Consider the following 922,746-nt stretch of genomic DNA (forward strand, 5'->3'; position numbering starts at 1 on the left):
GGAGATCGACGGCCTGGAATCCCGCGGCATCGACTGCTCCCACCTGCTGGTGAGCGAGGCCGCGCACATCATCGCCCCCTACCACCGCACCCTCGACAAGGTGACCGAACGCTTCCTCGGCAAGCACAAGATCGGCACCACCGGCCGTGGCATCGGCCCGGCCTACGCGGATAAGATCAATCGCATCGGCATCCGCGTGCATGACCTGTTCAACGCCGACCACCTGCACGACAAGGTGGAGGCCAGCCTGCACCAGAAGAACCAGATGCTGGTCAAGCTCTACAACCGCCGCGCCATCGACGTGGACCAGACCACCGACGAACTGCTGAAGCTCGGCGAACGCCTGAAGCCGTATGTGGCCAACACCGGCCTGATTCTCAACAAGGCGCTCGACGAAGGCAAGACCGTGCTGTTCGAAGGTGCTCAGGCCACCATGCTCGATGTGGATCACGGCACCTACCCGTTCGTCACCTCCTCCAATCCGACCGCCGGCGGCGCCTGCACCGGCACCGGCGTGGGCCCCACCAAGATCACCCGCGTGATCGGCGTTGCCAAGGCCTACGTCACCCGCGTGGGCGAAGGCCCATTCCCCACCGAACTGCTGGACGAGTCCGGCGAATGGCTGCGTCAGCAGGGCCACGAATTCGGTGTGACCACCGGCCGCCCGCGTCGCTGTGGTTGGTTCGATGCAGTCGTCAACCGGTACGCCTCCCAGGTCAACGGCCTGACCGACATCGTGCTCACCAAGCTCGACGTGCTCACCGGCCTGAAGGAGATTCCGATCTGCGTGGCTTACGACGTGGACGGCGAACGTCACGACGATATGCCGACCGATCAGGCCGAATTCGCGGCGGCGAAACCAATCTACGAATCCATGCCGGGTTGGGACGAGGATATTTCCCAAATCCACGACTTCAATGATCTGCCGAAGACCTGTCAGGATTACGTCAAGCGTCTTGAGGATCTGTCCGGCTGCCGTATCTCCGCGATCGGCACTGGCCCGCAGCGCGACCATGTCATCCAGATCAATTCGCTGGTCGACTGACCGTCTGCAACGAATTTCCCGGCTTGACTGGTAACGACGCGGCACATGATATCCGCCGGCTGATTCCGCGATTCGACCACTTGAAGTGGAAGATGGCGGCGGCCGGCATAGTCATTGGTCTGGTTTCAGGATTGCTGGTTGTCGTATACCGTCTCGGCATCGAATACGGCACGGATGCGTCCCGTTGGATATATGCGCGGATTCGCGAGACCCCGTGGCTGATTGCGCCGTGGGCGGTTGCCGCGGTGGCGGCCGCGCTGGCGATCGCGTGGATGGTCGGCAAGGAGCCGATGGCTGGTGGCAGCGGCATCCCGCAGACCAACGGCGTGGTGATATGCGGCTTGAAGATGCGTTGGCAGACGATTCTGCCAGTCCGTTTCGTCGGTGGACTGTTGGGCGCGTTGTTTGGTCTGTCGCTCGGTCGTGAGGGGCCGTCCATTCAGATTGGTGCGTCGGGGGCGCAGTGTGTATCCCACCGTTTGCGCGGCCGCCGCCGTGAGGACATGCAGGAGCATTATCTGGTCACCGCCGGTGCCGCGGCCGGCTTGTCCGCCGCGTTCAGCGCGCCGCTGTCCGGCATGATGTTCGCTTTGGAAGGGGTGCATCGGAGTTTTTCCCCTGCGATTCTGATGGGCGCCACCGCCGCATCGCTGACCGCCGATTTCGTCTCAAAATACTGTTTCGGTCTGCGTCCGGTTTTGGATTTCGGTGATATCGGTCAGCTGTCGTTGGAAGAGTATGTGTGGCTGATTCCGTTGGGATTGGTGGCCGGTTTGGTTGGTTCGCTGATGAACCGCTCGTTGCTTGGCTTCCAGACGCTGTACGGCAAACTGCCGGCATGGAGCCGCCCGATGATTGCGATTGCGATCGCGTTGCCTGTCGGCATCTGGTTGCCCGATGTGCTCGGCGGCGGCTCGAATCTGATTGATGCCGCCGAACATGCGCGCGTCGGCTTGGGAATGCTGTGTCTGCTGTTCGTGGCGAAGATGCTGTTCACATCCACGAGTTTCGGCTCAGGCGCGCCTGGCGGTATTTTCATGCCGATTCTTGCGGTCGGTTCGCTGGCCGGCGGCATCTGCGGTGAAGTGTTACATCGATTCGGTGATCTGCCATCCGACGCAGTGGCGGTGTTTGCGGTGTGCGTGATGACGGGCACGCTCGCCGCGTCCGTGAAAACGCCGATCACGTCGATTCTGTTGGCTGTGGAGATGTCTGGAACGTTGACGCACATGCTGCCGGTCGCGGCCGTCGCTTTCGTCGCGCTGTTGGTGTCCGATTTGCTGCGCACCAAACCGATCTATGGGGAGTTGCTGGAGCGGTACATGCGCGCGCAAGGCATGCAGATGGCGATCGCAAGCCATGTGGGCAGCGGCATTATGGAACTGCCATTGGAAATGGGGGCGATTGCGGACGGCAAGCGGGTGCGTGACGTGCGTTGGCCGTCTGGGTGTCTGATCATCGGCCTGCGTCGCGGCGAAAGCGAGATCGTGCCGCGCGGTGATACACGGCTGCGTGCCGGCGACTATCTGGTGGTGCTGTTCAGTGGCGAGGAGGAGCGCGAGGTGCGACCTGCGATGCGGCGGCTGTGTGATGCCCGGCTTGACTGAGCCTGGCTGAATTCGGCTGGACTCTGGATGTACGAATCTGCGGAATCGGACATCCAGGGTGCATACGTTGGCGCTCCGTGTAAACTCATATGCGTTAGGAAGGCAGCAATCGCGGCCCAGCTCGTTGTTGCATGGCCTATGGGCGGGAACAACGCTGTCCGCGGAAGGCCAGTACAGGGGGAGCGCAATGGAATCGCAAGAACAATCGCCGGGAGACGTGGTGACTGCGGGTGAGGACTCGCATCCTATCACGCAGGCAATCGACGCTGTTGAGGTGACGCATGCTGGTGCAACCGCGCCCGCCGCTAACACCATGGATCCGCCTACGATTCCCCTGGCACCGATGAAACGTATGCAGGCGCGGTTCAATCCGCTCGCCGACGGACTGATGTATGTTGTGGTGTTTGTCGGTGGATTTGTTGGAGTCGGCTGTCGGCATGCGTTGGATATGCTTCTGCCGTCGGTTAGCGGGACGCCGTTCGTTGTGGGCACGTTTGTGTCGAATATGGTCGCCTGCTTCCTGTTCGCGATGCTGACCGAATTCATGGCGACCGCTTCGTGGCTGCGTCGCCGGGTGCGGCAGGTTGTCAGCCGTGGTGTTGGGCTCGGCTTGCTCGGCGGGCTTTCGACGATGTCCGGCGTGATGCTGGAAACGATGGAAGGTCTGCACGATCGGCATATCGCCAGTGCGCTTGGCTATCTTGCGGGAAATTTTGCAGGCGGTTTGCTCACTGCCGCCGCCGGCGTGGTTCTGATGCAGGCACTGCTGTCACGGAGTACTCGAAAGCGGGTTCGGGGTGCGTTTTCAGCTGTTTCCGTGTCCGATTCTGCCGAATCGGACACGCAGGGCGTACGCCATGTGAAAGTGGCCGACGTGGCGCGTTCTGCCGCGCAGGCCGCAATGGAAGCCGCGCAGGCGGCGCAGCAGGCCGCGCAGACGGCCCAGCAGATTGCACAGACGGGACAGGTTCCGCGAGTCGAAACGCCAACCGTGCCGCCGACTGCCATCCAGCCTATGCAGACAGGCCACGTTCCGCAGATTCCCCCGCTGGTCGTTCCTCAGCTGGCACAGTCATCGCAGCCGTTGCTGCGCGAGCCGGATACTCCAGACTTGGGGCAGCTGCCCGAGCCGATTCAGCAGTCGCAGCCGATCCAGCAGCCGGCCAACCCGCTTCCACCCAGCTTCGAGCCCAAACCGATCACTGCGGAGATTTCGCTTGTCGCCGACCTGGCTACCGGGGAGGTGCGCTGATGATGTGGATGATCTGTCTGTTCGGCGGTCTGGGCGCCATGGCCCGTTACGTGCTCGACGTGTCAATTCAACAAGGCTGGAACCGCGAGAATCGAAGAACGAACCGCAACTTCCCGCTATCCACGCTCGTCATCAACGGCGTCGCCTCGCTATGCGCAGGCATCGCCATGATGTCCTACTATTCGCAATCGGTGGATATGGACACGGTCATGATGTTCGTTGTCGGATTTCTCGGTGGTTTCTCGACATTCTCCACGGCGCTCAACGAAGTGGTTTCGTTGATTCGCCAGCGTCGTTTTACGCTGGCTCTGGGCTATGGAATAGCAACCGTCGCGGTGCCTCTCATTTGCGTGGCCACCGGTTTCGGCATTGCGCTGCTTGCCAATCCGGCGTAATTTTCACGTTACACGGACGGTCGCTGAGTAACGTGAAAGAAATCTGAGCGCAACTGCCATCAAGGCCGCCAGTCCGGATGCAACGCTGGTGATTGCATTCGACCAGACCAAGCCGCTGCTGAAGGCCTTCGCCTCCGCAGGAGTCGACACTAAGAAGCTGTATTTCGTTGCCGGACTGTCGAACAGGTTCGAGAGAATGTAAATGAATGTAATATTAGCGGTAAGCACGTGAGAATACAGCGATAGAACAGTGATGACGGGGAAGGTGCGATGATGGTCGGCATGCGCGATGTGGCGAAGAAGGCCGGGGTGTCTCTGAGCACCGTCTCGTTGGTGGTGAACGGCAACGGGTACGTGTCTGATGACATGCGTGAACGTGTGCGCAAAGCCATGCAACTGCTCAATTATGTGCCGAACGAGCTTGCCCGCAATCTGTATCATAATCGTACGAATCTGGTCGGCGTCATCGTGCCCACCATCCGCCACCCGTTCTTTGCAACGTTTACCGCACATCTGCAGCATGCGCTCGCCGCGCAAGGATTACGCACTATGTTGTGCTCTACCGCAGATGAGGCGGACGGCGAAATCCAGTATGTCGACATGTTGCGTCGGCACATGATGGACGGCATCGTCATGTGTGCGCACACTTCGCATCCCGGCGATTATTGGACGTCGATTCATCGCCCGATCGTCGCGTTCGACCGTGTGCTTGGAGACGGTATTTCGTCGATTGGATCCGACCACGAGCAGGGTGGGCGATTGATTGCGCAGATGCTGATCCGCAATGGTGCCAAACATGTGGTGATGATTGGTGGTCCGCGAGATCAATTCTTCGATTTGGCTGCGCGCGGAGAAGTCGAGGAAGGACCGTTCGATTTGGGAAAGACCACGTTCCCGACGGTGCGCTATTGCCTCACGTTGGAACAGGAATTGACCTCCGCAGGCGTGAAATACGAGTACGTTGAAGCTGGCGAAGTGATGGATTTTGCCGGCTATCATCGTGCGGTCAGCAATGCGCTCGACAAGGTGACGACCGACGGCGTCGATGCCGTGGTCAGTTCCGATATTGGCGCGTCGTTCTGCGTGCGCGAAGCGTTGATCCGCGGAATTTCCATTCCTGACGAGCTGCAGATCGTTGCCTACGATGGTACGTATTTGACTGATTTGGCCGGCATGAAGCTGACCGCGGTCGCGCAGGATTTCTCGGCGATCGCACAGTCGACGGCCGACCATATCGTGCAGGCTATTGCCAATGAGGAAGTGGCCGCGGCTAACGCTTCACGCAGGGACATCCCCAAGCCGTTCGAGCCGAACGTGCTTATTCCCATGACGCTGGTGCCAGGCGATACCACGCGTTGATGCTGCGCGTCTTCATGCGTGTGCCCGGTGTGGATCTCATCGATTTCAGCGGCGTCCGCAACCAGCGGACGCCCGTCGATGGTCGTGCTCATCATCCGACTTGTGCCCATGTGTCCGATTCTGCCGAATCGGACGTCTGAGTTCCGAAAAAAGTGTTCTGTGTGTCCGATTCCGGAGAATCGGTCATGTGTGATGTGTGAGATGTTTGGATGTCCGATTTTGCAGAAACGGACACATTGGGGTCGGACAGGCTGGGTTGTGTAGAACACCGCATCAAACCGGTTCGACACGCGCATTTTGCGGCATTACTGGACATCAACGTCCCTTTCGAGGTAATATCAAACCGGTTCGATACGTATAAGTATGTAAAAGCACGCATACACTGCGTACACATTGCACCTGCATCCATGAACCAAGGGAGGTCCCATGAAAAACAAAGTGCAGCTCATCGCTTACGCCGATCGTCTCGGCGATGGTACTCTTAGCTCGATGACCGACATCCTGCGCACCCGCTTCGACGGCGTGTATGACGGCGTCCATGTCCTGCCGTTCTTCACTCCGTTCGATGGTGCGGACGCTGGCTTCGACCCGATCGACCACACCAAGGTCGACCCGCGCCTCGGATCGTGGGACGACGTCGCTGAACTTTCCAAGACCCACGGCATCATGGTCGATGCCATCGTCAACCACATGAGCTGGGAATCCGCCCAATTCCAAGACGTGCTGAAGAACGGCGAGCACTCCGAGTATTACCCGATGTTCCTGACCATGAGTTCCGTTTTCCCGAACGGCGCCACCGAAGAGGATCTCGCCGGCATCTACCGCCCGCGCCCGGGCCTGCCGTTCACCCACTACAAGTTCGCCGGCAAGACCCGTCTGGTATGGGTCAGCTTCACCCCACAGCAGGTGGACATCGACACTGACTCCGCCAAGGGCTGGGAGTACCTGATGTCCATCTTTGATCAGATGGCAGCCAGCCATGTGCGCTACATCCGTCTCGACGCCGTGGGCTACGGCGCCAAGGAGGCCGGCACCAGCTGCTTCATGACCCCCAAGACCTTTAAGCTCATCTCACGCCTACGCGAGGAAGGCGTCAAGCGAGGCCTCGAAATTCTCATTGAGGTGCATAGCTACTACAAGAAGCAGGTTGAAATCGCCTCCAAGGTGGACCGCGTCTACGACTTCGCCCTGCCTCCGCTGCTCCTGCACTCGCTGTTCACCGGTCACGTGGAACCCGTGGTCCACTGGACCGAAATCCGCCCGAACAACGCCGTCACCGTGCTCGATACGCACGACGGCATCGGCGTGATCGACATCGGCTCCGATCAGCTCGACCGCAGCCTCAAGGGCCTCGTGCCCGACGAGGACGTCGATAATCTGGTCAACACCATCCACGCCAACACCCACGGCGAATCCCAGGCCGCCACCGGTGCCGCCGCCAGCAACCTCGACCTCTATCAGGTCAACAGCACGTACTACTCCGCGCTCGGCTGCAACGACCAGCACTATCTGGCCGCCCGCGCGGTCCAGTTCTTCCTGCCCGGAGTGCCGCAGGTCTACTACGTGGGCGCGCTCGCCGGTCGCAACGACATGGAACTGCTGCGCAAGACCAACAACGGCCGTGACATCAATCGCCATTACTACTCCACCGCCGAAATCGACGAAAACCTCGAGCGCCCGGTGGTGAAGGCCCTGAACGCCCTGGCCAAGTTCCGCAACGAACTGCCTGCATTCAATGGCGAGTTCAGCTACGAAGCCGACGGCGACACATCCATCACCTTCCGCTGGATCGCTGCCGACGGCAAGACCAAGGCCGCCCTCATCTTCGAGCCCGGCCGCGGACTCGGCACGGATAACACCACTCCGGTCGCCAGCCTCGCCTGGACCGATGCCGCCGGTGACCACGAGACTGATGATCTGCTGAGCAACCCGCCGATTGCCGATATCGACTAACCGTTGGCCCATAAACGCCACTCCGCTGTGCGCGCTCCAAGTAGTGCGTCCGGCGTAAGCTGGGTCCATGGAAAACAAACCGCCCGCAGTGCACTGAAGCTAGTGCGCTCGGGCGGTTTTGCATGTGACGGGGTTGCGGGTCATGCTCAGCCGGAGCTGGCCGGTACCTCCCGCCGGTGATGAGAGCAAAGAAAGAGCAGCAACATGTTGGAACCGTACGTGCGCCCGGGTATTGACGACCGCCCGGATCTCGACAAGGCATTGAGTCCCGAAGACAAGGATGCCGTGGCCCGACTGGCCATCAAAGATCGTCGGCGTCCTCCCGAGGCATCCGCCGATCAGCCCGAGGCCCAGGCCGTGCGTCTGGCGGCCGCCGGTTCGTCGGCTGCTGCCGCTGCCGCGGCCGGCGTGGATGCCCCTGCGCCTGATCTGTCGTCTGCATATCTCGATATGCGCGATCCGATGGTCGCCGCCAATGGTCAGCGACCCACCGCTGTTCAGATTTCCCGTCTTAATTGGGGCTTTTTCGTGGCTTCGATTCTGGTCGGCGCGCCTTGGGCGGCGTTGAACACCATCGCCATGCCCAACGCCGTGGCGCGTTTGTTCGACTACGACACCGCTTCTGCCATATCGGTCACCATCAATCCGTCCACCGGCCGTCCGCTGCCCGTCGCCACTGACTTGGTGGTGCCTCTGGCCGTGCTGGTGGTCGTTGGCGTGGTGGCCTCCATGTTCGCGATGCCCTTGGTCTCCGCGCTGTCCGACCGCACACGTATTCCTCTGGGCCGCCGTACCCCGTGGATGGTGGCGGGTGGCGTGCTGTGCGCGCTGATCACGCTGGTTCTGGGGCAGAACACAGGCCTCGTAGTGCTGTGTTTCTTCTGGGCGCTCATGCAGTTTGCCTATGCGATGATTTCCGTGCCGTTGGCCAGCGCCATCAGCGAACGGGTTCCGGACAAATTCCGTCCGCGCATTGAGCGCTGGCACGGTATCGGCGTGATGCTTGGCCAAGCGCTTGGTGTATGCATGGGTGCGCTCGGCGTGATGTTCGACTCCTTCACGCCGTTTGCCTACACCGCCGTGCTGTTTGCGGTTTCCGGCATCCTGACCGTGATCATGCTGCCCAAGGAGCCTTCCAGCCAGGAGCAGCCACATCAACGATTCGAGTCGAGCCAGGTGTTTGACCAGCTGCGTCCGCCGGCACATGCGCCTGCATTCGCCCGTGTGTTCGCCGCTCGCGTGTGCATGATGACGGGCGTTGGACTGACCGGGGTCTTTCTGTGGTATCTCGTGCGCTTTTGGGTGTATGGCAAGGCTGTGGTGTTCACTTCCGCGCCATTGACCATTCCCGCGGGCCTCCTCATCGCCGGCATGGCCGCGGCAACGCTCATCGGTGCTGCGCTCGCGTCCTGGGCCGCTGGGCCGATCTCCGAGAAGATCGAGGAACGGAACATCGCCACCACTGCAGTGGTGGCGGCATCCTGCCTGCTGTATGCCATCGGCGTGGCGGTGGCATGGGGGCTCGGCGTCTGGTCCACCGGCACGGCACGCGAAAACGGCATGCTGCTCTTCGCGCTGATCTCCGGATTCGCCTTCGGCGTCTACGATGCGTTAGGCCTTGAACTGGTAATGAATGCCCTACCCGATCCGCGCAACGCCGGTCATGATCTTGGCATCTATGCACTGGCCAATTCGGTCGGACTGGCGCTCGCCGCCATTATCGGAGCCGTGCTGGTCAGCGCATTTGCGAGCAGCTTCGGCTACTACCTGCTGTTCCCCTCCGCCATCGTCATGGTGTTCCTCGCCGGAATCATCACGCTCTCTTCCAAGGCAGAGTAACAGCGCGATAAACCGGTTCGAGTACACTGGTCGTCAGTAATCCAGCTAGTACTCACGGGGGAGCAAACCATGGTCGGTATGCGCGACGTAGCCAAAACGGCAGGAGTGTCGCTCAGCACCGTTTCGCTGGTGGTCAATAACACCGGCTATGTCTCGGACGATATGCGCGCCAAAGTCGAGGCCGCGATGCGCCAGCTCAACTATATTCCCAACGAGCTGGCCCGCAATCTGTACCGCAATCGCACCAACACCATCGGTGTGATTATGCCGACTATCGCCCACCCGTTCTTCGCCACGCTCACTGCGCATCTGCAGCGTGAGTTCGCCGCGCGCGACCTCAAAACCCTATTGTGTTCCATCGCTGATGCAGACAAAGGCGAGGGTGAATATGTCGACATGCTGCAGCGGCACATGATGGACGGCATCGTCATGGCGGCCCACACCGAGCATCCGGGCGGCTACTGGACATCCATTCATCGTCCGATTGTTGCTTTTGATCGCACGTTGGGCGAGGGTGTTCCGGCCGTTCGATCCGATCATGAACAGGGCGGCCGGCTGATTGCCCGTCAGCTCATCGATTCCGGAGCGCGTCATGTGGTGCTCGTCGGTGGTCCGCGCTCCCAGTTCGCGGAAGCCACCACGTTCCCCACGATTCGCTATCATCTCACCGTTGAACGGATGCTGGCTGATGCCGGCATTGCCTGCGATTACGTGGAAGCCGGCATTGTGGCCGATATTTGCGCACACGAGGCCACCGCCCGTGCCATCTTTGAGAGATATTCCGATGTCGATGCCATCGTCGGATCGGACCTGGTGGCATCCGTGGCGTTGCAGGAGGCGCTGCGCCGAGGAATTTCAGTTCCCCGCGATCTGCAGATCATCGCCTACGACGGCACCTTCATGGCCGAGACCGCCGGCATGCGCCTGACCGCGGTGCGGCAGGATTTCCCCGCCGTCGCCGCCGCCCTCGCCTCCCGCATGGACTCCCAAATCGCCGCCGATAACGGAACCACGAGTGCCGCTGCAGCTGAGGGCGGGAATGCAGTTGCGGCCAATGGCGGCCAGTCTACTTCCGAAGACATCATCTCCGTAACCCTCATCCCCGGAGAGACTACCCGGTAGCTGTATCGTGGCTTTTTCCCCATCCTCCCGATGAGAGGAGCTGTCTCACCACGACGGAAGCCGTGACGTTCTCCATCGTGGCTTCCTCTCCGAGGGGGAGCTGTCGCCGTAGGCGACTGAGGGGAGTTCGGCAGAACTACTTGGTAACCGATTTGCGGTGCAATCTTGTCAGTATTTGGCGGGTTAACTTCGCTGGGGAAGCGGCCGGCGAAGCCAAACTGCCAGTTACTGGTGGTTTTGCTCCGCTGGCGCGTTGTTAGCGGTGCTTCTTTACCAGCTCTTGGCGGGATAGCTCCGCTGAGGAGCTGTCAGCGGTGCAAAACTTCCAGTTATTGGTAGTCTGGCCTCATTGAGTATTAGTAAGCGGTGTAGAGCTGCCAGCTACTGGTGGTTTTGCCCCGCTGAGGGGTTGTGGATGGTGCGGAGCCCCCATGTACTGGTGGTTTTGCCCCGCTGAGGGGTTGTGGATGGTGCGGAGCCCCCATGTACTGGTGGTTTTGCCCCGCTGAGGAGCTGTCAGTGGCACGAAGTTTCCAGTTACTGGTGGTTTTGCGTCGTTGAGGGGTGCTGAGCAACGCTTTTATGCCAATTGCTGGCGATTTTGCGCCGCACAGGGCATACATGCCGTCCACAATGTGAACCCTTGCTGGATTAGTGAGATGACCGAACCTATGTTTACATTCCAGTTCGGGTCGAACGGCCCGAGAAGATACCGAAAGGAGGCCACGCGATGACTGGATTCAATGTTTCTGCGTCTGTATCCGCACGAATTATTAGCCCGTCTTCGCTGGCGGACTAATTCGGCACTGATGCTTGAAGCCCCGTCAACGAAGGCAGGGCCAATCAAGCTGACACAATCGGCACGGCCCTGCATGATGCGGGGCTTTTTTTGTTGCGCTCACAAGGCTTACGGCAAAATCCCGCAGACGGAAACGGTAGCGACGGTACTCGGCAACAACAGCAACAGAACAGCAAACCTCCCGCAGGCGTCAATCACCTGCCGATGAGAGTGAACAGAGAACACACAGGAGTTACCAATGACTGCAACAGTCGAAGAGACTGGCCTGGGACAGGCGGCAAGTAAGGCCACTGCCATGGTTCGCGATTCGGTCAAGACCGTGATCGCTGCATCGATGGTTGGAACCGCCATCGAATTCTACGATTTCTACGCCTACGGCACTGCCGCGGCAAACTACTTCCCGCACATCTTCTTCTCCGACAAGGCCAACCCGACCGTCGCCCTGCTGATGAGCTTGCTGACCTTCGCCATCGCCTTCATTGCCCGCCCATTGGGCTCGCTGGTGTTCGGTCACTTCGGTGACCGTATGGGCCGCAAGACTACGCTGGTCGTCAGCCTCATGACCATGGGTGTCGGCACGTTCCTCATCGGCTGCCTGCCCACCTATGACCAGGTCGGCGTCGCAGCAGTCGCCATCCTCTGCCTGCTGCGCTTCATCCAGGGCATCGGCCTGGGCGGCGAATGGTCCGGTGCGGCACTGGTCGCCACCGAGAACGCGCCTGAAGACAAGCGCGCGCTGTACGGCTCCTTCCCGGAGCTTGGCGCACCGATCGGCTTCTTCCTGTCCAACGGCACCTACTTCGTGCTCGAGTCCTTCAATGACCAGAGCGCGATGCTGGCGTGGGGCTGGCGCGTGCCGTTCCTGCTGTCCGCCATCCTCGTGATTGTCGGCCTCGTGGTCCGCGTTCACATGGAGGAGACCCCGATCTTCCGTATGGCCCAGGAGCAGAAGAAGGTCGTCAAGTCCCCGCTGACCGAGGTTTTCCGCAAGTCCTGGCGTCAGGTGCTGCAGGCCACCTTCCTCGTGGCCGTGACCTACACGCTGTTCTACACGCTCGCCACTTGGTCCCTTGCTTGGGGCACCAAGGACACCGCGAACGGCGGCGGCAGCCTCGGCTTCACCAACCAGGAATACCTGCTCATGCTCATGATCTCCATCTGCGTGTTCGCCCTGTTCATCGTGCTGTCCTGCCTGTACGCGGACAAGCTCGGCCGTCGTCGCGTGCTGACCTTCTCCTCCTGCGCACTCGTGGTGTTCGCCGTGCTGTTCCCGTTCCTGCTGGACGGACAGGTCGTCGGCCAGCACAACTTCTTCGCCAACATGGTGTTCCTGTGCGTCGGCTTCGCCCTGATGGGTATCGCCTTCGGCCCGATCGGCGCCTTCCTGCCTGAGCTGTTCGACGCCAACGTGCGCTACTCCGGCTCCGGCATCGGCTACAACCTGGCCGCCATCGTCGGCGCGGCCTTCGTGCCGACCATCGCCACCTGGCTCGCCCACAACTGGGGCGTCCACTCCGTGGGCCTCTACCTCGCTGTGATGGCCGTGTGCTGCTTGGTCTCCGTGCTCACCTGCAAGGAGACCAAGGACGTTGACTTTACTAAGTAAAGTCAACGGCTGGTTTCCTACCCCTCACTCAGCTATCGCTTCGTTCGGGCGTCGCCTACAGACAGCCTAGTGGGCTGTTCGTAGGCGAAGGTGAGCCGAGAGGCGAGCAGACAGGCCGCGGACGGTAGTCCGTCCATAATTGCGGCCGAGCTGTTGCGGAGTGACTGAGGGGAGTTCATCCCCCCCCCCATAACTGAATATCGCCAAGTTCACAACGTGAAAAATCTCAATTCCACGAAGTGAACCCCTGCGAGGCTTTTCCGGTGCAACAGGACTAAACCTGCATATCGGAAAAGCCCACAAGGAAAGCCACAACAGAATATCGCTCAGCGAAACCCCGCAGAGCACAAGAAAATTTCAACCCCATAAATAAACAAATAAAAGGAGCGCCGAAAATGGCAGCAACTATCTGGTACGAGAAGGACGCCGATCTGTCCGTGTTCGATGGCAAGAAGGTGGCCATCCTGGGCTACGGTTCTCAGGGTCATGCCCACGCGCTGAACCTGCGTGACTCCGGTGTCGACGTGGTTGTCGGCCTGCGTCCGTCCTCCAAGTCCGTCGAGTTCGCCAAGGAGCAGGGCCTTGAGGTCAAGCCGGTTGGCGAGGCTGTCGCTGAGGCTGACGTTGTTATGATCCTTCTGCCTGACCAGTACCAGGCCAAGGTCTACGAGGAAGAAGTTGAGCCGAACCTGAAGCCGGGCGCTGCTCTGGCCTTCGCTCACGGCTTCAACATCCACTACGGCTACATCAAGCCGTCTGAGGATCACCCGGTCTTCATGGTCGCTCCGAAGGGCCCGGGCCACATCGTTCGTCGTGAGTACGCCGCTGGCCGTGGCGTTCCGGTCGTCGTCGCTGTTGAGCAGGACCCGGACGGCAAGACCTGGCCGCTGTGCCTGGCTTACGCCAAGGCTCTGGGCGCTCTGCGTGCAGGCGCCATCAAGACCACCTTCACTGAGGAGACCGAGACTGATCTGTTCGGTGAGCAGGACGTCCTCATGGGCGGCATCAACCACCTGTGCGACCTCGGCTTCGACGTGCTGACCGAGGCTGGCTACCAGCCGGAGATCGCCTACTTCGAGGTCTTCCACGAGCTGAAGATGCTGGTCGACCTGGCTAACGAGGGTGGCCTGAACAAGGCTCGTTGGTCCTGCTCTGACACCGCTCAGTACGGCGACTACACCTCCACCGTCATCACCGACGAGACCAAGAAGCGCATGCAGTACCAGCTCAAGCGCATTCAGGACGGCTCCTTCGCCAAGGAGTTCATGGACGACCAGGCTGCTGGCGCCCCGAAGTTCAAGAAGCTGCAGGAAGAGTTCTCTCACCCGCACCTTGAGACTGTTGGCCCGAAGCTGCGCGCTATGTTCTCCTGGAACAACGCCGAGGCCAAGGACAAGGATGAGGCTGAGTCCTTCAACGGCAAGATCGCTCGTACCCAGGTTCAGTGATTGCCGCCCCTGAAGGGGATTTAAGCTAGCAAACCGCCGTCCCCGCCCATACGGGAGCGGCGGTTTTGTGTTGTTGCGCGCAGCGAATCATTCTCAATAACAACTATGCGCTGATTTCTTGCAGGCAAACGAACACCGAATATGCAAGATCGTTGATATCTCAGCCTTTCCCCATATGTGCGATTGTGCGATTCTGTTCAAAAGGGTGCAGAGTTGTTATCGAGAATCGTTCTCTGCATACGGCTGTCCATACTCCAATAGTGACCTAGCTCACGTTGTGGACTCCAGCGGGGCTGCGACGGCGTTCTCGGTAGGATTGATTTCGGTTTGAAGGACACAATCCTCGCAACACAGGACTTATCTGCACACCGTAGATACCCCGGCGCCCAGCGGCGCCACACCCCACTACTGAAAAGGAGTGCCAATAATGGCAGCACAAATCTGGTATGAGAACGACGGCGATCTTTCCGTCCTCGAAGGCAAGAAAGTCGCAATCATCGGCTACGGCTCCCAGGGCCACGCCCACGCGCTGAACCTGCGCGATTCCAGTGTCGACGTGGTTGTCGGCCTGCGTCCGACCTCCAAGTCGGTTGATTTCGCCAAGGAGCAGGGCCTCGAGGTCAAGTCCGTGGCCGAGGCTTCCGCCGAAGCCGACGTGATTATGATTCTGGCCCCCGACCAGTACCAGCGCACCATCTGGGCCAACGACATCGAGCCCAACATCAAGCCGGGTGCCGCTGTCGCCTTCGCTCACGGCTTCAACATTCACTACGGCTACATCAAGCCCACCGAGGATCACCCGGTGTTCATGGTTGCCCCGAAGGGCCCGGGCCACATCGTTCGTCGTGAGTACGCTGCTGGCCGTGGCGTCCCGGTCGTCGTGGCCGTCGAGCAGGACCCGCGCGGTGACGGCTGGGCCCTGACCCTCGCCTACGCCAAGGCCCTCGGTGCTCTGCGCGCCGGTGCCATTAAGACCACCTTCAAGGAAGAGACCGAGACCGATCTCTTCGGTGAGCAGAACGTGCTCATGGGTGGCGTGAACAAACTCGTCGAGATGGGCTTCGAGGTCCTCACCGACGCCGGCTACCAGCCGGAGATTGCCTACTTCGAGGTCTGCCACGAGCTCAAGATGCTCGTTGACCTGATGAACGAAGGTGGTCTGAACAAGGCTCGTTGGTCCTGCTCGGACACCGCCCAGTACGGCGACTACACCAACACCGTCATCAACGAGGATTGCCGCAAGCGCATGGAATACCACCTGCAGCGCATCCAGGACGGCTCCTTCGCCAAGGAGTTCATCGATGACCAGGATGCCGGCGCCCCGCACTTCAAGGAACTGCAGGAGAAGTACTCCAACGAGCGTATCGAGACCGTCGGCCCGAAGCTGCGCGCCATGTTCTCCTGGAACAAGGACGGCGTCAAGGACGCCGACGAGGCCAACTCCTTCACCGGCAAGATCGCCCGCGCCCAGGTACAGTGATTCTTCCTTGGCTCCCCTCGGGTGAGATGCGAACGGACAGCGAGCCGGCAATCGCAGCCTTCATGCTGTCCGTGTTTGCAGGACGCTGGCGCGTAAGCGCCTGAGGGGGAGTCCCCCCAGTGCATACCAAAAGGCCGCCGCTCCGATTCATTCGGAACGGCGGCCTTTCGCTTATTCCAAGGGATCTACTTGATAACCCACGCAGAAGTGTCGGTGGGGAGCTGGCCGTCGGGGGTCAGCGGGCCGGACGTCAGCACGACGGAGCCTCCAGGCAGCTCCACCGGCTCGGTGCCGAAGTTGGTGATCGAGGTGAACGTGCGGCCACCAACCGCCGCGCGGGTGTAGGCCACCACGTCCGGCCCCATATCCACCTGCTCAGCGGTGGTGTCACGCGTGGCGGTCAGCGACTCCTGACGAATCGCCAACGCCGCATGATACAGCGCGAGCATTGAATCCGGGTCGGCCTGCTCCACGTCCACCGCGTAATCCTTGAACCACAACGGCTGCGGCAGGTGCGGGTCGGCGGCCGGCGTCACGCCCTCAGCGCGCGTAGCCGGCGAGAAGCCGAAGGAAGCGCCCGTGCCGAACTGGCCGGCGGCGCACAGCGGCACGTGGTTCTCGCCGGTGCCGTCATCGGCCGGGATCGGGCGGCTGAAATCAGCCAAGGTCGGTTCGTTTGCAGCGGTCCACGGAATCGGCACGCGGCAGCCGTCTCGGCCCTTGTCCATCGTGGCCTGAGCGGTGTGGAAAGCGGTCGGATCTTCCAGTCGATCCCACGGAATATCGGCCACTTCAAACAGGCCCAGCTCCTCGCCCTGATAGATATAGGCGGCGCCGGGCAGGCCGAGCTCCATCAAAGCGGCGGCGCGGGCGCGGCGGGTGCCAAGCTCGCGATCCTCGGGATACGTGGTGCCGTTGCGCAGCAGCCAGTCGTGCGGCAGCTGGTGGTAAGGCGCGCCCTTGACCTGCGGTAGACCATAGCGGGAGGGGCTGCGCGGCACGTCATGGTTGTTCATCACCCACGTGGTGGTGGAACCGCCGGTTTCGGCAGCGGCCTTGAGACCCGCGGCGATGGCTGCGCGGAACTCATCGGCATACCAGCTGGCCTGCGCAAAGTCGAAGTTGAAGGACTGCCCCAGCTCATCCATCGAGGCATACAGGTGCTGGTGCTCGGGTACCACCCACGCCTCGGCCACGGCAAAGCGCGGCGGGTCGTACTCGTTGAACACCTTGCGCCATTCGCGGTAGATGTCGTGCACTTCGCGGCGGTCGAACAGCGGATGGCTGAAGTCGTGATTCAGCACGCCGACCACGCTGTATTCGCGGCCGAGCTCCTCCAGCGGCTTGGATTCAAGGTCTTTGGCCAGACCGTGCGCCACGTCGATGCGGAAGCCGTCGGTGCCGTGGTCGGACCAGAAGCGCAGGGTTTTCTTGAATTCCTCGTGGATGTCCGGGTTCTTCCAGTTGACGTCCGGTTGCGCCTTGTCGAACAGGTGCAGATACCACTGGCCGTCGGCCACGCGAGCCCAGGCCGGGCCGCCGAAGAAGGACTGCCAGTCGTTGGGCGGCAGTTCGCCGTGCTCGCCGCGGCCGTCGCGGAAGATGTAGCGGTCGCGCGCCGGGGAGCCGGGCTCGGCGGCGAGGGCTTCCTTGAAGAACACGTGCTTGTCGGCGGTGTGATTGGGCACGATGTCCACGATCACCTTGATGCCGGCCTCATGCGCGGCTTTGGCCATGGCGTCGAAGTCGTCCATGGTGCCCAGTCGCGGGTCGACGTTGCGGTAGTCGATCACGTCGTAGCCGCCGTCCGCCAGATCGGAGGGGTAGAACGGGGAGAGCCAGATGGCGTCCACGCCGAGGTTTTTCAGGTAGTCCATTTTCTCGGTAACGCCGGCGATGTCGCCGATGCCGTCGCCGTTAACGTCCTTGAAGCTGCGCGGGTAAATCTGGTAAACGACGGCCTGCTTCCACCAGTCGTCATTGAGGTTGTTGGCGGTCATGCCGATTCCTTTCTGTGCGTGCGTGATTGTGTGGCTCACGTGGTGTGTTGCGCCCGATTGCTGTGGGTTAGTGGTTATTGGGTTCAGCAGGACTCGAACTGCAACGGTGAACCCATGCTTGCTTATCACATTGATGACAACGGTATCATGCAAATGATTTATGTGAAAGTACAAGCATCGGCGTTTCGTGGTGGTAACGTGGTCACGCTCACCTTAGTCCACACAGAAAAGACATTGAGGGCAGAGGTGGGACGCGGTGCACCGTGCCCAATCACCCCTGCGCGGGCACGGGCGCGGCAGGAGGCGCAGTGGTCTCACGCAGCACGAGCGGCGCGTCGGGCTGAATGAACGCCGGTTCAATCGGCTCGCCCGCAATGGCCTCCAACGCCATGCGCCCAGCGTCGGCACCCATGGCAAACGGATCCTGATGCATGGTGGTTAGCCCCACGGCCTGAGACATTTCAACGTCGTCAAATCCCACAATCGAAATATCCTGCGGCACGCGTTTGCCGTACTGGCGCAGGCGATACAGCACCGGCAGCGCCAGCTCATCGTCCTCAAAACAGAATGCAGTGGTGCCGGCCGGGGCGGTCAGTACCGCGTTCAGAGCCGCGCTGGTCTCCGTTGCGCCGCGGGGCACCTGAAGGTTGGTCACGGTGAGCTCCGGGTGCGCGGCCTGCGCGTCCAGCACGCCCTGCAGTCGCGATTCGGCGCTATATCGCATATTGGTTTCGGCGGGAGTGCCGCCAACGAATGCGATGCCCCGATGCCCCAGCGCGATGAGGTGTTCGACGGCCGCGCGGGTGGCGGTACGATCATCAATGCTTACGCCGGAGTCGAACCCGTCCGTGGAAGGGATGTTAATGCCGATGATCGGCACATGCATATGCTTGAGGCGCTCCACCTCGGCCGGCTCGATGTTGAACGAGCTGACGATTACCGCATCTGCATTGCGGCGCACGGGCAGGTCCGCAAAGAAATCGTGACGCTCTTCGGCGTTGCGCATGGGGTAGGCCACGGTGTCATAGCCAGCAGGGCGCAGCACCGAGTCGAGCCCTGCAAAGATGTTCGCATTGAACCAGGTGGTGATGGTCTCGCTGGCCAGCAGTGCGATGCGGAACGACTGGCCGGACTTCAGCGCGGCGGCCGATCGGGAGATGGAATAATCGAGCTTTTCGGCGGCGGCCATTACTTTGTCACGAGTTTCAGGGAGTACCAGGTCGGGCTTGGCGAAGGTTCGGGACACCGTGGATACGGAGACGCCGGCTTCCTTTGCCACCGCTTGAATGCTTGCTTTTGCCATAGTCTTTATCCTCTGCTGCTGTGCGGATGCGTGTTGCCTTGTTCTTGTGTATGTTGCGCTGCGCCGTCGGTGTGTGCGTTTCGATTGTCATTGCTATGACAACGGTATCATGCCCGGTGGCGGTAATGCCGTCGATTGCTCGGCAGCGGGAATCTGCTTCGCGCTGCGTGACGTGTCGAAAGCGGCGGTGAGGAAATTCGCCGACATGGGGTGTGTTGTACATATTGACATCGTTTGCATAATAGCATGGGACAATTCGCTGTTGATTCCCGATGGCGGGGTCCTGGCCTCTGCCGTTCCCCTTTGAATAGATGGTAATGCATATGCATGCAATACGTAGATCCCCCCGTATGGGGGGTAAATGTTTTCGACACGCCGGCGTATAGTGTCAACATATTCAACGCATTTCCCCTTTTGCTATGCGGGAAGAGAACCCATACCCCCTTAATTAGAGGGCATGCGGGTTGAAATAATGACAACCTTTGTAGTATGATGTTGTGCACACGAGAGAAGTGATGCACGTCGAAGTCGACCAGTGGTAAGTGGTTGTTTGGAGTCGACTTCGGGGAGGCCAAAAGCCAACGTGTGCAAAACCGATTTCGCTAATGAAGTGGGCATATTCCGCAAAGCTGCGTGCTCGCTCCACGACCCGTGAGCATAACGAGCGCGCTGTAGCGATACGCCGATATCGACGCGTTAGACGACGGTTCGCCGGAGACGAGGAAAGCATGATGATAGCGAGAAGTTTCGGGGGGGGGGGGCGAAATTCAAGGCTGCCGCCGCTGCCCTGCTTGCCGCTGCCGTGCTGGTGACGTCAACTGGCTCACTCGCATTTTCCAATAACAAACTTGCCTATGCCGCCGATCTGAGCGACGGCGCATTATGCACTCCGACCAGCCAGTCGATGGGCACTGAAGCAAATCCCGCAACTGAGAGGGATTCCGGCGTTGCCACTTGGGTTGGCGGCGATATGTATGTCGGTAAGAAGTCCGACAACCTGACCAATGCTGACGGTCCTGATGCTTCATATTCCGCAGAAGCCGAAGGCTTGACTGTGGTCAACGGCAAGCTCATGCTGCATCCTCAGAAGAATTCGTGGAACGGCCAGGGCTTTCGTTTCGGCGTTGCCGGCTTCGGTACGCAGTATCGTCCCGCCGAAGGCAGCACCGCATTGGTAGTTGGCGGCAATACCGGAACCGTAATGGATAGTGCCACTTCCACCGCTGCTGTGAAAGCGTGGAATAAGCCTGGTTTTATTGATGGACATTCGCACGTCGGCTCACTCTCCGGTAGCCAGTCGGATGTATGGGACAGGGGCGGCACGTCGTCGATTGGCAGCTATAACGGTGCTTCCGTCAACTGGCAGAAGGACAAGTCCGGGAATACTCAGAACCAAGACGCCGGCAATCTGACCAAAGTTTCAGTCAAGGCTACCGATGGCGGTGCCGCCACTGACAAAGATTTTTCGAAGGATACGTTCTATCAAGGGTATGTGGTCGACGATATCGTTAGCCCGCTGGCCAAGCAAAATAAAACCGGTACAGTGAGTTCAAGCATCTCCACGTTGTCTGAGCTCCCTCGCCATAAGTACAACTATTACAAGGAAGGCACCAACGCCGCTAGCGGCATATCTTACACTTTCAAATACGACTACACCACCAAGTACGGTACCGGCCGCGGCATTGCTCCCACAACGTCGTACACCAATCGCGAAAAGCTCATCACGTTCACCGGCACGAACAATGCCAGCATGGAGGTATTCAATCTCGATGCCAGCATGCTCAGCGACACCGATGAGAATGGCACCCTCTACCGTGGCGTAGGTTTCGCCTTTACGAACATCGCCGACACTGCATCTGTCGTAATCAATGTGACCGGCAACGCCAGTAATATCTCGTTCCACAACGGTTGGCAGTTCTGGTGGAACGGTGCGGAAATCTCCGATGGCTACTCCAACTACAACAACACCGACGAGTTGAAGAAGAAGTCGGCTGCATACGACAAAGCCTCCCAGAAGATTCTATGGAACTTCAGCAATACCGATAACCTCACCATCTACGGTGGCGTGGCCAATGAGGACGGTACGAACACCAATGCCGATAAAATTACCCAGGATGATGCCGCCGCCGCGATGATGGGCAGCATTATCGTCAGGGGCAACTTCGAATCGCATGTTTCCACCAACGGCCGTGTGTACACGGGTGGCGACTTCTCCATGTACAACCCGTACAAGGCATGGACGTTCAATCAAGCCGGTGCGAACGATGGTGATTCCGCCTCTGTGCTCGACATGGATCAGGAGCGTCACAACTTCCCGTGGAACGGTTCGTACACCGAGTCCTGTTCCGCTATCGCGTGGCAGAAGGCCGATGAAAGCGGCACCCTGCTCGGTGGCACGACGTGGGCTGTGTACGGTAAGTACGATGATGCCGCAAGCGGAAAGAACGCACTGCTTACCGTGCAGGATAACGCGTTCTACGACAAGGACTCTGCCGATGGCCGGTTCACTGTGGAAGGTCTGAAGCCCAACGCAACCTACTACATCAAGGAAGTCTCCGCCGGCAACGATTACCAGCTGAATACGAACGTCTATTACGTAGCGACTGGGGACTCATCGGCAACGCCGGTCAATGTCACGCAATCGGTGACAAAGACGGACGGTGCTTATACGTACGGCAGCGCCGACATGACCGATGGCAAGATCGTCAACAAAAAGAACGGCCATGAGGTTTCTTGGTCGAAGGTCGATGCCGACACTAACAAGGAGCTTGCTGGCTCTGAGTGGCAGATTCAGCAGGTGAAAGATGGCGCGGCCACTAAGAGCTGGAACGTCACAGACAACACCAGCAAAGCAACCGGCGTAACGGTCAATCCGACCTCAGCCACGTTGGATTCTACCAATGGGTGGAAGACCGATTTGACCGCAGCCGTCGATCCGAAGGATGCCTTGCAAGAGGTTGCATGGACGTTCACCGATAAAGATGGCAATGCTGTCGATTCGTCCACTGTTGCGGTATTGACCCGTACGGGTAATCTGAAAACCACCGTCACCGGTATCAGCAGCATTGATACCACTGTGTATGTGAAGGCATGCTCGGTCTCCAATCCTGAGGTGTGCAGCGCCCTGGTCACCATCAAGGTGAAAGCTATGAGCGTCAAGGATTTCACCGTCAAGGATTCCTCGAACCGGACTGTTGAGAACAATTCCACCATCACCGCTGCTGCAGTGGATAGCACGCTGACGTTCACCGCTTCCTCCACTCCGGCTGTCCCGATTACTTGGGAGTCGAGCAACAAGAGCGTGGCAACGGTTACTTCCAGCGGCGAGAACGGTCAGAAAGCAACCGTGACGATGACGGGATTCGGCTCTGCGGTCATCACCGCGAAGGCCGGCGACAAGAAGGTTTCGTTCACGGTCAAGGTGCCGTCTACCACGGTGTACTTCAAGAAGTCGTTGATGAATTGGTCGAAGTACTACGTGTACTACAACGCTGGCAACAATAACTGGAAGTTCGTGGAGATGAGCCAGAGCTGCGGTGATTATGTGTATGCCATATTGCCGAAGCAGTCGCCTGGTACGGAATTTTTGTTCCACGGTGACGATGAAAACACGAGCACCAACAAGTGGTACCAGGGGTCGAATAAGAGCGATTTCAAGTTCACGGGCAACGAAGTGCAAGTCGTGAACCTGTATAACGATTCACAGGTCTCCACCGCTCCGACCGGCTGCCCTGCATCTGCCGCAGCTGCTGCCCAGTCGAATGATGCGGCGGTGCTCAACGAGAACGCGACGCCCGCCGATGACCCGCAGCCCAGTGATGCTGACGGTGTTGCCGAAAACGCTATTGACGATGGTGCAAAGGCCATTTCCTGCACGGCAGCCGACGGCGAGAACGGTCGGCCCGGCGTGAAGTGCGATATGGACACCGCGGCCGGCAAATTCAAGGTCGGTGGTCTGGATGCCGGCACGTACTGGCTCCATGAGACCACGGCTCCGGACGGATACACGATCAATAAGACCTTGTACCAATTCACGATTGATGCCAATGGCAACGTCACGTGGAACGGCGGTTGGGCCAGCGGCGAGGCGACTGGCGCCATCGATGAAAAGCTGAAGCCCGGTGACAACAACGCAATCTCGGACACCCCTACCGAAGTGATCTGGAACAAGGTCGACACCAAGGGCGGCAAACTTGCCGGTTCCCAGTGGAAGATCGTTGGTCCAAGCCCTGCAACGGACGTGTACTGCGTGGCCGACAACGTGACGGTTGATGCCAATGGCGCCACCACGCCGGCAGGCATCGAGTTCACAGGCTGCACTGGCGAAAAGCTGTCCGATGCCGCGAACACCGCAGACGAGGCCGGCGTCATCACGGTCAGGGGGCTGCCGGTCGGCACGTACACGCTAACCGAGACTAAGGCTCCAGACGGCTACGTGGCAACAACCACGGTCTACACGCTTACCATCTCTGACACCGAAGCTTCCACCGTTGTGGCTCAGACCGCGACCGATAGGCCCACGACCCGTTCTGGCGGCAATCGCGAAGCTGCGGCCAATGTCCCCAACGCTTCGGCTCCGGTGAACATCCAAATCCCGGTAAAGAAGAGCGTGAAATACACGTCGTGGCCAAAGGACAGCAACGGCAACTACGTCAACTTCAACTTCAAGATTGAAGCGACCAAGTCGACTGTGGACGCGAACCCCGCCGCGCCGATGCCTGCCGAATGCAGTAGCAGCGACGCGACCAAGAATGACTGCACCATCTCCTTGGCTCCGAAGTCTGACGCTGATGATCTGTCCAACGTCATAGCCAAGTTCGGCAAGATGACGTTCACCGACGCGAACCTCGCGGCGGCAGCTGGCGACGCCAGCGACTACGCCAAGACCTACACCTACAAGATCACCGAGATTGTGCCAGATTCCGCCGACGCGGTGGAAAACCTGCGCTACTCGAAGGCGGAGTACCAAGTCGTAGTCACGCTCAAGCAAGCCAAGGATTCCAGCGGAAAGCTGTCCGGCTTGTCCGTCTCCGCCACGATGACACGCATCAAGGATGACTCCGGCAATGCCGAAGCTGGCGGCGGAAAGGTGATCGGCACATGGTCATCAACGTCCACCGGCAGCAGCGCCGGAACTGCCGTCGAAGCAACCTTCGTGAACACCAAGGTGCTCACCGGCCTGCCCACCACGGGCGCCGACTGGACCGGACGCCTAGTGCTTCTGGTCGGCGACGGATTCATACTTGCTGGCGTTCTCATCGCCGGCGGATATCAACTGGCCAAACGTCGACGGGAGGAGGACTCCGACTGATTTTTCTCCCTAGGCCACTCGATTGGCCGCCTACCAACACTCATAACTGAATAACCAATATTCAACACAATCTTCTTCTCCATTTCAGAGAAAGGAAAAGAGAAATGAACACCATATTCAAGAGGGTGATCTCCGGAGCCGCCGCTCTGGGCATCGCCGTCAGCGGTCTAGCCATAGGCGTCTCCACCGCGTATGCTGCGGATCCGGCCACCGGCAGCATCACCATCAACAAGTCAGACGCTGGTCAGGTGGATCACAGCTTCGATGGCTGGCACCTGGCATCGTTGACCAACGTCACCAAGGATAGTACTAACAAGATCAACGGCTTCCTCATCGATACCGATGACAATATGGTCAGAACCATTGTTGCCGCGATGACTAGCGATCAAAAGGTTGCATACGAGAAAGACGCCAACTACTACAGCACCGACAACGCCGTCGCCAACCCGATGGGGTACTTGGTCGAGAAGGTATTTAAGGATAAATCTGGCAAGGCGCTGAGCGAGCTGACCAGCCCGTGGGGCGGCGATAGCTCCACGCTGCGTGTGTTCGCCAAGTCGCTGTCCAAGGAACTTGCCAAGGTCGGTGCTCCCGCTGCCGATAAGACCGGTGACAGCGCACTGAAGACCGGTGAGAACAAGGAACTCAAACAGGGCCTGTGGTTCCTCAAGGATGTCACGACCACGGATGACACCAAGGGTACCAACTCCATCCCGATCATCACGCCGACCACCTTCGATGGCGCCGACAGCTGGGGCACGGTGACGCTGAAGAACACCACCCCGACCATCGACAAGAAGCTGGTTGATTCCAAGGACGACGGCACCTACAAGCCGAACACTCAGCCGGATTACGCAGTTGGCGATGATGTCTACTATGAGCTGACCTCCACCGTGCCGGTCTACACCGGCTACGACATCGATCCGACGATGAAGGACGCAACCAAGACCCGTATCTTCAAGATCAATGACACCGCCAGCAAGGCGCTGACCGTGTCCGCCGGCACCGTCATCGAATCTGTCAAGCTGACTCCTGCTCAGGGTACGGCCGTCACTCTGGTCAAGGACAAGGACTACACCGTTACCGTCGCTGGCTATGGCGATGTGAACACTCCTGACACCGATGCCTACAAGGGCGGACACGTGACCACTATCGACCTTGGTAAGTACGTCAACAAGGCCAAGGGCTCTAAGTCCGCTACTGACGGCATCCTCGAAGGCGCCACCGTCACCGTGATCGTCAAGGCTAAGCTCAACAAGGATGCGCTGATTTCCGAGCCCGGCAATCTGCAGAAGAACCCGAACAAGGTCGACCTCGAATACTCCAACCACCCGGAAGAAGTGAACCACGCCCATAAGGTTCCTGGCCCGGAAGTGCCCGTGTATGCCTATAAGTTCGACATCTTGAAGACCGATAAGGCTGGTACCACTAAGCTGCCCGGCGCTAAGTTCACGATCAAGGCAGTCTCCGGTACCAGCAAGCACGACGGCAAGTACCTCGGTTCTTATGGCAAGGATGGCTGGAGCTACCTCGATAGCGAGCCGGCGGTCACTGATACCGATGGTGTGTTCACCACTGGCAAAGACGGTAAGATCAACGTCTCCGGCCTCGATGCCGGCACCTACGAGGTCCATGAGATTGCACCGCCGGACGGCTACACCGCGATTAGTCTGCCGAAGTTCCAGTTCACCATCACGCCGACCGTCGGCGATGACGCCGGATGGAAGACCATCACCGTCGTGGCGCTGAGCCTCGCGAAGGGCGCCGACGAGCGTGCCTCGCTGTCCCAGGGCGGCAAGACGCTGAACATCTGGAACGCCAAGAACATCACCGAGCTGCCGAAGACCGGTGGCGCTGGTCTGGCCATGATTGTGGCCGTCGGCGCACTGTTCATCGCGGCCTCCGGTATCTTCGCCCTCCGCGCTCGCCGCAAGGCCTGAGCGGACACGCCTGGATAGCTAAGGAACGGCGGCCAGCGCACCGCACTTACCCCTCGCAAACCGCCGTTCCTGCTCCGTCTCCGGCCGCATCGTCTTGTTCCCGATCGATGCGCCCGGAGACTTTTTCCATATTCCTTTATTTTTGCTGATTCTGGAGAACCGAATGATGCAAACAATTATCATGAAGTCCCGTATCCGCAGGGTTTTCTTAGCTCTTGGGGTAGTGTCGTTTATTGAGCGGAGATGAGTCCATCCAATGCGAAGCAGCACCGGAGCAAAACAAAGTGGTACGCGCACACAGTCGCGCGTGTTTACTGTGCTGTCGGTGCTGTTTTTGCTGATCGGGTTTGCCATCATCACCACGCCGTTCGTCATGCGCGCCATCAGCGAATACCAGCAGAACGCCACCGTGCAGCAGACGCAGCGCGAGGTGGATGGCTGGCCGTACCCACAGGCGGAGAACCAGCTCAAAACCGCCCGCGAGTACAACAAGAAACTCGTGGCTGGCGGCCAGGCCGCCATCGGCGAGGTCAAAGATCCTTTTGCCAGCAATGCCGGCCAGTCCACCACTTCCGGCGCGGATGATTCGATGGCCGCCAAAGATCAAGAATATCAGAGTCTGCTCGACGCCGGCCAAGGCGTGATGGGCTCCATCCGCATTCCTAAAATCGACGTCAACCTGCCCATATACCACGGCACCAGCGAAGATGCGCTCGCCGTGGGCGCGGGACACCTTTATGGCACTTCATTGCCGGTCGGCGGCAAATCCACACACTCTGTAATCACCGGCCATCGCGGTTTGCCGAACTCGTTGCTGTTCACTCGCCTTGATGAGATGAAGAAGGGTGATTCCTTCTACATCGAGGTCATGGGCAAGACACTCGGCTACAAGGTCGATCGCATTACCGTGATCAAGCCCGACGATTCCAGCAAACTGCGCATCACCAAAGGCGAGGATCGCGCAACCCTCATGACCTGTACGCCTTATGGTGTCAATTCTCATCGCCTACTGGTCTCCGGTGTGCGTGCCGAAATCCCGGAGGAAGTGCCTGACCCGGACGATGTGCATGGCATCAACACCACATGGCTGGCACTGGGGGCCATAGTGTTTTTGGCCGTGCTGTTCGCTTTCATCGTCATATTGATGCGGCGTAAGCAAAAGCGCGATCGGGAATTTGCCGGCCTCGCCCGGCACGCCGCACGTCCGACAAAATAAGCGCCCCGCGCGTCTGCGATTCCGCGTTGGGAATATGAACGGTTTCGGGTGCCGGACTATTCAAAAAGCGGCCAGATTGTCGTAACTCGATTTCGAGGGGCTGATTTGGCGTGTTCCGGAGGTCTACTTCCGTTTCGAGGGGCTGGTGCCAAAGTAGACACAGCTGCAAAACGGCAGAATGACGTTGGTGCAAAACCGTTTCTACTTCCGTTTCAACGGATGAGGAGCCCCTTGAAGTGGAAGTAGACCTCTGGCAAACGCGAAATCAGCCCCTCGAAGTTGATTTAGGCAGTCTTTCTGCCATCAGGAAGCGTTTCGGCGCTTCTCGCGGCGCATTACGGCGGACAGAGACTGCACGCGCGGCAGATTGAAGACCTCGTTGGTGTGCACCACGTGCCCTTCGCCATCGGCCAGCGGCACTCGCCAGTTAGAATACTCGCTGGACGTGCCCGGCTGATTCTGCGAGCGGCATTCGCCCACGCCGTCCACCAGCGCAGCCTGCAACAACAGCGACGGCGTATCAGTGAGCATGGCGTGCATGGCTTCAACGATCTCCTGCACATGACCTTCCGCGTCATCGGCCACAGCCTGCGTGATGTAACCGCCCTCCACCAGTCGGTTCATCATCGCGGTGCGCTCGGCCATGGCCGAAGCGGCAAACACCTCCACCGGCTCGCTGAGCAAATGCAGCTCCTCGCGCAGTTTCACATGCTCGAAGTTCAGATAGCCGGCGGTTGGCGGCAGATCGTGTGTGGTGACCGATGCCAGTGCCTGCTTGCGGTACTCCTGCGGCGTGCGGTAGGGATCGCCGGCGTTCGGCGAATCGTCCACACGGTTGAACCACTCCACATCGGTGCCAAGCACGCCATGATCGGCCAGAATGCGGCGCACATAATCCGGCACGGTGCCCAAATCCTCGCCGATCACCATGCCGCCGGCGCGCGTGGCCTCGATGGCCAGTACGCCGAGCATCGCCTCGTGGTTGTACATCACGTAGGCGCCATTGCGGGCGCCAAGTCCCTGCGGAATCCACCACAGGCGGAACAGTCCCAGCACGTGATCGATACGCACCGCGCCCGCATGCTCATACATGGAATGCACCATTTCGCGGTACACCTGGTAGCCGGTGGCTTCCAGATAACGCGGGTTGAACGGTGGCTGGCCCCAATCCTGGCCCTGCTGGTTGTAGAAGTCCGGCGGGCAGCCGACCGTGACGCCACCGGAGGCGAAACGCTCCGGGTTGGCCCACGCGTCAGCGCCGAGGCCGTGCACGCCAACGGCCATATCCTGCATAAGGCCAAGTGTCATGCCATGATCCAAGGCCGTGTGCTGAGCGTCGTTCACCTGCTCGGCGGCGATCCACTGCAGCCAGCGGTTGAACTCGAACAGATCATGATGGTCCTTGACCAGCGTCTGCACGGTCGGGTCGTCGATGGTCTTCTCGAAGAACCAGCGGTTCTCGCCCCAAGGTGCGCCCCACACCTCGAAGCACAGGCACCAGGTGGCGAAGGAATTGAGGTCCGGGCCGGCCGTGGCCTTGAAATACTCGAACTCCAGCTCGCGCTTGTTGTTGCGGTCCGCATCGAAGATCAGGCGCAGGGCCGGGCGCTTGGCCTCCCACGCCGCGTTGATATCCATCGGCGTGGATTCATCATTGCGTGCGGCCACCGAGGCATGCAGTGCATCCACCTGGGCGCGCACGTCATCCGGCAGGGTGGCGTATTCGGGAATGTCTTGTGGACGAATGTACGTCACGTTGAGGAACCGGCGCGATTCCGGCAGATACGGCGAAGGCTCGAGCGGCGGAATCGGCGCACCGGCGTGAATCGGATTGATGAGCATGAAGTCGGCCTTGGACTTCTCGGCGGCATTCGCCAAAAGACGCTTCAGATCGCCGTAGTCGCCGATGCCCCAGGAATCATGGGAGCGTACCGAATACATTTGCGTCATCCAGCCCCAGCGCTGATGCTCCTCGACCGCCTTCGGCACGGCGATGCGTGCGGGGGCGGCGATGATGGTCGCCTTGCCTCCGCGCCCGTCAACCGTGACGGTCAGCGTGTGGTAACCCATCGGCAGGTCGGGGGCGATGGCGAGATCCGGCTGGCCGGAGTTGAGATTCGGCAGTAGGGAGAAGCGGTCGAATGCGGTGCCGTCTTCCAGCATGATGGCGGCGGTGATGTCCGCGTCCGACGGGCAATTCAGGGTCAGGCTTGTCGGCTTGCCGGTGATGGCCACGATGGTGGGCGGTAGCAAACGTTTGCTGTTTTCGGCCTCAAGTTCGGTCATGGAACGTTTTATGGCCTCGTCGCTGGAGGCATCCACATCGAGGGCCTTGAGCACGGCGACCAATGCGTCATCGCTGATTTCGGTGTAGGTGCCGAGCTGGTCGATGAACGAGGTCGCAAGCCCGGATGCTTTGGCCAATTTGATCAGCGGTCGAGCAAGGCGTTCGGCGCTTTCCGTTCGCTGTGTGGTGTCTGGTGCATTGGTTGCCGCTTCATTGCTGCGCGCCTCGGTCATAATAGCTCCTTGCTGTGCGTCCATGTACTGCTGTTCGTTTGCATTGCTGTTTGAGGGCCGCTCTACGTTGAGGATCCGGCAATCTGACAGACCAATGTTGAACCTGTTCTGCTCTTACCGTAGCTCATATTGACAACGATTGCAATAGGGCGGTGAGTTGGGCCGGTTCGGAGGCGTCGGGGGGCGCCGGCCTGTTGCCCCCAGTCGGCTTTGCCGACAGCCCCCGCCAGCGGGGGCGAGGCTGAGCGGGTCTCTAACCGAGGATGGCGAATGACTGGGCGGGGAGTGTCAAGGTGCGACCGGATACGGTGGGGGAGCCGAGGGCTAGCAGCATTGATGCATCGGGACGGAGTTCGCTCGGCAGTTCCACGGTTTCAATCCCTCGACCGGGGTTCATGGCTATGAGCAACGGCCGGGCCGTAGCGCCATTTCGGTCTGAGACATCATCGCGAGTGGCGGCGGGGGCAGGGGCCGAGCTGGAATCCGCGGTCGTGCGTGGGTGGGTGGACGCGTGACCATCCGCAGGAGTGCGTATGTAGGCAAACGCGCGGCCATCCACTGGCGCTGCCACCACGTCGAATCGGGCATCGGAAGCCAATGCGGGCTGCTCGGTGCGCAATGCCAGCACCTCGCGAACCCAGTTGAACAGTGAATCCTCGCGTGCGGCTTCGCTGGCAACAGTCGGCGCATCGGCGGCCGAATCGACCGGCAGATATAACGACTCGGATGGTGCGCAGGAGAAGCCAAGATTCGGCTTATCGGCATCCCACTGCATCGGCGTGCGACTGCCGGTGCGCACATAGCCGCCCTCCTTGGTGGGCAGCGGCCGGTATCGCATGCCGATTTCGTCGCCGTAGTAAAGGAACGGGCAGCCGGGCATGGTCAGCAGCATGCCGTACGCCACCTTGAGCTCGCGCTCGGTAAGCCTCTGTGCCACGCGCAATGTGTCGTGATTGCACGTGATGAGGTTGAAGGTGCCGCTGGCTCGTTCGCAGTCGTGCAGCTGCGGCAGATATTGTTCGAGGAACGGTGCGATAGAAGTGCCGGAATCGGCGTTGAAGTAACTGGCGTCACTCTCGTGGTCCAGCGGCGTATCCGTATTACGCAGCAGCATGTTGTACCCGTTCGGATGGCCGTCCCAGCGCCAGTCGAGGTAGAAATCCATGTCGAAGCCGGCCTGCATCGACTCATAGGGGCGCCCCCATTCGGCAACGAATGCTGCCTCGGGGAATTCGGGGCGGATTCTCGAGAAGATGTATTGCCAGGTGCGGATGGTGAAAGGCTTGCCGTCGTCGTCGTGTTTGACGAGGCTGTCGGCCATGTCCACGCGGAAGCCGTCTGCCCCGCGGGAGAGCCAGAAGCGCATGACGTCGAGCATCGCCTCGCAGGTGGCCAGTGCTTCGGGGCCGAGTGCGGGCTTCTGCCATGGGTGTTTGGGGTGGGCGAAGCCGTAGTTGAGGGCGGGCTGGCATTTGAAGAAGTTGATGATGTAGGTGCCGTCGCGCTCGGTTTCGCCGCCAATGAAGGGCAGGCCGTCGCCGCGGGAGATCCACGAGTCGGTCCAGATGTAGCGGTCGGAGACGGATTCTTGGGTGTCGGATTCCTGGGCCACCCTCCGGATTGTTTCACAATCCGACCCCCGCCGGCGGGGGTCGGAGAGCGAAGCGATTCGGGGGGTGGTTTGTCCGACGGGGGTAACACTCTCGACGGGGATAGTTCGATCGGCATCAACGGGGGTAACGCGCTCAGTAGGGTCAGGACGTGAGCTGGCCTGGAACCAAGGGTGCTCCTCGCTGGTGTGGCCGGGGACCAAGTCGAGCAGCACGTGCATGCCGAGCGTGTGGGCGTGCTCGAACAGGGCGGTCAGGTCATCGTTGGTGCCGTAGCGCGGTGCGACCTTCGTGTAGTCGCGCACATCATATCCGGCATCTTTGAACGGTGAATCGAAGCAGGGATTGATCCATAGTGCGTTGCAGCCCAGGTCATGGATATAGCCAAGTCGTTCGGTCAGTCCGCGAAGATCACCGATGCCGTCGCCGTTCGAGTCGGCGAAGCTTTGGGGGTAAACCTCGTAAAAACGGGCGGAACTCAGCCAGGATGGACGGGGGGATGCTTCGGCGTGTCGTACGCGGCCTGACATGGAAACTCCTTTGTTTATGCGGGTTCAAGGCTATGCCTATCGATTGCAATAATACCAGCAAAAGCAAAACTGCATACGTATGCAAAATGCATGTTATGCTAAAAACCAACGATGTTCAGCAATGTTGCAAACGTCAAACATTTCAAGGGCTAACCACGATAATGCGAGCGTATGCATCATTCGTTTTCCTATAGAACTGAAAACGTGTGCATCGGAATCATCGGATTAGGACACCGAATCAGGAAAGGACAGATCAATGAAGATCGATTGGGAGAAGGCTATCGGCCTCACTGCTGCCGCAGCTATGTTGCTGCCCCTCGCCGCATGTGGTGGCTCCAACAATGCCGGCGACGCAAAGTCCGGCGGCACTGAAGATGTGACCCTGAGCGTGTGGGCCCCGCAGGAGGACCAGGACGGCGGCAACGACTCCTGGCTGAGCCAGGTCGAGGCCAACTTCGAGAAGGAGCACCCCGAGTACAAGATCACTTGGAAGAACGACGTGCTCTCCGAGGGCGACGCTGCCACCCAGGTCCAGACCGATCCGACCGCCGCCGCGGACGTCTACATGTTCGCCTCCGATCAGCTCGGCGCTTTGATGAAGGCCCAGGGCATCGGCGAGCTCGGCTCTGACGCCGAGAAGCAGGTCAAGGAGCAGAACGGCGACCTGGAAGTCGCCTCCGTGACTGGCTCCGACGGCAAGATGTACGGCGTTCCCTACACCGACAACACCTGGTTCATGTACTATGACAAGTCCACCTTCTCCGAGGATGACATCAAGAGCCTCGACACTATGGTCTCCAAGGCTGCGGTCGCCTTCCCGCTCAACGATTCCTGGTACATCGGTGGCTTCTACGATGGTCTGACCCTCTTCGGTGAGGACGGCACTGACGAGGATGCCGGCATGGTGTTCCCGAAGGACGCCGGCGACATCACCAAGTACCTGGTCGACCTTGCCGCCAACCCGAACTTCCACAACAGCGCCGACAACTCCGGCCTGTCCGAGATGCAGGCCGGCACCGTCAAGGCCTTCTTCTCCGGCTCCTGGTCCGCTGCCGACATCAAGGAAGCCCTCGGCGCCAACATGGGCGTCGCCCAGCTGCCGACCTTCACCGTGAACGGTACACCGAAGCAGATGAAGTCCTTCGCCGCCACCAAGGCCGCCGCCTACAACCCGAACGCCAAGAACCCGAAGGCCGCTGCCCAGTTCGCCGCTTACCTCGGCTCCACCGAGTCCCAGAAGCTGCACTACACGGTGCGCAACATCATCCCGACCGACAAGACCCTCACCGATCTGACCGCCGATGACCCGGTGGCCATCGGACAGACCGATACCATGGCCAACACCGCCATTCTGCAGTCCGGTCTGGCCGGCATGGCTGATTGGTGGGATCCGGCCAAGGCCTTCGGCGACGCCATCCTCAACAAGGAAGTCACCGTAGACAACGCTCAGGCCAAGACCGACGCCTGGGTCGAGCAGGTCGGTTCCTACGCCAAGTAATCGCTTGACGGCTCGCAGCACTTGGCCGGCGCGGACCACTCCTCTGCACTGGCCAACCCAACCTATAACTGAATAACCAACAATCAAATATGAGGGGTCCGTAAGGTACGCCAGCTGCGGGCGGATGATGTGAAGCCGTTGCATCCGCTCGCAGCCCCTCACCTATCGACGGTTTCAACCTTCTTTGTTTCTCCTTCTTCATTGCCGGCAGAGCTCGGGCAACGTGTATGCGGTGTCCGGGCTTTGAACGGGTTTAAGCGAAGACAAACAAACAACAAGCCGGGCATCGCGGCCTGGAGCAACGGTTTCCATCATTTACAGTGAGAGGCGGTAGGGTGCGATGACAGCAGCAGCACTTTCCCCGCGCGAGATGAAGCGCCGCCGCAAAATGGGTGCAGATTATGTGGCGCCCTCGCCATACTCGGTAGGCAACGCGCTTACCAAGGGCGATGTGTTCACCAAACTATCCGCAGTCGTATTCGGACTGGGCAACATCGTTCGCAAGCAATACGTCAAGGGCGTGGCACTGCTGGTCCTTGAAATCGCATTCTTCGTATTTCTGTTCACCAACGGCATCACGTGCCTGTCCAAGCTCCCCAGCCTGGGCGACCAGAAGCAGGGCAAGGTACTCGTCGACGGCTTCTGGGAGTACACCCAGGGCGACAACTCCGTGGTCATTCTGCTGTACGGCGTCTGCACCGTGGTGCTCTGCCTGCTCTTCGTCTATCTGTGGACGGTCTCGCTCAAGTCCGCATACAAGGCCGAGTGCCTGACTCGAGAACAGGGCAAGGCCCCGAGCCTGGGCGACGATCTGCATGAGCTGACCAATGCCAAGGTGCACCGACTGCTCATGTTCCTGCCGACGCTCGGCATTCTGGTCTTCACTGTTCTGCCGTTGATCTTCATGATCTCGATGGCATTCACCAGCTACGACCGCAACCATCTGGTGCTGTTCGACTGGGTGGGCTTCGACAACTTCGCCAAGGTGTTCTCCAACAGCGGCGGCACCGTCAACGCCCGCCTGTTCCTGCAGGTGACCATCTGGACGCTGGTCTGGGCGTTTTTCGCCACCTTCCTGAACTTCTTTATCGGCATGTTCTTCGCGATGGTCATCAACCGCAAGACCACGCGCTTCAAGGGCTTCTGGCGTGCGTGCTTCTCCATGTCCATCGCCGTGCCGCAGTTCGTCTCCCTGCTGGTCATGCGCACCATGCTTCAGCCCACCGGCGCCATCAACCGCCTGCTCATGGAGTGGGGTTGGATTGATCAGGCTCTGCCGTTCTTCACGGATGCCACTTGGGCTCGCGTCACGGTCATCGTGATCAACCTGTGGGTTGGTATTCCGTACACCATCATGCAGGTCACCGGTATTCTGCAGAACATCCCGACCGATCAGTACGAGGCGGCCAAGATCGACGGCGCGAACTGGTGGCAGATCTTCACCAAGATCACCATGCCGTACATCATCTTCGTGCTTACCCCGTACCTGATCACCACGTTCACCGGCAACGTGAACAACTTCAACGTGATCTACCTGCTGTCCGGCGGCAACCCGGTGCCGGTCGGCGATTCCGCAGGCAAGACCGACCTTCTGATCACCTGGCTGTACAAGCTGACCGTCGATAAGAACGATTACAACCTCGGTGCCGTGATTGGCATCATGACGTTCATCGTCCTCGCGGTGGTGTCGCTGATCACCTACCGCAATTCCGGTTCCTACAAGAACGAGGAGACATTCCGATGAGCAGGCATTCCGAGCAGGCCGTACAGGCTTCCCGTATGAAGCAACCTGAATCGCACGGTCTGATGCATGACACCAAGAAGCGTCGTATTCTTGGCGACGTCCTCTCCTATCTCTTCCTGGGAGTCATGGCCATCATCTGGCTGATTCCGATTGTCTGGGTGTTTGCGGAGAGCTTCAACAAGAACACCGCACCCTACACCAAGACGTTCTTCCCCACCGAGTTCTCGCTCGACAACTACATCACGCTGTTCACCGACCGCTCGGTGCTGAACTTCCCGAAGATGTTCATGAACACGTTCATCGTGGCGTGCTTCGTGTGCCTCATCTCGGTGGTGTTCGTGCTGTCCGTGGCCTACTGCATGAGCCGCATGCGCTTCCGCGCCCGCAAGACCTTCATGAACGTGGTGCTGGTGCTTGGCATGTTCCCCGGCATCATGGCCGTTTCCGCCATCTACTTCATCTTGAAGGCCGTGGGTCTGACCAGCGAAGGCATGACCACCATCGCCCTGATTCTGGTCTACTCCGCCGGTACCGGCGCGGGCTTCTACGTGATGAAGGGATACATGGATACGATTCCGACCTCGCTTGACGAGGCCGCGCTGCTGGACGGTTGCACCCGTCTGCAGGTGTTCACCAAGATCATCATCCCGATTTGTAAGCCCATGATCGTCTACCAGGCCATCATCGGCTTCCTGACCCCGTGGCTCGACTTCGTGATGGCCAAGGTGATTTGCCGCACGCAGTCCAATTACACAGTGGCCCTCGGCCTGTGGCTCATGCTGCAGAAGGAATACATCCAGAACTGGTACGCGCGCTTCGCCGCAGCAGCCGTGGTGATTTCCATCCCGATCGCCATCCTATTCATCGTCATGCAGCGCTTCTACCAGGAATCGATGTCTGGTTCGGTTAAGGGCTGACGCGTTAAGCAGACAGCCCGGTGGGCTGTCTGTAGCGTCAGCCTGAGCGAGGCGATAGCCGGGCGAAGGTCGGATTGAGCCTCGCCGCAGGCGAGTTCGTAATTGCAGGACTGAGCCGTTAAGTAGTGGGGTTTAACTTGGCTCCCCTCTGAAGAGGGGGGCCAGAACAGGAAGGCGCAACCTTATGAACGAAGTGGAGATGGCAAAGCAGCGGCGTGGTGAGAAGCGCCGCCGCAAGGGCCTGTCCGTATTCCGTCTCAAGATGATCGGCGCCCTATTCATGGCATTGGGCGTGGCCGGCGTCTCGGTCCTGCCGGCCATGTTGGGCGACCCGACTCAGGACATGGCTGCACTGACCGTGGTGGTGGCGTGCACGGCGGCTTCATGGTGCGCCATCCCCATCTACTCATGGCTGCTGTTCGACGGCTACCGGCATACGGGCAGCATTGGAAAATATGTGCTCCGTCTGTTCATCGTCGCGGTGGTCAGCGATGTGCCGTACGACCTGATTATGACCGGCAAGCCATTCGACTTGAGCGCGCAGAACTCGGTGTATGGCTTGGTCATCGCCCTGGTCGTGCTCATGCTGGTGGATTGGATTGCATACCAGTACGGCGGGGAGAGTCTGCGCCCGTGGTCCGGTGCTCAGCGAGGTGGTGCGGCTGCGGTGCGTTGGCTGCTGACCATTGTAGTCATTCTGGCCGGACTGCTGTGGGCGTTGCTGCTGCGCGTGGGCGTGGATCAGCGGATTATGTATACCGGTGTGCTGACGCTGCTGTTTGTGCTGGTGTTCTACTTCCTGAACGCGCGTGAAAATACGATGATGTTCACCGCCGGGCTGCTGGGTGCCGTGATGTGCATTACGCCCGGTATTGGTGTGGCCTTCCTGCACTACCGCAATGACGAAGTCGGGTTCAAGCAGTCTTGGACCAAGTGGGCCTGGTACGCGGTCTATCCAGTGCTTTTGATTATCGGCGCGCTGGCCTAGTTACGCCATTTCCCCGAATGGAATATCGGTGCTGCGCGGCACTAGCTGTGCCTCGAGCACCTCGTGCGGGTCATAGAGCGTCTTGCCGCTGATGAGCGTCAACGCCTTATTGGCAGCTGCGCGGCCCATCGCATACGGATCCTGACGCATGGTCGTCAAGTTGATGGTGTCGGCATAGGGGCTGTCGTCAAAGCCGACAATCGAATAATCGCGCGGCGTGCGGTGTCCGTAACGCTCCAGCTTGAGCACCAGCGGAATCGCCATCATATCCATCTGGCAGCAGATTGCGTCCGGGAACTCATCCATCGCCAGCAGCGCGGATAATGCGGAGTCGGCGAAGGCCGGGCCGCGCGGCACGGAGAGCACTTCCCAATTGATGTCATGCTTGCCTTCGGCGTCCTTGCAGGCGTTGATGAAGCCCTGTGCGCGTGCGTCAATCGAGGAATCCAGCCCGGCTGCCTCGGAACAGGGGTAGACGATGTGCTTGTGACCGAGGTTGATGAGATGCTGCGCGGCCGTGTACATGCCTTTTTCGTCGTCGATGCTGATGGTGGCGTCAAAGCTTTCGGAAGACGGCGTATTGATGCCGATGATCGGCACATGAATGCGCTGCAGCTGCTCGACCTCGTGCGGATCGATAGCGAACGAGGCCACGAAAACGGCATCGACATTGCGGCGAATCGGCAGGTCGGTGAAGAACTCATGACGGTTTGCGGCGGTATCGATGTGCTGGAACAGCGAGATGTCATAGCCGGCCGGATGCATCACCGATTCGATGCCCGCGAACGTTTGCGTATTGAACCAGCTGGTGATCTCCTCATTCATCAGCATCGCCACACGGTAGGTCTGTCCGGACTTCAGGGCGGTGGCGGAGCGGGAGATGTTGAAATCGAGCTTATCGGCCACATCCAGCACCTTGCGGCGGGTCTTCGCCGAGACGAGTTCCGGTCGGGTGAAGGCGCGCGACACTGTAGAAATGGAGACTCCGGCCTCCTTGGCTACTTGGTAGATGTCTGCCTTGCCCATGTTCCTCCTCGTGCAATTCGTGGTATCGGCTATGCCACGTAATCCCCCTAACGGGTTGCGCCATCCACGATGTGTAATCATTTGTATCATATACTGCAAACGTTAGCGCGAAGCTGGGGGAAGTGTTGCTTGGTGTGGTATGCTGATTGGGACATAGTGTTGCGAACGTATGCAGTCTGTCAACTGTGCTGCATGCCGTTTCTGCAGGAGTGGTGCTGAAAGTGTTGCAAACGTTGTCAACGGTCTGACCGTGCGATAGGGGGGTTCCCTTCATGGTTCGTGCGGTCAATGCTCAAGGATGAGAGAAAGGACTCATATGGCCGTACGACGATTCAGCTCGCTCGCCAAACGCCTTGCCGTAACCGGCATAGCGGTGGCAATGTCTGCCACAACACTGGTAGCATTGCCGGCTTCTGCGGACGAGGCCGAGGCCAATGCACAGGCGCGCACATCTGTTGGCGCGCCGGGCGATGTGATCGCCATCGCATTCCAAACCAACTGGAATTCGGTGGCCAAGGAGTGTACCGAGGCTTACGGCCCCGAAGGTGTGGGCTACGTACAGGTCTCCCCGCCGATGGAGTCCATCCAGGGCACTGAATGGTGGACCTCCTACCAGCCGGTCAGCTACAAGCTCGACTCCAAGCTCGGTACGGAAGCCGAGTTCAAGACCATGATCGCCACGTGCAACGCGGCGGGCGTCGAGATCATCGCCGACTCGGTCATCAACCACACCACCGGCGCCGATCAGGGCGAGGGCACCGGCGTCGCCGGCAGCAAGTACGACGGCGAGGGCAACTTCCCCGCAATCCCGTACGCCAAAGAGAACTTCCACGACTGCACCAAGAACATCGGCGACTACACCAACGCCGACGAAGTACAGAACTGCCGCCTGACCAGCCTGCAGGACCTCGACACCAGCCAGGAATACGTGCAGGACAAGCTCGCCGACTACATGAACCGCCTGCTCGACCTCGGCGTCTACGGATTCCGCGTCGACGCGGTCAAACACATCGCCACGGCCGACGTGGCCGCCATCAAGGCCAAGCTCGCCGAGAAGTCCGGCCGCAACGCCGACGATATCTTCTTCGAGCAGGAAGTCATCGGCAACGCCTCCGAAGCCGCGGAAATCCAGCCGAGCAACTATGTGGCGAACGGCAAGGTCTCCGAATTCAACTTCACCAACCACCTGTCGGTCGCCTTCGCCGGCGACATCACCGACGCCAGCAAGGGCCTTGCGAAGGTCGGCGGCGACGGCTGGGTGAGCTCCGACAAGGCCGCAGTGTGGGTGACCAACTGGGATACCGAGCGCGGATCGGCCATCACCTATAAGAAGGGCTCGAAGTACCTGCTCGCGAATGCGTTCATGCTCGCGTACGACTACGGCCAGCCGCACATCTACTCCGGCTACTACTTCGACAACTCCGACGACGGCGCTCCCGGCGCCACCGAAACCTCCGTGCCCGACATGGAGTGCCCGACCGACGGCTCGATGACCTCCGGCACCTGGCAGTGCGCCGAACGTTGGACCGCGATCCGCGGCATGATCGGCTTCCACAACGCGGTCAACGGCACTGACGTCACCAACTGGAAGGCGTACGACACCAACGTGCTCGGCTTCGGTCGCGGCGACGTCGGCTACCTCGCGCTCAACAACAGCGCCGACGACTCCAAGCAGACGTTCCAGACGTCACTGCCCGCCGGCGAATACTGCAACGTGTACGCCACCGGCGACTGCTCTGCAACTGTGACCGTGAAGGACGACGGCACGTTCGACGCGACGCTCGCGAAGAACTCCGCCATCGCGATCTACGCGGGCGCGACCAAGGATTCCTGGACCGGCACGACCAAGTCCGATCCGTCCGATCCGGACCTGTCCGTCAACGACGAGACCAAGAAGGCCGCGGCCGACACGAGCCGCACCATCTACTACAAGCTGCCCGACGGCTGGAAGCAGGCGTACCTCCACTACGGTATCGACGGCTGGGCCGAGCAGGGCCACGAGCTGATGGCCGACGCCGGCAACGGCTGGGTCAAGTTCACGGTCGATCCGAAGGGCAAGTCCTTCGAATACGTATTCACCGACGGCGGCGACAACTGGGACAACCCGAATGGCGGCGGCAACTACACCGCGCAGGGCCACTGGACGGCGGTCGCCGACCACGAGGCCAGCGCCGGCGTGCCCTCCGATGTGCAGTCGTACCAGCCCAAGACCAAGGTGATCGTGCACTACAAGCCCGCCGAAGGCGACGCCGTCGCCGATCGCGGCGTGTACATGTGGGGCACCGACAAGAACGGCGCCACCCTGAACGGCGCGTGGCACGCCTTCACCGGCGAGGACTCCTACGGCAAGGTGTTCGAGACCACCATCGATGGTGCGTACGACGCCGCCAAGATCGGTGTGATCGTCACCACCGAAGGCTGGGACAAGGTCGGCGGCGACCGTACCATCGACGGCTCCACCGGCACCGCCGAAATCTGGGTCGACGGCGCCAATCCGGACGAAACGCTCACCGAAGCCCCCGACGGCTACAAGAAGGCCGCCAACCAGATCGACGTGACCATCCACTACCACCGCCTCGCCGACGACTACACCAGCGAAGACGGCATGAAGGCATGGGACATCTGGGGCTGGGCCGACGGCGTCAACGGTGCTGCCTACCCGTTCACCGAGCACGACGACTACGGCCTGATCGCCAAGTACACGCTCAAGGGCAGCGGCATGAGCACTCCGCAGTTCATCGTGCGCTACGGCGGCGACAGCTGGGAAGCCAAGGATCCGAACGACGAGAACCGCACGATCCCGCAGTCCGCCATCACCGTGAACGCCGACGGCACCGCATCCGCCGAAATCTGGCTGGTGCAGGGCGACACGACGATCTACACCAACGGCACGCTCTACGACGCCAAGGGCATGATCGTCTCCGCCGAAATGACCGACTTCAACACCATCACGGTCAAGCTCAACAAGGCGCTCACCATCGACAAGCCGGCCGACGCGGTGTCGGTCGAGGGTGTGAAGATCAAGGACGTGAAGGCTAGCGGGAACACCGTGACCATTACCACGTCCGACAATCTTGACGTGACCAAGGCCTACAAGGTGACGATCGAGGACTACGGCGCACAGAACGTGTCGCTCGGCGCCGTCGTGCGCTCTGACGCGTTCGACAAGAAGTACGCCTACGACGGCGATGATCTCGGCGTGACCTACAAGGCCGAGAAGTCCACGTTCAAGCTGTGGGCGCCGACCGCCACCAAGGTGACGCTGCGCCTGTACGCCGACTCCACCGATCCGAAGGCAGCGCAGACCGACGCCGTGACGCTGGAGAAGTCCGGCAAGAAGGGCGTGTGGACGTTCGCCGTGGACAAGGATCTCAAGGATTACGCCTACGACTACGAGCTGACCTTCGCCGACGGCACGGTCAACACGTCCGCCGACCCGTACGCGACCGCCGCCGTGGCCAACGGCGAGCGATCCGTCGTGCTCTCCGGCAAGGAGAAGGGCGATGCCGGCAAGCGCATGGCGTCGTTCAGCAAGCCGACCGACGCGATCATCACCGAGGCGAACGTTCGTGACATGACCATCAACCCGAACTCCGGCGTCTCCGAAGCCAATCGCGGCAAGTATCTCGGCTTCGTCGAGGAGGGCACCACGGTCGACGGCAAGCAGGGCGCGGCGTCCACCGGCATCGACTACCTCAAGTCGCTCGGCGTGACGCATGTGCAGATCATGCCCGTCTACGACTACGGTTCCGTGGACGAGACCGGCGATCTGAGCTACGGCGCGCAGTACAACTGGGGCTACGATCCGGAGAACTACAACGTGCCGGAAGGCTCGTACTCCTCCGACCCGAGTGACCCGAGCGCTCGCGTCAAGGAAATGAAGCAGATGGTCTCCGGGCTGCACAAGAACGGCCTGTACGTGGTGATGGATGTGGTCTACAACCACGTCTACAACGCCTCCGAACACGCCTTCAACAAGACCGTGCCTGGCTACTACTTCCGCTACGACGCCAATGGCAACCTGACCAACGGCTCCGGCTGCGGCAACGACGTGGCTTCCGAGCGTGCGATGGCCCGTAAGTACATCGTCGATTCCGTGAAGTACTGGGCGACCGAGTACAACGTGGACGGCTTCCGCTTCGACCTCATGGGTCTGATTGACCAGACCACCATGAATCAGGTGCGTGCGGCGCTTGACGAGATCGATCCGTCGATTCTCGTCATCGGCGAAGGCTGGGATATGACTGACGCCATTGGCAACCAGGAAACCACGCAGCCCAATGCCTCCAAGGTCAAGGGCGTGGCGTTCTTCAACGACTCCCTGCGCGACGCGATCAAGGGCAGCGTGTTCTCCGACGAGGACACCGGCTTCATCGCCGGCAAGGCCGACAAGGAGAACCTCATCGCCACCAACGTGCTCGGCTGCAACAACAAGCGCGAGGGCATCGATGAGAACGGCCACTGCAACAACGGCACCGCCGACACGAACTACGGCGGCGCGGATCAGGTGGTGCAGTACGTCGAGATCCACGACAACCTGACCTTGTACGACAAGCTGGTCAAGAGCGCGCCCAACGACTCCGAGGAGACGCGACTCGCTCGCGCCAAGCTCGCCGACTCGCTGATTCTGCTCTCGCAGGGCATCGCCGACATGCAGTTCGGCCAGGAGTTCCTGCGCACCAAGGGCGGCAATGGCAACAGCTACAACGCCGGTGACGCGGTGAACGCCATCGACTGGAACCGCACGGTCGAGCAGGCGGGTTCCGTGAACTATGTGAAGGGCCTGATCGCCCTGCGCAAGTCCATCAAGAACCTGCACCTGAGCAGCTATGATGACATCGCCAAGAACATGACGGTGCTGCAGCAGTCCGACGGCGTGGTGGCCTACCAGCTGAAGGACGGCGGCGACACGTATGTGGTGGTGTTCAACGCCAACGAATCGGCCGCAACGGTCGAGGCCGTGCCGGCTGGCAAGTACACCGTGCTGGCCGCCGATGGCAAGGTGACGGAGACGCAGGATAAGAATGCTGCAACCACCGTGGGCGCTGACGGCTACCAGGCCGGAGCGCTCGCCGCTGCCGTGCTCAAGGCCGGCGCCGACGATGATTCGACCAAGCCTGATGGCGGCAAGGACGATTCCTCCAAGCCGGGCAACAACGACGGCAAGGACGATAACCAGTCGGGCGGCACAGCCACCCCGGGTACTCCGGGCGATAGTGGCAACGGCAATGGTCAGACCGGTGACGGCAACGCCTCCAACGGCGCATCCGACACCGCGGCCGGCCAATCCCAGCAGTTCGGCGCTGCCGCTCTGCCCAACACCGGCGTAGCCCTGTCCGTCATGGCGGTCGCCGTATTGGTGATGACCGCTGCCGGCATGCTGTTGCAGCGGTTCTCCAAGGGCGGCAATGTCGTCAACAGTAAGGAGGGCTCCGAACAGTAGTCCACACCGCGTCAGTTGCTGAGTGGCCCCCGCTGGCGGGGGCTGTCAGCGAAGCTGACTGGGGGTGGCTCAGAGCCGCTCCAAAAAACCTGAGCCTACATCGCTCAACTTTTGTGATGAATTTGGGAATAGAACTTGCCAAACAGAAGTTGAGTGATGTAGGCTCAAGTTTTGGAAGGCCCAAGAACCAACCAAGGAACTTGAGCGAACAACGTAAGAACAAACGAATAATTAAGGAGCACACATTATGGCACGTGCAGTTGGTATCGATCTGGGCACCACGAATTCCTGCATCGCTACGCTGGAAGGTGGCGAGCCCACCGTTATCGTCAACGCTGAGGGCATGCGCACCACCCCGTCCGTGGTCGCGTTCTCCAAGTCAGGCGAAATCCTCGTCGGCGAGGTGGCCAAGCGTCAGGCTGTGACCAACGTTGACCGCACTATTTCTTCTGTCAAGCGTCACATGGGCACTGACTGGACCGTCGACATCGACGGCAAGAAGTGGACCCCGCAGGAGATTTCCGCACAGATTCTGATGAAGCTGAAGAGGGACGCTGAGGCTTACCTCGGTGAGCCCGTCACCGATGCTGTCATCACCTGCCCGGCATACTTCAACGATGCCCAGCGTCAGGCCACCAAGGACGCCGGCAAGATCGCAGGCCTGAACGTTCTGCGTATCATCAACGAGCCGACCGCAGCTGCTCTGGCCTACGGTCTGGAGAAGGGCAAGGAAGACGAGCGCATCCTGGTCTTCGACCTCGGCGGCGGCACCTTCGATGTCTCCCTGCTGGAGATCGGCAAGGACGACGACGGCTTCTCCACCATTCAGGTGCAGGCCACCAACGGCGACAACCACCTCGGTGGCGATGACTGGGATCAGAAGGTCATCGACTGGCTGGTCGGCGAAGTCAAGAACAAGTACGGCGTTGACCTGTCCAAGGACAAGATCGCTCTGCAGCGCCTGAAGGAAGCCGCTGAACAGGCCAAGAAGGAGCTGTCCTCCTCGACCAGCACCTCCATCTCCATGCAGTACCTGGCCATGACCCCTGACGGCACCCCGGTGCATCTGGACGAGACCCTGACCCGTGCGCACTTCGAGGAAATGACCTCCGACCTGCTGGGCCGCTGCCGCACGCCGTTCAACAACGTGCTGCACGACGCCGGCATCTCCGTGAGCGACATCGACCACGTGGTGCTCGTCGGTGGTTCCACTCGTATGCCCGCCGTCAAGGACTTGGTCAAGGAACTCACCGGTGGTAAGGAAGCGAACCAGTCCGTGAACCCGGATGAGGTTGTGGCTGTCGGCGCTGCCGTGCAGTCCGGCGTCATCAAGGGCGACCGTAAGGACGTCCTGCTGATTGACGTGACCCCGCTGTCCCTCGGTATCGAAACCAAGGGTGGCATCATGACCAAGCTCATCGACCGCAACACCGCCATTCCGACCAAGCGTTCCGAGGTCTTCTCCACTGCTGAAGACAACCAGCCGTCCGTGCTGATTCAGGTCTACCAGGGTGAGCGTGAGTTCGCTCGCGACAACAAGCCGCTGGGCACCTTCGAGCTGACCGGCATCGCTCCGGCTCCGCGTGGCGTCCCGCAGATCGAAGTCACCTTCGACATCGACGCCAACGGCATCGTGCACGTGTCCGCCAAGGATAAGGGCACCGGCAAGGAGCAGTCCATGACCATCACCGGTGGTTCCGGCCTGCCGAAGGACGAGATCGACCGCATGGTCAAGGAAGCCGAGGCTCACGAGGCTGAGGATAAGCAGCGCAAGGAAGACGCCGAGACCCGCAACCAGGCTGAAGCCTTCGCTTACTCCACCGAGAAGCTCGTCAACGACAACAAGGACAAGCTGTCCGACGACATCGTCAAGGAAGTCACCGACAAGGTGAACGCTCTGGAGGAAGCCCTGAAGGGTGACGACACCGATAAGGTCAAGACCGCTCAGGGTGAGCTGATGACCTCCGCTCAGAAGATCGGCCAGGTCCTCTACGCCCAGCAGGGTGCTGAAGGTGCCGCGGCTGGTGCCGGTGCGGCCGGCGCTTCCGCTGGCTCCGCCTCCGGTTCTGACGACGACACCGTCGAGGCCGAGGTCGTGGACGACGATGACGACAAGGACAACAAGTGATGTCCGAGTTCAACAAGGACGACTACCTGAACGACCTGCCGGATCCCTCAGATGCTGAGGCTGCCGGCCAGGCCGCTCAGGCCTCTTCAGGGGCTGACGCCTCCGCCGAGTCTGGCTCTGCGCAGGATTCGGCTGCCCAGGCTCCTTCCAATGAAGGAGCCGACGCGGCTCCTGCCGCAGCTGAGGGAGAGAAGTCGGATGCCGGAAAGAAGACTGGCGAAGGCCAGTCTGATTCTGAAGACACCCTCACCCCTCTCGGCAAGGCCAAGAAGGAAGCCGCCGACTACCTCGAAGCCCTGCAGCGCGAACGCGCGGAGTTCATCAACTACCGCAATCGTGCGCAGAAGGAGCAGGAGCGCTTCCGCCAGCATGGCATTATCGACGTGCTGACCGCGCTGCTGCCGGCCCTTGACGACATCGACCGCATTCGCGAGAACAGCGAGATGGACGATTCGTTCAAGGCGGTGGCTGCCAAGATCGACAAGGCTTTCGAGAAGTTCGGCGTCGAGAAGTTCGGCGAAAAGGGCGAGGACTTCGACCCCACCAAGCATGAGGCAATCCTGCACAAGCCGGATGCCGATGCCGACAAGGAAACCGTCGACACCGTGGTGGAAGCCGGCTACCGTATCGGCGACCGCGTAATCCGCGCCGCCCGAGTAGTAGTAGCCTCCCCGCAAAACTGATAACGGCCAGCTCGCTAACGAGCTGACATTATCTTGGCTCCCGCTGGCGGGAGCTGGCAGCCGAAGGCTGACTGAGGGTGGTCAAACACTGAATATAAACCACCCTCAGTCTCGCTTCGCTCGACAGCTCTCGCCAGCGGGAGCCAACCATAAAGACTTTTCAAGAAAGGAGACATGAATGGCTGAAAACGAATGGCTCAGTAAAGACTTCTACAAAGTCCTTGGTGTCTCCAAGGACGCTTCGGACGACGACATCAAAAAGGCGTACCGCAAGCTCGCCCGCAAGTACCACCCTGACGTCAACAAGACCAAGGAAGCCGAGGAGAAGTTCAAGGACATCTCCGAAGCTTACGACGTGCTGAGCAAGAAAGAAGATCGCCAAAAGTACGACGCGATTCGCCAGTTCGGTATGGGCGGCGCCCGCTTTGCCGGTGGTTCCGGTGCCGGCGGCTTCGACGCTTCCGGCTTCTCCGACATCTTCGGCTCCATGTTTGGCCAGGGTGCCGGTGGCAACGGTTCGCGTATCCGCTTCTCCACTTCGGGCGGCGGCAACCCCAATCTCAACGACATCTTCTCGATGTTCGGTGGAGCCGCGGGGCAGGGTGCTGGCGGCTACGGCCAGCAGGCATACGGTAACGCCGGTGGCTACGGCTATGAGGAAGCCCCGCGCCCCGAAAACGGCGAGGACCGCAACTCCAAGATCAGCTTGACCCTTCGTCAGGCGGTCAAGGGTGCGACCGTGTCCCTGTCCGTGGATGGCAAGAAGTTCAAGGCTCATGTGCCCGCCGGCGTCAAGGACGGTCAGAAGATCAAGCTGGCCGGCAAGGGCAAGCCGGGCATCAACGGCGGCAAGGCCGGCGATTTGTACCTGCACGTCACCGTCAATCCGGATTCCACGTTCTCGATGCGCGGTCGTGACATCGTCATGAACCTGCCCGTCACCGTAGGCCAGGCCGTGGCCGGCGGCAAGGTTGACGCCAAGGACATCGACGGGAACCTGGTTACCTTCAAGGTGCCCGCGGGCTCCAGCTCCGGTGCCGAGGTCAAGTTGGCCGGGCTGGGCGTCAAGCGTGGCAACCAGCCGGGCGACCTGATCGGCCGTGTGCAGATCATGGTCCCTGCCAAGCCGGGTCTGGCGGTCAAGCACGCCGCCAAAGAATTCGACGAAAAAGCCGGCGACTATCTCAACTAACAGGGGCTCCGCTGGCAGAAGCTGAATGAGCGCAATCTTGGCTCCCGCTGGCAGAAGCTGAATGAGCGCAATCTTGGCTCCCGCTGGTGGGAGCTGTCAGCCAAAGGCTGACTGAGGGTGGTCTTGGCTCCCCTCTCTGAGGGGAGCCGGGAGTCGAACCGAAGGCTCTCAAAATCACAGGAGGTGAACAATGGCGCGGTTAGCCAACCAGATGAAGCAGTTGTACGCGATGTGCGCAACCGCGCTCGTGATGGGCAGGGCCGATCTCGACGGAGCCGATGACGTCGGCTTCGACATCGAACTGCCCATCTTCACCGTCGGCCAGACCGCCGAGTTGGCCAACATTCACCCCCAGACCCTCCGTCAGTACGACCGCCTCGGTTTGGTTCGTCCGCAGCGCACGGATGGCGGCGCTCGCCGCTATTGCCTGCGTGACATTGCCCGCCTGACTCGCGCTCAGCGCCTGAGCCAGGACGAAGGCATCAATCTTTCCGGCATCGCACGCATTTTGGTCCTCGAAGAGGAGAATCGCCAACTGCGCCGCGAAGTCAAACGCATGCAAACCGGCGACCAGGAGAGCGTTTTCGCCGCAGGCCGTGACGGCAATATTGTGGAGGTACAACGCTCCAACCGCGCCCGCCTCTGGCGCAACGCCATCCGCCGCGAAACCCGCGAACTGCCCGGCCGCGATACTGCCGCCGATACCGCTGCCGGCGCCACCGGCGACTCCAACTCCACTCCCGCCGACTTCAAGTCCATGGTCCTGTGGGGTTGGTGAGTCTGGCCGCGTTGCTTCGATTCCTTCTCCATTCGTAAAACTGTTTGTTATCTCACATCGGGCAGCTGCCGAAAGAAGCACGAATTTTCTTGACGGAGATGTCAAGGTTTGTTACGGTGACGTGCGAAAACCGATTCGTAAGGGGTGCTTTAGGCTGAGACGGTATGTGCCGAACCCTTCGAACCTGTGAGCTAACACTCGCGTAGGGAATGCGACGGTTGAACTCCTCTGTTCGGCTCGGCATCCCATATGCGCGTTGAGAGAGGAAGCGTATGTCAATACGCAAGGAGCTGACCGCCCAGAACGTACTGCTGGGTTTTCAGCACGTGTTCGTTTCCAATGTTTGGCTTGATCCGGTATTCGTGGCAGGAGCGATTGGCTTACCTATCGCCCTGTCGTCGAACATGATTACGGTTCTTCGCAGACTACCAAATTGATTGCGGGCAAAGTCGCCGGATCCAAGCCCTGTCTAGGTTACGGAGCAAAAGTCGGGTTGGCGTTCATTGGCCGAGAGGCTTTGCGCCCTGATACCTATGCCGATACCGTGCATCGTGTGGCTGTTGACATCGCCACATATGACCAGCAAAGCTGCCTGGCTCCGCAGACCGTGTTCGTGGAGACTAATGGAGCCCTCACCCCTCGTGAAGTGGCTCAGCTGCTCGGTGGCGAGCTTGAGAATCAGCGGCGCAAATATCCGCGCTCCGTATTGAGTGACGCCGAGAACGTGGCCATTCAGCGGGTGCGCACCGACACTGAGATGAGAGCCTTGATGGGCGGGAAGGCCGCGGTGTTCGCCAGTGGCCATAGCACGGCATGGTCGGTGCTGTATCGAGAACTTGACGGTAGCGGTGCCGACGAGGATGTTGCTTCGCTGATGTCGCCGTTGAACCGCACCGTCAACGTGGTGGCGGTGCCAGATTTGTTGGACGCTGCCAGAAGACTGACTTCCTGCCGTGGCTGGCTGCAGAGCTGCGGTGTCGCTGTGGATTCAACCAGACTGTTTGGTCTTGCAGATATATTGGCCGCGGTCGGTGTGAATCGCATCTGTCCGCTCGGTGAGATGGATCGGGCGAAATCCGGCTGGCATCATGATGGGGGCTTCAACCTCATCGATCTGTTGCGCGCGGTGGATGTCGAACGCGGCAGCGACGCGTACAGCGATTCGTTCGATATGGATATGGAATAGGCCTGTGCTGTTGCGGGCAGCAGGGGCTGGTAGCAGGGCGAAAGGCAAGGGCAATGACAGAGCAAAGCGATATGGCACGGCGTCCAATGGTGAATCTGGATGGCAGAACAGCGATTATCACCGGTTCCGGCAAGGGCATAGGAGCGGCCGTGGCGAAATGCCTGGCATCGCACGGAGCCGCTGTCGTCATCAATTACGTACATGACGCCGCCAGCGCGCAGCGCACTGTTGAAGACATCCACTCACTGGGAGGCTTGGCTATAGCTGTACAGGCGGATGTTTGCGATGAATCGCAATCTTCCAAGCTGGTGGGTACCGCTGTCGGCTCATTCGGCGGCGTGGACATCTTAGTGAATAATGCTTTCGGACGCTTCTCCTTTGATCCGCGTCGCCGTTCCACTTTTGCTGGAGGCGATTGGGATGAGTTTGGCGCACAGATCGAGGGATGCCTGCATGGTGCATATCTGATGTGCTCACATGTGGTGCCGCTGATGCGAGCCCAGACCTCCGGGCGTATCATCAACATCTCCAGCAATCTGGTCGATTCGCCCATCGTGCCCTACCATTCGTATATCACTGCCAAAGGCGGCTTGGTCGGCATGACCCGCTCTCTGGCCCAGGAGCTGGGCGGCTTCGGCATTACCGTTAATGCCATTGCCGCAGGTTTGACGGCCGGAACCGCATCCAGCGCAGCCACCACCGAGGATGTTCGTGAACGAATCATTGCCATGACGCCTCTTGGCCGCCTTGCCCGTCCCGATGACATCGCCGGAGGGGTCGCGTTGTTGGCGTCCGACATGGCCGGCTTCATTACCGGGCAATGTCTGCACGTCGATGGTGGTTTGACCATGCGCTGAAGTGCCGGAGCGGTGTGCTGACGCGCTATGGTTGTCGCATCCGGTTGGTGCAATGGAATGCAGCAAGAGTAAAGGCGCCGATTGGCGTGCGGTCATGCGAACGGAGGTAACCATGCTGCTCAAAGCCGTGTTCTGGGATTTGGACGGTACTCTCATCGATTCTGAGCCGCTCTGGCATGACGGTGAGATTGAGATCGCGCACAACAATGGCGGCGAGTGGAACGAGGACCTCGGTTGGGAGTGCTCCGGCACTCCGGTGCCACACGTGGCGGAGGTCATGATTGCGCATGGCTGCACATTGAGCATTCCCGAAATCGACAAGCAGCTCAAGGATTATGTATTCAAGGCGGAGGTCGAACGTCTGCCGTGGATTCCTGGTGTGCAAGACGTGCTGCGTTCGCTCAAGGAAGCCGACATCCCATCCATGCTGGTCACTACTTCGCCTCGCCGCATGGCCGAGAACATCATGAAGCAGGCTGATGGATTGCTTGCCGGCTACGTCTGCGGCGATGATCCGTACGAGCACAAGCCGAGCCCTGCCCCATATCTGGCCGCGGCTGAGAGACTCGGCATCGCGCCTGAAGACATGGTCAAGTGCGTGGTAATGGAAGATTCCTCATCCGGCCTGCGCTCCGGCGCCGCCTCGGGGGCCACACTAATTGCGCAGACTGGCTGGATTCGCACCGACACTTCCGGCCTTGGTCAGTTTGCCTCCATCGACTCGTATGAGGGCATCGATGCGGCCGCGCTGGACGCCTTTGTGCGGCAGCGTTTGGGGGAGTAGAAATTTCGTTTGTATTGCGGAGTTTGTGTGGGAAACCCCCAGTCGACCTGATGTTATAGGCCGGCTGGTAGGGTGTTTGACGGTTTGCATATAACTGTCTGGTTCATTGGGCTGGCAGCTCAATACAAGATTTAGTACTCATAGGAAACACATGGGCTTCGTTAATTTCATCCTCGAACTGCTGAAGGATCCGCGTGCCGCGATTGCCGGTTGGATTGCCATGGGTGTGGCGCCGACCCTCGGCTTCATCTTCCTCATCGTATTTATCGAAACGGGTGTGGTGTTCTTCCCATTCCTGCCGGGCGACTCCCTGCTGTTCGCTGCCGGTGTGTTCGCCGCTCCCGATGCCGCGACCGGCAAGGCTGCGCTGCCGCTGTTCTGGCTGCTGCCGGTGGTCTGGTGCGCCCCGATTGTCGGTGACCAGTGCAATTACTTCATTGGCCACTTCTTCGGCCGCCGCATTATCCAGTCCGGCAAGGTGAAGGCCTTGACCCCGGAGCGTTTGGCCAAAACTGAGCACATGATTGAGAAGTGGGGCCCGCTGGCTGTGTTCCTGGGCCGTTTCTTCCCGTTCATTCGTACGTTCATGCCGTTCATCTCCGGTATTTCCGGCATGCGTTGGAGCCGATTCACCCCGTTCTCGGTGGCTGGCGGCCTGTGCTGGTCCACGCTGTTCACGCTGCTGGGTTACTTCTTCGGCAATATTCCGGCCGTGCAGGATCACTTCGAATTGGTGATCGTGCTGATTCTGCTGGTTTCGCTGGCGCCCACCATCATCGGTTTGCTGAAGGCCAAGTTCGGCAAGAAGAAGCCGGAGTCGGTTGCCGATTCCCAGCTGGATACGATGGAATCCGGTATCGAGAACCTTAATAAGTAGTTTTTGGTGCTGTAGGGTTCGTTTCTTTTCCAAGCCCCGTTCCGCATGTGATGTGCGGAACGGGGCTTTGTTGTGTTATCCACATTGTTGGTGGACAACATGCCGGGGTGTGGATAATTCGGCAAGCTGGAACCACAGAACCTGATTTCGGTTGAAATAGGTTGGCTCGCACGGTTCAATCTCCCTATGAATATCGACACATCCTCTCGCACTGTTCGCGTTGCTCGCTCTCCGGCAGCGGCCGTTTCGTCCCCTCCCCAGTCCGCTGGGGTCGGGCCCTCCCCGCCGCCGCGCTACTACACCCCTCCTCCGCAACCAATGGCTGCGTATGAGAGAAAACGGTCGAACAGGACTCCGGAAGAATCGTTCTCCACGAACGTGGCATTGCACAATATTGTGACCGTGACCTCGGGTCACGGTGGCGTGGGGCTCAGCGTCATGGCCTCTATGCTTGCGCTGACGCTCACGGAGCGTGGGCAAAGCTGCGTGCTGGTCGATGCCGATTTCGTGGCGGGATGCTTGGATCTGCTGCTTGGCCTCGAGCGTGAGCCGGGTCTGCGTTTCAGTCAGATAGACGCTCCGTTGGGCCGTATTGAAGGAGCGGCACTGCGTCATGAGCTCATTGACTGGGAGGGTATTCGTGTGCTGCCGTGCGATCCCTGGAGCACGCGGCAGCCTGAATGGTGGGAAGTGCAGGCCGTGATTCGGGCACTTGCCGAAACGCACGATATTGTCATCGTAGATGCCGGCCAGGGAGGCCTGATTGAAACAGTGAGTGACTTGCGCCATGGAGTGCAGGTGATGGCCGCGGAACTTTCAGTAATCGGTTTGGCTCGGGCCAAAGCCCATCGGCTCAGATTGTCCGCATGGGAATGCGGGATTCCCCATATTGGCGGCATCGAACCGAGAGGTACGCCGCGAGGTCGCGGGAGCGTGGATGTTGCCGAAGCCGAAGATTATCTGAGCGCTGCAGTGGTGGGTCCCATCCGTCTGACTTCCAGCTTGTGCGGTGATGTGCTTGAGGGATTAGGCATCCGATCCGTGCCCAAGGGAAGTCGTAAGGCCATCGAGGCGCTCGCCGATGCGGTGGAGCGGGATATTCGCGCTGGTGCTCGGGCTGCCTGATTGAAGTGGGGATATCATGACGGCATTGCATCGCGCAGGCATGTTTTTCGGGTTATTGGATGAGCTTGCTTCAGATGATCGAGTCACTGATATTGCGGTGACTTGTGAGGGCCGCGTCTGGGCGGATCGTGGCAGCGGTATGCGGGAGCATATCTTGCAAGTGCCATTCCGATCGCCGCAAGTGGTGCGTGATTATGCGGTGCAGTTATGCGCGCAATTGGGGCGCCGCCTGGATGATGCGTGCCCTATTGCCGATGCTTCCAATATGCATGGTGTGCGTGTCCATGCGGTGATAGCGCCGTTAGTGCCGCAGGGGGCGTCGATTTCCATACGATTCCCCGGCAGCGAGGTGGCATCGTTGCAGCGGCTTGCCCAGTTGGGCATGTTTCCTGCCGGCTGGATTTCGGTACTAAGCGGGCTGGTGAGCAAGAGAGCCGCCGTGCTGATTACTGGCGGTACCGGCGTGGGCAAGACCACCCTGGCAAAGGCGTTGCTTGCGCAGTGTGATGCGAATGACCGTATCGTCACCGTGGAAGAGGTGCGGGAGCTTGTCGATTTTGGCCATGGGAATCATGTTTCCATGGCGGCGAGGGAAGCGAACGTTGAAGGCGAAGGTGCGGTGGGCCTTCCCGATTTGGTGAAAGCCACGCTGCGCATGCGCCCCGACCGGGTGGTGTTGGGGGAATGCCGTGGCGAGGAGATTGTGGATCTGCTGAGGGCGTTCAATTCCGGCCACCGGGGCGGCATGACCACCTTGCATGCGAACAGCGTGGCGCAAGTGCCGCAGCGTTTGATCGCACTGGGATTACTGGCCGGGGTGGCTCCTCGTGCATTGGCCATGCTTGCCGAAGGCGCCTTCGATGCGGTGCTGCATCTTGAACGAGTGGACGGCCGTAGGCATATTGCACAAATCGGCACTTTGCACGCCTCGTATGGTGAATTGCAAGGCGTTCCATTGGTGGCTTGGGACGGTTCGGCCGAGCCTCGATATTCACCTCAGTGGCGTGATTTCGCGGCATTGTGGGGCTGTAGCTAGGGGGGTGGGATATTGCTCTGGTGTGTGATGCTGACAATGGTCGCTGTGCTGATATGGCCTAGTCGCCAATCTGGGGTTGTTGATCGTCTGCGTGATGTGCGGAGTCTTTCTGGAAGGCTCAATCGAGGTGCTGGTGGAGGTTTCGTGAGCCGGAATGGGTGGGACTCGAACGTCGGAGGTGGTGCTGGGCGTAGAACGACAGCAGCATTGCCGAGGAACGGAATCGCTCAGGTATTGGCCTCCGCCATTGCTCGCATGGCAGGTGGAGGAACGCTGGTGGAAGCGTTCGAGGAGCAATTCGGCGGACGTTTTGCCGTGCGCAGGCTGACCCCACAACGCCTGACCGACTTGTTTGAGCGGCGACGATTGCCGGACGAATCACGCGCGCAGTCCGTGCGTGCCGCCATGGGCGCTGCTGCGGCAGCGACAGTCAGCGAGGAATTGGGCTGCCGTGCCGTGCCCTGCTTGGAGGCGGTATTGGATGTCTACTCGCATATGAGATTGATGCAGAACATGAGGGCGCAGGCCTTCGCCGTGCCTCAAGCCACGGTTGGTTTGCTCAGCGCGTTGCCGGCAATCGCGGTTGTGTTGGGGGAATTGATGGGAGCTCACCCCTTGCTATTCTTGTTCGGTTCTCAACGCGGCCTAGTGTGTTTGGTGTCGGGCGGATGCTGCTATGTGGTCGGTCTGGTTTGGATGCGCGCCCTGATGCGAGACGGCTGACAGCTATCGGGGTGAGGCGAAGATGATTGGAACATGCATTGCATCGGGGTGCGCGGCGTTCGCATGCTGGCTGAGCATGGTGAAGCCGCGTGCAGCCAGTCGTCTGCCTGACATTGGGCAATGGGCGAATCATGACGAGCCTGTTGTGGTTGCCGATGCGGCATGGGCCATGCTGGTGCTGCGGATGGTGCAAGTGTCTCTGCGGCAAGGAGCCTCGGTTCCGCGGGCCCTTGATGTTGTGGGCCGCGCTGTTGGAGGCGCATACGGTCAATGCTTAAGCCGCGTGGGCGAATCATTATTGCGCGGCGTCTCATGGTCGGACGCATGGTGTGCCGCCTTAGCCGGGACGGATGCTTCGGCGGGGATGAACCATTCCGCTCGTTTGGGTGGCGCAAAACGGCGAGGCCGGTCAGGGCAGCATGGCGATACGGATGGCGGTGCTGGTGACATCGCACTGGGCATGATCCGCGAGTCTTTGGAACCGGCTTGGTTGCAAGGGGATTCTCCCGGAGTGCTTATCGATGCTGCTGTCGAACAGCTTGATAAGGATGAGCGAGCGCGTATAGAACGTGCCGCTGCCCGTTTGTCCGTGCGTTTGCTGATGCCGACTGGCTTGTGCTTTTTGCCGGCGTTTGTCATTGTCGGAGTACTTCCAGCAATTGCTTCTTTCCTGATGTAGGTTTCTTCTGGCCTGTTTTGGTTGTCTCGTCTTGCGTTGTGCCATCGTCTTGCGTTGTGTCATGACGCATGGCTGGTGGTTATCCACTTTTGTTGTGGATGACACGCCGCGGTGTGGATAACTTGGCAAGCTAGAACCACATGTGCTGTTCGCTGATGCGCCGCACGCCGGATTGCTTCACAGTGGAACTCACCTCGCGTCACAGTGTTCGGCGCGAGGGCCAAACGCTATCGCACGGAGTCAGGAGAGCGCACGATTGATGTGGGCCTTCCCGTGGGGAAAGGAATACCGATGGACACGCACATTCCCATCATCGTTGATGGTCAAGCGGGCATATTTGCCCACAGCAAAGCCAAAATCGCCGAGCTCAATGCCCGTGCCAAAGAACGACTATGCCTCATGGATGCACGGATGCGCACGCTTATGGCTGAGCCGGAAGAAGGAGCGGCCACAGCCGAGTACGCGGTGGTGCTGATTGCCGCCACCGGGTTCGCGGCGCTTTTGGTCACCATTCTGAAGTCGGATGCCATTAAGACGTTGCTGACAAATCTGATCAAAAAGGCGTTGAACGTCGGGTGAGCGACTCGGGAGGGCAATGAACATGAGAAAAGGTCTCAGCAGATGGCTCGCCCGTTTGCCGCCTGTGCACAATGAGGGTGCGGCCACGGCCGAGTTCGCGGTAGTGCTGCCCAGCGTCATTGCAATAACGGGGGTGTTGCTGACGCTTACCCGAGTGGTTGCGGTATCCATGGATTGCCAAAGTGCCGCAACGGCATCCGCGCGTGAATTGGTGGTTTCTGATGATGAATCCGCAGCACAACAGGCTGCCGTGAATATTGTGGGAAGCCGAGTGGATGTGACTGTGCATCAGGAAGGCAGCTTGGTGCGAGTGGCGGTCGAATGCCCCGTTTTGCCAGGGCCTTTGAATGTGACTCCTACTCGGGTGCATGGTGAAGCTGTGGCTGCGCGGCAATAACACACACGGTCGGTCGGGAGGGGGGAACGGCGATGGCGGCATGTATGCCACGTATGTCACGTCTTGAAGAAGGGTCAGGCACAATGGCCGGTGTCATGCTGGTCATGCTGGTTGGGGTGGCTCTTTCGGCAACGGCGTGCATTGGCAATCTGGTGGTTTGCCAAAACCGGGCACGTTCCCTAGCTGACCTCATCGCTTTCGATGCCGCCTATGCCGCATGGCATGGGTGGGCGGACGATCCATGCGCGTTCGCAGGTCAGCTGGCCGTATCCAATAGCGTCGCATTGCCCGATTGCATGGTGCAGTCGGATGATGTGCAGGTCACCGTGGCAGTGGATACTGCAGTCCCATTGACGCCGCGCGTGCAGCGAACGGCTCTTGCCGGACCGGCGGAATGCGATAAGGGAGGTGCTAGTGAGTAACCACACAGCATAAAACAGGGCCGCATTCTAGCGGACTTTCGCCATCCTTGGCTAAGGTAAAAGCATGAGCGAGAGTGAACACAACGAGCGCCGCAGCATCGTGGCAATGGTGGGAAACCCCACCTCCGATAAAGGACGCGGTGCCAAGGTGGATGCGCAGGTGCTGAATCTGCTGGAAGAGGCAGGTCGCTCCCATAATTTTGAAGTCATCGACATTACCGGTACGAGTTTCGAGGATTCATTGCATCAGGCTCGTGAACGGTCGCATGAGTATGACTACTTGGTGGTGGTCGGTGGCGACGGCATGATAGCGCTTGGCGCCAATGCGGTTGGGTGCAGCGGCAAGCCTTTGGGTATTGTGGCCATGGGGTCGGGCAACGATTTCGCTCGCGGGCTCAAGCTGCCGGTGAACCGTATTGAAACCGCGGTGGAAGGCATCGTGGGCGCCATCGTGCGCGGTTCGCATATCGATGTGGACATGGGCCGTGTGACTTCCTTGGAAGGTGGTTATGCGGTAGATACGTCCACCGGGGAGGAATACGAGTGCGAGGGCGACAGGTCCGCTGAGTATCCGATCGATCGCTACTATGCCGGCATGCTCTCCTGCGGTCTTGATGCGAGCATCAATGACCGTGCGAACCATTCGCGTCTGCCGACCGGCACCATGCGCTATTTCTCGGCGGTACTGGTGGAGCTGACGCATATGAAGCGTTACGGATACCACATCAAGGCCACGTTGGCCGATGGTTCCGTGGACGAGAGGGACATCATCACCCCGCTGTTGACAGTCGCGAATTCACGGCATATCGGTGGTGGTATCGAGGTGTCGCCATACTCCTGTTTCTCCGACGGATTGCTGGATTTGGTGTGGATGGATCATGTGCCGAACGTGCGGGAGTGCGCAGTGGCTCTTGCGAATGCGTATAACGGCAAGCTGCTTGCCTCCGACGTATTTGGGTGGGAGCGGATTCGAGAAATCGAGGTCACTCGCGCAAACGAAGGCGATGAGCCTCCGGTGCTGATGGCTGATGGTGAATACATCGGGCATTTGCCGGTTCGTGTGGTGGCGGAGAATTGCGCGCTGCGCGTGCTGGTGCCGCCGGCCGTGGCGGCACGTGAGGTCGATTCCAGGCAGCAGGTGCTCGATGCCATCACCCGCGATGGCCGTGATCCCGTGACCGGACGCTTTAACTAGACGAAAATGCTTTGGCTCCCCTCTCCGAGCGGAGCTGTCGGCGAAGCTGACTGAGGGGAGGTCTGCCGCTGGCAGCGGTTATGCGATGTAGCTTTCGATGTGTAGCGTCTGTGCAATGACTTCCTTGATGGTGCGATCGCTGACACCGGGGTGTGAGCGGATCAGGGAGATCAGTCCCACGTTGAGCGTGAAGAACGTCTCGTGGACGTTGGTGATTGGCAGCCCATGCATCTGCTCGAAGTCGCGCACTGTGGTCTGGGCGATGTAGTCTGCGATGCGGTCGGCGGCCTGGTCGATGAATTTGATGTACAGTTCGGCGTTGCCGTCCTGGATCATCCGGTTCGAGAACGGGCTTTCGTCGGCAATGAGCGAACGCAGTACGAGAACGATTTCGTCAAGCGCCTTGTTCACGTTGCCGATTTCGCGGGCCTGGTTCCATTCCTCGAGCTTGGTGAGGATCTCATCGATCACATCATCCAGCACGGCGTCGGCCACGGCGTCCTTGTCGTTGAAGTAGTGGTAGAACAGCGATCGCGTCATGCCGACCTTGCTGGCGATGTCGGAGACGGTGATCTTGGAGAAGCCCTTTTCCAAGCAGATTTCGCGTGCGGCGCGCACAATGGACTCGCGGCGAGTGTCTCCGCGGTTGGCGCGCTTGTCCTTGAGAATCCGGCTCATGGGTGCCTCCTGAATGTAACTGATGTTGACACTATGTTAAACAAACGGGAGTACGAGGAAATACCGAACAAAATAACGTCAATTCCGAAACCGTGTGGTGCATGTCGCCCATGAGATCGCCAATATATCAACGAAGCAATGAACTGCTCGGAATGGTATATACCGAAACGATCTCTGTTATTTACGAAAAATTGAGTGAGGGGCAAGGTAGGTTAGTAGCTATGGCACTTGCACTGTATCGTCGCTATCGTCCGGACACCTTTGAAGGTGTGATCGGCCAGGACCAGGTCACGGTTCCTCTGATGCGAGCCCTTGACGAGGGCAGGCTCACGCATGCCTATTTGTTCTCCGGCCCGCGAGGCTGCGGCAAGACCAGTTCCGCGCGTATCCTGGCCCGTTGCGTCAACTGCGCCAAGGGCCCAACCTCGCATCCGTGCGGCGAGTGTGAAAGCTGCAAGGATCTGGCCACCGGAGGCCCGGGATCCATCGATGTGGTCGAAATCGATGCCGCCTCACACAACGGTGTGGACGATGCCCGCGAATTGCGCGAACGCGCCGGGTTCGCCCCCGCCCGCGACCGCTACAAGATTTTCATCCTCGACGAGGCTCACATGGTCACGCAGCAGGGCTTCAACGCGCTGCTCAAGATCGTTGAGGAACCGCCCGAGCATGTGATGTTCATCTTCGCCACCACCGAACCGGACAAGGTGATTGGCACCATCCGTTCGCGTACCCATCATTACCCGTTCCGTCTGGTGCCGCAGGAGGTCATGGGCCCCTATCTGGAAACGATCTGCGAGAAAGAGAGCATCAAGCCTGAGCCCGGCGTGCTGAAACTCGCGATGCGTGCCGGCGGCGGCTCCATGCGAGACACCCTGTCCGTGTTGGACCAGCTCATGGTCGGTTCCGTCGAGGGCGTCATCACCCATGATGCCGCCGTGGCTCTGCTTGGTTTCACTCCTGAAGCGTTGATCGGTGAGGCCATCGATGCGGTCATCGATCATAACGGCGAGGCCCTGTACGGCGTGATCCAGAAGGTCGTGGTCGGCGGGTTCGACCCACGACGATTCGTGGAGGATCTGCTGGCCCGCGTGCGTGACCTGCTGGTGCTGACTTTGGCGGGCGACCGCGCGGAATCCGTGCTGTCAGACACGGCCGAGGCCGAGGACATGGACGACCTGCACCGCCAGGCCAAGGCCCTTGGACTGAGCGCGCTCACCGCCATTGCGGATATCATCAACACCACGCTGGGTGCCATGACCGGTGCCATCTCTCCGCGTATGCGACTCGAATTGCTGGCGGCCCGACTGCTGGCCGGCAGCGAAAACGGGTTCGTTGCACCCGCTGCCGCTCCCGCATTGGGAGCTCCCGCGTCAGCCACAGGAGCTGTAGCCTCTGCCGCTCCCGCTGCGGGAGGTGCAGCAGGTGGTTTTGCCGGCGCATCTCGTGGCGGTTTCGTCGGGGCCTCACACGGTGGATTCGCCGGCGCTGCACGAAATCAAGCACAGACGCAGACCGCGCCCGCAGCCGCCGCCCCTGCTGCGCCTGCATCTCCTGCTACGAATGCTGCGGCTCCAAGCTCCGACTCCCGATCCATTGATGAAAAGTGGAATGCAGCCGTTACAGCATTGCCGCAGGCCATCCGCGAATACGTCACCAGAGACAAGGTGCCGACGGTGGCATTCGGCCCCAACCGTAAGGGATTGCCCTGCCTGTCCATGACCTTCGACAAGCCGCTCAGCCAGCATGCGTTTGCGCTCGCGGTGGATAACAGCGGCAAAAAGGCCGCAATCGTGGTGATGGATGCCGTACGCCAGGAATTCGGTGCCGATGCGGTTATCGCTCCTGCGTCCGTTGCAGCCAACGGTGAGCGAGTGGAATCCGTCAAGCGCCTGAGCCCCGAACAGTTGGCCAAGGTCAAGCAGCAGATTGCGATGGCCAAGGCGGGTCTGGCCGCTTCGAGTCTGGGAGCTGGCCTGGGCATGCATTCCGGCAGTGAGCCAAAAGCTCAGAAGCCGGCTGCTGAGGGGAACGCCGAAGATGCGGATGGCAGCCACCGTGCCTCTGGCGTAACGCCGGGAGGCACTTCGAACAAGCCCGATTTGGATGATGACGATCCATGGGCCAAACCTGCCGCATCGTCTGAGGCTGTGGTCGAGCCATCTGCGTCTGCAGGTGAGCCGTCTGTTGATGGTTTTGCTCCGAGCAATCCAGACCCTGCATCTGCACAGGCGCCTGAAGAGCACCACAAGAAGCATGTCGCCGTGCCGGACATGAGCGATGACGTGGACCCATGGGCAACGCCGGCAGCACCTGTCGCACACGCACAAGATGCGACCGCCAATACCCAGGCCGGCCAAGCTGAGCAATTCACCGCGTCTACTTCCTCGAACGTGGGTGCCCCGGCTGCGGATTCTGCTGCCTCAACGGCATCCGCTGACCCGTGGAACCAGCCGGTGCCTCCGCCTGCCGAACCGATGGGTGGCCCGTGGAACCAGCCTGCTGCGTCTGCGCCGCAAGCTGCGCCGGATCCATGGAATCAACCAGCTCCTCCGCAATCGGAACCGGATCCGTGGAATCAACCGCAGGGTCAGGCTCAGCGGCAGACCCCATCACAGAGTCAGGGTATGCCGCAAAGCCAGAACTCGGGCGCTGCTGACCCGTGGAACCAGCCAATGCCACCGAGCCCTCAGCCGCAGGTTGCGGCCGAGGACGATGAGTATTCGATGAGCGACCAGTCGCTTGGCGATGCCACGGCCATGAAGATGGATGATCTCAAGAAGCTGTTCGAGGTCAAGAAGGTCGAGGAGTTTGCGGCCGATGACCCAAAGAACCCGAAGAACATCCAGCCCGCCAAGAAGCATACGGATGACTGATCGCAGCACACCATACGAAACAAAGAAAAACATGAGGAGCACACATGGCATTGGCCTATGACGGCGCCATCCAGCGGTTGATTGACGCATTCGGGCACCTGCCCGGAATCGGTCCCAAAGGAGCTCAGCGCATTGCTTTCTACATGCTGTCCGCCCCCGAAGATGAGGCCCGCGAGCTGGCCGAGGCCATCGAAGAGGTCAAGGCCAAGGTTCGGTTCTGTGAGATTTGTGGCAACGTGTGCGAGACGAGCCCTTGCCCGGTGTGCGCGGACCCTCGCCGCGACCGCAGCGTGATCTGCGTGGTCGAGGAGCCTAAGGACGTGATGAGCATCGAGCGCACCCGCGAATACCGCGGCCTCTACCATGTGCTCGGCGGCGCCATCAACCCGATGGCCAACGTTGGCCCTGCGGATTTGCGCATCCCCGGCCTGCTCAAGCGTTTGGAAGGCGATGAGGTCAAAGAGGTGATCATGGCGCTTGACCCGAACATCGAAGGCGAAGCCACCACCAGTTACCTGACCCAGTTGCTGCGTCCGGTAGGCGTCAAGATTACGCGTCTTGCCAGCGGTCTGCCGGTCGGCTCCGACCTCGAATACGCCGACGAAATCACCCTCGGCCGAGCCCTAGCCGGCCGCCGCGAAGCTTAAGCGGCATCTCTCTCCTTGAGAGTATCGTATTTACAGGGAATTTCCATATGCGGCAATTGCCGAACCGTCGTTGCCGTCCGCTCTGCAGATTGCCGTTGATCATGGGTTGCTTGCGACTAATATGACGATTATTTTGGCCGGCAGTAATGAAGGGTTCATGGAGAGCGAGGTGCTTGGCCGTAAAAGCCGATTGTATGGCCGACGCACTGCCCAAATCAGGTTGTTGCCGTTCGATTACGCTGACGCAGCGAAATTTCTTCCTAACACGAAGTCGCAGGATTTGGTTCGTTATTACGCGACTTTTGGCGGTACTCCGTACTATCTTGCGCGTATCAATGAATCCGATGGATTCGAAGATAACGTACTTCGACTGTTGTTCGACAACCTTTTAGCAAATGGTGGTGTAATGATCCGATTGCGCGGGAACAGACCGATATTGATGTGATTGCGGCTGATTCTCTGAGTAAGCAGATATTGATAGGCGAGTGCAAGTGGCGTAACTCATTTAATGAGACGGAAGCCGTTGAGCGGCTGCGTGGGAGGGCCGGATTAATCCGTGGTTACTTGCCGGAGACAGCTCGGTTTGTGCTGTTTTCAAAAAATGAGGTAGGTGAATCTATCCGAAATCGATACTGCGAGGATGAACGTATGTCGTTTGTGTCTGTGGACGACATGTATGCCGGATGATTATACGGATGGTGGCAACTCGCCTACTGGCTTCTTGACTGGCTCGGCAAGCACTCTCAACGTATCGTTGGCGCTTTCTCCGTCGCGGCGATGCCAGGGCCAGAAAGCGGTGTGATGCATGATGCGTGCGGGCTTGTGCCGCCGCAGTAGCCAGATGATGAACAGTCCAGCCAGCAGTATGCCGACACCGACCGCGATGCCAATGGTCCGCCCGTCGTGCACGTCGCGTGGTTCGGGGGCAGGCACAGGAATCGAGACACGGTGCCCGGAAATCAACAGTCGGTGCGTGTTCACACCGTACGGCGTACAGGTCATCAGCGTGACGCGGTCCTCGCCCGGCGCGATGCGCAACTTTGAGGTGTCGTCCGGCAGAATCACTGAGATGTTATCCACCTTGTATCCCAAGGTCTCGCCCATGACTTCGATATAGAAGAAGTCGCCCTTCTTCACCTCGTCCAGGCGGGTGAACATCATGGCCTCCACCAGACCGCGGTGTCCGGTGATTACCGAATGAGTGGACTTGCCGCCCACGGGAAGCGATGTGCCGTAGAGATGCCCGGCGCCAGAGGCAAGTGCCTCCTCGGAGGTGCCGTGGTAAATCGGCAGGTTGATGGATTGCTTGGGGACTTTGATGGTGCCCATCACGCCGTTGCCGGCATCCAGTAGCGATTGGTATTCCTTGTCTTTCTTGGAGGCTGAGTCCTCGCCGCTGGCGCGTGACCCACCCTGCGCGGCCGAGAACGGATCGACCGCCTCGCCCAGTACGGGCTGACCGGAATCGGCAAGCTTCTTGTTGTAGGCGCGTGCGACTTTCAGCTTGTCCTCTGCCTGCGGGTAGGGCCATCCGGCCACTTGCTTGGCACTGGTAGCAGCAGTGGCGGCCAGCTCCTGGCTGGATTGGAATTGCAGAGCCAGCGGGAAACAGGCTGCGCCGATGGCGGCGATGAGCAGAAGGATGGTGATGATGCGCATCGCCAGCAGATTGCGCTGGAGGCGGCGGCGTTCGGCTGCCAGATCGGAGACGTCGACGACCTCGTTGAACGGATCTTGGGTGAAAGTGTTGCTGGCTGCTGCCGCATCGGCTGCTGCTGAATTGTTTGTTGTTGTATCGACTGCTGCTGTATCGACTGATGCGTCGGCTATTGCTGCGGCGGATGCGTCGGCGGGTGCATTAGCGCGGGAACGGGCATGCTTGCTCTTCGGGCGTCTATGCAGAAAAGCCATTTTCTGTGTTCCCTCTCCCTATGCCTGCTGCCAGGGTGTGCGCATGCGTGTTTGCCTGTTGGCTGCCCCGAGTCTTGCTGTCACGTATGCCATCGAGTGTACGCCATCAATCACATAACAATTTTCGCGGTACAAGGTACTCCGGAGAACCTGATTGCGCGACTCCCCGTCATGGGCCCCGCCGACCTTTTTGGGGAACAGCACGCGGTAGGCGGCGAGCTTGTAATAGTACGTGTTCGCGCGCAGGTACTCCAGTGCCTCCTGCTCGTCGCATAGTTCGAACGCGACGCCCCTGGCCTTGAGATGCGCTATCTGCCCCTCGGTTGACAGCATCGGCTTGGGCGAGGCGCCTGAGGTGTCGTCTTCTTGCGGTGGCCCTTCCGAGTGAATGGGATGTTGGTCAGGCATGGTATGTCCTTTCTCGCTGCGTCGCCCGGCCTCGGTGCCGGGCGACGGCGTAGACGGGAGCATACCGGATTAAGTGCGTCCACCACCATGTTTTCGGACAATGTGGTTCCAGCTTCCCCGATCTTAGGGAGTTTCTCGCTGAGGATTGGACGGCAACGGTGTTGAATGTAGTTTTTGTACATTCAATGCACTAATTTTTGTACATTCAATGCGCAAAATTGATGGGTTCAGAATCGGAATCAAAAATGGGCGCAATCACTTTCGTGACTTCGCCCTACAAAAAAATGGAATTCTATGCAGCATTGGTCAGACGATACCGCTGGTACTTGCTCTTGGGCTTGTCCGGGAGCGTCAATGACAGTTTCCCGGCCTCGACCATCGGCCGAATGTACTCTCGTCGCGTATATTGCAGGCTTCGGCCTACATGATTTGCGATTTCCTGCGCCAATCGCGGTTTGGCGCAATACGCAAGAATAGTATTTTCGACGTCGGCCGGGCGCGGGCTGTTCTTGTCTTGGCCGGGCGTGGCGTCATGGTCGCTAGCATTCGTTTCCGCGCTGCTGTTGAAGAACCGTACGAGGAATGAACCTCTCTGGTCGATAAATTCCGGCTGCCGGACTCCGTGTGTCCTAGCCTCATCCCGAATAACGGGGATCCCCGAGTGGCGATTTTCCGCGATTTTCTCAATTTCCAAAATTGAAACTAACGTGGGATTTCGCGTCGGCATGTTGGCATAGCCCAAATCGTTGATGCTTTGGCCGCCGTATACGCCGCCCGGATTCCAACATTCCAGCCGATCCGAAAACATAACAAGTCGGATGGGCGTGCCGTTGCAGTATGGGCCATAATCGCGGTGCATGAGAGCATTAGTGATTATTTCTCGTACCGCGGTTTCCGGATATTCGGGGATGTCGGTGCGTTTTCCGTCGCGAATCACGACTCTCGTTTTCCCGTTGCGGGCAACGAACCCCAGTGCGCCTTCGAGCATCTCTGCGATAGTGCCCTCGTACCGCTTGTTGTCGATGAAGCGTTCTCCACCGTCATCGGGCTGCAAAACAGTGCCATTGACTGCAATAGCGGTAATGCAAAGGTTGGGGTAGATGCGTTGCGGGTAATCGCCGAGCGTCATCATTCCGGCAAGCGTCGGCTTATTGTTTTGCATGGCCCCGGTCAAAGACAGAATCTCATCGTCCGAGCGGCGGGGGAGTAGCCTCAAAGAACACCCGGCGGAATCCTGAATGTTTGCTGGTTGCGGGTTCACCGTCGTGGTGCGACAGGGCGGCATATCGGTTCAGCGGCACAGCGATTTAGCGGTGGCTATGCGGTGCCACCGAACATCGGGTGTGCGGGCGGTGTACGGCGGAAGCGCGCGGGAGCATAATCGCCAAGGCTATTACGGTGTCCATATGCCGGCGATGGTTCGCTTCGCGAACGCGGCAACTTTTATAATCGTTGCGTTTGCGTAGAATAATCGGCAAATACTCCCAAGAGAAGAACAAAGGACAGCAGTGGCTCTCATCGTGCAGAAGTACGGCGGCTCGTCGGTCGCCGATACCGAATCGATTAAACGTGTGGCCAAGCGCGTTGTCGAGACGGAGAAGAAGGGCAACAAAGTGGCCGTGGTGGTCTCCGCCATGGGCGACACCACCGACGACCTCATCGATCAGGCCCTCAGCATCGACTCCAACCCGCCCGAGCGCGAGATGGACATGCTTATGACCGCTGGCGAGCGAATTTCCATGAGCCTGCTCGCCATGGCCATTCACGCCGAAGGCAGCCGTGCGCACTCCTTCACCGGTCAGCAGGCCGGCTTCCTCACCGACGCCCGTTACGGCGCGGCCCATATCAAGGCCGTCAAGCCGGATCGTGTGAAGAACGCGCTATCGCTGGGAGACATTGCCATCGTCGCCGGCTTCCAGGGCATCAACGCCAAGGGCGATGCCACCACGCTCGGCCGTGGCGGTTCCGACACCTCCGCCGTGGCGCTCGCCGTGGCCCTTGGTGCCGACGTTTGCGAGATTTACACCGACGTGGACGGCATCTTCACCGCCGACCCGCGCATCGTGACCTCCGCTCGTCGCATTCCTTCCATCGGCTACGAAGCCATTCTGGAAATGGCCTCCTGCGGTTCCAAGGTGCTGGCGCTGCGCTGCGTGGAATACGCTCAGCGCTTCAACATGCCGCTGCACGTGCGCTCCTCGTTCTCCCGCCGCCCCGGCACGTTGGTGGTGCCTGACGGTGTGGATCCGCGCACGCTGCCGAACATCGACTGAGCGAGACCGAACCGAACCCGAATAACCGACAAAATCGTTAGCAATATCAAGCAAGACAAGGCAAGACATGACTGAAGAAGAAGCGAAATCCATGGGCGACCTGTTCCCCGACCTGGGTCCTGAAGCTCCGGTGATTTCCGGCATCGCCCACGACCGTTCTGAGGCGCTGGCCACCGTGCGCGGCGTGCCGAACGAGCCGGGCATGGCCGCCAAGGTGTTTACCGAGCTGGCCACCGCCGGCGTGAATGTGGACATGATTGTGCAGGCCGGTGCGTCCGTGGGTACTGCGGACATCTCCTTCACTGTGCCGGAGGCCGCCGTCAAGCAGGTGCAGAACACGCTGCTCGACAAGCAGGACGTGCTGGGCTACCACTCCTTCGATGTGAATACCAACGTTGGCAAGGTGGCCGTGGTGGGCGTCGGCATGAAGACTCACTCCGGTCTGGCCGCCAAGTTCTTCCAGGCCCTGAGCGATGAGGACATTAACGTGCTGATGATTTCCACTTCCGAGATTCGTATCGCCGCGCTTGTGCCGCTCGACCAGCTGAACGACGCCGTCAAGGCTCTGCACACTGCCTACGGTCTCGATGCCGACCAGATTGAAGCCGTGGTGTACGGCGGAACCGGTCGCTGAGCCGCGATACGTGCATTAAATCCGATGAAAGCCCTCCTTGTGGAGGGCTTTCTCGGTTTCGAGGGGCGGATTTGGCCTCTTCCGGACGTCTACTTCCATTTCGAGGGGCTCCTCGAATGCGAAACTCCAAGTATAAACGGCATTGCAGCAACATCATTTCGCCATTATTGAGCCACGGCTACTTGCCCATCAGCCCCTTGAAGCGGTAGTAGACGTCCGGAGAAAGCTAAATCAGCCCCTCGAAACGCGATTTGGTGCTGAAACACGATGCGAGAGACTTTTTTGGGTGGGGAAAAGTCAGGAAAGGCATATGCGATAGTTGGCTTCAACGCAAGAGCCCGTTATTTCGTCGCGCGAGCGACGAAATAACGGGCTCTTCTGCAAAGCAGTATGGCAGCTACTTCTTGGTGATGTAGCCGAGGGCCTTGAGCATTTCGGCGCACTCGAGGGCGCCGCCGGCGGCACCGCGCAGGGTGTTGTGGGCCAGACCTACGAACTTCCAATCGAAGATGGAGTCCTCGCGCAGACGGCCGATGGAAACGCCCATGCCGCCCTCGTAATCCACGTCAAGCTTGACCTGCGGGCGGTCCTCCTCAGTGAGGTACTGGATGAAGTGCTTCGGCGCGTGCGGCAGGCCGAGCTCGGACGCCTTGGAGGTGTAGTTCACCAGACGATCAATGAGCTCTTCCTTGGTGGCCTTCTTGCCGAAGTTCAGGAACACGGTGGCGGTGTGGCCGTTGAGCACGGGCACGCGGATACACTGGGACGTGATCTTGAGGTCGCCGTCGAACGGCACAATCTTGCCCTTGTCGGCGTCCACATGGCCGAACACCTTGAGCGGTTCCTTCTCGCTCTTTGCTTCCTCGCCGGAAATGAACGGGATGATGTTGCCCACCATCTCAGGCCAATCCTGGAAGGTCTTGCCCGCGCCGGAAATCGCCTGATAGGTGCTGACGACCACCTCGCGTGGCTCGAATTCCTTCCACGCGGCCAGCGCCGGAGTGTAGGCCTGAATCGAGCAGTTCGGCTTGACGGCGATGAAACCGCGTGTGGTGCCAAGGCGCTTGCGCTGGTGCTCGATCACCGCGAAGTGTTCGGGGTTGATCTCCGGCACCACCATCGGCACGTCCGGGGTCCAGCGGTGGGCGCTGTTGTTGGATACCACCGGGGTCTCGGTCTTGGCATAACGCTCTTCGATGGCGCGAATCTCGTCCTTAGGCATGTTCACCGCGGAGAACATGAAGTCCACGTTCGCGGCCACGGACTCGGCGTCGTCGCCGTCCGCAACCACCATGTGCTTGGCGTATTCGGGCATCGGCGTTTCCATCTTCCAACGGCTGCCGACGGCCTCCTCATACGTCTTGCCGGCGCTGTGTGCGGAAGCGGCAAGCGTGACCACTTCGAACCACGGGTGGTTTTCCAGCAGCGTGATGAAACGCTGGCCGACCATACCGGTGGCGCCGAGAATGCCGACCTTTATCTTTTCGGGCATGATGACCTCTATGACCTTCGGGTTTCGATGGGCTGATACGTTCAAGCGACCGTCTTGCAATGGCCGCAAACACACGGTAATTGTACGAAACATGCAGAACAACAGTGGCCGTCTTCCCATATGGTGGCTCGGCGGCGCACCCCATGGCGTACCCCGCGCCGCGCAGCTCGATATCCTCTCCATAACTGGCAAAGTGACTAGCGAAGAGACGGCAGTGTTCTACACTGGTAGCCATGTCTATCGCATCAGTAGAGGCGCAAAAGCAACTCGACCGTATCGTGGCCCTCGGCTACCCGGACGTGGCGGATATGAGTGCCGCCGCATTCCGCGCGCTTGCCGAGCCGCTCATCGGCGCGCTCGAGCATTCCGATCTCGGCTCGAACATCCTACTGGTGCCTACGCGCGAGCTAGTCTCGCCCGAATCGCTGATTGCGCGAACCTCCATCAACCGCATGGCCGGCTTTACCACCATGCCTCCGCGAGACATCGCCAGCTTCCTGCCGCAAGACGGATTCATGCCGCCCGAAGGCCCGTTCTATCTGGTGGTCGATCCGCATACCGGCACCTGCTACATCAACCGCGAGCCCGACGTGGCCCGCAAGCTGATTGATTCCGACGAGCGTCTGCCGCTCACCCTCGAAGAAGGCTTGGCCATCGCCACCCAGCACCCTGAATGGCTGTTGGAAAAGAACGGTTTCAACCTGCTCGGCTCGCGCAGCGCGGACGGGCGCGTGCCGAGCATCTGGATGAGTCAGAACGCGCCGAGGCTCGGCGCCGTGTGGCCGAATTCCAAGCACACGTGGCTCGGCAACGCGTTCTGCATGGCCCGCCGCGGGGTGTCGCTGTTCCGATAGGGCCGGTGGGGCGTTTTGCGGACATCTACTCGCCTTTCCGAGGGCAGTCGCATCGGCGCGTGGGGGCGTGCGGGGGCGCCCCGCCGTTGGAATATGGCGCAATATGAGGGGCCGATGCCCGTGGCGCGCCCGTTGAGGTGCCCTCGGAAGGCGGAGTAGATGTCCACAGCGGCGGAGATCCGCCCTCGGAAAGTCAAGTGGCGGTCGAAGCGCGGGCCGACGGAACACGCTCGTTGAGCGGCGTTAACAGATTGGACATCAGACGTCTGATGATAGTAGAATAGAAATGCTCAGGCACCGGCATTTCAAGGAGGAAACCAGCATGCCATCATTCGTCGTCGGCGCATACGCGTCATTGCCCCAGGGGCGTGAAGCCCAGGAAACCTACTACGACCTGCTCGGCGAGCAGCCGTGGATCGAGGGCACCGAGCTGCCCTTCCCCGGCGACCTCGCGGACACCACCGACCGCATCTGGCTGGCCGGCCACCTGCCCAAGCGCTGGCGCGGCAACACCGTCACCGTCATCCCCGGCACCATGCAGCACGTGTGGAAGGACCCGAACTTCGGCCTCGCCAGCCCGGACGAGGACGGGCGCAAGGCCGCGCTCGCGTTCATGAAGCAGCTGCGCGAGGCGCTCGCCGACCTCGCCCAGTGGAGGGCCAGCCAGGACGTCAAGTTCATCGAAATCCACTCCGCACCCACGAGGATCGCCAGCCGCGACGCCATGGCCGCCTCGCTCGAGGCCCTCGCGCAGCTGGATTGGTCCGGTGCCAAGCTGGTGATCGAGCACTGCGACAAGTACGTCGAGGGGCAGAAGCCGGAAAAGGGCTTCCTGTCGATTGAGGACGAGATCGCGCTGTGCGGGTCGGCCGGCATTGGGCTCACCGTCAACTGGGGACGCTCGGTGGTGGAGGGGCGCACGCCCGAAACCGCCGTGGCGCACGTGGAGGCCGCCGCGAAGGCCGGCGTGCTGAGCGGCCTCATGTTCTCCGGCGCCGGCCCGGAGGAGACCCAGTACGGCTACGGCTGGATCGACGGCCACCTGCCCATGAACCCGGACGAGCCGACCTCGCTCATGGACGCCGCCGCCATCAAGGCCGCCGTGCACGCCGCCGGGACGCAGGAGCGCCCGCTCGACTATCTGGGTGCCAAGGTGTGCGTGCCCAAGGACGCGACGGTCGAGGAGCGCCTCGACTATCTCGCGCGCATCCACGAGGCGGTCGTCGCATGAGCGCGGGGGCGGCGCCCACCTACCTCGCCTTCGACATCGGCGGCACCAAGGTCGCCTCGGGATTCGTGACGTTGCCCGCAAGCGCAAACGCAAACGCGGGCGCGAACGGCAGGCCTGAGGTGACGGCCCGCTGCGAAATCCCGACCGAGGCCGCGCGCGGCGGCGAGGACCTGAAGAACCGCATCGTCGCCTTCGCCGTCCGCCAGCTTGAGCGCGCCGAGGCCGAGGGCGTGGCGATCGCCGGCGTCGGCATCGCGGCGGCGGGCGTGCCGGACAGCGAAACCGGCGAGATCGTCTCCGCCACGGACATCCTGCCCGGCTGGCGCGGCCAGCGCATCTACGACGCGTTCGCGGCCGTGACCGACCTGCCGGTGCACATGATCGGCGACGTGGGCGCGCACGGTCTGGGCGAGGCGACGTACGGCGCCGGACGCGGCAGGGGCGTGGTGCTCTCGATCGGCGTGGGCACCGGCATCGGCGGCGCGATCGTGGTGGATGGCGCCCTGTTCACCGGCGCGCACGGCGTGGCCGGCCACGCGGGGCACGTGCCGAGCGCGCTGGGCCGCGGATTCCTATGCTCGTGCGGCACCCTCGAGGGGCACATCGAGCCGGTCGCGTCCGGCACGGGGCTGAAGGACCTCTACAATCGGCGCTGCGAGGAGGCCGGCGACGAGAACCTCCCGGCTGCGGACGGCGCCGAGGTGGCCGCCCGCGCGGCCGCGGGGGAGGAGCTAGCCCGCCGCACGCTCACCGACAGCGCCCGTGCGCTCGGCGAATGCGTCGGCGGCATGGGCAACCTCATCGACCCGGACGTGATCGTGGTCTCCGGCTCGGTCGTCAAGGCCGGTCCGATCTGGTGGGACGCCCTGCGCGCCGGGTTCGCCGATTCGGCGCTCGCGCTCGTCAAGCCGACGCCGCTCGTCGAGGGCGAGCTCGGAGGGGCGGCGCCGCTGATCGGCGCGGCGGCGGCTGTCCACCGGCGCATCGGCGCGCCGGACGACGCGCGATAGACAAGATACGACAACAGGAAGGAACCAGCATGCATCAGGCAATCGAGAAGATCAGGGGCGGCCTCGTGGTGAGCTGCCAGGCGTACCCGGGCGAGCCGCTGCGCCACCCGGAGACCATGGCGCAGATGGCCATGGCGGCCGTGGAGGGCGGGGCCGTGGGCATCCGCTGCCAGGGCCTCGCGGACATCGCGGCCATCAAGGGCCAGGTGAGCGTGCCGGTGATCGGCATCTGGAAGGACGGCGAGGAGGGCGTGTACATCACGCCGACCCTGCGCCACGCCCGCTGCTGCGCCGCCGCCGGAGCGGACATCATCGCGATCGACGCGACCGGACGCCCGCGACCGGACGGGCTGACCTACGCCGAGACCGTGCGCGCCCTGCACGACGAGGGCGTGATCGTGATGGCCGACTGTGGCAGCTTCGCCGACGCCGAGCGCGCCGTGGAGGCCGGCACCGACATCATATCCACTACGCTGTCCGGCTACACCGGCGAGCGCCCCAAGACCGACGGTCCGGACTTCGAGCTGCTCGGCCAGATGATCGAGGCGTTCCCGGACGTGCCCGTGCTGTGCGAGGGCCGCATCCACACGCCCGACCAACTGCATCAGGTCATGGCCGCCGGCGCGTGGGCCGCGGTGGTGGGCACGGCGATCACGCATCCGACGACCATCACGCGCTGGTTCGAGGCGAAGCTGTGAGCGGGGCGGGGCGCATACTCAGCTTCATTGCAGCGGGCGATCCGAATCGTCCCCTTGTCGTCCTGCTGCACGGCGTGTGCGACGCGGCGATTGCCTGGTCCGACTACATCGACTATCTCAGTCATGATTTTCGCGTGGTTGCGGTCGATATGCTGGGGCATGGCCTGTCGCCGCGATATGCCGATGCTCAACTCCGACATCCATTCGAATCCGCGTATGAGGCGTTTGAGGAGACCGTTGAATATCTTGAACACGTCCACGGTGGCAGGGCGATCATGATCGGGCATTCCATGGGAGGTGCGATTGTGACGATGCTGGTCAGGCGTCGTCCCGATCTTTGCCTCGGTGCAGTGGTCGAGGATCCCGCATGGCTGAACGATGAGCAGCGACAGCGGTATGTGGACAACGCGCCGGCCAATGCGGCGTTGCTGCACGACTGGGCATCCGACCCGGCCAACGCGATCCGTCACAATCAGACGCGTCGTCCGAATTGGCCGATGGAGGATCATATCGGCTGGGCCTATGGGCAGAACCGATGTGATCCGCGATTGGAGCTCACCGGCGTGGTCAGCTTCGCGGAGGACTGGCATCAGGTGGTGTCCTCGATAGAGGTGCCCTTGGTGGTGGTCTCGTCCGACGATCCCTCAGATCTCGTGGGTGTGCGCGGGCTGGAGGAAGTCAGGGCAATGGGGAAGCCGAACCTTGAAACGGTTTTCATTCCCGGGTGTGAGCACGGTCTGCGCAGGACTGACATTGCCGCGTTCAATCAGGCGGTTACGCCCATACTGCACCGCTGGGCCGCATGTGAATCTCATGTTTCCGGCGAAATATAAGTTGTCTGATGTCTTAACACTGTGGTTACCGCGGTTTGAGACCGTTGCATTGCAAGGAAAAAACGTGGTAGCTGCACTCATAAAACGTCTGATGAAACTTGCAATCAGACATCAGATGTCATATGATTAAGAAAGATTCGATTGGATGGAGAATCGAATCCTGATTCAGTTATCACTCAACGAAGAGGAGAAACCGATGTACTCGTGGAAGACCCGAATGGCCAAGACCGCCGCTGCGGTATTGGCCGGCGCGCTCGCCTTGAGCGGCTGCGGTGGAGGAACCGGCACGACGAACGCCAAGGGAGGTCCCTCCGTCGCGGACACCATCACCGCGCAGGTGGCGTACAGCAGCCGTGACTTCAATCCGCTGTCCACGTCCATGGCCCTGCCGATGGCCGGCAACTGGCATGTGACCGAGGCGCTGTACACGCTGCAGATGTCCGACTATTCGTTGGTCTCCGGCTTGGCCGCCGGCGAACCGGAGAAGATCTCCGACACCGAATACGTCATCACGATCCGCGATGGCGCCAAGTTCTCGGACGGTAACGCCGTGACCGCCAACGACGTCAAGACCTCGTTCGAGCGCGTCATGGCGCCCGGCGGCGTTTACGCTCCGATGCTCTCGTTCATTGACTCGATCACCGCGCAGGGCGACAACAAGATTGACTTCAAGCTCAAGTACGCGTTCACCCTGTTCAAGGAGCGCATGTCGCTGGTACACATCGTTCCGGCCAGTCAGAGCGACGCGGACCTCAAGAAGATGCCGATCGGCTCCGGTCCGTGGAAGTACGTCGAGATCACCGATCAGCAGGTGAAGTTCGACAAGAACGAATATTACAACGGCGAATTCCCCGCGCAGGTCTCCCACATGGTGTGGAACGTGAATGTGGATGACACCGCCCGCGTCACCGCCATGCAGAACGGCAAGAGCGACATCATGGAGAACGTCCCCGCCAAGGCGTTCGACACCCTGAAGGCCGCCGGCGCCGACATCGAGACGGTGGATGGCTTCAATCAGGCGTTCATCATGTTCAACACCAAGCAGAAGCCGTTCGACGACAAGCGCGTGCGTCAGGCCGTGTTCTATGCGATCGACACCGAGAGCATGATCAAGAACCAGCTGTCCGGCGAGGCCAACATGGTCACCGGCTTCATGCCCGAGAGCTTCAAGGCCTATCACAAGGCCTCCAACGTGTATACCTACAACCCTGAGAAGGCCAAGGAGCTGCTCAAGGAGGCTGGTGTGTCCGAAGGCGTGAAGTTCACGCTCTACACCACGGATCAGACTTGGATCACCCAGCTGGCGCCGCAGATCAAGAACAACCTCGACGCGATCGGCTTCAACGTGGACATTCAGTCCATGAAGTCCTCCGCCCTGTTCCCGACCATCACCGATAAGGACGACGCCGACTTCTCCATGGTGCTTGGCCCCGGCGATCCGACCGTGTTCGGCAACGATCCCGACGTGCTGCTCAACTGGTGGTTCGGCGACACCGTCTGGACCAAGCAGCGCATGTTCTGGAACGGCTCCGACGGATACAACAAGCTGCATGAACTCATGGACAAGGCCGCCCAGTCCTCCGGCGACGAACAGCAGAGCTACTGGAACGAGTGCTTCGACCTGCTCTCCGACGAGCTGCCGATGTACCCGCTGTTCCACCGCAAGCTTTCCACCGCCGTCAAGAAGAACGTGTTCAGCTCCTACACCCCGATTGGAACCACTGGCCTGTACTTCCTGAACTCCAAGCTGAACGGCTGATCCACACAAGTCATTCGCCATCACATCCCGAGGGCGCTGCTGCGCAAGCAGCGATGCTGACGCGGCGACGCCCTTATTTTGCGCAACCATCCATTTGAGGAGCATATAGAGTGGGCAATTTACTTCGTTTGTTGGGAAGACGATTGATATCCCTGCCGTTTGTGGCATTCGGCGTCGTTTTCCTCGTGTTCTTCCTGATGTCGTTCTCCCAATACGACCCCGCGGTCTCGGCTCTCGGCGAAAATGCCACGGCTGAGCAGCTTGCGGCATACCGCCACGAGATGGGCTTCGACCGATCGTGGGGCGAGCAGTTCCTGTCGTATCTCGGCGGCCTGTTCCAAGGCAACCTTGGCGTATACGGCGTGAACAAGGATTCCGTGTCTTCCCGCATCGCGACTGCTTTCCCGATCACGTTGCAGCTGACGTTCATCGCGCTGATCATCGCCGTGGTGTTTTCGGTGATTTTCGGTGTGCTCGCCGCCCTTTACCGTGACACGTGGGTCGATCAGGTCATCCGTGTGATTTCCATCATCGCCATCGCTACCCCGTCTTTCTGGCTGGGCGTGCTGCTGATCTACCTGCTGCAGATCAAGCTGGCCCTGCTGCCGGGTGCGGGCGAGCTCGTGCCGTTTAGCGTGGATCCCGGTGAATATCTGGCGCGCATGGCCATGCCCGCGTTCTCGCTGGGCTTCCCTGTCGCCGGACAGATGACCCGCATCATCCGAACCTCCATGGTCGAGGAACTGGATAAGGACTATGTACGCACCGCCATCGGCGCCGGCGTGCCCAAGCGCGTCGTCATTGCGCGCAACGTGTTCCGCAACGCCCTGATTACTCCGGTCACGGTGCTTGGTATGAAGATCGGCTACCTCATGGGCGGCGCCATCATCACCGAGATCATCTTCTCCCTGCCCGGCATGGGCACGGCGCTGTTCGAAGGCATCAACGGCAACGAGCCGATTCTCGTTCAGGGTGTGGTGCTGGTGGTGGCTCTCGCGTTCGTGATCATCAACATCATCGTTGACATGCTGTACGTGCTTATCAACCCGAGAATCAGGACGGTGTGACATGCTGTTTGGCAAACCCAAAGTCGTGGACGCGGTGTCGCGTCCCGGAGTGAAATTCAACCGTTTCAGCAAAATGACCATTGGATCCAGGCTCGCGTTGCTGTTTATCGCGCTGCTGGTCGTCGTGGCCGTCGCCGCGCCGGTGATCTCGCCGGAGGATCCTCTCGCCATTACCGTGAGCTATCAGTCTCCGACCGCCGAGCACCTGTTCGGCACCGATAACGTTGGGCGCGACGTGATGACCCGCGTGTTCTACGGCGCACGGTATTCGCTCGTCATCGGCCTGCTGTCCATCCTGTTCGCCTTGGTGCTGGGTGCGCTCATCGGCGCGATCGCGGCCGTGGCCCGCACGTGGATCTCGGAAATCATCATGCGCGTCATCGACGTGTTCATGTCCGTGCCGGGCATCGCCCTCGCCGCCGTGTTCGTCTCGATTCTCGGCCAGTCCATGTTCGGCATCATCGCAGCCATCGGCATCCTGTACGTGCCGCAGATCGCCCGCATCGTGCGCGCGAACATCATCAGCGAGTACGGCAAGGACTACGTGCGCGCGGTCATCGTCTCCGGCGCCCGCGCCCCGTGGATTCTCTACAAGCATGTGATGCGCAACATAGCCGCCCCGGTTATGGTGTTCACCACACTGTGCGTCGCCGACGCGATCGTGTTCGAGGCGTCCCTGTCCTTCATTAATCTGGGCATTCCGGAGCCGACCCCGACGTGGGGCAACATCCTGTCCTCCGCCAAGGAAGGCGTGATCTTCGGCTACTGGTGGCAGGCGCTGTTCCCGGGCCTGATGATCATGATCACCGTGCTGTGCCTCAACATCCTGTCCGAGGGCATCACCGACGCCATGGTGGCCGCTCCGACCGCGCCGATCAAGGAAACCGACGAAGACAAGGAAGCCAAGCGTGAGGAGGATCGTCTGCTCGTCGATCCTGTCGCCGCCTACGCCGCCCAGCACGAGAGCCTGGAGGAATCCCTTGCCAAGCTGCGCGAGGCCGAAATGAAGCGCACCGACCGCTTCGAGCCCAAGAGCACCGAGCCGCCGGTCATCGAGGTCAAGGATTTGTGCATCAAGTTCCCGCGCCACGGCGACGTGAACGTGGTGGATCACGTGAGCTTCTCTGTGCGTCCCGGCGAGACCATGGGCCTCGTGGGCGAGTCCGGCTGCGGCAAGTCCATCACCTCGCTGGCCATCATGGGCCTGCTAGACCCGAAGGCCGAGATCAGCGGCGAGATCCTGTTCGACGGCAAGAACCTCGTCGGCATGGATCCCAAGGAGCACAACGCCCTACGCGGCCACGAGATTGCCATGATCTATCAGGACGCTCTCTCCTCGCTCAACCCGTCCATGCTCATCAAGGCGCAGATGAAGCAGCTCACCTCCCGCGGCGGCACCCGCAGCGCCGAGGAACTGCTCAAGCTCGTGGGCCTCGATCCGGAGCGCACGCTGGAGTCCTACCCGCACGAGCTGTCCGGCGGCCAGCGCCAGCGCGTGCTCATCGCCATGGCCCTGACCCGCGACCCGAAGCTGGTCGTCGCCGACGAGCCCACCACCGCCCTCGACGTGACCGTGCAGAAGCAGGTCATCGACCTGCTCAACGAGCTGCGCGAGAAGCTCGGCTTCGCGATGATCTTCGTCTCCCACGACCTCGCCCTCGTGGCCAAGGTGGCGCACTCCATCACCGTCATGTACGCTGGCCAGGTCGTCGAGCAGGGCTCCACCAAGGAGATCCTCACCGACCCCCGCCACGAGTACACCCGCGGCCTGCTCGGTGCCGTCACCTCCATCGAGGCCGGCGCCGGAAGGCTCCACCAGGTGCCCGGCACCGTGCCGTCCCCGGCGGACTTCCCGAAGGGCGACCGCTTCGCGCCGCGCTCCAGCCATCCGACGGTGGGCCTTAACACCCGCCCGATCTTCAAGCAGGTGCCCGGCACGTACCACTTCTACGCGGCCCTGCCCGACGACGCGGACGTCACGCCCGCCGTTGACGCCCCGACAGCCATCAGCAAGGAAGGAGGTGCCCGATGAGCAAGGATCCGAACGTGCCGATCATCGAGCTCAAGGACGTCGAGGTGGTCTTCACCACCCGAGCCGGCTCAATTCTGCATCCAAACAAGGTCAAGGCGGTCAACAAGGTGAATCTGCGCCTGATGCCGGGCAAGACCATCGGCATCGTTGGTGAGTCCGGCTGCGGCAAGTCCACTACGGCCAACGTGATGTGCGGCCTGCAGCAGGCCACCTCCGGCCAGGTGCTGTTCAAGGGCCAGGACGTGACCCACCGCACCGCCAAGGAGCGCATGGAGATCGGTCGCGTGGTGTCCGTGGTCTTCCAGGACCCGGCCACCGCGCTGAATGCCCGCATGAGCGTCATCGACCAGCTCATCGACCCGCTCGTCGTGCACAAGCTCGGCGACAAGGCGAGCCGAGACAAGCACGCCCACGAATTGCTGCGGATGGTGGGATTGCCGGAGTCCGCTCTGTACGCATTGCCGGGCCAGCTCTCCGGCGGCCAGCGTCAGCGCGTCGCCATCGCCCGCGCCCTGTCGCTCAATCCGGATGCGATCATCGCCGACGAGCCGACCTCCGCGCTGGACGTGTCCGTGCGCGCGCAGATCCTCAACCTGTTGTCGGATCTCAAGAAGTCGCTGGGTTTGTCCTTGGTGTTCATCAGCCATGACATCCAGACCGTCCGCTATGTGTCCGACGAAATCGTGGTGATGAACCACGGAACCATTGTGGAGCGCGGAGCGGCTTACGACGTGCTGAACAATCCGCAGGATTCGTACACCAAGCTGCTGCTGGGCGCCGCGCCCTCGCTGCTGCACCCGACCGCGGAGGAATGTCGGTAAGCCGACGATTCACCGTTTCGCCATTCCGCCGTTGGCCTCCTTCAACGGGGCCGACGGCAATGGCCGACCATTATCCGAATAACTTGATTTTGTAAAGGAACCACCATCATGACAACACAATTCCGCGGGGTCATCCCCCCGGTCGTCACCCCGCTCACCGCCGACGGCGAAGTCGACAAGGTCAGCTTCGCGCGCTCGCTCAACCGCATGATCGACGCTGGCGTCGATGGCCTGTTCACGCTCGGCTCCTCCGGCGAGGTCGCGTTCAGCACCGACGCCCGCCGCCGCGAGATCATCCAGACCGTCATGGAGATTGTCGACGGCCGCGTGCCCGTGTTCGTCGGCTGCATCGACACCGAGACCAACCGTGTGATCGAGCACGCCAAGGAGGCGAAGGAGCTCGGCGCGTCCGCGATCGTGGCCACCTGCCCGTTCTACGCGCTCGGCGGCCTGCCGGAGATCGAGCGCCACTTCCGCCTCATCCACGAGGCCGTGCCCGAGCTGCCGCTGTTCGCCTACGACATCCCCGTGTGCGTGCACACCAAGCTGCCTGGCGGCCTGCTCGTCAAGCTTGGCCAGGAGGGCGTGCTCGCCGGCGTGAAGGACTCCTCCAACGACGACGTGGCCTTCCGCTTCCTCGTGGACGACAACGCCAAGGCCGGCCACCCGCTCACGCTGCTCACCGGCCAAGAGGTCGTGGTGGACGGCGCCTACATGGCCGGCGCCGACGGCTCCGTGCCGGGACTCGCCAACGTGGAGGCCACCGGCTACGTGCGCATGTGGAAGGCCACCGAGGCCGGCGACTGGGCCACCGTCAAGAAGGAGCAGGACTGGCTGGCCGCGCTCATGCGCATCGTCACCGTGCCGCAGGGCGTCGCGGGCTTCGGCTCCGGCGTGGGCGCGTTCAAGACCGCCATGGCGCTGCTCGGCGTGTTCGACACCAACCAGATGCCCAACCCGGTCCTGCCGCTCAAGGGCGAGAACGTCAAGCGCATCGCCGCCGTGCTCGAGGAGTGCGGCATGACGCTCGCCCGCACGCCCGAGGAAGTCTCCGCCTCCACCGAGGCCTGACGTCAAGGTCTGAAAGGAAAACACCATGGCAGAAGTCATCATCGTCAAGAACCAGGAGGAGGCCGGAGAGCTGTACGGACGCTCGGTCGCGGACCTCATCAAGGCCAAGCCGAACGCGGTGCTGGGACTCGCCACCGGCTCCAGCCCGCTGGCCGCCTACCAGGCGCTTGCCGAGATCGTCAAGGAGGAGTCGATCGACGTCTCCCAGGTGCAGGGCTTCGCACTGGACGAGTACATCGGCCTGCCGCTGACCCACCCGGAGTCCTACCACGCGACCATCCACCGCACGGTCGTCGAGCCCTTGGGGCTCGACCCGGCCAAGGTCCACGTGCCCGGCGACGTGCTCAACGGCACCTCGCTCGAGGACGGCGAGAAGGTCGCGGGCGCCGGCGCCGCCTACGACGCGGCGATCGAGGCCGCGGGCGGCATCGACGTGCAGATCCTCGGCATCGGTACCGACGGCCATGTGGGCTTCAACGAGCCTGGCTCGTCGCTCGCCTCCGGCACGCGCGTCAAGACGCTCACCGAACGGACCCGCATCGACAACGCGCGCTTCTTCGACAACGACATCAACCAGGTGCCCACGCACTGCATCACGCAGGGCATCGGCACGATCATGAAGGCCCGCCACCTCGTGCTGCTCGCGTTCGGCGCGGGCAAGGCCGAGGCGGTCGCGGAGACCGTGGAGGGCGGCATCAGCTCGTTCTGCCCGGCCTCGGCGCTCCAGATGCACCCGCACGCCACGATCATCGTGGACGAGGAGGCCGCCAGCCGCCTGCGCAACAAGGACTACTACCGGTACTCGTTCGAGCACAAGCCGGCCTGGCAGACGATCTGACCGCACGTGGTCCCGGTTCCCTTCGTTGGGACCGGGACCACGGCGTTACATCTGAAGGAAGGCAATATGACCGAAACTCGTGAACAGGTCGTCGCTCGCGTGACGGCGGCCGTGGAAGGCGCGGCGGACGGCGCGTTCGACTTCGACCGGCCGAACCCGGTCACCGGCGCGCCGCTGGGCCTCGTCGCCCCCCGGCCGCGCCGCCGACCTGCTGATCACCGACCCGGGCACGCTGGCGGTGAAGCACGTCTGGTGCGCTGGCCGCCGCGTGAGCTGAGCGGGCTGGGCCGGACGGTTTGACCGGACGGTCCGCCCGCTGGATTGCTTGCAACGATGCAGGATAGTTAAACAGGAAACGTAATACGAAAGGTACTCCCATGTCGCATATTCCCAATCAAATCCACCAGACATGGAACAGTGCGCTGCTTCCGGAACAGGGGGGAACGCTGCATGCGGCGTTCCACGTCGCCACGGACGGCATGCTGCTGGAAGCGCGAAACGCCGAACGCGTCGCGCTGGCGGTCACGGTTTCCCGCGGGTCGCTGGTCGTCGAAGCGCCCGAAGACCATATTGTGCTGGACGTCGAAGACACCTACGGCGTGCAGTTCGGCGGTGTCCACGACCTTCATATCACCTTCGGCGATTTTGGCACGCGAATCTATCTGGATGGCTATCAGGCCTTCGCCTGCGCGACCAACATTTGCCCGTCGAAGTATGCGCAGGCTGGCGTCTTCCACTGCGCCAATGAAGCGCATATCGGCGTTGAGCGGCTGGAATGCTTCTCGGAGGCTTGGACTTCGGAGCGTATTCAGGGCAGCGTTCCCGTGCCGCAGCCGGATATTGAGTTTGCCGCGGCCTATTTGGCGGACAAGGATGTGAAGACGCTGCACGGCGTGACCGACGGCACGATCTACGCGCAGTTCCGCGTACGTGGCGTCGGACAGTTCGGCACGATTCTTGCGGCGCGCGATGACGATCGCCAGATCATGAACGTGGACATTGACGATGACGGCTTTGTGTACCGCGCTTTCGTCAAAGGACAGTGGTGTGAGTATCGCGCCCACGGCGATTGGAACGATGGCGGGTGGCATGATCTGGTCATCCGCGCATTCCGCGGTGCGGTGGACATCTATGTTGATGGCAACATGGAAACGCATCAGCCCGGTCAGGTGTTCTTCGGTGATCTCGAGGGGCTGAGCTACGTGTCGATCGGCGAGGACACGGCCGGTGTGCGGTTGTGCGGCGAAGTTCGCGGCGGCGGTCTGTTCCTGTATCCTCTGGGAGAAGGGCAGATTCGCAAAATCTCCGACGTGCCGCCCACCACCGATACCGCGTTGTTCGACAAAGGATATGAAGGATCCGCAAGCTACCGCATCCCGTCTTTGGTGACTACGCCCTCCGGTGTGACGATTGCCGGTGCCGACCAACGTGTGGTCATCTCCAACGATGCCCCCAATGAGATCCATTTCGTTGTCCGCCGCTCCTTGGATAGCGGACAGACGTGGCTGCCGCTGCAAACCGTCATCGCCTTTCCCGGTGATGGGCTGGATGGCGCGAGCGTCATCGACTCATGCATCGTCTGTGATCGTGAGACAGGCCGTGTGACGGTCGTCATTGACCATTTTCCGGGCGGTCGAGGCTTCGCCAACGTTGAAAAGGGCTTGGGGCTGGATGCCCGGGGGCGGCTCATCCTGCACGATGGCGAGGGGGCGGAATACCTGCTCCAACCTGATGGTGCGGTAACGTCCTTGGACGGAGAAGCCACGTCATACCGTGTGGATGAGGATGGCAATGTCACACGCGATGGTGAGTCCGCGGGCAACATCTATCTCAAGGAGGGCGTCGACCCGCATGAAAGCCTGCTGACCGCGCGTACCAGCTATCTGGTGGAAGTGCATTCGGACGATGACGGCGAAACATGGTCCAAGCCCAGGCACATCAACCATATGGTCAAGGAAGGATGGATGGGTTTTCTGGGCACGTCGCCCGGCAACGGCATCCAGCTGAGCGCCGGCAAACATCGGGGGCGACTGCTCATCCCGTACTATTGCACCGGCACGAGCCCCAAGTTCAACGCAGGCGGCGCGCTGATCTCCGATGATGGTGGCCAGACGTGGCGCAGAGGCAAAGCCATCAACGAGGGGCGCGTAGTCAACGGCAAGGTCGTGGACGAACGGGACGTGCGCGATGACGATGCCACCACGCACGAATCGGTGTTCGTGGAACGGGCCAACGGCGATGTGCTGTGCCTGTTCCGCAATCAACATCATCTGGGCAGGGTCGGCAAGGCCGTTAGCCATGATGGTGGTGATACATGGGAAACCGTTGAGTTCGATCCCGATCTGCCGGACATCTTCAGCCAGCCCAATGCGGTGACGGTCCCGTCCAAAGCCGGCGAGGAGCCCGGCTGCGCATCCGACCGGATCGTTTTCGCCAATGCCAGCCTGATGCGTCCCTACCGTGGCTGCGGTGTGCTGCGGCTGAGTGAGGATGGCGGCCGCACGTGGGCGCGCAATCGGTGCTTCAATCCCTATCACTATGTCTACCAGTGCATGTCGGTGCTGCCGGATGGGGCCATTGGCCTGTCTTGGGAGCGGGAAACGGCCGGAGTGTACTTCACGCATCTGCCGCTGAGCTGGTTCGGAGTGAAGTCGGCTGCGGAGGAGTGATCCTCGGCTATACGTGACCTGCGTACAAAGGCGTCTTCCTGGCAACTCTGGAAGACGCCTTTGTACGCAGCATTTATATTTTTTGTACATTCGATGTACATTTTTTTGTACATCGAATGTACAATAATTGCATGTCCGATTACATTGCCCGGCCTCTGGCTGAATCCATCCTGCATGCTCGACGCAAGGCCGTGATCCTGGAAGGGGCTCGCGCCGTAGGCAAGACGATGATGGCCCAGCGCCAACTCGTCGGCGTCGGCTTTTCGTATGAAACCCTTGCGGATGCCAACGCATACGAACTGGCGAAAACCGATCTGCATGGATGGCTGGAGTCCTTGAACCTACCGGTGATCATCGATGAGGCGCAGCGCATCCGCGATCTGCCGCTCGCCGTGAAGGAAATCGTCGATGCGCTGCCCGCCGGCCATACGCAGTTCATCCTCACCGGCAGCGCGCTCATCAACCGAGGTGGATTGGACGGCCAGGATCCTCTGGCCCGTCGAGCGCAGCATTTCACCATGAGCCCCCTGACTCAACGTGAGATGCACGGCGTTGACACCAGCCTGGTGGACGATTTATGGGATGGAGAGCCGGACGTCTCCTTCGACGAGCCGATCGCCCGTCAGAAGCTTTACGATCTCATGGCCGCCGGAGGCTTCCCCGAATACTCGTCGCAATATGCCGAATATGCGGATTGGGAACGAGAAAGACTTGTGGCGGATGACATCCGTGCCGTGCTCGGCGACACCATTCTGCCCGATGAGAAACTTGACGCGGCCATCGCCGAAAATATACTCACGAGGCTTCTGTGCATGCCCGGAGGCATTCTGAATGCCAGTGCTTTGGGTGAGCAGCTTGCCCTCGACCGGCGTACCGTAGACCGTTATGTGGGCATCTTCATGCGGCGGTTTCTGGTGAGCGCGTTGCCGAATCTGCGTACCGCGCCTAACCGTCAGACCTTCGCTCGTGCCAAAATCCATCCGGTGGATACGTCGCTGAGCGTACAAACCATGCTTTCCAAGGGCCGCGATCCCATGGTCAACCCGGTGGATTACGGCAATCTCCTCGAGTCGTTCGTCGTCAACCAGATTCTGCCATCTGTGCAGTGGTCCCGCATTCATCCCGATTGCTTCTATTGGCGCGAACCAGGCTCCGGTCCCAAGGAGGTCGATCTCGTCATGGTAAGCCGGGATCGCATTGTCGGCGTCGAGGTCAAGTCCTCCTCCCGGGTAACCCGTGAGGATTTCAAAGGGCTGGCGGCGTTGGCCAACGACCAGCGGTTTTACCGGGGCTACCTTGTGTATACGGGTGGCCGCGTGATGAAATGGCCGGGTAATCTTTGGGCATTGCCTGTGGCGGCGTTATGGAATACCGACGCATTTATAGCTGCGGCGGAGTGATGCGGGGCTGACGGCCTTCCGCCCGCTCCGCATCACGATTACCCAACTTCACTCGGTACCTCCCTGAATGCGTTGCTTTAGGATGGACTCGATCGGCTCGTAGTGGTCGATGACGGCTTTCCGGTATTCCTCGACATTACCGGCGAGGGCCGCGTTCAACATGCGCTTGTGGGCCTCTGCGGTACGGTCGAGCTCGCTGGACACCGGCAGACCCAGTTGGGGAAGAACCGCCATGTGCACGAGCCACAGGGAACGGACCATCTGCTTGACGATTGTGTTGTCCAGAGAATCGAGAATCCCCATATGGAAGTCAATGTCCAATGCGAGGAAGGTCTTGCCTTCCTTGGCGGTATTGGTCATGGACTCGGCAAGCTCCATGAGACGCGGTTGTTCGCTGCCGGCAAGCGATACGACCACTTCGCCGGCGCATCCCAAGTCCAGAAACCTGCGCAGCTCTACGACATCCTGCAGGTCTGTGAAATTCTTGCCGACAGACACCATGGATCGGAATGCGAGCGTTTCCACCATCGGATCCAAGGACAAAGAGCCCACGAAGGTGCCCTTGCCGTGTTCCACTTTGACGATGTTGAGCGCTTCGAGCTTGCGCACGGCCTCGCGCACGGAGGAGCGGGAGGCTCCGATCGTGTCGCACAGCTGTGTTTCAGTGGGCATCGCGTCGCCGGATTGCAGGTGCTCGCGCAGGATGTAGGACTTGATCGCGTCCATCGTCTCGTCACAGCGACTGCGAGCGGAGACTGCGGGCGTGACCTTCAACGACAGTCGGGCCAGCAAAGCCAGTTCCCGTTGGCTGTACTCTCCCTGAGGGGTGAATGATTCCGCGTTTGGTGCTTCCGTTGAAGCTGGCGGTTCAAGTACGGCCGAGTCGGATAGGTTGCTCATGATGTGCTCCTTGTCTTGTTCGTCCTCAAGTTGGTGACGCCGTTGTCGTGATCAATGATTGTGCAGTTCTCAAACGGCTTTTCTGTCTACAATAGTGCGAAACGAAAAGGCTTGTCCGGGTTTGGGTCGTTTTTTACCATAGCGCTGACTTTACCGGTATTGAGCATGGTTGAATGGTCCGGTTGGCCGTGACGCGTATGGCATGCTCCGAGGTTCCTTGACTTGTTGTTGCGATAACTCCGCATTGAGTCATCAGGCATCTGACAACTTCCATCGTATCATACGCATGGTGGCGGCATGCGGGCCGTTCGGTGGTCTTTTTCCATGCAGAGTTTCGCATGGCTGTGGCTATCTGCGGAGTGTGCAGCAGATTCGGGAAGTCGTGGATAGGTGTCCGCAAAGGCGAAAAAGTTCTGCACACTATGGAGATGGCACGGTCGGTTGTGCGCCGCGGCCGTCGTAAGGAGACGACGTCGTGCGAATTTGCGGGGAGATTCCTAGTGTCGCACTTCACGATCTGTATTTTTTGTACATGCGATGTACAAAAAATGCGCAAGCGAATGTATCACGCGGCCGCTGGTTCAGGCATTCCATATGCCCCGACGATTACGTTTCTATGGCGGCTCTGGTGTGTACCGGCCGCCACGTCGTGAAATGGCCGGAATTCCGGGCGTTTCACGACTGACATTCCTCACGCTGCCACGTTTTTCGCGGGTTCCAGGGCCATGTTCGTATCGTTTTTCCTTGTTTTCCCTGTGGATTTGTCACGTTTTGCGCGGGTTTTGCACCCGCTGCTGCCACGTTTTTCCATTTTGCGGATGCATGCGGGTTCATGTGGGTGCATATGGAGGCGTGCGGGCACTTATTGGCGCTTGCGGGCGGTCGCGGCTTTCACCGCGGAGCCCACCGCGGAGACTGCCATGCCGGCGAGCAGCGCGAGGGTGGCGAAGACGCCCGGTCGGCGCAGCTGGTCGCGCAGGGTGGGGCCGTCCACCACCAGGTGGTCGCCGATGAAGACGCGCGCCTCATTGTGGCCGTAGCGCTCCACGAGGTCGCCGTAGGTGAGCATGCGCGTGGCGTAGGCGGACGGGTCGGATTCGCGGAATTCGAACAGGCGGATGCCGCGCAGGCGCGACTTGGGGCCGTACGAGGCGAAGCCGCAGGTGGGGGCGTAGCCGAGGTCGAGCCCGTCCACGTGACCCACGAACGCGTTCTTGTGGTCGTGGCCGCAGTAGAGCGCGAAGTAGCCGCCCGCGTCGCGCAATGCCGCCACCTCGCCGCAGTTCACGTCCGCGCATCCGATCGATTCGCCGAGGATCGAACCCGGCCGGCACACCGAGCGGTCCAGCACGTAGCAGCGACCGGCGAACGTGCGCGCGCCCTCGACGGCGTTGGGCGTGAGGGGCGGCACCTCCTTGAGGCACTGGTAGAACTCCTGCGGCGGGATGTGCTGGAACGCGATCGCGGGCACGGGCCGCCCGTCGCCGTTGCGTTCGGCCAGAGAGCGCTGCACGCCGCCGAGCCACGCCAGGGCCTGCGGGGTGGGCGTGCCATAGCCGTCCGAGTCGGCCAGATCGAGCCCGCGCGGGTCGCGCGCGTATTCGGCGGGCGCGAGGTGCGACGACGGCTCGCCGAATACGGTGTCGTCGGGGGAGAGTCGCTCGGTGGCGTAGTCGCCCGAATTGACCATCACGACGCTCATGGCCACGCGGCCCGACCCGTCGGACGCCTCGACGGGCAGTGCGAACGTGCCGGGCTCGCAAACGAGCGGGTTGTCACCGTCCGCGCCGTGCTCCCCGGGGTCGCGCGGGTTGAGGCAGCCGGGGGACTCGCGGTAGATGCCGTCCTGTTCGCCGGCGAGGATGCCGCACTGGAAGTCGTGGTTGCCGTAGGTGGCGGCGAATGGGACGCCCGCGCGCACGACCGGCCCGAGGAATCCGGCGAAGCACCGGCGCACCTTGGCGCGCGCGTCGTCGAGCAGCGCGTCCACGGCGTCGTCCGGCACCTCGGACTCGGGCGGATCGGGCAGCCGCGCCCCGTCGAACGTGCGGCGCCACCACGCCTCGAACCGCGTCACCTCGCGCACGTGGTCGCCGGGCCGCTCCCCGCGCCGGCGCAGGAACGTGCGCATCCACGCCGGATCGTACCCGCGGATCTGATCGCCGGTGAACACCACCAGATCGGGTTTGGCCTCGCGGATCGCCGCCTCGATGAGCGCCACGGTGTCCGGATCCACGTCCGGCCCGTCCTGCACGTCCGCCATCTGCAGCACCCGGAAGGTGCCGTCCCCATGTCCGTCCCCACGGAAGCGCAAAGTCGTCATATGGCCCACTCTAACCCATCCGCAATCCAACCGCCCGGTATGGCGATTGGGATCTGTGACGCCGGCACGCCGCCGCGTAACCGCTATGTGGCATGGGCGCGGCGTTGGGATGCTGGAACGGTACGATGGAAGTTCGTTACGGATATGTAACGCAGTGATAGAGGAGCGCGTCGACTGCCCGGCATTCCCGCCGGCCGAAGGGGCGCGCCGATTCCAAGCAAAGGAGGAGTAATGGGTCAGGATCAATCGTCCGTGTTTGATCTCGCGGCCGTGGCCGCGGCGTCCAATGGGGGGAACAACGACCCGCTGCTGCCTCCGGCACGATTCATCGGCGATTCGCAGAAGCCCAGCCGTATGCCGTACAACAAGTACGCCTCATACAGCGAGCAGATCCCGTTTGATTACCCGGAGCGCACGTGGCCGGGTAAGCGACTGCAGCGCGCACCGCGCTGGTGCTCCGTCGATCTTCGCGACGGCAACCAGGCCCTCGTCAACCCGATGGATTCCGAGCGCAAGCTGCGCTTCTGGAACCTGCTCGTCTCCATGGGATTCAAGGAGATCGAGGTGGGCTTCCCGTCCGCATCCGAAACCGATTTCGACTTCATCCGCATGCTCATCGAGCGCGAGCTCATCCCGGACGATGTGACTATCGTGGTGCTCACCCAGTGCCGCGAGCACCTCATCCGCCGCACCTACGAGGCGCTGAAGGGCGCCAAGCGCGCCATCGTGCACTTCTACAACTCCGTGTCCGTGCTGCAGCGCGAAGTGGTGTTCAAGAAGAACAAGGAAGAGATCAAGAAGCTCGCCACCGACGCCGCTGAACTATGCAAGGACCTCGAATCCGAGGCCAAGGGCATCGACCTGTACTACGAGTACTCGCCGGAATCCTTCACCGGAACCGAGCCGGAGTACGCCGTTGAGGTGTGCAACGCCGTGATCGGCGTCATCAAGCCGACTCCCGAGCATCCGATGATCATCAATCTGCCCGCCACCGTGGAAATGACCACGCCGAACGTGTTCGCCGACGAAGTGGAGTACGTCTCCACCCACCTCGACGACCGTGATTCCGTGGTGCTCTCCCTCCACCCGCACAACGACGAAGGCATGGGCGTGGCCGCCACCGAGCTGGCCGTGCTGGCCGGCGCCGACCGCGTGGAAGGCTGCCTGCTGGGCAACGGTGAGCGCACCGGCAACGTTGACCTGGTCACGCTGGGCCTCAACTGGCTCACCCAGGGCATCGACCCGCAGCTCGACCTGTCCAACGTACCTGAGATCCGCAAGACGGTTGAGTACTGCAACCAGATCAAGATTTCCGAGCGCCATCCGTACGCCGGCAACTTCGTGTTCACCGCGTTCTCCGGCTCGCATCAGGACGCCATCAAGAAGGGTCTCGAGGCCCGTCAGGTGGCCGCCGAGCGCGCTGGCGCCGATCTCGACAGCTTCGTCTGGCTCGTGCCCTACCTGCCGATCGACCCGAAGGACATCGGTCGCACCTACGAGGCCATCATCCGCGTCAACTCGCAGTCCGGCAAGGGCGGCATGGCATACCTGCTCAAGACCAACCACAACCTTGACCTGCCGAAGCGCCTGCAGATCGAATTCGACAAGATCGTTCAGAACTTCGCCGACACCACCAAGAAGGAAGTCAAGGACGAGGACATCTGGCGCCTGTTCAAGGATGAGTACCTGCCGGTCGAACAGTCCGGCATGACCGCCGCCGGCGTGGTTGTGGGCGATACCCACGACGCTTCGCTTGCGCCTTGGGGCCGCCTGAAGCTGCTCAAGGTGTCCGTCAGCTCCGGTGAGGACGGTTCCGACACCGTGCTCAAGGCTCGCCTGCTCGACCGCGGCGTGAACGTTGGGGGCGAGCAGCCCGTGGAGCGCGAGGTGTCCGGCATCGGCAACGGTCCGATCGCCGCCTTCCTCAACGCCATCTCCAACTTCGGCGTGGACGCCTCGATTATGGACTATGTGGAGCACACCATGTCCGTGGGTACCGACGCCATGGCCGCCTCCTATGTGGAATGCCAGGTCGGTGAGGCTGACGACGCGCAGATCGTGTGGGGCGTGGGCATTGACTCGTCCATTACCACCAGCGCGCTGAAGGCGATTATCTCCGCCATCAACCGTTCCCAGCGCAACCGCTGAGGCCGCTGAGTCGCACATATAGTATTGGCTCCCCTCTCTGAGGGGAGCCAATACTATTGGGTCTCTCCCTCAGTCAGCTTCGCTAACGGCTCCCTCATCAGAGGGAGCCGTTGCTGCCATCAGAGGGAGCTGTGCTGCGGCTCCTACTGCTGCTGGGATTGCGGCTGCTGCGGGTCGGGCTTGGGCTGCGGGTCGGGCTTGGGCTGCTGCTCGACGTCGGTGTCGCCGTCCCCGCCACTGCTGGTACCCGGATAATTCGGGCATTCGGTGGAATAGCTCGGGTTGGCAAGGCACTGCTGGGCGAATTCCTGCTTCTGCTGGGCCTCGGCATCAGCCTGCTTCTTGGCTTCTTCCTCGGCCTTCCGCTTGGCTTCTTCCTCGGCCTGCTTCTTGGCCTCTTCGTCATCGGTGGTGGAAGAAGAGGAGCTCTGGCCGCCGCCCAAGCCCCACGTGCCGTCGGAGCCACCAATCTTGCCGCTGTCCTTAGGCGTGGTGAACTGCTCAACGGCGGTGCCCTGCAGCGCCTGAGTCATGTATTCCTCGAATAGGTGCGCCGGGTAGCCGGTGGAGGTGACGCCGTAGCCGCCGAATGCCGGCACAACCTGCGGGTTGCCGTCCGCATCCGGATTCCAAATGGCCCATACGTTCAACAGGCTGGGCGTGTAACCCACGAACGATGCCGCCAGCTCATCGTTGGCGGTACCGGACTTGCCGGCCACTTGGCGGCCGCCCAGCGCGCTGGACACGCCAGCGGCGGTGCCGTAGGTGGTGGTGCCCTGCATGGCCTTCTGCACCAGCGCGCAATCGTTGGCGTCAAACACCTGCTTGTTCTCGTTGGGTGCGTTATAGAGGTCCTTATTATCGGAGCTCAGCACCTTGTTCACCATGTGCAGGGTGTTCTTCACGCCATTGTTGGCGATGGTCGAATGCCCCTGCGCCAGATCCCACACGGTCAGCGCGTTGATGCCCAGCACGTTATACATGGAGCTGGTGTCGATCTCTCCCTCGATGCCCGCTTCATGCGCGATTTTCGCCGTGCGCTGCGGCGTAAGGTGTTCGTTGACGTTCATGAACACCGTGTTCACCGAGTTGGCGGTGGCCTGGTACAGGTTGATGTTGCCCCAGTTGATGTTCAGGGCGTTGTTGACCTCGGCGGTGATGCCGGAGAAATGCTGGTGCGAGTTGCCGTTGAACATCGTATCGAAGTTCACGCCGGACTGCGCGGCGCCCAGCAGCGCGAACGGCTTCATCGTGGAACCCGGCTCGAACATGGCCTGATCGGCGTTGTTGAGCTGCTGTGTGAGGTAATCCGAGCCGGCGTAGACCGAGACCACGGCGCCGGTCTTCTGTTCCACAGCGATGCCGCCCACCTGAATGCTCTCCGGCATGCCGTCCGCGCGCGTGTCTCCCACGGACTGCATCGCATCCTGCTTGACCTTGTCAATGGTGGTAACGATCTTATATCCGCCGGTGTCAAGATCTTCCTTGGTGAACGTCTTGGAAGCCACCAGCTCACGCCGCACCATATCCAGCAGGTATCCGTTGGGGCCGGCGTATTCGTTCTGCTGCGTCACGTCGGCGGTCTGCGGGAATTCGGCGGCCTTGTGATCCTTGGCGGTGATGTAGCCGTCTTCCTGCATGATGTTCAGCACGCGCTTGAATCGGGCCTTGGCCATATCGGGGTTGTCGGCCGGATCCCACGTAGAGGGGGAGGGGATGATGCCGGCGATCATCGCGGCTTCAGACAGCGTCAGATCCTTGGCGTCCTTGTTGAAATACGACTTGGCGGCGGCCTGGATGCCGTAGGAATTGCGGCCTAGGTAAATCGTATTCATGTAGTTGCACAGCACTTCATCCTTGGATTCGGTCTGCGCGATTTTGATGGCCATGATGGCCTCGCGGGCCTTGCCCACGTAGGAGGTGGTTTCGCCCATGTAGTAGCGTTCGGCATACTGCTGGGTGATGGTCGAGCCGCCCTGACGGGTGCCCTTGGTCACGTTGTTGATGAACGCGCGGGCGATGCCCTTGAGATCCAGGCCTTTATCCGTATAGAACGTGCGGTTCTCGGAGGCCACGATGGCGTTGCCTACATAGTCCGGCAGCCCCTCGCAAGAGATGATCTCGCGGTTCTGCTCGGCGTATGAGCCAATCGGCGTGGTGCCGTCGGCGTAATAGACGGTGGTCTTCTCCGCCAAGGCGAACTTCTCGGGCTGGGGCACCTCGGTGGTGGCATACAGGTATGCGAACACGCCGATACCGATTGCCAAGCCGAGTCCGATAAGGCCAAAGAATATGCCCAATACCCACTTGAGCACACGGTGGCCGCCATTCCTTTTATGGCTGGATGCGCGATGGGTGTTGGCCGGCTTGCGGCTCGTGTTATTCTTGCCGCGAGGGCCGCGGGGAGAGCTTGTTTTCGTGGTGCCTGCAGTCTTGCTCTGCGTGGCGCGAGGCTTACGGAGCGCGGGGCCGCGGTCTGACGAATGTGCACGACGTTTATATGAAGCCATGATTCCACCGTAACTGCTGGCCTTGAACAAACGTTTGACGTGAACGCTCTCAGGGCGAACACCAAGCGCGATTTTCCCGGAACTCTTACAATTGGGCACTATTCTGCGACTTGCATGGATATTGGCTGAAAGCCGTGGGCGCAGCGCCGGCCGGCACGCGGCAATGCCTAATAAAAAGGGCTTCCCGTCGCTCGTCCACCCATTTTCTTAAGCTTGACACAGCCTCCGCGTGGCGGTATGTCACCCAACTCCCCCAGGGCAGGAATGCAGCAAGGGTAAGTGGCCTCTGCCGGGTACGTGGAGGTTTTTCTTTTGTGCGGATTTGGCCCTGAGCGCGCGGCGATGCGGCGCACTGTCCGGGGCGCGGCCGTACAGTCGTGAATATGAATGACGCACAGAATCCTGTAATTCGTGATCCGCATGCGCCGGCCAGTATGGTGGGAGGCGCCTCTGATGCGCGCTCCGCCGCCGATAATGCAAGTGACCCGTTCGCCGCGTTGGGATCGGGCTCCGCTGCGGCAGGCGCGTCTTCAAACGTCATCGATCCGCTGGCCGGGCTTGGCTCGCCGGCTCGCGGACCGTCGCTTGGGCTTGATGATCTCGATCCGCTTGATTCCGGCGAGGTCGACCGTGGACTGGCCAAGCTCGACCCGTTGGCTGTGCGCCCGCGTATCTCCAGTCGCGTGCTGTGCGCCGTGTTCGGCCTGCTGCTGATCGCGGCGGGATTCGGCATCTGGTGGGTGTGCGTGTTCACCGAAGACGGCCAGTCGTATGACGAACTGGTCTGGAAGAACCTCGTGACCGGCGTGCCCGGCGCGGTCGGCGGCCTGATGTCGCTGGTCGCCCAATCATGGTTGGTCATCGCCATCAGCTGCCTGTTTGCGGTGATTGGTGTGGTTTCGGCGTTGGTGCATCGCCGTTGGTGGCTCGTCGGGCAGATCGTCGTGTTCGCCGTGGTGTGCCTGGCCGTCACTCGAATCAAGGGTGTGCTGCCGCGTCCGTTCATCATCAATACTGATTCTCCCGCAGCCAATTCCGCGCCTTCCGGGCACACGATGCTGGCCGCCGCCTGTGCGGTGATTCTGCTGCTCGCCGTGCCTCGTGTGGCGCGCGCGCTGGCGGGCATCATCGGCGTGATTTGGTCTTGGGCCGTCGGCGTATCCGTGATATACGGCCAATGGCACCGCCCCTCGGACGTGGCGATGTCAATACTGCTGGTGGCCGGTCTGGCGCTGATCGTACTGGTCTTCACCCGGACGTCCGGCATGGACGAGCCGGGCAGCCGCGTCTCTTCCGTGAGCGTGCAGATTGTTAGCAGCGTGCTGATCACCGGCGGCCTCCTACTGCTGGCATACAGCGCATACGTGATCTGGCAGGTGGTTCCGGGCCTGAATATCAGCGCGAGCTGGGCGGTGTCGGGTTCGATCGTCAGCGCCATCGTGGGCGTTGCCGGTGTTGCCGCGCTCACCTTCGGCCTGCTGCTGGCTTTGCGGCACATCACTGCCGCACCGCTGAGTCGATTGGGCCTCATCGGCGCGCCTCCAGCGCCTCCACAACGGTGATTTATGGCGCGTTGTGGCCGTAAATTTGGCAGTTGACCATGAGTCGTGAGTATTATGACGCCAGAAACACCGCGCGTTTCACACAATGAATAAGGAGTAGGGCATGGCTACCAAGCTCGTGATTGTGGAGTCCCCGACCAAGGCCCACAAAATCGGTGACTATCTGGGCAAGGGATACACCGTCATGGCATCGGTCGGCCATATTCGCGACCTTGCGCAACCCAGCCAGGTGCCCGCGGCCGATAAACCCAAGTTCGGCAAGTTCGGCGTGGACGTCAACGATGGGTTCAAGCCCTACTACATCGTGGATGGCGATAAGAAGCGCACGGTAAGCGAGCTGAAATCCGCCCTGAAGGGCGCCGACGAGCTCTATCTGGCGACTGATGAGGATCGCGAGGGCGAGGCCATCGCATGGCATCTGGTGCAGACGCTCAAGCCCAAGGTGCCGGTCAGGCGCATGGTGTTCCACGAGATCACCAAGGACGCCATCAACGCCTCGCTAAGCAAAACGCGCGATGTCGACAGCCATATGGTCGACGCTCAGGAGACCCGCCGTATTCTCGACCGACTCTACGGCTACGAGCTGTCCCCAGTGCTGTGGCGCAAGGTGGGGCCGGGCCTGTCCGCCGGCCGCGTGCAGTCCGTGGCCACCCGACTGATTGTGGAGCGCGAGCGCGAGCGTATGGCGTTCAAGCGTGCGCCTTACTGGGATGTCGTCGCCACGCTGGCCGCGCCTGACGCTTTGGGCGAGCGCACCGAGTTCGCGGCCCGCATGATCTCGTTGGGCGGCAAGCGACTCGCCGGATCCAAGGACTTCGGCTCGGATGGCCAGCTGACTCCCGATGGTTTTGCGGGCAGCGTTCGCCAGCTTGATGAGGCTTCAGCCACCGCCGTGGCCGAAGCGCTGAAGAATGCCGACTTCACCGTGATGTCGATGGAGACCAAGCCGTACCGCCGCCGCCCGCAGCCGCCGTTCACCACCTCCACCCTGCAGCAGACCGCGGGAAATCGCCTCGGGATGGGGTCTCGCGCAGTGATGCGTGCAGCACAGAGCTTGTACGAGAACGGCTACATCACATACATGCGAACCGATTCGGTGACGCTTTCGCAGGAGGCCATCACCGCCGCCCGCAACGCCGTCTCCTACCATTTCGGCGACAAGTTCCTCTCCGCCGAGCCCAAGCAGTACGCCACCAAAACCGCTGGCGCGCAGGAAGCCCACGAGTGTATTCGCCCGGCGGGATCCCGATTCCATGACCCCGATGAGCTGGCCTCCAAGCTGCCCATTGACCAACTGCGCCTGTACACGCTGATCTGGCAGCGCACGCTGGCATGCCAGATGGCCGACGCCACCGGATCGACCGCCACCGTGCGCCTGTCTGCGCCGGCTGGTCCCGCCGATGGTGAGGCTGTATTCCAGGCATCCGGCACAGTCATCGAATTTCCTGGCTTTATGAAGGCCACCGGCGAGGGCCGCAAGCCCAAACCCGCCGCAGCCGACGCGGCGGCCGCCGATAAGTCGGGTGCCAAGGCGACCAAGTCCGATGCCTCCGAATCCAATGCTTCCCTACCGCCGATGGAGGTGGGCCAGCGGGTCGAGGCTTCCGACATCGAGCCGGATGGCCACGAAACCCAGCCTCCGGCTCGATACACCGAAGCCACGCTGGTCAAGACGTTGGAAGCCAAGGAGATCGGCCGCCCGTCCACCTATGCCAGCATCATCTCCACGATTATGGATCGCGGCTATGTGTATGAGCGTGGCCGTGCGCTGATCCCCAGCTGGCTGGCATTCTCCGTGACCAAGCTGCTGGAAACGAACTTCCCCAAGCTGGTCGATTACACGTTCACCGCTGAGATGGAAAACGGCCTCGATCGCATTGCTCACGGCGAGGAGACTGGCCGGGATTGGCTGACCCACTTCTACTTCGGCTCCGGCGAGGGCGCGGCCCGCAATGCCGACGAAGCGCATGAAGGCCTGCAGCAGCAGGTGGCCCAGCTTGGCGAGATCGACGCCCGAGCCATCAACACCATTGACATCGGCGACGGCCTGCATGTGCGCGTTGGCCGGTACGGCCCGTATCTGGAAGATATGGAGCATCTGGATGCCGAAGGCAACCCGAAGCGTGCCTCCCTGCCGGACACCATCGCGCCGGACGAGCTGACCGTCGAAGTGGCTCATGATCTGACCGACAACCATTCCGGTGGCCCGCGCGAGCTGGGCAAGGACCCGGTTTCCGGCGGCACCGTGGAAGTGCGCAATGGTCGGTTCGGGCCGTATGTGGCGTTGGTGCCGCCTGAGGGTGCCGCCGATTCCGCCGCCGCTGCGCCGGCCGGCAAGAAGAGCTCCAAGAAGGCCGCGGCCGCTGCGTCGCGTCCGAGGATGGCCTCGCTGTTCAAGACCATGAGCCCCGAATCGCTCTCGTTGGAAGATGCGTTGAAGCTGCTGAGCCTGCCGCGCGAGGTGGGCAAGTATGAAGAAACCAACGCCGAGACCGGTGAGGTTTCCGAATGCACGGTGGCCGCCAACAACGGTCGCTATGGTCCGTATCTGACCAAGACGAGCGCCGACGGCAGGTCGGATACCCGTTCGTTGGGCTCCGAAGATGAGATCTTCACCGTGGACATTGACAAGGCCAAGGAGCTGTTCGCCCAGCCCAAGTACGGGCGTGGCCGCGGACGTGGCGCCGCCAAGCCGCCGCTGCGTGATTTGGGCAACGACCCGAACACCGGCAAGCATGTGACCATCAAGGATGGCCGCTTTGGCGCTTACATCACCGATGGCGAGACCAATCGCACGGTGCCGCGCCAATACACGCCGGAGTCGATTGCGCCGGAGGATGCGTTCCGTCTGCTTGCCGAAAAGCGCGCGGCTGGACCCTCCACCCGTGGCCGCCGCGGCCGTGAGCGTGCCGGTGCCGCGAAGTCGGGAGCCAGGGGAGCCAAGAAGGGCGCTGCTTCGGCTGCGACCAATGCCGCCGAGGCCAAGCGCGCCGGACGCCGTGCCGAGGTGAAGAAGCTGGCGAACAAGGGCTGGTCCAACCAGCGCATTGCCGAAAAGCTCAGCTCCACCGCCGCCACCGTGAAGAAGGATGTCGACTGGCTGACCGCCAACGAGGGCTACGAGCGCCCCGCCGTAATTCCCAAGCGTGGCTGAGCGGAATTATTGCTCTACTTGCGTTTCAAGGGGCTGATTTCTCGTTTTGAGAATATCTACTTCCGCTTCAAGGGGCTGGTCATCTGCTGAACCACGAGTATGAACGGCTCCGCGCCAACGTCATTCCGCCGTTTTGGAACGTTGTCTACTTGGACAACAGCCCCTTGAAACGGAAGTAGACCTCCGGGAAAGGCCTAATCAGCCCCTTGAAACAGGAATAGACGTTCTTTAAAGCAAAAATCAGCCACTCCGAACGGAGAAGGGCCCGTGAATCGGGGCAGTAGCCGCAACTCTGCGCCTAACGCTAAGGTCGATAGCATGAGCGGTCTGTTTGTTTCATTTGAAGGCGTCGATGGCGTGGGCAAGACCACGCAGGTCGAGCGGCTGCGTGCGTATCTTGAGGCTCAAGGGCGCACGGTAGTCGTCACCCGCGAGCCGGGAGGCACTGCGTTAGGCAAGGCCGTTCGCCAGTTGCTGTTGCACGGCGTGAACGAGGGGGCCGCCGACATCGCGCCACGCGCCGAGGCGCTGCTGTTCGCCGCAGACCGCGCGCAGCACGTCGCCGAAACCATTCGTCCGGCGCTGGAACGCGGCGAAGTGGTCATTACCGACCGCTATCTCGATTCGTCCCTGGCCTATCAGGCCGGTGGCCGCGAGCTCACGTCAGAGGAGATTCGATCCTTAAGCATGTGGGCCACCAACAACTTGCTGCCGGACCGCACGTATCTGCTGGACATGGATCCGACACTCTCCCACAACCGTCTTGAACATGCCGAAGACCGTATGGAATCGGCCGGCGATGACTTCCAGTCCCGCACCCGCCAGGCGTTCCTTGATTTGGCCGCGGTCGAACCGAATCGTTTCCGCGTCATCGATGCCAGCCAGTCCATCGAGCAGGTGTGGGCCGCCATCGAAGCGGATATCAAGGAGCTGGCATGAGCGTATGGGATTCGTTGGTAGGCCAGCAGCCGGTAATCGACATGCTCAGCCGCATCGCGCAGGGAGACCCGAGCCAGATCGCCCAGTCGTGGCTGATTTGCGGCCCTCCCGGCTCCGGGCGTTCCAACATGGCCCGTGCGTTCGCGGCGGCGCTGGAAAGCCCCGACCATGGCATGAGCGATGAGCCCACGCGCATCACACAGCAGGTACTCGCCGGCACTCACCCGGATGTCACAGTGCTGGCCACCAACAAAGTGACCATCGGCATCGACCAGGTGCGCGAGATCATCACCACCTCCGAGCAAATGCCGGCCACAGCACCATGGCGCATCATCGTCATTGAGGATGTGGACCGCATGCTGGAGCGCACCACCAACGTGCTGCTGAAGGAGATCGAAGAGCCGGCCGAACACTGCATCTGGCTGCTATGCGCGCCGAGCGCCCAGGACGTGCTGCCCACCATCCGCTCGCGCACGCGCATTGTGAATCTCGCCGTGCCCTCCGCCTCGGCAGTGGCCGGATTCCTGACTGCCACCACGGGCGTCGAGCCGAAAGTCGCCCAGCGGGCGGCCCGTCTGGCCGAGGGACACATCGGCATCGCCAAGTTGTACGCCACTGACGAGCAGGTGATGACGGATCGCGACGAATTGGTGGTGGGCGTACTGAACCTCGCTCGCGCCTCGGACGCGGTGCTGCTGGCCGGCAACCTCATCGACAATGCCAAGGCCCAGGCCGAGGTGGACGCAAGTCGCACCGCGGCCGATCAAGAGGCGGAATTTCGCCGTATCAACGGTCTTGAGCCGGGGGAGCGGATTCCGCCGAAACTGCGCGGCGCGTTCAATCAGATCACCAAGAAGGACGATTTGAAGCGGCTGACCACACGACGCACGCGCGATGTGCTGGACCGCGCGCTCAACTCCATCGCCTCCATTTACCGTGATGTGGCGGTCCTGCAGAACAATGCGGAGGATTCGGTCGGGCTTATCAACCTGGAGAATCGGTCGGCCATCACCGAGCTGTCCGTGCGGCTGAACCGCGCCGGCGCGGTGGCCCGACTGGACGAAGTGGCTTACGCCCGCAAGCGACTTGCCGGTAATGGCAATCCGCTGCTGGTGTTTGAATCGCTCTTTTGCGCGTTGATTCCGTGAGATTGCGCCCTTGGCGCTAGCGCAGGTGAGGTGCCGACGCAGTATGAGATGGCGCTTGCGATGCGCCCTGATGTTTGTGCGCTTGGCGGTGTAATGCAGCGCAGTGTGGTTCCGGCGCAATGCAAGGCGGCCGTAATGAGGGCCGCCCAATTTATTCGGCGTCTTGCGATCCCGGAGCGATAAGCCGCGAAGGCAGATTGACATGCACCGGTGTATTGGATTGATCGGCGAGCAGCCGCAGTATCTCGTCGGCGATCTGCTGCAGCGCTGGCTGAATCGGAGCGGGGTCGGACGTGAACGCGGTGTGCTGCAACCCTCCGATTTGCACGGCGGGAATCTCCTGCGCATATTGCGCCAGCACGTCGCCCAGATCAATGCCAGGCAGTGGTACGACAATCAGCCCATCCACATGGCGCGCGGCCATCAACACGATGCGTTCCTTCTGCACTTCCGGCGTCCGCCCGACACTCAGCGCCAGCTGCCGGCCGCTCTGGTTGACCAACGGCTCAAGTGTGTCGATAAGCCGTGCGCTGAACGGATCCTGAACGCTCGGCACAATCAGGCCGATGGTTCTCGTCACGGTGGAACGCAGCGCGCTGGCCGCAAAATTCACCGAATAGTTAAGGCTGTGGGCCGCGGCTCGCACGCGGCGGGCGATGTCGTCGTCCTTGGTGCGTTTGCCGGAAAGCACACGGGACACCGTGGCCGTGGAGACGTTGGCGATGGCGGCAACATTGACGATTGAGGCGGATGATGATTCCGCTGGCTCGTTCGCGGTCATGTGTGCCTCCTCTCCCAGAAAGCATGCCGGCTCGGTGAAATTACCGGCAATCACTATAAAACAAAAGACGGCCGCCCGGACAGGCGGGGCGGCCGTTTGGCAAGTGAGAGAAGTTTCGCCCGTTTACTCGGCGGCGAGCAGGGTCTCGGTCAGGGAGTCGGCAACGGTCTCGGCGTTGTCTCCCTCAACGGTGATCTGCACGGTGTCACCCTGCTGAACGCCCAGTCCCATGATGGACAGAATCGAGCCGGCGGGGACGGCTGCGCCGCCTTCCTTGGCGATGGTGACGTTGCAGCCGGAGGCCGCCACGGCCTGAGCAAACTGTGCTGCAGGACGAGCGTGAATGCCGACGGGATCAGTGATGGTGATGTTGCGGGTAACCATAAAGGACACTCCTTTGCGTCTGTCTGAAATGGAAGTCATGCGGCCAATTGCGGCAGCTGCTTGATATCGAGTATACCGAGACGTAGAATAAAATCCAGAAAACGATTACCGTTGGCGTGTTGCAGATAATAAACCACCATAATAAGGGAACTAACAAAGAAGAACTTGCCGGCAATGGCTGCGGCTGCATACTCCGAAGTAGGCATCGAGGCCACTGCTCCAAAGAACTACTACCCTACGAACAAAGGAGAACCATTATGGAAATCAAGGGTGTTGGCATTGGCCGTGGCGTGGCGGTCGGCTCGGTTATTCGTATGGCGGCCCCGCTGCCGGAGCCTTCCGACGCGCCCCGTGCCGATACCGTGCCGGCGCAGGGAGAGATCGACCGCGTCACTAAGTCGCTGGCCGTGGTGAATGCCGACCTGAGCCGTCGTGCCGAAGAAGCGGCTAACGGCGACGAAGGCGCCAAGAAGGCCGCCCCGATTCTGCAGGCCATCTCCATGTTCGCGTCCGACCCCTCGCTGGCGGCCAGCATCACCTCGCTGATCAACGGCGGCAAAACCGCAGAGCGCGCCGTGCTGGAAGGCTTCGCCGCAGTTGAGGATATGTTCCGCGCCATCGGCGGATACCAGGCCGAGCGCGCCGCCGATTTGCACGATGTGGGCCAGCGCGTGATCGCCGACCTGATGGGTGTGCCTGCTCCCGGCATTCCGGAAAGCGAGACCCCGTTCGTGTTGGTGGCTGAGGATCTTTCCCCCGCGGACACCGCCGCAATCGACCTGAACAAGGTGCTGGCCATCGTCACTTCGCAGGGTGGCCCCACCTCGCACACCGCCATTCTGGCCCGCGCTCGCGGCATCGTGGCCGTGGTCTCCGCCGCCGAAGCCGAGAACCTGACCAATGGTGAGCAGGTCATCGTCAATGCCGCCAAGGGCGTGGTGGTTGCCAACCCGACCGCTGCTGAGATCGAGGATGCCGAGGCCGCCAAGGCTCACGCCGCCAAGGCCAAGGAGCTGCGCGGCAAGCCGGGCGCCACCAAGGACGGCCACCACATTCCGCTGCTCGCCAACGTGGGTAAGCCCGCCGACGCCGATCCGGCCCTGGAGTATGGCGCCGAAGGCGTGGGCCTGTTCCGTTCCGAGTTCCTGTTTATCGGCAACTCCGAGCCGCCGAGTGTGGAAGAGCAGACCAAGGCCTACGCCGAGCTGCTGAGCCGCTTCCCCGGCAAGAAGGTCGTGATCCGTATGCTGGACGCCGGCGCAGATAAACCGCTGCCGTTCCTCACCCCGGAAGACGAGCCGAACCCCGCCCTCGGCCTGCGTGGTCTGCGCACGCTGAAGGCTCACATGAACGTGCTCGAAGGTCAGCTCAAGGCGCTCGCCGCCGCCGATGCCCAGACCGAGGCCGACCTGTGGGTCATGGCCCCGATGGTCGCTGACGAGCATGAGGCCGATTACTTCGTCAAGCTCGGCAAGTCCTTTGGTCTGAAGAAGGTCGGTGTGATGGCCGAGGTGCCGTCCATCGCGCTTATGGCAGACAAGGTGGCCGAGGTGGCCGACTTCGTTTCGATCGGCACCAACGATCTGACCCAGTACACGCTGGCCGCCGACCGTACGCTCGGCTCGGTCGCCAACTACCAGACCGCATGGCACCCGGCGGTGCTGCGCGCCATCAAGCTCATCGCCGACGCCGGCAACGCGCACGGCATGCCGGTGGGCGTGTGCGGTGAGGCTGCCGCCGATCCGGATTTGGCCGTGGTGCTTGCAGGCATCGGCGTCAACTCGCTGTCCATGACCCCGGTGGCTCTGGACGATGTGCGCGCCGAGCTCGCCAACTGGACGTTGGAGGAAGCGCAGGAGAAGGCCGCCAAGGCCCTCAACGGCGACTTCTACACTCCGGCCGAGTGACCGTGGCCGAGCAATCGGCTAAATAATCGGGAAAATGCCTTGTTTTCTATCTCTTTGAGGATAGGGAGCAAGGCATTTTCGGTATTCCGACTTGCAAAAACCATGCGGGGGCCCTTAGAGATTATTTGCGTTTTCACGCATTCTCGAAGGGAAACATATGAAGAAGATGAGCAAAGTTGCCGCCGTCCTCGTGGCTGCGGGCATGCTGTTTACTGGCGTAGGAACCGCCTACGCTGCTGACGCTACCACAACTGGCACGGCGACACCGCAAACCGCTGAAACCGCACCGACCAATGGCTCTGACGGCACCAAGGCCGCTACGAACGCTGCTCCGCAGTCGGATGCCGATGCAAAAGCTAACGCAAAGACCGAGGCAAAGCCGGAAGCCGCGCCGAAGGCTGATGCAAAGGCCAACGCCGCTGCTCCGCAAGGTAATGGGCCGGCTATCACCAAGATTGAAAAGCCAGAAGGTGTTCTGAAGGTTGGTGCATATTATGCTTCGGGTACCGCCAAGCCGGTATTCAAAGTGACTCTTTCCGGTCTGACCGTGGGTAAGGGCTACGGCATCCTCACTAACCTGAATGATGCTTCCGCGACGAAACCCGCTGTTGGTGATGCGGGGGCCGTATTTGTTATATACGGTGATGGATTTGCCGCCACTACGGCGACCCAGACCGTGAGTATGGAGTATAGAGGTACTTCTGCGGACATCGAGGATGTGTGGTTTGCCTTGGTGGAAGGCGACGCCCCAAATAGCGATTATGTACGCGGGAAGGTCGTCAGCATTTCCGATGTTCAGGTTGATCCCGTGAATGTGAGCCGTAGCATCACCTTCTCCGACCAGAAGGTCGAAAATGTCGGCACGCATTCCGCCGGCCTCAAGGCGCACTACACCATCGACGAGAAGCTGCTGCCTGACGTGGCCAATGTGCTACAGCACGGCCCTGTTGCGCGTGTTCTCCGTGCAGGGCAAGGCAACGAACAGTGATTGGCAGGTCTACCTGGGGTCTCCTTTGTGGGATTGCACCACTGGACGCGTGGATGATGATGATCCCAGCGGCGCAAGTACATATGCCAAAATACGTAACCTTGCTAACGGTTATGCCAAGGACCAGCAGATTGTCGGTCAACGGTTCGATCGTGGTTATGATGTGGAGGCCGCTGATCTCAAGACATCTGGCGACATCACCAACGTCTTGGTCGGATTGCAGCCTGATACGAAGTACGGTAACTGGAATTATGACTCCAACGGCTGGTGGACTCCGCTGAAGTTGCTGGTTAATCTGGCTCGTAAGGACAATCCGGGGCCTGATCCGTTGTCGGCTCTGTACTCCGGTCTGCATGTGACATTCAAGGATGGGTCCACCTACGATACCGATTTGCTGGGTTGGACTCCGGTGACTGTCGGGAAGCCTGGCGACGACAATGGCAACAACGGTAACTCCGGAAACAACGGTAACTCCGGCAATAATAACGGTGGCGCCGCTTCCTCCGGCAATTCCAACAACTCCAACAAGACGAATACCGCGAACAAGGGCAACAAGAAGAACGTTAAGACGCCGTCCAACACGGGTAGCGCTGTTCTGGTGGTTGCGTTTACCGGTGCTGCTTTGTTGATTGCTGGTGTGAGCATGGTGGTGTATCGTCGCCGTCAGGCGTGACACCGGCCTATGCAGGATAGATAATTGAGGGCTTCCTTTCCGTCGAGGGGAGGCCCTCAGTCGTGTTTGGCTATCACCATGTATTGTGATGGCGTTTTGAGTTGCCGCAGACTGAAATCTGCAACATGGCTCGCGATACACTGGTGGGTATGAAGATTTCCGCCGATTTCACCGTCATTCCGGACGATTTCGCCAAGGCCGCGGCCCCTGAATATTGCAATGGTGGCGTGCCTGTGGTCTCCTTCCCGTTCTACATCGATGATGTGAACCCCGAAGCCTGTTACCTGCACTGGGAGTTCGTGGATCCGGATTCGATTCCGGTCTGCGGTTTCGAGTGGATTCACTGGTCTGTGGCCAATCTGCCCATCGATGCGCTGATGTACGACTTCAACGACTCGCATGCGCTGGCCATTCCGCCGGACTTCTCCCGTCAGCTGCCGGCCATGATTCCGGAGACCGTGCAGGGGCGCAACTCCTCGGCCTCCAAGTTCCTGGGTCGTAGCACTGACCCGTCGGTGATTATGCGGTACAACGGACCGCAGCCGCCGGACAAGGATCATGAGTATTATCTGCAGGTGTGGGCCACCAAGAAGCCGCTTCCCGGATTGAATCAGGGATTCTGGCTCAACGAACTGCTGCACGCGCTGCGTGCCAGCGGCGAGACTCCCGACACCGACGGCATCTTCCTGACCGGCAAGGCGTGAGCCGCATGAGCTCCCGCAGGCGGGGGCTGTCAGCATAGCTGACTGGGGGTGGCTCAGCACAAAACCACCCTCAGTCCGACTTCGTCGTCCAGCTCCCGCCAGCGGGAGCGTGACCACAAACAAAGAAAGGACACCATCACACTATGGCCTGCACCACGATTCTGGTAGGCAAAGACGCGAGCTATGACGGCTCGACCATCATCGCCCGTAATGAGGATTCCGCAAACGGCGAGTTCAATCCCAAGCGATTCATCGTCGTCAAACCAAGCGAACAGCCGCGTGAGTATAAGTCGGTGATCTCTCACCTGACTATCACCCTGCCGGACGACCCGCTGCAGTACACCGCCGTGCCGAATGCGGACCTGAAGGAAGGTATTTGGGGCGAGGCCGGCGTCAACGAGGCGAACGTGGCGATGAGCGCCACCGAGACCCTGACCACCAACGAGCGCGTGCTCGGCGCCGACCCGTTCGTGGAATATGTGCCGGCCAAGGGCAACGAGCCCGAGGTTCCCGGCGGCATCGGTGAAGAGGACTTCCTGACCATCGTGCTGCCGTACGTCAAGACCGCGCGCGAGGGCGTGGCCCGCCTCGGCTCACTGCTCGAGGAGTTCGGCACTTACGAGATGAACGGCGTCGCCTTCTCCGATTCCAACGAGATCTGGTGGCTGGAAACCGTGGGCGGCCATCATTGGATCGCCAAGCGCGTGCCGGACGAGGCCTACGTGACCATGCCGAACCAGCTCGGTATCGACGAATTCGACCTTGAGGACGCTTTGGGCGAGCAGAACGAGCACATGTGCTCCGCCGACTTGGCCGAATTCATCGAGACCAACCATCTCGACCTCGCCGTGGAGAACACCACGCCGTTCAACCCGCGCGACGCCTTCGGCTCCCATTCCGACTCCGACCACGTGTACAACACCCCGCGCGCCTGGTACATGCAGCGTTTCCTCAACCCGTATGACGAGGTGTGGGACGGCCCGGACGCCGATCACAAGCCCACTTCCGATGACATCCCGTGGGCTCGCCAGCCTGAGCGCAAGGTGACCATCGAGGACATCAAGTACGTGCTGAGCTCGCACTATCAGGGCACGCCGTTCGACCCGTATGGTCAGCTTGGTGATGAGCGCACACGCCACATGTACCGTCCGATCGGCATCAACCGCCAGAGCCAGCTCGCGGTGATGCAGATTCGTCCGTACCGTCCGCAGGCCTCCCGCGCCGTGCAGTGGATCGCTTACGGTTCCAACCCGTTCAATACGCTGGTGCCGTTCTTCCCGAACGTGGATGTGACGCCGGCCTACCTCGAAGACACCACCACCCGCGTGACCTCCGAGAACTTCTACTGGGTCAACCGCATCATCGCCGCCCTGTGCGACGGTGCCTTCCGATCCACCTCCAACGCCGTCGAGCGTTACCAGGAGAAGACCGGTGCGATGGGTCACCGTCTGATGGCCGCCACCGATGAGCAGATTGCGCGCCTTGGCCTGACCGCGGCCGAGGAAGCCGCCCAGTCCGCCGCGGAGGAGGAGTTCGAGGCCGACAACGTGGATGGTGACGTGCAGCCGATGGAGCCGGATGAGATCATCGCCGCACTGCGCAACCCCGAGGTGCGCGAGATCCTTGCCGCCGCCAACCAGACCATGGCCGACCAGCTCAAGGAAGAAACCGACAAGTTGCTTGACTCCGTGCTGTACACTCGCAGCATGGAGATGAAGAACGGCTTCCACATGTCCGACTTTTAGTCTTGACTTGTCTCCCGCTGTGGGAGGCTGAGCCGTTAAGAAAACAGCCCAGTGGGCTGTTTTTAGGCGAAGAGGCGGTGACAGCCGCCCCACCACACACAGAAAGGTTTTATATGACCACCATCGAAGACTTCACCAGCCAGTACGGCTTGGTCCAGAAAATCGACGCATTCGGCTACATGAAGTACCTGGCCGAGAACCCTGATGCGCCGCGCAAGCACGGCAAGGTGATCCTTGTCACCGCCGATACGCCGCTCAAGGCCTCGCGCGGTGAGGGCAAGACCACCACGACCATCGCCCTGATTGACGCCCTGAACAAGCGCGGCATCGACGCGACCGCCGTGCTGCGCCAGCCGAGTATGGGCATCACCGCAGCCGGTTCCAAGGGCGGTGCCTCCGGTGGCGGCAAGGCCTCCCTGACCCACCCCGAGCTCATCGACTGGGGTCTGTGCGGTGAGATGGGCGCCATCGAGGCGGCCCAGAACTTGCTCGTCTCCTTTGCCGAGAAGGCCGTGGATGAGGGCAAGCTCGACACGATTCTCGTGCCGCGCGTCTCCGAAGTGCCGAGCCGTTCCCTGCGTTCCATCGCTGTGGATTACGGCAAGGGCAACGTGGCGGAGAAGACGGTGCTCACCCCCACCTCCGAGCTCATGCAGATTGTGGTGCTCTCCCGTTCCATGGACGAGATTGCTGAGCGCGTGTCCAAGATGATCGCCGGCACCAAGGACGGCCAGGCCGTGACCTTCGGCGAGTTCGTGGACCTGTGGCGCATCACCGGCATTCTGGCCGATGCGGTCAAGCCCGCCAAGACCGAGACCGTGAACGGTTCCCCGGTGTACGTGCACGGCGGCCCGTTTGCCAATGTGTCCATCGGCATTCCGACGTTGGTCTCCGTGGAGATGGCTTGCGCCCTGCATGATGTGGTCGTCGTTGAGGCCGGTTACGGCACCGACGCCGGCGCCCAGAAGTGGCTGGATATCGCGTGCCGTGAATTCGGTGCGCAGTGGCCGTCCGCCGCGATTGTGGTGACTCGTGCCTCCACCTGGCGCGATGATCCCGAGCTGGCTTGGCGCTACCCGTTCCACGTGCAGCGCCTGGAGAACCTGGACATTCCGACCTTCCCGCTCATCAACCTGTGGGAAGGCGAGGACGATCAGGTTCCGTCCCTGAAGGCCACCGCCGACGAGCTGGGCTTCCGCACGCCGATCATCGGCAACCTGTTCCGCGATGGCGGCGAGGCGCTGGTTCCGCAGCTTGATGGTTTTGTCGATGCGCTTGAGAACGGCTCCATGCCGGCTGAGCCGCACTCGCATAAGGGCATGACCCTGACGGAGAACGCCAAGTGGGTAGCCGAGAACGCCTATGGTGTTCCGGCCGATCGCGTGATCTACAAGCCGGGCTTCACCGAGTCCGCGGCCGAGGCCATGGAACTGTGCCAGTCTGCTGGTATCTCGCTGTATGATTTGGCCTTCGTGGCGGTCAAGTCCCCTGCGACCATGACCGACAACGACCGCGCTCCGGAGGCCGAGCGCACCGTGACCCTGAAGAAGGTCGAAGTGCACGCCGGCGCCGGTCTGGTCCACGTCAACCTGACCACCAGCCTCACCACCCCCATGCCCAAGATCGTGTGATTGCGTGTATGAGGTGAGGTAACTCGCTTTCGAGGGGCTGATTTCCGGTTCTCCGGAGGTCTATCTGCGCTTCGAGGGGCTCTTTGATTGCGAAACCTGGAGTATGACCGTTGCAATTTCAATGGTCATACTCCAGGTTTCTTGTATTAGCAGCCCCTTGAAGCGCTAGTAGAGTTTCTGAATGTTGGAAATCAGCCCCTTGAAATGCAGAAAGCCCGCTAGCGGCGGGCTTTTCATGTCTCGAATCCTCGCTTTGAGGTTGAGACGTTAAGCAAACAGCCTGGTGGGGCTGTTTGTAGCAGAAAGGCAAACGACAGTGAGCCAGTAATCTGCGGACGAGTTGGCAGTGAAGCTGACTGGGGGGGGGAGTGCCATGGCAAACCACTCCCCCCCCCCCCCAGTCTCACTGTGTTCGACAACTCCCCCTCCGGGGGCAAGATACAACAACTAGAAGTTGCCGCCGTTCCAGCCCCAGTCGGTGGTGGCGGTGTAACGGATGTAAGTGCGGTCCTCGGGGACGCCAAGCGTAGAGTTCAATGCGGCCATGATGTTTTGTGTCAGCTTCTCCCAGGCAGAGCTCGGCACGGAACGGCCAAACACGTTGACCTCCACGTAGGCGGCCGGCTGGTCGTCGCTGCCGCCAAAGTAAATCGGCATATTGTCCTCAAACGGGCACATCAGCCAGCCCTCGGACTTGCCCGGCACAGCGGTGATTGCCCTGCCATATGCGGCCTTCAGTGCCTCGCGCTGCTCAGGCGTGGTGGATACGGACACGTGAGTGTGAATAACAGGCATGGATTCCTCCTTGATTTGGTTCGTCTCCAGTCTAGCTTTGGCGCCCGTCGTTATGCACTGCCTTGATTTCCTCCATAAGATTGCCTGCACCTCGTATCGGTTCCATGTTGCTTATGATTGACTCTCCTCTCTGAGGGGGAGCATCTCCAATTGCGGAGATTATTGGACTTTCTGGCCAATTCGCACCCCACGGTCAGACCAATAGTGTTGAATACCCTCTGTGAGAAAACTGATTGAACAGCTGATGAAGTTCGGCATTGTAGGCGTTATCGCCTTTGTGATTGACTGGGGTATCCTCAACCTGCTGGTGGGCGTATTCCACATGCACAACGTGTTGGCTGCCACCATCTCTTTCATCATCTCCCTGATTTTCAACTATCTGGCGAGTATGAAGTTCGTGTTCAAGCATCGTGACGATATGGCGCGATGGATGGAGATCGTTATCTTCGTGGCGGGTGCCGTGGTCGGTCTGTTCATGAATGACGCCATCATCTGGATTTCCACCTACGGTATGAACCACGACGCTTTCGTCTCGCAGCACGCCGAATACCTGCTGCGCACCAACGTGGGCAAGCTGGTGGCCACCGCCGTGGTGATGGTGTGGAACTTCCTGATTCGTAAATGGCTGCTTGACGATACACACACCAACGCGATGAATCGTCTGAAGTCCGCCGAAAACCGTCTGACCGCCGAGGAGCTGGAAGCCAAGTGGCAGAGCAGCTTCTCCCACAAGCTTGGCGAGTGGTCCTTGGAACACACCCCCAGAGGCTGGCCGAAGTAAGGCGTATTTTCGTCTCTTTCCGTGGTTCAACTGCTAATGGGCAGTGATTAAGCCACATCTCAGCGTCAGAATTTCAGGAAAAGAATGGCTTCGTCCTGAAATTCTGACGCTGAGTCGTTGTTATCGTCGGTATTTTAGGAAATCACCCCTAATTTCCTAGATTTCTGTCGCTGAGTTCGGGCCAGTGACAGAAATCTAGGACGAGTGGGCAAATTCCCTGAATTTCTGACGCTCTGGTAGTTAGGGTGTTACTGGGAGCTGATGAAGCTGATTGGGATTGGGATTGGGATGAAATCATCTCAATCGTCAGAGGGGACTTGGCTATATGTCACACACTCACTTCGGTGAGGGTTGGCTGCTCGGTGGAGCCCTTGATCTGCTTGAAGCCGATCAAGGCAATCACCAGCGAAGCCAAGGCCAAAGTGGTGACCACCATAAAGCCGCCGTGCGAACCCATGCGGTCGATGAACTGGCCGGCAATGGCCGACCCGGCGGAGGAGCCGATGGAATTCATCGCGCCCATCCACGCCATACCCTCGGTCAAACGCGAGGGCGGCACCAAGTGCAGCATGAGCTGGTTGCCATTAATCCACGTTGGAGCCTGACATACACCGATGATCAGGTAGATGATCATGATGACCCACAAATGCTTGGCGAACAGGAACGTGCTGATACCGATGTTCACCACGGCCAGGCAGAAGTAGAAACGCTTCCATAGGGCAATCGACCAGTTTTTCGCGCCGTACACCAGAGCACCCATCAGCGAGCTTATGGAGAAGCAGGCGAACACAAAGCCCGTGTACTGCTTCATGTTCGACTCGGTGGCAAACGCGATAATGGAAATACCGGTGGCCGACTGGAACGCGCCCAATCCAAACCATGTGACGCACACGGCAATCAAGCCCGGCCCCCAGATGGACGCCTTCTTGCCGGAACGCGCATCGGCGACCGCCTGCGCGATCTCCTTGTCGATCACGGCTTGGTCGGTTACGCCTTCGCGCTCAAGACGACGACGGGTTTCTTCGGCCGCGGTCTCCGCTTTCAATGCTTCGGCTCGAGCGGCCTCGCGCTCGCGGTATTCCTTACGGGAAATACCCTCAGCCCGTGCCAATGCAGTCTGCGACGGCGGCTCGGTGGTCAGCTCGGTGAGGAACATCAGCGCGCCCACCACCACGCACATGCCGGTGAACGAGAAAGCCAGCAGACCGGAAATCACGGCCAGCGTGGATGCCAGCGGATTGCCGATCACCCACATGCACTCGTCCAGCACACCGCACAGAGAAAGCGCTCGGTTGGTGCGCTCCTGATCACCCTTCAAGATTTTGGTCCAACGCGCGCGGCTCATCGCGCCCCACGGCGGGATGGCAGCCAGGAACGGCGTCAGGCAGTACAGCACCCATTCAGGCGCCCGATTGGTGATCGCCGTGGTCAGCGCGATGGCGGCCACGATCCACACGATGATCGTCGGAATCGAAACCTGCCGCTGGCCGAACTTATCGGTGAGCTTGCCGAGCAGTGGCGTGGAGATGGCCAGTGCGATCGCCTGGATGGCGGTGAGCATGCCGGCCAGCGAATAGTTGCCGTAGTAATGCTGTACGGAAATGGTGATGGTCATGCCGACCATCGGGAACGGCATGCAGGCGATGACCGAGCCAATCGAATAGCGGGCGGTGTGGGGAATGCGCAGCAACTCCGCATATCCACCAAAAACTTTGTGGCCTACTTCCTTGATGCCGGCCATAACGGTATTCGTGTTCGAGTTGGACGAGTTATTGGACATAACAGCACTACGCTCCTTTCCGCTCCCGATTGGATGTCCCTCGCTGGCGTGGCGTTGCCAGCGAAGCCCTCATCGAATGATGTGTTGTCCATGGTCGCGCAAAGTTTGCGTCGCGTGTTCCACGCGCATATTTGCGTCACGGACAATTTAATCGTTTGATGGGGTGCGACACGCGGTAGATTGGAGATATCAGAACAACGTTTTCACGCCCATTGGGGCAAGGACAAGAAAGACGGCTCATGAGCGCAACCACCATTCATTTCGTCCGGCACGGCAAGGTGTACAATCCCGACCATCTGCTCTATGAGCGTCTCCCCGATTTCCATCTTTCCGATCTTGGCCGGCGCATGGCCCAGGCCACTGCCGCCTATCTGGCCAAGAACCCCCAAACCAATACGATTGCCGCCGTGTATTCATCGCCGCTCGACCGCACACGTGAGACCGCCGGCGCGATTCTCGATGCCCTGAACCCGGTGCGCGAAGCTCGCGGCGAAGCTCCGCTCACCCTCGCCACCGATGAACGGGTGATTGAAGCGGGTAACGAGTTCCGCGGCAAGCGGATCGGCCATGGCGAGGGTGCCTTGTGGAAGAACGGCAACTGGAAGCTCGTCACCAACCTGTACAAGCCCAGCTGGGGCGAGTCATACCAGCACATCGCCCAGCGCATGGATGACTTCGCGCGCGAGAAGGTCGCCCAGCACCCCGGCGAGCAGATCGTGGTGGTCAGCCACGAGTCGCCGATTTTCAGCTACCGACACTATCTGGAGACTGGCCACCCGGAGCACTGGATGTTCCTGCGCCACACGGCGCTTGCCTCCGTGACCTCGGTGACATACGACGACGAAACCGGCCGTGTGATGTCAATCACGTATGTTGACCCAGCGGCCAACGTCAAGTAACGGCAGACTGGTGTCATACAACCTTGGCTTCCTTCTCTGAGACTGAGCCGTGAAGCAAACAGTCCGGTGGACTGTTTGTAGGCGAGCTATTGAGGCGCGGGCGGAGCCCGTCCACAATTGCTGTCGAGTTGGCTCGCGAAGCGAGACTGAGGGGAGCCTGAGTCGCGCAACCGAACTTCTCTCAGACGGCTTCGCCGCCAGCTCCCCTCGAGGAGGGAGCCAAGTAAGCGCGTACAATCGAGTGGTGGACGCAAAGGAGCACGGATGACTATCGAACTGAATCGTGAGGCAATCGCGCAGGTCGCAGCATTGCCGGCGGTGGCCAAGGCCGCTGAAGTGGGCTCGGGGCTGATTGCTTTATGGCCGTTGATCGAGGCTATGCAGATGGACAACGACGCCAAGTATGCGGAGAATCTGCAGGTGCGCATCACCCGTGCGTTCGCGCGAATTCTGACCGGTGAAGACGTCACTGTGCCGGACGCTGAGTTCGTCTATGAGGGCGCCGATGAGATTCCTGGCCGCCCGCAGAATATCGTCGACGCCCTACTCGCTGCCAATGACGCCTACGATACGATGACCGGTTACGCCGAATCCGGCGATGCAGAGCTGATTATCGATGCGGCCAACGCCTTGGGTATTGATTGGGATTCCGAAACGGCGGAATCAGTGAAGGAAGCGATTGCCGCTGTGGAAGCACAGGTTGAGGCTGACGCTGAGGCCGATGGTCGCCTGGCCACGTCCGCCGAGCCTGCTGATGTGGCTGTTCGATTCGCCACCGCGCTCGCCGTGTGCGATGCGTTGCTGGGTGTGGTGGCTGGGGATGCCGCCGATACTTCCGGTTCCGCTGATGGTGTTTCGGTCGATGATTCAGCAGACGTCGCAGACAGTGTTGCCGCCAGTGCAGCCGCCAAGGTTCTGCCGATTCTGCTCTACGTCAACGAACTGCGCGAGCAGTGCTCGGTGCCGCGCATCTGCTTGACTGACAAGCAGATTCTTGATCTGATTGAAGCCCGTGCCAATACCTCCGGCGCCGACTCTTTGGCCGCCACCGCCGAGTTCATCGCCCCGCTGGCTCAAGCCGAATGGGACAAGCACCGCGAAGACGTGCTCTGGAACCCGGACGAGGCCAAGCGCCAAGCCAAGGAAGAGGATGAAAAGCGCAACAAGGAGGCCCTGGCCGCCAAGTTCGCACACATCAAGGACGACCCCAACAAGGAAACCGTGGAGTTGTAAGCGGTATTTCCCAGCTCTTTGGGGAAATCTTCGCGTTGGCGATGCCTTAGCACAACGATTTCTCGAGATCAAGGATTACTGCGAGAAATCTTTGCGCTGGTAACCGTTATGGGTGAACTATTCGTTGTCGAATCGTTTCTTCATGTCCAATCGGCGTCGCAAGATGCCGTGAACCCTTATAAATCAGGGGGGATTATATGGATATTGTGGTTGGTGGGTTCGGCGAGTTGCGCAATGCGGCATGCCCGGGCATCGAACAATTGATATTAAAAGCCGGCGGCAATGCCAGCAATGACAGCGACGATGCCGCACTGCTTAGCCGTGGAAGGCTGCTTGCTGACGTGCCATCGCCCACATGGATGGAGCTTCATACCGCTGCGGACGGCAGCCAGGTGCTGTATGCGGTGTTGGAAGACACCAATGAGATAGCGTCATTTCGCGTCGAAGGGGCGGGCGACTCATTGCGGCTTGTGGAGCTGTCCCGCGTACCCACGCCGGGTCATGCCGTCACTCATGTGGTGTTTGTGCGCGACGACGAAGGTCAGGGTCGCCTCATCACCGCCGACTACGCCGACGGGTACGTTTGCGTGCATCCGGTAACGGAATCCGGTGTAATCCTCGAAGTCGCACAGATGCTACGCGGCGAGGGGCATGGGCCGCTGCCGGCTCAGGAATGTCCTCACGCTCATTGGGTGCAGCCATTGCCTGATGGCCGAGTGCTGACCAGTGATCTGGGCGCGGATCGCATCTATGTGCATCATTGGGAGCACGGCGAGCTGATTCGTGAGGGCGCGGTGACCCTCGCGCCGGGCACCGGTCCGCGCGACCAACATCTACTGCCGGTCGATTCCGATGACCCTGCGTACGATTGGCGTGTGGTGGTGGCCGGTGAATGGGGTGGCACGGTAACGCTGATTGGCCCTGAGCCCGGCCATGATGCCAAACATTCCGACAATGGGACAATCCGTGTGCTGCAAACGGTCAGTCTTGGTCCTGATGCGCTGCCGAAGCCGGATCAGGCGGCTTCGCTGGCGTTTGTGCCATGGAATGCACTGCAGGGGAACGCGGGTGCCGCGGTAGCCAGCGAGGGCATAGCTGGGTTGGCGTATGTGGGGCTGCGTGGTTCCGAACGCATCGTGACGTTGTTGTGGGATGGCAAGCGGCTTACCCGGCTTGACGAGCCGGATGTTCCTGGTTGGCGTGGCCGTGGCATTGATTGTGCCGGGAGCCGTCCGCGTCACTTATTGGCGATTGGCAATCTACTGCTTGCCGCCAATGAGGCCTCAAATAATGTGGCCATTTTCCGTCTCTCCGCCGATGGCGAACCGAACCTTGCCGCCACGCTGCCTTCTGGAGCTCCGACCGTGTTCGTGCGGTTGTAAAGCAATGCATACGAGAAAACCGCATCCTCAATCGTGATATCTGTTTTTCAGCCTAACGATTGGGGGTGCGGTTTTTTCAGTGGGAAGACCGGTTTGACCGGGCTGCCTTATCGTAATGTCACTGACCTTGCCACGGCTTCTGGCCGTCGTCCTCGTTGTCGGAAGCCGGGATGGTTGAATCATCCGGTGCGACAGCCGGCTCGGCGGTAGGAGCTGGCGTGGCGGGCTGTCCGTAGTTAGAAGCGGGAGCCGCCGGCTGACCATAGTCAGGGGTTTGTGCGGCAGTGGGCTGCGTGTAGGTGGCAGGTGTCGCGGGCTGGCTGTAGTCGGGCGCAGTGGGAGCCGGCTGACCGTAAGCGGTAGGTGCGGCCGGTGCAGTCGACTGCGCGTACGGGTCGTGGCCCGGTACAGGCCGAGCAGTCTGCTGGGCATACGGATTATAAGCCGGTGCGGTCGGTGCGGCCTGCCCGTAAGGCGCGGCATTCGGGTCGCCATAGCCCGGCGCGGCCTGAGCGTAGCCGTTCGGAGCGCCATAAGGGACGGCTGCGGCGAAATCGTCGTCAAAACGCGCGCCTTCCGGCTTGCTGGGTAGCGTCATGAACACAATGTAGACAATGCCCGCTGCGGCCGCGATTATCGCGCCGATGAACAGGATGCCAAGGCTACCCGCTGCGGCTGTGGCATAGTAGCCGCTGTCAGAGGGGCTTCCCCAGACTCTGAGGACGCCGAAGAGTGCAGCGCCGCCGCCAACAATCATGAGGATTGCGCCAGCAAACACGGCTCCATAGAAGATGGCAAGCCACCAGCCGGGCTTGTTGATGTCGTGGAGACGGCGAACGGATAGTGCGATGCTCGGGACGAGTATGGCCAGGCTCCACAGCGAAGAGAGGAATGACAGGTGGTCATTGGAGGCATCCACGAGGGTTGACAGCACGACTTGAATGGCAAAGCTGGCCAGCATCCACCACCAGAATTCGCTGCGGGATGCGCGGCCCCTGAACACCACGTACTTCTTCCAAAAACGCAGGAATGCCTCCTGGAAGGAGCATCCGTAGTAGGGCTTGTTCAGCGGAACCGCGTTGGTGCCTGTGGCGGCTGCGGGCGCGGGGTAAGCGTTGTAGGTGGGCGGCACTTGGCCGTATGCGCCATCGGGCTGACCGTAGGGATTGCCATTGGGCTGGCCATACGCAGGCTGGCCGTAGGCGGGAGCCGATTGCGCGCCGGCTGGTTGGCCGTAAGGCTGGCTGTATGCCGGGTTGGGTTGCGTCGGCTGCTCCTGTCCATATGCGGGCTGTTCGTAAGGGTTGCCGGAGAGCTGTCCATATGCGGGTGCGGGAGCTCCGTACTGCGGCGCCACGGTATTCGGCTCGGCTGGATTATTGGTGTCAGGCGTGCCGTTGGACGCAGGATACTGCGGCGCGGGCGCACCATTGTTGGGATCGGTCATTGATACTCCTTTCACAAGATGAGACTCATCGTCTCTCATTTTTCCAGTTTTTTATGAAAAACCCAACAGGAACAATGAATGTTGTCTGAGTGTGGACAGTCTTGGCGATATAGCGTGATTTGTTATCAAATTGATGTCGAATGATGATGACCGTTTCTGTTTGGTCGTGTTACTTTAAGACAAGATTTGCGTACGGCTGCAGGGACGGAGCTGGCGGGCAAGCGAAATTCTCGGCGCAATGAATACCAACAATAAGACGTAAGGAACACCGATGAACCGCGATTACGCTGACACTGACGTCAACGTCGACCTTCACGAATCCCGTGAGAGCGAGTCCCAAGACTGGGATCTGCTCTTCGTGAGTCTGTCCTGCTGATTCCAAGGGTGGCGCGTCCGGCGCGCGCGGCACAATAGGGGACTATGACTGATGCTGCAAACACCAAACCCGAACTGCCCGCGAACGTTCGCGTCCGCTTCTGCCCCTCGCCGACCGGAACCCCGCATGTCGGCATGATTCGTACCGCCCTGTTCAACTGGGCGGAAGCTCGCGCCACCGGCGGCACGCTGATCTTCCGTATCGAAGACACCGACGCCGTGCGCGACTCCGAAGAAAGCTATAACCAGATTCTCGAATCCCTGCGTTGGCTGGGCATCGACTGGGACGAAGGCATCGACGTGGGTGGCCCTCATGGCCCGTACCGCCAGTCCGAACGCACCGACATCTACAAGGATGTTGCCGCCAAGCTGCTCGAAGCCGGCTACGCCTACGAGTCCTTCTCCACCCCCGAGGAGATCAAGGAACGCAATCTCGCCGCGGGCCGTCCCGCCGAGTTCGGCTACGACGGCTACGACCGTACGTTGACCGACGAGCAGAAGGAGGCTTTCCGTGCGGAAGGCCGCAAGCCTGCACTGCGTTTGCGCATGCCCGATGAAGACATCGCCTTCGACGATCTGATTCGTGGCACCATCGAGTTCAAGGCCGGCTCCGTGCCGGACTACGTGATCGTGCGCCCGAACGGCGACCCCCTGTACACGCTGACCAACCCGGTCGACGACGCGATGATGGAAATCAACGTCGTGCTGCGTGGAGAGGACCTCCTGAGCTCCACCCCGCGCCAGATCGTGCTGTACCGTTACCTGATGGAACTTGGCATCGCCAAAGAAATGCCGCTGTTCGGCCACATGCCGTACGTGATGGGCCAGGGCAACAAGAAGCTCTCCAAGCGCGATCCGGAATCCAACCTGTTCAACCACCGCGACAACGGCTTCATCCGCGAGGGCCTGCTCAACTACTTGGCCCTGCTCGGCTGGTCGATTGCGCCGGATCGCGACGTGTTCTCCATGGATGAGATGATCGCCAAGTTCGACGTGCGCGACGTGAAGGCCAACCCGGCTCGCTTCGACATCGACAAGGCCATCTCCATCAACGCTGAGCACATCCGCATGCTTGAGCCCGAGGACTTCCTGCGCCGCTCTGTGCCGTACCTGCACCGTGATGGTGTGGTTTCCGCGGATAACTGGGACGCGCTGACTGCCCGCGAGCAAGAGATTCTGACCGCCGCTGCTCCGCTGGTTCAGCCGCGCGTGCGTCTGCTGGGCGAGGTCGCTGGTATGGTCGGCTCCCTGCTGTCCACCGAGGAATATCTGGAGCCTGCGGATGACGCCAAGAAGCAGCTCAAGGATTCCGCCGGAGAAGTGCTGGACGCCGCCATCGCCGCGCTGGAAGGTGTGGATGAGGCCGATTGGAAGACCGATTCCCTGCACGAGCTGCTCAACAAGACGCTGGTTGAGGACGGCGGATACAAGCCGCGCCTGGCCTTCGGCCCGGTCCGTGTGGCCATGTCCGGCCGCCGAGTCTCCCCGCCGCTTTTCGAGTCCATGGAGATCGTCGGCAAGCCGCTGACCATCGCCCGCCTGAAGGGCCTGCGCGCGCATCTGTGATTTCTCTTCCCGAGGGGAAGCTAAAGGCGGGCATCTGTTCACGCAGATGCCCGCCTTCGCATACTCCAAGCAATGCCTGTGCTGCCGTTGTGACTCGAAATGCCGAGCGCATGCATTCATTAGGTAGATTGGCCATTCATTTGGTAGGTACTCCGTCACGCCGGTCATTGGAATGGCGGGTTTCTGTGGATGCGGCTTGAGCGCCACCTACCAAATGAATGGCCAATCTACCTAAGAATGAGCTGAGAGACCTCTGCTGTGCATTTTGGCCGATGATGATGTAACTAGATGCGGGTGGGTTCGGCTAATGCATAGTGCGACACGCCGGGAGTTGCGGTGATCTGTATCCTCGCGTACAGTATTCATCTGTTGCGCGGTTCGCTTCGCAACCAGTGAAAACTGAATATGCCCCCATCGTCTAGCGGTCTAGGACTACGCCCTCTCACGGCGCCAACACCGGTTCAAATCCGGTTGGGGGTACGACGAACAACTCTTCGGAGTTGCTACGCCAAGCCAAATTGGGGTGTGGTGTAATTGGCAACACAGCTGATTCTGGTTCAGCCATTCTTGGTTCGAGTCCAGGCACCCCAGCCAATGACCCTCGCGGATTCGCGAGGGTTTTTTGTTTTCCCCGGTCGAATCTCGGCGGTGCGAATTATGCCGACGTGCGGAGTGCCAGTCGGAGACGGGCAGAAGCGGACGCGAACGTTCTCGGGGAGTTCGGGTTTGGTGTTTTCAGCATCAGTCATAATCCCCTATTGTGCCGCGAGTGCGGACGCCGGTGAACAGCAGTGCGGTCGGTTTCTTGTCCACATAGGTGGCGAGATGTTCTCGAATCTTGCCGGCCAAGGGCGCGGACACTTCGATATCGCGCTTGCTACTGGGCGTTTTCGTCTCCCCGAGGATTGACACCTTGTGCCCGTTCTCGCTGACTTCCTTGGCGCTACGGCGCACATGCAACAGCGCAGGGCTTGCATCCAGCTCTATATCACGATGTTGCAAGCCAAGCACCTCGCCTTGACGCAAACCCAGCGTGCCGGCCAGCAGGACGCCAAGGGCGAGATTGGGCGGCATGGCGTCGGTGAGCGCCTGAACCTGCTCGCGGGTGGCTATCACATACACATGCTTCGTCGCCGGGCGCGGCACCTTGAACTGCGCCGGGTTCACCTTGATGAGCGTCGAGCCCTGATCGTCCAGCGGCTTTGTGGCGGCGGTTCTTTGTCGGCTTCGCCATGACACGCCTCTCTGATCGTCGGCAAGCACTAAGAGCGGTTAGGCGGTAAGCCCTAAAGCGGTACCGCTCAATTTACCGACTTTTCTACCCCAGAAAACGGTTCAGAACGTGCCGGGACGGAAAGCGGCCAGAATGCCGTAATGCCTCAAAAAGCCCGGAATACCGCCGTTTTGGCAATGAAAAAGCCCTTTTCCTATGGGTGGGAAAAGGGCATGAGCGGAGGATACGAGATTCGAACTCGTGAGGCTGTTACACCAACACGCTTTCCAAGCGTGCGCCATAGACCACTAGGCGAATCCTCCATGCCGTACTATGCTCGGTGAAACCATGCTCAGTAGGCAACTCGAATAAACTACCACAGGTCTCGGATAAGTGCATACTCGGCGTGGCGTGAGTTCGAATCTTGTATCCTCCGCCTCCGATTTTTGGTGCGCGGACAGCTTTGTCGCTCGCGTCTCTCGTCTTTTGGCTGTGCAAATGCATCGTGGATGAGAAGTCTGCCTCATGCTGAGCTGCGCAGTCGCGCAACAGTACAGCCGTGCAGTCAAAAAACACACAGCCGCATAGCCGCACAATATGAGGGGATGTTACCACTCGCATGCTGGAATCGCAGTCAGCATTGAGCGCCAATCTTTCAAATAGTGAGACATTTTAATGGCTCTTGAATGACGAAACCAGCTCTAAATACCGCACATCTACTAGAAAATCAAGACTGTTGTTGAAGAATTTTTTTCTATAGAGTTCATAGTTGGTCTTGAGCTATTGAGGTATTTGCAGTGAGAGAGGGTTTAGCATGGTTCGTCGCGCCTGTGCGCAGTCCGCTGAACTGAACACAATTCGAGAACACGATACGCACGTTGTCGATTCCTTCGCGCGCGCGATGCAGGTGGACGCTGCCCATCAGCAGTCGTCCCCGATTTCGGCGCGTGCAATGGCTGCCGTCGTGTTCCTGTTCGCATTGATTGCCGCGACCTTCCTTCCCGCCGCAGTCATCCCGCAGTCTGCCTTCGCGGATACGCCAACGGCCACGATGGTTACCGCAGCCGATAAGACGGACACCAGCGGCGTTGAGTACACGACCTGGGCCGACGTGTCCAAGGCCATCGAGGCGCAGCTGCAAGAAGGCGCCAAAGAATATAAGTCCGGCAACACTGCCGGCTCCACGTCCGCGTTTATGTCCGCGTACAACACTATCTACATCGCCTCCAACTTCACCGCCGTGGTGCGTGACACCATTAGCTCGGATAAGCAGACCGCCCAGCAGCAGGCTTTCCAAGACATACAGAACCTCTCTTACACGGCCGGCAACGATGATCAGCTCACCCAAAAAATCGACGCCCTGAGCGCCGACCTCGACGCCACTGCCCGGCAGCTCGATGCCAATACCCAGCTCGCTAACCCGAAACAGTATGCCGAAGACCTCCAGAAGCAGATTGCCAAGGAGCGCAAGGAACTCGATTCCAAGAAGAAGCGCACCAAGAACACGGCCAAGACTTGGAAAGACGTCGCAGACGCGATGCTTCCGATTCTGGACAATGCATACAAGGCCTATGAAGGCGGCGACGCTGCCAAGGGCGCCACGCTTGTGAATGACGCCTACTACCAGCACTACGAAAAGCTCGGTTTCGAGAAGACCGTGCTGAGCGCCATCAGTGGCAACCGCGTCTCCCAGGTGGAATACCAGTTCAAGCTGTGCCGCTCCTCGATGAACACCGGCAAGTCGACCTCCGAAGTCAAGAAGTACGTCGAAGACCTGAAGAACATGCTGACCACCGATGCCGCCAAGCTCGACGGTGGCGCTGCCGATCAGGAGGGCGGATTCCTCAAGTTCATCACCAGCTCGGTCGGCCAAGCATTCCTGATTCTTATCCGTGAGGGTCTCGAAGCCCTGCTCGTGGTCGCCGCCGTGGTGGCCTACCTCGTCAAGTCCGGCAACAAGCGCTTCACCAAGTGGATCTACGTGGGCGTGCTCGCCGGTCTGGCCGGCGCAGGCGTGGTGGCAATCATCTTCATGGTCGCGTTCGGTGGCTCCGGCCCGCTGCAGGAGATCATGGAGGGCGTGTGCGCGCTCATCGCCATGTGCATGCTGCTGTGGACCAGCAACTGGATGCTCAACAAGTCCTCGGTCGAGGCCTGGAACCGCTACATCAAGGGAAAGACCGAAGCCGCAGTGGCGTCCGTCTCCTCGCAGGTCGAGGCCGGCGAGAAGGTGGCTTTCCGTACGGTGGTCTCGCTCGCCATGTTGAGCTTCCTCGCCGTGTTCCGCGAGGGCGCCGAAACCGTGATCTTCTACCAGTCCATCTACACGATGAGCCAGGATACGCACGGCATGGTGGTCGGTGCACTCGCCGCCGCCGTGGTTCTCGTGATTATCTTCCTGGTGATTCGCTTCACCTCCGTGAAGATTCCGATTGGCCCGTTCTTCTTGGTCACTTCGATCTTGATGTCCGTGCTGGTGATCGTCTTCGCCGGCGGCGGTGTGCATGCGCTGATCGAGGGTGACCTGCTGCCCGCCAACTACTTGCCGGGCATGCCCACCAACGATTGGCTTGGCTTCTACCCGTACGTTGAATGCATCATCGCTCAGGTGTTGGCGGCCATCGCCGTCATCGCGCTGTTCGCGGTCGGATTCATCAAACAGCGCAAAGCCAAGGCCCAGCTCGCCGTCGCCTCGGATGCGAAGGCCAGCGAGGCTGTCGCTCAGGCGTAACGCAACACAAACTTGCGGCATGGAGACGGAAGCGATTCCGCCCCGCGCCGTCACAACTAAAAACAAAAAAGAAGTCGTGAATAATCCATTCACCACAACAAAAGGAATATAGAGAAATGATGAAGAACAAGAAGCTTGCCGCTCTGCTCGGCGTGCTGCTCGCCGGCTCCATGGCTGTTTCGATGGCTGCTTGCGGTTCGTCCAACAACGCCTCCGACACCAAGGCGTCTACCAGCTCCTCCGACACCGCCAAGAAGGACGATTCAGCCAAGGCTGATGCCCCGAGCGATACCGCTGGCTTTGAAGAGGTCCCGGTTGGTCCTTCCGGCACCGCTGAGGAGCAGGATAAGCCTGCCGGCCCGCTGACCGTGGGCGCTGTCTACTTCCAGCCGATCGACATGGAGCCCGCCTCCTCCGGTCTGAAGGCCGCCGATGCGAGCTTCCACCTGGAAGCCGACATCCACGCCTCCCAGGAAGGCACCGACTACGGCTACGGCAAGGGCGACTTCGTTCCTGACCTGACCGTGAACTACACCATCATCGACAAGTCCACCGGCAAGGAGGTCGAGGGCGGCAAGGCCACCTCCGGTACCTTCATGCAGATGAACGCCTCCGACGGCCCGCACTACGGCGCCAACGTCAAGCTCGACAAGGCTGGCACCTACCAGCTCAAGCTCTCCATCGAGTCCCCGGCCGCCAAGGGCTGGATGCTGCACGTCGACCCGGAGACCGGTGTGAAGAACCACCAGTTCTGGACCGAGCCGATCGAGGTCACCTTCGACAACTGGGACTACACCCCGCGTCAGTGGTGACGGCGTAAGCCCGGTGGGCTGTTTGTAACCGTCACGAGCGATGCGACAGCATCGCGAGCAGCATTGAGCCGGCCGCAGGCCGTCCATAATTGCTGGTGATTTATTAAGCTCCCTCTGATGAGGGATCTGGACGCCGAAGGCGGACTGAGGGAGAGAAGAACAGTAAAACAATACGTGGAGTCTCTCCCCCAGTCTGCTACGCAGACAGCCCCCTCGTCAGAGGGGGCTTATATTACTTTTAGCGCCAATGCAAAGAAAGGACGCGAATGCTTGAACAATTCGTGGCAGTGATGCCGGGAACATTGGCCCCCGCATTACTGGTGATGTGCCTGAGCGTGATGCTCGCGGTCGGCGAAGGGCGAGACAAGCCCGCCAGCGCGCATTGGCGTCTCATCGGCTTGATCGTTGGCCTGATCGCCGCCATCGTGTTCGCGAGCCTGCGCGCCTCGGCCGTGATCAACCAGCGCACATTCGTCAACTATCCGGTGCTGTGGTGCGCGATCATTGCCGACATCCTCGCCATCATCGTCGTAGTGTTCGCACGTCGCATCACCACCAATTGGCAGCGGCACAAGGCCATCATGCACATCGCGAACGCCATCGCCGCCATCGACATCGCGCTCACCCTGTTCTACGCACTGCCGGACGTTATTCTGCAGCTGACCATCTGGGTGGAGCCCGGCGATCCGATCTTCACCTCCGACATGCTGTTGCGCGCGCTCGGCTTCGCGCTGGGCCTGGCCATGTCGATTATCGTGGCCGCCATCTTCCGCACGCTGCGCTCCACCGCAGTGCGCGCCTCGTTCACCGCCGCGGTCCTCGCGGTGATGGTGATTCTCTTCATCCAGCACCTGACCGGTGTCATGCAGATTCTGCAGGCGCGCGGTTTCCCGATGGGCCACACGGCCTTTGTGGCCCTCGCATGGTCGATCAACCACAACAGCTGGATGATCATGGCGCAGGCATTCGTGTTCCTGATTCCGGCCGTTGCCTCCGTGGTGGCCGGCTTCCGCATGCCGCTGACCGGTGCGAACGAAGCCATCGGACGCAAACACAAGGCATTCCGCCGCCGTGCCGTGGCCTCCGCCGTATGGAGCCTCGTGGCGATGATTGGTGTCACGCTGACCCTCACCGTCGGCGTCGCCGCAACCCAGCAGACCATCACCCTTTCGCCACCGGAGGCCTACTCACTCAAGGACGGCGTGGCCACCATCCCATTCAGCCAAGTTGAGGACGGCCATCTGCACCGCTTTGAATACAAGGCCAAGGACGGCACCGTCATGCGCTTCATCATCATCAAGAAGAACGGTGGTGCGTATGGCATCGGTCTGGACGCCTGCGAGAACTGTGGCGACGCCGGCTATTACGAAAAGGATGGCAAGATCATCTGCAAGAAGTGCGAGGTGGCCATCAACCTGGCGACCATCGGCTTCAAGGGTGGCTGCAACCCGATTCCGTTCCCGTACAAGACCGGCAACGGCAAGATCACCATTCAAACCACCGATCTGGACGCGCTGAGCGCCCACTTCCAGTGAGTGAAGGCAGGAGGCAAAAACCATGTTCTTTCTGCGTATGATCGCTCGATCGTTCACCCGCCAGCTGCGCCGGCGCCTGCTCATCGCGCTTACCGTATGTCTTTCGGCGACGGTGTCTGTGTCGATGCTGGGCGTCGTGTTCGACGTGGGCGACAAGCTCAACGCCGAGCTGTCCACCTACGGTTCGAACATCACCGTGCAGCCCAAGGCGGATGCGGTCGTCTCCGACCTGTACAACACCGAGGCAGGCGGTGTGGCGTCCACTAGCGATCCGACCGCCTTTCTGAAGGAATCGGACGCGGCCAAGATCAAAACAATTTTCTGGGCGTTCAACATCACCAACTTCGCGCCGCAGCTCAACATTCACGCCACCGTAAACGGCACCAATGCGTCGATCGTCGGCACCTGGTTCAACAAGAACCTGAAGCTCTCCACCGGCGAGACCACCGTGGTGGGCGTCGAGGGCATGCGTTCGTGGTGGCAGCTTGACGGCAAGTGGCCCAAGGACGATTCCGACCAGGGCATTATCGGCAAGACGCTGGCCACCGAACTCGGCGTAACAACCGGCGACACCGTGACCCTCAACAAAACCACCGCCTCGGGCAAGAAGAACGAGCAGAAAATCACGCTCACCGGCGTCTACGATTCCGGTGACGAGGATAACGGCTCGCTATACATCGCATCCTCCATCGCTCAGGTGCTGGCCGATTTGCCCGATTCGGTGGACAAGATCGAGGTCAAGGCCCTGACCACGCCGGAGAACGACCTGGCCCGTAAAGCCGCGCAGAACCCGTCCGTGCTGAGCCAGGACGAGTGGGAGACCTGGTACTGCACCGCCTACCCAAGCTCAATCGCCTACCAAATTGAAGAGGTGATTCCGGGCGCTGTGGCCAAGCAGGTGCGTCAGGTGGCCGCTTTGCAGGGCAATGTGCTGCAAAAGACGCAGGCCGTGATGATTTTGATGACCGTGCTGAGTCTGATTGCCGCCACCGTGGCCGTGGCCAACCTGATGGTCGCCTCGATCGGCGAACGGTCCGGTGAGCTGGCGTTGCTCAAGGCGCTCGGTGCCACCGATGCCGCAGTGTCCCGCCTGATGATGGCTGAAACGGCGACGATTTCGTTGCTGGGCGCGATTGTGGGTGCGCTGCTTGGTTCGGGTGTGGCGCAGCTGATTGGGCAGGTGGTGTTCAGCTCCGGCATCACCATGCGGCCCATGGTGTTCGTGCTGGTGTTCGTGCTGCTGGCCGTCACCGTGCTGTTGGCATCCGCCTCTTCGATTCGTTCGATTCTGAACCTCAAGCCCGCGGAGGTGCTCCATGGCCGCTGAGTTTGCCCACATAACTGGGAAGGAGGAAACCGATGACTAACACCGGCATGTTCTTCAGGATGCTGTTCAGCGCCGTGTTCCGCCGTCGTTCGCGCGCGATGATGGCGGTAGTGGCGTCTCTGGTCGGCGCGGCCACACTGTTCTGCTTGGCGATGATTTGCATCGCCGTGCCGCAGCAGATGAATGAGGAGATGCGTGCGTATGGCGCAAATCTGATTGTCACGCCTACCGAATCCACTGGGGATAAGGCCGGCATAGATGAGTCGATGGTCCAGCACACCACTGAAATGGTCAAAGCCAAGGGTTCTGCGAAATACGCCACCTATCGCTACGAAAACGTGCGTGTGAACGCGTCTCCGTATGTGATGGCCGGTGTCGATGCGGCGCAGGTAAAGAACCTCAATCATCACTGGGTGGTCGACGGTAAGTGGCCGTCCTCCGGCAAGGTGCTGGTCGGCCGTGACATCGCCGATGCTATCGGTCTCAAGGTGGGCTCCGCCATCACTATCGGTTACCGTGCGTCCGATAATGCCAGCTCTACTGGTACTTCGGCCTCCTCTAACGAGGGGACCGGCTCGGCGAATGACGAGACCTCCTCAAGCAGCTCCCAAAACTCGTCCAACGACATGCAAGGCATGGATATGTCTGGCGACATGGCTGGTATGGATATGTCAGGCTCGTCATCCTCGGACCAGTCGTCCTCAAGCCAAACCTCTAATGGCCAATCAGGCCAATCCCCATCCGATCAGCCAACTCAAGACGGCCGCGTCTCCAGCGACATCATGGATACCTCCGGCACCGAATTCCGTGTGGCCGGCATCGTGGACACCGGCGGCAGCGAGGATTCGATCATCTACGCCACCAACGCCGACGTCAACAAGCTCACCGGCGTGACGCGCGGCGTGGACGTTATTGAATATTCGGCCGGAACCAGCGACCTCGCAGGGCTGGTTTCCAGTATCAATGAGATGACTTCCATGCACGTCAAGGCGCAGAAGGTCACTAAGATCACCGCCTCTGACACCCGCATCATCACCATGTTGCAGACGCTGTTCTGGGTCGTCTCGCTCGTGGTGCTGGTGCTTACGCTCGTCGGCGTTGGCACCACAATCAGCTCGATCGTCTCGCAGCGACGCAACGAAATCGGCCTGCGTAAGGCCCTCGGTGCCAGCTCACGCGCAATCGGCATTGAGTTTTATGTCGAATCGGCGTTTTACGGCCTCATCGGTGGTCTGATTGGCACTGCAATCGGCTACGGCCTCGCCAGCTGGCTGTGCGTGGCGGTGTTCGAGCGCTCCATCGGATTCAACTGGTGGCTGGCGCTGATTTCCGTGGTGTTCAGCGCGTTGGTCGCCGTAGTCGCCTCCATCCCGCCCGTCCACCGCGCCACCCGTATTGACCCTGCCGTTGTGCTTCGCGAAGAATAAAGAAAGAGAATCGTCATGCTACTTGAACTCGACCACATCTCGAAGATCTACGGCGACCTGCACGCCGTAGACGACCTCAATCTGACCGTGCCGGAAGGCGAATGGCTGGCCATCGTCGGTTCCTCCGGTTCGGGCAAGACCACGCTGATGAACATGATTGGCTGCATGGACACGCCCTCCAAGGGTTCCGTGAAGCTCGAGGGCCGCAAGCTGGAGGATCTGAACGCCACGCAGCTGGCCGACGTGCGTAAGAACCTCATCGGCCTGGTATTCCAGAAGTTTTATCTGGTGCCGCACCTGACCGCTGTGGAAAACGTGATGGTGGCGCAGTACTACCATTCGGTGGTCGATGAGAAGCAGGCCATGGAAGCGCTGGAGAAAGTTGGTCTGAAGGATCGCGCCTACCACCTGCCCGGCCAGCTCTCCGGCGGCGAGCAGCAGCGCGTGTGCGTGGCTCGTGCGCTAATCAACGATCCGAAGCTAATTCTGGCCGACGAGCCCACCGGTAACCTTGACGAGAAGAACGAGAAGATCGTGCTCGACCTGTTCCGCAAGCTGCATGAACAGGGCACCACAATCATTGTGGTTACGCACGATGCGCTGGTCGCCAGCTGCGCGCAGCGCGAGATCATGCTCAACCACGGCGTGCTCGTCGGCGAGAAGTGGAATGACGAGGATGCGCGCAAGGTGTATGAGGCGGTCGGTGGAAAGCCCGCTTCCACGGGTGCGCAGGTGGAAGGCGCACAAAACGGCGAAACCGCCATCGGATTCGCCGACCCCACCAAGGCCGCAAAAACCGGCGGCGAAGAGTAGGGCCGTATATTGGCTTCCCCCGGGCACGAGGGGAGCCAGTGTGAGGTGCGAATAGGATATTGGATATGACTGAAAAGAACACGTTGAAGAAGTCCGCGACGCTGGCGGCGGCTGGACTGGTCGTGGCCGGTGCGCTGCTGGCCGGGTGTGGCGAATCCAAGGCCACGCCGATGGATGACGCGTATGCCGGTAATTCGGGCGAGACCCAGAAATCGCAGGAAGAGCAGTCGCAATCCCAGTCGGATAGCTCGAATGGTTCCGATTCCAGCTCGTCTCAGAACGACCCGTCCACCACCACATCCGACAAAAAGGACACCGGCAACTACAAGGACGGCGACTACTCCATCAACGGTCAGTATGGCCCGGTCGGCGAGGATTCCATCGATGTTCATCTGACCATCAAGGACGGCAACGTTGAGAACGTGGAAATCGTGGGTCACCCGTTCACCAAGATTTCCAAGGGCCACCAAGATGACTTCGCCAAAGCCATCAACGGCGTGGTGGACGGCAAGCCCCTGAAGGGCCTCAAGGTGGATAAGGTCGCCGGCGCCAGCTGGACTTCCGACGCCTTTAACAAAGCCCTCGAAGTCGCCCGCCAAGAGGCGTCCATTCAGTAGTAGGTAGACATCTGCAGATTTTTCAACCGCGGGAATGGGCATTCTCCGCTTCAAGGGGCTGATTTGGCCTTTCCGGAACCTCTACTTGCGCTTCGAGGGGCTGCTTGAGGGCGAGATCTCAACTATCAGACGCATATTGGTTACGTTATTCTGCCGTTTTTAGTGCCTGTCTACTTTGCCATCAGCCCCTTGAAGCGGAGATAGATGTTCTGAAAAGACCAAATCAGCCCCTCGAAGGCGAAGTGCACGTGTAGTCCGTTACTTCAGTAACGCCGGCCAGAGTAGATCAGACATACGGGCGGCCCAGGCGGTGTCGTCATCCATCGCTTTGCCTTCGATGGCCTCATACGCCACCAAAGACCCGATGATGGTGGATAACAGCAGTTTCTCGTCAACACTTTCGCGGAATACACCTTGCGTCACGCCCTGCTTCAAGAATGCGGCAACTCGACTCAGCCACGGCGTAATCACCTGATTGACAATGTGCTGGAAAAATTCGGCCTCGCTGGATAGCACAATGCCTACGCGCTTGACATCGATGTTGTTATTGCGCACCCAGTCCACCAGTCGTTGCAACAACTGAGTGAAATGCTCCCGCGTGGGGCTGGGTACTGGGCCGGCGTCCGGGTTGACCAGATACATGGCACTGATCTCGCGCAGCAGCTCGTCAGCATTATGGTAACGGCGGTAAATCGTGGTTTTGGCCACGCCGGAACGACGAGCCACCTCTTCGATGGTCACGCCGCTGATGCCGCGATCCACGGCGATCTGCAGCGTGGCCTGCATCAGCTTGCGATCCGTCGCCTCGCGGGTGCGCTCGCCTCGGAGCATCGTGTCCGTTGTCCTCTCCATCATCTCTTCTCTTCAACATGTGCTCCCGCTGGCGGGAGCTGGCCGGCGGAGCCGGACTGAGGGTGGTTCATGTCGTCGGCTCGGGTCATATTCCCTAGCTCAGTACCTTAGTGCTCTCGACCTGCGCCACATACCACTGGTTGAACTTCACCAGTGGCTTGCGCAGCAGCAGTCCCAACAGCAACAGCGGCGGTATGAACGCCAGCAGCAGTCCGGCAGCCCTCCAATAGTCCATGTCGTAGATGCCGGCAATAGCCGCGCGCATCATCGTCACTGCGTGGGTGAGTGGCAGGAACGGGCTGACTTTCGCGATGAAATCAGGCAGCATTTGCATCGGGTAGGCGGCGTTTGCGCCCGATATCTGCACGATGAGCATCAGCACGCCGATTGCCTTGCCCACATTGCCGAAGCTCGCCACCATGGTGTAGGCGAAGAACGAGAACACCAGCGAAGCCAGCCATCCTGTCAGCATGAACAGCAGCGGATGCACGGCCTGCACGTGCAGGAACAGCAAATCGCCGCCCAAGGACACAGTGGACTGCAGCAACGCAATCAGCGCGAACACCCCGTAATGGCCTAGGAATAGCTGATGTGGGCGCGGGTTGCCCAGTGATTCGCGGGTGCGCCGCGACACGGAGGTTTTGAGCGTGACCGCCATCAGTAGCGATCCGACCCACAGCGGAATCAGCGTATAGAACGGGGCCATTGAGGAGCCGAAATTCGCCACAGGGAACACGGCCTTGCGTTTGAGCTGCACTGGAGCGGCCAAGGTGCTGGCCAACGTTTCGGGGTCGTTGCCCAACACCTCCTTGACCATGCTCATGTCGCCGCTGTTCAGTGCCTCGCTCAGCTTGCCGTTGAACGACGTCAGTTCGGAGCTTGCGGAGCGTAGTTTGTTGGCCACTTTGTCCAATGTGGCGTGGGCATCGGCAAGCATGCTGTCGGCATCGCTTGATGTGCTTCGCAGATCGCCGAGTGTGGTGTTCAACTTGGCCGCGCTGGTGTCCAGAACACTGGAAGCATCGGCAACCGTGGCCGACAAGGACTCGATTTGTGGCTGCACGTTACTGGCGTAATCCGCGGTGATGCTGGCAATGCTGTTTTGCGCCTGCTTGGCCAGATCCTTGACCTGCGCCCGCTGGTTCTGCGCGTCTTGGTTGCCCTGGCGGATATCGCTGGCTGTCGTGTTCAGCGCCTGCTGCAACCTGGTCTGCCGTGTGATTGAGCGGTCCAATGCCTTGACGATGGACGAATCGTCGCCCAGTAGTCCGGCCAGCGTATTGCGGATTTCGGTATATTGCGCGGTCTGCTTGCCCACGGCTGTGGCCTGGTGTTCCAGCTCGTCGGCGGTCGTGGTGGCTCCGCTGTTCGCGTCGGCATAGAGCTTGTCGATGGAATCGGACACCGCGCCGAAGCTGGAGGCGCTCGTGTCCAGCGCGTTGCTCATTGCCTCGGTGGTGGTGCTGAGTGCGCCGGCCACATCGCTGACGCCTTGTTTGGCGCCTTTGAGATCTGTGCTGCCTTGTTGCGCGGCGCTGGAAGCCTGCGTGATGAGCGCGTTCGCGGTGTCCAGCAGAGCGCCGGCGGAATCGGTGAGTGAGCCATAGGTGCCGAGGAGATCGGCGGTGCTCTCGAGCTGGGTGGCAAATCCGGCGATATTCGTATTGAAGGTGTTCAGTTGCTCTTTCACTGCGGGCGTGGAGAGTTGGTCAGCCAGCGATGACGCAATCTCCAGCCCGGCTGAGGTGATGGTTTTGGCAAAGACGGTGTTGATTTCCGCCGCCACCTCGTCGGTGCCCTCGTTGAGTAGGTTCGGAGCCAGCGCGTTCTTCTTCTCGTTGCGGTAGTAGGTCAGCTCGGCGTGCTGCACATCGTCGGAGAAGAAGGTCATCATGTCTTTGCTGAACTGCTTCGGAATCACGATGGCCGCATAGTATTTACCGGATTTCGCGCCTTCGATGGCGTCGGACTTGGAGGTGATGGTCCAGTCGAGTTCGCTGTTGGCGCGCAGGGCGTTGACCACTTGGTCGCCCACGGTGACTTTAACCGGAATCAGATCGGATCGATAGCCCTCATCCACATTGGCTACGGCGAACTTCAGGTTCTTCATGTTAGAGAACGGATCCCAGCAAGCGGCCACATTGAACCAGGTGAACAGGCCGGGAATCATGACCAAGCCAATCACGATGATGATGGACACCACATTGCTGGTCAAGCGCTTGATGTCGCCGGTAAAGAGCTTCCAGATTGTGCTCATCGTGCGTGCTTGCCTTCCTTGGTCGGCGGTGTTGAGGGAATGGTAAGGGTGTCTGCGCTGTGGTCGGGCCGTGCCTCGACGTTGGCCGGCGGCCGGTGACCGGTTTTATGCCTGTACAGCATGGTGCGAATCGATTCGTCGGAGAGGTTGCCGAGTTCGGTTTGGCGGCGGATGGAATCGCGCATATATTCCACGACCATCAGGAAGCCGACGATGATGAGCACCCATGCCAGCCACGTGCCCATCACCACGATCTTCTCGCTGGTGGTCAGCGAGAAGACGATGATGAGCGCTGCCGGCACCACGAATCCGGCAATCAACGCGCCCAGCAAGAGGCGTGGGTAGTGGTAGGCGAATTTGGCGGCGCGGCGCTCGATGGCGTGGCGGTATTCCTCGCGGTCGGCCAGTGCGGCGATAGCCTGGGTGACGCGGTATTCGTTGCTGGTGATGTGCACCGGCTCGCCGATAATCATGTCGCTTTCCTTGATTTCGCGGGCGAACAGACGGTTGAGATTCGCCAGCTTGGGGCGGGCGCCGAGGCCGAGCAGGAAGGCGAGCGTGGCGAAAATTAGCATTTTGCCGATGTAGCCAAACCAGTGACCGTCATAGAAACCGCCGATGGTCTCGCGCAAGGCGTCGATGGAATAGGTGAACGGCAGCAATGGGTAAAGCGTGCGGAAGAATCCCGGCATCATTTCGATCGGGTACAGGCCGGAGGCGCCGGGCACCTGCAGGATGACCAGCGCCACGCACACGCCTTTGCCCACGTGCATGAAGGTGGTGGAGAGGGCGAAAATCACTGACATGTACACCAGTGAAGTGATGACGCAGGTGAGCAGGAACACGGGCGCGCTCGCGCATTGAATGCCGATGATGAGGTCGCCGATGCCAGTGACAAGGCCCTGGGTTGCGGCCAGCGTGGCCAGCAGCAGGAAACGGCCAAGATAGCCCTGGGAAGGGGTGAGGTTATCGATGTCTTCATCGTCGGTCTCGAGCTTGGGAATCACTACAAGCACGAATGCGCCCACCCACAGAGACAGGGTGGTGAACAGCGGTGCCATGCCGGAACCATAAGCGGCGACCGGATAGATGGCCTTCTCGCTAATGACGGTGGGAGAGAGCATGAAGTCGGATATTGTGCTGGCGTCGAGTTTGCCGTCGGTGCCGATAAGCGCGTTTAGCGAACTGGAGATGCTCAGGGCCTTGATATCCGTGGCGAGTGTGCTGAGTTTGGCCTGCACGCCGGCCAGAGCCTGGTCGGTGCTGTTCAACGCGGTTGTGGTGGAGGAGACCGCTTTGTCGAGCTGGTCGAGGGTCTGCTCCGATTGATCGATGAGCGAGCTTTGCGAGGTGATGCCGTTGGACAGCGTACTGGCTGTGGAACTCAACGTGTTCAGGCCGGTGTTGAGTTGGGGAAGCGCGCCGGAAACCAGTGTACTGCGTGCGGTGTTGGTGGCATCCAGTGTGGTCTGGGTAGCGGTGTTGAGGCTGCTGGCCAGACCTGCGGTATCGGTGTAGGCGTTACCGATGGTGGTGTTGAGACTGCTGAGATTATTCAGGGTTTCGGCGAGGTTGCTATTGCGGTTGTCCAGCTTGCTGATGGCGGATTTGAGCGGTTCCTGATTGGCGTTCGGCAGTTCCTTGAGCTGGGCGATGACATCGGCGTTGGCCTGATTGATGTCTGCGGCGGTATTGATCATGCCGCCTACCTGCTGGTTGGCGGAGTTCAGCATGCCGGTTACTGTGCCGATGCTCTGATTGGCTCGAGAGGAAGCCTGGCTCAGCAGGCTTGACCCTTGGTCGAGGGAGCCGGATGTGGCGGTGACGAAAGTATTCAGACTGGTCTGTGTGGTGCCGATGAGTTTGGACGCGCCGGCCAGTCCCTGTGCGGTGTCGATGCCGAGTTCTCGTGCGTCTTCCAGCGCTTGGCGGGCCGTCCGTGTTTGTTCAGGCGTGCCGGCGAGCTTGGTGTTGAGTTTGGCGATGGTGTCTCGAGTGTGCTGCACGTCACTGGAGGCTTCATTGAGTGTAGCGATCGTTTTGGCTTTGGTCTGGTCTTCGGCAGCGATGGCTTTGTCTCCGACCGTGTTGATGACTTCGGTAAGCACCTCGGACACGGTGGACACAAAAGTGGAGTTGACCGTGCGGTCCACGGTGGATGCGCCGACGTCGGTGACTTTGGGCGCGATGGCGCTGGCTTTCTCGTTGACGTAGTACTGGAGGGTGGGTTTGTCTTTGCCGCCGGTCACCACACCGGCAAGGTCATTGGAGAAATCCTTGGGAATCACGATGGCGGCATAGGCTTTGCCGGATTCGACCTGGCTCATTGCTTCGGCCTCGGTAACGAAGGTCCAGCCGAGCTGGTCGTTGTCTTTAAGCTGGTTGACGATTTGGCCGCCAAGATTTTGTTTGCCGATCAGGGCGTTGTCGATGCCGGTGTCGTTGTTGGCCACGGCGACGGTGATGCCGTTGGTGTTGCCGTATGGATCCCAGAAGCCGACGATATTGTACCAGGAATACAGCGGCGGAATGAACACCATGCCGAACATGATCACCCAAGCTGCCGGCACTGTGAACAGGCGCGCGAAGTCGCGCTTGAGAACTTTCAGGATGTTGCCCACTGATACCCCCGGAGCCTGCTGCTGGATTACTGCGTTTCTCGTAGCGATACGGTAAGCGTAGCGCTACGGTTTAAGTAGCGTAATACCGCCGGGGGAGATTGATGGGTGATTTCGTCCGAATATGCGACTGCCCGGCGGCTTATCGTGCGCCGTTGGGCAGTGTGTCTGGTTTTGGTGTTTGTGGGGCGTTGAAAAGAGTCGTTTTGGGCGGTATCCTCTCCCTGCCGGGAAAGCCCACCGCGTGGTTAACTTTTCACCGCGATGTGTTCGTCCCACCACGTAGTGACTGTTCCACGGCGAGGTGTCGCAAAATGGCTTTATTCAGCCAAAACCAAAATCCTGCTGACAACGTGGTGGGGTGTTCGCCGCGTGGTGGAGGTGGCTGTAAGGGTGTCAAACTGTTTTGATGCTCCTAAGTTTGGCAAACCCCCGATTGGGGTGATAGCGTGAGATGACGCTACGCGGAGGGAAATCATGCTCAGAAACGACGATGCGGCCGCAAGCCCCGGGAATGCGCGGGAGCGCCGCAGCGGCATGGATATGCCGGGCACACATGCGGATTCCGAGGATAGGACTGCCGCGGACAACATTATCCACGTTGCCGATGGTGCCAAGTCCGCCGTCGTGGCTGATTTGGTGGCCGACGAGTTGGACGTTGTCGGTCTGAATCCCGATGCCAGGCGTCTGCCGATTCTGGCGCGTATCTATGGTGTGCTGGTGCTGCTCGACGGTCTGGCCGTGCTGCCGTTGGTGGTGCTGACCTGCATCTACTCCGTGCGTGAGATTCTGAATGGCCGTGTGCACGTCGATGCGATGAGTCTGACCTTCATTCTTTCCGTGGTCTACGCGTTGGTACTGATCGTCAGTGCCGTATGCCTCATCGTGTTCGGTGTTCTGCTATTGCGTAATCACCGCCGTTATGCCGCGCGATGGACGTATGTGCTGATGCCTCTCACCTTGGCCGACGGCATGCTGTCTCTGGCGCTGACCGGCCTCGGGTTCAACCTGTTGCTGCCGATTATCCAGATGATCATCCTCATCGTGATTTCGGTGACTGCCGATCCCTCCCTGATAGAGGAGAGACGCTTGCAACGCGCGCTCAAGCGTATGGATGAGCGCGATGAGTACGAGTCCGCCGTTGCTGTCGGCATGCTCGGGCGTGACCAGTCCGGCAAAGGCTATATCGCACTGGACTTCTTCAATATCTTCTGGCTGTTCACCATCGCTTCAGTGGGCGGCTTGATTGTGGAGACGATATATCATTTTGCGCTCTATAACGGTGAGCTGCAGGACCGCGCGGGTCTGCTGTGGGGGCCGTTCTCGCCGATTTACGGCTGCGGTGCGGTTTTGGTCACCGTGTGTTTGAACCGCCTGTGGAAGGCGAATCCGTTTCTGATTTTCTGCGCGTCGGCGGTGATTGGCGGTGCGTTCGAATACTGCACGAGTTGGTTCATGGAAGTGGCATTCGGCATCACCGCATGGGACTACACCGGTCGCTGGCTGTCCATTGACGGGCGTACGTCGGGCCAGTTCATGTTCTTCTGGGGTCTGATTGGCGTGGTGTGGGTCCGCTGGCTGTTGCCTCGCCTGCTCGCGCTCATCAATCGGATCCCCTGGAAAGTGCGGTATTCGTTGACTGCGGTGTGTGCGGTGCTGATGGTGATCGACATCGCCTTCACCCTGATGGCCCTAGATTGCTGGTATGGGCGCATGGCCGGTCAGCCGCAGACTTCGCCGGTTGCGATGTGGTTCAGCGAGCGTTATAGCGATGCCTATATGGCCAATCGTTTCCAGACCATGCACCTCGATCCCTCCAAGGCCGGGCGAATGTGACGAATCTCTTATGCGAGAGGCGTAAGACAGCTCGTGCGTGGTGACCGGCCGGGCGATAGACTGGAGCATGTTGTGATAATTTGGGGTCTCTGACAGGGAGGCCGCCGGTCGCGCCACTGCCGGGGTCTTGGTCTCGGTTGCCGACGAACCGGTTGAGCGGGCAATCACATATTGCCCACCTGTAAGGAAAGGCAAGGCACATGGCCGAAGCTACGGCAAACATCGGTGTGATCGGACTGGCTGCGATGGGTTCCAACCTGGCGCGCAACCTGGCACACCACGGCAACACGGTGGCATTGTTCAACCGCCACTACTCCCGCACCGAAAAGCTGATGAATGAGCATGGCACCGAAGGCAACTTCGTGCCGGCCGAAACACTCAAGGAGTTCGCCGCATCCCTGAAGCGCCCGCGTACCGCGATTATCATGGTCAAGGCCGGTGCACCGACCGACGCGACTATCGAACAGCTGGAAAAGGTGTTCGAACCGGGCGACATCATCGTCGACGGCGGCAACTCCTTCTTCAAGGACACCATCAAGCGTGAGAAGGAAGTGCGCGCCAAGGGCTTCCACTTCGTGGGCTGCGGCGTGTCCGGTGGTGAGGAGGGCGCGCTCAACGGCCCGTCCCTGATGCCTGGTGGCACTGCGGAATCCTGGAAGACCCTGGGCCCGATCCTCGAGTCCATCGCCGCCAAGGTGAACGGTGAGCCGTGCGTGACCCACATCGGCACCGATGGTGCCGGCCACTTCGTCAAGATGGTGCACAACGGCATCGAATACGCCGATATGCAGGTGATTGGCGAGGCTTACGACATTCTGCGCCGTGGACTCGGCATGGACGCCGAGGAGATCGGCGATGTGTTCGAGGAGTGGAACAAGGGCGACCTTGACTCCTACCTCATCGAGATCACCGCTGAGATTCTGCACCATAAGGACGCCGAGACCGGCAAGCCGTTCGTGGACGTGGTCGTGGATCACGCCGGCATGAAGGGCACCGGTACCTGGACTGTGCAGACCGGTCTGGAGTTCGGTTCTCCGGTGGCCGCAATCGGCGAGGCAGTGTTCGCTCGTGCGCTTTCCTCCCATGGCGAGCTGCGTGAGGACGCTCAGAAGGAAGGACTGGCCGGCCCGAACAAGACCATCGATTTGGCTGGCGAAGACAAGGCCGCGTTCATTGAGGACGTGCGCAAGGCGCTGTTCGCCTCCAAGGTGGTGGCCTACGCGCAGGGTCTGAACGAGATTCAGGATGGAGCCAAGGAATACGGCTGGGATATCAACCTGTCCGAGGTGGCCCGTATTTGGCGTGGCGGCTGCATTATTCGTGCCCAGTTCCTGCTCGACCGTATCACCGAGGCCTTCAAGGGCGATAACCCGCCGGCCTCCCTGCTGTTCGACCCGTACTTCGAGAAGATTATCGGCGAATCGCAGGATGCATGGCGTCGCGTGATCGTGCGCGCTGTGGAAGCCGGTATCCCGACCCCAGTGTTCTCCAGCTCCCTGGCCTACTACGATGGGCTGCGCTCCAAGCGTCTGCCCACCGCCCTGACCCAGTCCCAGCGCGACCTCTTCGGCGCCCACACCTACGGCCGCGTAGACAAGCCCGGCGTGTTTCACACTTTGTGGGCCGAAGAGGGCAAGCCGGAAATCGAAGCGTAGCTTCGGAATTTCCGGCTTAGGGGAGCCTGGTGGGCTCCCCGGCCCTCTTCGGAGCGAGGCGGCTATGCCGCCGAGCCAACACTGAGCCTCGCCGCAGGCAAGTCCCTAATTGCAGGGCTGGAGGCGAAGAGGGCAAGCCGGAAACCGAGGCGTGACGATATAGCTAGGCTCCCCTCAGAGAGGGGAGCCTAGCTACAGCTTTACAGCTTAGTGACGGTTTCTTCCGTGGAGAACCAGATGAATTCGTCCACTCCGTTGGCGTAGGACGACGGATAATTCGGATTATTCGGCTTCGAAAATACGTGTGCCAGCGAATCGACCTTACTGGCACCGGCAGCGAAGAACCACGTGCGGCGCGAACTCGCAATCATCGGAGCCGTCAAAGAAACACGCAACGGCGGCATCTTGGGGGAGTGATTCACACCCACAGCCAGCCGGTCGGTGACTTTAACCTCATCATGGCCGGGGAACAGCGAAGCGTAATGGCCATCTGGTCCCATACCCAGAATCATCAGGTCGATGGTCGGCTTCGGGCCAAGCTCACGGATGAGCTCGGCCTCGTAATCGCGTGCAGCGGCGTCAAGCAACGCGTCGTTGGCAGCGTCAGCGGCGGCACGAACGGCGTCGTCATCGCTTTCGGCATTGGCCATGGCGTCGGCAATCTCGTCGGTGGAACGCACGTCGGCTGCCATCTCATGAATATTCGACTCGGGCAGCTTGCCGTCGGCCACCAGTTTGTCCAGTAACAGTCGGCGGGCTTCCAGCGCATTGCGGTCGGTATCGTACGCCGGCACAAACCGTTCGTCACTCCACCAGAAATGCACGCGAGACCAGTCAATCGCCTCGGCCAGAGGATCATCCAGTACCAATCCCAGTGGTTGCGCGGCCGAGCCGCCGGACAGCGCCACATCCACGCGCGTGCGATGCGTACTATCCGGCAGCCTTTCAGCAAGCAGATCAAGCAATGCCAGCGCAAACCGCTGCGCGCCGGCCTGAATCATCAGATCCTTGTCTGGATAGACGACAAGTTTACGAGTTGCCATAAGTGTTCCTTCACGTAAAAAAGACCACCCTCAGTCAGCTCCCGTCAGCGGGAGCCAATATGCTCCTCCCGCTGACGGGAGGTGGTACGAAGTGCTGGAGGGTGGTCAAATGAATATGCTCATCAGTGACGAATCAGATCCCAGCCCTTATTGATGACATCGGCGTAAATCTCATCCGGATCGATGCGACGCAACTCTTCGGTGAGGCAGTCCTCAATCGTGCGTACGGGAACGGAAATCGTCTGCGGAGCCTGCCCCGGCATGGAAATCAGTGCCTGATCCTCATACGGGCGTTCCAGTGACACCACGCCGTCATCGCGAGTCAGGTACACGCCGGTCACAGCCTCGGCATCGGGTACGAATTCGGTTTCGACTGGTACTCCGAGCTTGAGGTGCAGCCATGCGCACAGCAGTTCCATCGGCAGGAAGTCGGCCTTGCCGGTCACCTTGGCAGCAGTGATGGGCAGGTGCGGCGGCTGATCCAGCATGGAGGCGAGCATCGCGCGCCATACGGTCAATCGGGTCCAGGAAAGATCGATGTCTTCTGGAGTCCAGTTGCGGCGCAGGCGTTCGATCGTTGCCTCGGGATTGTTGGAGTTCAGGGCGTCGGTGATACGGCTGCGGGCCATCGCACCCAACAGATCCTTGGAAGGATTCGACGGTGGCGTGGTCGGCCACCAAGCCACTACTGGTACATCCGGCACCAGCAGAGGAATGACCAGAGTATCCGGGTGATTGATCAGGCCGTTGCGCGGGCGCAGAATAATAATCTCGCCGGCACCGGCATCCGCGCCGAAGCGCACCTGGGCGTTCAGATTGGAGTCATTCGGGTCGGCCGAGCCGTCCGTCAGGTCGACTGCCGGATTATCGCGGTTGGCGCTGACCTCGGCGGCGACTTCACTGGCATTCGGCTCGTCGTTGGATTCGCTGCTGTGCGCGGTATCGGGCACAACGGCGATCACGCGGCAAGGATGCTCGCGGCTGGCCGAATTGGCCACCTCAAGCGCGTGCTCCAGGTTGGTGTCGTCGGTGGCGATCAGCAGCGTCAATACACGGCCGGTCGCCGATTCGCCGCGCTCCTCGTGCAGTTGCTCGATTTTGTGCGCAATCTCGCGGGTGCGAGTGTTCGGCATATCGATGATCATGGCATCCTCCAGTGGCGGCCGTCGCGTTCCAGCATCTCATCGGCCTGTGCCGGTCCCCACGTACCAGCGCGGTAGGCCTGCGGCTGGCCGAGCGTGGCCCAGAATTGTTCAATCGGATCGAGGATTTCCCAGCTCAGGTTCACCTCTTCGGTGGTCGGGAACAGAGGCGGATCGCCGAGCAGCACGTCCAGAATCAGTCGCTCATAGGCTTCCGGCGAGTTTTCGGTGAAGGAGCGGCCATAGCTGAAGTCCATGTTCACGTCACGGACCTCCATGGTGGAGCCGCCCGGCACCTTGGCGCCGAAGCGCATGGTGACGCCTTCATCGGGCTGCACGCGAATCACGATGGCGTTCTTGCCGAGTTCGCGCACGGCGGTCTGCTCGAACGGCAGGTGCGGGGCGCGCTTGAACACCACAGCGATTTCGGTCACGCGCTTGCCCAGGCGCTTGCCGCAGCGCAGGTAGAACGGCACGCCGGCCCAACGGCGGGTGTCGATGTCAAGGCGGATGGCCGCATAGGTTTCGGTAGTGCTGGAGGGGTCGATGCCCTTCTCCTCGAGGTATCCGACCACTTCGTGCGAACCCTGCCATCCCTTGGCGTACTGGCCGCGTGCGGTATTGGCGGCAAGATCCTTGGGCAGACGTACAGCGGAGAGCACCTTGGTTTTCTCGGCGGTCAGATCCTTGGCGGTGAAGCTCACCGGCTCTTCCATGGCGGTAAGGGCCATGAGCTGAAGCAGATGGTTCTGGATCACGTCTCGTGCGGCGCCGATGCCGTCGTAGTAGCCGGCGCGGCCGCCGATGCCGATGTCTTCGGCCATCGTGATTTGCACGTGATCCACATAATTGGCGTTCCAGATCGGCTCGTACATGGCGTTGGCAAAGCGCAGAGCCAGCAGGTTCTGCACGGTTTCCTTGCCGAGGTAGTGATCGATGCGGAACACGGAGTTCGGGTCGAATACTTCGGAGACCACGCTGTCGAGTTCCTTGGCGCTGGCCAAGTCATGGCCGAACGGCTTCTCGATAATCACGCGGCGCCATGCACCTTCGGACGAACGAGACAGGCCGGACGTGGCCAGCTGCTTGGCCACTTGCGGGAATGCGCGCGGCGGCACCGACATGTAAAAGGCATGATTGCCGCGCGTACCGCGGTCGCGATCAAGCTCCTGCACAGTGGCGCTTAGACGCTCAAAAGCCTCGGGGTCGTCGAACGTGCCCTGCACAAAACGGATGCCGGCGGCCAGATTGAGCCAGGTCGATTCTTTGAACGGGGTGCGGCAATGTGCCTGAACCGCGGTCTTGACGAATTCGATGAACCGTTCCTGGGTCCAATCGCGGCGTGCAAAACCGGTCAGGCCGAAGCTCGGCGGCAATAGGCCACGGTTTGCCAAGTCATAAACGGCCGGCAATAGTTTCTTTTGTGCCAGATCACCCGTGACACCGAAAATAACGAGGCTGCACGGGCCGGCGATGCGGGGCAATCGGAGGTCGCGCGAGTCGCGCAGGGGATTGCTCCAGTTGGGGGATTCACTCATGATTATTAAGGGTAGTCGCCGGAGGCTATCTATCGCTAGAGGCGATATACGATGTGGGCTGCGATTTATCGCACGTTTGTGAAGTGCGGGCGGGGTAGGAACGGGGTGAAGGCGGGAGTCCAAGCGATGACGCGGTTCGAGATGTGCGCGTGAACACCGTGCAGGCATATCAGCGTGCTGCCAGCATTTTTTCCAGTGTTCGTGCGAGTGTTCCAAAGATTGGAATCAGGGCTTTTCCATGTCAGCCCATTGGGAGAAAATGCATATGAATTAGTAACACAGTGTCAACTTTAGATGTGAAGTAATTATTATCATGCCTCGATCAGTGTCTTCGTCGTCGTATCCTCATGAGTCTTCGAGGCATGCCTCCCACGCTGCAAAGCCGCATCGCCCACATCCACAGCCGTGTAAGCCTCGCCAGCTGCGCCTTGATTGGCAGGCCCTGCTGCGCTTCTTCCAGAATCTGAGTGAGCGGTTGCCGCAACGTCATCACGGCAAGGTCAAGATACTTAAAGGTTCCGTATACACACGGCGTCGCATTGTGGTGGGCTGCTTGGGCGTGCTGCTGTTGGTCGAATTGTTCCAGCTGCTCTGGCCGTCCGACAAATTCTTCCCGCTCGCCACACTTGACGGTCATGCCGTGGGTGGGCAGAGTTCGCAGCAGGCTGCTGAGACGCTTAACGCCGCAACATTGAAACGCACAGTAAAGCTGACCGATAAAACCACAGGCACTACGGTGTCGCTTACTGCCAAGCAGGCCGGCATCACGGTGGATTACACGGACCGGGCCAAGGCGGCGGCCAAGCATTCCGTGGTCAAGCGCATTGTTCCGTTCTCCTGGCTGTTCGTGCACAGCACCACATCCGATTCCCTGCCCGATGCGCTGGGAACGTCCGACAAGCAGGCGCATGAGGATATGCGCAATGCTTCGGTGCAAGGAACAAAGGGCGAGCTCAAGATAGTCAGCGCGGCACCCGGCTACACCTTTACTCCTGCGGATATTCGTTCTGCCGCTGGATCGAGTTTTTCCAGCAGCGCTACCGGCGACTTGGCCGCGGCAACCATCGAGATGGGCATCGTGAGCCCCACAGTCTCTGACGACACCGCCAAGCAACTGCTTGACACTTTGAATAAGGCGCTGAGCAAGGATGTCACGTTCACCTATGAAGACGGCACATGGACAGTGCCGGCCAAGAAAATCATCAATACTGTCAGTACGACAGTGAATGCGCAAGACAACACCAAGCTGGACGTTACCATCAGCGAATCCAAATTAATGCGGCAGCTCAAATCCAAAGGAATCGCTCTCAAGGTGGCAAAGAAAGCCGCTGACGCCGGTGTCACACCTGCGACGATTGCGGTGAAAGGAAGCGCCTATCAAGTCATAGACGCGAGTGCCACGGCGGCATCGCTGTCAGGCATGCTGGCCAGCGGGCAGAATGCGCCGGTTGCCATTTCAACCAAGGACTTCAGCAACGTTGAGTTGTATGAAGGTCTGCCCGCCAGCGGCACCATTGAGGAAAAGCTCCAGCAATTGTTCGGCGATGCCGATTATGAGGTCGCCGTCTACGACCTGAAAACCGGCAAATCCAAGATCCAGATTGACGCGGATACCGCGATGACCTCTGCCAGCACGTACAAGCTGTTCATCGCTTATTCGATGATCCATGCTGTGGAAACCGGCCAAGTCACGTGGGATAGCGCGCTCAATGGCATGACGCTGAGTTCCTGCATGGCCACAATGATCATTAATTCCGACAACAGCTGCCCGGAAGCGTGGCTGGCCCGTTACGGCTTCAGTACTGTCGCCCAACAGGCGCATGATATCGGAGCCGCCAACACCAACTTCGTGCCGTACGGCATGACCACCACCGCCAACGATTTGGCCACAGTGCTCAAGGGCTTCTACAGCAACTCGATTGCCTCTCCGGATTCCACGGACCAGCTGTTCTCACTGATGGAAACGCAGGTGTACCGCGAAGGTATTCCTGCGGGCATAGGCTCGGACGGCGTGGTGCAGGACAAGGTCGGCTTCATGGACGGTTTGCTACACGATGCCGCAATCGTGCGCTCCGATAAAGGCGACTACGCGATGGTCATTATGACCGACGGCTCGAGTTGGAACAAAATCGCCCAAGCCAGTCTGCTGATTTACGAGTCTTTGTGAGTTCTGAAGGCCTGCGGCTGCTGCTGGTTTTCGCAACGCCGTAGTTGAAATATCCCAAGACGGTGTGTAGTTTAGTAGAGTTGCCCCTCTAGCTCAACGGTTAGAGCAGCGTCCTTTTAAGTCGTGGGTTGTGGGTTCGAATCCCACGGGGGGCACGAGTGAATCCTTAGAATCGCAATGGTTCCAAGGATTTTTGGTTCGACCAGCCCGGCTCCTAGAGTGGTACTCCATGTCATGCACCACGATTCTTGTCGGCAAAAACGCCAGCTACGACGGTTCCACCATCATCGCCCGCGACGACGATTCAGGCTCCGGCCGTTACGATCCCAAGCGTTTCGTCGCCGTCGCCCCTGAAGACCAGCCGCGCCACTACCGCAGTGTGCTCAGTCACGTCGAAATCGACCTGCCGGACAATCCCTGCCGTTACACCATCGCTCCCAATGTGCTGAACAATCGTGGTGTGCTGGCCGAGGCCGGTGCCAATGAACACAATGTGGCAATGAGCGCCACCGAAACCATCGCCGTCAACGAGCGCGTGCTTGGAGCGGACCCGATGGTCGAGCTCAAGCCGGCCGTTAGCGAGCCCAACAGCCCCGATTATCAAGCCGAACAGCCGGGCGGCATCGGCGAAGAGGACATCATCACCCTCGTGCTGCCATATGTCGCCACCGCTCGTGAAGGCGTCGCTCGGTTGGGCGAGCTGCTTGGAACTTATGGCACCTACGAATCGAACGGCGTAATCATTTCTGACGTAGACGAGATTTGGTACGTCGAAACTATCGGCGGCCACCATTGGATCGCCCGCCGCGTGCCCGATGATTGCTACGCCACCATCCCCAACCAGCTCGGTATCGATGATTTCGACCTCGCGGACGCATTCGGCGAACGGCGTGAATACATGTGCAGCGCCGACCTGCGCGAGTTCATGGCGGTGCATCACCTCGACCGCACGATGGGTGCGACGTCGGGCCGTTTCAACCCGCGTAAGGCCTTCGGCGCCGCCACTGCCAAAGACCATATTTACAACACGCCTCGCGCTTGGTACATGCAGCGTCATCTCAACCCGAGCGAGGACTGGGATTCGCCGTCCGCCCGCTATACGCCTGAATCCGATGACATTCCGTGGTGTCGCGTACCGGAAGACAAGGTGAGCCTTGAGGACGTCGATTTCCTGCTGTCCTCACACTTCGAAGGCACGCCATACGACCCGTATGGTACGACCGGTACGTCGGAATCGCGCCACCGGTACCGTCCGATTGGTGTGAACCGCACCGGCCATATGGTGGCGATTCAGATTCGTCCGTATGTGTCGGCTGCCAATCGCACGGTGATGTGGGTGTCGTTCGGTTCCGGCCCGTTCACTGCTGCTGCGCCGTTCTACGCAAACGTCAACGATACGCCTGCCTACCTGCGTGACACCACGCCCGAAGTCTCCACTGGCAACCTGTATTGGACGAACCGCCTGATCGCCGTTGTGGCCGACGCGCACTGGTATGAGACGAACCGGTTCATCGAGGGCTATGCCGAGGGTGTGCGCGCGTTCGGTCACCAGCTTGTCGAACGTACGGATGCTTCGTTGGCCGCTGGCGGTGAGGTCGCGCACGATGTGCCGACCGTGTTGGAGCAGGCCAACGACGACATGGCCGACTACCTGCGCGAACACACGACCAAGCTGCTGAACGACGTGCTGTACACCTCCAGCAACTTGATGCACAACAGTTTTGCAATGTCCGACCGCTGGGCCGAGTAGCAAAACATCGGTTGGTAATAGTTATGCCCCCTGCTTGGTGTGTCAGCGGGGGGCAAACCTTGGCCTAGTTGAAGCCGACGATCCGCTCGGCGATGAGATAGCCGTTGCGCACGATCCAACGGCCGGGTTTGCCGGGCAAATTGAGCGCGCGGGACATCAGTTTGGCGCGCACATCCTTGCCGATGGCCGGTGAATAGGCGTCAATCGCGTCCCACAGCTCGGTTTTCTTAACATAATTGGCCGGATCGCGCGAAAGGATCAGGAACGCCGAGGTCACGCATGACTCGATTGCCAGGAAGTGAATCATGTACCGGTACAGGCCTTCCGGCACTGTGCCGCGTTCGGGCGTGGCCTCGGTCATCAACCGGTTGACGAGCCGCAGCTGGTCCACGCGGCGAATCATCACGTCGGTCTGCACGCTCTGGCCCTCACGCCCGATGAAGTAGTGATAGAACGGCACATCGAGATACTGGATGCGCTTCACCCACGGGAACGGCTGGTACGAGTAATAGAAATCGACGTAGAACGTGTGCTCGGGCAACTGCAGCCCGGAATCGCGCACCACCTGCGTGCGGAAAGTGAGCGCATGCATGATGATGTACTGAGCCAGGCCGAACTTGCCCAGATCATCCCAGCCGAGCACGCGGCCGGTCTCCATCACATGACGGAAATTCACCACGATCTTGTGGCGCTTGGTCACTTTGTCATACACATAGTTGGTCACCAGCATGTCGATCGGCTCGCTGGCCTCACGTTGCGCGCGCAACGTGGCCAGAACCGTGTCGATGGCCTGCGGGTCGACCCAATCGTCCGCATCCACCACCTTGACATACATGCCTGTCGCCGCCGCGATACCGGTGTTCACCGCGCCGCCGTGACCCTTGTTCTCCTGATGAATCGCCCGCACGACGCCTGGATTGGTGCGTTCCAGCTTACGCGCGTACTCCAGCGTGCCGTCTTTCGAACCGTCGTCCACAATCAGCACTTCGAGGTCGCGGGTGTCGCTCGCCGAAAGCAGCGAGTTCACGCAACGGTCGAGATAGGACTCCATATTGTATGCGGGGATTACAAAGGTGAGCGTCTTTGCCGTGTTGGTCATGAAAGCCTTACGTCCTCACATATTTAGTCGTTCTGTTCAGTTTCCTGTTCAAACCGTAGCACTTCGGCTTCCGGCTCGGCAGAGTGTTGCGCAACCTGCTTCCCTGAACTCACATTCTGCAACCCTGAATCTTCCCTGAGCGTGTGGTCGAGGTCCGTCTGCTTTAAGGGCGATGATGCCTCGCCGTCCGGGACCGGTGTTTCGGCATCGATCCCGCGTTTGGCCCGGCGCTCGGCCTCCTTCCGGGCCTTGACGCCTTCAAACAACAGCTGCGGCTTGGAATCGAGCCGGCTCAGGCCATGCCATGCCAGGTCCACGATGTACGCGGCCAGCTGCTCCTTGCTCACCTTGGGCCGGTCGGCCCAGTACTGGCCGGTGAACACGGTCATGCCCACCAGCATCTGTGCGTAGTATGGCACGCCCTTAACGGAGAGCTTCTGCCGTTTGAATGTTTCGGAAAGAATATCTTCAACGCGCACGGCGATATCGCCCAACAGCGAGCTGAACGAGCCGGACGGATCGGTGCTGGGCGAGTCGCGTACCAGCACCTGGAATCCTTCGGCGTTCTCTTCGATATAGGTGAGCAATGCCAGTGCCGTACGTTCCACAATCTGGCGCGGATTTACGGTCGGGTCATCCAATGCGGCTTCCAGCACACTGGTCAGCGCTCGCATCTCACGATCCACGATTACGGCGTACAGGCCTTCCTTGCCGCCGAAGTGCTCGTACACAATCGGTTTGGACACCTTGGCGTGTGCCGCAATCTCCTCGACGCTCACTGCCTCGAAGCCTTTGGCGGCAAATAATGCCCGCCCGATTTCAATCAGCTGTTCGCGCCGCTGCAGCGATGTCATGCGTGAAGAATGTGCCATAAAACTCCAGCTTAGTCGGCGGCTGGAATCGGCGGGGATTCCGTCTGCGGGCTAGACTTGGCAGATATGGATATGAATACTGTGCTCGCCATTGCTGGCGTGATTGTGGTGGCGATTGTCGTAATCGCCCTGAGTGTGTGGCCGGGCAAGTCCCGCAAGCGCGATTTGGATCGTGCGATGGGCAAGACTGCTCCCGATGATAAGCGCACCCGCGATGCCAAGGCCGCTGCCGATGCGCGACTGACAGCGGAAGCTGAGGCTGCCAAAGAGAGCGAGAAAGCCGGAGGTGCTGCGGCCGGTACCGCTGCGACGGGCAAGTCCGCTGCGGACGCCGAATCCGTTAGCCCTGCTGCCAAGCCGGCTGCGGCCGAGTCCACACCCGAACCCGCCAAGACGGAAACTCCGGAATCAGTCGGCTCCCGCCTGACCCGGCTCAAGGCCAAGCTCGCCAAATCCGGCAATCCCTTTGGCAAAGCGCTGTTCGACATTTTGGCCAAGGACAACCTGTCTGAGTCTGATTGGGAGGATGTCGAAGACACACTGCTGCTGGCGGACGTCGGCGCCGAGGCCTCCGCGCAACTGGTCGACGATCTGAAAACCGATGCCCGCATCACGGGTAAGGCCGACCCCGCCGAGGTGCGAGCCACGTTGAAGGACAAGTTGCTTGACCTGGTTGGCCGTGACACGGATCGTCGCCTCAATGTTGAGAAGCCGGGTGCCAACAAGCCCGGTGTCATCATCATGGTCGGTGTTAATGGCACTGGTAAAACCACCACGGCTGGCAAGTTGGCACGACTGTTCGTATCTGAAGACAAGCAGGTTATCATGGGCGCCGCCGACACCTTCCGTGCCGCTGCCGCCGATCAGCTTGAGACATGGGGCGCGCGCGTCAACGTACCGGTAGTCCGCGCCGACAAGGACGGTGCCGATCCGGCGTCCGTCGCGTTTGAGGCATCCGCCAAAGCCAAGGAAGCGAATGCGGATGTGCTCATCATCGACACTGCAGGCCGTCTGCAGAACAAGGCGAACCTGATGGACGAGCTCGGCAAAATCCGTCGTGTCACTGAGAAGAACCTGCCGGTGGACGAGGTGCTGCTTGTGCTTGATGCCACCACCGGTCAGAACGGTATGGCCCAGGCCAAGGTGTTCGCTGAAGCCATCGGTATCACCGGTGTGGTGCTTTCCAAGCTTGACGGTTCCGCCAAGGGCGGCATTGTGATCAGCGTGCAGAAGGAGCTCGGCGTGCCGGTCAAGCTTGTGGGTCTTGGCGAGGGCCCGGACGATCTGGCGCCGTTCGATCCCGAAGGCTTCGTAGACGGCATTCTCGCGTAAGCCAACGTCCACGTTGTGAGAGCGCAAAACGCGCGACTTACCTATAAACCAAGCCCCGAATCATGCTCGAAACATGGTCGGGGCTTCGTCATATCCGTTGGAATCGCGCCAAAATTTCCCCGAGCGGTCGCACGTACGCTTCCAGCCACGCTTAACAATCGCGTAACTTGTCGTAACGAAACCAAAACGCGACCGGCTTTAACTGACGAACTGTTAGCCCCCATAAGGGGGACGGCATTGTAGAGACAAAGTCGACGCCGGCTGCGCAAAGCCCCCGGTGCCCTGAACGAAAGAGAGGGAGGTAGACATGGGAGCGATTGATTCCGGCAACACCGCATGGATCCTGACATCCGCGTCCTTGGTTTTCCTCATGACGCCTGGTGTGGCGTTCTTCTACGGCGGTATGGTTCGTGCTAAGGCCGTCCTGAACATGCTGATGCTTGAGGCGGCTGCCTTGTCAGTCACCATGATTATCTGGACCCTGTGGGGTTGGTCGATTGCTTACGCCGGTTCCGACATCGGCGGCATCTTCGGCGATCCGGCCAGCGGCTTCCTGCTGAAGGACTCCATGGTGGCTCAGGATGGCGTGTTTACCGCCACCGGTCTGAACGGCAACAACTACCCGGTTTCCGTGGACGTTGCCTTCCAGGTCGCTTTCGCGATGATTACCGTCGGCCTGATCTGCGGCGCCATCGCCGAGCGTGTGAAGTACAGCACCTGGATGATCTTCGTGGCGCTGTGGGTCACTTTCGACTACGCTCCGATGGCCCACATGGTCTGGAACGGCGGTCTGCTGTCTGCTGACGGCGCCATCTCCAAGGCCATCGGCGCCGCCGCCCACGATTTCGCAGGTGGTACGGTCGTCCACATCAACGCCGCAGTTGCCGCCCTGATTATCGTGCTCATCATCGGCAAGCGTAAGGGCTTCGGCACTCAGCCGTTCCGTCCGCATAACGTGCCGTTCGTGATGCTCGGTGCCTTCCTGCTGTGGTTCGGCTGGTTCGGCTTCAACGCCGGTTCCGCCTTCGCCGCCAACGGTACGGCTGGTTACGCTTGGGTTTCCACTTCCGCTGCTACCGCCGCCGCAATGCTTTCGTGGGGCTTCACCGAGAAGATTCGCTCCGGTCACTACACCGCTATGGGTGCCGCCTCGGGTATGGTCGCCGGTCTGGTTGCCATCACCCCAGCCGCCGATGTGGTTTCCCCGCTGTGGGCCATCGTGATGGGCGCCATCGCTGGTGTTCTGACCTGCCTGGCCTGCGGTCTCAAGTTCAAGTTCGGTTACGATGACTCCCTCGACGTCGTCGGCGTGCATGGCGTTGGTGGTTTCACCGGCACTATCCTCATCGGCTTCTTCGGTGAAGGCACTGGTCTGCTGGCTGGTGGCGACTGGAAGCAGCTCGTCGTTCAGCTGGTCATCGCTCTTGTCGCCATCCTCTACTCCGCAGTGATCACCGCGATCATCGCCTTCGCTCTGGAGAAGACCATCGGCTGGCGCGTCACCGAAGCCCAGGAAGTCGGCGGCATCGACCTTGCCGACCAGGGTGAACGTGCTTACGATTTTGCTGGTACTGCCAGCTCCGTTCTCAAGGAGGTGAAGTGAAATGAAGCTGATCACCGCTATCATTCAGCCTCATAAGCTCGATGACGTCAAGGAGGCCCTCGCGGCCGCCGGTGTGCACGGTCTGACCGTGTCCGAGGCTAACGGCTACGGCCGTCAGCGCGGTCACACTGAGGTCTACCGTGGCGCCGAATACACCGTGGATTTGATTCCGAAGATTCGCATTGAGGTGCTGGCCGATGACGCCGACGCCGAGACGCTGGTCGGTGTGATCGTTAAGTCCGCTGGCTCCGGCACCATCGGAGACGGCAAGGTGTGGGTCGCTCCGCTTGACTCCGTGACCCGCGTGCGTACCGGCGAGACCGGTTCCGCCGCAATCTGATAAGGCGTCCGTTCCCCGGAGAGAGGTTCGGGTTATCAAATAGACAGATCCCCGCACGCTGCCGTATGGCCGTGCGGGGATTTTTGTGGTGGTTGGGGTACTTGGGCTTCAAGGGGCTGATTCATCCTGTTCCGGAGGTCTACTTCCGTTTCAAGGGGCTGTTGGTGAAGTATCCGCGCTCTGAGAATGGCGGAATGACGTAGAGCTCGATCTCCGAATAAGCTGTATACGAATTGGTGGCAGCCCCTTGAAGCGGAGATAGACCTCCGGGAAACGACAAATCAGCCCCTTGAAACGCGAAATGACATCATCATCGATGAAAGATGGAGCGATGGCGTCAGCAGTAGATGGCTTGAAGCAACGATTCATGGATATGAGCCAGCCGGATGACGCTGGCATCTACCGGAATGGTTCAGCCAAGCGTAAGGCCCGCACGGAATTGGCCATGCAGTGCCTCACCGAGTTATGGCAAGAAGCCTGCAAAGGTGTTTCATTCAGCGTGCCCGATTCCGGTATCGGCTTCGCTTCGGTCGGTTCCCTCGCCCGAGGGCAGCTCGGCCCCAGCTCGGACCTTGACCTGGTCATCATCTATGAGCCCCGCGCCCTCAACGACCAGCAACTCAATGAACTGGCCAATAAACTTTGGTACCCCCTGTGGGATAGCGGCTTGGACCTCGACCATTCGATTCGCACCCGCGCCCAGTGCGAGGAGGTCACTGATCATGACCTGCCCGCCGCCATGGGGTGGCTTGATGTCAAACCTATCGCCGGAGATACGGAACTGATACAGACCACTGCCACCTCCATCTTGGAACGATGGCGCAAGGCCGCGCGCAAGAGGCTGCCCGAGCTGCTCGACTCGGCTAAATCTCGACTGGACGAGTTCGGTCGTCTTCAATACATCAATCAGCCCGATATCAAAGAGGCCCGCGGAGGCTTGCGTGATTCGGTGCTGGTCTCCGCGCTTGCCGCTTCATGGCTGGCCGACCGCCCGCATGGCAGCTACGATGAGGCCGTTGAACGCTTGCTTGACGTTCGCGATTGCATTCATCTGGCGGCCGGGAAAGACACCAATCTGCTGCTTACGCCGTATCAGGCCAAGGTGGCTGCCATGTTGGGTCTTGCCGATCCGACGTGGCCGGAGAACGAGCGTGCCGCCTATTCCATTGACGATCTGCAGACGCTGCTCGCCCGCATAGGCCGGCGCATTTCCTTTTCGCTGGATTCCACCGCTTCGCGTGCCGAACATTCGCTCACCCATGAAAAGCCGCGATTCGCGTTCTTCCAGATGTTTTCGCAGCGCGCAGGCGGCAGACGCGAGGCTCCGCAATTCGATGTGGTGGCTCCCGGTGTGGCCAAACATGAGGGCGAACTGGTGTTGGCCCCCGGCGTCGATCCTGCCAAGAATGCGACATTGGCGCTGCGCGCGGCTGTGGCGTCCGGAGAATTTGGGCTGCCCATCAACCCGTCCACACTCGTCAACCTCAAAAACTGTCCGATTCATGACAACCAATGGGATGATGAGTCGCGCGAACTGTTCGTCCGGCTGCTGGCCTGTGGGCCTGAGTTGTTGGATGTGTGGGAGAGCATTGACTTTGTGGATATTCCCGGCCGGTGGATGCCCGAATGGCTCGGCATCCGCAATCGTCCGTCCGCTTCGGCCGCCCACCGGTACACCATCGACCGGCATATGGTGGAGGTCGCGTCGCGGCTGACCCGCGAGACGCCGTCCGGCGGCCGATATGACGACGACCATTTCAAGGCATTGCTTCTGGCGGGCATCACCCACGATATCGGCAAGCGAGCATTCGTGCGCGATCATGCCGCCGAAGGAGCTCGCCATGTACCGGTGATTCTCAAACGTATGGGGTATGCGTCGGAGATTATCGATTGGGTCACCGTGCTGGTACGTGAGCATCTGACACTATCCGAATATGCCACAGGCAAGGATCCCAACGACCCGGCCGTGGCTGAGGAACTGGCCGACCGTCTGCACCATAACAAGCTCTTGCTTGATATGCTGTTCGATCTGACCCGTGCTGATGGCTCGTCGTTGGGTGCCACCGCCGGCGAGAGCATCACCAAACAATACGGCTGGTCCAAGTGGCGTGAACAGATTGTGCATGGCATGTACGCAGCCGTGCGCGCCGTGATGTAGCAATCCAAGTCCCCTCTGACGAGGGGACTCCCGGCGCAGCCGGGTGGGGGAGAGAAGTGCGGCCGTGATTGTTGTGAACTACTTCATCCAGACGTCCGACCGCACGCGCAGTCCGTTGAACAGGCCTCGTCCGCCCATCAGCACCACGTTGAACGCTGCCCAGAGCATCGCGGTCCGTGACAGATCATTAGGCATTATCGGTGTCACGATACTGGCCAACACCAGTATCAGGGCAATATAGACCACAGCAGTCAATGTGCAGGTGCCGGCCAGATAGCGGTAATCGCGCGCACCAATCAGAATGCCGTCAATCGCCATCATCCAGCCTTGTAAGGGGAAGAACACGCCCGTAGTCACCATGCCAACGGCAATCAGTATCTGAACATGCGGCGTGGGGGAGAACAGGTGTCCGGCAAATAGTCCGACTATTGCAAAGACCACACCGATGATTGCGCCGGTCACCAGTCCTGCACGCCCGGTTGCTCGGGTCAATTGACGGGCTCGGCTTACGCTGCCCGCACCCAATGCGGTGGCCACAAGCGTTTGCCCGGCAATACCCACTGAATCCAGCATGTTCATCGCGAAATTCCAAGAGGAGTTCACCGCTTGAAAACCGGCGAGCACAGAGGTACCCATGCGCGCCGCGCAGGCGACGGTAGCCACCATCGCCGCGCGAATCGCCAGCGTGCGGATGAACAATGGTAGTCCGTCGCCGCCTGCTGCAGCGATGCCGGCAATCCGCGGTCTGAGGCTCGCTCCGTCCGCGCGCGCCCAGAGAATGGCCGGCGTGACCAGAAACAGTCCCATATACCATTGCGCTATCAGGGTCGCTATGCCCGAGCCGGCAATACCCCAGTGCAGCACGATTACGAACAGCACATCAAGTACCGCGTTCATTACGGCGCCACTCACCGCCGCAATCAGGGTGATGCGCACTTTCTGCAATCCGCGGAAGATGCCGTTCGCTGCGTATACCAGCAACATGCCAGGGGCACCCAGCACAATGGCGCGTGTATAGGCGACTGCCTGATCCAAAACGGCACCTTGTCCGCCCAGCGCCCGGCACAGCGGCTCGGCGCCGGCGAATAGGCCAAGACTCAGCACGATGCCGATGCCCAAAGCCAGCCAAAGTCCGTCGATACCGGCCTGCAAACCTTCGCGGCGGTGCCCCGCACCGAGCAGATGTGCCACTTGTGCTGTGGTTGAGTAGGCCAGAAAAACACATAGCCCAACGGCGGTCAGAATGATGGTGGAACCGATGGAGAGACCCCCAAGCGCCGTGTCTCCAATATGGCCAACGATGGCCGTGTCGATAAGCACAAAGGTCGGCTCGGCGATGAGCTGACCAAAGGTAGGCAATGCCAGCGCGATGATGCGGCGATTGACGGTTCGGCTATTGCCGTCGGCGGAGGAAGGATCTATGTGCACGCTCACACGCATACCATGCATTGTTTCATCGCGCAAGCAGCTTTAAGGACTACATCAAGTTATCCCCCCTTTGTCCACCAAGTTATCCCCCATGTGTGGATAACTCAGTGGATTATCCCCAAAGTTATCCCCCAAATGTGGATAACTTTTTTCTCTATCCACATTTCAGCTTCCGCGTGTTGCCGCGATGTCTCATTGATGAATAACTGCTGAATTGGTTGTGCATAAAAACGCATAAGCACATACCAATATGTAAGTCATCGCATCTTCCCTTTTTGCGGTGGCGAAATACGGAGTGGAGGCTTCTAGGGGCGGTATCTTCTGGCGCTCGCATATTCACGTAATTACTTCGTTACCGTACGATATCTTCCGTCGGGCGCTGCTCTCTCTATACTTGGTGGCTATGGCAGAAGGAAACGACACTTCATATCAAGGCGGTTACTCGGGCGGCGCCAGCTATCAGGGCGGCGCCGATCGTGGCAGCCGTAGCGGGGCATCCGGGGCGACAGCTGCTGGCGACCCGATTTTTGACCGCGTGCCGCCGCATGACGACGACGCGGAAATGGCCGTGCTCGGCGGCATGCTGATGAGCAAGGATGCCATCGGCGAGGTGTCGCAGACCATCGACGTGACCGACTTCTACCAGCCGAAGCATCAGACGATATATAACGCCATCATTGATCTGTTCTCCGCCAGCCAGCCGGTGGATGTGGTGCTTGTGGCCAACCAGCTGCTTGCCGATGGCAATCTTGAGAAAGTTGGCGGCGCGGATTATCTGCATAGTCTGGTGGCCTCCGTCCCTACCGCTGCTAACGCCATGTATTACGCCGAAATCGTCCACCAAAGGGCGATTCTGCGTAACGTGATTGCTGCCGGCACCAAGATTGCACAGCTCGGCTACTCTGCCGAAGGCTCACAGGCCGAGGATGTGGTCAATCTTGCCCAGTCCGAAATCTATGAGATGTCCATGGGCAAGGTCCGTCAGGACTATGCCGCCATCGGCCCGGTGGTGCATGACGCGCTCGACCAGTTGGACAAACTGCAGAACGGTCTGGTCCAGAAGGGCGTGCCGACCGGCTTCCGAGACATTGATGACGTAACCCAAGGTCTGCAGCCCGGACAGATGATCGTCGTCGCAGGACGTCCGGCCATGGGCAAATCCACGCTTGGCATCGACTTCGCCCGTGCCGCAGCGCTGCATCACAACATGACTTCCGTGGTATTCAGCCTCGAGATGAGCAAGGTGGAGCTTGCTCAGCGCATTATCTCCGCCGAGACCAATATTCCGATGGCCGCCTTGCGTCGCGCGGACGATATCACGCCCGAACGCTGGAACACGTTGAACAATTTCTGGAACAAGATGCAAAACGCGCCGTTCTTCATTGACGACAGCCCGAACATGAGCCTCATGGAGATCCGTGCGAAGTGCCGCCGACTCAAGCAGACCAATGACCTGAAGCTCGTGGTCATCGACTACCTGCAGCTCATGACCTCGGGTAAAGCCGTGGAATCCCGCCAGCAGGAGGTTTCCGAATTTTCCCGTGCCCTGAAGCTCTTGGCCAAGGAACTCGAAGTGCCGGTTGTGGCCTTGTCCCAGCTGAACCGTGGCCCGGAAATGCGTAACGACAAGAAGCCGCAGCTCTCCGATTTGCGTGAATCCGGTTCGATCGAACAGGACGCCGACGTGGTGTTCCTGGTGCACCGCCCGGACTTCTACGACAAGGAAGACCGCCCAGGTGAGGCCGACATCATCATGGCCAAGCACCGTAACGGTCCGACCGAGACCTTCCACCTCGCCTTCCTTGGCGCCACGTCCAAGTTCAAGGACATGCCGCAGGATTACAACGCCAATCAGGGGGTGTGATCATGTTTGCCACCGTGGCTGTAGGCCGATTGATTCGCTTCGCTTCCCGCATCACCAGACATGGTGGTTCGGCGTTGCCAGGCAAGGTCGTGGAGAAAATCGACCCCGGATTCTTGTCTCGCACACTGGATCAGCTGCCGCTCGGCGTGGTACTGGTTTCTGGCACGAACGGCAAGACCACCACCACCCGCATGGTCGCTTCGATGCTTTCTGATTTGGGATTGAAGGTATTCACCAATCCCACCGGCTCGAACTTCGTGCGTGGCGTGGTCTCCGCGTTGCTCACCGAGGTGAATCTTGCCGGCAAACTGGACGCCGACATCGCCGTGCTGGAATTGGATGAGGCGTATGCCGTGCATTTCGTGAAGCAGGTCAAGCCCCGTTATGCCCTATTGCTCAATGTGATGCGCGACCAGCTTGACCGCTTCGGCGAAATCGACACGACTGCCCACCTGTTAAGCCATGTGGCTGAAGCTACCACCGGAACCGTGGTGCTCAACCGCGAGGATCCGCGTATTGCAGCGCTCGCTGCCAAAGTGCCGGCCGGCACTGCGGTGTGCTACTTCGGTCTTACGGACGATTTGAAGCACTTCTTCCCGTCCGATGACGATATGGCCACGACGGTAAGTGCGGAAACGACAACCACCCCCAGTCCGACTGTGTCGGACAGCCCCCGCCAGCGGGGGCGGGAAGATGGCCTCCCGCCCGCGGGAGGTGGCGCGTCAGCGCCGGAGGGTGGTCAGCATGACCTTCCCGCCGACGTGACCCTCACCGCGGTTGGTGACCACCATGCCGCCTTCCACATGGACGGCCAAGACTACGCCACCGATGTCAAACTCGAAGGCGTCTACAACCTCTACAACGCCGCAGCCGCACTGGCTGTGGCCCGTGCGGTAATGCAAGACAACACTGCTGCCGCCAAAACCGTAGCCTCAACCAATGCCTGTGCCGTATCCGCAGACGATCTCATCGCCGCGGTTTCCCGCGTCACCCCGGCGTTCGGGCGCGGCGAGGTCATCGATGTGAACGGATCCCCGGTCGAGCTACTGCTGGTCAAAAATCCAATGGGCTTCCGTCTCTCGCTGGCCAGCTTCAGTCCGGCCGGCGCGGACACCATGATCGCCATCAACGACGAATATGCGGACGGACGCGACATGAGCTGGCTGTGGGATGTGGACTTTACCTCACTGCGCGAGTCCGGTGTAAACATGGTCTCCGGCGTGCGCGCTTGGGATATGGCATTGCGACTGGGCTACGACCAAGTGCCGGTCGCCAATACGAACACCGACCTCGAGCAGGCGGTCACCGCATTCGTGAACACCAACCCCGGCAAACGCAAACACGTCTACTGCACGTACACTGCCATGCTCAAGACCCGAGCAGTACTGGGCCGCATCACCGAAGTGCGAGACGCAGGCGTAGGCAAGTAACCACCCTCCGGCGCTTCGCGCCACCTCCCGCCAGCGGGAGAGTAGAAATAGCCCGGATCGGGAACTCTCCACTTCCCACCGGCGGGGATATCGACAAGGAGAACGTGACATGAGCAAGATAATCGACATCATGTCCCTGTACCCGAAGGACATGAACATCTACGGTGACTCGGGCAATGTGCTGACTGTCAGCCGTCGACTGAGCCTGTATGGTTATGAGCCGGTTATTCACCAATACAATCAGGGTGATGACTGGCCGGAGCATGTCGATCTCATTCTGGGCGGTGGTGGTCAGGACACCGGTCAAAAGAAGATTATTGATGACTTCTACATGCGTGCCGACCTGCTGCGCTCGCTGGCCGCAGACGGTACCCCTATGCTTATGATTTGCGGCCTGTACCAGCTGTTCGGCGAATACTTCGAAACCGTGGACGGTACCCGACTGGACGGCATCGGCGTCATCGGTGCCTACACCGTAGGCCAGGACGTGCGCATGATTGGCAATCTGGTTGAGCACTCTGATCAATTCGGCGATGTGATTGGTTACGAAAACCACTCCGGCCAGACATTCCTGCGCGACGGCGTACAGCCGCTCGGCATGGTCGATCAGGATGGCCGTGGCAACAACGGCGAAGACCATACCGAGGGCGCGCGCGTGCACAACGTGATCGGCACCTACATGCACGGCTCGTTGCTGCCTAAAAACCCCGCCATCAGCGATTTCCTTATCGAAACCGCCGTGACTCGTCGTTACGGTACGTTCGATACGTCCGATCAGACCCCCGAACAGGCCAAGGAACTCGCCCGGCTCGATCAAGTGGCCACCAACGCGCGCAAGGCTGCCGCCGAACGTCCTCGGTGAATTCTCGGTGAGTCCTCGGTAAGTACCAATCAGCGAAAAACCAGCCGAAATCAGTCTGAGGGTCTAGTACATTGCCCTGCTTTTTGCGCTAGGCTTGGTGGTACGAGACATGGCACCAGGCCATGTCGGACCTCGAAGGAGGGGTATCATGGCTGATTTTGATTTGGGCGATGGCCTGCGCAAGGTCCTGCTGGCGGGCATCGGTGCCCTTGCCACCGGATACGAGAAGAGCAGCGAGCTTGTCGATGAGCTCGTCAAGAAGGGCGAGATCACCGTTGAGCAGGGCAAGGCCCTGAACACCGAGCTCAAGCGCAAGGTGAGCGAGACGGTGGATGACGTCAAGAAGGCCGCTGCCGAAGCCGGCGACAAAGCTGCTGCCGCAGCCGACACCAGCGCCGCCGACAAGCCCGCTGACGAGGGCAAGGAGTGACCAAGCCCACACGCACTACGCCGGAATCAGAGTCGACCCCGATTTCCAGCAGGGTCGACCCTATTCTGACGCCTGCGAAAGTCGAACGTGAGGCGGCAGCGAACCGATCCGCCGACACGTCGGACACGCTCAAGCGGACCGTTGACAAGGCGACCCCCAGCGTATCCGACGAAACGCTGGCATTGTTCGGACGCAGGAACGATTTCGCCACGCGCTACCATCTGACGCGCCGTGGCAAGATCAAACGACTCGGGCAGATCACCAGAATCGTCGAGCAATTTGACGTGCTGCACGGCCTGACTCCGGTCAAAATGCGCCTCATGTTCGAGGCGCTCGGCCCCACGTTCGTCAAAGTGGGCCAGATTCTGTCGATGCGCTCCGAGATTCTGCCGCAAAGCTTCTGCGACGAACTCGCCAAACTGCGCGCCGACGCCGACCCAATGCCGTATTCCACGGTGTTGGATGTGCTTGCCGCCGAATACGGGCGTCCCGCCGACGAGATGTTCGCGCATATCGACCCCAAGCCGTTGGGCTCTGCTTCACTGGCGCAAGTACATCGCGCCACGCTGAAAACCGGTGAAGATGTGGCCATTAAAGTGCAGCGCCCGGGTGTGCGCGAAATCATGGCCCAGGACGTCTCCATCATGCGCTCCATAGCCAAGGCCGCCACTAAGGTGATTCGCACCTCACAGATCGTGGACCTGAAGGGCGTGGTCGAGGAGCTGTGGGACACCTTCGAATCGGAGACTGACTTTCTGATCGAGGCCCGCAATCTCGCCGAATTCAAGCGTTTCGCCGCCCGATTCAAATACATGGACTGCCCGACGGTGTACGCCGAACTGTGCACCGAGCATGTGGTGGTCATGGAGTACATCGACGGCATCTCCGTCTCCCACCCGGGCCAGCTCATCGACGCCGGTTATGACTTGAAGGAGATCGGCACCAAGCTCGTCGACAATTACGCCACACAGATTCTCGACGACGGCTTCTTCCACGCCGACCCACATCCCGGCAATATCCTCATCCGGGGCGGCCAGATCGTACTTATCGACCTCGGTATGACCGGTCGGCTCGACCAGCGCACCCGTGCAGTCCTCAAAGAAATGATTTTCGCCGTCGCCAAACAGGATTCGCCCGCTCTGGCCGAGGGGCTGCTGCGATTTGCCGGCACCGAGGCCGATCCGGAGGACTATCCCGCGCTATTGGCCGATCTGGACGTGATCGTCAAGGAATTCGGCACCGTGGATCTGGCCGAACTGGACATTGCCGCTTTCCTGACCGCACTGACGCAGATGGCCGGCCGCCACAACATCGAGGTGCCCAGTACGGTGACCACCGTCGGCCGCGCGTTGGTTACGCTCGAAGGCTTACTGGACGAGTTCATTCCTGATGTGAATATGATCGAAATCATTTCCGACCATATCGCCACGTCGAAATCGCTGAAGAACGCCACCAAAGACGAGATCAAGTCGCTGGGCGTTGAGGGGCATCAGGCTTTGCATGCCACGCTCAGCACCATGACCGAACTCAAGACCGTGGCCCGTATGCTGACCCGTGGTCAGTTGCGTGTCAACATGGAACTGGTCGGCTCCGAAGAGCCGTTCCAGCTGCTTTCGGATATGGTGAATCGTCTGACGATGGCCCTGATTGTGGTCGGTTTGTTCGTTGGCTCGTCGATTGTCTACTACGCCGGCATGAAGCCGATTATCTTCGGCATTCCGGTCATCGGCTTCATGGGCTACGTCGTGGCCTTCGCCCTCGGCGTATGGATCGTCATCGACATCTACTTAAAGGGCCGCAAAACCAAGAAGCGGTAGGGTATCGATTGATATCAGTCCAGCGGGAGGGTGGATTCGCGCTGGATAAGGCGGCAGGGTACGTAGTCGACACCGTGATGCGGGTTGCCGTCGATGGCATCGACCAAGTATCATGCCGCACGCCGTCCGATGGAACGCGCTGCTTGGTTTCTTCGCTAATGCGGGGCTTGTTGTGCAGTGCCTTGGACGCAGTGGCCAAAGAGACTCCCGCCAAGGCGGCAACGTCTTCGAGCTGTGCCGCGCGTCCGGTCAATGTCTGGGCCATCATGCCTCGATTCCTCGTGTGATCAACGGTGCCCCGAGGCTGGCGTCGTGGTTCTCCTGATCCCCTGCGCCATCCTGTTCCTCGCCTTGCGGAAGTACTACGTCAAGGGCTTTATGGCTGGGAGCCCGGTGGGCTCCCAACAAGCTCCAGGCTGAGACGCGACAGCGTCGAAGCCAATATTGAGCCCGGCTGAAAGCCGGTCCTTAATTGCAGGGCCGGAGGCGGTGCAGTGAAGGGCCTTAAGAACAAGGACAATCATGAACGTTACAATCACTTCCCCGTTCTGGAAGCGGCGTCGCGACCAGATCGTCGAATCCGTCATCCCCTACCAGTGGTGAGTGATGAACGACGAAATCGACACCACAGTGCCCGACGACCCGGCCGGCAACCAGCTGGCTGACAACAAAAGCCACGCGGTCGCCAATCTGAAGGTTGTCGCCGGCGAATTGGACGACGAATTCCACGGCATGGTGTTCCAGGATTCCGACGTCTACAAGTGGCTTGAGGAAGCCGCTTATGCGCTGGCCTACCATCCGGATCCCGAACTCAAGGCGCTGTGCGATCGCACGGTCAATCTCATCGCCCGCGCTCAGCAGCCGGACGGCTACTTGGACACTCCGTATCAGGTCAAGTCCGGCGTATGGGCCGACCGCCCGCGCTTCAGCCTGATTCAGCAGAGCCACAAGATGTATGTGATGGGTCACTACATCGAGGCCGCCGTCGCCTACCATCAGGTGACCGGCAATGAGCAGGCCCTTGAGGTCGCCAAGAAGATGGCCGACTGTCTGGACGCCAACTTCGGCCCCGAAGAAGGCAAGATTCACGGTGCCGACGGCCACCCGGAGATTGAGCTCGCCCTCGCCAAGCTGTATGAGGAGCCCGGCGAGAAGCGTTACCTGACGCTTTCCCGGTACCTCATCGACGTGCGCGGCCAGGATCCGCAGTTCTACGCCAAGCAGCTCAAGGCGTTGAACGGCGACAACATCTTCCCTGACCTCGGCTTCTACAAGCCCACCTACTTCCAGGCTGCCGAACCCGTGCGCGACCAGCAGACCGCGGACGGCCACGCCGTGCGCGTCGGCTACCTGTGCACCGGCGTGGCCCATGTAGGTCGGTTGCTCGGCGATCAGGGGCTGATCGACACCGCCAAGCGTTTCTGGAAGAACATCGTCACCCGTCGTATGTATGTCACCGGTGCAATCGGTTCCACCCACGTGGGCGAGTCGTTCACCTACGACTACGATCTGCCGAACGACACGATGTACGGTGAGACCTGTGCTTCCGTGGCTATGAGCATGTTCGCCCAGCAGATGCTCGACCTCGAGCCCAAGGGCGAATATGCCGACGTGCTGGAGAAGAAACTGTTCAACGGTTCCATTGCCGGCATCTCGCTTGACGGCAAGCAGTACTACTACGTCAACGCGCTGGAGACCACGCCTGACGGACTGGCCAACCCGGATCGCCACCACGTGCTGTCCCACCGCGTCGACTGGTTCGGCTGCGCCTGCTGCCCGACCAATATCGCCCAACTCATCGCTTCCGTGGACCGCTACATCTACACCGAGCGCGACGGTGGCAAGACCGTGCTCAGTCACCAGTTCATCACCAATAAGGCCGAGTTCGCTTCCGGACTCACGGTTGAACAGCGTTCGGACTTCCCATGGAACGGTCACGTGGAATACACGGTGAGCCTGCCCGCCAGCGCTACGGACAGCTCGGTCCGATTCGGACTGCGTATCCCCGGTTGGTCCTTGGGCTCTTATGCACTGACCGTCAATGGCAAGTCTGCCGTGGCTCAGCCTGAAGATGGCTTTGTGTATCTGATGGTCAACGCGGGCGATACGTTGGAGCTTGATATGTCCGTCAAGTTCGTGCGTGCCAACTCCCGAGTGCGTTCCGACGCCGGCCAGGTGGCCGTCATGCGCGGCCTGCTGGTCTACTGCGTCGAGCAGGCCGACAACCCCGGTGATCTGTGGAACTACCGTTTGGCCGATGGTGTTGATGCCGCTGCCGCTAAGACCGAGTTCCAGTCTGATTTGCTGGGCGGTGTGGATACCGTCTCGTTGCCGGCTGTGCGTGAGCAGGCTGATAGCGATGACGCCGCGCTATATGTGTCCGCCGACGTTGCGCCAGCCACTGAAGCAGTCATACTGACACTGGTGCCGTACTACTCATGGGCCAACCGCGAGGTCGGCCAGATGAGGGTCTGGCTCAGACGATAATTCTTACCCCTCTATTCTTCTTCCATTGGGTGAGCCTCCCACTGCTGAACAGCGGCGGGAGGCTTTCTCATATGCGGGGTATGATGGGGTGTCGATTCACTGGGGAGAGCAATAATGACGGCATATATGGATCACAAGGACCTCGCCAACGAGGTCATCGATCAATCGCGTGCACAGGAGATCACGGACGGCGTGCATCGGGTGCTTGATCGTATCGCTGCGGCCGAATCCATGGCCGGGCGGGAAGCTGGTTCGGTGCAGCTCTTGGCCGCCACCAAAACGCGTGACGTTGGCGAGATCATGGCCGCGATTAGTGCCGGTATCCATCTCATCGGCGAGAATCGGCCGCAGGAGGTTACGGTCAAGGCTCCGGGATTGACGCGCTTGCTTTCGGAGCGTGGAATGTCGTTGGGCGTGATTGGCGGGGCTGGGGCTTTCAACGGCGCAGCGGCGTCTGGCGCTGCGAACGGCGTCGGTGATTCCGATTCGACTGGTGCATCGGCCAATGCCGCGAATCATATTTCGTTCCATCTCATCGGCCAATTGCAGGCCAATAAAATCGGCAAAGTGCTGCCGGTGGTGAACACCATCGAATCGGTGGATTCCATCGAACTGGCGGAGAAGATTGCGCGCCGCGCCACCATGCGCGGCATCACGGTCGGAGTGCTGCTGGAGGTCAACGAATCCGGCGAGGAATCCAAGTCGGGGTGTGCTCCGAGCCATGCCATCGATTTGGCGCAGCGTATCGGTGCCATGGGCGGCCTTGAATTGCAGGGACTGATGACCATCGGCGCCCATGTGGACGACGAACGTGCCATTCGTGCGGGCTTTGCGCATCTGCGCCGTACCCGTGACCAGATTCTGGCCTCCGGTGCAGAAGGCACTGCCAGCTGTAAGGAGCTTTCCATGGGCATGACCCACGATATGGCCTATGCCATCGAAGAGGGCTCCACCATCGTGCGCGTCGGCACCGCCATCTTCGGCGAACGCGCCTTTATCTGAGGTATTTAGTTTTATTTGTCTGTTAGCGACAGAATTTTAGGAAAGAATCGGCTTCGTCCTGAAATCCTGTCGCTGACTTCGTCTTAGTGACAGGATTTCCGGAAATGAGTCCACTCTTCCTGAAATCCTGTCGCTCAGTTGTGCTCAGTGACAGGATTTCAGGAAGAGTGGGCTCATTTCCTAAATTTCTGTCGCTAAGAGGAGCTGGTAATACAAATAAGGTGTCGCGATACATAGAAAAGGTCGTCGCAATCAAGTGACGACCTTATGAATATCGAAATAGAGCAATCACGCGTAGATATTGCGCGGACGCATGTCCTCGGGAAGCCCCTCCAGCAGAATCGCCACGGAACCTTCCTCGAACACGGAACGGATACCGGCGGCCAGCAGAGGCGCGCAAGACAGCACGGTCATATTCGGCAGACGCTTTTCCTCGGGAATCGGCACGGTATCCATGAACACGATTTCATGAGCGCCGCAACGAGACAGCCGTTCCACAGCCGGGCCGGAGAGCAAGCCATGGGTGGCGACCAGCGTCACCGACTTGGCGCCGGATTCGTTCAGGGTGCGCACGGCCTCGCAAATAGTGCCGGCGGTGTCGACCATATCGTCGATCACCACACAATCGCGACCGTCGACATCACCGATGATGCCGTGTGCCTCGGCGTGGTTCGGACGGGTGATGTCGCGCTGCTTATGGATAAAGGCCAGCGGCAGGTTGCCCAACTTGGCGGCCCACTGCTCGGACACCTTGATACGGCCGGCATCAGGGGAGACGATGGTGGTGTTGTTCAGGTCAATGGCGGAACGTACATAGTCAAGCAGCACCGGCATGGCGGTCAGATGGTCGACCGGGCCATCGAAGAAGCCCTGCTCTTGGGCGGCATGCAGATCAACCGTCATAATGCGGTCAGCGCCGGCGGAACGGAACAGGTCAAAAATCAGGCGAGCGGTGATGGGCTCGCGGCCGCGGTGCTTCTTGTCTTGACGAGAATAGCCAAGGAACGGGGCCACCACGGTAATCGACTTGGCGGAGGCGCGCTTCAAAGCGTCGATCATGATGAGCTGTTCCATGATCCACTTGTTGATATCGCCCGAATGGCACTGCAGCACGAACACGTCCGCACCGCGCACCGGCTCGGTGAACCGCACGTACATCTCACCGTTGGCAAAGTCGTAAGCGGTGGTCTCGAGAACCTCAGTGCCCAGGCATTCGGCCACTTTCTCGGCCAGCTCGGGGTAGGCGCGGCCCGTGACCAAAACGAGTCGTTTATCCGGAGTGCCTTCAAGAATTGCCGACATGCTTTCGCATCCTTTTGTGTTGCAGTGTTTTTAGCCTTAACCAGTGTACTAGCACCCCACCGCAGCGCGTGCCGTGAAGTGGGGCTGTGTTGTAAGAGTGCTGCAATCGTTGATGAACATGCGGCACTGTCTCGCCCTGACCATAGGATAGGCAAGTTGCTCACAGGGTGGAGTGCATCTGCATCACCCTATGATTAACACGCATACACACTCCTGCCACGGAACGTCCGTGGCCGAATAGTCCGAAGGAGGTGGGTGATGTCTGCGCACAAGTACGAACTGATGTTCATCGCCGATCCTGAGCTGGATGAGCGCGGTCTGAAGAAGCTGACCGAGCAGTATCTGGAACTCGTCACCAAGGAAGGCGGTTCTTTCGATGAGCCCGATTACTGGGGCCGTCGCAAGCTCGCCTATGAGATTGCCGGTAAGACTGAAGGCAACTACGTCGTGGTGAAGTACACCGCCGAGCCCGCTACCAGCGATGAGCTTGACCGTGTTCTTAACCTCAACGAATCCGTGATCCGTACGAAGATTCTTCGTAAGGGCTGAATTAAGCGTTAAGTCAGCTGAATAGCTGGTAAGTAAGAAGGCAATGGCATGGCAGGCGAAACGATTATTACCGTAGTCGGTAACCTTACCCGCGATCCTGAGCTGCGTACTATTGGCAGCGGTTCCACTGTGGTGAACTTCACCATTGCGGCTTCCACTCGTCAGTACAACCGCAACACGAATCAGTGGGAGGACGGCGATACGCTGTTCATGAACTGCTCGGCTTGGGATGGTCGTACTTCGTCGTTGGCCTCCAACATCGCCAACAGTCTGTCCAAGGGCATGCGCGTTATCGCGCAGGGTCGCTTGACCCAGCGTTCCTACCAGGCCCAAGATGGTACCCAGCGCACGGTTGTTGAGCTGCGAGTCGATGAAATCGGCCCGTCTCTGACTCGTGCCACTGCACAGGTGACCCGTCAGGCTAGCCAGGGCGGCTTCCAGGGTCGTTCCAACGGCGGCTTCCAAGGTGGCCAGCAGCCCGGTCAGGGCTACGGCAACCAGGGTGGCTATCAGGGCGGTTATCAGGGTGGCGCTGGATATTCCCAGCAGTCTGCCCCGTCCAACCCGGCCGCACAGTCCGCTCCGGCAACTGATCCGTGGAGCAACGCCGGCTCCTCTGATTCCGGCAGCTTCTCCACGTTCGGCGCTTCCTCCGATTTCGGTGGCGGTGACGATTCCGATCCGGAGTTCTGATCGATACTTACCCGCTGATTAGCAGCAATCAATATCAAGATTTACAAGGAGAACATCATGTCACGTAAGAGGCCGCAACCGCCGGTCAAGCCGTTCAAGAAGAAGCCGAACCCCTTGAAGGCCGCCAAGATCACCGAGATCGATTACAAGGACGTTGCGCTGCTGCGCAAGTTCATCTCCGATCGCGGCAAGATCCGTTCCCGTCGTATCACCGGTGTGACCGTTCAGGAGCAGCGCGAACTCTCGAAGGCTATCAAGAACGCCCGCGAGATGGCTCTGCTGCCGTACGCCACCTCGGGTCGCTGAGTTAGGGAGGCTTTGAACAATGGCTGAAACTAAGGTTATTCTTACCCAGACCGTGGCCAACCTGGGCCACTCCGGTGACGTCGTCGACGTCAAGTCCGGTTACGCTCGCAACTACCTGTTCCCGCAGGGCCTGGCTTTCGCCTGGACCAAGGGTGCTGAGGCTCAGATTACCGCTATGAAGCGCGCTCGTCTGGCCAAGGCCGTTGCTACCCGTGAGGAAGCTATTGCCGCCAAGGACGCTATCGAGGGCACTACCGTCGAGATCGCCGCCAAGGTGTCCGAGTCCGGCAAGCTGTTCGGTGGTATTTCCAACGAGGCTATCGCCATCGCTCTGTCCGACAAGGCTCCGGTGAACCCGAAGTCCATCGAGGTCGAGACCATCAAGACCACCGGCGATTTCCCCGCCAAGGTGGCCCTCCACCCGGAGATTACCGCTTCCTTCTTCGTGAAGGTAGTGGCCGAGTGAGCTATTCCGGCCTTGCGCTGGAATCTTTCAGACTGACAGTCTGAGCTTAAGCATTGAACCCCGTGCGGCGATTGCCGTGCGGGGTTTTTCGTGAATTGCGGCAAGTTTTTTCGATGGTGTGCTGATTGATAATCGGCTCGTCTACACGCGACACGCCGAAGCTTGCGAGAGTCTCAGATTTGAGTATATTTATCACCTGTTGCATGAAACACTGCAGCGACTAACCAAGCCCCTGTAGCTCAGTTGGTTAGAGCAGCTGACTCTTAATCAGCGTGTCCAGGGTTCGAATCCCTGCGGGGGCACAGTTCGGAAGGCTCCGGTCGATTATCGGCCGGGGTCTTTTTGTTTTCCGGCTTAATTCTGCTGATGAAATCCTCATCCTGGCGATAGTAGGTATCGTCGGTCAGATCGCTAATGGTTACGCCGAGTTCTGGCCTATAGGAACTTTTGTGGTGCTTTAGGTTTGTCCTATCTCCGTTCTGAGTGGCGGCCGCGTCCTGTTCTCGTGTGGCGTTTGTTCCTGTGACGGGCACTGTGACGAGCGGGGCGTTTGCCGATCTCAAGGAGTCGGAGAACGAACAGCAGCAATCCCGCAACGGAGGAGACGAGCGGCAGCCAGTGTCCGTCGGCAGAACCGCTGCCGAGCGCCTCTACGAGGTCGGACAAGATCTGGATGAATTGCAATATGGTTTCAATGATTTGGGCCATGCCGGCGTCTATGCGTCCGGAGCGCACGTGGTACCGGCCCAAATGCATGGAGACCGGCGGTCAGTCGTCGGACCGCCACGAGACGTGGGCATGGAACTCGTCCCAGCTGATTCCGGTGCCATATCTCGGTGCGCCGGTGCCGGCACCGGTCTCCTCCTCGACCGGTGACGGCCTTGCCGGTCTCCAGTGCCCGGCCCTGATCAATGAGCCGGGGGCGGGATTCCCGCTTTTCATGTAGCACACCCATTCGCAGGCTCGCCTCATATGTTCCTCGGGCAGCCCGTGGTGGTCGAGGAGCACGTGCTTGAGCGGCGAGTTGACGCCGCCCTCCAACCGGTTCGTGGTGCGCGCCACCGGGCCGGCGGCCGTGAGTTTGGGTTCGAGGAACGCGAACAGCTTGCCCTCGCGGAACAGTCTCTCCAGCCGCCGGTAGCAGCGGCGCAGCTCCTGGTGGGTCCACCACCACTCCTGTTTGGACGCCTTCGGGTTGGCGGGGTCGTCCTTCGCGAAGGTGCGTTCGGCTATGAACTCTCTCCAACGGATGTGCCATGCGTTGAGCGCCTCGCCCCACCTGGCCGCCGCCTCGGCGTCACGGATCTTGGTGAGCCCGTCGGAGAGCTTCTTGAGCTCCTTGCCGGCCTCCAGCCTGGGCTTCGAGGTCAGGTCCGTCCTCGTGTTGCGCTGCACGTGCACCAGGCACCGCTGGATGCGGGCGGCCGGCCAGGCCTCGTTGCAGGCGCTTTCCGCGCCGCGCAGCCCGTCCGTGATCAGCACGTCGGGCGCGGGGATGCGCGAGAACAACGCCATGTACGCGGCCTTCGACCCGTTCGAGCACCACTGGAAGCCCAGCACCTCGCCGCTCTCGCCGTCGATGGCTATGACCAGGCACCAGCCGTGGTTCATGTACGTGCCGTCCGCCATCACCGTATGATGTTTCACCATCGGCGGTGGGATCACGGGCCGGACGTTCCAGCACCACGCGGTGCGCTTGCGCAGGGCCCGCGAATCGCCGTTCGCGTCGCACGCGGACTGGGAGGCACGGCCGAGCAGCCAGCCGAGGAAGGCGTCGAGCTGCCGGGCCCGTCCAGCATTCTCCTGCGGCATCGTCGAACTCAACGAGCAGGCCGCGCACTTCCAGCGCTGCACCCCCTTCGCGGTCCGACCGTTCTTCTTCATCGGCCGGCCGCACACCGGGCATTTCTTCGCCTTGGCGGACTTCGTTCTCATGCGTCCAGCCCACCACCGGAACGCCCCTATTTTCCCGCCGGGAAAAACGACACCCCGACACGCCTAATCCCACAAGGCCAAAGCCAGGTTATAAGCACCACAAAAGTTCCTATAGGCCCGAGTTCTTTAGCGGCGAGATACATCTTCTACAGTCGAATTTCTGATCCCCCGTTGAGCCGTTGGCGGCACCGGGATCTCGGCTGCTGGAGGGTGGGGCCGGCCGCCATGATGCCGCGCGTCGACTGCCCCATGTGCGGCGTGGTCGTCGCATCGGCGCCGGGGGGCGGAGCCCGGCGGCCGGTTCACCCGGGCTGTTCGAACGCGGGGCTCGAGGCGTTCAACAACGGGATCAAGGTCGCCATCCGCATGGCCTACGGCTTCCACCACGTCACCAACCTCATCGGCCTGGTCATGCTCAGATGCGGCGGACTCGACATCCGACTGCCACAACCCGCAATCTAACCCACGAAAACAGCATAAGCCTTACTTTTTCTGGGGATGTGCATTGGTCAAATTACGTCTTCTTTCGTGATATGTCGAGCTTTGTTGATTGTTGCGCAGAGCGCCGTAATCGCAAAAACGAGGCAGGTTCCGATTTCGATGACAACCGTCCAGCCTTTGGCGTCGCTGTTGGCAAAGCCGTTGGCGGCTATGGAGCCGAGGATGATTGCCGCTACGATTGCGGTGACGCCCGAGCCTCGCAGCAGTCCAATCAGCCCGCTGATGACGCTTACGCTGGCGGATAGTATGGCAACGCCGAGAGCTTCGACCATCATGCTTGCCAATGCGGGGAGACGGGAACCGTCTCCGGTCAATAGTGCGTAGGGAATCAGGGGCGCCGACATGCCTGCCCATGTGGCGAGGAACGTGCCGGACCAGATCATCGCGTTTTTCACCAAGAACAATGGGGCTCTGCCGCAGGGCCATGCATAGGTGATTACGCGGCCCGTGCCGGAGTAGGCCGGAATGATGATACGGGCGTAGTGGGCAGTTGAGGCGATGGAGCAGCCGGCGGTGGCGACCGCGCAGGTCACGGCCACCGTTAAGTCGGAAACCAGGAAACCGAGATGATCGACTCGGGCGATACCCACGATCCTGAAGAACAGCAGCGACAGCGAGCTGCCGATAAGAGTGGCGGCCAGTAGAAACAGGTAGAACCTATACGAGGTGTATTGTCGTTCGATGCGGTAGACATCCAGCATGGGACATGCTCCTTGGTTGTTTGTGTTAGTCCTGAGTGTGGCGGAAATAGTAGGATTCCAGATCGCTGATGTCGCTCATGGCATGTTGCGCTTTGACGGAACCGTGATTGATGACGATGACCTGGTCTCCGATGGTTTCGAGTTGGGCGAGCATGTGCGCACTGATGATGGCCGTGACTCCTCGTTTGTTCTCTTCCCGGATGATGCGGCAAAACAGCTTCATACCCGTGGGGTCTAACCCGTTCATCGGCTCATCCAGGAGCAGGAGCGTGGGATGATGCGCCAGGGCCGTTGCCAGTGCAAGGCGCATGCGGTTGCCCATGGACAAGGTATCGGCCGGTAAATCCCCCATGGAGGCCAAGCCGACCCGTTCCATTGTTTCGTCGGGGGACCAGTCGCATCGCATGAACGCTAGATGCTTGTGGAGGATGGCCCGTACGCTCATGCCTCGCTCGAAGACGGGAATGCCGATCAGCATGCCGACCTGTCTCAATAGCATGTCGCGGTTCTCGGGGTTCATGATACGGCCGCGGATATTAGTTTCACCTTGGTCGGGGGCGATCAGACCACCCAAGGTTTTGAGCAGCGTGGTCTTACCGGCCCCGTTCGGGCCGATCAGGGCGATGGTTTCTCCGGGATACGCGCTGAATGATATGTCGTTCAGGACCGGTTTTCCGCCGATAGTTTTCGACACCCTGTTGCAGTAGAGAGTCGCCGATAGCGATTTCATTTCATCTCCTTTTGGATGACCCCGCAAGACAGCCCACCTCCTTATCGCTTTAGGAGGGCAAACTCTGACAGTTCCCTGTCTTTGCTTGGCTCCCCGGACTGTTGATCCCGTTCATTTGTACGGGCATTCGTTAGATTACGAAGGGTTTCGCCATGGACCAAGGTCTCATCCTCGAAAATGAGGATTATCTGGCGCGGTCAGGCTGTCGCCACACCCCTTTCAGGGGCCGACGTAGATTCTCTGGGCCTGAGATAACAAGGGAATCGGTTGTCATCGGAGCGAAATCAGACTGCTGTGTTTCCGGGTTGCATCTGAGGTCAACGTGTCTTGCGTCACATCTTTCCTGCGCCAACTTCAGCGCATGCGTCGATTCCCGGATGGGAACTGTGCCGCGAAACCTGGACCGTATCTTCAGCATCGTGGAGGCAATCACCATGGAGGACTATCTCCATTGCCACTAAGCGGCTATAGTGGAGAGACGGCATGTGTCATATGCGTGTCAGACTTCCGCCGACCCGTGGAACGTTCGTTCCCGTTTGCCACGTTTAGGGGGACTCGTGAAACCTTTGCCGACGCTCCTGATCATGGACAACGACCGGCTGGCATTGCGATTGCTTTCAGCCAGTCTCAAACGTCTACTTCCCGGCTGCACGGTTCTTGCCCCAGTCGATACCGGCACCGAAGCCATATCCATCTGTTCTTCGCACCGCTGCCCGGATCTTCTGCTGGCCGATGTCTCCATGTCCGACATCAACGGATTAGTAGTGTGCCGGACGATCAGAAAAGAGAATTGGAAGACATCCGTACTGATGATGACATCGTTCAGCGTCGCCGAATATGCCGCTGAAGCGGTGGCTTCGGGCGCCCAGGGAATCATACATAAGGACAATCCGAAAACAATCGCCGAGGCTTTGCTGCAGATCAGGGAAAGGGGAGTCTGTTCTGATTGTTTCCTGAATGCCCACGATTCGTTTTTGCGACTGAAGTCGGCAAAGAACAAGGATCTGTCCCCTCGTGAAATGGAAATCGTTGATCGATGGTCGCGAGGGAGATCGATGTCCGATATAGCGGAGGAGTTATCGATCGGTCAGACCACGGTGCGCACCCATCTTGAACATGCCGCGTCCAAGCTGGGGGTAGCGAACAACCGTGCATTGATTTCCGCTTGGATGCATCTTAATCGTTGATGAGGATTTCCATGAATATGGCGTTTACGTTTCCGTCAAAAATAATTCGACACTATGTGGCACATCCCTGTTTGTCCCTTCTGTCGCTGCTGGGGCTGTCTCTTGCCCTGATGGAGATAATCCAAATCGGTCCCATGCCTCTTCTGCCGGCAATGCTCTATGGAGTGCTTGCGGTTTCCTTTGTCCTTCTCCCCGTCATCAACGACCAAACATGCTGGGCCATCATTGTTGCAGGTTCCGCGATCTCCATCTCCCTCACTCAGGACAGTCCCTTCGTTGTCAGCGGCATGCTCATCGCTCTCGGCATTCTTGCGTTCTCCGGAACCGTGTCTGAATGGCTGATCGCAATGCTGATTTGTTCCTGTACGTATATAGCGCGAAGCGTTATGGTGGGAAACTTCAATGTTTTCGTTTCCGTGTCGGTCACGGTCATGTTCTTGGCCAGCTTGCTTGCCGGCAGATTGGTAGCGCTTCGCCAACAGGCTTTTATCAGAGAAGAGCAAAGGTTGAAATTGCAGCTTCAGCTTCAGCGGCTTGATTATATGAAGCAGAAGAATCGTCTTGCAATACAGATACATGATTCCTTGACCAATAATCTTTCGGATATCTCATTAATGGCTCGAATTCATATCGATGACAACATACCCGACGGCGATGATTGGGCAATCGTTCTTGAACATAGCCAAGAGGCGTTCACGCAAGTGCACGACATCATAGACATCCTTTCCTCGGAAGACAAGGATGCGAAATCAGAAACGACATTCATGGTTGAACTGCGTAATCTGTTGGATGAAAGATGCAGCCATCTTCATGCGCTGGGTTATGAAGGGGATGCGACCATCGAGGGATTTTGCATTAAAACTACGCAGGAAGAAAAGGAAGAAGTGCTATCTCTAATAAAAGAGATATGCAACAACATACAACGTCATAGCTTGCCGCACAATGGCTCGTTCGAGTTGATCGTCAGGCTGTCACCCTCGTCAATGGAAATTAACGAGATGAATGATATTACAGCCGGATCGTCGCTGGCTGCATTCGAACAATCGGGAAGGGGCCTTTCACTGCACTCAAAACGAATACAGGAACTGGGAGGCGAACTTAACTATAGAAGTGATGATGGATTGTGGGTGCTCTACGCCAAAATTCCGCTGAGTCATATGGAGACAACAAAAACTTGAAACCAAGTATAGCGAGAACTTTTAAAAAACAACAAATAATCTATCGTAGATTAATACTCCAGTATTACGAATACAACAATCAAAACGCGGAAATATCATTTTATTCTATTTCCATCGCAGGCCGATAATTGCTGAGACTGCAGTGCCTCCTCTATGGACGTGGGTGGATAGGATACTGTCGTTGATCAATGACGAGGGGATATGCCGGCTGGTTTCCTCACCATCGTGCATCCTCTGATGGCCGAGCCCCAATGACCACATCGTCTGTCCCATGAAAATGACGATGTCGCTCTTGGCGGATTCGACCACATGAGTTGCCGTGCCCAACCCGTTAAACACCTCAGCAGCAATCGAAACCTTCGCTCTCGTCCGTTCACGGCGTTTTTTGCATGGTGACGTTCCGATCACTGTAGCGGTGAGAATAATCGCGCGTGCATAGGGAAAATCACCGGAAACGATATCGTCGTAGAACAGTTCCTGCGGCGCAAGACGATGTTTACCGGCATCCCGGGATTTCGAGGCGGAGTGCGCGTGGCTGATCGGTGGCTAACCAGAAGACCGTGAGTGGTCTCCCGCATATCGCATGGCGCGCCGCGGGCGACATCGCTCCGCAGGGTCCGGCCGGCCCAAGGCCGGAATGCCGTCGCTGTTCGACGGTCTCACGTCGATCGGCGTGGACGAGACCGGCCACGGGAAGGGCCACACGTGCATCACCGTGGTCGTCGACCACGAGCGAAGCCGAGGCATCTGGGCGCGCGACGGGCACGGCAAGGACGTGTTCGACCTGTTCCTCCGGCGATTGACGCCGGAGCGGCGCGCTCGGCAAGGTCCACAGACGCCTGTGGAACCAGTCAGCTAACCCACGAAAACAGCAGAAGCCTCAAAAAGAACCGAAAACGACCGTTTACGGTCATAGCTGGAGCACCTTTTATATTTTGTTTTTCATGGCCGTTCCATCCGATACCTATACCAACGCGGCGCGGTCCGCGGCCACGCTATCATTCGATTAGGCGAACGGCCACAGGGGAAAACAATGAATTGGTGGCCTTTGGCCGCTCCGCACGGTGGAATCCGCTAGCTTTGCTGACTCATTCCTCTAGCGAAAGAGACTTTGGGAAACGGCCGTAGCCCTTCGACGACAGCCAACTGCTCGATACGACGTGGCCGAAGATTGAGGTCGATACCGATACGGTTGATGGTCCTGGGCTTCCGCAGCGGTATGATCTGCCCGCCGAAGCATGGGGGCGAGTCAAGGCTAACAACCCTGCCACGCTCGGAGGTCACAAAGCTGCACATTATGGCTTGGTCGGGATACACCATGCTGCTATGCCAAGTATCTGGTCACCAGGGTGGACACCACCCCAATAATGCCCGCAACGGCCGAAATACCATCGACATAAGAAAACTATGAGATCTATCACAATCAACTGTTACATCCGCAATTATGGTCACTTGGCGAGTATCATGAAACCGTCTGCAACGGAGGTGGGCAGTGATTCAGCGCTATAGTCAAGGGATGTCAGCAAGAAGAATCTTCCCCATATTGCTGATTGCGGAAGGATTATGCCTATCGGGCATGAGCGTGGATCTGACAATCACCTCACTGGCCGGTTCATCCCTCGCGCCAGCACCATGGATGGCAACATTCCCGATAGCGTGCATATTCATCGGTACGGTGATCGGCACACCGGCAATGGGACGCTTGGTGGGGCGATTCGGCTATCGGCAAGTATTCGTCTTCGGCGCCCTTCTGGCCGTCTTGGGTGGAATATCCTCAGCCACGGCTTTGCGATTCCACCAGTTCCCATTGCTCTGTATAGGGACGTTCTGTGTGGGCATATACCAGTCGGGGACGAACTACTACCGGTATGCCGCAGCCGATTCCATGCCCGGCAAAGAAAGCAAGGCAATCAACGGAATCCTATCGGCAGGAGCCATAGCAAGCATCATCGGCCCGGTTCTGGCGACATTCTTCGGCACTGCGACCAACATCGAATACGAGGGATCATATTACGTCGTCAGCGTGCTCGCCGCCTGCGCGGTAATCGTGCTGCTGGCGCTCCCGAAAATTCAGTCGCCAACTCCCGCGCATATGCGCGACAAAGCTACCGCGAGCACAACCCCCAATTATCCGGCATTGCTGACCCGACCCCGGTTCGTGCTGGGCGCGACCATCAGCTTCGTCGCATCATTCGTCATGGTGCTCGTGATGAGCGGCGCACCCATAGTCTTGGAGAGCACGTTCTCCCAAAACGCGCAAACCAGAATGGTCGCCATGCAACTGCACATGGTCGGCATGTACCTGCCAACCCTGTTCGCCATCTTCATTTTCCACAAGAAAAACAGCGAGATGGCGCAGGCGTTGACGGGGTTGATCGTCGGCATGCTCGGCACAGTCGTCGCACTCGCCGCGTCGGCTTCGTATGCCGTTACTCTGGATCTGCTGCTGATCGGAATATCCTGGTCGCTGTGCTACGCCGCAGGCAGCGCCCTGTTGACAAAATCCTATGCGGAGTCGGAACGTTCGTGGGCGCGAGGCGTCGGCGAACTCGCTCCCGTATTGGGGCAGGTGCTGGGAAGTGTGCTCGCTGGCGTGCTGCTGGCCGCGGGGTGGAAAACCGTATTCGTCACCGTGCTGGCGATGATCGTATGCGCGCTCATCGCCATGGCGGGATATCGCAATAAAATCAAGTCATAAGCGCAAATGACATGTCCTTAGACGACATAGCCTGTTTTGCTGTAGCTGGTATTGCTGTCTATTTAGAAGTGCAACGCCCTTGTTCGTTGGTTAATTCTAGCAGTTCGTCGGCGAATGCCTCGGCCGCCCGATTCGCAAACCAATTAATTGTGGTACAATTAAATCATGGCAATTAGGTTCGACCCGAAATCCGCTTACAAGCATTTCGAAGAGGACCGTCTGAGCGAAGAGCAGATCAAGCAGTCGATGCGACAACCGGTATGGTTCGCATTAATCGACCCTAATGACGTGGAGGTTCCGCCTCCGGCAGCCGATGTGACATCACCTGTGGTGCTCATGATCTGCAAAAGGCATCCCGGCGCGTTGGACGACGACCTCATCGAATTGCTGATAACCATGGACGGCCGGGACAAGCTCGTATTTCATGCGGAGCGTCTGACCGACAAGTGGCGCACGTACTGGCTGAAATGGCGATGACGAAAGGAGAAGCGCATGACTGCCAAGAAATATCTCGACGCTCTGGCCGATGAAAACGGACCGGCTCCCTCGAACCCGCCCATCGCGGCTTTCTCAGGGAAAGAGGCGGCGGACTTCGCCGCGATGCTGATGGACGATTCCGTTCCTGCAGCCGACATGTTCGCGGCCATGAAGACGGCTGGCCGTCGCGGTCGCCCCGCCGCGCAAGAGAAACGGGAGAAAAGCGTACAGGAACGGTTCCGCCTCCCCGAATCATGGAGCTCCTACATCGACCACGCCGCCAAGCGTGACGGCTTCGCCAACAAAAGCGACTACCTCCGCTCACTGGTCATGGCCGACGCCGAAGCACACCACGAAGAGCGGCGACTCCAATTGGCCTAATCCATCACGACAAAAAGAGTGCCACCTGAATCAGGCGGCACTCTGTTCAGTTGGAGACATCCTGCGGGCGGCGCGCTCTCACCTTGCGTGCGATGAAGGTGAGATCCGAGGACGGCACAAAGATGTAGCTTTGGGTCGTGACCGATGACTCATGACCCAACAGCTCCTGCACGGCACGAATGTCATTCCCGGATTCCTCGTAGGTGATGCGTCCATACCGTCGGCGGAATGAATGGGTCGGTCAACCAGTCGTGCGCTTGATGACCCGATAGGCGTGATCGACGCAGCAGTGTCCATCGACCTTGCCCGGAAACAACCAGCCTTCGCCGGCCGTACTCCTTATTTCCTGTGCCAAATCATTGGAGATTGGCACGATGCGGGTTTTCCCTCCCTTGCCGTGAACCAGCAGGTGGTAGATCGACTCTCCCGCATGAACCGATTCGATGACGTCCGGCCCTTTGACTTTGCTGATTTCCTCTCGTCTCAGTCCCGCCTCGGCGTCCAGTCTGACCATCAGCCGTGCCTTGAGGTTTTCAGCCCAGACACCTGCGGCAACGGCGCTCTCCGGTGCAGGTTGCTTGGTCGGTTTCTTCGGCCGCTTGATGGGAGGCAGCGATGCGACAGGATTATTCTTCATCTTATTTGAGCGTACCGCCCATTTGTAAAACTCATTGATGCTCGCTCTCCTCCCGGCTTTGGCGCTTGCATCGAGATCCGACTCGGTCAACCAGGATTGAACATCGACGGGCGATACCTGTCGCGGCGGTTTTGAGCAGACCCGTGCAAAATCAGTGACGCGGTACCAATAGGATTCGACGGTTCGTTCTGTCAAACAACGTGCCTGCATATCCAGCACCCACTCGTCTATGAGTTTCGTCCATGATGCAGGCGGTTGCCGATGCGATGTGAACATTGCCATGTGGCCTCCCTTTGTTGCACAACAAAACCGGGTCGCAGGCCGCGACCCGGTAAGACCAAGAAAGATGAATCAACTGGGAGATTTATCTAGTCGTGTTGCTTGGTTGAGCGGGACAGCATTACGCGGAGACAAAGGGATAAAAGCATTAGACGCACGTACGGGGTGGGGTTGATCGTCGGCTGTGAATCAGCGTGTCCAGGGTTCGAATCCCTGCGGGGCACAGACAACCGGAATCGAAAGGTTCCGGTTTTTTGTTTTCCGGCAACCGGCAACCCTATGGGCGCGTTGGCGCGGTTCGTCGTGGGGCGAAGTGTAGAATCGCCACGTTTGCTTTCGCGCCCAGCGAACAACCGTCGCCGGCTCCGCGAACGGATTTCCAATCACACAGAATGCCGTGAACAGTCAGCCATGCCTGCTGCGCGGCGAAGAGAAAAGAAGAAGCAGTGGAATACTCCCTCTATACCAAGCTGGCCGCCGAGTTCTTCGGCACCGCCATCCTGATGATCTTCGGCAACGGTTCCGTGGCCAATGTCGAACTCAAGAACACCAAGGGCCACCACGCCGGCTGGCTGAACATCGCCATGGGCTATGGCTTCGGCGTCATGTTCCCGGTGCTCATGTTCGGTGGCGTATCCGGCGCTCATATCAACCCGGCCATGACCATCGCCCAGGCCGTCAACGGCCTGTTCCCGTGGAGCGACGTGCTGCCGTACATCGTCGCTCAGCTGCTCGGCGCCCTGCTCGGCCAGTTCATCGTCTACCTGACCTACTACCCGCACTACAAGGAGACCGAGGACGCCGACGCCATCCTCGGCACCTTCTGCACCACCGACGCGGACAACCAGAAGGTCAACTACTTCCTCAACGAGATGTTCGGCACCCTGGTGCTCGTCTTCGGCGCCCTGTGCTGCCTGTCCCTGGCTTGGGGCAAGCAGGATTACGCCGCCGCCTCCATCGTCGTCGGCTTCATTGTGTGGGGCCTCGTGACCTCCATGGGTGGCCCGACCGGCCCTGGCCTGAACCCGGCCCGCGACCTCATGCCGCGTCTGCTGCACGCCATCCTGCCAATCCCGCACAAGGGCTCCTCCCGCTGGGGCGAGGCTTGGATCCCGGTTGTGGCCCCGATTGTCGGTGCCATTATCGGTGCTTGGCTGTACGTGTTCTTCTTCGCCAGCTGATTCGTTGATTGATTCATGCATGCAAATGGCCTCCGCTCGTTTTGGGCGGAGGCCATTGTCGTTGAATCAGGCAAACGCAGAGACTACTGCTCCAGGAACACCTGCGGGGCCTTCATGAAGTTCGTGGCACAGTGCTCACCGCAGAAGTAATAGGACTTGCCCTCATACTCGCGCGTGATCGCATCGGCGTTCACCGCCACGGTCATGCCGCACACCGGGTCGGTGGCGGTTTCGCCGCCCGCGGGGGCGTTGTGGTGCATGTGCATTCCCGTATCCATAGTGTTCTCCTTGTTGGTTGGATTATTGGATTGGTCAGATACGTGATTGGTGTGATTCAGCGTGGTGCGATCGTCGATGATGACGGTCGGCTCGTGAGGCGCGTTGGATGTGGTGGAGCCGGTGGCGTTGGCGGCATTGGCTGATTCGGCCGATCCGGCTGATTCGATACCCGCCGTGCTGCTGCCCGAGCCAGCGGTGCTATCGGCAGCACCCACGTTGATATTCGCCGCATGAAGACGATTGGCGTTCAGCACCAGGCACACCGAGCTCAACGCCATCGCCAGTCCCGCGATCATCGGGCTCAACAGCCATCCGGTGAACGGGTAAAGCACGCCGGCGGCAATCGGAATGCCGATGATGTTGTATCCGAATGCCCAGCCAAGATTCTCTCGGATATTGCGCATCGTGGCATTGGACAGATTGATGGTCCTGATGACGCCGCGCAGATCGCCGCTCATCAGCGTCACGTCTGCCGACTGCATCGCCACGTCGGTGCCGGTGCCGATGGCGATGCCGAGATCGGCCTGTGCCAGCGCCGGGGCGTCGTTGATGCCGTCACCCACCATCGCGATAAGATCGTGCGGCGCGCGGGAGGAGCCGGACGTGGCTGTGTTCTCATCACGCTCGCGCTGCAGTTTGGCGATCCAATAGGCCTTGCCATCCGGCTTGACCTCGCAGATCACCGTATCGATGCCGACCTCACGGGCGATGCGCCCTGCCACTTCGGCCTTGTCTCCTGAAAGCATCACCGTGCGTATGCCGCGTGCACGCAATGCTGCAATCGCTTCCGGCGATCCTTCCTTAACGGTGTCCTGCTCGTAGCTCGGTTTGTTCCAATCGGCGGTCGCATCCACCACGCCGCGCGTAATAGTGCCGGTCTTGTCGAAGACCACAGTGCCGATGCGCCGCGCCTGTTCCAGAGCTTTTGCACTGGTGACCAGCACGCCGTTGGTGGCGCCGAGCCCCAGAGACACAGTGACCGAGAGCGGGGTGGCAAGACCCAGAGCGCACGGGCAGGCGATAATGAGCACGCTGACTGCGGTGATCAGCGCGTGCGCCAGTTGCGGCGCAGGGCCAAGCGCAATCCATATGGCAAAGGTCCATATAGCGATGACCATCACTGCTGGCACGAAATACCTGGCGATTCTATCGGCCAGCTGCTGCACCGGAGCTTTGGTTGCCTGCGCGCGGGCCACCATCGCCGCGATTTGGGAGAGCACAGTATTGGCACCGACCTGAGTGGCTTGCATGACGAGGTCACCCTTGAGCAATACGGTTGCTCCGGTGACGGCCGCTCCGGTCGTTTTGGTGACGGGCTTGGATTCGCCGGTAATCATTGATTCATCGATACTCGCGTTGCCGGCCACGATGATGCCGTCTGTGGGCACGCGCTCGCCGTTCTTGACGACCAGCAGATCGCCGACGGCAATCGTATCGATGTCCATGTCCGTGAAATTCGCGGGATTGAGCCATTCCACGTTCTCTGGCGAAGCCGCATTCAGCTTATGCGCGTTGCGAGGCCGTAGCTTGATTAGTGATTGCACCGCCTTGCCGGTGCCTTCGCGGGCCTTGGTCTCCAGCAGTCGACCGACCAGTACCAGGGTGATGACCACGCCGACCGATTCAAAATACGGCTCGCGTGAACCTTCCGGAAATACCTGAGGGGCTACACAGGTCACCAGCGAATAGAGATAGGCGGCCGATGTGCCCAACGAGACGAGCGAATTCATGTCGGGGGAGCGGTGCGCCAGTGCGGGGAATCCGACCGCGTGGATCGGGTGGCCGCAGTAGAACATCACCGGTGTGATGAGAATGGCCTGCAGCCATGGATTCACCATCCAGTGCGGCACCAGCATCGGATTGGCCATGTGCAGCATGGTGACGATGAACACGGGGAGTGTCAGCACTGTGCCGATGGCCACTAATCGTGTCAACGATGTGATTTCCTTCGTGCGTTCCGCTGCCTCACGTCGTTCTGCTTCTGCGGAGTCCAACATCGGGGCTTCCGCTGATGCAGTGAGCGGGTGCAGTTTGTCCGTGCCTGCGCTGGCATTTCCTTCGACCTTCAGCAGGCCGTGCACCATGTTCATGCCGCAGGCAAATGGATATTCGCCGGCGGGCAATGCGGGCAATTCCACGTCGGTCACCGCATTGCCGGGCAGCATGGCATCGAGGCCGAGGTCGCCAAACACCACGTGAGAGGTGCATTCACCGGTCTCCTGCCGGTCGAATGTCAGTGTGATCGGTGTGCCCGCGCGCATACTCACCACGGCAGGGGAGTAGCCACCTTTGACGGTGATTGTTGCGGTCTGGCGCTTGCCGGAGACGTCCATGGCCCCGGATGCGGCCTTCTGCGCGCCGAAAAAGAACCTGAGCACCAGCCATGTCAAGGCGGCTGCCGCAATCAGCGCCGCGGCGGTCGAGAAAAGGTTGAACTCCATCACCGCTCCTTCCCATCAGTATTATACCGAGCAACAGTATATACCCTATACCCCTATGGGGTATATAATGGGGTGTGTTCAGCTGAAAGATGAGTATCAGGAGGCAGCGATGCACGGGTATGACGACGATAAGGCCAAAGTCATTGCGCGGCTGCGCCGCATTGAGGGGCAGGTTCACGCCATTACGCAGATGGTGGAGGACAATAAATACTGCATTGACGTGTTGACGCAGATTTCGGCATCGAATTCGGCGTTGAAGTCGGTGGCCTTGATATTGCTGGACGATCATCTGAATCACTGTGTGCGCCAGGCGGCGGTGCAGGGCGGTGAAGTTGCCGATAGCAAGCTTGAGGAGGCATCCGCGGCCATCGCGCGCTTGGTGAGGTCGTAGTTGGTCGTGTGTTTGGCTGTTGGCCCTGGTCGTCTGTCGTTATGCATGCGGTGCGATTGTCAATGCTGACGTTAGGAAACAGGAACATATCTACCGCCGGTTGAAGATGGTGGAATACTGGGAACCATGTTTGAACAAATGGGAACTGTGATTGTGGTCATCGCCGTGCTGGTGGTCGGTGCGGGGCTTGGGCTTTGTGCCGGCTTTTTATTGGGGCGGCATAAAGGTCAGGCTATGGCGCGTGATGCCAGGGCTTCGGAGCTGGAGGAGGCCAAAAGCTTGCTGGAGTCGGCGCATGGGGAGATTGCCGATTTGACCGCTCGCAATGCCGCTTCTCAAGCGCAGCTTGAAGGTGCGAACCAGCAATTGACGTTCGTGAAGTCACAGCTTGCTCAGGCGCAGCATGCGGAACAGATTCGCATCGAGCGTGAGCGTGAGCGCGCGGCCGCCGAGGCTGAACAGAAGCGTAAGGCCGATGCCGAAGCCGCCGAAGTCAAGCGTGTCGAGCAGGAGGCTCGTCTGAAAGAGCAGAGTAAAGTGCTGGAAGCGCTTGCTCCTGTTGCCAAGAATCTCGATTCGCTCCAGACCAAGGTCACCCAAATCGAAGAAGGCCGCAAGAAAGAGATGGGGGCGCTCGGGGCTCAACTCAAGGGCCTGAATGATCAGCAGGCCCGGTTGGACAAGGAAACGAGTTCACTATCCGCGGCACTGCGCAACAATAAGGTTCGTGGTGCCTGGGGCGAGGCGCAGCTGAAGAATATTGTGGAGTCCGCGGGATTGCTGGAGCACGTTGACTTTGACACCCAAGTGGTGGTGTCCGATGCCGACGGTCGTATGCTCAGGCCGGATATGGTGGTGCATCTGCCCGGTGGCAAGACCATTCCGATTGATGCCAAGGTGCCGTATGCCGACTATCAGCGGGCTTGTGAGATTCCCGAGACCGCGGGCCCCGAGGAGTTGGATCGTCGTAACGACCTGTTGCGATCCCATGCCAAGGCGCTTCGAGAACACGTGCGTGCGTTGGGGGAGAAGGCCTATTGGAATGCGTTCCCCGTCACTCCTGATTTCGTTATCGCCTTTATTCCCAATGAGGCGTTGTTGCAGGCGGCGCTTGAGGCCGATCCCACGCTGATGGATGATGCCTTCTCCCGCAAGGTGGCCTTGACCTCGCCAGTGACCCTGTGGGCCGTGCTGAAATCAGTGGCCTATGCATGGCAGCAGCAATCGCTGACGGATGATGCCAAGCAGTTGTTCGATTTGTCTCGAGAGCTGTATGAGCGCTTCGCCGTGCTTGGCGACTATGCCACCAGGCTGGGAACCCAAATCACCAAGACGGTCAGTGCCTATAACAAGTTCGCATCCAGTTTGGAGCGACGTGTATTGCCCACGGCTCGCAAACTGCAAAAGCTCGAACCCACCAAGGTGCTCGAGGAAGTGCCTCTTATCGAATCAGACAAAGGCAATGTCAGTGAGTTATCCGCCCCCGAGGTGACATCGTCGGAGGATGATGAGCCGGTCAAGCTGACTGCCTCAGGCGATAGGCTTGAAGCATGACTGAATCTGGATTCCGCCCGACCGGCACCTCGGACCTCAATGTTTCACGCGACGCTTCCGCTTTTGCCATGCTGGAGCCGCATGAGCAGCTGGCCACCCTGCTGAAGGAGCACGTGGTTGGCCGCCCGTTTTCGGAACTTGCCTCGGTGACTTTCGATCATCGTGCCGCCACGGTGATGGGTCATGTGCTCATTGACACTCTTGAAGATGCAGGCTATTCGGTTGATGATTTTGACGCCGTTGGTGCCTTGACTGCAGCTGCCGTACCCATGGTGTCTGCCATGATTCATGCTGCTGCTTCCCGTGGCGAGGATCTGGACGGATTCGTAATGGACTTCGTGTATCCCTCAATCAAGGGTCCGTCTATTGAAGGACGACGCGTGATGCTGTTGGATGCATGGCTGTCCGAAAAATCGTATGTGCAGACCAGTTCGCTGGTTACCCTGCGTAATGGCAACGAACTCAGCCTCGACTTCGGCGTGGTCGAACAACTCGGCGCTCAGGTCGTGGCTATTACCTCACTGGTCGGCGGTGGAGCTAAAGACATCAATGTCATCAACCCCTCCACTGGCGAAAGCCACGTACTGCCATTCGTTCAGGTCTTTGACGAATCCGAGCTGAGGTAATTCCATTCGTGGCTTCCCCATTCGGGAGGCTGTCGGGCGCAACGAGCTGTGGTCGGCGCACGACGTTGATAATCTCCGAGGAGCAACTGTGCACGCACCCAACCAGATTTCCTTGGCGGCAAAAGCCTCGGGCGAACCGGAATTCCGTGAAGTCGGTCTTGGCCCATGGGCTGAAACCCATCCCGGCGAACCTCGTCCTGATGACTTGGCATCGCCTAATTACGATGTCCGTTTCGATTCTGCTCTGCTCGATGAGGGCGATCGCCGCAATGTGCTCGACCGATATCGCTACTGGACTGTGCAGGCCATCAAAGAAGATCTCGATGCCCACGGCCGCCACGATTTCGAAGTGGCGGTGGAGAACTGGACCCACGATTTCAATATCGGATCCATGGTGCGCACTGCCAATGCTTTTCAGGCCAAGCGCGTGCATATCGTCGGCCCGCATAAGTGGAATCGCAAAGGCGCGCTGATGACTGAGCTCTACCAGCACGTTGAGCATCACCCCTCAATCGCGGAGTTGGTGGAATGCTGGCATAATCGTATCGCTGGTGAAATCGCTACCGAACGGGCGCGGGCTGGGGCGGCTGCCTTAAAGGCCCATGCCATCGCCAGTGCTCATAATGGGGCGGAGACTGGTGCCGGCAATGGGTCGGAGGGCATCATCGGTAATTCCGGTGCAACTGTGTCCTCCCACGTGTCGGCGCTGAATGCTGTTTCGGCAGTTGCCGAGGCCACTGCCGAAATCGCACAGGCGGATGCCCGCATCAAGGAACTGGAAGCCGCTCGCATCATTGCTCTGGACATCATTCCGGGCGCGGTGCCCATGGAGACCTATGCATTCCCCAAGCGCTGTCTGCTACTGTTCGGCGCCGAAGGCCCCGGGCTGAGCAGTAAGGCCTTGGAACTAGCCGACGACGTGGTATACATCTCCCAATTTGGTTCGGTGCGGTCCATTAACGCTGGCGCCGCGGCGGCCGTGGCCATGCATGCATGGATTGCCCAGCATGCCGCAACCGCAGTCTGATGGAGCATAGAGAAGCCTCGCTGCCATCGCAATTCCGCGTATTATCTGTGGTGTTGCGTCACAGCAATAGTCCGTGAAACATTTTGTGAAACATCAATTCCCCATATTTCCTCCTGTGAAACATTGCGTGAAACACAAGCCCCGGTAGACGTGTGTCGACAGCTCTCCCCAATCTGTCCAATATGGGCTAGAGTGAAAGCATGATTGAAGTTGAGGAGCTGAGCAAACGCTTCAAGACCAAGCAGGCACTAGACGGTGTGTCGTTCACTGCCGAAGATGGCAAGGTTACGGGTTTTCTGGGACCGAATGGCGCAGGCAAATCCACCACTATGCGTGCTGCGCTCGGACTCATCAGCCCGGATAAGGGCCGCGCGCTAATCGATGGCAAACCATATGTCACCTTACGCGCACCAATGCGTGCGGTCGGTGCGGTGCTTGACGCCAAGTCAGCGCATAAGTCGCGCACTGCACGAGCCCATTTACAGGCCCTTGCCTATACCAACAACATTCCTAAGCGTCGAGTCGATGAGGTCATTGACATGACCGGTCTGCAAGCTGTGGCCAATGTCAGAGCCGGTCAGTTCTCGCTCGGTATGAGCCAGCGACTGTCCATTGCTGCGGCATTGCTGGGCAACCCGCACAATCTGGTGTTGGACGAGCCAATCAACGGTCTCGATCCAGAAGGCATTAAATGGGTTCGCGACTTATGTCGTTACTACGCAGCTGAAGGACGAGCCGTGCTGCTGAGCTCGCACTTGATGAGCGAGGTGGCGTTGACCGCGGATAATCTGGTGATTATCGGGCAAGGCCATGTGTTGGAAACCACCACGGTGAGTGCATTCGTGGCCGAGCATTCCTCCAGATCCATCCGTGTGGTGACGCCGGAACCCGACAAGTTGCGTGCGATTTTTACCAGTAGCCCTGAGGTCACCGTGGTTCCCGATACTCGCAAATCCGATGACCCGCAAGTAGGCGAGGTATTTCGTGTCAATGGCGCCGACTTGGTTGCGGCGGCACAGGCGTTCGCCCGGGCCGGCCTGATTACTTACGAATTCGTCGAAGAGCACGCCTCCTTGGAAGAGTCGTATATGGCTGACCCACAGCAGCGCCGAATACCTGGCCAAGGAGGTCGGATGATGAGCTCCAATACCATGAGAACGGCCACGGAAAACGCCAATATGACCGGCAGTATGAGTGGTGCAGCTGCTGAAAAGCATATGCCTGATGCGACCGGACCCAGCCAACCTGCCAACGCAGAGGCTTCCGGCCGTCCTGCCTCTAGCCGTCGTGCCAGCAGCACGTACCGTCGTGCCAAGCTCACTGTGTTCGGCTCGCTAAAAGCCGAATTGCTGAAACTGTGGTCACTGAACTCCACCAAGGTGCTGTTGGGTATTGCGGTCGCGCTCATGCTGGCTATGTCCGCGTTGAGCGCTTGGAGTGTGACCTTCATGGCGTCTACGGATTTGAACACTGGCAAGACGCTGGACAATCCCAAGCCCATATCCGCCGCAGATCTGTGGGCGGTACTGGCTTCTTCCGGCTCGACCGCGGCGCTGGTCATCGGCATTTTCGGCGTGATGGCCATCACCAGCGAATACACCACATCAGCCGTGCAATCCAGTCTGACGGTCAACCCCAGGCGCGGCATGTTCTATGCCACTAAGTCCGTGGCCACGGCCCTGTTTGCGCTGGTTGCTGGTATTGTCGGCATTCTGCTGGCCGCAGGTGTGCTCTGGCTATTCACTCGAGGCCATGACATTACGGCGCTGACCAGCGATCAAAGTCGAATCATTCCTGTCACGTTGATCGGCTTCCCTCTGACTATTGTGCTGGTGTCCCTGATGGCGCAGGGACTTGGCGGCATGACCCGTTCCACAGTGGGCGGCGTATGCGCGCTGATCGTGCTCTTCATGGTGCTCTCGTCAGTACTGTCCATCACATCGATGGCCATTAACCAGGTCGAATGGCTTGGCACTTTGTCCTATCTGACACCGGACACCGCCATGAATCATTTCCTCGGCGCTGGTATAGAAAGCAGCTCGCAGTCCACCCTTGCCGCAGCCGTTAAACCGAACTACTGGATTCCCGATTGGTGGCAGTCCGGCCTGATCCTCCTCGCCTGGGCCGCCGCAGCATGGGCTGGCGGACTCATCGTCACCAAAAAAGCGGACATCAAGTAGCTATGTTCTCTGCTGCAGGATTATCGCCGCATAAAGCAATCACACCTTCGTGCATCAGACATATGCTGACGATTGTTATCGCATCACCATTGTTGCGTCGGGAACGCCGGCAGCCCGTAGTTTATTGATCATTGGATGCTGCTTCAACACATCCTCATAAGTGAACCGAACTATGGAGTCGACTTTGGCTCGATACAGTCCGGTTTCCCGCTCTTTTTCCGCGTGCACTGCTCCTTGAATACCCCTGCGGTCATTCATATTCGGATTGGTGTATTTCTCGTACCCGTCATATTCGCCGACGATAAGACGGCCGTCGGGCAGCCGCCAGAGATAATCTACCCGGTACAGCGCGCCCGTTTGCGGGTCGGTGATGTCTTGCTGCAATTCGGGGACCATGAGTCCGCCTTCAACGATTGTGCCTCGACCGAGTGATTCGCCGCCGTTTTCGCTTGCCGGGTTCGCATAATGAAGCAAGCGGAATATCGGCGTGCAATCGCGGTGCATAGTGCTGCAAATATTGAGAATGTCCGCAATGGCAGTACCTTTACGTAGTGCCGAATCGATGATTGGCAACGCGAAGCGAAAATCGGTAGACAGCCCGCAGTCCACTACTGTTTGTGCCCCATTGGTCACAGGGATTCCATTGACATATTCCGGTGCACAATGTGGTACGAATACACGTTTGATATTGGCATTGTTCGCGTTGGTACCTTGCGACGCGGTGGCGATGGTAACGGAGCCGGCATGAAGATGCCATGGGTGCTCGAAACCATGCAGTGCCGCTGCGGTGACTCCGGCGAAAACCCAGTTTGGATGCTTGAGATGGAGTGTGCATGCCACATGCTGTATGCGTTCATCGGGTTTGAGCGCATTCCAGTATTCCGGTTTGACATACATGTTGGGAAATACTCGCTTGAGCTCGAGTTCTTTGGCTCGGCGAATAAGGGCCGAGCAGTGTGATTTTGTTCGGCCGTAAATACATATGCCTGCTGCTTCCGCTTGCGCGATAAGCGCATCCACTTCTTTGTGATGTTTCATGAATCGAAAGTATGCCAATCGAGAATGAAGTGTCCACTTATTCGGGCAATGTGGTCGCAGCTTCGAGCGGATTCGCATGTGAGAATTGCATAGATTGGCTATATCTCGCGGATGCTTGCGGATTGAGGTGTGAATCATCGGCATGATAATTATGCATGTGCCCCCGTTGCGGCGTGGAATGTGGATAACTATTTCGAGTGCGTTGATGCGGTGCCTGGAGAGGCTTTCCTGTTCCTTGCACTTGCCGGATTCGGTTTTTGGCGTTTAGAGGGGCAATTGGTGTTTAAAGAGGGGCAAACCTGACTAGCTCGCATTTTTGCTCCGCTGAGAAGTCGTGAGTAGAGCATTTTCTCGATTAGATCGAGGTTTTGCTTCGTTGGGGGACAGCAGCGAGGTGCTTTCATGGTCAGCTCGTGGTTTTACCTCGCTGAGTGCCAGTAAGCGTGGTTTTTCTTCGGCTTTGTCGTGGTTTTGCCCCGCTTGGGATGCTGGGCGAGGTGTCTTCATTGGTTACTCGTGGTTTTGCCCCGCTGCGAGGTGATGAGTGGTGCGGTGTCGTGATCTGTTGGTGGTTTTGCTTCGCTTGGGATGATGAGGGAGGTGCTTTCGTTGGTTATTCGCGATTTTGCTTCGTTGAAGGGTTGTGAGTGAGTCGTTTCCATTAGTTACTCGTGGTTTTGCCCCGCTGAGGGGTGATGAGTGGGGTGGTTGTGCGGTTGGCTGGTGGGTTTGCCCCGTTGGGAGCTCTCGAATTGGTGGTGGAACCCGTGAAGGGCTGGCGCATTGTTCCAATGGGCGGGAAAACGAGGCTTTCCGATAACTGCGTGTCACATACGGCTCATATAGTTATGGCCATGCCAACATTTTCACGCGAAGAAATCGTGCATTTGGGCGATCTGGCCCGAATCGCGCTCACCGATGAGGAAATCACCCGTCTGCAGGGCGAACTGAACGTCATCGCAGACTCCATCAACAAGGTCCAGGAAGTCGCCTCCGACGATGTGCCGCCGACCGCCAACCCGGTTCCGCTGGAAGCCTACCTGCGCCCAGACGTCGCCGAAACCCCGCTCACGCAGGAAGAGGCGCTCGCCGGTGGCCCGAAGACCGAGGCCGGCATGTTCGTGGCACCGCGAATCCTGGGAAGCGAGGAGTAATCGATGAGCAACGAAACCGCAACTCTTGTCAAACTGTCTGCTGCCGAGCAGGCCGCTGCCATCAAGAAGGGCGACGTCACCTCTCGCGAGCTCGTCGAAGCCCACCTCAAGGTGATCGAAGCCGCTGAGCCGTCTATCAAGGCCTTCCTGAAGGTTTCCGGCGATGTGGCTCTCGAGCAGGCCGACGCCTTCGACGCCAAGTCCGCCGAAGACAAGGCCGCCCTGCCCGAGCTGGCCGGTGTGCCGATCGCCATCAAGGACATGATCGTCACCAAGGGCATCGAAACCACCGCCGCCTCCAAGATCCTCGAGGGCTGGGTGCCGCCGTACGACGCCACCGTCATCGAAAAGCTCAAGGCCGCCGGCATGCCGATCCTCGGCAAGACCAACCTCGACGAATTCGCCCAGGGCTCCTCCACCGAGCACTCCGCCTACCAAACCACCCACAACCCGTGGGACACCGAGCGCGTGCCCGGCGGTTCCGGTGGTGGCTCCGCCTCCGCGGTCGCCGCATTCGAGGCCCCGATCGCCCTCGGCACCGACACCGGTGGATCGATCCGTCAGCCCGGCGCCCTGACCGGCACCGTGGGCGTCAAACCCACCTACGGCGGCGTCTCCCGTTTCGGGGCCATCGCCATGGCCTCCTCGCTCGACCAGATCGGCCCGGTCTCCCGCACCGTGCTCGACTCCGCCCTGCTGCAGGAGATTATCGGTGGCCACGACAAGCGTGATTCCACCTCCATTCCCGAAGGCCCGCGCCCGATGGTCGCCGCCGCCCGCGAAGGCGCCAAGCGTGACCTCAAGGGCATGAAGGTCGGCCTCATCAAGGAACTCGGTGGCGACGGCTTCCAGCCCGGCGTCGAGGCTCGCTTCAACGAGGCCGTCGACAAGCTCAAGGAAATGGGCGCCGAGGTCGTTGAGGTCTCCTGCCCGCACATCGGATACTCGCTGGGCGCCTACTACATCATCATGCCGTCCGAGGTCAGCTCCAACCTGGCCCGTTACGATGGCATGCGCTACGGTCTGCGCGTCATGCCGCCGGCCGGCGTGCCCCAGACCGCCGCCAACATGATGGCCTACACCCGTGAGGCCGGCTTCGGCGACGAGGTCAAGCGCCGCATCATCCTCGGCACCTACGCCCTGTCCGCCGGTTACTACGACGCCTGGTACGGCTCGGCCCAAAAGGTCCGTACGCTCATCATCGAGGACTTCAAGAAGGCCTTCGAACAGGTCGATGTGCTGATCTCGCCTACCAGCCCGTCTACCGCCTTCAAGTTCGGCGAGAAGATGAACGATCCGCTGGCCATGTACGTCAACGACATCGCCACGATTCCGGCCAACCTTGCCGGTATGCCCGCCATGTCCATCCCGGCCGGCCTGTCCGACGACGGCCTGCCCGTCGGCTTCCAGTTCATCGCCCCGCAGCAGCGCGACGAAGTCATGTACAAGCCGGCGGCGGCCCTGGAAGCCGCGCTGGAAGACAGCTGGAACGGCCCGATCTGGAACGACCTCAAGACCCCGTGGCTTGACGGTCTGGGCAAGTGAGCATCGGAAGGAAAGAAACAACATCATGGCTGAAAAACTGATGAAGTACGCCGATGCCACCAAGAAGTACGATGTGGTCTTCGGTCTGGAAACCCACGTGGAGCTGTCCACGAACACCAAGCTGTTCTGCCCGGCCCACATCGAGTTCGGCGGCGAGCCGAACACCGAACTGACCCCGGTGAGCCTCGGTCTGCCGGGAAGCCTGCCGGTGATCAACAAGACCGCCGTCGATTACGCCATCAAGCTGGGCCTTGCCCTGCACTGCGAAATCGCCGAGTGGAGCCAGTTCGCCCGTAAGAACTACTTCTACCCGGATATGCCGCGTGACTACCAGATCTCGCAGTACGACAAGCCCACCAACGGCAACGGCTATCTGGACGTTGAGCTGGAAGACGGCACCGTGTTCCGTGTGCCGATCGAGCGCGCCCACATCGAGGACGACGCCGGCAAGAACACCCACGTGGGTGGCGCCGACGGCCGTATCGAGGGTGCCGACCACTCGCTGGTCGACTACAACCGCGCTGGTGTGCCGCTGATCGAGATTGTGACCAAGCCGATCGAGGGTGCGGGCGACCGCGCTCCCGAAATCGCTGGTGCTTATGTTCGCGCTATCCGCGACATCGTGCGCGCGCTGAACATCTCCCACGCCCGCATGGAACAGGGCAACATGCGCGCCGACGTGAACGTTTCGCTGCGCCCGAGCGCCGATGCCCCGTACGGCATCCGTTCCGAAACCAAGAACGTGAACTCGTTCCGTGGCATCGAGAAGACCATTCAGTACGAGATTCGCCGTCAGGCCGCGCGCCTCGACGAAGGCAAGGAGATTCTGCAGGAGACCCGCCACTGGGATGAGGCTACGCAGACCACCGCTGGCGGCCGTCTGAAGTCCGATGCCGACGACTACCGTTACTTCCCGGACCCCGACCTCGTCATGCTCCACATCACCAAGGAGCACATCGAGGAGATGAAGGCCCAGATGCCGGAAATGCCGCGCGAGCGCCGCAACCGCCTCAAGTCCGAGTGGGGCCTGAGTGATCTGCAGATGCGCGACATCCTCAACGCCGACGCCCTCGACCTGATTGAGGAAACCGTCAAGGCCGGTGCCAAGGCGGCCGGTGCGCGCAAGTGGTGGCTGGGCGAGCTTTCCCGCGAAGCCAACGCCAAGGGTGTGTCCCTCGAAGAGCTGCCGATCACCCCGGCCGACGTGGCCGAAGTCGAGAAGCTCATCGCCTCCGGCAAGCTCAACGACAAGCTCGCCAAGCAGACCGTCGAAGGCGTGCTCAAGGGCGAAGGCACTCCGGATGAAGTCGTCAAGAAGCACGACTACAAGATCGTCGAAGACAACGGTGCCATCGAGACGGCCGTCGAAGCGGCGTTCGAGGCGAACCCGGACGTGGTCGAGAAGCTCAAGAGCGGCAACATGAAGCCGATGGGCGTGATCATCGGCGCCGTGATGAAGGCCACGCGTGGCCAGGCCGATGCCAAGGCCGTCACCAAGGTCGTCATGAGCAAGATCAAGGGCTGATTAGATTCACTGGCTCCCCTCTTTGAGGGGAGCCTTTATTCCTTTTGTAAGGGAACGACCCCACTCACTTCCAGCGTTCACCCAGTCAAGTAAGATATGTTCGGCACTGAATCGCGAGCCGAGACAGGGGACATACGCTAATGACTGAAACCAACGAGACGCTGAGCCTGGCTACTGACGCGCAACTTACGCGCGATCTGCCACATAGCATCGTCATTCCACCGATTACCGGTGAAATGGTGCATTTGCGCCCCGCTACCGTTGAAGACCTGCTCCGGTTGGATGAACTCGACGCTTTCTATGGCGCGTCCAAAATCACCGGTAAAGATGCGGCCACCGAACGTGCCGTCGTGCACACATGGGTTCGTCGTTCTCAGGCTTGGGAAGCCGGACAGGCTCCCGCGGAATCAGGCGTGGGCGATCCGGAATCTCGCCGCACCATCGCATGGGCCGTGCTTACCGACGCCGACCATGACGATGACGGCATGATCGATGCCGCTCCCACCGACAACGTTATCGGCATGATTTTCCTCATCGATATCGATGGCTGGTCCCGTTCCGCCCGTATCCAGATCATTCTGGGCAAGGACTACCGCGGCCGTGGCTATTCCCGCGATGCCATGCCGCGTGTGATGACCTACGGCTTTGCCCCGGAGCCGGCCGGCTTGGGCATGCACCGTATCTGGGTGAGCGTTCCGGAAACGAACACTCGCTCGATTTCCGTCTACCAGTCGCTTGGTTTCGTGCCGTCGGGCACATCGCGCGATGCCCTGTGGGATGTGGAAAACAATAAGTATCAGGATCTTATTGTTATGGATACGTTGGTGGATGAATACGATCCGATTCGCTCCCTGGATGCTTTCGGCATGCACTTGATTGAGGACAATCCCGGTGTCAAGGAAGCGCTGTCTGCGCGTGAACACTCCATGGCGATTCAGCAGCGTGTTGCCGAGCCCGGAGCAGGAGAGCAGTCCACGGCTGCCGACGAGTCCGAGACATCGTCTGAAATCGCCGAAGCACCTGCCCAACCGCAGAGCACCAGCGAGCAGGCCACCACGGGAACGCATACTCGTTCCACGGATGAAGAGAGCAATTGGCCATATGGTCAGGCCGACCGCAAATCTTCCAAGGAAGCTTGGTGGCGTACACTGGGTCGCGGACGCAAGCGAGATACGGAAGGTGAATAATCGAGCATGAGCGCCGAGGATCTGGATAATTACGAAACTGACGCCGAACTCGCGTTGTACCGGGAATACCGCGATGTCATCAAGCTGTTCACGTACGTCGTGGAGACCGAGCGCCGTTTCTATCTAGCGAACAAAGTGGATTTCAATGTTCGTTCCGCAGGCCAGGACGTCTACTTCGACGTGCAGCTGACTGATGCATGGGTATGGGATGTGTACCGTTCCAGCCGTTTCGTCAAGTCGGTGCGTATCGTGACGTTCAAGGATGTCAATGTCGAGGAAGTACAGAAAACCGACATCGACATTCCTGACGATATTCATTAAAGGTGTATCTGCCCTCGCCAAGATAACAAGAGACGGCAGCACAAAGAACTTGTTTGCATCGCCCGCGCGCATCGCGGTCTATGCAATATTCGCAAGGGAATACACAGTTTGAACGTGCGTTTCCGAGGCTTACGATAAACTATCGCTGATTTGGTTATAAGGAGATGCAAGTGAGCGAAAAGCAATCTGTGGTGATTATCGGTGGTGGTCCTGCCGGTTTGACCGCCGCATGGGAATTGATTAAGGACGGCGGCGCTGATAAATACGATGTGACTGTGCTTGAGGGAACCCGTGCATTCGGCGGTATCTCGCGTACCGTGAAGCACAACGGCAACCGCATGGATATCGGCGGTCACCGCTTCTTCTCAAAGGACGAGCGCATCATGGATTGGTGGAAGACAGTTCTGCCACTGCAGGGCGCGCCTTCCTATGATGACAAGAAGCTCGGCCGTGAGCACGATATGGAGTCGGGCGGCCCCGATCCCGAGGTGGAAGACAAGGTGATGCTAAAGCGTCACCGTGTGTCCCGTATTTTCTGGAACCGTCACTTCTTCGACTACCCGATTTCCCTGAGCCCCAACACGCTGAAGGCTATGGGCTTCAAGCTCACCATGGTGGCCGGCTTCAGCTACCTGAAATCCATGTTCCACAAGCTGCCGGAAGACAATCTGGAGAACTTCTACATCAACCGCTTTGGCCGCAAGCTGTACTCGATGTTCTTCGAGGGCTACACGGAGAAGCTGTGGGGACGTCACCCCTCCCAGATTTCCGCTGACTGGGGTGCCCAGCGCGTCAAGGGTCTGAGCATCATGGGTGTGCTCAAGAACGCCTTCCAGAAGCTACTGCCCAAGCAGCGCTCCAACGCCGAGGTCGAGACCTCGCTTATCGAGGAATTCTGGTACCCGAAGTATGGCCCCGGCCAGCTGTGGGAGACTGTGGAATCCAACTGTGAGAACGCCGGCGTCAAGGTGCTGACCGACGCCACGGTGGTCGAACTGCGTCAGAACAACGGCTCCATCTCCTCGGTGGTGTATGAGGACTCCGAAGGTAACCGCACCGAGCTTGCCGCCGATCAGTTCATCTCGTCGATGCCGGTCAAGGACTTGGTCAACGCCATCGATGCAGCCGGTTCCGATCCGGAAAGCCCCGAATCCAAGGGCGCTCCTGCCGACATGACCAAGGTGGCCAACGGCCTGCCGTACCGCGACTTCGTGACCGTGGGTCTTCTGGTCAAGCATCTGAAGCTCAAGAACACCACGAACATTCCCACCCTCGGCAACCCGCCGATTGTGCCGGACTGCTGGATTTATGTTCAGGATCCGGGCTACAAGGTCGGCCGTCTCCAGATCTTCAACAACTGGAGCCCGTACCTGGTCAAGGACGTGAACGACACCGTGTGGGTTGGTCTGGAGTACTTCTGCGAAGAGGGTGATTCCTTCTGGAACATGAGTGAGGAAGACGCCACCAAGTTCGCCATTTCCGAGCTCACCCGCATGCGCGTGATCAATGGCCCGGATGAGGTCCTCGACTCCCACCGTGAACGCGTGAAGAAGGCCTACCCTGCATACTTCGATACCTACGAGCACATGGACGAGCTCATCGAATACCTCGATGGCTTCGGCAACCTGTACTGCGTGGGGCGTAACGGTCAGCACCGTTACAACAACATGGACCACTCCATGGCCACCGCCATTGAGGCCGTCGGCAACATCAAGACCGGCAAGACGTCCAAGAAGAATGTGTGGTCGGTCAACACCGACAAGTCCTACCACGAAGAAAAGTAATCAGCGGAGCGTATGCCGCCTTTCTTCACCCTCGACGCACCTCAGTGCGCCTTCGGGGTCAGACGGCGGCCTCCGCACGCGCTGATTATTTTTCTTCCCTCGCAGATTTTGCATTCTCGGCTCCTCTGAGGGGAGCTGGCTCGCGAAGTGAGATTGAGGGGAGCCAACCCCAGCAATTACATACGGCCTGCCGATACTCGGCGGGCCGTTTTGCATTGGTCGTGCTCACGTTGTAGAGTGAACAACGTTCGCGAGAACATCAGAGACGTAGCGAACATTCATGAGCGGTACAGCCGCAGAATCACTCTTAACGCCGTAACAGGCATGGGCCTGTTCGGTATGGAAAGGGCAACCAGTGGCAAATAGCCAGAATCTTGAGGATATGAAGCTGCCTGAGCTCAAGGAGCTCGCCAAGCAAATGGGTCTGCGAGGCACGTCTACCATGCGCAAGCCCGAACTGCTCGCCACCTTGCAGGCCGCCCGCAGTGGCGGTGAGCCGCCGGCTGGCGTCACTGTGCGCACTCCCAAGGCCGACAAGGCCGTCACCAAGGCAGCCAAGGCTGAGCCGGTCGTCGAAGAGACCGTTGCTCTGGCGGAACCGCAGCTTGATCTATCCGCACTTGCCGAAGAGCCCAAGGCCGCGGAGCCCCGTCGTGTGCGCCGTAAGGCAGCCGATGAGGCCACTGAAGAACCGCGCGATGCCCGTCATCGCCGCGATGATGAACGAACCGGCCGCAAGCCGCGCAAGCAGGCCGATGAGGCCGGCGATCTGCTCGCCTCCCTCGATTTGGGCGAGACAACCGCTCCCGAGCGCCGCCGCAACCGTCGTGATGACACCGAAGCTCCGCTCATTCGCCGTGTGCATGATGAGGATCAGCCGCGTCGCCGTCGCCGTCCTGCGGACAGCAGCGACGAGACCGTGCGCGATTTGGATGACATTCTGGCCACGCTGCCCACGCAGAAGCACGACGAACCTTCCGACGATGGTGAACAGAGCGAAGACCGCGAGTTCAGCCGTCGCAGCCGTAACCGTGACCGAGATCGCGACAACCGCAATGATCGCAATGACCGCCGCAACCGCCGTATGCGTGGTCGTGACCGTGGCGAAAACGCCGGCGAGGACGATCGTCGTTTCGATGATCGCGAGAACCGCAATGACCGCCGCGAGGAGCCGCAGGAAGACCTGGTACCGGTGGCCGGTATCGTCGATGTGCTCGATTCCTATGCGTTCGTGCGTACGTCCGGCTATCTGCCTGGCCCGAACGACGTGTACGTCTCCATGGGCCAGGTCAAGAAGTATGGCCTGCGCAAGGGCGATGCCGTGCACGGTTCCATTCGAGCCCCGCGCGAGAACGATCGCCGCAACCAGCGTCAGAAGTTCGTGCCGCTGCAGTCCATTGACTCGATTAACGGCCAGAGCGTCGAGGACGCACTGAACCGTCCGCAGTTCTCCAAACTCACCCCGCTCTACCCGCAGGAGCGCCTCAAGCAGGAGACCGCGCCGAACAAGCTCACTGGCCGCATCATGGATATCGTTTCCCCGATCGGCAAGGGCCAGCGTGGTCTGATCGTCTCCCCGCCTAAGGCCGGTAAAACCATCACCCTGCAGAACATCGCCAATGCCATTGCCGCCAACAACCCCGAGGTTCACCTGATGGTGGTGCTCGTGGACGAGCGACCTGAAGAGGTCACCGATATGGAGCGCACGGTTCAGGGTGAGGTCATCTCCTCCACTTTCGATCGTCCTGCTTCCGACCACACCACCGTTGCTGAGCTGGCCATCGAGCGCGCCAAGCGTCTTGTGGAGCTCGGCCAGGATGTCGTAGTGCTGCTCGATTCCATGACCCGTCTGGCCCGTGCCTACAACATCGCGGCTCCGGCTTCCGGTCGTATCCTGTCCGGTGGTGTGGATGCCCAGGCGCTCTACCCGCCGAAGAAGTTCTTTGGTGCGGCCCGCAACATCGAAAACGGCGGCTCCCTGACCATCATCTCCTCGGCGCTGGTGGAAACCGGCTCCAAGATGGACGAGGTGATTTTCGAGGAGTTCAAGGGTACCGGCAACATGGAGCTTCGCCTCTCCCGAGAGCTGGCGGACAAGCGCTTGTTCCCGGCCATCGACATCAACGCCTCCGGCACCCGCCGCGAAGAACTCATCACCGACCCGCAGGAGCTGCCGATTATCTATCGTCTGCGCCGACTGCTGGGTGGCATGGAGCCTGAGCAGGCCTACCAGACCCTGGTGCCGCGTCTCAAGAAGACCGCCACGAACCGCGACTTCCTAGCCGCTATCGTGCAGCAGGCCAACACCGGCAACGCGGTCAACGGCAACTGATTAGGCTGCTAGAATCTGACGTAAAGGGCTGTCTCCATTAATGCGGAGACAGCCCTTTTGCATAGCGCATGCGTCATCCATCACATTGCAGCTGTAATATTGCCGCAGTGCTTCTTCGCATAACGAAGTTATATGACACGGGGAGGAACATCATGAGCTCTATCGTTCTGGGAATGGGCAACGGCGCAGTCATGTTTGGTGATCGTGATGCCAGCAATGTGCCCGATGATGATCTCATTTAGCCGGTGAATCCTGCTGCTGTTAATATCAGTGCCTTTGATTTAAGCGTACTGCGCGGCGATGGTATTTTCGAGGCCACCACCGTGTTCAAGGGCTTCCCGATTTCGTTGGAAAACCACCTGCGCCGATTGTCGGATTCCGCCCGGCTGATGGATTTGCCTACTCCCAATATTGCAGCCATTACGCGCGGTATTGAGAAGGTGATGTCTGCCTATGATGATCCTGAACCGGCACCATTACTGCGTATTATCGTTTCGCGCGGTCTCGATCAGGAAACCGGAATCGGCAAAGCTGCTGCGGCGTCTGGCAACACTGTGCCGACTATTTTCATTTGAGCCTTCTGTTGTTTTCGTGGGTTAGAGGGTGGGTGTTGGTAGGTGGGTGGGTAGGCCGCTGCATCGGAGTTTGATCATGGCGATGAGGTTGTCGACGTGTCGGAAGCCGTAGGCCATGCGGATGGTGACCTTGATCTTGTTGTTGAACGCTTCCAGACGCGCGTTGGAGTAGCCGGGTCCGATGGTTCCGAGGATGTCGTCCCTGCGTCTGCGGATCTTCCTGCACAGTTCGACGATCTCGGGGATGCGGCTGTGGGAAGCCCGGAAGATCCATCGTTTCAATTCGGCTTCGGCTTGTCCGACGGGTTGGCGCGGGAGCGTCCTGAGAAGTTCCTTCAACTGCCATGACCGGTAGAGCTGGCCCTTGGGATCCGTGTCCCCGAGCGTCTCCAAGCTCCGGATTGCCGTTCGGTCAGGTCGCCGGGGTTCTTGGGGCACGGCGTATTTCAGGCCTTTCATCGTCTCCGCGGCTGTCTTGTTGTTGCCGCGTCTGGCTTGGTTCCACAACCGTTTCCTGACCTGGTCGAGCGTGTCGGTCATCCAGGAGACGATGTGGAACGAGTCGAGCACGCGCTCGGCGTTCGGCAGGTGCTCCTTCACGCTGGCGTCGATCCATTTGGCGCCGTCGCCGGTGACCGCCTTGATGGAGGCGCGCTGCTCGTCGGTCAGCTGCCGGAAGAACAGGTCGAGGACCTCCTTGCCGTATCCGTCGTGCGCCCAGACGACCCGTTTGCGCTTGTGGTCGACGACCACGGTGATGTACGTGCGCCCCTTCCTGTAGCTGGTCTCGTCCACGCCTATCGCGGTGAGACCGTCGAACATGCACGGCATCGAGGATCCCAAGCGGGTGGCGACCCTGCGCGCGATGTCACCGGCGGTCCTCCACGCGATGCGTAGGAATCCGCCCACGGTCTTCCGGCTGGCGACCGCCGTCAGCCACGCGCGCTCCATCTCGAAATCCCTGGTGAACCGGCTGCCCGGCTCCGCCCACGGCACTTGGGCGACCGCCACGCCATGCTCCGCGCACGCCACGCGCGGCGCCAAGCCCATGAGCTCGACCCCATAGCGGCCGAAGTCCTGGTGGCGCCATCGCCGTTCGCCGCCCCCGTCGTCGTATTTGGGGCACTTGCGCCCGCAACGCGAGCAACGCAACGCGCCCTTCCTGCGCCGCACCCGGACCACCAGGACGGGAGCCGGGCGCAGCGGGGAATCGTCCACCGGCACGTCCTCGACGACCATGCCCTTGACGTTCAGCAATCGTTTGAATAAGCCCTTCAACCAAGGCGCTTTCCTCGGTTGTATTTCCTGGTCGAAAAACAAACCTACAGGAAGCGCCCCTCACACATTGGGATTCAACGGCTCACCGACGAACCACCACCCACGAAAACAACACAAGAGCCTCAAAATAAGGACAGCCGCCGGAACCGATGGCGTCAGTCAAATGTGGGGTCACCGCCCAAGCCGTCATCCACCATTATCGCCGATCAGAAACCGGCATAACCATTATCAACGTCAAATCGACACGCCGACCCAATCACATCCATTGGACCGGTGCATAATCGTGAATAGCCGAGTAACCACCGCCCCACATAAGCACCGGCCAATGGTTTTGCGGCACTGAACTCGTACGTGATATACAAGTCCACCGCCCGATCACGCTACACCCTGGAATCCTTCACGATGACACTCGCCCTGGCCCAATAAGTCCAAGGGAACATCCACCCCGAATACGTTTGCACCCATTCGATTTAGGCATCAGTGAGTATCGTTGAATCGTATGATGGATAATTCGCAGACTGTGCCGAAGTTGACGTTGCAGCGTCGCATCGAGAGCATGGATCTGGTGTTCATGGCCGCTGGACGGCAGGAGTGCAAGCCGTCGGATTCGAGCGGCCCGAGGACATGCTCCTATCACATGCTGCATTTCGTGCTCAAAGGCAAGGTGCATTTCTATCTTGGTGGGCAGCATTACATCGTCAATGCTGGGCAATGTTTCTACGTGCCCGAGGGAACCAATACGTTCTATTATTCCGATCCCACCAATCCATGCATATACGCGTGGATGAACTTCACCGGCGATGATACGGTGGAGATAGTCCGGGAATGCGGCATGTCCAATGTGTGTCCCGTGATCGCCTTGCCGGATGTGAAGCCTATCTGGGATTTCATTGGCGGACTATTGCATTGCTATAATCCGACGCCCGCCAACGATATAGCGATCCGCGGGTTCATGCATTTGATCTTTGCGACGCTGATGCGTAACCCCAACGTTTCGAGCATCGCGCAGGAAGCCAGGGATTCATCGTCCGAGAATGATTTGATCAAGCGTGCAGTCGCCTATGTGCAGGAACACGCGGACGAGACTCTGAGCGTACAGATGATCGCGGACGCATTGTGCATTAGCCGCGGGTACCTGCACCAGTTGTTTATTAAGTATCTGCATACGACTCCGCAACAGTTCGTCATCAATTCGAAGGTTCAGAAGGCGTCGGAATTGTTGATCAAAACCAGAATGCCGATCGCGCGGATCGCCGAGCTGTGCGGATATCGCAATCAGTTCTCGTTCTCAAGGGCGTTCGCGCGCGAACTGACGCTCAGCCCGAGCGAATACCGTCGGCGCTTCAGCAATCCGGACCGTCTCGTCACGGAATAACCATTCCGGCGCTGTATTGCAGTTTGTAAGATTTTGAGAATCCTTTGGATATCTTTTTGTATGTCCGAAAATGTTCGGTTCCTCAATTTGTCGGCTATATATTGCAGTTTGTTTACTAGATAGGCCTTGAGCAGCATCATCGGATGTCATCTTGCATATAATCTTAGTACGTCATTCGAGAAGTGATCAGAAGGACGTAATCAGAAGGAACGGAAGCCCGCAAATTCAAGGTTGAAATGCGGATTAATGTAAGGATTCAACATGCGCAAAACCATCGGTAAGGCAATGGCCGCAACGACATCTTTGGCATTGGCATTGTCTATGGCGGCCTGCGGGTCGTCGAGCGAGAACGCGGAGGAAGCGACAAAGGTCGGTGGCACCATCACCATCTGGACGTGGGAGCAGCCGGGCAAAGCGTTCGAAGCCGCCGCGAAGGGATTCGAGGAAGCCAATCCCGGTACGACGGTGAAGGTCGAGAACGTCGGTAACCCCGCCATCTGGGACAAGATCACCACAGGGCTCGCTGCTGGCGGCCAGGGTCTGCCCGACATCATGAACGTGGGCATCGACTACATCGGCGGCTACATGGACAAGTTCCCCGACGCGTTTGCCGACCTGTCCGATTATGGCGCGGATGACCTCAAGGACGATTTCCCGTCCGGTGTGATGAAGAGCGCCACACGTGACGGAAAGATCTACGGGCTCCCCTTCGAAGTGAACACCGGAGCGCTGGTCTACGACGTGAAGATGTTCGAAGAGGCCGGCATCACCGAGGACGACATCTCCACATGGGACGGTTTCATCGAATCCGGGAAGAAGCTCAAGGAAAAGACCGGCAACTACATGTTCGGCATCAACAAGGCATGCACCGGCAACGCGAACTGCGGCGACACTTGGCAGATTATCACTGCATTGCAGAACTCCTTCTACTTCGACACCGACGGCAACATCACCATGAACGGCGAGGCCGGCGTCAAGGCCATGGAACTGATCAAGGAGGCGAACGACGCGGGCATCATCATCGAGCTGCCCGGAACATCGGACGACTCCTCGTGGCAGGTGCAGCAAGGCAACGTCGCCACACTAGTCGACCGCTCCTACCTGCCCGGCGTGCTCAAGACCAAGTTCCCCGACGCTAAGAACCGTTGGAAGGTGACCGCTCTGCCCGCAGTCGAGGAGGGAGGCCTGCGTTCCGTGGTGCCCGGCGCGACCTACCTGTCCGTCGCCAACGCGAGCAAGAACAAGAAGACCGCCTGGGAGTTCATCAAGTACGCGCTCGGCACCACGGAAGGCCAAAAGGCCATGTATGAATCCCAGGGCCTGTTCCCCGGCTATCTTCCGTTCATCAAGGAGGATCTGAACACCCCCGACGAGTTCTTCAACAATGAGAACGTCAACGAGGTGTTCATCAAGCAGCTCGAGGACGAGACCCCCGAGCTCAACTTCACCGGAGACTACGCGAAGGCGCTGAAAGCCATGATTGATGCCCAAGTCCAGGTGCTCACCAAGGGCGCCGACCCGCAGAAGGCCTTGGACGAGGCTGCGGAACGTCTCGCCAACGAGACAGGCCGCAAGATCGCCTGACCTTATCAGAATTCGCATGGGGTCGTTGGAACCTCTCCACCCCGACGGCCCCATGTCTTTAACAATTAACGGTACTCCGACGAAGGGAAAGGAGCGACAATGGTGACGCGGGCCAACACATCATCAAGAAAACACTTCCTGACACAACGAAACGCGCCGTACATCTTCTTGCTGCCAATGGTGCTGCTATACGGCGTGTTCAAGATTTGTCCATATCTATATTCCGCCTGGCTGAGCTTCACGACCAACCAGTCCGGCAAACAATTGTTCGCTGGATTCGACAACTACACGCGCCTGTTCAAGGACCAATTGTTCTGGAAGGCGCTGGGCAACACCGCGATCATCCTGGTGATCCAGGTGCCGCTGATGCTGTTTCTGGCGATCCTATTGGCCGTCGCGTTCAACTCCGCATTCCTCAAACTGCGTTCCGTTTTCCGCATGGGTTACTTCCTGCCCATCGTCATGGGTTTGGTCGCATACGGAATCCTGTTCAAGAACATGCTCGACGCCAACAGCGGAGTGGTCAACTATCTGCTTGAGCTGATCCATTTGAAGCCCGTCCCGTGGCTCACGGATTCGACATGGGCGAAGATTTCCATCATCATGGCCATGACCTGGCATTACACTGGTCAGAACGCCATCATCTACCTGGCCCAATTGCAATCCATTCCCACTGAACTCTACGAGGCCGCATCGGTCGATGGCGCGAATGGATGGTGGAAGTTCCGCTCCGTGACCTTGCCTGGCTTGAGGCCAGCAATCCTGTTGACCACCGTGCTCAGCACCATCGGCACATTGCAATTGTTCGACGAACCCTACGTGCTCACCAACGGCGGTCCCGACAACGCGACATTGACTGTCGGCATGTACCTGTACATGCAGGGTTTCAAGTATTTCGATTTCGGATACGCGTCGGCAATCGGCTATGTGATGCTCATCATCATCGTCGGTCTGAGCGTCATCCAATTCTGGATCCAAAGGGAGAAGTGACATGGCCACGCCAAATCTCAAAGTAGACAAGTCCCAGAGGATCGATGCGAAGCGGAACGGCTGGCGCACCGTCGGACTGACCGCCATCCTCGGGATCGGACTCATCGTCTTCGTGTTCCCGTTCTACTGGCTGCTCGTGGCGAGCACCAGAAAATCCACGGACGTGTTCTCGAAGACACCCCACATGATCCCTGGCACCGAACTGTTCAACAACATCCGCAACCTGATGACCAACACCCAGTTCGGCGACGCCATCGTCAACTCGCTCATCGTGTCGGTCACCTACGTGATCGTCGGCGGCGTGATCTGTTCCCTGGCCGGGTACGCGTTCGCCCAATACCGCTTCCGCGGCCGTAACATCCTGTTCGCACTGGTCATCGGTGTCATGGCATTGCCATCGCAGGTCACGCTGGTCCCGTTGTTCAAGATGATGTTGTCGTTCGGCTGGCTGGGAACTTACCAGGCGCTGATCTTGCCCGATCTGGCGTTGCCGTTTGGGGTGTTCCTCATGAGACAGGCCATGTCCACGTTCCCCACGTCGATCGTCGAGGCTGCGCGCATCGACGGCGCTGGTGAGATGAGGATCTTCGGCACAATCGTCCTGCCGACCATGAAGCCCACGCTCGCCGCATTGGCGATCTTCATGTTCCTCGGACGTTGGAATGACTTCGTGTACCCGTTGGTGATCACCAGGACGCCGGAACAGTACACGCTTCCCGTCGCCCTTGCCACATTGCAGGGTGCGAACACCACGGATTACGGCCAGTTGCTCGCCGGCACGACGATCTCGATCCTACCGGTCCTGATCCTCTTCCTGTTCCTCCAAAAGGAATTCGTGTCTGGCATGACGGCGGGATCTGTCAAGGAGTGACATGCTCAGGTGCCAAAGAAGGCACTGGAAAGGACGGCTCATATGCTTTTGGATCATTTCAAGGACATGCTGCATGAGGGGCAAAGCCTCGGCGCGACGTGGATCATGCATTCGGACGGGCTGACCATCGAGACGACGTGTGAAGATGGTCCGGCATCGAAGGGCATCGTGTTCGATGTGACGGCGGCGAATCCGGGGGCCACTGCGACGATTGTGATCGGCAAGCCTCTCGGCTCCATCCAGAGGTTTCACATGGTCGGATCCCGTTGCCGCGAGCCGTTGCCTGCTGACTGGGCCGGCGTCACGCAGGTGTCGTTGGTCAATTCGGCCCCCATGGGATGCATGGTCGACGATGCGGACAGGAACGTGCTGTCATTCGCATATTCGTTCGCACAGGACGAGATTACGATGCGTTACGGCGTCGACGAGGAACACGTGTTGTTCGTCGTGATGCTGCAGATCCAACGTGTTCCCGGACATAGCCGACTGTTACTCATGGATGACGGACTGCCGTTGGATGAGACGATGCGGCTCTTGGTCGAATGGGTGGCCGATGGTTCCGCACCTTTACCCATGGCGGACAAGGCGCTGGAACCGGTTTTTTCCACCTGGTATGCGTACCTGCAGAACGTCGACGCCGAGACCTTGGGACGTGAGCTCGACGGCATGAGCCGACTGGGATGTGGATCCATATTCATCGACGACGGCTGGCAGCAATATGGCAGCGGGCGCGGATATTCCGGTTGCGGCGACTGGGTTCCCGATCCCGTTAAATTCCCCGACATGCGTGCCACTGTCAGGAGGTTCCAGGACGCGGGGGTCGGCGTCGTCCTATGGATCGCACCCCTGTTGCTGGGCGAGAAGGCGCACGTGTTCAAGACGTTGGAACGATACGCGCCCATCCATGACGACGGGCTGGGACGGCAATTCCACGTCCTCGACCCACGACGCAAGGCGGTCCGCGACTACATCGGCGGCGTTTGCGCTCGGATGGCCAAGGATTACGGCATCGCCGGACTGAAGATCGATTTCCTGGAACAGGCCGGGGCCTACCAAGGCCAGCCATTGGAGAATCCCGAACCCGGCGACGTCACCGATGTCGGCGAGGCGATGAGACTTATGCTCGAACGGATCAAGACCATGTTGATCGAAAACTGCGGTCAGGTCCCGGTCGTCGAATTCCGCCAACCCTATTCCAGTCCCGTCATCGCACCGTACAGCAACATAGTCAGGGCCAGCGACTGTCCCGCCGATGCCCTGACCAATCGAATCCGCACCATCGACGAACGGCTGGCCGCTGGTAACCGCGTGGTGCACGGAGATATGCTGCTGTGGGACGTGAACGCGGGAGCGGAGACGTGCGCGGCGCAGATTCTCGCATCATTCTTCGCCGTGCCGCAGATCTCGGTCCCGCCGTCGGCCATGTCGAATGGTCAGTATGAATCCTGCCGTTTCCTACTGTCCCTATGGCGCAAACACCGAAACGTCCTGTTGAATGGCCGTCTGCAGCCAGTGTCAAGCATTCTGGGCTATCCACTCGTGCACGCGTTCGACGGCAACGGGACGCAAGTCAGCGGCGTGTACGCGCCGGACATGATCATCGACGTGGACGCGGATACGAGAACGCTGATCATCCTCAACGCATCCACGGAAAACAACGTGACCATTCGCCTGCGCGGTGACGGCGGGACGGTCAAGTTGACCGGCCACGCATACGACTGCACAGGAGCCATCACTATGCAGTTTGAAGAAGATACAGATACGTTCCGTGAAAACGGAGACGCGACGATCACGACGATTCCAGTTCCCACCTATGGCATATTGGAATTGGCGCTAGAGCGATAAAACGCGATACTTTTCTGAACCACGGTTGTTGGACTGGAGAAATTCAGATTCGATGATCGGAGGTGTGGTTCTTTCGTATGGGTGAAGATCGGAGGAGACATTACGACGACGGGTTCCGGCGCGAGGCGCTGGAACCCGTCAGGGCCGGGACGGGCAGCAGGACGTTGGCGCGCCGGCTTGCGATGCCACGGCAGACCCCGAAACAATGGATCCTGTTGTATGGATCCAACGGCGAGGAGGCAGTCATGGGAGCCACCGGCAACAGGCGCTATGACTGGTAGACGAAGGTCGCGGCCGCGCGCGACCACGTCGAGGACGGCCTGACCGTAGCCGACGTCATGGTCAAATACGGGATTGCGAGTATCGCGCAAGGACTTGAACGGGAGTATTCTCGATATCATGAGAGAAACGAGCAGCGACTGGCAAAAGACCACCATTGATTCCGCCCAAGCGGCGGCTCACCCGGAAACCGCGCAGGCGGTGGCGCGTATCAAGGCGCTACGTCAGACCATCGATAATATCGATTCGGCGGCCATAGCCCTGTTGGCCGAGCGTTTCAAAGCCACCTCGCAGGTGGGCGTGCTCAAAGCCAATGCCGGATTCGCCCCTGAAGACACCAAGCGTGAGGATTATCAGATCGAGCGTCTCCACCGCATCGCCATCGATGCTGGGCTCGACCCCGAAATCGCCGAAATGTACCGTGAATTCGTGGTCACCGAGGCCAAGAAGCGGCACAAGCGTATTGCCGACGCCGGGGGAGACCCGGGCGTGCTCGACGTATTCGCCTGAGCTTCTCGTAGCAATCCATTACTGGTCAGCGGCACACGAATTGCCCATGTCCTTCCAAGGGCAATGACGACTACATTGATACGGGACTATCGATACCGATAGCCAAAACCGTATAACCATTGACCACATTGAACGGAAACGCCGCCATGAGACTTGCCTCCGCCTTGATCAGTTGCGTACTATGCGTAACCGGCACTGTTGGCGGTGCGTGGCTTTCCCGTCCGGCATCAGTCGATTATGGCTCTCTGCTTTCCAAAGCAAGCGACATCTATGCCGTCACCGATGAGAGGGGAGACGCAACCCGGCTGTATGTGGTGAACAATGCCAGCAATGCGGCAATCTCCCGCATTCCGGGCGCGGCTGCCGAATTGCCGTGGAAAGTCAACGTCACGTATTCGCTGGATGGTCCGAACGTTGAGGCCAACGAGATTTCCGGAGCGTCTGGACTTGTCGGCATATACATCGATGTCAAACCGCAGTCCAGTGCAGCCAACCATACGATTCCGGTTGTCACCTTCACCGTGCCCACTCAAGTGACTGGTGATATTTCCGCCGATAATACGGCTTCGGTAGCCACGCAGGGCTCCGATATTGTGGTAGCCGCGGCAGGGAACGTTTCTTCCGGGCTGAAATTCAGCTGCTACATGGACGCGAAGAAGTTCTCAATGGGTGCCGTGACGCTCGCCGCGCTGCCGTCTTCCGGAGAGCCGTCCGTTGGAGCCGATCCTCAGGCCGCAGGATCCGCCACTCAGTCCGAGGCCGATGCCGGCGACCAAACCGCTGCCGATACAGATGCTTCCCAGCTGATTGCCAACAGCGCTACTTTGGTTGGTTCCCTGACGGATGCGGGCTCCGGCGAGCACCAGCAGCTTATCGATCAGCTGGATGCGCTGCGCAGCAACGAACGTGCGCTCGACAAGTCCGTGGTGGCCGAGCGTAAAGTAACCCACAAGCAGGCTTTTGATGCGTATATGGCTGCATATGTTGGCGCCTATACCGATCACTTGTCTGGGTCCATTGGTGATTCCAGCCAGCTGTCCGCGCTTATGGGAACAGCCGGAGAGCTTTCCAAAAATACGCCATTAGCCCAAGCGGTGATTGATCTGGCCGATGCAGTGAACAATGTGAGCGCCGCGCACCAGCATGCGGGTGCAGTCGAAGCATTGGACGAAGTGATTCGGCGCATCCAACAGCAGGGAACCACTGGTTTGGCGGATGATTTGAACACCGAAGCCGCCGAAGAGGCCACCAAGGGATCCAAGCAGTATGCCGAGGGGCAGAGCCAATTGTCTGCTGCGATGATCCCGTATTCGATGAAATACACGGACGTATACACGGCCAATCTCAGCGCGTTGACCGGCGGCACCTCGTCTGGTGCCGGGATTCACGAGCAGCAGGCAATCGCCGAAACCAATAGCAGCGACGATTTGACTGAGGCGCAGTCCAAGGTCGATGCTGCCATGAGCACACTCGCCACGGCATCCGAGCACACCGGTAAGGCTGCGGCATTGCGTCAGATTGTGCTTCGTTTTTCAGACCAGTTCGCCAGTTCCGGCAATGTGCAGAATGCGTCGAGCGGTTCTGGCTCGGTTGATCAGGCCCATGCACTGGCCGGCTTGGCGGACGCGCAATCGCAGTCGTTCTATGGCAAGACTCGTGCCGCGGAAGCCAAGCGCAAGGCCAGTGCTGCACGCAAACAGGCCAAGGCCGCACAGCGACAGCAATCGCAGCATGCTGATGCCTCGCTGGTGGATGACACGATGTCGCTGTCTTCAGCGGACGTCATGCACTATGCCAATGGTGTCAACTCGTCAATCGGCTCTTCGCAGACCGCCGACACCTTTGCCGGAGGCAAGCTGAACTCTGCAGACGGGTCAACCGAGCAAAGCAGCGGCAAGTTCAAAAACGCCGTTTCTCAGGCCGGTGATTCCATGGATGTTGCCCCAACGCTGTTTGGCTTTGGCAGTGGCGGTACATTGCTCAAGCATGATATGAGCACACTGGTCAACGAGACTGTAGAGATAAGCGATGCTGGTGAGCTCCTGAACCAGGCGGTCGCCCAGATCAATACTTCTGCCGTGCAACAAAAAACCGCCGGAACCCGATATCTCATCGTGGTTCCGACGGTTTAATCTGGCTCAAAGAGGGGAGCCAGAGCGGCGACTTACTTCTTCGGCTTCTTGACCGGGGGTTCGCCGAGCTCGCTGGTCTCGACGGCCACTTCGGTTTCCGGTGCATCCTCGGCAGCGGAAACCGCCGTGTGCTTGGCCACCAGGTCGAACTTGCCGATTACACGGCCGGCCTGTGCGATGTCGCCCAAAGCGGCGTGAATCGCGTCCACGCCCTCGGCAGCGGCGGAGAGCGCCACAGACAGAATCGGGGTCTTCATGGAGACCTTGGCCTCGGACTTGATCTTGCGCAGCTGCTCCACAGCCTTGCCGGCCCAGGTCAGCAGCTCGGGGGAGGCACCGGTGGCAGCCTCGACGTACGGATCCACAACCGGCCAAGCGGCGCGGTGCACGGAGCCGGAACCGGCGTGCATCCAGCTCCACACCTCTTCAGAGGCGTACGGCAGGTATGGAGCCAGCAGACGAGCAAAGGCATCCAAGCCCAAGCCCAGCGCGGTGCGGGCGGACTTCACGGCCTTCTCGGACGGCACATTGCCCTGCTCGTCCGGAGTTCCATAGGCACGGTTCTTGACCAGCTCGATGTAGTCGTCGCAGAACTGCCAGAAGTAGGACTCGATGACCTCAAGCGCCTTGGAGTGCTCGTAAGCCTCCAGCGCTTCGGTGGCCTGACGCACCACCAAGGCCAGCTTGGCCATGGCGGCGCGATCCAGCGGCTCGGTCACATCGGCCGGGTTCCACGAAGCCTCAGCGGCTTCGCCCACGTGGTGGTTCTCGTCCTCGCGGCCAATCGCCAGTGCAAACTTGGTGGCGTTCAGCAGCTTGATGGCCAGTCGACGGCCGATCTTCATCTGGCCGATGTCATACGTGGCATCGAGGCCCAGGCGCGCGGCGGCAGCCCAGTAGCGCACGGCGTCCGCACCGAACTTCTCGATCGGCTCGTTCGGCACCACGACGTTGCCCTTGGACTTCGACATCTTCTTATGGTCGGGATCCAGAATCCAGCCGGACAGCGTGGCGTGAGCCCACGGCAGGCACTTGTTTTCCAAGTGCGCGCGGTCCACGGTGCTGAACAGCCAGGTACGGATGATGTCCTGACCCTGCGGGCGCAGATCCATCGGGAAGGTGGACTTGAACAGGGCCTGAGAAGCCTCATCCGGCTCAGCCCAGTGGGTCACGATCTGCGGGGTCACCGAAGAGGTGGCCCAGGTGTCCATGATGTCCTTTTCGGCGGTGAAGCCGCCGGGCACATCACGCTGAGACTCGTCGTAGCCTTCCGGCACATCGATGGTCGGGTCGATCGGCAGACGATCCTCGCTCGGGGTGATCGGGCGATCGTAATCCGGCTCGCCGGAAGCGTTCACCGGGTACCACAGCGGGAACGGTACACCGAAGAAGCGCTGGCGGGAAATCAGCCAGTCGCCGTTCAGGCCGTGCACCCAGTTCTCGTAGCGCACGCGCATGAAGTCGGGGTGGAAGTTCAGTTCCTTGCCGCGCTCGATGAGCTCGGCGTTCAGCTTCTCGTCGGTGCCGCCGTTCTTCAGGTACCACTGGCGGGAGGTGACGATCTCGAGCGGCTTGTCGCCCTTCTCGTAGAAGTTCGTCATACGCTTGGTCGGCGTCGGCTCACCGTCCAGGTCGCCGGACTCACGCAGTTTGTCTACGATGACCTTACGGGCGGAGAACGTGGTCTTGCCAGCGGTCTCGGCAAAGACCTCACGGCCGGCCGGGTCGGTGATCCAATCCGGGGTGTCCATCACGATACGGCCGTTGCGCTGAATGATCGGGCGGGTGGGCAGCTTCAGATCGCGCCACCACTCAACGTCGGTCACATCACCGAACGTACAGCACATGGCGATGCCGGCACCCTTGTCCATTTCGGCGGCCGGGTGAGCCAGAATCGGCACCTTGACCTTGAACAGCGGGGAGTAGACTTCCTGGCCGAAGTACTGCTTGTAACGTTCGTCATTCGGGTTGGCGATCAGCGAGGTGCAAGCGGCCAGCAGCTCGGGGCGGGTGGTCTCGATGTAGATTGGGGTGCCGTCCTCAAAGCGGAAAGCCACCTTGTGGTAGAAGCCCGGGTATTCGCGGGACTCAAGCTCGGCCTGAGCCACTGCGGTCTGGAAGGTCACGTCCCACAGGCCGGGGGCGTCCTGCTGGTAGGCCTCGCCGCGGGCAAGGTTGCGCAGGAAGGCCTTCTGAGCCACGCGCCGCGGGTGCTGGCCGATGGTGTGGTAGGTCTGCGACCAGTCGATGGACAGGCCCAGCTTGCGCCACAGGGCCTCGAACAGCTTCTCATCCTCGGCGGTGAGCTTCTCGCACAGTTCGATGAAGTTCTTGCGGGAAATCGGCACCTGATCCTTGGCGTCGATCTTCTTGCCATCGGTGCCCTCGAACGGCGGCTTGAAGTCCGGGTCGTAGGGGAGGGACACGTCCACGCGCACGCCGTAGTAGTTCTGCACGCGGCGCTCGGTGGGCAGGCCGTTGTCGTCCCAGCCCATCGGGTAGAACACGTCATAGCCGCGCATGCGCTTGTAGCGCGCAATCACGTCGGTGTGCGTGTAGGAGAACACGTGACCCACGTGCAGCGAACCGGAAACGGTGGGCGGCGGGGTGTCGATGGAGTAGACGGCCTTACGGTCGCGGGTGTTGCGGAATTTGTAGGTGCCGTCTTCGTCCCAGACGGCGCGCCACTTGTCCTCAAGCCCGTCCACGCCGACCTTGTCGGGCAGCGGGGTGAGTTGCGCGTTGATGATGGAATTGCCTTCAGTCATAAGGCCAAAGTTTATGCATGTTGCATGACAAGGCGAGCCGTGGAAGGAGCCTTACTTCACCGTGAGGTCGGCCAACGGCATGCGCTGGTCGATGAGCGCGGCCGGATATCCGGAAAGCTTGGTGGAGGCCACGGTAAAGCATTTGCGCGTATACAGCCAGTTGCTTGCCGCATCTTCGCTGAGCTTGCGCGCATAGACCTTCATCTTCTCGGCATAATCGGCGTCGTTGGTGGCGGCACGGGCATCGGCATAGGCCTGCTGCACCTCGGCATGGTTGTAGTGGAAGATGGAATTCGGATCGGCAAACGTGCCGGCGTCATCGGTGCCATTCATGCTCATCAGGGTCAGTTCCCAAGTGCCGTCCTGAATACGCTTGACATATTCTTCGTCAGATACGACTTCCAGATTCACCGAGGGGCGCGGCAGCTGTTCAATCTGCTGCTTGATGGTTTCGGCCATCGGCTGCCACTGCGCGGTGACCACCAAATCCACCGTGGTCAGATAGGGGCCGAAATAGGAGGTCATCGTTTGCGTCTTGGACATATCGTGCGGGAACAGGCCGGTCAGATCCTCATAGCCGGGTTCCAGCGGGCTGATCGGGCCTCCCAGCGCACCGCTGGAATCCGACTGCGAGGCGGCGATGCCGGCCGAATCGATGAGGTATCGGAATGTGGTACGCACATTCTGATCGGACATAATCGAATCGGAATTGTTGTTGAACGCCAGCAGCACCTTATCTGTGGTGGCGCCTTCGGTGACGGTCAGACCGTCCTTGCCGTTCATCTGCGATGCCACGGTGGTGGTGGCGGGTGCGGCCATATCGATAGTGCCCTCGGATACGGCATCGGCCAGCGACGTTTCATCGGAATATTGGGTGAATGTCACGGTACCGACGTGCGCCTTGGTGCCGTGGTAGCCCCCGTTGTAATCGAGCGTCAACGACTGCCCTGGCGTGAACTTGCCAACGGTGAACGGGCCGGAGCCTACCGCCTGCTTGGCATAGTCGGCATCGCCTGCCTCGGAATCGTAAGCAATGCCCAGCCTGCCGGACAAGGCGCGCAGCAACGTGGGGTTGGTCTGCGCAAGAGTGATGACCACGGTGGAGTCATTCGGATTAGTGACCGACTTCAGATCGCCCAGATCATCCACGTCGGCATATTTCTGGGTTATCGCCTGCTGCAGGGACCACACCACATCCCCGGCATCCAACGTGTGCCCATTGGAGAAGGTGAGTCCGGAGGCGATGGTCAGGGTATAGGTCAGCCCGTCATCGGATGTTTTCCAATCCGTGGCCACGCCCGGCTTGAGCTGGTTGTTCTGATCGACGGTCAGCAGTGTTTCGTACACGTTGTCTAGCAGCAGACGTTCCGCCGAGGCCGATGCCGTGGCACGGATATCCAGCGATTGCGGCATATCGGTAATACCGACGGACACCTTGGTATCCGGGCCGGAATCCAGTAGACCCGGAATGGAATGACTGCGCGTGATTACCGACCAGCAGACCCATACCAGTGCGCTAAGCACTGCGGCGACTACTAGGAAGACCACCCATCTCAACCACTCGTTGCGACTCTTATGCATGCCCATCAGCCTAACGAGAGTGCGCTACCGAACGCTATTTCGCGCTGATGCCTGCGCTGGGGCAGGTGGCGGCCAGCGGGCAGTTGGCGCAGTCCGGCGTGCGGGCATGACAGGTGGATCGGCCGAACAGGATAAGCCGATGGCTGAGATCCGTCCACTCTTCAGGTGGGAAGCATGCGGTAATCTCCCGCTCGATTTTCACGGGATCCAGATGAGTGGAGCGCCAATCCGATCGCCAGCGCAGACGACCGGTGACGCGCATCACATGAGTGTCCACGGGAAAGCCGGGAATGCCGAAAGCGTTGCCCAGCACCACATTGGCGGTTTTGCGGCCAACGCCTGGCAGGCTGGTCAGCTCATCCATCGATTGTGGGACCTGGCCGTCAAAGCGTTCGTCCAATGCCGTGGCCAAGCCGATGAGATGCTGGGTTTTCGACCGGTAGAAGCCGAGCGGATGGATAATATCCTCGACCTGAGCCGGGTTGGCCTCTGCCAAATCATGAGCCGTGGGATACGTGGCGAACAGTTCGGGGGTGACCGTATTGACACGCTTGTCAGTGGTCTGGGCGCTGAGCACGGTGGCGATAAGCAGTTGAAGCGGGGAGGTGAAATGCAGGGCGCACTGCGGTTGCGGAATCATACGGCATAGGATGTCGTATTCCTTGTGCATGCGCTCTATGCGCGCGGTTTTGGTTTCTCGCATGGGAGGTGAAACCTGTGAGCCGTGTTACGCGGCGGTCTCTTCCGTATCGGCAGCGTCGTCAATGGAGGATGCCTTGGCGGCCTGTTGTGCGGCGGCATCGCCCTTGTCGTTTTCCGGCGGATCGAAGCGATATCCTACATTGCGGACTGTGCCGATGAGATGCTCGTATTCGCCGCCGAGCTTGGCGCGCAGACGACGGATGTGCACGTCAACGGTGCGGGTGCCGCCGTAATAGTCGTAGCCCCACACTTCCTGGAGCAGCTGGGCGCGGGTGAACACGCGGCCGGGGTGCTGCACCAAGTACTTGAGGAGTTCGAACTCCTTGTATGCCAGATCGATGGGGCGTCCATGCAGGGAGGCGGTATAGCCGTTGGTGTCCACGATGAGGTCGCCGGAGCGAATCTGGCCATCTTCCACCGTGGCGGTGGATTCGGCGGGAGAACCGGCTGCTGCGGCTGTGGGAGCGTTGCCGCGCTCGGAGACCAATCGCAATCGGCCCTCGACTTCAGCCGGGGAAGCGGTGGTGACCACCACATCCGCAATGCCCCACTGGGAGTTGACCACGGTGAAGCCGCCTTCAGTCAGCACCAGTACGATCGGCGTGGATAGGCCGGAAGCGTGGATGAGGCGGCACAAGGTTTTGGCGGTCGCCAGATCATCGCGTGCATCCAGAAACAGAATGGTGTTCTCCGGCATCTTCACCAAGCTGGCTGCATCCATCGGCAGTACACGGACGCGATGAGAAAGCAGGGCGAGTGATGGCAAAACGGTGGCGGGGTCGCTGGCGAAAGTCATCAACGTAAGATCCGTCACGCTAATCCCCCTTTATCCTGCAATGTGTTACGCAATTGCTTAGTGTGGCCGTACGAGTCGTCAGCGGCGTTATGCCGCTTTCGCAAAGTTTTCATTATTCTACGCGCTTGTAGTGGACACATAGGTTACAAGTTTGCGGAATATGGAACGGCGGACGTCCATCAACCGATGATACGGCCGAGCACCAGTGCGGTTGCGGCGATGGTCACGCCCATCAGCATTACCGACATCAGGCCGGTGCCGATCCACGGATAGCGGATATCCGGGTCCGGATCGGCGTCGCGCACCCACAACGTGGAGGCCACGGCCAAGGCCAGTCCCAAAACGATGAGGATGATCAGGGCAACGGTTCCCGCAACGGTGCCCTTGGCAAGCATTGCGCCCAAATCAGGCAGGAAGCACCAGCCGGCCACGGCGAGAGCCGCCACACCGGAAGTCACGGCGTGGGACAGGGCGCGGATGAGATGGTCCCGCTTCTCGCGGGCCATCTGACGTCCGAACGAGAAGACCACCAACATGACCAGCAGCAGGCCCATGGCCAACGCCCACGAATACCACGGAAGCGTCGAACCATCCGCGGCGGTCTGGTCCGGCGGCACCTTGCCGGCGGGGAACGGCACGGTGACGAACATCAGGGAGGCCGCGCCGAACAGCAAGGTGACGACGCGATCCAGCATCGTGCCGCGCAACGGCCAGAAGACAAGGAACACGACCAGCGTCAGGCAGGCGACGACCCGGGGGGCGGTGGGGTCGGCGCCGAGCAGGGTGACGGCCGCGGCCGCGATGAGCAATGCGTAGGCCGACAGCTGGACCAGCAGCATGCGCAGAACCTTGTTCTTGCATTCCTTCCAGGTGATTTCGGTCATGGTACGCCTCTCAGATAATCGAATCGCTACGTCAATCCTACGTCGGGCGTTGGAACGGTGCCGTCGAGCATTGATGGCCATCCGTGGCGACGAGATGCGTGACGGCAAGTCAGAACGCGATGACGCCCAGATGCTCCAGCAGCACTTTGACGCCGATCAGAATCAACACCACACCGCCTGCGATCTGCGCGGGTTTCTGCCAGTGAGCGCCGAAGGCGCGCCCGATGTACAGGCCCGCCGCGGAGAAGAGGCCGGTCACCACGCTGATGCAGAGGATGGCGAACGGCACGCTGGTTGCCATGAACGCCAGACTCACGCCTACGGCGAAGGCGTCGATGCTGCACGCCACGGCGAGCGGCAGCATGTGCTTCCAGTCGAATTGCGCGGTCTCCTTGGCGTTCTCCGCGTCCTCCTCGTATGCCTCATGCACCATGTTGCCGCCGATGAACGCCAGCAGACCGAAGATGATCCAATGATCGAATGCGGTTACATACGCGCTGAATGCGGAGGCCGCGTAATGCCCCAGTATGAGGAAGAGGGCCTGGGCGCCGCCGAACCAGAGCGCCGATCTGACGGCATCCCCGGGTCTTACGCGGGAGACGGTGAGCCCCTTGCCGATGGAGACGGCGAACGCATCCATGGCGACGGAGACGGAAATGAGCAGGGTCTGAACGATTATCGCAATCATGATGTGATGGAAGGTTCATCGCCCGAACTCCAGACGATGGGCCTCGACCAGCGTTCCCACACGCCGCCTACGCCTAGCTGAAAAATACACCAGCACTATATCACGCGATGCACGTCGAACCAAAAAGGCGGGAGGCCTCCGGAGAGGTCTCCCGCCGACGATTCGGAATCGAATCACTTGCCTTCGTTCGCGAGACGCTCACGCGCGGCAATGATTTCCTTTTCGGCGGCGTCAGCACCAGTCCAGTAGTCGCCCGGCAGGACTTCCTTGCCCGGCTCCAGAGCCTTGTACTGTTCGAAGAAGTGCTTGATTTCGGCCTTGTGGTACTCGTTGACGTCGTCGATGTCCTTGATGTCGTCGAAACGAACGTCGGCGGGCACGCACAGCACCTTGTCGTCGCCGCCGGCCTCGTCGACCATGTGGTACAGGCCCACGGCGCGGCACTCGACCACGCAGCCCGGGAACACGGAGTTCGGAATCATCACGAGAGCGTCCAGCGGATCGCCGTCCTCGCCCAGGGTGCCGTCGATGTAGCCGTAGTCATCCGGGTAACCCATTGCGGTGAACAGGGTACGGTCCAGGAAGACGCGACCGGTCTCGTGATCGACTTCGTACTTGTTCTTGGAGCCGCGCGGAATTTCCACAACGACGTTGAAGGTTTCTGCCATTGGTTATCTCCTTGTTTGGAAACTATTCGTTACACACACTACTACTGGGCGGGCACCCCGGCTATAGCCGTGCCCGCCTTTCGTTTCACTGCACGGACAGGATATGGGCCACGTCCGCCCATGGGGCGAGCGAGACGTAGTTGTCCCAGCCCCACTGGAATTCACGACCGGTGAGTTCGTCACGTACGTTCAGCGGACGATCGGTGGGTAAGCCCAGCTCATCAAGATCCAGATGAATCATTGCCTGATGGGCGTTGTGTCCATCAAGGTTGACCACCACGATCAGCGTGTCCGCGTGGCCGGTGCCGGTCAGCTCTGCCGGTGTATGGCGGGCGAATGCCAGCACGCCCGGATCGGAGGACTGCAGCACGGTGAGGTTATGGTAGCTGCGTGCTGCCGGGTGGGCACGGCGAATCTTGTTCAACGAGGTGAGCATCTCGGCCACGCCGAACTGCTTGGCCTTGGACCAATCGCGGACTTTGACCTCGTACTTCTCGTTGTCGATCTGCTCCTCAAAGCCGGGGCGCTGCTTGTTCTCGATAAGCTCGTAGCCGTTGTAGATGCCCCAGCTTGGGCTGCCCAAGGCTGCCAGCACCGCACGCACGCAGTGGCCGGCGATGCCGTTGTCACGCACGTATGCGGTGAGGATGTCCGGCGTAGTGGGCCAGAAGGTGTTGTGCTGGTAGTAGCCGTCATCGCCATTGGTGGTGGGCAGATACTCCTCCAGCTCTTCCTTGGTGTTGCGCCACGGGAAGTAGCAGTGGGACTGGGTGAATCCCACGTAGCTCAATGCGCGCATCATGCCCGGGCGGGTGAACGCCTCGGCCAGAAACAGGATTTCCGGGTGCTTTTTGGTCACTGCGGCAATCACGTCCTGCCAGAAACGAACCGGCTTGGTGTGGGGGTTGTCGATGCGGAAGATGGTAACGCCCGCCTCGATCCACAGGTTCATAATGCGCTCGACTTCCTTCTCAATGCCGGCCATGTCGGCGTTGAAGTCGATCGGATAAATGTCCTGATACTTCTTTGGCGGGTTCTCGGCGAAGGCGATGGTGTCGTCCGGCTTGTGTTTGAACCATGCCGGATGCGCCTTGACCCACGGGTGATCGGGGGAGCACTGCAGGGCAAAGTCAAGTGCGATTTCGAGGCCCAACTCGTGCGCGCGCTGGCACAGTGCCTTGAAATCGTCCATGGTGCCAAGCAGCGGGTCCACCGTGTCGTGACCGCCCAGTTCGGAGCCGATGCCGAACGGGGAGCCCGGATCGTCGGGGCCGGCGATCAGTGAGTTGTTGCGGCCCTTACGGTTGGTCACGCCGATGGGGAAGATCGGCGGCAGGTAGACGATGTCAAAGCCTTCGGCGGCGGCACGTTCCAGGCCGACCATCGAAGTCTTTAACGTGCCTTGCACGATCTTGCCGGTGGCGGGATTGATGGTGGCGCCTTCGGAGCGTGGGAAGAACTGGTACCAGGCGGCGAAGCTGGACTTCGGGCGTTCTACCTTGAAGCGCTGGGGCTGGCTGGGGGAGATGCCGTCGCGCAGCGGGTGGGTGTCGTGCAGCGTGGCGATGCGCGGATTGTCTCCGGCGGCCAGGCGATCTTCGGCGCTGAGCGAAGCGTCGGCCATGGTTTCGGCGGCCTTCTCCAAAGTCTTGCGGTCTCGTGCGGTGAGATTGGCATCCGGGGTTGCTGCCCAGCGAGCCAACAGTTCAGCGCCGGAATCGAGCGCATTGTTCACGTCATCCTTAACGCGAACCTTGATGCGGGCATCATGCAGCCAGGAAATATAGGTGTCTTCCCATCCTTCGACGGTCACGGTCCATTCGCCCAGCTGACGTTTGACGGCCGCATAGCCATCCTCCCACGGCTTCAGATCGCTGTGGTCGCCGCACTTGACGGTCACCACCCAACGATCGAGACCGGGGTTCACGCATGTCATGGGGCGTCGCAGGGTTTCCTTGCCGCGCGGATTGCGCACTATGGCGGTGGCGCCTACCTTGGTGCGGCCTTCGATGAACACCTGAGCGGTCATCTCGAACGGCTCGCCGAGCTCCACGCGGGCGGGGAAGATGCCGCGTTCCTCGGCGGGGGTGATGTCCATGACGTTGATACGGCCGAACTGGCCCGGCTCGCTCACTTCGATGGTGGGAGCCGGTGCCTCGCTGGCGAGGCCGTGCAGGGCTGCCGGCGGAGTCGCTGTTGCGGTGCGGGCCCGCTTGCGCTTGGTAGTGGTTTTCGAGGACGAGGTCGTCTTTGACTTCGCGGTCTTGGTGGAGTCGCTGTTGCTTGTGCGCGTGGTCGCGCGATGTTGTACTGCTGCCATACTGCCCATTCTAAAGGGCTTGAGCTCGGGGACGCGCATTGTGGACACTTCTGGCGAAACGTTCTGCAAACGGCATGAAGTGGATAACTCGATAGCCCAGTTATCCACAACTCGCCGAAAAAACGCAAGCTCGAACCACATTGGCCTGAAACCATGTGCCGCACGCCGCCAACCTGCCATGCTCGTGGTCTATCCGCACGCACAAGGATGTGCGGTTCAAGCAAGAGATTGAAGAAAGGACTCGCGATGGCATTGGCATGGCGGAGAAAGGGCATGTCCATACTGGCCATGCTGACGGGATTGATATTGGCGCTGGCAATGGTGCTGGGTATGGCCGGCGAAGCCTATGCGGCGTCGCTGAGACCCTCCGAACAGAATCTGCATATCCGGTTTACACACGGTATTTCACTGCCTTTGGGAGTAATAGGGCTGGATACCTCGAATAACCATTACTACTGCATGGAAGCGGGGCCCATCACCGACTACACGGTCGGCCCGGTGCGATTGCTGAAAGACGACCAGAATGCACGCCGCATGGCCTGGATTCTTGAGCAGTACCGAAAAGCTGGCGCGCGGGATCATGCGGCCGTGGCGGTGATTATCCAGGATCATTTCGGCATCGGCACTCAGTGGGCGCAGCAGCGGGAGAGCGTCCGGCAGCAGCACCCGGATATCATTCCGCGTGCGGAACAGATATGGCAGGAATCGGAAAACAAAGTGGCCGCGGACGTTGTTGTGGAACGCATCGATGCCGTGGCGCTGCGCAGCGGATCCGTGGCGGTGAGCGTGAAGGGATACAACGGTGAGCTTGTGGAAGGTGTTCCATTCACGGTAACGCTTGAGGGGCCGGCGCATTTTGTGAGTACCGGAAAAGCTACGTTCTCAGGTGTATCCACCGCTACCGTGCAGCACCTTGCATGGGAAGCAGATGGTCACGGCGAAGTAACGGCAAAAACCACCTACGAGTACGGGCGCTTGCGCACTATGGACGGCATTCAGCAGCTCCTGGGCCTTGATTCGTTCGTCTCGACGGGCGGTTCGGCAACGACATTTACGGTGCGCAAGGACTTTGCTCCTATGGTGAGTACCACGGTCTCGGACAAAGTGGTCGATGCCGGTTCCCCAATATTCGATGATGTGACCAGTGGCGTGGCCGACTCCAGCAGTCACTGGGTGCCAGACCTCGCCTTGCAAGCCGAAGGGTACTACTTTGATGGTCTGACTGCCGATGATTTGGGCTTGGTCATCGAACCGCGCTCGCAGGAAAGCGCCGATGGTTTTCTGGCGAGGATCAAGCAAGCCGGGTATCGTCCATCGGCATACGGCCAGACTTCGTTCACCGGTTCGGGACAAACTGTGCGCGTGCAAGCCATGACCGAGCCTGGTGGCAGTACGCCATATCTGGCAGGTGAGGCGGATCGGGCCGATGGCGGTGGAACCGGTACGGGCAGTTTCGGCACGTGGGTGTGGGTGTTCCGTCGTGCTTCGCAAAGCGATGAGGCCAAGCAGTATCTTGTTCGGGACTGGTCCAGCACGTTCCTTGAAGCTGCGGAAAGCAATGTGAATCGTCGCAAGGTCGCGGTCGAGTCAACGGTGACCGAGCATTCCGCTCATGTGGGTTCTGAATTGAGCGACACCATAACCGTGTCCGGCTTCCCGAGCGACCATGGGTCGTTCGCCGGCAATGAGGAGTATGGATTCGGCGCTGACCGCCCGCATGCCACCGTGAGTGTGTGGTGGTCCGGCGATGCGGATGATGCCGTCAATGACGAGGCATATAAACCGACTGGCGCCGAAGTGCCGGCTGAGGATGAGCATCACCGCTTGGTGGGATCTTGGGAGATTCCGGCGCGCAACGGAACGTTCAAGTTCGGTGCGGGATCGTTGGACGCGCATGGCGAGCCGGTGCACATCGTTGCCGATCAGCATGGCTGGTATGTGTTCGTCTGGGAATTTGCGGGCGATGACCGTGTGATGCCGGCAGCGAGTAGATACGACGATGCATGGGAGCGGACGCGTGTGTTTGAGCCGGGGGAGCCGGAAGAACCGGAAGAACCGGTGGAATCTGAGGAGCAGCTGCCTCATACTGGAATCAGCATGGTCATGCCAAGCGCAGTGGCGGTTGCGTTCCTTTCCGTTGGCTGTACGATGCTTGCCATAGTCAAGCGCCGCAGGCGGTGAGACGGCATAACGCAGAAGGTCGGAACCCAATAGGATTCCGACCTTCTGAATGTGGTAGCGGGGCATGGATTTGAACCATGGACCTCTGGGTTATGAGCCCAGCGAGCTACCGAGCTGCTCCACCCCGCGTCGGCTTGTCTTTTAGACAGCTTTATCTACAATAGGGGCAATTTTCAGGAAGTCAACTCGGCGTGTTGTGCTGAATCATGGCCCTGAGCATGTTCTCCTCGGCCGATCGGTTCCAGCAATCCTCTCCGGGAGAGGGGGCCAACGAGAAAGACAGTAATAGCGCGCTATAAATGGCCGTTATAGGAATGCCGGGGAGCGATATCCAAGAAATTGACATAATAGAGGGTATGCCTATCAAGATCCCCAGTGGCCTTCCGGCCAGAGACATTCTCGACTCGGAGCGCATCTTTGCGCTCGAGAAGCCCGAGGCGGAGCGTCAGCGCGTCCGCCCGCTCAGACTGGTGATTCTGAACCTCATGCCCAAGAAGATCGAAACCGAGACGCAATTGCTGCGTCTGATCTCCAAATCGCCGTTGCAGGTCGAGATCGACTTCATGAAGACCTCCACGCATGAGGCCACGCATGTCTCCGCCGACCATCTGGTCAAGTTCTACGAGAATCTCGACGCCTTCCGCGACAACTACTACGACGGCTTCGTGGTGACCGGTGCTCCCGTGGAGCATATGCCATTCGAGGACGTGGACTATTGGGACGAGTTCAAGACGATTCTTGACTGGGCGTCCACGCACGTGTTCTCCACCATGTATCTGTGCTGGGGTGCCATGGGCGCGCTGTACGAGCGTTACGGCATCCATAAGGTGGATTACGCCGAAAAGATCTTCGGCGTATTCCCCCAGTATTTGCAGGATGAGTACTGCTTCCTGACCAACGGTTTTGACGAAATTGCACTGCAGCCGCACTCGCGTCTGGCCGGCGTGAATGAGGATGAGGTGCGTGCCAACCGCAATCTGCAGATTCTGACATGGGGTCCGCAGTCGGGGCCAGGGCTCATCGCCACGCGCGACTTCTCCGAGGTGTTTGCGCTCGGCCACTGGGAATACGGCAAATACACGCTTGCCGAAGAATATGAGCGCGATATGGCCAAGGGGCTGACCAATGTGCCGTTCCCGCAGAACTATTTCCCGCATGATGATCCGAAACTGGAGCCGCTGTTCGCCTGGCGAGCACATGCGAACCTGCTGTGGCGCAACTGGTTGAACTGGGTGTACCAGACCACGCCGTATGACCTGACCGAGGTTCCGGGGCTGCGTGCCGAAAAGAAGCTCGGCACTGATCGTTCGATTCGCCATGAGCCCGGCGGTCCGCGCGAGGATGATTTCAAGCCGTTCCTCAACGACGGCTACGGCGTTATTGAGGGCTGATCGTTCGCACAGTGGACTGTAATCTGTTCACGATACGGACGATTGAATGAACATAATCCTACACATCGGCGAGATGCGACTAATATCAAACAACACTCGCGAAGTGCCGGGAAAAGCCTTACGGCAGTAGGGATGAGAAAAGACGCGCCGAGGTGGGCTTGACTTTGTCTAGACACAGGCAAATAATCACTCTTCAGTCATTCGGAGTCGAATGCCCAGCGCTGACTCCGTGTCCACGCTCAGCAGACTCCGCATCGAGACGACGAAAGTAACGAGTCCGTCACATTCGCCCGCCCGGTGGGTTTAAACTGACACCTGACATTGAAGAAGCAGGAGGCGTGAATATGGTCGGTTCGTTCGGCGCAGGATTGCTGTTGGCGAACGAGGGCGCTCATCTGCCCTCAGTCAACGACTTCCTACCCCCGGAGATCCTGTTCCAGGGCACTCCGTTTGCCATCAACCGTATTATCCTGATCCGCATCGTGGCCACCGTCGTACTGTTGGTGGTGCTCGGTATTACCGCCAAGCATGCCAAGCTCATCCCCGGCCGTTGGCAGGGTGTGGTCGAGTACGGTCTTGACTTCGTGCGTGACAAGGTCGTTTATGACGTGATGGGTGAGGCTCGTGGCAAGCGCTACGTGCCGATGATTACCACCATCTTCTTCACGATCTTTGTCTTCAATCTGTGCGGCGTCATCCCTGGTATGAACATGGCTGCCACCGCCACGGTGGTCATGCCGTTGGTGTTCGCTCTGTGGACCCTGATTCAGTACTGGGTCACCGCAGCCCGCTCGCAGGGTCTCGGTCACTATCTGCGCCACGAGCTGTTCACGCCTGGTGTGCCGTGGCCGGTCTATTTCCTGCTGGCCCCGATCAACCTGCTTGAGTTGTTGATCATTCGCCCGGCTTCCCTGACTATCCGTCTGTTCGCCAACATGGTGTCTGGCCACCTTATGGTCGCCACTTGCTTGGCCTTCGCGCAGTACTGGATGGTTGACGCGGCCAACAAGCTGCAGGGCATCCCGGTGGGTGCGCTGTGGTTCGCCGGTGGCTTCGCCATGACGTGCTTCGAGGCGTTCGTCGCCTTCCTGCAAGCCTATGTCTTCGCGATTCTTTCCACCGTGTACATCAACCTGAGCTTCCCGGAGGAGTGAGGCGCTGTCTCGACTTCGGAACCCGGTCTCGCCTAATATGGCGGGATCGAAAATCAAAAATTTATAACGTCGCCAAGTACGTTAGAAAGGAAACACAATGGATATCATCACCCTCGCAGAGGTCGCCGGCAACCTGTCCGTCATCGGTTACGGTATCGGTACTCTTGGCCCTGGCATTGGTCTGGGCATCCTCTTCGGCAAGGCCATGGAATCCACCGCTCGTCAGCCTGAGATGTCCGGCAAGATCCAGACCATCATGTTCATCGGCCTGGCTCTGGTCGAGGTGCTGGCACTGATCGGCTTCGTTACCGCCCTGATGTTCCACTGATCGAACGTTTTCTCAGTCGAATACAGAAGGCAAAACGAATCCACCAGTGAAAGGAGGACTTCATAATGACGCTCGCAGAAGGCGGAATTGATCTGTTCATTCCCGAGACCTATGACATCGTATGGTCGCTGATCATTCTTGTCATCGTTGCGGTGTTCTTCTACAAGTTCTTCATGCCGAAGTTCAATGCGATCTTCGACGAGCGCGCCGCCAAGATTGAAGGCAACATCGCCAAGGCGGAGCAGGCTAAGAAGGATGCGGACGAAGCCAAGGCCAAGTATGAGGCCCAGCTGAGCACCGCCCGTGTGGACGCCGCCAAGATTCGCGACGACGCCCGTGCTGAGGCGTCCCACATCATCTCCGACGCCCGTTCTCGTGCCGAGTCCGATGCGGCTCAAATCACCGCTTCCGCGCAGCGCTCGATCGAATCCCAGCAGCAGCAGGCCATCGTCTCGCTCAAGGGCGAGGTCGGTGCTCTTGCCACCGCGCTTGCCGGCAAGATCCTCGGTGCCAAGCTGGAAGACAACGACGTGCAGTCCTCGATGATCGATTCGATGATCGACGATCTGGACGCCAAGAAGTGACTGTGACCATTCGTAACCAGAAAGGGAGGTGACCATGCGAGGAGAGGCATCTCGTATTGCAGACCGCGAGTCGCGTGATTCGCTGGCCCCGAAACTGCGCGACACCCATGAGGACGCGTGGCGGATCGGCAACGAACTGTTCACGATTACCAGCGCGCTGGACAACAACATTCAGCTGGAGCGTGCACTGACCGACCCATCCCGCCCGACTGCCGATAAGGTGGTCGTGTTCAAGGAGATGGTCGGCGATCAGGTGCACCCGATGACCACAGAGATCATGACTGATCTGGTCTCCCGCCGTTGGAGCCGTGCCAGGGATATCGCCAATGCAGTAGAGGACTTCGGTGTGGACGCCATGATGTACTACGCCGACGCCACTGACTCCACGTTGCACGTATCCATCGAGCTGTCCCGACTGCATTCCTCTTTGCTGAATTTGCCGGTTGTGCGCTCGAAGCTTTACGACGACCAAGCCCCCAGCGAGGTTCGTGTCAAGCTGTTCCGTGAGCTGTTCGGAGATAAGAATCTGAACAAGGTCACGATGAGGCTTGCCGAGCACGCCACCTGCAACCTGCGTCGCCGCCGCTATCTGGAAACCATCCAGTGGCTGATCAAAAAGTTCTCCCGCCATATGGGCCAGTCGATGATCACCGTGACCACCGCAGCCCCGCTGAAGGAAGAGCAGATCAAGCGACTGATCGATGTCTACTCCGCCAAGGTGGGACGTCAGGTGCACATCAACTCGGTGGTCGATCCGACCGTACTGGGCGGCATGCGCATTCAGGTGGGCGACGAAGTCACGGACAACACCGTGGTCGCACAGCTGCAGAACCTGCACCGCAGGGTACAGACGGAAGCAAGCCCGGTCTGAGAGCTGAGCCCATCCGCCCAACACAAGCAAAAGACTTGACTGAACAATAACCAATAGAAGGAGTGATCATGGCAGAACTGACCATCGATCCCGCCTCGATTCGCAAGGCCCTCGACGACTTCGTTGCGTCGTACAAGCCGAGCGACACCCCCACCCAGGAAGTGGGCTATGTCGCCACGGCCGGTGATGGCATTGCGCACGTGACGGGATTGCCTGGTTGCATGGCCAATGAGCTGCTGACGTTCGAAGACGGCACGCTCGGCCTGGCGTTCAACCTTGACGCCCGTGAGATCGGCGTGGTTATCCTCGGCGATTTCGCTGGAATCGAGGAAGGCCAGGAAGTGCGCCGTACCGGCGAAGTGCTCTCCGTGCCTGTCGGCGACGGCTACCTCGGCCGCGTCGTGGATCCGCTGGGCAACCCGATTGATGGCCTGGGCGAGATCCAGGGCATCGAAGGCCGCCGTATCCTCGAGGCGCAGGCACCCGACGTGATGCACCGCCACCCAGTCGACGAGCCGCTGTCCACTGGTCTGAAGGCCATCGATGCAATGACCCCGGTCGGTCGCGGCCAGCGCCAGCTCATCATCGGCGACCGCCAGACCGGTAAGACCGCCATCGCGATCGATACCATCATCAACCAGAAGGCCAACTGGGAATCCGGCGACCCGAAGAAGCAGGTTCGCTGCATCTACGTGGCCATCGGTCAGAAGGGCTCCACCATCGCTTCGGTGAAGCAGAGCCTGGAAGACGCCGGTGCCATGGAGTACACCACCATCGTGGCCTCCCCGGCAGCTGATTCCGCTGGCTTCAAGTACATTGCCCCGTACACCGGCTCGGCCATCGGCCAGCACTGGATGTACAACGGCAAGCACGTGCTCATCGTCTTCGACGATCTGTCCAAGCAGGCAGAGGCCTATCGTTCGATTTCCCTGCTGCTGCGTCGTCCGCCGGGGCGTGAGGCTTACCCGGGCGATGTGTTCTACCTGCACTCTCGTCTGCTCGAACGTTGCGCCAAGGTCTCCGATGACCTGGGCGGCGGTTCGATGACGGGTCTGCCAATCGTCGAGACCAAGGCGAACGATGTGTCCGCCTACATCCCGACCAACGTGATCTCCATTACCGATGGCCAGATCTTCCTGCAGTCCGATCTGTTCAACGCCAACCAGCGCCCCGCCGTGGACGTCGGTATCTCGGTCTCTCGAGTCGGTGGCGCCGCACAGACCAAGGCTCTGAAGAAGGTCTCCGGTACCTTGAAGATCTCCTTGGCGCAGTACCGCTCGCTGGAATCCTTCGCCATGTTCGCCTCCGATCTGGATGCGGCATCCAAGGCCCAGCTGACCCGTGGTGCTCACCTGACCGAGCTGTTGAAGCAGCCGCAGTTCCACCCGTATTCCATGGAGCAGGAAGTCGTGTCTGTGTGGACCGGCACCCACGGCAAGCTCGATGACCTCGAGCTGTCCGACGTGCTTCCGTTCGAGCAGGGACTGCTGGACTACATCGACCACAACACCGACATCCTGAAGACCATCCGCGAGACCGAAGACTTCACCGCCGATACCGAGGCTGCCCTCGATAAGGCCGTGGACGAATTCCGTTCGACCTTCGTTTCCTCCAACGGCAAGCCGCTGGTCGAGAAGAAGCCGGACGTTGCCAAGGCAGCGCCGGTCGATCAGGAAAAGATCGTGGCGGGAGAGAAGTAAGCCATGGGCTCGCAACTCGCATTGAAATCACGCATCCACTCCACTGAGTCGTTGGCCAAGATTTTCAACGCTCAGGAGATGATCGCGTCTTCGCACATTGCCAAGGCCCGTGATGTGGCCCTGAACGCGAAGCCGTACACTGATGCGATTTTCGATGCCGTGCAAGCGTTGGTGGCACACACCCATATCACGCATCCGATCGCAGTGAAGGACGAGAACAACCCTCGCGTGGCTGTTCTCGCCCTCACCTCGGATCGTGGCATGGCCGGCCCGTACACCTCTTCGATTATCCGTGAAACGGAATCGCTGCTCGCCCGCCTTGATGCGGCCGGCAAGCAGCCGGAGCTGTTCGTGTACGGACGTCGCGGTTCGACGTACTACAAGTACCGCAACCGTGACATCGCGGCCACATGGGAAGGCGACACCGACCAGCCCGGCGTGGAAATTGCTGAAACCATCTCCAGCACGTTGATGGATGCCTACATGAAGCCGGCGGAGCAGGGTGGAGTTTCCGAACTCTACATCGTCTACACCGAGTTCATCAACATGGTGGTGCAGAAGGTGCGCGTACTGCGCATGCTGCCCGTCGAGATCGTGGAGAACGAGGCCAAGGTCCCCGCTCCTGATGAAGAGGCTCCGGCTGTGGCGGACGTGGCTCCGCTGTACACCTTCGAGCCGAGCATCGAGGAAGTGTTGGATGCCATTCTGCCGAAGTACATCCAGTCCCGTATCCACGAATGCCTGCTGACAGCTGCCGCATCGGAGACCGCAAGCAGGCAGAACGCCATGCACACGGCTACCGACAACGCTCATAACCTGATCGATGACCTTACCCGCAAGCTCAACGCCTCGCGTCAGGCCTCGATCACCCAGGAACTTACCGAAATCATCGGCAGCGCCGACGCGCTGAACAAAGAGGAAGAGTAGGAACGCATATGGCTGACAACCAGACCACAGCGGCCGAGCCTACCGACGGTCGCGTCACCCGCGTCCAGGGCTCGGTTATTGACGTTGAATTCCCGGTGGGTCATCTGCCCGACATCTACAACGCCCTGAAAGTAAAGATCGTCAACACCGGTGCCAAGGAAGAGGGCGAGGCAAAGGTCACTGAAATCACCCTTGAGGTCGAACAGCACCTCGGTGATTCCACGGTTCGTTGCGTTGCTCTGAAGCCTACCGACGGCCTGGTCCGTGGCACTTTGGTCTCCGACACCGGAGCCCCGATTTCCGTGCCGGTCGGCGATGTGACCAAGGGCCACGTCTTCGACGTGTCCGGCAACATCCTCAACAAGAAGCCGGATGAGACCATCACCGTCACCGAGCGCTGGCCTATCCACCGCAACCCGCCGGCCTTCGATCAGCTGGAGTCCAAGACCCAGATGTTCGAGACGGGCATCAAGGTCATCGACTTGCTGACCCCGTACGTGCAGGGCGGCAAGATCGGTCTGTTCGGCGGTGCAGGTGTGGGCAAGACCGTGCTGATTCAGGAAATGATTCAGCGCGTGGCCCAGAACCACGGCGGTGTGTCCGTGTTCGCCGGCGTTGGCGAACGTACCCGTGAGGGTAACGATCTGATCGGCGAGATGGGCGAGGCCGGCGTGCTCGAGAAGACCGCACTGGTCTTCGGCCAGATGGATGAGCAGCCGGGTACCCGTCTGCGCGTGCCGCTGACCGCACTGACCATGGCTGAGTACTTCCGTGACGTGCAGAACCAGGACGTGCTGCTGTTCATCGACAATATCTTCCGTTTCACCCAGGCCGGTTCTGAGGTGTCCACCCTGCTGGGTCGTATGCCTTCCGCCGTGGGTTACCAGCCGAACCTGGCCGATGAGATGGGATCCCTGCAGGAGCGCATCACCTCGACCCGTGGTCACTCGATCACCTCGCTGCAAGCCATCTACGTGCCTGCCGATGATTACACCGACCCGGCTCCGGCCACGACCTTCGCCCACTTGGATGCAACCACCGAGCTTTCTCGTGACATTGCCTCCAAGGGTATCTACCCGGCAGTGGACCCGCTGAGCTCCACCTCGCGAATCCTTGATCCGCGTTACGTGGGCCAGGCTCACTACGAGTGCGCCAACCGCGTCAAGGCGATCCTGCAGCGTAACAAGGAGCTGCAGGATATCATCGCCCTGATCGGTATCGACGAGCTCGGCGAAGAGGACAAGACCACCGTGAACCGTGCTCGTAAGATCGAGCAGTTCCTCGGCCAGAACTTCTACGTGGCTGAGAAGTTCACCGGTCGTCCCGGCTCCTACGTGCCGGCCGACGAGACCATCGAAGCCTTCACCCGCATTTGCGACGGCGTGTACGACGACGTTCCGGAGCAGGCATTCTCCGGCATCGGTGGCATCGACGACCTCGAAGAGAAGTGGCACAACATGCAGAAGGAACTGGGTGCGTGATGGCCGCGGAAAAAACCACGATGAAGGTCAACATCGTCGCTGCCGACCACCCCGTGTGGCATGGCGACGCGGCGAGCGTGACCATTCCCGCCTCCGAAGGCGGCATGGGCATCCTGCCCGACCATGAGCCTGTGCTCACGGTGATCAAGCAGGGTACGCTCACCGTGGTTGAGCCCGATGGCGATCGCCACATGTTCGAGGTGACCGACGGATTCATCTCCTTCGACTCGAACAAACTCACTGTGGCGGTCGAGCGCGGCCACGACGTCCAGTACTCCGGCATTGCTGAGTGACATTCACTTCGCTGTGACCCTGTAAAGGGGCTCTCTGGTTTCCAGAGAGTCCCTTTTGCTATGTGTTGCGCTACAGTGGTGGCCTATGCGAATTATTGTTGCCGACTGTTCTGCGGAGTACTCCGGCCGTCTGAATGCCTCGCTGCCGCTGGCCAAGCGCGTGCTGCTGATTAAGGCCGATTCCAGTCTGTTGATTTTTTCTGAGCTGGGCTCCTATAAGCCGCTCAACTGGATGACCGCACCCTGCACGCTGAAGGACATTACGCCCGATGGTGCTGATGATGATGTGGATACGCCGGTGCCGGAAAAAGTGCTGCGTGTGAGCGCCGATAAGGGTTCGGACATTCTGGAAGTGACGTTGCAGCACATCTATTCCGATGAGACGTATGACTTGGGCGAAGATCCTGGCCTCATCAAGGACGGTGTGGAAGACCATCTGCAGCGATACTTGGCCGAGCAGATCGAACGTATCGGCAAGGGCGCTAAGTTGGTACGCCGTGAATATCCGACAGCCATCGGTCCAGTGGACATCATGGCCATCAACGCCGAGGGCGAGCATGTGGCTGTGGAAATCAAGCGTCACGGCGGCATCGACGGCGTCGAACAGTTGACCCGCTATTGCGAGCTGCTGAATCGCGACCCGCTATTGGCCCCGGTGCATGGCATCTTCGCTGCACAGACCATTACGCCGCAGGCCCAGGTGTTGGCCAAGGATCGCGGCTTCACCTGCCTCATCCTCGACTACGACGATATGAAAGGCACGGAGGACGATAGCCTCAGGCTGTTCTGAATGCAAAGTTGCCCCCGCTGGCGGGGGCTGTCGCCGTGAGTCGACTGGGGATGGTCCCCAACGTAAACCACCCCCAGTCAGCTTTTGCTGACAGCCCTCGCCAGCGGGGGCAACGCTATTTGCTGAGTGTTTAATACGCGGCGAGAATATCCACTACGAATACCAGCGTGGAGTTCGCGGGAATCGAGCCTTGCTTCTTGTTGCCGTAAGCCTGATCCGGCGGAACCACCAGCAGCACCTGGGAGCCGACGGTCTGACCAATCAGACCCTTCTGCCAGCCTTCGATCACACCGTGCTGGCCGCCGGAATACATGTCAGCCTCAAGTGTGGTGTTCTTATCCCAAGAGGAGTCGAACTGGGTGCCATCGGTCAGCCAACCGGTGTACTTGACCACCACAGTGTTTTTGTCGGTCACTTCCTTGCCGGTGCCCTTGACCAGTGTCTGCGAAACCAGCGAATCGACCGCACCTTGGCCGTTCATGTCGATCGACGGCTTGCCGTTCTTGGCACGCGTCACCTTCGGCAGATTGGACGGCACGTCCTTGACCTCTTCGCCGGTGGCCTTCTTCAGATCCTTGGACTTGGAAACGAACGTCATCGCCAGAATGTAGGAGTAGCCGGAAGAATCCTCGGCGTTCACACCGAAACCGATAGTGGTGTTGAGCTTGGCGCCCTTGATCTGGTCGTAATAGGTCGAAGACAGGGTGGAGGAATCGACCAGGAGCGAGCAATCCGGCGTATTTTTGGTCCACGTATCCATCAGCTCGGTGCCGTCCTTGACATTCAGGGCGATACCCTGGGCGCAGACGCGGTCACCTTCTTCGATTGTGTCGCCGTCACCCTTCTGCAGCACCACGTAGGAGCCGTCGGACACGGTCATCGGGGCTTTGAAGGAGATGGTCGGCTTCTCGCCCAGCTTGCCCTTGGCGGTTACGCCGGCAATCTGATTCGCCGTCTTGGAAGAGGACGACTTCGAGGAGTCGCTCTTGGAATCGGACGAGTTCGAGCAGCCGGCCAGCGAGATGCACATGATCAGCGAGCAGGCAACGGCTATGGTTTTGGTCAGGGTAGACAAAGTACGCATGGCACACCACACTACCGGTAAACCCTGATTTTCAGCCTTTCTAGGTAATAGACAGGTGAAGATTGTAGAATAGTACCGTTATGAGTGTTGAAGAACAAGCAATGGGCCCAGATCAGGAGGCCACGGAGTCTGACGTAGTCAGTGACGTGACCGACTCGACAGATGTCATCGATGCCAATGACGTTGCCGATGCCGCCGATGGTACTGATACTGAGAGTGCCGAAGGTGTCGATGCTGAGAGCACCGAGAGTATGGAAGACGCCGAGACGCAAAAGTCCGAGCGCCCGACTCGTCATGCCATGATCATGCGCGGCGTGGTAACGCCTATTTTCGGTCTGCTGGCTGTGGCGGCGATTGTGCTCGGAGTGCTGAACGCCACGATATGGAAGCCTTCCAGCGAGATCACCGCATCTGCCAACGTGACCGGTTCTCGCTATGTGGTTACCGATCCCGGCGTGCTCACCTTGTTGGATAAGAACACGACGATGACCGTGAAGTCCTCCTCGTCCAAGGATGAGACATGCGTAGCCTTGGCCTCCACCAAGGATGCAGCCGGTTGGGTAGCAAGCGAGAAGTCCTATCAGCGCATCAGCGGTTTGACTTCTTGGACCGAGCTCGGCGTTCAGAAGGGTGAACCCATCAAAAACCAATCGGGCTCGTCGGATGACGCCAACGAGGTGGCATTCAAAGACTCCGATATGTGGACTTCCGTGAAGTGCGGCAATGGTTCGGTGACCTTTGATAGCAAAGATCCTGCCGCTTCGACCGTGGCCATCATGGATCTCGGCTCACATAAGGCGTCCGCCACTATCAGCATGCACTGGGTGCGCTCTGAAGTTCCCGATTTCGCCATGCCGTTCTACCTGTCCGGCGGTCTGCTGGCAGTAATCGCGGTGTTGTGTGCGTCCGTGTTCGCCATGCCGCCGCATAAGCGCCGTAAGCGCATTGTGGAGGGCAAGGCCACTGCGTCAACGGGGCCGTCGTTCGCGGAACAGGTTGAACAGGGAATTATTGGCAACGGCTCGATTCCGGCTGAAGTGCCGCCGACCGGCCGTAAGCGTTGCCGCCATGCCGCACACCGTCGCGGTTCCAAGAAGACCGTGCCCGCCGAGTCGGTCGGATCTCCCACGATTATCGATCCCGCGTCCCGCAATTTGGTCGCCGATCAGCAGTCCGGCGAAGCGGGGGAGACCGAGGCGATAACGGATACCGAGTCGACATCAGTGATTTCTTCTGATGAGTTGCAGGCATACTTCTCCCGTTTGGCTCAGGAAGTCAATGACAGTGAAGCCTCGGATAGCTCCGCGGCCGATGATGTGGACAACCAGGAGGAGAACTGATGAGCATGCGTTGGAACAAACTGTGCGTCGCCGCCCTCTCCGTTGCCGCGCTGATTATGCCGTTGGCCGCTTGCGAAGGTCAGCTGCCCACCCCGGCCGCTGACTCATCCACCAAGACTCAGCCGGATTTGACCGAGGCGCAGGAGAAGAAGATTCGTACCAAGATTTTGGAAACGATTGATCAGGCCGACGCGGCTCGATCCGCGGACGGCTATAAGGCCGTGATGGGCGGGCCTCAACTGGAGATTCGCACCAGCCAGGCCACCATTGCCCAGAAAAGCGGCTCGATGTCCAAGTATGCGATCATTCCTAAGGACATCGCCCAGGTGGTGATTCCCACGGATGACGGCTGGCCGCGCTCGGTATTCACCATCACCACCACTACTGAAGATCAGCAGTCCAAGCGTTTATTGGTGCTGAATCAGGAATCAGCCCGTCAGAATTACAAGCTGATGGCCATGGCGCGTCTGTTTGAGGGAGCGCAGCTGCCGAAGTTCGAGGTGCCGACCATCGGTTCGAGAATGGGTACCGATAAGGATGAGAATCTGGTGGCCACGCCTGCCGATGCGTTGACCCAGTATGCCGATGTGCTGCAGAACGGTGCGAATAGCAAGTTCGCCTCGCAATTCGCGGATGATCAGCTGCGTCAGAAGATTGTCGAACTGACCAACACCGTGCAGGAAGGCATCGCCCGCAACAACGGCACGCAGGAGCAGACCTTCACTGCCGCGCCCGACCAGATGTGGGTGATGCGCACGGCTGATGGTGGCGATCTGGTCGTGGGTCGTGTCGATTCCGTGTGGACTCGTCAGGCCGGTGACGGACGCGAATCCCAGCCCGCCTCTGATGATGAGAAGATCCTGTTCAACAGCGACAAGTACACCAGCACCATGAAGGTCACATACGTGAACGTGGTGGCGTTGTACATTCCTTCGGCCAACTCCGGTCAACAGATCACCGCCGTGGGTGCCGACCGCACTCCGGTCAAGGTCGAGGCGCTGTAAGTTCCCACCACGTAGTAATTTCCCCACCGCGATGTCAGACGAATTTTGTCTTTCGCAGAATAACGCTGTTTTGGGTAACCACGTGGTGGTGATTCACTACGTGGTGGGAATTTCACCGCGTAGTGGAAGAATGGCTACGCGGCGGGAATCGGCACTACAATCGATTCCAGCATTGTTTGATTGTCGGGCGTGCGAATCGTGCGCGTACATGTGGAGGCATATATGGCTGATCAGCAGCAGTTCAATCCAGGAGTATCGTTGGCGGGTGCTGTCGATTTGGAAGCGCTGAAGCATCAGGTCAAGGCTGAGCCAGGACAGGCTGGCGGCGCACCGGCAGCTGGTGGCTATGTGATCGACACCACCGAGAACACCTTCCAGGCGATGGTGCAGACCTCCGCCACGTTCCCGATTCTGCTGTTGCTGTGGGTGCCCACTGACGACCGTCTTTTCTCGATGGCTCGCGCGCTGGGCGATGCGGTGAATGGTCTCAATGGTCAGATTCAGCTCTCTCGCATTGACATCGCGACTAATCCTTCGATCGCACAGGCACTGCAAGTGCAAGGTGCGCCGGCCTTGTTTGCGCTGATTTCCGGTCGCCCGATGCCGTTGCTACAGGGTCTGCCGGGTGATGATGAGCTGAAGCAGCTCACCGACGAAGTGATTCCCAAGATTATTCAGGCCGCTGCCCAGTCCGGCGTCAACGGCACTGCGCCGTATTCCGGCGATCCTGATTCCGATGCTGCCGCGAGTACCGGTGCGACTGGTGCTGATACGGAGCAGGTGCCTCCCGAGCACGCTGAGGCTCATCGCTTAGCCGAGGAAGGCGACTACGCCGGTGCCGCCGCTGAATATGCACGTGTTATGGAATCCGATCCGTCTGATGCGCTGGCCGCCCGCGAACATGCCAAGGCGCTTTTGCTGGCCCGTTCCGGTTCCGCGGATGTGCGCGAGGTGCGTGCCGCCGCAGCCGCTGCGCCCGACGATGTGGAAGCGCAACTGGCCGTGGCTGATATCGATATGATTGGCGGCCAGATCCAGGATGCTTTTGACCGTCTGCTTGACTTCTTAGCCGCAGGCCATAAGGGCGATCTCGAGGCGGTGCGTCAGCGCCTGCTCGAGTACTTCACCATCCCCGAGCCGACCGACCCGCGCCTAGCTCGTGCCCGTCGCCGTCTCGCAACCCTGATGTACTGATTTTCCTTGGCTTCCCTCGGGTGAGGCCGAGCCGTGAAGCAAACAGCCCGGTGGGCTGTTTGTAGGCGAGGGCGAGACGATAGTCGAGCCAGAAAGCTGCGGGGCAAAGCCCGTCCTTAATTGCGGCTGAGCTGGCTGTTACGCCATCCGGTTTTTCCCGAAATACTGCTGGAACCGTGGCCCGTCCAAAGCCAGCTCCTCTTCAAAGTCGTCGGCCCATGTGCTGAACGGCTTGGCAGCCAGTCCGTCATTGTTGAATCGCGCCTGATCGGTGATTTCGGTAACGCAGAACTTCGGAATCGTCAGATTGGTTACTGGTCCCGATCGTTCGGCCTCGGCCACGATAAGAGGCGCATTGAGCCCGCCAAACATATCCACACTCCAGCCGTCCTCCGCAATCCATACGGAATAGCGGTTCTTGATAACCACTTCGCCGCCGCGCTTGATGAGTTCCGCGGCAATGCGGGCGTCAATCTCACGCTCCACTTCATATCGGGTGCCGCCCACGGACGGTCCCTTAACGGTAACGAAGGCCTCCGAGAACTGCTCGCGGTGCTCATCCAGCACGGCAATCGGGTCGATGTCAGGGGTCATATTGACGCTCACCTTGTGTGAGACCAACCTGACGCGCAGCGCATAGTTGTCGGCATGCACGTAGTAGCTCTGGATGATGAGGGTCGGGATGTCGCCGTCGTTGTATTCGTCTGGCAGCTCGCGGCAGAAGAAGCGGCGTTCGTATTCGAAGTCATCTGTAGGTTCCGACATAACCCCATTGTAGAGCCGTTTACGGCGTTTCCCTAGGTTTTGCCGGTGATTGGCCTCACAATATGGTCATGATGCCGGCTGGGCTGCGCTGTTCGATGATAGTGGCTTGGCGCGGGTGATGGTTGGTGTACAGTAAAGAAGTTGCTCGGGTTTGTAGCTCAGTGGATAGAGCGTCTGTCTCCGGAACAGAAGGTCGTGGGTTCGATCCCCATCAAGCCCACCAGTAGGGCTTTCGGCATATGTCGAAAGCCCTTTTTCATGCTCGCTCAGGGTTCCCTGAGTTTTCCCTGAGGGCATCCATGAATACCCCATGGAATGCTGTTGTGTTGGGTTTTAAGAACGCATAATGAAGTGGATTGAGGTCGTGGAACTCACCCCATGAGGAGGTGTGCGATGATCCGGAACGGGTCGCAGCGGTATTGGTCGGTTCACTTGCTCGCTATGGTACTGGCGCTGTCTCTGGTGACGGGATTCGCGGTTACGGCGGGCCTGCGTGTGCGTCGCAAGGAACAGCCGTTCTGGCATATGTGGTGAAGCATCCCGGAAGCGCTCTGCTGCATATCGCCCGGGCGGTGAGGCGGAATATGGCCGCATGGCGGGCAGTGGCATCCGTAAGCGTGCCTGCGCTCGGTAAACTGCTACGTAATCGGGTTCACTAATCCAACAAGAGGAGCACATAATGAGCGAGAAGATGGAAGCCGTAGCTACTTCGGAGGCCCCGGCCGCACTGGGCGCGTACAGCCAGGCGGTGAAGGCCAATGGTTTCGTGTTCGTGTCCGGTCAGCTGGGTATTGATCCGACCACCGGTGAGCTGGCAGGGGATACCGCGGGCGAGCAGGCCGCGCAGGCGCTGAAGAACATCAAGCATATTCTCGACACCGCCGGTACTGGCATTGAGCATGTGTGTCGTGCCACCATTTACCTGAAGAACGTTGAGGATTTCAAGGAAGTGGACGCTCGCTACGCCGAGGTGTTCATCGGTTCCGTGAAGCCCGCACGTGTGGCCTTTGGCAACAACATGATTCCCAAGGGTGCACTGGTGGAGATCGACGCCATCGCCGTGGAGTGACGTATTTGCCCCCGCTGGCGGGGGCTGCCCGGCAATAGTCGGACGGAGGGGGTGGTTTTGGCCGTGAGCTGAGACCACCCCCAGCCAGATGTGCTGACGGCATCCACCAGCGGGGCTGGTAATGCATGGTTTGGGCGTCGGTTCGTGCCACAATAGTGACCATGGCATCCAAAGGAAAACCGTCGCCGCGTTCGGCTGTGAGCCCGCTGAGCGACGAACAGGTCAAGCGTCTGGCAGGCAGCCATACACTTGTGGACCCCACCAATTACTATCCGACTGGTCCGCGTACGCCGAACCAGCCGGAGATCAACGCCCAGAACCCCAAGGCCACCAAGCGACTGCTGGCCGGTGTTTCCGTGGTATTCCGCACTAGTTGCAAGACCAAGGCATGGGGTCTTGACCATGTGCCGGAAACCGGCCCGTTCATTACCGCGGCCAGCCACATCACCATGTTCGATGTGTTCGTGCCGATGATGAGCCTGTTCCACATGGGCCGTCGCCCGCGTTACATGGCCAAGGCCGAGATGGCCAAGTGGCCGCTGATCGGCAAATGGTTCCAATTGGTCGGCATGCAGCCGGTGCAGCGTCGCTCCGGCAAGGCCAAGCAGATCGAGGAGACCTCAATCGATATTCTTACTTCCGGCCGCCCCCTCACCGTTTGGCCGGAAGGCACGGTGACCCGCGACCCGAAGAAATGGGTGATGAGCATCAAGGAAGGTGTAGGATACATTGCGCTTGAAGCCTCCCGCAGACTTGGCCATCAAGTGCCGCTCTACCCTGCAGTGACGTGGGGCGCGGCTTCCATCAACCACTGGTGGCCGTGGCCTCGCAAGAACGTGGTGATGTGCTACGACGAGGCGCTCGATTATTCCGATCTGCTTGTTGACATGGATTCCTGGGGCGATGAACCGCCCGCCGAGGCCGTGGACGAATTGATGTGGCGCGTATTCAAGCGCATGAACACGGTGTTGGAGGAGATTCGCGGCGAGCGATTCCCGGCAGAAGGCTATTGGGATTACCGTTCCATGAGCCGTAAGCCGTGGCCCGAGGCTGGTGGCCAGTTCCCGGCGGTGGAGTAGCATAACGCGCAGTTGCGCGCAGCGAAAATAGGAATTTGATATGGGTAGGAAAATAACGGTTCTCGGTGCAGGAGTATGGACGGAGCCGTAAAGGCGACAGCCCGGTGGGCTGTCGGTAGGCGACGCCGAACGACGATAGCCGTGAGGTAGAAAAACAGCACTCCATGCGACAAGCGAAGGTAGGAATTTGATATGGGTAGGAAAATAACGGTTCTCGGTGCAGGAGCATGGGGTACTGCTTTCGGCCAGGTGCTGGCGGATGCCGGCAATGACGTGACCATGTGGGCCCGTGAACCGGAAATCGTCGAGGATATCCGTGACAATCGGCGCAATGGTGTTCGCCTGCCGTCTGTCAAGAAGCTGCCGGATGCCATCACCGCCACTGGCAATCGCGCCGAAGCCGTCAAGGATGCCGATATTGTGGTCGTGGCCATCGCCGCCCAGTTCGCCCGTGTGGCACTCGTTGAGTTCAGGGGATTGATTCCCGAGCATGCCATCGTGGTTAGCCTGATGAAGGGCATCGAGCGTAACACCAACAAGCGCATGGATGAAGTGGTTCGTGAGACCCTTGATTTGCCGGCTGACCGCTTTGCCGCCATCTCCGGCCCGAACCTGTCCAAGGAAATCGCCGATCGTCATCCCGCAGCCACCGTGGTGGCCTGCGAGAACATCGACAACGCCACCATCGTGGCCGAGGCCTGCACCACCAAATACTTCAAGGCGTTCGTGACCACTGATGTCATTGGTCTGGAAATGTGCGGCAGCCTGAAGAACGTGACCGCGCTCGCCGTGGGTATGGCTCGTGGTGCCGGTTACGGTGAGAACACCGCCGCCATGATCGAGACCCGCGGACTTGCCGAGCTCACTGCTCTGGGTGCTGCGGCAGGCGCCGATCCCAAGACCTTCTTTGGGCTGGCGGGTGTGGGCGATCTCATCGCCACCTGTGGCTCGCCGCTTTCCCGCAACTACACGTTTGGCTCCAACCTCGGCAAGGGGCTGAGCGTGGAAGAAGCCACTAAGGTCAGCAATGGCGTGGCGGAGGGTGTGCCTACCACGGATGCGGTGGTGGCTTTGGGCAATCAGCTTGACGTGCCCACTCCGTTGGCCTATCAGATGAGCCGTGTGCTCAATGAGGGCATTCCCTGTGCGGAAATGCTTGCCGGGCTTTTCGGGCGTGAAATCACTGTCGAGTAGACTCATAGCAGATTAGAAGTTTCGTTCAGCAGTCAAAGGATGGTTATGGCCAAGAAACGTATTGTGGTGCTCTATGGTGGGCGTGCGGATGAACATTCGATTTCCTGCATCTCCACGGCCGGCGTGCTGGCGGCTATGGATACCGAACGTTTCGAGCCGATTCCGGTGGGCATCACCAAGGACGGCAAGTGGATTATCGACGGTGAGGATCCGCGCGGCTGGAATCTGGACGGCGACGAGCTGCCGACCGTGAAGATCACGCCGAAATCCCGTCCGGTGATTCTCGACCCCTCGCGAGGCAAGGACGGTTTCTTTGCCGGTGAGCCGGATCATCTCAGCAATGCCGACTCCGGTTTTGGCACCAGCTTTGTGAACTTGTCCGATCCTGAGATACATCACGTGCTGACCTCGCTGGGGCATGTCGATGCGGTGCTGCCTGTGCTGCATGGCCCTTACGGCGAGGACGGCACGGTGCAGGGTCTTCTTGAGATGATGGGTGTGCCGTATGTGGGCTGTGGCGTGTTCGCCTCTGCCGCCTGCATGGATAAGCACTACACCAAAGTGGTGCTCAATGCTGCCGGTATTCCGACGGCTCCCGGCATTATGGTGGATGCGCGCGCGTTCACCGCAGCCGATGTGGTCGCCCAGATCGAGGTCGCCGGATTGGCTTATCCGCTGTTCGTCAAGCCTTCCCGTGCTGGATCCAGCTTTGGCGTCACCAAGGTGGATAAAGCCGAGGATCTGGAAACCCAGCAGGACCGTGTGGCCGCTGCCATCGCCACGGCCGGTGAGCATGACTGGAAGGTGCTCATCGAGCAGGGCATCGACGGCCGCGAGATCGAATGCGCCGTGCTGTGCCCGAAGGCGGGCGATGAGCCCGAGGCCAGCTGGCCCGGCGAAATCGTGCTTGACCACCAGAATGACGACCAGTTCTATGATTTCGATTCCAAGTACATGGATGCTTCCGCCAGCCATGTGGAAGTGCCGGCCAACCTGCCCGTCAGCGTGCTTGAGGATGTACGCGACGTGGCTCGCCGTGCGTTCAAGGCCGTAGATGGAGCGGGTCTGAGCCGCGTGGATACCTTCGTGACTCCGGACGGCACCGTGATGGTCAACGAGATCAACACCATGCCTGGCTTCACGCCGATTTCCATGTATCCCAAGGCATGGGACGCCACGGGTGTGGGATACACCGAACTCATCACCCGTCTGATCGAAGGCGTGTTGAAGTAATCTCGCAACAGCGACTGCGTGGCCTCCCTCCTTGGGAAGCCATTTTTTTGACGTATGGCCGTCGAGCGTCAACAGTTCATGCAGAGTTTTCCTGAGTTCAGCCAACGTATGGCAAATGGCGAATGCAATTCACTTTCACGCCAGTGTCCGGACAGATTGGACGCATAGTTTCTTTTCTTGGGATTACGGGCTGCGCGCATGCCGCGCAACGAGCCCGGTTCCCCCAGACTTTTCCGTCTGGATGATGTTGAGAAAAGGAACATTATGAACAACCTGAGTAAGATCGCGGCCGGCTCCCTTGCCGCCGTGCTTGCATTCTCCATGGCCGCCTGCGGCTCCAGCAGCGCCTCCTCCGATGGCGCCGGCGAAAGCGCCGGCAAGGCCGTCACCGTGAACGGGAAGTCCGCCAAGGCCACTTCCCTCGCCGACTTCGGTACTATGGAAGACCTCGAAAAGGCCGCCAAGGAAGAGGGTGCTCTGAACGTCATCGCGCTGCCGCACGACTGGTCCAACTACGGCGAGGTCATCGAAGGCTTCAAGAAGAAGTACCCGGAGATCAAGGTCACCGAGCTCAACCCGAACGCTTCCTCCAAGGAAGAGCTTGACGCCGCCAAGACCAACAAGGGCACCGACGCCGCCCCCGACGTGTTCGATGTCGGCCAGGCCATCGCCGCCACTTCCACCGATAGCTTCGCTCCGTACAAGGTGCAGGCCTGGGACAAGATTCCGGACACCGCCAAGGATGCCAACGGCGCCTACTACGCCGACTACACCGGCATCATGTCCGTGGGCTGGAATGCCGATAAGTACGGTGAGATCAACTCTCTGGACGATTTGCTCGATTCCAAGTTCGCCGGCACGGTGTCCTTGAACGGCAAGCCCGCCGAAGCCGGTGCCGCCTTCAACGGCTACCTGATGGTCAACCAGCTCGCAGGCGGCGACATCAATAACCTGCAGCCTGGTCTTGACTTCTTCAAGAAGCTGCAGGAAGCCGGCAACCTGACCACCGTGGACGTGACCAACGGCACCATCGACTCCGGCCAGACCGGTGTGGTGTTCGATTGGACCTACAACCAGGCTTCCTACAAGAAGGAGCTCAAAGATAAGGGCGTGAACTGGAAGTACAAGACCTTCCCGAAGGCCCAGGTCGTGAGCTACTACAACCAGGCCATCAACAAGGACGCGCCGCACCCGGCCGCCGCCCGCCTGTGGGAGGAGTACCTGTACACCGCCGATGCCCAGAACCTGTGGTTCAAGGGCGGCGCCAACCCGGTGCTGCTCGACTCCATGAAGGAAGACGGCACCGTTGATCAGGACACCCTGAAGGACGCCATCACCATCGAAGGCGACCCGGTCTCCTACACCAACGATGACTCCACCCGCATCACCGAGTGGCTCCAGAACAACTGGGACAAGACGATCGGCAACTGAGGTTACCTCGCATGACTGCCGCAATCGCACAGAACGGACCTGCTGCCGCCAAGGCCGCGGGTCCGTCCGCTACTCCCTCCGCCGCCTCGTCCGTGCTGGCGAAGCATCGTCAGGAGCTGGGCACGCTTGCCTCCACGCTCCCGTTCTTTGCCTACACCGCCTGCTTCCTGCTGGCTCCCACCGTGATTGTGGTGGTGGGTGCTTTCCAGGATCGCAGCGGCGGTTTCACGCTCTCGAATTTCAATAAGATGTTCGAAGCCAACACCGTCGCCGCATTCGGCACCTCGATTCTGGTGTCCGTGGCATCTTCCGTGATCGGTGCGGTGGTGGGTGCACTCGCCTCCTACGCGCTGGTGATCGGCGCCAAGCCGAACGGTCTGCTGCGTCGCATGATCTCCGCCATCTCCTCGGTGCTCGCCCAGTTCGGCGGTGTGATGCTTGCGTTCGCGTTCATCGCCACCATCGGCATTAACGGCATCGGCACCATGCTCATCAAAACTCTGACCGGCTACACCGTGAACCCGAACTGGCTGAGCTCGTTGCCTGGTCTGATCACCATTTACTGTTACTTCCAGATTCCGCTGATGATTATCATCTTCCTGCCTGCGGTCGATTCGATTCGCCCGCAGTGGCGTGAGGCCTGCGAATCATTGGGCGGCAATACGTTCCAGTACTGGACTCGCGTGGCCTGTCCGATTCTGGCTCCCCGCTTCATCTCCGCGTTCCTGCTGCTGTTCGCTTCCGCGTTCTCCGCATACGCCACTGCCGCAGCCTTGTTCTCGCAGCGCTCGATTCTGGTGCCGTTGATGATTCAGGGTGCCATGCGCAATGAGATGGATCCTAACCAGCAGGGCTTTGCCCAAGTGCTGGCATTCGCAATGATCATCGTCGTGGCCATCGTCATGCTGCTGAGCCACGCTGTGGAAAAGAGGGCCGGACGTTGGCAGTGAATTCAGAAGATACTCGCGCGTTCGATGCTGACGGCATCGCCGGTGCTGTCGTCGCGTCCACCGTAACGTTCCCCAAGCCCCCGCAGCTGCGCGCCGCACGCCGAGCCAAGCAAAGCGTCATCAAATTCGTGATTTTGTTCGTCACGCTGGCGTTCCTGTTCGTGCCGTTGCTGGCCATGCTCATCTTCACCCTGCGTCATCCGCTCTCCGGCCGTTGGTCGGCGGCTCCCTGGATTGCGATCTTCACCGGCAACGGCGAATCGTTGGGTGCCGACCTGACAGTGCTGTGGCAGGGCGTTGGCACTTCGCTGGCGCTGAGCGCGGTCACTGTGGTGATCATGCTGTTGCTGCTGGTGCCCACCATGGTCATCGTGCATATTCGCTCCAAAGCCCTGGAGCGCGCGATTGAATGGGTGGCCACCTTGCCGCTGACCATCCCGGCCATCGTGCTGGTCGTCGGCCTTGGTCCGATCTACCGCTGGCTTTCGGCCGACGTGCTGAGCACCAACCCGATCTGGCTGTGCTTCGCCTACGTGATCCTCGTCATGCCGTTCGCGTTCCGCGCCATCGCCGTGGGGCTCAACTCCATCGATGTCAAGACCCTGGTCGAGGCCTCCCGTTCGCTCGGCGCCTCCTGGCCTAAGGTGTTCTTCAAGGTGATCATCCCGAACCTGTGGCAGTCGATTCTGTCGGCATCCTTCATCTCCATCGCCGTGGTGCTGGGCGAATACACCGTCGCCTCGCTGCTCGGCCGCATGAACCTGCAGGTCGCGCTCTACCAGCTCGGCCAGTCCAATTCACAAATCTCCACCGCCATGTCGCTGCTGGCTCTGCTCTTCGGCGTGGTGCTGCTCGTTGCGCTCGACTTGATTTCTGATGCGATGCGTAAGTCCAAAGAAGGTAAATGATTATGTCTTTCCGTTCGATGTTTGGCCATGAGGCTTCGCATGAGGCCGTTGCCGATGTGGCTCCGACTGTCGGCACCGGCTCCGATGTGCAGCCCGTCGCCCCCGCGACTTCCGCGCAGACTGCCGCCGAGGATGCGTTCAAGAACGATCCCACCGCTACCCTCGAGGGCGTGCGCGGCAAGGACGTGACCAAGGCCGCCAAGGCTCTGCTCAAGGACACCGTCAAGCGCGGCGGTGGCTCCATTCAGATGCAGAACGTCATCAAGATCTACCCCGGCTCTACTGTGCATGCGCTTGATGATTTCAATCTGGACATCAAGCCCGGCGAAATGGTCGTGCTGCTCGGCGGCTCAGGCTGCGGCAAGTCCACCGCGCTGCGCTCGCTTGCCGGCCTCGAGGATATTCAGGGCGGCCGCATCATGGTCGGCGGCCAGGATGTCACCGGCGTGCCGGTCAACAAGCGAGAGATGGCCATGGTGTTCCAGGCTTACTCCCTCTTCCCTCACATGACCGCTTTCGAAAACGTGGAATTCGGTCTTGAAGTGCGTGGCATGGGCAAGGCCGAGCGTCGCAAGATTGCCATGGAGCAGCTTGAGCTCGTGGGGCTTGCCGATCAGGCCAAGAAGTACACACAGCAGATGTCCGGCGGCCAGCAGCAGCGTGTGGCCTTGGCTCGTGCATTGGCAGTCAAGCCGCGCGTGCTGCTGCTCGACGAGCCACTTTCCGCCCTCGACGCCAAGGTTCGTGTGCAGCTGCGTGATCAGATTCGCCGCATTCAGCTCAACACCGGCACCACCACCGTGTTCGTGACCCACGATCAGGAGGAAGCGTTGGCTGTGGCTGATCGTATCGGCGTGATGAACAAGGGCAAGATCGAGCAGATCGCCGCTCCGCAGGATCTCTACCAGCGCCCTGCCACTGAGTATGTGGCCACGTTCATTGGTTTGACCAACCGCCTGCCCGGAGCGTCCAATGGCGACGAGGCCGTGGTCTTCGGCCAGCGTGTGCCGCTGCTCGAAGGGTCGGCCAAGGGTGATTCCGTGGCCGTGCTGGTGCGCCCGGAGAACCTGACTCTGACCGCGGCTGCACAGCATGACTCCCACGTGGGTGAGCGTGCGCGCGTTGAGGTCATCCACTTCCTCGGCTCCTTGGTGCGCGTGGATACGGTGATCGCCTCCGGCGAATACCAGCGCTGGAACAAGGGCGAGCAGCTCAAGGTCACGGTGCAGTTGCCGGCCAGCGAGTTGCCGGCTGGGCTCGCCGTCGGCGATGAGGTAGTCGTGGCTCCTCGCGCGGTCGCAGCGCTCGCTTGCTGAGCCTCGATGGGGGAATCAGCCGGCAGCGTATGATAGCGAAAATTCACTGTCGACCGTAGCTGCCGATGTGTGATGGTGTGGGACAACATAAAATAATCGCTGTTTTTTGCATGTTGTCCCACTGAATTTGGGACAACATGCATGTCAAACGTTATACATGTGTGTTGTCCCATTGTGCTTGTTAGAAAATTGTTGCAATGACGCCATTTCACCGCCACGGCCACATGGTGCGGTTTGAGGAGCGTGGGACGATACGCAAAAACAGCCTATTTTTGCATGTTGTCCCACGCGAAATGGCTCTTGCCGCACAATTCCCGACTGGTATGCCTCTCGGTCTTAGCGCGGTTTTGAACATACTGCCGTATTCTTGAAGCGTGTGCATAGGCGGTCCTCGGACCGGTAATAAGGGGGAATCCGTGAGCGAACCGCAGACGCCGCAAACCGAGCAGGGAACTCAAACAACGTTGCCGCAGCAGTCGGGTAACTGGTGGTTTGTGGCATATCGACGCTTTTCGATAGTGGGCGTGGCGCTCGCGATTATGGTGGCGTTTTGGATTGGGCTCAACATGCTGGCCACCGGTGCATTACATCAGTTTGCCGGTAACGATGTGCCTACGTGGGCGGTGTTGCTGGCCTCCTCGGGCCCGCTGTATCTGGTGGCCATGCCGCTCAGCATGCTGGTGTTCACGCGCGTGCCCGCCATCAGCACCCGCCAATTTGCCATGAAGCCGGGCGAATTCATCCCGCTTTTCATCATATGCATTCCTGTGATGTACCTCGGCAATATCATCGGCATGGTGCTGTCTGCCGACATCACCGATGGTCAGGCCACGAATCGTATCAATGATCTGGTGCTCGGCGGCAATGAGTGGGTGAATGCACTGTTTGTGGGACTGCTGGCGCCGATTTGCGAGGAATGGCTTTTCCGCAAGCAGATCATCTCCCGTCTGCGCAGGTACGGGGAAAAGACGGCTATCGTGTTCTCCGCACTGGCATTCGCGCTGTTCCACATGAATCTGTTCCAGTTCTTCTATGCCTTCGGGCTAGGCCTGATTTTCGGCTATGTGTACACGCGCACCTCTCGCCTGCGTTACTCGGTGCTGATGCACATGCTGATCAACCTCAATGGCTCCGTGCTGGCGCCGCTGATGCTCAAGCAGATTGATCCCAGAATCCTCAGCGGCACCATCAGTGAAGCCGAAATCATGAGTATGGTGCAAGGCGGCAGCGGTATGCGCGGATTGAGCATCATGATGCTGTACGGCATGGTGATGATGGGTCTCCTGATTGCCGGTATCGTGCTGCTGATTGTCAAGCGCAGGAACTGGGAATTCTATCTGGCTCCCGAAGAGTTGCCTACCGGTTTGAAAGTGCGCACGACCTACGGCAATCCAGGTGTGGTCATCTATATACTGCTGACCGTTGGCCTGACTATCTGGATGCTATTGGCGTAAGCATTTTTTGGCGCCCCTCTTTGAGGGGAGCTGTCAGCAAAGCTGACTGAGGGGAGTCTCCGCGGTATCACGGTACTCCCCTCAGTCTCACTTCGTCTGGCAGCTCCCCTCAGAGAGGGAAGCCAAGATGGTTAGATGTTGTCTGCTGAGCCGCCGTCTTCGACAAGATAATCGGCTCCGGCGATGGCGCGCGCGGCGGCATCCGTCACAGTGGACAGCAGCACGCCTTCGCGTGCGAATACCAGTACTTGGCCGGTCATGCCATAAGGCGAGAAGCCGGTGAATTTGACCAGAGGCGACTGCCCTTCCAAAGACACATTGGCGGTCGCCTTGGTCACACGGTCGAGGATATCCTGACTGACAGCGGCCGGATCGCTGGACGCTTTGGCGGTGAATTCCAGCGTCGACATGCCCTCACTCACCGGCGTCAACTTGGTCAGCGCTGCGGTATTCAGCACCGAGTTGGGAATGATCATCAAATCACCGTTGCGGGTGCGCACCGCGGTCTGCCGCCAGGTGATGTCATGCACAGTGCCGGTGACGCCTTGAACGGTCACCAAATCTCCGGGCTGGATCACGTGTCCTAGCATCAATCCGAATCCGCCGATGATGTTGGCAACGGTATCTTTCAGACCCAGTGAAATCGCCACGCCTCCAACGCCGAGGGCGGTGATCAGTGTAGTGGGATTAATGCCGAATACTGGTTGCAGCACCATTGCCGTGCCGATGACCCAAATCGTTACACGCGCGAGGTTCACGAAAATCGAGGCACTGGGAATCTGCGAATTATCCAATACCTTGCGCAGAACGCGACTGACAAGCCGGTCGGTCACCAGCACGAGGACCAATACAATGGCCAACCACGTGAGTTTGCCGACGTTCGCTTGGAACCAGCGATCAATATTTCCTGCATATTCATCCATATGCCTTACTGTATCGGCCATCTCTGAAGAAGTTGTGAGAGACTCCTCAGCAGAGGAAGTATATACGGATTGCCTCCCTCTGACGAGGAATGTGGCTGCCGGAGGCGGTCGGAGGGGGAGACCAGTGCGGAAGATCAGTTATGCTGCCAGCAGCGTCACGCCGGTCATGGTCCAATTCCTCTATTCCTGATGCTCGCGGCAGGTTTGTCCGAGGCCGCGTGCCAGGCGAATCGGGTCGAGAATCTCATCCAGCTGTTCGGCGGGCAAGTCGGTGCGCTCACCGGCCACTTCGCGCACGGTGCGGCCGGTATGCACGGCTTCGGCGGCGATGTCGGCCGCATGCTCATAGCCAATATAGTGATTGAGCGCGGCGGAAATCGACGGCGAGGACTGAGCGTAGACGCGCCCGTTATCCGCGTTGATTTCAATGCCTTCCACGCAGTTGACGCGGAACGTCGTCATCGCGTTGGTCAGCAGCGCCATGCCGGTGAGCAGCTCATGCACCATCACCGGGTCAAAGGCATTGAGCTGCAGCTGACCTTCGGCCACGGCCCAGTTCACGGTCACGTCCATGCCGAAAATCATGAAGCAGCATTGGTTGACGCATTCGGGAATAACCGGGTTCACCTTGGCTGGCATAATCGAGGACCCTGCCTGGCGTGCCGGCACATTGAGATCGTTGAACCCGCAGCGAGGGCCGGAGTTCAGCAGTCGCAGATCATCGGCGGCCTTCTTCAGATGCACGGCGAGGTTCTTTACGGCTGCGGATGTAGACACATACGCGCCCATATCGGTCATGGCAGCCACCGGATCAGGGGCGGCGGTAATCGGCAGACCCGTGATTTGCGCCAGATGCTTGGTGGCGGACTGGCGGAAGCGCAAATCGGCGCAAATACCGGTGCCGATAGCGGTGGCGCCGAGGTTGAGCTGGGCCAACAATGGCACTACGCGGTCGAACGCGGCCAAATCGGACTTCAGCAGTGTGGCGAATGCGTGGAATTCCTGGCCGTAGGTCATTGGCACGGCGTCTTGCAGCTGGGTGCGGCCGATTGTCACATCATTGATGTGCTTGTCGGCCAAATCATGGAAGGCCTTGGCGAGTTTCTTGGTGGACTCGGCAAGCGGTCCCAGCGCGTCAATCAGTGCGAGCTTGCAGGCGGCCGGATAGGTGTCATTGGTGGATTGCGATTCGTTGACATCGTCGTTCGGGTGAATGTATGAGTAGTCGCCACGCTGATGGCCGGCGATTTCTAGCGCGCGGTTGGCGATTACCTCGTTCATGTTCATGTTCGACGAAGTACCGGCGCCGCCCTGCATAACATCGACCGGGAACTGATCGGCCAGCTTGCCGGCCTCGATTTCCAGGCAGGCAGCACGGATGGCCTCGGCCTTGGAAGCGTCGATGAGTCCCAGTTCCTCGTTGGCGATGGCGCAAGCGCGCTTGACTGTGGCGTAGGCGCGAACCAGCTCCGGATGCTGGCTGTCGGTGATGCCGGAGACCGGGAAGTTGCTGATGGCGCGCTGGGTGTGAATGCCCCAGTAGGCGTTTGCCGGCACTTCCATCTTGCCGATGCAGTCGTGTTCCAAACGGGTGTTGTTCGAAGTTTCGCTCATGTTTTCTATCTTCCTGTGCGTGAGATGGAAACGCCAGCATTGTGCGGCGATTGCGCCTTGTGAGAAACCTCACGCGGGTTTATGCAAAGAGCCCCGCCTGTTGCGGCGGAGCTCTTCGTTGGAGGATTGGATTAGGGTGTGTTTACACTAGTTGGGTTTTGGCTGTGTTTTTTCAGGTAGACGGCGATGAGGATGAGCTGGAGGTTGGCGAGGAAGGTCTCGTCGAGCCTGTCGTAGCGGGTGGAGGCCTTGCGGTGGTGCTTCATGCGGTTGAAGACGCGTTCGACCATGTTCCGCCCTCCCCGGGAGACGCCGACGGACCGGGAGCCCTCTTTTTCGGCGCCCCGGCCGCGTGCCGGTGGACCTGTGGAATCTGCTGCGGCATGGCTTCGTGCCTTCGTTTCCAGTCGCGATTTGTTTTGTTTGGCGACAGAAAATCGTACACGGACACGGGCCATGCCCCTATCTCAAGCCCAGACCAAAGTACGCAAAATTTCGGGCGTTGTCCCACTGTTCCCCATTTATGGAATCGTAATTTACTAAAGCATGATTCCATAAACCGAACGATGGCTGTATTCATCTTCGAGGGCGGTTGAAACCGCGTCGATACGCCGAAGGGGTGCTCGCAGAACCATGGTTGCTGAAAGGCAGCCATTGGAATTCCGCCATTGTGCGAAACCTATCCGCCGTTCTGCGAGCACTCCTTCGGCGTGTCGTTAGGCGAGCATTTCGATAAGTGTGGAAATCATCGTGTACGTCGCCACGATGAACAGCAATCCTGCGAACAATCGCGTCAATACGACTTCCCGCATCCTGCGTGACGCCGGAGCTCCGACCAGTCCTCCAATCATTGAGGCCAATGCGAAGACGATCACGATTCCCCAGTCGATGCTGACGCTGGTCCCAATGCGCGACATCAGGCCGGCCGCCGATGCGATAATCATCACCAGCAGCGATGTCGAGGAGGCCTCGCGCATGGTGAACCCCAAAGCCAGCACCAGCATCGGCACTACGGCAAAACCTCCGCCGACGCCGAAAAACCCGGTTAATGCGCCGGTCGCCGTCGCGCATGCCACCAGCAGCCAAACGGACCGATGCGGGTTGGTGGAACCGGAATCGGCATGCGCGACGGTTCCGGCGTCACCGACTTGACTCATACGGCAGGATTTACGCACCATAAACACGCCAACCGCCATCAACAGCACGCTGAACAGTATCATCAGCATATGCGCGTCCACCATCAGGGATGCGCGCGACCCCAACACGTTGCCGACCGAAGACACCACGCCGAACACCAAACCGTCTCGCCAACGCACATGCCCTTCGCGGGCGCGAGGCATCAGCGATACCACCGCGGTCAATCCGACGATCACCAAGGAGCCGGCCGACGCGGCATGAGGCTCCTGTCCCAGCAGATACACCAGCACCGGCACGGATAGAATGCCGCCGCCGGCGCCTAGCGCCCCCACGACGATGCCGACACCGAAGCCGACTATCAATGCCAGAAAGAGATGAGTCATCGATACCAACCTTCCGAGGAATAAAACGGCATGTGCAATAGGGGGGGGCAGCCGGCAGCGGCAAGCCGAATGAAGGAGTATTACGGCAGGGCTCCGCCGACCCTCACACGACTGCGAATGCGCGGATCCATGATTTCGGATGCGGCATGGCCGGAACGAATCAGGCGGGCCATGCCTATGATGTCCGGGCGGATGTGCTCATAGAACAGTGAATAGCCCGCGCAGAGGTAGTTCTGTCCGTTTTGCCCATCCTTGGATTTCAGGAAACGGTCTTTCGGGCAGCCGCCGTTGCACATGCGCACATACGGGCATCGGCGACACTGATCGGTCAGTTCCGCATGTTTTTTCAATCCAAAACGTTGCATGCGCGCTGATTGCGACAAGGTGAAGAAATCGGCGTTGGCCACATTGCCGATCAGCCAATCGGGTTCCACCCAATGATCGCACGCATATACATCGCCATTGAATTCCAACGCGAAATTGTATCCGCATTCCGGGGCGTGTACGCATACGGCGTATTGTCCGAATAGCGAGCCCAGTGCGCCGTCGAAATCCTGGACGAATACCCGACCGACATCATGCGCTATCCATTCGTCGAATACATCGCATAAAAACCGTCCGTATGCTTTCGACGACGTGGAACGGGATGTGACCTGTTCGCCGGTTTGACGATACAGCAGACCGGCGCGTTCGCCTCTCGTCCCGGTGATTCGCCAGCCGTTGCGCTCCACCCGTTCCAGTTGCGAGGAATCCACCCGTTCGACGATCGGAATGAACTGTATGAAATCGGCGCCCAATTCGTCGCGAAAATATCGGTATACCTCCGAACCCCGTGTTTCGTTCGCATGATGCACCGTGCAGAGGATATTGCAGCGCACTCCCGCGTCGTGCAGTAATCGCCAACCTCGCACAGCCATTGCGTGCGTGCCTTTGCCACCACGATTCAATCGATAGGCGTCATGGCAGTCCTGCGGGCCGTCGATTGATACGCCCACCAGCACATCATGTTCACGAAGAAAGGCGACCCATTCGTCGTCGATCAGGGTGCCGTTGGTCTGCAAGGCATGTTTCACGAGTTGTTTCTTGCGCCGGTATCGTTCGCATAGGCTGACGGCGGTTCTGAAGAAATCGATGCCACGCAAGGTGGGTTCTCCGCCCTGCCACAGCATCGTCACCTCGCCATCGGGACTTGCCGCCAGGAACTGGCGAATGTACGATTCCAGCACCTCTTCGCTCATCATCTGACGGGCCGAATCGTAGAGCAATTCCTTCGAGAGGAAAAAACAGTACTGGCAGTCAAGATTGCAGGCCGCGCCTGTCGGCTTGGCTATCACGGTAAAGGGGAGGCGAGGCCGCCTCATCGTATCGCTCATCAAAACGCGCCTTATGTAGTGGGTTGCACAAAGAGTCTCCGAATGCTCCTGATGATACTTGTCTTCAGCGCCGTCAGACATTGCCTGCCGCCGTGGATTCCCGTGCACGCAGAATCGTACCGACGGTCACTTTTTGCGGAAGCGTTTCCACGTCGGGATGTTCGATGCGTCTGCGCAACAAGGAAACGACGGCGGACGCCATGCCGGGCAGGTCGACTTCGACGGTGCTTAGAGTAGGGGTGCTGATGGCACTGTGGCGAATACCGTTGAAGCCGATGATTTTCACCTGCTCCGGCACCCGGACTCCGGCTTCATGCAATCCGTGAAGCATGCCTAATGCGATTTCGTCGTCCAAGCAGAACAAGCCGTCATATGGCATTCCGGCTTCCATGAAGAGGTTCGCTGCGCGAATGCCTTCGTCAGAATTCCACCCGACATCGATCAACCGTTCATTCACGATGGATTCGCGGTTTTCGTGATACAGGTCGGCCAAGGCATCCATCGCGGCATGCATACGCAATCCTTGGAGTGTCAGTACGGAAGAGCCTTCCGGGATATCGGCCTCCTTGTCGTCGGTCATGCCGCCGACGATGCCGATGGACGTGCAGCCCTGCTGGCGTAAGTGTTGGATCGCGCTGTTCACACCTTCGGAATTCGGGGATTTCACCCTGTCATATCGCGTGGTTTGTGTGAAATCACCGAGAATCACAGCAGGTTTATCCCCGATCAGCATGGATAGGTCTTCATCGGTGTAATGCGCGACCGGCGCGACGAAAAACCCATCGGCCAACGAGGAGAGCGCGGAACCGATGATGCTGTTCTCCTCGGACGCCGAATGCTGGGACTGCTGCACCACCAGTTGCATGCCGGCCGAAGTGGCTTCCCGGGCCAACTCCACGGAAAGCATCGAATAATAGGTGGGGGAAAGATCCGGCACGACGAATGAGATAAGACCGCTGTGGTTTGACCGGAGCATTCGCGCGGAGAGATTCGTGTTGTAATGCAATGCCTGTGCTGCGGCCAGAACCTTTTTCCTGGTGCGTGGAGAAACGTTCGGAAGCCCGCGCAGCGCTGCTGAGCATGTGGTGTGGGACACGCCCGCCTGACGTGCCACGTCTTTGAGCGTCGTTGCCATATCATCCCTTTCTTTCCGCCAAGTCCGCCTCGGATGCTGAACGAACCGCTATCTCAAATGTAGACCATGGACGTACATGTGCTTGTCATCGTAGCCGCGACGTAAGGGCACGAGTTGTCCCCATCCCTGGACGTCATGCGCCCAGGCGCTGTCCGCCGCGGTTTCATGATGGGCGAACCACTCTCGCAGACGGTCGTGCAATTCGTTTTGCATATGCGCATGGGTGGCGGTGCCGTACAGGTTCTCCCGTTCCTCAGGATCGTTGCCGAGATGATAAAGCTCGCCGGGGCCGTCATAGCGTTCGATCAGCTTGTAATCGCCGCTGCGTACCATGCGTCCGCCGCCGTACTCATCGAACACCATCACCGATTCGCGTTTGGCGTCATCGACTCCGCTTCTCGCCAGATTTGCGAATGACGAACCGGCGCGTAACGGATCGTCGGCCGGATCGACTCCGGCGAGTTCGCAGATAGTGGACATGAACCCGGTCGCCGATACATGATCGCTCACCTCGTGTGCTTCGGTTTGGCCGGGAAGGCGGATGATGAAGGGAACCCTCACGGAATTCTCCCAGAAATTCAACGGATAGGTGCCGTTTCCCTTGCCCCAGATGCCGTGATGTCCGCAACTGAAACCGTTATCCGCCATATACACGATAACCGTGTCTGAGGCGAGATCATGCTCGTCGAGTTTGTCGAGTAGCAGACGCAGTGCACGGTCTACGCCGGAAAGGGACGCCGCGTATCCGCGCAGTTGCGGTACGGGATCGTCGAACGCCTCATAGAATTCCGTGCGAGGTTTGGACCAAGGATGCGGAGGCTCCCGGGGAACCGATGCGAAATCGCATCCGCTGTACAGGTCGCAGAGTTCCTGAGGATGGCTTCCCACCCATGGGTGGTGCGGAGCCGTGAAATTCACCTGCATATAGAACGGGGAGTTCGATGTCGTTCTTCCCGCGACATTGCCTGACGCATAGTCGTCGAGGAAGCGACAGGCCTCATCGGCCACTGCATCGGTGAAATATCGCGGTTCGTCGCGTTTGTTGCCGTGGTCGTCCCAGATGGGCGCGTCGAAATACGGGCCGCCGCCTTTGCGATGCGCATACCAGAAATCAAATCCCGGTGCCGGTCGACGTGACGTCCCCACATGCCATTTGCCGCTCATTGCGCAAACGTATCCGGCTTCGTGCAGTACTTCCGGCAGGGTAAGCAATCCGCCGAGATACTCCTCCTCGTGCGGGTCGGGCTGCTCTTCACCCGGAATGAGCCAGTCGTGCACGCCGTGTGCGGATGGCATGCGCCCGGTCAGCAATGATGCCCGGGCAGGTGAACAGACGGGCGAGGCGCAATAGAAATTATCGAAGATCGTGCCCGTCTCTACCAGCTCATCGACAGTGGGCGTGACCAGTTCGGGCATGGTCCGGGTCAGCGCCCAGGGGCCTTGATCGTCGGTCATGACGACGAGGAAGTTGGGACGCGACGTGCCGGTTTCCGTGTCGCTGCGCGAATCGTGGGTCATGTCTGATGACACGATAGCTCCTTTTCCATAGGTTCGCGGGTTGGGAATCCGGTGTGATGACGCCCCCGCGGTGCCGATTTCAGCTCCTTCGTACTATAGCATAAATCTTAACGTTAAACCATCGTGAGTGTCGTCTTCTACTGCGAATGTGGCGGGGATGGCGATGAGGGACAGCGCTATGGCGGCAAGGGGGTCGCGTGGTGTCCACAGTTGGCAACGACAGATTCACGTATTTCGATGAGATGCCTAGAAATGGCATATTTCTGGGCTTTATGAAAGGTGATATTACTCGGAAATCATCCGTGAATCACGAAATGCGTACCCTATGGTTCCGTATTCTTCCATCCATATTGACGCAATCGCCGTGTGGCGCGCCGGAGGGGGCTGGGTTTTGATTTCGGAGAATACTGTGTTACGTTATCTTAACGATACGATATGGAGATGCGATGACACTGCATTCGTATCGGTCCAGTAAAGAAGCTGACGAAAGAGGTTCATGTGAACAAGGGTTTATATAGGGCGGTATGCGCTGTGGCGGCCGCTGCGCTTGCGTTCCCCCTTGCCGCGTGCGGCAGTGGCGGCGGAGATACGGGTGCCAGCGGCATTACCGCCGATGATGTCCAAGCGGCGTTGGACAGCGACGAGGATATCACGCTCACCGTGTGGACGTGGGCCTATGACATCCGCAAAAAGAGCACTGACGCCTTTATGAAAAAGTATCCCCACATCAAAATCGATCTGGTCTCGACCGGCACGTCGTCGGATCATTACACCAAATTCCAGAACGTCGTCAAAGCCGGATCGGGCATTCCCGACATCGTGCAGACCGATTACGACTCGATGCCGCAATATGCCGCGACCGGATCCCTCGCCAATATCTCCGAAGAGTCGATAGAGAAGGAATTCGGCTCGCTCTACGCCGATGCGGCCTGGAATGCGGTCCACATGGGCGACGGACTCTATGGCATTCCCTCCGATCAGGCCCCTGTCGCGATGTATGTGCGTGCGGACATCCTGGAGGAATATGGCATCGACGTCCCGACCACATGGGACGAGTTCGAGGAAGCCGGCAAGAAGCTGCACGAGGCGGACCCGACAAAATACATGGGAGTCTTCGACACCAGCAATGCACATTTCATGGACTACTTCTTCCGCGCGGCAAGCGTCAAAACCTATTCCGTTGACGGTACGGAAAACGTGTCCTTCGACATGCAGAACGACGAGACCAAGGGGGTCATGGAACGCATCCAGCGCATGATCGACGAAGGCGTCATCGAAGCGACGGCGACCGGCACCGATCAGTTCACCCGGGATTTCCTCGACGGACGCTACGCCACATGGATCGACGGTTGCTGGCGCGGCGCGCTGATCGCCAGCAACATGCCCTCGCTTGAAGGCAAGATGACCGTGGAACTGCCGCCGGCATACGGCGACTCCTCCGCCGACCTGAAAACGGCCACCATCGGCGGAAGCATGCTGGCCATGACCTCAGCATGCCCGAAGGAGAAACAGGCCGCGGCGATAGCGTATATGAACTGGGTCAGCTCCGATCCGGACGCCATCGAAGCGTGGCAGTCCTACGGCGGCAGCTATTTCAATGCGGCGAAGTCCTTCCAGACCGACTCCGAACAGGCCAATATCACGGACGACTTCTTCCGAGGGGAGAAGGTCAAGGCCGTGTACTTCGAATCCGCGTCGAAGATCAACGACGATTGGGACGTGCTTCCTTTCAACTCCCAATACGCTCAGGAATTCGTGGACACGGTGGTGCCGGAACTCACTGAGGACGGTGACCTGTACAACGCCTTGGGCAAGTGGCAGTCGAACCTGGAGACGTATGCCGAAGACCAAGGATTCAACGTCGTTGATAAGTAGGATTCGTGATTCTCGGGCGGCGGTCGCGATGACGGCCGCCATCCGAGGGCGCGGCAATGAAGGAGAATGAGCATGACTCACGCAGCCGATGGAGACGCGCGGATGCCACTCAGGAAAGAAAAGCAGCAGTATGTCGGTATGCTCTACTGTTTGCCATACGTGGTCGTATTTCTGATGGGAACGATTCTTCCCATCCTGTACGCCTTATACCTCAGTTTCTTCAAGGAACGGATGGTCGGCGGCTCACGATTCGTCGGTCTCAAGAATTTCGTCCGCGCTGTGAGCGACGCGAAACTGTGGGAGAGTTTCGGGCGGGTGAGCCTCTACTTCCTTATTCAGGTGCCGCTGATGCTGGCGCTGGCATTGCTGGCGGCCCTGATTCTCGACTCCGGCAGGATCCGTCACATCGCCATTCCCCGTATGCTGTTGTTCCTCCCATATGCGGTGCCCGGTGTGATTGCGGCATTGATGTGGGGATACATTTACGGTCAGCGCAATGGCCTGATCGGTCAGTTTTTCCAAATGTTCGGAGCGCAGGCGCCGAACCTGCTGTCCGCCGACGCCATGCTGTTTTCCATCTCCAATATTGCACGGTGGTGCTTTATGGGATATAACATGCTGATTTTCTATGCTTCGCTCCGCGTCATTCCCGGCGAGTTATACGAATCGGCGCGCATCGACGGTGCGTCCGAATTCCGCATCGCATGGTCGGTGAAGATTCCGATGATTCGCAGCACCGTGATCATGACATTGCTGTTTTCCATCATCGGCTCATACCAGCTGTTCAACGAACCGAACATTTTGAAGACGCTGGTTCCCGAAGTCATCAATAGTTATTACACGCCCAATATGTACACCTATAATTTGGCGTTCACCGGGCAGGATATCAATTATGCCGCAGCTGTGTCGCTTGTCGTCGGATCCATCACGATGCTGATCGTGGCGGCAGTGAAGCTGTTCGGTTCACGTTGGGAGGAACGGTAATATGGCAACGACGAATGCCTCTGCTGCGTCATGGGGGACGCGCCTGGTCAACCGATGGAGGCGCAAGGAGTATGAGCGCAAACTGAAGAACCGTCAAACGGATGGTCCTCTCATCAAGCTGACGCCCCAACAAAAAGGCATGAACGTACTCCTCCATCTCATCATGCTGCTGATGTTGCTGTATTGCGTTATTCCGCTGATCTGGCTGGTGTTTTCCTCCACGAAAACCAATGAAGGCCTATACGCGTCGTTCGGCTTATGGTTCGATGACGAAAACGTGTTCTTCCAGAACATCGTGGACACATTTACCTTTCAGGAGGGCGTGTATACGCGATGGCTGCTGAACTCGATTCTTTATGCGGTCGTCGCTGGCTTGGGTTCCACCATTCTTGCCGCTTTCGCCGGATACGCCATCGCGACCATGAGATTTCCCGGCCGCAATATGCTGCTGTGGATCACCCTGATTTTCATGTCGATTCCATCCACGGTCATCACCGTTCCGCTGTTTCTGATGTATGCGAAGATCGGATTGGTGAACACGCCGTTGGCGGTCATCATACCGCAGCTGTCGAATCCGTTCGGCTTATACCTGATGATCATCTACGCACAGACATCCATTCCGCAATCTCTGGTCGAGGCGGCGCGTCTTGACGGTGCCAATACGTGGACGATTTTCTGGAAAGTGGCTTTCCCGCTGTTGTCGCCGGGGTTTGTGACCGTGCTGCTCTTCGCGTTGGTCAGCGTATGGAACAATTATTTCCTGCCGCTGATCATGTTGTCCAACACGGATGACTATCCGCTTACCGTCGGTTTGAACGTATGGCTCAAGATGGCCTCCGATCCTTCGGCTCAGCAGGTGCCGAACAATCTTATTCTGACCGGGTCGTTGCTTGCCGTCGTCCCGCTGGCGATATCGTTCCTGTTCCTGCAACGGTACTGGCAGTCCGGTTTAGCGGCCGGTGCCGTCAAGCAGTGACGTCGGAACTGCTTGCTTGCTCTTCCGACTCCGCGACACGCCGAAGGGGTGCTCACAGAACCGTTGTTGCCGAAAAGCAACCATTGGAATTCCGCCATTGTGCGAAACCTATCCGCCATTCCGTGAGCACCCCTTCGGCGTGTCGTCGTATCCGGCGCGTTCCTACGAGCAGAGCCAATCCATGACGTTGGTGATATGGATGCCTTCGTCGGTCATGCCCTCGCTATGCCAGTCGAGGGTGAGCACCGTGCGGGGGAATGCGTCGCCCAATCGCCGCAGCGGGTCTAATTCCCGCTCCCGGGTCTGCTCCTCGGTCATGTTCAACGTGACCTGAATGTACTGCTTGTTGTTTCCGCGCTTCGCGATGAAATCGATTTCGCCGTCGGGCAGCGATCCGATGGTGACATCGTAACCGCGTCGCTGCAGTTCCATGAAGACGATGCCTTCGAGCTGGGCTCCGCGATCCGAGCCGTTGAAACCCGTGGCGAGATTGCGAAAACCGTTGTCGACGGGGTAGAACTTGCGTTGCGGGCGCAGCAGTTCCTTGCCTCGCATGCGTTCCTGTTGCGCGCTGTAGACGATGAACGAGCGTTCGAGCGCGCTGATCTGGTTGTCGACGGTGGCGTAGGAGGCGTTCGCGCCGGCGCTTGTGAGCGTGTTGGCGACCTTGTTGACGGAGAACAGGTTTCCCGACGTTGAGAACAGATATCGGCTGAGTTTTTCCAATGTGGCGATGTCGCGGATGCCGTACCTTCCCGCCACGTCCTTCATCACAATGGATTCGTATATTGAGGTGAGTATTTCGGTCGCCTTGTCCTGGTCCGGCTGGCCGGTGGCGAACAGGCCGGGCATGCCGCCGAACATCATGTATTTGGAGAACAGCTGGTCCGTGGAATCCGTGGTTCCCTGAGCCCGATGATGGCGTTGGTATTCGTCGAAGGAGAGCGGATATACGGGGATGGTGATGTAGCGACCCGTCAGATGGGTCGCCAGTTCGCCGGATAGCAGCCGTGCATTCGATCCGGTGATATACACGTCGGTGTCGTCACGGGAATGCAGCCGGCGAACCACTTCCTCCCATCCGGGAACGTCCTGTATCTCATCGAGGAAAACGTAGAAGGGGCCGGGTCGGGATTCTTGCGTGGCTTGCATCAGGTCGGCGTGCAGGTCGGTCGCCGAATATCCGATGGGCGTGTCGAAGGAATCGAAGCGACGGGTGAAGATATTGCTCGCGGGAACGCCGTCGTCGAGCAGTGATTGCGCATAATGTTCCAGCAGCGTGCTTTTCCCGCACCGTCGGACGCCGGTAAGCACCTTGATCTCCGGGGTGTTCCGGTGGCTGCGCAGCGTGTCGGTGAGCTTGTCTCGTGCGATATACCCCGTCATCTTCACGCCTCCGATTTCTAGTGTATTGCAAAACAGTCATTAAATCGACGTTGATTTTCAGTATACTTGAAATTATGCATTCTGGAGTAATGATTCTATAGTGTACTCAAAATCGTGTGGTGGGTGTCGTCTGCCGCTGTCGGCTGGTGTGTGCTGTGGTATCAGGGTTCCGTTACTGTTTGAGCGGCGCTGCCACTGTTGGTGGTGCCCGAGTTTTTGCGCACGTTGGTCTTCGCCCGCCCCTGTGGCGATGATCAGTTCGCTGCTGGTACGTTCTCACCGAGCCCTGACATGTCGAGGTAGCGTCGCGTCGACCACTCGCTGGAGGTCACGTAGCGGACTCTCGCGCATATGAGCATCAGGGCGCAGCGCCCGTCGGGGAAGCCGCCGACCACGCGCGTGCGCCTTCCGATCTCGCGGCTGAGGCGTTCGATCATGTTGTTGGCGCGGATGCGGCGGCGATGCTCGCGCGGGTAGTCGTCGAGCAGATGGGTCGTCGTCTCGCCGATGCCCTCCCTGAGGCATCTGGCGGCCTCCTTGAGTTTCCTTGATTCCATGTCCTTGGCGGCGGATTCCGCCTTCTCCAACGCCTTGTCCCTGGTTTCCATGGAGAACACGGCCAAAAACCCAACTAGTGTAAACACACCCTAGTTGTGATGGCCGGCAGCAGTATTGTTGCTGTTCTGTGGGCCGTGTGCAAAGATGCGGTTCCAGTAATCGAGCATGTCTTCGCGGCTCATGGCCAGATAGATGCCCATGGCCAGCACGGCCACGTCTTCCTTGAGCAGATCCTTGATCTCGATGGTACCGCTCAGCTTGGGCCAGCGCTGAAGCACTGCAAGCATGCCGCCTACGGTGAATTCAATCATGAGATCGGTTGTGAGGTCAAGATGTTCGGGGTCTCGTTGCAGCATGCTGATCATCTGCAGTCGGCAGAAATCGCGCAGGGATTCAGTCAGTTCCAGCGTGCTGTGCGGGCCGGCCAGCAGAGCCAATCGGTCGAGACGCTGGCGCTGTTCCGGGTTGGCGAGCGTGGCGGTGATACGTTCGCGCCACTGCTCCTCGGGGTTGCCGTTCGGGTCGGGGGTGCGGTTGATCGGGATGGATTCGACCTGATGCAGAATGGCGGAATCGGCCAGTTCCGGCAGTCCGGAGAAGTGGTAATAGAACGAATTGCGGTTGACTCCGGCCTCGCTTACCACATCGGTAACGGTGATTTTGCGGTAGTCGCGGTCGGCGAGTAGTTCCCAGAAAGCGTTTTCGAGGCGCTCTTTGGCTGGCAGCACCTCGGAATCATGACGTGGACGCGGCATCTCTTCCTCCTGACACATTGCGCTAATAGTCACGCTGTCTAATAAGTTATTGGACACTATAACTAGTATCTCTAGACATCTGTGGGTTTATCGTTGGGTTCGTTCTTCTGCTCGGTAGCGGGTGTGCCGTTTGGTTCGTCGGCGTCTGCCGCTGCCTTGGCGTTGGCGGAATCTGTCTTGTGTTTGGCGGTGGCGGCCTTGATCAGAATGGGCACTGCTTCGGCTAAATGCCGCCGATCCTCGGGGGTAAGTCCCACGAACGCGCCAAGCATGGAGGGGATTGAAGCGGGGAAATTGCTCATCACTTCGCTGAACGTCGTGGCGCCATTGGAGTGCAGCACGGTGAACAGGGCGTCCACTGCACGCTCGCGCTGTTCCGGCGTAAGCGCGCCAACCCAATGATTCAACTCTTCGTTGAACAGTTGGGAGCTGGAGCTGAGATCGGGCTCGGTGACGAACTGATCGCCGTCCACCAGCCAGGTGAATGCGGAATGCTGCATAATGCCGTCCGAATCGGAAGACACCACACGGCATGGTTCAGGAGTCTCGAAAATCATGCCCACAATCGATGAGCTCGGCACGATTTTCGTCACCTTTGGCTGGATTCTGCGGTAGGCGGGGCTGGTCACGATTTCCGAGGGGAAGCCGGGGCCGTCCAGCGAATAGATATGCCGAATGCGGTTTTGGACTTTGGCGTCGGCGTTCATCGCCGCATAAATCGCCAGATTGCCGCCTTTGGAGTGGCCTACCAGAACAATCGGACCGTCCCATAGGCGGGCCACCGTATCCAGATATGCACTGGCTGCGCGTTGGGCCGGTACTGGATACTGGAAAGCCATGTTGAAATCCTCTTTCCAGCCGATTAGCGAATCATCGGTTCCGCGGAAGGAGAGGACCATGGTGCCTTTATGCGTAGGGTTGCGACGGTTTCGGCCGTCGGGCAGCTGGAACGTCGCCGCGGCAAATTGGGTTTGCTCGCCGCGGTTGACGTGCTCGACGACGGCTCCCAGCTGTATGCCGGTAAAGCGCGGATTATTGCCGGCCTCCTCGAACAGAGTATGGGTGAGGCGTGGATCGATCACCGAGACCATTTGGGCTTCGTGGGGTTTGTCATCTTCCGATGTATCGATTGAACGATGCAATTCTTGGTTGGCCTCTTTGAGGCTGATTGATTCCATTGCCGGATGCCAGAGCCCTTTGAGCCATATCAACGGATGTTTGGGTTCAAATGTACGGATGCGCGTGGCGAATGAGCCGGATTGCTGCTGTTCGTCAAGCATCAGTGTGGGGCAGATGTTGGCCACGTCTTCATAGATGAGTGTGGCGATAATCAGGGCGTCGATTTCATTGAACGGCAATTCGGAGAACGGGCGCAACTCGGTGCGTGCATAGTCGATGATGCCTGTCATACACGCCTCCCGATCTTGTTCATGGCCCTACGGCACAAGTTCATGCACGGCCGCAGTTTGCCTGCTGCCATGTGCTTTCCATTGTAGGGATTGTATGGGTGCCGATGGCGCACTGATGGTGAACAATTCCGTATGGGTTTCTCGGCATGACTCGGGAAATTGTTGGGTGGTCGGGGCGGAGCCCTGTGCTGAGTGCCGGTTGTCGTTTGCCGTGGGCGTTGAGTGCCGATTTATACCGGCCGGATATCGAGCAGATCGAATCGCGTTATATCCACGCCCTCGTGCTCGAGCAGTTCGGCCTTGATGTCGAGCCGGCCGCCATAGCCGCCAAACGCGCGGCCTGATCCGACCACGCGGTGGCAAGGCACGATGATGGTGATTGGATTGTGCTTGACCGCGCCTCCAACCGCTTGCGCAGCCATACGCCCTCCACCGCGGCGTTCGGACAGCTCGGCGGCTATCTCTCCGTAGCTGGCCGTCATGCCGTAAGGAATTTCTGCAACGAGTTGCCATACTTCGTGCTGAAACGGAGTGCCCGCCGGATTCATTGGTGGGGCCTGGCTGAGGCTTGGGCGTTCGTCTGCAAAGTAGGCCTGCAGCCAGTCGCGGGTTATGCGGAACACCTCGAGTTCGGAATCTGGCGTTCCGTTGTCGTGCTGCTGGTTCTTGGTGACCCACCACCAGTCCTCGAGGCATAGCTCGGTGAGCGCCTCACCGTCTGAAGCCATCATCATCCGACCGATGGGTGTTTCCGCGGTGGTGCGTATCAATTGCCGTTGTGCCATACAGCCATTATGGCGTGTTCGCGCGGCTTTCTGCATTTCGAGGGGCTGATTTACGTTTCTTCGGAGGTCTACTTCCGTTTCAAGGGGCTGGTGTCCAAGTAGACGAGGCGCAAAAATGGCGGAATGGCGTTGGCATTATGCTGTGGATACTTGTGGTGCAAAGGATGACCGGCCCCTCGAAACGGAGATAGATATTCGGAAAAGCTCAAATCAGCCCCTTGAAATGGAATTAGAGCTCAATTTTGATGGAATGTGGAACTTGCGCGCGAAGCGGTGGACAATGGGAACCATGAACACATTTGGTTTGGGACATGACGTGGTGGATGTGGCCGCGTTCGCTGAACAGTTGGGACAGCCGGGCTCGCATATGCGTGCTCTGTTTTCCGTGCGCGAGGTACGGCAGGCGGAGGACCGCGCACGCCAAAAAAACGATGGCGAAGCTGTCCATCTGGCCGCCAAATGGGCCGGCAAAGAGGCGTTCCTTAAAGCGTGGTGTGATTTTCTGGGGAGTGCGCCGTTCCCGTTCACGCTGGATAATTTCCCGTGGCGCGAGATTGAGATTCTCGATGATTCGCGCGGTGTGCCGCATGTGTCGCTGAGTGGTGACGCATCGCCGGCGTTCCAGACTGATTACTCGGGTTCGATCCCCGACGTCCGCATCTCCCTGAGCCATGATGGCCCGGTTGCGTCCGCCGTGGTGATGATTCAATCCGGTAATGATTCGCGCGAAATCCGCTGAACGGTGCGAAATTTCAGCTTCTCTTCGGCGCGTCCTCGGTTACATGCATCGAACCGGTTTGATATAGTTGACGCAACATGTCAAACGATTGACGCGAGCAGCGGGCAGAGACGAAGGAGTTTCCGGTGGCTCAGAGCAGCCAGTCGGCACAGGCAGAGAAGTCAATCGCGCAGAATAAGGCAAAGAAAAGGCATACCGGCACTGTTTTCAATACCCGCTTCGCAGCTCATAAGGATGAACTTGAGCGGCTCTTCATGAGTCTGTACAACGACCATGATGCCTTCGACTCTCTCGTCGACAGCATGGCTGAGGCCTATGCTGACCGTCCCGCCGACCTGAAGCGTCTCGACAAGTCCCGCGAACAAGACCCGGATTGGTACAAGCGCGGCAACATGTTCGGCATGACCATGTACACCGACCTGTTTGCCGGGGATCTCAAGAAGCTTGCCGATAAGATCCCGTACCTCAAGGAGCAGAAGCTCACCTACCTGCACCTCATGCCGCTGCTCGACATGCCCCACCCGAACAATGACGGTGGCTATGCGGTCCAGGGCTTCGACACTGTAGACCCGAAGCTCGGCGCCAACGAGGACCTCGCCGCGCTCGCCAAGAAGCTGCGCCGCGCCGGTATCAGCCTGTGCATCGACTCAGTGAGTTATCGTTTTTCTTCCCCCGTGCGCGTCGTTCAGGCCGTCGGCGCGATTAGTCGGGTCTCACCTTTCATCAATTTGGATGTCAATCCGCCGAGGAGCGGCATGAGGAATACGGTCACGGCGCCGGCGGCCACCAGCGTTGACGCGGTGGTTTGGTGCATGGTGCCGCCCTGCACCGCAAGAGAAGTCACGGCCACAATCAGCGGCAGAGCCGTTGTAAAATACAGCGAAACGGTGAGCTTATCCTGCGGGTCGAGTGGGTTGACTCGATGGTCGAGCGTCGTGGCCACAAAAATTGGCACCGCGCGCACCAGCAGCAGCATGATGATGAAGGTGATGAGCAGTGCAGGATTGGCCACGACCGCTTTCACGTCAATGGATGCGCCGGAAACCACGAAAAACACGGGAATAAGGAAGCCATAGCCCACGCCTTCGAGCTTCAGGTTCAATGTATGGTTGCCGTTCGGCGTGACGAATCGCAGGATGAAGCCGGCCGCGAACGCGCCCAGCACCACATCAAGCTGGAACAGGAACGCCAGACCCAGTTCGCTGAGCAGTTCAACGGCTTTGGTCACCCAGATTTTATCTAGGATGAATGGTCCGAATATCGCCCCGAACACCAGCAGCAGCACGGTCTGCGGCATGGGTTTGCCGGGAATAAGCTGCGTGATGATAGGACACGCCACTGCAATCATCATGATGATGGATAGCGAGACGAGATCATAGGTCATGGTCTGATCGAATTCTCTCCGTTTTCTTGAATACGTTTCGGCAGTGTAGTTCGTCCCGTTGTCTCGAAGCGGTCATGTAGTCTTGCCGTGTGACAACCCTGCGACAGGCGCGGTTGCCATCCCCACAGAAATATGTATAATAACCCAAGTCGCCAAAAGCGACGTTTGCGCGGATGTAGCTCAATGGTAGAGCCTCAGTCTTCCAAACTGATTACGCGGGTTCGATTCCCGTCATCCGCTCCACTATTTATATGTTGGTGTATCTAATTGGGAATACCGGAAGGGTGAGCTACCCCGAGTAGTATTAGTACTCATGGTGTTGAGAATCGACGAAGCTGAACTGCGTGCCAAGCTCTTTGAGCACAAAGAGCAGATTGCAGATTGGTTTCGGCCCGATTGCCAATGGGGTTGTCATCATCATCGAAGGATTGTTTTACATTCCTGCTGCTCTCACATCTGGACTCGACCAAATTTTTCAAGGATTGCTCCTTGCATTGAGCATTATTTTCATATTCTAGGGAGTATGGAGTTTGATTACTGCTTGCAGAAATAAGTATGATGCCATAACACTGTATGAGGATATCGCCAACATGGATAGAACCGAACGAAGAAGCTCGATCATTGCGGTGAAAGACGCTAACCGATATCTTCTGTATCGTGATTTAGGTTGGGGATGCGACTTTTTCCCTAATCATGCAACCGCAAGCAGTACTGATGAGGATGTTCGTCAGCTGACGACGTATTTTGCCGATGAATTCGGAATTCCTGCTAAAGACTTTACTCTGTCTCACATTTGTGTGAAGGATTCTGAGAAGCCATCCGCGGAGCATGATGGAGAGGTTCGTTATTACGAATACACGCTATACCGCGCTAGCGTAACGGTAATGCCTGACGCCTGGCGTTCCACTGAGTTCCATGTTGGTGCCAAGGACTGCCGCTGGATGACTCTTGATGAGATGCTTGCCGACCCTGTCATCAACAAAATCAATCATGATGTTGTTGCGATGGTGCGGGATAACTTGTGATTGTTGCCGCCTTTGGGGGCATATGGTTGTTGGGCCGAAGCGCGTTCTATACCTCGATAATCATCGGAATCAGGGCGTAGCATGCTCTATGGAACTCTCTATACCCTGAAAACACTGAAAATCAGGATATAGCGCGGTAGAACAGAATCTGCAAACAGCGGTATGCCGAGGAATGAGGTCCTCTTCACCCACGACGTAACGCAGATTCGTATCTTATGGACCTTATATATAGGTTTGTGGCCAAGGTGCTACCCACAACATTGCCCGTAACGCCACCGCCCGCAACAGAACACGGCCTTGGTGAGTCGTATGTTTGCGTTCACAGAAATTGCATGTAGCATGTCTTCGCATATGCGTAACGACGTGTGACCATGTGGCATTGCACACACAGAACGGTGGCATGCTGACGGCCGACGGTAACTCCGCGCCCCACGTAGCGGCAGCAAATCTGCCCCTATTCCCGAATTGTGGGAGCAGCACGCCCCACAGGGGCGAAAAAGTCCGTTATCGTAGGGTGGATGACGAGGGTGCCACTTTTCAAAAATTCCAAGGTTCTTTTCAATATCGGGTAAGAATTTCCCTCTATCCGGGTGGACGCATTCGTGCTTTTTGCTTAATAACGTAACGCCTTGTAGGTGTGACGCCAGGCTTTGGCGTACGCGATCGTAAGAGACAGGCAAGGCTATGAAGAGAATTGCAGAATGGTTCGCCGCGGTAGGGGCCGCAGCGAGCAAGAGTGGCAAACGGCTAGTGGCCGTCGTGGCCGCCGTAGCGATGCTTGGCGGCGTCGCCGGCGTGAGCGCGACCGCCATGGCCGATGACCAGTCTGCGGCCGATACCCAGCAGTCCACCGCCCAAACCGAAACTCCGGCAAACACCGACAGTAAGGACGCCGGTACGGATACCGGTAACAAGGATGATTCGACCAAGGCCGATGCGACCAAGTCTGATGACGCCGCAAGTGCCGATACCGATGCTGCCGCCTCGGAACTCACCAAGCAGACGGCTCCTGCTCCGACTTCGACGTTGAACACGCAGGCAGCCGAAGCCACGAATGGCAGCTGTGTGTATGCAGGTAACGTTGCCTCTGGGCTGAATAACGTGTGCTGGCTGGATATGACGAACTTCACCGCGGCCCAGAACCAGCTTCAGCCCATGAGCGTGAAGCTTTCGGACTCGTTGACGATGAAGTTCAACATCAAGTATACGGGTGGTCGTACGTTGCGTTCGGCTTGGAATAAAGCGGCGTTCGGCCATTACGGTTATGCCGGTTTCCCTGAAGGAACCAAGCCTGCTCTGTATCAGATAACCGGATCTTACAATACCGAGTCCACGGTAGAGCTGACGGACATCAAGATCGTAAATGCTGATGGCAGTGAAATCACCGGCAATTATTCGTTTATGATGGCGGATGCCGAGAGCACGAACAACGATGAGAGCATCTCGTTCACTTCTTCAAACGAGATCGAGCAAGTGGCCCAGTTCCCGCAACAGGGTGATGCCAACTACAAGAATTATGCGTTCGGTGATCAGACGTTCTCCGCTGACCACAAGACCGTGACCGGTGGTGGTGTGAGGACTGGTGCCAATCCAGGCATATACCTGTACAAGACCAAGTCACCGGATACCGTATCGGTGACGATGGGGGTCCATTATGGGCGCGAGATTCAGGCGGCGATCTTCGGCGTGCTGTTCTCCAATGCGGAGACCACTGTGACCACGAACAACGCTTCTGATACGTTTGCTGGCAAGGTCGAGTCGCAGACCTATGGTTCCGAGCAGACCGGTGGCGTAACCGGTTCTAATTCCGCTACCAGCAAAGTGGTGAACATGCTGTCGGATACGGACACGTCCGAACAGGTGAAGTTCACTCTGTCCGCCAGCGAAAACACTAATTGGAATGATTACAATGTCTCGTTCACCTGTGATGGCGATTGCGGTGAATACGATGCAACTCCTCAGATTGATACTGCGACCGGCAACCGGTATGTGACCGTCAGCGTCGCGTCAGAGAAGTCCGCGCACGGTAAGTGGGTCGTGACCAAGAAGGTCAAGCTGGACACCCCGAAGATTCAGAAGTCGATTTCGAAGGATGCGGTGGATTCCGCGGCTACTGGTCAGAAGGATTCCTACACCCTGAGCCTGAATGTCAAGGGCAACACGGTCTCCGGTACCACGACTTCCGGTGAAAAGGCCAAGATCGATGTGGCGTTCGTGCTGGATACTTCCGGAAGCATGAACGACAAGGTTGGCAATTCCACGCGTCTGAAGAACATGCAGAATGCGATTACCGATAACGGTGGTTTGTCGTCTGTGCTGTTCAACTCGCCTGACAAGATTGACGCGCAGGTGCATGTGATTACGTTCGCGAGCGGTCTTGGATTGGATGGTACGTCAGTGCTGTCTACGAAGGCCGACCTCGATGAGGTCGTTAACGGGCTGACCGCTAACGGTGCTACCCATTGGGAGAAAGGTCTTGAGCGGGTAAGCAATATCAGCACAAGGCCTGGCGCGACCAAGTATGTCGTGTTCCTTACCGATGGCGACCCCGGTAATAAAGGTTGGAAAGAGACTAACGTCTACAGCTGCGGTGTGCTTGGCTTGCAGACATGTGACGATAACGATTCCGCCCGTTCCGTATATAACGCTTCGGTGATCGCTGGTAAACAGTTGGCGAAAGCTGGCTGGAACATACTTAATGTTGGCGTCGACATGCCGACAACGGTGTACGTGAATCCGGATGCTGACTCGGTTAGCGGAAGCAATTATGACTTGCGCAATCATTCGTTCAGCCAAACTGCTGGTTGGGTCTCTCCTCTGGAGGCGTTGACCGCGCGTGAGAATGCCAACAAGTCCGCTACGGTCAAGGACCAGCTGATTAAGGCCTACCCGAAGACCACTTCCAGTGAGTTGGCTCAGGTGTTCAAAGACCTCGGCCAGATCATCACCACGACCACGACGAAGTCGTATGGCAAGGTGAGCATCGTCGATACCCTGTCCGACTATGCCGACCCGTTGTTCGAGTATGACAAGCAGTCTGGTGAGATTACGTCTGGCGTTACGGTGGTTACGAGTGACAGGTCGAATGTTGATGCCGAAGTGGCGTCCAAGACCTATGATGTCGCTACCCGTACGGTGACAGTGACGTTCAGGGACGGCTTCACGCTGGCCAAGGACGTGACCTATTCGGTGCAGTTCAAGGTCAAGCCTTCCGATAAGGCGTATGAGACGTATGCGTCGAACAAGCAGTCCGAAAAGGGCGGCTACACGGATACGGATAACACCGTGCATCAGGGTGAAACTGGTACCGGTACAGATTCGGAAAACAAGGACGGTTTCTATTCCAACGCGGAGGCCCATTTAGCGTATTCCGAGTGCACCGCAGTCAACAATGTCGCGAAGGATTGCGTGTCGAAGGATAACGTGACATATCAGAAGCCTGTCCTGCAGGTGAAGACCGGCAAGATTCAGGTGACCAAGAAATGGGATCCGACCGATTCCGAGCCAAAGGATGGCTCGAAGGTGACGGTCAACATCTACAAGGGTGACCATGCCGACGACGGCCAGAAGGTCGATACCCTCACCCTGGCCAAGGATGGTGGCTGGACTGGTTCCTTGGGGAACTTGGCCCCAGGCACCTACTTTGTGGAAGAAACCAATGTAGACGGTTACACGGCGTCCTACAGCCAGAGCCAGACGGTGACCATCACTGCCGACGATCTGTGGAAGGCTGAGCCGAACATGACGAAGTTCGACAACGTTAAGACATATGACGTGACTATCACGAACACGTTGAACCGTGTTGATCTTGATGTCAATGCAAACGTCAAGGTGAGCAAGACCGTGCAGGGTGCCGCCGCGTCCAAGGACTTCACATTCAACCTGACCTGCGCCAAAAGTAACGCCGCGTGCAAGGATGGCGTGACCTGGCCGAAGGATAGCAACGGCTCGTTGACCGCGACCGCGTCCAAGTCCGACTTACAGACCATTGGCACCCCGGCGGATGCCAAGTTCCCGGACGGTTCGACGTTGCAGCTCAAGGCCCCGACCGGTACGACTTCGGCCGTCTACGAGTTCACAGTTTCCGAGGATCAGTCGGGCAATCCCGCGGGCTGGAAGTACGACACCGATACGGTGACCGTCAAGGTCACGGTGAGCAAGAAGACTGACGGCTCCGGCTACAAGACCAATGTCGAGTACGTGTACGCCGACGGCGATTCCGATAAGACGGATAATCCAAAGTCGGCTGACTTCACGAACGTCTTTGTCGCCGTGTCTAGCTTGCCGGTGACCGGTGGCCGCTCGGCCCGTGACTGGCTGATCTACGGCGGTGGCCTTGGCCTGTTGGCCTTGTTGGCCGGTGCCGGCTACACCGTCTGGCGCAAGCGTCAGCTCGTCTGACCCGAACAGCCTGAGGCGGCCGCCCCTGGCTCCCCTCAGGGAGGGGAGCTGGCCGCCGAAGGCGGACTGAGGGGAGTCGACAAAGGCTCCTCTCCCCGGAGAAAACACATTAAAGGTGTACGGAGATTGCGAAGTCCCTTGGCAGAAGGACCGGAGTCTCCGTGATTGCAGAAAACAAGTACAAAGTAAAGGAAGAGAGGGCTTCTCATGAAGTTGAGGAAGCTTTTCGCGGGCGTCGCTGCGGCGGCGACCCTGTTGGGCGGCATGGCGTTCGGCGCCACCGCCGCCAACGCGGCGGATACCGCGTCCATCACCCTGAGCGGCAAGACCGTGAAGGGTACCGTGTACACTGCGTACAAGATCGGTTCCTATGACACTGCCAGTGCGAAGGTCGAGAAAGACAAGCTCGCGTCCGTCGGCGTGACGACGGACCAGGCTTGGAAGACGGATGCCGAGAACGTGCTGGGCTCCACAGTGACTAATACTCCGGAGTACAAGGGCTACGGTGATCCGCTGGCCTATGTGGCGGGCACCACCGGCTACTACACCAACACCCCGGCAACGCTGCCGAACGCCTCCGCGACCATGGAATCGTTCGTCCAGAGCCTGGCCGGCAAGCTGGATGGCAAGACGGCCGTGGACCCGTCCCAGACGGTTGCCAATGATAACGACAAAGTCGTCTTCTCCGGCCTTGACGAGGGTCTGTACCTGATTGTTTCCAAGACGGATACTGAACCCGCCACGGACGCCGGCTCCCCGCTGGCTATCGTCGGCACCCAGGTGACCGTCAACGGCACCGCGTACACGAAGTTGGGTGCGAACAATCAGACGCTGGGCAAGGCCGTGGTCAAGCCGTCCACCCCACAGAAGCCGAGCAAGTCCGCGAGTGACCTGAACCCGTACGTGGGCGCCACCATCACTTACACGCTTGAGGGCACCGTGCCGGCCAAGGCCAATTCCTTCAAGTTCGTCGATACCCCGAGCGCTGGTCTGACTGTCAAGCTGGATACCCTCAAGGTGAACGTTCAGGGCGAAACTGACCCGCTCGCCAACACCGAGTACACGGTCGACCCCGCCTCCGGCGACTTTAACACCTCCGCTGCTAAGCCGTCCTTCACCATCGCGCTGAACAACGCTACCAAGTACCAGGGCAAGCACATCGTCGTCAAGTACAACGCGCTGGTCAACAAGAAAGCCAACGTCAACGGCACCAACAACGATGTCAGGTTCGACAACTCCAACCAGACCACTACCACCACCATCACCCCGCAGCTGAACACCGTGACCTTCACCAAGAAGGGTGTGGATGCCGACACGAATGCTCTGAAGGGCGTCGTGTTCCAGATCGTGGCTGATACGAACAACGCAACCCCGCTGCCGGACGGTACCGCAACCGAGGCCACCTCAGGCGACAAAGGTGTGGTCACGTTCTCCGGTCTGCCGAACGGCACGTACACCATCACCGAGAAGACCCCGGCCGATGGCTACCTGACCACCGCCCTGCCTTCGTTCACAGTTACCGTCGAGAACGGCAAGGTCACCGACGTCACCCCGACGGGTGTCGGCGCCGGCCTCGTGACCTTCGAGAACGGCTACGCCAACATCGTGGTGAAGAACGTCAAGAAGATCACCCAGTTGCCGCTCACCGGTGCCGCCGGAACCATGCTGTTCACCGTGGTCGCCGTGCTCCTCGCCGGTGTTGCCGCGACCGTGTTCGCCAAGTCCCGCTTCACCAAGCGCGCCCTCGACGCGTGAATCGAGAGCAAATAATCTGCCGTTTGATTATCTGTAGATGTTCAAGTGAGGCTCGTTCCGAAGGTTGCTTCAGGACGGGCCTCTTTTTTGAGAAAAAGGAGTTGTTTATGGAACAGCCGACGAAGAGATATTCAACCCAAGATGTATGGAAAAGTTATTGGTGTGGTCCAACCATATTCGATCGTATCGGTAAGGATTTTGACAAGAGTGGCTATGACTTGCATTGGCTGCGTGATGCGCTGACCTCTGCCTATGACGTTCAGGAGAGTTGCAGGTCGAGCGTCAATGAAAAGCTTCGGCACCCTTACACGTTATCGGTGTTGGAGAAGGCGCGCTTGCTGTGTGACGCGCAAGATAATCGGCACGCGTCCAGTATAGGTATTGTTGATATTGCGGTGCTAGCATTGTCCGGTTTTGCCGTATTGGCGTCAGTAATTTCTACGTACAAGGATATGAATATCTCTCAGGAGATAATGCCTGCTAACTTGATACTGCTTATTGGACTCATCGTGCTGTTTGCCATTCTTATGGGTGAAGTAATTTATCTATCCAGGCGGGACAATCGGCGTGACAGGCTTCGCGAAGCTTTGGCTATTCTCATTGCGGAGGATGAACGAACCGCGAAAGAAAAGGAACAGGCTTCGGATGAGGAGCTCCGCCAACTGATTCATAATCTGTTGGCGATTAGTGTCCAAGCCGCTAGCGCTGTTAGTGATAATAGTGCTGCTGGCGGTACTGCTGATGCTGATGCTGGTAATGATGATGGGGATGGTGACGCTTAATAGCGTCTATTTTCCATAATCATTGCCTGAGGATTCGACACTCAAGCATACATAGGCCGTCATAGGCCGTTTTGCGAGATATGGAGGGCCATCAGTCCTGGACACTGATGGCCCTCCATCATGCTTCCCTATCGTTTCCCTCATCTCAATATCGGGGATGAAACCTACCCTACTAGGGGTTAGAAAAGTCCGTATAACAACTGCTATCATCCCAAACTATGACATGCCCCCATATTCAGGGGATGCGAACGAACCTTCCAGAGATGTAAGGGGTGAAAATGACTGTCGGTGGAGGGGCCTTTAGCCCCGAAGAGGTCAAGTACCTGAAGTCGTTGCCGGCGGTGGCGGAAGCCACTTCGAGACGCATTACCTACACAGACGACTTCAAACGGTATTGCGTGACCCGTTATAACGAAGGTGCCTCGCCGGTGCGTTTGTTCCGTGAGGCCGGGCTCGATTCCGCCCTGATCGGGTACAAGCGCATCGAACGTTGCCTTGCCCGCTGGCGCGAGGCACAGGATGAAATCCTGGGTGCCGAAGCGCCGGAACCCGCCGAGAAAAACAGCCTGGGGGGGGGGTATCACATTCGAAGTTTTATCGATCGGGAACCACTGGAACGTCAGATACTGCGAACGAGTGGCGTGAGACGGAGGGTGCCGCGATTGCGGCGAAAGCCGGCAGCGAATCCGATTTCCACGTATCTCCTGAACGCCGCGCCATCATCTTCCCCATCTCCCGCAAAGAGCAGAACAATGATTTGCGTGACCTGCTGATTGCTCAGCAAGTACGGCGTATCGATGAGCTGGAGCGGCAGGTCGATATGCTTGAGGCTTTGCTGCATAGCGGGCGGCGGGGGAGCAGAGCATCATCTTCCTCGCTTCCGAAACGCGAATCGGGCGAGCGGGGCTCGTCTGCGGGCAATAATGACGTTGCTCCCACGGATTCGGATAGGGAGAATCGTAACGAGGACCACGGTGAGGGTCATGGCGAGTAATCGATCGCATCGAAAACTTGCCTAACACACACGCTAAGATAGGCATCGCAATAATCGGCAATAAGCAGGTAATCGGCGAGGCGGTGCATGGAGCAGGAACCCAACGAGCAAGAACCTAACGAGGCAACGGAAATCGTGGGCAGCAAGGTGGAGACTGTCGAGGTTTCCAAGCATCCTGAAGCATCCATTCCCGAAACCGACTTGTCTTTGGCGGATATCGAACGTCGTCGCTCGCACCCCGTGCGCTGGGCGGTGACCATTCTGGCCGTGCTCGCCGCTATCATCGCCCCTTATTGGTTTGGCCGTTCGTTCGCCGTGAACAACACCGAAGCTGTGGTCGCCGCGCTGGGCGACGTATCTGCGCAGGGTATCGCGCTGGTCGGTTGGACTGTAGTAGTGATTGCTTACGTGGGCCTGGTGATGGCCATCGTCGTTTCCCCCTCGTGGCCATGGCTGATTGTGTTCGTGGTGGGCCTTGCGGCCGAACAGTTCATTGCTGGCCTGAGCATGCTCAATCTCCATTTCTGGTATTCGACGTATGTGGTTTACGGCGAACAATCCAACATCGCGAATGCGGCGAATCTTGGCATACTGGCAGCGGCAATCGGCGTTGCCGTGTACGCCGTGATATTCGTGGGTTTGCTGGTGGTCATTAAGAAAACCTCGCCGCTGAACGTGCTGACCAAAAGCTGGGCCAGCTTTATTCTGTACTTTGTTATCGAAGGTGTCGCACTGTTCGTGGTGCTGTTTGGCGGACTGCTTACCGCGGTGTGACCAATCGGCTGGTTGGCTGTCTGTGCATTGCCGTATAGTTTTCATTTGGCGTGATTTCGCCCGCGGATAGAGAGCGTTTCGAGCGCACCGCCCGGAACACCGCGCAACGACACAATTAAGGAGGATGCCGTGGCACTGACGGCTGAAGAGAAGACCCAGATTATCAACGAGTACGCGACGCACGAAGGTGACACCGGTTCCCCCGAGGTCCAGGTGGCTCTGCTTTCCAAGCGTATCGCCGACCTGACCGACCACCTCAAGGAGCACAAGCACGACCACCACTCCCGTCGTGGTATGCAGCTGATGATCGGTGATCGTCGTCGTCTGCTTGATTACCTCAAGCGCGTTGACATCAACCGTTACCGCTCCCTCATCGAGCGTCTGGGTCTGCGTCGATAATTGAAGACTTCCGCCCGAGTACCTAGGATTGGTGCTCGGGCGTTTTACATACGCCAGCCAACGGCAACAACGGCAAGAGGGTTAGAGGATAGGCCGAAGGCACCACGGTAAGGTGCGGCCAACAAGAGAACCCGAATGAAGGGGTTGACACGAGGAACGGCGGCCAAGGGGCCAGCCGAAACAAGGTATGTGACGTCCGCTGAAGAGGACAGTCGCGGTGCGGTAGACCGCGGCACAGTTTGTAGGAATAAGAAAATTAAAGAAGGAGGAACCCTAATGGAGGGTCCCGAAATCAAGGCCGTTGAGGCCGTAATCGACAATGGAACGTTTGGCAAGCGCACGCTGCGCTTCGAGACCGGCCGCCTGGCACAGCAGGCTGATGGTGCTGTGGCCGCCTACCTCGACGACGATTCCATGATTCTGTCCACCACCACCGCCGGCTCCAGCCCGAAGGAGAACTACGACTTCTTCCCGCTGACCGTCGACGTTGAAGAGAAGATGTACGCCGCCGGCAAGATCCCGGGCTCGTTCTTCCGCCGTGAAGGCCGTCCGAGCTCCGAGGCCATCCTCGCCTGCCGCATCATCGACCGTCCGCTGCGCCCGCTGTTTCCGCACACGCTGCGCAACGAGGTGCAGGTCGTCGAGACCGTGCTCGCCGTGAACCCTGATGACGCCTACGACGTCATCGCCCTGAACGCCGCCTCCGCCTCCACCATGATTTCCGGTCTGCCGTTCGAAGGCCCGGTCTCCGGTGTGCGTCTGGCCCTGATCGACGGCCAGTGGGTCGCCTTCCCGCGCTGGAGCGAGCGTGAGCGCGCCGTGTTCGAGATTGTGGTCGCCGGCCGCGTTGTCGAGAACGGTGACGTCGCCATCGCCATGATCGAGGCCGGCGCCGGCAAGAACGCCTGGCACCTCATCTACGACGAGGGCCAGACCAAGCCTGATGAGGAAGTCGTGGCCGCCGGTCTTGAGGCCGCCAAGCCGTTCATCAAGGTGATTTGCGAGGCTCAGGACGAGCTCAAGAAGATCGCCGCCAAGGAGACCAAGGAATTCCAGCTCTTCCCGGAGTACACCGACGAGCTGTACGCCCGCATCGACGAGATCGCTCACAAGGATCTGGACGAGGCCCTCTCCATCGCCGAGAAGCTGCCGCGCCAGGACCGCATCCATGAGATCAAGGAGCACGTGCGCGAGGTGCTCGCGGACGAGTTCACCGATATGGACGATGCCGAGAAGGACAAGGAACTCGGTAACGCCTTCAAGGAGCTGCAGCGCCAGATCGTGCGTCGCCGCATCCTGACCGAGGACTATCGCATCGACGGCCGTGGCCTGCGCGACATCCGCACCCTGTCCGCCGAGGTGGACATTGTGCCTCGCGTGCACGGTTCCGCCCTGTTCCAGCGTGGCGAGACCCAGATTCTGGGCGTCACCACCCTGAACATGCTCAAGATGGAGCAGCAGATCGACGCTCTGTCCGGTCCGCAGTCCAAGCGCTACATGCACAACTACGAGATGCCGCCGTACTCCACTGGTGAGACCGGTCGCGTCGGCTCCCCGAAGCGCCGCGAAATCGGCCATGGTGCCCTCGCCGAGAAGGCTCTCGTGCCGGTGCTGCCGAGCCGCGAAGAGTTCCCCTACGCCATCCGCCAGGTCTCCGAGGCCATCGGTTCCAACGGTTCCACTTCCATGGGTTCCGTGTGCGCCTCCACGCTGTCCCTGCTCGCTGCCGGCGTGCCGCTGAAGGCTCCGGTTGCCGGCATCGCCATGGGTCTCGTGTCCGGCGATGTTGATGGCAAGCACATCTTCAAGACCCTTACCGATATCCTGGGTGCCGAGGATGCTTTCGGCGACATGGACTTCAAGGTGGCCGGTACTTCCGAGTTCATCACTGCCCTGCAGCTCGACACCAAGCTCGACGGCATCCCCGCCGATATCCTGGCCGCCGCTCTGCAGCAGGCCAAGGAAGCTCGCGCCACGATTCTCGAGGTCATTAACGAGTGCATCGACGGCCCGGCTGAGATGAGCGAGTTCGCTCCGCGCATCATCACCACCACCGTTCCGGTCGAGAAGATCGGCGAGGTCATCGGCCCGAAGGGCAAGATGATCAACCAGATTCAGGAAGACACCGGTGCTGAGATCGCTATCGAGGATGACGGTACCGTCTTCATCTCCTCCGAAGGTGGCGAGGCTGCCGAGAAGGCCAAGTCTATCATCGACTCCATCGCCAACCCGCACGTGCCTGAGGCCGGCGAGACCTACAACGGCAAGGTCGTCAAGACCACGAGCTTCGGTGCTTTCGTGAACCTCACTCCTGGCACCGACGGTCTGCTGCACATCTCCCAGATTCGCAACCTGGCCAACGGCGAGCGTATCGACGCCGTTGAGGACGTGCTTAAGGAAGGCGACACCGTTGAGGTCGTCGTGCAGGGCGTTGACGATCGCGGCAAGATTTCCCTGGCTATCCCCGGTTTCGAGGATCAGGAGAACAACGCCGGTTCCCGTGGTGGCCGTGGCGATCGTGATGATCGCCACGGTAGCCGTGGCCGTGACGACCGCCGTGGCGGTGGCCGTGGCCGCCGCTCCGACCGTGACGATCGCGACTTCGACGATCGCGACGACCGTCCGCGTCGCCGTCGCTCCGACGATTTCGAGGATGACTACGAGGATCGTCCGCGTCGCCGTCGTTCCGATGATCGCGACTTCGACCGTGACGACCGCGATTCCCGCGATGATGATCGTCCGCGTCGCCGTCGCTCCGCCGATTTCGAGGATGACTACGAGGATCGTCCGCGTCGCCGTCGTTCCGATGACCGTGGCGATCGTGATGACCGCCGTGGTTCTCGTGGTGGCCGTGGCCGTGGCTCCGACCGCAACCCGCGCTACGCCACCGACGACAACTACGACGACTACCGCGCCGACCGCGAAGAGCGCTCCGAGCGCCCGCGCCGCCGCGTTCGCCGCGACTTCGATCCCTTCGAGGACTGATCTCTTATCTGGCTCCTCTCTCTGAGGGGAGCTAAACAAAGGGCCTCTGTACCGATTCATTCGGTACAGAGGCCCTTCGCATACCAAGCACCCACTCTCGCATCGTGTCTCCGAATGGGACAATGCAGGAATTCCGCCATTTTTCTGGTGTTGTCCCACACATTGTAGTTTGCGGAATCAAGGCCTTAATATAAGAATGGCATTATTCCAACGATTCTTTGATTTGTGGGATGGGACAACGCGAGTGTATATCGTTTGATGTTCGTGTTGTCCCGCGGATAAGTGGGACAACAGGGGAGAAATGCTGGAATCGGCTTGTTGTCCCACAAAACGCTTAATTATCGGTCATTCTAAGTTCGTATGGTGGACGTCTAAGAGATGACGTTTGCTGATGACATTCATAGCCCGACCGGTCGGCATCTATGCAGTGCCATCGCTAGCGCTCTCGCAACGGAGCCAACTGGAACACCTCATCGGACTGGGCGGCGACCTCGGGACTGTGCGTCACGATGATCACGCACTTGCCCTCCGCATGCGCCAAATCCTTGAAAATCCCCATGATGTCATCCTGCGTGGCGAGGTCGAGGTTGCCGGTGGGTTCGTCGGCCAAGATAATCTGTGGATCGTAGCTCAACGCGCGGGCGATGGCCACACGCTGCTGCCCACCGCCGGACAGGTGCAGGATACGCTCGTTCAAATACTCCGGCTGCAAACGCACCTTTTCGATAAGCTCGGCGGCGATCTGCTTCTTCGGGCGGTCGAAAGTCTTGCCCGAAGCATCCATGGACAGGATGATGTTCTCTGCCACGGTCAACGCCGGCAGCAGGTTGAAGCTCTGGAAAATCACGCCGATGTCGTGACTGCGGAACCGGTAACGGTCCGCTTTGGCCAGATCCTCCCCATTGTGCAGCACCCGGCCTTTGGTGGGCGTGGCCAACCCCGAAAGCAGCGAGAGCAGCGTGGTCTTGCCCGCGCCGGACGGGCCGGTGATGGACACCACCGTGCCAGGGTGGAACGCGTAGTTCTTGTCGATGAGCACGCGCTTGCCGCCTTTGGAATACGAGTAGGATACGTGTTCCAGTTGCAAGGCCGGTTCGGTGGTGGGTTCGACGATGGTCGCAGTATTGGTTTCGATTGCAGTATTCATAATGATGTTCCTTAGTTCTGCTCCCCGCTGGCGGGACGCTGTCCGCAAAGCTGACTGAGGATGGTTGCGGAGGCGAGGTGGGAACCATCCCCACCCGCTTCGCGGGAGCCTTCGCCAGCGGGGGCGGGTAATGATTACGAACGGTCGGCGAGGATCTGGAGAGGCTCGTATCGCATGACGAACACGATGCCGACCAGCGCGGAAATCAGTGTCAGTCCGAGGCCGATCAGTATCAGCTGTCCGACCACCGCAAGATTCACGGTGGCGTTGATTTCGCTCACATAATCGACTGCCTGACTCATGACGCCACACATGCCACCAGGCTGCCCGCCTTGTGAGTCGCCGTTACCTGATGAGGAATCATTGCCAGACGAACCGGATTCAGAATTGTATGAGTCCGAGCCGTCGACGGAAGACGAGCCAGAGTCACCGGAGGAATTGGAGCTGGAATCGCCGTTTCCGGTGGAAGTATTGCCGCCGGAAGCCCCGGAGCCACCTGGTCCGCCGCCCATATCACCGCCGGGCCCACCCTGACCTTGCTGATTGGAAGAGCCTGAGTCAGACGATGAATCCAAAGAGTTCGCCGCGTTCGCGGTGCTGGTCTCCACCGGTTGGAAGGAATCGGTGCCGGAGACGCCGGTGCTTTCCGAGTAGTACGACGAAACGGAAACGCTGGAGGCTTTGGCGTATTTCTGGTAGTCGGCCAAGGTCAGGTTGCTGCTGTCGAGAGCACCACGCATGGTATCGAAGTCAGGCGCGCTGTCCGAATCAGATGAATCAGACGAATCCGAGGAGCCAGATGACGAATCGCTCGACTGCGATTCGCGCGCCTGTTCCATCAGTTTGCTGCGGTCCACGCTGATCGTCGCGGTCACCGAAGTGTTGACCAGCCCGGTCTCGCGCGCATTGTCGGCGGCATTGCGAATCGCCAATCCGATGGTGGCCGCCGCGGCGATAATCGCCACGATCAGCACGATGAGAATATTGCGGCCCTTATTCCGTATTACCGTTTTCCAGGCGTTGTTGAGCACGAACATGATGCTTCCCTTGGGCCGGTCCAAGATGGACTGATTGATACGTAGTGCGATTCGCGGGGCGCGCTTGCCGGTGCGCTTGCGAATCGTCTGGGAACCACTATCGAATCCGCCGATGATTGCGCACTAAAGCGAGCCTGATAGCTGCCGGCAACTTAGATTTCACTTATCTGGAGCTTTTCTGAGAGCTTTCTGGGCGCGCCGGCCGTTCGAAAGTGTTGCTACCAGAGCAGTGTGCCCTCTTTGTGGCAGAACGTTCGCGTCTCAACGAGGGGCACGCGAAGTTTCTGCCGTTTGACCGACTCGAAACGGCAGAAACTTCGCGGGGTATTCGTCGCTCCGTGCGATTTCTGCCGTTTCTGCCACACTCCAAGGACGTAGTCCAGGCGAATGCCGTAAAAATCTCCTGTTTTCACGCGATGTGTGGAAGAATGGTCACTGAAGGGCCCAGCAAAGGAGCATATATGAGTGCAGGTCTGATTATCACCATTGTCGTTGTCGTCGTTATCGTTGCGTTGATCGTTTGGGCGGTCGGTGCCTACAACAACCTCGTTACTCTCAAGAACCGCGTAAAGAACGGCTGGGCGCAGATCGACGTGCAGCTCAAGCAGCGCGCCGACCTGATCCCGAATCTGGTGAACACCGTCAAAGGCTATGCCACCCATGAATCCGAGGTGTTCACTCAGGTGACCGCCGCCCGCGCCGGCGTGGTGGCTGCGGCCAACGATCCGAACGCCACCACCGCTCAGCGTGCCGCCGCCGAAAACCAGCTGTCCCGTGCACTGGTCAATCTGCAGGCCACCGCCGAGGCATACCCGCAGCTGCAAGCCAACCAGAACTTCATGGATCTGCAAGCCCAGCTCAAGGACCTTGAGAACAAGATCGCCTACGCGCGCCAGTTCTACAATGATGTGGTCCTGAAGCTCAACACCGCCATTGAAACCGTGCCGACCAACATTATCGCCGGTCTCTTCCACTTCGAGCAGGCCCAGTACTTCGAGGCGGATGACGCCTCGCGCCAGGCTCCTCAAGTCAAGTTCTGATGATGTGAAGGCCCGCTAGGCAACAGCCAAGCGGGCCTTATTGCTGGTCGTTAGGGGAAGACTGTATGAAGAAGCGATTTATCCGTGCTGGTGTTATCAGTGCGCTGATTACGTTTGCGGTGGCATGCTTTGCCGCATTGATGATGGTCATAATGCCAGCTGGCGATTCTGCGGATCTCAGCTATCGCACGCTTGACTATGACGTGACCGCCACTGCGGATGGCAATCTCAAGGTCACGCAGCGTATCGATGTCAAGCTTCGCGATCGTTCTGATGATGACGGAGATCGCCCTTGGAAGCAGCTCTTTCAGCAATATTCACTGGCTCCCGGCAACTTGACTGATATTACCGATATCAGTGTGCGCAACGTCACTGATGGCATCGATTATGCCCAGCAGACCGAGCCCAAACTGCCCAGTGCCGTGTCTTCCAACGAGGCATGGAACAGCGATTATGCCAACCATTGGTATATCGCCGACGTCAGTGCGAGCAGTGACAATCCCCAGCCCTACACGCCAGGCACGGACGGTATACAGGTCGGGGAGTCCTCAAAGAGCGCCAAAACCGTGGAGATAGGCTGGAATATCCCGGTAACCACCGAAGCCAACAGCATGAAGTTCGAAGTGAGCTTCACCATGCACAATGTGGCTACCAAGTGGCAGGACGTCGCCTCATTCCAATGGGAACCGTTCGGCAAAAAGAACCAAGTGCCCATTGGCACGGTCACCGGCACTGTGCACTTCCCCGAAGGTATCACCGGCAAAACCTCATGGGCATGGTTGCACACCGAACGCACCTCCGCAACCAAGCGGGAGTCGGACGGCAGCTACACGTTCACGGCCTACAACATCCGTACGGGCGACTATCTGGACGTGGTCGCGGCCTTTGACTCCAGCAAAGCCGGGGATATGGCCCGCACCCAGCCCGGTGACCATCTCAACGACCTCAAAACCAGTGAATACAACCAGCAGCAACGTTGGCTTGACCGTCAACGGCTCGCCGCTCGAATCCGGCTCATCGGCTGGATTGCCACCATCGTGATCGGCTTGGCGCTGTGCATATGGGGCGTATGGGCCGCCATCGCAAGCAACCGTCGCGCGCAATACCACGGCGACATCGAATACTGGCGTGACCAGCCCGGTATCAGCCCGGCTTCGGCGGCCAGACTCATCAAGGTTGTGGATTTGAGCGTCACCGGTGATTCCTCCGACCGTGAGCTGACGGCCACCATGCTTTCACTGGCCGTCAAAAAGGCCATCGCCATCTATCCTGGTCCTGCGGACATGTACCGAGGCATCGATATGAGCCAGGCCACTCCAGTGGGTCTGATCCAGATGATTACTGCGGACCCCGGCAAAATGAACGCGGCACGCAACACCAGCACCATCGTGATTCTGCCGGCCAGCCTTGATGCGGCGTCCAATATCGAACAACTTGGTCTGAGCCAATCCGAGGAAGCGCTGCTCGCTCTGCTGATTACCATCTCTCAGCGCGTCGGCTGCCCGGTATTCGACCTGAACCAGATGAAGAACGTCTGCAAGGACTGGGCAAGCGGCTATCTGGAGCTCAATAAATTCACGGATTCATGCGCGGCTGAATACTCTCCATTGACCAGTACGGCGTCTTCCCAATGGGCTGTTGCCGGTGTGCTCGCTGTGGTGCTTGGCCTCGGAGCCTTGATCGTCAATGGGACCACTGGTTTTATGGTGGCCGGCATGATCACCGGTTCGCCGCTTCTGCTGGTCGGTCTGTTCTGTCTGTTGGGCGGCACGTCAACCGCACTGACCGAACCGGGTCATGAGATGGCGGGACGGTGTCTGGGCCTGAAGCGCTACATGCAGGACTTCTCGAACTTTGCCGACCGTGGCGCTGCCGACATAGCCATGTGGGATTGGTATATGGTGTACGCCGCTGCATTCGGCATCTCCGAGCGCGTGATGAAGGAACTGGCCAAGGCCTACCCGCAGGTCAACGACCCGGCATGGCTGGATGCCAATGCCGCAGGAACGTTGTTCTACTGGAACTACAGGCCATATGGCTGGTACGGCGGCCGTTACTACGGTGATTCCGCAACGGCCGATCAAGGTAGCCTCGGTGCTGCAGGGCCGGTTCCGGCGTACGGTGGCACATCGTTCGCCGGTGGGTTCTCCGACCTTGGTTCACAGCTGTCCGCAGGGTTCGCGGACATCAGCTCGACCATTCAGGCGGCAGCGCCTTCATCCGATTCCGGTGGCGATTTCGGTAGCTTCGGTTCCGGCGGCGGTAGCGGCTTCGGAGGTTCATTCGGCGGCTCCGGTGGCGGTTCATTCGGAGGCCGCTGATGAGGCATCGCACGATACGCTCCATCATCGCCATGTTGATCACTGCCGCGACCATCACGGCGATACTCATCGTGACACTGCTCATCTTCAATTGGTTTACCGCCGATCACCCGAAACGGTCGTACCGCAGCCTCGACTATGAGGTGGCCGTGCAGCCCAACGGCGACCTCAAGGTCACCCAGCACATCGACATGAAGCTGGACAGTCGAGGCAAGAACAAGCCGTGGAAGCAGCTGTATTAGACCTACGAAATCAACGAATACAATCTTTCGGACATCACCGACATCTCCGTCACCAATACGACCACTGGCGAAACGTACACGCAGCTTAAAGGGAGATCCGCTGCAGCCGGCCGATGTGAATGGCGACGAAGCGTGGAACAGCCACTACGCCAAACACTGGTATGTGGTGGCCACGAACCGGATCGACACTGAAGCCTACGCCTACCAGCCCGGCAAGGATGGCATCCCGATCTACCAGACCTGGGATGAGTACCAGGATTACGATCAGGGTATTTCCGGTCGAAAGATGCAGCTTCTGGAAATCGGTTGGAACATTCCGGCCACCACCAAAGCCAAAAGCCTGAAATTCGAGGTGACGATGGCCCTGGTGGGCGCCACCACGCTCTACAGCGATGTGGCCAAGTTCCAGTGGGAGCCGGTCAGCGAGCTCAACGAAACGCCCATCGGCAAAGTGACTGGCACCGTGCGATTCCCCAACGGCATCACGGCTAGCAACTCCTGGGCTTGGCTGCACTATTCGGGCGTTTCAACCACCGAACGAGGTGAAAACGGCGAGCTGAAGTTCGCGGCGAACAACGTGCGCGTGGGCCGCTACCTTGATCTGGTCGCCACCTTCGATTCGTCTGGAATGCACGACACCTCCGGAGGCAAGGCCGGCCAACAATATACGCCGGCAGGCGACTGGATTCGCAAGCGGGATTATGACAGTCTAGCCGAGCTCAAGCAGTCCGAAAAAGATAAGGAAGCACAGGCGCGCGCCGAGCAACGTAACACAGTAAAGAAGTGGGCCATCACGCTTGGTATAGGTTTGGGAATCAGCCTAATCGCACTGATTATGGCAATCTTCGGATTCGTGCATGTGCACCTTGCGGTCAGAAGGCGGGATGCCATGTACGTTCACGACATTCCGCAGATCGGGCCGGTGAGCGTGGCGCGTATCGCCTCGATTATGGGACTGGCACCAAAACATGGCTACGATCATCGCCAGACCGCCGCCACCCTGCTCTCGCTGGCAGCCAAGGGCGCAATCGCCATATATCCCGGGCCGGCGAGCCTGTATGGGGGCGTCGAGCTGACTGGGCTTGCGGCCAAGACGCGGCCGTTGGCTTTGCGGGCGGTGAGTCAGATGCTGAGTGGGAGCGGGGCTGCGGATTTGGCGCTCTGGGACCAGCATCTTGTTTATGCCACGGCGGTGGGCATGTCCAAACGAACGCTGCGGGAACTTGCCAAAGCATATCCGCAGATTCAGAACCCTGACTGGTTGGACGATAATGCCACAGATTCGTTGGTGTATTGGAACTTCCGGTACGCCTCGATTGGCGATACCCATGATGGCTCGTCGCGTGCGAGCACCGGCGATGGCACTGGCCTTGGTTTCGGTCTTGGCCCGGCAGACTCCGACCACTTGGGTGCCAGCTTCGGCGGCATCCTCGATTTCGGCGCGCAACTAGGCTCCGGATTCAACGAAATCAGCGCCACGATCCGAGGCGCAGCCCCAGCATCGGCATCCATCGACGGATCCAGCGGCAGCTTCTCAGGCGGTGGATCCGGCGGAGGCTCATTCGGCGGACGGTAATGGGGAAGTACTTAAGCAATTAAAAAGCCCGGTGTCGTAGGACATCGGGCTTTTCACCTATAACTGAGGTTAAGGAAAACCTCGGCAGTCAGGCCCAACGGGGCGAAAGTCTGTGGCGCCGCCTAGAAGATTGCCCCGAAGTTGACGCGACCTTTCTGCTAGCAAACATCATACCCAGTATCCATCGAACCTTCCCCGTACACTGAGTGGACCACATCAAGGGGCTATTGACGTGGTGCCTTGGTGCGGTGTCATTGCGCCAGCCGGTGTAATGGCTACCTATAACTCAATAAGGAGGTTCTCATGGGAGGAAACGACCGTGACAACCGTCCGAGATCTGACCGGCAATACCGGGAAGGCCTGATGACGGGCCTGTTGATAGCCTTGGCCAACCAAGTTGGACAGGGATGGTCGACGGCCATTATCATCGGCCACACCGGTGCTGCTTGGTCTGAGTCTCAGGCGAGGCCGCTGATTCGTCAGCGGAACAGCCGGAACCTTTGACGGGTTCCGGCCCCTCGTCTTCACTTAAGCCTTGTGGAGTGAAATCCAGCGGAATGCCTACGCTGGGATATGGATAGACAGCTGGCTGCACTCGCTGCAGCCACCCACCAATGAAGGGAATTGCCATGACATTGTTCCGTCAGCTCGGACCGTTCTCCACCACCGCCATCGGTCACGGCGAAATGCCGCTGACCATCGAAAACAACCGCGGCCACGAGGTCGGCATCGAAACCCTGCACGCTTCGTTGGATGCCGGATGCCGCCATATCGACACCGCATGGGCCTATTACTGCTCCGGTGGCGAGGAGCAGACCGGCGAGAAGCTGGTGCGCGAGGCCCTTGAAACGTGGAAGGGTCCGAAGGATGAGGTACTGGTAGCCACCAAGGTGGGCCACTTCCGCAACTTCACCGACGACCGCCCCACGTGGGATGTGGATGGCCGTCCGGAGAATCTGATTCGCCGTGGCAAGGAGAGCGCACTGGCGCTCGGTGTCGATACCATCGACCTGCTGTACTTCCACCGTCCGGATCCGAAGGTGCCGTACAGCGAGTCCGTTGAGGCCATCAAGCAGCTGGTGGACGAGGGCGTGGCCCGCGAAGCTGGTATCTCCAACGCTTCCATTGAACAGATCGACATCGCACGTGGCATTCTCGGCGACAAGCTCGTGGCTGTGCAGAATCAGTACTCGCCTATTCACTTGCACACTCAGGACACGCTCGACTACTGTGCCAAGGTCGGTCTGGCATTCGTGTGCTGGAGCCCGCTCGGCGGCTACCGTCACCCCTATGACGAGACCAAGTTCGATCCGTTCCGCGAGGTCGCCGCGGCTCACGGCGTGAGCTACCAGCAGGTCGTGCTGGCGTGGGAGCTTGCCAAGGGCGATCACATGTTCGTGATTCCCGGAGCCCACCACCCCGAGACCATCCTCGACTCCCTCAAGGCTGACCAGCTCGAGCTCACCCCCGAAGAGCTCGCCAAGCTCGGCTGAGTGTTCCGGTTTCTTTGAGAATTTGGGCCACTGACTCATTAGTAGCGTCAGAAATTCAGGAAATCATCCCCATTCTCCTAAAATCCTGACGCTGACGGTGCCTGAGCGTCAGGATTTTAGGAAAATATCCTTACTTTCCTAAAAATCTGACACTGAGAAGATCGTAGCGTCAGGATTTTAGGAGATCACCTTTTATTTCCTGAATTTCTGACGCAAGAGTGTCGACAACAGCAATTTCGGAAGAGCGATTCATTGCGAAGGAGTAGTATGCGCAAGAAACTCATCCTCGACCTTGATACTGGCATCGACGATGCGCTCGCCATCGCCTATGCGCTAGGCAGTGCCGGAGACGCCGATCTCATTGGCATCACTGCCACATACGGCAACGTCGCCGTGCCTCTGGCCGCGCGCAATGCGCTTGCGGTGCTCCACGCATTTGGACGCGATGACATACCGGTGTATCCCGGCATCGACCATCCCATCGCACCCGCGAAGTTGCCATTGATGCGCGGCACCACGCCGGATGAACGTGCCGAAGCATACCGTCGTTGGCAGGAGGGCGGTGAGGACGGATGGCAGACCGATACTCCATGGTCGCCCAGCCCCGGTTCGGTTGCTGTACACCATCCCAATGGAATCGGCGGTGCAGTGCTGCCGGATTCTCCCAGGCAGCCCGAGGCGCCGGGCTCCGCAGTCGATTTCATCATCGCTGCCGCACGTGAATGCGGGCCGGATTTGACCATCGTACCTACCGGTGCAATGACCACTATGGCCACCGTGTTCCGTAATGCCCCGGATCTGAAGGATTCCGGCATCAACGTAACGTTGATGGGTGGTTCGCTGACACTACCGGGCAATGTAAGTCCTGCTGCCGAAGCGAACATCTCCCAGGATCCCGAGGCCGCTGATTACCTGTTCAAGTGCGGTGCCCGCACCACGATGATTGGCCTCGACGTGACTCATCAGACCGCGCTCACCCGCGAGAAAGCTCATGAATGGGCCGCTCTGGGAACGCCGGCCGGTGACTTCCTCGTCACCATGACCGATTACTACATCGATTTCTACGTAAAGAACCAGCCGGAAATCCACGGCTGCGGACTGCATGACCCGCTCGCTGTGGCTGCCGCGCTTGACCCATCATTGGTCACCACGTTCGGTTTCAACCTACAGGTCGATTTGGAGGGCCCGTTCCGTGGCCGCACCATTGGTGACCGTTCTCGAGTGCAAGACCCGGACAAGCACACGCAAGTGGCGCTCGGGGTCAACGTGCCGGCATTCCTTGACCGCTTCATGCAACGTGTCACCGCCGTGGTACGCGGGTGACGGACTGATATAACTGAGAGGCCTTCTGATCGATTCATCAGAAGGCCCCTCAACATTTGGTGGTAGATAAGAGTTACAGTCCAGGAATTAAACCGCCGGGCGGGTCAAGCGTCAGATACTGCTCGTCCAAATCGATTTCGGGCACCAGCGCTTCCACGAACGGCACCAGCGCGGTTTTCTCGATGACGTCCTCACCCTTGGAATCCTGACCGGTCACCACCGGCTCGACCAGACGAATCTTCAGCAGCGACTGGGCGGGGGAGTCGACCACGTCGACCACCTTGCCTACCACTTGACCAGCGGGCAGCCCTAGGCCATTGCCCTCGGACAGACGAGCCTCGAGGCCGATGAGATCCTTGGGATACCATTCGTCCGCCTCGAGCATCTCTTCCGCATCGTCGGCCTCGCCATACAGCTCGACGCCGTTCAGTGCCTCGGCGGCAGTACGATCATCCGTGCCCTCAAGTTTGAGAATCCAACGATCTTTGAATGTGCGCGAGTTCTCAACGATATACTCGGTTTCGCCATCCTGGCTGTAGAGCACGGAATCCGGCTCGAAGCGCCATTCGGGATCGTCGGTGTACAAGCGCACGGTGACTTCGCCCTTGAGCCCCTGCGCGCGGCCAATACGAGCGACCCTCAGCAACTCGAGCTGCTGAGGGTCGTCGTGCATGTCTTGCTCTGCCATGCTGTGAATCAATCCTTATCGGTTATCGACGGACGTCCATGATGTCGACGCGAACCTTGTGGTCGGACAATGCCTGCACCACGGTGCGAATCGCATTGGCGGTGCGGCCGCTGCGGCCGATCACGCGGCCGATGTCCTCCGGGTTCACGCGCACGCGAAGCAGTTCGCCGCGCGCATTCTCATGGGACTTGACGGACACATCGTCGGGAAAATCAACGATGTTCTTGATGAGGTGTTCCACAGCCTGTGCAAGCATGATTGCTAGCCTTTCGTTTCAGCTCAGGCCTCGGCCGGAGCTTCTTCAGCAGCCTCAGCCGGAGCTTCCTCAGCCGGGGTCTCCTCGGCGGCGGCAGCAGCTTCGGCCTCAGCCTTAGCCTTGGCGTCAGCCTCGGACTTGGCGGCCTTCAGCTTCTGAGCCTGGTTCTCGACGGCCGCAATGCGGGCCTCGGCATCCGGGCCGGCTTCAACGGTCTTCAGGGTGCCTTCAGCACCGTCAAGGCCCTTGAACTTCTGCCAGTCACCAGTGATGTTGAGCAGCTTGAATACGGGCTCGGACGGCTGAGCGCCGACGCCAAGCCAGTACTGAGCGCGGTCAGACTTGATCTGGATGGTCGAGGGCTGGGTGTTGGGGTTGTAGGTACCGATCTCCTCGATGACCTTGCCGTCACGCTTCTTGCGAGAATCGACGACCACCACGCGGTAGAAGGCGTAGAACTTCTTGCCCTGTCGCTTCAGACGAATCTTGGTTGCCAAAATGGCTCTCCTTGTAATAACTAGGTTTGTGGTTTCGCGGCTACCATGTGGGGCATGGCCCACCGGAATCCACGTGTCCTCGCGGCCCGGGGTGTAGAGGGCGCCACGCGCGCGCGAATAACTGGCCTATTATAGCGCGCAGGGCAGGACTGACGTGGTGAGTGTCGTGTGCGGTTTGCCGTGGCAGCGGATCGCGGGGATGCGATGTACGGCAGGCAGCTAACGAAGCGCCAGCGTGGCGACAAGTGCCAGATGATCGGTGTCCTTGATTTCGAACGACTTGACCTGTGATGGCCGCACTCCGGGGGTAAACAGCACGTGATCCAGCTCGATGCGTGGCCACTTGAGCCAGCGGGGGAACGTAAGGTTGGGGCCGGCCGCTTGGGTCAGGCTCGCGTCCTTGAAGCCAGACTTGAGCAGGGCACGGAAACTGGGGTGGTCGGTGCTTGAGTTGAGGTCGCCCATCACAACAGCGATGTTGTGATGGGCGATGGACCGAGCTTTGGTGATCTCTCGTAATCCTAGGATTCCGGCCGACCAGTCGGCACAGCCGCGCATAGGGGATTTCGGATGAGCCGAGCAGAAAGTGATGGTTCGGTCGGGGTGCGCTTGGGTTGTGGTGCTTGGGTTGGCAGCGATACGGATAGTGGTGCCATTGGTGGAGGTGCTGGCGGGCGGCATCTTGGCTTGATCTGCGATGCGCAGTGTGATGGCCGGCACGTCGGCAGCGGGGATGCTGACCACGTTGGGCACGGATGCGCCCGGCTCGTATGCGGAGTAGAGCACGTTGAAGCCGCCGTTGTCAGTGTCCTTGGCTTCGCCGAATTGATGATAGGGGAGCAGCTCGTTGAGACCTGCCTCGGTGAGGCGTGCGATGAGCTCGTCGGTGACCTCCTGCAATGCCAGCACGCTGATGCCGCGTTTGCGAATATTGGCGATGATGTCATTGGCGTCCGCGCGACCGTAACGGCAGTTCAGGGTCATGACGGTGAACTGAGTGGGGAGCGTGGTGCGGGTGGATTCCGAGGCCTTGGAAGATAGATTACTGGCTGCGTCTAGTGCTTCACGGCTTGTGCTGGCAGTACCGGAAGATGATGCAGCAGCAGAGGGTCCGGCGTTGGGGTCGCTTATATTATGGGTGTTTACATATGTTTCACGGGATGTTTCACGATTTGCGTCGATAGTGCTGGACGATACCGTGACAGTGGTGTCGGTGTTGCTGGAATTGTTTATATTCTGCGTATTCGCAGATGTTTCACGCGGTGTTTCACGGTGGGATTCCTTACGCTTGCCGGCGGGGTCGATTGACGTACCCCAATAGTTAAGTCGGTGCGAGCTTGCGAACAGTGCGGCCACGATAAGCAGCGACATAACGCTCCATTCGCGCTGCCACGCGGCGAATGCGGCCAAAACCACCAAAGGAACCCACAACAATGGCGTGAGCGCAATCATGTATGGCAACGGCATGCGGGCTTCAAGGCCGGCCGGCAGTGCGCTCAACGCCGTCCACAGCAGTGCGATGATCGCCACAGTGCCAAGGATTGTCGTCATTGGAGTTCCTTTCCGAATATGTCGAAAAATATGCTCCCGCTGGCGGGAGCCCCTCGACAATCAGCGACCGAACAAGCCGCCCAAACCGCCGCCGAGGTTCGGAGGCAGCTCAGTGCCGCCATCGACGTTGCCCATCATCTCTTCAAGGCCTGCAGGCAAGGCCGGATTCTGCGGCTTCTTGGCAAATGCGGAGCCGCCGGTGGAACCGTAGGACTTCTTGCCGGCCAGCTTGTCGCGCAATGCCTTCTCCTCGGCCTCGCGCTTCATCGGGTTGCCGGACTTGCCACCCTTCTTCTTGTTCTTGCCCTTCTTCTTACCGCCGCCCATCGCGGGGCCGCCGAAGCCGGGCATGCCGCCACCCATGCCGCCGCGGTTGGACATGCGCTTCATCATCTTTGCAGCCTGCTCAAAGCGCTGTAGCAGAGCGTTGACCTGCGAGACGGTCACACCTGAACCATAGGCGATACGGGCGCGGCGAGAACCGTTGATAATCGACGGATCACGGCGCTCTGCCGGGGTCATCGAGCGAATAATCGCCTCGGTGCGGTCGATCTCCTTCTCATCGAACTGCTCAAGCTCCTTGCGGTGCTGGGCCATGCCCGGAATCATGCCGAGCAGCGACTTCATCGAACCAAGCTTGCGCACCTGCTGCAGCTGATCGAGGAAATCATCCAAGCCAAAGGAACCCTCGGAGATCTTCTCGGCGGCCTTGCGGGCCTCCTCCTCGTCGAACTGCTTCTGAGCCTGCTCGATGAGCGTCATGATGTCGCCCATGTCGAGGATGCGCGATGCCATACGATCCGGGTGGAAGACCTCGAAGTCCTTCAGACCCTCGCCAGTGGAAGCGAACAGAATCGGCTTGCCGGTAACGGATGCCACGGACAGCGCGGCACCACCACGGGCGTCGCCATCGAGCTTGGAGAGCACCACGCCGGTGAAGTCCACGCCTTCATCGAATGCTTTGGCGGTCTTGACCGCGTCCTGACCGATCATCGCGTCGATGACGAACAGGATTTCATTGGGCTGCACGACGTCACGGATATCGCGTGCCTGCTTCATCAGCTCCTCGTCCACGCCCAAGCGACCGGCGGTATCGATGATCACCGTGTCATAAAGCTTCTGCTTGGCGAGTTCGATGGAATCGCGTGCCACCTTCACCGGGTCACCGGAAGTCTGGCCCGGAGCGGCCACAGCCTCGCCGCCGTCGGACTGCACGCCCTTCTCGGGGGCGTAGACGGGCACGCCGGCGCGCTCGCCGACCACCTGCAGCTGGGTCACGGCGTTCGGACGCTGCAAATCGGCCGCCACCAGCAGCGGCGTATGGCCGGAATCCTTGAGCCAATAGCCGAGCTTGCCGGCCAGCGTGGTTTTACCGGCACCCTGAAGACCTGCGAGCATGATGATCGTCGGCGGGTTCTTGGCGAAGTTCAGCGGGCGGTCCACGCCCTGACCGAGCACGTCGGTGAGCTCCTCATTGACGATCTTCACCACCTGCTGGGCGGGGTTGAGTGCCTCGGACACCTCGGTGCCCAGTGCGCGCTCGCGCACCTTGCCAGTGAAGGAACGCACCACGTCGAGCGCCACGTCGGCGTCGAGCAGCGCGCGGCGGATTTCGCGGATTGTGCCGTCGATATCCGCTTCGGAAAGCTTGCCCTTGCTCTTCAGATGCTTGAACGCATTCGAGAGCCTATCTGTCAAAGAACTAAATGCTGCCATAATGGGCAACAGTCTAGCCGCCACGCGGGAAATTCTATTTGCCGGGCAACGATTCTGCCGCCCATATCGGCGTTGTGTTGCGATGGTGCCGTTCGGTTGCCGGCGTTGGCGGAATCGTCACCAGACACCTAGTAGGCGAATGTCTTGCCATCCGCTCGTGGCGAAGCCAATCGAGTGCTTCCGTTACCATAGAAAATGTCAAGAATCCTGTGTTTTTTGGAATGCTTACGCTGTTTTGAAAATCCCTGGACACCGCTTATACGCAGACTGCCGTGCGCCCTCGCGAACTTAGGTCAACGACCAGACCCGTTGCGGGCCAACGCAGACATGCCGTGCAATAAGGAAGGCCCACCGATGCCCGCCCAAAAACTCCTTGAACGCAAAGCTCTGATCGTTGGCATAGTCGTCAACGTTCTTCAGGTGTTCGCCGGAATGGCTGTGTTCTTCATGACTGGCCTTAAGGCCATGTTCCTTGATTTCTCCTTCACCGCAATCTCCGTCCTTTCCGGACTGGTGGCGGTGTACCTTTCGACGCGCACGGTGCGTACCACTGAGCGCTTCCCCAATGGCCTATTCGCGTTGGAGCCTATCTACGCGATCTGCAAGGCCATCTTCACCATGTCGTTGTTGGTGTATTCGCTGATCGACGTGTGCCGAGTGGCTTATGACTACTTCGTGTTCGGGTCCGGCGAACGCATCGAAACCGGCCCGGTGGTCATTTACGAGATCCTGACCGTGATTGTCTGCTTCAGCCTGTACATGTACTATCGGCGCTCGAACCGTGCCATCGGCAACTCCAGCACCATGCTCACCGCCGAATGCAAAAGCACGCTGGTCGACGGCTCGATGTCCTTCGGCATTGGTGTGGTCGCCGTATTCCTGATGCTGCTGCCGGCTGGCGGACCGCTTGACTTCCTGCATTACACCGGCGATTTCTTCATCACCGTGGCGTTGGTGGTGTTGACCATCCGCGAACCGTTCAGCGTGCTGAAGGAGGCGTTCGTGGAATTGGTCGGTGGCGTGCATGACGACGACGAGACCAATGCCTACGTGGAAGCCGAGGCGCAGCGGCACCTGCCTGCCAATACCGAGTATGAGCAGACGCTGATTTTCAAAACCGGCATGAACTACACGGTGGATGTGTATTTGGCCGGCACTGGCGAGACCATCGATGTGTCTGATCTCATCGAACGCAAGCGCTCGTTGGAAAAGGAACTCGCCAAGCGCCTGCACCTCGTGGACGTAGACTTCGTTTTCGACTGATCGGCTGGTTTGATGGGGCTTTCGCCATTTCGAGGGGCTGATTTCGTCTTTCCCGGAGGTCTACTTCCGTTTCAAGGGGCTGCCTAAACTTCAAACTGAAAGTACAAATGGCTTAACGACACCGTCGTTAAGCCATTTGTAGTGTGCCTCTACTTGAGCGTCAGCCCCTTGAAACGGAAGTAGACCTCCGGAATCGGACAAATCAGCCCCTTGAAACGGGAATATCGTTGTTCGATGTCGCTAAGTGGCTACTTCAGGCTCCAGGTCGAGCCTTGCAGGCCGTCTTCGATGGTGATGCCGGCCTCGGCCAGCGTATCGCGAATCTGATCGGCCTTGGCAAAGTCCCTAGCCTTGCGGGCTTCGGCACGGGCATTGAGCTGTTCGGTAATAAGCGCTTCCAATGCGGCGTGCTCGGGGGTCTCGGTCGTGCCATCGCTGGCACCACCGGCAGCTCCGGCAGAGACCCACGGTTCGGCCAGCGGATCCAGTCCCAACGTGTCGAGCATTGCGCGCACGGCGAGCAGCGTCTCACGCACTTCGGCCTGCACGGCCTCGGAATCGGCGCGATCGGCAAGCTGCGAGAGCAGCGTATTGCCGGAACGAATGGTGGTGAAAATCGCGGCGGTCGCGCCGGAGACGTTGACATCGTCGTTCATCGCGGCCACGAAATCGGTGGGCAGGTCATCGGCGGATATGCCGGTAACCTCTTCGCGGGACGGTTGACCACCCAAGGCCACGCCGGCACGCTCGATGAAGTTCGAGACACGGTCGTATGCGGCCTGAGCCTCGACCAGTGCCTGATCGGACCATTCGAGCATCGAACGATATTGCACGGAACCCAGCGCGTAACGCACCACCCAAGCGGAGTTCTCAGCCAGCACAGACGGCACGGACAGGCCAGTGCCGAGAGACTTCGACATCTTCTCGCCCTTGGCGGTCACCCAAGCCGAGTGCATCCAGCGTGCGGCGGACGGGTAGCCAGCCGCACGGGTCTGGGCCATCTCGTTCTCATGGTGCGGGAAGCGCAGGTCCAAGCCGCCGCCGTGAATGTCGAATCCGTCGCCCAGATAACGATGGGACATGGCAGAGCATTCGATATGCCAGCCCGGACGTCCCACGCCGAACGGGGTTGACCAGCGAGCGTCCTCGGGGTCGGTATCCTTCGGAGCTTTCCACAGTGCAAAGTCGCGCGGATCATGCTTGTCGGGGGAGGCATCGGCCGGATCGACGGGGTTGTATTTGTCGTCGCCGGTGGCATCCACGGACGGGCCCATGCGGTCGGCCACGGCAGCTGCTTCATCGACCTCGGCGGTCTGCTTCTGGTGGGTCAGCTCGCCGTAATGCGGCCAGGAGGCCACGTCGAAGTACACGTTGCCGGTGGGCTTGCCATCCGCATCCGTGACCACATAGCCATGGCCGTTGTCGAGAATGCGCTGAATCAGATCGATCATGTCCGACATATGGCCGGTGGCGCGGGGCTCCACGGTGGGCGGCAGCACGCCAAGCGTGTTGTACGCCTCGGTGAATTCGCGCTCATAGTAGTAGGCGCGGGCCCACCAGCGCTGACCGGCGGTTGCGGCCTTGTCGAGAATCTTGTCGTCGATGTCGGTCACATTGCGCACGAACGTGACCTTGTATCCGAGCTTCAAGAACCAGCGGCGCACGATGTCGAACGCTACGGCGGCACGGATATGGCCGATATGCGGGGAAGACTGCACGGTGGCGCCACACACGTAGATGCCGACCTCGCCCGGCTTGAGCGGCACGAAATGACTGACCTGGTGCGAGGCGGTGTCATACAGATTCAGGCCTTCTGCGGCCTTGGCGACATGCACCGGCGTCAGGCTTGAAGGCATGACGGAAATGTTGAAATCCTGCGGTTCTTGGCTGTTTCCCATAACGCTCAAGCGTAGGGTCCGAACCAGACATGCTGAATCGTTACTCGAAGAGCTTGATGAACGCTTCACAGGCGGGGCCCGAACGAGGTGACAGACGGATGAGAAGCGGGACAACAGTCTCGCGAGAACACGTCTTTGACCGCTGCGGAAACTGCGAGATTCATGGATTTGCCCTGCCTGTTACGCAAACGGGGAACGCTCGTGCCACAATAGAAGTCATGGCCACACCACAAGTGCTCATTTTGCAACATGTCCCATGGGAACGTCCGGGACGCATATTGTCGAACCTCGAAGACATCGGTCTTGAGACGGTGACGATGAATATCGTCGACAAAAAGAAACCGGACTTGCCTGATTTCGGCGAACTGGCTGGCGTGGTAATCATGGGTGGACCTATGGGAGCGCTTGATTACGACAAGTATCCGGGGCTGAAGGCGGAAGCCAAGTTGGCACGTGCCGCCGTGGCTTCAGGCAAGCCGATTCTCGGTGTATGCCTGGGGCATCAGATTATCGCCACTGCGCTTGGTGCGCAGCTGCGCAAGGGCGATGCGCCGGAGATTGGGTTCGCGCCGATCAAGCGTGTGGACAAGCATGACTTCTTCTCCATGTGGGATAAGCAGCTGACGGTGCTGCACTGGCATAACGACGTGGTGGGTTTGCCCGAGGGAGGCCAGCTGCTGGCGCGTTCGTCTTCCACCAAGGTGCAGGCATTCCGACTGGGATCCGCGCTGGGCATGCAGTTCCATCTTGAGGTGTGCGGCTCGCTGCTGGACGAATGGCTGGATGAGCCGAGCATGGTCAAGGATCTCAAGGCCGCGGGTGGGTCCAAGTCCCAATTGCGCGAGCAATTCGCCCAATACGATCAGCTACTGCATCCGCTCGCCGAGCAAGTGTTCTCCGGTTTTGCGGCCCGCTGCAACTCCTACGCTCAGACGCTGGGCAAATAACCTATAACCAGAAAAAGTAATGCACCGCGTTCATGACGCGGTGCATTACTTTTATCGACAGTCCTTACACCATGACTGGTTACGGATAGTATCATTCCCCATATTTCGGTAACCGAAATCACTTAGTGGTTTTTCTTTTCCGCAATGAGGGCACATGCGCGTAGGCTCACTGCCGTTGTATCCTTGAGTCTGAATTACAGGGCGTTTATCATTAACCATGATCAAGCCTCCTTTTGATGCTGATACTATGACTTAGTATATATCGTACAATGAATTATTCAAATTCCTCAGTAGTATCGGGAAGCGTGACTATCCATCGTAGCCAGCCAGAGACGCTGGAAGCTCTACGATATAGAGTAGTTGCATCTTTACAAACATTATAGCGCCTCATCCTATCAATTATAGCTTCGCGAGAGGGGAACTCCCCAGTGTCGATGATTTGCGAAAGAAGATCGTGAAAAATGTTATGTCTGACGATTAACTTAATGAGCTCTAATCTGCGTTCGCGAAGTTTCAAGCGCATTAATTTGATGCCTGTCAAGGAAAGTTGTGAATGACCTCGCAACGGTCTCTCGATTACTCCGAGATATTCTCCTGCCGATGAATAATATGATGCTTGACGAATGTCAAATTCCATAGATGATGCAATTTCAGCAGAAGTCATATTGGGTACTTTATCTAATTGTTCTATTAGGGAAATCAACCGTGTGAATAAATCTGCTTGAATAAATGGTATCGATGTATCGTCGTAATTGTCGTCTATTTCTGGTGAATTCGAATCGATAATTCTTTGTATGTCGTCCCATGAAATTGCAGAAGACTGAAAAGAATAATTTCTCTGTTGAATTAGATGAATTGACGAATAATCATCCTCTTTAGCAAATTCATATTCATATAAGTGATATATTGAATCGATATACTGCGAAAAGACCAAACGGATTGGTTTCCTTACGCGTTCACACCACAATCGATATGGAAAATACAATTGCCTTATGTGAAAATCTGGATGAGGTACATTCTTTGCCTCCATAATAATTATGGAATCATCGTTTTCAAATCCTCCGTCGATCTCCAGTTGAGCGCTCTGGACATCCACCTGCCGCTTGCCGCCGTTGGTGAGATTGACAGTAAATGAGAAATCATTAGTTCCCATTCGACCATTGAAAGTTTCCACTGTATTATTTGTGCCTAAGAAGTCATCAAGTATACCAGTGATGAGCATTGCATTGATCGCATTGGATTCAGTGGACAGATTGTTGAAATCAATAGATTCCAGTGGTAAGGGAGGGACGTACTTTACTGTATTTATATCATTTTCCGGGAATGGCTGATACAGCTTGAAATTGGAAAGCACGTAAGCAGAACGGGAGACTGGTAATATATTGATATCAGATTTCTTTAATATCGTAGGAAGACTTTCGCTCGAGTCCCATTTTGCCATAAGTCGTGGCTCTCGATATTTCTTAATATCCTTAGCCTGTATGATGAATTCCCCATGTTGTTTTATTGCATTATCTATTTGATATTCCTGTATCAGATCGGTCCAAGCTTTATTGGCTTTATCTTCCATCGATTAGTACTTCCTTAATTGCTCCTCGTCGGTCGGCTCTAGAATTAATCGAACGATTCGCTGATACAGAGATGATTTTGTAATCTTTATATAGCTCTCTGATTTCTTCACAATCCGAATTTGATTCGAGGAATTTGATTCCCTGCGACGCAAGCTTGTCGCAGTTATTTTTTAGACGCAATTGCTCGTTGTAATCGAATCCTCCCTCTGTATAACCGGTAAAGGATGCAGAGGATGATATGGGCATATATGGAGGGTCTAAATATACAAACGAATCCTTATCAAGATTTTGCAGGGCTAATTCGTAATCGCCACATAATATCTTTATATTTCCGGACAGATATTTTGCTAATGCTCGTATGGCTGGTCTATTTTCTATTGCTGGGTTATTGTAGCGACCATATGGAGAATTGAATTGTCCGGCAGAATTGACCCTGTATAAGCCGTTAAAACATGTTTTATTCAAATAGATAATTCTTGCGGCGCGTTGCACTGGGCTTCTTTCTTTAAAATTTGGTTCGCGATCTTGTGCTCTTATAGAATAAAAATAATCTGAACTATTTTTTTCAGCATGGCTATGAAGGAGATCAAGTAATTCATCAGTGTGATCTCGTACGCATTCGTACACATTTATTAATTCACTGTTGTAATCGTTGATGATAGCATTCTCTGGTTGTTTTGCCAGGAGAACAGCTCCACCGCCTACGAAGGGCTCTACATATGTTGAGGATTCTGGTATTAGAGGCAAAATCTGATCTAAAAGTTGTCTTTTACCTCCAACCCATTTGAGAACGGGTTTTAGGAGTATTTTTTTAGCCATGATATTCTCCTCTTTTGCCGATCTTTCTATTATAGTAGGTTGTTGAGACATATTCTTGGGAGTCCTATGGCCTGTGGTGGCGCTACATTGGTGAGTCATGCCGACTTATGACATTGGACTGGAACACGTTTCGCTCGCCTTCGCCACCAAAACCATCTTCACCGATGTGACCCAAGGTGTATTCGAGGGCGACCGTATCGGCATTGTCGGTAAGAACGGCGACGGCAAATCCACGTTGCTTCACCTGTTCCGCGGCACCCAGGAGCCGGACTCCGGCCGCGTGACGAAGCGCGGTGGACTCACCTTCGGCATGCTCGACCAGCGCGATCCACTTGACGACAACGCCACCATCCGCGAAGCCGCATTGGAAGGCCGCGCGGACTACGAATGGGCGTCCGACAACACCTCGCGCGAGATCGTGGAAGCCCTGCTCGGCGGCATGAGCCTGGACGCCAAGGTCGGATCCCTGTCCGGCGGCCAACGTCGCCGCGCCGATCTGGCTCGACTGCTGCTTAAGGACTGGGATATTCTCGCGCTCGACGAGCCCACCAACCATCTTGATGTGGTCACCATCCACTGGTTGGCCGAGCACCTGAAGAACCGTTGGTCCAAAGGTCAGGGCGTATTGCTGCTCGTCACCCACGACCGTTGGTTCTTGGACGAAGTGTGCGAATCCATGTGGGAGGTTCACGACGGCGTGATTGAGCCGTTCGAAGGCGGGTATTCGGCATACATGCTGCAGCGCGTCGAGCGCGATCGTCAGGCCGACGTGCGCGAGACGAAGCGCCGCAATCTGGCACGCAAGGAGCTTGCATGGCTGTCCCGCGGCGCCCGCGCTCGCTCCACCAAGCAAAAGTTCCACGTCAAAGCCGCCCGTGAGCTCATCGCCGATGTGCCGCCGATGCGCAACACGGTTGAGCTCAAGCAAATGGCCACCTCCCGCCTTGGCAAGCAGGTGGTCGACCTCATCAACGTCACACAGATTTTTGAACACACGCAGGGCATGGCCGAGATAGACCCGGACGTGGCGGCGCTTGCCGACTCGGCCTCACGTGTGGACGTGGTGAACGCCATGTATGCCGAGCCGCAGCTGCATGGTTCCGTTGAGGTGGCCGTCACCGATATGGACGATCCCCGATTGGTTGATGCGGGTGTGCCCGAAGCCATCGAGGCCGCGGCCAAGGCGCGTGAAGCGGAGGCCAATGCGCCGAGCGACATCGAGCGTGAGGTTCGCCGCCAGAACACCGGTGGCGAGACCATCGGCAGCGATGCCCTTGACGAGGAAGCCGCGACATCCGCCGCACGCAAAGTCACCGTGTCCGGCCGTGAGATTCTCGATGACGTGACATGGCTGATCGGTCCGGGCGACCGTTTCGGCATCGTCGGCGCTAATGGTGCCGGCAAGTCCACGCTGCTCAAGCTCATCGATGGCACGCTTACCCCGACCGTGGGCCACGTGAACATCGGCAAGACCGTGAAGTTCGCCGTTCTTTCCCAGCGTTTGGACGAGCTGGAGAAGCTGGGCCAGTACAAGATTAAGGAAGTGCTGAGCCGCTATAAGCCCAGCTACATCGTGGAGGGTAAAGAAGTCACTCCGGGCCAGCTTATGGAGCGGCTTGGCTTTGAGTCCGCACAGCTGATGACGCCGATTCGTGACCTGTCCGGCGGCCAAAAGCGCCGCATGCAATTGCTGCTGATTCTGCTGGATGAGCCGAATGTGCTCATCATGGACGAGCCCGGCAACGATTTGGATACTGACATGCTCGCTGTAATGGAAGACCTACTCGACACCTGGCCGGGTACCCTGATCGTGGTTTCCCACGACCGTTACCTGCTTGAGCGCGTCACTGACCAGCAGTTCGCATTGATCGGCGGCAAGGTGCGCCATCTGCCTGGTGGCGTGCAGGATTACCTTGACATGGTTGAGGACCTCAAGAACGGCAAGGGGCTTCCGGAGGATAGGGCCGGCTTTGCTGGGACTGGTGGGTCATCGGCCAAGCGTGGGGCACAGGGTAAGGGTTCTGCGGCTGAGTCTCTCCCTCAGTCGACTTCTTCGGAGGGAGCTCAAGATTCGGCTGAGCCAAAGCTGAGCGGCAAGGCATTCCATGAGGCGTCCAAGCGTGTGAACGCCATCGAGCGCAAACTTGCCAAGTTGGAAGAACAGAAATCCGACCTCGAGGCGCAGATGGCCAGCCATGACCCGAGCGACTACGAAGGCCTCAACAAGCTCAACGAACAGCTCACCGCAGTCAACAGCGAAAGCGATGACCTCGAAGCCGAATGGCTCGAGCTCTCCGAACAGTTGGAGTAGCCGGGGAACGCAGTGTGGTCTGCTGCGAAGCGTGATTTGCTGTGGGGATCCCCCTCAGTTACCTCCGGTGACAGCTCTCCTCAGAGAGGGGAGCCAAAGTGCATACCGAACCGCCCTTCGTTGGTTCTATGAGCTGTCCGTTAGCCTTTGTATTCCCAAGGATTGATGAGTTCCACGCCGGTGCCTTCGAAGTCCTTGGTGTTACGTGTGGCCACACTTGCTCCCCAAGAGCGGGCAATTGCCGCAATCATGGCATCTTGGATACTTGTAGGTTTGCCCCTGCGCTCGCGTCCAATGAAGATGGTTGCATAATTGGCAGCTGCTTGGGTGTCGAATGCGAATGTTCTATCTGCTAAGGTCATAAGCTCAAGCTTGATGGTTGTGTCCGTGTACTTTCGTCGTTTGCCCTCAGGCATTTGACATATTCCGGCCAACAACTCGGCTACGGTGATGGCAGTGGTCGCCAAATTGCTTGTATCTTGGTTTCTCAGCCAATTGGCAACGTGCTCGTCTGGCTGTTTCTTAATGATTTCGCTGATGACGTTGGTGTCCAAAATAATCATGGTTACGACCTATTCAAAGGTCACTGGTGGTCGGGAATCATCAGGATTTCGTTCAGGCGCTGGAATCTCTCCTTCTTCGAGCCCATCAAAATCTATTTTTTCCATGAATTCACGGATCTCGTCATAAAAATTGGTCTTTCGTGTCATTTCGTGTGCCACCGTGCCGGCCAACCATTCTTCAAGAATGGACCGCACCTGAGATTCCATGGAGCGATTGTTCTTTTCGGCCACTTCCTTGAGCTGTTGAATTTGTTCATCGGGTATTTTTCGGATGGTCAGTGTTGCCATAATGCACCTCCTTGTTGCTGTCATAATGCTAGCAAATGGTGCTGTCATTATGCATGCAGATGGGGTTGCGAGGTGCGCATACAAAAAGGGCGGATATGCGTTGTACATATCCGCCCTTTGGATTTGGTCTTGCAAGCTCCCCTCGGACGGAGGGAAGCCAGAGAAAATCAGCGACCGGTGACTTCGGAGCCGACGACCTTTTCGCTTAAGGCGTGCGGGCCACGGGTTACGGCGACTGCGCCGGAACGAACCAGCTCGATGACGCCGTAATGCTCCAGAAGCCCCAGCAGAGCGTCGATCTTGCCTTCAGCGCCAGTCGCCTCGATGGTCAGCGATTCCGGGTTCACATCCACTACGCGCACGCGGAACAGGCGCACAATCTCCAGTACGTCGGAACGGTTGGACTGATCGGCGGACACCTTGATCAGCACCAGCTCGCGCTCCACGGTGGAATTCGGGTCAAGTTCCACAATCTTCAGCACGTGCAGCAGCTTGTTGAGCTGCTTGATGATTTGCTCGAGCGGCACAGCCTCCACGTCGGCGGTCACCGTGACACGGGAGATGTCCGGGCGCTCGGTGGGGGAGACGGACAGAGAGTTGATGTTGAACGCGCGGCGGGCGAACAAGCCGGCGATGCGGGCCAGCACACCTGGGCGGTTCTCCACCAGAACAGAGAGTGTATGACGCTCGGAACCGGGACGAGATGCAGGATAGTTAGTAGCCATGATGATTCTCCTCTCCTCAGTGCTCGTTCGCGGCGGTCGTGGTCTCGTGCTCGAACACGCCAGTCGCATGTTCGTCCGGGCCGGTGCCTGGAGCCGGGGTCCCGCCGGTCAGCGGTTTGATACCGGGCTTGTAAATCACCTCATCGTTTGAGGCGCCTGCGGCAACCATCGGCCACACCATGGCGTCCTTCCATACGCGGAAATCAATGAGCACCGGACGGTCGTTGATCTGGTTCGCCTTCTCGATGGCGGCAATCGCCTCATCTTCAGTGAACGCGCGGATGCCGACACAACCATAGGCTTCGGCCAGCTTGATGAAGTCAGGCACCTCGATCGGAACCGAATCATCGGCCAGGTGCCCGGCACCATCGGTACCGTGAGCCTCGCCATCCAACAGGTTGGTCTGCGAGTAGTGGTGCTCGTAGAACAGGGTCTGCCACTGGCGAACCATGCCGTACACGGAGTTGTTGAGGATTGCGATCTTTACCGGAGCGTGGTCCAAGAATGCGGCCGCCAGCTCTTCGGACGTCATCTGGAAGGAGCCGTCGCCATCAATCAGCCACACCGGCTTCTTGCCTTCAAATTTACGGGCGGAACCCACGGATGCGCCGATGGCTGCCGGCAGGCCGTAGCCCATCGTGCCCAAGCCGCCGGAGGAAATCCAGGAGTGCTGGTTCTCGAAGTCAATGAACTGCGAAGCCCACATCTGGTGCTGGCCCACGCCGGTCACCCAGATGGTGGAGGAGTCGGCCAGCTCGGAGAGCTTCTTGATGACCCACTGAGGGGCCAGCGAGCCGTCGGTCGGCTTGTCCCACGTCATCGGGTATTCCTTGCGCCAGCCATCAATTGCCTTCCACCAGGGAGCCAGGTTCGGCTTGCCTTGAATGGCTTGCGTGCGCTCGATTTCAGGAATCAGATCGTCCAGCACGGCGGCCACATCGCCCACAATCGGCACGTCGGGCTGACGATTCTTGCCGATTTCCGCCGGATCGATATCGATGTGGATTACGCGGGCGGTGGGGGCGAAAGCATCCAGCTTGCCGGTCACGCGATCATCGAAACGGGCGCCAATAGCCACGAGCAGATCGGCGCGCTGCACCGCACCGGTGGCGGCGATGGTGCCATGCATGCCCAGCATGCCGAGGTTCTTCGGGTCGGTGTCCGGGATGATGCCGCGCGCGGGCAGGGTGGTGACCACGGGGGCGCCGGTCAGATCGGCCAGAGCCTTGACCTGAGCGCCGGCGTTGGCACGGGCCGCGCCGCCGCCCACGTACAGCACCGGGCGGTAGGACTGGGAGAACAGCTTGGCGGCATCGGATAGTACGCGACCGTGCGCCTTGGTGGTGGGATTGTAGCCGGGCAGAATCATGCGCTGCGGCCATGAATAATACATATCACCGGTTTGTGCGGTCTTGGTCAGATCCACTACCACCGGGCCGGGGCGGCCGGTGCTGGCGATGTGGTACGCCTCGGAGAGCACGCGAGGAATATCCTGCGCGCGGGTCACTAGGAAGGAATGCTTGGACACCGGGTAGGTGATGCCCACGATGTCCGCCTCCTGGAAGGCGTCGGTACCAATGGCCTGAACGCCCACCTGACCGGTGATAACCACCATCGGCACGGAATCCATGTTCGCGTCGGCGATGGCGGTGACCACGTTCGTGGCACCCGGGCCGGAGGTCACCAGGCACACGCCCACCTTGCCAGTGGCCAGCGCATAGCCCTCGGCGGCATGGCCGGCGGCCTGCTCGTGGCGCATGAGCACGAAACGGAACTTCGTGCTGTCGTTGATCTGATGGTAGACGGGCAGGATCGCGCCGCCGGGGATACCGAAGACGTCCTCGACGCCGAGATCCTCCAGCGAACGCACCAGCGCCTGGGCGCCGGTCATCTTCTCTCCATCGATAATGGTCTGCTGGTCAGTGGCCGCGTGGGTTTTCGGCACACCACTGAATGCCTGCAAAGGCGTGGGTAAAGCCATGATTCCTCTCACCTCGTAAATCAACTGCGAGCGTCGGTTGGCCGTAGGGTGGAAGCCAGGCGCTCACGTATGTTCCAGCCGCGTGTGCCGGTGCTTGTGGCTCCGACGCGGCTCGTCGCTCGTGTTGGTATCAGTCTATTCGTAAATCCGACAGCCGGCTTACTTAGTCCGCGTCTTGAGAGCGTCCAGTGCTTTCCATCCGGCTTCGGCTGCGGCAAGCTGTGCTTTGCGCTTGCTGGAGCCCTTGCCGGTGCCGATGATTTCGGGATTATCGCCCAAAGTGACTTTGGCAGTGAAAATCTGTGCGTATTCGGGGCCGGACACTTCCATGTGGTACACCGGTTCGGCCTTGCCCAGATGATGTGCCTTGACGGTCAGCGAGGTTTTCCAGTCGAGCGCCGGGCCTTCGGTGGCCACCTCCGCCAAGGTGTCGTCAATGAGCCGATGAATGACCTTGCGGGCCTCATCAATACCGTGTTCCAGGAAGGTGGCGCCGATAAGCGATTCGACGATGTCGCACAGAATCGAGTTCTTTTCGGCACCGCCCTGCTCGGCCTCACCGTGGCCCAGCAGAATGTAGGGGCCCACTTTGAGCTTGGTTTTGGCGATGGCGCTCAGCGCGTCCTCCGAGACGGCTTTGGCGCGCATCTTGGCCAGCTGCCCCTCGTTCATGTCCGGGTGAATGGTGAACAGCGTTTCGGTGGTGACCAGCTCCAGCACGGCATCTCCCAGGAACTCGAGACGTTCGTAGTTGGACACGCCGGGGTGCTCATGCGAGAAGGAGCGATGGGTCAACGCTTGCACCAGCAGGTCTGGGCTGATAGTGGTGCCCAATGCCTCCAGCAGTTCGTTGGCCGGAGCTTGGCGGTCAGCCGTTTCTTGCTGTGTGGTCTTCTCGCTCATATGTTCTTCATCCTTCGCGCGATGTGCTGTGTGTATTGAGGTCTATGTATAGGTGCAAGCACCGGTATGTGGCGTCTTGTGTTTGCGGTGCGTGGGCAATCGAGTGATATGCGAAAGCCCCGCCACCCGTCGATGGCAGGGCTTTCTATATCAAGCCGTTATCGCAGGACTCACTTGGTGTGAGCCGGCTGGATGGCGGAGCGGTAGGTGCGGCCGCGGAAGGAACCGCAGCTCGGGCAGGCCATGTGCGGCAGAGCCGGAGCGCCACAGTTCGGGCAGCTCACGGTTGCGGTAGCGGTGGCCTTCCAGTTCGCGCGACGCGAGTGCGTGTTAGCGCGCGAGGTCTTGTACTTAGGCAGTGCCATTTGAGTATCCTCTATTTCGTTCGAACGATTGAGCTTAAGCGTCCGTTATCTTAACGCATGGCTCGTACAAAACTCAAGTTCGTATGCCTCACTTGTCCTGTTCGCCGTTCTGTTCGGCCTCAAGCTGGGCCTTGAGACCAGCCAAACCGGCGAAACGAATATCTTCCATTTCGTGGTGATGATCGGGGTTCTCGTTCAGATCGATGCCGCACTGCGAGCACAGGCCTTTGCAATCCGGCTTGCACAGTGGCTGCAGCGGCAGGGATTCGACCAACGTGTCTCGAATCATCGCCTCGATATCCGCAAAAGCGCCGTTTTCCAGCAGCGGATACGTATCCTCTGATTCGTCTTCGCCGGCGATGATGTCGACTTCCTCATCTTTGCCGTTTTTGCTGCCGCTCTTGCCGCAGCCTTTGTCCGCTGCGGATTCGTACGGGAAGAATACGGTGACATTCACCGGCCAGTCCTCATCAATGGGCTTTAAACAGCGGGTGCATTCGCTGACGAATGGTGCGACCAGTCGGCCGGTAAAAATCAGTCCATCCACGATGGAGTCGAATGAGCCGGTAACGTGAACCGGGTCACCCTCCTTGATGCCGACGATGTCGTCGCCGATACCGCTCGGGGCGGGGAAGTCGGCGTCGATCTCCTTGGATTGTCCGGCTCGTGAAGCGATTTGAGCCACTGGGATCGCCCACAGAGAATCCTCGACTCGTGCCATAGTTCTGCCTTTCGTCTCTTGCTGCGGCACAGCCGTGTGAGGCGTATCGGGTGTTGTCTTCGTCCCGTGCGCCGCTATGCCGCATTCGTGAATGCTGCAGTGAGTGTACTGCTGGTTACTGAGCTTCGGGGTAGTCGTTCAGCGTCAGCTTGGGCAACTGCTCTCCGGCCGAGCGCTGACGCTCTTCCAGCACGTTCAAACCTGCTTGTACATCTTGGGTGAGCTTGCCAAGCTGCTGGGACAGACCCTCCATAACCGTGGTGCAATACTGGTCAGCGCCTTGGGTCAGGTGGTCGGACTTGGCCTGGGCTTGCTCAAGAATCGTGCGGGCCTTCTGACGGGCCAACTCAGTGACGTTTTCCTGTCCTGCCAGGAATTGAGCCTGTTCGTTGGCTTCCCTGACCATATCCGCGGCGCGGCTCTGGGCGGATGCGACGACGGCGTTGGCCTGTGTCTGTGCAGATTCCAGGCGGCGCTCGGCTTCGCGCATCAGTGCGGAGGCGCGTTCCAGCTGCACCGGCAACAGCTTTTTCAATTCAGCAAGCTGGCTGGTGAACTCGTCGCGATCCACTTTGACCATGCTGGGCGAGAACATGCTGGTTTTGGCCTCATCGAGCATGGATTCAAGCCGATCGATGACGTCATACACCGTGGTGAATTCTGCGCGGCTCTTGTTTTCCGCCGAGTCGGCTTGCAGGGTTTCACGCAGATCGGGCAGTGTGCCCATATTGAATGCGGCTGCCTTGGTCGGGGCCGGTGCGGGAGCCGGCGCCTCTGGGGTCGGTACCGCATCGGTTGCCTCGGTAGGCGGCAAATCGACCGGTGCCTCTTCAGTGGGGGCGGCCGGGACCGAATCCGGGGTGGTCAAGTCGACGTAACCAGTGGGATGTTCATCACTCATAGTTATCAGTCCTTTGCTTCTCGTTCCTGTGCCAAAGCATCGCTGAGCATGGGGACGACGCAATCGGGCACCATGCCGGTCACGTCGCCTCCGTGGCGAGCCACGTCTTTGACAATGGAACTGGAAATATGTTCAAGAATCGGATCGGCGGGCAGAAACAGGGTCTCAATGCCGGCGAGCTTGCGATTGACCAACGCCATGCCCAGTTCGGCCTCGTAATCGCCGTTCTGACGCAGTCCTTTGACGATGACGGTGGCGCCGACCTTCTGGCAGTAGTCGGTGATCAGGCCATCGGTGGAGGAGACGACGACGTTGGTGCAGCCGGCTTTCTCCAGCGCGCGGCGAATTACCTCGACTCGCGTGCTTTCGGAAAACATCGGTGTTTTCGCGGCATTGACGGCCACCACCACGTGTACCTCGTCAAAGAATCGTGCCGAGCGCTCGATTACATCCAAGTGTCCGGCGGTGACGGGGTCATACGAGCCGGGGCATACTGCGATAGTCATGCCTTCTAGCCTACCGCTATCGGTGCGTTTTACACGGCTCGTGACACAAGGAATTATGATGGATTGCAGACGAAACGTTCCATAACCGGAGAAAGAAGTGCGTGATGAGCTTTGTTGATGATGCTGAACCGTTGAGGAATCCTGATCAGGGGGCGGGCACGTCGGTGCTGGAGCGCCCGAAGACCGAGGAGGCGCCGGTTCGTGATGATGGCGGCGATGCCGACCGTTTTGCGCACTATGTGTCCAAGGACCGTATTGCCGAGTCGCGAGCGACCGGTCGTCCTGTGGTTGCGCTGTGCGGCAAGGTCTGGGTGCCCAAGCATGACCCGTCCAAGTATCCGGTGTGCCCGGACTGCAAGCGCATCTACGAAGAAATGATGGGCTGATTTTTCGTTCCCGCTGGCGGGAGCTGTCAGCAAAGCTGACTGAGGGTGGTTGTCTCGGCAAGACTACTTGGTTCCCCTCTCTGAGGGGAGCTGGCTCGCGCAGCGAGACTGAGGGGAGCAACGAGTTCGCACCCGTTACTCCCCTCAGTCGTCTACGATGACAGCTCCCCTCAACGAGGGGAGCCAGGACGTTTCTAGCGTGCCGAAATCTCGTCGATGAGCTTGAGCTCATCATCGCTGAAGTGGGTGTTCTTCAGCGCGCCGATGTTGTCCAGAATCTGTTGCGGCTTGGAGGCGCCGGCCAGCACGGAAGTCACCTTGCCGTCGTGCAGCAGCCATGCCAGGCTCATCTCGGCCAGCGTCTGGCCGCGCTCGGAGGCCAGGTTGTTCAGATCCATGACCTGCTTGTGTAGTTTCTCGGTCAGCGCGGAATCGTTGAGGAATCGCGGATCGTGAGCCATGCGGCTGTCGGCCGGAATGCCGTTGAGATAGCGGTTGGTCAGCAGGCCCTGTGCCAGCGGGCAGAAGGTGATGAGGCCCTTGCCCAGCTTGAAGGCGGTCTCTTTCAGGCCGTTCTTTTCAACGGTGCGATCGAGGATGTTGTACTTGTTCTGGTTGATGATGAACGGCACGTGCAGTTCTGCCAGAATTGCGGCGGCCTTTTCCATGGTCGAGCCGTCGTAGTTGGACAGGCCAGCGTACAGCGCTTTGCCGGAATTCACGGCCTGGGCCAGTGCTCCCATGGTCTCCTCGAGTGGCGTCTCCGGGTCCGGGTGGTGGTGGTAGAAGATGTCCACGTAATCAAGGCCAAGGCGTTCCAGCGACTGGTCGAGTGAAGCGAGCAGGTACTTGCGGCTGCCGAGATCGCCGTAGGGGCCGGCCCACATCTCGTAGCCGGCCTTGGTGGAGATGATGAGCTCGTCGCGGTGGTGCTTGAAGTACTTGGTGAGCAGCAGGCCGCAGTTCTTCTCGGCCTGGCCGGGTTCGGGGCCGTAGTTGTTGGCCAGGTCGAAGTGGGTGATGCCGTTGTCGAAGGCGGTGAAGACCAGGGACTTCATCTGGTCAAACGGCGTGATGTCGCCGAAATTGTGCCAGAAGCCGAGCGATACCGCCGGCAGCTTGAGGCCGGAGGTGCCGGCGCGGTTATAGGTCATCGTGTCATAACGATGCGGGTTGGGGGAGTAGACGGCGGTTGGCTCGAACATTGAGTCTCCTTGATGTGCTTGAAGCCTGAAATCTCTATTATGCTGCGCAGCCGTGTGCCAGATCCGTGTGCGTCACGGATACGTTGGCAGTTGGTTGCGTCGTCAGGTATCATGGTTCCAGTTAAAGTGAACTTTAATGCAAGTGGCTGTGTTGCTTCAGCGTGTCGCGGCTGAGGGCGGGGCGGTTGCATCGTGCAACGGGACGGTCGGAGAGCTGTGAAAGATCGTATGCTCCGCGGGCGTCAAGGAGAAAAACTAATGACCTATACCATTCGTCAGGTGGCTACCCAATTCCACCTGCAACCTTCCACGTTGCGCTACTACGAAGAGCAGGGATTGCTGACCAACGTGGACCGCACCGAAACCGGCCAGCGCGTGTATGAGGATTGCCATCTCAACCGTCTGCGTGCGATCTGCTGCTTCAAGAACGCTGGCATGACCATTGATGATTTGAAGAAGTTCTTCGTCTATGAGTCCAATGAGCCCGAGCATATCGACGAAATTCTGGATTTGCTTGAATCCCGTCGCGAGTCGCTGGACGAGCAGCGGCGCGCGCTTGACGAAGCCGCCATGCACGTGCAGCGCAAACTGCACTATTACACCGACATCAAGCATGCGATTGATTCCGGTGGTGAGATGCCTGACTGGGCCAACTACAAGACCCGCGCGTATTCCATCGACTGCTAGTTATCCGCTAAGCCACCAGTGCCTTGTTCGGCAGCGCGCGGTCGAGCACCCAGACAATCAGCGATATCACCAGGAAGGCCAGCGCCAGCTTGCCGCAACTGATGCCGAATCCCTGCCAACCGAGCTTGTCCAAGTTGATGAAGTCGTAAGGGTACGGACTACCGCCAGCCGCGGGGCCCGAACCCGGCCAGATCGCCGCGCGAATCAGCACAAACGCCAGGTACGCGGGGAAATACATCAACCACGAGAACATGTAATGCCAACGGAACCGGCGATGCGGGTCGAACAGAAGGAAGTCGATCAGTGCCATGATCGGGGCGATTTTGTGCAGCATCGTATTGGTCATGATGCCAACTACCTGCGGTACATAATCCGGGTTATCCGGCGGCATCAGGAAGAACGCCACCAATGCGGTGACAATGGCGTACAAGGTCAGGCAGCCCTTGAGCCAGGCTGGCGGTTGGATGCCCTTGAGCAGGGTGGCAGCGCCTGCCCACAGCATCACGATGCCCAACACAAAGCCGGTCTGAAACGTGAAATACACCCAATACTGCGGTTTCGACCATGCTTCGTACGTGCCCACAAAGCACAGTCCGGCAATCGTCAGACGCCATGATGTCACAATGAATCTCATGCTTTCTGAGTGTAGCCAGTCTTTCGGGTGGTGACAGCACTCCCCGTGAGAGGCAATTCGGACTACACTGATGGTCAGCACAATCGAACGTAGGAAAGGCCCTGTCAATGGTGGATTATTCGCCGGCTTTGATGACCGACATGTACGAATACACGATGCTTGACGCCGCGCTGAAAGACGGCACCGCCAACCGTAAGTGTGTGTTCGAGGTATTCACTCGCCATCTGCCCGAAGGCCGCCGTTATGGCGTGGTGGCCGGCACCGGTCGTATTCTTGACGCGCTTGAGCACTTCCATCTCGATGACGAAGACCTGAAATTCCTGTCTGACCGCCATGTGGTTAGCCCGGAGACCATCAAGTGGCTGGAAAACTTCCACTTCGCCGGTTCGATTAAGGGCTACCGTGAAGGCGAGATGTTCTTCCCGAACTCCCCGATTCTGCAGGTTGAAGGCACGTTCGGCGAATGCACGCTGCTGGAGACGCTGATTCTATCTGTTCTGAACTACGATTCCGCCGTGGCTTCGGCAGCCTCCCGCATGGTGTCTGCCGCCAAGGATCGTCCGTGCATGGATATGGGTGGCCGCCGCACCAACGAGTGGGCTGCCGTAGCCGCTGCCCGCGCTGCTGTGGTGGGCGGATTCAAGGGCACCGCCAACCTGCTTGCTGCTCAGTTGTATGGATTGAAGGCGATTGGCACCGCGGCGCACTGCTTTACTTTGGTGCATGATTCCGAGCGCGATGCCTTTGAATCGCAGATTGAAGCATTGGGCAAGAACACCACGCTGCTGGTCGATACCTACAACATCGAGGAGGCCGTGAAGACTGCCGTCGAGGTTGCCGGCCCTGAACTGGGCGGTGTGCGCATCGATTCCGGTGACCTGGCTGCAATGGCCCAGCGCGTGCGCAATCAACTGGATGCTTTGGGCGCCACGAACACCACTATTACCGTTACCAATGATTTGGATGAGTATGCGCTGGCAGCTTTGCAAACCGCGCCGGTTGATTCCTATGGCGTGGGCACCATGCTGGTCACCGGCTCCGGCGCTCCCACCTGCGCGATGGTGTACAAGCTCACCGAGCGTGAAGGCGCGGATGGCACGATGGTGCCGGTGATGAAGAAGTCGAAGGACAAGGCCACTGTGCCCGGACGCAAACTTGCGTTCCGCTCTTACGAGTACTCGCTGGCCGAAACCGAACATGTGATCTCCGGTTCCGAGGAGAAGCTGGCTGGCTATGTGGCAGACCCGGCATGGAAGAACCTGTTGGTCGACTTTGTGAATCACGGTCAGATTGACGGCCAATGGCAAGGTCACGATGCCATCGTGGCGGCTCATGAGTACCACGCCACGGCTTTGGGCGAATTGCCCATCGCCGCGCAAAGCCTTATGAAGGGCGAACCGGTGATTCCCACGGAGACTACGGTTCTCTGACGAGAACCTTCATCTCCTCGGAATCCCGCAGCACAGCTGCTCCCCTCACCTACAGGCAGCCCACTGGGCCGCCTACTTAACGGTTCGGCCGCGGAGACTACGGTTCTCTGACGAGAACCCGCCGTTGAGTTCGCGGGACGAAATCTGAAATTCGCCATTTTTGGCGTATTGTCCCACACCAGCGTGGGACAATACGTACGTCAAACGTTTGATATGCGAGTTGTCCCAACATCACATCATTAAAAACGTTGGAATAATGCCATTCTCGTTTCAGTATGAATAACACGATGCTGAGTGGGCGTGGGACGATACGTCAAAAATCCCTAATTTTGCATGTCGTCCCACGCCATCATGAATCTCAGCAGTCGATGGGACGCAACGACTCCACCATTTCACGGGCCGTGATGGTGTAACGCGGAGGGTGGCGCCACGTCGCCTGGCCTCGGCTGGCCTGCGGCCTGCGATGGCGTGATGGTAGTGAATTACCCGTTGTTAAGACAACATCGTTGCACTCGCAGCATAGGGCGGGTGGCGTATGCTGGGGCGCATGGTTGAAATCAAAGATATGCTAGGCGATTGCCAGATTATTCGTGCCGACGGCCGCAAGGTTGATGAACTGCGTCCTGTGCGCATTACCCGTCACTTTACCGATGCCCCTGAGGGGTCGGTGCTTATTGAATGCGGCAACACCCGCGTGATGTGCACCGCCACTTTTACGCCGGGGGTGCCCCGCTGGCGCAAGGATTCCGGCCTTGGCTGGGTCACTGCTGAATACGCGATGCTGCCGCGTGCCACTTCCGAGCGCACTGATCGTGAATCTGTGCGTGGCAAGATTGGCGGTCGCACTCATGAGATCAGCCGTCTGATTGGTCGCTGCCTGCGTGGTGTCATCGATATGAAGGCACTGGGCGAGAACCAGATTCAGCTTGATTGCGATGTGCTGCAGGCCGATGGCGGCACCCGTACCGCCTCTGTGACCGGTGCATATGTGGCGCTGGTCGATGCGGTCAACTGGGCGGAGAAGCACCACCATATCAAATCTGCAGACAAGGTGTTGAAGGACTATGTCTCCGCCGTGTCTGTAGGCGTGATTAACGGCACGCCGATGCTGGATTTGCCGTATATCGAAGACAGCCAGGCCATGACCGATATGAACGTGGCCATGACCGGCTCCGGCACGTTCATTGAGATTCAGGGCACTGCCGAACATCGCCCGTTCAACCGTGCCGAACTTGGCACTCTGCTTGATTTGGCCGAAAAAGGCAACAAGGAACTGCAAGCAGCCCAGCGTGCCGCATTGGCACTGGACTGAGTCGTTAGCCATTCGTCGTAGACTTCCCTCAGTCAGCGCGCATACCATGGCTCCCCTCTTTAAGAGGAGCTGTCGCTGAAGGCGACTGAGGGGACTCGACACACATAGCAAGGAATCCATCATGCAAATCGTTGTCGCCACTCATAACGAAGGTAAGCTCGTTGAAATCCGCCGCATCCTTGAGGAGGATCTCGGCCCGGCCGCCGCCGACATCGAACTGGTGTCTGCCGGCAGCCTTCATCTTCCCGACCCGGTGGAAACCGGCGTGACCTTCCAAGAAAACGCCCTGCTCAAGGCCCGCGACGTGGCCAGCCGTACCGGTTTGCCCGCCATCGCGGATGATTCCGGCCTCATCGTTGACGTGATGGGCAACGCCCCCGGCATCCTGTCCGCCCGTTGGGCTGGTGCCCACGGTCATGACAAGGCCAACAATGCACTGTTGCTCGCGCAGATCGAAGACATTCCAGATGCCAAGCGCACCGCCCGCTTCCGTTGCGCCGCAGCTCTGGTGGTGCCGGACACCGAAGCTGGTGCCGACGTGACCGGTGGGGTGGCAGATGGTGGCGAGGCTGCCTTGTCTTCTGCCCACACCACGGCCGCGGATGGCGGCCCCGCTCCGATCTCGGCGCGATACGCCATCGCTAGCGAAACAGTGGAACTCGGCGAAATGTCGGGCGTCATTATCCGTAAGCCTCGCGGCGAGCATGGTTTCGGCTACGACCCGCTGTTCGTGCCTGACGATCAGCCGGCTGGCCGTACCAGCACCGAGCCTGACTATGAGGGCGAGCCGTTGACCAGCGCCGAAATGACTCCAGCGGAAAAGAATGCGATTTCCCATCGTGGCAAGGCGCTCAAGGCCTTGATTCCCGCAGTCGAAGCGCTACTAGCCGACTGAACTGCTGCCTCCTGCGGCGGAGACCATAGAGACCTTAATACATATCAATTGAGCCGGTGGCTCCAGATGCATTCTGGAACCATCGGCTCAATTGTTCCCGTCAACACACACGGCTACATATGCGGTCACACGCCCATCAGTGCGTGCGCCACGGCCATCATCGCCAATGCGATTATTGCCGTAATCGCCAGCGAGAAGCCCGCAAGCTTGGCGTTGCCCAGCACCTTGTCGGTGAACAACGTGGAGAATATGGCAATCGGTGCGAGCGAGCAAATCACCATCACGGCGCGGACTGAAGCCGAGAACGGCAGCAGGAACCAGGAAACCAGTGCGAAGGCGACGCTGAACGGCACTCGCCAGGCAATCACGGACAGTACTTCCTTGACGTCATGCTTGGACTGCGGCAGATCCATCAGCATGCCCACCATCAGCATGGACACCAAGGCGTTCGCGCCGCTTAATGGCTGGCAGATTGAGGCAATCCAGTCGGGAATGGGCACGTTGGCCAGCGTGACGACAATCATCGCCAGATAGGTATCGAACGGTACCGACCCAAAGAAGCTTTTAGCTATGGTGCCTAGCAGCGCTCGCCGGGCGAGTCGTTTGGCGTCCTTGTCTTTGGGTTTCGTGTACGGCAGGGTGGGTGCGGCGCCGGCATGCTGCTCGGCAAGTGTCTTGCCGGGGCGGATGTGCAGCAATTGCTGGGTGAGCACGTTGGTGCCAGCAGCCACCATAATGCAATTGCCGATATCGAACATAGCGGCCGGAACCACTGCGCCTGCGCCCCAGAACGACTGCACCACGGGGAACGAGAAACAGCCGAGGTTGAAGCCGGCTCCATTGAGCATCAGGAATGCGCGGTCGGTCACATTGCGTTTGTGTGTGGCCAGAAAAATGAACACGACGGGGAGCGCCGCGAACAGAAAAGCGAACAGGGAGACCCATAGCAGTGAGACGTCGTGCGGATTGGTAGCAAACGAATAGACGATGGCCCCCGGCAGCACGATATTGAACTCGGCGGTTTGCAATACGCGGTAATCCTTCTGTCCGAACAATCCGAAGCGTTTGAACAGGTATCCGGCGAGCATGATTAGCAGCAGGCCGACCGGCGTCAGTATGGCGGACACAACTCTCTCCCTTATCTAGCCTCTGATAGATTCTATTGTCCGCGTATTTCGGATATCGCGCGATATCATCGCCACACCGTGGACGAGTGGGTGCCGGAAGGGCGGAAACAGGCCGCAAACCATATGAAAAACAGAATCTCTGGCTCAACCGTTTTCGGTCTTGAACCATCGAAAATCTCATATTTTCCATCATATTTACAGCGGGAATGATAGAAGAAAACCTCTCAGAATCATTGGTATTTCAGTGGTTCTGGGAGGTCTCAACCAGTGCGCGAGATGGGACTTGAACCCACACGTCAAAGACACAGGAACCTAAATCCTGCGCGTCTACCAATTCCGCCACTCGCGCGTGCACGCCGCTCAACGGCACCGGCTTGTTCGGAACCTGCGCGTATTGGGCGATATGCAAAACCCTAGGTGGACGAACCAGCCTAGGGTGTTCGAGCCACTTGTCAGAATCGAACTGACGACCTGCTCATTACGAGTGAGCCGCTCTACCGACTGAGCTAAAGTGGCTTGGTTCGCGGGAGGCATTTCGCCAGCCGCGCACAAGAAGTCAAGTATAAAGTAACCCCGCGAAAAGTCCAATCAAGAATGATTGGTGGTGTCGCACATGATTTCGCTGGTATGCAGGCGTCGAATCTTTCGCGACAAGTGAGTCGAATTCCGTTGGGAATGGCTTTGTTTAGTCGTGACTGCGGCCTGAGATTGCGGTATTATGGTTAACGCAACGGTGCAATCGATGTCATTTATCTCAATTGAATAATTTTGTTCTTTTTATGTCTGAATTTGTGAGTATTCTGTTTGGTGATACGGAGCGTGTGTGAGCTGTATGCACAGGCGCTCCAGTCACTGATGAAAGGAATGGAATCCTATGGCCATCAATCCGCCCGTTGACGCCACCCAGACCCCCGAGTGGGCCGCCCTGCAGAAGCACTATGACGAGCTTCAGTCCGAGGGTGTCAGCCTCAAGAAGTGGTTCGCCGATGACGCCGAGCGCGTCGACAAGCTGTCCTTCGACGCTGGCGATCTGCACTTCGACCTCTCCAAGAACCTGATCAAGCCGGAGACCCTCCAGCTGTTCGCCAACCTCGCCAAGGCCGTCAAGCTTGACGAGCGCACCAAGGCTATGTACTCCGGCGTGCACATCAACAACACCGAAGACCGCGCTGTGCTGCACACCGCTCTGCGCCGCCCGGTTGAGGACGAAGGCAAGTACATCGTTGACGGTCAGGACACCGTCAAGGACGTGCGCGAGACCCTCGACAAGATCTACGCCTTTGCTGACGACGTTCGTTCCGGCAAGTGGACCGGCGTGACCGGCCGCAAGATCGAGACCGTAGTCAACATCGGCATCGGCGGCTCCGACCTGGGTCCCGTCATGGTGTACGAAGCGCTGAAGCCGTACGCCGACGCTGGCATCTCCGCTCGCTACATCTCCAACATCGACCCGAACGACCTGGCCGAGAAGACCAAGGGCCTCGACCCGGAGACCACCCTGTTCATCATCGTTTCCAAGACCTTCACCACCCTGGAGACCCTGACCAACGCTCGCGAAGCCCGCACCTGGCTGCTCGAGGAGCTCGCCGCCAACGGCGCTATCGCCGAGGGTGATGAGGCTCAGAAGGCCGAAGCCATCAAGAAGCACTTCGTGGCCGTCTCCACCAACCTGGAGAAGGTCGAGGAGTTCGGCATCGATCCGAACAACGCGTTCGGTTTCTGGAACTGGGTTGGCGGCCGTTACTCCGTCGACTCCGCCGTCGGCACCTCCCTCGCCGTGGTCTTCGGCCCGGCTCGTTTCGAGGAGTTCCTGCACGGCTTCCACGAGATCGACGAGTACTTCGCCAACACCCCGTTCGAGAAGAACGTCGTGGTGCTGCTTGGCATGCTCAACGTCTGGTACCGCAACTTCTTCAAGGTCGCCTCCCACGCCGTGCTGCCGTACGACCAGTACCTGCACCGCTTCCCGGCCTACCTGCAGCAGCTGACCATGGAGTCCAATGGCAAGTCCGTGCGCTGGGACGGCACCCCCGTTACCTCCGAGACCGGCGAGATCTTCTGGGGCGAGCCCGGCACCAACGGCCAGCACGCCTTCTACCAGCTGATCCACCAGGGCACCCAGCTCATCCCGGCCGACTTCATCGCGTTCGTCAACACCCCGAACCCGACCAAGGATGGCGACCAGGACGTGCACGAGCTGTTCCTGGGCAACTACTTCGCTCAGACCAAGGCTCTGGCATTCGGCAAGACCGCTGACGAGGTTCGCGCCGAGGGCACTCCGGAAGAGATCGTTCCGGCCCGCGTGTTCTCCGGCAACCGCCCGACCACCTCCATCTTCGGTGTGGCCCTGACCCCGTTCGCACTCGGCGAGCTCATCGCCCTGTACGAGCACGTCACCTTCGTGGAAGGCACCGTCTGGGGCCTCGACTCCTATGATCAGTGGGGCGTCGAGCTTGGCAAGCAGCTTGCCAAGCAGATCACCCCGGCCATCTCCCAGGACGACGAAGCCCTCGCCGCCCAGGATGCCTCCACCCAGAGCCTGATCAAGTTCTACCGCGCCAACCGCGAGTTCTGATCTCCGCTCCTGCGTCGCTTCAATCAGAACTCGCGGTTGGCGCGCCGCGCTGTGTTGTTTGATGGTCGGTCTGGCGACCGTCCACGTCGCGAGTTCTGATTCGCCTTCCTCAAGAAAGTTGACTGAGGAATCCTGCTAAGGGCCCGACATCTCCGGATGCCGGGCCTTTTGCATATGCGGGCTGAAGTCTGTTAGAGGAATTGAACGTGGTCATTCCGCTCTGACGCCTATTCGCAGGTATATAAGGTGTCTTTTACAAAGGTCGCAGGTATTTTGCGTCGAGTTAGAGCCTCACACGTCCTCCACATTGACACCAAATACCTGCAATCGTCTTATTGGTGTCTTTATACCTGCAAACAAATTCATAAATGGAGCTCTCGAAATAGGTTGCAGGTATAAAGGCACTATGTAGGTCGGTTATCGCATCGCCCGCATCGCCAGTGTGCTCGGTCGCCTTTATCGCGTCCGGTATCGGAAATGATGGGCGAATGCCTTGGTGCGGGAAGCAACGCTCAGGCACCCTTATTCGCCTCATCCAGCGTCAGCAGGTCGTCGTCGGCATCGTAATCGAACAATTCGCCGTAACGGCCCCACTCCACGGCGATGGCGAACTGCTGGTGTGCGTCCTCGTCGGAATACCGCGCGTGCAGCAGATCCAGCATGAGTTCGCCACGCAGATGACCGCCCGAGGCGTGCCGCAACGCATGTTCGATATTGCGTACCAGCGGCACATGCTCCATCGCCAGCGAGGCGAACACCTGCTTGGCGCGCAGAATATCCGCCTGATGCCAAGCGTCGCCAGCCTCGGTGATTTGTACATGGCCGTCGCGCACGACGATTACATGCAGCAGCGTGCCGGCATCCACCAGCGGGAACAGGTCATCGACCTCGAACGAGAGATCCGATGCCAGGTCAGCCAAGTCGATGCCGTCCGGATGTTCGGCAACCACATCCAGCAAGCCTGCCAGTCCGCCCGGTGTGGCGTTCGGCAACGGCCGGCCCTTGATCTTCTCTAGGGGTTCAGCCGTCTGCAGGTTGGTCTCATCCATGGCCGGCACGTTCGCACTCGATGCCGATAGTTCGGGAGCCTCGGCCTTGTGCGCGGGCTGCGCGGGCTGTGTGGCCTGCCTGGTCAAAATCGCATACAGCTTGTCCATCATCGCCTCGAATGCCGCGCTGTGACGGTCGCGCGGGCGCGGCAAATCGACCCGAACATTGGCGATCAGATGTCCCGGATGCGAGCCCAGCACCACCACACGGTCGGCCATCTCCACGGCCTCTTCAATGTTGTGCGTAACCATCAGCACCGATTTGATGCTGCGCTGTTCACTCGACCACAGCTTGAGCACTTCCTGACGAAGATTCTCGGCAGTCAGCACATCCAGCGCGGAGAACGGCTCATCCATAAACAGTGCATCCGGCTGCAACACCAATGCGCGCGCGATGCCCACGCGCTGCCGCATGCCGCCGGACAATTCCTTGGGATATGCCGATTCAAAGCCATCCAGGCCAATCATGTCAATGGCATCCAGCGCCAGTTTGGTGCGCTTCGCCTTCGGCACGCCGCGTGCCTTGAGACCCAACTCCACATTGTCTTGCACCGTGAGCCACGGCATCAGTGCGAAGGTTTGGAATACGAGCGCGATGCCGGGATTCGGCCCGGTCAAAGTCTCGCCGCGATACTTGACCGTGCCGCTGGTGGGCTTGACCAGTCCGGCCAGTGCACGCAAGAATGTGGACTTGCCGGCGCCCGAACGGCCCAGAATCGCAACGATCTCGCCCTCGTAGAGGTTGAATGAGATGTCGTGCAGCACGGTGAGCTCGGTGCCGTTGTCCGCCGTGAAGCGCTGGCTGATGTGCCGTGCTTCGATGATGGTGCTTTGCGGGGTCACCGCCCGCAGCGAACGAATGGTTTCTTTTGCGATGGTCATAGTGTTCTCCTTAAGTCCTTAATTTTTTTGGGGGAGGGGCTCAGCCCGCTTCGCATTCAGCTACCCTCCCTGAGGGGGAGCTGTCGCCAAAGGCGGCTGAGGGGAGCTCCATATAACGTCATTAATTCAGCGCGAATCGACGTTCAGCCAGTCGCTGCAGCGGATTCCAGAACAGGCGGTTGACTGCCACGACAAACACGCTCATCACAGCCACGCCGATGATGGTGCGCACGGTGTCGCCGTTCTCCGTGGCCTCGGCAATGTAAGCGCCCAGCCCGGAAGCGGTCAACGTGTGCTGTCCGTAGCTGACGATTTCCGAAACGATTGACGCATTCCATGCGCCGCCGGCCGCCGTGATACCGCCCGTGACCCACGACCCGAACACTGCCGGAAGAATCAGCTCGCGCCATCGCTGCCAACGCCCCAGCTGGAAGCTGTGTGCCATTTCACGCAAATCATCAGGAATCTGACTGGCTCCGGCAATCACGTTAAACAGGATGTACCACTGTGTGCCTAGCGCCATCAGCAGGATGCTGCCCCAATTGATATTCACGCTGCACGCCACAAACCAGAGCGTCACGAACGGGAACGTGAAGTTCGAGGGGAAGCTGGCCAGTACCTGCACAATCGGCTGCATGAACCGCGAGACCCGTGGATTCATGCCGATTAAAGCCCCAACAGGCACCCATATCACCGAACAAACAATGGTGAGCAGCGCCACTCGCAGGAAGGTCAGCATGCCGAGTGCGAGAGCATGTCCCAACTCGTCAAAGCCCGCATCGCGGTGAATCACCAGCATGAGCTCGATTACCCCGAACGCGCTTGCCGTCACGACGACCACCATAAAGAGCACGTCAAGTACGCGGCTTCGGGTGGACTTTGTCTCAACGGGCCAGCGTCCTCCGGTGCGGCCCAGCGGCCGGGTCAGCGTGTCGAACAGCTCGCCGACCGGCTGAAAGAGGCGGTCAAGCATCTCGTCGATATGAGACTGGCGGATTATGGTCAGCACCGCACTGGTCTTGCGTACTGCGGACTCGCTTTGTGTAATGCGGAATTTCTCGGCCCACGCGGTCAGCGGTTTCCAGAGCAGCACGTCAATCAGCAGCACGACTGCCACCATCGTCACGATGGCCCAGCAGATTGCCGCGAGGTTCTCCTCGGCCGCCGCCTGCGCCACAAAACTGCCGATACCGGGCAATGCATACGTGTGATTGTTGACTGAAATCATCTCGGACGCGGTCAGGAAGAACCAGCCCCCGCCCACGCTCATCATGCAGTTCCAGAGCAGCGGAATCATCGCGTTTGGCACGTCCAACGTCCAGAATCGCTGCCAGCGGGTAAGCCTCAGGGAGCGGGCCGCCTCATCGAGTTCGCGCGGCTCGCTGGTCAGGGACCGGGTGAACGAGAACGCCATATTCCATGCCTGACTGGTGAAGATGGCGAAAATCGACGCGGCTTCCACACCCAGCATCGAACCGGGGAACAGCACCATCCAAATAGTGATGGTGGCGGAAAGAAAGCCCAGAATCGGCACCGACTGCAGGATGTCCAGCAGCGGAATCAACACGCGGCTGAGCCTGCGGCAGCGCGCGGCCGCCGTGCCGTACACAAACGTGAATACCAGCGAGAAGAACAGCGCCACGAACATACGGAATACTGAACGCAGCGCGTAATACGGCAGGTCGGCAAGATTCGTACTCACCGATGACGGCACGCCTTTCGGGCCGATGGGTTCGCCGATGGCCGGCAGAATCCAGGCGATCAAGCCGAACAGTGCCAAAATGCCGGCGATGACCAGCGCGTCGGCGGCAATACGCACGGCGAATGGTTGACGGTCGGCCGAGGAAGTGGAGGGGTTTCGTGCCGGCGAGCTTGGGCGCATGGCGGCATGGTTGAACGAAAACATGGTCATGGAAGACCTCCCTATGCATAGGAAAGACAAATTATGCAAGGGTTATCCGGGTGGGCGTCCTTGATCCATCTCAGCGAGGGGAGCCAAGGAGCGATACGGGCAGGAGCCCGACTTGACGGATAACGGAATAACGAAAAAAGACATCATCACCGCAACAACTATGACTGTTGCCAGCGGCGGAACTACTGGAATAATCACCGTCCATCGGACTCTCACCTCCTTGCCGTCGTGCGCTCGCGGCGCAAAACCATACCGTCGTCGGTATCCTTGCGACCAGCAGGAGGGGCGGAAAGTATTCGAATCCGCCGATTCGAGCCATCGTTCAAGCTTCAGCATCGCAGGGCGGTGGAATTGCATTAGTTCATGCCTTGATCCGACAAGAACTGTTGACCAGCATGCAGTGTCTCCACTGTTAGCGGCAGCAACCCATATCCCTGCGGTAGCCTCGCCTACCGACGCTCCCAAGATAAAGCCCGACCGCAAGCCTGTCAACTATGTGGTTGCTGGGCGAGTTCACAGCGAGTCATCCCCGTCAGTCATGTCGCCAACGTTTGCGTTGTTTCCCGGCGTCCGTGTGTATGCGTTCCGACGAATAGGTCGCATACACACGGACGTTTTGATGGGCTGAAACGTCCGTATGTATGCGAGGGGTTCGTTGGGCCGCATACTTGCGGACGTTTCGCGGCATATCAAGGAGGCAGTACGCCGTGCATATGGTGGGCGGGTGCTGTGGGTCTTCAATCGGCTGTCCTCCGTAATCCGTAAAATAATCGATTGCTGTGTCGAGAAACGGGCCGCCGCATAAGCCCGCGTCTCCACGAGTCCAGTCCGAACGGCTGAGAAGCCCGACTTTCGGCGGATTGACAGGCTTCCCGAGGGCAAACCCGAAGGATAACAAGAACAGGCCACCAGCCATGCAGCTGCCAAAGGCGAGCGGCATGAGCGCGACGGATGGCCCCAACCTGGCGCTGATATGCGGCAGCACTGAAGGAACAACAATGGTTAACGCTGTTGAGGCTTTTGACGCCAAGCACCTCAAGCCGGCCGAGGAAATCCCGGCTTTCCGTCCCGGCGACACCGTCGACGTGAACGTGAAGATTCAGGAAGGCAACAACTCCCGTATCCAGACCTTCACCGGTGTGGTGATCGCTCGTAAGGGTGCCGGCGTTCGCGAGACCTTCATCGTCCGCAAGATCAGCTTTGGCACTGGTGTGGAGCGCCGCTTCCCGCTGCACTCCCCGTCCATCGACTCCATCAAGCTCGTGCGTCGTGGCCGCGTTCGTCGCGCCAAGCTGTACTACCTGCGCGCTCTGCGCGGTAAGGCCGCTCGTATCGTCGAGCGCCGCGACAACTCCGCCAAGTGAGTCGTCACACAGGTTTGATCGCGCAGCCGATATTCGGTTCACGCAAATAAACCGTGAAATTCAGCTCGGAACCGTTCGGGTTCCGGGCTGTTTTCGTTTTGCTCGCGTATGATGGACGCTCGCCGGCAACACGACCATGCCTGGCATTATGAATCGCAAGGAGACACCATGCAGGACGATCAGGACAACGGTGAATCCCCGGCCCTTGACACTCTGGAAATCTGGAATGGGTCGAGCACTGCGGAATCCGCGACTGATGAGCCTCTTGCCACCCGCTCCGCTGCATACGATTTTTCCGGCGACGATTCGGCTGATTCCGGTGCTTACCAGCCTCCATTGGACGATGATGCTCGTGACTCGCGGACCTTCCAGGTGGCGGACCACGGTGTCGCGTTGTCTCCGGTTCCTCCCGCGCCCATCCGCTCTTCTCGCAGTTCGCGGGCCAAGCACGCTGATTCTGCGGCGGCGCGAACGGGTGACGATCGATTCACGCTGCGTGATTTCGCGATTTGGTGTGGCACGCCCATCCTCATCGTGCTGTTGGTGCGCATCTTCCTCGTCGGCTTCTATGAGATTCCTTCTCGCTCGATGATGGATACTTTTGTACCCGGCGATCGTGTGATGACCAGCAAAATCTTCAATCTGCAGCGCGGTGATGTGGTGGTGTTCAAGGATCCCAACAACTGGCTGAATGAGGAGCAAAGCAACGCCATCGGTGGCGGATTCCTGATCAAACGACTGATTGGCATGCCTGGCGATGTGATCGAGTGCAAAGGGGCCGGCCAGCCAATCACCATCAATGGTGTGGAGATTGACGAATCATCGTACATTCGCCCGGGAGTAGAGCCCAGCGCCTTCCCGTTTTCCGTGACCGTCACGGAAGGGCATGTGTTTGTTATGGGCGACAACCGCTCCAATTCAGCCGATTCCCGTTACCATCAGAACGATAATGACCATGGCTTGGTTCCCATTGATGACGTGGTGGGCACGGGTCTGGCGATTTACTGGCCGATTAACCATATCGGGCTTCTGGCATCTCACCATGATGTGTTCAAGGACGTTCCCGACGCGTCGTCCGGCTCCGCGTCCTGAGCGGCGCCTTACCTGTGAAGCGAAATGATGATTACCCCAACGCTTGATCTTGAACGAAGCCTTGCCTCCCAAGGCTATGACCTTATTGTTGGCTTTGACGAAGTTGGCCGCGGCGCGTTGGCCGGCCCGGTCATGGTCGGGTGCGCTGCCATTTGGGCTCGTGATTTGAAACCGGATGCCGATGGCGAATTGGCTCAGGCTGCTGGTTCTGCCGCCTCTTCGCGTGTGTCCGGTGACAATGGCACCGATGCAGGCGTGATCACCCCGAATCCCGCTCCATATCTGTCCGTACCTGCCGGTGTGGCCGATTCCAAAATGTTGACCGAGCACCGGCGTGAAGCCATTTTCGATGAGTTGTGCAGTTGGTGCGCTGCCTATGCCGTCGGCCAGTCCAGCAATGCCGAAATCGATGAGTGGGGCATTACCTATGCGCTCGGCGTGGCCGCTTTGCGCGCCCTCAATCAGGTCGAGCGTGACCTTGGCGTGGGAAGCGAATTTGGCTCCCCTCGGGAGGGGAGCTGCCTTACGGCGACTGAGGGGAGGCCTTTGCCGAGCCGACGGCCCATCACCATCGGCGCCATTCTCGATGGCCCCAGCGATTACATCACCAAGGCCCTCAACACCTTTGACGCTCCGGATGTGCCGATCCCGGCCGACGTGACCACCAAAGTCAAGGGCGACCAGCATTGTGCCACCGTGGCGACTGCTGCGGTTATCGCAAAAGTCACCCGTGACCGGCTGATGGTCTCCATCGCGCAGGGCAATCCGCGATATGCCGCCTATGAGTGGGATCACAACAAGGGCTACGGTTCCGCGGCTCATCGTGCGGCCATCGCCGAGTATGGACCGACTCCACTGCATCGCACTTCCTGGCATTTGACCTGATGTTGCGGATTGCCATGCAGCGCAGTGGCTCCAGACCGATTCGCGACACGACAATGTGAGCGCTCACGCGAAATCGCCTCAGGCGCGCTAAAGTCAATAATTAATAAGGTGCAGCACGGCCGGGCACGGAATTCGGCCGCCAGCGGGGAGGTTCGGGCAGTATGGTGACCAGCCGCAAACCAAACAAGCGCCCATCCATGTTCGAGGTGGCCAAACTCGCCGGGGTCAGTCACCAGACCGTATCCCGTGTGATCAACGATTCGCCGGATGTGTCTGATGCCACGCGTGCCCGTGTGCAGGCCGCCATTGACGAGCTTGGATATCGTCCCTCCAATTCCGCTCGTGCCTTGGCTTCCCGCCGTTCACGTACTATCGGTTTGATCGCTGGCGGCCTGAAGTTCTTTGGTCTGATTTCCGCCATTACCTCCATCGAATCTATCGCCCGCGAACATGGACTGTTCATGAGCGTGATGATGGTGCATGAGGCTCTGTGCACGCAGTCCGACTTCGACAATCTGTGCGACACCTTCAATGAGCAGAACGTTGACGCCTTCATTTTCCTGACCCCGACTGATGTGATGTTCGCTGCCGCCTGCCGTGCGCGCGTCAACCAGCCGCGTGTGATTGTGACCTCCACCCACGGCCAGATGACCGTGCGCGAGGGGATGAGCCTGATTTCCACTGCAAACAAACGCCGTACGGCGATGGTCGGCATCGATCAGTGGGGAGCGATGGCCAAGGTGGTGAGTCTGCTGGGGGAGTACGGCCATAAGTCCGCCCTGTACTTCGCTGGCCCGAACGAGTGGCGTGACGCCCATACTCGCCTTGACGCTTGGCGCAAGCTGGCCGCGGCCCGATCTATTGACTCGCAGATCGTGCGCTGTCACACTTGGGATGCCGATGAGGCATATGCGCATATGAATCATTTGTTGGACGAGTATGGTCGCACTGGTGTGCCGCTGCCCACCGCAGTTGTTGCCGCGAACGACAATCAGGCCGTTGGCGTTGTGCGCTCGCTGCATGAGCATAGCCTGCGGATTCCGCAGGATATCAGCGTGGTTGGCTTCGATGACATGGCCGGTATGGATAACCTGTATCCGCCGCTGACTACCGTGCACCCTGATTTCGAGGGGCTCGGCGTGGCCGCCATGCGTGAGACGCTGCGACTGTTGGGGGAGGGGACGGAACCGACGTTCCTGTCCCAGCAGCATGGCGTGGGGTTGATTCCCGCTGAGATGTGTGCCCGTCGTTCCCTCGGTCCCGCCCCGCGGCGGTAGAACAGCGGATTAGCTTTTTTGGGGCACTCTCTCGGTCAAACCGCTATTTTGCTGTGCTGAGTGCCGTTCAGCGGGGTGGATTATCGGTTTGCTCGTGGTTTTGCTTTGCTGAGTGCCGCTCAGTGGGGCTTATTTCCCGGTTGCTGGTGGTTTTGCTTCGCTAGGGGGCGTGCCGGTTGGCCCGTTCCGCCTCGTCGGCTCCGAGGCCATCGGTGAGGGCGTCATCGAGACCCTGAAGAAGTACCCGAAGTCCCCGGCTGTCCTCATGCAGAGCCATGGCCGCAACAAGCGGACGTTCAGTGGCCATAACGCAGCATTCCTTCGTCTCGATAAATATTGCCGCCACTGTATCGAATTGATGTTAACCGTCAAACCAATGGCAGCTTGAGCAGGTAAGTCCAGATGGTGACGTCGATGGAGACTGTGAAATCACCTCCAAGATGGGCGGTGGTGCCACGTGGCGGTATCGGTAAGTGCTTACCTACAAAAATGGAAGAGGACCGGCGCGGGGCCTCTTCCATTATCAGCTTGATCAGATTAGGGAACGGTGGCTCACCGCTTGCCGTTATAGATTTCGCTGTCGATCGCATCGGCGAACACGCGGTTGACAGCCGGGCGCACCACTTTGAGGGACGGTGTCAGGCACTTGTTCTCCTGCGTGAATTGCGTATCCAGCACGGCGAACTTGCGCACGGACTCGGCGCGCGAAACCGTCGCGTTCGCTTTATCCACGTACTGCTGGATCTCTTCGCGCACTGCGGCGTTCGTGGCCAGACGGTCAACCGGCGTCTCCGTGGACAGTCCGTGTGCGGGCAGCCAGATGGCCAGCGACTCCGGGTCGAGCGTCACCAGCGCGCCGATGAACGGGCGCTGGTCGCCCACCACCACGCAATGCTCCACGATCGGGCACTTGGCGATCTCCTCCTCCAGCGGGATGGGGGAGACGTTCTTGCCGCCGGCGGTGATAATAATGTCCTTGATGCGGCCGGTGATGATGATGCGGCCCTCGTCATCAATCTCGGCCAAATCGCCGGTCCTGAGCCAGCCGTCGGCGGTGAACGCCTCGGCCGTTTTCTCGGGCAGATTATGGTAGCCGCGGAACACGTTCGGGCCCTTGACCTGCAGCTCGCCCTCATCGGAAATACGAATCGAGGAGCCGGGAGCGGGCTGGCCCACCGTGCCGATCACATTGTCGGTCACGCGTGTGGCGGCGAACGGGGCGGCGGTTTCGGTCATGCCGTAGCCCTGGATCATCGGCAGTCCGATGCCGTTGTAGAAATGCGCCAGATCAAGCGACAGCGGCGCTCCGCCGCAAGCCACGTACTTGATCTTCGGGCCCAGAGCGCCACGAACCGTGCGGTAGACGAGCGTCTCGTACTTGGCGCGCTCGGCGATCTCGGCAAACGTATGCTGCTCGCCCGCCTGCTCCTTGCGGCTCCAGACGCGCGCTGCCTCGGCGGCCTTCAAGAACAGGCGACCCTTCCAGCCGGCGCCGGCCTTGTGCGAGGCGGCGTTGTACACCTTCTCGAACACACGCGGCACACCCAGCAGGTAGGTCGGCTCAAAGGAACGCAGATCCGGCAGCAGCGACTTGGTGTCCGGCAGGTAGCCGACCACGCCGTCGTCGGAGGCGATGGAGGCGTACTGGATGAATCGCGCGAAGCAGTGGGCCAACGGCAGGAAGAGCAGCAATCGCGGGTGATCGTCGAGAACCACCTCATGCAGCGCCTGCGAGGCGGCGATGGTAATGGACACGAAGTTCTTGTGGGTCAGCTCCGCACCCTTCGGGTTGCCGGTGGAGCCAGAGGTATACACGATGGTGGCCAGGTCATTGGTGCGTACGGTGGCCACGTGCTCGTCCAGCTCTTCGTCGGAGACAGCCACGCCGAGGCCTTCCAAAGCACCCAGTGCGTTGCCGTCAATCATAAGAATCTGCTTCAACGTGGGGCAGTGGTCCTTGACCGAATCGAGCCGGTCATAGCGTTCGCGGTTGTCGGCAAAGGCCAGCTTGACCGCGGAATCGTTCATGATGCGCTGGGCTTGCGGGGCGGAGTCAGTGTCGTAAATCGGCACGCTCACCGCGCCCACTGCAGCCAGCGCGAAGTCGAGGATGCCCCATTCAAGGCGGGTGGAGGAGAAGATAGTGACCGCGTCGCCTTTGGTGATGCCCAAAGCGATGAGACCCTTGGCGGCAGAGACCACACGCTCGTGGAATTCGCCGGTGGTGACGTTCTGCCAACGCCCCGGGCCGATTTTCTTGGCTGCGATTACCGTGTCGGCACCGGTGCGGGCCAGTCGGTCGGTGAGCAGTGAATAGATGGTTTGGTCATCGCGGATCTCGATGGATTCGCCGGGCGTGGTGTATTCGGTAAGCATACGGCCGTTATTCCTTACAAACATGATGGCGGGTTGACAATTCGAGCCATTCTGACAATACAGGTTACGCTTGCGTAAGATACGGCGCGTTGTGCGCACTGAAAAAGTTGCGCGGATGCTTTTGTCGGTTGTCTACAAGGGCGACTGCAGAAGTGCGCTGTCACTGTCCGTCATCGGTTGTCCAGAACCGTGGATGTATTGCCAGTCGCCTGGCGCCGTGCGAGTAACACAGTGCATCAATTGTGTAAGTGGCTTGGCGCAATTTGTATGAAAGATAACGGTTTGACAACGATTTGCCACAAAGTCTCATTTAGGGGTCCGTATGGGCTGGGGGCGGCATCGAGCTCGTGTTCACCGTGGTGGGCATGTACCTGATTGATACCGCCGGCCGTAAGAAGCTCATGGCGGTCGGCTCCGGCCTCATGGTGCTGTTCGCCCTCGGTATCTCCTTCTCCTATGCGAACAACTACCAGCTGCGCATGCTCATCTTCGTGATGTGCTTCACCTCTTGCTTCGCCTTCTCGATGGGCCCGATTCCGTGGATTATGATTCCGGAGCTCTTCCCGACCTACCTGCGTGGCCGCGCCACCGGTATCTGCACCGTGTTTCTGTAGGCCACTAACTGGGCCATCGGCCAGTTCACCCCGATGCTGATTAGCTCCATTGGCGGTATGGGCACCTTCCTCGTGTTTGCCTGCACCAACCTGATCTGCTTCCTTGGTGTGGTCACCTTCGTGCCTGAGACCAAGGACAAGACGCTGGAAGAGATCGCCGAGCTGTGGAAGCCGAAGGACGAGAAGCAGTCCAACGCCCAGCTCGAAGTGGTGCGTGCCACCGCCGACCCCAAGTAGGCCGAGTCCGACATCAAGGCCGCCGAGGCCGAGCTGGCCCGCGCTCGCCCGTGCCAAGGAGCGTGCCATCGCCACCAAGGCCGCAGCCGAAGCGCTGGTCAACGCGCAGAAGCAGCACTGATTCCCAGCTGCTTGCTTGCTCTATGTGAATAGCCGTTTGTAGCGTAATTTTCTTCGGAGAGTTGCGCGCAGACGGCTTTTTCATGCCTCTTTTGCATGGAATAGGTGAAGAGCAACCGCCGCCAGAGGGCGTTGGCGCAGTCACACGGGCCGGTTTCGCTTCGTGGGGATGCCTACTTCCGTTTCAAGGGGCGGATTTGGCCTTTGCCGGAGGTCTATCTCCGCTTCAAGGGGCTGATGCCCAAGTAGAAACTGACCCAAAATGGCGGAATGACGTTGGTATAAAGCCGTTACTACTTGCGGTTTCATGGATAAGCAGCCCCTTGAAACGGAGATAGACCTCCGGAGACACCGAAATCCGCCCCTTGAAACGGAGATAGGCCATTGGGCAGTGGAATCGGTGCCTTGTAACTGTGAAAACGGGATTTATGGCTGTGGTTGCGACCTCGACTGTGGCCGGGGCATGGCTGTGGGTGTGGACGTGGCCGCGACTGTGCGATGCCGGGCAAATACGCAAATTCTATTTTCAGGAAAAGAGTGCTCCGCATTGTGCGGATTCGTATTCGGGAACGGAAATTTGGTGTGACGGTTGTCTCGGTCGAAGGTCTGGCGTGTATATGCGCTTTCGCCTAGGGTAATAGGATTGCGCGCAATGTGCCCCACCGGTATGTATGAGTATGCGATCGGTGGCACACGCGACTGGACGTATGACGAGACCTACTGCAATAACGCGGCAGTCAACACGGCGAGGGGAAACGAACCATGTTCGACAAACGGCTGTTCCAATTGGCGCCCGGCTTGAAAAAACTCATAGCCGGCAAAGTGGCACTGATGTGGGTAGGTCTGTTTGCCAACATTGGTTCTATGCTGTCGCTGGTAATGCTGCTGAACAGCTTGCTGGCCGCTGTGGCACCGCCGCTGCTCCAATGCGGCGGCACTTCGCAAGGCGTGGCCTGCCCCGTGCCGTTGTCTGATCAGCACGGCGCGGATGTGCTGCCCATGGCTGGCGACGTCATGATTTACGCGCTGCTTGCTCTGGTCTGCATAGTGGTTCGGTACACGGCCACCACGCATGCCACCCGCCTCGGCACCGAAGCCGCCGAGCGGGTCAAACTGGCTTTGCGATCCAAGCTGTACCGCAAAATGGTGGCACTCGGCCCGTCCTACAAAACCCGCATCAAGACCTCGGATGTGGTGCAATCCGCCGGCGAAGGTGTTGAACAGATTCAAAGCTTCTTTGAACTGTTCCTGCCGCAGTTCTTCTATGCGATTCTTGCGCCAATCACCTTGTTCGTGGCCATTGCGCCGATTAACGTGCCCGCTGCTGCCGTCATGCTGGTCTGCGCGCCGCTCATCATCATCGTGACCGGCATCGTCTCCATGACCGCCGCCCGCGCCTTCAAGAAGTACTGGGTGCGCTACACCGATATGGGCGCCGCGTTCCTCGACAATCTCCAAGGCCTTGAGACCCTGAAAAACTTCGACGCTGACGAGCACGCCGCCATCGAGATGGACAAGAAAGCTGAAGGCTTCCGCGTGATGACCATGCGGGTGTTGCAGATTCAGTTGCGTTCGCTGACCGCCATGGACATAGTGGCCTACGGCGGTGCTGCGGCCGGCGTCGGTGTGGCGTTATGGCAATACGCGCATATTGGCGATGCTTTTGCCAATGGTGCGTCCGGCTGGTCGCCAATCGCACTAGCCTCACATCTGCCTGGTGTGCTTGCCTACGCGGCATACGGCCTGCACTATCTCATCCCGTTCGGGGTGGGCTACCCGCTGTCTCTTACCGGTCTGCTGTTCATTGTGCTGCTGTCCGCCGAATTCTTTATTCCCATGCGTCAGCTTGGCTCGTTCTTCCACGTGGCGATGAACGGCATGACCTCCACCAAGCGCATCTTCGCTCTGCTGGACACCCCGGAGCCCGAGCATGGCACGGCAACTCTGCCGGCCAACGATTCCGATTCCGCTGACGACGGTCTGACGGTCCGCTTCGATCACGTCGGCTATTCCTATGATGATGCCGGGCATGGCGACTCCAAGTCCGCATCCGCAAAGGCCGATAAGCAAGGTGAAACCAGCCCCAATTCCGCCGTCGCTCCTGCGCTTACCAACATCACCTTCGCCGCACAGCCCGGTCAGTTCACCGCCATTGTTGGCATCTCCGGTTCCGGCAAGTCCACGGCCGCCTCGCTGCCTGCCGGTACACTGGCCGGTTACCGAGGTTCGCTCACGCTGAACGGCGTCGAGGTATCCGATTTGTCAGGCGAAACACTGGCTGGAGCCGTCACTGTGATTGGTGCCAGCAGCCATCTGTTTGCGGGCACATTGCGCGAGAATCTTCTGATGGCCTTGCCCGATGACGAGATTCCTGATTCGCCGGATTCCGTGGACTCCCGTCTGTGGTCCGCGCTCGAGCAGGCGCGCATTGCCGCCTTCGTGCACGCACAGCCGAACGGACTGGACATGCCGATTGAGTCCGATGCCGCCAACCTGTCCGGCGGCCAGCGCCAGCGCATCGCCATCGCCCGCGCGCTCCTGCATGATTCGCCGGTATTTGTGTTCGATGAGGCGACCAGCAGCGTTGACGTGGAATCCGAAGAGCTGATCTTGGATACAATTCGCGAATTGGCACAATCCCGCGGCAAGACGGTTATTATGATCACCCATCGCATGGCCAACGCCGAACACGCTGACCAAGTGGTGGTGCTCGAACACGGCAAGTCGGTTGAGAGGGGCGCCCATGCCGAGCTGATGACGGCGGACGGCGTCTACGCCAAGCTGTTTGCCACGCAGGCAGATATTGAGAACTTCGGAGAAGGCCATGCTCGGCGTGTGCTGCAGGTTGGTTCCCGCAAGCAGGAGCTGTCCGACGACAGTCGGACTGAGGGTGGCGCAGCGCGTGTAAGCGCAGAGGCGGGTATGACGGTTGACCACCTGCAGTCAGCTTTGCCGACGGCTTCCGCTGGCGGGAGTGAGCAGGCTTCGGCTGAGACTCCGGCTGGTGTTGCAAATAGCGATTCGTCTTCCAAAATGAGCACATTCCAAGTGATCAGGCGACTGCTTAAGGAAGCCCGACCGCTGGCAGGACTGATGGCAGTGGCCTCCACCGCCGGCACCATCGGCCATCTTTCGTCCACCTTCCAGCCCGTGTTCGGCATTATCGCGGCATTTGCACTTACCGGTAATCCGGTGTGGGGCATGGGTGTTGCGCCCGCCGTCATCATGATGATTATCTGTGCTCTTCTGTGTGGTATCACCCGATACGTCGAACAATATCTGAACCACAATGTGGCATTCCATCTGCTCGCACTCTTCCGTTCCAAGGCGTTCGCCGCGTTGCGCAGACTGGCGCCGGCCAAGCTCGCGGGCAAAGGTAAGGGCAACCTTATCGCTATGCTGACCACCGATGTGGAACTGCTTGAGATCTTCTTTGCCCACACCATCAGTCCGGTGGCCATCGCGGTAACCTCCACCATCATCTACACGATTGTGGCCGCCACCCTAAGCCCATGGATGGCGCTGGCGTTGATTGCTGCCCACCTGGTTATCGGCATCCTTGTGCCGCGATTCTTTGCCACCGGCGTACGTAACCTTGGCCCTGCCATCCGTGGCGCTGCCGGAGAACTCGACAATGTGATGCTCGATGACATGCGCGGCCTGGACGAAATCATCCGATTTGGCTGCGGCGAGGAACGTGCGCAGGCCATCGAGGACCGTACCCATGCGTTGTGGAAGGATCACGCCAAACTCAGCAAGGTCAACGGCCGTTTCACCGGAATCAGCGGACTCTTGGTGGCTGTGCTCGCAGCGGCTTCGGCCGCCGTGGCTATTGCCTGTGCCGGCGCGAACCCGCAGAGCATTCCGGCTCTGATTGCCGCCTTCGTGCTGTTCGCCAGCTCGTTCGGACCGACTTTGGCGCTCACCGCCTTGCCCGCTAACCTGACTCAGACCTTCGCGTCCGCTAGCCGATTGTTCGGACTGATGGACGAGGTGCCCGCTGTGACCGAGAACGGCACTGTTGTGCCGCAGGAGTATATGGGCATGCGTCTTGATGACGTCACCTTTGCATATGCGGGGGAGCACGAAGTCTTGTCCGACTTCTCGCTTGACGTGCCGCAGCATGGCGTGCTGGGTATCCAGGGGCCGTCCGGCCGGGGCAAGTCCACCATGCTCAAGCTGCTGCTGCGCTACTGGGATCCGCAGCGCGGTCAGGTGACGTTGTCCGGCACGCCGCTGCCCGAGGTCGATGTGCATGCTCGCCGACGTATTCAGGCCATGATGAGCCAGGAAACCCACCTGTTTGATGGCTCTATCCGAGACAATCTGCTGATTGCTTTGCCTGAGTCCGAGGTTGAAGCTGCAAATGTTGCAGGCAATGGGGAAGTGGGTGCCAAGACCGTTGATTCCCGACAGCAGCGGTTGGCGGCGCAATCGGCAGAGGGCGATGCCGTTCAGGTGGCAGCATCTGACGGTCTCGACGCTCGTTTGCGTCAGGCTCTCGCCAAGGCCTCCGTGCTTGATCTCATTGATTCCTTGCCCGATGGCCTTGATACTCAGGTAGGCGAGCTGGGCGACCGTCTATCCGAAGGTGAACGCCAGCGTATCGGTTTGGCTCGTGTGTTCCTGCGCAATGCTGATCTGGTGCTTTTCGACGAGCCGACCAGTCGTTTGGATGCTTTGAACGAGGCTATTATTCTACGTTCCATTCACGCTATGGCCGTGGGTGAGCAGCATGCAGACAAGGAGCGCGGCGCGGCTGTGGTGCTGGTCTCCCACCGCGAATCCGCTATGCGCATTGCTGATGCGGTACTCAATCTGTAACTGCCTGTAACTACGCGGGAATCACATCGCATTGCGTTACGTTACCGCGTTGCATTGCGGTTCCTCGCGGGTGGCGGCGATGCCATCTCCGGTTGTCATTGCGTTGCTGCGTTTGTGTTGCGATATGTGATGCGGCAACGCAGCAACGCAGCAATGCGGCAATGCAATGTGATGTGGCAACGCGGCAACGTAGCGATGCAATAACGCGGCAACATGGCAACATGGCAATGCAGTAACGCAACGCAGCATTCACGCCTTGATCAAAGCGCCGATGACGAGCGCTTTCCGCAGCCCCGGGCGGAACAGGTCGTGAAATTCATGCGACATTTCGGTTTCGAGTTTGACCGATGCATATGTCGTCAGTGCGAAGGCGTGCCTGTTCGGTGCCGATGATGTGTTCGAGCACCGCGAATCCCTCTTCGGTTCTGCCGGCTTGAATGAGGAATCGTGGGCTTTCCGGTGCTCGCACCATGGAGAGCAGGAACGCGGCGGCCGGAATCGCACCCAGCCCCAGCATCCAACGCCAACCGGTGTTGACATCCCAGCTTCTGGAACCGTAGGAGGCGATGATGTAGTTGATGACATTGGTCAGGAAGATGCCGCATACCGCGAGGAGCTGATAGGGAAAGGCAGGCAGACCGCGGATATTGGCCGGCGCTTAAGGCCAGACCGAACGTATATTTGCCTGATCCGTGAGTACGTATGGTTGTTCCCAAGGGATTGCGCTGCTTGGAAGCAGCTTGAAATAGGCCCGCCATGTGCTCTTCCTCTCAATACAGCTATGGGGGGTGCCTGTTCATACTGGTCAGATTCTTGTCATATGGCGTTGAATATCTACAAATGTGGGCATTAGTGAGGCGGCTGAGTGGTGGAATCGCGCCGTGGTGTGTGGTGTTGGAGACTCACGAGCATGCTACGCGTTATTTGGTGGTGTGCTGAGAGTCGGGACCTACTCACGTTGGGGGAGGGGAGAAGAGCCTCTGAGACAAGTCGCTGTTCGACTGGAGATTTGCTCACGTGGAAAGCGTGGAAAAGGCGAGAAAATCAGGCGTGTTGGGTGATTTTGACAAATTGGTACACAGGTGTATCATCTTAGGTATTGGTACATGGGTGTACCAAAGAAAACACCCCAAGGAAAGGTGGCCAGAGGAGACTTCGCAAGCGGCCAAACGAATTGAAATCCAACGCAGCAGTCGATTCGTTTTTGGCAATCGGAAGGCAGCCAAAGACAGCCGGAAGATAACCGAGAAGTAACCGGACGAAAACCGGAAGCCAGTCGGAAGAAAGCCAACCACCCGCAAGCCAACTCCAATGGTCCAGGAGGAGATAACATGCGCAACACCAAGAAGGTCATCGCGGCAACGGCAGCCGTGGCCACGCTCGTCGGTCTCGCCGCCTGCGGCAGCAGCAACGACAACAGCGTCAACAAGGGTGACGCCGACAAGGCCGAACTCGTGTTCTGGGGCTGGGATTCCGGCAACTCGATGAAGGAAATCCTCGCTGACTTCGAGAAGGCCAACCCCGGCATCACCGTCAAGTTCAACAACACCGGCACCGCCGAGAAGACCTCCACCGCGCTCTCCAACGCCATCGCCGCCGGCAATGGCGCCCCGGATGTCGTGATGCTCGAAGATCCGACCGTCACCCAGTTCGCCGTCACCGATGGCCTCGTGGATCTGAGCCGGTTCGGTGCCGACAAGCTCGCCGACGACTTCGCCGCCGGCCCGTGGAACAAGCTCCAGTACAACAACAAGCCGTACGCTCTACCGATTGATTCCGGCCCTGAAATGTTCTTCTACAACAAGGCAGTGTTCGACAAGGCCGGCGTGGACGGCGAGTCCATCAAGACTTGGGACGACTACTACGAGGCCGCCAAGAAGATTCGCGCCATCGGCTCCTACATCACCAACCTTGCCGGCACGTCCAACGACTACCAGCCCTTCACCGCCCAGATCTGGCAGGCCGGCGCCCAGCCGTGGAAGGTCGATGGCGAGAACATCACTATCAACATGACCAAGGACGAGGGCATGCAGCGCTATATCCAATTCGTCCAGAAGCTCATCGACGAAGACCTCGTGGACACCAAGACCCCGAACTGGTCCGACGATTGGAACCGCGAGCTCAACGATGGCACCCTCGCCTCCCTGACCATCGGCGCTTGGATGCCGATCAACCTCATGACCGGCGCCCCCGATCAGGCCGGCAACTGGCGCGTCGCCCAGCTGCCGCAGTGGGAGGACGGCAAGGAAGTCTCCGCCGAAGACGGTGGCTCCGCACTTGCCGTCACCTCGCAGTCCAAGAACCAGGCCGCTGCCTACAAGCTCGTTGAGTACATGACGCATGGCGAGGGCGCTCAGACCATGGCCGACACCGGTACCTTCCCGTCCCTGAAGAAGATCCTGAAGTCCGACTCCTTCACCGACCCGACCACCGAGTCCAACAAGAAGACCAACGACTACTTCGGCGGTCAGAACGTCAACGAAGTCCTTTCCGCCGCGGCTCAGCGCCCGACCGAGAAGTTCCAATACCTGCCGTACAACCCGTACGCCCAGACCACTTACGGCGACGAAGTCTCCAAGGCCTACTCCGGCGACATCACCCTGGAGGAAGCACTCCAGAACTACGCCAAGAAGCTGGCCGAGCAAGGCACGCAGCAGGGCTACAACGTCACCGTCAAGTGACACAATCCGATCTATTGCCGGTACATCCGGCACTGACCAACAATCAAAACCTGCGGCTAGGCCACTCTCCTTCCGCCTAGCCGCCCGATCTCCCACAGCGGGGATGCTCCCCAGTGTCCCCGCTTTCCCATGCCCTCACCTGACGTGACCGCTCCAATCGAGCGATCCCCCTGATGGCGGGCGCAGCACAGCAATCCGTATCCCAAGAAAGCAATCGATTATGTCCGATCAAACAATGGCCGCAGCCTCGCAGCCAACGGTGGGAATCCTGCCTGAGGAGGCGGATCTGCACACGGCCGAGGCCCGCGTCAACAAGCATAAGGCCGATTGGCGTGGATGGAAGTTCATGTGGCCGTTCACGGTGGTGTTCGTGTTCGTGTTCATTATTCCGATTGTGTACGCCATCTACATCAGCTTCTTCAAGAAGCAGATGATCGGCGGCACGAGGTTCGTCGGGGTCGAGAACTACGCGCGGTTGCTGCAGGACGGCCAGTTCTGGTCGTCCGTGGGTCGTGTGGCGCTGTTCACCTGCGTGCAGGTGCCGATCATGCTGTTCCTGTCGGCTGCCATGGCCCTCGCCCTGGATTCGATGAAGCTGCACGGCGCCAAGTTCTTCCGCATCAGCACGTTCCTGCCCTATGCGGTGCCCGCGGTGGTGTCCACGTTGGTGTGGGGCTTCGTGTACGGCGCGAAGTACGGCCTGGTGGGCTCGTTCAACGACTTCTTCGGCACGAACGTCGACGTGCTGCAGCCGGGCGTGCTGCTTGCCTCCATCGGCAACATCAGCACGTGGGAGTTCACCGGCTACAACATGCTGATCTTCTACTCGTCGCTGTCCACCATCCCGCACTCCCTGTACGAGGCCGCGTCCATCGATGGCGCTTCCGAATGGCAGATCGTCAAGTCCATCAAGCTGCCCGAGCTGAAGGGCTCGCTGGCCATCACGGTGATCTTCTCGATCATCGGCAGCTTCCAGCTGTTCAACGAGCCGAGCATCTTGCAGAACATGGTTCCGGGCAACGCGATCACCACGTACTACACGCCGAACATGTACGCGTACAACCTGAGCTTCTCCGGCAACCAGTCGAATTACGCGGCCGCTCTGGCCATCGTGATGGCCGTCATCACCATGGCCATCGCCTACGCCGTGCAGCTGAAGAGCATGAAGGAGCAGATGAAGTGACGACGACCGCCCGTATTGCCGGATTGGTTTCGATTGTGAAGGAGCGTGCGTGATGAGTGCCGCAGCATCTACCCGTCTGACTGACGCCGAACTGAAGGCGCAGGAGAAGGCCGCCAGGAAGGCCGAGAAGGAACGCCAGAAGCGCATCGCCGCCGATGAGGCGGCCGAGCGCAGGCGCAGCGCCAGGGCCGGTTTCGCGAACGTGAGCAACCCGCGCCGTTCGACCCTGATGACCGTGCTGTGCGCGATCTTCGCCGTGTACTGCCTGTTCCCGTTCGTGTACCTGGTGATCAACGCCACCAAGACCCAGGCCGACTTCACCTCCACGTTCGGCCTCGGCTTCGGCAAGAGCTTCGCCCTGTGGGACAACATCGTCACGGTGTTCACCTACCAGGGCGGCATCTTCGGCCGCTGGCTGGTCAACACCCTGCTCTACGTGGTCGTCGGCGCCGGCGGCGCCACCCTCCTGGCCATCATGGGCGGCTACGCGCTGGCCAAGTTCCGCTTCCCGGGCCGCAAGGCCGTGTTCGCCGTGATCATCGGCTCGATCTCCGTGCCGGGCATCGCCCTGGCCGTGCCGCAGTTCCTCCTGTTCGCCAAGCTGGGCCTGACCAACACCCCGTGGGCCATGATCATCCCGTCGCTGATCTCCCCGTTCGGCCTGTACCTGATGTGGATCTTCAGCGAGCAGGCCGTGCCCACCGAGCTCCTGGAGGCCGCCCGCGTGGACGGCGCGTCCGAGTTCCGCACGTTCTGGACCATCAGCCTGCCCCTTCTGGCCCCCGGTATCGTGACGACCGCCCTGTTCACGATCGTGGCGACGTGGAACAACTACTTCCTGCCGTTGATCATGTTGAAGGACGCCGACTGGTACCCGCTGACCATCGGTCTGAACCAGTGGAAGGACCAGGCCTCGACCGCGGGCGGCCAGGCCATCCAGAACCTGGTGATCACCGGCTCCCTGATCACGATCATCCCGCTGGTCATCGCGTTCCTGTGCCTGCAGAAGTACTGGCAGTCCGGCCTCGCCGCAGGCGCCGTCAAGGAGTAGTTGCTACTCCCTCTGACTCTCCTCAGAGAGGGGAGCTGGAGAAATGGGGTCTTGGCTTCCCTCTCTGAGGAGAGCTGTCGAACGCAGTGAGACTGAGGGGAGCCAAAGCCCAAAACCGGCAAACACAGCACCGGCCATGAGCCGATACAATAAAGGATTTGATTAATATGACTACTCGTAGAGCATTTAGGTGGCCGTCCCTGCTGACGGAATCCGGCCGCGGCATCGCGTTCGGCGGCGACTACAACCCGGACCAGTGGCCCGAGGAGACGTTGGACGAGGATATCCGTCTCATGGGTGAGGCCGGCGTGAACGTCGTATCGCTGGCAATCTTCAGCTGGGACAAGATCGAGCCGGTCGAGGGCGCGTTCACGTTCGAGTGGCTCGACCATGTGATCGACAGGCTCGGCAAAGCCGGCATCGCCGTGGACTTGGCCTCCGCTACCGCCACCGCGCCGCTGTGGCTGTACGAATCCCATCCAGAGGTGCTGCCGGTAGACCGGTATGGTCATATCGTCAACGCGGGCTCACGCCAGTCGTGGCGGCCCACAAGCCCGGTGTTCAAGGAATACGCGCTGCGCCTGTGCCGCAAACTTGCTGAACGCTACAAGGACAACCCGTATGTGACCGCCTGGCACATGGGCAACGAATACGGCTGGAACAACCGCTACGACTACTCCGACAACGCCTTGGCCGCGTTCCGCACGTGGTGCGAGGCCAAGTACGGTACCATCGACGCGTTGAACGAGGCGTGGGGCACGGCCTTCTGGTCGCAGCACGTGAACAGTTTCGACGAGGTGTTGCTGCCGCGTCACATGGGCGGCGATGCCATGGTCAACCCGCCGCAGCAGCTCGACTATGAGCGGTTCGGCAACGACATGCTGCTCGACTTCTACAAGGCCGAACGTGACGCTATCGAGCAGATCTGCCCCGGCAAGCCGTTCACCACGAACTTCATGGTCTCCACCGACCAGTGCGTCATGGACTACGCCAAATGGGCCGGCGAGGTGGACTTCGTGTCCAACGACCACTACTTCCATGAAGGCGAATCCCACTTGGACGAGCTCGCCTGCTCGGACGCGCTCATGGACTCCCTCGCGCTGGGCAAGCCGTGGTACGTGATGGAGCACTCCACCTCAGCCGTGCAGTGGAAGCCGCTCAACGCGCGCAAACGGGCCGGCGAACTTATGCGCGACTCCCTGGCCCACGTGGCCATGGGCGCCGACGCCATCTGCTTCTTCCAATGGCGGCAGTCCGTGTCCGGCGCCGAGGCGTTCCACTCCGCCATGCTGCCCCACGCGGGCGCCGACACGAAGGTCTTCCGCGGCGTATGCGAGCTCGGCAAGGCGCTGAAGACCCTCTCCGACGCCGGGCTGCAGGGCACTGAGCTCGAGCGTGCCGGCACGGCGATCCTGTTCAGCGCGGAATCCGAATGGGCCACACGCTCCGAAACCCTGCCCAGCATGAAACTCAACCATTGGCACGACGTTCGCGACTGGTACCGCGGCTTCCTGGATGCCGGGCTGCGCGCGGACGTGGTGCCGCTCGCCTACGACTGGACTGACTACAAAACCATCGTGCTGCCCACCGTGCTCAGCCTGTCCGACGAAGACGTTCGCCGTATCGCCGACTTCGCGAAGGCCGGCGGAACCGTCATCGTCGGCTACGCCACTGGCCTGGTCGACGAGTACTTCCACATCGGGCTCGGCGGATACCCAGGTGCCGGCAATGGCCTCCTACGCGACATGCTCGGCATCCGCAGCGAAGAATTCAACATCCTCGGTGAAGAAGCCGAAGGCGAGCCCAGCGAAATTAGCCTGTCCAACGGTCTGACGACCCGCCTGTGGCAGAACGACGTGACTTCCGTAGCCGCGGACACCACAGTGCTCGCCTCTTACACAGGTGAGTCCGCCGCCGACTGGGAGCTGGAGCGCACCCCCGCCATCACCAGCCACCCCTATGGCAACGGTACCGCCATCTACGTGGGCTGCGACCTTAACCGTCACGACATTGCCCAGCTGCTCAAAGCACTTGGCTCCCGCTGGCGGGAGCTGTCGGCGCAGCCGACTGAGGGTGGTCAAACTCCAACCTATCCCACCACAGATCCCCGCATCCTGCACACCATCCGCCGATCCGCAGACGGCTCCACCCGCTTCGATTTCTACCTCAACCGCTCAAACCAGCCCGTCGCCATCAACGGTGTGGAAGGTGATCCCATCATCGTCCACCGTTGCGAGACTGACGCCGTTGGATATACGCTGAACCGCAACGCCATTCTTATCGCTAAAACGTCCTGCTAAACCGGCTAGAATGGCAATGTTGTCCGGATAGAGGAGCGCGGCATGAGCGACGAGAAAACAGCCAAGCGTCGAGCGACGCTACGCGATGTCGCTCAGGCCGCCGGTGTATCGCTCAAAACTGCGTCGAACGTGATCAATGGCTCCGGGCGTATGACCGATGAGACCCGTGCCAAGGTCGAGTCGGTCATTAAGGACCTCGACTACCGAGTCAATGTGGCTGCCCGCAACCTCAACCGCAATCACACCGGTTTCATCACCCTTGCCGTGCCTTCGCTGATTCCGCCATATCTGGCCGAGTTGGCCAACCGCACCATCGAGGCCGCCCGCCAGCGCAACTATTCCGTATACGTCACCACGTATGCGGAAGGCTCCGCGAAAGGCGCGCGCGATCTGCTGAAGAAGTTCAACTCCACGGTGTCCGATGGCATGATCCTTTCCATGAGCGAGGTGGAAAACATTTCGCCCGATGATCTGAAGGTTGATTTTCCGCTGGTCATCGTTGGCGCGCGTACCACGTGGGGCATTGTGGATCACGTGACCCCAGACGATGTATCCGCAGCCGCCATGGCCGCAGGCTACCTGTATGAGCGCGGTTCCACCAGACTTGCAGTGATCGGTGCCCGTGACGTTTACGACGAAGATGCATTGCTGAATGCCGTAGAAGGCAACGCGCAGCTGCGTCTGCGCGGCATCATCGAAGAGACCCACAGGCGTGGGCTCTCCTTGGATCCGCAGCTGATTGGCAACACTGATCAGGATTGGACCATCGGAGCCGGTGCCCGTGTGACCCAGCGGCTCATTGATTCCGGCGTGCCGTTCGACGGTGTGATCGCCCTGAACGATCAGTTGGCCATCGGCGCATTGACCGCTCTGCGCACCGCTGGTTATGAGGTGCCCGCGCAGGTGCAGGTCATCGGCTTCGATAACAACGAGGAAGCCCCCTACCTGCAGATTCCGCTGACCACCATGGATTCCCGCCTTGACTGGACGGCTCCCACGGCAGTGAATCGCATCCTCGGACGCATCGACGGCAGCATCACCAAGCCCGAACTGCTCACCACCGAATCCCAAGTCATCGCCCGCGCCTCCACACGCTGACATGCGCCTCTCCGTGTACAGTGGCGTGTAGTCGCAGCAATAAAGGAGCATCACAAGCCATGGCCGACGGACGCATCAACCCCGCCAACGTGCCGGACATCGCCTTGAAAGACGGCCAGTCCATTCCGCAGGTCGGTCTCGGCGTGCTACGTATCGACGACGAGGGCCTGGCCCGCACGCTCGGCGTGTGCAACTTCATGCCCGCCGACCTGAAGCGTCTGCACGAGGAGACCGGCGCATGGCCGGCCGTCAACCAGATCGAGCTGCACCCCACGTGGCAGCAGCGCGAAGTGGTGGCCTTTTGCAAGGAACATGGCATCGCCGTGGAGGCTTACTCGCCGATGGCCCGTGGCGCCGACCTCAACGCCGGCAACGGCACTATCGAGAAGATCGCCGCCGCGCATGGGGTCAGCCCAGCCCGGGTGATTCTGCGCTGGCACATCGAAAACGGCACCATCATCATTCCGAAGTCCGTGCACGCAGCGCGCCAGAAGGAAAACCTCGACCTGTTCGGCTTCGAGCTCACCGCCGAAGAACATGCAGCCATCGATGCTCTTGACGGTCCGACCCGCGCCGGTCATGACCCCCTCACCTTCACCTACGCCTGATGCCTCCGCACCGTCGTCCTTACCGTTCCAGCGCTCACTTCAGCCGCCGCTTCAACGCCTCCGGGCCACTGGAGCGTGTGCTTATGCTCATTGTCATTGCGGCGGTCATTGGCATTACGGTCGGCCTGCTGCTGCCGCGAGTCAATCCTGATGCAGCCAAGCTCACCGGCGGATACACCGCCACCGGTTCCGCCGCTGACACGTTGAACAAGCTTACCGTGGATGACAACCAGAGCGCACACGGCTACGACCGCGATTCCTTTGCATTCCGTTCCGTCGATACCGACGGTAACGGTTGCGACGCCCGCGATGATGTACTTGCCCGCGACCTGACCGACGTCAAATACAAATACGCTGGTTCCTGTGTGGTGGTGTCCGGCACATTGGATGACCCTTATACCGGGCAAACCATCAACTTCGTGCGCGGCCGCACCACCAGCGCCAAAGTGCAGATCGACCATGTGGTAGCGCTCGAAAATGCATGGCAGTCCGGTGCCAACAAGTGGCCCGCAACCAAACGTCACGAGTTTGGCAATGACCCTTATAATCTGCTCGCCGTGAATGGCCCCGCCAACCAGGAGAAAGGCTCAGCCTCCGCCGCTTACTGGCTGCCCACCAACAGCGAATACCGCTGTGACTACGTGGCACGCCAAATTGGCGTCAAAGACAAGTACCAACTCACCGTCACATCCCAAGAAAAGGACGCCATGCTCGCCGTCCTCCACACCTGCCCCGGCCAAGCCGTGCCAGCGGATTAGGAGGAAGAGGCTATCTCGAGGGATTATCCAGTAGAGGAGCGTGCCCCTCGTCAAATGCTCGTAGCAGTCGTCGCAAGAGAAATGTGGCGAAGTAAGGTGCAGTAAACACATGTTCACTACTGACGATATTGCCTGCAGATAATTTCATGCCAAACTGAATCTCCGGATACGAGTCAGAAGAGATCAACGTTCGCATAGATTTGGCAGTAGTAAACATGTGTTTACTGCAATTACTGCGATTCTGCACTTTCATGAGCGAGTTTCTGGTGACGTAGCATATTTCATGAGTGAGATAAACGGCGTATCCTCTGTTGACTGACTCATCATTCGCCAATTGTCCGCAAATCGTTTGTGTATTGACACCCGAAACATGCCTGCGCTATAACTGGGCGCGGTATGAAGGAAATAGGGGAAGACGATATGACAGCACCACACACGGCAGCAAGCGCCACTGCGGCAGACATTGAGCAGGAAACGTCGGAAATCGAGAAGGAACGCCGAATCGCCAGCGATGAGGCGAACAACAAGGAAAATCCTCATGGCCATGCGCTCGCTAGCATTTTGGGGCCCGCGTTCGTGGCCGCTGTGGCTTATGTGGATCCAGGCAACGTGGCCGCCAACATCACGTCCGGCGCACGCTACGGCTACCTGCTGGTATGGGTGCTGGTGCTCGCCAACGCTATGAGCGTGCTCATCCAATACCAGTCCGCCAAGCTCGGTATTGTGACCAATAAATCCCTGCCCGAGTTGCTGGGCGAACGTATGAGCGACGCCGGCCGGTTCATGTTCTTCATGCAGGCCGAGGTCATCGCCATCGCCACCGATTTGGCGGAGGTGATTGGCGGCGCCATCGCGCTGAATCTGCTTTTCGGTCTGCCGATGTTCCTCGGCGGCCTGGTCATCGGTGCGGTCTCCACTGTGATGTTGTGGTTCCAAGGCGGCAAATCGCAAACCACATTCGAGCGCATCATCATCGTGATGCTGCTGGTTATCACGTTCGGCTTTATCGCGGGTCTGTTCGTGGCCCCGCCGAATCCCGTCGAAGTGGCCAAGGGGCTGATTCCGCGCTTTAAGGGTACGGATTCGGTGTTGATGGCCGCTTCGATTCTGGGTGCTACGGTGATGCCGCATGCCATCTACCTGCACTCCACGCTGGTGAACGACCATTACGCGGGCGGCGAGAAGCCATCGGTCGAGCGTCAGCTCAAAGGCTCGAAGATTGATGTGGCTTGGGCGTTGTTGCTGGCCGGCACGGTGAATCTGGCCATGCTGGTGCTTGCCGCCAACTCCCTGCATGGCATGTCAGGCACGGATTCCATCGATGGCGCTCAGCGGGCGATTGCGCAGGTGCTCGGCCCGGTGATTGGCATGATTTTCTCCATCGGCCTGCTGGCTTCGTCGTTAAGCTCCACGTCGGTCGGCACCTATGCCGGATCGGAGATCATGCACGGCCTGTTGCACGTCAACGCCCCGATGTGGGCCTGCCGTGTGGTCACGCTGGTGCCGGCTCTGATTGTGTTGTGGTTCGCCAAGGACCCTACGGAGGCACTGGTGATTGGTCAGGTGGTGCTTTCCATCGGCATTCCGTTTGCCGTGATCCCGCTCATGCGCTATACGCACAGCAAGGAACTCATGGGCAAATGGGCTGATGGCACGATTAAGCACATCATCTTCCTGATTGTGGTGGCGCTGATTGTGACCCTCAACGTGCTGCTCATCGTCCTGACATTGATGGGACGGGCGTAAGAAGCTGATGAGCTGGCTCCCGCCAGCGGGAGCGAGCAGCTTACCGAGCCATACGCCGTGCGCGGCGTTCGCGCAGCGCACGCAAGGAAATAATGTCACGCGTACGTCCGGCACCGTCGCCCTTGACGCCGAAAAGCACCATAAGCACCATCGCGAAGCACAGCAGTGCAGAGAAGCGCAGCGCCCACTGGATGCCGAAGATGGAAGCCGCAACGGCCGAGGCTCCCGCTTGATGCCTCCATGCGGCAAACGTCTCCATAAGAATCACCAACACAGGTGCACCCACGGCACCTGCGATCTGCCGCGCGGTGTTCGTGACCGACGATCCTGCAGACACCTCATCCGGTCCGTTCAAGCAGTTCAGCGACCATGTGGTAATCGGCATAAGCAGGAATCCCATGCCGATCTGACGCGTGAACTGGCAAATCGACACCCACCAAATCCATGTATCCATAGACACCAAAGACATGCCGAGCGTACCGACGGTCTGCACAATCGAGCCGCACAGCGCCACTGGTCGCGCGCCAAAACGGTCCATCGCCCGCCCGCCGAAGAACTGGGAAACGCACTGGCCGAGGGCACCCGGCAGCATAATCAGGCCGCTCATGGTGGCCGAATAGCCACGGTCGGTCTGGATATACAGCGGCATGATGACCAGAATCGAGCTGAACGCAAAGAACGCCAGAGATGCCGTGATGGTGCCGACGGTAAAGGACCGATTCTTCAGCACTTCAAGATCCAGCAGCGGAGGCTGGGGGAGTGCGGTCGGCTCCGCGGCCGACTGCGCCGCCTTGGCTTCGCGATACCGCCGACCGTGACGCAGGTTGCGCATCACAAACCACACGATGCCGACCAGTCCCACAACCATCGGTCCCCACGTGACCGGTGCCGCAAATCCATAGGTCTCCGAATTGGTGAAGCCGAACATCAGCCCGCCAAAACCGATTACGGACAGGCTTACCGAGAAGAAATCCGCGCGGGCCGACGGGTCATGCGAGCCGAAATTATGTAGTCCGAACATGGCCGCCACGAGCGAGATTACGCCGATCACGGTCATAGTCAGAAAGATGGAACGCCAGCCGTTCGCATCGGTTTGCCAGCCGCCCAGCGTGGGGCCGATGGCCGGCGCCACACTCATGGCCATGCCCACCGTGCCCATCGCGAATCCGCGGCGAGACAGAGGATAAATGGAAAACACGGTGATTTGCAGCACTGGCCACATCACGCCCGTGCCCGCGGCCTCAAGCACGCGCCCGAGCAGCACCCAGATGAAGCTCGGCCCGACCCAGGCCATCAGCGATCCGACCGTGAACACCGCCATTGAGCAAATCACGATCTGGCGGGTGGAGAAGCGCCGGGTCAGAAACGCGGTCAACGGCACCATCACGCCCATGACCAGCTGGAACACGGAGGTGAGCCACTGCCCGGTGGTTACGGAGATGTGGAATTCGGAAACGATGATCGGCAGCGCCGAGCTCAGTTGCAGCTGCGTGAAATTACCGACAAAGGTAATAAAGGTCAGGATTGCGATGGAAATAAATGCCGCGCGGCTCAGTTTACCGTCCACGTATGATTCCTCACGGCTCAGTACCCGCTGCAATTCGCCGCGACGATTCTTGATTCCCTGAGCTCCAGTCACGCACTACCCCACTTCTGTTGCCCGGCCTGTTGCCTTGGCGGTGTCGGTGGCGTATCTGTTCAGTGATATATGCGCCTCGCATATCAATGCGTATTCGGTGTATTCGGCGACCGTCGTCTTCGCGTGCTTGGCCGAGCAGCCTCTCAAAGCACCCCAATACGCTATACCCAGGGGTGGTCCAGTCGGTTCGGAATATGTGCAGAAGCGGGGGCGAACACGCTTTGTGCACAAGACCGGGGCATAATAGGCGGTTGGGTATTGCAAGAGGTTACAAGTCAATAAGATCAGTTTGGGAGTTAGTATGAGCGTTCATAGGGCAAGTCACGCAACAAGTATTCCACGCAGAAGGCACCGCATCTGGCCGTGGGTGGTGTTGATCCTGGCGCTACTTGTGGTGCTGCTAGGCGTGAGCGGATTCTTCGGTTTGAAGCTGTATTCCGAAGCCAAGCAGGTAAAGGCGCATGAGGAACAGGCGATGCAGCTGCTGGGCGGTGTAACCGACCTCAGTAACCTCGACAACCTCGATACGGTGAGCCAGCAGATCAGCCAGGCAAAGACCGAGACCTCGGCTGCGAACGAGATTGCACACGGTACGCTGTGGAACATCGCTTCGAAGGCACCGGTGTACGGCGACGACATCACCACTGTGCAGGGCATGACTTCGGTGGTGGATTCGCTGGTCAGTGATTCGGTGCCGCAGTTCATGGACGTGCTTTCCACGCTGAAGAGCACACAGCTCAGCTCAGGCGACGGTCAGCTGAATCTGCGGCCGATTCTGGAAGCCCAGAAGAATATTGCCACCGCGAACCAGTCACTGCAGCAGCAGGTGCAGAAGTATCAGCAGCTGCCGAAGGCCCATATTGGCATGGTGAAGAACGCCTATGCCACCGGCAATACGCAGCTGACCAAGATGGCGGACAAAGTCAATCAGCTGTCCGGCACGTTCCAGATTCTACCGGACTTCCTTGGCTCCGATCAGCCGCGCACGTATGCGTTGATGGCTATGACCACTTCGGAGGAGCGTTCGTCCGGTGGCCTGATTGGTTCTGTGGGTGTGGTAACTACCGACAACGGCAAGATCAACATTGGCGATTTCCGCTCGAATGGTGAGTATGTTAATTATGGTGCTGGTGATCCGACAGATGATGAACGTCGTATCTTCAACCAGTGGGGGCCACTGCAGATGTCATTCGACCTGCGAGACCTGGCCGTCTATCCTGATACCTCGCGCAGTGCCGAAGGCATGCGTGCCATTTGGCAGCGCACACCGTGGGGGAGTGGTACCCAGCTGGATGGTGTGCTTATGGTCGATCCAGTGTTCCTGCAAGAGCTGGTGAAGATTAACGGCAACATCACCCTTTCCGATGGTCGTGTGCTCACTGGAGATAACACCGCCAAGTTCTTGTTGAACAAGGTATATGTCGATTATCCAATCGCCGAGACCGACGCTTACTTCGCTCAGGTAGCTGAGCAGACTGTCGGCAGCATGTTCTCCAACTTGGATTTGACGAAGCTTACCAAGGTGGCACAGGCGATGGGCAGCATGTCCGAAGGCCGCCACTTCTCCATGTATGCCTTTGACGAAACGGTCGAGAAGTCCATCAGCGATGCAGGCTTCACCGCACAGACGCCAAACAGCGAGGAAAACCCGCAAGTGGGCGTATACGTCACCGAGCAAAACGCTTCAAAGATGGGCTGGTATATTCACCGCACCTCGAAGATCACTCGCTCTGACTGCAACAGCGACGGTTCCCAGACATATCATGTGGAATACACGATGACTAATACGTTGACTGCCGAAGAAATTGCTTCCCTGCCGGATTACATCATCGGTGTAAATCAGGCGAACCAGCCAAAGACTTACGGCATCGAAAAGACGCTGATTTATGCTCCGGCTGGTGGTAGTCTCACAAATCTAAACACATCCGGTGCCACGGTGACCGGCAGCCGACAGGAAACGATGAACGGCAAAACTGTATATGCGAGCATCGCCAAGATAGCTCCCGGCGAATCCGTCACCTATTCCTTCGACGTGACCACATCCACCAAGGCTGTCTCCGACCTCACCATTGACCAAACTCCAATGGGATGGACTGATCCCGGCGTCATCACCGACACCGCCGTCTGCTCCATCAACAAGTAAAGCGAGCCTCTGATGAGGGAGCTGTCAGCCGCAGACTGACTGAGGGAAAAGACCAGACTAAGAGGGCGTCAGCAAAAAGCTGACGCCCTCTCAACATTTCAACATTCCCAAAGAAAACTCAGTACGATCCAGTCCCCTTAAACACTGCCACCACAGTCTTCAACAGAATCACGATGTCCCCCGTAATAGACCAGTCCTGAATATACGACACATCCGCATACTCCGACTGCTCCTGAGTCAAATCACTGCGTCCGGAAATCTGCCACGGTCCAGTAATACCAGGCTTAACCAGCAGTCGTGTGGAGTACAGCATGTCATATCGCGCGACTTCTTCAGGCAGCGGCGGGCGAGGACCAACCAAGCTCATATCGCCCTTGAACATGTTAAAGAACTGCGGGAATTCGTCCAGCGACGTCTTACGAATGAAATGACCAATCTTGGTCACGCGTGGATCGTCCTTAAGCTTGAAGATAAAACGATCCTCAATACCGCGTTCCTTAGCCAATTTCGCCTTGATTTCGTCGGCGTCAGTACGCATGGAACGGAACTTGTACATGGTGAACGGCTTGCCGTAGATGCCGATGCGCGTCTGCGAATAGAACACAGGGCCGCCGTCTTCCCGCTTGACCTTGTATGCCACCCATAGCATGATGGGCGAGCTCAAGATAATGGCGATACCGGAAAGCACGATATCGCACACACGCTTGAGGATGCGGGTAACGGTTGAGTACTGCGTCAGTCGTGCAGTGACTACTGGCATCGTCGGATCGTTGCGGAAATGCAGGTCAGCGCCGCTCAAATCAGCCACAGAGGTAGTGAGGGCCAATTCAATGCCCATGGATTCCACGGCCAGGGACAATGTACGCATGGTCTCAGAATCACGGGTAAGTACATCAGCGACCAATACGGTACGTGCCTTCATACGCTTCGCGGTTTGCGGCAAATGCGAGTTGAGTGGCAACACCTTCAGTCGTGCCTCAGCATCGTTGGCAGGAGTGAAGGGCACCGACACCAAATGCTGCGCCGAATCCGGGTCATCCTCGTTCTTGACTGAAGCCACTGGGCACACCGCAATTGGCGCGTAGCCGAGGCCACGGCACTGGCGCAATTGTTCGACCGTCCGGTGGATACCTTCCGGAGACCCAATAACCACAGTCGGGTAGTTGAATTCGCCATTCATGCGGTTGCGGTGCAGCGCGCGGCGCATAATCCAACGCTCGATAATAACCAATACCAGTGAAACCAGCGGAATGAACACATTCAACGACCGGGGAAGATTGAGGTGGAACAGGTACCCCAACGTGCACAGCATAATGAAATCGATGAACGCAGCGTTCAACAGCTTGGCGTACAGGGCATAGCCCTCACCCATGGTGTGCCGTTCATAGGAGCGTGCGGAATACAGACTGATGAGCCACGATACGCAGGTCAACAGCAGGAAGCTAAAAACGCCGTATTCGCCGGGGCCAATGCTCTGCACATAGGTATAAGCGAAAGGTCGGAGCAGGAACACGATGTACGTGGACACAATGGTCATCAGCAGATCAAGCACGACCAAGGTCGTGTTATAGAGATATCGCCACTTCGGCACAGAATGGCCCATCAATGGACGTATGTTCGTGGTGTCGTTATGTGTGGAGCTGCCGTCCGGTGTAGAGGAGAAGTAGGTGCCGTCAAAGAATGTCGGCGCAATGTCACATTCGGCAACGGGGGAGAACGAAGCCAAGGCCCGGCTCCCGCTCACCCGTACTTTGGGCATTGCCATGGTCGCGGTGCTTGTTGCCTGCGACTCTGCTGCTGTGCCTCTGTCCTTCGGCATGATACTGAATTCTTCCTCCATCGTTCCCCAAAAACCGCAAGGAACATTCATTCCTTTCTCTTACTCTCGCCCACCCTAGCACGAATGCCACCCCCCCCCTATAGCAAAATCCGCCCAAAAAGTGAATCCCTTGTAATATTCATGTGAAGATGAAGTGGTGGTGGGCGGACGCGGATTGGCCGCAGTCCGACGTATCGGACTAGAATGGGACGCTAGTGGTTTGTACGCAGGTTCGCAAGGTAGCGTTGTAAGTATGAAGAAGGACTGAGCCCATGCACATTATGTTCGTCTGCACCGGCAATATTTGTCGTTCTCCTATGGGTGAGCTATTGCTCACTCGCTACCTCTCTGGCACCACGGTGCAGGTTTCCAGCGCGGGTACGCATGGTTTGCCCATGCATCAGATTGATCCCAACAGCGCCCTGCTTATGGAAAGCGTAGGAATCGAACCGAGTGGGTTCCGTTCTCGACGCCTGACGCAGCCGATGGCAAAGTCCGCTGATCTGATCCTGTGCTTTGAAAAGGATCAGCGTAAAGACATTGTCACGTTGGCTCCCACTGCTGTGAAATACACGTTCCTGCTGGACGACTTTGCGAACATGTGTGAGTACTGCGCGCGCAATGGACTGGTCAAGGGCTTGACCATTCAGGAACGCTTGCAGTCAGTGATCAACTCCTCGTCCATTATTCGGCCTATGCTTCCCGAGCCTGAGGATATTGAAGATCCGCACGGCAAGGAATACGCAAAGTTCCGTACCGCAGCAGAGCAGACGAACAAGGCGCTGCGCACCATCCTGACCAGCATGCGCAAGCACTACCGCGTTGAGGAAGCTCCGGTGCGCCCTCAAATCACGCGGCAGTATGCTTACACGGTCTGACATCAAGCTGACGTAAGACGTAAGTATTCACGTCATTCTCACGCCGGTTTCATCTCCCGATACGATTTGTCCGTTACAGTGGCATGCTGTTGGGTGATGACAGTGGGAGTAATGAGTGACTGATTCTAATATTGCCGGCATCGCCGAGGCGGATTTCGGGAAAGCCGGCGTCTCGTTTGATAATGATCGACCGATATTGGTCGATTCCTCAGATTTTTTGTTCTATGCGGCGCTCGCCATGCTGCCGATTGACGGCACAGTAGCAGGCCCATACATGCCGTTTTGGACACCGCTTTCTCCGTGGTTGTTTATGGCATATGCGGTAGCGAACTGGCGTTTGCTGCCGCAGGTTTGGCACCGTTTCCGCGCATTCTTCCTGTTTCCGGTGCTGTTAATCGCGCTGTCTGCAGTGGATTGGTGTCTGGTAGCATTCCATCGGCTTCCGGCGCTGGTGTCGCTGGCCGGCGTGGCTGGGGCTCTCGCCTGCCTGTGTGCGTTGGACATGGCATTACGTATCAAGCGCTTGTCTTGGCGGCGCATGTTGGATCTGCTGATTCTCGTATATTGGTTCGCCTTCGCAGTCGGCGTGGTGCAGCGGTTGTCAATCATGTTTGATTGGACTTCCGTAAAGAACTTCTTCATTCATCTGATGAGCCGCCAGTACATCAGCAGCACTTCGCATTGGGGCGGTGGCCGCCCGCAGTTTCTGTTCGCAGAACCGAGCTATATAGGTATGCACCTGTTCGGTGTGCTGCTGCCGCTGATTTGGCTGGTGCGTGGTCGTGACCACAAGCGTGCAAACCAACTGCGCGTCCTTATCATGGTATTCGCTGCAGGCTCGGTGCTCATGGGTGCAGGCGTGCGCATCATTCTTGACTCGATTATCGCGTTGGTGTTTGTGATTATCGAGATGAACAGTTGGCACACGTGGCGCGGCCGGCTTGTGGCGTTCGGGGAACTGGTGGTCACGGTCGGTCTCGGCGCATGCAGCGTGGCAGTGAACCATCGGTTGAGCTCCATAGCCGAGCTTGGCTTTGACGGTGACGGTTCGTTCTATGCCCGTTTATGGCAGTCACTGGGACCAGGTGCGGGTGCATTGAAGCATCCAAAGCAGTTGTTGCTCGGCTATGGCGCAGGCAATCTATCCGATGCCACCCATCAGGGTGCCGATGCCGCAGTGCGGTCTCTGGAACGTCTGGGCCTGAACGCTTCGGCACCGAAGGGCTGGTACGCACAAGTGACACCAGCAAACATGTTCACGATGAGCGCCTACACCAGCTTTTTCGTGGAGTTCGGCCTGATTGCTTCTGTAATTCTCGTGGTACTAGTGCTGTGGTGGATTAGCCATAACCATGCCTGGAACAAGACCACTGTCTGCTGGCTGCTGTTGACCATATACCTGTATGTGCAGTTCGAAGGATATGCCTTTTATGCCCTTCCACTACTCCTATGGGCAGTGGCTGCCGTGCCAAGGCTTAAATCAAAATGAGAATTCTGATGACTCATATATTTGGAGTATTCCGATCATGGTGATTGTGCATTGGCTTATTTCGGCGGTTTACTCGAAGTTATTCTTGCTCGTGTGAAGAATAGCCTCATTCCCGGATTCAATTTGTAAGTGCAACACTCGTCTTTGGGTGGCTTGTCTTTGACATTATCTTGCCGAGCTCGCGGTACCAAACCTCGTTGGGCGTTTCCCAGTCCAGGACCTTCATGGGGGTGTCGTTGATCTCCTGGACGATGGCCTGCAGGTCCTCGTCCGTCAGGTCGTCGAAGCTGGTTCTCTTGGGCAGGTAGCGGCGGATGCGCCCGTTGCGGTTCTCGTTGCTGCCCCTCTGGTGTGAGGAGTACGGGTCCGCATAGTAGGTGAGCATGCCGAGGGCCTCGTCCACGAGCAGGTGGCAGGAGGACTCCGTGCCGTTGTCCCAGGTGCGGTCGATGCGCGCGGGCGCGGGGATGTCCTTGTGGATGTCGTATTCGGCGCGCGCCGTGGCCGGCGCGCCCTTGTCGGGGATGAACCGGGCGAACAGCCTGCGGCTCTTGCGTTCGACCTGCGTGTCGATGCACCGCTTGGACGGGGACGCGCCGACCACGGTGTCGGATTCGAAGTGGCCGAACTCATGGCGCGAGTCTACCTTCTTCGGCCGGTCCGTGATCGGCACGCGCATCGGGATGCGCGGTCCCCTCGCCCTCCTGCCCTTCGAACGCGTGCGGTGCCGCTTGCCGCGAGGCAGGTACCGCCTGAGGTCCAACGCCCTCTGCGGTTTCGCGTGGATCCACCGGTGGAGGCATTCGTGGCTTATCCGCATGCGCGGGTCGTCGGGCCATTCGACCTTCAGCCGCCCCTCGATCCTTTCCGGCGTCCACCCCTTCCTGAGCGCGTCCATCACCCATGCGAGCAACGGGGAGTAGGACATGCGCATGGGCCTGCGGGATTCGCGCGCACGCGTCTCGGCCTTCCTCTGCGCGGTCATGGCCGAGTAGAACGGGCGGGACGTCCACGCGCCCGCCTTCAGCCGTTTCGGCCGGTAGGGGCGGTAGGACCCGTTCTCGTCGGACGCGACCCACAGGCCGCGTCCCGGCTCGCGGCTGACCGTGGACTTGTCGCGGCCGATCCTCAATGCGATCTGGCACACGCCGAGCCCCTCGCGGTTCCTCAACTCGTCGATCCGGACCTGCTCCTCGCCCGACAGGTGGGAATACACTTTCGTCATGGGCGCAACACCTTCTCCAGTTAGAACCTGAACCCTTCCAACCATAGAGCGGGTGTTGCGCTTCTATCTAGAACCCGGGATCCCCCGGAAAATAGAAGATAAGTAGTACACTACTACTAAGTTTAGTCGAGATGGAGGGCGTGCGGAGCTGTGAGCCGGAGCAACTATGGATTGGCGGATCAGTGCGGTTATGTTTGGTTAACTGCAATTAGGTACCGTTATGTCTGAACTGATTCGTGTAGCACAAGTTGTCGGCAGAATGATGGGCGGCGGCGTGGAAGCCACCGTCATGAATCATTATCGTCATATCGACCGTAGCCGTATCCAGTTTGATTTCATCGTACAGAATGACTCCACGGTGGTTCCTGAGGATGAGATCAAAGCACTCGGTGGCCGAGTATTCACGATACCTTCCTATAAGCATCTGTCTGCATACATAAATGCATGCGAGCAGTTGTTTTGCGATCTCAAGCCGACGATTGTACATTCGCATATGAATGCATTGAGTGTATTCCCGTTAGGTGCCGCTAAGAGAGCGGGCGTACCGGTACGTATTGCGCACAGTCACTCGACCAGTAATCCGCGTGAGTACACGAAGACCGCAGTGAAGATGGCTTTGCGTCCGTTTGCGAAGGTATATCCCACACATTATGCAGCTTGCTCGCATTACACGGCTCAGTGGCTATTCGGCGAAAAGCTTGATGCCGCCGGCAAGGTCAGGATTATTCGTAACGCTATTGAGCCCGAGATATTCCGTTTCAATCCTATGGTGCGAGCCGCTAAACGTGCCGAGTTGGGTGTTGCTGACAATCAACTGCTCATCGGTCAAGTGGGGCGTATGTGCTTCCAGAAGAACCAATTGTTCACGCTTGATGTGTTCAAACAGGTACTCGAGTGTCATCCAAATGCTGTCCTTGCTCTCGCGGGCGATGGCGACATGATGAAGCAAGTGCAGGCACGGATTCATGAACTTGGACTCGAACGTTCGGTACGCATGCTGGGTGTACGTAACGATATTAGTAGCTTGTATCAAGCGCTCGATGTGCTTGCTTTCCCCTCCACCTATGAAGGGCTGGGTATGGTCTCTATAGAAGCACAAGCGTCAGGATTACCGGTGATCGCATCCAATTATGTTCCGAGGGAGGCGAGCATTATCCCTGGTCTCGTTAAATTCTTTCCATTGGATAAAACCGATGCATGGGCAGTTGAACTTGCAGAAATGTCACCCGTAGCCAAACGAAGTGATGAAAAAAACGCCATATGCCATGCCGGGTACGATATCAAAGACAGCGCACAACAACTTGGTGAATGGTATACTCAACTCGTCGATAGTAGTGTGAGACATTCTTGACATAAAATAGGGGACACTTGAATTTGAGAATATTAATGGTGACCAGAGGACTGCAACATTCCAATGGTGTAGCAAGCTATGTTATGAATTATTACAGGGCGTTGCATGGTCCTGAAATGCGATTCGATTTCTTGGTGATAGATGATGTTGGTTCACCGTATTATAAGGAAATTGCGGGTAATGGGGATAACGTGTTCCTGCTTCCTTCATATATCAAACATCCATTAAAATTTTTCTCACTTATTTTCGATATATTTAAGAAGAGTCATTATGATGTCGTTCATTGCAATGTCGTTAATAGCGGAGTTCCGGTGCTTGCTGCAGCAGCTGCATTCAATGTTCCCATTCGTATATTGCATAGTCATGCTGCACAGAATGGTGATGTTTGGTGGAAGCAATTAAGGAATAAGCCATTTTCTGCGTTGGCTCTGCATTTTGCGAACAAATATATCGCATGTTCACATAAAGCCGGTGATGGCCTATTTGGGAAGAGAAAATACAGGATTATACCTAATGCAATAAACATATCCCGTTTTCGTTATTCGGAGGTTGCGCGGAACAAAATTCGAGGGATCGAAAATTGTGGAGATAAAATTGTTGTGATGACGGTTGGTAGGATCACAACCCAGAAGAATCCCTACTTTATTGTCGATATCATTCGCGAACTTGCCAACAGTAAAGTTGACTTCCGTTTCTGGTGGTTCGGGGATGATGAACTGAATGGCGATGTACAACGATATGCCGAAAAACAGGGCGTCAGCCAATATATTTCGTTCAAGGGATCAGTTGGAAACGTGAATGAATACTATTCCGCGGCCGATGTCTTTGTTCTTCCGTCATTATATGAGGGTTTGCCGGTATCTGGAGTGGAAGCGCAGACGGCAGGATTGCCTGTGTTGTTTTCGGATCAAATTACTCGTGAGACATCAATGAGTGTTTTAACAGAATTTCTTCCAATAGACGATGCGAACCTGTGGGCGGAAAAGATTCTTCTGGATAGGCATTATGATCGGTTAAACTATATTAGATCGGTCGTTTCAGATAGTTTCGATATACGTTGTTGTTCAAAACAGATGATTAAAGAGTATTCGATATCAATGTAGGTTTTATAATGATTCGAAATAGATATACATTCTTTGATATAATATTGTGTATTTCTTTTTTATTGAATTCCGTTTCGGTATACTCAAAAAGCAATTATTCACATAGACTAAACTATGCATCGCTATTCATAGCTGCTATGTGTTTACTGTTTGTGCTTCTTTCTAACATGAGCAAGGAGGTGTGGTCAAAAGCAATTTACATTGGTTTCATATGTATTGTTGTAGGGTGTTTACCGTTCTTTGTTTTGTATTTCGTGCAGCAGTCAGATATTTCTAAGCAAATTTTTCGTTTCGTATTGATTGTGCCGATCTGCTCTATGTATCTTTTTCTGCGATCGTTATATGGGATTAAAGTAGTCTTGAGGAATTTCGTAAATGCCTATATCATTTTGGTAATACCTGGCTTTATAATTTGGATATTGTATTCACTGGGTGTTGTATCGACTAATATGTCATTAGACGTTTCTTGGGGTAGTTACACTACTGTAAATGGGGTTTATGGAATAGAGTGGTTCACTCAATATAGTGATATTAATCTCAGCATCGGAAAACTCTGGAAGTTCACATCTGTTTTTATCGAAGCGCCGGCCTTTGCAGCTTTTGCCGTATTGTTCGGATGTATTTCGATTTATCTCGCAGATTCTTCGTTGGTTGCTGTCTTAATAATAGTGATTAGTGGATTGTGCTCCTTTACGACAACCGCATATCTTGGTTTTGGATTATTGTTATTGCCCTTACTATATAAAGCTTTTTATAATAGCAAAACAAGAATATTGAAATTTTTATTCCTTGCGATTGGTGTATTATGCATTTTAGGGAGTTCGTTAGTTTTTGTTAAAATAATGTCAAATAAGATTGCGACTTTTTCCGGAGGAATTCATCTTCTTGACTTTCTTTCCGGTTTAAAGGCGTTTATTGATAATCCGATATTTGGTCATGGCGTTAATGATTATCGGGCAGCTTGGCTTCAATTTGCTTCCGATCATCAAAGTGGTGTATCACAAACTAGTACCTTGATGTCAGTGCTATCCCAGGGAGGCTTACTATATCTTTTTCCATTTATATATCCGCTTTTTAATATGTATAAATCGGAAATGAAAATTTATAAGCCATTTGTTATATGTTTTTTAATACTGTTTTCAATTTGTATTGCTTTTGAGGATAGTTTTATTACGTATCTTCTTATATCATTCGGGTATATTGACATGACAAATAGATCTGGCGGTAAGTGTTCTCTACGGGAAAGGATATGAGATTGTCTTCTGTTGGCATCGTCACTTATCATGCTGCGTATAACTTTGGTTCCGTACTGCAGGCTCTAGGCACTCAGATTGCCTTTGAAAAGCATGGTTGTTCGGCATCCATTATTAACTATCGTCCTTCTGGTCAGCGAGCTTTTTATGAGACGCTATATCGTACGAATCATTCATTAAAAACGTTGATTAACGATCTATCCCTGATCTCAGTGAAATCGGATCGTCTTCTTCGTGCTGAACGATTTGAGCGTTTCATCAATCAGCAGCTCAATCTCACGGAATGTGTTGAAAAGGCTTCGGATTTGGGAAAATTCGCTGATTCTTTCGATATATACGTGAGCGGTAGTGATCAAATTCTGAATATTCATTCTAATGAATATTCGGGAAGCGACTGGGATGCCATGAAGCCTTACTTATTAGATTTCACAAATCGTCGCAAGGTAAGTTATGCTTCATCTCCTGCGAATATGACACGGGATGAGATCAAACACATTGTTCCCGACCTTCAAAAGTTCACGATGCTGTCTGCACGTGAACAAGATGCCGCCGAAATGATTGGCCAACTCGTGGGCAGGCCCTGCGCCAATGTACTTGACCCCACGTTGCTTGTCGGGGCTGATTCATGGCGTAGGATTGCGACACGTGCAGCGGATGAGATGAATCTTCCGAAAAAATATGCCTTGATATATTCGCTAAACGGCACGAAAACCGTTATGCAGCAGTATTCCCTATATCGCCGTGTCAGTGATATTCTTAATATGCCGGTTGTCTTGATTGCCCCGTTTGCGTGGTTCCCGACGAACAAGCATATTGTTGATGGGCGAGCCGCTGGGCCTGCGGAGTTCATCAATATCATCGATCACGCTATTGTGGTGATTACCGATTCTTATCATGGAACCTTATTCTCCATGAATCTGGGTACTCCTTTCCTGTCGATGAGCAACGGAAAAGGGTCGAGCACGCGAAAGGACCAGGTTCTGCATCGTATGCAGGCCAGTGAATCCATCGTCAAAGGGATAGAGGATGCTGTTCATTATCTCGAACGATCAGGTATCCCCTCAATTCATGATATCACAAAACCTCTTGCGGGAGTTCGGCAATTTTCAAAAGATTACATTACTCACACCCTTGACTTCTAGAATCGATTGTGCATAATGGCAAATCATAGGAAAAAGCCGAAAATACATTCGGTGAAGTTCAATGTTCTCATGAATATGCTTCTAACGACATCGCAGATGTTGTTTCCTTTAATCACCCTGCCGTACGTTTCTCGTATTCTTTCCACGTTTGGTACGGGTGCAGTTGCTTACGTGCAAAGCGTTGTGCTGTATTTTTCGATGGTCGCGCTCCTCGGCATACAGAACTATGGCATCAAGGTCTGTGCTATGGTACGTGATGATATAGTGGAATTATCGAAAGTCGTAAAGGAACTTTTGGTCATTTTGCTGGTGTCCACGAGCATTGTCTTTGCGGTTTATCTATTATCGATATTCCTCATTCCGACTTTCTCTCAACAGCGGACACTGTTCCTGATTTTCTCAGTTGGATTCTGGCTTTCTTCGTTCGGTGTGGAATGGTTCTACCAAGCCATTGAACAGTACGGTTACATTACTGTACGGAACATTGTATTCAAGTTTATTGGCCTTATTCTGATGTTCCTATTTGTCCACCAGAGCTCGGATTATATTGTGTACGGCATCACCGTGCTCGTTGCCGGCTACGGTATGAATATCCTCAATCTCCTGCGTCTGCGCAAACTCGTGGATTTCTCTATCAGGCAGCGTCTGGAATACAAAGAACATCTTAAGGCTATGTTCTGGTATTCAATTGCATCGATTTCGTCCGGCATGTATACCCAAACGGATATCGTGGCTCTCGGTTTTCTCGGTAACATCAATATGGTTGGTCTCTACCAACTTGTTGCGAAAATCAAGAATGTGCTCATCAAAGCCGTGAATTCCGTTGGCAATGTGATGTTGCCACGTATTTCATACTACAAGGCCAATGGGGACAAGCAGGCAATTATTAATCTGATGGCCAAGAATGTCAACTTCATCGGTGTGGTATCTGGTGCTCTAATCGGTGGAACGGTTCTGTGTTCGGATTCCGTTGTACAACTTATGGGAGGCAAGGACTTCTCTGGATCAGTCGTGCCACTAATGCTCGCTGTTCCAGCTATATTATTCTCATCGCTCAATATCGCTTTGGGAAATGAACTGATTGCTGATTCACGCGAAAGGGAATGGGCAATACTTAATGTTATTGGATTCACATGTTCGGTTGTATATGCTATCACATTTATTTATTTTTTTGGCGTTGCTGGAGCTGCAATATCGAATTCTCTAACCGAATTGACCGTACTTGTTTTGCGATGCTCGCGCGGCAAAGGATTTATACGGCAAATTTTGCCACAAACCGATTACCACAAGATTGGTATCGTATCCGTTGTATCGGTATTTATCGCTTTGCTGCTGAAATCACAACTTGCATTCACTCCCGGATTCATCTCTCTCATTGTGAACGGATGTTGTTTTATGGGAATATATTGTATCGGACTTGTTCTGGCGCATGAATTGTTTGTCGCCGAAATGATTCATTCTATTATCAAAAGGTAGGAGAATACTATGACTGGTCCCGATAAGTTGTTAACCATCTCGGTTGCTGCGTATAACGCTGAACCATACTTGGAACGATGCATATCCTCTGTCGTTTCCTGTCCGGATGCAGCACGTCTGTGTGAAATCATTATCGTAAATGATGGTTCCCACGATTCGACTTCGGATATTGCCCACCGTTTTCAAAGCCGGTATCCCCAAGCAGTACGCGTGATTGATAAGGAGAACGGAGGATATGGCTCCACCGTTAATGCCAGTCTGAAGCACGCAACAGGACGGTATTTTCGGCTCCTTGATGCGGATGATTGGGTGGATACTGAACATCTATCCGGCTTCTTGAGAGAATTGTGCGCTTGCGATGTGGATGTGGCTTTATCCCCGTACCTCGTATGTAATGATCAGACCAAGGAAGAAACCCCGGTAACACTGTCGGAATTGCATGCAGCTCAGGCGGGACGTTTTGAAGATCTCGATTTCTCTTGGACACATTTAACAATGCATGCGATGACTTTTCGGACCGATTTACTGAGACAGGCGGGAGTTCACCTTGATCACCATGTACTCTACACAGACTGCGAATTCATTACCCAGCCGCTTAGATTTATTGACACATATCAGATGTTGACAAATCCATTGTATTGCTATCGAGTGGGCCGAGAAGGTCAAAGCTGTGATTATCGACAGACTGTACGGCATAAGGATGATCTCAAAACCGTCATCAAAACCTTAACGCCGCTTTATGATGAGCAACTCCCCGGCAACAAATCGGAATTTCAATACTCACAGTTCCTTGGCCTCTACACTCAATTGTTCAATGCATGTTTTCTTCCCCGTGATGCTGCATGGGTGCAACTTAGAAAGCTATGCGAAGAGATGAAACCTCTTAATCCGAGAATGTGGGATAAATTCCTGCGGCATCGCGTCGATATTCGCATGGCGCTGTCCACGCATGGACTTACGTTTCCTCTTCTGTGTGTGCTTCAGCGTAAACGACTCAGCTATAGCGAGTGAAACCGACAAATGCATTCAGCATATTAATTTAAGGAGTATATAAAATATGCAAGCCATCAAGCATGCACATGAACGCAATGCGCGGATCGTGGTCTCATTGTTGAAACAGCATGGCGTGAAAAATATTATTGTTTCACCCGGCTCCACGAACCTGCCGGTAGTTGTCTCTGTGCAGCATGACCCGTATTTTCATGTTTATTCATGCGTGGATGAACGTTCTGCAGCTTATATGGCATGTGGCATGGCAGCGACAACCGGGGAGCCTGTCGCGTTAAGCTGCACTGGAGCGACTGCTTCCCGCAACTATCTGCCCGGCCTCACTGAAGCGTATTACCGTAAGCTTCCGGTGATAGCCATCACCTCATTCAACGGGGATTGGAACATCGGTCAGCTTCTTCCGCAGACGCTCGATCGGCGTATCGTTCAGAACGATGTAGCGCTTGTCTCAGTGGACTTGCCGGTCATTAAGGACGAGACGGATGCCTTGTACTGCAATCGGCTCGTTAACCAAGCCATTCTGGAGTCCATACGTCACGGTGGCGGTCCCGTGCATATCAACTTGCCTACTGTCTATGACAACACCATGGATCCCGGCCCAGTTCCCGTAAGCAGGTGCATCCGACGTTACATGCCGTCCGACCCATTTCCAGAGATCGGCTCACATAGGAACATTGTGATTCATATCGGTGCTCACATCCGATTCTCGAAGGAAGCAGAACAGTCGATTTCGGATTTCGCTGACCGTTACGATGCAGTGGTGCTGTGTGATCATACTTCCAACTACCACGGTCATAACCGACTCCTCGGCACGCTGACCACAGACAACCTCCATTCCGGTTCGGCTCAATGGGACGCGCTGAAACCCGACCTAGTCATTTCGATGGGGGAAATCTCCGGTGACTATCCGACCACGAATTACCTCAAGGCCGTACATGCCGAGACCTGGCGTGTGTCCTTGGATGGGGAATTGCGCGACCGATTCGACGGATTGACCAAAGTTTTCGAGTGCGATACCGAGGAGTTTTTCAAGAGATACGCAGCTTTCGGTGAACAGAATGGCAATACACCAGTGAACCGTTATTTCGCTCAATGGGAACAATACGACGAGTCATTGAGACGATCTCTTCCCGATCTGCCATATTCGGGCAGATGGATAGCAGAGCAGACCGCTAAGCGGATTCCCGAGAAGTCGATTATGCATTTCGCAATCCTCAATGCGCTTCGCAGTTGGAACTACTTTGAGCTTAACCCTTCTATTCGTTGTTATTGCAATACGGGCGGCTTCGGCATCGATGGGGCACTGTCCACCACATTCGGATCGGCCTTGGCTGAACCCAACACTCTGCATTTCGTGGTTATAGGTGATCTTGCCTTCTTCTACGACATGAACTCGCTTGGCAACCGGGATATGATGGCGAACATCCGCATCCTTTTGGTCAACAATGGGATAGGCGATGAGATGCGAATGCCCTATTCTACCGGATTTCGCCTCCATGGTGAAGAGCTTCCCTACGTGTGTGCGCAAGGCCATTATCGTGCACAAAACGCCTTCGACAGTCTGGCCAAAGCATGGTGTGAAGCCCTCGGGTTCAAGTACATGTCTGCCTCAAGCAAGCAGGAATACCTCGAACGGCTCCCGGAATTCCTCACAACGCAATCCGACAGCCCCATTATTCTTGAATGCCACACCACCCCGGACGATGACTCCCAAGCCGGAGGGGCGTTACAACTTCTCGATCAGGATTATGTGAATAAGAAGAAGCTCAAGGACGCCATCAAAAATGTCGTTCCAGACAGCATGCTTCGCACTGCGAAGACTATCTTAAGTCGGAAATGACAAATATAGGTATACTGCTTGAAGATATCTGAAAGGATTGTTTCAACCGTGTGTAACCGACTTTTCCACCGGTCGTGAGGTTGGCGGAAAAGTCGGTGATGATTTATGGAAATACCTCGCTGATTTCAACGTATATATAGTGCTTGAAGGAATTGACAAGATAATGGGTTGTTCTTGGAATTCCAAGGACAACCCATTGGACGTTTATGAGTCGGCAGCTATTATTGTCTGGCCACACAATTCGGTGTGACGTCGGCTATGGATTGGCCGCCGGTGACGGCGAGCGTGTCGCCGTCACCCCAGTAGCCGTATCGAACGCGGCCCTAGGGGCGTGCGGCTCGTGGTCGGCGACCAGTCCCGCGCACCGGTCGCCGACCACGAGCCGCACGCCCCTAGGGCCGCGTTCGATCATGCCGTGAAAGGACCGCTCCCGGCCGGCGGAATCCTCCCTCATGCCCTCGACGACGCCGATGACCTCGCGGTGACCATCCTTGCCGACGCCGATGGCGACCAGGACGCTGACGTTCCCCACGCTTCCGCCCCGGGAGTGCTTGTGCCACACGCCGTCCACGAACACGTATGGGTACTCGTCACCCAACGGCCTCGTGCGCCATTCGTCGATCTCGGCGTACACGCGCTTGAGCTTGTCGCTCAATGTCCGGGACGGCATGCGGTCGCCCCACAGCAACTGGCCGGTGTCGTCGACCTGCCGGGTGGACACGCCGGCCAGGTACATGTCGATCAGCGCCTCCTCTACGCTTTCCTCGCGTCTGCAGTGGCGTTCGATCACCGCGGACCCGAACAGGGCGCCCTTCAATTTCGGCGCCTTGAGCTCGAGCCTGCCGGCCTTGGCGGTCAGGCTCGAGCTCGTAGTGGCCGGCCCGATACGCCTTCCGTCCGCTGGAACGCTCGTATCTCGCGGCGTTGGCGATCTCGTCCGCCTCGGCGTCGAGCATCGCGTTGACGATCCGCTCGGCCTTCTCGCGCACCATGGCGTCGAGCTTGCCCTCGAACATGGCCCGGTCGAACCGTATGATTTCCTTGGACATGGCTCCGTGCCTCTTTCCAATCACGGTTTTTCATTGTCCGGCGACTGAAAATCGTACCCGGCACGGGCCATGTCCTCTTCCAGGAAACCCGAATTACAAAGTGCGCAAGAATTCGGGCATTATCAGCGAGAGGCCAATCTGAATTTCTTCAGTCCAACAATCGGGGCGCGGTACAGACGCTGACCAGCGGGGCTATCCACGTAATCGTGTCTGCCGTATAAGCCCGTTAGAAGGGCTGTTCCGCGTGTTCTGGGACTATAGAGCTGCTTCGAGTTCTTCCTCGGTGTAGCCGAACGTGTAATCCTCGTCTTTGCCGTTTGACATCCAGATGAAGGCTGCGTCGTACACGCTCAGCGACTCGTCCTCGCTGTCGTCATCGTCCCAGTCATCATCAGACGAGGAGTCATCCACGATTGGAGTCTCCTCGACTGGCTCCTCATGCTTCTTCTTGCTGCCGAAACCGAACCGGCCCATAATCACTCCTCGATTTCCTTCTTATCATTAGATGATTCTACCGTGTCTGCAGCTGCTTCTTCTTTATACTTCATCATTTTCTGCACGGCAAGAACGAAGGTGGACCCCAGAGCCACTCCTGCTGTAAGACCAATGCCGAGCAACATTCCGACGAAGCTCGATGGTCCGCCAGCGTTCTTCGCACTTTTACTGAGTTCTGCGTAATCCCATGACATGTGTGACTCCTTTGCCTCGTAGGTCTTATCAACGTCAATTTTAGGGTCACCGCCCCGGCCGTCATCTACCATTATCACCAGCCGTAATAACCAGTCTAACCATTATCAACGTCAAATCGAGGTGGACGCTTCGAGGTGGTGACGTTTTCTTGGACTTCCCGACCGGGAGGAGGACCCCTTATGGCGAAGTGCGGCAGGAAGCAGCACGACAGGGCCGTGTGCCTGTACATCACATACGAACGCTGCGCTGCGGACGCGATCCGGGAGCTCGGCTACCCCAGCAGGGGTGCGCTGCGGATGTGGTGCAAGGACCGGCTCAAGTAGAAGTTCCTCCGCAAACGCAGCTTCGCGGGCATCCCTTTGGACGGGTTCATCAACATGCCCGACGACTACATGGTCCGGTACCGGGACAAGAGAATCAAGACGGAGTTCGGGCACGGGCGTCATGGACCGGCGCGGGATGCTGGGCCTTATGGCATGATCGGTGGTGATGGGATCAATGACGAGTCCAACAAAACACGCCAGCCCTACTGTGGACGCCAACTTGCAGAAACGCAGAAGGGTCATTCTCCGGACAGCGCCGCGGAGGGATTCCTCGGGCGTATGAAGACGGAATCCGTCTATCCCGAGCATTGGGAGGAATGTGCCTGTGATGAGGTGCTCGTCCTGATAGACGATTACATCCACTGGTACAACCATGCGCGCATCAAACGGTCGTTTGGCTGGATGAGCCCGGTAGAATGCCGTCAAAGAACCAAGGAAGGGCTGCGTGACTGTCTCCAAGAAAACGTCCGCAGCACTTTCTTCCATGCCGAATGTGGCGGCGAGTTCGACGACCCGGGGATCGGCGAACCGCTCGGCGTGTTCGGCGTCGAACGCCCCCTCTCGTGCAAGGGCAATTCCTGTGGCAACGCGGTGGTCGAGTCCACGTGTGTTTCGGCAAGTTGCCGCCCCGCCATCCCTCAGCCCGCACCTCAATCGCCTCCCTCAGCTCCATCATGGGATGTGCCAAGCGCCGACTCTTCCGCTACATTTCCGGACGTTTTATGAGAGAGTCCGCATGACAGCTGAGAACAGCACTAGTGCAAACATGGTAGATTCGCGCAGTTTTCCGCTACATGGCGAAATGAGGGTCAATTTTTGTCCCAGGTGCAGGCTGCTTTCACTTCGAGCGGTTCTACGATGCCGCCATAAAGCTTGCTTGTTATAGACATACCAAGGCATATACATGTGTATTACATTAGAAATACCAAGAAATATACATATACCCGCTGTAGCGTATCATCAACCTAGTTTTATTCGTTTTAGAAAACCCTTAAGTGCGATAGCATGTAGCAAGTCTAAACCGATACTTGAGATGAGGTGAAGCGATGGTGGAAGAGCAAATCGATTGGAGGAAGACGGTCGAGGCCATTCTTGAAAACGCCAACCGTCCTTTCGTTCCGATTAGCAAGTCCTTCATCCAGCAGCCTCGCGGAAGCAAGGAGCGCAGCAGCGTGCTGTCCCAGTTCGTGACAAACGGAGATCTCAGGGGCTTGAAGGCCTATTTACTGATCGCGGCATCCGCAAGCAGCCCCGACACGGAGAACGAGTGGTACACATCGCTGCCCCTGCAAACATGGGCTCGTGCCTTTGGATGCTCGGAAACAGCCGGTAGCATTGCGACCGCAAAGGCTGCCGCCACGAGGATTCTCTTGCGACTTCAACAACGTGGCCTGATCGAAAAATCCCGTTGCGGCAAAGAGCGCAAAATCAAGATCAAGCTACTCGCGCAGGACGGCTCGGGTGAGGAATACCAGCGACCCGCGAGCCGGTACATACGACTGTCCCACGATTTTTGGAAGAGCCGCTTCGATGAGGACATCAGCCTGCCCGCCTTGGCGATGTTCCTCGTCGTCCTTGGCGAACGAACACCATGCGAGCTTCCAACGGAACATATGCCGGAATGGTACGGATGGTCCGCAGACACCGCCGAGCGCGGCTTGCGCGAACTGCAGCGCATTGGCCTGATCCGCAAGGAACAACACCTCAAGGAAGCCCCGCTGAGCCCAACGGGAATCACCGTGGTGAACGAATATTATGTCTGCCAGCCATTCGACAAACGAACGTTGGATTCGAGACGGCACACGCACGAGACGAAAGGAGGAGAAGCATGAGTGAACTGATCGCATGGGGCGACGAAAGCGTACAGACCCAAGGCGGCGTCATCCCCACTTACTACATGGGAGCTTGCATCTGCGGACTTGAAGAGCGCGATATCCGCAGACAGCTGCTTTCCGCGACCAAGCGAAAAGTCTCCAAGTTGCATTGGCGTGACATGACGCTTTCGGAGAAACGCAGATCCATACCAGTCATCGAGGCATTGTCACTGCCCCATATCGCCATAGCCGCTACGCCCTTGGATGGCACGGTCACCTCCGAACGCGCCCGACGTAAATGCCTCGAACTTCTGCTGCCCACGCTGGAGAAAGAATACGGGATTTCGCGTCTCGTTCTAGAATCACGCGAAACCAGCCAAGACGACAGAGACCTCATGTTCGTCCGTGGATTGCGGAGCAGGCGTTTCATCAGCCGACTCCGCGTGGACTTCGCCCCGGGCTTTTCCGACGCTCGGCTGTGGATAGCAGACCAAGCGCTTGGAGCCATCGGCGATGCGCAACGCGGCCGCCAAGACTTCTCATCATTCCTCGAAACCCTGGACATGCGCGAACTGGATTTGCACCATCTCGCGTAAGTCACGCTGCAATTTAGCCTGTGGAGACATCACACTAAGGCCGTCAGCCGAATGGTATATACTTACCAGTAAGCCAACCTCTGAGGAGGAAATGGAAGTAGGAGCCGGATTCCCTGTGCATCATGGGGGCCGGCTCCCGCGCTATGCGGCATAACCGCATAGCGACTACGGGTTAAGGGTCAAAAAGTAGAGTTAAGTAAAGAAACGTGGGTCTTATTCGGGTGTGTTGTTGGCGTGTTGGTGGGTTAGTGCGAGCGTCCCGCCCAGCCTGTTCTGACGCCGAACCCGCTCTCGTAGGCGTCGACGCCGTCGGTCGGTTCCTGCACGGCCGTCATGGTGCCGGGCGCGGGCCCGTCGTTCCCGGCCGGCTTCCTCTTCCTCGCCCTCGAGGACTTGTTCCTGCTCATGGAACAAGTCAACACGAAAAGTCAAGCACCCGGACGAATTAACGACGAAAACGTTAATCACACCCCAACACGCAAGACGGGAGTAAGCCCCACCCTGGATTTAAGACACACTTTTCTTTACTTAACCCCCTTTCCTCGTCGGCTTCCAATGCTCGGACGCGACGAACGACATGGGATGAGGATGTTCGGTGGTAGTGCCCGAAAGTATGCACAAATGTGATTTCGCCCGTCCATGGCACGGTTATCAGTTCGCTTCCACGAGGTTGTCATCGAGGCGGGACATGTCGAGGTAGCGGCGCGTGGACCATTCGCTGGTGGCGGCGTACCGGATGCGGGCGCAGATGAGCATGAGCGCGCTCCTGCCGTCGGGGAAGCCGCCCGCCACGCGGGTGCGACGCCTGATCTCGCGGTTGAGCCGTTCGATCATGTTGTTGGTGCGGGTCCTCCTGCGGTGCTCGGCGGGGAGCTCGGGCAGCAGATAGGTCGTGGTCTCCCCGATGCCCTCCCGCAGGCAGTTGGCGGCGGCCTTCAGCTTCCTGGACTCCATCTCGGTTGCGACCGCCTCGGCCTTGGCCAGGGCCGCCTCGCGCAATTCCATGGCGAATATGGCCTTGAGGGCCGCGGACGTCCATTCGCGGTGGCTGGGCGGCGCACGTTGCGCATGAAGTGCACCATGCACCGCTGGTACCTCGCGTCCGGTAGCATCGAGTTCACCGTGGAGACGAGCCCGGCGCACCGGTCGCCGACCACCAGCCCGGCACCCTTCAGGCCGCATTCGATCATGCCGCGGACGAACTGCTCCCAGCTGGCGAATCCTCCCTCATGCCCTCTGCCACGCCGATCACCCCGCGGTGCCCGTCGGCGTTGACGCCGATGGCGACGAGCGCGCTGACGTTCTCCATGCTCCCACCCCAGGAGCGCTTGTGCCACACACCGTCCATGAACACATACGGCCACTCGCCCTCCAATGGGCGTTCGCGCCACGCATCGATCTCGGCGTACACTTTCCCGAGCCTGTCGCTCAATGTCTGGGAGGGTATGCGGTCGCCCCACAGAAGCTGGCTGATGTCGTCCACGCGGCGGGTGGAGACGCCGGTCAGGTACATGTCGATCAGCGACTCCTCGACGCTCTGTTCCCTGCGGCGGTATCGTTCGATGACCGCAGACTCGAAGACCGCGCCCTTCAATTTCGGCACCTTCAATTCGAGCTTGCCGACCTTGGCCGTCAGCCCGCGTTCGTAGTGACCGGCGCGAAACGCCTTCCGACCGGTCTTGTGCTCGTATCTGCCGGCGTTGGCGATCTCGTCGGCCTCGGTTTCGAGCATCGCATTGACGATCTGCTCGACCCTGGTCTTGACCAAGGCATCGAGCCTGGTCTCGAACATGGCGTCGTCGAACTGTATGATTTCCTTGGACATGGCCTCGCGCCTCTTTCCAATCGCGGTTTTCTTGTTCAGCGACTGAAAATCGTACACGGCACGGGCCATGTTCTCTTCCAAGAAGCCCGAATCACAAAATGCGCAAGATTTCGGGCCTTATCGGATGTCGAAGTGGCGCCGTGCGATCTTCTCTCCGAGTTTTGAGAATTCCGCGATGCCGCACAGGGATGCGTCCGCGGCCCACTGGCGCAGCAGGGGCGCGGCCGCATCCGCGCCCCTGCCTGAGGATCATCCCGAGGCGTTCCTTGAGCTTGTACGCGGTCCAGAGGGTCTCGTTGGTGTTCGCGATGTACTCGAGCCGGGCGCGTTGGGCGGCGTTCAGGTCCGACTCGTTCTTCAGCAGCGCCCACCGGGCGCCCTTGATCGGGTCCCTGACGCCTTTGCGGGCCGTGCCGGACCTCCTGGTCTCGCGCCATGCGGAGCGGTCCTGACCTTGTCGAGCGCGTCGGCGGCCCGGGCGACGATGTGGAAGCCGTCGAGGATGCGTTCGGTCTGCGGGCGCCGGCGGAACACGCACCCGTCGATCCATCGCGCCCCGTTGCCGGTGACCACCCCGATGGAGGCGCGCCGGCCGGGCGTGAGCGTCCGGAAGAACAGGTCGAAGACCTTCTCCCCGTGCCCTGTTTTTAGTCAAGTCGGTGTTTCGTGTTTCGTCACTAATTTTTTTCGGTTTTCGGCATGAGGAGTGCCGGCCGGTGGTTTGTTTTACTGGTTGTCCGTCTTGCCGAACATGAGGGCTTGGCTGACGCGTCGGCTGGGGCCGGTGAATTCGATGAGGCGTCCGTGGTGGACGATGCGGTCGATGATCGCGGCGGCGAGTTTGTCGTCGGCGAAGATCGTCCCCCATTTGCTGAACTCGATGTTCGTGGTGAAGATGATGCTGCGACGTTCGTAGCTGCCGGCGATGATCCGGTAGAGGAGACGGGCCCCGTCGATGTCGAAGGGCACGTAGCCGAACTCGTCGAGGATGATCAGGTCGGCACGGGCGAGGTCCCCGAGCAGGCTGTCGAGGGCGCCGTCGCGTTTGGCCTTGCCGGGCTGGAGCACGAGCTCCGCGGTCTGCCGGAACCTCACGCTCCTGCCTTGCTCGATGGCGAGCATGCCCAGGGCGGTGGCCAGGTGGGTCTTTCCGCGTCCCGTCTTGCCGTAGAACACGAGGTCCTGCGCCTTGGCCGCGAAATCGAGGCCGGTCAGCTGCTCCTTGGTGTATCCGTCGGGCAGGCGCACGTTCGCGAAGTCGTAGCCGTCGAGGCTTTTGGGCACCGGGAACCGGGCCTGGCGCATGAGCCTTGCCCGTTTGGAGGCCTCCCTGTTGGCCGGTTCCGTGGCGAGCATGCGGTCGATGGCGTCCAGTTGGCGGGGCGTGGCCCATTCGAGCGTTTCGTCGATGGTGGCCTGCGAGATGAACAGGCTCCTCGCCCGCTCGCGCAGCGGGCCGGGGTCGGTCCGTCCGTTCTTCTGGTTCACTCGTCCTCCTTGGTGTAGGCGATGTCGTATTCGCTCAGGTCCACGGGGTCGTCGTAGGCCACGGGTCCCAGGCCCGAGGCGTGGCGTGCCGCGGCCAGACATACCCCGGCCCGGTCCGTGCCTCCGGTGGATTCGAGGATCACCGGGCATGCCGGCCACGGCCGCCCGCCAGCCGCTCTCGCCGTCGGCGTGCAGCAGGGCACGCAGGCCGTCGCGCCGCGTGGCCTCGTCCTGCGCGTCGATCCATTCGCGAAGCGGGTCGGGCATCGCGTCGCGCACCCGGCTGTTGCGCCAGGCCGCCGGCCGGTCGCACAACAGCCCGAGCTGGCTCGACGGGTCGCCGCTGTCGGTCGGCTTGTCCCCGTAGGACCTCGGATGCGTGATCACGCGTTTGCCTTCGGCATCGAGGATCTCCACCTCCAGGGCCCTCAGGCCGACGATCATCTCATGGCCGGCGTGTTCGGGTCCGGCCGCGTACCGGTGGCGGCCCTGGACGGTGATGTTGCCGTATTTGTCGGCCTTCATCCTCGTCCACGTGACCACGTCGAACGGCTTGGCGGGCAGGGGCAGCAGCGCCTTCCGGTCCTCGTCGAACAGGCCGGTCTGGCTCTCGCCCTTCCTGTAGTGGTCCTTGTCCCCCAGTCCGAGGCAGCGGCCGGGCAGGCGCAGGTTGAAGCTGTCGAGGTTCCATACGCCGGGCACCGGCACGAACAGCCTGCGGCGCACGGCCCCGACCCGGGCCTCGACGCCGCCCTTCTCGTGTCCCGAGTACGGGTTGCAGAACGCGTACTCGAACCCGTAGTGCGCCTGGAACGCCTGGAACAGGCGGATCAGGCGGATCCCGTCGAACCATTTGCGTCCGACGCCGGCGGCGTTGTCATACACGATGCGTTCGGGCACCCCGCCCAGCCATTCGAATAGGTTCCTGAGGGCCTGGCACGTGCACTCCGCGTTCTCCCCGGGCATCAGCCGGCTCGGCCCGATGTTCGAGTACGGGAAATCCAACACGAAATGCCGCATTCGCGTCACGACGCCCCGGTAGCGCACGTCGACCTGGCCGAAGTCCGCCTGGCATTCGCCCGGATGCCACGACAGGTCCAGGAAACCGGCCTCCCGCTCCGCCGCGGCCTCGCGCCTGAGCCGCGCCACGGTCCGGGTCACCGTCGACAACGACACCCCGGCCCCGTACCCGTCGCGCAACCGCTCATGGATGCGGGTCGCGGTATGCCGCTGCTTGCGCCAGGTCTCCCGGTCCTCGGCGAGCATGCCCTCGATCATGGGCAGCCACTCGTCGATCACCGAACCACGACGTCGCCTCACGGGCGGCCCGGCCGATAGGCCGTCGACCCTCAGATACTTGCGCACGGTCGGCTCGCTGACCCTCTCGCTGCGCGCTATCGAGGCGATGGACTCACCGTTCCTGCGACGCGAACGGATAGACTGCATTTGGGGCATGCTGATCATTGCCTTTCCGGACCTTTCCCGAATGGAACTAGAAGCACCATCAGGCTAAGGCCCACGGGTGGTCGGCATGCCTTTCCGCCTAAACCCGAAAAACCTTCGTGACTAAAACCTCAACTTCCTATTGAACAAAAACATAGAAAACTAGTATTGTTGAACCCAAACGGTGCAAACCGTCTCACCATAAGAGCGGGACAAAACCAGACCATATCCCACTGCACAGTAGCGGAAGAAGGTTAAGAATGTATATCTCACATCTCCAGCTTAGAAATTTCATGTGTCACCACGAGCTTGATCTTGATTTCGGTAGTGGGGTGAATTATCTAGTAGGCGACAATAATTCAGGGAAAACAACTGTTCTGAGAGCGCTGCAGTATTTACATGATGGTGTTACTAAAGGACATGATATTAGTGAATACCGGTATCATGCATTGGGCGCATCCAATGAAGAAGTTGACACAGTTCCAGTCGTTGTTACGGCTGATATCGTTTTCGAACGAAGCGAAGTGCCGCCGCAATGTCTTGCTGATGATGACCCTGAATATAACTCTAAGGCCGACGGACATTTACTTAACGACGCAGTCTATGATCCACTTTGTCCATATGTCTTTTTTGATAACAACACAAAACAGTATCTGCTTCGTGTCCGACGAAGCTCCGCTACCGTCACTTTACACAAACATTCGAAAGGCAAGGCAAGCACGCTTGGGATTAAAGACATCGGAGTCTTCGACAATCGAAACAAGCGAGAAGATGAGTATACCAATGCTACTGGTATCTCGGCGAAGATACAGCGTCTTTTTGACCCTATTTTTGTTTGGGCTGATGACGCTCCTGATGCAGCTGCAGATTTCGCTCCAACTAAAATCATGGGAAAGCTTATCTCAGAGGAAACGGCAAAGTTTAAGGAATCCTTACTTTGGAAAAATTTCCTTGACGCGCATAAAAAAGCATTCATCACTGGTGGTGATGAATCGTATATGGGTGGCGATGAATCGGATATGCAAATTGATTCTCAGCCTAGTTTACAGGAAAAGCTGAATTCAATTGCTTCCGAAATCGGCGAGAGGATGAACGAACAGTATGGTGGTAGCAATGCTGTCCAGTTCGCTTTTGAGCAGCCTGATGTCTCAAATTTTGTTAAGATGGGACAAGTACTTATTCGCGAAACATCCAACGACTCATCAAATGATCAAGATATTAATTTTGGAGGTGATATTACTCCAGAAGCCGAGCTTCAGCATAAAGGCACTGGTATGCAACGAGCGTTCGCCTTAGCCGCTATTCAGATATACGCCGAACAACAACGTAAACATTCTGTCGATAAATCAGGCGAAGACAATGATGAGGATTCTGAGAAAGAACTCCCGATTATCTCATCTCTCGTAGCATTGGATGAACCAGATATGGCACTGCATCCATACGCGCAATACACGCTTGCCGGTTCTCTCCACAATAATCAGCATTGTCAATATTTCATTTCAACACATTCTCCATATATGCTCCACGGTTACTCAGACAAACAAGATACCCTTCATGTGCTATATGCAGAGTCTGGGAATCGGAAGAATCTTATATCCCCTGGTAAACTTCAAATCGTTGAAGGTAAAGATCCGTCTATTCCAGCTATCACATATTTTGCTTTCGGGATCCCGACGCCAGAATTCCATAGTGAACTGTATGGGCGAATCACCAATGTTATTGAAGAAACTTGTCAAGAGGAGAATATCTCTGTTGCCAGTGTAGGGATAGAGATTGAAAAAGAATTTACTAATATTCCGAAAAAGAAGCGTTTTGACTCTCGCAAGCCTCAGAAAAAAGACTGTGCAACGAGAAAGGAGAACTGTAATCGATATGGTGGCAATGTCGTGGAAGAACCGTTACCGACATATGTGCGGAACTGTACAGATCATCCTGAGTCCATCGGAAAGATGACTGATGAAGCAAAACAGCATGATGAATTTAAGGATCTTGATAACGAGTTTGACCTGAATGAACTGCATCGTTCCATTGAATATATGCTGGAATATCTGGAGAAACATGATCCCGTCATGGTTAAATCGGGCAAACGTTTCATGCACCACAAGCCCTCGTCGGGCCCGTCATGGCGGGTGGCGGCCTTGCGGTAGTGCTTCATGCGGTTGAAGACCCGTTCGACCATGTTCCGCCCCTTGTACGCCTCCCCGTCGCAATCCCATGGGGCCGCACGATTCCCCTTGGGCGGCGCGGCCGGCGGCCGGGTGGGATCCCCCTCGTGCGCGCGGTCCCTGGACGGGTGCGCGCCCATGAACGCGCCGGGCGCGGCCATCGGGCGGCGCCCGTGGGCCGCGTCGTGCCCGGCGCCCAAGCTCGGATGGGTCTCGACGACCGTGCTTCCGCCGTCGGATGCTACGTGAACTTTGGTGTTCCGTGTGTTTTGATGCTCCTATACATTGTCAAGCGTTTGGGTGTGTTGTTTTGGACTGGTGATGGAGTGAATCCATTGGATGGCCCGTCGCTCGAGTTCGGGCAGGTCCCGTTTGCCTCGTTCGATCTTCCTGATGCGGCTGAACGGCACGCATGGCGCCTCGTCGACCTGCTGTGGGTGATACCGTGGCCCACGCGCGGTTCGCGCAGTCCGGCGCCGCGTTCGGCCGGCATCCTACGCCCGATCCCACCGTTGCGTATGGCGATGAGCACCCGGCACGCCTCACGGGCGATGAACCGTTTGACGCAGCGGATGTTCTCGAGCCTGCCCTCACCCTCACGGGTCTTCCCGGCGGCGTGGTCCCTGGTGGGCTGGTGGTATCGCAAGCGGACGATGGCGATGCGGCGCAACGCCATGTCGCCCTGCCGGTTGCCGCCTTTATTGAGCCTGTGCCTGTTCGTCCTGCCACTGGACGCGGGCAGCGGGCATGCGCCGCAGAGCTTGGCGAACGCGGCCTCGCTCCGGATGCGTTCGGGGTCATCGCCGGCGACGATGGCCAGGGCCGCGGCGATGACGATGCCCGCGCAGTACATGTCGGGCGACGGTCTCGCGTGCTCCTGGAGGATCGCGCGCATGCGTTCCTCCAGGGGGCCGGACTGCCGTTTAAGCGCCTTCCATGCCTTGGCGGTGGATTTCAGTGCGGCCGGCGCGCTCCGCTCGACCAGTCCGCCGGCGGGCCTGCACTCGGCGAGCCCGTTCATGCGGTCCCCGCCCCTCAATCCCCGGTACCGTTCCCTGACGGACTCCGGGGCGGTGACGAGCAGGCCGTTGGCCGAGTCGGGGATCGTGGTCATGGCCGACGCCAGTTGGGCTCGCTGGGCGTTGAGATGGCGCAATGCCTCGACCCACCCATCCGGGCTTTTCGGCGGGCCTGTGCCCCACCGGCCATGACGCCGCGGGCCGCGGCGGCCGCGCCGAACGAGTTCGCGCCCTACTCCAATCGCCGCCGCCATGCCCGGTTCGGGCAATGCGCCGATCAGTCTCCCATATCCCTCCGGGTCGGCCGCGAATGTCTCGGTGCCCAGCGGCTTTCCCCTTTCCGTCGAGCAATGCGATGGTGTGCGCGTCCGTGTGGGTGTCGGTTCCCGCCCACGCCGTTGCGTTTGATGACGTCATCGTCGTCCCTTTCCACGTCGTCGGGCTGGCCTCCCCAGGGCCTGCGGCGCGGACAGGACGTTGACGGGGCGCGTTGCCATGGTTCTTGCGGGATCCGATGGGAGCGGCCACGCTCCTATGAGGTCATGCATCCATGGCCCGCGGGTCGGCGGCCTTGGGCGGGACAAATCAAAATAAGGACAGTCGCCCGACGGATGGCGTCAGTCAAATCGGTGGTCGCCGCCCCGGCCGTCATGTACCATTATCGCCGATAAGAAACCGGCACAACCATTATCAACGTCAAGTCGGTGTTTCGTGATGGGGCTGGTGACGTTTTGTTGGACTCGTCATTGATTCCCTCACCACCAATCATGCCACAAGACCGAGTCCGCGCCGCCGGTCCCGTTGTCTATTTAGAAGTGCAACATCCTTGTTTGTCTTGCAAGTTTAGTAGTTCGTCGGCGAATGCCTCGGCGGGGGTGCGGTAACCGAGCACTCGCATGGGCCTGTTGTCGGTTTCGTCGACGATCTCCTGCAGTTCGCGTGCCATGGAGGGGCGATGGGCATGCGTTTGGGCAGATAGCGGCGAATCATGCCGTTCCTCTTCCGACAGGTGCGAATACACCTGGCCCAAAGTGCAACACCCCTTCGTTTGGCTATCTGGACAATCTCCAATCTAACGGGTGCTGCACTTTCAATTAGACAACGGGCGTATGCGCACTCTTTATCGGCATGATAGAGAGTAGCGAATTGTGATTCTCGCAATCTAAAGGGAATTGATGTTGTTTTTTCCTCGATTCATTATTGTGCAGACAGCCCATATGAACAGTGGAATTGCATAGAATGCGTATGATTCAAACTGAATATATAGGTATGCGAGAAGAATGAACCAGCATATGTTCCGTCGGCTCCATCCATGATGGACCGCTACGTGTGCTAATACCAAGAGCAAGAAGGCCAAAAAGCAAAATAGACCAAATTCGGTAATGAAGCTGGCATAGATGCTCATTGTGAAAGTATCCGCTGGGGGATTTGCTAAACCGTCGATTTCGGTATTGGGCGCACCGCCATGGGCGTCATACCATTGGCGGGCACCGGCGTAACCAGTACGCACTGCATTAGAGATATTGCCTGCGCCCCATCCAAACATGAAGTGAGGTAGATCATGTTTCCATGACCACATGGGAGCGAGCATATGGAAGATTCTTGCACTCATCGATCCGTCACCAGCAAGTAATCCATTGGTGGCTAAAGAGTTTAGACGCGGATTGATGATAATTGCGCTCAATCCACCTGCTCCAAGAAGTCCTAAAGCACCGACGAACCCAGCTGTTACCTTACGTGAGTGGAAGTTGATTGTCGCTATCAGCCAGATAAATGTAGCTACCACTGTATCCAGTATGATTCGGGTGCCGGAGCCCATCGCAATTGCTCCAGCGGCAAATATCGGTATCAATATGCCAATCTTGCGGTCGCGGGTCAGCCAGAAAACTGGCAGGAGTACGCCGAACAGATGCATGCCGATATAGCTAGGCTCTGCGAACATGAATTGAGGACGAACGCTCGCATAGTTTCTATACAGAGCACCCCAAAAATATGCTTGTACTGGCTGCCAGTTCAGATGTCGTTCTAAAGCGATATATTGCAGTATCCCAATGAGGAATGCCACTACATACGCGGTGAATAGCGTAGTTAACAATGTTCGTACAGGTACATGTTTAATGCGGATCGCGATGTCGAGCGAAGCCAAGCACGCCAGCCCTAACAATATGGAGATGAATGACTTTGCGGTTGCGCTGGCGTGTGTTCCATATGACTGCCAGCCGTATACGGATGTGAGCACTAGTAGCAGGGGAAAGAGGAAGAACGGCAGGAAGCGTCGTGCGGTATCGCGCAAGTATCGCCAGTTGATGATTGTGTACAGGGTGAACAACCAGGGGGAGATTGGCGCCCAATAGGGGAGTGGAATGCCAATTTTTGTGCCATCAAATGGCAGCATGGCCACTGCGGCAAACATCAACATGTCTGATGGGGTGATGGTGATACGAGTCAGCGTCTCGGTCATTGCCCCACGCTGTAGCGCGGGGCAATGACTGGAGTTTCTGCGTTTTTCTTGAACTGACTTGTTGCCGAGCTGCGTATTGTTCGGTGTGGACATACTTGGTTCCCTCCCATATCCTCCGTGAGAACTGTACCAGTTGCATGTGTGGGTGAGGTGATGGGGGTTCGGTCAACCGTTCACTTTCATGAAGTACTTTTAAACTCCCACCAAGTAATTGGCAGTCGCTTACAAAAAATGAATAATCTATGGGCCAATCAGCCGTTTAGATCCTCTCCGTGGGGCTGGTGCATGTATTGTTCAACCCAAGCCATGCTGGTTTTTTGGAAATTAAAAGCCTGGATTATCATTAATTCGAAATCCAGGCTTTTACAGTATTCGTATAATCGCGAATTAAGCAGAAATCACTCAGCCTTCTTGCGGCCGCGGCGCTTCATGGTGCCGGCAGTGGCGTTTGCGACATCAAAAATCACGGTCTTGTCTTCCGGGTAAGCAGTGCCGTTGACGGAGGCGAAAGAGACCTCGCCTTCTGGAGCTTCGACAAGCGTGAAGTACTTGGAAATTGCTTCAACAAGCACAGCATTCTTGATACTTACAGACGTAGTCTGCTTGCCCTCACCCTTGCTGAATTTCACGGCATTATTCGCCTTAGCGGTAGTCGGCGTGACGGCAATTTGTCTGGTTTTATCGTTAATAAGGATCTTAACTTGTGCTGGAAAATTCAGCACTTCTGCGGTGGCCTTATTAAAACGTACAACGGAATCGGTAACGGTCATTACCGTTTTGCCAACGGGCTTAACTAGCTGAACTTCTTCGAATCCTTGAAGCAAGGATGCCATAATATACTCCTTCACACTGCATAAATAGTATTGACAATTTTGATTGTAATGAATGATAATTTGAATTACAATTTTATATATCACATTCTCAATTTCAATTCATAATATGGAATAGGGGAATAGTGCTGTCGCAAAATATTGAGTGAGAATACATTGTGATTGCGATTGTGTACAGTTATTCTGCAGTCGTATCAAGGGTTTTGGTCATTGTTCACAAGGATACAAAAGCTCGAGAAGTTCCCCGGTAGGTGCTAAATTATAGACCATCTGTGAAAATTTCCCGAAGAGGTAAGGAAGAACATTGACCATCGCTGATTTGCTGCAGATTGTTCGCAAGCATCTCGCGTCTGCGATCATCTCGTTTGTGGTGGTGTTTGCTGCGGTTGCAGCTGTCACGTTCATCATGCCGCCGAAGTACACGGCTACGGCTGAAGTGTTCGCCACGTATGCCGGTCAGTCCGGCGAGACGCAGACCACCAACGATATGAGCTCGGGTGCCAATTATTTGAACACCCAGATCAAGACGTATCCGGAACTGGTGAAGACCGAAGCCGTGCTCCAGCCCGTCATTAAGGATCTCGGCCTGGATATGACCACGACCGATCTTGCCGGCGTGGTGACCGCTACGAACCCCACGAACACATTCATGGTGGACATCTCGGCGGAAGTCGACGATCCGCAGCAAGCGGCCGACATCGCCAACAGCGTGGCGAAGAACCTCTCCGATCAGATTTCCTCTGACCTGTACAACAACTCCTCCTCCAGCGGCTCTCCCATCAAGCTCACGGTAGTGCAGAAGGCTCAGACTCCTACCGGGCAGAGTTCCCCGAACATTCCGCTGTATCTGGCTATGGGCCTGATTCTCGGCATCATCGTGGGTATTGGCGTTGCCCTGCTGGAGGACATCCTCAACACCAAGGTGGACTCCACCGATGATGTGCGTGAGCTGACCCACGCTTCTTCGCTGGGTACTGTGCCACAGGCCACGATTCTTGACGACAGCCGCCCGGTCGTAGTCGCTCAGCCGGCCGGTAGCGAGGCCGAGGAATTCCGTCGTATTCGTACGAACCTGTCGTTCCTTACCACCACTGCCACGCAGGGTCATGGCCGACTGCTGGTCATCACCTCTACCGATCCGTCCGAAGGTAAAACCACGGTTTCCTCCAACGTTGCCGTGGCTCTCGCCGAGGAAGGCAAGAGCGTGCTGCTTATCGACGCCGATCTGCGCCACCCGTCCATGGCCCACAAGCTCGGCATTGAAGGCCACGTGGGCCTGTCTCACGTGCTGTCTCGCCAGGCGTCCCCGGCCGATGTCATTCAGAAGTATTGGAAGCCGAACCTGCACATCATGCCTGCCGGCAAGCGCCCGGCTAACGCCAGCATCTTGCTGAACTCCGATCTCATGAAGGAAATGGTCGAGCAGGCCCTCACCCAGTACGATTACGTGATTATCGATACTGCTCCGCTGTCCGTGGCCAGCGACGCCACCGTGTTCGGGCGTATGGCTGGCGGTCTGGTGCTCGTGACTGGTAAGGGCGTAGTGGAGAAGAAGGAGCTGGAGAACACCGCTACGGCTCTGCAGGCCGCTGAAGTGCCGATTCTCGGCTTCATCTTCAACTTCGCTGATCCGAAGAAGATACACTCGAAGAACTATTACTACTACTATTACGAGGACGGCAACAAGCGCAGCTCTCATAAGGGTGCCAAGAGCAAGGGCGAGAAGAAAGCCCGCAAGTAATAGTTTGGCGTTTGCCGATCGTCTTGCAATATGAACCGTGCGGTACTTCTGTGCCGCACGGTTTACTGTTATAAGACTGAGTTGTTGGATTTATGGTGCTGGCTGTATATCGAATAGTAAAGAATTGTGACATTCTTGAATACCAGCTGGCACGCTCGGCATAGGGCTGGATAAACTGACAGTTTGGAATGACTTCAATGATGCAAAGGAATGAGAAGAGCATGGGAACAGACGAACGCCCTGAACCGAACGCGGAATCTGGTTCCTCTGCGTCGCCGGCTCGCGGTGACATCGTCGATACCTTCTGGGATATACCGCCCATCTCGTTCGACGAGAACGACGGCGGTATTACGCAGGGTGACAATGGTACGGGGACTGTTGCGGGTGGCGTTCAGTCCGTCTTCCCCAGCTTTGACGAAGTATTGGAATGGCCTACTGCGAGTGCAGCGAATACTGCTGGCGATGCCTCTTCCCCTTCCGATGCTGTGGCTACTGCCCCGATGACTTTTGCGGCACCTGATACTGCGGAAAGTGCTCAGTCGCCTCAGCAGGATAATAATGCGACGCTGCCGCTTTTTGCGCCGATTTCTGATGACAAGCCGCAACGTACCAATGCCACAGACGATCTGAACATCGACTTCAGTGCCATCGAACAGAATCCTGAGCCGGTGGAGGAGCCGGAAGAAGACCGTGTGGCAGAGACTCCTCGCGGTGGCAAGGGCGGCAAGAAGAGGACCAAGGGCATTATCATTTCGGTGATTGTTGCGCTGGTGGTGATTGCAGCGATCATTGGTGGTGTATGGTACTGGCGTTTCAGCGAGCAGCGTCGGGAAAGCCATCAGCTGCATCAGGATGCGTTGACAGCATGTACTGAGGCCGTGGACCAGAATTCCACCGCTCAGAAGGCGCTGGCCAAGGCGTTGGCCGACGCCAAGAGTGCTCAAAGCATTACAGCTGATCAAGTGGCTGACGGCGCGACCATAGATACGCTGAAGAAGGCAATTGCTGCGGTAAAGAATGTGGAAGCGGTGGAGTGCAAGACTTCAGCTTCTACGTCGGACCTCAAGGAATATGCCAAGACGGCCACTAGCCAGACCAAGACCGCCAAGAAGAACGCCACTGCGATTACTGCCGCGGCAAAGGCCGTGACGGACAGCAAGAACGCCAAGGATCAGGCTAACGCTCAGCAGGCGTTGCAGAGCAAGATAGCCGAGGCTCAGACTTTGCTGGACAACAGCCTGTATGCCGTCGACGATAATTCAACGCGAGTGACGCTGGAAAGCGACATCGCCAACGCCAATACCGTGCTGTCCCAGCAGGGCACTGACGTAAAGGCCATGCAGGATGCCGTCAACACGTTGACTGCGTCCATGGATGCAGTCAACACGTCCATGGCAAACTACAGTGCAGCTGTTGAAGCTCAGCGAGAAGCAGCGCGGCAGAAAGCTCTGAATGATTATTATGCACGATTAAGGCAGCAGCAGTTGTTGCAGCAGCAACAGCAAACACAGCCCGACGGTACAGGCGATCAGGGGACGAAACTGGGTACAGACGATCAGGAGACGAAACCGTAAGATGAGTCGAAGCAGTAAGTGATTGTGCTAGCCTAAATTGTCAAAGGAACCGCGAATAACAGTAGTGCGCATTTCCACCAGCGGTGCCGTTCACGGACTGGTAGGAGACTTCGCCTTCGGGGGCTTCCGCCAAGGTGAAGTCTCCTTGCGGCGCGGAACCTGTTGTGTACGTGTTGATTTGGCTGGCTTAGTAGCTCTTGTGCTTCTGCCAATACGCGTACGCGCCGGAAATCGAGCCATAGCGGCCGTTGCAATAATTCACAAACCACTTGAACTGGGTCTGGTAGTTGGTCTGCCAGTCTGCACCTGCGGAAGCCATCTTGCTGCCCGGCAGCGCCTGCGGCAGGCCATAAGCACCTGAAGACGGGTTCGTGGCGGTGGGGCTCCAGCCGGATTCGTGGCTGATGATGAAGTTGGCGGCGGTGAAGTCGGCCTCGGAGTAGCCGTTGGAAATCAGGTAGTCATGCGCCCAGGACTGAATCTCGCCGGCCGGCGTGGTGGTGCCGAGGCTGGCGGCGCTGGGCGAAGACACGGTGGCGGTGCCCACCAGAATCACCTTATCGACCGGAGCCTTCTTGACCCAGGAGGTGAACACATTGGAGGAAACGACCTGATCGCCGGAGCGGGTTACCAGAGACGTGGTCTCCAGCACGCCCTTCTCGCCTTCAGTCTCGACCTCCTCCTGGCCCTTGGGCAGGCTCGAGGTCTCCTTGCGCACTTCATTGAAGGCGATTTCGGTGTCGGTGGTCTCCACCGTGGTGTTGGCGCGGTTGATGGAAATGACTGTGGACTCGCTGACCTTGGAATCCAGGCTCGGAGTCACGCTGTCTTCCGGATCGAGGACGATATCGCCGGTTTCCAGCACATCCTTGACGGTGGTCATGCTGGCTTTTTCGCCGAGAACCACGCGAGACTTGCCATTGACCTTGACGGTCACGTAGGTGGTGCTCTTGAGCGCGCCGCGGGATGCCGAACGGGAAGCTGCACCATCAGTGGCGGAGAATGAGGTTGGGGTGATGGAAGGTGTAGCGGTGCTCGACTGATAGAGGTCGCGAGATATAACGCCTGCAGTGGCAATGAGACCCACTGCAGCCACGGCCGCCGCGATCTTCGCCCATTGGCCCCGAGACAGGGTTTTGACGAATGAGGTCCGCTCAGCGTGCTTCGACATTGCGCTCCTTGGTTGGGTACACACTGCTCTTCATCATAGGACGTCGAGTGGATGAATAAAAAACCGTGGTGGGTGTTCGACCCGCCACGGATGGCATATGTAGTAGTTAGCAGTGCAAGGAAGCGCTATATATGGGCTTTTCCGCGCTTCCGTTGCCGCAGTGTGATAAGGCTTACTGCTGCTCCTGCGCTGCCTGCTGTGCTTTGGCGGCGGCCAGATCCAGCGCCTTGGCCTGGGCGATGAGGTCGTCCAGATCGGAGGCCTGCAGCGCGCCGGCCTGCTGGAAGATGACCTCGCCCTGCTTGGCAATCATCAGCGTAGGCACAGCTTGAATGCCGGCAGCCTGAGCCAGATCCTGATTGGCGTCGATGTCCACCTTGACGAAAGCGATGTTCGCATTCTCCGGCTCGTTGGACGCAGCTTCGAAGATCGGGCCGAATGCTCGGCACGGACCGCACCAAGTGGCCCAGAAGTCAACGAACACGATTTCGTTGTCGGTAATGGTCTTCTCAAACTCAGCTGAAGTGATGGCGGTGGTGGCCATTGAAGTTCCTTCCTCAAACACAGTGCTTGATGCTGTGTACCAGTTTCCCAGCACCACCCAACATTTCGGCAAAAGTTTGTGCCCCAAGCTGAATGGATTGCGGGCGCATGGAGGCGATGAGGCGCTTTGTTGAGAATTCACAGACAATTTTTCGGTGAATTGTGCCCATGTTCATCAATGCGCGCGATAATGAGACCATGCCAGTCATGAATGATGAAGTGCCCGATGAGGGCGATTACGATGCCGGGCATGGCCGCGGCGAATTCGACAACATCACGCCCGAGGACTTCATTCACGGGGGCGGTTCGGGCCATGGCAATCCTCCGGGGTGGCTTGGCCCGGCCGATATCAACCGGGCCCGCCACCAAATGCCCATCGCATACGTGGAGATAGTGCCGGTGCGTACCGATGAAATGGGGCGCATTGCCCAGGTCGGCTCGTTGCTGCGCGTTTCCGAAGACGGGTCCATTGAGCGCACGCTGATCACCGGCCGTGTGCTGTATCACGAGACGTTGCGCGAGGCGATTGCCCGTAATGTGGCCAAGGATTTGGGAGATATCGCGCTGCCGTTGCTGCCCACCTCACTGCAGCCGTTCACCGTGGCTGAATTCTTCCCCACGCCGGGGCTGGGCGAATACTATGATCCGCGCCAGCATGCGATCGCATTGTGTTACGTGGTGCCCATTGCCGGCGACTGCAAGCCGCAGGACGAGACCCTGGACGTGGAATGGGTGGACCTGAAGAGCGGCATGATGGATACTTTCGTGGCGCAGATGGTCAACGGGCATGGCCACATCGTGCGGCAGGCGCTGGCTTGGGCCGGAATCTGAGTTTTCAACCTCCCGCTGGCGGGAGGTGGCGCGTAGCGCCGGAGGGTGGTCCGGGGAGGATTCCGTCTGAGATCACCCCCAGTCGGCTTTGCCGACAGCCCCCGCCAGCGGGGGCATGAATGTGAAGGAGTAATTCATGGCAATAGAACTGGCCAATCATATATATAGGGACGGCGAGGGCGTGCCAGTGGTGCTGATGAACGCCTACCCGGTGGACCACCGCATGTGGGACGTCTGTGCAAAGGCGCTCGCCGACTTTGCCGATCTGGAGGATGTGCCGCCGTTCCCGATTTGGGCGCCGGATATGGCGGGCTCGGGTGAATCCCCGGTTCCCAGCGAGGCCGATTCCGGGCCGCGTATGGCCAACGGCGCATATAGCGAGGCTTTGGATCGACTGGCCGATGCCTACGTTGATCTGATTAAGGCCGCTGGTTACGAACAGGCGATTTGGGTGGGCCTGTCCATGGGCGGCTATGTGGCGATGGATATTCAACGCCGCCACCCCGAAACCGTGGCCGGTCTGGCTTTGTGCGACACCATGGCCGCCTCTGACGGTGTGGGCGGCGAAGGCCGTCTGACCATGGCGAACGCTGCCGAGCAGACCAATTCCGTGGAGCCGGTCATGCATTTCGCACGCCCGGCCGAGGGCGATTCCACCGTGAAGCGTACGCCCGAATTCATCGAGACCATGACCGCTTGGATAGAGGAGCAGAATCCCGCCGGTCTGGCGTGGCGTCAGCGCATGACCTATGGCCGTCCCGATATGAGCGATGTGCCGGCCACCATCAGCGTGCCCACCGTGGTGGTATCCGGCGAGCAGGATCCATCCAGCAATCCGAGTGTGCTGAAGCCGTTGGCCGAGAAGATCGCCGACGCAGAATTCGTGGACATTCCCGACTGCGGTCACTTCAGCGCCGTCGAACACCCGGACACCGTGGCCCGTGCCCTGCTCTCGCTCGTCAAGCGCGTGCAACAACACTGACTTCCTCCCGCTGGCGGGAGGTGGCGCGTAGCGCCGGAGGGTGGTCTGGCGAGGATTCCGTCTGAGACCACCCCCAGTCGGCTTCGCCGACAGCCCCCGCCGGCGGGGGCAAAACTACATTCTGGAGATACGTATGACTGCTGACATTCACTTTTCGCCGTTGGCGCTGACCCGTGCGCTGCCGTTCCTGCCGCTTGCCCAAGGCGATATCGACTATCAGGTGGATCGGCGTAGCGAGCCCGATCTGATTGACACCTTGCTCGCGGATCCGGCCACCAAAGTGGTGCTGACCCGTGGCGGGCTGGTTGCCGTGCCGCGCGGCCAGGGAGATCTGGTGGATTATGAGAACGTGAAAATGCGGCTCGCCACGCTGCCGGGCGCATACGTTGGCGAGGAGTTGCGCCGTTACCCTGAAGCGGTCGCCATGTTCCTCGGCTCGTACGGTGGTGTGCGCGGCGAATGCGTGATTGCGGTCGACATTTCCCGCGTACCGGACACCGGTGAAGGTGCTGTGCCCGGCGCACAGCCCAAAGGCGTACTGGGTGTTCAGGATGCCGGCACTGTCGATGGCGCGATGGGCTTGGCCAACGCCAACGGTAACGCCGCTGGCAAGCGTGCTGGCGAATCGGGCGGAGCCGCCGAATCCGCTGCTCCCTTTGGTGTGCCGGATTCAGCTGGGCAAGGTGCGGATGACGCATTTGACGAGTCGGTCAGCACCCTGGCATCCCACGCCGCGCCGAAGCCCACACTGCTGCAACAGGCCGTAACGCGGTTCGACTGGGTGGATCTGCGTGGATTTGCGCCACACGCCAACGCGCGGGAGGCCGGTCAGGCCACCAGCGCGGTCACCCTGAGCATCTGGCATAGCCGTCAGCGGTTCTGCCCCACATGCGGTGCCCCCGTGTTGCCGTCGCTCGCCGGATGGGCACAGCGTTGCTCCAACCAGGCTGACGGCAATCGTATTCTGTTCCCGCGCGTCGAGCCGGCGGTCATCACCGCCGTGGTGGACGGTCAGGACCGTCTGCTGTTGCAGCACAATGCGGCGTGGAAAGACCCGAATCTGTATTCGGTGTCTGCCGGATTCGTGGAAGCGGGGGAGAACCTTGAGCATGCGTGCCGGCGTGAGGCCCGCGAAGAAACCGGCATTCAGCTGGGCGAGGTGCGGTATCTGGGATCACAGCCGTGGCCATTCCCCGCCTCGTTGATGATGGCGTTCAAGGCACATGCGATTACCACGGATGTGCATGTGGACGGTTCGGAAACCGTGACCGCACGCTGGGTCACGCGCGACGAATACACCGCCGAGCTGATTGCCGGCCGAATGGTGGCACCAGGGCGCGCCACCATCGCACGGTACATGATTGAGGAGTGGCTTGGACGCGAGCTATAGGTTAGGCTGGTGTGTATGAGTGATGAAACCGAACAGCCGCTGAACCTCGATATTCCCGAGCATCTTGAGTACTCCGACGAACACGTATGGGTGGATCGTTCGGACGATCTTGCCATCATCGGCATCACCGAATACGCCGCCGACCAACTGGGTGAGCTCGTGTTTGTGGATCTGCCTGAGCCGGGCACCCGCGTAGAGGCCGGCGACGAAATCGTGGAGCTTGAATCCTCGAAGGCCGTCCAGCCGCTGATCAGCCCGGTGGCCGGTACCGTGAAATACGTGAATCGCGACGTGGCGGACGACCCGTCCGTGGTGAATGGCGATCCCTATGGCGAAGGTTGGATTCTCAAGGTTGAGCTCGACGATGATGAGCCCGAGCTGCTGACCGCCGAGGAATATGCCAAGATTATACGGTAGCCAAGTGTTCAGGAACTCATAACCTGAGTGGCCTATATTGGTGCATATGAGAAGCCCACGCGAGGATTTTGAAGCGGCCGCCCGACACCTGATGCCAGTACATGGCAGTAGTGCGCCATCGCCCGATGACATGCCTACGGTGCCGATTCCCGCGCGCAAGGCCGCCACCACTTTCGATACACCGTCCAGCCGTGAGCGGCTTGAGGTCAAGCCGGCGTTCACCCGTGTGATTCGCCGTACCCTCACCGGCACGTTCGGCATTTGGTCGCGTCTTTCCGCACTGGCGGTGCGCCATCTCGGCTGGTATCCACGTGTGGAACCCTATGTGGGCTATGGCACCAGCGACTATTCGCGATTGATTTGCCGTACGGTATACGCTCCCGAAAACGCGCGACCCGGCGAGGTAAGCAGAGGCATTCGCGGCATGCTGACCGTGCCCGCCCCACGCACCCATGTGCAGGCCAGCATTGATGACATGCCGTTGAACACCATACAAATTGGTGATTCTGAAGTGTATGACAAGGTCGATCGCACCCGTGACCTCAGTAGCGAATATGCGGTCTCTGATTCCGCGGGATATCTTGACCTCGTGGCTGAGCATCGCCTTGAACCCGGTATTCATCGCGTCTCGTACAGCGTGAAGCGCCGCAAGCCCGTTTCCGCCAACCTGTACACCATTCCGGCCAGTGCCAAAGTCGGCATCATTTCTGATGTGGACGACACCATCATGATCACGCAGGCGCCCGTGCTGTGGAAGGCCGCCTACAATCTGCTTTTCCTCAACCCGAAGAAGAAGGCTTCCGTGCCGGGCATGAGCGTGCTGTTCACGCGCATCGCTGATCTGTTTCCCGGTGCGCCGTTCTTCTACCTTTCGACCTCGCCATGGAATGTGGAAAGTTCGATTCGTAACTTCATCACCGATCATGGGTTTCCTGAAGGCCCGCTGCTGTTACGCGATCTTGACCCGCGCCCGAAGACCTTCGTGCCTTCCGGCCCGCAGCACAAACTGGAGTTCGCCGAGCAGCTTATGGCTGATTTTCCGGACATGAAGTTCATCCTTGTTGGCGACGATGGGCAGAAGGATCCCACCACGTATGCCACCATCTCCCATCGATACCCAGGACGTGTGCTGGCCATCGCGATTCGTCAGCTCAGTCCCAAGGAATCATCCGGTTTGGCTTCCGTGGCGGGCCTGACTTCCACGCAACCGATGCCGGTCACCGACGTTCCGGTGTTCACCGGCACCACCGGATCGAATATCTTGAAGACCATGCTGCCGTATCTGAAAGAACACGTGGTGTGAGTCTCGCGTACAATCGCGTGGTATGACCGACGAGAAGACGAACGCCGAAGTGCCGATGCCGCCTGTAGCCAAGCGCGAACCGAAGCGCCGTGAATTCCACGGTGATGTATTTGAGGACGATTACGAGTGGATGCGCAATAAGGAATCCGCCGAGGTACGCGACTATGTGGCCGCGGAAAACCGGTACTGCGAGCATCGCATGGCGCATTTGGCCGGTTTGCGCAACACGCTGTTTGAGGAGCTTAAATCACACGTGGAAGAGACCGATATGTCGGTGCCCACGCGCGTGAATGACTACTGGTATTTCACCCGTACGCAGCAGGGCAAGCAGTACGGCGTGCAGTGCCGTATACCCGTGCGTGGCGAGAACGATTGGGAGCCGCCGGTGGTGGACGCCAAGGGCGAGCCCGGATCCATGCCCGGCGAGCAGATTGTGTTCGACGTGAACCGCGAGTCCGAGGGGCATGATTTCTTCCGGCTCGGTGGCATGGATTTAAGCAAAGATGGCCGATGGCTGCTGTACGGCGTCGACGTCACCGGTGACGAACGCTATGACTTTCGTATTCGAGACTTGGAGTCCTTGACGGCCGCCGATACTGACGGGGCGTTCCCCGACCTCGATATGCCGATGTCTGATGAATCTCTGTCTTTCCGCGATGCGAGCGCGGCCGAACCGGCTGAAGCGACAGCCGGTGACGAGGCCACGGAACGTCCTGCGGCGGCGGAACTACCCGAACACTTTGATGGTATCGGCAGCGCATGCTTCACCCCGGACGGTAAATGGGTGTTCTGGGTGGAAGTCGATGATTCCTGGCGTCCGTTTGCCGTATGGAGGCATCAGGTTGGTACGTCCGTTGACGATGACGTGTGCGTGTATCGTGAAACGGACGAGCGTTTCTGGGTGGGCGTGGGCATCAGCTTCGATGAGCGCAACATCGTAATTGGCACCGGTTCCAAAACCACCACCGAAGTGCTGATGCTGCCTGTGGTCACTCCCGAAGGCGAGTTTCAGGCGTTCATTCCGCGCCAGACCGACGTGGAATACGATGTGAGCTTTGCCTGCTTTGAAGGTGCGGGTGAGCATGGCGAGGATGTGCCGCTTGCCGTGGTCTATCACAACGCCGTCAACCCGAATTTTGAGATTGATGTTATCGACATGCGCGACCATAAGCCGCCTTACCGGCTGGGTGAAGGCGTATGCGTGGCTGCCGGCTCGCCCTATGGCTGTGAGCGTGGCGAATCGGATAAGCCGATCACTGAAGCCTACTTCAATCCCGCCAATCCGGCGATTCTGCAAGGTGCGCATGGTCTGGGCATTGAGGGCATCGCCCTGCACCGCCATTTTGTATCGCTGAGCTACCGTTCCGACGGGCAGCCGCATGTGGCATATATGACCAAAGACGCTGCATCCGCTGATTTTCTGGCCGGTCGTCCGTGGCGTTTCGTGGAGTTGTTGCCTCCGCCGCTTGAGGGCGATTGGGACATGGTCGCGGCGGATAGGCAAGACGTGACCGGAGACCACGGCGAAACCTTGTGGACCGATGATGCCGAAAAGGCTGAATCATCTGCCAGCGCGAGCCCGGGAACAGGTAAATCCGCGACCTCCATGAAAGGTGACGGTATCAGCAAGCGCAGCGGCGACTGGTTTGGCGGTTTGTTCGGCTCGACCACCGACCACACCGAATCCTCCGATGGCGCCAGCGACGACCACCTGCCCGGCGAGACCCGGCGACTGTACACCATCGGCACCGGCGGCAATCCCTCGTATGACGCGCCGCGCATGCGCTACTCCTTTGCCAGCTACACGCGTCCCGGCGAGTTGCACGAAATCGATCCCGCCACCGGAAAAGACGCGCTGCTCAAGCGTGCCACCGTGCTGGGTGACTTCGACCCGCGTAATTATATGGAGCGCCGCGTGTGGATTACCGCGCGCGATGGTGAGCGGATTCCCGTTTCACTGGTCTGGCATCGTGATTGCCCTGCGCAGGATTCGCCGATGTTCATCACCGGATATGGCGCATATGAGATTTCCTCCGACCCTGGCTTCTCGGTGGCTCGGTTGAGCATGCTCGACCGTGGCGTGCTGTACGCAGTACCGCATATTCGAGGTGGCGGTGAGATGGGCCGCGCTTGGTATGAGCAGGGGCGGCGACTCAACAAGAAGCATTCCTTTGAGGATTTCGTGGATGCCACGCGCGCATTGCAGGACGCTCATTTGGCCGATGCCAGACGCACGGTGGCCAATGGCGGTTCGGCCGGTGGCCTGCTTATGGGTGCCATCGCCAACATGGCACCCGAGTGCTATGCCGGAGTTGAGGCCGATGTGCCGTTTGTGGACGCGCTGACTTCGATTCTCGACCCGGATTTGCCGCTGACCGTCACCGAATGGGATGAATGGGGTGATCCGCTGCACGACCCCGAGGTGTATCGGTACATGAAGTCCTACACGCCGTATGAGAATGTGCCGGTCGCCAGAGCGGAGGACGGTGATGGAGAAACCGTCGATGACAAGGTCTCTTCTGCCGGTGCCGCCACCGGCAAGGCCGTTTCCGCAGCGCAGTTCCCGAAGATTTTCATCACCACCTCGATGAACGACACCCGCGTGCTGTATGTCGAGCCGCTGAAATGGCTGGCCCGATTGCAGTCCGCAGGCGTGGACGCGGTGGCCAAGATTGAGGTTGAGGCCGGTCACGGTGGCATTTCCGGCCGTTACAAGCAGTGGCAGGAGGTCTCGTACGAGAACGCCTGGTGCATGGACGTGATGGGTCTCGCTCATTAGGTGTCATGTCCACTAGCTGAGCTGGTTCGGGCCATCAGGTGGCCATGCGACTAGGCTCCTTGAACTATGGCAAAGACATATAAAATTGCCGTCATCCCCGGCGACGGCATTGGCAAGGAAGTCACTCCGTGGGCCCAGAAAGCGCTTGAAAAAGCAGCTGAAGGTGTAGCTGACTTCGAGTATGAGAACTTCGACTTGGGCGCCGAGCGTTACCTGCGTGACGGTGCTATTCTGCCGGAGGACGAAGAGGAACGTATCAAGGCGAACGACGCCATTCTGCTCGGGGCCGTGGGCGATCCGCGCATCAAGGCTGGCATTCTGGAGCGCGGCCTGCTTTTGAAGCTTCGCTTCGACCTTGACCAGTACGTGAACCTGCGCCCGTCCAAGCTTTACAAGGGCGTCACCTCGCCACTTGCCAACCCTGGCGACATCGACTTCGTGGTGGTGCGCGAAGGCACCGAAGGCCTGTACTGCGGTGCGGGTGGCGCTGTTCGTCGTGGCACTCCGCAGGAGGTGGCCACCGAGGTGTCCATCAACACCGCCTATGGCGTGGAGCGCGTGGTGCGTTACGCCTTCAAGCTGGCCATGAAGCGCAAGAAGCACGTCACTCTGGTGCACAAGAAGAACGTACTCGTCAACGCCGGCGATATGTGGCAGCGCATTGTAGACAAGGTCGGTGAGGAATATCCCGAGGTCACTCACGATTACCAGCATATCGACGCAGCCACCATCTTCCTGGTCTCCAACCCGAGCCGTTTTGATGTGATCCTCACGGACAACCTCTTCGGCGACATCCTCACTGATGAAGCCGGTTCCGTGGTGGGTGGCGTGGGCTACTCCGCCTCCGGCTGCATCAACGCCTCCGATGAATATCCGTCCATGTTCGAGCCGATTCACGGTTCCGCTCCGGATATCGCTGGTCAGAACAAGGCCAACCCGACTGCTGCGATTCTCTCCGCCGCCATGCTGCTCGAGCACCTCGGCTTCGATGACGCGGCCAAGAAGATCCACACCGCTGTGGAAGCGGACATCGAGGAGCTCGGCTCCACTGTGCGCTCCACCGACCAAGTCGGCAAGGATATTCTGGCCCGTATGTGATGTCTCTGGCTCCCCTCAAGGAGAGGAGCCAGTACTCTTATACTGGTCGCATGCACATGCGACATGGGGAATGCAAAACGCCGGGCGGCAAACTGGTTGCCGTGAATGTGGCCGTCGACGAGGATGGCACAATCAAATCCTGCCATATCAGCGGTGATTTCTTTATCGAACCTGACGTGACCACCTCCCCCCGCTTTGCGGGAGCCCCCGCCAGCGGGGGCGAGGCTTCGGAAGCATTGATTCATGACCTTGAGCAGGCTCTGGTTCGAGGCGGTTCGCTGCAATCCGTATTGGATGCGCACTCTGATTGCCGGCTTATCGGCACAGACGCATCAGCCATCGAAACCGCATTCCTCCGAGCTATAAGCAGCGAGCTTACGCCCCCGCCGGCGGGGGCTCCCGCAAAGCGGGTGGGGGTGGCCGGCGCAGACACCACCGGAACTTCTGCATCCGTCGATACACAATATGGGCAGACCGACAAAACCGCCGAATATCAGTCCCGCTGGAACGAGCTCAAACGTAACCTCACCGTTATTCGCGACCATCCACGCACCCCAGCCGAGCAAATGGCCATCGATGAAATCTGGGCCCGCGAAGTCGCAGCGGGGACGAGGCCGCCCACCATCCGATTCTGGGAATGGGCCGGTGCGGCCGTGGTCATCGGCAAATTCCAGTCAGCTCCGGACGAAGTGCATCTGGCCGTGGCCGAACAGCTTGGACTCAGCGTGGTGCGGCGCTGCACCGGCGGCGGCGCGATGTTCATCGAGCCCGGTAACACCATCACCTATTCCCTCTATGCACCACTTGATTTCGTACATGGCATCAGCATTGAGGAATCATACCGGCTGTGCGATTGGTGGCTGGTCGAGGCCCTGCGTGGTCTTGGTCTTGACGTGCGATTCGCCGGGCTGAACGACATCGCCTCCCAATATGGCAAAATCGGGGGAGCAGCGCAACGAAGATTCCCCGGAACCGACAAGGCCGGCGAGCCAGGCGCGGTGCTTCACCATGTGACGATGGCATACGACATCGATGCGGCCAAGATGGCCCGTGTACTCAATACCAGCCAGGAGAAACTATCGGATAAGGCAGTGCGATCCGCCGTTAAACGAGTGGACCCGATGAAAAGTCAGACCGGTCTCACCCGTGAGCAGATTATCGATGATTTACTCGCATGGTTCACCCCTGCTCAATTTCGCGGTGATGCCTCGTAGCGAGGGTCGCGGTGGCTCCGTGCGATAGATGGAACGTCGCTGTCGAATCCCGCGGGTCGCGTTACAATATGACGGATGACCGATGACGGCCACACAGATAAGGACGGTGCAATGAGCTTGGAAACGCCAAATGCTTTTGCTGATGAGGAGAACATCCTGCTGCATACGGCACTGTTCAAGCAGGTCTCGCCCAGCGAAGCCGAAGAACTGTTGCCGTATCTGAAGCACGCCGCATACGACAAAGGCGACTACATTTTCTCTGAGGGCGATACCGATCACCGTATGTATCTGTTGGAGCGCGGCCGGGTCAAGCTGGTTCGTACTTCTTCCGACGATCGTGTGCAGTTATTGTCCATCCATGCGCCCGGTGAAGTGCTGGGAGAGATTCCGGTATTCGATCCGAATGGTGGTCCCCGCACCGCGTCGGCTGTGGCCATGAGCCATGGCACGTGCGTGGTCTGGTTGGAGCACGACACCCTGTTCTCCTGGCTGGACGAGCATCCGCGTGTGGCCATCGATATGCTGCAGGTGATGGCTAATCGTCAGCGCGATAACAATGAGCGCATCTCCGACCTGGTGTTTATGGATGTGCCGGCGCGTTTGGCCAAGACCCTGCTCAATCTTGGTTCCCGCTTCGGTGAGCCGGTGGAACAAGGCCTGAAAGTGCCGCATGACCTCACCCAGGAAGAGCTGGCCCAGCTGGTTGGATCCAGTCGTGAGACCGTGAACAAGGCGTTGATGGACTTCTCGAATCGTGGCTGGATTGCGCGTGATGGCCGATCGATTATCATCTTCCAGCCAGGCATGCTGATTCGGCGCTCGCGGCGCTAACGGCACGTTTCTTCGCGATTTGCTGCATATCCAGTTGCTATTCAGCAAACGTTATACGAGTGCGGTTCTTGTGATGATTGACCATTTTGCGGGGCCGAACACTCGGTTGGTAGGGCGGGCCATTTAGAATGGGGCCCATGCCCAAAAAGAAGTCCCTTACAGTTCGTCGTGTGCTCGTTCTGCTCTTGGCCTACATCATGCTTGCCGTATGCGGTGGTGTGGCGACCAGCGTGCTGCTTATCCCAGGCGTCATCGGCGCCAATAACGTAGCCAAGGCAGTGATTCCGTCACTGAAGGTCGAGAACGTGGACTTCGATGTGACTAGTCTCCCGCAGAAGTCGACGATGTATGCGAGCGATGGCACCACCGTCATTACGGATTTTTACAGCCAGAACCGTATCGTCGTGCCGCTGAAGAAGATTTCCAAGGTCATGCAGCAGGCCGTGGTGGCGCGTGAGGATCGCCGTTTCTGGACCCACGCCGGCGTGGACGTGCAGGGCGTGATGCGAGCGTTCGTCAACACCTATCTGTTGAAGGGCGATCAGCAGGGAGGTTCGTCGCTGACCCAGCAGTATGTCAAGAACGTGCTGCTTATGCAGGCCATTGAAGACAACGATTCGATTGCCCAATACCATGCCACGGAAGACACTGTGGCACGTAAGATTCGTGAGATGCTGATCTCGGTGCAGATGGAGAAGAAGTACACCAAGGCCGAGATTCTGCAGGGATATCTCAACATCGCCCAGTTTGGTAGCAACCTGTATGGTGTTGAGACCGCGGCCCAGCGGTACTTCAGCGTGTCCGCCGCCGACCTTAATGCAGTGCAGGCGGCTACGATCGCGGCCATCACCAAGAACCCGAACAAGTATGACCCGCTGATTGAGGCGAATCAGGAGGAGAGCCAGAAGCAGCGCAATCTTGTGCTGGATTTGATGGCACAGGAAGGGTACATCAGCGAGAAGGAATGCACGGAGGCCAAGAACACTCCGCTTAAGGACACGCTGAAAGTACAGGACGTCAATGTCGGTTGCCAGGATACCGGCGATTACGCCTTCTTCTGTGACTATGTGGTGCACCGTATCCAGAACTCCGAGGAGTTCGGCAAAACCGCTGCCGAGCGTAGCAAGTTGCTGCAGGAAGGCGGTCTGAAGATCGTTACCACGCTGGATGTTGACGCCAACCGCATGCTTATGGACACCGCGCGTAACACTATTCCGCCGGACGATCCCAGCGGTATGGAAATCGCAATCGCCGCAGTGAAACCGGGCACTGGCGAGGTGCTGGGCTTTGGTCTCAACCGCCACTATGACGCCACGCCTGAGGCCGCGAACGACGCTACCAAAACGAGTCAGAACTATGCGGTCGATGCCATCGATGGCGGTGGCAGCGGCTGGACGATTGGTTCGTCCTGGAAGCCCATCAATCTGGTCGCATGGATGGAAGCGGGTCATTCCATCAACGACAACTTGCAAACCACCACTGCGTACTCCACTTCTGATTTCAGCTGCGGCAGCTACACCGGCGGTAGCGAACTTTGGAAGGTGCAGAACGCGTTCGGCACGACCGTGAACCCGGAAAGTCCGTTCCTCGGTCTGGTTCGCTCGCACAACACCACGCAGGCTTCCATGGGCACAATCATGAAGCTGTGCAAGGTGGCTGACACCGCCACGGAGCTCGGCTACCATGACGCTAGAACCGGTGAGACCATTGAAAAGACCTCTTCGTACACGCCGTCCATGATGGTCGGTTCAGTGAATGTTTCGCCGTTGACCATGGCCAGCATCTTCGCCGTGTATGCCGCAAACGGTGTGCAATGCAACCCGATCGCTATCACCAAGGTCACCGACGGTGACGGCAACGACCTGAAGGTGCCTTCCGCCAACTGCCATCAGGCGGTCGATCCGGAAATTATTCAGACACTTGCCTACACGTTGAACCAGGGTGTGACCAGGTCCGACGGTCAGGGCCATAACTTCCAGCTCAACAACGGGCGTAAGTCCTTCGGTAAGACCGGTACGAGCGAAGACCTCGCCGTATCCAGCGGATCGTTCATTCCCAACCAGATTGCCGCGTTTGCGTCGGTGGGTGATGCACAGGCTCCGTATTCCCATCGTATTGCCAACATCCGCATCAATGGTGTGTACAACAGCTACTGGGATGGTTCAACGATTGCAGCACCGGCATTGCGCAACTTCCTCAATGCCTACGCGGATGCGAAGCAATTGCCGATTGATAACGACTACGGTCAAGGCGTTGCGAAGTACATGACCAGCGGCACTACGTTCGGTATTGCCGGACGTTCGTATAGTACGAGACGGTCAACCACGACGAATAACGATAACAACAACAATAACAATGATTCGTCCACGAACAATGAGTCGAACAACTCACAGAACGATCAGTAACACATGACGTATTACCTACATATGTGATTGCTGGTTACGTAGTTGACGGGCGCGGGCCTTTTCGGGCCTGCGCCCGTCTTACAATAATGACGGATATTGTGCCGACTGCACCACCGGTATCGACCGGCATCGGAAAGGGGAACGATGAACGACGATGAGACGACGCACGGCAATTTTGATTTCCGAGGGTTCGACGTGCCCGAACTGGAGGCAGTGACGCTTGCCGCAACGGCGGACGGCGGCAAATCTGCAGGCTCTGGGAAATCGGGTAAGTCCGGTAGATCAGGCAAATCCAGCAAACATAAGTCAGACCAAGACAAGAAAGGCACAACGGTGGCTAAAGAAGAGAAGAAGACCAAGAAGAACCGCCCGGGGCTGTTCACCCCGATGGAGCTGCGTGGCCTTACCGTGCGTAACCGCATCTGGCTGCCGCCGATGTGCACGTATTCCGCCTATGCGCGTGATGGCAAACCCACGCCGTTCCACTACCAGCATTATGTGTCTCGTGCCTTTGGTGGCTTTGGACTGATTATTGCCGAGGCGACTGCAGTGGCACCGGAAGGCCGTATCTCGCCGTGTGATCTGGGTCTGTGGGAAGACGGCCAGATTGACGCTTGGCGCTGGATTGTAGATGGTATTCGTGAGGCCGGAGCGGTGCCAGCCGTGCAGCTCAACCACGCTGGACGTAAGGCTTCCACCGGATGCTTTGCAGTGGGATATGAGAATCAGAGCGTGCCTGTTGAAGCGGATGGATGGCCTACGGTGGCACCGTCCGAAATCGCTTTTGGTGGGTTGGATATGCCGCGTGCACTGTCCGTGGATGAGATTCATGGCATCATCAGAGCCTTCGCCGCTGCGGCTGGCCGTGCGGTCGCCGCCGGGTTCCAGGCAATTGAGATTCATGCCGCTCACGGGTATTTGATTTCCCAGTTCCTTGATCCGCTGAGCAATGAGCGTGACGACGAATACGGCGGTGATCTGAACGGTCGTGCACGTTTTCTGCTGGAGATCGTGGACGCGGTGCGCGGAGTTGTTCCCGATACTTTGCCGGTGCTGGTGCGTATCTCTGCGACTGATTGGGCCGCGGGCGGCTGGGACCTGGATCAGACGATTCTGGTATCCAAGATGCTCAAAGAGCATGGCGTGGATCTGGTGGATGTGTCCACCGGCGGCATCGTGGCTGGCGTTTCGATTCCGGTCAAGCCGAACTACCAGGTGCCGTTTGCCGAGCAGGTGCGTGCCAAGGCCGACGTGCCGGTGACGGCGGTGGGTCTTATCACCAAGCCGAAGCAGGCGGAGAAGATTCTGATTCACGGCGAAGCTGATGCGGTGGAGATTGGCCGTGCTGCGCTGCGCGACCCGAATTGGCCATTGCGTGCCGCCCACAAGCTTGGCGTGCCGGTTGCCGAGGCGCCTTACGCACCGCAATACGTGCGTGGCGCGTACTGAGTGTTGTGTACATAGGCTCCCGCTGGCGGGAGCCGACCGGTAAAGCCGGACTGAGGGTGGTTAACGCACATACGTCGACCACCCTCAGCCTCACTGTGTTCGGCAGCCCCCGCCAGCGGGAGCCGGGATATCTAGATTCGCAAACTACTTCACGTCCACGCCGACGGCGTCGGAAACATGCTCGAATCCATCACGGCGCAGCAGGTTGGCTAGGCCGCGCTTCAATACGGTGATTTGCTGCGGGCCACGGTACATCAGCGAGCTGATGAACATGACCAGGCTTGAACCGGAACGAATCTTCTCATAGGCCTGCTCGGGGGTGAAGACGCCTCCGATGCCGGCGATGGCGAACCGGTCGCCATAGTCCTTGTACACTTTGCGAATCAGCTCATTGCTGGCCTGCGTGCACGGGCCGCCGGACAGACCGCCTTCCCAGTCGCGCGGAATCTCAAGCCCGGTGCGGTCCTTCTGCAGATTGGCGATGGACAAGCCTTGCACATTGTGCTCGGCCAGCACATCGAGCAGTTCCTTGTACTCACCCCACGGCTTGTTCAACGGCATCTTGACCAGCGTTGGCTGCGGGCGATCGATCTTGTCGAGTGCGGTGAACAGTCGGTCAAGTGCCTCCGATGTGGAGGTGAACGGTTCACCCACGTGTGTGTTCGGACAGGAGACATTGACCTCCACCATTGCGGTACGGCCGGCGGCACGGCGCATGGAGATGCAGTAATCCTCGATGCCTTCGTCCAAATCGCCGCACTGGTCGTCGTTGGTGCGGGCGATTGAGACGGACACTTGCATTTGGTTTGCCTGGGTCCATGCCTTCTCGGCGCGCTCGATGACCTTGTCCGAGCCGATGTTGGCGAGTCCCACATGCACCATCATCGAATCGTATTCGGGCAGACGATGGAACCAGGGCTTGGCGTTGCCCGGGCATGGGCGGGAGGTGGTGGAGCCGACCGTCTCAAAGCCGAAACCGGCGTTGTCAAGCAGCACGGGCATCTCGCAGTTCTTGTCGAGGCCGGCGGACAGGCCGAACGGGTTGGTGAAGTCGATTCCCATCACATTCGTCTCCAGAATGGGATCGGTGTAGTTGAGCATCATGCGCTCGGCAAACAGCAGTGGCGGCATGTGTTTGACCACGGAGCAAAATTCGATCATCTGATCATGCGCTTCATCGGGGCGATGGTTGAACACGAAGTTCGGCTTGATGATGTGCTTATAGCCAAAAGTGAACAGGTCAGTGGTGGCTTTGTTGACGGCGTCGTGCCAAAAGCTTTCAGAAACGTAAGTCATATTGCCCATTGTCTCACGTTTCAGCAGATTGTGACCAGCATGGTGTTCCTATTCTTTAAGTTCGTCTTTCTTGGCTCCCCTCTCTGAGGGAAGCTGTCGCGCAGCGGCTGAGGGGAGATTCGTGGGGGTGCTGCACGGTGGCTGAAGGAAGTTCGGAACATTACATGTTGACAGTCCTGAAAAATGTGCGTTTTTGCGCGGTTTTGCAGGAGTATAGGTTTGAATCGCCCGGAATTTTCGGGAAATTGTCCCCAAAACGCTCAAGCCGGTTTGGTTTGTGAGCTTTTGTGTGCGATAATGTTCGCATGATTTCGTCACAACGTCAGCATCTCATCTTGAGCAGGCTGCGCACGCGCGGTGCTGTGCGTATTACTGCGCTATCGAAGGAGCTGGGTGTGTCAGCGATGACCATCCGCCGCGATATCGCCGAACTTGCCGACAAGGGTTTGTTGAAGCGCGTCCATGGCGGCGCGGTGACCACTAGTACCTTGCTGAGCGAGCCTCTGTTCTCCGTCAAGTCCCAGATGGACATCGGTCTGAAAGATGCCATTGCCCAGGAAGCTATCAAATACGTGGCTCCTGGCGACGTGATCGCCATCGGCGGCGGCACCACGGCCTATGTCTTTGCCCAGCATCTGCTCGAATCCCAGCAGTCCAGCGGCATCACCATTCTCACCAATTCAATTCCAGTGGCCGAGTTGGTGCAGGCCCTCGAATCCAAGGATGTGGAAGTGATTGTCACCGGCGGTGTAATCACCCGCTCAAACTCGCTTGTCGGGCCGATTGCGGACAAGGTCGTCGCCTCGCTGCGCGTCAACACTGTATTCCTCGGCACTCATTCAGTGTCGATTCCCCGCGGCTTCCTCATGCCGAACTCGCTTGAGGCCGCTACCGATATGGCGATGATGGACATCGCCGATCGCACCATAGTTTTGACCGATCACACCAAGTGGAGCTGCACGTCGCTGTCGCTGTTCGCGCGCTTCGACCAGGTGGACACGGTCATCACCGACGACGGTCTCGACCCTGACTCCGCCGCCAAAACCAAGGATTTGGTAAAGGAACTCGTGCTGGCCCACCAGAGCGAGACCATTGAGGAAAGTGAGTAACACCCATGGCTGATTTCGCCAACTACACCCCCGGAGAGTACGCGAAGAAGCATATCCGCATCACGCCGACGACGCTTGCCGACGGTCGTGACTTCTTCTATCTGGACGACGATCCCGAGTTCGTCTCCGGTGCCAAGACCCGCGAGCTCAAGGATCCGCGCCCGCTGGACTACCGTTTTGCCCCGCACCTGGACGCCGACGGCAACGAAGTGCCGTACGCCGCTCCGCAGATGCGCCGCGACCCGCTGACCGGTGACTGGATTCCGATGGCCACCGCGCGTATGAACCGCCCGATCACCGCTGGCCCCGGCGCCACCGCCAAGGGCAACCCGCTGGCCGCCCGCAAGCCCGGCGACCCGTATCAGGACGGCGAGGTGCCGGACACCGATTACAACGTCGTGGTGTTCGAGAACCGCTTCCCCTCCATGGTGCGCGTGCCCGGTGTCTCCGAGGATGTGACCTACGTTGATGGCAACCCGCTGTGGGAAAAGAAGCTGGCCGCCGGCCGCTGCGAAGTCATCTGCTTCGATCCGAACGAGAACGGCCTGCCGGCTGACCTGCCGGTGTCCCGCCTGCGTACCGTGGTCGAGGCATGGGCTTTCCGTACCGCTGAAATCTCCAAGATGGAGGGCATCGAGCAGATCTTCCCGTTCGAGAACCACGGTCAGGAGATCGGCGTCTCCCTTGCCCACCCGCATGGTCAGGTCTACTGCTACCCGTTCATCGCCCCGAAGATGGAGAAGGAACTCCAGCACACCGAGGCCTACCACGAGAAGACCGGTGGCAACCTGCTTAAGGACATCATGAATGCCGAGCTCGAGGCTGGCGAGCGCATTGTGATGCGTAACCACTCTTGGGTTGCTTACGTGCCGGCCGCCGCCCGCTGGCCTCTTGAGGTCCACGTGGCTCCGGTTCGCGACGTGCTCACCTTGGACGAGCTCAACGACGAAGAGCGTTGGGACCTTGCCTCCATGTACTCGCACCTCCTGAAGCGCGGCAACGCGTTCTTCGACAAGGGCGACGGCAAGGGCATGGACCTGCCGTACATCGCCGCATGGCACCAGGCCCCGATTCACGACGCTCGCCGTGAGAACTACCGCCTGAACCTGCAGTTCTTCTCCTTCCGTCGTGCTGCCAATAAGATCAAGTACCTCGCTGGCTCCGAATCCGGCATGGCCGCCTGGATCTCCGACACCACGCCGGAACTCATCGCCAAGCGCTTCCACGAGCTCGGCTCCATCGATATCGCCGACTGATAGAAAGAAAAACACCAATGTCTGCTGTTGAATTCATTGAGCCGCTGACCCATGAAGAGGGCGTCTCGCAAGCCACCAAGCTGTTTGTGGACACCTACGGCGCTGCGCCCGAGGGCGTGTGGGCTGCTCCGGGCCGTGTGAACCTGATCGGTGAGCACACCGATTACAACGCCGGCCTGTGCCTGCCGATCGCTCTGCCGCACCGCACTTTCATCGCCCTGAAGCCGCGCGAAGACACCAAGGTTCGCGTCGTCTCCGGCGTGGCTCCCGACAAGGTCGCTGAAGCTGATCTCGATGGCCTCAAGGCCCGTGGCGTGGACGGCTGGTCCGCCTACCCGACCGGTGTGGCTTGGGCGCTGCGTCAGGCTGGTTTCGACAAGGTCAAGGGCTTTGATGCCGCCTTCGTCTCCTGCGTGCCGCTGGGCTCCGGCCTGAGCTCCTCCGCCGCCATGACCTGCTCCACCGCTCTGGCTCTGGACGACGTGTACGGCCTTGGCTACGGCGATTCCGACGCCGGCCGTGTGACCCTCATCAACGCCGCCATCAAGTCCGAGAACGAGATGGCCGGCGCCTCCACCGGCGGTCTTGACCAGAACGCTTCCATGCGTTGCACCGAAGGCCACGCGCTGCTGCTTGACTGCCGTCCGGAGCTGACCCCGCTGGAGAACGTCTCCCAGCAGGAGTTCGGCCTCGACAAGTACAACCTCGAGCTGCTTGTGGTCGATACCCAGGCTCCGCACCAGCTCAACGATGGCCAGTACGCTCAGCGTCGCGCCACCTGCGAGGAAGCCGCCAAGATTCTCGGTGTGGCCAACCTGCGCGTTACCGCCGACGGCATCTCCAAGGCCGATGACCAGTTCCAGGCCCTCAAGGAAACGCTTGACGCCCTGCCTGACGAGACCATGAAGAAGCGCGTGCGCCACGTCGTCACCGAAATCGAGCGCGTGCGTTCCTTCGTGCGTGCCTTCGCTCAGGGCGACATCAAGGCTGCGGGCCGTCTGTTCAACGCTTCCCACGATTCGCTGGCCGCCGACTACGAGGTCACCGTCCCCGAGCTGGACATCGCCGTAGACGTGGCCCGCAAGAACGGCGCCTACGGTGCGCGTATGACCGGCGGCGGCTTCGGCGGCTCCATCATCGCTCTGGTTGATAAGGGCCGTTCTCAGGAAGTCGCCCAGAAGATTGCCGACGAGTTCGAAAAGCAGGGCTTCCACGCTCCGCGCGCCCTTGCGGCTTATGCCGCTCCGAGCGCCAGCCGCGAGGCCTGAGCTACCTACTTTGGCTCCCGCTGGCGGGAGCTGTCGAACGTAGTGAGACTGAGGGTGGTTTGTCGTATACAGTGACCACCCTCAGTCAGCTTCGCTGACAGCTCCCGCCAGCGGGAGCCCCCTCCTCTTCTCTTTTTCCCCTCCCTATCGTGCCGCGACACGCGGGGCGTACTTACGAAGAATTTCGAATCGTATTACGGTTGCGGATTGTTTTGAAAATCGCATGGCTTCTGCCGAAATCACATGGCAGGCCATGCGTTTTTTTGTTGCCGTCGTTGGCCCGGACATTAGGGGCATATCGACATTTTCGCGCGACGGCAATGATGAAGAGACAATCCGAGAGAGGTTCCGTTGCCCGCTACCCAGACAACCCCTGAAAATACTACGTCCGCCGGTGCATCCGGCCACACTATGAATACGAGCGATGCCCGCGAATCCTTCGATGAGGGCAGCAACAGCAATATGTCGGCTACTCAGCGGCCCAGCCGAGGCGAGTCCGGCGTCGCGGTGGTGCGGTTGAGAGTCTGGCCGTGTGAACATGGCCCAACGGACTCGATGATTCCTGAGAGTCCGCGAATCCGGAAATGGAACGGCATGAATGGCGTGATGCAGGTTTGTGACTTGTCTGAGCTGTTCCATTCCGGCGGTATTGGTGCCTGGCAACGGTCAGACGACAGACGATACATGAATCGGTAATGAACATAAATGGCGGGTGTCTTCCCTATACTTGGGGGAGTCACCCGCTTTTCGTATACGACCAGGGAGAGCCATGAATAAGGCCATCATCACCGTCGTCGGTCAGGATACCGTCGGCATCATCGCGCGCGTCTGCACCTATCTGTCCGAGCATAACGTCAACGTGCTTGATATTTCGCAGACCATCATCGACGGATATCTCAACATGATGATGATTGTCGACTATGCCAATGCGGACAAGGACTTTGGTGCCATGGTCGGCAACCTTGAGGATCTTGGCGACGACATCGGCGTGCGTATCCGCTGCCAGCGTGAAGAGATCTTCACCAAGATGCACCGTATCTGATTCTGATATAGCTTTCGATTCCCTCCCGCTGGCGGGAGGTGGCGCATAGCGCCGGTGGGTGGTCTCATGTTGGATACCACCTCAGTCGGTTTCACCGGCAGCCCCCGCCAGCGAGGGCGAAAAAACAACCGTAAGGAACACACCATGCTGAATATCATGGAGGTCCACGAGACCAATCAGATGATCGAGCAGGAGAAGCTCGACGTCCGCACCATCACCATGGGCATCTCGTTGCTCGACTGTGCGACGGACAACGTCGACACGACTTGCAACAACATTTACCGCAAGATCACCACCTACGCCAAGGATCTCGTCTCCACCGGTCAGGCCATTGAGCGTGACTACGGCATCCCGATCGTCAATAAGCGCATCACCGTCACCCCGATTTCACTGGTGGGTGCCAGCTCCTGCAAGACGAGCGAGGATTTCGTCAAGATCGCGCATGCGCTGGATAAGGCGGCCAAGGAAGTCGGCGTCGACCTGATCGGCGGCTACTCCGCGCTCGTTTCCAAGGCCATGACCCCGGCTGAGGAACTGCTGATTAAGTCCCTGCCGCAGGCGCTTTCAGAGACCGACATCGTGTGCTCGTCTGTGAACGTCGGTTCCACCAAGACCGGCATCGACATGAACGCGGTCGAACTGCTCGGCCACATCATCAAGGACATCTCCGAGCGCACCGCCGACAACGACTCTTACGGCTGCGTCAAGTTCGTGGCGTTCTGCAACGTGCCTGACGACAACCCGTTCATGGCCGGTGGCTTCCACGGCGTTACCGAAGGCGACGCGGTCATCAACGTTGGTGTCTCCGGCCCCGGTGTGGTCTCCCGCGCACTCGATGCGGCCAAAGGCAAGGACTTCGAGTTCCTGTGCGAGACCATCAAGCGCACCGCGTTCAAGATCACGCGCGTGGGCCAGCTTGTGGCTCAGGAGGCTTCCCGCCGTCTTGGCGTGCCGTTCGGCATCATCGACCTTTCCCTCGCTCCGACCCCGGCCGTGGGCGACTCGGTGGGCGAAGTGCTTGAGAAGATAGGCCTCGAACAAGTTGGCGCTCCCGGCACCACTGCGGCCTTGGCCATGCTCAACGACCAGGTCAAGAAGGGCGGCATCATGGCGTCCTCCTACGTGGGCGGTCTGTCCGGTGCGTTCATCCCGGTCTCCGAAGACAAGAACATGATTGACGCTGCCGCCTCCGGTTGCTTGACCCTCGAGAAGCTTGAGGCCATGACCTGCGTATGCTCGGTGGGTCTTGACATGATCGCCATTCCGGGCGATACCTCTGCTTCCACCATCTCCGGCCTGATCGCCGACGAAGCCGCCATCGGCATGGTCAACCAGAAGACCACTGCCGTGCGTGTGATCCCTGTGGCGGGCAAGGGCGTTGGTGAAATGGCGAACTTCGGCGGCCTGATGGGCTACGCGCCCATCATGCCGGTCAACCAGACCAGCTGCGAGGCCTTCGTGACTCGTGGCGGTCGCATTCCCGCTCCGATTCACAGCTTCAAGAACTGATTCAGTAGGGTATCTGCCTTCAAGAGGTACCTCTGGCTCTTCGCGGAGAGCTATCTGCTTTCAGAGAGGTACCTATATACGGAAACCTCGAGTATGCGCGTTGGAATATCAACGTCCATACTCGAGGTTTCTTAATTGAGGTGCCCCTTTGAAAGCAGAAAGCATTCTGCAAAAGCCCGAATGCACCCCCTCCGAAGGCGGATATCGATTTGGATGACCTTTCGAGAGGTCTATTCCCGTTTCGAGGGGCTGATTTCGACCTTTCTGGAGGTCTACTTCCGTTTCAAGGGGCTGATATATGCGAAGACCCCGAGTACAAGCGTTGATATTTCAATGTCTGTACTCGGGGTTTCGTCCTTTGACAGCCCCTTGAAACGGAGATAGACCTCCGGCGGATGCCGAATCAGCCCCTCAAAGCGCCGATAGACCCATCTTCTGCGTTCATTTCCACAATGATGGTCGTGCTGCGAGGCTCAGGGTTTCCTCCCTCACGCCTGTCGGCGTTCGTTCGGCGTCGCTACTCGAAGGCCCACCGGGCCTTCTCCTCACGCTCCGCCCTTGAAATTCAGTTGGCGCCAGGCTTCGTAGATGGCGATGGATGCGCAGTTGGTGAGGTTTAGGGAGCGCAAGGACGGGCGCATGGGCAGTCGCACCTGCTCGGCCACGTGCGGGCCTTCCATGATGTCCATCGGGTCGGGGATGTCGCCGGGCTCGGGGCCGAACAGCAGGATGTCGGTCGGCTTGTATTCCACTTCGGTGTACAGCTTGGTGGCATGTGCGGTGAACGCGATGATGCGCGAATTGGGCATGGACTCCACCAGGTTGTCGAAATTCGGATGCAGCACCACGTGGGCCATGTCGTGGTAGTCGAGGCCTGCTCGGCGCAGCTTGGTGTCGCGCAGGTTGAAACCCAACGGCTCCACCAAATGCAGGATGGTGCCGGTCACCGCGCACAGGCGGATGGCCGAGCCGGTGTTGCCGGGAATACGCGGTGAGTAGTAGCACAGGTGCGGTGTTACGGTTTCGGTGGTGGCGGCCTTTTCAGCTGAGAGCATCGCGTCCACCACGGAGATGGGGTTGCCATGCGCGTCGGTTACGAGTTCGTCCGGTCCGTAATTCGATTTACGGTACCCGTACTCGAACATCTTCTCGACTTTTGTTTCGGGATTCTGCGCGTTCTGCGAATTCTGTTCTGCCTCGTTCGTCATAGCTGCTAAGAATAAGAACGATGAACGACACAGCAATTTCTTTACGGCTCGGCGCATGGTGGGAGGCCAATGCGCGTGACTTGCCATGGCGCTTCGGACGGGCCACGCCGTGGGGCGTGCTGGTCAGTGAGGTGATGAGCCAGCAGACGCAGATGAGTCGTGTGGTGCCGTATTGGAACGATTGGATGGCGCGCTGGCCTGACGCCCGTGCTCTTGCCGCAGCACCTAAAGCCGATGTGATCACCGCATGGGGCCGGCTTGGCTATCCTCGCCGTGCGCTGCGATTGCAGGAATGCGCCCGCGTGGTGGCGGAAGAATATGGCGATGAGCTGCCTCGCACCTACGACGAGCTCGTCGCTCTGCCCGGTATCGGCGACTACACTGCCTCCGCCGTGCTGAGCTTTGCATTCGGTGAGCGCATTGCGGTGATCGATACGAATATTCGCCGCGTGCTGAGCCGCGTATTCCTCGGCACCGAATCTCGCGGGGGAGCGGCGAGCCCGGTCGAACGCGCGCTCGCCAACCGCATGTTGCCCCAAGACAGGGTTTGTGGGGACGGTGCCGATTGCACGGACCATGCATACCGATCCGGCGAACACACTTTCCTGCAGCGCAGCGAACCTCCATCGGTCACGTGGAATCAGTCGGTGATGGAATTGGGCGCGGTGGTTTGCACGGCCAAGACGCCGTTATGCGAGATTTGCCCGATTGCGGATGATTGTGCATTTCTCAAAGCCGGCCGCCCCGGACTGGGGGAGCGCCGCACCCGCCCGCGGCAGCGATTCCAAGGCACTGATCGTCAGGTGCGCGGACTGGTGCTTGCGGCGTTGCGCGCATTGCCGGCGAATGACACGCTTGCCAGAGTGGATGCCGAAAACCTATGGAAAGACCAGGTTCAGCTCGACTCCTGCATCGCGAGCCTTGACGATGACGGGTTGATCGAGATTCTGGAGAATGGTGCCCTTCGTCTGCCCCACGACTGATTCCGCACAGTGCTATGAAGTGGTTGAACCGCACACGTGTGAGAGCGTACGCGTGGATGAGCGGATGATATCGCTGAGCGGAATATTGGTCTTGGCTGACATTCTGTGAAAATATGGGACTGCCGTGCGTGCATGGCGATGACGACCGTACACTGAAGAGGTTATGGCAGTGCAGAGGAATAAGTCAGGTGCGAATCCTAAAAGCGCCGGAGATGGTCGTGGCGGGTGGGGCGCCCGATGTCTCGCGGCAAAAAACACCTCTCGCAAGTCTGCTTCTCGGAAGTTCTCCAATCCCGTTCGCTCCGGTAGGACTGTCAAAACCGCGATACCTGCAAAGACCATCCGGTCTGCCAAGGCAGGTGCTGCCACAAAGCGCACCATCAGTAAGAAGAAGCAGACGATGTACCGTCGCCGCCGCATCGTGGTTGGTGTGGCATTGGTGTTAGTTCTCGCGCTAATCGTATTTTGCGTCTACAGCCTTGGCCGTGGGGTCGGAGCCATCAACACGGCAATTCATCATGACGAGGTGTATGCCATTTCCCGCGACACCGTGCCGACGCCGAAGAAAACCAGCGGTGTTAAGGATTGCTCGGCCAAGGATTTGTCGCTTGATCTGAGCTCGGCGTCCCAATCCGTGCCGGTTGGCGGGTCATTGGAATTCACCGCCAAGATCGTGCATGACGGTTCCGACAGCTGTCTGGTCGATGGATCCGATGCGGGCCGCGTGCTCACCATTACTTCCGGTCAGCAAACCGTCTATACCTCCGCCTTGTGCGCCACGGATTCCCGCATGCTGTTGATGGCCAAGGGAGACAAAGACATTCAGCAGCTCAAATGGAATGCCGATTCCAATGCCGCGCTGACCGAGTGCACGGATGAGGCGGACTGGCCTCGCGTGAACGCGGGAACGTATGTGGCTCGGCTGAGTCTGAAGGATCATCCCAAGGTGAAGAGCGATCCGGTGACGTTTACGGTGGAGTAATTGGAGGGGGCTGCTCCGGGCTTCTCTCCGCCCTCGCCCGTGTGAGGTCGGCCTCGGTATCAGCGGGAAGTCGCGCAAAAGATGTCCTGCTATAGCGTTATTCTTTTGACTTCGCATGAGGTGTGTCATATTGCGGGCATGCCATCGACAATGAAGCGTCCGCATAGGCATATGGTGGCCATGCCGGCGCTCCCAGGGGAATTATTAATCTAAGCGAGCGATAAGGAACGTCCATTGGCTACTGAGTCTACGACGAACACCACCACCATCATCGCACGCGCCGACCAGCATGATATTGACCTGCACAAGGCGTCGGATCGCGTGAACTTCGGTTCCATCAAGGAACCCATCGATGTGCCCTACCTGCTGGGCGTGCAGACCGACAGCTTCGATTGGCTGATCGGCAACGAACGCTGGAAGGCGCGCGTCGAGGAGGACGAAAAGAACGGCACTAACACCGTGGCCCACACCTCCGGCCTCGATGAGGTCTTCAACGAGATCTCTCCGATCGAGAACTTCGCTCAGACCATGAGCCTGACCTTCTCCGATCCGTACTTCGAAGAGCCGCGTCACACCGTGCAGGAATGCAAGGAGAAGGATTACACCTACTCCGCACCGCTGTACGTGAACGCCGAGTTCGAGAACGGCGACACCGGCGAGATCAAGTCCCAGACCGTGTTCATGGGTGACTTCCCGCTGCAGACCCCGCACGGCACCTTTATCATCGGCGGCACCGAGCGAGTCATCGTCTCCCAGCTCGTGCGCTCCCCGGGCGTCTACTTCGATCGTCAGCAGGACCGTACTTCCGACAAGGAAGTCTTCGGCGCGAAGATTATCCCGTCCCGCGGCGCATGGCTTGAGTTCGAGGTCGATAAGAAGGATCAGCCGCAGGTGCGCGTGGACCGCAAGCGCAAGCAGTCCGCCATCGTGTTCCTCATGGCCATCGGCATGACCAAGTCCGAGATCGCCAAGGCCTTCAAGGACTACCCGCTGGTGCTCGATGCACTCGAGAAGGAAACCCTCGAGACCCAGGACGAGGCCCTTGTTGACCTCTACCGCAAGATTCGTCCGGCTGACACCCCGACCCCCGAGGCCGGCAAGAACCTGTTGGACTCCTTCTACTTCAACACCAAGCGTTACGATCTGGCCCGCGTCGGCCGTTACAAGATCAACCGCAAGCTGGGCGTTGAGGCCGACTTCAACGATCGTTCCCTCCACCAGGAGGACATCATCGCCACCATCAAGTACTTGGTGGCCCTGCACGATGGTGCTGCGACCTTCCCGGGCAAGCGCAACGGCGAAGATGTTGACCTGCGCGTGGACGTTGACGATATCGACCACTTCGGCAACCGTCGTATCCGTCAGGTCGGTGAGCTGGTCCAGAACCAGCTGCGTACCGGTCTGTCCCGTATGGAGCGCGTGGTACGCGAGCGTATGACCACTCAGGACGCCGAGGCCATCACCCCGCAGTCCCTGATCAACATCCGCCCGGTGAACGCCACCATCAAGGAGTTCTTCGGCACCTCCCAGCTCTCCCAGTTCATGGACCAGAACAACCCGCTGTCCGGTGTGACGAACAAGCGTCGTCTCTCCGCTTTGGGCCCCGGCGGTCTGTCCCGCGATCGCGCCTCCATGGAGGTCCGCGACGTGCACCCGTCCCACTTTGGCCGTATGTGCCCGATCGAGTCTCCTGAAGGCCCGAACATCGGTCTGATTGGTTCTCTGGCAACCTTCGGCCGCGTCAACCCGTTCGGCTTCATCGAGACCCCGTACCGCAAGGTCGTCAACGGCCACGTGACCGACGAGGTCGAGTACATGACCGCTGACCGTGATCTCGACCACGTCATCGCCCAGGCCAACCAGGAACTTGACGAGAACGGCAACTTCGTCTCCAAGTCCGCCCTTGCCCGAGTCGGCGAGGAAGAGGCAGTCGATGTGCCGGTGAGCTCCGTGGATTACATGGATGTCTCCCCGCGTCAGATGGTCTCCCTCGGTGCCTCCCTGATTCCGTTCCTGGAGCATGATGAGGGCCACCGTGCACTGATGGGTACCAACATGCAGCGTCAGGCCGTGCCGCTGATCGAATCCGAGCGCCCGCTGGTGGGTACCGGTTCCGAATGGCGCGCCGCCAACGATTCCGGCGACGTCATCAAGGCCGACAAAGACGGTGTGGTCACCTACGTGTCCGCCGACCTGATCCGTGTGATGAACGACGACGGCACCACCAGCTCCTACAAGCTGGCTAAGTTCCAGCGTTCCAACCAGACCACCTGCTACAATCAGCGCCCGATCATCCACGATGGCGAGCGTGTGGAGGCCGGCTCGGTGCTGGCCGATGGTCCTGCCATCCAGAAGGGCGACCTGGCCCTAGGCAAGAACCTGCTCATCGCCTTCATGCCGTGGAACGGCTACAACTACGAGGATGCTGTGATCATCTCCCAGCGCCTCGTGCAGGACGACACCCTCTCCTCCATCCACATCGAGGAGTACGAGATTGACGCCCGCGAAACCAAGCTGGGCGCCGAAGAGATTACCCGCGACCTGCCGAACGTCGGCGAGGACGCTGTGGCCAACCTTGATGAGCGCGGCATCATCCGCATCGGCGCCGAGGTCGAGGCCGGCGACATTCTGGTCGGTAAGGTCACCCCGAAGGGTGAGACCGAGCTGACCCCGGAGGAGCGCCTGCTGCGTGCCATCTTCGGCGAGAAGTCCCGCGAGGTGCGTGACACCTCCCTGCGTGTGCCCCACGGCGAGACCGGTACGGTCATCGGCGTCAAGGAGATTACCCGCGAGGATGCCGAGGAGGACGGCGACGAGCTGCCCAACGGCGTCAACCAGATGATCCGCGTCTACATCGCCCAGCACCGTAAGATCACGGTGGGCGACAAGCTCTCCGGCCGCCATGGCAACAAGGGCTGCATCTCCCGCATCCTGCCGGAAGAGGATATGCCGTTCCTTGCCGACGGTACTCCGGTCGACATCATGTTGAACCCGCTGGGTGTGCCTTCCCGAATGAACCTCGGTCAGGTGCTTGAGCTGCACCTCGGCTGGATTGCTCACTCCGGTTGGGACATCTCTTTGGATCCGAATCTGGAAGCCGAGTGGAAGAAGCTGATTCCGTCCGGTGCCGAGAAGGCCGAGCCGAACACCCCGGTCGCCACCCCGGTGTTCGACGGTGTCAAGCCGGAAGTCCTGAGGGGTCTGCTGTCCACCACGCTGCCGAACCGTGACGGCGACCGTCTCGTGGGCCCCGACGGCAAGGCGACTCTGTTCGACGGCCGCACCGGTGAGCCGTACACCAAGCAGATTTCCGTGGGCTACATGTACATGCTGAAGCTGCACCACCTGGTCGACGACAAGATTCACGCCCGCTCCACCGGCCCGTACTCCATGATCACCCAGCAGCCGCTCGGTGGTAAGGCCCAGTTCGGTGGCCAGCGCTTCGGCGAGATGGAGGTGTGGGCCCTCGAGGCCTACGGTGCCGCCTACACGCTGCACGAAATGATGACCACCAAATCCGATGACGTCGACGGCCGCGTGCGCGTCTACGGCGCCATCGTCAAGGGCGATAACCTGCCGCCGGCAGGCATCCCTGAGTCGTTCAAGGTGCTCCTGAAGGAAATGCAGTCCCTGTCCCTGAACGTCGAGGTGCTCAACGCCGAAGGCGTGGCCATCGACATGAAGGACGAGGAAGACGATCCGGTGAGTTCCGCCGACGATCTCGGCTTCAACATTGGTGCCCGCCCCGACGCGGCCGCCAAGGAAGACCAGAAGGCCGAAGAACCCGAATACCAGTGATTCCACGGGTTGTCGCCTGCCGCGCCTAGAGCGGCGGGCGACAACTCCACACAGCGTGAACGAAAACTTTTAACAGAAACGGATTAACAAGTGCTGGACGTCAACGCATTTGACAAGCTTCGTATCGGCCTGGCCACCGCCGACGATATCCGCGGCTGGAGCCACGGCGAGGTCAAGAAGCCTGAAACCATCAACTACCGTACTCTGAAGCCGGAGAAGGATGGTCTGTTCGGTGAGCAGATCTTCGGTCCTACCCGCGATTGGGAGTGCGCCTGCGGTAAGTACAAGCGCGTGCGCTTCAAGGGCATCGTCTGCGAGCGATGCGGCGTTGAAGTGACCCGTAGCCGCGTGCGCCGTGAGCGCATGGGCCACATCGAGCTCGCCGCTCCGGTGACTCACATTTGGTTCTTCAAGGGTGTGCCCTCTCGCCTGGGCTACCTGCTGAACGTCACCCCGAAGGATCTGGAGCGCGTCATCTACTTCGCCTCCTACATGGTCACCGAGGTGAACGAGGACGAGCGCCACAACGATCTGCCCGGTCTGCAGGACGAGTTCGATGCCGAGATCAAGCGTCTTGAGCAGCGTCGTGACACCGAGATCGAGGCTCGAGCCAAGAAGGTTGAGGAGGACCTCGCCGCTCTCGAGGAGACCGGCGAAGCCAAGGGCCCGGCTCGTGCCAAGCTGCGCAATGGTGCCGAGCGCGAGATGACTGCCATCCGCACCCGCTATAACGATCAGATCGCCCGCGTGGACGCCGTCTTCGACAAGTTCAAGAAGCTCAAGCCCGGCGACATGGTCGACGATGTGGATCTGTGGCGTGAGATGCAGGACCGCTATGGCGATTACTTCGACGGCTGCATGGGCGCCGAAGCTATCAAGAAGCGTCTGCAGTCCCTCGACCTCGAAGCCATTTCCAAGGAACTGCGCGAAGAGATCAAGGACGCTTCCGAGCAGCGCAAGACCAAGGCGCTGAAGCGCCTCAAGGTCGTCAACGCCTTCCTGACCACCGGCAACAAGCCGGAAGCCATGGTGCTCGACGTGATTCCGGTCATCCCGCCGGACCTGCGCCCGATGGTGCAGCTCGACGGTGGCCGCTTCGCCACCTCCGATCTCAACGACCTCTACCGTCGTGTGATCAACCGTAACAACCGTCTGAAGCGCCTCATTGAGCTCGGTGCTCCTGAGATCATGCTCAACAACGAGAAGCGCATGCTTCAGGAAGCCGTCGACTCCCTGTTCGACAACGGCCGTCGTGGTCGCCCGGTCACCGGTGCCTCCAACCGTCCGCTCAAGTCCCTGTCCGACATGCTCAAGGGCAAGCAGGGCCGCTTCCGTCAGAACCTGCTCGGTAAGCGAGTCGACTACTCCGGTCGTTCCGTGATCGTGGTTGGTCCGTCCCTGCGCATGCACCAGTGCGGTCTGCCGAAGCCGATGGCTCTCGAGCTGTTCAAGCCGTTTGTGATCAAGCGTCTGGTTGACCTCAACTACGCACAGAACATGAAGTCCGCCAAGCGTCTTGTGGACCGTGGCGACTCCGAGGTGTGGGGCGTGCTCGAGGAGGTCATCTCCGAGCACCCGGTGCTGCTCAACCGTGCACCTACGCTGCACCGTCTGGGTATCCAGGCCTTCGAGCCGATTCTGGTGGAGGGCAAGGCCATCCACCTGCCGCCTCTGGCCTGCGCCGCCTTCAACGCCGACTTCGATGGTGATCAGATGGCAGTCCACCTGCCGCTGAGCGCCGAAGCCCAGGCTGAGGCCCGCTCGCTGATGATGGCTTCCGACAACATCCTGAAGCCGGCCGATGGCCACACCGTGACCATGCCTTCTCAGGACATGATCCTCGGTCTGTACTACCTGTCCACCGTGCTGGAAGGCGCCAAGGGCCAGGGCCGCGTGTTCTCCTCGCTGGAAGAGGCCGAAATGGCCCTCGACCGCCACGAGATCGACATGCAGGCCAAGGTGCTCATCCGCCTGCCTGAGACCTTCGTGCTGCCGAAGAACTGGGAGCCCGGCGAGGTCAAGGTGCTCGCCCCGCGCGACGGCGAGACCGACACCGCCAAGGAAGAGCGCTTCCACGACGGCACCGTGCTGTTCGCCACCTCTTACGGCCGTATCCTGTTCAACGAGACCCTGCCGACCGACTACCCGTTCGTTAACGATCAGGTGGCCAAGGGCCGCCTGTCCAAGATCGTCGATGACATCGCCATGCGTTACTCCACCCAGCAGGTGGCCGCCACGCTGGATGCCCTCAAGGATCTCGGCTTCACCCGCGCCCCTTGGTCCGGTGTGTCCTTCGCCTTCTCCGACGTGAACGAGCCGCCGGAGCGCGACGAGAAGATCGCCGAGTACGAGGCCAAGGCCGACAAGGTCAACGCCAACTACGAGATGGGTCTGTTGACCGAGGAAGCCCGCCGTCAGGAGCTCATTGACCTGTGGACCGAGTGCACCTCCGAGGTGTCCAAGGAAGTCGAGGACAAGTTCGACCCGACCTCCAACCTGGCCATCATCGTGCAGTCTGGTGCACGAGGCAACATGATGCAGATCAACCAGATTGCTGGTATGCGAGGCCTCGTGGCTAACCCGAAGGGTGAGATTATTCCTCGTCCTGTGAAGTCCAACTACCGTGACGGCCTGTCCGTGCTGGAGTACTTCATCTCCCAGCACGGTGCACGTAAGGGTCTGGCTGATACCGCACTGCGTACCGCAGAGTCTGGTTATCTGACCCGTCGTCTGGTCGACGTCTCCCAGGACGTCATCGTGCGCGAAGAGGACTGTGGCACCAAGGCCGGTCTGCCGATTCGCGTGGCCGACCGTGACGCCGATGGCAACCTGGTGCTCGTTAAGGCCGCCGATGGTGGTCCGTACTCCCGTCTGCTCGCTGCCGATGTCATTGACCCGGCTGACGGCAAGACCGTGCTGTACAAGCGTGACGATGCCCTGTCCATGGACGTGCTCAACGACCTCGTGGCCCATGGCGTAGAGGAAGTCAAGTGCCGTTCCGTGCTGACCTGCGAGTCCAAGCGCGGTGTGTGCTCCAAGTGCTATGGCTGGTCGCTGGCCACCAACAAGCTGGTCGACGTTGGCGAGACCGTTGGTATCGTCGCCGCCCAGTCCATCGGTGAGCCTGGTACCCAGCTGACGCTGCGTTCCTTCCACTCCGGTGGTGTGGCTGCGGCTTCCGATATCACTCAGGGTCTTCCCCGTGTTACCGAGCTTTTCGAGGCCCGTACCCCGAAGGGTGAGGCCCCGATTACCGAGTTCGCCGGCACCATCAAGATTGTGGAGAACGATCGCGGTCGCCAGATCATCCTGAGCCCGGATGCTGATTCCGGCGCTCCGACCGAGGACGGCGCCATCAAGCCGATTACCTACCAGGTCTCCAAGCGTGTGCCGCTCAAGGTTGCCGATGGCGACCACATCAAGGTTGGCACCCAGCTGGTCGAGGGTTCTGTGGATCCGAAGAAGATCCTCACCATTCTCGGCAAGCGTGCTGCTCAGGTGAACATCGTGGAGGAAGTGCACACCGTGTACCGCTCCCAGGGTGTGGATATCCACGACAAGCACATCGAGGTCATCGTGCACCAGATGACCCGCCGCGTGACCATCATCGACTCCGGCGACACCGATCTGCTGCCGGGTGAGCTGGTGGACAACGCCCGCTTCCGCGAGATCAACCGCAATACCGTGAAGAACGGTGGCAAGCCGGCTGTTGGCCGTCCGGCGCTGATGGGTATCACCAAGGCGTCTCTGGCCACCGATTCCTGGCTGTCCGCCGCCTCCTTCCAGGAGACCACCCGCGTGCTCACCGAAGCCGCGCTCTCCGAGAAGGTCGATGACCTCAAGGGCCTCAAGGAGAACGTCATCATTGGTAAGCTCATCCCGGCCGGTACGGGTCTTGCCCGTTACCGCAACGCTGTGGTTGAGCCTGACAAGGCCATCCGCGACACCATCTACCCGAACTTCGGTCTGGGTGGCGATGGTGATCTTGGCGACACGACCTTCTCTGACGCCGACCTGTCTGACCTGAACTTCTCGAACCTCGAGTTCGGCGATCTGAAGCTCGGCGATGACTTCAACCCGGATGATTTCTATTCCGATCAGGGTGGTCAGGGCGACATCGAGGAGTAATCACTTCCCGATGGCTGTGATCCAGCCGCGTATGAATATGAGTTCATGCGCATGATTGACAGGCGATGGCCCGGAACTGGTATGGTTCCGGGCCATCGCCTATTTGCGGCTTGGATCTGCGGGCCTCGTGTTCTGGGGCTGGTACTGATGCCGGTTGTCGCGGTTTGCCCGACTTGGGCGAGATGTGGAACTTGTGCGGTGTATGCGGCCTGCTGACCCGGTTTTAAGTATTTCGGCGCGAGACGGAGAACGAGATTGACGAGGTATGCGAACGGTCACTCCCCGCAAGGACAGTTGCGTTCTAAACCGCTTGAGACGCGGCATGGATCGCAGCATGGCGGTACGCAGCCGTTTCACGCTGGTCCAATATTGAGTGGACTGTGCGGGTGTGATATTCCGCCCGGAAAAAGTGGCATAGTCGGCCTCCCTGCCAAGTTGCTGCAACGCCTGATTGGCGATACCAAACTGATGAGCGATGGCATGCGCTTGATTACGCCTGGTGCCGGAAAGTGGTATGCCGCCGCTTTGTACCGCCAAGGTTCGCAGGGCGTTCCATCCGGCGGCTATACGTGTGCGAGGACTGCCGCGCCGTTGCGCGAGGGCAATCATAAGGGCTTTGAACGCCAGAATCAGGACGCAAACCGTCAATGTAATCCACAACGGGCTGCTATAGATGGCTGCTGTGCGCGCTGCTCGATGGAACTGTAACCAGAACGATTCATCAGATGAAGCGACTTCGGCATCCGTGCCGGATAAAGCACTCTGCCCTCTGACCTGAGTCTGGTCTCGTAACGGATCGATGAATGGAACAGGCGGTTGGCGCACAAGATTCTTCGGGTCAGGTGGAGCCGAGCTCTGGCTATCATCCGGAATTTTGCTCTCCTTCGGAGTAGGGTAGAACGCCACCCATCCCAGATTGCGAAGTTTGATTTCCACCCATGCGGCTATGTCGTCGCCGGTGAAAGTGATCTCGGTGCCACTGCCAGAAGTTTTCTTGCCACGCGCGTTGGTGATGTCTCCATCCTCATCTTTGGGCAGGAATCCCAATACCACGCGGGAAGACAGTCCCAACTCACGGGCCATCAGGGCCATGGCGGAGGCGTATTGTTCGGAGTCTCCTACCATGGTGGTTCCGGTAAGCAGTGCGTTTACACGGTAATTGCCATGACCGGCAGCCGAAGGATAGTCGTTCTGCAAGCCGTGGGAGAACCAGCCGGAGCTCCGCAACATTGCAGCCAAATCTTGGGCTGCGGCACCTCCTCGGGATTGGCCGCCGGCAGCGGCCGAAGCCAGTGTGCTAACTGCATTGGGCACGTCCAGAGCTTTCGGCTGGCTGATGTTGGCGGCTTTGGCCGTGCTGATTTGTTGGTTGGTAGGGGTGTCGGCAATAATGCCGGATTCGATGTAAGTCAGTCCTTCGCTGGTTCCTGAGGGGAGTATGGCTGAATTGGTATCGCGGTTGTAATAGAACGGGCTGTTCTCATCTTTGCCGAGGAATTGCACGCCGGTGGCGGCGCCGGCTAGGGGAAGCCAGACATCAGCGAGTCCTCGGTGCACAGTGAAGGTGGCGGTGAATGCCATGCCGCGTTCATCAGTGCTGATTGTGGTGCCTACTCGTTGGTAGTTCGCGCAATCGGAGGCTTTGGATGAGTCGGAGAGATTCCACACTGAGCCGTCGAACCAGTCCATCACTGCCAGTCTGACGGGAGTGCCGGCAGGCAGGTTGGTGATGGTAAGTAGTGTGTCATCTCGATGATCCTTGATATAGGATCTCATGCTGCTCAACGGGCTGGTGTAATCGTAGGGGCTGAGCGGTGGATTGTACGTGTCTCGCAGTATGAGGCGGTGCGGGGATGCCAGTGCGGAACCGCCGACGGCCAGCCCGGCTGCAAGAGTCACCACGACCAGTGCGCAGAACCATCGTTCCCATTCCATAAATTCCAATCGCCATGCCATCCAGATGATGAGCAGCACAGCGAAGGTGATGCCGCATAGGGTTCGATGCCAGCCGTGGCTGGTGCCAAGAAGTGCGCATACGGTCATGGCTGTGGCCAGTGGAATGGCTGCGATTGCGGACGTCCACGCATGGTCACTGATGGTGAACGTGCCTGCCAGGAACGCCAGCCATAATCCGATAGTCCATACGGCCATCAGACTGCCATATGCGGTGCCGACTGGCGGTGCCACCGAGATGAGATATTTGAATGCTCCGAACGTCATCTCCCATCCCTGGCTCAAGGTATCCAGGCTGGGTATCACGTGAGCGATGGTGGTGGAAGGCAGTGCTATGACTGGGCCGATGATGAATTGGGTCAACGTCAGAAAGGTCAGCTGCCACCATATTGTGAGTGAGTATCTGGTTCCGGCGAATGCGATCGCCGTCCCTAGTGCAGTCGAAGGAATGGCTGCCGCAATCCACATCATATGGTCCGCGTACACGTCAATGAGGTTCGATTGAGCCAGAACCATCATCAGCGCAATAGCGGCAAGGCTGATGCCCTGTTGTTTCTTGGATTGTCTGGCAATCATGGCACAACTCCCAACATGAGTGGCAGATCGTTGAGCTTGCCGATGGTGATTACAGTGCAATTGGCGCATCGCCTTATGCTGCAGGTCATGCCGATATCTGCCTGCAGCACTATGCAACGTGCAGATTGGGGGAGTGCCCTGGCCATGCGTGTTATGCGGCTGAGGGTTTTCTTCGATCCAACGGTGACGACATACAGGGAAGCGTTGGCGCTGTGCTGCAATGTGCCATCGACAAGGCTCGCGGTGAAGTCTTGCTGGAAGGCTATGGCACTTGTGGCGTCAAGAAACGACATGGCGTCATGCGGCTGCGTGTGTGCTTTCCCGACATGCACATATAACGGGCGATATTGCAGCAGGCATTGCACACCAATCGAAGCGTGAATAGAAACCGCCATTTCGAATTCTTCCCTCGAAGCGTAGTCGCTTTCATCCACGCTGAGCGTTAATGAGGTATCAGTGCGACATGTGGCTTCATATTGGCGAATCATCAAGGAATCTGCTTTGGCGGAGCTTGGCCAATGGACGTTGCGTATATCGTCGCCGGGCTGGTATTTGCGCAGGCCATGGAAATCAATATCATCGTCTGCGATTCGTCTGGAAGATTGACCTTCGAGATCGCGAGGAATACCGGCGTGCAGTAGGGGCAGCCGCACGATTTTCGGATGGATATACACGTTGATACGTTCTGCCAGATCGTTTTCATGGCGGGTAAGACCGAATGGATCGCCTTTGCGAATATGCAATGGTCCAATAGGCAATACCGTCCGGGCTGGGGCATGAAACTCCATGCTGATGTGCTTGGTCTGTTTGGGCAGGAGCCGGGGGATGCTGAATCGATGGCGGTCATTGCCGATGGGAAGACCGCCTTGGGTGTTGGTGGTGGGTGCCGTGCCGGAGTTGCTGATGTTTACGGTGATGGATATTGTGCCGTCCACGGTGATACGGTGCCGGGAAACATGAATGCTGGCATCGAATTTGGTGTTACCTAGAGCAAGCAGGATTGCGCAGAGCATCATCGTCGTGGATGCTATGCCGAATGTGAGCAGTTCGATCCAACCCAGTAACGGGAATGCGCACAAGCATGCTGTGCCGCAGCCCGTTGCTGCCCAACCCAGCGGGGAAACAGAGGAAGTGAGGCAATGCCGGATTCGTGCAGTGGCTTGTCTGCATGCTTGGCCGAGCTGCCGTGTGTGATGCGCAATTCCCCCGCTGTGCTTCGCCTCGGTTTTGTTGTCGTGGCCGTACTGCCGTGTGTGATGCGCAATGGTGACGGATGGGCCGGTCATGGGCATGGTCCTTTCACGTGCTGACGGTGGGAGCCGGCACCTCTTCAAGAATCTCCTCAATGAGGCTTTCTTGGGTGATGCCGTCGAAAATGGCTTCGGGGACCAGCATGATGCGGTGGGCAAGTATGGGCGTCGCAAGATCGTTGACGTCGTCTGGCACTACATAGTCGCGGCCGTCAGCGGCGGCCCAGATACGGGCGCAGCGTGCCAACGCAAGAGCACCTCGCATTGAGGAGCCTATGGAGATACTTTCGTGATGGCGGGTCGCTTCGACCAGACGCACAATGTATTCGTGGATGGCGTCGTCGATGTAAATGCCAGCAGTCATGAGGCGCAATTGCAGCACGTCATGGCTGGTGAGCACCGGGGAGACGGTTTGTGCGCGGTCGGGGATGTCGATTTGTTTGAGTATGTCGATAGACACCTGTTGGCTCGGGTATCCGATCGAGGTTCTGATAAGAAAGCGATCCATCTGGGCTTCGGGCAGCTTGTAAGTGCCGAGCTGATCGACCGGATTCTGCGTGGCGATGACGATGAACGGTTGAGGCACGTTATAGGTGGTGCCGTCCACGGTGACTTGCTGCTCTTCCATAACCTCCAACAGGGCGGATTGGGTTTTCGGCGAAGCGCGGTTGATTTCGTCAGCCAATACGAGAGATGCAAAGATCGGCCCTTTGCGGAACTCGAACTCGTGGTGCTCCTGATCGTAGAAAGTCACACCCACTACGTCCGAAGGCAGCATATCTGGTGTGAATTGGATGCGCTTGAAGCTGGCGTCGATGGAATTGGCCAAAGCCCGTGCCAGCTGGGTTTTACCGGTGCCGGGATTGTCTTCAAGCAGCACATGTCCACCGGCCAGTAATGCGGTGACGCATTGTTTGATCGGTGTGGTCTTACCAGCCACTGCAATGGCGATGTTCTCGACCAGCGCATTGAATGACTGCTGAAAATAATGTATGTCGGGTGTTGCTTGGGCGGCAGTCTGAGCGAATGTTCCAGCATGAGAGGTTTTCGGACGCTGGGTTGCATGCGATATTGGCTTGAACTGTTGAAGACTGATATTCGTGTCGTCACAAGGGGCTTGGTGCTCTAACTCGGGTGGATAGAGAGTTTGTGCCAATCGGGTGTCGTCCGGCAGATATACGGCATGCGATATCCGAGTGGCGTCTGAAAGATATGTGGCGTCATCGATGGTGGGGTTCATGGTGTTCTCCTGCGGGGTAGTGGATTGAGTGAAGTCAGTGGACGTGAATGTGGCCGTAGCTGTGGCGGGTTTGGCATCGCGTGAGGGAATAAGAGTGGCTGTGACGGTGATCTCGTCAGCACTGTCTTTCTGATTGGATATATCGAAGCCAACAGTGCCGCCGGAACATCCGATGGTGTCTGCTGCGGCCCCGCTCAACTCGATGCGCTCGCACCCGGCGTTGCGATTATTACCCGGCGTGATTGTTACTGCTGGTATGTCGTCATCGGCAAGCTCAATGGATGGAGCATCGGGGTCGCCCCAGATGGCCTTTGGTTCTGAAGTCCCGGATTCCGGGCTCCAGCCAGCTCTGTTATGTGCTTTGACCGTAGCCGTTACCAGGGTCCCGTCGGAGATGCTGTCGTTGTTGAAGATGAAGGATAGTTTGGTCGTTGTATTTCCGGTCTCTTTGGTCTGCAATACGCCCACGCCGCTGACCGTCACCATGTAATTGTCAACCTCACTGAAATCGCCATCTATCGGGCTCCAGGTGATGGCAGCTCTGGCATTGCCTCCTTCCACAGTGACATTCACGGGAGCTGTGGGAGTCTTGTCTGGAATGGCGGTGACGGCTGCGGAGGCCGCCGACCAGCCGACATCGTTGCGGGCGGAGAGAGTGAAAGAATATATCCTGCCGTTCTTCAAACCAGTGATTCGGCATCTGGTGGACGTGCCACAGGATTGCTCTCCGTTGCTGGCTCCGCTCCATCTCACCCGGTAGTCGGTAATGGGGCTGCCGTTGGCCGCACCTGCTGACCAATTAAGTGTCACCACACCATCCTGCGGGTCGCCGGCTATGGGAAAGAGCAGCGGAGCATCAGGCTTGTCGACTATGGAAAGGGTGATGGTGCCGGTGACTTCGCGTGCTGTGGCCGTAGTGCCGTCCCGCACGGTGACGAGCACCATGTTTGAAGAAGCTCCGATGTTGGGCGAGGCGCTGATGGTGATGGCTGTTGAAGAGCAGCTGGTTATCGTGATTTTCGCTGTGTCATCGGCTTGACATGCGGTAACGGTCAGTGGGGAATCAGGGAACGGATTGTAAGCGTTCTCCAACGGATTCACTGAGCCGGAGGAGCCGGCTTTGAGCTGCAATGTTGCGGCTGCAAGTCGTGCCAGTGGACGAGTGGATTCCACCACGCGAACCATCACGCCGGCATGCACCGTGCCCTTGCCGTATGTGATGTGCACGGGAATAGAGGCGGTGACTCCGGCGGGCGCATTTTTGGATGCCGAGATATGCAGCTTGCCTGAGCTGGACAACGAGGACAAGATATGCTCCGAAGAGGTTCCGCCTGAGGAATAGACGCATCGTTTCTCGTCGTCATGGAGCCCTGGAGGCATGTGGGTCAGTGCGGTCAGATCAATGGTTTTCGGTTCAGCGCCGGCCTCGATGTCAATGGTGGGTGAAGAAAAGGTGGGCGGTGGTGTTGTTCTGCCAAGTACCGTGATCGGCAGAGTGACCACGGCTGTATTGATGATTGCGGAGGCGTCGGGCCGGTTTCCATCCGTCACGGTGAAGGTGATTGAAGCTGGGCCGGCATAGTCTTTGATGGCGGTGAATTTCAGAGTTTTGCCATCGACGCGGAAATCGGTGTTGGACGCTTTGGTGGCGGTGATGGAATCGGCGCTTTCGAGGTACGGTTCTTTTCCGGCGCCTACACGCACATAGTCGTTGATATTGATGTGAACGGTCTGGCGCGCGTTGACTATGATTTCCGGTGCCTTGGGGCGCAGTATGGGTGGAAACACGCCATATGCCGGCACATGAATAAAAGCAGTGGACGTGACATGGTGCGTGGTGTTGGTCACCGTATACGGCACGGCTCTCGCCTGCGAGGTCAAATCAACGGTGACGATGGTGGATGCGCTGCCTTCTCCGACTCTCGCATGGTCGGTGGCTGAGGAATGTATGGCCACTTCCAGTTCGCTGGCCGTGCCTGAAGGATTGGCGATCCATGGCGAGACGTCCACGTCCACGGATTGCTTGTCGATGGTGTCGGAGGCCGGCACGCGGCAGTCATAGGCGGCAGGTGGCTCGATGGGAGCGCTTGGATCTACGTTGACGGTGAGCGTGGCGGTATCTGCCAGTCCGGCCGTGTTGTACGCGGTATACGCGATATGTGCGGTGGTGGCATGCTCGGGTGTGGTGAATAGCAGCATATTGTTTTCCACCATCACATCGTCGATTCCCTGCGCTTCAACCGTCGTGCCGATGGTCAAATCGGTGTTGTCCGCGGAGATGTCGTTGAGCGTTACCGGCACGCTGGCTGATGTATTGGGCCGTAGTGTGATGTCGTCATCGCGCGCATGGACGCTGGATTCCGATGCGCCCTGGAACACGCCCACCCGAATCTGTGCCTGCGCTCGCTGCCCGGTCCAATCCTCCACGGCATAGGAGAATATGTCGGTTCCGCAAGAGTCCGGATATGCCTCGTAAACCAGATAGTCGGAGCCGACTTCGGCAATGCGCCCTAGTTCCGGCGCTGTGTTGCCCAATCCCAGCAGCTGGTCATCGTCGCCATCCACGTCGATGCCGGTCAGCGTGATGGGAATGCGTACGGTTTGGCCTGCGGCTACTTGTGCTTCAGTGTTGTGCGGTGTGGGTGCGGCCTTGTTTCCGGCTTGGCTTTCATGCACGGTGATGATGACGATGCCGGATGCCGCATTGCCTGTATGGTCTTCAACGGTGTAGGTGACGGGGAAGACCCCCGCTTGGCTGGATGCCTGATATCGCACGATGCTGCCAGACGTGAACACCAGACCCGCGAAGGTGCTTTCGTCGTATTGCAGATTGTCTTTGAGCGTGATCGTAGTGCTGTCGGAGTATGTCACATGGTTAAGTACGTCTACTGATACGATGCCGCCAGTACGTACCTGGATGTTGATGTCACCTGCTGTGGGCGTGGAGCTTTCCGCCGCCAACGCCGGTGGATGCAACACAATGGTGCCTGTGGCGGTGCCAGCCGCATTGGCCACGTTGTAACGAATGGGAATGGGTTTGGACGGCACTTGGTGTGCTGTGACATACACGCGTTTATGGTCCACCAATCCGGCTTTGATGCCGGAGTCGGAAGGAACGTCCACCGAGGTTACGGATAGCACGCCACCCATAGGGTCGATGTCATTTGACAGAGGCTCCACAATCGCCGTATTGTCAGTGCCCAGCAGCGCCACATCGTTGGCCGCCACCGGTTTGGCTGTTGCTTTGGTTACGGGGTGCACATCCACGCGAGCCAAACCGGTGGCCGGTATCGAGCCTTGGAGTATGGTGTACGGCACATAGTAGGTGCCGGGTTTGGATGCCGTGAATGCAATGGACAAATCGGACGGGTGAGCGATTGTGGAAGCGCCGGACAGCGTATTCACATGGCTCAGCTGCATTGGCTGCGTGGAGGTGCCATGCACATAGGGCTTGAGCTCGATGACGGTATCCGTATCCGGGGTGGTGGCCACGGCTATTGGATCGATGACCGCGGGCAAGGTGTTCGCCGGTTTGACGGAGAAATACATGAACCCGGTGCCGGTGGCCATGCCGTCTGAGACGGTGATCTCCACTCCCACGCGGCCGGAGGTCATATCGCCGGCATTGAAGGTGATTTTGCCATCAGGCCGGGTGAAAACCTGCGCCTTATCGGTGTATTGCACGACTGCGGAAACCAAGGTAAGAGGATCCCCATCGGGATCAACGAAGCTGCCAAGCGCATTGGCGACGTAACTGGCTCCCTGCTCCACATTGATTTCAGATGGGGTGTCGGATTGCAACGGTGTATGGTTGTCTCCATCGTGCAGCGTTACCGTGACGTTGGCGGTCGAGGTCTGACCTCGACCGTCGGAGATATCGTAGGCGAACGTTACGGTTCCGGCCGATGCTGCGGAAGCATCAAGCTGCAGATACCGCCCGGCATAGATTGGCGAGACGGTGACGTCGCCTCCTTGGGGCGCGCCTACTCTGATGATGTTCAATACCGAGCAGTCGGTCTGTTCGTCATTGCGCAATACATCAAGAATCTGCTCGGATCCAGCGCGAGCTCCGAATGCATCATCCTCGGCTTTGATGTCACCGGATTGCTCGGAGCAGGTTTCCGAGAAATCCTGATGGTTGGTGGCGGAATCCTCGTTTCGCTGGGTACTGTCATGGTGCTGCGTCTGAATCTGGTTCCATTGCATGGCGATGACCGCAGTGCTGTCATCTGGATTCCAGACATTGCCCTCGATCACATCGTTAAGCACCGCAACCCGATGATTGGTGCGGAACACCAGTTCAGAGGTGGCGTGTATCGATTCAAGCGTTTGGAATGCGATATGTGCACTATCGGGAGTACAGGTTCTGATGTAATTGCGAGCCTGTTGGCTCCATGCCGCGTATATGCACCCATTCACGGAAACTGGACGAGCCGCCTGGCTCGTGCCGCCAGTCAAGTGGAATATCGGTTTGGCGGTGGAAGAAAGTCGTACTATTGCGAGCCCGCGTGGAGATGAGGCTGCCACCCAATCGTTCTGATTGCCGTCAACGGGCGGACTCTGGAGCGTGAGTGTATCTGAGGCTTCGATGGTGGTCTGCCCGGAGGCGTGAATGATGGTATTGCCCGATGAGATTACTGGAACGCCGCCGATGACGGTGAAGCTATCGGCTGCTCGCGGCTGCCCATCCGTCAAGGATTCAAGCTGCTTGATCTGGGAACTATTTGGACTGTCCAACCGAAATACCACGCCGTCACGGGGACGGTATCCATAGACCGCTCCATCGTGGGTGACTACGATGCGGCCTCCTGTGCCGAGTCTCATGCGCGGGCTATCGACGGAAGGCGACACCGCATCGAGTTCGTCGGACGATCCGACCCATACGTTGCCGGTGTTCTCGTTGATAAAGGCAACGGTGCTTCCGCCTACTGAGGCAGTGGTATGTGCCTTGAGGCTGGTCTGCATACTGGTACTGAGCGTGGAAGATGCAATGGCTGAAGCCTTGGTGGGCTCGGCCAAAATGGTGGTGCCGTTATGCTGTGCGATGTCGAATCGGGGTGAAGGCGAGACGACACTTGCATCAGCCTCACGGTTCTTGACGTTGAAACGGGCGGCTTTCTGATTGGCGAGCGACGTGACCCATACGGTGCCGTCATCCAGTTGCACATGATGACGTGTGACGATGCTGATCATGACCGCCCCGGCAATCAGCACGGTGAGTATGAGCAGCGTGAATGCAGGAACCGCCCACGTGTAGTTGTCGGAGGGCGGATGGCCGTGCCTGTCATTCCTGATGCGATGAAGGTCAGTATGCGATTGTGATGACGTGCCCATGATTCTCCCTTGAATCCTTGCCATTGTGTGCTGCCCCATTGCAGCTGCTATATGCGAGACTCACCTGAATGGTGGTGGATCCGGTGATGCTATCCATGCGTGGCAGCACGGCACAGACAAACACCAGACACACGGTGACCGCTGTGGTCGCAACCCCGGCCGCGATAATGGTTGGTTTGACCCACCGGCGCTGGGTCCGCTCGTTATGAAGGTCGGGTTCTCGAGGGCGGCGTAGATGAGCAACCTCCTTGGGATATGGCGGTACGCCATCAACCGTAAGAGGTGTGATCCGGCCGAAGAACGCATGCTGGGCGTGCTGCATGGCTCGCGCGAATTCGAGCGCGGAATAATACCGCAGATCAGGATCCTTGGCGAGGGACTTGCGCAGTATCTGTTCGATGTTTGTCGGCACGTCGGCACGGTTGATGCGGGGCAGCGGTTGGTTGAGAATCAGACGAATCAACTCTGATTGCGTGTGTGGATGATATTCATGTTGATAGGGTGAGCAGCCGACGAGTAGCGCGTATAGTGTGGCTCCCAATGAATAGATATCCGCTCGTTCGGCTCCATTGCCCATATGCAGCAGCACTTCGGGAGGTGCCCAAGGAGGGGAACATCCGGTTTCGGTGTGGTCATACGCGTCAGTGGATATGCCGAAATCACTCAGTGCCGGCAGGCCTTGCCCGGTGATGAGAATATTGCTGGGCTTGATATCGTGGTGAATGATGTTGCTGCGGTGGGCGGTACCGAGCGCTCCAGCCAATTTGATTCCTAAGTCCAATACCTGAGCACATGTCAAGGAACGGGATTTCATCAAAGGTTCGTAAGTACCGCCTGGCGCATATTCGAGAATCATATAGCCGTGACCGTCGGCGGTGACGTCGGCGTGATACAACGTCAGAATGTAGGGATGCTCAGAGAGCCGGACCATGGCGGCGTTTTCCCGATGGAACTGGGCGGCAATGCCACAGTCCAATGTCTGATTGCTGACCTTTACCGCCACTGGATGAGCGGACGTATGTAGGCGGTATAGGTACACCGTTGCTGTGGTGCCTGTGCCAAGTGTCCGCACGAAATCGTATCCCGACAGGCGCGGCGGTGCATGCGAAATGATAGCCATGAGAGCCCCCCAAAATTATCCTCGTTGATACAGTTCCCCAACTTGTGTGATCGAGAATACCGTTAAGGATACCGGCCAATTGAATATGCCGGTACATATCTTCCGTTTGTTTCCACGCGGGCTAATCTTGAACGTATGACTACGCAATGGAACCCAGACGAACTGTTGGACGGCATCGCCCAAGACGGCAAGGTGAGGCTGGTAACAGGTGCGCCCGGAGCCGGTAAAACTGAGTTTGCTTTGTCCGTACTCACGGCAGGGCTTCGACGTTTTGGCGGTGCCGGGGCGGTGATGGTCGTGCCCGGTCGTGTCGTCGCGGATTTGCTGGGCAATCGAGTGATTCGTGATATGGGCTCGTCTGTACAGGCCAGGCCGGTCACCACGTTGGGGGCTGTGGCTTTTCGTGTGATTGCGGCATCCAGGGCCGCATCTGGATTGCCCTTGCCAAGATTGCTGAATGGTGCCGAACAGGATGCACTGCTGCGGCAGGTGATGGCCGTGCATATGGCGCATGCTGCTGCTGGCGACGATTGCGTAATCTGTGCGTTGCTTAGGGAATACTTTGCCCAAGCCGATTGGGCCAGTCTGGTGCAGGATGCCGATGGAGCAGTGACCGGAGGTTCGACCAGCGCCGATGTCTTTGCCCGTGGAATTTCAGACGCGTTCATCGCCCAGCTGCGCGATATGTTGGCGCGCTTGGATGAACTGGGCGTGAATCCTTCTGGGGAGGCCGCCTTGTTGGCGGACGTTGCGCAGGATGCGCGTCTGCTGGTGCAGTGGCGCTTGGCGTTTGCCTTGCGTAGAGAATATATCGCCGCGCAGAGTGCGGCATCTGAGGGGCAATACCGTTTGGATGCCTCATATCTGCTGGTGGCGGGCGCTCGGGAAATACATGATGCTATGGCAAGCGGCCGTTCGGAGGAACACTCCGATTCGTGGTTGGCATCACGAGGATTGCCTCAGCTGCTGGTTGTGGATGATGCCCAAGACATCACCCTGGCCGGCATGAGGTTCCTTGAAGAGCTGAATCACGCCGGTACTGCCATAGTGCTGGTGGGAAACCCGGACGAGGCGGTGCAGACCTTCCGCGGTTCGTACCCCGAATACCTGATGAGGCAAGCGGTGATGGGACCGATGCAGGCCGTGGAGATGACATTGCCCAGCGCGGATTTCGCAAGCGGTGAGACTTATGCCTCGCTGGTCGCCTCTCGCGTATCCCTATCGATTCCTTCCGAAGAGGACGAGCCGTTGCCTCTTGCTCGTAGGCCCGGCAAGCTGGTGTCCGCGCTGGATACCGGTGCTGATATCCCCTCGGATGATGGCACTGTGCAGACTGGATTGTATCGTTCCGCGCGCGAAGAGCTTGACGATGTGGTGTGGCGCATGAAGCGCGCACATCTCGATCACCATATCCAGTGGAATGATATGGTCGTCATCGCTCATGACAATACCACTGTGCGTACATACGGGGAGCGGCTGAGGCGCGATGGCGTGCCTGTCCGATACTCGTCGGTTACCCGCCCGCTGAACAGTGAATCGTTCGTACAGGGGCTGTTCGCCTTGATTGAGTTGGCCCGGTTGCGCGCTGAAGGTGTAGCCTCCTGCACCATGAGTCTCGCCGAGACCGCTTCCTATGTTCGTACACGAGTGTCCACGGTGATGAACGGGCCGTTGGTGACGGCTGGGGCCAAACCCGGGCAAGGGCGGCCTGCGCGGTTGGCGCCAATCGAATCCGCCATGGCGGCATTGGAATCCCTGGCGCCGATAGCGGGGGATAAGGCGTCATTGCATGGGCTGATTTCCTCGTGGGAGACGTTGCGAGAATCGTCCGTTGACGGTCATGAGCGGGTTGTCGTAGACGATAGCATTATCGGTTTTAGCGCTGATGCCGATTTGGCATTCGGTGCCGATGCGCTGTATGTGATGCTTGCCTTTGACGATGCGCAGGCTCCTGCCGAGAATGTATTGGACGCTATCACCGCAGTGCTTGGCGCCGACCCGCAGGCTCGCGCCTTCATGAATCTATGGACGCTGGTCGGCAAGATATCTCGAGGGTTGAGCAATTTGCCTCCGGAGCAGCGTAGCAGGCCAAGTTATGCGCTCGCCGTTGCGTGGAATGCCGCGGCAATCACACCTGTATGGCAGAAATTGGCATTGGCGAACACACCAGATGGGCGTGCGGCCAATGACCGACTTGATGTTGCTATGAGGCTGTTCCAATTCGCTGAAGATTCCACCGCCAGTCGGGACATCATGGGGTTCATAGCGCAGGTGCGTGCCATGCAGGTGCAGGCCGATTCGCTGGCTCATATTGGGCCAGTGGAAAATGCAGTGACGTTGACCACTCCGGCTGGTACTGCAGGGCGGCATTGGCAGTATGCCTGGTTGCCGTCTCTCCAACAGGATGTATGGCCCAATCTTGCCGGCCGCAACACCATGTTCGGTGGTGAGGATCTGGCGGAACTCGTGTTGCGAGGCACCTTGAACACCGCCGATGCCGCTGGCCATGATCCCCAATTCATTGCGGTGCTATCCAGTGAGAAGAAAAGTTTCCTGGTGGCGTTGACCAGAGCGTGCCGTTCCGTTACCGTCAGTGCCGTATGGAACGACGACCTCAGCCCATCGGACTTCCTGTTCGGATATATGCCGGAATACTATCCGCGGGATAAGCAGCGGGCACGGTTTACGGACGTGGGGGAGCAGACCAGCGAATCAGGGCTTGATTTATCTGGATTGGATGGCGACCCACGCGGATTGGTGACCGCAGCGCGCGTGATTGTGGCGACTTCGGAACCTGACTCGAGCGAAGCTCGTGATGCGGCTGAAACGCTCGCAGTGTTGGCTGAAAATGGCATAGCCGCCGCTAATCCTGACAACTGGGCGTTCGCCTCGGCCTTATCAAGACGAGGCACATCGTCTGCCGTATCGCCCGCGTCTGGCAGCAAGCAGACGGAAGATGATGAGCGTACGTCAGGCGATGATCACGCACCTCTCGTTACGTTATCGCCTTCGGCGGTGGACGGTCTCTGGGCTTGCCCGGTGTGCTGGCTGTTGGAGCACCAATTTGCAGGGCCTCAACCCGGCTCGGTGAACGCAGGATTCGGCACCCTTATCCACGCGGTCGCGCAGCAGGGCAGCGAAGAGGGACTGGATCGTCTCGACTCCGATGAGTCGGCACGCAATGCCATGGGGATAAGCGATGCGTCATCAGTGCAGCAGCGCATCGAAGCCGTGACCAAGCGCATGATTGTCATCTATCAGGAACAGCGCCCGGATCCCGAATCGATCGCGGATACTCGGGAACGCTACACCGCCAAGCGCAAAGATGACTCCGCCGCCGATATCCTGGCCAACATCGCCAGCTATTTTGTGCTCAGCGGCACCAATACCGATGCCTATTTAGACAAGAATGTCGGCAAATTCGAGATTGGCACGTTGACCAAGGCCGATTGCGAATTGTCGTTCGCCGCGCGATTCGACCTGCATGACATTGTGGCTGCTTATAACGCATTGCCTGGTATGAGGCCAGTAGACCGCGATACCTTGGCCAGCATGATGGGCTTCCTAGTGGGCGGATGGCCGTCAGGTATGCGTAACGATCTGACCGTGCGCTTGTCCGGTCGCATCGATCGCATGGAAACCCGTATACTTGCGGATGGCAGTGAGAACATTCGCTTGATTGACTACAAAACCGGTGCGGCACCCACCGTCAAGCAGATATTCAACGACTTGCAGTTGGTGTGTTATCAGCTGGGGCTGGTCTTTCCCGAAGAGGGGCTGCGAGGGAGCGCAGCATTGGCTAATGCCCCTCGTATCGGGCAGAGCGCGCTATTCCATGTGGCATACAACGATGCGCCGGCCAGAAGCTATGCTCCGGAAGGCGTGTTCCAGCCGCCGCTCTTTACCAACGGGTCGCTGAATGCCGAGCCGTTCACCGATCGCGCATGGTATAAGGATCCCGCCAAATTCTTCGATATGCCGATACCGGATTCGGCTACGCCGCCTGCAGGCGTGGATACCGAGACCTGGAAGCAGTTCGTCTCGCTGACCGGCACCCAAGCATTGTGGTCGCTGACAATGATCGCCCGTGTATTCTACGCGGCCGCGGCCAGCCGGTCGTCCGTCATCAACGCCCACCCGCAGGCAACGCATGTGGCTTATTGCCGTATGACCGGCGTCTGCCCGGCCTGTGCAGGCAAGCTCGATACCGTGTTTGAAACGAGGCAGGCATGAGCGCTTTTATTCCCAGCGTAGAACAGGCGGCCATCATCAACGCTCCCGCTCAGGATGACGTACTGGTGGTGGCCGGAGCCGGCTCTGGCAAAACCTTTACGATGACCCAGCGCATCATCGCGCTCATCAACCGCGGTGTTGCGCCGGAACGCATACTGGGCCTCACCTTTACCCGCAAAGCTGCCGGAGAGTTGCTCGAGCGTGTATCCGCAGCGGTATCGCGCGAAGATTCTCCTGCAGCACAGGGCGCTCAGACTCCTGGCGCCTCAACTCCCAACTTCGACAGGGCGTTCCTGAAACCAGCCATTTTTACCTATGATGCCTTCTTCCAAACCATCGTGCGCCAATATGGTCTGTTGGTTGGTTTCGATCAGAATACTCAGCCGCTCAGCGAGGCTGGAGCGCTCCAGCTCGCCACTGAAGTCATCGATGAGCATATGGATCAGGCTCTGAGCGAGGATTTGGGCGCATTCACCAGTCTTGCCAGAAGCGTGCTGGCATTATCCGGTGCAATCGGCAGTGCCATGATTGGTTCCGGCTGCACCGGATTCGATGAGGCTGTGGAACGCGTGCGTCAGTGGGACTCGGCTTTCGTCGACGCGCTTCGCCTCGCTCTTGAGAACGAGGACATTCCCGATATCGAGCCGACAATTCCCAAGATCAAGCGACTCAAAAAAGACAGCGACACCGATTGGCAGGCGAAGCTGGACGACAGGGCGCAGCGGTTGCATGCGCGCTGTGCCTACCATTGTGCACAACTGTTGGAAATCACGCGCAAGCGCGAAGTGCTGCTGCAATTGGTTGAGGCCTACGCACAAGCCAAACGCCAGAAGAACATGGCGGAATTCTCTGATTTCACCATTGCGGCATATCAGCTCATCGAGCGATTCCCCTCCATCGGAGAGCGTACGCGGTGTCGCTACAGTCATGTGCTGCTCGACGAATACCAGGACACCTCCACCACGCAGGCGGCACTGCTTGCCGCATTGTTCCATGTGAATAACTCCGAAAGGTGCGCGGTCAACGCCGTGGGCGATCCGTTCCAGTCCATCTATGCTTGGCGAGGAGCCAGCCCGGGTGCGTTCCGCATGTTCCAACGTGACTTTCATATGCCAGCGGAGTCCAAGCCATTCCCTCTTTCGGTCACACGCCGTAACAGTCGCATCGTGCTTGAAGCGGCCAACGATCTGACGCTGCCGTTGCGTTCGCGCCCTGCCCGTCCCTCCAGTTCGTTGATGCGCGAGGTCGACGTATCCTCGCTTGACCCCATGCCTGACGCGCCTGAAGGCACGCTTGGTGTGCTGGGATTGGCCACTGCGGGGCAGGAAATCGATGCCGTAGTGCGCTTCTGCAAGGCCGCCATCGCGCGGTATCGCGATGCCGGGGCCGCGCAGGAGGCGCCGGTCGCCGTGCTGTTCCGGTCCAAATCCCATATGCCCGAGTATCAGGAGGTATTGGAGAAGGCCGGTCTCACCACGTTTGTGGTCGGATATTCCGCTCTGCTGGAGCGCCCAGAAATCCGCGATGTGCTGGCATTGCTGCACGTCGTTGCCGACCATACCGATACCGGAGCGTTGATGCGGTTGCTTGCCACTCCACGGTTCGGTCTTTCTTCGGATGACCTGACCGCACTGGCCTGCGCCGCCGAAGCGCAGAATATGGAGCAACGGTTCCGGGCTTTGGTGCAGGCCGGTGTGGCTCCTGCTGATACGCCGAGGTCGCAATGGGGTGCCGTGGTTCGCGAACATCGCGATCAGGTGGCCAATGCAGTGTTTTTGCCGGATCTGCTGATGCAGGATAATTCCAGTGTGAGGTTGGATCAGCTCAGCGCTTACGGTAGACATGCCGTCGAACAGGCTGTGGAGGCACTGCGTCAGGTGCACGATATGGTCGGCCGGTCAATCACAGATGTGATTCGTGCGGCCATCGAGGCGTTGAATCTCGATATCGATACCGTGCTTGCCGGTGCTTTGCGAGACCCGCAGCATCGTGTCAATCCATCGCTGGCCCGCATGCCCATGGACTCCATTGTGGATTTGGTGGACACCTATACGCAAGAGATCGCTGTTGAACAGACGCCCACATTACGTGGATTCATGGCATGGGTGGATCATCTTGCCACTGTGGAAGACGAGGCTGCCAAACTGCCTGGCTCTCCGGTGGATGTGGAATTGATGACCGTGCACCAATCCAAGGGATTGGAATGGGATGCGGTTGCCGTAGTGGGGCTTAATGCCGGAGGATTTCCCAGCAATCAGGGGGATCACCTCAAAGTCGTGCTGGATGACAACCATCCCGGTGGCACTGAACAAGGCCAATGGACAGCTCCCGAATACCACGAGAGCGCGGATTCGTGGTTGACCAGCCCTGTGGCCGTACCGGTGCCCGTACGAGCCGATGCCGGAATCCTGCCGCGATTCCCTCATGACGCCGATGTGCATGGCGATCCCATTGACTCGTTGCGGAATCTCGACGACGTGGAACTCATCGATGATGAGGTGTTCGGCTCCATGCGCGAATTCGGCGATGGCGTGGAAGAGGTGGATCCGCAAAGCTGGTACCTGACCCAGTCCGAGGAATATGGCCGCAGACTGCACGCTGACGAACGCCGTCTGGCATACGTGGCGCTTACCCGCGCCCGCAACGACGCCTTGCTGACCTATTGCCGCTATACCGGCGAATCCAGCCGCGATTGCACGAATGTGCCGAAGGGGTCTCGCGCCGCAAGCCCGTCCAACTTCTGGCTTGAGGTGCATGACGCGTTGCATGGCCACGACCATGCAATCGAAGCTCAGGCATACGTGGAAGGTCTGGGATCCGAAGTGGCGCTGGTCTCGCCCCAGGGTGATCCCATTGATCCTCCCGAAGGCTTCATCGTGGGGGAGAACGCCGAACAGTACTGTGATGCTGTGGTTGGCGACGCATGGCGTACGCCGCTGGAACAGACCTCCGGCCGGAATGCATTGCCATGGCCGGCGTCATTGGGCGAAGACACCGCGGAACATCTGACCCGCGGTCTCGCCTTGGTGCGTAATGCCATCAACGGAAAGCGCAACGCAAAAGACGACGGCCACAACCCGGCCGGTCCATTGCTGCAACGTGCGCAATTGCTGGTCGATGACGACGATCTCATGACCGGCACATTGGAGGGTGCGGCACTCGACAGGGCTGTCAAAGCCAAAGCCCAGCGCATTCTGGCTGCGGGACGTCAGAACGTCACCAGCTTGCAGGCGCGGGTGGGTGGTATGAGCCAACAGGAGGAGCGCTTCTACTGGCGCAGCGTGATACGGCCCATCCCTCGCGTGTCCTCGCCGGCTGCCGAAGCGGGCACACGCTTCCACGACTGGGCCGAGCGTTTCATCAATGCCGGTAAGCCGGATGAGGCCGCATCGTCGGTTGATTCCAGCGCCGCCGAAATCATTACCACCGGCAATGGCGTATCCCGCAGCGACCTATTGGCCGACCTGAACGCCATCGACCAACAATCCGTACCGGTCTGCGACCGGAACCTCATGATGTGGCAGCACCGTCTGGCCTCGTCTTCATGGGCGCAACGCACCCCGGTATGGGCCGAACGCTCAATCGCGGTGGATGTGCCGGAAGTCGGCATCGTGAACGGCAAATTGGACGCGGTGTTCCTCGGCGGAATCAATCCAGCCGATACCTCCAAACGGTACACCGTGGTCGATTGGAAAACCGGTCATCGGCCTACCAAGCCGGATGATGTGGAGCATAAACTCGCTCAGCTCGACATGTATCGGTTACTGCTCGCCGCGGTCGAGGGCGTGGAATTGGACAGTATCGACGCCACTCTCTACTATGTCAGTGAGCCTGATGAAGGCTTGCGCGAGCTTCATGCCCGCGCGAAAACCAAACAGGAAATCCTTACCGAGTTGAGCTCCGGGATCCCCGAACAATCTGACAACGACTGAGTCGCAAGGCTCATGACCTGTACTCCAGCTGGCCGGCGTGACGAGCGCGTGCCCGACAGTGTGGGTCCGCGGTTGAAACGCACCGCGTGACGTTGCTCGGGCACCGCTACCCTCGGAAGGCACGTGTGGGCGGGCGCACGTGCCGAACAACGCACCAGTAAGGAGTTGCACGTGTCTACGGCTCGCGCTGTATCCAAGTCGTCTGCCACCCATTCGCCGTACCAGCGGCTGTTCTCGCTGCCCGGAACCAAAGCGTTCTGCATATCCGGGGCAGTGGCCCGTCTGCCAATCTCCATGATGAGCCTTGGCATTGTGCTGGCACTCAATCATTTGTACGATAACTGGACGATTGCCGGCACCATGAGCGCTGCCTATGTGCTCGCCATGAGCTGTGTCACCCCGTTCTACGCGCGCGCTTTCGACCGATTCGGCCAGGCCCGTGTCGGCCGTCTTGCACTCGCCGTGCAAATCGTCGCCATGCTGGCCTTCGCCTTCGCAGCGCTGATACGAGTGCCGATTCCACTGTTGTTCGTATTGGCCATCATCATGGGTCTGACCCAGTTCTCCTTTGGCGCCTTGGTCAGAACCCGCTGGTCATATGCGTTGCGCGGTGCCGAAGATGGCGAGCAACTACTCAACACCGCTTACGCCATGGAAGCGGCCATCGATGAGATTGTATTTATCCTCGGCCCGATCCTGGCCGCGTGGTTGGCCACCTCGGTGCACCCGGTTTCTCAGTTGTTTGTGCCAACCATGGCTTGCGGCATAGGCGGCACCGTGTTCTTCTCACTGAGATCCACCCAACCGCCGGTCATCGTGGAACAGGTCACTGTGGCTGCCGCCGACAATGGCCATCCAACACCAAGCGATGATGCCGATCAGCTGACGCTCCGCCAGCTCAAACGCAGCGGAGCCAAGCCCAAGAGTGTGTTGCTCTATGCCGGTGTGTTGCCTCTGCTGGCCGTGTTCATCGTATTCAACATGAGCTTTACCTCCTTTGACGTGTCGATCACCGCCACGATGAAATCCATGGGGCTAGAGCCTTTCCTCGGCCTGCAGCTGGCCATGTTCGCAGTCGGCTCCTGCATCGGAGCACTGGTTTTCGGCTCGCGGAAGATCAAGGGTTCCCATTGGGCACATATGGTGATGTTCCTCAGCCTGTTGACTGTGGGATACGTGTTCTTCCGCCTGACCATGGACAACCTCATCCTGTTGGGCGCCATGGAGATTCTGTCCGGACTTGTGGTCTCGCCAACATTCGCCACCGGCAACCTCATCGTCAAGGATTTGGTGCCGCCCGAATCCCTGACCGAAGGCCTGAGCTGGGTGACCACCGCAGGCACGGTCGGTACATCAATCGGCTCATCCGTGGCTGGCATTGTGCTCGACGCCTCCAGCCCGCATGTCGGCATGATGCTGCCGTTCCTATTCACGCTGGCTTCAGTACCGCTGGCCTTGGCTGGTTGGGCGCTGGCCAAACGGCGTGTGTAGATGGACGCGGGTATTGGCGCGAGGCCTTGCTGGTGATAGGCTGATTGCCGGTTGAATAACAGCGTTAACAAGAAGCAGGGAGTACGAATGATCAAGGTTTCGGTGGTCGGTGCCAAAGGACGTATGGGCTCGTATGTGGTCGAAGCAGTGAACAACGCCGCGGACACACAGCTGGCGCTTGCTTTGGACGCCGGCGACGACCTGACCCGAATCGCCCCCGACAACACTGATGTCGTGGTCGAGTTCACGGTACCGTCCGTCAGCCTGAACAACGTGCTTACCCTGATTGGCCAAGGCGTGGATGTGGTGGTCGGCACCACTGGCTGGACTGATGAGAAGCTCGCCCAGGTCAAGGAAGCCATCGCGGGCGGGCCCAAGCCCGAAACCCAGAAGGTGTTCATCGCCCCCAACTTCGCGATTTCCGCTGTGCTGGCCGACTACTTTACCACCAAGGCCGCCAGATACTTCGAATCCGCGGAAGTCATCGAACTGCACCACCCCACCAAGGTAGACGCCCCCTCTGGCACCGCCATCCACACTGCCCATGGCATCGCCGAAGCGCGCAAGGCCGCCGGTATGGCTCCCGTGCCGGATGCCACCGAAACCGACGGCGGCTCACGCGGTCAGGTGGTCGACGGCATTCACGTGCATGCCGTGCGCCTGCGCGGCCTCAACGCCCATGAGGAAGTGTTGTTCGGCAACGCCGGCGAGCAACTCACCATTCGTGCCGATAGCTTCGACCGCACCAGCTTCATGCCGGGCGTGCTGCTTGCCGTTCGCAAGCTCGCCACTGACGCCCCTGCTGGCCTGACCATCGGCCTCGATCACTTCCTTGATCTGTAAGCCGGCGGTAGTCGCCAGTCAAGACGTGACGAACGATTGACTGGCGACTGCCGGCCATAATGGTACGTAACGTAAGAGTCCACATTGGGAAGTACGGTGAACACTATGAGTGAGCATGACATGCATCTTCTTGACCCAGCGCCTTTTGGCCGCATTTTGCCGGCTATGGTAACCCCTATGAAATCCGACGGCAGTGTCGATTTCGATGCTGCGCAGAAGCTCGCCAAGCAGCTCGTCGCCGATGGTGCGGATGGTCTGGTGGTCAATGGCACCACTGGTGAATCGCCGGTCACCCACATGGACGAGAAGGTTAATCTGGTCAAGGCGGTCAAGGAAGTCGTTGACGTTCCGGTGATTTCCGGTGCTGGATCCAATGACACGGCTCATACCGTGCGTATGGTCGAGCAGACTCAGGAAGCGGGCGCCGATGCGGTGCTCGTCGTCATGCCCTATTATTCCCGCCCCTCGCAGGACGGTATCGTCGGCCATTACAAGGCCGTCGACGAATCCGCCGAAAAGCCGATTATCGTCTATGACGTTCCCGGCCGTACCGGCTTGAAGGTCAAGGTCAACACTTACGACCGTTTGGCCGAACTCGAACACGTCAAGGCTGTCAAGGACGCCACCGGCGATCTTGCAGCCGCAGTGGAGAAGCAGCAGCGCACCGGCCTCGCCTGGTATTCCGGCGATGACGGCTTGTTCCTGCCGTTCCTTTCCATTGGCGCCGTCGGCATCATTTCGGTGATTGCCCATGTCGCCTCCAACCCCATGCAGCAGCTTGTCCAGGCATTTGATCGAGGCGACATCACCACCGCCCGCCGTCTTGCCAATCAGCTTGCCCCGCTTGTCCACGCGCTCAATGGCGACGGCTATCAGGCCGTCATGGCCAAGGCCGCGCTGAAGGTCAGAGGAGTTATTCCCTCCACCACCATGCGCCTGCCGAATATCGGCCCCGATGCCGCTCAGCTCGACAAGGCTGAAGAGGGCATGCGCGCCGCCGGACTGCTCTAAGCCCCTGCATACGGGTTGCCATCCCGCCGCTTCCGCATGACAGAGCGGAAGCAACACTCAAGAAAACAATTAAGAAGTTATGGCAACAGAACAGAAGAAAACAAAGACAACCAAAAGCTCCAACTCTCGTCGTCGCGGTTCCGCTCGCAACAGCAAGGCCAACGGTTCCAACAGCCGCACGCCGTCTCGTAAGATCAACGCCACCCAGCAGGCCACCGCTCCCCAGCAGGATGCCGTGCTGATCGCCCCGCCGAAGTACCGCAAGGGCTCCATGCGCATCACGCCGCTCGGCGGCTTGGGCGAAATCGGCCGCAACATGAACGTGATCGAATACAACGGTCACCTGCTGCTTATCGACTGCGGCGTGCTCTTCCCTGAAGAGGAGCAGCCGGGTGTCGATCTCATCCTGCCTGATTTCAGCTACATCAAGAACCGTCTCGACAAGGTTGACGCCCTGGTGCTCACCCACGGCCATGAAGACCACATCGGTGGCGTGCCTTACCTGCTGAAGCTGCGCCCGGATATTCCACTGATTGGTTCCAAACTGACTCTTGCCTTTGTGGATGCCAAGTGCAAGGAACACCGCCAGAACCCCACCAAGGTGGAGGTCTCCGGCCGCGACAAGCTCAAGGTGGGTCCGTTCGACCTCGAATTCGTCAACGTCACCCACTCCATCCCGGATGCCCTGGCCGTTTACGTCAAGACCCCAGCCGGCTCCCTGATTGACACGGGCGACATCAAGCTCGACCAGCTGCCGCTCGATCACCGCATCACCGATCTCGTGGAGTTCGGCAAGATCGGCGAAAAGGGTGTGGATCTTTTGATGATGGATTCCACCAACGCCGAGGTTCCTGGCTTCGTCAAGCCGGAGACCTCCATTGGTCCGGCTCTTGACCAGGCATTTGCGCAGGCTACCCGCAAGATCATCGTCGCCAGCTTCTCCTCCCATGTGCACCGCGTGCAGCAGGTGGTGGATGCCGCCCACAAGTACGGCCGCAAGGTCGTGTTTGTCGGCCGTTCGATGGTGCGCAACATGTCCATCGCTGCCGATCTTGGCTATCTGCACATTCCTGAAGGCACCGTTGTAGACCTCAAGAAGGCCAACGACATTCAGGACGACAAGCTCGTCTACATGTGCACCGGCTCCCAAGGTGAGCCGATGGCCGCCCTTGGCCGTATCGCCGACGGCAACCACCGTGACATCCATATCAATGAGTTCGACACGGTGATTCTCGCCAGCTCCTTGATTCCGGGTAACGAGCACGGCGTCTACAAGGTCATCAACAAGCTGGTGCAGCTCGGCGCCAAGGTCGTCAACCGCGACAATGCCGCCGTGCACGTGTCCGGTCACTGCAATGAGGGCGAGCTGCTGTACATGTACAACATCGTCAAGCCCAAGTGCGCCATGCCTATCCACGGCGAAAACCGCCATCTGGTGGCCAACGGACTGATTGCCGTCAAGACCGGTGTCGACCCGCAGAACGTGGTGCTGGCCGAGGACGGCGACGTGGTCGACCTGTATCACGGCAAGGCCGCAGTCGTCGGCTCCGTGCCGTGCGGCTACGTGTACGTCGATGGCGATTCGGTTGGCGAGCTGACCGATGACGAACTCGAGAAGCGCCGCATCCTTGGTACTGAAGGCTTCGTCTCCGCGTTCGTGGTGGTCGATACCGATAACCACGAGGTCGTTACCGGCCCGAAGATCTACCTGAATGCCGTGGCAGAGGACGAAAGCGAGTTCGACAAGGTGCGTCACCAGATTGCCGAACAGCTGAACGACGCGATGATGCAGGGCACTCGCGACACCTACAAGCTGCAGCAGATTATGCGTCGTACACTCGGCGGATGGGTTGCCCGTCAGCTTCACCGTAAGCCGATGATCGTGCCTGTCGTGGCCGACATCGCTCAAGACGTCGAAATCGTAGACAACAACTGATCAGGATTATCCAGGGACGACCGTAAGGAGTAATTGAAGTCATGCCCGGTTCCAATCTCACTCGTGTCGAGGCCGAAGCACGCAAGGCCATCGTTGAGGCACCGATTCACTATCATATCGACCTTGACCTGACGGTTGGCCCGAAGAACTTCGGTTCCAAGGCGCTGATCTGCTTCAATGCGAAGCCTGGTTCATCGACATTCCTTGACCTGATTGCCGATGAGGTCACCGCCATCGAGCTCAATGGCAAGTCTCTGGACCCGGCTACGGCGTTCCAGGACAACCGCATTGAGCTTACGGATCTGAAGGAAAAGAACGAGGTCACCGTCGAGGCGCTGTGCCGCTACTCCAACACCGGCGAAGGCCTGCACCGTTCGGTCGACCCGTCCGATGGCAACATCTATCTGTACTCCCAGTTCGAGGTGCCGGATGCCCGCCGCGTCTACGCCGTGTTCGACCAACCTGACCTGAAGGCCACCTTCGATTTCAAGGTGCTCGCTCCCGCCAGCTGGATCGTCACCTCCAACATGCCGGTCGCCACCATCGAGGACGATCCGCGCGAAACCCTGGACGGCACACTTGGCGATAAGCCGAACGAAAGCACCCGCCTCTGGGACTTCCAGCCGACCCCGGTGATGAGCTCCTACCTGACCGCCATCTGCGCCGGCCCGTACGCCGAATGGCACACCGAATACCTTAACGAGGATGGCCGTACCGTGCCGATGGCCCAGTACTGCCGCCAGTCTCTGGCCGAGGCCTTCTCCAAGGACGTCGATTATCTGTTCGACATCACCAAGAAGGGCTTCGCGTTCTACGCCAAGACCTGGGGCGTGCCTTATCCGTACGCCAAGTTCGACCAGATCTACGTGCCTGAATACAACGCGGGCGCCATGGAGAACATCGGCATGGTCACCATCCGCGACTCCTACGTGTTCGAGTCCAAGGTGACCGATGCGCTGGCCGAGCGCCGCGTGGTCACCGTGCTGCACGAGCTGGCTCACATGTGGTTTGGCGACTACGTGACCATGAAGTGGTGGAACGACCTGTGGCTCAACGAGTCCTTCGCGGAGTTCACCTCCACGCTGGCCACCGCCGAGGCCACCGAATGGCACGATGCCTGGGCCACCTTCTGCTCCGGCGAGAAGAGCTGGGCGCTGCGTCAGGATCAGCTGCCCACCACGCATCCGATCGTCGCCCCGATCAACGACCTCAACGACACCTACGTCAACTTCGACGGCATCACCTATGCCAAGGGCGCGTCCGTCTTGAAACAGCTGGTGTTCTACGTGGGCCGTGAGCGCTTCTTCGAAGGCATCCACAACTACCTCATCCGCCATGCCTATTCCAACGCCACGCTGGCCGACCTGCTGGGCGAGCTGGAGAAGACCTCCGGCCGTGACCTGAAGGCCTGGAGCGCCAAGTGGCTCGAGGAATCCGGCATCAATACGATCGCCGCCGATATTAAGATGAACGCCAACGGCACCATCGCCGAGCTCAAGCTCACCCAGAGCGCCCCGGCCGAGCACCCGGTGCTGCGCCCGCATCGTCTGGCCATCGGTTTCTACAACGAAGATGCCGAGACCGGCAAGATCGTGCGCACTGAACAGTTCGAGCTCGATGTGGACGGCGAGACCACCATCGTCGAAGCCGCGGCCGGCAAGCAGCGCCCGGCCTTCGTGCTGATTAACGACGATGACCTGACCTACACCAAGATTCGCTTCGATGCCGAGTCTCAGGCCTTCGCCGAAGCCAACCTGCAGCGTTTCGACGATGCTCTGGCCCGCGCCGTGACCTGGCTCGCCTTCTGGGATATGACCCGTGACGGCGAATTCCCGGCCGAACGCTTCGTGGACATGACCCTGCGTCTGCTGGCCACGGAAACCGAATCCACCACCTTCCGCTATGCACTGGCCTGCATGAGCACCACCGCCCACCACTATGTGGCCCCCGCACGTCGCGAGGAGGTGCTGCGCCACGTGGCCGCCGAGCTGTGGACGCTGGCCAACGCCGCCGAAGCCGGTTCGGACACCCAGTTCCAGCTTGCCACCGCGTACCTGGGCTATGGCGAAGAGGGTGACGCGGCATTCGCCGCCAATGCGCGTGGTCTGCTGGACGGTACCGTGACGCTGGACGGTCTGGACATCGACAACAACTTCACATGGACTATCGTCCAGTCGCTCACCTCCGTCAACGAGATGACCAACGAGGACGTGGACGCGCAGCTTGCCAAGAAGGACACCACTGAAAACCGTGAGTTCGCTTACGGCGCTCGCGCTTCGATGGCCACGGTTGAGGCCAAGGAATGGGCTTGGGATCAGGCGCTGCACAACGACGAACTGACCAACTCCCAGCTTGAGGCCGTGGCCCGTGGCTTCTCCGCCACTCCGCGAGCCGATTTGGTCGAGCCGTTTGCCGCCAAGTATTTCGAGACCGTTGACTGGATCTGGGCCAACAAGACCTATCACATGGCCGAGGCGTTGCTCAACGGCCTGTACCCGGGCTACGCCGATCCCGCCACGCTGACCAAGCTTGGTGACGCCTGGCTTGAGGAACACATTGCCGCCGACAACGCCCTGAAGCGTCTGATCGTCGAAAACGTGGCCTCCTCCCACCGCACCCTCAAGGTCCGCGAATACAACGAGGCCCTCTGATTTCTGGCTCCCCTCTCTGAGGGGAGCCCCTTCCGCGAGGAACCTCGTCCACATTCCAACATAAAACCCGCAACCAATCCCCAACAGCGTATTCTCACTCAAGGCCGGCAATGTACCGGTCGACGAGCGGAAGGATACGGGGAATGATTGCGGGTTTTGCTTCGCTGAGGGCCGTTCAGTGGGATGTTTCCTCGGTTTGGTCGAGGTTTTGCTTCGCTGGTGACTGCTCAGTGGGGTACATCCTCAATCGGCTCGATGTTTTGCTTCGCTGAGGGGCTGTGAGCGGGGTGAATTTTCGACTGGTTCGTGGTTTTGCTTCGCTGAGGGTTGTTCGGTGGGGTGTTTCCTCGGTTGATCCGATGATTTGCTTCGCTGATGGACCCCCGGCGCAGATTCCGTGGCGGTTTTTCGTTGGGTTGGTGTTTGGGGTGGAGCGCAGCGACTACGATGGTGCGGGTAACGCGATACAAGGAGTGGAACTTCATTATGCCGAACATGTTTGGAACCGATGGCGTACGAGGACTGGCCAATAGGGATTTGACCGCACGACTGGCGCTGGATCTGGGCGACGCCGCCGTGCGTGTGCTCGGTGACGCCGGTACGCAGGACGACCAGCCCGAGGGCCGCCGCCGTGCGCTGGTGGGCCGTGATACCCGCGTTTCCGGTGATTTCCTGGCTTCCGCGCTGTCCGCAGGCATGTCTGCCGGCGGCTTCGACGTGATCGATGCCGGCATCATCCCCACTCCTGGCGTGGCCTACCTGACTAGCGTGCTCAACGTCGAAATGGGTGCCGTGATTTCCGCCTCCCACAACCCGATGCCCGACAACGGCATCAAGTTCTTCGCACGCGGCGGCTTCAAGCTGCCCGACCAGAAGGAAGACGACATCGAGGCCGTGCTCGGCCAGGACTGGGACCGCCCGACCGGTGCCGGCGTGGGCCGCGTGAGCCACGACCAGACCACCGCCACCAACCTGTACATCGACCATCTGGTTTCCACCATCGCGCCGCTGAACGATGACCAGACCCAGCCCAAGCCGCTCAAGGGCCTGAAGATCGTGGCCGACTGCGCCAACGGCGCCACTTCCGTGGTGGCCCCCGAAGCGCTGCGTCGCGCAGGCGCGGACGTCATCGTGATCAACGCCTCGCCGGACGGCTACAACATCAACAAGAACGCCGGCTCCACCCACCCCGAGCAGCTGCAGGCCATGGTCAAAGCCACCGATGCTGTGATGGGCGTAGCTTTCGACGGTGACGCCGATCGCTGCCTGGCAGTGGACGAAGACGGCAACATGATCAACGGCGATCAGATCATGGGCATCCTCGCCCGCGCCAAGCAGCGTGAAGGCAAGCTCAACCACAACACCCTCGTGGTCACCGTGATGAGCAACCTCGGGCTGAAGCTCGCCCTGAAAGACATGGGCATCAAGACCGTGGAAACCGGCGTGGGTGATCGCTACGTGCTGGAAGAAATGCTCAAGGGCGATTACTCCCTCGGCGGCGAACAGTCCGGCCATGTGATCAACCGTGAGTTCGCCACCACCGGCGACGGCACCCTTACTGCCCTGACCCTGTGCAATGAGGTCGTCAAGTCCGGCAAGAGCCTCAAGGAACTTGCCGCAGACTTCCCGCAGCTGCCGCAGACCCTCATCAACGTGCCGAACGTCGACAAGAAGGCCGCCGCCACCAACAAGCGCATCCAGGAAGCCGTGGCCCACGAGGAACAGCTGCTGGGCGACTCCGGCCGCGTGCTGCTGCGTCCCTCCGGCACCGAGCCGCTCGTGCGCGTGATGGCCGAGGCAGCCACCCAGGCCTACGCCGACGAAGTCTGCACCCGCCTCGCCAAGATCGTGGCCGAAGAACTGGCGCTATAACACACCGCGGCTTTGCTCCCGCTGGCGGGAGCTGTCAGCCGCAGGCTGGCTGAGAGTGGTTGATGAGGCTGAACCGCATGGAACCACCCTCAGTCTCATTCCATTCGACAGCTCCCGCCAGCGGGAGCAGCAAAGGAAAACACATGTTTGGAAAAAACGCCAAAGTAGACTTGGAACTTAACCGCGATGTCGAGCGTCTGATTAAATCCGGCGGCAAAGAACAGATTCTGCCCATCGTGCAGGCTGGTGAACCAGTGCTGCGCCAGCAGACCGTGGCCTACAATGGCCAACTTTCCAAGCGCACGCTTGCCAAACTCATCGACACCATGCACACCACCATGCTCGAAGCGCCTGGAGTGGGCTTGGCCGCCACGCAGATCGGGCTCGGATTGGCGCTTGCCGTAGTCGAGGACCATGTGCGTGACGATGAGGACGATCCGCGTGAAATCGCCGAGTTCCCGTTCCATGTGATCATCAACCCCAAGTACACGCCGGTGGGGGAGAAGACCACCAGCTTCTTCGAGGGATGCCTGAGCTTTGATGGCTATCAGGCCGTGCGTAAGCGCTGGCTTGACATCACCGCTGAATGGGACGATGAAGACGGCAAACATCACAGCGAACAGCTGCACGGTTGGCCGGCTCGTATCTTCCAGCACGAGACCGATCACCTGAGCGGCGAACTATACATCGACAAGGCCGAAATCCGTTCGCTGACCACCAGCGAAAATCTCGAAGACCTCTGGTGCGACGATCCGGTACCCACAGAGGCCGCCGAAGAACTTGGTTTTGCATTATGACCGATTCCGCCTGGCTTGAGACCGCCAAAGATGACATCGCTCAGTGGGCGATGGTCATGACCAAGGACGCGGATGATAACCCCATTGATTGGCGGTGGGTACGTTCGCTTGACCTGTTTGGCGGACTTGGCCACACGTCCGGTGACAATCCGGCCCCTCAAGCCATCCATGATGCACTCAAAGCCGACTACGCCGTGCGCGATCGCTTGGAGCCGATCATCGCGCAATGCAGCACCGCATTCATGACTGACTTTGATCGAATCATCGCATCCTACCGTCTGCCACGCGCACTGGCTTATGTCAATCGGCGATTGAACGACACCATCAACACCTTGCTTGATGCGGGGGAGCGCCGGCACCTGTGGAAGGTAAGTCGTGAACGGCAGGGGAGAGGCATGGCAGCGGTGCTCAAACCGTATTCCAGCGCCACAGCAAATCCCAATCAAGGCACACTTGATGCCGAGGCTGAAGGTGCGGACGGTTTTGCCGGCACTGTGGATATCACCCTCGACGATATCCAAGACCGCTCCGCGGCGATTCTCAACGCCAGAGCCGAACGGCGCAGGGCCAAGCGTGAGCAAAGCCACGCGGGTAGGGTGGATATGGCTCGTGCCAATCTCTCCGGTGCAACGGCACCGGGTGGGAGCGTCACCTTGTTTAGCAATGACTCGTCAAGTTCTGGTGCCGCCGCGCATAAGCCCAAATCGGATTGGCGTGATGCCTACCTGCCGGGACGTGACGTGGACATGGTGATGGGCATCGACATCGAAACCACCGGTACCGATCCGGCTCGCGACTACATCATCGATGTCGGCTTTGAATTTATGAACATGGTCAGTCCGCGTCCGACCGATGTGCCGAACGGTTATGCGTATGAGCAGGGCTACTACGATGCCGGTGACGCCTATGGCCAGTCTCGCCTTGACTTCGGTGTTCCCCCGGCCAATGCGGCTCTCGGCAACGAACTCATTCGCAAACTCACAGGTATCGATGTGCGAGACCGCAGCAGCAAGGCCGGTCATCGGCTTTTCGATGAATGGCCGGAAGCCCAGACCGGTCTGCTCGCGCGCCTGACCCAGCAGCCATATGTGGCGCACAATGCCACCTTCGAACACAGCTGGTTCATGCTAAATGTCGCCGGATACGCCGAAGCCTATCGCGCCGGTCGCATCACCATCATCGACACCCTGCCCATGAGCAGGCAATGGGATCCTGGCTCAGTGCCCAACGATGAACACCCCTATGGTGATAACACGCTTGATGCTTATGCCAAGCGTCAGGGAGCGCTTGATTCAGCCCATAACGAACGGCATCTTGGACTGGAAGACACGCATATCATGCTGGTGGCCATGAAACACCACCTCGCAACCCTCAAGGCGCAGGGGCAGGGCCCGTGGGGTCCGGGCGGCAGAAGCGGCGTGGGCGGCAAATCATGCGGTCGTAAGTGGTGAGTACACTACTGACCTCGTGAGTGAATATCAGGACAGCCGACAACAGCGCGAAAACCGCCGCCGCACCATCGTGCGCGTGGTGTGCATCGTCGTGGCTGTTGCCATGCTTGGCTCCCTGATTGTCCCTGCTATCTATGCAGGTCTTTGACGTTGCCTTCGTGCATTTGCGCCCGCGGTTGAGCGCGTCTGATGCAGAAGGAGTGACGAGAAAAGCCTGCTGATCGGCTGCAGAAACACTCTTACGACATCACAACATCGCGGTGCCAGAACCATTACGGAATGTGCGAAGGCTGTCAACGAGGACGCGACATCCAAGAAAACTCGAAGTATCAACAGTTAAGGTAAGACACGATGGCAGAATTTGACTTTACCCAGGCGATTGGCGAAGCTCGCGCCAAGTACGATTCCATCGCCAAGGCGTTGGATGTGGACCGTCTCAAGGCGGATATCAAGGATCTTGAGGCGCAGGCGGCGGCTCCGGGATTGTGGGACAACCCTGACAACGCACAGAAAATCACCAGCAAGCTCTCCGCAGCGGAATCGCAGCTCAAGCGTCTGACTTCCGCATCCCAGCGCATCGACGACGTGGAGACGCTCGTCGAGCTCGGCCAGGAGGAACAGGATCAGGAATCCCTGGACGAGGCGCAGAACGAGATCGGCGAGATTCAGAAGGATCTCGACCAAATGGAGATACAGACCCTGCTTGACGGCGAATACGACGAACGTTCCGCCGTGGTGACCATCCGCTCCGGCGCGGGTGGCGTGGATGCCGCCGACTTCGCGCAGATGCTGCTGCGCATGTACCTGCGCTACTGCGAGCGCAACGGCTTCAAGGCCAAGGTCATGGACACCTCCTACGCCGAAGAGGCCGGCATCAAGTCCGCCACGTTCCAGGTGGACGCCCCTTATGCATATGGCCGACTGTCTGTGGAAGGCGGCACTCACCGTCTGGTGCGTATCTCCCCGTTCGACAATCAGGGCCGCCGCCAGACCAGCTTCGCCGCTGTGGAAGTGGTGCCTCTGGTTGAGGCCACCGATCACGTTGACATTCCGGACACGGATATCCGTGTGGACACCTACTGCTCCTCCGGCCCCGGCGGCCAGGGTGTGAACACCACGTACTCCGCCGTGCGCATCACCCACTTGCCCACCGGCATCGTGGTCACCATGCAGGACGAGCGCTCGCAGATTCAGAACCGCGCCTCCGCCATGGCCGTGCTCCAGTCCCGATTGCTGGTGCTGCGACACGAGGAAGAGGCCAAGAAGAAGAAGGAGCTCGCCGGAGACATCAAGGCCAGCTGGGGCGATCAGATGCGTTCCTACGTGCTGCATCCCTACCAGATGGTCAAGGATCTGCGTACCGGTTACGAGACCAGCCAGACCCAGGCCGTGTTCGATGGTGACATCAACAACTTCATCGAAGCCGGCATCCGCTGGCGTCATGAACAGCGTCGTGCTGCCGAGAACGAGGAGTAATCATGGCTTTGATTGCATTGGACGATGTGTCCAAGATTTACCCCAAGGGTACTCGGCCCGCGCTTGATGGCATCAACCTCAGCATAGAGCGTGGCGACTTCGTGTTCCTGGTGGGCGCATCCGGATCCGGTAAAACCACGCTGCTGAGCCTGCTGCTGCGCGAGGAGGAGGCCACCAGCGGTGAGATTCGTGTGGCCGGCAACGACTTGCGCCGTATCGCCAACCGTCAGGTGCCGCATTACCGCCGTACGCTGGGCTTCGTGTTCCAGGACTACAAGCTGCTCAACAACAAAACCGTGTGGGAGAACGTGGCGTTCGCGCTCGAGGTGATCGGTACCCGCCGTTCCACCATTAAGTCTTTGGTGCCCAAGGTGCTGGACACCGTGGGTCTTACCGGCAAAGAGAAGAACTATCCGCATGAGCTGTCCGGTGGCGAGCAGCAGCGCGTGGCCATCGCCCGTGCGTATGTGAACCACCCGCAGATCCTGTTGGCCGACGAGCCCACCGGCAACCTTGACCCGACCACATCGCTGGGCATTATGGAGGTGTTGGACGCTATCAACCGTACCGGCACCACCATCGTGATGGCCACACATAACGAAGAGATCGTCAACTCGATGCGCAAGCGCGTTGTCGAACTGCACGGTGGCAAGATCGTGCGTGATGAGGCCCACGGTTCCTACGATTCCGCCCTGTACTTCCCCGATGCCGAGGCCGAAGCTAAATTCGGCAGGGCCAACCACATCCCCGATGCCCGGACCAACGCCATCGCCGCGCCGGAGGAGGGCGAGCCGTCCGAAGGCATCGCACGTCTGGCCAATTCCGTGCATTCCGGGCGAACCGGCCGCTACGGTGAGACTTTTGCGCCGTTGGAAGACACGTTGACATGGGGCAAGGGCCTGACTTTGGACGAGCAGGCTGCATCCCTCGAAGCCACCCAGGCTTTCGATTCGTTGCATCCCGAGGAAAGTGTCAGCAGTACGACAGTCGAGGTTTCCGAAACGCTCGCTGTGCCGGAGACGTCCGTTGCCGGTGAGATACCTGAGCAGCAGTCCGTCGGCGACGGCGAAGGGACGAACCAGGCCGAGCCCTCGTCAGTGCAAGCAGACGAGGTGCCTATGCCGCCGGCTCCGCCAGCCCCACCTGCGCCGCCGAGCGCCGAATCCCAGAGTGCAACCAGCGAAGGCAAGGAGGAGTAGCCCATGCGTATGCGATTCATCCTGTCTGAAACAGGAACCAATCTGAGGCGTAACCTGTCCATGCTGCTCTCGCTCATGCTGGTCACGTTCATCTCATTCCTGTTCATCGGCGCTTCCGTGCTTACTCAGGCCCAGATCACCAAGGCCAAGGGCGATTGGTATGACAAGGTCGAAGTCGTGGTTTGGCTGTGCCCGGATGGTACGAGCCAGTCCGCCAACTGCGCATCCGGTAAGTCGCCGTCTGCGGCCGAAATCACGGCACTGCAGAAGACCATCCGCGACGAGCTCAACGATGTGGTGTCCAACATCAACTATGTGAGCAAGCAGGACTTCTACAACAACACCTTCACCAAGCAGTACCCGAATGGCGAATTCCAAGGTCGTACGCTGACTGCCGACGATATGCAGGATTCCCTGTGGCTGAAGCTCAAGGACCCCACCAAGTATCAGGTGGTCGCCGAAGTGCTCTCCAGTAAGGAGGGCGTGGAAGACGTCACCGATCAGCGGCAGATCTTCGATCCCGTATTCGCCATTCTGAATCGCGCCACTGCGGTCACGGCCGTTCTGGCAGGCGTAATGGTGTTGGTGGCCATCCTGCTGACCGGTACTACGATTCGCATGTCCGCAGCATCCAGACGCACTGAAACCGAAATCATGCGGTACGTGGGTGCCTCGAACTGGACGATTCGTCTGCCCTTCATCTTGGAAGGCGCCATCGCTTCCGGTATCGGTTCGATACTCTCCTGCGTGATGTTGTCGGTAATCGTGCATGTGTTCATCACCGGGTGGTTGGCTCAATCAGTGACTTGGATTCCGTACGTGAATCAGATGACCGTGCTGCTGATTTCCCCGTTCCTGGTCGTGGGGGCGGTGCTGCTTTCGGTGATTGCCTCCACCATTTCTCTGCGACGGTACCTTCGCGCGTAAGACGTATCACACTCACTGCGGGTGGCGTTCCCAGATTCGCATGTTATGGTGTGGTCTATTGCGACGGAAAGGATTTATATGACTAAGGCGAAAACGATGAGGCCAGTGTTGGCCGCATGCGCGGCCAGCGCCATATGCGTGGCCGGGCTGCTGGCCAGCCCTGTTCAGCCGGCGCGGGCAAACACCTATTCGAATTTGGTCAATGCGCAGAGCCAGCATGCCGCATCCGTGCAGCGTGAAGCCCATCTAAAGCAGCAGCTAGCCGGTGCGAGCACCGAACTGGCCGACAAGATCATGGAATTGGATGATCTGACCAACAACAAGATCGTCGCCGCGCAGGATAAAGTCACCCAGGCCAATGCCGACGCCGCCACGGCTCAGGAAGAAGCCGATGCCGCTGCCTCAAGACTGGAAGCCGCGCAGAAGGACAAGGAAGATCTCGAGGCTCAGATCGAGAAAACCGGTAAGGACTACGACGACGCCCATGCCGCTGTGGCCCAATTGGCCCGTGAAGAGCAGCATGGTTCCGATGCCTCGGAGATTATGAGCGTGGTCACTGGTGCCTCGAGTACCAAGGACTTCGTCAACTCGATGCAGTCGCGTGACGCACTGTCTCGTAACGAGGCTAATGCTGCCTCCTCAGCGGCCACCGAGCTTAATACCTCGATGAACCGCAGCGAGCGTCTGGACGCGATCGAGAAGCAGATCGCCACACTGAAGACCCAGGCCGACAACAAGGCCGCCGCGGCTCAGAGCGCCGCGGAAACCGCGCAAAATGAGCGTGATGCTCTGGAACAGCTGCGCCAGGAGGGCGAAGCCAGGCGCAATGAACTGACCGGTATGGTGTCCAGCCTGAAGTCCCAGTCGGCGAAGCAGGCCGCGCAGACCGTGCTGATCGCTTCTCAGGTGGATTCCTACAACCAGCAGTACATCAAGGAACAGGCAACCGCCAACGGCCAGGTCAGCAGCGGCCAGCAGAGCACTGGTGGTTCGGCCGCACCTGCTCCTTCCGCACCTGCTCCGTCCGCTCCCTCCGGTGGCAGCACGTCTGCCGGCGGAAGCACGGGACAGGGCACCTCGAATGGTGATGTCGGCAACCGGTATGTGGCCGGCCAATGCACGTGGTATGCGTACAACCGGCGTAAGGAGATGGGCATCGGCACGCCATCGTTCCTGCACAATGGCGGCCAGTGGTACATTTACGCTCCCCAATACGGTTTGCGGGTGGATCACAGCCCGCAGGTTGGCGCGGCTCTCTCCTTCCCGCCGGGTGTGGCTGGCGCTGATGGCTACTACGGTCACGTGGCCGTGGTGGAAGCCGTGTACGGCAACTCGATTCTGATTTCCGAAATGAACGTCAAGGGCGAGTTCATCGTCAGCCAGCGCGTTCTGTACAATCCCGGTCAGTACTGGTACGTTCACTGATCCGGCTGTACCGAATTACGTTATGCAAGGCCCCGTTTGGGGCCTTGTTCGTATGTGCAGATGGTTCATGATATTCTCATATGTTGCGTTGCACCCACGAAAGGAGGGAACCCATGCCCAAGGAGGCCGGCGAAAAGCTGATCGTGCAGAATAAGAAGGCCCGGCACGACTACGCCATCGAAGACAAGTATGAGGCCGGATTGGCGTTGACCGGCACTGAGGTCAAGTCATTGCGCGAAGGCCGCGCGTCTCTGTCCGAGGCGTTCGTTTCCATCGATCGCCGTGGAGAGATGTGGCTTGAGGGGGCGAATATCCCCGAATACCTGAACGGCACATGGAACAATCATGCGCCCAAGCGCAAGCGTAAGCTGTTGCTGCATCGCGTGCAGATCACGAAGCTCGCTCGCGGCATCGAGGCCAAGGGATACACGATTGTGCCGTTGAGCCTGTATTTCAAGGACGGTCGCGTCAAAGCGGAAATCGCCCTTGCCCGAGGCAAGAGGGAATTCGACAAGCGTCAGGCTCTACGTGAGGAGCAGGACAAGCGCGAGGCCCTGCGCGCCATGCGCTATGCCAACATGCGTCACTGATTTGTCCACGTTGCGGACTTTTTCGTCCATGATTAACGCTTTGGTAGCACAACGCTCCTAATCTCTGGAGCCATCTGGGAAACATACCCGCCCAGCTGACTATCCGGAGAGAGGAAATCCAATGTCTCTAAGCAAGGGAATACAATCCGCTGCGGCCGCAGCTCTGAGCGCCGCCATGCTGATCGCCGTGGCCGCCTGCGGCACGAGCGATAGCGCGGACACTGCATCCAAATCTGCTGATTCCAAAGATTCATCCAGCACGTCCAGCACGCAAGGCTTCGACACCAGCGGCATCAAGAAAGACGATGAGATCGCCGCGCTGCTGCCCGATTCCGTGGCCGGAGACGGCACGCTGACCGTCGGCACCGATACTTCCTATGCCCCGGCCGAGTTCCTGGCCGAGGACGGCAGGACCCCGGTCGGCTTTGATGTCGACCTGTCCAAGGCGCTGGCCGCAGTGTTCGGACTGAAGGAAAACACCGTCTCCTCCACGTTCGATTCGATTATCCCGTCCGTCGGCTCCAAGTACGACATCGGCATCTCCTCCTTCACCGTGACCAAGGAGCGCATGGAGGCCGTGGACTTCGTGACCTACTTCAAGGCCGGTTCCACGTTTGTGGTGCAGAAGGGCAACCCGAAGAAGATCGATACCTCCAACCTGTGTGGCGTGAAGGTGGCTGTGCAGACCGGTACCACCCAGGAAGAGGAAGTCAACAAGGATAACGAGCAGTGCAAGGCGGACGGTAAGGATGCCATCGACATCCAGTCATCCAAGCTGCAGACCGATGTGACCACCGCCGTGGCTTCCGGTAAGGCTGATATCTTCTACGCCGATACGCCGGTTGCCGGCTACGCCATCAAGCAGACCGGTGATACGCTCGAGGCCCTCGGCGAGGATGTTGGCGTGACCCCTGAGGCCGTGGCCGTCAAGAAGGGCGATTCCAAGACCGCCGAAGCCGTGCAGAAGGCCATCCAGAAGCTGATGGATGATGGCACGTATAAGAAGATCCTCGACACGTGGGGCGTCTCTTCCGGTGCCGTCGACAAGGCCGAGATCAATCCGTCCGTCGAATAGTTTCGGTTACTATGAAGACTCCCGTTGCTCTGCGGCGGGAGTCTATTTGTATATGTATGCACTGTGGTGTATAAATATGCTTAACCGTTGATCGTTGCCGCATAAACGGCGTAAGAGAGAAGAAGAAACGATTATGCAGTCCACCAAACTGAAGTCCATGATGGCCATGGCGCTGAGCTCGGCCATGCTGTTCGCCACCGCCGCTTGCGGCACCTCCGACAAGGCCGATGCCGGTACGGACTCCGCCAAGGGTTCCGATGCCGCCACCATCACCAGCTACGATGTCAGCTCCGTGAAGAAGGACGACGCCATCGCCGCCCTGCTGCCCGAATCCGTGACCAAGGACGGCAAGCTCACCATCGGCACCAATCCTTCCTACGCCCCGGCCGAATTCCTCGACGCTGACGGCAAGACCCAGATCGGCTATGACATGGACCTCGCCCGTGCGCTGGGCAACATCTTCGGTTTGGACACCGAAATCGTCTCCTCCAACTTCGACACCATCATCCCGGCCATCGGCACCAAGTATGACCTCGGCATCGCCGCGTTCACCATCACCAAGGAACGTATGCAGTCCGTGGACTTCGTCTCCTACTTCACCGCCGGCATGGGCTACGCGGTGGCCAAAGGCAACCCCAAGAACGTGAACCCGGATGACCTGTGCGGCCTGAACGTCGCCGTCGAGACCGGCACCGTCGAGGAGGACGCCATCAATGAGACCGCCAAGCAGTGCAAGGCGGACGGCAAGAAGGACATCACCATCCAGTCCTCCAAGCAGCAGACCGACGCCACCACCGCCGTGGTGACCGGCAAGGCCGACGTGTTCTTCGCCGATTCCCCGGTGGTCGGCTACGCCATCGCCCAGACCGAGGGCCAGCTGGAACAGCTCGGCAAGGACTTCGACTCCGTGCCGAACGCCATCGCCATCAAGAAGGGCGATTCCCAGACCACCGATGCCGTGCAGAAGGCCATGCAGAAGCTCATGGACGACGGCACCTACGGCAAGATTCTCCAGCACTGGGGTGTGGAATCCGGCGCTCTGGACAAGGCCGAGATCAACCCGTCCGTCGACTGAGCGTACACAGCGGTCAATCAGCATCAAGCAATCCAGATGGGGCGTACTGTATGTAACACAGGCGCCCCATCTGTGCGCTAAGGTTCAACGCTAGTTGCAACTATCGCAGCCCAGGCTGCCCAAAGACACCCAAGGAACCAAACTATGGCGAAGAAAGAAGTCGACGGCGAAGGATTGAACATCCCCAACCGCATCAAGGCGCTGCCGGTCAAGCGCCCCGGCCCGATTGTGGCCGCCGTGATTGTGGTGCTGCTCGCCGCGATGCTTATTCAGGGCATGATCACCAATCCGCGATTGGATTGGCCCACGGTCTGGAAGTACCTATTCAACGAGAACGTACTTGAAGGCATCCAGTACACGCTCACCCTGACCGTGATTTCCATGGTCGTGGCCATCATCCTGTCGGTGATTCTCGCCATTATGCGCAAGTCCATCAATCCGGTGCTGCGCGGTGTCAGCTGGTTCTTCATCTGGTTCTTCCGCGGTACGCCTGTGTACACGCAGCTCATCTTCTGGGGTCTGTTCGCCGTGCTGATTCCAAAAATCAGCCTTGGCATTCCCTTTACCTCAGTGGAATTCTGGAGCATCGACTCCAACGTGGTGGTCACTGCATTCAATGCGGCATGGATTGGCTTGGCCCTGAACGAGGCCGCCTACCTGTCCGAAATCGTGCGCGCCGGTCTTGAAGCCGTGGATCCCGGCCAGACTGAGGCCGCCAAGGCGCTGGGCATGAACCGCACGCTTATCATGCGTCGTATCGTGCTGCCGCAGGCCATGCGCATCATCATCCCGCCCACCGGCAACGAGACCATCGGCATGCTGAAGACCACCTCGCTGGTCACCGCCGTGCCGTTCACCCTCGAACTGCAGTTTGCCACCAACGCCATCGCCAACCGTATCTACAAGCCGATTCCACTGCTGATCGTGGCCTGCTTCTGGTATCTGCTGATTACCTCCATCCTTATGGTGTGCCAGTCCCGCCTCGAAGCGCACTTCGGCAAGGGCTTCGATGCCCGACCGGTGGGCACCAAGGGCAAGCAGGCGCCATTGCCGGGTAAGACCGACGGTGAGCCGAAGGATGACGTGGACAAGCTCAACCAGACTACATTTGTCGGATTGAATGCATAAGGCGGGAGTGCGATTATGACTACGAATGACATCACCAGTGTTGTCCCAGCCGTGCACAAGGCGGCTGACGGTTCCGTGATTCCCGCTGTCAAGGCGGTGCAGGTGCACAAGGCCTTCGGCCCACTGCATGTGCTCAAGGGTATCGATCTGACCGTTATGCCCGGTACCGTGACGGTGATTCTGGGACCCTCTGGTTCCGGCAAGTCCACATTCCTACGCCTGATCAACCAGCTGGAGACTTTGACCGGCGGTTCGATCGAGGTGGACGGCGAACTCATCGGATACAAGCATGTGACCAAGAACGGTCAGGATGTGCTGCAGACTCTGGATGACAAGGAGATCGCCGCGCAGCGTTCCCGCTTGGGCATGGTGTTCCAGCGCTTCAACCTGTTCCCGCACATGACCGCCCTCGAAAACGTGATGGAAGCTCCGGTGCATGTGCAGCACAAGTCCAAGAGTGAAGCGCGCGCACTGGCCGAAGCCGAGTTGCAGCGCGTCGGTCTGGGCGATCGTATGGATTACTACCCGTCACAGCTTTCCGGTGGCCAGCAGCAGCGTGTGGCCATCGCCCGTGCTCTGGCCATGAAGCCGGAAATCATGCTGTTCGACGAGCCGACTTCCGCCCTTGACCCCGAGCTGGTGGGCGAAGTGCTCAATGTGATGCTTTCCTTGGCCAAGGAGGGTATGACGATGGTGTGCGTGACGCACGAGATCGGCTTTGCACGTGAGGTCGCCGATCAGATTGTGTTTATGGATGGTGGTGTGGTCGTGGAGAAAGGCGGCCCCGAAATCATCGACAATCCGACCGAACCGAGGTTCAAAGACTTCCTGCAGCACGTGCTGTAGTCCGCACTCTGGCTCCCCCCTGAAGAGGGGAACCATTTTTTGCGCCCCCGCTGGCGGGGGGGGCTGTCATGCAACGCATAACTGGGGGTGGTTCCTCTGATATGGCGGGAACCACCCCCAGTCGGCTCCTCCAACAGCCCCCGCCAGCGGGGGCACGGCTAGGGCCCCGCATGTTCCAATCCTGCAAAGGCGGCGGGTTGGATTCGCTTCAGGCAATGTTTGTCCGCTAGGCTGGTGAGCCATGTGTGGAATCGTTGGATATGCGGGAAATGTGGAAACGGCGTGCGGCAAGCCCTTGGAGGTCTGTCTGCAAGGCTTGGAACGTCTGGAATACCGAGGATATGATTCAGCCGGCGTGGCGCTGACCGCATCTGGCATGGATAAAGTGACCGTGCGCAAGAAGGCCGGTCGTCTGAAGAATCTGGTCGAAGACATCGAATGTAAGCCAATGCCGCTGGCCACCGTGGGTATCGGCCATACGCGTTGGGCCACCAACGGCGAGCCGAGCGATGTGAACGCACATCCGCATACTAGTATGGACGGCAAAGTCGCCATCATTCACAACGGCATCATCGAGAACGCCTCCCAGCTGCGCCTTGATCTGCAGGCCGAGGGCTACCGATTCGCCTCCGCCACGGATACCGAAGTGGCCGCCAAGCTGCTGGGCAAAATCGTGGACAAGATCATTGCGGAAGAGGGCAAGCCGAACCTGTTCAAGGCAGTGCGCCGCATGGCCCGCATGTTGGAGGGCGCATTCACCATTCTGGCCACCGACTGCCGTCAGCCGGATATCGTGGTCGGCGCCCGTCATGATTCTCCGCTGGTTGTGGGCCTTGGCGATGGCGAGAACTTCCTCGGCTCCGATGTGGCCGCATTCGTGGCATATACCAAGCGCGCCATGGAAGTCGATCAGGATCAGGCCGTGTGCGTATCCGCCGATAAGGTCATTGTTACCGACTTCGACGGCAATGTGATTGAGAATCCGAAGACCTACACCGTGGACTGGGACGCCTCGGCCGCCGAAAAGGGTGGCTGGGATTCCTTTATGGACAAGGAAATCCACGAGGATCCGGCCGCCGTGCAGCGCACGCTGCTGGGCCGTTTCGACCCAAACGGCGACATCACCCTCGATGAGGTGCGCATCGACCAGCATGACTTTAAGGCCATTGACAAGATCATCGTCGTGGCCTGCGGCACCGCCAGCTATGCCGGTCAGGTGGCCAAGTACGCCATCGAACACTGGGTGCGTATCCCAGTGGAAATCGAACTCGCGCACGAATTCCGTTACCGCGACCCGATTCTGACCCCGCGTACGCTCGTGGTGGCCATCTCTCAGTCCGGTGAAACCATGGATACGCTGATGGCCCTGCGCCACGCGCGCGAACAAGGCTCCAAAGTGCTGGCCATCTGCAACACGCAGGGTGCTTCCATTCCTCGCGAATCCGACGCCGTGCTCTACACGCACGCCGGCCCGGAAGTCGCCGTTGCCTCCACCAAGGCCTTCGTGGCGCAGATCACCGCCGCCTATTTGCTGGGCCTGTATCTGGCGCAGGTCAAGGGTGCGATGTTCCGCGACGAGATTCATCAGGTGCTTGACTCCCTGAAGGACATGCCGCGCAAGATCCAGTGGGTGCTCGACACGCAGCCCAAGACCATCCAGGCCGCCGCCGAGCGCATGGTGAATGCCAACTCCTTCCTGTTCCTTGGCCGCCATGTGGGATACCCGGTGGCGCTGGAAGGTGCGCTGAAGCTCAAGGAGATCGCCTACACCTTTACCGAGGGCTTTGCGGCCGGCGAATTGAAGCATGGCCCGATTGCACTGGTGGACGAGGGTGAGCCCGTGGTGTTCATCGTGCCGCCGGAGCGTGGCCGCAATGTGCTGCACGCCAAGGTGATTTCCGGCATCGAGGAGGTCAAGGCTCGTGGCGCGTACATCATTGCCGTGGCCGAGCAGGGCGACCCGGATGTGGAACGGTATGCTGATGTGGTGTTCTGGCGCCCGGCCTGCCCGACGCTGATGAGCCCGCTGGTGGATGTGGTGCCGCTGCAGCTGTTCGCCATGGATATGGCCAAGCTCAAGGGCTATGACGTGGATAAGCCCCGCAACCTCGCCAAGTCCGTCACCGTTGAGTAAGCCACACCGATACGTTATTGACGAGCCTCATATTCCGTTTGAGATGGACGTGCTGTATGAGGACGAGCGGATCATTGTGGTGGATAAGCCGCATTTTCTGGCTACCATGCCGCGCGGCATGTGGTATCGCGAAACCGCGCTGATCCGATTGCGCGAGCGTCTGGGGGAGCCGGATATCACACCGGCCCACCGTTTGGATCGCATGACTGCGGGCGTACTGGTCTTTGTGCGTGATCCGGCTTGCCGTGGAGCGTATCAGATGCTGTTCCAGAACAAGCAAGCCACCAAGGTCTATGAATGTCTGGCATCGTGCGCGCCGATTCGTCGACCGCGATTCGGCACGATTACACAGGCTGAGCCGCCGCGTCCGTTTCCGTTGCTGCGCCGTTCGCACATCACCAAGGAGCGTGGCACGTTGGCCGCCTTCGAGGAGCCGGGCGCAGTCAATGCTGAGACCCTGATCGAGCGCGGCGAACTCATACTTACTTCCGCTGGCGGGAGGTGGCGCGAAGCGCCGGAGGGTGGTCCCTGTCTGGAGAATCCCCCCATCTGCCGCTACACGCTTCATCCGCGCACCGGCAAAACCCATCAACTGCGCGTCCACATGAACTCACTGGGCCTACCCATCGTGGGTGACGATTTCTACCCGCGCATCCAGACGCGCCTTTACGACGATTTCAGCCAACCATTGCAATTGGTCGCACGTGTGCTGCGCTTCACCGACCCAGTAACAGGGAAGCGACAAGAATTCGTTTCCCGTATACCATTAATCAGCTAATGTCGCGGACGGAACCGCGCTCGATGAGTTCGGTGGGGATTACGGTTTTGATGCCGGCCGGTACTTTCTCGCCTTCGCATTGACGGCGGACCATGGAGAACGCGGTGGCGCCGATGGCGTCATTGCGCATGCGCATGGTGGTGAGGTTGAGTCTTGGCACCACGTCGACCAGCGAATCGTCCACGCCCACAATGCTTACGTCTTCCGGCACGCGCTTGCCGGCTGATTCCAATCCGAGCATCGCACCGTAGGCCATCTGATCGTTGGCCGCATAGATTGCGGTGCATTCCGGGTCGTGAGCCAGCGCCACGCCTGCCTGATAGCCGGAGTCGGCACACCAGTCGCCGATATACATGCTCGGTACGCGCGCGCCTATTTGTTCCAAGGCTTCACGCCAGCCTTGCGCTCGGCTTTCGGCAGCACGTGAAGTGACTGGGCCGGCGATATGGTAGACGGTCTTATGGCCTTTGCTCATCAAATAGTCGACGATGGCTGTGGAACATCCGTACTGATCGGCGTCAACGGTGGGGCAGTGGTCGGCTGCCGCCTCGGAAATCAGCACAACCGGTAGTTCTCGCGGTGGTTTGTATCCCACGAAGTCGGAAATGCGTTCCTCAAGCACCACGATGACGCCATCTACGGGTTGACGTTGCATGCGGTCGATGGTGGAGGCCAGCGTACGTTCTGCGCCGTTGCTCATAGTCTGAATGGTGACGGAATAGCCGTCCTCGGCTGCATGGGTGACAATGGAATCGAGTATCCGGGCATTACCGAACCTGGTGGTGTCGAACATCACTACGCCGATATCCTGGAATCGCCCATGCTTCAATGCTCGGGCGGCGTAATTCGGACGATATCCGAGGCGTTCCATCGCGGCTTCAACGCGCTGGCGGGTTTCCGGCTTGACCGCATTGCTGTCATTCGCCACACGGGATACGGTTTGCGGCGAAACGCCGGCCGCCTTAGCCACATCTTGCATGGAAACCTGTGTTGGTCTCGCCATCTCGCCCCTCGCTTGTCTCTCAAACGACAGCGGTCATACCGCTGCGATGTCTACCATGTATCGCGTGAACGGTAACGATAACATCATTGTTTTCGTGACCATTGTAACAGCTAGCGCAAAAACATTGAATTCAACACGATTGGACAATGTTATGAATGGTGTTATGATGATAACGTAAACAATTTTGGTCAACCTTCGAAGGAGAGGGGTTGGAAATGGCTTCAGCCGATGTCGCTGCCGTGCCTATGCACACGGATAAAGCGCGTGAGAACAAGCATAAGGCCGATTGGCGTGGATGGAAGTTCATGTGGCCGTTCACGGTGGTGTTCGTGTTCGTGTTCATTATTCCGATTGTGTACGCCATCTACATCAGCTTCTTCAAGAAGCAGATGATCGGCGGCACGAGGTTCGTCGGGGTCGAGAACTACGCGCGGTTGCTGCAGGACGGCCAGTTCTGGTCGTCCGTGGGTCGTGTGGCGCTGTTCACCTGCGTGCAGGTGCCGATCATGCTGTTCCTGTCGGCTGCCATGGCCCTCGCCCTGGATTCGATGAAGCTGCACGGCGCCAAGTTCTTCCGCATCAGCACGTTCCTGCCCTATGCGGTGCCCGCGGTGGTGTCCACGTTGGTGTGGGGCTTCGTGTACGGCGCGAAGTACGGCCTGGTGGGCTCGTTCAACGACTTCTTCGGCACGAACGTCGACGTGCTGCAGCCGGGCGTGCTGCTTGCCTCCATCGGCAACATCAGCACGTGGGAGTTCACCGGCTACAACATGCTGATCTTCTACTCGTCGCTGTCCACCATCCCGCACTCCCTGTACGAGGCCGCGTCCATCGATGGCGCTTCCGAATGGCAGATCGTCAAGTCCATCAAGCTGCCCGAGCTGAAGGGCTCGCTGGCCATCACGGTGATCTTCTCGATCATCGGCAGCTTCCAGCTGTTCAACGAGCCGAGCATCTTGCAGAACATGGTTCCGGGCAACGCGATCACCACGTACTACACGCCGAACATGTACGCGTACAACCTGAGCTTCTCCGGCAACCAGTCGAATTACGCGGCCGCTCTGGCCATCGTGATGGCCGTCATCACCATGGCCATCGCCTACGCCGTGCAGCTGAAGAGCATGAAGGAGCAGATGAAGTGACGACGACCGCCCGTATTGCCGGATTGGTTTCGATTGTGAAGGAGCGTGCGTGATGAGTGCCGCAGCATCTACCCGTCTGACTGACGCCGAACTGAAGGCGCAGGAGAAGGCCGCCAGGAAGGCCGAGAAGGAACGCCAGAAGCGCATCGCCGCCGATGAGGCGGCCGAGCGCAGGCGCAGCGCCAGGGCCGGTTTCGCGAACGTGAGCAACCCGCGCCGTTCGACCCTGATGACCGTGCTGTGCGCGATCTTCGCCGTGTACTGCCTGTTCCCGTTCGTGTACCTGGTGATCAACGCCACCAAGACCCAGGCCGACTTCACCTCCACGTTCGGCCTCGGCTTCGGCAAGAGCTTCGCCCTGTGGGACAACATCGTCACGGTGTTCACCTACCAGGGCGGCATCTTCGGCCGCTGGCTGGTCAACACCCTGCTCTACGTGGTCGTCGGCGCCGGCGGCGCCACCCTCCTGGCCATCATGGGCGGCTACGCGCTGGCCAAGTTCCGCTTCCCGGGCCGCAAGGCCGTGTTCGCCGTGATCATCGGCTCGATCTCCGTGCCGGGCATCGCCCTGGCCGTGCCGCAGTTCCTCCTGTTCGCCAAGCTGGGCCTGACCAACACCCCGTGGGCCATGATCATCCCGTCGCTGATCTCCCCGTTCGGCCTGTACCTGATGTGGATCTTCAGCGAGCAGGCCGTGCCCACCGAGCTCCTGGAGGCCGCCCGCGTGGACGGCGCGTCCGAGTTCCGCACGTTCTGGACCATCAGCCTGCCCCTTCTGGCCCCCGGTATCGTGACGACCGCCCTGTTCACGATCGTGGCGACGTGGAACAACTACTTCCTGCCGTTGATCATGTTGAAGGACGCCGACTGGTACCCGCTGACCATCGGTCTGAACCAGTGGAAGGACCAGGCCTCGACCGCGGGCGGCCAGGCCATCCAGAACCTGGTGATCACCGGCTCCCTGATCACGATCATCCCGCTGGTCATCGCGTTCCTGTGCCTGCAGAAGTACTGGCAGTCCGGCCTCGCCGCAGGCGCCGTCAAGGAGTAACCGTACTTCGGCTCCCTTCTGGTGGAGGGAGCCGAGATAAAGGCATAACCACTAACAGGAAGGAGGCGCCTATGCAGATATTCGCATTGTTGAGAATCGTGCAGGCGCCTCCTTGCGTATCTGCGTGACTCCCATTTGCCCACACGTAGATATTTATTCATTAAAGGAACAGCATCATCATGGAACATCGCGAATTCAAGTGGCCGCAGCCTCTTGCGGGTGGCAAGCCCCGCATCTGGTACGGCGGCGATTACAACCCCGACCAATGGCCTGAGGAAGTGTGGGACGAAGATGTAGCCCTCATGCAGAAGGCCGGCGTCAACCTCGTCTCCGTAGCCATCTTCTCTTGGGCCAAGCTTGAGCCCGAAGAAGGCGTGTATGACTTCGATTGGCTCGACCGCGTCATCGACAAGCTCGGCAAGGCCGGCATCGCCGTCGATCTCGCCTCCGGCACCGCATCCCCGCCGATGTGGATGACCCAGGCCCACCCGGAGATCCTCTGGGTCGACTACCGCGGCGACGTCTGCCAGCCCGGTGCCCGACAGCACTGGCGGGCCACCAGCCCGGTCTTCCTTGACTACGCGCTCAACCTGTGTCGCAAGATGGCCGAGCACTACAAGGACAACCCCTATGTGGTCTCTTGGCACGTGAGCAACGAGTACGGCTGCCACAACCGCTTCGACTACTCCGAAGATGCTGAGCGCGCCTTCCAGAAGTGGTGCGAGAAGAAGTACGGCACCATCGACGCCGTCAATGACGCCTGGGGCACCGCCTTCTGGGCGCAGCGCATGAACAACTTCTCCGAGATCATCCCGCCGCGCTTCATCGGCGATGGCAACTTCATGAACCCGGGCAAACTGCTTGACTGGAAGCGCTTCAGCTCCGACGCCCTGCTCGACTTTTACAAGGCCGAGCGCGACGCCCTGCTCGAGATCGCCCCCAAGCCGCAGACCACCAACTTCATGGTCTCCGCCGGCGGTGCCGGCATCGATTACGACAAGTGGGGTTACGACGTGGACTTCGTGTCCAACGATCACTACTTCACTCCTGGCGAAGCTCACTTCGACGAGCTGGCCTACTCGGCCTCCCTGTGTGACGGCATCGCCCGCAAGAATCCGTGGTTCCTCATGGAGCACTCCAGCTCCGCCGTCAACTGGCGTCCGATCAACTACCGCGTCGAACCCGGCGAACTGGTGCGTGACTCCCTGGCCCACCTGGCCATGGGCTCCGACGCCATCTGCTACTTCCAGTGGCGCCAGTCCAAGGCCGGTGCCGAGAAGTGGCACTCCTCGATGGTTCCTCACGCGGGCCCCGACTCCCAGATCTTCCGCGACGTGTGCGAGCTGGGTGCCGACCTCAACAAGCTTGCTGACGAGGGCCTGCTGAGCACCAAGCTGGTCAAGTCCAAGGTCGCCGTCGTCTTCGATTACGAGTCCCAGTGGGCTACGGAACACACCGCCACGCCTACTCAGGAGGTACGCCATTGGACCGAGCCGCTCGCGTGGTTCCGCGCGCTGGCGGACAACGGTCTGACCGCAGACGTGGTGCCGGTTCGCGGTCCCTGGGACGAGTACGAAGCCGTCGTGCTGCCGAGCCTGACCATCCTGTCTGAAGAGACCACGCGCCGCGTGCGCGAGTATGTGGCGAACGGCGGCAAGCTGTTCGTGACCTACTACACCGGTCTGGTGGACGACAAGGATCACGTCTGGCTGGGTGGCTACCCCGGCTCCATCCGTGACGTGGTGGGCGTGCGCGTTGAGGAATTCGCCCCGATGGGCAACGACTTCCCCGGTGCCATAGATCACCTCGACTTGGACAACGGAACCGTGGCGCACGATTTCGCCGACGTGATCACCTCCGTGGCCGATACTGCTCACGTGGTCGCTGCATTTAAGGCCGATAAGTGGACCGGTTTCGACGGTGCTCCCGCCATCACCGTCAACGATTTCGGTGACGGCAAGGCGGCCTATATCGGTGCCCGGCTTGGGCGCGAAGGTTTGGCCAAGAGCCTGCCCGCGCTGCTGGAGGAACTCGGCATCGAGACCTCGGCCGAAGACGATCGCGGCGAAGTGCTGCGCGTTGAGCGTGCGGATGAAACTGGCGAGAACCACTTCGTGTTCCTGTTCAACCGCACCCACGATGTGGCGATTGTGGACGTGGACGGCGAGCCGCTGGTCGCCTCGCTGGCTCAGGTCAACGAATCCGAGCATACGGCGGCCATTCAGCCGAACGGTGTGCTGGTGGTAAAGCTGTAAAGAGGTCTATTTATAGCGATTCAAATGCGATGGCGGGCGTGTTATCGATAACACGCCCGCCATCGCATTTGCGATTTGTTTTGAGATGTGTATACTAAAAGATGTTATCGCAACCATAGCGAAAGGAATGGCTTCATAGAGCCACTTCTCAGTGTCGAGGAGAAATCGATAATTGACACTAGGTAACACGCAATGATTGCGAGCGACAAAACAGTTTGAATCGTTCTAGACGATTCGAGGAAGGAGAACAGAACGATGAAGTTCACTACCGCCAAGAAGGCCGTTGCCCTCACCGGTGCGGTTGCCATGCTGGTTTCCGTTGCCGCCTGCGGCTCTGATAGCGGCAAGTCCAGCCAGCCGGCTCAGGATTCCGACGTCAAGGAAATCACCGTCTGGGCTTGGGAGCCTTCGCTGACCCAGGTTGCCAAGGACTTCGAGAAGCAGACCGGCATCAAGGTCGACCTGAAGAACGTCGGTACCAACACCAAGGAATACACTCAACTGGACAACGCCATTGAGGCTGGCTCTGGCGCTCCGGACGTCGCTCAGGTTGAGTACTACGCCGTCCCGCAGTACGCCATCAAGGGCAACCTGCTGGACATCACCGACAAGACCTCTGGCTACAAGGACTTCTACACCCCTGGCCCGTGGGCTTCCGTGCAGTTCGCCGGCAAGGTCTACGGCCTGCCGATGGATTCCGGCCCAATGGCCTTCTTCTACAACAAGGAAGTCTTCGACAAGGCCGGCGTTGATGCCGAGCAGATCAAGACCTGGGATCAGTACTACGACGCCGCCAAGAAGATTCACGCCCTCGGCGACAACTACTACATCACCTCCGACACCGGCGACGCCGGCTTCTTCGACTCCATGACCTGGCTGGCCGGCGCCAAGCCGTTCCAGACCTCCTCCGATGGTTCCGAAGTCACCGTCAACCTGACCGAAGACAAGGGCGTCAAGACCTTCACCGACTTCTGGCAGAAGCTGCTGGACGAGGGTCTGCTCGACACCAAGACCGCCGGCTGGTCCGAGGATTGGTTCAAGGGCATGGTCGACGGCACCATCGCCTCCCTGTTCACTGGCGCTTGGATGCCTGCCAACCTTGCTAACTCCGCTGCTGACGGTGCCGGCAAGTGGCGTGTGACCCAGATGCCGACCGCTGACGGCTCCACCACCAACTCTGAGAATGGTGGTTCTTCGCTGGCTGTGCTCGCCTCCACCAAGAAGGCTGATGCTGCTTACCAGTTCATCGAGTACGCCAACCACGGTGCTGGTGTGGCCACTCGTGTGGCTGGCGGCGCCTTCCCGGCTGACAAGGCCTCCCTGGAAAAGGACTCCTTCAAGAACGCCACCACCGTGAAGAACGCCGATGGTCAGGATGTTGACTACTTCGGTGGTCAGAAGTACAACGAGGTTCTGGCTCAGGCTGCTGAGAACGTGTCCTCCGGCTACCAGTTCCTGCCCTTCGAGGTCAAGGCCCGCACCATCTTCGGCGACTACTTTGGCAAGTCCTACACCGGTGACCAGAAGCTGAGCGACGGTGTCGCTGCTTGGCAGAAGGCCCTGCAGGATTACGGCAAGGATCAGGGCTTCACCGTGAAGTAAGCCTTATAATTCCTTCTCTATATATCCACAGCAGCCCCGTGACGCATCTCGCCACGGGGCTGCTGCCGTATTGGCTCCCGCTGGCAGGAGCTGGCTCGCGAGGCGAGACTGAGGGTGGTTCATCATACGGCGTTTTAAGCCCCGCCTAGTAGACTCGTCACCATGCGAACAATCGGACGGCGAATCAGCAGACTGGCGACCATAGTCGTGGCCGCGGTCCTTACCGTATCCCTAGCCTCCTGCGGCCAAGCCACGGTCGATAACCGTACCGAAATCAGCGTATGGAGCTGGGAGCCCAGCATGGGCGAAGTCATCCGCCGTTTCGAGAAAGCCAATCCGGACATCCGCGTCGAATGGACCAACATCTCCGGCTATGAGAATCTCAATACCGCCATCCAGGACGGCTACGGCACGCCGGATGTGGCGCAGATCGAATACTACGCGCTGCCGCAATACGAGGTATCCGGTCAGCTACTCGACCTAACCGATCGTACCGGTTCCGATTATGCGAGTTTCTTTACCCTTGGCACCTGGTCGTCCGTCCAGCTTGCCGGACGAGTGTATGCATTGCCGATGGATTCCGGCCCCATGGGATTCTTCTACAACGAGGATGTGTTCCAGCAGGCCGGGGTGGATGCCACGCAAATCAAGACATGGAACGATTATTACGAGGCCGCCAAGAAACTCAAGCAAATTGGCGCTTATATTGCGGCCGATTCGGGCGATGGCAGCTTCTACGACGCCATGATATGGCTTGCGGGCGGGCAGCCTTTCCATACCTCGCCGGACGGTAAAACCGTGACCATCGATCTGGACCACGATACCGGCACCCAGCTGTTCACCGAATTCTGGCAAAAGATGATCGATGAAGGCCTGGTGGACACCACGTCCGCCACATGGTCTGAGCGATGGAAGCGCAGGGTGGGCACCGGCACCATTGCTTCCATGTTCTCCGGCGCATGGATGCCTTCGATGCTGCTATCCAATGTGCCCGGCGCGTCCGGACTATGGCGTGTGGCGCCCATGCCCACCTATGACGGCCAGCCCACCAATGCCGAAAGCGGCGGATCCGCACTTGCCGTGTTGCAGCTGACGCGTAAGCCGGATGCGGCCTATCGATTCGTGGATTTCGTGACCCATGACGCGCAGGGCATCAGTGCCCGTGTGGCTGGCGGTGCCTTCCCTGCCGACTATGACACCCTCAACTCCGGTGAATTCCTCGATAAGACCACGATCACGAACGATCGTGGCGTCGAAATTCCGTATTTCGGCGGGCAGAAATTCAACCGTGTGCTTTCCGAAGCGGCCGAGGATGTATCCGTGGGATATCAGTATCTGCCGTTTGAAGTGTATGCACGTAACGATTTCAAGAGCACGGTAGGCAAAGCCTATGAATGGGCCAGCAGCAAACAGGCCTATGAACAGCGTGAGATGGAAGTCGATATGGGTATGAAAGACGAGAAAGGCAAGCCGCTGGAATCGTTGGACAGGCCCGGCAAGAAAGTCAGTCTTGAACACGGGCTTGCCACCTGGCAGAAAGATCTCAAGGAATACGGCTTCAACCAGGGTTTCACGATTAAGTAGCTCCTCGCTAACCTCCCTCTGACGAGGGAGGTGGCCGCCGAAGGCGGACGGAGGGAGAGACCTGAGGGAAGGCCTAGCTAAAGGCCGATTTCGTTACTTCACATTGCGGGCGTAGATATGCGCCATGCCCTTGAAGATGAGATCCGGGTCATAGACGTCAATTAGCTCGGTATCATAGGCGAACACGCGCCCAAGGCCACCGGTGGTGATCACCTTGAAGTCCGCGCCGCCAAGCTCCTTGCGGAACTGGCTGATTGTGCGTTCCACGCCGCCCAGGAACGTGTAATACAGGCCTGCCTGCATGCAGGTCTTGGTATTGGTGCCCAAAATGGTCTCCGGTCGGGTAATCTCCACTTCCGGCAGCTGGGCCGTGTCTCCCCATAGGGCGGCGGCGCCTGCACGAATGCCGGTGGTGATTACGCCCGAATCGACCACACCCTTATCGCTCACATGCGTGAACGTGGTGGCCGTACCGAAATCGGCCACCAGCACCGGACCTCCATACTCGTAATAGGCGCCGGCGCAGTCGGCCAGAATGTCCGCGCCGAGTGATTTCGGGTCATCCACGCGCACGTTCATGCCGGTCTTGATGCCGGGGCCCACCACCATCGGGTCGATATCCAAGAACTTGACGATGGAGGAGCGGAAGGAATGCATCACCTTCGGCACCACCGAACAGATGATCACGTCATCCACATCGGACGGCTGGAAACCGCTCATTCTCAGGAATTCGGTCAAAAACAGGCCGTATTCATCGGATGTATGGTTGGCTTTGGTGGTGATGCGGTAGGTTCCGGCGATGGTGTCGCCATCCAGAAAACCAAGCACGATGTTCGTATTGCCGATATCAACGGCGACCAGCATGATAACCCTCCAGATTCAAGATGGATTTCATGTGCAATTCTACAGCCCCGCCGCTATGATGGGCTGTGGTGGACGACCCGTTTGTGGCGGCCAACCGTATAAACCAACATATATAGAGGAAGAACCATGTCTCAAGACAATGGTGCGCACGTCGAAGACGGCGCAACCACAGATGCGAGCCTTGCCTCGCGCGCAAAGAATCCGAAGAAGAACAGCCCGAAGTGGTGGCTGATTGCCTTGGCCGTTGTCGTGGTGGTGGCGGTTATCGCCGGCGCCGCCTTCGCCTTCGGCGGTAAGAAAGACTCCAAGAACGCGGCCTCGTCCGGTACCTATGCCGACACCGTGACCATCGGTCTCAAACTGGCCCCCACCAATCTGGACATTCGCAACACCGCCGGCTCCGCGCTCGACCAGATCCTGATCGGCAACGTGTACGAGGGTCTGGTGGCCCGCGACTCCAAGAACCAGGTCGTTCCCGCCATCGCCTCCAGCTGGGAGACGTCCAAGGACGGCCTGACCTATACCTTCCACCTCAACAAGAACATGACCTTCTCCAACGGCGACAAGCTCGACGCCGAAGACGTGGCCTGGTCCATCAACGAACTCATCGCCAAGGACTATCACGACGCCGACGCGCTCGCTGCCGTCGATAAGGTCGAGGCCAAGGACGCCGACACCGTGGTCATCACACTCAAGAGCGCGAACTCCAACCTGCTGTGGACCCTGACCGGCCGCCCCGGACTGGTGTTCGACAAGGACGCCAAGTACGACCTGAAGACCCAGGCCATCGGCTCCGGCCCGTACACCGTCTCCAAGTTCGTGGAGAACAGCTCGATCACGCTGAAGACCAACGAGAAATACTGGGGCAAGAACAAGGCCAAGACGCCCACCGTGGTGGTCAAGTATCTGGCTGATGACAACGCCGCGGTCAACGCCCTGAAGTCCGGCGATGTGCAGGTGCTCGCCCCGATTACCGAGAACCTCGCCGAGCCGTTCAAGTCCGATTCCGCGAACTACACGGTCAAGGCCGGTGACGGCACCGACAAGTTCGTGCTCGGCTTCAACAATGCCTCCGGCTCCAAGCTGGCCGACAAGCGCATTCGCCAGGCCATCCGTTACGCCATCAACCACAAGGAACTCATCGCCTCCCGTGGCGGCGCCGACAAGGCGCTCGGCGGCCCGATTCCGTCCCTCGACCCCGGTTACGAGGATTTGACCAACCTGTATCCCTACGATCAGGGCAAGGCCAAGTCGCTTATGGCTGAGGCCGGTTACTCCGCCGACAAGCCGCTGGAACTCAGCCTGACCTACGCCAACATTTATGGCACCGAGCTCGGCGACCAGCTGCGTTCGCAGCTGAAGCCCATCGGCATTGATCTGAAAGTCAACGTGGTGGAATTCTCCACCTGGTTGCAGGACGTGTACACCAACCACGATTTCGATATCTCACTGGTAGACCACAACGAAAGCCACGACTTCGCTTCCTGGACCGACCCGACCTACTACTTCGGTTACGACAACAAGGACGTGACCAAGCTGTACAACGAGGGCGTGGCCGCCACTTCCGACAAGGAGCGTGACGCCAAGTTCGCCGAGGCCGCCAAGTTGGTGTCCGAGGACGCCGCTGCGGATTGGCTGTTCAATTACCGCACCACCACCGCCACGGCCAAGGGCGTCGAGGGCTTCCCCTTCAACCTCAACCAGACCGTCCTGCCCCTCTACAACGTAACCTACTCCGTCGCTGGATTCAGCCAGAAGTAGTTACGTTTTTTCGGGCTCCCGCTGGCGGGAGCTGTCCGCGAAGCGGACTGAGGATGGCCTCAGTTATCCTCCTCCTATGACCTCTCCTCAGTCGCTGCGCGACAACTCCCCTCAGAGAGGGGGGAGCCGTCACCGTAGGCGACTGAGGGGAGCCAAAGGAAAGTAACCCCAAGTAAAGTAGGCATTATGCGATTCGTGCTCAAACGACTGGCGCTGTTTGTCATAGCGCTGCTCGGCCTGTCCGTGGTGATTTTCGCGGCATTGCGCATTCTGCCCGGCGACGTGGCCTCCGTGATGGCTGGCGTCAACTCGCCGCCCGAGCGCGTGGCCCAGTTGCGCGAACAGCTCGGCTTGAATCGGCCATTAGTCGCGCAATACTTTGATTGGATGGGTGCACTGATCCATGGTGATTTCGGCACGTCCATCCTGACCGGTCGTTCCGTAACCTCACTGGTCGGCTCGCGCGCAGCCATCACCTTTCCTCTGATCATTCTTGGCATGTTGATTGCCTTGGTCATTGGCCTGCCGCTGGGTTGTGCAGCGGTGCTGGCTCGCTCCGAGCGAGTGCGTTCCGCGTTCCATGTGCTGGCCATCATCGGCGGTGCCATCCCTGCTTTGTGGGGTGGATTGCTGCTGATTCTGCTATTCGGCCGTGGCGTCGGACTGATTGGCGTCTTCCCTTCGCAAGGGTTCCCTCTGGACGGTTGGGGAGCGCCCGGTTCGGCGATGCTGTCGTTGATTTTGCCGGCGTTGTCGGTCGGTGTCATCGTGGGCGCGACCATCATGCGATACACGCGTTCGGCTCTGGACGATTTGGCCGGTTCCGGTTATATCGACATGGCTCGTTCCTGCGGCATGACCCGCACCCAGGCAGTGCTGCATGTCGGCCTGAGGTTGGCGACCCCGCAACTGGTGTCCGTTATCGGACTGACGTTCGCCTCGATGATCACCGGCGTGATGGTCATCGAAAACCTGTTTGCCCTGCCGGGTATCGGCAATGGTCTCGTAACCGACGTGGGCAATCGTGACCTCATCGCCGTGCAGAGTGAGCTGTTTTTGCTGGCTGCATTCTTTCTGTTGATTGGTCTTGTGGTCGACTTGCTCCACCGCGTGCTCGACCCGCGCCTCAAAACCGCCGCCACCATTACGGAGGTGACCGCATGAGCAAATCGTCTACTTCCTTCTCGCCGTCTGTAGTCGAGGGGGAGCGTGTTCCCAATCCTCCCGCTGATGTGAGGTGGCGTCGCACCGCGATGCCGGAGGGTGGTCAACGAGCGGCTTTCGCAATCGTCCTCCACTCCATGTGGCGCCGGGCCGAAGGCAAATTCGCGCTTATCGTGCTCGCCTCATGGCTGCTGATCGCCATCGTTTCTTTGTTCTGGACCCCGCAATCCCTATGGACCACCGACGGCTACCGCGTATGGGCCAAACCCTCCGCCGTGCATTGGCTCGGCACCGACGGTACCGGAGCCGACGTGTTCAGCTGGCTGCTTGCCGGCTCACATACGAACCTGCTCATCGTGCTGCTTACCGTAGTGGTTTCCGCCGCTTGGGGGCTGCTGCTCATTGCGGCGATGGTCGCACGCAATGCGGCGCTTGCCAGCTCGTCTGTAGTGGTGGTCGATGCGCTGATCTCCATTCCCACTGTGCTTATCGCGCTGATTCTTGCTGTACCGCTCGGTGCGTCCATCGTCGTGATCGTTATCGCTTGCGGCTTCGGATACGGGCTGAATCTGGCACGTGTGGTCCGTCCGGTGGCGTTGCTGGCGGCCCGTTCATCGTATGTGGAATCGGCCCTGGCGAATGGAGCCAGCGGATGGCGTGTGTTGGTGAGCCATATCGTGCCGAGTATCCTGCCCGTGCTGGCCGTACAACTGTCACTGTCCGCTGGCACGGCGGTGCTGGCCGAATCAGGACTTACGTACCTCGGTGTCGGTGTGCCGTCGGGTGTGCCGAGCTGGGGGCATTCACTGGCCACATCGGTCAAGCTCATCAATGTGTTTCCGCTGACCGTGGTGTGGCCCGGTCTGATTGTCACGGTCGTGGTGGTGGCCCTGAATATTTTCGGCGATGTGTTGCGTGATGCCATCGACCCGGTCGCCAATCCCGCGTTGAGGGAAGCAGGGGAGGGCGGCGATGAGCGTTGATATTCATGGTCTGAACATTGCTGTCGGCGGCAGATTAATTGTTTCCGATGTGGACTTGGCCATTGCCGATGGCGAGCGGGTTGGCCTAATCGGTTCCTCCGGCTCCGGCAAATCGATGATTTCCAAGGCGATACTGGGGCTGCTGCCATTGACTGCTGCAGCCGACGGGTCGATTGATATGAGCGGTACGGAAATCATCGGTGCCTCTGAGCATGTGCTCGCCGACCTGCGTGGCCGGTATGTGGGCGCGGTATTTCAGAATCCGGCTGCTTCACTGAACCCAGTGATGACTGTCGCCCAGCAGATTTCTCTGCCGCTGAAATTGCATTACGACCTGACCAAGGCCGAACGTGCCGACCGAGTGAATGCCATGCTGGACAAGGTCGGGCTGGACCGTGATATGGCCGGCAAATATCCGCACGAGTTGTCTGGTGGGCAGCAGCAGCGCGTGGGCATCGCCACGGCGCTGATCACCTCGCCGCGGTTCATCATTGCGGACGAGCCGACCACCGCGTTGGATTCCATCACCCAGCGACAGATTGTGGATCTGCTGGTCTCTCTAGTGGACGATGCCGGTGCCTCGATGCTGTTCATCACCCATGATTTCTCCGTGTTGGCACGTGCCACAACGCGTTGTTATGTGCTGGACGCTGGCCGCATTGTGGAGTCCGGCGCGACCGCCAATCTGCTTGCCGCACCGGCCACGCTACAGGCCCAACGACTGGTCGCCGCCGCCCAAACCCTCACCCTCCGCACTCCCAAGGAGGATTCTCATGAGTGATGGCAATAGGTTCCTCCTCTCCGCCCAATCCATCAACAAATCCTTCGGTCCCCGCTCCGCGCGCCGCCAAGTCCTCTTCGACGTCTCCGCCGACGTCCGCCCTGGCGAGTGCTTGGCCGTCATCGGCGGTTCCGGTTCCGGCAAGTCCACGCTGACCCGCATCATGCTCGGCCTCGAATCCGCCGATTCCGGCACTGTGACGTATGGCGGTCAATCCATTGCCGGTGGTCGCAGATCACCCGGTGTGCAAGCGCTCCGCCGCGAATCGGGACTGGTGTTTCAGGACCCGTTCTCGTCGCTTGACCCGCGTTGGCGGGTTGCTCAGTCAGTTGCCGAACCATTGGTGTTGCAGCGGCATGACCTCGGTAAAGCCGAAATCGCTGAGCGAGTGGCCGCGGCTCTGACCATGGTTGGCCTTGAACCGGCCACTTTCCTGAACCGGTATCCGGTCGACTTGTCCGGAGGTCAGGCGCAGCGCGTGGTTATCGCGCGAGCCATCATCAACGAGCCCAAAGTGATTCTTGCCGACGAGCCTATGAGCGCCATCGATGTGGCCGCGCGTATCCAGATTCTCGATACCTTCGCCGCCATCCGTGAAACACGTCGTGAAACAGCATTGATCATGGTGTCCCACGACCTCGGCGTGGTGCAGCATATCGCCGATCGGATTCTCGTGCTCCACGATGGTCGCGTCGAAGAAGAAGGCTCTACCGCCGAAGTGCTCGGCAGTCCCCAGTCCGACTACACCCGCCAACTCATCGAAGCCGCCTCGTTGTAACTCCTCTTGGCTCCCTCATGAAGGGACGGCGGAATCGTTGCCGACTCCTCGCGTCCACCGTATGAACGCCCGCGACACGCAGTTGTCGCGGGCTGTGCTATGGTGTGAGACATGCAGATTATCTCATGTTGTTGTCGCTAACCGACGCCCCTAGGCGAGCGGTCAGTGACGCATAACTTGAGATAGAGCATTCAATCGCGGCAGATTTGCCGCAAGAATTCGTGGAACCTTTGGCATGGGCGCAACCGTGTAACGCGCAAGCTGTGGGACGTATCGGATTCATCACTGAAATACTCGAATTTCAAAGCACAAGGCCACAGTCCATTCGTCTGGGAACGTCGGTTCACGAACGCAACGCAGCAAACCCCAACCCCAGCAACAAAGGACTTCAGATGACCATCCACAACAGCCTCGCCGAACTCATCGGCAACACCCCGCTCGTCAAGCTGAACCACATCCCGCAGACGGCCGGCGTCAAGGCCACTATCGCCGTCAAAGTCGAATACTTCAACCCCGGTGGCTCATCCAAGGACCGCATCGCCGAGCGCATCATCGACGCCGCCGAAAAGTCCGGCGAGCTGAAACCCGGCGGCGTGATCGTGGAGCCGACCTCCGGCAACACCGGCGTCGGTCTGGCACTGGTCGCCCAGCAGCGCGGCTACCGTACGATCTTCACTTTGCCGGACAAGGTCTCCGAATCCAAGCGTGCGGTGCTGCGCGCCTACGGTGCCGAAGTCATCGTCACGCCGACCGATGCCGGCCCCGACGACCCGCGTTCCTACTACCAGGTCGCCGAACGACTGGCCAACACTATTCCCGGCGGTTTCCGCCCGAACCAGTACGACAATCCGAACGGTCCGCTGAGCCACTACTACACCACCGGACCGGAAGTTTGGGAGGCCGCTGATCACAAGGTCACGCATTTCGTAGCCGGCATCGGCACCGGCGGCACCATCTCCGGCACCGGCAAGTATCTGAAAGAAGTCTCCGACGGCGCGGTCAAGGTCATCGGCTCCGACCCGGAAGGCTCCATCTACTCCGCCGCCTCGCGTGAGGAAGTCCACCAGTACGACATCGAGGGCGTGGGGGAGGACTTCTACCCCAAGGCTTTCGACCGGAACATCACCGATGACATCGTGCGCGTCGGCGACGCCGAAGCTTTCGAAATGACCCGCCGGTTGGCCGGCGAGGAGGGGCTGCTGGTCGGCGGCTCGTCCGGCATGGCTGTGGCCAGTGCCATCAAGTACGCGCTCGCCAACGATCTGGACGAAAACCAGATCGTGGTGGTGCTCGCCCCCGATTCCGGCCGTAGCTATCTCGAAAAGATCTTCGATGACGACTGGATGCGCGCCAACGGTTACGGCGACGTGGTCGACCGCACCACCAAGCCGTCCCTTGCCGAGCAGTACCTCTAAACGCTAAGTGCTCCCCTCAGTCGCTTCCGCGACAGCTCCCCTCGGAGAGGGGAGCCAAAAAGGGCTCTGGCGCCCCTCTTTGAGGGGAGCTGTCAGCCGAAGGCTGACTGAGAGGAGCCAGCCCGCAAAGATCCAATAACTTTCCAAACCCGTCCAATACCCAACCAAACACCAAAGGAAACCAACACCATGTCCGCTGAATACAACGCCAAGTTCGCCAACACCGCCGTCGCCACCCGCGCCATCCACGCCGGCCAGGAGCCTGACCCCACCACCGGTGCTGTGGTTACGCCGATCTACGCCACCTCCACCTTCAAGCAGGACGGCGTGCTCGGCCTGCGCGGCGGCCACGACTACTCACGCTCCATCAACCCCACCCGCACCAGTTTTGACGAGCAGCTCGCCGCCGTGGAAGGCGCCAAGTACGCGCTGAGCTTCTCCTCCGGCCTTGCCGCCATCGATGTGCTGCTGCGTTCCACCATCAAGCCCGGCGACAACATCCTGCTCGGCAACGACGTGTACGGCGGCACCTACCGTCTGCTCTCCAAGGTGTTCGTGCCGTGGGGCGTGGGCCTCGATGTGGTGGACATCACCGACACCGTCGCCGTGGAAGCCGCGCTCGCCGCCAAGTCGTACAAGTATGTGTGGGTCGAAACCCCGTCCAACCCGCTGCTCAACATCACCGACATCGCAGTCACCTCCGAAGTGGCCCATAAGTACGGCACCAAGGTGGTAGTCGACAATACCTTCGCTTCGCCCGCCTTGCAGCACCCGCTCGATGATGGTGCCGATGTGGTGGTCTACTCCACCACCAAGTACATCGGCGGCCACTCCGATGTGGTCGGCGGTGCCGTGGTGCTTAACGATGAGGAAACCCGTGAGCAGGTGGCCTTCCTGCAGAACGCAGCCGGTGCCGTGCCTTCCCCGTTCGATTCGTTCCTTGACATTCGCGGCCTGAAGACTCTGGATTTGCGCGTCAAGCGTCACAGCGCCAACGCCCTGAAAGTGGCGGAATGGCTGGAATCCCAGCCTGCTGACGTGATTGAGCGCGTCTGGTATCCGGGCCTCGAATCCCACCCGGGCCACGATATCGCGGCTCGTCAGATGCATGGCGGCTTCGGCGGCGTGCTCTCCGTGCAGCTTGCCGGCGGTGCCGAGGCTGCCAAGAAGTTCGTGGACTACACCGAGATCTTCACGCTGGCCGAATCGCTCGGCGGCGTGGAAAGCCTGATCGAGGTGCCCGCCGCTATGACCCACGCCTCCGTGGCCGGCACCACCTTGCAGGTGCCCGGCAATCTGGTGCGTATCTCGGTCGGCATCGAAAACGCCGATGACCTCATCGCCGACCTCAAGCAGGCTCTCGACCGTCTGTGACGGAGACGCTGCGAGCCGTTCTCGGAACGTAACTTCGGTGATTCTCCATTTCAAGGGGCGGATTTGCGCTATCCCGGACATCTACTTCCGTTTCAAGGGGCTGTTGCCCAAGTAGACAAGGCGTGAAAACGGCGGAATGGCGTTGGGATAATGTCATTTGTATATGTGGTTTAGCTGATGACCAGCCCCTTGAAACGGAAGTAGATGTCCCCGAAACGTCCAATCCGCCCCTTGAAATCGATTTACGGATAATTGAACAGGCATACATGACTTGTGACCGCGGCAATGCGGTATGGTTGGGAAGCATGACGGCACATGAGGCGGCGCTGGGGGCGCTCAAGCAATACTTCGGTTACGATTCGTTCCGGCCAGGCCAGCAAGGCATCGTCGATGCTTTGCTGGATGGCCGGGACGTACTGGGCGTTATGCCCACCGGTGCCGGCAAATCCGTGTGCTACCAGATTCCCGCCGCGCTGATGCCCGGTGTTACCATCGTGATCTCGCCGCTGATCTCCCTCATGCGTGATCAGGTCGATGCCCTGAATGATCTGGGCTTGCCGGCCGCATTCGTCAACACCACCCAAACCCCGGATGAGCAGGCCGTGGTGTTCGCCCAGGCTGCGGCGGGTCAGCTCAAACTGCTGTACGTGGCTCCGGAACGATTGGAAACCGGCCGATTCCGCGACTTCGCCGCCCGCACGCCAATCTCCCTGATTGCCGTGGACGAGGCACACTGCGTCTCCCAATGGGGGCAGGATTTCCGTTCGTCATACCTTGGTATTGGCGACTTCATTGTCGGCCTGCCCAAGCGCCCGCCGGTCGGCGCATTCACCGCCACCGCCACCGAGCGCGTGCGCCGCGACATCGTGGGATTGCTGGGTTTGCGGAATCCTGCCGTCACCGTCACCGGATTCGACCGGCCGAACCTGTATTTCGACGTGGTCAAGCTGGAAACCAAATACAAGGCCGCGTGGGTGGCGAACTATGTGGCTGCCCACCCGGACGAATCCGGCATCATCTACTGTGCCACCCGCAAGACCACCGAGGCGCTCGCAGCTACGCTGAACCAGATGGGGCACGCGGCGGTCGCCTACCATGGCGGCATGTCGTCGGACGCGCGTGAAGCGGCGCAGCACGACTTCATCACCGACAAGGTGCCGGTGGTCGTGGCCACCAATGCGTTCGGCATGGGTATCGACAAGTCCGATGTGCGATACGTCATCCACCACAACTTGCCGGAATCCATCGAGGCCTATTATCAGGAGGCCGGCCGCGCCGGACGTGACGGCGAGCCCAGCCGCTGCACGCTGCTGTGGAACGAATCGGATATCGTGACCCGGCGCCGGCTACTCGACAGCGATTATGAGAACGAGCGCATGACCCCCGAAGATCAGGAAATCGTGCGGCAGTCCAAACGACGCCTGCTGGATGGCATGGTGGGCTATTGCCGCACCGCCGATTGTCTGCACCGGTACATGACGCGGTATTTCGGACAGGAAATCACGCCGACGGATGCGCCCTCGGATACGCATGAGGACAAGTGTGGTGCCTGCTCGAACTGCGAAAGTACTTTCGAGACCATCGACGTCACCAGCGTTGCCCAGGCGATCAGCCGGTGCGTGCATGATGTGAATCAGCGGGTCGGTTCCGGCAAAATCGTCAAGATTCTACGCGGCTCCAAAGCGCAGGACCTGGCATGGCTCAATCCGGAACAGATGCCTACGTTTGGCATGCTCAAGGATGTGAACGAGGCTCGCGTGCGCGATGTGCTGAGTCAGATGGCCACCGATGGCTACCTATTCATCGCCGAAGGGCGTATGCCGATTGTCATGTTTGGCGCGCGTGCTGCTGAAACCGCCGCGTCGGATTTCCATTATGAAATCAAACGTGTGGAGCGTAAGTCGGCTTCGGTAAGTAGTCGACATGGGGCAGTGGCCAGCGAATCAGCCAGTGCTTCCGCTGCAATGGAATCCTATATTCCTGACGATGACGAGGAAGCGCTGTTCCAGAAGCTGCGCGAACTGCGTCGCACCATCGCCCAGGAAATCGGCAAACCGCCGTACATCGTCTTTTCCGACAAGACATTGCGAGACATGGCCCGTACCAAGCCGATTACCAATGCGCAGTTTTTGGCTGTCAACGGTGTGGGCCAGCACAAGCTCGACCTTTACGGCAAGCGCTTTATGGAATCCGTCGCCTCGTTTAACGCCGGGAATGCGCAATAACCATTGCCTATAGCGAATCATGGGGTATTTCCGTGTATCCCCGTGTGGGCGCGACTACGATTGCTAAGCGATATGGCATGTGAACATGCAAATGTGTAGAAAGGAAGCCGAACATGGCAAAGGAAAAGGCTGAGAAGCCTGTCGTTGAATCATTCCAGCTGGATCACACCAAGGTCAAGGCGCCGTACGTGCGTTACATTGACACGGAAACGGGTCCTCACGGCGACGTGATCTCCAACTATGATCTTCGTCTGACCCAGCCGAACAAGCAGGCGATTCCCACCGGCGGCCTGCACACCATCGAGCACACTATCGCCGTGTTGCTGCGTGAGCGCATCCCCGGCTACATCGACTGTTCGCCGTTCGGCTGCCGCACCGGCTTTCACTTGCTGACCTGGGGTACGCACTCCACTGAGGATGTGGCCAAGGCGCTCAAGGAATCGCTGGAATTCATCGCCTACAAGGCCACGTGGGATGATGTTCCCGCTACCACCGAGAAGAGCTGCGGCAACTACCGCGACCACAGCCTGTTCACCGCCAAGGAATGGGCCAAGCAGATTCTCGAGGAAGGCATCAGCTCCGACCCGTTTGAGCGCAAGGTCGTCTGACCTGATTAGGTGTTATACGAACCCCTGTCCGCCATGTAACGCGGACGGGGGTTCTTGTGCCTATGGCATGGTAGGTTTACCGTCAGTTCCTGTACTGGTGATTGCCCTATGAGAGAGGTGGGAATGACTCAGCCGAACGCTGCGAACAAGGCGACGTCTCGTCGTTTCCGCCACGCCACCATGCGTGATTTGCCGCATATGCAGAAGATTTACGCGCGTGCCCGTGAGCTGATGGCGGCCAATGGCAATCCCACCCAATGGGGCAATGAGTTCCCCCGTGAATCCGTGATTGAAGACGATATTGCCAACCAGCGCACAGTGCTGCTGGTGGACACCTGCAACGGCCATGAGCGTATTCTGGCTCAGTTCGCATTGTGCCCTGGTGAGGATCCCACTTACGCCCACATCGATGGGGCTTGGCTGGATAATGATACCTATGTGACCATTCACCGCATCGCATCATCCGGTCTGGTGCGGCATGCGGCCCGTGACTGCATCAAGTGGGCTCTGAAGCATTATGGCAACGTCCGGGCTGATACTCACCCCAACAACAAGGCTATGCAGCATGTGCTGGAGAGTTCCGGCTTCGCCCGATGCGGCCTGATTCAATTGATTGATCGCCCGGTGGACACCACCAGAATCGCCTATCAGCGCCACGAGTGGTAACAAAATTGGCCCCCGAAGGGGCCAATCATAATCACTTAGTGAATCGCTTACTGACTTCAGTCCTTGGCGGCAGCCGTAGCCTCAGCCTTGGCTTTGTCTTCCAGCCCAAGCTTGGAGCGCTTGCGGCTGTAGCCGAAGTAGACTACCAGGCCCAAACCGAACCAGACGGCGAAACGCACCCAGGTCTCCCAGTTGAGGCCGGCGATGAGAATGAAGCAGAACACGATGGCCAGAATCGGCGTGACCGGTACACCCGGAGCGCGGAAGCCACGGTGTGCGTCCGGCTGGGTCTTACGCATCCACAGAATGCCCGCGGACACGATAATGAACGCCGACAGCGTACCGATGTTCACCAATTCGAACAGTACGTTGATGTTGATGAAACCGCCGGCGATGGCCGTTAGAATACCGAAGAACCATGTACCTTTGAACGGGGTGCGATACTTCGGGTGCACTTCGCCGAAGAACTTCGGGAACAGGCCGTCGCGGCTCATGGCATAGCAGATGCGGGACTGGCCGTACAGCTGCACCAGCATCACTGTGGTCATGCCGATCAGAGCGCCAAGATTGACAATGAACGCCAGCCAGTTGAGGCCGGTTTCGAGAATCACGCCGGCTACCGGAGCGTCGATGAACTTCGCGAACTCCTTGTATGGCACCACACCGGTCATGATAAGCGTCATGATGATGTACAGCACAGTCGACACGGCCAACGAAATGAGAATGCCGCGCGGCAGCGTCTTGTTCGGGTTGACGGTCTCCTCGGCGGAGGAGGAGACGGCGTCGAAGCCGATGAAGCTGAAGAACACGATCGACGCGGCCGGCACGATGCCGTACGGCTGGGTGGAGTCGGGCTGGAACGTGTAGATGCCATACGGGGAGAACGGCTGCCAGTTGGACGGCTTGACATACCACACGGCGCACACGATGAACAGCACGATGATGGCAAGCTTGATAAGCACCATCACGTCATTGGTGCGCTTGGTCTGGTTGATGCCGATGGACAGCACCCACGTGATGATCAGCACGATGACGAAGCCGGGCAGGTTGAAGTAGGTGGTGACGCCCGGCGTGGTGCCGTAGGCGGCGGTCAGTTCGACCGGCAAATGCAGGCCGAAGCCTTCCAGCAGCTTGTTGAAGTAGCCCGACCAGCCGGCGGACACGGTGGCCGCCTGCAGGGCGTACTCCAGAATCAGGTCCCAGCCGATGACGAAGGCGATGAGCTCGCCGAACGCCAGATAGGCATAGGAGTAGGCCGAGCCGGAAACCGGCGCCATGGCGGCGAACTCGGCGTAGCACAGGCCGGCAAAACCGCAGCAGACGGCGGCCAGCAGGAACGATACGGACAAGGCCGGGCCGGCGGTCAGCGCGCCCTTACCGGTGAGCACGAAGATACCAGTGCCGATGATCGCGCCGATGCCGAGCATCGTCAGATCGAAGGTGCGCATCGTGCGCTTCAGGGGAGTGGATTCGGCGACAAGCTGATCCACGCTTTTCTTACGAAACAGATCCATGTTCTTCTCTCATGAAATCTAGGATTATGGGGCTGAACCGGACGGATTTCCGGGATCCCGGCACGCCTCAACGCCGGGAATCAAAGGCGGTTTCTTATACAAAACCGCATATCGGTCATTAGTGTACGACTGCCACGCGAAAACAGACGATTTCGCCAATACGTCACATTCCTGCGCAACAATAGGTGCCTATGAGCATGAACGCAGCACCTGAAATCGCATTCTCGTCCGAGCAGGGCAAGGCCAACTATGCGGCCGCCCGCCGCCAATACCCCGCACAGGCCATCGTGAACCTCAAAACCATGCGTGACAACATGGCCCATTTGGTCTCCGTGGTCGGCGGTCCGAACTCCGGCACCGCGGTGATGGGCGTGGTCAAGGCCGATGCCTACGGCCACGGCCTGCTGCCTTCTGCGCTGGCAGCGCTCGCCGGCGGTGCCACCTGGCTCGGCACTGCGCAATCGCACGAAGCTCTGCTGTTACGCAAACTCGGCATCGGCCCCGACCGCTGCCACATTCTGACCTGGGTTTACAACGGCACCGAAGTCCCGTTTGACGAGCTGATTGCTGCCGACATCGACGTGTCCGTCGGCTCCCTGCCGGGTATCGATGCCGTGGCCGCCGCCGCGCGCAAACTCGGCAAGCCCGCTCGCGTGCACGTTAAGGTCGATTCCGGCTTTGGCCGCAACGGCTTCACGCCTGCAGGGTTCGCCGCCGCGCTTGCCGAGTTGGTGCCACTTGCCAAGGAAGGCGTGTTGCATATCGTCGGCCAGTGGAGTCACCTTGCCGTGGCCGATTCGCCTGACGTGCCTGAGTTCGTGGCCTCCACCGACCGCCAGATCGAAACGTTTAAGGACTTCACCGCACGTATGGAAAAGGCCGGAATTCCGCCGGAGATTCGTCATCTGGCCAACACTGCGGCCACTCTGGATCGCCCGGAAATTCATTTCGAGCTCACCCGCCCCGGCATCGGGCTATACGGCTACGAGCCTGATCCGGCCATGGGCACCCCGCGCGATTGGCATCTGACCCCGGCCATGCGCCTGCAGGCGCAGCTCGGCACGGTCAAGGATGTGGAGGCCGGCCATGGCATCTCCTACGGCCGCACGTACCTGACTCCAGACAACACGTCCACTGCCATCGTGCCATTGGGCTACGCCGACGGCATCCACCGCTCCGCCTCCGGATTCGATATGGAAGGTGCCAAGCATGTGGAGAAGCCGGGCGGGCCAGTGCGCATTATGACCACCGAGGGCCCGAAGCTCTACCGCGTCTGCGGCCGCGTGTGCATGGACCAGTTCATCGTGGATTTGCACGGTTCCGCCGCCGAACTCGGAGTTCACGAGGGCGACACGGTCGAACTGTTCGGCCCGGGTCGTGGTGAGCAGTTTGTGGAGCCCACTGCCGACGACTGGGCCCGTGCCGCCGATACCATCAGCTATGAGGTCTTCACTTGCCTGCGCAATCGCATTCCGCGTCTCTACGAGCACGCCGCCGAGGTGCTGCCCGCTGACGACCTCGCCAAGCTCGATCCAGCCACGCTGCTGTAACACTGTACGGCAGCCGATATATGGGCCTATGCTTGGACTATGGAAACAACGCAAGATGGGGAACGGGTGCTGAGCGATGAGGGCTACAGTGCCTTTGATGAAGAGCGTTGGGCACCTGAACCGCCGAAGTCCAAAGCCCGTACCGCTTTTGAGCGTGACCGCGCAAGGCTGATACATTCGTCCGCCCTGCGGCGTCTCGGCGCGAAAAGCCAGATTCTGATTGCTGGTACCGATGATTTCGCTCGCACCCGCCTCACCCACACGCTGGAAGTCGCCCAAATCGGTCGACAAATAGGCGCAATGCTTGGCTGCGATCCTGATGTGGTCGACTGCGCTTGCCTGGCCCATGATCTTGGCCATCCGCCGTTCGGGCACAACGGGGAGCGGGCGCTCGCCGAAATCGCGCGCAATATTGGCGGATTCGAGGGTAACGCGCAGACCATGCGCATTCTGACCCGTCTCGAACCCAAAATCTTCCATCCGGACGGCCGTTCCGCCGGTGTGAACCTGACCCGTGCAGCTCTTGATGCGGCGGTCAAATATCCGTGGACTTTGGCTGAGGCCGACCAGCATCCCAAGGGGGAGCGGTCCAAGAAGTTCTGCGTCTACCCGGATGATGAGCCCGTGTTCCGATGGTTGAAAATCGGCGCACCTGTGGCTACCAAGCCGATGGAATGCCAGATCATGGATCTTTCGGATGACATCGCCTATTCGGTGCATGATGTTGAGGATTCCATCGCCACTGGTGCCTTCGACCCGATTGTGCTCGCCGATTCACAGATTTTGGACCACATCATCGAGCAGACGCGCGGCTGGTATGGGACCAAGTGGGATGCGGATAAGCTGTTGGCAGCATTCATGAGACTCAGGCGTGAGCATATGTTCCCTGCGCATTTCAACGGATCACGTCAAGCTTTGGCGCAGTTGAAGAACATCACCTCCGACTTGATTGGGCGGTTTTGCTGGTCGGTGGAAACCGCCACTCGCGATACATACGGACCGGGACCGTTGACGCGTTACTCCGCCAATATCGTGATTCCCGAGGATACGAATTACGAGATTGTGGCATTAAAAGGCATCGCCGTGTATTTCGTCATGGCGCCGCGTGAGAGGGAGCCGTTCCACCAGGAGGAACTGAAAATCGTCGAGGACCTGATCGACGTGCTGATGGCCGATTCGCCGCAGCCCTCCGACGCGCTGGAAAGCCAGTTCCTAGCCGATTGGAATGAGTCCACCAACGACAATGAACGTTTGCGCGTGGCCATCGATCAAGTGGCGTCCCTAACCGACAATTCCGCCTTGGCTCTCCATTCCATCCTATGCTGAGGCTGTTCCGTGGCGGGCACCCTCAGTCAGTTGCGCTGACAGCTTTCCTCCCCTGAGAGAGAGCTATGACCTATCCCTTGGCTTCCCCCGGGTGAGGAGAGCTGCCTCCATAGGCGAGTGAGGGGAGCCAAGAAAGTAACGGTACATATCTACCGTGTCTCACACGTGGCGCTACTCTAGAGACTTATGGTCGGAATGATTAAGAAAGAAGATGTCGAGAAGGTGCGCGCCGCCGCGGACCTGTACGACATCGTATCCGCGACCGTAACGCTTAAGCCCTCCGGAACCGGCACATTCGTCGGCCTATGCCCGTTCCACGACGAGAAAACCGGCAGCTTCAACGTGCGCCCCTCGCTCGGCGTGTGGCACTGCTTCGGTTGCGGTTTGGGCGGCGACGTGTTCAAATACGTCGAACAATCCGAGAACATCGACTTCCGTGAAGCCGTGGAACTACTCGCCGACAAGTACCACATCGAGCTGCACTACGAGAACAGTGGCAACGGTCCAAACCGCGAGAACAATGGCTCCAAGCGCACGCGACTGCTGGAAGCCTGCGAGGAAGCCCAGCGTTTCTTCGTCTCCCAAATCCTGACCAAGGAGGCATTGCCCGCCCGCAAACTGCTCGGCGGCCGCAACTTCTCCCAAGCCGACTGCGAACGTTTCGGCTGCGGCTACGCGCCCCAAGGCTGGGATAATCTCGTGCGTCATTTGGCATCCAAGGGGTTTACACAGAAGGAGATCTTCGACGCCGGCCTGGCCCGCCAAGGCCAGCGCGGCATCTACGACTATTTCCGCGGCCGCGTGACCTGGCCCATCCGCGATTCGACCGGACGCACGCTCGGCTTCGGCGCGCGCAAACTGTATGAGGACGACCAGATCGCCGCCAAATACATCAACACGCCGGATACGCAGCTTTACCGTAAGACCCAGGTTCTCTACGGAATCGATTTGGCCAAATCCGCCATCGTCAAGAAGCGGCAGGTGGTAATCGTCGAAGGCTATACGGACGTGATGGCCATGCATCTGGCCGGCATTGACACCGCCATTGCTACGTGTGGTACCGCATTCGGTGCCGAACATGCCAAGATCGTACGCCGCCTTATTGCCGACGATTCTCTGGGTGCGGTGCAATTGGTCGGTCCGCTGAAGATCAAAGACCAGCCATTGAGTTCACGTATCGTATTCACGTTCGATGGCGATGCCGCTGGCCAGAAAGCCGCACTGCACGCCTTTGGTCTCGATTCGGCATTCCTTTCCCAGACCTTTGTGGCTGTGGCCGACAACAATCTTGACCCCTGCGATCTGCGTATCGAACGAGGCAATGAGGCGGTGCGCTCGTTGATTGCCAATGCCAAGCCGCTCTATGACTTCGTGATCGATGCCGCCATCGGCCGGTTTGACTTAACGTATACTCCCGGTCAAGTGGGGGCAATGAAAGCCGTGGCTCCGCTGGTGGCACAGATTCGCGACCGTTCCCTGTGGGATGCCTATGCGCGCAAGGCTGCTGGCCGTATCGGCGTGGATCTCGAGGTGATGCGCCGCGAGGTGATGGCAGCCCGCCGTCAGATGCACGTGCGCGACGAGGACGCCTATGCGCCCAAGCGCCGGTTCGACCGTGAGGAGCGTCGGGTGGAACCCGGCACTAATCCATATGCCAATCCGGCCGCCCGCAAGACTCTGGAGCGTCGCGATGCCGCCGAGCAGGCATACTTCAAGATTGATGATGCCGTGTTCATCGCCGAGCAACAGTTCATGGCCACACTGATTCAGGTGCCGCGCGCCATCGACCGTACCATGTTCGGCCAGCTGACCATCGACCATTTCATGACTTCGGTGTTCCGCACCCTGTTTCAGGTGATTGCGGCCGCCGGCGGACTGCCATCCGACAACACCCCGCAGGGTCTGTGGATGCACAACCTCACCAAGGCCGGCGGGCCTATGTTGAATCAGGTCATCAACGAGCTGGCCGTCATGCCGCTGCCTTTGCCCGGAGATGACAGCGGCAACGGTGCGCAACCTGTGCAGCCGAACGCGCCCGGTGACGCTGGTGCGCCTGGTGCCGCCGCCATGCAGCTACGACCCGCCACTGCGGAGGAGCAGCGATACGCCACCGAACTGCTCACCCGACTATTGGACATGGGCTTCATGCGCCAGATCGGTCTAGCCAAACGCCGCATGGCCCAACTGCCCGACGGCGAAGAGAAAATCACCCTCCTTGGCCAAATCACCCGCATGGAAACCGCCCGCAAAGACCTCCAAGCCCAAATCTATGGCAACACCGTTGGCTAATTGGCGTTTTCGGCGGCTCTCACATAGGGGCTTACTTGTTCTGTGCGCTTACTTCTTGGATGCGAGACGGCTGAGATATTCGATTGGTGTGACTGCGGCGATGGGGGAGAGCGCGAAATTCTTTATGTTGTTGGTAATAATGAAGTCGGCGCGTTCTCGTTCCGCGATGGCGGCAACGAAGGAATCCTCGGTGTCTTTGAAGTCGTATGACAGCCCTCGCAATATTGTGGCTTCATCCAACGCGGCGACATGGGCGATGCCGAGACATAGAGATAGTGCCTGACGCGCTTTGGCTCGATTTGCGTTTGCCTCTACGATATACGCGATAGTAGGTGCGGAATGTGCCGGCATAAGAATGTCGTATTCGGGGTGCGACGATAGGTCGAGTACACTTGCGGAGGCCTCGCACATAGGCTGTCGAGCCAGTATGACGTCAAGAAATACGTTGGTGTCAACGACGAGTTTGTTCATGAGTTCTTCTCCATGAGGTGCCATCGGTAGTCATTTTCGTCGGCGGGGCCTTGCCCGATGCCCATGAGCGCGCGAATCGACGGTGATAGCTGTGCCGTTGAATCCTCTCGCGTTAATGATTCAAGGTAGTCCTCCACGATGGAAGACAATGTGCGGCCTTGTCGACGGGCGTATAGTTTGCCCCTCTCGATGGTATGTTCGTCAATGCTGAGTGTGAGTTTGGTCATGGCCCTGCTCCTAGTCGCTGTACGTATAGTTTTTTCATTATATACGTATATCGGTTCGAGGAGCAATCAAGGTCAGATGTAAGTTGGATTGGATGGGTGCAGAAGTTGCGGATTGGCCCCATCCAAATTGGACTGGTTTGGGTGGGGCCAATCCGATCCGTTCAATAATGAAGCGCGATACCAAGCAGCGTCGAAACGAAGGGAAACTCATGACGCAGAATCGTGCGGAACTCAACCGTAATCTGGCCCAAATGCTCAAGGGCGGAGTGGTCATGGACGTCACCACGCCCGAACAGGCGAAAATCGCGCAGGATGCCGGCGCGTGCGCGGTGATGGCGCTGGAGCGCATCCCCGCTGATATTCGCGCCGCCGGCGGTGTCTCCCGTATGAGCGACCCGGCCATGATCAAGGGCATTCAGGAAGCCGTCTCGATTCCGGTTATGGCCAAGGTGCGCATCGGCCACATCGCCGAGGCCCGCATTCTGCAGGCCATCGAAATCGATTACATCGACGAATCCGAGGTGCTTTCCCCGGCCGACGACGTGTACCACATCGACAAGAACCAGTTCGACGTGCCGTTTGTGTGCGGCGCGAAGAACCTGGGCGAGGCGCTGCGCCGCATCGCCGAGGGTGCTGCCATGATTCGCACCAAGGGCGAGCCTGGCACAGGTGACGTGATTCAGGCCGTACGCCACATGCGCACCATGAACAAGCAGATTCGCGAGCTCGTCGGTCTGCGCGACGACGAGGTCTACGAGGCCGCCAAGCAGCTGGCCGTGCCCTACGACCTGGCCAAGTACGTGCATGACAACGGCCGCCTGCCCGTCGTGAACTTCGCCGCCGGTGGCGTGGCCACTCCGGCCGATGCCGCCCTGATGATGGAGCTCGGCGCCGAAGGCGTGTTCGTGGGCTCTGGCATCTTCAAGTCCGGCGACCCGGCCAAGCGCGCCGCCGCCATCGTCAAGGCCACCGCCAACTGGCAGGACGCCGACCTGCTCGCCAAGCTGTCCGAAAACCTAGGCGAAGCCATGGTCGGCATCAACGAGGACGAGATTCAGACCATCATGGCCGCTCGCGGCGAGTGACGGGAGCCGAAGCCGGAGAGGACAACATGGTTGTAGCTGTTGAATACATTTCCAAAGAAGAATCCGCAGACGCCGAAACCGCCACGCACGGCGTGACCGGTATTCTGGCCGTGCAGGGCGCGTTCGCCGAGCATGCGGCGGTGCTCGACAAGCTCGGCGCCCCGTGGAAGCTGTTGCGCGCGGCCGAGGATTTCGATGAATCCATCGACCGGGTCATCCTGCCTGGCGGTGAATCCACCACGCAAGGCAAACTCCTGCGTTCCACCGGCCTGTTCGAGCCGTTTGCCGCGCACATCAAGGCCGGCAAACCGGTGCTTGGCACCTGCGCTGGCATGATTCTGCTGGCCAAGAAGCTCGACAATGATGAGAACGTCTACTTCGGCGCGCTCGACGCTGTAGTGCGCCGCAATGCTTACGGTCGTCAGCTCGGCAGCTTCCAAGCCATCGCTGATTTCGGCCAAGCCGACGACCCACAGCGCATCGCGGACTTTCCACTGGTGTTCATCCGTGGACCCTACGTGGTGTCGGTCGGCCCTGAGGCTACGGTCGAAACCGAAGTCGATGGTCACGTGGTGGGCCTGCGCCAAGGCAACATCCTCGCCACCGCCTTCCATCCCGAACTCACGGACGACATCCGCATCCACGAGCTCTTCCTGTCGCTGTAGCCGATTCGTCTGCCGTTAGACTGGTATTCGACCGACGAATCAAGGAGACGATCTGCCATGCAGTTCACGCTGAACCGGCGCAGCACGGTGCCGATGTACCGGCAGCTGGCTGCTGAGCTGCGTGAACAGATTGTCTCCGGCGCAATGGCTGAGGGCTATCGTTTGCCGCCTGAACGCGAGTTAGCCTCACGCCTCGAGGTCAATCGCACCACGGTATTACAGGCCTATCAGCAACTCAAAGATGAGGGACTCATCGCCTCCAAAGTAGGCAAAGGCACGTTCGTGCTGCCGTTGCAGCATACTGAGACTGCCCGGATTCCTGTAGTGAGACATAAGCCGATTGACGAGGAGCCGAAACCGAGCGTTGTGCGGCCGCCGTGGTCGGTGTTGTTCTCCGACTATTCCAACCGATTCACCTACCACGACATTGCCTCGGCTGAGCGGGCGCAACGCGGCGATACCATCATCGACTTTGCCACCGGCTCGCCTAATCCGGCGGATATTCCCGACGATTTGTTGCGTTCAGTGAGCATTGAAGCGTTCGAATCGCGCGAATTCGACGGTCAGCCAGAATCGCCTATCGAAGGATTCGATGAACTCCGCGCATTACTTGCCGAGCATATGAGCACACGCGGCGTGCAGTGCGATGTACGAAACGTGATGGTGCTTTCCGGTTCCGAGCAAGGCATCGATCTTATCGTGCGCGCATTCGTCAATCCTGGCGACTGCGTACTGGTCGAACAATCCACGTTCTTCCCCGCATTGCAAACGTTCCGCTCGGCCGATGCTCGCATCATCGGCGTGCCGGTCGATGAACACGGCATGCGCACCGACCTGCTGGAAGGCTATTGTGCGCGATTCCGCCCCAAACTCATCTACACAGTTCCCACGTTCCAAAACCCCACCGGCACCACGCTGCCGCCCGAACGCCGCAGTGAACTCATCGACGTGGCACGACGCTACCAGTGCCTAATCGTGGAGGACGACGCCTACGGCGACCTGTGGTATGGCGGGAAGTCATCCGATTCGCATCGCCCCATACCGCTCAAGGGCATGGAGAACGCGGGATACGTGATGTACTTGTCCACGTTCTCGAAGACTGTTACGTCGGGCCTGCGCACAGGGTGGATTGTGGCCGACCCGCACGTCATCAACCGCCTGGCGGCTCTACGCCGCATGGTCGACCAGCATACGAGCACGTCATCGCAGCGTATTTGCTTGGAGCTGCTTAAGGAAGGTCGCATCGCCGAGCATATTCAAACGCTGACTGATTCCTATCGGCGGCGGCGAGACACCGCAATCGCGGCATTGCAACGATTCGCCCCAGACGGCGTGCGTTGGACTGTGCCGGCCGGAGGCTATTACATCTGGCTATCCCTGACGGAGGGCGTACGCTCACTTGACGTGCTGGAATCCTGCCGTTCACAAGGCGTCACATTCATGCCGGGCAGTGTGTTCGATGTTGACGAAATGGATGATTCCCATATCCGTCTCAACTTCGTGCGCCCGGATGCCGCCGATATCACCGACGGCATCCGAGTCATCTGCGAAGCATTAGAGCGGGTGATTCAGGCCAGCTGAGCGACGAGACTACGTACCTTATGCCAATCTGCGCGTAGAATAAAACAGGTGCGGTAACGGGAATGTCCATGGAGGAATGAATGCGGCGTTGGCTGGTCAATGTGGCCAAAAATGAAACGATTCTTGTCGTTGCCGCAATACTTGCACTGATTTCGTGTTTTGTAGTACCTCCGGATGATGAATACACCATGTACATCCATGCCAGCACCATCAGCCAGTTGATTTGCCTGATGATTGTAGTCTGCGGATTTCAGCGCATCGGCATCTTCCGCATCATTGGCTCCCGTCTGCTGCAACGTACTTCCACCATGCGCGGGCTGGTGCTCACCTTGGTGGCATTGACGTTCTTCTCCGCGATGCTCATCACCAACGATGTCGCCCTGGTCACGTTCGTGCCATTCGCTATTGCGGTGCTTATCATGGCGGGCCAAGAGGATAAGACCATACTGGTGGCCACGCTGATGACCATCGGCGCGAATGTGGGCAGTATGCTGACGCCGGTCGGCAACGCGCACAATCTGTACCTCAAAGCGCTCACCGAAATGTCGACGAAGCGATTTATCAGCATCATGGCGCCGTATTCCTTCACCGCAGCGATACTGCTGGTCATTGTGATATCTGTGGTGTTCGGCAGCAAACCAGTGGGCGATTTGGGCGATCTCGAAACCGGTGTGCTCGCTCCCGAACGCAGCAAACATCAGCCCGATGAGATCCGCATCACCGGTTACGGCGCCGGTTACGGCGGCTGGCGCACGGTCATCTATTCACTGCTGTTCATCGTCTGTCTGCTGGCTGTTTCCGGCACCATCCCGTTATGGGCCATGTGCGTGATTGTGGTCGTATCGTTCCTGTTCACCGACCGCCGCGTGTTCAAATATGTGGACTGGGGACTGCCGCTGACCTTCTGCATGTTCTTCATTTTCATCGGTAACATGCGCCGTGTGCCTGAATTCTATGAGCTGGCACGCACCCTGGTCGGTTCCCATCCGTTGGAAGTGGCGGTGGCGTCCAGCCAGGTAATCAGCAATGTGCCTACCACCATTCTGCTGTCCAGCTTCTGCAATCAATGGCGGGCGCTGATCATCGGCACCAATCTGGGTGGTATGGGCACGCTTATCGCATCCATGGCCTCGCTGGTGGCTTATAAGAACGTCACGCGCCAATACCCGGATAAGAAGGGGCGTTACCTCGCCGTCTATTCGGCGGTGAACGTGCTGTTCTTGGTGGTGCTGCTGACCTTGAGCTGGATTATCGAATAGAGCCTATCGGGCATACACGGTGGGAGAGCCGGACATCCTGCTCATGGCTGAAACCGGGATGTTGTGAACCTGGCTGATGGCCGCGTCCAGAGTGGAAGTCGCGGAAGTCGCTGACGTCATGGGGGATGAGTTGACGGCTTTGGCCATCGGGTGCTGATAGGAGTTGGAGTTGCGAGCCAGACGCGCCAATGCAGGACGCTGCCTGCGGAACAGATTCATAAACATGCCGCACACTCCTTCATCGTTGGCCGACGGTCTGGTGACCGTCGTGATTTCCATCATGGCTGCCCATATCGGCATCCGCTATGGGGGATATCCCCCATTATTCCCTTATTTCACACAATTTCCCCTCATCCTTAAGGGTGATTCTTTCGAAAATGTGCGGGAAAGCATGCGATAGCGGGCACGCGAGAATCTGTATGCCCGATGAAGCGGTGTATTACCGTGAAGTGACCAGCGTAACGCTATATGGTTCAATCTTCATCGCGAACAATGACGACGGTGTGGTCGTCGGTGTTACTGCTGGATTCCACGGTGATGCGCAATTTGCCGTAATCGGTGGTTTTTCCGCTGACTTTGGTGACGAATCGATACCAGCCTTCCGTGGTCACGATGATGGAGCCAGAGGGGACGCGGGGCGGTGATACGTACGTAACGGCTGTTGGCGTGCACCGGTGGTTCGGGGCAATCGGTGGTCATTCTCTGGCCATGTGCCCCACGGATTTCGGTGCCATAGCTGACGGCCGAGCAATTGTTGAAATCCCAGAATCGCAGTGGGTCTGCTTGGGTGCGCCAGCGGTCAGAGCCTGCGGCGCGCCAAGTGTGGTGATCGAGGTAGACGCCGTCGAAACTATAGTTGTTCACCATGTTGGCGTTCAATCCACCGTCTGCGCTGTGGTTGATGTCCTCGAAGAACACGCCGTACAGTCGTTCGCTCACTTGATGGGTGGAGCTCCCCACCGAAATCCGCACCATAACTCAATCTTACGTGTCTGATGTGCGAAATGCGGCGGAAGAGTTCAGGCACAGTTCATATTCCGGTCAGTCCTTAATGCCAAATCGCCGTTATACGGCCGGTACGCTCGAAAACAGAGGTTAACGTTAGAAGACGGGAGTATTGCTGTGCAGTCCTCGGTGGGAATACTCGAGCGCATCGACCATGTGTATCCGTCGTTGCGCCCGGCGGAGCGCGCCGTGGCACAGTACATTCGTGAGCATGCCGAAGAAGCCGCCGATCTGACTGTCGGCCAGATGGCGGATATCGCCCATGTCAGCCAGCCCACGGTAATCCGGTTTGCCCGCAAGCTCGGCTTCGGCGGATACCGTGAACTGCGCTATGTATTGCGGCATCCGGCCGCCGAACATCAGGTGACGTTCGACCCACTGTCCGGGTTCGATTTGAATCCATGGGACAATGTGGAGGAGATTCCCGCCAAGGCCGCCGAAGGTGCGAAAACGCTCATTGGCGAGATGTGTGATGCCTTGGATGTCAAGGCTTACCGTAAAGCAATCGCGCTGATTGCCGAAGCCGGTTTTATTGATATTTTCGGTGTGGAGAATTCGCTGACGCCTGCGACCGATCTGTTCACCAAGCTCGGCTATTTGGGACTCACTTGCCGTCTCAGCACCGATGCTTACCTGCAGCAGATCGGCGCCGGGCATATGCGCCATGGCGATGTTGCCATAGCGTTCTCTCACTCCGGAAGTTCGTCGGATACGGTCAAGGCGCTGCGATTGGCAAAATCGCATGGCGCAAAAACCATTGCGATTACCAATGCCGTAGGCGTGCCTTTGGCCAGTTGGGCCGATGTGGTGTTGCTGACCGGACGTGGTTCGCGCGCGATCTATGGCAATGCCATTTTCTCCTGCGTGGCAGATGCCGCGCTTGTGGATATGCTCTACATGGGAGTGATTTTGTCTAATTACGGCCGTTTCTCCGCGGCGCTGGATGAGTCAGGCCGCATGATTCGTGACCGCGTGTTCGAGGGCTGAGCCGTTAGCTCTAGGGCGATATACCGCGGAGCTTTTACACCCCTACGATTAGACTGATGCGAGTTTGGCCCCGTAGCTCAGCTGGATAGAGCATGTGACTTCTAATCTCAAGGTCGACGGTTCGAGCCCGTCCGGGGTCACGGAAAAGCCCTTGGAATCGTAATGATTCCAAGGGCTTTATGTATTAGCGAGCTTCGAGATTACTGGGTGCACGACAGGACAACGAACCGGGAAACGATGGAATCGGCAAAGACGGGAGATCCTGATGCAGAGCATATGGCAGACAATCACGGCACCGCCCGTGACCATACCGTTCTCGCTCATGTGGCTATGCGTGTTCGCACTCGAACTGATCATGCTGCCGGAACGTATACGATTGGCCAGATATGGCGGCTACTGGTACATGTGCCCCTACGACTACCGGACCACGCAGATGGTGTCGGGACGCAGGATATGGCACCGGTTCGCATCGGCGGCCGTCGCGGCGACGTGGATGTGGTACACGGCCATGGAACACAGTCCCTCTACTGGCAATCCGGACTCGTCGCTGGGCAGGGTCTTCGGATCGTACAGGAACACGGTCCAGTTCGATTGTTCCGTCATGACACATCACGGCACACGCAATCTCCGATATCGGTCGGGTTTTCGATGGTCCGGCCTCCATAGCGTAAGGAATAATCTTGGCGGACGTGTGCGGCGGGCGGGAACACCTCATCGAACCGGTTCGCAATCCTTCGTCCGATATCGTCGAAATCATCGAAATAAATTGGCGGGCTTGGAAGCCAGTCCGTATGATGTTGAGCTGTCGACGACACCGAAGATGACGCCGACGATTTCCGAAAAGGGACCCATAGGAGGAGACAATGAGGTTTTCCAAGACGGCCACGGCCGTGATCGCCATGATCGCCATGATCGCCCCCACGGCGGCATGCGGCACCGGCAACGCATCCTCGGACGGCAAGACCGAGATCACCGTATGGGCGTGGGACAACAATCTCAAGGCCAATGCGAAACAGTTCATGAAGGACAATCCGGACATCAAGGTCACGTTCGCCAACGCCGGCAGCAGCAAGGACGAGTACGTGGCCCTGTCCAACGCGATCGAGGCGGGCAGCGGAGCCCCCGACATCGCGCAGATCGAATACTACGCCATCCCCGAATACGCCATCAAAGGCGCGTTGAAGGACCTCACCGACAACGGGGCCGGCAAGTTCAAGGACTTCTACACGCCGGGCACGTGGAGTTCGGTCAACTACGCGGGCGGCATCTACGGGCTGCCCATGGACTCCGGCCCCATGGCGTTCTTCTACGACAAGGAGGTCTTCGACAAGGCCGGCATCGACGAACCGCCCGCCACATGGGACGAGTTCTACGAGGACGCCAAGAAGATCCGCGCGGTCGGATCCTACATCACCAACGACCCCGGCGACGCCGGATTCTTCAATGCCATGGTCTGGCAGGCCGGAGGCCACCCCTACTCCACGTCCAAGGACGGCAAGACCGTGACCGTGAACCTCACCGGGGACCCCGGCGTGAGGAAATTCACCAAGCTCTGGCAAAAGATGATCGACGAGGACCTCATCGAAACGAAGACCAAGGGCACCAGCGACGACTGGTACCGCGCCGTCGGCTCCGGCGAGTTCGCCGGCGTGATCACCGCCGCATGGGCGCCCGGCATGTTCCTCAACCAGGCGTCCGAAGGCGCCGGCAAGTGGCGCATCGCCCAGATGCCCGCATGGTCGGCCGGCGGACACGAGGTCTCCGAGAGCGGCGGCAGCTCCCTCGCGATCCTCTCCTCGTCCAAGAAGGCCGACGCCGCGTACAAGTTCATGGCGTACGCGCTCCACAACAAGGACGCGGTCATGTCCAGGGTCGACCAGGGAGGCTTCCCCGCCGACCTCGAATCCATGAAGAACGACAAGTTCCTCAACCAGACCACCATGGTCAACACCAAAGGCGAGACCGTCGAATACTTCGGCGGCCAGAAATTCAACGCCGTGTTCGCCGAGGCCGCCAAGAACGTGGTCACCGGATTCGAATTCCTCCCGTACGACGTGTACGCTCGCAGCATCTTCACCGACACCGTGGGCGCGGCCTACATGGGCCAGGGCACGCTGATGGACGGCGTCAAGGCATGGCAGGCCAAGCTCGTCGAGCAGGGCAGGAGCCAGGGCTTCACCGTCAAGGAAGGATAGGAACGCAAGACATGGTCGGAATCAAGGACGTGGCGGGCAAGGCCGGCGTGTCGATCAGCACCGTCTCGTACGTGATGTCGGGGAAACGACCCATCTCCCCGGCCACGAGACGCAGGGTCCTCGCCGCGGCGAGGGAGATCGGCTACGTGCCCGAGCCCGGAGAACACGCCGCCCGCGCGACGAGGACCCACTTCGTGGCCCTGAGCTCGCCCGTCCACGATTCGACCAGCTACACGAACTACTTCGCCTACTTCCTTCACTTCCTCAGACAGGCGCGATTCCACGGCTACGAAACCCTCCTGCTGACCGAGGAAAACGGCGGGGAGCAACTCGCACGGCTCATCGACACCGGACTCGTGGACGGGGTCGTGCTCATGGACGTCAACATGGATGACAGCCGTCTCGCCGTGGCCGCCGCCACGGGAGTGCCGTTCGTGTCGATCGGACTGCCCGGCGCGGACACAGGCATCCCGTGCGTCGACATCGACTTCACCCTTATGGGCGGCGGCATCATCGACCGGCTCGACCGGCTCGGACACTCCCGCATCATGTTCATCGGCGGCAAACACGTCGACTACGAACGCGGCGGGGGAGCGAACTACCTGGTCCGCCTGCGGTCCGCCCTCCTCGACAACGCGCGACGCCGGAACATCCGGGTCGACGAACAATACACCGACGAGGACGACTTCGACGCCATCGAAACCATCCTCGACATGGCCATGCTCAATGGGGACACCGCGATCGTGTCCCAAGGCGGCCCCATGTTCCTCAACAGCCTCGTCGCCGTGGCCCGCAAGAACGGAATCCGCTTCCCCGCGGACCTGTCCGTGATCTCCGCGGGAACCTTCACCGACCCGATCGGCAGGCGGCTGCGCATCGACGAATACCCGCTCCTGCCCGCGGACCTGTGCCGCATGGGCGTCGACATGATCGTCCGTCTCATGGACGGCGAACCATGGCGCGGCGATCGCGTCACGCTCATCCCGCCCGTCTACCAACGCCGCGGATCGCTCGGCGCGCCCCGCGAGCCTGAAACCCGCTCCGCGACGACGCCCGGACCCGCATCACTCGCGGCGACGGCACCACCGTGGAATACACGACGCGCAGGATCGCTGGAGGCATCACCGCCTCCAGCTCCGACGGCAGCGAATTCACGCTCCGCGACAACTCCACAGGCGCACCCGTACGATCCCACAACGACCATGCGATCATCGAACGATAACAAAGGAGCCGATGATGACCTCTTTCAACCGTGAACCCCTGCCCGACGCCGTCCGCACGAATGGCGCCTCCCCGAACCCGTGGTGGTCGAACGCCGTCGTCTACCAGATTTACCCACGTTCCTTCCAGGACACGAACGGCGATGGTTTCGGAGATCTTAAGGGCATTACTTCCCGCCTCGACTATCTTGCCGACCTCGGCGTGGATGTGCTGTGGCTCTCCCCGGTCTACAGGTCCCCGCAAGACGACAACGGCTACGACATCTCCGACTACCGGGACATCGACCCGCTGTTCGGCACGCTCGACGACATGGACGAGCTGCTCGCCGAAGCGCACAAGCGCGGCCTCAAGATCGTGATGGACCTGGTCGTCAACCACACCTCCGACGAGCACGCGTGGTTCGAGGCGTCGAAGGACAAGGACGACCCGCACGCCGACTGGTACTGGTGGCGTCCCGCCCGCCCCGGCCACGAGCCCGGCACGCCCGGCGCCGAGCCGAACCAGTGGGGCTCCTACTTCGGCGGCTCCGCATGGGAATATTGCCCCGAGCGTGGTGAGTACTATCTCCACCAGTTCTCGAAGAAGCAGCCGGACCTCAACTGGGAGAACCCGGCCGTACGCCGAGCCGTGTACGACATGATGAACTGGTGGCTCGATCGCGGCATCGACGGCTTCCGCATGGACGTCATCACCCTGATCTCCAAGCGCACGGATGCAAACGGCAGGCTGCCCGGCGAGACCGGTTCCGAGCTGCAGGACCTGCCGGTGGGGGAGGAGGGCTACTCCAACCCGAACCCGTTCTGCGCCGACGGTCCGCGTCAGGACGAGTTCCTCGCCGAGATGCGCCGCGAGGTGTTCGACGGGCGTGACGGCTTCCTCACCGTCGGCGAGGCCCCCGGCATCACCGCCGAACGCAACGAGCACATCACCGACCCCGCCAACGGCGAGCTGGATATGCTCTTCCTGTTCGAACACATGGGCGTCGACCAAACCCCCGAATCGAAATGGGACGACAAACCATGGACGCCGGCCGACCTCGAAACCAAGCTCGCCGAACAACAGGACGCCATCGCCCGACACGGCTGGGCCAGCCTGTTCCTCGACAACCACGACCAGCCGCGTGTCGTCTCCCGTTGGGGCGACGACACCAGCAAGACCGGCCGCATCCGCTCCGCCAAGGCGCTCGCGCTGCTGCTGCACATGCACCGCGGCACTCCGTATGTCTACCAGGGCGAGGAGCTCGGCATGACCAATGCGCACTTCACCTCGCTCGACCAGTACCGCGACCTCGAATCCATCAACGCCTACCATCAACGCGTCGAGGAAACCGGGATACGGACATCGGAGACCATGATGCGATCCCTCGCCCGATACGGCAGGGACAACGCGCGCACCCCGATGCAATGGGACGACTCCACCTACGCCGGCTTCACCATGCCCGACGCCCCGGTCGAACCCTGGATCGCCGTCAACCCGAACCACACGGAGATCAACGCCGCCGACGAGATCGACGACCCCGACTCCGTGTACTCGTTCCACAAACGGCTCATCGCCCTGCGTCACACCGACCCCGTGGTCGCCGCCGGCGACTACCGACGCGTGGAAACCGGAAACGACCGGATCATCGCCTTCACCAGAACCCTCGACGAGCGAACCATCCTCACCGTCATCAACCTCTCGCCCACACAGGCCGCACCGGCCGGAGAACTGGAAACGATGCCCGACGGCACGATCCTCATCGCCAACACGGACGATCCCGTAGGAAACCTGAAAACCACGGGAACACTCGGACCATGGGAGGCGTTCGCCATGGAAACCGATCCGGAATAAACCGGACCCAACCGCCGCCGAACCGACAAGAGGGCCCCGCGCCACGCATGAACCAACACCATGCGCGGCACGGGGCCCTCACGCCGTATCACGGCTGTCGGGTCGATACCCGACACCGGTCGTGTGACCACTGGGACAGGGGATAAGAGCCAAGGAGACGAACCACCATGACGATGGATTGGCTGCAATGTATTGGACGGTCTCGTGTGGGACAGGGCAACGAAGGAGATGATCATCACGGCCGATCAGAATCATCCGCGTCATTACGAGGAGGAGTCCAAGCGGCAGATCGTGCAGTCGTACGAGAACGGCAAGCTGTCGTCGCGGATCAGGGAGGAGTACAGCATCCCGCGCTCCACGCTGCAGCGTTGGGTGCAGGGGATACGCAACAGCGGATCAACCAGGGGATAACGTCCTATAAGAAATCGATATATCGAATCTGCCTTCCTTGGCTGTTCCATTAGGTAATAATGTTTCTTATCGAAAAGTGAACATTAACAGGAGAGAAGATTCATGGTTCGATGGAAGAAGATAGCCGCGATTCTGGCACCAGTCCTGCTGCTTTCGGCATGCGGCAGCACCCAGTCGGCATCGTCCGCCAACGATTCGTCAGCGGGTCCAAACGCTGTCATCAGCGTAAACGGCACCGAACCGCAGGTTTCCTTGGTGCCGATGAACACCGGTGAAGTCGGCGGAGACCGCATACTCAGCGCCATCCTCGCTGGTCTGGTCGCTTATGACCCGTCCGGCAAGCCGGTGAATGAAGTGGCCGAAAGCATCACACCGAATTCGGACGCAACCCAGTTCACAGTGAAGATCAAGGACGGTTGGAAGTTCACGGATGGCACGCCGGTCACGTCGGAGTCGTTCACCAAGGCCTGGAGCTATGCGGCGAACGTGACCAACGCCCAGCTGAACTCCTCGTACTTCTCCATCGTCAAGGGATACGACGAACTGCAGAAGGAAGGCACGCCCTCAGACGCTCAGCTGTCAGGACTGGTCGTCAAGGATGACCACACGTTCCAGATCAATCTGAACGCGCCGGACTCCGCGCTGCCCAGCCAATTGGGTTCCGTCAGCTTCCTGCCAGTTCCGGAAGCATTCTATAAGGATCCTAAAGCGTATGGCGAGAAGCCGATTGGCAACGGTGCCTATAAGCTCGTTTCCTGGAAGCATGGACAGGGCGCGAAGGTCATTCGTAATGACGATTACAAGGGCAACTTCCCCGCGAAGAACGGTGGCATCGACTTCCGGTTCTATACGACCTTGGACTCGGCATACGCTGATGTTCAGGCCGGTAACCTCGATCTTCTGGATCAGATTCCCGCCACCTCCTACTCTTCCTATCAGAAGAATAAGAATGTGAAAGTGTTCACCGCGGCCGGTTCCCAGACACAGGGCATCAGCATTCCCGAACGCCTGAAGCATTTCAGCGGGGAGGAAGGCATACTTCGCCGTCAGGCCATCAGTCTGTCCATCGATCGAGACCTGATCATCAAGAAGCTCTTCTATGGCACCCGTGTCAAGGCAGTTGATTATTCGGCGCCTTCCATCACCGGATACACCGATAATCTGAAGAACAAGACCATCCTCGAATACAATCCACAGAAGGGGAAGGAACTCTGGAAGAAGGCGGATGCCATCTCCCCGTGGGATGGAACATTGAGCATCGCCTACAACGCCGATTCCAGTGACAAGCAGTGGATTGAAGCCGTCTTGCATCAGTTGCAGGACAATCTGGGTGTCGATGCGCAGCCGCAGTCATATCCGACAAAGAAGGAGCTGCGCACCGCCGCCGTCGACAAGACTCTGCCCACTCCATACCAGTCGGGTTGGGCCCCGGACTATCCGAACATCGAAAACTATCTGACGCTGCGCTTCAGCTCCGATGGCGGATACAACGAATACGACTACCACAATGACAATGTCGACAAAATTCTCGCCGAAGGTTCCGCGGCCCCCACGACCGATGATGCCAACGCCAAGTATCAGGAAGCCGAAGAGATTCTGCTGAACGATTTGCCGCAGATTCCGTTGTGGTATCAGAACATCACGGCAGTTGGTTCCAAGGACATTAAGAAAGCTGCGTTCACCTATAACAACTATCCGATGTATGCTGATTTGGAGAAATGATATGCCCACCGTCTATCTGGCAGGGGGATGCTATTGGGGCGTCCAGACCTACTATGACCGGGTGCAAGGTGTGACAAGCACAGTCGCGGGATTCGCACAATCGAGAATCCCGCGACCCACAGGGGAGCAGATTGCTTCCGGTGAAGCTGGCGCCGTGGAGACTGTGGCCGTCGCCTACGATTCGCAGCAGGTCTCACTGCAAACACTGGCTAGATTGCATGCCCTGCTCATTCAGGAGACTCCGACCGATGAAAAAACACCCATTTCAGAGCATGCCGGTTTCTATTGGACTGATTCAGAACAGAGGGATGCATTCGAAGCCGCCATTCGTGAGCGAAACCTTGCTGATGTGACCATCGAACGGCTCACTCGATTTGAGGAGTCTTCCGAGGAACAACAGCACTATCTCGCATCCCATCCGGGAGCCGAATGCCATATACCGCTCGCCTTACTGAATGAGGTCGGGAAATACCAGAAGGAGCTCTCGATTTAGAGCAGTGTCACTGCAGTCAAATCGCTTGTGTCCATCGCGGCCCTACAACTATTAGTTATTGATGAGGGTACAGCCAAGGTGTAGTCGACTGCATGGGACATGGAAATGCTGAAAAATGGCTCTTCGGGTGTTTGTGCGGGGGTGGAGTGGAGCCGCTGGTTGTCGGACCGCCACACGTAGTCGTTGAGGTCGCGCCTCAGCTGCTCGATCGTGGTGCAGTGGTTCCGGTACGCGAGCTCCTTCTTCGGCGGCCTGTTCGTGTTCGCGCATGATGTTGCCGATGCGTCTGCTGGACGCGGTGACGCCCCTCCTTTCCGGGGCGGCTTTGATCTTCCTGGCGCCGTAGCGTTCGCGGCCGTCGCGCCAGGCCGCGCGCACGTCGCCGGCGATTGGCTCCGCACGCTCCGTCTCGGGATGCTCGATCATCCAGTAGTAGGTGGAGCGGGGAACGCCCGGTATCCCGCACTGCGCCGATATCGGGCAGTGGGCGGCGTTGGCCCGTATCACGCCTGCCTTCGCGCGAATACCGGCGCCGCTTGTTCTGAAACGTCCACCTCCATCTCCTTCTCATACCCGGGAACACCCTTAAGGGATGCGGCGGCTGTGCTTTAGCTATACACTGGCAGCAGATGTGCTGAAAAACGGCTGTTGCCGAAAAGTCCGCCAATGGCGACGAACGAGGGAAGAAGGGCCCGTGGCGCGAGCCATTATCGAAGTGAGAAACCTGCGCAAAGAGTATCCGGTCGAGGATGAGACCGTGGTGGCGCTTGACCGCGTTACTTTGGCGATTCCGCAAGGACAGATTTGCTGTATCTTCGGCGAGTCCGGTTCCGGCAAGTCCACGCTGCTCAACCAACTCGCCGGTATGGAGAAGCCCACGCGCGGCGTGGTGCGAATCGGCGGGGTGCCGGTCAGCAAGCTCAATGAGCGTGAACTTGCGGCATTTCGGCAGAAGCACATCGGTTTTGTGTTTCAGTCGTACAACCTGTTGCCCAATTTGACGGCGCTGGAAAATGTGGCGATGCCGTTGATGTTCCGCGGAGTGCCAAAGGAACGTCGCGACCGCGTGGCTCGCAGTGTGCTCAAACGAGTCGGGCTCGGGCATCGACTCGGCCATTATCCGAGGCAGATGTCCGGCGGACAGCAGCAGCGTGTTGGCATCGCCCGCGCATTCGTGACCAAGCCTGAAGTGGTATTCGCCGATGAACCCACCGGCAATCTCGATTCCAAGACCAAGACCGAAGTCATGACCATGATCTGTTCCTTCGCTCGCGACTTCAACCAGACCATCGTGTTGGTCACCCATGACCCGCAGATGGCCGCCTACGCCGATCGCATCGTCACACTGCTTGATGGACGTATCGTCAGCGACCAGATCAACCAAGGCGTCACTGTTCAATCGATTTCAGCTCAGTCCATTCAGTCGGCTCAATCCGACCAGTTCGTTCAATCCGTTCAACCTACTGCAGTGCCGTCCGCATCCGTGCCGTCCGTACAAACCGTCTAAGGAGATGCCCGATGAAACACCTCACCACACGTATGCTTGCCATCATCGTTGCCCTGCTTGCCTCGCTATCCATGATGCTCGCCATCGTTTCCCTGCCTCATCTGGCATACGCCGTAGGCGCGGATGACGGCAGCGCGCAGGGGGCCGATCAGAGCGTGGCTCCCACGCCGGTGGCCGGACCGGTGCCAAACATCATCGTCACCAACTTCACCTACGGCGGCGATTCCGTGGCTGCCGGTGCCAAATTCGACTTGAACTTCACCTTCCAGAACATGGGTCAGGTGGCCGTCGCGAACATGGTGGTCACGGTGGACGGCGGCGAAAGCTTCGCCATTGCGGGCGGCACGAACACCTTCTATTTCGATGCGCTGTGGGCCGGATATTCGTTGAGCCAGACTGTGCCGATGCAGGCGCTCGCCTCGGCCAAAAGCGGTGCCCAGCCGGTGACTGTCAGTTTCAGGTATGAATATCTGGACTCCGGCGCACGCTCCTCGAACCAGTCCGACGTGAAGATAGCCGTGCCAATCAGCCAGCCCGATCGCTTCGAGGTTGGCGATCCGGTGCCGTCAGACCAGATTGTGGCCGGTCAGGAGACCACGGTCACGCTGGAATATGTGAATAAGGGCAAGGGCGACATCGCCAACGTTGAGACCACGATGGAGGGAGAGGGTTTTGACGCGACGATGAAGACCCAGTATGTGGGCAATGTGGCTTCCGGGGCCACCGGCTCTATTGGCTATGCCTTCACTCCCACCGCTTCCGGTGAACTCAACGCCACACTCAAAGTGTCCTATGAGGATTCCGATGGACAGAGCAAAACCAAAGAGTTCCCAGTCAAACTCTCGGTGGCTGATGCGGCGCCGATGGATGATCCAAGCAGGGTCGATTCCGATATGAATCAGAATGCCAGCCAGGGTTTGCCATGGTGGGTATGGGCGGCAGCGGCAGCCGTTGCGGTTGCGGTAATCGTAGGTATCGTTCTGCTGGTGCGTCGCCATCGCAAGAAGAAAGCCAAGAGCGAGATTGATGAAGAGTGGGATGACTGGGCTGGCGGCAATGCCGACGGCAAATTAGACACTCAGTCCGGCGGCGATATTGCAAGCGGCAAGACTGTGGGCGATGCTGCGGATAGCACCACCGCGAATAACGCCACTGCAAGCGGCGGCGCAACAAGTACGTTCGCAATCAGCCCGTCTACCGATGCCACGCCGACCACGGTGATCGAGCCGGTGAACGCCGCCGCCGAGCCGAACCAGATTGTGCCCGATGACTCGGGCCAATCTGACGGTTCCGCTCAAACAGTCTGAAAGTTCCGGCCATGCGATTCAGCGACATTCTGCGACTGTGCAGACAGAACCTATGGCGACGTAAATCCCGCACAATACTGACCGTGTTGGGCGTCATCGTCGGATGCTGCTCGATTGTGCTCATGATCTCCCTCGGGCAGGGCATCAACGAGCAGAATGAGAAAATGCTCAAATCGATGGGCGACCTATCCATCGTCACCGTCTACACCAGTGGCGGCTATGCCGGGCCGATGGGCGGCGGGAACGGATCATCGTCGGCATCCAGCGATGCCAAGCTCGATGACAAAGCGCTCGAATCGTTCCGCTCGATGAGCGGCGTATCCGGCGTGACTCCGATAATGAACTTCCCCTACAACGTCACGGCCAAGGCCGGCGCAGGTGGACGGTACATCTACGATCACGTGCAGATCATGGGCATCGATATGAGCCAGTTCGAACAGATGGGCTACAAAATGGTCGATGGCGGCAAGCCAACCACCAAAGACCAGGTTCTTGCCGGTGAATGGTTTGCTTACGGGTTCATGGACACGTTGAAAAACGGTGAGATGCGTACCGGCACCCGTGGCAGCGGCTATTCGTCTTGCACATTCAATTCGGCCACCGGCGAATGCGAGCCGGATCAGGATGAGGACCCGTTCTTCGACCCGCTCACCACGCAAATCAGCCTGACCACCGGAACCAACTATCAGGGCGACCCATATGTGCAGAACATGTACGGCGGGGGAGGCGGAACGACTGTTGGAAGCGACCAATCCGACAACGTCACCATCGATCTGCGTGCGTCCGGCATTATCGGCGGCGATTACAACAAGGGATATGCCACGGCGGACGGTCTGGTCATGGATTTGCAGGCGCTCAAGGATTTGCGCGCCAAAGTCGATCCGGCCGCCGCCAAAAAAACCGTCACCTACGATCAGGTGTTGGTCAAGGCTGCGGATCTTTCCTCCGTGCCCGAAGTGGAATCGCAGATTAAGGCGCTTGGCTACGAGACTTCGTCCTATGAGGACATGCGCAAGTCGTTGGAGGAGCAGTCGCGAGCGATTCAGCTGATTCTGGGCGGCATTGGCGCGGTCTCTCTGTTGGTGGCGGCCATCGGCATCGCCAATACGATGGTCATGTCCGTGACCGAGCGCACGCGCGAGATCGGCATTATGAAGGCGCTCGGCTGCTACGTGCGTGATATCCGCGTCATGTTTTTGACTGAAGCCGGCGCAATCGGATTCTTTGGCGGATTGATCGGATGCATGCTGAGTGGATTGATATCGTTGGGCATCAATGTGGCCGGCAGGATGTATGCGGGTGGCATGGTCGGCAGCTCAAACGGAAGTTCCGGCGATGGTGCTGGTGGCACATCCATATGGATGATTATGTGGCAGGCATTGGTCGGAGGTGAGGACGTGACCCGCTATTCGGTGATTCCGTGGTGGCTGTTCCTGTTTGCAGTGCTGTTCTCCACGCTAATCGGCCTGCTGTTCGGCTTCGGTCCAGCCAACAAAGCCGTCAAAATCCCGGCCCTGGATGCCATCAAAAACAACGAGTGATCGCCTCTGTCACCTGCTCCACCGTCAGTCCATAACGTTCGTTCAGTTCGCCCAGCGGCACGCGGTCGGTAAATTCCTTGGCTGCGCCGAAGTTCAGCACACGAGGATTGCGGCTGCTGTCCGAGACATGATGATTCGCATAGTATGCGGTCACCTTCTCACCCCAGCCGCCTTCCAGCTGCCCGTCTTCAAGCGTGACGACCAGCTCGTGGCCGTCGCGCAACGATTCCAGCGCATCCGCATCCAACGACGTGCACTGGCGCGGGTCGATGACCGTTGCCTTCATGCTATGTTCGGCGGTCAACGCGGCAGCCACCTGCTCCGCAAGCGGATATGCGTTGCCCAATCCGGCGATCGCAACCCGCGAACCAGTCTGATTAATACGCCAAGCCAAGGGGTCGCTCCCGTTGGTGGGCTGAGCCGTTACGCCAGCAACTCGGTGTGCTGCGGATTTGCTCCCGCTGGCGGGAGCTGTCGACACAGTCGACTGAGGGTGGCCAACCTGAACCCGTCCACCCGTCACCGGCAACAAACTCGGCTCCCGTTCCGCAGCCAGAATCGCCTCACCCGGCACCCGAATCACCACCGGTCCATCGGGAGCTCCATCGGCTCCAGCCGGCAGCGTCGCCCATGCCAAATCGGCCAGACACTCATCTGCCGAAGTGGGCACCAGCATCGTGATGCCAGGAATATTGGCGAACATCGCCACGTCATACGCGCCGGAATGCGTGTTGTCGGAACCGGATAGGCCGCCTAGGAAATCAAGCACCGTCACCCGAGACCGGTTCAGGCTCATCTCCTGGAAGAACTGGTCATAGGCGCGTTGGAAGAATGAGGCCGTAGTGGCCACCACTGGTGTGCCGCCAGCCCGTGCGATGCCAGCTGCGAAAGCCACGGCATGCGATTCGGTGATGCCTGTATCCACATAATGCGAGCCTGCGCGTTCGCGGAATTCATGGGTGATGCCGTTCGACCCTGGCGTGGCGGGGGAGATGACCACCAATCCCGGTTCGCTGGCAAATCGCGGTTCGAGCGCGGCCATTGCCATCTTGCCATAATATTTGCGCGGATCATCAGGCTTGCCGATGGCGGAATCCGGGTTCTGCCAATGGGAGGCTTCGCACTGACCCTCATGCGGTTCATGGTCGGACAGATTACAATGATCCGAATGCCACGGTTCACGGTGCGATAGATTGCTGGACGGGTGGATTCCGGTGGCGGAGCTGGTGGGCTCGCCGTCGTAGCCGGCACCCTTCAACGTGTGGATATGCACCACAACAGGGTGGTCGATATTGCGTACTTCCTCAAATGCCGCTACCAGCGCATCCACATCATTGCCATGCTCCACATAACGGTAATCCAGTCCGAATGCGTTGAATAGGTTCGGTTGTGCAGTGCCACCCGAGGCGCGCAACCGGGCGAGTGTCCCGTACATGCCGCCGAAATCACCGGCGATCGACATCTCATTGTCGTTGAGAATAATAATGAGATTGCCGCCTTGCTCAGCGGCGTTATTCAAGCCTTCAAATGCCACGCCCGAGCTTAGCGAACCATCGCCGATAACGGCAACTACATTGCCGATGCCGCTATCGGGCCCCTCCATATTGCGGGTTTTCGCCAATCCGCAGGCCAATGAAATTGAGGTACCGGTATGCCCCAGCACGAACTGGTCATGGTCGCTCTCGTCCGGGTTCGTGAATCCGGTCACGTCGCCGAATCGGTTTGTGTCCAGATAGGCGGCAGCGCGGCCGGTGAGCATTTTATGCACGTAACTTTGGTGGGAGACATCGAATACAATGCGGTCATGCGGTGAATCAAACACGCGATGCAGTGCGACGGTGGCTTCCACCATGCCCAGATTGGAGCCTATATGCCCGCCGTGAATATGGCCGTAATGCAGTAGGGTGGTGCGAATTTCGCGGCATAGCTCATTCAGTGTATTGGGGGAGAGTGCTTTGACGTCGGCAGGGCTGGTAATGCGACGCAGCAGGGTGACATCAGCGAGATTGCCTGAGTCGGTGGAATGAGTGTTGTCGATTGCGCCGCTGGCATCGTGTGCACTGATTCCGTTTCCCGGCATGCTATGCATATCCTCGAATCTCCCTCCACAATTCATACCGAAATCGACATGCTAGCGCTGCGCAGGCGGCAACGTGCGCGGATGAGGGCAATACCCTCAACATCTCCGTAAATACTGCAAATACTGCGGCGATGAGGAGGGATAGCGGATTTGATACAGCATGCAGCATGGATGGGCGGTGTTCACAGAGTGTTGTGTGGGAAAATAAAGGAGGTAATTTGCCGGACCTTGTGGTGACCGGCCGATCTTCAAGGAGCGTGCAATGAAGGCCGTATATGCGTCTGCCGTCAATCATGATGACCCGTTATCCGTGCTGGCGGTGGGAGACCAGCCCGAGCCGCAGAGCCGGCCATTCTGGTCGACCGTCTCGGTACGTGCCGTAACCGTGAATCATCATGATGTCTGGTCTCTGCAGGGCGTGGGGTTGTCGGCCGAACAGACGCCGATGATCCTGGGCACCGATGCCGTGGGCATTCTGGACGAGGACATTCCCGGCAAGCATGGGCTGAAGGCCGGTAGAGAGGTAGTGCTGTACACGTTCGTCGGTACTGATGGTGCCGGTGTGGCTCCGGGGGAGCGTCGCACGATTCTTTCGGAGAAGTATCCCGGTACCATGGCCGAGAAAACCGCCGTACCTTCCGCCAATGTGTTTGCCAAGCCGTCCAATCTCACCGAGATTGAGGCTGCGGCATTGGGCACCAGCTGGCTGACCGCATATTCATTGCTGTTCGACGCGGCCGGTGTGAAGCCTGGCGACTCCGTGCTGATTCAAGGCGCCGGCGGCGGCGTATCCACCGCGGCGATTCAGCTTGCGCAGGCAGCCGGCCTTGAGGTGTTCGTCACCTCACGTGAAGCGGACAAGCGAGCCAAGGCGTTGAAGCTCGGCGCTCATGCCGCATTTGAGATTGGTGCCCGCCTGCCCAGCAAGGTGGACGCGGTGATTGAATCTGTAGGAGCGGCCACATGGAGTCATTCGATGAAATCCGTACGACCAGGCGGCACCATTGCCATCTGCGGCGCTACCACTGGAGATCAGCCCGGCGCTGAGCTGACCCGTTTGTTCTTCCAGGACATCCGCGTGCAGGGCAGCACCATGGGTTCGCGTGAGGATTTTGCTCGTTTGCTGCGCTTTGTGGAACGTGCCAATCTGCATCCGGCGATTGATTCCGTATTCTCCGGTCTGGATGCCGCTCCTGAGGCTTTTGCCAAGATGATAGAAGGCAATGTGTTCGGCAAAATCGCCATTGAGCTGTAAGGCATGTCGAAGTAAGCGCCCGGGCGTACAGTGGACGTATTCTCAATAACTAGGGAGTAAATGATAATGGCAAATGAATCCAAGCCTGAAGTCGCGGTGGTCATGGGATCTTCCAGCGACTGGGAGACTATGAAGCGCGCCTGCGATATTCTCGATCAGTTTGGCGTCGCCTACCACAAGCAGGTCATCTCCGCACACCGCACGCCTGAGCTCATGGCCGAGTTCGCGCATAATGCTCGTGCCAACGGTCTCAAGGTCATCATCGCCGGTGCAGGCGGCGCTGCCCACTTGCCGGGCATGATTGCCGCCCAGACCACGCTGCCCGTAATCGGCGTGCCCGTGCGTTCCCATGCGCTCTCCGGCTGGGATTCACTGCTGTCCATCGTGCAGATGCCCGGCGGCATTCCGGTGGCCACCACCGCCGTCGGCAACTCCGGTGCCACCAACGCCGGCCTGCTCGCCGTGCAGATGCTCTCCGCCTTCGAGCCCGAACTGGCCGACAAGCTTGAGGATTACCGTAACGAAATGAAAGAAAAGGTGGCTGAATCCAATGCCCAGCTTGTCTGAGGAAACAGGCGGTCGTGTTTCGATGCTGATGCCGGGATCGACCATCGGCATCATCGGCGGCGGCCAGCTCGGCCGCATGATGGCTTTGTCCGCCCGCTACATGGGCTTCCGCGTCGGAGTGCTTGACCCGACGCCGAACTGCCCGACCGGTCAGGTGGCCGACTTCCAGATCACCGCCGAATACGATGACAAAACCGCCATCCATGATCTGGCCGTGCAGTCCGACGTGCTCACCTACGAGTTCGAGAACGTGGACGCCGATGCCATCGACGAGGTGCGCGGCATCACCGCCACCCCGCAGGGCACTGACTTGCTGCGCGTGACCCAGCACCGCGTGCACGAGAAGCAGTTCATCAACGACCACGGCACCGCCACCGCACCGTGGCGCGCTGTCAACAACTTCGATGAGCTTGACGCCGCATTGGATGATATTCATTATCCGGCCGTGCTGAAGACCGTGTCCGGCGGCTACGACGGCCACGGTCAGCTCGTGCTGCGTTCCGACGCCGACTTGGAGAAGATCCGCTCCCGTTCCGACCGTGGTGGCGGCTTCCCGCCGAGCATCCTGGAAGGCTTCGTCGACTTCGCATTCGAGGCTTCGATCCTGGTCTCCGGCAACGGCAAGGACTTCGTCACCTTCCCCATCGTGCGTAACGAGCACCGCAACAACATCCTGCACATGACCATCGCCCCCGCCGAAGTGTCCGAACATGTGGCTCGCGAAGCGCATGAACTGGCGATTCGCTTGGCCAAGGGCTTCGAACTGGCTGGCACGCTGGCCATCGAACTGTTCATCACCAAGGACGATCAGGTCATCGTCAACGAGCTCGCCCCGCGCCCGCACAACTCCGGCCACTACACCATCGAGGCCTGCTCGATGGACCAGTTCGACGCCCACATCCGCGGCATCGCCGGCTGGCCCATGCCCAAGCCCAAGCTGCTCTCGCCGGCCGTGATGGTCAACGTACTCGGCCAGCATGTGGAGCCGACGCGCGCGCTGATCGCCACCCACCCGGAGTGGAATGTGCACGACTACGGCAAGGCCGAAGTGCGCCACGACCGCAAGATGGGCCACATCACCGTGCTCACCGACAACCCTGATGCCACGGTTGCTGACCTTGAGGCCACCGGCTGCTGGGACGACCTGAAAAAGAAGGCGTGACCTTATCGATGGTTGAACATATCGAACGCCAGACCAAGCAGAAGGACGCGATTCGCGCCGCCTTGGCCGACTGTGAGGAGTTCATCTCCGCTCAGGACCTGCACCGCAGGCTGGAGGACGAAGGCTCGAAAATCGGCTTGGCCACCGTGTACCGCCAGCTCAACGCCTTGGCCGATGCCGGTGCCGCCGACACGATCCGCCTGGACGGCCAGCAGCTGTTCCGCCTATGCGGCGACGACGGACATCACCACCACTTGGTGTGCAAGCGGTGCGGCAAAACCGTGGAAATCGACCCGCCCAGCGAGGCTTGGCTGCGCAAAGTGGCCGACGGCCACGGCTTCACCGTCGAATCCCACACCCTGGAGGTCTTCGGACTATGCCCTGATTGCCAAAAGGAGCAGAAAGCGCAGAAGGCTCAGAAAGCAGTGAGCGAATAACAAATGGGATCGGCTTCAAAGCCGATCCCATTTGTTATTCCGCTGCTATTCCACCGACTTCAGGGCGCCGAGCATGTCGACCGTCTTCAACCGCCGGTAGACCAGCACGCCGAGTCCGCCGAGCACCTTGATGGTCGGCAGTTCGCGGATACGTTCGGAGACGTTGAGATTCGTCAGATTGTAGAGGATCACCACGGCCAGCAGCTCAGCCGCGAGAATCAGCACTTCCATGATCTGATCCGGCAAGTCGACGATTGTGGCCACCTGTTTCTTCGAAGTCGTGTTCTGCACAATGCCCTTCGCGCCGTCCAACTTTATGAGCTTGGCGCTACGCGACTCCACATTGGAGGTCTCATGGTTCTTGAGCCTCACCATATAGGCGTTCGACTGGTACTGTTCGCCGAACACGTGCTTATAGCCACCCGAAGTCATGAACATGAAATGCCCGATATGCATTTCGGTGATGCCGTCCACGCGCACCTTGCGCTCGGTGCCGCTCGAATCGGTGACGGTAATCGTGTCGCCTACCTTGGCGTCCATCATCTCCGCCATACGTTCGGAGATGATCGCACCACGGTCGGTGAGCACCTGCGGCTTGTGCCCGGTGCGCGAACGCAGGGTGATGTAGTCGCCGAAATTGTAGGCGTCATCATTGGCGATCAGGGTAATCGACTGTTTGTCGTTCTCCGTGCCGGCCACTTTCGACATCTCCTCGTAGTAGATCGGCGCGGACTCGGAGACGGCCCCGCCCTTCATCGCCTTGGCCACTTCGGCGCGCTGCGAATAATGTTTTCGTCAGCTTTGGTCAGGCCATAATCGCTGATGACGGTTATGTCAGCGAGATTGTTCTGATTAAAGAAGTCGGTGCCGGTCATTTGCATGTCCGGGCCGGTGACGAACAGGCCTACGAGCGCAAAGGAGCCAAGCGTCATCAGGCTCACGATGGAGGCGAATCGACCCTTGGATTTGGCCATGGTGACGCGGATGTCTTTCCATAGCATGCGCTTATGGAATGACCCGTTGCGTCGGCGGTTGCGCTTGGCCTTGTGCGCGTGGGGCGTTCTGCCGGGCGCGGTATAGGAGTCGTTTGCTGAATTTGCGGCGGAATCGGCTGCGGAGTCGGTCGCGGGCGTAAGGTTGGTCGTTTCGGTGAAATCGTTGAGATCGGTCATACTGCTTACCACTCCAGATCCTTGATATCCATCGGGTGCTCGTTCACTTCGATCGATTTGACGCGCGCGTTATGCATGTGGATCACGCGGTCGGCAATCGGCGCGATGGCGGAATTGTGCGTCACAATGACCACGGTCGCACCCTTCTTACGGCTCTGATCCTGCAGAATCTGCAGCACCTGCTTGCCGGTGTTGTAGTCCAGAGCGCCAGTCGGCTCGTCGCACAGCAGAATCTTCGGGTTCGTGGCCACCGCTCGGGCGATGGCCACGCGCCGCTGTCCGCCGCCCGAAAGCTGCGCGGGGAAGTTGTTGATACGGTCCTGAAGCCCCACGTCGATAAGCGCTTGGGTCGGTTCCTGCGCGTCTTTCATGATTTCGGAGGCGAGCTCCACGTTCTCCTTGGCCGTGAGGTTGGCCACCAGATTGTAGAACTGGAACACGAAGCCGAGGCGTTGCGCTATGTCAAGCGTGAGTATGCGTTCTTCGACGCACTGTCCCGTTCGGGCAACGATATGCAGATGTATGACCGGGTCAAGGATGTGTTGAAGCAGATGCTGCTTGGGCAGGCGGCCCGTGTGGGTGCCGAGCTGAGCTACAGCGGCATTCCTCACGACTATGCGCTGGAAATTCTGGTCTCCGCCGTCTCATCGATTATCTGGCTATGGATCCGGCGCGGCTGCAAGGAGGCGCCCGAGCAAATCTGCGCCATCATCGAGAAAAACAAAACCACCGCGCCCGTATACATCATACGGTAAGCGCGGTGGTTCGTGTCGGAATTTGGCCCCCTCCCTGAGAGGGGTCAATCCGCAGGAGAAATCGGAAACCTAAAACTCAGACAGCCAGCTCGGCCTTGAGTTCCTTGAGGTCGGCCAGGATCTCATCGTGGCACTTCTCGTTGGTGTCGAAGGCAAGGTGGCAGAAGGCGCACTCGTGGCCTTCGCGGTTCTCGTGGCAAGCGTGCAGGCAAGCCTTGCCCCCGTACTCTTCGGTGTGGTTGTGCTCGCAGCCGGTGTCGTCGCAGCAGTCGCCGGTGAAGCAGCAGCCGCAGCGGCCACAGGCGGCCACGCCGTGCTCGTGCTTGGTGGCGTCGAACTTGGCCAGCGTGTCCTTGCAGACGGCGAAGGTGCCCTCTTCGGTAACGATCTCGTAAGCATGCTCATCGATGGTCTTGATAGTCATTGTTGTTCCTTTCAGCGTTTGTTCGTCTGTGACTGTAGGGCGGCAGACGGCAGCGGCGAAAGTTGGTGAAAGTGATTATCAGGCCCATTGCTGCTATTAAGAGCAATGAGACCTCATGCAGTTTTGTGTCGGTAACGGGCCGATTGTTGGCTGAGTGTCGACGCCTGGTATAGGTGGTGGCGGTACCAATCCAAATACTGGTGGAACGACGACGATGAGCGTGTCTGGCGTCGGTGCTGCGCCAAGCGTTGGCAATCTAACGATGCGAGTGGAGCTTATATCGTCGCTATTGCGCCAAGGATTGGAAGGGCACCGATGCTGAAGGCCAGTAGCGTCGGGACTGCGCCATTATTTGTTCGAGCGCCGACGGCCAGTATCGTCTGGCGTCGTCAGTGGTCCATCCTTTGGTGAGGTGCCGACGCTGAGAGGCGGTTCGATGGCATGCTTCGCCGCACACTTGGGGCACAGGTCGAAAATCTCCAGTTCGTGGGCGATGGTCTGGTACTTCAACTGCTTGGCGGCTTTGTCGATCCACTGCTCAAGTCCGGGAATCTCGATTTCGATGGTCCGCCCGCATTCGTGGCATACGATGTGATGGTGGTGATGCTGGTCCGAGCACTCGCGGTAGAGGGCCTCGCCGTTGACGTGGATTACGTCGAGCTCGCCTTGGGAGGCCATCATCTGCACATTGCGGTAGGCGGTGGCCGTGCCGATGCGCGTGCCGCGCTCGCGCAGGATGTCGGTGATTTCCTGGGCCGTGGCGAATCGGGATAGTTCCGCCAGGACCTGGGTGATGAGGAGTCGGGGTCGCGTCACGCGCCGAGTGGTCGCGGTTTGCTCGATGCTCATGACGTTATGCCCCTTTCCGTTAACAAATGATATTCATTATCGTTATTAAAGCAAATCAGATGCCCGGCATGTTGTCACATGATTTGAATCAACTGGCAGAAATCCCGCGTTTCAACGAGGCCTGCGCGGGATTTCTGCCAGTTTTGAGCCCTATAAAGGCAGAGCCCCCGCGTACCTTTCGTTGTAACGCGGGATTTCTGCCGATATGGGGCGAGTCATGGCGCAGCGCAGTGCTTTCCATTTCGGGAGACGCGTCATTTACTGCCAGTAGAAGTAGCCGGTCGGGGCGGCTGCGGCTTTGCTGGCCGACCGGACCTGCAGTATCAGGCCTTGGCGCTCGTGGCCGGCGGAGCCGTAGGCGCCCTGCTTGATGACGGCGTCGACGGTGACCCAGTCGTGATTGTGCGGGGTGCCGGCCTTGCCGGAGCTGGCTATGAACCCGAATGGGGTCATGTCGAGAATGCAGCAGGACATGAACTGGCGGGACAGCTCGAACTCGTCCGCGTCGAACGTACGCGACTTGCTCACAAACCCGGTGACCTGCACATGGTAACCGACGTAACGCTGCGGATTATGGTCGATCTGCTCGAACCATGAGCCGAATTCGTCGTCGCTGATGGTCAGGGTCTTGTTCGCCGTGTCGAGTCCGTGCAGCTGCGAGGAGCCATCAGGCTTGTGCGAGCTGCGGGGAATGACGATAGCGCGGCCACCGGCGTACTCGTCGAAGCCGCCGCTGCCGCTGCTGGGCTGGAACGGCACGGCGATCAGCAGCGCCGGAATAATCAAGGCGATCAGGAACCGTAAAACCGAACGCTCCGTGGCATGGAACAGTCCGAGCCATGCTGCGGTCGCCAGCACGAACAGCAGTACCGCACCGATGATGAGATACGGCAGCGAACGCGGCGTGGTCAGCGTGGTGTATGATCCGCCCACCGCTGCATAGGCGATGGCCGCGCCCAGCGCCGCGAAACACAGCGCCTCCACGCGGTCGGGGAGTGTGACTTTGCGTTTCATGGCTACGCTCCCATCACCAGATGGGCGGCAATCGCGGCGAGGAAGCAGGCCGCCGCCACGGTCGCGATGAACCGGATGATGAACCGTGGCCGGCATTCCGTGGCCAGCATCAGCGTGTTCTTGAGGTCGAGCATCGGGCCGAAGACCAGGAAGGCAAGCATGGCGGAGACCGGCAGCGCGCCAATCATGCTGGCGGCGATCACCGCATCGGACGTAGAGCACAGCGAACACAGGAACGCCAGTCCCATCGCCGCCAGAATCAGTACGATGGCACCAGCGTCATCGAGCGTACTTGAACCGTTGGTCAACGACGACAATGCGGTGCGCATGATGGAGGCAATGATCGTGCCGAACAGCAGAATCGGCATCATCCGCATAAAGTCGTCATGCGTATGCCGAATGAAATGCGTGAACCGCTCCAATCCACGCCCCGTGCCCCGCCGGCGGGGCTGTCGACAAAGCCCGACTGGGGGGTGGCTCTCAGGCGAATCACCCGTCGCCCCTGCACAATCCTCGCAAACCAACGACCGCCCAATCGTCAGCGGCCTCTCACGTACCGCAGGGGAGCGGGGCGGCCACACCGCGAACGACACCCCCGCGACTATCGCCACTACCATGCCCAACCCCGCGCGGGCCGCCACCATTCCTGGTTTGTCGGTGAATGCGAACCATGTGGACCATATCGCCATCGGATTCATCACCGGCACTGCGCACAGAAACGTCACCGCACACGGCAGCGGCAGGCGTTTGCGCATCAGATTCGCGAACGTAGGCACCACCATGCAATCGCACACCGGTAGGCACAGACCGGCCACCAATGCCGCGGCCAGTCCGCCGGCCAACGATTTCGGTATGTGGCGGGCCAGAAAATCGGCGCTGACGAACGTGCTGACCGCGGCCGACGTCATCGCGCCCAGCAGCATGAACGGAATCGCCTGCAGGATAAGCCCCGCGGCACCGGTGCCGATACGCACCAGCGGAACCGGAAACCCACGCGACTCGAGCATCGCGGAAGCCGCAATCAGGAACGCCACCAGCGGCGTGCCGATAATCAGAAACAAATAGTTCGCCGAATGGTCCTGTTGCGCGGTGTTCACCTGTTCCGTGCGCTGCGTGCGAGGTTCTTTCATGCGAATATCACCTGCCATATCGCCGTCATATTAGCACCGTACGCATGATAGTGGTCGAGATAATATGCGAGTTCCCCGCATGCCGATGGTACACATCGATATGCGGGGAACTTTGCACATGGTTGCCTGGGCCGATGGCGAATCAGTGGGCCAGCATCTCGGTGGCCACTTCCTCCTTGCTCATGGACACCGGGTAATACGTGGGCCAGTTGTCCATTTCCTTGAGGGTTTCTTCCTGTCGTTGAAGTGACGTTGCACGGTGGCGGCGGTGGCAGAACCGGCCCCGGCCTTGTCCGCGTAGGCGGCGTTGACGCCCATGAGGCCGCCCGCGTTCCCGATGGTCTGGCGTTTCTTGTCAAGCTGCGCCTTTCCGCCCAACCGTCATAGCCGGCGCCGTTGAGCCACGATGTCTGCCTTGGCGAGCTTGGCCAGATCGGATGCGGTGGACTCCATAAAACGGCGGTTCGCCCCGGCAGGTGGCGGCGTACGGAAGGAAAGTGGACTTGGTGAGGAAGTACTTGTCGGCGGATCGGTCATAGAAGACCGCGGGGCCGTATTCGGGGTGGATGCCCTCTTGCATGGTTATGAACCTTTGGTTGTGTGATGTTGTGTGGTGATATGGATGAGAATGGCGTTGGACGCGCGGGTGGAATCCGGTGAATTGAGATGGCCTGAGACGGCTCGACGGCCGGTTGTGCCGGCCCGATCACCAGCTGGATTTCACCACGCCGGGCAGCTCGCCCTTGTGTGCCTTCTCACGCAGATTGATACGTGACAGGCCGAACTTGCGGTTGTAGGCGCGCGGACGGCCGTCGATGGAATCGCGGTTGCGCAGACGGGTGGGCTGGCGTCGTGGGGGAGGGCCTGCAGCTTGCGCATCGCCTCGGCGTGTTCTTCGTCTGCCGAAAACGGCGGGATCCCGCGTTGCCGTCGTCGGGGCGCGGGATTTCCGCCGGCAGCGCGGGTGTGCGCGTGCAACACGCCGATATAAATGCAAATGATAATAATTCTCAATACATGTTATTCTGTCGTGTGGGTGGCCGAGCGATGATGCAGCAACAGCAACATCGCCCAGCCAAACAGCTGAATTAGAGAGGAAAATCCAATCATGTCCATCATGTCCAACGCCAAGCGCGCGCTCGCCATCGCGGCCGCCTCGGCGACCCTGTTCTCGATGGCCGCCTGCGGTTCCAGCAATGCCGCCGGCAGCAAGTCCGATTCCAGCAGCGCCGCGTCTTCCGGCAAGATCGAGGTCGTCGCCTCCATCAACCAGTGGGGTTCCGTGGCCAAGGACCTCGGCGGTAGCAACGTCGAAGTCACCAACATCATGACCAAGACCAACGTCGAAGCACATGATTACGAACCCACCAGCCAGGATGTCGCCAAGTTCGGCACCGCCAAGGTTGCCGTGGTCAACGGAGCCGACTACGACCCGTGGGCCACCAAGGCCGCGCAGTCCACCAAGGCCACGCTGGTCACCGCCGCCGAAACCGCCGGCATCAAGGAAGGCGACAACCCGCACGTCTGGTTCTCCGCCAAGGTGCGCTCCAACACCGCGGACGCCATCACCGCCGCCTACCAGAAGGCCGATCCGAGCCACAAGGACGACTACGCCAAGTTCAACAAGGACTGGCATGCCAAGGAAGACCAGCTCGAATCCAAGATCAAGGACACTTCCTCCACGACCGAGAACCTGCCCTACGCCGCCACTGAATCCGTGGCTTGGTACTTGGCCGACGACCTCAAGATGACCGACGCCACTCCGAAGGGCTACGCCCAGGCCTCCGCCAACGAGAGCGAGCCGACCCCGGCTGACATCAAGGACTTCCGGGACACGCTGAAGGTCGGCTCCATCAAGATGCTGGTCTTCAACAGCCAGGAAGCCAACTCCACCACCGACCAGATCACCGGCGCCGCCAAGGATGCCAACGTGCCGATCGTGGAGCTCACCGAGCAGATGCCAAAGCAGTACACCAACCTGCTTGACTGGATGAGCGCACTGGTCGACCAGTTCGCCGCCGCTGTGAAGTAGCCCGAACCGCATATGTTGCCGCATATGCATGCAGGCCAACTCGATAATGGGGCGTCTGAAAGGATCGTGTGGGGACACGCCTTAAGGCAATTCGAATGGCCTGATATCACGCGGCAATAGATGCGATATCAGGGAAGGCTCCTTATCAATCAGGGTGCTTCGGGGATACCCCCGAGGCACCCTTTGCGTTAGGGTAAATAGTTAGGAAACAGTAAGAAAAACAGTGGAACTATGGATTTTCCAAGGTTCGGCGGCAACAATATGCCCTTGAACAGTCACATACGGAAACAGGCGAATGAGCGAAAACACTAGCAGTATCACCACAGTGAAACCCCGTTTCAAGCTTTGGTCCAAGCGGGCCGAAGCCGACGAAGTCACGCCCAAGCGCACGTATAAGCCTTTCCCTAGCTGGGTATACGGCGTGCTGTTCGTTATTTTTGACATCATTGTCGTGGCCGCGCTCGAAGTGGGCGTCTCTTCCAGCTCCACCCGCGTGCAGTTATCCAGCCCCACGGTCGGATTTGGCTTTGTGAGCAAGATGTGGACCGATGGCAACTTCGTATTCGTGCTCAACGTACTGCTTGTGGCGCTGCTGTATCTCATGCTGCTTATGCTGTTCAATCGATTCTGGACAGCCAGCATCGTGATTCTTGGCGTGGGCATTATCGTGGCTGCCATCGAGCACTTCAAAGTCGAGATCCGCTACGAGGCGATTCTGCCCGCCGACCTTGGCTTCCTCGGTTCAAACACCGGCAATATGTTGACATTCATCCCTGCCGGCGCGCATGTAACGATTCTTGTGGCACTCGGCGCGTTCGCCGTACTGCTTGCCGCGATTCTGGTGATGCGGCACTTTGACGGGCGCAAAGGCCGCATGATTCGTACGGACAATTTGAGCTTGAATCTCACCTCCCGACTGATTTTGCTGCTGCTGCCGGTTCTGGTATTCGCACTGTATTGCATTCAGGTGAGCACCACCGACTCCGTGGCCAACAAGTTTTCTCGTACCATGGGTGACATTCCGTCCATGTGGGATTCCGTATATGACGCGCAGCGCAACGGTCCGCTGGTGGCGTTCACCCGCCAGCTCAACCCGAAAATCATGGACAAGCCAAGTGACTATTCCGAGGAAACCATGAAGAAGGTTGCGGCCCGGTATCAGCAGGAAGCCGAAACCATCAACGCTTCCCGTACCAACAACCTCAATGATTCCACCGTGGTGTACGTGCTTTCCGAATCCTTCTCCGACCCGTCGCGTGTGCCAGGGCTGAAAGTCAACAAGGATTCAATGCCCAACATCCGCAAAATCAAGGCAAGCACCACTTCCGGTCTGATGCTCTCCTCCGGCTACGGCGGTGGTACGGCCAACCTGGAATACATGGGATTGTCCGGCCTGAGCATGGCCAACTTCGATTCCTCGCTATCCAGCCCATACCAGCAGCTGGTGCCCAGCCAGCATTGGACCCCCACCATCAATCAGCTGTGGGGTGCGCCCGCCAACTCGCTTGGTTACCATCCGTATGAGTCCAGCATGTACTCGCGAGCCACGAACTACAAGAAGTTCGGCTTCTCGCACTTCTACACATTGACCGGACCGGACGTGATCAAGTATCAGGACAAGATCGATGAGTCGCCGTACGTGTCTGATAAGTCATCTTATGATTCCGCTTTGGAAGGCATCAAGGACGGTTCTGCGAGCAAGTTCATCCAGATCATCACCATGCAGAACCACATGCCCTACCACGAATGGTATGAGAACAACGACTACACCGCCGAATCCACCACTGGTACGCCGCTGGGCGACGACGAGCAGCAGTCAATCGAGACCTACCAGAAGGGCGTAGAGATTACCGATCAGGCCACGCAGGAGTTCCTGGACGAGCTGGATGCACTCGATAAGCCCGTCACCGTGGTGTTCTACGGTGACCACTTGCCCGGCATCTATTCTTCCGCCAGCGAGGATGGAAACAACTCCCTGGCGCTGCATTTGACCGACTACTTCATCTGGTCGAACAAGGCCTCAAGCACCCAAGGTAACAAGGCCAGCGATGCGGCCTACTCGTCGCCGAACTTCTTCGTGGCGCAGGCTGCCGAACATATGGACGCCGAGGTGAGCCCGTATCTGGCATTCCTTACCGAAATGCATGCCAAGATTGCCGCCATGGAACCGCCCGTGGTCAACAAGATTCAGGGCTGGGATCGTATTCCCGAAGGCCAGAACATCTATCTCGACCAAAACGGCAACCCGATGTCCGAGGATGATTTTGACGCCGAAACCAAGCAGCTGCTTGCCGACTACAAACTCATCCAATACGACATCACCGCCGGCAAAAACTATCTGAAAGATACTGATTTTATGACGCTGCCGTAAAGCAGACGGCCTAGTAGGCTGTCTGTAGGCAGCGTGCGAGCCGACAGGCGAGCCAGCAAGGCGCGGGTGCAGCCCGTCTGAAATTGCAGTAGCACTGCCGTAAAGTAAGGGGGCTTCCATGACGAACGAGACTTTCGAACAACTTAAAGTTGCCTACGAATCCGGTCTCACGCGGCCGCTGGCATGGCGACGTGCACAGTTGAACGCATTGCGCCGTCTGGTTATGGAGAACCGTGATGCTTTCATCTCCTCGGCCATGGCCGACTTGGGCAAGCCCGCGGCTGAAACAGTGCTTATGGAACTGAACCTGGTGGCTGGCGAGGCGCAGTTTGTACGCAATCGTCTGGGCCTGTGGACTGCCCGGCATCCTAAGGCGATGCATTGGATGCTGCAGCCTGCCGCCGGATGGACGATCGCCGAGCCCAAAGGCGTGGTGCTTATCATTTCACCGTGGAATTATCCGGTATTGCTGGCTTTGGAGCCGATGGCCGACGCGCTCGCCGCAGGCAATGCCGTCTGTCTGAAGCCGTCCGAGCTCTCACCGAATACATCCAAACTGCTTGCTGAACTCGTGCCGCAATACCTCGATGCCGAGGCGGTGCGTGTGGTTGAAGGCGGACCTAAGGAAACCGGTGATCTGCTGAAGAATCCGTTCAACCATATCTTCTATACCGGTGGCGGGCGCGTCGGCAAAATCGTGATGAGGGCGGCGGCCGAGAACCTGACGCCGGTCACATTGGAACTTGGCGGCAAGTCGCCATGTTTTGTGGATCGTACTGCGGACATCAACGTGGCTGCACGCCGCATTGTGTGGGGCAAATTCACCAATGCCGGGCAGACCTGTGTGGCGCCTGACTATGTGCTTGCCACGCCGGATGTGGCTGAAGCGTTGGCCAAACGTATTGCCGTGGCAGTTACCGAGTTCTATGGCAAGAACCCACAGGATTCGCCGAACTTTGGCCGTATCATCAACGAACGGCACTTTGACAGACTCTGCAAGCTGCTGCCGGTCGGTACCGTGCCCTCTGATGAGCCGAGCTCTCCGCTGATTCAGGTGGCGTCTGCGGTTGGTGCTGCGGTGGACATGGTCGGGAAACGCATTAATGCTGCTGCGTCTGGAAATACGGCAACTGAGGCCCGTCCTGATACCACTGAGACCGGTATTGTTGCGGTGCCTGGCGTGGTGGATCCGGCCGGCCGTGTGATGTGCGGTGGTAAGGTCGACCGGGCTGCTCGCTACGTTGCTCCTACCGTGCTGTACGGCACGCAGCCGGATGCGCCGGTGATGGGGGAGGAGATTTTCGGCCCGATTCTACCGATCGTAGTGGTCGAAGATGCCGAGGCTGCAATTCGTTTCATCAATCGGCGATCTCGCCCGTTGGCAGCATATGTGTTTTCGCGCGACCATGAAGTGCGGCTTGCCTTCGAGCGTCAGACCAGTTCCGGTGCTCTTGGATACTCATTGCCGCTGGGCCATCTGCTTTCCAGCCGACTGCCGTTCGGTGGTGTGGGCGGTTCCGGTATCGGTGCGTATCACGGCAAAGAGGGCTTCCGCACGTTCAGTCACATCAAAACCGTGGTCAGCAAGCCGCAGTTCCCCGACACCCTACGGTTGGTATATCCGCCATTCAACGAGGCCAAAGCCAAGCTGATGGATCTCATCTCAAAGCTGAGTTGAATGATGATGTTTTCGGTGAAATTTTCTGCTATTCACCGGTGGTTACTCTGATACGGCGAATGTTTGCTGTCCCGGTTCGTAAAAAAGAGTCAAAATCGACTACTGGGACAGAAAAATTTGGCCCGGTAGTCACGTCAATCGTGTGATCTGACTACCGGGCCAAAATACGCGGCTAACGCTCCATCATCACGCGTTCAGGTTTCCTGAAGTAGCAGAAGTGGTGCAGCTGCAAGGCGCGTCGAGGAAGGTGCCGAACCATATAGAGGACAGCCCAGTGGGCTGTCCTCAGGTGAGGGGAGCGGCTGTACCGCAACGGTTGCGTGTAGCGCAACAGGTACGTCGACGAGACAGCAACGCGGCAGATGCGCCGTTCTGCTACTTCAGGGCTTTGAAGCCGATGTCGTGGCGATAGAACATTCCCCGCAGTTCGAATTTATCGATGATTGCGTAGACCTTGTCCTGCGCGGATTTGATATCCGGAGCGGAGGTCTCAACGAGCAGCACGCGGCCAGAGTTGGCCACAAGGTTACCGTGCTCGTCAGAGGCGACACCGGCGTAGTAGACGTGAGAATCCTCGTCAACGTCGATTTCGGGCACGTGAGCACCCTTGATAACGTTCTCCGGGTAGCCGTTGGAGGCAATCACCACACCAAGGGTGGCGTTGGACTCGTTCCACGTGAACTCAGGGGTTTCGCCGTCGAGAATGGCGGAGATGCCAGCGCCAAGGTCGGAAGTGAGCTTGGGGAGCACGACTTCGGTTTCCGGATCGCCAAAACGAGCGTTGAATTCAATGACCTTCGGGCCGTCGGCAGTGGCAATCAGGCCGGCGTACAGAATGCCGGTGAACGGCGTGCCTTCTTCAGCCATGCCCTCAACGGTGGGGCGCACGATAGTTTCGATGGCTTCGTCAACCACGGACTGCGGAATCTGCGGAACCGGGCTGTAGGCACCCATGCCGCCGGTGTTCGGGCCTTCGTCGCCGTCATGGGCGCGCTTGTGATCCTGGGAGATTGGCATCGGCCAGAAATCGGTGCCGTTGACGAAGCTCATCAGGGAGAATTCCTGACCGTCCAGGAAGTCCTCGATAACGACCTTGGCGCCGGCAGAGCCAAAGCGGTGGTCGATAAAGATGTCTTCGAGAGCACGCTGAGCGGTGAGCTCGTCCATGGCCACGGTCACGCCCTTGCCGGCGGCCAGGCCATCAGCCTTGATAACGATCGGAGCACCATGCTCGTGTACGTAGTCCTGAGCCAGCTCAAGATCGCTGAAGGTCTTGTACTGGGCGGTCGGAATGTTGTGACGGTCCATGAGCTGCTTGGCGAAATCCTTGGAGCCTTCAATCTGGGCGGCGGCCTTGGATGGGCCGAACGCCTTGATGCCGGCGGCGGCGAAATCGTTCACAATGCCTTCGATCAGCGGGACTTCCGGGCCGACGAACACCCAGTCGTAGTCGTTGTCCTTCACGAAGTCGATGAGTGCGGCGTGGTTCGACTGGCTGAGCTGCGTGGTGTGGATGCCGTCCTTGAGCATGCCCGGGTTGCCGGGGGCCACGGTGACTTCGTCAACGCTCGGTGCCTTGAGCAGCGTGTAGGCGATGGTGTGCTCACGCGCTCCGGAGCCGATGACCAATACTTTCTGACCCATGTTGTTCCTTTCCTGCGGAAAGCGAGTTACTTCAGTACGATTTGCGTGCCGGTGGTGTCGGCGGTGATGGAGCCGAGCACGTAAGCGGGCTCGTTGTTGTCGGTGAGCAGCTTCAGCGCCTCGTCCTTGCGGGCGGGGTCGATGGCGAGTACCATGCCGATGCCCATGTTGAAGATGTTGTACATCTCCTTGTGATCGATGTTGCCGGCCTTCTCCAGCACATCGAAAATCGGGAGCACAGGCCAGGTGCCGAGCTCGATCTCAGCGGCCAGGCCGTCCGGAATCATGCGCGGGATGTTCTCGATGAAGCCGCCACCGGTGATGTGGGCCACGCCCTTGACCACGCCTGCCTTGAACAGCGGGGAGAGAGCCTTGACGTAGATCTTGGTGGGGGTGAGCAGCACGTCGCCGAGCTTTTCGCCGTCCAGCTCGTCAAGTTCGGTGTCCACGGTGTAGCCAGCCTGCTCGAACAGGGCCTTGCGCACCAGAGAGAAGCCGTTGGAGTGTACGCCGGTGGAGGGCAAGCCGATGAGCACATCGCCCTCGGCAATGGTGGAGCCGTCCACGATGGCGGACTTTTCGGCGACGCCGACCGAGAAACCAGCGAGATCGTATTCGTCCTCGTCGTACATGCCCGGCATTTCAGCGGTTTCACCGCCGACCAGTGCAGAACCGGCCTGCACGCAGCCGTCGGCCACGCCGGCTACGACCTGCTCGAGCAGAGCCGGATCGTTCTTGCCGCAGGCGATGTAGTCAAGGAAGAACAGCGGTTCGGCACCCTGAGCGGCGATGTCGTTGACGCACATGGCCACGCAATCGATGCCGATGGTGTTGTGCTTATTTGCCATCTTGGCGACCATGAGCTTGGTGCCCACGCCGTCGGTACCGGAGATGAGAACCGGCTCTTTGTATCCAAGGGAAGCCAGGTCAAAAAGGCCGCCGAAGCCGCCGATACCGCCGACCACACCGGGGCGGTTCGTGCGAGCCACGTGCGACTTGATGCGCTTGACGACTTCGTACCCGGCTTCGACGCTCACGCCGGCGTTCTCATATGCTTGTGGCATTTGGTTGGGCCTTTCTACTTATTCCGGCTCCCCTCTGAAGGGGAGCTGTCGGCAAAGCCGACTGAGGGGAGGCAAGCGCCTCTGATCAAGGAGTTGTTGGATGGGTTGATGATAAGTTACTGGGCATCCGGCTGCACGGTGTTGTACTCGTTGCCGATGTACTTGCTCTTGTACAGCGCGAATTCAGGCAGACGCACACGGTCCTCGGGCGTGAGGGACTTCAGGAAGTCGGCCTCGTAGTCGTCGAGCGCGGTGGGGTAGTCGCCGTTGAAGTAGGCGACGCACAGGCCACCGTATGGGGCGTCGGCGTTCAGTCCGATGGATTCGACCAGACCGTCCAGAGATAGGTAGGCCAGCGAATCGGCACCAATGTAGTCGCGAATCTCTTCCACGCTCATCTTGGCTGCGATGAGTTCTTTGGTGGTGGAGATGTCGATGCCGTAGAAGCACGGGTACTTGAGCGGCGGCGAGCTGATGCGCATGTGCACTTCGGCGGCGCCGGCCTCCTTCAGAAGCTGGACGATGCGGCGGGAAGTGGTGCCACGCACGATGGAGTCATCGATGACGATGACGCGCTTGCCCTTGACCACGCCGCGCACGGCGGACAGCTTCATGCGCACGCCCTGCTCGCGCAGCTCCTGCGTGGGCTGGATGAACGTGCGTGCCACATACTGGTTCTTGATCAGGCCCATTTCGTTAGGCAGGCCGGCGGCTTCCGCGTAGCCGGAGGCTGCGGACAGGGAGGAGTTCGGCACGCCGATGACCATGTCGGCGTCCACCGGTGACTCCTGTGCCAGGCGTGCGCCCATGCGCTTGCGGGCGGAGTGCACGTTGATGCCGTAGATGTTGGAATCCGGGCGGGCGAAGTAGATGTATTCCATCGAGCAGATGGCCAGCTGCGTGTTGTTGGTGTACTGCACGATCTTGTAGCCGTGGTCATCTACCACCACGATTTCACCGGGGCGGATGTTGCGCACCAGCTCGGCGCCGACCACATCGAGGGCACAGGTTTCGGAAGCGAGCACGTAAGCGCCGTTCTTCATCTTGCCGAGGGAAAGCGGGCGGAAGCCGTTCGGGTCGAGCGCGCCGATCATGGCGTTCTCGGTCATGAGCAGATAGGCGAAGCCGCCGTGCACGGTGTTGAGCGCTTCCTTGAGCTTGTCCATAAAGGTGCGTTGCAGGGAGCGGCGGATGAGGTGCATGAGCACCTCGGTGTCGGAGTTCGAGTGGAAGATCGCGCCTTCGTCTTCCAGCTTGCGGCGCAGTGACGGGCAGTTCGTCAGGTTGCCGTTGTGGCACAGAGCCACGTCGCCATCATGGAAGCGGAAGATGAACGGCTGGATGTTGTCCGTGGTGCCGGAGCCGGCCGTGGCGTAACGCACGTGGCCGATGGCTCGGTCGCCTTTGAGCCGTTCGATTTCGCGCTCATCGCTGAACACCTGGGTGAGCAGTCCGAGTCCGCGGTGGCCGGTCAGATGGCCGTGATCGTTGGAGACGATGCCGGCACCTTCCTGACCGCGATGCTGCAGCGCGTGCAGGCCGAAATAGGTAAGTCGGGCGGCGTCGGGGTGGCCCCACACGCCGAAGATGCCACATTCCTCGTGAATGTCTTCGAGTTCAGCCGACAAGCCAAAGCTCCTTTTTCCAAACAGGGGATTAACTATCTGTCAACCCTACCAATCGGCGGCTACATCGCGTGTTGTCTCACAGCGAATCATTCTCAATAAGAAAAGTGTGCGGGTGGAAGGCGGCGAAATGAACATTGGTCACCGAGAAGCCCTGATATTCCGTCAATTGTGGAAATGTTCGATTGTGCCGAGATGTTTGGATTGCTCGCACTTTTCTTATTGAGAATGATTCGCTGCGCACTGTCGAACAAATGTTCGATTGCTTTGCTATGCTGGTCAAGCTGCTGGCAGTGGATAAGGAGGTGATGGCGATGGCCCGAGACATGCAACGCGAGCATGTCTATATCGCCATAGACCTCAAGTCCTTCTATGCCTCAGTGGAATGCGCGGCGCGTGGACTCGATCCGTTGACCACGCATCTGGTGGTGGCCGATGAAGCCCGCACTGACAAGACAATATGTTTGGCGGTCTCGCCTTCGCTGAAGGCCTATGGCATTCCTGGTCGTGCGCGGCTGTTCGAGGTAAAACAACGCTTGAGTGGAGTCAACATCGAGCGCGCGGTCCATGCTCCTGGAGGCCGATTGATCGGGGAGTCCTGTGATGCACGCGATCTGGAACGCTCGCCAAGACTCAAGGCCTCGATGGTCATCGCCAAGCCGCGCATGGCACATTATTTGGAAGTCAGCGGGCAGATCTACGGTATCTATCTCAGGTACGCCGCTCCCGAACACATCCATGTGTATTCGATTGATGAGGTGTTTATCGACGCCACGCCATATCTGCGCTCGCTGGGCATGGGGCCACATGCGATGGCGCGAACCATTGTGCGCGAGATTCTTGCCGAAACCGGCATCACCGCCACTGCCGGTATCGGCACCAATATGTATCTGGCAAAAGTCGCTATGGACATCGTCGCCAAACATATGCCGGCCGACGCGGACGGCGTGCGCGTGGCCGAACTGAATGAGATGTCATACCGGCGGCTGCTCTGGGATCATCGTCCGCTCACCGATTTCTGGCGGGTTGGGCGTGGTTATGCCAAGAAGCTCGAGCATGCCGGCTTGATGACCATGGGCGATATCGCCCGATGCTCGGTTGGGCGTGCCTCGGATTACTACAACGAGGACCTGCTGTACCGCATGTTCGGCGTGAATGCCGAATTGCTGATCGATCATGCATGGGGCTGGGAACCGTGCGAGATTGAAGACATTCAATCCTATGAGCCGGATGCGCACAGCATCAGCAGTGGGCAGGTGCTTACCGGTCCCGCCGACTATGCCACGGCCCGACTGATTACCAAGGAGATGGCCGATGCGCTCGCCCTCGATTTGGTTGATAAAGGCGTGCTGACGAATCGACTCACGCTTGCCGTTGGCTATGACATCGGCAGTTTGGACGCGTCGAAGCTCGATTCATGCGCTGATTATGCGATGAAACGTGCCGCTGAGCGTGCGGCGAAAAGTTATCAGGGGCCGGTGACCGTCGACCGGTTTGGGCGTAAAGTGCCCAAGAGCGCGGTCGGGTCGATTGGTTTGGGTGATTTCACGTCATCTTCGGCGCGTATCCGTGAGGCCATGACGATGCTGTACGAGCGCATTGTGGATTCACGCCTGCTCGTGAGACGCCTGACCGTCATCGCCGATGATGTGGCCACGCCGGAGGAGCTTGCCGCCGGCAAACGCTATGAGCAGCTCGACCTGTTCGGTGATGACGAGGCTCAATCGTATGGGTCCGAGCCCGCTGATGCCAGAGATGGTGAGCATGATATCCAGCGTGCGCTGCTGGATGTGAAACGTAAATTCGGCCGCAACGCCGTCATCAAAGCCATGGATATGGAAGACGGTGCCACCGGTCAGGCTCGCAACCGTCAGATTGGAGGTCATCGCGCATGACCTTGCAAGAAACTCGCGCATACGACGACATCATCAACCTGCCCCATCACCAGTCGCGCAAGCATCCACACATGTCTCGCCGCCAGCGGGCTGCCCAATTCATGCCGTTCGCGGCTCTGACCGGTTACGGCCAAGTCATCGAGCAGGCAGCAAAAAACGCCGAAACCGCCATCGTTCAGGCCGAGGCCCAAGGCGATACCGATTTCGGCGCTTAACAATCGCTCCCGTTGGAGGAAGTCTCAGATTCGTCAGCCCACGTGACGCTCAAAGCGGTGGAAGCCAGTGATCTTGTCGATCTCGGCCATCGCATCGGCTGGAATCTTGGAGCCGGCGGCCTTCATGTTGTTCTCCAGCTGGCTGGGCTTGGAAGCGACTTCGGTGAACGGAAGGGGGAAGAGCGTCACTGTTGCGGATTTGACTGGTGTTGATGTGAAGGCTGATATTCCGCGGACGCGCTGTATTGCTATTGCCAATGAGATGCAAGATAGGATTCGTGATGCTGGGTTTGCCATCCGAGATTGATGGTTTCGCCATACTTTTAGGTATCTACTTTTAGTTTTTCCAATACGCATTCTCTAGTACGTTTGCCTTTTGAAACGCTTCGCGATAGGCGGTGATAAGGTCCGGCAAACGCATTGAGGCGTTGGCCGGGCTGGTGGAGGGCAGTTGGGTCATACCGATGGCGATGCCGGCTTCGGTCAGGCGCGGCTCGATAAGTTTGCGGTAAAGTTGCGCTGATTTCGCGCCGGTTGCGAAGATGTGGGCGATTGGAGCGCCGCGCAAGATTGGTGTCAAGTCGTTGGGCACGGCATTGCGGATGCTGGCATCGCTGGCTCCGGTGATATCGCAAGAAGCAATGACATCCCATAACGCAATGTGGTGGCGCAGAGCAAACGCACGACGGGACTCAGGTAAATCGCCGACAGCGTCAGTAGGATCAGCGGAGTTGGCAAACAGCGCCTGCATCACCGGCCAAAACCGGTTCTGTGGATGCATATAGTAAAACGCCGCCGCTCGGGATTTCGGACTCGGCATCGATCCCAAAATCAAAGCCCGGGACTCACCATCCCACACCGGCCCAAACCCATGCTCCACATGTTCGCTCATAAGCCCCATATTATGCCGTTTGGTCTTGAAAATAGTTCGGGGGCGGACAGTTAATGTCATATTCCCTCAAAGAGAAGAAGGATTTACAATGAAAAAAGGTGGAAGAAATTGCCAGTGAAGGCACAAGCCATTCTTATTGGTGTTTTAGTCGTCGTTTGCGCAATTGCTGCGGTATTTGGATATAGGTCAGTTGACAATATGCTGCATCCTCAGGCGACTCTGACCAATTCGGTTGTGGCCAGGCAGTTGGAAAAGATTCAGGATCTTACTACGGCCAAGGAAACCGATTTTGGTTTTGAAGAGTATAAGGAAGGCAACATTGCTCCACGCCAGATCGTCCTCGAAGCCATCCGGCAACGGAACCAGCGGATTCTTCCACATCCGGAAATCCGCAACCAGCCGCTTCAACTCCTCGACATACCGTCGCTCATCCAACCGAATGGACATCCCCACTCACCCTCCTTTGCACTACCATCCCAGCACACAACCAGACGTCACGTCATGGGCAGCGCCGTACACACGCCAATGACGAACAACGCCTCGGCGGTGAGCCAGAACGCGGCCGGCCACTCGCCACACGACTCACGACGATTATCCACACAAAAACAGGCAGCCGCCAAATCCAACGGGAACCACAGGAACCCAACGAACAACGCAACCAGCGGGGCCGCCACCAACGCGAAACCGCTCACATGACGGGTCAACGCGATGCCGATGGCCGCGACCAGACCAACCACGCCGCCACCATACGATATATAGCGAGGAAGAATGTTCGACCCACGATGCCGATCCTCCCGGTACAGGAACAGGGAACCCGACACCAGCAGTACACCGGCCACCAAGCCGGTCGCCCACCAACCACCCGACGCGGGTTGTGCCAAAGGCGCAGGCAGACGATCAGACGACCAGTCCACGAAATCCCCCGGCTTCAACAAGCCAGTCGCCACATACCGGTCCCACAACCACCTACGACCAACCTCCTGGCCCACAAACGAACCAGCCGCAAGCATCGCCAAGGAGGCGAACATCACGAAAGGCACGGTCAGACGAGGCCACAAACTGCCAATCGCGTAAACGATGAACGGAGACAACGCTATCGACGCAAACACAATGACGAACACCCCAACATTGGGGACGGCCGCCAACGGCCACCAATCACCCGCCCCATTCGCCTTTGCCGCATCCATGAACACTACCTGCACCACCACGGACACCACAAAAACAGACAGGAACCACAAAGACTTCAACACCACGCCACGCATTCCGAACGCACGATGCCCCGGACGCGGACCATGCAGATGAGGAACCGTCAACGCCAACAAGCCATGACTCTCATACTCCAGAGTCGGACCACCATTCGCCGCAGACCGTTCATACCTGTCTCTATCAATGGTCTTTAACATATCCCTGACCGCAGGATCGTTCTGGTCTCCCTTAGCAAGCAGAAACTGACGGAACTCCTCATCAGACTCATCCTCCGAAGGAGACTCCGATAAACGTGCATATTGCTCCGGTTGCCGACCATCATTTCTAGAATGCTTACTCATCGTCAATCATCCATCCTTTATAGATCACTGATACCAACTCGAATGGCATTAGATGCCTCAGCCACCCCATCGGACAACTTTCCCGGTGCCTGATATATGGTCTTGAAATTCCATAACTGATCTGGATCCGGAACGAGCGTCTTGAAATAATCCTGTGGCGAATGCTTCCACTGCAGACCACCATCCGCAGTCGGATTCACGAAAGGCTTCACCACTTTCGCCGTATGCCAACGTGTCATACGTCGCGTTGGCATACGACACAACATGCTGACCAAAATTCATGGTGTCCCACACCGTCCGACGGGCGTCGACAGCCGCGATATTCTTCATGTCGTGGATACCCCGAAAATCGGTATACCCGGTTCGGGCATTCATAATTGTGTCGCCGATGGACCACCCATGGCCTTTGCTCCAATCTCCGAATCTCTTGAACTGACCATCCCAGAAATCCCTCATCACCGTGTTGTTTGGGTTAGAATGAGCGGCATTCGCGGCCTGTTTCGCATCCTGCCATCCGGAGACGAAACGATTCCATGCCCTGCCACTGTTCTTCAACGAATGCTGGATACCGACTACGGTGTTATGCATTCCCTCACCTAGAGCATTCCATCCCTGCCTTATCATCCCCTTGGCAAAGACTTTCGCGCCGTCATGATTCAAATATCCAACACATGCTCCCGCGTTTGCATTGTCCACTCGCTTCCGTCACTTAGTAGCTTATGGAATCCGCGATTTTCAGAAGCTTCTTACCCCACTTAGTCGGCTGCCACAGTCTTGCGCGTAAAGCTTTTTGTAAATTGCGTTAATCACCACCATGTCTCTCCTCAATAAAAAAATCATTTGTGATGTTCTATACGTTTGAGGCCCGTGCCGGCGTCGATCTGAGTAAGGCTGAGATTGATGTCAATAAGCATAATCGAACCATCGACATCACGCTGCCAGCACCTACTATCTAGTCAGTTTCGGTGGACCCGGATTCATTGAGATTCTTTGATGAAGAATCTTCACTATTTAACGGCAATGAAGTTTCAGATACAGCAGATGCCTTGAAAGACGCCAAAACGCAGTCGGAAAAGAAACTGAATAAGGGGGATTTGTTGAAGAATGCTAATGAGCAGGCAAAAACGGTGATTGAAAAGATGTATTCATCTATTGCAGAAATGGACTCGTATACGGTGAATATCCACACAACAGAGCCGAAAAAAATAGTCTACATTGTTGCCAAGCGCTGTTACTCATGCTATGAGGCATGAGTAACAGCGCTTTTTTATGGTATAGCAAGGTCAATTATTTATCGTCAAAAATCAGTTGGGAACTGATTTATTCTTGGAGGTTATGCAGTCGCGTCATAGGAAAAACGAGGAATTGAGAGGACTCTTATGATTTCCTATGTACGAAACGTGGGTAAGACGGTACTTGCAGCGGTCGTTAGTTTGGTGTTCATCGTTGGCGCTGCAGGCTGCGGTAACACTCAAAAGGATGACGGTCCAGACTATGCGGATGATGAGGCGATGTCCATAATCGCAAAAGCGTATCAGAAGCGTTCGGATGTTCTCGACCAGTACGAGCAGAAGAAAGATACCGATTCCGTCAAGCATGTCAAAGATGCTGTTCAGGCTGAAATCGATAACGATGAGCCTTTGAAAGAGCGGCAGTTCAAGGATTCGAAGTTGCAGGAGAAAGTCATTACTTATATCAACCTGCTTGAGGATTCACAAAAAGTGAACGAGGATTATTCCTATCTCAGCTCGGATTACAGCACCGAATGGACTAAGGTATACGATAAGCGTTCGGCATTGCTCAAGGATTTTGTCGATAATTACAAGCTCACGGTAGACAGTAAATATCAAGATCCATTGAATGATATTGTTGCCAACGGTTCGTCCGTCAAGAAAAAGACGGAAACGGAAGACGCGCTGAATAATCTGATTGCCTCTGCGACTTTTGAGAAAACTGATGACGGATATGGCTACTACGCATACTCAGCCGTCATCGAAAACATCAGCGGAATCGATTTCGGTACCGTCAACTTGATATTGGCTCTATACGATGCCGATGGCGTGAAGGCTGCCGAAGTATACGCCAGTACTAATGCTTGGCCTGCAGGAGAAAAGGTAAAATTCGAAACCGGTAGCGATGCCGATGCGGCGCAGGTGAAGGCATCTGTCGACCACTATGAAGTAGACGATTAAGCGTATCCATACACAACAGATAGTGATGGCCCACAGGGAATCTTCCTGTGGGCCATCACTATTAAACGTCAATATCAGTCAACTTACGCCGAGAACTGTTTGCCGAATTCCGAGAAGAGCTGACGGCGGGCGAAGACGAGCAGGCCGAGCAGCACCAGCAGGGAGACCAGCCCGCTGACCATCACCAGCACATCCCACGGAGCCCAGCCGAGCGGAATGAACGTCAGAGGCAGCAGACCAGCGACGATGTCGAACGCCAGATACTTGGCGTACTCGTCAATGGCCTTGGCTCGCAGCACGATAAGCAGCACCACGTCAAAGACCAGCGAAACCAGACACGTGATCGGTATGACGAACATGGTGACGACATGATTCATCGTCGCCACAAACCAGACCAGCGCAATCGCCAGCATGATATAGAAATATCGAAACATGAGGCGAAGCGGCCGCGGCACGTGCAGAATCGCACTATTGATGAACAGCACGCTGATGATCAGCGCGGCCGCCGATGCACTGGCAATCGGTATCGGCCACGAAAACAGATAGCTGAAGAAGCCATGCAGCAGCAAAATCGCGCCGGTTACAAACGTGATGATTTCCACCGCCAAACGCCTCGGACGCAGATAGATCTGCTGCGCGGGGAATGCGGCGGGGGAGGCCTCGCCGCGCAATTCGTTCTGGCAGAGCGGGCAACGGGCCATATCACCGGTGAAATCGACGGTGCAGGCATCGCAATGCTTCATGCCGACGCTCCTTTCTCCACATGCACGCCAGCGATGTTCATACGGCCGCTGATGCCCTGCGTGGCGAGGATCCGGCACAGATTCTTGATGACGTTCAGATCATGGTAGATGGTGGAGATGCCGATACTCAGGTCGTCGCCGAACGAGCAGACCGTGAAATTCAGGCTGGCCGGTGTGGTGAGGAAGCTCACCGAACGCACATGGCGCGCGAGTCGTTCGTCCAAGGTGACTCGGCCAAGGTTCGAGACGGTGGTCGTGGTCTCGCGGTCGGCGATGAACCGGGCCAGCTCCAGCACCCAGTCCTTGGCAGGGGAGGGCGCGAGACGCAGCGCCGGATTCTTTTCCAGCGCAATCATGCGGTTCATATGCGATTCGACGCGCTCGCGACTGGTGGCATGGCCGAGCTGCTCCTGCACATGGCGGGCGATGTCGGCCAACGGCTCATCGGTCAGCAATCCACCCATACCGTTGCCGTGCGCGGTGCGGGTGGCGGACTGCCGATCGTCGCCGGTCGCGTCTGGGCTCGTTGCGGAAGTTTTCGCGGAGTCCTCATCGGCTTCGATATCGGCCGGCGTGTACGCCACGTAAGTCATGCCGTAGAAGTTGCGCACGGTCTCCGACTTGAAGAAGGCGCGCAAGTCGACCGGAATATCCACGCGAATCGCGCGATTGCGGGCGCGCGAGGGCATGACGTCGCGAATCGCGCACAGTATCGCGGCGATGAGGTAGGAGGTGAGGCTCACTCCGCACTGATGTGCTGCACCAAGCACCTTGCTGGCGCTGACGTGATATTCCATGAACGTGGGCGCGGCCCGGTCGATGGGGCCGGCCAGCCGGTAGATCTTCGTGCCTGGCGCGGCGCCGGTTTTGTCCCGTTCGTAATATTTGTCGAAGCTGTTTTCGGCTTTGTCGCTATCCGAACCGTCGTAATCCGAAGGCACGCCCGGCACGTCGTACCGCTCGGCGATGTAGGCGTGCAGCAGTGACTTGAACAGGTTGATGGCGCCGCGACCGTCCGAAATGATGTGCGAGACCTCGAGATTGACACGATTGCGGAAATAGCTTACGCGGAACAGCATGCTTTTGGGTCCGTAATGCAGTCGCGAGCATATCGGCAGATGTTCCGGCTCCACCAGCGGCCGGCCGTCTGACTGTTCGAGGTAATGCCAAAACATGCCGTTGAGCAGGTGCACGTTGAAGCTCGGGAACTGGGCGATGGCATGGTCGAGCGCGTGCTGCAGGATGTCCGGATCGATGTCGTCCGCCAGCTCGGCCGAATAGCGGAACACGGTCTGCGAGGAGCGGCCAGCCTGGGAGGAGTAGAACTTGCCGATGTTGTCTAGTCGGTACCAAGTACGTCTTGCCACGCGTCGCCTCCCTCCGGTGCGTTGGCGGTGGTGCCGGTGCCGGGAGCTGGTTCCAGCGGTGCGCCGTCGAGGAAATGCTTGATGATTCGGTAGGTGGTGGCCACCAGTCCCACGGCCGACGTATTGAGCAGGTAGCCGTGGATGCCATCGTGAATTCGGTAACAGGAGACGTTGTCGTTCACCAATTGCAGGCGACGGGCGTACGCTTCATCCTCGTCTCTGAGCGGGCAGTATTCGGCGGACAACACCAGCGTGCGCGGCTGATTGCTTAGGTCGTGCGCGGTCAGCGGCGCGAAATACGGATTGGTCAGGTCGGCCACGGACGAACGGTACATGTCGATGTAGTCGGCCATGTCCTGTGCGGTGAGGATGTAGTCGGTGCCGTTGGTCCGCACCGATTCGAACGGGCTGGTCTCGGGATTGTAGTCGTTGCCGACTACCGGGTAAAGCAGCATCTGCGTGCGCGGCATGAACTCGCCGCGGTCGCGGGCCATGAGCGAGACGGCGGTCGCAAGATTGCCTCCCGCGCTGTCGCCAAACAGCACGATGCTGTCGGGATCCGGTGCTGGGATTGTCGCAGATATATCGCCCCCGCCGGCGGGGGCTGTCGGCGCAGCCGACTGGGGGTGGTCAACATCAACAGAACCACCCACCCCAGAAATCGGCAATTCCCCAGCAAACAGCTGCCGGGCTACCTCATAGCAATCCTCAACAGCAGTAGGAAAGCGGTATTCAGGAGCCAGCCGGTACTCGACTGAGATCACACGGCGTTGCAGACGTACGGCCATATGCGCGCAAGCCTGCGTGTACAGGTTGATGCCGCCTGTGGTCCAACCGCCACCGTGGAAAAACAGGATCGTGCCACGCGGCGTGACTGAGGGAAGTTCCGTGTTGGCATTGCCGGAAATACCGTCGGCGTTGCCGCTCGACGTGCTTTCCTTGATGGGTATTTTGGGTAGGACTTTGGGTAATACGGCGGGCAGAATCGCGGATATTGCCGAGGCCACTGGCGTGCCACTGGCGGAAGATTCCTCCAGGGCTTCGGGCAGGGGCGCTCCATAGGCGACCAGCGGCGTGAACACTCGCAATGGTACGGCATATCCATCCGCCATAGGCGCGAAGGCGTCCTCGACACGGCATTTCGGATTGGCGGGTGCCTGCTTGGCGATAAGCTCTTCCGCCACGCGCTGCAATTTGTACGACTTGCCCGCGTTGGGCTTGATGTAGCTGGCGGCCTTCATCGCGGCGAACAATGCCTCGTTGATCGGCATGACGACAAGTCCTTTCAGCGGCGGATTCGGTAGTGCGAACACCCCAACCTTAGCCTATGACCGGCGTGAACAAAAAGGGAAGGAACCCGAGAGTTCCTTCCCTGTGTGCCGTATCAGACGAGATACGCGCCGATTATCAGGCGGCGAAGTACTCCACGCCGGCCTCGAAGATCGGCTGGTACTTGTTGCCGGGCACGTTGACGTACAGGCCGTTGCCGGAACGCTCCGAGTGGCCCATCTTGCCGAACACGCGGCCGTCCGGGCTGGTGATGCCCTCGATGGCCAGCAGCGAGCCGTTCGGGTTCACGTCCAGATCCATGCCGGGGGTGCCGGCCTCATCCACGTACTGCGTGGCAATCTGGCCGTTGGCCTTGAGCTGGGCGAGCACCTCGTCGGAGGCCACAAAGCGTCCCTCGCCGTGGGAGATGGCCACGGTGTGGATGTCTCCGACCGAAGTCTTGGCCAGCCACGGGGAGAGATCGGAGGCCACGCGCGTGCGGACCAGTCGGCTCTGGTGACGGCCGATGGTGTTGAAGGTCAGCGTCGGGCAGGCGTCGGTCATCGGCACGATGTCGCCGTACGGCACCAGACCCAGCTTGACGAGCGCCTGGAAACCATTGCAGATGCCGAGCATCAGGCCATCGCGGTTCTTCAGTAGGTCACGTACGGCCTCGGTGACGGCCGGCGCACGGAAGAACGCGGTGATGAACTTGGCGGAACCGTCCGGCTCATCGCCGCCGGAGAAGCCGCCCGGAATCATCACGATCTGGCTCTTGTTGATTTCCTTGACCAGTGCCTGCGTGGATTCGGCGACGGCGGCCGGCGTCAGGTTGTTGACGATCAGTGTGGTCACGTCGGCACCGGCGCGCTCGAAGGCGGCGGCGGAATCGTACTCGCAGTTGTTGCCCGGGAACACCGGGATCACCACGTGCGGCTTGGCAACGGAAGAACCCGTGTACACGGTCTTCTTCGGTGCGTGGAAGTCGATGGTCTCGACGGTCGCGCCCTTATCCTCGCCCTTGGAGCGGTACGGGAACACGGATTCGATGCCGGACTCCCAAGCTTCCTGCACGGCGTCCAGGTCCAGCGTCTCACCGGCGGCCTTGAACGCGTACTCGGAGGTAGTGGTGCCGATTTCGCCGATTTCCACCAGGTTGGAAACGGCCGGAAGCTTGGCGTTGTCCGCAAGCTCGATGATGAACGAGCCGTATGCCGGGGTGAACAGGTCGTCCACGGCGATGCTGTCGTTCAGGGTCACGCCGATACGGTTGCCGAGCGTCATCTTGAACAGGGCTTCGGCGGTGGCGCCATAGCCCGGCGTAGAGACGGCCAGGGCATCGTGGAAGTCGGTGAGCTCCTCGATCACGGAGAACACCTCAAGCAGCGCGTCCTTGTCCGGAGTCAGGCCGTCGGCCAGGTAACGCGGTGCGATACGCACGATACGGTGGTCGGCACCCTTGAACTCGGGGGAGGTGGCGCGCTTCATGTTGCCCACGGCCACGGCGAAGGAAATCAGCGTTGGCGGCACGTCGAGATCCTCGAACGAGCCGGACATGGAGTCCTTACCGCCGATAGCACCGGCGCCCAGATCAACTTGGGCCATCAGCGCACCGAGCACGGCGGCCGTCGGCTTGCCCCAGCGTTCCGGCTCGTCGCGCAGCTTCTCGAAGTACTCCTGGAAGCTCAGGTAGGCCTTCTCATGCTCGAAGCCTGCCGCGACCAGCTTGGCCAGCGACTCGACCACAGACAGGTATGCACCGGTGAACTGGTTCTTGGACATAATGTATGGGTTGAAGCCCCACGCCATAGCCGAAACGGTGGTGGTCTCGCCGAACACCGGCAGCTTGGCGACCATGGCCATGTTCGGGGTGAGCTGACGCTTGCCGCCGAACGGCATAAGCACGGTGCCCGCGCCGATGGTGGAGTCGAAGCGCTCCGACAGACCCTTGTTGGAGGCCACGTTGAGATCGGTGACCATCTTGTTCATGCGCTCGGCCAACGTGCCCTCGCCCCACGGGGTCTCGTAGCCCTGCTGGGCTTCGACGTGCACGGTCTGGTGCTTGGAGGCACCGTTGGAGGCCAGGAATTCACGGGACAGGTTCACGATTTCGTCGCCGTTCCAGGTCATCACCATGCGCGGATCCTCGGTCACAGTGGCAATCACCGTGGCTTCGAGGTTCTCTTCGCGAGCGTAGGTGAGGAACTCGTCCACGTCCTCGGCGGCCACGTCCACGGCCATACGCTCCTGAGATTCGGAGATGGCCAGTTCGGTGCCGTCCAGGCCCTCGTACTTCTTGGGCACGGTGTTGAGGTCCACGAACAGGCCGTCAGCCAGCTCGCCGACCGCCACGGACACTCCGCCCGCGCCAAAGTCGTTGCAGCGCTTGATCAGACGGCAGGCATCGCCACGGCGGAACAGACGCTGCAGCTTGCGCTCCACAGGAGCGTTGCCCTTCTGTACCTCAGCGCCGTCGAGTTCCAGGGACTCTACATTGTGAGCCTTGGAAGCACCGGTAGCACCGCCGATACCGTCACGACCGGTACGACCGCCCAGCAGGATGATCTTGTCGCCGGGGGCCGGGGTCTCGCGGCGCACGTGGTCGGCCGGGGTGGCGGCTACGACCGCACCCACCTCCATGCGCTTGGCCACGTAACCGGGGTGGTAGATCTCATCGACCTGGCCGGTGGCCAGACCGATCTGGTTGCCATAGGAGCTGTAGCCGGCGGCAGCGGTGGTCACGAGCTTGCGCTGGGGTAGCTTGCCCTCGAGTGTCTCGGACACCGGCACGGTCGGGTCTGCGGCGCCGGTGACGCGCATCGCCTGATACACGTAGGAACGGCCAGACAGAGGATCGCGGATGCAGCCGCCGATGCAGGTGGCCGCGCCGCCGAACGGCTCGATTTCGGTGGGGTGGTTGTGGGTCTCGTTCTTGAACAGGAACAGCCAGTCCTGATTCTCGCCGTTCACATCAACCTTGACCTTGACGGTGCAGGCGTTGATCTCCTCGGACTCATCGAGACCGGTAAGGATGCCGTTCTTCTTGAGCCATTTGGCGCCGATAGTGCCCATGTCCATGAGGCAGACGGGCTTGGCATCGCGGCCGAGCTCGTGGCGCATCTCAAGGTAGCGCTCGAATGCGGCCTTGACGGTGGCGTCGTCAATATCCACTTCGTCCAGCTCAGTGCCGAACGTGGTGTGGCGGCAGTGGTCGGACCAGTAGGTGTCGATCACCTTGATCTCAGTGATGGTGGGCTCGCGGCCCTCCTCGCTGAAGTACTTCTGGCAGAATTCGAGGTCGGCCAGATCCATGGCCAGACCGCGCTCGTCAATGAACTTCTGGCCGGCTTCGGCGTCCATCTCGTTGAAACCGGCGATGGTCTCGACCTTGCCGGGCACCGGCACCTGGGTCTTCAGGGTTTCCTTGGTCTCCAGGCTGGCCTCGCGGGCCTCGACCGGGTTGATCACGTAATGCTTGATGGTGTCCACGTCGGCGTCGGTCAGTTCGCCTTCCAGCGCGTACAGCTTGGCGGAGCGGACCGTCGGGCGCTCGCCCTGGGAGATGAGCTGGATGCATTCGGCGGCGGAGTCGGCGCGCTGGTCGAACTGGCCGGGCAGGAACTCGGTGGCGAAGACCTTGGCGCCGGCGAAGTCGGGCAGGTCGTAGGCCACATTGTCCACCTGAGGCTCGCTGAACACGGTGGGCACGGTCTGGTCGAACAGCTCCTGGGAGATGCCTTCGACGTCGTAGCGGTTCACGATGCGCAGGGCCTTGAGGCCGGTCAGTCCGAGGATCGTGCGCAGTTCGCCCGCAAGCTGCTGGGCTTCGACATCAAAGCCGGGCTTCTTTTCCACGTACACGCGAAAAACCATGGAAATCCTTTCTTGAAATTATTGAAAAATTGAAGAAGTGCGGTAAAAGAACTTGGCTCCCCTCTCTGAGGGGAGCTGTCAGCGAAGCTGACTGAGGGGAGTTGTCATGGCGGTGAACGTCTTGACCTCCCCTCAGTCGCCTATCGGCGACAGCTCCCCTCAGAGAGGGGAGCCAGCTATATGTTCTGCTACCTGCACCTAAACGACTTACTCGGCGACTTCGATGCCTTCGGACTTGGCGAGCTCGGCCAGACGTTCCTCAATCTCCTCGTAGGCCGGGATGATGCTGCCCAGACCACGGCGGAACAGGTCCTTGTCGAGGTGCTCGACCTTGCCGGAGTGGTCCTTCTGATCCCACAGACGGCAGGAATCCGGGGTGATTTCGTCGGCCAGCAGCAGCGTGCCGTCGGTGGCGCGACCCATCTCAATCTTGAAGTCAACCAGCTTGACGTCGATCTTGGCGAAGATCTCGATCAGGGCCTCGTTGATCTTACGAGCCAGCGGGGCAATCTCAGCCAGATCCTCACGGGTGCACACGTCAAGGGCCACGAGGTCATCATCGTTGACGAACGGATCATGCAGATCGTCGTTCTTCAGGAAGTACTCGAGCACCGGCTCCTTGAGCGGCAGGCCTTCCTCCACGCCCAAGCGGGAGCAGAAGTGACCGGCGGCCACGTTACGCAGCACGATCTCCAACGGGAACATGTTCACCTTGCGTACCAGCTGGCCGGTGTCATTCACGCGCTTGACGAGGTGGCTGTCGATGCCGCGCTTCTTGAGCAGGTCGAAGATGATGGTGGTGATGAGGTTGTTCAGACGGCCCTTGCCGGTGAAGTCCTCCTTCTTCTCACCATCGCCAGCAGTGGCGGTGTTCTTGTATTCGACCCACAGAACCTCGGGATCATCGGTTGCGTACAGTTGCTTGGCCTTGCCCTCGTAGAGCTTTTCCAGCTTCTCCATGACTCACCTTTCAGGAGTGAAATTTCTAGGTGAACTAACGGTAAAAGGGTACCAATCGAGGGCTACAACAACACTCACGGATTACTTCACGGTAATAGTCAGCGCATCGGCCACGAGGCCGGCTTTGGCGCGGGCGTCGGCTTCGGATTCGCCGACGGCCAGTGCCACGGCCATGCGGCGGTGGCCATGCACTTCGGGCTTGGCGAAAATACGCAGATCAGTGCTGGGCTCGGCCAGTGCGGCGGCCACGTCGGTGAATTCAGCTTCGCCATCGCCGGCCACCACGATGGCGTGGCTGGCAGCCACCGAGCCGCTCGGAATTGTAAGTGCCACATGCTCGGCAGTAATCGGCAGACCTAGAATCGCGCGAGCGTGCAGCGCGAACTCGCTCAGGCGCTGGGAAGCCATCGTCACCATGCCAGTATCGTGCGGGCGGGGAGAAACCTCGTTGAACAGAATCGAACCATCGGTGAGCACGAACAGTTCCACGCCGAACACGCCCCAACCGGTTTCACCGGCTGCCTGTGCCTTGGCCACCAAGCCTTCAACGACGGTGCGTGCAATGTCTTGAGCCCGCTCAGATTCGCCGCCTGGCTCAGCGGCCGGCTGCCAAGACTCGCGATAATCGCCGGACTCCTGACGCTGACCAATCGGCGCGCATGTCACAATACCGGCGGACGAAGAAACAGTCAGTACCGTCAACTCACGTTCCAATGGGGCCAACGCTTCCACGATTACTCGCGACACATCACCTTCATCGGCGGCACGGCGGCCTTTCTGAGCCTCGGTCCAAGCGGCATCGATGGCATCGGCGGAACGTACCACCGACTGACCGTGACCAGACGAGCTCATCAACGGCTTGACCACGCATGGATAGCCAACTTCCAAAGCCCCGGCGCGCAGCTCTTCCAACGAACCAGCGAAACGATACGGCGTGGTCGGCAAGCCCAGCTCCTCGTGAGCCAGCACGCGTAGGCGTTCGCGATCCATGCAGATCGCAGCAATCTCGGCACTTGGCACTACTTGGGCACCGGCAGCTGCAGCTCCGGCCAACATGTCGGTGGCGATGGCCTCCACTTCGGGCACGATAATGTCCGGCTTGACTTCATCGAACAACACCTGCAACTCGGCGGCATTCGCCATATCCAGCACGCGATATTCATGCGCCACTTGCTGGGCTGGAGCACCGGCATAGGAGTCGGCTGCGCACACCCATGCGCCCAGCCGCATCAGCTCAATGGCCACTTCCTTGCCTAGCTCGCCTGCACCCAGAAACAGCACGCGGGTGGGATGTTTGCCCAGCGGTGTGCCGAGCGGGCGGTTCACGGCAGGAATTGCGGGGGAGGGGGAAGTCACGGCAGTATTCACGGCGTTCTCAGTCATACCCACATTCTGCCATGCTGCATGGAATAGGCGAGCGCTCCACGGTGCGGTGAATGACCCACGGTGCAGTGAAATCCGCACGGTGCAGTAATGCAAAATGGCTTAATTCCGCAGTTTGCTAAAATCGTGTTACCGCACGGTGCGTTTTTTACCGCATGGTGTGACGTTTACCACATGATGGGGTTGCGATTCAGGACAGAAAGCACATTCCCATGGAGGTTTCACCGTCCCAAGGAATAATGGGAACTTTGGCCGCCTGAGGGAAGCCTGAGAGTGGTCGATACAGCACCGCATGCCATTGAAAAGTTGTCCTGCCCGTAACCTGCCATAAATACTGCGTATAGACACGCCATTGCGCGCGTAACAGAGCTGCCGTACCTTAGCAATCACCGGCCGATGAGGTTTGTAGTACGGTCGGGCCAACGTTTTGGGGATGACGGCGGTGTTCCAAAACCAGTACGCCGCTGGCTGGATACAGGGGAGGCCGGCATACCGATGTCGAACGCGGCTTTGATTTCTCAGCGGGCGGCAGGGCTGCCGGGCAATCCTTTTGCCGAGGCGGATGCCCGAGCTGCAGCAGCCATCGCCGCCGGCGAAGATGTCATCGACTTAAGCAAAGGCAATCCGGATGGTCAGCCACCTGCATTTGTGCAGGATGCGCTCGCTCATGCCGCCCATGATCCTTCCCTGTTTCGCTATCCGTCATTTGATGGTTTGCCGGAATACCTGAATGCTATTGCCGGTTGGTACGAGAGCAAGCACGGTGTCTCCGTGGACCCGGCCACTCAACTGCTGGCGACTTCCGGCTCGTCAGTAGGCATTGCCACTGTTATTCAGGCGCTTATTGATCCAGGTGAGACGGTTGTTGCTGTCAATCCTTATTACCCGCAATATGAAGGTTCCACGGCGGTTGCCGGAGGTCGATTCGAGACGATTCCCGCCGATCCGGCGCGTGGTTTCCTGCCTGATTTGGATGCTGTTGATCCGGCTGTGTGGGAACGTGCGAAGCTGCTGATTCTCAACTATCCCAACAATCCGACCGGCGCTGTGGCCGCGCCGGAACTGTATGAAACCGCTGTACGCCTAGCTCAGCAGTATGGGTTCATCGTGCTTAATGATTTTGCCTATGCTGGGCTTGAATTCGGAAGTACGCGCTCGCTGAGCCTATTGGAGACACCCGGTGCGCTTGATGTGGCTCTGGAACTTGGGTCACTCTCCAAAATGTATATGGTGGCCGGCTGGCGCGGTGGATTTGTGGCTGGGAATGCAGAAGTGTTGGCTGAGGTCAAGGCCGTGCACAGGCAGACCGCGGTACTGGCGTCCAGCGTCATCCAGCAGGCCGGTGCAGTGGCACTGGAATCCGATCAGAGCACTGTGGCGGCGCTCGCCGTGCAATACCAGCATCGCTTCGAAGTGGTGCGAGACGGTTTTACCCAAGCCGGCCTGCCGGTATCTGAAGCGCAAGGTGGACTGTTCGCATGGGCCAAAGTACCTGAGCGGTGGGGCAGCGCGGGCGTGCACGATGGCACAGTGAGTGAGGTTAGGGTTGCGGATGGCTCGGCAGACTCGGCAAATAATTCCGCGGCATTCGTGGATTGGTTGCTGAAGACCGCGGGTGTCGCATTGATGCCGGGCTCGTGCTTCGGCAAAGCAGGCGAAGGCTGGGTGCGTATCAGTTTGCTCAAACACACCGCTGAGCTGTTTCAGGCTGCAGCGCGGGTTTCGAGGGCTCTGCAAGACAAGTGATTGCTATTCCTGTAGTGCGGCAACGATAGGTCACCTTATTGGGCAAACGTCGCTGAACCATACCATTTCCTATTGGTCCGGACTCGGCCGCCAGATGTGACGGCTACGATGAAGCAATGCGCGAAAACGGGATTGAAAAGAGCATTGACCGCCCGCTGACCATCGCTCTGGTGGTGGATACCGTGGGCAACCAGGGCAATGGCACGTCCAATTCGGCCTTGCAGTGGGCTGCTGAATTGGAGAGACAAGGGCATCATGTGCGGCTCGTAGGTGTTGGCGCCCCTGAATATCCCGCACGAGTGAACAAGGTTCCGCTCGTTTCCTGGGTGGCGGCTAAACAGCTCATGCAGTTCGCCGAGCCCAGTGACACGTTGTTCCGCACCGCGTTCCAAGGTGTGGATGTGGTGCATGTCTATATGCCGTTCAAGTTCGGCCGTCGTGCCGCAAAGGTCGCCCACCAAATGGGTATTCCGGTCACTGCCGGATTCCATCTGCAGCCTGAAAACGTGCTGTATTCCGCTGGTCCGTTACGCCATATTCCCGGCATCTCCAGCTTCCTGTACTGGTTATTCAAACATTGGCTGTACAAGCGCATCGATCATATTCATGTGCCCACCGAGATGACCGCCAGCTTGCTACGCGCGCACGGATACAAGGCGAAACTGCATGTGATTTCCAACGGTTATTCGCCTGTCTACTCACCCAAGAAGCCGGTTGATCCTGAGGCGTCCGCTCCGGTACCGTTCCGCGTTATTGCGTCCGGCAGGCTCGCCAGCGAGAAAGATCAGATTACGCTGATTAAGGCAGTTTCGATGTCGAAGCATGCTGGGGGCATTCAGCTCATCATCGCCGGTACCGGGCCGCTCAAACAGTATCTCAGGTTCCGTGCCGGTCGTTTGCTGGCACGCAAGGCCGACATCGGCTTTCACAAGCATGCCGATATGCCGGATCTGCTGCGTTCGGGCGATCTGTTCGTGCACTGTTCGATTGCCGACATCGAATCGGTGAGTGTAATTGAGGCGATGGCTTGCGGCTTGGTACCGGTGATTGCCGCGTCCGAATTATCGGCGGCCAGCCAGTTTGCGCTGCTGGGCGAATCGTTGTTCCCGGTGCAGAATGCGGCGATGCTGGCACGGCGTATCGATTGGTGGATCGAACATCAGGTTGAGCGTGCAGAATGGGGTGAGAAGTACGCCGAATACACCAAGGCGCACTATTCCGTGGAAGCCTCGGTCCACAAGTTCGTGGACATGGAACGCGAAGCCATAGGGGAGTAGGTTCGTTTTGACCGGGGTCTCTCCCTCAGTCCGCCTTCGGCGGCCAGCTCCCTCGTCAGAGGGAGCTTAAAAAACCTCCCTCTGACGAGGGAGCTGGCATCGCGAAGCGATGGCGGAGGGAGAGACCTGGAGCTCAACGGTCACAGCAACTCAATAAGCTGGTCGACCTCTTCGGGCGTGGTGGCCCAGCTCGTGCAGATGCGCATCACGGTATGCGTATCATCAGCCTTTTCAGTGAATCCAAGTTTCACGTCACGTTCGAGCCGGTCGATGGTCGGCTGGTCCATCGTCACGAAGATCTGATTGGTCGGTGCTTCGAAGGTGAGCGTGTATCCCTTGGCGTGCAGTGCCTCACGAATGCGGTCGGCCGCCTCATTGGCATTGCGGGCGATCTTGAAGTACAAGTCGTCAGTGAATAGTGCATCGAACTGCGCACCCAGCACGAAGCCCTTGGCCAGCAGCGCGCCATGCTGCTTGATACGGGTCAGGAAATGCTTCGGCGTGTTGTGCTTGGTGAACACAATAGCCTCGCCAAACAGGGCACCTACCTTGGTGCCGCCGATATAGAACACATCGGCGATGTTTGCCATATCTTCCAGCGTCATATCGCTGCCGGTGACGGTCAGTGCATAGCCAAGACGTGCGCCGTCCACGAACAGCGGCATGTCGTACGTATGCGCCACGTCGGCAATGGCCTGCAATTCGGCCTTGGAGTAGATGGTGCCGTATTCGGTGCTTTGCGAGACGTATACGGAACCGGGGAACACCATGTGCTCGTAGTTGCCGTCCGCATAGAAGGTCTTGCAGAATTCGTCCAATTCGGCCGGATCCATCTTGCCGTTGTGGTGGGGAATCGTGAGTACCTTATGGCCGGAGAACTCGATGGCGCCGGCCTCATGCACGTTCGGATGGCCGGACGCGACCGTGATCATGCCTGCATACGCCGGTGTGATGGTATCGATGACGACCTGGTTGGTCTGTGTGCCACCTACCAGGAACCACACGTCCGCATCCGGCTGGCCGCAAGCCTCGCGAATCTTCGCCTTGGCCTGTTCGGTAAGCTCGTCGGAGCCATAACCCGAATACAGATGATTGTTGGCTTCGGCCACGGCCTCCAGTACGGCAGGGTGGGCAGCGCGGGAGTAATCGTTCTCAAAAGACAGCATGATGGACCTTTATGTCCTTGGGTTTGGTGAAGTGGACAGCCCCGAGTGTACAACGTGGGGGTGCGCAGAAAAAACAAAAGACCCTTCCATGAACGGAAGGGTCTTGCTGGGGTGGCCAACGCGGCTCGAACGCGCGACCTTCTGAACCACAATCAGATGCTCTACCAACTGAGCTATGGCCACCATGGTGTTTGACTCGGCGCGCAAAGCGCTGAATTAGCACAACAGGTGAATACTATACACAATCCTGTGGAAAATGTGCGTGCCGGTGTGTTGCGATTGTGGTTCATCGCGTTCTCGCCCGTCGAAGTCATTGTTCTTTTGCATCTCATGCCTTGGGCGTGGACATGCGAGCGTTCACGATGCGAACAGAATTGTCCATTCTTGGTCAATTCCGTTTAGTTTCTTGCGATGTTACTTCCGCTGCTGATGCAGCTGCTGGCCTCCCAGTACGTGTCCGTGCCGGTCGAGTCCCTGTTCCTCAACGCCGTCAAGGTGGTGCTCTTCCCGATCGCCCTCGGTGTGATCTGCCACATGATCTTCGGCAAGAAGATCGAAAAGATTACCGTGGCCCTGCCGATCGTCTCCCAGGTGGCCATCCTGCTGATCATCGGCGTGGTCGTCGCCGCCAACGGCCCGAAGTTGTTCGTGGCCAGCTCCCTGATGGCCATCCCGGTGGTCATCCTGCACAATCTGTGCGGCTACTCGCTGGGCTTCGGCTTCTCCAAGCTGATGTACAAGATCTACCCGAAGGGCTTCCGCTACGCACAGCAGAAGGCCATCACCTTCGAAGTCGGCATGCAGGATTCCGCTCTGGGTGCAACCCTGGCTCTGACCTCCTTTGCCTCCAACCCGATTGCCGCCGTGCCGTCCACCTTCTTCTCCGTGTGGCACAACATCTCTGGTTCCATCCTGTCCAGCTGGTGGCGCAACCACGATGACAAGCACGAGATCCACTGGGATTCCGACAATGGCGAGAAGGGCTCTGCCAAGAACGTCGCGACCGGTGATCACCCGTTCGATGCTGACAAGAAGGCAACCGCTGATGCCAAGGTCGAAGGCTGATTTTCTCAGCTGAAAACCGACTGCGCAATAACCGCTCCCACTTACTCCCGATTACTGTTTTGGGCGTTTCGCAGGGGCGGTTTTGCTATACTATAAGTGAGGAAACGGCAAGGTGGTACGGCAAAGAGGCCGGGCCGCAAATGGATGTTCCCATTGGATATGGAAGAGCACATGGACGTGCTAGATAACACAGTTGGTATGTGGTGAATGATGGATAGCTGAACCTCCTTGGCGGTGCCCCCCGTGCGACATAGTCTCCGCGGGGGCACCTGCTGTGTGAGGCAGAGTGTGGGGCAAATACTCTCCGGCGCGTCGTTGTCCGGCGAAATCGTAGTATTGATATTTGTGTGTGCCAACGGCATGCCTTATGTAATAGGTGTGCGCGCTGGGATATCCTTCAAACCGCTGATCGCACGCAGCAATGCGCCGACGGGAGGGGAGAAGGCCATCGGGCCGGTGGACTGGGCTATCTTTTCCGATTCGTCGGATGCCGTCAGCAGACGAGCGTCCGGAGAGCTGAGAAGTGTGGCGCAGTGCGGCGGTCACACGAAAGCAAGAGAAACCACTGAATCGGAGAATTCAAGTTGCCTACTATTGAACAGCTCGTCCGTAAGGGACGTCAGGCAAAGCCGAAGAAGTCCAAGACTTTGGCCCTGAAGGGAAGCCCGCTGCGTCGTGGCGTGTGCACCCGTGTTTACACCACCACCCCGAAGAAGCCGAACTCGGCTCTGCGTAAGGTCGCCCGTGTGCGCCTGTCCTCGGGCATCGAAGTCACCGCCTACATTCCGGGCGAGGGCCACAACCTGCAGGAGCACTCCATCGTGCTCGTGCGCGGCGGCCGTGTGAAGGATCTGCCGGGTGTGCGTTACCACATCGTGCGTGGTGCGCTCGATACCCAGGGTGTCAAGGACCGTAAGCAGGGTCGTTCCCTGTATGGAGCAAAGAAGGCGAAGTAAGAGATATGTCACGTAAGGGACCTTCCAAGAAGCACGTCGTGCTGCCCGATCCGATCTACGGTTCCACCGTGGTGGCGCAGCTCATTAACAAGATTCTGCTTGACGGCAAGAAGTCGATCGCCGAGGACATCGTGTACTCCGCGCTCGATATGGTCAAGGAGAAGTCCGACCAGGAGCCGGTGGCTGTGCTCAAGCGCGCCCTGGACAACATCCGTCCGTCCCTCGAGGTTCGCTCCCGCCGTGTCGGTGGCGCTACCTACCAGGTGCCGGTCGAGGTCAAGCCGAACCGCGCCAACACCCTGTCGCTGCGCTGGCTGACCGATTTCTCCCGCGCCCGTCGTGAGAAGACCATGGCCGAGCGTCTCGCCAACGAGATCCTCGATGCCTCCAACGGTCTCGGCGCTTCCGTCAAGCGTCGCGAGGACACCCACAAGATGGCTGAGGCCAACAAGGCCTTCGCTCACTACCGCTGGTAGTCTTAAGCCCCCTAAGAAAGCTAAGGAAAAACGATGGCTGAAGAGATTTCGGACCTCCACGACGTCCGCAATATCGGCATCATGGCCCACATCGATGCCGGCAAGACCACCACTACCGAGCGTATTCTGTTCTACACCGGTAAGAACTACAAGATCGGCGAGACCCACGACGGCGCCTCCACCATGGACTTCATGGCGCAGGAGCAGGAACGTGGTATCACCATCCAGTCCGCTGCTACCACCTGCTTCTGGAGCCGTCAGTCCCACGACACCAAGGGCAAGTTCCAGATCAACATCATCGATACCCCTGGCCACGTGGACTTCACGGCCGAGGTGGAGCGCTCCCTGCGTGTGCTCGATGGCGCCGTTGCCGTGTTCGACGGCAAGGAAGGCGTGGAGCCGCAGTCCGAGACCGTGTGGCGTCAGGCTGACAAGTACGGCGTTCCGCGTATCTGCTTCATCAACAAGATGGACAAGCTCGGCGCGAACTTCTACTACTCCGTCGACACCATCAAGGAGAAGCTGGGCGCTACTCCGATCGTGATGCAGCTGCCGATCGGTTCCGAGAACGACTTCACTGGCGTTGTCGACCTGGTTGAGATGCAGGCCTACGTGTGGAACGGCACCGAGGAGCTCGGCGCCAAGTACGACACCACCGAGATCCCGGACGACCTCAAGGACAAGGCCCAGGAATACCACGAGAAGCTCGTGGAAGCCGCTGCCGAAGCCGACGACGAGCTCATGAACAAGTTCTTCGAGGACGGCGACCTGTCCAAGGAAGACATCCGCGCTGGCGTGCGCAAGCTCACCATCGCCAAGGAAGCCTTCCCGATCTTCTGCGGTTCCGCCTTCAAGGACAAGGGCGTTCAGCCGATGCTGGACGGCGTCGTCGATTACCTGCCGTCCCCGGAGGACGTGCCGGCCATCAAGGGCTACAAGCCTGGCGATGAGTCCGTCGAGATCGACCGCAAGCCGGTCAAGACCGATCCGTTCTCGGCTCTGGTCTTCAAGATCTCCACCCACCCGTTCTACGGCAAGCTCGTGTTCGTGCGTGTGTACTCCGGTTCCGTCAAGCCCGGCGATTCCGTGCTCGACTCCACCCGCGAGAAGAAGGAACGTATCGGCAAGATCTTCCAGATGCACGCCGATAAGGAAAACCCGATGGAGCAGGCTGACGCCGGCAACATCTACACCTTCGTGGGCCTCAAGAACGTCACCACCGGTGACACCCTGTGCGCCATCGACGATCCGATCACCCTCGACTCCATGACCTTCCCGGATCCTGTGATCCAGGTGGCCGTCGAGCCGAAGACCAAGGCCGACCAGGAGAAGATGGGCATCGCCCTGTCCAAGCTGGCCGAAGAGGATCCGACCTTCCAGGTCACGACCGACGAAGAGTCCGGCCAGACCCTGATCGCCGGCATGGGCGAGCTCCAGCTCGACATCATCGTCGACCGTATGCGCCGCGAGTTCAAGGTGGAGTGCAACCAGGGCAAGCCGCAGGTTGCTTACCGCGAGACCATCCGCAAGGCCGTCATGGACCAGGGCTACACCCACAAGAAGCAGACCGGTGGTTCCGGCCAGTTCGCAAAGGTCCTGATGAACTTCGAGCCGCTCGACACCACCGAGGGCAAGACCTTCGAGTTCGAGAACAAGGTCACCGGTGGCCACATCTCCGGCGAATTCATCGGCCCCATCGAGGCTGGTGTCAAGGAGGCCATGGAGTCCGGTATCCTCGCCGGCTTCCCGGTCGTGGGCGTCAAGGCCACCGTCACCGATGGTCAGATGCACCCGGTCGATTCCTCCGAAATGGCCTTCAAGCTCGCAGGTTCCATGTGCTTCAAGGAAGCTGCCCCGAAGGCTAAGCCGGTCATCCTCGAACCGATCATGAAGGTCGAAGTTCGTACGCCGGAAGAGTACATGGGCGATGTCATCGGCGATCTGAACCAGCGTCGTGGCAACATCCAGTCCATGACCGACGGTGTCGGCGTCAAGGTCATCGACGCCAAGGTCCCGCTGTCCGAGATGTTCGGCTACATCGGCGACCTGCGTTCCAAGACCCAGGGCCGCGCCATGTTCACCATGGAGATGGACTCCTACGACGAGGTGCCGAAGAGCGTCTCCGAGGAGATCATCAAGGCTCAGCGCGGCGAGTGACACGCGCCTCACGATGAAGTAGCCAGTGTCGCCAGTCAGCGGTAACATTCTGTACCGCTGACTGGGTTCTGGCTCTTCAAAGTGGCACATAACCCAGAAACCCAGTAGAATAGAGCGAGTGCCTGCGCGAAAGGGTGCAGGAAACTCACGAGACGTCCAGGAGGACAAAAGTAATGGCAAAGGAAAAGTACGAGCGTACTAAGCCGCACGTTAACATTGGTACCATCGGCCACGTCGATCACGGTAAGACTACCCTGACTGCTGCCATCTCCAAGGTGCTGCACGAGGAGTTCCCGGATGTCAACCCGGAGTACGACTTCAACCAGATCGATTCTGCTCCGGAAGAGGCCGCCCGCGGTATCACCATCAACATCGCCCACATCGAGTACCAGACCGAGAAGCGTCACTACGCTCACGTCGACTGCCCGGGCCACGCCGACTTCGTGAAGAACATGATCACCGGTGCTGCCCAGATGGATGGCGCCATCCTCGTTGTGGCCGCCACCGACGGCCCGATGGCTCAGACCCGCGAGCACGTGCTGCTCGCTCGTCAGGTGGGCGTCCCGAAGATCCTTGTCGCCCTGAACAAGTGCGACATGGTTGAGGATGAGGAGCTCATCGAGCTCGTCGAAGAAGAGGTCCGCGACCTCCTCGACGAGAACGGCTTCGACCGCGACTGCCCGGTCATCCACACCTCCGCTTACGGTGCTCTGCACGACGACGCTCCGGACCACGAGAAGTGGGTCCAGTCCGTTAAGGACCTCATGGACGCCGTCGACGACTACATCCCGACCCCGGTCCACGACCTCGACAAGCCGTTCCTGATGCCGATCGAGGACGTCTTCACCATCTCCGGCCGTGGTACCGTTGTCACCGGTCGTGTTGAGCGTGGCCAGCTGGCCGTCAACACTCCGGTCGAGATCGTTGGTATCCGTCCGACCCAGACCACCACCGTCACCTCCATCGAGACCTTCCACAAGACCATGGACGCCTGCGAGGCTGGCGACAACACCGGTCTGCTGCTGCGTGGTCTTGGTCGTGAAGATGTCGAGCGTGGCCAGGTTGTGGCCAAGCCGGGCTCCGTCACCCCGCACACCAAGTTCGAGGGCGAAGTCTACGTGCTGACCAAGGACGAGGGCGGCCGTCACTCGCCGTTCTTCTCCAACTACCGTCCGCAGTTCTACTTCCGCACCACCGACGTCACCGGCGTCATCGAGCTGCCGGAAGGCGTCGAGATGGTTCAGCCGGGTGACCACGCTACCTTCACCGTTGAGCTGATTCAGCCCATCGCTATGGAGGAAGGCCTGACCTTCGCTGTGCGTGAAGGTGGCCACACCGTTGGCTCCGGTCGTGTGACCAAGATCCTCGCCTGATTTTCATCAGACAAGAATCTTCGCTTGAACTAGCGTTATAGAAAATCCCCTTCGAGGAAACTCGGAGGGGATTTCCTATAACCGCAGCAGGATATGGATATGTACCACGACTTCCGGCCTGGATGCGCTAGTGTTGCTTTCCAATAGATAAACGGACTGCTGCACTGCGAGGGTATGACACTGATGGCAGGCCGGGAAAGAAGGTCGATGATGACTGGTGCACAGGCTTCTCACTGTGGTTCCGTATCCGCAATTTCACTGGGACTGCCTGTTTCCACGGCGATTCCGGAGGCCAAGGGCATATTGCCGAAGGCTCTGTTCGTGGGCAAAGCGCCGATTTCCGGCAAGCTTAAGCAGCGGTTTGTGAATGAGATTGAATCCATCACCATGCTGGCCCTGGCTCGTTCTGCCAACACTGGACTTGCGGATGGCAAACTGATTCCAGAAGTGTTGATTATCGGTCTTAAACTTACGGCTAAAGCCACTGAAATACCTTCTGAAGTCATCGAACTTATTGCCGGACAACGCAAGTCGGGCATTGTGTTTGCATGTGTGCGCGAGGTGCCGTTCGAAGGCAGAACGCGCGAGGAATGCGCGTTCGCGGTGCGTCGTGCACAGCCGGGGCGTGCTGGACACACGCTTATTTATCACGTGTATGCAGGCGACTGGCAGCCGGCAGGGAGTGCCAGCTTGAGTTGACCGGCTCCACCATTGATGAACTGTGGGCTTCCTTGTGCTCGCAAGCGATTTTGGGAACCACGGACTTCGAGAATCTGGATGCATGCATCGTGCAGCATGGCGAGATCGCGCGACTCGAAGCCGATGTTGACAAACTTACGCGAGATCATCAGCGTGCTAAGAATCCGGCACAGCGTAACGAAATTTACGCCAAACTCCACAAGGCAAAGACGCAATTAGCGCAGATGCGCGAAGTATAAGGCGTTACAGTTGAACCATGTTCCCATTGCTTGAGACCCTGGTCGCCGTATATGAGGTGGGCCAGTTCACGTTGGCTGCTGACGAGCTGAAAGTGTCGCAGTCGACGGTGTCGTCGCGCATCGCCCAATTGGAACAGATGGTCGGGGCTCCGCTGTTCGTGCGCAATGCGAAAAGCGATGTGACGCCTACGCAGGCCGGGCGGATGCTGTATCAGACTGCCATTGGTATTGATGGATTATGGCGTGATACGCGCGAGCAGATTGCCCGCGTGCAGGAGGATCGCGAGCCATTGGCGGTCTCGTTCTCGCATACGACCGCCGCAATATTGCTTCCCAAGGCATTGCCGGTCATGGCCCGGAACATGGATGGGTTCGATTTTGCCGTGCAGATGATGAACTCGGACGCCATTCTTGACCAGGCAAGCATGAAAGCCGTGCATTTGGGCGTGGTGGAAAAGCCGATCGTCAATGATTCGGTGGATCGTGTCACCCTGTGCGAGGACCGGCTGGTCTTGGCGGGAGAACCAGACGGCGTATGGATGGTGCGCGAGCACGGTTCCGGTGTGCGGTATTACACGGATTTGTATTTCAAGACTATGCAGGGTTTGCCGCCTCGCACCATGGAGGTGTCCAGCAATGCCGCGATTGCGGCGGCGTTGTCTTCCGGCTTTGGGCAGTCGCTGATTTCGGAAGCCGCAGTGCCTTCTGGAGTGCCGGCGCGAAAGCTCGGAGACGAATTCGTGCGCCGTTTCTATGCCTTGGTGCCGAGATCCGGCCTGACGCACGATCAGCGAGAGCTGGTGGAAGCGATTATCGCTGTGTTGCGCGGATAGTCAGTGCCTTGTCTCCCGTCAGAGGGGAGCCAGAATGTGGCATCGGCAAAATCGATGATATGTATTGGTAGCAATGATTTGACCGATGTAAACACTTGAGATTCAATAGACACCATGAGAGAGTTCTGTACAAAATGGTGGAAGCGCATTGCCGCCGTTGACATGTTGTTCATTGGCGTTCTGACTCTGCTGGCTTCGCTGTTCGCCTCCTGGCTCAAGCAGTTCCCCGGATTCAGCCTGTTCGGCGCGCTTATCATCGCGCTGCTCATCGGTATGATCATCCAGTTCCCGATCCGCAGTGCCTACGTCGGTTCCAATGATGGCCGCAAGGCAGGCGTCAAGGACGCCGCTGGCCTGATTTCCAACAAGCTGCTGCGCCTCGGCATCATCCTGCTCGGTTTCAAGCTCAACCTCGCCGTGCTGTTCACGCAGGGCATCAAGTGTCTGCCGATCGCCGCTGTGGTCGTCACGCTGACCATCATCGTGTGCTATGCCATCGCCCGCAAGCTCGGTGTCGACCCGATGCTCGCCATCCTGACCGCCGGTGGCACCGGCATCTGCGGTGCGGCCGCCGTCATGGGTCTGGCCGGTTCCATCAAGGTGTCTGAGGACAAGCAGGACGAGAAGGACAACGACGTGACCATGGCCGTGGCCATCGTAGCCATTATGGGTACTGTGTTCGCGTTGCTGGAGATCGCGCTCGGCCCGCTGACCGGCATGACCAAGGACCAGCTGGGCATCACCGCCGGTGCTTCCCTGCACGAAATCGCCCACGCGGTCGCCGCCGGCGACGCTTTCGGCGCGGTGGACATCGCCACCATCATGAAGCTCTCCCGCGTGCTCATGCTCGTGTTTGCCGCCATCATTATCGCTATCTGGTGGGAGAAGAAGCACTCTGAGGTGGAGAACACCGGCAAGAAGACCGTGGCCTTCCCGTGGTTCATGCTCGGCTTTATCGGCGCTTCGATCATCGGCACTTTCGTGCCGTTCATCGCCTTCATCACCCCGCAGCTCGTGGACTTTGCGTACATCGTGCTCGGCATGGCCATGGCCGCGCTCGGCATCAACGTGAACTTCAAGGCCATTGCTTCCAAGGGTAAGAAGCCGATGCTCGCCAGCTTCCTGACCTCGATTCTGCTCATGTGCTTTGCGGCAGGCGTCGCGGTGCTGTTCTTCTGATCTGATAAGTGCTCTGAAATACGAATAAGCGGCATATGAATGAGTCATATGCCTCCTATTCGTTGTCGTGATATGTCGGTGCAATCAGTCGATGCGATGGTATCCGCGTTGACTGAGGATGTTGTCGTGATGATTGCCATGAGTGTTCTGCCTAGTCGTTGAGGACATCGCACGTTGCATGCCGATGATGGCGAAGGCGATTACCACCATGATTACGAACGCCACAGCGAACCAGCCTCATAGCAGCACGAACAGCGCCACGGAACGGGTGAAGTTGCTGGACGATTTGAATGTCACGTTGCGGTTCATCACGAAGTTGTAGGTCGCCGAACACACCACGGCGATGCCGTTGGCGATCTGTGAGGGTACGCCGATCAAGTGCAGAACGGCGAACGTCGCATACTCCACAATGGTCTGCGTGGCGGAAACACCACATACTTGCTCAACACGGCGAGTCCATTTTGCTTCGGGGTTGCCGTGCCCACGGTATTTTCCGCAGTATTCGTTGTGGTCGAGGTATTTGTGGCGCCCACACCTTGATTCGGCTTCACATCCGCTCCATTGTTCGCCATGCCCATATACCTCCCGGATGTACCTGTGACGTTCGACCTCGCAATGATACCGCTGACCGCGTCGGGAATCGGCGTGGCGATCAGACGAGAAAACCGCAGGCCGCAGCAACGACCGGCACACTCAGCGACAGCACCAGATAGGCCGCTGCGGTGGGGTAGCGGTGTTTGCAGAAGAGCGTCACCATTTCGTTGATTGCGGTCGAGAACGTGGAGAAGCCGCCGAGGAAACCGGTGGCCAGCACTAGCCGCCATGGTTCATCAAGTGTCCCGCCGAGGGCCAGCGCCGCGACCAAACCGGCTAGGAATCCGGCGATGAGATTGATGGTGAACGTGGAAAGTGGGAATGCGCGCCGCCAGTACGTTTTGATGGTCACGTCAAGCAGATAGCGGCAGGAGGCGCCTACGCCGCCGCACAGGCAGACCAAGATTGGTAGGAATACGGTCATCACGCCTTACCTCCCTTGCTGGTTGTAGCGGCATTCGTATCAGCGGACGCTTCGGCGGATACGTTCGAGGAGCCGGCCAGATGCGTTCCTGCCCACGCGCCGGCAGACGCACAAACCAGACCCAGCGCGAACGTCACCAGTAGATAGGCAATGCCGACCGCCACCTGACCGTCGCGGATTGCGGCAAAACCTTCCAGCGCGAGTGTCGACATCGTAGACAAACCACCGCATACGCCCATGCCGAGTCCGCGACTGGCAAGTTCTTTGGAACGTGCACCGAACCGGGAAGCGCCGGCCAAGTAAGCGGTCAGCCCTGCATAGCAGAAGCAAGCCAGCATGTTGGCCACAAACGTGCCGGTGTGGAAGCTGCCAGCCGCGGGAATCTGCGCGAACGCATAGCGAATCGCGGTGCCAATAGTGCCGCCGCAGAAGACGACCAACACAATATCAAGATGAATATCGGGGAGCTTGCGCGCCGGGGGAGTGGCCGTGTGCGTAATCGGCCGGGCGCCTGCGAATGGGGATTGCGAACCCATAGTAGCCTTTCCTGAAACCGCTGAATCCTGCTGAAGACACAACGATTTCATGCAATGTCAAATCGTGTGTAGGAACTATCAGCAGTGTGCGGTTCGAAACAAGTTCAGGCGGGTCCCATCGCCGAATCCCAGCCTACTCGTGCAGAAGACATCCATGGGTGTGTCGCCGTTTTACTTCAAGTACTTGAGGTTTTTAGAGTTGTCGATATGAGCACAACGACCGCATGGCATACGATTCGCGAGGCGTCGATGATTTCCAGGCTTCCGGAGTCCACGCTGCGCTACTACGAGCAGATCGGCATTATCGCCCCCATCACTCGCGACCCGAGTTCGGGGCATCGCGCCTATTCGGACGCCGATCTCGAACGGCTGACCACAGTATCCTGTCTCGCAGCCACGGGCATGCCGCTCGAATCGATGCGCACATACCTCGCCAACTCGCAGGGCGGGCGAGAAGGTGCACGCCGCCAGATGGAACTGCTCGACGCGCAGGCCCTGCGTCTCGCTGCCAAAGCCGAATCCATTCGAATGCAGCAGGCGTACGTATCGTTCAAGACACTGTACTGGCGGGCTAAGGCTGAGGGGCGCGACGAGGAGGCGCAGCAGCTCATCGAAGAAAACCGGAACATCATCGAACAGGTGAAGCGCCTGCAAACCGACGTCAAACAATAAACGACAATAGACAGATATTCCCAACAAAGGAGTGATTGACATGACCGAAATGATGAAAGCCGCGATTTTCGTGGAGCCTGGCAAGATGGCCGTGGAAGAAGTGCCGAAGGCGACGCTTGAACAGGATGATGACATCGTGATTCGCGTGGTGCGCACGTGCGTGTGTGGCTCTGATTTGTGGTTCTTTCGTGGGCTGAGCGGACAGGCCGCGCACAGCCAGGTGGGTCACGAGTCCATCGGTGTGGTCGAAGAGGTTGGCGCGGCGGTCGAATCCGTTAAGCCAGGTGATTTCGTGGTCGTGCCATTCCCATACAGCTGCGGCAAGTGCCCGGTATGCAAGGCCGGCTTCGAATCCGTGTGCCCGCACGGCGGCTACTTCTCCGCTTGTCAGGCCGAATACCTGCGTGTGCCCGAGGCGGATGGCACCGTGGTCAAGGTGCTCGGTTCACCGGAAGATTATTCCGATGAACAGCTCGCATCGCTGCTGACCATTTCCGATGTGATGTCCACCGGTTATCACGCGGCGGCTTCTGCCGAGGTCAAGCCCGGTGACACCGCCGTGGTCATGGGCGATGGTGCAGTCGGCCTGTGCGGTGTGATTGCCGCCAAGATGCGCGGTGCCACGCGCATTATTGCCATGAGCCGTCACGAGGATCGCGCGGCGCTCGCCCGCGAATTTGGTGCGACTGATATCGTGCCGGAGCGTGATCAGGCTGCCATTGACAAGGTGCTGGGGATGACCGATGGCTACGGCGCCGACGCTGTGCTCGAATGCGTGGGCTCCAAGCAGTCGTTCGATACGGCGATTGGCCTGATCCGACGCGGCGGCGTGATCGGCCGTGTGGGCCTGCCGCACGATGTGGAGATCAGCGCCGAAGGCACGTTCTACGGCAACATCGGCATCAAGGGCGGCCCGGCTCCCGTGCGCCACTATGACCTTGATGAGGGTCTGCTGGACGCGGTGCTCAAGGGCGAGATCAACCCCGGCCGCGTGTTCACCGCCGAGTACGACCTCGACCATATCCAAGACGCCTACGAGGCGATGGACCAGCGCAAGGTCATCAAGGCGCTGATCGGGTTCTAGGGTCAGGTACGCAGCGAACGGTTCTCACTAAGAACCGTGTGAGCCATTCGCACAAAATCGCACAATCAAACAGGCCGCCGGTGTGATGGGGGGGGATTGGGGGTGAGCCGGTTCGGCTTGCATCCTTATACCGTTGTTTTCGTGTAGAATCGGCCACCTCTATACTTCTGTTTTCGTGTAGAATAGCATATGCCTATACTGTTGTTTTCGTGTAATGAGGTGATTGCTCATGTTGAAGCGCAAGATGCTGGATAAGCTGATCGCATGGAAACAAAAAGCGGGTGGGCGTGAGGCTCTTCTCGTCGAAGGCGCTCGCCGTGTGGGCAAAAGCACCATTGTTGAGGAATTCGGCCGCATTCAGTACAAGTCATATATTCTCATCGATTTCGCGCGTTTGCCGCGCGACGTTCGCGACATCTTCGAAAACCAGCGTGATGACTTTGACACATTTTTCATGCTGTTGTCTGCGTATTACCGCAAGCGACTGTACGAGCGTGAATCGTTGATTATTTTCGACGAGGTGCAGCGGTATCCGGCGGCGAGGGAGCTCGTCAAATATCTGGTTGCGGATGGCCGGTATGACTATGTGGAAACTGGTTCGCTGATCTCCATCAAGAGGAATGTGGCGAATATCGTCATCCCCTCCGAGGAAGGGAAAATGGACATGGGGCCGCTCGATTTTGAGGAGTTCTGCTGGGCCATGGGGGAGGAGCTGCTTGCTGAAACGATTCGCAAATCGTTCGAGCGTCTGGTCCCGTTGCCCGATGCGCTGCACAAACGAGCGATGAGGCTGTGGCGCGAATATCTGCTGGTGGGCGGTATGCCGCAGGCGGTTGCCGATTATGTCGAGCATCGCGATTTTGGCGAGGTGGATTCGATTAAACGTGGCATCCTGCAACTGTACAGTGATGATATCGGCAAGTTCGCCAATGGCGATGCCGGCCACGTGCGGGGCATTTTCGCTCAGATTCCAGGGCAGCTGTCCAAGCATGAGAAACGATTCACTCTGGCATCGGTCGATAAGGGGGCTCGATCTCGTGAATACGATTCGGCGTTCTTCTGGTTGGAAGACGCCCGCTTGGTGAACCTGTGCCGTAATTCGACTGACCCTTTGGTGGGGCTGGGATTGTACGAAGATAACGATTCATTCAAATGCTATATGGCGGATACCGGTTTGTTGGTGTCGCAGGCGTTTGCCGATCGAGAGACAACGCCGGATGATGTGTACCGGGATATTCTGTTCGATAGGCTTTCGCTCAACGAAGGAATGCTGGTGGAGAATGCGGTGGCTCAGCAATTCCGGGCTAATGGGCACAAACTGTATTTCTTCTCGCGCTCGGATAGAACGGATGCCTCGAAAACCATGGAGATAGACTTCCTCATCGTTCGGGAATACGATAATGCCGCGATGAAACCTCGCATCAGCCCGATCGAAGTGAAATCCACGAAACGATACGGTGTGTCTTCGCTCGACAAATTCCGCAAAAGGTATGCCCAACGATTGGGCGAGGAATACGTTCTGCATCCCCGCCAACTCGAAGTGAATGGAGAACGCATCAAGCTGCCGTTGTATATGGCCCACTGTCTGTGACGCGAGAAGATGGATCCGATTGCCAGCGCGTCGTCGATGCCCGTATCCAAATCAAGAATCAGTTTCCTGCGCATATTCGCGCCTTTCCCTTTGCGGTATTCCGGTGAGTCACAGCCCGCGTTTGACGAGCCCGTCGAGGATGGCGTCGGAGGACTCCCCAAGCCTCAGGCCTATGACGTCGACGCGGCGCAGCAGATCTCGGGTTTTCAGGGTGTCCATGCTCATTTCGCCGGTGTAGACGGCTGCAAGCCCCGATTCGTAGGCGCGCCGCACGCGGGCGGATTCCTTGCTGGCCTCGAGGCAGTACCGGCGCATGTCGGCGCCTTCCGCGGTCACGGCGAGTTCCAGATCGTGCAGGGCGACGTTCACGTGGGTCAACGCGACATTGGCGTGTTCGCCGGCATATCCTTTCCAAAGATGGATTTCGCGTATGAAATCGCGGGTGTTGTCGAGCACGTCGTCGATGGATCGGGAGAAACGGAACAGATCCTCACGGTCCAACGGCGTGGTCCAGGCCTTGGCCAACGCGTGAACGACCTTGGAACGGACCTCGTCCCCCTCGTGCTCGATATCGTTGACGCTCTTTCTGGATTCATCGACGCTCAGATGCCCCTCGACGGCGTCCAACGCGATGGACACTCCTTTGCGGGTTGTCATCACCTGTTCCCGGAGCAGCCCCATGACAGGATCCTCTGCGAGCGCGTTCTTGGCGCTGAACCACGGCATTGTGGCACCTTCTTTCGTTCATTGTCGCGGCGAAGGCAGCGGCCTCTGCGTTTCCGGACCGGCCCGGAACGGGCGCCGTTTCAGGCTGATCCGGAAACGCAGAGGGGCCGCTGAGGGGAAATCGCGGAGAACCGCCGGAATCAGGCGATGACCCGGCGATACTCGTCGAGTTTCTCGGGCCAGTCGGTCTGGATGACGTTGGCGCCGAGGGTGAGGAGCGCGCCCCACCCATGCTGGGGTCCTTCGAGGATGGAGCGGGTGTCGTCCATGCCCTTGAGACCGCAGTATCCGTTGCCGAGGTCGAGGGCGTTGACGAAGCTGTACAGGCCGTGCTCGCTGATCGTGCGGAAGACCGCGGGGTCGGCGAGTGGGGTGTCCTCGGTGGTGGCTACGAGTTCCACGCCGACGGTGTTGATCTGCTCGTCGCCGACGAACAGATCGAGCTCGTCGGGGCTCTGGATCATGCCCATGAACATGTATTTGGTCTCATGATCGTGAAGGGCCTGCTGGAACCCCTCCGCGACGGGGCATTTGAGGATGAGCTTGCGTTCGAGGTGGAACTGGTCGAGCCAGTCGAGGAACCCGGTGCTCCAGTAGCGCCAGGAGCGATCGATGTTGATGAGGATGTCCGGCGCGTTCGACAGGATGTGCGCGACCCTCTCGACGTTGCCGTAGTAGGCGCCGGGATATTCGGTGTAGCGCAGTTCGTCGAGCTCGGCGGCGGTCTTGGACAGGATGTCGTCAGTGATGCGCAGGCGGGCCATCTCGGTGCCGTCGTGGAAGGCGAAGTATTCGCCGTCGGTGGAGCGGATCACGTCGATCTCGGCGATGTCGGCGTTGACCTTTGTGGTGGCGATGACGCCGTTGAGTGTGTTCTCGCGGATATCGCCACGCGGCGTGCCGCGGTGCGCGGCGATGACGAACGGCGATTGGTCGCACGCCCGGTTGAGATCGATGTTGATGTCCGCGTACCGTTCGCGGCCGAATCGCGGCGCGGCCGTCTTGGTGCTCATGTCGGCTCCTTTGTTGCTGTCTGGGGGGGTGGAATTCGGGCCATCCCGCCCCGGTATAGACAACCGGGGAGGGACGGCGAAAGGGACTGTTTACCGGCGCGGGATCACTTGCCCGCGGCCTTGTTGTAGGTGGCGATGTCCTTGGCGGACTGGGTCTGGGCCTCCTGCATGGCGGTCTTGAGATCCTTGGAGCCGCCGACGACCTCGTTGAAGGAGGCCATCACGTCCTTGCGGATGGACGGGTAGGCGCCGGTACGGGCTCCCAGCGACACGCTGGTGGACGGGTTGGTGGCAAGCTGGTCGTAGAAGACCTTGACGTTCGGATCCTGAAGGATCTCCTTGCCTTCGGCCTCGTCGGCGGCCTTGGTGTTGGCGAACAGGTTGCCGGAGGCCTTGGCGAACACGGCCTGGGCGTGCGGGGTCATCATGTACTTGCCGAACTCCCAGGTGGCCTTCTGCTCGGCCTCGGAGTGCTCGGCGGCCACGATCCACAGCGAGTTGCCGCCGATCGGGGTGCCGGCGTCCTTGTTCGCGTCGTCGTGCGGGAACTGGGCAATGGTCACGTTCTTGGAGGAGCTGTCGGGCAGCATGGAGGTGTAGGAGGCGGAGGAGGTCAGCACGACGCCGACCTTGTTGGAGGTGAAGGCGGTCGTCATCGAACTGGAATCGGTGCCGGGGTTGAGCGCGACGCCGTCCTTGAACATGTCGGCGATCTTCTGAAACATGTCGAGCTGGGTCGCGGAGGTCATGTTCACGCCGGTGACGGCCTTGCCGCCGCGTCCGTTGTCGGGGGTGGCGATGAGCTCGCCGTGGCTGGCGGAGAGTTCCTCCAGGATCCACGAGTCGACCATGTTCATCGAGAAGCCGTAGGCGCCGGTCTTCTCATGGATGGTGTTGGCCCAGTCGACGACCTCGGCGAAGGTGGTCGGCGGGTTGGACACGTCCAGGCCGGCCTGCTGGGCGAGTTTGTTGTTGATGTAGGTCACGGGCTGGCTGATGGCGAACGGCAGGGACAGCAGGCCGTTGTCGTCGCTGTAGTACTTCAGCGCGACCGGCTGCAGGTCGGCCGTATCGAAGTCGGAGTCGCCCTCAGCGAACTTGTAGACCGGGGTGGTCATCTTGCTGTCGATCATGTAGCCGGTCGAGGTGTCGTTCATCTGCAGGATCGAGGGCGTGGACTTGGCCTGGACGGCGGCGGAGAACTTCTGCTGCACGTCCGTGTAGGAGCCCTGATAGGAGGCCTCGACCTTGATCTTGCCCTTGTTGGCGTCGTTGAACTCGGAGACGAGCTGGTTGATGGCGTCCACGGCCGGGCCGGAGTTCGAGTACCAGAACGTGACGTTCTGCTCGCCGCCGTTCGCATCGGCGTTCGTGTTCGACGAGGAGCCGCAGGCGGACAGTGCGAGCATGGGTAGGACCGCGATGGCGGCGGCCTTCAGCAGCGTTGACTTCCTCATGGTGATTTCCTTTCTTGTTGCGCCGGATGGGCCGTTCTGGCCTCCGACAGAAAAATCTGTTCGTTGGCGCCCGGATGGCGCCATGCGTGCTTTGGACCGGATGCCCCGGTCCGGGTTGACGTTGGATTCTCGGACCGCCCGCGAGGGGCGGCGGATGGGCTACTTGATGCTTCCGGCGACGCTCATGCCGCGCAGGGACCGGTTGAACAGGAGCGTGAGGATCATCGCCGGGACGACCGCGATGGCCGCGCCGGCCAGGACCACGCCGATGTTGGAGCCGTCGGTGCCGCTCAGCTGGGTGATGCCGACCTGAATGGTGCGGTGCTCGGGCTTGTTGGTCACGAGCAGGGGCCAGAAGTAGCCGTTCCACGCGGCGACCATGGCGTTGATCGTCGCGGCGATGATGGTCGGCTTGACGATGGGCAGGAGCACGTCGATCATGAACCGCAGATGGCCGGCGCCGTCGATCAGCGACGCCTCGCGCAGCTCCTTGGGGAAGGAACGGAACGCCTGGCGGAACAGGAACACGGTGAAGCCCTGCACCAGGAACGGCAGGAAAATCGCCGGGATCGTGTCCATGAGTCCCCAGTTGGCGATGTTCAGGTAGTTCGACAGCAGGGTGGTCTCGCCAGGCACCATCATGCTCATGAGGAAGACCATCATCCACATTCCGGGCCGCCTCAGATTGCAGAACACGATGGCGTAGGCGGCGAGGAACGCGGTCACGATCTGGCCCGCGGTCTGGCAGACGGTCACGACGATGCTGTTGCCCAGCTGCTGGGTCAGGGGCATCTGGGACATGGCGCGCATGAAATTGCCCAGGGTGAAGCCCCTGAACAGGCCGTTGGCGTCGAAGAAGAACGCGCCGACGTAGATGTACAGAACCGGCAGCATGACCAGCACGGTCACGATCAGGGCCAGCACGGCCCACAGGCCCTGGCTCACGGGGGAAGTCTTGCGGATCATCAGTAGTTCACCTTGCCTTCCAGGAAGCGGAACTGCAGCAATGTCAGGACGAACACGAACAGGAACAGCACGATGCCCAGCGCGGACGCGATGCCGAAATTCGCGCTGCCCGCGTTGAACGCGGTGGTGTAGATGTTGTAGGTGATGGTCGTGGTCGCCTGGCCCGGTCCGCCCTTGGTCAGGATGTTGATCTGGGCGAACGCCTGCAGGGCCTCGATGCATGTGGTCACGGCGATGTAGAACAGCGTCGGTGTGATCAGCGGCAGCACGATGGACCACTGGATGCGGGCTTCGTTCGCGCCGTCGATGCGCGCGGCCTCCAGGATCTCCTGGTCCACGCCGTCGATCGCGGCGCACAACAGGATCAGCGCGAATCCGAGACCGGTCCAGATGGTCACCAAGGTGACCGTGAAGAACGCCCACTTCGCGTCGGTGAGGAACCCGACCGGCCGGATGCCCAGTTTCTCGATGATCGAATTGATCACGCCGCTCGAGCCGAACAACGCCAGGAAGCCCAGCGATGCGGCCGCCACCGAGACGCTGACGATCGAGGTCATGGCCACGCGCAGTATCTTGATGCCCATGATGTGCCTCGTCAGCAGAATCGCCAGCAGCACGCCCAAGGCGATGCGCCCCGCCACGACCAGCACGGCGTAGAGGAACGTCTGGATAAGCACCTTGACAAACGCCGGGTCCGTGAAGACCGTCCTGTAGTTCTCCAGCCCGATGAAGCCTGAGGGCGAACCGAAGATGTCCGTGCCCTGCATGCTCATCATCACTACGCGCACCAGCGGGCCGAACACGAACACGACCAGCAATGCCAATGCCGGAACCAGCATGACCGCACCGGTCAGGCGATTCTTCGCAACGAGAACGTTCGCCGTGCGTCCGCCGTGCGTCTTGGCGCCGTGCGGGGATTGCGACAAATGGGTTGATGACGCCATCTCGCGCTTCCTTTCTTTCTCCGGCTCCGGCATTGCCTTGCCGAGAGCCATGGGTAATACCCTTTTACGTCTTTTGGTTGTGAGCCGCAGCCGTTCCGATGACGGACGCGGCGTATCGAGTTGCTGATTTGCTGCTATCTATATCCGTTGTTGTATGGGGTCACTCCATCTTCGGAGCGCTCCCAGTGATTCATAGTATATCCTTTCGACATAAGAAAGTCTAATCGACGATATACAGCCATTTTCAGGCTAAAGATGAACGTTCGCTGAATTCAGTGCTAATATTTATAAACTCAATAATTACAGTATTGGGAGCGTTCTCAGCAAGGAGGGTGAGATATGTGGGTTATTCCCATGTTGGCATTGGTGTTCTGCCTGCTTGGAGGAAGGAACGACGGGTCTCCCCTGGTGGCCATCAACCTCAAGGCCGCGCGCCGCGTCACGGCGGCCCCCTTCCTGATGCTGGCGACGGCGGTGGCCTTGCTGCCGGCCGCCAACAGCCGCGTCGGAGGAGCCATCGTCGCCATGGTCTCCTCCGAAGGATCCGGCGGACAAAGTCCGCTCCTGCTGGCGGCGGTGCTCGTCGCCGCATCGGCCACCCTGCTGGCGCTCAACGGAGGCGGCGTGCCCACCTCGATCACGCTCGCCCTGGTCGGAGCATCCTCCGGAGCCGGCTTCGCCGGCGGACATCCCCAATGGCATCTGGTGCTGCGCGTCCTCGGGATAGCGATACTTTCGCCTCTGGTGGCGTTCGCCATCTCCCGCACCATCTACCTGCTGTTCCAATCCAGAACCCCGCAGTCCTCGACCACCATGGTCTTCCTTGGATTCCTGCTCACCTGCATCGCCTATGGCAGCAATGACGGGCAGAAGATGATCGCCCTGTTCGGCACCGCCATGGGAGTCGATTTGGGAACTGCCACGCACAGCGCCGCCATCACCGCAATCGTCGCCGCGACGTTCCTGACCGGCGTGCTCACCGGCATGCCCAAGGGAGCAGCCGCACTGCAGCGCGGCACCATCGTGCCGGATTCCCGGCAGATCTGGGTCACCCTGTGGGCGGCCTCCGCCGCCGTGCTCGTCAGCTCGGCGCTGGGAAGCCCGGTCAGCATGACCCAGTCCATATCGGGCGCGCTCATCGGCACCTGCCAGACGAACGACTGGCGCAAGGTCCGCTGGGGCGAGGCACGCAGGATCCTCATCGCATGGGCGGCAACCCTGCCCATGGCCTGGATCCTGGGCTATGCCGCAGCCAACGGGCTCGATCTGCTGCCACTGTGATGCATCCTCGGGCGACGGGTGCTATCGCTCCGTCGCCACCACGCGCGGGTGCATGGGATTGCGGCGCGGGATGCGGCTTCCGTTCCGCCTATTGCCCGTCTATCGCCCGTCTTTCCAACGTGGCAGCGCCACGGTGCGCCCGTGGATGAATTCCCCCTTTACTGGCAGCGCCTCCACGGCGTGGTCACCGCCATCCAGACGCTCGAGCACCAGATCTACAGCGCGGGAACCGATCTCCTCCAAAGGCTGCCGATATGTGGTGAATCCAAGGTACGGCGACGCGAGCGGGCCAAACCCGTCATAGCCGGTGACGGACACATCCTGCGGCACGGAAACGTCGCGCCGGCGCAACTCGTCCATCACATTGAGCATGACCACGTCGGACGGGCACATATACGCGGTGATCCTGGGATGGCACAGCACCTCGTCCACCAGCGTTCCAACCTCTTCGGCCCCTTTCATATCCATCACCTTCACGCGGATGCCGAGCTGCCCGAGCAGCTCGATCATGGCCATGCCGCGGCCGTACTGGCTGACCGAGTATTCCCTGGGCACCAGAAACACCGCCACCTCCCGGTGCCCGAAGTCGTGGACGTATTGCGCGAGCCTGCGGCCGCCGTCCTCCTCATCGCAAAACACCGAGGACACGGTGCGCGTCGTGTCCTCGTGCCCGGCCATCACGAACGGGATCCGGTCGATGAACGGCATGAAATCCTCCACCGCAAGCATGGCGGAGCATACGATCAGCCCCTCGACGCGCAGGGCGATCAAATCGCGCAGCGCCTGGCGCGCATCATCCGCGGACAGTTCCTCCACGCCGCTGATGGACACCATCTGATAGCCGCGCTCACGCGCCCGCTTCTGCATGGCGCCCTGAAGGAACCCATAGAAAGGCAGCTTCGCGTTCCTGACCACCACTCCCAGCGTTTTCGTGCGCTTCGAGGCGAGCCCGCTGGCCATGGCGCTCGGCACGTATCCGAGCTTCTCCGCCGCGGCGAGCACACGGTCCACCTTCTCCTGACGCACGCCCCCTTCGCCGCGCATCACGCGGGAAACCATGGACTTGGAGACGCCGGCCTCCGCAGCGACATCGAAAATCGTCGGCTGCCTGCTCTCTGCGGCCTCCATGCTGCCCTCCTCATCGTCGCAATATGCAACACCGCAAGCGACGGGGCCTCAGCCCAAATCCGCAACGCTGCCCGTTGCCCCGCCATCTCGACACAATGGCCTTTTCTTAGAGATTACCGCACTTCACGCCGGAGCATCGGCGCGGTTTCGTTGGACGGTCACGGTTCGAGATCTCCGTCTGCGGCGAGAAATTCCATAATGTGTGAATCGCCGGGCTTGCGTCGAGCGGGTAGAGCAGTCCGTAGTGCATGACGACCGGTTCGGGCCAGTCCACGGCCACGTTGACGAGCTGTGGGTGTGCGCTGGCCCACATGGGTTTGGGGATGAGCAGGTCGCCGGATTCGGCGCAGTCGTTGAACGTGTCGAGGTCGTAGTGGTCGATGTCGATCAAATCGATGGCGGGGCATTGTTCCAGCAGGTCCCGGGCCGTGTCGTTGGTGCCGCGATGGCGTTTGAGGATGCGGATGCGTGTGCCTTCGAGGTCTTTCAATGTGAGCCGTGCGCGTCTCGCCAATGCGTGATTGCGCGGCACCGCCACGCACAGCGGCTCGGAATCGAGGGCGAGGGTGTTGCCGGTGTCGTCCCAATAGCCGGTGTCGAAGGCCGTGGATATCAGATCGACGTCTTCGCCGAGATGGGTGACGATGTCGTTGATCGCTTCGGAGTCATCGGGCATCGACACCAGTTCCAGGCGGATGTCGGTGTGTTTGCCGGCATCGCGCTGCCATAGGTCGAGGATGCGGCGGCCGGGGCGCAGAATGGAAACGCCAAGGCGGACGGTGGCGATGCCGTCGGTGCTGCGCCGTTGTGCACGACGTAGACTCTCCTCGCATTGGCGCACGATCATCTGCGCGTCCTCGACGAACTCCTTGCCGGCTTTGGTGAGTTGCACGCCGCTGCGTGATCGGTCGAACAGCGTCAGACCGTATTCCTTTTCGAACGTATTGATTTGTTTGGCCACCGCCGGTGTGGAAATATGCAGACGATGGCCGGCCTTAGCGAAGCTGCCGGTCTGCGCGGCGGCGCGATCGGCGTGGCCGTATTCGGTGTGGTCGCCACCTTCACGCCCTCGCTTGACGGCTCCCTGTGTGTCGTGTTCGTTGCGGCCGAAGTCGGTGCGGAATGGCGCGTTCAACCGGAACGTGGGGTCAACAGGATGGCTCACCAGTTCCTCGAAAAGCTCATGGGTGCGTTCCGGCGTGTGATACCCGGCGTTGAGCTCCGCCTTGATCGGCGTATTGCCCGAACCAGTTCAGTAGCAGATTGTGTACGGGCGTGCGCACCGGGAACAGCAGCGGCACATCCTTGAGATTCTGCGGGGTCAACGATTCGCGTTCCGCCAGCGGGTGGTTGCCTGGAACCATCGCTGACCAGTGCCCTGTAATACCGGTGCGCAGGAACTCGTATTGGCTGACATCCACCGGATCGGTAAGCAGGCCGAAGTCCATGAGACCTTGCTCAATCTGTTCCTGAATAATGTCCGATGTGGTGCTGGTGACCCGGAATCGCACGTTGGGATGCTGCTCGCGAAAAGCAGCCATGCGCTGGGACAGCAATGTCATGCCGCGCACTTCGCCGCATCCCATGGCGATTTCACCGCTGAGGTCATTGCCGGATTGCTTCAATTCGAATTCGGTTTTGTCCGCCAGCGAAACGATGGTCTGCGCACGTTCGCGCAGCAGCCGGCCTTCCTCGGTGAGCGTGATGGTGTGACTGCCGCGTTCAAACAGCGTGACGCCCAATTCCTCTTCCAACTGTTTGAGCTGACGGGAAAGCGTCGGCTGGGAAATACGCAGCAACTGCGCGGCCCACGTGATATTGCCTTCCTCGGCAACCGCCAGAAAATATCGCAGGACGCGCAGTTCCATCCTCGGGGCTCCTTCGGTGTGGACGGACTTCTATTGCCATTATGCCCGCCGTCCGTGAACTTATTATGCTAAACGTGGATAGTCTCGGTAATGACGCGGCGAACAGCATGCGAGAGGCGGTGCTCAATAGCGAAAGCCTCTCGGCTGCCGTCGTTGGTCGTGATGATACTGGAGACCATGAAGCTCGTGCGGCGGCGGTCTAGGGCGAGGTCGAGAAAGAGGTAACGGCGTGACGCTTGATAATAGGTCAGACAGTAGGGTGGCGGCGGAGCAGTGCCGAGCATGAGCAACGATCAGCGGCCGCAGGCGATCGAAGTGCGCGGGGCGCGCGTGCATAACCTGAAGAACATTGACATCGACATTCCGCTGGGCGAACTGGTGGGCGTGGCCGGCGTCTCCGGTTCGGGCAAGAGCTCGCTGGCGCTCGGCGTGCTGTATGCGGAAGGTTCGCGGCGCTACTTGGAGGCGCTGTCCACGTACACGCGACGCCGCCTGACCCAGGCCAGTCGCGCCCAAGTGGACGAAGTACTGCACGTGCCGGCCGCGCTGGCCCTGCACCAGCGGCCCACGGTGCCTGGCATCCGTTCGACGTTCGGCACGATGACCGAACTGCTCAACAGTCTGCGGCCCCTGTTCTCCCGCGTCGCCTCGCACGTGTGCCCGCATTGCGGGGCGCGCAACGAGTCGACGCTGAACGTGGCGGCCGGACTGCCCATCACCTGTGCTGGCTGTGGCAAGGAATTCCACGCGCCCGGAGCCGAATCGCTCGCTTTCAACTCGGCCGGCGCCTGCCCGACCTGCTCCGGAACCGGCATTGTGCGCGAAGTGAACCGTGCGGCCCTGGTGCCGGATGAGTCGAAAAGTATCGACGACGGTGCGGTGCTGCCATGGGGCTCGCTCATGTGGGACCTTATGAAGCAGGTGTGCGGCGCGATGGGCGTGCGCACCAACGTGCCGTTCAGCGAGCTCACGCCCGAAGAGCGTGACATCGTATTCAACGGGCCGGCCATCAAAAAGCATATTCTTTACAAGCCGAAGAAAGGCGACGATTTCGCCGAACTCGATTTCACCTACTTCAACGCCGTATACACGGTGGAGAACGCGCTCGCCAAAGCCAAGGACGAGAAAGGTCTGAAGCGCGTGGCTCGATTTCTCAAGGAGGGACCATGCGCCGACTGCGGAGGTACCCGACTGAGCGCCGCAGCCCGGGCCCCGCATGTGCGCGGGCTGAACCTGGCCGAAGCCAGTGCGATGACCTTGGAAGCGGCGGTGGATTGGGTGCGCGGCGTGCCGGAATCTCTGCCCGCCGACATGCGGCCGATGGCCACCAACATCTGCGAATCATTCCTGGACGTGGCCCGCCGACTGTTGGATTTGGGCCTCGGCTATCTGGCGCTTGACCGCGCCGGTGCCACGCTTTCGACCGGTGAACGCCAGCGTGTGCAGCTCGCCCGTGCCGTGCGCAACCGCACCACTGGCGTGCTGTATGTGCTTGACGAGCCATCCATCGGGCTGCACCCCTCGAATGTGGACGGACTGCTCGGCGTGATGCGCGATCTAGTGGCGGACGGCAATTCCGTGGTGGTCGTGGACCATGACGTGCGCGTGCTCAAAGCCGCCGGCCATCTCATTGAAATGGGACCGGTTGCCGGCGCCGAAGGCGGGCATGTGATCGCGCAAGGCACGGTGGACGAAGTGGCGGCGAATCCAAGTAGTCGTATTGCGCCGTTCTTGGCCGATAATGTGAGCGCGCGCATCCGTGAGCGCGTGGCGGAACCGCAGGTGTTCGACCTTGGCCGTATCCGCATGACAACCAGCCAGTTGCATACGGTCAAGCCGCTGGACGTTGATATTCCGCGCGGCCGGCTCGTGGCGGTGACAGGCGTCTCCGGCTCCGGTAAAACCACGATGGTGCTCGAATCGCTGATTCCCGCACTCAAAGCGCAGGCGGCGGGGGAGCTGTTGCCGGAACACGTGCGCGAGCTTGAGACCGCGGGCATCAGTCGCGCGAATCTCATCGACGCCACGCCGATTGGCGCAAACGTGCGCTCCACCGTGGCCACCTATGCCGATATTCACGACGAACTGCGCCGCGCCTTCGCCCGATGCGATGCGGCCAAGACGGGCGGCTGGAAGGCCGGCGATTTCTCGTACAACACTGGACGGCTGCGTTGCCCCACGTGCGACGGCACCGGTTCGATCTCACTCGACGTGCAGTTCCTGCCGGACGTGACCATCGAATGCCCGGACTGCGGCGGTTCCCGGTATGCGTCTGAAGCCGGCGCGATTCGGCGTGCGGTTAAGGGAGAATCTCACCTTTCACTGAGTCTGCCCCAACTCATGGCAATGAGCGTGGATCAGGCATTGGCCGTGACCCACGACCTCAAGAAGGTCCACGCACGTCTGACCACCTTGCATGATTTGGGTCTTGGGTATCTGACACTCGGCGAACCGACGCCGGCGCTTTCGGGCGGCGAAGCCCAGCGGTTGAAGCTCGCCAGCGAAATGGGCAAAGCCCAATCGGACGCGGTATTCGTGTTCGATGAGCCGACCATCGGTCTCCACCCGCTCGACGTGCGTGTGCTGCTGGGCGTGTTCGACCGGCTTGTGGCGAGCGGCGCAACAGTCGTGGTCATCGAACATGACCTTGACGTGATCGCCAATGCGGACTGGATCATCGACATGGGTCCGGGCGGCGGCGAAAGCGGCGGACGCATCGTCGCCACCGGAACGCCGGAACAGGTCGCGGCCAACCCAAGCAGCATTACTGGGCGGTATTTAGGGTAAGGCTCAACGGACATCTTTACCACGGCGCTTTTTAGGAATATGGCATGAGCCGGTGTGGGCGTGGCACGGGCTGTGGCTTTATCTTTTCTTTGGCTCACTCCCGAGAATGACATGTTAACCCGTATGGCGGTCACGCGCATTCGCATAGGGCAAGGCGCGAGTAGGATAACCGTCCGTGGTTCAGGTTCATGGCATGAGACGCGCAAGCGCGGACGCGGAATATCAGCAGATGACCGGGCAGCCGGTCAAACCGCTGATCCTCAAACTATGCCTGCCGGCCGTCATCTCCAATCTGGTGACCACTGCCTACAATCTCACGGACACGTTCTTTATTGGCCAGCTTGGCACCGCGCAGTCCGGCGCCATCGGCATCGCGTTCTCCATCATGACCGTGATGCAGGCGCTCGGCTTCTTCTTCGGCAACGGCGCGGGCAATTCGATGAGTCGCGAACTTGGCAAACAGAACAACGAACGTGCCTCCCGACTGTTGGCCGTGGGCTTCGCGGGCGCGGTGATTTCCGGTTTGGTAATTGCCGCGATCGGGCTGCTGACCCTGCGGCCGTTGGTCGTCATGCTGGGTTCGACCTCCACGATCGCCCCATACGCCGTGCAATATCTGACACCGCTGCTGGTCGCCGCACCCTGCGTATGCGGTTCGTTTGCGCTCAACGGATTGCTGCGATACCAAGGCCAGTCGGCATTCGGCATGATCGGGCTGGTGTCGGGCGCACTGCTGAATTTCCTGCTCGCGCCATTATTCATTTTCGTGGCCGGCCTGGGTATTCTCGGTGCTGGCCTCGCCACCGCCATCTGCCAGACGGTGAGTTTCGCGATTCTGACCACAATGAGCCGCAAATTCGGCGTGATGAAACTGTCCCTGCGCAATTGCAAGCCGGATGTGCTGCTCATGCGCGAAGTGGCCGGCGGCGGCCTGCCCTCGCTGCTCCGCCAAGGCGCCGGCTCGATTTCCGTGACCTGCGTGAACATCGCCGCCAATCCGTTCGGCGACGCGGCCATCGCCGGCATGGCCATTGTGATGCGCATTATGTTGGGCGCCAACTCGGTGATCGTCGGCCTCGGCCAAGGTTTCCAACCGGTGTGCGGCTACAACTACGGTGCCGGCCTGTTCGCGCGCGTCAAAGAAGGGTACTGGTTCTGCGTGCGGCTCGCCACCTGCGTGCTCGTGGTGTTGGCGGTGTTGCTGTGGGTGTTCGCACCGCAACTGGTCGAGATCTTCCGCTCCGACCCGGCCGTGGTCGCGGTGGGTGTGGCCGCGCTGCATATCCAATGCTGCACGGTGATTCTCAACGGCTTCAACATGATGGGCAATATGATGACCCAGACCATGGGCCGCACTGGCATCGCCTCATTCCTGGCCCTGTGCCGACAAGGTCTGTTTTTGGCACCGATCGTACTGATTCTGCCGATGATGTTCGGCGTGCTCGGCGTGGAAATGGCACAATCGGTGTCCGACGTGCTGACATTCCTAGTCACTATCCCGTTCATGCGGCGAATCCTGCATGAATTGCGGTGAATGGTAGATGGCAACTATGAATAATCGAAGTGCAAAGCGGGTGCCGGGCGTTCCTTCTCCCGCGTATATCGAATCGCTGTACCGCACCATGGCTGCCGCCCTTGGCCCGACCGGATGGTGGCCGGCTGAAACCACATTCGAGATTATGGTGGGCGCGGTGCTGACGCAGAATACGGCGTGGGGCAATGTGAATCGTTCGCTTGCGGCGTTGAACGCGGAGGGTGTGCTCGAACCCCATAAGCTGGCGATTATGGGGCCAGCGCATCTGCAGGAACTTATTCGCCCGTCCGGCTTTTATGTCAACAAATCCAAGACGGTACAGTCACTGAGCCGATGGTATGTGGAGCGTTGCGGAGCCTCACCTGAGGGCGCGGCAGATATTCCCGACGCCGAATTGCGGACCGAATTGCTCGGATTATTCGGTATCGGGGGCGAAACGGCCGACGACCTGATGCTATATGTGTTTTCGCGCCGCACATTTGTGGCCGATACTTATGCTCGCCGACTATTCGCCTTCCTTGGATTCGACGTGCCGGCCGGCTATCCGGCATTCCACAGGGCCTATTCGCCCGTGGTGCTGGATACGAACCTCAGTGTCAAGGATTTGCAGGAATTCCATGGGCTCATTGACGAGTTCGGCAAGGCCTACCGCGACGACGCGGCCAAAAGCGAGTCCTTTTTGGGTGGATGGAGGGCTTGACTGCACGGCGAATCGTTCTCAATAAGAAAAGTGTGAGGCCCGCACGGTGCCAATCGCACATCTGAATCCAAGAAATGGCTGTTTGATGCTATTCCCGCGAATGCGCGATTGAGTGATATTGTGCGTTTGCCTCACACTTTTCTTATTGAGAATGATTCGCTGCGATATGCCGCTTACTTGACAACCTTAAAACCGCCGGTCCATGGGGTCTGATTGGTGACGCCTTCAGCTGTTGCTGCGGCCTTGTCCGGGTTGCGGTCGATGACCTGCACGGTGGCGCCAGCCTTGACGGTGATGCCTGTGACGCCGGCAATCCGCTCTCCATCGAGCAGATCACGACCTCTATCGCCGCGGCATCATCGCCGTGCACGATGCTGAAATTGCCGCCGAGCTCGACTGGCTGCGCTCAATGCTGGGTGTTGAAAACGAGTCTGTGACAGAATAGTTCGACCGACACAATCGCCAAAACGCCGAACAGGAGCCAATGATGACCGAAGACAAGCCGATCGCCAAGCCGATTATCGATGATGCGACGCGCGAGAAAATGGCGCTTATGTTCTCCGGCGAGGTCTACCTGCCGGATGATGTGGACGGCTTTTTTGATCTGCAGGCCGCCCAACGCGATCTCCAGCTTGAACTCAACGCCACACCGCTGACCAATCCGAAACGCCGCACCGAACTCATGCAGATGTTCTTCGGCGCCGCGGGGGAGGGCCTGTACCTCGAATGCCCGGTGTATGCGAACTGGGGCTGCAATACCTATTGGGGTGAGCGTTGCTACGCCAACTTCAACCTGACGCTGGTGGACGATGGTGAGATCTTCATCGGATCCCACACCATGATCGGCCCCAACGTCACGCTTGTGGCCACCGGCCATCCCGTGCGTCCGGACCTGCGCTATCAGGGTGCCCAGTATTCGCTGCCAGTCCACATCGGTGAAAACGTCTGGATTGGCGCGAACGTGACCGTACTGCCCGGAGCCACTATTGGAGACAACGCGGTCATTGGCGCCAACTCGCTGGTCACCAAGGACATCCCCGCCAACACGGTCGCCTACGGCAGCCCGTGCAAGGTAATTCGCGAAATCAACGAACGCGACGACGTCTACTACTGGCGCGACCGTCAATTCAGTGAGCGTTTTAAGGTCAAAGAGCAGTAGCGCGAAAGCTCACTCCCACACGTCGAGCTTGCGGTCTTTGTAGAAACACTCGCGGTCCTTGTCGCCGATTTCGCGTGCGACTTCGCAAGGTGCGCCGTAAGCGACCGAGTTGGCGGGGATGGAATGCGTCGCGACTGAACCGGCGCCGATCACGCAATTGTCGCCGATGGTGACTCCCGGCAGAATCGACACATTGGCGCCGACCCACACGTTGCGTCCAATGGTCACTGGAATGCAATACGTGTAATGGTGCTCGCGCAGCACAGGCAACACGGGGTGGCCGGCGGCTCATTAGCACGGGGAACGGTTGAACGAGAAGTGTGGATTGACATGTGGTGGTATCGAACATACTGATGCGTGTGCCGCCGAGCCTGTCCAGATGGCTGCCTATATGAACCAGTGACAGGAAATCACGGGGAGGGAACGAGCGAGAGGAGCGTGCATGGGGCAATTTGGCGTCATGATTGGCCAGTTGGTCGGATTCCTGATCATGCTGATGGTCGGGTATGGATGTGTGAGACTCCGGTTCTATGGCCAGACGGCGCTGGACGGCATGTGCTCGCTGCTGCTCAATGTGCTCATCCCTGTGCTCGTGTTCTCGAACGCCGTCGACGGTGCGGACCGCGCGCAGCTCGCCGCCAACTGGGGCGTGATGCTGCTGACCGCCGTGATGTATGCGCTGCTCATCCTGGTGTTCTGGCTGGTCGCCAAGCTGTTGAGGCTCAAAGGTTCGCGTGGCCATGTGTTTCAGGCGTCGCTGATTTTCGGCAACGCCGGATTTATCGGCATTCCGTTGATCATGGCACTTTGGCCTCAGAACGGCGCGATTTACGTGGCGCTGATGTCGATCATCGACCAGACGCTGCTCTGGACGTACGGCGTATGGCTGTGCGAGCCGGTCGCCGAAACGACTGGCGGCAACGCGATTGGCGCGCGAGGTGCGGTCGCGAACGGTTCGGTGAACGGCGCCGGTTCGGTGGGGGAGGCTGCGAACAGCGGTTCTCCGGTGGCCGCCCGCCCCTCGCTAGGCACTCGCGTCCTCGGCCTGCTTAAACGATTCGTCAACCCCGCCTTCATCGGCGTGATGCTCGCCCTGATTCTGATTCTGCTTGGCGTCAAAGTACCGGACATCATCCTCAAGCCGCTGCACACCATCGGCAATATGGCCACGCCGATGTCGCTGATCTACTTGGGTGGCCTGTTCGCGCTGACCAAGTGGTGGGGCGTCCTCAAACGCTACGAACTCTATGTTGGCCTAGTCGCCAAGATGATCGCATTCCCGCTCGCTTTCTATGCGCTGCTGACCACGTTGGCCAGTGCGCTGCCGCAGCTGCCCATCACTCACGACATGATTCTGATGATTACCGTGATCGCCGGCCTGCCGACCATGACCACCATCGCCATGTTTACCGGCCGCAAGAACAACATGCCCGACTATGCGGTCGGCTTCGTGCTCGTAAGCACGCTCTTCTCACTGGCTTCGCTGACCATCGTGTCGGCTGTTGTGCTCTGAATTGTCCCCTTCGATGAAAAGAATGCCGGGGAAATCCCCTGGCGCTTGGTAGCCTTCATCACATACTCTTCGCGGCCTCATCAACGCAGCGCAACGCGTTGAGCGTGCGCGGGTAGCCGATGTAGGGCATACATTGTGAGGCCACGGCGATGAGGAAGTGGCAATCGTTGCCGATGCGCATGTTGGCGCGGGCATGACTGGTCAGCTGTGGCTCGCACCCGCCTTGGGTGGCAAGGAAACAGAACGTGATCATCTCGCGCTGTTTCAGGTTAAGGCCGGTGCGAGTGTAATAGTCGCCGAAACAGTTGGCCGCCAGCCAGCGGTTAATGTGGCGTGTCTCCTCTGGTCCGGACTTGTAGAAGTCCTTCATGTCCTCGCCGAAAATATCCACTTGGGCTTGGGTGCCGGCTTCGCGCCTCGTTTCGGGAGTTGTGGTGGATTGGGGCGGCAACGGCAGCTCGACGCCCTGCGCACGCAGCACTTCGTTCAGTGCGGCGATGAATGGGTAGACGCGGGCGATGCCCAGATATGCCACGGCCTGATACGTCGCCTCCTTGATTTCCACCGGCGTAAGTCCGGCGATCATTGCGGCCGGCACGATGCCACGAAATTCGGTGAGGCTCTGGCTGCCGAGCAGCGTGGCCAGGATCGCCAGATAACGGGTCCTATCGTCCAGATCGTTGACGCCCGGTTCGTTCGGCACCTCATCAAACGCAAAATTCTCGATGATTTGGGCCATATCCGGATCGTCCTGACGAAGTAGTTCCGAGTTCGGGAAAAACGTACGGTGATACTGTTCAGCGGCGGGAGAAATATTCATAATCGTGTCCTTCTGTTTTCGGCTCATCAACGCAGCGCGTCGTATTCGGCTTCGACCGGCTCTAGCCATTCGTTCGAAGCGCCGTCCACCACATTCATAATGGCGATATGCGCGAAATCGGAATCCGGCGCGGCCCCGTGCCAGTGCTTGGTCTCAGGTGCCACGTACACCACGTCGCCGGGCTTGAGCTCGACCGGCTCCTTGCCCCACTCCTGGTAGTAGCCGCGCCCGCCCACGGCGATGAGGATCTGGCAGGCCCTGTGATGAATATGCCAGTTATTGCGGCAGCCCACCTCGAACGTAACATTGGAAACGTTGACTTCCTTGCCCGAGACCAGCGGTGCCAGATAGCTCTGCCCGATGAAATATTTGGCGTATGCGTCGTTCGGCGCACCCAACGGGAACGCGCTGGGATTGGTGATGGTGCTGTGGTTCTGTGCCATAAATGCCGTCCTTGACCATGAAGACTCGCGTCGGCTTGGTGCCGTTGCGCCACAGCATAGGAATGTCTAGTCAATATTGCAATTACCTATAACGTATCGATTGCCATGCTTGTTGAGCATGAATCGTCGAGAGATTCCGATGCCGTACTGTTCGGTTGTCGCTGACATTTCTCCGGACCAGAGCTGGAGGCGAGTCCAAAGACCCGCAATCCATGTGCGGTGACGTGCGCCATGTTGCTCTCGGCTCGCGTGAAAATGAGTCAATCTCACGCAATTGCGTGCTGTTCGTGCATACAATGCGAGTTGAAAGCGTGTGGCGTACAACTCCACGCAATGCCTCGAAACATGGCGATGCCGCCGGAAAGAAGGCCTCACGATGGTCAGCACAGTGGATGATATCAAGACGATTGCGAACGTCGGCACGGGAACGATGGGCCATGCGATTGCACTGCAGTTCGCGCTGGCCGGCTATCCGGTGCATCTGATCGGCCGCAGTGACGCTTCGCTCGAAAAGTCGATGAAGGCGATTCACGCCGACGCCGAAGAGTTCGCCGCGGCTGGTCTGCTGCACGCCGACGATTCCGTGGACGATGTGCTGGCGCGCATCTCCCAATTCACCGACTACGCCAGCGGCGTGGCCGGCGCGGATTTCGTCATCGAAGCGGTGTCGGAGAACCTGGATCTGAAGAAGTCCATCTGGGCCGAGATCGAGCAGGCCGCACCTGATGATGCGATTTTGGCTACGAATACCTCCGGCCTGAGCCCCACGGAAATCCAATCGGTGCTGAAGAAGCCCGAACGTTTCGTGGTGGCGCACTTCTGGAATCCGGCGCAGCTGATGCCGCTGGTCGAAGTGGTGCCGGGGGAGAAGACCGACCCGCACGTGATGGATATCACGTTCGACCTGATGACCAGAATCGGCAAGAAACCGGCGAAACTCAACAAGGAATCGCTCGGATTCATCGGCAACCGACTGCAGATGGCGGTGCTGCGCGAGGAATTCCATATCATTCAGGAAGGCATCGCGGACGCGGCCACCGTGGATGACGTGATGAAGTACAGCCTCGGCCGCCGTTGGAACCTGGTCGGCCCGATCGCCAGTATCGATCTTGGTGGTCTCGATGTGTTCTACAACATCAGCACCTATATGTTCGACGACATGGACAACGGCACCGGACCCAGCCCGCTGCTTGCCGAGAAGGTCAAGTCAGGCAACCTCGGCGCCAAAACCGGCCAGGGCTTCTTCTCCTGGCAGGGCGAGGACGGCAAGCGCATCATCGATTCCCGCAACAAGGCCCTGCTGCGCGCACTGAAGGACGATGCGGCGGACGAGTGAGTCGTCCGTGTGCCATTGTGCGCTATTCGCGAAGTGTGCTTTAAGGCCAAGATGCAAGACAGGCTCGGCCGATATGTGAACGGCTGATTAGCGTGGGGAACATGGTGACATGGGATTCGGAACAGTATCTGCGGTTCAAGCGGGAGCGCACGCAGCCGGCGCGTGATCTGGCGATGCAGCTGCCGCCGGATGACGGCAACGTCAGGCGCGTGCTGGATATCGGCTGCGGGCCGGGCAACAGCACGGTCGTGCTGCGTGAACGCTATCCGCACGCCGAGATTCTGGGCGTCGACAGTTCGCCAGACATGATCGAGGTGGCACGTAAAACCTATCCTGACGTTGATTTCCAACTGTGCGATGTGTCTACGCAACTGAATGATCTGCCGACTGACTTCGACGTGGTGTTCTCCAACGCCTGCATCCAATGGGTGCCGGACCATCCGCATCTGATTCCCGGTCTGCTCGCCCGGCTCAAGATCGGGGGAGCGCTGGCCGTGCAGACGCCGATGAACTATGAGGAGCCGATTCACCGCATCATCGGCGGTATCGTGTACTCGCCCGAGTTTGCGGACGAGCTGTCGCAACAGCGCGAATTCTACAACCTCACGCCGCCTGAATACTGGGAGTTGTTGCACGCGCATACCAGTGCCTTCCGCATCTGGAAAACCACGTACATGCACACGCTGCCCTCGCATGAGGCGATTATGGACTGGTATCGTGGCACCGGTATGAGGCCGTATCTGCAAGCGCTTGACGACGCCGGGCGCAGGGAATTCGAGGCTGAAGTGTTCGCTCGGGTCTGTGAGGAATATCCAACGCAGTCGGACGGCAGCATCATCTTCCCCTTCCCGCGCTTCTTCTTCCTCGCTACGCGGTAGAAGCGTAGCGGATTCGCGGACCTGATGGTAGGGCTCGTTGATCCCTGCCGTCGGTTATGGGGGTTCCGCTCGTTACTGCTCGGCCTGCGGCGATGCCATTGGTTGTGCTGAGCAGTCTCCGATTGCAATGATGCCTGCATGTGTGGCAGAGGGGGCTTTGCTACTGTTTATTCCCCGTCCAACGAATTGGTGAGATGCGAGATGGTCTCGGGTAGGGTCGAACGCTTGATGGACCCGATGCCCTGTGTGGTGAAAATTGATGATGCTTTGCCGAACAAGCCGAGAATGCCGCTGGAAGCAAACTCCAGCACCAGCTGTTGGCTGGCGTCCAGCTTGGTTTTGTCAAGCTTGAGCAGGGTGGATCCATGCGCCGATGACCGGAGCGATGCTGGCGTAGGCGGCCAGATGGGCCGCGCTTTTGAAGTTGGCGAGGTCCTCGTCGTGGCCGGCGAGCAGCTTCAGCGCGGCGAGGGTCTCGTCGTTCAGGCCCGCGTCCCTGAGCGTCTCGGGCGGTAGCTGCGCGGTCCTGCGCATGGCCGTGCCGGGCAGGTAGGCGGCCGTGATCCCCATGTCCCGCGCCACCGTCAGGGGCAGGGAGCCTATGGTGTTGGGCTGGTCCACGACCGGCAATACGCGGCCGCGCCTGGAGAGGTGTTCCAGCATCGAGCGGATGGCCTTCTCGTCCTGTTTCAGCGGCTTGTCGTACAGGGTGTCGCCGTCCCGGTCGAGGGCGTGCGCGTGGTGCGCGCCCTTGCCCACGTCCAGGTGGACCCACACGTCGATGTCGTCCGGGGTCATCATCGTTCCTCCCGTCATGAAGGTTTTTCCGGTTGCCGTGGATTCGGAGGAGCCCCGGACGTCCGGCGTCGCACCCACATTACGACGAGACCTGCGCCATGCGCCCCTGAAACGTCCGTGTAGCCGGCCTGGTTCCTATCAGCGGTCATCGGGCGTCCCCGTTCCCGGCGACAACACCCCCGGATCATCAACGACAGGGCGAGAGAGTCATACCGGAACCGGCGACCCGGCCCCGACCATCGGGACCTACCAAACATGGTAATGGGCAGCACTTCAGGTCGGGCAGGGCGAACGGGCTGAGGGGCAGATCGAGCAAACCAAGCAAACCAAGCAAGCCAAGCAAATCAAGCAAACCAAGCCTCTGCGGCTACGCGTGCCTCAGTCCGTCGAACGCATCAAAGCAATGGGCCTGTACCGTGATTACCGGGCCTTGGAGAAGAACGACAAGGTGGCGCTAACCATTGCTTTCTCCCCGGCGCTGGGTGGCATTATGGTCATCGTCAAGCTGGCGATGGGCTTGTGGCCGATGTCCGCGCTGTTCATCGTGAGCGCCGTGTATTACGCGATGCTATGCATTTCACGATTCTTCATTGTCAAAGCGCACACTCGCACCGTCAAATAGCCGATTGCATGCAACGGTTCGCTCAGGAAAGGAACGTTTGCCATCGCACCGGCGCACTGCTGTGCTTCATCGGGTTGAGCTACGCGGCGTTCTCACTGACCATGTTTTTTACCGGTTCGCCGAACGAGTACGGTGAGATTATTGCCATTACGGTAGCCACGATTTCGTTTATCAAAATCGGCATAGCTATCCGCGGCATGATTGTCTCGCATAAGACCCGCAACCCCCTTGACTCATCGGTTAAATTTGTGACCTTCATTGACGCGATGCTTTCGCTGGTGGTCACGCAGGATGTGCTTTTAGAGTCCCAGGGAACCGCGCACGCGGCACAATCCTCGGACCTGTTCGGTATTGGGGTCGGTACTGTGGCCGTGATTATCGGTTTGTGGATGCTATTGCGCCGCAAGTGGACTGTTGCGCCAAATTTCAACGGACGAACCGATTGATATGGAAGTAAGTGCAAGGGGGCATGGTACAACGGCCGCATGAGCATCCAACCCGGTTCAGTGCCCCGTCGCAATGTCTGATTAAAATCAATCAGGCAATACCTTTCTGATGAGAAGGAATCTATGGCTCAAAAGCGCCCTGTAGCGGTAGATAAACGTCGCAAACGAATCTATACCATACGACGAATCATAGTGTTTGTATGCGCGCTGGTGTGCTGTGTGCTGGCAGTTTTCTCGACTATGGGAGCCATGCGCGCTTGGCCCCACCCCGGCAGCGGCAATGGGAACGCAACGCCATCTCAATCAGCGGCTAAGCAATCCGTGACGCAACCAACTTCATTTGTTGAGCGCCAGCAGGTGCCTGTCTTCAACCATGCGATTCAAGAACAGCGGAACAAAGAAGCACAACGCGCACGGTGGAGCAATCCTACTGGTAAGCAACCCAACCTATCGCAGTATTCCAATTTGAGCGTGGACGTCAGCCTCGCCAAGCAAGAGGTGTACGTCAAGTCCAATGGCAAGACCATCTACACGATGATCGCCAGCACTGGCATGGATGACGCCACACCGTACGGCACCTATACCATCAGTGCGCGCGGAGATCATTTCTATAATGCATCTGAAGGCATGGGAGCCGATTATTGGGTGCAATTCTACGGCCCGTATCTGTTCCACTCGGTGCCCACCGGCCAGAACTTCGGCGATTATCTGGAAGATGAGGCAATGAAACTTGGACAGCCCGCCTCACACGGTTGCGTGCGCCTGACCGTGGCCGATGCCAAATGGTTCTACGATCAGGTGCCGGATGGCACGCCGGTGACTATTGCATAGCAATCGTATGCATAGCAATCGTATGGCGTCGGCAGACTGGTGCTTTGAGGCTCGACTCATCAGAGGAAATGCTATCGGTTCAGGAAAGAACCCGGTCAGCGCTCCTCAGGTGGTCGATACTGGTCGTCTGAGGTAAAGCAGGTGCGGTATACCATGACCATGATTAGGCCATCGGCCAGCAGTGTCAGCGCGGCAATCGCACCGAACACCACGAACTGATATTTGGCGGCATTCAGCGGATCGCCACCGGCAATCACTTGGCCGGCCATCATGCCAGGAATCGTTACGATGCCGCTGGAAGCCAGCGAAGCAGTGGTTGGCAATAGGCCCAAACGAATCGAGGAGACGATGGAGGGACGCGCTGCCTCCCAAGGGGTTGCGCCCAACGCCAGCATCATATCCACTTCGTCGCGCCGCTCTTCCATGCTTTCATAGAATCGGCTCAACCCCACCGCCAAGGCAGTGACGGTATTGCCCAACAACATGCCGGTCAACGGCACTACCAGCTGCGGCGCATACCACGGATGCGGGCGCACAATGAGTTCGGTGACCAGCGCCAGCATAAGCAGCATCGTAATGACCAAACTCAGAAATATCGGGCCAGCCAGACCCTTGGGAATGCCTCGGGCGCGCGACATCACGATTTGCACGGCGGCAATCAGCATAACCGCCATCAATGCGAACACCATCCACACGCTGTTCGAACGGATTACATAGCCAATAATGAAGCCCATGGCGCACAGCTGCACCAATGCGCGGCATGACGACCACATCAAGGTCTTGCCAATACCCATGTGCATCAGTTCGCTGATAATGGCCGCCACGGCCACCATGCCCAACGCCAGGACGAGACCCCAGACGTCGATGTCGTAGGCGCCGTTCATGGGCGCACCTCCTTATCCCGCGTCAGATCGGTGAGCCGTCCCGCATCGAGCATCAGCGTGCGGGTGGCGCGTCCGTCCGGCGGACGGTGTCGGATGCGGATGATCGCCATGCCGTGTGCGGCCGCGTCCGCCATGATCGCGGCCACTTTGGATGCGTTGTCGTCGTCGAGTCCGGCGTCCACCTCATCGGCCAGCAGCACTTTCGGGTCGGTGAGCAGCGTGCGGGCCAACGCCACGCGCGCCGCCTGGCCGCCCGACAGGTCATGCGGCGTGCGCGTCAGGTCGATGTCCTCGCATCCCATCGCGTCCAGGGTCGTGCGGATGCGTTCGTCGGGCAGCAGCCGCGCGGCCTTACCCTCCTTGCCTCGAATCGCGAGCGTCCAGGGCAGCCGGATCGCCTCGGCCACGTCCTTGCCGGTCAGGATCGGTTTTTGCGGCAGGTAGGAGACGTCCCGCCGCCATTGCTGCGCGCTGAATTCGTCACTGCCCACGCCGTCGAGGACGAACGTGCCGTGCGCGTGCGGGTTGAGTCGGGCGCATGCGGTCAGCAGACTCGATTTGCCGGAGCCGGATGGGCCCACCAGGTCGATGATGTCGCCGCGCTCCATGCCGAAGGACAGGTTGTCGAACACCGTGCGTTCGTCGTCTGCCGGCGATTGCGCGGGGACGACGCAGGACACGGACATGGCTTCGAAGAAGGGTCGCATATTCATCCAGTCTAGTCGGGGGTTCACGTGGGAAACCCCAGCGTTCACTTCCTGTATACCCGGTGTGGCATAATAACCAAGGCAATTTTTGGGCTTTGCCTAAGCTAGTTTGAATTTGAAATAGGTGAATAACGTGGCACAGACTACTAACGACATCAAGAACGGATCCGTCCTGAACCTCGACGGCCAGCTGTGGACCGTCATGAAGTTCCAGCACGTCAAGCCGGGCAAGGGCCCTGCCTTCGTGCGCACCACCATCAAGAACGTGCTCTCCGGCAAAATCGTCGACAAGACCTTCAATGCTGGCATGAAGATGGAATTCGAGACCGTGGACAACCGTACCCTCCAGTACTCCTACGAGGACGGCGACAACTTCGTGTTCATGGACATGACCACCTACGATCAGATCATGATTCCGAAGACCCTCGTGGGTGACAAGGCCAAGTTCCTGCTCGAAGGCACCGACTGCCTCATCTCCTTCCACGACGGCACTCCGCTGAACGTCGACCTGCCGGGCTCCGTGATCCTGACCATCACCCACACCGAGCCGGGCCTGCAGGGCAACCGCTCCAACGCCGGCACCAAGCCCGCCACCGTGGAGACCGGCGCCGAGATTCAGGTGCCGCTGTTCATCAACGAGGGCGACCGCGTCAAGATCAACACCGAGGATGGCTCCTACACCGGCCGCGAAAACTGATCTTCTCCACGCAACATACCTAGTCGACAGTCGAACCAAAGGACCAGCAGCAGTATGGCACGTTCCACCGCGCGCAAAAGGGCGTTGAACACTCTGTACGAGGCCGACGAAAAGGGTCAGGACATCCTTTCCCTGCTTGATGAGCGCATCGCGCATCCCGGTGCTCAGACCCCGCTTCCCGACTACGCCATCGACATCGTCAAGGGCGTGGCCGAACACCGCCGCCAGATCGACATGACCCTGGACGATCACTCCACGGGTTGGAAGGTCAGGCGCATGGGCGTGGTCGATCGCAACATCCTGCGTATCGCTGCTTGGGAGATCCTGTTCAACGACGAGGTGCCGGACAAGGTGGCCATCGACGAGGCCCTGGCATTGGCCAAGACCCTGTGCGATGACGATTCACCTGCCTTTATCCACGGCCTGCTTTCCGCGGTGTGCAATGCGAAGAACACCGAGCCCGCGGGATCGGTGGACGATGAGCCCGCCGAGGAATCGAACGAACCGGACCAGTCCGGTCAAACCGATTTTCCTGCATCCGAGCCCGCCGCCCCGTCCGCTGAGACCCAGCCGACGGTCGATTAGTCATTTGTTTTCAAGCCTCCCTCCGGGAGGCTTTTTTATGGGCGGAACAACTTTCCGCTGTGATTGTCCAAGCCGGTTGTGAGCCGGCTGCCCCGCCAGCGGGGCGAGACTTCGCGCGCACCGGCGTGTGAGTCTGCGCTGGCCGTTAACCTTGGTACGAATACCCGAAAAACATAAGGGGGTTTTGGTGAGCCAGAACGAGTCCGGAACCATCGCAATTCCGATGTATGACAAGGACGATGCAGTCCTCGTTTTGGAAGACGGACAGGTATATGTGGGGGAGCCGTATGGCGCCCTGGGCGAGACGACCGGTGAGATCGTCTTCGCCACCGGCATGACCGGATACCAGGAGACGCTCACCGATCCGAGCTACGATCGCCAGATCGTCGTGCAGACCTTCCCGCACATCGGAGACACCGGCGTGAACGGCGAGGATCCCGAATCCTCGCGCATCTGGGTGGCCGGCTACATCGTGCGTGATCCCTCCCCGAACGTGAGTAACTGGCGTGCTGAGGGCAGCTTGGACGATGACCTGGTCAAGAACGGTATCGTTGGCCTGAGCCATATCGACACCCGTAAGCTGGTACGCCACCTGCGTTCCGCAGGCGTGATGCGCGCCGGCATCTTCTCCGGCGAGGCTTTGGTCGATGCCGCTACCGGCAAGCTCAAGACCATCGAGCAACTGCTTGAGGATGTCAAGAACACCCCGCCGATGCAGGGCCTGAGCCTGTACGACGAAGTCTCCACCAAGGAGACTTACACCATCGAGCCGTGCGGCGAATACGAAGGCAAGGAGCCGCTGTACACCGTGGCCGCCGTGGACCTTGGCATCAAAGGCATGACCCCGCATCGTATGGCCGAGCGCGGATGTCGCGTGCACGTGGTGCCCTCCACCATCACCTTTGCCGAACTCGAAGCCCTGAACCCGGACGGTGTCTTCTTCTCCAATGGCCCGGGCGATCCGGAACAGGCCGGCCCCGAAATCGAACTGTTGCGTCAGGTGCTCGATGCCGGCTACCCGTTCTTCGGCATCTGCTTCGGTAACCAGTTGCTGGGCCGTGCGCTCGGCTTTGGCACTTACAAGCTGAAGTTCGGCCATCGTGGCATCAACCAGCCGGTCAAGGATCTGACCACCGGCAAGGTCGAGGTCACCGCCCACAACCACGGCTTCGCGGTCGACGCCCCGATTGGCAAGCAGGTCGATGCACCATTCGAAAACGGCAAGTACGGCAAGGTGTTCGTCTCCCACATCGATCTGAACGATGACGTGGTCGAAGGCCTGCAGTGCGTGGACATTCCCGCGTTCTCCGTGCAGTACCACCCGGAGGCCGCAGCCGGTCCGCACGATGCGGCCTACCTGTTCGACCGTTTCTGCGAACTTATGAAGAACAACCCCAAGGAAGGTAAGTGATATGCCGAAGCGCACCGACATCAAATCCGTGATGGTCATCGGCTCCGGCCCGATCGTGATCGGTCAGGCTGCTGAGTTCGATTACTCGGGCACCCAGGCATGCCGCGTCCTTCGTGAGGAAGGCATCCGCGTCATCCTCGTCAACTCCAACCCGGCCACCATCATGACTGACCCGGAGATGGCCGACGCCACCTACATCGAGCCGATCGCCACCCCGATCCTCGAGCAGATCATCGCCAAGGAACGCCCCGACGCGCTGCTGCCCACCCTCGGTGGCCAGACCGCGCTGAATGCCGCCATGGCGTTGGGCGAGGCAGGCGTGCTCAAGAAGTACAATGTCGAGCTGATCGGGGCCTCCCTGGAAGCCATCGACCGCGGCGAGGACCGTGAGCTGTTCAAGAAGGTCGTGGACGAGGCCGGTGCCGAATCCGCCCGTTCCCGCATCGCGCACAGCCTTGAGGAATGCGACAAGATCGCCGAAGAACTCGGCTATCCGCTGGTCGTACGCCCGAGCTTCACCATGGGTGGCCTGGGCTCCGGCATCGCCCACGACGAAGAGGAGCTGCACCGCATCGCCGGCGCCGGCATCCATTACTCACCCACCGACGAAGTCCTGATTGAAGAGGGCATCGAAGGCTGGAAGGAATTCGAGCTCGAGCTCATGCGCGACCGCAACGACAACGTCGTGGTCGTCTGCCCGATTGAAAACGTCGACCCGGTCGGCGTGCACACCGGTGACTCCATCACCGTGGCCCCTTGCTTCACCCTGACCGATCGCGAATACCAGAAGCTGCGTGACATCGGCATCGCCATCATCCGCGGCGTGGGCGTGGACACCGGCGGCTGCAACATCCAGTTCGCCATCCATCCGAAGACCGGTCGCATCATCGTCATCGAGATGAACCCGCGTGTTTCCCGTTCCTCCGCTCTGGCGTCCAAGGCCACCGGCTTCCCGATCGCCAAGATCGCCACCAAGCTGGCTCTCGGCTACACGCTGGACGAGATTCGCAACGACATCACCCAGTCCACGCCGGCCTCCTTCGAGCCGACCATCGACTACGTGGTCACCAAGGTGCCGCGCTTCGCATTCGAGAAGTTCCCGGGTGCCGACCCCACCCTGACCACCTCCATGAAGTCCGTGGGCGAGGCCATGGCTCTGGCCGGCAACTTCCAGGAGTCCCTCGGCAAGGCCATGCGCTCCATTGACAAGCGTCACATGGGCTTCAACTGGGACGGCGACAAGCCGTCCGCAGATGAGGTAGCTGAGTTGCTCAAGGCCATTCATACGCCGACCGAACACCGCTACCTGCAGCTCATGCGTGCCATCTGGGGTGGCGCAACGCTGGATCAGCTGTATGCGGCCACCAAGATCGACCCGTGGTTCCTGAAGCAGCTGCTGCTCATCAACGAGACTGCACAGGCCGTGCGCGAGGCCGAGACTCTGACCCCGAAGCTGCTCAAGAAGGCGAAGCTCGCCGGCCTGTCCGACGTGCAGATCGCCCATCTTCGCAGCCTCGGCGACGAAGGCGAGAACACCATCCGCGAATTGCGCTGGAACTATGGCCTCAAGCCCGTCTACAAGACCGTCGACACCTGTGCCGCAGAGTTTGATGCGGCCACGCCGTACTACTACAGCTGCTACGCCGATGAGACCGAACTTCGTCCGCGTGAGCGCGAGGCGGTCATCATCCTGGGTTCCGGCCCGAACCGCATCGGTCAGGGCATCGAGTTCGACTACACGTGCGTGCACGCCGTGCAGGAGCTCGGTAAGGACTATGACACCATCATGGTCAACTGCAACCCGGAAACCGTGTCCACCGATTACGACATGTCCGACCGCCTCTACTTTGAGCCGCTCACCTTCGAAGACGTGCTCGAGATCTACGAGGCCGAGAAGAAGATGGGCCCGGTCAAGGGCGTTATCGTCCAGCTCGGTGGCCAGACCCCGCTCTCGCTGGCCGCACGTCTGAAGGCCGCCGGTGTGCCGATTCTCGGCACCACCCCGGAGTCCATCGACTTGGCCGAGAACCGTGAGCTGTTCGGCGAGGTCCTTAAGAAGGCGGAGATGAATGCCCCGCGTTACGGCACTGCCCTGAGCCTCGAAGAGGCCAAGGAAGCCGCACATCGCATCGGCTATCCGGTGCTGGTGCGCCCGAGCTACGTTCTCGGTGGCCGCGGCATGGAAATCGTTTATGACGACAAGCAGCTCAACAAGTACGTGGATCGCGCGCTTGCCGAGGCCCAGGCCGATACGGTGGTCTCTGGCCGTCTGCCCTCCCCGTTGCTGATCGATAAGTTCCTGCAGGATGCCATCGAAATCGATGTCGATGCGCTGTTCGACGGCAAGGAGCTGTACATCGGCGGCATTATGGAACACGTCGAGGAAGCCGGCGTCCATTCCGGCGACGCCGCCTGCACCCTGCCGCCGTCTACGCTGTCCGACGACCAGATTCGCCGTCTGCGCGAAGGCACCTACGCCATCGCCGCCGGCTGCCACGTGCAGGGTCTGATCAACGTGCAGTACGCCTTCATGGCCAACACGCTGTACGTCATCGAAGCCAACCCGCGTGCTTCCCGTACCGTGCCGTTCGCATCCAAGGCCACCGGTGTGGCTCTGGCCAAGGCCGCCGCTCGCATTATGGCCGGCGAGACCATTGCCGACCAGCGCGCCAACGGTCTGCTGCTACCCAAGGGCGACGGTGGTGACATCCACCCCGGCCAGCAGGTCGCGGTCAAGGAATCCGTGCTGCCGTTCAAGCGTTTCCGCACTCCGGTGGGCAAGACCGTCGACATTCTGCTCGGACCTGAGATGCGTTCCACCGGTGAGGTCATGGGCTTCGACCGTGACTTCCCGCACGCCTTCGCCAAGAGCCAGCTCGCCGCCTATGACGGTGGCCTGCCGACCCACGGCAACGTGTTCATCTCCGTGAACGACACTGACAAGCGACAGCTGCCGCTGCTCGCAGTACGCCTCGAAGAGCTTGGCTTCAAGCTTTGGGCCACTGAGGGCACCGCTTCCGTGCTGCGCCGTTACGGCATCGACTCAAACATCGTGGACAAGATCAGCACCCGTGTGGACACCGATCCGGAAGCTCCGGTTGAGGTGCATCATGCCGCCGGATCCGTGGGCAAGAATGTGGTTCAGCTCATCGAAGAGGGCAAGATCGACATGATTCTCAACACGCCGAACTCCCGCGGCTCCCGCTCCGATGGCTATTCCATCCGCGCCGCCGCCATCGCCGCCGATTTGCCGCAGTTCACCACCATTACCGAGTTCCAAGCCGCACTGCTCGCCATCGAGGCCGTGAAGCATAATGATTATCAGATCATGAGCATCCAGGAGCATTCGAAGCAGCTGTTCGAATTGGAGAAACAGGAGTTCTGATGGTTGCACCCAGCGATGAGGAGTTGCAGGCCCAGCGTTCCGATTTCGGTCTGCGTTTGAGCAATTCGATGGCCAAATACGGGCCATTGTGCGTCGGCATAGACCCGCACCGCAAACTCCTCACCGACTGGGGGTACAACGTCGACGCCGAAGGTGCCGAGCTGTTCTCCATGCGCATGCTGCAGGCCGCCAACGGTCGGGCCGCAGCCGTCAAATTCCAGACGCCGATGTTCGAGCGCTATGGAGCCAAGGGCTTTGAAGCGCTCGAGCGTGTGCTCTACGCTGCCCGTCAGATGGGTGTCATCACTATCGTGGATTGCCTGCGTGGAGGGCTCTCCACTACCATCTCCGCCATTGCGGATGCCTACTTCAAGCCTGGTGCGCCGCTATTGGCGGACGCCATCACCCTGCTGCCGTATTATGGCGCGCGTTCACTGAATGGATTGATTACCGAAGCGTTGGAAAACGGACGCGGCGTGTTCATCGCCTCGTTGACGTCCAACCCGGAGGGCATGAGTCTGCAAACCGCCATCCGGCAGTCCGGCGATTACCGGGGACGTACCGTGGCATTCGGTATCGCGTCCAACGCGCAGCAGCACAATGCAGACATCGACGGTATGGGCTCGGTCGGGCTTATCATCGGTGCGACCATTGGCCAGTGGATGAAAGACTCCGGTGTGAACCCTTCCGAATTCACCGGCCCTATTCTCTCTCCCGGCTACGGCTGGCAGGGTGCCGAAGCCAAGGACCTGAAAACCGTGTTCCGCGGCACGCGCAGCAACGTGCTGGTCACCGTATCCCGTCTCATCGCCTCGCACGGGCCGGATATCGCTTCGCTGAGCCAGGCCACCGAGTCGATTGCGCTCGACGTGCGCCAGGCGCTGATGGAAGCCACCGCTGAGGGCGACGAAAACCAGTAACCCACAGGAATCTGCTACTGCACATTGGAGGAATTCATGACCGAGAACACTCACGCTGGTCGTCTGATCGTCCTGACCGGGCCGACCGCCGTAGGCAAAGGCACTGTGGAGGCCAAGCTGCGCGCCGATCACCCGGAAGTGTGGGTGTCCGTTTCCGCCACCACGCGCGATCCGCGTCCTGGTGAGGTCAATGGCGTGAACTACTGGTTCCTGTCAGAAGACGAGTTCCTGGCCAAGGAACAGGCGGGGGAGTTCTTGGAAACCGCAGTGGTGCATGGAATGGCCCATTACGGCACGTTGTTAAAGCCCGTCGAAGAGCATCTGGCTGCTGGTACACCCACGATTCTGGAGATCGATTTGCAGGGTGCCCGCCGCGTCAAGCAGCGCGCCTCTGAGCTTGATCTTGAGGTGGTGTACGTGTTCATTGCACCGCCGAGCTTCGAGGAGCTGAAGTGTCGTCTGATTGGCCGCGGCACTGAAACCGCCGAACAGCAGGCTCGCCGTTTGGAAACCGCCAAGGTGGAGCTGGCCGCCGAAAGCGAATTCGATGTGACTATTGTCAACGAGACCGTCGATCAGGCCGCAGCCGACCTGTGGAACGTCATCGCCCAGGAATACGGCTTGTAGTTTTTCTCTTTTTTGGGGAGCCGAGAACGAGCCTTACCGCTGTACCACCAACTGCTGGTGCAGAATTTCGGTGCTGTTCTTGGCTGGTGCCTGCTTCCATCGGATCGTGCTGGATTCATGGTGCTCGCTGACATAATGCCGCATCCATTCGAAGCACTGCTGGGTTTGGATGGCATCGCTTAATGCGCGGTGTTCCTCGTTATCGGCAATGCCGAATCGTACAATCAGGTCGGCGAGCCGGTGATGGCTCTGCTTGGGGAACAGGGCACGGCTGATTTGCATGGTGTCATAGTCGGCGCAGGCGAATCCGCATCCCGCAATATGGCGGGTGTTATAGTCCAGGAATCGCAGATCGAAGCTGACATTATGACCGACGATGGGCTCGGTCTCAGCCGCGGCGTTGGAATCGGCGAGCCAGGAAATGAATTGGGGGAGCACCCCGTCAATGGGATCATGGTCGGCGACCATCGCGTCGGTAATGCCGGTCAACGCGGTGATTTGACGAGGAATCGGGCATAACGGGTTGATGAGTTGCTGGAACTGGTCAACGACACGGCCGCCGCGCACGCGTACGGCACCTATTTCGGTGATGGCGCAACGGTTCGGATAAAACCCGGTGGTCTCCAAATCAAGCGCCACATAATCGGTGGGGAATCCGGTGACGTCTTCGGCAATCGGGGTGCCGGCGGTCCAGTCGGGATGGGACTGCTGGCCAAAAACGGTAATGCCGGGAACGGTCACTGGATGCTCCTCCTATCGGTCGATGTTCGGTGATTTATTGTAGCGGCAGCCCAACCTGACGAAAAAGCCCCGTATCTGCGAACCGGGTACAGGGGCGGGAAATCAGCTGATACAGCCGATTCGGTTACTGCTGTATATCGTCAAGTTTGTCTTGTATCAACTTGTCGAGGTCATTCAGCTCTTTAGACGGGCTGGCCGTTTCGTCCAAACTCGTGAGTGCGTCGTTCAGCTCCGTTGAGGCATCGTACGGATATTCGATGTCATAGTACTGATCCAAGAGATTGTGGTACTGGTTATAGGCATCGGTGCCGTACTCGATGTTGTTGGGGTAGCCGGGCTGTGCGGGGTAACCAAGGCGTAACGGTGCGCCTGGCTGGCCCGGTTGACCCGTGTAAGCGGGTTGAAACGGTTGATTCGGCTGGCCCTGTGGAGCATAGGGCTGTCCTGGCTGCACTGGCTGGAATGGCACTGCGGGTTGCGGTGCATTACCTGGCGTAGGTTGTTGTGCTGTGGGCTTTACCAGCTGATCGAATGGTACCTGACCGTTTGCTGGCGTCATCGTCAGTGGTATGTTCGTCGCTCATTACGAGTTCCTCAACCATTGAATAGCATCACGATAAGCCCCCAACAAGCCAGATGCCAAGCAGGATCCTAACATTGTTCGGTCTGGTTGCACTAGGGGTAATCCTTCGTCGGATTGCCGATATCGGGGGAAATAACGGATATATTTGGTAACGAATAATCGGGCTGTCGGGAAAGGTGACATATGAAACGGATAGTGGCAGGCATCGTGGCACATGTGGATGCAGGCAAGACCACACTATCCGAGGCGTTGCTGTATCGCACTGGTGAGATTCGCAAGTTGGGCCGCGTTGACCATGGCGATGCCTTTCTGGATACGAATTCGCTGGAAAAGGCGCGAGGCATCACGATTTTCGCGCATCAGGCACTGGTGGAGCATGGTGATCTGCGATTGACCTTGCTGGACACGCCGGGGCATGTGGATTTTGCGGCCGAAACCGAACGCGTGCTGCGTGTGCTTGACTACGCAATTCTGGTGGTCTCCGGTACCGATGGGGTGCAAGGGCACACGGAAACCCTATGGCGTTTGCTGGCAAGATATGGTGTGCCGACGTTCATCTTTGTCAACAAGTGCGATGTAGACGGATTTAACGGTGAAGCCGTGCTGGCCCAGCTGCGCAAACGACTGAGTGATGCGGCGTATCCGTTGCCTGCAGTCGATGGATTGTCCGATGACGATGAGGTGCCGTTAGGGGAGTCTGCCGAGGATATCGCCACATTGGATGAGACCGCGATGAACGACTATCTGGAGCATGGCGGGCTGTCCGTAGTCCGGTTGCGCGCAATGATCGCCGCACGCGAACTGTTTCCCGTGTACTTCGGCTCGGCGTTGAAGTTGGAAGGCGTCGAGGAGTTCTTGGATGGAGTGGAATCTTTCACCGCCGAAACGCAGTGGCCGGAACGGTTCGCCGCGCGCGTGTTCAAGGTGGCCCATGACGGGCAGCACAATCGCATGACATGGCTGAGGGTTACCGGTGGCATGTTGAAGGCCAAGGAAATCGTATCGTCGTCAACGCGGAAGACCGCCGAGCCGGCATGGTCCGAGAAAGTCGACCAGGTGCGTGTATACAACGGTGCCAAATTCGATACGGTCACCGAAGTGCCAGCCGGCGCGGTATGTGCGGTGACAGGGTTGACGCAGACTTTCCCAGGTGAGGGATTGGGCTATGAGCCGGATGCCGAATCACCGTCGCTGCAGCCGGTATTGACATACACGATGCTTCCTGCAGATGCGGGATCGGGCGATGCCGAAAACGTCGGCCGAGATGCTGCTCAGCGAAATACCGGACAGCATGGAGTGGATCCCGACAATTCAGATGACGCTCAGGAAGACAGCGGATTCGTGGCACGCCCCCGATTCGATGATCTGACTTTGCATAAGGTCATCACCGCATTGCGCGAGCTGGAGGACGAGAATCCGTTGCTGCATGTGGTGTGGGTGGAACGGCTAGCCGAGGTCCATGTGCAGCTGATGGGCGCAGTGCAGTTGGAAATCATTCAGCAGACCCTGCATGATCGTTTCGGTCTTGATGTGTCGTTCGGTCCGGGCTCGATTCTGTATCGTGAAACCATCACCGAGCCAATCGAGGGCATCGGCCATTTTGAGCCGCTCAGGCATTATGCCGAAGCGCATATTCTGCTCGAACCGGGGAAGCCCGGAAGCGGCATCAGCGTGGCATCTGCTTTGTCCGAAAACGATTTGGATCGTAACTGGCAGCGTCTGATTCTTACGCATCTGACCGAGCGTGAGCATCTCGGCGTGCTAGTTGGTGCACCGCTGACCGATATCAAGATGACACTGGTGGCAGGCAAGGCGCATCTGAAACATACCGAAGGCGGTGACTTCCGTCAGGCCACCTATCGTGCGATTCGTCAGGGTCTGATGGAAGCCAGAGCCGGAGTCAGCGGACGTCCCGGCTCTCCGGTTGAGGAACGCCCCGATACCACGGGCCAGGGCAACTGTCGACTACTTGAGCCGTGGTATCGATTCCGTCTTGAAGTGCCCGCCGATATGATCGGCCGGGCGATGAGTGATGTTCAACGCATGTCTGGCACGTTCGATTCGCCGTCCACCGACGGTGGCTACGCAGTGATTGAAGGTGAAGCGCCGGTTTCTGAAATGCGTGACTATGCGATGGAAGTGAATCAGTACGCCCATGGTCATGGCCGGTTCTCCGCCACTTTCGGCGGTTATAAGCCGTGCCATGACGCGGAACAGGTCATCAAGATAGCCGTCTATGACCCCGAATCGGATCTGGACAACACCCCGGATTCGGTGTTCTGCGCCCACGGTGCCGGCTATCCCGTCAAATGGTATAAAGTCCCGGAATTCGCCCACTTGGATTATGCCACTACCAAATCTGCGGCCTAATAAACCCGTTCTTCTCCAGAAAACGTTGGATATCACGCATCTCAGGCATATTGATTGAATGGGCCATGCCCGGATACACTTCTTCGGTCAGCGTGCCGTGCTCACGCCAGAATGTGCCCATCGCCGCAACATCGGCTTTGGGGAAGATATCGTCAATCGCGCCATGCCCATAGAACACCGGCGGCTGCAGCGAAGCGAGCTGTGCATCTCCGTCAACGGTGCCCGGCGCCAGCCAGCCTGAACAGGATACGGCTGCAGCGTACCGGTTTGGGTTGAATCGCAGTATATGGGTGGCCAGCAATCCGCCCTGCGAAAAGCCCATCATGACTATCGGCCGGGTTGCGGGAATGTTTGCCCCGACCCATGCATCGATAGCCTGCGCCGCGGCAAGTGCCTGTTCGTCCAATGATTTGCCTTCCGGCACGCCCTCATGCGCCCATGAGCCAAACCATGTGTATCCCATGCCATAGGCGATGGGAGCCTGCAGACTGGCATAGTCGGCGGAACCGGCCCCACAGTAGTTCAGCAAGTCGGGCAGGTCGTATTCATTGGAGCCCCAGCCATGCAGTAGCATGAATACCGGGTCGTTTTCCAGGCCCTTCAATCGGGTCAAAGCCTTGGTGATTTCCATGCCTCCCAGTGTAGCCATCGCGAGTGTCGGAACGGGCGTTTGAACCATCCATAAGCAACCCATATAGCCACGCCGTTCAATTCGCTGCCCATTTGCGTTATGGTCATAACCAAGCCGCGCGGGGAGTGGCCTCGCGCAGATAACGCGACAATAAAGGGGGTGCGCAATGACCAGGTTCAACACTCAGCTCGTCCACGGACTGCCGGTTGGAGACAACAACACCGGAGCCGTGAACCCGCCGATCTACAACTCGACGACATATGCTTTCGAGAGGGTCGACGCGATGCCCCGTTATGACTATGCGCGCAGCGGCAATCCCACACGCGACTTCCTGGAACAGCAGATCGCTCAGCTCGAGCAGGGAACGCGTGGTTTTGCGTTCGCCTCGGGGCTGGCGGCGATTCATGCGGTACTGAGCATTTTCAAGCCCGGTGACCGCATCGTGGTCGGTGACAATATTTATGGCGGATCGTATTCCCAGCTCAATGAGTTCTTCACTCGCTGGGGAATCATCGTCGAGGCCGTCGACACTCAGGACATTGCAGCATTGGAGGCCGCCGTCAAAGGCGACCGCGCGAACGGCATCGCGCCTGCCCAAGCCGTCTACTTTGAAACCCTGACCAATCCACTGCTCAAGGTGAACGACGTACGCGCCATCTCCACGGTGGCCCACCGTTTCGGGGCGCTTTCGATTGTGGACAACACGTTCGTGACCCCGTACCTGCAAAAGCCGCTTGCGCTGGGTGCGGATGTGGTGATTCACTCCGCCACCAAGTATCTGGCCGGTCATTCTGATGTGAACGCCGGTCTGGTGGTCGTTTCCGGTGAGGATCTGGCGAACCGCGTGTACTTTGCGCAGAACCGTTTGGGTGGTGTGTTGGCTCCCGCTGAGTGCGACGCGGTACGCCGCGGCATTCAGACTCTGGCCCTGCGCATGGACCGTCAGCAGGAGAACGCCAATGCCATTGCCTGCTACCTGCTGGTGCACCCGCTGGTCAAGTCGGTGCATTACCCGGGACTGCCCGGTGCCGGCGATCAGCATCTGGCCGCCAAGGGACTCAAGGGTGCCGGCGGCGTGCTGAGTTTCGAGGTGGTGCCCGGCGTTGACCCTGCGGATGTGCTCAACAACCTGCATTTGTTCCGGCTTGCGGTATCGTTGGGGGCTGTGGAGTCGCTTGCCGAGCTGCCCTGTCGCATGACGCATTTCGAGCTGCCCCGTGAGGAGCGCCTGAAGATCGGTATCACCGATGAGCTGGTGCGCCTTGCCGTTGGCATCGAAGACGCCAACGATTTGATTGAGGATCTTGGTCAGGCTTTCGATACCGCCTACGCCCGTTACATCGATCGACATGCCGATACTGACGTGTTCCAACAACTGACTTCGGGGGTGTTCGCCTGATCTGATACTTTTCCTGCCTATTTCTACTCCTGGGGAGCGGCGTCGGTTGTGCCACACCGGCGCCGCTTTTTTATGCCTTTGTTCTTGTTGGGCCGGGGATGCTGTCGGGATTATGCGAGCTGAATGTGGTTTTTGGTTCCGTTCCTCGGTGGGACTTGGCTTTTATGGCGCAGATGCAGAGAGAAAAATCGACTCGTGGTGGTATCTCACTGCAACTCGCGGATTTCGTGCCATGTAAGAAGGGACCCACGTTTTTTCCGTGTTATGTGGCAAACCGTCATCAGGACAAGACTGCGTATGCATTATGCCAGACGCGTATCCATCACGTCTCCCGTTATGATGGACACGATCTAGCAAAACAGGCCGCGTGAGAACTGTACGCGGCGAAACAGAGGAAAGGACCCGACATGGCCATTGATATCTACGGTGCTACATGGTGCGGTGACTGCCGTCAAGCCAAGAACACGCTCGACAAGCTGGGGGTGGCATACACTTGGCACAACATTGAGGAAGAGGAAGGCGCTGCCGACCGTGCCGTGGCCATCAGCGGCCAGCAGCACATTCCGGTTGTGTTGTACGGTGACGGCTCGTTCCAGGTGGAGCCCTCCGCAGTGGATATCAAGAACAAGCTGCAGGAGTTGGGGGAGCTGACCGACTAGGGCTCGGTCCAGGAATTACATGGGATGCACGTTCGCCTGCTTATGAATGTTGGATGAGTGTTCGGGGCTCACGCGGGCTCCGGCTGTTTGTGCAATGCGGGTTGGATCTGGTGGAAGTTGGTACATTGTATGCTAGCGGAAAGATCACGCTAGCTTCGGAGCGATTCTCTTGACAGCATTACTGACTTTCATTTCGTTGGATCTGACCGTCGAGGTTTACCTTTGACCTCAACTTTTGAGAATGAGGTCCAATGCCTTCCGGTATCGGACCTCATTGCGCTTATAGGGTATGACACAGTTAGCGTGTGAGGAATGTTCGTGCCGAGACGAATGAGGCAACTGCATTGCTGAAATCGGTGTCTCCCCGATACACCACGCTACGTTGCTCCGCCGGCATGCCTAATTCGTTGCCGACCGTCACTAGATGCTTGCAGAAATCATCACGCGCGGTTTGTCCGGATTTGATCTCTATGAGCTGAGGGTTGCCGACATCGGTCATATCCATCAGATCGACTTCGACTTGGTTGCTGTCCCGATAAAAATACAGTTCGGGCTCTTCGTCCGCATTGAGGTGTTTCTTCAGGGTTTCCTCGATGATGAGGTTCTCGAATACCTCACCCCGCTTTTTGTGCAGGACGAGCTGTTCGACGCTGGTGATGCCAAGAAGATAGCTCAGCAAACCCGTGTCGTAAAAATATAGTTTCGCTGTTTTGGTTAGACGCTTGCGTTCGTTGGAAGCGTAGGGTGGCAACATAAAAATAATGTAGCTGGAAGTGAGAATGGACAGCCACTCCTTAGCGGTCTTATTGCTTACCCCAGTCTCGACGGCAAGTTTACTGATATTGACCAGCTGTCCGGCGTTTTGCGCGCAGAGTTTCAGGAAAGTGCGGAAGGACTGTAGGTTGCGGACGTCAAGAATTTCCGCAACATCGCGCTGAATGTATGTGGTGATATAGCTTCGGAAATAGGTGGCTTCCGGCATGTCCACTTCATGAAGATGAGGATACCCACCTCGAAACATAAACATATCCGGTGTGAGATCAGGATTAGCCTGCATGGCTTCGCGGTAGCTCAGAGGGAGCAGCTGCATAATACCGACTCGACCAGCCAAAGATTCATCGACATGCTTGAGCAGTAAGAAATTCTGCGACCCTGAAAGCAAATATTGACCCATCTCGTGTCTCTCGTCGGCGGCGGCTTGGATTTCGGGGAATAGGTCGGGTGCATATTGTGCTTCATCGATGAATAGGTGAGAGGGGCGTGAATTGATGAATCCTACCGGATCGCGCTGCGCAGCTATGCGGAGATTCCTTGTTTCTAGGTTCAGATATTCATAACTGGGGAAAGTATGCCGAAGCAAGGTAGATTTGCCACTTTGGCGTGGTCCCATCACTGACACGACAGGAAACCATGTGGCCATTTGTTGTGCTCGTGTGCCGAGCAATCGAGGAATCATATGATCTCCTAGTGTATGCAGATTAGGAAGTAGAACTTATGATAATTGAGAAGTAGGATTTATGCAAATTAGGAAGTAGAGTTTATGATAATCAGGTAATAGAGCTTGTGTGAATGAGGATGCTGCTCAACGGAGCCTTTGTCTCGGGGCTGATCCCAATAGGATATGCTGTTTGTTGGCAGAAAGATCGCGTCAACTTCGAGACAAACTTCTAGGCGGCGCCACTGACTTTCGCCTCGTTGGATCTGAATGCTGAGGTTTACCTTTGACCTCGAATTATGTGCAGAAAGGGCCTGACGTTCTAAGATGTTGGGCCCTTTCATCGATTAGGTGGACAACGGTTCGTTCCATCTTGCGCAGTTGTCTTCATTCTGAGTTCTGTGTCTGCTGTGACACCGTCTCTTTTTTGAACATCACTAATGCGTTATCGACATAATAACCGGTTATCAAACGCAGGAGATAAATGAGTCTTCGCCAGTTTGTGTGGTGGGAAAGCCCCGGCAACGGACGCCGGGGTTTTTCCACACACACAAACTGGCGAAGACTCTAAAAAAAGGGACTTGCGAAAATGGGATTGCTGTTTTTGCGTATATAGCCAATGCTTATAAGAACACATCAGCAATTGCAATATCTTCGTGCCGGTGTCACGCGTCAAGGCTTGCTAAGTTCGGAAATAGAATTTATGGCGGTAGGGGAGAGAATTGATGAGCGAAAGTTTCCAAACACAAGCCATCCACGCCGGATACGATCCGCTGGCTAACGGGCGTATAGCCGCCGGCGTCAGTGACAACCTGATTCGCCTATCCATAGGTTTGGAAGATGTCAACGACCTGATCGCAGACCTTGATCAGGCCATCGCCGCAGCATACTGATTGGATGCCGCACATCTTTTATAAGAAGCCAGCATGCACACATAGTGAACAGTTGTACACATATGCGTACGATGTCTACCGCTTTGTTTGGACGCTGATACGATGGAAATCACGAGTCGAGGCCGAGGGTGGTTTCGACGTGGATGAAGGGAAAACATCATGGCCGTATTCTTTGCTGGCCGGCTGATTGCATTGCTCATTATCATCGTGCTACTCATTGTTCTGCTGAGTGCCGCACTCTTCGTCGTGCCGCAGCAGCAGGCCTACATCATTGAGCGATTCGGCAAGTTCCTTAAGGTGCAGTTCGCAGGTATTCATATCCGCATTCCGTTTGTGGACCGTATCGCTATGAAAACCAACATGCGTGTCAACCAGCTTAACGTGCAGCTGGAAACCAAGACTCTTGACAACGTGTTCGTCACCGTGGTGGCCTCCACTCAGTTCCGCGTGAACCCGAACGATGTGGCCACCGCTTACTACGAGCTGCGTGACCCGGCCGGTCAGCTGCGCTCCTACATGGAGGACGCGCTGCGTTCCGCTATCCCTGCACTGTCTTTGGACGATGCCTTTGCCCGCAAGGATGACGTGGCTTTCGATGTGCAGAAGACCGTGGGCAACGAGATGAGCCGGTTCGGCTTCACTGTGGTCAAGACCCTGATTACCGCCATCGATCCGAGCCCGCAGGTCAAGAACGCCATGGATTCCATCAACGCCGCCCAGCGCGAGAAGGAAGCCACCCGCCAGCGCGCCGAGGCCCAGCGCATCCAGATCGAGACCCAGGCCGCCGCCGAGGCGGAGAAGACCCGGCTGCAGGGTGAGGGCCAGGCCAACTACCGCCGCGAAATCGCCAACGGTATCGTCGACCAGATCAAGAGTCTGCAGGCCGTGGGTATGAACATCAACGACGTGAACAACGTGGTGCTGTTCAACCAGTACCTCGATGTGATGCGTTCGCTGTCCGAGTCCGGTAACGCCAAGACCGTGGTGCTGCCCGCCTCCACGCCTGGCGGCTATCAGGATCTCTACGAACAGGTCACCAAGGCCATGCTCACCGCCAACGAAACGAAGTAATCGGCCCATTTGCAACCGCATCCATCGTTAGTGAAGCCCCTCCAAGCGAGGGGCTTCACTGCGTTTCAGCTCTGATTCCATATGAATTGATATCGTCGCGACCGGTTTAGATTTCAACGAGTGCGAAAATTGACTGTATGCAGATTGTAACGAGTGCGCGAATTACTTACCTATAGATTGCGACGAGTGCATAAAGACCCTGAGTTCTAAATAGAAGTGCAACACCTTCTTAAGTTAGAAACTGAACACTTCCAACCTTAGACAAGGTGTTGCACTTCTATTTAGAACTCAGGAGATGAATTCCTTTGGCTTACTCGTGCTAATGTTGCGCTGCCGGCATTTAGTGTTGCTGCCCCCGTGGCTCCGCTGAGAGCCAGTAAAGAACGTCGATTGCTGAAACTGTTCTATTCCGATGTAGGATTGCTGACCAGCTCGTATGGCAAGAAGTCAGCACTGGGCATACTGGATGGTCAGGCTGCAATGAACATGGGCGGAGTCTACGAGAATGTCGTGGCGCAGGAACTCACCGCGCATGGATTTACCAATCTCTATTACTTCACGAAAAAAGGGATTGGTGAGCTGGATTTCCTGATAGAGACCGATGACGGTGATGTGTTGGCCCTGGAGATTAAGCCGGGCAAATACTACCGTTCTCATGCAGCCCTTGACAATGCGCTGAACACTGACGGCTACGCCATTGACAGGGCGATAGTACTCGCGGAAACCAACGTATTCCAAGAGAAAGGAATCACCTATCTGCCAATGTATATGCTTTCAATGCTGATTAATGAGTAATTGCCACCTTGCCTTGCAAACTTTCTCGCTGACGGTTGCTCAGTGAGAAAGTTTGCAAAACTTACTTGCTGAGGAACTCGGGGATGGCCTCGGCCGCCGCATAGCCTTTGCGGTACATCATTTCCAGACCCTCGAAGTTCTTTTTTAGGGTGTTGAGACCATAGAGGTCTTCCGGGGCGAGAATCAGCACGCGGCCTTCTGCCTCATACTGTTTGGCCATCTCGATTTCGTCGTTATAGGTCTTGTACCGCATGCGCAGCTTTTCAGCCGCGGCGGGGTAAGAGCGTTCGAGGATACAGGCTGGAGCCAGATCCTTCTGCTGTTTGCGCACTTCGTTGCGCAGACGGGAGAGAATCAGAATCACCTTGTCGTAGCCGTCATCCAATGCCTTCTGCACCGGGACTGGATCGGCGATGCCGCCGTCGAAATACGGCACACCGTCCACTACATACGGTTCGCATGCCACTGGCACAGCCGATGAGGCCTTGATGACATCGAAGTCATCGAATCGCGCACGCGACTTGTCGAAATACTTGGTCGAACCGTCTTCGGCGTTGCACGCTACCACGGTAAAGCCGGTGGAATTAGCCTCGAAAGCCGCGTAATCCACCGGGTTCTCGCCATCGTGGTTGCTCAGCGTGCCGTAGATATAGTCCAGGTTGGCAAAGTTGTGATTTTTGAAATAACTTTCCGCGCTCGCGTATTCCTTACGGAACGCGTACTTGGTATAGAAAGTGTGGTTGCGCCCATGCTGGCGGGCGATGAACGAGGTCATATTGGCTGCCCCCGCGGACACGCCGTAACACATGTCCACATCAATGCCATCTTCGAGCATGCGATCCATCACGCCGCAGCCGAAAATAGCACGAAAGCCGCCGCCTACATCAATCATTGCGGTCTTTGCCATACCAAACCCCCTATTTTGCTCAAGTAGTCATGAGCTTACGCGCGCTGTTTGGACAAAGATGTGGGCAATGGACCCACGAAATGTCTGTTTATTTGCCTTGGCTCCCCTCAAAGAGGGTGGCCAAGGTCAGGCACTCAGTAGGTTATGCGACAGCTTGGCGATGCGCTCGGATGGGTCGGAATTGGAAATCTCCACGCGGCCAAGTGCATCCTCCGGTGCCAGCTTGCCCAATGATTCCAATACCACGCCAAGGTGACGAACCGTACCCTCGTTGCCATCGATGATTGCGGCATGCTTGGGCAGCAGTTCACGGAAATAGTCGCGGTAGAACACGAAATGCGTGCACCCCAACACCACAGAATCAATGCGGTCCAGGTCATATCGGTCAAAGTAGTGGTGCAGCGTGCGCATCACCAGATCATGATTGCCAAGCTGACCGGACTCCACAATCTCCACCAGGTCCGGGCAGGGTTCCTTGAAAATCGTGTTATCGGAGTCGAAACGCTTCATAAGCTCGGCGAATTTCCGCTCACGCAAGGTCAGGGGAGTAGCTGCCACAATCACCCGCTGTGGAATATGCTGCTGGCCGAGAGGGGCGTCCCCGCGGTCGCAAGCCACTTTCAATGCCGGCTCCATGCCGATGATCGGAATGTCATAATGCTCGCGCAAATCGTTCACCGCGGCGGAGGTAGCGGTATTGCAGGCAATGACCACGGCCTTGACACCGTGTTCAACGAATCGTTCCACGATGTCAAAACTTAAGGCCTTCACTTGCTCCGGGGTCTTGACGCCGTACGGGGCGTTGGCGGAATCGCCGAAATACAGCACGTGCTCAGCCGGCATGTCCTTGGCGATTTCTCGGGCAACGGAAATGCCTCCAAGCCCTGAATCAAAGACGCCGATGGGCGCTGATGAGCTCATGCCAGAATCCTCCTACAAGACTGCGTGCCGGTACGAAATGCCCGAGGCCGGCCGTGCGGCCAGTCCCACACTGTTCACGGAAACAGTCTGTGAACAGTATTGTTTCGTTCCCTAGAGTACTCTGAAAGCCATGAGTCTTCCGCAACGAGTAACTAAGACACACGCAACCGGCAATGATTTCGTGGTGTACCTCGACAAAACCGGCGATTTCGAGCCCACTGCCGATGAGATACGGTTCCTGTGCGACCGTCATTTCGGCATCGGCGGCGATGGACTGATTCGCCTGACCAAGCCTGAGTTCGTGTCTGATCTGAGCGATGAGCAAATCATGGCTGTGCAGGCAGGTGACGCTGAATGGTTCATGGACTATCGCAATGCAGACGGGTCGTTGGCTGAGATGTGCGGCAACGGCACACGCGCCATCACTTTATTCGCCCAGCGTGAGGGCGTGGCTGACTCCACCGAGCCGTTCCGACTTGGAACCCGAGCCGGCGTCAAGATTCTGACCCCTCGTGGCAACGTGAAGCCGTATGGTGCCAATGTGTTCCAGGTGGAAATGGGGGAGTGGAAAATCGGCGAGACCGACGCCTATGAAGTCACTATTCCCGGCAACGATGGCTCGGCACGTGGCACGTTCGTCGACATGGGCAACCCGCATGTGGTGGCGGTGATTGAAGATGCCTTCTCCACGCTGCCAGTGGTCGAGGATCTGGATTTGGTTACCAAGCCGGTGGTCAACCCAACTATCGAATCCGATCAGAACGTGGAATTCGTGCGTATTGATGATATCGACCACAACACCGCAGTGGGTGAGGCGACGATGCGTGTCAACGAACGAGGCTGCGGAGAGACCCTCTCCTGCGGTACGGGCTTGTGCGCCACAGGCATCGTGCTACGCGCCAAGACCGGCATCTCACACTGGGACATCACCGTGCGCGGCGGCACTCTGCGAGTGGACGTGACCGACGAGGACGTCAAACTCACCGGCTCGGCCACGCTGGTTGCCGATATCGATTTGCTCCGTTCCTGACCTCCCTCTGGTGAGAGAAGCGCCAGCCGTGAGGCTGATGGAGGGAGAGATACGTCGTTATTAGCTGCTTATGCGGCGAACAGTGCTGCGCCCTCGGTGACGATAATCAGCACTACAATCGCCACAATCCACAGCACGTCAACCATAAGGTCGATGTTGAGGCGGTAATACTTGTTCAACCCGGCCGGTATCTGCGGCATATCGGGAGCGATGCCGTTCTCTTCGTCAGTGACCTTGCGAGACGGCAATCCCTGCACGGCCACGGTTGCGTGGCTCAACGCCATGAACTGGATGGTGGTGGAGAACATCAGCGTCAAGCACCACGGGCATAGCGCGTGAATCACGAACAGCGACTGCGTGCTCAACCAGTATGAGTAGGCCAATGCTGCCAAGCCGCCAAACCATGTGCAAGTGGCAAACCATCGCGGCACGCGCACGCGCGCCATACCAATCACGGCAATGGTAATGAACACTGATTCGGCGGCGATGCCGAAGAACGCATTCGGATAGGAGAGCCCGCCGAATTTCACGAGTTCCGCCTGCCATGATTGAGCCACCGTGGAACAAGAGACCACGGCATTTACATCACATCCCAATGAGGACTCAGGATGGCGTGCCAGCTGCAGCGTCTCGGCCGAAAGTATGAACGAGGCTCCCAATGCCACTGCCGAAGCAATCAGCATGATGAGATAAGTCCATGTGGCGCTGTGTCTCCAGCCAGTGAGCCAGGGAATTGAGGCAGTACTGGTATCGTTACGTGCGCCGTTTGTGCTGTTCGTGTGCGTCATGGAATCCTCCGGTGTGGGTACTGCGCTCAAGATTAACCGCTGTGGTTGTCAGATAGGAAGAGAATGTTCGGTTTTGCCTGGTAGCGAATCGAGTTGCAGACATGGGAGGGGCGAAATGAGGTTACGATGGACAGTATGACTGGATACGTGATGCCTATGGAACCGCCCACAACCGGGTGGGACATCCATTGCCACACCGCCTTCTCCGACGGCACGGAGACGCCGGCTGTGTTGGCCGAGCAATCCAAGGCTGTGGGGCTTAAAGGTGTATCCATTTCCGATCATGACACTACTGCCGGTTGGCCTCAGGCCGAGGCCGCGGCACGCAAGGTAGGGCTGCCGCTACTGCGCGGCACTGAAATCACGGCCACCGATGACAGTGTTTCCGTGCATATGCTCGGATTCCAATATGATCCCACGAATCAATGCATCGTGGATCTGTTCGCGCGTACTCGCCAGGCACGATTGCGGCGTACGCAACGTATGGTGGAACTTATGTCCAAGGACCTTCCGATTTCATGGGAGTCCGTGCTCGCCCAGGTCAAGGAAGGCGGGAACACCACTATAGGACGTCCGCATATCGCCGATGCGCTGGTTGCCGCCGGGGTGTATCAAAATCGTTCTGAGGCGTTTGCCGATGCGGTCAGCGCGTCCTCCAAATATTACATTCCCACGCCGTCGCCGACCGCGCGCGAGGTGGTTGCTGCCGTGAAGGGGGCTGACGGTGTGATTCTGATTGCTCATGCCGGTGATTTGAGCCGAAACCGGAGACTGCTTTCCGATGAGCAGATTGAAGCGTTGATTGCGGAAGGGCTGGATGGCCTGGAAGTGTGGCATCGTGGCAACCTTCCCGAACAGCGCGAACGATTGCTGGGCATTTGCGCACGTTACCATTTGCTGGTCACAGGCGGATCGGACTGGCATGGTAAGGGCAAACCGAATCTGTTGGGAGAGAACCTGACCGATGAGGCCACCGTGGCCGAAATCGTCCGACGCGGCGCGCTGCCGTTATACCGATAGCACAAAGCCTCCGCTCTCGCGGAGGCTTGCTGTAAGCCCTTGAACAATCCGTATCGTCACAGAGCGCCGAAACCGACGGCGTGCTTGGTCTCGGAACCGATGATGGCATAGCCCAGTGCCTTGGCGGGCACGATGATGTGACGACCCTTATCATCGGTCAGATTGATGGTTTCGCCGTTGGCTACGGCCTGTGCGATAGCCTTGCCGACGCTGTCGGCCGATTCCTCGGTACTGAAGTTCACCGGTCGTGCCACGTTTTGGATGCCCAGTTCGATGTCCATGAATGCTCCTCGATGGTGCCCGTCGCCGGGCGGTTGATTGTTGGCTGTTTCCAGCCATATCCGTTGGTTCTATTGTGCCGCGTAACGTCGGCATGAGATGACCGGTTACGCGCTCGGCGTGGTTTCCGGAACTCCACGTGAAGGTGTGTCGTCCTGACCGTCATGCAAGGGATTGCCCTCGTCATCGTACCCAGCCAGTCCTGCGCGAGCGTCACGCAACGCCCTTTCCTCGCGCTCAAGCAAGGGAATAACCGTGGTCTCAGCACCAGACTGCGACAGGCGATCATTGGTATCGTCATCAGCCTCGCCCTTGCCGGCATCCTCCACGTTGGCGGAAGGTGCCGACGCCGCCTGCTGATCGTTCATCTCAATGAGCTCTTTGAGCGTGATGGTTACCGCGTCGTCACCTTGCTCGGCATTGGCGGGCTGCGGCTTGGTTGAGCCAGTGCCGGTCACCGGACTGCCGGCGGTTTGATCGTTATCCTTAGCGGCGGCAGGCACAGCCGGGGTCATGTCTGCTTCTCCCACGGCAACGACCTCAGCCGAGCCGGTACGATCCGGATCGGGGGTTTCGTCGGACGGTTCCGTGGTCTCGTTGGTAGTATCGTCAGCCTCGGCGTAGCGGCGGTCATCCTCTCGCAGCAAAGTGCCGACGGTAATGGTGGATGGGGAAGCGGACTTGGCGGTTGCGCCAGCGGCCGGAGCGGCCGTAGACGGCGTAGTATCACGGCTGATAACGCCCAGCTGATGAGCGAGACGCTCAACCTGAGCCTTAAACTGCATGATGCGATTATTATCCGCACGATTCAATGCTTGGATAAAGTCGCCGACCTGCTCCATCTGCAACCATAGGTTGGCGCGCAGCATGATCAGGTCATCAAGGCGGGAGCCCATCATGCGGCCGTATGCGGAAAGCACCGCATTGCGGTGGGATTCGTCAAGTTTGCCGAAAATCCAGGCAAGATCGCGCGCAGGATCATTGACCTGCATATCCTGCCAATTGGTCACGGCCGTAATAGCCGAACCCGAGAACAGGAAGTCGCCGTCTGAGAAGCCGCCATGCACCATGCATGTGGAGAACGACCATAATCCCTCGGTCTCTATGATTCGCGCCCAACTATTGGTGATTTCCTGCGGCACATGTCCTGCCGAGCGCAGACGCTTAATCCAGGCGGTCAGTTGCGAACGAATCTGGCCGGTGGTGAACACCGGATATTTGGCGGCCGAGAGAAATGCCGTTGGCAGGCGATGAATAGCACCCAATGCAGTGCCGACCGAAGCGCAGTCATCAAGAGTAAGCAAGTCAAGCGAGCGCGCCTGTCCCTCGCGATGAACCGCAATCATCACTGCAGTTTCCCCTGTCGGGCCGGGCTTACGGGCGCTCTGAGCCTCGGGCTGATCAGCGGACTGCGTGGTCGTCGTCTGCCCGATCTGAGGCTCGTCGCCGGGAGTGAATGCAATGACATGATCCAAATCGAATCCAAGGCCACCCGGCTCGCGGGCCAAGGCAAGCGTCTGAGCCGCTTGCACACGCCGTGTCAGACGAGCGCGTCCCTCTTTGGTGTCAGTGGCATATACGTCATACAGTTTGCCTGAGGCATCCTGCACCACTGCCTGATCGATGCCCTTGCCCTCATCGGTTGCGCTGGGCTGCGTGCTTCCACGCACGCCCGCGATGGCCAGATTCGGCAGGACAGCCGAGGTAAGCGCTGCCAGCATATAGTTGCTACGTTTCATCACTCTTCCACACTAATACATGTCCGGCTCTTCATGACGTAGTTTTCGCACTGGTTTTCGGTTTCGTGCCACAATGGAGGTCATGGAACAAGCGCAGCAGATTCTTGAAGGGCTCGATGAGCAGCAGCGCCGGGCGGCGACTACGCTGAATGGCCCGGTGCGCATCATCGCCGGTGCAGGCGCAGGCAAGACCCGTACCGTTACGCGACGCATCGCCTATGCCTGCGCGACGGGAGCATGGAAGCCCGAGCGGGCGCTTGCCGTTACGTTTTCGGTGAAAGCCGCTGCCGAAATGCGTGCTCGACTTGAGCAGCTGGGGCTGCAAGGCGGTACATCCGGTGTTACCGCCGCTACTTTTCACTCTGCGGCATTGCGCCAGCTCAACAGTGTGTGGGCCGACGTCTGTGAAGCGCCATTCCCGCATCTCATCGAAAATCAGCGTGACACCGTATCTCGTGCCATCACTCGTGCTACCGCTGTACGAGATATTGATGCACTGACCGTGCGCGATGTACTGGCTGAAATCAATTGGGCCAAAATTTCTCTGGTACCCATCGATGATTACGCGCGTATCAGCGTAGAGGCCAATCGTCAGCCGCCCGCAGGGTTCGATGCCGCTCGATTCGCCGCTATCTATGATGCGTATGAGCAAGAGAAAACATCGCAAGGAGAAATCGATTTTGACGACATCCTGCTGCTGGTATGCCACATCATGGATGATTTTCCCGAAGCGGCGGCGCAGATTCGTTCCTCCATCGGCTGGCTCACCGTTGATGAGTATCAGGATGTTTCTCCGCTGCAGCATCGTTTGCTGAACTTATGGCTTGGGGGAGGCGGGCCGAATGGCAAGGCTGCTATGAACCGCAATGTATGTGTGGTCGGCGACCCTGCACAGACCATCTACTCGTTCGCGGGTGCATCCAGCTGGCATCTGTTGCAGTTCGCCGATGAGTTCGGCCCTCTGTCCGCAGACATCAACCTCAACACCGACTACCGTTCGACTCCTGAAGTGGTGGGTCTCGCCAATCGGGTGCTTGCCGCGGCCCCCAATCGTGAGGATTATTTGAAGCTGGTTTCCGCCAGGGAGAAGGGGGTGCGCATCAGCCGAACGGCCTATGACACCGATGACCTGGAAGCACAAGGTGTGGCGGCTCGCATCGCACGACTTGTTGCGCAGGGGGCGAAGCCCTCCGATTGCGCGATTCTGACGCGCATCAACGCGCAGCAGCCGGTTTTCGGTGCGGCATTGCGCGCGGCAAGGCTGAAATTCCGCGTGCGTAAGGATTCCGGATGGCAGTCTTCGTCGCTCGCGGATGATGCCACGACACGCAGGGCCCTGTTGGAAGCCATGGGATTGGACGCCACAGGCAGCCAGCAGAGCACCGACCCCGGCGTCATGATTTCCACCATCCATGCGGCCAAAGGTCTGGAATTCAAACACGTCTTTCTGGTCGGCTGCTCCGAAGGGCTATTGCCGTACGGGTCACCGGAACCGGGGGAGACGTTGGAAGAGGAGCGACGGCTTATGTACGTGGGCGTCACACGAGCCGAGGACTCGCTGCATCTGTCATATGCACGGACCAAGGATGGGTATGGGGCGCAGCAGCGCCGCCCTTCCCGCTTCTTGTGAACATTGCTTCAAGCAGCTTTTCTTCGGCTCGCTCGGTGTAAATAATGTGCCCTAAGCGATGACGATGCCGTCACTCATTCGGCTGTTGAGGATTGTCGGGCTGGTCCGGGGTATCCGGGCCGTCGCTGCCATCTTCGCCGAGCAGTTTGGACAGTTCGGCATCCCAGTCGATGTTGTCGGTCTTGCCATCCGTTGCAGGGTGCGAAGTAGCGCTACCGGCATTGACGGAGGATTGAGACGAATCACTCGATTCGGTCGCAACGCCATCCGCGGGCTTGTCACCAGGCAAGGCCGGCAGCAAATCCGGGTGCGACCATTTGGCATCACGTCCGTCCGGCCCCTCGGCCACCGTGATCATCTCCCACAGGCCGGCGGCTTCACGCATGCGCTTAGGGCGTAGTTGCAGGCCGAGCAGGCTCTCGAAAGTGCGTTCCGCTGGGCCTCCCATTGCACGCTCGCGGCGCATCATTTCGCGCAGCTGCTCGATATGCGGAAGGTGAGCCATGCCGGCACGCCACACCACGCAATCCACCCAGCCTTCAACCATGGCCAGCAATGATTCCAACGATGCCAGCGCTTCACGCTGTTCAGGCGTATCGGGGATGCCTACTTTGGTGAGATTCACCGCTCCGGAAATCGATTCAGGATCCATGGAAGTGGCATCGCGCAGTTGTTCTTCCATGGCATCCAAATCAATGGAGATGCCACGCGCATACTTGCCGATGAGTGCTTCAAACCGGGGCATCAGCCAAGGAACCGAAGCATAGAGGCGGGCATGGGCCATTTCCTGCAGCGCAAGGAAAGACAGCACCTCGGACTCGGGAATCTTATCGTTGGAGTCGAATCCGGCGAATGCTTCCTCGAATGCGGCGGTGTCTGCGGCGTTTGCGTCATCCGAGGACTCGACGGTTGTGCTGGTTTCGCTCGAATCGGAATTGTCAATCGTGCCAGCACTGGTTGCGGCCGAAGTGAAGCCAATGGGATTGGTTGTTTCACTTGTCTCGTCAGTGGCTTCCGCAGGTGCCTCGCCATTCAGCAATTTGGCGTATTCGGTGGCGTTCTGGGCTATCAGGCCACCGGCAGGGTTCTTCAGCAGAGAGATGCCCTGATCGAAGCTGCCATGCACTTCATGGCTCAGATTGCCAGCCGCATGACCCAGCTGCATGGCAAAGGACGTGTTGCCCAGCAATTTCATGAGTTGGCCGGGATCCTTCATGCCGTCAGGAATCGGAATCGGCACTGGGCCTGCGAACATGCCGGCCACTTCGCCGTTGCCAAGCATGCCGCCGAGGCGCTCGGAAATCACCGAGGCCAAAGCGTCGTTCATCGACTCGGCCACGGGAGCGGCGAATTTGGCCCATTGGTCGATGGTGCCTTCCACCCATCCGGCGCGGGTGAGCACATCGGGCTCTCCGGGAGCGGGATCGAACTCGCATGCCGTGTCCAGCCACAGATTCGCCTCGCTCATAGCACGTCGAGCGGCTTCACCGTCCACTGCGGACACGCTGGGCTGAGAGCCGGAAGCGTTGGCCTGCTGCAATGCGATTGATTTGGCGAGCTTGACGTTGATCGGTCCCTCTTCGACCGTGCGCTGCATATCGCCCATGGTGTTCAGGCCGCCGGCACTGAACGCTGCCATCATCTGCTGGACTTCCGCAGGATCTGGCAGACGGCTCGGATCCTGGCTCATCATCTGCGCGCGAATCTCCTCTGGCAGCTGGCCGATCTGTTGCCAAGCCATTTCTCCCTGAATCGGGCCGAAGCACTTGATCAGCCATTCGTGAATCGCGTTGTCGTCCATGCGTATCCTTCTTTGCCGCGGTGTGTTATCCCAAGTGTAGGTTGTGCCCGCGCCCGTTCGCTGGAGGCCGAGGAATATGTGTGTTGTGTGTTCATTTCGGTCACTCGCATACACTGTTGCATATGTCTGTACGTCACACGAATCGGCAATCCGGGTCTTTGGCCGCTATGGAAGCCCATCCAGAACACGATGATTCGGCCGCGTCATCTTCCAACTCATCCAAGGAAACCGGACAATCGCGTTTTTCGCGCGCCGCGCAGAGGGTGAGGCGATACCTGGCGGCTCGTTCTCCGCGTCATTTCATCGGCGCGTTTGCCGTATTGCTCGGTGTGGTGATACTACTGCTGCCCAGCCCGTATGTCATCGAGGGGCCGGGGCCGACCCAGAATGTGCTCGGTAGCGTCGAGGACGGCGCAGTCATTGATGTATCCGGCAAAGGCGTTTCCACGTACCAAGATTCCGGCTCATTGCTGTTGACCACGGTCAACGCTTCCGGCGTGCCCGGCTACACGATTATCAATGCACAGGCCGTGTGGGCATGGGCGAACCCGAAGATGGAGATCATGCCAAGGGAAGCGACGGTGCCAGTGGGGCAGACGGCCGACGAATATCAGAAGACGGTCGACAAGGACATGGCCGGTTCCCAGTCCTCGGCCAGCGAAGTGGGATTGGCGTATGCCAAAGCACACGCCGATGAGTTGGGCATTGATGCCGCATCGCTCGCCCATGCCAAGGTGACGATGCATGTGGATAGCATCGGCGGGCCGTCCGCCGGCATGATGTACACGCTGGGCCTTATCGACAAGCTGACTCCCGAGAGTGAAAGTGGCGGCAAGACCATCGCCGGCACGGGCACTATCGACAAGAAGGGCAATGTCGGCAAAATCGGCGGCATTCAGCTGAAGATGGTTGGAGCCAAACGCGACGGTGCCACATGGTTCTTGGCTCCTGCGGATAATTGCAGCGCGGTGGCAGGCCATGTGCCCGACGGGCTGCGCGATGTCAAGGTCGCCACCTTGGACGAGGCCTATCGGGCACTGGTGGCCATCGGTAAAGGACAGGCCGACGACTTGCCGCATTGCACGGCGTGAGCGCTTGGAATTTTGCGGTGAAACGGTCACAAAGCGAGATTTTTGGTCGCGTTAACGTATTTGTTCGCCATGACTTGCTAATGTAGCCCCTGTGAATCAAACGGCATCGCAGAACGCTGAAGAATTTGGTTTCAAGCCCGGCGACATCGTCCAGGAGTGGCTCTGGGACGACGACGTGGACGACTCCGTACGCGCCAAGATCGAGGAGCTCACGGGTGAGGAGCTTGTAGACGAGGATTATGACTCCGCCGTGGATGGTGTCATTCTGTGGTGGCGCGATGGCGACGACGAGGACGAACTGTCCGATACCATCGTCGATGCCTACGCGGTGCTCGGCAATGACGGCCCATTGTGGGTGTTGACGCCGAAGCCCGGTCGTCCGGGAGCCGCCAGCTCTTCCACCGTGCAGTCCGCCGCCCAGACCGCAGGCATGAACGCCGCCACTCCGCTGACTGTCAGCCCGGACTGGAATGGTATCCGTCTGCGCGCTTTCGGCAAGGGCCGCTGAATCGGAACGACGGGCGGAAGCCATGGCCTTGGCGAAAGGTCATGATTGCGGCGTCCGGCGTGTGCAAGTGACGGCTGTGCCGTCCTTACGCTATTGTTGATACTCGCGGGCAATTAGCTCAGTTGGTTAGAGCGCCACCTTTACACGGTGGATGTCAGGGGTTCGAGTCCCTTATTGCCCACTTTCACTGCGCTTTCGAAATGAGGCCGACCAGTGTCGAGAAGGCCAAAAACTGTGAATTTCCGCCTAAATACACGCGCGCGTCGCAACAATCACGTACAGTTGTGGACAGATTTGTTTATCCAGCAGGAGGTCGATTAGCCGATGGCGCAGGAACTTCGCGAAGGGGACGGCAAGGCAGGCATTGCACGCGCAGGCAAGCGTAAGTGGGGATATGATCCCGCTCAGGTCGACGCTTTTCTAGAGCGGGCCCACGCTTTGTACGACAGTGAGGGAATCAGACTTACCCAGCGTGATATTCAGTCGGTGTCGTTCGACCTGACCAAGGACGGCTATGTGATTGCTCAGGTCGACGCAGCGCTTAATCGTCTCGAGCGTGCGGTGGTCGACAAGCAGACCGCATGGGAGATCGCCCAGCATGGTCGTGTGACGTGGAAGGCACAGACTGAGAACCTGTACCAGCAGATTCTCGAGCATGTGGAACGTGAGCAGGGCGAGCGCTTCAAGCCCGGTGAGGCCAAGCAGCCGTCGTATGACAAGAAGCAGGTCGACCGTCTTACCGATCAGATTGTGGATAAAGTCGCTGCATCCCTCGGCGTCGACGGTGTCACCGAAGACGATGTCCGTGACTTGGCTGATCTCAACGCCGTTTCGGTGAGCAATGTCATCTTCACCCAGCGCAAGGGCAAGAAGGGCTATGACGAGCGTCAGGTCGACTATTTCCTAAACGCGTGCGTCCAGTTGCTCAGCCGTATTGAGTCCTACGCTCGAGTCGGTGGCGCTTCCGCCAACGAGCCAGCCGCTGCTGCGGCCCCGGCTCCCGCAGCAGCGGTGGCAGCCCCGGCGGAAGCCGTTTCGCCGTTGTTCGCTGCCAATGCACAGCGCCCGGCTGCTGACGCACGTTTCGCACCTCAGGCCGCCGCCTCTGATGATGCGTTCGATGCTTTGCATCAGGCCGAACAGAATCTGTTTGTGGCTCGTCCTGCAGCTGAGCAGGCCGATAACGCGTCTGCTCCAGCGGCATATCAGCCGGCGTCATACGCACCTGCTTCGTCCGCAGCACCGCAGCCTGTGGCCTCCGATGCACCGTCGTTCGGAGCAAAATCTGCCCCCGCGGCCCCGTCTACTCCGGCGGTTCCTGCGGTTCCTGCGGCTCCGGTGACCCCGGTAGCTCCTGCGGTCCCTCCGACGGCTGAGAGCGATTCCTCGCTGGCCGCCTTGGCCCATATGGCGCAAGCCTCACAGGATATCCCTGCGGTGAGCGTGCCGTCTTTTGAACCCAAGATGCCGAGTCTGGGCACGCCGGAAGAACTGAAATTGAACGATATGCCGGCTCCTGTTACTCCGGCTGCCGCACCGGTTACTGCCGCATCCGCCGCTCCTGCAGCGCCGAGCGAAGCCCCTGCAACACCGGAGCCGCCGCACGCGCAGACGCGTCATCAGCCTGCGCCTGAGACCATGCCGGTCTCCTTTGCGCCGGCCAACAAGCCGGTGCGCACCACCGGATCCGTTCCGATTCCGGTTGCCGACCATTCTGATGATGTGCCGGCCGAGCCCGTGAGCACACCGAAGCCGGCAGCCCAGCCCAGCAAGGATGCCGAGACAAAGCGTCCGGAACAGATTTCCGACATGCCGTTCCCCTCGCTGTTCCCAACCAGCGATGATTTCAATTCAAGCATCCCGGATCTGTCTTTCCCGACGCTGGATCATGATGATACGAAGAAGGAACAGTGAGCGTAGTCTCCAACTCCACCGTCGTAATTCTTGGATCTACCGGATCCATCGGCACACAAGGCCTTGATGTCATTGCACGCCATCCTGAGCGTTTCACTGTTACGGGTTTGGCCGCCGGCGGCGCTCATATCGAATTGCTGGCTCGTCAGGCCGCACAATTCCGTGTACCGGAAGTTGCGGTATTCGACAGCACCAAGATTCCGGCACTGAAGGAGGCGCTGCAACAGGCCGGTGCCCGCGACACCCGCGTGACCGGCGGACCGGATGCCGTGATCGCATTGGCCGGTTCCGGTGCGAACGTCGTGCTGAACGGCATTACCGGTTCCATTGGTCTCGAGCCGTCCATCGCCGCGCTGAAAGCCAATTCACAGCTTGCACTGGCCAATAAGGAATCAGTGGTGGCCGGCGGTCATCTGCTGTTCAGCGCGCAAGTGCGCGACGATCAGATCAATCCGGTTGACTCCGAACATTCCGCCATCTGGCAGTCGTTGCGTTCCGGCACCCATGCCGAGGTCTCCAAGCTGGTGGTCACAGCCTCCGGTGGTCCGTTCCGAGGCTGGAAACGTGCTGATATGGCGAATATCACGCCTGAGCAGGCGTTGCATCATCCGACGTGGAACATGGGTCCGGTTGTGACCATCAACTCCTCGACCCTGATGAACAAGGGACTCGAGGTTATTGAGGCTTCCCGACTGTTCGATGTGCCGCCGGACCGTATTGACGTAACGGTGCACCCGCAATCCATTGTCCATTCCATGGTCGAATTCGTGGATGGCGCCACTATTTGCCAGTCTTCGCCGCCGGACATGCGCCTGCCCATCGCGCTCGGCTTGTCCGCGCCTGACCGCATGGACAATGTGGCTGCCGCATGTGACTGGACGCAGGCTGCAACCTGGACGTTCGAGCCGCTGGATAATGAGGCGTTCCCCGCCGTCCAGCTCGCCCGCCATTGCCTGGGTGCATCCGAAAAGCATACGGCCGTGCTCAACGCGGCCAATGAGCAGGCCGTGCACGCCTTCCTCGACCATCGTCTGCCGTACCTTGGCATCGTGGACACGGTGAAGGCCGTGCTCGACCAGATGGATGCCGAACTGCGTGGCGACCCGCTGTTCACGGACGTGGAGGAAATGGGACAGATTGAGCTTGAAGCTCGTCACCGTGCCGATGATTTGATAAACAAACAATGATGAATACCTTGAATACGGAAAAATCCGCCGAAAAACCGTTCCGCAAAACCGGTAATCCGGTCGAATTGACCAGCGAATCGCCGCTGCACCCGCGTCGCAAGTCTCACCGCATCATGGTCGGCTCGGTGCCGGTCGGTGGGGGAGCCCCCATCTCCGTGCAGTCGATGACCAACACGCTTACGGCCAATGTTCCTGCCACATTGCAGCAGATTGCCGAGCTGACCGCAGCTGGTTGCGATATCGTGCGCGTGGCTGTGCCGAGTCAGGACGATGCGGACGCATTGCCGGAGATCTGCAGGAAGTCGCCGGTGCCGATCATCGCGGATATTCACTTCCAGTCCAAGTACGTGTTCCAGGCCATCGATGCCGGCTGCGCAGCCGTACGCGTGAACCCCGGCAACATCCGTAAATTCAATGAAGTCGGCCCCTCGATCTGCAAAGCAGCCACTGATGCCGGCATCTCTCTGCGTATCGGTGTGAACGCCGGTTCGTTGGACAAGGAACTCTACGCCAAATACGGCGGCCCCACTCCTGAAGCATTGGTGGCCTCCGCATTGAAGGAAGCTCACATGTTCGAGGACGTCGGCTTCCATGATTTCAAGATTTCCGTCAAGCACCATGACGTGATTACCATGGTCGAAACCTATCGTCTGCTTGCCTCCAAGGGTGACTGGCCGCTGCACCTCGGCGTCACCGAAGCCGGTCCGGCCTGGCAGGGCACCATCAAATCCTGCCTGGCGTTCGGCGCACTACTCGCCGAAGGCATCGGAGATACGATTCGCGTCTCGCTGTCCGCCCCGCCGGTCGAAGAGGTCAAGGTGGGCTGCAAGCTCCTTGAATACATGGGATTGCGCCCGCGCAAGTTCGACATCATCTCCTGCCCGAGCTGCGGACGAGCCCAGGTGGATGTGATTCAGCTTGCCTCGGCCGTGACCGAGGGGCTGAAGGACGTGACCGCGCCGATTCGCGTGGCCGTTATGGGTTGCATCGTCAACGGCCCCGGCGAAGCCCGCGAGGCCGACCTCGGCGTGGCTTCCGGCAACGGCAAGGGACAGATCTTCATCAAGGGCAAGGTCATCGAGACCGTGCCCGAAGACCAGATCGTAGACACGTTGCTTACCAAGGCGCAGGAAATCGCCGCCCAAATGGAGGCCGATGGCCTGGTTCCCGTCAACGCCACCGGCCCGGTGGTGGTTCCCATTCAGCATCCCAATCGCTGAATGCGCCCCACGGCATAATTACCGTGGAACGGCTACAATAACCTTTCGTGCCACAAGAAGAGCAGCGTCTGACCGTGAAGGCCAAGCCGTGGACCAGCCTCCACCGGCTCATGGTCAGTCTGCCCATCTTCATCATGCTGATGGGCGTGCTGGTCTCTATCTCCAATCTCACTACCGTGCCATGGAATATCGAGCCCACCGGCCAATCCATGGCCACGCTTACCGATGATACGGACGTCACTTTTGCCAATCCGGCCGGCGAAGCATTGCCCAGTAAAGGCACCTATCAGGTCAGTGAACGGTATATCACCCTGAATATGACCAGCGACGGCAACCTGACTCAAGAGACCGGAGTGCGCGGCAAAGCCAACAAGAACGGCGTGCAGACCATCAAAGTGCTTATTCGCGAGCCGCAGGGAGCTGCCGGCAAACGACCGGGTGTGGTGTTCATGCACGGTGCCGGTTACGGCACTTGTGATAACTCATTTGGCGATGTGGCCTCCGACATGGCTTCAGCCGGTTTTGTGACCGCAGTACTCGATAAACCAGTTTGGAACACCACCGACGTCAACCGCGACTACATGGCCTCCGCCAAAGCCTATGATCAGGTGATTGCATATTTGCGGCAGCTTGAGAACGTCGACAATGCCAAGGTCGGCATTTACGCCACGTCCGAATCCACTTGGATATCCTCATACCTGCTGCAGGATGACCCGGATGTCGCTTTCCAGATTCTCTTGAGTCCGATGGTATTCAGCCCACGCCAGTCGTTGGGCTTCTTCGTCACCCAGGACTTTACGCTTGCCGGTGCGAATGATGGCTATCAGTCCATTGTCCAGCGTGTGTTCAGCGCGGACACCGATTTGTTCTCGCTGACGAATTTCGATCTTGATACGCTCAAACCTGCCGCCTACGCCGTTCCCACTTTTGTGGCCTATGGGTCGAAGGATGTGATGACCGCACAGGTCGATGGTGTGCGCGCGATTCTGCACAACGCGCACCAGGCCAACAACTGGGATGTGACCGTACGCAGTTATCCCGTGGCCAACCACGTGCTCCGCTTGGGGGACGAGTCGGAGGCCGGAACTCCATTCGCGGATGCCTATGTGAATGACCTGATCGACTGGGCGGTAGGTACCACGGCAGGCTATACGCAAACCAGTGAACGCGTGGCCGGCGCTGGCCTGTACCAGTCGATTGGGTTGCCGGGAGCGTTGAAAGCCCGTCGGGTGGGAACCATATACGGCGTGATCGTGCATGTCGCCGTTGTGCTGCTGCTTATGGCCTCAACGATATTGGGATTGGTAGCGCTTGGCCGCAAGATCGCGTTGAACGCACAGTGGCGGCGCAATCGGAGGGAGGCAAAGCGGGCTGGCATGCTCCTGCCTGCCAAGCCCGTGGTATTGGGTTTCGCCCATGGTTTCGGCGGATCGTTGCTGACGCTTACCCTTACCACGCTGGCCGCGATGCTGATCTTCTTTGCCGGACTAGGCCAAGTGATTATGGGCGTGGTCAAACTTGCCTGGGGTGGCGCGCCCACGGAAACGCCCGGGGTGATGTATTGGAGCTGGCCGGTGATCCAAGTGGTGTCTGTGCTGGTGGTCTGGGCATGGTCTCGCGTGTTCATGAGGCTTATAGAGGTGGCCTGGCATCGTGGCCTTATCCAGTTGCCGCCCAGGCGCGAGGCGGTTCGTAATATCGTCACCGGTGCCGAACCGGTGCTCGCCTCCACTCGACTTGGCCGCGTACTGTTCTGGCTGGTGGCGTTCACTATGCTGAACGTGTTGCTGTTCTTCGCGTTCTGGGGTCTGTTCGTTTACTGACATATGGCGCAAACGTTGCGAAAGGAGGGATGATGCCGCTGTACCGAGATGAAGGCGTGGTGCTGAGAACCGCCAAACTTGGTGAGGCCGACCGCATCATCACCCTGCTGACGCGCGAGCATGGCAAGATTCGAGCCGTGGCCAAAGGCGTACGACGTACTAAATCACGGTTCGGGGCACGCCTTGAACCGTTCATGCGCGTGGATCTGCTTATTGCTGAGGGCCGTTCGCTGGACGTCGTTTCACAGGCTGAATCCGTCGCTTCGTATGGTGCCGCAATAGCTGCCGATTATGCGGCGTACGAGGCTGCCAACGTCATTGTGGAGACCATTGATAAGCTCGTCAGCACCGAGCATGAGCAATTGCCGAACCAGTATCGGCTGCTTATCGGTGCATTGAATGCGCTCGCCAAACATGCTCATGCATCGCAGACCATCAGCGAGTCCTACGTGATGAGGGCCCTGGCGCTGGCCGGCTGGACGCCGCGTCTCGCCACTTGCGTGGTGTGCGGCAAGCCCGAGCGCCGTTACTTCTCCATCGCATCAGGCGGTGTGATGTGCGAGGCCGACCACACCACCGATGCCCGACGTATCGCGCCGCTTGTATTGAGTCAGCTTGATGCCCTGATTCGAGGCGACTGGTCGGTGCTTGATAACGCGCCATTGGAGCGTATTGTGCAAGAGTTGGTTGAAGATTGGGGGGAGTATTACCTCGAACGGCCGATTCGTTCGCTGCGCTTGATAGATTCATGAGTATGGCTTTTGAGAACGTTGATTACACGTCGTTGGACATCCCCGCAGCTCCGTTCAGCGACCCCTCCCGTATCCCTGATTTCCCCAAAAACAAAGTGCCCCGGCATGTGGGTGTGATTATGGACGGCAATGGCCGTTGGGCCAAGCAGCGCGGCATGATCCGCACCAATGGCCATCAAGCGGCTGAGCCGGTGGTGTTCGACACCATTGCCGGTGCCATAGAGGCCGGTGTGCGCTATCTAAGCCTGTATACGTTCTCCACTGAAAACTGGAAACGATCGCCGCAAGAGGTGCGTTTCCTGATGGGCTTCTCCCGCGAGATTATCCATCGCCGAGTGGCGCAGATGGATGAATGGGGTGTGCGTGTGCGCTGGTCGGGCCGCCGTCCGAAGCTGTGGAAGTCAGTGATTGACGAGCTTGAAGTGGCAATGGAACGCACCAAGAACAACAAGGTCATCGATGTGGTGTTCTGCATCAACTATGGTGGTCGTGCCGAGATTGCCGATGCCTGTGCAGCCATTGCACGAGAGGTGCGTGACGGCCGAATTTCCGGAGACCGCGTCACCGAGAAGATGGTTGCCGATCATCTCTATAATCCGGATATCCCTGATTGCGACTTGGTGATTCGCACTTCCGGCGAGCAGCGTACCTCCAACTTCCTGCCGTGGCAGGCCGCGTACGCCGAGCTGGACTTTGTACCTGAACTGTTCCCCGACTGCGGCCGTGAGGTGCTCTGGCGCGCCATTGATAACTACATTCACCGCGATCGTCGATTTGGCGGCGTGAAGTAAAGAACAGCCCTGTGGGCTGTTCGTTCACGCCGCCGAGCCGGGCGCGGTAGTGTGCGGCTCGGTGTGTTGAGTCCGGCGAAGCCGGTCCTTAATTGCTGGGGCGTGAAGTAAGGAACGAGCTACTCGCTGATATCCGCGTCGGCTCCATTGCCGAGCAGCAGCCATTCGACCAGTGAAATCAGCCCTAGCAGTATTGCGGTTTCGGCGATCACCACTACAGTGGCGGAGAAGATCAGCGGAGTGCGGAACGAATTGAACGCAGCTTGCAGCCAAATGCCCAGGCCGTTCATTGCGCCCAGATATTCGGCGGTGGCCGCCGTTCCGAAAATGTAGGCGGCCGAGATGCGAATGCCGCCAAAGATCTGGCGTGCGGCTACACGCAGCTTAACGTGCCAGAGTGCCCATGCACGTGTGGCTCCGCAGGTCAGTGCCACGTCTTCGTAAAATTGCGGCACGGCGGTCAGTCCACGGGCTGTCTGCACGGCGATGGGAAATACGCCGAACACGGCGACAATAACGATTTTGCCCAGTGGCTCGAATCCGAACCAAATCATGAACAACGGAGCCACGGTAATCAATGGAATGGTCTGTGCGGCCACCAGCAGCGGATAGAACGCACGGTGCAGGGTTTTGGATAGGTACAGCCCGATGCCAATGAGCACGCCCGCTACGATGGCGATGGCAAATCCAGTGAGAGCCTCATATGCGGTGATGGCGGCGGCATCCATTAAATCCGGCCAAGTGCGCACCATGGAGGCGATGATCTGGGTGGGGGAAGCAAGTACACGTTCCGAGACATGTCCCGCGCGTACGGCCGCCTCCCACACCACCAGCAAAAGACCGATGGTAATGGCCGGTGGCGCTATACGCACCAACCACGACTTGAGATTGTTCATCATTTGCCTTCGAAAAATATAAATGGCTCCCCTCAAGAATGAGGGGAGCCGGCCTCCCTACAGTCGCTCAGTCCACGTAGTCGTTAGTGGCGAGTTCCTTGGCCTGCGGAGCCTGCTTGGGGTTCTTGCCGTCCTTGTCCTGGTAGGTGCCGGCCTTGTACTGGAAGTCAAGGTAAGGCTGGGCGTCATCGAAGTTCACGGTGCCGGGCAGCGACTTGGCATCATCGGTGGTCCAGTAGCCGTTCTTGACGATCTCTTCCATCGAGGTACGGGTCAGCTTGGAATCCAGCTGGGCTTCCTTGGCCTGCGCCACGAGAATATCGGCGGCCTTGTCCGGGTTGGACAGGGCGTAGTCGTAGCCCTTCTTGGTGGCGGAGAGGAACTTCTTCAATGCGTCGGCGTTGGCGGAATCCTTAAGCCAAGAGCCCTTGACCGCAAAGCCGAGCTGGTCCGGGTTGCCGGGAACGCCCCAATCGGAGGCAACGAAGCAGTTGAGCGCCGGGCCGTTCAGCTCGCTTTCCACACCCTCCCAAGTCACGTAGAAGCCGCCGAAGTCACCCTTGCCGCTAGTAAGGGTCTCGAAGGTGTTCGTGCCGGCGGTGGCGGTCTTGAATTCGCCGGTGCCGCCTGCATCCTTAATCATCTCACGCACCACGGCGTTCTGCTCTGCCGAGCCGAAGCTCACGAAGGTTTTGCCGGACAGGTCTGCCGGCGTCTTGATGTCGGTACGGGAGGCCAATGCGCACCAGCGGGCCACGGGCTTTTGCGTCAGATCAAAGACGAATTTCAGATCGGAGCCTTGCGAGTTGAATGCGGCCACATTGCTCAGCGTGGTGAAACCGACGTTTGCCACACCGTTCTCCACACTGGTTTCCGCGCCGGCCTGAGCGGTCGGCAGAATCTTCACGTTGACTCCTGCGTCCTTGAAGTAGCCGAGCTTCTGGGCCGCGTACAGGCCGATATGGTTCGTGTTCGGCGTCCAATCAAGCATGAACGAAACGGTGGGTGTACTGGAATTGCTGGAATCGGCGGTGTTGGCGTTGCCGCATGCCGCAACGGACAGTCCGAGCGTGGCGGCTCCCAACACGGCCACCATCCTGACCAGACCCTTCTTGACTTCAATCCTCATCTTCATGTCACCTTGCCTTCTGCGCATAATGCGCTCAAGGTCTGATGCATCGTAAAGCGGAAAGGTGAGGAGCCCGCGCGAAACATCAAACCGTACGCCACGCGCATAAGCGAGGGCGTGTATTCCAAATGATATCGGCACGGTTGCTGCCACCAACCGCGCGAACGACTCACCAGTATAGCCGTATGGCTGGAAGCGCAAGCATGCTGCTTTGGTCTCGAACCGCGGCAAGGGTCGGGGTTGCCACGCTCTATCGTAGGGAGATATGAGCGTGCATTTCTCCTCCCGAGTGGATATTTCCGATCCGAATCCGATTGCGACCGCCGAGGCTGCGGCCAGGGCAAACGGTACTGCGCTGGGCAAGCTCAATGATTCCAATCCGACGCGGCATGGACTGGCTCCCGCACTGGTGCCGAACGTATATACGGCCGATCCGCGCGGATCGTACGCGGTTCGTGAAGCTCTGGCTGCATTCCTGAACGAAGCCAATGCGGACCGCTCCCAGATGAACGCATCAGCGAATACCGCCAGCAGGGGCGTGAAGCCGGAGCAATTGTATGTGTTGAGCTCCACATCCGAGGCATACTCATGGCTGATCAAATTGTTATGTGATGCCGGAGATGCAGTGCTGGCCCCCAAGCCGGGATACCCGCTGATCGAGTCGATCGCCCGGCTTGAATGCGTGGATACCGTCGAATACCAGTTGCGGTTCGACGGCTCTTGGTTCATTGACGTGGCCGAGCTGGAGCAATTGCTTGACGGACCGAGCGGCGCTCGTATTCGTGCATTGGTACTGATTAATCCGAATAATCCGACCGGATCCTATGTCAAGCCGGCCGAGCGGGAACGTATCGTGACGATGTGCCGGGAGCGAGGCATCGCCCTTATTGCCGATGAAGTGTTCTTTGATTATGCCCTTGAGCCATTTGCCGGCAACGCGCGTTTGGCCGGAGAGCAGGGTGTGCTTACTTTTGCGCTTGACGGGTTCTCCAAAATGCTGGCGGCGCCTCATGCCAAAGTCGGGTGGATTCAGGTGTCCGGGCCGGCCGAGGATGTTGCGCAAGCCCAGCGCCGACTTGATGTCATAGCCGACGATTACCTGCCGATGAGTGACATCATCGCACAGCGGATTCCGGCGCTGTTGGAGGCCGCGACTGAGCAAACCGCGCGTGTGGAGGAACGAGTGCGCGGCAATCTCGCGACTTTGCACGAGCTGCTGGATGCGGACCCGAATGGGTTGGTCAGCGTGCTGCGAGCCGAGGGCGGCTGGAACGTGCTGCTGCGCGTGCCGTCCGTGATTGACGAGAACGAGATGGTGCTGAAGCTCATCGCCGAGCATGGCTTGACCGGACAGCCTGGATATTTCTTTGATATGACCTCCAACGGCTATTTGGCGGTTTCGCTGCTGCCCGAGCCGGAAGTGTTTAGGCAAGGCATTTGCGCCGTGCTCGCCACTGTGGAGGCGCTGCTGGCATAATGGGCGGCATGGGATTCTTTTTTCAGTCCAAAGAGCTGCCGCGCCCGGCTTCGCTGACGTTCACCTTGAAAGAAGCCGGCCATACCTATGATGATGGGCATGTTGGCCTTGCGCCCACCATGCTGACCATCAGCGAACAGCGCGTGGCTGTGATCGGCCTGAATGGAGCTGGCAAATCCACATTGTTGGGATTGCTCGATGGCTCTCTTAAAGCCAATATCGGCACGGTTACGGTGTCCGGCGGCAGCGAACAACTGAACCCAGCCGTGAAAAAAGACCTGAAGCGCATTGACGACCTTGTCGGTAAAGTGCGTCGCGAGGAGATTCCGAACAGCTTCTACCGGGCCGCGAATATCTCCGAAGCGGTGTCCGAAGCACTGAAAAAGCACAAGGTGCCGGAGTCCGAACGCCATGCGCGCATCGGCAATCTGTTCGCGCATTTCAATCTGGCACAGGTCTCCAAGGCCAAGGCCAGCGAGCTTGACTCCGAGAAACGACATCTGCTGGCCATTGCCGCCGCATTGAGCTTTGAGCCCAGTGCAATCGTGGCTGACGAGCCCAGCAAGGGTTTGGATGAGATTGGCACCGCACACGTGGCCAAGGCATTGTTCAGCTACAACAAGCAGGTCATCTTCGCCACGCATGACACGGATATGATTCGCCGGCCCGAATACGCAATCGACCGCGTACTCGTACTGGACGAGCACGCGGTCGTGTGCGATGACGCGCCGGCCGAAGCCGTGGCGTTTTATGAGGATCTGATTCGACGCAAGTACGAGGCCTCCAAGCGGTAATGCTCCCCTCAGTCACCTGCGGTGACAGCTCCCCTCAGAGAGAGGAGCCAAGGGTGCGTCGCTCGGTCGCAGGCCGATGTCGCTACGCGAAGTAGAACCCCCGGAAACCGTACTCATAGACGCGGTAGATTTGCGCGTTGAGCCGATCTACACGACGTTCCTTGATGGAGGCGCTGACATCATCCTGCGAGAACAGGCATAGGCCAATGGCGATGGCTGCTGCGGATATTTTGAAAACACGACTTCGGACGGCAGTAGACACAGGGAATCCTCATGGTACTGCAGATGAACAACAGTGAATTACATCACATACACTATGCCGCGGGTCTTGGAGAAAACTGCCTGCAATACTGGGAATATGCTGGACGGCCGGTAGGGTGCGACCGTGGCCTAGCTACAGCAGCGTAAACCAGGACTGAACCTGGTGCCACAGCGCGGCATTATTCGTCAGCATGGAGTCATCGCGGGCGGGAGCAAAGCACCCTAGTATGGCGACGGCCAACGTCCAGATCAGCATGATGAGTACGGTCCATCGCATCAGCCAACGCCATGGAGTGACACGGGCGATGCCGTCGCCGGATGCGGCGTCGTTCGCGCCGGCCAACGAGGTGCTGGGCTCTCGGCCGTTGACCAGCCACAGCAGTCCCGGAATCGAAGCGAGCGCCACCAGCCAGCCGAAATCAGCCAAATATCGCCAGCCCAGACCGCCCACATAACTGTCGAACACCACCAGTACGCCGGCCAGAGCCAAACAAGACATGAGCCAACGACGCATGCCATGCATCTCCAGCTTATGCAGGAACGGCAGCACTAATGCAAGCAGCATCAGCGGCGTGGCGGTGAACAGTGCGCCGACCATCACCTCGTAATAGCCCCAAACCGGCATTGGCGCGGGGGAGACCGCCAGCCACGGGAAGTTTCGTACAAATCGCACCGGCAGGAACAGGTAATACCAGACGGTGGCCGGCATGTCGGCAATCGGGGTGGTATAACGGGTCATGTCGGAGACGGTGAATTGGTAGGCGTTGCCGAAGTCGATCAGACTGCCGAAGCGCACTTTGTTCCACAACATCAGCGGAATGACCACAACCAATGCAGGTATCACCATGGCAAGCGGCGCGCGCAACGCTTTGAGCATGGTAATGCGTCGATGCGCAAGATCGCTGATCATAGCGCGGATCTGCGGCCAGAACAGGGCGATGGCCAGCAGGGCCGTGAGCGCAAAGGTCGGCCGGCAACCGAAGTTCGCCGCGATGCATAGGGCGCCGACGGCCAGTCGCGGCAAAGACAGTGGCTGTGTGTTGCCGGCTTGCCAGCGGTCGGACGGCATTAGTGGGCGACTGGATGTATCCGCACCCAGCCAGAACCATAATCCCAGTGAAGTCAACGCCAGAGAAGCGGCGAAGGGCACTTGGTAGAAGTTGGTGCGGTAAGCCAGATATCCCATTTGCGCCCCGAGCAGCGCACTGACGGTGATGAGCGAGGCGGCGGCCAATGATGTTTTTGACATCACGCGGTGAATCACACGCAGTACGAGCAGCGAAAAGAAGATGATGAACAGCAGCACCAGGAACTGTTCGGCTGCGGCGGTCGGCAACATATGCCCGGTAATCAGACGATACGGCACGAACAGCAACACGGCAGGCAGCACGCCGAAGTAGGAGTACCAGTGGCCTTCGTAATAGGCGTAATCCCAATACATCGGGCTGACCCCATCCTCCAACAGTTTGAGACGAGTCGGCACATCATAGGGGTGAGTGCTTTGGGCCAGTTGTCCGGGTACGTCAAGGTCAAGCCAGGGACGGCCTGCGATTAGGGAATCGGCCACATGACCGTACTGGTCGAAATCATAGGTGTAGCCGCCTGCGGTATGGAAGGCGAGCGGCATGGCATGCGTGAGCTGCCAGATGATGGAAGCGCCGATGGCCAGTGTCGGAATCGCCGCAATGGCCGCGAACGCCAGCCGCTGGCGTGTGCTGGAGGGATCAAACGTGATACGCCACAATCGAGAGCCGGGCCTCCATATGGCGACCAGCAACGCCAGCGCGGCCATTGCCGCGACGCGGATCCAATCGATGGCAAAAGGCACGTGCACGTTCGCGCGTGCGTCGGCGATCGGCACAATTGCGCCGCGTTCCTCCTGGATCCAGATGCGTACGGTGCCTGCACCCACAGCTTTGACATAATGGCTGCGTGAGGTGCCGGGATTCATCGAAATGGCTTGGCCGGTACTGCCGTTCACATCCACGCGCACATGGATGGTGTCCAGTGGCTTGAACACCGCCTTGTCCCCATTGGCCCGTGATTCGGCCTCGGCCTGTTCGTGAACCGCATCGATGGTGTCGTGCGAGGGGGAGTCGATGCGCAGATATGCTGAAGTGCCGTCTGCGGCCAGTTCGAGATATGCCTTGGTCGGATCGGTGACGGTCAGCATATCGTCATCGGTGCGCACCAGGCCCGGGCCCAAGGTGTTATGCACGGCGTTGGTGTCGGTGCTGGCCCCCAGTGTGCGCCAGAATGGCAGGTTGAAGACAATGCACTCCATGCCGACGATGATGGCCGCAACAGCCAGTAGCGCCGCAAGCGGGCGCCACGACAATCGGCGGTGTACACGACTGGTGAGATGACTGTCTTCGGAATGCACCCCATTATTCTATAGGCTTTATGTCGGGCAAACAGTAGAGAATGTGAATCATGCCAAAACGTATGTCGAATCACAGTGAACGGTCCGGCCCGTCCTTCTTGAGCGGGCTGAAGGATTCGATGAACGCGCTTGCCTCCGATCTGGGCTTATCCAAGCCTCGTCAGGCCAGCACCAACCCGTTTGGCGATGCGTTGAGCGAGGCCAGCGAGCGCAAGGGCGGCATCATCGATGAACTGACCAAGCATGCGGTGTCGCTGAGCCCGGTGGTCAAGAGGCGTTCGTTTCCCGCCTTGGAAAATGTTCCCGAGGGACTGGTGCTGGGATGGGCGCAACTGCCTTCCACGCGGGGGCGCGGATTCTCCTTGGGTATCTTCCCCGATCGGGATCACTTTGCGCAGGTGGCGTTTGCCGATACCCATGGTCGCGTGTTTGTGGGCGCCGATTTGGATATGGATATCCAGGATATGCAGCCGCGCTTCATGTTCGGCAAGGAAAAGGAAGTGACCCTGCCGAATGGCGAGCGGTTGGGCTTTGATGCGGGGCAGACTCGTCGCAATGTGCTGGGCCGCGCGATTCGCAGCAATGGCGAGGTGAAGGCCATCACCGGAGGCGTGATTGGGCGTGACGACACCGGTCGTATGACGTGGCTCGCCTCGTGGCTTAAGGCCGGCAACCGGTACACCTTGGAGCAGATGCGCGCCAATCTGCCGGCTGATATGCGTCATGATCTGGAATACCGTGATGCCGTGGCCATTGCGTTCTTCGCCGCCTACATGCTGCCGCAAATCAATGGGCTGTTGATAGGTTTTGGTTCCGGCAATATTTTCCGCCGTCTCAATCGCGAGGCTCCCATCGGTGCGATCAGGCGTTCGATTCGCGACACGATGGAGGCTCGTGCGCACGGCATGCGTGCCTCTGGCCTGGAGGATCATTTTGCGGATCTGATGCGTGAAGCCGGGGCGCTTGATAACACGCCGGGCTTGGAAGCCGTGCATGGCGCCGAGCCGCTGCATTTGTATACTTCGACGTACTCGAGCGGCTATTTCTTCACGTGGGATAAGTCGTTGGCCTTCAATCAGGCACTGAAGTCCCTGAAAATCGAGGGCAATCTCAATCGTTTTGCCGCGGTGAGCGCCTGGCTGGAGCGCAATTCCTCGCGTGGGCTCAATCCCACGGAAGACACGGTAACCCGTGCCGAGGCCGCGCAGATCGATATGAAGCTCATCGAAAACCCCGCGATTATGGCGCTCAACCCGTATGACGGATCCGATGAACGCCGTGCGGTGCTGAGCCTGGTCAATGCGGCCGAGCACGCCGCAGACCGGATTCGTGAGGAGTTCCCCGACCCAAGGAATGCGGCGCCGAAAGCGGACGAATGGGTGTATCGACAGACATTGTCGTCCCTGCTGCGCAGATTGCGTCTACCGTATCGGTTTGATGTCGAGTTTCGTTCCCGACTGGATTCGGGGGAAGTGGCCATCGGCTTCACCACGGCGGGCACGTCGATGATGCCGGATAGCAGATATGACACCGAACGGCGCACGTGGAGAACGCTGAGCAGCGTCGAGCGCGCATCGATGAGCGCCTCCTACAACTTGCGCGTCGGCCTGATGATGGCGGCGCTGAGCTTCGGCACCAGTCAAGCCGTGCATCAGGTGTCTCTGCACATCGATTCCATCGGTTTGGAAGAGGCGATTGCCGAGCAGGACTCGGCCATCGAAGAGATGATGAGCGAGGCGTTAAGCGCTTTCGAGCATTTGCGCAGCGGCGATTTGGGACGTGTCAGTTCCAAGGCTGATCCCAAGGATGGCGATTTCCATGGCGATCCGACCCGACCGATCACGCATGAGGAGACCTTTGGGCAGCCGCCCACTGGCACCGGTGATGAGCAGCCTGCAACGGACGCGGAGACGGATGGGGCGGGCCCGTCTCAGCAGAATGCCGAAGACAGCGACGACAGCGCATCCATCGACTCCCAGTTCGAAGACCTTATGCGGGGCATAGATATTGACGAGATGGCTTTCGGCATGGCGTCGGATGACGGCAACGAAACCGAGAATGCGGGTGCGGGTGATGATCCGATGAGCGTGCTGCGCCGTAACCCCACCGTGCGCAACATGGTCACCGTCACATTCGCCAGGGATGCCTTCCTGCAACGTCTCGACACCGATGGTCTTGACCACCCTGAAGAAACCTACCGGATGTTTGGTGCGGTGATGGATGTCGACGGCGAGGGCGGACTCAAGCCCATCAACGCCGACTTCGACTTGGCCGATAGCCGGTTCTCGCCCGTCGGCTCCCAAGAGGAGCCGGAACTTGCCGACCGTCAGTTCAACGCGTCGACCGCGCGAGTACTGGGTGCGCAGAATAGCGCTGGTCTGGCGATTCAGCGTGTGGACCTGCTGCAGCATGGCGTCAATGCGTTCCACGACATCGCCCGTAATACGGAACTTGATTCCGTGGAGAAAGCGCAGCGGGCCATGCAGATCATCGAATCCATCAGCGATCCCGAACTGACGGGTCTGGCCTCGCAGGTCACCAGTGCGCTGATTGATGGCAACGATACGCCGGACTTTGTCTTCACTCTTGCCGACGAGCTGGATAAGGAACGTCTGCGCGCTCGCGATCTGCTGTTCTCCGGACAGGCCGATCAGGCCATTGAGATGGCCGAAGCGGCTGCGGCCCGTATGGACCAGACCTTTGCCATGGGGTCTGGAGTGCCACGATACTTCAATTCCTATGCCGAACGAGTGGTGTACAACCGCCTGTTCGCCACATTGGATGAGCGCACGGTTCTGATTCCTGACAATCTGTTCTATGCACATATGGAACTAGCTGATGTGCTGGGACAGCTCAAAGGCGCCAAAGCCGCGATTCCACACCTGAATCGTATGGTGGCCTACGCGCCCGCCTATCCGCTGTCGCACCTGAAATTGGCCATTCAACTGGCCCGCAATGAGGATTGGGATTCGGCGCGCGCCGCCTGCCTGAATGCCTTGCGAGTGGCTCTGGATCGTGATGATGCGGCGTTCGCCTATTACCGTTTCGCCTATGCGGAGTGGATGCTGGACCGATTCGATACGGCTGCCGCAGCCTACATTATGAGCGACCATATTGCACCTGGAGCAATCGGATCGCTGGAGAGCGAGTTACAGGAGCTGGTCTCCCGAGCCGATTCGCAATGCATCCGTGTGCCGGAATCGGTGGAGAGCGCGGCGCAAGTGTTGTCTTCGCATGATCTGCCGGTCTGGCCGCACATTGAAGTGGCCGATATCGTGCGTGATGCCGCTCGTGTATGCGTCGATGAGGGCATGTTTGTGCCTGCCCGCACGCTTTCGGTGGCTGTTGCCCGTATGAATGATGGCGAAGGCGACAATATCGACGTTATCCAGGCCCAATTCCTTCGTTCCCTTTCTGCGTAGCCGTTTCAGGGGGAGTTCGCCCGCTAGGATAGACAATCATGAGCACGAACGAACAGTTGGCATGGGATTTCGACGATGGGGATGCGGCCGAGGTCCGGCCCGACGAAGGCGTTACCCGCTTTGCCCCCGGTTCCGAGCAGTGGGTGGCCGCGCTTGACGCCACCGATGATGACGCGATGCGGCTCGATCGTCTTGACGTCAATACGCTCAATGCCGAGGTCGCGGCGCGTCTGTGGGCTCGTGTGGCCGCTTGGGTGGAGGCCGACCAGATCGCCTACTACATCGATGATGCGCCCGTCAGCTCCGATGCCGCCTATGATGCGCGCCTGCGTTGCCTGCAAAAGCTTGAGGCGGCGTTCCCCTCGCTGGACAATCCACAGTCGCCCACCCATCGAGTTGGCGGCTCGTTCTCCAACGATTTCACTTCCGTGCGGCATCCAAGCCGCATGATGAGCCTTGATGATGTCTTTTCTATCGAGGAACTCAAGGACTGGTACGATTCGGTGATTCGCGATCTCGATTGGCCGGACGGCAAGCCGTTGCCAATGAGCTGCGAGGTCAAAATCGATGGTCTGGCATTGAATCTCATCTATCGAGGCGGCGTGCTGGAGCAGGGGCTGACTCGTGGCGATGGCGTCACCGGTGAAGACATCACACTGAACGTGCGCACTATCGGCTCCATCCCGGCGCAGCTTGGTGGGCCTAAAGAGGATATTCCGGACTTCGTGGAAATCCGCGGCGAAGTGTTCATGCGTTGGGATGATTTTCATACACTCAATAACGAGCAGGAGGATGCAGGCCGAGCGCTTTTCGCCAATCCGCGCAACGCCGCAGCCGGTTCGTTGAGGCAGAAGGATCCGCGCATCACCGCCACTCGCCGGCTGAGCTTCTATGCGCATGGTTTAGGGCAGCTCACTTGGGGACCTGATCATCCTCGTGGCACCCATGACGTGATAGCCGACCAATCGCAAGCCTATGATTTGTATGCCAAGTGGGGCGTGCCGGTCTCTCCTCACAATCGTTCGGTCACGTCCTTCCATGAGATTCTCGACATGATCGATTACTACGGCGAGCACCGCGGTGATATCGAACATGCGCTTGACGGCATCGTCGTCAAGGTCGATGACCTTGGCCTGCAACGCACCCTTGGCGCCACTTCGCGGGCGCCGCGTTGGGCCATCGCCTATAAGTACCCGCCGGAAGAGGTCAATACTGAGCTGCTCAACATCACCGTGCAGGTGGGGCGTACTGGTCGTGTGACGCCGGTTGCGGTGTTGAAACCGGTGTATGTGGCCGGTTCCACTGTGGCTCGCACCACGTTGCACAATGGTTTCGAGGTCAAGCGCAAGGGCATTCTCATTGGTGACACGGTCGTGGTGCGCAAGGCCGGTGATGTGATTCCCGAACTGGTAGGGCCGGTGCTGGAGCGTCGCAAGGGGCGTGAGAGCGAACTGAGAGAATTCGTTATGCCCGAGTTCTGCCCGTCATGCGGCGCGAAACTGGCTCCCGCCAAGGAGGGCGATAAGGATATTCGCTGCCCGAACGTGGAAAGCTGCCCAGCGCAGCTCACCGAGCGTGTGATCTCGCTGGCCTCGCGCAAGGCCTTCGATATCGAGCATCTGGGCGAGCAGTCGGCCATCGCGCTGACCAACCCGGAGGAGAACCGTCCCGATTCTGTGGCGACCTATGCGCCGAATATCACGGAGATTCTGGTAGCTCCCGGTGAGGAACCGGACCCTTACGAGCCGGCTCCGGGATTGGCATTGCCGGCAGTGCAGCGGCCGGTGCTTTCGAACGAATCCGGACTGTTCGCCTTGACTGCCGTCGATTTGCGTGACGTGCAGGTGTGGCGTGAGGCTGCGATTGTCGAAGTGCATGAAGTGGTCGATGCCAACGGCAAGAAGAAGAAAGTGCGCAAGCGCGTGGGTGGCTCTGGCCTGTGGCATCAGGTGCCCGCTTTCTGGACGGCTCCTACGGCGGCCAAGAGACTTACCGCCAAGCAGTTGGCTGAGCGTGCGCAGGTGGCGACTGCTACGGCTGCTGCCGCGGAGGGAATCGAACCGGCTGTAGTGCAGTCGGCACGGGGGAGTGCATCGGACATCATGCCCGGCTCATCTGGCGAAGCCGCGGTTTTGTCTGATGCGAAGCCGGCCTTTGTCGCATCGCGCTACCCGGAATATGACGTGCCGGCTGATGCGGTTATCGTTCGCGTCGACCACAAAACCACGCGCACGGGCGTCACTGATGTGCCGGTGTATATCAGGCCCGGCGAGAATACGCGCAAGATGTTCGACGAGATGGACAAAGCCCGTCACGCGGACTTGTGGCGTGTGCTGGTGGCATTGTCCATTCGACGGCTCGGGCCTCCCACCGCGCGTCTGATTGCCTCCGCTATGGGTTCGTTGGGTGCCATTGAAAACGCCACGGTCGAGGATTTGACCGCCATCGATGGCGTCGGTCCGGAAATCGCCGAATCGGTGGTGAACTGGTTCGCCGCGGCCCGTGAACCCGGAGACTGGCGTGGCGAGACGTTGCGTGCGTGGCAGGCCGCCGGCGTGGGCGTTGACGTAGCGGAGACCAGTACGCTGCCGCAAACCTTGGCAGGTAAAACCGTGGTGGTCACCGGTTCCTTGGAAGGCTATTCTCGCGACTCCGCCAAGGAGGCAATCATTGAGCGTGGCGGTAAGGCAGCCGGTTCGGTGAGCAAGAAGACGGATTACGTGGTGGTCGGCGAAAACGCCGGCTCCAAGGCTGCCAAGGCTGAGGAACTCGGCATCCCCATGCTCAATGAGGCTCAATTCGCCCAACTCCTCGAAAACGGTAGCATCTGATTTCTTGGCTCCCTTCTCTGAGGCTGGACTGTTTGTAGATGAAGAGCGAACGACAGCGAGCCAGAGGATGCGAACGAAGTTTGTTCATAATTGCGGATGAGCTGTCGCATCAGACGACTGAGGAGAGTAACCATTGCGAGCCAAGGAGTGAATTCTCAACGCAGTCCTGCCCCAGTGTGACTTACTCCACTCTCTCTGGCATGCCGCCGCAACACACGCTAGGGTAGTACAGGTTCTTAAGGAGGATACGGATTTATGAGCGACGCACGTCAGATCGAAGCCGAGATCTATGAACGCCTGAGCAAGGTCATCGACCCTGAGCTTGGCCGTTCGGTCACCGACCTCGGCATGATTGCCGCCATCGAGGCCACGCCTGCTGATGCCAACGTTGACACTGATGCCTATGACGTCACCGTGCATGTCGAACTGACCGTTCCTGGCTGTCCGCTGAGCGAAACCATTACCAACCAGATCAACGGTGCAGTGAGCTCCTATCCTGGTGCACAGCTCAACACCCATATCGAAGTCGGTTCGATGAGCCGCGATAAGCTGGCTGACCTTGTTGCTGATCTCAAGGCCGAACGTAAACAGAACCCGTTCAGCAAGCCCGGAGTCAAGACCCGAATCTTCGCCATCGCCTCCGGCAAAGGCGGCGTTGGCAAGTCCTCGGTCACGGCGAACCTCGCCGCCACTTTTGCGGCACTTGGCTATGACACGGCCGCCATTGACGCGGATATCTATGGATTCTCTCTGCCGCGTCTGTTCGGCGTGCACACCCAGCCCACCAACCTGAACGGCATGCTTATGCCGGTCACCGCATGGGGTGTAAAGCTGATTTCCATCGGCATGTTCGCCGGTGCCGATCGCGCGATTCTCTGGCGTGGTCCCCGTCTGCAGCGATCTTTGGAACAGTTCCTCTCCGATGTATGGTGGGGCGAGCCCGACGTGCTTTTGCTTGATCTGGCTCCCGGCACCGGCGACATGGCCATCTCGGTGGCTCAGGCGTTGCCCAACGCCGAACTCGTGGTGGTCACCACCCCGCAGCCCTCCGCCTCCGACATCGCCGTGCGCTCCGGGCTGGTCGCATTGCAGGTGCCCATGAAGGTGCGCGGCGTGGTGGAGAACATGAGCTACTACGAGCATAAAGGTGAGAAGTTGGAGATTTTCGGCGCAGGCGGCGGCCAGCGCGTGGCCGAGCAGCTGACTGAGGCCTTGGGCTATGACGTGCCGCTGATGGCCCAGCTCCCGCTGGAGCCCGAGGTACGCGAGACCGGTGAGGCCGGACGCCCGGCGGTCCTGACCTCCGAGGGCGCTCTGCGCACTGATGGCATCGGCCAGACCTTCCGCAGCCTCGCCGAGCGCCTTATGGCGCTCTGATCTGCGCAGCGAATGATTCTCGATAAGAAAAGTGTGAGCCTCACATACTTGTAATCGCACATTGAATTGTGCGAATCATCTATTGGTGGATTTCAGACATCGTCGATGTCAGGTGACATACATTCCGATGAATTTCCTGCGCAACAATTTCTCGAAATAATCCTTGTTTTCGAGAAATCTTTGCACTGACGCTGCCTGAGCGCAAAGATCTCTCGAACAAAACCGCCATTTCGAGATTTTTTTGCACTGACAGACGCTTAGCACAAGAAATTCTCGAACAATGGGCTTTTTCGAGAAATTCTTGCGCTTATGTCCAATTACGTCAGAGGAATGCTTGTTATCCTCATGTGCGTTTGGGTGATAATGTGCATTTGGCTCACACTTTTCCCGCAGCGAACCATTTTGTGTGAGTGCATACGGGAAGACCCCCAACCGCTTCTGCGGTCGGGGGTCTTCTTGATGAGTAGTAGAACTCAGATGTGGAAGTAGAGCTCGTACTCGAGCGGGGTCGGAGCCAGGCGAGCCTGGTCGATCTCGTCGCGCTTGAGGCCAATCCAGGTCTCGATCAGGTCGTCGGTGAACACGTCGCCGGCGGTCAGGAAGTCGTGGTCCTCTTCCAGGGCGTCCATAGCCTCGGCCAAGGAGCTCGGCACCTGCTTGATGCCAGCGTGCTCTTCCGGCGGCAGCTCGTAGAGGTCCTTGTCGACCGGCTCCGGAGGCTCGATGTGGTTCAGGATGCCGTCCAGGCCAGCCATCAGCTGAGCGGAGAAGGCCAGGAACGGGTTGCAGGATGGGTCCGGAGCGCGGAACTCGATGCGCTTGGCAGCCGGGGAGGTGCCAGCCAGCGGAATACGGATGGCGGCAGAACGGTTACGAGCGGAGTACACCAGGTTGACCGGAGCCTCGAAGCCCGGAACCAGACGGTGGTAGGAGTTCAGGGACGGGTTGGTGAAGGCCAGCACGGAGGAGGAGTGCTTGATCAGACCACCGATGTACCAGCGAGCCAGGTCGGACAGGCCAGCGTAGCCCTTCTCGTCGTAGAACAGCGGCTTGCCGTCCTTCCACAGGGACTGGTGGCAGTGCATACCAGTGCCGTTGTCGTCGGCAATCGGCTTCGGCATGAAGGTTGCAGCCTTGCCAGCCAGAGCAGCGGTCTCGTGGACAACGTACTTGTACTTCATCAGGTCATCGCCTGCGTGCTGCAGGGTGTTGAAGCGATAGTTGATCTCCTGCTGACCAGCAGCGGCCACCTCGTGGTGGGAACGCTCGAGGATCAGACCGACCTTCTGCAGGTTGGCGACCATGTCGTCGCGCAGGTCCTGGGTGTGGTCGATCGGAGGAACCGGGAAGTAACCCTTCTTGACACGGTTCTTGAAAGCGATGTTCGGGGTGCCGTCCTCTTCGGTGTCAACGCCGGAGTTCCACGGAGCCTCGATGGAGTCAACCTCGTAGAAGGAACGCTGCATGGAGTTCTCGAAGCGAACCTTGTCGAAGATGAAGAACTCGGCCTCAGGGGCGAAGGAAGCGGTGTCGGCGATGCCGGTGGACTTCAGGTAAGCCTCGGCCTTGCCGGCGACCTGACGAGGATCGCGGGAGTACGGCTCGTCGGTCAGCGGGTCGACGATGGAGAAGGCCACGTCGAGGGTCTTGTGCTTGCGGAACGGGTCAACGAAAGCGGTCTCAACATCCGGGACCAGCTTCATGTCGGATTCGTTGATGGCCTGGAAGCCCTGAACGGAGGAACCATCGAACGGCATGCCGTCGGTGAAGGCGTCCTTCAGGAATTCGCTAGCCGGCACAGTGAAGTGCTGCTGAACGCCGATAAGATCGGTGAAACGGACGGAGACATACTCGATGCCTTCCTTGTTGATAAGGGCCTCGGCGTCTTCCTTGGACTTGAGTTCGGTCACGGGACCGCTCCTTTCATGTGGAATATAACGGTATCCATCGTAAAATCGCGCGTTTCGCCGGCTCGAAACTTGGGTTACGAGAATGTTTCGTGACTATGGACAGCAGCCGTCAAAGCGCGGTATTCCAAGGAAACGTCATTACGGAAAGGAAACGTGACCAATCGGGTGAATGAATACGGACGTCCGCAACGTGGACAGTGGGTATTGACAGATGGAGATGATGCTTATAGGGACGAATATAAGAGAATCCCCGCCAACCCAGGAAAGTCAGCGGGGATTCGTTACGGAATATGCGGCAGTCTATCAGCGGCCACGCATTGCGCGGCGGGAGATCTTCTGCGGGCGGTTCGGATCCATGCCCTTGGGGATGGAATAGCCCTTCTTGGACTGCAGCGTGTGCAGGCGCTCGTTCAGCGTTGTCGTCTCGGCCCTGGTCAGCAGGAAGCGGCGGCGCGGGTGAATCTTGGCTACCAGCGCGTTCTTGTGATTGGTGGGCTCGTAGCTCTTGGCTTTGGTCACCGTGCTGCGCAGCTTGTCCAGCGGAACCTGCTTGGGGCCGTGTCCCACGGCAATGCGGTACACGGGAATGGTGGAACCAGCAGTGACTCCCTTGATTTCATGCTCCTGGCGGTCCATGGCCTTCATCACGCGGCCGTACTCGCCTTCGCCGATGAGGTAGATGCCGTTCATCGAAGTACCGCGCCAGATGGCGTCCTTGGTCTTCGGGTCGATCCACACCGGCTCCTGCGGGAAGTCGAAACCGGCTTTCTGCATGTTGCTCAGCACGCCGATTGCGGCGCCGGGCTTGCCGTCGATCTGCTTGTAGCCGACCTTGTCTGCACGGCGGGTGAGTAGCATCGTGGCCAGCAGGATGCCGAGCATCACGGCGGTGATCATGGTGAAAATCCAGGTCAGCCAGGTCCACTTGGCAATCAGGCCGATAATGACCATGACGACCACGGGCAGCAGGAAAGCACCGGCCTCGAGCCACGGCAGGGCCTTGTCTTCCTTGGCCGTGTACTTGTAAATCTGGATGATCTGCTTGATTGTGCTCTGCTTCTTGGGCTTAGCGTCCTTTTCCGCCATCACTTCTTCCTTTTGCTGGGACGAAACACACTGGACAATATCTTATCAGGTGCGCTGGTCTGGCTCAGCGCGTGTGCAGCGGCCGGTCGTCGGCCTTCAGCAACGCCTCGCCGAGCGTTTCGCTGAATGTGGGGTGAGGATGGATGAGCCGGGCCGCGTCAGCCAGCGGCAATCGGTTACCAACCAATTGCTCGGCTTCGGAGATGATGTCGGAGGCCACGGGAGAAACCATGTGCACGCCAAGTACCCGTGGAGTGTCAGGGTCGGCAGCATCGCAGCCGGAGACGATAGTCAGTGAACCGGCTGTGCCGCTCATCAACATGCGGGCATTCGCCAGCATTGGGTAGATAGTCTCCTTGACCTCGAGGAGATTCTCACGTGCCTGCGCCTGCTCGATCGTCAGCCCCACCGATGCCGCCTCGGGTGAGGAGAACACGATTTGCGGAACGGTGTTCTCGTCAACCGGCTTGGGATTGAGACCCGCGATGGTTTCGGCGATGACGATGCCCTGTTCGAATGCGCGGTGAGCCAGTGCATGGCCCGGCGTCACATCTCCTACCGCCCATATGCCCGATTTGTTGGTGCGGCCAAACGCATCTGTGGCAACATGGCCGCTCTCCGTAAGTGCGACGCCCCATGATGGGTCAGCAACTGGTGTACGTCCAATGGCCGCCAGTGCAATCTCGCCCCATACGGATTGTTCGCTATCCTGCCCTTCATGTGTGTAATGCACGGTGGCACCCAGATTAGCGCCGGTATCCACATGGGTGACGATGGTATGAGTGATGACGTTCACGCCGCGACGCTTGAGCTCTCGGGTCAACGTTGTGCCGGCGCGACGATCCCACGTGGAGAGTACGCGATTCTTGCGAATCAACAACGTTACCTGTGAACCGGCCGCGTTCCACATCGAGGCAAATTCGAGAGCGATCGCTCCAGCGCCGATAATCACAGCGGATGAGGGGAACTCGTTGACTTCCAATGCCTGCGTGGAATCGATGAGCGCGCCGGCGAACGGATTGCCGGGCAGCGGACGAGGCTTGGCGCCGGTGGCTATGACAACGTTGCCGGCCGCCAGATCGAGACTAGCGCCGGTCGGCTCGGGGACGTCCGCCTTGTGATAAGTGAGAATCTCGGTTTGCCCAGGGGAAGGGACGAGATGAACAATATGCCGGGCGTTGTCTGCTGCATCGGTTTCTTCCGCATTGAAGGATGCGTCGGCGCGCAGCACAGTGATATTACGGTGCGCTAACAGCCCCGCCAAACCTTTGACCATGGTGTCCACCACGCGCAGCCGATAATCGCGCAAAGTGCCGAAGTCTATGCCGTTCACCGAGGCGTTGACGCCGAGTTCGGCCGCCCGATGGACGGTGTCGATGGTGTGCGTGGCGGTAATCAGTGCCTTGGAAGGAATGCAGCCGCGGTTCAGACAGGTGCCGCCCACGGTGGCGTCGCGCTCGATAAGGGCCACACTCATGCCAAGCTCAGCTGCGCGCAATGCGGTGGAATAGCCGCCGGGGCCGGCACCGATGATTGCCAAATCGAATTGTTCGTTCATATTGACCTCCTCGGCAGTATGTTTCGCAAACCAGTATGGCTCCCATCATAGGAAGCCATACTGGTTTGCGCTGTCAGCATTGCATAAAAAAATGGCTTCCTCGCAAGGAAGCCAGAAGATGAGTATCAGTCCGCAGGCCAGTGACCGCGTTTCGGGTAACGCGGCTTGGGGAGCCTCCAGCGGCGCATCTGAATGGCACGGCTCCACGCGTAGGAGAAGGAGCGAGATCCCTTCGACACAGACGACTCGCCATACTTGGCAATGAGCTTGGCCTTAAGCTTGCGCCACATCAGCCACACGTCGATGATTACGGCAATCAGGTAGCCATACATGCACAGCATCATGATGATGGATACCCACTGGTTCTGCACGAGAGACGTGACAAGCATGGACGCAATCAGGATCGCAAATGCCACGGGAATAAACCATTCGCCAAGGTTAAAACGGGCGTCCACGTAATCACGGATGTAAATGCGCCAAGGCAACCGTTCGGCCTTGGGCATGTGATTGATGTCGCCCTTCTGCATTGCCTCGTATTCGGCGTTTTCCTTCTCGCGTAGACGAGCCTTGGCGGCTTTTGCGCTGGCTTTGCGGTCCACCGGAACCAGCGGACGGATGCCGGCGGCCTGAGCCTGCTTCATCTTTGGAGTGGGACGGCCTTTCTTCTCGTTGGGTGCGGCCTTCTTCGTGGCTTCCTCAACGGGAACCTGAGCCTCTTCTTGTTTCTTGAACGGATTCCATGTCATGCTTTGAGGTTACGGTGACGTTCAGACACCCGACCATAAGGCGTAGCCATTGCAATAACGCCACTTACAACATATATAGAGGAGAACTACCATGGTCGCATTGACTGCCAACGAGATTCGTTCTCGTGTGGAATCCGACTGGAATCGCATCGTCAAGGTGTTGAGCGAGAAAGTGGCGCTGCAGTCGATTTCCGCCAACGGCATTACCGCCGAGCACATGAGGCGTTCCGCGCAATTCGTGGCCGATGAACTACGACTGGTCGGTGTGGATGCCAAGGTGGTGCAAGCCTCCAATGCGGACGGTACTCCAGGCGCGTGGGAAGTCATCGGCTCACACATCGTGAACCCGGATGCGCCCACCGTGCTGCTGTACGCACACCATGACGTGCAGCCCGTGCCGGATCCGGCCGAATGGAACACCGACCCGTTCGTGGCCACTGAGATCGATGGCCGCCTCTATGGCCGTGGTTCCGCCGATGATGGCGGCGGCATTGCCATCCATTCCGGCGCGCTGAAGGCCCTCGGCAATGACCTCAAGGTCAATATCAAGGTGTTCATCGAAGGCGAAGAGGAGATGGGCTCGCCGAGCTTCATCCCGTTCATCGAAGCCCACAAGGACGAGTTTGCCGCCGACGTCATCATCGTGGCCGATTCCGGCAACTGGTCGGCCGATATTCCCTCCCTGACCACCTCTCTTCGCGGCAATACCTGCGTGGATGTGACCGTCAAGGGTCTTGAACACCCAGTGCACTCCGGCCAATATGGTGGTCCGATCTTCGATTCCAATACGCTGGCCGCCCTGCTTATCGCCTCCATGTATGACGAGAACGGCGATCTGGCTGTGCCCGGCGTGGCTGCCGAAGAGCCGATCGGCGGCCTGCAGCGCGACCTCGACGAGACCACCGTGCGTGAGGATTCCGGTGTGGTTTCCGGCTACGAGTTCGCCGGCACCGGTTCCCTGGCTTCCCGCCTGTGGACCAAGCCGTCCGTGACCGTGATCGGCTTCGACGCGCACCCGGTCGAAGGCTCCTTCAATGTGATTTCCCCGGAGACTCGTTTCCGTCTGTCTCTGCGTACCGCGCCCACCCAGCGCCCTGAAGAAGCACAGGAAGCCTTGGCCGCGTTCCTTGAATCCCACGCGCCGTTCGGTGCCAAGGTCACTGTCGAGCGTGGCGAAAACGGCATGGGTTGGGCCATGGACCCGACCGCCATCGCCACCAAGGATGCGCTGGAAGCCATGACCGAGGCGTTCGGTGTGGAACCCATTAACAAGGGTGAGGGCGGCTCCATCCCGTTCATTCCCGAACTGCAGCGCATCTTCCCGTCTGCTCAGGTGTTGGTCACTGGCCCCGAAGACCCGAAGGCCAACGCACACAGCCCCAACGAGTCCATCTCCTTGCCGGGCTTGAAGAACAACGTGATTACCGAGGCCCTGCTGCTCGATAAGCTCGGTAAGTAGTTTTGTACTTTGAACCTTGGCTCATCACTCCACAGCGGCGCTGATTTGCCAAATAGCGGCATCGTGTCTTCACTGAGAGCCTCGCCACATTGCTTACCGAATCTATTGCCTTTGACGGTGGTTTGCTTTATAGTCGGGGAGTTGACACGGGAGCTGCCGACAGGCGGCTGAGAGGAGACGCATAGTCTCGACCGATGGAACGTGACCGGATAATGCTGGCGCACGGAATTGTCGCTCTTATTTACCCGTGCCTGAACCAATCGTGCAAGCTGCTGTGGTTTGCGTGAGAAGAGAAGAAAGGCACATCATGGCTGAAGCTGTGGCCAAGGTTAATTACAAGTGGCGCGTTGTCGATATCGTCGTCGCCGCTATTCTCGCCGTTGCATCCGGCGTCATCTTCTGGGGCTGGGACATCGTTTGCACCGCTCCGCTGACTTTGTTCGAAGGCGTGACCCCCGGTTTTGAAGGTCTGCTCAATGGATTCTGGCTGTTCGCCGGCCCGCTTGCCGCCATCATCGTGCGCAAGCCCGGTGCGGCACTGTTTGCTGAAACCCTTGCTGCTTTCCTCGAACTCACCCTGGGCAACCAGTGGGGCGTCGGCGGCTCGCTGATCGTCGGCATCATCCAGGGTCTGGGCGCCGAGATCGGCTTCGCCGTTTTCGCTTGGAAGAAGTGGAACCTCGGCACCACCATCCTTTCCGGTGCGCTTGCCGGCGTTGGCTGCTGGGCCTACTACTGGGCCACCAACCCGGGCTGGAACGCCATGCGTGTCACCTGGTACCTGGTGGGTTCCATCATCTCCGGCATCGTGATTGCCGGCGTGGTGGTCTGGTACCTGTCCCGTGCGCTCGCCGCCACTGGCGCGCTTGAGCGTTTTGAATCCGGACGCAGCAAGGCACGCGTCTGATGCAGGTCGATCCGGCTGCGGTAGAGGCTAGCGGCTGGGGCTGGCGGCACGCCACGCGCAAGGATTTCGCGTTGCGTGCCGTCGATTTCACCATCCGGCCAGGTGAACGTGTGCTCTTGCTCGGCGCTTCAGGCGCGGGCAAAAGCACAATGATGGCCGGTCTCGCGGGTGTGCTGGGCGGCGATGAGGAAGGCGAGCAGGAAGGCTCGCTCACCATCGACGGTGTTGACGCGCGCGAGGCGCGAGGCCTCGTGGGACTGGTGCTTCAGGACCCGGACTCGCAGATCATTCTTGAACGACTGGGCGATGACGCGGCGTTCGGCTGCGAAAACCTCAACGTGCCACGTGAGGAAATCTGGCAGCGTGTGCGCGAATCGCTGGATATGGTCGGTCTCGGAGGACTCGAACTGGGCCGCTCCACCCGTCATTTGTCCGGCGGACAACGGCAGCGGCTCGCTCTGGCCGGCGTACTGGCCATGAAGCCCGGCCTGTTGTTGCTGGACGAACCGACCGCCAACCTCGATCCCGAAGGCGTGGTCGAAGTGCATGATGCGGTCAAAAAGGTCATCGAGACCACCGGCCAGACCATGGTGGTGGTCGAACACCATATCGACGTATGGCTTGATTTGGTGGACCGCGTGATCGTGCTCGGTCGACCCGATGCCGATTCTCAGGCTGGAGCGGTTATCGCGGACGGCAAGCCCGATGAGGTATTTGCGCAGATGGGCGACGTTCTGGCCGCCGGCGGCGCGTGGGTGCCGGGACGTGCGATTCCCGATTGTCGTCCCGACGATGAAACCCGCGGAGAAACGGTGCTCAGTACCGAGAACCTCAGCTTTGGACGCGGCACGGCGCTGGGTACCGGCATCAATCTGGATTTCCACGCCGGCGAAGTCACGGCACTGATGGGGCCGAATGGTGCGGGCAAATCAACCATGGCACTGACCTTGGCGGGTCTGCTGAAGCCGATTGATGGCAAAGTGCTGATTGCGGACAGTCTGAAACCGCCGCACGCCGGTCAAGAACCCATCAACTGGAAAAGCAAGGAACTGCTGGGGCGTATCGGCATGGTGTTCCAGGAGCCCGAACATCAATTCGCGTCTAACTTCGTGCGCGACGAGGTGGCCATCGGACCCAAATCGATGGGACACGGTGAAGACGAGGCTTACCAGACCGCGAATCGTATGCTCGAGCAGATGAACCTCACCCGCTTCGCCAAAGCGAACCCCTACACCTTGTCCGGCGGAGAAAAGAGGCGTCTGTCTGTGGCATCCATGTTGGCCGCCGCTCCCAAGGTACTGGTGATGGATGAGCCGACATTCGGGCAGGACTTCAGCACCTGGACCGAAATGGTGAAGCTGATTGCCTCGATTCGCGATCAGGGATCATGCGTGATCATGGTGACGCACGATGAGGCGCTGGTTGACGCGCTGGGCGCGCGACGGGTGATGTTCGAGGAGACACGGGCATGAGCGACATGATTCGATTCGTTACTGATGATGCCGGTGCCGGAGCCTCTGAGGATACGATGTCCGGGAACGCAGCGGCAAAGCCGGCAAGTGCGGCGGTCACTGTCGCGGTAAGCGATGTGGTGACGGTCAGTGCGCAGGAGACGCGCGTGGAACCGGTCAGAGCCTCTTCGCCTTCCTGGTTTGTGGCGCGTATCAACGCGGTCAGTCGCATTATCGGCGCGTTGCTACTGTGCATTCCGATGTTTATCAGTCTGGATGTGGTGTCCGCATCGGTGGCGCTGGGCATCGAATTCGCGCTGCTGTGGATTGGCGGCGTGGCACCTTGGACCGTATGCCGCAAAACCTGGCCGGTATGGGTTGCCGCAGCGGGCAGCTTCATTTCCGTGTTCCTCTATGGACGTACTTCAGGCGAGATTCTGTGGCAAAGCGGCTGGATCGTCATCAGTGAAGGATCCATATATCTCGCCATCGCTACTGCCATCAGGGTGGCGGCGATCGCCGTACCGGGCGTGATTCTGGCGTTGGGACTTGACCCCACCGATCTGGCTGACGGACTGGTGGAGATTCTGCATTTCTCGCCGCGATTCGTATATGGAGGTCTGGCCGGACTGCGCATGTTCACCCTGCTGCAGGAGGACTGGCGAGCACTCGGTCTGTCCCAGCGCTCGCGCGGCCTCGGTGACGGTAACGCCATAGCGCGTGCGCTTTCCCAGGCATTCGGCCTGCTGGTGCTCTCCATTCGCCGTGCCACCAAGCTTGCCACCGCTATGGAAGCACGCGGCTTCGGCTCCAATGCCCCGCGCTCGCAAGCGCGCATCGCCCGCTTGAAGCCCATCGACTGGCTCTTCTACGCCATCTGCCTAGCCGTCCCGTTGGTCTCCCTAGGCGTTGCCATTGGTACCGGGAATTGGCACTTCGCTTTTCAGGGTGTCTGAAAGACAACGTAATGACCCGGCAGTAGGGTAGTGACCATGCCCATCACGCCTAAGATTCTTGATAATCCGAAGTCCGACCGTGTGCGCCGTATCACCGATTTGGCCCGCGCCAAAGGCCGGGAACGTTCGGGCCGCTTTCTTATCGAAGGCCCTCAGTCCGTACGCGAAGCCGTCACATGGCGGCCTGACGTAGTGCAGGATTTGTATGTGGAAGTCGCACAAGCGCTGGATCATCCGCGCATCGTTTCCTCCACGCTGGAGAGAATCGTCGAAGCGTCACAGGATGCCACCATTTATGTTCATCAGTGCACTGGCGATGTGATTCGTCGTATCAGTGCGGATGCCCAAGGCATTCTGGCGGTGGGCAATGCGCAGGCCATGCAGTCGGATGTCGATGACCTCGCCTTGGATACCGCAGATTATGCTCCGCGGATTGCCGCATTCTGGCAGGTGCGTGATCCGGGCAATGCGGGTACGGTGATTCGCGCGGCTGATGCCGCAGGCTGCGATGCCGTCATATTCGTGGATGATTGCGTGGATGTGCTCAATCCCAAGGTCATCCGCTCCACTGCGGGATCCTTGTTCCACCTACCGGTGTTCACCATGCGTACGAATGAATTCTTTGATTGGACTTCCGACCATCATGTGGACGTGTGGGCCGCTGACGTATACGGTACCGAGAAACGCAAGCCGGAAAGCCTGCCCGCGGTATTGGCGGACAAGGCAGCGGTAAGCATGTCTCAGGCTGTGCTGTTCGGCAATGAAGCGCGTGGATTGGAGCCGGAGATCCTTGAACGATGTGGCCGCATCGTCTCCATTCCGCTCTATGGAAAAGCCGAATCGCTGAACCTTGGTACTTCGGCCGCGGTGATGCTGATGTCGCTGGCTATGTCGGGTCATATTGAAAGAATGTGAAATCGGTAAAAAACGCTAGAAATGCTGAGAAATCATCAGATGAAAGGGTTCTCGTGGCAGAACAAATGGTGTTCGACGCCGACCAGGTGACCGCAGCGGTCGCCGAGGGCATCGAGAAGATCCAGCACGCCTCCAACCTGGAGGAACTCAAGGCCATCAAAACACAGTACGCAGGCGCCGATTCGGCGATGACCCAGGCCAGCAAGGCCATCGGTTCCCTGCCGGCCGATCAGAAGAAGGAAGCCGGCAAGCTGATGGGCAAGCTACGCGCCGATTTCGGACGCGCCTTTGGCCCCAAGGAGAAGGAACTCAAGGAAGCTGCCGAACAGGCCGCCCTTGCCGCCGAAACCGTGGACATGACGCTGCCTGTGAACCGTAAGCCTTTGGGCGCCCGTCATCCGCTGGCCAAGTTGATGGAAGACGTCGAGGACTTCTTCATCTCCATGGGCTGGCAGATTTCCTCCGGCCCGGAAATCGAAGCGGAATGGTACAACTTCGATTCCCTGAACTTCGGCCCGGATCACCCGGCCCGCCAGATGCAGGACACCTTCTACGTCAAGGGCAACCAGGCCAAGGACGCTGCCGGCTTCGTCGGCTCCAACATGGTGGTGCGTACCCAGACCTCCTCCGATCAGGTTCGCGCCCTGCTGACCCGCGGCGTGCCTCTGTATATCGCCAGCCCGGGCCGCGTGTTCCGCACCGACGAGCTCGATGCCACCCACACCCCGGTGTTCCACCAGTGCGAGGCCCTCGCCGTCGACAAGCACCTGACCATGGCTGACCTGAAAGGCGTGTTGGACAAGCTCGCCGTCGCCATGTTCGGTCCCGAGGCCAAGACCCGACTGCGCCCGAGCTACTTCCCGTTCACCGAGCCGAGCGCCGAACTCGACCTGTGGTTCCCCGATAAGAAGGGCGGCCCCGGCTGGCTCGAATGGGGTGGCTGCGGCATGGTGAACCCGAACGTGCTGAAGTCCGCGGGCATCGACCCGGAGGTCTACACCGGCTTCGCGTTCGGCGTGGGCATGGAGCGTACGCTTCTGCTGCGCAGCGACATCAACGATATGCATGATTTGGTTGAAGGCGACGTGCGTTTCGCCGAACAGTTTGTGATGGGGGAGTGAATTACCCATGCCTATGATCGACATCGATTGGCTCAAGGACCACGTCGAGGTCCCCGAAGGCCTGACCTATGAACAGCTTGCCAAGGACCTCGTCAAGGTGGGCCTTGAAGAAGAGGAGATTCACTCCTCCCAGGTGACCGGCCCGATCGTGGTCGGCTACGTGGTGGACGCCACTCCCGAACCGCAGAAGAATGGCAAGGTCATCAACTGGTGCCACGTGGACTGTGGCGACGAATGGAACGAGACCGACGAGAACGGCAACAAGGTGCCGCGCGGCATCATCTGCGGCGCACCCAATATGAAGGCCGGCGAGAAGGTCGTCGTCACCCTGCCTGGCGCCGTGCTGCCCGGCGACTTCAAGATTGAGCCGCGCAAGACCTACGGCCATATCTCTAACGGCATGTGCGCATCCGAGCGTGAACTGGGTCTTGGCGACAACCACAACGGCATCATCCTGCTACGTGAGTACGGCTTCTCTGAGGCCGAATACGAAGCTCTGAAACCCGGCCAGGACGCCATGCACCTGCTACATCTCGACCAGCCGCTGCTCGAGATCAACATCACCCCGGACCGTGGCTACACGCTGTCTTACCGTGGCGTTGCCCGCGAGTACCATCACTCCACCGGTGCCGCCTACACCGATCCGGCCATCGCGCTGAACGAGAAGGCTCCGGAGCCTGCTGATTACCAGCCCGGCACTCCGGTGGACATCGACATTGAGATTGATGACAACAACCCGATTCATGGCGTTCCCGGTTGCGATCGTTACTACGCTCGCGTCGTCAAGGGCTTCGACCCCAACGCCCACACGCCCAGCTGGATGCGTCGCCGCCTGATTCGTGCTGGCATGCGCTCCATCTCGCTGGCCGTGGACGTGACCAACTACGTGATGCTCGATCTCGGTCAGCCGATGCACGCCTACGACCTCGATAAGCTCGAGGGCCCAATCGTTGTGCGTCGTGCCAACGAGGGTGAGAAGCTCACCACGCTGGACGGCAAGGAACATGACCTGAGCACTGAAGATTTGCTCATCACTGATTCGCCGAATGGCGAACGCGGCTCGCGTATCCTCGGCCTTGCCGGTGTGATGGGTGGACTGTACGGCGAGGTGACCGCCGACACTAAGAACATCCTGCTGGAGGCCGCGCACTTCGATCAGGTGACCATCGCCCGTTCCGCTCGTCGCCACAAGATTCCGTCTGAAGCATCCCGTCGTTTCGAGCGTGGCGTCGACACCGAGCTGCAGCCTGCTGCGGCTCAGATGGCCGCCGAGCTCATGGCCAAGTACGGTAACGGCGAGCCCAGCGAGCATCCGAACGATGTGGATAACACGCCGCGTCCGAAAGTCATTCACTTCAAGGCTTCCGAAGTGGCCCGTGTGGCCGGTCTCGATGTGGACATCAACCGCATCTCCGACATTCTCACCGACATCGGCTGCGTTGTGGCCGGCGGCGGCAACGGCGAATTCTCCGTCACCGCGCCGAGCTGGCGTCCAGATCTGGGTGAACCGTGTGATCTGGTCGAGGAAATCGCCCGACTGGTCGGCTACGACCAGATTCCGGTCACCGTGCCGCCTGCACCGGTCGAGGGCCTTGTGGGCCTGACTCCGGATCAGACTCGCCGCCGTCGCGTGGCGGACGAGCTGGCCGAATACGGCATGGTCGAGGCGCTGAGCTACCCGTTCGTCGGTGACGACGATTACCGCGCTTTCGGCTTCGACCCTGAAGCCACCAAGAAGGTCAGCGTCGAGATCGCCAACCCGCTCTACGGCGATCGCCCGTACCTGCGTCGTGACATTCTGCCGACCTTGGCCACCACCGTGCAGCGCAATATTCGCCGAGGCATCGAAAACGTGTCCCTGTATGAACTCGGCCATGTCTATCTGTGGGATCCGAACGCGCCCGCAATCCCGGCTCTGCCCGGTGGCGTGCGCCCGACCGATGAGCAGCTGGCAGCGCTGGACGCCGGTCTGCCGGATCAGCCCGACCACGTGGCCGGCATCCTGACCGGTCTGGCTGAAGACGATGGCTGGCTGGGCGGCAAGCGTCCGGTCGATTGGTCGGACGCCGTTGAAGCCGTGCATCGTCTTGCGGATCGCATCGGTGCGAAGATCGTGCTTGATCAGCCTGCGGCCGAAGATGTGCCTGCACAGTGGCATCCGGGCCGTGCTGCCCGCGTCATGGTGGGCGACGTGTTCACCGGTTGGGTCGGCGAACTGCATCCGCGCGTCAACGAGGCACTTGGCTTCCCGGCGCATTCCGCGGCGTTTGAGCTGAACCTTACCGCGCTGTTCGGCACCCTGACCGGCAAGCCGGTGCAGGCCAAGCCGATTTCCAGCTTCCCGCCAGTCAAGCAGGATTTGGCCTTTACCGTGGATGCGTCGGTGACTGCCGATCAGCTGGAAGCAGTGATTCGTGAGGCGGCTGGTGCCAACCTCGAGTCCATCGAATTGTTCGACGTGTTTACCGGCGAGCAGGTGGGTGAGGGCAAGAAGTCCCTGGCCTACGCTGTGGTGTTCCGTTCTCCGGACAAGACCCTGTCCGCCGATGACAGCGACGCCATCCGCCAGGCTATCGTGGCCAAGGCCGCCGATCTCGGCGCCCAGCTGCGCGCCTGATCACTGTACGAAAGCATGAGGAGCGCCATGAGCGAACCGGAACATAGCACACCGGAATACGGGCAATACCAGAAGCCCGCATATGGTGCGATGTCGGGCCAATATGGGCCAAACTACAACCCGTACATTTATGGCGCTCCCGAACCCGATGCCAATAACGGCTCCGCTGCTGATAACAACGGAGTTGGAGCCGGGCAGCCGAACAATGGACGGCCCTCTTCTTCCGGCAATTCGTTCGGTGGCAATCAGCAGTATGGGCAGCCCCAGCAGGGCAATCCGTTTGGACCCCAGTACGGGCCGGGCTCCCGGTTTGGCAGCAATCAGCCGAATGGCCAGTCCCAGCAGCCTCACTACTACAACGGTATCGATCTCAATGACCCCAATCAGAATCCTCTGTATGGGCATTGGGATTCCTATGCAATCATTTCCTTCGTGCTCGCCATGTTCTTTCCCGTACCGGTGCTCTCCGCTCTGATGGGCGGCGTGGCGATGTGGCGGACGCGCACGTTCCATATGAAGGGCTTTGGCCTGGCTCTTGCAGCCGTGGTCATCAACGTGCTCTACACCCTTGCGGTTATTTGGATGGCATTGAATGGCTATGATGCCATGACTCTGTATCAGGACATCCTTCAGCAGTTCACCGGCAGCGGCACTGGTCCCTCATCTGATTCCATCTCTGCATAGGGCTGATTTGCTGCAACACACCCACTGTATAACTATGCAATAGTCTGCATAATCGCGTATACTCATGCGAAGTACGTCAGCGGAAAAGAGATGAGTATGGCGAAATATACAGTGGCCGTAGCCGGTGCTACAGGCTATGCCGGCGGTGAGGCGCTGCGCATTCTTGCGGCACACCCCGACTTTGCAATCACATGTGTGGCAGGCCATTCCTCCGTGGGGGAATCGATGGCCAAGCATATGCCGCATATTCCGCAACTGGCCAATCTTGTTGTTGAAGACACCACGCCTGAGGTGCTCAACGGCCACGATGTCATTATCCTTGCCTTGCCTCATGGCGCTTCCGGCAAGCTCGCATCCCAGCTCGACCCGGATGCCGTGGTCGTGGATCTCGGTGCCGATCATCGTCTCGAAGAACAGGCCGCATGGGATGAATTCTATGGCGGCGATTTCTACGAGCACTGGACTTACGGCATGCCTGAGCTCATCACCGGCAAGACTGCCGATGGCGCATACACCCGTCAACGTGAGGCGCTGCCTGGTGCCAAGCGAATTGCGGGCCCTGGCTGCAATGTGACTGCCACGACTCTGGCTCTGCAACCCGGCATAGCGGAAGGGTTGGTCGAGCCGAAGGACATCGTGGCTGATTTGGTCGTCGGCTACTCCGGCGCAGGCAAGAACCTCAAACGCACCAACCTGTTGGCCGCCGAGGCATTGCAATCCGCGCTGCCGTACTCGGTGGGCGGCACGCACCGTCATATTCCTGAAATCCTGCAGAATTTCGCCCATGCGGCCGGTGAGACCGCAGCTGATGCCGGCAAGTTCACGCTTGGCTTCACCCCGATACTGGCGCCCATGTCCCGAGGCATTCTCGCCACCGTGTCGGCTCGCATGACCGACAAGGCCAAGGCGATGAGTGGCGAAGCAATCCGAGACGTATGGGCAAAAGCCTACGAAGGCCAGGACTTCATGGTGCTGCTGCCTGAGGGCGCATTGCCCGCCACCGGCAACATCATCGGTTCCAACGCCGCTCACCTGCAGGTTGTCACCGACCGCAAGTCCGGGCGCATTTATGCCTTCGCCGCCATCGACAACCTCAACCGTGGTACCGCCGGACAAGCGGTCCAATCATTGAATATCGCACTTGGCCTGCCGGAAGATGCAGGCCTGACCAAGATCGGAGTAGCACCGTGAGCGTCACATTCGCGCAAGGATTCTCCGCTGCCGGCGTGGTGGCGGGCATTTCATCGGTTGAGGGCAAGAAGGATCTCGCTCTCGTGGTCAACAACGGCCCGCTTGATGCGGTGGCCGGCGTGTTCACGTCGAACCGATTCTGTGCAGCCCCTGTGCAGTGGAGCCGCAAAGCCGTGGCGGACGGCCACGCCAAAGCCGTGATTCTCAACTCCGGCGGTGCCAACGCCTGCACCGGTGAGGCGGGATATCAACAGTCCGTGTCCACCGCCGAGGCGGTCGCCGAACTCGTCGGCGCACAAGCAGAGGATGTTGCTGTGTGCTCCACTGGTCTGATCGGCGAGCTGTTGCCCTTGGATAACGTTTTGGCCGGTGCCAAAGCCGCTTATGCTGCTCTTGCCAGCACCGCCGAGGCCGGGGCGGACGCCTCACATGCCATTATGACCACCGACACCAAGGCCAAGACCGTCGAACTGACCGGTTCCAACGGCTGGAAGATCGGCGGCATGGTCAAGGGGTCGGGCATGATCGCCCCGCAGCTGGCCACCATGCTGTGCGTTATCACTACCGATGCCGTGGTCAGTGCCGGTCAAATGCAGGCCGCGCTTACCGTGGCCGCCGAGCATTCGTTCAACCGAATCGACGTGGACGGCTGCATGTCCACCAATGACACAGTGCTGCTGCTCGCCTCCGGAGCCTCCGGCGTGGAGCCCGACAAGGACGAGTTCAACAAGCTCGTGCGCGAGGCCTGCGCCTCCCTGTCCCGTCAGATTATCGGCGACGGTGAAGGCGCTTCCCATGACATTCGCATCACCGTTACCGGTGCCACCAGCGAAGACGCGGCCCTTGCCTGCGGCCGTGCGGTCGCGGCCTCGAATCTGCTGAAATGCGCGATCTCCGGCAATGACCCGAACTGGGGCCGTATCGTCAGCTCCCTAGGCACCGTTTCCCCTGAAGTTGCACCTTATGATTCCGAGAAGGTGACCGTCGACGTCAACGGCGTGCGCATCTGCGAGAACGGTGGTGCCGGACGGGACCGTAGCGAAGTCGACATGACCCCGCGCGAAGTCCACATTGACATCGACCTCAACACCGGATCGAACGCCGAGGCCACCGTCTGGACCGACGATCTGACCCACGAATACGTCCACATCAACGCCGACTACGAAAGCTGACATCCACCATGCTCTCGCTGGCGGATGTCGCCGTGAAGCAAATGCCGAGAGGCGTTTGTAGGCGACGTGTTCGCCGACAGGCGAACCGACAAAACGTAGGCAACGCCTGCTGTAATTGCAGGACGCTGTCCGGTGGAACCGGACTGAGGGTGGTCTCGCCAAACCACCCCCAGCCATGCGCAGCATGACAGCCCCGTCAGCGGGGGGCAAAGTTACGGAAAGAAGAAGATGGCTACTGAATTGAAGGGACCTGGATTCCATTTCGACGTGCATACCGATTTGCGCGCCGATCAGAAGGCGGAAGTGCTGATTGAGGCGCTGCCGTGGCTGGAGGAATTCGCCGGCCAGCGCATCGTGGTCAAGTATGGCGGCAATGCCATGATCGACGATCACTTGAAGCAGTGCTTCGCCGAGGATATGGTGTTCCTGCGTCAGGTCGGTTTGCATCCGATTGTCGTGCATGGCGGCGGCCCGCAGATCTCGCACATGCTCAAGGCCCTCGGTATCAAGTCCGAATTCAAGGGCGGCCTGCGCGTCACCACACCCGAGGCAATGGATGTGGTGCGCATGGTACTCACCGGCAAGGTCTCGCGCGAACTGGTCGGCATGATCAATGCGCACGGCCCGATGGCGGTCGGTCTGTCCGGTGAGGATGGAGGCTTGTTCTCCGCCATGCAACGCAAGCCCATTATCGATGGCAAGCCCACGGATGTCGGTCTGGTCGGCGATGTGGTGTCCGTCGATGCCTCCGCGGTCGAGGATTTGGTCGCGGCCGGTCGTATTCCGGTTGTTTCCTCTGTGGCTCCGAATGAGGAGGACGCCACCGAGGTACTGAATGTGAACGCCGATTCCGCGGCCGCGGCCCTTGCCGCAGCCGTGGGCGCGCACAAGCTGGTCATTCTGACCGACGTGGACGGTCTCTATGCCGACTGGCCGGATAAGAATTCACTTATCGGGCGTATCGGCGTGGAGGATCTGCGCGACATGCTGCCCGATCTGGAATCCGGCATGCGCCCCAAGATGGAAGCATGCGTGCGCGCCATCGATGGTGGCGTGCCCCAAGCCCACATCATCGACGGTCGTAAACCACATTCGATCCTGAACGAGATATTCACCTCCGCCGGTATCGGCACCATGGTCGTGCCCGAAGGCGGTATGGAAATGAGGAGTTCCTATGAGCACTGAGCAGAACGAGACGCTGGGCGCTGAAGACAGCAAGTGGCTGGGGGAGTACTCCCAGGTACACATGAACGTGTTCGGCACGCCGCTGCGTGTTATGGATCACGGTCAGGGCGCGCATATTTGGGACGTTGATGGCAACGAATACCTTGACTTCCTGGCTGGCATCGCCGTCAATTCGCTGGGCTATGCCCATCCCAAGTGGGTGAAAGCCGTGTCTGAGCAGGCGGCCAAGGTGGCTCACATCAGCAATTATTTCGCTTCCGAGCCGCAGATCGAGCTCGCCGCGAAGCTGGTCAAACTGGCCGGTGCCCCGGAAGGTTCCAAGGTCTACTTCGGCAATTCTGGTGCCGAGGGTAATGAAGCGGCATTGAAGCTGGCCAAGCTGTATGGTCGCACCCTGCCCGGCGCACTGCCGTCCATCGGCGGTAAGCCCGCCCGTATTCTTGCCATGACGCACGGCTTCCATGGCCGTACGATGGGTGCGCTCTCCGCAACTTGGAAGCCGAACATCCGCAAGCCCTACGACCCGTTGGTGCCCGACATCGAATTCGTGCGCGCCGGCGACGAGGTCGCCCTGTACGAGGCGTTCTCCCAGACCGGTCTTGGCCACTATGGCAAGGGGCCGATAGCGGCGGTGATTCTGGAACTCATTCAGGGTGAGGCCGGCGTGCAGCCGTTGGGTGCCGATTACGTCAAGTTCGTGCGTGAGCTGTGTGACATCAACCATGCGCTGCTCATCATCGATGAGGTGCAGACCGGCATCGGTCGTACCGGCAAGTGGTTTGCATTTCAGCGTGAGGATCTTTCCGGCGGCGTGACCCCGGATATGGTGACCTTTGCCAAGGGAGTGGCCGGCGGATTCCCGATGGGTGGCATGATTGCCTTCGGCGAGAAGCTTGCAGCCCTGTTCACTCCGGGCTCTCATGGATCAACCTTTGCCGGCAACCCGTTGGGTGCGGCGGCTGGACTTGCCACACTCGGTGTCATTGAGGACGATAACCTCATTGCCAATGCCGAGGCCCGCGGCCAGCAGCTGCGCGATGGCATTATGGTCACCGGCAATCCGCTCTACGTATCCGTGCGCGGTCGTGGCCTGCTCGATGCCGTAGAGCTCAAGCATCCCTGCGCCCACGCCGTCATGAACTACTGCCTCGAACACGGGCTCATCGTCAATGCGGTGGCCCCCAATGCGCTGCGTTTCGCACCGCCGCTGATCGTAACCGCCGAAGACGTTGACCAGGCGCTCGCCGTTCTCAAGGACGTGCCCGCTGATCTGCCGAACGACTGACTTACCTGACCTATATAAGGAGATCACCATGACCCCAGAACTGCGCCATATGCTGCGTGATGACGACCTCAACCATGAGGAGCAGAAGCAGGTGCTTGAGCTTGCCATCAAGTTCAGCAAGAACCGTTTCTACAAGCAGCCGTTTGCCGGTCCGCAGGCCGTCGCCGTGCTGTTCGACAAGCCTTCCACCCGTACCCGCTCCAGTTTCTCCATTGGTGTTGCCGAGCTTGGCGGCTACCCGCTGGTCATTGACAAGTCCGGCTCCCAGCTGGGCCGTGGCGAGCCTGTGGCCGATACCGCCCGTGTGCTCGACCGTATGGCCTATGGCGTGGTCTGGCGCACCTTTGGTCAGGATCGCGTGGAGGAAATGGCCAAGTATTCCACCCACCCGGTGGTCAACGCGCTGACCGATGACTTCCACCCCTGCCAGATTCTTGCCGACTTCCAGACCATCGCCGAACACCGCGGCGGCGTGGACAATCTGAAGAACCAGACCATCGCCTACCTCGGTGATGCCGCCAACAACATGTCCAACTCGTATCTGCTCGGCGGTGCCGTTGCCGGTATGAACGTGCGTGTGGCCGGACCTCAGGGCTACCTGCCGCGTCCGGATATCGTGGCCGATGCCGAACGCATTGCCGCTGAGAACGGCGGTTCCATTCTGGTGACCACTGATGCTCGTGAGGCCGTCGCCGGTGCCGATTGCGTGTTTACTGACACCTGGGTTTCGATGGGTGAGGAAGCTGAATACGCCATCCGATCCAAGCCGTTCTGGGATTATCAGGTCAATGCCGAGCTCATGGCTCTGGCTAAGCCGGATGCGCTATTCCAGCACTGCCTGCCCGCCTATCGCGGTAAGGAAGTCACTGCCGAGGTGATTGATGGCCCGCAGTCCGTGGTGTGGGATGAGGCGGAGAACCGTCTGCACGCGCAGAAGGCGTTGCTCACCTGGCTGACCGGCAAGGCCCGTGGCGACGAAAGCCTGCTCGCATGAGTGAAGCCCTGCCGTCCCTGCAGCGCCCTGCCACCAGGGCCGCGCGACTCAGTGCCATTGAACAGGCGCTGGCCACGCATGTCATCACGTCACAATCGCAGCTGTCGAAAATCCTATTGGACGAAGGCATCGCGGTTACGCAGGCCACGTTGAGCCGCGACCTGGATGAGATGCATGCGGTGAAAACCCGGCTGAAGGACGGTACGGTGGCCTATACGGTTGGACGTGGTTCGGCGGTTGCCGATGTTGAGGACGTGGGGGAGCGCACCGAGGCTCAGATGGCTCGTGTGCTCAATGGTCTGGTCACTTCGGTGGCCGCTGCCCGCAACCTCGTTGTGGTGCATACCCCGTCCGGAGCCGCACAATATGTGGCTTCCGTGATTGACCGTCAGCCCATCGACGGCGTGCTTGGCACCATCGCTGGAGACGATACCGTCATGGTGATCTGCGCTGACGACGGCACCGCCGTCTCCCGCTCTGACTGGCTGCTCGGCCTCGCCTCCAAATAGTGTTTTTTCTTGCCCCCCCAAGGTGGGGGGAGCTGTCACCGTAGGCGACTGAGGAGAGTTGCCCAATCCTCCCCAACACGCCGTGCATAAATATACAATCCTCTGTATATACTTACATCAGTTTGTTTTTTGGACCTTGAATGAAAGGGAACTCATGGCAGATAACAATCGCCTTGTTCTGGCCTACTCCGGTGGTCTTGATACCTCCGTCGCCATCTCGTACCTGAAGGAGCGCACCGGCAAGGACGTCGTGGCCGTGTCCCTCGATGTAGGTCAGGGCGGTGAAAGCCTTGAGACCATCAAGGAGCGCGCCCTCGCCTGCGGCGCCATCGAATCCTACGTGGTTGACGCCCGTGACGAATTCGCCAACGAATACTGCATGAAGGCCCTCAAGGCCAACGCCATGTACGAAGGCGTCTACCCGCTGGTCTCCGCCATCTCCCGCCCGCTGATCTCCAAGCACCTCGTGCGCGCCGCCCACCAGTTCGGCGCCGACACCATCTCCCACGGCTGCACCGGCAAGGGTAACGATCAGGTTCGTTTCGAGGTCTCCATCGCCTCCATCGACCCGACGCTCAAGGCCATCAGCCCGATTCGTGATCTCTCCCTGACCCGTGACGTCGAGATTGCGTTCGCCAAGGAGCACAAGTTGCCGATCACCCAGACCGAGAAGTCCCCGTACTCCATCGATCAGAACGTGTGGGGCCGCGCCATCGAGACCGGCTTCCTCGAGGATCCGTGGAACGGTCCGACCAAGGACTGCTACTCCTACACCGACGACCCGGCCTTCCCGCCGGTCGAAGATGAGGTTGTCATCGAGTTCAAGGAAGGTATCCCGGTCAAGATCGACGGCCGCGACGTCACTCCGCTGCAGGCCATCGAAGAGATGAACCGACGTGCTGGCGCCCAGGGCATCGGCCGTATCGACCTCATCGAGGATCGCCTGGTCGGCATCAAGTCCCGCGAGCTGTACGAGGCTCCGGGCGCCGTGGCCCTGATCACCGCTCATCAGGAACTCGAAAACTGCTGCCTCGAGCGCGAACAGCACCGCATCAAGCGCGATATCGACAAGCGCTGGGGCGAGCTGGTTTACGATGCGCAGTGGTTCTCCCCGGCTACCCAGTCGCTCAACGCTTTCATCGAGGACACCCAGAAGTACGTGTCCGGTGAGATTCGCATGGTCCTGCATGGCGGTCGCGCTGTGGTGACCGGCCGTCGTTCCGACTCCTCGCTGTACGACTACAAGCTCGCCACCTACGATTCCGGCGATACCTTCGATCAGAAGTCCTCCAACGGCTTCATCGACATCTACGGCCTGCCGTCCCGCGTGGCTGCCGCCCGCGATGTCAAGTTCGGCAACGGCATCGAGGTCCCGAAGAACACCGTCGAGTAATCACTTACTCTTGGCTCCCCTCTTTGAGGGGCCGAACCGTAAAGCAAACAGCCCAGTGGGCTGCTTGTAGGTGAGGCGCGAACGACAGTGAGCCAACAATCAGCAGCCGTCGCCGCAGGCGACTGAGGGGAGTTCAAGCAAAATATGCTTGTGCTCCCCTTTTTTGTATCTTTTTTGTATCGGAATATGAAGTCATTTCGTATGCTCTCCAACGAGGATGTTAACAGATCATATTTGGATCCCAAAGCCGTTGATAATCAGGGAAGAACGAGATCCTGACATGTTACGTTCCTAGCCGTTTGGTTTAACGGGTGGGAAACAAAGCGGTGTTTTTGGTCTTTCGCTGAGAACACGGCTCTATCGTTGATGAACCAGCATCTCTCGAAACGTAAGGCCCTGAAGGAGGCTATTCCTTATCTTGAGCGTTTCGGTTTGGGAGAGTATTCGAACAAGCCGCCATATGCCATGTCTGGAGGTATGCGGCAACGTGCATCATTCGTCAGAACGATTTTGACAGGTAAAGACATCCTGCTGTTCGATGAGCCATTCGGAGCTGGGGCTGCGGATGTTTTCTTGGAGACTGAGCGAAAGGTTTTTCGTATGTCCGGTCCCGAAGAACGGGAGCGCGCGGTGGGCCTGTATTTCACCACGCCGATGACCACGGCCCAGGTGGGTGAGGCGCCTGGGCTGTCCGACCAGGCAGTGCCCGGAACGCCGGTTGGCGAAGGATCCCCGGTATGCCGGTCGTATGGCGGAACCCATCATCCCGCTGGAGACAAGGGCCAAGGCGATCGGAACCGATGCCGGGCGGCGGAAGCGGGCCGCCGAACGGCTCGGCGCGGGCGTCGGAGCGGTCCACGACCGGGCCGGGGCGTACAGGGTGGAATGGCCGCGCTGCGGGCCGGGAACGGGAACGCCGGCCAGGCCGACAAGCCGGCGCCGCGGCGAAGACGGAACGCCGGAGCCGTCTGCGATGACGCGGAGGCGTTGCGTCGCGGGGCCGAGGAGCTGGGGCTGGAGGACGCGTTGATGCGGGAGGTGGCGGAGGTCGCGGGAAAAGACCCGGGCGCCGATCCGCGGCGCCTGTCGAACAGGGAGAAGACCCTGCCGGCCGACCGTCTGAGGCCGGCGTGTTCGCCCGGCTCGATGACATGCCTGCCCGGCATCGCGCCGGGCGGCCACCACTGCTGCCACGCCAGGCTGAGCGTTGACGGATACGCCGGGCTCGGGACGGAGGCGGCGGAGGCGTTCGCCGCGTCCAAGGGCAGGTACGGGTACCGCGGGATCAGGGCCATGCTCGGGGCCGGCGTATCGGAGAAGGCGGTCCGCGGGATCATGGCGGAGGGCGATCCGACGGCGCACGTGCCGAGACGTCGGCGCTACGGCCCCCACGAAGGCGAGACCACGCCCGCGCCCGGCAACCTCGCCGACCGTGACTTCACCGCCAAGTCCCCGAACGAGAAGCGGCCCGCGGACATCACCCGGGATATCAAGGCCGGGGACGGGAAGGGCGTGCCTCTCGCCGCCGGTCGACTGCCATGACGGCGGGATCGTCGCGTGCACCGCCGGTTCCGGTCCCGACGCCGGGCTCGCCGACGGGATGCTCGTCAAGGCCGCGGAGACGCTGCCGGAGGGGGCGAAGCCCTTGGTGCATTCCGACCGCGGCTTGCCAACTGCCGGTGCCCCGGATGGCCGGACCTCATGGAACGGCACGGCCCGGTGCGGTCGACGGGCGCGAAGGGCCGTTCCCCGGACAACGCCGCCGCAGAGGGGTTCTTCGGCAGGATGAAGACGGAATCCGTCCATCCCTGGCATTGGGAGGAACGACCCCGCGGCGAGACGCTCGTCCCGGTCGGCGACTGCATCCGCTGGCACGACCACGGGCGCATCAAACGGTCGCCCGGTTGGATGAGCCCGGTACAATACCGTCAGAGCCAGGGAACGGCCGCGTGATCATCCAAGAAAACGCCCGCAGCCCCTTATCCCAAGGCTTATCTGAATATGTCAGAGATTGGGGAAATAACCTAATTCGAAATATTGGCATATGCGGTGGTGCGGCGCTCACGTATGCGTACGCCGCACTGGTCTCATCAAGCGTCGGCGGAGTGAAAGGCCTGCGGTTTAGTGCTCTCCGTAATGAGTTCGGCAGACGGCTATTTCTAGGTTTTGAACGTCGTTACCCGTAATGCGGTATACGATGCGGTTCTTTTCATCAATGCGACGTGACCAGTATCCGGTGAGATTGCCGCGCAAAGGTTCCGGCATGCCGATGCCGTCTGACGCGCCATTGCGTTGGATATCCTTGATTATTTTATTGATGCGTTTCAATGTCTTTTTGTCTTGTGACTGCCAATACAGGTAATCGTCCCATGCTTCGTCGGTCCAAATTAAGAGCATATTAGTTCTCAATCAGTTGGTGTTCAGTGCCTTTTCCTGCGTCAAGTTGCGCGGCGGCGTGACGTACCCTGCTCATGTTTTCCGCCGAATAGAACGGATCAGCGGTTACCTCGAATGGAATACGGCGTTCCCGGACAACGGTTTTGGCAAAGATATTGAATGCGGCGCTCATGCTGATGCCAAGTTCGCTGCATACTTCACTCATGCCCTTCTTGGTGTTTTCGTCAAGTCGAACGTTGACTAATGTTGATGTCATGTTGCGCTCCCTGTATATCGTTTGCGTATATATTCAATATATATCTGTGCGGTCTTTTGCACAATAGTGCCGCATCAGTGCATCTCTATAATGAGCGGACAGTTGGCAATGCGTCTGATATTCCCGACATGGAATACGAACAACTTGAATCCACCGGTATGTAGCCCAACGCTGATAGTCTGACAAGCAGTCTGATTTGTTTGCAATCCATGGTTTCAAGGAGCCTTCATGACTGAGAACAACGAACATCTGGCCCTGTGGGGTGGTCGCTTTACATCCGGCCCGTCGCCGGAACTGGCCCGACTGTCCAAGTCCACGCAGTTCGACTGGCGTCTGGCCGACGACGATATCGCCGGTTCCCGTGCCCACGCCCGTGCTCTCGGCCGTGCGGGACTCCTGACTGCCGACGAGCTGCAGCGCATGGAAGATGCGCTCGACACTCTCCAGCGCCATGTGGATGACGGTTCCTTTGCTCCTATCGAAGACGATGAGGATGAGGCCACTGCCCTCGAACGTGGCTTGATCGATATTGCCGGCGATGAGCTCGGCGGCAAGTTGCGTGCCGGCCGTTCCCGCAACGACCAGATCGCTTGCCTGATTCGCATGTGGCTGCGCCGTCACTCCCGTGTGATTGCCGGATTGCTGCTTGACTTGGTTAATGCCCTGATTGAGCAGAGCGAAAAGGCCGGTCGCACCGTGATGCCGGGCCGTACGCACATGCAGCATGCCCAGCCGGTGCTGCTTGCTCACCAGCTTATGGCTCACGCTTGGCCGCTGATTCGCGACGTGCAGCGCCTGATTGATTGGGACAAGCGCATCAATGCCTCTCCGTACGGCTCCGGCGCGCTGGCCGGCAATACACTCGGCCTTGACCCGGAAGCGGTGGCTCGCGAGCTCGGCTTCTCCCGTGTGACCGACAACTCCATCGACGGCACCGCAGCCCGTGACCTGGTCGCCGAATTCGCATTCGTGGCCGCCATGACCGGCGTGGACATCTCCCGTCTGTCCGAGGAAATCATTATCTGGAACACCCAAGAGTTCGCCTTCGTCAAGCTCGATGACGGCTACTCCACCGGATCCTCCATCATGCCGCAGAAGAAGAACCCGGATATCGCCGAGCTCGCCCGTGGCAAGTCCGGCCGTCTCATTGGCGACCTGACCGGTCTGCTGGCCACTCTGAAGGGTCTGCCCACCGCCTACGCACGCGACCTGCAGGAAGACAAGGAAGCGGTGTTCGATCAGGTCGACACGCTCGAAGTGCTGCTACCCGCGTTCACCGGCATGGTCAGAACCATGCGCTTCGATGCCGACCGTTTGGAAGCTGAAGCCCCGACCGGCTTCGCCTTGGCCACTGACATCGCCGAATGGCTTGTCAAGAACGGCGTGCCATTCCGCCATGCTCACGAGCTCTCCGGCGCCTGCGTCAAGCTCGCCGAAGGCCGTGGCCAGGAACTCTGGGATCTGACCGACGAGGACTTCATCGAGACCTTCGCCGCATTCCTGCCGGCCGGAAAGGCTCCGGGCGTGCGTGAAGTGCTCTCCAGCCACGGTTCGGTCGACTCCCGCAACGGCAAGGGCGGCACCGCCTATGGTCGTGTGCGCGAGCAGATTGCCGACGCCAAGGCCAGTGTCGAAGAGCTCAAGTTGTTCCCGGCCTCCACTTCTGACGGTTCCGCGTATAAGGCCCCCGGCACGTTTTAAACTGCGCTCCCGTTGGCGGGGGCTGTCGGCGAAGCCGACTGGGGGTGGTCGCGAAGGTCTTCGTCCACATGACCACCCTCAGTCTCGCTCCGCGATCCAGCTCCCGCCAGCGGGAGCTAGGTTTTGCGTTGTCATCGCAACGGCCTACACTGAATAATCGTAACGAACGGGAGCCGTAAGGCTGAGAGGAAGTTGCCAGACTTCGACCGGGGAACTTGACGCGGGTCATGCCGCCGTAAGGAATCGTTGTTCTTGATTTGTTAGGTTTCCTGCAACAGTCTTTCATTCCGTTTGCATAATTTAGCCGTATGACGGGTCGTGGTGTAGCCAATGCATCGCGGCGGCCACACGGTCGCATGATTGGGTTCATGAATGGGCGCACCACTTAAGGTACGGTTCGTTTCGTGCACCCTTTTTTACTATTCGGAAAGGTTGTTATGCAGGTCAACGGAGAGCAAGTCAAGCTCGATACGCCGGTCAGCGTTGCCGACTATCTCGAAGCACACGGATTCCGCGCCGAACGCGTGGCCATCGAACTTAACGGTGAGATTATTCCGCGCGACAAGCGTGCCGATGCCATGCTTGACGACCAGTGCGTTATGGAAATCGTACAGTTTGTTCAGGGTGGCTGAAAGGAAGAGCTATGAGCAATATCAATCCGGTTACTGAAGCATCCGTTGAGGCGACGCCGCTGCCGCCGCAGCCCGCCGTCACCAATCCGGTCGGTACCGCTGCGCCGATTCTGCCGGTGGAAGACAAGCCGCTGAATCTGGGAGGCCACGAATTCCAGTCGCGATTCATCTTGGGCTCCGGCCGCTATGACCTGAACCTCATCAAGGCCACGGTCGAGCATGCCGGTACGCAGATCGTCACTATGGCGCTACGCCGCGCGCAGACTACCGAAAACAGCGTGCTCGACTATATTCCCGAAGGTATCACGCTGCTGCCCAACACCTCCGGCGCGCGTAACGCTGAGGAAGCCGTGCGTATTGCACGATTGGCACGCGAAGTCTGCCACACCGACTTCGTCAAAGTCGAAATCGAACACGAGACCAAATACCTCTTGCCGGACAACGCTGAAACCATCCGTGCCACTGAAATGCTGGCCAAGGAAGGCTTCGTGGTCATGCCCTATATGTTCCCGGATCCAATCGCAGCCCGTCAGCTTGAAGAAGCCGGTGCTGCCGCAGTTATGCCGCTCGGCTCGCTGATTGGTTCCAACATGGGCTTGCGCATGCGTGATTTCATCGAGATCATCATCGCCAACGCGCACGTGCCGGTTATTATCGACGCCGGCATCGGCCGCCCGAGTCAGGCTTGCGATGCCATGGAAATGGGTGCGGATGCGGTGATGGCGTACACGGCTGTGGCCTCCGCTGGAAATATTCCGTTGATGGCTGAGGCGTTCAAGCACGCCATCGATGCGGGTCGTGCGGCCTACCTGTCTGGTCTCGGCAAAGTGACCGAAGGCCAGGCTGTGCCGTCCAGCCCGACCACAGGGTATTTGCACTGATTGGGTATTGGCTCCCCTTTCTGAGGGGAGCTGGCCGTGTAGCGGACTGAGAGGAATTCGCGAGGCAGCGTTAAAACTTCCTCTCAGTTACCTGTGATGACAGCGTCCCTCCGGAGAGGACAGAAACATGGAGAAAACATGGCATTGACGGATGAACAGGTGGAGCGGTACGCGCGTCATCTGATTTTGAAGGGCGTGGGTGTCAAAGGGCAGAAGCGTCTGCTGGCTTCCAGTGTGCTGATTATCGGCGCGGGCGGGCTCGGTTCGCCGGTTGCTCTGTATCTGGCGGCAGCCGGAGTCGGTCGCATCGGACTCGTGGATGGCGATATGGTGGATTTGAGCAATCTGCAACGCCAGATTATCCACACCACTGCACGGGTGAACGAGCCCAAGGTGGAGTCAGCGGCTGCGGCCATCCGTGAACTCAACCCGGACGTGACGGTCGACACTTACTATGAGCTTGTTGATGCCAACAATATCGCCGGCCTCATCGAGGCATACGATCTGGTGATAGAGGCCACCGACAATTTCGCCGCGAAGTTCCTTATCAATGACGCTTGTGTATTGGCCAATAAACCGTATATTCATGCGGGTGTGGTCGGATTCGCAGGTCAGGTGATGACCGTCATTCCCGGTGAAGGCCCGTGCTATCGCTGTATTTTCCGCGACATGCCTGCCGCTGGCGAGATTCCGACTTGCAAGGAAGCTGGCGTCTTGGGTGCGGTGGTCGGCGTGATCGGCAGTCTGGAAGCCACTGAAGCCGTCAAGCTGATAGTTGGCGTGGGGGAGCCGTTGGTGGGCCGCATGCTCACCGTGGATGCGTTGAACATGAATATTCGACGGGTGCCATTGCCGGAGCATGTGCCGGATTGCCCGGTGTGTGGTGAGCAACCGACCATCACCGCCATTGACTCGGCCAACTATATTCAGCCGGCCTGCGCGATTTAGAGCTATATGGCTCCCTCTCTGAGGGGAGCTGTCACCGTAGGTGACTGAGGGGAGTTGCTACGGTTGAGCAAGCCTCCCCTCAGTCCGCTACGCGGACAGTTCCCCTCCAGAGGGGAGCCAAGATCAGAACGAGAGGGGAAGAACATGCCTATTGCTTTGCATAATGTGGTTGATGCCGATGAGAGCGGTGAGTGTGCGTATCGTCACATCACGCCGGAAGAATTCGCCGAGCTCGACCCGAATACGGTTACGCTGCTCGATTTGAGGGAACCGGCCGATTTCGCCGCTCACCCGGTCGAAGGTGCCATCAATGCTCCTCTTGATCCATTGGCTCATGTACTCAAAACCGTGCCCAAGGATCGAACTGTTGTGGTCTATTGCGCCCAAGGTTGGTGGAGCGAGGAAGTGGCCGAAATTCTCGCCGATCGCGGTTACGATGTGGCCAGCCTCTATGGAGGCTTTCAAGGCTATCTTGATTATCTCGAATCCCACCACGATCAACAGCTCAACAGCCGATTGGCCGCAACGTATCTCTGACCTCTCGGCGCAAGGAATTCTCGTAATAATCCCTGATTTCGAGAGATCTTTGCACTGACTCGTGCTAAGCGCAAAGATTTCTCGAACAGTTCCTATTGTCGTTCTTTTGGATGAGTGTGCACGGTAATGTGCGTGCCCTACAATCGGTCACGGTGTTACCCGATAAATACTTGAATGTTGTCGGGTAATCACATGGAATGAACCGAACCAGCCCGAACGGGAAGGACGAAACCGTGGGACGCCTGCTCACTCGAGCGCAGATTCAACGCTTGGTCGCCAAGCATGGCCGTGAAGTCATCGAACATCAGCACATGCAGATCGAACGTTGCTGCTATCAGCACGGCAATGTCACCACATTCGAGCATTCCATACGTGTGGCGTGCCTCGCCGTTTGGCTGGCGGATCGCGCACATCTCTGGTACCACGTGAATCTCAGGTCTCTGATTCGTGCGGCTCTCCTGCACGACTACTTCCTGTACGACTGGCACGACTGGGACAACGGGCAACACCGTTGGCACGGCTTCACCCATGGCCATGCGGCCTTGATGAACGCTTTGAAGGATTTTGACCTCAACGACATCGAACGCAACAGCATCGAAAACCATATGTTCCCGATGACCCCTGTGCCGCCCGCCTATATCGAAGGATACCTTGTCACGTTGTCGGATAAGCTTTCGGCCACCGCCGAAACGTTCTCGTTCGACCGGTTCAACAAGCCACATCTGCCCTCGTTGGAGGCACACATCAAACACCGCGTTGCAAGGTGATTACCGCCGATGATAATTGCGCTTGAACACTACTTCCTCTGGTTCCTGTTCTACAGCTTTGTGGGCTGGGTCTATGAATCCATCCTTGTTTCTTGCCAAGAACGTCGCTTGGTAAACCGTGGATTCCTCAACGGTCCGCTGTGCCCGATTTACGGCACCGGTGCGGTACTGGGCATTGCCGTGCTCGGCAATCTCCATAATCCAATCATCATCTTTCTGATTTCGATGGTCGGCGCCACGATTCTTGAATACACGACCTCGTGGGTTATGGAGGAGCTCTTCCACGCACGTTGGTGGGATTACTCGAATTTCCGTTTCAATGTCCAAGGGCGTGTGTGCCTTTTAGGGGCGGTGATTTTCGGTATTGCCGGTGTAGTGATTGTGCTCGGCGCCCAACCATACGTGGCACAGTTCACTGACCTGATTCCTGTGCCAATGTTGCACACGTTGGTCACGGTACTGGCTCTGGTCACCATCATTGATTTAGCGGTCACGGTGGCAGGCATGCTCGAATTCGAGCAGGTGCTCGACTCCGTTACTCAAACGGTGCAGGATGTGGCTGCACGAGCAGGCGACACGTGGCAATGGGGTTCCAGTGCGGTATCCGATAAGATGCGCGAGCTTTCGCGGGATACGATTGAGCGTCTACGTTGGGCAGTCAACGGTGTTATCAACGCGCAGCAGAAGCGTATGCTCAAGTCCTTCCCGAAGTTCCAGGTGCCGGATCGTCAGGACATCATCGACTCTTTGCGCGAACTTATGGGCCCGCGCCGCTGATTGCAGGGTTTTTACATGAACTATGACCCCGCGCCCTCAATGCCGTTCTCCTTGGCCACAGCGCGCAGATACGCATAGTATTCGGCGAAGAACGCCGCGTTGTAACCATTGGAATAGAAGATTCCGCTCAGGCCGACTGTGGCACCATTGAGCAGATACCAGACGAGGAAGCTGACCTGCGCCACGAAGCACTCCCATTTGTGGCCCTTCATTATGCGCCGGGAGAGGCTGATAGCCTGATTGGCACTGATGTTCGGGTTCTCCGCCACGATGTACGGCACGAGGAAGTACGAATAGGTTTTGATGATGCCGCCCACGAAAGTCAACCACCACAGCATCAGGTACGCGTTCTCGACCATCATCGTCCATGCCATGCGCACCCAACGCTTGGATTGCAGCGGGTATAGGAACCGGCGCAACGGCACTTTCTCGTAGATTCGGGCCTCCAGCATGATGCGCCGCAGCACCACGCGGAAGACCTGCACTACGAACAGGGGGAATGCCACAGTACCCAGCAGTGCCACGATCACCAGAATGGATATGACGATGTTCTGCGCATGAATGACGGACGTGGCCGCATCCGCCACGGACAGGATGAACGATCCGGAGGAAAATGAGTTGAGTGCCGCGGAAAGTACGCCGCGGGAGCGGCCGAGCGCGGCGATGGCTTTCTCGTTGCTGTTGACTTGGTCGCGTGCGTCGCTTCCCTGCCCCGACGCTATCTCCATCAGAATGTCCAGCGGGCCGGATGCATAGTAGCCCTCGCCAGGGGCCTCGGCGGTGGTCTGTGCATCGGTTTGTACGGAAGTCTGAGCCGTGCCGGAATTGGTGTGGATGGCAATCAGCGAGGAGCCGTATTCCGCACCCAGAAACGCCGCGAACAGACACGCGATAACAATCAGCCAATAACTTCGCTTCAGAGTCTTCCGCGCCTGTGCCTTGAGTGCTTTTCTCTCTATCGCTGCTCCCCTGCTTAGTAGCCACTCCCAACTCTAGTGGAAATGTGACAGATTGTGGCGCATTGACAAGTTATGCACTGTCGCCATGTCCTGCGAAACTTGACTGTGCCCAATTGGGCGGTTTTATACACAATTCGATAGGGAGAAGCGACAGGCTATGGCTCACGTCACCGACTTCAAGGAAGCGGGTTTCAACACCCTGCTTGAGGAACTGGAATGGCGCGGGTTGATTTCCCAGTCCACGGACAGGGATCGACTTGCGGAAGCACTGAACGGCGAGCCCATCACCTATTATTGCGGCTTCGATCCCACTGCTGCATCCCTGCATATCGGCAATCTGGTGCAGCTCATCAACATGCGTCATCTGCAGTTGGCATGCCATCATCCAATCGCCCTGGTCGGTGGCGCCACCGGTCTGATCGGCGATCCGCGCCAGTCAGGTGAACGCACGCTCAATCCGAAGGACGTGGTGGCCGGCTGGGCCGACCGCCTCAAGAACCAGATCGGCGGCATTTTGGAGACTGAAGGCGCCAACCCGGTGCGTTTCGTGTCCAACTACGATTGGACCGCTTCGATGACCGTCATCGACTTCCTGCGCGATGTCGGCAAGAACTTCCGCTTGGGCACCATGCTGGCCAAAGACACCGTGGCTCGCCGCCTGAACTCCGAGGAAGGCATCTCCTTCACCGAGTTCAGCTATCAGGTGCTGCAGGGCAACGACTTCCTCCACCTGTTTGACGAATACCACTGCACGTTGGAACTCGGCGGCTCCGACCAGTGGGGCAACCTCACCTCCGGCCTGGACCTGATTCACAAGGTGCGCGGTGTGGACGTCAATGTGTTCACCAGCCCGATCATCACTGATGCTTCCGGCAAGAAGTTCGGCAAGTCCGAGGGCAACGCCGTCTGGCTCGATGCCACGATGCTCAGCCCGTACAAGTTCTACCAGTTCTGGATCAACCGCCCGGATGTGGAGATGGAAAGCCTGCTGAAGGCGTTCACCTTCCTGCCCAAGGCCGAAATCGAACGACTGGTCGAGGAATCCAAGACCAACCCCGGCAAGCGCGAGGCCCAGAAGACCCTCGCCTGGGAGGTCACCAGCTTCGTGCATGGCGAGGCCGCTACCCAGGCCGCCATTGACGCTTCCGGTGCGCTGTTCGGACGCGGTGGCAACCTCGAAGACATCGATGAGGAAACGCTGGAATCCGTGCTCGACGGTTTCAAGGTGGTCGACGAGAACGGCGAGCACGTCTTCCCCGTCTCCAAGCCCGGTGATCGCGTAATCGACGCCGCCCAGGCTGCCGGACTGTTCAAGTCCGCTTCCGAGGCACGCCGCGCCATCAAGTCCGGTGGCGTGTATCTCAACAACAACCGTATCGAGGATGAGGAGCAGGTGCTGGCCGAAGCTGACTTCCTGGCCGGCCGCTTCGCGCTCATCCGTCGTGGCAAGAAGGCGCTCGGCGCCGTGGAAAACCGTTAATCAACAACGAATTAAGGAAAACAAGTAATGGCAGAAGGTAACGAGCGTTCCGGCAAGTCCTACGGCGGCGGCCATAAGGGGTATGGCGATCGCCGACCGGGCAACCGCGGTGGCAAGGGTTTCAAGCCGCGCGGCAAGGGCGGTTTCAAGCCGCGTCATGATGGTGAGGGTTTCAAGCCGCGTCGCCGCGAGGATGGCGAGGGTTATGCGCCGCGTCGCGATGGTGATGGTGAAGGTCGCGGCGGCTACCGCAAGTCGTACGGCAAGGGCGGCGACTTCCACAAAGGTGGTCGTTCCGGCTACCGCGGCAATGGTCCGCGTCGTGACGGCGAAGGCTTCCGCCCGCGTCGCGACCATGATGGTGAGGGTTTCAAGCCGCGTCGCCGCGAGGATGGCGAGGGTTACGCGCCGCGTCGCGATGGTGATGGTGAAGGTCGCGGCGGCTACCGCAAGTCCTACGGCAAGTCCGGAGGCTTCCACAAGGGCGGCTACCGCGGCAATGGTCCGCGCCGCGACGACGACGGTTTCAAGCCGCGCCGCGAGGGTGGCTACCGTTCCCACGAAGGCGAGAACGGCGAGAACCCGCGCTACCAGCACCGCGACAATGATCGCCGTGATTTCCGTCGCGATGGCGATCGTCGTGACTTCCATAGGGATGGAGACCGTCGTGATTTCCATCGTGACGATCGCCGCAATGATCGTCGTGACTTCCATAGGGATGGCGATCGCCGCAACTTCCGTCGCGATGACCGTCGTGACAATGACCGCCGTGACGGCTACCGCGAGTTCTCTCAGGAGGAGAAGCGCCAGTACCGTGAGGAGAAGCGCTCTGAATACATGAACCGTCCGCGCCGCAATTCCGACGGCACGATGAGCTTCCCCTCGCAGAACCCGTACACCGATCGTCGCCCTGACGAGCCGAAGATGCCCAAGGGTATGGAATGGTCGATGCTGTCCTCGGATGAGAGGGAGCGTCTGCGCGGCCTGTCCAAGGAGCACGCGGAGAACATCGGTCTGCATATTCTCGCCGCCTTTGCGCAGGAGGAGGACGATCCTCAGAATGCTCTCGAGCATGCCAAGTGGGTGGCTCGTCAGGCTTCCCGAATTGACTTCGCCCGTGAAACGTTGGCATTCATCGCCTACCGTCAAGGCGACTACAAGCTCGCCTTGCGCGAATTCCGCACCGCTTACCGCATGAACGGATTCCAGGACTACCTGCCGTTCATCGCCGACTGCGAGCGTGGTCTTGGCAACCCGAAGAAGGCCGTGGAACTGGCACTGTCCGACGAGGGCAAGGCACTGCATGGCTCTCCGAAGGTCGAGATGTTCCTGGTGTACGCTGGCGCTCTCGGCGATTTGGAAATGTGGGATAAGGCCATTGATGTGGTTCACGCCGTCGGACGTTCGCAGGGTCTGCCGGGGGAGTACCGCATGCGTGCGGTACAAGCCGAACAGTATTTCCTCGAGGAAGCCGGCCGCAACAAGGAAGCCGAGCAGCTTAACGATTTGCTTGACCGCCTTGAAGACCAGTACGCCGACGAAGACATCGACGAGGATAGCGATGACGTGGTCGTTGACCATGATCTTGAGGACATCACCGACGACTCCGAAGTGATGGAAACCCTCGGTATCGACCCGTCCGAAGCACAGTATGCTCCGGAGCTTGAGCCTGAAGAGTCTGAGGAGCCTGAGGAATCAGAAGACGCCGAGGAACCGGAAGATGATGAAGCTGCGGAGGAATCCGACGTAGCTGAATCTGATGCCACTGAGGAGTCCGAGGAGAGCGACGAACCGGCCGAATCCGAAGAGTCGGCTGATGATGCTCCCGCCGAAGCCGAATCTGAAGAAACCGAGGAGTGAGCGGCGTAATGACCCGTTTTCTCAAAGGCGCCGATCGTCCGCTTGCCGAGGCCTATCAGCTTGCGCTGCTGGACCTCGACGGTGTGGTGTACCGCGGCAAGAACCCGGTCGACTATGCGGCTGATTCCATCCGCGCTGCCGAACAGGCCGGCATGACTATCGAGTACACCACCAACAATTCCTCACGATTCCAGCATGTGGTGGCCGATCAGCTCAAGGGTTTTGGCCTGGATGTGGAACCGTGGCAGGTCATCACCTCCTCGGTGGTGGCGGCCCGTATGGTAGCCAAAGCGTTGCCGGTCGGTGCGCGCGTGCAGGTATTGGGTGCCGATCATCTTCGTGATGAGGTCACGCGAAACGGTTTGACCATCGTGAATGGCCCGGAAGACCATCCGCAGGCGGTTATTCAGGGATGGTATCCCGAGATGACGTGGCAGATGATGGCTGAAGTCTCCTATGCGGTCGAAGCCGGAGCCACATATTTCGTGACTAACCGCGATCTGACCATTCCGCGTGAAATGGGCATAGCGCCCGGCTGCGGCTCGATGATTCGAGCCGTGATCACCGCCACTGGCGTCGAACCAGTGGCCTCCGCAGGTAAGCCGGAAGCCTATATGTACGATGAAGCGCGTGAACTCAACGCCGCCGAAGGTCATGACTTGGTGCCCAAAGAGTCGTCCATCGCCATCGGCGATCGTCTCGACACGGATATCGAGGCAGGCAACCGTGGCGGCTATGATTCGCTGGCTGTGTTGACCGGCGTGACCAACCCGACCGAGCTTATGCTGGCTCCCGAACACTTGCGCCCCACGTTCATCGCCCGTGATCTGCGCGAGCTTGGCGAGATTCAGAGCGAACCGGTGCGTTGCGAGGACGGTACTTGGGAGTGCCGCAAGGCCAGCGCATGGTTTGAAAACGGACGGGTTCAGGTCAGTGATCCCACGAGTATGGATGGTCTTCGTGCTGCGGTATGTGCCGCTTGGGAAGCCGCCGACAAAGGCGCGCAGATGGATGAATCCATGGTGCCGAACTTTACCCTTGGAGAGCAGTGATGAACAGCGAACCTCAGTCAGCCGGCCGTACGCCGGTGTCGCAACGGTACCCGGATCTTGTGGATATTGACAATCAGGACAATGACCGCAAGCTCGAGATTTACCGCAATGTGCTTGACTCATTGCACAGTGAGCTCGACGAGAGCCGTGACTGATTGATGTCAGAACATCCGATTGATCCCGCAATGCCGCTTGACCGTCTTGACATGATGCTTGTGGCCTCCGATCTCGTTGAGTCCCGATCCAAGGCGCAGCGCCTTATTAAGGCCGGACATGTGCGTGTTGACGGAGAGACCATCACCAAGCCGTCATTCATGGTCAAAGCCGGTCATTGTGAGCTTGCCGTGGATAAGGGTGATGATTATGTCTCTCGTGGAGCTTACAAGCTGCTTGGCGCGTTCAAGGCCTTTGCCGACGATGGGCTGACCGGGCCGCAAAGTCTGGAATGTTTGGATATCGGTGCATCCACCGGTGGATTTACCGATGTGCTACTGCGCGGGGGAGCGGCCAGAGTCGTGGCCCTCGATGTGGGGCATGGGCAGCTTGACCCGCGTATTGCAGGAGATAACCGCGTCATCGAAATGAGCGGCGTCAATATCCGTGAAGTCACGGCCGATGATTTGCCATATCGCCCGGCGATGATCGTGTCCGATGTCTCGTTCATTTCACTGACCTATGTGATTCCGGTGATTGCGCGCATCGCCGCTCCCGGCGCTCAGGTGGTGCTGCTGGTCAAGCCGCAGTTTGAAGTCGGTCGGCAAGGACTCGGCAAGCATGGTATTGTGGACGATCCGGCATTGCGCGAGCAGACCCTTGCCGATGTCGTCGCCTGTGCGCGGCAGCACGGGCTGCACGTCGTCAATACGGCCGACAGTCCCATTGAAGGCATGCACGGTAATGCGGAATATCTGCTTTATGCGGTTTTCAAATGATATCTTCGGCATTCTCGGTTGACCAGCATCACACAGGATGTTCGGTCAAGACCTATTGAAGTCGAGCAAATAGCATGCTCCACCATGCTGTTATCACGCAATATGGCAGTGCCGGCTTGTAACGTACGGCACGTCAGCCGATGAGCCTCGATCTTGTTGACGTCTATATGCGAGGCTGAGCTGCCTCCCTCATATTTCAGCATGTCGAATCTGGTGAACATCGCGCTGCGCAATGGCCGGATCTCCAGACTGCTGCCGTTGATGCGATGCCCCTGAAGCACGCCGTGGAGCAGAATGTAGCGCGCGCGGATATGACGGCTGGTCAGCGATCCCTTAACGAGCAAATCATCGTTACACGTGACATCTCCGCCGGAGTGCAGGTCGCCGGTGAGCTCGATGCCGCCGCAGATGATGCTGCCATCGGTGATGATTCTGCCTCTGCCGGCAATGCGCTCGACATGAACATCGCCGGAACATCTCACTGTACCATTGTCGACAATCAGCTGATTGCCGGTAATGGTGTTTGCCTCAAGCGTGCCGGTGACCATGGTGGTGCGAAAACGTACATCGTCGGCGAATGTGGTACGGGTCGTCACGGTAATGAGCCCATAATTTCCGTTACGTACGTGCCCTGTGTTGCCGGTGTGATGATGCAAGATACCTCCTGTGCTTTGCGTACCGCAAGTGTCATCATCGTTGATGAGCTAATGCTAACGTTTGCATTATGGGTATATAGTAACAGGACGGGGGTATCGCGAGAATCAGCCTTGGATAAAGCGGTCGATTTGATCCTGCTTGCCCATGATGATGAGCTCATCGTTGCGATGCATGATCAGTTCCTTGGAACCGTACTGGAATTCCTTGCCGGGGCCTTGATGCCGACCACGGTCACACCGTACTTGTCATGCACCTGCACATCCTCGATGTTGCGACCCACCGCGTACAGCGGGGTGTGAATCTTCACGACGTTGTATGGGCCGTCGATTTCGATGTAATCCAGATAGTTGCCAGCCACCAGATGACCCACGCGCTTGCCGGCATCGGTTTCCGCATTGATGATATGGTGGGCACCAATGCGCTGCAGAATGCGGGCGTGCTTCTGAGAGACCGATTTGGCCCACAGGTCGGAGATGCCGGCATCCAACAGGTTGCCGGTGATGGTTACGGAAGCCTCGACCGACAATCATTGCGGCCGCAAGAATGAACAGGCATGCTGGGTTGCCGGCGCTGGCCACGCCTGCGGAATAACCACCCAATGCGACTATCGAAGCAAAGGTCATCACGCCAAGTCCACCGAACTGGATGGAAAACAGGATGACCAACTTGGCCGAACATCGACCAGTACTCGCCGGTGTTCACCACCGGAATGCCGCAGGTGGACAGGGCGGAAACCGCGGTGAAGAACGACACCGGAAAGTTGCTGAAGCCATCGTGATTCGTAGTGGAGATGGGCAGCGTCAATAATCCGGTCGACAGCAATATCAATACGGAAAAATACAGAATGGACAGGCGGCCCGGATGCCTGATGAGGCGATCCGTGAGCTTCATGCGCCGGATGCGCTTGGAGGCCCGGTCGTCCTTGTCTTGGCTGATTACGTCGGTCGAGTACCACCATGACAGGCCTTTCGAGGTCTCCTTGTTTGAGGAGGACTCGTCAAAGTCGTTGGACATGGTTCCTGCTTCCCGCCATACTGATGGCGTAATGGTGTATGGCTGTAATCGTAAGCCGAAGCCTCACGATAATCGACTCCGCGGAACAGCATGCGGTGTGCAATAGTATCGACGCCCATATGTTGGCCTTGTCTGATGTCCGAGGGCCGGTGACGTGATGTGGCCGATGGCTCAGGCGATGATTAGGATAGTCATCAGTGCGACCGATTCAATAGGAGGATGTCCATGGCCAAGCGCAATGCGGTTGTGGTGACGCATACCAGGCTCAGGCAGTCCGGCACAGTGGTGTCCGAGGCGGTGAGCCAGCTGCGCAGCGCCGGCTTTGAAGTCACGATTATCGATAACACCGAAGCTCCGGATTTCGGCGTAAGTCCCGCATGCGTGACGGACGACACGGAAATCGTCGTGGTGCTGGGCGGCGACGGCACGATTCTTCGCGCGGCCGAGCTCGTGCATTGCACCCAGGTGCCGATTCTCGGCGTGAACATGGGGCATGTCGGCTTCCTGGCCGAATTCGAGAGCTTCCAGATCGACGAGGCGATTCGGCGCGTGGCCGAACATGACTATTCCATTGACGAGCGCATGATCGCCCATGTCGATGTCTGGCTACCCGGTGCCACCAAACCCATCGAGGATTGGGCGCTGAACGACATCACTTTGGAACGCGCCGACCGTGGCAAGATGGTGGAGCTCTCCATTCGCGTGGACGATGTGGAAATGAACTCCTTCGGCGCCGATGGCGTCATCGTCTCCACGCCCACCGGTTCCACGGCCTATGCCTTTTCCGCCGGCGGTCCTGTGATTTGGCCGAACGTCAAGGCTTTGCAGCTGATTCCGTTGGCCGCGCATGCGTTGTTCGCCAGGCCGCTGATCATCGGCTCCGGTTCGACCTTCACCATCGATATTCTGGACGATTCCATGTCCGAAGGCTGGATCTGCTGCGATGGCCGCCGCCAGCGCGCCCTGCCGCAGGGTACGCGCGTCATGGTGCGCGAATCGCGCGATACGTTGCGCCTCGCCCGACTCTCCGGTGTGCCGTTCACCAACCGTCTGGTCTCCAAGTTCGATCTGCCGGTGGTTGGTTGGCGTGAGCATGCACGAAATGAGGCCTCGGGCCAGCCACTGCATCACGGACACACGTTCCCGACTGCCGCTGATGCCGTGTCTGATAGGACAGACGAGCATAACGGCAAGGCGGAGGGCTGATGCTCGAAGAACTCGATATTCGTAACCTAGGGCCGATTCGAGAAGCCTCCATCGCGCCCGCCCGTGGCATGACGGCCATCACCGGCGAAACCGGTGCGGGCAAATCCATGCTGCTGTCCGCCATTCGTCTGGTGTCCGGCGATACGGCCGAATCCTCGCGGGTCGCCGCAGGAGCAGACGAGGCATGGGCGCAGGCGATTTTTGCGCTGGACGATGATGCTCTAGCCGTAGACTCCGGGAACCATGGTCAGGACGATTCTTCACGTGATGCCGATGACGGCGATGCTGCGGCCCTCATTGGGGTCGCGGCGGCTGTTGCCCGAGCTCGCGATGCGGGCGTCGAACCCGAAGACGGTGAGCTGTTCCTCTCTCGCACTGTGCCGGCTTCCGGCCGATCTCGTGCCGTACTTGGCGGCAAATCCGTGCCGCGATCTGTGCTCGGTTCCATTGCCGGAGAATTGGTGACCATTCACGGGCAGGCCGATCAGCTGAAAATTGCCTCCGCCGCACGTCAACGAGAATTCCTTGATCGTGTGGCCGGCGACGAGGCTGAGCTTGATGCTTACCGGCAGGCATGGAATGAGCTGACCGCCATGGATGAGCGGTTGGGGCGACTGCGCTCGCAGGAGTCCTCCGCTCGTCAGCAGGCGGACTATTTGCGTGAATCCATCGACCGTATCAACCGTACCAATCCGCAGCTGGGGGAGGACGAAGAACTGAAGTCGCGTCGCGAGCGTATCGAGAACGCGGCCGATATCGCCCAAGGAGTGGGCGCGGCGTTGGGCGCGTTGGATGCCTCACAGGTGGATGCCGATGCGGGTGGTGCGTCGGCCGTAGATCTCATTAACCATGCGGTGACTTCGTTGCGTGCGATTCGCGTCGGCGGCGAGTTCGCCGAGCAGGCAGATCGATTGGAATCCATCAATGCCGATTTGGGTGACGTAGTGTTCTCGCTCACTCAAGAATTGGGCGATGAGGGCAGTGTCGAAGACCTTGACCAGATCAACGGGCGGATTCACGAGCTGAACGAACTCACTCGCCGTTGGGGGCCGACCTTGGCGGATGTGATTGCGTGGCGTGACAAGGCCACGTTCGACTTGGAGGACCTGGACGCCTCGCCGGAGAAAGTAGCCGAACTGGAGGCCGAACGACAGTCGCTGTACAGTGCGGCTTTGGCTGCTGCCGATACGTTGAGCGCCGCCCGTACCAAGGCCGCCGCATCGTTGGGTGCTCGTGTGGCCGATGAGTTGAGCTCACTGGCTATGTCTGGTGCGTCCCTTGAGGTTCGTGTCACCCCTCGAGAATTAAGTGACGGCCATGACAACGACCGTGAAGCGGCGGCTGGTGATTCAGCGGGGGACACTGGGCCTCTCGAGCCGTACGGTCGCGACGATATCGCTTTCCTGTTCACCCCGTTTGAGGGTTCTGCGCAGTTGCCGATGGGCAAAAGCGCTTCGGGCGGCGAGCTCAGCCGATTGATGCTGGCTCTGGAACTTGTGGCGGCGGACGTCCGTGGCGGCAGCGACCAGACCTTCATCTTTGATGAGGTCGATGCTGGCGTGGGAGGCAAAGCCGCGGTCGAATTGGGCAAAAGGCTCGCGCGATTGGCTCGCAACGCACAGGTCATTGTGGTCACCCATCTGGCACAGGTGGCTTCTTGGGCGGACGCCCAGTTCGTGGTGTCCAAGGAATCGCAAGGCGCGGGGGACGAGACGGCTGGCGTTGCAACCACCGTCTGCGAAGTGCGCGACGACCAACGCGTCCATGAAATCGCCCGCATGCTCTCCGGCAGCGAATCCGAAGCGTCCCTGGACCATGCCCGCGAACTGCTGAAGGACTCCACACTATGACCAAAGTAGCCATATTCGACCTCGACGGAACCCTGCTCGACTCCATGGGCGTCTGGGACCAGGTAGACATCGACTTTCTCGGCAAGAGGGGCATTGAGGTGCCGCCGGATTACATGATCAAGGTCTCCTCCATGCAGTTCCAGCAGATCGCGGAATACACCATTGCGCGTTTCGGACTCAAGGACACGCCTGAGGAGCTGATGCAGGAATGGGACGATATGGCCCGCGTGGCCTATTCCACCACAGTGGAGGCCAAGCCCGGCGCGCTCGACTATCTGCGTGATCTCAAGAGTGCCGGGGTGAAGATGGGCGTTGCCACATCGTTGCCACCGCAGCTGCGAGAGCCGGCGTTGCGACATGTCGGCATGCTCGACATGTTCGATGACATCGTCTCCGTCGATGACGCCAATGATGTCGGCAAGGACCAGCCTGACGTATATCTGCTCGCCGCCGAGCGGCTGGGCGCCAAGCCCGCTGATTGCACGGTGTTTGAAGACCTGCTGGTCGGTATCAAATCAGCCAAGTCGGTCGGTATGAAAGTATGGGCTATGCACGACGATTCGTCTGATGCCGACTGGCCCGAAATCTGCGATATCGCGGACGGCGTCCTCTTCGATTTTCACGACGCCCCACGTCCGTTGTAAGCACATACAATAAGCCCCTCTGATGAGGGGCTCCCGCGAAGCGGGTGGGGGAGAAAAGTCATGGCATGAGCCGTGCGATTCAATATCGGGCACAGCCCGATTCCACTTGCGCTTACTCAGTCCCTACCGTCGAGTAGTCCTGCCAGACTGCCTTTCGGCCTCAAACCGTTGCTCTTCCAGCTTCTCACCCTCCGCACGCGCGGACTCCTCAGCGGCGATACGCTCCAGCAGCATGCTGACCGGCGCTTCGTACACCATCTCATCGAACCAATGACCGTCACGCTCCACCGCGTGCTCCGCGCGACCTGTCTCTTTGAATCCCAATGACTCATACATATGACGTGCCCGCAGGTTGAACGACCACGCCTTCAGCGTGATGGTCTTCGCGCCAAGCTGCTCGGCGGCCAGCTTGATGCCGAGCTTCATCGCCAAGCTGCCGTACCCGTGGTTCTGATAGTACGGGCCGATGAGAATAGTCATCGTGGCGTTGTGGTCGGGCGCGGTGCAGTCCTTGGCGATGATATGGCCCACAGGATGCCCGTCCGGGCCGAAGGTTGTGCGGCCGAAGCGCCGGTCGTCATCCTCGTCGCTCCACGTATGGAACATCTGGTCGATGGTCTTGTCCGGCACTTTCTCCATCGTATGACGGCAATCGTCGGCGATGGCGTGATCGTTCCACCAGATCTCAAGCTCCGGATAATCGTTCGGTTCAGTATGGCGTAGCGTAACGGCGTTGTTCGGTATAGGTACCCCTTTCCGAGGCCATTGTAGGCACGGCCCATGTTTCGACACTGTATGTTGGCGATGTGTTTGTTCACTGTTTAGCTGTTATGTAACACACCTTGACAGTTAAGCAGAACAGTTATACTGTGTTGTATAACAGCTAAACAGCTGGGGTGCTAGTCAACCACAATCGAAAGGGGCATAGGTGAAACTGATCATCTCATCCGTGTCCGGTGAACCCATCTACGAGCAAATCAAAACCCAAATCCGTTCGGCGGTGCTCAGCGGCGAGTTGAAGGCGGGCGAGGCCCTGCCTTCCTTGAGGAAACTCGCCAAGGAGCTGCGCATCTCCGTACTCACCGTCACCAGGGCGTACAACGAACTGGCCGATGAGGGCGTGGTACAGAACATTCAAGGCAAAGGCACTTTCGTGATGGACAAGGGCAACGAACTGATGCAACGTCAGCTCGAAACCCAGATTCGTGAAAGCCTGGCCGAGGCAAGCCGGGGCGCCAAAGCCGCCGGCATTCCGCTGAACGCATTGGACCGCATGCTCGAAGAGGAATACCGCAAGGAATAACCTCAAGAAAGGACCATGGACATGACCGCCATATCCGAATCCGACGCGATGGCGTTGCAGGTCACCGACGTCACCAAACACTATGATTCCGGCTTCACGCTGGACGACGTGACCTTCGACCTGCCCAAGGGCTACATCATGGGACTGATCGGCCCGAACGGCGCCGGCAAATCCACCCTCATCAAACTCATCCTCAACATGATCCACCGCGACGCCGGTTCGATTCACGTGCTCGGCCTCGACAACATCGCCAACGAGGAGCCCGTCAAAGAACAACTCGGCGTGGTGTTTGACTTCAGCTACATGCATGAACAGTGGCAAGTCAAGAACATTGAACGTATCGTTGCGCCACTGTATCCATCATGGGACGGTGGATGCTATCACAAGTATCTGGATACTTTTGGCCTTGGTGACGCACAGAACGGCAAGAAACATATCAAGGATCTTTCCCGCGGCATGCAGATGAAGCTGATGCTGGCCATCGCATTGAGTCATGATGCCAAGCTGCTGATTCTCGACGAGCCGACCAGCGGACTCGATGTGCTTGCCCGCGACGAACTCATGGATATCCTGCATGCCTACATTGAGGATGGCGAGCATTCGGTACTGTTCAGCACCCATATCACTGCCGACCTCGAACGTGCTGCTGACTTCATTACCTACATCACCGATGGCCGTCTCTACTACACCGGTCCGAAAGACGAGTTTGAGGAATCGTTCCGCCTGATTAAGGGCGGTCCAGACGAACTGGCACAACTGCCTGCGGACGTAGTGCTGGGCTCACATACGTATGCCACCGGATTCGATGCGCTGGTCCGGTCAGACAGGCTTGATGCTGTTGCGTCGGTGGTTTCGGGGCTTGTCGTTGAATCGGCTTCCATTGATGACATCATTCGACTGACCAATGCCCATGATTCCAATCGTGACTTGAGCGGGAGGTGAGCGGCCATGGAGGCAATACTGAGGGTGTCGCGGTCTCGGCAACATGCATTGACCACTGCATTGCGCGTCGATATGGCCTACCTGTGCGTCGACGTACGGACTGTGTTCTCGTTGTTGTTGGCACCGTTGTTCTCCGTCATCTTTCAAGGTGAAGCTTATGGTGATGGCTTCGGCTATCGCATGGGTGTCATCATGACGGTATTCACCTGCGCCATGTGGGTGCTAACCATGGCGGTTGCTGACTTACAGAACGGATATCGACTTCGTGGCATTATTCCGGCTTCGAGGAAGAGTCAGGTGGCCGCGCGATATGTGGTTGGATTGGTGATTTCCGTATTGTCGATAGCGATGATTGTTCTGATTGACGGGTTGCAAGTGCTGGTCAATCCAGATTGGTCATTCGCGGGCAATCTGTGGGCGGCGCCGTTGGGAGGTTTCTGCACCGCGCTGATGGTCGCGCTTATCGTGCCCACGGGTTATCTGTGGACCAAACTAGGCGGTCTTCAAGTCACGATGATGGTGATCTATGTCGTTGCATTGGCTGTATCCATACTGCTATCTATTTTGCCTGCTTCGGTGACCAGAGGATTGGCCCATGCCGCGAATGCCATCATCGCGCAACGATTGTGGCTGGTTATTGCGGTATTGACAACGACGGTTGTGGCATATGGAATCTCGTATGTAATTGCCTCTCGCATATTTGCTTCAAGGGAATGGTGACGATGAACTGGAAATCCGTAGTAAAGCAATGTCGATTCGATTGTGCCGGGATGGGTCTGTTTAGCGTGGCGAATATGGTATTTCTGCTGGCTCTCCCGATGCTGTCTATCGTGGTATCGCTGGTGATGATATCGACCCACGTCGATGAACACGTTGCCAGTGGTCTGATGGGCGGACTCGGAGGTTTGGCATCGACGATGGCATGTATGAGTGCATTGGGGCCTGCGTCATCCGAGGAATCTGCAGGGCACAGTGCCATGCGAGGGCTGATTCCTGTTTCACGCACTGCACAAGTTGTAGGTCGGTACCTTTTTCTGTTGGTGGTTGGCCTGCTCTGGGCTTTGGACGTGGTGATATGCGGCGGCGTCTTCATTGTCTTTGGCGATATAGCAGATATGGGGTGGATCGGTACCTTGGCAGCAGGTGCTTTCATCTTCGCTTTGGCTATCATTCTTGGGTCGGTGCTGCTGGCCTGTGCATACCGGTTCACCTTCCGCAAGATGATGGTGGCCTCTGTCGCGGTCATGGTTGGCTTGTATGCCGTCATTGCGCTGCTGGCCCGATTGCCTGTTGACTGGCAATGGCTTTTGCTGAATATTACCGATTTCCTGACGATCTGGTGGCATACGGCGCTTGTTCTCGCCGTGTTGTGTCTGCTCGCATATTTTGGCTCCATGCTTATAGCCATCCGCATCTACCGAGCCAAAGAACTCTAGCCGCGCATTTGTCCGACCGCGAATGAAAAGAGACCGACAGGAATGATGAGGTGCCGTAACGAAGGTTTTGAAAACAAATGGTAAAGACAATCGGTACGGTATATTGCAGAAAATCTAAAACTTAAATTTGGACTGCAATGAAATCATTATTTGAACAACTCGGAGGCACTTATACCCTACAAGGCGATTACTATCTACCCGACCTTGCCCTACCAACCGAAGAAGAAACACAACCTATTGGCATATGGGGACAGCGGCATAAACGCTATTTACAAGACCATAAGCGAGTGACTTATACAAACTTGCTTACAAGCGGAAATTTGAACGCTTATCTTGCCGATATTAACGAGCAAGCAGAAAATATGTTTTCTCGCTTGGTAAAAGAAATGGCGAAAATGCAGGGTGTAACTGAGCAATTAAAGACAAAGAACCAAATGGTGTGGGTGGGTAAAATGAACTCAATCCGCAACGCAGCTATCGAAGTGGTAAACAAGGAGATTATATTTGCATAAAATTAATAGCCTCAGACCGTTTTGGCCTGAGGCTATTTTTCTGAAATCAGTAAATAATGTTTCCTTCTTCATCAAGTTTATATGTTTTTATAAACCACTTATAAACTCGGACGGACCTTCCGTTCCACGATATGGACATATAGCCGTTTCTCTATCTTTACCTCCGGGATAAGGATTGCCCGTGCTTTTGTAAGCGTATTTTTTTACGTTATTGAGGTTGCAGGTATAAGGGTGTGAGTTATGGGCGATTTTGCGCCGTAACTCGCACCCTTATACCTGCAATTGGCTAAATGAGCCCTTTCTACCTGCAAAAATGCTCCGTAATTGGTACCGAAATACCTGCAATATGTGAGAGATACGAGAATTGGACGTTCTGGCGGATCTAATTCGACCCTTTATACCTGCAATGACTCGACGATTGACCGAACTGAATATTCGTTGCAGGTAATTCGGTACTTATTAACGGAAGCCCACAAGAAAATAGCGCCTGACACATGCCTGACAATGCCCGTGCATACTCGGACGCTTGGCTTGCGGCATCAAAAAACCGATACGCGCCGGTAAAGCACGTATCGGTTTCAAAAAATGACCGTTATACAAACGTCACGTGGACTATTACAGTGACTGGGCGGCCTTTTCTACGTAGTCCTCCATGCCGTCGATGGCCACGACGTCCTTGAAACGCACGTCGGCGGTCTCGAGGCCACGCAGGGCGACCGGGGCAGTGGTACCGGTCTCACGGGCCAGCACGTCCATGCACTCGAAGTCGGTGCCGGTAGCGTCGAAGCCCAGAGCCTCGTTCACCACGCGCGGGAACTTGTAGGGGCTGGCGGTGGAGAGCAGCACGCGCGGGGTCAGCGGATCGCGCGGCATCTGCTCAAGCAGGTAGTAGCCGCAGGCGGTGTGCGGGTCGATTACGTAGTGGTTCTCATCCCAGCAGTGCTTGATGGATTCGCGCACCTGGTCCTCGTCGGCCCAACCGGTGCCGAAGATCTGGCGAATCTTGGCCAGCAGCTCTTCTGGAATCTCGTACGTGCCCCACTGGTTGAGGTCGTTCATCAGCATGGAGATCAAGCGTGTGTCGCCCTCGGACAAGTAGTACAGCATGCGCTCCAGGTTGGAGGAGATGAGGATGTCCATCGAGGGGGAGATGGTCTGGAAGAACGGGCGCTGACGGTTGTAGGTACCGGTGGTCAGGAAGTCGAACAGAACGTTGTTCTTGTCGGAAGCCACCACGAGGTGCTTGACCGGCAGGCCGAGCAGCTTGGCGTAGTAGCCGGCGAGGATATCGCCGAAGTTGCCGGTCGGGACCACGAACTCGACCTCATCGCCAACGTTGATCACCTGATCGGCTAGCAGCTGGGCGTAGGCGGAGAAGTAGTAGACGACCTGCGGCACCAGACGGCCCACATTGATGGAGTTGGCGGAGGAAAGCACTACGTGAGCATTGCCGGCGAGACGCTCGGCCAGGGCTCGGTCGCCGAAAATGCGCTTGACCGCGGACTGGGCGTCATCGAAGTTGCCTTCCACGGCGGCCACCTGTACGTTGGCGCCGGTCTGCGTGGTCATCTGCAGCTCCTGGACCTGAGAGACCTTGCCTTCCGGGTAGAAGACGGTGATGGCGGTGCCCGGGGCGTCCGCGAAGCCGGCCAGCGCGGCCTTGCCGGTGTCGCCGGAGGTGGCGGTGAGAATCATGATCTTCTCGTCCGCGTCGCCGTCGGCTGGCGTGGTGTGCGCCATGAAACGCGACAGAATTTGCAGGGCCACATCCTTGAATGCGGAGGTTGGACCGTTGAACAGTTCGAGCACGTAATCGTCACCCAGAGGCTTCAATGGAGTGATACGCTCGTCGGACCACTGCTCGCCGTAGGCATCGGCGATGCACTGGCCCAGTTCCTCGGCGGTGAAGTCCGGCAGCAGCGCGCCCAGCACTTCGGCGGCGATCTGCTGGTAGGTCTTGCCCGGCAGCGAGGCGACATCCACCTTGGTCTCGCCCAATGCGTCCGAGACGAACAGGCCGCCGTCGTCGGCAATGCCCTTACGAATCGCCTGCTTGGCGGTCAGCGAATCGGTGGTGCTGCGAGTGGAATGGAAGGTGGTAGCCACGGTTGAATCCTTATTCTCGGGAATGAAAGATACTACAAATCTTCATTATTCTATCGTCTGCCTCGGTCAGACGTCGCGGACGTCTCGTTTTGATTGTTTAGCGACAGAAATTCAGGAAATTAGTCCTATGCTCCTAAATTTCTGTCGCTAAGAAGTACTCAGTGACAGAAATTTAGGATTAATGGGTTTATTTCCGAGAATTCTGACGCTGAGCGGAGCTGAGCGACAGAAATTTAGAAGTATAGGGGTCATTTCCTGAAATTCTGTCGCTGAAGGATGCTGGAGGGATAGTGATGAGGGCAAAAGGTCAGAAAATATAGCCGTGGGGCGCAACAACCGCGGAAATTACACTGCGTTAGACCATTTGGTGAGTTAGGCTTGAATGTTATGAGTGATGAACTGAGTCCTGAGGTATTCGACGCGGTGTGCCGTCAGGCCGATCAGGCCGCGAGCGCACAGCAACGCCTTGCCCAGGCGAACACCGAAGCCAAGAACGAGCTGCTGCTGGCCATTGCGGATGCGCTGGACGAGCATGCCGCCGATATCGAGGCCGCCAATGCGCTGGACATGCTTGAATCCAAGGAAAACGGCATGGACGCGGGCAAGCTCGATCGCCTGCTTTTCGATACGCCGCGCGTGGCCGCCGCAGCCCAAGACGTGCGCCATGTGGCAACGTTGCCCGATCCGGTTGGTGAAATCGTGCGTGGCTATAACCTGCCTAACGGATTGCGTCTCACCCAAACGCGAGTGCCCATGGGTGTCATCGGCATGATTTACGAAGCTCGCCCCAACGTCACTGTTGACGTGGCCAGCCTGTGCCTGAAGTCCGGTAATGCTGCGCTGCTGCGAGGTGGGCACGCCGCCGAACGTACCAATGCCGCCACCTTGAGCGTTATCGCCCCAGTGCTGGAAGCTCACGGTTTTGATCCGGCTCTAGTGCAGTCCGTCGACCAGTATGGCCGTGCCGGCGCCACCGCCATGATGGAGGCCCGTGGCCATATCGATGTGTTGGTGCCACGCGGCGGTGCGGGGCTCATCCAAGCCGTGGTGCGCAATTCCAAGGTGCCGGTTATTGAGACCGGTGCCGGCAACGTCCATATCTATATCGACAGGTCCGCAGACCTCGTCAAGGCCATTCCGATTGTGTTGAACGCCAAAACCCAGCGTGTGGGTGTGTGCAATGCGGCCGAGAAACTGCTGGTGCATGAGGACGTCGCCGCTGAATTCCTGCCTCAGATTGCCGCAGCGTTGACGCAGGCGAACGTCGTGCTGCAAGCGGATGAAACTTCGTACGACATCCTCGAAGGCGCCGCCATTGAAGGGCTTGAACTGAATCATGCCACCGAGGAGGACTGGGATACCGAATACCTGGCGCTCAAGATGGGTATTAAGGTGGTGCCAAGCCTTGAATCGGCCATTGACCATATCAACATCCATTCCACCGGTCACACCGAATCCATCATTGCCGAGGACTATGCGGCCATCGAGGAATTCACCAAGCGCATCGACTCGGCCGTGGTCATGGTCAACGCCTCCACCCGTTTCACTGATGGCGGTGTGTTCGGATTCGGCGCCGAGCTCGGCATCTCCACCCAAAAGATGCACGCGCGCGGACCCATGGGCTTGAGGGAAATGACCACCACGAAGTGGATTGGCTATGGAACGGGGCAGGTGCGCGCATGAGCGAGAATGTGAAGAGCGAGGACAACGCCACAGTTGAGCTACGGCCGGATATTGACCTCAACGATCCCAAACTCAATCTCAAGATTGCGGCTGAGCGCCTGAGCATTGTGCGCTACGTGTTTCTCGTGCAGATTGAGGATGGCATCGCTTCGGCGGCGCAGCGAGCGTCGCTCGAGTACGCGGATGCAGTGCTTATCGGTTGGCCGGAGAATGAATCGCCGGAGATTGCGGATTTGACTGATGCCCAGCTCAAAACCGTGCGCGAACACATGGATCTGATGGAAAGCTACATCGCCAAATACACGCAGATGGAGCATGATGGCGATATCGATGGCATGACGGACACGCTGATTCGCATCACCGAACGCGTGGCCGAGGTCCGTCGACTGTATCAGCCGGACTTCCCTCTGCCTACGTTCGCTGAGATTCGCCGCGTGGTGCAGGATGAGTGGGACGAAGACATGGGTAAGATCGATCCCAAGGAAGACAATCCCACTGCCAATGAAATCGAGCAGGAAACCGAAAGCGCCAACGAAGGCGGCGAAGGTGGCAAAGCATGAGCAGCAGCGATCCGGCTGAAATCATTGCTGTCGCACAGGGCGAAGCCGAACGGCGTATGTCTGATCTGTCTGTGCCGGGCGGCGCGAATAGCCATGGCAAAGGTCGCCTTTCCGCGCGCGGCAATTGGCACACGCGTCTGCGCATCGGCATTATGGGCGGCACATTCGACCCGATTCACAACGGCCACTTGGTCGCGGCGTCCGAAGTCGCATGGGTGTACGACCTTGATGAAGTGATTTTCGTGCCCACGGGTCGGCCTGTATTCAAGCTTGATAAGGAAGTCACCAACGCCGAGGACCGCTATCTGATGACAGTGATTGCCACGGCATCCAACCCCAAGTTCACCGTGTCTCGCGTGGATATCGACCGTCCAGGTGTCACCTACACCATCGATACGCTTAAAGACATTCGCGCCCAGCATCCCGATGCAGAGTTGTTCTTCATCACAGGCGCTGATGCCGTGGCTGAGATCATGCAGTGGAAGGACGCCGACTTGATGTGGAATCTTGCCCACTTCGTGGCCGTCACGCGCCCCGGATATTCCAGCCCGGATGGCGTCACGCTGCCCGAAGGTAAGGTCGATACCCTGGAAATACCGGCTTTGGCCATCTCCTCAACCGATGTGCGCCGTCGTGCCGAGCACGACGAACCGGTCTGGTATCTGGTCCCGGATGGCGTGGTGCAGTACATCGGCAAGCATGGCCTGTATTCCAAGCAGCACTGACGGCAACCGCAGCGTATTATTTAAGCCAACCCCATCTTGATTTTCAACGTCATCACACGAATCGCCGACTGAGTGACCTTATTGGCGAAGGCGGGATCCGATGCCGCCCGCGTAGACAATCCATCCAGAATCGGCACGACATAGTTGGTGTCTCCGATGCAGACCAAATCGCCGCCGGCTTCCACGAGTTTGACTCCCAATTGAGTGGTGTCATAGGCGCTCACAGCCGCTGCCGACATCGAATCCGAAATCACTACGCCGTCATATCCCAGATCGCCGCGAAGATGCCCGTCAATGATGATTGAGGAAAACACTGCGGGATCATTGGGGTCAATGGCCTGATAGGTGGCCAATGCCATCATCACCATGGCAGGGTCGGCCTTATCGATGGTGGTGTCAAACGCCTTGATTTCCGTGCCATCCAAGGTGGTGGTCGTATCCAGGATGCCGTCGGCGGTGAAATCCGTGTTGCCGGTCACTGCGCCCAATCCCGGATAATGTTTGATGGCGGACTGTACTCCGGCATTGGCCATGCCCTGCACAAACGCCGTGCCATGAGCCGCGTTGCCTGCCGTGTCCAGTCCGAAATCGCGATAGAGCGCACCAATGGGGGCGTTGGCGGCCCGATTCACCACTACCGTGCCCAGCACGGGTGCAAGATCGACATTAATGCCGGCGGCTGCCAGCTGTGAGCCCCATACGCTGGCCGATTGACGCAACTGATTGGTCGACATGGTTCCCTGATCCACTGCCGTGGGCATCCGATCAAAACCAGGGCCGGTCAGATGCTGTACCCAGCCTCCCTCTTGATCGGTGGAGATAATCAGGCGGTTATCACCGGGGCATACCCCTGCAACTGGTCGTCCGCAGCCCGCACCGAAGCAACCCCTCCGGTCCATTTGCCGATGATGAGCACCGATCCCACATGGCGGTCGGCGATGAGTGAAGCCAGTGAGGCCGGGTCGTTGCCGGCATACAGCGGTGCCATCACCAACTGACCAATTCGAGTGTCCATATCCATGGCATTGACCATGCGATGAGCTTTGCTGGCAGGGGAGGGATCCGGCTTGGGGGTCACCGAACGTGCCAACTGCTGCGGAGTGTTCCGTGCAGCGTCTGCTGTAGCGGAACTTGCCGCGGCATCATTTCCAGTCATCGATGCAAACCAGCCGATGCGCCATCCATACAGCGCCGTGACTACCAGCGCTAGTACGCACAATACGGATCCGACCAACACGCCCCAATGCGAAGTCCTATGGCCATCCCGATAGGGACGTGCCGACGGTTGCTCAGGACGATTGCTCATAATCTTCCAGCATAGGGGAATCTCATACAGCTTGCTGGCAATCCGCTGGCAGTATGTGTTCAGGGTTTGTGAGGAACCCGCCAAGCTGAATACAAGCCGAAATCCAGTGCGCTGTGCTCAGGGCATAACCTACTTTCCCGACCTTTCGCTACGCTTGAATCATGTCTTTTAATGACCCTTTCTCAATACTGTTCGGCAATGGCGGCGGTTCCCGGCGCAATAACTCGAATGATGATGATCCGATCATTCTTAATGTTGAGGCCGATGGAGACACCCCCAACAGGAATGGCTCCAACCCCTCAGGGCGAGGTCCGGCCGGTCCGCGCTTGCCCCGCAGACCCTCCGGCAGCCATGGCAACAGCCGAGGCACCAAAATATTCATCGGCGTGGTGCTGGCATTGGTCATCATCGTCGCACTGTTCTTCGGTCTGTCCCGATTCATCACCGATCTGATGTGGTACGGACAGCTCGGCTTCCAATCCGTGGTGTGGACCCAGCTCGGCGTGAAAATCGGTCTATGGGTGGCATACGCATTGCTGATGGCCTTGACCGGTTTTATCGCCGCATGGCTGGCCATTCGCGCCCGCCCGGACTCCGCGGATGGCTCCACGATTCGCATCAATGGTGATGTGGTGGAAGTCGGCAAATCGGCGAGCTCCAAGACCGCACGTCGCGTGGCCGTGGTGATTTCGCTGATTGTCGGCGTGATTTTCGGCTCCCAGTTCAACGCGAACTGGAGCGAGATCCTGCTTATGTTCAACGCGCAGAAGTTCGGTACCACTGACCCGCAGTTCGGGCTCGACAACGGCTTCTACGTGTTCGTGCTGCCTGGCCTGAAGCTCGTGCTCGCAGCCGTGGCCATGCTGCTGGGCGTCGGGCTCATATTCTCTCTAGTCACGCACGTGCTGATGGGCGGCATCCGCATCACCATGCCGGTCAACGGTCGTGGCCTGTTCTCCATCACCAAGCGCGCTCGCCGTCAGCTCGGCATCTGGCTGATCCTTAACATGCTTGCGTGGTCCGTACGTCAGGTGCTGGGTGTTTTCGAACAGCTCACCGTGCAGGGCTCGCGTATCACTGGCGCTTCCTACACCGCAGTGCATGCCAACATTCCCGTCACCTTCATCATGGCTGCGTTGACCGCCATCCTCGGCGTGGTGCTTGGTGTGTGGTTGATGCGTTCCCATGCGCTTGAAGGCCAGGCGTCCATCGGCGTGCGCGCCTCTGCTGCTCTCAAGGCCTGGCGCGTGCCGGTCATTGCCATTGCCGCTACCGTAGTGGTCGGCATGGTGCTCACCATTGCTTGGCCCATGCTGCTGCAGCGCTTCCGCGTCAACCCGAACGCGCAGGAGATGGAATCCACCTATATCCAGCGCAACATCGATGCCACTCGCGCCGCCTACGGTCTCGACAAGCTCAAAACCGAGCAATACAAGGTGACCGACAAGGGCGAGCAAGGTGCACTGGCCAAGGAGGCCGACACCACCGCGCAGATTCGTCTGCTCGACCCGCAGGTCGTCAGCCCCACGTTCAAGCAGCTGCAGCAGTCCAAGCAGTACTACACCTTCGCCGACACGCTTGCCGTCGATAAGTATGAGATTGATGGCGTCTCCCAAGACACCGTGATCGCCGCGCGTGAGCTTGACCTGGCTGGCAACGACAACCGCAACTGGGTCAACGACCACACCGTGTACACCCATGGTTATGGCGTGGTGGCCGCTTACGGTAACAAGGTGACTGCCGACGGCCAGCCCGAATTCTTTGAATCGGGCATCCCCACCCAAGGCAAGCTCACCGAGTCCGAAAAGTACGAGCCACGCATCTACTTCTCGCCGAACACCACCGAATACTCGATTGTCGGCGCACCTGAAGGCACGCAGGCTTGGGAATTCGATTACCCGACCGGTTCCGAAGGCGCTTTGACCACGTTCAAGGGCGATGGCGGACCGTCGGTCGGCAACCTGTTCTCCCGGATTCTCTATGCAATCCGCTTCGGTTCGGACCAGATACTGTTCTCCGACCGTGTGAACAGCGAATCCCAGATTCTCTACGACCGTTCCCCGAAGGAACGTGTGGCCAAGGTCGCGCCGTACCTGACACTTGACGGTCGCGTGTATCCAGCCGTGGTCGATGGCCGCGTCAAGTGGGTCGTCGATGGCTACACCACCTCCGACGCCTACCCGTATTCGCAGATGACCGATCTCGGCAATGCCACCAAGGACTCCACCACGGTGTCTTCGTCGACGGTGTCCAGCCTGGGTTCGCAGCAGGCCAACTATATCCGTAATTCGGTCAAGGCCACTGTTGACGCATACGACGGTTCCGTGGACCTGTATGTGTGGGATCAATCCGACCCGGTGATCAAGGCGTGGGAGAAGATCTTCCCCGGCCAGTATCACCAGTTGTCCGAAATCTCCGGTGACCTGATGAGTCACCTGCGTTACCCGGAAAGCCTGTTCAAGGTGCAGCGTGAGTTGCTCTCCAAGTACCATGTGACTTCCGCCAACCAGTACTACTCGGGCGAGGACTTCTGGCAGACGCCGGTCGACCCCACCGAATCACAGTCCCAGCAGGATCAGGACATCCTGCAGCCGCCCTACTACCTGACCTTGCAGACCGGTGGCACCAAGGAGCCGGTGTTCTCGCTGACCTCCACCTATATTCCGGCCGGCCAGTCCACTCGAGAGATTCTGACCGGATTCCTTTCGGTCGACTCCGACGCCGGTAATGAGAAAGGCAAGATAGGACCGAATTACGGCACCATCCGATTGCAGGAGCTGCCCAAGGATTCGAATGTGCCGGGCCCCGGCCAGGCGCAGAACAATTTCAACGCCAATGCCGATGTGTCCAAGGAACTGAACTTGTTGCAGTCCGGTGACACGCAGGTGGTGCGAGGCAACCTGCTCACCCTGCCGCTCGGTGGTGGCTTGGTGTACGTGCAGCCCGTGTACGTCAAGTCTTCGGGTGCCACGTCGTTCCCGCTGCTGAAGAAGACGCTGGTGGCATTCGGCGATCAGGTCGGCTTTGCCGACACGCTTGATGAGGCGCTCGATCAGGTGTTCGGTGGTGACTCCGGTGCAGCGGCCGGCGATGCCGAGAATGTGTCTGGCGACGGATCATCCGACTCCTCGAACACCGGCGGACAGGATGCCAGCAATCAGCCCGGTTCCGACACCTCCGGCGACCAGTCCCAGTCTGATGGCCAGTCCGGCACCACGGACGGCAAGTCGGATTCTGGCACGTCATCCGGGCAGTCCGGCACCGCTCGCAGTCCCGAACTCCAGCAGGCATTGAGCGATGCCGCCCAAGCCATGAAAGACAGCCAGTCCGCCATGAAGAACGGCGATTGGACCGCCTACGGCAAGGCCCAACAGCAGCTCGAAGAAGCCCTCAACAAGGCCATAGAGCTCGACAAGTAGTTCACCGAAACAAGGTGGCTCCCGCTGGCGGGAGCTGTCAGCGCAGCTGACTGAGGGTGGTCAAGAGTGACTAATGCTATCACCCTCAGTCGCGGATAAACCGCGACAGCTCCCGCCAGCGGGAGCCATGCTATTGTCTGGAGTCATGCCATACACTTTCCGTCCAGCCGTCGAGTCTGATATCCAAGCCATCACCGACATCTACAACGCCTCGGTGGTGGTCGGCGGAGCCACCGCGGACCTGACTCCGCGCACCCTCGACCAGCGCCGTGCGTGGGTCGAATCCCATAAACCTCCATATGGCGTATTCGTGGCGGAATCAGAGGGCGGGCAAGTCATCGGCTTTGGTTCACTCTCCGTGTTCTACGATCGTGCCGGCTATGACGGCGTCACCGATCTCGCCTACTACATCGCCCCCGCATGGCAAGGCAGGGGAGCGGGCACGTTCATGCTGGACAATCTCCTACGCGAGGCCCGCGCCCGTCACATGCGCAAAGCCTGCGGCATCATCTTTGCCGACAACGCCGGCTCAATCGCCCTCATGCGACGATTCGGCTTCACCCAGTTCGGCCTCATGCCCGCTGCCGCCACCGACTCCACCGGCACCATGCGTGATATGTCCTACTGGTATCTCGACCTCTAAGTACAATCGTTGCGTTTGTAGGCTGGCGAGACAAGACGAGGAACGGATATGGCATCGGATTTTTGGCTGATTGCGGGACTGGGCAACCCGGGCAAGAAATATGAGGACACGCGACACAACATGGGCTTCATGACAGCCGACGTGCTCGCCGAACGCTGGAGCGTGAACTTCGCCGATCACAAGGGTCTTGCCATGCTCGGTAAGAGCACGATGAATCTTGACGGTCGCACCATCAAGTTCTTTCTGGCCAAGCCGTTGACCTACATGAACGACTCGGGCAATGCCGTGGCCTCCATCAGCGCCTACTATCAGATCGAGCCCGACCACATCGTGGTGATTCACGACGACATGGACTTGGAATTCGGACGCATCAAGGTCAAGGCGGGTGGCTCCGCAGGCGGTCACAACGGCATCAAATCCATCGATCGTTCACTCGGCACACCGAAATACGCCCGCGTACGTATGGGTGTCGGCCACTCCAAGCGTGGTGCGCATGCGCATGACAACACGGTGAACTGGGTGCTGGGTGGCTTTGGTCCGGATCAGCGCAAGCAACTGCCTGAATTCCTGGCCGACGGCGCCGATGCGGCCGAAGAAATCATCTTCCACGGTCTTGCCAAGACCCAGGAGAAGTTCAATGGCCGTTGATGCGAAGACGGCTGCTGACACAGGCCACAACGCCCATCCGGATCTGATTAACGGCTCGCTCGTGGGCGTCCTGTCCAAGCTCGAGCAGGACAAGGTTTTTCATCAACTGGCGGTTGGCGACATCGAAGTGTCGGATGATGTCGACAATTCCATTTTGGCCGGTGTTCCCGAAGGATTGCGTCCGGCATTGGCCGCCGCAATCGCCCAAGGCGTGAACGGTGGGGCAGGCAAGCCGGTCGTGCTGGTTGTGGCCTCCGGCCGTGAAGCCGAGGAAACCGTGGGATCGCTGCGCTCCTGGTATGACGGCGACCCGAACGATATCGCCCAGCTTGAGGCGTGGGAAACCCTGCCGCACGAACGATTGAGCCCGCGCGCGGACACTGTGGCCAGCCGTATGGCCGTGTTCCGCAGACTGAAGCACCCGAGTGACGCCAATCCGATGTTCGGGCCGATTCGCATCCTTGTCATGCCGATTCGCTCGTTGATTCAGCCGGTGGTCCAAGGCCTTGGCGACGTCGAACCACTCGTATTCACGGTAGGGGAGGATCTACCGCTTGACGAGGCAGCCAAACGACTCATCGAAAACGCCTACACGCGCGTGGAACTGGTCATGGATCGCGGCGAATTCGCCGTGCGTGGTGGCATTCTCGACGTGTTCCCACCTACCGCGCCGCACCCGGTGCGTATCGAATTCTTCGGTGACGAAATCGACACTATCAAGGAATTCCACGCTTCCGACCAGCGCACCTATGGCGAGGGTCTCAAAACCATCTGGGCCACCGCTTGCCGCGAACTGCAATTGACTGATGCCGTGCGCACCCGTGCCAAGGCCCTGATCGGTTCGATTCCCAACGCCGAAGACATGCTCGAGTCCATCGCCAACGCCATTCCGGTCGAAGGTATGGAATCTCTGATGCCCGCGCTTGTGGATCACTTGGAACCGGTGGGCTCCATGCTGCCCAAGCATGCTGTGGTGCTGCTTAGCGACCCTGAAAAACTACGCCGTTCCGCTGAAGATCTGGCCAAAACCGCCAACGAGTTCCTGGCCGCCAGCTGGCATGTGGCCGCATCCGGCCACGGCGCCGGCGCGCCCATCAGCTTCGACGAAGCCAGTTTCCTTGACTATGCGGAAACCATCAGTTCGCTCGAGTATTCCGAGCACCCGGTGATTCGCCTGACGAGTTTCGGTGTAGACACCACGCTGGCCGGCCATGTGCAGCTCGACGCGCAAAACCCAGCCGAATTCCGCGGCGATGAAGCCAAGGCCTCACAAGGAATCGACGGCCTGTTGGATGCTGGCTTCCACGTCACCATTACCGCTGCTGCCGCCGGTACCTTGGCTCGTCTGAAGCGTGCGCTCAACACCACCGGCATCACCACGTTCGATACCATCCGGTCTCAGGCTATCGATGGATTCGTGGACAATGCCGCCAAAATCGCCCTGCTCACCGAACGCGACCTGACCGGTCGAAGCTCTGCGGTTGCTGTGGCCAAAACGCCGAAACGCCGGCGCAAGGCCATCGACTTAGTGGAACTCAAAAAAGGCGATTACGTGGTGCATGAGCAGCACGGCATCGGCCGGTTCATCGAAATGCGCCAGCGCACCATCGGCACCGGCGCCAACAAAACCACCCGCGAATACCTGGTCATCGAATACGCGCCTTCCAAGCGCGGTGCACCGGCGGACAAACTGTTCATCCCCACCGACCAGCTCGACCAGGTCAGCAAATACATCGGTGCCGAAGCCCCCAAGCTCAACAAACTCGGCGGCTCCGACTGGGCGGCCACCAAGGCCAAGGCCCGCAAGCACGTCCATGAGATCGCCGACGACCTAATCAAGCTGTACTCCGCCCGCCAGCGCGCCAAAGGCTTTGCATTCAGCCCAGACACCCCGTGGCAGAAAGAACTGGAAGACGCCTTCCCCTATCAGGAAACCGCCGACCAGCTCACCACTATTGACGAAGTCAAGTCCGACATGGAAAAGCCCGTGCCAATGGACCGTCTTATCTGCGGTGATGTGGGCTTCGGCAAAACCGAAATCGCCGTACGTGCCGCATTCAAAGCCGTACAGGACGGCAAGCAGGTGGCGGTGCTCGTGCCCACCACTTTGCTCGTTCAACAGCATCAGGAAACCTTCACCGACCGCTTTGAAGGATTCCCGGTGAATGTGGCCGCCATGAGCCGCTTCCAAACCACCAAGGAGATCAACGCGACCATCGAAGGCCTGGAAAACGGCATGGTGGACGTGGTCATCGGCACACACAAACTGCTGAACCCGAAAATCAAGTTCAAGGATTTGGGACTCGTCATCATCGACGAGGAGCAGCGTTTCGGCGTGGAACACAAGGAAACGCTGAAAGCCCTGCGCACCAACGTGGACGTGCTGTCCCTGTCCGCCACGCCTATTCCGCGTACGTTGGAAATGGCCGTGACCGGCATTCGTGAGATGTCCACGCTCGCCACACCGCCAGAAGACCGTCTGCCGGTGCTGACCTATGTGGGTGCCTATGAGGACGCGCAGGTCACCGCGGCCGTGCGCCGGGAACTGCTGCGCGGCGGCCAGGTGTTCTATGTGCACAACCGCGTGCAGGACATCTCGTCCATCGCTGACAAGATTCACACGCTGGTGCCCGAGGCGCGCGTCGGCATCGCCCACGGCAAGATGGGGGAGAAGCAGCTCGACCAGATCATCCGCGACTTCTGGCATCGCGACATCGATGTGCTCGTATGCACCACGATCATCGAAACCGGTCTTGATATCTCCAATGCGAACACGCTGATCGTGGACCATGCCGACCGTTTCGGTCTGAGCCAGCTTCATCAGTTGCGTGGCCGCGTTGGTCGTGGCCGCGAGCGTGCGTACGCCTACTTCCTGTATGACCCGTCCAAGCCGATGACCGAGCAGTCGCACGACCGACTCGCCACCATTGCGCAGAACACGGCGCTCGGCTCCGGCTTCGACGTGGCCATGAAGGATCTGGAACTACGCGGCACCGGCAACCTGCTGGGTGACGAGCAGTCCGGCCATATCGAGGGCGTCGGCTTCGACCTGTATGTGCGCATGGTCTCCGAGGCTGTTGAAAAATACAAGGAACCCGATGAGGACGTCGAGCCGGTGTCCGTGTCCATCGATCTGCCTATCGAGGCGTCGATTCCGATTGACTACATCGATTCCGACAAGCTGCGTTTGGAGGCATACCGCAAGCTCGCTTCCGCACGCAATGAAGCCGACCTCAAGGATTTGAAAGAAGAACTCACCGACCGTTACGGCAAGCCTCCGGTCGAATTCGAAACCCTCTTCGACGTGGCTCGCTTGAAGTTCAAGGCGCGCAAGCTCGGCGTTTCGGAGATTCTGGCGCAATCCAACCGCGTGCGTATCGGACGCATTGACCCGCCCGAATCCATTCAGATGCGCATGACGAGAATCTACAAGGGCACCCAATACCGCCCGGTCACTCACCAGCTCATCGTCCCCACCCCGTTCACCGGCTCCCTGGGCCAAGGTCCCATGAGTTCCGATCAAGTAGTTCTTTGGACCAATCAGCTCCTCGATGACTTGGCATGGAGGCCACAACGATGAAAAACCAACACACGGCAACACTTGCCGGCTACGAAATTCCTCGACTCGGCATGGGCACGATGGCGCTCGCCATCGAGGGGCGGCCGACCAATCGTAATCAGGCGATCGAGACCATCCATGCCGCGCTGGATGCCGGGGTCCGTTACCTTGACACGGCGTGGTCCTATTACCTGCCCAGCAAGCCAGGAACCGGCGAGCCGGAGGACATGGGATATGGCGAATACTTGGTTCGTGACGCGTTGAACTCGTGGCACGGCCCGAAGGATGAGGTGCTCGTGGCCACCAAAACCGGCTGGTTGCGCACACTCGACAACCATGGAAACTATAGCTGGCAGGCCGATGCCCGCCCTGAAACCATGATTGCCAACGCCAAGGAATCCGCACGGCGCCTCGGTGTAGAAACGCTTGATCTGCTGTACTCGCATTGCAACGATCCGCAGGTGCCCTACGAGGACCAGATGGGTGCGCTCAAGCAGCTCGTGGATGAGGGCGTGGTCAGAGCGGTCGGCATCTCGCGCATCGACAACAAGGACATCGAAATTGCCCATACCATTCTGGGAGACAGGCTGGTCGCCGTCCAAAACCAGTTCTCGCCGGTCCACCGCGATCCCGACCACACGATGGAAATCTGCGAACAGCTTGGACTGGCTTTCGTCTGCTGGTCGCCGCTTGGTGGCTTCCTCGATCCCTTCAATGAGCATCTGTTCGACCGATTCAAGGAAGTCGCCGACAATCACGGCTGCTCCTACCAGCGTGTCACACTTGCTTGGGAGCTTGCACAATATGGCAATCTGTTTACGATTCCCTCCGCTAGAAACCCACAGGAGATTCAGGACTCGTTCAAAGCGGTCACTCTTGAATTGTCCGATAGCGAAATCGACTATCTCAATGATGTAATCAGCGCCTAAGCGTTTTCCTCCAAAGTTGACTGCAATCACGCGGCACACCGACATTGTGAGCGCTCACATCAAATTTTGGGCGTGTTGTTCACAACGTCCACAAATCGCACTACTCTTATGAATGTCATTCAAGATACACAACCGTTTTAAGGAGTAGTTGTGGCAGCAATTGAAAGCGTGTACGCACGTCAGATTCTGGATTCCCGTGGCAACCCGACCGTTGAGGTCTACCTGGAGACCGAAGACGGTGCTCAGGGTAAGGGTCTGGTTCCCTCCGGTGCTTCCACCGGTGAGGCCGAGGCTTGGGAGCGTCGCGATGGCGACAAGTCTGTCTACGGCGGCAAGGGTGTTCTCAACGCGGTCAAGGCCGTGAACGAGGTCATCGCTCCGAAGATCATCGGCATGGATGCCGCTGATCAGCGCGCCCTCGACGACCTGATGATCGAGCTCGACGGCACCCCGAACAAGGGCAAGCTGGGCGCCAACGCCATCCTCGGCGTTTCCCTGGCCGCTCTGTACGCCTCCGCTGAGTCCGCAGGCCTGCCGCTGTACCGCTACATCGGCGGCACCAACGGCCACATCCTGCCGGTCCCGAACATGAACATCATGAACGGTGGCGCTCACGCTGACTTCGCCACCGACATTCAGGAGTACATGATTTCCCCGTACGGCTTCGACACCTACTCCGAGGCTCTGCGCGCTGGCGTTGAGGTCTACCACACCCTGAAGAACGTCCTGAAGAAGGAAGGCCTGAACACCGGCCTCGGCGACGAGGGCGGCTTCGCCCCGAAGATGAAGTCCAACGAGGACTCCCTCAAGTACATCATGGACGCCATCTCCGCTGCCGGCTACGAGCCCGGCAAGCAGATCGGCATCTGCCTGGATGTCGCCTCCTCCGAGTTCTACAACAAGGAGACCGGCAAGTACCGCTTCGACGGTGAAGAGCGCGACTCCGCCTACATGCTCGACTACTACGAGAACCTCATCAACGAGTACCCGATCGTCTCCATCGAGGACCCGTTCAACGAGGAAGGCTGGGAAGACTGGGCTGCCATTACCGCTCGCCTCGGCGATCGTCTGCAGTTCGTTGGCGACGACCTGCTGGTCACCAACCCGGCTCGTCTGCAGAAGGCCATCGACCTCGGCGCCGCCAACTCCCTGCTGGTCAAGCTGAACCAGATCGGTTCCGTCACCGAGACCCTCGACGCCATCGAGCTGGCCACCGCCAACGGCTACACCTCCATGGTTTCCCACCGCTCCGGTGAGACCCCGGACACCACCATCTCCGACCTGGCTGTCGCTAAGAACACCCGCCAGATCAAGACCGGTGCCCCGGCCCGTGGCGAGCGCGTTGCCAAGTACAACCGCCTGCTCGAGATCGAGGAGGAGCTCGGCTCCACCGCTCAGTACGCCGGCTACAGCGCTTTCAAGGCCTGCAAGAAGTACCTGGCCAAGTGAATTGAAACGCCCGTAAAGGCGTGATATTCAGCTAAAGCTTACTACCCGTCGCATTCGTCAAGTCGAATGCGGCGGGTATTTTCGTGTGTCATGAGCAAGTCGTTCCGCACCGGCAAGTCCGGTAAATCTGGCAAAGTCGGTAAACCCGGCAAAGCAACGGCCAGAAAGAAAAACAGTGCGGGACCAATCGCATTTTTCGTATCCCTGTTTATCGTGGCTCTTGGCACCATTCAATTGGTTTCCACGTTTCACACCTATGCGCTGAACCTTGCCGAACTCAATGGCCTCAAACGAGAGGAAGCCTCGTTGGTGGCCCAAAAACAGGAATTGGAAAACGACATCAAACGTTGGGATGACAAAGCCTACGTCACCGCCCAAGCTCGTGAGCGTCTCGGCTTTGTGTTTCCCGGGGAGACCGCAGTTCATGTGCTTCATCCGGAAGCCGTAACCGGCGACGAGGATTCCAAGTCTGATTCGTCCTCGTCCTCGGAATCCAACAAGAAAGTGCTGCCATGGTACAGCGAGCTCGCCTACTCGTTCAAGAAAGCCGACGAGCCTGTGTCTCAATCAAAAGATGACAGCTCGGGCGGCTCTGATTCCGGCAATACGCAGGATGAACGGAACAACACGCAAGACAGCAATCAGACCAACACAGGGGAGGGAACCCAGCAGTGACCATCGATATCGACGCCAAGGCCAAGGCTCTCGTTGACGCGATTCTTGCCGAACCCGCGACCGACCATGACATCGATGTGGTGCAACGCCAGCTTGGACGTTATCCGCGCGGCATGGTTGCTGTGGGTGCCCGATGCGTATGCGGGCGTCCGCTCGCCGTCATCACCCGGCCCGTGCTGCCCGGCGGCATACCATTTCCCACCACCTGCTACCTGACGGGGCCTGAGGCGGTCAAGGCCGCCTCCCACGTGGAAGCGGCCGGCATCATGCAGCAATACAACGACATGCTGGGCGCCGACGAGGAACTGCAGGCCGCCTATAGGCAGGCACATGAACTGTATCTGGCCTTCCGCCATGAACTGGCAACCCGTTTGGACGACAGCGAGGAGCACATTGAGGGGACCTCGGCCGGCGGCATGCCTGTACGTGTCAAATGCCTGCATGCGCTACTGGCCCAATCGCTGGTCATGGGGCCGGGAGCCAATCCAATCGGAGACATGGTACTCGAACGAATCAAGGATGAGTTCGACCCCGCCCTCTGTCGCTGCTCGCTGGAGGACTGAGCAACGATTCCGCGCATGGCACGTGTGCCATTGTCCGTACAAGAAGAAGAGGAAAGCGATGAGCAAGGAATCCGTAACCGTTGCCGGTATTGATTGCGGCACGAACTCCATCCGATTGAAAGTCGCGCGCGTGGACGCCGACGGCATGCATGAAGTCGTACCCCGCATCCTGCGGGTAATCCGACTCGGTCAGAACGTGGACAAAACCCATCGTTTTGCCGACGAAGCATTGGAACGCGCGTATGAAGCCGCCCGTGAGTTCGCCGGCGTACTCGCCGAGCATCCGGTCGACGGCCTGCGATTCGTGGCCACCTCTGCCACGCGCGATGCCGAGAATCGTGAGGAATTCGAGGATGGCATCGAGAGCATCCTTGGTGTCCGTCCTGAAGTCATTCCCGGTACCGAAGAAGCCGATCTCAGCTTCTTGGGTGCCACTTCCGTAGTCAACCGAGATGATTTGCCGGCACCCTATCTGGTGGTTGATTTGGGAGGCGGCTCCACTGAACTGGTGATCGGCGGTGATGGCGTGAACGCCCCCACCACACAGGTGCAGGGTGCATTTTCCATGAATATCGGATCCGTGCGCATGACCGAACGCCATCTCGTCACCGATCCTCCCACACAAGCGGAGATTGATGAGGCGATAGCCGATATCGACGAGCATATCGATGAGGCGTTCCGTACTGTGGACGCTGGCAAGGCACGTACCATCATCGGCGTGTCCGGTACGGTGACCACCATGACCGCCCTGGCCATGGGATTGAAGGAATACGATCACACCGTGGTCGATGGCCATCGACTGAGCCTTGAAGATGCGTACGCAGTGGATGACCGATTCCTGCGCATGACCCGAGCCGAACGCAGCGCATACAAGACCATTCATCCGGGCCGTATCGATGTGGTCGGTGGTGGCGCTGTGGTCTGGAGCCGCGTGCTCGCCAAAGTGAGCGAGGCGGCCCAAGCCGATCACGGCGAGGCCATCGACTCGTTCGTCGCGAGTGAACATGGTCTGCTGGATGGCATTGTGCTCGATTATGGGTGCCGTCTTCTCGCTCGGTAGCGTACAATAACTAAGCCGGTGAAAATCCGGCAGGCCTCCATGGCGAAATTGGTATACGCAGTCGACTTAAAATCGACCGCTTCGGCTTACGGGTTCGAGTCCCGTTGGAGGCACTCTCACTCCCCGTGATCAGCATCGTTTGCCGCGGGGATTTTTCGTATCGGTCGCCCTCCCGAAACAAACAGCCGTTAGTCTGTGTGATGTTGTGACGATGAATCTGATGAAATGAGGGAACGCACATGGCTTCACGCTGGACCGACGTCGAACGGGTCGATGAGGGCGCCTTGCCCACCATGCTCGCCCAGGCCGTCATCGCAGGCACCTCGCTGACCATCGGCGCCATCGCCTGTTCCGGCTTCTACCTGTCCATGATCGGCAATGTGGTGGCTTTGCTGCCGTGGGTGACCGTCATGGTGCTGATCGCCGTGGCTTTTTCCTACGTCGTCGGATTCGCTTTGCTATGGTGCTCCGAAGCGCTGACCATGCGCATGAAGGACGCCTTCAAGCCGTGGGCCTATGGTGTCGTGGGACTGCTCGGCTATGGCATCTGGGGCATGTTCGTCATGAGCGCCATGATGAACTCGCTCAACCAGCCGTTGAACGGCGTGGTATTGGCTAATGGCGATGTCATTGCCCTGACCGTCAACTATGCGGTGTTCGGATTCATCGCGTTCCTGCTGGCGCAGGCGTATGCGCCGAAAACCGCCACTAAAAAGGGTTTGACCGTTGGACTCATGGTGGTGCAGATCGCGCTCGCCATTATCGGCATCATCGTGCTGGTGATGATGTTCTCGGCATTGTCCCACTAAAGCATTTTCGGCCGTGCCGCACTGAAACTGGCACAGAGCCGAAGTGCCGTGTCTCCTTCGCGGCATGGACGTATGCTGGTATATGTCGTTAATGGCTATACGGCGACGCTTGTTCAGGAGAAGGAGAGCTATTGTTCAGCGTGCTTGACATGTTCACCATCGGCGTGGGTCCCTCTTCCTCGCATACCGTGGGGCCTATGGCGGCAGCATACGCGTTCTCTTCCTCGTTGCAGCAGAAGCATGTGCTGAATCGTGTTACGCGCGTCAAAACCACGCTGTACGGTTCATTGGCCTTGACTGGGCTCGGCCACGGTACCGATCGCGCCGTTATGGCCGGACTCGAAGGCAATGTACCGGCCACAGTGGATACCGATCATATGCTGCATATTCGCGAGACTTGCGCGCTGGATAACACCTTGAATCTCGCCGGGGCCAAGCGTATTCATTTCGATTATGACCATGACGTGATTTTCGAGCAGTGGAAGCGCATGGCCGCCCATCCCAACGGCATGCGATTCCAGGCATTCGATGATGCCGCCAACTTGGTCGACGAACAAGTCTGGTATTCCATCGGCGGCGGTTTCATCCGTCAGGGTGCGCCCGATGATTCCATGATCGGCATCCATGACCGTCCTCCGGCCGGCACGTCCTTCGCCGATGAAGACGAGTCCGCTGTGGAACCCGTAACCGAGGTGCCGTATCCGTTCCATTCCTGTACGGAATTGGTGGCACTGTGCCGGCGTCACGATATGAGCATTGCCGATATCGTATGGGCCAATGAAACTGCGCTCCGCCCGGAAGAGGCTGTCAAGGCCGAGCTAGATGGCATATGGCAGGTGATGCGCGACTGCGTGAGCCACGGCTGCACATCCAAGGAGACGGTGCTGCCCGGCGGACTTGACGTACCCCGGCGCGCGCCCAAGATGTATCAGCGTCTTGCTTTCAACTCCGATGTGCTTCGCCGCAACAGCCGTCGTAAGGATGCCGTGCTGGAATCCTCGGATGCCGCATGGGTGGATCTATTTGCTCTGGCTGTTTCCGAGGAGAACGCCGGGGGAGGCCGTATCGTCACTGCGCCGACCAACGGCGCGGCAGGCATCATCCCCGCCGTGCTCCACTATTATTGGCACTTCGTGGACGATGCCGATGATCAGGGTGTGTCCACGTTCCTGCTGACCGCCGGAGCCATCGGTTACCTGTTCAAACGTAATGCCTCGATTTCCGGTGCTGAAGTCGGATGCCAGGGCGAGGTCGGCTCGGCCTGCTCGATGGCCGCTGCAGGTCTTGCCGCTGTTATGGGCGGCACACCCGAACAGGTGGAGAACGCAGCGGAGATCGGCATCGAGCATAATCTGGGGCTCACCTGCGATCCGGTGGGTGGTTTGGTGCAGATTCCCTGCATCGAACGCAATGCGATGGCCGCCAATACCGCCATCAATGCGGTACGTATGGCCATGCTCGGCGATGGCTCGCATATCGTGACCTTGGATCAGGCCATAGCCACGATGAAGCAGACCGGCGAAGACATGATGGCCAAATACAAGGAGACGTCCAAAGGCGGTCTTGCCGTCAACGTCGTTGAATGCTGACTTCCGCAGGTTTGCCAATAGTGCTATTGTAGGGCGCATTGTGTCTGTGAAGGAGGACTCATGGCAGATCAGATGCCCAAGGTGAATGCCGAATTCGGCACCACGCCCGTTATCGAGTTTCCGGCGCCCGAGGCCCCGAAGGGTCTCAAGGCCGTTGAGTTGGCTGAGGGCGACGGCCCGATGGTTCGTCGCGGCGACACCGTGACCGTGAACTACCACGGCGTGGTGTGGGGCAAGGACACCCCGTTCGACTCCAGCTTCGACCGCCACCAGCCTGCCAGCTTCGGCATCGGCGTGGGTCAGGTCATCAAGGGTTGGGACCAGACTGTGCCGGGCCACAATGTGGGTTCCCGTCTCGTGGTGTCCATCCCACCGGAATACGGATACGGTTCCCGCGGCGTTCCGCAGGCCGGCATCGGCGGCGAGGACACGCTGGTATTCGTCATCGACATCATTTCCACCCGCTGACGCCTGTTCAGCATGTGACGAACGCCGGGGTCGCAGCCGGCGTTTTTGTTATAGATAACGTATCTTCATTCAGCATCAAACGGTTCAGGAGGACGATATGGCTGAGGACAAGGTCTACCTGCTGACGCAGGAAGCATATAACAAGATGAAGGAAGAGCTGGCCCATCGTGAGGGCGAGCTGCGTGAGGAAATCGCTCACAAGATTGCCGTGGCTCGTGCCGAGGGGGATCTGTCCGAGAATGGCGGTTATCAGGCCGCCCGCGAGGCGCAGAGCAAGAACGAAGGCCGTATCACCGAGCTCACCGTCAAGCTGCGCGACTCCAAGATTATCGAAAACGCTCCTGAGGGTACCGTGGGCAACGGTTCCGTGGTGACCATCGAGCTCAACGGCAACGAGATGACCTACGTGCTCGGCAGCCGTGACATCGTGGCCGGCACCGACTACGAGATCATGACCCCGGATTCCCCGATCGGCAGGGCCATCGAGGGGGCCAAGGTGGGCGACACCGTCTCCTACACCGCACCGAACGGCCGTGAGCTGTCCGTGACCGTCAAGGCCGCCAAGCCGCTGGCCTAAGTAGGCAGAAGCGCATAGAGCAAGAGCCTGAAACCTCGTATTGAGGTTTCAGGCTCTTGCTCTATCGGCTCTCGCGCGTTGCGATTAATGCCACAGTGCCACGATTACCATATAGATCGCCACCATGTGGCAGGCATAGCCGGCTACGGTGCCGCAGTGGAAGATTTCATGGAATCCGAATACGCGCGGCCAGGGATCCGGCTTGCGCAGCGCGTAGACGATGGCGCCGAGGATATAGCAGGCACCGCCCGAGCACAACAGCACCACCACGGCGGGGCCCGCATACGGCGAATTCCAGAACATCACCATATAGGCCAGACCATAAATGCCGAAGATGATGTACACCACCGTATATAGCCATCGCGGCGCATTGATCCAAATCACGTGGATGATGATGGCTATGACCGTGCATGCCCACATCGAAATAATGATGATATTGCGCCAGAATGGTTCCAGCGCGAATGAAACCGGCGTGTATGTGCCGGCGATGAGCAGAAAGATATTCACATGGTCGATGCGGCGCAGCACATCGGTGACGCGGGGGCTCCAATCACCCAGATGGTAGCAGGCTGAATTGGTGAACAGCACCAACGATGATGTCATGAATACGGCGCATGCCCATTTCAGACTGGCCCCGTGTGCCAGGCAGATCAGTACGATGCCTGCGGCCAAAGACAGGGGAGCGGCCACCGCATGAATCCAGCCGCGCATAGCGGGCTTCGGACGGCCGTGAACATCGAGACGAATCTTGCGCTCCACTTCCGCAGGGGCGATGCCCTCGATTTTCAGTGCCCGGTTCTCTGCCTTGGCCAGCGTGCGGCTGGCCTTCTCTTCGGCTTTGGCTCGAATGGCTTCGGCCCTGAACTGCGCCTTGACGCGTACTGCTTCCGCTTTGGCCTGCAGCGCCTGTTCGCGTGCCTCTATGACGGCCTGACGCTTCGTCTCGACATACGAGTCAGACGGTTCGTTGACGGCCTCGGAATTGGTCTGCTGGGTCGTTGCCATCTTGTCGTCGGTTGCTGATGCCATATGATTCCTCGTTCCGCGCGAGCTGACGGTCATTCCTTACGTTTCCGTAACTTACGTTAGCGTAACCTACTGGATTGTCAATACCGACTCACCTGTAATTTATCATCAGATCACATCACGTAATTCGGCGATAAGCGGAACCTATCTGCGTATGATGGACACATGGCTGATTTTTCACATATTCTCGCAACGCGCCCCGATTTCGACGACGACGACCGCGAATGGCTGCACCATCTCGTTGCCGACTGGCAGGTCATCGCCGATCTGAGCTTCGCTGATCTGCTGTTGCTCGTGCAGAACGGCGACGGCAAGTACGTGGTTGCGGAACAGTGCCGCCCCTCCACCGTGATGACCCTACGCGGTGATGATGTGGTGGGAGACACCATGCCCGATGATATGACCGGTGAGCTGGACGCCGCCATGCAATCCAGCGTGGTGTTCCGTTCCACTGTGCTGCGTACCGTAGGCAAGGCCACGGTGTGCAATGTATACGCTCCGGTGCGGCACAATGGCAAGACGCTTGGCTTGGTGGTGCGTGAGACGAACATGGCCACGCGTGAATCCAATGGTCGCTACGAATCCGAAAGCATCAATGCCGGAAAGCAACTGTATGAGATGATTCCGCGCGGTCAATTCCCTTACAAGGATTCGGTGATGAGCCAGCGTCATATCGCGCGCGTGGCGGACGGCTTCATCATCCTCACCGTGGACGGCGTGGTGCGGTATGCCGCTCCCAACGCCATCAGCTGTTTCCGCCGTCTCGGCCTGCTCAATACCATGCCCGGCCAATACCTGAGCGAGCTGGGCACCCAGCTACTCAAGGAGAACGATCCGGTGCCGGATACTTTGCCGCTGGTGCTGGCAGGCAAGGCGGCCGTTGACTCCGAGCTCAACGCCAACCGTTCCGCCGTCTCCATGAGATCGCTGCCGCTGTACGACAATAACGGCCGTGTCGGTGCGATTATCCTATGTCGTGACGTCACCGAGCTGCGCCGTCGCGAGCAGGAACTGCAGACCAAGAACGCCACGATTTCCGAGATTCACCATCGTGTCAAGAACAATCTTCAGGCGGTTTCCGCGCTACTCAGGCTGCAGGCGCGCAAAACCCAGTCCGACGAGGTCAAGAAGGAACTGCAGGAGGCCCAGCGCCGTGTGCAGACCATCGCCATGGTGCACGAGGGGCTGAGCCAGACAGCCGATGAAGTGGTGGACTTTGACAAGGTGATTGCCAACCTGCTGCGCATGGCTGTGGATCTGGCAACCATGAAGGATCAGCACATCGAAATCAATTACATGGGCAAATTCGGCATGATGCCCGCCCAAGACGCCACGCCGTTGTCTCTGGTGCTTACCGAGCTCATCACCAATTCCGTGGAGCATGGATTCGAGGGGCGCAAGGAGGGACATATCACGATCTCCGTGGGACGTTCCGGTCCGAACCTCAATGTGGTGGTCGAGGACGACGGTTCCGGCCTCGGCTCTGAAGAGCAGGGCGGCATGGCACGTTCCTCCGGTTCCGGCTTGGGTACGCAGATCATCAACACCTTCGTGACCAACGACTTCGGTGGTTCCGTGAACTGGGAGTCTCGCCGCGAAGGCGGTACCCGTGTGGTGCTGGATATGAAGCTGCGTGCCGCACAGGACGAGTAATAGCCCTAACGCAAAAACCCTCCCAAACGGGAGGGTTTTGCATAAACAAGCAAAAATATCAGATCTGCATCTGCATAGCCTGCGAACGGCGGGCGCGCATGGCACGGCGCTTCAGAGCGCGGCGCTCGTCTTCGCTCAGGCCGCCCCAGACGCCATAATCCTGATTGGTGTCCAATGCGCACTTGAGGCATGCATCAATCACCTTGCAGGTACGGCATACGGCCTTGGCCTCTTCAATCTGATTGTATGCGGCACCGGTGTTGCCCACCGGGAAGAACAGTTCCGGATCCTTGTCACGACATGCGGCCTTGGCTCGCCAATCAAAAGCGTTGCTCATTGCTTGCCTCCCTTAAAAGCCCTGTGGCTGATGTGATTTTCCTTAAGTCCTGTACAAGGTAACCACGAACCGGTGCGTTTTTCAAGAGGTTTTGCCCAGAAAAAAGCGGAGATTTTATGACGCGCACTGCACAAGGCATGCCGAGGCACCCGCAATCAGAACCGCGCGGCCAGGCGTGTCCAAATCCTCCTGCCTCATCGTGTTCACCAGCGATGATGGTATGCCCGCTACCAAATCTGCCGTTCGATCTCCGCAGGGGAACACAATGCGTGTGCTGCAATGGTCCGGGACCCGTATGTGGCGGGGTGAGCGCACCGCGAATACCACGATAATGGACGAATCGGCAAGGGCTTGCCTGAACCGTACGGCCTGCGTATCGCAGCAGAGCGGATCCAGCAGGTCGTCGGCGTCGTCAACCAGCCATATCAAACGTGGTGGTGCCGGTGCGATGCGCGTTGATGCGGCACTGAGCCGGGGACGATGCTCGGTCGTCGTGAGTCGTTGGCCCCTGTATAGACCGCTGATATGCAGCATCAGGCCGTCCATGGCACTTACCTGGCGGGCAATGACTTCGAGCAGCGTGGTTTTGCCCCGTCCCTGAGGTCCGATGATGGCGATATTGCCGCAGTCAAGGGGCACAACCGCATCGGTGAGTGTGATGCCGTTATCCGATAGACCAAACCGAATACGATCCACCTGCCCGGATACCGGATGGTCTTGGACACTCCGTGGCAGGGGAGAGGTGAACAGTGATGGTCGCGAACGTGTCCCCACGAATTGGGCAGCGAACGCGATTTGCCGGCAATATACATCGATATTGTCGGCTGGCGCGCATCTGAATGCCGTCACGTGTTCGCCGTCATTGCAGTAGGCGGCACCCGGTAGTGCGGGACTTATGGTCGCAGCTCTGGAATCGCCCAGCAGCTCGGTGGATTGTAATCCGTCTCGCACGCGCAGACAGATGCTAATGGCCATATTCGCTTTCATATCGGTGCTGACCTGACCAAGCGGATTCTGCGTGCAGGCGATTAGATGCATGCCCAGGGAGCGGCCAAGCGAGGCGATACGCACCAAGCGCGGCATGTAATCCGGCAGCTGGTCTTTCAGCGCATGGAATTCGTCGATGACCACGACAAGTCGAGGCGGTGCGTCGCGCATGTCATCAATATCGGATACATGCAGGTCGGCAGACAGCTTTTCACGGCGGGTCAGTTCGGCTTCCAAGGCCTTGAGCGCCCGTGCGGCATGGGCCAGATCGAGATCGCAGACGCTTCCGATGGTGTGGGGCAGTTGCTCGAGTTTACGGAAAGCGGCACCGCCTTTGAAATCAAGAAAAACGAAATTAAGTTGATCCGGACCATTCATGGCCGCCAAAGCTAAGCACCAGCTTTGCAGCAGTACCGATTTGCCGGAGCCGGTGGTGCCGGCCACCAGAGCATGAGGGCCCTGCCTGTGCAGGTTGAGCATGAACGGGCCGGACGCGGTGACGCCAAGCGGCACATCGTAATCGGAAGGCTCAAGCCAGTTGCGGACTATGGTTCGCCAGCCAAGGCGGTCGAACGTCAGCAGGGATTCGATGGAGGGCGCATCGGAAGCGCAGAACATGTCGGCAGCGTCAGGGGAGGGGCCTCGGGGAGCGTGGTGTGTCTCAGTGGACTCGACAGGGCTTTGGGACGGTTCGACATATGGCAGCGGCAATGTGACGAGCATCGATGCAAGGCCACCGACGATGCCGGGAACCATGACTAGGGCAAACATCCATTGCCCGTGCAACGCCATCATTGCCAGCATCATGATCTGTGCCACTATCGGGGCGGCCGCAACGAGCACCATCACGCGGGAGCGTGCGCCGCGCGGAGCGGTTGTGGCACCCTTTCTTGCAGGGGCCGGTAATGAACGATGAAATCGTATTGTGCGTTGCCGTTCACGAGTCATGCTTTCAGCGTGAATGAAGGATGCGCGTAGCGCAAGCGATAACGGGATATGTGGTTCCAGCTTGCCGGGCGTGCGTCGCGGCACGCTGATTGGCTGAATTATCAGCTTTCGGCGAGTGTACCTACGGTTCCTGCGGCGTGGGTGCCCGCAGCCAGCTGGCTGAACAGTTCGGTGTTCTTGGCATCGTCAAGCAGCACGGAGGAGCCGACGCCATCCACGTAATAATCGGGATTGGACCAGTACACGCTGCCGGATATGCCCTTGCTTCCTGTGGCGTCTTTGAACGCCAACGCCATATTCACCAAGGTTAGCGGCGTGGTTTTCCCATCGACGGTAAGCGCACTCAAGCCGGCTTCAGCCATGGTCGTCACCGTCTTGGGATTGGTCAACGTCTCCTTGCTGGAGGCCTTCTTGACAATGGCGGAAATGACCTGACGCTGGCGGGCATTGCGGCCAAAATCGCCGGTGGCATCGGCATAACGCATACGAGAGAACGACAATGCAGTCGAACCGTCCGCGTTATGGCATCCAGCTGTCCAGTTCAGGCCGGAATAAGCATCCTGTACGTCCTGGTCGTAACACAATTCCACGCCGCCCAAAGCGTCTACGACCTTCTGCAAGCCTCCGAACTTGACCTGTGCCACATGATCGATTTTCTGTCCGGTCAACTGCTCTATCTCGCCGACCAAGGCCTTTTTGCCGACCAGCTGAGCCACGGCATTGATCTTCATGTATTGGTCGTCCACGTTCATCAAGGAGTCGCGCGGAATGGAAATCAGTGAACTGGGGCCGGATTTAGGCTTGGTCAGCACCAGAATCGTGTCGGTTCGGTATCCGCTGATATCGTCTACGCCACCAAAGTTAGTGGAACCGTCACGCTCATCGGAACCGAGAATAAGCCAGGTGGAAGCCGGCGTGTCGGCTGCGGTGGTCAGCCAATCCGCTTTGTTGAGCTTGCCGTCCACCCAGCCCCAGGCGCCGAACACGGCGAGCACCAGTGCTGCGATAAGCAATATGACTGCGCCGATGACGCCATTGCGGACTTTATGACCACGGCCGCGTATCGCTATGGCGCTGTTGTGCCCGGACGTCATAGCTACCACGGGCGTTCTGGAGGGGGTGGCGGAGCGAATGACGGATGATGCCGGCGTGCTGGCATTGCGAGATGAGCCGGACGAGCGGCGTGCCTGCGTCGGTGGAATGCTTTGCGGCTGGGAGGAGGCCGAGGTGCTTCTGCGAGCGGATCGGTTCACATTGGGGGAGAAGCTGGGCGGTATGCCGTTATCGTTGCCGCCGGCGGCTCTGGGTGTTCGCGACGATGATGAGGGAGTGATGGTACGTGGTGTCTGTGACGATGCTCGTGAACGTCGGCCTGCCGAAGGAATAAAACTCGGCGGATTGATCTGCGGATCTGCCCCACCTGATTCCTGCGTCATGCAATCCTCCCAAAACTGCTCAATTTACTGAATGACACTTTTGCACATGCTGTGCCGTGCCATACCTAGGGAGCGCTGTTCCTGTGCAGGAACGGCACAATATTCATCTCAATTGGTTATGGAGTGCAGTGCTCGGTGGACGGCATATAGCACATTGAGGCGGAAAAAACTGTAATGACACGAGACTTGATTTGACAAATTCCAAGTCACATGTGTGTAATTTGTGGGTACAAGTACAACTCATAGGCAAGGAGGGTCGCATGTGGGGTGCGATTGACGATTCTGCCGAAGAGCCTTTGAATGAGTTGTGGGGACTGTTCAAGCCCGATGGTGATGTGTCTTGGCAGCACAAAGCATTGTGCGCACAGACCGATCCTGAAGCGTTCTTTCCGGAAAAAGGTGGTTCGACACGCGACGCCAAGCGCGTATGCGCCAAATGCGAAGTCCGCGAGCAATGCCTGAAATGGGCTATTGACCATGACGAGCGTTTTGGTATCTGGGGCGGTATGAGCGAGCGTGAACGCCGCCGGTATAAGAAGGACCACAGGGAACAGGCATAGCTATATGCACGGCCACTTCAAGGTCAGTGCGTACACTGGGAGTTTATGAATCCGACAGCGAATAGCGATATCCATGAAGCTGTGGTCGATGCCATATCGGCAAGGCCATACACGCACCGGCAGGATGTGGATGCCGGCATAGTGGCGGTAGTCACCGTTGAAGCGGATATGCGTTTTCTCAATGCCACGCTTCGCTCGCTGCTCACGCAAAGCGTATTGCCGGGCGTTATCGTCATAGCCGATGCCACTGGGCTCACAACGCGATCGGTGCAAACTTCATTTGAGGTGATCCACTCACCTGCAGGTCCCGCAATGGAGGTGCCGCAGGCAAAGCAGGTGAGCGTGCAAGTGGTGCGTGCCAAGGGGGCGCGTTCATTTGGTGATGCCGTATCCAAGGCGCTCGCCGCCGCCGATCTTGATTCTTCCACGCGTGCGGTGTGGATGCTGCATGATGATTCCCGTCCTTCGGATAACTGGTGCCTGGAGCGATTGCTCGAGGCGTGGCGCAATGCTTCCGGAGCCGGCATCCTAGGATGCAAACAGTGCGATTGGGGAGGCACCCAATTGCATGATGTTGGTATGTACGCCGGCAATCATGCCGTGCACTCCCTCGTGGTCGACGGTGAGCCCGATCAAGAGCAATATGATGGTCGGCAGGATGTTTTCGCGGTTTCCCTTGCGGGAGCATTGGTTCCGTTATCGCAACTCAGACGACTGAAGGGCATTAATCATTGGTTCACTACCTACAGTGAATCGGTTGACTTCTGCCGCCGTGTCTGCTTAAGCGGCAGGCGCGTGGTTATTGTGCCGCAGGCGGAAATCTCGCATCGTCGCGCACGCTATGAGGGCATCCGTACCCGTGGCGGCGAACCGTTGAATGAGGAGAGTGCCATCAATCCGGCCATGACGGTGGCTCGTTCGCAGCAGCGGTATCTGTACACCGACATTGCACGCTCGGCATGGATGGTGGTATGGCTGTGGCGTTTATTGCGTAGTTTCGGCATGGCCATCGCGATGTTGTTCCGCAAAAAGCCATATGAGGCATGGGTGCAGCTGTGTCTGCCGTGGTTGGCGTTGACCTCCATCGCCGGTGCCATGCGATCGCGCAGTCTGGTGACTCGGCAATCCAAAGTGTCCATGTCCTCATTGCAGGTGCTGACTGCCGATCGCCAGCAAATCAAGCAATTCCATGACCGTCGTGACGCGTTCATGGCCCAGAAGGGGCTGGTATTGCTGAGCCCTCTGGAACGTGCCCATCTCAGGATTCGTCTGATGCGCCGCTGGGCGGGGGCCTTGGGATTGGCCGTGGTGTGCTTTGTAGCGGTGATGCTGCTGTATTGGCCGGTGTTCCGTTCGCTGTTCTCTGACGGATCGTTGTATTCCAATGCGTTGTTGCCCACGGGCGCAAGTTTCGAGCAATTGGTGCAGTCCGCCACTACGCCGTGGGTGTTTGGATCCGGCGTTGGCCTTCCCGCACCCCCCACGCCGTGGCTGTTGGTATTGATGGTCGCGTCCATCGTCACTGCTGGTCATGTTCCTGCCGCCTTGGGACTGATCTTGTTTGCCGCTGCGCCGTTGAGCGCCTTGTCATTCTGGGCACTGGCGGGTATCTTTACGCGTTCGGATGTCGTCCGTGTGCTGGGCGGATTGCTATGGGCCTCAACCGGCATGATGTTTGGCTGGTATGCACAGGCGAATCTTCCCATGCTCACTGTTCTGGTGTTTTTGCCTGCCGCTTTTGCATTCGTGTTCCGTGCAGTGGGCATGTACCACACCGAGGATCCGTTGAAGCCTCACCCGTCCGTACAAGCCGCGGCCATCTCCGCGTTGTGCTTTGTTCCCGTGGTGGCCGCTGAGCCGCAACTGCTGCTGGCGTTGATTGTGGTATTCCTTATTTTCCTGCTGTTCGTGCAGCGCAAGCGCGCCGCATTATTGCTGATTCCCGTGCCTGCAGCTTTTGCCGTGGCCCCCACCATTCTCAACTCCATCCGATACGCAGACGAAGGATTTTGGCGTCAGCTGTTCGGCGATATCATGTTGCCTTCCTCGGCGCAGAACGGATCGCCGGCCTCATTGAGCCTGCTTGAATCGGCTCAACGGGCGTTGGGCTGGAATCCTTTGTCCGGACAGGCCGTCGATATTGCAATGGCTGTGGTCTTCATAGCGATTACCATCCTGGCGGTTGCCTCGTTGGTGTTGCCTTTTGCACTGAGAACATCACGACTGATGTGGGTGGTCATCGTCTGCGGCGGTGTGCTGGCCATGTCTTCAAGCCGTATTGCCATCTCAGTCGATGCTGATGGCGTGGTGGCGGGTTCCGCCCAGCCCGGCATGCTGATGATGATCATGGGTTTCCTGGCCTGTGTCTGTCTGGTGGCCGGCGGTGCCGTCAAGCGGTTCCTTCCGCTGCATTCTTCGTCCGGCGAGCAGACCACGGAGAATCGTCTTCACCCGTTGATTGTCTTCGGTCGTGCCGTTCTTGCGGTGTTGCTGGCTGTCTGCATCGGTATTCAATGTTGGTATGGACTGGTGCGCCATCAAGATGAGGGACTTAATGTTTCCGGTTCCGGCCTGCCCATGGTGGTCACCGATTACCTGGAGTCCGGAGTGGACCATCGTGTGCTGGCGGTCAGCGCTCAGACACGCAATACGGTCAATTACACGGTGATGCGCACCTCCAGAGGCGATTTGATCGATAGTTCGCCGGTGGAACGGGTGCGTTTGCTCGATGGCAAGCATGATGACGTCGATCAGGTGCTGGCCAAGGCGTGCGCGACTTTGCTGTCCAATCCGGACGAGCAGGCGATTGCCGATATCAGCGCTCTTGGTTTTGGTGGCATCTATGTGGTCGCCGATACGCAATCCGATGCCGATACAGTGCCTTACGAACAGTTGAGCACCAATATCGCCGCTTCGGACGGCACGCAGTCGCTGGTCTCCACCGATGCCGGCAGCTATTACCGACTCACGCTGCAGAACGCCGATGCCCAGAATGTTGACACCTCTTGGCAGCAGCGTACACAGCAGAGCGCTTGGCGATATGCATGGCTGATTTGCCTATCGGTGATTCTGGTGCTGTATTGCCTTGTCGCAGTGCCGCGCAGACGGTTGCTTGCCGGATTGGAGGTGGAAGCATGAGCAAGGAGATAGTTTCCAAGTCTAGGCGTGTGACCAGCGTGGTGATCGGTGCGATCACCATGATTGTGCTGATTGCGTTGCTGGCCGTTTTGGTGGTGCTTCCTGGATCCAAGCAGTGGGTGGATGCGGTGGCGGCCACCGACGACGCCATCGACCAGACCGTCAGTCCCACGCAGACTGAGGCCTATTGTCCTGCCCCTATGGGGTTGGCCGATACTGGCAGCTACGGGGATAGCGCCTTCCAAGCGACAACCGGTAACCTCAGCACACAAGCGCGTTATGCCGCTTTTGACTCCGTATACAGCGCCACGGTATCCGCGTTCGGTGATGATTCCGCTGACAACATCACCTTGAAGGATGCCGATCCGACCGATAACGACGCCGTCAAAACAGGTGCCCAGTCAATCGACAACGGGTCTCGCCTTCTCGATACACGCATGCTGCAGGCTGCTGAAGGCACAGGCACTGTCGGCTCCATTGCCTCCTGGGCGGATGACGGTGACCTCAAAGGTGTATCCGCATCATCATGTGAGACCACGGCCTTAAGCCAATCATTCCTGCTGTCCGGTACGGCGACCGGCACCACGCAGCAGCTGATTATCGCCAATCCCTCCACCAAGCCCACTACCGTGGAGATAAAGATTTGGGGATCGAAGCAGTCAGGCGAGATGGCATTGTCCACGCAATCCTCATTGGCCATTCCCGCCAGCGGCGAGAATGCACTGGACTTGGCAGCTGCCGCACCGAATCAGCAGGGGCTGTACGTCACCGTATCCAGCAAGGAGACTCCGATCGCGGCTGTTGTCCGCACGGTGTCCATGAATGGACTGACGTCAAAAGGCTCGGATTTCGCGCTGCCGCTTCATGATGCGTCCAATGCCTCAGTGGCCACGTCGATCGCGAAGGGCGATGCGGTGGATGCCTACCTATATGCCGCTTCCGCGACGGGTGTCACGTTGTCGTGGATCACCGAGCATGGTCTGGTACAGGCAAAGGATGCAACATTGCAGGCCAATCGGGTGACCGTCGTCGATTTGGGTGAGGCTCCCGAAGATGCATTGGGCGTGATGTCCACTGCCGAAGACGATGTGGCTTTCAGTGTGAAGGCGTCCCAGTCCGGTGATGACGATCAGGCTGATTTCGCCCTGATTAATGCCGCGGCTCCGGCTTCGTTTACTGGTCTTGCCATTCCTGATGATGTGGATGCCACGGTATCGTTGGCGAACTCGTCCAATCAGTCACGTAAGGCCACGTTGCATGCCTATGACGCCGACGGCAAGGCTACCGCCTCCAAGGAAGTGGAGATTGACGCCAATGCCGCCACGACGATAGATATCAAGGATCTGTCGAAAGACAATGAATCGGCGGTACTGTTGATGCTCGAGGACCAGTCTCAGCAGATTGGCTGGGGCGTGCGCTTGACCCACGCCAACCTTGGCGATGACAAAGTCGCCGGTCTGGCATCGCTGGGTGCCACGCCGCTGATGCCTGCCACCACCCATGTCTGGGCGCGCAGCAATCCCTCGATCGTCCACTAGGCGAGTGGACCCTGGGTTTATTTACAGTCCAAAGTCAGGGTCGATTTCCTCGGGTCTGCGGCCGTAGAGTTCCGCCATTCGGGAAACCAGCTCGTCACGAATCGCCAGTTGCAGTTCGATTTTGGTGGGTGCTTGCGTCTGTAACGGCATGCGGTACAGCACGATGCGTGCCGGAATGCCATGCCCTGCGGGGAAGCATTGCGAGGTCATATTCGGCTCGACCTGCCACGGCACCGGATCCGACGGCGGCACATCTTCCACAGCGAATTGTAACGGGCGCACCAGTTCGGGCCAGGCATCGCCGAGGCGACGCACCTGAGCGGCCACCATATCGTCGAACATGCCGGTACGTGTGCGGTAGCGGGGCAGTCGGGTGCCGAACATCGGGGTGCGCGTACCCCTGCCGTGACGATTGCGGTACACGCGGGCATTCCAAGGTGGCTGAAGCATGGTTCCACCATAGGCCAAGGCGACGGCAACATGCGCTAGGATTGGTTCATCGAATCGAATCTCATCAGCAAGGAGGACACGGCGAATGGTGGTACGTTCGTGGGCCGAACTTGATTTGGATGACATATGCGCGCATGCACGAGTGTTCGGCTTTGATCTGGACAACACGCTGGCCAGTTCCAAACAACCTATGGAACCCGCGATGATCGCACGATTCAGCGCGTTGACCGCGCACGCGACCGTGGCTTTGATTTCCGGAGGCGGCATGGACGTCGTCACCTCACAGGTGCTGGATGTATTGGGCCCGGATGCCGATCGCGGCCACCTGCATGTCATGCCTACGTCAGGCTCCCGCTACTATCGATGGGATGGGGAGCGCTGGGCGCTGGTCTACGCACATGATTTGGATGACCGCACCGTTGCCGCCATCACCTCCAGTCTGGAACGGCGCGCCAAGGAACTGGGCATGTGGGAAGAACATGTCTGGGGGAGTCGGATTGAAAATCGCGGCAGCCAGATCACCTTCTCGGCGCTTGGTCAGTATGCGCCCGTTGTCGCCAAGCAGTCATGGGATCCGGACAATATCAAGAAACGAGCGCTTGTTGAAGCGGTGAAAGCGGATTTGCCAGATTTGAGGGTGCGCTCCGGCGGATATTCCAGCGTGGATGTGAGTCAACATGGCATCGACAAGGCCTATGCGGTGCGTCGTCTTGCTGAGATACTTGATGTGCCGGTCGGCGGCATCGTATTCGTAGGAGATCGCATGACTCCTGACGGCAACGATTATCCAGCCGTCGCAGCCGGTGCCGTGGGCATGAAGGTCGAGAACCCCCAGGATGCGTTGGGCCTGATGGATGCATTGCTGCAACGTGTGGGAGCATCGGCCTAAACGGTCGGGAGGCCTGCCTGGACGAAAGGGGATGCGTGTTGAGCTGGGATCGCCGTGATTCGTTGCTGGGCATGATGCGTGACGCGTTGTTTCCTCGTGGCTGTGCCGGGTGTGACAGACCGGATGAGGTACTGTGCGGCGACTGTCGTTCCCTATTCGCCAACTGGCGCAACCGGGAACTGGTATCAGGTCAAGAAACTCAGGGTGCTGTGCACACATGGTCCGCGTCAACATATCAGGGAGTCGTCAGGCATGCGATTCTTGCGTGGAAAGACCATGATGATACCGAGCTCGATACGATATTCGGCGAGGTAATGGCCTCATTACTGGAACACAGCGCCATTCACCGCTCCTGCCATCGGCAGACCGCCGTGCTCGTGGTTCCGGTACCTTCATCGCCGGCTTCGATGCGGCGCAGAGGGAGACGGCATATCGATCCGTTATCCAAGGCCGTGGCAAACGCATTATGCGATTACGGCTTCGATGCGAAACCATATCGGGTATTGGCCAGTATTGCATCGGGCGGCCGATCGGTGCAGCAGGCGTCATCGGCTCAACGCGCCCAACGCATCGGTGGACGAATCGCACTTGTCTCTGATGCCGTGATGCAAGGCCAACAGGTGGTACTGGTCGATGACATCATCACCACCGGCTCAACGTTGCGCCAATGCGCGCAAACCTGCAGACAGGCCGGCGCCGAGGTCATAGGGGCAATGACGCTTACCGAAGCCAAAAAGGTGGTATAACAACAAAGAATCCTCGCCGGATCGACGCGGATTCATTTGCGGCCGTGCGGCCCTAGATCACTCATTGGCAATGTGATATTTGGGCAGGGTGATCTCAAAATCGGCGCCACGGGTGTCGTCCACGACCCTTACGCTGCCACCGTGCAATTGGGCGGCCCATCGTGCGATGGACAGGCCCAGGCCGGTGCCCCCGGATTCAGTACCCGGTCCCGTCTTGCCTTTGACGAAGCGGCGGAAAATATCGGAACGATCGGAAGGCGCAATCTGTGAGCCGAAATTGACCACATTGGTCACAATGGTGCCGTTGTCTTTGTCTTCATGCGTTTCGACCAGCACCGTGGTGTTATCGGGGGAGTGCTTGAGCGCGTTGGCAATGATGTTGGTGAACAGCTGACGGAGACGATCCTGATCGCCTTCCATCGTGATGTCATCGCTCACGCGCATCTGAATATCATGAGCATGCCCGCCATCGGCGATTTCCAACGGTTCAACGGTTTCGTCCAGGAATTCGGCGACGTTGAACTGCTCGATGTTCAGACTGGCGGCTCCAGCTTCCATACGGCTCAGATCCAGCAGGAAGGCAATAAGATCGCTCAGGCGCTGCGTCTGGGTAAGAATGCCCTCAAGATTGGCTGACGTGGGTTCAGTGACCCCATCAGCCATGTTCTCGACCATCGCCTGCAATGCAGACACCGGCGTGCGCAGTTCGTGGCTAACGTTGGCAATCATGTCCAGACGCATTTTGTCGGCATGCTCTAACTCTTCGGCCATTTCGTTGAAGGAGCGCGCAAGCTGGCCCACTTCATCATGACGTTCCTGATCGATGTTCACACGCACGGTGTAATCGCCCTCGGCCATGGCTTCAGCCACGTCACGCATCTGGCGCAGAGGTGCGGTGATACCTCGAGAAAAGAAATAGGTAATGCCCAGCGCCACTACCAGAGTCAGGGGCATGGCAATCCAACCGGACCATCCGAATTTCAGGAGAAACCAGCACATCGCGAAGGCGATGGCGGTGGCGCAAACGATAAGCGCACTGAGCTCCAGCTTGAGCGAAGAGAACAAATCAACCGGCTTGACACGCTTGGTGGCGTTGTCGAGCCGGGATTTCGTTGATTGCGGAGATGCCATTACTCGGTCGGCGGTTCGAAGGCGTAGCCCACACCATGCACGGTGCGAATCATATCGGCGCCAAGCTTATGGCGCAGGGCCTTGACGTGGCTATCGACGGTGCGGGTGCCAGAGGCATCCACCCAGTCCCACACCTCTTCAAGCAGCTTCTCACGAGTGAGCACCGACTTCGGACGACGTGCCAGCGTGGCCAGCAAATCGAATTCGGTCGGGGTCAGGTGCACCTGCTCACCGTTGACGGTGACGATGCGCTGGGCCGGATCGATGACCATGGAACCGAAATCAAGAATCTTCTCGTTCTCGGAATTCTTGGCGATGACCTTGGCGCGTTCCACGCGGCGCAGCAGCGCCTTGCAGCGGGCGATGAGCTCACGCATGGAGAACGGCTTGGTCATGTAATCGTCAGCACCGGCACCCAGGCCAATGACCTTGTCAGTTTCATCGTCACGGGCGGTGAGGATCAGCACAGGAACCGGGCGCTCGGCAACGATACGCTTAGTGGCTTCAAGACCATCCATAACCGGCAGCATGATATCCATGATGACCAGATCGGGCTTGAGCTGCAAGGCGGCCTGAACGGCGGAAGCGCCATCTCCAGCCACACGGGCGGTCCATCCTTCAGCAGTGATGCGCTGGGCGATGGCAGTGGCGAGTGTCGGCTCGTCCTCCACTACCAACACCGTGCGCGGAGCCGTGTTCTGATGCGCTGTGGAATTCAGCATGAATAGTTACCTTTCAGCCTGTTGGCTAATTCAGTTCTCTGGCTTCAAGAATACAACTGCGAGAGCTGGAACGGTGATTTTAGCCGAGAAAGGCCTTGAATGGTATTCTCCGGCGTCCGCCTCGAACGTGCCGTTATGGATGTCGGAACCGCCATACTTGGCATCATCGGTGGTGAACACTTCGGTCCATTTGCCGCCGATGGGCAGTGCCACCTGGTAGTCGGACCATGCCTCGCCGGAGAAGTTGACCACCACGGCCAGCGTCTCGCCCTTGGTTCCGATGCGCAGGAAGCTCAGCGTGTTGTGATCGGCATCGTCGCTGGTGAGCCACTGGAAACCGGCCGGATCGAAGTCCTGGCTCCACAGTGCCGGATTCGCCTTGTAGAAGGCGTTGAGGTCGGCCACCATGGTCTGCACCTGGCGATGATCCTGCCAGTTCAGGCAATCCCAGTCGATGGAGGCATCGTGATCCCACTCGCCCCACTGTGCCAGCTCGTTGCCCATAAAGGAGAGCTTCTTGCCCGGGTGAGCCCACTGGTAGGCGAACAGTTCACGCACGCCGGCCATCTTCTGCCAACCGTTGCCCGGCATCTTGCCATATACGGATCCCTTGCCGTACACGACCTCGTCGTGGCTGATGGGCAGCACATAGTTCTCGGAGTAGGCATACACCATCGAGAAGGTGATTTCATTGTGATGCCACTTGCGGTTGATGGGCTCCTCATGCAGATATTCAAGGGTGTCATGCATCCAGCCCATGTTCCACTTGAGGCCGAAGCCGATGCCGCCGGCGGAAGTGGGGGCGGTGATGCCCGGCCATGCGGTGGATTCCTCGGCGATCATCATCACGCCGGGGTTGTTCTTGTAAGCGGTGGCGGTGGCCTCCTTGAGGAAGTCGATGGCCTCCAGGTTCTCGCGGCCTCCGTAGATGTTCGGGCGCCACTGACCGGGTTCGCGGCTATAGTCGAGGTAGAGCATGGAGCTGACGGCATCCACGCGCAGTGCGTCGACGTGCAGGTCCTCAAGCCAGAACAGGGCGTTGGCCACCAGGAAGTTGCGCACCTCGCGGCGTCCGAAGTTGAACACATAGGTGCCCCAATCGGGGTGTTCGCCGCGCAGCGGGTCTGGATCCTCGTACAGCGGGGTGCCATCGAAACGGCCGAGCGCAAAGGCATCCTTCGGGAAGTGAGCGGGCACCCAGTCCATGATCACGCCGATGCCGGCCTGATGGAACTTGTCGACCAGGTAACGGAAATCGTCGGGGGAGCCGAGGCGTGAATCCACCGCGTAGTAACCGGTGACCTGATAGCCCCAGGATCCGGAGAACGGGTGCTGGGCCAACGGCATGAACTCGACGTGGGTGTAGCCCTCCTGCTTGACGTAGTCCACCAATTCCGTGGCTAGGTCGCGGTAGCTCAGGCCCTTCTTCCAACTGCCGGCATGCACCTCGTAGATGGAGACCGGGCCGTTGTGCGGGTTGGTGGTGCGGCGGTGCTGCATCCAGGCGTCATCGGCCCACTCGTAGGAGGATTCGGTGATGATGGATGCGGTGTTCGGCGGGATTTCGTGCTGACGCTCCATCGGGTCGGCCTTCATCTCCCACACGTAGTTGGCATTGAGGATTTGGAACTTGTAGTTCTCGCCTGCGCCAAGACCGGGAATGAAGATCTCCCACACGCCGGAGGAACCGAGCTCGCGCATGGCGTGGCGGCGGCCGTCCCAGGCGTTGAAGTTGCCGACCACGCGCACGGCGTGGGCGTTTGGCGCCCATACGGAGAATGCGGTGCCCACCACTTGTTCGCCGGGCGTGCCATCGGCACCGCCCATCGGGTCGTCATAGCGCAGCACGTGTGCGCCGAGGGCTTCCCAGAGCTTTTCGTGGCGACCTTCGCCGAACAGGTAGGTGTCCATTTCGCCGAGTGTGGGCATGTAGCGGTAGGGGTCATCCTCGATGAGCACGTCGCCGCTTTCCCATTCGGTTTTCACGCGGTAATCGGGAATGGTGGGCTGCTTCTTGGTCCCCGCGGCGGGAACGGTGGTCACGAATACGCCGTTGTATTCGTGTGTCATCGGATATTCGCCGTCTTGGGTGAGAATGGTCACGGATTTGGCAAGCGGACGCAGCACACGGATTGTGGCGGTATCGGCATGCTTGCCAATGCCGAGATGCCCGCCAAGAACTCCGTGGGGGTTGTAGAATTCAGCATTGCTCACCGCGTCGAGGTCACTTTGGGCAACAGGCACGGTGACGGTATCTTCCTTGATCTTCGTTTCATTAGCCATGCCCCAAAGTCTACGTGCGTTGGTGTCGGAAACGCTACATTGGCGCGTCGAAAATGGCGAATTTATGCCGCTTAGAGTGTTGTCGCCTGATTGTGAGCGCTCTCATTGTCCCAGTCCAGACCATATGGCACAATTATTCGAGTTTTTGTGAGTAATCCGTCAGTTCTCGGAGGATACATGTCTTATCAAGTCGGCGATATGGTCGTCTACCCACGTCATGGTGCAGCAAAAGTGGAGGCCATCACCGAGCGGACGGTTAAGGGCGTGACGCGCGAATATCTGCAGTTGTCCGTACTTTCCTCCGACGGTCTGGTCATCAATGTGCCGGTGGAAAACGCCAAGAAAGTCGGTGTGCGTGACATCGTCTCCGGTTCCGAGGTAGCCAAGGTGTTCGAGATTCTGCGAACCCCGATCATCGAAAAGGAAATGAACTGGTCCCGCCGTTACAAGCTGAATGTCGAAAAGATCGCCACCGGTGATGTCAATAAAATCGCCGAAGTGGTGCGCGATCTCGCGCAGCGCGACGTGGACGAACACGGCTTGTCCGCAGGCGAGAAGCGCATGCTGACCAAGGCCCGCGCCATCCTGACCTCCGAGATCGCGCTGTCCGAGAAGATCGATGAGACGGAAGCACAGCGTCTGCTTGACGTGAACCTCGGCTACGCACCTGCCCAGGTGGGTGATGACCAGCATCACGCTGCCGAGCCTGAAGAAGCGGCCGCAGACACGCTGGCGCGCGTCGAAGCCGAAAAGAAGTCCAAGAAGAAGTGATCCTGCGCGTCGGCCAGGGCTTTGATGCCCATCGGTTTGCCGCTTCCGGTTCCGGACGTGAATTATGGTTGGCCGGACTGTATTGGCCGGTCCCAGAGAACGCTGCACCGGCTGAGGCTGCCCGATATGAGGGCATCGAAGGTGATTCCGATGGTGATGTGGCCGCTCACGCCTTGATTGATGCGTTGCTCGCCGCTGCCGGTCTGGGCGATATTGGTTCACTGTTCGGCGTGGGCTCCCATGCGCATGGTGCCGGTATGCACGGCTCGGATATGCTTCGTGAAACTGTTGCCCATCTTGCGGATAGCGGCTATCGGCCCGTCTCCGCGTCCGTGGCCATCGTCGGCAATCGCCCGAAAATCGGTACCCGCCGCGCCGAAGCGGAAGCCGCGTTATCCGCGGCCGTCGGTTGCCCGGTATCGGTCACCGCCACCACCACCGACCATATGGGTTTTACCGGTCGAGGCGAAGGCATAGCCGCCATCGCCAGTGCTTTGGTGGAGCGTCGCTGATGACGAAGCCATAAGAGAGGAGCCCCTTTCCATGCGGAAAGGGGCTCCTCTCGTTGAGAGTAGTGCGGAGTGCTACTTTCGCAACGTTTCCACAGCTTTGGCAAGTGCCCAGAACAGGGTGGACAGCGTCACGATAATGAAGCTTGGGGGAGCGGGGAACATCGCGGAAAGTACCAGTCCGGCCCAGATGGACACCAGGCACAGCACGCTGGCAATCGCCATGGCCTTGAACGGCGAGCCGGCCAGAATATTGGCGGTGGCCGCAGGCGTGATTACCAGAGCGAAAATCAGCAGTGTGCCCACAGCCGGCACGGCAATGGTAATCACACCGGCCATAATCGCCATGAATGCCACATTCATCAGGCCAATCGGCACGCCTTTGGCTTGTGCCACCTGCTCATCGAGCGAGCTGAACAGCAGCGGACGGTAGATAATCGCCAAGAGGACTAGCAGCAGCACGTCGAACACGGCGAAGCCAATGATCTGGCCGGTGGTTATGGTCAGGATTGAGCCGAACAGAATGGACTGCATCTGCTGGGAAGCCGAGCTGGACAGTCGTGCGAAGAACAGACCCAGACCGGTGGCAAAGGCCAGTACGGTTCCGGTGGCGATTTCACGTTCGGAGACGCGCTTGCCCAATGCGCCGATGACCAGTGCGCCACCGAGCGCGAACACGCCCATGCCCAGCGAGACGGGCAGGCCGAACAGCACCGCGCCGGTGGCACCGGGCAGTCCGATATGAGCCAATGCGTGAGCGGCGAAGGTGGATCGTCGTGCGATGGTGAAGTAGCCCATAACGCCTGCGGCCAATGCGATGCACAGGCCGGCGATGAAGGCATTGGTCATGAACGGGGCAGATAGCGTGCTGAGCCATTCAGGATCATATGAGAAGTTGATGGTGCTCATGGTCTTTGATATCTCTGTGTCTCTTGTTTCTTCATGCCGCGGCTTGGTATGCGCGGCGATTCTGTACGGTGCTGACTGCTGTGCTAGACGTTATTGGTGCGCGGTCGCGGTATCGGTGCCGTGTTCGTGATGGTGCAGCTGCGCCACTTCGGCGGCGGTATGCATATCCTGCGGCTGGTCGCGTGGCTCGTCCGGAGTGGGGGTCACGAACATGTCTCCCTGCGGGGTGGTGACCACCTGCACCTGTGTGCCATACAAATGTGTCAGCAGATCGGAATCAAGCACCTTGTGCATATCGGCGTAATGCGGATGGCCGTCCAGCAGATATACGGCGCCGGTCAGAATCGGCAACAGCATGTTGAGATCATGCGCCACCACTTGGATAGTCATGCCAAGTTCGCGATTGAGTTTGGCAAGCACATGTACGGTGGATCGTTGGCTGGCCAGATCCAGATTGGCCAACGGCTCATCAAGCATGAGCAGCTGTGGGTCGCATACCAGCGCCTGGGCGATGGCGACACGCTGACGCAGGCCGCCGGACAGCTCGGACAGACGGTAATGGGCCTTGTCCGCGATGCCGGTGAATTCCATGGCTTCGTGTGCCTTGGCCTTCTGTGCTTTGGTGACGGGATGAATGCCGAATCGTGTACCGGTCAGTCCCAGTAGCACCGACTGCTCGGCGGTGAGATTAGAATCGACGTCGGAAACATAGCTTTGCGGCACATAGCCGATGCGTTTGTTCATCTCTCCGGCCGGCTTGCCCAATACGGTCAGGGAGCCGTGCGAGAGAGGCAGCAGGCCCAACTCGGCCTTCATCATCGTGGTTTTTCCGGTGCCGTTAGTGCCAACGATGGCGGTGACCGAACCGGTGGGGATGGTGAAGTTGCCATGTTGCCATATCGTGCGATCGCCACGCTTGATGGCGGCATCCGTGAACACGATGCATGCGGAAGATTCGTTCATAGGGCTCGATTGTGGCAAATGATGCTGACAATCGTTCTCAATATCGAATGATGCGGTTATGCGGTTATGACAAAGGCCATGCAACCGATGTCATATCGGAAGCATGGCCTTCGCGCATATGTATACTATGGTCACAGCTCGCCGCCGTGGACCCCGATCATTTGCCCGGATCGGTTTGGCCCTCGTTCGAAGGAGTGGTGCCTTCTGTATCGGTGGTGGAGTTGTCGGTCCCGAAGTTTGCTGAATCACTGGCGGAGTCGGCGTTCATGGCCTTGCATTCGCGGATATACGTGGTACCTGCATCGTTGGCGGAGTCGGACTGGTTTGCGGCAGTGTCGGAGGAATTTTCTCCGGACGCATCGCCTTCGGTGTTGTCGCCGGTGCCGGCATCGCAGCCGTAAGTCGGATCCACCGCGTCAATGATGGTGTTGATGAGCTGGTTAATCCAAGCATTCAGCGTGGTGGCGTCCGCGGGCATTTGCTCGGAGACATCGACGACCGGCACATCGGATTTGCCTGCGGTGCCGGTGATCATATTGGTGGCATCGCTGGCTTCCTGCGTGTTGTTGATCAATACATCCGCGCCCTTGTCTTCAATAAGCGTCTGGAACGCCTGCAGATCCGCCGGTGCTGGTTCGCCGCCGGAAGCCGTCGACTGCGTATAGCCCTTGGGGGTTGCGTCCTTGAACCCCACGTCGGCCATGAGATAGTAGGCCACGGGTTCGGTTGCCGCGTACGTGAGATCGGTATGGGTTTTGGTGAAGTCGTTGACCCAGGTTTCCAGTGTTTTTTCGCGGTTCAGCCAATTCTTCAGTCGCGTCTGGAATATTTTCTTCTTGCTGGGCAGAGCCTTGACATATGCCTCGGTGATGGCGGAGGCCATGCTCGAGCGTGCGTCCTTGGAGAACCATAAGTGAGGGTTGTCGCCTTCCATGGCGCCCATAACGGAAGCGGCGGAAACCAAGGTGGAACTTTTCGACAACGGCTTGGTCGCCCAGGAATCATAGCCGGCGCCGTTGGCCACCACGATCTGTGCTTGGGATAGTTTGGCGACGTCCGAGGTTTTCGGCTCGAAATCATGGGCATCCACATTGGTGGAGTTCATGATGGAGGTGACCGTCACGTCATCTCCACCAAGTTCCGCGGCCAGCGACCCCCATTGGTTGATGGAGGCGACCACGTTGATCGGACCGGTGGGCTCGGGTACGTTCTGCTTGGTGTTCGGCTCGGTTTGGGTTGTGGCCGAGCCGCAAGCCGCGGAAGCGAACAGCATGACGGCGCCTAGGCCGGCTGCGGCGAGTTTCGTGAGTCGTGTAATCCGAATCCCCATGGCGTGCCTTCTTCGTTGAGATGGACGAACGATATAATCCTGATTTGTTCCAACGATAGCCTATCGTTTCGATAGAATGCGCCGAACAATATGGAAGGGTATGGATGTCCACGAAAATCGACGGCAAGCAGGTTGCTGCCACGATCAAAGCCGATCTCGCCGAACGTGTGAACACGCTCAAGGCGCAAGGCGTGGTGCCTGGACTGGGCACGCTGCTGGTGGGGGAGGATCCCGGCTCGATGAAGTACGTGGCCGGCAAGCATGCCGATTGCCAGGAGGTGGGTATCACCTCGGTCAAGAAGGAACTGCCTGCCGATGCCAGTTTCGGCCAGATTGCCGAGGCCGTGCGTGAACTTAACGATGACCCGGCTTGCACCGGATTTATCGTGCAGCTGCCGCTGCCCAAGGGCGTTGATGAAAACGCGATCATCAACATGATCGATCCGGCCAAGGATGCGGACGGCATGCACCCGTACAACCTTGGCGAACTGGTGCTGCATGTACGCGCAGACATCGCAACACCGTTGCCCTGCACCCCACGCGGCGTGCTTGAATTGCTTGATGCCTACAACATTGACCTGGAAGGCAAGGAAGTGTGCGTGTTGGGCCGTGGCATTACCATCGGCCGCACCATCGGCCTGCTGCTCACGCGCAATGCCGTCAATGCCACCGTCACCTTGTGCCACACCGGTACGCGCGACGTGGCCGACCATATGCGTCGTGCCGATGTCATCATCGCCGCAATGGGCTCCGCCGGCTTCGTGACCCCTGACAAGATCAAGGAGGGGACGGTACTGGTGGATGTGGGCGTCAGCCGCGTATTCGATGAGGAGGCCGGTCGCTACCGTATCAAGGGCGACGTGGACAAGGCCTGCTATGACAAGGCGTACGCATACACCCCCAACCCCGGTGGCGTAGGCCCCATGACCCGAGCCATGCTTCTGGCCAACGTTGTAGAAATGGCCGAGCGCTCCTCCCGATGAGGAACAGGTGGGCCGGGATGTTCTGTTGCCGGGCGTAAAGCTTGGCCTGAGCGGCCTGGAGCGGTCCCGGCAACAGAACATCCTAGCCCATCTGTGGTCAACGCAAATTAAAGCGTGCGACACACCCGAATTTTTCTAGGAAATTTGGGCAGAGTTGCTTGTATCGTAAATATCAGTATGTCTGCAAGGGCATACGTATAACTGAATATCGAGAAATTATCCATCCACTATTAGAAACCATATATTTACATGGCAGAGAACAACATTGAAGTCACCAAGGTTGCCATCAACGACATCGGCACCGAAGAGGACTTCATCAAGGCAGTCGATTCCACCATCAAGAACTTCGATGATGGTGATCTGGTTGAGGGTACCGTCGTCAAGATCGATCACGACGAGGTCCTCCTGGACATCGGCTACAAGACCGAGGGCGTCATCCCCTCCCGCGAGCTTTCCATCAAGAAGGACGTTGATCCTGACGAAGTCGTCGAGGTCGGCGACACCATCGAGGCCCTTGTCGTCACCAAGGAAGACAAGGAAGGCCGTCTGATTCTGTCCAAGAAGCGTGCTCAGTACGAGCGTGCTTGGGGCGACATTGAGAAGATCAAGGAAGCTGACGGCGTCGTTGAGGGCACCGTCATTGAAGCCGTCAAGGGCGGCCTCATCGTCGACATCGGTCTGCGTGGCTTCCTGCCTGCCTCCCTCGTTGAGATGCGTCGTGTCCGCGACCTCTCCCCGTACATCGGTCAGAAGATCAAGGCCAAGATCCTTGAGCTCGACAAGAACCGTAACAACGTGGTTCTGTCCCGCCGCCAGTACCTTGAGGAGACCCAGTCCGAGGTCCGCGAGACCTTCCTGTCCCAGCTCAAGAAGGGTCAGATCCGTGAAGGCGTGGTGTCCTCCATCGTCAACTTCGGCGCTTTCGTCGATCTCGGCGGTGTTGACGGTCTGATTCACGTTTCCGAGCTGTCCTGGAAGCACATCGACCACCCGTCTGAGGTCGTCAAGGTTGGCGACAAGGTCACCGTCGAGGTGCTCGACGTCGATCTCGACCGTGAGCGTATCTCCCTGTCCCTCAAGGCGACCCAGGAGGATCCGTGGCAGCGTTTCGCTCGCACCCACGTTCCCGGCCAGATTGTCAAGGGCAAGGTCACCAAGATCGTCCAGTTCGGTGTCTTCATCTCCGTCGAAGACGGCATCGAGGGCCTGGTGCATATCTCCGAGCTCGCCAACCGTCACGTCGAGAACCCGGAGACCGTGGTCAAGCCGGGCGAGACCGTGTTCGTCAAGGTGATCGACGTCGATCTCGATCGTCGCCGCATCTCCCTGTCCCTCAAGCAGGCCAACGACTCCGTTGACCCGGCTTCCGAGGACTTCGATCCGGCCATCTACGGTATGCCGGCCGAGTACGACGAGCAGGGCAACTACAAGTACCCCGAAGGCTTCGACCCGAACACCAACGAGTGGATCGCTGGTTACGAGAAGCAGCGCGAGGAGTGGGAAGCCCAGTACGCCGCCGCTCACGACCTGTGGGAAGAGCACAAGGAGTTCGTGGCCAAGGAACTGGCAAATGCGGCCGAGTCCGCTGCCGCCGACGGCCAGAACCAGAAGGAAGAGAAGCCGGTCGAGGAGACCTCCAACTACTCTTCCGCTGCTCCGGCTACCGGCACCCTCGCCGACTCCGATCAGCTCGCCGCCCTGCGCGACCAGTTGCTCGGCAAGTGAGTTTGCCGCGAAGCTAACGCTTAGCGTCTGAAGAAACCCGGTCCGAGTGGGCCGGGTTTCTTGCGTTTCGGGAGTTATCCGCCAATGACTCCCCTTCCTGAGGGGGAGCTGTCGGCGATAGTCGACTTGAGGGGAGTTGCAGCTACGATAGGCACCATGATGCGAATAGGACTGACTGGCGGTATCGCAGCCGGCAAAAGCACAGTGGCCGCACGGTTGCGTGAGCTGGGCGCGTTGCATATCGACTACGATGCCCTGGCCCGCCAGATCGTCGAACCTGGGGGAGTGGCGCTGCCGCAGATTGTCGCCGAATTCGGTTCTGATGCCCTTAACGCTGACGGCACCATGAATCGCCAATGGATTGCCGACCATATCTTTGGCAAGGATGCCAGAACGGGCGCGCGTGAACGCCTTGATGCCATCGAGCATCCGCTGATTTACGCCGAGGCGGCGCGTCTGGAACGTAAGCATCCCGAAACAATCGTCATCGTCCATGACATCCCGCTGCTCGCCGAAGTAATCGATACCATTCCTTTCACTTTCGACCATATCGTCACCGTCGAGGCACCGGTGTGCATACGGCTTGACCGTATGATCGAGGAACGCGGTATGAGTCTCGAACAGGCTGAAGCGCGCATCCGCCACCAGTCCAGCGAGGAGGAACGTCGGGCTATCGCTGACATCGTCATCGACTCCACCCATCCAATACCTGAGATGCTGGCCCAAGTGGATGAAATATACGTGGGATGGCTCACACAAAATGAACGGCACTAGAGAAAGTGTGAGGCAAACGCACAATATCGCTCAATCGCACATTGGAAGGAATGGCGGGAATGAGCTGTTTCTCGGGGAATTGTGTTCGATTGTCAAAGCGAAATCCTCACACTTCTCTTATTGAGAATAATTTGCTGTGAACCGGGACCGCTAAGATAAAGCCTCATGGGATTCAATATCGAGCGTGCGGACAAGCCTTTCGTCGTCAAATCGCCCTATCAACCATCTGGCGACCAGCCACAGGCTATCACCGAGCTGTCTGAACGCATCGAAAACGGTGAAAATGACGTGGTTCTGATGGGTGCCACCGGTACTGGTAAAACCGCCACCACCGCCTGGCTGATAGAGAAACTGCAGCGCCCGACCCTCATCATTGAGCCCAACAAGACGCTGGCCGCGCAGCTGTGCGCCGAATTCCGCGAACTTATGCCGGACAACGCCGTCAGCTACTTCGTGAGCTACTACGACTACTACCAGCCGGAAGCCTATATCCCGCAGACGGATACCTATATAGAGAAAGACTCCAATATCAATGACGATGTGGAACGGCTTCGTCATCAGGCCACCGCAAACCTGCTGACCCGGCGTGATTGCGTGGTGGTGGCCACGGTATCCTGCATCTACGGCTTGGGCACGCCGGAAGAATATGCCGGCCGTATGCTCTTCCTCAAGGTGGGTCAAGAGATCAACCGTGATGACCTGCTGCGTCAATTTGTCGCCATGCAATACAAACGCAACGACATCGCCTTCACCCGCGGTACGTTCCGCGTGCGGGGCGACACCGTCGAAATCATCCCTGTCTACGAGGAACTGGCGGTGCGTATCGAATTCTTTGGTGACGAGATCGACCGCATTTCCACGCTCCATCCGTTGACCGGAGACGAAATCGATGAGGAAAACGAGGTTCACATTTTCCCGGCCTCGCATTATGTGGCCGGTCCCGAACGCATGGAACGGGCCCTGAAAACCATTCGCGAGGAACTTGACGAGCGTCTGGCCGAGCTGCGCAAGCAGGGCAAGGAGCTGGAAGCCCAGCGCCTCAACATGCGTACCACCTATGATTTGGAAATGCTCACCCAGGTGGGTGTCTGTTCCGGCGTCGAGAACTATTCGCGTCATTTCGACGGTCGTGCCGCCGGTACTCCGCCGCACACATTGCTTGACTTTTTCCCTGATGATTTCCTGCTGGTCATTGACGAATCGCATGTCACCGTGCCGCAGATCGGCGCCATGTATGAGGGCGACGCCTCCCGTAAGCGCACGCTGGTCGAGCACGGCTTCAGACTGCCCTCCGCAATGGATAATCGTCCGTTGAAATGGCCGGAATTCCTGCAGCGCGTGGGCCAGACCGTATACCTCTCCGCCACGCCAGGTGACTATGAGCTGGGACTTTCGGATGGCGTGGTCGAGCAGATCATCCGTCCGACCGGCCTGCTGGATCCGAAAATCGATGTGCGACCGGTCAAGGGTCAGATTGACGACTTGCTTGGGGAGATTAAGGCGCGCGTAGACAGGAACGAGCGTGCGCTGGTCACCACATTGACCAAGAAGATGGCCGAGGATCTGACTGACTATCTGCTGGAACGCGGCATCAAGGTCGAATACCTGCATTCCGACGTGGACACGCTGCGTCGTGTCGAACTGCTGCGCATGCTGCGTGAGGGCAAAATCGACGTGATAGTCGGCATCAACCTGCTGCGTGAGGGCCTTGACTTGCCGGAAGTCTCCCTGGTGGCGATTCTCGATGCCGATAAGGAAGGTTTCCTACGTTCCTATCGTTCACTGATTCAGACCATCGGTCGTGCCGCACGAAACGTGTCAGGCACGGTAATCATGTATGCCGATGAGACCACTGATGCCATGCGCAAGGCGATTGACGAGACCGATCGCCGTCGCGCCAAGCAAATTGCTTACAACAAGGAACATGGCATTGATCCGAAGCCTCTGATTAAGAAAATCAGCGATGTCAACGACATGCTGGCCAAGGAGGATGTGGATACCCAGACCTTGCTCGAGGGCGGTTATCGCAATGCGGGCAAGGCCGGCAACACGCATCTGGGCGTGCCCGTGCTCGATCCCAACGAAGCCGACAAGCGTCATGAGGAAATCCTCAAGGCCGGACTGCCCGCCCAGGACCTGGCTGATTTGATTCGTCAACTCTCTGAACAGATGCACACTGCCGCCGAACAGCTCCAATTCGAGCTCGCCGCCCGTCTACGCGACGAAATCCGCGACCTCAAAAAAGAGCTGCGTCAAATGACTGAGGCGAATAAGTAAACCCGTCACAGACATAAGTTAGTGTAGGGAATCATGGCAGAAACCCCACTCGCATTTGAAATCATCACCTTTGTGGTGCTTGCACTGTTCTTCATCGTCGACCTGTTCGTCATTGGCCGTCGCCCGCACGTGCCTTCCACCAAGGAATGCGTGCAGCATATCGCGTTCTTCGTGGTCATGGCGCTCATATTCGGTGGATTCATCTGGTTTTTCGCTGGTTCCAAGCCGGCCATCGAGTTCTATTCCGGCTGGCTGACCGAGTATTCGTTGTCCATTGACAACCTCTTTGTGTTCGTCATCATTATGTCGAACTTCGCAGTACCCAAGCAGATCCAGAAATATGTGCTGTCGGTCGGTATCACCATCGCGTTGATTTTCCGTGGTCTGTTCATTCTGATTGGTGCGGCTCTGATCACCCGTTTCACCTGGGTGTTCTTTATCTTCGGCGCATTCCTGATCTACACCGCGCTCAAGTTGGTGCTTGGCGGCGATGAGGATGAGGAATACCACGAAAACGGCATCATCCGTGCGTTGCGTAAGGTCATTAAGATTACCGACGATTACGACGGCGAGAAGCTGCGCACCACCAAGAACGGCGTGCGCTATTGGACCCCGATGCTCATCGTGTTCCTGACCATCGGCACCACCGATGTTATGTTCGCGTTTGACTCGATTCCCGCAATCTTCGGTCTGACCAAGGACCCGTTCCTGGTGTTCACCTCCAATGTGTTCGCATTGCTTGGCCTGCAGCAGCTGTACTTCTTGCTTGGCGCCTTGCTCGACAAGCTTGTCTATCTGCCGATTGGCTTGTCCGTGGTGCTGGGCTTCATCGGTGTCAAGCTCATTATGGAGGCGCTGCACGGCAATACTCTGCCGTTCATCAACGGCGGCGAAGGCGTGCATTGGGTGCCTGAAGTGCCAACATGGCTCTCCCTTGCTGTGATTGTCCTGGCAATCGGCGGAGCGGCTTTGGCTTCTGTGGTCAAGATGAAGCAAGTGGAAAGCGCTGAGAAGGCCTGAAATCATAGGGAAATCAACCCCTCAAAACCCAATCGGCGCAACAGTGTGAGCGCTCACAACACACCGGGGAATAAACTTGTCATGAGCCGGTCTGCGCTAGTAGACTGGGCTGCGGCAAGTGAGGCAATCGCGCCTCGAACCAAAAAAGAACAAGAATAGGCAGGCATTCATGCGTAAAGCCAAGATCGTAGACACCATCGGTCCTTCCACCGAGGATTACGACAACCTTCTCAAGCTCGTCGAAGCCGGTATGGACGTTGCTCGTCTGAACCGCTCCCACGGCACCCCCGAAGATCACCTCAACGTGTACAACAACGTGCGCAAGGCCAGCGAGGCCACCGGCCGCAACGTGGCCGCTCTCGTTGATCTGCAGGGCCCGAAGATTCGCTGCGGTTGGTTCAAGAAGAACGCCGAGGGCGAGGACAAGGTCCAGCTGACGCTCGGCCAGGAATTCATCATCACCACCGACGACGTTGAGGGTGACGAGCACATCACCTCCACCACGTTCAAGGGCCTGCCGGGTGACTGCCACCCGGGCGACCCGATTCTGATCGATGACGGCAAGGTTCGCCTTGAGGTCACCAAGGTCGAGGGCAACAACGTGCACACCAAGGTTGTCGTCGCTGGCCCCGTGTCCTCCCACAAGGGCATCAACCTGCCGGGCGTCGCCGTCTCTCTGCCGGCTCTGACTGAGAAGGATGAGGCCGACCTGCGCTGGGCCATCCGCACCGGTGCCGACATCATCGCCATGTCCTTCGTGCGTTTCGCCACCGACATCGACCGCGCCCACGAGATTATGGATGAGGAAGGCCGTCGTATTCCGATCGTCGCCAAGATCGAGAAGCCGCAGGCTCTGGAGAACCTCGAAGAGATCGTCAAGACCTTCGACGGCGTCATGGCCGCCCGCGGCGACATGGCTGTTGAGTGCCCGCTGGAAGAGGTCCCGCTGGCCACCAAGCGCATCATCGAGCTGGCCCGCCAGTACGCCAAGCCGGTCATCGTGGCCACCGAAGTCCTCGGCTCCATGGTGAACTCCCCGGTCCCGACCCGTGCAGAGGCCTCCGACTGCGCCAACGCCGTTCTCGACGGCTCCGACGCTACCATGACCTCCAACGAGACCGCCGTTGGTAAGTACCCGGATGTGACCGTGGCTACCATGGCCCGTATTTCCGCTTACGCCACCGACCACGGCTTCGACCGTATCCCGGAGCTCAAGAACCTTGACATGTCTTCCACCGGCGCTGTTTCCTCCGCTGCTGTGGATCTGGCTGACAAGCTCAACGCCAAGGCCATCGTTGCTTACACCCAGACCGGTTCCACCGTGCACCGCGTGTCCCGCGAGCGTCCGGCCGCCCCGATCTACGGCCTGACCAACAACGAGCACACCTACCACTGGCTGGCTCTGTCTTGGGGCACCGAAGCCTTCCTGCTCAAGGAGGACTACCACGACAAGTCCCGCAAGGACCTCATGATCTTCACCGACAAGGTCCTCAAGGACGCCGGCAAGGTTGTTGACGGCGACAAGATCGTCATTCTGAGCTCCGCTCAGGGCGATCACCAGCCGGGCCGCACCGACTCCATCTACGTGCACACTGTTGGCGCTTGCGACTGATTATTCGCTCGCTGACTAGCACACGCTAGTAGTAGACGAAAGTCCCATCCGATTGGATGGGACTTTTTGTTGCGTAGGGAGAGGAGTCGCATTCGAGGCGAATTGCGGCTCTTGTCTCCTCACTTAGTCATTGAGATGCTGCAGGCTGCCACTCTTCAGTCGCAGAATCGCGATCACGGTTTTGGCATCGAGAATCGTGCCGTTGACCACCATTTCATAGGCCTCGTCCACCGAGACCAGTCGGACGTCGGAACGAGGCGTTTCCGGCCCGATCTCCTGACGAGACACCGGCTTGAGACCGGTGGCAAAGAATATCGAGGTGTGCTGGGTGGAATAGCTCGGCGTATTCATGAACCGGGTGAACTGCGTGAATTTGTCGGCGTCGAATCCGGCTTCCTCGGCCAGCTTGCGCTTGGCCACATCGGTCGGGCGTTCGGAAGGATTGTTGGCGTGCCCAGCCGGAATCTCCAATGTCCACCGATGGTTGGCAATACGGTACTGCTCAACCAACGGAATCATGCCGTCTTCGGTGACGGCCAACACAGCGACGGTGTCGCCGTTGAGTTCCTGGACAAAATAGCGTTCAAACGAGCCGATCTGATTCGATTCGTACGAGACATGATCGACATTGAAATAATGCGTCTCCACGATTTGCCTGCGGGAAATCTCCTTGACCGGAGAAGGACGCCACGGGTCAAACTGGCGGTAGGTTTCGTTGCTCATATGCCCTCCTAACAGAAGCGGAACATCAACCTATGGCCTATTGTAGGCCGCGGCGACACGCCTGACGATAGGCAACACTCGGGTACGCCGTTAGCGATGATGACGGCTATCGCGTGTCTTATGGCGGGAGAGTCGAATTGATATGCTAAGCTCTGCAAGAGTGCTTTGGCACGCCCTCGTATCCCAATTGGTAGAGGAAGCAGCCTCAAAATCTGCGCAGTGTGGGTTCGAGTCCCACCGAGGGCACTTTCGCAAAAAGGTCAGACTCAAATAACGACCTTCGCGAATCGCGAGGGGTCATTTGTATTTGGTCACAATCGGAAAAGAGGGTGGCATGGCTGCAAGGAAGAAGTCCGAGGAACCGAGCATCGACGTCGACGAGGTGCTGACCGACGAAGAACTCAAGGCTGTGGCCGAGGAAGACGGCGAGCCTGCTGAGTGCAAAACCAAGCCCGAGAACGGCCCGCGTACCGTTGTCGTGGCCGAGGACGAGGCCGTGAATCGTATGGATTTGGTGGCCATGCTCGAAGACAATGGTTACGAGGTCGTCGGCCAGGCCGCCAATGGCGAGGAAGCCGTCGAACTGACCCGCAAGTTCCGCCCGGACGTGGTGTGCATGGACGTCAAGATGCCGCGTATGGATGGCATCGCCGCCGCCGGCATCATCTGCGACGAGAACATCGCTCCCGTGGTCATGCTCACCGCCTTCTCCCAGACCGATTTGGTCAAGAAGGCCACCGGTGCCGGTGCCATGGCATATGTCACCAAGCCGTACGAGGAATCCAAGCTCCTGCCGACCCTCGAAGTCGCCATGGGTCGTTTCGCTGAAATCAACGATCTTCTGGACAACGTCGAGCGCAGCGAACGCAAGCTTCAGGAAACCACCGATCAGCTCAAGGAGACCGAGGAAAAGCTCAAGAAGGCTGAGGACACCCTTGAGGAACGCAAGCTTGTGGATCGTGCCAAGGGTCTATTGATGGACAAGGCCGACTTCTCCGAGCAGGGTGCTTTCCGTTGGATTCAGAAGACATCCATGGATCAGCGCATTCCTAAGAAGCGTCTTGCTCAGGCCATCATCGCCAAGTACGGCGATCCGAAGCCGTCCGAGACCGACGAGCGCTGAGCCAACAAACAAATGAACCAATTAGGGGAGAGGCCAGCGTGACCGAGCCCACCAATGAAACTTTGCTGGTGGTGGATGGCCACTCGCTGGCCTTTCGTGCGTTTTACGCCCTGCCGGTTGAAAATTTCAGTACCGCAGCAGGGCAAGCCACTAACGCGGTATGGGGCTTTGCCACCATGCTGTCTCAGGTGATTGAAGCGGAGAAGCCAGACCATCTAGGTGTAGCCTTCGATATGAAGGGCGGCACGTTCCGCAACGACATGCTTCCGCAGTACAAGGGCACCCGTGAGGCCGCGCCCGAGGAGCTGCTCACCCAGCTGCCTTTGATTCAGCGCATGCTCAAGGCCCTGGGCGTCACGTATATCGAAAAGCAGGGGTATGAGGGCGATGACATCATCGCCACTCTCGCCACTATGGGAGACGACGCCGGCTATCACACGCTGGTATTGTCCGGCGACAGAGATGCCTTCCAGCTTGTGGACGACAACGTCACCGTGCTCTACCCAGGCCATCACTTCAAAGACCTGAAGCATATGACGCCTCAGTCCATCGTGGACAAGTACAAGGTCACGCCGGCGCAATACCCTGATTTGGCGGCTCTGCGTGGTGAGACCGCCGATAATATTCCCGGTGTGCCCGGCGTGGGCGACGGATATGCGGCCAAATGGATCAACCAGTATGGCTCGCTGGATGCCATTTGCGAACACGCCGACGAGGTCACCGGCAAAAAAGGTGAGGCGTTGCGCGCCAATATCGATCAGGTCAAGCTGAACCGCAAGGTCAATGCGCTGGTGCGTGACGTGGATCTCGGTGTCGATATCGAGGATCTGACGTTCGGCTCAGTGGATGTGGCCCAGATTGATGCTCTCTTCAAAGAGCTTGAGTTCGGTCCGCGTACCAAGACCCGCGTGATGAAGATTTTCAATGGTGGCGTGAGTCCAGCTGGAACCGCCCAGGGAGCAGCGGCCGCACAGTCGGGTGGTCCTGCAGAAGACAAGCTGGATTCCGGTTTGGACACACCGAAAATCACGGTTATTGAATCCGCGGCACAGTTCGAGCAGTGGGTCGAAGCCCATCGTCATGAGATCAATGTTCCTGACGACATTGTTGATTTTCCGGTTTCCGATTACAGCAATGAGGCCGAACGTCACATCATGTGCGGTGACGCGGTCGGTCATGCCTGGACAGTGACCGCATGGGGAGACGCGCGGCCCGGGCGCGCCCATGTGCAGGCATGCGCCGTTGCTACGGCATCCTCAGCAGCCATTATCGAGGCTCCGATGGCATCATCAGTGCAGACCGCTCTTGATCGGTTCCTGAAAGCCGAGCATTTCCGTACCATCGTCCATGGATACAAGGAACTGCTTCACCTGCTTTCTGCCGCCGGATTGGGCATGGCATTGCCGATGTTCGATACCAAACTGGGCGGATACCTTGCCCAGCCTGACTTCCATGCCGACAATCTCAATCAGGCAGCCGAACACTTCCTGGATATTCATGTTGTCGATGCCGAGCAGCCGGCCCAAGGTGTGCTGGATTTCGACGACGAACACACCGAGGAAGACCTGAACGAACGGCGTGTGCATGATTTGGCTGTTATCCGCGAACTGGCCGTTACTTTGGGGCCGGTCATCGACGAGCGTCGGCAATACTGGCTGATGCGTGCCATTGAGCTGCCGGTTTCCCGGGTGCTGCACGGCATGGAGCAGTCGGGGGCGAAAATCGACCGTTCCAGGCTCACCGACATGCGTGACCGGTTTGCCGCCGATGCCCGTCAGGCACAGGAAATGGCATGGCAGTATGCAGGTGGTGAGATCAACCTGCAGAGCCCCAAGCAATTGCAGAAGGTGCTGTTTGTAGATATGGGTTTGAAGCCCACCAAACGCACCAAGAATGGCTCTTACACCACCAATGCGGCGGCATTGCAGAATCTCTACATCCATTCCGTGGATAATGAGCAGGCCAATGGATTCCTCGGGGCGCTGCTGCGTCATCGGGAAACCAATAAGCTTAAGCAGATCGTGCAGACGCTTATTGATGCCACGAATAAGGCAGACGAGCGTATCCACACTACGTTCGAGCAGACCGTGGCCGCCACCGGCCGATTGAGCTCGGTGGACCCGAATCTGCAGAATATTCCCAACCGTAATGCGGTCGGACGTGAGATTCGTAGTGTGTTTGTGCCGGGAGAAGGCTATGAGGCGCTGATGAGCTGCGACTATTCGCAGGTCGAATTGCGTATTATGGCCGATTTGTCTGGCGATGAGGCTCTGATCGAGGCATTCCGCTCCGGTGCGGACTTCCATAAATATGTGGCCTCGATGGTCTATGGCGTGCCGGTGGATCAGATTACCGGTGACCAGCGCAGCCATGTAAAAGCCATGAGCTATGGCCTTGCCTACGGATTGAGCACCTATGGATTGGCTCAGCAGCTCAACATTGCGCAGCGTGAAGCCGAGGCCCTGAAAAACCGGTATTTCGACACCTTCGGCAAGGTACACGACTACCTTGAATCATTGGTAGCGACTGCCCGTGAGAAAGGCTATACCGAAACGATTTTCGGCCGTCGGCGCTATTTTCCGGCGCTGCGTTCCACGAACCGCATGGCGCGTGATGCTGCCGAACGCGCAGCGCTGAACGCGCCGATTCAGGGTTCCGCCGCAGACATCATGAAAATCGCGATGATTCGTGCCGGGCAGGCTCTGGACGAGGCCGGTGTGAAGAGCCGCATTATCCTGCAGATTCACGATGAACTTGTGGTGGAGATTGCTCCGGGCGAAAGCGAGCAGGTCACCGAGCTGATTCGCAATGCCATGGAACATGCCGTCGATCTTGCCGTACCGCTGGATGTGTCCTGCGGTATCGGATCGGACTGGCAGCTCGCCGCCCACTGATTCGTTGCCGGTTTCTTTTGCCGCGCAGTATGAGTTGCCCTCCCACCGAGGGCAACCAGTAACGTAGCGGACTGCGGAAATTTGATGAAGGATGCCCGCAAACCGCAATCGCTGTCATCTCCACTACAATGAGACCTATGCCGAATCTCAAGCAAGTTATCGACGTTCTCGAGACCCTGTATCCGTTGCGTTACGCCGAGGAATGGGATGAGCCGGGCCTGATTGTGGGCGATCTAAACCATGAGGTGAATCGGATTGTCTTCGCGGCCGACCCGACCTCGGCCATAGTGGATAAGGCCGTTGCCACCGGCGCCGACCTACTCGTCACCCATCATCCGTTATTCTTCCGATCCGTGCATGAGGCCAGCGGACTTGGTTTCCGCGGCGATATTGTCCGTCGCCTGTACCAGCACGGTTGTGGATTATGGGTGGGACATACGAATGCCGATGCCGCATACCGTGGCGTGGGACAGGCCGCAGCCGATTATTTCGGGCTTGTTGGCTCGCAACCGCTTGTACCCATCGAAGATACGGCGGCCGCGCATCCGGTCGGGCTTGGACGTGTGGGTCGTTTGCCGGAGCCAATCACGCTCAAGGATTTTGCTCAGCGCGTATTCGATGAGGTGAGTGACCATGGCATGGTCACTGCCCTCGGTATCCAGATGTGCGGCGATCCAGAGGCTCTGGTGCGGCGTATAGCCATCTTGCCAGGCTCCGGTGATTCCTTGTTCAATGAAGTGCGCGCGACAGGCGCTGATGTATACGTGACCAGCGATTTACGGCATCATCCGGTGACTGATGCCATTGAACAGGCGCGCTACGAGGCACGAATGCGCGGTCAAGGCATTGCCCTCGGGCAGGGGGAGAGCGGTGATGGGCATGTGCGTCCTTATTTCATCAACACACCGCATGCTGCCATCGAATCCATGTGGTTCAATTATGCGCTTGAGGATGTGCCTGTTGCCGTCGAACGGGCGACAGGTTCTCGTCCCGAGGTTGAATGGTTCCGCGACACGACTGACCCATGGACGCTGTCCATCACCTCCCGTCAAGACTGAGCCACTACAGTAGGGTATTGAAAACGTTTGCGAAGGAGAGGCATGTTTGGCGAAAGCAAGCGGGAACAACTCGAGCGCCGGCTTGACCATAAGCTGAACGCTACTTCTGACGGTATCGACATGGATGTGCCCGCCAAGGTGGTGAGCAGTGAAACCGTGTATACCGGCCGCATCTTCCACGTGGACGATATGCGTATTGCATTGACCGACAAAGGCGGCGAAGAACATGAAATCAGCCGTCAGGTGTTGCGCCACGCGCCTTGCGTAGTAATGCTCGTGCATGACATGTCCAATGACCGATACCTTATCGAACGTGAATATCGTGCTGGTTCGGACATGTTCGCCTATGGGCTGCCCGCGGGTCTTATGGACGAGGGCGAGGATGTGCTTGACGCCGCATTGCGTGAATTGGGTGAGGAAACCGGAGTGGTTCCTGACTGTGATGCCATGGGTGTCGACTATGTCGGTGACTTCTATTCCTCTGAGGGCATGACCGACGAGTTGGCTCACATCATGGTGCTGCATCTCGGTCCGTTCAAACATGAGCCACGGCATTTCGACCCGGATGAGCATGTGGAGTCCGCATGGATTCCATGGAGCGATCTGGCCGCCACGCGCATCACCTCCTCCAATTCAATGATCGCCATCCAGCACGAGGCGCTGCACAGGCTCCTCGCCAAGAATTCCGACAAAGACAAGCCGACGTTATTCTCCTGACGTTCACCGTGCCCGAACATCGGTAACACAAGAAAGTGGGATACTGAAGAGTATGCAGATCAGACCAGGATCAATGTATCCGCTGGGTGCCAGCTATGACGGCGCCGGTGTGAATTTCGCGTTGTACTCGCAGGTTGCGCAAAAGGTGGAGTTGTGTCTGTTCGACGAAGATGATGCGGAGACGCGTGTCGAGATGACCGAGCAGAACTCCTACGTATGGCATAACTATATTCCCGGACTGCAGCCCGGGCAGCGTTATGGTTACCGCGTCTACGGGCCGTACGACCCGGCGAACGGTCTGCGGTGCAATCCTAACAAGCTGTTGCTCGACCCATATGCCAAGGCCATCGAAGGCAATATCGACGGCGACGAAAGCCTGTTCTCGTACTGGTTCAAGAGTCCGGACGACAACACGGCGATGAACGACCTCGACTCGGCGGCTCACACCATGAAGTCCGCGGTCATCAACCCCTACTTCGATTGGGGCAATGATCAGCATCCGTATATTCCGTACCATGATTCGGTGATTTATGAGGCGCATGTGCGCGGCATGACCAACCTCAACATGGATGTGCCGCCGGATATCCGCGGCACCTACGCGGGCCTGGCTTATCCGAGCGTCATCGAATATTTGAAAAAGCTTGGCGTCACCGCTATTGAACTGATGCCGATTCACCAGTTCGTCAACGACTCCTTCCTGCAGGAAAAGGGTCTGTCGAACTACTGGGGATACAACACCATCGGCTTCTTCGCACCTCACAACGCCTATTCCTCTTCCGGGGAACGCGGCGAACAGGTCAACGAGTTCAAAGCCATGGTCAAGGCATATCATCATGCCGGCATGGAGGTCATTCTTGACGTGGTGTACAACCACACCGCCGAGGGCAACCATATGGGCCCCACTCTGAGCTTCAAGGGTATCGACAACGCCTCCTACTACCGACTGGTGGAAGGTGATCAGCAGCACTACTTCGACACCACCGGCACCGGAAACTCGCTGCTTATGCGCTCGCCGCATGCCCTGCAGCTGATCACCGATTCGCTGCGCTACTGGGTCACCGAAATGCATGTTGATGGCTTCCGCTTCGATCTGGCCGCCACGCTGGCTCGCCAGTTCCAGGAGGTCGACAAGCTGTCTGCGTTCTTCGACATCGTGGAACAGGATCCGATCATCTCGCGCGTCAAGCTGATCGCCGAGCCATGGGATTTGGGCTCAGGTGGCTATCAGGTGGGTGGCTTCCCGTCCAGCTGGTCCGAGTGGAACGGTCGCTACCGCGATACCGTGCGCGACTTCTGGCGCTCGCAACCGTCCACTTTGCCTGAATTTGCTTCTCGCCTGATGGGCAGCTCCGACCTGTATCAGGTCAATGGCCGCCGACCGGTGGCATCCGTGAACTTCATCACCGCGCATGACGGCTTCACGATGAACGATCTGGTCAGCTACAACGAGAAGCACAATGAAGCCAATGGTGAAGGCAACCGGGACGGTGAGAGCAACAATCGTTCCTGGAACTGCGGTGTGGAAGGCCCCACCAACATTCGCGACGTCAACGAATTGCGCCAGCGTCAGATGCGTAACATGTTCTCCACTCTGCTGCTAAGCCAAGGCATTCCGATGATCTGCGGTGGCGACGAAGTGGCCCGCACCCAGCAGGGCAACAATAACGCATACTGCCAGGATAATGAGATTTCGTGGACCGATTGGAATCTCGACAAGAACCAGGAAGAGCTTCTTGCGTTCGTCTCCAAGCTCATTCATTTGCGTTTGGAACATCCGGTGCTGCACCGTCGTCGTTTCTTCGCCGGCCGCGAACCGGGCGACGACTCCAACACGATTCCGCAGGTCGAATGGTTTGACCACACCGGTTCCATCATGGATATGGACGATTGGCAGAACACCCATGCGTTCTCCATGATGATCTACCTGAACGGATCGGATATTCCCGAGGTCGACTGGTATGGCAACCGGATGGTCGACAACGACTTCATCCTGATCTTCAACGCGCATTACGAGCCGATCATGTTCACTCTGCCGGATGAGCGTTACGGCCGTAAGTGGCAGCTGGTCGTGGATACGCACAACCCGAATGGGCCGGAACTGAGCTATGAGGCGGGCTTCATGATCACCGCCCAGTCCCGCAGCTTCCTCATGCTCATGAGCGCCAAAAAGCCCATGGGCCTATAACCAGACCGAAGTCAAGCTCCCTCTGACGAGGGAGCTCCCGGTGTAGCCGGGTGAGGGAGAGACCGGAGCAAAGCCGCGAACCCCTACTCGCGCCCCTTACGCTCCTCCACGAGCCGAGCATCCCCGAGCGCAAGCAGATGCTTGCCGACAAGCGGGCGCGGCTGGTCGAACAGCTTGCGGAAATCCAGGATTCCATCGACTTCATCGACGCCAAACAGCGCTTCTACGACAACGTCCTATCCGGCGCAACCCCATATGTGAGCGTGCTTATCCCGTTCGCCGCGCTTGCAAAGGAGTCAGAGGAACCGGGAGAATTGAAGGGTGCGGAGAGGAAATAGGTTCGACCGAGCCGTTTCTTCCTCCGGGATGCAAGCGCGAACAACGGTTTGTTGTACCCGCGCTTGGCGAATGGGCCATGCCCTTAGACTGGAATCAGCAAGCGCACAGCGAGGCGCTCGAATCGTTTTCCGATGTCGGGAGGTAGTCATGTCGATCGGTCAGGTTATCAAAGTCGTTCGCGAGGAGCGAGGTCTTACGCAGTCGCAGTTCGCGCACAAGCTGTTCGTCACCCAACAGGCGCTTTCCCGCTGGGAGAAGGGAACGGCAGAGCCGAGCATCGACATGATTCGGCTTATCAGCACCCGTTTTGAGGTGCCGATGGCGAGGCTTATGGAGATGCCGGACAACGGTTTTTGCCAAAGTTGCGCCATGCCATTCTATCGCCCGGAAGACCATGGCACCGAACCGGATGGAACGCGAAGCGGAGATTATTGCAACTACTGCTATGACGACGGCGTTTTTCTTCAGGACTATGCCAATAGCGATGAATTGGTCGCCGCGTGTGCGCCGATGATGGCGGAATCCTGCCATATCAGCGTCGAACAGGCCGAGGATTGCATGTCGGCGCTGCTGCCAAACCTCAAGCGGTGGCGGCATCAGGACGAGATCGATGCGGTGGCGGAAGGGGAATGAGCGATGGCGTTCGATTATAAGAAGGAGTATAAGGACCTGTATCAGCCGAAGACCATGCCGGCCATCGTCATGGTACCGGCGATGCGGTTCGTCGCGGTGGACGGTGTGGGCGACCCGAACGAAGAAGGCGGCGATTACGCCAAGGCGATGCAACTGCTTTACGGCATTTCGTTCACCGTCAAAATGAGCAAGAAGTCAAAGAACCCGGCCGAGCATATCGACGGGTACTTCGACTACACCGTGCCTCCGCTGGAGGGCTTATGGAGCATGGGGGAGGGTGTGTCCGGCGTCGATTACGCGCACAAAGCCGACTTCCATTGGACTTCGATGATTCGTCTGCCGGAATTCGTGACCGATAAGATCTTTGCGTGGGCCAAGGCATCGTTTGCCGCCAAACACCCGGAATCCGACGTCAATCGCGCATATCTCTTCGATTTCGATGAAGGCGTGGTCGCGCAGGTCATGCACAAGGGCCCGTACGACGACGAGCCCGCAACCGTGGCGATTCTGGATGACTACGCGCGCTCGCAAGGCTACGAGCTCGACCTCTCCGACGCCCGCCGACATCACGAAATCTACATATCCGATCCGCGCCGAGCAAAACCGGAAAACCTCAAAACCGTCATCCGTCATCCGGTAGTGAAGGTGGGTTGACTTTCGGTGAACTGCTCGAAGCGCTCACCGCGCAGTAGCGCGAACAATCTGCCGGAATCCTCACCGTGGTCAAAGAGCGCTACCAAGAACTCGATAAGCAAAATAACTAGAAGCACTGGTTCCTCTCGGAGAGATTCTGCCCGAGCGACCTTATGAATCCGGCACAGGTCATCTTTCCCGATGCAGGAAGCATCCAGGCTCATGTGCATTGAGGACGCCGATGGATTGCAGATAGGCGTAGACGATGGTGGTACCGATGAATCGCATGCCGTACGTCTTGAGATCCGCTGCGATGGCGTCGGACAGAGGGGATGTAGTCATGCCTGTCTCGTAGATGACGTGACGGCCGGTGAACCGCCAAATATAGTCGTCGAAACTGCCGTATGACGCCTGGATATCCCGGAATGCGTTGCAGGTATTTTGGTGTCATTTGAGATTGGGAAGCGGAAATCGATGTCGCATGGAATCGAACTGACTAGCAGGTGGGGTCCCAACATCACAAAAGTCCCTTAGACCGCAAGGCCATATAGGTTCTACGGTCATCGGATAAAATCGGATAAATCGTTTAGCGGCCGGATAAAAGAAGAAGCCCAGAATCGTTGAGATCCCAGGCTTTTTTGTTTGTCGGGCTAGCGGGATTTGAACCCACGACATCCTGCTCCCAAAGCAGGCGCGCTACCAAACTGCGCTATAGCCCGATACGCCATTAAGGCACAAGGAATTATTATAAACGACGCTGGATACATTGCGTGTCGAGCATATGAATTCAAAAAGGTTCCGGATTCTCTTGATAGCGTATGAGCGACATCTTTATACAATGATGCTCTACAACGACTAGGTTTGAATCTGCATCTGCTATTTCTATCAAATTCAGTAACAACATTCATGAGGATGTTGCGAGTCGTCACGTATTTTGGCATAATAAACAGTGCTTTGGCCCGCAAGGGCGAGGCTCCAAGTCGCCGGGGGTATTCCCCCGGCATTCCTTTTCCTCCAATGTTGTCAGGAGCCCATTTGAGCGAATTGAGCATCTTCGCGGACGAATCTGGCGAGTGGGGTAAGCTGTCCGAATGCTATCTCATCACATTGGTGCTTCACGTCCAGTCCGATTCTGTAGCGGAACATATTGATAAGTATGAACGCCATCTGGCTGATTCAGGCTTGCCTGATATTCCATTCCATGCTGGTCCATTGTTTAATGGGCATGACGGTTACGAAGACATTTCATTTGCGGACCGTAAGCGGTTGTTCTTCGCGTTCTTCACGCTCGCTCGTAACCTTCCGTTCCGATATGTGACATTCGCGCATCTCAAGACCATGTTTGATGGCAACAAAATCCGATTTGAGGCTCAGCTCAAACGTGACTTAGCCGACTTCTTCCTGTCGCATCTGGACGAATTCCAGTCGTACGAGATAATCAAGGTGTATTACGACAATGGTCAGCAGATTGTTGCAAATGCATTGAAGACTTCTATCAGCTATGCGCTGTCTAAGGAGACCGTTGTATACCGTGATGCACAGCCAAAGGACTATCGTCTTGAACAGGCGGCAGATCTGATGTGTACTGTCGAACTGACTGCGTTGAAGTTCGATAAAGGCACGGAAACTGCTACTGATCGGAAAATATTCAAGAATCGGAGAGACTTCCGCAAGAACTATCTCAAGATTCTACGTCGCAAGCAATTCTGAACATCATTACGGGAATTACAAGATTTTTGTAGTGTTTCAGATTTTCAGTAGAATGGCGACAGCCAAATCCCGCTGGCTTGCTAGTAAAGCGTTGTCCTCGGGGGGAGCTTTGTTTGTTGTTGAAAGATAACGCGGTATCGAATAGATAGGGGAGGACCGGCATGGGATGTCACCAACGTGCGGAAACCTCCGGCCTCATCTCCTTTCTGATTTGTGCCGTCGTCGGCGCGGTGTCCATGAACCTGTACCTGCAATTCGCGCCGGCCATCTGGCAGCTGACCCAACGCCGTTTCATGGTGTGTTCGGGCATCGTGGCCGCGTGCGGTGTCATCTCGTTCATCATCGGATACGCCAGCAAGTCACGCTCGCTGAACCTCAAACACGGTTGGCTCGCGCCGATTCGTCGCATGTTCGAAATCATCGCTTTGTCGGTGGTATACGCCTCGACCATCTTCCTGTCTTCGTTCGCCCTGATCGGCGCGGCCAGTGACATGATGGGCAAGGCACTGTTCTCCGGCTATCTTTCCAGCGTCTGCGCGGCCTTCGCCGGCGTGGTGGGGTATATGACCTTCGTGCAGGCGGAGATGATGAATGCCAAAACCATCGCCAGCCTGTTGCCGTTCTTCGTCATCTCCGGCGTGGTTACCGCCGGCATGACCACCGACGATCCATACTGGTATCACAACAATTTCTCCCAGCTGGGCGACCGCACCACATTCGCGGCACGCATGTTCAACTCCACGCTGATTCTGGCCGGCACATGCATCATCATCGTCAGCTACTTCGCCATCTCCGAGCTGGTGACCACCGAACGGCTGCAGCGTCTGTGGCATGACCACACCAAAGCCGACCCGAACCGCGGTTATGAGATTTCGCATTTCATGTTCCGTATAGTCGTCCTGTCCATTTTGCTGACCGTGGCCGGCCTGGCGTTCATCGGCATTGGCGTGTTCCGCTATACACCGCACAATCTGTTGCACAACATCTGCGCCAAAGGCCTGCCGTTTGTGATGTTGCTGCTGTTTGTCCTCCTGCCATGGCTGGCGCCCCGACTGTCCAAAGCGGTGATGGTGGCCTCCGATTTGGCTGCACTCGTATGCGCCGCATTCTGGGTCAATATGATGATGGGGCACAACACGCTTACCAATGTGGAGGCTCTGGCTGGACTGGCGTTCCTCGGTTGGTTCATCGTGTTCTCTCGTCAAATCGCTGCCATCGAAGCTGATCGTATTGCCGCGCAGCTCTTGCATGCCCAAGCCATCGAAGATGGACTGGAACAGCCCGCTGCTGAACCGGAACAGCAAATTGAATCTCGCATCGCTGCCGACCGCTGAGCCCATTCATTTGCTAGATTTGGCCTTATGACTGAACAACTCTCGAATCTCTGGCCTGCGCCGCTTGCTACACGACCGTTGAACGCCACGGTGACGGTACCGGGCAGCAAATCGTTATCCAATCGTTATCTGATACTTGCCGCACTTGGCAATGAACCCGTCACTTTGGTCGGATTGCTGCGTTCGCGTGACACCGACTTGATGATGGGCGCTCTTGAAGCATTGGGCGTGCGATGTGATGTCGATACCACAACCGACACCACCGTAACGGTCACACCGCCTTCATCCGGCCGATTCAATGGCAACGTTGATGTGTTCTGCGGCTTGGCCGGTACGGTGATGCGTTTTGTACCGGGACTGGCACTGTTCGCCGATGGGCCAGTGCATTTCGACGGTGACGAACAAGCCTACGCCCGCCCGATGAGGCCGGTGCTTGACGGTCTGAAGCAACTTGGTGCCAAGATCGAATACCACGGGGAAGTCGGACGACTGCCGTTTACCATTACACCGCCAACCGAGCTTCCGGCTGCTCAGGCTCGGGTCAGTATCGATTCGTCCGGTTCCTCCCAGTTCATCTCCGGCTTGCTGTTGATTGGTTCCAAACTGCCCGGTGGATTGAGACTGACGCACACAGGAGAAAAGACCCCGAGTCTGCCGCACATCCGCATGACCGTGGTCGATGTGACCGGTGCCGGCGGTGCAATTGAAGCCGATGAGTCCGCCCGCACATGGACGGTCGAGCCTCGCGCGATACAGCTGTTGGATAAGGTGACTGTCGAACCTGACTTGTCGAATGCGGCGCCATTCCTCGGTGCGGCCTTGATTGCCGGTGGTACGGTCCGTGTACCGCATTGGCCGGAAACCACCACCCAGCCGGGCGGTCTGCTGCCTGGATACTTGGAGCAAATGGGTGCCAAGGTATCGTTCCCGACGATTGACGGCGTGCGCTATTGCGAAGTGACCGGCGATGGAACTGTACGCGGCCTAGGCTCGTTTGATCTGACCGCAGCGGGAGAGATTGCGCCTTCGCTGGCGGCGATTCTGGTATTCGCCGATAAGCCCACCGATATGGTAGGTATCGGGCATCTGCGCGGCCACGAGACGAATCGTCTGGAAGCCTTGGTCAATGAGATTCGCCGCATCGGGGGAGTGGCCGAGGAATTGCCCGACGGACTGCGCATCGAGCCAGTGCCGTCTGAGACACTGCATGAGGCGAATATGGAAACCTACGCCGACCATCGTATGGCCACGTTTGCCACGATGCTGGGACTGCGCATTCCCGATATTCAGGTCATTAATGTGGCCACCACGCGCAAGACCCTGCCTGATTTCGTTGGTATGTGGAACGGGATGCTGGCATAATTCAGCTCCCTTCAGTCCGCTGCGCGGACAGCTACCCTCAGGGAGGAGCCAAGTTAAAGAGTCCGGCGCCCCTCTTTAAGAGGAGCCGTCGCCGGAGGCGACCGAGGGGAGCGCGACGCATCGGGCAAATCACGGCATTACAAATGAGTGTGGGGCTGATTCCGGTTGGAATCAGCCCCACACTCGTGTTGCAACTAGAGACTAGTTAATGCCCTAACGGCGGCCACTCACTTGGCGAAAGTGTTGCCGTAGGTGTCGGTGCCGGCTTCGGCGATTGCGGCGGACTTGCGGGCGATAGCCAGCTCTTCGTTCGTCGGAATCACGGCGATGATCACGGAGGAGTCCGGAGTGGAGATGATGCGCGGTTCCTTGGAACGGGTGGCGTTCTTCTCCTCGTCCAGCTTGACACCGAACGGAGCGAGCTTGTCGCACACCATCTTGCGCACGATGTCGTCGTTTTCGCCCACGCCAGCGGTGAAGGTGATCACGTCGCAGCCACCCATCTGGTAGGTGTAGTTGCCGATGTAGCTGACGATGCGGTGCACGTAGACGTCCAGAGCCAGCTTGGCGTCCTCGTTGCCTTCGCCCACCAGACGGTGGACTTCGCGCAGGTCGCCGAAGCCGGTCATGCCCATCATGCCGGAACGCTTGTTGAACAGGGCGTCGAGCTCGTCCACGTTCATGTGGGCGTTGCGGATCAGGTGGAAGACCACAGCCGGGTCGATGTCGCCGGTACGGCCACCCATCATGAGGCCCTCGAGCGGGGTCAGACCCATGGAGGTCTCAACCGGCTTGCCGGAGACTTCAGCGGAGGCGGAAGCACCATTGCCGATGTGCAGCACGATCTGCTTCAAGCCCTCGGCCGGCTTGCCGATGACGTCCGGCACCACGGAGGAGATGTACTCGTGGGAGGTGCCGTGGGCACCGTAGCGGCGAATGTGGTACTGGTCGGCGATTTCCTTGTTCAGCGCATAGGTGCTGGCGGCCTTCGGCAGCTGGAAGAAGAAGGAGGAATCGAACACGAAGATCTGCGGAACGTCCGGCAACAGGGAGCGCATGACTTCGGCGCCCTTGGCCTCCGGGCCGTTGTGCAGCGGGGCGAGCACGGCCAGATCCTTGACCTGGTTGATGGTCTTGTCGGTCACGAGGGCCGGCTTCGGGAAGATGGAACCGCCCTGCACCACACGGTGGCCGACGGCAACGATGCCGGCGTCGGACAGCTTGGGGCCGTACTCCTCAAAGAAGCCGAGCACGCGCTTCAAGCCCTGCTCGTGGTCGTGAATCGGCTCTTCAAGCTCGTGCTTCTCGCCGTTGTACTCGTGCTTGTAGTGGCCGTCGACCGGCTCACCGATCTTCTCGACGAGACCGGAAGCGAGGCCTTCGCCGGATTCGAGATCAACCAGCTGGTACTTGATCGAGCTGGAGCCAGAATTGATGACAAGGACGGTTTTCGCCATTGTGGGCATCCTCCATTGTGAATTGAATGTTCCCGTGGATACACGGGTTACCGTTGATTAGATTACTCGTTGCTTGCTACAAAATGTGGCATTACAGCGGCTCCCCTCAGAGAGGGGAGCCGGAGTCGGAATCACTGCGCTTCGATGGCGGTGAGGGCGATGGTGTTGATGATGTCCTGCACCAGGGCACCACGGGACAGGTCATTCACCGGCTTGTTGAGGCCTTGCAGCACCGGGCCGATGGCCAGCGCGCCCGAGGAGCGCTGCACGGCCTTATAGCCGATGTTGCCGGCGCACAAATCCGGGAACACGAACACGTTGACATGTCCGGCCACATCGTTGCCTTTGGCCTTGGTGGCGGCCACGTCGGGCGACCAGGCGGCATCGAACTGGATGGAACCAACCACCGGCAGGTCCGGTGCCTTCTCCTTGAGCAGCTTGGTGGCTTCCTCGACAATATCCACATCCGGGCCCTTGCCGGAGCCGAGCGTGGAGTAGGAGAGCATGCCGACCTTTGGGTCGATGCCGAAGGCACGTGCGGTTTCGGCGGACTGCAGCGCGATTTCGGAGAGCTGCTCCGCATCCGGGTTCAGGTTGATGGCACAGTCGGCAAACACGGCCACGTGATCCTTGAAGCACATGAGGAAGGCGCCGGAAACGAGCTTCTGACCTGGCTTGGTCTTGATGACCTGCAGGGCCGGACGCACGGTGTTGGCCGTGGAATTGATGGAACCGGAGACCAGGCCGTCGGCGTAGCCGAGCACCACGAGCATTGTGCCGAAGTAGCTGGCGTCGGCCAGCTGCTTGCGAGCCTGCTCTTCGGTCATGCCCTTCTTGGCGCGCAGCTCGCACAGCTTGGCAACCATGGGCTTCAAGACGTTCTCGTCATCCATGGCCTGGAAACGGGCGCGGTCCAGGAACTTGAGGCCGAGCTCCTCGCCGCGGGCCAGAATGGCATTCTTATCACCCACGATGATGAGATTCACAATCTCACGCTCGAGCAGGTAGTCAGCCGCCTTGATAATGCGGTCTTCCTCGCCTTCAGGCAGCACAATAGTCTTCTTGTTGCTCTTGGCCTTGCCGAGCAGGTCGAACTGGAAGGCATACGGGGTGATGGGTGCGGTGTTCTCCACATCGAGCGCTGCGAGCACTTCATCGGTGGGGGCGTTCTTGCGGAAGGTCGCCAGCGCCAGATCCTTGGTGGATTCGTCGGTGAACGGAATCTGGGGAAGCGTCCAGACGGGCAGACCGTACTTGGCGAGGGTTTCCTTGACGGAGAAGGCGTGGCGCGGTTCACAGCCGGTCACGAAAATGCCGAGCACCTTGTTGCCGGCGGCTTCCATGCCCTCGATGGACAGATGCACGGTCTCGTCCAGCTCGTGCGGCCAGCGGTCGATGGTGCACACGGCCAGGAACACGCCGGCCTTCAGGTCGGCGGCCACATTCGCATTGAATTCGTAGCTGGTCGGATCATTGACATGCGACTTGTCGGTGCCGACGATCAGTGCGGCATCCGCACGGGACACATCCATGGCGTCGTTGAAGGCACCGACGATGTCACCACGGGCGGTGCCCTTGTCGGTGCGCACCTTGTGCACGTCAAGTCCGGTAGACAGAGCCACGCCAAGGCCAGCATTGGACGCGGCGAGCAGAATGGGGGTGAAGTCGTCGTGGTTGGACACGGCCGGACGGAACACCATGGTCTTGTACTTGGAAGTCAATGCATTGAGCACGCCGTACGCAACGACGTTGCGGCCATTAGCGCCTTCGGGGCTGGCGATATATACACGGGTCACGGTCACTGTGTCTGTCTCCTTTGATGTGCAACATATGTGGAACCATATCTCATTGTAGTGGTCGTTGTTATCGTTCACGGTGTTGTGTCGCGGCGGGATGCCCGAAGACAAGGCCCAGCATTGCCATCGAATCCAGCAAACCATACGAAATCGGCAATAACGCAGTGAACAGAGAAAACAAGAAGCGCGAGCCTTGATACGACTCGCGCTTCTTGATTTGCGGCAATTCCTCATACAAGGAACCGCCATTGGGTTCCCCCACCTGGACTCGAACCAAGACAAAGGGTTCCAAAGACCCGTGTGCTGCCATTACACCATGGGGGAGCAGTGAGCTTGCGCCCACAAGTGTTCATTTATACCACACGGCTGGAATTACTGAAAGCCCATGCCATGTCGTTCGCGTCGCTTCATGAAAAAGCAACAGGACTCACGCAAAGAGGAATCCTTGACCGTGATGTTCGGGGTAAGTGTCGAACAGTTCAGCCACCGAGCCATCCTCGAATACCGCGCGAATGGCGCTGGCAAGCAAGGGGGCAATGGACAGTACGGTCAGACCGTCCCAGCGCTTCTCGTCCGGAATCGGCACGGTGTCGGTGAGCACGACCTCGCGTGCACCGCTTTCCTTCAGCCGATCGATTGCCGGGCCGGACAGCACGCCATGGGTGGCGACCACGGTCACGGACTTCGCACCGGCTTCCTGTAGCACGTGGCATGCGCCCGCGATAGTGCCGGCGGTGTCAATCAAATCGTCGACCAGCACGCAGTCCTTGCCAGCCACGTCGCCGACCACACGGTTGGCCACGGCCTGGTTCGGGCGGGTAATGTCACGTGTCTTATGCACGAAGGCAAGAGGACCGCCACCGAGTCGCTGGGCCCACTGCTCGGCCACACGGATACGTCCGGCATCGGGGGAGACGACAGCGACGTTGTCAAGATGCCCCTGGAAACGATCGCGGATGTAATCGACCAGTACCGGCATGGCGATGAGGTGGTCGACCGGACCATCAAAGAAGCCTTGGGACTGGGCAGCATGCAGATCGACCGACATGATGCGGTCGGCGCCGGCGGTTTTGAGCAAATCGAAGACCAGACGGCAGGAGATGGGTTCGCGGCCGCGGTGCTTTTTGTCTTGCCTGGAATAACCGAGCAGCGGGCACACGGCGGTAATGGAGCGGGCGGAGGCGCGCTTCAAGGCGTCGATCATGATGAGCTGTTCCATGATCGCCTTGTTAATCGGCTTGTAATGGCTCTGCAGCACGAACACGTCGGCGCCACGCACCGATTCGGTGTAGCGCACATACATCTCGCCGTTGGCGAAATCGTATGTGGTGGTTTCCAAGATATCGATACCGAGCTGATCGGCGACATCCTGCGCTAACTTCGGATGAACCCTTCCCGTGACGAGAATGAGGTTCTTATCGGGCTTTCCTTCAAGGATTGCGCTCACCATTACTCCCAACATGTGGTCTCGCTGATGCACCCACCAGCATAGCTGTTCTTAACGACCGTAAAGACACCCTTGCGTTGCTTGGCGTTCACCTAACGGCTTTGCAGGGCGGGTCGGATTTGCTTTGTCTGCATCGCGGCTGTTTAGTGGCCGGCCTGCACCCATTGCTCTATGGCTTGTTTCACCGTTTGCGCGTACAGGTCGGTTCCTGCGGAAGGATGAATACCGTCGGAGGCCAGCAGCTGCGTATTCGTCTGTGCGGCGGAGTCCCAGTCTGCTAGCACGACGTTGTCTTGATGGGTGTTCGCATAGTCGGACAACGCTTGGTTGGCCACGGGAATCCAGCTGCGGTCGCCATGGCCGTTGACGAGCACCAGCACACGGTCAGGGCCAATCTGATTGTGCAGCTGATCGAGTTGACCGGTGCTTATTGCGGAATTGGTGGCAAGCCCGAGAATGACCCAACTGCGCAGCGTTCCGGCATTCAAGTCATTGTTCACCATGCCAGGGGCCACCATAATAGAGCGTGACACGGCGGCGTCAATCTGAATTCCCGGAAACACAGCGGATAATCCCTGCGAGGAAGCCAGCATCACGGAGTCGCCGATTGCGGTGATCTGGTCACCGGTCGGCATGCCATGTCGTGGCTTGGCTGGCGGAGGTGTGGGGGATCGCATAAGATCGCTGGCTGTCTGCTGCGCCTGACTTGCCTGTTGCGACTGCTTCTGCTGCTGCAGGGTCTGAGCTTGCTGCTCCAACTGAATCTGCACAGAGGTTTTCTCCGGGGCATGCACAAGGCCCTGCACACATCCAACCAGAGCAACGGCCCAAACGATATCCACTACCACCGCGCAGACTATCTGCTTTGCAACAGGGTTACGGTACGGCACCAGAACCTCCAGTGCCGATTGAGCAGCGGCCGTCTTTTCAACCATCAGCCAGGAGAACGCCACAGCCAGGGCGGTTAGTATGGCGGTGATAGCCAGAATGATGCTGTACGACGGACCTTGAATCATGCGAGGTAACGTGGACCGGACGATAATCCACACTGGCCAGTGCCACAGGTAGATGCCGTATGAGTAGCGCCCCAATGCCGCTAGCGGCTTGAACTTCATCAGGTCCTGCATCCACGAGTCATCGCTGATGGTGCCTGCAATCAGTGCCACAGACAGCACGCTGGCAATAATGATGCCGCCGCGGAATGCAAAGTTATCTTGCTGCCCGTTCACCGTCATGATAATGAGTGCCACCAGCGCTGTCAGCGACATCGCTGGTGCAATCGTTTCCCAGAGACGTTGCCGTGTGGTTTTCGCTGCGACCTCGGCAATGTTGTTGGGAATATTGTTGGGTATTGCGGGAATATTGACATGCACGGAACCTGAGTCCGCAGCCGCTCCGGCGACTCGGGGAGCTTGCGGCGTTGCCTGATTGTGGCGAGTCAGCCACCAAGCCAGGGCCACGCCGAGCATGAGACCCACGCTATGGGTATCGGTGCCGAAATAAACGCGGGTCGGATCTGCGCCCGGCTTGTACATCAGCCACATGGAAGCGCCGCTGAGGGCAGCAAGACCCAGAGGAATAAGCGAGGCAAAACGGGTATCGCGAATCCTCCACATCGCCCATGCAATGAACGGCACGATGATATAGAACTGCGTCAGCACACCGATGAACCACAAGTGCCGTAGAATTTGTGGATTCGTCTGCTCGAAGTAGCTTTGCCCGCCGGCAATGGCATACCAGTTGTAACAGCCGAACAGCACGGTGATGACCTGATTGCGGATGGCAACCAGCAAATCCCGTTCGGTCAGCCAGCAGACGGAGACGATAACGGGAATCAGCAAAAGCAAAGCCGGATACAGTCGAACCAAGCGTCGAGGAATATACCGCCTAAGATTCAACGAGCCAGTGGTGGACAGCGAACGGAAAAGGCTGATGGCAATAAGGAAGCCGGATACCGTGAAGAATACGTCAACGCCGTAGAATCCGCCTGGCATCTTCTGCTGCACGCAGTGATATAGCACGATGGCGATAAGTGCCAGACCTTTGATACCGTCAAGTCCGACAAAACGCTTCACAGTTTTCCATCCCTTTGCTGTTGCGATTTCACGATTCTCTTCTCTTCGAACCTCACAAAAGAATCAGGGTCAAGCATGGTAGAGGGGAACGACATCGAATGACATCGTTCCCCTCTAAGCAATCTGTATTGCTATCGCTTTATTCCCACTCTTTCGCGCTCGTTTACTGTTGTGCCATTCCAGTTGACTCCAGTTGGCTCGTTGATCTTGACCGTCATACCGCCGAATCCCGCCGCGTGACTTCGCGTAGGTGTTTGGGACAAATCCTGGGACAAATCCGCGAACCATTTCGAAACCGCGAGCCTGCAGTTTCGTTTTTGTCCCGGGGACAAAAACGGGCTGGTTTTGAGGCTCAAAATCATTCGAAACGAATGGTCAAACGCCCGATTGTCTTCTTTGTCGCCTGTTTCGCACAGTAAATCGTAGCCTGTGGCTTTATCGTCTTGCGTTCCCGCAGGTTCAGGAGGGATACGCAAGAGCGATGACTGAAAGAATCGTCGCAGGCGGCTTCGCGCATGCCCCTAATCACGCTTTGGCACTGCTCGATAAGGCTGCTCGCTTCACTCCATGAACAGAGGATCCCTCAGTGGGTCGGAGCTCGAAAATCAACGATTCCCCAAGTCAGGTACTCCCATTTCCCTTTCTCCTTATCGAGCTCAGGATACTCGCTCAAAAACCTTTCAACGCCCCTTTCCATGCGCGCAAGCAGGGCAGTTAAGTTGATGCTGATCTTTATGCGGCAGTCGTTCTCAACCCCATCCGGCTCTGGTGAGCTGGTGGATCCATATCCGACGACCAGCTGGCTGTCGTTGTCGAAGACCTGTATGCCGATCGAATGGAACGGCGAGTATTTTGCCCCCGCGCCATTAATAACCGAAGATCCGGTATGGAGCACGGCGTTTCGCAGTTGGCAGAAATCGGATGCGGTGAAGTTGTCTTCCCGCATGAGCGCGGCCATCGTTCGCTCGATATGGTCTCGACTTTGCTTGCGAGATCTGTCGATGTCGTCAACCACAGGGGTGCTAGGAAACCCGAGATACCTCGTGCACCAATTTCGCTGTCCATCTTTATTACTGGGGTCAATCAGGTTCGCGCAAACATCCGGAATGGTGACCAGAACCGTCAGGCATGAGATCAGCAAACCGGCATCGAACGCCAAGCGAGCCTCCCCGATAAGATTTCTCGGCGAGCGCTCAATGGTTCGCGGGGCGCCCTGGGGCGCGCCCGCGTCGTTTTCGGTATCAGGAAGCAACAGGTCAAGCTCTGAGCCCATCGGTTAACCCTCGATCTCTATACTCTCGCCGCCATCGTTCGGAACCAGCTTCACAGAGTAATTGAGCTGCGCCGCCGTTTGGCATAAGGTCTCCACCTTCATAGTTTTCGATTTTAGGCGCTGGTCTAGCGCCTGCGGGGTGAGACCGAGATCGATGGCAAGGGAGCGTTGGGAACGCCCCTGCTCCTCAAGTATCGACTTGATGGCATCTGCGGATCTCATAGCTGCAACATCCCCTGGAAGAAGGTCGACGGGAACATGAATTCGCGTTCTTTTTTCTTTTTGTCGTTGTCGAAACGCACGGCGATTCTGTCACTGCCAATCGAAACGACTTCGCCGTAGCCAAAGCTCTTGTGGAAGACCTGCGTTCCCTCCTCGATCTTGGAGAGGTCGTCTTCGGTGATGGCTGGCCCTTCAGGCTCCAATGCCTTGGGCTCGGTCTTTTTCGGATAACCGGAAAGCCACCAGCCGGCCTTGAAGCCCGTTGCCTTGCCGCCTTCCAGCTTGTAGGTGAACTGTGCGCCATTTGCGGCAAGCTCGTTCATGACGACGTCTAGCTCACCACCGCCGATGGCTCAAAGGCTTCCGCCCTTGGGGCGGCGATCGGCGATACGGACGTTGTGGGACTCGAGGACGCCGACGACCCAGTCCTTCTTGAGGGGAGCCTCTCCAAGCATCGTTGCTTTCGCAGTCGACCTTGAAACGCTCAATGCCGACGGTTTGACCGAGGGTTTTACCGCAACAGCAGGCGACGGAGCTTCTGCCTTAGCGCCGTTGCCCAGAGCGGAGCCGTCGGGAGCCACCATCGACTCCTGCTGCTTCGCGTAGAGGTAGTCGTAATTGGACAGGGACGTATCGTAAAGGCCGACCTTCTCGCCCTCATGCTTGTTGATACCGGTATAGACAAGGCTCGCATCCTCATAGCGACGGAACTTGTAGACCGCGTCGTTCATGAGGGCGGAATTGAACATGCCGAGCGAAACGAGCAAGTTGAAATCCGAGACGTCAAGACCGGTGACCTTCTTAAAAAGCCCCGGCTCCAACTGAGTGATGACGTCGTAGAGGGTCTCCTCGCGGTAGTCGGTGAGGTACATGAAGACCGGGATGCGCGTGGCGAACTTGATCAGTTTCTCCTGTATCTCCTTGCGCTTGGACTTGAACTCCTTCTCCTCCTCAGTGAGCTGCTTCTTCTCCTTTTGGGTGAGGTTGTCGCCCTTCTCCTTCTTGACCTTCTTGATGGCTTCAGACTTGTTGATGATGGTCTTGATGTCGTCGTTGAGACTGCGGAAGCCCTCGATGCTCATGAGGGCGTTGATTGCCTCGTCGTTGGCGAGCAGGCGTCGTAGCGTGTCGTTATCGACGTTGACGAGCAGCGCCGACTCCCAGCGCTTGGCGAGAAGCGTTGCGGAGGTCCCTGCCATGGCGATGTCGAGGATTTCGGAGGCGTTGATCTCCTTCATACGGCTGCCGTCGTAGGCAAGCACGGGAAGGAAGCGGATGAAGTCGCCAACCTTCTGCTCGGGGCCCTTCTTCTCTGTGGAGAGCTGCGTGGAGTAGTCGGACACCATGGTGAGGGCGCGGTCTAGCGCAAAGTCGAACACGTAGCACTCGTTCTTGACGATTTGCATGTTCCCGTCGTCGTCCTTGACCGTCCAGGGTGACTGCACGCGAAACGCCGTCTGGAAGTAGGTCTCGGCGCTCTTTACGTTGGAGAGCATGAAGACGCCGGTCCATGGCTTCACCGTGACGCCGGTGGTGAGCTTGCCGCAGGACAGCGTGATGGACTCCGACTCGAGCGGATCGCGCATCGACTTCTGCACGGGCGGCAGGGCGGCAAGACCGATGCCCGCGCCCGAGCCTGCGCACACGTTGATGTGGTAGTCGTGGAAGAAGGTGTTCTGGCGCTCCATGAGCAGGTTCTTCATGGCGAAGCACGATGCGACGTTGGGCAGGAACCATAGGGTATGGCCGAGCACGGAAAGCAGGCGCACATCGGAGAATGGCATGGCCGGCTTCTCCCCGAGCTTGAGCTCGTCGACCGTAGTAGGCATGTGCTGGCCGCGCATCAGGTCGAGCCACATCTGAACGTAGCTCTTGAACTTGAACTGCGCGGCCTCGCCCTCGCCCTCCGCGGAGAAGAAGACGTTGAGGTCGAACTGGTTGGTATCGGTGTTGAGCGCTATGCGCTTGATGTCCTCTGGCATCTGGTAGGTGAGCATGACCATGCGCGGCAGCGAAGCATAGGGGTTGGGGCCTTGGGAGGGCTTCCAAGCGGCTTTCGCGGCCTGTTCGTCCGAATAAGTCCAGTTGAAGATCTGCTCCTTGATGAACTCACCGGAATTGAGGACGCGGAACGGCGTGCCTGACAGGAACAGGAAGTACTTGGTGACAATCGGCAGCCAGGTCTCGTCCTGCTCGTTGCCGGTGACCTTGACGTCCTCGTGGATGGCCTTCTCGTCGTCCTCGCCGATCGAGGCGAAGAGCTTGCGCGCGGAGTCGCGCCACGCGCCGAAGTGATACTCGTCGAAGATGACGAGATCCCAGTCGGTGAGGCGCACCCACTCGTGGCGGGCCTTGATGTTGCCGTTTGAGTCGAGGCCGAGGTAGTCCTGGAACGAGCCGAAGCAGACGATGGGACGCGACGGGTCGCAGTCTTCGTACTGTTGGCCCTCGCGGCACACGAACTGCCAGTCCTCAAAATCGACATGGCGATTGAGGTCTTCCTCCCACGCGCTCTGGACGGCAGGCTTGAACGTGAGCACGAGCACGCGGCTCATGCCCATGGACTTGGCGAGTTCGTAGGAGGCGAACGTCTTGCCGAAGCGCATCTTTGCGTTCCATAGGAACTTGGGCGTACGTTTAGAACCCTCGGCGTTGACCGACTCGAAATACTCGCGAGTGCGCCGCACGGCTTCCGCCTGCTCTGGGCGCATCTTGAAGTTCTGGTCACGCTCCTCGACGTTCTCGGTGCGGTCGCGTACGGCGACCCATGCAGCGCGCACATCATCTGGCGTGCAGCGGAACCACTCGCCACCCATCCCCTCGTGGTCATGTCTTTCAAGCCAGTGGTGCAACGGGTGATCAAGGAACACCGTGCCATCATCGCGAACTGCCGACTCTGCGAAAACGATGTTGTAGGGTCGCTCCTCGGGTTGAATCACCGGAAATTGCTCACACACACGCACTTCGACGTCGCGCGTGGTGTAGCCAACTTTGAGGAGCCCATTATGGTTGGGATTAGTGTCCTTATAGGCGTAGATCGACGGATGAGAATCCGGGCGTTGTGGAAAGAAGTCTTGACTGGGCATGGCTATTCCATTTCTGGGATCGAGTTGCAAATGTCAGCCATCTCCGCTTCGTCTAAGACGTACTCTGCAAACAATTCCTCATCGGTCCAGATATGGCTCCACTCTTGAACCGGAACGAACTCAAAAGCCTTTGGAGCCATATCTTGCGTGGACGTTCTTGTCGCAACGAGATACCGAACAAACCGCGTCTTAAGATAGGCAATCAGATTTCCCGCCTCCGAAACGGAAGTGCCAAGGACGATTACGTTGTATGTGTTTGAGCTGCACGTGCCAGGTTCACTAAGCTTAGGTTTTCCGAGAATCGTACTTCCCGGGTTGCCTGCCCCGGGGATGAGAACCTTACATTTCTTGATGTCATCGACGGGCGCCGACGGCCCGACAGCCACGCTGCGGATCGTCGAGGGCGACATGGTCGAGTGCGCGGGCGGATCCGAGCGCGCCTGGTTCTTCTCGGCCGAGGAGCCCTCCGAGGCCGGCGGCGTGCTCAGCGTGCCCATCGACGTCAAGAGAACCGGCGATAAGGCGTGGATTGGCTACAATGTATTAGACAGTCCGATGGGGGACGATTGACGTGGGATTGGAGGCCGGCGATGGCCGGCCCGAAGCATCCCCGCCACTACGAGGAGTCGTTCAAACGGCAGATCGTGCAGTTGTATGAGAACGGCAAGCCCTCCCGGGAGATCAGGGCCGAGTACGACATAGCGCGATCGACCCCGCGGCGTTGGGTCCAGGGCATCCGCGACAGCGGCTCCACCCGGGCCACGGACAACCGCACGCCCGGGCGGAACGAGCCGGTCGGGCCGGGGAGGCGCAACAGGCAGTTGGAGATGGAGGTGGACGTTTCAGAACGAGCGGCGCCGGCATTCGCACGAAAGCAGGCGTGATACGGGCCAACGCCGCCCGTTATCCGATATCGGCGCGATGCGGGATGCCGGGCGTTCCCCGCTCCGCCTACTACTGGATGATCGAACATCCCGAAGCCGAGCGGGTGGACCCGATTGCCGGCGGCGTGCGCGCGGTCCGGCGCGACGGCCATGAGCGCTGCGGCGCCGGGAAGATCAAGGCCGCGCTGGAGCGGAGGGGCGTCACCGCGTCCGGGAGGCGCGTCGGCGACATCATGCGCGAACGGGGCATGCGGGCGCGTACGCGCGCAGACGGTCCGAACCGCACAGGACGCGGGCCGACGAGGCCGGGCTCGCGAACATCCTCGGCCGCGGGTTCGACGGCTACGAGCCGCCACCCGCCTGGCCGGTGACCTGACGTACGTGCGCGTCGGCGGCAAGTGGGCGCACGTGTGCCTGCTGGCCGGCCTGGCGAACAGGGGCATTACCGTCCATTCCGCCGGGCGGGCCCGGGACGCGAGCCTGGTATTGGGCGCGTTCGCCACGCTCGACTTCCCTCTGACCGAGGTGGAGGTGTTCCACACGGACCGGGGCGGCGGGTTCGACAACGCGAGAATCGACGGGCCGCTCGACGTGTTCGACATCGGAGGATCGCCGTCAGGGAAGGGCGACCCGTACGACAACGCCGTGGTCGAATCCACCAACAGGCTCCTGAAGAAGGAGCTCATATGTATTTCGTCAAATTGAGGTGGACGTGTTTCGGCGCTTAATCTGAACACCGTCGGCGTTCAACTTGAACACCGTCGGCGGTTGGTTCCTTGTTTTGTTGTTTGTTTGGTTTATTTCATGAGGGAGTGTTTGTTCCGATGGGATTCGCCGTGGAAGCGGAGGATCCTGCCGTGGTGGACGATGCGGTCGATGACCGCGGCGGCCATGTCCCCGTCTCCGGACACGTCGCCCCATCTGCCGGACTCGAGGTTCGAGGCGGAGGTGACGCTGCGGGTCTCGTAGCTGTCCGCGCCGGCCTGGAACAGGAGCCTGGCCCCGTCGATGTCGATGGGCAGATGGCCGGGCTCGTCGATGATGACCGGCCCGGCCCCGCCTATCGACTTGAGCTCGGCGTCCAGCCTGTTGTCGTCCTTGGCCTTCCTCAAGCGCATGACCAGGCTGGAGGCGGCGAGGAACCTCGCGGGTATCATGCGTTGGCATGCGAGCATGCCGATCGCGATGGCCAGGTGGGTCTTGCCGCGGCCGACGTCGCCGTAGAGCACGAGATCCTCGGCCCGGTCGACGAATTCCAGGCTTTCCAGCTGTTCGCGGCCCCGGTCGGCGGGGAACGAGGCCATGCCCCCGGTCGTATCCGTCCAGGGTCTTGCTCTGGGGGAACCCGGCCTGTTTGGGCAGCCGCCGCCGTTTGGATTCGGCCCGGCTCGCGTTCTCGGCCGCCAGCAGGTTGGCGAGGAAGCCGAGCCGGCCGGGCGTGGCGTCCTCCAGGGCCTTCCCGGGCACGCTGTGTGTCAACGGCAGGTTGCGGGCGAGGCCCATGACCTGTTCCGGCGTGGCCTTGTCAGGAACGCGGCCGCCGCGCTGCCGCGGTTTTTGCCGGCTCATTCGGCCTCCTTCATGTATTTGTCGTAACGCTTCAGATCCTGCCCGCCTTCGGTTCCCGCACCCTCGAGGATGCGTTTGGCGCATGTGCCGATCGCCGCGCGGTCGACGGTCCGTCCCGCGTTGGTGACGGTCTCCACCGCTTTGACCGTGGCGGCGAGCCCGCAGTCGGCGGCAACGGCTCGGATGTCGTCGAGCGGATCGGAGCGCGTGCGTGCGTCCATGCGGTCGGGCAGGGCTCGCACGGTTTCGGGGAAATCGTTCCCGATCGGGCTTTCGCCCCATATGCGGGGCTTTCGCGCGATGATCGCGAGCAGGCTCGCCGGATCCGCCTGGGGTTCCGCCGAATGGCCCCAGATCCTCTCCGGCGTGGTGATCGTTTCGCCGTCGGGGCCCCGCGGTTCGATCTCGAAGACGCGCGCCCCGGCCTGCAGGCGCATGGAACGCCATTTCGGTCCGGCCGGATACCGGTTCGCGTCGATCGTGGCGGCGCCGGTCTTGTCGGTTTTCACGCTCCTCCAGTCGCACGGGTCGAACCGCACGCCGGGCAATGGAAGCATGTGGTCCTTCTCCGCCTCGAACAGTTCGATCACCGGAACATCATGCCGGCAGTGATCCGATCCGGCGACGCGTTCGCACGCGTCGAGCCACACGCGCGTCAGCGTTTGGAAGCTCCCGGCCGACGGCATCGGCACCATCAGGTTGCGCCCCGCGAAGCCGACGGCGTTCTCCACGCTTCCCTTCTCATGGCCGGAACACGGGTCGCGGAACCGGGGCCCGAACCCGTGATGCGCGCAGAACAGGGAGAACAAGCGGGTCCGGGCGGCCGTGCCGTCCGGCCTGCGATGGCCCACGCCGGTGGCGTTGTCGAACACCACCACCCTGGGCGCCATGCCCATGCGCTCGAAGATCCACAGCAGACCCTGGCACACGCACTCCGAGGTCTCGCCGGGAAGGGCGACCACCCGGCGCATGTTCGAATACGGGAACGACGCCACCAGGAAACGCGCCACGCGTTCGACTCCGGCGATCACGGCCCCGGCCTGGCCGAAATCGACCTGCATGCTGCCCGGCGTCCACTCCAACTCGGCGAAGCCGTCCGACTCCATGCGATGCTCCCGCCGCCAGCGCCTGACCCAGCGCTGCACCGACGAATACGAGCCCGTGAACCCGCACTCCGCCACGAGCCGCTCGTACACGCGCGTCGCGGTGTGGCGCTGCTTGACGGGCATGCGCAGATCCGCGGCCGGCCACCCGTCCACGACGGCCGAATACCCCGCGTCGACCAGCGACCTGCCCGCATGCCCCGAGCCAAGGGGCTTGGGAGAGTAATCCCCGTGGTCGGCGTACCTGGCCACGGTCGTGCGCGATACGCCGAGTTTCCGCGATATCCCCCTGTGGCTCAGGCCCTGGCGGTCGAGCTGCCTGATACGCCGTCGGACACACACCGGTGCCGTCATTTCCTTTCCTCCCGGGAACCATCAGTTTGGTTGACAGGCACTCGGGAATCCACCAAGGAACCGGACGATGCCGGTGTTCCCATTCCACCGGCGCCATCACCGCCGACACCGTCCAAATTGAACGCTCAGGGTGTTCAGGAACAAGTGCCGACAGTGAACACCTTTATTCGATCACACACAGCTCATATACCGGAACCACCACACCGGCCTGGAACAACCACGCTCCGACCTCAACGACTATGTGTGGTGGTCCGACGACCAAAGACTCCGCTCCACCCTCGGATACCGGAGCCCCAACGAATTCACACAACAAGGACTCGTCCTCTAAAGAATTGCCCAACACGCCGGTGCCAATCCAAATTGTCCCGATGCGAGGTCGTCCTGGAAGAGTCATCAAACGTCGCGCGAGCCTGGGCCTTCGTGACCTGCAGCTACCAGACGAGCAACTCCCGCACCGTGGTCTACGCGAAGGAGGTGGAAGGATGGGATTCGCGCCCTTCGGAATAGGGCTCCTCATGGGGTTCCTCACGCTCACGGCCTACGCCTGCTGCGCAGCCGGCGACGACTGAGACTAGGGATTGTAGATTGAAGCTACAACCGAATATGGTCCTTCGACCCCTTGCCGCTATATCTCGGCAAGGGGTCTTGCATGTGGTGAGATAATTTACGTACTTGATAGAAACAAGACGATGCCGGCTGCTTCTCGATAAGCTTCCGGTTGTTCATGAACAGAGGTGCGCAATTGGGAAAGATAAAGCTGCAAGACGTCAAAAGGGCTATCGACATCGGAAAGGACGTCCTGCCCTTCGTTGAACCCGCTATGAACAAATACGGACCCGCTCTGATCGACTGGACGCAGCAAAGGGGAAAGCAGGCAGCAGATAGTCTGGGAGAAGCCAGGGACTCATTCCTTTCAAAGGGCCAGACAATCAAAGACAGGAAGGAGCAGCAAAAGTCACTCGAGGCGGCCCGCAAGAAGGCCGTGGCAAGCTCACTTCCACCAATCTCCGCAAAGGAGTTCTTCGAGAACTTCGAGAACAACGTCTCCAGCGAAGCTGACCTCAGCGATGGGTACATGGCGATCGCCGGCTGCTACGCCGTCGCCACGATGAAATCGGCACGAGAGAAAGACCCTTCCGCCTACGAGGACGTCTATGTCGGTTGCGGCAAATCCATGGGCTTCAGCATATACACCCAGCTTTGCGGCTTCGGCAACGTCGACGTCTACGCCGACTTCAAGTTCAAAAGACCCATGATGATCCTGCTCTTCCCGTGCGAGGAGAAAGACCTCGAGATCCGCTATGAGGCCCTCGTCAGGGATCTTCAGGCCGAGAGCTCGTACAACAAATGGGACGTCCTGACGCGCTCCGATGAGGCGAGATAGGCGCTAAGAGCATGAGCGACAAAGAACTTGCGCCAATTAGCGTCGAGGTTGTTACAATCGACGACCTCGACAGCATCAAGGTCATCGCCAACACCAATACGAGCAAAGAGAACAACGCCGGCATCGGAGAGCGGGCGAACGCCTTTCTCGGCCTCGCCTCGAACGTCATAGACCTCGTCGAGGGAAAGCAGCTTTACAAAGTCGAGGTCCCCGAGGGCTACAGCCTTAAGGACCTTGTCGCCTCGAAGAAGGATCCGGAAGCGGTGAGAGCCCTCGTCCGAGACCCGAAAGGTTGCCTGAGCGGCGACGTCTCCCTCAAAGCAGCCGGGGTCGGCCCCGCGCAGATCGCCAGCGTCGGCCTTGCCGCAGCGGCGATGGTTGTCGGCCAGGCGTACATGACCGAAATCAGCGACAGCCTCCAGCGTATCGACGCCAAGCTGGAATCGATCGCCTCCATGATTGCCGGCGATCAGAGGGCAAAGGTCAAAAACGCCCTGGACATCGCCAGAACCTACGCAGCCCTTCATGACGATTACCTCCAGAAACCCGCCGAGGCGCGCCAGGCGGCAAGAAACGAGATCGAGGGCAGGTACAACGACGTCGGCCAGGTGATCGATTGGATTACCGGGCAGCTCGCCGGTATCGAAGGCAAGGCCAGAGACGCTGCCGAGCGTGAGAAGGACCTCGAACCGCTACTTAAAGAGATCCAATCCTACGAGGCTCAGTTCGGCATGTGCCTCCAAGCCCTGTCGGCGCTCGCCATGACGCGCATGTACTACGACGGCAGCATGGATGACCGCAGCGCCCTGATCGAAGAGCAGCGGATACTCGACAAATCTCAGGGCTTCCTGAAAAAGAGGCAGGTCCTCGCCGCGCTCATGGAGATGAAGATCGGGGGCATGAAAGGAGCGCCCATCGCGCTTCCGCGCGGCACCCAGGGAAACGCCCTCAAGAGGCTGGTCTCCCAGACGCCTAGAGCCGCCGCAAAGGAACAGATCCTCGAGGCCAAGGTCGAGATGCGCGCGAGCCTACGCTCAGGAGAGTCGAAACTGAGGTCCGAAGCCGAAGACCGAAAAGGCGAGATCGAACGCATCGCAGCGGCATCCCGGACAGCCAGAACGCTGCTCACAGACGGGACCGACTGCTGGCTCATCGACGATCAGGAAGATTAGAAAGCAAGAAGAAGAGGCGGGCAATTGCCCGCCTCTTCCTACATCACCCACTTGAACACGGCGCGGAACAGCCAGACGAAAAAGCCCAGCGTGACCTTCAGCGCCGCCTTGAGGAACCTACCAAGACTCTTCATCGACGTCGCCCCAATCTTCCTTGACCTTGCGGGCACCCTCGTCGGTGCCCTCTTCCTTCTCCTCCGCGAGCATCCTCGCCAGCTCGTCGGGCACGCCCGGGACCTCCGCCCTCCCCAGAGCGCGCTGCAGGTTCCTTATCTGCGACTTCAGCAGTTTTGAGGGAGGGGCCACGTGCTCGCGGTAGCAAGCGCAAATCGCAGCCGCATCACATAGGTAGCCCCGCACCCGGGCGAACGCCTCGTCGCCGTCGAGCAGGACGCGGCGGGCGCGCCCGAGCTCGGCCTCCGAGGCCAGCATGAAGCGCCATCCGCGGGACTTGCGCGCCGCCGGTATGCCGTCCGCGGGCGCGTCGGCGCACCAGTCGTCGCGCACCTGGTGCCAGTTCGCCGTGAGCCAGAGCCCCTTCTCGGGATCCTCGCGCATCTCGAGCTCGAACTCCGTGAGCATGTTCGCGCCGGAGAACGGCGATCCATCCGTGAACGAGAGCGTGTCGAACAGCGTCGTCCTGCCGCCCTCGTACTCTATCTTCACCATCATCTCCGGCCCCTCTCCCTGCGCTGGTCCTGCTGGGCCCACTGCCGCTCGGCGGCGAGGATTCGCTGTCGCTCGTCCTCGCGGCGGCCGTCGCGAGAGTTTCCTTCGGCAGCACCGCGCCCGTCGCCGTCCCCGTAGCGGGTCTTGAGCGGCATGAGCCCGTTCATCGCCATGTAGTCGCGCGCAGCCTCGAGGCGGCGATAGCCCTCGCCGCCCGCCTGACCACGCCGCTCGAGCGTAGCCATCCTGAGACCGAACTCCTCGATGGACTCGACGTCGAACTTCGCGCAGGTCACGAGCGCCGAGGAGAGCCTGCTCAGCTCCGACAGGTCGTTGAGCTCGAGGGCGCGCTCGGCGGCCCCGCGGATGCGCGCGGCGCTCGCGTCCGTGGGACGGTAGGCACCCTCGCGATCGAAGCGGCGGCGGAGCATCTCCTTGCCGTAGACGAACCCCAGGCGCTCGCCGCTGACCTTCTTAGACGGCTCCTCGGCAAGGCTGAACACCCAGTCGTCCCGCTGCGCCTTGGCCGAGTTGTCGGCGACGTGCACGCCAAGGGCGTCGAGGATGCCGAGGAACTCCGCCTCGTCGCGCGCCGTGGTCTTGGCGAGCGCGACGCGGGCGCGGATGTCGCCGACCCACGAGTAGCCGCCCGCGCCTGCCCGCCCGCGCCTGCCCGCCCGTGCGCCTCCCGCTCGGTATTTATCCTCCTAATCACCTCGTAGGCGCTGCCTTTCTTGATCCTCAGCAGCTCGGTGACCTCGTCGGCGTCCAGCATGTGCGGCCTCGGCGTCTTCGCCACCTTCTCGTCCATGGCTCCTCCTATCAATAGCGTACGTATACGTACGTTTTACAGATTGAGAGTAAACGTACACATCTGTACCGCCAATAGAATTACGTACATTTTCGTACGCTGATAAGATGAGCGGGTACGTAATTCCAGGAGGAGGTCGCATGTCCGTAGGCGAGAACATAAGGCGGTACCGCAAGTTGCGGGGCATGACGCAGGCGCAGCTCGCCGAGGCCGTCGGCCTGACCGAGGGGGCCGTGCGCCACTATGAGAGCGGCATCCGAGCCGTGAAGCCCGAGCTGCTCGAGTCCATCGCCGATACGCTCGGCGTGTCCGTGAACGCCCTCAAGGATTACGGCGTCGAGAACGCGGGCGACCTCATGTCGCTGCTCGTGCGGCTGGAGGACTCCTTCGGCATCGTGCCCGCAGCCGACGGCGCGGGGCTCTCCTTGAACCCCAAGGCTCCGCACGCGCCCAAAGCCGCGACGGCGATCAGGCTGTGGGCAGAGAAGCGCGCGCAGCTGGAGAACGGCGAGATCGACGCCCGAGAATACGAGGACTGGAAAGCCTCGCTGTAGCGGCTCCCCGCATATCGCAATCAACGAAATCGAATCAGGATGGCAGACTAGGCAGTGCGCGCCGCGCATTCCTGTGTCTGCTGAGTTTTTACTCCCCGTTGCGTGCCGAGATATTTCTGGCGTGCCTGGGGAGTAAATGCCGCGGTGGCTTACATGGCGGCACATGGCGGTATGTCGCGGCATTCCCCTGGATACTCCCGTTTTCATTGAGACGGCGAGATTCTTTACTCCCCATTAACGACCTGGGAAAACGCCGTGTAAGAACCGCCGAAAAGCCCGTTGAGTTTGATTTGAGTTTCACTGACCCAGAAACGGCCCCGTTTCGCCCTCGGAACAAAAACCGAGTGACCACTCACTTGGGATAAATCCTTACTCCCATTCCCCCGAATACCGCCCCGTGCCTTGCTGTCTTGAAGCGCGGGGAGTAAATGGCGAAATCGCAGGTGAGAGGGAGTAAAAGTGCAAAGAAAAAGCCTCCGTCCCAACACGGGAACGGAGGCTCGATTACCGTATTTACTCACCGCCGTCGCTGGTGGCTTTGCCATGACTCTCGTACGAAACGAAACTCAGCGGCACAGTGCGGCACTCAAAAGTGCAGGTCAAAGCCCTATCGGCTTACTCCCACTCAATAGTGGCGGGCGGCTTGGAGGTGCAATCCAGCACGACGCGATTGATCTGGCGGCACTCGTTGGTGATGCGCGTGGAAATCGTGGCCAGCACGTCATAAGGCACGCGAGACCAGTCAGCGGTCATGGCGTCTTCGGAAGACACCGGACGCAGCACGATGGGGGAGCCATATGTACGCTCGTCTCCCTGCACGCCGACGGAATGGACATCGGCCAGCAGCACGACCGGGCACTGCCAGATGTCACGGTCAAGGCCGGCCTTGGAAAGCTCCTCACGGGCGATGGCATCGGCTTCACGCAGCAGATCAAGACGTTCCTTGGTGATTTCGCCGATGATACGGATACCCAAGCCGGGGCCTGGGAAGGGCTGACGCCATACGATTTCGTCGGGCAGACCAAGTTCGGTGCCGATGGCACGCACCTCATCCTTGAACAGGGTGCGTAGCGGCTCGATGAGCTGGAACTTGATGTCCTTGGGCAGGCCGCCGACATTGTGGTGAGACTTGATGTTGGCTGCGCCGTCGCCACCGCCGGATTCAACGACATCCGGGTAGAGCGTGCCCTGCACGAGGAACTTGACTTCCTTGCCGCGGGCGCCGGCCTCTTCGAGTACCTGACGCTGGGCCTTTTCAAACGTGCGAATGAACTTCTCGCCGATGATCTTGCGCTTACGTTCCGGCTCGGAGACGCCCTTCAGCGCCTTGAGGAAGTCATCGGCCGCGTCCACGGTGATGAGCTTGATGCCGGTGGCGGCCACGAAGTCATGCTTGACCTGCTCGACCTCGCCCTTGCGCAGCAGACCGTGATCCACGAACACGCAGGTGAGTTGGTCTCCAATGGCCTTGTGTACCAGAGCGGCGGCAACGGCAGAATCCACACCACCAGACAGACCGCAGATTACTTCGGCATCGCCGACCTTCTCGCGGATTTTCTTGACCTGGTCCTCAATAATGGAGGAGGCATCCCAATCGTTGGGCAACGCGGCGCAGCGGTGCAGGAAGTTCTCGATGAGCTTCTGGCCGAGCGGCGAATGCTTGACTTCCGGATGCCACTGCACGCCATACAACTTGCGGGACTCATCGGCCATGGCGGCAACAGGTGCGCCTTCGGTATGTGCGAGCACCGTGAAGCCTGCCGGAGCCTGCTCAACGGCCACGCCATGGCTCATCCACGTGGTCTGTTCGGCGGGGGAGTCGGCAAGAATGCCCTCGGCATCATCAATCGCGGCCTCGGTCTTGCCATATTCGCCCAGGGCGGCCTTATCCACCTTGCCGCCGAGCTCGTAGGCCATGACCTGGAAGCCGTAGCAGATGCCGAGCACCGGAACACCGGACTCGAATACCTTAGTATCTATGGTCGGAGCACCGGGCTCGAATACGGAGGCCGGGCCACCGGACAGAATAATCGCCTTCGGATCCTTGGCCAGGATCTCGTCAACGGGCATGGAATGAGGGACCAGTTCAGAGTAGACGCCGGCCTCGCGTACGCGGCGGGCGATGAGCTGGGCGTACTGGGCGCCGAAGTCGACGACAAGCACAGGACCGTTTGCCATTGATTTTCCCCTAACGTTTATTGGGATTCACCGTGGGTTGAACATCAACGATTATCACCGGTCAATACGACAAGCCCGACACGCGATGGCTCTGTGCGGAAAACGAACAAATTTCTGGTCTTCACAGGAACAACACGCCGGTTTCGAACATGGCGAATCGAACGTACGACAATGGCATGAACAATGGGTTTTCCGCTTATTCTCGCCCATTTGCGCATTTCTGACATGTGAACCGAATGCTCACAAACCAATGGTTGAATCGCACAAATATTGAAATTTCCGGCACAATTTCGAACACACCCGCAAGAAATCGTTCAAAAGTCGTGTTGTCCTCGTACCATGACGATTGATTGGGAACGGGAATCCTTGGCGCCGCAAGGAACCAAGGCCCGCGACCTAACGGAAATAATCAATCGCACGATCACGTGCAGGAGTACAGGAGTACACATGACGAGTCCTGTTATTGGCACCCCTTGGAAGAAGCTCAACGCTCCGGTTTCCGAGGAGTCCCTCGAAGGCGTTGACAAGTACTGGCGCGTTGCCAACTACCTTTCCATCGGCCAGATTTATCTGCGTTCCAACCCGCTGATGAAGGCTCCCTTCACCCGCGAAGATGTGAAGCACCGTCTGGTCGGCCACTGGGGCACTACCCCTGGCCTGAACTTCCTCATCGGCCACATCAACCGCTTCATCGCTGACCACGGCCAGAACACCGTGATCATCATGGGCCCGGGCCACGGTGGCCCGGCTGGTACCTCCCAGTCCTACCTGGACGGCACCTATACCGAGACCTTCCCGAAGATTACCAAGGATGAGGCTGGTCTGCAGAAGTTCTTCCGTCAGTTCTCCTACCCGGGCGGTATCCCGTCCCACTTCGCTCCGGAGACCCCGGGCTCCATCCACGAGGGTGGTGAGCTGGGCTACGCTCTGTCTCACGCTTACGGCGCCATCATGGACAACCCGAGCCTGTTCGTCCCGGCCATCGTCGGCGACGGCGAAGCTGAGACCGGCCCGCTGGCTACCGGCTGGCAGTCCAACAAGCTCGTGAACCCGCGCACCGACGGTATCGTGCTGCCGATCCTGCACCTCAACGGCTACAAGATCGCCAACCCGACCATCCTGTCCCGCATCTCCGACGAAGAGCTCCACGAGTTCTTCCACGGCATGGGTTACGAGCCCTACGAGTTCGTCGCTGGCTTCGACGATGAAGATCACATGTCCATCCACCGCCGCTTCGCCGAGCTGTGGGAGACCATCTGGGACGAGATCTGCGACATCAAGGCCGCCGCTCAGACCGACAACGTGCACCGTCCGTTCTACCCGATGCTGATCTTCCGCACCCCGAAGGGTTGGACCTGCCCGAAGTACATCGACGGCAAGAAGACCGAGGGCTCCTGGCGCGCTCACCAGGTGCCGTTGGCTTCCGCCCGCGACACCGAGGCCCACTTCGAGGTCCTCAAGAACTGGCTCGAGTCCTACAAGCCGGAAGAGCTGTTCGACGCCAACGGCGCTGTCAAGGACGACGTCCTTGCCTTCATGCCGAAGGGTGAGCTGCGTATCGGTGCCAACCCGAACGCCAACGGTGGTGTGATTCGCGACGACCTGAAGCTGCCGAACCTCGAGGACTACGAGGTCAAGGAAGTGGCTGAGTACGGCCACGGCTGGGGCCAGCTCGAGGCCACCCGTACCCTGGGTGCCTACACTCGTGACATCATCCGCAACAACCCGCGCGACTTCCGTATCTTCGGACCGGATGAGACCGCTTCCAACCGTCTGCAGGCTTCCTACGAGGTCACCAACAAGCAGTGGGATGCTGGCTACATCTCCGATGAGGTCGACGAGCACATGCACGTCTCCGGCCAGGTCGTCGAGCAGCTGTCCGAGCACCAGATGGAAGGCTTCCTCGAGGCCTACCTGCTGACCGGTCGTCACGGTATCTGGAGCTCCTACGAGTCCTTCGTCCACGTGATCGACTCCATGCTCAACCAGCACGCCAAGTGGCTTGAGGCTACCGTCCGCGAGATTCCGTGGCGCAAGCCGATCGCCTCCATGAACCTGCTGGTCTCCTCCCACGTTTGGCGTCAGGACCACAACGGCTTCTCCCACCAGGACCCGGGTGTCACCTCCGTCCTGCTGAACAAGTGCTTCCACAACGACCACGTCATCGGCATCTACTTCGCCACCGATGCGAACATGCTGCTGGCCATCGCCGAGAAGTGCTACAAGTCCACCAACAAGATCAACGCCATCATCGCCGGCAAGCAGCCCGCTGCCACCTGGCTGACCCTGGACGAGGCTCGTGCCGAGCTCGCCAAGGGTGCCGCCGCTTGGGATTGGGCTTCCACCGCCAAGAACAACGATGAGGCCGAGGTCGTGCTCGCCGCCGCTGGCGACGTCCCGACCCAGGAGATCATGGCTGCTTCTGACAAGCTGAAGGAACTGGGCGTCAAGTTCAAGGTTGTGAACGTTGCCGACCTGCTCTCTCTGCAGTCTGCCAAGGAGAACGACGAGGCTCTGAGCGACGAGGAGTTCGCTGACATCTTCACCGCCGACAAGCCGGTGCTGTTCGCATACCACTCCTACGCTCACGACGTGCGCGGTCTGATCTACGATCGTCCGAACCACGACAACTTCAACGTCCACGGCTACGAGGAGGAGGGCTCCACCACCACCCCGTACGACATGGTTCGCGTCAACCGCATCGACCGCTACGAGCTGACCGCCGAGACTCTGCGCATGATCGACGCCGACAAGTACGCCGACAAGATCGACGAGCTCGAGAAGTTCCGTGACGAGGCCTTCCAGTTCGCCGTCGACAAGGGCTACGACCACCCGGACTACACCGACTGGGTGTACTCCGGCGTGAACACCGACAAGAAGGGCGCCGTCACCGCCACTGCCGCCACCGCTGGCGACAACGAGTGATGACACCACTTCGGTGTTGTTAGTTCGCTAACACGAAGGGCTCGGGATTCGTCCCGGGCCCTTTTCGTTTCCCCGATTACCGGGGCTTCCCACCCGACATCCGGGCAACCGTCTATTGTGTTGAAGTGTTCTGAACACTGAAGATTACTTCAAGACATTCCAATCGAAGGGAATACGTCAGTTATGGCATTATCCGCAGCCATCGTTCTCGCTGCCGGTGAAGGCACCCGTATGCGTTCCAACAAGCCCAAAGTCCTGCACACCTTTGCGGGCAAGACCTTCCTCAACAGGGTCATGAATTCGGTCTCCGCGCTGAACCCCGGCACTCTTGCAGTAGTGGTGCACTTCCAAGCCGAGCGTGTCAGCGAAGCAGCCCGATCCTACGACGAGCACGTCACCATCGTGAACCAGGACGATATCCCCGGAACCGGCCGTGCCGTGCAGTGCGCGATGGCCCAGCTCGCCGCCCAGTCCGAACTTGACGGCCCGGTGCTAATCGCCGCCTCGGACATGCCGCTGCTGGATAGTGAGACGCTGCGCAAACTGGTCGAATTCCACACCGCATCCGGAAACGGCGCCACCGTGCTCACCACCATGCTTGATGATCCGACCGGCTACGGCCGCATCATCCGTGACCGTGAGGGCAACGTGCTGCGCATCGTCGAGCAGAAAGACGCCAACCGCAGCGAACTGGCCGTGCAGGAAGTGAACACCTCCGTCTATGTGTTCGAGGCCTCCGTGCTGGTCGAGGCCATCGCCGACCTCAAATCCAATAACGCCCAAGGCGAGTTCTATCTGACCGACGCGTTGGAGACCGCCAAGTCCGCAGGCAAGGTCGGCGCATTCGCCGCGCCAGATCCGCTCACCGTGGAAGGTGTGAACGACCGCGTGCAGCTTGCCGCGCTGTCCAAAGCCTATAACCGCCGCATCTGCGAACGCTGGATGCGCGATGGCGTGACCATTCTCGACCCGGAGACCACGTGGATTGAAGACGACGTGGAAATCGGTCGTGACGCCACCATCCTCCCCGGCTCCTTCCTGCAGGGCCACACGGTCATCGGACAGGAAGCTACAGTCGGCCCGTACACCACATTGATCGATGCGACGGTCGATGACGGTGCCGTGGTCGAGCGTTCCCGCGTGCAGGAATCCCACATCGGCGCGCGCACGAACATCGGACCGTGGACCTACCTGCGTCCGGGCAACGAATTCGGCGAGGACGCCAAGGCCGGTGCATTCGTCGAGATGAAGAAGGCTCACATCGGTAACGGCACCAAGGTGCCGCACCTGAGCTATGTGGGAGACGCCCAGCTTGGCGACCACACGAACGTCGGCGGCGGCACCATCACCGCCAACTATGACGGCGTGCACAAGAACCGTACCAAGATCGGCTCCGATTGCCACATCGGTGCAGGCAACCTGCTGGTGGCCCCGGTCGAAGTCGGCAATAATGTGACCTCCGGCGCCGGTTCCGTGATCCGTCACGCTGTTCCCGACGATACGATGGTCTACTCCGAAAACACGCAGCATAACGTCGAGGGCTGGAAGCCCGCTTGGGAGCGCTGAATCATGCCCGCAGTACAGGATTCCATCAACGCCATCCGCGTGGCCGCCGAGGCGGCAGACCGTATCAAAGCCACTGATATCGTGGCTTTCGACGTTGCCGACCTGCTTGGCATCACCGACATCATGATGATTGCCGGTGCCTCGAACGAGCGTCAGGTGCTGGCCGTGGCCGAGGAAATCGAGAAGGATCTCTTCCTCAAGTGCGATGGCCGTCAGCCGCGTTCGCGCGAAGGTCTGACCGAGGGGCAGTGGATATTGCTGGACTATGGCGACTTCGTGATTCACGTCATGCATGATGAAGCCCGCGAATTCTACGGTCTTGAGCGTTTGTGGAAGGATTGCGAGAGCATCGATCTTCAGTTCGAGCATCCTGAAAGCGTGGCGGCATGACGGCTCAGCATGTTCGTTCCATATTTTTGGTTCGGCACGGACGTACGTCGTATAACGCGGCCCATAAGTTGCAAGGGCAGGTCGACATTCCGCTGGATGCCGTAGGCCAATGGCAGGTGCGTCAGACTGCTGCAGCGCTGAAGGACCTATACGTCGATCGCAGGCCGGAAACCGACGAACGCATCATCGTGTGTTCCGATCTGAGCCGTGCGCATGCCACCGCACAGGCTTTTGCAGATGTACTGGATGGCGCCGAAGTGCACGATGATCCTCGCGTACGCGAACGCAGTTTTGGCGATTGGGACGGTCATGCCGTATCCGAACTGGCTGAGCGATATCCTGAGGACTTCCGTTCCTGGATGGAGCATCGCGGCGGCGAGATGAAGTATGGCGCCGAGGCCAAAGAACATGTGGGGGAGCGTGGCGTCGAAGCCCTGCGTGACTGGTCCACGCGTGCCGGCACGGACACCGATCTCTTTGTGTTCTCCCATGGTGCGTGGATTGCACAGACGCTTCAGACGCTGCTGGGCATCACCGCAGTCGATCCCACTTTTTCGACGGTGATATCCATGCGCAATGCACACTGGGTGCGTTTGGTTCCCATGGATGAGCCTGATGACACGATTCGTTGGCGGCTCATGGACTATAACCACGGTCCAGCCGTCGCCGATACCGACGAGTGGGAACGGGAACGTTGATCTGAACAGCCGGTGATTGTGGTGTCGCCAAATCACGCCAATGTCATTTGGCGACACGCCGATTTGCAGGATACAGGAACCCGTCGTAATGTAGACAAGGTTCAAAAACGGACTGACAATTGAAAACGGGGCTATAGCGCAGCTGGTAGCGCATCTCCATGGCATGGAGAGGGTCGGGGGTTCGAATCCCCCTAGCTCCACGACGAAGCCATCGGCATGCATCTGGTGGTTTCTCCGCTGGTTCATGGCGGGTCGAACGACTCCCATGAATCGGATAGCTTCATTCGGGGCTATAGCGCAGCTGGTAGCGCATCTCCATGGCATGGAGAGGGTCGGGGGTTCGAATCCCCCTAGCTCCACAAACAAGGCCGGTGCAATATGCACCGGCCTTCTGTATTTGGCGTGCACCTTAGTCGTGCAGCACTCCGAAGTGCAGCAAGGCGTGTAATACGCCGTCATGATCCACATCATCCGTGACATAGTCGGCAGCGGCCTTGGGCTCGTCCGTGGCGTTGCCCATGGCGACCCCGATTCCGGCATAGGCCAGCATGTCCGTGTCGTTGCCGCCGTCGCCAAAGGCCATGGTCTGTTCGCGGGTGATGCCGTAATGCTTCATAAAACGCTGAATGCCTCGCGGTTTGCCACCATCGGCGGGAATCAGATCGGTGAAGTCCGGGTGCCAGCGCACGCCGCGTATGTTGCTGCACAGTCCCACCAGTTCGGCCTCCAGCTCGGGGTCGATGAACGGGCTGATTTGGAAAGTTTCATGCGTCAACGCCCGCACATGAGGATCCTCGAAATATTTGACGGGGGCGGTTTTGCCAAGACCGCTCCAGATCTGCTGCAATGCCTCGTTGGTATGGTTGAAGTAGACGTAATCCTTTTCACCAAAATCACACACCACATCGGGATGCTGGTCGAGCCAATCCAAAATCACGCGGATATCAGACTGATCCAAGGCCTGTGATTCAAGATATCCCTGTTCGTCAAAACAATATTGACCATTGAACGCCACAATGCCGTCGAATGAGATCGGCATGGTGTCCAGCACCACCTTCATCTGAGAAGGAGCGCGGCCGGTGCAGATAAGCACCTTGATGCCTGCTGATTGAAGCCGCTGAATAGCCTCAACGGTGGAATCGGGAACCTTGTGCGTGACGAAACTCGTGAGCGTGCCGTCGATGTCGAAAAACACAGCTTTAATGTCGGTGGTAGTCATGCTTCTATTTTCGAGGCTCCTCTCGACGCGCCAGACATGCTTATAGCGTGCTATCAACATCAGGCAACGCAATGTGTTGCATGCGCGCCATAAAAGACACCTATACGGCAATCCGCCATTTTTGACCATTTCTGGGATTTTGGGTGCTACGGTGAAACCTGTCATCAACGTGATGGGTTCGCTTGGGGAAGCGAATCACCGTAAGAGGATGCAACAGCAATTTCCATGAGAGAGAGGAACCATTCATCATGACAGCAGCAACCCAGCCGGCAACTCCGGCCGCTCCCAACAGCAACGAACCGGTGCGCGTGAACCACACCGCCCGTAACATCATCATTACCATCGTGGTCGTGGCGATCATCGCCGTGGCCGCGTTCTTCGGCTACCGCGCGGTGGCCGGCGCTAACGAATCCAGCGCCAAGGGCAGCAAAGACAACCCGGTCAAGATCGGTGTGGTCGGTGCCACCAACCCGGAATGGGTCAAGTTCAAGCAGAATGCCGAAAAGGCCGGCATCTATGTCGATATCGTGGACTTCCAGGACTACACTTCCGAGAACCCGGCCCTTGATTCCGACGAGCTGGACCTCAACGAGTTCCAGCACCTGCTCTACCTCGCCAACTACAACGTGAGCAACAACAAGGATCTGCAGCCCATCGGTGGCACCGCCATCTACCCGCTCGGCGTGTACTCCACCAAGGTCAAGGACATCAAGGACATCAAGCAGGGCGACACCGTCACCATTCCGAACGATGAGACCAACCAGGCCCGCGCCATCGGCGTGCTCAAGGCAGCAGGTCTCGTCACGCTCAAGGGCGACTGGACCGCCTTCTCCACCCCGGCCGACATCGATGAAGCCAAGAGCAAGGTCAAGGTCACCCCGCTGAAGGCCGAACAGGTGGCCACCACCCTCAAGGATCCGACCATCGCCGCCGGTGTGATCAACAACGATTACGTGGCCGACGCGGGCCTCAACCCGAAAGACGCCATCTATCAGGATGACGTCGAATCCGAGGAAGCCCGCCCATACATCAACGTGTGGGTGGCCCGCAAGACGGACGTGAACAACGAGACCTACAAGAAGCTCGTCTCCATCTTCCAGCAGAAGGACGTGCTCGACGCCCTCCAGGAGAACTCCGGCGGCACCGCGGTGTTTGCCGACAAGTTCAGCGCCAAGCAGCTGCAGGGCTTCCTGTCCGACATCGAGAAGGACGCCAAGGCCCAGAAGTAAGAGAACCATCGGCTGGTTTCCGCACCGAGCTGTAGTAGCGAGTATTCGATGCGCATAGCCTGCTGAACCGTAACGGAGCGAGCCGCCTGCATAAGGCCCGCTCCGTTACGGCATAACTAGACCGGACGCAATCGCCGGTATTCCAGCCCATACAACATTGGAGCAACAGTGAGCGACCCCATCATCACTTTTGATCACGTGGTCAAAGAGTTCAAGATACGAGGACGAAAGGCCGAGACCGCGCGAGCCGTGAATGATGTCAGCCTGAGCATTGACCGTGGCGACATTTTCGGCATCATCGGCTATTCCGGTGCCGGCAAATCCACTCTGGTGAGGCTGATCAACGCACTGGAGCGTCCCACTTCCGGCACGGTGACCGTGCTCGGTACCGACATCACGGCACTGAACGAGAGCAAGTTGCGCCCTATCAGGCAGAAAATCGGCATGATTTTCCAGCAGTTCAACCTGTTCTCCACCAAAACGGTGTCGCAAAACATCGCTTATCCGCTTCAGCTTGATCATTGGCGCAAGGACTATCAGGATCGGCGCGTCAAAGAGCTCCTGGAATTCGTGGGATTGGCCGAGCATGCGGATAAGTACCCCTCACAGCTGTCCGGTGGTCAGAAACAACGTGTCGGCATTGCTCGCGCGCTAGCCACCAATCCGGAAATCCTGCTCGCGGATGAGGCTACCAGCGCGCTCGACCCTGAAACCACCACCGAGGTACTGGCGTTGCTCAAGCGAGTGAATGAGGAATTCGGCATCACCATCGTGCTGATCACTCACCAGATGAACGTGGTCCAGCAGATTGCCAACCGTGTGGCGGTTATGAGTTCCGGACGCGTGGTCGAATCCGGTGACGTGTACGACGTATTCGCCGCGCCTCGCCAGCCAGTCACCAAACGGTTCATTGCCACCGCTTTGTCGGGGCTTCCTGAGGAAAGCCGTGTCGAACGTCTGCATGGCGAGTGGTCGGGACGCATTGTCACCGTACTCATCCGGCAAAAGGATGTCTCTGATGACCATGGGCGCACATTGCATGCCTCAGGGCAGAACATTTCAGAGCTGATCGCCAAATATGGTGTGGAATCCAGTCTGCTGTATGGCGGCATCGATACGGTCAAGGGATCGGCTATCGGCGCAATCACCTATGAATTCAACGGCCCTGGATGGCATGTGGACGAGTTTTTGCGTGAACTCGCGCAACACAGCGATGTCATTGATTTCGGCACCGCCGAGAAACCAGTGGCATACGCTGATGCGGTCGCCAATCATATTGCCGGTGCCGAAGCGGCCATAGCCAACCAGCAATCCGTGAGCCAGGATGAGTCGGCGGAAATCTCCGCCAGCCATGAAGGAGCCAACGCATGATTACCCTTGCCAACCCCCGTAGCGATTGGACTGTGCTGCGCCCGCTCCTGTTTGAATCTGTCGGTCAGACGCTGACGATGGTGCTTATCACTCTTGTCGTAGGAGGACTTCTTGGATTGATTCTTGGTGTGGTGCTCTATGGCACGCGTCCAGGCAATTTGTTTGAGAACGCCATCGTCTACCGGATTCTCGACGTGATCGTCAATATCGTCCGCCCGATCCCGTTCATCATCTTCCTGGCCGCCATGCAGCCGTTGACCATTGTGGTGGTCGGCACCTCCATCGGTACCGTGGCCGCCATCTTCCCGATGGTGGTGATGTGCACTTTTGCCACATCTCGTCTGGTTGAGCAGAATCTTGTTCCGGTCGATCCCGGCGTCATTGAGGCGGCGCGTTCGATGGGCGCCAGCAAATTCACCATCATCCGTACCGTGCTGATTCCCGAGGCCTTGGCCCCGTTGATTCTGGCCTATGCGTTCCTGTTCATCGGCGTGCTCGACATGTCTGCCATGGCCGGATACATCGGTGGCGGCGGACTTGGTAACTTCGCCATCGCTTACGGTTATCAGAAGTTCGACCAGACCGTCACATGGACGGCAGTGATCATCATGATCGTGCTGGTGCAGGTGGTGCAGGGCATCGCCAACGCCATTGCCAAGCGTCTGCTCAAGCGGCAGCAATGATCAATGATGTCTGCCGAGCCCTCGCCAATATGAAGCGGGGGCTTCGTCATATTGTCCGTTCTACTACAATCGAGAACCATGAGTGAACATATCGATATCGACCACGAACTCATTGCCATCCGTCACTATCTGCACGCCCACCCCGAGCGCAGTTTTCAGGAATTCGACACTAGTATCTACCTGACCGACCAGCTCAAGGCGCACGGCATCGAAATCCTGCCCAACTCCATGGAAACTGGTGTGGTGGGTCTTATCCAAGGGGAAGCCGGGCCCGGGCCACGCATCGGATTGCGCGCGGACATCGACGGCTTGCCCATTGTGGAGGATTCCGGGTTGGAATTCAGCTCCGTCAACAAAGGCGTGATGCACGGCTGCGGCCATGACCTGCACATGACCGGTCTGCTCGGAGCCGCCTTCTGGCTTGCCAATCACCGCGACAAATTCGCCGGCTCCATCAAGATCCTGTTCCAGCCCAGTGAGGAGACGGGGCAGGGTGCCCGTGCGATGATTGACGCCGGCTTGGTGGATGACGTCGATGCCATCATCGGTACCCACAACAACCCGAACTATGCCCCTGGTCAGCTTGCCATCGGTGTTGAACCGATGATGGCTGGCTGTGTGAAATTCCATGTGACGCTCCACGCTCAGGGGACGCATGCCGCCTACCCGTACAAAGGCACCGGCCCGCTTGAGGCGCTTGCCAGTATGATTTTGAGCCTACAGACCATCGTGAGCCGCAATGTGACGCCCTTCCATCCGCTGGTGCTGTCCGTCACGGAAGTGCATGGCGGCGACGTGTGGAACGTGGTGCCCGCCGAAGCCGGTTTCCAAGGCACGGTGCGTTACTTCCATAAGGAAGATGGCAATCTGGTGGGTCGTCGATTCAAGGAGGTCGTTGAACATACGGCTGAGGCGTACGGTATTACGGCCGATGTGGACTGGAACGATTTTCAGGATCCATTGGTCTCCAATCCGTCCCTCGCCAAGGCCGTGGCCGCCGACGTCAACGATTATGCGCAGCTTGAGCCGATTCGTCCGTCAATGGCGGGGGAGGACTTCTGCGAGTTTGCAAAAGTCACGTTGCCGGTGTTTGCGTTCGTGGGCTCAAACGGCCAAGAGGGTTGCGCCGACTGGCACAGCCCGCACTTCGTGGGTCTGGATGAATCCATCCCCACGTTCGTCAACTTCTATGTCAACGCCGCCCTGCGCGTACTCAACGAATTGAGGTAAATTCTTCTCTGGCTCCCCTCTCTGAGGGGAGCTGTCGCCGCAGGCGACTGAGGGGAGCCAGGTGGAGGTCAACGGTGAGTACACTAAGAAGCTATGACACAGCTTCGCTTCGCACTCGCCCAGATTGACACTTGCGTCGGTGCGCTCGACGCCAACGCCGCCAAAGTGCTCGACTATTCCCGCAAGGCCGCTGCTGGGGACGCTCAAGTAGCGGTATTCCCGGAAATGACGCTCACCGGATATCCCATTGAGGATTTGGCTTTGCGCCGCACCTTCCGCCAGGCCGCGTGGGACAAGGCCAATGAACTGGCCGGTCAGCTTCAGGACGAAGGTCTTGGCCATTTGTTCGTGGTGGTCGGCACTGTGGGTACCGATCGGGAAACCAGCAAGCCGCGTAACCGTCTGGTGGTGCTGCATGAGGGCGTGGTCTGGACCGGCTATGACAAGCACTTCCTGCCCAACTACGGCGTATTCGATGAGTTCCGCATCTTCTCCGCAGGAAACCGTTCCGTGACCCTCGAGGTGAATGGCACCACTATCGGCGTGGCCATTTGCGAGGATATCTGGCAGGACGGCGGCCCGGTGGCTGAACTCGCCACCAAAAACATCGACTTGCTGTTGACCATTAATGGCTCTCCGTATGAAGAAGGCAAGACCAACACTCGTTTTGAACTGGCGCAACGCCGTGCTGCCGAGGTCAACGCTCCGCTTATTTATCTGAATCAGGTGGGCGGTCAGGATGATTTGGTGTTCGACGGCGGTAGCTTCGTGGTAGATGCGGACGGTACGTTGCTCGAGCGCAGCCCGATGTTTATGGAAGACCTCACGTTCTGGGATTTCGACGCCGCTGCCGACCATCAGACCAAATCCACCATCGTGGCCGAACTTGACCCGGACGAAGAGGTGTACACCGCTTGCGTGCTTGGCCTCAAGGATTACATGGCCAAGAACCATTTCAACGGTGTGACGCTAGGGCTTTCCGGCGGCATCGATTCCGCGTTGGTGGCCGCTATGGCCGCCGATGCCTGCGGCGGCGAGAACGTCTGGGGCATCTCCATGCCGTCCATGTACTCCTCTGATGGCTCCAAAGACGATGCTGCAGATCTGGCCGCCAACATCGGTGCGCACTATGAGGTTCAGCCCATTGAGCCGCTGTTCGTCGCATACCAGCAGCAGCTTGATCTCGATGGCGTGGCCGCAGAAAACCTGCAGGCTCGCATTCGCGGCGTCATCGTGATGGCAAGCTCCAATTCACGTGGTCTGCTTGCCGTGGCCACCGGCAACAAATCCGAACTGGCGTGCGGCTATTCGACCATCTATGGCGATGCGGTCGGTGGCTATGCGCCAATAAAGGATTTGCTGAAGACCCGTGTCTGGGAGATCAGCCGTTGGCGCAACAAGGCCGCAGCTGCGGGCGTTGGCATCGGCGGGCTCAAGATTGTAGGCAATGAGGAAGGCAATGCGGGCATTCCTTTGAAGAATGGCGTGATGATTCCGGTCTCGTCCATCGAAAAGGCACCCTCGGCCGAATTGCGCCCAGGCCAGAAGGATTCCGATTCGTTGCCTGAATATGCATTGCTTGACAAGGTGCTGGCCGCCTATATCGAACATGCCCACGGCCGTGCAGACCTGTTGGCCGACGGATTCGATGAGGCCACGGTGGACACCGTGATGCGTTTGGTCGATCGCGCAGAGTGGAAACGCCGACAATACCCGCTGGGTCCCAAGGTCACAGCTCTTGCCTTCGGGCGCGATCGTCGTCTGCCCATCACCAACGCATTCCGTGAATAGTTACAAAAGAAGGTACCAATGGCAGATGATGAAAAGAATCAGTGGTATTACAACACCGTCAAGCAGCGGGCTGAATATGGCAAGATCTCGCCGATAGAACAGCGTATGGGTCCGTACAAGACCAAAGAAGACGCCGAACATGCGTGGGATATAGTGGTGGACCGTAACGCCAAATGGGATGAGGAAAACCGCCGCTGGGATAACTACGGCGTCAAACCGTCCGCCGGCAAATCGTCGGATACCGACTGACCATATGTGTTTTCACCGCGATCGGCGAACATGCCGATGACGAATGACAGATAGCTACACCGCTCAACTTCACATCGAGAGTTGAGCGGTTTCGTCTAATATCGGCCGTGACAATCGGACGGCGGATGCTGGAAACCGCTGGATTGGTAGCGCTCACAGAAGAATGTGAGATAGCTCACTCCCAATTTCAGCTTTTCTCAAGACTGTGCAAACTACACTAGTGAAGCAAGGGTTCCGTGAAGATGCGAAACCTACAACCCCATTAAGGAGTGACATGACCGCAGTAGAAAATGCAGCTGTCTCCCAAGAGGAGCTCGACGCCAAGGCGTGGGCCGGCTTCACCGAGGGCAACTGGCAGAAGGATATCGATGTCCGCGACTTCATCCAGAAGAACTACACCCCGTACGAGGGTGATGAGAGCTTCCTGGCTCCTGCCACTGAGAAGACGAAGCACCTGTGGAAGTACCTCGACGACAACTACCTGGCTGTAGAGCGCAAGCAGCGCGTCTACGATGTGGACACCCACACCCCGGCTGGCATCGACGCCTTCCCGGCTGGCTACATCGACTCCCCGGAAGTCGACAATGTGATCGTTGGTCTGCAGACCGACGTGCCCTGCAAGCGCGCTATGATGCCGAACGGCGGCTGGCGTATGGTCGAGCAGGCCATCAAGGAAGCCGGCAAGGAGCCGGATCCGGAGATCAAGAAGATCTTCACCAAGTACCGCAAGACCCACAATGACGGCGTGTTCGGTGTGTACACCAAGAACATCAAGATCGCCCGCCACAACAAGATTCTGACCGGTCTGCCGGATGCTTACGGCCGTGGCCGCATCATCGGCGACTACCGTCGTGTGGCTCTGTACGGTGTCAACAAGCTGATCGCCTTCAAGAAGCGCGACAAGGACTCCATCCCGTACCGCAACGACTTCACCGAGCCGGAGATCGAGCACTGGATCCGCTTCCGTGAAGAGCACGACGAGCAGATCAAGGCCCTCAAGCAGCTGATCAACCTCGGCAACGAGTATGGCCTGGATCTGACCCGCCCGGCTCAGACCGCTCAGGAAGCCGTGCAGTGGACCTACATGGGCTACCTGGCCTCCATCAAGTCCCAGGACGGCGCCGCAATGTCCTTCGGCCGTAACTCCGCGTTCCTCGATGTCTTCATCGAACGCGACCTCAAGGCCGGCAAGATTACCGAGACCGATGCTCAGGAGCTCATCGACAACATCGTCATGAAGCTGCGCATCGTCCGCTTCCTGCGCACCAAGGATTACGACAACATCTTCTCTGGTGACCCGTACTGGGCGACCTGGTCTGATGCCGGCTTCGGCGACGACGGCCGTCCGCTGGTCACCAAGACCTCTTTCCGTCTGCTCAACACCCTGACCCTTGAGCACCTCGGACCCGGCCCTGAGCCGAACATCACCATCTTCTGGGATCCGAAGCTGCCGGAAGGCTACAAGCGCTTCTGCGCCAAGATCTCCATCGACACCTCGGCTATTCAGTACGAGTCCGACAAGGAAATCCGCTCCCACTGGGGCGACGACGCCGCCATTGCCTGCTGCGTCTCCCCGATGCGCGTGGGCAAGCAGATGCAGTTCTTCGCTGCTCGTGTGAACTCCGCCAAGGCTCTGCTGTACGCCATCAACGGCGGCCGCGATGAGATGACCGGCATGCAGGTCATCGACAAGGGCATCATCGACCCGATCACCCCGGAAGCCGATGGCACTCTGGACTACGCGAAGGTCAAGGACAACTATGAGAAGGCTCTCGAGTGGCTGTCCGAGACTTACGTCGAGGCTCTGAACATCATCCACTACATGCACGATAAGTACGCCTACGAGTCCATCGAGATGGCCCTGCACGACAAGGAAGTATACCGTACCCTTGGTTGCGGTATGTCCGGTCTGTCCATCGCCGCCGACTCCCTGGCTGCCATCAAGTATGCCAAGGTCTACCCGATCTACAACAAGGATGCCAAGAACCTCGAAGGCCACGAGTACGAGTACGTCGAGGGCGCTGACGACGATTTGGTCGTCGGCTACCGCACTGAGGGCGACTTCCCGGTCTACGGCAACGATGACGATCGCGCCGATGACATCGCCAAGTGGGTTGTCTCCACTGTGATGGGCCAGGTCAAGCGCCTGCCCGTCTACCGTGGCGCCGTCCCGACCCAGTCCATCCTGACCATCACCTCCAACGTGGAGTACGGCAAGAACACCGGTTCCTTCCCGTCCCGCCACAAGAAGGGCACTCCGTACGCTCCGGGCGCCAACCCAGAGAACGGCATGGACTCCCACGGCATGCTGCCGTCCATGTTCTCCGTCGGCAAGATCGACTACAACGACGCTCTTGACGGCATCTCGCTGACCAACACCATCACTCCTGATGGCTTGGGCCGCGATGAGGACGAGCGTATCGGCAACCTGGTCGGCATCCTGGATGCCGGCAACGGCCACGGCCTCTACCACGCGAACATCAACGTTCTGCGCAAGGAGACCATGGAGGACGCCGTCGAGCACCCCGAAAAGTACCCGCACCTGACCGTGCGCGTCTCCGGCTACGCGGTGAACTTCGTCAAGCTCACCAAGGAGCAGCAGCTCGACGTCATCTCCCGTACCTTCCACCAGGGCGCCGTCGTCGACTGATGACCAACCCCGCGATACGTGGCAATGACTAATCGAAGGGGTGGGGGCTCAGCTCCACCCCTTCGTTATTTCCCCACATAGACTTTCGCATCATTTGGGACAGGAGGACGACGATGCCCGCAACACCCACGTTCCGCACCACTACCAGGCATATGCTCAAGGAATCGAAGACCTATGCCTCACAGACTTTGATGGGCGGCCTTTCCGGCTTTGAATCCCCAATCGGACTCGACCGACGTGACCGCCTCTCCGCCCTCAAATCCGGCGATATCGGCTTCGTGCACTCCTGGGATATCAACACTTCCGTGGACGGTCCGGGCACCCGCATGACCGTGTTCATGTCCGGCTGCCCGCTGCGCTGCCAGTACTGCCAGAACCCTGACACCTGGAAGATGCGTGACGGCAAGCCTGTCTATCTCGATGCCATGATCAAGAAGGTCGACCGCTACAAGGACCTGTTCAAGGCCACGCATGGCGGCATCACATTCTCCGGCGGCGAATCCATGATGCAGCCCGCCTTCGTCTCGCGTGTGTTCCACGCGGCCAAGGAGATGGGCGTACATACCTGCCTCGATACATCCGGTTTCCTCAACACCAACTACACTGACGAGATGCTCGAGGACATCGACCTGTGTCTACTCGATGTCAAGTCCGGCGACGAGGAGACTTATCATAAGGTGACCGGCGGCACGTTGCAGCCCACCATCGATTTCGGCCAGAGGCTCGCCAAGGCCGGCAAGAAGATTTGGGTGCGATTCGTGCTGGTGCCGGGACTGACCGACTCCGAGGAAAACGTGGAGAACGTAGCCAAGATCTGCGAGACCTTCGGTGATTCCGTCGAACATATCGACGTGTTGGGCTTTCATCAGCTCGGCCGCCCGAAGTGGCATGAGCTGCGCATCCCATATCCGTTGGAGAACCAGAAGGGGCCCAACGCCGCTACTCGCGAACGTGTGGCCAAGCAATTCAAAGATCATGGCTTCACTGTGTACTAAATCTCGATGAAGCTCTCCTCAGAGAGGGGAGCCAAGTTATATCTCTCTGGCTCCCCTCTCTGAGGAGAGCTGTCGAACGGAGCCGACTTAGGGGACATAAAATTCCCCTTAAAAGTGGCTAAAACTCGCGCCACGCCGCGCGTTATACCGCGATTGCGCCAAAACGCCCATACCCTAGAGATATGGCCGATATTTACGCATTCCCTACGGGTGAGCCCAATGAAGGGCACCCCGAACGCCCGCAGGGCGTACCGGATGATGTATGGGCGGCCGTTGAATCCGTGAGCGCCATGAAGCGCCTGTATGACGTGCGCTATCGGGAGATTCCCGTTCCTTCCACCCTTGCCGACTATGGCATTGGCGTGGAACTTGAAGCAGGCGAGCGGATGGATAGCCATCCCTTTGCCGCCGACAGTGTTTCCGAGCCGCATGTTGCCACCGGATGGGTAATGACGTTGTATTCGCACGAGCTGCGCCCTGATTGGAATTCCAATTGGCGATGCGTGGCGTTCGCGCGCCTGCCGTTGGAACCTTCCGAAAACGACTCTCTCGCCCCGGGCATGTATTGGGAAGATATGTGCGATTATCTTGGCGAAGTCGAACCGGACTCGATTTCCGGAACGGTCACCGTCACCCAGAACACCACATTCGGCCTGATGGCCGGCAGCACCAGCGCCGGTTGCGAGATACGTGTCTCATGGACGCCACTTGACGGGACCGGGCCAGACGGTACTATGGACGCCGGCGCACAAGTGAACTCGTGGGCCGCATTCATCAGATCAACTACCCGTCGTGAGGAGGATGACGCCAGTTGAGTGACGTCCATGACACCGAACCACGGTTACTGAAAGAGCCGCGCGGGGGAGTGCCGGATGTTACCTCGACGATTGAAGGCTATCATCACGTCTGCGAAGCGTTGGCTGATGCTTCTGGCTCCTTGGCCGCCGATGCCGAACGCGCATCTGGATTCCGTTATGGCCACGAGGATTGGCTGATTCAATGCAAACGAGAAGGTGCGGGCATCGCATTGCTCGACCCCATCGCCTTGACCCAATCTGGTGCCGACTGGAACGAATTCAATGAGGCCGTGGGCGATGCCACTTGGATTTTGCATGATTCCCTGATGGATTTGCCGGGATTCGCTGATCTGGGACTTCAGCCGAAGGCGCTGTTCGACACGGAGATCGCCGCGCGTCTGCTCGGTTTGCATCGATTCGGATTAGCCGCCGTCACCGAACATTATCTTGGCATCACTTTGGCCAAGGAACATTCTGCGGCTGACTGGTCCTACCGCCCGCTGCCACGAGACTGGCGCAACTATGCGGCGCTTGACGTGGAAGTGCTGATCGAGCTCGAAAACCTGATGCGCCGCGATCTGAGAGCCGCCGGCAAGGACGAGTGGGCTGAAGAGGAATTTACCCATGCACTGTCCGAAGGACTCGCCCCTCGCAAACCCCATCCGGTTCCGTGGCTGCGCATTTCCCGCATCACCCAGCTGAGCCGTGATCCGCAGGGATTGGCCATCGCCAAGTCTCTGTGGCAGGAGCGGGACAAACTGGCCCGGCAGCATGACATTGCCCCCAGCCTGCTGTTGTCTGATTCCTCGATTATCGAGGCTGCGACGCGCAAGCCGCATAATGCCGCCCAGTTTCGGGCTCTGCGCTCGCTCAATGAGCGTGTGCGCATTCGCACCGGCACCGAGCAAGACAAGATGTTTGAACGTTATGCCCCAATCCAGCGTGCCGTCAAACCCAAGGTTTGGAAAGAGGCCATTGATCGGGCCATGGCGCTGCGCCCCTCCCAATGGCCGAGTATGCCGGCACCCGCGCCGGACGAGAACGGCATAGTGAATGCACCGCGTTCGATGCGACTCTGGCAGCAAAGGCACCCCGACCGATATGACCGACTGCAAAGGGTCCGTCGCGTGATCACTTCGATAGCCGAAGATACGCGTACGCCGGCCGAGATGATTATCAAGCCGCAGATTCTGCGCAACCTATGCTGGGTGGAGAATCCGGCCGAAGTGGACGTCGAGGAGTTCCTGATCGCGCAGGGCGCAAGAAACTGGCAGGTGAAACTCATTGCACCGTCCGTAAGTGGCGTTATTATGTAGAGGTTGCCTTACGGCAGAACTGTAAGAAAATACGACTTTTGAGGAGTCATTAGCGTGAAGATCAGCGTTCGTAACCTCGAGCCCACCAAGGTGAAGCTCACCGTCACTGTTGAACCGGAAGAGCTCAACCCGTATCTGGATGCGGCCCGCAAGGAAATCGCCAAGCAGGTGAACGTCCCCGGCTTCCGTAAGGGCCACGTTCCCGGCAAGATCATCGATCAGCGTATCGGTTTCGCTGCCGTCGCCGGCGAGGCCGTGAACGACGCCGTGCCGGAGCTCTACTCCAAGGCTCTGGACGAGAAGAAGATTCGCCCGATGGCTCAGCCGGAGTTCGACGTGCAGGACGTGCCGCAGGCCGCCAACGACGACACCAAGCTGAAGTTCACCGCGACCGTCGAGCGTCGCCCCGACATCGAGCTGCCGGAAATCGATGGCCTCGAGATCGCCATCGCCAAGCCGGAAGTCAAGGATGAGGACGTCGACAAGCGCCTTGAGGCGCTGCGCCAGCGCTTCGGCACCCTGGTCGGCGTGGATCGTCCGGCCACCAAGGGTGACTTTGCCAACATCGACCTGACTGCCGAGATCGACGGCGAGACCGTTGACTCCCAGGAAGGCGTGAGCTACGAGCTCGGCTCCAACACCATGCTCGACGGTCTGGATGAGGCTCTTGATGGCCTGTCCGCCGGCGAGGAGACCACCTTCGAAGGCACGTTGGAAGCCGGCGACCACGAAGGTCAGAAGGCCACTGTGAAGGTCAAGGTCAACTCCGTTAAGGCTGAGGAGCTGCCGGAGCTGGACGACGAGTTTGCTTCCGAAGCTTCCGAGTTCGACACCCTGGACGAGCTCAAGGCCGACATCCGCAAGGCCGCCGCTCAGGACGCCGAAGGCCGTCAGGCCACCGAGGCTCGCGATGCCTTCATCGCCAAGCTGCAGGAAGGCCTCGAGATTCCGGTGCCGAAGGGCGTCAAGGCCAACATGGTCGCCGAGCAGCTCAAGGGCATGACCCCGGATCCGGAGAAGGCCACCAAGGAGCAGAAGGCTCAGGCCGAGGAAACCGTCGAGAAGGAACTGCGCGACCAGATGGTGCTCGACGCTCTGGCTGAGAAGCTGGACGTCCAGGTCTCCCAGTCCGACGTGTTCAACTTCCTCGCTTCCATCGCCCAGCAGTACGGCATGGATCCGAACAACTTCATTCAGGCCATCATCAAGAACGGCCAGCTCGGCTCCGCCGTGCAGGAAGTCGGACGTTCCAAGGGCCTGCTCGCCGGCATGCGCGCCGTCAAGTTCACCGCCGATGGCGAGGCTGTCGACCTCTCCAACTTCCTCGGTGAAGCCGCTGAGGAAGAGGAGTCCGAGTCCGTCGAGGCCGCTTCCGCCGCCGCTGCCGTGGCTGACGAGCTGTCCTCCAAGGACAAGGACGCTGAGTGAGCCTAGCTTGCTTGCGTTAGCGTAACTGTTAAGCCCGGAACCGTGTTTCATGGTTCCGGGCTCTTTCTATTCTTAAAGAAGTATTGTTCCATTGGCTCCCCTCCTTGAGGGGAGCTGTCGAGCGTAGCGAGACTGAGGGGAGTTCCCAAGGGCATACTCGTTGCATAAAGTGCGGAGGTCGACATGCAACCAGTAGTTACCGCCAAACGTCTTGGCTGGCTTGCAGCGACAACCATCATCCTTGGCGTGATCATCGGCGCGGGCGCAGGTCTGCTGACGCTGCTGCTCTACGGCGTCGAGCACGTGATGCTCGGCTATGTCGAGGGTTCGGAATTGCCCGGCCCATTCGGTGTGCCCGCTGTACGCCGTGCGATTTCGGTGACCATCGGTCTCGCCGTAGCCGGCGTTATCTGGTATTTCCTGCGTAACAAGACCACCAAGGTGCCATCGGTCAAAAAAGCCGTGGCGGGGGAGCGGATGCCTGTATGGCAGACCTTGGTGCATGTGGTGCTGCAGATCGGTATCGTCGGTTCGGGCGCGTCCATTGGACGAGAAGTCGCTCCTCGTGAACTCGGCGCCATGTTGGCGCAACGTTTCTGCGACCTGTTCCATATCGAAGGGGCCGACGGCATTGACCGCCGTATGGTGGTAGCAGTGGCGGCAGGTGCCGGCTTGGGCGGCGTCTACAATGCCCCTCTTGCCGGCATGTTCTTCGCCGTGGAGATTCTGCTGGTGGACGTGACCCTTGAGAAGGTCGCTTTCGGTTTGGGCATGTCCGCGATTGCCGCGTTCGTGGCGGCGTCGATTAAGGGCCATCACACGTTCTATGACATCACCGCCATGCAACCGCAATCCACGCCTACCCTGATGCTGTTTGCGGTGCTGTGCGGCGCAGCGTGCGGTGTGGCTGGCGCATGGTTTCGCAAAGGCTCGCAATGGGCGGAATCCCATCAATCGCATGACAAGCATATTTTGTGGCAGATGCCATTGGCTGGTCTGGTGACTGGATTGGCGGCGATTGTTGTTCCGCAGGTGATGGGCAACGGGCGCGCTGCGGCGCAGCTTGGTTTCAGTACATTCGTGCCGGAGGGCTCTGCCGCTGCCGGCGCATCGCAATCGGCTTCTTCGGCGGCGGCCTCGCCTTGGAATCTGTTGGCGGGCGGCGGCAACGTTTCCGGTTCGGCTTCTACGGCGGTTAATGCCGGTTTCCAGTTGTCTCAATCGAATATCGCCATGCTGCTGGGTGTGCTTGAGCTGACGTTTGTTGCCAAGGCGTTGGTCACGCTAATGACCATTCGTTCGGGTGCCTCAGGCGGCGTATTGCAGCCGGGCATCGCGTTGGGATCCACGCTGGGTGCAATGCTGGGGCTCATTTGGATACTGTTGTTCCCGGCTGACTCGGTGACTGCTTGTGCGCTGATTGGTGCCGCCGCATTGCTTTCGGCATCGCAGCAAGCGCCGTTGATGGCCATGTGTTTGGTGATGGAACTGACCGAAGCGCCCAGTGCGTTCTTCATGCTGGTCGGGTTGGCCGTGGCCGCATCGTCACTGGTGTCGAAGTGGATGTTGAGCCGTCGTAAGTAGGAAGTTGTTTTGGCTCCCGCCAGCGGGAGCGGAAAGAATAAGCTATGTCTGAAAACACTGAGATTCGTGCGGCGCTGGAATCGCTTGCTGCCGAGCCATTGTCTGAGCAGATCGACTATTACCGCAAGCCGTTTATGGTGTTGTGGGCCGCCATCCAGGAGGCCGCCAGCGGTGTGGCCGAAGACTATGATTTGCCTACGGACATGGCCCAGTTGTGGGTGGCCGAACAGATGAGACAAGTCGCGGACTCACTGGTTGACAGACTCGCGGAAAAGGCCGTCTCGCGCGGTGCCAGCAAGTCGAATGTGGCCCGTGCCGCCGGGGCTAGTCCAGCCAATGCAATGCGCCGGTTCCCCCGCCTCAAAGACGATTCGTCCCAGACTCGCCTGCTCATCGACGACGTTCTCGATACTCTCGAATAACCTCCCTCTGACGAGGGAGGTGGCTCGACGAAGTCGAGACGGAGGGAGAGATATCCTACGCTGGCCGCCAAAAAGCGCGTGAAAAGCCGTCTTCAGTCGCTTCAAGGCGGTAGTCTAAACAATGTTCGAGTAATTTAGAAGGAGAATCAAGGTGAGCAATGCCTTTGCGACCTTGCCGGTCATGGCGGGCGATGACGTCCCGGCCGGCCCCGTCGACCCGATTTTCAACCGTCTGCTCAAAGACCGCATCATCTGGATGGGTGAAGAGGTCAAGGACGATATGGCCAACCGCATCTGCGCCCAGCTGCTGATGCTGGCCGCCGAAGACCCGAAGAAGGATATCTGGCTGTACATCAATTCGCCGGGCGGCTCCATCACCGCCGGTATGGCCATCTACGACACCATGCAGCTCATCGAGCCTGACGTGGCGACCGTGGGTCTGGGCATGTGCGCCTCCATGGGCCAGTTCCTGCTGAGTTCCGGCACCAAGGGCAAGCGTTACCTGACCTCGCACGCCCGTGTGCTCATGCACCAGCCCTCCGGAGGCATTGGCGGCACCGCCACCGACGTGCGCATCAACGCCGAGCTTATCATGGACATGAAGAAGACCATGAGCGAGCTGACCGCCGAACAGACCGGCCATACCGTCGAGGAAATCTACCGCGACAACGAATACGATCACTGGTTCACCGCTCAGGAAGCCCTCGATTATGGCTTCGTGGATAAGCTCGTGACCACGCCGGACACCATCGGCAACAACCAGCAGGGGGAGTGAGACTTATGGCAAGTGAAGAAGCGAAGTTTGCCGCCCGCGCCGACCGACTGGCCGGCCGCCAGGGTGTAGCCGGCTTCATGCCGGCCGCGGCCCCAACCAACCGCTACATCATGCCGCAGTTTGTGGAGAAGACCCCGTACGGCATGAAGACCCAGGACGCCTACTCCCGCCTGTTCGAGGATCGCATCATCTTCCTCGGCGTGCAGGTGGATGACGCCTCCGCCGACGATGTGATGGCCCAGCTGCTGGTCTTGGAATCCCAGGATCCAAACCGCGATGTGATGATGTACATCAACTCGCCCGGCGGTTCGATGACGGCCATGACCGCCATCTACGACACCATGCAGTACATCAAGCCCGATGTGCAGACCGTATGCCTCGGTCAGGCCGCCTCCGCAGCGGCGATTCTGCTGGCTTCCGGCACCAAGGGCAAGCGTCTGATGCTGCCGAACGCCCGTGTGCTCATCCACCAGCCGGCCATCGACCAGGGCTTCGGCAAGGCCACGGAGATTGAAATCCAGGCCAAGGAAATGCTCCGCATGCGCGAATGGCTGGAGGAAACCCTCGCCAAGCACACCGGTCAGGACGTGGAGAAGATTCGCCGCGACATCGAGGTGGACACCTTCCTGACCGCCGACGAAGCCAAGGATTACGGCATCGTGGACGAAGTGCTGGCTCACCGCCAGTAACGGTCTCAAACATGTGGACGAATAGTGATATTCGTCCGGACACTAGGCATTGCAATACCCTCGGTCGGTCTGACCGGGGGTATTGTGTTGAAAGGCGACGGCAATGTGTGCGTCGTGTAAACATACAGACAAGCACAGCAGGCAGTGCGGCATTCATCGGCAAAGGAGATCTCATGGGGCGTGTGGTGAGCTACAACGAGGACATTCCCCGCTGCACGTTCTGCGGCAAAACCGAGCGTCAGGTTCGCAAACTGGTGGCCGGTCCCAATGCCTCCATCTGCGACGAATGCATTGCCCTATGCGTGGATATCATCTCCGAGGAGCGCAGCAAAGACGCCGAAGTCAACTCGCTGAGCCTGCCCAAACCAACGCAGATTTTCGATTATCTCAATCGATATGTCATCGGCCAGGAAGAAGCCAAACGGGCGCTTTCCGTGGCCGTGTACAACCATTACAAGCGCGTCAATATGGAGTTGCAGGAATCCGCCGAACAACTTGACGGCGCGAACGGCAATGTCGCGCTCCAATCAGCCGGGCGAGCCCGCAAGTCTCAGCGGGCTAATGATCCGCTATCGGATGTGGAAGTCGCCAAGTCGAACATTCTGTTGCTGGGGCCCACCGGTGTGGGCAAAACCTATCTTGCCCAGTCACTGGCCCGTGTGATGAACGTGCCGTTCGTCATCACCGATGCCACCACGCTCACCGAAGCCGGCTACGTGGGCGATGACGTGGAGACCGTGCTCCAGCGTCTGCTGCAGGCCGCGGACGGCGATGTCAGCCGAGCCCAGCACGGCATTATCTATATTGACGAAATCGATAAAATCGCCCGCAAATCCGGCGAGAACACCTCGATTACCCGTGACGTATCCGGTGAGGGAGTGCAGCAGGCACTATTGAAAATCCTTGAAGGCACTATTGCTTCCGTGCCACTGGAAGGCACTCGCAAGCACAAAGAGCAGGACACAGTGCAGATGGATACGCGTGGCATCCTGTTCATCTGTGGCGGCGCATTCGTAGGATTGACGGACATCGTGCGCAAGCGTCTGGGCCGCCGGGAAACCGGTTTTGGAGCCAATTGGCATGACGCCGACCTGAAAGACGAGGAGCTGCTTAAGCAGGTCAATGCCGATGATTTAGCCGAATTCGGTCTGCTGCCTGAATTCATCGGTCGACTGCCGGTCACCAGCGTGCTCGAGGAGCTGACGGTGGATGATTTGACGGAGATTCTTACGCAGCCGGCCAATGCGCTGATTAAGCAGTACCGCAAACTGTTTGCCGTCGACGGCGTTGATCTGGAGTTCACCGACCAGGCCGTCCAAGCGATTGCCGATACGGCTATCAAGCAGGGGATTGGCGCACGAGGTCTGCGTTCGATTATCGAACGCACCCTGCAAGACACGATGTTCCAGCTGCCCAGTCTTGAGGATGTCAAGCAGGTGGTTGTCGACAAGGCATCCGTGGAAGGCACCAGTGCGCCGAAACTGCTGCGTGAAACGGTCATCCAGGAATCCGCGGAGCGTCGTCGTACAGCATGATTGTCGGATACTGTGACTCGCTGTTCCTGTGACACGCCGAGTAACCAATGGGTTGCACAAACACGAACCTTGAGTAATATGTATCGAGTTGTCTGAAAGACAATATGCGCCAGTAGCCCAGCGGATTAGAGCAGCTGACTACGGATCAGCAGGTCGCAGGTTCGAATCCTGTCTGGCGCACTCCCGAACCACGGGGACAACGGTGGTATGCGCCAGTAGCCCAGCGGATTAGAGCAGCTGACTACGGATCAGCAGGTCGCAGGTTCGAATCCTGTCTGGCGCACGATAAAGCCTCGGAAGCGAAATGCCTTCGAGGCTTTTCCAATTCTCGTTACATACCTCCTTTACGATGGGTCAGGTTTGTTTTCGCCGGTAGTGAAGAAGGAGAAACAGTGATTCTGGCACAGCATGCCCCTTACGATTTCGATACGATTCTTGAGCGTCATGGCTCTTCGTCCGCCAAATGGCATGAGGTCGTGGAACAGATGGGTGAGGACGGCAAAGATGTGGTGCCCTTGTCCGTGGCAGACATGGAATTCAAACCGGCTCCTGAAGTAGTCGAGGCTCTCATCCAATCTGCCACCCATGACGTATTCGGTTACGATTACGCCACTGAAGACTACTTCACAGCTTTTCTCAATTGGATGGAGCATCGTCATAATTTCCATATCGACCCTTCATGGGTGAGCCTGTCCGACGGCGTGATGCCTGCCGTCAACACGGCCCTGCGATCCGTCACCCGACCGGGAGATAAGGTCATTATCCAGCGGCCTGTCTATTACCCGTTCACCTTTGCCGCCGAGCACAATGGTTTGACCATTCTCGACAACGAGCTGGTACTGGACGAGAACGGCCACTATGGCATTGATTTTGATGATCTCGAATCCAAGGCCGCCGATCCTCGCTGCACGGCCATGATTCTGTGCAATCCGCACAACCCGGTGGGCCGTGTCTGGACGCCTGAAGAACTGCGGCGCATTGGCGATATCTGTATCAAACGCCGTGTGCGTCTGCTGTGCGACGAGATTCACGCCGACTTTTCCTATCCTGGACATAAGGTCACCATGTTCTCCACGTTGGGGGCTGAGTACGCGAATATCGTCTTTGAATTCACCGCGCCTACCAAAACCTTCAATCTGGCTGGTCTGTTGTGCTCCAACACCATCATCCCGAACCCGCACCTCAAGCGTCGTTACGATGCGGCGGCGGATAATATCGGCGGCCTGACCGTCAACCATTTCGGTATGGTCGCATGCCAAGCCGCCTACGACCATGCCGAACCGTGGCTGGACGCACTGATGGAAGTGCTGGAACGCAATCTCGGGCTCATCCGCGACTTCACTGCACGTGTAAGCGGCATTCGTCTGATTGAACCGGAAGGCACTTACTTGGCTTGGCTCGATTGCCGAGGCCTGGGCTTCGATACTCCTGAAGAACTTTGCGATTTTCTGCGCAATGAGGCCCGTGTGTGGTTTGATGAAGGCTCGATGTTCGGCGAATCTGGAAACTTCTTCGAGCGTGTCAACCTTGCCTGTCCGACCAGGCTGCTTGAACAGGTGCTTGCCAACATCGAGACCGCTTTGGCTGACCGTCAGTAGGGGGGTACGCCCCGGGCTGAACGTCCTGAGATATTCCGTACCATAGCAGCAGATCATTCATTATCGAGCGAGGAGACGCGATGGCCACAACCACCGGCGCAAAACGAGGCATTTGGCCCATGATCAGGCGGATAGCCGCCTCTGATCGCATATCTGGACTGATTATGCTCGGTTTTGCCCTTGCCGGTCTGGTTCTGGCGAATCTTCCCCTCACCGCGCATGCATTTGAGGCCGTAGCGGAAACGCATGTGTTCATTCCGCATACCAATCTTGATCTGCCGATCGGCCATTGGGCTCAGGACGGTTTGCTCACTATCTTCTTCCTGACTGTTGGCCTCGAACTGAAGCAGGAGCTCACCACCGGCTCGCTCGCTAATCCCAAGGCGGCCGCTGTGCCGATGCTGTGTGCCGTTGGGGGCATGATCACCCCGCCCATCCTGTTTCTGGCCACCACTGCACTGTTTTCGCAGTTCGGCCCGGGGGAGCCTGGCTCATTGATCCTGGCCACCACTGGCAGCAGCATCCCGTTCGCCGAGATGTCCCACGGCTGGGCGGTGCCCACAGCCACGGATATCGCGTTCTCGTTGGCGGTGCTCGCACTGTTTGCCAAGGCGCTGCCCGGTTCGATCCGCGCATTCCTGATGACTTTGGCCACGGTCGACGATTTGCTGGCCATCATCTTGATAGCGGTGTTCTTCTCCTCGGTCAATGCTTGGTACTGGTTCATTGGCATCGCCGTGTGTGCCGTGGTATGGGCACATTTGGTTCGTCTTAAGAAAGTGCCATGGATCGCGGTGGGCGTGGTCGGCATCCTTGCCTGGATCATGATGTTTGAAGCCGGCATCCATCCCACGTTGGCCGGTGTATTGGTTGGTTTGCTGACCCCGGCACGTGTGATGCACGGTGAATACGCACCGCGCGCCGAACGATATGCGGACAAGCTCAAGCCGTTTTCCGCTCTGCTGGCTTTGCCGATTTTCGCCTTGTTCGCCACCGGCGTGCATTTTGAATCCTTGAGTCCGCTGTTGCTGCTCTCGCCACTGGTCATCGCCCTGATTGTGGCGCTGGTGGTCGGCAAGCCGTTGGGTATCATCGTCACCGCTTGGCTGGCCACACATGTCGGAGGGCTCAAGATGGCCAAGGGGCTACGCGTTCGCGATATGATTCCCGCTGCCGTCGCCTGTGGAATCGGTTTTACGGTGTCGTTCCTCATCGCCTCTCTGGCCTATACGAACCAGGAGCTGTCCGCCGAAGCCCGATTCGGTGTGCTGGTGGCCTCGCTGATCGCCGCCGCGATTTCCGGCGTATTGTTGAGCCGCCAATCCAAGCGATTTGAACAGGCTGTGGCCGTTGCAGCTGCTGAGGCTGACGCCGAGTCCGACGTCAATACGCATTCCGACGAGCTGGCGGAGCATTCCATCACCCTTGCGGACGGCACGGAAAGCGTTGAAATCGACTTCCGTCGTTAATCTGCCTAGGATACTGCTAGAGCCCATGGAGGTACCAAATGGCGAAGAAGCAGAAAAAATCCCAAAAGGCCGATGGCAAAAAAGCATCCGGTATAAAGCAGCCGACAAACACCGGTGTTGACGGGAATCCGAACGTCGGAACAATTGCCGAAGAACAAGCCAACATTCAAGTCGCACAAATTCCGATGAATCCGGTTGATTTGGAGGACGCCGCGCCGCTGGGGGACACCTATCATCGAGGCCCAGTGATTCTGCGCGGCCAGATGATTCCTTCGGACAACACCACCGCGAACCTGCTCAAGCCGGATCAGGATACCGATTGGCTGCATATGGATCCGTGGCGTGTGCTGCGCATCCAATCCGAATTCGTGGATGGCTTCGGTGCGCTTGCCGAGCTGGGGCCTGCGGTATCGATTTTCGGCTCCGCGCGCACACAACGCACCGAATCGGACTACAAGGCGGCTCGTCGCATGGGCAGCCAGATCGCCAAGCGCAATATCGCCGTCATCACTGGTGGCGGGCCGGGCATTATGGAAGCCGCGAACCGGGGAGCGGCATTGGCTGGCGGCAAGTCGGTGGGGCTTGGCATCGAACTTCCGTTTGAACAGGGGCTGAACCAGTGGGTGAACCTTGGCATGAGCTTCCGGTACTTCTTTGTCAGGAAGACGATGTTCGTCAAGTATTCCTCCGGTGTGATCGTCTGCCCGGGCGGCTTCGGCACGTTGGATGAGATGTTCGAGCTGTTGACCCTGGTTCAGACCCACAAGGTGGCGAACATTCCGGTGGTGTTGTACGGTAAGGATTATTGGCAGGGGCTATTCGACTGGTTGGATGGGCCGGTCGCCGAGCGTGGCATGATTTCGAAGATAGATCCCAAGCTGGTTACCGTGACTGACGATGCCGACGAAGCCGTGGACGTGGCCACGAGTATGGTTGTCTGAGGGCATTTGCTCCCCTCCGTCAAGGGAAGCCAAGAAATATTACTTCTTGTATGCGATGAGCAGTCCGGTACCATCCGGAGTAAGTGTGGATTCAAATTCCTCATCCTGCTCGACGGTAGTGATGAGCTCGCGCATGGCCGTGGCCTTGCCGCTGCGGTCGGCCGGGTTGATCACACCGCCCTGCTCCGTATCCAAAGCCAATGCGTCCGTGAATACGATGGCACCATGATCACGTAGCAGGCGGGACGCCTGGGCGAATGTGGCGGCATAATTCTCCGCATCGCCGGCCACCACAATCAAATCGTAATCATTGGCATTGAGCCTGGGCAGAAACACACTGGCCGGGGCATTCACCGCACGAAGCGTGGTAGCGGTCTCGTCCTGCAGTTCGGCAAACGCCTTGCGAATCAGTGTGATGCCCTGTGCGGTGGAATCGACGGCGGTCAACTGTCCCTTGTTGTCCAAGGCATAGGCGAGTTGCAGAGTCTCCACCAAGGAGCCGGTGCCCACGGCGATTACCGAGGAGGCTCCGGTCAAACGGACCAGCAGGCCCAGGAGTCGGGCTTGTGCGGCTGGACCTTGCAGTTGTCCGGATTCGTCGGCGGCGGTACGGGCATCAGCCAGTGTGGACGGTTCAAGTTCGCGAGCATGTTCTTCGGTGAATTCCCATGCCTTGGCGAGATTCGTGTACTGTGTTCTGTCCATAACCGTTCCTTCGATATTCGTTCTCTCAGACTATGACTTTCCGGTATCTACCCGGCAATGATTCAGCGCTCGCGGACTTTGGCCACGATCTGCCACATTTCCTCGCCCACATCGATACCGCGCGGGCAGTGGCGGGAGCAGGCACGCACCGATTGGCATCCGGCCACACCGTCAGCGGTATCAATGGCATCCATGCGATCCATGGCCTTGGTATCACGTGAATCGTTGATGAAGCGGGAAGCCCAGATCAATGCGGCCGGGCCAACGAATGCATCGCCGCCGGCGTATACCGGGCAGGCCCCCTCGCACACACCGCAGGCGATGCAATTGCTCAGCGTCTCATACTTGGCGAGCTGCTCGGGGTTCTGCAGGTATTCGAAAACGTCCACTTTGCCTTCGGCGGTGGTGGCAAGCACGCCATCAGCCTGAAGATACGGGGTGAGTTTACGAATCTGGTTGAGCATCGGGTCGATGTCGGCGATGAGATCACGTTGCGGCGGGAATCCAGGCAAGGAAGCCAGTTCGATAACACCCAGAGAACCTTCAGGGATGTTGTTTTCGACGTTTTCGGCGGGAACGTCGGGTTCGTTAGCGGTTTCGTCGCCGGTGCGTCGGAATCCCTCATCATCGACTTCCGGAGCTGTACTAGGCTGCTTGGCCCAGTCGCGGACGGTGGCCGTACACAGCAGAGTGGGTGTGCCGTTGATGGCTGCGGCATCAGAGCCGCACATGCCGTGACCGCATGAATAGCGGAAGGCCAGCGTCGGGTCGATGGTGCGTTTAATGGTCAGCAGACAGTCGAGCACGGTGTCCGATGGACGCGCGGGAATGGTGTATTCCTGCACCCACTGCTTGCCACGCGGGCGGCGGCGTGCCGCTGAATCCGAGCCGCCACCGAACGGGGAGCTTTTCTTGGCGAACGGGCTGCCGCCGCGTGCACGTTCGGCGCGCTCGGGGCGCGGCGTGAAACGATGCACCTGCAGGGTAACCGTTGTGTTGTTCGCCTCAACCATGTTCTGCCTCCAGAAACCGTGGATATCAGTCCGATTATTCGACAATCTATTGTGTCACAAGCCCTGGGCGGCTTAGTATTCACGCTTCTTGGGCGGGTAGTCGGTGATATGCACCGGCTTGAAGCTCACCGGGCCGGCATCGGCGACCAACGAGTGAGCGAGGAAATGCTCATCATCGCGTTCGGGGAAATCAAGACGCTGCAGGGACCCACGAGATTCCTGACGAGACTCGGAAGCGTGCAACATGGCCTCGGCCAGCTCAATCAAATGCCGGACCTCCCAGATGGCGGTGACCTCTTGGTTGAAGGCGGCAGTTTTGTCATGTGCCCGTAAGATATCGGAAACCGGCTTGATGTCGCTGTTGAGCTGGGCCAGAGCCGTATCGATGGTCTGAGCGGTGCAGCGTACAGCCAGAGCCTGTTCCATCACTGATCCAAGTTGGGCCATGAGCTGATAAGGATTGGCCGTGGAACCCTCATCGACATCATCGGCTTGGCCGGCGAGCAGCTCGTCAAGTTCGGACTTACGGGATTCGGCGGCATGATCGGCGGCCGTCGTCAACATGTCATCGGCCGAATCATCGGCCATGGGGGAGTCGACCGGATTCTCGGCGATACGCGTGGCCATGGTTTGGCCGGCGCGCGTGCCGAACAGACATGCGTCAAGCAGCGAATTGCCGCCCAAGCGATTCGCGCCGTGTACGGAAACGCAGGAGCATTCGCCAGCGGCGAACAAGCCATCGACGATTTGCACGGCATCGTCCGTCCAACGGTACACCTCGCCATTGGTGGTGATGGGGATGCCGCCCATCGTATAGTGCGCGGTGGGCTTGATGGGCACCAGGTCTTTGGCCGGATCGAGGTTCGCGTACTGTTCGATGGTTTCGACCACCTGCGGCAGCACTTCCTTCATACGTTCAGGGTCGATGCCGGTCATATCCAGCCAGACGCAGTCCTTCGGACCATCCGGATCCTTCGGGTCGGCAACGCCGCGGCCGGCGTCGATCTCCGCCATGATGGAGCGGGAGACCACGTCGCGCGCGGCCAGATCCTTATGCTCTGGAGCATAACGTTCCATGAACGGCTCGCCGTCGGCATTGCGCAGGATGCCGCCCTCGGCGCGTGCCGCTTCGGAAAGCAGGATGCCGGTGTGCGCGAGACCGGTGGGGTGGAACTGCACGAATTCGATGTCTTCAAGCTGCAGGCCGGCAGCTAGGGTCAGCGCCATGCCGTCGCCGGTCAAGTCCCAAGAGTTCGACGTGGTGTGGAACAGTCGGCCCGCGCCTCCGGTGGCCAGCAGCACATTGCGCGCGTGAATGGCCTGAATCTTGCCCGTATGCGTATCAAAAGCCACAATACCGGCCGCCTGCTTGCCATCATCGGCGAGCACCAGATCGGTCACATACCATTCCTCGGCAAACTCAACGCCGGCGGCCACACACTGCTGCCACAAGGCGTGCAGAATCTGGTGGCCGATACGGTCGGCCGCATAGGCGGCGCGCTTGACCGGGGCTCCACCGAACTCGCGCGTATGGCCGCCGAATCGGCGCTGTGCGATATGCCCGTCCTCGGTACGGGAGAAGGCCACGCCCTGACGCTCCAGATTGATCACGGTCTGCGGCGCATACTCGGCGAGCAGCTTGGCCGCGTCCTGATCAACAAGCCAGTCGCCGCCCTTGATGGTGTCGTAGTAATGCCAATGCCAGTCATCGGACTCCACATTGCCCAGGCTTGCGGCAATGCCTCCTTCAGCCGAACCGGTGTGCGAACGCAGCGGCTGTAGTTTGGAGACCACAAGGATCTTCGGGTCCACGCCTTGTTCCTTGAGTTCGGCGATTTCGGGGGATCGCAGCAGTCCCAATGCCGCCGACAAACCAGCCGCACCGGCACCGACGATCACTGCATCATACATATCTTCCAAACGTTTCGGACTCATGGATTCGATTCTTGCACACCCGCCGAACAGCGCCGTCATCGTGTCATGAGGGTGCTGACAATTCTTGTTCTAGCGGTGTGTAAGACTGGCGTCTCCATGATTCAGATGAGGCGACAACTGAGCGTGACCGTTCCGGTCTCCCGGTGAATCGCTCCTCGCAGTTCCAGCGCTCCGAGCAGTTCCAGTACGGTGGCGATATCCGGTATTTCCTCGAGGTTGTTATTCCTGGCCGCGCGCAGCAGGGTGTCCGGTGTGATGGCGAGGCGATGCGTACGGCATTCGCGGATAAGGCCGACCATCAAGCGTTCCGCTTCCGACAATGTGCTGACCTGTATCGTCTGTTGCGTTTCCGCATCGGGCTGCAACGATGCCTGGGCGCGCAAATCTGGCATGTGGTGGGATGAGGAGAAATCCTTGGAGTCTGTGCGAGACGGCAAGGGAGTCGTGATGACAGCCTGGGATAGCGTAGGCTGCTCGGATTTCTTGTGGACCGCCTTGGTCGTACACGAAGGCGCTGGATCACTGGCATCGCGCTGTGCGTTGTCCGCCATGCCTGGGCATCGTTCCATAATCGGCTGATGGCGCTTGTGACAGATGTCTTTCGTGGAGGTGGCGGCGCATAGAATCGTGGCCTGATGGTCGCCAATCATTTTGTTGCAGCCGGCATTGCATGGCTGATTGATGTCTCCTGGCACTGCATACACCTCGCGCATCAGCTCGCAGGCCCAGCCCGCAGTATTCAGTGCGCCTGAGCGCAATCTCGCCTGTGCCACAACCAGTGTGGAAGACAATGCCGCGATAATACGGTTGCGCAGCAGGAATCTGCGCGCCTCGGGAATGGTGCCGGGACAAAGTTCGCTGATGAGCGCGCCTCCCTGCGATTCGATGCGTTCAAACAGTGTGCGATTGCGAGCTGGCCCCATATGGTTCAGTCCGCCGGCGAATACGGCGACGGTTCTGCCCACGCATCCTGGTTTGCGGCCGTGCAGAGCATTCAGAGCACCCCAATGAGCGGCCGCGTCCGTGCCCATCGCGCCTCCTGAAACTACCAGATGACCATCCACCGCGGCTTGCTCGGCAACCGTATGGGCCACATACCGTCCGTACTCGTTGACGTCTCGGGAGCCGACAATACCCACCGGTTTTGCGCAGCTGGTCAGGGCCCGCGGATCGCCTTTGACCCAAAGGCATAAGGGAGGTGCCCAGTCGGAGCGGATGGATAGGTCGGTCAATTGCGCAGGCCAGCATGGGTGTCCCGGGCCGATAATCCATTGTGTGCCATCCATGGTGAACCAGTCGGCCAAGGAAACGATGTCTTGCGAGGGCAGGGCGTCCATCCGCTGATGCCAGCCGGACAGGGCATTGCGAAAAGCGTTCATCGCGCTGGGTGTGGGTTTGCGACCCCAGCGGGTCAGACCATTGATGAACATGCGATCAATGCAGGTCAGTGCTTTTTGGCGAACATCGGAAGGCCGGTCAGGGTGACACTGTGACAAGACCTGCCATAATGCCTCAGCATGTTCGGCTCCTTTGAGTGTGGCGTACATCATCGCATCCGCGCCATCGATGCAGAACGTGAGCGCGGCACGGTATAGGGCATCTAGTGAAGGAGCGGCGATAATACGTGAGCGCACGGTCTGTGCGGCCGCTTCGGCTTTTCCGATTGTGTGAGGGGAGCCGTGAACTGAAGCGGGCTCGGCAATCATATTGGTGGTACTCATGACACTCTCGTTCTCATTTCGATACCTTGATGGACATCCTGTTCGGTAGGGGAAATCCGGCCGGCCAGATCGGCGAGGGTCCAGGCCAATCGCATGGCACGATCAGCTCCACGCAACGTCAGCTGCTGCGAGGACAAGGCACGATTGACCAGTTCCATCGCCTTGAGCGAGGTGTTCGCATGCAGCCACGTGCCGGATGCCTGAGCATTACATGTCCACCCGAATTGCTGGAACCTATCTTTGGCGGCGTTTCTTGCACGAATCACGCGTGCACGAATTGTGGCGCTGGATTCGCCGAGCGGTTCATGCTGCACGGTGATGCGGGGGACGGGCGGCACTGTCATCTGAATATCTACTCGGTCAAGTACCGGGCCCGATAAACGGGAGAAATACCTCATGCGATCTTTTTCCCGACACCTGCAGCGCTCGCCAGTGCCGTAATAATATCCGCATGGGCAAGGATTTGCCGCCATGACCAGCTGGAATGCAGCTGGGTAATACGTGCTTCCTTTGGAGCGGGAGAGAGCCACATAGCCGGATTCCAATGGTTCGCGCAACGTTTGCAAGGCCCGGGCGCTGAACTCCGGTGCTTCGTCCAAAAACAGAATGCCACGGTGAGCGCGGGTTATCGCGCCCGGTGCTGCGATGCCACTGCCGCCGCCGACCAGTGACGCTGTGGAAGCGGTATGATGCGGCGCTTCAAACGGAGGCACATCGGTGATGCCATATTGCGATAAGGTGCCGCACAGCGAGCGAATCGAAGCGACTTCCAGCTGTTCGGTATCTTCCAATGGGCACATGATGCCGGGTAATCGTGAAGCCAACATGGTTTTTCCCGTGCCGGGAGGTCCGGTCATGATGAGGTTATGGCCTCCGGCGGCCGCTACCTGCAGCGTCCATTTGGCATGTTCCTGGCCCAACACCTCATTCATGTCTGCGTATCCGTTTTCACTGACTTCGGCTTGCTCGGAGGCACTTGCATCCTCCGCGAGCTGCAGATCGGGGATTGTATATGAGGCATTGCCTCCCATGAGCTCGATGAGCTCGCCCACATGTCTTACGCCGATTGCATCCATGTCTTCCACCATCGAAGCCTCGTCAAGATTGCGATAGGGTATGATTACTTTTCGGATGCCGCGTTCCTGCGCATGCAACATGATTGGCAGTAATCCATGGATAGGCAGTACCGAACCGTCAAGATTCACTTCGCCAAGCACAATAGTGTCTTCCAGACAATCGTGGCCAATGGCTCCAGCTGCGCAGAGAACGCTGGCGGCAATGGCCAGATCATGTGATGAGCCGCGTTTGGGTAGGGAAGCGGGGCTCATATTCACGGTCACACGGGTTTGTGGCCATGAGAAACCACTGGCTTGACATGCCGATTTCACTCGCTCGCGCGCTTCGGACAGTGAGGTATCTGGCAGTCCAATGATGCTGAAATATGGCAGGCCGGGACTGATGAAAGCCTGTACCTGGACAATGAAGGCCTTGAGTCCGATCAGACCGACCGAAAGGGCGCTGCCAATGGCCATGCTTGATCCTTTCGCTAAAACGCGTTTTCAATGTGATGCACCAGTGGTCTACCCACGCGCAACACGATGGTGATGACATCGAATCTGACGGCTTTGTGCGAGATACGGTTGCGGCAATCAAGCAGCCAATCGCAAGCAGCTTTCCTGATATTCTGTTGCTTGGCCGGCGTCACGGCCTCCTGCGGGCAGCCGTACTGGATGGTGCGGCGCGATTTCACCTCGACGAACACCACAGTGTGCTCGTCGTTGAGCATCACAAGATCCAGTTCGCCGTATCGAGTACGCCAGTTATGGCTCAGTGTGGTCCATCCTTTCTTCTCCAACCAAACAGCCGCATATCGTTCGCCAAGAGCGCCGAACTGCTTGGGTGACAAATTGCGGTCGCCCATTGCGGCTGCGATGTGTTCCGTGGAAGTTGCTGCATCATTCATGATTCCACTGTGTGGGTTGGTGATATCGGGACGCAAGGGCGACCGGCAAATGTGGATACCATGACGCGGCTTGGCGTGTTGTGGACAGCGTGTGGATGAAAGTGCGGTTATCCACCATTAGTTCAGAAAGTATGTGCTTCGCTATGTCATCCAGCGGATGACATTCGCGATCCCGTTACCTATTTGTAAGTGCAACGTTTGTCTGTGGGTGGCTTGTCTTCGACATTACCTTGCCGAGTTTGCGGTACCAAGCCTCGTTGGGTGTTTCCCAGTCCGGGACCTTCATGGGGGTGTCGTTGATCTCCTGGACGATGGCCTGCAGGTCCTCGTCCGTGAGGTCGTCGAGACTGGTCCTCTTGGGCAGGTAGCGGCGGATGCGTCCGTCTTCAGCCGTTTCAGCCGGTAGGGGCGGTAGGACTCGTTCTCGTTGGACGCGAGCCACGGGCCGCGCCTCGGTTCGCGGCTGACGGTGGGCTTGCCGTGGCTGATCCTCAGGGCGATCTGGCGGACCCCGAGCCCCTCGCGGTTCCTCAACTCGTCGATCCGGATGCGTTCCTCTGCCGACAGGTGGGAATAGGCTTTCATATCGAGCGCGACGCTTTCTCTCTGGTTATGAACTTGAACACTTCCAACCATAGAGCGGGTGTTGCGCTTCTATTTAGAACTCAGGGTGTGGGCACTTGCCGGCATACTGATATCAAGCCTGTTACTGGCATGGGTACGGCTGGAGAACGGGAATGCAGAGGCAATGGCGCTTACCGACACGCTGCTTCGGGTGCCGATAAGCGTAGTGGTTGGTGTGCTGGTTGGGGCGTTAGTTGCCGTACTCAGCACGCGGGAAAGCCACCTGCTCAAGTACTTCAAGAATCGGTAGATTGGGATGCTCCCGCTAGACTGAGGGTGGTGCGTGCAGATAGTAGACCACCCTCAGTCAACTTCGTTGACAGCTCCCGCCAGCGGGAGCCAAAGTGGGTCACTTCACCAAATTGGTGAGTTCTCCGAGATTGAGCTCGAAGCTGACGCCGCGATCCTCGAAGTGAGGTTGGTTGCGCGTGCTTTCCATTGCATGACGCACGAACTCGCCGGCAATCTCAGCAGACTCGGCCAGTCCGCGACCGGCCATCACCGCACCGCACAGGGCGGAAGCGAATGCATCGCCCGTGCCGTGAATCATGTACGGCAGCTTGTCATGTGCCAGTTCGATCTTGCCGGTAACACCAGTGGAGGCGCTGGCCACATAGTTGATGATCTTGCCGTCGCCATGGTCGATGCCCTTCAACACCACGTTCTTCGCGCCAAGCTCCAGTAGCGCGCCCAACAGCTCGTCAACCGTGGCTTCATCGATATCCTGACCGGGGTAGTCGCGCTTGGTCAGAATGCTCGCTTCAGTCAGGTTCGGCATCAGCACATCGGCGCCGTCGGCCAGCGCACCCATCGCCTCGCACAGTTCCGGCGTATACGTGGGATACATTTCACCGGCGTCGCCCATCACCGGGTCGACCAAACGTAGCGCATTCGGATATTCGCGGTAGAGACGCTGAATAATCGCCACCTGATCGGGGGAGCCCAGGAATCCCGAGTACACGCCGTCAAGCTCAACGTCTTCTTTCTGCCAGGCATCCAGATAGCCGGAGAGGATATCCGTGGTGTCATGGAAGGTGAACACCGCGTACTTCGTGTGTGCGGAGAACAGGGCGGTCGGCACCGGGCAGACATCGCAGCCGGCTGCCGAAAGAATCGGAATCGCGGCGGTCAGCGAGCACTTGCCATAGCCACACATGTCATGCACGGCGGCCACGCGCGGGATGTACTTCGGGTCGCGGTCGTACAACGTAACGTCGGACACTAGAAAACTCCAATCAATCAGACGGATGTCACATAATCACAGTTGACACTAGTCTGTAGGGATACGGACACGCTAACCGGTATTCATCTGGTGAGGTTCCGTCGCCGAATTCAACAGATCGCTCAAACTCCTAGCGACAGAAATCTTGGAAATAAAACCATCCACCCCAAAATTCCGTTGCTGGTTCCATCTGAGCGACAGAAATTCCGGAAATCATCCCTGATTCCCTGAATTGCTGTCGTTGAATCCGTCTCAGTGGCAGAAATTTCGGAAATAAACCCATTCGTCCTGAAATTCTGTCGCTGACGTCACCTCAGTGACAGGATTCCAGGAAATTGAGGATGATTTCCTAGATTTCTGTCGCGAAGAGACGTGGAAGTGTCTCGGCGTGTCGTGAGATTTTTGATGACTATTTTGCCCGACGTAACCGCCTCATATCCCAATGATTCCAAGGGTTTATAAGGGTCTATAGGCAACCCCGATAACGCTCAGCTTGCGACATGCACCTTGAGCGTCGTAACTTCATAACCAACACCTTGCCAACCGCCCGAACACGGCAGGCGGGTGGCAAGGAAAATATCCTCGCGACCTAGCACAACCAAGGAGAATACCATGGCCGAGACCAACAAGAAGTACCGTTTTGAGACCCTGCAGCTGCATGTGGGTCAGGAGCAGGCCGACCCGGCCACCGACTCCCGCGCGGTCCCGATCTACGCCACCACCAGCTACGTCTTCCACAACTTCGACCACGCCGAGGCCCGTTTCGGCCTCGCTGACCCGGGCAACATCTACGGCCGTCTGACCAACACCACCCAGGGCGTCTTCGAGGACCGCATCGCCGCCCTTGAAGGTGGCACCGCCGGTCTGGCCGTCGCTTCCGGCGCCGCCGCCGTCGAATACGCCGTGCGCAACATCACCCAGTCCGGTGACCACATCGTCGCCGCCAAGAACATCTACGGCGGTACCTTCAACCTGCTGCGCCACACCCTGCCGCGCGACGGCATCACCACCACCTTCGTCTCCGCCGAGAACCCGCAGGAGTTCGAGGACGCCATCCAGGAGAATACCAAGCTCGTCTACTTCGAGACCTTCGGCAACCCGAACGCCGACCTGCCGGACTTCGAAGCCATCTCCGAAATCGCCCACAAGCACAACCTGCCGGTGATTGTGGACAACACCTTCGCCACCCCGTACCTGTTCCGCCCGCTGGAGCACGGCGCTGACGTCGTGGTCGAGTCCGCCACCAAGTTCATCGGCGGCCACGGCACCACCCTCGGCGGTGTGATCGTCGAAGGCGGCAAGTTCGACTGGAACGCCGTTCCGGGCAAGTTCCCGACTCTGACCGAGCCTGATCCCTCCTATCACGGCCTGAACTTCTACGAGGCCCTCGGCGGAGCCGCCTTTGTGACCCGCGTCCGCGCCATTCTGCTGCGCGACACCGGCGCCACCCTGTCTCCGTTCGCTGCCTTCCTGCTGCTGCAGGGCACCGAGACCCTGTCCCTGCGCGTCGAGCGCCACGTTCAGAACGCGCTGAAGGTCGTCGAGTACCTGCAGACCGTGCCAGAAGTCGAGTCCGTCTCCCACCCGTCCATCGAGGGCCGTCCGGACCACGCCCTGTACGAGAAGTACTTCCCGAACGGAGCCGGCTCCATCTTCACCTTCGACATCAAGGGTGGCAAGGACGCGGCTCGCGTGTTCATCGACAACCTGCACCTGTTCTCCCTGCTGGCCAACGTGGCCGACGCCAAGTCGCTGGTCATCCACCCGGCTTCCACCACCCACTCCCAGGAGACCCTGGAAGAGCTGGAGGACCAGGGCATCCACCAGGGCACCATCCGCCTGTCCATCGGCACCGAGAACATCGAGGACATCCTCGACGATCTGAAGGGCGGCTTCGAAGCCCTTCGCGCTTCCGGCTTGGCCAAGTGAGACGGCAGGAAGGCGCGCTGAGGCAGGAAGGGGAGCGGCGCTTATGGGGTGCGCCGCACAATGCAAAGGCACATGGGGGACCTTCCGTCCGATAACTTGACTCAAGGAGTAGAAAGCTCGCACTGACGTCATGCAGTGCGGGCTTTCTTGCGTCTGCATGCCTCACACGACATGACCGCCGCCATAAAGTATGTGAGGCAAACGCACATTATCACCCAATTGCACATGTTGACAATCCGCGATATTTCGCCGATTGTCGGATGCCGTTGTCCGTTTTATATTCGGTCGGCCTCACACTGTTTGCGCAGAGGCACGAATAGAGTGAGACCTGAGACGACATAATCCTCAAGGATGAGGGCCGGCACACGGCCACTAGCCCAATTCAGTCTGGCGCACGATGGGGCGCGCCGTTATTTCTTCATAAGTTGGAATCATCGTCCGGGCATAAGGCCCGGCCAAATATGGAGAGACATTATGAACGTGCAGAACCCGTCCGCATCGCGCGGCATCGCTATTCAGGCCATCGACTTGGTCAAGAACTACGGCACCGGCAGCAATATGGTTCACGCCCTGCGCGGCGTGAACGTCAGCTTCGAACGCGGCAAATTCACCGCCATCATGGGCCCGTCCGGTTCCGGCAAATCCACGCTTATGCACACGCTCGCCGGCCTCGACTCCGCCACTTCCGGCCATATCCTGTTCGGCGGGGCAGACCTGACCCGTATGAACGACAAGCAGCTCACCTTGCTACGTCGCCACAAGATCGGCTTCATCTTCCAAAGCTTCAACCTGTTGCCCGTGTTCACCGCCGAACAGAACATCCTCATGCCACTGACTCTCGCCGGAGACAAGCCCGACCGCGCCTGGTTCGACCTGCTCGTCGAAACCCTGGGACTGAAGCAGCGCCTGAACCACCGACCGAATGAACTGTCCGGTGGCCAGCAGCAGCGCGTGGCCATCGCCCGCGCGCTGATTACCAAGCCGAAGCTGGTGTTCGCCGACGAGCCGACCGGCAACCTCGACTCCGTTTCCAGCGCCGAAGTGCTCGGCTTCCTGAAGCGTTCGGTCAACGAGCTTGGCCAAACCATCGTCATGGTCACGCATGATGCGGTGGCAGCCTCCTACGCGGACCGTGCCATCGTGTTCTCCGACGGACGGATCGTGGCCGACGAACAGCATCCCAACGCCGAAGTCATGAATGAACTGCTTATGGCCGAGCGAGAGCGCACCACCCGCACCACTCTTACCGATACTCCTGCTGACCAGATGGCACAGATGGCAGGCGTGCGCAACGTGCCGGATCTGCCCATCACCGATGCGCCGCTGCCGCCGGCCGTTCCCACCTCTGGGTGTGAGGGAACGCTGCGCCACGCCCGTGCCGCCGCACGCCACGCCCGCTGACCCACGGAAAGCAAGAGAGTAGGACGAACCCATGTTTTCCATCACAGTGAAACTCATGAAGAAAAGCGCCAGAATGCTGATTCCGGCCGGCATCGCCATCCTGATCGGCACCGCGTTCATTGCGGCCACATTCCTGTTCGGTAACGCCATGAACGATTCCCTGGCCCGTCAGACCACCGCGCAGCTTGGCGGCGCGAACTATGTGATCAGCGTGGACTCCAGCGAGGGCCTGAACGAGCAGGAGCGGAATGACATCTACACTCGCACGGTGAACGACTTCCAACTCGACCGTATCCGCGCCACAGAAGGTGTCAAGGATGTGCGCGTCGAATCCTCGAGTTCCGTAACCGTGGCCAATGGCGATAAGCACGCCAGCAGCTATGCCATCACCACCGCCGCACAGCGTGATCTGCTGCCGGTCAGCATCATTCAAGGCGACCAGCCGGTCGATGGCAACGAAATAGCATTGACTAAGTCCGTGGCCGATCAGCTTGGTGTCAAGGTGGGGGATAGCGTGACCGTGAACTCCCGTACCGCGCAGGCCGTAGCTTCGACGGGCTACGGTTCCGCCGGCAACGACACTGCCGCTGATTCCGGTATGACCGTTCGCGTAGTGGGTATCACTGAAGATCCGAACGGCGCCTATGCGTACTACGGCGGAGCCTCAGTGCTTTCCGATAACGTGATCACCGCGATGAACGGTATCGACGATTTCGGCAAACTCAATGTCTATCTTGTCTACCTCGATATCGACGATGCCGATCAGCCGTCCGCCGACGCCACCGTGAAACAAATCGACAAGCTGCTGCCAAAACATTTCACCGTGCAATCCCGCGCAGCGATGGAAGAGGAATCCATCAAATCCGTGAGCAAGGGCGATACGAGTATCACCACCATCTTCCTGCTGAGCTTCGGCATCCTCGCCATGCTGGTCGCGGCGCTCGTCATCGCCAACACTTTCCAAGTGCTCGTCGCCCAACGCCGTCGCACGCTTGCCTTGCTGCGCACCATCGGCGCGAACAAAGGCCAGCTGTATGTCTCCGTACTGTTCGAGGCTGGTCTGCTGGGACTCATCGCCTCCATGCTGGGCGTGGGCCTCGGCATCGGACTGATGGCGGCGCTGTGCCAATCCGGCCTGATGAAAGCCACCGGCATGACCATGCGATTGGTGTTGTCCTGGCCGGCGTTCGTGGTGCCGATTGCGTTCGGCATCGCTATGACCGTGATCGCCTCGCTTGGCTCCGCACGTTCCGCCACCGCCGTGACTCCACTGGAAGCGCTGCGGCCCATCGAACTGAACGATACCCGTCGGGCCGGTAAGATCCGTGCCATACTTGCGGGTCTGTTGGTGCTCGTCGGCATCGGTCTGGCCGCATTCTCCGCCTGGCAGATGAACGAAAAGATCGCCGGACATGATTCGCTGGCCGACAAGCAGTATCCGATGGTACTGCTCGCCGCCATCGCCGGCTGCGCGCTGATCTTCCTCGGACTGGTGCTTTCCGCCACATTCTGGCTGCCGGTATTGATGCGCGGTGTGGGCGCGCTGGTTGCGTTTGCCGGGCCGTCCGCCAAGGTGGCGCATGCGAACATCCAGAAGAATCCGCGCCGCGTGGCCGCCACCGGTGCCGCACTGCTTATCGGCGTGACGCTGGTCTCCACCATCGCCACCGGTGCCGCCAGCGCCAAGCAAACCATGAACGAGGCGCTGACCACGCGCTACAGCGTCGACATGATCGCGGCCGGTGCTGATATGACCAGCAAACAGGCCGATGAGGCCGCCAAGATTAAGGGCATTAAGGATAGTATCTACGCGCCGACTCGCATGATGAGCATGAAGGATGCCAATGGCAAGGATCTGAACGTACTCATCGTTGGCGTGGATGGTGTTGACGCGCTGCGCAAAGTGGTGCGTGCCGACCTGTCCGGCGTGACCATCAGCGGTGACTCCGTACTTATGCCCAAGTATTCCGCTGCCACGGGCAAGGACATTCCGCTAGGTAAGAGCGTCACCTTCACCAGTGATGTATCCGGCTCGCAGACTGGTACAGCTGATGCTGCCGCGAGTGATACTGAGAACGATGGCGGACAATCCGATGGCGTGCAGACACTGACCCTCGCGCCGCAGAAGGTGGATTATCGTCGCATCTCAGCCAACTATGCCGCAGTCGCCTTCGTGGATGCCGGTCACTTCACCAACGGTGATGTAAAAGCGAACGGACATATCATGCTTATGCGTATCGACGCCGAAAGCGCGGACACCACGCTGAACGACGTATTCACCAACGTGCAGAATGCATTCTCCGCCAGTGCAGACATTGACGTGTCTGGTCCGGTGGCCGCACGCACGCAGTGGGAGACCATGATCAACGGCATGATGGCGTTGCTTGTCGGCTTGATTGCGGTGGCTGTGCTTATCGCACTGGTCGGTGTGGCGAACACGCTGAGTCTATCGGTGATCGAACGCACCCGCGAATCCGCCACCCTGCGTGCCATCGGTATGACGCGCGGCCAGCTGCGGTGTTCGCTGGCAGTGGAGGCTTTACTGCTGTCGCTCGTCTCCGGCGTGGTGGGTGTGGTGCTGGGCACCCTGTTCGGCTGGCTTGGGTCCTATATGGTGTTCAGCCTGTATGGTGACACTGTATTCCCGTTCGAGTGGACTACCAACGGTGCCGTGCTTGGCGTGGCGGCGCTTGCCGCGCTGCTCGCCAGTGTTGCCCCCGCCCGCAGAGCCGTCAAGACGCCGCCCGTCGAGGCTTTGGCTGAGGCCTAGTGGCCCGGTCATAGTCTAAGAGCGAAGAGATAGGTCTATTCGTATGCTGCGAATAGACCTATCTGCCTTGAAAGAGGTACATTCGTTCCTTTACAGAAAGCTATCTGCTTTCAAAGGGGTACCGGATATACGAAAACGCGAGTACAACCGTTGGAATTGCAATGATCGTACTCGTGTTATCAGGTCTCGGATATCTCTCTGAAAGCAGATAGCTTTCTGCAGAAAGGCGAATGTACCTCTTTCGAGGCGGATACCACTTGTTCTGCCGTATCGTGTGTATTGGGGAGGTCACACCAACCCGTTATCGTACGCAAAGACCACAGCCTGGACGCGGTCTCGGGCGTTGATTTTGGCCAGAATATGCGCCACATGGGTTTTGACCGTGGGCAAGGAGATGAAGAGCTTGTCCGCGATCTCCTGGTTGCTTAGACCATGGGCGATTTCCACCAGCACCTCACGTTCGCGATCTGTGAGCAGTTCCAGCTCGGGATCGGTATATGTGGGGTGTGCGGTGCCAATGCCGTTCGTCGAATCGGCACCCGTAGCTCCGACCGTTCCAGTAGTGTCGGCGACGCCGCAAGCATTGCCATTGAGACTTGCGTTCGAAACGCCGCCACTCAACGACCCATGCTGCGCATAGCCGTCTTGCATCATTTTCTCGATCAGGCGCTTGGTGGCTGAAGGCGCGATGATCGCATTGCCCTGGAACACGGTGCGAATCGAATTGAGCAGCGTCTCCGGTTCGGTGTCTTTGAGCAGAAAACCCGAAGCGCCGGCATTGATGGCGGCCATCACATATTCATCCAAATCGAATGTGGTCAGGATGATCACACGGGTCGGCTGCGTGCCATCCGTGCCGGCGGTCAGCGAAGTAATACGGCGGGTGGCTTCGATGCCATCCATGCCCGGCATGCGCACGTCCATCAACACCACATCGGGGTGCAGGGTCTCCGCCATCGTCACGGCCTCGGCGCCATCGGACGCCTGAGCGACCACTTCCATATCTTGCTGCGAGCCGATTACCATGGCGAAGCCGGCCCTCACCAGCTCCTGGTCGTCCGCAATGATCACGCGAATGCTTCTGCTCTCGTTCATGCTCTCCACTGTATCCGATTCCTATTCGAGTGCCGCTCCATGGACACCCTGATTGTTCCCTGAGTTCATGTTCGTGGACGAATCCGTCTGAGATGTGGATTCCACCTGCCTCATCTGGCTGGACAGAGGAGCAGCCGGTCGCAGTTGCATGTCGGGTTGTGCGCCTTCATGCATCTCGTCGCTGAATCCGGTTTCGCGCAGCACCGTCAGCAATTGCCGCATGTGCGCCAGAGCCGCACGCCCGCGTTCCCCGATGACCGTGAACGCGGCGATGATCTGCTCGCCATCGGGAGCCGGTTCGGAGTTCAGCATGGCCAGCCCATCATCGGCTTGCGTGATCACCGATTCCAACGTATTCAATACCTCGGCCTGCATGGCCGTGCCGATGCGATTGCGCTCCAGATTGGCGGCCAGCACCTTCTGCCGCTCCTGCTCGGCCTTGAGCGCCTCCTCGCGTTGCATGAGCACCAGCGCGTTCGAGCCGCGTGAACGGCTCCACCGGGCCATCGCAATGCACGCAAAGCCAAACAGCATCACCACGCCACCCGGTATCAGGCCGGAAAGCACCAGTAGCCAGCGGGACATCGCCGATTCGCCGTTGAGGGGCAGCAGCATCTGAATCAGCATGTCATATCCGTTCCAGCCGGACATTACCTTGATGCCGGCCAGCCACGAATCCGCGACCAGCGCCACACTGACCCATTTCCATGCCTGTTCCCGTCCATACAGTGCGGCGGCGTGTACGGACACCAATGCAAACATGTTGACGGTCAGGATGGATGGCAGAAACAGCAGCTGCACGGTGGACAGAATCGCCATGACCAGTGCGCTGCCCTCCGGGAACCGACGTCGGAAAGCCAGAGGGGCAAGCATGATGATGGTCAGTGTCATGTTCAGCACAGTGTTGGGCTGAACTGGGTCATTGCTGACCGTCATCATCTGCAGCTCGCTGCGCGTCGCGGAACTGAACATCGCGATCAGCGCCACGGTGATGAGAATATCCACCAGCAGATAATGCCGTTCGGTCCATTGTGCGAAGCGGGCCACCCAATTCGACTCACCGGTATCTCCCTGATCGAGCGGCTTGGGGCGTATCGAATCCAGGAGTTTCCGTAGTCGTGTGATGGTGGAGGACAAAGCGTCAGACGGTTCTATGGCGGTCTGTGCGATTTCGGGGGAGAGGGGAATCGTGGCCGCCACGATGAACCCGCCGTTCGGGCCAGGGCCGGCATAGACGCTGCCGCCCAACGATTCGATGCGCTCGTGCATGCCCATCAGCCCATAGCCGGGTGCGTGCCCGTCGGCGGCGGATGCCGCTCCCTGGCCGTTGTCGGACACGGTAATCGCAAGCCCGTCATCCGACCACACCTCATCGATGGAGGCCTTCGCGCCCTCGCCCGCATGCTTGCGCGTATTGGTCAGCGCCTCCTGTACCAAGCGGAACACGGCGGCATCCGCATCGGAGGTCAAACGATCCGGCCGTGACTTGCCGGTCACACGCCGGGATACGACCAGATGACCGTCGAACAGAGAATCGATGTCCGCATACCCGGCATCATCATCCGTGCCGAACACGCCGAACAGTCGCTGCATATCACGCTGCGCGCGTTCCGCTTCATGGCGAATCGTGCTCATCGTATGCTTGGCGACGGCCAGATCATGCGCGCCCGCATATCGGCCGCCATCCGACTGCACGATAATCGTCGACAGCGTATGGGCCACCACATCATGCATATCACGGGCAATGCGCGCGCGTTCGGCCAGCGCCGCGATATGTGTCTCCTCCGCTTCGCGGGCCACTATGGAAGCATTGCGTTCGCGCATGGCCGTGAGCGTGGCCTTGCGCGCACGCTGCCATAACGCCATGATGATAATGCTCAGCACGCTGATTTCCATGCACAGCGCCAGCACGCCCGTATCCCGCAGCATTTTGATTCCGCAGTTGGATACGCTCGGCTCGCTGATGAGACCGGGAGAGGCCGGGCATATGGGCATGGTCGCAGCGGTGGGCAGCCAGCTGATCCAGGCGGTCCAAGCATTGGAGGAACCGCTTTTGAACAGCGGGCCGACGTTCATTGACACCGCCCAGACCGCAGCCGCGGCCAATCCCATGGCAAAGGCGGTGATAATGAATCGCAAGGAATGCTTGGGATTGCCGTACACGAGCACCGAATACAGGATGATAAGCGTGTAGAAGTCGCCGTAGGTCATCGACGGGCCGAAGACGAGATGGGCGGCGGTCAGAGCCACGAACAACCAAGCGGCGATCTCCGGCTGGTATCGTCGCAGCATCAGCGGAACAAACGTCGGTAGCGACCAGAACAACAATGAATAATTGTTCGATACGAATAATAGTCCAGGAGTCGAAGAGGAACTGGTGGAACTGATGAGCGGGATGAGTCCGAATGTCAGTACTGCGGCGAGCAGGGTGTCCCATAGCAGGGTGTGACTCGGCTTCCGAGCGAACCATGCCCTCACGTGCGCGACCATTTCCATACGTCCCAAGGCTAGCGTGTCCGTTAACAAGCCGACATCACCCTTCAGACGGATTTGTGGGCTAGAGTTTGAGCCATGACATTGCTGAGCAAATACTATGTACCGGGCCTCGCCATCGAGGACCATTCCATTGACGTTCCTCTCGCTTGGTCCGGCCATGAGCCAGGCCAAGCATTCGACGGCGAAACCATCAAACTGTTCTACCGTGTGGTCACCACGCCCGAACACGTGCACGATGACCTGCCGCTGCTGATCTTCCTGCAGGGAGGTCCCGGCGGTGAGGGCCCGCGTCTGAACAGTCCCACCTCCGATGGCTGGATTGAAGAGGCCACCAAGCATTTTCGTGTGATTCTGCCCGACCAGCGTGGTGCTGGTCGTTCTTCGCGCGTGGACACGCACACCATGGCCCGTATTGCCGCCGCCCATGAAGGTGATGTCGCAGCCGGCGCTCGCGCCCAGGCCGATTACCTGAAGAAGTTCCTCGCCGATTCCATCGTGCGTGACTTCGAGCATCTGCGTTTGACCGAGTTCGGCGGGCGCAAGTGGGTGACAATGGGCCAAAGCTATGGCGGCTTCCTGACCCTGACCACGCTGTCCCTGTTCCCGGCCGGTGTGATCGCCAGCTTCACCACCGGCGGCATTCCGCACGTGCCCGCCTGCGCCACCGAGGTCTATGAGCACACCTTCCCGCGTGTGATTCGCAAGACCGCCCAGTTCTACGAGCGTTATCCGCAGGACAAGGAGCGTGTGGCGGCCATTGTGGAGAAGCTGCCGACCGCCGCGGAAGTCTCCGAGTTCGTGGGCAAGCTGACCGATTCCGTACTGAACCCGATGGCGGGAACCGAAGTCGAACATCGTCTCGGCGTGATCGCCGGCATGGCGGCCCACGGTTTCCCGATCATGCCCAACGGCGACCCGCTCACCGTGGAACGTCTGCAGTGCCTTGGCTCCGACTTCGGTAAGAAGCCGAGTTTCGAGCGAGTGCATTGGATCCTCGACAGCGCCTTCCTCGATGGCGACGGCTCCGTTTCCGCCGCATCGCCGTTGTCCGACGAATTCCTGACCAAGGTGATGAACGCCACCTCATCGCGTCCGCTGTACTGGCCGTTGCAGGAATTCATCTACGCCAACGGCGAGATGGACCAGCCGATTCGCTGGGCCGCCCAGCGTGTGCGCGACGGCAAGTCCGAGTTCGGTGCCGATGTGCGCCCGCTCAACTTCACCGGCGAGGCCATGTTCCCGTGGATGTTCGAGCAGGAGGCCGCGCTGCGCCCGTTCAAGCCCGCCATGGACCTGCTGATGGAAGACACGAGCTTCGGCGTGATCTATGACGAGGACCAGCTGGCACGCAACGAAGTGCCGCTGCAGGCCGGTGTCTACTTCGACGACATGTACGTCGACTCAGGCATGCAACTCGACACATTGAGCCGCGTGGGCAACAGCCATTATTGGACCACCAACGAGTTCGAGCACGACGGACTGCACGGTTCGGTGGTGTTCAAGCACCTCTACGACGAAGCCCTCAACCGAGGCGACCTCGAAGAACTGTTCTAACCTTTTTGGCTCCCCTCTTGGAGGGGAGCTGGCTCGCGGAGCGAGACTGAGGGGAGTATGTCAAGTGCGGAAAACATCCCTCAGTCAGCTCCGCTGACAGCCCCCTTAGAGAGAGGGGAGCCCAAGTACGGACGAAAGGAAATCTTATGACCCGGAATCTCACCATTGGATTCATCGGATACGGCAACATGGCTCAGGCCATCGCCCGAGGTCTTGTCGACGCGGGCGTGGTCACCGGCGGCCAGATGGTCGCTTGCGCCGCCCGCTATGACAAACTCGAGAAGACCACTGCCGAGCTCGGCGTGCGCCCGTTGCACAATCCGCTGGAAGTGGTGGTGGCCGCCGACGTGGTCATCATCGCCATCAAGCCTTATCAGATTGACGCCGTCGTTAAGCCGCTCGCCAGCGAACTCGCCAAGCCTGGCAAAATCGTCGTCTCCATTGCGGCCGGCTGGAATCTCAAGAAATATCAGGATCTGTTCACCACCGAAGACGGCGAATCCGTCGACTCTCCGGACATCCACATTCAATGCACGATTCCGAATACGCCGATGGCTGTGGGCGAGGGCGTGCTCGTCACCGAATCCGTCAACACCCTGACCGATGAGGAGACCGAGACCTTCGAGCAGGTGTTCGCGCCCATCAGCCTCATTGAGCGCGTGGATACCGCACACATGAACATCGCCATGGTGGTGGCCGGCTGCGCGCCCGCATTCACCGACATGTACATTGAGGCACTGGGTGATGCCGGTGTGCAGTACGGTCTGCAACGCGCCACCGCCTACCGCTTGGCGGCCAAGATGGTCGAGGGCGTCGGAGCGCTGTACATGGCCACCGAAACCCACCCTGGTGCCATGAAGGATGCTGTCTGCTCGCCTGGCGGCACCACTATCAAGGGCGTTGCCCAGCTCGAAAAAGACGGCTTCCGTGGCGCGGTCATTGACGCCGTCGACGCCATCGTCGGCTGACTGCACTCGGCAAAAAAATTGCCCCCGCCGGCGGGGGCTGTCGGCGGAAGCCGACTGGGGGTCTCCCGAATCACAGGACCACCCCCCCAGTCATGCTTCGCATGACAGCCCTCGCCAGCGGGAGCAGTATGAAGCAGACGAAACTACTCGATGATCACGTCTTCCGGCTTGATGTCGGAGGTGAAGCTCGGGGCGAGCTCGCTCTGGTAGACGTCCTTGAAGAAGCCGTTGGAGGTCAGGGTCTTGATCTCCTTGTTGGTCCATTCGAGCAGGCTCTTGTTGCCCTTCTTCACGGCCGGGGCGATGGTGGACTCGTCACCGATGGTCTTGATACCCACGGTGTAGCCCGGGTTGTCCTTGGCCCACGCGTACAGGTAGGTGTTGTCGTCGGCGAGGGCGGCCACACGGCCATCCTTGAAGGCCTGGAACTGCTGGGTCTTGGAATCGAACTTCCGCAGCTGAACATCCGGGTACTTCTCAGTGAAGAAGGCCTCGGCGGTCGTGCCCTTGGTCACGGCCAGCTGCTTGCCCTTGAGCTGATCGGCGCTGGTGATCTTGGCGCTGTCGGGGGAGACCACGCCGATGGACACCTTCATGTACGGATCGGCGAAGTCGACCACCTGCTTGCGCTCGTCGGTCACGGTGAAGTTGGCCAGCACCAGGTCGACCTTGTCGGACTTCAGCGAGTCCACACGGCCATCGGCGTTCACCTGCACCCAGTCGACTTTGACACCAAGGTCCTTACCGATCTGGTTGCCGAGCGCCACGTCATAGCCGGCGCGGGTGCCGTCGTTCTTCACATAGCCGTAGGGCGGCAGGTCGCCGAAGGTGGCGATACGAATCTTGCCGGTCTTCTTGATCTGCTCGACGGTCTGGCCCTGCTGAGAGGAGGAGCCGCCGGCAGCCGGATCCGGGCCATTGCCGCAAGCCGCGACGGAAATTAGCGTGACGCCGGCGAGCACACCGGCCAAAGCTTTCTTGACATTGAACATAATTCTTTCCCCTTTATCCTTTTCTTGTTGGTTATTGCAAATCTTGATGATTCGGCATGAACGGAGTACTCATGCCTCATCGCCGACCGGAGCCATGCTCTCTAGGAAGTTCCTGGCACGGTCGGTTTTGGGATTCGTGAAGAACTCGTCGCCGGGCTGACGTTCCAGGATCACGCCGTTCTCCAGGAACATCACCGTGTCGGCCACGCGCCGGGCGAACTCCATCTCATGGGTCACCACGATCATCGTCATATGGCGCTTGGCGAGACGAAGCATAAGCTCCAGCACCTCACGCACCATTTCCGGATCGAGTGATGCGGTGACTTCGTCGAACAGCATGAGCTCGGGGTTCATCGCAAGCGCACGCACAACGGCGATGCGCTGTTTCTGGCCTCCTGACAGTTCGCGCGGGTACGAGTTCTTGTATTCGGTGAGCTGCACGTCGGCCAGCAGCTGATCCATCTGCTTGGCGACCTCGGCCTTCGGGCGCTTCTGCACCTTGGTGGGGCCCAGTTCGATGTTCTTGGCCACGGTCAGATTCGGAAACAGATCGTAGCTCTGGAACACCATGCCGATTTCGGCACGCAGCTTGCGCCAGGTCTTCTCGCTGTTATTCGCGATCTTCTGGCCCTTGAACCAGATTTCACCGCCCTGAATGGTCTCCAAACCGTTCAGGCAACGAATCAGTGTGGACTTGCCGGAACCTGAGGGACCGAGCAGCACCAGCACCTGGCCGCGCTTGACGTCGAAACTGACATCCTTGAGCACTTCGTGATCGCCATAGGATTTGCGCAGATGACGGACGGACAGCAGCGGTTCGGAGTCGTTGGACACGGACACTTCTTCTGAATCAGCCATTGTTACGCTCCTTGGCTCGCTTCTCCAGGGCCTTGGCGATCATCGCCAGCGGCCAGCAAATGATGAAATACAGCAGGAAAATGAATCCGTACACCCAGAATGCGGCGTCCGGGTGGGTCATACGGTTGGCCTCCATGATCTGCTGGCCCACCGTGATCACGTCGATCACGCTGATGAGCAGCAGCAGGGACGTGGTCATGATGACGCGCGCCGCCAGATTGATGGTGGCCGGAACCATCAGGTTGATGGACTGGGGGATACGCACGTACCACAGCACCTGCAGTCCGTTCATGCCCAGCGCCTTGCCGGCATCGACCTGATGATCGGATACGGAAATCAACGAGCCTCGTACGATATCGCTGATTTCGGCCGCGACCCATAGGCCGAACGTCACGACTGCCACGGTCACGCCGTCGACCTGCACGCCAAGTTCGCGCGGCAGGATGTAATAGGTGAGGAACAGCAGTACCAGCGTGGGCACGATGCGGAAGAACTCGAGGTACAGCCTCAGCACCGCGCGCAGTACCGGATTGCGCAGGATACGCAGTGCGCCGAGGATGATGCCCAGGGGAATGCCCACCAGCAGGGCCAGTCCGGCCACCGTGATGGAGGTGCCGAGTCCGCCCAGCAGACGGGTGAAGTTGTCGCCGGTGAACAGCACGCTGGCGCCGGAGGCCTCAGTTATCGCCGAAAGTACCACGACGGACCCTCCTTTCCAGCAGTGTGAGGATGACGGACAACGGGATAAGAATGATTGCGTAGGCGATGACCAGCTCCAGCAGGTATTCGTCGCTGCGGTAGTACATGCCGATCAGGTCGCGTGCGGTGTTGGTCAGTTCCGGTACCGCGATAACGGTGAACACGGAGGTCTCCTTGACCATGAAAATCACGTTCGCGGCGACGGCCGGCACGCTGCGCGTGAGTCCCTGCGGCAGGGTCACGTGACGAATCATCTGCAAAGGCGAGAGTCCCAGCGCGCGTGCGGACTCGTTCTGCACCTGCGGAATACCGCTGAAGCCGCCTTGGAATGCGCCGGACATGTATGCGGAGCCCAGAATGGACATACCGACGACAGCGCAGATCTCGGCGCTCCATTTGATGCCGATGGACGGGAATCCGTAATACAGGAAGAACAATTGAATCAGCAAAGGGGTGTTGCGGAACAGCTCCTCGAATACGGTACTGATTTGGGCGAGCACAGGCACGCGGTATTCGCGCAGCAATGCCAGCACCAATCCCAGAAGGGTAGCCAGCACCACGCTGATTGCGGAAAGACGTAACGTCAAGACGAACGCCTTCCCGAACAGTGGAAGACTTGCTTGGATGACTTCCCAGTTCACAGCCGGCCCTCCTTCCGTATACGTAGTAATGCTTGTTGCATGGTCTCTCTCAATGGTTGCGGGCCGCATGTATGGGGTAAAACGTAGCGGCTCCGTGTGCTACCCCATAAGGATAACGGGTGGCGGGGGTGTATTTCGCCAAGAAAAGAACGTTCGACGAGTGCGGATAAAGGTATTGACTTGGAGGTCGGGGTGGTGTATTGCAAGAGCCGTTGCTCGAACTCGCAGCCGGCTGATGCGCAAAACCCAGTAGTCGCAACCGATGGCATGTGATTGATGAGCTTCGCAATATGCATTGATGATGTGCCGGCCGGGTTTTGCGTTATGAACGCCGTTTATACCCTGCTATCGGATACTCCGAAATGGGGATGTTCATATTGTGCGAGTCGAGCATTTCGCGGTTCCCGTGCGCTTGTCGCTTGGCTCTTTAGACTTAAAGGCATGTCTCTTACTATCGGAATCGTCGGACTGCCCAACGTCGGCAAGTCCACCATGTTCAACGCACTGACCCGCAACAACGTGCTGGCCGAAAACTATCCGTTCGCCACCATCGAGCCGAACACCGGTATCGTGCCACTGCCGGACGATCGTCTGCCGGTGCTGGCCAAGCTGGTTCACACCGAGAAGGTCGTGCCTGCCACGGTGACCTTCGTGGATATCGCCGGCATCGTCAAGGGCGCCTCCGAAGGCGAAGGCTTGGGCAACAAGTTCCTGGCCAACATCCGCGAGGCCGACGCGATCTGCGAAGTCGTGCGTGCTTTTGAAGACGATGACATTGTGCATGTCAACGGCAAGGTGGATCCGGCCGAAGACATCGACACCATCAACACCGAGCTGATTCTCGCCGATCTGCAGACCATCGAGAACGCGCTGCCCAAGCTGGAGAAAGATCTGCGCGGCAAGAAGATCGAGCCGGCTTACATGGACGCCGTCAAGCAGGCCAAGACCATTCTTGAGGCTGGCGAGACGCTCGACAAGGCTGCGCGTGAAGGTCGTTTCGACAAGGATTCCGTCTACGACCTGCACCTGATGACCGCCAAGCCGTTCATCTACGTGTTCAATGTGGACGATAACGAGCTGGCCAACAAGGACCTTCAGACCAAACTTGCCGCCTCCGTGGCCCCGGCCCCGGCCGTGTTTCTCAACGCCCAGTTCGAGGCGGACCTGACCGAGCTCGACGAGGCGGACGCCCGCGAAATGCTGGCCGACGCTGGCTTGAGCGAGTCCGGTCTCGACCAACTGGCCCGCGTGGGCTTCGACATCCTCGGACTGCAGACCTTCCTGACTGCAGGCGTCAAGGAGGTGCGTGCTTGGCAGATCCACAAGGGCTGGACCGCCCCGCAGGCCGCCGGCGTGATTCACACCGACTTCGAAAAGGGCTTCATCAAGGCTGACATCGTCTCCTACGACGATTTCGTGGCCGCCGACGGCTCCATGGCCAAGATCAAGGAGGAAGGCAAGCTCCGTCAGGAGGGCCGCGACTACGTCATGGCCGACGGAGATATTGTGGAGTTCAAGTTCTCCCCAACGTCTAAGAAGTGACCGTTTGGTAGTGCTGAAAATCTGGGAATTCTAGGGTGTGTTTACATTATCTAGGTTTTGTGTGATATCTGGCGTACACACACGATAATTATCACACAAAACCTAGATAGTGTAAACACACCCTAAATACCCGGTGATATGTAAAACACCGTCAGCGCCCGTGCGCAAAATGGTGTCCTGTCATTTGATAGGAATAAAAATTTTAACTTCATTATCTGGATCATCAAAGGATAGAATTTCATGCTCATAAACTTCAAAATCTTCCCTGTCATCCAGTTCTTCCCTTGTGGTCTGCAACCATGTTCCGAAGATATACTGATATGTTTTATATAAGTTTCCAAGTGTGCCCCGGTGGGTGAAAACAGCGTATCTTCCTGCACGCAGCGTCTTTTTTGCCAGTTCCAGCGGCAGGCAATCAAAATCCTTCACCGGACCGCCGATCATGACGGAATATAACGCGTCGCCGTCTTTTGTATAAGCCGTCTTCTGCGTTTCACAGATGCCATATCCCGCAGATGTGGTGAAAAAATCTTTGTTAAGACCATGGAACTGTTCCCACAGTCCGGGCAGCTGATTGTCGGACAGGGAAGTAGTCCCCCGAAGCCCAGCTACTTCTGTCTCACCTAGCAGGATGATCTTGGGAGCGTGTGAAATATGATTGGCAATATGGCACACATCTTCCGGCGCCAGTTCTTTTTTTGCTTTTATCACCAAATCAAGTCCGGCTTTCCGGTAAGCTACAGGACTGTATCCAAAAACAGCTTTAAAGGCCCTGCTGAACGCCTCTGACGATTCATAACCACAGTCAAGTGCAATATCAATGACCTTCTGGTCGGAATGAATCAGTTTTTCGGACGCATTGTAAAGCCTCCGACGGTTGATATAGTGTCCCACGGATTCACCTAAAACAGAAGAAAACAGGCGGGTCATGTAGTAGTAGGAGTAGCCGGTTTCTCTTGATACTTCATTCAGACCGATATATTCATTTAGATGTGCTTCGATATAGGTAATGGCCCTTTCTAAAGGGGGATATCGTTTCAAACAGGCACCTCCATCCGTTTTTACTATTACTTTTTATATCTGTTATAAAATTCTCTTAATGCTTCTTTTCTTTCGTTTGGCAATAAAGTTTTTTTTATGCCTAAGATTGCACCCTCTAATGCGTAGAGTTTATTGATACACGCTGTTTTATCAATTTGCTGTATTTTCAGCCATGCTTGTTCTGCTCCTATGGATTTCAAATCGTCTTCATCTAAAATACCAACTTGTTTTAATTGATTAGCTACAGCGTTTCCTATGTTAGGTAATTCCGATAAATTCTTCATATTGCCTCCCAGATGTTCACAGTTTTCCTATCCACATTATATCAGTTCTATTTAAACCAAACAATGCCCCCAGGAATGGAAGAGTTTCGGATATCTGAAGCCACCTGGTGCATGGTAACAGCAGATCCATGCTGCCATGTGACTTCCGATAATATGTTCCGGTATCTGCATTTAGAAGTTCTGCCATCATCAGGCCTTTTTTATGCAGAGCTGCCGGATATCGAGGTATACCCTATAGAAGGCGGGGGCATGGAGACGCCGATTCAGGAGGCATGGTTTGCCGTCAGGCCTTCGGATGAAAAAACCGCAAAAAGTATCATGAATGGTTTGCGCTCCTTTGATACGCTAATCCAGCGTAAATGATGAAAAAACCAAAGGAGAAAAAGAGATGGACAAGACTATTAAAACAGTGAGGGGAAACCCTCTTGCAGCCGAACCTCTCGGCAGGCTGCTCATAAAATTTGCAATCCCATCTGTCTTATCCATGCTGGTGGATGCACTTTACAACATCGTAGACCAGATATTCATTGGGCGTGGGGTGGGATATCTTGGCATTGCTGCAACCACGGTTACTTTTCCTTTCGTCACGATTCTTTTATCCATCGCCACCCTGCTGGGGATTGGCGGCAGTGTCTATACGTCCATGAACTTAGGGGCAGGAAAAGAAGCAGAAGCCGAAAAAACCCTTGGAACGGTATTCACTCTGTCTGTTGCCATAGGTATTCTTTTTACCGTTATATGCCTTACTTTCCTGAAACCGCTGGCACTAGCTTTTGGGGCTACGAAGGGGGCGCAGGGCTCATTGTCCTATGTGTTGGATTATGTCCCCATCATTTTACTTGGTGCACCCTTTAGTATGGCAGCTATTGCCCTGTCCAGTATGGCCAGAGCGTGTGGCAGCCCCATCCTGGCTATGGGATGCTTCCTGGTCGGAGCGGTAATCAACCTGGTTTTGGATCCAATCTATATATTTGTTTTTAACTGGGGAGTGAAAGGTGCAGCAATCGCTACCGTAACCTCGCAGATCATGTCCGCGGTCATACTGTTGGTTTACTTTTTAAAGAAAGGGCATATCCGGTTAAGAAGAAAAAATATCTGCCCTACATTACCCATCTGCGGTCAGATATTTGCGTTTGGGCTTCCATCCTGCATGATTCAGGTGGCGGTAACAATTCTGCAGATTGAACTGAACAAAGCGGTGGTGAGCTGTGAAATGGCAGGCGTTGGCAGCGAAGCGGCACTTAGCAGTCTTGGGATTGTGCTTCGGATCAGTTCTGTAGTGGTTGCTATCTGTGTGGGGATTGCACTTGGGATGCAGCCCATCATCGGATTTAACAAAGGCGCTGGTTTCGAACACCGGGTCAAAGAAACCTATAAAAAGGCGGTTGGCGCAGCTACGGTGGTTTCTGTGATTGGCTGGCTTATCTGTGAGTTATTCCCGGCGGAGATTCTGCAGATTTTTGGGATGAATGAGCCAGCATCTATGGCATTTGGTATCAAGTGTATGCGCATTTCCCTGTTCGGACTGGCGTTTACTGGATTTCAGGTGGTGTCAGCCCAGTATTATCTGGCAGCCGGACAGGCAGTGAAAGCGATGCTGCTTTCCATCCTCCGGCCACTTCTGCTGATGGTACCGCTCATCCATATTTTCTCGGGTATCTGGGGAATGGACGGGATTCTGTACGCAGGTCCCACCGCAGACATCCTTACGGCTCTGATTGCAGCAGGTTTGGTTGGATATGACAGCAGGAAAAAGAGAAAAGGAGTGTGATCAGATGGCAGACATTATGGTGTATGGGCTTACCCAGAATAACTTGAAACACGTTACATTCAGAATCCCGAAGGAAAAAATCACAGTATTTACCGGGGTGTCCGGGTCCGGGAAATCCAGTATTGTCTTTGACACGATTGCAGCGGAATCCCAGCGGCAGATGAACTTAACCTACCCGGCATTTGTACGGTCCAGGCTTCCCAAATACCCCAGACCGGCAGTGGAGCGCATTGACAATCTGACACCGTCCGTTGTGGTGGACCAGTCCTCCTTAGGGGGAAATGCACGCTCCACAGTAGGGACCATCAGCGGACTGTATGCCAGCCTGCGGCTGTTGTTTTCCAGGATTGGGCAGCCCTTTGTGGGAACTGCGTCCTATTTCTCTTTTAATGACCCCAACGGGATGTGCAAGACCTGTTCCGGTCTCGGAAAAGTTACAAAAGTGGATATGGAAGCAGTCCTGGACCGGAATAAATCCTGGAACCAGGGCTGTGTGAAGGATTCCCTGTACCGTCCGGGATCCTGGTATTGGAAGCAGTATGCTGAGTCAGGGCTGTTCGACCTTGATAAACCCATCCGGGATTACACAAAAGAAGAATACAACCTTCTTGTCTATGGTGCCCGTGATGGTAAGGGAGAGCCGGAGAACCCGAAAGTAACTGGACTGTACCATAAGTATACGAAGGCCCTCTTAAACCGGGATATCAGCAGCAAAAGCAGACACACCAAAGAGAAGTCAAAAAAGCTGATTACGGAAATAGAATGTAGTGACTGTCATGGAAGAAGGCTGAATGAGGCGGCTTTGAACTGTAGAATAAACGGGTATTCTATTGCAGACATGTGCGAGATGGAGCTGACTCTCCTGCGGGAAGTCCTGACACAGATCACGGACCAGACAGTGGGTCTGCTGGTTCATACCATCCTGGAGGGATTGGACCGGATGATCGAGATTGGACTCCCTTATCTGCATCTGAACCGGGAAACACCCTCCCTGTCCGGCGGGGAGGCCCAGAGGCTGAAGCTGGTCCGGTATATGGGAAGCAGTCTGACCGGGATGACCTATATCTTTGACGAACCCAGTGCCGGGATGCATCCACGGGATGTCTACCGTATGAATCATCTTCTCAAGAAGCTTCGGGATAAAGGAAATACAGTCCTTGTGGTGGAACACGATAAAGACGTAATCTCCATCGCAGACCATGTCATTGACGTGGGGCCTGCGGCAGGACAAAACGGCGGTGAAATCGTGTTTGAGGGAAGCTATCCGGAACTACTTAGGACAGATACCCTGACGGGAAAATCCATGCAAAAGTTGTTCCCCATAAAACAGACGCCACGTAAAGCCACAGGCAGCCTGCCGGTAAGGGATGCCTGCCTTCATAACCTAAAGCATGTGGATGTGGATATCCCTCTGGGGGTCATGACGGTGGTGACTGGTGTGGCTGGTTCGGGAAAGAGTACCCTCATTTCCCAGGTATTTGCGAGAGCGTATGAGAATGAAGTGGTGATGGTGGACCAGGGGCCGATTACAGCTACCAGCCGCTCTACACCAGCTTCCTACCTGGGCTTCTTTGATGAGATACGAAAACTTCTGGCACGGGAGAACAATCAGCCGGAAAGCCTGTTCAGTTTTAATTCCGCCGGAGCCTGCCCAATCTGCGGCGGCAAAGGTGTTCTCGTTACGGAACTTGCCTTTATGGACCCGATTGTTACAGAATGCGAGGCATGCGGCGGTGTGCGGTATAACAGGGAGGCCCTTGCCTGTACCTACAAGGGGAGGAATATTGTCCAATTGCTGGGGCTTACCGCTTCCCAGGCACTGGAATTATTTGAGGATACCAGGATCAGGAAACGCCTGAGCGTAATGCAGCAGGTGGGATTATCCTATCTGACGCTGGGGCAGCCCCTTAGTACCCTGTCCGGGGGAGAGCGGCAGCGGATTAAGCTGGCAAAGAACCTGGGGAAGAGCGGTAGCATCATTGTCATGGATGAGCCGACCACAGGCCTTCACAGGTCCGATGTAGATAATCTGTTGAAGCTGTTTGATGGGATTGTATCCAGCGGAAATACGCTGGTAGTGATTGAGCATAACCTGGACGTGATGAAGCAGGCGGACTGGATTATTGACATCGGCCCCGATGGAGGGAAGAACGGGGGAGAAGTGGTATTTACAGGGACACCGGAGGAGATGCTTCAAAATGCAAAGACACTGACAGCGGACTGTCTGCGTGCATCCAGTATTTCATAGGCGAATTCCTGTTTTCCCTGCTCCTGATTAGAAAATTAAGGGTTATAGGTCAAAATGTGTGTCCGGCGCTCGAGTCGTTCGTCGGTCATCGCGTTGGCCGCGAGCCCCTCGTCGAGGAACGCGAACGGCTGGCCCTCCCGGATGCGCCTGGGATCATGCGCCGCGCCTTGACGAGCCTTTGGTGCATGCCGTTCACGCTGCCGTCGGCGTATTCGCTCTTCTCGTCGAGGAACGAGGCAAAGTCCTGCTCCCACCGGCTGTAGGAGACGAGCCACGCCGTGGCGGAGTCCCGGTCCTTGACGCGTGCCGGGCGGCGGCAATCGCGCGCAGCCGTCTGCCGGCCTCCAGGCGGGGCCGCCTGCCGGTCAGTTCGAGGATGTTGGCCTGCACGTGGTGTGTACTGCTTCAATATTTGTTGGGCGGGTTCGGCAGTGTTTTTCCGCAGTGTGGGCTGATGGTTTTCCCGGTGTCGTCATCGTTTCCCGGTGATGTGAGAGGCATCGGTGCCGCCGCCTGTATATTCCCGAGTTGCGATTCGAATTGGATTCGGCCGCATGCCTTTCAAAGACACAAACGTGGTAATTCATGAAACGAATTCTGGTGCTCGTGAATGAGTGATCCGAGCTCATTAGATTCTGTATTCGGTGACGGCTTATTCCCAATGCAATGGATGATGTATGCCGTCGTCGTAGTGATGATGTTCAGAAAGAAAGTTTTTTTCCGTGGCTTCCCCTCGGCGAGGGAAGTTATCGCTGAAGGCGACTGAGGAAAGCGATGAAAGAGAGGTCCGAGCAGTGTTGGCTGCCTGGGCCTTTCCACGTAGTATGGGCCTCGTTGAGATGTTTGCGTCCACCTTTCTTCATTTAGGCTTCCGCGTTCTCGTCGACTCCTGTGACGAGAACATTCCTCAATGATTTCGATACCTGTATTTTCAGCGGGCGTTTTCCGGTCTGTACGACCAGCCCCGCGGCCAAGAGCTCTTCCACGTATTTCCTTGCGCTCTGTTTGGACAGTCCGATGTGATGGGCCACTTCGTCCAACGACATGGATTTGGACGAGTCGAACAGCTCTTCCTGAATCACGCCATAGAGCACCGAGACGGCATTGCGCGATAGGCCATGCCTCTTTTCAGGCTGTGTACAGAGTATCCGACCTTTGTCGAGCTGATCGACCTTGATACTGAGTTCGTCAATCAGCTCATCCTGGGCTTGTTGGATGAATCCGAGGATGGTGTTCACGAAGAGCGTGAGTTCGCCGCAGTTCAGCTTGTCTTCCGCTTCCATGAATGCTTTGTAGTAGGCGTTCTTGTTCTCCGCGATGGTGCGGGACAGGGATAGCACGGTGGGCATAGTCAGGTCATGGTTCAGGTACAGGGCCAGGAGATACCGGCCGGTTCTGCCGTTGCCGTCGTAGAACGGGTGGACGTATTCGAACAGGAAGTGCGACATGATGGCCGACTGCAGCCGGGGAATCTCGTCGGAGGTCGCGAGATGGATCATGTCGGTGAGGAGCGCGCCGATGTTGCCTTCGCCTTTGACTCCGTTATGGATCGCGAGGCCGTGCGGCCCCTGTATTTCCACATCGCCTTTCCGGAACAGGTCGCCGTCCGGCTGATTGCTCTCATCGATTTCGTCGAGCACGACCTTGTCATAGATGTCGCGGATGTCGGCGATGCCTGTCGGCAACGCGGAGTCCTTGTCCGTGAGGTTCAGGTACAGCTTGGCAAATTCGCTGAACCGCGCCTTGGAGTCGTCGCCGTCCCGCCTTGCCTTGTCGGCCGCGCCCACGGCGTCCTGGGTTTCCTTGCGGGTGCTGCGCACGCCTTCCATCTCGTTGGTGGCGAACAGTTCCTCACTGATGGAATGCCGTATGTAGTCCCAGCGCATGACGCCGGGAATCAGGTTCCATAGCCGTGATATGCGCCTTTCGGCGAGAAGTATATTTTCCATGAGCAGGGTCGTCTCGCGCGGCGTGGCGGAGAACAGTTCGCCCAATGGCGTGATGACCCCGGTCCTGAATGTGGAATCTGCCTCAAGCCGCTGCCGTGCGAGTGCCGCATGGTTATTGAAGGAATCGACTGACCTGTCGGCATGGAACAGCCTTGCCAAACTTCTATACTTCATATCCATGAGAGACTCACTTCCCAAAGAGCATCCTTGATTATAGAAAGTATAAGATAGAGAAGGAAATGAGTCAATAAACAACTATAAAATCATGGATAATACAAAAATATAGTTGTGCGCATGACTGCATGTGAGTGACATATGGTAGTGCCCGAAATGCGTGTCAGTAGTGAAATACTTCATGATCTGTTGTTCTTTCTGAATATGTGATGGTATGCAATGGGTTTTGCCGCGGTGCATTGCGTTGCGACGATGCCAAGAACGCATACTCGTATAGGTACGTTTATGGGGCATGGTGCGAACGGGTCGGCTCGATATCACCGGCAATGATTCAGCTATGCGTCAATGAGAGGTGTACTGGTCAGATGGCGTGTTCGTTCACGCCGTCGCTGCTGAATGCGATGTGTTGATCATGGTTCGCGCACCATAAGGTCTTACGTCCGAATCCGTCAAATCACGCGGTGTGTGAAATGCCCGTTGTATATAAAAAGTCCGGTGCAACGCACGATGATAATGCGCTGCACCGGACCTACTGCAGAAACAATTGTTACAGACTGTAGATCTGTGCGCCGAACGGCCAGAGCGCAAGCTTGGCCATTTTGAACGACTGGATGCCGAACGGAATGCCGATGATGGTGATGCAGTTGAGCGCGCCTGCACCCAGATAGCCGAGTGCCATCCACCAGCCGACCAGCACCACCCAGAGGATATTGACCAGCGTGGAGCCAACGCCGCCACCGTATTGCACGGTTTTGCCGAACGGTGTCAAGGTAAGGCCCGCCATTTTGAACGCCTGAACTCCTAGTGGAATACCGATAATGGTGATGCACAGAAACAGTCCGATCAGTGTCCAGCTGATGGCGATTGCCAGTCCGCCCAGAATGATCCACAGAATATTGCCGATGACCCTCATCGTAAGTTCCTCACGTTTGCCGGCATTGCGCCGGATACCGAATCGAATGCTGGATTCCATTCTATTAGGCGAACGCGGGCGATATGTGGGGAATCGGTGACGGGACCCCTGAGCATCCCCTGAATCGTCCCTGAGCCGCATGCTCAGGCGCCTACTCGGGTGAGCATTCTCACATTCGGCTGATTTCTAGCGAAAAACCCTTGTGCGGGCGGGCTGTGGACTATAGCATCACGACACATGACCACTACACCGCAGCCTTCTCAGGCATTTCAGTCCACTGCCACCAAACCCGCCACCAACCGCGAGCTGCCCCTGCCGCAGTCCGACCGAGACCCCGCGCACCTGCAGGGCCATTGGCTTCTGGCCCGCATCGGTAAGCACGTGCTGCGCCCCGGCGGCAAGAAACTCACCGAACGCATGCTCGCCAACGCGGACATCGCCGGCAAGGATGTCGTCGAATTCGCCCCGGGACTGGGCCTGACCACTAGGGCGATTCTCGAGCGCGACCCCAAGAGCTACCGTGGCGTGGACCGCGATCCGCAGGTCGTGGACATCATCTCCAAACTCACCAGTGAGAAGGCCACGATTCCGGCAAGCTGCGTGCAGCGCGACGCCGCCGACACCGGTCTGGAATCCAACAGCGCCGACGTGGTGATCGGCGAAGCCATGCTTACCATGCAGACCGAGCGTGGCAAGCAGGCGATTATCGGCGAGGCCTTCCGACTACTGCGCGCCGGCGGCACCTACTCGATTCACGAACTCGGCCTGCAGCCGGACAACCTGGACGAATCCGTCAAGGATGAGGTGCGCAAGGCCCTGGCTCGCAGCATCAAGGTGAACGCGCGCCCGCTCACCGAGCAGGAATGGCGCGAGCTGCTGGAAGCCGAAGGCTTCGAGGTGCTGTGGAGAGGCAAGGAGCCGATGGCCTTGCTGGACATGAAGCGCAATATCGCCGATGAAGGTATCGGCGGTGTGCTGCGCATCCTGCGCAACGTTCTGGGCAACAAGGACATCCGCGCCCGCGTGCTCAACATGAAGCACACCTTCGACAAGTACAGCAACGAACTTACCGGTATCGCGTTCGTGGTACGCAAGCCCGAAGCGTAACAGCGGTGTGCCGGCCCACGATGGCCGGATAATGGAAAACGACCAAAAGCGATGACGCGTATGTGAGGTACGCGCGACGAATAGGAGAACATCATGGCCGATGAGAACGAGCAGCAGACCGCATGCAAGGCAGGACGCGACGAGCAGCATTGCAAGTGCAAGCAGCGTAGGGAAGCCGCCGCGGCAGCCGAGGCGGCTGCCGCCAACGGCGAACACCACTGCGCCTGCAAGCACGAGCACGCCGAGGGCGCGGCCGCGGAGCCGGGCGCGAAGAAGGAGTGCCACTGCAAGCATGGCGAAGTCGCGGCCGCTGAAGCGGGTGAGGCCAAGCACTGCGCCTGCAAGCACGACGCCCACGACGCCGAAGGCCACGCCATTTCGACCGAGCCGCATCTTGGATTCATCGAAGACTTGGCCTCGTTGATCGATATTCAGGAGGAGGCCACTGTCTCCCGTACGGTGCTGCGCGAGGACGGCCTGCGCGCCGTGCTGTTCGGCTTCGACAAGGACCAGGCACTGAGCGAGCACACCGCGGCCATGCCCGTGATCATCCAGGTGCTGGAAGGCAAGCTGCGCGTCGGCGGCGAAGGCCGTGAAGTCGAGCTTACGGCCGGCGGCATCGTCTACCTGAGCGCCCGTCTGCCGCACACCGTCTATGCCGTCGAACCCAGCAAGATGCTGCTGCAGATGTTCGACAACCGCGGTTGATTCGGTGAATGACTGGCAATCACGTATGAGAAGCTGATTGCCGTTAGACCATTCATGATGGCTTCCTTCATATGGTGTTGGTCGTATGACCGTAATATGAAGGAAGCCATTTCTTAGACGTTGGGGAGAGCTTGAATTCGACGCCATCATCATACGGCCTCAAGGGTGCATAAACGATGTCACAAGTAGACGCACGCCCGCCAGCCATCCCAAACGTCACAGCAAACCTAGAACCCGCATGAGCTGACGGCCGATATTCGCCATGGCTGCATCATCAACCACGCCGACTTGGTATCCCAGCAGTTTGCGGTCGACGGTGACGATCTTGTCCGTCATCACGTAACTCACTTTGTTCAGGCCGTTCTCCGGACTTGGTTCCAATCGGACCCGCGTGTCGATGTCGGAGGAATCGTATGAGGTCAGCAGACAAGTGATGACGGAATCGAACCGATCGACGGCATCGCTCTGCACGATGACAACCGGCCGTGGCTTGCTGGCGTAGCCATCGGCCTGCAACGTCCAAATCTCACCTCGTTTCATCGGACATCCTCAAGGCGAGACGACTGGCATACTCAGTAGCGTCCCGCTCGGACGCAAACGGCTCCACGTCATTTCGTGGCAAACGCACCTCATAGGGGAACCCACGGTAATCATTGAACGCGCTGATGAACATACGCAGGGCATCGGCCGGGGTGGTACCCAGCTGTCGGGTCGTCTCCTTAAACAACGCAGCCTGCTCGTCATCAACTCGCGTGGCAATCTGCATGCTCATAGCCACTCCTTATTGCTATTTGCTATCTTTTTGCACCAAATTGTATCAAATACTTGACTTCAGAGTGAAGCCCCCGCGTTCCAAGGCCCTTGTCTATACTGTAGACAGTTGTTCTTCATATGTGAATCGCCCGATATGACTTTGGAGCGGGCTTGTGATTGGAGGGGCCGGATATGACGAGTTACGTGCTGCGGCTCTATGATGATCCGCTGCTCCGGTTCGATGCGTCGTATGGCGAGGGCCTGCTGGCGGGCAAGATCGAGGCGCATGTCCGCTGGTTCGATGAGTCGAAGCGCGCGTTGCTGCCGTTTCCGTTGGCTCCGGAGCCGGATAATGCGAAGCTGACGACGTGGCTGGAGCGGCGCACGATTCCGAAGAATCGTGAGTTCGCCACGCAGGTTCTTGCGCAGGCGGGGTTGAGCATTGCGGATACGCTGGGCATCATCGACCTGTGCAAGGGGCTGTCGGTCAACGATTCGTTCTGGGCGGAACGCGACGGTGAGAACCTCAAGTTCGCGGATATCAACCTGTATGACAATCCGTTGGACGAGACGCTCGCCATCGTGGCCTACACGGGGTATACGTCGAGCGAGAAGCATGCGATCGGCCTGTCGAGCGAGTGGACGACGGACGGCCAGTTCCCGAAGGCGTGGCGGCATACGGAACGTGGGCTGGAACTGTGGAAGGCGGGTTCCGAATGGTATGCGAACGCCGGTTTGGAACCGTATTCCGAGTATCTCGCCTCGCAGCTGGCGCGCAGGCTCGGTGTGAATGCGGTCGACTACCGCATCGCCCGTTGGAAGGGCAAGCTCGCGTCGGTGTGCGGTTCGATGAACTCAAAGGACGTGTCGTTCGTGCCGTTCTATGCGGCGACGCAGCTGGCGTCGTTCCCGGAGAGCCTCGCCGCCGCACGCGCCGTGTCCGAGGAATCGTTCGAGGCGATGCGCACGATGCTAGTGTTCGACGCGCTCATCGTCAATCAGGACCGTCACGCCAACAACCACGGGTTCCTGCGCGACAACCGTACCGGCCGGATTCTGGGTCCGGCGCCGTTGTTCGACCATAACATGTCGCTGTTCAAGAACGACATGCGCGCCGACTGGGAGGGCGGCGCGTGGATTCCGCAGGTACTGTCCGAACGTCAGCCGGCAAATTCTCGTATGACGTTCCGCGACCAGTGCGCGGCCATCATGGGCAGCGCGCAGCATGAGATGTTGCGCAAAACGTTGGACGTCACCTTGGAGAACGACCCGGCTTACCCGCTGGAGCCGGGCCGCATCGAGGCGTTGAACGACTACCTGCACGCGGCCGCACGATCCCTGCTCGAACTGCCGGTGGTCGACGAGTCGAAGCTGTCCGACCAGCTCGATGCGTTGCAGCCGTCAATCGAACACGCTCCTGTCATCCTCAACGAACGACTGTTGCGATAGGCCAAACCGGTCGAGTTCGCCAATAAAAAGGACCTTCCGGGTTGCGCACTGTGAGGAGGCGTGGAAGGCTGCTATTGACTTGAATCCTATTATGCAACCGTGACTGCGTGCCTGTTCATGTTCCAGTCCAGTTGTGTGATGGACAAGTGCGGTATGAAGGCCGTTTCCGAATCAAAGTCCGATTGCTTCGCTCATCGGCGCATATCATATCTGGGACGTCTGGCAGGTCCACACCCACCTCGACGGGTACGGCAAAGCACGCCGATGTCGCCGATCGGCGAGATCGTCAATGGCAGGCGGCGCATCACCACCCCATGGCATGGCGGCTCGGCATGGCGGCTCGGCAAGGCGCTCGACACCACGCCCGAGTTCTGGGCGAACCTTCAGGCCGACCACGATCTGCTGACCTTCGACCCCAGCACCTTGGACGACATCCGCCCGCTCGTGCAGGCCTGACGCCGGGGCGATTGATCCAATGACCACCATCGTCGTATGTGCGATTACAGTGGTCATTTTCATATCTACGGTACGGGGATGACGTGAACGGCCAACATCACCATGATTGATGGCGGCCGTTTGCATATCCGCACATGGCTTTGATGTCTCAGCTGTCCAGAGCGAAGGTGATGGAATCCCGTCCTAGAACCGCCGCGTTACGTGCGCGACTGGCGGCAGCATCGCGGTGGCCAGGGCGAACGTCACCGCCAGGACCGCGCCCGCCGGGTAGACGCTGTACGCCCAGCCGTATGCGATCTGTCCGAGGGGCTGGGCGCACATGCTCGCGGAGAGCGCGAGCGACATCACCTTGCCGGTCATGTTCTCGGGGCAGCCCATCTGGATCGCCGGCACGGCGATGAGGTTCGCGAGGGTGATGGCGATCATGGTTCCGCAGGTGCTCGCCGTGAGCACCGCGAGTCGCATCACTCCACCTGCGGGAATCGTCATGACAAGCGCTTGGGGCAGGATGGTGAGCGAGAAGGCGGCGATCGCCATCGGGAATCGCCGCATGGACAGCGACCTCGCGACCCGTCCACCGACGAGCGCGCCGAGCAGTCCGGATGCTCCCACGAGACCATATGCAAGGCCGTACGCCGTGGAGCCGAACCCCAGTACGGTCCGCACCATGTAGGGGAAGCCGACCTCCGCATACCCCGTCACCAGGAAGTTGAGCGCGGCGCAGATCAACACCAGATGCAGCACATGAGGACGTTCGCGGGTGAGGAAACGTCCGGCCGCGCGCAGGTCGTCGACCGCGGTGACGCGGCCGGCGTCGCCGCGGTCGGGAGCGCCGAGCCGGATGAAACACTCCACGACGGCGGCCGCACCGAACCCCACGATCGTGAGGCCCATCATGGGCATCGCACCAACCGCCGCGTACAGCACGCCGCCGAGCACGGCGGGAACGAGCGTGCTCGTCTGGTTCACTACGTTCACCACGGCCATCGCGCGACGCATCACATCCTCGCCATGGGAGCGGAACATCTGCGGCAGCGCCGCCTGCACCGTAGGCGTCTCCATCGCGTCAAGCACGGCGAGCACCACCTGCATCACGGCTATCGCCGCCAGATTGAAACCGGCGGCCGAAAAGATCGCCACGCAGACGAGCACCGTCACGGCGGAAAGCGCGTCAAGCGCCACCATGACGGTCCGACGGTTCGTACGATCCGCCATCACGCCGCCAAGGGGCGAGAGCAGAATCGTGGGCAGGATGCTCGCAGTAAGAATGGAGGCGAACGCCGCCGCCGAGCCGGTCTTGTCAAGCACCCACATGGACATGGCAAACCGCAGCATAAGGTTGGCGAAGAGCGATATTCCGAGACCCGCGACGAGCAGGCGGAAGTCGCGTGTGCGAAGAGGATCAGCGGCTTGGCTTCTTTGTGGTTGGGTCGTGCATTCGTATGCGTTCGTCATCGTGGATTCCTTTCTTGTGATTGGCCACGGCCATTTATACAAACCGACCGTCGGTCTGTTATGGTGATAACAATACGCCCAAGGAAAAGGGCGCGGAAGCGCTTCGACATCTGTGGCATCAGGATGTGCAAGATGCGGCGCACCCGGGCGCGTCTCCTATGCGGACGCCGTATCCTCTTCCGGCGTCAGGGCCGTGAGCTCTTCGGTCGTCCGCAGGATGAGCGTCTCGTCGAACACTGGCGCGCCGATGGCGTCGAGCATCGTGGCGAGGCAGCGGATGCGGTGTTCCATGCCGGCATGATCGGCGGGGTAGAAGCAGGGCATGAGCCAGTAGTTGCCGAGGAGCGAGAGCAGTTGCGCCGCCTCCTCGGGGTATGCCGTGGGAATGGAGCCGTCCTGCACGCCCATATCGATGAGCGAGCGGAAGGACTCCGGCAGTCTCGTCGACCAGAAGCGCATGTTCGCCGTAAAGAACGCAGGATCCTTGAGCAGCGCCAGCTGGGAACGGACCAAGTCCAGATGATCGGGGGCGTCCACAGCGGAAACGATGAGCGCGCGCAGCTTCTCAAGCGCACTCATGTCCTTGCGCTCGATGAGTTTGTCGAGAAGACGCGCGGTTACGGCCCACTCGTCGGCGTTCAGCCGGTCGAGAATCGCCTCCTTCGATTTGAAGTGGTGGTAGAGCCCGCCCTTGGACAGTCCCAGGTCGTTCAGGATGTCCTGGATGGACGTCTTCTCGTAGCCCTTTTCAGCGAAGAGCCTGCGGGCGGAATCGAGGATTCGTCGTTCGGTGTCTCCGGAATGCATATCGTGCGCCATGCGGATGGCCTGCCTTTCGTTCATGTCCCCGTCAAGCATACAGACCGTCGGTCGGTCTGTCAAATGATCGAGGAAGTCACCCCTGCGATGCGATTGAATATCCGCGGCAAGGCGGGACGAAGAAGACCGGTAAGACGCCGAGTTCAAGTTCAACGTCTCCAAGTAAGTGTTTCTCTGGCTCCCCTCTTCGAGGGGAGCTGTCGCTACAAGCGACTGGGGGAGCGGTACGGATAAGGCCTGAGAAGTCGTCTTCTCAGGCCTTTGTCATGACATTGTTCTGCAAGGACTGGCTGCTGCAGCAGCATAATGTGTGTTCTATTATGAGTCTTCGCCAGAAATCATGACGGAAACACGAGATGCAACCCTTAGCTCGCCCCTGATTCATCCCCGGACCGTTATTCAGGCGGAGCGTATGCGGTAAGCCCAATCCTTTTGTGAAGATTTTGTGTATTGTCAGGCATGCGTGGGTTTCACCGTCGATTTGAATGATGATAGGCTTCTCGATGTCTGCCGTACGAAGACCCCATCAAGGAGATGCCATGAACCTGTATCGCTACGCGATGTTCATCGCACGCGCCTGCCGTGGGTCGTTCGTCGGCAATGTTCTGTTTGCCAATCCACGAATGGCCCTATTCTCGATGCTGGTGTAGCGGGGACACGCCTTATGCCGGGATGTACCGATGGCCCATCCGCAGTCGACGTCGCATGAATCGCTCACCATAGCCATCAACTTACGCAAAGCCGCGAATCGTTTGCCGTATATGAATGCGGAACGGATGGCGGCTTTTCCTTTACGTCCGGACTCATCGGTGTCCTCGCGTCTTGACACAAGCATGGGGCCGGATCGCCACACATGACGTTACCAACAGAAGGAAATGCTGTGACCTCACAGAAAACCGCGGAACTCGGGTCCGCCACCAGTTCCGTAAAGCCTATTGATCCGCACACCCGATTCATCGTCGTGGGTGTGATCGTCGTCGGCTCGTTCATCGCGCTGCTCAACCAGACCGTCATGTCACCGGCCTTGCCGGCACTGATGCATGATTTCAATATCACCACCGGCACCGTGCAGTGGGTGACCAGCGTCTACATGCTGGTCTCGGGCATCATGGTGCCGATTTCAGGCTATCTGATTGATAAATTCTCCACCCGAAAGCTCTTCGCCGGAGCTCTTGCCGCTTTCATGGTCGGCACACTGCTGTGTGCCGTCGCGCCGAATTTCATGCTGTTGCTCGTCGGACGCATACTGCAATCCGTCGGCTCCGGCGTGCTGTTGCCATTGGTCGCCGTAGTGCCGATGCTCGTCTATCCGCCGGATAAGCGCGGCACCGCCATGGGCATGGCCGGTATCGTCATGGCCGCTGGCCCGGCTATCGGCCCGGTTGTCGGTGGTCTGGTGATTGACAGTTTCGGATGGCGCCCGATGTTCATTGGCATCGCAGTCGTGGCACTGGTCATCCTTGTCGGAGGCACGATGATGCTCAAGAACGTCAGCGAGTTGAAGAACCCAAAGCTCAACATCCTGTCCGTGATCCTTTCGACCATCGCGTTCGGTGGCCTGCTCTATGGCTTCTCGTCCGCTTCCACGATGGGATGGGCCAGTCCGGTCGTCATTACCTCAATCGTCGTTGGTCTTGTGGCCTTCGTCGCATTCGTATACAAGCAAGTCAAGCTCGATGAGCCATTGTTGCGCGTTGACACCCTTGCCACCCGCAACTTCCGCAACTCCGCGATTCTGGTCACTCTGATCAACGCCGCAGTCGCCGCAACCAACGTGACGTTGCCTATCTTCATCCAGAATGTGCTCGGCCAATCCGCCACCGTCACCGGCATGGTCATGCTGCCCGCCGCGGCGGTCGGCATCATCCTGAGTCCGGTCGCCGGTGCCGCATTCGACAAATTCGGCCCGCGCGGCGTGGGTCTCGGCGGCCTTGCGCTCATGACCATCTCTCTTGGTCTTCTCGGCACCATCAACACCAGGACATCAGTGCTGTTTGTCGCCGTGTTCTGCGCATTGCAGGCATCCGGTCAGGCTATCGCCAACATGCCGATCAACACTTGGGGCGTCAACGCTTTGCCGAACGACATGATCGCCCATGGCAACGCCATCGCCAACACCGGCCGCCAGATCGCGGCAGCCATTGCGACCTCGCTTCTGGTCACCGCAGAAACATCCGTGACCGCCTCGCACATGTCCCAGGGTGTGAAGTCCGCCACGGCCAGCGGCATCGCGTTCTCCTACCTGCTGTGCGCCGCCATCTCGCTGGTCGCCCTGATCATCTGCATCTTCACCGTCACCAGCCGTGCCAAGGAGAAGGCCGCACGCAACGCCAAGGCCTACGAGGCGCAAGCCTCCGCCGAAGTCGCGGCCGAAACCACTGAAGGTCAGCCCGCCGAGCATCACTACGCCGGCGCATACGTGGCCCCCGCCGCCTCCCTATTCAAGCAGGCCCAGGAACAGTCCATCGGCGGGATCATGGACGATCAGCCCTACAGCTGCCTGGACAGCGATGACATCACGCATGTGGTGCGCGAGTTCATCCGCCTCAACGTCTCCAGCCTTCCCGTGGTGAACGGCGATGGCAGGCTCGTCGGCTTCGTCAGCGACGGCGATGTCCTGAAATCGATTGCCACCTATGAATCCCGTACGGTTTCCACCGGCACCGGTTCGACGATGGTGGTGTTCGACGACGAAACCGTGGCCTCCAAGGTGCAGGCGCTCTCCGGCAAGAAGGTGATGGACATCGCCACGCGTAAGGTCGTTGCCGCCACGCCCGACCAGCATGTTGGAGAGGTGGCCCGAATCCTCGCCAAGAAGCAGTTCAAGAAACTGCCGGTGGTGGATGGTGATGGCAGACTCGTCGGTGTGATCCGCCGTAAGTCCGTGATGGAACATGCCTTCGACGCGCTGTTCCCAAAGGATGATCGGTGATTAGGCGCCATCATCGCTGAATAGAATGAATGGACCATGAGGCTTCCCTTCTCGCGGGGGAAGCCTCATTGCTTTGTCCGCGGAGTCTTACGGCACCTGCGCAACGTGGTGCTCGGTGATACCTTGGTGTGCTTCGTGGCCGTGGCGCCGATGGACCTACACTGTTGCTCATGACCCGCGAATATGAGGGCATCGATTTGAATCTCGGATTCATCAACCTGACCACCGCCTCCGATAAGCTCGCCGCCAACGAGCTGGGGTGGAGTGTCGGTATGCTGCTCAGCGGCGCGTAACGCGGCCTGATGGCGATTAAGCCGAACTACCAAATTTGTGCGTACGACTCGTAGGACGTGTAGTCCGGCAAGTCGTTGCGTCTCGAGCAGCAGTACTTCTTCGTGTCCGCCTCCCTGCACGACGCCATCCGCGTCTTCTACCCGGGCCAGGACAAGCCGGACCTGACGACCTTCCCGGACAAGATCGTCTTCCAGCTCAACGACACCCATCCGGTGATCGGCATCCCCGAGCTCATGCGCATCCTCATCGATGAGTACGGCTACGACTGGGATACCGCGTGGTCCATCACCACCAAGACCTTCAACTACACCTGCCACACCCTGCTGCCGGAGGCCCTTGAGGTCTGGCCGGCCAGCCTGATCGGCGAGCTGTTGCCGCGTCACCTCGAGATTATCGAGAAGATCAACGCGCAGTTCGAGGCCGAGCTCAAGGCCAAGGGCGTTGCCGCCGACACCATCAAGGACATGGCCATCTACACTGGCGACGCCGTGCGCATGGCTTACCTGGCCACCTACGGTGGCTCCCACGTCAACGGCGTGGCTGAGCTGCACTCCCAGCTGTTGAAGGACGTTACCCTGAAGAACTTCTCCGACGTCTACCCGGACAAGTTCACCAACGTGACCAACGGCGTGACCCCGCGTCGCTTCGTCAAGCTCGCCAACCCGCGCCTGTCCGACCTCATCACCGAGGGCCTGGGCACCGACAAGTGGGTGAGCGACCTCGAACTGCTCAAAGGCCTCGAACCGCTTGCCGCCGATGACGAATTCGTCAAGAAGTTCGCCGCCGTCAAGAAGGCCAACAAGCACGCATTCGTGGGCTTCGCCAAGGACCACTACGGCATCGATATCGACGAGAACACCCTGTTCAACACCATGGTCAAGCGTCTGCACGAGTACAAGCGCCAGTCTCTGAAGATTCTCGCCGTAATCTCCACCTACGCCGACATCAAGTCCGGTAAGGTCAAGGCCGAGGACATCACTCCGCGCACCGTGTTCTTCGGTGCCAAGGCCGCTCCGGGCTACTACCTGGCCAAGATGACCATCGAGCTGATCAACAACGTTTCCCGCGTGATCAGCAGCGATTCGGCCGTCAAGGGCAAGCTCGCCGTCCACATGCTGCCGAACTACAACGTCGAGATGGCCCAGAACCTCATCCCGGCCACCGAGCTTGACGAGCAGATCTCCCAGGCCGGCAAGGAAGCCTCCGGCACCGGCAACATGAAGTTCGCTCTCAACGGCGCCCTGACCGTGGGTACGCTGGACGGCGCTAACGTCGAGATCCGTGAGCGCGTCGGCGCCGACAACTTCTTCCTCTTCGGCATGACCGTCGACGAGGTGGAAGCCCAGTACGCCAACGGCTACGATCCGGCCAAGTACTACGAGGCCGATCCGCGCCTGAAGCAGGCCATCGATCTGGTGGCCGACGGCACCTTCTCCAACGGCGACCGCAACGCCTACTCCCCGCTCGTGGCTGACTGGCTGACCAAGGACTGGTTCATGACCTTGGCCGATTTCTCCGCCTACATGGGCATCCAGTCCGAGATCGAGGCCCTCTACGCCGACGAGCTCGAATGGAACCGCAAGGCCGTGCTCAACGTCGCCAACTCCGGATACTTCTCGTCCGATAGGTCGATGGAGGATTATCTCGACCGCATCTGGCACACCGGCCCGCTCGCGTGATGATGGAGCGTTGTTGTCGTTGCGCAGGATTCGACGTATTTGACGGCTGGCGCCGTCCGTCGCGGTAAACCGCTCCCTTCACCTAGGGGAAGCCCACTGGGCTTCGCCTTTGACGGTTCAGCGCCTTCGCCTCTGCGCCTTGACGCCGCGCGCGTAATCGCGCTTGCTCTGCACAAATGATGTTTGTGGAGTAGCTGAGTTGCAACGAAAAAGCCGCACAGGAAAGTGGATTCCGGTGCGGCCTTTTTGTGTATGGGTGGCGTTACTTGATTCGCCGCCCCGCGCACCAGGCGTGTTGGACGGACCAGTCGGCGGGGTCAGTGAGCAGCACGTCGGCGGCGTATCCGGGGGCGAGCAGACCGAGGGGTGCGCCGGTGACCGGATACGGCCGGTCGAATCCGAAGGCCCTCGCCGGGGTCAGCGTGGCTGCCTCGATGGCCTCGACCGGGGACATGCCCAGTTCGAGAACCGCGCGTTGCACGGCGTGCTCGAGGGTCAACGTGGAGCCGGCGATCGCGCCATTGGACTTGAGTCGGGCGTGTCCGTCGACCACGTCCACGTCGAGCGCGCCGAGCTTGTAGGCGCCGTCCGGGCAGTCGGTGGCGGCCATCGCGTCGGTGACGAAGGCGATGCGATGCGGCGCGAAACCAAGGCCGAGCCGCAGCATCGGATCCTGCACATGGAAGCCGTCGCAGATCAGCTCGATGGTGACGCGCGGATCCTCGACCGCCGCCGGAATCGGACCGGGCTTGCGATGGTGCAGACCGTTCATCGCGTTGAACATATGCGTCATCAGGCCGGCGCCTTCGTCAAAGGCGCGGCGGGCGGTCTCGTAGTCGGCATCGCAATGGCCGACCGCGGGCACGGTACCGGCGGTCGCGAAGCTGCGGATGGCCTGGAGCCCGTGCGGCAGCTCCGGGGCGATCGTGATCTGGCGTAGGCAGCCGTCGGCGGCCTCGAGCATCCGGTCCACGATCTCGGGCACCGGGTCCTTGAGGCATTCCGGATCGTGCGCACCCTTGCGCGACAACGCGAGGAACGGCCCCTCCAGATGCGCGCCGAGGATATCGGGGCGTTGATCCATCTTGGCTCGCACATTACGCAGATTCTCGCACTGCACGTCGATCGGATTCGTGATCAGCGAACACACCTGACGGGTCGTGCCATGCATCGCATGCCCGGCGCGCGCCACATCGATGCCATCCGGGCCGTCGTCAAAGCTTTTCTCCCACGCGCCGTGCGAATGGATGTCCACGTATCCGGGGGTCATGATCTTGCCCGAGGCATCGATGACCGCATCCGTTCCGATGCCATTCGCACGGCAGGCGGCCTCGAAATCGTCATCCGACGTGCCTCGCGCCGCGATCGCGCCATTGGCGTCGGCCACGATCCAAGCATGTTCCTCGATGCCGCGGGCGTCGACTTTGCGCGCGTCCCGAATCGCGAAGGCCGACGGCGCGCCCTCCATCGAGTCCGTCACCTGCGCGACGATCTGTTGTCTGTCCATATCTCAAGCTCTTTTCAAATCGTATCCGTCATGGGATTTGGTCCACTAGCGTGCAGTCAGCGGACCAAATCCCACATCCCCAAGCGTATGGACTCAGATGCCCTGCCAGGACGGCTTGTGCGCGAAGGCGTACTTGTAGTAGCCCTTGTGGCGAAGACGGCTGGCGGCCGCCTCATCGACGATGATCGTGGCGTGCGGGTGCAGCTGCAGCGCCGACGCCGGGCAGAACGCGGAGACGCCGCCCTCGACGGTTTCGGCGATCGCCTCGGCCTTGCCCGCGCCGAAAGCGAGCAGCACCAGATGGCGGGCCTTGAGGATCGTGCCGATGCCCTGGGTGATGCAGTGCATCGGGACTTGGTTCACATCGTCGTTGAAGAAACGTGCGTTGTCGATGCGGGTCCGCTCGGCCAGCGTCTTGACGCGCGTGCCGGAGGCCAACGAGGAACCGGGCTCGTTGAAGCCGATGTGCCCGTCGGTGCCGATGCCGAGGATCTGCACGTCGACGCCGCCGGCCTCGGCGATCGCCTGGTCATACGCAGCGCCGGCGCCGGAGACCTTCTCGCCGTCGGTCAGGGGAGCACCCTCCAGAACGTCGCCGGGCACATGCACCTTCGCCGGGTCGAGGCCGAGCGGCTCGACCACGGTGCGGTGGATCGTCGAATGATACGATTCCGGATGCGTCAGTGGCAGTCCCAGATACTCGTCGAGCGCAAAGCCGCGCACCTGGCTCACGTCGTTCGATTCCTTCTTGACAAGAGCGGCGAGCGCCTGATAGGCGGCCAGCGGGCTCGAGCCGGTGGCCAGGCCGAGCACCGCGTCCGGCTTGGCCTTGATCAGATCGGCCACGGAGCGCGCGTAGATCTCACCCGCCTCGGCCTCGTCCTTGACGATGATGACTTCCGCCATGGTTTCCTTCTTTCGTTGATATGGGGTTGGATATGGGGTTGGTGGATGGGTTATGGAGCGATGGGTGTGGGAATGACGGCGCGCGTCAGATGGCGCCCCTGCCGGCCAGCGCCGCGCCGATCGCGCCGACGGGCTGGTCCGGGTCGGTCAGGGACAGGCGGTCGGGCAGACGCAGCGAAGCGACGAAGCGGCTTGTCTCTTCGCGCCGACGCAGCTCGGTCGTGATGCAGTCGAGCAGCGGGCGGCCGGTTTTCGCCATGCCGCCGCCGATAATGATGCTGCGCGGGTCGATGGCCGTGGCCGCGATGTCGATGGCGTCGGCGATCGCGCTGACGATGGTATCGAGTGTTTCGGCGGCCTGCGCGTGGTCCGGCGCGGCTGGATTGCCGGCCTTGGCGATGATCGCCGGCATCGGCGGGTCGTCCTGCGGCCACAGGCGCGTCGCCGCGCCGCCGCTGGCCGCAGTTTCGAGGCAGCCGCGCTGTCCGCAGGCGCAGGGCCAGCGGTGCGGTTCGACCGGGACATGCCCGATTTCGCCGACATTGTTGCTGTATCCGTGGTCCAGTTCGCCGCCGCGGATCACCCCGGCCGCCAGTCCGGTGCCGAGGTTGAGGAAGACGACGGTGCCCTTGTCGCCGGCGCCGTCGGTCGGCGGCAGCATGGCCGCGGCGCCGAGGGCAGCCGCGTTTACGTCGTTCTCGACACGGGTGGGCACGCCGGTGCGCCGGGCGACCTCGCCGCCGAGCTCGACGCGCACGATGTCGAGGTTGGCGATGTTCTCGACCGCGCCGGTCGCCGCGTCGACCATGCCCGGGGTGCCGATGCCGATCGTTGCGATGCCCGCGGCGGCCGGGGCGTCCTTGGTCAAGGCTCCGACGACGGAGACGACGTCGTCGACGAGCTGTTCGGCGCCCGGCCGCGCCGGTATCGACCGCTCGGCCAGCAATTTGGGCCGCGCGTCGCCGTCCGCCGCCTCGGCGAGCAGCACGCCGGCGATTTTGGTGCCGCCGACGTCGATGCCGATGCGCAGCGTGTCTCCGCCTGCCTGGATTGCGCTCATATGGTCCTCCTTCGATTGCAAAAGTGTGTTTTGTGGAATATGCGGTGCGTGAGGGTCACGGATGGTCCTCCTCTTTCGCCGGTCCCGCGTCGCTTTCGCGTATCGTCGGAACGCATGTGCGGATGACGACCACGGCCTGTCCCCGTAGCACAAGGTCCTCCCCCTGCTGGCATCGATACAATCGGGGTGCCGTGCGATTGCCGAAGGAGATGCTTGCGGACAGCTCCTCGTTCATCGATCCAAGGAATGCTTCGCTGACGATTTCCGGAGGACCGTAGACCGCTATGTTGTCGAGGTCCAGCAGCCCGGCGGGGATTGCCAGCACCCGTCCGAGGGTCTGACCGGCTTCGGAGAGGATCTGCGTGCGCCGTTGTGGGTTCTCGGCGATCATGGCATGCAGCCGCGAGGAGGAGAGGAAGGTCTCCAGGCATCCCGGACGTCCACAGGCGCAGACCGGTCCGGTGGGATCGATGGTGATGTGCCCGATTTCGCCGGCGGTGAAGGCCTGCCCGTCCACGACCTCGTCGTTGACGCAGAGCGCCGCGCCGACACCCTGTCCAATGCGCACCAGCAGCGAGTTGGGGGAGCCCTCGCCGAAGAATCGTTCGGCGATCAGCGCCATCCGCGTCGAGTTGTTGACCGACACGGGCAGTCCCAGCGCTTCCTCGAGACGTGCGCGCAGCGGCAGATGGGACCAACCCAGGTGCACGGCGTTGAGCACCGTGCCCTCCGAGTCCACGATGCCGGGCAAGGCGACTCCCACGCCGAGCGTGGGCAGGTCGGATATGGAGCGGAGACGCCCGATCAAGGCGATGACGTCGTCGATCGTGATGGCACCGGTGGTTTCGACGGTGCTTTCGACGCGTTGGACGATGCGCCCGCATAGATCCACCAGCGCGCCTCTGATGACGAAAGACTGCGTCAGATCGATGGCGATGACACGCCAGTATGCCGTGTCGATGGCGAGGACTGTCGAACGTTTGCCGCGGCCAGTGCGATTGTCGATGCCGGTCTCTCGGATGATGCGGTGGTCGGTCATTTCCTCGGTGACTTTGCTGATGGCCATCCGTGACAGTCCGATGTGCCGTCTGAGTTCGACGCGGGACATATGCGTGGCGGGGAACAGCAGGTTGAAGACGGCCATCGTGTTATTGGCGCGGATATCCGACGGCACCGTTTTTGTGGCGATGTTGGTCAAAGGAGCCTCGCTTATGGGTCGTTCCGATGCGAAATGCAGCATGAAAAGCTCCCGTCAGCGCTTGAAGAGGCGCTTTTCGATGATGCCAATACCTATTGTGTCATCTTTGCGGGCGGGCATGCGGCGTGAACTCCTTTTTCGAGTCTTGTGCGCGGCTAATCGGCTCGTTGATAGGCTTCAATTGATAAATATAGCATGGTGAAATTAATTAGTCAAGATGGTTGCCTAAATATGTCGGGATGGATACAATTGAGAAATTTCAATATTTGCAACGATTTTGTGATGTTGCCTTGCGGTATGAAATGAGGATGACGGGGAAAGTGGCATTTATTAGATAGGTTACATACTATAATTGTCCGCATGAGCGACACCTTTGTTATTCGTGAGTTCAATGGCGACGATTCCCGACTGGAGATCAGCGATTACGGGGCTCAGGTGCTGTCGTGGGCGCCGGTGGGACAACCCTCTGTGATATGGCGTCCGTCGGCCTTGGTGCTGGAGGCTGGCGTGCCAATCCGGGGAGGCGTGCCGGTGGTCACGCCTTGGTTCGGGGCGGGATATGCCGGCGGGCATGCGCTTGGTTTGAGTCCCAAGCATGGTTCGGCGCGGCTGAGTTTCTGGCATTGCGAGGATCCATCCGATTCGTCGGATGGCCGTGTGCGATATCGGCTCGACCTGCCCGCCGATGCGGCGGACCCCAGTGGGCAGCCGTTGCGTGCGGTATATGAGGTCGGGGCTGGCGGGAGCCTGCGAATGACGCTGACCGTCGCCAATGTGGGCGAGGCGTCAGCGAGCGTGGAGATGGCGCTGCACACCTATCTGCGAGTCGGTGATGTGCGCCGTACGCGGGTGCGCGGACTTTCGGGCGTCGGATATTGGGATGCCGCGGCCGGTGGCGTCGATCGTGTGCAGCAGGAAGAGGACATCGCCTTCGCGGGCGAGGTGGATCGTGTCTATGGGGTCGCCCGTCCGCTCGAGGTGCATGATCCCGTCCTCAACCGCGTCATCCATGTGCGTTCGGATGGTGCGGAACAGACTGTGGTGTGGAATCCCGGGGAGCGGATCGGTGATGCGATCACCGACATGGCGCCCGGCGAATGGTCCTCCTTCGTCTGTGTGGAGGCAGCGCTCTGCCGCGGGCATGCGGTCGAGTTGGCCCCCGGGGAGTCCTGTACGTTGGGTCAGACGCTGTCGTTGTGAGACTGCGCCTGGCCCGGGCCGACGAAGTTGTTGGTCCGGGCCAGGCGCAGCCCTTTAAATGACGCATGTGTCATATATGTATAAAAATTATTTCTTCACCGTGAACCATTGATATTTCAGTAATCTTTGAGTCTTTTGCGTGCGTTATTCCTAAATATGTCAACAAGGTTGACGAAATGATGTATACTGAATCACGCCAGCTATCACTAGCGGCATTCAGTATCGAGATTCAAAGGAGAAAAGGATACTTTCATGGTTGAATCACAGGTGGTTCTGACGCCACGGGCCCGAAAGGCCGAACGATATGCCACGACCCTTGCGCTCATCGTCACACTGGGCCCGCTGTTCTACGGATTCGAGGGCATGGTGCTCAATGGCGCCATCAGCGCTGTCGGCAGCGAATTCCAGCTTGGTTCCTTCGCCAAGGGCGTTGCAGGCGCCGCGGGCATCATCGGCGGTCTCATCGGCTCGTTGATCGCCGGCCGTCTCTCCGACTACATTGGCAGACGCGGTGTGTTGCTGCTGGTCGGTCCTTTCCTCATGTTCGAGGCCATCTTCGGCGCGTTATGCCCCTATCTGGGCGGATACCCGTTCCTGCTGTTCTGCCGCATCGTCGGTGGCATGGGCTTCGGCGCTGCGACGACCGTCGCCCCGGGATACGTCGCCGAGATCTCCCCGGCGCGCATCCGCGGACGCCTGATCTCCTTCCGCCAGCTCGCTATCATCCTCGGCCTGCTCTTCGCGGCGGTCGTCAATCTGGTGATGACCAATCTCGCCGGCGATTCTTCCGCCGAGGTGTTTCTCGGCATCAAGGCGTGGCAGTGCATGTTCCTGTGCCTGATCGTGCCGGCCCTGGTCTACATGATCCTCATGCCGTTCATCCCCGAGTCTCCGCGCTATCTGGTCTCCAAGGGCAGGAACGAGCAGGCCTCCAAGGTGCTTGAGCGTCTGTCCGGCACCGACGATGTCACCGCGCAGGTCGAGTCCATCCAGCGCTCGCTCGGCGGCGTCAACGAGGCCCTTGGCATCTTCGCCGTACTGCGTTCGAAGTGGCGTGGCCTCGTCTGCGTGGGCATGGCGCTCGCCGCCTTCCAGCAGCTGACCGGCACCAACGGCATCTTCTTCTACTCCAACACCCTGTTCGAAGCGGTCGGCGTCCCTGAGTCCGCGGCCTTCCAGCAGACACTGATCCTGACCGTCTTCAAGATCATCGGTGTGACCGCGGGCATCCTGCTGGTCGACCGCGTCGGCCGCAAGCGCATGCTGATGTACGGCGGCACGCTGATCTTCATCTCGCTGGCCGTGGTCGCCACCGTTTTCACCGTCGCTCCGAGCGGTCCCAATGGCCCCGACATCAGCCACAGCCCCGTGCTCGGCTTCCTCGCCGTCGCTGCCCTGTGCTGCTTCCTGCTCGGCTTCACCTCCTCCTGGGGTCCGATCTTCTCGGTGATGATGGGCGAGATGTTCCCGAACCAGATCCGCGGCAGCGCCATGTCCCTGGCCTCTGGCGCCGACTTCTTCGTCAACTTCCTTGTCGTGCTGCTCTTCCCCTACGTCGTCGAATGGTCGCCGGCCGTCGCCTACTGGGCGTTCTTCGTCTTCGGCGTGCTGGCGGTGATCTTCGCCAAGAAGTATCTGCACGAGACCAACGGCAAGTCCCTCGAGGAAATGGGCGACTGAGCCGCTTCCCCTCCGGCGGGCCGGTCCGTCCGGCCCGCCGCGTATCCCCGTGTTCATAACAACACCCGCACCAACCAAAGGAGCTTCTCATGGCAGACAGCCAGACCAAACCGCGCGTCGTCCCGGACAACGTGCGCAACATCATCACCTTCATGACCGACCAGCATCGCATCGACACCCTCGGATGCATGGGCAACACCCATGCGCAGACGCCGAACATCGACTCCCTCGCCGCCGATGGATGCCTGTTCACCAAGGCCTTCACCCCCTCCGCGATCTGCACCCCCGCGCGTTCCTCGATGCTCACCGGCCAGCTGCCGTTCAAGCACCAGACGCTCGCCAACCCGGAGTGGAACATCGCCTATTCCACCGCCATCCCGGAAACCGACTGGACCTACACACAGGCGCTGCGCGACGCCGGATACAACGTCGGCATGGTCGGCAAATACCATTGCGGCACTAATCTGCCCGACAAGTTCGGCTGCGACGATGACACCTTCTGGGGCGCCGAGAACCCGGTGGCCAACGAGGAATACGTCGCCTGGCTCAAGGAGAACGACCTGCCGCCGGTCAAGGCCCACGATATCTGGCGCGGCAAGCTGCCGGGCAACCGTGACGGCCATATCATCGCGGCGCGGCTCGAGCAGCCGGAGGAGGCGACCTTCGAGCGCTTCATCGCCGACCGATCCATTGCACGTCTGCGCCAATACGCCAAGGAATACAAGGAGACAGGCAAGCCGTTCAGCCTGGATGTGCATTTCTTCGGCCCGCATCTGCCCTACTTCCTCCCCGACGAGTGGTTCGACCTCATGGATCCGAAGGATGTCATGCTGCCCAAGAGCTTCGGCGACACGCTCGTCGGCAAGCCGCCGGTCCAGCAGAACTACGCGACCTACTGGTCCACCTCCTCCTTCGACAACGACCAGTGGAGGAAGCTCATCGCCGTCTATTGGGGATATGTGGCCATGATCGACTTTGAGATCGGCCGCATCCTCGACGTGGCGCGCGAATTGGGCCTGATGGATGACACGGCCATGTTCTTCTGCGCCGACCACGGTGAGTTCACTGGCTCGCACCGGCTCAACGACAAGGGCCCGGCCATGTACGACGACATCTATCGCATTCCGTTCATCGCACGCATCCCGGGGCTCACGCACGGCACGAAGTGCAATGATTATGTGCAGCTCATCGACATGACCGCCACCTTCATGGAGATCGCTGGACTTGACCCGGCGCAGGTGGAGGACGGCCGCTCCGTCGTCGATTTGGCGCGCGGCGTCGAGGTCCCGGATTGGCGCAGGAACATCGTATGCGAGTTCCACGGCCTGCATTTCCCGATCCAGCAGCGCATGCTGCGCACCGATGATTACAAGCTGGTCATCAACCACGAGTCGCTGGATGAGCTCTACGATCTCAGGCAGGACCCGAGCGAGATTAACAACGTCTATGCGGCGCCGGCCTATGACAAGGTGCGCCGTGAGATGGCCGCCGAGCTTTACCGCCAGTTGGTCGAGCGCGGCGACAGCTCCTTCGCCAAGTGGATGGCCGCGATGACCGACTTCGACATTCCGCTGGAGAACACCGCGCGCTCCGACTGGGACCAAGTCGCCAAGTAACGCCGTGCTGCGGTCGCCCGACGCAACCGTCGGACGGCCGCCGTCCCATTCCCGTCCGGGACAGATATAGGGACGGAGGAGTAGACATGTATCGACGGAATGCGTTGGATCAAGGAGTTCATATGACAATCGCGACGGCACCACGGACGATACGGGACGATGGCGGGGCCGCCGCCGGGGACGCGATTCCCGCGGGACCGCTCACGCGCCGCCAACTGCCGTTCTCCGTCGTTGCCAAGCCCACCGGCGCGGCATGCAACCTCGACTGCCAGTATTGCTTCTTCCTGTCCAAGGAACTGCTTTACGCCACCAAGCGACAGCAGATGAACGAGGAGACGTTGGCCACATATGTCGCCGAATATCTGGCCGCCAGTCCCGACGGCGAGGTGACTATGCTCTGGCAGGGCGGTGAGCCGACCCTGCGCGGCCTGCCATTCTTCCGCACCCTCGTCAAGCTGTGCGAACGCTATCGCCGTCCCGGGCAGCATGTCGTCCACGCGATGCAGACCAATGGCACGCTGATCGACGAGGAGTGGGCAGAGTTCCTCAAGGCCAACGACGTGCTCGTCGGTGTCTCGATCGACGGTCCCGAGCCATATCACGACGCCTACCGGCTCAACCGCGCCGGCCGCGGCACGCATGCGATGGTGATTCGCGGTTGGAACATCCTGCGTCAGGCCGGCGTGCGTTGCAATGTCCTGTGCACGGTACACCACGCGAACGAGGAGCATGGGCTTGAGGTCTACCGGTATTTCCGCGATGAGCTCGGCGCCGACTTCATGCAGTTCATCCCCATCGTCGAACGCGTCGATCCCTCGCAGCTCGAGCGTGCCGAACACGACGGCTGGCGCGCCACCGGCGGGCAGGGCGTCGGCATGCTGTACCGTCAGGCCGGGGACGCGGTCACCTCGCGCTCCACGCGGCCGGCGCAATACGGGCGGTTCCTTAGCGAGATCTTCGACGAATGGATCTCGCGGGACGTCGGACGGGTGTTCGTGCAGGACTTCGATGCGGCCCTCGGCGCGTTGTTTGGGCAATACGCCGTGTGCGTGCATGCGCCCGAATGCGGGAACAACTTCGCGCTTGAATTCAACGGCGACGTCTACGCCTGCGACCATTGGGTCGAGCCGGATTGGCTCGTCGGCAATGTGCTCAAGGAGGACTTCCACTCGCTGGCGCACAGCGAGATCATGCGCCGCTTCGCCAGGAAAAAGCGCATCGAGCTGACCGATCAGTGCCGCCGATGCCCGTATCTGCGCATGTGCAACGGAGGCTGTCCCAAGGACCGCTTCGTCAAGTCCGTCGACGGACAGGAGGGGCAGAACTACCTTTGCCCCGGCTACACCGAGTTCTACGGGCATATCCACCCCGATATTGTTGGCATGGCGCGGCTGCTGCGGGCGAACCGCGCGCCCGCCGAAATCATGGATTCGCAGGTGCGCCGACAGGTGCGCGCCTCGCGGTGACCGCTTTCCTCGTGTGGGAGCGGGTAAGAGGATGCAAGGAGATCGCGGATGGTTGAGTTGATTGTGGCGCTGGCCGTCGGATTGGGCGTCGGCGTCGTCGTCGGCGCACTGGGCGCCGGAGGCGGCATCCTGTCGGTGCCGGTGCTTGTGTATCTGCTGGGACAGGAGCCCCATGCAGCCTCGGCCGGCTCTCTGGTCATCGTCGGCCTAACCGCGCTGGTCTCGTTGATACCACGTTCGCGCGAAGGGCATGTGCGCTGGCGTGACGGGCTGGTCTTCGGCGTGCTGTCCTCGGTAGGCACTGTGCTCGGATCGCGTCTGTCCGTGCTCGTCGACCCACGGACGTTGATGCTGCTGTTCAGCGTGCTGTTGGTCGCCGTGGGCGTCATGATGCTGCGCAAGGCGTTCCGCGCCCGCCGTGCCGATGGGAGCGGCGCCGCGGGCGCCGAGGGCGCGTCCTCCGGCCGACGTGGGGGGCGCGGTCTGCCTCTGCTGATCGCTTGTGCCACCGCGACCGGCTTCCTCACCGGCTTCTTCGGTGTGGGCGGCGGTTTCGCCGTGGTACCGATGCTGGTGCTGGCACTCGGATTCACGATGCGCGAGGCATCCTCGACATCGCTGTTGGTGATGATCATCGCTTCGGTTGTCGGACTGGTTTCGCGCATCGGCACCAGCATCAGCGTCGACTGGATGGTGGTCGTGGTCTTCGCGCTGGCCTCGATGTGCGGAGGACTGATTGGCGCGCCGGCCTCGCGCCGTGTCAGGGAAAGCACCTTGACGCTGTTGTTCGGCGTGCTCCTGCTGCTGGTCGCCGTCGGCACTCTGGTTTCCACGTTGCTTGGAAACTGATTCGGCAGGCGCGCCGGCATGACAAAACTCCCGAGCCAAACGGCTTGAACCGCACCCCGATTGTTGGACTGAGGAAATTCAGATTCGATGATCGGAGGTGCGGTTCTTTCGTATGCGTGAGGATCGGAGGGAACGTTACGACGACGGGTTCCGGCGCGAGGCATTGGGGCTCATCAAGGCCGGCGTGGGTTACGTATCGCTTGCCCGCCGGCTTGCGATGCCGGCATATACCGCGAAACAATGGACCATGTTGTATAGGTCCGGCGGCGAGGAGTCGTTCATGGGTGCGCAGGGCAGCAGACGATACGACTGGGAGACGAAGGCCGCCGCGGCCCGCGACCATGTCGACAACGGCCTGACGGTGACCGAGGTCATGGCCAAATACGATGTGGCGAGCGTCGCGCCGCTGCAACGCTGGTGCCGCGAGTACCGGGCGGGCGTGTGGCTGTCTATGCCTGCATAGGTCTGGTCGGCGGCGTCATCGGCGGCCTGTTGCTGCTTGAATTGCCCGCGAAGGTCTTTGAGTTCGCGGTGCCGCCGTTGATTCTGTTCAGTGCGCTCATCATCGCGCTCAACCCACGGAGGAAAGCGGCCGCGCGCGACGCCGTGGCGCGGGCGCTGCCGCGATCGTATCAGGCGGAGCATGCCGCGCGGATCGCCGGGGCGACGACGAACGGCGCGTTGTGCGACGATCCGTGGTGGCTGTGGGTCGGCGTGAGCTTCGTCGGTGTCTATTCCGGCTATTTCGGCGCGGCCGCCGGCACGCTCGCCCTGGCGATTCTCGATTTGGGCAAAATCGGCCCGTTCCATCAGATCAACGCGTTGAAAACCGTGGTCGGCTTCGGCGCGAATATCTCCGCCGCAATCATGTTCATCATCCGTGGTTCCGTCTACTGGCCGTTCGCCATCATGATGTGCATTGGCTGCACCATCGGCAGTGCGATCGCGCCTCCCATCACCCGGCGCATTCCGGAGGACGTCATGCGGGCCGCCGCCGTGTTGACCGGCATCATCCTTGCCGTCAGGCTTGGCTGGAGCACGTACCTGTGATGGCCTCGGCCGCTGGGGCATGTCGGACGGACGCGGCGGTGCGACGATTCATGGGCGTGGGCGGGGAAACATGACGATCCCGCCGGATGGAAGACGTGTTCCGTCCGACGGGACCCCCGTTCGATCAGTCGGTGATTGATCAGTTGTGCATGGCTTCGATGTTGTTGCCTTCCGGATCATGCACGAACGCGGCATAGTAGGTCGGACCGTAGTTCGGACGCGGGCCGGGCTGGCCGTTGTCGGTGCCGCCGTTGGCCAGACCCGCCTCGTGGAACGCCTTCACGGCGTCGTCGCCGGCGGCTTCGAACGCCACGTGGACCGGCGCGACGGTATCGCCTTCAGCGGCGGTGGAAACCCACACCGACGAACCGTCTTCCGCCACGAATGCCTGAACGCCCGGGAAAGCGGGGCCCTTGCTGTAGCCCAGCGGCGCCAGGGCGGCCTCGTAGAACGCCTCCTCCTTGTCGAAATCCTTCACCTTGACGGTCACATGGTTGATCATGATCTGTCCTTTCATGCGTTCGGTGCGTTGTGTATCCGAATTCCATGATAGACGGCAAACGATGTGAATCGGAAGGGCGGCGTTCTGGAAGGTCGCGAAGTCCGGGCCGTTGCCGCCCGCGCCGCGATGACCCTACTGCCCGTGGATGCTCGCCCCGAACGGCCAGAGCGCGAGTTTGGACATTTTGAACGACTGGATTCCCAGAGGAATGCCGATGACGGTGACGCACAGGACCAATCCGATTAACACTCAGGAGACCGCGATCGCCAATCCGACCGGAACGATCTATAGAATATTGCCGATGATTCGCATAGCGGGTTCCTCACGCTCGATCGTGTCCCGGAAGATGCCGGATGGTATATCGGACCTCCATTCTATGGTACTGGTGTGAGGTGGAGCGGGGCCGGGACCAGGCCCATGCGTCTTGAGGCGCCGAGTAGACGAGTAGATTGGAGCGACCATGCCCGTGACGTCCGATGGGGTGGACGGTCCTGGCGCGTATGCTGAGGCCATGGCGAACGAGGGGGCCGATGCCGCGTGGGTCCGGCGTGTGGCGTTGCTGCTCATCGGTCAGGCGTTCTCGCTGTTGGGCTCCAGCATCGTGCAGTACGCCATCTGGTGGTGGATCGTATTGCAGACCAGAACCGGTTCGGCGATGCTGCTGGCCACTCTGTTCGGCGTGGTGCCGCAGGCCGTGGTCTCGATTTTCGGCGGCTCATGGGCGGACCGCCATAATCGCAAACTGCTGATCATGCTGCCGGACATGGTGATCGCCGCCGTCACCGTCGTGTTGTCGTTGGGCTTCGCGATGGGGTGGGCCGGACTGGCCACGATCTTCGTGGTGCTGCTCATCCGTTCGGCGGGCGGCGGCATCCAGACGCCGGCCGTACAGTCGTTCATCCCGGACGTCGTGCCCTCCGGCAAACTGCTGCGCGTCAATTCGATATACGGTGTGATCAATTCGGCGAACATGATAGTGGCGCCGGCGGTGGCCGCCGTGCTCATCAACATGGTGCCGTTGTGGTCGATCCTGCTGATCGACGTGACCACGGCGGTCATCGGCGTCGGGTTCGTGGCGTTGATCAAGGTGCCGAAGAGACGCGCGACGGCGGAGCGTGCCGCGCACGCCGCGCCCGAAGGGGAGGGGCGCTCGCCGCTCGTCGGCGTCCGCCGTGTCTTCGCCGACCTCAAGGTGGGATTCGACTACGCGTGGCATCGGCCGAATCTGCGCAACGTGGTGTTGGGCGACGCGCTGACCTGTTTCATCGCCGTGGCCCCGATGAATCTGACCCTGCTGCTCATGACCCGCGAATACGAGGGAATCGATCTGAATCTGGGGTTCATCAACCTGACCACCGCCTCCGACAAGCTCGCGGCCAATGAGCTGGGCTGGAGCATCGGCATGTTGCTTGGCGGCGCGTTCATGTCCACCATCGGGGCCAAGGTCGTGCGCGACAACATGCGTATGGTCGCACTCGGCGTCACCTTGGTCGGCGTGACCGTGGTGGGTCTCGGGGTCGCGCCCAATCTGCTGGCGTACCTGTTCGTCGACGTGGCGAATGGCGTCGCCTCCGCCATCTGCGTGGGTCCGATGCGCACCATCATGCAGACCGAGTCCGATGAGCATGTGGTCGGCCGCGTCTTTGGTCTCGACACCACGCTCAGCACGCTGGGCATGCCGTTGGGCATGCTGGTCTTCGCGCCTCTGGCCGACCTGATCCCGATTTCGCTGGTGTTCGTCATCGGCGGTGTGTTGACCTTGCCCATCGGCGTCTATCTGTTCGGCCAGACGCGCAGGCGTGCCGGAGCGGTGCCGGACCGGGGACGATGATCGCCGGGAAGCCCCCCCCAAAAAAACAGTGTTCATGTGAAATTCACCGCATATTCGCGCTTTTGCCGGTCTGCCATGATTAGCCTTGAACAAGGAACAGCAGAGTAGAAGCAGAAGGTATGCGCGTATTCGATTTTGACGGAACCATCTACGACGGCGAAAGCCTGTTCGACCTGTACCTGTATTCCGCCCGACACGACCCGAAGGTGTTCCGCTTCATCGCACCCGTGCTGCGGTACGCGGTCAAATACAAACTCGGGCGGGCCACGCTTGAGCAGATGGAATACGGCGTGGGCAGGATGGCCGAAGGCTATCTCACGGAGCTGAACCGTTCCCGGCGTGTGGCGAGCGTCGAACAGCTTGTGAACGATTTCTGGGATCGGAACTACCCGCGCATCAAGCCCTGGTACCAGCCCGAACCGAATGACGTGATCCTCACCGCGTCCTTCGACCTGACGGTGGGGGAGGCATGCCGCAGGCTCGGCGTGCGGAACCTCGTGGCCAGCAAGGTCGATATGGAGACGATGAAGGTCACGTATCTCAACTTCAACACCAACAAGGCCAGACGATTCCGCGAGCTGTACGGTCCGGACGCCGTCGTCGACGAGTTCTACACCGACTCGAGGTTCGACCAGCCGATGATCGATATGGCCCGTCGTGCGTTCATGGTCAAAGGGAATACCATAACGCGGGTGAAATAGCGGACGGCGCGGAACAACGAAGCGTCACCGACAACGAAGGAGGAGCACAGATGAGCATGCCGCTCGATCTTTACGTAATCCGACATGGCGAATCCGAAGCGAACGTCATCGTCGAAGCAGGCGAACAAGGCGACAACTCCCTGTACACGCAGGACAACGTCACCGTGCCCGACCGCTCATGGCGGCTCACCGCCACCGGCCGCAAGCAGGCCGACTGCATTGGCCGTTGGCTTGTCAGCCAGCAGCAGCTGTTCGACCGCTACATGGTCTCGCCGTATGTGCGCACCCGCGAGACCGCGGCCACCATGGCCTTGCCCAAAGCCAAGTGGGAGGAGAACCGTGTGCTGCGCGAACGCTCCTGGGGCGAGATCAACACCATCACCAAGGACGAGTTCAAAACCAACTACGCCCGCAACTGGAACTTCAAGAACACCGACCCGTTGTACTGGCGGCCGCCGGCGGGCGAATCCATCGCCGACGTGGCCGAGGACCGCGTGCATAACATCCTGACCTCGTTGAGCCGCAAATCCGACTCGGAGTCCGTGGTCATGGTCACGCACGGCGACTTCATGCTCGCTCTGATGCTCACCATCGAGGATCTGGCCGACGAGGAGTTCCTGCATCGCGCCGATTCGGACGACTGGAAGATCACCAACTGCACGTGCCTGCATTACACGCGCCGAGACCCCGAAACCGGTCGCACGTCCAAGCGTGTGCGTTGGGAGCAGACCGCCCGGCCCGTGCTTGACGAGGCGAGCGGACGTTGGGAGGTCAAGGTGGAGCCGTGGCGCGAATTCAAACGCCCATATCTGTCCAATGGCGATTTGGTGGACGTGGTGCAGGCCGTCGACCCGCACCTGCTGGAGTATTACGGCAAATAGCTTGCGCAAAGTGCGTCTTCGCAAAATCTCTATGAGATACAATGTCGCACAGCGCGGTCGGATGTGTGTATGCCGTGCCTGACGCCGAGAGCGAGGAGAGTAGTAATGTCCAATATCTTCCAGTGGCAATTGCATGGCGACGGCAAGACGTTGCAGCCCGGCGAGGTGGTCGAGCCTGATGAACGTCTGACTTGGACGCGTACCGCCGGCATCGGCGCGCAGCACGTCATCGCCATGTTCGGCGCCACCTTCCTGGTGCCGATTCTCACGGGCTTTGATCCGTCCGCCACCCTGTTCTTCACGGCCATGTCCACCGCACTGTTTTTGCTCATCAACAAGAACGTGCTGCCAAGCTATTTGGGCTCGTCCTTCGGCTTCATCGCCCCGATCACCGCAGTCACCACCGCCAACAAGGGCATCGCGGTCGCCAGCTTCGGCATCATGTGCACCGGTATCCTGCTGGCTTTGGTCGGTGTGCTCGTGCATTACGCCGGTGCCAAGTGGATCGACATCATCATGCCGCCGGTGGTCAACGGTGCGATCGTGGCCATTATCGGCTTCAATCTGGCGCCCTCCGTATGGACCAATTTCAAGGCCGCGCCTGATACCGCAGTCGTGACTTTGCTGGCCGTGCTGCTTATCGCCGTGCTGTTCAAGGGACTGCTTGGTCGACTCAATATTCTGGTTGGCGTGATCATCGGCTACGTTTATGCCTGCTTCCGCGGCCAGGTCGACTTCTCCGCCATTAATGACGCCGCATGGATCGGCTTCCCGAAGTTCCACCTGCCGCAGGCCGACTTCTCCATCCTGCCTATGTTCCTGCCCGTCGTGCTCGTGCTTGTGGCCGAGAATGTCGGCCACGTCAAGTCCGTGGCCCAGATGACCGGCCGTGACTACGACAACCAGATCGGCACCGCCCTGATGGCCGACGGTCTTGGCACCACGCTCGCCGGCTTCGGCGGCGGCTCCGGCACCACTACCTACGGCGAGAACATCGGCGTTATGGCCGCCACCAAGGTCTACTCCACCGCCGCCTACTGGTGCGCTGCCGCCTTCGCCCTGATTCTGAGCCTGTGCCCGAAGTTCGGCGCCGTTATCAACACGATTCCCGCCGGCGTGCTCGGTGGTGTGACCACACTGCTCTACGGCATGATCGGCATGATTGGTATTCGCATCTGGGTGGAGAACAAGGTCAACTTCGACAAGCCGGTCAACATCATGGTGGCCGCTATCACCATGATCATCGCCATCGGCCAGTTCGCGTTCACCATCGGCGGCACGTCCTTCAACGGCATCGCCATCGGTACGATCGTGATTCTCGTGGCCTACCACGGCCTCAAGGCTATCGGCAAGGCCACCGGCACCATCGCCAAGGACGATCCGGACGTGCTGTAGGTGCCCGTTTGACCGTCTTATCTTTATCAGCGACAGAAATTCAGGAAAAGAGTGGCTTCGTCCTGAATTTCTGTCGCTGAGTCATAGTGAGCGACAGAATTTTAGGAAATCACACCCATGCTCCTGAATTTCTGTCACTGAGGGTGTCTCAATGACAGGATTTTAGGATGAGTGGGGTCATTTCCTGATTTCCTGACGCTAAAGAACACATATGACGCGGGCTAAAAAGTGATTCATGAAACGTTGAAAGCAAGATGTGCGAGTAACGTCGTGAAATAGCAAGATCCGTGGTATTCACAAGCAAAGTAGGGGCCTTACGCTAGGTTTGGAAAGCTTGCGTAATTTGCGCAACCTTTGACATGAAAGGCCATTGTGCCCCGTAACGATTTTGATGATTTCGAGGATTCCGCCGATTTCCCGATGAATGACGGCGAGGAATTCAAACCCATTACCTTTGGTGAACTTGGCGTACCCGGACTGTTGGTACGCGTGCTCGCGGCGGACGGGAAAAAGACCGCGTTCCCCATTCAGGCCGATACTTTGCCCGACTCGTTGGCCGGGCGCGACGTTCTCGGCCGAGGCCGTACCGGTTCCGGCAAGACCCTCGCCTTTTCGATTCCTCTGGTCACTCGTCTTGGATCCTATGATTCGCTTGGCCAAACCGCGATGAAGGAATTCCGCGATGAAATTAAGCGTCGCAAGAAGGCAAGTCTTGAGGAGCGCCGCTCCGATGATTTCCTGCCCCATCCGCGCGGACTCGTGCTGGCCCCCACCCGTGAGCTGGCCAACCAGATCAATGACGTGCTGATGCCGTTGGCCCATGCGTTTGGGATGAATACCACCACGATTTACGGCGGTGTCAAGTACATCCATCAGGTGCGTGATTTGAAGGCCGGCGCCGATATCGTGGTCGCCTGCCCGGGCCGTCTTGAGGATTTGCTGCGTCAGAAAGCGCTCACGCTTTCGTCCGTCGAAGTCGTGGTAATCGACGAGGCCGACGAAATGGCCGACATGGGCTTCCTGCCGCCGGTCAAGCGACTGCTTGAGCAGATTTCTCCCAACGCCCAGCATATGCTGTTCTCCGCCACGCTCGATCATGGCGTGGATGAAGTGGTGAACACCTTCCTGCATGATCCCAAGGTGCACGAGGTCGATTCGGCCACCGCCGAACCGGATTTGATGACCCACCATGTGTTTGAAACCACGCGCGGCGACAAGCATGAGCTTGTACGTACGTTGGCCTCCGGTACTGGCCGTCGTATCCTGTTTACCCGCACCAAGTTCCAGGCCAAGAAGCTCGCCAAGAACCTGACTCAGAACGGCATTCCGGCCGCCGAACTGCACGGCAATTTGAGCCAGAACCAGCGCGACCGCAATCTCGCTGCCTTCGACTCCGGTGATGTGCGCGTCATGGTGGCCACCGACGTGGCCGCCCGTGGTATCGACGTCGGCGGCGTGGAGCTTGTGGTGCAGGTCGAGCCGCCGGCCGACCCGAAGTCGTTCGTGCACCGCTCCGGTCGTACCGCCCGCGCCGGCAAGGCCGGCGACGTGGTCACCCTGGTGCTGCCAGAACAGCGTCGTGAAACGCGCCGACTGCTGAATCAGGCCGGTATCAAAACCAAGATGATTGAGGTCACTCACGATTCGCCCGAAGTGCTTGAGCTGGTGGGCGACCGAGCCGAGCGCGTGGACGGCTGGAGTCTCGACAAGTCGCAGCCCGTCGGCAACCCGCGCAAGGGCAAGAACAAGGGCGCCAAAAATATGGCTGGCGATGAGTCTGGCCGCGGCAGCAAGCGTAAGCATAGCCGCAATCGCAACCGTGGCGAGCAGAACGTTGCCGAGACCGAAACTCGCTACGAGAACGTCGGCGGCGAGTCCTACGATGATCAGCCGCAGCACCAGCCCGGCGGCAAAGCTAACAAGAAGGCCATGAAGAAGAACCGCAACCGTGCGGAACGTCGCGCCGGCATGAGCAATCCCGAGGCCGAGCGTCGCGATTATCTGTTCGAGCATGGCGATGAGCGTCGTGGCAATCGACGCGAGGATCGTGCCGACACTCGATATGAAGATCGCCGTGATCGCCGTCGCGGTAAGAAATCTGATGACCGTTATGATGACCGTCGCGGCGATAAGTACTCCAAGAACGGCAAGTCCGATCGGCGAGACAGATTCGATTACGATCGAAGCGATGAGTTCGGCTCGCGTAAGCATGAAGGCAGCAAGCGTATCCACCGCAAGAACGAGAACCGCATCGTGCGTGATGAGCGTTCCGAGGGAGCCAAGCGTCACGAGCGCCGTATGATCGCCAAATACGGCAATACACAAGGCCCGAAGCGTCACCATTCCAAGAAGAACAGCTCGCCATTCCGCTCGTCCGGTACCCGCAACGGACGTCGATGACGTTCCTTGGCTCCCTTCAGGGAGGGGGCCAAGCGCTGGTTAATATTGGTACGCTACGGAGCCGTCGGCGTTGTGGATGGTGAAGGTGGGGGATTGCTCGATGTTGAGGTCCACGGTTAGGGAGTGTTGGGCGTCGGCGCTCACTGAGCGATAGACGAAATGCTTGTTTTCCAGTTCGAGTGCCTCGGTACGCGCGTCAATCAGCCATGGATTGCGGCGGCGCAGCGCGATCAGTGCCTGATGCAACCGGTATATTGGCTCACCCAATGTGGAGAGATTGGAGGGGGAGTCGGGGAACTTCGGGCGAATATCATCGTCGCCACCGAACCGCTCCTGCTTGACGCCCACATAGCCCTGTTCGTCACCGTAATAGATGCTCGGCACGCCGCCAACCGTCAGCAACACCGCCACCGCCAACGCCGCTTTGGCCGAGCCTATCTGCGAGACGATGCGCGTCACATCATGATTGCCGATGAACGTCTGTGGCACGAAGGAATCCAGGAACGCATTATGCCGCTTGAGATTCCAATCCAACTCAAAGAAGTTCTCCGTCTCCAGCGCATGCTGAATCGACTTCCACAGCTCATACTGCGTGACTGAATCCATCGTGGATTCCTCGACGATGCGCGGGTAATCGCCATGAATCACCTCGCCGAAAACCCACGAATCCGGATGCGTGGCCTTGACCTGTGGCAACACTCGCGCCCAGAACACGCTCGGCACCGCATACGCGGCGTCAAGTCGCCAACCGGCAGCCCCACGATCCAGCCAGTAGTTCATCACACGGGCCACATAGTCAACGGTCTTATCGGACGAATGGTCCAGCGCTACCAGATCGTCGTGCCCCTCGAACACATCCAAAGTGGGTTCGCCATTATCGCCGACATGCGTGCGGACCAGACCGTGCCACGGGTTATCGGCCGGATCCAAGCGGCCGGCGGCTTCGTCAAGCGACGCCTGAACGGCAGGATGATTGCGGCTTACATGGTTGAACACGCCATCCAATATCACTTGCAAACCCATATCCCGGCAGGCAGTGATCAGCCGGTCGAATGCAGCATCTCCTCCCAGCCGCACATCGATGTGCATATGGTCAAGCGTGTCATACCCGTGCGTCGCCGATTCGAATATCGGACCGAGCAGCAGACCGGAAGCGCCCAAGTCACGGGCATATTCCAGCCAAGGAATCAGCGCGTCAAGGCCACGGCCATGGAATTCGCGCGGGCCGGCGGGACGGATATCGGCGCCGCAGAATCCCAACGGGTACACGTGCCAGAACATCCCGTACTTCACCCATTCGTGTAGCTCGTGAGCCGAATCTGCGCTTACCGCCACCGTGCACCTCCTGATTGACGCCGCGTCCATTTTCGCACACGCATGACCGAATCCTCGGTAGATGACGAGCGTTGTCGATGCAGGCGCCGAATCGAAGCATACGACTGTCCCTCTCTGTTTTCACGAAAGGATGCGCGGCGCGCAACATAACAACACCATATAATCCGCGCGCCACGGGAACTACGTAGCCATTCTTCCGTTACAATCAGTGTGACGGCTTCCGCCCCCGAAGAAGAAGGTGTTGATTCCCCTTGGACGTCTCACTGGCGCATTTCCTCCAACAAGTGCTTTCCAACCCGGCTCTGACCGTCACAACGTTGCTGACGCTGGGAGTCATCTTCGTCAACGGCTGGACCGACGCACCCAACGCCATCGCCACCTGCGTGACCACGCGATGCATGCGCGTACGCTCCGCCGTCATCATGGCGGCCATCTTCAACTTCCTCGGCGTCTTCATCATGACGCAGCTCAACGCTTCCGTGGCCTCCACCATCAGCAACATGGTCGATTTCGGCGGCGACACGAACGCGGCGCTCATCGCCCTATGCGCGGCGCTGTTCTCCATCGTCGTATACAGCGTGGGCGCCTCGCTGCTCGGCATACCCACCTCCGAAAGCCACAGCCTGATCGCCGGCCTGTCCGGAGCGGCCATCGCCATCCAAGGCGGCATCGGCGGCATCAACATGGGCGAATGGGTCAAGGTGCTCTACGGTCTGGTCGCAAGCCTCCTGTTCGGCTTCGCCGTCGGCTGGTTGGTATGCAAGGCCGTGACCCTGATTTGCGCTGGCATGGACCGCCGCCGCACCAACGGGTTCTTCACCTACGCGCAGATCGTGGGCGCGGCGGCCATGAGCTTCATGCATGGCGCGCAGGACGGCCAGAAGTTCATCGGCGTGCTGTTCCTCGGCATGGCGTTCTGCAACGGCCAACCCAGCGTGACCGGTGTGATGATTCCGGTCTGGCTCATGATTCTGTGCAGCACCATCATGGGCGTAGGTACGTCCGTCGGCGGTGAACGCATCATCAAATCCGTGGGCCAGGACATGGTGAAACTCGAGAAATACCAAGGCTTCTCGGCCGATCTGTCAAGTGCGCTGTGCCTGCTCGTCATGACCGTGCTCGGCATCCCCGTCTCCACAACGCACACCAAGACCAGCGCCATCATGGGCGTGGGCGCGGTACGCCGCCTCTCCGCCATCAACTTCGGCGTGGTGCGCGACATGATGCTCACCTGGGTGTTCACCTTCCCCGGTTGCGGTCTCATCAGCTTCGTAATGGCCAAACTGTTCATGGTCGTGTTCTAGAAAGGATTCCACCCATCATGGCGAGACAAAAAGACGTGTTCTACTTCGACGGATTCCGCCGCAGCGCGGACTACGCATGCCAGGCCGCGAAGCTGCTGTCCGAGGTCATGCACGACTTCAATCCGGACCAGCTGCGCGAACGCATGGACAGCATGCACGCGATTGAGAAGTCGGCGGACGAGGTGCGCCACGACATGATGGACGAACTGGTGACCGCGTTCATCACGCCGTTCGACCGCGAGGACATCGACGGGCTTGGCCACGTGCTCGACGATGTGACCGACAGCATCGAAGGCGTACTCAACCGCATGTACTACGACAATGTGACCGACATGCGCGACGATGCGGTCCAGATGTCGGATATGGTGGTGCGCGCCACGGAAAGCATCTGCGAGCTGGTCAACGAACTGCCGCGATTCCGGCATTCCAAGACGTTGCGCGAACTGGTGTTCGCCATCAACACGATCGAAACGGACGCCGACCACCTGTTCATCGAGTCGATGCGCACGCTGCACACCACCTGCACCGATCCGCTGCAGGTGTTCGCCTGGCATGACGTGTACCGTCACCTCGAACAGTGCTCCGACGACTGCGAGCGCGTGGCCAACACCATCGACAGTATCGTCATGAAAAACAGCTGAGGTTGGTTTTTCATAACCTCCCTCTGATGAGCCGAGCCGTGAAGAAAACGCCGGAGGTGTTTTTAGGCAAGGGTGAGTGACAACGAGCGAATAAGAGGTCAGCTGCAAGCTGTCCTGAATCGCGTTCGAGGTGGCATCGCGAAGCGATGACGGAGGGAGAGACCTACTTGACCAAAGGCCCCTCACCGATGGGCGTTGAGCCAGAGGATGGCGAGTTGGGTGCGATTGGTCAGGCCGAGCTTGTCCAGTATCGCGCTGATGCGATTGCGGACCGTGCCTTCGCTCAGGAACAGTCTGGCGGCGATGTCGCGGTTATCGAGGCCCTCGGCGACCAGCGCGGTGATCTCACGTTCGCGCTCGCCAAGCAGGCCCTCGATGGAATCGGCGGTATCTCTGGAATCGTCGGAATCGGCAGGATTCGGAGTCCGTTCGGTGAGCTTGCCGAGCACTTCCGCGCCGAGCACCACCTGACCGGCCATCACCGCCTGCAGCGCAGGCCCGACCGTCGCCACATCCTGTTTGATGAGATAGCCCTTGGCACCAAGCCCCATCGCCTGCGCGATATACGACTGGTCCGCAAACGTGGTCAGGAACAGTATGCGCGCGGCCGGGTCCGTGGCCAGAATCTCGCGCGCGGCATCCAAACCGCTGGTGCCGGGCATCTGAATATCGATCAGCAGTACGTCCGGTCGGCTCGCCGGCGTCTCGAAATAACGGCGCACGGCGGTATCGCCGTCATTTGCCGTCCATAGCACCTCGGCCGTGCCGGTGGCCGTCAGAATCGTCTCCAACGACTGGCAGACGATCGGATCATCATCCACGATTGCGATTCTCATCAATCCCTCGATTCCATGGTCCAACGCTTCTTCGGCACGGATACGAACACACGCCAGCCGTCCTCATACGGCCCGCAGACCGCGGTGCCGCCAAGGGCGCGCACGCGCGATTCGATATCCGCCAAACCCATGCCGCGCATCAGCTCATCGGCCGAACCACGCATATCGGCAACGCCGTCGGCGGCGAGTCGCGAGCCGACGTGCGTGGCGCGCATCGCACGCGGGCGGGCAGCGGCCGTCCGGGACCCATCGGACTCGGACACGGCCGGCCCCGGATCCTGAATGACCAACTGCCAGAACGCGGGGAAGTCACGCAACGTCACGCTCGCCTCGCGCGCCGCGCTGTGATGCACCACGTTCGACAATGCCTCGCGAATCACGGTCGCGAAACAGCGCGAGACCGGCGCAGGCGCCTTGGCGATATCGTTGGCCAGCGTCACGGCGAAACCGGGGGAGATGCCGTCGAACGACGTGACGGCATCATCGATCTGCGCGGCGAAATCAGTGCCGTCATCCTCAAGATCATGCACCGAACGGCGCACCATCGTCATCGCATCATCCAACGTCGCACCCAACGTGGCGAACCCTTGCGCGGCGACCGTATCGTTCGTCGCCTTGGCCACCGTTTTGCCGGCCTGCGCCTGCATGATCGCGCGGGTCAGCAGATGGCCCACATTGTCGTGGATCTCCCGGGCGATACGCGTGCGCTCGCCGAGGGTCGCCATGCGAATCGACTGGGCGCGTTCCTCATCGATGTCGGCGATGCGCGAACGAGTGGCCCGCGAGGATTCGCGCGCCCTGTCCTGCGCGTGCAGCAACGCGCGCCGCGCCTCGTCCGAGGAGGCGCGGGCCCGGCCCAGAACGAATCCAAGCAGGGCGACCAGCGTCATCACCAGCGTCTGGAGACGGTCGGTGCCACGGGCGAACCAGAGCGCGATCAGCGGCAACACCCATATCCAGCGCGCGGCGGCCGAAAGCCACGGGGCCGAACGCATTGCATCGGCAAGGGAACGGCGAGAGGCCGCGGTCCGCGAGACACTGGGGGAGCGGCCACTTGCCGCAGTCCGTGCCCCAGCCCGGGCTCCGGTCGAGGCGAGGGCCGGCAGCCGTGCAGTATCGTAGGCGATGAGCGGCATGAACGCGCACCATGAAGGCACCGCCACGGCGATGACGAGATACGCCGTACACAAGACCCAAGACCATTGCGCGGGACGCAGCCATTCCACCAATCCGGCGACGGAAACGGCCAACAGCAGGCCGGCGATGAACACGCCATCGGACCGTAGCCCGACAAGCCAGGCCAAAGCCAGGCCCAACACGAGTAGCAAGCCCATCTCGGCCAACACGCGCATGGCACCTCCCCGGCTCGACGCTCTTCCACCACCAGTCTAGCGGTGTGCGGAACACGACGAACTTGACGGGCGTGCGGAATTACCCGCATGACGGTCCAAGACAACGGGCTTACACTTCCCGAATAGATGAGGCACAAGCGTCGGATGTCGTCGACACAACCGTAAAGGGATGATACCGATGATTACGCAAAGCCACAGGGCGTCCAACTATTCGATGGACGAGATCAGCCTGATGCCGGTCGATAAGGTGTACAAGGCCATGCAGACCGACGCCGAAGGACTGTAATGACAAATGTCACGCCTGTACGGCCAAGTCGTGACGTTTGCCTGTGGCGGCGTCCGGCCCCTTCTTGGGATGATGGAATCGCCAAGGAAGGGAGTGACTATGACAACCGACAACAGAGCTTCCGAACACGACTCGACAACCAACCCGGCTCTGGCCGTGCACGTCAGCCAACTGGTCAAACGCTACGGCGACATGGTGGCGCTCGACTATTTTGACCTTGACGTGAACCAGGGCGAGATTTTCGGGCTGCTTGGACCGAACGGGTCCGGCAAAACCACCGCGATCAACTGCATCCTCGCGCTGCTCACCTACGATTCGGGCACGATTCGCGTGTTCGGCCAGCCGATGACGCCGACCTCCTACGCGCTGAAACGTCGTATCGGCATCGTGCCGCAGAACGTGGCCGTGTTCAACGAACTGACCGTCACCGAAAACATCGACTACTTCTGCTCGCTGTACGTGCCGAAGAAAACCGACCGCGCGCCGCTGGTCGAGGAGTCCATCGAATTCGTCGGACTCCAGGACTTCCGCAAGTTCCGGCCCGGCAAACTGTCCGGCGGTCTGCTGCGACGCCTGAACATCGCCTGCGGCATCGCGCACAAGCCTGACCTGATCTTCTTCGACGAACCCACGGTCGCCGTCGACCCGCAAAGCCGCAATTCGATTCTGGAAGGCATCCAGCGGCTCAACCAGGCCGGCGCCACGGTGATCTACACCAGCCACTACATGGAGGAGGTCGAACAGATCTGCGACCGCATCCTCATCATGGACCACGGCCGGCACCTGGCGCTCGGAACCGCCGACGAGCTCAAGAACATGATCGACACGGGCGAGCGCATCACCATCGAAACGCTCGATCTGGCGGATTCGGCGATGGCCGAGGTCCGTGCGCTGCCGTGCGTGATCGAAGCCACCTACGACGGCAAGGAACTCGACGTGCGATGCCGTCGCGGCGAACACAACCTGACCGACGTGCTCGACGCGGTGAAACGCTCCGGCGCCAACATCGGCCACCTGACCAGTCGCCCGCCCACCCTCAATGACGTATTCCTGGAACTCACCGGCAAGGCGCTAAGGGACTAACAATCTTGCCCCCGCTAGCGGGGCTCCCGCGAAGCGAGTGGGGGTGGCCTTGCAACAACCACCCTCAGTCGGCTTCGCCGACAGCTCCCGTCAGCGGGAGCAGGTAAGGAGACATCATGTGGACCACATTTCTGGTCGCATTGAAAGCGAACTTGCGCAACCGGTCGGCGTTGTTCTGGATGACCGTGTTCCCGATTGTGCTGGCGACCATGTTCAACGGACTGTTCGGCGGGCTGGCCGAAGCATACGAACTCAAGCCGGTGCCGATGGCCGTCATCGAAGACACCCGTTGGCAGCAGGCGGACGGTGCCCGCACCTTCGTAGACGCGCTGGCCGGGGAAACGGAATCGGCCTCAGACGACACGACCTACGCCGGAATCGACCAAAAGCTGCTGACCATCACCACAGTCGACACCGTGAAGGAGGCCGAACAACGGCTCGCCGACGGCACTGCCAACGGCTATCTGACCGCCGACAATAACGGCCGATTGGCGATGACCGTGAGCCGGGAAACCGCCGTCACAGCCAAGGACTCCACGCAAAACAGCGGACTGGACATTAGCCTCGCGGCCCTGCGCGGCGTCATCGACCTGTACAACCGCACCGACGCCGTTACCCGGCAGACCATCGCCGACAATCCACAGGCCGCGCTCAGCCGGAACTTCTGGAACAGCGTCGGGCAGAACGTCGACATGACCCATGAGACGACGCTCACGCATTTCCAGCCTGACGAGATCGCCCGATACTATTACGCGCTGCTGGCCATGTCCTGCATGATGGCCATGGGATACTCCATCAGCACAGTCGCCGCCGCACAGGCGAACCTGTCCGCGCTGGGCATACGGCGGACCGTAGCGCCGCTGAGCCGGGCCAAACAGCTCGTCGCGGGCTTCCTCTCCTGCTGGCTGTGCTCGTCGGTCGCCCTGTCCATCGCATTGGCCTATATCCGGCTCGCCTGCAACGTCTCGCTCGGCGGACGCGAACCGGCGGCGATCCTCGCGGTCATCATCGCCTCGTTCATGACCAGCTCAGCAGGCACCCTGCTCGGCGCGGTACCGAAGCTTTCCTACGACACGAAATACGGTTTGTCGAGCGGAATCGCCTGCATATTGTCGCTGTTCACCGGACTGTACGGCGGCTTCGCCATGCAGATCAGTGACTGGATAGCACGCAACGCGCCCATCCTCGGCACCATCAACCCCGCGCAACAGGTGACGAACCTGTTTTACGACATTTTGTACTACGACAGCTACCAGCCGTTCATCACCACTTGTGCCATTTTGCTGGCGATGAGCGCGGTATTCCTCTTGGCTGGCATCGCAATGCTGAGGAGGCAACGCTATGAACACCTGTAAAGCCACATTGCGTGTACTGTTCTCGCACAGGGCCTACCTGTTGATTTACCTCGTGTTCGTGGGCATCATGATGCTGTCTATCAGCTGGTCGATGCTGTCTGGCACATCCGATTCCGCAGCCGCGGCATTCGAGCCGGCCAAAATGCGTGTCGCCGTCATCGATCGAGACTCGGACAGGGGCGGCATCGCGTCATCGATGCGCACATACCTGTCGGATTCCAGCGAACTGGTGAACGTTGACGATGCTAGTGAAACTCTGCAACAAGCCGTCGCCTCGAACTGGGTGGATCTGATCGTCATCATCCCCGATGGTTTCGCCGACGATTTCATTGATGCCGCGGCGACAGGCGAGAATCCACCAAGCGTGGACACGGTCACCAGCTATACGTCCGGCGCAGGCTCGATGGCCCGGATGAACGTCATCGGGTTCCTTTCACTCACGCGTACGGCACTGATTGGCTCGCATACGACGGTCGATAGTGCGGCGCTCGCAGCTATGGCCGGCATCGACATTGGAGACACTGCGGGTGATTCGTCTGAAGATGGCATGGGCGGGTTTGGTGAATTCTCGAATCAGGACATGCTTGATATGCTGCCGGCCGGTCAGATTGAGAAACCCAGCGTCGGCGATCTGTTCGAGGCATCGAAAGCGGCTGCCGCATCGGCGAGTGACATGGACGCGAACCATAAGGTCGCTGTGATCGACACGGCAAGCGCGGACGCGGAAAGTGCTTCGGACATGGCGGCCAGCGGATTCGGCAACACCATGAAAACCGCGCTGCATCCGCTGTTTTTGGCGATGACCGTCTGCGGATCAATGATTCTGGGCACATTCACCACCGGGGAGGTTCGCCGTCGTCTCACCGCATCCCCGCAACGTATGTCGTCGATGGGACTCCAGCGGTTGCTGACGTTGGGCGGATTCGCGCTCGTCGTATGCGTCGGCTATCTGGTGCTCTCGATCGGTCTGATGATGGCGGCGGGACTCGATCCGTTGCACCTGAGCGTCGGGGGAGTGCTGATGACGTTCTGCGCAACCTGCGTATATGCGCTGATGACCGTCGCCTGTGGATTCATGCTCAGCGAATTCGGGTTTTCGGAGGCGGCTGCCAATGGATTCGCCAATATCTTCGGCCTGCTCATCATGTTCACGTCGGGAGTTGCGTTGCCGATCGACATGATGCCTGCCGTGATGGTGACTATGGCCAAGTTCCTGCCTGGCTGGTGGTATTGCCGAGCAATCGACAATGCGCTCGGCTTCGGCACGGCGGAGGAAACCGGCATAAGCGTCGCCGGCTGGGCCGGCTCGCTGGGATTGGTCGCACTGTTCGGCGTGATGTTCATCTGCATCGGCCTGGCCGCCGGCCGGTTCCGCCGCTCCCGCCCCGCCCTGGCCGCGCCTGCCACCACGCAGCTGGCCGAGTGAGAAATCAGCCTTTCAACCGATACCGCTGTACCGAGTCGTCGGCGAACTTGACTCGGGCGACCCGCCCTTCCTTCATCAGCTCGCGCATACCGGATGTGGCGGCCAGCGGCGTCAACTGCAGTTCGCGCATGATCTCCTTGACGCTCATCGCCGAATGCCGCTCCAGTACGGTCATAATCGCCTTGACCACGTCGCCCGGCGAACTGTTCTCCATCGTGCGTTGCTTGGTGATGGTCATCGTGAACGTGTTGATGTCGTTGCGCGTGGTCGCCGGCTCGATGCCGGCCTCACGCAACGCGGCGGCGATGCGCTGGTAGCCGTCGCCGCCTTCTGGGTTCACAAACCCGCCGCCCGGATACGGCGTGGACTCCAGCAGCGTGAACAGGAACTGGTTTCGGGTGGAGACGAACGGCGCGCCCGTCACCGGATGCGGGCTCGCCAGCACGTCATGTGTCACCATGCCGTACAGGCCACCCGGATTGGTGATCTCGATGCGATCGGTGAACACGCTGATATGCACCTGCGTGCCGCGCGCATCGGGCGAATAATCACGGTGGGTGAGCGCGTTCGCAATCGCCTCGCGCAACACGAGCGGCGGATAATCGGGCTTCTTCGCGCCAATCCAACGCATCAACGAGTCGACCGCATCGTCGATCATCACCGGAATCGAACCGACCACCGACTTCGAGGCGACCAATCGCTCGTCGCCCCGGAACACATCGTCCCGGCTCGTCCCCGGAAACACGGCTATCGAAATGCCGAGCCGCGGATAGAACTTCTGCGGATAGCGGCCCAACGCCAGCAGTCCGGCCAAGGTGGGACGCAGTATTCCGCCGACCTCCGACTCGTCGGAATCATCATGGCGCAACACCTGCAGATCCAGCAGCACATCGATGCCATCTCGGTCGGCGAACACGCGCGGATGCTGTTCGCGCACGCGCGCCAACAATCCGGCAACAAGCTGCGGGTCGAGGTCATCGGTCGTGGCGCCGGGCACGATATCCAGATCGTATGTGGGCTGCAGATGCTCCTCGATGAGCCGGTCGACCTCATAGGAGGTCATGCGCCGGTCGCCGTCGCCGGTGCGGATGAACGAGCCGCCGTGCGGTCCGAGCGCGGTGGTGAAGCAGGGCTTATCGCGCGGCAGCATTTCGTCGATGCGCGCGAACACCAGATTCGCGCCTTCGAACGGGCAGGTGACGATCACGGGCCGCACCACCGGCGTCATCTTCTCGCACGCCTGGCTCAGCGCCTCCTGCATGGCGCGCGCGTCGAATCCCTCGACCGGCGTGAACCCGTTCTTTTCGGACAGGCCAAGGATGATCCAGCCGCCGGAGCCGTTGGAGAACGCGGACAGCGTATCGGTGATGGTCGAGGAGATCTTGCGCTTGCATTCCTTGACCTCGCACTGCTGCGTATCGTTGCCGATCAGACGCATGAGTTCGATCAGCTCAGTCATTTTGGCAGTATAGTCATCGACCATGGCGGCCTCCTTGACACCATTGTGCCCCATAATCCGCCGCCCGCTCGCCTCCAGCCCCGCCGGTTCACCCCAATTCATCCAGAATTCATGGGCCAAACCAGACGAAACGAACGTCGATGTAGGGTTCGATTCCGCGTGTTCACTGACGAGATCGGCCGGTCGAGGCGGGCGGACTATGTTGGGTGGCGTGGACGGCCAGTCGAAAGGCATTATGCCGCTGCTTGCCGCGCGCGTCGCCAAGCGTACCGGTCGGCCGGTGGCCTGGCGTACGGTCGGCAAGCTCGGCGCGACCGCCCGGCGCGTGCGCTACCGGATGATTGGCGATATCAACGACCGGCCGGACGTGCTGATCGTGTGCGTGGGCAGCAACGACATGCTCGCCGGATGTTCGGTGCGTGAAAATGGGCCGCTGACATCACCCCGGTGCTAGACGCGGCCAAGAACAAGGCCGGCAAGGTGGTGCACTCTTTTGCTGGTCACTCCATCCACCACTGCCGCGAAACCATCGGTGATGATCAGCCCGTCCTCATTGAGCGACTGGTCAGACCTCTTGCCTTGGCAGTGCTGTTCTGTGATGTGCATAGCGATTTTCGATTCCATGGTTGTCAGAACGCTTAAAGGCGTCTACTGGCTCATTATGATAGCAGCAGTGACATGCGGATATGGGGGGCGCTGTCTAAATGAAAGTGCAACACCCTTTAGATTGGAGATTGTCCAGATAACCAGTGAAAGGGTGTTGCACTTTCATTTAGACAGCGGGGGGACGATTGAGAAGTCATAATTCCGTTACACTAGCAAGGACGAGGAATTAGGGTATGCGCGGATTATCGGTATTGAGCAGGGCGTTGCGATGGGCGTTGGTGGGTATGACGTTTTCGATGCTGTCCAACGCGATTTTCGAGGGGTCGGTGATTCCTTCGATTCTGATCGTCGGACTGCCGGCATGGGTGATCGCGTTCCGCAAGACGTTCAATCTGGTCATCGACTTCGCTTCTCCGGTATCCGCATGGATCGTGCAGCGGTTCGGCTCGTTCCGTTCGCTTGCGACCACGGAGGGCGTGGAAGGCGTACTGTGCTTGGCGGTCGCGCTGGTGCCCAACGGTTGGACGTATTGGAAGTGGCTGCTGCTGGCCCTGTCATGTCTGCTGCTGATGACCGGGCAGGTCATCGACGTGGCCTCCGAAGTGTTCGAGGTGGATGCGGCCGGCGACGACGATGACATGCTCGTCAAGTACAGCGGCTACGTCGCCGTGATTGCCAGCGTGGCCGGTACGTTGCTGGGCCAGGTTGCCGGATCGGCCTTGGCCAACGCCTCCATCATGGCCATGCTGCTCACCTCGTCGGCACTGTCATTTGCCTGCGCGCTGACGCGATTCCGCACCCGCAAGTTCATGCCGGGATTCGGCAACGATGGTGCGGGCGGCGATGACGGCGACGGCTCCGCCGACGAATCCACGGCGGCCGACACGTCACACGCGCCGCAGCGCACTCCGGTCACCCGCTTGACCCGGATCAGACTGCTGATCGCATCGCTGCTGCTTGCGCTGATTCCGTCGCTGTGGGCAAGCTATGCGTTGCTGGGCATCGGCTCCCGGTACGGCAGCGATATGCTGACCGTGGTCTACGCATTCGGCGGCGTGGGCAGCATCATCGGATCGTTTGTCTACATGCGGCTCTCCGCAAAACTCGGCATGCACGCCGTGTCCGCCATCGGGGCAATCGCCACGGCGATTTCCCTTGCCGCCGTACTGGTTCCCGAGTTTGCCGCGGTGTGCGTCGGATGGCTCATCAACAACCTCGGCTATGGCCTGCTGGCGCATGGCGTGATCGTATCGCGACAACTGCTGCTGAGCGGTGGTGACCTGGCCAAATTCAGCGGCCGTGCCAGGTTCGCGTATGCGATCGGCGGTGCCGTCGGCACGTGGGGCGGTTGGCTCGGCTCCGCCCACTGGCAGATACTCGCCGTCGTGGCCCTGGTACTGTGCGCCGGATTCATCCCGTTGCTCAAGGCCATGCCTGGCCCGGTACGGCACTGAGGTGACGGATGGGGCCGGCTGGCATCTCGTGCGCCGGGCGATTTCGGCAGATTTTGCCGTGCTGATGTACGCAGGTGTTGACGTTCGGCGAGGTTCCCAGCCACATTGCTGTGTGATTGATGCCGCTCGATAGGCATATCAGGCCGGACACACCACGGCGATGCCGAATGGGCGACGGGCCGACGATCCGCATCATCACAGCAACCGGGTTCTGCCATCCTTGACGAGCAGGGCCTGCCGGTTGGTAAGAGGCTTGAGACTGAGATCGGCACCATACCGGTCGAGAATGCGTTGTGCGGCGTGACCCATGGCCGCTGCATGATGGTGGGGGACCACGTGGAAATCAGCCAGGCCCAATCCTGTGTAATCGGTGAGATCGGGGGCTTTGTCCGTGCGGTCCATGAGCTTGATGTAGCCGATGTCGAGTGCCGTGATGACCGAGCCTGCGGACTCGCCGATATACGGCGTGCCGGCGCGCACCTGATTGATGATGGCCCGGTCGGCACCGGTGCGGCGCAACTCCTGCAGGAGAAAGAACGTGTTGCCGCCGCCCACATAGATGCAATCAGCCTCGGTGATTTTGTGGGTGATGTCCTCGGCGGAGTCGCTCGGCATGTTTTCCACATCCAGTTGTTCGACCTCGAAGCCGAGCCGTTGTAGCGCGTGTTTGCTCAATGCCGTACGAGCCGGTCCCCACGGTTCCACAGCGCTCGCCGTTGGAATGAAGACGACCCGTTTGCCCTGTGGCCGCGGCTCGATTTCATGCACGGTGGGCGAGACGTTATGGAACATCGAAGTCAGCAGCATCGTAACCATAATCGCCTTCCTTACACATCGACTATGCGGCAGTGTAAGTCCTGAATATGTGGAAACAGCTATGCGTTCGCTGCGGGTATATCCGAATCGATCAGCGCGACTCGACCAGCGCGATGCCGGCTGCCGCCATCTGTTTGCGGGCCGCGACACCGAGCTCCTCGCTGACCGGTACGGTCAGGTCCTCGAACACGGTGACCTCGAAACCGAGCTTCCTGGCATCGAGCGCGGTGTCCTTGACGCAATGCGATTCGGCGATGCCCACCACATCCACGCGGCTCACGCCGGCCGTCTTCAGCGCGTCGGCTAGTGTCTTGCCGGCGGCCTGTTCAGCCGAGACCTCCTCACGGGTCTGGATGCGGTCAGTATTGTCCTCGATACCCTCAAACCCGGAATATGCCGCCGAATACTGGCCCTTCTTGAAATGATGCTCGACGCCCAGCGCCTTGATCGCCGGATGCAGTTCGGCGTTCGACGTACCGGCCGCGCCATGCTTCGGCCATGTATCCACGAAATCTGGCTCAGCCGACCAGTGAGCGCCTGGCTCGATATGCCAATCCTGCGTGGTGGCGATATACGCGTATTCGCCACGATGCGCATTCACATAATCGGCGATGCGCTCGGCGACTGCGTTGCCACCTTCAACACCCAGTTCACCGCCCTCGCAAAATGTCGGCTGCACATCCACCACAATCAACGCCTTGCTCATAGATTCCCCATTTCTTTTGAATAGGCCTGTAATGTGCTTTTATCTTAATGGTTTATTGCTGAATAGGGGAGTGCCGGATTCGTCAAAAGTTAGACGTTTGATTGCCTGATTAGACCAATGTGACGGTGATGGTCTGCTCGACGGTTTCGTTTCCTGTCCAGACACCGTCTTTGCGATTCCAGTCCATGCCGTTCGCGTGCAATGCGTCGATGCCGTATTGACGTGCGTGCGTGACCAGCCAGCCCATAACTTGCCAGCACAGGCGATTGTGGTCGTCTGCGGACAGGCCGTCGGGCAGAGCTACGGTGATTGTCGTACCGTTTGATGAATTATTACCGTTTCCCTCGGCAGTTGCAGGCGCAGTAGCGGCGGTAACACTCGGATAGGCAACAGGAAGCGCAGCGATAAGCCCATCGGCATCCGACGATGTTGCCGGCTCCAGCGCGCATGAAATAGTCGCTCCGAATTCACCGGTCAGTCCCGCAGCCCAAGCGTGCGCCATGGCGTCCCATGTGGCGTACAGATCCGGGTATCCTGAACGCTGCACTTCCTGGGCCGCGTCCTCGATGGGAATCGTCTCCCAGTCCGGCACCTGCATCAGATGGTCGTAGAAGATGTTCGTGGCATACGTCATGTCGGACACCTGTTCCACGGTTCCCCAACCTTGGCTCGGCCGCTGTTGGAAGAGTCCGATGGAATCCAGATCACCATAGGAAAGGTTCGTGATTCGCGATTCCTGCATGGCCGTGGCGATGGCCACCGTCACCGCATGATCCGGCAGTCCGCGATTGATGGCGATGTTGGCGATGAGCTCCGCGTTCTGGGCCTGTTCCGGCATGAGGGAATAGCTTGGGCCGTCGGCTGGTTTCGCCGAACAATAGGCGTCGTCGGAGGCGCGGGAAGGGGTGCCGGAGGAAAAGAAAATGCGTGGCAGATAGATGAGCGCGGCCAGAATCGCGACGATGACGCAAGCGACGATAAACACCAGCACCCATCTGCCGCCCGAGCGGCGACGAGCCCGGTATCGCGTTCGCCGAACCATCTCGCCTCCTTCCTGGCCTTATCGGTCTTCGCCTGATTGCGCGTCTATGTCATATCGTCACGTCAATCTGATCACCACCAGTCAGAGTGTCATATCTGCCTGATGAATGCTCATAGCACCGATGACTTTGCCATAATTCTCCACGCCCTTTGACTCTCGCACAAGCCGAACCGAGAAGAATGTTCCAATGTCCGTGTTTCAGCGTGGCCAAGATCGATAATCTGGGTTGCAATCGTCTATTTCCGCTTCGAGGGGCTGATTCGCCATTTCCAGAACATCTACTTCCGTTCCAAGGGGCGGATGGTTAAGTAGACAGATCATAAAAATGGCGGGATGGCGTTGTCGTTACGCCGTTTCTACTTTTGGTTTGAGCTTCGACCAGCCCCTCGAAGTGGAAGTAGATGTTCCCGGATAACAGAATCAGCCCCTTGAAACCGAGAATGCCGTTCGAAACTGTTTCGGCGGCGAAGGAACCGTAGACGCTATTGTGTGAAATACACCCAGTCCCGGTTTGAGAGAGGAACGTATGGCACAGCCGCAGCCGTATTACGCCATCGAGGGCAATGATAATGGATTGTCCGTCGTGTTTGTGCATGGCATGGGTGTGGACCATCGTTCGCTGATGATGCTCGATGAAGCATTCGACGGCAATGATTCGATTCGCCGCATATATCTGGACCTGCCCGGCTTTGGGCGTACGCCGGCACTGCCCGAGAATGCCTGTGGACTGCCGGAAATGGCTGATTGGCTGCAAACGGTCATTGACGGCCTTGTCGGCAAAGCAACCCCATTCGCCATGGTCGGCAACTCGATGGGCGGTGCGCTTGTCCGCGAAGTATTGGCGCGCGAACCTCGCCGAGTGGCCGGCATGGCGCTGATCGCGCCGGTTGTGGACCCGCAGCATGCCGGCCGGCATGTGGCCGAACACGTGGTTGCGAATCCCAATCCCAGACTGACGCACTCCCTGCCACAGGAACAGGTGTTCGACTTCATCACCATGGGCGTCAACCAGTCATTCGATGCATGGCGGCGCTACCAGCGGTTCATCTTGCCTGGTGTGGCGTTGTGTGACCGTTCGGCGTGCGAACGACTGGATCAACGCTATTGGCTGGATGACGACCCCGAGAAAACACTCGGCACATATGCAGGTCCGGTGCTCATCGTCACCGGCAAACAAGACCAGATCGTCGGATACGAAGACCAGCAAGCCCTGTTGCCGCACTATCCCAACGCCACCTTCGTGACGCTAGACAATGCCGGTCACAACGCGCACATCGACCAACCCGAAGCCGTCATCACGCTTGTACGCGAATGGGTGGCTCATATGGCGTTCGCTCCGTTGAGATGACGGTCTGCCGAAGCCTATATGTATACGAGCGACCAATGCCAGTTGACGCAATACACCTTGCATGGTATATCGTTTTTCGATATAGTCATATCGATGTTCGCGGTGTCGTCAAAAACGTCGGCACCTGAAAGGACCGGGCTATGAAAAACTACATGAACCGATGGGTGTTGCTCGCGTTGAAAGCCATCGTGATTCTGGTCTGGCTGGCCTGCCTATGGGGCCAACTACTCGCTGTACCGGGATTGAGCGGCGCGCTGGCCGGCCTCTACCCGAGCCAGACGTCGATGCACTGGCCATATCTCATTATGGGCGTGCTGTTCCTGCTCTGCATCGAAGCGGCGTTCGTGGCCGTATGGAAACTGTTCTCCTTGTCCGGCTCAGGAGCGAACTCGAGCAGGTGATTTGAGATGACGATTCGCATCAATCTCGACGTCATGATGGCCAAACGCAAGATTGGCGTCGGCGAGCTCGCCGAACAAATTGGCATCACGCCCGCCAACGTGTCCATTCTGAAGAACGGACGTGCCAAAGCCGTCCGCTTCACCACATTGGACGCCATCTGCAAGGCGCTCGACTGTCAACCCGGAGACATCCTCGAATGGGAAGATGACGATTGATCGACACGCCACCGGCTCGAACTCATGGTTCAACTTGTAGTCTCTCCCAAAATCAATGATGCCCTATCATCCTGCAAGACGATAGGGCATCATCATGTGATTATGCGCAGCTGATATGTCGCGTTGTTATCACTCGGCGTCCGCGACCGACGCCTCCTTGGGCGCGGAGAGGAAATGCTCCTCACTGGGCAGCACGGCGTTCAGGATCACGGCCACCACGAACGCCACGGCGATGCAGTTCGAGGCGAAGATCTGCTGGAACAGGGCCGGGAACTGCGCGAAGATGTCGCTCACCTGGGTGAAGCCGATGCCGATGGTCAGCGAGAGCGCCGCAATCGTGATGTTGCGCTGCGTGAAGCCCGCTTCGGCGATCATCTGGAAGCCGGAAAGAATGATATTGCCGAACATCATGATGGTGCAGCCGCCGAGCACAGCCTGCGGCAGCGAGTTGAACACCTCGGCGATGGCCGGCACGAAGCTCGCCAAAATCAGGATTACGCCACCGGAAAGAATGACCTTACGATTGACGACCTTGGTCATGGCCACAAGTCCGATGTTCTGCGCGAAGGAGGTCAGCGGCAGGCAGCCGAACAGGCCGGAGACGGTGGAGATAAGGCCGTCACCGGCGATGGCGCCAGCAGTCTCGCGTTCGGTCGGCGTACGGTTCAGACCCACTTTGGTCAGCGCGGCGGTGTCGCCCAGCACCTCAACAGAGGAGACGACATAGAGCAGGCCGATGGAGATGATCGAACCCCAGTCGAACTCGGGCTTGAATGGCATGATCTGCGGCACAGACACAATGGCAAGGTTCTGGAAACCGGAGAAATCGACCTTGCCCATGCAGATGGCCACCACGTAACCGACCACCAGACCGAATAGCACGGACAGCTGCTTGGCCGTGCCCTTCATCAACAGCTGGAATGCCAAGCAGGCGACCAATGATATAAGCCCGAGCGTCAGATTTTGCCAGTTGCCGAAGTCCTTGGCGCCGCTGCCGCCGCCGAAGCTCGTGGCGCCCACGTTGAGCAGGGAGAAACCGATGGAGGTGACCACGATGGCGGAGACGATTGGCGGCACGAACCGACGCCAATATTTGGCCGTTAAGCCCAGCACGAGTTCCAGCAGGCCGCCGACCATCACCGCGCCGACCACCGCGCCATAACCCTTGTCCGCGCAAATCGCCACGGCGGCCGCCACGTAGGTGAAGGAGATGCCGGTGACCATCGGTAGCCGGGAGCCGATGAGCCACGCGCCATACAGTTGCAGACAGGTACCGAGACCTGCCACCAGCAGACCGGCCTGAATGATTGTGGCCGACTGGGCCGGCGTCATCTTCGCGGCGGATGCGACGATGAAGATCGGGGCAAGGTTGGCCACAAACATGGCCATCACATGCTGCAGGCCGAACGGAATGCCCTTCCAGAAGGATACGGGCGCGTCCAGCGAGGACAATGCCTCAAATGATATGGAATTCTTGGTTTTCTTCTCTGACATGATTCTCTTTCTCTCTGTTCCCTTTTTGTGTTTGCTCCCGCTGGCGGGAGCTGGCGGCGTAGCCGACTGAGGGTGGTCTGCGGTCAAGATGAACCACCCTCAGTCACTGTCGTGACAGCTCCCGCCAGCGGGAGCGGGCAATAGTCCTCAGTGCCTAAAGGTGATCTCGCCGGTTCCGGGATCCATGGATTCGACAATGGCCAACGAATCTACGTCGTAACCATCGGCGCGCAGCGCGTCGCCGCCGCCCTGGAAGCCCTTCTCCACGGCGATACCAATGCCCTCGACCGTGGCGCCGGCCGCCTTGCACAGATCAATCAGGCCGCGCAGCGCCTTGCCGTTGGCCAGGAAATCGTCGATCAGCAGCACATGGTCGCCCGCATTCAGATACTTCTTGGACACGATCACCGGAAATTCCTTCTGCTTGGTGAAGGAGTACACGGTGGTGGTGTACTGGTCGCCGTCCAGATTGATGGACTGCGCTTTCTTGGCGAACACCACCGGCACATTGCCGAAATGCTGGGCGGCCACGCATGCGATGCCAATGCCGGACGCTTCGATGGTCAGAATTTTGGTGATGTGCTTGCCGGCGAAATGCTTGGCCCACGCGGCTCCCATACGGTCGAACAGACGTACGTCGCACTGGTGGTTCAGGAACGCGTCCACCTTGAGCACGTCACCTGCCTTTACCGTTCCCTCGCTCTGGATTCGTTCCTCAAGTTCCTGCATCGGACCTCCTGCCATCGTGTGCCACAACCGATATGGATGATATGGATATCTGCAAGTGTACGTTGTCCGATGCGAGGGGCGGCATGTCGGCGGTTCTTCGCCGAGTGATACCGTCGGCCGTCGGAACGTCATTCGCTTGTAACGGAACCGTCCGCCGGCCGCCCAGCCCCGGGCCGGTTCGTCACACCGACGCTGACCCGTGCATGTGGTAAACATGAATGTCGCGATTCAAAGGGAGGCAACAGTGTACGACGAGCCGGAAGTCATCGCCCGCAGCGCGCAGGAACTCGTAGGCGACCTGAACCCGCAGCAGGCCGAAGCCGTGCAATACCGCGGCCAGGCGCTGCTGATCGGAGCCGGCGCCGGTTCCGGCAAAACCCGAGTCCTCACCCGACGCATCGCATGGATCCTGAGCCAGTTCGGCGCATGGCCCAGCCAGATCCTGGCCATCACCTTCACCAACAAGGCCGCCGTCGAGATGCGCGAACGACTCGGCTCGCTGATTGGCCCGGTGGCCCAGCGTATGTGGGTCTCCACCTTCCACTCCGCCTGCGTGCGCATCCTGCGCCGCGACGGCAAATCCATCGGCCTCAAATCCGGCTTCTCCATCTACGATTCCGCCGACTCCGAGCGACTCGTCAAAATCATCGCCACCGAATTCAACCTCGATATCAAGCGCTACACCCCGCGTTCGATCCTCGGCCACATCTCCGACCTGAAAAACAACCTGACCGGCTGGAAGGAAAACCTCGCCGTCCATGCGCCCGACTTCACGCCCGGCCAGCGCGGCTACCAGTTCGGCACGGTGGGCGACCTTGAAGCCATCTACGCGGTGATATACGCCGAATACGAGCACAGGCTCGCTCTGGCCAACGCCGTCGACTTCGATGATCTGATTGGGCGCACGGTCGAACTGCTGCGCACCGACCCGGCCGTCGCCGAGTACTACCATCACCGTTTCCGCTACATTCTGGTCGACGAGTATCAGGACACCAACCACGCCCAGTATGTGCTCGTACGCGAGCTGGCCGGCGTGGACACAGGGGAGAAGGCTATTCCGGGCTCGCCGAACGCAGGCAAATCCGGCCCTGCTTGGATCACCGTCGTGGGCGATTCTGACCAGTCCATCTATGCCTTCCGCGGCGCCGACATCCGCAACATCCAGGATTTCGAACAGGACTTCCCGAACGCCAAGACCATCATGCTCGAACAGAACTATCGTTCGACGCAGACCATTTTGGACGCGGCCAACGCGGTGATCAGCAACAACGAGGGACGCAAGCCCAAGAAACTGTGGACAGCACTCGGCAAAGGCGAGCCAATCGTCGGCTACGCGGCGGATAACGCCCAGCAGGAGGCCCAGTGGGTGGCCACCGAAATCGCCCGACTGCACGCCGAAGAAGATATCGCCTACTCTGACATGGCGATTATGTATCGCGCCAACGCGCAGTCCCGCTCGCTCGAAGAGGCGTTAATCAACGCAGGGCTGCCGTACCAGCTCGTCGGCGGCACCAAGTTCTACGAACGCCGTGAAATCAAGGACGCGCTGGCCTACCTGCAGGCGCTGGTCAACCCGGATGATGACGTGAACCTGCGTCGAATTTTGAACGTGCCCAAGCGCGGGCTCGGCAATCGTGCCGAGGGCATCCTGCTCGCCTATGCGCGCGAACGTGGCACCAGCTTCTTCTATGCACTCATGCATTTGGATGAAATTCAGGACGTGCCCACGCGTACCGCCACGCAGCTCAAGGCCTTCCGTGATTTGATGGGTGAGCTCTCGCAATTCACGCGAGCACATGACGCCAAGCCCAGCGAGATTGTGGCCGAAGTGCTGGAGAAGTCCGGCTTGCGTGCAGAGCTGGAAAAGTCCGTGGACCCGCAGGACGCCTCCCGTTTGGAAAACCTCTCCCAGCTGCAGTCCACCGCAGCCGAGTTCGAGCAGAACACGCCCGACGCCACGCTATCCGCATTCCTGGAGACCACCGCGCTCGTGGCCGATTCCGACCAGCTGCCCGGCGAGGCGGAGGATTCCGGCAAAGTGACGCTGATGACCCTGCACACGGCCAAGGGCCTCGAATACCCGGTGGTGTTCCTGACCGGCATGGAACAGGGCACATTCCCGCATTCGCGTTCGATGGAGGACACCACCGAACTGCAGGAGGAACGCCGACTTGCCTATGTGGGTATTACCCGCGCCAAGCAGCGCCTGTATGTCACGCGCGCAGCCGTACGCTCCCAGTGGGGGCAGGCCGCCGATATGATGCCCAGCCAGTTCCTCGACGAGATCCCCGATTCGCTCATCGATTGGAAACGCCGCGAGGCCGGCGTGGAACGCATGCGCGCCAACTGGGAATCCGATGGATTCGCCGACGATTACGGCGGCTGGGATGATGACGATTTTGGCGGTACGACGTTCGGTGGGTCCTCGACATTCGGCTCTCGCGGTTCGGGTTCGTCGTATGGCTCGAGATCTCATTACGGCTCGTCAAGCTATGGGTCTGGCTCGTCCTATGGCTCCCGTTCGGGCGGTTCATCGTATGGCTCACGTTCCGGCTCCTCCTACGGTTCCCGCTCGCGCTCGGGTTCGTCCTATGGTTCGGGTTCCGGCTCTTCATATGGTTCTCGTTCCCGTTCCGGTCCGGCGTCCGGCGGCACTCGTGCCGGCAAGGTCACTACGCGCCACACCACGCCGAAGTCCGGTTCCGCCGGATCTTCCATGCCAAGTTCCAAGCTCGCTAAAGATAATGGACTGAATATCTCTGACTTTGCCGTGGGCGACATGATCAGCCACGACCAGTACGGTCTCGGCAAGGTCACCGACGCGCAGGACAAGGGCCGCAATTCGGTCATCACCGTGGACTTCGGCTCCGCTGGAGTCAAACGCCTTATGCTCCGCGTGGCACCGATCGAAAAGCTGTGAGCTGAAAGCGCATACCAGATAATTTCATAAAAAACAAGACTTGTGTTCCTCATCACACTGTGGTCATAATGCGGAGGTTGTGCTCACGAACCCCTGGTAGCAGGGGAGAGGAAGGAAGTTATGAAGAACAAGCTGTTCGCATCCGTGCCCAATATTCTGTTCGGTGCGCTTATTGCCATCGCACCCCAGACCTTTGCTCACGCTTGCACCGGCCATGACATGCCGGGTGCCTGCCATTACTCGCAGCAGGCCGCCACCGGTATCGGCGTTGTGATTCTGGTGCTCGGCGTCGTGGCCCTGTTCGGCAACGCCCAGGTCCGTATTGGTCTGAACATCGCCGCCATCGCTAACGCGTTGCTGCTGCTTGCTGTGCCCACCTTCCTGATCGGCATCTGCAAGGGCGCCATGATGCACTGCCGCATGGTCATGCTGCCCACGCTTATCGTGCTCGGCGTACTCACTCTCGTATTCGCCGCTGTCGCCATCTGGCTCGATTCCCGAGCGGCCAAGCACTGAACTTGACCTTGTGTGACTGGGGTCCGATTTCATTCCAGGAGTCGGGTTCCGGTCTCGCTTATTGCAACCGCACCATAATCGATAAGGACCCCCATCGTGCCATCGCATATCGCATTGCGCGGCCTGCCGCTTGAAAATCTCAAGCGTAAGCCATTCCGCACCGGCGCCCTGCTCGCCGTCGTCACCATTCTTGCGCTGACATTCTTCGGCGGCACCATGCTGACCATGAACCTCAACACCGGTATGACCAGCATGGAGAAGCGCCTCGGCGCCGACCTGATGGTTGTGCCTCAGGACACCGCGCAGAAAGCCGAAGCGCTGTTGACCAACGGCAACCCCAGCACGTTCTATTTCACCAGAGACATCGCCACTGAGGTCAAGCAAGCGGATGGCATCGAACAAGCCAGCGAACAAACCTACATATCGTCACTGGCCGCCGCCTGCTGCGACGAAAAACTGCAGATCATCGGCTACGACCCGTCCACCGACTTCGTTATCGAGCCATGGGTTGCGTCCCAATTCAAAGGCACCCTCGAAGACGGCAAGATGATCGCCGGCGCGAACGTCAATGTGTCCACCGATGGCACCATTGAGCTATACGGCCGTAAATGGCCGGTGATCGCTCAGCTGGCCAATACCGGCACCAGCCTCGACAATTCGGTGTTCATCAACCAGGCCACTGTGCCCGACATGGTCGCCGCATCGTCCAAGGTCTCCAAGCAGGTCATGCCCATGGAATATGCGGGCAAGGCCGTCTCCACCGTGATGATCAAGGTCAAGCAGGGGTATGAGGCGCAAACCGTGGCCGAGAACATCAAACGCATTGACTCCCGATTCGCCGATCTGGGCTACGTGTATCCTGGCGGCATCACCGCCAATACCAAGACCTCGCTGACCGCATTGGTCACCTACCTCAAGGTGTTCGTGGCCGTGATCTGGGTGATGGGTGTGATCGTGCTGCTCGCCGTATTCGCCTCTTCGGCGAACGAACGCAAGCGCGAGTTCGCGTCCCTGCGCATTATGGGAGCCACGCGTGGCATGTTGAACGTCATCATTCTCAAGGAATCGGCCATTATCGGACTGATTGGCGGTGTAATCGGCGTAGGCGTGGCGAGCCTCGTGATCTTCCCATTCAGTTCGCTAATCGGCAAACAATTGCAATTGCCATATCTGCAAGCCGGACCGGCCGTCGTTATCGGATTCATTGCCATAACTATTGTGTGCTCAACCGCCATCGGCATTGTCGGCTCGTTGCTGACCATGTGGCGACTTGGCCGCCCCGAAGCCTATCTGACCCTGCGAGAAGGGGAGTGACATGACCGAAACTGCATCTCATCTGCTGGAATTGGTGGATTTGACCCGCCAGTTCGTCCGTCGCGGCACGCCGTTTGACGCGGTCAGTCACGTCGATCTCACGATTGACGCTGGGGAATTCGTCGCCATCGTCGGTCGCTCAGGCAACGGTAAAAGCACCCTGATTAATATGGTCGCCGGATTGGTGCGCCCAAGTTCGGGAACCGTGCATGTGGATGGGCGCGAAGTGACTGAGCTGAGCGATAAGGAACTGTCCCTACTGCGCAACCGAACCATCGGTTTCGTGACCCAAAGCCAGACCCTGCTCGGCAATCTCACGGTGCTCGACAATGTGATTCTGCCCGCGACGATGTTCCCGGATGCTCTGCCGTTCATGGAGGCTGAGAATAAGGACGATGCAGCCGTGCAAAAACAGAACAATATGGCCGAGACCGAGCCTTGCATCGAATCTGAGGCCGATAACGGTTCCGCATCCGATGAGAACAGTACCGAGTCTTCCACCGAGCCGGATCCGTTTATGCCGGATGTCATCGCGCCGATTGCAGATGCTGACGGTAAACCGTCAAACTCAGCTGCAAGCCAGCCCGACTTATTTACCGAGCGCGCCAAGCATCTGCTCACCCAGCTCGGTGCCGCCGATTTGGCGGACAGCTATCCGCGCGAACTATCCGGTGGTGAGATGCGGCGTGTCTCCATCGCCCGCGCCCTGATGAATCAGCCCAAATTGCTTATCGCGGACGAACCGACCGGCGATCTCGACCAAGAGAGCACTGACATCGTGATGCAACTGCTGAGAAGCCAAGCCGATAACGGTACGGCGATCCTCATGGTCACGCATGATCCGGATGCGCTGGAGTATGCGGACAAGGTATACCGCATGGATGCCGGAGTGCTGTCCATGGCTGCGGTGTAATATTGTTCGCTGGTGTCTGCCGACTGGTAGATGCCGTCTGGAGTCATAGCCCGTCAACGGGTCGGCGGTAGGCGATCGCAAGAACGCCAACCCGCTCGTGAGCAATCACGACGAAGCGTTGGAGAGGCCCGACTCAGCGTTTGGAATCATACGAAACCAAACGTTCCGTTCAGATAACGACAGAAGGAATAATCCAATGACGAACGTTCAGCGTTCTCGCCGTCAGGTGCGCCTGTCCCGCGCCCTCGGCATCGCACTGACCCCCAAGGCTCAGCGCATTTTCGAAAAGCGTCCGTACGCTCCTGGCGAGCACGGCCGCGACCGTCGCCGCACCGAATCCGATTACGCGGTGCGTATGCGCGAGAAGCAGCGTCTGCGCGCTCAGTACGGCATCTCCGAGAAGCAGCTCCGCGCCGCTTACGAGAAGGCTACCCGTACCGCCGGCCAGACCGGTAACGCCATGCTGACCGACCTCGAGACCCGTCTCGACAACCTGGTTCTGCGTGCCGGCATCGCCCGCACCACCGCCCAGGCCCGTCAGTTCGTGGTGCACCGTCACATCCTCGTTGACGGCAACGTGGTGGACCGTCCGTCCTACCGCGTCAAGCCCGGCCAGACCATCCAGGTGAAGGCCAAGAGCCAGACCATGGTTCCGTTCCAGATCGCCGCCGAAGGCGTGCACCGTGATGTGCTGCCCGCGGTTCCCGGTTACCTCGACGTGAACCTTGCCTCCCTGAAGGCCACCCTGACCCGCAAGCCCGAGGTCGAAGAGATTCCGGTGCAGGTCAACATCCAGTACGTGGTCGAATTCTACGCCCGCTGATTCGGGCCCCCTTATCTGAAACATCAGAATCAAGGACATACCGCTTGGACCCCGCTCCCGCAAGGGACGCGGGGTTCTCGCGTTCCGGGGCGCGGGCGTTTTCCCGGAGACTGGATGAACGGAATCAGGCCGTTCTGCGCAGGAGGAATGGGGCGGACTTTGGGCTTGAGCTGCGGCGCTGGGCGCTCATGCAGTCTTGTCATCTGCATTGTGGGTGATCTGGATGTTGTTGTTGCGATGAGTCCGTTCGGCACATTGATCGAATATCTTCTGGTCTACGGATGCGGGCAAGCCATTTCTTGGAAGGCGTTTCGTCGAGATTGGCGGGAGCTTGCGTCAGCAGGCGTCGATGAAGGCGCTGAGGATGCGACGTTGGTTGCTATCGGCGCGGTGGGAGAACTCAGGATGCCATTGGACGGCCCAGACGAAACGCTTGGCCGGCATCCAGACCGCCTCCACGATGCCGTCCGGCGCGGTGGCCATCGGTTCCAGTCCCTGGCCCAGCGTGCGAATCGCCTGATGGTGATAACTGTTGACGCCCAGCGTATAGGCGCGCGGATGATACGGCTTGCCGAAGGAATCGACCTCATCGGCCTCCGCCTCACTTGGGCCGTTGTCTCCCAGCGGCCACAACGCGCGGGCCAACGGCGAATCGGGCGCGATCGACACTTCGTGGACCACCGGGTCATACGGCGGCTTGTCGCCATGATGCACGACCGGGCTGGGATGTTCGTCCGGCAGATCCTGCCACAACGTGCCACCCAAGGCGACGTTGAGGCTCTGGATGCCGCGGCAGATGCCCAGCAATGGCTTGTCCGCCGCGATGACGGAGGGGATCAGGCGCTCCTCCATCCGGTCGCGGGCCTTGCATAGTTTGACCGTCTTGGGGCCGGCCGCCTCGCCATACCGTTCCGGATCCACGTCGTGGCCGCCGGTGACCAGGAATCCGTCGCATTGGCCGACCAGCTGTTCGATTGCAGCTTCATCGTCGGTCAGCGGCAGCATCACCGGGATGCCGCCGGCTTCGATGATGCCGTCGAAATAGCCGGGCAGCATCCACAGGCTGTTCAGTGTGTCGTCCCACAACGGGACCACGCCGATAAGCGGACGGTGGGCCATCGCTACCTCCAAACGTGTACTTACTGATAAAGCGACTCAACTTGCTACAGTCTCGAACCTGAAAAATTGTACCAGTGTGACTTGTGGGCGGAGTCTACTGCATAGCTTAGGGGGGGGTAGGGATTTCAATCAAGGGCGGCTTATCGCTCGTAGTGTTCCAATTCGGCTGGTGGGTACACCTGGGTCCAATGGTGCGGCTGCAGGTCGCGCAGCGGCACGAACAACGGATGCTCTCCCTGATTGTTGTCGGACACGGCGCACATCACGTCGTCGCCCCAATAGCGCAGCCGTTCCTGACAGATGCCGCATGGAGACAACACGGTGAACGGGGCGTGTTCGTCATCGCGTACGACGCAGATGGTGTGGGTGACACGGCGATCAAGCTTCATCGCCTCGCACATCGCTCCGACCTCGATGCATAGCGAAGCGGCGGCATTGGGTGTCTCAATCGCCACGCTCGTGACGATAAGTGCATCCGAGCCGTTGCTTCCGTCATGTTTACCGTTGTCTTTGCCGGCGAGTCGCATCGCCGCCGCGCCTCCCCATCCTGTCGGATACCTTCGCTCGATCAGTTCCACGGCACTGCGATACAGCGTTTCCTCGATATGACGCTCCACTGGAGCCATATGGTCACCTCGCGTAATCGACCTGCCATCGGTGGGCAGGCGGGATTCAAACCATTACTAGTCTAGGGGGGGGGAGATATCCTTGACGCATGCTTATCGTCGAAGTAGTTGTGGCCGTGGTCGTCGGCGTGTTTTTGGTCGGGGCCTATCGTGATGCAAAGAACGGAACGTTGCCTTTGCAGAATTCGGTAGGCATCAAAACGCCGGCAACAATGTCATCCGAAGACACATGGAATCGGATTCACAAGCAGTACGCTCCGATATTCCTCGTTGATGCATGTGCCCTGTTCCTCATCGCCCTCGAAATCATCATTGGCGGGGCCATGGAGAAGAACTTCAATAACATGGCATCGGAGGCATTGATTGCGTTGGTGGCCACGCTTGTTGTCATGGTGCTGGCCAATCTGGTCGTCGTTGTTGTGGCAGATCGGTCTGCACGAAAATGAGATAGCTTGGCGAGAAGCCGCTATGTCGGACTTGCTGAAACAACCAACTTCGCAACGGGGTAAAAAGTAAGAGAGCGACGAATCGGGATTCTCGGAGGTGTTATATGTTGGATATTCAAGATGATATCAGTAGCTACCTTGCCTTTTCGCACTATATCGATTGGAATGAACCGAGTGTACAAAGAAAAGCCAAGGAACTAAAAGACTCCACTGAAGGCGAAATCGAACTGGCAAAAGCCGCCTACTATTTTGTTAGAGATGAAATCAAGCATTCATGGGATGTCCAAGACAAAAGAGTCACGGCAACAGCCTCAGACGCATTAAGGGAGGGCGTCGGTATTTGTTGGGCAAAATCTAATTTATTGGCCGCCCTATTAAGGGCAAATGGCATTCCTGCCGGAATATGCTATCAAAGGCTTACGTTAGGCAGTACGCCTGAAAGCGGATACTGCATCCATGCCTTGAATGCCATTTATCTGAGATCCATTGACCGATGGATTCGTGTAGATGCAAGAGGGAATAAAGAGGGTGTACAAGCAGACTTTTCTGTTGACGATGAACGTTTGGCTTTCCCCATTCGGAAAGAGTACGATGAGGTGGATTATAAAACTGTGTATGCCGAACCGTTGCCGCAGACAATGAGCATTCTTGAAAATAGTACAGATGCTCTATACATGTATCTGCATTCGCTGCCCGAAAGAATTTGACGAATTCATTTTTATCGGGAGGCAGGAGGCAGCGGCTGGTTCGGACTGCATTAGCGGTTAGCGGGGAACGATCCGCCCGCGACAACAGCCCATCACGCCAAACTTGACAAGAGTGACGTCGGTGACCCGTGCTGCGGCAAGCACCTCGACAGGGATGGTGACGGTATCGGTTGCTCTCAGGCTAGTAGGCCCGGATAGAGTTCGTTGATCGCCCAGGTGACGCGGCCGGCATCATATGCCGAAAGTCTTCCTGTCGGGCCGTCGTCGAGGAAAAGACTGCTTGGCAGCCGCAGCAGTTGCGAGCATCGCACGGCGCTGGGCTTGCTCAGTCCCGCGTCCTGCCAGTCACGCAGCACCACATAGCCCGGTTCGTCGCGCCAGGTGTTGCCGGTGACCTTGGTCACCAAGGCGATGCGGGTGCCGTCGTCCCATTGGAGGATCACGCTGGGACGGTTCTTCGCTTTGCCTGGCTTGTCGGGAAAAGTGAACGGCACCCACCATATCTCGAACTGGTGCGGATCAGTCTTCATCATCGTCCCAACCCTCCGGCAGGATCACGGCACCATCACGTATCTGGGGCGTCACGATGCGGGGATCATCCATGTTCGCTTTGAACAGGGGATATCCCTCGTTGTCTTTTTCGAATGAAGGGCGGACGCTTGGCGTGAATGGCAGACGCCCGTCGCGTACCAATTGTCTGAGAGACATTTCGGCAAACGTGCTCAGGTTCAACCCCATGGCGTCAAGTATGGCGATGCCGTCACGCTTGGTCTGCGCATCCAGACTGATCGTGGTCTTCTCCTTGATAGCCATCATTACTCCCTATAACAGTGGTGTGACATACGTATATCATACCTCAAATCAGTCATGTCAGCTGGGGCCCCGTTGTCTATTTGTAAGTGCAGCATCCTTGTTTTCGGCTGATTCTGGCGGTTCGTCGGCGAATGCCTTGGCAGGGGTGCGCTAGCCGAGCACTCGCATGGGCCTGTTGTCGGTTTCGTCGACGGTCTCCTGCGGTTCGCGTGCCATGGAGGGGGCGACGGGCGTGCGTTTGGGCGGGTGGCGGCGGATCATGCCGTTCCCGTTCTCGTTGCCGCCGCGCCGCCACGAGCTGTACGGGTCGGCGAAATTGGCTATCTGGACAATCTCCAATCTAACGGGTGTTGCACTTTCATTTAGACAACGGGGGGTTCCTGCGTTTTAGCGGACTGCGGTAGCATGGGAACCATGATTCTGCATTTGCATCTGGTTCGTCATGGGCAAACCACGTTCAATAAATACAACCGTCTTCAGGGATGGTGTAATGCGCCGCTCACCGCATCCGGACTTGCCGATGCCGACAGGGCCGGGCGCAAACTTGAGGGCTATGATTTTGCGGCGGCATATTGTTCCGATACCTCTCGCGCCGAAATCACAGCGAAGCGAATTCTCGATATCAATGAGGCTGCCGGACATGCGCGGCCAGAACTCACGGCCGATATGCATTTCCGCGAACAATGCTACGGATACTTCGAGGGTCAGGACATGTCGCTGGCTTGGACCGCTGCGGGTGGGCCTCACGGCGCGAAGGACTACAACGACATCGTAGCCAAATTTGGTCTGGCCGCCTCCCGTGATTTCCTGAAAGAGGCCGACCCCTTCCATGACGCGGAATCCGATGAAGAATACTGGACGCGCGTCGAAGGAGCATTCCAGCTCATCGCCAGCAACCCCAATCTCAAGGATGGCGATGATGTGCTTCAGATTTCGCACGGTAACACGCTGCTCAGCCTCGGCCACCGTTTCGGAGGCCCCGATCTTGACCTTAGCGAACGACCGGCCAACGGCTCGGTAACTGTACTCGACTTCGACACAACCAAACCGTTTTCGCAGGCCGTGACCATCGTCTCATACGGCAAATAGCGTATTTCATCGTCAGTTGCACGGGTAAATAGGGGAGGAGTGCTACCCTTATCCGAGTAAGTGTGACCTCAAGGAGGCAACAATGGGAGTCGGAGAGATCGCAGGCCTGATTGCGGCCATCGCGTTCGCAGTATTGGCCGGATTCATGATCTATCCGCTAATTCGGTTGGGCAAGATGTTCGACCAGATTTCGCAGACCGTCAAGGAATCCGGTGAGCATGCCATCCCCGCATTGGATGAGGGCGTGACCACCGTCAAGCAGGTCAACAAGTCGCTTGAGGATGTCAACAAGATTTCCGCTGCGGCCTCCACCACCGCCAACAACGTGGGTGCCCTGACCGATTTGTATGGATCCTTCCTTGGCAAGCCGGTTATCAAGGTCGCTTCGGCCTTCTATGCCTTGAAGGCCACTGGCCAGTCGTTCCTGGCTCAGAACGCCAACAAGACCGCTCAGAAGGCCAACAAGACCGCTCAGAAGGGGGAGTGATGTTCAAACGCATCTTTTGGGTGGGCGTCGGTGTGGCCATCGGCGTGATGGCCGTCACCAAGGCACAGGCCTATGTCAAGGCCAATACGCCTGACGCGGCCCGTCAGTTCCTGCTTGGTCCCGATCAAGACAATGTGCCGATGAAGACGCTCGAAGGCCTGGTCAATGAATTCAATGCGACCCGTCGAGCCCGTGAGGCTGAGCTCAATCGTCAGTACACTGAGCGCGCCAACTGACACGCGCACGGCCTTACGCAATCCTTTAATCCATACTTTCCACTGATAGTGGCGCAATTGCGCCCGAAACAAACCTACAAGGAGTTCATCCGCTCATGCGCACTGCGGACATCGCCAAGCGATACCTCGATTACTTCGCCAAGCACGACCATCTCGTCATGCCTTCGGCGTCCCTTATTTCCCCGAACCCCACCACGCTGTTCACCATCGCCGGCATGGTGCCGTTCATTCCTTACCTGCTTGGTGAGCAGACCCCGCCGAAGCGCCGCATGACTTCGAACCAGAAGTGCGTGCGCACGCTCGACATCGACGAGGTCGGCAAGACCACCCGCCACGGCACCTTCTTCCAGATGCTTGGCAACTTCTCCATCGGCGACTACTTCAAAGAAGAGGCCATCCACTACGCCTGGGAGCTGCTGACCACCCCGCAGGACCAGGGCGGCTATGGCTTTGACCCGGAAAAGCTGTGGGTCACCACCTTTACCGACGACGAGGAAGCCCGTTCCATCTGGAAGAACGAGGGCTTTGATCCCGAGCACATGCAGATTTTCGGCATGGAAGACAACTTCTGGACCACCGGCGGCCCTGGCCCCGGCGGCCCCTGCTCCGAGATCTACGTGGATCGCGGCCCCGAATACGGCCGTGATGGCGGCCCTGCGGCCGACGAGACGCGCTTTATCGAAATTTGGGATCTCGTGTTCGAGAACTACGAGGTCGACAATGTCAAGTCCAAGACCGACCTGCACATCGTCGGCGAGCTGGCCCAGAAGAACATCGATACCGGCGCCGGTCTGGAACGTCTGGCCTACCTGATGCAGGGCAAACAGAACATCTATGAGACCGACGAGGTCTTCCCGGTCATCGAGGCCGCCGAGCGCCTGTCCGGCCGCAAGTACGGCGAGGACGAGGCCGCGGATGTCAAGTTCCGTGTCGTGGCCGACCACGTGCGTTCCGCGCTGATGATTATGTCCGATGGCGTGCGCCCGTCCAACGTCGGCCGCGGCTACGTGCTGCGGCGTCTGCTGCGTCGTACTGTGCAGGCCATGCGCGTGCTTGGCGTGACCGATCCGGTGATTCCCGAGCTGCTGCCCGTCTCCAAGGAGGCCATGGTCGCCAGCTACCCGGAGCTTAACGACACCTTCCACGATGTCTCCGAAGCGGCCTACGGCGAGGAAGATGCGTTCCGTCGTACGCTGGAGAACGGCATCGAGATTCTCGACGTGGCCGTCAAGAAGGCCAAGAAGACCGCCGACCCGGTGGTCTCCGGCTCTGATGCGTTCACTCTGCACGACACCTACGGCTTCCCGATCGAGTTGACTCTCGAAATGGCCGCCGACCAAGGAGTGAAAGTCGACGAGGCCAAGTTCCGCGAGCTTATGGCCGAGCAGAAGTCCCGTGCCCGCGCCGACGCCCTCAAGAAGCGTCACAACGTGGACCTGTCGGTCTATGACGACTTCAAGAAGACGCTCGCCAAGCCGATCGACTTCCTCGGCTACACGGACATGTCCGCCCGTGCCAAGGTGATCGGCATCATGCAGGAAGGCAAGGGCTCCGTGCCCGCCGTGACCGGCCCGGCCAACGTCGAGGTCATCCTCGACCGTACCCCGTTCTATGCGGAGGCCGGCGGTCAGCTTGCCGATCAGGGTGAGATTCTCTCCGATGACGGCGCCGTGCTCGAAGTCGACGACGTGCAGAAGCCCATCAAGGACCTCATCGTTCACCAGTGCCGCCTGACTGAAGGCACGCTGGTCGTGGGCGCTGAAGTCAATGCGAACATCGATCTGGCCCGCCGTGGCGCCATTGCCCGTTCGCACACCGCCACGCACATGGTACACAAGGCGCTGCGCGAAGAGCTCGGCCCGCAGGCCACTCAGCGTGGTTCCGAAGACGCCCCGAACCGTCTGCGTTTCGATTTCCAGTGGTCCAAGGCTCCGGCCAAGTCCGTGATTTCCGCTGTTGAGGAGCGCGTCAACGACAAGCTGCGCGACAACCTCGCCGTGACCACCAAGGAAATGAAGTTCGACGATGCCATCGCCCTCGGTGCCATGCACCTGTTCGGCGAGAAATATGGCGACGTCGTGCGCGTGGTCTCCATCGGCGAAGACGGCTGGAGCCGTGAGCTGTGCGGTGGTACCCACGTGGACCACGTCGGCAAGATCGGTATGGTCAACATCCTCTCCGAGGCATCCATCGGTTCCGGCGTACGCCGTGTCGATGCCGTCGTGGGCCAGGGCGCATACGATTTCAACGCTCGTGAGCACGCGCTGGTCTCCCAGCTGTCCGACAAGCTCAACGCCCGTCCGGACGAGCTCGCCGAGCGTGTGAACACCCTGCTCGCCAAGCTCAAGGAATCCGACCGTCGACTTGCCTCCATGTACGAGGCCCAGCTCGCCGCCGCTGTTCCGGCTCTGGTCGAAGACGCCAAGAACTCTGCTGCTCCCGTCAAGGTGGCCATCAAGAACGTGGGCCACTTCGGTGCGGTTGATGCCCTGCGCAAGACCGTGCTCGACGTACGCGGCCAGCTCGGTGAGGACGCCCCCGCCGTGGTGGCTCTCGCCGGTGTGAACGAGGACGACAAGCCCATGGTCGCCGTGGCCACCAACGAAGCCGCCCGCAAGGCCGGCATCAAGGCCGGCGATCTGGTGCGCGGCGCATCCAAGATCCTCGGCGGCGGTGGCGGCGGCAAGCCGGACTTCGCCCAGGGCGGCGGCGCCGATGCCTCCAAGATCAACGAGGCACTTGAGGCGCTCAAGCACGAGGCGCAGAAGGCCTGATAACGCCCGTGGTGTGGTTAGGCGTTGATTTGGGTAACGCCCGGGTCGGACTCGCATTGTCCGACCCGGAGCTTACCTTTGCACACCCAGCCGGGAACATTCATGTTGCCGGTGACTATTTCTTTGCCATCGATGAAGTGCTGAATGTCGTTGAGGACGAGCACGTGACCCATATCATCGTGGGACTGCCGTTGCAGATGGACGGCACTGAAGGCAAAAGCGCCAAGAAGGCGCGCAGATGGGCCGTAAACCTTGAGAAGCGTTTGCGTTCCGAGAGAGAAGAATCCCAAGAACCCCAGATTCCGCAGGTAGTATTGGTAGATGAGAGATTGACAACGGTCAGCGCTCATCGTCAGCTGTTTGAGGCTCAGAAGGCTTCGACCAAGCATAGGCCAATGGTGGACCAGCAGTCGGCAGTGGTGATTTTGCAGACGGCACTTGACCGTGCGGGGGAACAGTGAGGGACCGGTTTTATGGCAGACAATTTCAACGATTTCTTCGACGAGAACACGCATTGGGTCGAAGGGAACGCGAATCCGCCCGGCGGCTCGCTGGAACCTCCGCAGCCGCCGAAGTCCCGCAAGGAGATGCGCAAGCGCCGCGAGAAACGTAAGCAACGCCATACCATGGTCATCATTGCGGTTATCGTGGTTATCGCACTGATGGTGTGCGGCGGATATTTTGGTGTGAAGAAGCTCAAGTCTATTCGAGACAGCCAGAGCCAGACGACCGCTGTCATCGCTGATTATCCAGGTCCTGGCGATGGCGACGTCCAATTCACTGTGGAAGAGGGACAAGGTGCTGATGTCATTGCGAAGAACCTCTTCAAGCAGAAGATCATCAAGTCTGCCGCCGCGTTCACCAGTGTGGTCATGGCCAATGATGCCAAGCTGTACCCCGGCACGTTCTCGCTGAAAAAGCACATGGCAGCCAGCGACGTGTTGGCCATTTTATCTGACTCATCCAACGCTTCCGGATTCCTGGATGTCAAGTCGGGCGAACGCGTCGCTGACGTTCTTGATGCGGCCGCACGCCTGTCCGGCATTGATCGCAGCGAGTTCGATACCATCGTGAACGGTGGCGGATCCGGCATCCTACCGGCCGAGGCCGCTGGCAGCTTTGAAGGATGGTTTGAACCAGGCAGCTACAACGTGCAATCCATGACCAGCGCGTCGGACATCCTCAAGGCCATGGTCGACAAGCGCATCGCCAAACTCGATGAACTGGGAGTCCCCAGTGGCAGCGATCGTGAACGGGTGATGATCATTGCATCCATCGCTGAGGCCGAGGTCAATAAATCCGACTACTACGCCAAGGTGACACGTGTCATTGAGAATCGTCTCGATCAGGGCATGGCCTTGGGCATGGACTCTACGGTGGCCTATGGCAATAATGTGAAGTCGGCAGAAGTCACTACTGCTATGACGCAGGATGCCTCCAACCCGTATAACACATATCAGATTGCCGGATTGCCTCCCACTCCGATTAGCAATCCTGGCGACAACGCTATTTCGGCTGCGCTGAACCCCGAACCGGGTGACTGGCTGTACTTCTGCACAGTGAATCTCAACACCGGCGAAACCAAGTTTGCCGCCACTGCCGACGAACACAATCAGAACGTTGCAGAGCTGCGCCAGTGGCAGGCTGCAAACGGGCAGTAGTCCATCCCTGCTAGTCCCTCTAGTGGAGAAAACGGCAGGTGGCCCGTTCTTGTAGCCCCCCCTCTGATGAGGGCTCCCGCGAAGCGGGTGGGGGAGAGAACTTACAAGACAACCCCAACAACAATCGCTACAGCGGCTCCCACCAATATCACCGGTGCATACGGCACTTTGCCCGCATACGCCGGTGATTTGCGTTGCGGGTCGAACCTCGTCCACCACGCGATCCACGCGATACCGCACATACCCATGGCCAGCCACCACACCACCACAGGCAGCAGTCCGAATAAGCCGACGGACAACCCCATAGGAACCAATGCGGTCACGTCACCGAATCCCAGTGATTTGGGCACAATGAGCGCCAATGCAAACTGAACCAAGCAGCACAACACGGTAAACAGCAGTGCCTGTAACAGCACGAACAAATCGTTTGCCACCACGCCATAGGCGAAATCCGCGGCCAGCTGCAGCAACGCACCTACCGCGACCCATGCAATCGGCACCCGCCTGCACCGCACATCTTCAATGGACAGTGCAAGCCCACATAGCAGACCGGGCAAGGTGAACAGGTATGGCATGGCTTAACATTAACCCCTAGTTACTGAACATACGAAACGAGGGATGCTATGTTGCGCTGGCAGACAGCAGGGGAGTCGCATGGAGAGGCCTTGGTGGCCATGATCGAGGGGCTGCCGGCCGGCATTCGCATCAGTACCAACGACATCGTCTCCGCGCTGGCCCGCCGTAGGCTCGGCTATGGTCGTGGCGCCCGTATGAAGTTCGAACAGGATCAGGTGCGACTGCTCACTGGCGTACGTCATGGGTTGACGCTCGGCTCTCCGGTGGCCATCGAAATCGCCAACACCGAATGGCCCAAGTGGACCGAAGTAATGAGCGCCGATGCCCTCGACCACGATTTGCCGCGTGAAGGTCGCAATGCGCCGCTGAGCCGTCCGCGTCCGGGCCATGCCGATTTGACCGGCATGCGCAAGTATGGCTTCGACGACGCCCGTCCTGTGCTCGAGCGTTCCAGCGCCCGCGAGACCGCCTCCCGCGTGGCTCTGGGTGAAGTCGCCAAGCAGTTCCTTGAGCAGGCATTCGGCATTCGTACCGTGGCTCATGTGGTGGCGCTCGGCGGCGTGCAGACCAACCCCGACCTGCCGCTGCCCACTCCGGATGACTTGGAAGCCCTTGACGCTTCTCCCGTTCGTACCTTGGACAAGGGAGCCGAGTCTCGCATTATAGAGCGCATTGACGAGGCCAAGAAGGCTGCCGATACGTTGGGCGGTGTCATTGAAGTACTTGCCTATGGTGTGCCCGCAGGCATCGGCACCTACGTGGAATCCGACCGCCGTTTGGACGCGGCGCTGGCCTCGGCAATCATGGGAATCCAGGCATTCAAGGGCGTGGAAATTGGCGATGGCTTCCTTGAAGCGGCTCGCCCCGGTTCCCAGGCTCACGATGAGATCGTGGTCAACGCGGACGGCCGCATCGACCGACTCTCCAACCGTGCAGGTGGCATCGAGGGCGGCATGTCCAACGGCCAGGTGATTCGCGTACGTGGCGCCATGAAGCCGATTCCCTCCATTCCGAAGGCTCTGCGTACCGTCGATGTGCTGACCGGTGAATCTGCCGCGGCCATCAACCAGCGTTCCGACAGCACTGCAGTGCCCGCCGCCTCCGTGGTGGCCGAAGCCATGGTGCGCCTGACGCTCGCCAAGTATGCATTGGAGAAGTTCGGTGGCGACAGCGTGGAGGAGACTCACCGCAACCTTGAGGCGTACCTCGCTTCATGGCCCGAGCACATGCGCTGAGTCGCCGGAACACGATCAAGAAGGTTCATACGCTATGACAGCACGTCCCCACGCCGTAATCATCGGCATGATGGGTGCCGGCAAAACCCGTGTCGGCAAGGAAGTGGCGCACATGCTGCGGCTGCCATTCGCCGATGCCGATGTGGAAATCGAGCACGAGGTGGGCATGAAAATTCCCGCCTATTTCGATAAGCATGGCGAGCCCGCCTTCCGCGAGGTTGAGGCCGATCTCATCGCTGATTTCCTTGAGGATTTTGACGGCATTTTCTCGCTTGGTGGGGGAGCGCCCATGACGCCTTCCACACAGGAAGCACTGGTGGACTATATCGCCCAGGGCGGTTGCGTGGTGTATCTCGATGCCGACCCGAAAGAGGCGATGGAACGCGCCAATCGTGGCGGCGGACGTCCCATGCTCAATGGTGACGCCAATGCCCGCTGGAAGAAGCTCTTCAAGGAACGCGATCCCGTGTTCCGCAACGTGGCCAATGTTCATGTGCATACCCGCGGACTTACCCCGCAGGGAGCAGCCAAGAAGGTGATAGATATGGTTTCCCAACGAACGGTGCATATCGATGGTGCCGCCATTGAACCTTATGACGTGGTCATCGGCGAAGGCGCGATGAACCGTCTGGTCGATGTTTTGGGTTCCAAGCCGGTCCGTATCGCATTGATTCACACTCAGCCGGTGCAGCGGCACTCCGACCGTGCTCGCGCACTGCTGCGGCAAGGCGGCTATGAGGTATCCGACATCGTGATTCCGGACGCCGAACCCGGTAAGACCATCACTGTGGCCAATCGCATTTGGGAACGCCTCGGCAACGAAGGTTTTACTCGCTCCGATGCCGTGGTGGGGTTGGGCGGCGGTGCCGCCACCGATCTGGCGGGCTTTGTGGCTGCTACGTGGATGCGTGGCGTACGCTATGTAAACTGCCCGACCTCCCTGCTGGCCATGGTCGACGCCTCCACCGGTGGTAAGACTGGTATCAACACCCCGCAAGGCAAGAACCTTGTCGGATCCTTCTATACGCCAGCCGGCGTGCTGGCCGATATGAACGTTCTGGCCACCTTGCCCAACGACATCTTCATCGAAGGTCTCGGAGAGGTCGCTAAGTCCGGTTTCATCCGCGACCCCGAAATCCTGACGGTTCTTGAACGACATGCCGCGCAACTGCGCGCTTTCGACGGCTCCACATTCCTTGGCTCGCCGATGGAAGATGTGGTCGCCGAACTTATCGAGCGCACAGTAACGGTCAAGGCATACCATGTCTCCTCCGATCTCAAGGAGAAAGGCCTGCGTGAGTTCCTCAACTATGGTCACACACTGGCCCATGCCATTGAACAGCTGGAGCACTTCCGCTGGAGGCACGGCAATGCCGTGGCAGTCGGCATGGTGTATGCCGCTGAACTGGCGCATCTGACCGGTCACATCGATCAGGATCTGGTTGATTACCATCGTTCGCTGCTCACTTCGCTGGGCCTGCCGACTTCATGGAACGGTGGCTTGTTCGATGACGTGCTCGCTTTGATGCACCGCGACAAGAAGGCCCGCGGCAACGAGCTGCGCTTCGTGGTACTCGACTCAATTGGCCACGTGGTTCATCTCGATAACCCGCCCGCCGATGCCGTGGAAGAAGCCTTCCGCCGTATCCAGCAATAAATCTGAGCAACCGTCCGCTCCTGGCTCCCCTCAGTCTCGCTACGCGAGCCAGCTCCCCTCAGGGAGGGGAACCAGAGAAGACCTTGGCTCCCCTCCCTGAGGGGAGCTGTTAGCGAAGCTGACTGAGGGGAACCTGACGAAGGAGCAAAACATGATCAAAGTAATCGTCGTCAACGGCCCGAACCTCGGTCGTTTGGGCGTCCGTCAACCAGACGTCTACGGCCGTCAGGATCTCGACACTTTGCGTGAACTCTGCACCCAGTGGGGCAAGGAGCTTGGTCTCGAAGTCGAAGTGCGTCAAACTGACGACGAAGCCGAAATGGTGCATTGGATGCATCAGGCCGCCGACGAAAAGACCCCTGTGGTCATGAACCCTGCGGCCTTTACCCACTACAGCTACGCTCTCGCCGACGCTGCCCACATGGTCATTGACGAAAATCTGCCGCTGATGGAGGTCCACATTTCCAACCCGTCCGCCCGCGACGAATTCCGCAAACGTTCGGTCATCAGCCCTGTCGCCACCGGCACCATCACCGGCATGGGCTTCTACGGCTACAAGCTCGCCCTCGACGCCGTAGCCCATCTGCTGTCCGAATAGTCGCGATATATCCTTATGGAAAGGCTTTGCCGCCGCGGTGGATGCGGCGGCAAATGGATTCAACGAAACCGTATGTCGGTAACACGCCGGGTCATACGCGGATGATAGAGTGAAATTCCATGGTTAGAAGAACACATGGTAATTCTCAAGAACACGTCACCAAGCATATTTTCGTCACCGGCGGCGTTGTTTCCTCTCTCGGTAAGGGTCTGACTGCCTCGTCTCTGGGTCGTTTGCTGCGCAGCCGTGGTATCAAGGTGCTCCAGCAGAAGCTTGACCCGTACATCAACGTCGATCCGGGCACCATGAACCCGTTCCAGCACGGTGAAGTCTACGTGACCGAAGATGGCGCCGAGACCGATCTCGACATCGGCCACTACGAGCGTTTCCTTGACGTTTTCCTCTCCCAGAAGGCCAACGTCACCACTGGTCAGATCTATCAGGAAGTGCTGCGTAAGGAGCGCGCCGGCGAATACCTCGGTCAGTGCGTGCAGGTCATCCCGCACATCACCAACGAGATCAAGTCCCGCATGCGCGCCCAGGCTTCCGATGATGTCGATGTGATCATCACCGAAATCGGCGGTACCGTCGGCGATATCGAATCCCAGCCGTTCCTCGAGGCCGCCCGCGAGGTTCGCCGTGATCTCGGTGCCGAGAACTGCATGTTCGTGCATGTCTCCCT

At 59.0% G+C, this 922,746-nt stretch carries 739 protein-coding genes, 21 tRNA genes, 1 other RNA gene, 44 pseudogenes and 4 riboswitches (2 of these 809 running past the window's edge); of the genes and pseudogenes, 531 read left to right on the top strand and 274 right to left on the bottom strand.

Annotated elements, in window-relative coordinates:
- From BBBR_RS00425 to ilvC (BBBR_RS00475), 12 genes are all read left to right on the top strand, one after another.
- Positions 1-1,045 carry the 3' portion of an adenylosuccinate synthase gene (locus tag BBBR_RS00425; RefSeq protein WP_016462059.1) on the top strand. It extends 242 nt beyond the left edge of the window, so the window shows 1,045 of its 1,287 coding nt (coding positions 243-1,287); its start codon lies off the left edge, out of view; the stop codon is at positions 1,043-1,045.
- Between the two features lie 23 nt (positions 1,046-1,068).
- Positions 1,069-2,652, top strand: a complete 1,584-nt coding sequence (locus tag BBBR_RS00430) for a ClC family H(+)/Cl(-) exchange transporter (protein WP_003827958.1) — start codon at positions 1,069-1,071, stop codon at positions 2,650-2,652.
- A gap of 187 nt (positions 2,653-2,839) precedes the next feature.
- A complete protein-coding gene (locus tag BBBR_RS00435) occupies positions 2,840-3,904 on the top strand; it encodes a fluoride efflux transporter FluC (RefSeq protein WP_003827960.1) in 1,065 nt (354 codons plus the stop codon).
- Positions 3,904-4,299, top strand: coding sequence for a fluoride efflux transporter FluC (locus BBBR_RS10810; protein ID WP_003827961.1), 396 nt, complete (start codon positions 3,904-3,906; stop codon positions 4,297-4,299). The genes BBBR_RS00435 and BBBR_RS10810 overlap by 1 nt, the downstream gene beginning before the upstream one ends.
- A gap of 273 nt (positions 4,300-4,572) precedes the next feature.
- A complete protein-coding gene (locus BBBR_RS00445; RefSeq protein ID WP_032738208.1) occupies positions 4,573-5,658 on the top strand; it encodes a LacI family DNA-binding transcriptional regulator in 1,086 nt (361 codons plus the stop codon).
- Complete coding sequence (locus BBBR_RS10580; protein ID WP_014483281.1) at positions 5,658-5,798, top strand: hypothetical protein; 141 nt, start codon at positions 5,658-5,660, stop codon at positions 5,796-5,798. Before BBBR_RS00445 ends, BBBR_RS10580 begins: the two co-directional genes overlap by 1 nt.
- Before the next feature lie 286 nt (positions 5,799-6,084).
- The gene (gene gtfA / locus BBBR_RS00450) at positions 6,085-7,611 is read left to right on the top strand and encodes a sucrose phosphorylase (RefSeq protein WP_003827964.1); all 1,527 of its coding nucleotides are present in this window, start codon (positions 6,085-6,087) and stop codon (positions 7,609-7,611) included.
- 204 nt (positions 7,612-7,815) lie between these two features.
- Positions 7,816-9,450 (top strand): MFS transporter, encoded by a 1,635-nt coding sequence (locus BBBR_RS00455; RefSeq protein WP_003827965.1) that lies wholly within the window; start codon positions 7,816-7,818, stop codon positions 9,448-9,450.
- A 69-nt stretch (positions 9,451-9,519) separates the two neighbouring features.
- A complete protein-coding gene (locus BBBR_RS00460; protein ID WP_003827966.1) occupies positions 9,520-10,572 on the top strand; it encodes a LacI family DNA-binding transcriptional regulator in 1,053 nt (350 codons plus the stop codon).
- Positions 10,573-11,609: 1,037 nt separating this feature from the next.
- Positions 11,610-12,977 carry an MFS transporter gene (locus BBBR_RS00465; RefSeq protein WP_003827967.1) on the top strand — a complete coding sequence of 456 codons (1,368 nt, stop codon included), beginning with the start codon at positions 11,610-11,612 and terminating at the stop codon, positions 12,975-12,977.
- Between the two features lie 395 nt (positions 12,978-13,372).
- A complete protein-coding gene (ilvC, locus tag BBBR_RS00470; RefSeq protein ID WP_003827968.1) occupies positions 13,373-14,425 on the top strand; it encodes a ketol-acid reductoisomerase in 1,053 nt (350 codons plus the stop codon).
- A 427-nt stretch (positions 14,426-14,852) separates the two neighbouring features.
- The gene (gene ilvC, locus BBBR_RS00475) at positions 14,853-15,905 is read left to right on the top strand and encodes a ketol-acid reductoisomerase (RefSeq protein ID WP_003827970.1); all 1,053 of its coding nucleotides are present in this window, start codon (positions 14,853-14,855) and stop codon (positions 15,903-15,905) included.
- Between the two features lie 185 nt (positions 15,906-16,090).
- Here ilvC (BBBR_RS00475) and BBBR_RS00480 read toward each other — a convergent pair whose 3' ends face one another.
- Together BBBR_RS00480 and BBBR_RS00485 are read right to left on the bottom strand one after the other, a co-directional pair.
- Complete coding sequence (locus BBBR_RS00480; protein ID WP_032738110.1) at positions 16,091-17,905, bottom strand: glycoside hydrolase family 13 protein; 1,815 nt, start codon at positions 17,903-17,905, stop codon at positions 16,091-16,093.
- A gap of 271 nt (positions 17,906-18,176) precedes the next feature.
- Positions 18,177-19,208 (bottom strand): LacI family DNA-binding transcriptional regulator, encoded by a 1,032-nt coding sequence (locus BBBR_RS00485; protein WP_003827972.1) that lies wholly within the window; start codon positions 19,206-19,208, stop codon positions 18,177-18,179.
- 802 nt (positions 19,209-20,010) lie between these two features.
- Between BBBR_RS00485 and BBBR_RS00490 the strand changes: the two genes are divergently transcribed.
- The 3 genes from BBBR_RS00490 (at position 20,011) to BBBR_RS00500 (ending at position 27,675) form a co-directional block, all read left to right on the top strand.
- Entirely contained in the window at positions 20,011-24,519 is a 4,509-nt protein-coding gene (locus BBBR_RS00490) for a SpaA isopeptide-forming pilin-related protein (protein WP_226799781.1), read from the top strand.
- A gap of 104 nt (positions 24,520-24,623) precedes the next feature.
- Positions 24,624-26,459 carry an isopeptide-forming domain-containing fimbrial protein gene (locus BBBR_RS00495; protein WP_003827975.1) on the top strand — a complete coding sequence of 612 codons (1,836 nt, stop codon included), beginning with the start codon at positions 24,624-24,626 and terminating at the stop codon, positions 26,457-26,459.
- Positions 26,460-26,715: 256 nt separating this feature from the next.
- On the top strand, positions 26,716-27,675 hold the full coding sequence (locus BBBR_RS00500; protein ID WP_003827977.1) for a class C sortase: 960 nt from the start codon (positions 26,716-26,718) through the stop codon (positions 27,673-27,675).
- A 303-nt stretch (positions 27,676-27,978) separates the two neighbouring features.
- Here the strand turns inward: BBBR_RS00500 and malQ are convergent, their stop codons facing one another.
- Together malQ and BBBR_RS00510 are read right to left on the bottom strand one after the other, a co-directional pair.
- On the bottom strand, positions 27,979-30,195 hold the full coding sequence (malQ, locus tag BBBR_RS00505) for a 4-alpha-glucanotransferase (RefSeq protein WP_032738113.1): 2,217 nt from the start codon (positions 30,193-30,195) through the stop codon (positions 27,979-27,981).
- A 253-nt stretch (positions 30,196-30,448) separates the two neighbouring features.
- Complete coding sequence (locus BBBR_RS00510) at positions 30,449-32,335, bottom strand: alpha-amylase family glycosyl hydrolase (protein ID WP_003827979.1); 1,887 nt, start codon at positions 32,333-32,335, stop codon at positions 30,449-30,451.
- 256 nt (positions 32,336-32,591) lie between these two features.
- On the opposite strand from BBBR_RS00510, the gene BBBR_RS00515 reads away from it, so the two are divergent.
- From BBBR_RS00515 to BBBR_RS00530, 4 genes are all read left to right on the top strand, one after another.
- A complete protein-coding gene (locus tag BBBR_RS00515; protein WP_003827981.1) occupies positions 32,592-33,833 on the top strand; it encodes an extracellular solute-binding protein in 1,242 nt (413 codons plus the stop codon).
- 370 nt (positions 33,834-34,203) lie between these two features.
- Positions 34,204-35,577 (top strand): carbohydrate ABC transporter permease, encoded by a 1,374-nt coding sequence (locus BBBR_RS00520; protein ID WP_003827982.1) that lies wholly within the window; start codon positions 34,204-34,206, stop codon positions 35,575-35,577.
- Positions 35,578-35,612: 35 nt separating this feature from the next.
- Positions 35,613-36,494, top strand: coding sequence for a sugar ABC transporter permease (locus BBBR_RS00525; RefSeq protein WP_032738209.1), 882 nt, complete (start codon positions 35,613-35,615; stop codon positions 36,492-36,494).
- A 184-nt stretch (positions 36,495-36,678) separates the two neighbouring features.
- The gene (locus tag BBBR_RS00530; RefSeq protein ID WP_003827984.1) at positions 36,679-37,482 is read left to right on the top strand and encodes a TraX family protein; all 804 of its coding nucleotides are present in this window, start codon (positions 36,679-36,681) and stop codon (positions 37,480-37,482) included.
- Here BBBR_RS00530 and BBBR_RS00535 read toward each other — a convergent pair whose 3' ends face one another.
- Complete coding sequence (locus tag BBBR_RS00535) at positions 37,483-38,508, bottom strand: LacI family DNA-binding transcriptional regulator (protein ID WP_003827985.1); 1,026 nt, start codon at positions 38,506-38,508, stop codon at positions 37,483-37,485. It abuts the gene before it with no gap.
- A gap of 316 nt (positions 38,509-38,824) precedes the next feature.
- Between BBBR_RS00535 and pulA the strand changes: the two genes are divergently transcribed.
- From pulA to BBBR_RS00625, 18 genes and pseudogenes are all read left to right on the top strand, one after another.
- Positions 38,825-43,951, top strand: a complete 5,127-nt coding sequence (gene pulA, locus BBBR_RS00540) for a type I pullulanase (protein ID WP_003827986.1) — start codon at positions 38,825-38,827, stop codon at positions 43,949-43,951.
- A gap of 247 nt (positions 43,952-44,198) precedes the next feature.
- Positions 44,199-46,079, top strand: a complete 1,881-nt coding sequence (gene dnaK / locus BBBR_RS00545; RefSeq protein WP_003827987.1) for a molecular chaperone DnaK — start codon at positions 44,199-44,201, stop codon at positions 46,077-46,079.
- A complete protein-coding gene (gene grpE / locus BBBR_RS00550) occupies positions 46,079-46,762 on the top strand; it encodes a nucleotide exchange factor GrpE (RefSeq protein ID WP_003827988.1) in 684 nt (227 codons plus the stop codon). The genes dnaK and grpE overlap by 1 nt, the downstream gene beginning before the upstream one ends.
- 178 nt (positions 46,763-46,940) lie before the next feature.
- Positions 46,941-47,954, top strand: a complete 1,014-nt coding sequence (locus BBBR_RS00555; protein ID WP_003827989.1) for a DnaJ C-terminal domain-containing protein — start codon at positions 46,941-46,943, stop codon at positions 47,952-47,954.
- A 190-nt stretch (positions 47,955-48,144) separates the two neighbouring features.
- Positions 48,145-48,732, top strand: a complete 588-nt coding sequence (locus BBBR_RS00560) for a heat shock protein transcriptional repressor HspR (RefSeq protein WP_003827990.1) — start codon at positions 48,145-48,147, stop codon at positions 48,730-48,732.
- A 130-nt stretch (positions 48,733-48,862) separates the two neighbouring features.
- Positions 48,863-48,959, top strand: a riboswitch (TPP riboswitch).
- Between the two features lie 45 nt (positions 48,960-49,004).
- Positions 49,005-49,151: pseudogene (locus tag BBBR_RS00565) on the top strand (xanthine permease); the annotation flags it as partial.
- A pseudogene (locus BBBR_RS00570) lies at positions 49,142-49,918 on the top strand (acyl-CoA reductase); the annotation flags it as partial. The pseudogenes BBBR_RS00565 and BBBR_RS00570, both read left to right, overlap by 10 nt.
- A gap of 86 nt (positions 49,919-50,004) precedes the next feature.
- Positions 50,005-50,775, top strand: coding sequence for an SDR family oxidoreductase (locus tag BBBR_RS00575; protein ID WP_080543801.1), 771 nt, complete (start codon positions 50,005-50,007; stop codon positions 50,773-50,775).
- Positions 50,776-50,887: 112 nt separating this feature from the next.
- Positions 50,888-51,559, top strand: coding sequence for an HAD family hydrolase (locus BBBR_RS00580; RefSeq protein WP_025262675.1), 672 nt, complete (start codon positions 50,888-50,890; stop codon positions 51,557-51,559).
- Between the two features lie 151 nt (positions 51,560-51,710).
- Positions 51,711-52,436 (top strand): DedA family protein, encoded by a 726-nt coding sequence (locus BBBR_RS00585; protein WP_003827995.1) that lies wholly within the window; start codon positions 51,711-51,713, stop codon positions 52,434-52,436.
- 318 nt (positions 52,437-52,754) lie between these two features.
- On the top strand, positions 52,755-53,561 hold the full coding sequence (locus BBBR_RS00590) for a P-loop NTPase (RefSeq protein ID WP_003827996.1): 807 nt from the start codon (positions 52,755-52,757) through the stop codon (positions 53,559-53,561).
- Between the two features lie 16 nt (positions 53,562-53,577).
- On the top strand, positions 53,578-54,597 hold the full coding sequence (locus tag BBBR_RS00595; RefSeq protein ID WP_014483303.1) for a CpaF family protein: 1,020 nt from the start codon (positions 53,578-53,580) through the stop codon (positions 54,595-54,597).
- Between the two features lie 255 nt (positions 54,598-54,852).
- On the top strand, positions 54,853-55,320 hold the full coding sequence (locus BBBR_RS00600) for a hypothetical protein (RefSeq protein WP_003827998.1): 468 nt from the start codon (positions 54,853-54,855) through the stop codon (positions 55,318-55,320).
- A gap of 22 nt (positions 55,321-55,342) precedes the next feature.
- Positions 55,343-55,999 (top strand): hypothetical protein, encoded by a 657-nt coding sequence (locus BBBR_RS11000; RefSeq protein ID WP_014483305.1) that lies wholly within the window; start codon positions 55,343-55,345, stop codon positions 55,997-55,999.
- 291 nt (positions 56,000-56,290) lie between these two features.
- On the top strand, positions 56,291-56,578 hold the full coding sequence (locus tag BBBR_RS00610) for a DUF4244 domain-containing protein (protein ID WP_014483306.1): 288 nt from the start codon (positions 56,291-56,293) through the stop codon (positions 56,576-56,578).
- A 16-nt stretch (positions 56,579-56,594) separates the two neighbouring features.
- Complete coding sequence (locus BBBR_RS00615) at positions 56,595-56,975, top strand: TadE/TadG family type IV pilus assembly protein (RefSeq protein WP_003828001.1); 381 nt, start codon at positions 56,595-56,597, stop codon at positions 56,973-56,975.
- Positions 56,976-57,019: 44 nt separating this feature from the next.
- Positions 57,020-57,397, top strand: a complete 378-nt coding sequence (locus BBBR_RS00620; RefSeq protein WP_025262679.1) for an Rv3654c family TadE-like protein — start codon at positions 57,020-57,022, stop codon at positions 57,395-57,397.
- A gap of 64 nt (positions 57,398-57,461) precedes the next feature.
- Positions 57,462-58,592 carry a diacylglycerol/lipid kinase family protein gene (locus BBBR_RS00625; RefSeq protein ID WP_003828003.1) on the top strand — a complete coding sequence of 377 codons (1,131 nt, stop codon included), beginning with the start codon at positions 57,462-57,464 and terminating at the stop codon, positions 58,590-58,592.
- Positions 58,593-58,670: 78 nt separating this feature from the next.
- On the opposite strand, the gene BBBR_RS00630 is transcribed toward BBBR_RS00625, so the two are convergent.
- Complete coding sequence (locus BBBR_RS00630) at positions 58,671-59,270, bottom strand: TetR/AcrR family transcriptional regulator (protein WP_003828004.1); 600 nt, start codon at positions 59,268-59,270, stop codon at positions 58,671-58,673.
- 221 nt (positions 59,271-59,491) lie between these two features.
- On the opposite strand from BBBR_RS00630, the gene dnaX reads away from it, so the two are divergent.
- The 4 genes from dnaX to BBBR_RS00650 all read left to right on the top strand — a co-directional run bounded on the left by dnaX (position 59,492) and on the right by BBBR_RS00650 (position 63,480).
- Positions 59,492-62,146 carry a DNA polymerase III subunit gamma/tau gene (gene dnaX, locus BBBR_RS00635; protein ID WP_032738116.1) on the top strand — a complete coding sequence of 885 codons (2,655 nt, stop codon included), beginning with the start codon at positions 59,492-59,494 and terminating at the stop codon, positions 62,144-62,146.
- A gap of 44 nt (positions 62,147-62,190) precedes the next feature.
- Positions 62,191-62,793 carry a recombination mediator RecR gene (gene recR / locus BBBR_RS00640; RefSeq protein ID WP_003828006.1) on the top strand — a complete coding sequence of 201 codons (603 nt, stop codon included), beginning with the start codon at positions 62,191-62,193 and terminating at the stop codon, positions 62,791-62,793.
- Positions 62,794-62,950: 157 nt separating this feature from the next.
- Entirely contained in the window at positions 62,951-63,238 is a 288-nt protein-coding gene (locus tag BBBR_RS00645; RefSeq protein WP_223261685.1) for an ATP-binding protein, read from the top strand.
- The gene (locus tag BBBR_RS00650; RefSeq protein WP_003828008.1) at positions 63,235-63,480 is read left to right on the top strand and encodes a hypothetical protein; all 246 of its coding nucleotides are present in this window, start codon (positions 63,235-63,237) and stop codon (positions 63,478-63,480) included. Before BBBR_RS00645 ends, BBBR_RS00650 begins: the two co-directional genes overlap by 4 nt.
- Here the strand turns inward: BBBR_RS00650 and BBBR_RS00655 are convergent, their stop codons facing one another.
- The 3 genes from BBBR_RS00655 to BBBR_RS00665 all read right to left on the bottom strand — a co-directional run bounded on the left by BBBR_RS00655 (position 63,481) and on the right by BBBR_RS00665 (position 66,274).
- Positions 63,481-64,704, bottom strand: coding sequence for a class C sortase (locus BBBR_RS00655; RefSeq protein ID WP_003828009.1), 1,224 nt, complete (start codon positions 64,702-64,704; stop codon positions 63,481-63,483).
- An 18-nt stretch (positions 64,705-64,722) separates the two neighbouring features.
- Positions 64,723-65,112 carry a hypothetical protein gene (locus BBBR_RS00660; RefSeq protein ID WP_003828010.1) on the bottom strand — a complete coding sequence of 130 codons (390 nt, stop codon included), beginning with the start codon at positions 65,110-65,112 and terminating at the stop codon, positions 64,723-64,725.
- 292 nt (positions 65,113-65,404) lie between these two features.
- Entirely contained in the window at positions 65,405-66,274 is an 870-nt protein-coding gene (locus tag BBBR_RS00665; RefSeq protein WP_003828012.1) for an ATP-binding protein, read from the bottom strand.
- A gap of 346 nt (positions 66,275-66,620) precedes the next feature.
- Here BBBR_RS00665 and BBBR_RS00675 point away from each other — a divergent pair, with 346 nt between their 5' ends.
- On the top strand, positions 66,621-67,385 hold the full coding sequence (locus BBBR_RS00675; RefSeq protein ID WP_003828014.1) for an aspartate kinase: 765 nt from the start codon (positions 66,621-66,623) through the stop codon (positions 67,383-67,385).
- A gap of 67 nt (positions 67,386-67,452) precedes the next feature.
- A complete protein-coding gene (locus BBBR_RS00680) occupies positions 67,453-68,019 on the top strand; it encodes an ACT domain-containing protein (RefSeq protein ID WP_003828015.1) in 567 nt (188 codons plus the stop codon).
- 397 nt (positions 68,020-68,416) lie between these two features.
- Here the strand turns inward: BBBR_RS00680 and asd are convergent, their stop codons facing one another.
- Positions 68,417-69,511, bottom strand: coding sequence for an aspartate-semialdehyde dehydrogenase (gene asd, locus BBBR_RS00685; protein ID WP_016462094.1), 1,095 nt, complete (start codon positions 69,509-69,511; stop codon positions 68,417-68,419).
- Between the two features lie 233 nt (positions 69,512-69,744).
- Here asd and BBBR_RS00690 point away from each other — a divergent pair, with 233 nt between their 5' ends.
- The 14 genes and pseudogenes from BBBR_RS00690 to BBBR_RS00755 all read left to right on the top strand — a co-directional run bounded on the left by BBBR_RS00690 (position 69,745) and on the right by BBBR_RS00755 (position 85,794).
- On the top strand, positions 69,745-70,365 hold the full coding sequence (locus BBBR_RS00690) for a DUF5701 family protein (RefSeq protein ID WP_003828018.1): 621 nt from the start codon (positions 69,745-69,747) through the stop codon (positions 70,363-70,365).
- A 322-nt stretch (positions 70,366-70,687) separates the two neighbouring features.
- Entirely contained in the window at positions 70,688-71,596 is a 909-nt protein-coding gene (locus BBBR_RS00695) for a DUF4862 family protein (protein ID WP_032738117.1), read from the top strand.
- Entirely contained in the window at positions 71,593-72,606 is a 1,014-nt protein-coding gene (locus BBBR_RS00700; RefSeq protein WP_033519359.1) for an ROK family protein, read from the top strand. The genes BBBR_RS00695 and BBBR_RS00700 overlap by 4 nt, the downstream gene beginning before the upstream one ends.
- A gap of 29 nt (positions 72,607-72,635) precedes the next feature.
- Positions 72,636-73,304: an N-acetylmannosamine-6-phosphate 2-epimerase gene (locus BBBR_RS00705; RefSeq protein ID WP_014483327.1), complete on the top strand. Its 669-nt coding sequence runs from the start codon at positions 72,636-72,638 to the stop codon at positions 73,302-73,304.
- A complete protein-coding gene (locus tag BBBR_RS00710; protein ID WP_003828023.1) occupies positions 73,301-74,137 on the top strand; it encodes an alpha/beta fold hydrolase in 837 nt (278 codons plus the stop codon). Before BBBR_RS00705 ends, BBBR_RS00710 begins: the two co-directional genes overlap by 4 nt.
- A 196-nt stretch (positions 74,138-74,333) precedes the next feature.
- Positions 74,334-75,896 carry an ABC transporter substrate-binding protein gene (locus BBBR_RS00715; RefSeq protein WP_032738118.1) on the top strand — a complete coding sequence of 521 codons (1,563 nt, stop codon included), beginning with the start codon at positions 74,334-74,336 and terminating at the stop codon, positions 75,894-75,896.
- Positions 75,897-76,006: 110 nt separating this feature from the next.
- Positions 76,007-76,963: an ABC transporter permease gene (locus BBBR_RS00720; RefSeq protein WP_014483328.1), complete on the top strand. Its 957-nt coding sequence runs from the start codon at positions 76,007-76,009 to the stop codon at positions 76,961-76,963.
- Between the two features lies 1 nt (position 76,964).
- Positions 76,965-78,995: a dipeptide/oligopeptide/nickel ABC transporter permease/ATP-binding protein gene (locus BBBR_RS00725; protein WP_003828027.1), complete on the top strand. Its 2,031-nt coding sequence runs from the start codon at positions 76,965-76,967 to the stop codon at positions 78,993-78,995.
- Positions 78,992-79,816, top strand: a complete 825-nt coding sequence (locus BBBR_RS00730; protein ID WP_003828028.1) for an ABC transporter ATP-binding protein — start codon at positions 78,992-78,994, stop codon at positions 79,814-79,816. The genes BBBR_RS00725 and BBBR_RS00730 overlap by 4 nt, the downstream gene beginning before the upstream one ends.
- A 108-nt stretch (positions 79,817-79,924) precedes the next feature.
- Positions 79,925-80,887, top strand: a complete 963-nt coding sequence (locus BBBR_RS00735; protein WP_003828029.1) for a dihydrodipicolinate synthase family protein — start codon at positions 79,925-79,927, stop codon at positions 80,885-80,887.
- Positions 80,888-80,912: 25 nt separating this feature from the next.
- Positions 80,913-81,725: a glucosamine-6-phosphate deaminase gene (gene nagB / locus BBBR_RS00740; protein WP_003828030.1), complete on the top strand. Its 813-nt coding sequence runs from the start codon at positions 80,913-80,915 to the stop codon at positions 81,723-81,725.
- Between the two features lie 132 nt (positions 81,726-81,857).
- Positions 81,858-82,002, top strand: a pseudogene (locus BBBR_RS10590) (N-acetylglucosamine-6-phosphate deacetylase); the annotation flags it as partial.
- Between the two features lie 100 nt (positions 82,003-82,102).
- A complete protein-coding gene (locus tag BBBR_RS00750; RefSeq protein WP_003828032.1) occupies positions 82,103-84,394 on the top strand; it encodes a sialidase family protein in 2,292 nt (763 codons plus the stop codon).
- Between the two features lie 131 nt (positions 84,395-84,525).
- Entirely contained in the window at positions 84,526-85,794 is a 1,269-nt protein-coding gene (locus BBBR_RS00755; RefSeq protein ID WP_025300967.1) for an ATP-binding protein, read from the top strand.
- Positions 85,795-85,842: 48 nt separating this feature from the next.
- Here the strand turns inward: BBBR_RS00755 and BBBR_RS00760 are convergent, their stop codons facing one another.
- Together BBBR_RS00760 and BBBR_RS00765 are read right to left on the bottom strand one after the other, a co-directional pair.
- Positions 85,843-86,694 (bottom strand): FadR/GntR family transcriptional regulator, encoded by an 852-nt coding sequence (locus BBBR_RS00760; protein WP_003828034.1) that lies wholly within the window; start codon positions 86,692-86,694, stop codon positions 85,843-85,845.
- An 862-nt stretch (positions 86,695-87,556) separates the two neighbouring features.
- Complete coding sequence (locus BBBR_RS00765; protein ID WP_003828038.1) at positions 87,557-89,017, bottom strand: metallophosphoesterase family protein; 1,461 nt, start codon at positions 89,015-89,017, stop codon at positions 87,557-87,559.
- Between the two features lie 231 nt (positions 89,018-89,248).
- Here BBBR_RS00765 and leuA point away from each other — a divergent pair, with 231 nt between their 5' ends.
- A complete protein-coding gene (gene leuA, locus BBBR_RS00770; protein WP_003828040.1) occupies positions 89,249-91,165 on the top strand; it encodes a 2-isopropylmalate synthase in 1,917 nt (638 codons plus the stop codon).
- 143 nt (positions 91,166-91,308) lie between these two features.
- Here leuA and BBBR_RS00775 read toward each other — a convergent pair whose 3' ends face one another.
- Positions 91,309-93,675 carry a transglycosylase domain-containing protein gene (locus BBBR_RS00775; RefSeq protein WP_032738119.1) on the bottom strand — a complete coding sequence of 789 codons (2,367 nt, stop codon included), beginning with the start codon at positions 93,673-93,675 and terminating at the stop codon, positions 91,309-91,311.
- Between the two features lie 217 nt (positions 93,676-93,892).
- On the opposite strand from BBBR_RS00775, the gene ffs reads away from it, so the two are divergent.
- From ffs to BBBR_RS00795, 5 genes are all read left to right on the top strand, one after another.
- An RNA gene (ffs, locus tag BBBR_RS09925) (signal recognition particle sRNA small type) lies at positions 93,893-93,987 on the top strand.
- 122 nt (positions 93,988-94,109) lie between these two features.
- On the top strand, positions 94,110-95,237 hold the full coding sequence (locus tag BBBR_RS00780; RefSeq protein WP_003828043.1) for a phosphatase PAP2 family protein: 1,128 nt from the start codon (positions 94,110-94,112) through the stop codon (positions 95,235-95,237).
- A 103-nt stretch (positions 95,238-95,340) separates the two neighbouring features.
- Positions 95,341-98,391, top strand: a complete 3,051-nt coding sequence (topA, locus tag BBBR_RS00785) for a type I DNA topoisomerase (protein ID WP_003828044.1) — start codon at positions 95,341-95,343, stop codon at positions 98,389-98,391.
- A 318-nt stretch (positions 98,392-98,709) separates the two neighbouring features.
- Positions 98,710-99,330, top strand: coding sequence for a dTMP kinase (gene tmk / locus BBBR_RS00790; RefSeq protein WP_003828045.1), 621 nt, complete (start codon positions 98,710-98,712; stop codon positions 99,328-99,330).
- Positions 99,327-100,478, top strand: coding sequence for a DNA polymerase III subunit delta' (locus BBBR_RS00795; RefSeq protein ID WP_003828046.1), 1,152 nt, complete (start codon positions 99,327-99,329; stop codon positions 100,476-100,478). Before tmk ends, BBBR_RS00795 begins: the two co-directional genes overlap by 4 nt.
- Positions 100,479-100,629: 151 nt before the next feature.
- On the opposite strand, the gene BBBR_RS00800 is transcribed toward BBBR_RS00795, so the two are convergent.
- The 3 genes from BBBR_RS00800 to BBBR_RS10815 all read right to left on the bottom strand — a co-directional run bounded on the left by BBBR_RS00800 (position 100,630) and on the right by BBBR_RS10815 (position 101,849).
- Complete coding sequence (locus BBBR_RS00800) at positions 100,630-101,259, bottom strand: LacI family DNA-binding transcriptional regulator (RefSeq protein ID WP_032738122.1); 630 nt, start codon at positions 101,257-101,259, stop codon at positions 100,630-100,632.
- Between the two features lie 123 nt (positions 101,260-101,382).
- On the bottom strand, positions 101,383-101,643 hold the full coding sequence (locus BBBR_RS00805; protein WP_012576627.1) for an HPr family phosphocarrier protein: 261 nt from the start codon (positions 101,641-101,643) through the stop codon (positions 101,383-101,385).
- Positions 101,644-101,678: 35 nt separating this feature from the next.
- Positions 101,679-101,849: a hypothetical protein gene (locus tag BBBR_RS10815; RefSeq protein WP_003828049.1), complete on the bottom strand. Its 171-nt coding sequence runs from the start codon at positions 101,847-101,849 to the stop codon at positions 101,679-101,681.
- A 51-nt stretch (positions 101,850-101,900) separates the two neighbouring features.
- On the opposite strand from BBBR_RS10815, the gene ptsP reads away from it, so the two are divergent.
- From ptsP to BBBR_RS00835, 6 genes are all read left to right on the top strand, one after another.
- Positions 101,901-103,550 carry a phosphoenolpyruvate--protein phosphotransferase gene (ptsP, locus tag BBBR_RS00810; RefSeq protein ID WP_003828050.1) on the top strand — a complete coding sequence of 550 codons (1,650 nt, stop codon included), beginning with the start codon at positions 101,901-101,903 and terminating at the stop codon, positions 103,548-103,550.
- Between the two features lie 157 nt (positions 103,551-103,707).
- A complete protein-coding gene (locus BBBR_RS11005) occupies positions 103,708-104,538 on the top strand; it encodes a hypothetical protein (protein WP_003828052.1) in 831 nt (276 codons plus the stop codon).
- Complete coding sequence (locus BBBR_RS00820; RefSeq protein ID WP_226799782.1) at positions 104,504-105,211, top strand: hypothetical protein; 708 nt, start codon at positions 104,504-104,506, stop codon at positions 105,209-105,211. Before BBBR_RS11005 ends, BBBR_RS00820 begins: the two co-directional genes overlap by 35 nt.
- Before the next feature lie 149 nt (positions 105,212-105,360).
- A complete protein-coding gene (locus BBBR_RS00825; protein WP_032738212.1) occupies positions 105,361-105,915 on the top strand; it encodes a YbhB/YbcL family Raf kinase inhibitor-like protein in 555 nt (184 codons plus the stop codon).
- 143 nt (positions 105,916-106,058) lie between these two features.
- A complete protein-coding gene (locus BBBR_RS00830; RefSeq protein WP_003828056.1) occupies positions 106,059-107,660 on the top strand; it encodes a C69 family dipeptidase in 1,602 nt (533 codons plus the stop codon).
- A 113-nt stretch (positions 107,661-107,773) separates the two neighbouring features.
- Positions 107,774-109,291, top strand: coding sequence for a formate--tetrahydrofolate ligase (locus BBBR_RS00835; RefSeq protein ID WP_003828057.1), 1,518 nt, complete (start codon positions 107,774-107,776; stop codon positions 109,289-109,291).
- Between the two features lie 447 nt (positions 109,292-109,738).
- Here the strand turns inward: BBBR_RS00835 and BBBR_RS00840 are convergent, their stop codons facing one another.
- On the bottom strand, positions 109,739-110,086 hold the full coding sequence (locus tag BBBR_RS00840; protein WP_014483343.1) for a phenylpyruvate tautomerase MIF-related protein: 348 nt from the start codon (positions 110,084-110,086) through the stop codon (positions 109,739-109,741).
- Positions 110,087-110,330: 244 nt separating this feature from the next.
- Between BBBR_RS00840 and BBBR_RS00845 the strand changes: the two genes are divergently transcribed.
- Positions 110,331-110,867: a GtrA family protein gene (locus BBBR_RS00845; protein ID WP_003828059.1), complete on the top strand. Its 537-nt coding sequence runs from the start codon at positions 110,331-110,333 to the stop codon at positions 110,865-110,867.
- A gap of 328 nt (positions 110,868-111,195) precedes the next feature.
- On the opposite strand, the gene BBBR_RS00850 is transcribed toward BBBR_RS00845, so the two are convergent.
- Positions 111,196-112,647, bottom strand: a complete 1,452-nt coding sequence (locus BBBR_RS00850) for an MFS transporter (RefSeq protein WP_014483345.1) — start codon at positions 112,645-112,647, stop codon at positions 111,196-111,198.
- Between the two features lie 239 nt (positions 112,648-112,886).
- Here BBBR_RS00850 and BBBR_RS00855 point away from each other — a divergent pair, with 239 nt between their 5' ends.
- The 3 genes from BBBR_RS00855 (at position 112,887) to BBBR_RS00865 (ending at position 116,161) form a co-directional block, all read left to right on the top strand.
- Positions 112,887-113,546 (top strand): histidine phosphatase family protein, encoded by a 660-nt coding sequence (locus tag BBBR_RS00855; protein ID WP_003828062.1) that lies wholly within the window; start codon positions 112,887-112,889, stop codon positions 113,544-113,546.
- Positions 113,547-113,810: 264 nt separating this feature from the next.
- Positions 113,811-114,779 carry a hypothetical protein gene (locus BBBR_RS00860; RefSeq protein WP_003828063.1) on the top strand — a complete coding sequence of 323 codons (969 nt, stop codon included), beginning with the start codon at positions 113,811-113,813 and terminating at the stop codon, positions 114,777-114,779.
- Positions 114,780-114,976: 197 nt separating this feature from the next.
- Positions 114,977-116,161 carry a lactonase family protein gene (locus BBBR_RS00865; RefSeq protein ID WP_003828064.1) on the top strand — a complete coding sequence of 395 codons (1,185 nt, stop codon included), beginning with the start codon at positions 114,977-114,979 and terminating at the stop codon, positions 116,159-116,161.
- Between the two features lie 118 nt (positions 116,162-116,279).
- Here the strand turns inward: BBBR_RS00865 and BBBR_RS00870 are convergent, their stop codons facing one another.
- Complete coding sequence (locus tag BBBR_RS00870) at positions 116,280-117,608, bottom strand: DUF805 domain-containing protein (RefSeq protein ID WP_025299501.1); 1,329 nt, start codon at positions 117,606-117,608, stop codon at positions 116,280-116,282.
- 420 nt (positions 117,609-118,028) lie between these two features.
- Here BBBR_RS00870 and gltX point away from each other — a divergent pair, with 420 nt between their 5' ends.
- From gltX to BBBR_RS00885, 3 genes are all read left to right on the top strand, one after another.
- Complete coding sequence (gltX, locus tag BBBR_RS00875; RefSeq protein WP_032738123.1) at positions 118,029-119,549, top strand: glutamate--tRNA ligase; 1,521 nt, start codon at positions 118,029-118,031, stop codon at positions 119,547-119,549.
- Between the two features lie 407 nt (positions 119,550-119,956).
- A tRNA-Glu gene (locus BBBR_RS00880) sits at positions 119,957-120,029 on the top strand.
- Between the two features lie 39 nt (positions 120,030-120,068).
- Positions 120,069-120,143, top strand: a tRNA-Gln gene (locus tag BBBR_RS00885).
- Positions 120,144-120,193: 50 nt separating this feature from the next.
- Here the strand turns inward: BBBR_RS00885 and BBBR_RS11295 are convergent.
- The 3 genes and pseudogenes from BBBR_RS11295 to BBBR_RS00895 all read right to left on the bottom strand — a co-directional run.
- Positions 120,194-120,298: pseudogene (locus BBBR_RS11295) on the bottom strand (glutamate--tRNA ligase family protein); the annotation flags it as partial.
- Positions 120,291-120,788: a site-specific integrase gene (locus BBBR_RS00890; protein ID WP_225851407.1), complete on the bottom strand. Its 498-nt coding sequence runs from the start codon at positions 120,786-120,788 to the stop codon at positions 120,291-120,293. The gene BBBR_RS00890 and the pseudogene BBBR_RS11295, both read right to left, overlap by 8 nt.
- A gap of 212 nt (positions 120,789-121,000) precedes the next feature.
- Positions 121,001-121,085, bottom strand: a tRNA-Ser gene (locus BBBR_RS00895).
- A gap of 491 nt (positions 121,086-121,576) precedes the next feature.
- Between BBBR_RS00895 and BBBR_RS00900 the strand changes: the two genes are divergently transcribed.
- The 7 genes from BBBR_RS00900 (at position 121,577) to BBBR_RS00930 (ending at position 130,024) form a co-directional block, all read left to right on the top strand.
- Positions 121,577-123,493: an FTR1 family protein gene (locus tag BBBR_RS00900; RefSeq protein ID WP_003828069.1), complete on the top strand. Its 1,917-nt coding sequence runs from the start codon at positions 121,577-121,579 to the stop codon at positions 123,491-123,493.
- Positions 123,494-123,609: 116 nt separating this feature from the next.
- Positions 123,610-124,305: an iron transporter gene (locus tag BBBR_RS00905; RefSeq protein WP_003828070.1), complete on the top strand. Its 696-nt coding sequence runs from the start codon at positions 123,610-123,612 to the stop codon at positions 124,303-124,305.
- Positions 124,306-124,571: 266 nt separating this feature from the next.
- The gene (locus BBBR_RS00910) at positions 124,572-125,840 is read left to right on the top strand and encodes a DUF2318 domain-containing protein (RefSeq protein ID WP_003828071.1); all 1,269 of its coding nucleotides are present in this window, start codon (positions 124,572-124,574) and stop codon (positions 125,838-125,840) included.
- A gap of 22 nt (positions 125,841-125,862) precedes the next feature.
- Positions 125,863-127,167 (top strand): ABC transporter permease, encoded by a 1,305-nt coding sequence (locus BBBR_RS00915; protein ID WP_003828072.1) that lies wholly within the window; start codon positions 125,863-125,865, stop codon positions 127,165-127,167.
- Positions 127,168-127,199: 32 nt separating this feature from the next.
- Complete coding sequence (locus BBBR_RS00920) at positions 127,200-128,594, top strand: ABC transporter permease (protein ID WP_003828073.1); 1,395 nt, start codon at positions 127,200-127,202, stop codon at positions 128,592-128,594.
- Positions 128,595-128,609: 15 nt separating this feature from the next.
- A complete protein-coding gene (locus BBBR_RS00925; RefSeq protein WP_003828074.1) occupies positions 128,610-129,407 on the top strand; it encodes an ABC transporter ATP-binding protein in 798 nt (265 codons plus the stop codon).
- Positions 129,408-129,472: 65 nt separating this feature from the next.
- Positions 129,473-130,024, top strand: coding sequence for an FMN-binding protein (locus tag BBBR_RS00930; RefSeq protein WP_003828075.1), 552 nt, complete (start codon positions 129,473-129,475; stop codon positions 130,022-130,024).
- 258 nt (positions 130,025-130,282) lie between these two features.
- Here BBBR_RS00930 and BBBR_RS00935 read toward each other — a convergent pair whose 3' ends face one another.
- The 3 genes from BBBR_RS00935 to BBBR_RS00945 form a co-directional block, all read right to left on the bottom strand.
- On the bottom strand, positions 130,283-130,876 hold the full coding sequence (locus tag BBBR_RS00935; protein ID WP_015438314.1) for a TetR/AcrR family transcriptional regulator: 594 nt from the start codon (positions 130,874-130,876) through the stop codon (positions 130,283-130,285).
- A 94-nt stretch (positions 130,877-130,970) separates the two neighbouring features.
- Positions 130,971-133,133 carry a YhgE/Pip domain-containing protein gene (locus tag BBBR_RS00940; protein WP_003828078.1) on the bottom strand — a complete coding sequence of 721 codons (2,163 nt, stop codon included), beginning with the start codon at positions 133,131-133,133 and terminating at the stop codon, positions 130,971-130,973.
- Complete coding sequence (locus BBBR_RS00945) at positions 133,130-135,754, bottom strand: YhgE/Pip domain-containing protein (RefSeq protein ID WP_003828079.1); 2,625 nt, start codon at positions 135,752-135,754, stop codon at positions 133,130-133,132. Before BBBR_RS00945 ends, BBBR_RS00940 begins: the two co-directional genes overlap by 4 nt.
- 474 nt (positions 135,755-136,228) lie before the next feature.
- Here BBBR_RS00945 and BBBR_RS00950 point away from each other — a divergent pair, with 474 nt between their 5' ends.
- Together BBBR_RS00950 and gndA are read left to right on the top strand one after the other, a co-directional pair.
- Complete coding sequence (locus BBBR_RS00950) at positions 136,229-137,587, top strand: putative ABC transporter permease (RefSeq protein ID WP_003828081.1); 1,359 nt, start codon at positions 136,229-136,231, stop codon at positions 137,585-137,587.
- 200 nt (positions 137,588-137,787) lie between these two features.
- The gene (gene gndA / locus BBBR_RS00955; protein WP_003828082.1) at positions 137,788-139,242 is read left to right on the top strand and encodes an NADP-dependent phosphogluconate dehydrogenase; all 1,455 of its coding nucleotides are present in this window, start codon (positions 137,788-137,790) and stop codon (positions 139,240-139,242) included.
- A gap of 200 nt (positions 139,243-139,442) precedes the next feature.
- On the opposite strand, the gene BBBR_RS00960 is transcribed toward gndA, so the two are convergent.
- The 3 genes from BBBR_RS00960 to zwf all read right to left on the bottom strand — a co-directional run bounded on the left by BBBR_RS00960 (position 139,443) and on the right by zwf (position 142,965).
- A complete protein-coding gene (locus BBBR_RS00960) occupies positions 139,443-140,285 on the bottom strand; it encodes a 6-phosphogluconolactonase (RefSeq protein ID WP_003828084.1) in 843 nt (280 codons plus the stop codon).
- 122 nt (positions 140,286-140,407) lie between these two features.
- The gene (locus BBBR_RS00965; protein WP_003828085.1) at positions 140,408-141,430 is read right to left on the bottom strand and encodes a glucose-6-phosphate dehydrogenase assembly protein OpcA; all 1,023 of its coding nucleotides are present in this window, start codon (positions 141,428-141,430) and stop codon (positions 140,408-140,410) included.
- Positions 141,427-142,965 (bottom strand): glucose-6-phosphate dehydrogenase, encoded by a 1,539-nt coding sequence (gene zwf, locus BBBR_RS00970; RefSeq protein WP_003828086.1) that lies wholly within the window; start codon positions 142,963-142,965, stop codon positions 141,427-141,429. The genes BBBR_RS00965 and zwf overlap by 4 nt, the downstream gene beginning before the upstream one ends.
- A gap of 475 nt (positions 142,966-143,440) precedes the next feature.
- Here zwf and BBBR_RS00975 point away from each other — a divergent pair, with 475 nt between their 5' ends.
- The 3 genes from BBBR_RS00975 (at position 143,441) to BBBR_RS00985 (ending at position 146,882) form a co-directional block, all read left to right on the top strand.
- On the top strand, positions 143,441-145,132 hold the full coding sequence (locus BBBR_RS00975) for a serine hydrolase (protein WP_025341534.1): 1,692 nt from the start codon (positions 143,441-143,443) through the stop codon (positions 145,130-145,132).
- Between the two features lie 82 nt (positions 145,133-145,214).
- Positions 145,215-145,287: transfer RNA gene (locus tag BBBR_RS00980), tRNA-Lys, on the top strand.
- Between the two features lie 74 nt (positions 145,288-145,361).
- The gene (locus BBBR_RS00985) at positions 145,362-146,882 is read left to right on the top strand and encodes a C69 family dipeptidase (protein ID WP_003828090.1); all 1,521 of its coding nucleotides are present in this window, start codon (positions 145,362-145,364) and stop codon (positions 146,880-146,882) included.
- Positions 146,883-146,946: 64 nt separating this feature from the next.
- Here the strand turns inward: BBBR_RS00985 and BBBR_RS00990 are convergent, their stop codons facing one another.
- Entirely contained in the window at positions 146,947-147,981 is a 1,035-nt protein-coding gene (locus BBBR_RS00990; RefSeq protein ID WP_003828091.1) for a glycosyltransferase family 2 protein, read from the bottom strand.
- Between the two features lie 23 nt (positions 147,982-148,004).
- Positions 148,005-148,835, bottom strand: a complete 831-nt coding sequence (locus BBBR_RS00995; RefSeq protein ID WP_003828092.1) for a TetR/AcrR family transcriptional regulator — start codon at positions 148,833-148,835, stop codon at positions 148,005-148,007.
- 84 nt (positions 148,836-148,919) lie between these two features.
- On the opposite strand from BBBR_RS00995, the gene ftsY reads away from it, so the two are divergent.
- The 4 genes from ftsY to BBBR_RS01015 all read left to right on the top strand — a co-directional run bounded on the left by ftsY (position 148,920) and on the right by BBBR_RS01015 (position 154,286).
- The gene (gene ftsY / locus BBBR_RS01000; protein WP_003828093.1) at positions 148,920-150,185 is read left to right on the top strand and encodes a signal recognition particle-docking protein FtsY; all 1,266 of its coding nucleotides are present in this window, start codon (positions 148,920-148,922) and stop codon (positions 150,183-150,185) included.
- A gap of 307 nt (positions 150,186-150,492) precedes the next feature.
- Positions 150,493-151,788 (top strand): ammonium transporter, encoded by a 1,296-nt coding sequence (locus tag BBBR_RS01005; protein WP_003828095.1) that lies wholly within the window; start codon positions 150,493-150,495, stop codon positions 151,786-151,788.
- A gap of 1 nt (position 151,789) precedes the next feature.
- Complete coding sequence (locus BBBR_RS01010) at positions 151,790-152,128, top strand: P-II family nitrogen regulator (protein WP_003828096.1); 339 nt, start codon at positions 151,790-151,792, stop codon at positions 152,126-152,128.
- A 331-nt stretch (positions 152,129-152,459) separates the two neighbouring features.
- Positions 152,460-154,286 (top strand): [protein-PII] uridylyltransferase family protein, encoded by a 1,827-nt coding sequence (locus BBBR_RS01015; RefSeq protein WP_025262711.1) that lies wholly within the window; start codon positions 152,460-152,462, stop codon positions 154,284-154,286.
- A gap of 78 nt (positions 154,287-154,364) precedes the next feature.
- Here the strand turns inward: BBBR_RS01015 and BBBR_RS01020 are convergent, their stop codons facing one another.
- Positions 154,365-155,735, bottom strand: coding sequence for an MATE family efflux transporter (locus BBBR_RS01020; protein ID WP_003828099.1), 1,371 nt, complete (start codon positions 155,733-155,735; stop codon positions 154,365-154,367).
- 382 nt (positions 155,736-156,117) lie between these two features.
- On the opposite strand from BBBR_RS01020, the gene dnaB reads away from it, so the two are divergent.
- The 5 genes from dnaB to BBBR_RS01045 all read left to right on the top strand — a co-directional run bounded on the left by dnaB (position 156,118) and on the right by BBBR_RS01045 (position 162,117).
- The gene (dnaB, locus tag BBBR_RS01025) at positions 156,118-157,578 is read left to right on the top strand and encodes a replicative DNA helicase (protein WP_014483383.1); all 1,461 of its coding nucleotides are present in this window, start codon (positions 156,118-156,120) and stop codon (positions 157,576-157,578) included.
- Between the two features lie 2 nt (positions 157,579-157,580).
- A complete protein-coding gene (locus BBBR_RS01030; RefSeq protein ID WP_014483384.1) occupies positions 157,581-159,008 on the top strand; it encodes a Mur ligase family protein in 1,428 nt (475 codons plus the stop codon).
- A 109-nt stretch (positions 159,009-159,117) separates the two neighbouring features.
- The gene (locus tag BBBR_RS01035; RefSeq protein WP_003828103.1) at positions 159,118-159,870 is read left to right on the top strand and encodes a type 1 glutamine amidotransferase; all 753 of its coding nucleotides are present in this window, start codon (positions 159,118-159,120) and stop codon (positions 159,868-159,870) included.
- Between the two features lie 148 nt (positions 159,871-160,018).
- A complete protein-coding gene (locus tag BBBR_RS01040; RefSeq protein WP_003828104.1) occupies positions 160,019-160,300 on the top strand; it encodes a phasin family protein in 282 nt (93 codons plus the stop codon).
- On the top strand, positions 160,297-162,117 hold the full coding sequence (locus BBBR_RS01045; protein ID WP_003828105.1) for an ABC1 kinase family protein: 1,821 nt from the start codon (positions 160,297-160,299) through the stop codon (positions 162,115-162,117). Before BBBR_RS01040 ends, BBBR_RS01045 begins: the two co-directional genes overlap by 4 nt.
- Positions 162,118-162,240: 123 nt before the next feature.
- On the opposite strand, the pseudogene BBBR_RS11300 reads toward BBBR_RS01045, so the two are convergent.
- Positions 162,241-162,385, bottom strand: a pseudogene (locus tag BBBR_RS11300) (LacI family DNA-binding transcriptional regulator); the annotation flags it as partial.
- Between the two features lie 254 nt (positions 162,386-162,639).
- Here BBBR_RS11300 and BBBR_RS01055 point away from each other — a divergent pair.
- A pseudogene (locus tag BBBR_RS01055) lies at positions 162,640-164,604 on the top strand (glycoside hydrolase family 127 protein).
- 114 nt (positions 164,605-164,718) lie between these two features.
- Positions 164,719-165,606, top strand: a complete 888-nt coding sequence (locus BBBR_RS01060; protein ID WP_003828108.1) for a YggS family pyridoxal phosphate-dependent enzyme — start codon at positions 164,719-164,721, stop codon at positions 165,604-165,606.
- A 288-nt stretch (positions 165,607-165,894) separates the two neighbouring features.
- Here BBBR_RS01060 and BBBR_RS01065 read toward each other — a convergent pair whose 3' ends face one another.
- On the bottom strand, positions 165,895-166,908 hold the full coding sequence (locus BBBR_RS01065) for a ribose-phosphate diphosphokinase (protein WP_003828109.1): 1,014 nt from the start codon (positions 166,906-166,908) through the stop codon (positions 165,895-165,897).
- A 258-nt stretch (positions 166,909-167,166) separates the two neighbouring features.
- Here BBBR_RS01065 and rpsF point away from each other — a divergent pair, with 258 nt between their 5' ends.
- The 5 genes from rpsF (at position 167,167) to BBBR_RS01090 (ending at position 169,224) form a co-directional block, all read left to right on the top strand.
- Positions 167,167-167,457, top strand: coding sequence for a 30S ribosomal protein S6 (gene rpsF, locus BBBR_RS01070; RefSeq protein ID WP_003828111.1), 291 nt, complete (start codon positions 167,167-167,169; stop codon positions 167,455-167,457).
- Between the two features lie 48 nt (positions 167,458-167,505).
- Entirely contained in the window at positions 167,506-168,150 is a 645-nt protein-coding gene (locus tag BBBR_RS01075; RefSeq protein ID WP_003828112.1) for a single-stranded DNA-binding protein, read from the top strand.
- A 57-nt stretch (positions 168,151-168,207) separates the two neighbouring features.
- Positions 168,208-168,456 (top strand): 30S ribosomal protein S18, encoded by a 249-nt coding sequence (gene rpsR, locus BBBR_RS01080; protein ID WP_003828113.1) that lies wholly within the window; start codon positions 168,208-168,210, stop codon positions 168,454-168,456.
- Positions 168,457-168,475: 19 nt separating this feature from the next.
- Positions 168,476-168,922, top strand: coding sequence for a 50S ribosomal protein L9 (rplI, locus tag BBBR_RS01085; RefSeq protein WP_003828114.1), 447 nt, complete (start codon positions 168,476-168,478; stop codon positions 168,920-168,922).
- Positions 168,923-169,150: 228 nt separating this feature from the next.
- Positions 169,151-169,224: transfer RNA gene (locus BBBR_RS01090), tRNA-Lys, on the top strand.
- 466 nt (positions 169,225-169,690) lie between these two features.
- On the opposite strand, the gene BBBR_RS01100 is transcribed toward BBBR_RS01090, so the two are convergent.
- Positions 169,691-170,857, bottom strand: a complete 1,167-nt coding sequence (locus BBBR_RS01100) for an IS256-like element ISBibr1 family transposase (RefSeq protein WP_003828117.1) — start codon at positions 170,855-170,857, stop codon at positions 169,691-169,693.
- 225 nt (positions 170,858-171,082) lie between these two features.
- Here BBBR_RS01100 and BBBR_RS01105 point away from each other — a divergent pair, with 225 nt between their 5' ends.
- Positions 171,083-171,319: a transposase gene (locus BBBR_RS01105; RefSeq protein ID WP_003828118.1), complete on the top strand. Its 237-nt coding sequence runs from the start codon at positions 171,083-171,085 to the stop codon at positions 171,317-171,319.
- Between the two features lie 47 nt (positions 171,320-171,366).
- Here BBBR_RS01105 and BBBR_RS01110 read toward each other — a convergent pair whose 3' ends face one another.
- Positions 171,367-172,059, bottom strand: coding sequence for a hypothetical protein (locus tag BBBR_RS01110; RefSeq protein WP_003828119.1), 693 nt, complete (start codon positions 172,057-172,059; stop codon positions 171,367-171,369).
- Between the two features lie 25 nt (positions 172,060-172,084).
- Positions 172,085-172,789: an ABC transporter ATP-binding protein gene (locus BBBR_RS01115; RefSeq protein ID WP_003828120.1), complete on the bottom strand. Its 705-nt coding sequence runs from the start codon at positions 172,787-172,789 to the stop codon at positions 172,085-172,087.
- 584 nt (positions 172,790-173,373) lie between these two features.
- On the opposite strand from BBBR_RS01115, the gene BBBR_RS01120 reads away from it, so the two are divergent.
- From BBBR_RS01120 to BBBR_RS01145, 6 genes are all read left to right on the top strand, one after another.
- Entirely contained in the window at positions 173,374-173,976 is a 603-nt protein-coding gene (locus BBBR_RS01120; protein ID WP_003828121.1) for a response regulator, read from the top strand.
- Positions 173,977-173,987: 11 nt separating this feature from the next.
- Positions 173,988-175,154, top strand: coding sequence for a sensor histidine kinase (locus BBBR_RS01125; protein WP_015438334.1), 1,167 nt, complete (start codon positions 173,988-173,990; stop codon positions 175,152-175,154).
- 637 nt (positions 175,155-175,791) lie between these two features.
- Complete coding sequence (locus tag BBBR_RS01130; protein ID WP_003828126.1) at positions 175,792-176,013, top strand: transposase; 222 nt, start codon at positions 175,792-175,794, stop codon at positions 176,011-176,013.
- Between the two features lie 717 nt (positions 176,014-176,730).
- The gene (locus BBBR_RS01135; RefSeq protein ID WP_225851409.1) at positions 176,731-177,852 is read left to right on the top strand and encodes an MFS transporter; all 1,122 of its coding nucleotides are present in this window, start codon (positions 176,731-176,733) and stop codon (positions 177,850-177,852) included.
- A 165-nt stretch (positions 177,853-178,017) separates the two neighbouring features.
- On the top strand, positions 178,018-178,329 hold the full coding sequence (locus tag BBBR_RS01140; RefSeq protein WP_003828131.1) for a hypothetical protein: 312 nt from the start codon (positions 178,018-178,020) through the stop codon (positions 178,327-178,329).
- 15 nt (positions 178,330-178,344) lie between these two features.
- Entirely contained in the window at positions 178,345-178,710 is a 366-nt protein-coding gene (locus tag BBBR_RS01145) for a hypothetical protein (protein ID WP_003828132.1), read from the top strand.
- Between the two features lie 46 nt (positions 178,711-178,756).
- On the opposite strand, the gene BBBR_RS11190 is transcribed toward BBBR_RS01145, so the two are convergent.
- Together BBBR_RS11190 and BBBR_RS01155 are read right to left on the bottom strand one after the other, a co-directional pair.
- The gene (locus BBBR_RS11190) at positions 178,757-178,918 is read right to left on the bottom strand and encodes a tyrosine-type recombinase/integrase (RefSeq protein ID WP_074525445.1); all 162 of its coding nucleotides are present in this window, start codon (positions 178,916-178,918) and stop codon (positions 178,757-178,759) included.
- A 33-nt stretch (positions 178,919-178,951) separates the two neighbouring features.
- A complete protein-coding gene (locus BBBR_RS01155) occupies positions 178,952-179,629 on the bottom strand; it encodes a tyrosine-type recombinase/integrase (protein ID WP_003828134.1) in 678 nt (225 codons plus the stop codon).
- A 443-nt stretch (positions 179,630-180,072) separates the two neighbouring features.
- On the opposite strand from BBBR_RS01155, the gene BBBR_RS01160 reads away from it, so the two are divergent.
- Positions 180,073-180,807 carry an MIP/aquaporin family protein gene (locus tag BBBR_RS01160; protein WP_003828135.1) on the top strand — a complete coding sequence of 245 codons (735 nt, stop codon included), beginning with the start codon at positions 180,073-180,075 and terminating at the stop codon, positions 180,805-180,807.
- An 83-nt stretch (positions 180,808-180,890) separates the two neighbouring features.
- Here the strand turns inward: BBBR_RS01160 and BBBR_RS01165 are convergent, their stop codons facing one another.
- Positions 180,891-183,527: an HAD-IC family P-type ATPase gene (locus tag BBBR_RS01165; RefSeq protein ID WP_003828136.1), complete on the bottom strand. Its 2,637-nt coding sequence runs from the start codon at positions 183,525-183,527 to the stop codon at positions 180,891-180,893.
- 109 nt (positions 183,528-183,636) lie between these two features.
- Here BBBR_RS01165 and BBBR_RS01170 point away from each other — a divergent pair, with 109 nt between their 5' ends.
- The 7 genes and pseudogenes from BBBR_RS01170 to BBBR_RS11315 all read left to right on the top strand — a co-directional run bounded on the left by BBBR_RS01170 (position 183,637) and on the right by BBBR_RS11315 (position 189,305).
- Positions 183,637-183,918 carry a metal-sensitive transcriptional regulator gene (locus BBBR_RS01170; protein WP_014483396.1) on the top strand — a complete coding sequence of 94 codons (282 nt, stop codon included), beginning with the start codon at positions 183,637-183,639 and terminating at the stop codon, positions 183,916-183,918.
- 126 nt (positions 183,919-184,044) lie between these two features.
- Positions 184,045-185,472: a DNA recombination protein RmuC gene (rmuC, locus tag BBBR_RS01175; RefSeq protein WP_003828138.1), complete on the top strand. Its 1,428-nt coding sequence runs from the start codon at positions 184,045-184,047 to the stop codon at positions 185,470-185,472.
- Positions 185,469-186,098 carry a type I phosphoribosyltransferase gene (locus BBBR_RS01180; RefSeq protein WP_003828139.1) on the top strand — a complete coding sequence of 210 codons (630 nt, stop codon included), beginning with the start codon at positions 185,469-185,471 and terminating at the stop codon, positions 186,096-186,098. The genes rmuC and BBBR_RS01180 overlap by 4 nt, the downstream gene beginning before the upstream one ends.
- 88 nt (positions 186,099-186,186) lie before the next feature.
- Positions 186,187-186,702 (top strand): annotated as a pseudogene (locus tag BBBR_RS11305) (TrmH family RNA methyltransferase); the annotation flags it as partial.
- Between the two features lie 144 nt (positions 186,703-186,846).
- A pseudogene (locus BBBR_RS11310) lies at positions 186,847-187,125 on the top strand (TrmH family RNA methyltransferase); the annotation flags it as partial.
- Positions 187,126-187,325: 200 nt separating this feature from the next.
- A pseudogene (locus tag BBBR_RS10600) lies at positions 187,326-188,262 on the top strand (ATP-binding cassette domain-containing protein).
- Positions 188,259-189,305: an MATE family efflux transporter gene (locus tag BBBR_RS11315; RefSeq protein WP_025300993.1), complete on the top strand. Its 1,047-nt coding sequence runs from the start codon at positions 188,259-188,261 to the stop codon at positions 189,303-189,305. Before BBBR_RS10600 ends, BBBR_RS11315 begins: the two are co-directional and overlap by 4 nt.
- Positions 189,306-189,380: 75 nt before the next feature.
- Here the strand turns inward: BBBR_RS11315 and BBBR_RS01200 are convergent, their stop codons facing one another.
- The gene (locus BBBR_RS01200) at positions 189,381-190,343 is read right to left on the bottom strand and encodes a hypothetical protein (RefSeq protein WP_003831383.1); all 963 of its coding nucleotides are present in this window, start codon (positions 190,341-190,343) and stop codon (positions 189,381-189,383) included.
- Positions 190,344-191,197: 854 nt separating this feature from the next.
- Here BBBR_RS01200 and gatC point away from each other — a divergent pair.
- The 8 genes from gatC to BBBR_RS01240 all read left to right on the top strand — a co-directional run bounded on the left by gatC (position 191,198) and on the right by BBBR_RS01240 (position 200,766).
- Positions 191,198-191,497: an Asp-tRNA(Asn)/Glu-tRNA(Gln) amidotransferase subunit GatC gene (gene gatC, locus BBBR_RS01205; protein WP_011068473.1), complete on the top strand. Its 300-nt coding sequence runs from the start codon at positions 191,198-191,200 to the stop codon at positions 191,495-191,497.
- A 3-nt stretch (positions 191,498-191,500) separates the two neighbouring features.
- Positions 191,501-193,042 carry an Asp-tRNA(Asn)/Glu-tRNA(Gln) amidotransferase subunit GatA gene (gene gatA / locus BBBR_RS01210; RefSeq protein WP_003828147.1) on the top strand — a complete coding sequence of 514 codons (1,542 nt, stop codon included), beginning with the start codon at positions 191,501-191,503 and terminating at the stop codon, positions 193,040-193,042.
- Positions 193,043-193,067: 25 nt separating this feature from the next.
- Positions 193,068-194,567 carry an Asp-tRNA(Asn)/Glu-tRNA(Gln) amidotransferase subunit GatB gene (gene gatB, locus BBBR_RS01215; RefSeq protein ID WP_003828148.1) on the top strand — a complete coding sequence of 500 codons (1,500 nt, stop codon included), beginning with the start codon at positions 193,068-193,070 and terminating at the stop codon, positions 194,565-194,567.
- 140 nt (positions 194,568-194,707) lie between these two features.
- Positions 194,708-195,754 (top strand): GNAT family N-acetyltransferase, encoded by a 1,047-nt coding sequence (locus BBBR_RS01220; protein ID WP_003828149.1) that lies wholly within the window; start codon positions 194,708-194,710, stop codon positions 195,752-195,754.
- 6 nt (positions 195,755-195,760) lie between these two features.
- On the top strand, positions 195,761-196,075 hold the full coding sequence (locus BBBR_RS01225; RefSeq protein ID WP_003828150.1) for a DUF2469 domain-containing protein: 315 nt from the start codon (positions 195,761-195,763) through the stop codon (positions 196,073-196,075).
- Positions 196,076-196,245: 170 nt separating this feature from the next.
- Positions 196,246-197,859: an NAD(P)/FAD-dependent oxidoreductase gene (locus tag BBBR_RS01230; protein ID WP_014483403.1), complete on the top strand. Its 1,614-nt coding sequence runs from the start codon at positions 196,246-196,248 to the stop codon at positions 197,857-197,859.
- Between the two features lie 355 nt (positions 197,860-198,214).
- A complete protein-coding gene (gene rho, locus BBBR_RS01235) occupies positions 198,215-200,191 on the top strand; it encodes a transcription termination factor Rho (RefSeq protein ID WP_014483404.1) in 1,977 nt (658 codons plus the stop codon).
- 245 nt (positions 200,192-200,436) lie between these two features.
- The gene (locus BBBR_RS01240) at positions 200,437-200,766 is read left to right on the top strand and encodes an aminotransferase class IV (RefSeq protein WP_003828155.1); all 330 of its coding nucleotides are present in this window, start codon (positions 200,437-200,439) and stop codon (positions 200,764-200,766) included.
- Between the two features lie 21 nt (positions 200,767-200,787).
- Here the strand turns inward: BBBR_RS01240 and BBBR_RS01245 are convergent, their stop codons facing one another.
- On the bottom strand, positions 200,788-202,044 hold the full coding sequence (locus tag BBBR_RS01245; protein WP_226799783.1) for an ISL3 family transposase: 1,257 nt from the start codon (positions 202,042-202,044) through the stop codon (positions 200,788-200,790).
- A 556-nt stretch (positions 202,045-202,600) separates the two neighbouring features.
- Between BBBR_RS01245 and BBBR_RS01250 the strand changes: the two genes are divergently transcribed.
- The 7 genes from BBBR_RS01250 to BBBR_RS01285 all read left to right on the top strand — a co-directional run bounded on the left by BBBR_RS01250 (position 202,601) and on the right by BBBR_RS01285 (position 211,630).
- Positions 202,601-203,419: an AraC family transcriptional regulator gene (locus tag BBBR_RS01250; protein WP_223261651.1), complete on the top strand. Its 819-nt coding sequence runs from the start codon at positions 202,601-202,603 to the stop codon at positions 203,417-203,419.
- Between the two features lie 261 nt (positions 203,420-203,680).
- Positions 203,681-205,003: an ABC transporter substrate-binding protein gene (locus tag BBBR_RS01255; RefSeq protein ID WP_003828159.1), complete on the top strand. Its 1,323-nt coding sequence runs from the start codon at positions 203,681-203,683 to the stop codon at positions 205,001-205,003.
- Positions 205,004-205,102: 99 nt separating this feature from the next.
- Positions 205,103-205,993, top strand: a complete 891-nt coding sequence (locus BBBR_RS01260) for a carbohydrate ABC transporter permease (protein WP_014483406.1) — start codon at positions 205,103-205,105, stop codon at positions 205,991-205,993.
- Between the two features lies 1 nt (position 205,994).
- Entirely contained in the window at positions 205,995-206,864 is an 870-nt protein-coding gene (locus tag BBBR_RS01265) for a carbohydrate ABC transporter permease (RefSeq protein WP_003828161.1), read from the top strand.
- A gap of 42 nt (positions 206,865-206,906) precedes the next feature.
- A complete protein-coding gene (locus BBBR_RS01270; protein ID WP_003828162.1) occupies positions 206,907-208,709 on the top strand; it encodes a glycoside hydrolase family 36 protein in 1,803 nt (600 codons plus the stop codon).
- 399 nt (positions 208,710-209,108) lie between these two features.
- On the top strand, positions 209,109-209,498 hold the full coding sequence (locus BBBR_RS01280; RefSeq protein ID WP_014483408.1) for a chorismate mutase: 390 nt from the start codon (positions 209,109-209,111) through the stop codon (positions 209,496-209,498).
- Between the two features lie 146 nt (positions 209,499-209,644).
- On the top strand, positions 209,645-211,630 hold the full coding sequence (locus BBBR_RS01285) for a hypothetical protein (protein ID WP_003828165.1): 1,986 nt from the start codon (positions 209,645-209,647) through the stop codon (positions 211,628-211,630).
- A gap of 32 nt (positions 211,631-211,662) precedes the next feature.
- Here the strand turns inward: BBBR_RS01285 and valS are convergent, their stop codons facing one another.
- The 8 genes from valS to BBBR_RS01325 form a co-directional block, all read right to left on the bottom strand.
- Positions 211,663-214,398 (bottom strand): valine--tRNA ligase, encoded by a 2,736-nt coding sequence (valS, locus tag BBBR_RS01290; protein WP_003828166.1) that lies wholly within the window; start codon positions 214,396-214,398, stop codon positions 211,663-211,665.
- 51 nt (positions 214,399-214,449) lie between these two features.
- Positions 214,450-215,979: an ABC transporter substrate-binding protein gene (locus BBBR_RS01295; protein ID WP_003828167.1), complete on the bottom strand. Its 1,530-nt coding sequence runs from the start codon at positions 215,977-215,979 to the stop codon at positions 214,450-214,452.
- A 34-nt stretch (positions 215,980-216,013) separates the two neighbouring features.
- Positions 216,014-216,682, bottom strand: a complete 669-nt coding sequence (gene nth, locus BBBR_RS01300; RefSeq protein WP_003828168.1) for an endonuclease III — start codon at positions 216,680-216,682, stop codon at positions 216,014-216,016.
- A 24-nt stretch (positions 216,683-216,706) separates the two neighbouring features.
- Positions 216,707-217,477 carry a winged helix-turn-helix transcriptional regulator gene (locus BBBR_RS01305; protein ID WP_003828169.1) on the bottom strand — a complete coding sequence of 257 codons (771 nt, stop codon included), beginning with the start codon at positions 217,475-217,477 and terminating at the stop codon, positions 216,707-216,709.
- Between the two features lie 179 nt (positions 217,478-217,656).
- On the bottom strand, positions 217,657-218,361 hold the full coding sequence (locus tag BBBR_RS01310; RefSeq protein WP_003828170.1) for a hypothetical protein: 705 nt from the start codon (positions 218,359-218,361) through the stop codon (positions 217,657-217,659).
- 109 nt (positions 218,362-218,470) lie between these two features.
- The gene (locus BBBR_RS01315) at positions 218,471-219,049 is read right to left on the bottom strand and encodes a manganese efflux pump MntP (RefSeq protein WP_003828171.1); all 579 of its coding nucleotides are present in this window, start codon (positions 219,047-219,049) and stop codon (positions 218,471-218,473) included.
- Between the two features lie 173 nt (positions 219,050-219,222).
- A complete protein-coding gene (locus BBBR_RS01320; protein ID WP_003828172.1) occupies positions 219,223-219,717 on the bottom strand; it encodes an inorganic diphosphatase in 495 nt (164 codons plus the stop codon).
- 85 nt (positions 219,718-219,802) lie between these two features.
- Positions 219,803-222,037 carry an alpha-1,4-glucan--maltose-1-phosphate maltosyltransferase gene (locus tag BBBR_RS01325; RefSeq protein WP_032738217.1) on the bottom strand — a complete coding sequence of 745 codons (2,235 nt, stop codon included), beginning with the start codon at positions 222,035-222,037 and terminating at the stop codon, positions 219,803-219,805.
- A 246-nt stretch (positions 222,038-222,283) separates the two neighbouring features.
- Between BBBR_RS01325 and BBBR_RS01330 the strand changes: the two genes are divergently transcribed.
- A complete protein-coding gene (locus BBBR_RS01330) occupies positions 222,284-224,218 on the top strand; it encodes a hypothetical protein (protein ID WP_016462149.1) in 1,935 nt (644 codons plus the stop codon).
- Positions 224,219-224,270: 52 nt separating this feature from the next.
- Here the strand turns inward: BBBR_RS01330 and BBBR_RS01335 are convergent.
- Positions 224,271-224,347, bottom strand: a tRNA-Met gene (locus tag BBBR_RS01335).
- 227 nt (positions 224,348-224,574) lie between these two features.
- On the opposite strand from BBBR_RS01335, the gene BBBR_RS01340 reads away from it, so the two are divergent.
- From BBBR_RS01340 to nucS, 10 genes are all read left to right on the top strand, one after another.
- Entirely contained in the window at positions 224,575-225,609 is a 1,035-nt protein-coding gene (locus BBBR_RS01340) for a homoserine O-succinyltransferase (protein ID WP_014483418.1), read from the top strand.
- A gap of 344 nt (positions 225,610-225,953) precedes the next feature.
- Entirely contained in the window at positions 225,954-226,763 is an 810-nt protein-coding gene (gene atpB / locus BBBR_RS01345) for a F0F1 ATP synthase subunit A (RefSeq protein ID WP_003828177.1), read from the top strand.
- Between the two features lie 97 nt (positions 226,764-226,860).
- Positions 226,861-227,091, top strand: a complete 231-nt coding sequence (atpE, locus tag BBBR_RS01350) for an ATP synthase F0 subunit C (protein ID WP_003828178.1) — start codon at positions 226,861-226,863, stop codon at positions 227,089-227,091.
- A 65-nt stretch (positions 227,092-227,156) separates the two neighbouring features.
- Positions 227,157-227,675, top strand: a complete 519-nt coding sequence (locus tag BBBR_RS01355; protein WP_003828179.1) for a F0F1 ATP synthase subunit B — start codon at positions 227,157-227,159, stop codon at positions 227,673-227,675.
- Positions 227,676-227,709: 34 nt separating this feature from the next.
- The gene (locus BBBR_RS01360) at positions 227,710-228,546 is read left to right on the top strand and encodes a F0F1 ATP synthase subunit delta (RefSeq protein ID WP_003828180.1); all 837 of its coding nucleotides are present in this window, start codon (positions 227,710-227,712) and stop codon (positions 228,544-228,546) included.
- Positions 228,547-228,614: 68 nt separating this feature from the next.
- The gene (gene atpA / locus BBBR_RS01365; RefSeq protein ID WP_003828181.1) at positions 228,615-230,246 is read left to right on the top strand and encodes a F0F1 ATP synthase subunit alpha; all 1,632 of its coding nucleotides are present in this window, start codon (positions 228,615-228,617) and stop codon (positions 230,244-230,246) included.
- 3 nt (positions 230,247-230,249) lie between these two features.
- Positions 230,250-231,173, top strand: a complete 924-nt coding sequence (locus BBBR_RS01370; RefSeq protein WP_003828182.1) for a F0F1 ATP synthase subunit gamma — start codon at positions 230,250-230,252, stop codon at positions 231,171-231,173.
- A gap of 8 nt (positions 231,174-231,181) precedes the next feature.
- On the top strand, positions 231,182-232,654 hold the full coding sequence (gene atpD, locus BBBR_RS01375) for a F0F1 ATP synthase subunit beta (protein WP_003828183.1): 1,473 nt from the start codon (positions 231,182-231,184) through the stop codon (positions 232,652-232,654).
- Positions 232,654-232,947 (top strand): F0F1 ATP synthase subunit epsilon, encoded by a 294-nt coding sequence (locus tag BBBR_RS01380; RefSeq protein ID WP_003828184.1) that lies wholly within the window; start codon positions 232,654-232,656, stop codon positions 232,945-232,947. The genes atpD and BBBR_RS01380 overlap by 1 nt, the downstream gene beginning before the upstream one ends.
- An 85-nt stretch (positions 232,948-233,032) precedes the next feature.
- Positions 233,033-233,737, top strand: a complete 705-nt coding sequence (nucS, locus tag BBBR_RS01385) for an endonuclease NucS (RefSeq protein WP_003828185.1) — start codon at positions 233,033-233,035, stop codon at positions 233,735-233,737.
- Positions 233,738-233,867: 130 nt separating this feature from the next.
- Here nucS and BBBR_RS01390 read toward each other — a convergent pair whose 3' ends face one another.
- On the bottom strand, positions 233,868-234,821 hold the full coding sequence (locus BBBR_RS01390) for an FKBP-type peptidyl-prolyl cis-trans isomerase (protein WP_003828186.1): 954 nt from the start codon (positions 234,819-234,821) through the stop codon (positions 233,868-233,870).
- A gap of 101 nt (positions 234,822-234,922) precedes the next feature.
- Here BBBR_RS01390 and BBBR_RS01395 point away from each other — a divergent pair, with 101 nt between their 5' ends.
- From BBBR_RS01395 to BBBR_RS01405, 3 genes are all read left to right on the top strand, one after another.
- The gene (locus BBBR_RS01395; RefSeq protein WP_016462197.1) at positions 234,923-236,161 is read left to right on the top strand and encodes a hypothetical protein; all 1,239 of its coding nucleotides are present in this window, start codon (positions 234,923-234,925) and stop codon (positions 236,159-236,161) included.
- Positions 236,161-237,165 carry a hypothetical protein gene (locus BBBR_RS01400; protein ID WP_003828188.1) on the top strand — a complete coding sequence of 335 codons (1,005 nt, stop codon included), beginning with the start codon at positions 236,161-236,163 and terminating at the stop codon, positions 237,163-237,165. Before BBBR_RS01395 ends, BBBR_RS01400 begins: the two co-directional genes overlap by 1 nt.
- Positions 237,166-237,387: 222 nt before the next feature.
- A complete protein-coding gene (locus BBBR_RS01405; RefSeq protein ID WP_003828189.1) occupies positions 237,388-238,359 on the top strand; it encodes a tetratricopeptide repeat protein in 972 nt (323 codons plus the stop codon).
- Between the two features lie 138 nt (positions 238,360-238,497).
- Here the strand turns inward: BBBR_RS01405 and BBBR_RS01410 are convergent, their stop codons facing one another.
- Positions 238,498-239,124, bottom strand: a complete 627-nt coding sequence (locus BBBR_RS01410) for a CYTH domain-containing protein (protein WP_003828190.1) — start codon at positions 239,122-239,124, stop codon at positions 238,498-238,500.
- 147 nt (positions 239,125-239,271) lie between these two features.
- Between BBBR_RS01410 and BBBR_RS01415 the strand changes: the two genes are divergently transcribed.
- The 11 genes from BBBR_RS01415 (at position 239,272) to BBBR_RS01460 (ending at position 249,758) form a co-directional block, all read left to right on the top strand.
- A tRNA-Arg gene (locus BBBR_RS01415) sits at positions 239,272-239,347 on the top strand.
- 170 nt (positions 239,348-239,517) lie between these two features.
- Entirely contained in the window at positions 239,518-239,658 is a 141-nt protein-coding gene (locus BBBR_RS10820) for a hypothetical protein (RefSeq protein WP_162832098.1), read from the top strand.
- Between the two features lie 145 nt (positions 239,659-239,803).
- Positions 239,804-240,193: a Rid family detoxifying hydrolase gene (locus tag BBBR_RS01420; RefSeq protein ID WP_003828192.1), complete on the top strand. Its 390-nt coding sequence runs from the start codon at positions 239,804-239,806 to the stop codon at positions 240,191-240,193.
- Between the two features lie 161 nt (positions 240,194-240,354).
- Entirely contained in the window at positions 240,355-241,272 is a 918-nt protein-coding gene (locus BBBR_RS01425) for a lysophospholipid acyltransferase family protein (RefSeq protein ID WP_032738218.1), read from the top strand.
- A gap of 192 nt (positions 241,273-241,464) precedes the next feature.
- Positions 241,465-242,466: an NAD(P)H-dependent glycerol-3-phosphate dehydrogenase gene (locus tag BBBR_RS01430; protein WP_014483426.1), complete on the top strand. Its 1,002-nt coding sequence runs from the start codon at positions 241,465-241,467 to the stop codon at positions 242,464-242,466.
- Positions 242,467-242,511: 45 nt separating this feature from the next.
- A complete protein-coding gene (locus tag BBBR_RS01435) occupies positions 242,512-243,699 on the top strand; it encodes a D-alanine--D-alanine ligase family protein (RefSeq protein ID WP_032738127.1) in 1,188 nt (395 codons plus the stop codon).
- 264 nt (positions 243,700-243,963) lie between these two features.
- Positions 243,964-245,130 carry an ABC transporter substrate-binding protein gene (locus BBBR_RS01440; RefSeq protein ID WP_032738129.1) on the top strand — a complete coding sequence of 389 codons (1,167 nt, stop codon included), beginning with the start codon at positions 243,964-243,966 and terminating at the stop codon, positions 245,128-245,130.
- Positions 245,131-245,141: 11 nt separating this feature from the next.
- Positions 245,142-246,080: an ABC transporter permease gene (locus BBBR_RS01445; RefSeq protein WP_003828197.1), complete on the top strand. Its 939-nt coding sequence runs from the start codon at positions 245,142-245,144 to the stop codon at positions 246,078-246,080.
- 35 nt (positions 246,081-246,115) lie between these two features.
- Positions 246,116-246,988: an ABC transporter permease gene (locus BBBR_RS01450; RefSeq protein WP_044051860.1), complete on the top strand. Its 873-nt coding sequence runs from the start codon at positions 246,116-246,118 to the stop codon at positions 246,986-246,988.
- Positions 246,985-248,304: an ABC transporter ATP-binding protein gene (locus BBBR_RS01455; RefSeq protein ID WP_003828199.1), complete on the top strand. Its 1,320-nt coding sequence runs from the start codon at positions 246,985-246,987 to the stop codon at positions 248,302-248,304. The genes BBBR_RS01450 and BBBR_RS01455 overlap by 4 nt, the downstream gene beginning before the upstream one ends.
- A gap of 416 nt (positions 248,305-248,720) precedes the next feature.
- On the top strand, positions 248,721-249,758 hold the full coding sequence (locus BBBR_RS01460; RefSeq protein WP_003828200.1) for a CPBP family intramembrane glutamic endopeptidase: 1,038 nt from the start codon (positions 248,721-248,723) through the stop codon (positions 249,756-249,758).
- A 131-nt stretch (positions 249,759-249,889) separates the two neighbouring features.
- Here BBBR_RS01460 and BBBR_RS01465 read toward each other — a convergent pair whose 3' ends face one another.
- The 7 genes from BBBR_RS01465 to BBBR_RS01495 form a co-directional block, all read right to left on the bottom strand.
- A complete protein-coding gene (locus BBBR_RS01465; protein WP_032738130.1) occupies positions 249,890-250,681 on the bottom strand; it encodes a mechanosensitive ion channel family protein in 792 nt (263 codons plus the stop codon).
- Between the two features lie 180 nt (positions 250,682-250,861).
- The gene (locus tag BBBR_RS01470; protein WP_003828202.1) at positions 250,862-252,295 is read right to left on the bottom strand and encodes an aspartate ammonia-lyase; all 1,434 of its coding nucleotides are present in this window, start codon (positions 252,293-252,295) and stop codon (positions 250,862-250,864) included.
- A gap of 131 nt (positions 252,296-252,426) precedes the next feature.
- Positions 252,427-252,585, bottom strand: a complete 159-nt coding sequence (locus BBBR_RS11015; RefSeq protein WP_003828203.1) for a transposase — start codon at positions 252,583-252,585, stop codon at positions 252,427-252,429.
- A 426-nt stretch (positions 252,586-253,011) separates the two neighbouring features.
- The gene (locus tag BBBR_RS01480; protein WP_003828206.1) at positions 253,012-253,815 is read right to left on the bottom strand and encodes a sulfite exporter TauE/SafE family protein; all 804 of its coding nucleotides are present in this window, start codon (positions 253,813-253,815) and stop codon (positions 253,012-253,014) included.
- Between the two features lie 80 nt (positions 253,816-253,895).
- Positions 253,896-255,188 carry an anaerobic sulfatase maturase gene (locus BBBR_RS01485; protein ID WP_032738131.1) on the bottom strand — a complete coding sequence of 431 codons (1,293 nt, stop codon included), beginning with the start codon at positions 255,186-255,188 and terminating at the stop codon, positions 253,896-253,898.
- Positions 255,189-255,261: 73 nt separating this feature from the next.
- On the bottom strand, positions 255,262-256,323 hold the full coding sequence (locus BBBR_RS01490; RefSeq protein ID WP_003828208.1) for a LacI family DNA-binding transcriptional regulator: 1,062 nt from the start codon (positions 256,321-256,323) through the stop codon (positions 255,262-255,264).
- A 48-nt stretch (positions 256,324-256,371) separates the two neighbouring features.
- Positions 256,372-257,853 (bottom strand): sulfatase-like hydrolase/transferase, encoded by a 1,482-nt coding sequence (locus BBBR_RS01495; RefSeq protein ID WP_014483439.1) that lies wholly within the window; start codon positions 257,851-257,853, stop codon positions 256,372-256,374.
- Between the two features lie 486 nt (positions 257,854-258,339).
- Here BBBR_RS01495 and BBBR_RS01500 point away from each other — a divergent pair, with 486 nt between their 5' ends.
- The 3 genes from BBBR_RS01500 (at position 258,340) to BBBR_RS01510 (ending at position 261,676) form a co-directional block, all read left to right on the top strand.
- Positions 258,340-259,716: an ABC transporter substrate-binding protein gene (locus BBBR_RS01500; RefSeq protein WP_003828211.1), complete on the top strand. Its 1,377-nt coding sequence runs from the start codon at positions 258,340-258,342 to the stop codon at positions 259,714-259,716.
- Positions 259,717-259,788: 72 nt separating this feature from the next.
- Complete coding sequence (locus BBBR_RS01505; protein ID WP_015438401.1) at positions 259,789-260,700, top strand: carbohydrate ABC transporter permease; 912 nt, start codon at positions 259,789-259,791, stop codon at positions 260,698-260,700.
- 1 nt (position 260,701) lies between these two features.
- A complete protein-coding gene (locus BBBR_RS01510; protein WP_003828213.1) occupies positions 260,702-261,676 on the top strand; it encodes a carbohydrate ABC transporter permease in 975 nt (324 codons plus the stop codon).
- Positions 261,677-261,838: 162 nt separating this feature from the next.
- On the opposite strand, the gene BBBR_RS01515 is transcribed toward BBBR_RS01510, so the two are convergent.
- The 5 genes and pseudogenes from BBBR_RS01515 to BBBR_RS01535 all read right to left on the bottom strand — a co-directional run bounded on the left by BBBR_RS01515 (position 261,839) and on the right by BBBR_RS01535 (position 266,569).
- Positions 261,839-263,062: an ATP-binding protein gene (locus BBBR_RS01515; RefSeq protein WP_003828214.1), complete on the bottom strand. Its 1,224-nt coding sequence runs from the start codon at positions 263,060-263,062 to the stop codon at positions 261,839-261,841.
- A 254-nt stretch (positions 263,063-263,316) separates the two neighbouring features.
- Positions 263,317-263,682, bottom strand: a pseudogene (locus BBBR_RS01520) (transposase); the annotation flags it as partial.
- A gap of 27 nt (positions 263,683-263,709) precedes the next feature.
- On the bottom strand, positions 263,710-264,375 hold the full coding sequence (locus BBBR_RS01525; RefSeq protein ID WP_014483444.1) for a TetR/AcrR family transcriptional regulator: 666 nt from the start codon (positions 264,373-264,375) through the stop codon (positions 263,710-263,712).
- Between the two features lie 71 nt (positions 264,376-264,446).
- Positions 264,447-265,784, bottom strand: coding sequence for a DUF2974 domain-containing protein (locus tag BBBR_RS01530; protein ID WP_003828217.1), 1,338 nt, complete (start codon positions 265,782-265,784; stop codon positions 264,447-264,449).
- 230 nt (positions 265,785-266,014) lie between these two features.
- Positions 266,015-266,569 (bottom strand): methylated-DNA--[protein]-cysteine S-methyltransferase, encoded by a 555-nt coding sequence (locus tag BBBR_RS01535; RefSeq protein WP_003828218.1) that lies wholly within the window; start codon positions 266,567-266,569, stop codon positions 266,015-266,017.
- Between the two features lie 289 nt (positions 266,570-266,858).
- Between BBBR_RS01535 and BBBR_RS01540 the strand changes: the two genes are divergently transcribed.
- Positions 266,859-267,308 (top strand): holo-ACP synthase, encoded by a 450-nt coding sequence (locus BBBR_RS01540; RefSeq protein WP_014483447.1) that lies wholly within the window; start codon positions 266,859-266,861, stop codon positions 267,306-267,308.
- Between the two features lie 164 nt (positions 267,309-267,472).
- Positions 267,473-268,009, top strand: a pseudogene (locus tag BBBR_RS11225) (alpha-amylase family glycosyl hydrolase); the annotation flags it as partial.
- Here BBBR_RS11225 and BBBR_RS01550 read toward each other — a convergent pair.
- Entirely contained in the window at positions 267,994-268,692 is a 699-nt protein-coding gene (locus BBBR_RS01550) for a cation:proton antiporter domain-containing protein (protein ID WP_015438405.1), read from the bottom strand. The pseudogene BBBR_RS11225 and the gene BBBR_RS01550 sit on opposite strands and share 16 nt — an antisense overlap.
- A gap of 169 nt (positions 268,693-268,861) precedes the next feature.
- Between BBBR_RS01550 and BBBR_RS01555 the strand changes: the two genes are divergently transcribed.
- From BBBR_RS01555 to BBBR_RS01595, 9 genes are all read left to right on the top strand, one after another.
- A tRNA-Gly gene (locus BBBR_RS01555) sits at positions 268,862-268,935 on the top strand.
- A 347-nt stretch (positions 268,936-269,282) separates the two neighbouring features.
- Positions 269,283-269,717 carry a hypothetical protein gene (locus tag BBBR_RS01560; RefSeq protein WP_032738220.1) on the top strand — a complete coding sequence of 145 codons (435 nt, stop codon included), beginning with the start codon at positions 269,283-269,285 and terminating at the stop codon, positions 269,715-269,717.
- Between the two features lie 684 nt (positions 269,718-270,401).
- A complete protein-coding gene (locus BBBR_RS01565) occupies positions 270,402-274,118 on the top strand; it encodes a DUF7604 domain-containing protein (RefSeq protein ID WP_003828224.1) in 3,717 nt (1,238 codons plus the stop codon).
- A gap of 207 nt (positions 274,119-274,325) precedes the next feature.
- Positions 274,326-275,873 (top strand): isopeptide-forming domain-containing fimbrial protein, encoded by a 1,548-nt coding sequence (locus BBBR_RS01570; RefSeq protein WP_003828225.1) that lies wholly within the window; start codon positions 274,326-274,328, stop codon positions 275,871-275,873.
- 107 nt (positions 275,874-275,980) lie between these two features.
- Entirely contained in the window at positions 275,981-276,655 is a 675-nt protein-coding gene (locus BBBR_RS01575; protein WP_003828226.1) for a hypothetical protein, read from the top strand.
- 278 nt (positions 276,656-276,933) lie between these two features.
- Positions 276,934-277,428, top strand: a complete 495-nt coding sequence (locus BBBR_RS10020; protein WP_032738132.1) for a hypothetical protein — start codon at positions 276,934-276,936, stop codon at positions 277,426-277,428.
- Between the two features lie 308 nt (positions 277,429-277,736).
- Positions 277,737-278,423 carry a hypothetical protein gene (locus tag BBBR_RS01585; protein ID WP_003828228.1) on the top strand — a complete coding sequence of 229 codons (687 nt, stop codon included), beginning with the start codon at positions 277,737-277,739 and terminating at the stop codon, positions 278,421-278,423.
- A 129-nt stretch (positions 278,424-278,552) separates the two neighbouring features.
- On the top strand, positions 278,553-278,822 hold the full coding sequence (rpsO, locus tag BBBR_RS01590) for a 30S ribosomal protein S15 (protein WP_003828229.1): 270 nt from the start codon (positions 278,553-278,555) through the stop codon (positions 278,820-278,822).
- Positions 278,823-279,098: 276 nt separating this feature from the next.
- A complete protein-coding gene (locus BBBR_RS01595) occupies positions 279,099-281,807 on the top strand; it encodes a polyribonucleotide nucleotidyltransferase (protein ID WP_014483455.1) in 2,709 nt (902 codons plus the stop codon).
- Positions 281,808-282,243: 436 nt separating this feature from the next.
- Here BBBR_RS01595 and BBBR_RS01600 read toward each other — a convergent pair whose 3' ends face one another.
- Positions 282,244-282,954 (bottom strand): ATP-binding cassette domain-containing protein, encoded by a 711-nt coding sequence (locus tag BBBR_RS01600; protein WP_003828231.1) that lies wholly within the window; start codon positions 282,952-282,954, stop codon positions 282,244-282,246.
- A 134-nt stretch (positions 282,955-283,088) separates the two neighbouring features.
- Positions 283,089-283,991, bottom strand: a complete 903-nt coding sequence (locus tag BBBR_RS01605; protein ID WP_003828232.1) for a hypothetical protein — start codon at positions 283,989-283,991, stop codon at positions 283,089-283,091.
- 461 nt (positions 283,992-284,452) lie between these two features.
- Between BBBR_RS01605 and BBBR_RS01610 the strand changes: the two genes are divergently transcribed.
- The 7 genes from BBBR_RS01610 (at position 284,453) to BBBR_RS01640 (ending at position 291,986) form a co-directional block, all read left to right on the top strand.
- On the top strand, positions 284,453-285,031 hold the full coding sequence (locus tag BBBR_RS01610) for a LemA family protein (RefSeq protein ID WP_032738133.1): 579 nt from the start codon (positions 284,453-284,455) through the stop codon (positions 285,029-285,031).
- Positions 285,032-285,096: 65 nt separating this feature from the next.
- Positions 285,097-287,352 (top strand): DUF2207 domain-containing protein, encoded by a 2,256-nt coding sequence (locus BBBR_RS01615; RefSeq protein ID WP_003828234.1) that lies wholly within the window; start codon positions 285,097-285,099, stop codon positions 287,350-287,352.
- On the top strand, positions 287,352-287,594 hold the full coding sequence (locus BBBR_RS01620) for a hypothetical protein (RefSeq protein ID WP_003828235.1): 243 nt from the start codon (positions 287,352-287,354) through the stop codon (positions 287,592-287,594). Before BBBR_RS01615 ends, BBBR_RS01620 begins: the two co-directional genes overlap by 1 nt.
- Positions 287,595-287,709: 115 nt before the next feature.
- Positions 287,710-289,170, top strand: a complete 1,461-nt coding sequence (locus tag BBBR_RS01625) for a DUF2207 domain-containing protein (protein WP_003828236.1) — start codon at positions 287,710-287,712, stop codon at positions 289,168-289,170.
- A gap of 303 nt (positions 289,171-289,473) precedes the next feature.
- The gene (locus tag BBBR_RS10825) at positions 289,474-289,674 is read left to right on the top strand and encodes a hypothetical protein (protein ID WP_003828237.1); all 201 of its coding nucleotides are present in this window, start codon (positions 289,474-289,476) and stop codon (positions 289,672-289,674) included.
- A 125-nt stretch (positions 289,675-289,799) separates the two neighbouring features.
- Positions 289,800-290,663 (top strand): aldo/keto reductase, encoded by an 864-nt coding sequence (locus BBBR_RS01635; protein WP_025262755.1) that lies wholly within the window; start codon positions 289,800-289,802, stop codon positions 290,661-290,663.
- 267 nt (positions 290,664-290,930) lie between these two features.
- Positions 290,931-291,986 (top strand): nucleoside hydrolase, encoded by a 1,056-nt coding sequence (locus BBBR_RS01640; RefSeq protein WP_003828239.1) that lies wholly within the window; start codon positions 290,931-290,933, stop codon positions 291,984-291,986.
- A 73-nt stretch (positions 291,987-292,059) separates the two neighbouring features.
- On the opposite strand, the gene rimM is transcribed toward BBBR_RS01640, so the two are convergent.
- From rimM to ffh, 5 genes are all read right to left on the bottom strand, one after another.
- Positions 292,060-292,674: a ribosome maturation factor RimM gene (gene rimM / locus BBBR_RS01645; protein WP_003828240.1), complete on the bottom strand. Its 615-nt coding sequence runs from the start codon at positions 292,672-292,674 to the stop codon at positions 292,060-292,062.
- Positions 292,675-292,696: 22 nt separating this feature from the next.
- Positions 292,697-292,930 (bottom strand): RNA-binding protein, encoded by a 234-nt coding sequence (locus BBBR_RS01650; RefSeq protein WP_003828241.1) that lies wholly within the window; start codon positions 292,928-292,930, stop codon positions 292,697-292,699.
- Between the two features lie 23 nt (positions 292,931-292,953).
- The gene (gene rpsP / locus BBBR_RS01655; protein ID WP_003828242.1) at positions 292,954-293,427 is read right to left on the bottom strand and encodes a 30S ribosomal protein S16; all 474 of its coding nucleotides are present in this window, start codon (positions 293,425-293,427) and stop codon (positions 292,954-292,956) included.
- Positions 293,428-293,646: 219 nt separating this feature from the next.
- Positions 293,647-294,978 carry an endonuclease/exonuclease/phosphatase family protein gene (locus tag BBBR_RS01660; RefSeq protein WP_003828243.1) on the bottom strand — a complete coding sequence of 444 codons (1,332 nt, stop codon included), beginning with the start codon at positions 294,976-294,978 and terminating at the stop codon, positions 293,647-293,649.
- A 60-nt stretch (positions 294,979-295,038) separates the two neighbouring features.
- Positions 295,039-296,694: a signal recognition particle protein gene (gene ffh / locus BBBR_RS01665; RefSeq protein WP_003828244.1), complete on the bottom strand. Its 1,656-nt coding sequence runs from the start codon at positions 296,692-296,694 to the stop codon at positions 295,039-295,041.
- A gap of 354 nt (positions 296,695-297,048) precedes the next feature.
- On the opposite strand from ffh, the gene BBBR_RS01670 reads away from it, so the two are divergent.
- The gene (locus BBBR_RS01670) at positions 297,049-297,957 is read left to right on the top strand and encodes a cation transporter (protein WP_003828246.1); all 909 of its coding nucleotides are present in this window, start codon (positions 297,049-297,051) and stop codon (positions 297,955-297,957) included.
- A gap of 248 nt (positions 297,958-298,205) precedes the next feature.
- Here BBBR_RS01670 and cysS read toward each other — a convergent pair whose 3' ends face one another.
- A complete protein-coding gene (gene cysS, locus BBBR_RS01675; protein ID WP_003828247.1) occupies positions 298,206-299,855 on the bottom strand; it encodes a cysteine--tRNA ligase in 1,650 nt (549 codons plus the stop codon).
- A gap of 218 nt (positions 299,856-300,073) precedes the next feature.
- On the opposite strand from cysS, the gene BBBR_RS01680 reads away from it, so the two are divergent.
- Positions 300,074-300,802 carry a type 1 glutamine amidotransferase gene (locus BBBR_RS01680; RefSeq protein WP_025262758.1) on the top strand — a complete coding sequence of 243 codons (729 nt, stop codon included), beginning with the start codon at positions 300,074-300,076 and terminating at the stop codon, positions 300,800-300,802.
- Positions 300,803-301,076: 274 nt separating this feature from the next.
- Here BBBR_RS01680 and BBBR_RS01685 read toward each other — a convergent pair whose 3' ends face one another.
- Both BBBR_RS01685 and BBBR_RS10040 read right to left on the bottom strand, forming a co-directional pair.
- On the bottom strand, positions 301,077-302,372 hold the full coding sequence (locus tag BBBR_RS01685; protein WP_003828249.1) for a type II restriction enzyme: 1,296 nt from the start codon (positions 302,370-302,372) through the stop codon (positions 301,077-301,079).
- Positions 302,362-303,192: a DNA adenine methylase gene (locus BBBR_RS10040; protein WP_162832097.1), complete on the bottom strand. Its 831-nt coding sequence runs from the start codon at positions 303,190-303,192 to the stop codon at positions 302,362-302,364. Before BBBR_RS10040 ends, BBBR_RS01685 begins: the two co-directional genes overlap by 11 nt.
- Positions 303,193-303,289: 97 nt before the next feature.
- Here BBBR_RS10040 and BBBR_RS01690 point away from each other — a divergent pair, with 97 nt between their 5' ends.
- Positions 303,290-305,503, top strand: a complete 2,214-nt coding sequence (locus BBBR_RS01690; RefSeq protein WP_003828251.1) for an ABC-F family ATP-binding cassette domain-containing protein — start codon at positions 303,290-303,292, stop codon at positions 305,501-305,503.
- A 140-nt stretch (positions 305,504-305,643) separates the two neighbouring features.
- Here the strand turns inward: BBBR_RS01690 and BBBR_RS01695 are convergent, their stop codons facing one another.
- The 9 genes from BBBR_RS01695 to coaD all read right to left on the bottom strand — a co-directional run bounded on the left by BBBR_RS01695 (position 305,644) and on the right by coaD (position 312,456).
- The gene (locus BBBR_RS01695; RefSeq protein ID WP_003828252.1) at positions 305,644-306,066 is read right to left on the bottom strand and encodes a type II toxin-antitoxin system VapC family toxin; all 423 of its coding nucleotides are present in this window, start codon (positions 306,064-306,066) and stop codon (positions 305,644-305,646) included.
- Between the two features lie 9 nt (positions 306,067-306,075).
- Positions 306,076-306,354, bottom strand: a complete 279-nt coding sequence (locus BBBR_RS01700) for a FitA-like ribbon-helix-helix domain-containing protein (RefSeq protein WP_003828253.1) — start codon at positions 306,352-306,354, stop codon at positions 306,076-306,078.
- 167 nt (positions 306,355-306,521) lie between these two features.
- The gene (gene ilvN / locus BBBR_RS01705; RefSeq protein ID WP_019727819.1) at positions 306,522-307,079 is read right to left on the bottom strand and encodes an acetolactate synthase small subunit; all 558 of its coding nucleotides are present in this window, start codon (positions 307,077-307,079) and stop codon (positions 306,522-306,524) included.
- Positions 307,080-307,095: 16 nt separating this feature from the next.
- Positions 307,096-309,060: an acetolactate synthase large subunit gene (locus BBBR_RS01710; RefSeq protein WP_003828256.1), complete on the bottom strand. Its 1,965-nt coding sequence runs from the start codon at positions 309,058-309,060 to the stop codon at positions 307,096-307,098.
- 159 nt (positions 309,061-309,219) lie between these two features.
- On the bottom strand, positions 309,220-309,963 hold the full coding sequence (gene rnc, locus BBBR_RS01715; protein ID WP_003828257.1) for a ribonuclease III: 744 nt from the start codon (positions 309,961-309,963) through the stop codon (positions 309,220-309,222).
- Between the two features lie 170 nt (positions 309,964-310,133).
- Entirely contained in the window at positions 310,134-310,328 is a 195-nt protein-coding gene (gene rpmF, locus BBBR_RS01720; RefSeq protein WP_003828258.1) for a 50S ribosomal protein L32, read from the bottom strand.
- Positions 310,329-310,416: 88 nt separating this feature from the next.
- On the bottom strand, positions 310,417-311,049 hold the full coding sequence (locus BBBR_RS01725) for a YceD family protein (RefSeq protein WP_003828259.1): 633 nt from the start codon (positions 311,047-311,049) through the stop codon (positions 310,417-310,419).
- Between the two features lie 115 nt (positions 311,050-311,164).
- Positions 311,165-311,950, bottom strand: coding sequence for a hypothetical protein (locus BBBR_RS01730; protein WP_003828260.1), 786 nt, complete (start codon positions 311,948-311,950; stop codon positions 311,165-311,167).
- Between the two features lie 5 nt (positions 311,951-311,955).
- Positions 311,956-312,456, bottom strand: coding sequence for a pantetheine-phosphate adenylyltransferase (gene coaD / locus BBBR_RS01735; protein ID WP_003828261.1), 501 nt, complete (start codon positions 312,454-312,456; stop codon positions 311,956-311,958).
- Positions 312,457-312,560: 104 nt separating this feature from the next.
- Between coaD and BBBR_RS01740 the strand changes: the two genes are divergently transcribed.
- Positions 312,561-312,842, top strand: a complete 282-nt coding sequence (locus BBBR_RS01740) for a DUF3039 domain-containing protein (RefSeq protein ID WP_003828262.1) — start codon at positions 312,561-312,563, stop codon at positions 312,840-312,842.
- A 194-nt stretch (positions 312,843-313,036) separates the two neighbouring features.
- On the opposite strand, the gene BBBR_RS01745 is transcribed toward BBBR_RS01740, so the two are convergent.
- Positions 313,037-314,047 carry an aldo/keto reductase gene (locus BBBR_RS01745; protein ID WP_003828263.1) on the bottom strand — a complete coding sequence of 337 codons (1,011 nt, stop codon included), beginning with the start codon at positions 314,045-314,047 and terminating at the stop codon, positions 313,037-313,039.
- Between the two features lie 258 nt (positions 314,048-314,305).
- On the opposite strand from BBBR_RS01745, the gene BBBR_RS01750 reads away from it, so the two are divergent.
- Positions 314,306-314,734 carry a MerR family transcriptional regulator gene (locus BBBR_RS01750; protein WP_016462241.1) on the top strand — a complete coding sequence of 143 codons (429 nt, stop codon included), beginning with the start codon at positions 314,306-314,308 and terminating at the stop codon, positions 314,732-314,734.
- Between the two features lie 7 nt (positions 314,735-314,741).
- Here the strand turns inward: BBBR_RS01750 and BBBR_RS01755 are convergent, their stop codons facing one another.
- Positions 314,742-315,368 carry a Pr6Pr family membrane protein gene (locus BBBR_RS01755; RefSeq protein WP_003828265.1) on the bottom strand — a complete coding sequence of 209 codons (627 nt, stop codon included), beginning with the start codon at positions 315,366-315,368 and terminating at the stop codon, positions 314,742-314,744.
- A gap of 107 nt (positions 315,369-315,475) precedes the next feature.
- Here BBBR_RS01755 and BBBR_RS01760 point away from each other — a divergent pair, with 107 nt between their 5' ends.
- The 3 genes from BBBR_RS01760 (at position 315,476) to BBBR_RS01770 (ending at position 319,005) form a co-directional block, all read left to right on the top strand.
- Complete coding sequence (locus tag BBBR_RS01760) at positions 315,476-316,798, top strand: nicotinate phosphoribosyltransferase (protein WP_003828266.1); 1,323 nt, start codon at positions 315,476-315,478, stop codon at positions 316,796-316,798.
- A gap of 547 nt (positions 316,799-317,345) precedes the next feature.
- The gene (gene rph, locus BBBR_RS01765; protein ID WP_032734604.1) at positions 317,346-318,110 is read left to right on the top strand and encodes a ribonuclease PH; all 765 of its coding nucleotides are present in this window, start codon (positions 317,346-317,348) and stop codon (positions 318,108-318,110) included.
- 121 nt (positions 318,111-318,231) lie between these two features.
- On the top strand, positions 318,232-319,005 hold the full coding sequence (locus BBBR_RS01770) for a non-canonical purine NTP pyrophosphatase (protein WP_003828268.1): 774 nt from the start codon (positions 318,232-318,234) through the stop codon (positions 319,003-319,005).
- A 125-nt stretch (positions 319,006-319,130) separates the two neighbouring features.
- Here the strand turns inward: BBBR_RS01770 and BBBR_RS01775 are convergent, their stop codons facing one another.
- The 3 genes from BBBR_RS01775 to BBBR_RS01785 all read right to left on the bottom strand — a co-directional run bounded on the left by BBBR_RS01775 (position 319,131) and on the right by BBBR_RS01785 (position 320,648).
- Positions 319,131-320,132 carry an AEC family transporter gene (locus BBBR_RS01775; RefSeq protein WP_003828269.1) on the bottom strand — a complete coding sequence of 334 codons (1,002 nt, stop codon included), beginning with the start codon at positions 320,130-320,132 and terminating at the stop codon, positions 319,131-319,133.
- A 268-nt stretch (positions 320,133-320,400) separates the two neighbouring features.
- A tRNA-Leu gene (locus BBBR_RS01780) sits at positions 320,401-320,481 on the bottom strand.
- A gap of 94 nt (positions 320,482-320,575) precedes the next feature.
- Positions 320,576-320,648 (bottom strand) — tRNA-Thr (locus BBBR_RS01785).
- A gap of 358 nt (positions 320,649-321,006) precedes the next feature.
- Here BBBR_RS01785 and pgi point away from each other — a divergent pair.
- Complete coding sequence (gene pgi / locus BBBR_RS01790) at positions 321,007-322,707, top strand: glucose-6-phosphate isomerase (protein WP_003828271.1); 1,701 nt, start codon at positions 321,007-321,009, stop codon at positions 322,705-322,707.
- A gap of 512 nt (positions 322,708-323,219) precedes the next feature.
- Here pgi and BBBR_RS01795 read toward each other — a convergent pair.
- Together BBBR_RS01795 and BBBR_RS01800 are read right to left on the bottom strand one after the other, a co-directional pair.
- Positions 323,220-324,638: an ABC transporter ATP-binding protein gene (locus BBBR_RS01795; protein WP_003828272.1), complete on the bottom strand. Its 1,419-nt coding sequence runs from the start codon at positions 324,636-324,638 to the stop codon at positions 323,220-323,222.
- 121 nt (positions 324,639-324,759) lie between these two features.
- Entirely contained in the window at positions 324,760-326,550 is a 1,791-nt protein-coding gene (locus tag BBBR_RS01800) for an ABC transporter permease (RefSeq protein ID WP_003828273.1), read from the bottom strand.
- A gap of 307 nt (positions 326,551-326,857) precedes the next feature.
- Positions 326,858-327,014: riboswitch (M-box (ykoK) riboswitch) on the bottom strand.
- Positions 327,015-327,548: 534 nt separating this feature from the next.
- Here BBBR_RS01800 and rplS point away from each other — a divergent pair.
- The 5 genes and pseudogenes from rplS to BBBR_RS10615 all read left to right on the top strand — a co-directional run.
- Positions 327,549-327,914: a 50S ribosomal protein L19 gene (rplS, locus tag BBBR_RS01805; RefSeq protein ID WP_014483482.1), complete on the top strand. Its 366-nt coding sequence runs from the start codon at positions 327,549-327,551 to the stop codon at positions 327,912-327,914.
- A gap of 168 nt (positions 327,915-328,082) precedes the next feature.
- Entirely contained in the window at positions 328,083-329,006 is a 924-nt protein-coding gene (gene lepB / locus BBBR_RS01810) for a signal peptidase I (RefSeq protein ID WP_014483483.1), read from the top strand.
- A 24-nt stretch (positions 329,007-329,030) separates the two neighbouring features.
- Entirely contained in the window at positions 329,031-329,891 is an 861-nt protein-coding gene (locus BBBR_RS01815) for a ribonuclease HII (RefSeq protein WP_003828281.1), read from the top strand.
- Between the two features lie 161 nt (positions 329,892-330,052).
- A complete protein-coding gene (locus BBBR_RS01820) occupies positions 330,053-331,168 on the top strand; it encodes a LacI family DNA-binding transcriptional regulator (RefSeq protein WP_015438436.1) in 1,116 nt (371 codons plus the stop codon).
- A gap of 163 nt (positions 331,169-331,331) precedes the next feature.
- Positions 331,332-331,448: pseudogene (locus BBBR_RS10615) on the top strand (ribulose phosphate epimerase); the annotation flags it as partial.
- A gap of 272 nt (positions 331,449-331,720) precedes the next feature.
- Here the strand turns inward: BBBR_RS10615 and BBBR_RS01825 are convergent.
- Positions 331,721-333,544: an AMP-dependent synthetase/ligase gene (locus BBBR_RS01825; protein WP_014483487.1), complete on the bottom strand. Its 1,824-nt coding sequence runs from the start codon at positions 333,542-333,544 to the stop codon at positions 331,721-331,723.
- 365 nt (positions 333,545-333,909) lie between these two features.
- Here BBBR_RS01825 and BBBR_RS11035 point away from each other — a divergent pair.
- A pseudogene (locus tag BBBR_RS11035) lies at positions 333,910-334,395 on the top strand (MFS transporter).
- A gap of 882 nt (positions 334,396-335,277) precedes the next feature.
- Complete coding sequence (locus BBBR_RS01840; RefSeq protein ID WP_003828299.1) at positions 335,278-339,339, top strand: ABC transporter ATP-binding protein/permease; 4,062 nt, start codon at positions 335,278-335,280, stop codon at positions 339,337-339,339.
- Between the two features lie 316 nt (positions 339,340-339,655).
- Here BBBR_RS01840 and BBBR_RS01845 read toward each other — a convergent pair whose 3' ends face one another.
- Positions 339,656-339,985, bottom strand: coding sequence for an MFS transporter (locus BBBR_RS01845; protein WP_225851412.1), 330 nt, complete (start codon positions 339,983-339,985; stop codon positions 339,656-339,658).
- A 685-nt stretch (positions 339,986-340,670) separates the two neighbouring features.
- Between BBBR_RS01845 and BBBR_RS01855 the strand changes: the two genes are divergently transcribed.
- From BBBR_RS01855 to BBBR_RS01885, 7 genes are all read left to right on the top strand, one after another.
- Positions 340,671-342,020, top strand: coding sequence for an ABC transporter substrate-binding protein (locus tag BBBR_RS01855; protein WP_003828303.1), 1,350 nt, complete (start codon positions 340,671-340,673; stop codon positions 342,018-342,020).
- A gap of 235 nt (positions 342,021-342,255) precedes the next feature.
- Positions 342,256-343,203, top strand: coding sequence for a carbohydrate ABC transporter permease (locus BBBR_RS01860; protein WP_047928357.1), 948 nt, complete (start codon positions 342,256-342,258; stop codon positions 343,201-343,203).
- Between the two features lie 52 nt (positions 343,204-343,255).
- The gene (locus BBBR_RS01865; RefSeq protein WP_003828491.1) at positions 343,256-344,254 is read left to right on the top strand and encodes a carbohydrate ABC transporter permease; all 999 of its coding nucleotides are present in this window, start codon (positions 343,256-343,258) and stop codon (positions 344,252-344,254) included.
- 167 nt (positions 344,255-344,421) lie between these two features.
- The gene (locus BBBR_RS01870; protein ID WP_003828306.1) at positions 344,422-346,554 is read left to right on the top strand and encodes a beta-galactosidase; all 2,133 of its coding nucleotides are present in this window, start codon (positions 344,422-344,424) and stop codon (positions 346,552-346,554) included.
- Between the two features lie 42 nt (positions 346,555-346,596).
- Positions 346,597-347,652 carry a LacI family DNA-binding transcriptional regulator gene (locus BBBR_RS01875; protein ID WP_003828307.1) on the top strand — a complete coding sequence of 352 codons (1,056 nt, stop codon included), beginning with the start codon at positions 346,597-346,599 and terminating at the stop codon, positions 347,650-347,652.
- A 59-nt stretch (positions 347,653-347,711) separates the two neighbouring features.
- Positions 347,712-348,260: an aldo/keto reductase gene (locus BBBR_RS01880; RefSeq protein WP_003828308.1), complete on the top strand. Its 549-nt coding sequence runs from the start codon at positions 347,712-347,714 to the stop codon at positions 348,258-348,260.
- Positions 348,260-349,018: an HNH endonuclease family protein gene (locus tag BBBR_RS01885; protein ID WP_032738143.1), complete on the top strand. Its 759-nt coding sequence runs from the start codon at positions 348,260-348,262 to the stop codon at positions 349,016-349,018. Before BBBR_RS01880 ends, BBBR_RS01885 begins: the two co-directional genes overlap by 1 nt.
- 10 nt (positions 349,019-349,028) lie before the next feature.
- Here the strand turns inward: BBBR_RS01885 and BBBR_RS11230 are convergent.
- Positions 349,029-349,226, bottom strand: a pseudogene (locus tag BBBR_RS11230) (hypothetical protein); the annotation flags it as partial.
- Between the two features lie 212 nt (positions 349,227-349,438).
- Here BBBR_RS11230 and BBBR_RS01890 point away from each other — a divergent pair.
- On the top strand, positions 349,439-350,764 hold the full coding sequence (locus BBBR_RS01890) for an Nramp family divalent metal transporter (protein ID WP_015438447.1): 1,326 nt from the start codon (positions 349,439-349,441) through the stop codon (positions 350,762-350,764).
- Positions 350,765-350,804: 40 nt separating this feature from the next.
- On the opposite strand, the gene BBBR_RS01895 is transcribed toward BBBR_RS01890, so the two are convergent.
- Positions 350,805-352,403, bottom strand: a complete 1,599-nt coding sequence (locus BBBR_RS01895) for an MDR family MFS transporter (protein WP_003828312.1) — start codon at positions 352,401-352,403, stop codon at positions 350,805-350,807.
- 301 nt (positions 352,404-352,704) lie between these two features.
- Here BBBR_RS01895 and BBBR_RS01900 point away from each other — a divergent pair, with 301 nt between their 5' ends.
- Positions 352,705-354,546 carry a DUF4012 domain-containing protein gene (locus tag BBBR_RS01900; RefSeq protein ID WP_080543802.1) on the top strand — a complete coding sequence of 614 codons (1,842 nt, stop codon included), beginning with the start codon at positions 352,705-352,707 and terminating at the stop codon, positions 354,544-354,546.
- A gap of 118 nt (positions 354,547-354,664) precedes the next feature.
- Here the strand turns inward: BBBR_RS01900 and BBBR_RS01905 are convergent, their stop codons facing one another.
- Positions 354,665-356,386, bottom strand: a complete 1,722-nt coding sequence (locus BBBR_RS01905; protein ID WP_003828314.1) for a sugar transferase — start codon at positions 356,384-356,386, stop codon at positions 354,665-354,667.
- 251 nt (positions 356,387-356,637) lie between these two features.
- Between BBBR_RS01905 and BBBR_RS01910 the strand changes: the two genes are divergently transcribed.
- Positions 356,638-357,243 carry an arsenate-mycothiol transferase ArsC gene (locus BBBR_RS01910; RefSeq protein WP_032738145.1) on the top strand — a complete coding sequence of 202 codons (606 nt, stop codon included), beginning with the start codon at positions 356,638-356,640 and terminating at the stop codon, positions 357,241-357,243.
- Between the two features lie 115 nt (positions 357,244-357,358).
- Positions 357,359-358,732 (top strand): hypothetical protein, encoded by a 1,374-nt coding sequence (locus BBBR_RS01915; protein ID WP_003828316.1) that lies wholly within the window; start codon positions 357,359-357,361, stop codon positions 358,730-358,732.
- 118 nt (positions 358,733-358,850) lie between these two features.
- On the opposite strand, the gene BBBR_RS01920 is transcribed toward BBBR_RS01915, so the two are convergent.
- Positions 358,851-359,957, bottom strand: coding sequence for an IS30 family transposase (locus tag BBBR_RS01920; protein WP_025299570.1), 1,107 nt, complete (start codon positions 359,955-359,957; stop codon positions 358,851-358,853).
- A 220-nt stretch (positions 359,958-360,177) separates the two neighbouring features.
- Here BBBR_RS01920 and BBBR_RS01925 point away from each other — a divergent pair, with 220 nt between their 5' ends.
- The 7 genes from BBBR_RS01925 to BBBR_RS01950 all read left to right on the top strand — a co-directional run bounded on the left by BBBR_RS01925 (position 360,178) and on the right by BBBR_RS01950 (position 369,130).
- Positions 360,178-361,308, top strand: coding sequence for a glycosyltransferase family 1 protein (locus tag BBBR_RS01925; RefSeq protein WP_003828318.1), 1,131 nt, complete (start codon positions 360,178-360,180; stop codon positions 361,306-361,308).
- A gap of 116 nt (positions 361,309-361,424) precedes the next feature.
- Positions 361,425-362,411: a glycosyltransferase gene (locus BBBR_RS01930; protein WP_231858619.1), complete on the top strand. Its 987-nt coding sequence runs from the start codon at positions 361,425-361,427 to the stop codon at positions 362,409-362,411.
- A gap of 167 nt (positions 362,412-362,578) precedes the next feature.
- Positions 362,579-363,664, top strand: coding sequence for a hypothetical protein (locus tag BBBR_RS10065; protein ID WP_225851455.1), 1,086 nt, complete (start codon positions 362,579-362,581; stop codon positions 363,662-363,664).
- Positions 363,661-364,806 (top strand): polysaccharide pyruvyl transferase family protein, encoded by a 1,146-nt coding sequence (locus BBBR_RS10070; protein WP_080543803.1) that lies wholly within the window; start codon positions 363,661-363,663, stop codon positions 364,804-364,806. Before BBBR_RS10065 ends, BBBR_RS10070 begins: the two co-directional genes overlap by 4 nt.
- 51 nt (positions 364,807-364,857) lie before the next feature.
- On the top strand, positions 364,858-366,282 hold the full coding sequence (locus tag BBBR_RS01940) for a flippase (protein WP_225851456.1): 1,425 nt from the start codon (positions 364,858-364,860) through the stop codon (positions 366,280-366,282).
- Between the two features lie 9 nt (positions 366,283-366,291).
- A complete protein-coding gene (locus BBBR_RS01945) occupies positions 366,292-367,293 on the top strand; it encodes a glycosyltransferase family 2 protein (protein WP_014483508.1) in 1,002 nt (333 codons plus the stop codon).
- 46 nt (positions 367,294-367,339) lie between these two features.
- Positions 367,340-369,130 carry a thiamine pyrophosphate-binding protein gene (locus tag BBBR_RS01950; RefSeq protein ID WP_014483509.1) on the top strand — a complete coding sequence of 597 codons (1,791 nt, stop codon included), beginning with the start codon at positions 367,340-367,342 and terminating at the stop codon, positions 369,128-369,130.
- A 313-nt stretch (positions 369,131-369,443) separates the two neighbouring features.
- Here the strand turns inward: BBBR_RS01950 and BBBR_RS10075 are convergent.
- The 3 genes and pseudogenes from BBBR_RS10075 to BBBR_RS01970 all read right to left on the bottom strand — a co-directional run.
- Positions 369,444-370,179, bottom strand: a pseudogene (locus BBBR_RS10075) (IS256 family transposase); the annotation flags it as partial.
- 255 nt (positions 370,180-370,434) lie between these two features.
- Positions 370,435-370,653 (bottom strand): hypothetical protein, encoded by a 219-nt coding sequence (locus BBBR_RS01965; RefSeq protein WP_217268971.1) that lies wholly within the window; start codon positions 370,651-370,653, stop codon positions 370,435-370,437.
- Between the two features lie 2 nt (positions 370,654-370,655).
- The gene (locus BBBR_RS01970; RefSeq protein WP_014483510.1) at positions 370,656-370,868 is read right to left on the bottom strand and encodes a hypothetical protein; all 213 of its coding nucleotides are present in this window, start codon (positions 370,866-370,868) and stop codon (positions 370,656-370,658) included.
- 378 nt (positions 370,869-371,246) lie between these two features.
- Here BBBR_RS01970 and BBBR_RS01980 point away from each other — a divergent pair, with 378 nt between their 5' ends.
- The 3 genes from BBBR_RS01980 (at position 371,247) to BBBR_RS01990 (ending at position 373,602) form a co-directional block, all read left to right on the top strand.
- Positions 371,247-371,918: an IS3 family transposase gene (locus BBBR_RS01980; RefSeq protein ID WP_100218423.1), complete on the top strand. Its 672-nt coding sequence runs from the start codon at positions 371,247-371,249 to the stop codon at positions 371,916-371,918.
- Positions 371,919-372,238: 320 nt separating this feature from the next.
- On the top strand, positions 372,239-373,024 hold the full coding sequence (locus BBBR_RS10830; RefSeq protein WP_003828347.1) for a hypothetical protein: 786 nt from the start codon (positions 372,239-372,241) through the stop codon (positions 373,022-373,024).
- A complete protein-coding gene (locus tag BBBR_RS01990) occupies positions 373,021-373,602 on the top strand; it encodes a hypothetical protein (protein ID WP_003828348.1) in 582 nt (193 codons plus the stop codon). The genes BBBR_RS10830 and BBBR_RS01990 overlap by 4 nt, the downstream gene beginning before the upstream one ends.
- A gap of 245 nt (positions 373,603-373,847) precedes the next feature.
- On the opposite strand, the gene BBBR_RS10835 is transcribed toward BBBR_RS01990, so the two are convergent.
- From BBBR_RS10835 to istA (BBBR_RS02015), 6 genes and pseudogenes are all read right to left on the bottom strand, one after another.
- Complete coding sequence (locus BBBR_RS10835) at positions 373,848-374,009, bottom strand: hypothetical protein (RefSeq protein ID WP_162832099.1); 162 nt, start codon at positions 374,007-374,009, stop codon at positions 373,848-373,850.
- A gap of 244 nt (positions 374,010-374,253) precedes the next feature.
- Positions 374,254-375,427: pseudogene (locus tag BBBR_RS02000) on the bottom strand (IS256 family transposase).
- A gap of 91 nt (positions 375,428-375,518) precedes the next feature.
- Complete coding sequence (locus BBBR_RS11320) at positions 375,519-375,812, bottom strand: transposase (protein WP_350028973.1); 294 nt, start codon at positions 375,810-375,812, stop codon at positions 375,519-375,521.
- On the bottom strand, positions 375,785-376,045 hold the full coding sequence (locus BBBR_RS11325) for a transposase (RefSeq protein ID WP_080989100.1): 261 nt from the start codon (positions 376,043-376,045) through the stop codon (positions 375,785-375,787). The genes BBBR_RS11320 and BBBR_RS11325 overlap by 28 nt, the downstream gene beginning before the upstream one ends.
- A gap of 108 nt (positions 376,046-376,153) precedes the next feature.
- On the bottom strand, positions 376,154-376,915 hold the full coding sequence (gene istB, locus BBBR_RS02010) for an IS21-like element helper ATPase IstB (protein WP_003828361.1): 762 nt from the start codon (positions 376,913-376,915) through the stop codon (positions 376,154-376,156).
- Positions 376,912-378,370: pseudogene (gene istA / locus BBBR_RS02015) on the bottom strand (IS21 family transposase). Before istA (BBBR_RS02015) ends, istB (BBBR_RS02010) begins: the two are co-directional and overlap by 4 nt.
- Positions 378,371-378,618: 248 nt before the next feature.
- On the opposite strand from istA (BBBR_RS02015), the gene BBBR_RS02020 reads away from it, so the two are divergent.
- Positions 378,619-380,505 (top strand): AAA family ATPase, encoded by a 1,887-nt coding sequence (locus tag BBBR_RS02020; protein WP_003828368.1) that lies wholly within the window; start codon positions 378,619-378,621, stop codon positions 380,503-380,505.
- A gap of 259 nt (positions 380,506-380,764) precedes the next feature.
- Here the strand turns inward: BBBR_RS02020 and BBBR_RS02025 are convergent, their stop codons facing one another.
- The 4 genes and pseudogenes from BBBR_RS02025 to BBBR_RS02035 form a co-directional block, all read right to left on the bottom strand.
- Positions 380,765-381,637: an IS110 family transposase gene (locus BBBR_RS02025; protein WP_225851452.1), complete on the bottom strand. Its 873-nt coding sequence runs from the start codon at positions 381,635-381,637 to the stop codon at positions 380,765-380,767.
- Between the two features lie 710 nt (positions 381,638-382,347).
- Positions 382,348-382,541: pseudogene (locus BBBR_RS11235) on the bottom strand (IS30 family transposase); the annotation flags it as partial.
- 163 nt (positions 382,542-382,704) lie between these two features.
- The gene (locus tag BBBR_RS02030; protein WP_014484089.1) at positions 382,705-384,096 is read right to left on the bottom strand and encodes a hypothetical protein; all 1,392 of its coding nucleotides are present in this window, start codon (positions 384,094-384,096) and stop codon (positions 382,705-382,707) included.
- A gap of 305 nt (positions 384,097-384,401) precedes the next feature.
- A complete protein-coding gene (locus BBBR_RS02035; RefSeq protein ID WP_014484088.1) occupies positions 384,402-384,836 on the bottom strand; it encodes a hypothetical protein in 435 nt (144 codons plus the stop codon).
- Positions 384,837-385,137: 301 nt separating this feature from the next.
- Between BBBR_RS02035 and BBBR_RS02040 the strand changes: the two genes are divergently transcribed.
- Entirely contained in the window at positions 385,138-386,574 is a 1,437-nt protein-coding gene (locus tag BBBR_RS02040) for a polysaccharide biosynthesis tyrosine autokinase (RefSeq protein ID WP_003828384.1), read from the top strand.
- Positions 386,575-386,771: 197 nt separating this feature from the next.
- On the top strand, positions 386,772-388,148 hold the full coding sequence (locus tag BBBR_RS02045) for a hypothetical protein (RefSeq protein WP_003828385.1): 1,377 nt from the start codon (positions 386,772-386,774) through the stop codon (positions 388,146-388,148).
- Between the two features lie 187 nt (positions 388,149-388,335).
- Here the strand turns inward: BBBR_RS02045 and BBBR_RS02050 are convergent, their stop codons facing one another.
- The gene (locus tag BBBR_RS02050) at positions 388,336-389,319 is read right to left on the bottom strand and encodes an aggregation-promoting factor C-terminal-like domain-containing protein (protein ID WP_003828386.1); all 984 of its coding nucleotides are present in this window, start codon (positions 389,317-389,319) and stop codon (positions 388,336-388,338) included.
- A 172-nt stretch (positions 389,320-389,491) separates the two neighbouring features.
- Positions 389,492-389,863: a thioredoxin gene (gene trxA / locus BBBR_RS02055; RefSeq protein WP_003828388.1), complete on the bottom strand. Its 372-nt coding sequence runs from the start codon at positions 389,861-389,863 to the stop codon at positions 389,492-389,494.
- A gap of 167 nt (positions 389,864-390,030) precedes the next feature.
- Between trxA and BBBR_RS02060 the strand changes: the two genes are divergently transcribed.
- The 11 genes and pseudogenes from BBBR_RS02060 (at position 390,031) to BBBR_RS02110 (ending at position 404,561) form a co-directional block, all read left to right on the top strand.
- The gene (locus BBBR_RS02060) at positions 390,031-390,693 is read left to right on the top strand and encodes an NUDIX hydrolase family protein (protein WP_003828392.1); all 663 of its coding nucleotides are present in this window, start codon (positions 390,031-390,033) and stop codon (positions 390,691-390,693) included.
- Between the two features lie 136 nt (positions 390,694-390,829).
- Positions 390,830-391,675, top strand: a complete 846-nt coding sequence (locus BBBR_RS02065; protein WP_003828396.1) for an alpha/beta fold hydrolase — start codon at positions 390,830-390,832, stop codon at positions 391,673-391,675.
- A 133-nt stretch (positions 391,676-391,808) separates the two neighbouring features.
- The gene (gene nudC, locus BBBR_RS02070) at positions 391,809-393,065 is read left to right on the top strand and encodes an NAD(+) diphosphatase (protein ID WP_003828398.1); all 1,257 of its coding nucleotides are present in this window, start codon (positions 391,809-391,811) and stop codon (positions 393,063-393,065) included.
- A 15-nt stretch (positions 393,066-393,080) separates the two neighbouring features.
- Positions 393,081-393,482 (top strand): glycine cleavage system protein GcvH, encoded by a 402-nt coding sequence (gene gcvH / locus BBBR_RS02075; protein ID WP_003828399.1) that lies wholly within the window; start codon positions 393,081-393,083, stop codon positions 393,480-393,482.
- 46 nt (positions 393,483-393,528) lie between these two features.
- On the top strand, positions 393,529-394,785 hold the full coding sequence (locus BBBR_RS02080; protein ID WP_014484083.1) for an App1 family protein: 1,257 nt from the start codon (positions 393,529-393,531) through the stop codon (positions 394,783-394,785).
- A 61-nt stretch (positions 394,786-394,846) separates the two neighbouring features.
- Positions 394,847-397,564 (top strand): annotated as a pseudogene (locus BBBR_RS02085) (S9 family peptidase); the annotation flags it as partial.
- A gap of 66 nt (positions 397,565-397,630) precedes the next feature.
- Positions 397,631-398,662, top strand: coding sequence for a 3-isopropylmalate dehydrogenase (locus tag BBBR_RS02090; protein ID WP_003828403.1), 1,032 nt, complete (start codon positions 397,631-397,633; stop codon positions 398,660-398,662).
- Positions 398,663-398,712: 50 nt separating this feature from the next.
- Positions 398,713-399,876, top strand: coding sequence for a lipoyl protein ligase domain-containing protein (locus BBBR_RS02095; RefSeq protein ID WP_032738149.1), 1,164 nt, complete (start codon positions 398,713-398,715; stop codon positions 399,874-399,876).
- A 111-nt stretch (positions 399,877-399,987) separates the two neighbouring features.
- Entirely contained in the window at positions 399,988-400,707 is a 720-nt protein-coding gene (locus BBBR_RS02100) for a Crp/Fnr family transcriptional regulator (RefSeq protein ID WP_015438494.1), read from the top strand.
- Positions 400,708-400,835: 128 nt separating this feature from the next.
- Positions 400,836-403,112, top strand: a complete 2,277-nt coding sequence (locus tag BBBR_RS02105; RefSeq protein WP_003828408.1) for a transglycosylase domain-containing protein — start codon at positions 400,836-400,838, stop codon at positions 403,110-403,112.
- A gap of 144 nt (positions 403,113-403,256) precedes the next feature.
- Positions 403,257-404,561 carry an NADH:flavin oxidoreductase/NADH oxidase gene (locus tag BBBR_RS02110; protein WP_003828409.1) on the top strand — a complete coding sequence of 435 codons (1,305 nt, stop codon included), beginning with the start codon at positions 403,257-403,259 and terminating at the stop codon, positions 404,559-404,561.
- A 144-nt stretch (positions 404,562-404,705) separates the two neighbouring features.
- Here BBBR_RS02110 and BBBR_RS02115 read toward each other — a convergent pair whose 3' ends face one another.
- Positions 404,706-405,857 (bottom strand): quinone-dependent dihydroorotate dehydrogenase, encoded by a 1,152-nt coding sequence (locus BBBR_RS02115; protein WP_025332090.1) that lies wholly within the window; start codon positions 405,855-405,857, stop codon positions 404,706-404,708.
- Between the two features lie 305 nt (positions 405,858-406,162).
- Here BBBR_RS02115 and BBBR_RS02120 point away from each other — a divergent pair, with 305 nt between their 5' ends.
- The 5 genes from BBBR_RS02120 to BBBR_RS02140 all read left to right on the top strand — a co-directional run bounded on the left by BBBR_RS02120 (position 406,163) and on the right by BBBR_RS02140 (position 412,041).
- Positions 406,163-406,966, top strand: coding sequence for a DeoR/GlpR family DNA-binding transcription regulator (locus BBBR_RS02120; protein ID WP_003828412.1), 804 nt, complete (start codon positions 406,163-406,165; stop codon positions 406,964-406,966).
- A gap of 5 nt (positions 406,967-406,971) precedes the next feature.
- On the top strand, positions 406,972-408,222 hold the full coding sequence (galT, locus tag BBBR_RS02125; protein WP_003828414.1) for a galactose-1-phosphate uridylyltransferase: 1,251 nt from the start codon (positions 406,972-406,974) through the stop codon (positions 408,220-408,222).
- 17 nt (positions 408,223-408,239) lie between these two features.
- On the top strand, positions 408,240-409,490 hold the full coding sequence (gene galK / locus BBBR_RS02130; protein ID WP_003828415.1) for a galactokinase: 1,251 nt from the start codon (positions 408,240-408,242) through the stop codon (positions 409,488-409,490).
- A 769-nt stretch (positions 409,491-410,259) separates the two neighbouring features.
- Positions 410,260-410,532, top strand: coding sequence for an ACT domain-containing protein (locus BBBR_RS02135; protein WP_003828420.1), 273 nt, complete (start codon positions 410,260-410,262; stop codon positions 410,530-410,532).
- A 144-nt stretch (positions 410,533-410,676) separates the two neighbouring features.
- Complete coding sequence (locus BBBR_RS02140) at positions 410,677-412,041, top strand: PFL family protein (RefSeq protein ID WP_007051324.1); 1,365 nt, start codon at positions 410,677-410,679, stop codon at positions 412,039-412,041.
- A gap of 545 nt (positions 412,042-412,586) precedes the next feature.
- On the opposite strand, the gene BBBR_RS02150 is transcribed toward BBBR_RS02140, so the two are convergent.
- The gene (locus tag BBBR_RS02150) at positions 412,587-413,249 is read right to left on the bottom strand and encodes a tRNA (cytidine(34)-2'-O)-methyltransferase (RefSeq protein WP_003828427.1); all 663 of its coding nucleotides are present in this window, start codon (positions 413,247-413,249) and stop codon (positions 412,587-412,589) included.
- A gap of 20 nt (positions 413,250-413,269) precedes the next feature.
- Here BBBR_RS02150 and BBBR_RS02155 point away from each other — a divergent pair, with 20 nt between their 5' ends.
- The 4 genes from BBBR_RS02155 (at position 413,270) to BBBR_RS02170 (ending at position 423,140) form a co-directional block, all read left to right on the top strand.
- Positions 413,270-414,232, top strand: a complete 963-nt coding sequence (locus BBBR_RS02155; protein WP_003828430.1) for an HhH-GPD family protein — start codon at positions 413,270-413,272, stop codon at positions 414,230-414,232.
- A 163-nt stretch (positions 414,233-414,395) separates the two neighbouring features.
- Entirely contained in the window at positions 414,396-415,214 is an 819-nt protein-coding gene (locus tag BBBR_RS02160; protein WP_003828435.1) for a hypothetical protein, read from the top strand.
- Positions 415,215-415,448: 234 nt separating this feature from the next.
- Complete coding sequence (gene rpoB / locus BBBR_RS02165; protein WP_003828436.1) at positions 415,449-419,012, top strand: DNA-directed RNA polymerase subunit beta; 3,564 nt, start codon at positions 415,449-415,451, stop codon at positions 419,010-419,012.
- A gap of 90 nt (positions 419,013-419,102) precedes the next feature.
- A complete protein-coding gene (locus BBBR_RS02170) occupies positions 419,103-423,140 on the top strand; it encodes a DNA-directed RNA polymerase subunit beta' (protein ID WP_003828438.1) in 4,038 nt (1,345 codons plus the stop codon).
- Positions 423,141-423,239: 99 nt separating this feature from the next.
- On the opposite strand, the gene BBBR_RS02175 is transcribed toward BBBR_RS02170, so the two are convergent.
- From BBBR_RS02175 to BBBR_RS02190, 4 genes are read right to left on the bottom strand one after another with little or no spacing between them, the layout of a single operon-like run.
- Positions 423,240-425,669, bottom strand: coding sequence for a transglutaminase-like domain-containing protein (locus BBBR_RS02175; protein WP_003828440.1), 2,430 nt, complete (start codon positions 425,667-425,669; stop codon positions 423,240-423,242).
- A complete protein-coding gene (locus BBBR_RS02180; RefSeq protein WP_003832681.1) occupies positions 425,666-426,955 on the bottom strand; it encodes a DUF58 domain-containing protein in 1,290 nt (429 codons plus the stop codon). Before BBBR_RS02180 ends, BBBR_RS02175 begins: the two co-directional genes overlap by 4 nt.
- Positions 426,956-426,968: 13 nt before the next feature.
- Positions 426,969-433,493 (bottom strand): AAA family ATPase, encoded by a 6,525-nt coding sequence (locus BBBR_RS02185; protein WP_003828451.1) that lies wholly within the window; start codon positions 433,491-433,493, stop codon positions 426,969-426,971.
- The gene (locus tag BBBR_RS02190) at positions 433,465-434,613 is read right to left on the bottom strand and encodes a serine/threonine-protein kinase (protein WP_003828453.1); all 1,149 of its coding nucleotides are present in this window, start codon (positions 434,611-434,613) and stop codon (positions 433,465-433,467) included. Before BBBR_RS02190 ends, BBBR_RS02185 begins: the two co-directional genes overlap by 29 nt.
- Before the next feature lie 135 nt (positions 434,614-434,748).
- On the opposite strand from BBBR_RS02190, the gene BBBR_RS02195 reads away from it, so the two are divergent.
- The 22 genes from BBBR_RS02195 to BBBR_RS02295 all read left to right on the top strand — a co-directional run bounded on the left by BBBR_RS02195 (position 434,749) and on the right by BBBR_RS02295 (position 467,483).
- Positions 434,749-438,846 carry a PD-(D/E)XK nuclease family protein gene (locus BBBR_RS02195; protein WP_003828454.1) on the top strand — a complete coding sequence of 1,366 codons (4,098 nt, stop codon included), beginning with the start codon at positions 434,749-434,751 and terminating at the stop codon, positions 438,844-438,846.
- On the top strand, positions 438,843-442,778 hold the full coding sequence (locus BBBR_RS02200) for a UvrD-helicase domain-containing protein (protein ID WP_003828456.1): 3,936 nt from the start codon (positions 438,843-438,845) through the stop codon (positions 442,776-442,778). Before BBBR_RS02195 ends, BBBR_RS02200 begins: the two co-directional genes overlap by 4 nt.
- 171 nt (positions 442,779-442,949) lie before the next feature.
- A complete protein-coding gene (locus tag BBBR_RS02205) occupies positions 442,950-444,269 on the top strand; it encodes an MFS transporter (RefSeq protein WP_014484068.1) in 1,320 nt (439 codons plus the stop codon).
- Positions 444,270-444,356: 87 nt separating this feature from the next.
- Positions 444,357-445,112: a 4-hydroxy-tetrahydrodipicolinate reductase gene (gene dapB, locus BBBR_RS02210; protein WP_003828460.1), complete on the top strand. Its 756-nt coding sequence runs from the start codon at positions 444,357-444,359 to the stop codon at positions 445,110-445,112.
- A gap of 105 nt (positions 445,113-445,217) precedes the next feature.
- Positions 445,218-446,123: a 4-hydroxy-tetrahydrodipicolinate synthase gene (gene dapA / locus BBBR_RS02215; protein ID WP_003828462.1), complete on the top strand. Its 906-nt coding sequence runs from the start codon at positions 445,218-445,220 to the stop codon at positions 446,121-446,123.
- Between the two features lie 79 nt (positions 446,124-446,202).
- Entirely contained in the window at positions 446,203-448,059 is a 1,857-nt protein-coding gene (locus BBBR_RS02220; protein WP_003828464.1) for a ribonuclease J, read from the top strand.
- A gap of 41 nt (positions 448,060-448,100) precedes the next feature.
- The gene (gene pepN, locus BBBR_RS02225) at positions 448,101-450,710 is read left to right on the top strand and encodes an aminopeptidase N (protein ID WP_003828465.1); all 2,610 of its coding nucleotides are present in this window, start codon (positions 448,101-448,103) and stop codon (positions 450,708-450,710) included.
- A 486-nt stretch (positions 450,711-451,196) separates the two neighbouring features.
- Positions 451,197-452,582: a phosphoglucosamine mutase gene (glmM, locus tag BBBR_RS02230; RefSeq protein ID WP_032738150.1), complete on the top strand. Its 1,386-nt coding sequence runs from the start codon at positions 451,197-451,199 to the stop codon at positions 452,580-452,582.
- A gap of 143 nt (positions 452,583-452,725) precedes the next feature.
- Positions 452,726-453,379 carry a peptide deformylase gene (locus BBBR_RS02235; RefSeq protein WP_003828469.1) on the top strand — a complete coding sequence of 218 codons (654 nt, stop codon included), beginning with the start codon at positions 452,726-452,728 and terminating at the stop codon, positions 453,377-453,379.
- Positions 453,376-454,830, top strand: a complete 1,455-nt coding sequence (locus BBBR_RS02240; RefSeq protein ID WP_003828470.1) for a 3'-5' exonuclease — start codon at positions 453,376-453,378, stop codon at positions 454,828-454,830. Before BBBR_RS02235 ends, BBBR_RS02240 begins: the two co-directional genes overlap by 4 nt.
- A 16-nt stretch (positions 454,831-454,846) precedes the next feature.
- Complete coding sequence (locus BBBR_RS11195; RefSeq protein ID WP_003828472.1) at positions 454,847-454,978, top strand: hypothetical protein; 132 nt, start codon at positions 454,847-454,849, stop codon at positions 454,976-454,978.
- Between the two features lie 203 nt (positions 454,979-455,181).
- Positions 455,182-456,306 (top strand): peptide chain release factor 2, encoded by a 1,125-nt coding sequence (gene prfB / locus BBBR_RS02245; protein ID WP_003828473.1) that lies wholly within the window; start codon positions 455,182-455,184, stop codon positions 456,304-456,306.
- Positions 456,307-456,308: 2 nt separating this feature from the next.
- Positions 456,309-457,505 carry a cell division ATP-binding protein FtsE gene (gene ftsE, locus BBBR_RS02250; protein WP_003828475.1) on the top strand — a complete coding sequence of 399 codons (1,197 nt, stop codon included), beginning with the start codon at positions 456,309-456,311 and terminating at the stop codon, positions 457,503-457,505.
- 3 nt (positions 457,506-457,508) lie between these two features.
- Positions 457,509-458,432, top strand: coding sequence for a permease-like cell division protein FtsX (gene ftsX / locus BBBR_RS02255; protein ID WP_003828477.1), 924 nt, complete (start codon positions 457,509-457,511; stop codon positions 458,430-458,432).
- Between the two features lie 78 nt (positions 458,433-458,510).
- Positions 458,511-459,857: a CHAP domain-containing protein gene (locus BBBR_RS02260; protein ID WP_014484063.1), complete on the top strand. Its 1,347-nt coding sequence runs from the start codon at positions 458,511-458,513 to the stop codon at positions 459,855-459,857.
- Between the two features lie 113 nt (positions 459,858-459,970).
- Positions 459,971-460,447, top strand: coding sequence for an SsrA-binding protein SmpB (gene smpB / locus BBBR_RS02265; protein ID WP_003828480.1), 477 nt, complete (start codon positions 459,971-459,973; stop codon positions 460,445-460,447).
- A 121-nt stretch (positions 460,448-460,568) separates the two neighbouring features.
- Positions 460,569-461,522, top strand: coding sequence for an ABC transporter substrate-binding protein (locus BBBR_RS02270; RefSeq protein ID WP_003828481.1), 954 nt, complete (start codon positions 460,569-460,571; stop codon positions 461,520-461,522).
- 133 nt (positions 461,523-461,655) lie between these two features.
- Entirely contained in the window at positions 461,656-462,597 is a 942-nt protein-coding gene (locus tag BBBR_RS02275; protein WP_003828483.1) for an ABC transporter substrate-binding protein, read from the top strand.
- Positions 462,598-462,741: 144 nt separating this feature from the next.
- A complete protein-coding gene (locus tag BBBR_RS02280; protein ID WP_003828484.1) occupies positions 462,742-463,725 on the top strand; it encodes an amino acid ABC transporter permease in 984 nt (327 codons plus the stop codon).
- Positions 463,726-463,740: 15 nt separating this feature from the next.
- Complete coding sequence (locus BBBR_RS02285; RefSeq protein ID WP_003828485.1) at positions 463,741-464,571, top strand: amino acid ABC transporter ATP-binding protein; 831 nt, start codon at positions 463,741-463,743, stop codon at positions 464,569-464,571.
- 241 nt (positions 464,572-464,812) lie between these two features.
- Positions 464,813-466,705, top strand: a complete 1,893-nt coding sequence (glmS, locus tag BBBR_RS02290; RefSeq protein WP_003828486.1) for a glutamine--fructose-6-phosphate transaminase (isomerizing) — start codon at positions 464,813-464,815, stop codon at positions 466,703-466,705.
- Between the two features lie 43 nt (positions 466,706-466,748).
- Positions 466,749-467,483 (top strand): pseudouridine synthase, encoded by a 735-nt coding sequence (locus BBBR_RS02295; RefSeq protein WP_003828487.1) that lies wholly within the window; start codon positions 466,749-466,751, stop codon positions 467,481-467,483.
- On the opposite strand, the gene BBBR_RS02300 is transcribed toward BBBR_RS02295, so the two are convergent.
- Positions 467,476-468,462, bottom strand: a complete 987-nt coding sequence (locus tag BBBR_RS02300) for a LacI family DNA-binding transcriptional regulator (protein ID WP_003828488.1) — start codon at positions 468,460-468,462, stop codon at positions 467,476-467,478. The genes BBBR_RS02295 and BBBR_RS02300 overlap by 8 nt on opposite strands.
- 239 nt (positions 468,463-468,701) lie before the next feature.
- On the opposite strand from BBBR_RS02300, the gene BBBR_RS02305 reads away from it, so the two are divergent.
- The 5 genes from BBBR_RS02305 (at position 468,702) to BBBR_RS02325 (ending at position 476,120) form a co-directional block, all read left to right on the top strand.
- Positions 468,702-469,628: a carbohydrate ABC transporter permease gene (locus BBBR_RS02305; protein WP_003828490.1), complete on the top strand. Its 927-nt coding sequence runs from the start codon at positions 468,702-468,704 to the stop codon at positions 469,626-469,628.
- 52 nt (positions 469,629-469,680) lie between these two features.
- Positions 469,681-470,679 carry a carbohydrate ABC transporter permease gene (locus tag BBBR_RS02310; RefSeq protein ID WP_003828491.1) on the top strand — a complete coding sequence of 333 codons (999 nt, stop codon included), beginning with the start codon at positions 469,681-469,683 and terminating at the stop codon, positions 470,677-470,679.
- 179 nt (positions 470,680-470,858) lie between these two features.
- A complete protein-coding gene (locus BBBR_RS02315) occupies positions 470,859-472,934 on the top strand; it encodes a beta-galactosidase (protein ID WP_003828493.1) in 2,076 nt (691 codons plus the stop codon).
- Positions 472,935-473,189: 255 nt separating this feature from the next.
- A complete protein-coding gene (locus tag BBBR_RS02320; protein ID WP_003828494.1) occupies positions 473,190-474,536 on the top strand; it encodes an ABC transporter substrate-binding protein in 1,347 nt (448 codons plus the stop codon).
- A gap of 162 nt (positions 474,537-474,698) precedes the next feature.
- Positions 474,699-476,120, top strand: coding sequence for an ABC transporter substrate-binding protein (locus BBBR_RS02325; protein WP_003828495.1), 1,422 nt, complete (start codon positions 474,699-474,701; stop codon positions 476,118-476,120).
- A gap of 93 nt (positions 476,121-476,213) precedes the next feature.
- On the opposite strand, the gene BBBR_RS02330 is transcribed toward BBBR_RS02325, so the two are convergent.
- Positions 476,214-476,984: a type III pantothenate kinase gene (locus BBBR_RS02330; RefSeq protein WP_033892577.1), complete on the bottom strand. Its 771-nt coding sequence runs from the start codon at positions 476,982-476,984 to the stop codon at positions 476,214-476,216.
- Positions 476,985-477,110: 126 nt separating this feature from the next.
- Between BBBR_RS02330 and BBBR_RS02335 the strand changes: the two genes are divergently transcribed.
- The 10 genes from BBBR_RS02335 to BBBR_RS02380 all read left to right on the top strand — a co-directional run bounded on the left by BBBR_RS02335 (position 477,111) and on the right by BBBR_RS02380 (position 488,739).
- Positions 477,111-478,745: an ABC transporter substrate-binding protein gene (locus BBBR_RS02335; RefSeq protein WP_003828501.1), complete on the top strand. Its 1,635-nt coding sequence runs from the start codon at positions 477,111-477,113 to the stop codon at positions 478,743-478,745.
- 186 nt (positions 478,746-478,931) lie between these two features.
- Positions 478,932-479,909, top strand: coding sequence for an ABC transporter permease (locus BBBR_RS02340; protein ID WP_003828503.1), 978 nt, complete (start codon positions 478,932-478,934; stop codon positions 479,907-479,909).
- A gap of 89 nt (positions 479,910-479,998) precedes the next feature.
- Positions 479,999-480,892, top strand: a complete 894-nt coding sequence (locus BBBR_RS02345; protein WP_003828505.1) for an ABC transporter permease — start codon at positions 479,999-480,001, stop codon at positions 480,890-480,892.
- Positions 480,882-481,673: an ABC transporter ATP-binding protein gene (locus BBBR_RS02350; protein ID WP_003828506.1), complete on the top strand. Its 792-nt coding sequence runs from the start codon at positions 480,882-480,884 to the stop codon at positions 481,671-481,673. The genes BBBR_RS02345 and BBBR_RS02350 overlap by 11 nt, the downstream gene beginning before the upstream one ends.
- On the top strand, positions 481,666-482,451 hold the full coding sequence (locus BBBR_RS02355; protein WP_003828508.1) for an ABC transporter ATP-binding protein: 786 nt from the start codon (positions 481,666-481,668) through the stop codon (positions 482,449-482,451). Before BBBR_RS02350 ends, BBBR_RS02355 begins: the two co-directional genes overlap by 8 nt.
- Positions 482,452-482,843: 392 nt before the next feature.
- On the top strand, positions 482,844-483,866 hold the full coding sequence (locus BBBR_RS02360; protein WP_003828510.1) for a pyridoxal-phosphate dependent enzyme: 1,023 nt from the start codon (positions 482,844-482,846) through the stop codon (positions 483,864-483,866).
- A 189-nt stretch (positions 483,867-484,055) separates the two neighbouring features.
- Entirely contained in the window at positions 484,056-485,240 is a 1,185-nt protein-coding gene (locus BBBR_RS02365; protein ID WP_003828511.1) for a cystathionine gamma-synthase, read from the top strand.
- Between the two features lie 305 nt (positions 485,241-485,545).
- Positions 485,546-487,465, top strand: coding sequence for a DNA helicase RecQ (gene recQ, locus BBBR_RS02370; protein WP_032738229.1), 1,920 nt, complete (start codon positions 485,546-485,548; stop codon positions 487,463-487,465).
- Between the two features lie 113 nt (positions 487,466-487,578).
- Positions 487,579-488,073, top strand: coding sequence for an S-ribosylhomocysteine lyase (locus BBBR_RS02375; RefSeq protein ID WP_003828516.1), 495 nt, complete (start codon positions 487,579-487,581; stop codon positions 488,071-488,073).
- Positions 488,074-488,196: 123 nt separating this feature from the next.
- Positions 488,197-488,739, top strand: coding sequence for a GNAT family N-acetyltransferase (locus BBBR_RS02380; RefSeq protein WP_015438533.1), 543 nt, complete (start codon positions 488,197-488,199; stop codon positions 488,737-488,739).
- Positions 488,740-488,795: 56 nt separating this feature from the next.
- On the opposite strand, the gene BBBR_RS02385 is transcribed toward BBBR_RS02380, so the two are convergent.
- Positions 488,796-490,253, bottom strand: coding sequence for an amino acid permease (locus BBBR_RS02385; RefSeq protein ID WP_003828519.1), 1,458 nt, complete (start codon positions 490,251-490,253; stop codon positions 488,796-488,798).
- Positions 490,254-490,444: 191 nt separating this feature from the next.
- Between BBBR_RS02385 and alr the strand changes: the two genes are divergently transcribed.
- The 3 genes from alr to dnaG all read left to right on the top strand — a co-directional run bounded on the left by alr (position 490,445) and on the right by dnaG (position 495,418).
- On the top strand, positions 490,445-491,803 hold the full coding sequence (gene alr, locus BBBR_RS02390; RefSeq protein WP_003828521.1) for an alanine racemase: 1,359 nt from the start codon (positions 490,445-490,447) through the stop codon (positions 491,801-491,803).
- Between the two features lie 39 nt (positions 491,804-491,842).
- Positions 491,843-493,129: a deoxyguanosinetriphosphate triphosphohydrolase gene (locus tag BBBR_RS02395; protein WP_003828522.1), complete on the top strand. Its 1,287-nt coding sequence runs from the start codon at positions 491,843-491,845 to the stop codon at positions 493,127-493,129.
- Positions 493,130-493,315: 186 nt separating this feature from the next.
- Positions 493,316-495,418, top strand: a complete 2,103-nt coding sequence (gene dnaG / locus BBBR_RS02400) for a DNA primase (RefSeq protein WP_003828525.1) — start codon at positions 493,316-493,318, stop codon at positions 495,416-495,418.
- Positions 495,419-495,466: 48 nt separating this feature from the next.
- Here the strand turns inward: dnaG and BBBR_RS02405 are convergent, their stop codons facing one another.
- Both BBBR_RS02405 and BBBR_RS02410 read right to left on the bottom strand, forming a co-directional pair.
- Positions 495,467-495,889: a type II toxin-antitoxin system VapC family toxin gene (locus BBBR_RS02405; protein WP_003828527.1), complete on the bottom strand. Its 423-nt coding sequence runs from the start codon at positions 495,887-495,889 to the stop codon at positions 495,467-495,469.
- Entirely contained in the window at positions 495,886-496,116 is a 231-nt protein-coding gene (locus BBBR_RS02410; RefSeq protein WP_003828530.1) for a DUF6364 family protein, read from the bottom strand. Before BBBR_RS02410 ends, BBBR_RS02405 begins: the two co-directional genes overlap by 4 nt.
- Before the next feature lie 209 nt (positions 496,117-496,325).
- Here BBBR_RS02410 and pdxS point away from each other — a divergent pair, with 209 nt between their 5' ends.
- The 4 genes from pdxS (at position 496,326) to BBBR_RS02430 (ending at position 500,706) form a co-directional block, all read left to right on the top strand.
- Positions 496,326-497,201, top strand: a complete 876-nt coding sequence (gene pdxS, locus BBBR_RS02415; protein ID WP_032738153.1) for a pyridoxal 5'-phosphate synthase lyase subunit PdxS — start codon at positions 496,326-496,328, stop codon at positions 497,199-497,201.
- 26 nt (positions 497,202-497,227) lie between these two features.
- Positions 497,228-497,866: a pyridoxal 5'-phosphate synthase glutaminase subunit PdxT gene (gene pdxT / locus BBBR_RS02420; RefSeq protein ID WP_015438539.1), complete on the top strand. Its 639-nt coding sequence runs from the start codon at positions 497,228-497,230 to the stop codon at positions 497,864-497,866.
- A gap of 57 nt (positions 497,867-497,923) precedes the next feature.
- Positions 497,924-499,447 carry a MocR-like pyridoxine biosynthesis transcription factor PdxR gene (gene pdxR, locus BBBR_RS02425; RefSeq protein WP_003828535.1) on the top strand — a complete coding sequence of 508 codons (1,524 nt, stop codon included), beginning with the start codon at positions 497,924-497,926 and terminating at the stop codon, positions 499,445-499,447.
- An 80-nt stretch (positions 499,448-499,527) separates the two neighbouring features.
- Entirely contained in the window at positions 499,528-500,706 is a 1,179-nt protein-coding gene (locus BBBR_RS02430) for an anion transporter (RefSeq protein ID WP_003828537.1), read from the top strand.
- A 3-nt stretch (positions 500,707-500,709) separates the two neighbouring features.
- Here BBBR_RS02430 and BBBR_RS02435 read toward each other — a convergent pair whose 3' ends face one another.
- Together BBBR_RS02435 and BBBR_RS11330 are read right to left on the bottom strand one after the other, a co-directional pair.
- Positions 500,710-500,931, bottom strand: coding sequence for a hypothetical protein (locus BBBR_RS02435; RefSeq protein WP_014484040.1), 222 nt, complete (start codon positions 500,929-500,931; stop codon positions 500,710-500,712).
- A 402-nt stretch (positions 500,932-501,333) separates the two neighbouring features.
- A pseudogene (locus tag BBBR_RS11330) lies at positions 501,334-501,624 on the bottom strand (hypothetical protein); the annotation flags it as partial.
- Between the two features lie 204 nt (positions 501,625-501,828).
- Here BBBR_RS11330 and BBBR_RS02445 point away from each other — a divergent pair.
- A complete protein-coding gene (locus BBBR_RS02445) occupies positions 501,829-502,698 on the top strand; it encodes a MurR/RpiR family transcriptional regulator (protein ID WP_003828545.1) in 870 nt (289 codons plus the stop codon).
- 66 nt (positions 502,699-502,764) lie between these two features.
- Positions 502,765-502,838, top strand: a tRNA-Arg gene (locus BBBR_RS02450).
- A gap of 277 nt (positions 502,839-503,115) precedes the next feature.
- Here BBBR_RS02450 and BBBR_RS02455 read toward each other — a convergent pair.
- The gene (locus BBBR_RS02455) at positions 503,116-503,301 is read right to left on the bottom strand and encodes a hypothetical protein (RefSeq protein WP_003828547.1); all 186 of its coding nucleotides are present in this window, start codon (positions 503,299-503,301) and stop codon (positions 503,116-503,118) included.
- Between the two features lie 260 nt (positions 503,302-503,561).
- Between BBBR_RS02455 and BBBR_RS02460 the strand changes: the two genes are divergently transcribed.
- The 6 genes and pseudogenes from BBBR_RS02460 to BBBR_RS02485 all read left to right on the top strand — a co-directional run bounded on the left by BBBR_RS02460 (position 503,562) and on the right by BBBR_RS02485 (position 510,570).
- Positions 503,562-504,893 (top strand): ABC transporter substrate-binding protein, encoded by a 1,332-nt coding sequence (locus BBBR_RS02460; RefSeq protein ID WP_003828550.1) that lies wholly within the window; start codon positions 503,562-503,564, stop codon positions 504,891-504,893.
- Positions 504,894-504,904: 11 nt separating this feature from the next.
- Entirely contained in the window at positions 504,905-506,149 is a 1,245-nt protein-coding gene (locus BBBR_RS02465) for a LacI family DNA-binding transcriptional regulator (RefSeq protein WP_003828552.1), read from the top strand.
- Positions 506,130-507,944 carry a glycoside hydrolase family 13 protein gene (locus BBBR_RS02470; protein ID WP_025332131.1) on the top strand — a complete coding sequence of 605 codons (1,815 nt, stop codon included), beginning with the start codon at positions 506,130-506,132 and terminating at the stop codon, positions 507,942-507,944. The genes BBBR_RS02465 and BBBR_RS02470 overlap by 20 nt, the downstream gene beginning before the upstream one ends.
- Positions 507,945-508,172: 228 nt before the next feature.
- A pseudogene (locus BBBR_RS02475) lies at positions 508,173-508,349 on the top strand (IS3-like element ISBlo9 family transposase); the annotation flags it as partial.
- Between the two features lie 108 nt (positions 508,350-508,457).
- Positions 508,458-510,077, top strand: a complete 1,620-nt coding sequence (locus tag BBBR_RS02480) for a peptide ABC transporter substrate-binding protein (protein WP_003828562.1) — start codon at positions 508,458-508,460, stop codon at positions 510,075-510,077.
- Position 510,078: 1 nt separating this feature from the next.
- Positions 510,079-510,570: a peptide-methionine (S)-S-oxide reductase gene (locus BBBR_RS02485; RefSeq protein WP_019727896.1), complete on the top strand. Its 492-nt coding sequence runs from the start codon at positions 510,079-510,081 to the stop codon at positions 510,568-510,570.
- Positions 510,571-510,759: 189 nt separating this feature from the next.
- Here BBBR_RS02485 and BBBR_RS10625 read toward each other — a convergent pair.
- Positions 510,760-511,133, bottom strand: a pseudogene (locus BBBR_RS10625) (IS3 family transposase); the annotation flags it as partial.
- A 131-nt stretch (positions 511,134-511,264) separates the two neighbouring features.
- Between BBBR_RS10625 and BBBR_RS02490 the strand changes: the two are divergent.
- From BBBR_RS02490 to BBBR_RS02500, 3 genes are read left to right on the top strand one after another with little or no spacing between them, the layout of a single operon-like run.
- The gene (locus BBBR_RS02490; RefSeq protein WP_003828568.1) at positions 511,265-512,077 is read left to right on the top strand and encodes an ABC transporter ATP-binding protein; all 813 of its coding nucleotides are present in this window, start codon (positions 511,265-511,267) and stop codon (positions 512,075-512,077) included.
- 11 nt (positions 512,078-512,088) lie between these two features.
- Positions 512,089-513,384, top strand: coding sequence for a COG1361 family protein (locus tag BBBR_RS02495; RefSeq protein ID WP_003828571.1), 1,296 nt, complete (start codon positions 512,089-512,091; stop codon positions 513,382-513,384).
- A gap of 11 nt (positions 513,385-513,395) precedes the next feature.
- Positions 513,396-514,925 (top strand): ABC transporter permease, encoded by a 1,530-nt coding sequence (locus BBBR_RS02500; RefSeq protein WP_019727897.1) that lies wholly within the window; start codon positions 513,396-513,398, stop codon positions 514,923-514,925.
- Here BBBR_RS02500 and BBBR_RS02505 read toward each other — a convergent pair.
- A complete protein-coding gene (locus BBBR_RS02505) occupies positions 514,909-517,014 on the bottom strand; it encodes a 1-deoxy-D-xylulose-5-phosphate synthase (RefSeq protein WP_032738154.1) in 2,106 nt (701 codons plus the stop codon). The genes BBBR_RS02500 and BBBR_RS02505 overlap by 17 nt on opposite strands.
- Before the next feature lie 253 nt (positions 517,015-517,267).
- Between BBBR_RS02505 and BBBR_RS02510 the strand changes: the two genes are divergently transcribed.
- From BBBR_RS02510 to BBBR_RS02525, 4 genes are all read left to right on the top strand, one after another.
- Positions 517,268-518,260: a zinc-binding dehydrogenase gene (locus tag BBBR_RS02510; RefSeq protein WP_003828576.1), complete on the top strand. Its 993-nt coding sequence runs from the start codon at positions 517,268-517,270 to the stop codon at positions 518,258-518,260.
- 66 nt (positions 518,261-518,326) lie between these two features.
- Entirely contained in the window at positions 518,327-518,827 is a 501-nt protein-coding gene (gene purE / locus BBBR_RS02515; RefSeq protein ID WP_032738155.1) for a 5-(carboxyamino)imidazole ribonucleotide mutase, read from the top strand.
- The gene (purK, locus tag BBBR_RS02520) at positions 518,811-519,989 is read left to right on the top strand and encodes a 5-(carboxyamino)imidazole ribonucleotide synthase (RefSeq protein ID WP_014484029.1); all 1,179 of its coding nucleotides are present in this window, start codon (positions 518,811-518,813) and stop codon (positions 519,987-519,989) included. The genes purE and purK overlap by 17 nt, the downstream gene beginning before the upstream one ends.
- Positions 519,990-519,997: 8 nt before the next feature.
- Positions 519,998-520,426, top strand: coding sequence for a Fur family transcriptional regulator (locus BBBR_RS02525; protein WP_003828581.1), 429 nt, complete (start codon positions 519,998-520,000; stop codon positions 520,424-520,426).
- Positions 520,427-520,471: 45 nt separating this feature from the next.
- On the opposite strand, the gene BBBR_RS02530 is transcribed toward BBBR_RS02525, so the two are convergent.
- From BBBR_RS02530 to BBBR_RS02540, 3 genes and pseudogenes are all read right to left on the bottom strand, one after another.
- Positions 520,472-521,194 (bottom strand): ABC transporter permease, encoded by a 723-nt coding sequence (locus tag BBBR_RS02530; RefSeq protein WP_225851413.1) that lies wholly within the window; start codon positions 521,192-521,194, stop codon positions 520,472-520,474.
- Positions 521,179-521,598: a hypothetical protein gene (locus tag BBBR_RS02535; RefSeq protein WP_003828586.1), complete on the bottom strand. Its 420-nt coding sequence runs from the start codon at positions 521,596-521,598 to the stop codon at positions 521,179-521,181. The genes BBBR_RS02530 and BBBR_RS02535 overlap by 16 nt, the downstream gene beginning before the upstream one ends.
- A 5-nt stretch (positions 521,599-521,603) precedes the next feature.
- Positions 521,604-522,047: pseudogene (locus BBBR_RS02540) on the bottom strand (ABC transporter ATP-binding protein); the annotation flags it as partial.
- Positions 522,048-522,050: 3 nt separating this feature from the next.
- Between BBBR_RS02540 and BBBR_RS02545 the strand changes: the two are divergent.
- Positions 522,051-522,353, top strand: coding sequence for a TetR-like C-terminal domain-containing protein (locus BBBR_RS02545; protein ID WP_003828590.1), 303 nt, complete (start codon positions 522,051-522,053; stop codon positions 522,351-522,353).
- Between the two features lie 76 nt (positions 522,354-522,429).
- Here the strand turns inward: BBBR_RS02545 and BBBR_RS02550 are convergent, their stop codons facing one another.
- The 6 genes and pseudogenes from BBBR_RS02550 to BBBR_RS11405 all read right to left on the bottom strand — a co-directional run.
- Complete coding sequence (locus BBBR_RS02550; protein ID WP_003828592.1) at positions 522,430-522,777, bottom strand: hypothetical protein; 348 nt, start codon at positions 522,775-522,777, stop codon at positions 522,430-522,432.
- Positions 522,778-523,125: 348 nt separating this feature from the next.
- Positions 523,126-523,626 (bottom strand): Fur family transcriptional regulator, encoded by a 501-nt coding sequence (locus tag BBBR_RS02555; protein ID WP_003828593.1) that lies wholly within the window; start codon positions 523,624-523,626, stop codon positions 523,126-523,128.
- A 258-nt stretch (positions 523,627-523,884) separates the two neighbouring features.
- Positions 523,885-524,640, bottom strand: a complete 756-nt coding sequence (locus BBBR_RS02560; RefSeq protein WP_003828595.1) for a TIGR03943 family putative permease subunit — start codon at positions 524,638-524,640, stop codon at positions 523,885-523,887.
- Between the two features lie 2 nt (positions 524,641-524,642).
- Entirely contained in the window at positions 524,643-525,770 is a 1,128-nt protein-coding gene (locus tag BBBR_RS02565; RefSeq protein WP_047928203.1) for a permease, read from the bottom strand.
- 142 nt (positions 525,771-525,912) lie between these two features.
- A complete protein-coding gene (locus tag BBBR_RS11335; RefSeq protein WP_074525341.1) occupies positions 525,913-525,987 on the bottom strand; it encodes a ZinT/AdcA family metal-binding protein in 75 nt (24 codons plus the stop codon).
- Positions 525,988-526,476: 489 nt separating this feature from the next.
- Positions 526,477-526,581, bottom strand: a pseudogene (locus BBBR_RS11405) (30S ribosomal protein S14); the annotation flags it as partial.
- Between the two features lie 297 nt (positions 526,582-526,878).
- Here BBBR_RS11405 and BBBR_RS02575 point away from each other — a divergent pair.
- The 3 genes from BBBR_RS02575 (at position 526,879) to BBBR_RS02585 (ending at position 531,851) form a co-directional block, all read left to right on the top strand.
- A complete protein-coding gene (locus tag BBBR_RS02575; protein ID WP_032738157.1) occupies positions 526,879-527,802 on the top strand; it encodes a metal ABC transporter solute-binding protein in 924 nt (307 codons plus the stop codon).
- Between the two features lie 295 nt (positions 527,803-528,097).
- A complete protein-coding gene (locus BBBR_RS02580; RefSeq protein WP_003828608.1) occupies positions 528,098-530,173 on the top strand; it encodes an LTA synthase family protein in 2,076 nt (691 codons plus the stop codon).
- 118 nt (positions 530,174-530,291) lie between these two features.
- On the top strand, positions 530,292-531,851 hold the full coding sequence (locus BBBR_RS02585; RefSeq protein WP_033892580.1) for an aldehyde dehydrogenase family protein: 1,560 nt from the start codon (positions 530,292-530,294) through the stop codon (positions 531,849-531,851).
- A gap of 375 nt (positions 531,852-532,226) precedes the next feature.
- On the opposite strand, the gene purD is transcribed toward BBBR_RS02585, so the two are convergent.
- From purD to purF, 3 genes are all read right to left on the bottom strand, one after another.
- Entirely contained in the window at positions 532,227-533,495 is a 1,269-nt protein-coding gene (purD, locus tag BBBR_RS02590; RefSeq protein ID WP_003828611.1) for a phosphoribosylamine--glycine ligase, read from the bottom strand.
- Positions 533,496-533,521: 26 nt separating this feature from the next.
- On the bottom strand, positions 533,522-534,559 hold the full coding sequence (gene purM / locus BBBR_RS02595; RefSeq protein ID WP_003828613.1) for a phosphoribosylformylglycinamidine cyclo-ligase: 1,038 nt from the start codon (positions 534,557-534,559) through the stop codon (positions 533,522-533,524).
- A 116-nt stretch (positions 534,560-534,675) separates the two neighbouring features.
- On the bottom strand, positions 534,676-536,187 hold the full coding sequence (purF, locus tag BBBR_RS02600; RefSeq protein WP_032738158.1) for an amidophosphoribosyltransferase: 1,512 nt from the start codon (positions 536,185-536,187) through the stop codon (positions 534,676-534,678).
- A 311-nt stretch (positions 536,188-536,498) separates the two neighbouring features.
- Between purF and BBBR_RS02605 the strand changes: the two genes are divergently transcribed.
- Both BBBR_RS02605 and BBBR_RS02610 read left to right on the top strand, forming a co-directional pair.
- The gene (locus BBBR_RS02605) at positions 536,499-538,079 is read left to right on the top strand and encodes a Y-family DNA polymerase (RefSeq protein ID WP_161786248.1); all 1,581 of its coding nucleotides are present in this window, start codon (positions 536,499-536,501) and stop codon (positions 538,077-538,079) included.
- Positions 538,076-538,294, top strand: coding sequence for a hypothetical protein (locus BBBR_RS02610; RefSeq protein WP_003828624.1), 219 nt, complete (start codon positions 538,076-538,078; stop codon positions 538,292-538,294). The genes BBBR_RS02605 and BBBR_RS02610 overlap by 4 nt, the downstream gene beginning before the upstream one ends.
- Before the next feature lie 33 nt (positions 538,295-538,327).
- Here the strand turns inward: BBBR_RS02610 and BBBR_RS10840 are convergent, their stop codons facing one another.
- The 5 genes from BBBR_RS10840 to BBBR_RS02635 all read right to left on the bottom strand — a co-directional run bounded on the left by BBBR_RS10840 (position 538,328) and on the right by BBBR_RS02635 (position 541,321).
- Entirely contained in the window at positions 538,328-538,483 is a 156-nt protein-coding gene (locus tag BBBR_RS10840; RefSeq protein ID WP_003828626.1) for a hypothetical protein, read from the bottom strand.
- A 148-nt stretch (positions 538,484-538,631) separates the two neighbouring features.
- Entirely contained in the window at positions 538,632-539,186 is a 555-nt protein-coding gene (locus tag BBBR_RS02620; protein WP_015438564.1) for a DNA-deoxyinosine glycosylase, read from the bottom strand.
- 186 nt (positions 539,187-539,372) lie between these two features.
- Complete coding sequence (locus tag BBBR_RS02625; protein ID WP_054321862.1) at positions 539,373-539,639, bottom strand: hypothetical protein; 267 nt, start codon at positions 539,637-539,639, stop codon at positions 539,373-539,375.
- A gap of 41 nt (positions 539,640-539,680) precedes the next feature.
- Complete coding sequence (locus BBBR_RS02630) at positions 539,681-540,589, bottom strand: hypothetical protein (RefSeq protein ID WP_225851414.1); 909 nt, start codon at positions 540,587-540,589, stop codon at positions 539,681-539,683.
- 201 nt (positions 540,590-540,790) lie between these two features.
- Entirely contained in the window at positions 540,791-541,321 is a 531-nt protein-coding gene (locus tag BBBR_RS02635; RefSeq protein ID WP_225851415.1) for a hypothetical protein, read from the bottom strand.
- A 257-nt stretch (positions 541,322-541,578) separates the two neighbouring features.
- Here BBBR_RS02635 and BBBR_RS02640 point away from each other — a divergent pair.
- A pseudogene (locus BBBR_RS02640) lies at positions 541,579-541,986 on the top strand (DUF4230 domain-containing protein).
- Positions 541,987-542,133: 147 nt separating this feature from the next.
- Positions 542,134-542,925 carry an FxLYD domain-containing protein gene (locus BBBR_RS02645; RefSeq protein ID WP_115786396.1) on the top strand — a complete coding sequence of 264 codons (792 nt, stop codon included), beginning with the start codon at positions 542,134-542,136 and terminating at the stop codon, positions 542,923-542,925.
- An 83-nt stretch (positions 542,926-543,008) separates the two neighbouring features.
- Here BBBR_RS02645 and BBBR_RS02650 read toward each other — a convergent pair whose 3' ends face one another.
- From BBBR_RS02650 to purT, 6 genes are all read right to left on the bottom strand, one after another.
- Positions 543,009-543,668: a DUF6320 domain-containing protein gene (locus BBBR_RS02650; protein WP_003828635.1), complete on the bottom strand. Its 660-nt coding sequence runs from the start codon at positions 543,666-543,668 to the stop codon at positions 543,009-543,011.
- On the bottom strand, positions 543,665-545,035 hold the full coding sequence (locus BBBR_RS02655; protein ID WP_003828638.1) for a hypothetical protein: 1,371 nt from the start codon (positions 545,033-545,035) through the stop codon (positions 543,665-543,667). The genes BBBR_RS02650 and BBBR_RS02655 overlap by 4 nt, the downstream gene beginning before the upstream one ends.
- Positions 545,008-546,306, bottom strand: coding sequence for an alpha/beta hydrolase (locus BBBR_RS02660; protein WP_003828641.1), 1,299 nt, complete (start codon positions 546,304-546,306; stop codon positions 545,008-545,010). Before BBBR_RS02660 ends, BBBR_RS02655 begins: the two co-directional genes overlap by 28 nt.
- Positions 546,307-546,442: 136 nt before the next feature.
- Positions 546,443-550,177: a phosphoribosylformylglycinamidine synthase gene (locus tag BBBR_RS02665; protein ID WP_003828644.1), complete on the bottom strand. Its 3,735-nt coding sequence runs from the start codon at positions 550,175-550,177 to the stop codon at positions 546,443-546,445.
- Between the two features lie 207 nt (positions 550,178-550,384).
- Positions 550,385-551,137, bottom strand: a complete 753-nt coding sequence (gene purC, locus BBBR_RS02670; RefSeq protein ID WP_003828646.1) for a phosphoribosylaminoimidazolesuccinocarboxamide synthase — start codon at positions 551,135-551,137, stop codon at positions 550,385-550,387.
- Positions 551,138-551,218: 81 nt separating this feature from the next.
- Complete coding sequence (gene purT / locus BBBR_RS02675; RefSeq protein WP_003828647.1) at positions 551,219-552,520, bottom strand: formate-dependent phosphoribosylglycinamide formyltransferase; 1,302 nt, start codon at positions 552,518-552,520, stop codon at positions 551,219-551,221.
- Between the two features lie 495 nt (positions 552,521-553,015).
- Here purT and BBBR_RS02680 point away from each other — a divergent pair, with 495 nt between their 5' ends.
- A complete protein-coding gene (locus BBBR_RS02680; protein WP_025262857.1) occupies positions 553,016-554,266 on the top strand; it encodes a pyridoxal phosphate-dependent aminotransferase in 1,251 nt (416 codons plus the stop codon).
- 116 nt (positions 554,267-554,382) lie between these two features.
- Positions 554,383-555,543 (top strand): glycosyltransferase, encoded by a 1,161-nt coding sequence (locus BBBR_RS02685; RefSeq protein ID WP_003828649.1) that lies wholly within the window; start codon positions 554,383-554,385, stop codon positions 555,541-555,543.
- A 140-nt stretch (positions 555,544-555,683) separates the two neighbouring features.
- On the opposite strand, the gene BBBR_RS02690 is transcribed toward BBBR_RS02685, so the two are convergent.
- A complete protein-coding gene (locus BBBR_RS02690) occupies positions 555,684-556,709 on the bottom strand; it encodes a threonine aldolase family protein (RefSeq protein ID WP_003828650.1) in 1,026 nt (341 codons plus the stop codon).
- A gap of 107 nt (positions 556,710-556,816) precedes the next feature.
- Positions 556,817-556,892: transfer RNA gene (locus BBBR_RS02695), tRNA-His, on the bottom strand.
- A gap of 231 nt (positions 556,893-557,123) precedes the next feature.
- Between BBBR_RS02695 and BBBR_RS02700 the strand changes: the two are divergent.
- From BBBR_RS02700 to BBBR_RS02735, 8 genes and pseudogenes are all read left to right on the top strand, one after another.
- Positions 557,124-557,774: pseudogene (locus tag BBBR_RS02700) on the top strand (bile acid:sodium symporter family protein); the annotation flags it as partial.
- Between the two features lie 584 nt (positions 557,775-558,358).
- Positions 558,359-558,730 carry a 30S ribosomal protein S12 gene (gene rpsL, locus BBBR_RS02705; protein WP_003813881.1) on the top strand — a complete coding sequence of 124 codons (372 nt, stop codon included), beginning with the start codon at positions 558,359-558,361 and terminating at the stop codon, positions 558,728-558,730.
- 5 nt (positions 558,731-558,735) lie between these two features.
- Positions 558,736-559,206 carry a 30S ribosomal protein S7 gene (gene rpsG, locus BBBR_RS02710; RefSeq protein ID WP_003828652.1) on the top strand — a complete coding sequence of 157 codons (471 nt, stop codon included), beginning with the start codon at positions 558,736-558,738 and terminating at the stop codon, positions 559,204-559,206.
- Between the two features lie 33 nt (positions 559,207-559,239).
- Positions 559,240-561,363, top strand: coding sequence for an elongation factor G (gene fusA, locus BBBR_RS02715; protein WP_003828653.1), 2,124 nt, complete (start codon positions 559,240-559,242; stop codon positions 561,361-561,363).
- A gap of 173 nt (positions 561,364-561,536) precedes the next feature.
- On the top strand, positions 561,537-562,736 hold the full coding sequence (gene tuf / locus BBBR_RS02720) for an elongation factor Tu (protein ID WP_003828654.1): 1,200 nt from the start codon (positions 561,537-561,539) through the stop codon (positions 562,734-562,736).
- 210 nt (positions 562,737-562,946) lie between these two features.
- Positions 562,947-563,674, top strand: a pseudogene (locus BBBR_RS10630) (DUF4391 domain-containing protein).
- A gap of 17 nt (positions 563,675-563,691) precedes the next feature.
- The gene (locus BBBR_RS02730; RefSeq protein ID WP_003828657.1) at positions 563,692-564,507 is read left to right on the top strand and encodes a LysR family transcriptional regulator; all 816 of its coding nucleotides are present in this window, start codon (positions 563,692-563,694) and stop codon (positions 564,505-564,507) included.
- 114 nt (positions 564,508-564,621) lie between these two features.
- Positions 564,622-565,686, top strand: a complete 1,065-nt coding sequence (locus BBBR_RS02735) for a YeiH family protein (protein ID WP_003828658.1) — start codon at positions 564,622-564,624, stop codon at positions 565,684-565,686.
- A gap of 84 nt (positions 565,687-565,770) precedes the next feature.
- On the opposite strand, the gene BBBR_RS11045 is transcribed toward BBBR_RS02735, so the two are convergent.
- From BBBR_RS11045 to BBBR_RS02750, 4 genes and pseudogenes are all read right to left on the bottom strand, one after another.
- Complete coding sequence (locus tag BBBR_RS11045; RefSeq protein WP_003828659.1) at positions 565,771-565,911, bottom strand: hypothetical protein; 141 nt, start codon at positions 565,909-565,911, stop codon at positions 565,771-565,773.
- A gap of 15 nt (positions 565,912-565,926) precedes the next feature.
- Positions 565,927-566,258: pseudogene (locus BBBR_RS02740) on the bottom strand (GtrA family protein); the annotation flags it as partial.
- 80 nt (positions 566,259-566,338) lie between these two features.
- Entirely contained in the window at positions 566,339-566,704 is a 366-nt protein-coding gene (locus BBBR_RS02745; protein ID WP_003828661.1) for a fluoride efflux transporter FluC, read from the bottom strand.
- Positions 566,704-567,240 (bottom strand): fluoride efflux transporter FluC, encoded by a 537-nt coding sequence (locus BBBR_RS02750; RefSeq protein ID WP_025262858.1) that lies wholly within the window; start codon positions 567,238-567,240, stop codon positions 566,704-566,706. The genes BBBR_RS02745 and BBBR_RS02750 overlap by 1 nt, the downstream gene beginning before the upstream one ends.
- 62 nt (positions 567,241-567,302) lie before the next feature.
- Positions 567,303-567,372: riboswitch (Fluoride riboswitch) on the bottom strand.
- A gap of 75 nt (positions 567,373-567,447) precedes the next feature.
- Between BBBR_RS02750 and BBBR_RS02755 the strand changes: the two genes are divergently transcribed.
- The 3 genes from BBBR_RS02755 to BBBR_RS02765 all read left to right on the top strand — a co-directional run bounded on the left by BBBR_RS02755 (position 567,448) and on the right by BBBR_RS02765 (position 570,587).
- Positions 567,448-567,912: a MerR family transcriptional regulator gene (locus tag BBBR_RS02755; RefSeq protein ID WP_003828663.1), complete on the top strand. Its 465-nt coding sequence runs from the start codon at positions 567,448-567,450 to the stop codon at positions 567,910-567,912.
- Between the two features lie 40 nt (positions 567,913-567,952).
- A complete protein-coding gene (locus tag BBBR_RS02760; protein ID WP_003828664.1) occupies positions 567,953-568,996 on the top strand; it encodes a zinc-dependent alcohol dehydrogenase family protein in 1,044 nt (347 codons plus the stop codon).
- A 229-nt stretch (positions 568,997-569,225) separates the two neighbouring features.
- A complete protein-coding gene (locus tag BBBR_RS02765) occupies positions 569,226-570,587 on the top strand; it encodes an ATP-binding protein (RefSeq protein WP_047928206.1) in 1,362 nt (453 codons plus the stop codon).
- A gap of 108 nt (positions 570,588-570,695) precedes the next feature.
- On the opposite strand, the gene BBBR_RS02770 is transcribed toward BBBR_RS02765, so the two are convergent.
- The 5 genes from BBBR_RS02770 to BBBR_RS02790 all read right to left on the bottom strand — a co-directional run bounded on the left by BBBR_RS02770 (position 570,696) and on the right by BBBR_RS02790 (position 575,693).
- Positions 570,696-571,313: a DUF47 domain-containing protein gene (locus tag BBBR_RS02770; RefSeq protein ID WP_003828666.1), complete on the bottom strand. Its 618-nt coding sequence runs from the start codon at positions 571,311-571,313 to the stop codon at positions 570,696-570,698.
- 140 nt (positions 571,314-571,453) lie between these two features.
- Positions 571,454-572,326 (bottom strand): glycerophosphodiester phosphodiesterase family protein, encoded by an 873-nt coding sequence (locus tag BBBR_RS02775; RefSeq protein WP_003828667.1) that lies wholly within the window; start codon positions 572,324-572,326, stop codon positions 571,454-571,456.
- Positions 572,327-572,430: 104 nt separating this feature from the next.
- Positions 572,431-573,783, bottom strand: a complete 1,353-nt coding sequence (locus BBBR_RS02780; protein WP_003828668.1) for an ABC transporter substrate-binding protein — start codon at positions 573,781-573,783, stop codon at positions 572,431-572,433.
- Between the two features lie 159 nt (positions 573,784-573,942).
- Positions 573,943-574,749, bottom strand: coding sequence for a carbohydrate ABC transporter permease (locus tag BBBR_RS02785; RefSeq protein WP_003828669.1), 807 nt, complete (start codon positions 574,747-574,749; stop codon positions 573,943-573,945).
- Complete coding sequence (locus BBBR_RS02790) at positions 574,749-575,693, bottom strand: carbohydrate ABC transporter permease (RefSeq protein ID WP_225851416.1); 945 nt, start codon at positions 575,691-575,693, stop codon at positions 574,749-574,751. The genes BBBR_RS02785 and BBBR_RS02790 overlap by 1 nt, the downstream gene beginning before the upstream one ends.
- Positions 575,694-576,032: 339 nt before the next feature.
- Between BBBR_RS02790 and BBBR_RS02795 the strand changes: the two genes are divergently transcribed.
- Positions 576,033-576,974, top strand: a complete 942-nt coding sequence (locus BBBR_RS02795) for an inorganic phosphate transporter (RefSeq protein ID WP_003828671.1) — start codon at positions 576,033-576,035, stop codon at positions 576,972-576,974.
- A gap of 99 nt (positions 576,975-577,073) precedes the next feature.
- Here BBBR_RS02795 and BBBR_RS02800 read toward each other — a convergent pair whose 3' ends face one another.
- The 3 genes from BBBR_RS02800 to BBBR_RS02810 all read right to left on the bottom strand — a co-directional run bounded on the left by BBBR_RS02800 (position 577,074) and on the right by BBBR_RS02810 (position 579,970).
- The gene (locus BBBR_RS02800; protein WP_003828672.1) at positions 577,074-578,102 is read right to left on the bottom strand and encodes a LacI family DNA-binding transcriptional regulator; all 1,029 of its coding nucleotides are present in this window, start codon (positions 578,100-578,102) and stop codon (positions 577,074-577,076) included.
- A 106-nt stretch (positions 578,103-578,208) separates the two neighbouring features.
- Positions 578,209-579,267, bottom strand: a complete 1,059-nt coding sequence (locus tag BBBR_RS02805) for a LysR family transcriptional regulator (protein ID WP_225851417.1) — start codon at positions 579,265-579,267, stop codon at positions 578,209-578,211.
- 16 nt (positions 579,268-579,283) lie between these two features.
- Positions 579,284-579,970, bottom strand: coding sequence for a LysR family transcriptional regulator (locus tag BBBR_RS02810; RefSeq protein WP_003828674.1), 687 nt, complete (start codon positions 579,968-579,970; stop codon positions 579,284-579,286).
- Positions 579,971-580,252: 282 nt separating this feature from the next.
- Between BBBR_RS02810 and BBBR_RS02815 the strand changes: the two genes are divergently transcribed.
- The 4 genes from BBBR_RS02815 to BBBR_RS02835 all read left to right on the top strand — a co-directional run bounded on the left by BBBR_RS02815 (position 580,253) and on the right by BBBR_RS02835 (position 586,150).
- Positions 580,253-582,757: an excinuclease ABC subunit UvrA gene (locus tag BBBR_RS02815; protein ID WP_003828676.1), complete on the top strand. Its 2,505-nt coding sequence runs from the start codon at positions 580,253-580,255 to the stop codon at positions 582,755-582,757.
- A 175-nt stretch (positions 582,758-582,932) separates the two neighbouring features.
- On the top strand, positions 582,933-584,291 hold the full coding sequence (locus BBBR_RS02820) for an MATE family efflux transporter (protein ID WP_080543806.1): 1,359 nt from the start codon (positions 582,933-582,935) through the stop codon (positions 584,289-584,291).
- A gap of 16 nt (positions 584,292-584,307) precedes the next feature.
- Positions 584,308-584,991 (top strand): endonuclease III domain-containing protein, encoded by a 684-nt coding sequence (locus BBBR_RS02825; RefSeq protein ID WP_172644903.1) that lies wholly within the window; start codon positions 584,308-584,310, stop codon positions 584,989-584,991.
- Between the two features lie 484 nt (positions 584,992-585,475).
- Positions 585,476-586,150 carry a sugar O-acetyltransferase gene (locus BBBR_RS02835; protein ID WP_003828679.1) on the top strand — a complete coding sequence of 225 codons (675 nt, stop codon included), beginning with the start codon at positions 585,476-585,478 and terminating at the stop codon, positions 586,148-586,150.
- Between the two features lie 9 nt (positions 586,151-586,159).
- Here the strand turns inward: BBBR_RS02835 and BBBR_RS02840 are convergent, their stop codons facing one another.
- Positions 586,160-586,423, bottom strand: a complete 264-nt coding sequence (locus tag BBBR_RS02840; protein WP_016462391.1) for a DapH/DapD/GlmU-related protein — start codon at positions 586,421-586,423, stop codon at positions 586,160-586,162.
- Positions 586,424-586,592: 169 nt separating this feature from the next.
- On the opposite strand from BBBR_RS02840, the gene BBBR_RS02845 reads away from it, so the two are divergent.
- Positions 586,593-587,663, top strand: coding sequence for an AEC family transporter (locus BBBR_RS02845; protein WP_003828681.1), 1,071 nt, complete (start codon positions 586,593-586,595; stop codon positions 587,661-587,663).
- A 58-nt stretch (positions 587,664-587,721) separates the two neighbouring features.
- On the opposite strand, the gene BBBR_RS02850 is transcribed toward BBBR_RS02845, so the two are convergent.
- Both BBBR_RS02850 and BBBR_RS02855 read right to left on the bottom strand, forming a co-directional pair.
- On the bottom strand, positions 587,722-588,483 hold the full coding sequence (locus tag BBBR_RS02850; RefSeq protein WP_047928207.1) for a carboxymuconolactone decarboxylase family protein: 762 nt from the start codon (positions 588,481-588,483) through the stop codon (positions 587,722-587,724).
- Positions 588,484-588,509: 26 nt separating this feature from the next.
- The gene (locus tag BBBR_RS02855) at positions 588,510-588,926 is read right to left on the bottom strand and encodes a cupin domain-containing protein (RefSeq protein WP_003828683.1); all 417 of its coding nucleotides are present in this window, start codon (positions 588,924-588,926) and stop codon (positions 588,510-588,512) included.
- Positions 588,927-589,302: 376 nt separating this feature from the next.
- On the opposite strand from BBBR_RS02855, the gene BBBR_RS02860 reads away from it, so the two are divergent.
- Positions 589,303-590,262 carry a 3-hydroxyacyl-CoA dehydrogenase family protein gene (locus tag BBBR_RS02860; RefSeq protein WP_003828685.1) on the top strand — a complete coding sequence of 320 codons (960 nt, stop codon included), beginning with the start codon at positions 589,303-589,305 and terminating at the stop codon, positions 590,260-590,262.
- A gap of 101 nt (positions 590,263-590,363) precedes the next feature.
- On the top strand, positions 590,364-591,140 hold the full coding sequence (locus BBBR_RS02865) for a methyltransferase domain-containing protein (protein ID WP_003828686.1): 777 nt from the start codon (positions 590,364-590,366) through the stop codon (positions 591,138-591,140).
- A gap of 167 nt (positions 591,141-591,307) precedes the next feature.
- Here the strand turns inward: BBBR_RS02865 and BBBR_RS10845 are convergent, their stop codons facing one another.
- Together BBBR_RS10845 and BBBR_RS02870 are read right to left on the bottom strand one after the other, a co-directional pair.
- A complete protein-coding gene (locus BBBR_RS10845) occupies positions 591,308-591,451 on the bottom strand; it encodes a hypothetical protein (RefSeq protein ID WP_003828687.1) in 144 nt (47 codons plus the stop codon).
- A gap of 31 nt (positions 591,452-591,482) precedes the next feature.
- Positions 591,483-591,941, bottom strand: coding sequence for an IS110 family transposase (locus BBBR_RS02870; protein WP_225851418.1), 459 nt, complete (start codon positions 591,939-591,941; stop codon positions 591,483-591,485).
- 370 nt (positions 591,942-592,311) lie between these two features.
- On the opposite strand from BBBR_RS02870, the gene BBBR_RS02875 reads away from it, so the two are divergent.
- The 3 genes from BBBR_RS02875 (at position 592,312) to BBBR_RS02885 (ending at position 593,837) form a co-directional block, all read left to right on the top strand.
- Positions 592,312-592,560, top strand: coding sequence for a hypothetical protein (locus BBBR_RS02875; protein WP_225851419.1), 249 nt, complete (start codon positions 592,312-592,314; stop codon positions 592,558-592,560).
- Positions 592,561-592,568: 8 nt separating this feature from the next.
- Positions 592,569-593,006: a hypothetical protein gene (locus BBBR_RS11050; protein ID WP_003828691.1), complete on the top strand. Its 438-nt coding sequence runs from the start codon at positions 592,569-592,571 to the stop codon at positions 593,004-593,006.
- Positions 593,007-593,129: 123 nt separating this feature from the next.
- On the top strand, positions 593,130-593,837 hold the full coding sequence (locus tag BBBR_RS02885) for a L,D-transpeptidase (RefSeq protein WP_032738160.1): 708 nt from the start codon (positions 593,130-593,132) through the stop codon (positions 593,835-593,837).
- A 95-nt stretch (positions 593,838-593,932) separates the two neighbouring features.
- On the opposite strand, the gene BBBR_RS02890 is transcribed toward BBBR_RS02885, so the two are convergent.
- Together BBBR_RS02890 and BBBR_RS02895 are read right to left on the bottom strand one after the other, a co-directional pair.
- The gene (locus BBBR_RS02890) at positions 593,933-594,721 is read right to left on the bottom strand and encodes an ABC transporter permease (RefSeq protein ID WP_003828693.1); all 789 of its coding nucleotides are present in this window, start codon (positions 594,719-594,721) and stop codon (positions 593,933-593,935) included.
- On the bottom strand, positions 594,718-595,434 hold the full coding sequence (locus BBBR_RS02895) for an ABC transporter ATP-binding protein (RefSeq protein ID WP_003828694.1): 717 nt from the start codon (positions 595,432-595,434) through the stop codon (positions 594,718-594,720). Before BBBR_RS02895 ends, BBBR_RS02890 begins: the two co-directional genes overlap by 4 nt.
- Positions 595,435-595,561: 127 nt before the next feature.
- On the opposite strand from BBBR_RS02895, the gene efp reads away from it, so the two are divergent.
- The 6 genes from efp to gmk all read left to right on the top strand — a co-directional run bounded on the left by efp (position 595,562) and on the right by gmk (position 603,053).
- Positions 595,562-596,125 (top strand): elongation factor P, encoded by a 564-nt coding sequence (gene efp, locus BBBR_RS02900; protein ID WP_014483972.1) that lies wholly within the window; start codon positions 595,562-595,564, stop codon positions 596,123-596,125.
- 54 nt (positions 596,126-596,179) lie between these two features.
- Positions 596,180-596,710, top strand: a complete 531-nt coding sequence (gene nusB, locus BBBR_RS02905; RefSeq protein WP_003828696.1) for a transcription antitermination factor NusB — start codon at positions 596,180-596,182, stop codon at positions 596,708-596,710.
- Between the two features lie 223 nt (positions 596,711-596,933).
- The gene (carA, locus tag BBBR_RS02910; RefSeq protein ID WP_003828697.1) at positions 596,934-598,121 is read left to right on the top strand and encodes a glutamine-hydrolyzing carbamoyl-phosphate synthase small subunit; all 1,188 of its coding nucleotides are present in this window, start codon (positions 596,934-596,936) and stop codon (positions 598,119-598,121) included.
- Position 598,122: 1 nt separating this feature from the next.
- Positions 598,123-601,506, top strand: a complete 3,384-nt coding sequence (gene carB / locus BBBR_RS02915) for a carbamoyl-phosphate synthase large subunit (protein ID WP_003828698.1) — start codon at positions 598,123-598,125, stop codon at positions 601,504-601,506.
- Positions 601,506-602,426 carry an orotidine-5'-phosphate decarboxylase gene (gene pyrF, locus BBBR_RS02920; protein ID WP_003828699.1) on the top strand — a complete coding sequence of 307 codons (921 nt, stop codon included), beginning with the start codon at positions 601,506-601,508 and terminating at the stop codon, positions 602,424-602,426. The genes carB and pyrF overlap by 1 nt, the downstream gene beginning before the upstream one ends.
- A 36-nt stretch (positions 602,427-602,462) precedes the next feature.
- Positions 602,463-603,053, top strand: coding sequence for a guanylate kinase (gmk, locus tag BBBR_RS02925; RefSeq protein WP_003828700.1), 591 nt, complete (start codon positions 602,463-602,465; stop codon positions 603,051-603,053).
- 33 nt (positions 603,054-603,086) lie between these two features.
- Here gmk and BBBR_RS02930 read toward each other — a convergent pair whose 3' ends face one another.
- A complete protein-coding gene (locus tag BBBR_RS02930; RefSeq protein WP_003828701.1) occupies positions 603,087-603,794 on the bottom strand; it encodes a 3'-5' exonuclease in 708 nt (235 codons plus the stop codon).
- Positions 603,795-603,918: 124 nt separating this feature from the next.
- Entirely contained in the window at positions 603,919-604,353 is a 435-nt protein-coding gene (locus tag BBBR_RS02935; protein WP_003828702.1) for a hypothetical protein, read from the bottom strand.
- 207 nt (positions 604,354-604,560) lie between these two features.
- Here BBBR_RS02935 and BBBR_RS02940 point away from each other — a divergent pair, with 207 nt between their 5' ends.
- Positions 604,561-606,747 (top strand): GTP-binding protein, encoded by a 2,187-nt coding sequence (locus BBBR_RS02940; RefSeq protein WP_003828703.1) that lies wholly within the window; start codon positions 604,561-604,563, stop codon positions 606,745-606,747.
- On the opposite strand, the gene BBBR_RS02945 is transcribed toward BBBR_RS02940, so the two are convergent.
- On the bottom strand, positions 606,728-607,378 hold the full coding sequence (locus tag BBBR_RS02945) for an alpha/beta hydrolase (RefSeq protein ID WP_019727934.1): 651 nt from the start codon (positions 607,376-607,378) through the stop codon (positions 606,728-606,730). The two genes, BBBR_RS02940 and BBBR_RS02945, sit on opposite strands and share 20 nt — an antisense overlap.
- A gap of 166 nt (positions 607,379-607,544) precedes the next feature.
- Here BBBR_RS02945 and BBBR_RS02950 point away from each other — a divergent pair, with 166 nt between their 5' ends.
- On the top strand, positions 607,545-608,777 hold the full coding sequence (locus BBBR_RS02950; RefSeq protein ID WP_003828706.1) for a trans-sulfuration enzyme family protein: 1,233 nt from the start codon (positions 607,545-607,547) through the stop codon (positions 608,775-608,777).
- A gap of 407 nt (positions 608,778-609,184) precedes the next feature.
- On the top strand, positions 609,185-609,436 hold the full coding sequence (locus BBBR_RS02955; RefSeq protein ID WP_003828708.1) for a mycoredoxin: 252 nt from the start codon (positions 609,185-609,187) through the stop codon (positions 609,434-609,436).
- Positions 609,437-609,734: 298 nt separating this feature from the next.
- On the opposite strand, the gene BBBR_RS02960 is transcribed toward BBBR_RS02955, so the two are convergent.
- On the bottom strand, positions 609,735-610,892 hold the full coding sequence (locus BBBR_RS02960; RefSeq protein ID WP_014483965.1) for an ATP-binding protein: 1,158 nt from the start codon (positions 610,890-610,892) through the stop codon (positions 609,735-609,737).
- A 764-nt stretch (positions 610,893-611,656) separates the two neighbouring features.
- Here BBBR_RS02960 and BBBR_RS11245 point away from each other — a divergent pair.
- The 3 genes and pseudogenes from BBBR_RS11245 to BBBR_RS02970 all read left to right on the top strand — a co-directional run.
- Positions 611,657-611,764 (top strand): annotated as a pseudogene (locus tag BBBR_RS11245) (PLP-dependent transferase); the annotation flags it as partial.
- 159 nt (positions 611,765-611,923) lie between these two features.
- Complete coding sequence (locus tag BBBR_RS02965) at positions 611,924-612,835, top strand: SPFH domain-containing protein (RefSeq protein WP_003828713.1); 912 nt, start codon at positions 611,924-611,926, stop codon at positions 612,833-612,835.
- Positions 612,836-613,192: 357 nt separating this feature from the next.
- Positions 613,193-613,630, top strand: a complete 438-nt coding sequence (locus BBBR_RS02970) for a DUF4143 domain-containing protein (protein ID WP_016462405.1) — start codon at positions 613,193-613,195, stop codon at positions 613,628-613,630.
- Between the two features lie 61 nt (positions 613,631-613,691).
- On the opposite strand, the gene BBBR_RS02975 is transcribed toward BBBR_RS02970, so the two are convergent.
- Together BBBR_RS02975 and murI are read right to left on the bottom strand one after the other, a co-directional pair.
- On the bottom strand, positions 613,692-614,537 hold the full coding sequence (locus BBBR_RS02975; protein WP_003828717.1) for a patatin family protein: 846 nt from the start codon (positions 614,535-614,537) through the stop codon (positions 613,692-613,694).
- Between the two features lie 126 nt (positions 614,538-614,663).
- Positions 614,664-615,458 (bottom strand): glutamate racemase, encoded by a 795-nt coding sequence (gene murI / locus BBBR_RS02980; RefSeq protein ID WP_003828719.1) that lies wholly within the window; start codon positions 615,456-615,458, stop codon positions 614,664-614,666.
- 130 nt (positions 615,459-615,588) lie between these two features.
- On the opposite strand from murI, the gene dapF reads away from it, so the two are divergent.
- Complete coding sequence (gene dapF / locus BBBR_RS02985) at positions 615,589-616,488, top strand: diaminopimelate epimerase (RefSeq protein WP_003828721.1); 900 nt, start codon at positions 615,589-615,591, stop codon at positions 616,486-616,488.
- A gap of 68 nt (positions 616,489-616,556) precedes the next feature.
- Here the strand turns inward: dapF and BBBR_RS02990 are convergent, their stop codons facing one another.
- Positions 616,557-617,276 carry a vitamin K epoxide reductase family protein gene (locus BBBR_RS02990; RefSeq protein WP_025262874.1) on the bottom strand — a complete coding sequence of 240 codons (720 nt, stop codon included), beginning with the start codon at positions 617,274-617,276 and terminating at the stop codon, positions 616,557-616,559.
- Positions 617,277-617,402: 126 nt separating this feature from the next.
- Between BBBR_RS02990 and BBBR_RS02995 the strand changes: the two genes are divergently transcribed.
- On the top strand, positions 617,403-618,296 hold the full coding sequence (locus BBBR_RS02995) for a PHP domain-containing protein (protein WP_003828724.1): 894 nt from the start codon (positions 617,403-617,405) through the stop codon (positions 618,294-618,296).
- A 56-nt stretch (positions 618,297-618,352) separates the two neighbouring features.
- Here the strand turns inward: BBBR_RS02995 and BBBR_RS03000 are convergent, their stop codons facing one another.
- Both BBBR_RS03000 and BBBR_RS03005 read right to left on the bottom strand, forming a co-directional pair.
- Positions 618,353-618,577, bottom strand: a complete 225-nt coding sequence (locus BBBR_RS03000; protein ID WP_003828725.1) for a DUF3107 domain-containing protein — start codon at positions 618,575-618,577, stop codon at positions 618,353-618,355.
- A 105-nt stretch (positions 618,578-618,682) separates the two neighbouring features.
- The gene (locus tag BBBR_RS03005) at positions 618,683-620,314 is read right to left on the bottom strand and encodes a phosphotransferase (protein ID WP_003828727.1); all 1,632 of its coding nucleotides are present in this window, start codon (positions 620,312-620,314) and stop codon (positions 618,683-618,685) included.
- 82 nt (positions 620,315-620,396) lie between these two features.
- Here BBBR_RS03005 and BBBR_RS03010 point away from each other — a divergent pair, with 82 nt between their 5' ends.
- The gene (locus BBBR_RS03010; protein ID WP_014483956.1) at positions 620,397-621,944 is read left to right on the top strand and encodes an ATP-dependent helicase; all 1,548 of its coding nucleotides are present in this window, start codon (positions 620,397-620,399) and stop codon (positions 621,942-621,944) included.
- Between the two features lie 70 nt (positions 621,945-622,014).
- Here the strand turns inward: BBBR_RS03010 and BBBR_RS03015 are convergent, their stop codons facing one another.
- Positions 622,015-623,745, bottom strand: a complete 1,731-nt coding sequence (locus tag BBBR_RS03015) for a zinc-dependent metalloprotease (RefSeq protein ID WP_003828733.1) — start codon at positions 623,743-623,745, stop codon at positions 622,015-622,017.
- Between the two features lie 167 nt (positions 623,746-623,912).
- Between BBBR_RS03015 and BBBR_RS03020 the strand changes: the two genes are divergently transcribed.
- The 9 genes from BBBR_RS03020 to BBBR_RS03060 all read left to right on the top strand — a co-directional run bounded on the left by BBBR_RS03020 (position 623,913) and on the right by BBBR_RS03060 (position 633,031).
- Positions 623,913-624,836, top strand: a complete 924-nt coding sequence (locus tag BBBR_RS03020) for a S16 family serine protease (RefSeq protein ID WP_003828735.1) — start codon at positions 623,913-623,915, stop codon at positions 624,834-624,836.
- A 91-nt stretch (positions 624,837-624,927) separates the two neighbouring features.
- Complete coding sequence (locus tag BBBR_RS03025; RefSeq protein ID WP_003828737.1) at positions 624,928-625,344, top strand: DUF3052 domain-containing protein; 417 nt, start codon at positions 624,928-624,930, stop codon at positions 625,342-625,344.
- Positions 625,345-625,451: 107 nt separating this feature from the next.
- Positions 625,452-625,525 (top strand) — tRNA-Val (locus BBBR_RS03030).
- A gap of 143 nt (positions 625,526-625,668) precedes the next feature.
- Entirely contained in the window at positions 625,669-627,258 is a 1,590-nt protein-coding gene (locus BBBR_RS03035) for a DivIVA domain-containing protein (protein WP_003828738.1), read from the top strand.
- Positions 627,255-628,445, top strand: a complete 1,191-nt coding sequence (dxr, locus tag BBBR_RS03040; RefSeq protein WP_003828739.1) for a 1-deoxy-D-xylulose-5-phosphate reductoisomerase — start codon at positions 627,255-627,257, stop codon at positions 628,443-628,445. Before BBBR_RS03035 ends, dxr begins: the two co-directional genes overlap by 4 nt.
- The gene (gene ispG / locus BBBR_RS03045; protein WP_003828740.1) at positions 628,442-629,665 is read left to right on the top strand and encodes a flavodoxin-dependent (E)-4-hydroxy-3-methylbut-2-enyl-diphosphate synthase; all 1,224 of its coding nucleotides are present in this window, start codon (positions 628,442-628,444) and stop codon (positions 629,663-629,665) included. The genes dxr and ispG overlap by 4 nt, the downstream gene beginning before the upstream one ends.
- A 47-nt stretch (positions 629,666-629,712) precedes the next feature.
- Positions 629,713-631,488, top strand: a complete 1,776-nt coding sequence (locus BBBR_RS03050; RefSeq protein ID WP_003828742.1) for an alpha/beta hydrolase family protein — start codon at positions 629,713-629,715, stop codon at positions 631,486-631,488.
- Between the two features lie 32 nt (positions 631,489-631,520).
- Positions 631,521-632,240, top strand: coding sequence for a DNA repair protein RecO (gene recO, locus BBBR_RS03055; protein ID WP_014483952.1), 720 nt, complete (start codon positions 631,521-631,523; stop codon positions 632,238-632,240).
- Positions 632,241-632,242: 2 nt separating this feature from the next.
- Entirely contained in the window at positions 632,243-633,031 is a 789-nt protein-coding gene (locus tag BBBR_RS03060) for an isoprenyl transferase (RefSeq protein WP_014483951.1), read from the top strand.
- Between the two features lie 119 nt (positions 633,032-633,150).
- On the opposite strand, the gene BBBR_RS03065 is transcribed toward BBBR_RS03060, so the two are convergent.
- Both BBBR_RS03065 and BBBR_RS03070 read right to left on the bottom strand, forming a co-directional pair.
- A complete protein-coding gene (locus tag BBBR_RS03065) occupies positions 633,151-633,927 on the bottom strand; it encodes an ABC transporter permease (RefSeq protein ID WP_025301125.1) in 777 nt (258 codons plus the stop codon).
- A 67-nt stretch (positions 633,928-633,994) separates the two neighbouring features.
- The gene (locus BBBR_RS03070) at positions 633,995-635,062 is read right to left on the bottom strand and encodes an ABC transporter substrate-binding protein (RefSeq protein ID WP_025301126.1); all 1,068 of its coding nucleotides are present in this window, start codon (positions 635,060-635,062) and stop codon (positions 633,995-633,997) included.
- 259 nt (positions 635,063-635,321) lie between these two features.
- Between BBBR_RS03070 and BBBR_RS03075 the strand changes: the two genes are divergently transcribed.
- Both BBBR_RS03075 and BBBR_RS03080 read left to right on the top strand, forming a co-directional pair.
- Positions 635,322-636,533 carry a pyridoxal phosphate-dependent aminotransferase gene (locus tag BBBR_RS03075; protein WP_003828752.1) on the top strand — a complete coding sequence of 404 codons (1,212 nt, stop codon included), beginning with the start codon at positions 635,322-635,324 and terminating at the stop codon, positions 636,531-636,533.
- Positions 636,533-637,327, top strand: coding sequence for an ATP-binding cassette domain-containing protein (locus BBBR_RS03080; protein ID WP_003828754.1), 795 nt, complete (start codon positions 636,533-636,535; stop codon positions 637,325-637,327). Before BBBR_RS03075 ends, BBBR_RS03080 begins: the two co-directional genes overlap by 1 nt.
- A gap of 82 nt (positions 637,328-637,409) precedes the next feature.
- Here BBBR_RS03080 and BBBR_RS10195 read toward each other — a convergent pair whose 3' ends face one another.
- Both BBBR_RS10195 and BBBR_RS03085 read right to left on the bottom strand, forming a co-directional pair.
- A complete protein-coding gene (locus BBBR_RS10195; RefSeq protein WP_003828756.1) occupies positions 637,410-637,589 on the bottom strand; it encodes a hypothetical protein in 180 nt (59 codons plus the stop codon).
- A 132-nt stretch (positions 637,590-637,721) separates the two neighbouring features.
- Positions 637,722-639,872 (bottom strand): hypothetical protein, encoded by a 2,151-nt coding sequence (locus tag BBBR_RS03085; RefSeq protein ID WP_225851420.1) that lies wholly within the window; start codon positions 639,870-639,872, stop codon positions 637,722-637,724.
- Positions 639,873-640,021: 149 nt separating this feature from the next.
- Between BBBR_RS03085 and BBBR_RS11345 the strand changes: the two are divergent.
- From BBBR_RS11345 to BBBR_RS03100, 4 genes and pseudogenes are all read left to right on the top strand, one after another.
- Positions 640,022-640,498 (top strand): annotated as a pseudogene (locus BBBR_RS11345) (tetratricopeptide repeat protein); the annotation flags it as partial.
- A gap of 63 nt (positions 640,499-640,561) precedes the next feature.
- Positions 640,562-643,393: pseudogene (locus BBBR_RS03090) on the top strand (tetratricopeptide repeat protein); the annotation flags it as partial.
- A gap of 38 nt (positions 643,394-643,431) precedes the next feature.
- Positions 643,432-646,224 carry an NAD-dependent DNA ligase LigA gene (gene ligA / locus BBBR_RS03095; protein WP_003828762.1) on the top strand — a complete coding sequence of 931 codons (2,793 nt, stop codon included), beginning with the start codon at positions 643,432-643,434 and terminating at the stop codon, positions 646,222-646,224.
- 255 nt (positions 646,225-646,479) lie between these two features.
- Positions 646,480-647,601 carry an Mrp/NBP35 family ATP-binding protein gene (locus BBBR_RS03100; RefSeq protein WP_003828763.1) on the top strand — a complete coding sequence of 374 codons (1,122 nt, stop codon included), beginning with the start codon at positions 646,480-646,482 and terminating at the stop codon, positions 647,599-647,601.
- Positions 647,602-648,074: 473 nt separating this feature from the next.
- On the opposite strand, the gene glnA is transcribed toward BBBR_RS03100, so the two are convergent.
- From glnA to BBBR_RS03120, 4 genes are all read right to left on the bottom strand, one after another.
- On the bottom strand, positions 648,075-649,511 hold the full coding sequence (gene glnA / locus BBBR_RS03105; RefSeq protein WP_003828766.1) for a type I glutamate--ammonia ligase: 1,437 nt from the start codon (positions 649,509-649,511) through the stop codon (positions 648,075-648,077).
- Positions 649,512-649,814: 303 nt separating this feature from the next.
- Positions 649,815-650,597 (bottom strand): DUF4191 domain-containing protein, encoded by a 783-nt coding sequence (locus BBBR_RS03110; RefSeq protein WP_003828768.1) that lies wholly within the window; start codon positions 650,595-650,597, stop codon positions 649,815-649,817.
- 64 nt (positions 650,598-650,661) lie between these two features.
- Positions 650,662-652,155: a dihydrolipoyl dehydrogenase family protein gene (locus BBBR_RS03115; RefSeq protein WP_003828769.1), complete on the bottom strand. Its 1,494-nt coding sequence runs from the start codon at positions 652,153-652,155 to the stop codon at positions 650,662-650,664.
- 125 nt (positions 652,156-652,280) lie between these two features.
- Positions 652,281-652,901, bottom strand: coding sequence for a DUF3043 domain-containing protein (locus tag BBBR_RS03120; RefSeq protein ID WP_003828771.1), 621 nt, complete (start codon positions 652,899-652,901; stop codon positions 652,281-652,283).
- Positions 652,902-652,992: 91 nt separating this feature from the next.
- Here BBBR_RS03120 and BBBR_RS03125 point away from each other — a divergent pair, with 91 nt between their 5' ends.
- The 18 genes and pseudogenes from BBBR_RS03125 (at position 652,993) to BBBR_RS11060 (ending at position 672,693) form a co-directional block, all read left to right on the top strand.
- The gene (locus BBBR_RS03125) at positions 652,993-654,360 is read left to right on the top strand and encodes a dipeptidase (protein ID WP_003828773.1); all 1,368 of its coding nucleotides are present in this window, start codon (positions 652,993-652,995) and stop codon (positions 654,358-654,360) included.
- A 307-nt stretch (positions 654,361-654,667) separates the two neighbouring features.
- Positions 654,668-655,267 carry an ECF transporter S component gene (locus tag BBBR_RS03130; RefSeq protein WP_003828776.1) on the top strand — a complete coding sequence of 200 codons (600 nt, stop codon included), beginning with the start codon at positions 654,668-654,670 and terminating at the stop codon, positions 655,265-655,267.
- Complete coding sequence (locus tag BBBR_RS03135) at positions 655,267-656,739, top strand: ABC transporter ATP-binding protein (protein WP_003828778.1); 1,473 nt, start codon at positions 655,267-655,269, stop codon at positions 656,737-656,739. Before BBBR_RS03130 ends, BBBR_RS03135 begins: the two co-directional genes overlap by 1 nt.
- Positions 656,740-656,795: 56 nt before the next feature.
- Positions 656,796-657,674 (top strand): energy-coupling factor transporter transmembrane component T family protein, encoded by an 879-nt coding sequence (locus BBBR_RS03140; protein ID WP_047928367.1) that lies wholly within the window; start codon positions 656,796-656,798, stop codon positions 657,672-657,674.
- A 36-nt stretch (positions 657,675-657,710) separates the two neighbouring features.
- Positions 657,711-658,589 (top strand): TrmH family RNA methyltransferase, encoded by an 879-nt coding sequence (locus tag BBBR_RS03145; RefSeq protein WP_003828782.1) that lies wholly within the window; start codon positions 657,711-657,713, stop codon positions 658,587-658,589.
- 53 nt (positions 658,590-658,642) lie between these two features.
- On the top strand, positions 658,643-659,710 hold the full coding sequence (gene pheS / locus BBBR_RS03150; RefSeq protein WP_025262887.1) for a phenylalanine--tRNA ligase subunit alpha: 1,068 nt from the start codon (positions 658,643-658,645) through the stop codon (positions 659,708-659,710).
- 7 nt (positions 659,711-659,717) lie between these two features.
- On the top strand, positions 659,718-662,327 hold the full coding sequence (gene pheT, locus BBBR_RS03155) for a phenylalanine--tRNA ligase subunit beta (protein ID WP_003828785.1): 2,610 nt from the start codon (positions 659,718-659,720) through the stop codon (positions 662,325-662,327).
- 27 nt (positions 662,328-662,354) lie between these two features.
- The gene (locus BBBR_RS03160; RefSeq protein WP_032738163.1) at positions 662,355-663,011 is read left to right on the top strand and encodes a hypothetical protein; all 657 of its coding nucleotides are present in this window, start codon (positions 662,355-662,357) and stop codon (positions 663,009-663,011) included.
- A 96-nt stretch (positions 663,012-663,107) separates the two neighbouring features.
- Positions 663,108-664,202, top strand: coding sequence for an N-acetyl-gamma-glutamyl-phosphate reductase (gene argC, locus BBBR_RS03165; RefSeq protein WP_032738164.1), 1,095 nt, complete (start codon positions 663,108-663,110; stop codon positions 664,200-664,202).
- Entirely contained in the window at positions 664,199-665,374 is a 1,176-nt protein-coding gene (gene argJ, locus BBBR_RS03170; RefSeq protein ID WP_003828792.1) for a bifunctional glutamate N-acetyltransferase/amino-acid acetyltransferase ArgJ, read from the top strand. Before argC ends, argJ begins: the two co-directional genes overlap by 4 nt.
- 228 nt (positions 665,375-665,602) lie before the next feature.
- On the top strand, positions 665,603-666,559 hold the full coding sequence (gene argB / locus BBBR_RS03175) for an acetylglutamate kinase (RefSeq protein ID WP_003828794.1): 957 nt from the start codon (positions 665,603-665,605) through the stop codon (positions 666,557-666,559).
- Entirely contained in the window at positions 666,549-667,844 is a 1,296-nt protein-coding gene (locus BBBR_RS03180) for an acetylornithine transaminase (RefSeq protein WP_003828796.1), read from the top strand. Before argB ends, BBBR_RS03180 begins: the two co-directional genes overlap by 11 nt.
- 28 nt (positions 667,845-667,872) lie before the next feature.
- A complete protein-coding gene (argF, locus tag BBBR_RS03185; RefSeq protein WP_014483932.1) occupies positions 667,873-668,838 on the top strand; it encodes an ornithine carbamoyltransferase in 966 nt (321 codons plus the stop codon).
- Positions 668,835-669,347: an arginine repressor gene (gene argR / locus BBBR_RS03190; protein ID WP_003828799.1), complete on the top strand. Its 513-nt coding sequence runs from the start codon at positions 668,835-668,837 to the stop codon at positions 669,345-669,347. The genes argF and argR overlap by 4 nt, the downstream gene beginning before the upstream one ends.
- A gap of 154 nt (positions 669,348-669,501) precedes the next feature.
- Positions 669,502-670,740 (top strand): argininosuccinate synthase, encoded by a 1,239-nt coding sequence (locus BBBR_RS03195; RefSeq protein ID WP_003828800.1) that lies wholly within the window; start codon positions 669,502-669,504, stop codon positions 670,738-670,740.
- A 366-nt stretch (positions 670,741-671,106) separates the two neighbouring features.
- Positions 671,107-671,229, top strand: a pseudogene (locus tag BBBR_RS11350) (hypothetical protein); the annotation flags it as partial.
- 396 nt (positions 671,230-671,625) lie between these two features.
- The gene (locus BBBR_RS11055; RefSeq protein WP_225851425.1) at positions 671,626-672,282 is read left to right on the top strand and encodes a hypothetical protein; all 657 of its coding nucleotides are present in this window, start codon (positions 671,626-671,628) and stop codon (positions 672,280-672,282) included.
- 243 nt (positions 672,283-672,525) lie between these two features.
- Positions 672,526-672,693, top strand: coding sequence for a hypothetical protein (locus BBBR_RS11060; protein ID WP_230580166.1), 168 nt, complete (start codon positions 672,526-672,528; stop codon positions 672,691-672,693).
- Between the two features lie 168 nt (positions 672,694-672,861).
- Here BBBR_RS11060 and BBBR_RS03210 read toward each other — a convergent pair whose 3' ends face one another.
- Together BBBR_RS03210 and BBBR_RS03215 are read right to left on the bottom strand one after the other, a co-directional pair.
- Positions 672,862-673,137 carry a Txe/YoeB family addiction module toxin gene (locus tag BBBR_RS03210; RefSeq protein WP_003828806.1) on the bottom strand — a complete coding sequence of 92 codons (276 nt, stop codon included), beginning with the start codon at positions 673,135-673,137 and terminating at the stop codon, positions 672,862-672,864.
- A 1-nt stretch (position 673,138) separates the two neighbouring features.
- A complete protein-coding gene (locus BBBR_RS03215) occupies positions 673,139-673,393 on the bottom strand; it encodes a type II toxin-antitoxin system RelB/DinJ family antitoxin (protein ID WP_003828808.1) in 255 nt (84 codons plus the stop codon).
- A gap of 228 nt (positions 673,394-673,621) precedes the next feature.
- On the opposite strand from BBBR_RS03215, the gene argH reads away from it, so the two are divergent.
- From argH to BBBR_RS03250, 7 genes are all read left to right on the top strand, one after another.
- A complete protein-coding gene (gene argH / locus BBBR_RS03220; RefSeq protein ID WP_003828810.1) occupies positions 673,622-675,094 on the top strand; it encodes an argininosuccinate lyase in 1,473 nt (490 codons plus the stop codon).
- A 156-nt stretch (positions 675,095-675,250) separates the two neighbouring features.
- Positions 675,251-675,354: riboswitch (TPP riboswitch) on the top strand.
- A 177-nt stretch (positions 675,355-675,531) separates the two neighbouring features.
- A complete protein-coding gene (gene thiS / locus BBBR_RS03225; RefSeq protein WP_003828811.1) occupies positions 675,532-675,726 on the top strand; it encodes a sulfur carrier protein ThiS in 195 nt (64 codons plus the stop codon).
- A gap of 11 nt (positions 675,727-675,737) precedes the next feature.
- Positions 675,738-676,607 (top strand): thiazole synthase, encoded by an 870-nt coding sequence (locus BBBR_RS03230; RefSeq protein ID WP_003828815.1) that lies wholly within the window; start codon positions 675,738-675,740, stop codon positions 676,605-676,607.
- Positions 676,608-676,745: 138 nt separating this feature from the next.
- Entirely contained in the window at positions 676,746-677,555 is an 810-nt protein-coding gene (gene thiF, locus BBBR_RS03235; protein ID WP_025299683.1) for a thiazole biosynthesis adenylyltransferase ThiF, read from the top strand.
- Positions 677,556-677,699: 144 nt separating this feature from the next.
- Positions 677,700-678,092 (top strand): rhodanese-like domain-containing protein, encoded by a 393-nt coding sequence (locus BBBR_RS03240; protein WP_003828820.1) that lies wholly within the window; start codon positions 677,700-677,702, stop codon positions 678,090-678,092.
- A gap of 233 nt (positions 678,093-678,325) precedes the next feature.
- Complete coding sequence (locus BBBR_RS03245; protein ID WP_014483927.1) at positions 678,326-678,859, top strand: HD domain-containing protein; 534 nt, start codon at positions 678,326-678,328, stop codon at positions 678,857-678,859.
- A gap of 9 nt (positions 678,860-678,868) precedes the next feature.
- Entirely contained in the window at positions 678,869-679,636 is a 768-nt protein-coding gene (locus BBBR_RS03250; RefSeq protein ID WP_003828826.1) for a putative ABC transporter permease, read from the top strand.
- Between the two features lie 20 nt (positions 679,637-679,656).
- Here the strand turns inward: BBBR_RS03250 and BBBR_RS03255 are convergent, their stop codons facing one another.
- Positions 679,657-680,364 (bottom strand): DUF975 family protein, encoded by a 708-nt coding sequence (locus BBBR_RS03255; RefSeq protein WP_003828828.1) that lies wholly within the window; start codon positions 680,362-680,364, stop codon positions 679,657-679,659.
- A gap of 388 nt (positions 680,365-680,752) precedes the next feature.
- Between BBBR_RS03255 and tyrS the strand changes: the two genes are divergently transcribed.
- From tyrS to BBBR_RS03275, 5 genes are read left to right on the top strand one after another with little or no spacing between them, the layout of a single operon-like run.
- Entirely contained in the window at positions 680,753-682,075 is a 1,323-nt protein-coding gene (gene tyrS, locus BBBR_RS03260; protein ID WP_003828830.1) for a tyrosine--tRNA ligase, read from the top strand.
- Positions 682,076-682,102: 27 nt separating this feature from the next.
- Complete coding sequence (locus BBBR_RS03265) at positions 682,103-683,935, top strand: tetratricopeptide repeat protein (protein WP_032738165.1); 1,833 nt, start codon at positions 682,103-682,105, stop codon at positions 683,933-683,935.
- Positions 683,936-683,943: 8 nt separating this feature from the next.
- Positions 683,944-684,987: an HAD-IIA family hydrolase gene (locus BBBR_RS03270; RefSeq protein ID WP_003828836.1), complete on the top strand. Its 1,044-nt coding sequence runs from the start codon at positions 683,944-683,946 to the stop codon at positions 684,985-684,987.
- Complete coding sequence (locus BBBR_RS10850; RefSeq protein WP_003828837.1) at positions 684,987-685,142, top strand: hypothetical protein; 156 nt, start codon at positions 684,987-684,989, stop codon at positions 685,140-685,142. Before BBBR_RS03270 ends, BBBR_RS10850 begins: the two co-directional genes overlap by 1 nt.
- A 3-nt stretch (positions 685,143-685,145) precedes the next feature.
- The gene (locus BBBR_RS03275) at positions 685,146-685,919 is read left to right on the top strand and encodes a TlyA family RNA methyltransferase (protein ID WP_019727962.1); all 774 of its coding nucleotides are present in this window, start codon (positions 685,146-685,148) and stop codon (positions 685,917-685,919) included.
- On the opposite strand, the gene BBBR_RS03280 is transcribed toward BBBR_RS03275, so the two are convergent.
- From BBBR_RS03280 to BBBR_RS03290, 3 genes and pseudogenes are all read right to left on the bottom strand, one after another.
- Positions 685,901-686,575: a hypothetical protein gene (locus BBBR_RS03280; protein WP_003828843.1), complete on the bottom strand. Its 675-nt coding sequence runs from the start codon at positions 686,573-686,575 to the stop codon at positions 685,901-685,903. The two genes, BBBR_RS03275 and BBBR_RS03280, sit on opposite strands and share 19 nt — an antisense overlap.
- A gap of 105 nt (positions 686,576-686,680) precedes the next feature.
- Positions 686,681-687,099: pseudogene (locus BBBR_RS03285) on the bottom strand (TrkA C-terminal domain-containing protein); the annotation flags it as partial.
- Positions 687,081-687,590 carry a hypothetical protein gene (locus BBBR_RS03290; protein WP_003828846.1) on the bottom strand — a complete coding sequence of 170 codons (510 nt, stop codon included), beginning with the start codon at positions 687,588-687,590 and terminating at the stop codon, positions 687,081-687,083. The pseudogene BBBR_RS03285 and the gene BBBR_RS03290, both read right to left, overlap by 19 nt.
- 225 nt (positions 687,591-687,815) lie before the next feature.
- On the opposite strand from BBBR_RS03290, the gene BBBR_RS03295 reads away from it, so the two are divergent.
- The 3 genes from BBBR_RS03295 to BBBR_RS03305 are packed head-to-tail and all read left to right on the top strand — an operon-like array spanning position 687,816 to position 691,290.
- On the top strand, positions 687,816-688,796 hold the full coding sequence (locus tag BBBR_RS03295) for an NAD kinase (RefSeq protein WP_003831237.1): 981 nt from the start codon (positions 687,816-687,818) through the stop codon (positions 688,794-688,796).
- A complete protein-coding gene (gene recN, locus BBBR_RS03300; RefSeq protein ID WP_003828850.1) occupies positions 688,796-690,646 on the top strand; it encodes a DNA repair protein RecN in 1,851 nt (616 codons plus the stop codon). The genes BBBR_RS03295 and recN overlap by 1 nt, the downstream gene beginning before the upstream one ends.
- Positions 690,643-691,290, top strand: coding sequence for an HAD family hydrolase (locus BBBR_RS03305; RefSeq protein WP_003828852.1), 648 nt, complete (start codon positions 690,643-690,645; stop codon positions 691,288-691,290). Before recN ends, BBBR_RS03305 begins: the two co-directional genes overlap by 4 nt.
- Before the next feature lie 123 nt (positions 691,291-691,413).
- Here the strand turns inward: BBBR_RS03305 and BBBR_RS03310 are convergent, their stop codons facing one another.
- Positions 691,414-692,082: a GNAT family N-acetyltransferase gene (locus BBBR_RS03310; protein WP_106620594.1), complete on the bottom strand. Its 669-nt coding sequence runs from the start codon at positions 692,080-692,082 to the stop codon at positions 691,414-691,416.
- A gap of 136 nt (positions 692,083-692,218) precedes the next feature.
- Here BBBR_RS03310 and BBBR_RS03315 point away from each other — a divergent pair, with 136 nt between their 5' ends.
- From BBBR_RS03315 to BBBR_RS03335, 5 genes are all read left to right on the top strand, one after another.
- The gene (locus BBBR_RS03315; RefSeq protein WP_003828856.1) at positions 692,219-692,593 is read left to right on the top strand and encodes a GntR family transcriptional regulator; all 375 of its coding nucleotides are present in this window, start codon (positions 692,219-692,221) and stop codon (positions 692,591-692,593) included.
- A 21-nt stretch (positions 692,594-692,614) separates the two neighbouring features.
- Positions 692,615-693,535, top strand: coding sequence for an ABC transporter ATP-binding protein (locus BBBR_RS03320; RefSeq protein ID WP_014485765.1), 921 nt, complete (start codon positions 692,615-692,617; stop codon positions 693,533-693,535).
- A 6-nt stretch (positions 693,536-693,541) separates the two neighbouring features.
- Positions 693,542-694,255, top strand: coding sequence for an ABC-2 transporter permease (locus BBBR_RS03325; RefSeq protein ID WP_003828859.1), 714 nt, complete (start codon positions 693,542-693,544; stop codon positions 694,253-694,255).
- A 2-nt stretch (positions 694,256-694,257) separates the two neighbouring features.
- A complete protein-coding gene (locus BBBR_RS03330; RefSeq protein WP_025262895.1) occupies positions 694,258-694,971 on the top strand; it encodes an ABC-2 transporter permease in 714 nt (237 codons plus the stop codon).
- Between the two features lie 137 nt (positions 694,972-695,108).
- Positions 695,109-695,483, top strand: a complete 375-nt coding sequence (locus BBBR_RS03335; RefSeq protein WP_003828863.1) for a TnpV protein — start codon at positions 695,109-695,111, stop codon at positions 695,481-695,483.
- A gap of 615 nt (positions 695,484-696,098) precedes the next feature.
- Here BBBR_RS03335 and thrC read toward each other — a convergent pair.
- Positions 696,099-697,589: a threonine synthase gene (gene thrC, locus BBBR_RS03340; protein ID WP_003828864.1), complete on the bottom strand. Its 1,491-nt coding sequence runs from the start codon at positions 697,587-697,589 to the stop codon at positions 696,099-696,101.
- 387 nt (positions 697,590-697,976) lie between these two features.
- On the opposite strand from thrC, the gene BBBR_RS03345 reads away from it, so the two are divergent.
- From BBBR_RS03345 to nadD, 3 genes are read left to right on the top strand one after another with little or no spacing between them, the layout of a single operon-like run.
- Positions 697,977-699,272 (top strand): glutamate-5-semialdehyde dehydrogenase, encoded by a 1,296-nt coding sequence (locus tag BBBR_RS03345; RefSeq protein WP_003828865.1) that lies wholly within the window; start codon positions 697,977-697,979, stop codon positions 699,270-699,272.
- Positions 699,269-699,832, top strand: a complete 564-nt coding sequence (locus tag BBBR_RS03350; RefSeq protein ID WP_003828866.1) for a hypothetical protein — start codon at positions 699,269-699,271, stop codon at positions 699,830-699,832. Before BBBR_RS03345 ends, BBBR_RS03350 begins: the two co-directional genes overlap by 4 nt.
- Positions 699,829-700,557, top strand: a complete 729-nt coding sequence (gene nadD / locus BBBR_RS03355; protein ID WP_003828867.1) for a nicotinate-nucleotide adenylyltransferase — start codon at positions 699,829-699,831, stop codon at positions 700,555-700,557. The genes BBBR_RS03350 and nadD overlap by 4 nt, the downstream gene beginning before the upstream one ends.
- Positions 700,558-700,577: 20 nt before the next feature.
- On the opposite strand, the pseudogene BBBR_RS10205 reads toward nadD, so the two are convergent.
- Positions 700,578-701,863, bottom strand: a pseudogene (locus tag BBBR_RS10205) (glycoside hydrolase family 3 N-terminal domain-containing protein).
- A gap of 161 nt (positions 701,864-702,024) precedes the next feature.
- Between BBBR_RS10205 and BBBR_RS03365 the strand changes: the two are divergent.
- From BBBR_RS03365 to BBBR_RS03430, 14 genes are all read left to right on the top strand, one after another.
- Positions 702,025-705,282 carry a UPF0182 family membrane protein gene (locus BBBR_RS03365; protein ID WP_003828870.1) on the top strand — a complete coding sequence of 1,086 codons (3,258 nt, stop codon included), beginning with the start codon at positions 702,025-702,027 and terminating at the stop codon, positions 705,280-705,282.
- Between the two features lie 145 nt (positions 705,283-705,427).
- The gene (locus tag BBBR_RS03370; RefSeq protein ID WP_025262900.1) at positions 705,428-705,925 is read left to right on the top strand and encodes a GNAT family N-acetyltransferase; all 498 of its coding nucleotides are present in this window, start codon (positions 705,428-705,430) and stop codon (positions 705,923-705,925) included.
- A gap of 48 nt (positions 705,926-705,973) precedes the next feature.
- Positions 705,974-706,573 carry an aminoacyl-tRNA hydrolase gene (gene pth, locus BBBR_RS03375; RefSeq protein ID WP_003828872.1) on the top strand — a complete coding sequence of 200 codons (600 nt, stop codon included), beginning with the start codon at positions 705,974-705,976 and terminating at the stop codon, positions 706,571-706,573.
- Positions 706,563-710,153, top strand: coding sequence for a transcription-repair coupling factor (mfd, locus tag BBBR_RS03380; protein ID WP_003828873.1), 3,591 nt, complete (start codon positions 706,563-706,565; stop codon positions 710,151-710,153). The genes pth and mfd overlap by 11 nt, the downstream gene beginning before the upstream one ends.
- Positions 710,150-711,061, top strand: a complete 912-nt coding sequence (locus BBBR_RS03385; protein WP_033892596.1) for an aldo/keto reductase — start codon at positions 710,150-710,152, stop codon at positions 711,059-711,061. Before mfd ends, BBBR_RS03385 begins: the two co-directional genes overlap by 4 nt.
- A gap of 150 nt (positions 711,062-711,211) precedes the next feature.
- The gene (eno, locus tag BBBR_RS03390) at positions 711,212-712,510 is read left to right on the top strand and encodes a phosphopyruvate hydratase (protein WP_003828875.1); all 1,299 of its coding nucleotides are present in this window, start codon (positions 711,212-711,214) and stop codon (positions 712,508-712,510) included.
- A gap of 90 nt (positions 712,511-712,600) precedes the next feature.
- On the top strand, positions 712,601-713,185 hold the full coding sequence (locus BBBR_RS03395; RefSeq protein WP_003828876.1) for an FtsB family cell division protein: 585 nt from the start codon (positions 712,601-712,603) through the stop codon (positions 713,183-713,185).
- Positions 713,182-713,748 carry a DUF501 domain-containing protein gene (locus BBBR_RS03400; protein ID WP_003828877.1) on the top strand — a complete coding sequence of 189 codons (567 nt, stop codon included), beginning with the start codon at positions 713,182-713,184 and terminating at the stop codon, positions 713,746-713,748. Before BBBR_RS03395 ends, BBBR_RS03400 begins: the two co-directional genes overlap by 4 nt.
- Positions 713,749-713,806: 58 nt before the next feature.
- Positions 713,807-714,808 carry a Ppx/GppA phosphatase family protein gene (locus tag BBBR_RS03405; protein WP_003828878.1) on the top strand — a complete coding sequence of 334 codons (1,002 nt, stop codon included), beginning with the start codon at positions 713,807-713,809 and terminating at the stop codon, positions 714,806-714,808.
- Positions 714,809-714,841: 33 nt separating this feature from the next.
- A tRNA-Leu gene (locus BBBR_RS03410) sits at positions 714,842-714,921 on the top strand.
- 126 nt (positions 714,922-715,047) lie between these two features.
- A complete protein-coding gene (locus tag BBBR_RS03415) occupies positions 715,048-715,617 on the top strand; it encodes a hypothetical protein (protein WP_003828879.1) in 570 nt (189 codons plus the stop codon).
- A gap of 131 nt (positions 715,618-715,748) precedes the next feature.
- Complete coding sequence (locus BBBR_RS03420; RefSeq protein ID WP_015438654.1) at positions 715,749-717,206, top strand: L-serine ammonia-lyase; 1,458 nt, start codon at positions 715,749-715,751, stop codon at positions 717,204-717,206.
- 60 nt (positions 717,207-717,266) lie between these two features.
- Positions 717,267-717,674, top strand: a complete 408-nt coding sequence (locus tag BBBR_RS03425; RefSeq protein WP_003828883.1) for an FKBP-type peptidyl-prolyl cis-trans isomerase — start codon at positions 717,267-717,269, stop codon at positions 717,672-717,674.
- A gap of 97 nt (positions 717,675-717,771) precedes the next feature.
- Positions 717,772-718,251, top strand: coding sequence for a GreA/GreB family elongation factor (locus BBBR_RS03430; RefSeq protein WP_003828884.1), 480 nt, complete (start codon positions 717,772-717,774; stop codon positions 718,249-718,251).
- A gap of 84 nt (positions 718,252-718,335) precedes the next feature.
- Here BBBR_RS03430 and trhA read toward each other — a convergent pair whose 3' ends face one another.
- Positions 718,336-719,256, bottom strand: a complete 921-nt coding sequence (gene trhA / locus BBBR_RS03435) for a PAQR family membrane homeostasis protein TrhA (protein WP_032738248.1) — start codon at positions 719,254-719,256, stop codon at positions 718,336-718,338.
- 186 nt (positions 719,257-719,442) lie between these two features.
- Here trhA and BBBR_RS03440 point away from each other — a divergent pair, with 186 nt between their 5' ends.
- On the top strand, positions 719,443-720,930 hold the full coding sequence (locus BBBR_RS03440; protein ID WP_025262901.1) for a sensor histidine kinase: 1,488 nt from the start codon (positions 719,443-719,445) through the stop codon (positions 720,928-720,930).
- 58 nt (positions 720,931-720,988) lie between these two features.
- Here the strand turns inward: BBBR_RS03440 and BBBR_RS03445 are convergent, their stop codons facing one another.
- The 3 genes from BBBR_RS03445 to BBBR_RS03455 all read right to left on the bottom strand — a co-directional run bounded on the left by BBBR_RS03445 (position 720,989) and on the right by BBBR_RS03455 (position 724,404).
- Complete coding sequence (locus BBBR_RS03445; RefSeq protein WP_003828887.1) at positions 720,989-721,267, bottom strand: WhiB family transcriptional regulator; 279 nt, start codon at positions 721,265-721,267, stop codon at positions 720,989-720,991.
- A gap of 114 nt (positions 721,268-721,381) precedes the next feature.
- The gene (locus tag BBBR_RS03450; protein WP_003828889.1) at positions 721,382-723,100 is read right to left on the bottom strand and encodes an FtsK/SpoIIIE domain-containing protein; all 1,719 of its coding nucleotides are present in this window, start codon (positions 723,098-723,100) and stop codon (positions 721,382-721,384) included.
- 203 nt (positions 723,101-723,303) lie between these two features.
- On the bottom strand, positions 723,304-724,404 hold the full coding sequence (locus tag BBBR_RS03455) for an LCP family protein (RefSeq protein WP_225851424.1): 1,101 nt from the start codon (positions 724,402-724,404) through the stop codon (positions 723,304-723,306).
- Between BBBR_RS03455 and BBBR_RS11065 the strand changes: the two genes are divergently transcribed.
- From BBBR_RS11065 to BBBR_RS03475, 4 genes are all read left to right on the top strand, one after another.
- Complete coding sequence (locus BBBR_RS11065; RefSeq protein WP_014483897.1) at positions 724,334-724,669, top strand: hypothetical protein; 336 nt, start codon at positions 724,334-724,336, stop codon at positions 724,667-724,669. The genes BBBR_RS03455 and BBBR_RS11065 overlap by 71 nt on opposite strands.
- 229 nt (positions 724,670-724,898) lie before the next feature.
- A complete protein-coding gene (locus BBBR_RS03465) occupies positions 724,899-725,198 on the top strand; it encodes a WhiB family transcriptional regulator (protein ID WP_003828894.1) in 300 nt (99 codons plus the stop codon).
- A 45-nt stretch (positions 725,199-725,243) separates the two neighbouring features.
- The gene (locus tag BBBR_RS03470; RefSeq protein WP_003828896.1) at positions 725,244-728,336 is read left to right on the top strand and encodes a glycosyltransferase family 2 protein; all 3,093 of its coding nucleotides are present in this window, start codon (positions 725,244-725,246) and stop codon (positions 728,334-728,336) included.
- Positions 728,333-729,874 carry a DUF5719 family protein gene (locus BBBR_RS03475; RefSeq protein ID WP_003828897.1) on the top strand — a complete coding sequence of 514 codons (1,542 nt, stop codon included), beginning with the start codon at positions 728,333-728,335 and terminating at the stop codon, positions 729,872-729,874. Before BBBR_RS03470 ends, BBBR_RS03475 begins: the two co-directional genes overlap by 4 nt.
- Before the next feature lie 21 nt (positions 729,875-729,895).
- On the opposite strand, the gene BBBR_RS03480 is transcribed toward BBBR_RS03475, so the two are convergent.
- Positions 729,896-730,258 (bottom strand): metallopeptidase family protein, encoded by a 363-nt coding sequence (locus BBBR_RS03480; protein WP_025221423.1) that lies wholly within the window; start codon positions 730,256-730,258, stop codon positions 729,896-729,898.
- A 151-nt stretch (positions 730,259-730,409) separates the two neighbouring features.
- Between BBBR_RS03480 and BBBR_RS03485 the strand changes: the two genes are divergently transcribed.
- Together BBBR_RS03485 and BBBR_RS03490 are read left to right on the top strand one after the other, a co-directional pair.
- The gene (locus BBBR_RS03485; RefSeq protein ID WP_003828902.1) at positions 730,410-731,213 is read left to right on the top strand and encodes an HAD-IIB family hydrolase; all 804 of its coding nucleotides are present in this window, start codon (positions 730,410-730,412) and stop codon (positions 731,211-731,213) included.
- Between the two features lie 71 nt (positions 731,214-731,284).
- On the top strand, positions 731,285-731,959 hold the full coding sequence (locus BBBR_RS03490; RefSeq protein WP_003828904.1) for a ComF family protein: 675 nt from the start codon (positions 731,285-731,287) through the stop codon (positions 731,957-731,959).
- 57 nt (positions 731,960-732,016) lie between these two features.
- Here the strand turns inward: BBBR_RS03490 and BBBR_RS03495 are convergent, their stop codons facing one another.
- Genes BBBR_RS03495 through glgB form a run of 3 tightly spaced genes read right to left on the bottom strand, consistent with a single transcriptional unit; the run spans position 732,017 to position 736,095 of the window.
- Complete coding sequence (locus BBBR_RS03495) at positions 732,017-733,090, bottom strand: sensor histidine kinase (RefSeq protein WP_003828906.1); 1,074 nt, start codon at positions 733,088-733,090, stop codon at positions 732,017-732,019.
- A complete protein-coding gene (locus BBBR_RS03500) occupies positions 733,090-733,812 on the bottom strand; it encodes a response regulator transcription factor (protein ID WP_003828907.1) in 723 nt (240 codons plus the stop codon). The genes BBBR_RS03495 and BBBR_RS03500 overlap by 1 nt, the downstream gene beginning before the upstream one ends.
- A 30-nt stretch (positions 733,813-733,842) precedes the next feature.
- Positions 733,843-736,095 (bottom strand): 1,4-alpha-glucan branching protein GlgB, encoded by a 2,253-nt coding sequence (gene glgB, locus BBBR_RS03505; protein WP_003828908.1) that lies wholly within the window; start codon positions 736,093-736,095, stop codon positions 733,843-733,845.
- Positions 736,096-736,272: 177 nt separating this feature from the next.
- On the opposite strand from glgB, the gene BBBR_RS03510 reads away from it, so the two are divergent.
- On the top strand, positions 736,273-736,866 hold the full coding sequence (locus BBBR_RS03510) for a CarD family transcriptional regulator (protein WP_003828909.1): 594 nt from the start codon (positions 736,273-736,275) through the stop codon (positions 736,864-736,866).
- The gene (ispF, locus tag BBBR_RS03515; protein WP_003828912.1) at positions 736,863-737,378 is read left to right on the top strand and encodes a 2-C-methyl-D-erythritol 2,4-cyclodiphosphate synthase; all 516 of its coding nucleotides are present in this window, start codon (positions 736,863-736,865) and stop codon (positions 737,376-737,378) included. Before BBBR_RS03510 ends, ispF begins: the two co-directional genes overlap by 4 nt.
- Positions 737,379-737,450: 72 nt before the next feature.
- Here ispF and BBBR_RS03520 read toward each other — a convergent pair whose 3' ends face one another.
- The 3 genes from BBBR_RS03520 to BBBR_RS03530 all read right to left on the bottom strand — a co-directional run bounded on the left by BBBR_RS03520 (position 737,451) and on the right by BBBR_RS03530 (position 740,577).
- Complete coding sequence (locus tag BBBR_RS03520) at positions 737,451-738,284, bottom strand: metal ABC transporter permease (protein WP_003828914.1); 834 nt, start codon at positions 738,282-738,284, stop codon at positions 737,451-737,453.
- Positions 738,285-738,374: 90 nt separating this feature from the next.
- Complete coding sequence (locus BBBR_RS03525; RefSeq protein ID WP_003828915.1) at positions 738,375-739,247, bottom strand: ABC transporter ATP-binding protein; 873 nt, start codon at positions 739,245-739,247, stop codon at positions 738,375-738,377.
- 157 nt (positions 739,248-739,404) lie between these two features.
- A complete protein-coding gene (locus BBBR_RS03530) occupies positions 739,405-740,577 on the bottom strand; it encodes a metal ABC transporter solute-binding protein (RefSeq protein ID WP_003828917.1) in 1,173 nt (390 codons plus the stop codon).
- A gap of 104 nt (positions 740,578-740,681) precedes the next feature.
- On the opposite strand from BBBR_RS03530, the gene BBBR_RS03535 reads away from it, so the two are divergent.
- The 6 genes from BBBR_RS03535 to pyk all read left to right on the top strand — a co-directional run bounded on the left by BBBR_RS03535 (position 740,682) and on the right by pyk (position 748,968).
- Positions 740,682-741,560, top strand: coding sequence for a bifunctional methylenetetrahydrofolate dehydrogenase/methenyltetrahydrofolate cyclohydrolase (locus tag BBBR_RS03535; protein WP_003828919.1), 879 nt, complete (start codon positions 740,682-740,684; stop codon positions 741,558-741,560).
- A 249-nt stretch (positions 741,561-741,809) separates the two neighbouring features.
- Complete coding sequence (rpsA, locus tag BBBR_RS03540; RefSeq protein WP_003828920.1) at positions 741,810-743,285, top strand: 30S ribosomal protein S1; 1,476 nt, start codon at positions 741,810-741,812, stop codon at positions 743,283-743,285.
- Between the two features lie 147 nt (positions 743,286-743,432).
- On the top strand, positions 743,433-744,059 hold the full coding sequence (gene coaE, locus BBBR_RS03545) for a dephospho-CoA kinase (protein WP_025262906.1): 627 nt from the start codon (positions 743,433-743,435) through the stop codon (positions 744,057-744,059).
- 165 nt (positions 744,060-744,224) lie between these two features.
- On the top strand, positions 744,225-746,336 hold the full coding sequence (gene uvrB / locus BBBR_RS03550) for an excinuclease ABC subunit UvrB (RefSeq protein WP_003828925.1): 2,112 nt from the start codon (positions 744,225-744,227) through the stop codon (positions 746,334-746,336).
- A 33-nt stretch (positions 746,337-746,369) separates the two neighbouring features.
- Positions 746,370-747,356, top strand: coding sequence for a TerC family protein (locus BBBR_RS03555; RefSeq protein ID WP_003828927.1), 987 nt, complete (start codon positions 746,370-746,372; stop codon positions 747,354-747,356).
- 169 nt (positions 747,357-747,525) lie between these two features.
- Positions 747,526-748,968 carry a pyruvate kinase gene (gene pyk / locus BBBR_RS03560; protein WP_014483884.1) on the top strand — a complete coding sequence of 481 codons (1,443 nt, stop codon included), beginning with the start codon at positions 747,526-747,528 and terminating at the stop codon, positions 748,966-748,968.
- Between the two features lie 123 nt (positions 748,969-749,091).
- Here the strand turns inward: pyk and BBBR_RS03565 are convergent, their stop codons facing one another.
- Positions 749,092-749,691 (bottom strand): NUDIX domain-containing protein, encoded by a 600-nt coding sequence (locus BBBR_RS03565; RefSeq protein WP_003828931.1) that lies wholly within the window; start codon positions 749,689-749,691, stop codon positions 749,092-749,094.
- A 172-nt stretch (positions 749,692-749,863) separates the two neighbouring features.
- Between BBBR_RS03565 and BBBR_RS03570 the strand changes: the two genes are divergently transcribed.
- The 9 genes from BBBR_RS03570 (at position 749,864) to BBBR_RS03610 (ending at position 759,294) form a co-directional block, all read left to right on the top strand.
- Positions 749,864-749,937 (top strand) — tRNA-Leu (locus BBBR_RS03570).
- An 88-nt stretch (positions 749,938-750,025) separates the two neighbouring features.
- A complete protein-coding gene (locus BBBR_RS03575) occupies positions 750,026-750,814 on the top strand; it encodes an ANTAR domain-containing response regulator (RefSeq protein ID WP_003828934.1) in 789 nt (262 codons plus the stop codon).
- Between the two features lie 38 nt (positions 750,815-750,852).
- Complete coding sequence (gene polA, locus BBBR_RS03580; protein WP_003828936.1) at positions 750,853-753,708, top strand: DNA polymerase I; 2,856 nt, start codon at positions 750,853-750,855, stop codon at positions 753,706-753,708.
- Positions 753,709-753,845: 137 nt separating this feature from the next.
- Positions 753,846-754,766: a Nif3-like dinuclear metal center hexameric protein gene (locus tag BBBR_RS03585; protein WP_003828937.1), complete on the top strand. Its 921-nt coding sequence runs from the start codon at positions 753,846-753,848 to the stop codon at positions 754,764-754,766.
- Between the two features lie 42 nt (positions 754,767-754,808).
- A complete protein-coding gene (locus BBBR_RS03590) occupies positions 754,809-755,483 on the top strand; it encodes an NUDIX hydrolase (RefSeq protein WP_003828939.1) in 675 nt (224 codons plus the stop codon).
- A 73-nt stretch (positions 755,484-755,556) separates the two neighbouring features.
- Positions 755,557-757,668, top strand: coding sequence for a glycogen debranching protein GlgX (gene glgX, locus BBBR_RS03595; RefSeq protein ID WP_003828941.1), 2,112 nt, complete (start codon positions 755,557-755,559; stop codon positions 757,666-757,668).
- Positions 757,669-757,805: 137 nt separating this feature from the next.
- On the top strand, positions 757,806-758,006 hold the full coding sequence (locus BBBR_RS03600; RefSeq protein ID WP_032738251.1) for a transcriptional regulator: 201 nt from the start codon (positions 757,806-757,808) through the stop codon (positions 758,004-758,006).
- A 148-nt stretch (positions 758,007-758,154) separates the two neighbouring features.
- Entirely contained in the window at positions 758,155-758,640 is a 486-nt protein-coding gene (locus tag BBBR_RS03605; protein WP_003828945.1) for a zinc ribbon domain-containing protein, read from the top strand.
- Positions 758,641-758,643: 3 nt separating this feature from the next.
- Positions 758,644-759,294, top strand: coding sequence for a GyrI-like domain-containing protein (locus BBBR_RS03610; RefSeq protein ID WP_003828946.1), 651 nt, complete (start codon positions 758,644-758,646; stop codon positions 759,292-759,294).
- A 168-nt stretch (positions 759,295-759,462) separates the two neighbouring features.
- On the opposite strand, the gene BBBR_RS03615 is transcribed toward BBBR_RS03610, so the two are convergent.
- Complete coding sequence (locus BBBR_RS03615; protein WP_080543808.1) at positions 759,463-759,690, bottom strand: DNA-3-methyladenine glycosylase I; 228 nt, start codon at positions 759,688-759,690, stop codon at positions 759,463-759,465.
- Positions 759,691-759,918: 228 nt separating this feature from the next.
- Positions 759,919-759,992: transfer RNA gene (locus BBBR_RS03620), tRNA-Pro, on the bottom strand.
- A 316-nt stretch (positions 759,993-760,308) separates the two neighbouring features.
- Here BBBR_RS03620 and BBBR_RS03625 point away from each other — a divergent pair.
- The 3 genes from BBBR_RS03625 (at position 760,309) to aroA (ending at position 763,679) form a co-directional block, all read left to right on the top strand.
- Positions 760,309-760,983, top strand: a complete 675-nt coding sequence (locus tag BBBR_RS03625; RefSeq protein WP_025262908.1) for a DUF3800 domain-containing protein — start codon at positions 760,309-760,311, stop codon at positions 760,981-760,983.
- Positions 760,984-761,144: 161 nt separating this feature from the next.
- Positions 761,145-762,317: a hypothetical protein gene (locus BBBR_RS03630; RefSeq protein WP_003828952.1), complete on the top strand. Its 1,173-nt coding sequence runs from the start codon at positions 761,145-761,147 to the stop codon at positions 762,315-762,317.
- A gap of 27 nt (positions 762,318-762,344) precedes the next feature.
- A complete protein-coding gene (gene aroA / locus BBBR_RS03635; RefSeq protein WP_003828954.1) occupies positions 762,345-763,679 on the top strand; it encodes a 3-phosphoshikimate 1-carboxyvinyltransferase in 1,335 nt (444 codons plus the stop codon).
- Between the two features lie 227 nt (positions 763,680-763,906).
- Here the strand turns inward: aroA and BBBR_RS03640 are convergent, their stop codons facing one another.
- The 9 genes from BBBR_RS03640 to BBBR_RS03685 all read right to left on the bottom strand — a co-directional run bounded on the left by BBBR_RS03640 (position 763,907) and on the right by BBBR_RS03685 (position 775,035).
- Positions 763,907-765,136 (bottom strand): acetate/propionate family kinase, encoded by a 1,230-nt coding sequence (locus BBBR_RS03640; protein WP_003828955.1) that lies wholly within the window; start codon positions 765,134-765,136, stop codon positions 763,907-763,909.
- Between the two features lie 131 nt (positions 765,137-765,267).
- On the bottom strand, positions 765,268-766,938 hold the full coding sequence (pta, locus tag BBBR_RS03645; protein ID WP_016463131.1) for a phosphate acetyltransferase: 1,671 nt from the start codon (positions 766,936-766,938) through the stop codon (positions 765,268-765,270).
- A 247-nt stretch (positions 766,939-767,185) separates the two neighbouring features.
- Positions 767,186-767,256 (bottom strand) — tRNA-Gln (locus BBBR_RS03655).
- A gap of 103 nt (positions 767,257-767,359) precedes the next feature.
- Entirely contained in the window at positions 767,360-768,382 is a 1,023-nt protein-coding gene (locus BBBR_RS03660) for a ribose-phosphate diphosphokinase (RefSeq protein WP_032738170.1), read from the bottom strand.
- Positions 768,383-768,522: 140 nt separating this feature from the next.
- Positions 768,523-770,454, bottom strand: a complete 1,932-nt coding sequence (locus BBBR_RS03665; RefSeq protein WP_003828961.1) for an acyltransferase family protein — start codon at positions 770,452-770,454, stop codon at positions 768,523-768,525.
- Between the two features lie 583 nt (positions 770,455-771,037).
- Positions 771,038-771,727: a hypothetical protein gene (locus tag BBBR_RS03670; protein ID WP_003828963.1), complete on the bottom strand. Its 690-nt coding sequence runs from the start codon at positions 771,725-771,727 to the stop codon at positions 771,038-771,040.
- A 3-nt stretch (positions 771,728-771,730) separates the two neighbouring features.
- Positions 771,731-771,949: a hypothetical protein gene (locus tag BBBR_RS03675; RefSeq protein WP_003828964.1), complete on the bottom strand. Its 219-nt coding sequence runs from the start codon at positions 771,947-771,949 to the stop codon at positions 771,731-771,733.
- Positions 771,946-772,272 carry a hypothetical protein gene (locus tag BBBR_RS03680; protein WP_003828965.1) on the bottom strand — a complete coding sequence of 109 codons (327 nt, stop codon included), beginning with the start codon at positions 772,270-772,272 and terminating at the stop codon, positions 771,946-771,948. Before BBBR_RS03680 ends, BBBR_RS03675 begins: the two co-directional genes overlap by 4 nt.
- Before the next feature lie 30 nt (positions 772,273-772,302).
- On the bottom strand, positions 772,303-775,035 hold the full coding sequence (locus tag BBBR_RS03685) for a GIY-YIG nuclease family protein (RefSeq protein WP_003828966.1): 2,733 nt from the start codon (positions 775,033-775,035) through the stop codon (positions 772,303-772,305).
- A gap of 351 nt (positions 775,036-775,386) precedes the next feature.
- Here BBBR_RS03685 and BBBR_RS03690 point away from each other — a divergent pair, with 351 nt between their 5' ends.
- Positions 775,387-775,605, top strand: coding sequence for a hypothetical protein (locus BBBR_RS03690; RefSeq protein WP_019728011.1), 219 nt, complete (start codon positions 775,387-775,389; stop codon positions 775,603-775,605).
- A gap of 20 nt (positions 775,606-775,625) precedes the next feature.
- Positions 775,626-776,608: pseudogene (locus BBBR_RS10215) on the top strand (IS3 family transposase); the annotation flags it as partial.
- Between the two features lie 108 nt (positions 776,609-776,716).
- Here the strand turns inward: BBBR_RS10215 and istB (BBBR_RS03705) are convergent.
- Positions 776,717-777,488: pseudogene (istB, locus tag BBBR_RS03705) on the bottom strand (IS21-like element helper ATPase IstB).
- Complete coding sequence (gene istA / locus BBBR_RS03710) at positions 777,485-778,945, bottom strand: IS21 family transposase (RefSeq protein WP_003828981.1); 1,461 nt, start codon at positions 778,943-778,945, stop codon at positions 777,485-777,487. The pseudogene istB (BBBR_RS03705) and the gene istA (BBBR_RS03710) overlap by 4 nt, the downstream one beginning before the upstream one ends.
- 208 nt (positions 778,946-779,153) lie before the next feature.
- Here istA (BBBR_RS03710) and BBBR_RS10225 point away from each other — a divergent pair, with 208 nt between their 5' ends.
- The 3 genes from BBBR_RS10225 to BBBR_RS03720 all read left to right on the top strand — a co-directional run bounded on the left by BBBR_RS10225 (position 779,154) and on the right by BBBR_RS03720 (position 781,501).
- A complete protein-coding gene (locus BBBR_RS10225) occupies positions 779,154-779,273 on the top strand; it encodes a hypothetical protein (RefSeq protein WP_328514877.1) in 120 nt (39 codons plus the stop codon).
- 414 nt (positions 779,274-779,687) lie between these two features.
- Positions 779,688-780,329 (top strand): hypothetical protein, encoded by a 642-nt coding sequence (locus BBBR_RS03715; RefSeq protein ID WP_019728013.1) that lies wholly within the window; start codon positions 779,688-779,690, stop codon positions 780,327-780,329.
- A gap of 11 nt (positions 780,330-780,340) precedes the next feature.
- Complete coding sequence (locus BBBR_RS03720; protein WP_003828987.1) at positions 780,341-781,501, top strand: hypothetical protein; 1,161 nt, start codon at positions 780,341-780,343, stop codon at positions 781,499-781,501.
- Positions 781,502-781,618: 117 nt separating this feature from the next.
- Here the strand turns inward: BBBR_RS03720 and BBBR_RS03725 are convergent, their stop codons facing one another.
- Together BBBR_RS03725 and BBBR_RS03730 are read right to left on the bottom strand one after the other, a co-directional pair.
- The gene (locus tag BBBR_RS03725; RefSeq protein ID WP_003828989.1) at positions 781,619-782,173 is read right to left on the bottom strand and encodes a hypothetical protein; all 555 of its coding nucleotides are present in this window, start codon (positions 782,171-782,173) and stop codon (positions 781,619-781,621) included.
- Complete coding sequence (locus BBBR_RS03730) at positions 782,170-782,718, bottom strand: hypothetical protein (protein WP_003828991.1); 549 nt, start codon at positions 782,716-782,718, stop codon at positions 782,170-782,172. The genes BBBR_RS03725 and BBBR_RS03730 overlap by 4 nt, the downstream gene beginning before the upstream one ends.
- A gap of 448 nt (positions 782,719-783,166) precedes the next feature.
- On the opposite strand from BBBR_RS03730, the gene BBBR_RS03735 reads away from it, so the two are divergent.
- Positions 783,167-783,535, top strand: coding sequence for a helix-turn-helix domain-containing protein (locus BBBR_RS03735; RefSeq protein ID WP_230580159.1), 369 nt, complete (start codon positions 783,167-783,169; stop codon positions 783,533-783,535).
- Positions 783,536-784,150: 615 nt separating this feature from the next.
- On the opposite strand, the gene guaA is transcribed toward BBBR_RS03735, so the two are convergent.
- Positions 784,151-785,713: a glutamine-hydrolyzing GMP synthase gene (gene guaA, locus BBBR_RS03740; protein WP_003828999.1), complete on the bottom strand. Its 1,563-nt coding sequence runs from the start codon at positions 785,711-785,713 to the stop codon at positions 784,151-784,153.
- A gap of 447 nt (positions 785,714-786,160) precedes the next feature.
- Between guaA and BBBR_RS03745 the strand changes: the two genes are divergently transcribed.
- The 6 genes from BBBR_RS03745 (at position 786,161) to BBBR_RS03770 (ending at position 791,651) form a co-directional block, all read left to right on the top strand.
- Positions 786,161-788,638, top strand: a complete 2,478-nt coding sequence (locus BBBR_RS03745; protein ID WP_025262910.1) for a phosphoketolase — start codon at positions 786,161-786,163, stop codon at positions 788,636-788,638.
- 183 nt (positions 788,639-788,821) lie between these two features.
- Entirely contained in the window at positions 788,822-790,204 is a 1,383-nt protein-coding gene (glmU, locus tag BBBR_RS03750) for a bifunctional UDP-N-acetylglucosamine diphosphorylase/glucosamine-1-phosphate N-acetyltransferase GlmU (protein WP_003829004.1), read from the top strand.
- A 3-nt stretch (positions 790,205-790,207) separates the two neighbouring features.
- Positions 790,208-790,594 (top strand): ribosome silencing factor, encoded by a 387-nt coding sequence (gene rsfS / locus BBBR_RS03755; RefSeq protein WP_003829005.1) that lies wholly within the window; start codon positions 790,208-790,210, stop codon positions 790,592-790,594.
- Entirely contained in the window at positions 790,591-791,292 is a 702-nt protein-coding gene (locus tag BBBR_RS03760) for a histidine phosphatase family protein (RefSeq protein ID WP_003829007.1), read from the top strand. The genes rsfS and BBBR_RS03760 overlap by 4 nt, the downstream gene beginning before the upstream one ends.
- Before the next feature lie 127 nt (positions 791,293-791,419).
- Positions 791,420-791,492: transfer RNA gene (locus BBBR_RS03765), tRNA-Ala, on the top strand.
- An 86-nt stretch (positions 791,493-791,578) separates the two neighbouring features.
- Positions 791,579-791,651, top strand: a tRNA-Ala gene (locus BBBR_RS03770).
- A gap of 50 nt (positions 791,652-791,701) precedes the next feature.
- On the opposite strand, the gene BBBR_RS03775 is transcribed toward BBBR_RS03770, so the two are convergent.
- Complete coding sequence (locus tag BBBR_RS03775) at positions 791,702-792,511, bottom strand: Cof-type HAD-IIB family hydrolase (RefSeq protein ID WP_032738172.1); 810 nt, start codon at positions 792,509-792,511, stop codon at positions 791,702-791,704.
- Between the two features lie 248 nt (positions 792,512-792,759).
- Here BBBR_RS03775 and BBBR_RS03780 point away from each other — a divergent pair, with 248 nt between their 5' ends.
- The 21 genes from BBBR_RS03780 (at position 792,760) to BBBR_RS03880 (ending at position 815,263) form a co-directional block, all read left to right on the top strand.
- A complete protein-coding gene (locus tag BBBR_RS03780) occupies positions 792,760-793,740 on the top strand; it encodes a MetQ/NlpA family ABC transporter substrate-binding protein (RefSeq protein ID WP_003829010.1) in 981 nt (326 codons plus the stop codon).
- Positions 793,741-793,908: 168 nt separating this feature from the next.
- Positions 793,909-795,111: a methionine ABC transporter ATP-binding protein gene (locus tag BBBR_RS03785; RefSeq protein ID WP_003829011.1), complete on the top strand. Its 1,203-nt coding sequence runs from the start codon at positions 793,909-793,911 to the stop codon at positions 795,109-795,111.
- Positions 795,108-795,794, top strand: a complete 687-nt coding sequence (locus BBBR_RS03790) for a methionine ABC transporter permease (protein ID WP_003829012.1) — start codon at positions 795,108-795,110, stop codon at positions 795,792-795,794. The genes BBBR_RS03785 and BBBR_RS03790 overlap by 4 nt, the downstream gene beginning before the upstream one ends.
- A gap of 78 nt (positions 795,795-795,872) precedes the next feature.
- Positions 795,873-797,024, top strand: coding sequence for a M20 metallopeptidase family protein (locus BBBR_RS03795; protein ID WP_003829014.1), 1,152 nt, complete (start codon positions 795,873-795,875; stop codon positions 797,022-797,024).
- A 93-nt stretch (positions 797,025-797,117) separates the two neighbouring features.
- On the top strand, positions 797,118-798,815 hold the full coding sequence (locus tag BBBR_RS03800) for an NAD+ synthase (protein WP_003829015.1): 1,698 nt from the start codon (positions 797,118-797,120) through the stop codon (positions 798,813-798,815).
- Between the two features lie 18 nt (positions 798,816-798,833).
- Entirely contained in the window at positions 798,834-799,064 is a 231-nt protein-coding gene (locus tag BBBR_RS03805; protein WP_003829017.1) for a hypothetical protein, read from the top strand.
- A gap of 274 nt (positions 799,065-799,338) precedes the next feature.
- Positions 799,339-801,714, top strand: a complete 2,376-nt coding sequence (gene pflB, locus BBBR_RS03810) for a formate C-acetyltransferase (RefSeq protein WP_003829019.1) — start codon at positions 799,339-799,341, stop codon at positions 801,712-801,714.
- A 113-nt stretch (positions 801,715-801,827) separates the two neighbouring features.
- Positions 801,828-802,709 (top strand): pyruvate formate-lyase-activating protein, encoded by an 882-nt coding sequence (gene pflA / locus BBBR_RS03815; protein ID WP_003833429.1) that lies wholly within the window; start codon positions 801,828-801,830, stop codon positions 802,707-802,709.
- A gap of 182 nt (positions 802,710-802,891) precedes the next feature.
- Complete coding sequence (locus tag BBBR_RS03820) at positions 802,892-803,524, top strand: DUF3000 family protein (RefSeq protein WP_003833428.1); 633 nt, start codon at positions 802,892-802,894, stop codon at positions 803,522-803,524.
- A complete protein-coding gene (locus tag BBBR_RS03825; protein ID WP_003829026.1) occupies positions 803,521-804,822 on the top strand; it encodes an HRDC domain-containing protein in 1,302 nt (433 codons plus the stop codon). Before BBBR_RS03820 ends, BBBR_RS03825 begins: the two co-directional genes overlap by 4 nt.
- A 54-nt stretch (positions 804,823-804,876) precedes the next feature.
- The gene (tig, locus tag BBBR_RS03830; RefSeq protein ID WP_003829027.1) at positions 804,877-806,250 is read left to right on the top strand and encodes a trigger factor; all 1,374 of its coding nucleotides are present in this window, start codon (positions 804,877-804,879) and stop codon (positions 806,248-806,250) included.
- A 183-nt stretch (positions 806,251-806,433) separates the two neighbouring features.
- The gene (locus BBBR_RS03835) at positions 806,434-807,834 is read left to right on the top strand and encodes a chloride channel protein (RefSeq protein ID WP_003829029.1); all 1,401 of its coding nucleotides are present in this window, start codon (positions 806,434-806,436) and stop codon (positions 807,832-807,834) included.
- Positions 807,835-807,878: 44 nt separating this feature from the next.
- Positions 807,879-808,256: a hypothetical protein gene (locus tag BBBR_RS03840; protein ID WP_003829031.1), complete on the top strand. Its 378-nt coding sequence runs from the start codon at positions 807,879-807,881 to the stop codon at positions 808,254-808,256.
- Positions 808,257-808,407: 151 nt separating this feature from the next.
- Complete coding sequence (locus tag BBBR_RS03845; RefSeq protein WP_003833421.1) at positions 808,408-809,031, top strand: ATP-dependent Clp protease proteolytic subunit; 624 nt, start codon at positions 808,408-808,410, stop codon at positions 809,029-809,031.
- A 5-nt stretch (positions 809,032-809,036) separates the two neighbouring features.
- The gene (locus BBBR_RS03850) at positions 809,037-809,720 is read left to right on the top strand and encodes an ATP-dependent Clp protease proteolytic subunit (RefSeq protein ID WP_003829035.1); all 684 of its coding nucleotides are present in this window, start codon (positions 809,037-809,039) and stop codon (positions 809,718-809,720) included.
- 173 nt (positions 809,721-809,893) lie between these two features.
- The gene (gene clpX / locus BBBR_RS03855) at positions 809,894-811,255 is read left to right on the top strand and encodes an ATP-dependent Clp protease ATP-binding subunit ClpX (RefSeq protein WP_003829037.1); all 1,362 of its coding nucleotides are present in this window, start codon (positions 809,894-809,896) and stop codon (positions 811,253-811,255) included.
- Positions 811,256-811,361: 106 nt separating this feature from the next.
- Positions 811,362-811,435 (top strand) — tRNA-Arg (locus BBBR_RS03860).
- Between the two features lie 29 nt (positions 811,436-811,464).
- Positions 811,465-811,538, top strand: a tRNA-Arg gene (locus tag BBBR_RS03865).
- Positions 811,539-811,647: 109 nt separating this feature from the next.
- Positions 811,648-812,853: a MalY/PatB family protein gene (locus BBBR_RS03870; protein ID WP_003829038.1), complete on the top strand. Its 1,206-nt coding sequence runs from the start codon at positions 811,648-811,650 to the stop codon at positions 812,851-812,853.
- An 80-nt stretch (positions 812,854-812,933) separates the two neighbouring features.
- Positions 812,934-814,322 carry a Na+/H+ antiporter NhaA gene (locus BBBR_RS03875; RefSeq protein ID WP_003829039.1) on the top strand — a complete coding sequence of 463 codons (1,389 nt, stop codon included), beginning with the start codon at positions 812,934-812,936 and terminating at the stop codon, positions 814,320-814,322.
- Between the two features lie 185 nt (positions 814,323-814,507).
- Positions 814,508-815,263 carry an LOG family protein gene (locus tag BBBR_RS03880; RefSeq protein ID WP_042994122.1) on the top strand — a complete coding sequence of 252 codons (756 nt, stop codon included), beginning with the start codon at positions 814,508-814,510 and terminating at the stop codon, positions 815,261-815,263.
- Between the two features lie 39 nt (positions 815,264-815,302).
- On the opposite strand, the gene BBBR_RS03885 is transcribed toward BBBR_RS03880, so the two are convergent.
- The 9 genes and pseudogenes from BBBR_RS03885 to BBBR_RS03925 all read right to left on the bottom strand — a co-directional run bounded on the left by BBBR_RS03885 (position 815,303) and on the right by BBBR_RS03925 (position 824,446).
- Positions 815,303-815,968, bottom strand: a complete 666-nt coding sequence (locus BBBR_RS03885; protein ID WP_003829041.1) for an O-methyltransferase — start codon at positions 815,966-815,968, stop codon at positions 815,303-815,305.
- Positions 815,969-816,030: 62 nt separating this feature from the next.
- A complete protein-coding gene (locus tag BBBR_RS03890) occupies positions 816,031-816,981 on the bottom strand; it encodes a succinate dehydrogenase/fumarate reductase iron-sulfur subunit (protein ID WP_003829042.1) in 951 nt (316 codons plus the stop codon).
- 72 nt (positions 816,982-817,053) lie between these two features.
- The gene (locus BBBR_RS03895) at positions 817,054-818,916 is read right to left on the bottom strand and encodes an FAD-dependent oxidoreductase (protein WP_025301173.1); all 1,863 of its coding nucleotides are present in this window, start codon (positions 818,914-818,916) and stop codon (positions 817,054-817,056) included.
- A 101-nt stretch (positions 818,917-819,017) separates the two neighbouring features.
- Positions 819,018-820,637 (bottom strand): DNA-processing protein DprA, encoded by a 1,620-nt coding sequence (locus tag BBBR_RS03900; protein ID WP_003829044.1) that lies wholly within the window; start codon positions 820,635-820,637, stop codon positions 819,018-819,020.
- Entirely contained in the window at positions 820,634-822,169 is a 1,536-nt protein-coding gene (locus BBBR_RS03905; RefSeq protein ID WP_003829045.1) for a YifB family Mg chelatase-like AAA ATPase, read from the bottom strand. The genes BBBR_RS03900 and BBBR_RS03905 overlap by 4 nt, the downstream gene beginning before the upstream one ends.
- Before the next feature lie 14 nt (positions 822,170-822,183).
- Positions 822,184-822,600 carry a YraN family protein gene (locus BBBR_RS03910; RefSeq protein ID WP_003829046.1) on the bottom strand — a complete coding sequence of 139 codons (417 nt, stop codon included), beginning with the start codon at positions 822,598-822,600 and terminating at the stop codon, positions 822,184-822,186.
- A 175-nt stretch (positions 822,601-822,775) separates the two neighbouring features.
- Positions 822,776-822,985, bottom strand: a pseudogene (locus BBBR_RS11410) (IS30 family transposase); the annotation flags it as partial.
- Positions 822,982-823,185 (bottom strand): annotated as a pseudogene (locus BBBR_RS11355) (helix-turn-helix domain-containing protein); the annotation flags it as partial. The pseudogenes BBBR_RS11355 and BBBR_RS11410, both read right to left, overlap by 4 nt.
- A 388-nt stretch (positions 823,186-823,573) precedes the next feature.
- Positions 823,574-824,446, bottom strand: a complete 873-nt coding sequence (locus BBBR_RS03925) for a pyridoxamine kinase (RefSeq protein WP_003829051.1) — start codon at positions 824,444-824,446, stop codon at positions 823,574-823,576.
- A 612-nt stretch (positions 824,447-825,058) separates the two neighbouring features.
- Here BBBR_RS03925 and BBBR_RS03930 point away from each other — a divergent pair.
- The 3 genes from BBBR_RS03930 (at position 825,059) to BBBR_RS03940 (ending at position 830,546) form a co-directional block, all read left to right on the top strand.
- Positions 825,059-826,375 (top strand): O-acetylhomoserine aminocarboxypropyltransferase/cysteine synthase family protein, encoded by a 1,317-nt coding sequence (locus BBBR_RS03930; protein ID WP_003829053.1) that lies wholly within the window; start codon positions 825,059-825,061, stop codon positions 826,373-826,375.
- 474 nt (positions 826,376-826,849) lie between these two features.
- Positions 826,850-827,776 carry an ABC transporter ATP-binding protein gene (locus tag BBBR_RS03935; RefSeq protein WP_025262921.1) on the top strand — a complete coding sequence of 309 codons (927 nt, stop codon included), beginning with the start codon at positions 826,850-826,852 and terminating at the stop codon, positions 827,774-827,776.
- A 31-nt stretch (positions 827,777-827,807) separates the two neighbouring features.
- Entirely contained in the window at positions 827,808-830,546 is a 2,739-nt protein-coding gene (locus tag BBBR_RS03940) for an ABC transporter permease (RefSeq protein ID WP_003829059.1), read from the top strand.
- Positions 830,547-830,834: 288 nt separating this feature from the next.
- On the opposite strand, the gene BBBR_RS03945 is transcribed toward BBBR_RS03940, so the two are convergent.
- The gene (locus tag BBBR_RS03945) at positions 830,835-831,641 is read right to left on the bottom strand and encodes a response regulator (RefSeq protein ID WP_003829060.1); all 807 of its coding nucleotides are present in this window, start codon (positions 831,639-831,641) and stop codon (positions 830,835-830,837) included.
- A gap of 21 nt (positions 831,642-831,662) precedes the next feature.
- Positions 831,663-834,131, bottom strand: coding sequence for a sensor histidine kinase (locus BBBR_RS03950; protein ID WP_047928211.1), 2,469 nt, complete (start codon positions 834,129-834,131; stop codon positions 831,663-831,665).
- An 81-nt stretch (positions 834,132-834,212) separates the two neighbouring features.
- Between BBBR_RS03950 and BBBR_RS03955 the strand changes: the two genes are divergently transcribed.
- Both BBBR_RS03955 and proC read left to right on the top strand, forming a co-directional pair.
- Positions 834,213-835,691 (top strand): alpha/beta fold hydrolase, encoded by a 1,479-nt coding sequence (locus tag BBBR_RS03955; RefSeq protein ID WP_014483852.1) that lies wholly within the window; start codon positions 834,213-834,215, stop codon positions 835,689-835,691.
- Positions 835,692-835,837: 146 nt separating this feature from the next.
- The gene (gene proC, locus BBBR_RS03960) at positions 835,838-836,659 is read left to right on the top strand and encodes a pyrroline-5-carboxylate reductase (protein ID WP_003829067.1); all 822 of its coding nucleotides are present in this window, start codon (positions 835,838-835,840) and stop codon (positions 836,657-836,659) included.
- 143 nt (positions 836,660-836,802) lie between these two features.
- Here proC and BBBR_RS03965 read toward each other — a convergent pair whose 3' ends face one another.
- From BBBR_RS03965 to BBBR_RS03980, 4 genes are all read right to left on the bottom strand, one after another.
- On the bottom strand, positions 836,803-837,651 hold the full coding sequence (locus tag BBBR_RS03965; protein ID WP_003829071.1) for a transporter substrate-binding domain-containing protein: 849 nt from the start codon (positions 837,649-837,651) through the stop codon (positions 836,803-836,805).
- A 69-nt stretch (positions 837,652-837,720) separates the two neighbouring features.
- Positions 837,721-838,509 (bottom strand): amino acid ABC transporter ATP-binding protein, encoded by a 789-nt coding sequence (locus tag BBBR_RS03970; protein WP_003829073.1) that lies wholly within the window; start codon positions 838,507-838,509, stop codon positions 837,721-837,723.
- On the bottom strand, positions 838,502-839,209 hold the full coding sequence (locus BBBR_RS03975; RefSeq protein WP_003829075.1) for an amino acid ABC transporter permease: 708 nt from the start codon (positions 839,207-839,209) through the stop codon (positions 838,502-838,504). Before BBBR_RS03975 ends, BBBR_RS03970 begins: the two co-directional genes overlap by 8 nt.
- Entirely contained in the window at positions 839,187-839,795 is a 609-nt protein-coding gene (locus BBBR_RS03980) for an amino acid ABC transporter permease (RefSeq protein ID WP_229058298.1), read from the bottom strand. Before BBBR_RS03980 ends, BBBR_RS03975 begins: the two co-directional genes overlap by 23 nt.
- A 495-nt stretch (positions 839,796-840,290) precedes the next feature.
- Between BBBR_RS03980 and ychF the strand changes: the two genes are divergently transcribed.
- Positions 840,291-841,391: a redox-regulated ATPase YchF gene (gene ychF, locus BBBR_RS03985; protein WP_003829080.1), complete on the top strand. Its 1,101-nt coding sequence runs from the start codon at positions 840,291-840,293 to the stop codon at positions 841,389-841,391.
- Between the two features lie 180 nt (positions 841,392-841,571).
- Here the strand turns inward: ychF and BBBR_RS03990 are convergent, their stop codons facing one another.
- Complete coding sequence (locus BBBR_RS03990) at positions 841,572-842,432, bottom strand: AraC family transcriptional regulator (protein ID WP_003833466.1); 861 nt, start codon at positions 842,430-842,432, stop codon at positions 841,572-841,574.
- Positions 842,433-842,458: 26 nt separating this feature from the next.
- Positions 842,459-842,716, bottom strand: coding sequence for a TfoX/Sxy family protein (locus BBBR_RS10245; RefSeq protein ID WP_048349503.1), 258 nt, complete (start codon positions 842,714-842,716; stop codon positions 842,459-842,461).
- A 75-nt stretch (positions 842,717-842,791) separates the two neighbouring features.
- Here BBBR_RS10245 and BBBR_RS03995 point away from each other — a divergent pair, with 75 nt between their 5' ends.
- Genes BBBR_RS03995 through BBBR_RS04005 form a run of 3 tightly spaced genes read left to right on the top strand, consistent with a single transcriptional unit; the run spans position 842,792 to position 846,735 of the window.
- The gene (locus BBBR_RS03995) at positions 842,792-843,079 is read left to right on the top strand and encodes a hypothetical protein (RefSeq protein WP_225851421.1); all 288 of its coding nucleotides are present in this window, start codon (positions 842,792-842,794) and stop codon (positions 843,077-843,079) included.
- A gap of 25 nt (positions 843,080-843,104) precedes the next feature.
- Positions 843,105-844,487, top strand: a complete 1,383-nt coding sequence (locus tag BBBR_RS04000; RefSeq protein WP_003829089.1) for an MATE family efflux transporter — start codon at positions 843,105-843,107, stop codon at positions 844,485-844,487.
- A gap of 4 nt (positions 844,488-844,491) precedes the next feature.
- Positions 844,492-846,735 (top strand): ATP-binding cassette domain-containing protein, encoded by a 2,244-nt coding sequence (locus BBBR_RS04005; protein WP_003829091.1) that lies wholly within the window; start codon positions 844,492-844,494, stop codon positions 846,733-846,735.
- Between the two features lie 95 nt (positions 846,736-846,830).
- Here the strand turns inward: BBBR_RS04005 and BBBR_RS10250 are convergent.
- The 3 genes and pseudogenes from BBBR_RS10250 to BBBR_RS04015 all read right to left on the bottom strand — a co-directional run.
- Positions 846,831-847,128, bottom strand: a pseudogene (locus BBBR_RS10250) (IS256 family transposase); the annotation flags it as partial.
- A 470-nt stretch (positions 847,129-847,598) separates the two neighbouring features.
- The gene (locus tag BBBR_RS04010; RefSeq protein ID WP_053001023.1) at positions 847,599-848,864 is read right to left on the bottom strand and encodes a Fic family protein; all 1,266 of its coding nucleotides are present in this window, start codon (positions 848,862-848,864) and stop codon (positions 847,599-847,601) included.
- Positions 848,865-849,405: 541 nt separating this feature from the next.
- The gene (locus BBBR_RS04015; protein ID WP_032738175.1) at positions 849,406-849,771 is read right to left on the bottom strand and encodes a YccF domain-containing protein; all 366 of its coding nucleotides are present in this window, start codon (positions 849,769-849,771) and stop codon (positions 849,406-849,408) included.
- A 237-nt stretch (positions 849,772-850,008) separates the two neighbouring features.
- Here BBBR_RS04015 and BBBR_RS04020 point away from each other — a divergent pair, with 237 nt between their 5' ends.
- Both BBBR_RS04020 and BBBR_RS10260 read left to right on the top strand, forming a co-directional pair.
- Positions 850,009-850,878, top strand: a complete 870-nt coding sequence (locus BBBR_RS04020; protein ID WP_003829104.1) for a class I SAM-dependent methyltransferase — start codon at positions 850,009-850,011, stop codon at positions 850,876-850,878.
- Positions 850,879-850,971: 93 nt separating this feature from the next.
- A complete protein-coding gene (locus tag BBBR_RS10260; RefSeq protein WP_003829107.1) occupies positions 850,972-851,586 on the top strand; it encodes a cupin domain-containing protein in 615 nt (204 codons plus the stop codon).
- Positions 851,587-851,802: 216 nt separating this feature from the next.
- Here BBBR_RS10260 and BBBR_RS04030 read toward each other — a convergent pair whose 3' ends face one another.
- Both BBBR_RS04030 and BBBR_RS04035 read right to left on the bottom strand, forming a co-directional pair.
- Complete coding sequence (locus tag BBBR_RS04030; RefSeq protein ID WP_003829109.1) at positions 851,803-852,126, bottom strand: type II toxin-antitoxin system PemK/MazF family toxin; 324 nt, start codon at positions 852,124-852,126, stop codon at positions 851,803-851,805.
- A complete protein-coding gene (locus tag BBBR_RS04035; RefSeq protein ID WP_003829112.1) occupies positions 852,113-852,358 on the bottom strand; it encodes a type II toxin-antitoxin system RelB/DinJ family antitoxin in 246 nt (81 codons plus the stop codon). Before BBBR_RS04035 ends, BBBR_RS04030 begins: the two co-directional genes overlap by 14 nt.
- 173 nt (positions 852,359-852,531) lie before the next feature.
- Here BBBR_RS04035 and BBBR_RS04040 point away from each other — a divergent pair, with 173 nt between their 5' ends.
- Positions 852,532-853,788 (top strand): HipA family kinase, encoded by a 1,257-nt coding sequence (locus BBBR_RS04040; RefSeq protein ID WP_003829116.1) that lies wholly within the window; start codon positions 852,532-852,534, stop codon positions 853,786-853,788.
- Positions 853,789-854,052: 264 nt separating this feature from the next.
- Positions 854,053-854,244 (top strand): helix-turn-helix transcriptional regulator, encoded by a 192-nt coding sequence (locus tag BBBR_RS04045; protein ID WP_003829118.1) that lies wholly within the window; start codon positions 854,053-854,055, stop codon positions 854,242-854,244.
- 183 nt (positions 854,245-854,427) lie between these two features.
- Here BBBR_RS04045 and BBBR_RS04050 read toward each other — a convergent pair whose 3' ends face one another.
- Together BBBR_RS04050 and BBBR_RS04055 are read right to left on the bottom strand one after the other, a co-directional pair.
- Complete coding sequence (locus BBBR_RS04050; RefSeq protein ID WP_003829121.1) at positions 854,428-855,699, bottom strand: MFS transporter; 1,272 nt, start codon at positions 855,697-855,699, stop codon at positions 854,428-854,430.
- A gap of 156 nt (positions 855,700-855,855) precedes the next feature.
- On the bottom strand, positions 855,856-856,518 hold the full coding sequence (locus tag BBBR_RS04055; protein ID WP_025262926.1) for a TetR/AcrR family transcriptional regulator: 663 nt from the start codon (positions 856,516-856,518) through the stop codon (positions 855,856-855,858).
- 880 nt (positions 856,519-857,398) lie between these two features.
- Here BBBR_RS04055 and BBBR_RS04065 point away from each other — a divergent pair.
- From BBBR_RS04065 to glgP, 3 genes and pseudogenes are all read left to right on the top strand, one after another.
- Positions 857,399-859,450 (top strand): MDR family MFS transporter, encoded by a 2,052-nt coding sequence (locus BBBR_RS04065; RefSeq protein ID WP_019728045.1) that lies wholly within the window; start codon positions 857,399-857,401, stop codon positions 859,448-859,450.
- A gap of 93 nt (positions 859,451-859,543) precedes the next feature.
- Positions 859,544-859,740: pseudogene (locus BBBR_RS10655) on the top strand (MFS transporter); the annotation flags it as partial.
- 69 nt (positions 859,741-859,809) lie between these two features.
- Positions 859,810-861,423, top strand: a pseudogene (gene glgP / locus BBBR_RS04070) (glycogen/starch/alpha-glucan family phosphorylase); the annotation flags it as partial.
- 262 nt (positions 861,424-861,685) lie between these two features.
- On the opposite strand, the gene BBBR_RS04075 reads toward glgP, so the two are convergent.
- From BBBR_RS04075 to BBBR_RS04090, 4 genes are all read right to left on the bottom strand, one after another.
- Positions 861,686-862,930 carry an N-acetylglucosamine-6-phosphate deacetylase gene (locus BBBR_RS04075; protein ID WP_003829137.1) on the bottom strand — a complete coding sequence of 415 codons (1,245 nt, stop codon included), beginning with the start codon at positions 862,928-862,930 and terminating at the stop codon, positions 861,686-861,688.
- A gap of 93 nt (positions 862,931-863,023) precedes the next feature.
- Positions 863,024-863,836 (bottom strand): glucosamine-6-phosphate deaminase, encoded by an 813-nt coding sequence (gene nagB, locus BBBR_RS04080; RefSeq protein ID WP_003829139.1) that lies wholly within the window; start codon positions 863,834-863,836, stop codon positions 863,024-863,026.
- 85 nt (positions 863,837-863,921) lie between these two features.
- Positions 863,922-864,896 (bottom strand): ROK family protein, encoded by a 975-nt coding sequence (locus BBBR_RS04085; protein WP_003829141.1) that lies wholly within the window; start codon positions 864,894-864,896, stop codon positions 863,922-863,924.
- Positions 864,897-864,951: 55 nt separating this feature from the next.
- Positions 864,952-866,136: an ROK family protein gene (locus BBBR_RS04090; protein ID WP_003829142.1), complete on the bottom strand. Its 1,185-nt coding sequence runs from the start codon at positions 866,134-866,136 to the stop codon at positions 864,952-864,954.
- A 318-nt stretch (positions 866,137-866,454) separates the two neighbouring features.
- Here BBBR_RS04090 and BBBR_RS04095 point away from each other — a divergent pair, with 318 nt between their 5' ends.
- From BBBR_RS04095 to BBBR_RS04125, 7 genes and pseudogenes are all read left to right on the top strand, one after another.
- Positions 866,455-867,294 (top strand): D-hexose-6-phosphate mutarotase, encoded by an 840-nt coding sequence (locus BBBR_RS04095; RefSeq protein ID WP_003829144.1) that lies wholly within the window; start codon positions 866,455-866,457, stop codon positions 867,292-867,294.
- A 252-nt stretch (positions 867,295-867,546) separates the two neighbouring features.
- Complete coding sequence (locus BBBR_RS04100; protein WP_003829146.1) at positions 867,547-868,974, top strand: sugar porter family MFS transporter; 1,428 nt, start codon at positions 867,547-867,549, stop codon at positions 868,972-868,974.
- A gap of 89 nt (positions 868,975-869,063) precedes the next feature.
- The gene (locus tag BBBR_RS04105; protein ID WP_003829148.1) at positions 869,064-870,590 is read left to right on the top strand and encodes a sulfatase-like hydrolase/transferase; all 1,527 of its coding nucleotides are present in this window, start codon (positions 869,064-869,066) and stop codon (positions 870,588-870,590) included.
- A 122-nt stretch (positions 870,591-870,712) separates the two neighbouring features.
- On the top strand, positions 870,713-872,056 hold the full coding sequence (locus tag BBBR_RS04110) for an anaerobic sulfatase maturase (protein WP_003829150.1): 1,344 nt from the start codon (positions 870,713-870,715) through the stop codon (positions 872,054-872,056).
- Between the two features lie 48 nt (positions 872,057-872,104).
- On the top strand, positions 872,105-872,905 hold the full coding sequence (locus BBBR_RS04115) for a sulfite exporter TauE/SafE family protein (RefSeq protein WP_003829152.1): 801 nt from the start codon (positions 872,105-872,107) through the stop codon (positions 872,903-872,905).
- Positions 872,906-873,002: 97 nt separating this feature from the next.
- On the top strand, positions 873,003-873,368 hold the full coding sequence (locus tag BBBR_RS04120; RefSeq protein ID WP_225851426.1) for a transposase: 366 nt from the start codon (positions 873,003-873,005) through the stop codon (positions 873,366-873,368).
- Positions 873,338-873,955, top strand: a pseudogene (locus tag BBBR_RS04125) (sulfite exporter TauE/SafE family protein); the annotation flags it as partial. The gene BBBR_RS04120 and the pseudogene BBBR_RS04125, both read left to right, overlap by 31 nt.
- A 139-nt stretch (positions 873,956-874,094) precedes the next feature.
- Here the strand turns inward: BBBR_RS04125 and BBBR_RS04130 are convergent.
- Both BBBR_RS04130 and BBBR_RS11360 read right to left on the bottom strand, forming a co-directional pair.
- Positions 874,095-874,457: a VOC family protein gene (locus BBBR_RS04130; protein WP_015438725.1), complete on the bottom strand. Its 363-nt coding sequence runs from the start codon at positions 874,455-874,457 to the stop codon at positions 874,095-874,097.
- Between the two features lie 132 nt (positions 874,458-874,589).
- Positions 874,590-874,697, bottom strand: a pseudogene (locus tag BBBR_RS11360) (YccF domain-containing protein); the annotation flags it as partial.
- A 220-nt stretch (positions 874,698-874,917) separates the two neighbouring features.
- Between BBBR_RS11360 and BBBR_RS04140 the strand changes: the two are divergent.
- From BBBR_RS04140 to BBBR_RS04160, 5 genes are all read left to right on the top strand, one after another.
- Positions 874,918-876,288, top strand: a complete 1,371-nt coding sequence (locus BBBR_RS04140) for an MFS transporter (protein WP_003829157.1) — start codon at positions 874,918-874,920, stop codon at positions 876,286-876,288.
- A 119-nt stretch (positions 876,289-876,407) separates the two neighbouring features.
- Positions 876,408-876,989 carry a haloacid dehalogenase-like hydrolase gene (locus tag BBBR_RS04145; RefSeq protein WP_003829159.1) on the top strand — a complete coding sequence of 194 codons (582 nt, stop codon included), beginning with the start codon at positions 876,408-876,410 and terminating at the stop codon, positions 876,987-876,989.
- Between the two features lie 50 nt (positions 876,990-877,039).
- A complete protein-coding gene (locus BBBR_RS04150; protein ID WP_003829161.1) occupies positions 877,040-877,870 on the top strand; it encodes a histidine phosphatase family protein in 831 nt (276 codons plus the stop codon).
- Positions 877,871-877,975: 105 nt separating this feature from the next.
- Entirely contained in the window at positions 877,976-879,265 is a 1,290-nt protein-coding gene (locus BBBR_RS04155) for a uracil-xanthine permease family protein (RefSeq protein ID WP_003829163.1), read from the top strand.
- Positions 879,266-879,637: 372 nt separating this feature from the next.
- Positions 879,638-881,665, top strand: a complete 2,028-nt coding sequence (locus tag BBBR_RS04160) for a DEAD/DEAH box helicase (protein WP_003829166.1) — start codon at positions 879,638-879,640, stop codon at positions 881,663-881,665.
- 39 nt (positions 881,666-881,704) lie between these two features.
- Here the strand turns inward: BBBR_RS04160 and BBBR_RS04165 are convergent, their stop codons facing one another.
- Positions 881,705-883,000 carry an alpha-amylase family protein gene (locus tag BBBR_RS04165; RefSeq protein WP_032738176.1) on the bottom strand — a complete coding sequence of 432 codons (1,296 nt, stop codon included), beginning with the start codon at positions 882,998-883,000 and terminating at the stop codon, positions 881,705-881,707.
- A gap of 251 nt (positions 883,001-883,251) precedes the next feature.
- On the opposite strand from BBBR_RS04165, the gene BBBR_RS04170 reads away from it, so the two are divergent.
- Positions 883,252-884,304: an inorganic phosphate transporter gene (locus BBBR_RS04170; RefSeq protein ID WP_003829169.1), complete on the top strand. Its 1,053-nt coding sequence runs from the start codon at positions 883,252-883,254 to the stop codon at positions 884,302-884,304.
- A gap of 17 nt (positions 884,305-884,321) precedes the next feature.
- Positions 884,322-884,945, top strand: coding sequence for a DUF47 domain-containing protein (locus BBBR_RS04175; protein WP_003829170.1), 624 nt, complete (start codon positions 884,322-884,324; stop codon positions 884,943-884,945).
- Positions 884,946-885,127: 182 nt separating this feature from the next.
- On the opposite strand, the gene BBBR_RS04180 is transcribed toward BBBR_RS04175, so the two are convergent.
- Both BBBR_RS04180 and BBBR_RS04185 read right to left on the bottom strand, forming a co-directional pair.
- Positions 885,128-885,781 carry a response regulator transcription factor gene (locus BBBR_RS04180; protein ID WP_003829171.1) on the bottom strand — a complete coding sequence of 218 codons (654 nt, stop codon included), beginning with the start codon at positions 885,779-885,781 and terminating at the stop codon, positions 885,128-885,130.
- Entirely contained in the window at positions 885,781-887,133 is a 1,353-nt protein-coding gene (locus BBBR_RS04185) for a sensor histidine kinase (RefSeq protein ID WP_003829177.1), read from the bottom strand. The genes BBBR_RS04180 and BBBR_RS04185 overlap by 1 nt, the downstream gene beginning before the upstream one ends.
- Positions 887,134-887,518: 385 nt before the next feature.
- Here BBBR_RS04185 and BBBR_RS04190 point away from each other — a divergent pair, with 385 nt between their 5' ends.
- The 3 genes from BBBR_RS04190 (at position 887,519) to BBBR_RS04200 (ending at position 891,283) form a co-directional block, all read left to right on the top strand.
- Positions 887,519-888,502 carry an ABC transporter ATP-binding protein gene (locus BBBR_RS04190; protein ID WP_025262935.1) on the top strand — a complete coding sequence of 328 codons (984 nt, stop codon included), beginning with the start codon at positions 887,519-887,521 and terminating at the stop codon, positions 888,500-888,502.
- Between the two features lie 116 nt (positions 888,503-888,618).
- Entirely contained in the window at positions 888,619-889,857 is a 1,239-nt protein-coding gene (locus tag BBBR_RS04195) for an ABC transporter permease (RefSeq protein WP_003829179.1), read from the top strand.
- Positions 889,844-891,283 carry an ABC transporter permease gene (locus BBBR_RS04200; RefSeq protein WP_003829180.1) on the top strand — a complete coding sequence of 480 codons (1,440 nt, stop codon included), beginning with the start codon at positions 889,844-889,846 and terminating at the stop codon, positions 891,281-891,283. Before BBBR_RS04195 ends, BBBR_RS04200 begins: the two co-directional genes overlap by 14 nt.
- A 4-nt stretch (positions 891,284-891,287) precedes the next feature.
- On the opposite strand, the gene BBBR_RS04205 is transcribed toward BBBR_RS04200, so the two are convergent.
- Positions 891,288-892,766 (bottom strand): ATP-binding protein, encoded by a 1,479-nt coding sequence (locus BBBR_RS04205; RefSeq protein WP_015438736.1) that lies wholly within the window; start codon positions 892,764-892,766, stop codon positions 891,288-891,290.
- Here BBBR_RS04205 and BBBR_RS11080 point away from each other — a divergent pair.
- Positions 892,765-893,196: an SGNH/GDSL hydrolase family protein gene (locus BBBR_RS11080; RefSeq protein ID WP_223261661.1), complete on the top strand. Its 432-nt coding sequence runs from the start codon at positions 892,765-892,767 to the stop codon at positions 893,194-893,196. The genes BBBR_RS04205 and BBBR_RS11080 overlap by 2 nt on opposite strands.
- Here the strand turns inward: BBBR_RS11080 and BBBR_RS11085 are convergent.
- A complete protein-coding gene (locus BBBR_RS11085) occupies positions 893,193-893,366 on the bottom strand; it encodes a hypothetical protein (RefSeq protein ID WP_225851428.1) in 174 nt (57 codons plus the stop codon). The two genes, BBBR_RS11080 and BBBR_RS11085, sit on opposite strands and share 4 nt — an antisense overlap.
- A 215-nt stretch (positions 893,367-893,581) precedes the next feature.
- Here BBBR_RS11085 and BBBR_RS04215 point away from each other — a divergent pair, with 215 nt between their 5' ends.
- The gene (locus BBBR_RS04215) at positions 893,582-894,802 is read left to right on the top strand and encodes an MFS transporter (protein ID WP_025262936.1); all 1,221 of its coding nucleotides are present in this window, start codon (positions 893,582-893,584) and stop codon (positions 894,800-894,802) included.
- A gap of 195 nt (positions 894,803-894,997) precedes the next feature.
- Here the strand turns inward: BBBR_RS04215 and BBBR_RS04220 are convergent, their stop codons facing one another.
- The 3 genes from BBBR_RS04220 to BBBR_RS04230 form a co-directional block, all read right to left on the bottom strand.
- The gene (locus tag BBBR_RS04220) at positions 894,998-895,618 is read right to left on the bottom strand and encodes a Type 1 glutamine amidotransferase-like domain-containing protein (protein ID WP_003829188.1); all 621 of its coding nucleotides are present in this window, start codon (positions 895,616-895,618) and stop codon (positions 894,998-895,000) included.
- 91 nt (positions 895,619-895,709) lie between these two features.
- Positions 895,710-896,324: an isochorismatase family protein gene (locus BBBR_RS04225; protein WP_003829190.1), complete on the bottom strand. Its 615-nt coding sequence runs from the start codon at positions 896,322-896,324 to the stop codon at positions 895,710-895,712.
- Between the two features lie 109 nt (positions 896,325-896,433).
- Complete coding sequence (locus tag BBBR_RS04230) at positions 896,434-897,366, bottom strand: hypothetical protein (protein ID WP_032738177.1); 933 nt, start codon at positions 897,364-897,366, stop codon at positions 896,434-896,436.
- Between the two features lie 526 nt (positions 897,367-897,892).
- Between BBBR_RS04230 and BBBR_RS04235 the strand changes: the two genes are divergently transcribed.
- The 3 genes from BBBR_RS04235 to BBBR_RS04245 all read left to right on the top strand — a co-directional run bounded on the left by BBBR_RS04235 (position 897,893) and on the right by BBBR_RS04245 (position 899,331).
- Positions 897,893-898,714: an alpha/beta fold hydrolase gene (locus BBBR_RS04235; protein ID WP_003829196.1), complete on the top strand. Its 822-nt coding sequence runs from the start codon at positions 897,893-897,895 to the stop codon at positions 898,712-898,714.
- A gap of 140 nt (positions 898,715-898,854) precedes the next feature.
- Positions 898,855-899,115, top strand: coding sequence for a DUF2975 domain-containing protein (locus BBBR_RS04240; RefSeq protein WP_003829200.1), 261 nt, complete (start codon positions 898,855-898,857; stop codon positions 899,113-899,115).
- Positions 899,116-899,121: 6 nt separating this feature from the next.
- Complete coding sequence (locus tag BBBR_RS04245; protein WP_003829211.1) at positions 899,122-899,331, top strand: helix-turn-helix domain-containing protein; 210 nt, start codon at positions 899,122-899,124, stop codon at positions 899,329-899,331.
- Between the two features lie 129 nt (positions 899,332-899,460).
- On the opposite strand, the gene BBBR_RS04250 is transcribed toward BBBR_RS04245, so the two are convergent.
- Both BBBR_RS04250 and BBBR_RS04255 read right to left on the bottom strand, forming a co-directional pair.
- Positions 899,461-900,825, bottom strand: coding sequence for a nucleobase:cation symporter-2 family protein (locus BBBR_RS04250; RefSeq protein WP_003829213.1), 1,365 nt, complete (start codon positions 900,823-900,825; stop codon positions 899,461-899,463).
- Between the two features lie 147 nt (positions 900,826-900,972).
- Positions 900,973-901,554, bottom strand: coding sequence for a xanthine phosphoribosyltransferase (locus BBBR_RS04255; RefSeq protein WP_003829216.1), 582 nt, complete (start codon positions 901,552-901,554; stop codon positions 900,973-900,975).
- Between the two features lie 244 nt (positions 901,555-901,798).
- On the opposite strand from BBBR_RS04255, the gene BBBR_RS04260 reads away from it, so the two are divergent.
- From BBBR_RS04260 to rpsD, 5 genes are all read left to right on the top strand, one after another.
- The gene (locus tag BBBR_RS04260) at positions 901,799-904,474 is read left to right on the top strand and encodes an ATP-dependent helicase (protein ID WP_025262939.1); all 2,676 of its coding nucleotides are present in this window, start codon (positions 901,799-901,801) and stop codon (positions 904,472-904,474) included.
- A gap of 120 nt (positions 904,475-904,594) precedes the next feature.
- Positions 904,595-904,990: a DUF4418 family protein gene (locus BBBR_RS04265; protein WP_003829220.1), complete on the top strand. Its 396-nt coding sequence runs from the start codon at positions 904,595-904,597 to the stop codon at positions 904,988-904,990.
- Between the two features lie 96 nt (positions 904,991-905,086).
- On the top strand, positions 905,087-906,304 hold the full coding sequence (locus BBBR_RS04270) for an FtsX-like permease family protein (RefSeq protein ID WP_025262940.1): 1,218 nt from the start codon (positions 905,087-905,089) through the stop codon (positions 906,302-906,304).
- Position 906,305: 1 nt separating this feature from the next.
- Positions 906,306-907,217: an ABC transporter ATP-binding protein gene (locus BBBR_RS04275; RefSeq protein ID WP_003829224.1), complete on the top strand. Its 912-nt coding sequence runs from the start codon at positions 906,306-906,308 to the stop codon at positions 907,215-907,217.
- 196 nt (positions 907,218-907,413) lie between these two features.
- Positions 907,414-908,040, top strand: coding sequence for a 30S ribosomal protein S4 (gene rpsD, locus BBBR_RS04280; RefSeq protein ID WP_003829226.1), 627 nt, complete (start codon positions 907,414-907,416; stop codon positions 908,038-908,040).
- Between the two features lie 336 nt (positions 908,041-908,376).
- Here rpsD and BBBR_RS04285 read toward each other — a convergent pair whose 3' ends face one another.
- The gene (locus tag BBBR_RS04285; RefSeq protein ID WP_003829227.1) at positions 908,377-909,159 is read right to left on the bottom strand and encodes a gamma-glutamyl-gamma-aminobutyrate hydrolase family protein; all 783 of its coding nucleotides are present in this window, start codon (positions 909,157-909,159) and stop codon (positions 908,377-908,379) included.
- 140 nt (positions 909,160-909,299) lie between these two features.
- Positions 909,300-909,785 carry a cytidine deaminase gene (locus tag BBBR_RS04290; protein ID WP_003829229.1) on the bottom strand — a complete coding sequence of 162 codons (486 nt, stop codon included), beginning with the start codon at positions 909,783-909,785 and terminating at the stop codon, positions 909,300-909,302.
- Between the two features lie 110 nt (positions 909,786-909,895).
- Here BBBR_RS04290 and BBBR_RS04295 point away from each other — a divergent pair, with 110 nt between their 5' ends.
- Positions 909,896-910,231 (top strand): SdpI family protein, encoded by a 336-nt coding sequence (locus BBBR_RS04295; RefSeq protein ID WP_225851429.1) that lies wholly within the window; start codon positions 909,896-909,898, stop codon positions 910,229-910,231.
- 104 nt (positions 910,232-910,335) lie between these two features.
- A complete protein-coding gene (locus tag BBBR_RS04300) occupies positions 910,336-910,938 on the top strand; it encodes a transglutaminase-like domain-containing protein (protein WP_003829233.1) in 603 nt (200 codons plus the stop codon).
- Between the two features lie 176 nt (positions 910,939-911,114).
- On the opposite strand, the gene BBBR_RS04305 is transcribed toward BBBR_RS04300, so the two are convergent.
- The 3 genes and pseudogenes from BBBR_RS04305 to BBBR_RS04315 form a co-directional block, all read right to left on the bottom strand.
- On the bottom strand, positions 911,115-911,471 hold the full coding sequence (locus BBBR_RS04305; protein ID WP_003829234.1) for a type II toxin-antitoxin system PemK/MazF family toxin: 357 nt from the start codon (positions 911,469-911,471) through the stop codon (positions 911,115-911,117).
- Positions 911,458-911,754: a type II toxin-antitoxin system RelB/DinJ family antitoxin gene (locus BBBR_RS04310; protein WP_003829235.1), complete on the bottom strand. Its 297-nt coding sequence runs from the start codon at positions 911,752-911,754 to the stop codon at positions 911,458-911,460. Before BBBR_RS04310 ends, BBBR_RS04305 begins: the two co-directional genes overlap by 14 nt.
- Positions 911,755-911,827: 73 nt before the next feature.
- Positions 911,828-912,066: pseudogene (locus tag BBBR_RS04315) on the bottom strand (IS30 family transposase); the annotation flags it as partial.
- A gap of 99 nt (positions 912,067-912,165) precedes the next feature.
- Here BBBR_RS04315 and BBBR_RS04320 point away from each other — a divergent pair.
- The 6 genes from BBBR_RS04320 to mltG all read left to right on the top strand — a co-directional run bounded on the left by BBBR_RS04320 (position 912,166) and on the right by mltG (position 917,998).
- Complete coding sequence (locus BBBR_RS04320) at positions 912,166-912,840, top strand: histidine phosphatase family protein (protein WP_032738178.1); 675 nt, start codon at positions 912,166-912,168, stop codon at positions 912,838-912,840.
- Positions 912,841-912,922: 82 nt separating this feature from the next.
- Positions 912,923-913,327, top strand: coding sequence for a DUF948 domain-containing protein (locus BBBR_RS04325; protein WP_003829238.1), 405 nt, complete (start codon positions 912,923-912,925; stop codon positions 913,325-913,327).
- The gene (locus tag BBBR_RS04330; protein WP_003829239.1) at positions 913,327-913,563 is read left to right on the top strand and encodes a hypothetical protein; all 237 of its coding nucleotides are present in this window, start codon (positions 913,327-913,329) and stop codon (positions 913,561-913,563) included. The genes BBBR_RS04325 and BBBR_RS04330 overlap by 1 nt, the downstream gene beginning before the upstream one ends.
- Positions 913,564-913,658: 95 nt before the next feature.
- Positions 913,659-916,337 carry an alanine--tRNA ligase gene (alaS, locus tag BBBR_RS04335; RefSeq protein WP_003829240.1) on the top strand — a complete coding sequence of 893 codons (2,679 nt, stop codon included), beginning with the start codon at positions 913,659-913,661 and terminating at the stop codon, positions 916,335-916,337.
- An 8-nt stretch (positions 916,338-916,345) separates the two neighbouring features.
- Positions 916,346-916,798, top strand: a complete 453-nt coding sequence (gene ruvX / locus BBBR_RS04340; RefSeq protein ID WP_003829241.1) for a Holliday junction resolvase RuvX — start codon at positions 916,346-916,348, stop codon at positions 916,796-916,798.
- Between the two features lie 12 nt (positions 916,799-916,810).
- On the top strand, positions 916,811-917,998 hold the full coding sequence (gene mltG / locus BBBR_RS04345; protein ID WP_003829242.1) for an endolytic transglycosylase MltG: 1,188 nt from the start codon (positions 916,811-916,813) through the stop codon (positions 917,996-917,998).
- 101 nt (positions 917,999-918,099) lie between these two features.
- On the opposite strand, the gene BBBR_RS04350 is transcribed toward mltG, so the two are convergent.
- Entirely contained in the window at positions 918,100-918,573 is a 474-nt protein-coding gene (locus tag BBBR_RS04350; RefSeq protein ID WP_003829243.1) for a peptidase A24, read from the bottom strand.
- Positions 918,574-918,621: 48 nt separating this feature from the next.
- On the opposite strand from BBBR_RS04350, the gene aroC reads away from it, so the two are divergent.
- From aroC to BBBR_RS04370, 4 genes are all read left to right on the top strand, one after another.
- The gene (gene aroC / locus BBBR_RS04355; protein ID WP_003829244.1) at positions 918,622-919,809 is read left to right on the top strand and encodes a chorismate synthase; all 1,188 of its coding nucleotides are present in this window, start codon (positions 918,622-918,624) and stop codon (positions 919,807-919,809) included.
- Between the two features lie 34 nt (positions 919,810-919,843).
- Positions 919,844-921,466, top strand: a complete 1,623-nt coding sequence (locus BBBR_RS04360; protein ID WP_003829245.1) for a bifunctional shikimate kinase/3-dehydroquinate synthase — start codon at positions 919,844-919,846, stop codon at positions 921,464-921,466.
- 151 nt (positions 921,467-921,617) lie between these two features.
- Positions 921,618-922,064: a type II 3-dehydroquinate dehydratase gene (aroQ, locus tag BBBR_RS04365; protein WP_025221555.1), complete on the top strand. Its 447-nt coding sequence runs from the start codon at positions 921,618-921,620 to the stop codon at positions 922,062-922,064.
- Between the two features lie 119 nt (positions 922,065-922,183).
- Positions 922,184-922,746, top strand: partial view of a CTP synthase gene (locus BBBR_RS04370; protein ID WP_003829248.1) — the 5' portion only. Its footprint extends 1,102 nt past the window's final position; 563 of the gene's 1,665 nt are visible here — the first part of the coding sequence; the start codon lies at positions 922,184-922,186; its stop codon lies off the right edge, out of view.

This window comes from Bifidobacterium breve DSM 20213 = JCM 1192 (assembly GCF_001025175.1).
Lineage (GTDB): Bacteria > Actinomycetota > Actinomycetes > Actinomycetales > Bifidobacteriaceae > Bifidobacterium > Bifidobacterium breve.

Coding starts and splice junctions, on each gene's coding strand:
- BBBR_RS00435 (WP_003827960.1), top strand. CDS start 2,840: ATGGAATCGCAAGAACAATCGCCGGGAGACGTGGTGACTGCGGGTGAG.
- BBBR_RS10810 (WP_003827961.1), top strand. CDS start 3,904: ATGATGTGGATGATCTGTCTGTTCGGCGGTCTGGGCGCCATGGCCCGT.
- BBBR_RS00445 (WP_032738208.1), top strand. CDS start 4,573: ATGGTCGGCATGCGCGATGTGGCGAAGAAGGCCGGGGTGTCTCTGAGC.
- BBBR_RS10580 (WP_014483281.1), top strand. CDS start 5,658: ATGCTGCGCGTCTTCATGCGTGTGCCCGGTGTGGATCTCATCGATTTC.
- gtfA (WP_003827964.1), top strand. CDS start 6,085: ATGAAAAACAAAGTGCAGCTCATCGCTTACGCCGATCGTCTCGGCGAT.
- BBBR_RS00455 (WP_003827965.1), top strand. CDS start 7,816: ATGTTGGAACCGTACGTGCGCCCGGGTATTGACGACCGCCCGGATCTC.
- BBBR_RS00460 (WP_003827966.1), top strand. CDS start 9,520: ATGGTCGGTATGCGCGACGTAGCCAAAACGGCAGGAGTGTCGCTCAGC.
- BBBR_RS00465 (WP_003827967.1), top strand. CDS start 11,610: ATGACTGCAACAGTCGAAGAGACTGGCCTGGGACAGGCGGCAAGTAAG.
- ilvC (WP_003827968.1), top strand. CDS start 13,373: ATGGCAGCAACTATCTGGTACGAGAAGGACGCCGATCTGTCCGTGTTC.
- ilvC (WP_003827970.1), top strand. CDS start 14,853: ATGGCAGCACAAATCTGGTATGAGAACGACGGCGATCTTTCCGTCCTC.
- BBBR_RS00480 (WP_032738110.1), bottom strand. CDS start 17,905: ATGACCGCCAACAACCTCAATGACGACTGGTGGAAGCAGGCCGTCGTT.
- BBBR_RS00485 (WP_003827972.1), bottom strand. CDS start 19,208: ATGGCAAAAGCAAGCATTCAAGCGGTGGCAAAGGAAGCCGGCGTCTCC.
- BBBR_RS00495 (WP_003827975.1), top strand. CDS start 24,624: ATGAACACCATATTCAAGAGGGTGATCTCCGGAGCCGCCGCTCTGGGC.
- BBBR_RS00500 (WP_003827977.1), top strand. CDS start 26,716: ATGCGAAGCAGCACCGGAGCAAAACAAAGTGGTACGCGCACACAGTCG.
- malQ (WP_032738113.1), bottom strand. CDS start 30,195: ATGACCGAGGCGCGCAGCAATGAAGCGGCAACCAATGCACCAGACACC.
- BBBR_RS00510 (WP_003827979.1), bottom strand. CDS start 32,335: ATGTCAGGCCGCGTACGACACGCCGAAGCATCCCCCCGTCCATCCTGG.
- BBBR_RS00515 (WP_003827981.1), top strand. CDS start 32,592: ATGAAGATCGATTGGGAGAAGGCTATCGGCCTCACTGCTGCCGCAGCT.
- BBBR_RS00520 (WP_003827982.1), top strand. CDS start 34,204: ATGAAGCGCCGCCGCAAAATGGGTGCAGATTATGTGGCGCCCTCGCCA.
- BBBR_RS00525 (WP_032738209.1), top strand. CDS start 35,613: ATGAAGCAACCTGAATCGCACGGTCTGATGCATGACACCAAGAAGCGT.
- BBBR_RS00530 (WP_003827984.1), top strand. CDS start 36,679: ATGAACGAAGTGGAGATGGCAAAGCAGCGGCGTGGTGAGAAGCGCCGC.
- BBBR_RS00535 (WP_003827985.1), bottom strand. CDS start 38,508: ATGGGCAAGGCAGACATCTACCAAGTAGCCAAGGAGGCCGGAGTCTCC.
- pulA (WP_003827986.1), top strand. CDS start 38,825: ATGGCCGTACGACGATTCAGCTCGCTCGCCAAACGCCTTGCCGTAACC.
- dnaK (WP_003827987.1), top strand. CDS start 44,199: ATGGCACGTGCAGTTGGTATCGATCTGGGCACCACGAATTCCTGCATC.
- grpE (WP_003827988.1), top strand. CDS start 46,079: ATGTCCGAGTTCAACAAGGACGACTACCTGAACGACCTGCCGGATCCC.
- BBBR_RS00555 (WP_003827989.1), top strand. CDS start 46,941: ATGGCTGAAAACGAATGGCTCAGTAAAGACTTCTACAAAGTCCTTGGT.
- BBBR_RS00560 (WP_003827990.1), top strand. CDS start 48,145: ATGGCGCGGTTAGCCAACCAGATGAAGCAGTTGTACGCGATGTGCGCA.
- BBBR_RS00575 (WP_080543801.1), top strand. CDS start 50,005: ATGGTGAATCTGGATGGCAGAACAGCGATTATCACCGGTTCCGGCAAG.
- BBBR_RS00580 (WP_025262675.1), top strand. CDS start 50,888: ATGCTGCTCAAAGCCGTGTTCTGGGATTTGGACGGTACTCTCATCGAT.
- BBBR_RS00585 (WP_003827995.1), top strand. CDS start 51,711: ATGGGCTTCGTTAATTTCATCCTCGAACTGCTGAAGGATCCGCGTGCC.
- BBBR_RS00590 (WP_003827996.1), top strand. CDS start 52,755: ATGGCTGCGTATGAGAGAAAACGGTCGAACAGGACTCCGGAAGAATCG.
- BBBR_RS00595 (WP_014483303.1), top strand. CDS start 53,578: ATGACGGCATTGCATCGCGCAGGCATGTTTTTCGGGTTATTGGATGAG.
- BBBR_RS00600 (WP_003827998.1), top strand. CDS start 54,853: ATGGCAGGTGGAGGAACGCTGGTGGAAGCGTTCGAGGAGCAATTCGGC.
- BBBR_RS11000 (WP_014483305.1), top strand. CDS start 55,343: ATGATTGGAACATGCATTGCATCGGGGTGCGCGGCGTTCGCATGCTGG.
- BBBR_RS00610 (WP_014483306.1), top strand. CDS start 56,291: ATGGACACGCACATTCCCATCATCGTTGATGGTCAAGCGGGCATATTT.
- BBBR_RS00615 (WP_003828001.1), top strand. CDS start 56,595: ATGAACATGAGAAAAGGTCTCAGCAGATGGCTCGCCCGTTTGCCGCCT.
- BBBR_RS00620 (WP_025262679.1), top strand. CDS start 57,020: ATGCCACGTATGTCACGTCTTGAAGAAGGGTCAGGCACAATGGCCGGT.
- BBBR_RS00625 (WP_003828003.1), top strand. CDS start 57,462: ATGAGCGAGAGTGAACACAACGAGCGCCGCAGCATCGTGGCAATGGTG.
- BBBR_RS00630 (WP_003828004.1), bottom strand. CDS start 59,270: ATGAGCCGGATTCTCAAGGACAAGCGCGCCAACCGCGGAGACACTCGC.
- dnaX (WP_032738116.1), top strand. CDS start 59,492: ATGGCACTTGCACTGTATCGTCGCTATCGTCCGGACACCTTTGAAGGT.
- recR (WP_003828006.1), top strand. CDS start 62,191: ATGGCATTGGCCTATGACGGCGCCATCCAGCGGTTGATTGACGCATTC.
- BBBR_RS00645 (WP_223261685.1), top strand. CDS start 62,951: ATGGAGAGCGAGGTGCTTGGCCGTAAAAGCCGATTGTATGGCCGACGC.
- BBBR_RS00655 (WP_003828009.1), bottom strand. CDS start 64,704: ATGGCTTTTCTGCATAGACGCCCGAAGAGCAAGCATGCCCGTTCCCGC.
- BBBR_RS00660 (WP_003828010.1), bottom strand. CDS start 65,112: ATGCCTGACCAACATCCCATTCACTCGGAAGGGCCACCGCAAGAAGAC.
- BBBR_RS00665 (WP_003828012.1), bottom strand. CDS start 66,274: ATGCAAAACAATAAGCCGACGCTTGCCGGAATGATGACGCTCGGCGAT.
- BBBR_RS00680 (WP_003828015.1), top strand. CDS start 67,453: ATGACTGAAGAAGAAGCGAAATCCATGGGCGACCTGTTCCCCGACCTG.
- asd (WP_016462094.1), bottom strand. CDS start 69,511: ATGCCCGAAAAGATAAAGGTCGGCATTCTCGGCGCCACCGGTATGGTC.
- BBBR_RS00690 (WP_003828018.1), top strand. CDS start 69,745: ATGTCTATCGCATCAGTAGAGGCGCAAAAGCAACTCGACCGTATCGTG.
- BBBR_RS00695 (WP_032738117.1), top strand. CDS start 70,688: ATGCCATCATTCGTCGTCGGCGCATACGCGTCATTGCCCCAGGGGCGT.
- BBBR_RS00700 (WP_033519359.1), top strand. CDS start 71,593: ATGAGCGCGGGGGCGGCGCCCACCTACCTCGCCTTCGACATCGGCGGC.
- BBBR_RS00705 (WP_014483327.1), top strand. CDS start 72,636: ATGCATCAGGCAATCGAGAAGATCAGGGGCGGCCTCGTGGTGAGCTGC.
- BBBR_RS00715 (WP_032738118.1), top strand. CDS start 74,334: ATGTACTCGTGGAAGACCCGAATGGCCAAGACCGCCGCTGCGGTATTG.
- BBBR_RS00725 (WP_003828027.1), top strand. CDS start 76,965: ATGCTGTTTGGCAAACCCAAAGTCGTGGACGCGGTGTCGCGTCCCGGA.
- BBBR_RS00730 (WP_003828028.1), top strand. CDS start 78,992: ATGAGCAAGGATCCGAACGTGCCGATCATCGAGCTCAAGGACGTCGAG.
- BBBR_RS00735 (WP_003828029.1), top strand. CDS start 79,925: ATGACAACACAATTCCGCGGGGTCATCCCCCCGGTCGTCACCCCGCTC.
- nagB (WP_003828030.1), top strand. CDS start 80,913: ATGGCAGAAGTCATCATCGTCAAGAACCAGGAGGAGGCCGGAGAGCTG.
- BBBR_RS00750 (WP_003828032.1), top strand. CDS start 82,103: ATGTCGCATATTCCCAATCAAATCCACCAGACATGGAACAGTGCGCTG.
- BBBR_RS00755 (WP_025300967.1), top strand. CDS start 84,526: ATGTCCGATTACATTGCCCGGCCTCTGGCTGAATCCATCCTGCATGCT.
- BBBR_RS00760 (WP_003828034.1), bottom strand. CDS start 86,694: ATGAGCAACCTATCCGACTCGGCCGTACTTGAACCGCCAGCTTCAACG.
- BBBR_RS00765 (WP_003828038.1), bottom strand. CDS start 89,017: ATGACGACTTTGCGCTTCCGTGGGGACGGACATGGGGACGGCACCTTC.
- leuA (WP_003828040.1), top strand. CDS start 89,249: ATGGGTCAGGATCAATCGTCCGTGTTTGATCTCGCGGCCGTGGCCGCG.
- BBBR_RS00775 (WP_032738119.1), bottom strand. CDS start 93,675: ATGGCTTCATATAAACGTCGTGCACATTCGTCAGACCGCGGCCCCGCG.
- BBBR_RS00780 (WP_003828043.1), top strand. CDS start 94,110: ATGGTGGGAGGCGCCTCTGATGCGCGCTCCGCCGCCGATAATGCAAGT.
- topA (WP_003828044.1), top strand. CDS start 95,341: ATGGCTACCAAGCTCGTGATTGTGGAGTCCCCGACCAAGGCCCACAAA.
- tmk (WP_003828045.1), top strand. CDS start 98,710: ATGAGCGGTCTGTTTGTTTCATTTGAAGGCGTCGATGGCGTGGGCAAG.
- BBBR_RS00795 (WP_003828046.1), top strand. CDS start 99,327: ATGAGCGTATGGGATTCGTTGGTAGGCCAGCAGCCGGTAATCGACATG.
- BBBR_RS00800 (WP_032738122.1), bottom strand. CDS start 101,259: ATGACCGCGAACGAGCCAGCGGAATCATCATCCGCCTCAATCGTCAAT.
- BBBR_RS00805 (WP_012576627.1), bottom strand. CDS start 101,643: ATGGTTACCCGCAACATCACCATCACTGATCCCGTCGGCATTCACGCT.
- BBBR_RS10815 (WP_003828049.1), bottom strand. CDS start 101,849: ATGCCTACTTCGGAGTATGCAGCCGCAGCCATTGCCGGCAAGTTCTTC.
- ptsP (WP_003828050.1), top strand. CDS start 101,901: ATGGAAATCAAGGGTGTTGGCATTGGCCGTGGCGTGGCGGTCGGCTCG.
- BBBR_RS11005 (WP_003828052.1), top strand. CDS start 103,708: ATGAAGAAGATGAGCAAAGTTGCCGCCGTCCTCGTGGCTGCGGGCATG.
- BBBR_RS00825 (WP_032738212.1), top strand. CDS start 105,361: ATGAAGATTTCCGCCGATTTCACCGTCATTCCGGACGATTTCGCCAAG.
- BBBR_RS00830 (WP_003828056.1), top strand. CDS start 106,059: ATGGCCTGCACCACGATTCTGGTAGGCAAAGACGCGAGCTATGACGGC.
- BBBR_RS00835 (WP_003828057.1), top strand. CDS start 107,774: ATGACCACCATCGAAGACTTCACCAGCCAGTACGGCTTGGTCCAGAAA.
- BBBR_RS00840 (WP_014483343.1), bottom strand. CDS start 110,086: ATGCCTGTTATTCACACTCACGTGTCCGTATCCACCACGCCTGAGCAG.
- BBBR_RS00845 (WP_003828059.1), top strand. CDS start 110,331: ATGAAGTTCGGCATTGTAGGCGTTATCGCCTTTGTGATTGACTGGGGT.
- BBBR_RS00850 (WP_014483345.1), bottom strand. CDS start 112,647: ATGTCCAATAACTCGTCCAACTCGAACACGAATACCGTTATGGCCGGC.
- BBBR_RS00855 (WP_003828062.1), top strand. CDS start 112,887: ATGAGCGCAACCACCATTCATTTCGTCCGGCACGGCAAGGTGTACAAT.
- BBBR_RS00860 (WP_003828063.1), top strand. CDS start 113,811: ATGACTATCGAACTGAATCGTGAGGCAATCGCGCAGGTCGCAGCATTG.
- BBBR_RS00865 (WP_003828064.1), top strand. CDS start 114,977: ATGGATATTGTGGTTGGTGGGTTCGGCGAGTTGCGCAATGCGGCATGC.
- BBBR_RS00870 (WP_025299501.1), bottom strand. CDS start 117,608: ATGACCGATCCCAACAATGGTGCGCCCGCGCCGCAGTATCCTGCGTCC.
- gltX (WP_032738123.1), top strand. CDS start 118,029: ATGACTGATGCTGCAAACACCAAACCCGAACTGCCCGCGAACGTTCGC.
- BBBR_RS00900 (WP_003828069.1), top strand. CDS start 121,577: ATGGTTCGTCGCGCCTGTGCGCAGTCCGCTGAACTGAACACAATTCGA.
- BBBR_RS00905 (WP_003828070.1), top strand. CDS start 123,610: ATGATGAAGAACAAGAAGCTTGCCGCTCTGCTCGGCGTGCTGCTCGCC.
- BBBR_RS00910 (WP_003828071.1), top strand. CDS start 124,572: ATGCTTGAACAATTCGTGGCAGTGATGCCGGGAACATTGGCCCCCGCA.
- BBBR_RS00915 (WP_003828072.1), top strand. CDS start 125,863: ATGTTCTTTCTGCGTATGATCGCTCGATCGTTCACCCGCCAGCTGCGC.
- BBBR_RS00920 (WP_003828073.1), top strand. CDS start 127,200: ATGACTAACACCGGCATGTTCTTCAGGATGCTGTTCAGCGCCGTGTTC.
- BBBR_RS00925 (WP_003828074.1), top strand. CDS start 128,610: ATGCTACTTGAACTCGACCACATCTCGAAGATCTACGGCGACCTGCAC.
- BBBR_RS00930 (WP_003828075.1), top strand. CDS start 129,473: ATGACTGAAAAGAACACGTTGAAGAAGTCCGCGACGCTGGCGGCGGCT.
- BBBR_RS00935 (WP_015438314.1), bottom strand. CDS start 130,876: ATGGAGAGGACAACGGACACGATGCTCCGAGGCGAGCGCACCCGCGAG.
- BBBR_RS00940 (WP_003828078.1), bottom strand. CDS start 133,133: ATGAGCACAATCTGGAAGCTCTTTACCGGCGACATCAAGCGCTTGACC.
- BBBR_RS00950 (WP_003828081.1), top strand. CDS start 136,229: ATGCTCAGAAACGACGATGCGGCCGCAAGCCCCGGGAATGCGCGGGAG.
- gndA (WP_003828082.1), top strand. CDS start 137,788: ATGGCCGAAGCTACGGCAAACATCGGTGTGATCGGACTGGCTGCGATG.
- BBBR_RS00960 (WP_003828084.1), bottom strand. CDS start 140,285: ATGGCAACTCGTAAACTTGTCGTCTATCCAGACAAGGATCTGATGATT.
- BBBR_RS00965 (WP_003828085.1), bottom strand. CDS start 141,430: ATGATCATCGATATGCCGAACACTCGCACCCGCGAGATTGCGCACAAA.
- zwf (WP_003828086.1), bottom strand. CDS start 142,965: ATGAGTGAATCCCCCAACTGGAGCAATCCCCTGCGCGACTCGCGCGAC.
- BBBR_RS00985 (WP_003828090.1), top strand. CDS start 145,362: ATGTCATGCACCACGATTCTTGTCGGCAAAAACGCCAGCTACGACGGT.
- BBBR_RS00990 (WP_003828091.1), bottom strand. CDS start 147,981: ATGACCAACACGGCAAAGACGCTCACCTTTGTAATCCCCGCATACAAT.
- BBBR_RS00995 (WP_003828092.1), bottom strand. CDS start 148,835: ATGACATCGCTGCAGCGGCGCGAACAGCTGATTGAAATCGGGCGGGCA.
- ftsY (WP_003828093.1), top strand. CDS start 148,920: ATGGATATGAATACTGTGCTCGCCATTGCTGGCGTGATTGTGGTGGCG.
- BBBR_RS01005 (WP_003828095.1), top strand. CDS start 150,493: ATGGGAGCGATTGATTCCGGCAACACCGCATGGATCCTGACATCCGCG.
- BBBR_RS01010 (WP_003828096.1), top strand. CDS start 151,790: ATGAAGCTGATCACCGCTATCATTCAGCCTCATAAGCTCGATGACGTC.
- BBBR_RS01015 (WP_025262711.1), top strand. CDS start 152,460: ATGGCGTCAGCAGTAGATGGCTTGAAGCAACGATTCATGGATATGAGC.
- BBBR_RS01020 (WP_003828099.1), bottom strand. CDS start 155,735: ATGCATGGTATGCGTGTGAGCGTGCACATAGATCCTTCCTCCGCCGAC.
- dnaB (WP_014483383.1), top strand. CDS start 156,118: ATGGCAGAAGGAAACGACACTTCATATCAAGGCGGTTACTCGGGCGGC.
- BBBR_RS01030 (WP_014483384.1), top strand. CDS start 157,581: ATGTTTGCCACCGTGGCTGTAGGCCGATTGATTCGCTTCGCTTCCCGC.
- BBBR_RS01035 (WP_003828103.1), top strand. CDS start 159,118: ATGAGCAAGATAATCGACATCATGTCCCTGTACCCGAAGGACATGAAC.
- BBBR_RS01040 (WP_003828104.1), top strand. CDS start 160,019: ATGGCTGATTTTGATTTGGGCGATGGCCTGCGCAAGGTCCTGCTGGCG.
- BBBR_RS01060 (WP_003828108.1), top strand. CDS start 164,719: ATGACGGCATATATGGATCACAAGGACCTCGCCAACGAGGTCATCGAT.
- BBBR_RS01065 (WP_003828109.1), bottom strand. CDS start 166,908: ATGTCGGCAATTCTTGAAGGCACTCCGGATAAACGACTCGTTTTGGTC.
- rpsF (WP_003828111.1), top strand. CDS start 167,167: ATGTCTGCGCACAAGTACGAACTGATGTTCATCGCCGATCCTGAGCTG.
- BBBR_RS01075 (WP_003828112.1), top strand. CDS start 167,506: ATGGCAGGCGAAACGATTATTACCGTAGTCGGTAACCTTACCCGCGAT.
- rpsR (WP_003828113.1), top strand. CDS start 168,208: ATGTCACGTAAGAGGCCGCAACCGCCGGTCAAGCCGTTCAAGAAGAAG.
- rplI (WP_003828114.1), top strand. CDS start 168,476: ATGGCTGAAACTAAGGTTATTCTTACCCAGACCGTGGCCAACCTGGGC.
- BBBR_RS01100 (WP_003828117.1), bottom strand. CDS start 170,857: ATGAGAACGAAGTCCGCCAAGGCGAAGAAATGCCCGGTGTGCGGCCGG.
- BBBR_RS01105 (WP_003828118.1), top strand. CDS start 171,083: ATGATGCCGCGCGTCGACTGCCCCATGTGCGGCGTGGTCGTCGCATCG.
- BBBR_RS01110 (WP_003828119.1), bottom strand. CDS start 172,059: ATGCTGGATGTCTACCGCATCGAACGACAATACACCTCGTATAGGTTC.
- BBBR_RS01115 (WP_003828120.1), bottom strand. CDS start 172,789: ATGAAATCGCTATCGGCGACTCTCTACTGCAACAGGGTGTCGAAAACT.
- BBBR_RS01120 (WP_003828121.1), top strand. CDS start 173,374: ATGGACAACGACCGGCTGGCATTGCGATTGCTTTCAGCCAGTCTCAAA.
- BBBR_RS01125 (WP_015438334.1), top strand. CDS start 173,988: ATGAATATGGCGTTTACGTTTCCGTCAAAAATAATTCGACACTATGTG.
- BBBR_RS01130 (WP_003828126.1), top strand. CDS start 175,792: ATGCCGTCGCTGTTCGACGGTCTCACGTCGATCGGCGTGGACGAGACC.
- BBBR_RS01135 (WP_225851409.1), top strand. CDS start 176,731: ATGAGCGTGGATCTGACAATCACCTCACTGGCCGGTTCATCCCTCGCG.
- BBBR_RS01140 (WP_003828131.1), top strand. CDS start 178,018: ATGGCAATTAGGTTCGACCCGAAATCCGCTTACAAGCATTTCGAAGAG.
- BBBR_RS01145 (WP_003828132.1), top strand. CDS start 178,345: ATGACTGCCAAGAAATATCTCGACGCTCTGGCCGATGAAAACGGACCG.
- BBBR_RS01155 (WP_003828134.1), bottom strand. CDS start 179,629: ATGGCAATGTTCACATCGCATCGGCAACCGCCTGCATCATGGACGAAA.
- BBBR_RS01165 (WP_003828136.1), bottom strand. CDS start 183,527: ATGGAGTTCAACCTTTTCTCGACCGCCGCGGCGCTGATTGCGGCAGCC.
- BBBR_RS01170 (WP_014483396.1), top strand. CDS start 183,637: ATGCACGGGTATGACGACGATAAGGCCAAAGTCATTGCGCGGCTGCGC.
- rmuC (WP_003828138.1), top strand. CDS start 184,045: ATGTTTGAACAAATGGGAACTGTGATTGTGGTCATCGCCGTGCTGGTG.
- BBBR_RS01180 (WP_003828139.1), top strand. CDS start 185,469: ATGACTGAATCTGGATTCCGCCCGACCGGCACCTCGGACCTCAATGTT.
- BBBR_RS11315 (WP_025300993.1), top strand. CDS start 188,259: ATGATGAGCTCCAATACCATGAGAACGGCCACGGAAAACGCCAATATG.
- BBBR_RS01200 (WP_003831383.1), bottom strand. CDS start 190,343: ATGAAACATCACAAAGAAGTGGATGCGCTTATCGCGCAAGCGGAAGCA.
- gatC (WP_011068473.1), top strand. CDS start 191,198: ATGCCAACATTTTCACGCGAAGAAATCGTGCATTTGGGCGATCTGGCC.
- gatA (WP_003828147.1), top strand. CDS start 191,501: ATGAGCAACGAAACCGCAACTCTTGTCAAACTGTCTGCTGCCGAGCAG.
- gatB (WP_003828148.1), top strand. CDS start 193,068: ATGGCTGAAAAACTGATGAAGTACGCCGATGCCACCAAGAAGTACGAT.
- BBBR_RS01220 (WP_003828149.1), top strand. CDS start 194,708: ATGACTGAAACCAACGAGACGCTGAGCCTGGCTACTGACGCGCAACTT.
- BBBR_RS01225 (WP_003828150.1), top strand. CDS start 195,761: ATGAGCGCCGAGGATCTGGATAATTACGAAACTGACGCCGAACTCGCG.
- BBBR_RS01250 (WP_223261651.1), top strand. CDS start 202,601: ATGGATCTGGTGTTCATGGCCGCTGGACGGCAGGAGTGCAAGCCGTCG.
- BBBR_RS01255 (WP_003828159.1), top strand. CDS start 203,681: ATGCGCAAAACCATCGGTAAGGCAATGGCCGCAACGACATCTTTGGCA.
- BBBR_RS01260 (WP_014483406.1), top strand. CDS start 205,103: ATGGTGACGCGGGCCAACACATCATCAAGAAAACACTTCCTGACACAA.
- BBBR_RS01265 (WP_003828161.1), top strand. CDS start 205,995: ATGGCCACGCCAAATCTCAAAGTAGACAAGTCCCAGAGGATCGATGCG.
- BBBR_RS01270 (WP_003828162.1), top strand. CDS start 206,907: ATGCTTTTGGATCATTTCAAGGACATGCTGCATGAGGGGCAAAGCCTC.
- BBBR_RS01280 (WP_014483408.1), top strand. CDS start 209,109: ATGAGAGAAACGAGCAGCGACTGGCAAAAGACCACCATTGATTCCGCC.
- BBBR_RS01285 (WP_003828165.1), top strand. CDS start 209,645: ATGAGACTTGCCTCCGCCTTGATCAGTTGCGTACTATGCGTAACCGGC.
- valS (WP_003828166.1), bottom strand. CDS start 214,398: ATGACTGAAGGCAATTCCATCATCAACGCGCAACTCACCCCGCTGCCC.
- BBBR_RS01295 (WP_003828167.1), bottom strand. CDS start 215,979: ATGCATAAGAGTCGCAACGAGTGGTTGAGATGGGTGGTCTTCCTAGTA.
- nth (WP_003828168.1), bottom strand. CDS start 216,682: ATGCGAGAAACCAAAACCGCGCGCATAGAGCGCATGCACAAGGAATAC.
- BBBR_RS01305 (WP_003828169.1), bottom strand. CDS start 217,477: ATGACTTTCGCCAGCGACCCCGCCACCGTTTTGCCATCACTCGCCCTG.
- BBBR_RS01310 (WP_003828170.1), bottom strand. CDS start 218,361: ATGACCGAAATCACCTGGAAGGAATGCAAGAACAAGGTTCTGCGCATG.
- BBBR_RS01315 (WP_003828171.1), bottom strand. CDS start 219,049: ATGATTGCGATAATCGTTCAGACCCTGCTCATTTCCGTCTCCGTCGCC.
- BBBR_RS01320 (WP_003828172.1), bottom strand. CDS start 219,717: ATGGCAGAAACCTTCAACGTCGTTGTGGAAATTCCGCGCGGCTCCAAG.
- BBBR_RS01325 (WP_032738217.1), bottom strand. CDS start 222,037: ATGGCAGCAGTACAACATCGCGCGACCACGCGCACAAGCAACAGCGAC.
- BBBR_RS01330 (WP_016462149.1), top strand. CDS start 222,284: ATGGCATTGGCATGGCGGAGAAAGGGCATGTCCATACTGGCCATGCTG.
- BBBR_RS01340 (WP_014483418.1), top strand. CDS start 224,575: ATGCCTATCAAGATCCCCAGTGGCCTTCCGGCCAGAGACATTCTCGAC.
- atpB (WP_003828177.1), top strand. CDS start 225,954: ATGGTCGGTTCGTTCGGCGCAGGATTGCTGTTGGCGAACGAGGGCGCT.
- atpE (WP_003828178.1), top strand. CDS start 226,861: ATGGATATCATCACCCTCGCAGAGGTCGCCGGCAACCTGTCCGTCATC.
- BBBR_RS01355 (WP_003828179.1), top strand. CDS start 227,157: ATGACGCTCGCAGAAGGCGGAATTGATCTGTTCATTCCCGAGACCTAT.
- BBBR_RS01360 (WP_003828180.1), top strand. CDS start 227,710: ATGCGAGGAGAGGCATCTCGTATTGCAGACCGCGAGTCGCGTGATTCG.
- atpA (WP_003828181.1), top strand. CDS start 228,615: ATGGCAGAACTGACCATCGATCCCGCCTCGATTCGCAAGGCCCTCGAC.
- BBBR_RS01370 (WP_003828182.1), top strand. CDS start 230,250: ATGGGCTCGCAACTCGCATTGAAATCACGCATCCACTCCACTGAGTCG.
- atpD (WP_003828183.1), top strand. CDS start 231,182: ATGGCTGACAACCAGACCACAGCGGCCGAGCCTACCGACGGTCGCGTC.
- BBBR_RS01380 (WP_003828184.1), top strand. CDS start 232,654: ATGGCCGCGGAAAAAACCACGATGAAGGTCAACATCGTCGCTGCCGAC.
- nucS (WP_003828185.1), top strand. CDS start 233,033: ATGCGAATTATTGTTGCCGACTGTTCTGCGGAGTACTCCGGCCGTCTG.
- BBBR_RS01390 (WP_003828186.1), bottom strand. CDS start 234,821: ATGCGTACTTTGTCTACCCTGACCAAAACCATAGCCGTTGCCTGCTCG.
- BBBR_RS01395 (WP_016462197.1), top strand. CDS start 234,923: ATGGGCCCAGATCAGGAGGCCACGGAGTCTGACGTAGTCAGTGACGTG.
- BBBR_RS01400 (WP_003828188.1), top strand. CDS start 236,161: ATGAGCATGCGTTGGAACAAACTGTGCGTCGCCGCCCTCTCCGTTGCC.
- BBBR_RS01405 (WP_003828189.1), top strand. CDS start 237,388: ATGGCTGATCAGCAGCAGTTCAATCCAGGAGTATCGTTGGCGGGTGCT.
- BBBR_RS01410 (WP_003828190.1), bottom strand. CDS start 239,124: ATGTCGGAACCTACAGATGACTTCGAATACGAACGCCGCTTCTTCTGC.
- BBBR_RS10820 (WP_162832098.1), top strand. CDS start 239,518: ATGATCCGGAACGGGTCGCAGCGGTATTGGTCGGTTCACTTGCTCGCT.
- BBBR_RS01420 (WP_003828192.1), top strand. CDS start 239,804: ATGAGCGAGAAGATGGAAGCCGTAGCTACTTCGGAGGCCCCGGCCGCA.
- BBBR_RS01425 (WP_032738218.1), top strand. CDS start 240,355: ATGGCATCCAAAGGAAAACCGTCGCCGCGTTCGGCTGTGAGCCCGCTG.
- BBBR_RS01430 (WP_014483426.1), top strand. CDS start 241,465: ATGGGTAGGAAAATAACGGTTCTCGGTGCAGGAGCATGGGGTACTGCT.
- BBBR_RS01435 (WP_032738127.1), top strand. CDS start 242,512: ATGGCCAAGAAACGTATTGTGGTGCTCTATGGTGGGCGTGCGGATGAA.
- BBBR_RS01440 (WP_032738129.1), top strand. CDS start 243,964: ATGAACAACCTGAGTAAGATCGCGGCCGGCTCCCTTGCCGCCGTGCTT.
- BBBR_RS01445 (WP_003828197.1), top strand. CDS start 245,142: ATGACTGCCGCAATCGCACAGAACGGACCTGCTGCCGCCAAGGCCGCG.
- BBBR_RS01455 (WP_003828199.1), top strand. CDS start 246,985: ATGATTATGTCTTTCCGTTCGATGTTTGGCCATGAGGCTTCGCATGAG.
- BBBR_RS01465 (WP_032738130.1), bottom strand. CDS start 250,681: ATGGATGAATATGCAGGAAATATTGATCGCTGGTTCCAAGCGAACGTC.
- BBBR_RS01470 (WP_003828202.1), bottom strand. CDS start 252,295: ATGAGCGAAACTTCGAACAACACCCGTTTGGAACACGACTGCATCGGC.
- BBBR_RS11015 (WP_003828203.1), bottom strand. CDS start 252,585: ATGGTCGAACGCGTCTTCAACCGCATGAAGCACCACCGCAAGGCCTCC.
- BBBR_RS01480 (WP_003828206.1), bottom strand. CDS start 253,815: ATGACTCATCTCTTTCTGGCATTGATAGTCGGCTTCGGTGTCGGCATC.
- BBBR_RS01485 (WP_032738131.1), bottom strand. CDS start 255,188: ATGAGCGATACGATGAGGCGGCCTCGCCTCCCCTTTACCGTGATAGCC.
- BBBR_RS01490 (WP_003828208.1), bottom strand. CDS start 256,323: ATGGCAACGACGCTCAAAGACGTGGCACGTCAGGCGGGCGTGTCCCAC.
- BBBR_RS01505 (WP_015438401.1), top strand. CDS start 259,789: ATGACTCACGCAGCCGATGGAGACGCGCGGATGCCACTCAGGAAAGAA.
- BBBR_RS01510 (WP_003828213.1), top strand. CDS start 260,702: ATGGCAACGACGAATGCCTCTGCTGCGTCATGGGGGACGCGCCTGGTC.
- BBBR_RS01515 (WP_003828214.1), bottom strand. CDS start 263,062: ATGACGGGGTATATCGCACGAGACAAGCTCACCGACACGCTGCGCAGC.
- BBBR_RS01525 (WP_014483444.1), bottom strand. CDS start 264,375: ATGCCGCGTCCACGTCATGATTCCGAGGTGCTGCCAGCCAAAGAGCGC.
- BBBR_RS01530 (WP_003828217.1), bottom strand. CDS start 265,784: ATGACAGGCATCATCGACTATGCACGCACCGAGTTGCGCCCGTTCTCC.
- BBBR_RS01535 (WP_003828218.1), bottom strand. CDS start 266,569: ATGGCACAACGGCAATTGATACGCACCACCGCGGAAACACCCATCGGT.
- BBBR_RS01540 (WP_014483447.1), top strand. CDS start 266,859: ATGAACACATTTGGTTTGGGACATGACGTGGTGGATGTGGCCGCGTTC.
- BBBR_RS01550 (WP_015438405.1), bottom strand. CDS start 268,692: ATGACCTATGATCTCGTCTCGCTATCCATCATCATGATGATTGCAGTG.
- BBBR_RS01560 (WP_032738220.1), top strand. CDS start 269,283: ATGGATAGAACCGAACGAAGAAGCTCGATCATTGCGGTGAAAGACGCT.
- BBBR_RS01565 (WP_003828224.1), top strand. CDS start 270,402: ATGAAGAGAATTGCAGAATGGTTCGCCGCGGTAGGGGCCGCAGCGAGC.
- BBBR_RS01570 (WP_003828225.1), top strand. CDS start 274,326: ATGAAGTTGAGGAAGCTTTTCGCGGGCGTCGCTGCGGCGGCGACCCTG.
- BBBR_RS01575 (WP_003828226.1), top strand. CDS start 275,981: ATGGAACAGCCGACGAAGAGATATTCAACCCAAGATGTATGGAAAAGT.
- BBBR_RS10020 (WP_032738132.1), top strand. CDS start 276,934: ATGACTGTCGGTGGAGGGGCCTTTAGCCCCGAAGAGGTCAAGTACCTG.
- BBBR_RS01585 (WP_003828228.1), top strand. CDS start 277,737: ATGGAGCAGGAACCCAACGAGCAAGAACCTAACGAGGCAACGGAAATC.
- BBBR_RS01595 (WP_014483455.1), top strand. CDS start 279,099: ATGGAGGGTCCCGAAATCAAGGCCGTTGAGGCCGTAATCGACAATGGA.
- BBBR_RS01600 (WP_003828231.1), bottom strand. CDS start 282,954: ATGAATACTGCAATCGAAACCAATACTGCGACCATCGTCGAACCCACC.
- BBBR_RS01605 (WP_003828232.1), bottom strand. CDS start 283,991: ATGTTCGTGCTCAACAACGCCTGGAAAACGGTAATACGGAATAAGGGC.
- BBBR_RS01610 (WP_032738133.1), top strand. CDS start 284,453: ATGAGTGCAGGTCTGATTATCACCATTGTCGTTGTCGTCGTTATCGTT.
- BBBR_RS01615 (WP_003828234.1), top strand. CDS start 285,097: ATGAAGAAGCGATTTATCCGTGCTGGTGTTATCAGTGCGCTGATTACG.
- BBBR_RS01620 (WP_003828235.1), top strand. CDS start 287,352: ATGAGGCATCGCACGATACGCTCCATCATCGCCATGTTGATCACTGCC.
- BBBR_RS10825 (WP_003828237.1), top strand. CDS start 289,474: ATGGGAGGAAACGACCGTGACAACCGTCCGAGATCTGACCGGCAATAC.
- BBBR_RS01635 (WP_025262755.1), top strand. CDS start 289,800: ATGACATTGTTCCGTCAGCTCGGACCGTTCTCCACCACCGCCATCGGT.
- BBBR_RS01640 (WP_003828239.1), top strand. CDS start 290,931: ATGCGCAAGAAACTCATCCTCGACCTTGATACTGGCATCGACGATGCG.
- rimM (WP_003828240.1), bottom strand. CDS start 292,674: ATGGCAGAGCAAGACATGCACGACGACCCTCAGCAGCTCGAGTTGCTG.
- BBBR_RS01650 (WP_003828241.1), bottom strand. CDS start 292,930: ATGCTTGCACAGGCTGTGGAACACCTCATCAAGAACATCGTTGATTTT.
- BBBR_RS01660 (WP_003828243.1), bottom strand. CDS start 294,978: ATGACGACAATCCTTGGCACTGTGGCGATCATCGCACTGCTGTGGACG.
- ffh (WP_003828244.1), bottom strand. CDS start 296,694: ATGGCAGCATTTAGTTCTTTGACAGATAGGCTCTCGAATGCGTTCAAG.
- BBBR_RS01670 (WP_003828246.1), top strand. CDS start 297,049: ATGCCCGCCCAAAAACTCCTTGAACGCAAAGCTCTGATCGTTGGCATA.
- cysS (WP_003828247.1), bottom strand. CDS start 299,855: ATGGGAAACAGCCAAGAACCGCAGGATTTCAACATTTCCGTCATGCCT.
- BBBR_RS01680 (WP_025262758.1), top strand. CDS start 300,074: ATGGCCACACCACAAGTGCTCATTTTGCAACATGTCCCATGGGAACGT.
- BBBR_RS01685 (WP_003828249.1), bottom strand. CDS start 302,372: ATGGAAGATAAAGCCAATAAAGCTTGGACCGATCTGATACAGGAATAT.
- BBBR_RS10040 (WP_162832097.1), bottom strand. CDS start 303,192: ATGGCTAAAAAAATACTCCTAAAACCCGTTCTCAAATGGGTTGGAGGT.
- BBBR_RS01690 (WP_003828251.1), top strand. CDS start 303,290: ATGCCGACTTATGACATTGGACTGGAACACGTTTCGCTCGCCTTCGCC.
- BBBR_RS01695 (WP_003828252.1), bottom strand. CDS start 306,066: ATGATTATTTTGGACACCAACGTCATCAGCGAAATCATTAAGAAACAG.
- BBBR_RS01700 (WP_003828253.1), bottom strand. CDS start 306,354: ATGGCAACACTGACCATCCGAAAAATACCCGATGAACAAATTCAACAG.
- ilvN (WP_019727819.1), bottom strand. CDS start 307,079: ATGGCTACTAACTATCCTGCATCTCGTCCCGGTTCCGAGCGTCATACA.
- BBBR_RS01710 (WP_003828256.1), bottom strand. CDS start 309,060: ATGGCTTTACCCACGCCTTTGCAGGCATTCAGTGGTGTGCCGAAAACC.
- rnc (WP_003828257.1), bottom strand. CDS start 309,963: ATGAGCGAGAAGACCACACAGCAAGAAACGGCTGACCGCCAAGCTCCG.
- rpmF (WP_003828258.1), bottom strand. CDS start 310,328: ATGGCACTGCCTAAGTACAAGACCTCGCGCGCTAACACGCACTCGCGT.
- BBBR_RS01725 (WP_003828259.1), bottom strand. CDS start 311,049: ATGGCACGAGTCGAGGATTCTCTGTGGGCGATCCCAGTGGCTCAAATC.
- BBBR_RS01730 (WP_003828260.1), bottom strand. CDS start 311,950: ATGAGTGATGAACATCCCACTGGTTACGTCGACTTGACCACCCCGGAT.
- coaD (WP_003828261.1), bottom strand. CDS start 312,456: ATGACTATCGCAGTATGCCCCGGCTCGTATGACCCCGTCACCGCCGGA.
- BBBR_RS01740 (WP_003828262.1), top strand. CDS start 312,561: ATGAGCTTTGTTGATGATGCTGAACCGTTGAGGAATCCTGATCAGGGG.
- BBBR_RS01745 (WP_003828263.1), bottom strand. CDS start 314,047: ATGTTCGAGCCAACCGCCGTCTACTCCCCCAACCCGCATCGTTATGAC.
- BBBR_RS01750 (WP_016462241.1), top strand. CDS start 314,306: ATGACCTATACCATTCGTCAGGTGGCTACCCAATTCCACCTGCAACCT.
- BBBR_RS01755 (WP_003828265.1), bottom strand. CDS start 315,368: ATGAGATTCATTGTGACATCATGGCGTCTGACGATTGCCGGACTGTGC.
- BBBR_RS01760 (WP_003828266.1), top strand. CDS start 315,476: ATGGTGGATTATTCGCCGGCTTTGATGACCGACATGTACGAATACACG.
- rph (WP_032734604.1), top strand. CDS start 317,346: ATGGTTGAAATCAAAGATATGCTAGGCGATTGCCAGATTATTCGTGCC.
- BBBR_RS01770 (WP_003828268.1), top strand. CDS start 318,232: ATGCAAATCGTTGTCGCCACTCATAACGAAGGTAAGCTCGTTGAAATC.
- pgi (WP_003828271.1), top strand. CDS start 321,007: ATGGCCATCAATCCGCCCGTTGACGCCACCCAGACCCCCGAGTGGGCC.
- BBBR_RS01795 (WP_003828272.1), bottom strand. CDS start 324,638: ATGACCATCGCAAAAGAAACCATTCGTTCGCTGCGGGCGGTGACCCCG.
- BBBR_RS01800 (WP_003828273.1), bottom strand. CDS start 326,550: ATGACCATGTTTTCGTTCAACCATGCCGCCATGCGCCCAAGCTCGCCG.
- rplS (WP_014483482.1), top strand. CDS start 327,549: ATGGTTAACGCTGTTGAGGCTTTTGACGCCAAGCACCTCAAGCCGGCC.
- lepB (WP_014483483.1), top strand. CDS start 328,083: ATGCAGGACGATCAGGACAACGGTGAATCCCCGGCCCTTGACACTCTG.
- BBBR_RS01815 (WP_003828281.1), top strand. CDS start 329,031: ATGATGATTACCCCAACGCTTGATCTTGAACGAAGCCTTGCCTCCCAA.
- BBBR_RS01820 (WP_015438436.1), top strand. CDS start 330,053: ATGGTGACCAGCCGCAAACCAAACAAGCGCCCATCCATGTTCGAGGTG.
- BBBR_RS01825 (WP_014483487.1), bottom strand. CDS start 333,544: ATGCTTACCGAATACACCACGCCCGGCGAATCCATCGAGATCCGCGAT.
- BBBR_RS01840 (WP_003828299.1), top strand. CDS start 335,278: ATGTTCGACAAACGGCTGTTCCAATTGGCGCCCGGCTTGAAAAAACTC.
- BBBR_RS01855 (WP_003828303.1), top strand. CDS start 340,671: ATGCGCAACACCAAGAAGGTCATCGCGGCAACGGCAGCCGTGGCCACG.
- BBBR_RS01860 (WP_047928357.1), top strand. CDS start 342,256: ATGGCCGCAGCCTCGCAGCCAACGGTGGGAATCCTGCCTGAGGAGGCG.
- BBBR_RS01865 (WP_003828491.1), top strand. CDS start 343,256: ATGAGTGCCGCAGCATCTACCCGTCTGACTGACGCCGAACTGAAGGCG.
- BBBR_RS01870 (WP_003828306.1), top strand. CDS start 344,422: ATGACTACTCGTAGAGCATTTAGGTGGCCGTCCCTGCTGACGGAATCC.
- BBBR_RS01875 (WP_003828307.1), top strand. CDS start 346,597: ATGAGCGACGAGAAAACAGCCAAGCGTCGAGCGACGCTACGCGATGTC.
- BBBR_RS01880 (WP_003828308.1), top strand. CDS start 347,712: ATGGCCGACGGACGCATCAACCCCGCCAACGTGCCGGACATCGCCTTG.
- BBBR_RS01885 (WP_032738143.1), top strand. CDS start 348,260: ATGCCTCCGCACCGTCGTCCTTACCGTTCCAGCGCTCACTTCAGCCGC.
- BBBR_RS01890 (WP_015438447.1), top strand. CDS start 349,439: ATGACAGCACCACACACGGCAGCAAGCGCCACTGCGGCAGACATTGAG.
- BBBR_RS01900 (WP_080543802.1), top strand. CDS start 352,705: ATGAGCGTTCATAGGGCAAGTCACGCAACAAGTATTCCACGCAGAAGG.
- BBBR_RS01905 (WP_003828314.1), bottom strand. CDS start 356,386: ATGGAGGAAGAATTCAGTATCATGCCGAAGGACAGAGGCACAGCAGCA.
- BBBR_RS01910 (WP_032738145.1), top strand. CDS start 356,638: ATGCACATTATGTTCGTCTGCACCGGCAATATTTGTCGTTCTCCTATG.
- BBBR_RS01920 (WP_025299570.1), bottom strand. CDS start 359,957: ATGACGAAAGTGTATTCCCACCTGTCGGGCGAGGAGCAGGTCCGGATC.
- BBBR_RS01925 (WP_003828318.1), top strand. CDS start 360,178: ATGTCTGAACTGATTCGTGTAGCACAAGTTGTCGGCAGAATGATGGGC.
- BBBR_RS01930 (WP_231858619.1), top strand. CDS start 361,425: ATGCGATTCGATTTCTTGGTGATAGATGATGTTGGTTCACCGTATTAT.
- BBBR_RS10065 (WP_225851455.1), top strand. CDS start 362,579: ATGAGCAAGGAGGTGTGGTCAAAAGCAATTTACATTGGTTTCATATGT.
- BBBR_RS10070 (WP_080543803.1), top strand. CDS start 363,661: ATGAGATTGTCTTCTGTTGGCATCGTCACTTATCATGCTGCGTATAAC.
- BBBR_RS01945 (WP_014483508.1), top strand. CDS start 366,292: ATGACTGGTCCCGATAAGTTGTTAACCATCTCGGTTGCTGCGTATAAC.
- BBBR_RS01950 (WP_014483509.1), top strand. CDS start 367,340: ATGCAAGCCATCAAGCATGCACATGAACGCAATGCGCGGATCGTGGTC.
- BBBR_RS01965 (WP_217268971.1), bottom strand. CDS start 370,653: ATGGGCCGGTTCGGTTTCGGCAGCAAGAAGAAGCATGAGGAGCCAGTC.
- BBBR_RS01970 (WP_014483510.1), bottom strand. CDS start 370,868: ATGTCATGGGATTACGCAGAACTCAGTAAAAGTGCGAAGAACGCTGGC.
- BBBR_RS01980 (WP_100218423.1), top strand. CDS start 371,247: ATGCCCGACGACTACATGGTCCGGTACCGGGACAAGAGAATCAAGACG.
- BBBR_RS10830 (WP_003828347.1), top strand. CDS start 372,239: ATGGTGGAAGAGCAAATCGATTGGAGGAAGACGGTCGAGGCCATTCTT.
- BBBR_RS01990 (WP_003828348.1), top strand. CDS start 373,021: ATGAGTGAACTGATCGCATGGGGCGACGAAAGCGTACAGACCCAAGGC.
- BBBR_RS10835 (WP_162832099.1), bottom strand. CDS start 374,009: ATGAGCAGGAACAAGTCCTCGAGGGCGAGGAAGAGGAAGCCGGCCGGG.
- BBBR_RS02020 (WP_003828368.1), top strand. CDS start 378,619: ATGTATATCTCACATCTCCAGCTTAGAAATTTCATGTGTCACCACGAG.
- BBBR_RS02025 (WP_225851452.1), bottom strand. CDS start 381,637: ATGACCACGATCCCCGACTCGGCCAACGGCCTGCTCGTCACCGCCCCG.
- BBBR_RS02030 (WP_014484089.1), bottom strand. CDS start 384,096: ATGTCCACACCGAACAATACGCAGCTCGGCAACAAGTCAGTTCAAGAA.
- BBBR_RS02035 (WP_014484088.1), bottom strand. CDS start 384,836: ATGGCATCCTTGCTTCAAGGATTCGAAGAAGTTCAGCTAGTTAAGCCC.
- BBBR_RS02045 (WP_003828385.1), top strand. CDS start 386,772: ATGATGCAAAGGAATGAGAAGAGCATGGGAACAGACGAACGCCCTGAA.
- BBBR_RS02050 (WP_003828386.1), bottom strand. CDS start 389,319: ATGTCGAAGCACGCTGAGCGGACCTCATTCGTCAAAACCCTGTCTCGG.
- trxA (WP_003828388.1), bottom strand. CDS start 389,863: ATGGCCACCACCGCCATCACTTCAGCTGAGTTTGAGAAGACCATTACC.
- BBBR_RS02060 (WP_003828392.1), top strand. CDS start 390,031: ATGTTCATCAATGCGCGCGATAATGAGACCATGCCAGTCATGAATGAT.
- BBBR_RS02065 (WP_003828396.1), top strand. CDS start 390,830: ATGGCAATAGAACTGGCCAATCATATATATAGGGACGGCGAGGGCGTG.
- nudC (WP_003828398.1), top strand. CDS start 391,809: ATGACTGCTGACATTCACTTTTCGCCGTTGGCGCTGACCCGTGCGCTG.
- gcvH (WP_003828399.1), top strand. CDS start 393,081: ATGAGTGATGAAACCGAACAGCCGCTGAACCTCGATATTCCCGAGCAT.
- BBBR_RS02080 (WP_014484083.1), top strand. CDS start 393,529: ATGAGAAGCCCACGCGAGGATTTTGAAGCGGCCGCCCGACACCTGATG.
- BBBR_RS02090 (WP_003828403.1), top strand. CDS start 397,631: ATGGCAAAGACATATAAAATTGCCGTCATCCCCGGCGACGGCATTGGC.
- BBBR_RS02095 (WP_032738149.1), top strand. CDS start 398,713: ATGCACATGCGACATGGGGAATGCAAAACGCCGGGCGGCAAACTGGTT.
- BBBR_RS02100 (WP_015438494.1), top strand. CDS start 399,988: ATGAGCTTGGAAACGCCAAATGCTTTTGCTGATGAGGAGAACATCCTG.
- BBBR_RS02105 (WP_003828408.1), top strand. CDS start 400,836: ATGGGGCCCATGCCCAAAAAGAAGTCCCTTACAGTTCGTCGTGTGCTC.
- BBBR_RS02110 (WP_003828409.1), top strand. CDS start 403,257: ATGAACGACGATGAGACGACGCACGGCAATTTTGATTTCCGAGGGTTC.
- BBBR_RS02115 (WP_025332090.1), bottom strand. CDS start 405,857: ATGACTTACGTTTCTGAAAGCTTTTGGCACGACGCCGTCAACAAAGCC.
- BBBR_RS02120 (WP_003828412.1), top strand. CDS start 406,163: ATGATTTCGTCACAACGTCAGCATCTCATCTTGAGCAGGCTGCGCACG.
- galT (WP_003828414.1), top strand. CDS start 406,972: ATGGCTGATTTCGCCAACTACACCCCCGGAGAGTACGCGAAGAAGCAT.
- galK (WP_003828415.1), top strand. CDS start 408,240: ATGTCTGCTGTTGAATTCATTGAGCCGCTGACCCATGAAGAGGGCGTC.
- BBBR_RS02135 (WP_003828420.1), top strand. CDS start 410,260: ATGAATAAGGCCATCATCACCGTCGTCGGTCAGGATACCGTCGGCATC.
- BBBR_RS02140 (WP_007051324.1), top strand. CDS start 410,677: ATGCTGAATATCATGGAGGTCCACGAGACCAATCAGATGATCGAGCAG.
- BBBR_RS02150 (WP_003828427.1), bottom strand. CDS start 413,249: ATGACGAACGAGGCAGAACAGAATTCGCAGAACGCGCAGAATCCCGAA.
- BBBR_RS02155 (WP_003828430.1), top strand. CDS start 413,270: ATGAACGACACAGCAATTTCTTTACGGCTCGGCGCATGGTGGGAGGCC.
- BBBR_RS02160 (WP_003828435.1), top strand. CDS start 414,396: ATGGCAGTGCAGAGGAATAAGTCAGGTGCGAATCCTAAAAGCGCCGGA.
- BBBR_RS02175 (WP_003828440.1), bottom strand. CDS start 425,669: ATGATTGCCAGACAATCCAAGAAACAACAGGGCATCAGCCTTGCCGCT.
- BBBR_RS02180 (WP_003832681.1), bottom strand. CDS start 426,955: ATGACCGGCCCATCCGTCACCATTGCGCATCACACACGGCAGTACGGC.
- BBBR_RS02185 (WP_003828451.1), bottom strand. CDS start 433,493: ATGGGCACGTCATCACAATCGCATACTGACCTTCATCGCATCAGGAAT.
- BBBR_RS02190 (WP_003828453.1), bottom strand. CDS start 434,613: ATGGCTATCATTTCGCATGCACCGCCGCGCCTGTCGGGATACGATTTC.
- BBBR_RS02195 (WP_003828454.1), top strand. CDS start 434,749: ATGACTACGCAATGGAACCCAGACGAACTGTTGGACGGCATCGCCCAA.
- BBBR_RS02200 (WP_003828456.1), top strand. CDS start 438,843: ATGAGCGCTTTTATTCCCAGCGTAGAACAGGCGGCCATCATCAACGCT.
- dapB (WP_003828460.1), top strand. CDS start 444,357: ATGATCAAGGTTTCGGTGGTCGGTGCCAAAGGACGTATGGGCTCGTAT.
- dapA (WP_003828462.1), top strand. CDS start 445,218: ATGAGTGAGCATGACATGCATCTTCTTGACCCAGCGCCTTTTGGCCGC.
- BBBR_RS02220 (WP_003828464.1), top strand. CDS start 446,203: ATGGCAACAGAACAGAAGAAAACAAAGACAACCAAAAGCTCCAACTCT.
- pepN (WP_003828465.1), top strand. CDS start 448,101: ATGCCCGGTTCCAATCTCACTCGTGTCGAGGCCGAAGCACGCAAGGCC.
- glmM (WP_032738150.1), top strand. CDS start 451,197: ATGCCGAACATGTTTGGAACCGATGGCGTACGAGGACTGGCCAATAGG.
- BBBR_RS02235 (WP_003828469.1), top strand. CDS start 452,726: ATGTTTGGAAAAAACGCCAAAGTAGACTTGGAACTTAACCGCGATGTC.
- BBBR_RS02240 (WP_003828470.1), top strand. CDS start 453,376: ATGACCGATTCCGCCTGGCTTGAGACCGCCAAAGATGACATCGCTCAG.
- prfB (WP_003828473.1), top strand. CDS start 455,182: ATGGCAGAATTTGACTTTACCCAGGCGATTGGCGAAGCTCGCGCCAAG.
- ftsE (WP_003828475.1), top strand. CDS start 456,309: ATGGCTTTGATTGCATTGGACGATGTGTCCAAGATTTACCCCAAGGGT.
- ftsX (WP_003828477.1), top strand. CDS start 457,509: ATGCGTATGCGATTCATCCTGTCTGAAACAGGAACCAATCTGAGGCGT.
- BBBR_RS02260 (WP_014484063.1), top strand. CDS start 458,511: ATGACTAAGGCGAAAACGATGAGGCCAGTGTTGGCCGCATGCGCGGCC.
- smpB (WP_003828480.1), top strand. CDS start 459,971: ATGCCCAAGGAGGCCGGCGAAAAGCTGATCGTGCAGAATAAGAAGGCC.
- BBBR_RS02270 (WP_003828481.1), top strand. CDS start 460,569: ATGTCTCTAAGCAAGGGAATACAATCCGCTGCGGCCGCAGCTCTGAGC.
- BBBR_RS02275 (WP_003828483.1), top strand. CDS start 461,656: ATGCAGTCCACCAAACTGAAGTCCATGATGGCCATGGCGCTGAGCTCG.
- BBBR_RS02280 (WP_003828484.1), top strand. CDS start 462,742: ATGGCGAAGAAAGAAGTCGACGGCGAAGGATTGAACATCCCCAACCGC.
- BBBR_RS02285 (WP_003828485.1), top strand. CDS start 463,741: ATGACTACGAATGACATCACCAGTGTTGTCCCAGCCGTGCACAAGGCG.
- glmS (WP_003828486.1), top strand. CDS start 464,813: ATGTGTGGAATCGTTGGATATGCGGGAAATGTGGAAACGGCGTGCGGC.
- BBBR_RS02295 (WP_003828487.1), top strand. CDS start 466,749: ATGGACGTGCTGTATGAGGACGAGCGGATCATTGTGGTGGATAAGCCG.
- BBBR_RS02300 (WP_003828488.1), bottom strand. CDS start 468,462: ATGCAAGATGTGGCTAAGGCGGCCGGCGTTTCGCCGCAAACCGTATCC.
- BBBR_RS02305 (WP_003828490.1), top strand. CDS start 468,702: ATGGCTTCAGCCGATGTCGCTGCCGTGCCTATGCACACGGATAAAGCG.
- BBBR_RS02310 (WP_003828491.1), top strand. CDS start 469,681: ATGAGTGCCGCAGCATCTACCCGTCTGACTGACGCCGAACTGAAGGCG.
- BBBR_RS02315 (WP_003828493.1), top strand. CDS start 470,859: ATGGAACATCGCGAATTCAAGTGGCCGCAGCCTCTTGCGGGTGGCAAG.
- BBBR_RS02320 (WP_003828494.1), top strand. CDS start 473,190: ATGAAGTTCACTACCGCCAAGAAGGCCGTTGCCCTCACCGGTGCGGTT.
- BBBR_RS02325 (WP_003828495.1), top strand. CDS start 474,699: ATGCGAACAATCGGACGGCGAATCAGCAGACTGGCGACCATAGTCGTG.
- BBBR_RS02330 (WP_033892577.1), bottom strand. CDS start 476,984: ATGCTGGTCGCCGTTGATATCGGCAATACGAACATCGTGCTTGGTTTT.
- BBBR_RS02335 (WP_003828501.1), top strand. CDS start 477,111: ATGTCTCAAGACAATGGTGCGCACGTCGAAGACGGCGCAACCACAGAT.
- BBBR_RS02340 (WP_003828503.1), top strand. CDS start 478,932: ATGCGATTCGTGCTCAAACGACTGGCGCTGTTTGTCATAGCGCTGCTC.
- BBBR_RS02345 (WP_003828505.1), top strand. CDS start 479,999: ATGCCGGAGGGTGGTCAACGAGCGGCTTTCGCAATCGTCCTCCACTCC.
- BBBR_RS02350 (WP_003828506.1), top strand. CDS start 480,882: ATGAGCGTTGATATTCATGGTCTGAACATTGCTGTCGGCGGCAGATTA.
- BBBR_RS02355 (WP_003828508.1), top strand. CDS start 481,666: ATGAGTGATGGCAATAGGTTCCTCCTCTCCGCCCAATCCATCAACAAA.
- BBBR_RS02360 (WP_003828510.1), top strand. CDS start 482,844: ATGACCATCCACAACAGCCTCGCCGAACTCATCGGCAACACCCCGCTC.
- BBBR_RS02365 (WP_003828511.1), top strand. CDS start 484,056: ATGTCCGCTGAATACAACGCCAAGTTCGCCAACACCGCCGTCGCCACC.
- recQ (WP_032738229.1), top strand. CDS start 485,546: ATGACGGCACATGAGGCGGCGCTGGGGGCGCTCAAGCAATACTTCGGT.
- BBBR_RS02375 (WP_003828516.1), top strand. CDS start 487,579: ATGGCAAAGGAAAAGGCTGAGAAGCCTGTCGTTGAATCATTCCAGCTG.
- BBBR_RS02380 (WP_015438533.1), top strand. CDS start 488,197: ATGACTCAGCCGAACGCTGCGAACAAGGCGACGTCTCGTCGTTTCCGC.
- BBBR_RS02385 (WP_003828519.1), bottom strand. CDS start 490,253: ATGGATCTGTTTCGTAAGAAAAGCGTGGATCAGCTTGTCGCCGAATCC.
- alr (WP_003828521.1), top strand. CDS start 490,445: ATGAGCATGAACGCAGCACCTGAAATCGCATTCTCGTCCGAGCAGGGC.
- BBBR_RS02395 (WP_003828522.1), top strand. CDS start 491,843: ATGGAAACAACGCAAGATGGGGAACGGGTGCTGAGCGATGAGGGCTAC.
- dnaG (WP_003828525.1), top strand. CDS start 493,316: ATGGTCGGAATGATTAAGAAAGAAGATGTCGAGAAGGTGCGCGCCGCC.
- BBBR_RS02405 (WP_003828527.1), bottom strand. CDS start 495,889: ATGAACAAACTCGTCGTTGACACCAACGTATTTCTTGACGTCATACTG.
- BBBR_RS02410 (WP_003828530.1), bottom strand. CDS start 496,116: ATGACCAAACTCACACTCAGCATTGACGAACATACCATCGAGAGGGGC.
- pdxS (WP_032738153.1), top strand. CDS start 496,326: ATGACGCAGAATCGTGCGGAACTCAACCGTAATCTGGCCCAAATGCTC.
- pdxT (WP_015438539.1), top strand. CDS start 497,228: ATGGTTGTAGCTGTTGAATACATTTCCAAAGAAGAATCCGCAGACGCC.
- pdxR (WP_003828535.1), top strand. CDS start 497,924: ATGCAGTTCACGCTGAACCGGCGCAGCACGGTGCCGATGTACCGGCAG.
- BBBR_RS02430 (WP_003828537.1), top strand. CDS start 499,528: ATGCGGCGTTGGCTGGTCAATGTGGCCAAAAATGAAACGATTCTTGTC.
- BBBR_RS02435 (WP_014484040.1), bottom strand. CDS start 500,931: ATGTTTATGAATCTGTTCCGCAGGCAGCGTCCTGCATTGGCGCGTCTG.
- BBBR_RS02455 (WP_003828547.1), bottom strand. CDS start 503,301: ATGACGGAACAATCGAACTGGACCGTGTTCCTGTACGATCCGAAGACC.
- BBBR_RS02460 (WP_003828550.1), top strand. CDS start 503,562: ATGAGGTTTTCCAAGACGGCCACGGCCGTGATCGCCATGATCGCCATG.
- BBBR_RS02465 (WP_003828552.1), top strand. CDS start 504,905: ATGGTCGGAATCAAGGACGTGGCGGGCAAGGCCGGCGTGTCGATCAGC.
- BBBR_RS02470 (WP_025332131.1), top strand. CDS start 506,130: ATGACCTCTTTCAACCGTGAACCCCTGCCCGACGCCGTCCGCACGAAT.
- BBBR_RS02480 (WP_003828562.1), top strand. CDS start 508,458: ATGGTTCGATGGAAGAAGATAGCCGCGATTCTGGCACCAGTCCTGCTG.
- BBBR_RS02485 (WP_019727896.1), top strand. CDS start 510,079: ATGCCCACCGTCTATCTGGCAGGGGGATGCTATTGGGGCGTCCAGACC.
- BBBR_RS02495 (WP_003828571.1), top strand. CDS start 512,089: ATGAAACACCTCACCACACGTATGCTTGCCATCATCGTTGCCCTGCTT.
- BBBR_RS02500 (WP_019727897.1), top strand. CDS start 513,396: ATGCGATTCAGCGACATTCTGCGACTGTGCAGACAGAACCTATGGCGA.
- BBBR_RS02505 (WP_032738154.1), bottom strand. CDS start 517,014: ATGCATAGCATGCCGGGAAACGGAATCAGTGCACACGATGCCAGCGGC.
- BBBR_RS02510 (WP_003828576.1), top strand. CDS start 517,268: ATGAAGGCCGTATATGCGTCTGCCGTCAATCATGATGACCCGTTATCC.
- purE (WP_032738155.1), top strand. CDS start 518,327: ATGGCAAATGAATCCAAGCCTGAAGTCGCGGTGGTCATGGGATCTTCC.
- purK (WP_014484029.1), top strand. CDS start 518,811: ATGCCCAGCTTGTCTGAGGAAACAGGCGGTCGTGTTTCGATGCTGATG.
- BBBR_RS02525 (WP_003828581.1), top strand. CDS start 519,998: ATGGTTGAACATATCGAACGCCAGACCAAGCAGAAGGACGCGATTCGC.
- BBBR_RS02535 (WP_003828586.1), bottom strand. CDS start 521,598: ATGACCGATCTCAACGATTTCACCGAAACGACCAACCTTACGCCCGCG.
- BBBR_RS02550 (WP_003828592.1), bottom strand. CDS start 522,777: ATGACTATCAAGACCATCGATGAGCATGCTTACGAGATCGTTACCGAA.
- BBBR_RS02555 (WP_003828593.1), bottom strand. CDS start 523,626: ATGAGCATCGAGCAAACCGCGACCACTCGGCGCGTGACGCGACCCCGA.
- BBBR_RS02560 (WP_003828595.1), bottom strand. CDS start 524,640: ATGAAACGCAAAGTCACACTCCCCGACCGCGTGGAGGCGCTGTGTTTC.
- BBBR_RS02565 (WP_047928203.1), bottom strand. CDS start 525,770: ATGAAAGAACCTCGCACGCAGCGCACGGAACAGGTGAACACCGCGCAA.
- BBBR_RS02575 (WP_032738157.1), top strand. CDS start 526,879: ATGTCCATCATGTCCAACGCCAAGCGCGCGCTCGCCATCGCGGCCGCC.
- BBBR_RS02580 (WP_003828608.1), top strand. CDS start 528,098: ATGAGCGAAAACACTAGCAGTATCACCACAGTGAAACCCCGTTTCAAG.
- BBBR_RS02585 (WP_033892580.1), top strand. CDS start 530,292: ATGACGAACGAGACTTTCGAACAACTTAAAGTTGCCTACGAATCCGGT.
- purD (WP_003828611.1), bottom strand. CDS start 533,495: ATGGGTCAGAAAGTATTGGTCATCGGCTCCGGAGCGCGTGAGCACACC.
- purM (WP_003828613.1), bottom strand. CDS start 534,559: ATGCCACAAGCATATGAGAACGCCGGCGTGAGCGTCGAAGCCGGGTAC.
- BBBR_RS02605 (WP_161786248.1), top strand. CDS start 536,499: ATGGCCCGAGACATGCAACGCGAGCATGTCTATATCGCCATAGACCTC.
- BBBR_RS02610 (WP_003828624.1), top strand. CDS start 538,076: ATGACCTTGCAAGAAACTCGCGCATACGACGACATCATCAACCTGCCC.
- BBBR_RS02620 (WP_015438564.1), bottom strand. CDS start 539,186: ATGAGCGAACATGTGGAGCATGGGTTTGGGCCGGTGTGGGATGGTGAG.
- BBBR_RS02630 (WP_225851414.1), bottom strand. CDS start 540,589: ATGTTAAAGACCATTGATAGAGACAGGTATGAACGGTCTGCGGCGAAT.
- BBBR_RS02635 (WP_225851415.1), bottom strand. CDS start 541,321: ATGCATAACACCGTAGTCGGTATCCAGCATTCGTTGAAGAACAGTGGC.
- BBBR_RS02650 (WP_003828635.1), bottom strand. CDS start 543,668: ATGAAGCATTGCGATGCCTGCACCGTCGATTTCACCGGTGATATGGCC.
- BBBR_RS02660 (WP_003828641.1), bottom strand. CDS start 546,306: ATGCCGATCAACGAGGCATTGTTCGCCGCGATGAAGGCCGCCAGCTAC.
- BBBR_RS02665 (WP_003828644.1), bottom strand. CDS start 550,177: ATGGTTTTTCGCGTGTACGTGGAAAAGAAGCCCGGCTTTGATGTCGAA.
- purC (WP_003828646.1), bottom strand. CDS start 551,137: ATGGAGAAGCTGGAAAAGCTCTACGAGGGCAAGGCCAAGCAACTGTAC.
- purT (WP_003828647.1), bottom strand. CDS start 552,520: ATGACTGAGAACGCCGTGAATACTGCCGTGACTTCCCCCTCCCCCGCA.
- BBBR_RS02680 (WP_025262857.1), top strand. CDS start 553,016: ATGTCGAACGCGGCTTTGATTTCTCAGCGGGCGGCAGGGCTGCCGGGC.
- BBBR_RS02685 (WP_003828649.1), top strand. CDS start 554,383: ATGCGCGAAAACGGGATTGAAAAGAGCATTGACCGCCCGCTGACCATC.
- BBBR_RS02690 (WP_003828650.1), bottom strand. CDS start 556,709: ATGCTGTCTTTTGAGAACGATTACTCCCGCGCTGCCCACCCTGCCGTA.
- rpsG (WP_003828652.1), top strand. CDS start 558,736: ATGTCACGTAAGGGACCTTCCAAGAAGCACGTCGTGCTGCCCGATCCG.
- fusA (WP_003828653.1), top strand. CDS start 559,240: ATGGCTGAAGAGATTTCGGACCTCCACGACGTCCGCAATATCGGCATC.
- tuf (WP_003828654.1), top strand. CDS start 561,537: ATGGCAAAGGAAAAGTACGAGCGTACTAAGCCGCACGTTAACATTGGT.
- BBBR_RS02730 (WP_003828657.1), top strand. CDS start 563,692: ATGTTCCCATTGCTTGAGACCCTGGTCGCCGTATATGAGGTGGGCCAG.
- BBBR_RS02735 (WP_003828658.1), top strand. CDS start 564,622: ATGAGAGAGTTCTGTACAAAATGGTGGAAGCGCATTGCCGCCGTTGAC.
- BBBR_RS02745 (WP_003828661.1), bottom strand. CDS start 566,704: ATGACCGTATTCCTACCAATCTTGGTCTGCCTGTGCGGCGGCGTAGGC.
- BBBR_RS02750 (WP_025262858.1), bottom strand. CDS start 567,240: ATGGGTTCGCAATCCCCATTCGCAGGCGCCCGGCCGATTACGCACACG.
- BBBR_RS02755 (WP_003828663.1), top strand. CDS start 567,448: ATGAGCACAACGACCGCATGGCATACGATTCGCGAGGCGTCGATGATT.
- BBBR_RS02760 (WP_003828664.1), top strand. CDS start 567,953: ATGACCGAAATGATGAAAGCCGCGATTTTCGTGGAGCCTGGCAAGATG.
- BBBR_RS02765 (WP_047928206.1), top strand. CDS start 569,226: ATGTTGAAGCGCAAGATGCTGGATAAGCTGATCGCATGGAAACAAAAA.
- BBBR_RS02770 (WP_003828666.1), bottom strand. CDS start 571,313: ATGCCGTGGTTCAGCGCCAAGAACGCGCTCGCAGAGGATCCTGTCATG.
- BBBR_RS02775 (WP_003828667.1), bottom strand. CDS start 572,326: ATGAGCACCAAGACGGCCGCGCCGCGATTCGGCCGCGAACGGTACGCG.
- BBBR_RS02780 (WP_003828668.1), bottom strand. CDS start 573,783: ATGAGGAAGTCAACGCTGCTGAAGGCCGCCGCCATCGCGGTCCTACCC.
- BBBR_RS02785 (WP_003828669.1), bottom strand. CDS start 574,749: ATGATCCGCAAGACTTCCCCCGTGAGCCAGGGCCTGTGGGCCGTGCTG.
- BBBR_RS02790 (WP_225851416.1), bottom strand. CDS start 575,693: ATGGCGTCATCAACCCATTTGTCGCAATCCCCGCACGGCGCCAAGACG.
- BBBR_RS02795 (WP_003828671.1), top strand. CDS start 576,033: ATGTGGGTTATTCCCATGTTGGCATTGGTGTTCTGCCTGCTTGGAGGA.
- BBBR_RS02800 (WP_003828672.1), bottom strand. CDS start 578,102: ATGGAGGCCGCAGAGAGCAGGCAGCCGACGATTTTCGATGTCGCTGCG.
- BBBR_RS02810 (WP_003828674.1), bottom strand. CDS start 579,970: ATGGAACTGCGCGTCCTGCGATATTTTCTGGCGGTTGCCGAGGAAGGC.
- BBBR_RS02815 (WP_003828676.1), top strand. CDS start 580,253: ATGAGCAACGATCAGCGGCCGCAGGCGATCGAAGTGCGCGGGGCGCGC.
- BBBR_RS02825 (WP_172644903.1), top strand. CDS start 584,308: ATGAATAATCGAAGTGCAAAGCGGGTGCCGGGCGTTCCTTCTCCCGCG.
- BBBR_RS02835 (WP_003828679.1), top strand. CDS start 585,476: ATGATGACCGAAGACAAGCCGATCGCCAAGCCGATTATCGATGATGCG.
- BBBR_RS02845 (WP_003828681.1), top strand. CDS start 586,593: ATGGGGCAATTTGGCGTCATGATTGGCCAGTTGGTCGGATTCCTGATC.
- BBBR_RS02850 (WP_047928207.1), bottom strand. CDS start 588,483: ATGAATATTTCTCCCGCCGCTGAACAGTATCACCGTACGTTTTTCCCG.
- BBBR_RS02855 (WP_003828683.1), bottom strand. CDS start 588,926: ATGGCACAGAACCACAGCACCATCACCAATCCCAGCGCGTTCCCGTTG.
- BBBR_RS02860 (WP_003828685.1), top strand. CDS start 589,303: ATGGTCAGCACAGTGGATGATATCAAGACGATTGCGAACGTCGGCACG.
- BBBR_RS02865 (WP_003828686.1), top strand. CDS start 590,364: ATGGTGACATGGGATTCGGAACAGTATCTGCGGTTCAAGCGGGAGCGC.
- BBBR_RS02870 (WP_225851418.1), bottom strand. CDS start 591,941: ATGATGACCCCGGACGACATCGACGTGTGGGTCCACCTGGACGTGGGC.
- BBBR_RS11050 (WP_003828691.1), top strand. CDS start 592,569: ATGCAACGGTTCGCTCAGGAAAGGAACGTTTGCCATCGCACCGGCGCA.
- BBBR_RS02885 (WP_032738160.1), top strand. CDS start 593,130: ATGGCTCAAAAGCGCCCTGTAGCGGTAGATAAACGTCGCAAACGAATC.
- BBBR_RS02890 (WP_003828693.1), bottom strand. CDS start 594,721: ATGAACGGCGCCTACGACATCGACGTCTGGGGTCTCGTCCTGGCGTTG.
- BBBR_RS02895 (WP_003828694.1), bottom strand. CDS start 595,434: ATGAATATGCGACCCTTCTTCGAAGCCATGTCCGTGTCCTGCGTCGTC.
- nusB (WP_003828696.1), top strand. CDS start 596,180: ATGGCACGTTCCACCGCGCGCAAAAGGGCGTTGAACACTCTGTACGAG.
- carA (WP_003828697.1), top strand. CDS start 596,934: ATGTATGACAAGGACGATGCAGTCCTCGTTTTGGAAGACGGACAGGTA.
- carB (WP_003828698.1), top strand. CDS start 598,123: ATGCCGAAGCGCACCGACATCAAATCCGTGATGGTCATCGGCTCCGGC.
- pyrF (WP_003828699.1), top strand. CDS start 601,506: ATGGTTGCACCCAGCGATGAGGAGTTGCAGGCCCAGCGTTCCGATTTC.
- gmk (WP_003828700.1), top strand. CDS start 602,463: ATGACCGAGAACACTCACGCTGGTCGTCTGATCGTCCTGACCGGGCCG.
- BBBR_RS02935 (WP_003828702.1), bottom strand. CDS start 604,353: ATGACGCCAGCAAACGGTCAGGTACCATTCGATCAGCTGGTAAAGCCC.
- BBBR_RS02940 (WP_003828703.1), top strand. CDS start 604,561: ATGAAACGGATAGTGGCAGGCATCGTGGCACATGTGGATGCAGGCAAG.
- BBBR_RS02945 (WP_019727934.1), bottom strand. CDS start 607,378: ATGGAAATCACCAAGGCTTTGACCCGATTGAAGGGCCTGGAAAACGAC.
- BBBR_RS02950 (WP_003828706.1), top strand. CDS start 607,545: ATGACCAGGTTCAACACTCAGCTCGTCCACGGACTGCCGGTTGGAGAC.
- BBBR_RS02955 (WP_003828708.1), top strand. CDS start 609,185: ATGGCCATTGATATCTACGGTGCTACATGGTGCGGTGACTGCCGTCAA.
- BBBR_RS02960 (WP_014483965.1), bottom strand. CDS start 610,892: ATGATTCCTCGATTGCTCGGCACACGAGCACAACAAATGGCCACATGG.
- BBBR_RS02965 (WP_003828713.1), top strand. CDS start 611,924: ATGGCCGTATTCTTTGCTGGCCGGCTGATTGCATTGCTCATTATCATC.
- BBBR_RS02975 (WP_003828717.1), bottom strand. CDS start 614,537: ATGGCAAAGACCGCAATGATTGATGTAGGCGGCGGCTTTCGTGCTATT.
- murI (WP_003828719.1), bottom strand. CDS start 615,458: ATGAGCTCATCAGCGCCCATCGGCGTCTTTGATTCAGGGCTTGGAGGC.
- dapF (WP_003828721.1), top strand. CDS start 615,589: ATGAGTCTTCCGCAACGAGTAACTAAGACACACGCAACCGGCAATGAT.
- BBBR_RS02990 (WP_025262874.1), bottom strand. CDS start 617,276: ATGACGCACACGAACAGCACAAACGGCGCACGTAACGATACCAGTACT.
- BBBR_RS02995 (WP_003828724.1), top strand. CDS start 617,403: ATGGACAGTATGACTGGATACGTGATGCCTATGGAACCGCCCACAACC.
- BBBR_RS03000 (WP_003828725.1), bottom strand. CDS start 618,577: ATGGACATCGAACTGGGCATCCAAAACGTGGCACGACCGGTGAACTTC.
- BBBR_RS03005 (WP_003828727.1), bottom strand. CDS start 620,314: ATGAAACGTAGCAACTATATGCTGGCAGCGCTTACCTCGGCTGTCCTG.
- BBBR_RS03010 (WP_014483956.1), top strand. CDS start 620,397: ATGGAACAAGCGCAGCAGATTCTTGAAGGGCTCGATGAGCAGCAGCGC.
- BBBR_RS03015 (WP_003828733.1), bottom strand. CDS start 623,745: ATGGACGACAACGCGATTCACGAATGGCTGATCAAGTGCTTCGGCCCG.
- BBBR_RS03020 (WP_003828735.1), top strand. CDS start 623,913: ATGGAAGCCCATCCAGAACACGATGATTCGGCCGCGTCATCTTCCAAC.
- BBBR_RS03035 (WP_003828738.1), top strand. CDS start 625,669: ATGGCGCAGGAACTTCGCGAAGGGGACGGCAAGGCAGGCATTGCACGC.
- ispG (WP_003828740.1), top strand. CDS start 628,442: ATGATGAATACCTTGAATACGGAAAAATCCGCCGAAAAACCGTTCCGC.
- recO (WP_014483952.1), top strand. CDS start 631,521: ATGCCGCTGTACCGAGATGAAGGCGTGGTGCTGAGAACCGCCAAACTT.
- BBBR_RS03060 (WP_014483951.1), top strand. CDS start 632,243: ATGGCTTTTGAGAACGTTGATTACACGTCGTTGGACATCCCCGCAGCT.
- BBBR_RS03065 (WP_025301125.1), bottom strand. CDS start 633,927: ATGAACAATCTCAAGTCGTGGTTGGTGCGTATAGCGCCACCGGCCATT.
- BBBR_RS03070 (WP_025301126.1), bottom strand. CDS start 635,062: ATGAAGATGAGGATTGAAGTCAAGAAGGGTCTGGTCAGGATGGTGGCC.
- BBBR_RS03075 (WP_003828752.1), top strand. CDS start 635,322: ATGAGCGTGCATTTCTCCTCCCGAGTGGATATTTCCGATCCGAATCCG.
- BBBR_RS03080 (WP_003828754.1), top strand. CDS start 636,533: ATGGGCGGCATGGGATTCTTTTTTCAGTCCAAAGAGCTGCCGCGCCCG.
- BBBR_RS03085 (WP_225851420.1), bottom strand. CDS start 639,872: ATGGAGTGCATTGTCTTCAACCTGCCATTCTGGCGCACACTGGGGGCC.
- ligA (WP_003828762.1), top strand. CDS start 643,432: ATGAGCACGAACGAACAGTTGGCATGGGATTTCGACGATGGGGATGCG.
- BBBR_RS03100 (WP_003828763.1), top strand. CDS start 646,480: ATGAGCGACGCACGTCAGATCGAAGCCGAGATCTATGAACGCCTGAGC.
- BBBR_RS03110 (WP_003828768.1), bottom strand. CDS start 650,597: ATGGCGGAAAAGGACGCTAAGCCCAAGAAGCAGAGCACAATCAAGCAG.
- BBBR_RS03115 (WP_003828769.1), bottom strand. CDS start 652,155: ATGAACGAACAATTCGATTTGGCAATCATCGGTGCCGGCCCCGGCGGC.
- BBBR_RS03120 (WP_003828771.1), bottom strand. CDS start 652,901: ATGACATGGAATCCGTTCAAGAAACAAGAAGAGGCTCAGGTTCCCGTT.
- BBBR_RS03125 (WP_003828773.1), top strand. CDS start 652,993: ATGGTCGCATTGACTGCCAACGAGATTCGTTCTCGTGTGGAATCCGAC.
- BBBR_RS03130 (WP_003828776.1), top strand. CDS start 654,668: ATGGCTGAAGCTGTGGCCAAGGTTAATTACAAGTGGCGCGTTGTCGAT.
- BBBR_RS03135 (WP_003828778.1), top strand. CDS start 655,267: ATGCAGGTCGATCCGGCTGCGGTAGAGGCTAGCGGCTGGGGCTGGCGG.
- BBBR_RS03140 (WP_047928367.1), top strand. CDS start 656,796: ATGTCCGGGAACGCAGCGGCAAAGCCGGCAAGTGCGGCGGTCACTGTC.
- BBBR_RS03145 (WP_003828782.1), top strand. CDS start 657,711: ATGCCCATCACGCCTAAGATTCTTGATAATCCGAAGTCCGACCGTGTG.
- pheT (WP_003828785.1), top strand. CDS start 659,718: ATGCCTATGATCGACATCGATTGGCTCAAGGACCACGTCGAGGTCCCC.
- BBBR_RS03160 (WP_032738163.1), top strand. CDS start 662,355: ATGAGCGAACCGGAACATAGCACACCGGAATACGGGCAATACCAGAAG.
- argC (WP_032738164.1), top strand. CDS start 663,108: ATGGCGAAATATACAGTGGCCGTAGCCGGTGCTACAGGCTATGCCGGC.
- argB (WP_003828794.1), top strand. CDS start 665,603: ATGGCTACTGAATTGAAGGGACCTGGATTCCATTTCGACGTGCATACC.
- BBBR_RS03180 (WP_003828796.1), top strand. CDS start 666,549: ATGAGCACTGAGCAGAACGAGACGCTGGGCGCTGAAGACAGCAAGTGG.
- argF (WP_014483932.1), top strand. CDS start 667,873: ATGACCCCAGAACTGCGCCATATGCTGCGTGATGACGACCTCAACCAT.
- argR (WP_003828799.1), top strand. CDS start 668,835: ATGAGTGAAGCCCTGCCGTCCCTGCAGCGCCCTGCCACCAGGGCCGCG.
- BBBR_RS03195 (WP_003828800.1), top strand. CDS start 669,502: ATGGCAGATAACAATCGCCTTGTTCTGGCCTACTCCGGTGGTCTTGAT.
- BBBR_RS11055 (WP_225851425.1), top strand. CDS start 671,626: ATGGCCGCGCTGCGGGCCGGGAACGGGAACGCCGGCCAGGCCGACAAG.
- BBBR_RS11060 (WP_230580166.1), top strand. CDS start 672,526: ATGAAGACGGAATCCGTCCATCCCTGGCATTGGGAGGAACGACCCCGC.
- BBBR_RS03210 (WP_003828806.1), bottom strand. CDS start 673,137: ATGCTCTTAATTTGGACCGACGAAGCATGGGACGATTACCTGTATTGG.
- BBBR_RS03215 (WP_003828808.1), bottom strand. CDS start 673,393: ATGACATCAACATTAGTCAACGTTCGACTTGACGAAAACACCAAGAAG.
- argH (WP_003828810.1), top strand. CDS start 673,622: ATGACTGAGAACAACGAACATCTGGCCCTGTGGGGTGGTCGCTTTACA.
- thiS (WP_003828811.1), top strand. CDS start 675,532: ATGCAGGTCAACGGAGAGCAAGTCAAGCTCGATACGCCGGTCAGCGTT.
- BBBR_RS03230 (WP_003828815.1), top strand. CDS start 675,738: ATGAGCAATATCAATCCGGTTACTGAAGCATCCGTTGAGGCGACGCCG.
- thiF (WP_025299683.1), top strand. CDS start 676,746: ATGGCATTGACGGATGAACAGGTGGAGCGGTACGCGCGTCATCTGATT.
- BBBR_RS03240 (WP_003828820.1), top strand. CDS start 677,700: ATGCCTATTGCTTTGCATAATGTGGTTGATGCCGATGAGAGCGGTGAG.
- BBBR_RS03250 (WP_003828826.1), top strand. CDS start 678,869: ATGATAATTGCGCTTGAACACTACTTCCTCTGGTTCCTGTTCTACAGC.
- BBBR_RS03255 (WP_003828828.1), bottom strand. CDS start 680,364: ATGGAGATAGCGTCGGGGCAGGGAAGCGACGCACGCGACCAAGTCAAC.
- tyrS (WP_003828830.1), top strand. CDS start 680,753: ATGGCTCACGTCACCGACTTCAAGGAAGCGGGTTTCAACACCCTGCTT.
- BBBR_RS03265 (WP_032738165.1), top strand. CDS start 682,103: ATGGCAGAAGGTAACGAGCGTTCCGGCAAGTCCTACGGCGGCGGCCAT.
- BBBR_RS03270 (WP_003828836.1), top strand. CDS start 683,944: ATGACCCGTTTTCTCAAAGGCGCCGATCGTCCGCTTGCCGAGGCCTAT.
- BBBR_RS10850 (WP_003828837.1), top strand. CDS start 684,987: ATGAACAGCGAACCTCAGTCAGCCGGCCGTACGCCGGTGTCGCAACGG.
- BBBR_RS03275 (WP_019727962.1), top strand. CDS start 685,146: ATGTCAGAACATCCGATTGATCCCGCAATGCCGCTTGACCGTCTTGAC.
- BBBR_RS03290 (WP_003828846.1), bottom strand. CDS start 687,590: ATGTCCAACGACTTTGACGAGTCCTCCTCAAACAAGGAGACCTCGAAA.
- BBBR_RS03295 (WP_003831237.1), top strand. CDS start 687,816: ATGGCCAAGCGCAATGCGGTTGTGGTGACGCATACCAGGCTCAGGCAG.
- recN (WP_003828850.1), top strand. CDS start 688,796: ATGCTCGAAGAACTCGATATTCGTAACCTAGGGCCGATTCGAGAAGCC.
- BBBR_RS03305 (WP_003828852.1), top strand. CDS start 690,643: ATGACCAAAGTAGCCATATTCGACCTCGACGGAACCCTGCTCGACTCC.
- BBBR_RS03320 (WP_014485765.1), top strand. CDS start 692,615: ATGACCGCCATATCCGAATCCGACGCGATGGCGTTGCAGGTCACCGAC.
- BBBR_RS03325 (WP_003828859.1), top strand. CDS start 693,542: ATGGAGGCAATACTGAGGGTGTCGCGGTCTCGGCAACATGCATTGACC.
- BBBR_RS03330 (WP_025262895.1), top strand. CDS start 694,258: ATGAACTGGAAATCCGTAGTAAAGCAATGTCGATTCGATTGTGCCGGG.
- BBBR_RS03335 (WP_003828863.1), top strand. CDS start 695,109: ATGAAATCATTATTTGAACAACTCGGAGGCACTTATACCCTACAAGGC.
- BBBR_RS03345 (WP_003828865.1), top strand. CDS start 697,977: ATGAGTGATGAACTGAGTCCTGAGGTATTCGACGCGGTGTGCCGTCAG.
- BBBR_RS03350 (WP_003828866.1), top strand. CDS start 699,269: ATGAGCGAGAATGTGAAGAGCGAGGACAACGCCACAGTTGAGCTACGG.
- nadD (WP_003828867.1), top strand. CDS start 699,829: ATGAGCAGCAGCGATCCGGCTGAAATCATTGCTGTCGCACAGGGCGAA.
- BBBR_RS03365 (WP_003828870.1), top strand. CDS start 702,025: ATGTCTTTTAATGACCCTTTCTCAATACTGTTCGGCAATGGCGGCGGT.
- BBBR_RS03370 (WP_025262900.1), top strand. CDS start 705,428: ATGCCATACACTTTCCGTCCAGCCGTCGAGTCTGATATCCAAGCCATC.
- pth (WP_003828872.1), top strand. CDS start 705,974: ATGGCATCGGATTTTTGGCTGATTGCGGGACTGGGCAACCCGGGCAAG.
- mfd (WP_003828873.1), top strand. CDS start 706,563: ATGGCCGTTGATGCGAAGACGGCTGCTGACACAGGCCACAACGCCCAT.
- BBBR_RS03385 (WP_033892596.1), top strand. CDS start 710,150: ATGAAAAACCAACACACGGCAACACTTGCCGGCTACGAAATTCCTCGA.
- BBBR_RS03395 (WP_003828876.1), top strand. CDS start 712,601: ATGAGCAAGTCGTTCCGCACCGGCAAGTCCGGTAAATCTGGCAAAGTC.
- BBBR_RS03405 (WP_003828878.1), top strand. CDS start 713,807: ATGAGCAAGGAATCCGTAACCGTTGCCGGTATTGATTGCGGCACGAAC.
- BBBR_RS03415 (WP_003828879.1), top strand. CDS start 715,048: ATGGCTTCACGCTGGACCGACGTCGAACGGGTCGATGAGGGCGCCTTG.
- BBBR_RS03425 (WP_003828883.1), top strand. CDS start 717,267: ATGGCAGATCAGATGCCCAAGGTGAATGCCGAATTCGGCACCACGCCC.
- BBBR_RS03430 (WP_003828884.1), top strand. CDS start 717,772: ATGGCTGAGGACAAGGTCTACCTGCTGACGCAGGAAGCATATAACAAG.
- trhA (WP_032738248.1), bottom strand. CDS start 719,256: ATGGCAACGACCCAGCAGACCAATTCCGAGGCCGTCAACGAACCGTCT.
- BBBR_RS03440 (WP_025262901.1), top strand. CDS start 719,443: ATGGCTGATTTTTCACATATTCTCGCAACGCGCCCCGATTTCGACGAC.
- BBBR_RS03445 (WP_003828887.1), bottom strand. CDS start 721,267: ATGAGCAACGCTTTTGATTGGCGAGCCAAGGCCGCATGTCGTGACAAG.
- BBBR_RS03450 (WP_003828889.1), bottom strand. CDS start 723,100: ATGGTGCTCGTTGCGGCCGCCCCGATAGTGGCACAGATCATGATGCTG.
- BBBR_RS11065 (WP_014483897.1), top strand. CDS start 724,334: ATGACGGATGATGCCGGCGTGCTGGCATTGCGAGATGAGCCGGACGAG.
- BBBR_RS03465 (WP_003828894.1), top strand. CDS start 724,899: ATGTGGGGTGCGATTGACGATTCTGCCGAAGAGCCTTTGAATGAGTTG.
- BBBR_RS03470 (WP_003828896.1), top strand. CDS start 725,244: ATGAATCCGACAGCGAATAGCGATATCCATGAAGCTGTGGTCGATGCC.
- BBBR_RS03475 (WP_003828897.1), top strand. CDS start 728,333: ATGAGCAAGGAGATAGTTTCCAAGTCTAGGCGTGTGACCAGCGTGGTG.
- BBBR_RS03480 (WP_025221423.1), bottom strand. CDS start 730,258: ATGTTCGGCACCCGACTGCCCCGCTACCGCACACGTACCGGCATGTTC.
- BBBR_RS03485 (WP_003828902.1), top strand. CDS start 730,410: ATGGTGGTACGTTCGTGGGCCGAACTTGATTTGGATGACATATGCGCG.
- BBBR_RS03490 (WP_003828904.1), top strand. CDS start 731,285: ATGATGCGTGACGCGTTGTTTCCTCGTGGCTGTGCCGGGTGTGACAGA.
- BBBR_RS03495 (WP_003828906.1), bottom strand. CDS start 733,090: ATGGCATCTCCGCAATCAACGAAATCCCGGCTCGACAACGCCACCAAG.
- BBBR_RS03500 (WP_003828907.1), bottom strand. CDS start 733,812: ATGCTGAATTCCACAGCGCATCAGAACACGGCTCCGCGCACGGTGTTG.
- glgB (WP_003828908.1), bottom strand. CDS start 736,095: ATGGCTAATGAAACGAAGATCAAGGAAGATACCGTCACCGTGCCTGTT.
- BBBR_RS03510 (WP_003828909.1), top strand. CDS start 736,273: ATGTCTTATCAAGTCGGCGATATGGTCGTCTACCCACGTCATGGTGCA.
- BBBR_RS03520 (WP_003828914.1), bottom strand. CDS start 738,284: ATGAGCACCATCAACTTCTCATATGATCCTGAATGGCTCAGCACGCTA.
- BBBR_RS03525 (WP_003828915.1), bottom strand. CDS start 739,247: ATGAACGAATCTTCCGCATGCATCGTGTTCACGGATGCCGCCATCAAG.
- BBBR_RS03530 (WP_003828917.1), bottom strand. CDS start 740,577: ATGGGGATTCGGATTACACGACTCACGAAACTCGCCGCAGCCGGCCTA.
- BBBR_RS03535 (WP_003828919.1), top strand. CDS start 740,682: ATGTCCACGAAAATCGACGGCAAGCAGGTTGCTGCCACGATCAAAGCC.
- rpsA (WP_003828920.1), top strand. CDS start 741,810: ATGGCAGAGAACAACATTGAAGTCACCAAGGTTGCCATCAACGACATC.
- uvrB (WP_003828925.1), top strand. CDS start 744,225: ATGGGATTCAATATCGAGCGTGCGGACAAGCCTTTCGTCGTCAAATCG.
- BBBR_RS03555 (WP_003828927.1), top strand. CDS start 746,370: ATGGCAGAAACCCCACTCGCATTTGAAATCATCACCTTTGTGGTGCTT.
- pyk (WP_014483884.1), top strand. CDS start 747,526: ATGCGTAAAGCCAAGATCGTAGACACCATCGGTCCTTCCACCGAGGAT.
- BBBR_RS03565 (WP_003828931.1), bottom strand. CDS start 749,691: ATGAGCAACGAAACCTACCGCCAGTTTGACCCGTGGCGTCCTTCTCCG.
- BBBR_RS03575 (WP_003828934.1), top strand. CDS start 750,026: ATGGCTGCAAGGAAGAAGTCCGAGGAACCGAGCATCGACGTCGACGAG.
- BBBR_RS03585 (WP_003828937.1), top strand. CDS start 753,846: ATGCCGAATCTCAAGCAAGTTATCGACGTTCTCGAGACCCTGTATCCG.
- BBBR_RS03590 (WP_003828939.1), top strand. CDS start 754,809: ATGTTTGGCGAAAGCAAGCGGGAACAACTCGAGCGCCGGCTTGACCAT.
- glgX (WP_003828941.1), top strand. CDS start 755,557: ATGTATCCGCTGGGTGCCAGCTATGACGGCGCCGGTGTGAATTTCGCG.
- BBBR_RS03600 (WP_032738251.1), top strand. CDS start 757,806: ATGCTTGCCGACAAGCGGGCGCGGCTGGTCGAACAGCTTGCGGAAATC.
- BBBR_RS03605 (WP_003828945.1), top strand. CDS start 758,155: ATGTCGATCGGTCAGGTTATCAAAGTCGTTCGCGAGGAGCGAGGTCTT.
- BBBR_RS03610 (WP_003828946.1), top strand. CDS start 758,644: ATGGCGTTCGATTATAAGAAGGAGTATAAGGACCTGTATCAGCCGAAG.
- BBBR_RS03630 (WP_003828952.1), top strand. CDS start 761,145: ATGGGATGTCACCAACGTGCGGAAACCTCCGGCCTCATCTCCTTTCTG.
- aroA (WP_003828954.1), top strand. CDS start 762,345: ATGACTGAACAACTCTCGAATCTCTGGCCTGCGCCGCTTGCTACACGA.
- BBBR_RS03640 (WP_003828955.1), bottom strand. CDS start 765,136: ATGGCGAAAACCGTCCTTGTCATCAATTCTGGCTCCAGCTCGATCAAG.
- BBBR_RS03660 (WP_032738170.1), bottom strand. CDS start 768,382: ATGGTGAGCGCAATCCTTGAAGGAAAGCCCGATAAGAACCTCATTCTC.
- BBBR_RS03670 (WP_003828963.1), bottom strand. CDS start 771,727: ATGGGCTCAGAGCTTGACCTGTTGCTTCCTGATACCGAAAACGACGCG.
- BBBR_RS03675 (WP_003828964.1), bottom strand. CDS start 771,949: ATGAGATCCGCAGATGCCATCAAGTCGATACTTGAGGAGCAGGGGCGT.
- BBBR_RS03680 (WP_003828965.1), bottom strand. CDS start 772,272: ATGAACGAGCTTGCCGCAAATGGCGCACAGTTCACCTACAAGCTGGAA.
- BBBR_RS03685 (WP_003828966.1), bottom strand. CDS start 775,035: ATGCCCAGTCAAGACTTCTTTCCACAACGCCCGGATTCTCATCCGTCG.
- BBBR_RS03690 (WP_019728011.1), top strand. CDS start 775,387: ATGTCATCGACGGGCGCCGACGGCCCGACAGCCACGCTGCGGATCGTC.
- istA (WP_003828981.1), bottom strand. CDS start 778,945: ATGACGGCACCGGTGTGTGTCCGACGGCGTATCAGGCAGCTCGACCGC.
- BBBR_RS03720 (WP_003828987.1), top strand. CDS start 780,341: ATGAGCGACAAAGAACTTGCGCCAATTAGCGTCGAGGTTGTTACAATC.
- BBBR_RS03725 (WP_003828989.1), bottom strand. CDS start 782,173: ATGATGGTGAAGATAGAGTACGAGGGCGGCAGGACGACGCTGTTCGAC.
- BBBR_RS03735 (WP_230580159.1), top strand. CDS start 783,167: ATGACGCAGGCGCAGCTCGCCGAGGCCGTCGGCCTGACCGAGGGGGCC.
- guaA (WP_003828999.1), bottom strand. CDS start 785,713: ATGGCAAACGGTCCTGTGCTTGTCGTCGACTTCGGCGCCCAGTACGCC.
- BBBR_RS03745 (WP_025262910.1), top strand. CDS start 786,161: ATGACGAGTCCTGTTATTGGCACCCCTTGGAAGAAGCTCAACGCTCCG.
- glmU (WP_003829004.1), top strand. CDS start 788,822: ATGGCATTATCCGCAGCCATCGTTCTCGCTGCCGGTGAAGGCACCCGT.
- rsfS (WP_003829005.1), top strand. CDS start 790,208: ATGCCCGCAGTACAGGATTCCATCAACGCCATCCGCGTGGCCGCCGAG.
- BBBR_RS03760 (WP_003829007.1), top strand. CDS start 790,591: ATGACGGCTCAGCATGTTCGTTCCATATTTTTGGTTCGGCACGGACGT.
- BBBR_RS03775 (WP_032738172.1), bottom strand. CDS start 792,511: ATGACTACCACCGACATTAAAGCTGTGTTTTTCGACATCGACGGCACG.
- BBBR_RS03780 (WP_003829010.1), top strand. CDS start 792,760: ATGACAGCAGCAACCCAGCCGGCAACTCCGGCCGCTCCCAACAGCAAC.
- BBBR_RS03790 (WP_003829012.1), top strand. CDS start 795,108: ATGATTACCCTTGCCAACCCCCGTAGCGATTGGACTGTGCTGCGCCCG.
- BBBR_RS03795 (WP_003829014.1), top strand. CDS start 795,873: ATGAGTGAACATATCGATATCGACCACGAACTCATTGCCATCCGTCAC.
- BBBR_RS03800 (WP_003829015.1), top strand. CDS start 797,118: ATGACACAGCTTCGCTTCGCACTCGCCCAGATTGACACTTGCGTCGGT.
- BBBR_RS03805 (WP_003829017.1), top strand. CDS start 798,834: ATGGCAGATGATGAAAAGAATCAGTGGTATTACAACACCGTCAAGCAG.
- pflB (WP_003829019.1), top strand. CDS start 799,339: ATGACCGCAGTAGAAAATGCAGCTGTCTCCCAAGAGGAGCTCGACGCC.
- pflA (WP_003833429.1), top strand. CDS start 801,828: ATGCCCGCAACACCCACGTTCCGCACCACTACCAGGCATATGCTCAAG.
- BBBR_RS03820 (WP_003833428.1), top strand. CDS start 802,892: ATGGCCGATATTTACGCATTCCCTACGGGTGAGCCCAATGAAGGGCAC.
- BBBR_RS03835 (WP_003829029.1), top strand. CDS start 806,434: ATGCAACCAGTAGTTACCGCCAAACGTCTTGGCTGGCTTGCAGCGACA.
- BBBR_RS03840 (WP_003829031.1), top strand. CDS start 807,879: ATGTCTGAAAACACTGAGATTCGTGCGGCGCTGGAATCGCTTGCTGCC.
- BBBR_RS03850 (WP_003829035.1), top strand. CDS start 809,037: ATGGCAAGTGAAGAAGCGAAGTTTGCCGCCCGCGCCGACCGACTGGCC.
- clpX (WP_003829037.1), top strand. CDS start 809,894: ATGGGGCGTGTGGTGAGCTACAACGAGGACATTCCCCGCTGCACGTTC.
- BBBR_RS03875 (WP_003829039.1), top strand. CDS start 812,934: ATGGCCACAACCACCGGCGCAAAACGAGGCATTTGGCCCATGATCAGG.
- BBBR_RS03880 (WP_042994122.1), top strand. CDS start 814,508: ATGAATCCGGTTGATTTGGAGGACGCCGCGCCGCTGGGGGACACCTAT.
- BBBR_RS03885 (WP_003829041.1), bottom strand. CDS start 815,968: ATGGACAGAACACAGTACACGAATCTCGCCAAGGCATGGGAATTCACC.
- BBBR_RS03890 (WP_003829042.1), bottom strand. CDS start 816,981: ATGGTTGAGGCGAACAACACAACGGTTACCCTGCAGGTGCATCGTTTC.
- BBBR_RS03895 (WP_025301173.1), bottom strand. CDS start 818,916: ATGAGTCCGAAACGTTTGGAAGATATGTATGATGCAGTGATCGTCGGT.
- BBBR_RS03900 (WP_003829044.1), bottom strand. CDS start 820,637: ATGAGTACCACCAATATGATTGCCGAGCCCGCTTCAGTTCACGGCTCC.
- BBBR_RS03905 (WP_003829045.1), bottom strand. CDS start 822,169: ATGGCCATTGGCAGCGCCCTTTCGGTCGGTCTGATCGGACTCAAGGCC.
- BBBR_RS03910 (WP_003829046.1), bottom strand. CDS start 822,600: ATGAATGATGCAGCAACTTCCACGGAACACATCGCAGCCGCAATGGGC.
- BBBR_RS03930 (WP_003829053.1), top strand. CDS start 825,059: ATGGCCGAGACCAACAAGAAGTACCGTTTTGAGACCCTGCAGCTGCAT.
- BBBR_RS03935 (WP_025262921.1), top strand. CDS start 826,850: ATGAACGTGCAGAACCCGTCCGCATCGCGCGGCATCGCTATTCAGGCC.
- BBBR_RS03940 (WP_003829059.1), top strand. CDS start 827,808: ATGTTTTCCATCACAGTGAAACTCATGAAGAAAAGCGCCAGAATGCTG.
- BBBR_RS03945 (WP_003829060.1), bottom strand. CDS start 831,641: ATGAACGAGAGCAGAAGCATTCGCGTGATCATTGCGGACGACCAGGAG.
- BBBR_RS03950 (WP_047928211.1), bottom strand. CDS start 834,131: ATGGTCGCGCACGTGAGGGCATGGTTCGCTCGGAAGCCGAGTCACACC.
- BBBR_RS03955 (WP_014483852.1), top strand. CDS start 834,213: ATGACATTGCTGAGCAAATACTATGTACCGGGCCTCGCCATCGAGGAC.
- proC (WP_003829067.1), top strand. CDS start 835,838: ATGACCCGGAATCTCACCATTGGATTCATCGGATACGGCAACATGGCT.
- BBBR_RS03965 (WP_003829071.1), bottom strand. CDS start 837,651: ATGTTCAATGTCAAGAAAGCTTTGGCCGGTGTGCTCGCCGGCGTCACG.
- BBBR_RS03970 (WP_003829073.1), bottom strand. CDS start 838,509: ATGGCTGATTCAGAAGAAGTGTCCGTGTCCAACGACTCCGAACCGCTG.
- ychF (WP_003829080.1), top strand. CDS start 840,291: ATGTCTCTTACTATCGGAATCGTCGGACTGCCCAACGTCGGCAAGTCC.
- BBBR_RS10245 (WP_048349503.1), bottom strand. CDS start 842,716: ATGAAGAATTTATCGGAATTACCTAACATAGGAAACGCTGTAGCTAAT.
- BBBR_RS03995 (WP_225851421.1), top strand. CDS start 842,792: ATGGAAGAGTTTCGGATATCTGAAGCCACCTGGTGCATGGTAACAGCA.
- BBBR_RS04000 (WP_003829089.1), top strand. CDS start 843,105: ATGGACAAGACTATTAAAACAGTGAGGGGAAACCCTCTTGCAGCCGAA.
- BBBR_RS04005 (WP_003829091.1), top strand. CDS start 844,492: ATGGCAGACATTATGGTGTATGGGCTTACCCAGAATAACTTGAAACAC.
- BBBR_RS04010 (WP_053001023.1), bottom strand. CDS start 848,864: ATGGATATGAAGTATAGAAGTTTGGCAAGGCTGTTCCATGCCGACAGG.
- BBBR_RS04015 (WP_032738175.1), bottom strand. CDS start 849,771: ATGAGGGTCATCGGCAATATTCTGTGGATCATTCTGGGCGGACTGGCA.
- BBBR_RS04020 (WP_003829104.1), top strand. CDS start 850,009: ATGACCACTACACCGCAGCCTTCTCAGGCATTTCAGTCCACTGCCACC.
- BBBR_RS10260 (WP_003829107.1), top strand. CDS start 850,972: ATGGCCGATGAGAACGAGCAGCAGACCGCATGCAAGGCAGGACGCGAC.
- BBBR_RS04030 (WP_003829109.1), bottom strand. CDS start 852,126: ATGAAACGAGGTGAGATTTGGACGTTGCAGGCCGATGGCTACGCCAGC.
- BBBR_RS04035 (WP_003829112.1), bottom strand. CDS start 852,358: ATGAGCATGCAGATTGCCACGCGAGTTGATGACGAGCAGGCTGCGTTG.
- BBBR_RS04040 (WP_003829116.1), top strand. CDS start 852,532: ATGACGAGTTACGTGCTGCGGCTCTATGATGATCCGCTGCTCCGGTTC.
- BBBR_RS04045 (WP_003829118.1), top strand. CDS start 854,053: ATGTCGCCGATCGGCGAGATCGTCAATGGCAGGCGGCGCATCACCACC.
- BBBR_RS04050 (WP_003829121.1), bottom strand. CDS start 855,699: ATGACGAACGCATACGAATGCACGACCCAACCACAAAGAAGCCAAGCC.
- BBBR_RS04055 (WP_025262926.1), bottom strand. CDS start 856,518: ATGGCGCACGATATGCATTCCGGAGACACCGAACGACGAATCCTCGAT.
- BBBR_RS04075 (WP_003829137.1), bottom strand. CDS start 862,930: ATGGACAGACAACAGATCGTCGCGCAGGTGACGGACTCGATGGAGGGC.
- nagB (WP_003829139.1), bottom strand. CDS start 863,836: ATGGCGGAAGTCATCATCGTCAAGGACGAGGCCGAGGCGGGTGAGATC.
- BBBR_RS04085 (WP_003829141.1), bottom strand. CDS start 864,896: ATGAGCGCAATCCAGGCAGGCGGAGACACGCTGCGCATCGGCATCGAC.
- BBBR_RS04090 (WP_003829142.1), bottom strand. CDS start 866,136: ATGCTGCATTTCGCATCGGAACGACCCATAAGCGAGGCTCCTTTGACC.
- BBBR_RS04095 (WP_003829144.1), top strand. CDS start 866,455: ATGAGCGACACCTTTGTTATTCGTGAGTTCAATGGCGACGATTCCCGA.
- BBBR_RS04100 (WP_003829146.1), top strand. CDS start 867,547: ATGGTTGAATCACAGGTGGTTCTGACGCCACGGGCCCGAAAGGCCGAA.
- BBBR_RS04105 (WP_003829148.1), top strand. CDS start 869,064: ATGGCAGACAGCCAGACCAAACCGCGCGTCGTCCCGGACAACGTGCGC.
- BBBR_RS04110 (WP_003829150.1), top strand. CDS start 870,713: ATGACAATCGCGACGGCACCACGGACGATACGGGACGATGGCGGGGCC.
- BBBR_RS04115 (WP_003829152.1), top strand. CDS start 872,105: ATGGTTGAGTTGATTGTGGCGCTGGCCGTCGGATTGGGCGTCGGCGTC.
- BBBR_RS04130 (WP_015438725.1), bottom strand. CDS start 874,457: ATGATCAACCATGTGACCGTCAAGGTGAAGGATTTCGACAAGGAGGAG.
- BBBR_RS04140 (WP_003829157.1), top strand. CDS start 874,918: ATGCCCGTGACGTCCGATGGGGTGGACGGTCCTGGCGCGTATGCTGAG.
- BBBR_RS04145 (WP_003829159.1), top strand. CDS start 876,408: ATGCGCGTATTCGATTTTGACGGAACCATCTACGACGGCGAAAGCCTG.
- BBBR_RS04150 (WP_003829161.1), top strand. CDS start 877,040: ATGAGCATGCCGCTCGATCTTTACGTAATCCGACATGGCGAATCCGAA.
- BBBR_RS04155 (WP_003829163.1), top strand. CDS start 877,976: ATGTCCAATATCTTCCAGTGGCAATTGCATGGCGACGGCAAGACGTTG.
- BBBR_RS04175 (WP_003829170.1), top strand. CDS start 884,322: ATGGCGAGACAAAAAGACGTGTTCTACTTCGACGGATTCCGCCGCAGC.
- BBBR_RS04180 (WP_003829171.1), bottom strand. CDS start 885,781: ATGAGAATCGCAATCGTGGATGATGATCCGATCGTCTGCCAGTCGTTG.
- BBBR_RS04185 (WP_003829177.1), bottom strand. CDS start 887,133: ATGCGCGTGTTGGCCGAGATGGGCTTGCTACTCGTGTTGGGCCTGGCT.
- BBBR_RS04190 (WP_025262935.1), top strand. CDS start 887,519: ATGACAACCGACAACAGAGCTTCCGAACACGACTCGACAACCAACCCG.
- BBBR_RS04195 (WP_003829179.1), top strand. CDS start 888,619: ATGTGGACCACATTTCTGGTCGCATTGAAAGCGAACTTGCGCAACCGG.
- BBBR_RS04200 (WP_003829180.1), top strand. CDS start 889,844: ATGAACACCTGTAAAGCCACATTGCGTGTACTGTTCTCGCACAGGGCC.
- BBBR_RS11080 (WP_223261661.1), top strand. CDS start 892,765: ATGGCGGCCTCCTTGACACCATTGTGCCCCATAATCCGCCGCCCGCTC.
- BBBR_RS04205 (WP_015438736.1), bottom strand. CDS start 892,766: ATGGTCGATGACTATACTGCCAAAATGACTGAGCTGATCGAACTCATG.
- BBBR_RS11085 (WP_225851428.1), bottom strand. CDS start 893,366: ATGGAATCGAAAATCGCTATGCACATCACAGAACAGCACTGCCAAGGC.
- BBBR_RS04215 (WP_025262936.1), top strand. CDS start 893,582: ATGCGCGGATTATCGGTATTGAGCAGGGCGTTGCGATGGGCGTTGGTG.
- BBBR_RS04220 (WP_003829188.1), bottom strand. CDS start 895,618: ATGGTTACGATGCTGCTGACTTCGATGTTCCATAACGTCTCGCCCACC.
- BBBR_RS04225 (WP_003829190.1), bottom strand. CDS start 896,324: ATGAGCAAGGCGTTGATTGTGGTGGATGTGCAGCCGACATTTTGCGAG.
- BBBR_RS04230 (WP_032738177.1), bottom strand. CDS start 897,366: ATGGTTCGGCGAACGCGATACCGGGCTCGTCGCCGCTCGGGCGGCAGA.
- BBBR_RS04235 (WP_003829196.1), top strand. CDS start 897,893: ATGGCACAGCCGCAGCCGTATTACGCCATCGAGGGCAATGATAATGGA.
- BBBR_RS04240 (WP_003829200.1), top strand. CDS start 898,855: ATGAAAAACTACATGAACCGATGGGTGTTGCTCGCGTTGAAAGCCATC.
- BBBR_RS04245 (WP_003829211.1), top strand. CDS start 899,122: ATGACGATTCGCATCAATCTCGACGTCATGATGGCCAAACGCAAGATT.
- BBBR_RS04250 (WP_003829213.1), bottom strand. CDS start 900,825: ATGTCAGAGAAGAAAACCAAGAATTCCATATCATTTGAGGCATTGTCC.
- BBBR_RS04255 (WP_003829216.1), bottom strand. CDS start 901,554: ATGCAGGAACTTGAGGAACGAATCCAGAGCGAGGGAACGGTAAAGGCA.
- BBBR_RS04265 (WP_003829220.1), top strand. CDS start 904,595: ATGAAGAACAAGCTGTTCGCATCCGTGCCCAATATTCTGTTCGGTGCG.
- BBBR_RS04275 (WP_003829224.1), top strand. CDS start 906,306: ATGACCGAAACTGCATCTCATCTGCTGGAATTGGTGGATTTGACCCGC.
- rpsD (WP_003829226.1), top strand. CDS start 907,414: ATGACGAACGTTCAGCGTTCTCGCCGTCAGGTGCGCCTGTCCCGCGCC.
- BBBR_RS04285 (WP_003829227.1), bottom strand. CDS start 909,159: ATGGCCCACCGTCCGCTTATCGGCGTGGTCCCGTTGTGGGACGACACA.
- BBBR_RS04290 (WP_003829229.1), bottom strand. CDS start 909,785: ATGGCTCCAGTGGAGCGTCATATCGAGGAAACGCTGTATCGCAGTGCC.
- BBBR_RS04300 (WP_003829233.1), top strand. CDS start 910,336: ATGTTGGATATTCAAGATGATATCAGTAGCTACCTTGCCTTTTCGCAC.
- BBBR_RS04305 (WP_003829234.1), bottom strand. CDS start 911,471: ATGATGAAGACTGATCCGCACCAGTTCGAGATATGGTGGGTGCCGTTC.
- BBBR_RS04310 (WP_003829235.1), bottom strand. CDS start 911,754: ATGATGGCTATCAAGGAGAAGACCACGATCAGTCTGGATGCGCAGACC.
- BBBR_RS04320 (WP_032738178.1), top strand. CDS start 912,166: ATGATTCTGCATTTGCATCTGGTTCGTCATGGGCAAACCACGTTCAAT.
- BBBR_RS04325 (WP_003829238.1), top strand. CDS start 912,923: ATGGGAGTCGGAGAGATCGCAGGCCTGATTGCGGCCATCGCGTTCGCA.
- BBBR_RS04330 (WP_003829239.1), top strand. CDS start 913,327: ATGTTCAAACGCATCTTTTGGGTGGGCGTCGGTGTGGCCATCGGCGTG.
- alaS (WP_003829240.1), top strand. CDS start 913,659: ATGCGCACTGCGGACATCGCCAAGCGATACCTCGATTACTTCGCCAAG.
- mltG (WP_003829242.1), top strand. CDS start 916,811: ATGGCAGACAATTTCAACGATTTCTTCGACGAGAACACGCATTGGGTC.
- BBBR_RS04350 (WP_003829243.1), bottom strand. CDS start 918,573: ATGCCATACCTGTTCACCTTGCCCGGTCTGCTATGTGGGCTTGCACTG.
- aroC (WP_003829244.1), top strand. CDS start 918,622: ATGTTGCGCTGGCAGACAGCAGGGGAGTCGCATGGAGAGGCCTTGGTG.
- BBBR_RS04360 (WP_003829245.1), top strand. CDS start 919,844: ATGACAGCACGTCCCCACGCCGTAATCATCGGCATGATGGGTGCCGGC.
- aroQ (WP_025221555.1), top strand. CDS start 921,618: ATGATCAAAGTAATCGTCGTCAACGGCCCGAACCTCGGTCGTTTGGGC.